This window comes from Pseudomonas sp. JZ134 (assembly GCF_051027695.1).
GTDB lineage: Bacteria > Pseudomonadota > Gammaproteobacteria > Pseudomonadales > Pseudomonadaceae > Chryseomonas > Chryseomonas luteola.
Genome location: NZ_CP069250.1, coordinates 57672 through 980417 on the forward strand (window position 1 = coordinate 57672; position 922746 = coordinate 980417).

Consider the following 922746-nt stretch of genomic DNA (forward strand, 5'->3'; position numbering starts at 1 on the left):
GATAACGATCTGGCCGAAGCCTCATATGCCATCGACGCTACTAAAGTCCGTAAAGTAGAAGAAGCTGATCTGTAATCAGTGCAAGCGATAAAGCTATAAAAAAGCCCGACGTGATCGGGCTTTTTTATTTAGCGGCTCGCGGGCGCGAAACGTTTGTTCAGATACGCAATGATATCGTTGGACTCATACATCCAGGCGGTACGGCCTTCTTCCTCGATCCGGAGGCAAGGCACCTTGATACGTCCGCCACCTGCCAGCAAGGCCTCACGGTGTTCCGGATCTTTCTTGACGTCACGTAAAGCAATGGGCAGGTTCAGCCTGTGCATAGCTCGGCGCGTCTTTACGCAGAATGGACATGCCTGAAACTGATACAGCGCAAGTCCGGCTGTTTGCTCTTCTACCTGCTTCTGCGCTTCGGCGCTTCGCTTGAGCTTACGCGGGCGTGTCAGCAGATCCAGCCCAACAATGGTTTGGCCCAGGCCAATTCGCAGCGCCTTGATCAACATGTATGGCTATCCCTATAGATGTGAGGCGGGGGAGTTTACCCCATTGCATCAAAACAGGACGGCACTTGGTCGGCATGGAGCCGCTATTGGTGTGATTGAGAAAATAGCTATGAGGGCGCGCAGCCTTGGAAGGCATGAATTCTTTCTCTTGCTAATCGGTCTCATAAACAAGAAGCCGATTACGAAGGATGTCCCATGCCCCTCGACCCGAAAATGCAGCAAGCCTTTCGTGAGATCGCTAGCACCATTGAAAGCATCGATACAGAGGTCTATGAGAAGTACCAAAAGGATCCGCTAGAACCCATTATTGGCTTGGGGCGTAAGGATGCACCTGTTGGTTTCTTTGGCCGAGACCCGGGGCGGGACGAAGTTAAATACGGTGAACCCTTTATCGGCGCAGGCGGGCAGATCGCTCGCAAGGTTATTTATGAGCATTTGCATGGCAAGCCCATGCCCGACTTCGACGCAAGTCGCTCTTTAAGCCAGAAATTTTTCTGGGCCAACACCGTGCCGTATAAGCCCATCGGCAATAAAGCCTGGTCCGAAAAGATCAAGAAACACTTTCACCCGCTCATGCGACAGTTATTAATCGAGCAGTGGCATGGCCGCACCATCATCACTTTCGGCCGCGAGGCCTTTCTCTGGTTTGCCATCGACCAGCCCAAAGAAGAGAAACAACGCCTAGAAGCCTTCTGGAAAAGCGAGGATCGCTTTACAAGCCATACCGAGGTCACGCTAATAGCGGAGGAGGGGAAAGGGCACGTGTTTACGCTATACCCACTCCCACATCCTTCGCCTTTGAATCAGGCATGGTTTGATAAGTTTCCGGGGCTTTTAAAAAAGCGATTGGAGTTGATGGAGGTTTAATTGATATTTGTAATTCTGTCTAGGACTCTTGATGGTATTTTGTTTTCTTTTCCTTCCTTTTTCATTAGCGAAGAATATTTTTGGTAGCTTGATATGGCACTATCTTTATTTTTCAATAACCAGTCGCAGTCAGCTAAGTTCAAATAGGCAACAGTTCTATTAGGGTGTTCATCTACTATTTTTTCTAAAAGTATTTTTGCTTCTTTTAGATAGCCTGCTTCCTCTAGTAAAAAACCTATATCATTGGATAATTGAACTCTTTCAGGAAAGTATAATTTTTCCAAAATATAACTTTCCGGATTGCAATTGGTTTCATCTTCATTGTAGTCTAGCAGTAGGGATATGCGTTCTTTAAAAATATCTTCTTTGCTTAGTTTATAGGCGGAGAGCGCAGCTTTGAAATAATGCAATACATCTTCGTTAATGAGTTTTTTTGAGTTAGAGCTGTTTGTGCTTATAATGTAATTTTTCTTTAATTCATGAAAAGCATCCATTCCGTTAAATTTATTTAATTCTTGCCCTATTATGCTTTTATTGTACAGGTCGTAAGTGCTTATTAAGGATCTATCGCATGAGCTGTTGTTTATGTTTAAAAGCAATCTGGTGGCTAATATTTTGTTTTCGGATTTATTGTAAGAGAAGTATATGTTAAAATTATAATTGGCATTATCTTCTTCTCGTGTTATTAGAGTGAGGTAAGATGTTGGTTGTTCGCCTTTCAAAATCAATCGATGAGATTCTTTTTGAGAGTCTATATTTTTTATTATATCCTTTTCAGTTGTGATTTTATCAAAAATAAATCCATCATAACTGTTTGGTGAGTAATTGTTTTTTATGTTGGGAAAGGCTTTTTCTGCATAGCTAATAATTTTTCCATCTTCCGATATGATTAATTTATAAGGGAACTCTTTGTTTCTGGTGAGCTCTAATTCTACGCTTTCGTTCTTTCCGTTTCCGTCGATATCGATAATAATGCTTTCCGCTGCATGTTTATTTTCTGCTGCAGAGTAAGAGGATAAGAAAGCAATAAGAACTAAGTGTTTTTTATTAATCATTATTTAAGTATCTCATATATTGATTCAAAATTTTCTCTTCGCTCTTTATAGCTTTTTGTGTTTAGGTTGACCACTTTTGTTATTTCATTAGTGCTCTCTATATTTGCTGCTACTTTTTCATTTAATTTATTAACCTCCCAAAAACCCATTGCTGACAAAATTCCCATTTTCGTTTCTAACACTTGATCAGGATTCTGCACTATATCAAAAGTTTCTTCTGGAACTTTTTGTTTGAGGATGTCATTAACTTTTCTATAGTTAATTTTCCAAGTTAATTGTATAAAGCCTTTTCCTTTATATTTTAAGCCATCATCGCATCCGCCGGGATGAAGAGCAAAATCTCCTACAGAGTTATTGCAACAGTATACCCTTTTCGCTATTTCGTCTGGTTTTGGTAGTTGAGAATAAGCATATTGTTTTCGGACAGTGTAGCGTGCGCGTTCAGATGCAGGTAACTTATTAAAATCTCGAATTTCAATTCTTTTATAACCTAAGCTTTCAGCTTCCTCTGGATATGTATTAAAGTATCTTTTGTATGTATCTTTAAGGCTCTCAACTGAAAACCAAAGACTTTCCTCTTTTCCTTTTAGTTCAGAACCAACTTCAGTTTTAACTTGAGCAAAAAACTGTGAAATTCGCTCTCGATTGTTTATTTCAAAACGCCGCGCATAGAAATTAAAAAGCTTTCTTACTTCTTCTCTGGTCGCTTCGTTAGACTGTGGGAAAATCTTTAACATTTGTTCAAAGGTTATTAAATCCTTATTAGGAGTATAGTGTTGTTCTATCAGTGCAGTTGCATTTATATGCCATACCTTTTTTTGCTCTGTACCATCTTCAGTAGAAATAATATTTTTCCACCAGCTTAAGACCTTGATTCTATCTTTTTCTGTTTCCCAGTTTTGTTTGGCTTCTTCAGAGAAACTCATTAAAGTATCTAAATCATTCCATTTAACGCTGTTCCAAAACCACTCGCTTTCATAGCAAGCTATTATTTTATAGATTGACTGAGCACTCCAAGGGAGAGCTAAAGCAGCCTTGATCTCTTCAGGAGAGAGTTTTTTGTCATTGTTAGTGTCTATAATATCGTATAGGCGCTTTTTGATTGGGCCATTATCCGAAAGATCGACACGTGCTGCGTAGTCTGCCCGCTCGCTTTCATCTAGCTGGCCCGAGCTGTCAAAGTGGCAGGCTAGATGATCCAGGTTGCACGGCGTCTCGCTAATGAAATCAAATCCTTCCCATTCCCAAGGACTATGACGCGTAGTAAATTCGGACTGTTCTGTAAGCCATCCACTAATTTTGTTTCCCTGCTGGTCCGCTAAGATATTATCTAGACGCCACCAAGTTCTAGTTTTATTACCCTGCGATGTTTCGGTTACTGTGATCTTTCGATCTTGAGGATAGTTATTGAGTACCTCAAGATTAAAGATCATGTCTACTCCAATCACGGTCCCTGCATCCGAAAGCTTGGGGGGATTAGAGGCGCTAATATCAGAGCGATGACTTATTAATTTACTAGCCCTATTATGGATCTTAAGTAAATTCTTTTTTTCATCAGGAAGGCTCGCTGCTGCAGCTTTGGTTTTTTCTATGAACGCAGGGACGTCTTCGCAGCTAAACACTTCCAAATGGAGCATGGGTTCAGCGGCAATATCGTCGTGGTTTTGATAGATACCTAGGTGCCCTATGATTTCTCCGGCCCTTATAGGGTAGGGCGAATCCAGAACATGAATATCGTTTAGCGTAGGTGGGGTTCTACTGGCCTGTAGACATTCTTTATATACATAGCCGCTAATATTTTTTATGCAATCTTCTTTAAGGGGGAGGATGTTTTGACCAGAAATAAATTCTTTGATCTTGCAATAACGGCCAGTGTCTGTTTCTAAAGTAAAGGTTACATCTACAGGTATTAGTCCTGTAAGCAAGTTTTTATCTGAACCTGTGGCGGCCTTGCGTATGTTTAGTCCTTTCTGCGGTGCCAGTGTCGGTTCAGTGTCATTAGCCTTGACGCCAACCAAGCGCTCATCTGAAGTATCGGTATTGTCAAGCTGGCCCTCAAATACCCAGCATTCCTCGTCCAGATTGATGGCGGGTAACGCTTGCCCTTCCAGGATACTAATCAAGCGGTACCATTTATTATTGGTCGCGCTTTGCTCACCTAGCTTGACTCTAGTGCCTTTGGGCAAGACAGCCTTAACCTGGCCGCTTCTGGGCGCTGTGCGTACTCGTAGGCCCTTAACCACGTCAGTCGCTTTATCCGCCTTTACGGTATATACGGCTTTGTTAAGAAAGTTAGGCGGTGTAGGTGCGTTTTCTTTTGTATAACCTGCCCAATCCAATAGATGCATATACAGGCTGTAAAAGATTAAAGAGGGCTGTTCTGCAGGAATGTTGGTAGCGTTTGCTTGTTCATCTAATTTAGGCAGCTCCAATTTATGTCTGACCAGAACGAATCCGGTAGAAAATAATTTTTCACCACTGCTGAAATTTGACTTTTTGTAGGTGTCGTCGATTCGATAAGCAACTACTTCACCATCTGCAATGCAGCGGATGGCTGATTGATCTAGAGAGGCGGCAGTACCACTATCGAAATGGACACCACCATGCCACAAACCATTTTTACCAATGGGATAATAGCCACCCTTAGCTTTCGCCAGAGCATCAAAGTATTGTAGTGGGTCAGTTACGGGCTTGCTGGATTGGCCTTCTTCTCCCTTTAAGTTAAAGGGATAGCTCCACTGTTGAACGCTACTTAATTCCGTCACTTGTATTACCTACAATCCATGTACTGCCTGATAGGTTTGCTTGTTTCTATCAGCTAGAGAAATTCAACATTCGTTTGGGCTTGCGTTTAATCTTTTCGGATTCGTTTACTAAGGCTTGAGTGAGTAATACCCCAGCCTTATCCACATCCGCCTCGCCCGGTAAGCGGGGAAGCTCAATCGCAATACCCGAGCCGCTGCTGGCTGAGCCACCTGCGTTGATTTTGGCCATGGGACCAATGATCGTGACGCCGCTGGGGTCTAGCTTGATGAAGCTACCGCCTGCCTTTAGGGTAAGTTCGATCCCTGCTTCGATGACCATTTTTTGACCGGCTTTCAGGTGGATTTCCCGGCCAGCTTGGGTGAGTTGGGCTGTTCCCAGTTGGATATGCTGGTTCTGCCCTACGGTGAGGTGGTCGTTAGTCTTGATCTCAACCTTGCGGTCTGCATCCGTGGTGCGGTGTTCCTCCGCCTTGTATTCCGTGTAGCTGTTGGCCTCGACAATGTCGTGTCGCTCATGCCCTACGCGGATCTTCTGGTCGTGCTCGATGTTCTCGTCCCAATCCCGCTGGGCATGAATGTAGATCTGCTCCTGGCCTTTCTTATCCTCGATGCGCAGCTCGTTATACCCACCACCGCCGGGTGTGCTCAGGGTCTTGAAAACACTGCGGGTCTTGTTGGCCGGCAGGTCATAGGGCACCTGATGTTCCATGTGGAACAGGCAGCCCGTGACCAGGGGCTGGTCCGGGTCGCCTTCCAGGAACGTGACCAGTACCTCCATGCCGATGCGGGGAATGGCGATACCGCCGTAGCGATCACCCGCCCAGCTGGACGAGACGCGTAACCAGCAGCTGGTCTGCTCGTTGGCCTGACCTTCGCGGTCCCAGTGAAACTGCACCTTGACCCGACCGTATTCATCACAATGGATCTCTTCGCCCTTGGGTCCAGTGACCACCGCGGTCTGGCTGCCCAGGATCTTGGGCTTGGGATGCTCAAGCGCAGGACGGAAGGGCACGTCCCAGGGCGTAGCGGTGAAGCGGTTGCGGTAGCCCTGGGTAAAGCCGTCGTGCTTGTCCACATCGCTGGTAACCGACTCTTCCAGCACCTGGGGCTGCTTGCCTTCATGCCAGAGGCCGGTCAGTAGCCACAGCTGGTTCCAATCATGGCGGGGATGCTCGGACAGTTCCAGAAAGTGGCCGGTCACCAGCTGGGGTTGATCGCTTTCACCTTCGGCCAGCTGATAGTCGCTGCGGTGACGCTCAAGGGCGCGCTGGGCGAGGTGCTTGCCGCGGGTGCGATCGGTGAAGCGGCCCGGGTAGTCGTAGTCTTCCAGATCAGGCTTGGCCTCGCTCTTGTAGGCGGTCTCCATGCGCAGTCGTGGCTGCTCGAAGTCATAGTCGCGGCGCGAGACACGGGCGGTACGGGTTTCCAGGCGTACGCCAAAGCGTTTGACCACCGGCTCGTCTGCCACCAGACCGGAGCCCTGCACATAGGCAGTCGGTGGGGTCAGCCTGGGAAAGCCGGTCTGGTCATCACCAAACACCAGGACGTGGTTATCCTGGGTATGCTCGAAGTGGTAGTGCAGGCCTTCCTCTTCGCAGAGCCGCTGAATGAAGTGCAGGTCGGTCTCATCATATTGGACGCAATACTCGCGAGGCGGATAGACCGTTGGCCCCAGCTGGAAACGGTAGGCGTCCGCCAGGATGCCGTGGTCTTCGAGCACCTGGGCGATGATCTGCGGGACGGTGAGCTTCTGAAAGATGCGCTGGTTGGTACGGTGCGCAAGGTAAGTCAGACGCGGCACCAGCACGACGTGATAGCGGGTGAGGCGCTTGCCGGCATCGCCCTGGCCGATCTGGTAGAGCTGACCATGCACGCCGCTACCGTTGGGCGAGAAGGCCAGAAAGGCGCGCTGATGCAGCAGGGCTTCAAGGTCGAGGTCGGGCCGTTCGCTGACCAGCTCGAGGTCAAAGCGAAAGGGCTGGCTGATCGACTCCTGTCCCGTAAAACTCAGGACTTGGAAGTCGGTATCAACGCCATCCAGAACCAAAGAAAAATGCGTTTCGTTGGCTGCGAAAAACACAGGCGCCTCCTTGCGTCTGATAGGGAGCGAATCATGTGATCTAGTCGGCTTTTACTCAAGCCCGCCGCTCAACGAAACAGTGATTGCTTCACGTTTCTTGAGCAGCAGCCGACATAAGTCAGCGTTGTGGCTACGAACGGTCTAGGCGGATTGGCGAAGACCCAGCCAGCGACCCAAGGTAGAGGCCTGTTTAACATGGCGAAAACCCTCCAGCAGACCATTAGCATCGACCTGACGATCGGGTTCTGCGAACTGCAGCCCCGTTCGCAACGCTTGCCAGCACGGCTTTGGTAGTTGGGCTGGAGGTGTGAGTTCTATTTGCATGGCACGTGCCTGTTTCGCACTGAGGCGCCGATAGGGATGCTGACCAGTGGCCAATTCATACAGGACACAGGAAACGGCATATACGTCAGCCGAGGGCGTCAACGGTGCTCCATCCAACAGTTCAAGGGAGGCATAACGTGGTGTCCAGGCGGTAAAGCGGCTTCGCGAGAGGCGGGGCAGGCCGGGCAGCACGCCTTCTACCGGCTGACCAAGACCGAAGTCGAATAGGCGAAGGCCGTCTTCGGCCAGGATGACATTGCTTGGCTTGATATCACCATGCAGAACTCCCTGACTATGGGCAAAGGCCAATGCCTCCAATAGCGGAATGGCAATGTCTCGCAGCGCCTCCCAGCCCAGGCCTTGTGGGTGATCACACAGCAACTTGTCCAAGGTCAGACCCCGGAGCATTTCCAGCGTTATGTAGGCACGCTCGCTTTCCCGATCGATATCAAAGCCATGCAGGCGAACAATATGGGGATGACGGAGGCGGGTTGTCAGGGCGAACTCACTGTAGAGCAATGCACTGGCATCGGGATATTCCGCAAAGTCCTCGCTCAACGTTTTGATGGCTACAAAGGGTTCGGGGTCGCCGTACTGTTCGCGCATCAGGTCGCGTGCGCGGTAAACCGCGCCCATACCGCCTACACCTAATAGGCGCTCCAGTTTGTAGCGTCCGCTGAGCACGTCGGGTAACGGCTTTACGCCGTGAGCCCTGGGCAGGGTCTCCGATGCGGAAGGGGTTTTGTTGGCGAAGGCGAAATAGGTCAGCTCGTCTTCGGCAGCTGCCGCGTTGAGTTCGTCCATGAGGTACATCCTTACTCCTGTCGACGGATGACGATGGCGGTCAGGTTGTCACGTGCGGGGCCTAGCAAGGCGGTATCGAAAAGCCGCTCTAGGGCAACCTGGGCAGACGGCAGGGACAGCGCCGCACCGATCGCGTTCTGACTGATTCCTTTGTACAGGCCATCACTGCAGAGAAGCATACTGTCGCCCGGCATCAAGCTGAATTCAAGAATGTCGAGCGCCAGCGTTTCATTGGCGCCTATCGCCTGGGTAAGGGCGTGGGCTGCAGGATGGCGAGCAGCCTGTTCTGGCGTCAGTCTTTCTTCATCGATCATCCGCTGTCGTACCGAATGATCCTTGGTAAGTTGATAGAGCCTACCGCTACGCCAGAGATAACACCGGCTATCACCCGCCCAGACGCAGGCCGCACGCTCTTCGTCGCACAGCAAGACGACTACCGTACTTCCAATAATGGTGTCCGTCTGGTCGGCCATGACCGTGAGCTCCTGGTTCAGTCGCCGGTTGAGCCAATGAAGGCACTGGCGGATCTGTTGCAGGCGTTCATCGAAGCCTGCGCCTACGGGGAGCTCTGCCAGGCTTTCGATAATGAGGCGGCTGGCCAGATCACCTTGACTATGACCGCCCATGCCATCTGCAACAGCCCAGAGACCTTGCTCAGGGCTGTCCAGAAAGGCATCTTCGTTACGCGCTCGTACCTTGCCGGCATCGGTACGGGCTGCGCTGCGCCAACGCGTGGCAACGTCACTCATTTAGAGTGACGCCGGCAGTTTGAAGCCGCGCAGGTTGCCTACGTCGAACGGATTCGGCGAGCGCTGGCTGAGCAGCAGATAGCTGGCATGCAGACCTTCCAGATCTGCCTTGACCATGAGGGCGTCCCGGCTGCCGTTCTGCTCAATCTTCATGGCATCCAGCATACGGAACAGGGACCAGGGACCGCTGTTCTGCTCGACACCCACACGGCGACCATTGAGCTCCTCCAGCACGAGGCTGACGCGGCTCTCATCATTCTCGGCGGGCCAACGGAACGCTGTCTGCACGATCGGGCCATGACGGTATTCCATCTGGTTGTTACCGATGCGCAGGTTGGCACGGGTCAGACTGGAATCCAGTGAGTAGGGCTCAAGCTTGAACATGACCTGCGGCTCCGCCGGATTCTCGGCAAAGAAACTGCGGCGAATCGTCTGGGCCCGACCCATCTGAACGAGGAACTCGCGGGACAGCGGCAGGCTGTGCCCGTCGATGCTACGCAGACGGTAGTTGCCGGAATCACCACTGACGAAAGGCTTCAGGTAGCTGTCAAAGAATTTGTCCGCAACGCCCTGCATCTTGAAGAACTCACGGAAGTCCGCAATGGCGACATCGCTCTCGCTGTCAGCTTTAAAGGGATACCGCTTGTTCAAGGCGTTGTTATAGAACGAATACATCTCGCTCTGGTAGCGCTGGTTCAGGTAGTCATAGGCATCATTGAGCACCATCATCCAACTGTCGTCTGCCAGCAGGCTCAGCCAGTTGTTTACCGGCTGCGGCAAGCGATTGGCCGCGTTGCGCAGGCTGTTGATGGCATCACGTTGACCAGCCATGCGATCACGCGCCATTTCAAAGGCGGCCTGCTCGGGGGCACTGGCATGGGCAAGCCCTGCCATTTGCAGCTGAAGGTCGTTCAGTGCAGCCATGACCGGAACCATATCAGCCGCTGGGCCGCCGTTATCGTCCAGCAGGCGATGCAGTGGCTCGAAGCGTTTTTGCAGCGCTTTCTTGGCCGTATCCGGCAGGTTCTTGGCTAGCGCGTCGCCCGCCTTATCGGCAGCCGCGCTGGCCAGTGCAGCGGCTTTGGCCAGCTTCGCATTACCTTTTGGTGCAGCCTCCGCAAGGGCAGCCGCTGCATCGTTGCCGCCAGACTGGAAGCGGGTGTTGTCGCGAATCTCATTGAGTACTTGCAACAGCGGTGAGTTGGAGGCTGTCAGCGCCGAGAGCTGCATGGCACCCTGATTCGCATCGCCAATCGGAGCCAGTACCAGCTGAGTGACTGCTTCGCTCCAATAGTTGGCGTAGTCGTTGAAGTACAGCTGTTCCAGCTCAACCATCAGGCGCTTAAGGTCCATACCGGAGAGACCGTCGCTTTCGCCCAGTACCCAGTTGTCTTCAATGATATTGCGGACCAGGTTGATGCCTTGGGTCGTAAATGTCTGCTCGTAACCTTTCTGCGTGTAGAAGCCGGGAATAGCATAGTCTGCACCGCCGTACACGGCACCCTGCGGACCCAGGTGTTGGCTGAAGCGGTATGCCGGCAGGCTGCTCGCCTGATCACGCAACATGCGGTACACCACGTTGGCCAGTGACTCGCTACGCAGGATCTGACGGGCCTGGGCAACGAGTGCATCGTTTAGCGGATAGCGGGTAAAGGATTGCTCCAGGAGGCGGGCAAAGTGGGAGTTGAGCCCATTCTGGACCACGGTGTCGCCGCTGTAGCGGGTCGACCAGTCAGCTGCTACCCAATCCTTCAGGAATCCATTGTCGCGCCGTTCTTCCAGGTTCAGCATCAGGTAGGCGCGCAGACTGCCTAGCAGGCGTTCGCGGTCGTTGAGGTTGGCATGGATCTGCTCTTCCAGCTGGCGCGCCACACGGGGCAGCAACTGATCTACCAGTTCCTGATGATAGGCCTGTTGCAGGGTTGGACGAGCCTTATTGCCCTGATACAGACCGCTGCGTTCATGCAGTGCTACATCGCTGGCAGCTGGAAAGACATTGGCTGCGGCATAGGCGCTATCCAGGGATTTCAGCGCTGCCATGGCATCATCGGAGGGTGCCAGCGTCTTGTGCTGATCAGTCAGCTGCTGACCCAGGGTACGCAACTGTTCGAGACGGTCATGGTTTGCACTGAATCCTGTGGCCCACAGTACACCGAACAGACCCAGGCAGGCGGCAGCGCCTGCATAGAGGCCGCGCTGGCCCCAACTGATACGCGACGTTTCACGCTGATCCAGACCTGCCAGGTCGGCCTCAGGAAAGATGACGCGACTGAGCAGCTGGTGGATAAAGCGAGAGTGGCCGGTGCGATAGGTCGGCAGGGCATTGCTGGGCAGACCCAAGTTACGGCCAATGCTCATTGTGCTGGGGTCGAGGCTGTTGACCAGCTGTGGAGCGCTGGTGAGGTAGAAGCCACGTAGCTGGCTGGCACGCTGATAACGGTTTCCAGAAAACGCCAATTCGACGAACAGGCACAGACGCTCACCGATCAGTGCCAATTGGTGAGGAAAGTCGAGGATACGACCACGGCGCAGGGTATCGCGCTCCTGGTGGATACGCTGAATGACCTGCGTATTCAGACGGCGCAGCAGTTCTTCGAACTCCTGGCGAACCACAGCCGCGTCTGTAGCATTTTGTTCCTTGCGGAAGCTGGTACCAAAGACCTGCTCGCTTTCCTCGCGGGACAGCTGGTCGAAAAACTCTTCAAAGCCCAGCACCTGGTCTGCTTTGCTCAGGACAAGGTATACCGGAACGTCGACCTTCAGCTGCTGATGGATGTCGTGCAGGCGAGCACGAATCTGGCGAGCCAGGGTTTCCAGTTCGATTTCGGTGCCATTGAGCAACTGATCGACCGGTACGGTAACCAGTACGCCATTGAGCGGGCGTGCGCGACGGCGGCGACGCAAAAGCGTCAGCAGCATTTGCCAGGTGCTGGCATCTACAGCGGCATCCGGCTGGCTGAGGTAGCGGCCTGCGGTATCGACCAGGACACCGTGATCGGCAAAGTACCAGTCGCAGTGGCGGGTGCCGCCGACATCCTTGGTCAGGCGGTTGGCGTCACGGTTAAGCGGAAACTCAAGACCAGAGAAATCCAGAAGGGAGGTCTTGCCACTGCCTTGAGGGCCGATCACCAGATACCACGGCAACTCCTGTTTCCAGCGTTCGCTGCGGGCGCGGTACAGGCTGGAGCTTTTCAGCGTTTGCAATGCATCCTTGAAACGACTGCGCAGCTCCTGTTGCTCTTCAGTGATCTGCTCGTGGCGACGCAGGCGCTCCTGGCCGTCTTCGGTCTCGAGGGCGCGCTTTTTACGCACGCCACTACGCCAGCTGACGAATACAATGAAGAGGCCCCAGCAGAGGAACAAGGCGCTGAGTGTGACAAGCCGCGTGGTAGCCGGTGCCCAGAATTTATGATCGGCAACGGCCAGCAATGGCCCGACAAACCAGACCAATAGAGCCAGAACCAAAACCAGGGTCAGACTCCAGACCCAGGTCTTACGGAAAATAACCGCCAGATTGCGGAAGAACTGTTTCATTGCGCAAACATCCCTGTCGTCACGTATTTGGCTCGGCCATCTTGGCCGTAGTCAGCTGCTCGTATGGCTGCAGCACGCTTTCGCGTTGTTCGCCTAATACCCAGGCGAAACCACCATATAGCACACCTAGGCAAATCAGGGTAAACAGAGCGACCAACCACCATGGAACAATGCGCACAAGGCTGCGGCGACCGTCTTGCAGGCCCTGCCAATGGGGAGACAACTCTCGCGGAATATCACCACGTAGCTGACGAATCTGGCGATAGACGCTGTCTCGGATGGCTTCAAGCTCCAGCATGCCACGAGGCAGGACCCGGTACTTGCCCTCAAAACCTAACGCAAGGCACAAGTACATGAGTTCGAGCATCTGTAGATGCTTGACCGGGTTGCGTGTCAGGCGCTCCAGTAACTGGAAGAATTTTTCGCCGCCAAACGTCTCGTTATGAAAGTTGCTCAGAAGGCTCATTTGAGACCATTCGCTTTCATTGCCCCATGGCGTCGTGACTACGGCTTCGTCTATCACCGTGCACAGTACATAGCGCGCTGCCATGACTTGACCGCTTTCAGCCCCTTCGCCAAAGGCGCGGTGTTCGAACAGCTTGATGGCTGTCGTAAGGCGCTCTTTTAGGGCATATAGGTCTTCGGCGTGGTAGCTGTGTTTGAGTTGAACCACTTCGGACAACAGGCCAGAGGCCGCCGCGATCAGTGGGTTGACGCTTAAGTTGAAGCTTTCCGCCGGACGCAGGCGGGCGGCATAGATCATCCGCTCTTCCAACTGCTCGACCCGGGGTGAGTCGGCGAAGTCGGTCAACGGGTTATGTGACGAGCTCGCCGTACCCTGGCGGCTCAGCACAACGGTTTTATCATCCTGGCCGTAATCGTGATCCTTGATCATCGTCAGCTCCTGACTGCCCAGAATTTGAGTTCGAGCCCGGGGAAATCACCGGACACGTGAATGGCGAAGCCGCCCGACTGCTCCAGTTGCGCCTGTTCGTCGGCGCTGAGTTCGAGGGCGAAGTAGGTTTTGCCGGAATGGAACGGAATCTGCCGCGGCGCAACGGGCATGGGCTTGATCCGGATGCCGGGCAGGTGCAGGTTGACCAGCTGGCGGATACGCTCGACCGGGCCGATCTTCAGATGAGCCGGCAGGCGCTGGCGTAGCTCTTCCGAGTCGCACTGCGCACTGGCCGCCAGCACGAAGGAGGCGGAGGTGATGAGACTGTGGTCGTGCAGTGGCGATACCTGAATGCCGTACTGACGTTGTTGCAGGATCAGTTCGACCGCATGCTGCTCCAGCACCATCGACAGGACATGGCGCAGCGAATCCATCAGCTTGCGAAAGCTCTGGGCCTGATCGCTGTGCTGATAGCGGTTATCCAGACGCGGGCGCTTGGTTTCGCTGGAAAAGGTGGCCAGTTCGCCTAGAAGACCGAGCAGTTCGCGGAAGATCAGTTCGGGATGCAGCTGCTCAAGCGTGAGGTAGTGGCGCAGTGTCGGCTCGTAGCGGTTGATCAGCTGGAGCATCATGAAGTCGCCTACTTCCGCGGTGCCTACCTTGCCGGTGGCGCGGATACGCTCGGCCAGGATATCGCCCCGGTGGGCCAGCATGCTGATGACTTCCTTCAGGCAGGACAACAGGTAGTCCGAAGCATGAACATGAAGATAGGTGGGGGTGAAGTCGCCATCCAGGCTGATGACGCCATCCGGCGTTGTGTCCAGCACTTCGCAGACCTTGAGCTTGACGAAGGCTTCGTCATTGGATCGCTCGCCGAGCAGTAGCTTGAAATCCGGGCGGCCGCAGCTGACCTGACTGATAATGCTCTCGCCAGCGTTCGAGTCAGCCACTTCCGCCTCATAGGCGCGGTAGCGAGCCAACACATCCTTCTGCTCGGGACGGCGTGTCTCGACATGGTTGCCCGTGACCAGCGGCAGGGCCAGATACACAGAGGTGCTGCTGGTATTGGCGGGAATGTCCAGTGCCAGGGGCTCACCCTCGCTGGTCAGCTCAAACAGCGTGCCATCCGGCAGAACGCCGGAGGCCTGGCTGATCACGAGTTTGCCCATGCTCAGAAACTGGCGATCAATGACCAGATTGAAGAAACCCCAGGCATAGCTGCCCAGTTGGCGTGTACGTGCCTTCAATTGATCATCGTGATACCGATCGCTTTGCTGGAAGTGCTGTGGGCGCAGCAGCATACCTTCCTGCCAGATCACTTTATGTGCAGTCATGGGATCAGTCCTTGGCCTTTTTTTCAGGCGCGGCGGAGTGAATGCCTTCGGCATCCAGGGACAGATCCGCACGGGTGATCTGCTTGGCCGGAACTTCAATCACGTAGCGCCATTGGGTTTCCGGTAGATCACGGTACGCCGCCAGCACACCGACATAGCGGCTGCCGTCCTGGACGGACAGCTTCAGGTCACGTTTCTCGCCCGGGCGCAGCTCGATCTCTTCGGAGGCGACCAGATCCGGCGACAGCGCTTCGCGCGGGCGCTCGTATAGCGAGAAGAAATCCGCGTTCTGGAAGGCAACCGGATGCTTGAGTTCGATCAGGCGGATCACGATGGGCGAGGGACGACCATTGAGGTCCGGGTTCAGGGTATCGCTACCCGACAGGCTCAGGTCGAGCTTGGACATGTCGGAGCTCAGGGACGAGCAGCCTGTCAGGGTCATGGTGGCCAGCAGGGCCAGGGGAGCGAAGCGGATCATGGGTTTCATCCTTGAAAATCGGTGTTGAGCGTTGCGATCAGACGGACCTGCTCTTCATAGGCAGTAGCGAAATCGCGGGCGAACAGACGCTCGCTCCAGTCTCCATCCTGACGCAGGCTGTAGTGATGACGACGGTACGCACGCCAACGGCTGCCGGCGGTAGCGAATAAAGGTTTGCGGCCCTCGCGCTCGAACCGCAGGGTCAGCTGCTCAGGGTCCAGTTGATCCAGCGTCGCCTTGACTACCGCGCGACTGGCAGCAAGCAGGGCAACCTGATGAGCCTGAAGATCCCGGTAGGCACGGGTGATGGCCTGATCTGCCGGTAGCTGGCCGGGCTTGTCGCCCTTGAGCATATGTCCCAGCGTTTCGGTGCTGTCAGCGCCGTGCTTGAGCGGGTTATTCCCGGCACTCTGAACGGTCGTGAGGGACAGGCGCAGCTCGTTCTTCACCTCGCTACGGGTGCGCAGGGTTTGTTGCAGCCCATTCATGCTCTGACGCAGCAGCCGCGCCGCATTGAGGGCCAAGGCTTCGCGTGCTTCGTCGTCCAGGCTGGACAGGTCCAGGCCAAGCGCCTGACCGTAGCGGTCCCAGAACTCCTGTGATTGCCGCTTGGGTGGCGCCGCCCGTACCGGTTCCGGCTGTGGTACTACTTCCGGCTCAGGTATGGGAATCAGCTTGGGTACGGTCAGGCTTTCCATATCGACACGGGCATAGTCGGCACGGGATTCATCGACATGCGGACTTACCAGGCTGGATAGCTCGTCGGGCTCCGTATAGCCCTGATCCTGACGGTCGAGGGCCGTAAGCGGGTCCAGTTCGAGAAAGGCATCATCCGGGATCAGACCATTGGCGCTGTTTGCCGGCATGGGGCGGCCCAGGTCCAGATCGAAGCGCGAAGGGTCTTGCAGGAGGCGGGCACGGATTTCGAAATCGCCCAGGCAGAACGTGTTGCCGTGTTCGATACGATGGGGCTGGCCTTTGACCAGGCGGGCGCCGTTATCCTTGAGCGTGATGCCGTTGCTGCTGGTATCCGTGAGATAGAACGCGTCGTCACGGTAGCTGACCAGTGCATGGTGGCCGGACAGGACGCGATTACGATCCGGGATCACCCAGTCGCTGTCCTCGGCGCGACCAATGATGCCGCCGACCTGTTTGAAGGTTCGCGTCGACAACATGCCGGGTACGAATTGCTGGGCGCTGACCAGATCAAAAACCAGTTCCATGGTGATGTACTCCTTGGGTCAATTGCCGCGGTTGAGTGCTTTCGGGTCGCCAAGCGGGCGATAGTCCTTATCGGTGCTCTTGGGGTTGCTGGAGCAGCCAGCCACGCCCAGCGTCAGGGTCAGTAGAGCGGCGATCCAGAGTCGTGTGGGCATGTTGGCTACCTCAAGTGATGCGTTGTAGGGGTGTGAAATGGGCAAAACGGGCATGGACCGGCTCATAGGTCAGTCGGGCTGATATTCAGCCGCTCCATGCGGTACAGCAGCGTGCGGCGTGGCAGGCCGAGCTCACGGGCGGCGTGGGTCTGGTTGCCATTGTTCTTGCGCAGGCAGTCAATGACGAGTCCGCGCTCCAACTGGTCCATCCGCTCGCGCAGGGTCAGGCCGACTTCCGGGGTCGTCTCCTGGCGCAGCGGAAAATGTTCGGGTCGTAATTCATTGCCATCGCACAGCAGAACCGCGCGTTCAACGAGGCCTTTGAGTTCCCGGACATTGCCTGGAAAGGCATAGCCCGCCAGACGATCCAGGGCGGCCTCTGTCCAGCGGCAGGGCTCGCGCTGCAAAAAGGAGCAGGCGTTCTCGGCAAAATGGCGGGCCAGCCGGGGAATATCATCGCCACGCTCACGCAGTGCTGGTAGCTCGATGGGGAAGTGCGTGAGGCGATAATACAGATCCTCACGGAAATTGCCCTGTAGCACCTGGTTGTAGAGATCGCGATGGGTCGCGGCAATGATGCGAACATCGACCTTGTGCGTCTCGGTAGAGCCGAGCGGACGTACTTCGCCTTCCTGCAGTACGCGCAGAAGCTTGGCCTGGAGCGTCAACGGCATATCGCCGATCTCGTCCAGGAACAGGGTGCCGCCATTGGCAGCGTCAAACAGGCCCTGGCGATCCCGGTCGGCACCGGTAAAGGCTCCTTTGCGATAGCCGAACAGCTCGCTTTCGAGCAGGTTTTCCGGCAATGCCGCGCAGTTCTGAACCACGAACGCTTGTGTACGGCGGGCGCCACAATCATGAATGGCTCGGGCGACCAGCTCTTTGCCGGTACCCGTTTCGCCGGTCAGCAATACCGTGACCGGGTTGTGCAAAACCTTACCGATTAATTGGTACACGCCTCGCATCGCGTTGCTGTTACCGATCATGCCGTACCCGCTGGCGCACGGTTTGACCGGCTCGGTTACCGGAGCTGTTTCCGGCTCGGATGTTTGTAAACGCTGAAGCAGGTTCAATTGCGCGATGGCAAAAGTCCCCAATGGCGAGAGCAGACCACTGAGGGCTTCAAGGTCACGGGTGCGGTGTGTAGCGCATACCATGACGCCTTGTACACTGCCCTGTGCATCGGCCAGTGGCAAGCACAGCAGGCTTTTCCAGGTGTAACCCGCCGGTAAAAAGTCGACGGTATGCAGGCTTGGATGGAGTTCGGTCAAGGCCAATGGACGATTCTGGAACAAGCAGTACTGCAACAGTTGTCCGTCGTAATCGGCGGGCAAGCTATTGTCGTGACAGGCTTGGCGCTGTTCGTTGATCCAGGCCGCCGACAGGGTTAGCGCGGTATGCGTAGCGTCCAAAAGGTAGAGTTGACAGAGGTCGGCCTGGGAAAGGTGGGCGGCCGCCTCAATCAGTTCACCCAACAAACTCTCACGACTGGCCTCCTGCGCCAGACGTGCGAAGCGTTGAAGTAGCACTTCGGTTGGGCGCAGGGGCTGAATGGCTTCGGGAAGCATTGCGACCACCTCAGGCAAACTCACACAGAACCGCGCCATCACCATCCAGTGTGGCATGGACATGGGTCAGGGTTTCGCCCGCTGCCATTGCCTCCAGCAAGCGGTCAGCGATGCGTGGTAGCAGGTATTGGTCAAGCAGGTGGTCAATCAGGCGGGCACCGCTATCGCTTTGAGTGCAACGCTCGGTCAGGTGGTCAATCAATGCTTCGCTATGGCTCAGCGTCAGCTGACGGCGGGCCAGACGCAGGCCGAGGCGCTCCAGCTTCACGCCTACCAGCTCACGCAGCACGTCGCCACCTACGGGGTAGTAGGGGACAACGCGCATACGGGCCAGCAAGGCCGGCTTGAAATGGCGGGTCAGTGCAGGGCGAATGGCCTGTTCCAGTTCATCGACGGGTGGACGCTGGCCCTCTTCGCACAGGCTGGCGATACGGTCGCTGGCCAGGTTGGAGGTCAGCAGGAAGAGAACATTGCGGAAATCGATCTCGCGGCCTTCGCCGTCATTAGCAACGCCTTTGTCGAAGATCTGATAGAACAGATTCAGGACATCCGGATCGGCTTTCTCGACTTCATCCAGCAAGACGACAGAATAAGGCTTCTGACGTACAGCCTCGGTCAGCATGCCGCCTTCGCCATAGCCTACATAGCCGGGCGGTGCGCCGATCAGACGAGAAACCGTATGCTTTTCCTGAAATTCGGACATGTTGATCACAGTCAGGAAGCGCTCGCCACCATACAGCAGGTCCGCGAGACCCAATGCCGTTTCGGTCTTGCCTACGCCGCTGGGTCCTACCAGCAGAAATACGCCGACAGGTGCATCGGGGTTATTCAAACCCGCGGCGGCTGCGCGCATGGCCCGATTGAGCACCTCAATGGCCTGACTCTGGCCACGAACGCGTGCGCCCAGATCATCGGCGAAGCGGGCAACCTTGGTATTGTGCTCGCGGGCCAGCTGGGACAGGGGTACGCCTGTCCAATGGCTGATTACTTCGGCTACCAGGCGCGGGCAGACCTCAAAGCTGACCAGGCGCTCTTCCGCCTGGGCGGTTGAAAGCTCAGCCTGAACGGCTGCCAGCGCCTGCTCCAGCGCGGGCAGGTCAACTTCTTCGGCTGTATCGCTTTCGGCAGCTATGCTGCCTTGCTTCATGCGTGCTTCAGCGCATTGCTGGCGAAGCGTCAAAAGGCGAGTGGCCAGATCACGCTGGGTGCTCCAGCGCGTCTCCAGTTGCGCCAATTCGTCCTGGGCTTCCGCCAGACGGTCTTGCAGACGGTTCAACGCTTCTCCGTCAATGGCAAGGCCGGACTCCTGATCACGGCTCAGCGCAGCAAACTGGCGCTCGCCCTGGGCGATTTCGCTGCGTAGGCACTCGACGGCTTCTGGCGCAGCGGCCAAGCTGATACGCACACGGGCGCAGGCAGTGTCGAGCACATCGACCGCTTTGTCGGGTAGCTGACGTCCGGCCAGATAGCGTGCGGACAGCTCCGCAGCAGCCACGACGGCATCGTCACGCAGGTAGATGCCATGACTTTTCTCATAAACGGAAGCCAGGCCGCGCAGGATGGTAACGGCTTCTGTAACAGTCGGCTCCAGCAGCTTGACCGGCTGGAAACGGCGCGCCAGGGCCGGGTCCTTTTCGAAATACTTCTTGTACTCGCTCCAGGTCGTGGCGGCCACGGTGCGCAGTTCGCCACGCGCCAGCGCAGGCTTCAACAAGTTAGCCGCATCAGAGCCGCCTGCCTGGCCACCGGCACCAATCAGTGTGTGGGCTTCGTCAATGAACAGAATGATCGGTTTGGGCGAGGCCTTGACCTCATCAATCACACCTTGCAGACGACGCTCGAATTCACCTTTGACGCTGGCGCCAGCCTGTAGCAGGCCCAGATCCAAGGACAGCAGCTCGACGCCTTTGAGGGCTTCCGGCACTTCACTGGCGGCGATACGCAGCGCCAAACCTTCGACGATAGCAGTCTTGCCCACGCCCGCTTCGCCCACCACGATGGGGTTGTTCTTGCGGCGACGGGCCAGGATATCGATCATCTGGCGAATGGATTCATCGCGGCACAGGACTGGATCGAGCTTCCCATCACGGGCCTGCTGCGTGAAGTTATGGGTAAAGCGTGCCAGGAAGGACTCACCGGAAGCCGCCTGTGCCGAGGCAGCCTGCGGCTTCTGGGACTGGGCATAGTCGCGTAGACGCTCGGCATCAAGCTTGGCGATTAAGGGCTGGTACTGCGTACCCGCATAGCGCATCGGATTGCGCAGCAGAGCCAGGATAAGCGCGGCGGGGTCGATGTGGCTCTGACCCAGCTCCAGGCTGGCCACCAGCAGGGCATCCTGAAGCCACTGCACCAGCTCCGCTGAAAAGACCGGATTACGGGACTCGCTGGCTTCTCCGCGAGGTTGCAGAGTGCGCGCCAGCTCACCCGATTCGACGCCTGCATCCTGCAGGGCGCGAGCCAGCAAGCTGTCGGTACGCTCCAACAGATTTAGCATCAGGTCTTCGACCAGGATCTTGCTGCCCCCACGGGTCAGGCAGCGTTGGGCGGCCTGTTCCAGGTCGCGGCGGGTGTCGGCATCCAGTGCCTGTACCAACTGTTGCAGGTCAACGTTGATCATGTCATCAGTCCTTAATGAGTCTTGCCGGCCAGCGTTACGACGCCGTCCGCATGTTCATGGCCAAGCCAGCTGGTCCAACCCAGGCGGCACGGGTTCTCGGCGCCAAGCCGCAGCTCGCGGATGGCATCGGTGCGCAATTCCAGACGCAGGTCGTAGTCCAGCGGATCGCGCAACGTGAAGCGCACCAGGGCGCATAGCGGCGCATAACCTGCGCCAATGGGAAGAAATTCGTGGAAGCGGTTCCAGTCCAGCTCGCGAATATGAATACGAAACTTTCCGCTGCGATCACGCACCTGCTGCCCCAGCACCAGGTTCTCACCCAGGGTGCTGTTGCCCAGGCCCAGGCGGTTCTGTTGATCGGTAGAGATCTGCACCTGACGCTCGATGCACTGCTCGATATGCATGGCGGCATGCTTGAAGTAGTAGCGCAGCACTGCTTCGATCAAGGCCGCCGAGTGAGCGCGCAGGCTCAGCAGGCCCAGATAGGGCAGCAGGCGTTTCCAGTTGAGTTCCTGCGACTGGCGAATCGTCTCTCCACGCAGGCCGATCAGGGCGAACAGCTGTGCGGAAAAGTTATCCACAGCGCCACGTTGAAAGCTGGCGTTGTATCGATATTTACGCCAGATCGGCAGCAACAGGCGCTGGAAGCGATGATTGAAAAGATCCAGAAACTCGCGGGTCGGATTACCGGAGGGGCCATCCCCCAATGCCTGCTCGCTATAAAACGCAGGCAAGGGCGAGCCGGCACCCGCCAGGCTGACCAGGTTCAGGCGCATCCGCGCGCGCATCTCACCGTCTTCTTCGAAGAACTCGATACGATCGATGTCGCTACCCGGAAAACCCAGGCTCGGGTTGGCCTGAAATTCGAGGCGGTCATAGAGCGCTTCGTCATCCAGGTCGGGATTGTTCTGTCTAAGCTTTTCCAGTACCCGCTGTATGCCCTGAAAGAGGGTGTACTCACGGATACCGCAGCTCAGCGAGCTCAAAGCAAGGGCTGTTGCCCCATGCGCGGCGTCCATTGGTACACCTCTCCTTGTGTGCTTTTCACGCGCAGCTCATGGTAGGAATTGAGGCTGGCGTACAACGCGAAAAATTCATTGAGGACCGAGGCGAAGACAAACAGATCGCCTTCGCCCAGAAAGCCTTCCGGGTCCATGGTCAGCTCGGTGCTGATACCGCGAACGGGTAGTCCACGGTGGAGTCGGTCAACCGGCTTGTGGCTGATGCTTTTCAGGGCACCTAACTGGCGACGGCTGATCTTTTCCGCATGCTGGTCGTAGTAGCGCGGCAGGTCGTAAGTTTCGAGAATCACCTTGAGCGCCTCTACATCGGAGAGCGACAGGTAATTCAGCGACATATTGGAAATGAGCTTCCACAGGAAGTCGCGCGACAGTGGCGGCGCATAGCACGGTGTCGCGGTAGTGATATTGCGAAAGCTCAAGAACTCCGGTGTGTCTTCGCTAGGCAGGCAGATATCGCCCAGCTTGAGTTGCAACGGCAAGTTCTGGTTGGTGCAGACAAGCTCGATAGACAGCGTTTCGTGGCGCTCCTGGGCTACGGCATCACCGAAGCGGCTGCCTGACTCCTGAATGCCGAACGATAGATACGTGTCGACACCGTCATGCAGGATCGAGGTGCGCTGGCGCACGCTGTAATGCGGGCGCGCCTTGGGCACATCGAAGCTTGCATCGTGCTCGAAAGATTCGAACGGCACATAGTCTTCATAGCCCATGCCGCCGGGTCGCCAGCCGGTCACGCGCTCAACGGAATAGACGCCGCAGTGCTCGGTATCGTATTCGGCCGGCAGCAACAGGTACTCGTCCTGCTTGCCATCCAGGCGGATGGGGAGGGCGTCATGGTTGAACAGGTTTACGATCGGCGTGCAATAGAGGCGTACGTTGTCACGGGTGGGGCGAAGACGCTGGCTGCCCACCTTGCGCAGATCGAAGCGTAGCTCCAGGCCGCGTGTCTTCTTGATGATCTCTTGAGGCAGCGCATTGACGATGCTCAGCCCATCAAGCTCGACGAACAGGAACTTGTCCTGGAAGGCAAAGTACTCCTGCAGGAAGCGGTAACCCCGAAAGGTATTGTGCGGGTAAGGGATCAGCGCTTCTTCCTCGTCGACACCTACCGCACGCAGTCGGTCAGCACCCAGCTTGAACTGAATCGGCGTATCGTCGGGAGACTTGACCGGCTTGTTGTCGGCATCCAGCGGTATCAGCTGGACACCTTCCAGATGACGCAGCAGTGCCAGGTACAAGGTCTGGCTGATGTAACGCTCACCGGCCAGATGCAGGCGTAGGCGCTTGAGGCCGATATCGCCCAGGTGGCCTTCGGCGCTCAGGGTCAGGCGCAGGTTGAGCAGGGCACCTTCGCCTTTAGCGGAATACTCCAGTGCGGACAGGTCCAGCGGCAGCACGTCCGTAGCAAAGCATGTCCGGAAGCGGCAGCTTACGTCCTGTACCGGACGCGCTTCCACCGGCGTGTTGCGTGCAACGGTAATGGCGCCACCGGGACGCTTGAGCGGGTCGAACTGAAGCATGCTGAACGCCGGTAGCGGACGCATGTAGTTTGGCCACAGCAGATGCATCAGGGAGTGGGTCAGCTCTGGCAGCTCGTCGTCGAGCTTCTGGCGCAGGCGTCCGGTCAAAAAGGCAAAGCCTTCCATCAGGCGCTCGACATCCGGATCCCGGCCGCTCTGACCCAGGAACGGTGCCAGGGCCGGGCTGCGCTCGGAGAAGCGCTTGCCCAGCTGCCGTAGCGCGGACAGCTCGCTCTGGTAATAGTGGTTGAACGACATGTGCTTTCCTTAGCTGACCTTCACTTGTCCGCTGCCATCCAGGCGTGCGGTAAAACTGACCTGCTTCTTGATCCCGTCCACGTCCAGCCAGCCTTCGAGAATAAAGCTCAGGGTCAGCGGATCATGACTGCGGGGCAGGGATAACACTCGAACGCTGGATAAACGGGGCTCGTAGGCGTCGATAAAACGTTCGATAGCGACACGCGCCTGATTCAGCGAATCATGCAGGGACAGGCGCATGTCGTTCAGATCGGGCAACCCGTAGTCGGGCTGCGTTTGCACGCTGCCCGCACGGGTGCTGAGCATTTTGGCCAGATGAGAGGCGACCGAGGCCGTAACGGCTTGCTCCCGAGTCAGGCGGGCACGTTGATCCGCTTCCCCGGAAAGACGCTCGAACAGACTGCCGTAGCTCATCACCTGGCTCCTGCTCACTCTTTGTCCAGCTTGCCAACCAGGGACAGCGTGAAATCCGCGCCCATGTACTTGAAGTGCGGACGCACGCTCAGGCCGACACGGTACCAGCCCGGCTCGCCATCCACCTCGGTGACCTTGATGCTGGCAGCGCGCAGAGGACGGCGACCGCGAACTTCAGCACTGGGGTTTTCCTGGTCGGCCACGTACTGACGGATCCACTTGTTCAGCTCAAGCTCAAGGTCGGTACGTTCCTTGGTGCTGCCCAGCTGCTCGCGCTGCAGGACTTTCAGGTAGTGCGCCAGACGGCTGACGATGAACAGGTAGGGCAGTTGGGTGCCCAGCTTGTAGTTCATCTCGGCGTTCTTGCCTTCTTCGCTGTTACCAAAGAACTTCGGCTTCTGTACGGAGTTGGCAGAGAAGAATGCCGCGTTATCGCTACCCTTGCGCATGGTCAGCGCGATGAAGCCTTCCTCGGCCAGCTCGTACTCGCGGCGATCGGAAACCAGCACTTCGGTCGGAATCTTGGTCTCGATTTCACCCATGCTTTCGAAATGGTGCAGGGGCAGGTCTTCTACCGCGCCACCGCTCTGGGGGCCAATGATGTTCGGACACCAGCGGAATTTGGCGAAGCTGCTGGTCAGGCGAGTCGCGAAGGCATACGCGGTGTTGCCCCACAGGTAATGCTCGTGGCTGCTGGAGACGTTTTCCTTGTAGACAAAGCTCTTGACCGGGTTTTCTTCCGGGTCATAGGGCGTACGCAGCAGGAAGCGGGGCAGGGTCAGGCCTACATAACGAGAGTCTTCCTGCTCGCGGAAGCTCTGCCACTTGGTGAATTGCGGGCCCTCGAAGTGATCTTTCATGTCTTTCAGGTCGGGCAGACCTGTAAACGCCTCTAGACCAAAGAACTTCGGACCGGCTGCCGCAACGAAGGGCGCATGCGCCATGGCCGCAACGCTGGCCACATGCTGCATGGTCTTCACGTCCGGAGAGCTCGGGTCGAAGAAGTAGTTGGCAATGATAGCGCCAACCGGCTCGCCACCGAACTGGCCGTATTCGGCTGTATAGATGTGCTTGTACAGGCCGGATTGAACGATTTCCGGCGAGTCCTCGAAGTCTTCCAGCAGGTCCTGCTTGGATACGTTCAGGATCTCGACCTTGTTGTTCTCACGGAAATCGGTGCGGTCGACCAGCATCTGCAGACCACGCCAGGAGGACTCCAGCGATTGGAACTCGGCGTGGTGAAGGATTTCGTCCATCTGGCGGCTGAGCTTGGCATCGATCTCGGCGATCATGCGGTCGACCAAGGCCTTCTTGACCGGCTCTTTTTCGTTCTGCGGCTTGAGCAGCTCTTCGATGAAGGCAGATACGCCACGCTTGGCGATGCCATAGGCTTCGTCATCTGGCGTGAGCTTGGTCTCGGCGATGATGCGGTCAAGAATGCCGGCTTCGCCTGTTACTTGAATCGCTTCGAGAGCGGTATTGGTACTCATCTGAACTCTTCCTTGTCCTTGGTTCAAGCGTCCTGGTCGGCTTTGGCGGCCAAACCGAGTTCGCCCAGTACGCGTTCGCGGGAGTCATCGTCCGCCAGTACGCTTTCGATGGCCTTGCGGAAAGCAGGGGCGTTACCCAGCGGGCCTTTCAGCGCGACGAGGGCATCACGCAGTTCCATCAGTTTCTTCAGCTCCGGCACCTGATCCACGATGTTGGCAGGGTTGAAGTCCTTCATCGTATTGATGTTCAGGCTGACGCCCAGTTCTTCACCTTGCGCATCATCCTGCAGGCGGTTCGGTACGCTCAGGTTCAGCGTCAGTTCCTGTTTGCCCAGGACTTCATCGAAGTTGTTCTTGTCGATGCTGATCGGCTTGCGATCCTCGACCTTGCGATCGTCTGCGCGCTGGGTAAAGTCGCCCAGAACCATTAGCTTCAGAGGCAGTTCCTGTTCTTCCTGAACATTGCCAGTGGCGGGTTTGAAGGTGACGTTGATGCGTTCCTTAGGGGCTACCGAGCCTTCTTTGGCCATGGCATTTCTCCTTTCTGTGTGAAGGCCGTGCGGCCTCAATCAAGTACCACTTCGAGATCGATGTGGCACAACCTGCGGTAAAGCTCGTCCTTGTAGTCTCGTACTCCAGGGTTCTGAGGCAGCAGTTCGCAGCACTGATAGAGCAGCTGCAAAACCTCCAGGGCGAGTTCGGGTTCCCAGTCGGCCAGACCGCTGCGTTGCAGGGTCTCGTCGAGTGTTTGCAATTGGGTCTTGGCCAGGTCGTATTTCTTGGCCTGGAAGCAGAGGCGGGCGAGGGTGAGTTGCCAGAAAAATCGCTCACGGCCGCCTTGTGCGGTGGTCATGCCCTGCTTGAGTGTCTGAACCGCCTGCTTGAGGCCATCCTTTCGCAGGGTAGGCAGCAGGGCAGCCAGTGCTTCGTCCCAGGCGGGACGATTGTTGCCGCTATTCGAAGCCGTCTCGCGTGGCGCGCTGGGAGCCTGGGTATGTGGGATGACATGGGCGCTGATCCAGGCGCGTGTTTCGGCATCGGCAAAGGGTTGGCCGTCATGGAAGCGCAGCTCCACGATGCCAGGTACGCGGGCCAGGAAGAGGGCGAAGGGCATTTCGACTTCCTTCAGGGAGGCTTCAGCGCCTAATGCCTGTAGGCATTCCCAGGCCAGGCGTTGCCCATCGAACCAGAAGGGGGCACGTGCCAGGCTGGCCTCCAGTTCCACCAGCAATTCAGCATGCTGACCTTGCTCGAAGCGCTCCTTATAGGAGGCGATCTTGTCGGTGGGAAGTCCACGAAGCGCCGTGATCTGTTCGGCGTTGTGCTCGGGTACGCTGTCGATGCCTAGCCACAGCAGGGCACGATTCAGACGTAGCGGACGAATGTCCGTCGCCTTTTGCCGGGTCCACCAGGTGCACAGGAGACGAGCGCTGTCCTGCTGGGCGCGAAGGGCCTTATGGGCATCCCTGTCGTTTTCGATCGGCCCGGTTGGCACGTTGGATGAAGACGAAGCCAGCGTGGGTGCAACCGAAGGGGCGTTGGATGCTGTCGTTGGGGTCGCCGTCTGACCGGCACGCTTTACCTGATCGTCTACCCGCCGGCACAGCGGCAGTAACAAGGGCGCCTCTTCGCCCAGATACGTGGACAGGCAGGCATCCAGTGCCTTCAGGTGCTCTATCAGTTGCTGGAACAGCGGGAGCTGTTCGGAGGTTGGCGCGCAGTCCGACAGTACAGGTTCCAGACGCGTCAGCAGCCAGCCCAGGGCAGCACCGCGCGTACGTACCTTGCGTGGATGTAGCGCATCCCAATGCTGGGTGCACAGGGCATGAAGCAAGGCGATACCTGCCTGCAAGCCAGTGAAGCGCTCGCGCTGATACAAGGCCCAGACCAGCCAGGCGGCTACACGCAGGTCTTTGGATTGGGTACGCAGCAGTGCTTCGCTGCCGTCACAAATCATCTGCCAGTCGATCTGGCCGCTCTGATGAAGGGAGGAGGCTTTGGCTAGCTCGGCTTCGAGCTGTTCATACTCGCTAGAATATCGCGCGTCCTCGCCGCCGAAGTTGCCCGCTTCGATGGGCTGTTCGGCCAGGGCCAGATAATGCGTAGCGAGTGAACTGGAGGACGTCATTCCGTGACCTTGCTGAAGCATCCATTGCTTTAGGGGGAGCGATAGTGAACGGCCATCCAGGCCAATCGTCCCCGCGAAATTCTGTGCAATTCATTGCACAGCTTGATGTGCAGCAAATTGCGCACATGAGTAATGGTGCGCATCCTAAAGAGCGAAGCCCTCTAGAACAAGGCGGCAAATGTGACCGTTTGAACATTTAGAAGAATTGATGACCCAGCGGTATTTGTTACCGAGACGAACGGTTACCTGTAGCAACCGTTGCGTCTAGAGTGGGCAATTTGCTACCAAGCGTGACGTGCTTTGCTAGGGCGCTTAACAATAAGCACCCTTGGCTGCCCGCTTTTTTTCGCAGAATCTAGCGGCGAGGAACGGAGCGGGTACGGCCGCTGCCGTCGATGGCGACAAAAACGAAGGCGGCTTCGGTCACCTTGCTCCATTCGTTGGAGAGAGGATCATCGCTCCAAACTTCAACCATCATGCGAATCGAACTACGACCGACTTCCAGCGCCTGGGTATAGAAAGAAAGCTGCGCACCCACCGGAACCGGGACGAGAAATGCCATGCGGTCGATGGCAACCGTGGCGACGCGACCCTGAGCGATTCGACTGGCCATGGACGTGCCGGCCAGGTCCATCTGGGCGACGAGCCAGCCGCCGTAGATATCGCCAAACCCGTTCGTTTCGCGTGGGAGTGCGGTGATCTGCATGGCCAGATCGCCTTGAGGTATTGGATCTTCTTGTTCGAGTTCTTCAATCATGCGCGGGGCGCCCCTGGAGCCCTTTTCAATTTTGATGGCTGGGAGACCTTTTAAAGCAAGAATATGGCCAACCTGACCGGGCGTGTCGAATGTCGTCTGATCCTGGGCAGTATATAGACTGTGCCAGTCAGGTACGACAGGGTGTTGACAGTTTAAATAAATTCGCCGAACGGCTTGGGCGTCGGTATTTGAATTTGATATCGTGCAGGTTTGCACATGACAGACCCGACCGGGCCGTGTCATGGCTACACAGGTGATGGTTTGCGTTCAACCGGTTCGGGCCAGGTTCGCAATGTTGTCCACAAGATGACGGAGCGAACGTATCATGGCCCAGTGCTCACACGGCTTTTCATTTCCCTGGTTCTCGCTCTTGTATTAATGTCTCGTCTCCGCCCCGTGCGGATTTACGGCCTCCCTGCTTAACTAGGGGAGACGTTCACCGGTGTAGCTCGAACCTGTGTGCGGGAAAACCCTGCTTGTCCAGGTTCCACGGTCTAGCGCGAACGTGTGCATATAATTCTAACGAGACTTGAGCCATGAGACCGCAATCCCATTCCGCCTTGCCCGAATCACGCCCGTTAGGGCGCAGTGACTATAAGACCCTTTCCCTGTCCGCCTTGGGTGGCGCGCTCGAATTTTACGACTTCGTGATCTTCGTGTTTTTTGCCGCCGTAGTAAGCAAGTTGTTCTTTCCTGCCGAGATGCCCGAGTGGCTGCGCCAGATCCAAACCTTCGGCATCTTTGCCGCGGGCTATCTGGCACGTCCGCTGGGGGGCGTGATCATGGCCCACTTTGGCGATCTCTTAGGACGCAAGAAGATGTTTACGCTCAGCATCTTCATGATGGCACTGCCCACGCTGGGTATGGGCCTGATGCCAACATACGCCCAGATCGGCATTGCTGCACCGCTGCTACTATTGCTGTTGCGCATCATCCAGGGGGCTGCCATTGGCGGTGAGGTGCCGGGTGCGTGGGTATTCGTGGCCGAGCATGTCCCGAATCGTCATGTGGGCTATGCCTGCGGTACGCTGACGGCCGGGTTGACCTTTGGCATCCTGCTCGGCTCGCTGATGGCGACGCTGATCAATACCGTATTTACGCCCGTTGAAGTGCACGATTATGCGTGGCGTTTTCCTTTCTTGATCGGTGGCGTATTCGGATTATTCTCGGTGTATTTACGCCGTTGGCTGCATGAGACCCCGGTCTTCGCTGAGCTTCAGCTACGCAAGTCGCTGGCCAGTGAAGTGCCGCTCAAGGCGGTCCTGCGTGATCACCGGGGAGCCGTTGTCGTATCCATGCTGCTGACCTGGATGCTGACCGCCGGTATCGTGGTCGTTATTCTCATGACGCCCACGCTGTTGCAGACTCAATATGGCTTCTCTGCCGCGGTAGCGCTCAGAGCCAATAGCCTGGCAATCGTGTTCCTGACCGTGGGTTGCATCATATCGGGCTCGCTGTCCGACCGCTTTGGCAGCGGACGGATCTTTTTGATCGGCGGTGCGCTCCTGGGAATCATATCCTGGACGATGTACGCCAGCCTCAAGACGCATCCGGAATGGCTGTTCCCGCTGTATGCGCTGGCAGGCTTGTCAGTTGGGGTGATCGGGAGCGTGCCGCGTGTCATGGTACTGGCGTTCCCGGCCGAGGTACGTTTCTCGGGCCTGTCGTTCTCCTATAACCTAGCCTATGCCATCTTTGGCGGCCTGACGCCGATGATCGTGACGCTGATGCTCAAGCAGCATCCGTTGGGGCCGGCCTATTACGTGGTCGGCCTAGCCATTCTGGGCATGCTGGTGGGCGCCTGGCTGCTTAGCCAGGAGCGCCGTGTCGTACCGGTTGCGGCCTGATCCTTCGCGTACTCGAACGCTGCCTCAGACGAGGTAGCGTTCGGCAAGCTTGGCCCAGTAGCGTGCCCCAATGGGCAGCAGGGCGTCATTGAAGTCGTAGGCGGGGTTGTGCAGGCTGGCGCTGTTGCCATTGCCAATGAACAGATAACACCCCGGACACCGCTCAAGCATATAGGCGAAATCCTCGCTGGCGCTGATAGGCGCAAAATTCGGCACAATAGACTGGCTGCCAAAACACTCTTCTGCCACTGACCGTGCAAACGCAGTTTCCTGGGTATGGTTGACCAGTACCGGATAGCCGCGACGGTAATCCAGCTGGGCAGTCGCGCCAAAGCTTTCCGCCTGGGCTTGGGTAACCGCGCGAATACGCTGCTCCAGCTGATCACGCACGCTGTTGCTGAAGGCGCGAATCGTCAGCTTCATGTCTACCGCATCGGGAATGACGTTATTGGCATGGCCGCCATGAATACTTCCTATGCTGATGACCGCTGTTTCCAGCGGATCGATATTGCGCGACACGATGCTTTGCAACGCCATGATTGTCGACGCACTGGCGACCACAGGGTCGGTGGCCTTGTGCGGTACGGCGCCATGACCACCTTGGCCGACAATACGCAGGTCGGCAGTATCGGCGGAGGCCATGGCCGGTCCTTCTACAAAGCAGAAGTGGCCGGCCGGTACACCCGGCATGTTATGGAAGCCAAACACGGCATCGCAGGGAAAGAGATTGAACAAGCCGTCTTCGATCATGCGCAATGCGCCACCAAGTCCTTCCTCGGCCGGTTGAAAGATCAGATGAAGGGTGCCGTCAAAGGCGCGTGTCTCAGCCAGATAGCGGGCCGCTGTCAGCAGGGTTGTGGTGTGACCGTCATGCCCGCAGGCGTGCATCCGGCCGGCATTGGCACTGGCATAGGGCAGACCGGTGGCTTCTACAATGGGCAGGGCGTCCATGTCTGCGCGGATGCCAAGTCGCTTGCTACCCGAGCCGACCCTGAGCGTGCCAACCACGCCGGTGCCGCCCAGACCTCGATGGACTTCATACCCCCAGGTGCTGAGCGAGGCGGCTACCAGGTCGCTGGTGCGACGCTCCTCATAGCCCAGCTCAGGATGCTGGTGAATATCCCGCCGGAGGTTGACCATGTCGGGTAGAAAGTCTTCGATTCTCAAGGCAGCGTCGTCACGAAGAAGTGTATCGATAGGCATTTGGATTCCTCTTGTTTGCGCGTGGCGAGATCAGTCGAGGTGGCGCTCCTGGAAGGCCAGTAGGCCGGCCAGACCGATGCACAGCATGACGATCAGGTACCAAGCAGGTGCCAGTGGAGCTTGTGTGACTTGCAGCAGCCAAGTCACGATGAACTGTGCCGTGCCACCGAACAGGGTGACGCCGATGGCATAGGTCATGGCAAGACCGGTCGCCCGGACCGAGCGGGGCAGGGACTCGCTGATAAGCAGTAGACCGGCCGTCATGTTCATGCCAAGAGCGGCAACGACGGTCAGGCGGCACAGCAGAGCCAGCCCCTGTGTATCGGGTGAGTCCAACCAGGCAAAGGCAGGGTAGATAGCCAGAATGGCAACCACCAGGGCGACAGCGGCCAGACGCTTGTGGTGGCCGAAGCGGTCGGCCGCCAGCCCTGCGAACAGGGCGGATATCATCAGGACAGCACTGCTGGCGGTACCCATCCAGTAGGCCGTTGTGGCTGAAAGGTGCGAGACCCGGGTGGTGTACGTCGGCATGTAGAACAGGATGATGTAGGTCATCAGCGTGGCCGACATGATGATCAAAAGACCCAGCAGGAACCCTCGGGTATGGCTACGCAGAAAAGCCATGACCGGGGCGGCTTCTGGCTTGTCAGCGCTTTGTGGCTGGTAGGTTTCATCAACGTGGGCTCGGATGTAGAGGCCAACCGGAATAATCAGTAGACCGATCAGAAAGGGTACGCGCCAACCCCAGCTATGCAGTGCCTCTTCGCTGAGCGAGCCGTGCAGGATCGCAGCCAGCATGGCGCCCAATAGGGAGCTGCCGCCCTGGCTGATGACCTGCCAACTGACATAAAAGCCGCGCCGACCCCGGCTGGCTGATTCCAATAGTAACGCAGTGGCTGCCCCAATCTCGCCACCGGCTGAGAAGCCTTGTAACAGACGCCCCACCACTAGAAGCAGGGGTGCGAAAATCCCGATCTGGGCATGGGTAGGCGTCAAGGCGATAAACAGGCTGCCCAATCCCATGAGCAGAATGGTCAGCAGCATGGCCGCCTTGCGTCCGGCACGGTCGGCATAGGCACCCAGGACCATGCTGCCCAGGGGGCGCATCACAAAGCCAACGCCAAAGACAGCAACGGCCATGAGCAGCGAGCCGTAGGGTGTATCCGAGGGAAAGTACAACTGGCCGATGAGACTGGCGAAAAAACTGAAGACGGTAAAATCGAACATCTCCAGCCCGTTACCCAGGCTGGCAGCGGCGATCAGTTTGGCGCGGGGGAGTGGGGCGGCGACTGCCGATGGCGTAACGGAGGCGGCGTGCGAAGGAAGCGCATGAGCCATGGGGTATCTCCTTGGACGGCCAGAGGTCGATAGCTAGGCAAGCAAGGTTCGCGCCGGAGGGTGTCAACACGCTGAAAGTGGCCTGATCGGCTAGAAACTGAGGGAAGAATCTGTGCTGTACAGGCGCCTGAGCACAGCAGGCAGGCGCTACGATGGTGCACTGTGCACCTAATAGGATGGGCGCGGCGGCCTATGGGCTTGGGTGCGTCACAATATGTTCATATTTTGGTCATATAGTGGCTCAATGCCCACTTATCGCTAATGGGCGCCACCCAATCATTCTTGCAAGGAATGTGGTATGAGATTCAAAAGGCTGATGGCCGCCATGACGTTTGCCGCTGTGGGACTCAGCGCAACGACTGCTGTAGCGGCCATCGACCCGGCGCTTCCAGATTACCAGAAGGCCAGCGGGGTATCGGGTAACCTGTCCAGTATCGGTTCGGATACTCTCGCGAACCTCATGACTCTGTGGGCCGAGACCTACAAGCGCAATTATCCCAGTGTAAACATTCAAGTGCAGGCGGCCGGTTCTTCGACGGCCCCCCCAGCCCTGACCGAGGGTACTTCCAACCTGGGACCTATGAGTCGCAGGATGAAGGATTCTGAGGTTCAGGCGTTCGAGCAGAAATATGGCTACCGACCGACTGCGGTCCCGGTGGCAGTGGATGCGCTGGCGCTGTTTGTCCACAAAGACAACCCCATCAAGGGGCTGACTATCGAACAGGTGGATGCCATCTTTTCATCCACACTGCTCTGCGGTGGCAAACAGGACATCAGAACCTGGGGTGACCTGGGCATGACGGGCGAGTGGGCCAATCGGCCTATTCAGTTGTTTGGCCGAAACTCGGTATCCGGCACGTACGGATATTTCAAGGAAGAAGCGCTGTGCAAGGGTGACTTCAAGCCAAACGTGAATGAGCAGCCGGGCTCCGCTTCGGTCGTGCAATCCATTAGCCAGTCGCTCAACGGCGTCGGTTATTCCGGTATCGGGTACAAGACATCCAGCGTGCGAACCGTACCGTTGGCTAAAAGAGGATCGGATAAGTATGTGGAAGACACTGAGCAGAATGCCTTGAACGGTAGTTATCCACTGTCCCGCTTCCTTTATATCTATGTGAACAAGTCACCCAACAAACCCCTAAGTCCAATGGAGAGCGAGTTCCTGAAGATGGTGCTGTCCAAGACAGGGCAAGAGGCAGTCGTGAAGGACGGTTATATTCCGATTCCGGCCAAGGTTGCCGAAAAAGCCAGGAAAGATCTGGGCTTCTGAGCCCGGCTTCTTTTACAGTTGCCCGCCCGTGTTCTGCACGGGTGGGCATTGGCATGTCTTATTACTGTCATCTGATTGTCATATCTCGTCTTTAGGCTCTGCGCGACGAAGGACCAGGCTTCCTATTCATGAACCAAACCCGATCCCCTGCACGCATCGATTTCGATACGCCTGCGATGCGTCGCAAGCGCCGCTGGCGAGCCAGCATGGATCGTTTCACGCGGTGGTACGTGCTGGTCGGTGGGTTGGCCGTGCTGGCGGCGATCACTCTGATCTTCTTCTACCTGGCCTATGTGGTCCTGCCGCTCTTCAAAGGGGCTACGCTGACAGCCGAGGCCGTACAGACACCTGCCTGGCTACAACAGGCCGGAGCGCCACTTGTACTTAGCGTGGAGGAACAGAACGAAGTCGGCATGCAGGTCACCCCGGCGGGCGATCTGGTCTTTTTCAGGGTCAAGGATGGTACGGAGCTGAGTCGGCAGGCTTTGCCAATTCCCTCGGGTACCCAGGTGGTTTCGGTTGCCCAGGACTTGGTTAAGCCGGTGCTGGCACTAGGGCTCTCCAATGGGCGGGCACTGCTGGTCCGACACATCTATAAGTCGACTTATCCTGAAAACAAGCGGGTCATCGTGCCTCAGGTCGATTATCCCTACGGGCCGGCACCGGTCGTGGTCGATCCTGAGGGGCGCGCCCTGGAGCATCTGAGCCTGACGGCAGGCGAAGGCGAGTTGACCCTGGCCGCGTCCAATGCATCCGAACTATTGGTGTTCAAGCTGACCCGTACGGAAGACATGCTGACGGGCGAAACCACCCTTGAGCAGCAGCGAATCGACTTGCCTCGCCTCTCACAAACGGTGCAGGCGTTGCATCTGGACCCTCGGGGTCAATGGCTGTATGTGATTAATGGGCGCTCGGCAGCAGATGTTTTTGATCTGCGCGACCGCACCCTTAATGGTCATTACAGACTGATCGATGATGCGCATAACCAGGTTACCGTGACGGCGCAGTTGCTTGGCGGGATTTCGCTGCTCGTAGGCGATGCCAAGGGAGGTATCAGCCAATGGTTCATGGCACGTGGCAAGGACGGCGAACCCCAGCTTCAGCACATTCGCACTTTCCATCTCAAGGACGCGCCGATCACGCAGATCGTGGCCGAGCAGCGGCGCAAGGGATTCATCGCACTGGATGAAAAGGGCAACCTGGGCGTTTTCCACAGCACCGCCGGGCGTACGGTGCTGGCCGAGAAGATCGCTGACGGCAACGGCCGGCTGGCGCTCTCGCCGCGGGCCAACCATGTCCTGCTTGAGCGTGACAGCCAGCTCATGAATTTCGCGCTGGACAATCCACACCCGGAGGTCTCCTGGTCAGCCCTGTGGGGCAAGGTCTGGTACGAAAACTACGAAAAGCCGTCCTATGTCTGGCAATCCACCTCGGCAAGCAATGACTTCGAGCCCAAGCTGAGCTTGGCACCACTGACCTTTGGTACGCTCAAGGCCGCGTTCTACGCCATGCTGCTGGCGGCCCCGCTGGCTATTGCTGCCGCGGTCTACACCGCGTATTTCATGGCGCCGCGCATGCGCCGCAAGGTCAAGCCGGTCATTGAACTGATGGAAGCGCTGCCTACCGTAATTCTGGGCTTTTTCGCCGGTCTGTTCCTGGCTCCTTATGTAGAGGGCCATCTGCCGGGAATTTTCAGCCTGATCCTGCTGGTACCGATCGGTATTGTCCTGGCAGGGCTTGTGTGGTCGCGGCTGCCTGAATCCATTCGCTTCCGCCTGCCCGACGGCTGGGAAAGCCTGCTGCTTATTCCTGTGGTGCTGCTTACAGGCTGGTTTGCGCTGAGCATGAGCCCTCATCTGGAAACCTGGTGGTTCAATGGTGATATGCGTTTGTGGCTGCATGAGCACCACATTACCTATGACCAGCGCAACGCCTTGATCGTAGGCCTGGCGATGGGGTTTGCCATCATCCCGAATATCTTTTCCATTGCCGAAGACGCCATTTTCAGCGTGCCGCGCAGCTTGACTTACGGTTCGCTGGCGCTGGGCGCAACGCCGTGGCAGACCCTGACCCGGGTCGTGATCCTGACGGCCAGCCCAGGCATTTTCTCAGCCTTGATGATCGGTCTGGGGCGTGCCGTAGGCGAGACCATGATCGTACTGATGGCTACCGGTAACACCCCCATCATGGATGCCAATATCTTCGAAGGTATGCGGACCCTGGCGGCCAACGTGGCGGTGGAAATGCCGGAGTCGGAAGTTGGCGGCACGCATTACCGCGTACTGTTCCTGGCGGCACTGGTGCTGCTTTCCTTTACCTTCGTGATGAACACGCTGGCGGAAATGATCCGTCATCGACTGCGTAAGAAATATGCCTCGTTGTAAGCGCTGCCCTGGCGGCTGTAGCACCCTGGAAGGGGCTGGAACTGATAAGTGAAGAACTCCGTGAAGCAGGACTCCCTGAAGCAGTGGTTCAAAAGCGGTGCGCCGGGCATCTGGTTGAGCGGGGGCGCCGTGGCCATTTCTGTGATCATGACCATTGGCTTGATCGCCATCATTGCCGTGCGCGGTCTGGCCCATTTCTGGCCGTCTGATGTGATCGAGGCGCGTTATGCCGTACCCGGCGAGACGCCCCGTATGATCATGGGCGAGGTTGTCCAGACCGAAGAGGTACCTCGGGAGCGGCTCAAGAGCGCCGGACTGCCTGTCGAGGCGGAAGGATCAACCCTCATGACTCGACAACTCGTCAAACTGGGCAATCGGGAGCTGTACGGCAGTGATTTCGTCTGGGTCGTAGGTGATTGGCTTCAGGAGCAGAAATCTCCCAAGGATGCTATTGCGCTGGAGCGCCGCGAATGGGGCAACTTCTACGGTTATCTGGTCAACGTCAAGGAGGCGGGCAGGGTCGTTGCGGAAGGGGATGCGGCTCTGCCGGCGATGCGTGAACGTCTCAAGCGCATCGATTCGCTGGCCAGCCGGATCAGCCGTATCGAGAAGGTCGAGATTGGTGGTGTAAACCACGATATCGAGCGTCTCCGGCTACAGATGCGTAGCCTTGAGCTGGACGACCGGCTTGACGCGGCTGCCCAGGCGGATCTGGCTGCCGAGCGCAGCGAGCTGGATGCCCGCTACCATGACCTCGAGACACAGCTGAACGCATTGCGCCAGGAGTTCGAACGCGACAGCCTCACGGTGCGGGATGCCTCCGGGCAGGAAACCGAGATTCGCCTGGGTAACGTCGTCCACGCCTACCAGCCCAACGCCATGAGCAGCTTTCAGAAGCTGGGCTTCTATTTCGCCAAATTATGGGAGTTTCTATCTTCCGATCCGCGTGAGGCCAATACCGAAGGCGGTGTGTTCCCGGCTATTTTCGGAACGGTGATGATGACCCTGATCATGGCTGTGATCGTGACGCCCTTTGGTGTGATTGCCGCTGTGTATCTACGCGAATACGCCAAGCAGGGGCTGATGACGCGCCTGATCCGTATCGCTGTCAACAACCTCGCCGGTGTTCCGGCCATCGTCTATGGCGTATTTGGGTTGGGTTTTTTCGTCTACGTGCTGGGCGGTTCGATTGATCAACTGTTCTTTCGCGCGTCGCTGCCGGCTCCGACCTTTGGGACACCCGGCCTGCTGTGGGCCTCCCTGACCCTGGCTATTCTGGCTGTACCGGTGGTGATCGTAGCGACCGAAGAAGGACTGGCCCGAATTCCAAGAAGCGTACGCGAGGGGTCGTTGGCGCTGGGAGCGACTCAGGCTGAAACCCTGTGGCGCGTCGTGCTGCCGATGGCCAGCCCGGCCATGATGACAGGGCTGATCCTGGCGATTGCGCGCGCAGCGGGCGAAGTGGCGCCGCTGATGCTGGTGGGCGTGGTAAAGCTTGCGCCGACACTGCCCGTGAATCTGAATTACCCCTATCTGCACCTGGATCAAAAGATCATGCACCTGGGCTTTCATATCTTCGATGTCGGCTTTCAGAGCCCGAACGTCGAAGCGGCCCGGCCGCTGGTTTATGCCACGGCGTTGCTGTTGGTCCTGGTGATTGCTGCGCTCAATCTCTCGGCGGTGGCGATCCGTAATCGCCTGCGGGAGAAGTATCGGGCGATGGACAACTAAACGAATCCGGGCGCTCGGCATACCGTGGCGCCCCAACGCGGCCGAGAGGCCCAATGGAGTCATCCATGCGTGAAATGCAACGGCCGAGGTTCGGGCTCAATGTTGGCAGGCGTGAGCGGCAAGGGCTTGACCCGGCGGCTGAGCCCGTGGCCCTGGAAGTACCCGGCTTGAACCTGTTCTATGGACAGAAGCAGGCGCTGTTCGACATCAACCTGAACATTCCCAAACAACGTGTCACATCTTTTATCGGGCCTTCGGGCTGCGGCAAATCCACGCTGCTGCGTTGCTTCAACCGGATGAACGATCTGGTCGATGGCTGCCGGATCAATGGCGAGATTCGCCTGGATGGACAGAATATCTTTGCCAAGGGGACCGACGTGGCCGAACTGCGGCGCCGGGTCGGCATGGTATTCCAGAAGCCCAACCCGTTTCCCAAAAGCATCTATGAAAATGTGGTTTATGGCCTGCGCATTCAGGGCATCAAGAAAAAGCGCATGCTTGACGAGGCCGTTGAGTGGGCGCTCAAGGGGGCTGCACTCTGGGAGGAGGTCAAGGATCGCCTGCATGAGTCGGCACTGGGCCTCTCCGGCGGGCAGCAGCAGCGTCTGGTGATTGCCCGAACCATCGCTGTGCAGCCGGAAGTGCTGCTACTCGACGAACCCAGCTCCGCCCTGGATCCGATCTCTTCGCTCAAGATCGAGGAGCTGATCTATGAGCTGAAGACGCGATACACCATTGTCATCGTGACGCACAACATGCAGCAGGCCGCTCGTGTATCCGATTACACGGCTTTCATGTATATGGGCAAGCTAATCGAGTATGGCGATACCGACACCGTGTTCACCAACCCGACCAAGAAACAGACCGAAGATTACATTACAGGGCGTTACGGGTAATGAAACCGTCACACTCTATAGCCTACCTTATGTCTATTTAACTATCGGGTTTCCCACTGAAAGGTGTTGCTGACCAGGAAGTCAATCACTACCCCTATACTCAAGCGCGTTTTTGCCGATAACCCAATCGGGCGCTGCGCATGGCTTCAGGTGGTGTTACCGCTCAGCATCTTTTCAGAAAGGAATCTAAATAAACCGGGCAGTCTGACGATACAGTGGCAATCACAGCTTTATAGGTAAGCAGTGCCACGTAGTTGATGCGGTCTGTTCCAGGGAGCGCCGCCCGAGGGGGTTGGCTCCATTCTTTACAGGACGACAACGCCATGATCAGCAAAGAAAGCCTCAACCACCACATATCGCAGCAGTTCAACACCGAACTCGAAGAAGTCCGTAGCCATCTGCTGGCGATGGGTGGGTTGGTCGAGAAGCAGGTCAGTGATGCCGTAAGTGCCCTGATTAACGCCGACTCTGGTCTGGCGCAGCAGGTGCGGGAAATCGATGATCAGATCGACATGATGGAGCGCAACATCGACGAAGAATGCCTACGCATCCTGGCGCGTCGGCAGCCGGCAGCGTCGGACCTGCGCCTGATCATCAGCATTTCCAAGTCGGTGATCGACCTTGAGCGGATCGGCGATGAGTCCTCGAAAATTGCACGTCGTGCCATCGAGCTCTGTGAAGACGGTGAAGCCCCGCGTGGCTATGTGGAAGTGCGCCATATTGGCGAACAGGTACGCAAGATGGTTCAGGAGGCACTGGATGCGTTCGCGCGCTTCGATGCTGAGCTGGCCCTCTCCGTCGCCCAGCACGACAAGATCGTCGACCGTGAATACAAGACGGCGATCCGTGAGCTGGCGACCTACATGATGGAAGACCCGCGGGCAATTTCCCGCGTACTCAGCGTCATTTGGGCGCTGCGTTCGCTGGAGCGCATTGGCGATCACGCCCGCAACATTGCGGAGCTGGTGATCTACCTGGTCCGTGGAACGGATGTACGCCACCTGGGGCTGACCCGGATGGCAGAAGAAGTCAACAAACCGCGTGACTGATGCCATGGCCCCCGACAGGAAGGCGGCCATGTTCTCAGCTACGCTTTTGGGCTGCGAGTAAGCTTGCTTTCCCGACGTGGCGTTCAGCGATCCATGAAGCTGCGCTCGGGGCTTCATGGAGTAATCGATGGGTAAGGTATCTGTACTGATCGTGGATGACGCACCATTTATCCGCGACTTGATCAAAAAAGGGCTACGTAGCCAACTTCCGGGTATCGAAATGGAGGATGCAGCGGACGGACGCAAGGCTCAGGCAATGTTGAGCAAGCAGTCTTTCGATCTGATCCTGTGCGATTGGGAGATGCCGGAGATGTCCGGTCTTGAGCTGCTGACGTGGTGCAGAAGCGAACCGGCTCATCAGAAAACACCTTTCATCATGGTGACCAGCCGTGGCGACAAGGACAACGTCATGCAGGCCATTCAGGCGGGCGTTTCCGACTTTGTTGGCAAGCCGTTCACCAACGAACAACTGATCACCAAGGTCAAGAAGGCCCTGAGCCGTGTCGGCAAGCTGGAAGCACTCGTGGCTCGTGGTCCTCAGCGTGCAGCCTCGGCTTTTGCCAACGACTCGCTGAGCGCATTAACCGGTAGCCAGCCGGGCCAAGCCGCGGCGCGTTCTTCTGGCGGCGGAAAAGTCAATTTTGGTCAAGGGCAACTGCGCTTGGCTAATGCTGGCATGGCTTGTGTAATCAAGGCCCTGAGCCTCAAGGAAGCCGTTCTGATCGTTAAGCGGGGCGATATCCTGCCTCAGGTGCTGGATAACGCTGTACTGGATCTGGAGCAGGGTGAGGAGGTGCAGGAGATTGCCCGCCTCAACGGCTATCTGCACTCCGTTGCAGCCCTGGAGCCCAAACCTTCCAGCGAATGGCTGCAGCTGTTCTTCCGCTTTGTGGATAAGGACCCGGCTAAGCTGGAATACCTGTCCCGCCTGATCGCCCGCGGTACGGCGCAAAAGCACTACGTTCCCGGCGCGTAAGCTTCCATCATGCCGATGCCGATCATCACATCCCGACGAGTGAAGCCTCGTCGGGAGCGTGTTCCACTGATAGGCTTGCGCCCCCTGAAAAGCGCCTGGTTCTGCACCTGCATGTTGAAACGTCTCTTTTTGCTATGTGGCTTGTTCACGCTGGCGGCAGCGACGTGGGCTTCGCCCATCTACAAATACACAGATGCCAACGGTGTGGTGACCTATACGGACAAGGTTACCAAGGGCGCCAAGGTACTTGTCTTCGAGGACGATACCAACGAGCGTATCGAGCGTCAGGTTCGACTGAATACAAAAAAATTGGGCAACGAGACTGTTTTCGAGGCCCGTAACGACCTGCTGGTGCCGGTTCAGGTCGAGCTTCGTCTGGATCAGCTCAAGAACGTGGCTGGTATCAACGAGTCGGCTTCGGTCCGCCGCGTTCTACCACCCAACAGCACCACCACCCTGATGCGCTTGAAAAAAGAGGTGCAGGGTGTGGCGATTCATTACAAGCCGACCTTCAACTATGCGATGGGCGACCCAGGGCAGGGCGCGCGGGATTATGCCTATCCGCTGCCATGGGTGGGCGGGCCGTTCCGGATCAGTCAGGGGGCAAACGGTGCATTTAGCCACAACACGCCCAGAGGACGTTACGCCATCGATATTGCGATGCCAGAGGGCACGCCCATCATTGCGTCGCGTCCAGGTACTGTGGTCAAGGTTGAAAACGATCAGCAACAGGGCCGTAGCGCCAACCCTTCGGGCAATTTCGTGCGTGTCCTGCACGATGACGGCACCATGAGTGTGTACCTGCACCTGATGCAGGGCTCGGTCAAGGTGCGGGAGGGACAGCGTGTGATGACCGGTACGCCGCTGGCGCTGTCCGGCAACACGGGTCACAGCACCGGTCCGCACCTGCATTTTGTGGTACAGCGCAACACAGGACTGGCGTTGGAGTCGATTCCATTCCGGTTTGCCCAGCCGGTCGACAGCCTGCCTAATTTTGCTGTGGGTGGGCCGTAACGCTTGATTGTTTTGCGGTTTACCTCTCAAATTTCTTTCTAGCGTCGTTCTGACTCGCCATACTTGTCTCATTAGAGAGCGGCGGGTTGTTGGGAACGCCCAGTAATTGCAAGCTTTCGGTTGTTTGCAGTGATGGAATGCTGCATAGAAAGCCTTGCTTTCTTAACGTATGAACCGAGCATTCTCAGGTCTGGTCGAGGAATGACTGATGCGTCTGTATGGGGTAATGCTGTTCTGGATCGTGTTCTTCAGCGCGTCGCTGCAGGCTGAGACCTTGTTCGATCCATTGCCCCGGGCGGTGATCCTGAACGACGCGCAGGAGAAGGTCTCGTTACACTCGGTGAGCTACCTGCAGGCTTCCGCTACCCTGACCTTCGAGCAGGCAGCGGCGGCAGGGCTTGAGGATCGCTGGCAGTCACTGGGGGATGAGACGGTCAATCTGGGTCGGCAACAGATCGGTGCCTGGCTACGCTTCGAAGTGCACAACCCCACCGATCGCGCTCAGCAGCGCTACCTGGTGATTCAGCCACCCATTCTCAATCAGGTCGATGTGCGGGTTCGCTCCCAGTCCAGCGAGTCATGGGGGCCGGTCGAAACCGCTGGGGATAGCTTGCCCATGAGCATACGTTCCCTCAAGGAGCGGGCGTTTGTCTTTCCTCTAACCCTTTCGGCAGGTGACAAGGCGTTCGTCTACCTGCGCCTGCGCTCCTATGAGCCGATGCTGGTTCCGATGTGGCTGATGACACCGGAGCATTACCAGGCGCAGGAGAAGACTTCGCTCGCCCTGCTGACGCTCTTCTTTGGCTTCATGCTGGCCCTGCTGGTTTATAACGGCAGCCGGTACTGGCGGCAGCGCGACCCCAATCATTTATGGTATTGCCTCTACCTGGTCAGCATCCTGGGCTATGAACTCAGCCTGACCGGCATCGGCCAGCGCTATCTGTGGCCGGAGTGGCCTGCGTTTTCCATCCGAACTTATGTAGGCTTTGGCTGCTTGAGCTTTCTTACGGCCATCGTGTTTGCCCGGCGCTTCCTCAATGTGGATCGCTACCGGGGATGGCGGCTGGTCGTCCTGGGGTTGATCGGTTATTGGGCCTTGGCAGCAGCATTGATTGCTATCGAGCCGATGCTGGTCCGCTTCCTGATGATCGAGCCGGCAGGTCTTGTGAGTTGCCTGCTGGGGATTGCCATGACCCTGTCGTTGTGGCGAAAGGGCAATCCGTCGGCCAAGTACCTGGCCATTGCCTGGTCCGTACTGGCGGTGAGCACGATACTGATGCTCATGGCCATCCTGGACTGGATCACGCTGTCACCGTTTATCCTGGATGTGCAAATCATCGGCTTTGCCTTCGAGTTCATGCTGCTGTCCGTTGCGCTGGATATCCGCCATGACCATGAGGGCGCCGAGCGTTTGAACATACAGAAGGAAGCCCTTTTGGCCAGCAATCAGCAGGTGCAGCGGCATAAGCAGGCTTTGCAGGCTCAGCAGCAGACACTGGAGCGGCAGCACAAGCGTAATGAGGAGCTGCAACAGCATATCGAGGCGCAGGTGGATGTGCTCGAGCGGGCCAATGAGGCATTACGAGCAGCCAATGACGAGGTCATTCGTCTGAGTACGATCGATACCCTGACCGGAGCCTTGAGCCGTCCATGCTTCGATCGCCACTTCACCGAAGAGGTCAACCGCGCCAAGCGCAATCAGGTGGTTGTGTCGCTGGTCGTGATCGACATTGACCATTTCAAGGAAATCAACGATGCCTTTGGCAGCCCGCTCGGCGATGAATGCCTGCGGGCGCTGGCCGGTCTGCTGAAGAACTACACTAAGCGCGCAGGCGACATGGCCGCCCGCTTCCGGGATGACACGTTCGTGCTTGTCCTGCCGGCCACTGGCGAGGCTGATGCAGTGGCGCTGGCCAATCGGATCTGCGCCGAAACAAGTATGCTGCGCCTGGAGTACGGCAGTGCAACCGTCAGCTTCAGCGTTAGCGCCGGCATCGCCAGTATCGTGCCGACCCTGGACGACAGTGACAAGAGTCTGATCAACACGGCGCTCAAGGCGTTGAGCCATGCTAAACAGGAAGGCCGCAACCGCGCCTACTTTGGCGAAGTCTAAGCGTGCATGAAAAGAAAAAGGCCGGCATCAATGCCGGCCTTTTTTATAGGCATCGATCAATGATGCCGTAGGGCATCTTCTTCGCCGCCCAGCTTGATGACTTTGGCCAGAATGATCTTCGGACCTTTCATCTTCTTGATGATGATGCGCAGGCCTTCGGCTTCCAGAACCTCGTCCTCTTCAGGTACGCGCTTCAAGCTGTCATAGACGAGGCCGGCCATGGTGTCCGCTTCGACATGATCCAGGTCGATGTGCAACAGGCGCTCGATCTTGAACAGCGGGGTATCGCCACGTACGAGCAGCTTGCCGGGCTGATAGGCCAACACGCCACGCTCGGCCTTGCGGTGCTCGTCCTGAATATCGCCGACCAGCACTTCCAGGACGTCTTCCATAGTGAGGAAGCCTACGACCTTGTGGTCAGCCTCTTCGACCAGCACGAAATGCGCGCCGCCCTGGCGGAATTGCTCGAGCAGGCGGCTGAGCGGCATGTGCTTGGAGACACGCTCAAGCGGGTGGATCAACTCGTCCAACTCGAACGACTCGGCCTGGGAATCCAGTCCGGCGATTGCCAGCAACAGGTCCTTGATATGCAAGACACCGATGAATACGTTCTCTTCCTCGTTGTAAACCGGGTAGCGGCTGTACTTGTGACGACGGATGATGGTCAGGATCTCTTCCAGCGAGGCCGTGTGGTCCAGGTAGATGAGGTCCTCACGTGAGTTCGCCCAGTCCACCACTTCCAGCTCTTCCAGCTCGACCGCCGACGCCAGCACACGCATGCCTTGGTCAGTAGGATCCAGCGCGCGGCTGGAGTGCAGAATCAGCTTGAGCTCATCACGGCTGTAATGGTGCTCGTGATCGCCATTGGACGAGCCCTGGCCGGCGATACGCAGAATGGCGTTTGCGCTGGCATTGAGCAGCCAGATGGCGGGATACATCAGCCAGTAGAACAGGTATAGCGGGACGGCTGTCCATAGCGATAGCAGATCCGGCTTGCGGATAGCCCAGGACTTGGGCGCCAGCTCGCCGACCACGATGTGTAGATAGGAGATGATAAAGAAGGCTGTAAAGAACGCGATGCCATGTACAAGCTCAGGCGTATCTACTCCAGCCATGCGGAGCAGAGGCTCCAGCAGCTCGGCAAAGGCAGGCTCGCCCACCCAGCCCAGACCCAGGGAGGCCAGGGTAATACCCAACTGGCAGGCGGACAGATAGGCATCGAGCTGGTTATGCACGGTACGCAGGATACGGCCGCGCCAGCCATGGCTTTCAGCCAGACCTTCTACACGTGTGGCGCGCAGCTTGACCATGGCGAACTCGGCGGCTACGAAAAAGCCGTTGAGCAGCACCAGCAGCAGCGCAAAAAGAACAAGACCGAAGTCAGCGAAAAGTACTGAGGTATCGAAACTAGGGGAAGGGTCCATTAGGGGTTCAAAGTGATAAAAGTTGGCCCTAGCATGGGGGTCTGACGAGCGACTTTCAAGTCTCGCTCATCAGTGTTGGTGTACGGCTATTGCAGAGGCCGTCATGGAGGCCGTCTGGGAGGGTTCGAAAACGCAAGTGAAAACGCTGCCCTTGCCGGGAGTGCTCTCGATTTCAAGGTGTCCATGATGGCGGATCAGGACATGTTTCACGATGGCCAGCCCCAGGCCCGTACCGCCGGTGCTGGAGGCTCTGCTGGCATCCACCCGATAAAAGCGCTCTGTCAGGCGGGGTAGGTGACGCGCTTCGATGCCCGGCCCGCTATCGGAAACCGACATCTGGGCACCATGGGCGTCCTGCCACCAGCGAATCCTGATCTGACCACCGTCCGGCGTGTACTTCACAGCGTTGAAAACGAGATTCGAAAAGGCACTGCGCAGCTCGGCTTCGCTGCCTTTCAGGGCCAGACTCGCGTCGGCATCCAGGGTGATCTTGTGGCCGCGCTGGCCTGAGAGCGCACGTGCATCCTGCTGGATGATTTGCAGAAGTGGTGCCACGGCGACGGGTTTGTTTTCGGCAGGGTAGTCGGTCGCTTCCAGTTTGGCCAATAGCAGCAGGTCATCGATCAGGTGCTGCATGCGGCTGGCCTGTTGCTGCATCTGGCCAAGGGCCCGCAGCCAGCGCGGATTGGTATCTTCGGCGGCGTTATCGACCAAGGTCTCCAGATAGCCAGCGATCACGGTCAAAGGCGTACGCAGCTCGTGGGAGACGTTCGCAACGAAATCCTTACGCATCTGTTCCAGTTGATGAAGGCGGCTCACGTCCCGGACGAGCAGGAGACGATCACCTTCACCGAAGCGCGTAATCAGAATGTGAAGGTGCTGATTGGCATTCACGGGCGAGGCCAGTTCCAGCGGCTCTTGATAGTCACCCTTGTTGAAGTATTCATAAAATTTGGGATGGCGGACCAGGTTGGCGATGGGCTGACCATAATCCTGCGGCTGACGCAGCCCCAGGAGCTGTTCGGCGGCACGGTTCCACCATTCCAGGTTGCCGTTGCGGTCGATGAGGATAATGGCATCCCGCAGCGCCGCAGTAGAGGCCTGGGCACGTTCGATCACAGCTTCCAGGGCGTGGCGCTTTTCACGTTCGCGGCGCTGGGCATAATAGAGACTGTCAAAGATCTCGCCCCAGAAGCCATTGGCCTCCGGGGGTTCCACCCCTTCTTCGGCCGTGGCCAGCCACTTCTGAAGACGGACGATGTGGTAGGACATCCATATCAGATAGATGAACAGGCCGGCAGCCAGCATGGCGCCATAAGCGTCTGTCAGCCAGCCCAGGGGAAGGCAAATAGCCAGGAGCAGACAGATATGGCGGGCCAGCAGTGAACGCCAATCCATGTTCAAGGCAGCACATCCCGTTTTTAAAGTTTGGTCGAGAAACGATAGCCCGTTCCGCGTACGGTCTGCACAAGATTTTCGTAGGTTTCACCCAAGGCCTTACGCAGACGGCGAATGTGCACGTCTACCGTACGCTCCTCGACATAGACGTTGCCGCCCCATACTTGATCCAGCAGCTGACCGCGGGTGTAGGCACGTTCCTGGTGCGTCATGAAGAACTGCAGCAGACGGTATTCGGTCGGTCCCATTTCAGCCGGTGAGCCATCAATGGTCACGCGGTGGCTGATGGGATCGAGAATCAGGCCATTCACTTCAATCGGCGTTTCGCTGTCGTATGTGCCTGTACGGCGCAGTACCGCTTTCAACCGGGCGACCAGCTCGCGAGGCGAGAAGGGCTTGGTGATGTAGTCATCGGCTCCTACTTCCAGACCCTGCACCTTGTTGTCCTCGTCGTCCTTGGCGGTGAGCATGATGATCGGGATCGCATCCGTCAGCTCGTCACGCTTCAGGCGGCGCGCCAGCTCAAGGCCGGACGTACCCGGCAGCATCCAGTCGAGCAGGACCAGATCGGGCTTGCGGTCGACGATTAGGGCATGAGCCTGCTGCGCATTATCTGCTTCCAGGCATTCATAACCCGCCATTTCGAGCGCAACCGCGATCATCTCGCGAATGGGCGCCTCGTCATCGACGATAAGAATCGACTTGCCCGCCATGGTTCTCCTCACTGTTCTGCACGATGCTCGCGCATTAGATAACCAAATTGTTGCAGTCATGTGACAAGTCGTCGAACACTTCTTTATCCCATAATATGGGATTAGTATTCACATATTGAGATTGCAGTTTTAAAGGAATAGAGTGAGCGCCATGTCTGATCAAAACAACAACGCGCCTGCTGGCGCTCAGGCACTGTTTCGAGGCCTGGCCGTTATCGATGCCATCGCTCAAGGCGCCCGTACGCTGGCTGCCATCGGCGAGGTGATCGGCTGTACGCGCAGCACCACCCATCGGTTGGTCAATGCACTGGTACAGGCTGGCTATCTGCGTAGCGTTGCCGGTCAGTATCAATTGGGAGCCAAGCTTATCGAACTGGGCTTCAAGGCCCGTGACCAGCTGCCGCTGACCAACCTGGCGCGGCCCCACCTGCAGCGGCTCGCGGCGTTGACCCAGGACACCGTTCATCTGGGCGTGCGGGAGGGCGGCGACGTGCTCTACCTGGACAAGCTTCCCGGAGCTCGCGGCCTTGAAATGCGCTCGCGCGTCGGGCTGCGCATGCCGTTGGCCCTGACCGGGGTAGGCAAGGCCCTCATGCTTGATCTGCCCGAATCCGAATGGCACCTGCTCTACGAGGAAGGCCTCAGGCGGCGCGCCGGGCAACCGGGCCTGCGCGAGGACTTTACGCCCTGGCCGGACTATCTGGCCCAGCAGCAGGCCTATGCCGCAGGTGGCTACACTTTTGATCTGGAAGAAAACGAGTTGGGTATTCGCTGCGTGGCCGCGCCTATCCGCGATGCCAGCGGCGCCATCGTGGCGGCCTTGAGTGTCGCCAGCGCGATTCCCTATATGCCTGAAGCACGCCTGCGGGATCTTTGCCCGGATGTCATCGCTTGCGCACGGGCCATTTCCTTTGACCTTGGATGGACAACCTCGGGTGGAGTCAGTCATGAATGAAACGGCAACGCCACGTCTGATCGGCCTCGATTGGGGCACCTCATCACTACGCGCGTATCTGCTGGGAGATAACGGCCAGATAGTGGATACCCGCTCGCAGCCCTGGGGCATTCTGCATACGCCTGAAGGTGATTTCGCCAAGGCCTTTCGTGAGCTGGTCGGCGATTGGCGCGCACAATGGCCATCCGTACCCGCCATTGCCGCCGGCATGATCGGCAGCCGGCAGGGCTGGCGTGAGGTTCCTTATGTGGACTGCCCGGCCGATGTGGATAGCTTGGCAAAAGGCCTGCTGACGTTCGACAGCGGTTGCGGTGAGCTGAGCCTGATCCCTGGCGTGATGCAGCGCGGCGCATTGCCAAACGTATTGAGAGGCGAGGAGACCCAGATCTTTGGCGCGCTCGAACTGGAGCCCGCCCTGGCAGATCATGCCTTGCTGGTGCTGCCCGGCACGCACAGCAAGTGGGCAACGATCCGCGGTAGCCGGCTCGATCACTTTTCCACCTATATGACCGGCGAGCTGTTTGCCGTCCTGCGTGAGCATTCGATTCTGGGTCGTCCTGCGCGGGAAGAGGGCAGCGAGCCGTCCAACGACGCCTTTATGCGTGGCCTCACCAATGCTCGTGAGAGCGGGGCGGAAGGCGTTATTGGCCGTCTGTTCACCACTCGCAGCCTATTCCTGGCCGGTGATCTGCCCGCGCGCCACAGCCTGGACTACCTCTCGGGCCTGCTGATCGGTGAAGAGCTGCGCAGTGTTGTGGCCAGCCTGAAGGGCGCCGTCTGCCCACCGCTGGTATTGATTGGCGATCCGGCGCTGTGTCGCCGTTATCAGGACGCCCTGGCCTTTTTCGAAATTACCGATGTACGTCTGCTTGAGCAGGCAACCCGTACCGGCTTGTGGCGCATCGCCTGTGCAGCCGGTCTGGTAACTGCCGCCACCCCTTCTCAGGAGGATACCCGCCATGTTTGACGCCTGCATGAAACAACTGCCCCTGATTGCCATCCTGCGCGGCATTACGCCTGCGGAGATCGTGCCGGTCGGCAAGGCCCTGTACGAGGCCGGTTTTCGTCTGATCGAGATTCCATTGAACTCGCCTGAGCCTCTGGAAAGCATCCGACTGCTGTCTACCGAGTTGGGCAACGACTGCTTGATCGGCGCCGGAACCGTACTGACCGAGCGCCAGGTGGCGGACGTAGCCTTTGCCGGTGGCAAACTGATTGTGTCGCCCAATGCCAACCTGGCGGTGATCCGCGCGACCAAGGCGGCCGGGCTGATCAGTGCACCGGGCGTGGCAACGCCATCCGAAGGCTTTGCTGCGCTGGAGGCGGGAGCCGACTCGCTCAAGCTGTTCCCGGCTGAGCAGCTGGGTCCGGCAGTGGTCAAGGCATGGCGTGCGGTTTTCCCGAAGGAAACGGCCCTGCTGCCGGTCGGTGGGATCACGCCCGACAACATGGACGTATACGTCAAGGCGGGCGCCAATGGCTTTGGCCTGGGGTCGGCCATTTACAAGCCGGGCATGACTCCAGACGACGTCAGCCGCAGCGCGCACGCGTTTGCCAATGGCTGGAAAGCGCTGACTGGCCAGTAACCATCGGATTTGACCTGGGTCGGTCCGCCGGTCCTGAACGCATCGAGGCATAACAATGAAAATCACCAAACTGACTACCTATATCGTTCCTCCGCGCTGGTGCTTTCTGAAGATTGAAACCGATGAAGGCATCACCGGCTGGGGCGAGCCAGTCCTTGAAGGCCGCGCCCATAGTGTGGCGGCGGCTGTGGAAGAGCTGGCCGACTACCTGATCGGCAAGGACCCGCGCAATATCGAGGATCACTGGACCGTACTCTATCGCGGTGGTTTCTACCGGGGCGGCGGTATCCATATGAGCGCCCTGGCGGGCATCGATCAGGCCCTCTGGGACATCAAAGGCAAGGCCTTGGGTGTACCAGTGCATGATCTGCTGGGCGGCCAGGTGCGTGAGAGCATCCGCGTCTACTCCTGGATCGGCGGCGACCGTCCAGCCGAGACAGCGGCCCATGCCCTGGAGCGCAAGGAAAAGGGCTTTACCGCTATCAAGATGAATGCCTCGGAAGAGATGCAGTTCGTCGATACCTTCGACAAGGTTGATCAGGTCATTGCCAACGTGGCGGCCATCCGTGACGCCTGCGGTCCGCATTTTGGCATCGGTGTAGACTTCCACGGTCGTGTTCACAAGCCGATGGCCAAGGTCCTCATCAAGGAGCTTGAGCCCTACCGTCTGATGTTTATCGAGGAGCCGGTGCTCAGCGAGAACTATGAGGCGCTCAAGGAAATCGCTCTGATGAGCAATACGCCGATTGCACTGGGTGAGCGGTTGTATTCCCGTTGGGACTTCAAACGCATCCTGCAGGACGGCTATGTGGATATCCTTCAGCCTGACCCGTCCCATGCCGGTGGCATCACCGAAACACGCAAGATAGCCAATATGGCCGAGGCCTACGATGTGGCGATTGCGCTGCATTGTCCGCTTGGCCCGATCGCGTTGGCGGTCAACCTGCAACTGGACGCCAACTGCTACAACGCGTTCATCCAGGAGCAGAGCCTGGGCATTCACTATAACCAGGGCAATGACCTGCTCGACTACATCAAGAACCCGGAAGTCTTCGACTATGGCGATGGCCACGTGAAGATCCCGCAAGGCCCGGGGCTGGGTATCGAAGTCAATGAAGAGTACGTGATCGAGCGTGCCGCCATTGGCCACCGCTGGCGTAATCCGATCTGGCGCCACAAGGACGGCAGCTTCGCCGAGTGGTAAGCCCTGGCCTTCAGGTCGTGAAGACGAGCCGGACGCAAGAAATGCGTCTGGCTCGGCATTTTTCACATCTTGTAACGAACCTGAGTAGAGCCTGACGAGTCACTGGAAAGCCAGGTTGATAGCAAATTCACATGCCTGCATTTGCTGAGGGACCGGCATTACAAAAACAACGCCCAAAAGGCAGGAGTCCAGTTTATGACGAGTAGTACTCATACCGCCGAGAAGACCAAGGGAACCGCGGTGTTCACCTGTATTCTGGCGGCTTTGGCCGGGCTGATGTTTGGCCTGGACATCGGCGTGATTTCCGGCGCCACGCAATTCATTCAGCAAGAATTTCAAGTTTCCGACCGCGTGATCGAGTGGATCGTCAGCAGCATGATGCTTGGCGCTGCCCTGGGTGCACTCGGTGCCGGCTGGATGTCCGCTGCCCTGGGTCGCAAGCGTTCGCTGATCCTGGGTGCCATTCTGTTCGTGTTGGGATCGGTACTGTGCGGTTTCGCCTGGTCGCCGAACTCACTGATCGCCGGCCGCTTCATTCTGGGCCTGGCTATCGGCATCGCCTCCTTTACTGCTCCGCTGTACCTGGCGGAAGTGGCGCCTGAGCAGATCCGCGGCTCAATGATCTCGTTGTATCAGCTGATGATCACGGTCGGTATCCTGGCTGCGTTCCTGTCGGATACTGCCTTCAGCTACAGCGGTGCCTGGCGCTGGATGCTGGGTATCATTGCTATCCCCGGTGTGCTGTTCCTGCTGGGCGTTCTGGCACTGCCCGATAGCCCGCGCTGGCTGATCATGAAGGGCCGCAAGAAAGAGGCACTGGACGTCCTGCACAAGCTGCGCGGCAATGAAGAGGTGATCCAGCAGGAAGTGCGTGATATCGAAGAGCAGCTGCGCATCCCGCAGCGTGGCTGGCAGCTGTTCAAGGAAAACGCCAACTTCCGCCGCTCCGTTGGTTTGGGCGTACTCCTGCAGATCGTCCAGCAGTTCACCGGCATGAACGTAGTGATGTACTACGCACCGCGTATTTTCGAAGGCATGGGTTACGACACGCATGCGCAGATGTGGTTTACCGCTGCGGTGGGCCTAACCAACGTACTGGCAACTTTCATTGCTATCTTCCTGGTGGACCGTTGGGGCCGCAAGCCGATTCTCTATACCGGTTTCATCGTCATGGCGGTCGGTATGGGCATCGTGGGCACCATGATGAACATGGGTACGCTGAGTCACAGCCAGCAGATCTTCACCGTTGCCATGCTACTGATCTTTATCGTGGGTTTTGCCATGTCGGCCGGTCCGCTGATCTGGACACTGTGCTCCGAAGTGCAGCCACTCAAAGGCCGCGATTTCGGTATCGGCTGCTCCACCTTCACCAACTGGATCGCCAACATGATCGTCGGCGCTACCTTCCTGACACTGCTTAACGTCATCGGCAACGCCGCAACTTTCTGGCTGTATGGCGCACTGAATGCCTTCTTCATCCTGTTGGTGTTCTGGCTGGTTCCGGAAACCAAGGGTGCAACGCTTGAGCAGATCGAACGTAACCTCATGAGCGGCAAACCACTGCGCGATATCGGGCAGTAACGTTTGCAGGAGACCACCGGCGGCTGTCGCCGGTGAGTCATCCCCGTTGTGTATAACAAGTCCAAGACAGGTGTAACGGTGATGCAACATTCTTCAACCCGCACGGCGTACAGCCAGACCCAGGCCCAGGTGCAAGCCCAGCCTGCGTCACGCTCGCGCTACTTCATCATGGTCTTGCTGTTCGTTACGGTAGTGATCAACTACCTGGACCGCAGCAACCTTTCCATCGCCGCGCCCCACCTGGCTCAGGACTTGAACATCGATCCCGTGCACATGGGGCTGATCCTGTCGGCGTTCGGCTGGACCTATGCCGCCATGCAGATCCCGGGCGGCTGGCTGGTGGACAAGGTGTCCCCTCGCGTGCTTTATCCGATTGCCATTGCCCTGTGGTCCCTGGCCACTATCGGGCTGGGCTTTGTAGGCAGCTTTGTGGGCTTGGTTATTCTGCGTCTTGCAGTTGGCGCACTGGAAGCTCCGGCTTATCCTATCAACAACCGTGTGGTCACTACGTGGTTTCCTGAAGGAGAGAGGGCCACCGCGATTGGCTTTTACACCTCTGGGCAGTTCGTAGGGCTGGCTTTCCTGACACCGGTACTGATCTATCTGCAACAGACATTCGGCTGGCACATGGTGTTTGTGGTAACAGGCGGGGTCGGCATTGTCTGGGCCGTGATCTGGTACCTGATCTACCGTGAGCCCAGGGACTTCAAAGGTGCTAACGCGGCTGAGGTCGCCTTGATCGAGCAGGGCGGCGGCCTTGTGGATCTGGAGAAAAAGAACCAATCCCGTGCGGCGTTTCGCTGGGCGGACCTATGGGCTGTTCTCAACAAGCGCAAGCTGTGGGGCATCTACATTGGTCAGTTCTGCCTGAACTCCACACTATGGTTCTTCCTGACCTGGTTCCCGACCTACCTCGTCAAATACCGCGGCATGGATTTCATCAAGGCGGGCTTTCTGGCTTCGGTGCCTTTTCTGGCAGCGTTTCTAGGCGTTATCTGCTCGGGTCTGCTATCCGACTGGCTGGTGCGCCGTGGCGTTTCGCTGGGCATGGCACGCAAGCTGCCCATCATCAGCGGCCTCTTGATTTCCACCTGCATCATTGGCGCGAACTTTGTTGACACGCCAGCGCTGATCATTGCCTGTATGGCGATCGCCTTCTTTGGTAACGGTCTGGCGTCGATCACCTGGTCAATGGTGTCGGCCCTGGCACCTGCACGCCTGCTGGGATTGACGGGAGGCATGTTCAACTTCATCGGCAACCTGGCATCCATCAGTGTGCCGATCGTGGTTGGCCTACTGGTGGATGGCAACAACTTTGCCCCGGCTATCACCTATATCGGCATCACGGCATTGGTCGGCGCGCTGAGTTACGGGCTCGTCGTCGGCAAGGTCGAGCGCCTCGAAGAGTAATAACCCTCAAGTCAGGGTATCGGGCAGGCACCTTGACCTACCTCTCGTTTCCTGTCTCCAACCTTGTAAATCCGAAATCCGACACATGCAAACGTGCAAGGTTGTTCTACACTTTTCTCACGCTGCTAAATCGTTTCAGCCAAAGGGCAGCGAGGTATAACAACAAACAAAAAGGAAATCGGACATGAACGCATCTGCTCTGCTTGCCAGCTTCGGATTGCTGGCAGCTGCCTCTCCAGCGTTTGCCTGGGATTACACGCTGATCGACTCGAACAAGCCTGCTGAAAACTGGAGCATCACCAGCGAGCAGCTTGGCGTCAAAACGGACAAGCCTTTTTCAGTCACTCTCAAGACGTTGCATGGCGGTCGTCAGGAAGGGGTAAGCCTGATTGAAATCGATACCGGCGCAATGAAAATGACCGTTGTGCCAAACCGCGGCATGAACGTGCTTTACGCCACCGCCGGTACTGTACGACTGGGGTGGGACTCGCCTGTGCATGAGGTTGTTAATCCGGCCTTCATCGAACTCAACGGCCGGGGCGGGCTGGGCTGGTTGGAAGGTTTCAACGAGATGGTAACCCGTTGTGGCTACGAGTGGGTTGGCCATCCGGGCATGGATAATGGAGAGCTGCTAACCCTGCATGGTCGTGCGGCCAATATTCCAGCGTCCAAGGTCGTGCTGACCATCGATGAAAAGCCGCCGTATGCCATTCACCTGAAAGGCGAGCTGCGCGAGCAGGCATTCAAGAAGGTGGATTTTCTGGTCGATACTCAGCTGACCACGCAACCGGGTGCCGCTCAATTTACCCTTCATGATCGTCTGACCAACCAGGGCGACTACGAGAAGGAATACCAAGCCCTCTACCATAGCAATTTCGGTACGCCACTGCTGGAGAAGGGTGCCAAGTTCGCCGCGCCAGTGCGTGAGGTCTCGCCATTCAACGAGTACGCCAAGCGTGACCTGAAAGATTGGCAAACCTACCGGGGCCCTACCAAAGGCTTCGACGAGATGGTGTACAACCTGTTTCCTTATGGAGATGCCCAGGGCAACAGCTTGGCGGTATTACATGATAAAGCCGGCAAGCAGGGCGTCAGCCTCGCCTTCAACGTTAACCAGTTACCTGCCTTTTCCCTGTGGAAAAACACGGACACCCAGGGGCAGGGTTATGTGACCGGTCTGGAGCCAGGCACCAGTTTTTCCTATAACCGACGCTTCCAGCGTGACTTGAAGCTAGTACCCAGGATCGGGCCAAAAGAGACTCGTGACTTTGAGATTACCTACAGCCTGCTCAGTGATGCGGGTGCGGTAAACGAGGCACTCAAGCGTGTCGATACGATCCAGCAAGGCCGCCAGACCGATGTACGTGAAACACCGCTGGTGGACCTGAGCAAAGAGAAATAGTGGCGGCAAATGAAAAAGGGCCACAGACGTGGCCCTTTCTTTTAGCGCTAGGGTAGGGATCAATCGTCCCAACGACCGTGGCGCTTCCAGTGTTTCTTGTGGTGACCACGGTGCCAGCCGTTGTCATGGGCATAACGGCGGTCATCGTAGCGACGGCCACTGTGGTGACGGTCGCCCGAATCGCCCATGCTGCTGCCGAGGGCTGCACCGCCGCCGCCGCCCAGGGCGGCACCTACCATAGCGCCTGTGCTGCCGCCTACGGCCTTGCCCAATACGTTGCCACCCGCGGCGCCAAGACCGCCGCCAATGGCTGCTTCTGTTTTATCGCCACGCTTGGCGCCTACCGCACCGCCCGCAGCACCACCCAGACCTGCACCGATCGTGGAGCCTGTGCTTCCGCCTACGGCATTTCCTACAACCGAGCCTAACACCCCGCCTAGCGCACCACCGATACCGGCCTGCATATCGTCGCCCGCCATCGCGCTAGTACCTACCAGGCTCAGGGACAACAGAAGGATCGAGGAGTACTTCATAATCAAAACTCACTGTGAGGATGATGGCGCCGATCCTCGTGATTACCGCTTCGCTTGGCAAGTGGAATCTGCTTAAGGGTGCGATAACTTCCACAAAAGGCAAATGTATGAATTTATTACAGAAACTTTATTGCAGAACGGTAGTCTGCACCTTTTTATCTTGATCGAAATGTAGCGGAAAAGGGGGGGTTACGCTCTAAAATGCCCCATTCCAGTCAGCCAGTCATGCACTGATCAGGCCTCTCCCCAGACCTCACGGGCTACGTCTACTACGCGTTGCAGCTTGGCCCACTGTTCCTCTTCCGAGAGCAGGTTGCCTTCCTCTGTCGAGGCAAATCCGCACTGCGGACTCAGGCAGAGCTGGTCCAGGTTGGCATACCGCGAGGCTTCCTCGATACGGCGCTTGAGAGCATCCGGACTTTCCAGTTCGCCGCTTTTTGTCGTGACCAGTCCCAATACAGCCTGACGCTTGCCCTTGGGCAGGTAGCGCAGGGGTTCGAAACCACCGGCACGCTCGGTATCGTATTCCAGGAAGAAAGCATCGATATCCGTGTTGCCAAACAGCACTTCCGCCACCGGCTCGTAGCCACCTTCGCTGATCCAGGTCGAGCGGAAGTTGCCCCGGCAGACATGCAGGCCGATGCGCAAGTCATCCGGGCGACCAGCCAGCGCCTGATTGAGCACGCTTGAATAGATCTCGGCCAGACGTTCCGGATCATCACCGCGTTCGCGGGCGGCGGCCTTTTCTTTTTCTGAGCAGAGGTAAGCCCAGACGGTGTCATCGAGTTGGAGATAACGGCATCCCGCCTCGTAAAAAGCATTCACGGCTTTCTTGTAGGTGCTGGCAAGGTCAGCAAAAAACTCTTCCATATCCGGATAGACGCTTTCACTGATGTTCTTCCGTCCGCCTCGGAAGTGCAGCACGCTAGGGCTTGGAATAGTCATCTTGGCCACACTGCGAGTGGTAGCGCTGGCCAGGAACTTGAAGTCCTCCAGCATCGGATGCTGGGTAAAGTCTAATTTACCCGTGACCTTGATTCCTCGGGATTTGGTCTGTTGACCGTGGAACTGAATACCCTGGTCTGCCTCGTAGCCTTCTACGCCGCCAAGTTGCTCAAGAAAGTCGAAATGCCACCAGGCGCGGCGGAATTCTCCGTCCGTTACGGCGGGAAGGCCAATTGCTTCCTGTTTGGCGACAATCTTGCGGATCTCATCATTCTCAACCGCACGCAGTACGTCTCGCTCCATTTCTCCGGTCTGATAGCGGCGACGGGCCTCCTTCAGAATCGGGCTGCGTAACAGGCTGCCTACAGAGTCGGCACGAAAACGAGGGAAGTGGCTGGACATAGACTTACCTTGCGACTAGCTAAATGAATATGTCTCATGATCATTCAGTAGACTAAACATTTCTAGCGTCTATGCTTCATGGTCACTATCAAGATCATTCATGAAGGTACTGTTTCAGCCTGGCTGAAGGTAGGGATACACATGCTTCGAAAAGCAAAAGATGATGAATATGAGCACATGGTTTCGATCTGGCTGGCCGCCTCCATCCTGGCCCATGATGGTGTCGCGCCCGACTTCTGGCGCAGCCAGCGGCAGGATATGAAGGAAAAGTACCTGCCCAGCGCCGAAAACTGGGTATATGTACAGGACGATACGGTTCTCGGGTTCTTCTCGCTGCAGCAGAATGTGCTGGCAGCCTTATTTGTCGACCCGGACCACCAGGGCGAAGGCATTGGCAGCGCGCTGCTGGAGCACGCCAAGTCCCTTGAGGCGCGCCTCGAACTGTCTGTCTATAGCATGAACAGCCGTGCGGTAGCCTTTTACGAGCGGCATGGTTTCATAACTATGGACGAGCGCTTCGATGACATGACGGGCCAGTGGGAAAAGGTCATGCACCTGACCGCGGAGATGGAAAGCCGTCCCGGCGCTGGAGATCGGGACGGCTCGTCGCTGGGTTAAACCGTTACGACGATCTTGCCAATCTGCTGATTGGACTCCATGTACCGATGCGCCTCAACGATCTGGTCCAGCGGGAATGTCTTAGCAATCTGTGGCTTCAGCTTGCCCTGGGTCAGGCCGTCCAGAATGAAGTGTTTGGCCTTGGCCAATCGATCAGCGTCCTGAGTGATTTCGAACAGCTGATAGCCGCGAATGGTCAGGTCCTTGCCCAGCACATCCATCACTGGCAATAACAGGTTTTCAGTGCTCAAGGCGCCATACTGGAAGAAAATGCCCAGGAACGAGAGCGCTTTCAGAATCTTGGGCACGTCCGGCCCACCCACTGGATCAAAGGCGATGCGCGCGCCCTTGCCATCGGTGAGCTTTAGCACTTCATCCGTCAGATCCTGTTCTTCCGTTGCGATGACATGTTTCGCGCCTGCCTCAAGCAAGGCCTGTCGCTTGTTACTCGTCCGGGTGAGGGCAATCGGTGTTGCACCGACAAAATTGGCAATCTGGATCGCAGCGAGGCCAACACTGCTGGAGGCCGCACGAACCAGAACGGTATCGCCCGCCTTCAGTCCGGCAATATCGACCAGCGCGCCATAGGCCGTGGTAAACATCATCCAGGTAGCGGCAGCCTCTTCGAATGAAAGCGTGTCGGGGTGCTTGACGACGGCATGGGCAGGCGCATTTACCAACTCTCCGTACAAGCCATACTGTTCGAACGAGAATGCCGGTATAACGCTTACGGTGTCGCCTACGGCAAACACAGTAACACCCTCGCCAACCGCCTCGATAACACCTGCCGCCTCGTACCCAAGGATGGCCGGAAACACGGGCTGATGCGTGTATTGGCCAGCGCGATACATAGCTTCAGCACGGTTCAGGCCCAGCGCCTTGGTGCGAATCTGTACTTCACCTGGCTGAGGTGGGCGGACGTCTACGTCTTCAATCTTGAGTACATCTGGGCCACCGGTTTCATGAAAGCGTACGGTACGGGGCATGGAGCACTCTCCCTTGTTAAGTCTGAGTTCTCTTGAGTCCTCACGGCTCAAGAGGTTCATGGGAAGGGAAGTGCGGCAAGACATATTCAGCCAGTTCCTGAACCACTTCCTTGGCCGGGCGGCGGGACGACTTCAGATTCAACGCGGCGTGGTTCACCCCTCGGCGTTGCATATGCTCAAGATAATCCACCAGGTAGCGACGACCAATCCTGAGTCCGGCATGAATAGGCATGGGGGCCTGGTCCGGATCTTCAGCCAGATCGAAGAACATGCCCTGGGCAAAAGGCTTGAACGTCTCTTCGCCCGTGACGCGCTTGATGGTTTCGCGCCACAACGTGGTAATGGCCGAGACATGCTCGACGCCAATGAAATAGTAGAACCAGCCGTCGGCATTGGCGGCAATCCAGTCCATTGCCTGACGGCTACGACCTGTAACGAAGGCAGGGATGCGGCCGCTGAATGGTTTGGGGACCAGATCGGCCAGCCCCTGCAGATCGCCAAAGCGGTCGAAATCGCCGTTGGGGAAAGGCGTTTCGCTGGCCAGGCGGAACATCTCGAACGCTTCGCGGAAGCGGTCGCCGCGCTGCTCGTACTCATCTTCCAGGCCAAAGGCGGGATACTCGACAGGTCGATCTCCAGAGGCGATACCCAGCACGAGCCGCCCGCTGGAGAGCTGGTCAACCGAGGCGGCCATTTTGGCCAGGTGCAGCGGGTGGCGCAGGGTGATCACGGCACTGCCGGTCGCCAGCGTAATACGTTTGGTGGTGCCAGCCAGAAAGCCCAGGTAGGTAAACGCCTCGAAGACCTGTCCCATGTCGCCAAAGCCTGGATCGTAAAACGGTACGTCCCTGGCCCAGAGCGCAGCGAAGCCTAACTGATCGGCCAGCTGCGTCAGCTCGGCGTGGTGCTCAAGCGAAGGTCCCGGCTCGTTCGGGTAGCTTGCCACCGGCAGAATAAAGCCCAGGGTAAGCCTGTCCGGCGCAAAGACCCGGTTAAACCCATTGTGGTGAGCGAAGGGATGATCGAGGGGGAGCGATGCAGCGTTCATAAGGTTCCTGGGTCCCTGAGCCTGATATCCATGATGACCGGTCTTCCATGAGTGTAATCGGTAGGCAATGGAGTCTCATGGGTTGTTCGAGTTCGAAAAACAATTTTTCCTGTACGGCAATCAGTCTGGCAGGTGGGGCGGTATATGTACTGCAGGTGGAAACCGAAGTTTCGACCACCGGCGCGCCCAGCCTTTCTCGTGCTGTCGTTGCCTGAAAGCTTCCGGTTTGTAACGTTTGGGGTTCGGTGTTACGTGCAGCTTGAAGAGACCATGCTGAACAAACGGGCTGGCGATTTTGATCTGCCCACCGGGCAGGAGGCGGGCCGCTAAGGCCGTTTCCATCTCCACCCAATAGCTCATGGCATCCAGGCTGCTGTGATAGGGCGCATCCCCGTTGCGCTTATGCATGCGGGCCTGATTCTTGACGGACCAGGGCAGGGCCGCACAGGCCCTGAGCCGATTCTCAAGCTCAGTATCTCTCTCAGGGTCACGGCAGACAGGGTCAAAATAGATGACGTCGATGTCCGTCAGCGGGGGTAGGAACCGTGTAACCGTGCAGGTGATCCCAGACCAGATTGCGCACGAATCCGGCGGCTACCCAGGCATCCGGCAAGTGCAACTGGGCAACACAGGTCAGCACTTGGCAGCGCAGCGGGTCTTCAGCTATCCAGTCAGGGAGGCGATGCATGGGAAAGAGAGGGGTGACCTTGGCCCCTTCAGTATAGAGCCCGGCCATAAAAAGCAGCCTGCCGCCTGTATAGACGGCAGGCTGTTCGCTCGGTATCAGGCGACCGAAGCGATCGTGTTGCTGTGCGCGGGCTCCACGCGAATGGCTACGAATTTGGAGGTAGGCGTAAAGCTGTCCTTACCGTAGCTTTCCAACGGCACCAGCGGATTGGTCTCAGGATAGTAGGCCGCCGCCTGACCCTCAGGAATATCGAACGGAAGCAGCGTAAAGCCACTGACACGACGCTCGATCCCATCGTCCCACAGCGAGACCATGTCCACCTTCTGACCTGGCTCATAACCCAGACGGCGGATGTCCGCTTCGTTGACAAAGACCACGTCACGCTGACCTTTTACACCCCGGTAACGGTCATCCAGGCTGTACACCGTTGTGTTGTATTGATCGTGCGAACGCATGGTCTGCAGGATCAGGTCAGGCTTCTGGCCATTCCGGCGAGCCGCTTCCGGGATCAGATTCTCTGGCAACTGGCTGGGCGCAAAGTTGGCCTTGCCAGTCATCGTGTTCCAGACGCGATCACGTGCCTTGTTGCCCAGGTAGAAGCCGCCAGGATTGTCCAGGCGCACGTTGAAGTTCTTGAAGCCCGGGATCACATCAGCGATCAGATCGCGGATGCGGTCGTAGTCTTCAATCAACCACTCCCAATCCACGGGGTGGTTGCCCAGTGTTGCCTTGGCAATCCCTGCAACAATGGCCGGCTCGGAGCGCATCTGGCGAGACAGTGGCTTGAGCACGCCTGCCGAGGCATGGACCATGCTGAAGCTGTCTTCTACCGTAATGGCCTGCTTACCGCTGGCTTGCAGATCCAGCTCGGTACGGCCAAGGCATGGCAGGATCAGCGCTTGCTTGCCTGTCACCAGATGGCTACGGTTGAGCTTGGTCGCGATGTGTACAGTCAGGTCGCAATTGCGCAGTGCCTGATGAGTCCGCGGTGTATCCGGTGTCGCCTGGGCAAAGTTGCCGCCCAGTCCGATAAAGACCTTGGCATCGCCCGCCAACATGGCAGCGATGGCCTCCACCGTGTTATGGCCGCGCTCACGGGGTGCCTTGAAGTCGAAGCGCTTTTCCAGGGCATCGCTAAGCCAGGCCGGAGCCTTCTCATCGATCCCCATGGTACGGTCGCCCTGCACATTGCTATGACCGCGGACCGGGCACAGGCCAGCGCCCGGCTTGCCCACATTGCCGCGCAGCAGTTGCAGGTTGGCGATTTCCTGAACGGTGGGCACGGAGTGGCGATGCTGGGTCACACCCATGGCCCAGCAGATGATCACTCGCTCAGCCCTGGCATACATACGTGCGGCCTGCTCGATCTCCGCCAGGGTCAGGCCTGACTGCTCCACAATCTGTTCCCAAGACGTAGCATCCAGCACGGCCAGATAACTATCGACACCCAGGGTGTGCTTCTGGATGAAGTCATGGTCGAACACCGGTGACGTGCCGTTCAGCTGCGCCTCACGCTCCCATTGCAGCAGGAATTTGGCTATCCCACGCATGGCCGCCATGTCGCCACCCAGGGCTGGGCGGAAATAGGCCGTATTGGTCGGGCGCGAGTTGTTGGTCAGCATCTCGACCGGGCTCTGGGGATGCTGGAAGCGCTCCAGACCACGCTCCTTGAGCGGATTGAAACTGACTACCTGAGCACCGCGCTTCACAGCGTTGCGCAACACCTCAATCATCCGTGGATGGTTAGTACCAGGGTTCTGGCCCACCACGAAGATCGCATCGGCGTGCTCCATGTCCTCATAGGTCACTGTACCCTTGCCAACGCCTATGCTGCGGCCCAGGCCTACACCACTGGCCTCGTGGCACATGTTGGAGCAGTCCGGGAAATTGTTGGTGCCATAGGCCCGCACGAATAGTTGATACAGGAAGGCAGCCTCATTGCTGGCGCGACCGGAAGTGTAAAACTCGGCCTGGTTAGGGTTTTCCAGCGCCTTCAGGTGTTTGGCGATGGTCTGGAAGGCATCATCCCAGCTGATCGGCACATAGTGATCAGTCGCCGGGTTGTAGCGCATTGGCTCGGTCAAGCGGCCCTGGTATTCGAGCCAGTAATCGCTTTGCGTGCTCAGGCTGCTGACGCTGTGCTTGGCAAAGAACGCAGCATCTACACGGCGGCTGGTCGCTTCCCAGTTCACCGCCTTGGCGCCGTTCTCGCAGAATTTCACCAGGCCGTTTTCCGGTGCTTCACCCCAGGCGCAGCCAGGGCAGTCGAAGCCGTGGTCCTGATTAGTCTTGAGCAGGGTCCGGATATTCTTGACGGCCTTGCCGCTGTCGAGCCAGAAGTGCACGACACTTTTCAGCGCACCCCAGCCCGCGGCAGGGCCTTGATAGGGTTTGTAAGAAGATTTTTGCTTGCTCATGACTACTCCCGATGTTCTGGAATGAGCGGCGCCGGGCTGTACACGCGAGGCGGAGACTGATGAGGTAAATGAATAAGGTTGAGACGATGCCGACGGGCCCATTCCACGGCGAGGCCAGTGGGCGCGGACAGAGTGACAAGCGTTGCCAGGTTTGCGCGAACCGCTTTGTGGATCAGCTCCAGGCTGCAGCGGCTGGTCACCACGACAAAGCCGGCACGGGTATTGATCTTCTGGCGCATCAAGGCGCCGATCAGCTTGTCCAACGCGTTATGGCGGCCGATATCTTCACGGCAAAGGCCTAGCTCACCTTCGGCATTGGCAAACAGTGCCGCATGGACGGCGCCACTACGCTGACCCAACTGCTGAGCCTCGTTGATACGCTGGCGCAGATTGGCCAGATGCTCGGCAGGTGGCAGCTGCACCTTACGCAGCCGATCCAGTTGCGGCAGTGCCTGCTCAAGCGCCTCGACGCCACACAGGCCGCATCCGCTGGTTCCGGCCATCTGGCGACGCTGGCTTTTCAAGGCCCAGAACGTCCGGCTGGAAATTTCGACCTCAACATTCAGGGCTTCACCGACGCGGCGTACCTGCATGCCATAGATGTCGTCGATGGAATGAATGATTCCAGCGCTTAAACTCAGGCCCGCAACGAAATCCTCAATGTCGGCAGGTGTAGCCATCATGACGGTGTGGCTGATGCCATTATAGGAAATGGCAACAGCACACTCTTCAGCCAATGGCGTCTGGCCAGTGACTTCCGGGTTCTTCAGCTCGGCATAGGTATACCCGTGCAGCGCTTGGCTGGCGGGCTGTTCCGAGGGTGTATCAGCATGCGGATTCGAGCGGGACATAGCAGCAATTGGCCTGCGGCTGTTTGACACAGATCAAAGCCTAAGCCTATTAAGGTGCGACGTCTAATCGCTGGTACCGATATGGCGATAGATGGGGCTTATCAAGCGACCGTTTTCATTTGCCTGAGTACAGCAGGCGCGCTTCAGCAAAACAGGCTTCGGCCACTGGCAGGCGCGGCGCGGTACGTCGGATGATCAGCCCAAGCGGTGCCAGGGCTCGCCCACCCTGAATCGGAAGCAGGCAGGAGTGCTCGGTCAGCGCGTCGAACCCACCCTTGAGTGGCATCACGGCGCAACATAGTCCCGCATTGACTGCTTGCAAGAGCAGATGCACGGCATCGCTTTCCAGTACAGGCCGGGGTGTGAGGCCACGACTGCGAAAACCGTGATCGACCGATTGGCGAAAGTGCATTCCTCCCGTGAGCAGACCCAGGGGCAAATCGGCTACCCGTTCCCAGCTCAGCTCCTGCTCGTCGAACTGAAAATGACGCTGGTCGAACAACAAGCCCATTCGGGTTTCGGTCAGTGACTGGCTTTCAAACATCTGATCGTTGAGATGGCTGAGATAGGAGATTCCCAGGTCGAGCTGGTTGCTCGCCAGCTGTTCGAGAATATGCTCGGTACTCAACACTGATAACTGAAAGCGCAGATTGCTGTGCAACTGGCGCAGGTGATGCAGCAGAGGCATAGGGTCATAGCTGGCCAGGGGGACGATCCCCAGGCGCAGGGTGCCAACCAGCTGCCCTTTATAGGCGGCGGCTTCCGCATAGAGCCCCTCATGTGCCGCCATAAGGGTCCGGGCCCAGGCCAGAATACGCTGGCCCGCCTCGGTAAAGCCTTCGAAGCGCTGACCCCGACGTACCAGCTCAAGTCCCAGCTCTTCTTCAAGGCTGCGCAGGCGCATAGAAAGGGTTGGCTGAGTGACGTAGCACCGTTCGGCCGCTTGGCCGAAGTGGCGCGTTTCATCCAGGGCAATCAGGAATTTGAGCTGTTTGATGTCCATGATCAGGCGGACAGGCTTCCGGCAGCATGAAGGCAGAATCTATCAGCATAGCGCCGTAGATAGAGTAAGGAACAGAATTGAATGACGAAGGGTGCCTGCCGGGTTCCCCATGGCAGGCACGTCAGGCCGTACGTTAATCGGTGGCAGCCACCTGCTGCTGCGACCCCTGGCAGACATTGGCCATACCGCGGACCAACGCCAGCCGATGCAGAGAATCAAGTGCATGTGCCGTGGCATAGGTGCTCACCGCACGGGCTGCGACATGTGGGCAGTCCGGCGCCTTGCGTAGCGGCTCGGCAGCCTGGAGTGCATCGAGCAGCTCGTTCTGCAGCTGATCGAGCTGCTTACGAACCACGGCAAGGTCCGGGCGCGTCTTGTTGGGTGCCTTATCGATGGCATGCCAGCGATCCAGCAGCCCATACTGGACCCACTTGTTAGCCTCGATCTGATCGGAAAAGAAGCGCTGCGCATCATCGGGCTGCAAACCGTGAGCGGCGGCTTCATTACGAACCCGGGCCAGGACATCCGCCTCTCGTTGGGTGTCGAGGACCGGCTTGCCGCTGTCCCATTTGCTCAGCGCAACCTGATCGGCCGTTGAGGTGCGAGCGTTGATCTTATCAAGCAAAGGCGTAAAGCCACTTGTGCTCTGGACAGCATTGGCCGAAGCACAGAACACAAGGGTAATGGCAGACAACCAAACAGCGCCGCGAAGCGGCAGGGTGCGTCGAAAAGCGTTCATAGAGGCAGTCCTGAAAAGGTTAACCAGGGGACTAAACGCCGGCCCAGTGCATCATCACTCCACACTGGGTCGCGCTGAAACGTTGCGCCGCTTCGCCGGCAGGGTCAACCCAGGCATGAGGCGTCTGTGCGTGGGTCACGCTCAGGAGTGTGACGTAGCCACCGTCTCCTGGGATGGTAGCAGCTCTCGATAATCGTCTACCGCCTCGAATTCAGCGGTGTCCCGCGGGCCCTGGCGACTATCGGGATTGCGTACCGCCAGAAGATGAGCGATGCCATACCGCTGGGCGCTGCGCAGAACGGATAGGCTGTCGTCGATGAACAGTGTACGGGCCGGATCAAAGCCGAAGTCCTGCTGCAGTGCAAACCAGAACTGCTGGTCTTCCTTGGGGAAACCATAGTCATGGGAACTGATCATCCGGTCGAAATAAGGCGCAAGCTCGATACGTTCAAGCTTTAGGGAGAGCGAGTCCCGATGGGCATTGGTGATCAGGGCGACCCGCTTGCCTGCTGCCTGAATGGCAGACAGAAACGTGTCGGCATCGGGACGTAAGGCAATAAGATGGGCAATATCCCGCTTTAGTGCGGCGATCGAAAGCCCCAGTTGAGCGCTCCAGTAGTCCAGGCAATACCAGGTCAGTTTGCCGGCATTCTCCTTGAACAGTGGCTCCAGTTCGGCCATGGCCCACTCAAAGGACTGGCTATGATGCTTGGCGTAGCACTGCGGGAGATATTCCAGCCAGAAATGATTGTCGAAGTGTAAATCGAGCAGCGTGCCGTCCATATCCAGCAAGACGGTGTCGATCTGATTCCAGGCAAGGGTAGGCATGGCTTCCTCTTTTGGACTCCACCGTAACCGCGGTGAGCCATCTCTTCATGATTACGCCAAGACAGATCGTCCCGGCCACGGATTATTAAACAAGGCGCGTTATGATAGCCGACCCGATTCGCTCAGGAGCCGTTTATGCGCCAGAAACCCGCTGTGCTTGCCCGGCAGATCGTTGCCAAGAGTCGTCTTTTCACGGTTGAAGAAGTCGAGCTGCGCTTTTCCAATGGTGAAGAGCGCACCTATGAACGACTGGCCAACAAGGGGACCGGCCCGGGCGCGGTCATGGTCGTGGCCATGCTGGACAACGAGCATGCCCTGTTGATTGAAGAATACTGCGGCGGCACCGAAGACTATCAGTTGTCCCTGCCCAAGGGGCTTGTCGAGATGGACGAGACCGTACTGGAGGGCGCTAACCGTGAGCTCAAGGAGGAAGCCGGTTACGGTGCCCGCCAGCTCGAATATCTGACGCAGCTCTCTCTGTCGCCCGGCTACATGAATCAGAAAATTCATGTCGTGTTGGCGCGCGATCTTTATCCCGAGCGTTTGCAGGGCGATGAGCCCGAACCGATCGAGGTAGACAAGATCAGCCTACGCGAGCTATTCAGTCTGATGGATAATCCCCGGTTTACCGAAGGACGCGCATTGGCTGCGCTCTATTTAGTGCGGGATCTGTTGATCCAGCGTGGCGAGTTCGTCGCCTGACATTTACCGTGCGGTCGTTATTGAGGCGGCCTCATCTGCCTGTGGAGGTTTTTATGATGGTACCCGTCTCCATTACCGCACCGCTGGTGCTCAACGTTGTCGACCTGGTCCGCCAGGCCGGTGCCGCAATCCTTCCTTTCTGGCGCAATGACGTGGCCGTGACGGAAAAGGCCGACGCCTCGCCGGTTACCGCCGCTGATCTAGCTGCCCACCGCATCATCAGCGAAGGCTTGGCCGCGCTGACCCCGGACATTCCGGTACTCTCGGAAGAAGCGTGTGATATTTCGCTGGAGGAGCGTGCCCGCTGGCGCTGCTGGTGGGTCGTCGATCCGCTGGATGGCACTAAGGAGTTCATCTCCGGCAGTGAGGAGTTCACCGTCAACATCGCCTTGGTGGAAGAGGGGCGCGTTGTGTTTGGTGTGGTCGGTGTGCCCACCCGTGACCTGTATTACTGTGGCGGAACAGAAATGGGCGCCTGGCGTATACGGGGAGAGGACGGCGAAGAGATCAATGTCCGGCCTACACCTGTACAAGGCTTTACCGTCGTTGCCAGCCGCCGACACAGTAGTCCTGCTCAGGAACAGCTCCTGGCTGGGCTGGGTGAGCATATGGGCGAGATCAAGCTGGCCAATGTCGGCAGCTCGCTGAAGTTCTGTCTGCTGGCTGAAGGTGCGGCGGACTGCTATCCCCGACTAGCGCCAACTTCTCAATGGGACACGGCAGCGGCTCAGGGCGTCCTGGAAGGGGCGGGTGGCGTCGTACTCAACCTGAACGGTGAGCCACTGACATACGAGGCGAGGGAGGATTTTCTCAATCCCTACTTCCTGGCCTTGCCGGCCGAGGCACATTGGCGGGACACGCTCGTTGAGCTGGCATCCCGCCAGGCCTGATATTACTTGTGCAGCACGTACTGCCCGGTGAAGCGCACGCCGTCTTCACCGTTGGCGGCCAGAATACGTGAGTGCAACGTCAAGCGGCCACGACCGCGACGGCGGAACATGGTCTCGAAACGCTGCCAGTCACGCTCGTCCGGCGCATCGCACAGCGCAATAGCGTCTGTGGTCACAGGCAGCGGATAGGCAATCTGACCTTCCTGAATCACGATATGGCCTTCCTCTTCCAGGCCTGCTTCGCGCAGGCGCAGGTAGAGCCAGCCCCAGCCCGCCAGTACGGCGATGCAATAGAGGCTTCCACCAAACATCGTGTGGGCATGATTGACGTTAGCATCGAGCGGCGCATGCAGACGCAGGGAATGCGCTTCCCAACTCTTCACCTGTAGGCCAAGGGCCTGAGTGATCGGGATATCGCGGTACAGCAGTGATTCCAGGTGGCGGCAATCGCGTTCCATGCCGGGGTCCTATAGAGCAAATGGCGGGGGTAACAGGGCAGACGCAAACATTGACTTGCAAGTCACGTCCGGACTTCATTGTGCCCTAATCGAGGACGTTCAGGGGAGACACTCGGCAGACGGAAGCGAAAACGAGCACCACCTAACGAAGAATCATCAATCGTCAGGGCGCTGCGGTAGCCTTCAAGGATATCCTGCACGACGGCCAGCCCGATGCCTTGACCAGGGTGGCGGCTGTCGATGCGTACGCCTCGCCGCAGGACGGTCTCGCGTCGCTCGGCTGGAATACCGGGGCCATCATCCTCGATATCGATGATCCAGCTGTCGTCGATGAACTCAGCGCTGACCTGTACTTGAGTCAGGCACAGGCGATAACCGTTCTCCAGCAGGTTGCCAAAGACTTCCAGCATGGCGGCTTCCTCCGCCTGAACTTTCATACCCGGCGGGAAATGCAGTGACGCCTGGACTTTCTTCTCGGCGTACACCTTGTCCAACGTACTGAACAAGGACTCCACGAGCGGCTGCAGTTCCAGTGGCCGGCTCAATACCGCACCGCGCCGTGTGGCACGTTGCAGCTGGAAAACAACCTGTTGATTCATGCGCTCAATCTGAACCTGAAGCGCAGACACCTCATGCTCCAGGCTGGGTTTTCGGCGCAGGTCTTCTGTCACGCCCTGCAGAACGGCCAGCGGGGTCTTCAGGCTATGGGCCAGATCACCCAGCGTGTCGCGATAGCGCTCCCGTTGCAGTCGCTCGAAATCGAGAAGGCGATTGAGGGAGCGGATCAGGCGGCTAATCTCGCTAGGTACATTCTTCTCGTCGAGCAGATCACGCTGGTCAGTCTCGATGGCATCCAGCTGGCGGCTCAAGCGATGCAGCGGACGCAGGCTCCAGTGCAGTCCTACCGCCAGAAGAATCAGCAGGGCAAACAAGACGCCGCTTAACCAGAGCGTAACCTGATGCATAAAGCCGCTGCGCAGGCGATCGTATTCCTCGGCCGGCTGCATGGTGACGATACTGAAGCCTGCTACGGGCGGGTTGCCCAGCAAGACCTCTCGGTCAAAGACGAAAAAGCCGCGGCCCTCATCATCTGTGGTTTTGACCAGCTTGACGCCAGTTCCATCAAATGTTGGTCGGTAATTGGGTCGTTCACGTACCGCAGAGCGGGAGCGCCAGAGTAAGCGACCATTCTGATCGTATACATACCCCAGAATGGGTGACTGCGGACGGTCAAAGACCTCCTCTGCAATCATCTCCGGCATCGCCAGACGCCCATCGATAGCCCGGGCCGCACCAATCAACGTGTTGGCGTTAGCCTCAAGGCGCGCCGCCACAAAGTTTTCTACCGTCCCGTCAAACGCCTTGCCAATGGCTGGGATCATCAAGCCCAGGCAAATGATGACCAGAAGCGCCGCACTCAATAGTAGGCGCAGGCGGAACGATCGAATCATTGGCAGCGCTCGGTAAACAGATATCCACGTCCGCGGACGGTCTCGATGGGCTGCATACCGCATGACGCTTCCAGCTTGCGTCGCAGACGGCCAACCAGTACCTCGATGACATTGCTGTCATGCTCGCCGTCATCGTCGTAGAGCTGCTCCATGAGGCGCTCTTTCGTGATGACCTGCTGATGGTTGCGCATGAGGTATTCAAGCAGGCGATATTCATAAGCCGTCAGCTGCAAAGGCTGCTCTTCATTGAAGGCCTGCTGGCGACCAAGGTCCAGGCGCAGATTACCGGCCTTGATGCTGGGTTGGATGAAGCCGGCCGAGCGGCGCAGCAATACATTCAGGCGCGCTTCCAGCTCTTCGAACTGAAACGGCTTGACGACATAGTCGTCGGCACCAGCGCCCAAGCCTTCCACCTTGTCCTGCCAGCTACCGCGAGCAGTAAGGATCAGAATCGGCAGGGCCATGCCCTGAGTGCGAAGCTGACGGATCAGATCAAGACCGCTCATGCCGGGCAGACCCAGGTCCACAATCGCCAGGTCATGGTGGAATTCGCGTGCGTTATAAAGGGCTTCCTCGGCATTGCCTACGGCATTGACCACATGCCCAGCTTCGCTAAGGCGCACCTTGAGGTGGTGACGGAGCAGGTTTTCGTCTTCGACGACGAGAATTTTCATGGGTGTTCCTGAATGTTCGGCAAACAAAGGTCAACTCGAATCGATAGGGCATTATCCTCGACTTCTGACCAATACGGTGAGTGATGTGCCCCTCTATCAGGGCAAGTACTCGATAAAGGAGGATAAAGGAAAGGTTTCTGGATATGCGTCATTTGTATCAGACAAAAAAAACCTCTCCGATGGGGAGAGGTCAGGAGCACTTCATGGGGATCGAGAAACTGCCACTGGGGAAAGTGGCTATGCACCACCAGGGATGAACTGGCCTGTGCACAATGGAGCTGCAAGGAACATCGCCGAAGAACATGAGGAGGTTACCGATGCATGTGAACTGGCTGCGTCGATCGGAGCGGGGAACGCAACAGCCAGCTGGGGATACATCATGATCGGGCCTCCTCACTGGAGCATCTTCTGACAGTTTCAGACTACGCCAGGGTGGCTGAATACTTTCTGAATCCGTGCTGAACAAGAGCTGAACGATACGAGATCGACGTTTTTTGAACCAAAGGGCGACCAATGGTCATCTTTTACAGCGAGACAACGGCATTCTTGTTAAAGGCGCACTGAAGCTGGCCGGCTCCTGTCTATCAAGGCTGGCGTTCAGAGTTATCGCCTAAGCTAATCCACTACTAGACGATATAGATGCCGTCATGCCTGATTTTGAAACCGAGCTGTCTGATCTGAAAGCGCTTATCTACCGCTATCAACCGCTGATATTGACAGGCGCGGGTATCAGCACCGCATCGGGTATCCCAGATTACCGCGACGTCAATGGCGTGCGCCGGGGCAGGGCACCCATGATGTTTCAGGAGTTCATGAACTCCCCTGAGGCTCGAAAACGATATTGGGCCCGTAGCATGGTAGGTTGGCCCGCCGTGCGTGATGCCATGCCCAATGCCACGCACAAGGCACTGGCTGAATTGGAGGCGGGGCGGCGAATTTCGGGCATCGTTACGCAGAATGTAGATGCGCTGCACGGGAAGGCCGGCAGTCACCATGTTACGGAGCTGCATGGCAACCTGCACCGAGTCGTGTGCATGGATTGCGGCAACCGCATGTGGCGCGAGGACGTCCAGAACGAGCTGAGGGCGCTTAATCCGAATGTACAGGGTATCGATGCTGTCCTGGCACCTGATGGCGATGCCCATCTCGCAGCGTCCTATCTTGAAGGCTTTCGCCTGGCGGGTTGCCCCTGTTGCGGCAGTGAATGGCTCAAGCCGGATGTCGTATTCTTTGGTGAAGGCGTGCCTGCACATGAGGCGGAGGCAGCATGGGAGGTTGTTCGGCATGCCGATGCGCTGGTTGCAATAGGTACGTCCCTGATGGCCTATTCGAGCTTTCGGCTATGCAAGTTGATCGTAGAGCTTGGCAGGCCTCTTATTCTGATCAATATCGGCAAGACGCGCGCCGATACGATATGCACATTGAAGGTTGAGCAACCCTGTCAGGAGGTGCTGCCCTGGCTGATGGCGCAACCTTAATGGTCAGGCAAGAGAAAGGCGCCAGAGGCGCCTTTCAATAAAGCAGATTGACCGCAACTCTTTAATGCCGAATGGCGAAGCGTTCAGGCGTTTGCAGACTGATCACCGAGCTGAATGCATCGCGCAGTGGCTTGAGTTCTTCAGGGCTTTTTTCGCCACGATGAACTTGAGCAATCATGGCGAGTGCGTGCTCGATCAAATCATTGGCGGCCTGTAAATGATCCAGCAGAGAGTCAATTTCTTGCTGTGCGGATAAGCAGGAATTTGATTGAGCCATAGCGGCAAGCTTTCCATAAATGAGCAAAGTATGTTGGCTTGGTGTCGAGCAGGGTTACAGCGCACCATTAACCAAGAGGCGCACAGCCTACATTAATCAAACTATAAAATCTGATGCGGCGAGCATATAGACTGACTCTTGGTGTGCCTCGGCGACCAATGGCATTTAAAGGCCTCTTTTGCGCAGCGTTTCGCCTCACATTTATGTCGCGGAACCTTGGCTACAGTGATCCGGTTAAAGGATGCTGGGCCTTCATAAGTGAGTCGGTCGCTTGCCGTTCTGATTCAGAGAGATGGTCTCGCTTAAGGCCCTGTAAAGGGTATGCACTGGCTGCAATACACGACCACCTGCCCGTATGAGAATCCAGAGCTCACTTTCGCAATGGATCAAGGGAGCGCTTAACGGGCAGAGTTCGGGAGCTGTTTGCAATACAAAGCAGGGCAAGATGGCAACGCCTAATCCTGAGCGCACCAGCTGCGTAACGGCATGTATGCTCTGGCAGCGATACCTTGGGATGAGGGTTGGATAGTTAAGCGTGCGCCACGTGACGGTGGGGTGATCGCTGAAAGAGTCATCGAGTGATATCCAGGTCAGCGCATCCCACGGCTTATCCTGAATCTGACTTAGATAAGACGTATGTCCATACAAGGCATACGGCACTTTTCCCAGGCAGCGACCTACCAGGTGTTCCGGCGGTGTTTTCGTCAGCCGTATAGCGATGTCGGCATCCCGCCGGCTCAAGTCAGCGAAACCGTCGGATGTCGATATTTCCAGCATCAGCTGCGGATAGTCTGGTAAGACATCTCCAAGCGCCGGGGCCACAAGATTTGCCAGTACGGATTCGGTACAGGTCAGTTGCACAGTGCCCGCAATGGAGTCGGCTTCCAAAAGACTGGCCCGCGCATTGTCCAGGGCATGCTCAGCCCGTTCGGCTTGATCCGCCAACAGCAAGGCGGTGGGCGTAGGTAAGTAGCCGGTTCGTTTCTTCTCAAATAACTCAAGCCCTAATGACGCCTCAAGACGTCTAATAGAGCGAAATACGGTAGACACGTCTACGCGAAGCCGCTCGGCAGCACGTGAAAGCGAGCCCCCCCTTACCAAGGCAAGAATCAGCGTAAGATCAGAATAGTCGAGTCGATTGTGCATATGTGCAAGGACAGTCTGCCGAGGCGCCAATAGTGGTCAACAGGGTCTCTTTTTATAGTGCCTGCCTAAGAAGTAAAACTATAGAGGAGAAGTCCATGAGCGCACCGGTGAAAAACCTTATACCAGGTAGGCAAAGCGTTCGGGTTGCGCTGGTAGGTGACTACAACCCTGAGATCAAGGCGCACCAAGCCATCATTCAGGCGTTGCACTTGGCTCAAGCCGCTCTGAATATTCCCTTGGTATTCGAGTGGATCGCTACAGCTAATATAGAAGAAACGACTTTCGAAGAAGCTAATGGCGTTTGGTGCACCCCTGGAAGCCCGTATGACAATGAGGAAGGTGCGCTATCTGCTATTCGATACGCCAGAAATCACGCCCTCCCGTTTTTAGGCAGCTGCGCAGGATTTCAGTATGCATTGATCGAATATGCACGCAATGAGCTGAACCGGGCCAACGCAGCGCATGCTGAAACAGCACCGGAACGCGATAACCCGATAGTCTCTCCGCTAGCCTGTGCGCTAATAGAAAGAGGCGAACAGGTAGGATTCACTTCCAGCTCACGTATAGCCGAAGCGTATGGTGCTATAGAAAGCTACGAGGAATACCGCTGTGCATATGGTCTTAATACAGCGGTCGGGCTAGAGATCTTGTCCGGCAAGCTTAAAGCTGTCGGACACAATGCTGCTGGAGAGGTGAGGGCGGTCGAACTGCATGATCATCCCTTCTTTATTGCAACACTCTTTCAATCCGAGCGTCAGGCCTTGAAGGGACGTCTGCCTCCCCTTGTTAAAGCCTTTATAAAAGCCTCTGCCACTCATGCCGTTTCGTCAGGGAGGAACAAATAGTGAGCCTTCCCTCTCCGCCATGCTACGCAGTCATTTTTGTTTCCAAGCAAAGTGCTCAAAAAGATGGCTATGAGGAAACAGCCGAGCACATGCTCGAATTGGCCAAAAGGCAGCCAGGGTTTCTAGGCGTCGTTTCCGTAAGAGGCGAGAACGGTACTGGAATCACCATTTCTTATTGGACCGATGAAAAGGCCATAAAGGCATGGAAAGATCAGCCTGAGCACCAGCAGGCGCGCTGGCAGGGACGCACCAAGTGGTACGAAGGGTACAGTGTGCAGATCGTAAAAGTGGAACGTGCTTACTCTTTATAAGAGCAAACACAAGAGACCACGTGCGGCCAACTTAAAGAGAGGGGTCCTGCTCTGTAAAACGGCTCAGCTCATCAGCACGAGCTTTGGTCATATCCAATAGGCAGGATGCCGTATTCAGCGCATCAATCGTACCGCCTGTTGCATTGGTATAAAGGCTACAGTTGGCGTCTCGATATTTGATCCACAACCGTTGAGTCTCTTTGAGCTTGGCTTTCTGTGGATCGCTAAAGGTAGCCATCGTGTTCTGATAGGCTTCATTCAGCCGAGTATCCTGAAGCTTTGTTTCGGCAGATATACAGCTCAGCATGTCTCTAGTGGTGCCTCTGGACTCATCAAGGCACGTATTAAAGGTAGCCGAGTAATCCTCTTCATCCATTGCAAATGCCGGTTGAAAGGCAACAAGAGCGGTAAGTCCAAAAGCAAATAGGTAAAACCTCATGTATTCCTCGCTTGTTGGCGTGCTGCTTTTCCAAAGGATCAGGTGATAGACAATAGGGCTACTATTAAAGTGGTATGAATCAGACGTCCTGAAAGAGAGGCTCGGTACATCCATAAGAGCCGCGTGTAGTAACACCTTAAGGCAGTCTGGAAGCTATATATAGGATTTTATCGAAGCCTATTCAAATAAAGCTTGACCTGTGAGCGGAGGGGCCTATAATGCGCCCCACTTCCGCTGCAACGGAACGGCAAAAAGCCTTGTAGATCAATGGCTTAGCTGTTTGGTCAGGGTCAGGCCTCCGGTCTGGCAGAAGCGGGAAGAGGGAAGCGGTAGTTGACAAGCCCCTGGGTTTGTGTAGAATACGCCTCCCGCTGCCAGAACAGGTTTCCTGATCCGGCAGGTCCGGCAAGCAGTTCAGCAGGTTAGACCGGTTGAACAAAAAGCTTGACAGGACAAGAGGTTAGCGTAGAATGCGCGCCTCGGTTGAGACAAGGTCTTAACCAACCGCTCTTTAACAAGTTGAATCAAGCAATTCGTGTGGGTGCTTGTGCTGTAAGACTGATGGATCGACAAGATTATCAGCAAGACAAGTAACACTCGTGAATTCGAGAGTTTATTTGCGATTGCTGAGCCAAGTTTAGGGTTTTCTCAAAACCCAAATATGTTTGAACTGAAGAGTTTGATCATGGCTCAGATTGAACGCTGGCGGCAGGCCTAACACATGCAAGTCGAGCGGATGAGGAGAGCTTGCTCTCTGATTCAGCGGCGGACGGGTGAGTAATGCCTAGGAATCTGCCTGGTAGTGGGGGACAACGTTTCGAAAGGAACGCTAATACCGCATACGTCCTACGGGAGAAAGTGGGGGATCTTCGGACCTCACGCTATCAGATGAGCCTAGGTCGGATTAGCTAGTTGGTGGGGTAACGGCTCACCAAGGCGACGATCCGTAACTGGTCTGAGAGGATGATCAGTCACACTGGAACTGAGACACGGTCCAGACTCCTACGGGAGGCAGCAGTGGGGAATATTGGACAATGGGCGAAAGCCTGATCCAGCCATGCCGCGTGTGTGAAGAAGGCCCTCGGGTCGTAAAGCACTTTAAGCTGGGAGGAAGGGTTGTAACCTAATACGTTGCAATTTTGACGTTACCAGCAGAATAAGCACCGGCTAACTCTGTGCCAGCAGCCGCGGTAATACAGAGGGTGCAAGCGTTAATCGGAATTACTGGGCGTAAAGCGCGCGTAGGTGGCTTGGTAAGTTGAATGTGAAATCCCCGGGCTCAACCTGGGAACTGCATCCAAAACTGCCTGGCTAGAGTACGGTAGAGGGTGGTGGAATTTCCTGTGTAGCGGTGAAATGCGTAGATATAGGAAGGAACACCAGTGGCGAAGGCGACCACCTGGACTGATACTGACACTGAGGTGCGAAAGCGTGGGGAGCAAACAGGATTAGATACCCTGGTAGTCCACGCCGTAAACGATGTCAACTAGCCGTTGGGGTCCTTGAGACTTTAGTGGCGCAGCTAACGCAATAAGTTGACCGCCTGGGGAGTACGGCCGCAAGGTTAAAACTCAAATGAATTGACGGGGGCCCGCACAAGCGGTGGAGCATGTGGTTTAATTCGAAGCAACGCGAAGAACCTTACCAGGCCTTGACATGCAGAGAACTTTCCAGAGATGGATTGGTGCCTTCGGGAACTCTGACACAGGTGCTGCATGGCTGTCGTCAGCTCGTGTCGTGAGATGTTGGGTTAAGTCCCGTAACGAGCGCAACCCTTGTCCTTAGTTACCAGCACATTATGGTGGGCACTCTAAGGAGACTGCCGGTGACAAACCGGAGGAAGGTGGGGATGACGTCAAGTCATCATGGCCCTTACGGCCTGGGCTACACACGTGCTACAATGGTCGGTACAAAGGGTTGCCAAACCGCGAGGTGGAGCTAATCCCATAAAACCGATCGTAGTCCGGATCGCAGTCTGCAACTCGACTGCGTGAAGTCGGAATCGCTAGTAATCGTGAATCAGAACGTCACGGTGAATACGTTCCCGGGCCTTGTACACACCGCCCGTCACACCATGGGAGTGGGTTGCACCAGAAGTAGCTAGTCTAACCTTCGGGAGGACGGTTACCACGGTGTGATTCATGACTGGGGTGAAGTCGTAACAAGGTAGCCGTAGGGGAACCTGCGGCTGGATCACCTCCTTAATCGATAGATCCCAGCTTTGGCATAAGCTCCCACACGAATTGCTTGATTCACTGAAATAAAGACGCGAGATGAGTCAAGACTCAAGCGTTAGACGATTGGGTCTGTAGCTCAGTTGGTTAGAGCGCACCCCTGATAAGGGTGAGGTCGGCAGTTCGAATCTGCCCAGACCCACCAATCGATGGGGCCATAGCTCAGCTGGGAGAGCGCCTGCTTTGCACGCAGGAGGTCAGGAGTTCGATCCTCCTTGGCTCCACCATCTAACACCGCGTTAAAGCTCAGAACTGAGTGCTTACCCCCCCCTAAGGGTTGGGTCGGAGCATTGACTTCTGAACTTTGTTTTCAGACTGTTCTTTAAAAATTTGGGTATGTGATAGAAGTACGAACACATAGGCTGTTTCACTGCAGACTATGTGGTCAAGGTAAATTTGCGAGTTCAAGCGCAAGTTTTCGGCGAATGTCGTGTTCCAAACCAAACATAACTTCAGATTCTTTGGGGTTATATGGTCAAGTGAATAAGCGCATACGGTGGATGCCTTGGCAGTCAGAGGCGATGAAAGACGTGATAGCCTGCGATAAGCTTCGGGGAGTCGGCAAATAGACTGTGATCCGGAGATCTCTGAATGGGGGAACCCACCTGACATAAGTCAGGTATCTCACACTGAATCCATAGGTGTGAGAGGCGAACCAGGGGAACTGAAACATCTAAGTACCCTGAGGAAAAGAAATCAACCGAGATTCCCTAAGTAGTGGCGAGCGAACGGGGACTAGCCCTTAAGCTCAATTGATTTTAACCGAACGCTCTGGAAAGTGCGGCCATAGTGGGTGATAGCCCCGTAGGTGAAAGGATCTTTTGAGTGAAATCGAGTAGGACGGCGCACGTGAAACGTTGTCTGAATATGGGGGGACCATCCTCCAAGGCTAAATACTACTGACTGACCGATAGTGAACCAGTACCGTGAGGGAAAGGCGAAAAGAACCCCGGAGAGGGGAGTGAAATAGAACCTGAAACCGTATGCGTACAAGCAGTGGGAGCCCACTTTGTTGGGTGACTGCGTACCTTTTGTATAATGGGTCAGCGACTTATATTCAGTGGCAAGCTTAACCGTATAGGGAAGGCGTAGCGAAAGCGAGTCTTAATAGGGCGTTTTAGTCGCTGGGTATAGACCCGAAACCGGGCGATCTATCCATGAGCAGGTTGAAGGTTAGGTAACACTGACTGGAGGACCGAACCCACTTCCGTTGAAAAGGCAGGGGATGACTTGTGGATCGGAGTGAAAGGCTAATCAAGCTCGGAGATAGCTGGTTCTCCTCGAAAGCTATTTAGGTAGCGCCTCATGTATCACTCTGGGGGGTAGAGCACTGTTTCGGCTAGGGGGTCATCCCGACTTACCAAACCGATGCAAACTCCGAATACCCAGAAGTGCAAGCATGGGAGACACACGGCGGGTGCTAACGTCCGTCGTGAAAAGGGAAACAACCCAGACCGTCAGCTAAGGTCCCAAAGTTGTAGTTAAGTGGTAAACGATGTGGGAAGGCTTAGACAGCTAGGAGGTTGGCTTAGAAGCAGCCACCCTTTAAAGAAAGCGTAATAGCTCACTAGTCGAGTCGGCCTGCGCGGAAGATGTAACGGGGCTCAAACTACACACCGAAGCTACGGGTTCATCGCAAGATGAGCGGTAGAGGAGCGTTCTGTAAGCCTGTGAAGGTGAGTTGAGAAGCTTGCTGGAGGTATCAGAAGTGCGAATGCTGACATGAGTAACGACAATGCGAGTGAAAAACTCGCACGCCGAAAGACCAAGGGTTCCTGCGCAACGTTAATCGACGCAGGGTGAGTCGACCCCTAAGGCGAGGCTGAAAGGCGTAGTCGATGGGAAACAGGTTAATATTCCTGTACTTCTAATTACTGCGATGGGGGGACGGAGAAGGCTAGGCCAGCTTGGCGTTGGTTGTCCAAGTTTAAGGCGGTAGGCTGACTGTTTAGGTAAATCCGGACAGTTAAGGCCGAGAGCTGATGACGACTCTTCTTATGAAGAGGAAGTGGTTGATGCCATGCTTCCAGGAAAAGCCTCTAAGCTTCAGGTAATTAGAAATCGTACCCCAAACCGACACAGGTGGTCGGGTAGAGAATACCAAGGCGCTTGAGAGAACTCGGGTGAAGGAACTAGGCAAAATGGCACCGTAACTTCGGGAGAAGGTGCGCCGGTGAGGGTGAAGGACTTGCTCCGTAAGCTCATGCCGGTCGAAGATACCAGGCCGCTGCGACTGTTTATTAAAAACACAGCACTCTGCAAACACGAAAGTGGACGTATAGGGTGTGACGCCTGCCCGGTGCCGGAAGGTTAATTGATGGGGTTAGCGCAAGCGAAGCTCTTGATCGAAGCCCCGGTAAACGGCGGCCGTAACTATAACGGTCCTAAGGTAGCGAAATTCCTTGTCGGGTAAGTTCCGACCTGCACGAATGGCGTAACGATGGCGGCGCTGTCTCCACCCGAGACTCAGTGAAATTGAAATCGCTGTGAAGATGCAGTGTATCCGCGGCTAGACGGAAAGACCCCGTGAACCTTTACTGTAGCTTTGCACTGGACTTTGAGCCTGCTTGTGTAGGATAGGTGGGAGGCTTTGAAGCGAGGACGCCAGTTCTCGTGGAGCCATCCTTGAAATACCACCCTGGCATGCTTGAGGTTCTAACTCTGGTCCGTTATCCGGATCGAGGACAGTGTATGGTGGGCAGTTTGACTGGGGCGGTCTCCTCCTAAAGAGTAACGGAGGAGTACGAAGGTGCGCTCAGACCGGTCGGAAATCGGTCGCAGAGTATAAAGGCAAAAGCGCGCTTGACTGCGAGACAGACACGTCGAGCAGGTACGAAAGTAGGTCTTAGTGATCCGGTGGTTCTGTATGGAAGGGCCATCGCTCAACGGATAAAAGGTACTCCGGGGATAACAGGCTGATACCGCCCAAGAGTTCATATCGACGGCGGTGTTTGGCACCTCGATGTCGGCTCATCACATCCTGGGGCTGAAGCCGGTCCCAAGGGTATGGCTGTTCGCCATTTAAAGTGGTACGCGAGCTGGGTTTAGAACGTCGTGAGACAGTTCGGTCCCTATCTGCCGTGGACGTTTGAGATTTGAGAGGGGCTGCTCCTAGTACGAGAGGACCGGAGTGGACGAACCTCTGGTGTTCCGGTTGTCACGCCAGTGGCATTGCCGGGTAGCTATGTTCGGAAAAGATAACCGCTGAAAGCATCTAAGCGGGAAACTTGCCTCAAGATGAGATCTCACTGGAGCCTTGAGCTTCCTGAAGGGCCGTTGAAGACTACAACGTTGATAGGTCGGGTGTGTAAGCGCTGTGAGGCGTTGAGCTAACCGATACTAATTGCCCGTGAGGCTTGACCATATAACACCCAAACAATCTGTTGTTTGGTAAAGACCAGCCGAAAGCTTGGTTGAACCGCAAAACACCGATCACATACCCATTCGGGGAAACGACTAGACACCGGTTCCCCACCCGAATTGCTTGACGACCATAGAGCGTTGGAACCACCTGATCCCTTTCCGAACTCAGAAGTGAAACGATGCATCGCCGATGGTAGTGTGGGGTTTCCCCATGTGAGAGTAGGTCATCGTCAAGCACCTATACCCAGAACCCCCAGGCCTAACCGCCCGGGGGTTTTGCTTTTGCGGCAGAAATAAAGGCGATGGGCTATTTCCGACCTTAAAAGAGGCAGGTTGTACCAACGCCTGCCCTTATATAATTTAAAGATGTGTGTCCTGTAATCTGCCTATACGCTAAGAGCCCTGCTCGATATCTTCGCTTGCTCCGCCATTGAAATGTAGGCCATGCTTTTTTAACTTGTCTGAAAGCGTTTTGCGTGGCAGCCCCAGCGCTTCCGCCATGCTGCGCAATGAGCCATGTGATTGGTTTAGCTCCTGCACAAGTAGCGCCCGCTCGAATGACTCCACCTGCTCGCTTAGGTTACCGGTCAAGCCTGGCATTTCCATAACATGAGCGGACGGAGCTGCAGAGCCATGAGCATCATGGTTGTCCAAAGCGAGCTCTAGCCCCAATGCAAACCGTTCTGCTGCATTTTGTAGTTCCCGGACGTTTCCAGGCCAGCGGTGCCCCATGAGAGCAGCACGCTGTGAGCCATCCAGCTCCCGTAAGGGTAAATGATGCCGCGCTGCGGCTGCTTCGGTGAAGTGACGGAAGAGTGTCAGGATATCTTCGCTTCGCTCACGAAGGGGCGGGATCTTCAGACTGGCAACGTTTAAGCGGTAATAAAGGTCGGCTCGAAAGCGGCCTTGGTCTGCCGCTTGTCTCAGGTCTTCTTTGGTTGCAGCTATTACTCGAATATCTAATGGTATCTGCTGGTTGGAACCAACTCTTTCTACGACGCGCTCTTGAAGCAGCCGCAATAGCTTGACCTGAACATCCAGACTCATGCTTTCAATTTCATCCAGAAAGACAGTTCCGCCGTTAGCGTACTCGAACTTCCCGATGCGTCGTTTTTGGGCACCTGTGAATGCGCCTTGCTCATGGCCGAAAAGCTCACTCTCGACCACCGACTCGGCCAGTGCGCCAGCATTAATAGCGACAAAGGGCCCGCCTTTTCGTGTAGAAAGATCATGCAGTGCCCGGGCAACAACCTCTTTGCCTGCTCCTGTCTCTCCTAGAATGAGTACATCAGCATGAGTAGATGCCAGCGCGCCGATTTGGTCACGTAAGCGGCTCATGCTAGGTGCTTGGCCAATCAGCCGGGTCTGCAATTCCTTGCGTTCAGCCAGTGCCAGCCTAAGGCTGCGGTTCTCAAGGACAAGGCGACGAACTTCCAGTGCACGACGCACGCTATCAAGCAGAGCATCGTTCGCAAAAGGCTTCTCTAGAAAATCATAGGCGCCTGCTCGCATGGCCTGAACAGCCAATGGAACATCGCCGTGCCCTGTAATCAATACGACAGGCAGATCAGCGTCCTGGTTATGCAATTGCCCTAGGAGCTCAATACCGTCGATACCAGGCATGCGGATATCGCTGACTACAACGCCTGGCCATTCACGTACAAGTTGCATGTCCAGCGTACGCGCATCTGCAAGCGCTACAACGTTAAGCCCTGCCAGGTCTAGTGTCTGACTTAAAGCCTGACGAAGGTGAGGGTCGTCGTCGATCAAAAGCACTTGGCTGTTGGTATCGAAAGGCAGAGGAGACGTCATGAGTAATTTAAAACCTGATCATCATTAAGCACGAATGAAATATTGTTGCCGTCATAAGTTTTGCATAAGCCGAGCGATCCGAGCGATCAGCCACGCATTTCCTCTTGCGGTACTGATGCTACGCCAGGCTTGCCGTTTAATAAGAACAGGCGAACCTCGGCACCGCCTTCCATATGATTGGATAGGTGCAGATGTCCACCTAATGCACGGAGCAATGTATCGCAGATCGCAAGACCCAGCCCAAGCCCCTGGGTAGTTGCCTTTGTTGTAAAAAAGGGCTCATGCGCTCTGGCCAGTGCTTCAGCAGAAAAGCCTGGGCCATTGTCACGAATAACCAGTGTCACGCCTTTTTCATCCTGATTGGCAATCAGCCAAAGTCGGCGAGGTGGCCCTTTTTCTATCAATGCATCCAGAGCATTAGTGAGCAGGTTATTGATGATCTGGCGCAGCCGTGTTTCACCTGCTTGCACCCATAATGGAGCGTCAGGCAGATCCCGAATCAGCTCGACATTCATGGCCCGCCGACGGGCTGCCAGTAATGCTAACGAGTCTTCCAGCGCTGCTTGTAGCGCAACGCTTTCTGGTGCTCTTCGTGCACCACGAGCATACGCCTTGAGGTGAGAGATGATATTGGCCATGCGCGTCGTCAATTCACCAATCAGCTTCAGATTGCCACGGGCGTCATCCACTCGACTATGATCCAACAAGACCGCTGCGTTTTCGGCATAGCTGCGAATGGCCGCCAGCGGCTGGTTCAGCTCATGGCTGATGCTGGCTGACATGGTGCCCAGAGCAGACAGCTTTCCCGCTTGGACAACTTCATCTTGTGCTCGCATAAGTTCGCGTTGAGCCTGCTCGCGATCGTGCACCTCCTGTTGCAGACGTTGGTTTAGCGTCTGCAAGTCCTGAGTACGCTCCTGTACGCTCAATTCCAGATCACGCTTAGCCCGAGCATCCAATGCGATTCGCTCAAGATAATGTCGACGCCTTAAGGTCATGACGGCCAATAGGAGAAGCAGGGCCAGTAATGTCGCCCCTCCTATGTATAGAACGCTACGTACCTGGCGTTCAAGCAAATCACGAGGAGCCAGGATTCGTGCTGTCCAGCCAATTTCATCTAGAAAGCGCTGTTGGATTAGCCACTGGTTATCACTAATTTCCAAGGGTTCGAGTGAGCCCCTGGGGTAAGGCAGATTGCGTGCGATAACGTCACGTTGTTCATCATTCAACGGGCGGCTGGCTCGAAAGCGCCACTCATTGCGGGAGGTCAGGATCACTACACCAAAGCTGTCGGTGACCAGGAGTTGTTCAGGCGTTCGTCCCCAGAGCTTTTCAGGGCCATCCAGGTCTACTTTGACGACCACGACTCCGATGACGTTTCCACCATCATGTACGGGCGCTGCGAAATAGTAGCCTCGTTTACCGGATGTGGTTCCAAGTCCAAAGAAACGACCGGATTTGTTCTGCATTGCTTCCTGATAATACGGACGGAAAGAAAAATCACGCCCAACAAAGCTGTCCGGCTCATTCCAGTTCGATGTGGCTTGGCAGTATCCGTCGGCTCGCATCAGGTAAATCACGTCTGCCCCGGTACGCTGCCGAATCCGCTCCAGTAACTGATTAGCTGATCTTTGCGTATCTGCATCGACCGGATCATGCAGCGAGGCGCGAAGCGCGGGCATATCGCCCAGCAGATCCGGTAAGACTTCATAGCGCCGAAGCGTACCCAATAGGTTCGCTACGTAGAGATCCAGCGTTTGTCGGTTCTGCTCAGCCAATTGCTGGCTGTAGTATCTGTGAGCCGCGTAATGCAAGGGCCAAAGCAAGGGCGCAAGAAGAAGGGCCAATACAGCCAGGGTACGCCAACGAGGGCGGTTGGGAAGCATAAATATTGCTCACACTCACGGTGTAATAATGGCTCCTATTATGCGCTGGCCCATGGTGTCGATACAGGACTTCGCTGCCAGCCGAACGATCAGCAAATATAGAAGATAGGGAGAATGATTGATTATGACTTCAGTTATATCGTACGGCGCGCCCGCCGCGGAATAGCCGCGCCGCTCATGGATAATTCAGGTTAAGAACTGCCTGGCTTTATCCTTTCTGTCGCTGTAACCGTTCCAATCGCCGCCATTGTCCCTGATCCTTCACAAAAGTCACAACGCGATTATCCTTCTCGGTAATGGTTGCCTTGGTGTACTCAGGCAAGTCGACCTGAAAATCTCTGCCTTCCAGATAAACCCCACCACAATTGCTCGGGTCATTGCGAAAGTCTGCTGGCTGCGGTCGCAACTCATAAATACCCCGATGAAAGAGCAGGTTTGCATAGCCGCGAACGCTCATGTCAGTAGATAGCACTGCACATTTAACATTCAGCTCCTGCTCGACCAGCGATGCCAGCTGCTTGTTTTGCTCATCAATCTGGGGCCAGGTCGCGTAAGTGGTAATGTCCTTCTTATACGTCATGCAGCCTTGTATTGCTGCCAGGGTGATCAGACCTGCCAATACGGTTCTGCCTTTGGTCCTGAAGTAAAGCAAGGACAACCCAATCAGCAGTGCTGCCGGGAAGATGAACTTCAAACGGTCAAATGAAAACTGCGTGGCATGCTGAAGCATGATCAGGTTTTCCAGTAGCGGTACGCTGGCCGCGATGAGAACCACCAGCGTAATCGATAATGCTCTGTTTGACGTACTCTGGCTTTTCTTCAGCCAGATGAGTCCCGCCGCTGTTATCAGCATGGCTGCGATGAAATAGCCATAGGAGAGCACATAGGCATGCAGCAGATCGGACAAACTGCCGGCACCCGCGCTACGGGCCAGGAAGCGTCTGGCGAAGGCTTTGAGTGTGGGCAGCAAACCGGCAGCAAGACTGTAATGCAGGATAGTGATAACGCCTGCCAGGATAGTGGCTATACAGATTTTCTTGGATAGCCACCGTGAGCCCTCGATTCTCAGGGTGTTTACCCAAAGAATGCAGAACAGCCCGAAATTGAAGAAGTATCCTGTCCATTCGGTTAATGCGCCGAAGAAGGCCAGCGCACAAAGCGCCCAGGCGTAGCGCTGACGGCTCTGTATGTCGATCACTGAACAGTATTTGAACAAGACAAACAGCGAAGACAGCAGGATCAGCTGATAGAAGCTTTGTACCCAGTAAATAACGCCATGGGAAAGCAAAGCCTCACGGCTGAAAATACCAATCGCGCAACCCATGAGTGCGCCGGAGACTGCTGACCACGCGTTCAGACCATTAAAGCGAAGAACCTTGAACAAGAAGGTAAACAGCAGCAGTGTGATGACCGAGCCTAGGACAAAATTGAAAAAGGCCAAGCTTTCCAAAGATATATTCTGGCCCGATACCTTCAGTGCAAAGTAGGGTGCTAGAAAGCCATAGGGCGTAAAACTGGTATAGACGTAATCACCTGTTCGTGTAGGAATGGTCGCGCCCCAAGCGATGTGCTTGTCCTTTTCTTCGCCTAGCGAAATGGTGGGTAGATACCAATGGTGCGTGACATCGGACTCGTTTAACGCATTCAGAGTAATCAGGACGTGGTAACTCGCTTCCAGGTTCTGGGAGCCTGTTACCTTCTCAAAATCATGTAGCCTGAAAAAAAGAGAGATAGCCAATAAGATACAAACGGCCACTATTCCTAAATAGAAAGGTTTTTGCTCCGAATACGTGGCCGTTTCCAACGAATAACCCAAACTCTTCATCTTTACCCCCTTTGGCATAGCTGAAAGGTCTTCAAAAGCCGGGCGCAGATGAACAAGCGGAGATAGCCCGGCAGGTGGCAGGCATTCCATGCGTATGTCAGGACGGCAATATCAGCAGGCCATGAACGTCAGGCGGAAGACGCGTCTGGAGCGGGCGCTCCGATGGCTACGCACACTGCTGTAAATCAGAATTTCTCTGACGAAGTGGCGGGTCGATCCTAGAAACAGTGACCCTGGTACAGATGGCACTAAACAATACAGACGATTTCAGAGCGCCATCCCGAAGTCTAGAAAGTAGAGGAGGGGCGTCAAGTTATAGCTGAGGTTGGGTATCTCTATGTTTTGGATATTTGAACTTGCCCATAAAATAGTCGAACTTTTGTATCAAGCTTGGGAAATAGAGTAGAAACTACCAGGGCCTTTCATTGTGCAGGCTTCTTTTCTTCGGCTGAGCGCTTGCTGTAGCGTTCGAATAGCCCGTAGCGCCATTGCCGCACTGCCAGAACGGTTGTGGTGCCAAAGCGTTGCGTTATGGGCAGTCCTGCCTCTTCCTCGCACAGGTTGTTAAATTCTCGCCCCAAGCGCTGAAGCTTTTGTTGCCACTGTGCATTTCCTGTTCGTGATAACAGGCCGTTGAAGACCAGAAGTTGCTCCGACTCCCCTTCGAAGCGCGAATGAAAGAAGTCCTTGGCGACTTGCTCCTGAAAAAGTTGCTGGATCGGACCACCTGGACGCCAGCGGAAATTTCGGCTGATCAACAACTTGATGCGATTGTTGGGTAGCAATTCGATAAGCTTCAAACGATCCAGCCGTACCAGTAATCGGGTGCATTCAGCGGCTGTCAGCTGATATTGCTCAGTAATGTTGGTAAAGCTGTAGCCGTTGATCACGCATACGGCTACAAGCAGAAGTAAGCCGTCGCTGGCAATCTCCTGTTCCTGAGCCTCGCTCAGTTCATCGGTTTGTCGCTGCTGCACGGACATGGCTTGCACGAGTTCGGTAATGTCCATGTCGATCACATTGCATACGAGTGACAAGCGCTGCAGGGTAAAGCTCTCCTCCGCAAACAGACGCTTGACCGAGGCTTCGCTCAGGTCAAGTGCCGCTGCCACATCGGCATACGTCTTACCGTGTGCCTTGAGCTGTTTTTTCAGGGTTTCGATCAGGGAAGAAACTTGGGCCATCTCGGCATCTCGAAAGGAAAAGGTAATGGCGGCCAAAAGTATCGAAAACTAATACCTAAGACATCTCTTAACGCTACGTTTTGTATTTTAGTTGTGGATTTTGAAGGGCCCCGGCAGTCTGCCTGCACTTCCATCCCGCTCCAGAGGCTTGTTATGGACAAACTGCACCGACTATCGGGCGCCTGGCCTTATCTGATCGCGATCTTTCTGAACGCATTCGTCGATCTGGGCCATAAGATCATCATTCAGAATACCGTCTTCAAAATCTATGACGGCTCTACTCAGATTGTGCTGACGGCCTTGGTCAATGGGCTGATGCTTCTGCCTTTCATTCTCTTATTCAGCCCTTCCGGTTATGTGGCGGATACCTTTCGCAAGCTATCCGTCATGCGGCTATCAGCCTGGGCGGCTGTCGGGATTACCGGACTGATTACCTGGTCGTACTATGCCGGCTGGTTCTGGCTGGCGTTTGCCATGACGCTGCTGCTTGCCGTACAGGCTACGTTTTACTCACCAGCCAAGTACGGCTATATCAAGACCTTGTTTGGAAAGGCGCGGCTCGCTGAGGCCAATGGCCTGGTTCAGGCTGTTTCGATCGTAGCGATATTGGCTGGTACGTTTGTCTTTACCGCGCTTTTTGAAGGCAGCCTTTCTGCTGAGTCGAAAACCGCTGACGAGATGCTGCGCGATATCGCCCCACTCGGATGGCTTCTAGTAATCAATAGCGTAATTGAGCTGGCGCTGTTGTACTGCTTGCCTACCAAGGAAGTACCCGCCTCCAGCCGACCCTTTAACTGGCAGGATTACATCCATGGTCGTGCGGCTGTAGCAAACCTGCAAACGGTCAAGGCGCAATCGGTTATTCGCCTAGCCATTATTGGGCTGGCAACATTCTGGTCGGTTGGGCAGGTCATGCTGGCAGCCTTTCCGTCCTACGCCAAGGACAGTCTGGGCGTCAGTAATACTCTGGTCGTCCAGGGCATCCTGGCCTGCAGCGGTATCGGCATTGCGCTGGGTTCGGCGTTGGCAAGCAGCCTGTCGCGCAATCGCATCGAGACTGGCCTTGTTCCGCTGGGGGCATTGGGTATCGCCGTGGGGCTGGGCGGTTTGCTGCTGCTGGATTCACCGCTCTCTCATGCGCTCAACTTTGTTTTCATCGGTGTGATGGGCGGACTGTTCATCGTACCGCTCAACGCGCTGATTCAATTCCACGCACCTGAAAAGGAATTGGGAACAGTACTTGCCGCCAGTAACTGGATACAGAATCTATCCATGCTGGGCTTTCTGATCCTGACGGCAGTTTTTGCACTGCTAGGCGTCGATAGTCGCTATCTGCTGGGCCTGATTGCTCTGGTTGCGTTGATAGGTGGCGCTTACACCGTAGGCAAGCTGCCGCAGAGTCTGGTCCGCTTTCTGCTCAGCTTTTTCATGACCCGTCATTACAAGGTGGAAGTGCATGGCCTGCAAAATCTGCCCGCACAGGGCGGCGTCTTGTTGCTGGGTAACCACATCAGTTGGGTCGATTGGGCGATTGTGCAGATTGCCTGCCCGCGGCCTGTTCGTTTCGTGATGCTCAAGGACATCTACAACCTGTGGTTCATGCGGTGGTTCTTCAAGTCTTTAGGCTGTATTCCGATTCAGCCGGGTGCCGGTGCTGCCCAGGCGCTGGATCAGGTAGCAGAATTGCTCAATGCCGGCGAGGTGGTCTGCCTGTTCCCCGAGGGAGCCATCAGCCGCAACGGTCAGCTGGGTGAGTTTCGGAAGGGCTATGAGCGCGCATGTGAAAAGGCCAATGCAGATGTACTGATCGTACCGTTCTATTTGCGTGGGTTGTGGGGTAGTCAGTTCTCGCGCTCATCCAGCAAGCTGAAGGAACTGCGCGACTCACCTTTGCACCGTTCTGTAGTCGTCGCCTTTGGCAAGACCTTGCCCAAAGACACGCCTGCCGATGTTCTCAAGCGCCGGATATTCGACCAGACCATTCGCTCCTGGCAGATCTATATGGAAGACCTGCCAACCCTGGCCGATGCCTGGATCGAAACCGTCAAGCGTCGCAGCGGGCAGTTGGCGATTGCCGACAGCCTCGGCAAGCCAATGAAGGCGGCTCAGGCGCTTGCCGCCAGCAGTGCTATGGCGCGTCGTATCACCAAGCTCAGCCCAGAGCAGAACGTAGGGCTGTTGCTACCGACCAGTGCCGGTGGTGTGCTGGCTAATATGGCAACCCTGCTGGCCGGCAAGACGCTGGTCAATCTCAACTATACGGCAAGTCAGGAGGCCCTCCGCTCAGCACTGGAGCAGGCCGGCATACAAACGGTCTATAGCTCCAAACGTTTCGTCGAAAAGCTCGAGCAGCGAGGGCTGCCGGTCAAGGCTGTACTAGAAGGGCGCCGTGTTGTCTATCTGGAAGATATGCGACAGGAGTTCAGCAAGACCGAGCTTGCGGCAACCTGGCTGGCGATCCGCCTGTTGCCTGCCTGGATGCTGCGGCCGCTATTCAGTCGAGCGCACAATCCTGAGGCAACCGCGGCCATTCTGTTCTCCAGTGGCAGTGAGGGTGCGCCTAAGGGTGTCATGCTCAGTCATCGCAATATCATGGCGAACCTGAAGCAGACATCCGATGTGCTCAACACGGAAAATGACGATGTTGTCATGGCCTCGCTGCCGTTGTTCCATGCCTTTGGTTTGACGGTTACACAGTTCCTGCCATTGATCGAAGGGCTGCCAATGGTCTGCCATGCAGATCCGACCGATGTCATGGGCATTGCCAAGGCTGTCACAACGTACCGTGCAACCATCATGTGTGGCACATCCACCTTCCTGCGGCTCTTTACCCGTAACCGCAAGGTGCACCCGCTTATGCTGGACAGCTTGCGCATCATCGTCGCGGGGGCCGAAAAGCTCAGTGATGATGTTCGAGAGTCCTTCAAACTCAAGTTCAACAAGGAGATTTATGAGGGCTACGGTGCGACTGAAACGGCGCCTGTCGCCTCGGTCAACCTGCCGGACGCCATTGATGTAGCCTATATGCAGGTACAGTGCGGCGGTAAACAGGGCACAGTAGGGATGCCGTTACCTGGTACCAGTCTCAAGATCGTTGATCCAGAAAGCTTTGAAGAGTTACCTACAGGCCAAGAAGGCATGATTCTTATCGGCGGCCCTCAGGTCATGCAGGGCTACCTGAACAATCCTGCCAAAACAGCCAGCGCCATTCATGAACTTGACGGCGTACGTTGGTACGTGACGGGCGATAAAGGACGACTGGACGAGGATGGTTTCCTGACCATCGTGGACCGGTATTCACGGTTTGCGAAAATCGGGGGCGAGATGGTTAGCCTGGGCTCTGTTGAACAGGCTCTCATCAAGCTGATCGACAACTCCGAAATCGAAGTCATGGCTGTCAATGTGCCGGATGCCAAGAAAGGTGAACGTATTGTGATTCTTCACGAGCAGCCTCTGGACACTGGTGCGCTGGAAAAGCGCATGCTTGAAGCAGGTTATAACCCGCTCATGGTGCCTTCTACCTGGATTCACGTGGATGCGCTGCCTAAGCTAGGCTCCGGCAAGGCAGATATTGCCTCGGCCAAAAAGCTTGCGGTGACTTCCGCCGTGGAGACCAGTGCTTCTGAGTAAGCTCAGCGTTAACGCTAAGGCCTGCTTATGCAGGCCTTTTGTATTTTAGAGCCTAGATAGCTATCTATTAAGCTCTAACGTATTCGCCCAACATCATGAGAGCTGTTGATGAACGAAAAAGAGCTGATCGCTATTGTTACCCGTGCCATTGATTCAGGTGACCTACCTGATTTCAGCCCCTCGATGACAGGCGCCTTGCTTTTCGAGACTCTGGTTGAGGAGTGGGACGCATTGAGCGAGGAAGGTCGAGGCAATTTGATGCTGGTATTGAGCATACTGGCCAAAGAGCTTTCGAGCGAAGCCAAGGCAGAGCGGGAGACGCAGAAGATTCTGGATAGGCTGCGCAAGGGTTGAGTATAAGCTCTAGTAGCCTCTTGAGATGGGGACAGTAACGTTGTGCAAGCGACATAAATAAGGTATGGATAGGATTGAAAATTACTTCAGCTGTCCCCTTCCAGCCGTCTTTTCAATTCCTGCCAAGGCCTCCTCTCCGTATCTCTTGTCAGCTCCTGACACCACGCCTGTGTGGCGCCTAGTCATGACTATGGCTGGTCTTAATGCGTTGTGGGCGCGAGTGATGATGGAGGTGGCGTACGCTTCGAGTGTTGTTTATATATCGTTGTGCTGTGGCAGTAGCTGAGTCTGGATCCAGGCATTTTTCATGGCTTTGCAGCCGCCGTAGTCGAGATCAAGAGGAATGGCGTGGGCTGAGTCTTTCAATAAAGCTAGGCGGCCATCGACAAATGAACGCAGCCTTTGCGGTTCATGGCGAAGGCTAACGGTAGGCTCAAGTGGCTATGTCACCTGAGCTTACCGTTGTCCTGCCTTTTAATAGGACTGAGCTTAATGGCTGGTGGAAGGTTTGCGACGAAACAGCTTGCTGGCGATGCCGACTACTATCATGACCACTGCGCCGGCCAGGATGCCGAATACAATATTGAACAGCGTAGGCGTCAGTACGCCTAGAACAGGGCCTATTGCCGGTACGCCTGCAGCCACGTGTTCCAGGGTTTCAATCAGATGATGAAGAGCCGGGATGCCATGGGTCAGAATGCCACCGCCTACCATGAACATGGCAATCGTTCCGACAACGGATAGCCCCTTCATTAGCATCGGAGCCGCATTCACAAGGCCTCGCCCGATTGCCTGTACAGCCGAGCCGCCGCGCTTGGATAGATAAAGCCCAAGATCATCCAGCTTTACGATACCGGCGACCAATCCATAGACGCCAACAGTCATGGCTATGGCAATCAGTGACATGACCACGACTTGTTGCATGAGTGACGCTTCAGCCACAATACCCAGGGTGATGGCAATGATTTCCGCGCTCAGAATGAAGTCTGTTCGAACCGCTCCGCGGATCTTTTCCTTTTCATAGGCCACAAGGTCAATGTTTGGATCAGCGACAGCTTTTACGTGCTCTGAAGAATCGTGACCATGAGAGGGTAAAAACTTATGCGCAAGCTTTTCTGTGCCCTCGAAGCAGAGGTACGCACCGCCTAGCATCAGGAGAGGTGTTACCAGCCATGGTGCAAAGGCGCTGATGAGCAGCGCGGCGGGAACCAGAATGGCCTTATTGATCAGTGAGCCTTTTCCTACGGCCCAAACCACAGGCAGCTCTCGCTCTGCCTTGATTCCAGTTACTTGTTGCGCATTGAGTGCAAGGTCATCACCCAATACGCCGGCTGTCTTTTTTGCAGCCACCTTGGACATGACGGAGACATCGTCCAGTACCGTGGCGATGTCATCGAAAAGTGCAAAAAAACTACCTGCTGCCACAATGGTTTCCTTTCAAGTTAGATGTCCTTCCAGCGCGCGACCGGGCGAGGTTCGGCTCTGGAGCCTGCTTGATAGCGAAGCGGCGCCAGTATAAGCGAGCCGGGCGGTGAAGCTGATCAAGAAACTGAAGTAGGAGAGGCGAGGCTGATTGGGAGAGGTGCGGCCATTCCTGCGTGCGACCTGCTCCCAGCGGGCTGAATAACATCTCGCTGATCAGGAGCTGTTATTCGGGGCGTCCTTCCATATCACCTAGCCAGTCGAATACGCCTCGGTCGGTAGGTGTTTTCAGGAGCTTCATCAATGCCTTAGCCATTGTTTACCTCTCTTCTTCTCTTGTCTCAATAGACCTGAGTCCCGGAGTGAGTCGAGGTTTCAACAGATGGATGTATAGCATTGTTAAGATGCAACAGAATGTTTCGCCTCTGTTTGCAAAGAGGTAAACCAAGCGTTCTGACGTAAGAATTTTTTGAGCGCAAAAGAAAAAGGCCCGCATTTCTGCGAGCCTTTGAATTTGATGGTGCCGGCACCAAGAATCGAACTCGGGACCTACTGATTACAAGTCAGTTGCTCTACCAGCTGAGCTATACCGGCATCAATGGGCGCATTATAACGATTCTAAATCAGTTGTAAACCGGTGAATTTGCTCTATTTTCTTTTTTTTCACTTCGAGCCGGTGTTTGGCGTACCGGAGCGCCGTTTGCCATGTAATAGGAGGCGGTGCTACGGGCCAGGGGCTGACGGCCGCGGATGTGGTCGGCAATCTTTTCGCCAATCATGATGGTGGTGGCGTTGAGGTTGCCAGTAATGATCAGCGGCATGATCGATGCGTCCACCACACGCAGGCCTTCAAGGCCATGGACGCGGCCTTGCCCGTCGACGACAGCCATGTCGTCGGTACCCATCTTGTTGGTACAGGAGGGGTGGTAGGCCGTTTCGGCATGCTGGCGCACGAACTCATCCAGCTGGGCATCCGTTACGCAATCCGCGCCTGGATTCAGCTCGCGACCGCGATAGGGATCGAGCGCTGGCTGGTGCATGATCTCGCGGGTGAGACGAATGCTGTCACGAAATTCCTGCCAGTCCTGCTCGGTGCTCATGTAGTTGAAAAGGATGCTGGGATGCTGGCGCGGATCGCGTGATTTCAAGTGAACGCGACCACGGCTCGGCGAGCGCATAGAGCCCACATGAGCCTGGAAGCCGTGGGCTTCGATGGCATTGCTGCCGTTGTAATTGATAGCGATCGGCAGGAAGTGGTACTGGATGTTCGGCCACTCGAATTCATCGCTGGAGCGAATAAAGCCACCTGCCTCGAAGTGATTGCTGGCGCCGATGCCGGTACCCTTGAGCATCCACTCCAGACCGATCTGCGGCTGGTTGTACCATTTCAGCGCCGGATATAGGGAAACTGGCTGCTTGCACTCGTACTGCAGGTACATCTCCAAGTGGTCCTGCAGGTTTTGGCCAACCCCGGGCAGATCGTGCACGACGGGAATATCGAACTGGCGTAGCAGGTCACTTGCACCTACGCCGGAGCGCTGGAGAATTTGTGGCGAAGCGATAGCGCCTGCACACAGAAGCACTTCACGGGTGGCATGAGCGGTAGTGATATCGCTGCTGTTGCCTTCCAGGAAAGCGACACCGATGGCGCGCTTGCCACTGAACAGGATGCGGTCCGTGGTGGCATGGGTGATGATGGTCAGGTTGGGGCGGCCCTTTGCCTGATCCAGATAGCCACGGGCGGTGCTGGCACGTCGCCCATTGGGCGTTACGGTACGGTCCATCGGACCGAAGCCTTCCTGCTGATAACCATTGAGGTCTTCCGTACGAGGGTAACCCGCCTGTACGCCTGCCTCGATCATGGCTTCGAATAGAGGATTCACGCCGGGCTTGGAGGTGGTCACGGATACCGGACCGCCACCGCCGTGATAATCGTTCGGGCCGACGTCACGTGTCTCGGCTTTGCGGAAGTAGGGCAGGCAGTCGAGGTATGTCCAGTCCTCCAGACCATCAAGCTTGGCCCAGCCATCGAAGTCCATAGCGTTACCGCGGATGTAGCACATGCCGTTGATTAGCGAAGAGCCACCCAGGCCCTTGCCGCGGCCGCATTCCATCCGGCGGTTGTTCATGTGTGGTTCGGGGTCAGTCTGGTAAGCCCAGTTGTACTGGGTGCCCTGAAGCGGGTAGGCCAGGGCGGCAGGCATTTGGGTGCGAAAATCGAGGCGATAGTCGGGGCCACCGGCTTCCAGCAGCAGGACGGTGACGTCTTTGTCTTCAGTGAGACGGGTCGCCAGAACGTTACCGGCAGAACCGGCACCGATGATGATGTAATCGAATTCTTTAGCCATGGTGGCACTCCTCCGTAAAGGGCGTCGAGATTGGCTGCGTGACGCAGCGGCTCGCGCGAAAACGGTGGGTCATGCGCGTCGGCTGACCCACCCTACGGGTAACGGTGATGCGGTTCAGAAGATCGAGGCGTAGTCGCCCAGCTCAACTTGTACGGACTTGATGCGGGTGTAGTTACCGAGGGTGACCAAGCCATTCTCGCGGCCTACGCCGGAGTGCTTGTAACCGCCGACAGGCATCTCGGCCGGAGATTCGCCCCAAGTATTGATCCAGCAGATACCGGCTTCCAGACGATGGATCACACGGTGAGCACGGGCGAGATCCTTGGTCACAAGACCGGCCGCCAGACCGTATTCGGTGTCGTTGGCGCGGCGGATCACCTCTTCCTCGGTGTCGTACGCCAGGATGCTCATGACGGGACCAAAGATTTCTTCACGAGCAATGGTCATGTCATCACGGCAGTCTGTGAAGACAGTTGGCGCGACGTAACAGCCGTTGGCGAACTCGCCGGTGGTAACACGCTCACCACCACACAGCAAACGCGCACCTTCGCTGCGGCCATGCTCGATATAACGCAGAACGTTTTCCATATGTGCCGTGCTGACCAGAGGACCAAAATTGGTGTTCGGGTCCTGCGGGTCGCCCAGGCGGACGCGCTGTACGCGCTCTAGGATCTTGGCTTCGAAACGCTCCTTGAGGGCGCTCGGCACGAAGACGCGGGTGCCGTTGGTGCATACCTGACCGGTGCTGAAAAAGTTGGCCATCATGGCAATATCGGCCGCACGGTCGAGGTCGGCGTCATCGAAAATGATCAGTGGCGACTTGCCGCCTAGCTCCATGGTGACTTCCTTGAGCGTCGAGCCGGCAGCGCTGGCCATGACCTTCTTGCCGGTGGGCACGCCGCCGGTAAAGGAAATCTTCTCGATGCCCGGGTGCTCGGTCAGGGCTACGCCTACTTCGGCGCCAGCACCGTTGAGCACATTGAACACGCCATCGGGCACACCTGCCTCGGTATAGATCTCGGCCAGCTTGAGCGCCGTCAGGGGAGTGACTTCGCTGGGCTTGAAAATCATGGCATTACCGGCGGCCAGGGCTGGGGCGGATTTCCACAGGGCAATCTGGATTGGATAGTTCCAGGCGCCAATGCCTGCGACCACGCCCAGCGGCTCGCGGCGGGTATAGACAAACGAGGTATCGCGCAGCGGGATCTGTTCGCCTTCCAGTGCAGGGATCAGGCCAGCGTAGTACTCAAGCACGTCGGCACCGGTCACGATGTCCACGGCCTGGGTTTCGGTCAGCGGCTTGCCGGTATCCATGGTCTCCAAAGCGGCGAGCTCATCGTTACGCTCACGGAGGATATCCACGGCCTTGCGCAGGATGCGGGAACGTTGCATGGCCGTCATGGCGGCCCAGACCTTTTGGCCCTCAGCAGCACTGGCCACGGCCCGATCAACGTCCTCCCGGCTGGCCTGCTGCACGTTGGCGATGACCTCGCCATTGGCCGGATTGATTGCCTGGAAGTTTTTGCCGCTGGTGGCATCGACGTAACCGCCGCCGATGTAGAGCTTTTGAGTGTCGAACTGGGTCATGATGATTCTCTCCCTTTTCAGTTAGCCGCTCGGGCCAGCTGCTGGTCTAGATAATCGAAGGCAATGCGCAGCGCTTCGTCGATGTCGAATTCACCGCCTGCTAGGGCACCGCGCAGCCACAGGCCGTCGATGATTGCGGCCAGGCCGCGTGCGGCACGGCGGGCCTCCTGTGCAGGCAGCGCCTTGTGGAATTCACAGCACAGGTTCGAATACAACCGTGCATCATTGATGCGTTGCAGGCGGTGCAGGGCCGGCTGATGCATGCTGCTGGCCCAGAAGGCCAGCCAGGTCTTCATGGCCGGACCGTTAACCTGACTGTCGTCGAAGTTGCCTTCGATAATGGCGCGCAGGTGGGCGCGCGGGCTGTTATCAGTCAGCGTGGCGCGACGCTCGCGAACCGCAGTGCGCAACGCCGACATCAGGTGGCGCATGGTCGCTTCGAGCAGGCCATTTTTGTCCTGGAAGTAGTGACTGATGATCCCGTTGGATACACCGGCCTTCTTGGCAATGAGGGCGATGCTCGCCTCGCTCATCCCGACTTCGTCAACCGCTTCCAACGTGGCAGCAATCAGCTGGGAACGACGGATAGGTTGCATGCCGACTTTTGGCATTGCGGTTATCTCCTCGCATTCACGCATCACCTGAGTTGCCTTCAGTCTACTGTTTTTTAATTGAACGATCAATCAATAAAAAGTTCGGGACGTGCGAGTACTAGCCTTGAGCCCTGTATTTACTAGGCTCGGGACGGCTAAACCAATCTATGTCAGAGGCATTAAGGCCGCCCGGGTGGGCGGCCTGTCATGGGTCAGCCGGCCTGGGAAAAGGCGGTCCGGAGAGGAGTCACCTCGGACTCCTCATGGCTTTTCTCCAGGTTTTTACCCAACAGCGCATGATAGAGCTCGGTGTCTCCCAGAATGCCTACCACGCAGCCGTTTTGCTGAAGGATAAGCTTGTTGCCGGTGTGATAGCGGATCTCGAGTGCATCGCGCATCCGAATGCTGGCGTCGACCAGGGTAGGCTGACGCTTGAGCGCTTCGACCGGCTCGCCAGGCGCCCAGTGTTGTACGCTGACACTGTCGCCGCTGCGCCGCAGTGATTTGACGTTGCGTGCGTCGCTCAGGCTGGCCCAGTAGTCACGGGTGCTGTCCAGGCAGAGTTCATTGCCTTCGCGGCGGCACTGTTCGATCGGCTTCATGAGGCTATAACCGCATAGCACGTTGAGCGGGTTGGTATGGGCTACGAAGGTTCGTACGTAGTCGTCTGCCGGATTGAGCACGATATCTTCGGGCTTGCCATGCTGGATGATGCGTCCGTCTTTCATGATCGCGATATTGGTGCCGAGCTTGAGCGCTTCATCCAGGTCGTGGCTGACGAATACGATGGTCTTGTTGACCTTGCTCTGCAGGGCGAGCAGCTCGTCCTGCAGTTGTTGGCGGATCAGCGGATCGAGCGCGGAGAAAGGTTCGTCCATCAAGAGAATGTCGGCGTCCATGGCGAGGGCACGGGCCAAACCGACGCGCTGCTGCATACCGCCTGAAAGTGCGGAGGGCTTGCTGTTGCGCCACTGGGTAAGACCTACCAGCTCCAGCTTTTCATCGATGATTTTCTTGCGCTCGGCCGTGGAGCGGCCCTGCATTTCCAGGCCGAACCCAACATTCTCCGCAACAGTCAGCCAGGGCATAAGGGCAAATTTCTGGAACACCATGGCGATGCGGGAGGTGCGCATTTCCTTCAGGGTCGAGGGCGAGCAATTGGCGATGTCCACTTCGCTGCCATTGTGCTCGATGAGCAGGCGACCGCGGCTAACTGTGTTAAGGCCGTTGATGCAGCGCAGCAGGCTGGACTTGCCTGAGCCGGACAGCCCCATGAGGACACAGATTTCACCTTTCTGGATTTCCAGGCAGGCATTTTCCACGCCCAGTACCTGGCCGGTCTGCTCGAAGATTTCGGATCGGCCAAGGCCTTTATCCAGCAGGTCGACGGCCTGTTTGGTCTGTTTGCCGAAGATGACGTCGACATTCTCGAAACGGATTGCGCTCATCAGTGTTCTCCTCTGGCATTGGGCTGCTTGCAGACACGGTCGAGCAGAATGGCCAGCAGTACGATGGCCAGGCCCGCTTCGAAGCCTAGGGCGATATCCGCCGTATTCAGAGCGTTCACCACAGGCTTGCCGAGGCCGTCGGCACCTACGAGTGCGGCAATTACTACCATCGAGAGCGACAGCATGATGCATTGCGTGATACCCGCGGCAATGCTGGGCATGGCATGGGGAAGCTCAATCCGTGTCAGGAGCTGCCAGCGGGAGCAGCCAAAGGCTTTACCGGCATCCATGAGTTCTTCCGGAACGTCCTGAATGCCCAGGCACGTCAGGCGGATCGGGGCGGCGATCGCAAAGATTACGGTAGAGATCAGGCCGGGTACGACGCCCAAGCCGAACAGGGTCAGCGTGGGGATCAGGTACACGAACGTCGGCACGGTCTGCATCAGGTCCAGCAACGGACGCAATGTGGCGAAGAACCAGGGTTTATGGGCCGCTACGATACCCAGCGGCACGCCAATGGCGATACAGACAAGGGTGGCGAAGATGACTTGAGACAGGGTTTCAATGGTCTCCTGCCAGTATCCCAGGTTAATGATCAGAAGTAGCGAGGCGGCGGCAAACAGCGTGAGGGCAAGGCTGCGTTGAATGAGGTAGACTAACACCACAAGGATCGCGGTCAGGGCCAGGGGGTTGAACCAGAGCAGGGCTCCCGTGGTGCTTGAGATGACGGTAGAAAGGGCATCGGAAATCAGGTCAAAGAATCCCGAGAAGTTCATGATCAGCCAGTCGACAAAATCGGAAATGGCTTGCCCCAGCGGGAGCTTATGGTCGGTAAGGAACATAGATAAAATCCCTGGAGTTGAGTATCAACAATCCAGCGACCTGGATAGCCCGCCTTTAGCGGCCGGGCTGTCCAGGTCGTTGGGGTGGTTACTGCGTGAGCTTGGCCATGACTTCGGAGGCGGGCTTGCCGTCTCGAGTCGTCACCCCGGCCAGCCAGGTGTCCACTACCTGGGCATTTGCCTTCAGCCACGCTTTTGCGGCGGCCTCCGGCGTCTTACCTCCATTGAGTACGTCGTCCATGAGCTGGTTCTCCATGCCTAGCGAGAAGTTCAGGTTGGTCAGCAGCTTGCCGACATTCGGGCATTCCTGGACGTAGCCTTTGCGCACATTGGTGTAAATCGTGGCGCCGCCCAGGTTGGGGCCGAAGTAGTCGTCACCGCCTTCCAGATACTTCATCTTGAATCGGGTATTCATGGGGTGCGGTTCCCAGCCTAGGAAGACGACCCACTGCTTACGACGCTCGGCGCGCTGAACCTGGGAGAGCATGCCCGCTTCGCTGGACTCGACCATCTTGAACTTGCCCAGGTCGAACGCATTTTTGTCGATCATGCTCTGAATCAGGCGATTGCCGTCATTACCCGGCTCGATGCCATAGATCTTGCCGCCGAATTTGTCGGCATTCTTGACGATATCGGCAAAGGTCTTCACGCCGGCGTCGTACACGTATTCCGGGACTGCCAGGGTGTATTTGGCCCCTTCGAGGTTGGCGCGCAGGGTTTCGACACTGCCGTTGTCGCTGTAGGGCTTGATATCGGCCGCCATGCTCGGCATCCAGTTACCCAGAAAGACATCGATATCCTTGTTTTGCATCGACTTGTAAGTGACAGGAACGGAGATCATGTTGGTCTTGGTCTTGTAGCCCAGCGACTGCAGGATTTCGGACGTTACGGCGGTAGTGACGGTAATGTCGGTCCAGCCGACATCGGCAAAGCGAACGGTGGCGCAGGACTCGGGCTCGGCCGCCTGGGCCAGAAGCGGGGCGCCTAAGCTCAGGGCCAGTAGTAACGCATTGCAACCTTTCATGGTGAATGTCTCCTTCCTGATGCTGCCGCGCATGCACAAGGCATAGGGCAGCAAATCGTGGCAGACGGGTGTGGTTCGGCAAGGGTCAGGCCGATGTACTCCGCTGCGTGATAGGTTATCTGTAACCGATCGTTCATCAACCGCCTACCAGTCACGTCGCATCCAGTGCAGGCGGCGTCGTAACCAGAGGTCGAGGCGTCGTAGCCAGCACAGTTGTGCCGTATGGCAGGCCCTGACCGCGGCAATTTCATGATCGGAGTGTTCGTTAAAACAACGGGTGAAACAGGGCGGCCGGAAAGAGCCGTGCCTGAGGCGGCGGAAAGCGGTCCAGAGGTAATGACTTTCGCCTTCTGGGTGACCTCACGAATGAGAGAGAATCCATTCATTGAGGGAGAGGATCTACCGGTAAGAGGCAGGGCACCTGAGCGGCCTGCCTGATAAACCCAGGTTTCACGCATCAAAGCGCGAGCGCTTCCCTGTGACCAAGGGAGCATGCCTGGACATTTCCGGTTTCTAACGGGAAAGCGACGGCGACCTCTGCCCTGGAATTGGCGCAAAGGTAAAGCGAGAAGGTGCCCGGTTCGGTGCCGAGTAGTTTTATCGTTTTAATAGCCATGGCAGCCAAGCTGTCTGGTTCATCCAGTTTCATCGAGCCGGCAAGCCGTGCTCGAAATAGAGATAGCGTCTTGCGAGATGGCCGGTCGCCATGCTCAGTCATTCAGGTTACCCAACATCCAGGCAGCCGACAATGTTGCAACCTGTGGCTGCGCCTGTTATGTCCCAAACGCTGTTTTTTGCCTCTACGTGTACAGGCTAAAGACATGCAGACCATGGCCTATAGGGGCTGTAGGCGATAGGACAGTTAATAGTCCTTTTTATTGATTACCGGGGCGGCCTAAAAGGAATAGATATGCTTTTTGAGGGGGATTTCACGTTAAGTAATGAGCGTCACCGCAATGCGATCCGTGGGTAATTAGTGAGCCTGAACTGAATTTGCACACGCCGGGAAAGCTTTGCCACCTTTTGGCGCATCTTTGTGCAGGGAATGCTTGGCAGAAAGCGAAAATTCGATCCGCCCTTTGTTACTGTAGAAATCTTTTTCCACACAAGCCAACTCTGCGAGTTGCTACGGATTTGCACACGGACACAGCCTGCCATGACCCATCGGTCACTGATGGCCTTTGGCACTACCAGCCTCGGAACCGCTTTGCCAAGCATCTTCTTTCTTTTTAATTGAATGGCTGTTCAAGGTAGGCATGACATTTGCGAAGCCTCTATCCAAGGTCATACGGCCTGGCGGTGTTACATCCCGTGACAACGGGTGATTCCGTCAGCAGCTGGACACGACTCACGACGATAAAAAGAGCCTCAATGAGGCCATACCGGGCTTAGCGTGAAGAGGGCGTTCCAATGTCATTGAATCAAAGTCAGCCACCATACCGTGTTCCGCAATCCATCGGGTTCCTGCTGCTGGACAACTTCACTCTGATCTCACTGGCGTCGGCGATAGAGCCACTGCGGATGGCCAATCAGCTGTCGGGTCGTGAGCTGTTCCGCTGGTCTACGCTCAGCCTGGATGGCCGTCCGGTCCAGGCCAGTGACGGCCTGCAAATTACTCCGGACAGTGCTGTCGCGGCTGCACCGGCCATGGACATGGTCATCGTGTGTGGCGGTGTGGGCATTCAGCGAAGCGTCATGCGGGAACATGTGAGCTGGCTGCAGGCGCAGGCACGGCAGGGCCGCAAGCTGGGCGCTGTCTGCACGGGCAGTTGGGCGCTGGCCAAGGCCGGGCTGCTCGATGGTTACGAGTGCAGCGTGCATTGGGAGATGCTGGCCTCCATGCAGGAAGCCTTCCCGCGTGTATCACTGACGACGCGGCTATTTTCCATTGACCGTAACCGCTTCACCTCCTCGGGAGGTACTGCTCCCATGGACATGATGCTGCACCTGATCGGCCGTGAACACGGTCGCGAGTTGTGCGCTGCGATTTCTGAAATGTTCATTTATGAACGTATCCGCAACGAGCAGGATCATCAGCGTGTGCCGCTCAAACATATGCTGGGCACCAATCAACCCAAGCTGCAGGAAATCGTCGCGCTGATGGAGGCCAACCTGGAGGAGCCCATTGACCTCGACGAGCTGGCCGTCTACGTGAATGTGTCGCGTCGCCAGCTGGAGCGCTTATTCCAGAAATACCTGCACTGTTCGCCGTCGCGCTATTACCTGAAACTGCGCCTGATTCGAGCCAGACAACTGCTCAAACAGACCACCATGTCCATCATCGAAGTGGCATCGGTATGCGGATTCGTTTCCACGCCGCACTTCTCGAAGTGTTACCGGGAGTATTTTGGGATTCCCCCGCGTGATGAGCGGCAGGGCGTATCGATGGGGCAGCCTGTGATGCTGGTGCCGGTTCCGCAGGAGTTGGCCTTACTCCCGACATCCTCGGCCCTGGCCGCGCTCAGTCAGGCGCAAGGAGAATCGACGTTTGCCAGCGTAAGGCTTGGCTGATAGACGTGCTGCCCTGGCCTAGCGATGCTGGGCCAGGGCAGGTAGCAGCTGACGAGCAATAGCTTCGCGAACGGACGGTAATAGTGTCGCATGACCTGACAGGAGTTCTTCGACCAGACGCCGCAGGGCTGTGACCCGTTCCGGGTTCAGCCCGCATAGCGCCTGCTGGCAGGCTTGCTCGGGCGTAGTACCCGACGGTACGGCGATACCCAGTGCAATCAGGCGGTCCCTGAAGTCGTCCTGGTCGATTAGGTCTGCATGCATCATGACGAATCCTCCGTTAAGTCCCGTACCGATTCTTGGCAGCGGTCAATGGCAAGGCAAGTGCACAAGACGGTACTGGATACGCGCAGGTCGCTTTCCGGCAAGCAGAGCGCCTGATGGTTATTTGTCTGTAATAAAACGAAAGTCTAATGGCGTCAGGGAGGGGCAATATGTCACAGGGTAGTTTTGGGAAGGTGCTGCTAAAGTAGCGCTTCTTGTCGGGTTGAGCGGCTTAGCTCCTCGAATTTCCGGGAAAAGCGCCCTTACGCTTGGTCTGGACGAAACACACTGAGGCCCAACAGGGCATTTTAACCCCGCGTGCTTGCTAAGGCACTGCGGGGTTTTTTTTCGACATTTTTTCGCTTTTCCGTCTTTCGTCTGCAACTGGAGCGTTCTGCTCCAGGCGTCTGCCCGGCTTTTGGCTGGCGCTAGAGGCATGGGGTGGCCAGCCGTTACTGCCTGTTGAACGCGCATTGACGCTTCTGGTAATCCCCCTGTCGTTTTTACGCGATAGCGCAGAAAACCTGAGGGATATGCTCCTTTCAAAGCGTCGGCACATGATCCGGCGTCGCGAAACCTGGGAGCTGCCCTGATGAATGCCACTGAACTGCACGCCGACAGCATCGTTATCGACGGGCTGATCATCGCCAAATGGAACCGTGAGCTCTTTGAGGACATGCGCAAGGGAGGGCTGACGGCAGCCAACTGCACCGTGTCGGTCTGGGAAGGCTTCAAGGCGACCGTGGACAACATCGCGGCGCAAAAGAAGCTGATGCGCGAAAACAGTGACCTGGTCATGCCGGTCTACACCACCGCTGACATCCGTAAGGCCAAGTCTCAAGGCAAGACCGGCATCATCTTCGGCTTTCAGAATGCCCATGCCTTTGAGGATCAGCTCGGCTACGTAGAGATCTTCAAGCAGCTGGGCGTAGGCATCGTGCAGATGTGCTACAACACCCAGAACTTGGTAGGCACAGGTTGCTATGAGCGCGACGGCGGTCTGTCCGGTTTTGGCCGCGAGGTCGTTGCCGAAATGAACCGCGTCGGCATCATGTGCGACCTGTCCCATGTCGGCAGCAAGACCTCTGAAGAAGTCATTCTCGAATCCCAAAAGCCGGTCTGTTATTCCCACTGCCTACCGTCCGGCCTGAAGGAGCATCCACGCAACAAGTCCGACGAAGAGCTTAAGTTCATCGCCGATCATGGTGGTTTCGTGGGCGTTACGATGTTTGCGCCGTTCCTGGCCAAGGGCATCGAATCCACTATCGATGATTATGCCGAAGCCATTGAGTACGTGATGAATATCGTTGGCGAAGACGCCATCGGCATTGGTACCGACTTTACCCAAGGCCACGGCCAGGACTTCTTCGAATACCTCACCCATGACAAGGGTTACGCCCGTCGATTAACCAACTTCGGCAAGATCGTAAATCCCCTGGGCATCCGCACCGTAGGCGAATTTCCCAACCTGACCGAGACGCTGCTCAAGCGAGGCATGTCCGAGCGCACTGTGCGCAAGGTCATGGGCGAGAACTGGGTAAGGGTACTCAGCGAGGTGTGGGGCGAGTAAGTCATTTCATTTCTTGAAGATCCGCGGCTGGATCCTGCCATGACCTGATTCAGCCTGCACTGATCTTCGACGATCACCGGTAGGGTGGATCAACCGTACCGCGGCGTAGCCCACCCTACACAAGCACATTCGTTTGGAGTTTCACCATGGCCACACATGCTCCCGAAATGCCAATCCAGGTCGACGACGAAACCGGCGTCTGGACCACCGATGCACTGCCCATGCTGTATGTACCGCGTCACTTCTTCGTCAATAACCACATGGGGATCGAAGAGGTGCTCGGTGCAGAGAAGTATGCCGAGATTCTTTACAAGGCTGGCTACAAGTCCGCCTGGCACTGGTGCGAGAAAGAGGCCGAGTGCCATGGACTGGTTGGCGTCGAGGTGTATGAGCACTACATGAAGCGCCTCTCCCAGCGCGGCTGGGGACTCTTCGATATCGAGCAGATCGACGTGGATGCCGGTACGGCCCAGGTTCGGCTGCGGCACTCCGCCTTCGTTTACGTGTACGGCAAGGTTAATCGCAAGGTGGATTACATGTTTACCGGCTGGTTTGCCGGGGCCATGGACCAGATCCTTGCCGCCAGAGGCAGCGCGGTCCGTACCGTGGCCGAGCAGGTGTACAGCGGGGCGGAAGAGGGCCATGACGACGGCCTTTTCGTGGTGAAGCCGCTGTAACGGCGCAATGAACGATAACAAGACCGACCGTGCGTAATTCGCTGAGATGAGGTGCCGTGATGGCCTTTGAAGCAATGTTCCAACCAATCCAGATCGGCAAGCTGACGATTCGCAACCGCGTACTCAGCACGGCGCACGCCGAGGTGTATGCCACTGATGGCGGCATGACGACCGAACGGTACGTCAAATATTACGAAGAAAAAGCCAAGGGCGGCATTGGCCTTGCCATTTGCGGCGGTTCCTCAGTCGTGGCGATCGATAGTCCACAGCACTGGTGGAGTTCGGTAAACCTTGCTACCGACCGCATCATTCCGCATTTTCAGAACCTGGCGGATGCCATGCACAAGCACGGCGCCAAGATCATGATCCAGATTACCCACATGGGTCGCCGTTCCCGTTGGGACGGTGGTCACTGGCCAACCCTGATGTCGCCGTCCGGTATCCGCGAGCCTGTGCATCGCGCTACCTGTAAGACCATCGAGCCGGAGGAAATCTGGCGGATAATTGGTAATTTTGCCCAGGCCGCGCGCCGGGCGAAGGCGGGTGGCTTGGATGGTGTAGAGCTGTCTGCTGTGCACCAGCACATGATCGATCAGTTCTGGTCGCCCCGTGTGAACAAGCGTACCGATGAATGGGGCGGCAGCTTCGAGAACCGTATGCGCTTTGGCCTGGAAGTGCTCAAGGCTGTACGGGCCGAGGTCGGCGATGATTTCTGTGTCGGCATGCGGATCTGTGGTGATGAATTCCACCCGGACGGCCTGACCCATGACGATATGAAACAGATCGCCAAGTATTACAACGACACCGGCATGGTGGATTTCTTTGGCGTGATCGGCTCTGGCTGCGACACCCACAATACCTTGGCCAACGTGATTCCCAACATGACCTACCCGCCGGAGCCGTTCCTGCATCTGGCGGCCGGTATCAAGGATGTGGTCAGCGTGCCCGTACTGCATGCGCAGAACATCAAGGATCCGAACCAGGCGACACGCATCCTTGAGGGCGGTTACGTGGACATGGTCGGTATGACCCGTGCCCACATCGCCGATCCGCATCTGATCGCCAAGATCAAGATGGGACAGGTGGACCAGATTCGCCAGTGTGTTGGCGCCAACTACTGCATCGACCGTCAATACCAGGGGTTGGACGTGCTGTGCATTCAGAACGCCGCAACCAGTCGTGAATATATGGGGGTTCCGCACATCATCGAGAAATCCACCGGGCCCAAGCGCAAGGTAGTCGTTGTCGGCGGCGGCCCGGCGGGAATGGAAGCGGCCCGCGTCTCGGCTGAGCGGGGGCATGACGTGACCCTGTTCGAAAAGCAGGAGCAGCTGGGTGGGCAGATTACTCTCGCGGCTCGTGCACCTCAGCGCGACCAGATCGCGGGTATCACGCGGTGGTATCAACTGGAGCTGGCTCGCCTGAATATTGACCTGCGGCTGGGGACGGCGGCTGATCCTGACACGATCATGGATCTACGTCCGGACATCGTTGTGCTGGCCAATGGCGGTCATCCATTCATGGAACAGAACGAGCATTGGGGCGCGGCCGAAGGCCTGGTCGTCAGCAGCTGGGACATTCTTTCCGGCAAGGTCGAGCCAGGTAAGAACGTGTTGGTCTACGACACCATTTGCGAATTTTCCGGGATGTCGGCGGCTGATTATCTGGCCGATAAAGGCGCACAGGTGGAAATCGTCACCGATGACATCAAACCGGGCGTAGCCATTGGCGGGACCACGTTCCCGACCTACTACCGCAGCCTCTACCCGAAGGAGGTGATCATGACCGGCGATCTCATGCTGGAAAAGGTATATCCCGAGGGCGACAAGAAGATTGCCGTACTGGAAAACGAATACACCGGCGCTAAGGAGGAGCGGGTGGTCGATCAGATCGTCATCGAGAACGGCGTGCGACCGGACGAGACCTTGTACTACGCGCTGAAGGACGGTTCGCGTAACAAGGGCCAGATCGATATCGAGGCCTTGTTCGCTATCGAGCCACAACCCGCCTTGAATGAGCAGGGTAGCGGTTATCTCCTGTATCGCATCGGGGACTGCGTGGCGCAGCGCAACACCCACGCCGCAATCTACGACGCATTGCGGCTGTGCAAGGACTTTTAAGTACGCGCCTTTGCGAACCGCAGGGTGGGTTAGCTGCAGAGCAGTCTGACCCACCACGAGGGCTACCCGCGGTTTAGGTACCGCCTGACATGTTGAGGATGGGTAATGCCTCTGGCTCACCTATCCTACGAGGCTCCGGTATGTTAGATATCCTTATTCCCGTTCTGCTCTTTACGGCCCTGGCACTGGCTGCGATCGGTGCTTTTCGACGCGTCCGGCTCTGGCGGCAGGGCCGGCCCGCCCATGTCGACCTGATTCGGGGTCTGCTGGCTATGCCGCGGCGCTATCTTGTGGACTTGCACCATGTGGTCGAGCGGGATCGCTATATGTCGCGAACCCATGTGGCCACCGCAGGCGGCTTCGTTCTGGCCGCCGTGCTGGCTGTACTGGTTCATGGATTTGGCCTGCATAACCGTGTTCTGGGTTGGGCGCTATTGGCGGCCACCGCTTGCATGTTCACGGGGGCCTTGTTCGTGGCCAAGCGTCGCCGCAACCCACCGGCACGCCTGTCCAAAGGGCCATGGATGCGCTTGCCCAAAAGCCTACTGATGTTTTCCGCGAGCTTTTTCATTGCTACGCTGCCCGTAGCGGGCGTACTCCCGGAAAATTTTGGCGGCTGGATACTGGCGGCCGTGCTGGCCGTAGGCGTGGCTTGGGGCGTGTCGGAACTATTCTTCGGCATGACCTGGGGCGGCCCAATGAAGCACGCCTTTGCCGGTGCCTTGCATCTGGCTTTTCACCGCCGTCCCGAGCGCTTTCGTACGCCGTTCAATGCCAGCGCGGCGCGATCCAGTGGCTTGAAGGCCCTGGACCTGAATGACCCTGCTGCACCGCTGGGTGTGGAGAAACCCAAGGACTTTACGTGGAATCAGCTGCTGGGCTTTGACGCCTGTGTGCAGTGCGGGCGCTGCGAGGCCATGTGCCCCGCCTATGCGGCCGGCCAGCCGCTCAACCCGAAAAAGCTGATCCAGGACATGGTTATCGGCATGGCGGGTGGCACCGACGCGCGTTATTTCGGCTCGCCTTATCCCGGGAAGCCAATTGGTGAGCATGGTGGCAATGCCCATTCGCCCATTGTTTCATTTGAAGGCAAGGCGCTGGTAGATGCCGAGACGCTATGGTCCTGCACCACCTGTCGGGCCTGTGTGGAAGAGTGCCCGATGATGATCGAGCACGTCGATGCCATCGTTGATATGCGTCGCCATCTGACCCTGGAGAAAGGGGCAACCCCCAACAAGGGCGCTGAGGTGCTCGATAATCTGATTGCCACGGATAACCCCAACGGCTTCAACCCGGTCAACCGGATGAACTGGGCTGCGGACCTTGATTTGCCGTTGATCGCCAACCAACAGCGCGTCGATGTGTTGTTCTGGGTGGGTGATGGTGCGTTCGACATGCGCAACCAGCGGACTCTCAGAGCTTTCGTCAAGATTCTCAAGGCTGCCAAGGTTGATTTCGCCGTGCTGGGGCTGGAGGAGCGCGACAGCGGTGACGTGGCGCGACGCCTGGGGGACGAGGCGACCTTTCAGCAATTGGCCAGGCGCAATATCGCCACGCTGTCGCGGTACCGCTTCAACCGGATCGTGACATGCGACCCGCATAGCTTTCACGTGCTGAGAAACGAATACGGCGCGCTGGGCGGGGCTTATACGGTGCTGCATCACAGCACCTTTCTGGCAGAGCTGCTGGACGCTCAGGCGCTTCATCTCGGGCAGCACAAGGGGGGCAGCGTGACCTACCACGACCCCTGCTATCTGGGTCGATACAACGGTGAGTACGAGGCGCCTCGCAAGGTACTCAAGGCCATCGGGATTGAGGTCAAGGAAATGGAGCGCTCCGGCTTCCGGGCTCGCTGCTGTGGCGGTGGAGGAGGCGCGCCGATTACCGATATTCCCGGCACGCAGCGGATTCCCGACATGCGCATGGCCGATATCAAGACGACTGGAGCAGAGGTTGTCGCTGTGGGATGCCCTCAATGTACCGCCATGCTGGAGGGGGTAGTCGCGCCCCGTCCAGAGGTAAAGGACATTGCCGAGCTGGTCGCCGAAGTTGTAATCGAGGCACCCGCCGTGCCGGTAAAGCAACCAATCACGCCCCGGCGTGAAGCGGTGGAGATCTCCTGATGAACGCATCCTGTATTACCCGATTGGCCATGAGCGCCGCGATATCCACTCAGGCACGGACGTTTTTCAAAGGAGCAGGGCATGACTGACATCCTCCGCCGTGATCCGCATGCCGAATGGATCGCCCGTAACCGGCTTCATCCCCTGCACACCTTGATGCAGGCGAGTACGTGTGATGAGCAGCCTCGCTGGATGGGCCCTAACGGCATCATTCGTAAGAATCCCCACGCAGCTCTGGGCTTCAAGGGGCCTAGCGGCTTGCGCCGTATCGATCGCAGTGGCGCTCAGCAGGGCAACGGGGTTCGTCGGTTGGGTGAGGCCCAGGAGGTGCTACTGCCGTTGCATCGGGTCGAAGAGCCCGCCTTCATTATTGCCGTAGTGCCCGATCTGGTAGGGGGACGGCTTTCCAGCCACGACCGCGATCTGCTCGGCCTGGCGCGACAGCTGGCAGGCTCAACAGGGGCAGTGTTGGCCATTGCCTTTGGCGAGCACAAGGAGTCTGGCTTCGATAAGGCAGGTGTTGACCGGCTATTGCAATTGAGCGGTCATGAATACACGGGATACTCGCCTGAACAGCGCGTGCTGGCGCTGCGTGCAGTAGAGAGCCAGTTCTTGCCACGTCACTGGTTGTTGCCGGACAGCCGTACCGGTGGTGGCGAGTTGGGTCGTCGTTTCGCTGCTACGCTACATGAGCGGCCTGCCACACGCGTCTGGCAGATAAAGGATGGCCTATGTACCGGCCGTGCCGGCGCAGGCAGCGAAGATCTGACGCGTCCTGTCCCCAGGGTAGTGTTGGCCTGCGCCGAGTGTGCGGAGCCGGTCAGTGAAACACGATATGAGGCACGTACGGTCACGCTGGCTGACGGCAATCAGTTGCGAGCGCTTGTGCGTATCGAGGACATGGGGGCCGTGGCCGTCGATCCAGCGCTTGTTCCCATGGCCGAAGCGGAATTCATCTTGTCCGGTGGCAATGGCGTTCAGGACTGGGATCTCTTTCATCGGGCAGCCCGGGCGCTTGGGGCAACAGAAGGGGCTTCGCGGGTGGCGGTAGACGACGGGCATATGCCACGTCACCGGCAGGTAGGCGCTACGGGGACCTGGGTAACGGCACGGGTCTACCTGGCCGTCGGGATTTCCGGCGCGGTACAGCACTTACAGGGCATAGGTGCCTGCGACAAGGTCATCGCCATCAACCTCAATCCGGGGTGCGACATGATCAAGCGGGCAGACCTGTCGGTCATTGCAGATTCGAACGCCGTGCTGGAAGCCTTGATCGATCTGGTCGAGGCCTACCGCCGCGGTGAGCAGAGGGAAGCGGCCTGAAGCGGTCGTCCGCAGGACTACCGCTTCAGCAACGCAACGTGAGTCTTGAAGGAGGTAAACGGTATGTCCGACGGCCAATTGAACGTGATTACGCTGGTATCGGTGGGGTCGCATCCCATGTCGGCCCGTGCCCGCCGCGCAGAGCAGGATGCCCGAGCGGTCGAACTGGGGCTGCATCTGGCCGGTGATCGACTCACGGTACTGCATGCCGGTAATCCCTACGAGGAGTCGCTGCGCGCCTACCTGGGTATGGGATTGCCTGCCCTGCATGTCCTAGAGCAGCCCAAGGGCGCCGATGCTCTACCGGTGCTGGTGGAATACCTTCGGGAGGCTCAGGTCCAGGTTGTATTGACCGGCACTCAAGCCGAGACCGGGGAAGGGTCGGGCATGCTGCCCTATCTTCTGGCCGAATCGCTGGGTTGGCCTCTAGTAGTTGGGCTGGCAGACGTTGAATCGGTAGACGCCGGACATGCCCAGGTACTGCAAGCTCTGCCGCGCGGACAAAGGCGACGGCTAAAGGTACGCCTGCCTTTTGTCGCCAGTGTGGACAACGCAGCGCCAGCCGCCCGTCAAAGCGCCTTTGGGCCCGCAAGACGTGGAGAGATCAAGGTTGAAGACGTGGATATCGTCGATGACCTCCTGTGGCAAGAGGCCGTCTTGCAGCCGGCTCGTCCACGGCCGAAGCGGCTGAAAGTCATCAAGGCCAAGACGGCTGCCGATCGTTTTCGCGCCGCCACGGCCAAGGCAACAGGAGATGGCGGTCAGATCCTGAGAGATGTCACCCCACAGGCGGGCGCAGAAGCCATTTTCAAGGTCTTGCGTGAGGAAGGCGTCGTTCGGTAGGACGACTTTCATATGTCATGTCGGCTTCCGGCTTGCTGGAGGCTTTTGAGTGCCTGTCTTTTTATCCCTTCAAGCCCACAAAATGTGTGCACGAGCCTGTGGATAATCTGTTGGATAATTATTCGACCCTAGTAACCATGCGGCTTTAGCTGAGGTGGTCACTTTTTGATCAAAATGGCAGGGGCGGCTTTTCCTGTAATCACAACAACTTGTGGATAAGTTTGTGAGTAATATGTTTGGAAGACGCTGTAAGCCTTGATTTTAAAGGGATAGAGGCAACCACTGTATTGTTGATCAGTGTTGACAAAGCTAATGGGGTCTCTATTTCAGCCTCGTGTGAGGAGCGTGCACTTCACTGAGTTATCCACCCGATATAAAGCTAAAAATGTCCTGAAAAGGTGAATGAACCATGGGAAGAGCTGTGGATAAGCTGTTGCTGAGGGTTGGTTAACTCATCTGTCAATGACTTGGATGACAAAACTCTGTCATCCACAAAGGCCATTATTAAGCTATTACAGGCCAATTATGAGATGGTTTAGCCTTTTATTCAGGCAGAGCCATCCAAAGGACTTGCTCGTTCAAGCCATGTCAGCCGCTTTCCCACAATTACTGTGCGTCTGGCTGTGGACAGCATGTTCGTTAATGCTGCCAAGCCTTATGCCATGCGGCGTCCAGACAGTTGCTCATTTATTGATCAATCAACTCAAGATCGATTTTTCTACTCACTATTACTGTGGTTTCGCTTGTGGATACAGTGTTCATGATTGCCTGGAGGTCACGACATACAAGGCCTTCAGAGGATTGATCGTTTTTTGAGCAGTTTTGTTGGTCAGCGAAGCTTGATGGTAATAGCCTCAATAGAGTCGTTGAGCTCGAAGCGTGTTTCCTCAAACGTGGCCTTACGCATCTTCAGTGGAGGGTTCTGGCTGTAGCCATACTGCTCAGTTGGCATCCCGATAAAGTTCGTATCGAGCTTCTGATTGCCGTTGGCATCTCGAATGACCGATACCGCATAAGTGCCGGGCTTCAGGTTCTTGAAGGTATGCTGCACCGTGGTCCCTGTAACTGGGATATGGGCGGATGCCTCCAACGGTTTGTCGTTATCCCACGCGTCGGCCGAAGCGAATACGGCTACCAGCAATTCACCTTTGGCCTCCTCGATATCGGTAAAGGTCACGTTGAGATCAGCAGCATGGGCATGGCCCAGTGTCCAGATAAGGCCGAAAACGCAGAGGGGCAAGCGCTTCATGCAAGCTCCGTTGTAGGGTGAGAAACAAGGGTGTAAGTGATAGCGTCGAGGCGTTCGAAAAGATAGTCGGGCCCGGCTCTGCGTAACGCCTCTGGGCTGGCATACCCCCAGCTGACCGCACCGCAGGCAATACCTGCCTTGCGTGCCGCCTGAATATCCCGCAATTCATCGCCAATGCAGATTGTGGCATCGGGCGAGACATTACAACGGGCGACTACCTGTTTAAGGCGTGAGCTTTTACCGAGCAGGGGCGCGTTACACTCGACACGGTCCAGATAGCGAGCCGACGGACCAAGAATGCACTCGACATTTTCAAGTGAATTGGACGTGACCAGCGCCAACTGTATTCCGGCCTGATGCAGGGTCTCCAGCATGGCGGGTACGCCCTCGAAAGGCCGCACGGTATGGCCGCCGTGCGCCATCAGGCGTTGAAAGTGGTGCGCGACACGTGGGATTTTCCACAGTGGAATATCAAAGTAACGCAGCAGCTGGCGGGTATCGTAGCTGCGGATGCGATCAAAGTCGGCTGGGTCGTACCGGTTGAAGCGATGTGCCTGAGCCAGTGTGTCGAGCGACTCGAGAAAGAATGGAAAGCTGTCGGCCAGGGTGCCATCAAAGTCGAAAATGACGAGTTGGTAGCGCATGGGCAGGGCGGCTGGCCGTGATAGGAAGAGAAGAGAGAGTAGCCGGGGCGGACGCCTGCGACAAATACAACCGGTGCCAAGTGTGATGGCACCGGTTGTATCAGGGTTACAGCGAGAAGCGACGCACCAGACCGTTGAGGTCTACCGCCAGGCGAGAAAGCTCCTGGGTGGCAACGCTGGTCTGCTGTGCACCGGCTGCCGTTTGTACCGACAAGTCACGGATGCTGACCAGGCTGCGGTCCACTTCACGGGCGACCTGAGCCTGCTGCTCGGAGGCGCTGGCAATCAGCAGGTTACGGTCGTTGATGTCGGCCACATTCGACGTGATGGTCGACAGGGCTTCGCCGGCCGCGTTGGCTTTTTCCAGCGTGCTACGTGCACGCTCGGCGCTGCTCTGAAGCGCTTGTACGGTATGGCCGGTCCCCTGTTGGATGCTACCGATCATGGATTCGATTTCACGGGTCGATTCCCCGGTACGGTGTGCCAAGGCTCGGACTTCATCGGCCACGACGGCAAAGCCACGGCCGGCATCACCTGCACGGGCGGCTTCAATAGCGGCGTTGAGCGCCAGCAGGTTGGTCTGCTCAGCCACGGCGCGGATCACATCCAGGACCTTGCTGATATTAAGGGCCTGCTCGGCAAGTTCCTCGGCACTTTGAGAAGCTCCCAGGACATCGGTGGTCAGGGCCTGGATAGAATTGATAGCCTCGGTCAGTTGAGTACGGCCTTGTGCAGCAGACTGGCTGGCAGCTCGGGAGGCTTCTGACGTCGAAACGGCATTGCCAGCAACATCTTCTACCGCAGCGGTCATCTCGTTCACAGCGGTAGCCGCCTGCTCGATCTCATCGTTCTGGCGCTGCAAGCCGCGAGTGCTTTCGCTCATGACCGCATTCATTTCTTCCGAGGCACTGGAAAGCTGATGGGCAGAATCATTGATTTGACCAATCGTGGAGCGCAAATTGCCCTGCATGGTAGAAAGGGCGCCAAGCAGTTCAGCCGCTTCATCCTGACCTCTTACCGTAATGGCTTGGCTCAAGTCGCCCCCAGCGATGTGCTTGGCAACCTGGACGGCCTGGCGAATAGGCGCAACGATGCTGCTAATCATGATCCAGGCCAACACACCTGTAATGACAAGCGCTGACAGAATCACGAGAGCTGATACCCACTGTACATGCCCATACAGAGTGCTAGCCACAGTGCCGGATTTATCTGCTTCGTCGAGATTATATTGCTGCGCTTTTAATAGGCTTCCGGCGAGGTTACGACCCGTCGTTATCATGTTATCCGCCACAAATTGACGCGCCTGCTCAATTTGCTGTTGTGCAACCAGCCTTTGAATAGTGGCAACACCCGTCATGTAGTCCCTGTAGTGAACCTGGACCTCATTGAACAACTGCCGGTCTTCTTCAAGGAAAATGGTTTTTTCATAGGCGGCTAACTGAGCTTGCACATCGGTAGCCAGTTTTTCGATCAGAACGTTTGATGTTTTTAAGATTGCCGGATCGTCATCGGTAACGAGCCGCAGGGCTTCAAGGCGAATGGTGCCGATATTGATGGCTATCTTATCGACACTCGCCAAGCCGGGTAGCCAACTCTGCTCGATTTCGCTCCCCGCTTCGCGAATCTTGGATAGCTGGGTCAAATTGAACGTACCCAATGCCAGCAGGAGCGCAGCGATGACACCAAAGCAGAGCAACGTCCGATGGGCGATTTTTAGATTTCTCATAACAAGCTCTCCTGACAGGCACAAACTAGCTATGCACCCAGGCAGTGGGATAAAGGGTTATGACGAAATATCGGAGCGTTCTGTTATTTCTGGAGGTTTAGATGATCGATGGTCGACATTAAGTTGCAACAAAAGATGAATCGGTTCACCTGCTCTTGGCCGAGCCTTCAAAACCGATAAGACGTGAACGACTGAGGCCCATAATTTTCCTGACAGCAACTTTCATATAACGATATGGGCGTTTTACAGATGACTTCAGAATATTTAGTCAGACAGTCAAACTGTCTATTGCGTTGCGAGTTCCGGCGGCGGCGTTCTATGGTCGTGCAGAGCCCCCTATCAGGCACAGTGGTTGCGTACACAAAAAGCTATTAACGCAGCAGTTATCAAACATAGCGTCTTTCCCAGCCCAATTTCGAACGCAGTGCTTTGGCCATTTACAACAAGCCAGACGGGCAAGAGCACTATCTCGCTTTGCTGAATATGTTTGAAGAAGGTGCCGGAGGTACCCGGCACCTTGTAGGGTTACAGCGAGAAGCGACGCACCAGACCGTTGAGGTCTACCGCCAGGCGAGAAAGCTCCTGGGTGGCGACGCTGGTCTGCTGTGCCCCGGCTGCCGTTTGTACCGACAAGTCACGGATGCTGACCAGGCTGCGATCCACTTCACGGGCGACCTGAGCCTGCTGCTCGGAGGCGCTGGCAATCAGCAGGTTACGGTCGTTGATGTCGGCCACATTCGACGTGATGGTCGCCAATGCTTCGCCAGCCGCGTTGGCTTTTTCTAACGTGCTACGGGCACGCTCGGCACTGCTCTGAAGCGCTTGCACCGTGTGGCCGGTCCCCTGCTGGATGCTACCGATCATGGATTCGATTTCACGGGTCGATTCTCCGGTACGGTGTGCTAGGGCGCGAACCTCATCGGCCACGACGGCAAAGCCACGGCCAGCATCACCTGCACGGGCGGCTTCAATAGCGGCGTTGAGCGCCAGCAGGTTGGTTTGTTCAGCCACGGCGCGGATCACATCCAGAACCTTGCTGATATTAAGGGCCTGCTCGGCAAGCTCCTCGGCACTCTGGGAGGCACCCAGGACATCGTTGGTCAGGGCCTCAATGGAGGCAATGGCATCGCTTAGTTGTGCACGGCCCTGTTGAGCCGAATGACTGGACGCCTGTGATGCTTCAGAGGTGCTGACCGCGTTGCTGGCAACGCCTTCTACGGCAGACGTCATTTCGTTCACAGCGGTAGCCGCCTGCTCGATCTCATCATTCTGGCGTTGCAGACCACGCGTGGATTCCTCCATGACTGCACTCATCTCATCGGCAGAGGACGATAGCTGAGTAGCCGAGTCGCTGATCTGGCCGATGGTCTGGCGAAGACTGACTTGCATGCTCCCCAGTGCTTGCAATAATTCGGCAGCTTCGTCCTTGCCTTCGGCTTTTACATCCTGACTAAGATCGCCACCCGCGATCTGCTTGGCAACAGTAACTGCCTGACCAATCGGCTTGACGATACTGGCAGTTAGCAACAGTGCCAGAACAATCGTGACGATTACTCCCAGTACGATAATAACAACAACGATCATTTGGGCCTGCTGATAGCTTTCAGCTGCAGCCTGACCGGCTATGGTAGCCGATTCTTGATTGATCTTTTGCAGCAGTAAATTCTGGTCGTTAACGATGATGCCACGGGGTGCCAGTTCAGTATTGATCAACTTGTTGGCTGAGGGTACGTCTTCCTTGGCTACGAACATCTGAACAGTTGCCAGGATATTCATGTACTCCTGAAACGTCGTTTTAAGCGTATTGACTGCCTTGCGCTCCTGGTCACTGGACAGGAGGGTTTCGTACTTCTGGAATGAATCCTTGATCTTCTCGCTCAGCGTGGCGATGGTCTGGTTACTCTTGGCTTGAACGGCTTTATCCGGGTTCGCTACCAGACGCAATACTTCGACCCGAAGGCGAGTGATGTTCAACGCAATCTCATCAGCCGTTGCAAGGCTCGGCATGGAATTGTTTTCGATGACTTGTCCCGCGTGGCGGATCTCAGCCATTTGTATCAGGTTGGAAATGCCAAGGATGATCAGTAGCACGGCTACTGCTCCAAAGCTCAAGAGGGTCCGGTAAGAGATCTTCAAATGTCTGAACATGATCGGTCCTGTTAGAAAAATAAGGGCAGGCGATCCTTCGCTCTGTAAGGGATGCCTGCATATCGGACGCGATCGGGAATGCTTAAGGGTAGCCATCAGCAAAAGGCTAAACGCTTGCAGCCTGACAGGAAAAGACCAGGGCCGCCGAAGATAGCTGAGACAGAATCAGTGCTCGCCCAGGACGTGTTGTACCAGGGCCTTGTGAGCGGCTTCGTCCTTTCGGTCGGACAGCAGCTGTACAACCGCAACCCGCGCATCTGCCTCGGCAATAAAGGCGGTGCTGCGCATGGGCGTGCCGTTCATGACTGACGTGGTTTCCAGTTGCTGAAGGGTCAGGCCGTCGCGCTTTAGGGTCTTTTCCTTGAGCACTTTGAATTTGCTGCCGCTCAGTTTCTGCCGTGCATAGAATGCGGCTTTGGCCTTGGCAAGCACGACTCGGTTGCTGGCGGTTTTATCTTCTGGTACCGGCATTTCAGAGGTAACGATCAACTGTTGGCTGGCCCTGTTGATATACAGTTTGCCGCGTGCTGACGGATCTTCGGCAGTTGTGCCGGGCGGCAGGGGACTGACATCGAACCCCTCGGGTAATGCCAGCACTAGCTGATGGTTCAGCAGGGAGATGGAGCGGCTATTGGCTGTCTGGGTGGTTTCGGCCTTGCTGGCAGCCTGGACCGGTAGAGTGACAAGGCCGAATACAAGGGCAGCCGAAGCCAGGGCCATTTTCAGGCTGTTGTTGTTCATGTCAGATCCTTGAATGGATTGCGTTGAGTCCTTTGGGTGCCGAAAGGCTTGGCAGCCAGGGCCCAACGACTGGCCGGATTATTTCATAGCGACAAGTCTGCATTGCGCTGCGCTTTCCTGAAGCGTGCAGTGCTTGGCAGTTGAAAATGCAACGGTTTTTGACTGAACAAAAGAAACCCCGCCGAAGCGGGGTTCTTAAAACAAAGTAGTCAATCAGCCATCGGCACCCACTTGACGCAGATGGGGTACAGGCTGTTCCTCGCCCAGGTTGGCCAGTAGGCGTTCGCTGTACCAGTCAATGAAATTAATGACGCCAAATTCATAGGTCTGTGAATACGGGCCGGGCTGGTAGGCCTTGGAGTTGATGCCGCGCTGATTTTCCTCGGCAAGCATTCGGTCCTGCTGGTTAGTGGCATCCCAAACCTTGCGCAGATTTTCTACCTCATAATCGACGCCCTCTACTGCATCCTTGTGCACCAGCCACTTGGTGGTAACCACGGTCTGTTGGGCGCTGATTGGCCAGACAGTGAACACAATCAGGTGATCCCCCATGGCGTGGTTCCAGGAGTGTGGTAGATGCAGGATGCGCATGGAGCCCAACTCCGGGTTCTTGATACGTCCCATCAGCTTCTTGCAGCCGGGCTTGCCATCCAGCGTCATGGAAGCCGTGCCCTTGAGTAGCGGCATGCGCACAATGCGGTTACGCAGGCCAAAGCTGGCGTGGGCATACGGGATCTGCTCGGCCTCCCAGGCGGCGGCGCTTTCGGCAACGTGATCCTTGAAGGCCTGGTTGGCGCGTGGATCGGTTACATCGTCCCATTCCAGGAGTGTCTTGAGCAGCTCTGGGTGCGAGCCGTTGCAGTGGTAGCACTCGCGGTTGTTTTCAAGCACCAGCTTCCAGTTGGCGGCTTCCATCAGGTCCGTACGGGCTACGACCTTGGTGTTTTCCATGTCGTACGGCTCCATGTAATGGTCGAGCGTACGCAGGAAGTCATCGATAGCGGGAGGCTCTTCGGCCAGGCAGATAAAGATGTATCCGCCCGCCGTTTTCACATGCACCGGCTTCAGGTTGAAGTCCGCCATGTTGAAGTCAGCGCCCATTTCGGTACCGGCAAACAGCAGGCGGCCGTCCAGCTCGTAGGTCCATTGATGATAGGGGCAGACCAGTTTGGCCACCTTGCCTTTCTCGCTGACGCACAGGCGAGAACCGCGGTGCCGACACACGTTATGAAAAGCGTGTACCTTGCCTTCAGCACCACGCACCACCATGACGGGGTTATCGCCAATCTGCAGCGTGAGAAAATTGCCTTTGGCAGGGATTTCACTCGTCATTCCGGCAATCAGCCACTCCTTGCCAAAGATCTCCTGCATGTCGATCTGGAACAGACGCTCATCGTTATAGAACGGCTGTGGCATCGAGTAAGTTCGCTCACGGGTACGCAGCATCTCTGCGGTGGCCTTGCGGGCCGATTCCAGCGGATCGCCCAGACTCAAAGGGTAGGTGACGTCCATCGGTATCCTCATGCGGCGGCACACAGGTGCGCCGGTGAAAAAGTGGCTGATAGGGTTGTGATGCAAGGCGTTTGGACAGCTTGTTCAAGACTGCCCGTGTGGTTGGTGAAATCAGTGTGGGGCTGCGTCTGGATGGGGCCTTATCCACGCGCGACATGGTCGAATCATTTCCCGACGCGGCAAGTCCCGTGGACGCTGGGCTGGTCGCTCTAAGCATGCCGATGTCGTTGGCAGGTAAATGCCGACGAAAGGGCCTCTCCACAATCGCCCCATCACCGCCTGAAGATGCGGCGGGTCTCAACGCGTGAGGGCACGTGCATGAACAGCTTTCTGAATCCGGTTACTACGCAGACCTGGGTCAATGGTCGCCATGCGGTACGTTGCGTCAAGGCGATTCAGGAAACCTGGGATGTACGAACCTTCTGCTTCATGGCGGACGTACCCCTGATGTACTTTTTCAAACCCGGTCAGTTCGTGACGCTGGAGCTTGAGATCGAGGGGCAGCAGGTGATGCGTTCATACACAATCTCCAGCTCGCCCTCCGTGCCCTACAGCTTCTCGATCACGGTCAAGCGTGTCCCGGGTGGCAAGGTATCGAACTGGCTGCATGACAACCTGCGTGAAGGGCAGGAGCTTGCGGTGCATGGGCCGGTGGGGCTGTTCAACGCCATTGACTACCCGTCCGACAAGGTCCTGCTGCTCTCCGGTGGCGTAGGTATCACACCGGTGATGTCCATGGCCCGCTGGTTTTTCGACACGAACGCTAACGTGGACATGGTGTTTGTACACAGTGCCCGCACGCCAAAGGACATCATCTATCACCGCGAGCTGGAGCACATGGCCTCGCGGGTCTCTAATTTCTCGCTGCATCTTGTGTGCGAGCGGAGTGATCTTGGTGAGGCCTGGGCGGGATATCGCGGTTTCTTTGATCGGCGCATGCTGGAATTGATGGCGCCGGATTTTCGTGATCGCGAGGTGTTCTGCTGTGGCCCGACACCTTATATGAATGCTGTGAAGACCATGCTGCGCGAGCTGGGCTACGACATGGCCCGTTATCACGAGGAGTCCTTTGGCGCGACGCCTGCGGATATCAAGGAAGATGTTCTCGAACAGGCCGGTCTTGCGGCCGACACACCGCCGGTTCCGCTGGCGGATCAGTGCGAGGTGTTATTTGCGGGCAGCGGCATGAGTGTACGTGTTGGACCAGGTGAGACTGTGCACGGAGCGGCTGCCAAGCTGGGCCTGCATATTCCAAAGGCATGTGGCATGGGCATCTGCGGCACCTGCAAGGTGCTCAAGACCCGTGGTTCGGTTGTCATGGAGCACAACGGCGGCATTACCGAAGAGGACGAGGCCGAAGGTTACATCCTGTCCTGCTGCAGCGTTCCGCAAGGGGACGTTGAAATCGATTTCTAAATACTTTACAGCGGACATGCCTGTTTGGGCGTGTCCGTCACCGTTTCCTTTTCCCGTCTGATATTACCGCAGCGGCACAATGCCCCTATTTTTCATAGGGGTTATTCCTGCTCTAATACCGCCAGGCACTGAGACAGCTGCTAAGGTAAGGTAGAAGATCGCAGCATTGTGTGATCAGATCGCTACAGCATCGCTCCTTTCTGATCGAGGGCGTCAAAATGGATGTCAGAACGCTGCGCAACCTGACGCGGGTGGCGCGTACAGGCTCTCTGTCTGCCGCGTCAGATGAGGCCTGCCTGACCGTGCAGGCCTTGGCGGCGCAATTGAACAAGGCGGAAGACCAGTTCGGGTTCAGGATTTTCAAGCGATCCAACAAGGGATTGCACCTGACCGAGCGTGGTCACGCGCTCATGCCTTATATCGAGAAGGTGGTGGAGTCCGCCCGGCAACTGGACAGCAAAGCTGCCGAGTTGAGCCAAGCCACGCCACGGCTGCTGCGGGCCGCACTGAACAGCACGCTACCGGCCGATATCAACCAGTGCATCGTCAAGCGGATGATGCAGGTCTTCAGCGATTATCACCTGGAGTTCAGCTTTGCCGAGTCCATCGAGAACCTCAGCAAGCTGCGTAACGACAATATCGACCTTGCGGTACTGATCGGACCACCGCAAGCCGATCTGGCCAGCCTTGAGCTGGCTGATATTCATATTGATGTCGTAGGTGCTTACCACGGTGCCGATGCAGATGCGTACAGCGACCTGAGTGACAAGCTGCTTGTTAGGCCGACCAGCGACTGCCCTTATTCCACCAGTTTCGAGCGGTTTCTAGACAGTGGTCAGACGGTGAGCCAATGGGGGCATCGCATGATCTATTCGGGTAGCGAAACCCTAACCGTCTCGCTGATTAAACAACTCGATGGCTTGGGCGTCGTTTCACGGGCGGCGGCTTGCAAGCATGGATTGTCCATCGTACCGGGGTTTGAGGATTCGCTGCCGGTACGCCTGGTCGTCAACAATGTCGACTTGCCTATTCGTGCCCTGGAGCAGCTGACCCGTCCCTTACAGCACTCGCCCCAGCGCAATATACGACAACAGGCCTACCGCCACACTGAGGAGCAGGTTCTTACTGAAATAAGCGCATAACAGCGTCGGTATGGCGGCAACGAATTCGGGCCGCATGAGGCTCACATGCTTTTCCGTCACCACCAGTGGTGTGAGGGTAATGGCCGCAACGATGCAGACGGGCAGAAACTCCAGCGTTCGCGTGAGGAATCCTGGCCAGCGCTCGGTACTGAGCTGCATCGGTAGCACCCGTGGTAGCAGTGTCACCGCGGTCATCAGGACGATTATCAGGATCAGGAACGTTTCTTGAGACATACGCCTATCCAGCAGCCAAAGAACGTGGCGATAAAGACATTCAGGGCGGACTCGAACAGCAGGTTCAGCACACCCATGCAGGCCACCGCCGCCAGAGCAGCCACCAGCTTGCCCTTGGAATCACAAAGCGAGACCAGCACGTACAGCATCATAGCGGTCAAGGCATAGTCGAGCTTGTACTGGATCAGGTGGGCAGTGTAGGTCGAGCTGAGAGCACCCAGCAGCGCGCCCAGCACCCAGGCACTGTGACAGAAGAGGTTGAACGAGATCAGGTAACGGGCATTGACCGCAACGCCTTTCTGCAACTTGCTGCTGTGAAAGGCAAAGGACTCGTCCGTCAGCTCCGCCGCATACACCCACCGTTCCAGACGGCTCAGGCCTATCGTGCGCAGGGCTCTGGACATGTACATCGACATCAGCATGTGACGGGCGTTGATCAGAAAGGTGGTCATCACAATAGTGATGATCGAGGCGTTCGCCGTCATCAGTGCCAGAGCGGCGAACTGCGAGGCGCCGGCATAGACGAACAAGCACATGGCGACCGGTAACCAGAGCGGATAGCCTGCATTCACGGCCATCAGGCCGAAAACGAACGAGACCGTAAAATAGCCAGCGACGACCGGACTGGCCTCGCTGAAGGTGCGTAGCTCAGGAGCTTTCCAGGTTAAAACACGTGTATTCACGCCATCCTCTCATTGCCGGGCTGAAATCGGACCGTTCATAGGTTTACCGCACAATGTCATGGGCCGTCCCGGGTTTGGAGAAAGAGATGGCGATGATCTGACGGAATGCCGGGCGCTTTGGGTCCTTCGTGGACGCAGGCGTCACGTAATGACGCATCTCCCGGTCCAGGAAAAACGTCGTGTCCAGGATGTGCTCGTAAGTCAGCGCGGCGAGCAGCTCCTCTTGTACGTTATATAACCGACTTTCGGCGCCTGCGATGTTATGCCGACCCCAGAAATGCATTGCGCTGAAGGGGTAGCCGTCGCAGTGAATTCCCTCAGGCGTGATTTCGACCTGCTGGCCGGGGTTGATCTCGATCCGAATTTGGTGAATCTGGCACTGCCACATGTCGTTATGCAGGTGCGCTGGCAATACGCTTTTGTACACCTCGAAATCCAGGGCGATCAGGCTGCGAAGAACAGGGGAGGCGATCACTTCATCGGAGAAGTCCTGAAAATGCCGCTCCATGCCGCCTACATAGCGATTGTTAGCCAAGGATTGTACATAGGGGCGATGTTCGAGCTGGCGCAGCTCCTGATTGACGGGGTGGTACTCGAAATCGCTGTAGCGTCTGAACCGTGCGCCCGACTCGGCCTGGCCATAATAACTGTCGCGCTCCATAGCTTCCCAGCTATGGGTCAGCCGGACGAATTCGTCAAAGTTGCCCGTCAGGCTGAAGTCTGCGCCTTTCACATTGGCAAACTTGTTTTGACGCAGGGCGTCACCAACCGCCTTGTTGAGAACAATCATGATCGTCTCCGCTCCATTGAACGATCCACTCTAAGCGCTGGGCAGATTTGCTCTATGAGAAATAATTTAAGGCATCTCAACGAAAAGTTGAGATTGGCTGAGCGCCTGCTGCCTGCATGAGGTGCCCACGGTCCGATGGTCATTCATCGGGCGATCGGATGGTCATGTCAATTTGCTGCGGGTCTCGCCGATAAAGGTGTACAAGATGTGTCCTACTTGGGGCACGCCAGTTGCCAGATACCTGCCATGACCCTTTCTGCTCTCACATTTGATAGCGAGTTTCAGCTCCGTGGCCTCATCGATGCCATACAGGAATTCATTGTGCTCAAGGATGGGCAGGGACGATGGCTGATCACGAACAGGATCGTGATCGACACCTATCGCCTGCAAGGCGTTGACTATGTGGGCAAGACCGACATGGAGCTGGCGCTGATTCGACCGGAGTTCCATGAGGCTTTTGTCTACAACGTGCAGACCGACGAGCAGGCCTGGCAAAAAGGCTCGGCGCTGCGTATCCAGAAATCTTTCATGGGGCTGGATGGCCGTCTCAACACGTGGGAAGTGATCAAGACACCCAGTTTCGATGAAGCGGGTAATCGCCACCAGCTTGTAATCGTCAGCCGCAATATTACCGAGCGTCGTGTGGCTGAGCAGGCACTGGAAGCCAGTGAACAGCGTTATCGGCTGATTGCTGACAACATGCTCGACATCATTGGTGTGTTCAAGCCGGAAGTAGGCATCGAATATGTTTCGCCTTCCTTTGAGCATGTCCTGGGGCATCGGGCGGCTATCTATCTGGGGCGTGACATGTTCGAACTGATCCACCCGGACGATATTGATCCCTTGCGCAGTGCGTTTCGAATGCTATTGGAGGGTAGCGTCTCGCATACGACGGTCGAATGCCGCTGTTACCATGCCCAAGGGCACTGCATATGGTTCGAAACGCATCTCTCCAGTACCTATACGAATGAGGGCGTTCTGGACAATGTCGTTTTTGCCTGCCGTGATATCTCAGCACGTAAAACCTACGATCAGCATCTTCAAACGCTGGCCTACCACGACCCTCTGACGGGCGCGCCCAACAGACGCTTCCTCATGGACCAGATCCAGCTCATGATCGATCAGGCGTCGACCGATTCAAACTTTGCCGTTCTGTATCTGGATCTTGATCGATTCAAGCCCATCAATGACGAGAGGGGGCACGATGTGGGGGACGAGCTGCTGATTGAATTTGCCAGCAGACTCAGGCAGAACCTGCGTGCCAACGACCTGTATGCCCGTATTGGCGGTGACGAGTTCGTGATCGTACTGGCTCAGGTGAACGAGGCCCAGGCGGTCACCATTGCCGAGCGGTTGTGTCTGGCCTTGCAAGCGCCATGGACGCTGCCGTGTGGGGAACTCAAGACCACTTCGTCCATTGGTGTGGCGCTTTACCCTGATGCCGGTCTGTCTGTGCACACCCTGCTGCGTCATGCTGACGAAGCCCTGTATGAGGCCAAGCGGGCAGGGCGAGCCTGTGTCATGGTCTACGGATAAAAGCAAAGCAAATAGACAGGCGCCAGGTTTGGCAGGCGGGGCGGGGTATCAAGAAGAGGAGATAATGCAGGGGGGCAGGCATTGTCTGGCAAGGCCTGCCCCTGAACAGTCACGCGTCGCAGAGGGCGCGCATGCCGTTGACAGTCATCTCAAGGTGCTGCTCCAGACGCTCCAACTCAGCCTGCAGCGGCTCGGGGAACGGATGGCAGTCCAGTGCCTGGGTTACCAGGGTGCTTATCAGGACGAAGAAGGCGAGTACTTCTTCCGGATCGGAGCTGGCATTCAGGCGCGAATAGCGGGCCTGCTCCGAAGCATAATTGGTTTCAGCGACATCAAACTTGCGCAGTACAGCGCCCAGCCACTGGGTCGAATGCACACAAAACGGCGTGCCCCGATAGGCTTGCGGCTGGCGTTGTTCGTAATGCTTTTGAGTGTTGTGTGTATTCATGATCTGTATTTGCTTCTAAGGGCTAACAAGGCTCAGCAAACTGGATGACGCAAACTAACTGGACGGTATTTACGGTCCGTCGAATTTCCTGCCACCTAAGGCTCATGCCTGAGCGTTTTCAGTTGGCTTCATCAGCTCAATCAGCTTGATCGTTGTATCGGCGCCCCTCACAAAAACATGAGTACGAAGGTGCAACGGGCAGACGGACGATCATCTGCTGCTAGCCTTGCCGATTGATGGCTATTTGCCAACAAGAAGCGGCGTAGGGTAGTGAAACGGTTGGCATCCTGCTACTGATTTCTGATCACGTTATGTGACCGCGGCAAGAAAAACAGGCTAAACGACTTGCATGGGTACGCGGGGATGGTAAGGCGAGGAAAAAGACTTTCTGGCGGGCAATAAAAAACCCGCCGAAGCGGGTTTTCTGGTTGACCTTACTCAACGTCCTGTCGAGCTGCCATCCTGGCCTGGTCATTCATCCTTGATCTACCTGAGCGCTTCCTGCGCTGCAGTCCGATAGGTGTAGATTACGCACCTTATGCATTCATACCTAGAGCCAATGACGCCTTATGCGTGTAAGCCTTTGGCTATACCTGTCCTGCGCTCACCTGCATCCGCGTGCGTAAGCCTCACGCCGGTCGGCATTCGCTGCAGGTCAGACCTTAAACTCCATTGCTTTCTGCCGATATGAAGACTGGGTTACCGCCTATCCATCTGACTGTCTCGTTGAATGATCATGTTTCGATCCTCGTTTTCCCTGTGGCTAACCCAGCGCTCCCTCGTACTGGTCTCCAGTGTGGCAGCCCTTGGGCTTACCGTGACGCTGTTTGCCTGGCACATCCTGCAAGGTTCTGAGCAGGAGGCCGCCCGTGAGCGCTTTTCCCGTGGCGCATCGGAAATTACCCGGGAGCTGGATGGCGCAATGGCACGCTATGAACGCCTGTTGCGGGCGGGGAGCAGCCTGTTCAATGCCGGCGATGAAATTTCCCGACTGGAATGGCGCCAGTTTGCCGAAAACATGCGACTCGAAGAGGATTACCCGGGGATGCAGGGTTTTGGTTTCGCCCCGTTGATTGCCGCTCACGATAAGAGCAGTTTTGAGGAGCGTGTCCAGAAAGAGGGCTTTCCAGGTTACGAGATCAGAACCGGCAGCGGACGCGATACGTTCATTCCTGTTCTCTATATCGAGCCCTTTATGGGACGCAACCTGAGGGCATTCGGGTTCGATATGTTTTCCGAGGCGAACCGGCGAGCGGCGGCCGAACAGGCCCGTGACTCAGGCCAGGTAAGCCTGAGCGGGAAGATCACGCTTGTGCAGGAGACCGAAAACCCTCAGGCCGGTACCCTGATGTTCGTACCGTCCTATTTCAGCGACATGCCGACCCAGACGGTCGAGCAGCGACGCAAGGCCTTGCGAGGGTTTGTTTTCGCCCCTTTCAGGATGGGCGATCTGATGTCGGCCGCCCTGAAAGACCGTGCCGATGATCTGGCACTTGAAATCTACGATGGTGAGCAACCTGCAGCGGCAAACCGCCTGTATTCAAGGCGTATGGATCTGGTAAGTACCCTGCCAGGTTACATACCCCGATTCGACAGCCTCCAACATATTGACGTAGCCGGACGGCAGTGGACATTGCGTTTCGTTACCTTGCCTGCCTTCGAGACAGCAGCCCCTGCCAGCCGTGCACAGGTCGTATTGTTCAGTGGTCTGGGACTTACCTTGCTGCTCTGTGTGCTGGTGGCGTCATTGGCCACCATGCGTGCCCGCGCCGAGCAACTGGCAGATCGTATGAGTCGCGCCTACCGGGAAAGCGAAGCGCGGATACGCTCCATTATCGACGGGGCGGCGGAAGGCATCGTGATCACGGAAAGCGACCCGGCCATGACTGTCTTGAAAATCAATCCAGCAGGTGAGCAGATGTTGGGTTTGCCAGCTGCTGAGGCCCAGGGGCGCTCGCTGGCGCATCTGCTGACTGTGAAGGGTGATCGCATTTTGGATGATCTGCGTCAGGGTACGGCCAGCAGTGTCTGGCTCGACACGCAATACGCGTCGGCAAAAGGTCAGTGCCGCAGCCTGAACATGGCCATTACGGTCGCCGAGCAGGATGGAGTCCAGCGTTTGATCGTACTGATCAGTGACCAGACTGACCTGCATCAGGCACGGCAGCAGGCTCTGATGGCAGGTGCCCTGAACGAGGCGATCCTGCTGCATTCGCCGTTCTGCATCTTCTCGACCGATCCTGAGGGCCGCCTGCGTACAGTTAATCCGGCCGGTGAGCGGCTGCTGGGCTACTCCCGGGCAGAGCTGGTCGAGACGCAGTACATCAGCGACCTGCTGGATGCCAATGAGCAATCGGTCAAGGCCGAGCAGCTGAGCCAGGCGCTGGGCCGTACGGTGACGGAGTGGGAGAGCTTTGTCAGGCTGGCGCAGGAAAAGCCCGAGGAGGAACACGAATGCGGTTTTGTCTGCCGTGGCGGGATACGGTTACCCGTCAACCTGGCCGTGACGGCGTTGCGTGGCCAGGCGGGCCAGATCACGGGGTATCTGGGTATTGCCTACGACATTACCGAGCGCAAGCGGGCCGAGGAGCTGATGCGCTACCAGGCTCTGCATGACGGTTTGACCGGCTTGCCCAATCGCACGCTGATGGCCGACCGGATGAGCATGGCCATCGAGCGGGCCAAGCGAAACCAGGAGGTCTTGGGGGTCATGCTGATGGACCTCGATCACTTCAAGGAGATCAACGACACCCTGGGGCATGACGTGGGCGATGAAGTCCTCAGGCAAGTAGCGCATCGCCTGAAGAGTGCTGTACGTCAGAGTGATACGGTGGTCCGCCTGGGGGGCGATGAGTTTGTTGTGCTGTTGGGTGATCTGAAGCGGATCGAGGATGCCAGCAATGTCGCCACGAAGATCCTGAAGACCATTGAGGCTGACCTGATCATCGGGCCGCACCGCCTTTACCTCTCTACCAGCATCGGCATTGCCTTGTATCCGGAGCAGGGTGTGGATCTGGACGAGCTGCTCAAGAATGCCGATCGGGCCATGTATGAGGTCAAGCGGCGCGGCAAGAAGGGGTTCGCGCTGTCCCAGACCTCATTGACACCAGAAGATCAAATAAAACAGCGGCTTGTCTGATGACCTTTGGCTATGATTGAAACACTGCGGTGATGGGTTCGCCGTCGTAAGAAGATTATAAGGATAGCGAAGCATGCCAGACCCCCACGAGATCTCGAAGAGGGCCAGCCGATGGCCGTCACAGCGTCTCGCGCTCGGCTTCGTGATCCTGGTCTGCCTGTCCCTTTTCAGTCTGGATATCTGGCAGGCCTTACGGGGGCGGGGCGAGCGGCTTCAGGAGGCCGAGGTCGCCACTTCCAACCTGGCACGCTCACTGGCGCAACATGCCGACGATACGGTCGAGGAGGTCGATATTGTTCTGGCCGGCATCGCCGAGCGACTGGCCTGGGATGGAATCGAAGAGACCAACCGGGTCCGCATGAAGGCCTGGCTGCAGGATCGGATAAATGCACTGCCCCAGCTGCATGGGTTGTTCATCTACGACCAGGACGGGCGCTGGATCGTCACCTCGAACAGTCAGGATCCGGTAAACATAAACAACGGGGATCGGGAATATTTTGCCTATCACCGTACCCATAAGGACCTGGGACCGCATATCGGGCCGGTCATCCGTAGCCGCACGACAAACGAGCTGGTGATTCCGGTGTCTCGGCGGATTAATCATCCCGACGGGCGCTTCGCCGGCGTCGCGCTGGCAACATTGAGAGTCGAGTATTTCAATCGTTTCTACGCAGACTTCGATATCGACCAGCAGGGCGCGATCTTTCTTGCTCTCCATGACGGAACCATACTGGTGCGACGCCCGTTTGACGAAGCCCTGATCGGCCAGAGTCTGGCCAAGGGGCGTATCTTCAGCGAGCTGCTACCGGCCTCAGCAACCGGGACGGGCATGGTGAAATCCATCGTGGATGGGGTCGAGCGTATGTCGGCCTACCGCAAGATGGACAAGTATCCGTTGGTGGTCATGGCGGCTGTTTCCAAGGAAGCGGCCCTGGCGTCCTGGTACAAGGATATGAGCCGGTCGTTTATTACCGGGATTCTGCTGATTGCCGTAGCCGGGTTCGGATTGGCCCTGATTCGGCAGATCCGTATCGACCTGGAGACGGAGCGGGCGCTACGTGAGTCGCACCATGCGCTGGAGAAAATGGCCATGGAAGACAGCCTGACCGGGCTTGCGAACCGGCGGCAGTTCGACATGGCCCTCAAGGCCGAGATCAGCCGGGCCCGGCGGGCGCAGACGTCGCTGGGCATCATCATGATCGATATCGATCATTTCAAGCGCTACAACGACCTCTATGGTCATCCAGCCGGCGACGAGTGCATCAAGGCTGTAGCGGAAGCCGTGCTGTCCTGTACCCGTCGCGCTGTCGATCTGGCAGTCCGCTATGGGGGCGAAGAGATTACAGTGCTGCTCCCGGATACGGACGATGCCGGTACCCATCAGGTGGCCGAAAACATGCTCAACGCGGTTCGCAAATTGGCAATCCTGCATGAGGGTAATGAAAACGGCCGTATCGTCACGATCAGTGCCGGTGTCTTCAGTTGTGTTCCCAAGGGCAGGGGCGCGACCAGCCAGTACCTGATCAAGTCAGCCGATGAGGCGCTCTATGCCGCCAAGGCGGCCGGGCGCGACCGGGTTTATCCTCCGCTAAGCAAGATGTGAGGCGCTGAGCCAGTATTAAAATGGAATTGAAACGCCATCCCTGTTGTCGCAGTAGCGAGGTTTGAAGCCGAGCGGCCAAAGCCTCTCATCGCTTCGCAACGCTTGCCCTTCAGGTTTTTATGGACGTCACTGACCCCGCCCTGCAAATCGCCCGAGCCCAGTTTGGCATCACTATCGGCTTTCATATCGTGCTGGCTGCGTTCAGCATCGGACTCGCCAATTTTCTCATGGCCCTGGAAGGGCTCTGGCTGTGGAAAAGACAGCAGGCCTATCTTGATCTCTATAAGTTCTGGCTAAAGATCTTTGCGCTGAACGTGGCGGTCGGAACTGTATCGGGTGTGGTCATGGAGTTCGAGTTCGGCACCAACTGGGGACGCCTCTCGACCCAGGCGGGTTCGATCATCGGCCCGTTGATGTTCTATGAAGTTATGGTGGCGTTTTTTCTGGAGGCCGGTTTCCTTGGCGTCATGCTATTTGGCATGAAGAAGGTAGGCCCCAAGCTCCACTTCTTCACAACCTGTGCGGTAGCGGTGGGTTCGCTGTTCAGCGCTTTCTGGATTCTGGCCGCCAACTCCTGGATGCACACGCCTGCCGGTTACTCCATCGGGCCGGATGGCCGTTTCGTGCCGGAAGAGTGGCTCGCCATTATTTTCAATCCCTCCTTTCCTTACCGCTTCGTTCACATGACCTTTGCCGCCTTTCTAGGCACCGCTTTCATGGTGGGGGCTGTGGGCGCCTGGCATCTGCTGCGCGATGCGTCGAATCCGCGGGCGCGGATCATGTTTTCCATGGCCATGTGGGTGGTAGCCATCGTTGGGCCGCTGCAGATCATTGCCGGGGATCTGCATGGGGAAAATACCCTGGAGCATCAGCCGCAGAAGGTTGCAGCCATGGAAGGGTCGTGGAACCGACCGGCACCGGGGGAGGGCGAGCCGCTACGGCTGTTTGCCGTACCGGATATGGAGCAGCAGCGTAATCATTTGGAGCTGGCGATCCCGCACATTGGCTCCTTGTACCTGCGCCACAACTGGACCGGCACCATCCAAAGCCTGAGCGAGTTTCCGGCCAGCGATCTCCCGCCGGTCCCTATCGTATTCTTTGCCTTTCGGATCATGGTGGGGCTGGGCCTGCTGATGGCGACCGTCGGCATTGCCAGCCTGATCATGCGTACGCGTGGGCGCCTATACACCGCCCGCTGGCTGCACTGGATCGTGCTCCCGATGGGACCGGCCGGCTTTATCGCCATGCTGGCCGGATGGGTCGTGACCGAGACTGGGCGACAGCCATTCACGGTCTATGGATTGTTGCGCACGGCTGACAGCAGTTCGGCACAGTCCTTTTCTTTCGTCATGACCTCAACCCTAAGCATTCTGGCTGCCTATGTGATCGTCTTCGGGATTGGGCTTCTTTACATGCTTCGGGCCATGGCCAGGGCACCCAGGGCTGATGAAAAGGGCCCCGAACCCTCCCTTGCCAACGAGACCGGTGAGTAATTCCATGTCCGCCGATTTGATCCATCAACTTTCTGCCGCGGCGCTGGCATTCGCCATCATCACTTATGTGGTGCTGGATGGGACGGATCTGGGTGTCGGTATTTTGTTTCCGTTCCACAAAGAGACGCAGAGCCGCCATGTCATGGCGTTTTCCATTCTTCCTATCTGGGATGGCAACGAGACGTGGCTGGTGCTGGGTGGCGGCGGGTTGCTGGCCCTGTTTCCTGCGGCATACAGCATCTTTTTTACCGCCATGTATGTACCCATCATTGCCATGTTGCTGGCTCTGGTGTTTCGGGGTGTATCGTTAGAGTTTCGTGACCGCGCAACTCCGGCACATCGGCGCTGGCATGATGTGGCATTCGCAGGGGCGTCTACGCTGGCCGGCCTTTGCCAGGGCATTGTCCTGGGTGGGTTGATTCAGGGGATTCCAAACGATGGTAGCCGGTACACGGGTAATGGCTGGGACTGGCTAAGTGGTTTTACGCTGACCTGTGGGATCGGTCTGGTGGTGGGATACGCGCTACTGGGAGCCTGCTGGCTGGTCTGGCGCACGGAGGGTGACTTGCAGGCTCGGGCCCGAAAACAGGCATCGCTGTTGGGTGGGTTCACCTTGCTGCTCATGGGGCTGGTCATCGTGTGGACCGCAGGACTTCACCCCCTGTATCGGGAGCGCTGGGCCCAGGGCGAGTGGGTGATCCCCCTTCTAGGACTGATGGCGCTTCTGGCGCTGGCCTTCTGGAAGGCATTGCCGTGCCGCATCCATTACCTGCCCCTGTTTGCCGTATTGGGCTGGTTTATGGTGGCGTATGCCGCCTTGATCCTGGCCTTGTATCCCTTGGTCATCCCGCCTGCGCTGACCATTTTTCAGGCATCGTCACCGACCGCGAGCCAAGCGTTCATGCTGACTGGGTTTGCCGTACTGATTCCGTTCACCCTAGCGTACAGCACGTACGGCTTCTGGGTGTTCCGCGGCAAGATCCGTCCACGAGAAGAGGCTGATGGAGAATAGGTTTCAGCCCTGCAAGAGACCAAGTTCTACGCAGGGCTGGTGAACAGCGGATCAATCGATCGTCTTACGACCTACTTCTTCACGATCGATTTCTTCCTGGATGATATTGCCGGTACGGGGATCGGCCCGGAAACGATACTTCTCCGAGTTGAGCTTGAGGCCTTTGCCAACCCATTCGCCATTTTCGGCATCCAGGCGGCTCACGGAGGTATAACCGCTTTCAATGATCTTGGCTTCGACTTCTTTCTTGGGCATCCAGTCCGCACCAGGCTGATCGGCCCAGGCGAAGCCAGTGCCAGCAACCGACAGCAACAGACCTGCAATCACGTGTTTCGTCTTCATGGCACACACCTCAAGGAAATAGGGGATGGCCGCCGCACGGGCTGGCACGTCTCGTCCAGCATGCGTCATGCACAAGGTGTTGATTTGTGACGGTCGGCTTGATCTGGCCATATCTGAAAGAGTGCAGGCGCTGTTGCCGCTCCCTTTGATGTTTTGCCTGACTTGACCGACCATCTCGCATCGAACACTAGCTTCGAAGCGCACCGAGGAAGACAAGTTCCAAGGCTAATTGAAGGAAATGTGCCCGTTAATGTTGCGAAATTTGCAGAAAAAGGCAGGAACATGTCTAGCTCGGGCCAGAGCGGCGATTAGCTGCCCTGACCCGCATGAGGCGAGTCGATCCGCTTATGCGGTTACCGGCTCGACCAGATAGGGCAACAGGCCGGCTGGCTCGTGTTTCTTGGCTTTTTTAGCCTTGCTCGGCATGGCTGTGATGTTCCACAGCTTTTCCCAATGCTCCAGGAGCGCGTCCGGCTTATCTACGTAAATACGCTGCCCCAGCTCCATGGCCTTGGCCTGTAATTGCGCGCGGTGGACAAGAATGCTTTCGTTGATGGCCTGACGTGTGCTGACGGCACCAAACAGATCAGACTCCTGCTCGAGCAAAAGCTGCATCACCGCCAGGTCGTGGTCATCACCCAGATAGGCAGACAGCTTTTCCAGGCACTTCTGGCGTGATTTGAAGTGCTCTGGCCAGGCGTCCATCAGCAGCTGTGTGTGATACCAGTGATCCTTCACACGCTTGCGCCATTCGTGCAGGGTTTCGTCAGTGGCATTACTGCGAGCGACCTTAAGTGCCAGACGGCCGTCTTTGTAGGTTTTGAGAATGCCGCTTTCCAAAAGGCCAAAGTCTTTGCCTTTGAACTTCCAGGTAGACACCTTGTACTTGGCGTCTTCCAGTTCTTCCACCAGATCGGCATGGGAACTGGCTGCCTCGCCTTGGGACGCCTTTTCAGCCCGCTCGACGAGTCGGCCCCTGACACGCTTCATGGCCGGTGAATTGAAGCGCTTGCGGTTGGTTTCGGTCAGGGCATCCCAGCTTTCGATGACGGCTGCGGCATCACGCAGGCTGGACAAGCCCTGACCGAGATCGCGAAAGCGAATGTTTTGAGCCGTGAAGACTTTTTTGCCTAAGGGTTCGCGCACCAGTCTCAGCACGGCGCGGATTTCTTTCAGCCGCTTGCGGGCGTTGTGCACGCCTTTGGCCGAGCCTGCGCTCAAGGATTCCTGGGCTTTTTCTATCCGTTCAACCACTACACGGCGGATCTCATCGTCAACCCGCTTACGCGCTTGAATACGAAACGACATTTCCCTCTCCTGTAAGGACTTGGTGCTCAGCTGAGCATATCGCCTCCGAGAGTATCGGGGGCATTGCTGGCGAACCAGTGGCGTCGATCAATCTTCATCAAACTGTCATATAAGCCTGACAATAGTTAAAGATTTGCCTGTGCGTTTCGCTGTCAGCCAAGCGGTGGGTTCAGTAAAGATGAGTGAAAAAGCAGGGGGTTAGTTCGGCCCTAGAGCGTGTGGCCGGTCACGCCGGGGAGTTTTACCGCTAGAGATCTAGCGTGCTGAGAAAGACGCCAGTCCAACCGACGCCCATCGACGTTTTCTTTTAATCCCGGTCCATTCAGCAGGGCGCAGCCTTAGCTATCCTTGGTCGGATGCGGTATTTCCGCCGCGCGGGTGGCATGCAGCTCCTGGCGCAGCGTTCGGACTTCCTCGTGCAGTTCATCCACCTTGGCCATCAAGGCACGCATCATCTCGCGGTCAGTGTTCTGCTCGTGGGCGTCCTGCTCATCCTTGTCCGTCAGAACCAGCGAGCCGATGTACGCGGCAAAGCTGCCGAATAACCCCACGCCGCCAATCATCAGCATGACAGCCACGATGCGGCCTAGTGTGGTGACTGGATAAAAGTCGCCATAGCCTACGGTGGTCACAGTCACAAAGGCCCACCAGAGCGCTTCTTCGGCCGTATTGATGGAGCTTTCAGGGTTGGGCGCTTCGACCATCAGCATGGTGATGGCGCCAAAGGCCACCAGAAGCAGGGTCGCCGTGGCGGCCGACGCGACAATGCCTTCGGCGCGATTGCGAAACAGGAGTCGCCAGATCATCGCAAGCGACTTGATCGCACGCAGGATGCGCAAGATCTGCACCACGCGGACCAGCTTGGCCCCCTGAAAACCGGCTGCAGGAATACAGGCCAGCAGATCAAGCCAGCCCCAGCGCATGAAGTGCCATTTGTTGGGCGCTGCGCGAAAGCGCAAACAGAAGTCGATGAAGAAAAAGACACACACCCCATTATCCAGATAACCGAGCAACTGCGAGACTTCCGGCGGCAGGGCAAAAAACAGATCGGCTACCAGTGAGCCCAATACATAAAACGACAAGACCAGGATCAGCAGTTGAAAAGGCGTAATGTGTTCTTTCATGAAGCGTCCGGTAATTACGGTATCTTGAATGTAGGGGTCGTTAGACCCGGTAAAGTCACGTTCACTGGGACGAACGACCCGCATCGCTTGGGTTCCAATACAAGACGATTACTGTGCCATACGCGCTTGAAAGGCTGGGCTGACAGGGGAGAGCCGCATGTTTGAATCCGCCGAAACCGATCACGTCATCGACAGGGAAACCTACGAGGCGGCTGTACCAAAGCTGCGTCAGGCGCTGCTGGATGCGCAGTATAAACTCAAGGAGCAGGGACGGTTTCCGGTCATTCTGCTGATCAACGGCGTAGAAGGTGCCGGCAAGGGCGAAACAGTCAAGTTGTTGAGCGAATGGATGGACCCGCGCCTGATCCAGGTCGAATCCTTTCTGGAGCGAACCGAGGAAGAGCGGCTGCGCCCACCGGCCTGGCGCTACTGGCAGCGCCTGCCGCCCAAGGGGCGGATCGGCATCTTCTTTGGTAACTGGTACAGCCAGCTCCTGCATGCCCGCGTGGAAAAACGTATCAAATCGGCTGAGCTGGAAGAGGGCATCGGCGACGCCGAGCGTCTGGAGCGCATGCTCAGTGACGAGGGTGCATTGATCCTCAAATTCTGGTTTCACCTGTCCAAGAAACAGCTCAAGCACCGGCTCAAGGTCCTCAAGGACGACCCATTGCATAGCTGGCGCATCAGCCCGCTGGACTGGCAACAGTCCCGGACCTACGACAAGTTTGTCGAGCACGGCGAGCACGTTCTGCGGCGAACCAGCCGCGACTATGCGCCCTGGTATGTAGTAGCCGGTTACGACGAAAATTACCGCAGCCTGATGGTAGGCAACATCCTGCTCGAAGCCTTGAACGGCGCGCTTGAGCGAGACGCACAGCCGCCCCGCAGCCCGCACACCGCACCGCTGCCGCCTAACCTCGACGGGCGCGGGGTGTTGAGCAGCCTGGATATGTCCCAGGCCCTTAGCAAGGACGAATACAAGGAGCAGCTTATCGCCGAGCAGGCACGGCTGGCCGGACTCGTGCGGGACAAGCGCTTCAAGCGTCATGCGCTGGTCGCCGTGTTCGAGGGAAACGATGCCGCTGGCAAGGGCAGCACGATCCGCCGGGTAACCGGGGCGCTCGATCCTCGGCAATACCGCATCATTCCCATTGCCGTACCGTCTGAAGAGGAGCGTGCGCAACCCTATCTGTGGCGCTTCTGGCGGCATATCCCCCGATTAGGCGGTTTTACCGTCTTTGACCGTTCCTGGTACGGCCGTGTGCTGGTAGAGCGGGTAGAAGGCTTTGCCAACGAGGCGGACTGGCTCAGGGCTTACAGCGAAATCAACGATTTCGAGGAGCAGCTGACAGATGCCGGTATCGTACTGGTCAAATTCTGGCTGGCCATCGATTCGGATACGCAGCTCAAGCGCTTCAAGGAACGTGAAGAGACCCCGTTCAAGCGGTTCAAGATCACTGAGGAAGACTGGCGCAACCGTGACAAGTGGGATGTGTACAGCGCCGCAGTCGAAGACATGGTCGCGCGCAACAGCACCGAAATTGCCCCTTGGACACTGGTCGAAGCCAACGATAAACGCTTCGCCCGGGTCAAGGTATTGCGTACCATCAACGATGCCCTGGAAGCGGCATTTGAACGAAACCGTTGATTGACCTGGACGACGCCATGACCTTGCCTGATGAGCTCGAACGAATCACTGCCCTGACGCTGGCGGACTACGACCAGACGGCCGAGCGTTTTCGCGAGGGCACGCGAGATCATGATGTCAGCCAGAACATCGAGGCGCTGCTCAGGCATTTGGAAGGTCATGCCCCGCAGCGCATTCTCGACTTTGGCTGCGGGCCGGGTCGGGACCTGAAAACGTTCACGCGTCTGGGGCACTCTCCCGTGGGCATCGACGGGTCTGCCGAATTCGTAGCCATGGCTCGCGCCGATTCGGGGTGCGAGGTCTGGCATCAAAACTTTCTTGCCCTGGATCTTCCGCCAGCGCATTTCGATGGGATATTTGCCAACGCCACGCTGTTTCATGTCCCGCTCAGCGAGTTACCACGCGTACTCAAGGCGTTGCATGCCACGCTCAAGCCGCGCGGCGTGCTGTTCAGCTCCAATCCGCGAGGTGACAACCGCGAAGGCTGGAATGGTCGGCGCTATGGTGCCTACCACGACTTCGGCAGCTGGAAGCGTTATCTGACCGACACGGGGTTCGTCGAACTGGAACACTATTACCGGCCCGCCGGTTTGCCTCGGGAGCAGCAGCCCTGGCTGGCGTCGGTCTGGCGCAAGGTATAAACGTAACGTAACGAATTGAGTCTGCCACCGACCCAACGCTGGCTTCCTGCGGTCTACCGTTCTGTAATGCGGTCTGCTCCTCGCAGGCTGGCCTGACTGCGGAACGACGTAAGGCGGATGGAATGACTCAACACAAATGGCTGCTTCGATCACTCGTCCTCATCGTATGTGCGGCATTGGTCGCCTCCAGCATCGCACCCTATGACCGCACGACATGGCTGATGGAAATCTTTCCGGTGCTGATTGTGCTGCCGCTGCTGATCACCACGCATGAGCGCTTCAGCCTCACACCGCTGCTGTACATCCTGATTACGATTCACGCCTTGGGGCTGATTGCAGGAGGCGCCTACAGTTACGCCCGCGTGCCCTTGGGTAGCTGGATTCAGGAGTGGCTGGATATGGACCGTAATCCCTATGACAAGCTGGGGCACTTCATGCAAGGATTCGTACCGTGTCTGCTGGCTCGTGAGATCCTGATCCGTGAGCGGCAGGTGTCCGGTTACAAGATGCTCGCGTTTCTCTCCGGGTGCGTGGCGGTGGCGGTCAGCGCCGTCTACGAGATGATCGAGTGGTGGGCTGCATTGGCGCTGGGGCAGGGCGCAGAGGAGTTTCTAGGTACGCAGGGGTATGAGTGGGATACCCAGTCCGACATGTTCTATGCCCTGATCGGTGCAACAGTAGCGCTCGTGACCTGCTCGCGGTTGCAGGATCGCCAGATTCGCCAGCTGGAAGCCCACCGGCCGACACCCTCAGCCGCTCGACCGCCTTTGGATCGGCCGGCGCCCCGACACGAGCAGGCCCCCTGAGGGTTTCTAGATGCCCAGATTAGCCAACGCATCTCCTGTGGCCCAGGCTTCTTCGAAGCGGGCCTTGCTGCGAAGAATGGCCTGCTCAAGCGCGTCATCATCTTCCCAGAGCGCGCCTGGTACATCAGACGAGAAAATTTCCAGAACGTAGGGTCCGGCGTAGCCGGTTTCATTCACGGCAGCGAGCAGGCGATTGACCGGAATGATGCCATCGCCCAGGGTACGACGATCAAAATAGGACCGCGGGCGCTGCCAGTCGGAAAGCTGGGTCAGAAAAATTCGGTCACCCGCCAGTCGAATGGCGTCGGTGAGGTCTGCATCCTGCCAGCTGTTATACAGGTCCAGGCACAGCCCTACATTCTCTCGTGCCACCGCCTGCACCAGCTCATACCCCTGCATGAAGGTATAGAGAATGCTGTCGCGGCTCATCATGGGCGGGCTAAGCGGCTCGATGGCAATGCTCAACCCTTTGTCCGCGGCGTGATCGGCCAGTTCGCGGTAGTGCTTTATGCAGCCCTCCCAGACTTCCGCCTCGTTGCCGCTCTGGCCGAGCGCGCCGGTATTGGTAATGACCGGAATGCCTGTGCAGAAGGGGGCGAAGCGATCAATCGTAGCCTTGATCAGGGCCGTACGTTCAGCAGGGTCAGCCGGTTCGAGTGCACTGGTCGCCGGATAAATCGTACGGACTTCAGGCTGCAGCGAGACGGGCCTTAACCCATGCGCATTCAACTGAGCGAATTGTTCGGCGAGCTTGCCGGCGTCCTTGTCGAACTTCATTTCCGCCAGCTCAATGTCAACGTTGAGACGGGCGAACAGCTCCAGGTCACGTGTGAGTGGCCAGGGTGTGGTGGTGAGTTGACTGATGGCGAAGCGGGGTGTGGTCATAAGGCCTCACACGATCACAGGATAAATGCATCCGCTCTGGCATAAGGGTTTTAGCCAGATCGGCACCGTTCTGGTGTGAGCCGTAAGGGCATGCCGGGGTTCCTGACTCACAGGCGACAAGAGACCAATGGCGCCATTCTTATGTATGCCTACCTGTGCACCTATGATCGACGGCCTGTTCGATGCAGCCGACTCGTCTGGCGCATGGATGCGAGGGCGATGTCGCAAACGCACCGCCTTGTGGCGTGAACAGGCATTCTGATGCGCAGCCTCGGTCCTACCATCGCTCTCAAGGATCAGCCCATTGACGGCCATGCCGGCCTTCCGCTGCGCTGCAGGAGAGACGCGATGTTTACCAAGCAAGACCGCATCCAGGGTTACGACGACGCCTTGTTCGCTGCGATGAGCGAAGAGGAGCGTCGCCAGGAAGCTCACCTCGAATTGATCGCCTCGGAGAACTACACCAGCCAGCGGGTAATGGAGGCACAAGGCAGCGGGCTGACCAACAAATATGCCGAGGGCTATCCGGGCAAGCGTTACTACGGCGGTTGCGAGTTCGTCGATAAGGTCGAGCAGTTGGCCATCGAGCGGGCCAAGCAACTCTTTGGCGCTGACTACGCCAACGTCCAGCCGCACTCTGGCTCCCAGGCCAACGCGGCGGTCTTCCTGGCTTTGCTGCAAGCAGGTGACACAGTGCTGGGCATGAGTCTGGCTCATGGGGGACATCTGACTCATGGTGCCAAGGTCAGCTTTTCCGGCAAGCTCTACAACGCGGTGCAATACGGACTGAATCCCGCAACGGGCCTGATCGACTATGACGAGGTCGAGCGGTTGGCCGTAGAACATCAGCCGAAAATGATCATTGCCGGTTTTTCGGCCTATTCGAAAACGCTCGACTTCCCGCGCTTCCGTGAGATTGCCGACAAGGTCGGTGCCTATCTGTTCGTCGACATGGCTCACGTGGCGGGGCTGGTTGCGGCAGGCCTGTATCCCAATCCCCTTCCGTTTGCCGATGTGGTCACCACCACCACCCACAAGACCCTGCGTGGCCCCCGCGGTGGGCTGATCCTGGCGAAGGCCAACGAGGAGTTGGAGAAAAAGCTCAATTCCGCCGTCTTCCCGGGGGGCCAGGGCGGGCCCCTGATGCACGTGATTGCAGCCAAGGCGGTGTGCTTCAAGGAAGCCCTGGAACCCGGCTTCAAGTCTTATCAGCAGCAGGTCATCCACAACGCCCAAGCCATGGCTGCGGTGTTCATCAAGCGCGGCTACGACGTGGTCTCCGGTGGGACAGACAACCATCTGTTCCTGGTCAGCCTGATCAAACAGGGCATTACTGGCAAGGATGCCGACGCCGCCCTGGGGCGCGCCGGTATCACGGTCAACAAGAACGCTGTGCCCAATGATCCTCAGTCGCCCTTCGTGACCTCCGGCCTGCGAATCGGCACCCCGGCTGTGACCACGCGTGGCCTGGGTGTGGCCCAGTGCCAGGAGCTGGCCGGGTGGATCTGCGACATCCTTGATCATCTGGGCGATGCCGATATGGAGGCGCATGTGGCCGAACGTGTGGCCGGGCTCTGCGCAGATTATCCCGTCTACCGCTAATTAGCCCTTCATAAGGTGGGTTGGCAGGAGCGTAACCCACCCCTGTTCGATTGAGTCAGCTAGTCATAGGCCACCCTACGAAAATCCTCATTCATGCGTGGGGACAGGTTCAGGAGTCAAACAGATGCAGCGCTATTCCGGTTTCGGCCTTTTCAAGCATTCCCTAAGCCATCATGAAAACTGGCAGCGCATGTGGCGCACGCCAACCCCCAAGCCGGTGTATGACGTAATTGTCGTGGGCGGCGGTGGTCATGGTCTGGCAACGGCCTATTATCTGGCCAAGGAGCATGGCGTCAAAAACGTCGCGGTCATCGAAAAAGGCTGGCTGGGCGGTGGCAATACGGCGCGCAACACCACCATCGTACGGTCCAACTACCTGTGGGATGAATCGGCTCACTTGTATGAGCATGCGATGAAGCTATGGGAAGGGCTCTCGCAGGACCTGAACTATAACGTCATGTTTTCGCAGCGCGGCGTCTACAACCTGTGCCATACATTGCAGGACATGCGCGAAGCCGAGCGCCGCGTCAGTGCCAACCGCCTGAATGGCGTAGACGGCGAACTGCTCGACGCCAGGCAGGTGGCCGAAGAGGTGCCTTACCTCGACTGTAGCAAGAGCACCCGTTATCCGGTCATGGGCGCGACGGTACAACGCCGGGGCGGGGTAGCCCGCCACGATGCGGTAGCCTGGGGTTTCGCCCGTGCAGCCGATGCGCTGGGCGTGGACCTGATTCAAAACACTGAGGTCGTTGGCTTCCGTAAGGAAAATGGCGCAGTCGTTGGCGTCGAGACCAATAAGGGCTTCATTGGCGCCCGGCGCGTCGGTGTCGTGACGGCCGGTAATTCGGGTCATATGGCCAAGCTGGCCGGTTTTCGCTTGCCGGTGGAATCCCATCCCTTGCAGGCGCTGGTGTCCGAGCCGCTCAAGCCGGTGATCGACAGCGTGATCATGTCCAATGCAGTGCATGGCTATATCAGCCAGTCGGATAAAGGCGATCTGGTGATCGGTGCCGGTATCGACAGCTATGTCGGCTATGGTCAACGCGGCTCGTACCCGGTCATCGAGCACACTCTGCAAGCCATCGTCGAGATGTTCCCGATTCTCTCTCGCGTACGGATGAATCGCCAGTGGGGCGGCATCGTCGATACCACGCCCGACGCCTGTCCAATCATTTCCAAGACACCGGTAGAAAACCTGTTTTTCAATTGCGGCTGGGGCACTGGTGGGTTCAAAGCCACTCCCGGTTCCGGCAACGTCTTCGCTGCTTCGCTCGCCAAAGGGGAAATGCACCCATTGGCGGTTCCGTTCTCCATCGACCGTTTCCATACCGGCGCGCTCATCGACGAGCATGGCGCGGCGGCTGTCGCGCACTAAGGAGCCCTGATCATGTTGCACATCCATTGCCCTCATTGTGGGGAACTGCGCTCCGAAGAGGAATTTCATGCGGCAGGCCAGGCGCATATCCCGCGCCCGCTGGACCCAGACAACTGCACCGATGCGGAGTGGGGCGACTACATGTTCTTTCGCGATAACCCGCGGGGCATCCACCATGAACTATGGGTCCATGCCACCGGGTGCCGTCACTATTTCAACGTGACCCGCAATACGGAAACCTACGAAATTCTCGAAACGTACAAGATTGGCGAGCAACCGCAGGTAAACGGCAAGCCGGTCGTAGTGGCCAAGGCTATCGAAGGAGAAACCGTATGAGTCAGGTCAATCGCCTTACCCACGGTGGTCGGATCGATCGCCGTCAGCCGTTGACCTTTACCTTCAATGGTCAGCGCTACCAGGGCTTTGTCGGCGATACGCTGGCGTCGGCACTGCTGGCCAATGGTGTCGATGTCATCGGGCGCAGCTTCAAATATTCCCGCCCGCGCGGCATCGTGGCCGCTGGGGCTGAAGAGCCCAATGCCATCATGCAGATCGGCTCCACCGAGGCCACGCAGATTCCCAACGTGCGTGCTACCCAACAGCCCCTCTACGCAGAGCTTGTGGCCGCCAGCACCAACGGTTGGCCGAGCGTGAACAATGACCTGATGGGCATTCTTGGCAAGGTCGGCGGCAAGATGATGCCGCCCGGCTTCTACTACAAAACGTTCATGTACCCGCAAAACCTATGGCTGACGTATGAGAAGTACATCCGCAAGGCGGCGGGGCTGGGTCGTGTGCCGACCGAAGTCGACCCGGACAGCTACGACCATATGAACCAGCACTGCGATGTGCTGGTGGTAGGTGCCGGACCGGCTGGTCTGGCTGCCGCCCTGGCGGCTGCCCGCAGTGGGGCGCGTGTCATCCTGGCTGACGAGCAGGAAGAGTTTGGCGGCAGCCTGCTCGACACACGTGAGCTATTGGATGGCCAGCCCGCCGCCGAATGGGTTGCCAAGGCCATCGCGGAGCTGGAAGCCACTCCCGACGTGACCCTGCTGTCTCGGGCGACCGTCAACGGCTATCACGACCACAACTTTCTGACCATCCACCAGCGTCTCACCGATCATCTGGGCGAAAAGGCCCCAATGGGACAGGTGCGCCACCGAGTGCACCGTGTCCGCGCCAAGCGTGTCGTTCTAGCCAGTGGTGCCCATGAGCGCCCATTGGTATACGCCAATAACGACCTGCCCGGAAACCTGGTGGCGGGTGCCGTCTCCACATATGTGCGTCGCTATGGGGTGGCACCGGGACAAAAGCTGGTGCTGTCCACCAACAATGATTATGCCTACCGTGTCGCGCTGGACTGGCTGGAAGCAGGGCGTGAAGTCGTTGCCATCGCCGACGCACGCCAGAATCCGCGTGGGGCCTGGGTTGAAGAGGCGAGGGCGAAGGGGATTCGCGTCTTGACCGGCGCCGCGGTTACCGAAGCCCGTGGCTCAACGCGGGTGACCGGCGCGCGTGTCGTCGCCATCGACATCAAGGGGTTCCGTACTACCAGTCCCGGCGAGTGGCTGAGCTGCGACCTGATCGCCACGTCCGGTGGTTACAGCCCTGTGGTACACCTGGCGTCTCACCTGGGCGGGCGTCCCTTGTGGCGCGAGGATATCCAGGCGTTTGTACCGGGCCCGGCTCCGCAAAAGCGCGTCTGTGCTGGCGCTGTGAACGGCGTGTTCGCCCTGGGCGATGTGCTGGCCGATGGCTTTGAAGCGGGCGCCACGGCTGCCGGCGAGGCGGGTTTGAAGCCGGTAGCCGGCGAAGTGCCCCGGGCGGAGCACCGCTTCGAAGAACCATCGTTGGCGCTTTTCCAAGTGCCTCACGAAAAATCCACGGCCCGCGCACCCAAGCAGTTCGTCGATCTGCAAAACGATGTGACGGCAGCGGGTATCGAGCTGGCGTGCCGTGAGGGTTTCGAGTCCATCGAGCATGTCAAGCGCTACACCGCCCTGGGCTTTGGCACCGACCAGGGCAAGCTGGGCAATATCAACGGCCTTGCCATCGCCGCGCGTGTGCAAAACAAGGCGATTCCCGAAGTCGGCACCACCATGTTTCGCCCTAACTACACACCGGTCACGTTCGGTGCCGTTGCCGGTCGCCACTGCGGCCATCTCATGGAGCCGGTACGTTTCACTGCGCTTCATGGCTGGCACGTCAAGCAGGGTGCCTTGTTTGAAGATGTCGGTCAGTGGAAGCGCCCCTGGTACTTCCCCAAGGCCGGAGAGGATCTGCATGCCGCCGTGGCCCGTGAGTGCAAGGCCGTGCGCGAGAAAGTCGGCATCCTTGATGCCTCGACCCTCGGCAAGATCGATATTCAGGGCCCGGACGCCCGTGAGTTTCTCAATCGCGTCTATACCAATGCCTGGACCAAGCTGGAGGTCGGTAAGGCCCGTTACGGCCTGATGTGCAAGGAAGACGGCATGGTCATGGACGATGGCGTCACGGCCTGCCTGGCCGACAATCATTTCCTGATGACCACCACGACCGGTGGCGCCGCGCGTATCCTTGAGTGGCTGGAACTCTACCATCAGACCGAATGGCCGGACCTCAAGGTGTATTTCACCTCGGTGACCGACCACTGGGCGACCATGACCCTGTCTGGCCCGGAAAGCCGTAACCTGCTCGCCGAGCTGACCGACATCGATCTGGACAAGGATGCGTTCCCCTTCATGAGCTGGAAGGAAGGCACCGTGGGCGGCGTACCGGCTCGGGTGTTCCGCATCTCCTTTACCGGCGAGCTGTCTTACGAGATTAACGTCCAGGCCGATTATGCGATGGGCGTATGGGAGCAGCTGATAGAGGCTGGCAACAAGTACGGCCTAACGCCCTACGGTACCGAAACCATGCACGTGCTGCGGGCCGAGAAGGGATTCATTATCGTGGGTCAGGATACCGATGGCTCCGTCACCCCACAGGACTTGGGCATGGGCTGGGCCGTCAGCATGAACAAACCGTTCTCCTTTATCGGCAAACGCGGCATGAACCGGCAGGATTGCCTTAAAGCAGACCGCAAGCAGCTGGTGGGCCTCAAGCCAGTCAATCCCAAGGCGGTTCTACCGGAAGGTGCACAGCTGGTGTTCAACACTCAGCAGCCGATTCCAATGACCATGGTGGGGCACGTCACATCCAGTTATTACAGCGCCTCGATGGGCTTTGGCTTCGCCTTGGCCGTTGTAAGGGGTGGCTTGGGCAAGATGGGACAAAAGGTTTATGCCGCGCTCAGGGATGGCACCTTCGTCGAAGCCGAAATCGTTTCTTCCGTTTTCTACGATCCGAAAGGGGAGCGTCAGCATGTCTAACGTGAACGTTTATCAGCAGCGTCCCGCCGGACCTGCACGCGCCGAATCCCCCTTGTTTCATGCTGAGCTCGACAAGCTGGCGGGCCGGAGCGTTGGCAGCGCAGGCGTGACCTTGCGCGAGAAAAAGCTGCGGGGCCATTTGGTCCTGCGGGGAGAGGCCAGCGATACCGGCTTTACCGGTGCGGTCGAATCCGTACTGGGTTTGGAGTTGCCCGCCGCCCTGGGCTTGACTGTGAAAGGTGAAACCTCCCTGCAATGGCTGGGGCCGGATGAGTGGCTCCTGATCGTTCCGCTGGGCGAGGAGTACTCCACCGAACTGAGCCTGCGTGAGGCGATCGGCGATCGGCATATTTCCATCGTCAATGTCAGCGGCGGCCAGACCCTGTATGAGCTGACAGGACCAAATGTACGCAACGTTCTGATGAAGTCCACATCCTACGATGTCCACCCTAGTCAATTTCCGGTAGGCAAGGCGGTCGGGACGGTATTTGCCAAATCCCAGCTGGTTATCCGTCACACCGGTGAGGAGACGTGGGAGCTGGTGGTTCGCCGCAGTTTTGCCGACTACATCTGGCTCTGGTTACAGGACGCCAGCGCCGAATACGGATTGGCCATCGCCAACTGACCGCGTACGGACAGGATGGGTTGTGCGTATCGATCCCATCCTTCCGCGAACTAACCATTTGGCTGGATACCACAGGTTAAACGTATACATTTGATCAGTAAGGTGCGTGGGGCGCAGCGATACCTGTGTCCCTAGCCCCAGGTTATTCAACCCACAACATCCAACCTATTCGGTAGCTATCCATGAGCCGCACCCCTGATACCTGGATTCTCACTGCCCAGAGCCCAAGCCGACTGGGGACCGTGGACGTCGTGACCCGCTTTTTGTTCGAGCAGCAGTGCTACGTCACCGAGCATCACTCCTTTGATGACCGCTTGGCGGCGCGCTTTTTTATCCGCGTGGAGTTCAAGGCGCCGACTGCCTTCGACGAGACTGCTTTTCGTGCCGGTCTTGCCGATGCCTTGGGACCGTTCGACATGCAAATGGAGCTGACCGCGCCAGGCTACCGCCCAAAGGTGGTGATCATGGTCTCTAAAGCCGATCATTGCCTGAACGACTTACTCTATCGCCAGCGCATCGGCCAATTGCCGATGGATGTAGTCGCGGTGATTTCCAACCACCCGGACCTTGAGCCCCTGGCCCGCTGGCATGGCATTCCCTATCACCACTTTCCGCTGGACCCCCACGACAAACCTGCCCAGGAAGCCCGCGTCTGGCAGGTGCTGCAGGATACCCAGGCGGAATTGGTCGTGCTTGCACGCTACATGCAGGTGCTTTCGCCCGAGTTGTGCCGTCGTCTCGATGGCTGGGCAATTAACATCCATCACTCCCTATTGCCAGGCTTCAAGGGCGCCAAGCCTTACCATCAGGCCTATCAGAAGGGGGTAAAGCTGGTCGGTGCCACCGCCCATTACGTCAATAATGACCTCGACGAAGGGCCAATCATCGCGCAGGGCGTAGAGAGTGTGGATCATGCGTATTACCCAGAAGACCTTGTAGCCAAAGGCCGAGACATCGAATGCCTGACCCTGGCTCGAGCTGTGGGGTATCACCTGGAGCGCCGTGTTTTCCTGAATGCCAACCGGACGGTGGTGCTATAGCCGCGCCTCATGTCACTCATAAATTTTTCGGGAGGTTTAGGAAAGCTCTGGTCGCGCGATGAATTGAGGCGTACGGGATGGGTTGAGCAAGGCGATATCCATCAAGGATAGTCCAATTATAAAAGCAGAACCTGCCGCTTTCCGTGCGCTCACCGCACGCTTTCATTGACGTTCGGTTCACGTTTTCTACGCTCAGAATGCCCGTCGCAGAAGGGCTTAAGCGTAGCGCTACCCATAGTATTCATTGTTGTATCGCTTTTCATGAACCACCGCCCACTCATGGGCTTACTAAAACAACAAGAGGAAACGCGTATGTCAGGCAATCGAGGCGTCGTCTACCTGGGCGCTGGAAAAGTCGAAGTACAGAACATTCCCTTCCCCAAAATGGAAACGCCCCAGGGACGTCAAATCGACCACGGTGTGATCCTGCGAGTCGTCTCCACCAACATCTGTGGCTCCGACCAGCACATGGTGCGTGGCCGTACTACAGCCCCCGAGGGTCTCGTACTGGGCCATGAAATCACTGGAGAAGTCATCGAGGCGGGCAAGGGGGTGGAAAACCTCAAGGTAGGGGATCTGGTCTCCGTCCCCTTCAACGTAGCCTGTGGCCGCTGCCGTACCTGCAAAGAGCAACACACCGGCGTCTGCCTGTCGGTAAATCCCTCCCGCGCTGGCGGCGCCTATGGCTATGTTGACATGGGTGGTTGGGTCGGTGGCCAGGCGGAATATGTCATGGTGCCCTATGCCGATTTCAACCTGCTCAAGCTGCCTGACCGGGATCGGGCCATGGAAAAGATCCGCGATCTGACCTGCCTTTCGGACATTCTGCCCACCGGCTACCACGGAGCCGTCACGGCGGGCGTCGGACCGGGTAGTACCGTTTATATCGCCGGCGCAGGTCCTGTCGGCCTAGCCGCCGCTGCTTCAGCGCGCCTGTTGGGCGCTGCGGTCGTCATCGTGGGTGACGTCAATCCGGTACGTCTGGCTCATGCCAAAGCACAAGGGTTTGAAATTGCTGACTTGTCCCAAGACACGCCCCTACATGAACAAATTGCGGCACTTCTAGGCGAGCCGGAGGTGGATTGCGCCGTGGATGCGGTCGGTTTCGAAGCCCGCGGCCATGGTCACTCCGGATCACAGCACGAAGCACCTGCCACAGTCCTTAACTCACTGATGGGTGTTACACGTGTCGCCGGCAAGATCGGGATTCCAGGCCTCTACGTGACGGAAGATCCCGGCGCAGCTGACCAGGCGGCCAAACAGGGTAGCCTAAGCATTCGCTTCGGCCTCGGCTGGGCTAAATCTCACAGCTTCCATACCGGGCAAACGCCTGTCATGAAGTACAACCGACAGCTGATGCAAGCCATCATGTGGGATCGTATCAAGATTGCTGACATTGTAGGTGTCGACGTTATCACCCTGGATGATGCACCCAAGGGCTATAGCGAATTTGATGCGGGCGTACCCAAGAAGTTTGTGATTGATCCGCACGCTTTGTTCCGCGCGGCATAACGCGGTTGGCGAGGCATAAGGACATGCCTCCTTGATCGATACGCTTTACCCAGGGCCTGGTCATACAGGTATGCTAGGGAGACGCTATCAACCAAGGAAAACGCCATGCCTTTTTTGATCGAAACCTGGGACAAGCCCAACACTACCCAGCTGCGCCAGGACAACCGTCCTGCCCATCTGGATTTCCTCCGTGAAAATGCCAGCAAGCTGCTCGCCTGTGGAGCCAAGCTTGACGACGAAGGGGCAAACGCCAGCGGAAGTGTCTACATCGTGGATGTCGAAACCCGCGAAGAAGCCGAGGCCTTTTTGGCACAGGATCCCTTCAGCCAGGTTGGCCTGCCAGAAAAGGTCAATATCGTACGGTGGCGTAAAGCAGTCCTGGACGGTAAAGCATTCGTCTAACGCATAATGCTCATAGCGTATCTGTCACGGCATGCGGCTAAAATGCGGACCGTTGCAGATACGCCCGCCATCAAAACAGTCCCGTTTATCTATTTGTAATGAGTTTCACTCAAAAAAAATATATAAACCCGAACAATAAGGGTATTGATCTGTCCTTATCCTGCTTGAGTTCGCCGAAGTCTGATATCAATACGATATCGATATGTCGCTTAGTTTGACACTGGCAGATACAAAAGATAATTGAGCGACCTGGCGAGCTCTATTTCACAGGTTTTCAATGAAGAGACGCAATATTAATTGAAAACTACTGCATCCTTCTGAGCTTAAAAGCTGCACATTAGTCAGCATATGGCAGTTAGAAAGTGATTCAGTTCAAATACAAGCCAAGTATTGAGTGAATATAAAAATGGAGGGCTTTCTGTGGCCTATCCTCTCAGGTCAGTAGATTAATAGTGGTCGATATCCGAGCGATATCGTATGTATTGATTTAAGGAAGGGCGCCTAATGAGCACTACCAAACCCGAAAAAGATTTAAGGATCGAAACGATCAGGGGGTTGGCGCTATTTTTAATGGTAGCCGGTCACGTTATTGGCAGTTCGGGTGATCAGGGAATGAAAGTCGCAGATGACTCATTCCTCCGTTATCTCTACGACTCGCTTGTTTACATTCGCATGCCGCTCTTCACGGCCATCTCCGGGTATGTATATGCCCTGAGACCCGTTACTTCCGCAAGCTCCCTGCCGCGTTTCTACCAGGGCAAGTTTCGCCGGATTCTGATCCCGATGATCGTTGTCTCAACGCTCTTCTTCATCTCGCAAGCGTTGGTGCCCAACACCAATACGAAGCCGGAATGGAGCGATGTATTCGGTATCTATTTCTTCAGTTATGCCCATTTCTGGTTCCTGCAGTCCATCTTCTGCATCTTTGTCATGATTGCCTTGATAGAGAAGTTCAGCCTGCTGTCCTCTCTCAGGAATTACTTGATCATCATGTGTATCGCCCTGGTGGGCTCCTTGCACTACGAAGTATTCCCGGACTTCTTCTGCCTGTACAAGGCCATCCAATTGCTGCCCTTCTTCCTGTTGGGGCTGGGGCTTTATCGCTTCTCCGACCAGTTGAATACCGCTTCAAAACAGCTAGTGATTGGCGTCGTGCTGGCGGCATTGGTTGTCATTGATCAGGCCTATCTGTGGAATCAACTCTCCATCAGTGATCGTGGAATGGATTACATAGGGACGGCTCTAGGGATTACGGCCATTTACATGATCATTACCCGCCGGGTCTATTTCAAACCGTTGGCGTGGCTGGGGTATTTCTCTTTTGAAATCTACCTATTCCATGTATTTGGAACGGCGGGCAGCCGTATCGTACTGAACAAACTGGCAATCCATGATGTATGGATTACCTTTACCGTTAGTATGATTCTGGGGCTTATCCTGCCAGTAGCCCTTAAGAAGGCAGTCGGTCGCTTTAGTCTGCTTAATCTAGCGTTCTTTGGTATACAGTCAAAGAAGAAGCCTGCAATGAAGTTGCAGGAAAAAGTCTCGCTTAGTTAAGGCATGTAATAGCAAAAAGCCCAACACTAACGTTGGGCTTTTTTATGCCTGCCAAATAACTTCGTTATAAAGATCCCTTCGCAGAGTGCCGCGTCTTGACTTGACCCGGTATCGGCTGAGTGCTGCAGGTAGTTATTGTAAGTACATATGTAGCAGCTATGGCTAAAGGTTCAGCCAAGCCTGTCTTGAGCATTAATACCTGTAAGGGAGCCTCCAGTAGCAGTAAGGCGGTTCCGAGGAATTTATTAAGGCATAAAAAAGCCCTTCAAACGAAGGGCTTTTTGATCGTCCAGAAGGCTTCTTAGTTGAAGTTCTGTTTGGCGTTTGCGGTGGAGCTAAGCACGTTTGAAGAGCCCAGCAGCTGGCTGACGAAGCGGTTCCAGCGGGTGATTCCGGCAGGACCTACGAATACAACGTCTTGCGGCTGTAGTGCAAAGTGCTGTGCCAGAACAAAAGCGGTCGGCGAGGAAGCACTCAGGTGGAACACTTGAGCCTTCGCAGTTGGGGAAGAATTAAAATTCTCCGGACCACGGATTACATACACTTCATCCGCATCGGCAGTTTCCTGGTTCAGGCCGCCTGCCTGGCCGAGTGCGTCCATTAGCGTCAGGCTAGTGGTCTTGAAGTTGGCTGCCAGCGGGCTTACCACTTCACCCATCACGTAAACCTTGCGGTTATCGTTGTAGGGTAGGTGGATGCTATCGCCATCCTTGAGGTATACGCCGTACAGCTTGGAGTCCTTACGGTTCAGGGTGTCGGCATCCAGGCGGTACTCCTTGCCGTCACGTACCAGGGTCAGGCCGCTCAGGTCAGCTGTCTGGGTGTCAACGCCTGCCTGGCCCAGTGCTTCAACCAAGGTCATCGGCACAGTTGTCAGCGGAATGGAGTCGCCCTTGGTAAAGGCACCTGACAAGGTGACTTTCTGACTGCCAAAGCGCAGGACGCTCACGTCGACCTGAGGATTGTCGATAAAGGCCGCCAGACGAGTCGAGATGACCTTACGGATCTCCTCAAGCGTCTTGCCTTCTGCTGTCAGGGTACCAACGTACGGATAGAAAATAGTACCGTCAGGACGTACCAGTCGACCGTTCGCCTCGATCTGCTGTTGGGCACCAGAAGGAGCGGTTAGCTCGGGGTGATCCCATACAGTGATATACAGCAGGTCCGCCTTGCCTACACGATAAGCCGCTGGATGATACTTGAGCAGTTCCTGCCAGTTCCCAGTATCTGCAGTCGGGTTAACAGAGTCATGACTTTTCAAATAAGCCGATGTGATAGGAATCAGCTCAACCTTTGTCCCCTCAATGGAGCCGTTGGTCTTCAAATCGTCCCGGTGCAGGTATTGGCCTGGAGACCATACGCAGCCCTGCAGAAGCAGGGTAGAAAGTAGTGCAAGGGTAAAGGTACGTTTCATCTATTTTCTTCCTTGATCGCTGTAAAAAAGTTTTTAAAAACTTCGTATCGATCGATTTATAAGCGTCAGAACGTGTTTGGGCATAAGAAACTTTATGAATCATGTAGGCCTGTGGCGCGCCTGGCGCTGGATAATTCGTAACAGCTCCGTATCCAACCAAACCATACATATCAGCGCAGGCTGTGACAGAAGCTTAAAAAATTAGTTCACTTTTGCGGAAACACTCTTTTTAAAAGTAAATCGATCCAATTTTTGGATTTATCCTGACGTTATATGTCAATAAGCCACTAGCTGATTTTTCGTGACATAACTTCCAGAGCAATGAAGTCAACAGCCACTCTGATCGACCAGGCAATGGCAGCTCCCTGGAGAGAAAACAGGTGTATGCACACGACCAGCAAGCCTATATAAGGCAAAAGCTCAGCCAGGTGGATAAAAGCGGTGATCTTCGAATGGCCCTTCGCCTGGATTTTCGCAAAGGGAATCTGTGCCAGCGCGTTAAAGATGAAGCCAATCAGGAGAATACGCAGCACCTGTGCGCCTTCCTGACCATATTCCGGTCCCATCCATAAAGTCATGACCATGGGGGCGAGTATGAATAGAGGTAGCACCATGACTACACAGGCGGCGAGCAGGGCCCAGAACGCTCGATTGGCCTGAGCAGTCGCATCCGCCGAACGCTTGCTCAGAAGCGGGAAGATAACCCGAGCGACAGCATTGGGAATGATCAGCATGCGTGAGATGGCTTCAGAGGGGGCGGTGTAAAAGGAAACGCGCTGGGCTCCGACCATGTTGGACAGGATAAAACGATCAAAATACACCATGACAGGGCTGATGATATTGCTCACAGTCATCCAGCTGCCAAACGCGAAGAGTTCCTTGAAAACGCTCTTTTCAAATCGGTAAAAGCCCGGCGGGAATTCTCGCCAACATGGAATGAACGCCACGGCCATCGAAATAAGGCGGGCGATGACAAGCCCTATTGCCGTCGCGGTAAAAGACTCATCGACCAGCACGGCTACCAGGGGGCAAACAGCCAGAATGGAGTTGGTGACGGTGCGTAACAGGTTGAATTCTGCAAACCGTTCGTTTCCTTCCAGATAGGAAAACCAGATCATGGTGAGTAGAAAAGGCGGTATCGAAAGGCTTAGCCACTTGAAGCCAGCCACCGCAACGTCAACGTTTTCTGCCGAAACGTGTAGCAGGGAAACGAGTTCTCCTGCGCCCAGCCATAACAAGAGCACCGCGAGTGCGCTCAGACCGACCACCGCATAAGTAGCGGTCGCGATAACGGATTTATTCTTTTCGACATTGCCATGGTGCATGGCCACGGCTCGTATGACGGCGCGTGTCAGTCCCGCGTCAAAAATGGTGGCATAACCGACAATGGCAAACGCCAGTGTAAACAGGCCGAATTGCTCGATACCTAACTTTCGAGAAAGAACACCCATGGTAGGGAGTGCGATAAGGCTTGGAATGACTACACCCAGAATATTCCAGGTGCTGTTTTTCAGCATTGTCATGGAGGGCTCTTTTTGCAGAAGGCATGTCTGCCCTGGCCGGGCAGACATGCAGGGGAGGGGGCTATCTAAAGCTGGGTTGCATCAGTGGATGTTCTTCAACATACGAATCCAGCGCTGGGCTTTCCACGTTTCGGTGGTAGGCCTTGAGTGCCTGAATCACAAGCAGGAACGCAATCGTTGCCTGCATATATTCGAAGATACCCTGAAGCGGCCAGATCACCATATACGCCAGCAGGGCGGTAACGGTGAAGCTGGTATCCTTGTGTAAGCGCTTGGCGAAGTAGTAATAGCAGAACAGGGTCAGTGGGACGATCAGGAAGGCCAGGAAGCCGAATCTGAACAGCGTACCGAATATCCCAACGTCGGAAAGGAAGAAGTACTCGCCAAAGTGGGGGATAAAGCCATTGTTCCACATTAGGGACAAGGAGCCACTGGGTAACCAGTTATTCGCATGCAAATGGCCGAAGATATAACCGATGGTTTGTTCACGGACATTATCGGTTGGACCGTTTTCCAGCGATTCGGCATAGAAGTCAAGATTGAGTCCCAGCTCTTTCAGCAGATCCGGGAACAGGTAGAGAGGAGAAACCAAAATACCCGATACCACGATCCAAATAACCGACTTGCTCTTCAGGCAAAGCAGCGTGAAGCAAAGGGACAGGAAGATCAGCTGGCGCGTTTGTGTTGCAAAGACCAGAGTCAGCAAAATGAAACAGGCGAACACAATATAAGGCGTCTTGGACCTGGGCGAGCCATCAATGGGCGATATCCCTTTATTCCATACCTGAATGCAATAGAAATAAGCCAGGCACTGCGCCAGTGCACCGATTGAGGAGCGGTCTGGCCGGTCGAAGGACGCCACCTTGTCCCGCAGGTCCGGCAATACGGAGAACTTGAACATCCAGGCCAGAATGCACGCCATGAAACCTACAAACAGGAATGCCTTTTCAAACTGGGCAGCACTCATGTTCCGGGCGAGATAAAGCATGACGGAAAAAGTGAAGCAATACAGTATGCGACGCTCTTCGATAATCCCGTATATCAATGGTTGCCCATAGTAGAGATTCGAGAAAATCGCTGGCAGCAGAATGAAGATAACCGACGAGTAGGCGCAATAAGTTAAAAGGATTTTCAAATCCTTTTGCTCTTTTCCCACGGACGCCAGTACATAGAAGGCTGTAAACGCCAGACAAATAACCAGATACAACTCGCTGACATACAAGATGCCAATCGGGTTATGGGGGGTTTCTTCGAAAATACCAAAATGTAATACGAAGACGAAAATTAATAATATGAAGTAGGCACCGCTTTTGCTTACTGCTCTCATATCGCTTCCCATCCAGCGTAACGTTGCATTCCATCCAGCATGGCTGTCTTCCCTGTCCTCAGACTGGCCAAAAAATGCAGTCGCAATCGATTAATTTACTTCTTCACTGCTTCGTCTTCCTGATCTTTCTTTGAGATAGATAGGAAGAATATGGGTGGCGTCATGAACATAGCGACGCACCAGACGCTGGGGCTCCGATAGCATTCTATGCAGCCACTCGATACGGGCTTTCTGCATCCAGACCGGCGCTCGCTTCAGGCTGCCGGTAGCAAACAGAATCGAGGCCCCGATGCAAAGGCCAACGCCTGTACGCTTGGTAGCATCGACCATGCTGGCCAACATTTCCTGCCGTGGCGCACCAACCGCGTAGAAAATGAGGTCCGAAGGGTTGGCATAGATGAAGTCGAGGCACTTCTGCACTTCGTCAGGCTTGTTGATAAAGCCCATCGGAGGGTTGTAATGATTCAACCGGATACGTGGATACAAAGCCTTGAGCTTTACCACGTCCTTTTCTTCGGAGCCAATCAGCGTAATGGACAAGTCTTCCTGGTCGGCTTTCTTCAGAAGCGAGACCGTAAGGTCGCTGCCCGTGATTACTTCCTTGACCTCAACGCCCAGGGATTTGAGCAAGGGCGACAGGATACGGCTATCGCAGACACGCTTGTCAGCGGTGCGATACGCCTTTTGCAGATTCTCGTTTTCCTGGAACTGGACAACGTGATCAATGTTTGGCGTAACGATATAGGTGTAAGGTTTTTTCAGGCTGGCTGAAATATGCTTCAGTAGCTCATCCTTGGTGCCCAGGAAAAAGTCGATACCGAATGCCTGGCTTACTACTCCATTAGACATGCATTGTTGCCCCTTTGAACGCGCCCTTGATACCAGACCAGGCCAGCTTTGGACTTTTGTATTCCTTCAATACGGTTATGCCGGACAGGAAAACCGCAGACATGAGTGCATACGGTGAGCCATAGAACTTCTTATTGAAGCGAGTGGCTGCACGGTTACGGAAGTAGTAGTAAAACTCGGACTTTCCGCCTGAGCTCATTGAGCCATAGTGATAGAGCTGGCTATCCGGTGCGACATACAGTGCAATACCGTGCTTTTTCGCCTGGTGCTGCCAATCCACTTCTTCGGAGTACATGAAGTAGGATTCGTCCATGTAGCCAACCTTATCCAGTATCTCGGCGTTGAAGGCCAGGCTGCAGCCCATGATGTAGTCCGGCTCACGGTTGAGCTGGCCGATCTCATCAATGGAAAGCCCTTTGCCGAGAAGCTTGGACTTGCCTAGCAGAGGGTACATAATCCCGCCGCCATAACATTCGATTTTTCCTGTCTGAGAGCTCAGGATGACCGAACCGGCAATGGTGTTCTTGTCAGCCGTGATCTTATCCAGTAACGGCTTGAAGGCATCGTCTTTAACATAGGCGTCGTTGTTGAGAATCCAGAAGTTCTCAACCTTGAACTGTTCGCGTGCCCATTTCATTCCAAAGTTGTTACCACCGGCATAGCCGCTGTTAACAGGGCTGGCGATAACGGAAACCCGGTCTACGTTATGGGTTTCTTTCCATTGTTTCATCGTTTCGTAAGAGCCGTCCTTGGAGTCGTTATCTATAAGGACGACGTGGTCGATTGTCTTACAAAAGCCAAGAATGCTTTCAGCGCAGGAAATGCTTTCTTGCGGAGCCTTGTAGTTCAGCACCATTGCAACGTTCATTTCGATATCCCTTTAGCCTAGAAAATCAATTTACTGATCTGAAACGGTCAAAAGCCTTGAAATAAGGTAGGAGCTCAAAAGAGCTCCTACCTGTGGACTTTTATGCTTCATCGTTCAATTGAAGCTTTCTCATGCTATGCATGGTGCTTTTTAGTCCCATTCCATGTTTGCAAGCGCTGCTGCCTATAACAGGCTTCAGCTCTTGCTTGGTCTCTCATAGGCGTACTGATAGTTACCGTAAGAGGAATAGTTGGAAGCCTTGCGCTCTACAGCGTTCAGGATCACACCCTTGAGCGGTACACCATTGAGATCAAAGCGACGCTTGGTAGCCTCCAGCTCCTTGGCACTGTTCATGCCGAAGCGGGCGACGATCAGGCTGGTACCTACATGGGCGCCAATGATGGCGGCTTCGGTTACGGCCAGGATCGGCGGAGTATCGATGATCACGATGTCATACAGGTCGCCGAGCTGCTTCAGAACAGTGGTAAAGCGGTGGCTCATCAGCAGTTCGGAAGGGTTCGGCGGGAACTGGCCACAAGACATGAAATCAAGCATGTCGACTTCGGTCTTCTTGATGGCATCGTTGATTGCAATGCGATTGCTCAACAGGTCGGATAGACCGTCTTTCTGCTTCACATTGAAGATCTTGTGCATGTAGCCCTTGCGCATGTCCCCGTCGATCAGCAGAACGCGCTGACCCGACTCGGCAATAACGGCTGCCAGGTTGGATGAAACGAAGGACTTACCGACATCCGGGCTTGGGCCGGAGATCATCAGAATGTTGTTCTTAGCCTCGATCATCGCAAAGTGCAGGCTGGTCCGCAGGCTACGCAGCGCCTCGGTACTCAGGTCCGTAGGATGAGCGATGGACAGCAGCGCCGATTCGCCAATCTTGCGGGAGCCGCGGCCAAAGAGCTTTTCGGATTCGGACTGGTTGCGGCTGTACGGAATCGAAGCATAAACCGGCAGACCCAACTGCTCGATGGCTTCAGGTGTTTCAATACCGCGCTTGAGGGTATGGCGGGTATAGATAACGGCCAGGCCCAGCAGGCAGCCCAGAACCAGTGCAGCAACTACGATCAGCGGCTTGTTGGGGCTTGCAGGATCATCAATGTTCGCGTTTGCATTATCGATGATACGCACGCTGCCGACAGTACCAGCACGGATAACATCAAGCTCCTGCACCTTGTTCATCATCAGGGTGTAGGTCTGGCTGGTCACGTCAACGTCACGCTTGAGACGGAGCAGCTCTTGCTGAGTAGAAGGTAGATTGCCTACGCGCTTCTCAAGCTTGTCCTTTTCAACTTCAAGCTGGCGCAGCTGGCCGAGTACGGCCTGGAATGCCGGGTGCTGAGTGGTGAACTTGCGGCTCATCTCAACACGCTTAAGGTTCAGCTCGGAAATCTGGCCATCCAGCGAAACGATCTGATCCAGAACACCCTTGGTCTCGCTGTCGATATCAACAGAGCGGCGGTTGGTCTGATATTCGTTCAGCGCACGCTGCGCGTCTTCCAGTTCTTTCTTGACAGAAGGAATCTGGCTACGCAGGAACTCAAGGCTCTGAGTCGATTCTGCTGCGTTGCGGTCAATGTTCTGAGCAACGTACAGATCGATCACTTCTTGAACAATGCGCTGAGCACGCAGAGGATCGGAGTCCTGCAGGGCAACGGACAGAATGCCTGACTGCTTGCCACGCTCGCCTGCGCTGATGCGGCCCTGGTATTCCTGAATTGTTCTGGACAGTCGCTTCTTCATGACTGTGAATTCAGTACCGGGACGTGCTTGCAGCTTGCTGACCTGGATGAAATAGCCATCCTGCTCGACAGGCTGGTTGACAGTGCCGTGCAGCAGAATCTGATTGTCGGCATCGAAAACCGTGAAGCTCTGGTTTTCTTCGACTTTCAGTGTCATAGGCTTGTCCTGGGCGCTGTCGGGGACGCGCAGCTCAGCGACTTCTACATCCTCACCGCCCCAGGCAAAGCTGTTCAGGCCCAGAACAGGGGAGGCAACTTCGTCTTCGCTTTCAGCTTTGAAATGACGAGCGACATAGCCACCAAAAATAGGGAAGTACTTGGGCGTTACGACAACATCCAGGTGCAGATTCTTGACCGCGTTGCCAATCACCAGACGGGATTTGAGCAACTCGATCTCAGTCACTGCCTCCGGAAGTGGCGGTGGCATGCCGGATGTTTGATCAGTCAGGCGTGTTACACCTTTCTTTTCTTCGATCTGCAGCATTGCATTGGATGCATACATGGGCGTAGCCAGCATGGCATAAGCAATACCGAGGAAAGTGAAGATACCGATAATAGAAAGAAGCTGCCATTTGTAATCAACGAGGATTCCAAACAGTGCTGAGAAATTAATATCGGTATCGTTCTTAACTTCAGTGGCCGTAAAACGAGGCATCGTGGTCATGAAATTCCTTCTTCCCCTTATCTAATGTATGGAAGCCAGCTATCTACGCATTTTGCTAAAAGTATATGTACTTCTTTGAACATTTCTTTTGAGAGGCGGTATGGATCGGGTACCTCACGGTTATTTACCCATTTACCAATCAGAAAAACTCTCCCTTTGATTTCTGGCGCCATACTTTCAACAGAACGAGAATGAAATTCTTCCATCGTCAAAATAAGGTCTGCCTTCCGAAGCATTTCTGCATCAACCTGGCGAGCTTTATGTGTCGATAGCTCAAGTCCGTTTTCTCTTAGTACTTCTTGAGCCGTACTATCCATAGGGCGGCCTACTAATGCACCAATACCCGCTGAACTGACTTCTATATTCCGCCCTTTCAGGCCTTCCCTTAGAAGCGTTTCGGCCATTGGACTTCTGCAAATATTTCCAACGCAAACCACTAAAACTGACTTAATCATGAAAACTCTTCCAGACGGGAAATCAGATGCTCTTGATGGCATTTACCAATCGTATCTGGAGCTCACCCTGACATGTCTTCCGCATCTGAACTCCTACTGGGATTCGATCAGGCAAGCTCTGACATCTCTACCTTAGAAAGTTCAGCTGTTGCCGGCCTGAATCACCTTTCGGTCGTCAGGTCCGGCAGCAGTTCTCAGTAAGCGTTCTTGTTGATGAAACCCTTGAAGAGGGTCAGGAAGATGATCTTGACGTCCCACCAGAAGGACCAGTGGTGGATGTAGTCCAGGTCGAACTCGATGCGCTTCTGCATCTTGTCCAGGGTATCCGTCTCACCACGCCAGCCGTTGACCTGGGCCCACCCTGTAATACCGGGCTTGACCTTGTGGCGCAGCATGTAGCCTTGAACCAGCTTGCGGTACTGTTCGTTGTGAGCAACCGCATGGGGTCGTGGGCCTACGATCGACATCTCACCACGCAGTACGTTAATGAACTGGGGAAGCTCATCGAGTGACGTGCGTCGTAGGAACGAGCCAAAGGGTGTGATGCGGCTATCGTTCTTGGTCGCCTGCGTCACCTTCTCGCCATTCTCCATGACCTTCATGCTACGGAATTTCCAGACTTCGATCGGCTTACCGTCCATGCCATAACGCTTCTGGCGGAAAAATACCGGGCCAGGAGAGGACAGCTTGATACCAATGGCGATAACCAGCATGGGAATGGAAATGATCGACAGAATGATCAGGGACAGAACGATGTCCTCGATGCGCTTGACGATCAGGCTAGCACCATCCATTGGCGTATCGAAGATACTGATGCTGGGCAAACCATCAATGCTTTCGCTACGGGCATGGAGCAGGTGGAACATGAAGACGTCAGGAATGATGTAGACCGAAGCGGTCGTATCGCTGAGTTCTTGCACCAGCCAGTTGATGTGCTCCTGGTGCGCCATGCTCAAGGTGATATAGACCTTGTCGATATAACCGGCGCGCGCATCCTCTACCAGCTGTTCCAGGTTGCCGCGAATCGAAAAGCCGGGCTCGCTACGGTTGAGCTCGGGATGGTCTAGCGGATTCTCGACATAGAAACCGAGCAGTTGCAGGCCCATCCATGGCGCTCTGTCGATTGTATGGGCAAGACGCTGACCGATCTTGTCGGCACCTACGATGGCTACTCGGCGCGTATTGAAACCGGCTTTTCGCAGCGAGTGCATAACAGAGCGCAGCAGCACCCGATATCCGCACAGGCCAATCAATGAAAGAGCCAGCCATGCCTTCATGGTACTGCTGATTAAAAAGGATTCATTAAAGAAGAAATAATCAACCATGAAAACAGTTGAGAATGTTAATACCCAATAAGTTGATATTTTTATTAGTTCATTGGATATTCTTTCGCCGCGCCATGAAAGATACATTTGATTCATTTCTGTCAGGAAATGAAATATCAGAAGAGCAAGGAATACTATTACCCAGTGCTCAGGTTTCATGGGGACGCCAGGAATCACGGAGCCAGCCAGATAAGCTGTTCCTGAAATTACCATTAAATCTAACAAGCGATGTGATAGTGAGATCGCTGATGAATTCGAATGTAAAATACCACGTTCTTTAAAATTCATAGTTCCATCCTTGTGCATAAACGTATGCACGAACTTCAACAGGACCGAATAGTCATGGACAACGATCGATGAACATTCGTAGTCGATAACAACCGAACGTGTTTAGGATTCCATCGCGCTGACTCAGGGAATGCTTCAACGGTGACTATAGCCGTCGGTAGGACCGCCCGAAGATTCAAAGGTTCCTTGACTTTGAAGCCCTCGATAAGTGGTTACCGACTCATTCAAGGAGCAAAAGATGAAGGCGTGGTTATAGTCGTTTTAAAAGGTGAATTGGATCACCTTTTAATGGTTAAAAGTGGGCGGATGTTCAAGTTTTATAGGTATTCCAATACCGATAAGCGGTGCTCATAGGGATAAAAGGTCGCTGTGAATCTGTTACAAATTCTAGAAAATTCTTTTTGAAACCTGTTCGTTAGACCTTGAGTGACAATTGTTGTCTTTGCGGCTTGAAAGATCATTGGATTCCTTCACGTGCTTCAGATGGAGCGTGCTCGATATACCGCTCCGCGTATCGCTTGGATCATCGATCTGCCTTGTCGGTCCGGCCGCGCAAGGGACGCTCGGGTACAGACAAGGCGCAGGCAAGTGCGAGCAGGGAAAGCCCAGCCGATACCAGAAACAGTTTATGAAAGGTTGCAAGAAGCGTTTGGCGTAATGGATCGATCGTACCGGCTGACTCAACCAGGTATGTCTGCAGCACGTTTTCAACGGAGCCCTCATGACCCTGCATAGGAGGTAGCCATAGCAGGAGTAGTGCGGACAAGCCAGCGGCGCCTACCGCGCCCCCCAATGAACGGAACAGCGAAATCGTACTGGACATAACCCCGATATCAGCCTGTGGAACAGCATTCTGGGCGGCAACCAGTGCAGTGGGAAACTGCATGCCCGTTGCAAGTCCTGCCAGAAACAGACTGCCGCCGGCCAGTAACCCGCTGCGCGGATCAATAAAGGCAAGTATTACTAGTGCGCATGGCATGATTAGCGTACCCACCAGGATCTGAGGTTTATAACGTCCCAGCACGGCGGTCAGTCGCCCACAGGTAAAGGCACCCAAGGGAATGCCCGCTGCAAACGGAATCAGATGCAGTGCCGCTTTGCTCATGTCATGGCCGGCGCCAGCTTGAAACCATAAGGGGATCAGCAGCGTTAGCCCTATGGCCTGGAAGTTGGTAAGGAAGTTGAGCATACAGCAGAGCCCGGCCGTTCTGTTCCGGAGTAGGCGTAAGGGCAGAAGTGGTTCTCTGGCGCGCTGCTCATGGTATGCGAATAATGTCAAAGCTGTTATTGCCGCAGCGGCAAGCCAGAGAAGATAGCCGCTGCTTAAGGGCGCTCCTTTGCCGATCAATGTTGTAGCCATTAAAAGCGCAGTAAGGCCGGTAGCCAGTAGCAGAATGCCCGGGTAGTCAATGATGGCCTTGCGGCCGGGCACGGGAAGGCTGGCTAGAACGCGGTAACAAATGAAGAGCCCGGCAATGCCAACGGGCAAATTGATCCAGAAAACCCAGCGCCAGGATAAATACTCGGTCATCAAGCCGCCCAATACGGGGCCTGCAATACTGGCCAGCGCATACATGCTGCTGATATAGCCTTGATAACGGCCTCGCTCGCGTGGCGGTACGACGTCGCCAATGACCGCTTGGCTTACGGCAATCAGTCCTCCTGCACCCAAGCCCTGTAAGATTCTGGCCAGGATCAGTTGGGGCATGTCTTGGGCGAGCGCACAAGCGAGTGACGCTACCGTAAAGAGGCTGAAAGCTGCCGACATCATCTTTTGTCGGCCATAGAGGTCGCCAAACTTTCCGTAGAGCGGCATCGAGACGGTCATGGCAACCATGTAGCCCGATATTACCCAGGCCAGAAGTCCGGTGTCATTGAGCTGTGCAGAGATGGCCGGCAGCGAAACCGCCACGATCGTTTGATCCAGAGCGGCCAGCAAAATAGCCAGCATGGGTGCCGGCATAATGGCCTTTATGCGATCTGAACGTGCCGCGTCGGAGTTCAACTGCATTCTCGATAAGATAGGAACGATACAGGTCTGTTTCCCTGATCGCTTTGTAGTATCAGTAGCAATGTATGGATAAGGCCTAATAAGGACAGGTCTGCCTCCTTTTTATAGTGCTTTTTTCTAAGGCTGAAATTTTCTTATTCACCTATTGAAAATTACCAAGAGCCTTGGTATCAGGGCTTTTCCTACAGGCTATACAGAAACTGCGCACAGAGTTATCCACAGGTTTTAGTGGTCATGCTCATGGGTATGAGTGGCATGAGGCATCGGTACGATGAACGCTCTGCCATGGCGTACCCCACGCTCTGCAGTGACATGCTGGGCCAGCTCTCGGACCTCCGCGGTAGTTCCCTTCAACACTGAGACCTCCATGCAGCTTCCATGATCCAGATGGACATGCAAAGTAGCCAGCGTAAGGTCGTGGTGGGCATGAAACGTACGGGTCAGCCGCTTCGAGAGTTCACGAGCATTATGGTCATAGACATAACTCAAGGTGGCGATACAGGTGGAGTCGGCTGGCAGATCTTGCGCGACGGGCTCGCGCATGCCTTCTCTCAGCAGGTCCCGGATGGCCTCGGAGCGTCCTTGATAACCGTGGCTCGCCACACGATCGTCAACAGCGGCCAACAGGTCGTCATCCAGTGTAATCGTTACTCGTTGCATAAAAACCAATCACCTTCAGTATGAAGTTTTCTCGTAGACATCATACTCTTCCCTGACTATTCTCCCGCGCTTGTCTACGCATAACGGGAGTGGGAGTGTGAATCAGCTTGGCTTCAAGAGAAAGCTCGGGGTGCTTCTATTGGCAGCGGGATTGGTTCTGCCTGTTATGGCGCAAGCTGAGGTGCTTACCTACTCCTGGCCGACGAATGCCGGGCCGCTTGATCCTCGCGGTTATTCGCCGAATCAGATGTATGCCCAGACGATGGTCTATGAGCCACTGGTACGCTATAGGGCCGATGGCAGTGTCGAGCCCTGGCTGGCGACCCGGTGGGATATATCCCCGGATGGACGGACCTATACGTTTATCCTGCGCGATGGCGTGCGCTTCAGTGATGGCAGCGTGTTTGATGCGGCAGCGGCAAAAGCCAATATCGAAGCCGTTCTGGCAAATCGCAAACGGCATGCCTGGATGGAGCTGGTTGAAACCATCGATCATGCCGAAGCGCCAGATGCCCATACGCTGCGTCTGGTTTTAAAGCATCCTTATTATCCTACCCTGCTTGAGTTGGCACAGGTGCGCCCCCTGCGGTTTGCAGCGCCCAATGCTCAACCTGGACAGCCGATAGGAACAGGCCCCTGGCAACTGGTTGAAAGTCGTCGAGGCGAGTTTGATCGCTTTGCCCGCAACCCTTATTACTGGGGCCCAAAGCCTGCCTATGACGAGGTGCTGGTTAAGGTCATTCCTGACCCGAGTGGGCGGGCGATTGCGCTCGAGACGGGGCAGCTTGACCTGATCCAGGGTTCCGAGGGTGAGGTTTCCGCCGACACTTTCGTTCGCTTGAAACAGGCGGGCTACCATACGGCTATCTCAGCGCCTCTGGCGACCCGGGTCATTGCACTCAATACCAACCTTGCGCCTACCAATGAGCTGGCGGTGCGACAGGCCATCAATTGGGCCGTCGACAAGGATGCGATCGCCAAGCACGTCCTGTATGGCCTGGAACCACGGGCCGATACGCTTTTCTCAACCAACCTGCCGTATACCGATGTTGGCCTGAAGCCGTATGGCTATTCTCCTGAGAAGGCTAGCGAGGCGCTGGAACAGGCTGGCTGGATACTGAATCCAGGCGAGAAGATTCGCTACAAGAATGCGCAGCCGTTACGCCTGGAGCTGTGCTTCTATGGGGCAAATGCACTACAGAAGAGTGTGGCTGAGGTTGTTCAGGCCAACCTGGGTAGTCTGGGTTTCGATGTGGTTCTCAAGGGAGAGGACGAGGGGGCTTTGGTAGAGCGCCAACGTGATGGTCGCTTTGGAATGATCTTCGCAGAGACATGGGGCGCACCCTACGATCCGCACTCTTTCGTCAGCTCCATGCGTTATGCCGGGCATGCGGATTATCAGGCACAGCAAGGCCTGCCAATGAAGGCCGCCATTGACCAGGAGATCGGTGAAATATTGGCGTCGGTAGAGGAGAGCAAACGGCAGGCGCTCTACAAGGACGTGTTGACTACTTTGCATGAGCAAGCGGTTTACGTGCCTATTTCATACCTGACCGCTACCAGCGTAAGCCGCGATTCAGTCGAAAACGTGCAGTTCGGCGCGACTCTTTTCGACGTGCCTTTCGAGGTCATGAAGCCGGGCGGAGAGTAACTTATGCTGCGTTATATCGCCTATCGGCTGGCCCTGCTGATACCCATCCTGCTTGCTGTTTCGCTACTGGTATTCGTGCTGCTGCATATGGGGCGGGGTGATCCTGCTCTGGATTACCTGCGTCTCTCCCAGATTCCGCCCACGGACGCGGCCCTGGCGGAGGCGCGGCATACGCTCGGGCTCGATCTTCCCTTGGTTGAGCAGTACTTGATGTGGCTCTGGCGCGCGCTGCATCTGGATTTCGGAACATCATTCGTGACGGGACGGCCCGTCCTGGATGATCTTCTCTATTACCTGCCCGCCACCCTTCAGCTAGGAGGCACTGCGCTGGCGGTCACTTTGCTGGTCAGCCTGCCGCTAGGCATCTGGGCGGCCCGCAGACCGGGTGGCTGGCCGGATCAGCTTGTACGGTTTATCGCCTTTTTTGGCGTCTCGATGCCCAATTTCTGGTTAGCATTCCTGATGGTCGCCCTGTTTTCCGTGACCCTGGGATGGCTGCCTCCCATGGGGCGGGGAGGAATAGCGCATCTGGTCATGCCGGTACTGGCAGTGGCGCTGATGTCGTTATCGATCAACGCGCGGCTTCTTCGTGCCAGCCTATTGGAAGCCAGCGGGCAGCGACACGTGTTGTGCGCGCGCCTGCGTGGGCTGCCGGAAGGGCAGGTATGGCGCAGACATATCCTGCGCAACGCCTGGCTACCCGTCGTGACAGCCATCGGGATGCATGTCGGTGAATTGATTGGCGGCACGCTGGTCATCGAAACGATTTTCGCCTGGCCCGGGCTGGGCCGTTTTGCAGTCAGTGCCGTTTACAACCGGGACTTTCCCGTATTGCAGTGCTTTACGCTGCTGATGACCGGGCTGTTTGTCCTCTGCAATCTGGTTGTGGATGTACTGTACGCCTGGCTCGACCCTCGCACGCGATTGGAAGGAGCACAGGCATGCTAGTACAGACGATGAACGCGCCCCGGACGCGCTCATGGGGGGCTTGGCTGGGTGGTGTACTGGTCATCCTTCTGCTCGCCTTGACGCTGCTGGGGCCCTGGTTGGCTCCCTACGATCCGACTGCCGTCGATGTGAGCCAGCGGTTACAGGGGATGAGCGAAGCGCATTGGCTGGGAACCGACCATCTGGGGCGTGACGTCCTGTCGCGCCTCATTACTGGGGCACGTTTGTCCCTGGGTACGGTTGTGCTGACGCTATGCCTGATCCTCACGCTTGGCATTGTCGTAGGCGGTGTGGCCGGGTTTATCGGTGGTCGACTGGACACGGTGCTGATGCGAGTCGGCGAATTGTTCATGACCGTACCCACCTTTGTTCTGGCGCTCTTCTTTATTGGTGTGCTGGGAACAGGGCTTTCGAATGTCATCCTGGCCATCGCTCTTTCGCATTGGGCCTGGTATGCCCGGATGGTTCGCAGCCTCGTGATCTCGCTGCGTGGGCGAGACTATCTGCTGGCATCCCGTCTGGCGGGTGCGTCACGTCTGCAGAGCTTTGTCAGCCACATCCTGCCGAGCGTGCTGGGTCAACTGATGGTCCTGGCCTCGCTAGATATCGGCCACATGATGCTGCACGTATCAGGTTTATCCTTTCTCGGTCTGGGCGTCAGCCCACCTACGCCGGAGTGGGGTGTGATGATCAACGACGCCAAAGAGTTTCTCTGGACGCATCCTCAACTCTTACTCTGGCCGGGCCTTATGATTTTCCTGACCGTAATGGCTTTCAACCTGCTTGGGGATGCGTTGCGGGATCGCCTGGATCCTTCGCTGCGCACAGGAGGGCATTGATGAGTCGTGTATTGGAAGTCCAGGGCCTGACCCTGGCTGTTAATGATCACGTCTTGGTCAAGGATCTGAGCCTGACGGTCAGGACCGGGCGTATTACCGCTTTGGTGGGTTCCAGTGGCTCTGGCAAATCCATGACCTGTCTGGGCATGCTCGATCAACTTCCCGCAGGCGTGACAAGGGTGTCAGGACACGTGCTGTGCGACGGACAAAGGACGAGCGGCGAGCATCTGCGGGGGCGTCAGGTTTCCATGATCATGCAGAATCCCCGTTCTGCCTTTAATCCTGTACTGACGATGCGGGCGCATGCCTACGAGGTGCTGGCGCTGCGTAACATCCGTGGTGCAGATGCCCAGGCGCGTCTGGACGCCTGCCTGGTGGATGTTGGCCTGAATACTTCCTCTCACGTGCTTGACCTTTATTCCTTTCAAATGAGTGGCGGCATGTTACAGCGCATGATGATTGCGTTGGCACTGCTGGCTGAAACCCCTTTTCTATTGGCCGATGAACCAACAACGGATCTTGATCTGCTCATGCAGGCACGTGTGCTGGATGTACTTGATCGACTGGTTGAAGAGAAAGGTCTGGGAATTCTGCTGGTAACGCATGACATGGGAGTTGTTGCCCGTTGCGCCCACGATGTGTTGGTGATGGATGAAGGGAGCCTTGTGGAGGCTACGTCTGTCGAGCAATTGTTTGAAGCACCATGTAGCCCTGCCGCGCGTGATCTGCTGGCTGCGCATCAGGCGCTCACCTTGGCGGAGGATTATGAATGAGACTGCTCAGCGCTGAGGGTATCGGGCACGGCTATCGCTCGGGAGGTTTCTGGTCAAGGCGGCCCTTGCAGACCGTATTGCAGGGTGTGGATTTTCACATTGACGAAGGGGAAAGCGTTGGTCTTCTGGGAAACAGCGGCAGTGGTAAAAGTACATTGGCGCGTCTGTTGCTGGGACTTGAAAGACCGATAACCGGGCGCGTCAGCTTTCGGAATGAGGTGCTATCCGAGCTAAGGGGTGAAGCGCTTCGTACGTTTCAGCGCCGTGTCCAGTTGATCTTCCAGGATGCACCAAGCGCATTCAACCCTCGCCACTCGATTGGCTGGAGTCTGTCTGAACCGCTTCGACACTTGATGGGTCTTTCCAGGCCGGACTGTTTGCGGCGAGTTGCTCAGCTGTTGGAGCAGGTTGGATTGGCGGCTTCCATGGCTGACAGGCTCCCCGGCCAGCTCAGTGGCGGACAGCTCCAGCGGGTCGGCATTGCGCGGGCGCTGGCATCAAACCCCTCGCTTATTGTACTGGATGAGGCGCTGTCCAATCTGGATCGAGTCCTTCAGGTGCAGATACTGGATATGCTCAGCGAAATACGTGAAACGCAAGGAACAGCCTTTCTGTTGATTACCCACGATCTAAGCCTAGTACAGCGGCTGTGCCATCGGGTGGCTGTGCTGGATCAGGGGCGGCTGGCCGAAGAGTGTAAGGTAACCACGGGGCTGCGTTTTGAGCATCCGGCTGGAGTGGCGTTACAGAAAGCCATTCTGCCGGCTCGACCTGTAAGGCGCGCGCCGGCCGTTCTCTAAGGTTTCTCAGCCAGCAGCATCAGATTGCGGGGTGTCAGGCTAGGGTCGCAAAAGCTGCCTAGTCTGACCCCGTAGCCCTGTTCCTCCAGAAAGAGCGCCCGATCAAGGAGCAGCCAGAGCTCGAGCGGTCGCCGGAAAAGCCCGCGGACCAGTTCAAGATTGCGAACAGCGGCGAGACGCTTCCAGCCGGCGGCCTCAAGTGCCTCCCAGTTGCGCTCAGGGATGGGCGGCAAGCCTTTGAGCGTGGCAAGCTCCAGGCAGTAGTCGCGAAAGGTGCACTGCAACCAATGGGTTGCTAGTGGAGGAGTAGGAAGGTATTCATCGGCTCCGCGGATCTCTCGCTGAAGCAGGTCGAATCCCAGCCTTCTGGCCATGGAAAGGTCACGCTGGCGGCGAACCCGGGCACCGGCGGTCACGGTTTCACACAGGGGCAGCCCAAGGTCCTCCTTGCTCAGGAGAAGCGCTGACTGCCTGGCGTTCGCGGAAAGCGGACGGTACTCATCGGCGCTGATACGGTTATAGCAACAGGGCGCTAACGCCAAGGCAGGGCAGCCTGTCTGGCTGGCTACTTGCATCAACCGCACATGGAGATCACCGCACGCATGCAGCGCTACAGGCGTGTGAAAGGCCTTAAGCCTTTCCGTAACAGAATCAGCCATTACATCCTGTTCATAATGATGGGCTGAAAGCCCCAGGCGCTTGCTGATACGTTGCCCTGTCTCTACCAGTGAGGGATCGTATTCCAGACAGTCGAACGCAGCGCCATGGACGCCCAGGCGTCGTCCTAGATGGCCTTTGCCTGAGCACCAGTCCAGCCAATGCGAGGGAGGGCTGTTGAATAAGGCGTGGTGAGCGAAAGCCTCCACCTGCTGCCATTTGCGTCCCGGCACGTCCACGCTCAGCCTGTTAGGCGCTTCGCTGTACTGCCTGGGCAACTCGCCGATCATGCACAGCTGACGTGCCTCTTCGGCCCAGGCTGGAAAAGGCGAGGGGGCCTTAAGTGCATGGGGATGTGTATGCGTAGCCTCCGCCTCTTCAAGTGAGCGGGAGCGAAGCCACGAGGATAGCTCCGGGTTGGCCTTCTCCCAGGGCAGTGTTGGCTGGGTGAACGGCTTGGGTCGCCAGAGCGCCTGGTGCTGTATCAGGAAGCTGTCCAAGGCATTGAAGCGTGCTTCTAACGCACTGCCCTGGAGGAAGGAAGCAGGATAGGTCTCACTCATGCCGATCACGGAGGCTAACGGGGCGGCGAAGCATAACGCACCGCCCTGTCGCTGTGATCAGTAGAGGCTGAACGGAAAGTATCGGGCGTTGATCTGCTGGTATGTCCCGTTGGCGAGAATACCTTTGAGAGCTTCATCCAGGCGGGCTTTCAGCGGATCGTTCTTGCGTACCGCTATCGCAATGCGGTCCTTTTGCAGGACGGGTTCGCCTTTAAGCTCGAAGCGTTGCCCCTCTGGGGTCTGCAGCCAGGCGTAATGCGCAAAGCGGTCTCCCAGTACGGCATCCACACGCCCATCTGCAAGGGCCTGGTTGGCTTCCTCCTGGGAGTCGTAGAAGCGCATGTTGACCTGACCGCCCAGATGGTTGGAGAGCCAATCTGCCGAAAGCGTCGCGCGGCCGGCACCGATAACCTTGCCTTTGAGTCCGCGGGGGTCTGTGCTGAACGGTTTATCCCTGGGGGCAATGAACTGAATGCTGTTCATGTAGTAGGGGATAGTGAAGGAGACGAGCTGCTCACGCTCCGGTGTGATCGACATCGAGGAAATGATGGCGTCGAACTTGCGTGCGTTCAGTGAAGGCAGCATGCGATCCCAGCTGGTGATCACGAACTGGCATTGCACCTTGAGTTCTGCACACAGTGCCTGGGCAATATCCACATCGAAGCCGGTCAGCTTGCCGTTACCACTAACGCTACTGAACGGGGGGAGCGAGCCTTGAACGCCCACTTTGAGAACGTCGGCCGCCAGAGCTGTGCCGCACAGGCTTAAACCCGTCATCAAAGAAATAACCCATCGCTTGAGCCGCTTCATTCATTCCTCCATCTACAGGTCTGTATAAGCTTTACAGCTGTTTAACCGCAGGTTGTCAAATAAAAGACCCAAGACGAGCAATTGAGCGAGCAGGAGAGAATCGTGCTGAAGCCTTTCAGGGCAGTGATACGAGGCGGGACAAACATGCAGGCAAAAAAAAGCCCGATCAGTGATCGGGCTTTTAGAATCATGGTGCCCAGGGACGGAATCGAACCGCCGACACGGGGATTTTCAATCCCCTGCTCTACCAACTGAGCTACCTGGGCAACGGGGCGCATTAAACCGTTATAAACGATTTGTGTCAAGCGCGAGTTGAAAAAAATTCAATTTTTACCGTGACTTAAGTGTTTGCCCCAAAATCAGAAGGGCTAACACCCTAATCATTCACTGGGCGGTACGTATCCTTCGGCTTGCGCGTACTCTTCGCCAGAAAGGAATTTATCCATTTCCTGCTGAAGGAATTTACGGTCGTCGGCATTCATCATGTTCAGACGGCGCTCGTTGATCAGCATGGTCTGATGTTTCTGCCAGTCATCCCAGGCCTGTTTGGATACATTCAGGTAAATGTCCTCGCCCTTGGCGCCCGGATAAGGCGGGCGATCCAGGCCAGGCAGTTCTTGCTTGAGCTTACGGCACATGACAGTGCGGGTCATACGGTTTCTCCTTTCAACGCCTCTTCGGCGCGCTTGAGCAATTTCTTGACCGGGGCTGCCAGCCCCAGGCGTGGCGGATTGGCGAGGTTATACCAAAGCCAGTCCGGTTCGGTCATGGATTGATTGCGGCTGTCCACATGAATCAGCCAGGGCTCGATGTTGAGCTGGAAATGGCTGAAGGTATGTGTAAGGCCTGGCAAGGCCTGACGCTGCTCCATGATCAGGCTGTGGCGCTCAGTCAGGGCCCCCAGCTGATCGACCGTATCGAGCTCAGGTGGACTCCAGAGACCACCCCAGAGCCCGGAAGAAGGGCGCCGGTGGAGCAGGATGGCATTGTCATCATTGATGATCAGTGGCATCAGGGTCCGCTTTTGCGGCAAGGTCTTCCGTGGCTTGGGTTCGGGAAAATCGGTTTCACGTCCCAGCCGATGGGCCTGGCAGCCTTCTTTCAATGGACAGAGCAGGCAGGTGGGCTTGCTGCGTGTGCACAGTGTAGCGCCCAGGTCCATCATGGCCTGAGTGTAGTTGCCCACACGAATATGAGGTGTATAGCGCTCCGCCACGTCCCATAGCGCTCGGGCGACGGCGGGCTCGCCGGGATAGCCGGACTGTGCCGAATAGCGCGCCAGAACCCGCTTGACGTTGCCGTCCAGAATCGGCGCGCGAATGTTCATGGACAAGCTGGCAATGGCACCTGCCGTCGAGCGGCCTATGCCTGGCAGGTCCACGAGGGCTTCGACACTGCGTGGAAACTCACCGTTGTGCTCGGTGACGACAATCTTTGCCGTCTTGTGCAGATTTCGGGCGCGACTGTAATACCCCAGTCCCGTCCAGAGGTGCAGTACTTCGTCTTCAGAGGCAGCGGCAAGCGCCTGGACATCGGGTAACGCCTGCATGAAACGGTCAAAATAGCCCAGCACTGTACTGACCTGGGTCTGCTGGAGCATGATCTCCGAGACCCAGACCCGATAAGGGGTGATGTTCTGCTGCCAGGGCAGGTCCTTGCGGCCATGAATGTCGTACCAGTTCAGGACTGCGCTGGAAAAGCGTTCCGGATTCATCGTTTGTGGAATAACCCCTTGATGGCATCTTTGAGTTCGGGACTGACCTTGTCTCCGAGCTTTTCATCCAGTTTCTCATTAAGTCGATCACCCGCCAGTCGGGCGACGATCTTGCTCATGCCGTCGCGATCCAGGCGGCAGGCCTTGGCGCCCAGCTCCAGCGGACCCCGGCAATGCAACGGCCACTCGATGCCGGTATAGCGCTCATTGACCTGACAGGCCGGGTCGGGCATGTCGCTCTTGTCGCCTTCGACGGTTACGCCAATGCGGTAGTCCAAGCCCAGCACGCGTAAGTCGATATCACCGTTGCCCTTGGCCGTCAGGCCGGGAATGCGGGCAATCAGGTCCTGGTTGCTGGCGACTCCATTATTGATGGTCAGACTACCGCTCAGCTCGCGGAACGGAGTGTCCTGGCCATCATGCGCACTGGCAAGTGTCTTTTTGTTGAGCAGCGCGATGCCCTGGCAGAGCTGGCCCTCTAGGTTGGCATTGGCCAGTACACCATTGCTCAGACGAAAGCGCGCCGTTCCATCCAGGCTATCCATCCATGCCTTCTGGCTATTGCCTTGCGCGGTCAGGTTGGCATCCAGATCCAGCGCCCCCCGTACGGGTGGCTTTTGACCCTGGGCCTGGAGAATTTTTTCAACCGGTACCTGAGCAATACGTTCGGTCACACTGAGTTTGGGTGTGATTCCTCGAACATCAAGGGCACCATTGGCCTGAAAGCGACCGCTGAACAAGTCGCCACGCAATTCGCTCAGTGTGACGAGGCCGTCTTTACCGTTGAGCTTGAGGCTGGCGTTATCAATAGGCAGCTTGGTGACCACGAAGTGATCCAGGTTGAGCGAAGCGTTCAGATCCAGTGCTTTGAGCCGCTCTACAGGAAGAATGTCCTCACTGCTCCAGGCATGCTGAGTGGGGGAGGAGGGAAGCGGTGAATTGCCCTGGCTGGCAACCGCATCGGCTGTAGTCACTTCGTTCTGGCGAGCCGTATTGCTCTCGTGCTGAGCGGCAGCCGTCTTGGCGGGCAGGTAGCGATCCAGGTCGAGGCGATCACCCTTGAGGTCAATACTCAAGGCTTTGCGGGCGAAGTCTTCTACGGCAATACGACCCGAGAAGGTGCTGCCATCCAGTACAAGGTTCAGGTCTTCCAGCGCCAGGCTGTTCTGGCTGCCGGACAGGCGTGTATTGAACTCAACCTGCTTGAGCGTGTTGGCGTCAGCCATTTCCGGCAGGGCGACACCAATGCTAGTCAGAAAGGCGCGCAGATCGGTCTGTGCAATGGACAGGCCGCCTTCAAGCTTGGGTGCCTTTTCAAGGTCATGCACTTTGAGTTCACCCAGCGCCTTGAGCTGGTTGAAAGTCAGCTTGAGGCCGTTCCACTCAGCAACCTGAGCGGCCCGGTCCAGAAGAAGTTGACCTTCCGCTGAATATTTCAGCAGCTGTCCGCCGAAGGGCTCGCCTGTGGCATCGCCGGACAGGTTGGCATTGTCCAGCTGGTAACGCTGTAAGGCATTGTCAAAGCGCAGCTCGCCAGTCAAGACCACCGAGGCATTGACGGGCGGTTGATTGGTCGTGAGGGTGCCCAGCAATTTCAGCGGAATATTAGTGCCTTCGCGGATGCTGCCAGTGCTCAGGTCGAGGCCTTCGAAAGCATAATGCGCGCCGCTGCGGGCATCGCTGTAATCGAGGCGTGAGTCCTTGACTGTCAGGCTATCGATATCCAGCTTGAGTGGGCGGCGTGGCGTGTCATCCTGGCCGGCTGGCTGCTCCGCCGGTTGGTCGTTTGGCGTACCGGGGGTTTTATCGGGTGCAGGGCGGCCAATGTTTTCCCAGTTGGCCTGGCCTTGTTCGTCGCGTGCCAGCGTCAGGTTGAGGCCGTCCACGCGAATATCACTCATCTCGACATCATGGCGAAGCAGCGGCAATACGCGTACCGAGAAGCCCAACCGCTGTACGTTGGCAAGCGGCTTTTGTGGTGTGGTGGCACTGGCGATGGTCGCATCATGAAGTTGCAGGCCAAGCCATGGAAAGAGGCTCCAGCCTATATCGCCGTTAAGGGTCAGCTCGATGTTGGCCTTGTCCCGAGCAAGTTGGCGGATTTCGTCTTTGTAATCGTTGGGGTCGAACAAGTGGGTCAAGGCAAAGCCCAGCGCCACGATGATCAGCAGCAGCCCAAGAAAGACAAGGCCGAGCACTTTTCCGAACGCTTTCATTGACGGGTCCTTATCTAAAACTTAAGTAATGGCCGAGTATAACGCTGCCAAGTGGTCGTTTTGGCTGGATGAACGTCAGAAGCGCGATATCGGCCTCAGACTCTCTGTCGCGCTGTAAATGCCGTTTGGCGTGTAGGCACGAAAAATTGAGTGCTGTGCTCTGGTATTTACACGCCATGCGCTCTATTGTCGCGCCCCGACTAAAGGAGAATTCGTTCGCGTTTTTGAAAAAAACGGTGCGTTGGGGAATGCCCGGTCTTTTCTGCGAACACTTCAGCGAGTCGTCAACACTTCATATAGGGGATTTCTCATGAGCATTACGCTCACACAGAGCGGCACTTCCGCTCGTCCCGCTTTCCTATCCAAGGAACGGATCGTTGCCACCCATGGCTTCAACCGCTGGCTGGTACCGCCAGCAGCACTGGCCATTCATATGTGTATCGGCATGGCCTACGGTTTCTCCGTATTCTGGTTGCCGCTGTCTCGTGCCGTTGGCATTGATGCACCCATTGCCTGCGCGCCCACCATGGGCTTTTTCGATCAGCTTTTCGCCACGGGCTGCGACTGGAAAATCTCCCAGTTAGGCTGGATGTATACCCTGTTCTTCCTGTTCCTGGGCTGCTCGGCTGCCTTTTTCGGTAGCTGGCTGGAGCACGCCGGTCCTCGCAAGGCAGGCGTCGTGTCGGCATTCCTGTGGTGCGGCGGTCTGGTGATCTCGGCCATGGGCGTGTATACCCACCACATCTGGCTGCTCTGGCTGGGGGCTGGTGTGATCGGGGGGATCGGGCTGGGGCTTGGCTATATTTCGCCAGTTTCGACACTCATGAAGTGGTTCCCTGACAAGCGGGGCATGGCGGCCGGCATGGCGATCATGGGCTTCGGCGGCGGTGCGATGGTCGGTGCGCCCCTGGCCGACATGCTGATGCGCCATTTCGCAACGGCTGAAGATGTTGGTGTCTGGCAGTGCTTCCTGGTCCTGGCCGGCGTCTATTTTGTCTTCATGATAGGTGGCGCGCTTGCGTACCGCGTACCGCCGCCTGGCTGGCGTCCGGAAGGATGGTCGCCTTCGCTGAAAAAGACCGGCAATGACATGATCACCAGCCGTCACGTGCATGTCAGCAAGGCCTGGCGCACGCCCCAGTTCTGGCTGGTGTGGGCGGTACTCTGTCTGAACGTTTCCGCTGGTATCGGTATCCTGGGTATGGCATCGCCCATGCTGCAGGAAGTATTCGGTGGTCGCCTGATCAACGTCGGTATTCGCTTCAATGACCTGAACAAGGATCAGCTGGCGCAGATCGCCACGATCGCTGCCGGCTTTACTGGCCTGCTCAGTCTGTTCAACATCGGCGGTCGTTTCTTCTGGGCATCGTTCTCGGACTTTATCGGTCGCAAGATCACGTTTTTCGTGTTCTTTGCGCTGGGCTTTGCCTTGTACGCGATCATTCCGTGGACCAGCCACATGGGCAGCGTAGCGCTGTTCGTGTTCACGTTCTGCCTGATTCTGTCCATGTACGGCGGCTGCTTCGCTACCGTGCCGGCTTATCTGGCGGATCTCTTCGGTACGCAGATGGTGGGGGCGATCCATGGTCGTCTGCTAACGGCCTGGGCCGCTGCCGGTATCTTCGGTCCGGTGCTGGTGAACTACCTGCGTGAGTACCAGCTGGGCCTGGGGGTTCCGCGTGCAGCTGTCTATGACACTACGCTGTATATCCTGTCGGGCCTGCTGATCCTCGGCTTTATCTGTAACCTGCTGGTACGCCCGGTGGCAGACAAGCACTTTATGACCGAGGCCGAGCTGGCTGTTGAGCGTTCCAAGAGCAACGACAACAACTTCGACAATCTAGTGATCGAATGGTCGGCTGACCCGTCCAGCAAGACTTGGGTCATTCTGGCCTGGGCTGTGGTCGTCATTCCGTTGGCATGGGGTGTTCTCATTACCCTGGGCAAAACGGCTGTGCTGTTCGGCTAAGCGATACCGCTCGCGGCAGGTGCAATGCCTGCCGCGTTTCCCGCCACTCGTCCCATCCTTCCTCTCGTTTGCGTTTAGGTGCCTTTCACGGCTTCTGCTTCCTGGCTATGGCTTCTATACTGTTTACCCTTTTTTGCCCTCTCATTTCGCGGAGCAGGTAATGGCCGAACGCAAGGCAGCCGTCGAGCGCAATACCCTGGAAACCCAGGTCAAGGTATCCATCAATCTGGATGGCACCGGGCAAGCCCGATTCGACATCGGGGTTCCCTTTCTTGAGCATATGCTGGATCAAATCGCCCGCCACGGGTTGATCGACCTGGACATCCATTGCAAGGGCGACCTGCATATCGACGATCACCATACCGTTGAGGACGTGGGCATCACGCTGGGCCAGGCCTTTGCCCAGGCCATTGGTGACAAGAAAGGCATCTACCGTTACGGACATGCCTATGTGCCACTGGACGAAGCCCTGTCCCGGGTCGTCATCGATTTTTCCGGGCGTCCCGGTCTGCACTGGCATGTACCGTTTACCCGGGCTACGGTCGGAGGCTTCGACGTCGATTTGTTCATCGAGTTTTTCCAGGGCTTCGTCAACCATGCGCAGGTAACGCTGCATGTGGATAACCTGCGTGGCATCAACACTCACCACCAGATCGAGACAGTCTTCAAGGCGTTTGGACGCGCGCTGCGCATGGCAGTCAGCCAGGACGAGCGCATGGCAGGACAGATGCCATCTACCAAGGGGTGTCTCTGATGCAGATGGTAGCAGTCATCGACTATGGCATGGGCAACCTGCACTCGGTTGCCAAGGCGCTTGAGTATTCAGGCGGCGCACGCGTGCTGGTCACGGGCGATCCGCAGATCATTCGGGAGGCAGACCGCATCGTCCTGCCCGGCGTAGGCGCTATCCGCGATTGTATGGCTGAGATCCGCCGCCTGGGCATTGATGTGCTGGTTCGCGAAGTCAGCCAGGATCGTCCCTTCCTGGGCGTCTGTGTGGGCATGCAGGCCTTGATGGAAACCAGCGAGGAAAACAACGGTGTTGACTGTATCGGCCTGTTTCCCGGTCGGGTGCGCCGCTTCCCTGCCGATATGGTGGAGAATGGTGAAAAGCTTAAAGTCCCGCACATGGGATGGAACGAGGTGGCGCATACCCTCGATCATCCGCTTTGGCATGGTATTCCAGACCAGAGCCGCTTCTACTTTGTGCACAGCTACTACATCGAGGCCGCCAACGCTCGCCAGGTAGCCGGCCGAGGCCATTATGGCGTGGACTTTACCGCCGCCTTGGCTGACGGTCCGCGCTTTGCCACGCAGTTCCATCCCGAAAAGAGCGCAACCTGCGGTTTGCAGCTCTACCAGAACTTTGTTGCCTGGGACGGCCGCTGGTAAGCCTGGCTGACTGTACTAGCCGCCATGGCAAGGCTTGAGCGCAAGCACAAAGCCAGCCCGTGGCGTTTTATCACTATTAGCGAACGCATTCCTGGCGCTGAACCTGTGCCATGCAGGCCGCCCCGAATGCCTTGGGTAGAGATCTATGCTGATTATTCCTGCAATTGATTTGAAAGATGGCGCCTGCGTGCGTCTGCGCCAGGGCCGTATGGAAGATTCCACGGTTTTCTCCGACGATCCTGTAAGCATGGCGGCCAAGTGGGTCGAAGGCGGCTGCCGTCGTTTACACCTGGTTGATCTTAATGGAGCGTTCGAAGGCCAGCCGGTCAATGGCGAAGTGGTTACCGCGATCGCCAAGCGCTATCCCTCCCTGCCTATCCAGATCGGTGGCGGTATCCGCTCATTGGAAACCATCGAGCACTATGTAAAGGCTGGCGTGAGCTACGTGATCATCGGCACCAAAGCCGTAAAGGAGCCAGCATTCGTGGCTGAAGCCTGCCGAGCCTTTCCAGGCAAGGTCATCGTTGGGCTGGATGCCAAAGACGGCTTCGTGGCGACTGATGGCTGGGCGGAAGTCAGTCAGGTGCAGGTAATCGATCTGGCCAAGCGCTTCGAGGCAGACGGCGTTTCGGCGATTGTTTACACCGATATTGCCCGTGACGGCATGATGCAGGGATGCAACGTACCGTTTACTGCCGCGCTGGCAAACGCTACCCGAATTCCTGTCATCGCATCGGGCGGTATCCATAACCTGGGCGATATTCAGAATCTGCTGGATGCCAAGGCACCCGGCATCATCGGTGCCATTACCGGTCGCGCGATCTACGAAGGCACGTTGGACGTCGCAGAGGCTCAGGCCCTGTGCGATCGTTATCAGGCATAAGACAGGCCGACAGACGAGGGATACCGTATGGCACTTGCCAAGAGAATCATTCCCTGCCTCGACGTGGACAATGGCCGCGTGGTGAAGGGCGTCAAATTCGAAAATATCCGTGACGCCGGAGATCCGGTAGAGATTGCCCGTCGTTACAACGAGCAGGGCGCAGATGAAATCACCTTTCTGGATATCACCGCCAGCCACCAGGGCCGCGATACCACCCTGCATACGGTCGAACGTATGGCGAGTCAGGTGTTCATTCCGCTGACCGTGGGCGGTGGCGTCCGTACCGTGCAGGATATTCGTAACCTGCTCAACGCGGGTGCAGACAAGGTCTCGATCAATACTGCAGCAGTCTTTACGCCCGAGTTCGTCGGAGAAGCCGCAGACCGTTTTGGCTCGCAATGCATCGTTGTCGCCATCGATGCCAAGAAGGTCTCGGCACCGGGCGAAACGCCGCGCTGGGAGATCTTTACCCACGGTGGCCGTAAGTCGACCGGGCTGGACGCCGTTGCCTGGGCACGCAAGATGGAGGACTTGGGAGCGGGTGAAATCCTGCTGACCAGCATGGATCAGGACGGCACCAAGAGCGGGTTCGACCTCGGAGTGACACGTGCCATCAGTGAGGCCATCAATATTCCTGTTATCGCATCAGGTGGTGTCGGTAATCTTGAGCACCTGGCTGCCGGTATTCTGGAAGGCAAGGCCTCGGCGGTATTGGCTGCCAGCATTTTCCATTTTGGAGAATACAGCGTGCCTCAAGCCAAGGCCTATATGGCTGAACGGGGTATTGTGGTCCGATAAATAGAGATTTGCGTCACACTTGGCACGCTTCCTGTTAAAGAAATTGCCCAAAACAAAGCAGGAGGCGTGTCCATGTTCAACGTTGTCATGGCGTTTTGGGTCAGTGTGTTGATGGTGAGTGCTGGGGCCGCCCAGGCAGCCAGTGCCAACAATCGTATTGATCTGCTGACAGAAAATTTTCCCCCTTACAACATGTCGGTCGATGGCAAGAACTTCGCACAGGAGGAAAGCCTGAGCGGAATAGCCGTGGATATCGTCCGGGAGGCCTGTAAGCGGGCCGGGGTTGCTTACTCGATGACGCTCCGCTTTCCCTGGGAGCGTATCTACAAGACCGCACTGGAGCAGCCTGGCTACGGCGTTTTCGTGACGGCTCGTCTCCCCGAGCGGGAAGATTCTTTCAAGTGGGTGGGGCCGATAGGACCTGATGACTGGATTCTGCTTGCCCGTGCGGACTCATCGCTAAAAATTGGCAGCCTGGATGACGTAAAGCGTCAGGGTTTGCGCATTGGCGCCTATAAAGGTGACGCGATCGCCGAAAGTTTAGTGAAGCAAGGCATAAACCCAGACCTCTCACTGCGGGATCAGGAAAACGTTCAAAAACTTCAGGCAGGGCAGATTGACGTCTGGGCCACCGGCGATCCGGCGGGCCGTTATCTGGCGCGTCAACAAGGGGTTACTGACTTCAAGACCGTTCTGCGGTTTAACGAAAGCCAGCTCTTTTTAGCCTTGAACAAGCAGACACCTGACAATGTGGTGCAAAAACTGCAAAACGCACTGGAGCAGATGCGCAAGGATGGTGAAGTCCAGCGCATCCTGGAGCATTACCTTTAAATAAGCATTCGATTGTGCCTTTGCCGGTGGCACAGCAGTTATAAGAAACAAGGAGCTGAAGTGATGTCCAAGTCGATATTGCGTGTGGTGATGTTGGGGTTGTTATTGGAAGCAGGCGCAGCAAAGGCTGCGGTCTCCGACAATTACTCGATGGTCCTGCTGACTGAGAATTTCCCGCCATTCAATATGGCTGTCGACGAAAAGAATTTCGCCAAGGATGACGGGATTGACGGTATCAGCACGGATATTGTCCGTGAAATGTTCAAGCGTGCCGGAGTCAACTATTCCCTTTCTCTGCGTTTCCCCTGGGACAGGCTTTATAACCTGGCGCTGGAAAACCCTAATTACGCGCTGTTCTCCACGTCCCGCACACCTGCTCGCGAGTCGCAGTTCAAATGGGTAGGGCCCCTGGGCAAGACGCGTAAGGTGTTAATGTCGACTAACGCCAGCAATATCAAGTTGACCAACCTGGAAGGCGCGAACAAGTACAAGATCGGTACTTACAAAAGCTCGGCGGTCAGCCAGATCCTGGCTGACAAGAAGATTCCGTTTACCGAGTCCCTTCGCGACCAGGAAAACGTCGGCAAGCTGGAGAGGGGCGAAATCGACTTCTGGGCAACGACCGATGTTGTGGCTCGGTATCTGGCCAAACAGGAAGGGGTGTCCAATCTGCAAACCGCGTTGGTCATCGATGAGGCAGACCTATACCTGGCGGTCAACAAGGATACGCCGGATGATGTAGTTGCCAAGCTGCAGAAGACGCTGGATGAGATGCGCAAGGAAGGCGTAGTCGATCAGATTACCAATAACTACCTGTGACCCTTCAGGGGCCCTGTAGTAAAACCGGAGCCTGGGCTCCGGTTTTTTGTTTCAGCGGTACACACCATTCTTGCCATGACCGGCCATGGCTTTATTGCTGCGTAGAGCAATCATCTGCTCGACATCGATAATCTCGATGCCATTAGCGATCAAAGTGGGCAGCTCGCGCTCCAGAACGCTTAGCGTGGCTGGACGAGGATGACCAATCAGAACGGCCGTGCCTTGCTTGCGTGCCAGCCTGACGCCTTCCTGCAATTGCGCTGCGATTGCATCAGCTTGGTTTACATTGTCCAGGAACACATCGCGAGAAAGGCTCGCCAGCCCAATCTTTTGAGCTTCGGCGGCTGCAACCGTGGCTGCACTGGTACGGCTATCGAGGAAAAATAGCGATTTGGCCTGCAGGGTTTGCATGAGCTGACTCATGGCCGGGCGATCAGCCGTCATCCGACTACCTTCATGGTTGTTGACCCCGCTGACATAGGGGACAGTCGCCAGGGCGTTTTCGAGGCGCTTAAGGCGCTCCTCACCGGAAAGCTCGGGATGCCAGGCGAAGGGGCCGCCCGCAGGGTCCATAGGCAGATGCAGAATGACCGTACGGCCTGCCTTGTGGGCTTCGCGAGCCAATGTCGCGCCGAAGGATGTGCCCGGCATGATGGCCAGGGTCACCGGCCCGGGCAGACCAAGAACGCGACGATCCTGGGAGAGGTTCTGTCCCAGGTCATCGATTACGATGCTCAGGCGTGGTGGCTCAGCCGCAGCGGCTCCAGCTGCCAGAGCGAGCAGTAGGAGCGAGCCAATCCAACGCCTGATCACTGATTGCGTGTGATGCTCAGCCCTTTCAGGAGGCTGAGGGCTTGGGACAGCTGGAAGTCATCATCTTGCGGGCGGGGCGTCTGGTTAGGCGCCTTGCTTCCGGTAGGACGATCCGGGCCGCCGTTGGCATTACCCAGGTGACCGGCCAGATCAGCTTCTTTGAAGAACTCAGGATTGTCTTCTGGGGTGACTTTGGCGGGTGCGACCGCCACATCAGGGGTGATGCCCTGCGCTTGAATGGATCGACCCTTGGGTGTGAAGTACAGCGCTGTGGTCAATTTGAGTGCGCGGTCGTTGTTAAGCGGCAGAACTGTTTGCACCGAGCCTTTACCGAACGTATCCGTACCCATCAGGATTCCGCGCTTGGAATCCTGCAGAGCGCCCGCCACGATTTCCGCCGCCGACGCGCTGCCACCATTGATGAGGACGACCAGCGGAACACCTTCGCTGGGGTCAGCCGCGTCGGCCGAGAAGCTCAGCTCGGAGTTCTGGATGCGACCCTTTGTATAGACGATCAGCCCCTTGGTCATAAAGGCATCTGCAACCTCGACAGCGGCCTGCAAAACGCCGCCGGGGTTGTTTCGCAGGTCGAGCACCAAGCCGTTGAGCTTATTGCCCTTGTTCTCTTTGCGAAGCTGCTGGAAGGCCTTTGTTACTTCATCGCCCGTGTTTACCTGGAACTGCGAAATGCGCAGCAGGCCGTAGTTAGGCTCCAGCAGTTGCGCCTTGACGCTCTTGACCTTGATGACGGCCCGGTTGAGTTTGACATCGAAGGGGCGGCCACCGCCGCGTACGATAGTCAGGGTAATCGGACTGCCGATCTTGCCGCGCATCTTGTCTACGGACTGGCTGATGGACTGACCCTTGGTGGGCTGGCCATCGATCTTGACGATCAGGTCTCCCGGCTGGATACCGGCCTTGGCAGCCGGCGTGTCATCAATAGGGGAGACCACTTTTACGAAACCGTCCTCCTGACCCACTTCGATCCCCAGACCACCAAATTCGCCGCTGGTGGTTTCCTGAAGCTCAGCAAAATCCTTGGGTTCAAGGTATGCCGAATGCGGGTCCAGGTTGCTCAGCATGCCCTTGATGGCGTTTTCGAGCAGAGTCTTGTCGTCCACCGGCTCAACATAGGCTGCCTTGATGCGGTCCATCACCTCAGCGAACGTACGCAGCTCTTCGAGTGGAAGCGGCGCGTTGTTGATGGGCGCTGCTGCCCCTTCGACCGGGGTCACCGCGGCGGGCACTTCTCCTGGCGTCTGTTGCTGGGCCCAGGCGGTTGAAACGCCACTCAGCCCTATCAGCGAGAAAGCCAAGGCGGTGAGACGAAAGCAATGCGGCATGCGTAGCTCCTAATGTGTCCGGCACTAACCCTGGGCACGGCACCAGGTAAGCGGATCCGACGGACGACCCTTCTGACGTATGGCGAAATAGAGGGCAGGGGTGTCCTGACCTCCGCTGGTCCCGACGGTTGCAATCGCATCGCCCGCCTTGACCTGATCACCTGCACTCTTTAACAAGCTTTGATTATGCCCGTATAAACTGAGATAACCGTTGCCGTGATCAATGATCACCAGCTGTCCGGCTCCTCGTAACCAGTCGGCAAACACTACCCGGCCCGCATGAATAGCGTGCACCTGGGTGCCTGCGCTGGCTGAAATCAGTACACCATCCCATTTGGCGCGCGGGTCATCGCCACGCGGACTGCCAAAGCGTGCCAGCAGGCGACCGTTCACAGGCCAAGGCAGCTTGCCTTGTGCGCTGGCAAACGGACCGCCAAAGCCTGGTGCAGAACTAGACACCGCAAGGCCCGGTGTGTTCGTTGGCCGTGTCGTTTTGCTGCTTGCGCGACTACGCTCTTCCGCTTCCCGCGCCTGTGCCAGCGCACGCTGGCGAGCCTGCTCAGCCTCACGAGCCTGGCGGGCCAGTGTCTCTTCAATGGTTTTCAGGACCTTGCCGAGTTCTGCCTGATCCTGCTCGCGCGATTGCAGCGCACGGTTGCGGTCGGAGTAGTCGCTGTTCAGCTTGGCCAGGGTCTCCTGGCGTGCCTTGCGGACTTCGGCCAGCTTGTCCTGCCGCTCCTGCAAAGCGGCTTGCTGAGCGGTCAGCTGCGATTGCTCGTTACGAATGTCACTCTCTACCCCGGCTAGCTGTTTCAGGGTGTCGTTGAATGTCGCGAGTTGGTCGAGGCGGGCCTGATTGACATAGTTATAGTAGGTCAGGGTGCGACTGACCTTTTCCGGTTGTTCCTGATTAAGGAGCAACTTCAGGTATTCCTGACGGCCGCTTTGATAAGCGGCACGAATCTGAATAGCGATCAGTTTTTGTTGCTCAAGGCGTGACTGATCGAGTTTTTTTTTCTGGTCATCCAGCTTCTTCAGCTTTTCCTGACCTTGATCCAACTGATCCTGGAGATCCTTGACCTGCTTTTCCAGGTCGCCCATCTCCGTTTCGGTCGATTTGAGCTGCTTTTGCACGCCGGACTTTTCGGTCTGGATGCCTTGCAAGAGCTTCTGCAGTTCGGCGATGTCACGCTTGGTGGCTTCCAGCTGGCGCTGGGTATCCTCGCGCTGATCGGCCACGGCCGGAGTAAGCAGACATGCAAGAAGAACGAGGGTAAGGGCGCGAAGCATCGAGTAACAAATATCCCATGAGGAAGCGCCCTAGTATGCACGGGGCGGCTAGCAAAAAAAACGGCGAGACGAGCCGTAGATGACTAGGTGCTCTTTTATTGGTTGATGATCAGAAGTACCGCTGAGTCCTCAGAGACGCAACGATACTCCCAATCGGGTAAATGAGCAGGCCGTGATATTTAATTCACGGTAATGATCGTACGACCGGTCATCTCCTTGGGTTGCTCCATACCCATAAGCGTCAGCAAGGTGGGCGCTACATCGGCCAGTACACCGCCTTCACGAATGTGAACGGAGCGCTTGCCTACATAAACGAACGGAACCGGCTCGGTGGTATGCGCAGTATGCGCCTGACCCGTGGATTCATCTTCCATCTGCTCGACATTGCCGTGGTCTGCCGTAATGATGGCCTCGCCGCCGACCTTGTCCAGCGCTTCCACAATGCGTCCCATGCAGGCGTCCAGGCATTCCACTGCTTTGACTGCCGCCTCGAATACACCGGTATGGCCCACCATGTCGCCATTGGCATAGTTGGCGATGATGACATCGTAGCGCTGGTTTTCAATCGCATCGACAATCTTGTCGGTAACTTCCGGGGCGCTCATTTCAGGCTGCATGTCATAGGTGGCAACCTTGGGGGAGGGGATCAGGATACGTTCCTCGCCCTCGAAGGGTTCTTCCCGACCGCCCGAGAAAAAGAACGTGACGTGCGCATATTTCTCGGTTTCGGCAATCCGCAGCTGAGTCTTGCCGTTCTTGGCCAGGTATTCACCCAGGACATTGTTCAAGCTTTCCGGGGTAAAGGCACTGGGTGCAGGAATGCTGGCAGCATATTGGGTCAGCATGACATAGCCTGCCAGGTTTAGCGTCCGGGTACGGGGGAATTCCTTGAAGTCCGGCTCGACAAACGCACGGGACAGTTCACGGGCGCGGTCAGCGCGGAAGTTCATGAATACCACGGCGTCACCGTCTTCCACTTTGACGGGAGTCCCGACGGTTGTTGCCTTGACGAATTCATCGCTCTCGCCGCGCTCGTACGCTGCGTTGAGGCCTTCGGTGGCCGTTGCCGCATGGTATTCCGCGGTGCCGTCCGTAATGAGGTTGTACGCAGCGGATACGCGGTCCCAGCGATTGTCGCGGTCCATGGAGAAATAGCGGCCAATCAGCGACACGATACGACCTTTGCCCAGGCGGGCAAAGGTGGCGTCAAGCAGGTCGATCGAGCTCTGGGCGCTCCTGGGCGGTGTATCGCGACCGTCGAGGAAAGCGTGCAGATAGATCTTCTCGGCGCCACGCTTGGCCGCCAGCTCTGCCATGGCAACCAGATGGTCCTGGTGGCTATGGACGCCACCATCGGACATCAGGCCAAGGATATGGACGGCCTTGCCTGCGCCGACTGCCTTGTCGACGGCTTCGCCAATGACCGGATTCTCGAAGAACTCGCCATCGCGGATGGCCTTGGTGATACGGGTGAAATCCTGGTACACCACACGGCCGGCTCCCAGGTTCATGTGACCTACCTCGGAGTTGCCCATCTGGCCGTCAGGCAGGCCCACATCCATGCCGGAGCCGGAGATCAGACCATGGGGCTGTGTCGCCAGCAGGCGATCCCAGACCGGCTTTTTTGCCGCGTAAATGGCATTGTGCTTGGTTTCCTCGCTGTGGCCAAAGCCGTCGAGGATGATCAGGACCAGAGGTTTGGGTGTGAATGCCATGATTTCGGACTCTTGTTAGCGCTGTTTCGAAAGGCAACGGTTATCTGAAGTGTAACTGCCAAACGCCTAGCGACGCCACGCATGCAGGGTATGGTGCATGAGGTCGCGTGTGTATACTGGCCAGCATTTTTTGACTCCGGATACTTCGTGCCATGCAATTCGTTTCCCGGCTGATCGAGTTCGCCACTCACCATTACTTGCTTGTTGGCGCCTTGTTGGTGCTCTTGATCCTTCTGCTGATACACGAGACACGTCGTAGCGGGCGCAGCCTGTCAACGGCGGAGCTGACCAAGCTTCTCAATACAGAGCAGGGCATTGTGCTGGACATTCGTCCGAAGAAGGAGTTCGCTACCGGTCATATCGTCGGGGCAGTGAACATTCCTCAGGACAAACTGGCCAGCAGCCTGTCCCAACTGGAGAAGCACAAGGATAAGACCCTTATCGTTGTCGACAGCAATGGTCAGCAGGCCGGCGCTGCCTGTACGCCGCTACAACAGGCCGGATTCACTACGGCCCGGCTGACGGGAGGTCTCTCTACCTGGCGTGGGGAAAACCTGCCGCTCGTGAAAAACTAATTGTCGGACAGGAGGTACTCTCATGCCTGAAGTCATCATCTACACCAGTGCCTGGTGTCCTTACTGCCATCGAGCCAAGCACCTGCTCGACAGTAAAGGTGTGAAGTACCAAGAAATTGCCGTCGATGGCCAGCCTGCAGTGCGCAGTGAAATGACACGCAAGGCCGGCCGGACCAGTGTTCCGCAGATCTGGATTGGCGAAACCCATGTGGGTGGCTGCGACGATCTGTATGCGCTCGAGCGCTCAGGCCGTCTCGACCCGCTCCTCTCTGCCTGAATTAACCGATAAACAATAAGGTTCTGTCATGACTGATAACCTAAACGGAGCGCAGCAGACTGAAGAAGGCGCTCAGTTCTCCCTGCAACGTATCTATATTCGCGACCTGTCTTTCGAGGCGCCCAAGAGCCCGGACATCTTCCGTCAGGACTGGCAGCCAAACGTTAACTTGGATCTATCCACCCGCCAGAAGGCGCTGAACGAAGATTTCTACGAAGTCGTCCTCACGCTGACCGTAACGGTGAAGAACGGTGAAGACACCGCTTTTGTTGCTGAAGTACAACAGGCTGGTATCTTCCTGATCAAGGGTCTGGATGCCTCTTCCATGAGTCATGCGCTGGGCGCCTTCTGCCCGAACATCCTGTTCCCTTATGCACGTGAAACACTGGACAGCATGGTCGTGCGTGGTTCCTTCCCGGCGCTGATGCTGTCGCCGGTGAACTTCGATGCGCTGTACGCTCAAGAGCTGTCGCGCATGCAGACTGCAGGTCAGGCCTGATCTACGCTGTAGAAAAAACGCCCTTCGGGGCGTTTTTTTATGCCGCAGTGATTTATTCCGGCATGAAAAAGCCCAGCTGGCGCCAGCCCTCGTAAACGGTAATGGCTACCGCGTTGGAAAGATTGAGGCTGCGACGATCCGGCAGCATGGGCAGGCGTAGCAGGTGCTCGTGGGGAAGGGCATCACGCACCTCGGCTGGCAGCCCGCGGCTCTCGGGACCAAACAGCAGGGCATCGCCTACTTCATAGCGGACATCGGCATAGGACTGTGTAGCCTTGGTAGAAAAGGCCATCAGCCGACGGGGTTGTAAATCTGCTATACAAGCTGACAGCGATGCGTGACACCGCACGGTCGACCACTCATGGTAGTCCAACCCGGCGCGACGCAGCTTTTTGTCGTCAAGCGCAAAGCCAAGTGGCTCGATCAGATGCAGACGGCAGCCGGTAACGGCACACAAGCGAATGATATTGCCCGTATTGGGCGGAATTTCCGGCTCGAACAGAATGACGTCAAACATGGTAGCTAACACAGGAATAAAGAGCAGTATGGTAACGCCACCCGGCGACAATGGCTGCTGCTTCGTACGGTGGATATGGGCTGGTTGCGGAACGGTGGCATGTTGAGACGTCTGTTTCATGCCGTACGCCGTCTGTTTCTCGAGGTACGCGAAGCCAAGGCTGCTCGTGAAAGAGAACTCCAACGGGTGGATGATCCTGAAGAGCTACGCCGTGAGCTACAGACTCGCAATCGCCGCCTCCTGGTGTGGTTGGGCGCCATGTCACTGGGCGGGCTGCTGTTCGGGCTGATGGTCGGCCGGATCTATCATGGCGATGTAGGGCCTCGGCAGCCGATCGTTCCTCAGGTACGCGTGGCCCAGGCTGCAGAATACGTTGACGAAGGCTCTGGGAAGCCTATGTATCGTCTGGTGCTGTCCCTGAACAAGGCCCTTCAGTATGAGCGCTATCGCCCAGACGGTGCGTTGAATCTGCGTTTGCCCAACATAAGTTTGGTAGGCGGCAATCAAAGTGCTCAGGTAAAGACAAAAGAGTCACGCAGCTTTTCCTGGTCAGTCACTCAGCAGGGCAAGGACGTCAACGTGCTTGTAGTTGGACTAGGAGGAGCCCTGGCTACTCAGGACCACTTGGACAAAAAGGAAGGCGACCACTGGGAATTGGTCATTGAGGTTCCACTGATCTCAGCTGGCCAGTAAACGTGCGCACAATTAAGGCAAATTTCAATTGCTGCACATTTTTGGTGCAAGCCATGAATGCTAAACATTATTCTTCTTTTATGGTGCTTTATTTCTTGTAAAGCCAGTGCAATTGAAGGGTTTCAGCTTTGTATCTGTAACTTATTGATTTTAAAGGCCTGAGAAGTAGCCTTTTATCTCAGAACAAAAAAAGACCACCCGAAGGTGGTCTTGAAATAAAAAGGGGATTCCCCAGCCTGCCTGTACCGAGGTCCCCAAAAAGGTTGGTTACCAAGTACATAGCAGGCGGCGTGCCAACTTTCATAATTTTCTGAACGAAAAGTTCAGGCATAAAAATGCGCCGTTTAAGGCGTCTTTTAGCCTATAGGGCTTAGTCTTCACCCTCTTCATCGGGGCCATCGACTTTCATGCCCAGCTCTTTGATCTTCCGGGTCAGCGTGTTGCGTCCCCAGCCCAGGAGAACCGCGGCATCACGACGGCGGCCGGCGGTATGCTTGAGCGCGGTCTCGATCATGATTCGCTCAAAAGCAGGCACGGCGCTGTCCAGAAGGCTTGACTGTCCACGAGTCAATGCCTGATCCGCCCAGTGACGCAAGGCTTGTTCCCAGTTGGCGGCGGGTTGTGCATCCTGCGGCTGGCTAAGGAGTTCCGGCGGCAGGTCATCGATCAGTACCTCCCGGCTGGACGCCATCACCGTGATCCAGCGACAGGTATTTTCCAGTTGCCGGACGTTACCTTGCCAGGACAGGCCCTTCATGTACTCCTCGGTTTCCGGTCTTAGCGTCTTGGGTTCTACCGCCAGCTCTTGCGCCGCTCGTGCCAGGAAATGCCGGGCCAGTGCTGGAATATCTTCCCGGCGATCAGCCAGACGAGGAATGTGGATACGAATCACGTTGAGGCGATGAAACAGGTCCTCGCGAAACTTGCCATCCCGGACCAGACCCTCCAGGTTCTGGTGGGTTGCGGCAATGATGCGGACATCCACCTTGACTGGAGTATGGCCCCCTACGCGATAGAACTCACCATCAGCCAAGACCCGCAGCAGGCGCGTCTGGGTATCGGCTGGCATGTCTCCGATCTCATCAAGAAACAAGGTTCCACCATCGGCCTGCTCGAAACGGCCTCGACGCTGGTTGGCCGCGCCTGTGAAGGCCCCTTTTTCGTGGCCGAACAGCTCGGACTCCATCAAGTCCTTGGGAATGGCGGCCATGTTCAGCGCGATGAAAGGCGCTGCCGCGCGCGGGCTGTGGCGGTGCAGGGCATGGGCAACCAGCTCTTTGCCTGTGCCCGACTCGCCATTGATCAGAACCGTAATGTTGGAATGGGAGAGCCGGCCGATGGCGCGAAACACCTCCTGCATTGCCGGCGCTTCACCAATGATTTCCGGCGTTCGCGTCAGGTGAGCGGGCTCCTCAAATCCCTGCTGTTCCTGGGCATGCTGGCCGGCGCGCTTGACCAACGCGACGGCCTCGTCGACGTCGAACGGCTTGGGCAGGTATTCAAACGCGCCCCCTTGATAGGAGGCGACAGCGCTGTCGAGATCCGAATGTGCCGTCATGATGATCACAGGCAGACGAGGGTGAACCTCCCGAATGCGTGACAACAAGTCCAGGCCACTGGCGCCAGGCATGCGAATATCGGAAATGATGACATCCGGCTGCTGGCGGCCGAGCCGGTTCATGACGCTGTCCGCGTTTTCAAAGGCAACGGTCGTCATGCCTTCCTGCTGAAGGGCCTTTTCTAGTACCCAGCGAATGGAACGGTCGTCGTCGACGATCCAGACGGTCTCCGAACGGCTCATAAAGGCTCCTTATCCAACGGCAGGAAAATACTGAAGGCAGTGTGTCCAGGTTGACTCAGGCACTCGATAAGGCCTTGGTGCTGAGAAATGATGTTTTGCGTGATGGCCAGGCCCAGGCCGGTCCCGTCTGGGCGACCGCTGACCATCGGATAGAAAATGGTTTCCTGCATGTCGGCAGGAATACCTGGGCCGTTATCGATGATTTCGACCTTGCACACCAACCGATGGCGAACATGGGCAATAGTGAACTGGCGGAGCGCACGCGTCCGCAGCGTGATACGTCCCAGGCGCAGCTCATTGTGTTCGGAAATGGCCTGCATGGCGTTTCGCACAATATTGAGGACTGCCTGGATCAACTGCTCCTTGTCGATAAGGAGGTCCGGGATGCTCGGGTCGTAATCGCGTACCAGAGAGATACCACCCTGGCTTTCAGCATCCACCAGACTGCAAACACGCTCCAGCACCTCATGAATATTGGTACGTGCCAGTTTGGGCAGCTTGTTGGAGCCGAGCATGCGATCCACTAGGTTGCGCAGGCGGTCAGACTCCTCAATGATGACGTTCGTGTAATCCTTCAAGGACTCGTCCGGTAACTCCCGAGAGAGGAGTTGCGCAGCGCCACGGATACCTCCAAGGGGATTCTTGATCTCATGGGCAAGCCCGCGAACCAGCAGTTTGGTCGTTTCCTGTTTGGAAAGCTGGGCTTCCTCTTTGGTAATTCGCAGGAGACGATCCCTGGGATGCACCTCCAGCAACAGGTAGGTCGTAGAAGGGCTGAGCACAGGCGTAACAGCATAATCCACCGTCAGGTTGTTGCCTGTAGTGGACACCAGCAGTGCTTCACGCTTGGTAAACGGGTGCGAGTGCTCCACTGCCTGACGAAGGGCTTGGAGCGCTTCCGGCGACTCGGTGAACAATTCACTGATGAATTGACCGTGGCTACGCTGACCGCTGACGGCCAACAGCATTTCAGCTGCCGGATTCATGTACTCAAGGCGCAGCTCGGCGTTGAGCAGAATGACTGCCGTCGTAAGGTTATCCAGCAGCAGACGATGCATCATTTCCGTAGGCATGGCGAATCAGCTTTGATGTGACGACCCATGAAAATGCAAGAAACAAACCAAGCTACGTAAATAGGCTGCCCTGTGTTAGGGCAAGCCCATAACCTGTGCACTGCACGTAGCCTTAAGCTGTTTTCTAGCTAATCAGGATGTCTCGTTTTGGTGCGACCTACAGTATTGCACTGATATGGTGCATAAGGGGCTGGCGCTTTATTCTTCTTCGGGTTTTTCAGAAAGCGGACATTCGGGACGAATACCCCACTCACCGTCCTTGCAGGGGTTGGCCAGACGCCGCTGAGACAGCGACATGCGCTTCATATGGAAAGGTTGGCTAGGCGTACGCTCGACCACGACGCCGCCTTCCGTAACGATCTCCACCGCGATCTGATGCGTGCCCCGATCCAGGTTTTCAAGTGGAAATACCGGACTGCGCCCAGGGGCTCCTGCGGGTTGGCCATCCAGAATCAGCCGGTAGAAATGAGTAGGCATCAGTTCTGGATCGCTGGTGGCTGTTACGATCAGCTCACCGGCATTGCTCCGAATCGTAGCGTCCGGCTCCGGTACAAGAATGCGCAGCATCTGGTAGGACGCGATCTGAGCAGGTGGCGGTGGGGCGGATGGCTGCACCGGTTTACGAATATCCGGATTAGAGGGTGACAGCTTGATCGTACGTGGTGCAGCAGGCGACGGCATGCTGTTGGAAGGCTGAATCGTAACAGGGTTGGCCTTGATGCCCTTTGGAGGGCTATCTGTGAAGATGCGGTTACCTTCGGCATCGGTGTAGGTGTACACGGCTGCAAAGGTCGGCTGCGTCAGGAAGAGTAGTACAAGCAGATAAATGAAGCGCATCGGTAAGGATCAACGACTCGGACTGTTGAGGCTGATGCGTTGCACCGTGATCTCAACGGGCTCGCTCTGTTGTACGACACGTGTACTTTCGACCACCTCTATGGCCAGGCTGTGTGTGCCACGGTCTATGTTAGTCAGATGAAAAAAAGGTGCTCGGGTCGGCTCACCATAAGGTTGCCCATCCACCAGCAGGCGAAGTTCATGGCCGGGCGATAGGGCAGGCGTTATGGTCGCGCTGATAGAAAAAGTGCCATTGTTCGCTCGTAGCGCTTCATCGTCAGGCGCATCCAGGCGCAGGGTTTGATAGGGCTGACTCGTGGCTGCGCCCGTGTCGGGCGGGGACGGAGAGGGCGCGGTCGACGCCGGCGTCTCGGCTTTCACGGTGTTGGGGCGCTGCAGTTCGACCCGTTCGGCAGGCGCGTTCGCTGGCGGCTGGTCGCTGAAGACTGTTTGGCCGTTCGGGCCTACCGAGCGATAGATTTCGGCGTGAACAGGCAAGGTCATGGCAAACACTAGGCTGGCGAACAGCAGGCGCATATCTGTTCCTAGGGTGACACTGGCGTCACATAGAGAAAGAAGTAAGTCATAAGCGTTGCACTGACAGGCCCTTATGACAAGCGCCCATAAGCAAAAGGCCTCCCGAAGGAGGCCTCTGCTGTACAACCGGTGGCTTAGACGCTGTAGTACAGGTCGTATTCCAGCGGGTGAACGAAGGTGCGAACCTTGATCTCTTCTTCGCTCTTGAGCTCGATATAGGTATCGATGAACTCATCAGTGAAGACGCCACCCTTGGTCAGGAACGCGCGGTCAGCGTCCAGGGACTCCAGTGCTTCCTTCAGGCTGCCACATACCTGCGGGATCTGCTTGGCCTCTTCTGGCGGCAGGTCGTACAGGTTCTTGTCGGCAGCATCGCCAGGGTGAATCTTGTTCTGGATACCATCCAGGCCCGCCATCAGCAGTGCAGCGAAGCACAGGTAAGGGTTGGCCGCCGGGTCCGGGAAGCGCGCTTCGATACGGCGGGCTTTCGGGCTGGAAACGTAGGGGATACGGATCGAGGCGGAACGGTTGCGAGCCGAGTAGGCCAACATGACCGGTGCTTCAAAGCCGGGAACCAGACGCTTATAGGAGTTGGTGGACGGGTTGGTAAAGCCATTCAGAGCCTTGCCATGCTTGATGATGCCGCCGATGAAGTACAGGGCAGTATCGGACAGGCCGGCATAGCCTTCGCCTGCGAACGTGTTCTTGCCTTCCTTGGAGATAGACATGTGAACGTGCATGCCCGAGCCGTTATCGCCATACAGCGGCTTCGGCATGAAGGTTACGGTCTTGCCGTAGGCATCAGCGACGTTGTGTACGCAGTACTTCAGCGTCTGGACTTCGTCCGCCTTGGCTACCAGCGTGTTGAACTTCACGCCGATCTCGTTCTGGCCGGCAGTCGCCACTTCATGGTGGTGAACTTCAACAACCAGACCCATTTCTTCCAGCGCATTACACATGGCCGTACGGATTTCGTGGTCGTGGTCAACCGGCGGAACCGGGAAGTAACCGCCCTTGACGCCCGGACGGTGACCCTTGTTGCCGCTTTCGAAATCAGCGTCAGTGTTCCAGGACGCCTGTTCGGAGAAGATCTTGAACATGGAGCCGGAGATGTCAGACTTGAACTTCACTTCGTCGAAGATGAAGAACTCGGGCTCTGGACCCACGAATACAGTGTCACCGATACCGGTGGACTTCAGATACTCTTCAGCGGCCTTGGCAATAGCCCGGGGATCGCGCTCATAAGGCTGCATGGTGGACGGTTCGATGATGTCGCAGACCAGGATGACGGTCGGCTCTTCAGTGAACGGATCCAGCACGGCGGTGCTGTCGTCCGGCATCAGGATCATGTCGGAAGCTTCGATACCTTTCCAGCCAGCAATGGAGGAGCCATCGAACATTTTTCCGTGTTCGAAGAAGTCTTCATCGAGGGCGTCGCGAGCGGGCATAGTAACGTGCTGCTGCTTTCCCTTGGTGTCCGTGAAGCGCAGGTCTATCCACTTCACGTCGTTTTCTTTGATCAGTTGAACCGCCTTCGACATGTTTTCCTCCAGAGGGATTGAGGCTGGGAGCGGTTGGCGTAACTCCCAGGATCAGGTGTACCCGTAGCAAGGGCACTTCTGAAAACGGTTGCGCTTTCAGAAGAGCCCTATCCTCGCCTAAGGGCTACTGCCTCACAAGGGAGCAAGTAGCGTGCCAGTGCCCTGTAATGGGCAGGGCCGCACTAACACTAGGCCTTGGCCGTTAATGGTGCCTCTGGAATAGACCACCGAGCACCAAAAGCGTGCTTTATATTTTTTATAGCACCAAATTGGTGCTTTTATGGATTTAGACCAATGGAAGTCAGAACTTTCAGTTTGAGCTATACTTGTCGACCTTTTCTCGTCGTTTCCGCTCTTCTTTAAAATTTCATGAAGCTCATCGTCAAAGTCTTTCCGGAAATCACTATCAAAAGTCGTCCGGTGCGCAAGCGTTTCATTCGCCAGCTGGCGAAGAATATCCGGGTGGTCTTGAGGGATCTGGACCCGAACCTGACGGTGGAGGGTGAGTGGGATAACCTGGAAGTCGAAACACAGCAAACCGAGCCGAAGGTTCTGCGCGAGATGATCGAGCGCCTGACCTGCACGCCAGGGATCGGTCATTTCCTGGAGGTCCATGAATACCCGCTGGGCGACTTCGAAGATATTCTCGACAAATGCATCCAGCATTTCGGTGAGCGCATTCGCGGCAAGGTATTCTCCTTGCGCTGCAAGCGGGCCGGCAAACATGATTTCAGCTCCATGGACGTAGAGCGCTACGTCGGGGGCGGACTGCGCCAGCGCTGTGGCGGTGCGGGGATTTCCCTCAAGGATCCCGAGGTGCTTGCACGCATTGAGATCCGCCATGACCGCCTGTTCGTGATTGATCGGCAGCACGACGGTCTGGGAGGGTATCCACTGGGTGCTCTCGAACAGGTGCTGGTCCTCATGTCCGGTGGTTACGACTCAACCGTTGCTGCCTACCAGATGATGCGTCGCGGCTTGGTCAGTCATTTCTGCTTCTTCAACCTGGGTGGGCGTGCCCATGAATTGGGCGTTATGGAAGTTGCCCATTATCTGTGGGAGAAATTCGGCCGCTCCCAGCGCGTGCTGTTTATCAGCGTGCCGTTTGAAGAGGTTGTCGGCGAGATCCTGACCAAGGTAGATGACAGCCAGATGGGCGTCATCCTCAAGCGCATGATGCTGCGCGCAGCCAGCCGCATGGCCGAGCGCCTGGACATCGATGCGTTGGTCACGGGCGAGGCGATCTCGCAGGTTTCCAGCCAGACCCTGCCCAACCTGGCCGTAATCGACCGTGTCACCGATACGCTGGTGCTGCGTCCACTGCTGGCCAGTCACAAGCAGGACATCATCGACACGGCCGAACAGATCGGCACGGCGGCATTTGCCAAGCACATGCCGGAGTACTGCGGCGTGATTTCGGTGAACCCGACGACCAAGGCCAAGGGCTACCGTGTGGAGCACGAAGAAACCAAATTCGACATGGCCATCCTGGACGCAGCCCTTGAGCGCGCTACGATGATGACAGTCGACAAGGTGATCGACGAGCTTGGCAAGGACCTGAAGGTTGAGGAAGTCAGCCAGGCGCTGCCTGGTCAGATCGTGCTCGACATTCGTCACCCAGATAGTCAGGAGGATGATCCTCTGGCCGTGGACGGTGTCGAAGTGCAGGCTATGCCATTCTTTGCACTGAACAATCGATTCAAGGAACTGGACGAGAATCGCCAGTACCTTCTCTACTGTGGCAAAGGTGTCATGAGTCGCCTGCATGCTCATCATTTGCTCAATGAGGGGCATGCGAATGTACGTGTTTATCGCCCGGACTAAACAGCCCGGGCTGTTTGGCGGCAGCATTCGCCATCGCCCTCCCGACCGGGATTGAGGGCAGGCCTGTCGGGCTGCTCGTAGGCGCAGATCTCATTGGCGCCTTTGTTTCTCTGAATTAAATGCCCTTTGGGCTTGAATGAATTTTGCTGAATGTCGTGTCGGGCTTGCTGTGATCAGCCGCTGCGGCCCGGCTCAACTTGATAACGAGACTGAAAAAGTGATCGAGAATCTTCGTAATATCGCCATCATCGCCCACGTTGACCATGGCAAGACCACGCTGGTAGACAAGCTGCTGAAGCTGTCCGGTACGCTGGACCGCAAGGAAGCCGAAGGCGAGCGCGTCATGGACTCCAACGACCAGGAAAGAGAGCGTGGTATTACCATCCTGGCCAAGAACACGGCGATCAAGTGGAACGGCTATAACATCAACATCGTGGATACACCCGGTCACGCTGACTTCGGCGGTGAAGTAGAGCGTGTAATGTCGATGGTTGACTCCGTACTGCTGGTTGTGGACGCGCAAGACGGCCCCATGCCTCAGACCCGTTTCGTGACCCAGAAGGCGTTCAAGGCGGGCCTGCGTCCGATCGTGATCGTGAACAAGATCGACCGTCCGGGCGCGCGTCCTGATTGGGTTATCGACCAGATCTTCGACCTGTTCGACAACCTGGGCGCCACCGATGAGCAGCTGGATTTCCCGATCGTCTACGCCAGTGCCCTGAACGGCATTGCCGGCATGGACTACGAGAAGATGGACGACAACATGGATGCTGTGTTCCAGGCCATCATTGACCACGTACCGGCCCCCCAGGTCGACGTGAACGGCCCGTTCCAGATGCAGATCTCCCAGCTGGACTACAGCAGCTTCCTTGGCGTGATCGGCATTGGCCGTATCGCACGCGGTACCATCAAGGCCAACACTCCGGTAACCGCTATCGGTGCCGATGGCAAGAAGCGTAACGGCCGCATCCTGAAGATCATGGGTCACCACGGTCTGCAGCGTGTCGAGGTTCCTGAGGCGCAGGCCGGTGACATCGTTTGCGTCAGCGGCATGGACGAGCTGTTCATTTCCGATACCCTGTGCGACCAGCAGACCGTCGAGGCGCTGCCTCCGCTGACCGTTGACCAGCCGACCGTTTCGATGACCTTCCAGGTCAATGACTCGCCGTTCGCTGGGAAGGAAGGCAAGTTCGTGACCAGCCGTAACATCAAGGACCGTCTGGACAAGGAGCTGCTGCACAACGTGGCACTGCGTGTTGAGCAGGGCGAATCTCCCGAGAAGTTCAAGGTCTCTGGCCGTGGTGAGCTGCACCTGTCCGTATTGATCGAGAACATGCGTCGTGAAGGCTTTGAACTGGCGGTAGGCCGTCCAGAGGTGGTGATCATCGAGAACGAAAACGGCGAGAAGCAGGAGCCGTACGAGAACGTCACCATCGACATCGAAGAGCAGCACCAGGGTCCCGTGATGGAGCAAATGGGTCTGCGTAAGGGCGATCTGAGCAACATGATCCCTGACGGAAAAGGCCGTGTTCGTCTGGAGTACACCATTCCGGCACGTGGTCTGATCGGCTTCCGTAACAACTTCCTGACTCTGACCTCGGGTACTGGCATCCTGACCTCGACCTTCAGCCACTATGGTCCGATCAAGGCAGGGGAAGTCACCAACCGTCAGAACGGCGTACTGGTGTCCATGGCTACCGGTACTGCACTGACGTATTCGCTGGAAACTCTGCAAAGCCGCGGCAAGCTGTTCCTCGCGCCTGGCGATGAAATCTATGAAGGTCAGCTATGCGGTATCAACAGCCGTGACAACGACCTCGTGCTCAACCCCACCAAGGGCAAGAAGCTCGACAACATGCGTGCTTCCGGCAAGGACGAGGTTATCGCCCTGGTTCCACCAATCAAGTTCACCCTTGAACAGGCCCTGGAATTCATCGCTGAAGATGAGTTGGTTGAAGTAACCCCGAAGTCGATTCGTCTGCGCAAGAAGCTGCTCAACGAAAACGATCGTAAGCGTTACGAGCGCAGCAAGGTGTAATAACCCGACCGCGCGACTGAAAAGCCCACTCGCTGAAAGGCGGGTGGGCTTTTTTATGCCTGGTGAAAGGAAGCCATAAAAAAAGCCCCGGTAAACCAGGGCTTTCACTGCCGTAGGGCTTACGGCGTATTCTTACGCAGTTTCACAGGATGCCCTTGCTGGGCCTTCTTGCGGGCGGCTGCGGTACGCATGCGGATATTGATGGCTTCCACTGCCAGCGAGAACGCCATGGCGAAGTAGACATATCCCTTGGGTACGTGAATCTCAAAACTCTCGGCGATCAGCACAGTACCTACTACGATCAGGAAGGACAGTGCGAGCATCTTCAGGCTAGGGTGCTTGTCGATGAAGCTGCTGATACCACCCGCTGCCAGCATCATCACTAGTACTGCAACAATGATCGCCGCAACCATCACCGGTACATGTTGCACCATACCCACTGCCGTAATGACCGAGTCCAGCGAGAACACGATATCGATGATCGCGATCTGGACGATGGTAGCGATAAAGCTGCCGCCCTTGCCCTTGGGCTCGTCGCTTTCTTCCTCTTCACCTTCCAGGCCGTGATAGATCTCGGTACTGCTCTTGTACAGGAGGAACAGGCCACCAAAGAACAGAATGAGGTCGCGCCCGGAGATGCCTTGGCCAAACACATGGAACAGATCGGCCGTCAGGCGCATCACCCAAGTGATCGAGAGCAACAGCAGGATCCGTGTCACCATGGCCAGTGCCAGGCCGAAGAAACGTGTGCGTGGTTGCATCGCCTTGGGCATACGGCTCACCAGGATCGAGATCATGATGATGTTGTCGATACCCAATACGATTTCCAGGGCCGTCAGGGTAAAGAAAGCCACCCAGATTTCCGGGCTTGTCAGCCACTCCATTCCAATTCCTCTTCATTAACGTCGGTACGACGAGTACCGAAAACAAACCGACAAAGCTAATCAGGTAAATGTGAAAATTTCGTTAGTTCAGGCACCACTGAACAGCGGAAACACACCTAGTAACAAAGCTGTTACCAGCATAGCCAGACATGTCACGACTGCCCACTTCAAAGTAAAGCGTTGATGATCGCCAAACTCTACTTTAGCCAAACCCACCAGCAGGTAGGTCGAAGGTACCAATGGGCTCAGGAGATGCACCGGTTGGCCTACGATGGACGCACGAGCAATTTCCACTGGAGCGATACCGTAGTGACCAGCTGCTTCGGCCAATACGGGCAGTACGCCAAAGTAGAACGCATCGTTGGAGATGAAAAAGGTAAACGGCATGCTTACCAGCGCAGTGATGACAGCCATATACGGGCCAAGCGCTTCCGGAATAACGGCCAAAAGGCTTTTGGACATAGCGTCCACCATGCCGGTGCCTGACAGGATGCCTGTGAAGATCCCGGCGGCGAAAATCAGTGAAACTACCGCAAGAACATTTTCCGCATGAGCGGCAACACGCTGCTTTTGCAGATCGATATTGCGGTAGTTGATAGTCATGGCGATGCCGAAGGCAATCATGAATAGCACTGGCATGGGTAGAATGCCTTTGACCAGCGCTGCCATTAGGGCCAGGGTCAAAAGACCGTTGAACCAGCGCAGATGAGGACGGCGGGCTTCTTCGCACTGAGAAACGGTAACCTTGGCACCTTCGCTTTCATGGATTTCCAGAATGCCCAGGCGCGCCCGTTCACGGCGTCCATAGAGATAGGCCAGGACAAACAGCCAGACAATACTAGCCAGCATGGCAGGGATCATCGGGACAAAAACATCCGCCGGGTCTACGTGCAGCGCACTGGCTGCGCGTGCCGTCGGGCCACCCCAAGGCGTAAGGTTCATGACGCCACTGGACAGCAGCATCAGGCACGTCATGATCAGCGGATTCATTCCCAGACGCTTGTACAGCGGGAACATGGCTGCCACGCAGATCATGTAAGTCGTCGAACCGTCACCGTCGAGCGATACCACCAGGGTCAGGAAGACCGTACCGATGGCAACCTTGAGCGGGTCGCCCTTCACCAGCTTCAGAATCCAGCGAACTGCCGGATCGAACAGGCCGGTATCGATCATGATGGCGAAGTAGAGGATGGCGAACAGCAGCATCACGCCAGTAGGCGCCAGTGTGCGCAATCCATCCAGCATCATGGGGCCGAGCGAATTGAGCTGGATATGCCCAAGGCTGGCAAAGTGATTACCCAACGCCCATGCCAGTACGGCAAAGAGAATCGGGACCATAGTGAGCGCAATGAGAGGGGTGAGCCGCTTGGTCATGATCAGGAACATGAAGGTTACGACCATGGCGAAGCCAAGGAATGTCAGCATGGAAAACTCCAATGGTTACGCGTGAAAGGTAAAGAAACGACCGAAGCGCGATTCAGGGCTCACGAGTAGCGTATGGAGAGGCACGGAGCGGCGGGGGCCGCTGCTGGGGACAAGCGAATCATGGAGTTAATCCTTTGTTTTTGTTAGTACCGCAGGTGCACGTCATGGCATTGCCATAAGTGGGCCATTAACCCTTTGGATAATTGATCCTAACCGGGCAAGCTTTCATGAACCTTGCGGGAGGCTGCCCCCCAGCAGCGAAATCACCAGTGGTAATGTGAACGCAGCCACAAGTGTCTGCAATGTGATGACACCTGCCATGAGTGCACTGTCCCCGCCTAGCTGGCGGGTCAGTGCATAAGCGGTCGGTGCGGTAGGCAGCGAGAAAAACAGAACGAGCAGAAGCCTCTCATGAGGTGGCAGGCCTAGAAGGTAAGCGATCAACCCTGCCAGGAGAGGGCATGCCAGCAGGCGGAACAGTGTCATGGTGCCAATGGCTCGCCATTCGCCGGCGATCTGTTGAAGTTTCAGGGCGGCGCCTACGCAGAAAAGCCCTAGAGGCAGGCTGGTTGCTGCCAGAAGCCCCAGTAGCCGATCCGTGCCAAAGGGCAGCCCCCATCCCAGCAGATTGACCAACGCGCCTGCTGCGCAGGCCAGGATAAGGGGATTGCGCAGGACGGGTAATAACAACTCACCCAAGCGAGCGCCGCGCTCGGCTTTCAGTGCCCAAACCGACATGACATTTACGGTGGGCACCATCAGGGCCAGAAGTAACGCAGCCTGCCCCAGGCCTGATTTGCCCAGTAGACTGCCTACGGTTGCTAGCCCCAGGTAGGTATTGAAGCGCAGGGTGCCCTGGGCAATGACGCCGAACCGCTCGGCGGGCCAGTGGTAAAAACGTCTAGCAAGCAACAGGGCAATCCATAAAGCACCCAGCCCCGTCAGGGCCGCCAGCGCCAGATGCGCCAGAGCGGGGTCATCAAGTGGTGCTGTAGCGAGATTGTTGAACAGAAGCGATGGAAAAAGAATGAAGTAATTGAGTCGGTCCGCTGCGGGCCAGAACGCGTCGCCAGGAAAGCCTTTTTGGCGCATCCAATATCCCGCCACGATGAGGGCGAACAGCGGCCAGAGAGCAAGAAGGATGGTAGTCACAAAGGGCGCAGCCAGTTGGTTTCTTATCGTTATAGATCAAGGCACGGACAATATTAGCAGTTCCCAGTGCCTGTGAATGACGCGAAAAATAGGGAGCTGCCTCATGGCAGCTCCAGTCCTCCCGAAGCCTTGTGCAGGGTTCTTAAGTGATCACCCAGCTGTTTGAGGTTGGCTTCGGTGTCGTCAAGACCTCGCTGTATCTGGCTATCCAATAGCGTGCGGACTTCCGTGTTGAGGGTTTCGCGTAAGCTGAGCAGGTGGGTTTGGCGTCGTTGACTTTCAGCCGTCAATTTATCCCATTCGCCTGGCTGTGGAAGCCCATAGCCACCGGCTCCCAAAAGCTCCGAAGGTCGGCTGAGATAACCGCTATCGGCTAGCAGTTGTTGTAATGCCTCGCCCGCCTTGCTGAAGCGAGCCTTCTCCTGAGCGCCATTCTGGCCCAGGTAGCGATCCTTGAGCTCATTCTGGGCGCGGAGCAGCTCGCGTCTGAGCGCCGCCTGTTCCAATAACAGCAACGCGGCACTGGCACGCAGGTCGGCTCGGTCGAACCATTCGCGGCGCTGCCGTGGCTCCAGCTCAAGCCAGTCTTCGACTTTCTGCTGAGGTAGGTTAAGCCGATCACGAGCAACCTTGAACATGGATTGGAAGCGGTCCCGGAAGGAGTCGAATCGATAACCCAGGCGCAAGGCTTCACGTTGATCGTTTAATACGGAGGTATCGGCGACACCCTCTATCCGCAGGGCGTCCAGCAAGCCGATTGGCGTAATGCTGTCGAGCGGAGTCTGTTGCAGACGCGGCACGCTGTCATGCAGGAGCTTGAAGGTCTCGACGGCACAGTTATTAGAGACAAAGTAATAATGCCCGTCATAACCCCAGTGGGTTTGAGCGGTCCGCTCCAGGAGATCGGCGATTTCCTGACGGCTGAGTTTGAGCGGAACGGATTGCAAGCCGCGCAGCTCGATCTTGGTGTATTCCTCGACTACCTGAGCCAGCGGAAGCACGAACAACCGGGAAGGATAGGAACCGGTCAAGCCATCCCAATTGGAGATCTGTACATCGTTGACGAAGGCCCGGAACGACAGCACAAGATGCTCCTGCAAGTCCAGGCGACAGTCGGGGCCACGCGGACGTCCGGGGGCGCACACGACGAGACGCAGCATGCTGTGTCCCCAGCGGCTCATGACATGCTCGTTACCCTCGGCGAACAGATAGTCCACCTCGTAGACGCGCTCAGGATCAAGCCAGCCTAGCGGGGTCTTGCCAAAGTCACTGCCCGCGTTCAGATAGGGTAGTTTGCTGGAGCAGGTATCATGAGGGGGAGACCAACCAAAGTGCTCGGTGAAATAGCGCGCCAGGGCCGGGCGACGGCAAGCGTAGCTGGGATCCAGCAGGAAGTACTCCATGTTCACTGCTACGAACTCACGAGGGTTGGTTACCTCGTAGATATCGGGGCTGCGTGCAATGAAGTTGTTGCGACTCTCGCGAGCGCCATGCTTTTTGACCTTGACCTGCCAGCCAGCCAGATCCAGCAGGCGGGGATCATCGGACAAGGTGTAGCGGCGACCGGCCTGACCCTGGCAATGGATAGGCAGGTCAGCGGACTTGGTTGAGGAGGCCAAGGTACTACAGGCGATTATTTCCTTGCGCTCAGCTGGAGTCCAGGCCCGCTCCCGGTCATAAAAATGAGTAAGCTCATGCAGAACAGTCGCCAGCATTTCTTCTCGCTGGGTGCCATGGGGGCGACCGGTTTGAATATGAGCATCGCTGCCGTCAGTCAATGCCGGTAGCAGACGCTCATTGAGCAGCAGGGTACGACGGTCTGCGCGACCGTATGCCTGCGGCTCAAGATCCTGGCTCCAACGGACGGAGATATCCTCATCCAATGCTTGCTTGAAGCGGGGAGGTAGCTTGCCTAGTGCCTCGTTGAGTAACTGCTGGGTGGCCTGGGCCTGCTCTGGCGACAATGAGTGGTCGTCCAGATGCAGGTTCAGCGCCGCGTGAGCGTTACCGGCCCCTAGCCAGGCGATAAACGCGGTGCAGAGAAGGCTTGGTCTGGCGAGGCGGCCGAGCTTTCCCAGGAGCGCTCGGCGAAGGGCAGGTTTCACAGTGCAAGGATCGCCTGGGCAAGTTCGGTATCACTGGCCTGGCGTGCTTCCGGCAGACGCTCACGCAGGGTCATGAAGGCCGCTTCCAATTGAGCGCCTCGGATGTCTCCATCGGATGCAACGAAGCTGGCCGCATCGCCACGGGCTTCCTGCACCACTTTCATGTCACGGATGGAGGTCGTGGTATCGGAAGTGAAATCGATACTGCGATCCAGCGCACGCACGATGATGTTGCTGGTCGCCACAACGGTATGAGCGTGCGCGGCGCTGGACGTACCCAGAACTAGCGCGGCTGCAAGAAATAAGGAACGACGCATGGAAAATCTCCTGAACGGAACGGTAAAGCAGCTTATTGAGCGAGGATGGCCTCAGCCAGTTCCTCATCGCTGGCGGTCAGCGTTGGATTATGTGAACGCAGCCAACGTAAGGCGGATTCAAGCTCAACGCTACGCTGAGCCCCGCCGCTGGCAACAAATAATGCCGCATCGTCACGTGCATCACGTACTACTTTGTTATCGAACGGAGCGGACGTCACCTTGCTGGTGACATAGAGGCTGCGAACAATAAATCCTGTAGTGGGATCGAACGCGAAGGCGGGCGTGGTCGTAACGGCAATGCCTAGAATGAATAGATAACGCAGGCGCATAGGCAGGTAGGGTAACTCTTTCAAGAAAAACTACAGGCCAAGGCTAACGGAACGGCACCGCTGATACCAGCGGTGCCGTTCCGATGGACTTACAACGTGAGAATGGCCTGGGCCAGCTGAGCGTCGCTTGCCTCGAGCTGCGGTTGCAGGGCACGGATACGATCCAGGGCCGCTTCTAGGCGTACGCCGCGAATGCCGCCTTCGGTAGCCACAAAACTGGCGGCATCGTCACGTGCAGCCAGGACGATCTTGTCGTCACGAATGGAATGGGTGATACCGGATGTGGCGTCGGACGTCGCATCAATGGCGTCGACGATCATGTCGGTGGTCACAAAGAAACTGGATGCTGACGCAGCAGTAGACAGGCTGAGCAGGGCAGCAGCGCCCAGCAGGTGCAAACGGGTCATGAATCTCTCCTGAACAATAAGGCGCGGTATGTACCGTACTTACAAGACTAGCGCCAGAACGGCTTGTTCAGCTCGCATTGTTGCTCAGTTTTGGTCAGACCGATGTCCGCTAGTTCACGGTCGTTCAAAAAAGCCAGCTGTCTTCGCGTTTTGGCGTTCTGCTGCCATTTCTGCAGCATACAGTAGACGGCGCGTAATACACCCAGGGCACAGCGTGCCAGCCAATGACAACCATGAACAGACAAATGGATTGATCTGAGAGAAGGCAGCGCAGATAGATCTCGCATGGCAATATCCAGGTTCAGGACGGCATTTTACTGTGGCTTCAACCACCAGTGTTCTCCAGACACAACATGTTGAAATGAAGGAGGTACAGCCTCGTGACGCAGCCTGCTGTACCGGTAAAAAGCGCACCCGGCAGGGCAATGAAGCGTGCTGATCCGATCATCAGGCCGATAACTGTTTGGCAATAGGGCTGCGTCAAACAGTAGGGTCTGGCTACAATGCATGTTCCATTGCGGCTGTTAGGTCCGTTTCATACAACGCCTGGCCGGCGCGTTTTGCATGAGGGCAAGTCATGACGTTCAAAGTATTCGTTGACGGGCAGGAAGGCACCACAGGGTTGCGTCTGCTCGATTATCTGTCCGGCCGCGATGACATCGAGCTGCTACGTATCGCCGATGACAAGCGTAAGGATCCAGCCGAGCGTGCTCGTTTCCTCAACGCAGCGGATGTAGCCTTTCTGTGTCTGCCCGATGCTGCGTCTCGCGAAGCCGTGGCGCTGGTAGATAACCCCAACACCTGCATCATCGATGCAAGCACGGCGTTTCGTACCGATAGCAGCTGGACCTATGGCCTGCCTGAGCTGGCCGCTGGACAGCGTGAAAAAATCCGTACCAGCAAGCGCATTGCCAATCCCGGCTGCCACGCCACGGCATTTATCCTGCTGGTTCGCCCTCTGGTGGAGGCTGGTCTTCTACCGCCTGATTATCCACTGTCGGCTTTTTCCCTCACGGGGTACAGCGGTGGTGGCAAGAAGATGATTGCCGATTACGAGGCTGGGAATGAGCCCAAGCTGGCCAGTCCACGGCCATACGGCATGACCCAGGGGCATAAGCACCTCCCTGAGATGCAGGTGCAGAGTCGTATTGATGAGGCGCCCGTATTCAGTCCAATTGTGGGCAGTTTCCTGAAGGGGCTTGCCGTGACGATTCCTCTGCATGTCAAGCACCTGGCCCAAGGCGCCAATGCCGAGGCGATCCAGGCGGCATACGCCAGGCATTACGCGGGCGAGCAGTTCATTCGCGTCATGCCGGTTGAGGATGCCGGCAATCTTGACGAGGGATTCTTCGATGTACAGGGCTGCAACGATACCAACCGCGCCGACCTGTTCGTGTTCGGAAATGAGGAGCGTCTGACCCTGGTGGCTCGTCTGGATAATCTAGGCAAAGGGGCTGCAGGCGCAGCGGTTCAATGCATGAACATCCACATTGGCGCAGACGAAGCAACCAGCCTGAACACTGGTCTGTAAACGCTTTGTGTTCAAAAAGCCGCGCCGGGTAACTGCCGCGGCTTTTTAGTGGAAGGCATCTTTCAGGCGATACCAGAGCATACCCAAGGCAAGCAGAGGAGAGCGGAAGCGTTGCCCTCCTGGAAGCGTGGCGTGAGGAACGCTGTTGAACAGGTCGAACCCTTTCGACTGGGCAGCAATGGCTTCCGCGAGCAAATGGCCTGCCAGGTGCGTGGCGTTCAGCCCATGGCCGGCATAAGCTTGGGCATAAAAAACGTTGGGATGATCCTTGAGACGGCCGATTTGTGGAAGCCGGTTGGCCCCGATTCCAATCATGCCGCCCCACTGAAAATCGATGGTGACCCGATCGAGTTGAGGAAACACCTTCAGCATTTTGGGGCGCATGTAGCCTGCTATGTCCTTCGGGTCACGGCCTGAATAGTGGCAGGCGCCTCCGAACAACAATCGGCGATCACGTGAGAGTCGAAAATAATCGACAGTAATCTGCTGATCGCACGCGGCTCGATTATGGGGCAGGATTTCCTCGGCCAACGCTTCGGGAAGTGGCTCAGTTGCAATGATGTAGCTGCCTGCCGGAAGCACCTTCCCGGAGAGGGCCGGTTCCAGATCCTTGAGATAGGCGTTGCAACAGAGGACCAGCGTTTCGGCTCGCACCTGACCTCGCGCAGTGTGAACGCATACTTCCGACCCATACTCGATGTGAGTGACCGCAGATTGCTCATACAGACGCACCCCCAGTGACTGGGCGGCGGCGGCCTCGCCCAAGGCAAGGTTCAACGGGTGCAGGTGACCGGAGCCGGAGTCTATGAGCGCACCCAGGTACCGCTCCGAACCCACTACGGAGCGGATTCTGTCGCGTGCAACGAGCTGAACCGCATGGGGATAGCCTAGTTGATGCAACTCCTCCAGTTCGGCCTGGAAATCTTCCAGGTGACGCGGTTTCAGGGCCAGGTCGCAGTAACCCCAGGTAAGGTCGCATTCGATGCCGTAGCGCTCGATACGTTGGCGTACCAGGTTTACCGCTTCAAACCCCATCTGCTTGAATGCCTGTACGCCCTCATCCCCAACGACTGGGCGAAACTGCTCGACATCATGGCCAACGCCTCGGATCAGCTGTCCGCCGTTACGCCCGCTAGCACCCCAGCCGATCCGGTGGGCCTCTAGCAGTACAACCGAGTACCCACGTTCTGCTAGCTCAATAGCCGTATTGAGCCCGGAGAGCCCGCCACCTACTACGCAGACATCTGCCCGAATCTCACCCTTGAGCGGGGCGAACTGCAGCGCTCGGTTAACCGTTGCCGCGTAGTAAGACGAAGCATGTGCGTGTGGGTCAGTGGATGAATGGGTCGTTGCATCCATGAAAGACAATCCTGGCGAAGCGTTGAGGTCGGACAATAAACGTTTGTAGGCGCCTGCGCCAAGCCAGGGAAGTGCAGACCTGGCTCAGTCCGGTACGGGAAGCGTCAGGGACTCCTTGACCTCTTCCATCACGATATAGCTCTTCGACTCCCGCACATGGGGCAGTTTGAGCAGGATGTCGCCCAAAAGCTTACGATAGGAGGCCATCTCTGAAATGCGCGCCTTGACCAGATAGTCGAATGCGCCGGAAACCAGATGACACTCTAGAACGTGAGGCAGCTTCAGGACGGAGCGGCGGAACTCCTCAAAGATATCACCCGATTTATAATCTAGACTGATCTCGACGAAGACCAGCAGGCTGGCCTTGAGATGCTGCGGATTCAGGCGCGCCGAGTAGCCCAGTATCACGCCTTCCCGCTCCAGCCGGCGTACCCGCTCCGTGCAGGGTGTCGTGGACAGGCCGACTCGCTCGCCCAGCTCGGTGAACGAGATGCGGCCGTCCTCCTGCAGGATACGCAGGATGTTACGATCGATCTTGTCGAGCTCGCGTCTCGCTTGGTGCTGGGTTCGCATACCTGGGCGTCTCCAAAAATAGTGTCTTAACCGAAGAATTACACCAAATATAGCCTTTCATTTAGTGAATACCACTGCTTAAGGCTTTTTATACTTTTCATATCTGCCTCAGATTTTATGAAACGTAGGCGATTCTTCGCGGCGAGGAGACACAGTTATGCGAGTACTGGTGCTTGGCAGTGGTGTAATCGGTACCGTCAGTGCCTATTACCTGGCGCGGGCCGGTTTTGAAGTGGTGGTGGTGGACCGCCAGGAAGGCCCTGCGCTGGAAACCAGCTTTGCCAACGCAGGTCAGGTATCTCCTGGCTATGCCTCGCCGTGGGCGGCTCCTGGCGTGCCCCTCAAGGCCATCAAATGGCTGGTGACTCAGCATGCGCCTCTGGCGATCAGGCCGACCGGCGATATTCATCAGTACCTCTGGATGGCTCAGATGCTGCGCAACTGCACGGCCGAGCGCTATGCGATCAACAAGGAACGCATGGTGCGGTTGTCCGAGTACAGTCGCGACTGTCTGGATGAGCTGCGTGCCGAAACGGGTATTGCCTACGAAGGACGCCAGTTAGGGACGACTCAGGTATTCCGAACGCAGCAGCAGGTCGATGCCGCTGCCAAGGATATCGCTGTGCTGGAACGTTCCGGCGTACCCTATGAGCTGCTGGATCGCGACGGTATCGCCCGCGCCGAGCCTGCGCTCGCCCATGTCAAGGACAAGCTGGCTGGTGCGCTGCGGTTGCCGAATGACCAGACAGGTGACTGCTTCCTCTTTACCAATCGCCTCGCCGAGCTGGCGCGTCAGTTGGGTGTGGAATTCCGCTTTGGTCAGAAGATCGAACGGCTCGAAGCGGTAGGAGATCGTCTCAATGGCGTCTGGATTGACGGTCAGCTGGTAACAGCCGATCACTATGTCCTGGCATTGGGTAGCTACTCACCTCAGCTGTTGGCACCCATTGGCATCAAGGCACCGGTATACCCGCTCAAGGGGTATTCGCTTACCGTGCCGATCACCAATGGCGATATGGCCCCTACGTCCACGATTCTTGATGAAACCTACAAAGTGGCGCTGACGCGTTTCGATAACCGTATCCGTGTAGGTGGCATGGCGGAAATATCGGGTTATGACCTTTCGCTTAACCCCCGCCGCCGCGAGACCCTGGAGATGATCGTAAACGACCTGTACCCGCAGGGAGGGGATCTGCAGGCGGCAACTTTCTGGACTGGACTACGGCCCACCACACCGGATGGTACTCCGATCGTAGGCGCTACCCGTTATCGCAACCTGTTTCTGAACACCGGTCACGGTACACTGGGCTGGACCATGGCCTGCGGCTCCGGACGTTTCCTGGCGGATGTCATCGGTAGGAAACGTCCACAGATCAGCGCCGAAGGCCTTGATATTTCTCGCTACAGCGACTCCAAGGAGACCCGTAAGAATGGCCATCCAGCGCCTGCACACTAATCGCCGCATGAGTGAAATCGTTGTTCACAACGGTACTGTTTATCTGGCCGGTCAGGTCGGTGAAGACCTGAACTCCGGTGTGGAACAACAGACTCGTGAGACCCTGGCCAACATCGAGCGTCTACTCAAGGAAGCCGGTACGGACACTCACCATATTCTGTCCGTTACGGTTTATCTGAAAGATATCGACGCCCACTTTGCCGGCATGAACAGTGTCTGGGACGAATGGCTGCCTGAAGGTGTAGCGCCTGCCCGGGCAACTGTGGAAGCCAAACTCTGTGAACCGGAAATTCTGGTCGAAATGAGTGTGGTGGCTGCGCTACCGTAAATAAAGAACCAAAGAGCCCGGCGCCTGCCGGGTTTTTTATACGTCCTGTCTTTTCATTACCCGCCTGTTTTCTGAGAGATAACCATGCGCCCCGCCCGTGCCTTGATCGACCTTAACGCCTTACGCCAGAACTATCGGCTTGCTCGTGAACTCAGTAACGGGGCAAGGGCGCTGGCTGTTGTCAAGGCGGATGCCTACGGACATGGTGCTGTTCGATGTGCGCAGGCACTGATGAATGAGGCGGATGGTTTCGCGGTTGCCTGTATCGAAGAAGCGCTGGAGCTGCGCGAAGCCGGTATCAAGGCACCGATACTTCTGCTGGAAGGATTTTTCGAAGCCAGCGAGCTGGAATTGATCGCTCGCCACAATCTGTGGTGCGTCATCCATTCGCCCTGGCAAATCGAGGCGCTTGAACGTACTGCTCTATCAGGGCTTATCCGTGTCTGGCTGAAGCTGGACTCCGGCATGCACCGGGTAGGGTTCTTTCCTGAGGATTACGCAGCAGCCTATAAGCGGATCAAGGCGACAGGCAAGGTTGACGAAGTTGTGAAAATGACGCATTTCGCCCGTGCCGATGAGCTGGATTGCTCAGCCACCATCGGTCAGCTCAAGACCTTTCAGCGGGCTACGGCCGGCCTAGAAGGCGCAACCAGTCTACGGAACTCGCCTGCTGTGCTCGGCTGGCCGGAAGTGCCCAGTGATTGGGTTCGCCCTGGCATCATGCTGTACGGCGCTACGCCGTTCGAAACCGAACAGCCTGTGGCCGACCAGCTACAGCCGGTCATGACGCTGGAGTCACGTATCATCAGTGTGCGTGAGCTATCGCCTGGCGAGCCGGTTGGGTATGGCGCACGCTTTGTTACCCGCCAGCCCTCCCGTATTGGTGTAGTCGCCATGGGCTACGCGGATGGTTATCCACGGCACGCGCCTGATGGCGCTCCTGTCATGATTGATGGCCATGCCTCTCGTCTTGTCGGTCGCGTATCGATGGACATGCTGACGGTTGATCTCACGGACCTGCCGCAAGCGGGGGTGGGAAGTCAGGTAGAGCTTTGGGGTAGGCAAGTATCCGCCAGTCAGCTGGCCGGTCTCTGTGGCTCGATCCCTTATCAGCTGTTTTGCAACCTGAAACGGGTTCCACGCCAATACATGGGTGAATAACCGTTAAACCACCGCGCTCGTCGGGTTGCGCAGGATTTTCCATCGTTCTGTTGTAAATACTGAACGCTGTTGCCATGATACGGCGCGCCCGGCGCTCTGCGGCGCCTGCCGTTCACCTCTGCCTGTCTGTCATGAGAAGGAGGATACCCCCCTTGGACGTCGGTGCTCGTCTACAAACCATTCGCAAACTCAAAGGTCTCTCACAACGTGAACTCGCCAAGCGGGCCGGTGTGACGAACAGCACCATCTCGATGATCGAGAAGAACAGTGTCAGTCCTTCCATCAGCTCGTTGAAAAAAGTCCTGAGCGGCATTCCCATGTCCCTGGTGGAATTCTTTTCCCTGGACTTGGCGGACGAGTCCGCTACTCAAGTGGTATACAAGGCCAGCGAGCTGATCGACATTTCCAGTGGCGCCAATACCGTCAGTATGCGGTTGATCGGTAAGGCACATCCCAGCCGCGCCATTGCCTTTCTCGACGAGACCTACCCGCCAGGCTCCGACACTGGCATGGATATGCTGGCTCATGAGGGAGAGGAAGCAGGACTGCTGATCGAAGGCCGTCTGGAGCTTACGGTTGGTGGAGAAACCTACCTGCTTGAATCAGGCGATAGTTATTATTTTGAAAGCAGCCGCCCGCATCGCTTCCGTAATCCATTTGATGAGCCGGCGCGTTTGATCAGCGCCACGACTCCGGCCAACTTCTAGCAGTGCTCAAAAAACCTGGTATGAACGCCCGAGGCATCCTGGTATATGCCTTTATGCTGTTGATCTGGACCTTCTCTGCACAGGCCGAACAGGTAGACAGAGACGCCCTGGAGAAGCGGCTGGCGCCGGTGGGCAAGGTTTGTATTCAAGGGCAGGACTGCCTTGCAGAGTCCCGTAAGGTAAGCTGTGAGCAAAAGCCTGCCGGGAAAGATCCCGCTCAGGTCATCGACCGCAGTTGCAGGCGTTGCCACGCCAGTGGGCTCCTGGGAGCCCCAAAAATAGGTGACAAAGCCAGCTGGGAGGTTCTGGCGAGCCAGAAAGGGGGAATGGATGGCCTGCTGCGCAACGCCATCAAAGGTGTAAACGCCATGCCGCCCAAAGGTGCCTGTTCTGACTGTACGAACGATGATCTACGCCGTGCAATCCAGATGATGTCCGGCCTCGAATAGGCACAAGAGAAACCCCACACCAGGCGGGGTTTCTCTTGTCGGTTGTAGCCTTACAGGCCAGCCGCCGCGCGCAGCGCTTCAGCCTTGTCTGTCTTCTCCCAGGTGAATGCAGTGAACGTATCTTCACCCACAGTCATCTCATAGGGAGTACGGCCGAAGTGGCCGTAAGCCGCTGTAGCACGATACATCGGGTGCAGCAGATCAAGCATTTTGGTGATTGCGTAGGGACGCAGGTCGAAATGCTCGCGAACCAGCTGAATGATCTTCTCGTCGCTCACCTTGCCAGTGCCAAAGGTGTTGATCGAGATGGACGTCGGTTGAGCCACGCCAATGGCGTAGGACACCTGAATCTCGCAGCGGTCAGCCAGGCCGGCGGCCACGATGTTCTTGGCAACATAACGACCCGCGTATGCTGCGGAACGGTCAACCTTGGACGGGTCCTTGCCGGAGAACGCGCCGCCGCCATGACGGGCCATGCCGCCGTAGGTGTCCACGATGATCTTGCGGCCGGTCAGGCCACAGTCACCCACTGGGCCGCCAATGATGAACTGGCCAGTCGGGTTGATGTGGAACTTGGTGTCCTTGTGCAGCAGTTCAGCCGGTATGACGTGCTTGATGATCAGCTCCATCACAGCTTCCTGCAGGTCTGTGTGCTTGACCTCGGGGTTGTGCTGGGTAGACAGGACGATTGCGTCGATACCTACAACCTTGTTGCCATCGTAACGGCAGGTCACCTGGGATTTGGCATCCGGACGCAGCCAAGGTAGCAGGCCTGACTTGCGAGCTTCGGCCTGGCGCTCGACCAGTGCGTGGGAGAAGCGGATCGGAGCAGGCATCAGCACGTCAGTTTCGTTACAGGCATAACCGAACATCAGGCCCTGATCACCTGCACCCTGGTCTTCCGGCTTGCTGCGGTCAACGCCTTGGGCGATGTCCACGGACTGCTTGCCGATAATGTTGACGATACCGCAGGTAGCGCCATCAAAACCGACATCGGAGCTGTTGTAACCGATATCGACGATGACATCGCGAACCAGCTGCTCAAGGTCTACCCAGGCGGATGTGGTCACTTCACCGGCAACAATGGCTACGCCGGTCTTGACCAGCGTTTCACAGGCTACACGGGCGTGTTTGTCTTCTGCGATGATGGCGTCGAGCACCGCATCGGAGATCTGGTCGGCGATTTTATCCGGATGTCCTTCAGACACGGACTCGGAGGTAAACAGGGAGTATTCGCTCATCTAACGGTTCCTATATACCGGTGGGTGAGGCGGCCCGAAGGCCATGTCTAAAACAGTCACTCTTGCGGATTGGACAGACAAGCTGCCCACCCTATGCATCGTCTACGAACCAGGACGGGCGAAATGCCTGATCTGGATCTGGAAGCCATTACGTAAACCTATATAGAGGCTTTCGCCTGGCACAAGTCCTGCGGCAACGGCCCAACGGGCCAATTCCTCCTGATCGAACCCGAGCCAGAGATCGCCGCAGGCCGTCCGGGCCCAACTCTGGTCGTGGCTGCACAACTCTGTAATCAATAAACTGCCACCGGGACGGACCCAGTCCGCCAGATATTTTATGGCTTCAGCGGGTGCCGCAAAATGATGCAGCACCATGTTCAAGACCACGCAATCGGCGCTCAGTAAGGCATTGTCCAAGGCATCGGCCAATACCAGCGATACATTGTTCAATTGCTCGCGCTCACATCGCTGACATGCCAGCTCCAGCATGGCTGGGCTGTTATCAATCGCCGTGACCGACGTGAAGCGTCTTGCCAGTTCGGGCAGAAACCCTCCATCTCCAGGCCCGATCTCGATCGCTGTTGCCACTGGCGAAAACGCCATCGTGTCCAGCAGGGCCAGAAGGCTCTCCTGATACTGAGGCAATCCGGCAATCAAATCCTGCTGCGCCTGAAACTTGTCCGCCATCCTGGCGAAAAAATCCCGGCTGGCCTCGGCCCGCTGAGCATGTACAGCCTCAATACGTGCCTGCGCTTCAGCTGGCAACTGCAACCCGTCCACCTCCGTCAGCAGCGCTGCGTGCAGCGCACCACCCAGGGTGTCCAGCCGGGGCAGGGCGCGACGGTAAAAGATCGCGTTGCCTTCCCGGCGTGTCGCCACCAGTCGCGCCTGTGACAGTACCTTCAGGTGATGGCTCATCCCGGATTGCCCAGTATCGAAGATATGAGCCAGCTCCAGTACACCAAACGAATCGTTTGCCAAGGCACGTAACACATTCAGGCGCAGCGGATCACCGCCCGCCTTGCACAGCGCGGCCAGCTCGTCGCAGTCATCATGGCGAAATGTAGGCACGCGCAAATGGTTCATGGGTGCGCAGTCTAGTGGTCGCCGAGACCAGCTGCAAGAGAAGCATCAAAAAGTTTTGATATTGAAAGAGGCCGGTCATGGTGAGGTGCTTAGCAATGCATTGCGCGTATGTAACCTGCCCTTCGACGCGCCGGGCTTTAAAGTCATGCTGCACTGGCATGAGCGCAGTGACACCTCTGTTGCATTGCGCTGGTTTCTGGAGCTGGTGGCGGAGGCCATCACGCAATCGAGGCCATGACGAACCATTAACGTGGCTGAAGCCAAGCTGGATATGACCGTTCGGATTGCTCCTGCGTGCCCGGCTAGGCACAATAAAACTTCCTTTAAACGTTTGACCCCCTTTCAGGAGATCAGCGATGCCCAGTCGTCGTGACCGTGCCAACGCCATCCGCGCGCTCAGCATGGATGCCGTACAAAAAGCCAACAGCGGCCACCCCGGCGCCCCTATGGGGATGGCCGATATTGCCGAAGTGCTCTGGCGCGATTACCTCAAGCACAACCCGGTGAACCCAAAGTGGGCCGACCGCGACCGCTTCGTGCTGTCCAATGGTCACGGCTCCATGCTGATCTATTCCCTGCTGCACCTGACCGGTTACGACCTCTCCATCGACGATCTGAAAAATTTCCGTCAGCTTCACAGCCGCACGCCAGGCCATCCCGAGTATGGCTATACCGCCGGTGTCGAGACCACGACCGGCCCGCTGGGGCAGGGCATCGCCAACGCTGTGGGTTTCGCCTTGGCTGAAAAGGTTATGGCGGCGCAGTTCAACCGCGAAGGCCATAACATCGTTGATCATTACACCTATGTTTTCATGGGTGATGGCTGCATGATGGAAGGCATTTCTCACGAAGTCTGTTCACTGGCTGGCACGCTGCGCCTGTCCAAGCTGATCGCCTTCTATGATGACAACGGCATATCCATTGATGGCGAAGTCCACGGCTGGTTTACCGACGATACGCCCAAGCGCTTCGAAGCCTATGGCTGGCAAGTGATCCGTAACGTCGACGGTCACGACCCGGAAGAAATCAAGACGGCACTGGAGACGGCTCGCAAAAGCGACCAGCCGACCCTGATCTGCTGCAAGACCATCATTGGTTTTGGTTCGCCCAACAAGCAGGGCAAGGAAGAATCCCATGGCGCAGCCTTGGGTGACGCCGAAGTAGCGGCCACCCGTGAAGCGCTGGGCTGGAAACACGCTGCCTTCGAAATCCCGCAGGATATCTACGCCGAATGGGACGCCAAGGACGCAGGCTCTAAAGCGGAAAGCGAGTGGAACAAACGATTCAACGCTTACGCTGAGGCTTATCCTGAACTGGCCGCCGAGTTTACCCGCCGTATGGCCGGTGAGCTGCCAGCTGACTTTGATGAAAAGGCGTCGGCGTTCATCCGTGAGGTGGCTGCCAAGGGCGAAACCATCGCCAGCCGCAAAGCCAGCCAGAACTGCCTGCACTTCTTTGGCCCGCTACTGCCTGAATTGTTGGGCGGCTCGGCCGACCTGGCCGGCTCCAACCTGACGATGTGGAAGGGCTGCAAGCCGGTTGTCGAGGAAGACGCCTCCGGCAACTACATGTATTACGGCGTACGCGAGTTCGGCATGAGCGCCATCATGAACGGCGTGGCCTTGCATGGTGGCCTGATTCCTTACGGCGGCACCTTCCTGATGTTCATGGAATACGCCCGTAATGCCGTGCGTATGTCGGCACTGATGAAGCAGCGCATCATCTATGTCTTCACCCATGACTCCATCGGTCTGGGCGAGGATGGCCCGACGCACCAGCCGGTCGAGCAGGTTGCATCTCTGCGTTATACGCCCAACCTGGACACCTGGCGCCCTGCCGATGCGGTCGAGGCTGCGGTATCCTGGAAGACGGCCCTGGAGCGTAAGGATGGCCCGTCAGCGCTGATCTTCTCTCGACAGAATCTGCCTCATCACCTGCGTGACAACGAAACCGAAGCGGCCATTGCCCACGGTGGCTACGTGCTGAAGAGCTGTGAAGGTGAGCCAGAGCTGATCTTTATCGCTACCGGCTCGGAAGTGTCGCTGGCTGTTCAAGCGTACGACAAGCTCACCGCGGAAGGGCGCAAGGTCCGCGTGGTATCCATGCCTTGCACCAGCGCATTCGAGCGTCAGAGCGCCGAGTATCGTCAATCGGTATTGCCGGTTGAGGTCGGTGCCCGTATTGCCATTGAAGCGGGTATTGCGGACTACTGGTACAAGTACGTTGGCCTGGATGGTCGTGTGATCGGCATGACAACGTATGGTGAGTCGGCTCCGGCGCCGGCACTGATGGAGCACTTCGGCTTCACGCTGGATAACGTGCTGGCAGTTGCAAACGAGCTGCTTGAGGACTGATCCTCCAGTGAGGTAATGAAAACGCCACGGTGAGAACCGTGGCGTTTTTTATTATTTGGTGTTTACCAGATAAACGCTGTTATATGTGTAATACCAGCCCAATCATCCATTAAGAGCGTTGAGGAAGATTCTTTTGCCATACTCATGATCTCAGAGTGTGTTTTAGAATCAACGACACCGTGGTGTTCCAGTATTTTGTAGCCAATCCGTCTATCGACTACGAAAAAGCGTGTTTTATTTTGCAAATGAAGCGGCATCTTCAGCAAACTCGCTTCGGGCTACGCTAATCTTTTCTGGATTCGCTCGCCTAGATTGTCTGAAAGCCTACACTTAGGGCTTGTGTAGTGTGTCATTGCTCAGGCTACACTTGTAACATCACTAGCCATTGCTTATTCAATTCCGGACACCGAAACCCACTTTCATGGCTGATTCTCTTTATCGTGTTGCGCTCAATGGCTACGGCCGTGTCGGTCGGTGCCTGGTCCGTGCGCTACATGAGCGCAGCGCCTCGGTTGATTTCGAACTCGTGGCGTTGAATGACTTGGCTGACCTGCCAAGTCTGGAGTACCTGACACGCTTCGACTCGACTCACGGACGCTTCCCCGGCGAAGTTGCCATAGAAGGGGATCGCTTGCGCATCAATGGCTGCAGCATGCATGTGCAGCGCTGCGCCAATCCTGACGACATTGACTGGAGGCGTCTGGGCGTCGATCTGGTTCTCGAATGTTCTGGCGCCTTCAGCACCCGTGCGGACGGTGAGCGTTTTCTTGCAGCCGGTGCGCCCCGCGTCTTGTTTTCCCAGCCGATGGCCAGCGAAAGCGACGTAGACGCCACCATTGTGTATGGCGTCAATCAGGGCAGCTTGCGCGGTACTGAGAGGCTTGTCTCGAATGCCTCCTGTACCACCAATTGCAGCGTGCCGCTGTTGAAACTTTTGAACGAAGTCGTGGGTCTTGAATACGTCTCGATAACCACGATTCATTCAGCCATGAATGACCAACCCGTGATCGACGCCTATCACGCCGATGATCTGCGCCGTACCCGCTCGGCCTTTCAATCGATCATTCCGGTCTCTACAGGGCTGGATCGTGGAATCGAGCGCCTGTTGCCGGAGCTGGCGGGGCGCGTTCAGGCCAAGGCCATTCGTGTACCGACCGTAAATGTGTCGGCGCTGGATATCACTTGTCATGTTTCGCGTGATACCACTGTCTCGGAAGTTAATGGTCTGCTCCGCGAGGCTGCGATGGGTGGCCCTTTGCAGCATCTGGTGAACTACACCGAGTTGCCGCACGCGTCCTGCGACTTCAATCATGATCCCCATTCCGCCATCGTTGATGGCAGTCAAACCCGTGTATCGGGGCCAAGGCTCGTCAATCTGCTGGCCTGGTTCGACAATGAATGGGGCTTTGCCAACCGCATGATCGACGTGGCAAGTCATTTCTTGCGCGTCGCCAAGCCGATCTGAACAAGCACAACGAAGGGATTGCATACATGTCCGTGTTGAAAATGAGCGACCTCGATCTGAACGGTAAACGTGTCCTGATTCGCGAGGACCTGAACGTTCCGGTAAAGGATGGACAGATCAAGAGCGATGCTCGTCTGGTCGCCGCGCTTCCGACGCTGAAGCTGGCATTGGAGAAGGGCGCTGCTGTTATTGTCTGCTCGCACCTGGGGCGACCGACCGAAGGTGAGGCGAGCGCCGAGAACAGCCTGAAGCCTGTGGCGGAGTACCTGTCCAAGGCTTTGAATCGTGAGGTTCCGCTGGTGACGGATTACCTGGGCGGTGTTGATGTACAGCCGGGTAATATCGTTCTGCTGGAAAATGTGCGCTTCAACAAGGGCGAGAAAAAGAACGCTGATGAGCTGGCTCAGCAGTATGCCGCGCTATGCGATGTGTTCGTCATGGATGCCTTTGGTACCGCTCACCGTGCTGAGGGCTCTACCCACGGTGTTGCCAAGTTTGCGAAAGTGGCCGCAGCCGGTCCGCTGCTGGCCGCCGAACTGGATGCGCTGGGCAAAGCCCTCAAGGCGCCCGCGCGTCCAATGGCTGCCATCGTGGCGGGCTCTAAAGTCTCTACCAAGCTGGACGTTTTGAATTCCTTGTCCAGTGTTTGCGATCAGTTGATTGTAGGCGGCGGTATTGCCAATACCTTCCTGGCTGCTGCTGGTCACAAGGTAGGCAAATCTCTGTACGAAGCCGAGCTGGTCGATACGGCCAAGGCCATTGCTGCCAAGGTCAGCGTGCCTCTGCCGGTCGACGTGGTTGTCGCCAAGGAATTTGCCGAGTCTGCCGAAGCAACGGTTAAATCCATCAGCGATGTTGCGGATGACGACATGATTCTGGACATCGGCCCAGAAACGGCCAAGCAATTTGCCCAGCTGCTCACATCGGCCAAGACTATTCTGTGGAATGGCCCGGTCGGCGTTTTTGAGTTCGATCAGTTCGGTAATGGCACCAAAGTACTGGCTCAAGCCATTGCTGACAGCGAGGCATTTTCGATTGCTGGCGGTGGCGATACCCTGGCGGCTATCGACAAGTACGGTATAGTCGAAAAGATCTCCTATATCTCCACTGGCGGTGGTGCATTCCTTGAGTTCGTGGAAGGAAAGGTTCTTCCGGCGGTCGAAGTCCTGGAACAACGCGCTAAAGGATAACCGCCATGATACGTCTCGCTGCTTTTTCTGTACTTAGTTGCCTCATGCTGGCTGGCTGTGCCGGCGCAACATCCGACAAGGCCTGTCGTGCTTTCTCGCCGCCACCGGTCTCCGTTGCAACACCCACCGGCCAGAACGATGAGCGGGTAGCCACGACAACCGGTGCATCCGATCAGACAACAAGTGCGGATGGTTGCCGTTAAGCGGGACGTAGTCTGCGGACCGAGTGATCACTCGAAATTGACGAGTTAAACGATACAGCAAGAGCAGTGCGCTGCTCTTGCTTGAAAAACAGTCTGCCAGTGGTGCAGGCTGAAAACATAATAGGTCCATACCGGGAGATAGGATCACCATGGCACTCATCAGCATGCGTCAGCTGCTGGACCACGCAGCCGAGTTTGGCTACGGCGTACCAGCTTTCAACGTTAACAACCTCGAGCAGATGCGGGCCATCATGGAAGCAGCCGACAAGACCGATTCTCCGGTCATTGTGCAGGCTTCTGCAGGTGCTCGTAAGTACGCAGGTGCGCCATTTCTGCGTCACCTGATTCTGGCTGCCGTTGAAGAGTTTCCACACATTCCCGTGGTCATGCACCAGGACCACGGCACCAGCCCGGACGTTTGCCAGCGCTCCATTCAGCTGGGTTTCAGCTCGGTCATGATGGACGGCTCTCTAAGAGAAGACGGCAAGACACCTTCTGACTACGAATACAACGTGCGCGTTACTCAGCAGACCGTTGCCTTTGCCCACGCCTGTGGTGTTTCGGTAGAAGGTGAGCTGGGCTGCCTGGGCTCCCTGGAAACCGGCATGGCAGGTGAGGAAGACGGTGTAGGCGCTGAAGGTACACTGGACCACAGCCAGCTTCTGACTGATCCGGAAGAGGCTGCCCAGTTCGTGCAGGCTACCAAGGTTGATGCCCTGGCAATTGCCATCGGAACCAGCCACGGTGCGTACAAGTTCACCAAGCCGCCAACTGGGGATACGCTCTCCATCCAGCGTATCAAGGAGATCCATGCACGCATTCCAGATACTCATCTGGTCATGCACGGCTCCAGCTCCGTCCCTCAGGAGTGGCTGGCCATCATCAACGAGTATGGCGGTGACATCAAGGAAACCTATGGTGTACCGGTCGAAGAGATCGTTGAGGGCATTAAGTACGGTGTTCGTAAGGTGAATATCGATACCGACCTGCGTCTGGCCTCTACCGGTGCGATTCGCGAATTCATGGCGAAGAATCGCAGCGAGTTCGATCCGCGTAAATATCTGGCCAAGACGGTATCGGCTATGCGTGATGTTTGTATCGCTCGCTACGAAGCGTTCGGTACTGCAGGCCAAGCCTCCAAGATCAAGCCGATCTCGCTGGACAGAATGTTCGAGCGTTATGCAAAGGGTGAGTTGGACCCCAAGGTCAACTGATCACACTTTAATAAAAAGCCCGCCTCGATGCGGGCTTTTTATTGGATGCAATTTAGAGTCCCTTGGCGGCCTCAGCCTCAAGACACCACTTGGCAAGCAGGTTGAAGGTGTATCGATAGCAATAGGTAAACGCTTCAAGCAAGGCATCACTTTTCTGGTAGAAATCGAGGAGGGGACCTGCTTCGGCTTCAAGGTAGGGATGTTGCTGCTTGAGGTAACCGCCAATACTCCCGCCGGGCAAGATACATTGCTTGATGGCTTCGGCTTGTTTTACCAGGCGTTGTGTCCGGGTCCGGAAGTCCAGAAGCGCATAGTGGCTAAGCTGGTGGGTCTGCATGCTGCCTTGTAGACGATGAAGACTGTTGTATTCCTTGACCAATAACTGCGACTCGCGCAGTCGCTCATAATCGGGATAGAGCTCGGTGAGGGAAAACAGCAACTGGGCCAGGTCGCGGGCTTGTGCATGCCCCGGATGATGGCTTTTGAGCGACAGGTCGATACGCTGGCGGAGCAGCGCTGCCACGTCACTCATGACGGTACGAGCCGGGCTTTGCCAGGTATCGATATTCCTGTACTCGTTCAGATAGCGCTCTGGATCAAACGTGTTTACGCCATGGATATGGTTTGTGATCTGATGAGCGTTCAGCTCATCACAATAAGCCAACGTAAAGCGCCGCTGCACTTCTTTCTGTGCATGCTGCCAGTTGAGGCCTGTTTCCTCTGTGCGGTTTTTCAAGACCGAGATGACGGCTGCCCAGTCCATGGTGGCCTTTTCTTTACCAGCAGGCGCATGCAGAGGAAGCCAGGGCAGGTCAGCCCATTGACCCAGTGTCCACCTGTTTAGAAAGGCAGTTTCGTTGTTCTGGTCCATATCGAAGGTAGCCGCGTTGGCTTCACGAAACTGAGTCAGGCTCACATCGAGTCCAAGTTTTTGATAGTACGCAGTCGTGACTTGTCGGCAGTACTGAGAGAAGTATTCGAATAGCCCGGTAGCAGGAGACGCATCTGTTATCAGCGCTGTGCTACCCAAGGCTTCTGCTGTCTCGATACGTTCGACATCGGCAGGATGAACACGCCAATAGCGTTGCCTGTCGCGCAGCTTGGCCTCCAGGCGGCGTTGCGTCTCGATATCGAGTCGGGTGGCGCCCAGGGCAGCAGCCTGTGGCATGTCTGCCAGCAGCGCGCCTTCGCTCCAGGTACTCACGTTCTGGCGATCTGCCTGCCTGAATGCCCAGCGCAACGCATGATGATGCAGGGTGGCGGCGCGAAACGTATCGCTGCCTGCAATCTGTGCCGCATAACGGTCTGCCTCTAACTCCAGCCGTTTACAGGCAGGCTTGGAGAGGCGGTAACTAAGCAAAAAGCAATAGTGCAGAAGCTGGCGTGGCAGACGCATGCCGATGCGAGCGACCAGAACACCCAGGTCGGTCACTCGCGAGGTCTCAGCTTCGCTAAGGTGCTTGAGGCGCTCACCCAGTGCGTCCTTGAAGTGGGCCCGCTGGTCCAGCCAGGCATTGCAGAAATTGATAAAGTAGTAGCACCGCATATTGAAGCGCCGGGCGCAGTGGCCAAACTCATGCGCCAGGACGCCAGCAAGCTGTTGCCTGGAAAAGCCTGCCGCTAACGGTAGCCCCAGCGTCAAGGTGACATCGCCTTTAATCAGACCTTTCCAGCCGGAAGCCAGGTGGACCTTGGCATCTACTTCATTGCTCAGGTGAATTTCTATAGGGGTACGCACTTGCATGGCTGTGCACAAAGGAACCACGAATTCCCAGAGTGCTGGCTCCTGCCCTGGTGCGAGAATGACGGCTGGCTTCTCGCGACGACGAGCCGTGAATACAGGCTTTGCGGTAAAGAACAGGATGAATCCGCCCAGGCAGGCCAGGAAAGACTTTACTGCGAGAGGCCCCCATTCAGGTAATTCAACTGAGGTCAGGCTTTGTACATCGAGTGCGGGCAGTGCTATGAACAAGAGGGCGGCAATAACGGTGACCACCGCCACGTAGAAGAGCACGATCGCTGCACACCCAGTCACAACCAGTACGAGGTGAAGCATGTGCAAAAGGCTGAAGGGTGAGCGCGGTAGCACCTCGGATAATGCAGGCGAGGCAGAACTCGATGCGTGTGTTGCTTCCGCAGGGGAAGAAGAGGCGGATTCAGCGGGTTGAACGTCCAGGCCGATCTGCTGCAGGAGATCAGCAGCCAAATCCTTTGGAGCACGCGGGGTCAGCTCTTCTCCGCTTATAGCCAAGTCGGTATGAGACATATGCATTCCATTGCAACGCTGAGGGTATGGTCGATGCTGATCGCTGAATGAAAGAGACAACAAGCGTCACGGCATTTGCAGCGAAACAGCCAGATATAAACCACAGGATTGCCCACGCTTTTACACGGTTTCGATGGCACTTTGCTGTGCCTGACTCGCATTTTTAGGAGCGGAGGTCGACTGTGTTTTACAATAGTGGGCTGGTTCACTGTTCAGGCGTCAGTGGCCCCACCACGATAGCGAGTGACACGACCAATCATGGCTTCTCTTAAATACCTGCAAGGCTACCCGGCTTCACTGCAGGAGCAGGTTCGTCTGCTCTATGAACAAGGCCGCCTACAGGCATACCTGTCCAATCGCTATCCTGGGTCTCACTCCATACAAAGCGACAAGGCACTTTATACCTACGCCCTGGAGATCAAGCAGACGCACCTCAAGAATGCGCCTGGTATAGACAAGGTGCTTTATGATGCAAAGCTTGATGTGATGCAGAAAGCGCTAGGGTTGCATACGGCCATTTCACGCGTACATGGCGGCAAGCTCAAAGCGAAAAAGGAAATAAGGATTGCCTCTTTGTTCAAAGAGGCAGCGCCCGAGTTTCTGAAAATGATTGTGGTCCATGAGCTTGCGCATCTGAAAGAGCACGAGCACAACAGGGCCTTTTATCAGCTATGCGAGCATATGTTGCCGGGTTATCACCAGATCGAGTTTGATCTACGTGTTTTCCTGCTCTGGCGAGACCAGGAAAAGGCTGCCTCGGCAACATTGTAATCAGGCAGATTCTTTTCCGTTCAGCTCGGCTAGCACATCGGGCTGACTCTTGAACGCCTTGGCGAATAGATCGCGATGACGAGCCATGTAGATACCGACATCTTCTGCCTGTTTGTCAGTCAAATCGGGTACGGCTTTCTGTAATACTTCTGCCAGAGACTCAGCAAGCTCCAGCATTTTGTCATAGCGATCAGCTTCAGCTTTATCCATGAATAAGCGCTCCGGATCTCGGCTGCTGCGGTACAAGACTTCGACGGCCATTCATCACCTCATCGCCTTCGTCATTACTGTTTATATATACAGTATACCTTTCCAGACTGGCTTTGACCAGCACCTGAGCAAAGAAAAACCCGGAAAGGCCTGTTTATTCGACCGATACAACTTCAAATATTTGCTTTGTGCTGCCGATTGAAAGACTGATCTCTTCCCCTTCGGTTTTTCCCAGTAGCGCCTGCCCGAGCGGTGCATTGGGTGTGATCACCATGATGTCTCCGGTATCTGTCCTGATTTTAAGACCCGCTCCTGCCGGGCCTAGGAAAAAGGTTTGTTGCTTGCCTACGGTATCGCAGACAACGACCAGGGAAGACAGCTGAACACCATGTTCCGCCTCGTGGGTACGTATGACGAGATTACGGTAAGCCTGCAAGGACTGCTGAATCTCTTGTATGCGCTTTGAATAGCCAGCCGCTAGATATGCCGCTTCGAGTCCGCGAGTGTCGTATTTGTTTTCCGCTACGTTCTCTTCATGTGTCGCCGTTTCATGTGCAGCTTGCGCGGCGGCTATGGCGGCCTGAAGGTCACTTTGCAATGTACTCACAATGTGCTGGTAGAGCTGCTGTTTCGTCATAAAGGTGCCGGTACGTGACAGAAACCAGAGTGTGAGACGTTGATAATCGCCTTTTAAATCTCTGGATGACTTACTGAGTTTTATTTATGACCGGTGAGTCATTTTTCAGTTTTGGGTCTATAAATAGGTAGGTAGAGATCCGTAAATAACCAGTCGGTGGCTGACCGAACGGCATAGGGCAGGCAATGAAACCAGCATGGAGCCCGGCAGTACTTTACAAGAATCGCAGCCAGGCAGGGCAGGTGCTGGCTGCGCGGCTGCGTCCGTATATCCACCATAACCCCATCATACTGGCAGTACCTCGCGGAGGTGTCCCGGTGGGGTATCAGGTCGCCAGAGAATTGGAGGCGCCTCTGGATGTGCTGATGGTGAGCAAGATCGGCGCGCCAGGTAACAAGGATATGGCGTTGGGGGCTGTTACTGATGGGGCTGCAAGGCGGTGGGTAGCAAACCAGGCAATGTTGGAGTATCTCAACCCGCCAGCCGGATGGTTCGAGGCGGAGCGGGACCGACAAATAGACAGTATCGAGCGGCGCAGGCGGCTGTACCGCGGCCATACCGATCCAATTGTGATTACCGGTCGTACAGTCATTGTGGTGGATGACGGCGTGGCAACGGGTAGCACTGCCAGGGTTGCGCTGTTCGCATTGGCCGAGGCTGCGCCTGCACGTCTGGTGTGGGCGGCCCCCGTTGGGCCTGCAGGCGTCGCCGAGGGGCTGAGAACACTGGCCGATGACGTGGTCTGCTTGGTGACGCCCGATGTCGTCAAGCACATCGAGACCTACTATCAGGATTTTTGTCCGGTTTCTGACCAGGACGTCCTATCCCTGCTGGCAAGGTGTCGTTCAGATAGCCGCGTCTGATCATCCATATATCCGGTTGAAGGAATCCTGAAGGGCTTGAAAGGCTCCGATAGGAATAGATGACTATTGGAGCCTTTGATGAAGCCTGTACCCAAGCCGTTACATCAGCAAACGATCGTTATTACCGGCGCCACTAGCGGTATTGGTCTGGCAACTGCCCGAATGGCTGCTCAAAAGGGCGCGAAGCTGGTACTGGTGTCACGTGATGAAGCTGCTCTGCAGTCCCTTCAGCATGAGCTTAGTCAGCAGTGGGGCGCACAGGCTATTCATGTTGCAGCCGATGTAGGCAATCGAGCGGATCTGGAGCAAGTGGCAAAAAGAGCAGTCGAGCGGTTTGATGGGTTTGATACCTGGGTCAACAATGCAGGCACGCTGGTATGGGGACAGCTGTGGGAGGTAAGTGAGGCCGACCTCAAAAAAGTGTTTGAAACGAACTTCTGGGGCGTGGTCAATGGATCACTAGTGGCTGTCGAGCACTTTAGGCAGCGGGAAGGTGGAACCCTGATCAATCTGGGGAGTGCCTTATCGGAAGCCGTTGCTCCCCTGCAAGGTATCTACACCGCCAGCAAACATGCCGTCAAAGCCTTCACGGATGCTTTGCGCATAGAACTTCGCCACGACAATGTGCCTGTAGCCGTAACCTTGATCAGGCCCTCCTCAACAAACACGCCCATTAACGACAGGGCCAAGAATTACCTGGCCCATACGCCTCACTTGCCAGCCCCGACCTATGTCCCGGAAACCGTCGCCCGGGCAATCCTGCGCGCCGCTGAACGGCCCAAGCGGGATGTGTACATCGGGAACAGCAAGCTCATAACTCGGGCGGCTCAACTGACGCCACGGTTATTTGACTGGATAGCTATAAAGACGCTGTTCGCAGCTCAGCAGAGTAAAACAGCCGATGCTTTCCCGTCAGATGCGTTGTACGAACCTGTCACTAGTGGCTCTACAAGGGGACGTAATCCCGGTCCCATGTTTCGCCACAGTCTGTATGCCCAGGCCAGCCAGCAGCCTGCCAAGACAGCGGCTTTGGCTGGCGCGGTGGGATTGGCTCTTTATAGTGGTTGGCGGCTTATCAGGGCCTGCAAGGCTGAGTGATCGCCAACGACTGCTCGTTAATTGGAGACTGGCGCACAGATTTTGTGTGCGCCAGCTAGGTATGAGCAGGAAAAGCCTAAATTTTAGGAATGTTACGAAATATTTTTAGGATTACGTTGTCAGTGCAGCAGCAAAATCCCGGACGTGTGATATCTGCTCCGGGAGACTTATACGGGAGCCGGTAAGCCCGTGCTGTGGTATCGAGTCCGAAGCCTACTGTGTCTTGACTAAATGCCTTGTGTTTCTTGCAAGCGATCGGGCTTGGTATGGATGTAATTTTTCTAGGAAAGAAACATGAAGAAGACCGTAATTATCCTTCTCATCACCGTTGCGAGTTTTCTTCTCGGCTTTCTGCGTGATCTGTTGATCGCCAAGGAGTTCGGGCTTAGCTGGGAAACGGATCTCATCTTCGTTGCGATGATCCTGCCGCTGTTCTTCGAGAATTTTTTCGGCCTCGCGTTACGCGATGCCATGATTCCCTACCTGCAACGCATACGATCAGAAAGTGAGGATCAGTTCATCCTGTCCAGTCGGTGGCTCTACTGGCGAGTCATGCTGTTTGGTCTTCTGGTTTCATTGTGTGCAGCCCTGGGCAGCCCTTGGGTACTTAAGGCACTGGCGCCTGGCTGGACGGCTGATCAGGTCAATGCGGGACTGCTGGTATTTTCCGTAGGCGCCTTCCTGATTTTCGTACAGGCCATCCTGTATTGTCAGGGAGCACTGCTGAGTCTTGACCGGATCTTCATCCTGCCGATGGCGCGTACGGTATCGATGAACCTAGGTGCCATCATTGGCATTTATGCGTTCTATCCCAGCGGAATCTACCTGTTTGCAGGCATGCTGATTCCGCAGGTGATACTGATTTTTATCCAGCATCAGCGGATTGGTTATCTGACTGGCCGAGCAGTAAAAGGAAAGCTGGAAAGTCGAGGCTTCGAATTTGTGCTGACGTTTGCGCCCGTGCTGGTGGCCGCAGGTGCACAGCAAGGATGCATGCTAGCTGAGCGCTTCTTCGCTTCCTTCCTGGCTGAAGGGACGATCAGTATGCTGTCGTTCTCTTATCGCATCGTTACCATCCCGCTTACACTTTATGCGCTGTCGGTTTTGGCTGTTATGTTTCCAGACATGGCGAAAAGCTGGGCAGATTCCGAGCACGATCGTTTCAATGCTGTATCCCGCAAGGCTTCACTGGCAACGTTGCTGTTCCTGGTGCCTGCCTCGGTGGTACTGATCGCTTTCCCTGAGCCTGTAGTCAAGGTCTTGCTTGAGCGCGGTGCATTTGGCGCGGCCCAGACACAGGCTACGGCTTCCCTGGTGGTGGCTTACGCTATTGGCCTGCCTTGGATGGGACTCGCTCTGATCTGGGGACGTGCCTTGCTGGCTCAGCAAAGGGGGCGTGCATTCCTCATCATAACCTTGGTCAGTTCCGCTCTGACGGTGCTGCTGGATGCTGTGTTGTACAAGATCTACGGTGCCAATGGCCTTGCGTATTCACTGTCGATTGGCTTTTTCGTGCAAGCACTATGCATGGCCTATTTCCTTTATCAAGCATCACCCAAGGGATTAAGCGTTGCAGTGCTTGCCCGCTGGACGGCTGCTGCCCTGGCCGTTACGTTTGCCACGCTGTATGTAAGCCCTCAGCCTGACGGGTTTGTAGAGTTGGTGGCCTACATAGTGGCCTTGCTGCTGTGCCTGCTGGTCTGTCTGGTCGTTCTGGGTGAGCGTGACCTATTCAAGCGCTCGTACTGGACCGCTGTAAAAACAGCTTAAATCTGACAGGTTAGCTGAGGGACCAGCTAACCTGCGAATTCCTTATCGGTCACTGTCTTGCAATCGTCACAATTTTAAATTTATTTGCTATTTAAATTAAGAATTTGATTTAGGCTGGTTATAGCGCTTTAGACTTAATTTAAAGTGCTTTGCGAGCTTGTGCGGGCAGTAGTTTGATCTAGAGCATTAATTAATCCATTGGAATTATAAGGATTAATTCCATTAGATAAATTGGCGCTTTCTTTTTGACAGTAATATTTTGAAATAAAACAAGTAACTAGGAACTTTTTAAACTAGCTTTGTGTCCTATAGCACGATTGTGAACGCGTTATGTCTGTAGGCAATCGCCAAGGCCTTGCTGCCAACTAATTCAAACTCCTAGTTACGACATATGCAGCGCTTTCTCTTCTGTTCGCTGCATACCTACCACTTCTGAAAGGATTCGTTCGTATGTCCAACCTCCAAGTAAAACGTGTCGGCGTTGTCGGAACAGGCATGATTTCCCGCTGCTTTGTAAGGTTGATTGCAAAGCATTATAAAGACCTGGTTATTTCCAAGGTCTTTACTCGCCGTAGCCTGAACACCATTTCGGATTTTCCACTTCCTGAGTGCCTGACCAATTCGCTGGATGAGGTGTTGGACAATTCCGACCTTATCGTTGAATGCAGTGGTGATGTCTACCACGGTACAGAGGTCATCGAGCGCGCCTTTCAGGCAGGTTTGCAGGTGGTGACCATCAATGCTGAACTGCAGGTCACCACAGGCTCCTATCTGGCCGGAAAAGGCTTCCTGACAGAGGCTGAAGGAGATCAGCCGGGTTCGTTGGCTGCCTTGCATGAAGATGCCATACAGATGGGCTTCAAACCCCTCGTATACGGCAACATGAAGGGCTATCTGAACCTGGACCCTAAGCCGGAAGACATGGCGTACTGGGCCAAGCGGCAGGGTATCAGTATCGATCAGACAACCTCGTTTACCGATGGCACCAAGGTGCAGATTGAACAGGTAGTCGTAGGCAACGGCTTTGGCGCTACTATTACGCGTCAGGGTCTGGAAGGCCTCAAGTCCACCAACCTGAACGAGACGGCCAACGTGCTGGCTCAGATGGCTGAGCAGCTAGGTCAGCCTATCGTCGACTATGTCGTACCGAGCGGTTATCCGGCTGGCGGCGTGTTTGTGGTGTGCCGCCATGATGAAGATCAGGCACCTGCGATCGAATACTTCAAGTTGGGCGCTGGTCCTTACTATGTGCTCGTTCGTCCTTACCATCTCTGCTCGTTGGAGGTCGGCAAGACGATTCGTCGTGTGGTCGCGGGTGGTGGCGTTTTGCTGAACAACTCGACGACTCCCACATTGAGTGTCGCTGCTGTCGTTAAGAACCCGATGAAGGCAGGTGACATCATCGAACGTGGTATTGGTGGCTTCCAGGTGCGCGGTGAGGCCGTCAAGATTGCGGAAAACCCTGATCATCTACCGATCGGCTTGCTGAAGCATTCCGTCCTCAAACGTGCTGTTGCGCCGGGCCAGGTGATTACGTTTGATGACATCGAACTTGTGCCTAGCCGTGCATTGGACATTGTTATTGAACAACATCGAGCCGTTATTCAGGCACAAATGCCGGGCCTGTTGAATACCAACGAACCTCGTAAAGCATTTCCTTTCGGCAAGGGGCTTGATGAAGGTTTTGGAACTATCCCAGTCGTTTAATTAAGCGCTGAGGAAACCCTGTAATGCGGCAAGCATTACAGGGTTTTTTATTGTCTGCGCTTTTACAGTAGTTAGAGGCGGACACATGTCTGCTTAATAAATTACTACTGGTTTTGGTTTGTTAAAGCCCGAAGCAGCGGCTTGGTAAATTATAAGATGCTCTCAAATTCTGTTTATCGGGTTAAAGATATATGCTGGCTTAAAGGCAATAAAAAACCGGCTGTAATAGAGCCGGTTTTTATAAGGATGGAAAGAGATCAGATTGAGCCGTTAGGCAGAGCTTCCGCGGTAGCTTCTTTCTTGCGGGTCAAGCGTTTGCCTATCGCTACGCCTTTGAGTTCTATGTACTGGTAGGTATACCGGGAAACCAGTACTACGGTAATAAGCTGTGCCAAGACAACCAGATCATCCGTTACAGCGCCACCAGTCGTGATGTACTTGATCAGATCTGCCGGAGTGTCATGCGACGGCAGCATCGTTGTAAGTTCTTTGCCTGTTACTTTGGACAATACGATAGCAGCACTTTTGAATATATAAAGAATGGCTGCGTGAGTCATGTAGATTGAAAAAGACAGGTTACCCAACTTTACAAAGTATTCACCTTGCAGAATGCGTGAGACAGAACCTTTTTCGAACGAGAAGACCAGAATCAGGCCGCAGAACAATACGCTTGCAATAATACCCTTGTACTCAAGGTGAGAGATGATAACAGCATAGGTAATGCCAACGCTGAGTACTTCAAGCACCGTAAAGCTTAATGCGCTGAGTTGAAAATCCTTGATCTTGGTAAAGATGACATACGTGCAGGCGCCGGCAAAAAAGCAGGAGCAGCCTCTGAAGATGCCCGTTTTAAGAGGCGACTCCGGCAGGCACAGGACAACGAACGAGAGCAGGGAAATTAGCGCAAAGATCTTGAGATGGCCTCTGCGAGCCAGAATCAGAATAGCCCCAAAGAGGAGGTACATGTAGTACTCAATACTAATGCTCCAGGAGGGGTAATTGAATGAGCCTGTAATGGTGTTATTGAGCCAGGCCTGAACCAGCAGGAGATTAGGGATAAACTCGTGAGGCGCCGTTGCGCCGGAAAAGGCACCGTCATTGAAGTGCAGGCCTTTACGCTCAGCCAGGTACTTTCCGCATTCCAGCGCTACATAGACGCCAAGCATGGTGAGATGCAGGGGATAGAGGCGCAGGGTTCTATTGATGAAAAAGTTCTTGTAGTCGGTGAGACTGGAAAGTCTATGACCATAGGTGTGATAGAGGACAAAGCCGCTAAGCACAAAAAAGAATTCGACAAAAAGGTAAGCGTTGGTAAACAAGCTCATTTCCGCAAAGCTGTTTACAACGTACGTATGAAAAAGAACAACAGCCAAAGCACAAAGGCCACGAAAGCTATCGAGTACGGTAAATCTTCTCATCAGACTGTCTCGTCCTTACCAGTCATAGTCGATATTCATACTTCGGTAAAAGCCGGATGGCCTTTACTTTCCTTGAAGTAAGCTGCGGCCTAGAGCGAAGTGGCGACCCCGCAGGCGTACCGGAAAGCAGCCTGTTTGACGGCGTGGTCACAGCTATCTAGAAGAAGTTATTTCAAGGTAACAAAAACGAACGTTACGAAGTGATGAATAGAACTCATTGCTTGCGTTTCACGAGGCGGTACAACGTCAATCAATCAGATATGCGACACCGCTAGAATTATTAGGTTAGTCACCTAAGCGTTAGCCTGACTCTTTGATCACTTTGGCCTAGCAAGTTCAGCCGGAAGGGTAAAAAGGCGAAATATTTTTTCGCAATTGAAAGGTTGTTTTTTATGAGTTTTTCGATTTGCCTGGAAATGATGCTTTCCGTTGAGTAAGGCAGCCGACAGTGACCCGCCGGCTGCTGTTGAGTTACAGCATGCGCACTTTGAAAGAGCGTCCCTTTATTTTGCCCTCGCTTAACCGCTTCAGGGCCTGACATGCTGTGTCACGCTCGATGGCAACATAGGCCTGATAGTCATGAACGGTGATCTTTCCGACCTTGTCTCCGGGAATACCTGCTTCACCTGTCAAAGCGCCCAGGACGTCGCCAGGTCTGACTTTTTCCTTACGGCCGCCAGCAATGCAGAGCGTGACCGTGGGAGGTACCAAAGGAGCAGGGTTCTCCAGCGTCAGCGTATCGATGGACTGCCAATTCAGCGGGGCCTTTTGTTTGTCCTCAATGGCTTGCGCGCGACCGGCCTCTGCAGGTGCTACCAGGGAGAAGGCCATGCCGGTTTCGCCAGCCCGGCCGCTTCGGCCGATTCGATGAATGTGGATATCGGCATCACGGGACAGCTCCACATTGATGACAGCTTCAAGGCCAGCGATATCGATTCCACGGGCAGCCACGTCAGTTGCTACCAGAACCGTGCAACTGCGATTGGCAAACTGTACAAGAACCTGATCGCGGTCGCGCTGCTCCATATCCCCGTGCAAGGCCAGCGCGGAAATCTTGTTCGCCTTCAGGTAGTCGACAACCTCCTGGCATTGCTGGCGCGTATGACAGAACGCAACGCAAGACTGAGGCCGAAAATGCTGAAGCAGTTGAAGAACCGCCTGAAGTCGCTGGCGCGGGTCTATTTCATAGAAACGTTGCTCGATACGGGTATCGTCATGTAACGCTTCGACCTTGATGGTCTTGGGGTTGCGTAGAAAGTTACTCGCTAGCTGTTCGATGCCTGAGGGGTAGGTCGCAGAAAACAGCAGGGTTTGGCGTCGTGTCGGGGTCTGGCCAAGGATGTCGGCGATAGCATCATGAAAGCCCATATCTAGCATCCGGTCCGCTTCATCGAGTACAGCGACATTCAGCCCTTCAAGAGAAAGCGTCCCTTTGCGCAGATGTTCTTGAATACGGCCCGGTGTTCCAACGATCACATGAGCGCCGTGTTCGAGCGAAGCGATTTGTGGTCCGAAAGGGACCCCGCCACATAATGTCAGCACCTTGATGTTGTCGGCTGATCGCGCCAGCCTGCGTATTTCCTGAGCGACCTGATCTGCCAGCTCACGTGTAGGGCAGAGTACCAGTGCCTGACAGCCGAAATATCGGGTATTAAGGCCATTCAGCAGACCCAGACCAAAGGCGGCCGTTTTACCCGAGCCGGTCTTGGCCTGGGCGATAAGGTCTTCCCCTTTCAGGATAACCGGCAAGCTCAGGGCCTGGATGGGGGTCATCTGCTGATAACCCAGCGACTCCAGGTTGCCGAGCAGTGCATCGGAAAGTGAAAGGGTGGTAAAGGAGGTAGCGGTCACGGAGGGCCTGCAGCATGCAAAATAAAACGTGCAGTGTAACAGGCCGCTCAATGGGGGCTAACGCGGTTGGTCGCAAGAGATAGCCGTCAGGCGTGTCCGCTGGTGGCCGTTTCCCGCAGGGCGGCAACCTGCTGCGGCAGTTGATCCATATGGCTGATCAGCGCTGTCACGCCCAGGCGTCTAAGTGTTTCACCGTGCTCGGGAGGAATGTGGCTTGCACCTGTAAAACCGATCACGCGCATGCCGGCAGCCAGCGCTGCGCGAACGCCCGTGGCGCTGTCCTCGATCACCAGGCAGTTTTCCGGTGATACGCCCATGGTACGGGCGGCCAGCAGATAGACATCGGGTGCCGGCTTGGGATGCTCTACCATATCCGCGCTGAAGATATGACCGGCAACGCGCTCGGTCAGCCCTGCACGCGCCACGGAGGATACTACGCTGTGGCGTTGGCTGTTTGAGGCAACGGCCAGTGGCAGGTCAATGCGCTCGAGAGCCTCTTTGACACCGGGTATGGGCTCGACTTGCGTTGCAATCAGCTGCTCGGCGCGAGTGCGAATATCCTTGTGAATGCCTTCAGGGAGGGTAATGCCAAAGCGCTCTTCAACCCGCTGGATAATATCGCGCGTTGTCAGTCCGAACGTACCCTCAAGCAGTTTTTCGAGCTCCGTCCTGGGGGCATGACGGCTCAACTCGTCCATGACTATGCGCTCCGACAGGATTTCGCTGTCGACAAGTACGCCATCACAGTCGCTGATGAGTAGTTCGATCACGTGTGGTTTCATCAAAGACGTCCTTAGTGCGGCTGACCAGTATGGCCGCAGACAAGAGGAGGGGACACTGAGCCTGTCTGGATGACAGGTCGTTTGCAAACAGCGCTCCGCTGAGCATTGGCTTGCACTGCTGGGTTGCCTGCTACGTTGTACATGAGACAGGAGACAAATTATTTAAAGTGAGGCTAGGGTATGGGCAAAAGGCACTGCCTCGACGTAGTGTAATCGCTTCTGCCTTGTTCATGGATTGTGTCTCCACGCGGAGACAGGACTCTCGGCTGTGAAAAACAGGCCTTAATGGCTCTGGAACCGCCTCATTAGAAGGGCTTGCACAGAAAAAGTTTTGCAGCCGCGAGCGTTAGGGCCTTTTGGTGTGGAGCCTTGGGATGAGCCATGATGCGCCGTGCGTATCGGCTTGCAAGCCGGCAGAATTGATTGGAGATGCAACACGGTTGGCGGCGCTGCACAGGACGCAGCTTTTGGATACGCCACCGGAAGAGGGATTTGACCGGCTGGCCGCCATGGCGGCTCGCCTGCTGGGCGTGCCCATCGCGTTTATATCACTGGTGGATGACCGACGTGCCTTTTTAAAAAGTCAGTATGGCCTGCCGGATTTTCTGGCCAGTCACTGGGAACGATCGGCCTATGCGCTGGGTGAATGTATCCTGGCTGAAAGGGTGCCGCTGATTATCGATGCTGCTGCACAGCATCCTGTGGCTGCATCTTTGACGATGCTTCCCACTGGAACAGGTGCCTTTTTAGCCGTGCCGCTCAAGGACAGTGATGGAGAGCTGCTTGGCTATTTTGCTGTTGCCGATCAGTGTTCCCGACTCTGGTGTCCCCGCGATTTGGAGCTTTTGAGCGAGCTGGCCTACTCAGCGACACGTGAAATCAAACTGCGTCTGGCGGTTCAGGAGGTGCGTCAGCATGCCCGGTGCGCCCGTATTGCCGTTCGGGCGCGTGAAGAGCTGCTGGCGGTCGTGGCGCACGATCTGCGAACGCCTTTATCGGTGTTGACCATGGCGTTCAGCCTGTTCGACGGGATCACCTTGAATGAGCGGCAGCGCGAAGTGGTCAGCCATGCACAAAAAGCCAGTGGTCATATGGGCAAGCTGATCGATGAGCTGCTTGAAATCTCTCAGATGGAGCAAAGCCATCTGGAGCTTCGGCTCGCCTTGCTCGATCCGCTCAAGCTCCTGGAAGACGCCGTTGCGATGCTGCAGCCGTTGGCCGAGCGGAGCGGCATACGCTTGCTGACGTCCTGTGAGCAGGAGCTGCCAGTCATCAAGGGGGATTACGAACGCCTGCTGCGCGTCTTTTCCAATCTGGTGAGCAATTCCGTGAAGTTCAGTCAGCCCGGCTCGACGGTCTGGGTATCGGTCGTTCGTGAGGCGCAGGGGGTGCGCTTTACGGTCAGTGACAACGGGCCCGGTATTGCTGAAAGCGATCTGCCATTTATTTTTGATCGCTACTGGCAGGTTAAAAAGCGTGAACACCAGGGGGTTGGCCTGGGGCTGGCAATCGTGAAAACCATTGTCGAGGCGCATGGCGGTACGATCCAGGCCAGCAGTACTTTGGGTGAAGGCAGCGATTTCTGTTTTCATCTACCGCTGGCGTAAAGCCGTCTTAGGAACTACATACTTAAGAAGATCCTGTTCATTGCATTGTCATGCCGGTAGGGAGGCTCTATGCGTGTCCTCACCTTTTGTTGCCTGGCTTTGACCTGGTCGTGCTCGCTCCTGGCCTGGGCCAGCCCTCCACTTCGACTGGTTGGAAACCACTGGGAGCCGTATGTCATGACTTCGCCGGTCGGCCAGGGCCTGGCCGTAGATATCGTCAGGACGGCCCTTGGCCGCTCCGGATACGAGACAACGTTTCGTGAGGAGCCCTGGGAGCGGGTGCTGTATGGCATACAAAATGGCTCCCATGATGTAATTGTCGACATCTGGTACGCGCCCGAGCGAGAGCGCCTGGGGCAGTTTTCCAAACCCTTCCTGGCAAACTGCCTACGCTTTATCGCATTGAAAACGCGCGCGATTACCTTTTCCACGCTGGAGGATTTAAGGCCGTACCGGTTGGCCGTCGTACGGGGATATGCCTATTCGAAAGAGTTCGATCAGGATCGAACCCTGGACAAGATCGCGGTTGCCGATTTCGAGCAGGCTTTAAGAATGCTGTTGGCGGGACGTGTCGATCTGGCAATCGAAGAGGAGCATGTGGCCAGGCGTGTGATTGAGCGCGTGGCCAGTGCTCAATCGTCCCGGCTTCAGTTTCTGGACAAGCCGCTGGCGGAAAAAGGCCTGCATATGTTGGTATCGGAAGATCATCCTGAGCAGGAAAAAATCATTGCTCAGTTTGACGATACGATCGAGCGGATGAAGGCAGATGGTACCTATGCCGACATTTTTGCCCGCTACGACCTGGCGTGGCCGCCAACTCAGCAGGTCAGTGACATAGCGTCATGCCACGCCCGCTGCGCTTTGCCTGATAAAGACGCTGGTCGGCCACGTGAAGTGCCGGCTCCAGCGCCTGGGTCTGCAGGTTGGCAACCCCGGCACTAAAGGACAGCAGGGGGGCGTTAGGCAGGTAATTGAGCCGGGTGCAGAGTTTGCGGAAGATATCCAGGCGTCTGGCCAGCTCCTGTTCGCTTGACTGGCTCACCAGTGCGAATTCCTCTCCGCCCAGGCGGCCAATGATGTCTTGCGGAAAATGTGTTCGCAGGGCATGGGCAAACGCTATCAAGGCGGTGTCGCCACCGGCATGTCCCATCTGATCGTTGATGTTCTTGAAAAAATCAATATCCAGCAGGGCAATACTAATGGGTTGCGACTGGGCTTGCGCCAGGCTGATGTGCAGCTCGGCTTTTTCCTGAAAGGCTCGCCGGTTCAGGAGGTTGGTTAGTGAGTCATAGCGGGCTGCCTGTTGTAACGCCCTTAGCAAGTCGCGTCGCTCGAGCATGGCCATGACACGGCAGTTGAGTTCTTCCGGGCAGAAGGGTTTGCGTAGGAAGTCGTCAGCGCCGTGCTTGATGAAGCGTGCGCTAAGGATGCCCTGTGGATCAGCCGAAACCCCCAGGATCAGCAGGTCGTGCCGTTTGAGCTGCTGACGCAGGCGCTTGACTAGCTCGAAGCCCAACAGGCCGGGCATGTCATGGTCCAGGATCAGCAGGTCGATATCGTTTTGCGCCTGAAGCACCCTGAGCGTCTCGTTCCCATCCGTACTCTGCAGCGGCTGAAACAGCTGTGATGAGAGCACCCGACACATGTAGTGCCGCGAGACGGAGGAGTCCTCTGCAACCAGTATCTTGACGTTCTGATTCTGGACCAGCCGATGCAGGAGTCGCAGCACATAGTCATAGGAGTACTGGCTCTCCTTGATGATGTAGTCGACGACACCCTTGTTGATGAGCTCATCGCGATGACGCTCATCGTAGCGACCGGTCAGGACAATGCAGGGCACCTTGTGGGCAAGGATGACATCCACGACCTCGCCGTTGGGCGAGTCGGGCAGGTTCAGGTCGGCTATGGCAGCAAAGAACTGACCGGGGCTGGTCTCCAGAAGAAGTTCAGCCTCGGCCAGCGATGCGCAGAATACCGGTTCGAACAAGGGCTCCTGTCGAAAGAGGTGCGACAAAAGCTTGAGGACCAGTTGGCTATCTTCTACGACCAGAATATTACGCACGAAATGGATTCCCGAAGTGGTGCTCATCAAGCATGGCATATGTCCAAAAACACGCTTATTTAGTGTTTCTATAGACATGTCATGCTAGGAGAAGTAAACCTAATGACGGCATTGATTATGCCGTTGATCGCATCTGAAGTACCGGTTATCCCGTTTGCGACAGGCGGCTTTCGTGTAATCGCTTTCGTAATAAATTTATCGTAGAGTTCAAACCACTGTGTTTGCTTGGGTCGCTGTTGATCGTGACCTGAGGCGGTAGGTTTCCACGTGGCCCCGTCCTGCTCGATTGGTGTTTCTCCTTGCAACGCAGTCCCTGGCGAATGGTCTGATGGCGCATCGTTCAGGGCAATAAAAGCTTTAATAACAAAACCCGATTTACCAAGGAGCAACATCTTCATGTCGAATCGTCAGAACGGCACCGTCAAGTGGTTCAACGAAACCAAAGGCTATGGCTTCATTACTCCTGAAAGCGGTCCCGACGTTTTCGTTCACTTCCGTGCCATCGAAGGCAATGGTTTTAAGACCCTGGCAGAAGGCCAGCGCGTCAGCTTCGAAGTTGTGCAGGGCCAGAAAGGCATGCAGGCTGAGCACGTTCAGGTGGTCTGACCGCTGAGCGCCGAAGCAAAAAACCCGAGAATGCTCTCGGGTTTTTTATGCCTGCTGAATCATCAGGCCTCTGCGCTCTGCGGGCTCTTTTCCGGCTCCTCGACGCGATGCGAAGGCGCCTTGCGGTCAGGATTGCCCGGAAGCTGCCCGAAAATTGCGGCAGCCAGAATAGAGAGCAGCCCAACGCTGAGGTAGGTGGCATGGAAGGCGGACAGCACATCGGTATCGGCGTAATCATCCTTGAACCCACCCAGCAAGGCAGCGGCGCAGGCGACGCCAAAACTCATCGACAGCTGCATGACCACGGACAGAAGACTGTTGCCGCTACTGGCCTGCTCATCGCGTAGATCGATCAGCGTCACGGTGTTCATGGCGGTGAACTGCATCGAATTGACGGCGCCCAGAAGACCCAGGTGAATCAGCAACAGTGGATAAGGCGTCTCCGTGGTGATCAGGCTCAGGCTGGCGATCATGCAGCCTAGTAAAATGGTGTTTCCGATCAGTAATCGGCGATAGCCCAGGCGGTCGATGATCGGCTTGGCGATGGGCTTGACCAGCATTGCCGACAGCGCAAGCGGAATCATGGTCATACCTGCCTTGGCCGGTGGAAAATTCATGCCCACTTGAAGCAGCAGAGGCGTCAGAAAGGGCAGCGCGCCACTGCCCAGGCGGGCAAACAGATTACCGAATATGCCAACGGCAAAACTGCGGGTGCGGAACAGTTGCGGCGAGAAGAGCGGACGCTCGATACGTAAGGCTCGCAGCCAGTAGGCGATCATGCAGGCGAGGCCGCCCACTAGCAGCAGAACCACCCGGGCATGGGGCATATGAAGCTCGCCCAAACCCTCCAGGGCAACCGATATCAGGATCATTGCCGCGCCAAACAGCAGGAATCCAAACCCGTCGAAGCGCATGGGAATGGGGCTGCGCAGGTCAGGCATCAGTTTTGAGGTGACATAACAGCCCAACAAGCCTACCGGCAGGTTGATCAGAAAGATCCAGTGCCAGGAGGTTGCTTCCACTAGCCAGCCGCCTAGGGTAGGGCCGGTCAGCGGGCCGATCAGACCCGGCACGGTGACGAAGCTGAGTATTCGCACCAGTTCGGTACGAGGATAAGCCCGCAGGATGACGAGCCGCCCGACTGGCAGCATCAGCGAACCACCCAGACCTTGAATGACGCGGGCGGCGATCAACAAGGGGAGCGAGGGAGACAGCGCACATAACAGTGAGCCAAAAGTGAACAAGGCGATGGCGCTGAAAAAGACCCGCCGTGTTCCGAAGCGATCGGCGATCCAGCCTGAGGCCGGAATCAGCAGCGCGACCGTCAGCATGTAGGCGATCACGACGCCCTGCATGCGCAACGGATCTTCATTGAGATCATGTGCCATGCTGGGAAGTGCAGTATTGAGGATCGTGGCGTCGAGCGATTGCATGAAGAATGCAATGGCAACCAGCCAGGGCAAATAGCGAGCGGTACGGGCATCGAGTAGCGAAGCGGACATGAGTGATCGTACTTCCTTTGTGGCCAAAGGGTTGGAACGCAGGACGCCTCAAGCGTTCTGTTCATGTCGCGAAGGGAAATGCCTGAACACCTGGTGGGCCGCCTGACGATGCAGGCGACCCACCAGGGTTGTCAACGGGAGGTGTCGATCTGGCTTACAGGCTTGATGGGACTGATCAACTGCAGTTGCTGACGGTACTCATCCGTGATCTGGCTCGCCTGACTGTTGCTGGTGATCACACGTGGCGTGATCAGAACGATCAGCTCCGTACGGTTCTTGCTGCGCGTGGTGTTGCCAAAGAGCCAATGCAGGCCTGGAATACGCCCCAGGTATGGCACGCTGTTGTCGCTTTCCGCGTCGTTCTGCTGGATCAGGCCGCCTAGCAGGACGGTCTGGCCACTTTGTACAGCGACCTGGGTCGTGACGGCGCGTGTCGAAATCGACGGGTTGCCGTTGCTGTCCGTACGGGTTCCGGTATCACTGCTGACCTGCTGCTGGATATCCATATAGACAAGGCCGCCCGGATTGATACGGGGCACAACATCAAGAATGACACCCGTCTGGATGTACTGAACGCTGTTGAAGGTCAGATCGCTCGTTGTGTTGACCGAGGTCTGGCTGATCGGGATGTTGTCACCCACCTGGATCTGGGCTTCCTGGTTGTTCATGACCACCAGCGAGGGTGCAGAAAGCACACGCGTATTGCCGTTGGTCTCGAGCGCATGCAGTGCAACCTGCAGGTTGTTGCTGACAAACGAGTAGAAGAGGGCATCGGTACTGCCGAGTCCTGCGCCGCCTCGTCCCAGCGCTCCTTGGCTACCGGATGCGTTCACTACACTGTTGGTCACGTTGCCGTTCGAGTCGGTGACAGGTGAATTACCGGCCAGCCGCCCCAGGTACCATTGCACACCCAGGCTCAGGCTGCCGGTCAGGCTGACCTCAAGGATGCGAGTTTCAATCTGGACCTGCATCGGAGGATTGTCCAGGCGGCGAATGGCTGATTGGATCTCGTTCCATTGCGAGGGCCGTGCACGAATCAGGAGCTGGTTGCTGCTCTTCTGCGCAGTGATCCGGACGCCTGTATCGTTATTGCCGTTCTGATTGTTGGTACTGCTTGAGCTGCTGTCTTCACTGTCGTTGTCCGAGCCAGTACCCGTGCCGCTTCCACGAGTGCTACCCAAACCGCCGCCCGTGCCGTTGTTGCCTCCGATACCGCTGTTGCTGTTCAGACCGCCACCAATGCCGTTGCTCAGGCCCTGGCTGCTACCAATGGTGTTGCCGCCCGTACTATTGCCGCCGATACCGTTGCCAAAGCCATTGCTGGTCGACAGGGTGGTGGTACGCAAACCCGGCGCGACCTTGGCTTCCGGCTCTTCATTAACGGCCTCGTTGCTATAGATCTGACGCAGATACCGCGAGAGGTCAGTCGCTTTCATGTTGCGTACGTCGTACACATACATCTGCGGCTCGTTGCCGCCGCCCTTATCAATGGTCTCGATCCACTGACGAACTTCGTTCAGATATTCAGGCTGTGAAGAAATGGCCACCACCGCATTGGTGCGTTCGATCGGTAGGAAGCGGAGCATACCGGCCAGCGGAGTGCCGCTCTGCGGGCCGAACAGGCGATCCAGCTCCGGCATCAGCTCTGCCACACTGGCGCGCTGCAGGCCGAAGACGCCGATAGACATGCCCTTCAACCAGTTCACATCAAAGGTACTGATGGTTCGCTGGTAATTGGCAAGCTCGTCGGGCGTACCAGCCAGCGCGATGACATTGCGCGAGGGGTCCACCAGCAGGAAAGCATTTTCACGGGCAAAGGGCTTGAGCAGCTTCTGCATTTCCGTGGCGGAGATGTAGTCCAGCTGGAACAGGCGGGCAGACAGGCCACTGCCTGGCTCCGGCATCTGTAGCGCCGGCACCATGCGGCCTGCTACGGCTTGGTTGGCTGGTACAACCATGTAGCGATCGCCTTCACGCACCAGGGCGTTATTGGTCCAGGATAGCAACGTCTCCAGGATCGACAGGGCTTCGGTTTTTGCAACAGGCTTGGACGTGGAGAATGTGACCTCGCCCTTTACGTCCTGCGCGATGGTGTAGTTCACCTGAAGCAGATCGCCCAGGATACTGTTGATCACTGCTCTAATCGGCTGGTTGTTGAAGTTGAATACCACACCGCCGTCCGGCGCCGCTGACGGCTTGGCGGCAGGTGTCACTCGACTGTTGATGAAGCGGTTATCACCACGAATGATCTGACTGCGGGCCGGTGTACGGGGGGTATCGCCCGTTTCGGCCGAGCTGGGAACATTGGGCGAGGGCTCTCTTACCAAGGGGCGTTGGCTGCCTGTTCCAGCCAGACCTTCACGCAGCAGGGCATCGTCCTGCTGCGTATCGGTGGCCGGTGAGATACAACCTGCCAGCAAGGTGGCGGTGGCCATGCAGGCCAGGGGGTAACGCAAGGTCACGATTGTAGTGCTCCATAATAGGGGGCGGCCGCGTCGGCCACTGAATCCGGGTTCCGTATCAATCTTCGCTATCGGAGTCGTCATCCTCTTCCGGGGACGTTTCCGTGGTAGAGCTGGGCGCATCGGCGGCTGGGGCCGACACACCGTCAAGAGGTGCCTTTTCGATCACGAGCGGCAAGCTTTGCTGACGGTTACCGGAGACAAATACCGCCTTGTTGGCAGCCACGGACTCCAGCTTCCAGCCGTTGGGCAGTGCCTTGCCCCGGGTAACGCTGAGCGCCTTGCCTGAGTTGTCCTTGAGCAGGGCCAGCTGCAGCGAGTCGGTCAGGATAATGCCGGTCAGCACATAGCCAGTAAGGTAAGTCGGTTGACCCGGCGCGGCCATTTTCTGATCAGACTGGCGGTCCGGACTGAACAAGGGCTGCTGCCAGGTGTTGGCATAGGCATCCAGGGGCGGTGCGTTCGGCAGCTCCGGCGACCTGACGGTTGCAGGCGAGTGCTGTGCTTCAAGGGGAGGCAGCCATTGTACGTTACGGCCAATGCCCAGCGCGAACAGGACCAGAAGCGCGGCCGATAGTCCCGTAATCAGGACGAGCCAGGGAGTGAGGCGACGCTGATCAGCGGCGTTCATGTCGGGTCATCCGAATCCGTGTTTTCGTTATCGTCCATACCGGCTTTACGCTGCATGTAGCCAGTGACAAGCATCTGGACTTCAAGCCTGCCGGCACCACCCTTGGGCGGAGCATCCTCATGACGCTCGACGCGAAGCTCCTCTACGAAAAGGAAAGGGCGCTCGTTTTCAATGTCGTACAGGATGGCTTCCAGCGGCTCGATGGCGCAGCTGAGGTTGAAGCTGACCTTGACCTGGGCATAGGGCTCATCGCCAGGGTTGCCGGCGATGGGCGTGCGGTTGAGCAATTCACAGCCGGCGCCGTCCAGCTTGTGCGACTCGATCAGTTCAGCCGTATGTTGCATCAGGTTGGCTGCTACGGCACTGGGGTCGTCACCGGGCAGCAGGCTGTCACTCCCAGCGTTTCGCTCCTGTGCGGTTTCGAGCTGGCGCTGCAAGGGTTCACGCTGGGCCTGCAGCGCGGCATACCGGCGCTGGGTCTGGCGGAGCTGCTCCATTTCGTCGTTCATGGCCTGCTGGGGCGCGACGAACCACCATTCCAGACAAATCCAGTACAGCACATACAACGCGAACGCCAGAACGGCCAGCGCGGCGATGCGACTTTCACGGGGTGTCAGTGACCGGCGCATTGCTGGCTTCCTCCCGACGCAGGTGGGCGAGCAGGTAGAAGCGCTCTTTCTTGGTGTTTTCGTCTGGCTGGATGACGCCTTGGAACTGCGCACCGGTAAGCGAGTGACAATTCTTCATCTCGCCAATCAAGGCGCCAGCCTTCTGGCTCTGGCCGGCCAGATTGACCTGTCCGTCTCCTTCAACGGACAGCTCCGTCAGCCAGGTGTCTTTGGGCAGGCACTGAGTCAGCTCGCTAAGCATCACGCTCAGCGGTGGAGTACCCGCCTTACGCTCCGTCAGGTAGCGAGTGGCGCCCAGGCCATTCTGTATCTGCTGGCGCAGGCTTTCGATCTCCTGGGCGCCGGCACGAAGCTGGCTGACCTCATGACGCATGGCTTCGAGCGCAACGGCGCGGTTATACAACCAGACCTGCATGGCTGCGAATGTCAAAGCGATAGCCAGGACTGCAAGACCAATGTTCAGCTGACGCCTCGGATTCTTGCGAAGCTGACGGCGTTCGGATGGCAACAGGTTAATACCCAGGCGCCCCCCTTCAGGCTGTTGCACATCGATCTCGTCGGGACGAATGCCCTGCGCCTGCAGGCGCTCCAGTAATGGATCGAGGCGATCCTTCAGTACGGTGGCAACCGTCACACGGAGCGGCTGCTTGGGCTGGCTTGGCCAGCGGCGGACCGCATAATAGACCTGACTGGCCTTAAAAGGGGTATGGCGATCCATCTCGAAGGCGACAGCCGCCATGACGTCCTGGGCTGCGCCAGCAGGTAGATTGATAGTTCTGACCAGCGCCTGCCGAGGCGATAACAGCAGAACGCAGCGTTCTGTACCCAGCGAATCGGCGCTGGTTAATGGATGCTCGCCCTCCGCCGAGTGAAGCCAGGCTTCTTCATTGTCCCAGCGGATGATCTGTTCATGTTCGCTTCGCTCGAACAGGCTGCGTAGGCGAGAGGGCAGGCAGGCCCGAAGTTCGGTAAACCACCAGTTGAAGAAGCGGGGGAATACGGAGGCGTGCCATTGCGCCTGAAAGGCATTCACGGCAGGGCGCAGGCTATTGGGCCATTCCAGTCGAATTGTTTTCATTCTTGCCAGCGCAGCACGCGGTAAGGTTGCATGTTGCTATCCGTTGGGTTGAGTAAAAGGGTCACGTTCAAGGCAGAGCGGAAACCATTGTCCAGTTCAGCCTGGCTATACACACTCAATACCTGCCCTGGATCTTCTCCCTCCAGGGAAATGATGTTCTTCTGGCCCATGGCTTGGCGTATGGGTGGCGCTGCAAAGCTCACAACCGGCTGATCGTACCCGCTCCAGACGGTGATGTAGGGCTCCAGGCGAGTAAACATCGCATTGTCCATGCCGGGGAGTTGAATCAATTCCTCCAAGGTTCGCATGGGCGTCGGATCCGTCCCGTTCTGACGGGCTTGCAAGGCTGCCGCGACTTGCTTCGCTTGTCCAGCCGGAACGCCCAACGCAGTCGCCACTTTGATGAACAAGGCGGATGAGGTGCTGTTAAGATCCAGCTTTCCCAGCTCGCTGCGCACTTGAATGGTCAGGCGCATGCGGTCGAATTCGAGTTGATAGGGGCGGCCATCCGCAACCCAGCGCTGCTCTCGTTGAAGGCCTGTCAGATGCTGGACAGCCAAGGCCAGACCTGCTTCCGCCGCAAGATGCGCCCTGGCATCCTGAAGCTGATGGACGCTCTGTTTGTTTTCCAGGCGTACTGCGGTTACGACGCCGGCCATGACCAGACTGAGCAGTGCCAGTGCCCATAGCGTAATGAGCAGCGCTACCCCGTGCTGCCGCTTCACTGCAGAGATCCCATGCTGTTTGAGTTGCCCAGGTCGAGGCGTACGGCGACCTGTAGAGGTGGCCAGGCAATGGGGCCATCGGCCGTCAGGTCAACCCTGACCCGCTGGGGCAGGTGCTGCGGCCAGGGCCATCGCGGCAGCCAGTCCGTAGGTCGTCCGTTCTGGTCAAGGCCGCTATAGGAAAAGCGCAGGTTTCTGACCTGCCGCAACAAACGCTGGGGATCTCCCCAGGATTCGGTGCGGTTGTTTCCAACAATCTTGGCGAAGTCGACCTGTAGCCATTGGTCTCGGCTGTCACCGGCCAGGCGGAGCGTCTGGATATGAATGCCGCCGCCGAGATGCGAAGGCAACGTTGCGATAAAGCGCATCTCCTGTGGCTCGCCGATAAACACCATTCCCTGCCCGGTGGGGGTGCGCTGGATCGACAGCGGAAGGGCTTGCTGCAGTTCGCGACGTAAAAAATTCTGTGTAGAGCGCAGCTCATCCAGTCGGGCGCTGTACTGCTCGCTGCGAGCCAATGTCCGATTGGCGCTGATGAGGGCAGAGCCGATCAGGGCCAGCAGGATACCCAGCAGGCTGATAGCCAGTAGGACTTCCAGCAAGGTGAAGCCGCGCATTGAGACCTTCATTGCGGGACCTCGGATATACCCTGCAGCCTTAATGTGCTGAAGCGCTCCTGATGCCGGCCCGCCGTCAATGACAAGTCCAGGCGATACAGCTGACTGGTCGTCGCTGTGCCCGCTTTGCTGATATCCAGCTTCCAACGTGTACCGTCAGGCAATGAACCCTGGCTGGAGCCTGGTTTCAGAGGACGATGGACCGTGTCGTCCAGTAGCGAGCGGGCCGTCAAGGCCATCTGGGTCGCTCGGCTGTCCTTCAGCAAGGCATGGGTGGCTTGGCCAATGCCTCCCATCAATACGAAAAAGGTGACGGCGAGCAATGCCACGGCTGCCAGCAATTCCAGCAAGGTAAAGCCACCCTCTGAACGGGGCCTGCGCTGTCCCGTCACGGGTTTACCTCTTGCCATTTGACGGTGCCGGTCAGCCAGGCGATATCGACGCGCCAGGCGCGTCCATCCTTTTCCAGCCTGACATTTCCACCGGTTGAGCTGCCATCTGGAAAGAAGGCGATGGCGGTCCTGCGACCTGTACTCAGGTCAGCCGCTGTGGTTACCCGCATGCGCATGCCCTTGGGCAGCGACTGAGGACGCCGGCCGGGTTGTTGGTATCGCTGGTTGGCAAGATCGAAATTCAGTGTGGTGGTCTGGCCGGTTGTGATGGCCTGGGTGCGTACGGCACGCAGTGCCAGGGTCAGGTCACGACCGGCCTCGCGGGATCGAACACTGTCGAGTCCGCGGGTAACACCAAAGGAGACCAGGGTCAGACCAATGGCGACCAGGATGATGACAACGATCAGCTCAAGAAGTGTAAAGCCGCGCTGCGATGTCCGGCCCTGTAAGCGCATACCGTTCGAGACGGTGCGTAGGGCACGGGTACAGGAGGGCTGGCGCGGCATGACACCCTTTATTCCCAGTTGCCAACGTCGGCGTTGTAGCCTTCGCCGCCTGGCTGTCCGTCCTGACCATAAAAGATCAGGTCAAACGAACCGTGCTGACCGGGCGAGCGATAGCCGAATTCATGGCCGAACGGGTCCTGCAGGTCCGAGGGCTTGGCATAAGGGCCATTCCAGTTACGAGCGTTGGCTGGCTTGGTAGTGAGTTGTTGCAGATTCTTGGGCGGTGCGCCGACATCCAGGGCATAGTTTTCGATCTTCATGCTCAGGCTGGCCAGCTGAGCCTTGCCAGCGCCGTACTTGCCTTTATCGACGTTACCACCGACCTGGCGGACCACAATGGTAGCCACGATACCAAGCAGTACGATAACAGCCAGCATTTCAAGCAGGGTAAAACCGCCGCTGCGGTGGGGGAGGGAGCGCATTTTTCTAGTCATAAACAAGGCTCGTTACGGTTAGATGTTACTGGTGAGGCTCATCAGCGGGAGCATGATGGCCAACATGATGAAGGCCACAAGTACGGCCATGACGATGGTCAGGCTGGGTACCAATGCCGCAAGAAGTCGATCGATACCACGTTTGGCTTCGGCATCAAAGACGTCGGCGACTTTGATCAGCATGGTATCGAGCTGGCCGGATTCTTCGCCGACCTGAATCATTTGCAGTGATAGCTGTGGCAGCAGCTTGCTGGTGCTGAGCGCAGCGGCTAGTGAGCCGCCGTCCTTAACCTGGTCGGCTGCCTGCGAAACGGCGCCCTGCAAGGCATGGTTTGAGCAGACCTGGCGGCCAATCGACAGCGCGGTCAGCAGTGGAACGCCATTAGTCAGCAGGGTGCCGAGTGTTCTGGCCAGCCGCGCGGTCTCCAGCCGCTGTACAAGGGGTCCCATCATCCGAATGCTCAGCATCCGGCGATCCCAGCGGATACGGCGTTCCGGATCACGAAGGCGGGCGCCGGTGAACCAGATGAGCGCAACCAGAACCGCCAGCAGTAATAGGCCATATTGCGAAAGAAACTGGCCCATCCAGAGTACGGACTGTGTCATGAACGGTACAGGAACGCCTAAATCAGCGAAGATCGGCACAAATTGTGGTACGACATACGCCATCAGCAAGGCCAGTGAGCCGAGCACACCAACGACCAGGAAGGCGGGGTAGATCAGGGCGTTGATCACTTCGCCACGCAAGGCCTGCGAGCGCTCGAGGTACTGAGCGAGCTGCGCCAGAGTTTCCTCCAGTGAGCCGCCGGCTTCGCCTGCACGGACCATGCTGATGTAGAGCTGCGAAAATTGTCCGCCTTCTTCGGAGAGCGCGGCGGAAAGCGGCTTGCCGCCCTTGACGCGCTCACGGATACGCTCGATCAGTCGGCGGGATTTATCTTCCGTTGGCTGGCTGAGCAAAATATTCAAGGCGCGATCGAGCGGCTGCCCTGCACCCAAGAGCGTGGCCAGCTGCTGGGTAAACTGGGCAAGCCCGGCCCCGCTTAACGGGTCTCGATTGAACCAGACACGCCAACCCTGCGAGGCATTGCCTTGCGCGGGCGTGACCTGCAGGACCAGAAGTCCACGATCCTGCAACTGGCTGACAGCTTCATCCTGGCCGGCGGCTTCCAGATGGCCGGTAACGGACTCACCGGCCGCATCCAGTGCGCGATAGCGAAACTGGGCCATGCTCAGTCTCCGCTCGTCACACGCAGGACCTCTTCCAAGGTAGTCGTACCTGCCAGCGCCTGGCGCAGCCCGTCTTCGTACAGGGTATACATGCCTTCTGCGCGAGCGGCCTGCTCCAGTGTCGCGGCATCGGCGCGCTGCATGAGCAGGCTGCGGAGCGTATCGCTCATGACCAGCAGTTCGCTGATGGCACTACGACCACGGTAGCCCTCATTGGGCGGCAAGTCGCGACGTGGCCTGTACAGGCGGATCGGGCGTTCATCCGTGTATTTTTCGAGTTCATATTCCCTGATAACTTCCGGAAGCGGCTCATAGGCTTCTGACAACGCTGGATCCAGGCGGCGCACCAGGCGCTGGGCCAGAATGCCATTGATTGTAGAAGCTAGCAGATAGTCTTCCACCCCCATGTCCAAAAGACGCGTGATGCTGCCCGCCGCACTGTTGGTATGCAGTGTCGAAAGCACCAGGTGACCGGTCAGGGAAGACTGAATGGCGATACGGCAGGTTTCCAGGTCGCGCATTTCACCGATCATGATGACATCCGGGTCCTGGCGCACGATGGAGCGCAGGGCGCCGGCGAAATCCAGGCCAATGGACGGCTTTACCTGGATCTGATTGATGCCCTCGATCTGGTATTCGACCGGGTCTTCTACAGTAATGATCTTGCGCTCGGCGGTGTTCAGGCGCGACAGCGCGGTATACAGCGTGGTGGTCTTACCCGAACCAGTAGGGCCGGTAACCAGCAGAATACCGTGGGGTCGCTCCAGCACGCTCAGGAAGTTGTCCAGTGACTTGCCGGCAAAGCCCAGGGTATCAAAATCGAAACTCACCGATTCGCGATCGAGCAGACGCATTACCACCGACTCGCCAAAACTGGTCGGAACAGTGGATACCCGCAGGTCCAGCTCCTTGCCCTGGATACGCAACATGATGCGGCCATCCTGGGGGAGACGGCGCTCGGCAATGTCGAGCTTGGCCATGATCTTGACGCGTGAGATCACCGCTGCCGTTGAGCTGGAAGGCGGCGCTTCGGACTCATGCAGTACGCCATCGATGCGATAACGTACCTTGAGCCGATTTTCAAAAGGCTCAATGTGGATATCCGAGGCGCGGTTTTCTACAGCGCGCTGGATAATCAGATTCACCAGGCGAATCACGGGTGCCTCTGAGGCCAGGTCCTTCAAGTGCTCGATGTCGTCTTCCGAATTGGCCTGGGCGTCGAGGTTTTCCACGATGGTACCCATGGCCGAGCGGCCTTGACCGTAATAACGCTCGATCAGGTTTTCGATGTCGCTGCGAAGTCCTATGGACAGCCGAGCCGCGCGGCCACAGGCGTACTCAAGCGCCTCGATGGCATAACGCTCGGCGGGATTGGCCACCAATAGGTGAATCTGGCCTGTGCTGTCCTGCCCCAACGGCACAATCTGATGCTGCTTTAGAAAGCGTGTGGAAACGTCAAGTGGGTCTTCCAGGATTTCTGGCGCATCGCTTTCCAGAACCAGCGGAACGTCCAGTAGTGAGGCCCACGCATGCGCCATGTCTCGCTCGGATACCATGCCCAGGCGCAACAGCAGATGGCTGAAGCTTTCTCCAGAGGAGGTTTCGTGAAGACGGCGGGCCCGCTCCAGATCGCCAGGCTTGAGCTTTCCCTGGCTGACTAGCCATTCGCATACATCATCGTCACCCGGCTTGTGGGAATCCACAGACGTGAGCGGTGGCTCGCTCATAGGCACCGAGGGCAGCGAAGCGCTCTGGGAAGGGCTGCGTTCAGCCGTGGTCGACGAGGCGGGTTGGAGTAGGTTCATGGTTATAGGCGGTAGCGTAGAAAGCAGTGGGCGTTGGCTAAACGAGAAAACAAAGCCTAACGGATGATAATCGCACCGTTAAATGAACACTTAGTGTACAGATGGACGCTTAATAATACGTGTTTGCTGCTGTAACCTACCGAAATTGGCTGTGAGTCAAATCGCTTTTTAGCTGCAAAGTTACTTCTATTACCTGTTTTTAGCTGAACAAAAGCTGACAAAAGGGCAAGAGGCGCTTCGTCGGTTTTGTCTCAGAAGGGCATGTCAACGGAAGGGGATATTAGCGAGCATCCAAGCCGCTCTGAATAGAACCTGAGCGCTTAGTCAGCCAATGTCGTTGTATTCGCAAGTCTCGAAGCTGGAGCTGCCTGAAAGCGCCTGCCTCATTTAACGGCAGGCGCTTGAGCGCTGAGCAGTGCTTATTTGGTGCTCAGGGCATTCGGGTTGGACACGCCGTCAGGACGACCACCTTTAGTGTCCTGCTCCTGTTTGGCTTTCTGGGCGGCCTTGCTGTTGTGCTCCTGTTGCATCAGGCCATTGGACGTGCCGGATGCTTGAGTGGCAGTGGCTGAGTCTTCAGCCGCCAGGGCGCATCCTGTTACGGCAAAACCTGCTACCAGGCATAGGCTGGAAATAAACTTTTTCATTACGCTCTCACTCTTCGGATAAATATCTGCCTGAGTTAGGTAGATATATTTAGCTAATTTCTTCTGAAAGAAAAAATCAACTCTAAATTTTCGATTCTTGACTAAGTTCTAATCGATAGATTAAAGCCGAGAGTTTGGCCAGACATCGTTTAACGGTAAAAGTTCAAGTTAAATTAGAGAAATGGTTTGCTACTTGCTAAACCGTTTCATTTGACAATTTTTCGTCTTTTTTGCCTTAATCTTTTCGGGTTTTTCGCGCGTTTACGCGATTTTCTGTTGCCATCATTTTGCTACCTTTTGTTCTCGTTTGCTCCCATAACAAAAAAATCTCAACTTGTACAAATAACTTTAATTGATTGTATTGAGGTTATTTGTCGCAGGACGCGGGACGCTGTTAAGTCAGTAAAACTTGATATTCGGCAATATCGAAGTGACTCGTTTTTATTAACTTAAAAGCAGGACTTAATTAATAATGGGAAATATAAAGCTACAGGGAGCTGTGCTTACGGCTTTGGCTCTGGCAGTTGGTCAAGCATATGCGGTAACCCAGGCAAACCCTGCCCAGGTTGAAAAGAAGGTCGAGAACACGCTGGGACAGATGTCCCTTTCCGAGAAGCTTTCACTGATTGGCGGAACGGGCCCCTGGGATGTCAAGGGGCTGGATAAATTTGGTCTGCCCCAGATTCATGGTGCGGATGGCGGTGTGGGTATCCGCTACACCAGTCAGGACAACAACCAGGGTATCGTTTACCCGGCGGGTCCCAACCTTGCTGCTACCTGGAACGTCGAACGCGCCAAGTCCTTCGGTGAAGCACTGGGTTACGATACGCGTGCCGGTGGCTACCAGTTCGTAACGGGTCCGGGTGCCAACCTGTACCGCTCGCCCTATAGCGGCCGTGCATTCGAATACCTTTCCGGCGAAGATCCCTATTTGGGCGCGGTGATGGCGCCTGCGGTCATCAACGGTATTCAATCCCAGGGCGTCTGGGCCAACGCCAAGCATTTTGTCGCGAACGATCAGGAAACCAACCGCTTTACACTGGACGAGCGGATCGGCGAGCGTACCTTGCGCGAAATGTACCTGCCCGCCTTCGAGTCGGCTGCCAAGAACGGCAACGTTGCGATGATGATGTGCGCGTTCCAGTTGATCAATGGCGTTTACAGCTGTGAGCACCAGCATCTGATCACCGGCGTGCTCAAGAAGGAATGGGGCTGGAAAGGTCTCATGCAGAGCGACTACAACGCCGTCGTTCATGGCTATCTGGCGGCTGATGCCGGTACCGATCTGGACATGATGGGCTATCAGATGAATAGCACCATCCTGACGCCCTATATCCAGGCAGGAAAGCTCTCGACCGAGACCATCAATGACAAGGTTCGCCGTATCCTGCGTCAGATTTATGCGTACCGCTTCGACCAGGCCATTCCTGCCGCGTCCAAGGACATGGACAGTGCCAGCAGCCAGCAGGCAGCCCTGGAAGGTGCTCGTGAAGGTATCGTTCTGCTGAAGAACAAGGATCACTTGTTGCCGCTGTCCAGCGACAAGGTCAAGTCCATTGCGGTCATTGGCAACTTGGCCAAGTACGCGCCGCCTACCGGTTTCGGTAGTGCCAATGTCGATGCACGCAATTTCGTCAGTGAGTTGAGTGGCCTGAAGCAAGTGGCTGGTAACGCCAAGGTCGACTTCATCGACTCGCTGTCCCTGGACCCAAATGCGGCCGAATGGACGACCACCGATGCCTCCGGCAATACCGAAAAAGGTTTGAAGGCTGAGTTCTTCAATAATGCCAACTGGTCCGGTACTCCTTCTGACACCCGTATCGATCAGCATGTGAACCTGGACTGGGCCAATGGCAACAAGACCACAACAGTGGACTATGTTTCCAATACCACCAACGGCGCGAACTATCCCGTTACCGGCGACGATCAGAATACGTCCGTTCGCTGGAGCGGATCGGTAACGCCGACCATCTCCGGCGAGCAGATCTTCAAGGTTCGTGCGGATGGCGCTGTGCGTCTGTATGTGAATGGTCAAAAGATCATCGACAATGGCGATGGCAACCCACTGCCCAACAACAGCATTCCGCCGACCATTCCGGTATACGGCAAGGTCAATCTGGAAGCGGGCAAGTCCTACGACATCAAGCTCGAGTACTCCCGCCGCAAGGGTTATATCTCAACCATGGGTGGCATGGTGGGCGTGCAGATGAGCTGGGCCTCGCTGGCCGCTCCGCAGGACCTCTCCAAGTACGATGCGGTTGTCATGGCTGTGGGTAACAGCAATGAGTATGAAGGCGAAGGTTTCGACCACGGCTTTGATCTGCCTGAGTACCAGAGCCAGTTGATCCAGAACGTTGCCAAGGTCAACCCGAAAACTGTGGTTGTTATGCATGGCGGCACCGGTCTGAACATGACCGACTGGATAGACCAGGTCGATGGCGCATTGCATGCCTTCTATCCAGGTCAATACGGTGGCCAGGCACTGGCGGAGATCCTGTACGGAGTAGTCAACCCGTCTGCGAAAATGCCGTTCAGCATTGAGAAGAAACTGCAGGATAACCCCGTCTATGCCGGTTTCCCCGAGTTCGACAACACCGGCAAGATTACCCGTATGGCCTACAGCGAAGGTCTGTACGTAGGCTACCGTGGCTACGAGATGAGCGGTATCAAGCCGCTGTATCCGTTTGGTTATGGCCTGTCCTACACCAGCTTCAAGTATTCCAACATCAAGGTAACGCCCAAGGTGGTAGTGGGTAACGCGCCTATCAAGGTGTCCTTCGATGTGACCAACACGGGGCAGCGCGCGGGTGCTGAAGTCGCTCAGCTCTATATTGGTCAGAACAAGCCGCAGGTGGCGCGTCCGGTCAAGGAGCTCAAGGGTTTTGGCAAGGTGTTCCTGAATCCGGGTGAGACCAAGCGTGTCACGTTGCAGCTCAACGACCGTTCGTTGGCCTACTTCAATGAAGCCACCAACAACTGGGTTGTGGATGCTGATACGTTCAAGATCTCGGTGGGTGCGGCATCCAACGATATCCGCCTGACGTCCAGCCTGACCAACCCGTATCGCCAGGAATTGTCCAATTCGACCAGCAACCCGCTGTCGAAGGCCGACATCAAGGCGGTAACGGTCAAGGCCGCCAAGCAGTAAACCTGCCCGGGCGCGGATTTCGATCCGTGCCTGTGTACGGTTTCTCCCGATGCGCCAGGATTATTCCTGGCGCATTTCTTTTTGCAGCGCTTCGATCCGCCGATCTTTCTCGGCCCATAATGCGCCGACCCATTGCTGGACCTGCTCACGAAAAACGGGATCATTCTGGTAGTCCCCCTCACACAGTGAAGGCTCCAGAGGAAGAGTGCGGATATCTACAATGACGCGCTTGACTTGGCCACTGAGCAAAGCCCAGAAGCCGGGCGGTTTTCCTTCGGGATAGAGAATCGTGACATCCAGAATGGCATCGAGCTGCTTACCCAGTGAAGCTAGTACAAAGGCAATTCCACCTGCCTTGGGTTTGAGTAGATGATGGTAGGGTGATTGCTGCTGGGCATGTTTGGCTGGCGTGAACCGCGTGCCCTCCAGGTAATTCACGACCGTAACGGGCTGATCGCGAAATTTCTCGCAGGCCCTACGCGTGATTTCCAGGTCGATCCCTTTGAGTTCCGGGCGCTTTTCCAGCGTGGCCTTCGAATAGCGCTTCATGAACGGGTAGTCGAGTGCCCAGAATGCCAGTCCAAGGAAGGGGACCCAGATCAGCTCCTTCTTCAGGAAGAATTTGAAGTAGGGCGACCGACGATTGAAGGTTTGCACGAGAGCTGGAATATCGACCCAGGATTGGTGGTTGGAGATGATCAGGTAAGAGCGGTCCTTACGCAGGTTCTCGGCACCGCGTATGTCCCAGACTGTAGGGGTGCAGAGCGCGAAGATGACCTTGTCGATTTCTGCCCAGGTCTCGGCGATGGTCATGACCCCGCGCGAGCAGGCGTCGCGCCACGGCTTGTAAGTGCAGAGCAGCTTGAGCAGCGCAACCAGCATCAAGGGGCCAATCAAAATGAGGGTATTGATCAAGAGCAAAATGCCGCTAGTCAGTCCGACGATCAGATGACGCATGAAGTCTCCCTGAGTACTATTCTTTTCGTTAGCGCCATAAACATTCTGAGCCTCTACCGGGCCGCTTAGGCAGCAATGGCGTCTATGGATTATCTAGGACACTGATAACGGCTGTAATTGTTCATTATGCTTAAGCGTATTCCCGTTTCGCAGGCCCGTCTGGGCATGTATGTGAGCGAATTTTGCGCACCATGGGTGGATCATCCCTTCTGGAAGGGGCACTTCGTCATTCGCTCGCCGAATGAGTTGCAGCGTATTCTGGACAGCGACATCGACGGGTTGTGGATCGATGTTAGCAAAGGGGCTGATGTAGATCCGGCTCATGTTGGGTGCTCCCTGGAGGCGCATGGGGCCGGGGTTGCCGTTCAGGTCGAGATGGCTGAAGAAATAAAGCGGGCCAAGGTGCTCTGCGATAGCGCCAAGACAGCCGTCAAAGGCATGTTGGAAGATGCACGCATGGGGCAGGTCGTCGAGATGGGCGATGCTGCCAGTCTGGTCGAGGAAATCTCCAATTCGGTGCTGCGCCATCCCAATGCTTTGATCAGCCTGGCGCGACTCAAGACCTCGGATGAATATACCTATCTGCATTCGGTGGCCGTGTCGGCGCTGATGATTGCCGTTACTCGAACGCTTGGCCTGGGTGAGACGGCCGCACGGCAGGCGGGTCTGGCCGGTTTGCTCCATGATGTCGGCAAGATGACGATGCCGCTGGAGGTGCTCAACAAGCCGGGCAAGCTGACGGATGAAGAGTTCATCATCATGCAGGGTCATCCGAAGGCCGGGGAGCGCATTCTCACAGCGTGGCAAGCTGATGAGACAGCCATCGATGTCTGCCTGCATCATCATGAGAAATACGATGGCAGTGGTTATCCGGATAAGCTGTCTGGTGAGCAGATCAGCCTGATGTCCCGCATCGCCACGGTATGTGATGTGTATGACGCGGTAACGTCGGATCGCCCTTACAAAAGAGGCTGGGACCCGGCCGAGTCCGTCAAACGGATGGCTGAATGGAAAGGGCACTTCGATCCGCATGTCTTTCAGGCATTTGTCAAAGCGGTCGGCATTTACCCGGTCGGCTCGCTGGTAAAGCTGGAAAGCGAGCGCCTTGCGGTGGTGGTGGAGCAGAACCCCAAGTCACTGCTGACACCGACCGTAAAGGTCTTTTATGACGCAAGGCACAAGAAGCCGATCGGGCATGAAGTGATCGATTTGCCACGCCTGAAAGGCTACGACCGCATCATTGGACGTGAGTCGCCCGAGGCTTGGGGATTCGATAATCTCAGTACGTTGTGGACATAGCGGCCCTGGCGCGGGAGACTTCTGTCCGTGATCCTGCCGGAGTGATTGAGTGAAACGTTTTTTATCCCTGCTGGGCCTTTTGAGCCTGCCTGTGCTAGCGACGGCCGAGCCGACGCTCTACGGCCGCTACGAGACATTCCGTCTACCTGAGCTGGGTGTATCCTTGCCGGCCAAGATGGATACCGGGGCCTGGACCGCCTCGCTGTCGGCCAAGGACATCAAGACGTTCGAGCGTGACGGAGACCAGTGGGTCAGCTTCCGTCTGGCGACGGAGAAGGCGGATGACACGGTATTCGAGCACCGTCTGGCGCGAATCAGCAAGATCAAAAGCCGCTCGGATGAGGGCGATGAAGACGGTGAGGATGATACGCCGTCCAGTGCACAACGCCCGGTCATCGAGATGGAAGTCTGTGTAGGCGATGTGTCCCGTACCATCGAGGTCAATCTGACGGACCGCAGTCACTTTCGCTATCCGCTGCTGATTGGAGCCAAGGCCTTGCGCAAGCTGGATGCCGCGGTTGATCCCAGGGAAAAATACGTGTCCGGATCGCCTCGCTGCTAAGGCTAGGAGGCGCCAGCCAAGACTGGCGCCTGGAAACGATTAGCGTGCCTCGGGGCGGGTTGCCTGCATCGAGGGACGCTGATCCGCCTCGGTGTACCAGGCCGCCAGCTTGGGATACTCACCGCGCCAGTGCCAGTTGGATACACGCAGGTCCAGATAGCCCAGCAGGCAGGCCAGTCCAATGCAGGCCATATCGAAGTGGCCTTCAAGCTCGGGCAATGCTGTCTGTTCAAAGTAATCCAGCGAACGGGCAATCTTCTCATGCTGGTTATCCAGCCATAGCTTCCACTGCATGCCCGGTGGCCGCATGAACGTCTCGTAGCGGATCTGTACGGCCGATTCGGTCATGGCATCGGCCAGGGAGGCCAGTGTCATTCGCCGCCAGCGCTCGGGACCCTGCCGAGGAATCATGGGGGTGTGCTGATGCAGCGTATCCAGGTAATCCAGAATGACGCGGCTGTCATGCAGGGTAGTGCCATCTTCCAGGCGCAGCGCCGGAATCTTGCCTGACGGGTTGGCATCGATGACATCACGATTGGGATTGAGGGGCGTCTGCTGGACGATCTCCAGCTCAACCTGCTCGATCAGGTCGGTCTCGTGCAGCATCACGACGACCTTGCGGCCGAACGGGGATGCGGGGGTGTGATAGAGGATCATCGACATCACGCACTCTCTTCATCAAAGCTTAACAAAAGCTGAACTGTGATCGTCCGCGATGCATGGGTTGTTATGCAAGCCTTATGCATGCTCAATGCTACTAGTGTCGAATCATCAGGTCCCTTTCTGATGGACAAAAGCCGGCCTGGCACCGGCTTTGTCACAACATTATGCGATTACCACTTGTAGGTAACGTTGGCGATCACGCTACGCTGGTCACCGTAGTAGCAGTAATAACCATCACAGGTAGAAATATAGTCCTTATTGAACAGGTTGGTGGCATTCACGCCTACGGAAGCGCCCTTAAGACGATTGTCGAGGCGGCCTAGATCGTAATGTGCGGCAGCGTCATACAGGGTGTAGGAGCCGGCATGGCCCAGCCAGGTATTGGCTTGGTCGCCATAGGTATCACCTACGTAGCGGACACCTGCACCAATACCGAAGCCGTCTAGTACGCCTGTATGCCATGTGTAGTCGGCCCAGAGCGAGGCTTGGTGTTTAGGGATGAGCTGCAGGCGGTTGCCTTTGTACTGTCCATCCTGAACCTCCGTATCAGTGTAGGAATAAGAGGCGATCATCTTGATGTTTTGGGTAAGGTCTGAGGTTGCCTCAAGCTCTACGCCTCGGACTTTGACTTCGCCTGTCTGACTTGTAATGGGATTACCGTCTTCGTTGTAGTTAGTAACCTGAACGTTCTTTTGCGTAAGGTCATATACCGCAGCAGTTAGCAGTGTGTTGGTACCTGCTGGTTGGTATTTCACACCAACTTCATATTGTTTGCCCTCGGTAGGCTTGAATGATTGCGTAGCACTGACGTCGGCACCGCTGCTTGGTTGGAAGGACTCTGAGTAAGAGATGTAAGGAGCCAAGCCAGAGTCGAAGACATAACTGAGGGATACGTTCCCAGTAAAAGCTGAATCACGATCTTTAGGGTGGGCACCGTTTGCTAAGGCATTGTAAAACTCGGTGTCAGTAGTAACCCAGTCTTTACGTCCGCCCAAGGTGAGGCGCCAGCGATCAAGAGCAATCTGATCCTGAGCATAAAGGCCTGTCTGGTGGATTTTCTGGTTGTAGTCATACCAGGCGTTTGACCGCGCGGGGCGCTCTATAGGTAAGCCATAAATTGGGTTATGGATGTTGCTCGCAGGCGCTGAGCCAAAAATCGACGTGTAGTTTGTATTCGAACGCTGATAATCCAGACCTAGCAATAAGGTATGCTGCAAGTCGCCAGTATTGAAGTCTGCCTGGAAATTATTGTCGATAGCGAATTGGCTGATGTCTTCATCAGTTGAGGTTGTGCTGCGTTGTACGGTGCCGTCAGGGCTGACTGCAGTAGCGGAGCCGCCAGCTGTAATTGTCTGAAACTCTAAGTCGCTCTTGGTATACCGTGCGTTTTGACGGAACTGCCACACATCGTTGATACGATGATCGAACGCGTAGCCTAGCGAGTAATAGGTGCGGTCATAGTATTCCCAATCCGGATCGCCCAGATTCTTATGATGAGAAACCTTGCCCCACGGGCCATCAATCTTGGTGCCTTGGAGGGGGAGGAACTGGCTAGTCGCGCCTGTATCGTCGCGCGTGTACTGCGACAGGAGCGTCAGGTGCGTGTCGTCATCGATATTCCAGGTCAGGCTGGGGGCGATGTTGTAGCGCTTGTTTTCGATATGATCGATCTGCGTATCGCTGTCGCGGACTACACCGCTCACGCGGTAGAGCACGTTGGCGTTTTCATCCAGAGCGCCTGTGGTATCAAAGTTGATCTGTCGATGGTTGTCACTGCCAACTTCGGCACGCACCTCATGACTGGTTTCAGCCTGGGGACGCAAACTGACCATGTCTATCAGGCCACCGGGCGGCGTCTGCCCATAGATGGAGGACGCGGGGCCGCGCAGGAGGGTCAGGCGTTCAAGGTTCCAGGTTTCAGGCTTGGGGTCGACATAGACGCCGTCCGGCAGGCGCAGCCCGTCCAGGAATCGGGTCGGCTCAAAGCCCCGTACCCTCAGCCAGTCGGCCCGGGTATCACTGCCGTAGCTGCTGGCTACGATGCCAGGCATATAACGTACGGCATCATCAATGTTATGCACGGCGCGGTCGCGCATCTGCTCGCGGGTGGCAACCGACATGGAGCGAGCCGTTTCCAGGATTGGCGTATCGGTCTTGGTGCCGGAAGCAGAGCGGGTTGCCACATAACCCTCTGCGGGGCCCCAGGCATTTTCCAGCTCACCGGCGGTAATGGTGGTTGATGCCATGCTCAAGGTGTCGCCCGTTGCTGGCAATACGCGTACGGTGTAGACGCCGGGTTCGCGTTCGGTCAGCTCAAGCCCGGTTCCCTGCAGGGCCTCGCGCAGGGCCTCGGTCGCTGCGTAGCGGCCATTGACCGGATTCGACGTACGCCCGGAGGCCACCGAAGGGTCAAGGCTCAGGGTCAGACCCGCTTCGCTGGCGATACGGTTCAGCGTGCTGGCCAGAGGCGCAGCGGGGAGTTGGTAGGTGCGCTCAGCGGTGGTCGTCTGGGCGTGGACTAACGTGACATGGCCTAAAACAAGTGCAGCGGCAAGCAAGGAAGGACGGAACAGCGACGACATGGCTCTCTCCAAGAGGCGAATGCGAATTCGTTTCATTGCCGAATGAGAATGGCAAAGTGATAGAGCCGTCTTGGAATATTTTTGAATAACGAAGATAGAAAAACGCAGAAAACAAGCGTGTCGTGCTGAAACCCCGTTGGTTAACGGGGTTTAACGGCCAACCACCAGCGCGTGTGTTGCTCGATTCGTATCGGTGTATTGAGGGCGAGGGCACGCAGAGCTTGGTCAGCATCGTGCAGAGGGAAGGTGCCCGTTACCCGTAACGTGGCAATGGCCGGATCAAGGGTGATGAGTCCGGTGCGCTCGTGACTCAATGCCGACACGACATCGCTCAGGGGTTGGTTATCGACCACCAGCATGCCGTGAGTCCAGGCATCGGCATTGGCTGGTGCATCTTTGAGCTCATCCAGCCGGTCCGCCATCATGAGGACCTGCTCGCCTTGAGGAATGACCGCCTCGCCAAGGCCAAAGCGCGGCTGTGCCGCCACAGCCGATTGCAGGACCGTCAAACGCGAGCCGCGTGATTCCTCTTCCACGAGAAAACGCGTACCCAGCGCCCGCATTCGTCCGGCCTGGGTTTCTATGATGAACGGACGACTGGCGGTGTCGTGCCCGGTTTCGATAAAGGCTTCTCCCGCCAGAAGAATTACCCGGCGCTCCTGCTCATCGAAGCGAACATTCAAGGCACTACGACCCGCCAGCACGATGCGGGTGTGATCAGGCAGCATCAGTGTGCGCTGTTCCCCCGTGGCGGTTACGTTATCAGCCAGGGCGTAACGCACCGGTACATAACGGTTTACCGCAATAAGGCTCAGAAGGCCCGCAAGGGCAATGACTAACGTGCTGCGACCCAGGCGCCGACGCCCGTTGGCAGAGGGCTGCAACAGAGCATTTCGCGCAGCGGGTTGTTCTGCAATGCGCAGGCGTTGGTTGATGCCATTCAGCTGCTCCCAGGCACGGCGGTGTTCAGCATGCTCGGCAAGCCAGGTCTGCAGGGCGTTTAGCTGCTCCTGGCTGGTTTCTCCCATTTCCAGGCGTACTTGCCAGTCTATCGCCTGATCCAGAACCTGACGGCTCACAGGTCTTACATTCACACAGGTTCCCCGTAGAGGGCCACATAGCATTGCCGTAGCCCTTGAGCAATATATTGGCGAACCCGTGGAACCGATACGCCCAGGCGCTCGGCAATTTCAGAGTGGGTCAAGCCGTCGAGGCGATTATATAGAAAGGCCGCTCGAGCCTTGCTGGAAAGTTTGCCGAGCAGGCGATCAAGCTCCGCCAAGGCCTCGATAATCGAAGCCAGGGCTTCAGCGGAGGGGTAATGCTCGTCTGCCAGTGTGGATAGAGCCTCAAGATAGCTGCGCTCAAGGCTGGCGCGGCGGTAATGATCAATCAGGAGGCCTTTGGCAATCTGAGTCAGAAAAGCCCGCGGCTCACGCATGGCAGGCAGTTCAGGCTTGGTCAGCAGCCGTACGAAGGTGTCCTGCCGCAGGTCTTCAGCCCGCTGGCTACACCCTGTCTGCCTGCGCAGCCAGCCTGTCAGCCAGTCGCTGTGGTCACGGTACAGCACGTTCAACCCAGGAGCTGCCTTTATTTCGCCCGTCGTCATGAACATTTCCGCAAATGGAAAAATGAGAACCGTTCTCACGTATTCTAAAGATCAGGCGAGCCGCGGTAAAGACCAGCGAAAAGCACGGATCTTGCCTTGAACAGGACAATTTAAGTGAGCAATTCATATACAAGGCGCTCATGACGGCCAATTTGGGAGCGGGTAGGGACCTTGACCGGTTTTTAATGGTCGTTGTTTTGAGCGCTTTGGCGATTCCGAGGGACAAAGTGCTGCACACCCCACCCAATACAATAAGGATCTGGTGTGATTGCTTTGAATTTTCCTCCTGTTGATAGCTCCTTTTTATGCATCGATCAGCGAGCAGCGCCTGCCGGGGAGGGCCCATGAAGGTAGAGCGCGAGCTGAGCCTGCGCGCTGTCTTGACCGGCCTGGTGTTAGGCATCGTGCTAACTCCCTCCAATGTCTATGCCGGGCTCAAGATCGGCTGGTCATTCAACATGTCGATCATCGCGCTGCTGGTGGGCTTTGGCTTCTGGCAGGGGCTGCTGGTCCGTAACCGGCACTGGCCTGCCTGGACATTGCATGAGAGCAATATCAACCAGACCGTCGCCTCGGCGGCGGCGTCCATTATTTCAGGTGGACTGGTAGCGCCGATTCCAGCCTACACACTGCTGACCGGTGAGCAGCTGGATGCCGTTCCGATGATGGCCTGGGTCTTTTCGGTCAGCTTTCTGGGCATATGGATCGCCTGGTATTTAAGGCCATCACTGATTACCGATGGCAATCTCAAGTTTCCTGAAGGCATGGCCACGCTGGAAACCATGACCCATATCTATACCCACGGACAGGAAGCCATGCGGCGCCTGTGGGTGCTGTTTGGAACGGCCGTGTTCTCCGGACTGGTCAAAGCTGTCGATACGTTTTACTGGACCTTTCCTCGCTGGTCGCCCACGGCGCATCTGGAGCGACTGACCTTTACCTTCGATCCGTCGCTGCTACTGGTCGGGTTTGGCGGCATCATCGGGCTGCGCGTCGGGTTGACGCTCCTTCTGGGCGCGGCCTTGGCCTGGGGTGGCATAGCGCCGTGGCTGCTGGCGCACGGGTTGGTAGAGCTTGCGCCTGGCAGCGAGGGGCCGCAGTTCGCAACGCTGGTGGAATGGCTGGTGTGGCCTGGGGTGACGATCATGGTGACTTCGACCTTGTCGTCTCTGGCCTTGCGTGTACTGCAGGTAAGAACGTTGGGGAAATCCCGCTCGGCAGAGACCTCCACTGTCTGGCAGCGGCCAAAACCCGGCCCGCTGGCAGGTCTGGCGTCAGCCATCGGATTGATCATCGTGCTACAGGCGGCCCTGTTTGGCATTGATTGGTTCATGGCCTTGCTGACCATTCCGCTGGCGCTGTGCCTGGCAGCTGTGGCGGCACGTGTCGTGGGAGCAACCGGTATTCCTCCAATCGGTGCCATCGGGCAGCTGTCGCAGCTGAGCTTTGGCATCGTGGCGCCGGGGCAGGTGCCCATCAACCTGATGAGTGCCAACACGGCCGGTGGCGCAGCCGGACAATGCACGGACCTGATGAATGACTTCAAGGTAGGCCATGCCATCGGGGCGACTCCCACCAAGCAGGTGATCGCTCAATGCCTGGGGATTGCAATAGGCAGTGTGGTCGGGGTGCTGGTCTACCAGACGCTTATTCCAGATCCGCAAACCATGTTGCTTACGCAGGAGTGGCCTGCTCCGGCCGTGGCGACCTGGAAAGCCGTGGCGCAGACGCTGACCTCGGGCCTGGACTCACTTTCTGCCAGCATTCAGTGGGCCATGCTGATAGCTGCCGTTGCAGGCGTGGCCCTGGGCGTATTGGATGCCTGCGCAAAGGATCGGCTGGCGCGTTACCTGCCCAGTGCCGCGGCGTTGGGGTTGGCGTTTATTCTGCCGGCTTCGATTTCCTTGATGATGGCCTTGGGCGCAATCCTGACCTGGGCTGCCGGACTGCGCTGGCGCGGGCTAACCGAGCGGTTTGCCATTGCAGCGGCAGCAGGCCTGATTGCAGGGGAAAGCATTACGGGCATTGGCGCCTCGCTCTGGCAGCTGCTGCACAACCTGTAATACCTGTCGGGCACTGGAGGAGAGTCAGTATCTGGCAGTTTGGACTGCATCGCATTTTTAGTCCGATGGCCCGCACGTTTTGAACTAACGTAACGGTTATCGGTATGTATACAGCGATTGCACGGAACGCTCAGGGAAACGGAGCAGAGAAAGGACGCCAGGGCCAGGCGTGGTGCGATACGGACTTCAAGGTCAACGCTCATGAACAAGAATGCGTGGCTCGTTCTCTGCCTTTCGGGCCTTTTGGCGGCATGGCCTGCCCACGGCGCGCCCAGGCCGGTAGGTTATGTCATGACCGTACAGGGCAGCGTGACCACCACACTCAAGGGAAAACCTGTCGCGATCAAGGTGGGCACGCCGGTGAATGTCGGTAGTACCTTCGAGGCCGGAGACGATGGCTCCTTCGGGATTACGCTCGAGGATGGGTCTGTTATGTCGTTCGGGCCGCAATCGACATTCACGCTTGAGGCTTTTGCGTTTGCTCCAGCCAAGGGGGCCTTGAAGCTGGCTGCAAGACTCAAGCAAGGCACATTGAATTACGTGGCGGGGAGCATTGCCAGGCTCAAGCCCGAGGCAGTCGAGATTCTCACGCCTCACGGAACCATTGCCTCACGCAGCGCCCAGTTCATGGCCAAGGTCGACCATGAGTAAAGCGTTTCGCCAAACTGTGTGGTTGTTGTTGGCCGTGTGGCTGGCGGGGTGTAGTTCCAAGTCCTATGTGGTGCTGGTGGATAGCCCTTATGGCCAGACGCGAGATGTCACGGTCACGACGCCCACAGGCACGACCCAGATCGACAGAACCCAGCAGGCTGTCAGCCTCGACAAGGAGGCGCCGGGGCGGACCTTTACCCTGCCGCCCAAGCAGATTCTGATGGACTTTACCCCCGCGCTGGCAGCCCAGCCGACGCTTCCGGTGTATTACACGCTGTATTTTGAGGGTGCCAGCAACCGGCTCACTGATGAGTCACAGGACACGCTGCAGCGCATTGTCGATACGCTGCGTAAACGCACGCCTGCGGCCGTCTCCATTATCGGGCATACCGATACCCTGGGCAGTGCCTCGATCAATGAAAAGGTGGGTTTGCAGCGTGCCCAGCTGATTGCCCGCCAGTTGCAGGCCCGGCATCTCGACTTGCTGGACCTGACAGTCGCCTCCCATGGCGAGGAGAACCTGCTGATCCAAACGCCGCCTAATACAGCAGAGCTGCGCAATCGCCGGGTAGAAGTCATCATCCGATGACCGTCTTCCCGTCCTGAACCGCTTGAGGGTTCGTCAGTCTTAGCTATACGAGTACGGCCGGCCTGACGGGTAATGCTTCCCGGTAGACTATCCTGCCTCCACCCTTGACTTATCAGACCGCACGCCACGCCACCGAAAAGGAGCCGCAGTGAGCATTTACGGCGAGTATAAGATCGACTGCCATACCCACCTGCTAGAACCCGCCCGTTTTCCCATTGCCGATAATGCTGTGTATACCCCCGTCGCTCAGGAGGTAGGGACCTCGACGCAGCTCCAGCATGTCTTCAATGCCTATGGCGTACGTCACGCCGTTGTAGTCACGCCACCGGCCATTTATGGCGAGAACAACCGCTGCCTGCTCGATGGGCTTGCCCTGGGATTTGGTCGCTGGAAGGGCATTGCCGTAGTCGGGCCTCGCACGAGTACCCGTGAGCTCAAGCGGCTCAAGGAGGCCGGTGTAGCAGGCGTCCTGCTCGATGTGGTCACGAATGGTGTGTCGGCCTGCCTGAAAGCGGAAGAGCTATTCAATCAGTTGGCTGAGCTGGAGATGCTGGCCCAGCTGCACGTCGAAAAGGCGCAGCTAAGCGAACTGATGCCATTGATCGAGCGCACCCGCACCCGGCTCATCATTGATCATTGTGGCAGACCTGATGTGACGGCAGGCATCGCGCAACCCGGATTCCAGAGCCTGCTGTCGCTGGCAGGAACTGGACGTGTGTACGTCAAGCTATCAGGGCTTTCGCAGTTTTCCGCCGAGGCCTATCCCTACGTTGATACCCATTCCTACGTCCAGGCGCTCCTTGAAACCTTCGGCCCCGAGGCCTGCCTGTGGGGATCGGACTGGCCTTTTCTGAATTCACCGGAGCGAATCGACTACGGACTGCTCCTCAAGCTGATCGAGAATCTGATCCCAAGTCCGGGTGCAAGGCGGCAAGTGCTCTGGGACACACCTCGCAGATTGTTTGGTTTCAAGTGGTAGTTGATTGTCCGACTAATGGCTAGCCGGGTAATTAAAGTTGCCCGTCAATGCAGCGATAAGCCCAATAGTAACAATCTATTTCAGGTGCTTTATGGGCTTTCGTTCATTGAATATCGCGCCGCGCTCCGCGATCTGTTTTGCGCTCTTTGCCTTGCTTATCCTCTTTCAAGGCGTCTATTCACTCAAACAATCCGCTTCGATGAATGAAGCGGAAAAAATGGTCGAACTCAATGTCCTGCCAACGCTCAAGGTGCTCGGCCAGATCGATACGACCCTGATGCGCATTCGTCTGGATAACTCCCGGCTGCGTGTGGAAAGCGATCCTGCATCCAAGAAGGCTGATGCCCTGAAGGATATCCAGATCGCCCGTACGGAGCTGCTGGGTTACGTCGATCAACTCGGCAAGGTGATCGTGACCAAGGCAGGCCATGACACGTTCAATGCGCTCTCCAAAGGCCTGAGCGATTACCTCAGTATCCATCAGCGCTATCTGGATCTGTTGACCAACGGCAAGCTGACGGAGGCCGTGGCGCTTTCCAGCGGTGAGATGTTTGCCGCCGCTGAGGCGGTCAAGAACGCTATCACCACGCTCAAACAGGAAGCTGATGTAAAGGCCAGCAATGCAGGGCTGCATGCCGATGACGTGTACAGCAGCACCCGGATGATGACAGCTATCATCGTAGTGGCCGCATTGCTGGCTACCGTACTGCTCGCCTGGCGACTCACGCACAGCCTGGTCGCACCGATTCATCAGTCCCTGCAGGTTGCCCAGCGCATTGCCAACCGGGATTTCAGTGTTGCGATTGAGAGCCATGGTAACGATGAACCGGCCCGCCTGCTCAAGGCATTGGCCGTGATGCAGTCGAACCTGCGTGAAACACTGGGTCATATCAGTGATTCGTCGGCTCAGCTGGCGTCGACTTCCGAGGAGATGTCCGCGGTCACTGAGGAAACGACCCGTGGCGTGATGCGCCAGAATGATGAAATCGAACAGGCGGCTACGGCGGTCAATCAGATGAGCGCCGCGGTAGATGAGGTCGCTCGCAACGCGGCGTCAGCGTCCGAGGCGGCGTTGAGTTCCAGCCAGGCGGCCACGACCGGGCAACTGAAGGTGTCCCAAACGCTCGAGGCCATCAACGAGCTGTACGACAGCGTGGAAGCGACGGCTGGAGAGGTTCAGGGTCTGGCCGTCATGACACAGGATATCAGCAAGGTGCTGGACGTGATCCGTGGAGTAGCAGAGCAGACCAACCTGCTGGCACTCAATGCTGCCATCGAGGCGGCGCGTGCGGGGGATGCCGGGCGTGGGTTTGCGGTGGTGGCCGATGAGGTGCGTGGTTTGGCCCATCGGACGCAGGAGTCTACCCGTGAAATCGAGAGCATGATCGGCTCGATTCAGGCGGGTACGGACAAAGCCGTGCAGTCCATGGCCCAGAGCAGCAGCCGCGCTCACGGAACCCTGGACATTGCCCGCGCGGCAGGCGAGGCGCTGACCACGATCAACAGCTCCATTGCCGAGATCAACGAGCGCAACCTCCTGATCGCCACGGCTTCTGAAGAGCAGGCACAGGTGGCGCGGGAAGTGGACCGCAGCCTGGTCAGCATTCGCGATCTGTCCATGCAGACAGGCTCTGGCGCCCATCAAACGGCAGCTGCTTCGAATGACTTGTCGCAACTGGCGGTATCGCTTAATGGATTGGCGCAGCAGTTCCGGCTGTAAAGGCCAACCGGTGTACAAAGCCCTTCCTGCCTAACCGGCGAAGGGCTTTTCTCTGCTTAATTCAGGTGCTGTTGGGGTGCTGCCAGCTGCGCGTGAACCTCGCTCAGGCTTGGACGGGACATTACTTCTGTGCTCAGGCAACTCGCGAGCAGGTCTGACAGCGCCGCATGGGTCGCTTCTTCGCCCGCGGCAGGCTCACAGCGCTCCAGCAGCTCTTCCAACAGGCAGCCAAACGCCCGGGTTTCAAGGCGCTCCAAAGCCTTCTGTTGCGTCGGGTTATCGGTGGGCAGGAAGGACGCGCCGCCAAAGTCACCCAGCAGCACATCGCCCTGTTCAGTCCAGAGAATATTGTGGGCGTACAGGTCGCCATGCACGATACCGTGCTCATGCAGGTGCTCGGTGGCCGAGGCAATGCCTTGGGCCATACGCAGTGCTACCCGCAGTGAGAAGCGTGTCTCGGCAGGGTAAACGTCACGGGTGCAGGTAGCAAAGCTGGGCGGGCCGGCCAGGTTCTGGAAGTGTGGATCAATCAATTGCATAACGAGGCCATCCGTACCATCAGGATGGTTGACTAGCTTGCCCTCTACGTCGATCACGTTCGGGTGAGCGCCTACAGCAATCGAGGCAGCCATTTCGCTTTGCGGTGTACCGTCGCTGGTCATGCTGCCCTTGAACAGCTTGACCGCCACGGTCTTTGAGGGGCCGGAAGGCTGTTTCCAATCCGCCTGGTAGATGAGGCCCGAGGCGCCTTCGCCCAGCTTGTGCTGGAGTGCAAGGTCCTTCCAGTCGATCCGGTTGATGGGTGCGCTGGGAGAAACGTTGGCCGCTTCGCGTGCCTCGCTCAGAGGATTGTCGGCGTAGGCAAGCCAGGTCAGCCGCGGCAGCGACAACAGCCAGTCCGGCAGGGCGGCAAAGCGGTTGGAGGAAATACGGAGCAGTTCCAGCTTATGACAGTCGGTCATGGTTTCTGGAAGCGCCTGCAGGCGATTGCCTGCCAGCATAAGCTTTTGCATGCCGCTGCACTGACCCAATGAGTCGGGCAGGGTTTCGATCTGGTTATTCGTCAGAATCAGCCAGCGTAGCGAAGGTGACAGCGCTGCTGCCGGCACATGGCGGATCTGATTGGCCTTGAAGCCCACCATGCTCAGCTGAGGGCATTCACTCAGCACTTCGGGCAGATGCGTGAACGGGTTGTCGGAGCAGAACAGGATACGCAGTTTCTTGAACCGTCCCAGATCATTCGGCAAGTGGCTGAGCTGGTTGCCGGAGAGGTTGAGAATCTCCAGGGAGTCGGCCAGTTCGAAGATCTCGCGGGGAAATTCCGTGAGTCCGCACGACAGGTCCAGTCGTGTCGCGCCGGCCAGCTTGCCAGCTCGCAAATCCGAAAGTGTATCCATGACGGTCTTCCAATCCTGAGGTATGAGCTATTTTGGCACAGTGCACGGAGCGTCACTGTGCATCCCAGCGCCTTTGGGCTGGGCCGGTTAAGTAAGTGGCTCAAACAGAGGCGCCAAATGTCATTTGGTTCAGGGTGAGCCGCGAAAATGTGATGGTGATTCGCTGCGCGGTTGTATCGAGCGCCTACAGACACTTGAGCATGCCTGTAGGGCAGTTCAGGCGTCTGCATTAAACCGAAGCAGGCCCTGGCGCTTGAGTTTCTGGGCAATCTTGATAAAGGCCTGAGTGGCGGGCGACGCCTGGCGCTCATCGAGCAGGGCCAATCCGACACTGCGCTTGACCCGTGGTCGCAGGGGCTTTTTCACGTAGCCCTCGTGGCCGCGTTCCGCCGGTAGCGCCAGTTCCGCCAGGATGGTCACGCCATCGCCCCGTTCGACCATGGACAAGGTGCTGAGCAGCTGGGTGCTGTGGTAGCGCGTATTGGGGACCAGCTTGGCGGCATTGAACATGTGCGCTACCAGGTGTGCCGACCCGGCCTCGGTCATGATGAACGGATCGGGACAAAGCTCCTTGAGCGTGACGTCAGCTTTGCTGGCCAGTGCGTGGTGAATGGGCACCAGGGCGACCATCTGATCTTCGGCAATGGGGAAGGTGTCGAAGCGCTCATCGGGCAGGACGACAAAGCCGATGTCGATACGACGATCCTGCAGCCACTGGACCACCTCCCGGTCCCGACCTTCGTCGATATGCACCTCGATGCCCGGATAGGCCTGGCGATAGGCATCCAGAATGACAGGCAGCAGTTTGACCGAAGAGGTCGGGCCGAAGGAGCCGATGCGCAGCGTGCCTCGCTTCATGCCGCGCGCATCGCCAGCCTCCTGCCGCATCGTTTCGGCCAGCCCGAGAATGCCACGGGCACGTAGTACGAGGCGCTCACCTACTGCAGTAAGCTCCAGGGCCGACTGGTGCCGGTTGATCAGCTCGACACCCAGCTCGGCCTCCAGCGCCTTGATCGCATGGGACACCGCCGACTGAGTGATGGACAGCCGCGAAGCTGCCGACGTGAAGCCTTTCAGCTCTGCCACAAGCACAAAGATTTCAAGCTGGGTAAAGGTCATGGCGCCTCGCTGGCCTCATGAGTAAATACTCATTTTTCTATGAGTAAGGATTAGTGGAATTATACGCATCGTTCAGGACCTACCCACAACGACAACATGTCCTGCGCACTGCCTGATGGGGTTATAGGCGCTTTGGATAGAACGACGGCTTGCCCTGTAACGCACCGGCAGCCGACACCACGCACGATAAGAGCGACAACAGCAGGTGCTATCCGGTTAACGCTATCCAGAGCTTTTTCTTACTCGGCATAGGGATATAGAGGGGCGGGTATGAGTGCTAATGTCAGGTGTTTCAATGGCTGTCTGCTAACCGACGGCTGTTCGTCCATATGGCCCGAAATCAACGTGCCGTTCCTGTCGCTCAAAGGCGTGCCCGAGGCGGTCATTGCCCAAGAGCCTACCCAGGCCATCTTTCGTTCGCTGCTCAAAGGCTTTGATGCCATTACCGGCTGCGAACTCAAGGACATCTACAAGTTTGCCCGTTACCTCAATGCGATCTCGGAGGATATGCCTGCCGAGCTGGTCAATGTGGTGCGCGCCTTCCGCAAATGGGTCGAATTCGACTACGTTGGGGCACGCTCGCTCTTTCAGGCGCACCTTCACGCGTATCCCACGGATGTGCAGGCGCTCTTCTTTATTCACATGCTGGACTTCTGCACCGGCCGAACCGCCGAGTTGAAGCCGCTGTTTGCCTTGTGTGATGAGTACATGGAGGAATCGCATCCGCTGTACTCGTTCTACCTGTCGATCAAGTCATTCGTGCTGTGCGAATGCGGGCTATTCGATGAGTCGCTGGCGACGGGGTTGGAGTCCGTGCGGTACTGCTCCGCGAATATTTACGGCATCCACGCCGTTGCTCATGCCTTGCACGAAAAGGGTATGTGGGTAGAGCTGCGTGACTTCCTGGAAGACTCCAAGGAAGAGTGGATTCGCAACCCGGGCATGCGTATGCACGTGTACTGGCATCTTGCGATTACCTACAAGCAGCTGGGCAATCACGCGGCGGCAAAGATGGCGTTTCTGGAGTTCTATGCGCTCAAGAACGACCGCTTTTCCAAGCAGGATCTGGATGCGGTGGGCTTTCTCTGGCGCTTCAAGCTTGAGGATGTCAACAGCCATGAGTTCGATGAGGTCTGGAAGGAGCTGGCCATTCTCTGGTCTGGCAGCATCGCCACCTCGACCTCTCATTTTCACAATATGCACGCAGCCTTTGCCTTTGCCGGCGCCAACCAGCCTCTGCTTATCGAGAAAATGATGGCCGAGAGTGACGGCTTTGGTATCGAGCCTGATGCGCATCTCGCCGGGCTGGACATCATTCGGGCCATTGCCCTGTTTGCCCGAGGCCACTACGAAGAGTGTTACTACCTTCTTGCCGCCAGTCGGCATCAATGGACGAGCCTGGGCGGCAGTCGTGCGCAACGGGAGCTGCTCGACCTGACCCTGAACTTCTGCAAGGCCCACGTACAGTCTCAAGCCGAGCTTGAGCGACTGATGTTGATGTAGGCAAAGGTGATTTGAATGTCGGACGCAACAGCCCTGGCGCAGCCAGATGACAAGCTCCTGGTGTACATGAAACTGACGGCGGTCTCGGTGATCTGGGGTGGAACCTTCGTGGCTGGGCGTTACCTGTCGGCTGGGGTGCCGCCGCTGGCATCTGCCGGCCTGCGCTTTCTGCTGGCCAGCCTCACCCTGGTGCTTGTGCTGGCAGTCACCCGACGCCTGTTTGTCAGGCTCAGCGTGAAACAGGTGATTCATCTTTTCTGGCTCGGGTTCTTTGGCATCTTCACGTACAACCTGTGCTTTTTTTACGGGTTGCACCTGATCAGCGCCTCACAGGCCTCACTGATTGTGGCACTGAATCCAGCCATGATTGCGTTGACGACCTTCTTTGTTGATCGCGAGCGGCTGGGGCTGGTCAAGACCGGTGGCATTGCGGCCTGCATCCTGGGCGCCGCAACGGTCATCGTCAGCAAAGACGCCTCGGTGCTTGAAGCCGCAGGCGGTAGCTGGTTGGGTAATCTTGTGATCTTTGGCTGTGTGGTCAGCTGGGTGATCTACAGCGTGTTTTCGCGGCCTCTGGTTCGCGAGATCGGCCCGCTGCATACCGTGACCTTCTCGGTATTGTGCGGGACGGTACTGCTGCTATGTGTGTCGATCGGCACGGGTGATCTGAACTGGGGCGTTGTTGCCAGCCTGACCAAGGCTCAGTGCTTCAGCTTGGCTTATCTGGGCGTGATTGGCTCGGCATTGGCGTATATCTGGTACTACGACGGCATCAAGCGGATCGGGGCTACCCAGTCGGGTGTCTTCATCGCCCTGAATCCGGTGTCCGCTGTCCTGATGGGCGTGGTGATTCTGGGCGAGCAGCTCACACCGTTGATGATTGTGGGCGGGGGTCTGGTTCTGCTGGGTATCTACTACTGCAACAAACCTCCCAAGACGATTTCTCTCGGCGTAAGCCGTACCGCGTGATCCGGCGCGCTTAACGAGCGCAGGTAGAGAGCTCCACCTCTTACCTGCGCTCAGTCCGGACGTTGGGTAGCCAAGGAAGGCTGCCATTTTTTAAATGCATAGCTGCATGTATCTGGTGCGGTGTTGCCTACCCCTGGCGCATGTCTGCATCCCTCCTTTACGGTATTTTTCACCTTTCTGGCACCAGCCTTGCTCGTGCCCCTGCGTGGTAAGTCGACTAGGACGTGCCTGAGGTCATGGGCATCCCGGTCATTGTCGCCAAGAGCTAAGAGGATGACTAAGCCGTTTGCACCCGAAGCCGTTTTAATCATTGGCGGTCCCTGTGGGGACTGAGCTGGTTGTCTTGCTGGTGCTCTGGCGGCAGCGCGGCGCTGGTAGCGGCGGCTCGCGTAATGATGTGGTTTACCTGGCACCGGCCTGGGCATCTGGGTGATCGTCTATTGCTGGGCGAGCCGCTGACAACCATTCGGTGGCCGGGTCGCGAAGAGGCGCAGAGTATAAGACCCGGGTTAAGCGGAGCCGGGCATTGACGCTGGCTGCAGAGCCTCCTAGGCTCCGCTTTTCCGAACCCTGGCGCGTGTTCTTCATGTATCCGAAAGTCGATGCTACCGATTGGCAACTGATCCGTCTGCTTCAGGCCAACGCCCGCGAATCTACGGCCACGCTGGCCCGCAAGCTCAATCTGGCGAGGACAACGGTTGTCTCACGGCTCGCCCGGCTTGAGCGCGAAGGTGTGATTACAGGGTATGGCGTACGTCTGGGTGCTTCGGTGGAGGCGGGCGCAGTCAGGGCTTATTGCAGCATTAGCGTATTGCCCCGGAGCGCGGCGCAGGTGATCAAGGCACTGGCGTCGATGCCGGAAGTAGAGGAGGTGTCGGCCGTGAGCGGCGCGTTCGATTACCTGGCCTTTATCTGCTGTGAACGGCATGAGCAGCTCGATGAGCTGCTCGATCGGATCGGCGCCATTGATGGAGTCAAGCAGACTCAGACCTCCATCATTCTGACCCGCAAGATCGACCGCCGCAGTGAGCCGTCCCGGTAGCCGACGGCCCATGGCGGCAGAGGCTTAGGCCGGTTCGCCGTAAACGCGGCCGAAGCGGTTGCTTAAAAAGACGTTCAGGTCGATTTCTTCCTGGCGGATAAAGCCTGACTGCGGCAGTTTCTTCTCGCGGAACAGATCCAGTGCGGTACAGATACCGGCCGCTGTGGTGATCTGAATGGCACTGGTCAGCTTGCCGCGTTGCTCGGCAGCGAAAATCTTGCGGCTGAATACCTCCTGCACCAGTTTGCCGTCGCGCATGCCATTTACCGTTACGAACACCAGCACCACGTCTTGCATGGTAGTGGGCACTGAGTCGCGCATGATGCGCTTGAGCGTTTCCTGATCACCGGCCAGGCGCAGCTCTTCAAGCAGGAACTTCATCAGGTCCCGATGCCCTGGATAGCGAACAGTCTTGTAATCCAGGGTTTCAACGCGGCCGCTCCAGGTTTCACAAAGCGTGCCCAGGCCACCCGAGGTGTTGAAGGCCTCGTATTCCACGCCGTCCAGCGAGAAATGCTCCAAGCCTTCCAGTGGCTGCACAAGGTTCAGCGTACCGTGACGAACCGCCTCACAGGGGTGGCAGTATTCGTTGATCAGCCCGTCCACGCTCCAGGTCAGGTTGTACTTGAGTGAGTTGGTGGGAAACTCGGGCAATGCACCTACGCGCATCTTCACCTCGCGCACGCTGTCGAAGCGCGATGCCAGGGTATGCGCTGCAATGCCGATAAAGCCAGGAGCCAGGCCACACTGCGGCATGAAGGCTGTGGATGAGTCCTCTGCCAGATCACGGATCGTCTTGGTAGCATGGACGTCTTCGGTCAGGTCAAAATAATGGGTGCCTGTGGCCTTGGCGGCACGGGCTACCGGAATGGCCATGTGGTAGGGCAGGGCGTTGAGTACTGCGTCGCTGCCTTCAAGTACCTGCTCCAGGTCATTGCCGTCCGGGCTCACTTCCCGTGTTTCGATGCCCAGCGCGGCCAGCCGCGCCAGGGCGTTAGGATCACGGTCAGCCACGATCACCCGGTAATCCCCGGAGTCCTGCAGCAGTTGACTGATGGTGTAGCCAATATGGCCAGCCCCGAGAAGCGTGATGTTCATGACCATTCCTTGTTGTTGTGTGGAGATGGCATCAGCTTAGGGAGGCGTGCTGTTGGCCATAAGGCGCAAAGCGTCTTTTATGAAGGGGCTTTTTCGTCGTTTCGACGAAATGGATAACGAAGCGTCTGTTTTCAAGCATAAGAGGGGGCAGGGTGGCCACTAGGGCACTATCTCATCACTTATTACTCAGTATGAAGTAGTGATCGCTGAGGCTTGAATTCAGGCATGATGGCTACTTGTCTCTTTTGAAGGTGATACAAGCGATGGATTATCATTTGTCGTCTAAGCTCACCGCACTGAAATCAACCGTTGAAGAGGTTGTTGATCAGGCTATTGCTCCGCTTGCGAGTCAGGTGGACCAGAATTGCTTGTGGCCTGCTCATTCGATAGACGCCTTGTCCGAAGCTGGCCTCATGGGCCTCCAGGTTCCTGTGGCCCAGGGTGGCCACGGTCAGGGACTACTGGCCTTAAGCGTGATTACTGAAACCATTGGTAAAGCGTGTCCTTCTTCTGCGCTTTGTTTTGGTATGCACTGTGTCGGGACCGCTGTCATTGCGGCCAAAGCCACTCCATATCAGAAAGAGCATTATCTGGAGGCGATTGCTGCCGGTCGTCACCTCACAACCTTAGCGCTGTCTGAAAGTGGCTCAGGCGCTCATTTTTATCTGCCTGCAACTCAGATCGCCACGGTTGGCGATGAGTTTGTTGTGAATGGCATTAAGCAGTTTGTCACCAATGGTGGTCATGCCGATTCGTACGTAGTTTCTACAGTGACAAGCGAGGAAGATAACGAGGAAGGCGATTTCAGCTGTTTGATTGTGGACAGCACTGCGCAAGGCCTGGAGTGGCAGGAGCCCTGGAACGGTTTTGGAATGCGTGGCAATTCTTCTCGAGCGTTAGGGTTGAACAACGTGCGTGTGCCTGCCAGAAATCTTCTGGGTGAGCCAGGTGATCAGGTGTGGTACGTCTTTGAAGTGGTTGCCCCGTTTTTTCTGATGGCCATGGCGGGTACCTATCTGGGTATCGCTCAATCCGCGTTGGATGCGGCCGGTGAGCACTTGCGTACGCGCAGTTATGCGCATTCGGGTGAAACGCTGCGTGATATCGAAACCTTGCAGAGTCGCTATGGCAGCATGTGGATTGCTTTGGAAAAGACTCGATCACTGGTTCGCGAGGCGGCCCGATTAGGCGATCTGGGAGACCCGAATGCCCTGCCTTTCATCCTGGCCTGCAAGGCGGATGCAGGTGATACCGCTGTTATGCTGGCTAACGAAGCGATGACCATCTGCGGCGGCGCGGCTTATCGGGAGAACAGCCGAGTGTCTCAGATGCTCCGTGACGCCCGCGCCAGCCATGTCATGTCACCCACGACGGATCTTTTGAAATTATGGACGGGCAGAAGTCTGCTCGGTCTTCCCTTGCTTTGAGTACCTGTTGTGATATTTCAGACCGCTGTCATCATTGCGCCAGACGAACCCCGTGCTGGTAATGAGTTGTCCATGCTTGGCGCGGCGCTCCAATCGCAGGCATTAGACGTTCGTTACTGCCTGGATACAGACGTTTCAAACGGGCTTATCGCAAGCGATGAGCCCGCTGTTGTCATTCTCATGCCGTCGCTCGTTAAACCGGCTGCAGTGGCCAAGGCAGTGAGAGCTGTCTGGTCTCAGTGCGAGCTGATTTTTGTTCGTGCACCTGAACAAGGTGATGCGTTTAGGAAAAACCTGGGGCTGGCACCCATGCTGGGATCACACTGGTCCATTGCCGAGCTGGTTCCAGGGACGCTTGCCCTTCAGGCCGCCCAGGCCGCTAGTCGAGCGCGGCGTCGAATCAAGCTGCGTACTACTCTGGATCAGGCCAATGTCAGCTTAAGTGCTACGCGATCCGTAGACGATCATGAGTATCGTCGCCTGCGAGCTGCTGATTATTACCTGGCTAATTTCATCAATGCGGCGCAGGAAGCCATCATCGGTGTCGATGTGCGGCTGGATGTACTGTATTGGAGCGCAGGTGCTGAAGAGCTGTTTGGTCTGAGTGCCGACGAGACGGTAGGCCGTAATATCCGAGCTCTGCCATTTTGGGCACCCGTATTGGACGAGTCAGTTGAGCAGGTGATGGCGGGCAAAAAGATGCATGTGATCGAGTATCACTGCATGGTATGTGATGCCGAAGCCGTTCTTGAGGTGATGCTTTCAGGTGTTCGTGATGAATCAGGTACGCTGATTGGCGTATCAGTAACCATTCGCGATGTTTCGGCACTGGTCGCTGAGCGACTGGCCCATGAGGAATTTGGACGCGTCATCCGGCAGGAACGGCAGCATTTACAACAGCTGTTCGAACAGGCGCCGGGGTTTGTAATAGTCACCCAAGGCCCGCAGCATCTGGTTGAACTGGCTAACCGGGCTTTTTATCAACTGGTTGGTCATCGCGATATCATCGGCAAACCCGCTTCGGAGGCATTTCCTCGACTCAAGGATCAAGCCCTCTTGGAGTGGCTGGATCGGGTGTATTCCACCAAGCGGCCCCACACGGGGCGTAGCATGGCAGTCTATGTGCAACGTGTGCCGGATGCACCGGCAGAAACACGTTATATCGATTTTGTTTTCCAGCCGGTCATTGCTGAGAACGGGCTGGTAAGCGGCATCTTCTTCCAAGGACATGACGTTACGGCTCAAAAGCTCGCCCAGGAGGAATTGCAACGTTCCCGGGAAAACCTGCAGATGCTGGTAGAGGAGCGTACCCGGGAACTGGAGCGGAGCCAGCTGGCGCTGCATCAATCCCAGAAGCTTGAGGCGATCGGCAAGCTGACCGGCGGCGTTGCCCATGACTTCAATAACGTCCTTCAGATTATCGAAGGCAATCTTGAGCTATTAAGACCCGCATTAGGAAACAGTAGCAGCGGCATGGCCAAGCTGGATGCAGCCGTAGCGGCCGTTAGTCGTGGCGCAAAACTATCCTCGCAGCTATTGGCCTTCGCACGTCGACAGCCACTAAAGCCTGTTCCGACCAATCTGAGCCGCTTGCTGCGCAGCATGGACGACCTGCTTCGCCGCGCCCTGGGAGAGAGCGTTCAGATTGAGACAATCATTGCGGGCGGTTTGTGGACGACCATGGTCGACCCTAATCAGCTGGAAAATGTCATTCTCAATCTAGCCATTAATGCCCGTGACGCCATGCAAGGCGATGGCAGGCTTACTCTCGAACTTAGTAATGCCATGCTGGATGACCATTACGCCCAGTCACAGGCTGACGTTGCGCCAGGGCAGTACGTCATGCTGGCGGTATCCGATACGGGATCAGGCATGTCGCCTGATGTGATGGAGCATGCCTTCGAGCCTTTCTTCACGACCAAACCTGAGGGCCAGGGAACCGGACTGGGCTTGAGTATGGCGTATGGCTTTGCCAAGCAGAGTGGTGGTCATATCCGCATTTACAGCGAGCTGGGCAGTGGCACGACAATCAAGCTATACCTGCCCCGGACTCATGAGATCGAGATTGCTTCGCCTGCAGCGGTTGGCGGCACGGTTATCGGCGGCGATGAAACGATTCTGGTGGTTGAGGACGATCTGGCTGTTCAAGCCACGGTCATCGACCTGCTAAGCGGGCTTGGCTACAAGGTACTACGCGCCAATGATGCACAAAGTGCGCTCAGCATCTTGCAGAGCGGGCTGCATATCGATCTGCTGTTTACCGATGTTGTAATGCCAGGTCCTCTGCGCAGCCCTGAGCTTGCACGTCAGGCCAAGCAGTTGTTGCCTGACATTGCCGTGCTGTTTACGTCAGGCTACACCCAGAACGCCATCGTTCACGGAGGGCGGCTTGATCCCGGTGTCGAGCTGTTGAGCAAACCCTATCGGCTGCATGATCTGGCACGCAAGATTAGACAGCTACTGGCCAGCCATAAGCCGGTACGGATAGATGATAACGTTCTGGTGCCTGCGCCTATCGAAAAAGCTGTCGGTACACAGCAGGTTTTGATACTGGACGACCAGACCGACCTGCTTTCCATGACCTGTGAGATGGTCGAAATGCTGGGATACACCGCCAAAGGTTGTGAAACTGCTGAAAAAGCACTTGAGGTCTTGGGACGATTGAGGTTTGACATCCTGCTGGCAGACGTCAACTTGCCGGGTATGTCTGGAATCGATCTTGCGTATGAAGCTGTACGCCAGCAACCTGGGCTGCGAGTCATTTTCATGTCAGGGGAAGGGACTGTATCCGCAAACATACAATCAATGTCATTGCCTAAACCCTTCAACCTGCAGCAATTAGAGGAGGCATTAGGGGCTTCCTGATAAGTACAAGCCGCTCTTGGGGTTCATGCAAGGCTGCTTTCGCCTGTAGCGCTTTATGCAAAAGGGCAGCAGTGAACACTAATCCTGTGAGGCCCTGGCAGGCAGCATATAGGACGAGGCGCTCCAATATTTATTCCCATGGCGCGTCTCGCTCTTCCAGCCGTGAGCGAGTAATTGCCTGGCAGTAAGGCGGTTCATGATGCCATGACCCAGCAACAGTACCATCCCTTCTTCAGCCAGCGAGATGAGTCGCTGAGCAGCTCGCTGGGCCCGCTCGCGTGCTTTTGAAAACGACTCGACGCCACGTGAATAACCGCAGAGCCAAAGCATTCGAAAAACAAACGCTCACGTAAGCGGAGAAAGCCTGGGGCCAGGCCAGTGCAGGAAAGGAAGCTCCGCTTCGCTAAATAGCGTATCGGTTTGAAAGGGTTTCAGCCCTAGCCTGTCGAGTGAAGTCAGTGCCCTGGGCATTGTGCTGCTGATGATATATTTCGCCTGAGCTGTCAGCTCACGCGTTGTTGGCGGAGCAGGATCATCCATGACCTCGGACAGGTTGTAATCACTGATCCAACGGTGCATATCAGAGGGCGAGACTTTGCCTGGACCTGGTTTTAATGTTGGCTATCCATGTCGCATAAGTATGATCTTCATCCCTGTCTTCCTGAAGCCCTAGCCCGACTCTATTGATGAACAAGCGATTAGCGCTTGAGTGACAACGCAGAGAATAGTGGGCGCCTTTGGAGTACGCTCCGTTTCATGTTTCAGCTATGTGACGGTAAAGCCTGTTCAGACGTGCCGACCATAGCACAAGGGACCGGTTTGAAAGACGTTATGCTGGCCCGTGAAATCGACGCCTAGCATAAGGAATTGCCCATGAAATGCCCGCATTGCTCCGCCTCTATCAGTTTCTTCTCACCTGCAATCCGGGGGCCTGCCATGCCCGGCGGTGCTCGGTATTGCAAGGCATGCCGTAACGCCTTCAAGATCACCAAAGGTTTCGGCCCGGGGCTTCTGATTGCCCTGGCGGTTGCTGTAGCAGGTTTCTTCCTGTTGCGTCCTGTTCCAACCATAGGACCTGCCCTATGGGGTGTGGTGACAACCGCTGCGGTTTTTATAGCCATTGCCCGTTTAGAAAAGCATTAAGGCAAGTGCCTGGGCTGCTTAGAGCAGCCCAGGCACGGTGGCCTACTTACTTGGCCGCGGTTACTCGCCAGATAACGTTACCCACATCATCCGCGACGAGCAGATCGCCCTGCTTGTCATTGATGACCCCAACCGGGCGGCCCTGAGCTTCTTCCTTCTGGTTCAGGAAGCCGGTCAGTACATCCTGGGGTGCGCCGTTGGGCTTACCGTCCTGGAAGGGGATGAAGACCACCTTGTAGCCGCTCTTGGGTTTGCGGTTCCAGGAGCCGTGCTGGCCGATGAACATCCCATAACGGTACTGCTCCGGCAAGGCATCGCCCTTGGAGAAGGTTAGGCCCAGTGAGGCGGTGTGGGTGCCAAGGGCATAGTCAGGCACTATGGCTTTGGCGACCAGGTCCGGGCGCTGCGGTTTGACGCGCTCGTCTACATGCTGGCCGTAATAGCTGTAGGGCCAGCCATAGAAACCGCCGTCCTGAACCGAGGTGGCATAGTCAGGTACGAGATCACTGCCAATCTCGTCACGCTCGTTTACTGTTGTCCAGAGCTTGCCGGTTTGCGGCTCCCAATCCATGCCATTGGGATTACGCAGACCTGTGCCGTACAGCCGCATTTTGCTGGTGGCGCGGTCCAGCTCCCAGATGGCCGCACGGCCTTCCTCGATGTCCATACCGTTCTCACCGACGTTGCTGTTGGAGCCAACCGTGATGTACAGCTTGCTACCATCCTGGCTTGCAATCACGTTCTTGGTCCAGTGGTGGTTGATGCCGGCAGGCAGGTCGACCACCTTGGTGCCCTTGTCCTGGATAGTCGTATCGCCTTCCTTGTAAGGGAAGCGCACCAGCGCATCGGCATTGGCCACGTAGAAGTCATTGCCGACCAGGGTCATGCCAAAGGGCGAGTGCAGGCCCTCCAGAAAGGTCGTTCGGGTTTCGGCCACGCCATCGTGGTCAGCATCGCGCAGCAGGGTGATGCGGTTAGCGCTGGGCACACCGGCTCCGGCCTTGCTCATCATCATGCCCTGGACCTGCTTGCGGATATTGAAGCCCGCCGGCTCTTGTGTGGGCTTGTTCGATTCGGCGACCAGAACGTCACCGTTGGGCAATACATAGATCCAGCGGGGATGATCAAGGCCGGTGGCAAAGGCGTTGACTTGAAGACCCTGGGCAGCAGTGGGTTTACCGCCTTCCGGCCAGCCGGTGGCGGGCGCTACGTTGACCAGAGGGATAAGGCTGGTCTTGGGCTCGGGAAGTTGCGGCTTGGGGCCATAGGCGGCATCTGGGCCAAGCTTGGACGGCTCGCCACATCCGGCCAGGGCAATAGCAAGCGCTGAAGCGTACAGGGGACGAAGATTGGTCATGGGTAACGCCTTTTATATAGTTGGTGATGCGTTCCATAGGTCCCGTCAGCCGCTACTGCAAAGGCGTATCAGCGAGACCTGTTCATTGCCTCCGCGCCTTGGCCTCACGACGTCTACGATGGAGGATCGGCTCGGTATAGCCGCTGGGCTGCTTCGCTCCCTCCAGAACGAGGTCCAGGGCAGCCCGAAAAGCGATATTGCTATCGAAATCAGGCTCCATGGCGCGGTAATGGGGATCGCCTGCATTTTGCTGATCCACCACTAGAGCCATGCGACGGAAAGCTTCGATCGTTTGTTCCCTATTAATCACACCATGATGTAACCAATTCGCAAGCAATTGGCTCGAAATACGCAGTGTGGCACGGTCTTCCATGAGTCCCACATCATCGAGGTCCGGCACCTTGGAGCAGCCGATCCCCTGATCAATCCACCGCACCACATAGCTCAGGATGCTCTGGACATTACTGTCCAGCTCTTCCTGGATCTCTTCAGCGTTGAGTTCGGTGACATCAACCAGCGGAATGCTCAATAGATCCTCTCGTGCGGCCGGCGCACGCTTGGCCAACTCGACCTGCCGTGCCGCCACATCGACCTGATGGTAGTGGATGGCGTGAAGCGTAGCGGCCGTAGGCGAGGGTACCCAAGCCGTACTGGCCCCGCTCTGGGGGTGGGCGATTTTTTGTTCGAGCATGGCGGCCATCATGTCCGGCATGGCCCACATGCCCTTGCCAATCTGCGCACGGCCACGCAGACCGCAGGCCAGCCCGACGTCCACATTGTTGTCCTCGTAAGCTCTGAACCAGGTGGCACGCTTCATGAGAGCCTTGCGGATAAGAGGGCCGGCCTCCATCGAGGTATGGATCTCATCGCCGGTGCGATCAAGAAAGCCGGTGTTGATAAACACGATCCGTTCCTTCACCGCAGCAATACAGGCCTTGAGGTTGACGCTGGTCCGCCGCTCCTCGTCCATGATACCGATCTTGAGCGTATGGCGCGGTAGGCCAAGGAGATCCTCGACCTGCCCGAACAGCGCGCCGGTAAAGGCTACCTCTTCCGGGCCGTGCAGCTTGGGCTTGACGATATACACCGAGCCCGTGCGCGAGTTGGGGCGCGACGTGTTGCCGTTCAGGTTGTGCAGGGCGCACAGGCTGGTAAAGACGGCGTCCAGTATGCCTTCGGGAACCTCGTTGCCGTCGCGGTCCAGGATGGCGTCTGTCGTCATCAAAAGGCCGACATTGCGGACAAACAGCAGTGAACGGCCCGGCAGGACTAACTCGCTGCCGTCAGCAGCGATGTAGGGCCGATCCGGGTTCATGATCCGGGTAAAAGCCTTGTCGTTCTTGGTGATGTCTTCGGAGAGGTCACCTTTCATCAAGCCCAGCCAGTTGCGGTAGACCTGTACCTTGTCTTCGGCGTCTACCGCTGCGACAGAGTCTTCGCAGTCCATGATGGTCGTCAGAGCCGATTCGAGCAGAATATCGCTCACGCCTGCCGCATCGGCTTGGCCGATCGGGTTGTTGCGGTCAATCTGGATTTCGATATGCAGACCGTGGTGCCTGAGCAGGATCGCCTCCGGCTGCGAAGCCTGTCCGCGATAGCCGACAAAGGCGTCCGGCTCGGCCAGGCAAACGTAGCGACTGTCGCCAATCTCGGCCATGAGTTCGCCACGCTGAACACTGTAGCCTCTGACATTGCCATGGGAGTATTCAGCAAGCGGCACGGCTTCGTCGAGGAATCCCCGGGCATAGGCCACAACCTTTTCGCCTCGGAGCGGGTTATAGCTATCGCAGATTTCAACCGTGCTGTCTTCAGGGATCGCGTCACTGCCATAGAGCGCATCGTATAGCGAACCCCAGCGTGCGTTAGCGGCATTGAGCGCAAAGCGGGCATTCGTGACCGGCACGACCAATTGCGGCCCGGCGAGCTGGGCAATTTCCGGGTCGACATTAGCTGTCGTGACGCTGACCTCGTCCGGCTCGGGGAGCAGGTAGCCGATTTCCTCAAGAAAGGTGCGGTAGGGGTGTGCATCGTGTGGCTGTCCGGCACGCGCCAGATGCCATTGATCGATACGGACTTGGAGCTGGTTACGGGTCTCCAGAAGGGCCTTGTTCCGAGGTGCAAACTCATCCAGCAGCCCTTCAAGTCCACGCCAGAAATGGTCGATATCAATGCCTGTGCCTGGAATCGCCTGAGTCTTTACGAACTCGTGAAGGGCGGTGGCTATCTGCAGGCCGCCGATGGTTTTTCTTCTACTCATTGTTCGCCTCGCTTGGCTGCACGACGCGCCGACATTCGGTGGCTATCTGGCCATGTGACTAGGCCTCGCTGGAAAAGTGTCTGCCACAGGCAAAACGATGGCAGGTCCGTTCATGAAAAGTGGGTCGGCAAGGTTGGCTGGCTGTTCTACGCTGGAAAGATGATCAACCAAAAGGAGCGCTATCGTGGATGTTCTGGTCCTTACCATCATTGCCCCGGATCAGCCGGGTCTGGTCGAGCAGCTGGCCGACTGTGTTGCCGAGCGGGGCGGCAACTGGCTGGAAAGCCGCATGTCACGTATGGCAGGTCAGTTCGCCGGAATCCTGAGCGTCAATGTCGCGCCGGAACAACGCGAAGCCCTGGTTGCCCAGCTGAAAGGGCTGGATGTGAGGGGCATGCGTGTGCTGGTAGCGGAAAGCCAGATAGAGCAGGCACCCAAGCCTCAGCTCATCCAGCTGGATCTGCTGGGCAATGACCGTCCCGGGATCGTTCGGGACATTACCCGTCAGCTCACCCGGCTAGGCGTTAATGTCGAGCGGCTCAGTACCGATGTGCGGGCGGCGCCGATGAGCAGCGAACAGTTGTTCCACACCACGGCGCTGCTGGCCCTGCCGCCCGCCCTTGAGCTGGATACGCTCCGCCAGAGTCTGGAGACCCTGGCGGACGATTTGATGGTCGAGCTGGCAGTCTACCGTGACAACCACGACGGTCAGGTGCGGGCAGCGGGGGCTGCGTAACGACGCAGGGAGCGCCAGGCGTCAAAGCTGAACACGGCAAGGCCTGCCCAGATACACAGGAAGGCGGCCATCCGCTCCATGGGGAAGGGCTCGTGGAACAGGAAGACTGCCTGTATCAGCACCAGCGTAGGGGCCAGGTATTGCAGGAAGCCCAATGTCGAATAGGGCAATTTGCGCGCCGCTGCGTTGAAGCAGAGCAGGGGAACCAGCGTAACGGGACCGGACAGGATCAGTACGATGGCCATCGGCGACTGCCAGAGTGCCGGCTCCAGGCTGACCTGCTGGGTCAGCAGGGGTAGTGCAATTGCAGCCAGCGGGACCAGTAGCCAGGTTTCGACCACCATGCCTGGTAGGGCAGCCACCTGGGTGCCCTTGCGCACCAGTCCGTAGAAAGCAAAGCTGAAGGCCAGCACCAGGGATACCCAGGGCAGCTGGCCAAGCGTCCAGATCTGCTGGGCAACGCCTAGGGCAGCCATTCCCACGGCCAGCCACTGCAGGGGCCTTAAACGCTCGCCCAGCACCACCATGCCCAACAGCACATTGATGAGCGGGTTGATGTAATACCCAAGGCTGGCTTCGATTACATGGTTACTGTTGACCGCCCAGATGTAGGTCAGCCAGTTGCCGCCCACCAGCAGGCCACTCAGCCATAACCGGGCAATCCGGGAGGGATTGGCACGCAAATCGCGCCACCAGCCCTGATGTTTCCAGATCAGAAGCAGCAAGACCCCGATCAGGGCTGACCAGAAGATACGCTGGATCAGGATTTCGACGGGAGGAATGCTGGCAAGCAGTTTGAAGTACAGCGGGAATAGTCCCCAGAGCGCATAGGCGGTAAGGCCTAGTACGTAACCCTGGCGCGGGGATGTGGACATGATGTGTCTCTAGTATTCGTAAGGCCCCTAATCATAGCTCGCAAGCAAAGAAAAGGCCGCTTTTCCCATGGGCTCGATCGATTTGTCCAATGACAAAGGGGCTTCAGTTCTTCTGCGGCGGGTCGACATCCTGATACACCACATATTCGTGCTGCTGAGGACGGCGGCCCATCATCCTGGGTAGTGCTGTTCTTCAACGCTGCGGGTGGGCGTACGTCTGGCATTCTTTTTTATCAGGTAAATTTCATGATGAACTTGTTTTCCCGGCTCAAGCCCGCCAGTGCCCAGTCCGGCGGCGTAATGAGCGTACTGAGCTCTTCCGGGCAGTTGCAGAGCCACCTGAAAACCCTGCGGTTCGAACCGACCTATATCGCCGGTTTCGTTTCGCCCCATGTTGATCTGGACAAGGTGGCTCGCCAGGTAGCCGAACGTTTCCCTGGCGCCGCCCTTACCCTGTGCACGACCTCCGGTGAGCTGTGCAGCCAGAACGATCAGCTCTACTGCGCCACAGGTAACCAGTGGGATCGGGTTGTGCTGCAGCTGTTTGATGCCAGCATCATCGCCTCGGCCGAAACTGTTTATGTGCCGTTGGAAAGCCAGGACATCCGCGCCCGAGGGCCACGTATGTCCATGCAGCAGCGAATCGCCAAGCTGATCGAGTCGATTAAGCGGCTGCGTGTCAACACGACTATCGACCATCGCGATACCTTGGCCTACGTCACGTTTGACGGCCTGTCGGCATCCGAATCGTTCTTCATGGAAGCTCTTTACGAGTCGGGCCGTTTTCCCTGCCTATTCGTGGGCGGCTCTGCTGGTGGCAAGACCGACTTTGTGAAGACTTTGATCCATGACGGCAAGCGCAGCTACGAAAACCACGTACAGATCGTATTTCTGAAATGCGCCCGTAATGCCCGCTTCGGTGTGTTCAAAAGCCAGAACTTCGAGCCGACATCAGTTAGCCTGAGCGTGCTCACCGCGTCGCTGGAAGAGCGCTACATCAGTCAGGTGATCGACTCCAAAGGCAATATCCGCTCGATGGTGGCCGCCCTGTGCGAATCGCTGAACTGCGAGCCCAAGGACCTGGAAAAGCGTCTGGCCAATTACTCGTTTGCTATTCGTGTGGGTGAGGAGCTGTTTGTTCGCTCCATTGCCCAGATCGATTATGACAAGGAGCGTATCCACCTTTTCTGTGACGTGGCGCCGGGCGAAGAACTGGTGATGGTCAAGCGTACGCCTATTCTTGAGGCCACCCGTAAAGACCTTCAACGTTTCCTGCAAGGCAAGTCCGGCAAGCCGGTAGGCGGGCTGCTCAACGACTGCATTCTGCGTCGCCTGAACAATGGCAACGACCTGAGCCGCATGAACGAAGCATTTGATGATATTCCTGTGGTGGGCTTTTCTACCTTTGGCGAGATCCTGGGCCTCAACCTGAACCAGACGCTGACGGCAGTATTTTTCTTCCGTACGCCGGAAGGGGTGCCGTTCCGCGATGAGTACATCGATAACTTCACCGCGCATTACGGCGAATTCAAGGCGTTCTTCCTGCGTCGGCAGATCAAGAAGTTGGCGGGCTTGAGCCAGGTTGTGGTCAAGCAGATCGATGAATTCAAGCGCAAGAACTTTGCCAGCTACATCGACAGCAATGGCCTGGATGATCACATCAAACCGGTTTTCCGTGGTCTTGAAGACTTGGGTGCAGTGCTGCATCAGGCGGATCAAAGCCAGGAGCAGATTGCTCAGCAGTTAAATCACTATGCCGGTGAATTGCACGTATCGATGGATGATCTTAGCTCAACCATCAATCAGCAGGGCAGCGTGATCGATCAGGCGGGTGGCACCGTCAAGAGTCTGTCCAATCAGGCTGAAAATGTAGTACGCAGTGCTAATGACTTGGCGCAATCGAGCCTGAAGATCCAGTCCATCGTGCAGATGATTCAGCAGATAGCCGGGCAGACCAACCTGCTGGCGCTCAATGCTGCCATCGAAGCTGCTCGTGCGGGTGAGCAAGGGCGTGGGTTTGCTGTAGTAGCAGACGAGGTACGCAAGCTGGCGGAAAAGACCCAGCAGAACGCTGGCGAAATCGGCACGGATATCGACAAGCTGGCTGAGGAAATCCGACAGGTTGCACAGCAGATCGAAGTACAGTCTCAGGATGTAAATGCCCTGACTGAACTGTTGGGTGCGCTGGAAGGCTCCAGCAGCGCAACAGCAAGCACTTCACGGCGGACCAAGGACGTCGCCGATACGCTGATAGGCTTGACCCGTAACGGTCATTAAGGCTGAACACCAGGGCCGCCCGGTTTGTGGCGGCCCTGGTGTCTTTAGGGATCAAAACAGCCGCAGCGGTTCTTCATCAAGCGCTGACAGTTGCTCGCGCAACATCAGAACCTGGTCGCCCCAATAGCGCTCGGTCCCGAAAAAGGAAAAGCTCTTCGGGAAGGCCGGATCATCCCAGCGGCGGGCCAGCCAGGCGCTGTATTGCAACAGACGCAGGGAGCGCAGCCCCTCGATCAACGCCAGTTCACGGGGTGCAAAGTCATGGAACTCCTGATACCCGTCCATCAACTCGGAAAGCTGCGACAGGCGTTCTTGCCGATCACCGGCCAGCATCATCCACAGGTCCTGTACCGCCGGTGCCATGCGGCAGTCGTCGAGATCCACCATGTGGAAGGTCTCGTCACGGTAGAGCAGATTGCCCGGATGGCAGTCTCCATGGACGCGGATGGTGGTGTAGTTGACCGAGTTGAAGAGCGCATCTAGTTTCTTGATCAGGTCACGTGCCACGGATTCATACGCAGGCAGCAAACTCTTGGGAATGAAACCGCCGCTCAGCAGCGTATCCAGCGAGGCATGGCCAAAGCTCTGTACATCAAGCGTCTCGCGGTGCTCGAACGGGCGGCTGGCGCCAATGGCATGCAGGCGACCCAGGAGCTGACCCAGGCGGTACAGCTGCTCAAGGTTACCAGGCTCAGGCGCCCGGCCGCCGCGGCGGGGGAACAGGGCAAAGCGAAAGCCGGCATGCTCGAACAGGGTTTCACCGTCACGCGACAGGGGCGCCACGACAGGTACTTCATGCTCCACCAGCTCAAAAGAGAAGGTGTGCTCCTCGCGAATCGCGGCATCCGTCCAACGCTGTGGGCGGTAGAACTTGGCAATCAGGGGCTGTTCGTCTTCGATGCCCACCTGATAAACCCGGTTTTCATAACTGTTAAGCGCCAAGATACGCGCATCGCTGAGATAGCCGAGGCTTTCCACGGCGTCGATCACCACGTCAGGGCTGAGTGTATCGAACGGGTGTGACATGGATATCCTCCTACAACGCATCTGGAAGCGGCCATATGCCGGTTCTGAATCGGAATGCTAGCAGGTTGGATGCCTGGGCGTGACGAAGGTGCAATGCCGTACGTACTGGAACGCCTGACGGTGCAGAGAAAAAAGACCCTGGTACAGCGAGCGTCGTGCTACGCGGATACTGCCTCAAAGGCCGTACCCGCGTATTAGAGCCTTGTCATCAGGCGCCGATCACGCCACCGTCATCGCGAGTGATGACCATGACGGAAGAACGTGGCCGACCATCGGGCAGGTGTTCCGGAAAGGTCGAGCCGCCTTCTTCGCCAGGGTGCTGAATATTGACGAACAGGCTGCGCTGATCCGGTGAGAAGGTAATGCCGGTAACCTCGCAACCGATCGGTCCCACCATGAAACGGCGGATTTCGCCGGTATTCGGGTCGGCGCACAGCATCTGGTTGTTACCCATGCCAGCGAAATCACCCTTGTTGCTGTAATCCCCGTCGGTCAGGATCCACAGGCGACCGGCATCATCAAACCCGAGGCCGTCGGGACTGTTGAACATGTTGTGGGCGTTGATGTTGTGCGAGCCGCCGTTGGCAGTCTCCTTGTGCACCTCAGGATTGCCGGCAATGACAAACAGGTCCCACTCAAAGGCCATGGCAGCGGCATCATTGCCGTGCTCGCTCCAGCGCAGGATCTGACCATAGATGTTGTTGGCGCGAGGGTTTGGCCCGCCTACGGGCTGGCCTTCGCTGCCGCGCTTGCTGTTGTTGGTCAACGTGCAATACACCTGACCATCCTTGGGACTGACGGCAATCCACTCGGGGCGGTCCATGCGCGTCGCACCTACCTGGGTTCCGGCCAGGCGGGCATGGATGAGCACTTCGGCCTGATTGTTGAAGCCGTTCTCGGTGGTCAGGCCGTTCTTGCCATGGGTCAGCTCGATCCACTGGCCACGTCCCTTGGGATGATCGGGATTGCCGTCACCGTCATCAAATTTCGCCACGTACAGCGTGCCGTGGTCCAACAGCTCGCGGTTGGCCTTGGGATTGGCGGCATCATAGCGATTGCGGCTGATGAACTTGTAGATGAATTCACCACGTTCGTCGTCGCCCATGTACACCACGACATGATTGTCCGCAGTGAGGGCCAGCGCAGCGTTCTCATGTTTGAAACGACCTAGCGCGGTGCGCTTGACGGGTTCTGACTTGGGATCGAACGGATCGATCTCGACTACCCAGCCGTGCCGGTTCAGCTCGTTGGGGTTCTTGGCCATGTCAAAGCGCGGATTGTATTTGTGCCAATCGTTGCCCTTGCTTTCGACGGTCACGCCATAACGTTTCTGGGCAGCGTCGAATTTGATTGTTGCATCAGTACTGCCAAAGCAATCCGTAAAATTCTCTTCGCAGGTCAGGTAAGTGCCCCAGGGCGTCTTGCCGTTCGCACAGTTTTGGAAGGTGCCCAGTACATGCGTGCCGCTTGAATCGGCTTCGGTCTTGAGCAGGTCATGTCCAGCCGCCGGGCCGCTGAATCGAATCGGCGCGTTGCCGTGAATACGACGGTTGAACTCGGAATCACGTGCAAAATGCCATTGTCCGTCAACACGGCGCACCTCGATAACCGAGACCCCCTCAGCGGCCAGGGCCTTGTGCACGTCCTCGGTCGATTGAGGCACCTTGCCCTGGGCCAGCAGGTAGCGATAGTTGGTGTATTCATTATTGATGGCCATGAGCGCCCGGTCGGGGTCGTTCGGGAACGGGAAAAAGCTCATGCCGTCGTTGTTGTCGCCAAACTGGCGCTCCTGGGCTTCTGCTGTGCCGGTGCCGTCATGCTTGAAAGCCGGTACATCTGAAAACAGTGGTTCACCCCAGCTGATAAGTACCGACGCCCTATAACCCGGCGGGACGATCACGGTATCGGCTGTGGAAATCGGAATGCTCTCAAAGCCCAGCAGAGCACTGCCGGTGGCTTGCGACACGCTTTGTGCCAGTACGCTCCGCGGAATGAGCTGGCCGCCAAGAAAGAGGGCAGCACCGCACAGCGCACCAGCCCCAATGAAGCGGCGACGGGTCAGGCCGGCCAGACGTTCCAGATCGGTAGGGGTATCAGGATGCATAACAGACTCCTTGTATGCGATGGCGCGACGCTAGCGCGCTTGTATGACGAAATCATGTCAATGCATGTGCCAATGATCATCAATCAACGGGCATAAAAAAACCGGCAGGGTTAGCTGCCGGTTTTATGCAGGGAGATGTTATTCCCCAATGATCCCGCCGTCCTTGCGGGTAATGGCAATGACGGTGGAACGAGGACGCCCGTTAGGCAGATAATCCGGGAAGCCGCCGGTGGGATGCTGGAAGCCGACGAACATCGTCCGATAGTCCGGCGCAAAGGACAGGCCTGTGACCTCACACCCAGTCGGCCCTACCAAGAAACGGCGGATCTCACCGGTGTTCGGGTCGGCGCACAGCATCTGGTTGTTACCCATGCCGGCATAATCACCTTCGTTGCTATCTTCACCATCGGTCTGAATCCACAAACGACCGGCTTCGTCAAAGCCTAGACCATCGGGGCTGTTGAACATGTTGTCGGCGTTGATGTTTTCCGAGCCATCGTATGGATCTTCCGGATGCACAACCGGGTTGCCCGCCACGATGAACAGGTCCCAGTCAAAGGTCAGTGCGGCCGGGTTTGGCTCTTCCCAACGCAGGATCTGGCCGTAGATGTTATTGGCGCGCGGGTTCGGCCCATTGACCGGCATGTCGGCGCTGCCACGCTTGCTGTTGTTGGTCAGGGTGCAGAAGACCTGTCCGTTGATGGGGCTCACCGCGATCCATTCCGGGCGGTCCATACGGGTAGCGCCAACTTGCGAGCCTGCCAGACGAGCATGGATCAGGATTTCGGCCTGGCTGTTGAAGCCGTTGGCCTTGGTCAACCCGTTCTTGCCATAGGTCAGCTCGATCCACTGGCCGCGGCCTTTGGGATGATTCACATCACCGTCGCCATCGTCGAACTTAGCTACGTACAGCGTACCGTGGTCGAGGATGTCACGGTTCGCCAGGGGCGTGTTCGGGTTGTAACGACGGTCGCTGACAAACTTGTAGATGAACTCGCCACGCTCGTCATCGCCCATGTACACCACGACACGGCCATCCTGGGTCGTGGTTACGGCAGCGTTTTCATGCTTGAAGCGGCCCAGCGCGGTGCGCTTGACCGGTGTGGAGTCCGGGTTGAACGGGTCGATCTCCACGATCCAGCCAAAGTGGTTGGCTTCATTCGGATGCTTGGCGAGATCGAAGCGCTCGTTATAGGGGTACCAGTTGTTATCACTATTGGCCGACAAGCCGTAACGCTTCTGCGCGGCGTTGAGCTTGATGTTCTTGTCGGTGCTGCCAAAGCAGCCATTGAAGTTTTCTTCACACGTCAGGTAAGTGCCCCATGGCGTCTGCCCGCTGGAGCAGTTCTGGAAGGTGCCACGGGCACGTTTGCCGCTCAGCTCGATGGAGGTGCGCAGCAGGTCATGGCCGGCAGCCGGACCCTTGATGTCCATCATCACGTTGCCATGCACGCGACGGTTGTAACGGGAGTCGCGCTTGAAGACCCAACGGCCCGCGCGACGGCGAACTTCGATCACCGAGACGCCTTCTGCAGCCAGCGCCTTGCGTACATCGTCCGGGGAGGACGGTTGACGGCCATCGGAGAACAGATACTCGTAGTTGGTGTATTCGTTGTTAATGGCGATCAGGGCGCGATCAGGGTCAATCCGGCCGAACTTGTTGTAGAACGGGAAGAAGCACATGCCATCGTTGTTATCCCCGAACTGCAGCTCCTGGTCTTCGGAGGTGTTCGTACCGTCATGCTTGAAGTCCGGTACGTTGGAAAACAGCGGCTCGCCCCAGCTGATCAGCGTACGGAACTCATAGCCGGGCGGCAGAATGACCTGGTCAGCCGTTGAAGCTGGCACGTTCTTGAAGCCCAACAGCGGACGTGAAGGACGTCCAGCGCTGCCCCAGCGAGCCGCTTCGGATACCGGACCCGCCAGTGCGTTGTTAGACAGCAGGTTGCCGCCCAGGAAGAAGGCCGCGCCACATAGCGCACCGGCACCAATAAAGCTGCGGCGCTTCAGATTGACGATGCGTTCCAAGTCAGTAGGGGTATCGTCATCAAGCAGATCACTATTCAGGTGTTGTTCGTTTTGCAGGCTCATCAAGGCGCTCCTCACAGGATGTGGCAGGCGCAAAACCCCAGGCGAGAGCGAGTACAACGAACCCCGCAGACCTTGTTTTGAAATAATCAGGCTGCCGGCTCACGTCGCGTCGTCGAAACAGGTTTCGTGGCTGGTTTGGACGGTCGTGGCGAAGGTAGTGAGGCATTGTGACGGCGGTGTTGCAGGTTACATTTGGTAACAAATGCTGCTCTGTCGGTTCGGGAACGTTTCGTGTCAGAAGCGATTCGGCCGCCAGCCGCGATTAGCGGCGGCTGGTGACGCGCAGGGCCGAATAAGACCGTGTATCGCCATTGCCGTAGACGAACAGCAGGATCAGGAACGACAGCACCAGAAGAAAGCCGGCCAGCCGGTGGGCCTCGGCATAGTGAAGGGCTTCCACGTGCTGGAAGATGGCAATGGAAACCACTTGGGTCTGCCCCGGAATACTACCGCCCAGCATGAGCACCACGCCAAACTCGCCCAGGGTATGGGCGAATGCAAGGCTTGCAGCCACCAGCAGGCCGCGCTTGAGCAAGGGCAGGGTAACGCGAAAAAAGCGCTCGATACGGCCGCATCCCAACGTTGCTGCGGCCTCGAACAGGCGTGGATTCAGCTCGCGGAAGGCAACCGTAAGAGGCTGCACCACGAAGGGGATCGAGTAGATCATGGACCCCATGACCAGGCCCGCAAAGCTGAAGGGCAGCGGGTGACCGAACACTGTTTCCCAGGCGCTGCCCAGCATCGAGTCTGGCGCAAACACCACCAGCAGGTAAAAGCCCAGCACGGTGGGTGGGAGCACCAGGGGGAGTGCGATCACGGCATCCAGGATCTGGCGCAGGCGGGTCTGCTTACGCACTCGCCAGGCTGCCAGCGGCAGACCGATCAGCAGAAGCAGGGCCGTGGATAGCACGGCCAGCTTGAGCGTCAGCGCCAGGGCCTGCCAGTCTCCTTCACTGAGCAGCACAGCCCGTCTCGCCTGGAAGAGAATAACCTGCCTGGTGCAACGTCTCTTTCTGGTTATCGAAGAACGCCACGAAGCGCTTGGCGGTGTCGAGTTGCTCGCCTTCCGCCAGGATAACGCGCTTTTGCGTCAGAGGATCGTACAGCGTGGCATCGACAATCGTGTATTGCGCGGGCGGCACATTCCCCGCTTTGACCTGACTGAGAGCTACAAAGCCAGCGGGTGAATTGCCGGTTTTGACGAAGTTGTAGGTTTGTCCAATGTCCTGTCCATACGCCAGGCGCGGCTTGACGGTTTCCAATACACCGCTGCGGTCCAGCGCCTGCAGGGCTGCGGCGCCATAAGGTGCCGTATCGGGATTCGCCAGCACTACACGCTTGAACGGCAGATTGTGAATATCGGGCTTGCCGCTGGTTTGCCAGAGCGCCAGCTGGCCGCACGCATAAGTCCGGCTTTCGGTGCCCTTACCGGCAGCTGCCAGTTTGTCCGGGCGGATCGCGTCTGCCGAGTAGAACAGATCGAACGGTGCGCCACGTTGAATCTGCTCGAAAAATGCACCACTGGAGCCGCCAGCCAGTTCCACCTTGGCGCCGGTCTGCTTTTCGTAATCGTTGGCGATGGTCTGCATAACAGGCAGCAGATTGGCCGCCACAGCGATGCGCAGGTGGTCAGCTGCTTGGACGGTGGCGCTGGTAAAGAGCGTGGCAAGCGCCGCAGCAGTCAAAAGCCGTTTGTTCATCAAGGATTCCTTCTTCACAGGGGCGCCCCCAGCAAGACCTGGTCGGGTTCAAAGCAGGCGAATACGGTCTGACCGGGAGCAGGAGACAGCTCGGCTTCTGCTGGCAGCAGCACGCAGAGCGTTTGCCCATTGGGCAGGCTCAGGCGAATGTCGGCAGGTCCGGAGGGGGCGGGGGTAACGGTGTCGACTCGGCCTTCAAGTGCATTGGCCGCATCCACAGGAGCGTGTTCATGGAGGCTTAGCCACGATGCTTTGATCAGCACGATAACGCTGCGACCCGGTGCAAGGCCCAATCGCTCGGTGCTTTCACGGGTGATTTGTGCCAGCACCTGAAGGCCACCGGGCAGCCGGATCGTGATCAGATCGCTATGCCCTTTGGGTTCTACAGCAACAACCTCCCCATGCAGCTGATTCCGCGCGCTGGTTTGCAGCATCAACCGCTCCAGTCGCTCCAGGTCCTCGACGTGTTCAGCGCTTTCGATCACCTTTTCGCGAAGCGCTTCAAGGCGGTGATACAAGGCCAGCAACCGTGCGCCTTCCTGGGTCAGGCGTGCGCCGCCTCCGCCTTTGCCACCGACACTACGCTCGACGAGGGGTTGGCCGGCAAGGTTGTTGAGTTCATCGATGGCATCCCAGGCGGCCTTGTAGCTCAGCCCTGCAGCCTTGGCAGCCTTTGTAATGGAGCCCTGGGCGGCGACCTGCTCCAGCAGCGCAAACCGCTGGGGACGGCGGGTCATGTGATGAGTCAGGTGACTGAGCATAGGTCGGAGTATAAAAAAGTATATAACGATAGATCAGTGTACGAGCCGGCCCGTTCCCATGGCAAGGTGAAAAGAGCGTTTAGTCGCCAGGCCTAGGCGTGCGAGCCAAGCAGTACACATCGACACGCAGGGCGCCTGCACGCTTGAGCAGGCTGGCAAGGGCCTCGGCAGTTGCACCGGTGGTCAGGACGTCATCGATGAGCGCTATCGAGCGACCGCGTACGACCTTGGCAGTGGTGAGGGCAAAGGCGTTGCGCAGGTTCTTGTGACGCTGGGCGGCATCCAGGCCTTGTTGCGCCGGGGTTTCCAGCACTCGTTGAATGACATCGTCTGCTACAGTCAGCGTGAGCGACTTTCCTAGCCAGCGCGCCAGCATGGCAGCCTGATTGTAGCCACGCTCGCGTTGGCGCTTCTGCGCCATCGGGACAGGAAGCAGAAGGTCAGGCCGAGGCAATCCCTCGTCAAAGGCATGCATCAAATGGCGAGCCTGCAGATCCGCCATCAGTCGCCCCAGCGGCCACTGCTTTTGATGCTTGAATCGATTGATGGCGCTACCAATGGGGAATCCGTAACGCCAGAGCGCTACGACATGATCAAAAGACGGAGGCCTTTTCAGGCACGCCCCGCAGATTAGCCCCTCGTCAGGCAGCGGAATCGCACAATGAAGGCAATGCCCCATGAGCCAGGGCAGGTCAGTCTCGCAGCCAAGGCATAGCGGCAGGCTGGACTCTACACCTGCTCCGCAGAACCCGCAGCTCGTGTGAGGTTTGAGCCAGACAGGACGGTAAGCAAGCAGGGTATTCAAGCGAATCATAGGCATCCTTGCCAGTGTCGATCAATCGGGATCAGGCACGCCGCTCCCTGGCGTGCAAGAGGCTCAGCGAATCAGCCAGCTCATAACCATCAGGCCCAATACCAGCCAGATGATGCCGCCAATGATGGAGCGGCGCATAAAAGCACGAACCGCGGCATAGAGCAGAATCAGTCCGACGATCAGTACCACGAAGCTGATGTAGGAGTCATCCATGCCGATGGCGCGAGCCATGCCTTGCAGGAAGTCATGGACGGCATCGCCAATGCCATTGAGTACGGTGCTGAACAGATCGATGATGAAACGGATGACCTGACCAAGGGCTTGGCCAAGCCAGTCGAAGAACCCTTCTGTACGCATGTTTCTTTCCTTGTCCTCATGTTGTCGCTTGGAACCTGTAAATGCCGTTGGGTTCGTTACCAGCGATGGGTTCAATCAAGCGAGCGATCCTGCTCACAGTTTCATACTCTGCCGTAGTCTCTCTCTTATTGAAGGAGTCAGTCATCAAAAAACCTTAAATAAATAGGGCTATTGATTATTTTTTGATCAGATGTAAACCTTCGTATCGAATAAAGTTGACGGCAATTATTCGTGTGCTGCCTGAGCAGCCGTCTCTTTATACCGAAGGATTGAGCCATGAGCGCTACCGCTACGCGTCACGACTGGACCCTTGCCGATGTCCGCGCCCTGTTTGAACTGCCGTTCAATGACCTGCTGTTCCAGGCACAGACGGTTCACCGTCAGCATTTCGACCCCAACCGCGTTCAGGTCTCGACGCTGCTTTCCATCAAGACCGGTGCCTGCCCTGAGGACTGTAAATATTGCCCGCAGTCCGGCCACTACAACACGGGTCTTGAAAAAGAAAAGCTGATGGAAGTGGAGAAGGTGCTCAAGGCGGCTGCCGAGGCCAAAGCCATCGGGTCGACCCGCTTCTGCATGGGCGCGGCGTGGAAGCATCCGTCCGCCAAGGACATGCCCTACGTACTGCAGATGGTCAAAGGCGTAAAGGCCCTGGGCCTGGAAACCTGCATGACATTGGGCAAGCTCGACCGCGAGCAGACACAGGCGTTGGCCGAAGCCGGTCTGGACTACTACAACCACAACTTGGACACCTCGCCGGAGTACTACGGCAACATCATCACGACGCGTACCTATGCAGACCGTCTGGAGACGTTGTCCTACGTGCGTGACGCGGGCATGAAGATCTGCTCTGGCGGTATCCTGGGCATGGGTGAGTCCGTGGATGATCGTGCCGGTCTGTTGATTCAACTGGCCAACCTGCCGGAGCATCCGGAGTCCGTCCCGATCAATATGCTGGTCAAGGTGAAGGGCACGCCGCTGGAGCAGGAGAAGGACGTCGATCCGTTCGACTTCATCCGTACCCTTGCTGTTGCCCGGATCATGATGCCCAAGTCCCATGTGCGCCTGTCTGCTGGTCGTGAGCAGATGAACGAGCAGATGCAATCCCTGGCCTTCTTTGCCGGTGCGAACTCCATCTTCTACGGCGAGAAGCTGCTGACGACCACTAACCCCCAGGCCGAGAAGGATATGCTTCTGTTCAAGCGTCTGGGCATCAAGCCGGAAGAGCGCGAAGAGCACGATGATGAAGTGCATCAGGCCGCGATTGAGCAGGCTTTGATTGAGCAGAAGAACTCTGCACTGTTCTACGACGCTGCTTCTGCCTGATCATGCCGTTCGACCTGGCCAGACGCCTCGCCGAGCGCCGCGAGCAAGCCCTGTACCGTCAGCGACCATTGCTGGAAGGCCCGCAAGGACCTGAAGTAGTGGTCGACGGCCAGCCGCTCCTGGCGTTCTGCAACAACGACTACCTTGGCCTCGCCAATCATCCGGACGTCATCGCGGCACTGCAAGAGGGTGCCGAGCGTTGGGGCGTAGGCGGGGGCGCTTCGCATCTGGTGATCGGCCATAGCGGTCCCCATCATGCCTTGGAAGAGGCGCTGGCTGAGTTTACCGGGCGCCCTCGGGCACTGCTGTTCTCCACGGGCTACATGGCCAACCTTGCGGCCGTGACAGCCCTGGTTGGCCGAGGCGATACGGTCCTTGAGGACCGGCTCAACCATGCCTCTCTGCTGGATGCAGGACTGCTGTCCGGCGCGCGCTTCTCCCGCTATCTGCATAACGATGCGGCAAGCTTGGCCAGCCGGCTCGACAAGGCTGAAGGTAATACGCTGGTCGTAACGGACGGTGTATTCAGCATGGACGGTAATGTGGCCGACCTGCCGGCCCTGGTTGAAGTGACACGTAACCGGGGCGCCTGGCTGATGGTCGATGACGCCCACGGCTTTGGCCCGTTGGGCAGGCAGGGAGGCGGCGTAGCTGAGTATTTCGGACTGGGCATGGATGAGGTTCCGGTACTGGTCGGTACGCTGGGCAAGGCTTTTGGTACTGCAGGCGCCTTTGTAGCAGGCAGCGATGAGCTGATCGAAACCTTGATCCAGTTCGCACGTCCTTACATTTATACCACCAGCCAGCCGCCAGCAGTGGCCTGCGCCACCTTGAAGGCACTAGAGCTGCTCCAGGCAGAGTCCTGGCGGCGCGAGCATTTGAATGCACTGATCCAGCGATTCCGCTCTGGTGCGCAGGTTATCGGCCTTTCGCTGATGGACAGCTTTACCCCGATCCAACCGATCCTGGTCGGCAGTAGCGAGCAGGCATTGGCTTTTTCGGCTGCCCTGAAACGCCATGGAATTCTCGTCACGGCGATCCGTCCCCCTACGGTTCCGAACAATAGTGCCCGGTTGCGGGTTACTCTGTCGGCCGCACACAGCGAGCAGCACGTCGATCGTCTGCTCGCCGCACTTGCCGAAGCTTGGTCGGAATTGAAAGGAACGGAACATGCGTGACACTTTAGTGCTGCTGCCCGGGTGGGGTCTGGGCACGGCCCCCTTGGAGCCGCTGCGTGATGAGCTCCTCGAAATAGCACCATATCTGGATGTACTGATCGAACCCTTGCCGGACATCGCCGATGCCAGTGGCTGGTTCGATGATATTGACGCCCGGCTGCCGGATAACGTCTGGCTGGGTGGCTGGTCATTGGGTGGCATGATCGCCAGTGAGCTTACCCGGCGGCGGGGCGACCGTACCCTGGGGTTGATCACTATGGCCAGCAATCCCTGCTTTGTTGCCCGTCATGGTTGGCAAAGCGCAATGTCACGCAGTGTCTTCACCGATTTTTACGAGGCCTGCACGCTCGATGCGGAGCTGACGCTCAAACGCTTTACCCATCTGGTCAGCCAGGGGGCTCGGGACCGCAAGACGCTTGCACGCCTGCTGCAGGTGGCCTTGCCGGAGACGTCCGGTGAAGTCGCAGTGGCCGGGCTTGAGCTGCTGGCGCAACTGGACACACGCGAGGCGCTTCAGGCGTATAGCGGTCCGCAACTTCACCTGTTTGCCTCAAACGATGCACTGGTACCGGTATCGGCTGCGCAAGCCTTGACGGATGAGATACCCGACATCGAAGTTCATGTCTTCGAGCCGGCCAGCCATGGCCTGCCGCTGGAGCGTCCGGACGAGATTGCCGCAGCGATTGAACGTTTCATTTATGAGGGCCGTGATGGCTGATGCTTTACCTGTAACCACGCAGGAGGGCGCCTCCTTGCCGGATAAAAGGCAAGTGGCGGCTTCGTTCTCCCGGGCGGCGGCCAGCTATGACGGCGTTGCCAACCTGCAACGTGATGTAGGCGAAGCGCTTTTGGCGCGTATGCCCGAGCAGGCTGTAGAGCGCTGGGTCGACCTGGGCTGCGGTACAGGCTACTTCACCCGGGCGCTAGCGGCCCGTTATCCCGACGCGCAAAGTATCGCCGTTGACCTGGCGGAAGGCATGCTGCGCCATGCACGTCCACTCGGCGGGGCCGAGCACTTTGTGGCGGGTGATGCCGAACGGCTGCCGCTCAAGGACCAGGCGTGCGATCTGCTGTTTACCAGCCTTGCCATTCAATGGTGTGGCGACCTTTCGGCGGTATTATCCGAGGCCCAGCGTATCCTGCGGCCCGGTGGGCTGTTTGCATTCACCAGCCTGTGTACCGGTACACTGCAGGAGTTGCGGGACAGCTGGCAGGCAGTGGATGGTTTCGTTCACGTTAACCGTTTCCGCCAGTTTGAAGACTATCAGCGGGTCTGTGCGGCCAGTGGACTCAAGCAGAAGGTGCTGGACGTCGAAACACGCGTTCTGCATTTTCCGGATGTCCGCAGCCTGACCCATGAACTCAAGGCGCTCGGCGCCCATAACGTGAACCCTGGCCGCGCTACTGGCTTGACCGGACGCGCCCGCCTGAATGCCCTGGCGCAAGCGTATGAGCGCTTCCGCCAGCCCCAAGGTCTCCCGGCCTGCTATCGCGTGGTTTACGGCATTTTCCAGAAAGAATCCTGATCTTATGTCTGCTTACTTCATTACCGGCACCGATACCGAAATCGGCAAGACCACCATTGCTTCCGGTCTGCTGCATGCAGCCCGCCTTGCGGGGCTTTCCACGGCAGCGGTCAAACCTGTGGCTTCTGGTTGCGAGATGACGCCCGAGGGGCTGCGTAACAGCGACGCGTTGTCGCTCTGGGGCGAGTGTTCGTTGCCGTTGAGTTACGCCGAGGTCAATCCGCTGGCCTTTGCGCCTGCTATTGCTCCACATCTGGCGGCCCGTGAGGTAGGAACATCCTTGACAGTCGATGCCCTGGTCGCGCCCATTCAGGCCATGCGGGCCAAACAGGCCGACTTCATGCTGGTCGAAGGTGCAGGTGGCTGGCGCGTGCCGCTGGAAGGGCAGGCGAACCTGTCAGATGTAGCCAGGGCCGTTGGTTTTCCCGTCATCCTAGTAGTGGGCGTACGGTTGGGTTGTATCAACCATGCGGTGCTGACTGCTGAAGCCATTGCGCAGGATGGGCTCAACCTGGCCGGCTGGGTTGCCAATATTGTCGATCCGCAGACATCACGCCTGGAGGATAACCTCGCCACGCTTCATGAGCGCCTGCCTGCACCTTGCCTGGGCACTGTTCCTTATCTGGCTGAAGCCACGCCGGCGGCCGTTGCGGATTATCTGGATTTAAGCCAATTGGCGCGTTAATGCGCCTTTGGTATCTGACTGCTCGTGATAAGGCACTTTAATATCAGAATAGACGTTATTTATTACAAAGTTTTTCAGCGATTACTTTAATTTTGCGCAGCTTTTTCCGGCTTCGCATATAGTCCATTTGCCTCGATTGATCTCTTTCCCGCCTCACTAAAAGAGATGTTCTCGTCGCGGTTATGAGTGCTTTCTGTTTGTTCGCTATGCCTGTCAATCACTTCTTAATGATTGATTGCGGCATGGCGCGTGACTGTATGCCTTTAATATTTATTGCTATACGACTTACCGATAGTTGCTCATGGTGTTCAGACGTTGGTGGTAGTTCCAGTTTTATAACAATATCAAGAATGGAAAAAGGATTTTGTATGCCTGTCTTCAAGCGTATTGATGCTCAAGACGTTTCTCGGCTGGCGCTCGACATCGAGAGGCAAGGCTATGCCGTTATTGAACACTTTCTTTCAACGGAACAACTTGAAAGTGCACGTGACTATGTTCTGCGGGAAACTCACAAACATAACTCCGAATATTTTGCGCTACATGGCATAAAGTCTGTAACCGGCAGTCTTTTCGAGGCGCTGAGCACCTCGGTGAGGTTCAGGAAAATGCTGGCGGATGTTCAGGAAGCCGGTCTGGGCAGGCGGGTACCGGAAGAGGAAGAGATCTTTCCGGCCGTGCGTTGCCTGCAAGGTAAAACCGGTCTTAAAGAGTCCAACTATTTTCATTATGACGCCACGGCATTAACGGCACTCGTGCCTGTTTTCATCCCAAATGATACTGACCAGTGTGGCGATTTTATTATGTTTCCCAATACCCGCCGTATCAGGAGCAGTGTGGCCATCAATATTATCGAGAAAGCACTTATTCAAAATCCATTAAGTCAGAAGTTCATAGCGTTATTGATCAAGTACAACCTGCTCAAGCCCATCAAAATAAAACTTGTTCCTGGCAATCTTTATATCTTCTGGGGATATAGAAGCATACATGCCAATGAGCCTTGTGATCCTAATACACTACGCGCAACGGTCTTGCTGCATTATGGGGACCCACACAGTCACCAGTGGATGTCCAGGCTTTTCCTCGGCGCCAACCAGAGGCGGGCGCGCAAGATTAACAAGAAGGCATTGCCTGGCTGATACCGTTCCCTGGTTATTCGAACTGACGCTAAGCGAAGCGGCAAGCATGACGTTTTAATCATAGGGTTCGATGCCGGAATCTGCTTCAATGGCCAAACGCCTCAAGCAGTTAAAGGGAGCGGCTTATGAATATTTCCGGAAACAGTTTCACTTACGGGGTGGCGGCCTATCAGGCTGGCCAGTTCCGTGTCGATCAGGCCGGTGCAGCCATTGCGGCCAGCAGCCTGCCGAATGATGCGCAGACACGTGTCGATCAGGTTCGCAGCGTCGATGGAGCTTCTCAGAATCAGGCAGATAAGGCCGCACAGCTGGTCGAGTTGCAAGCGGGTAAGCGCGAGGCCCTGGCGGGCTCTCGAGTTATCCAGGCAGCCAGTGCAACATTGGGAAGCCTTATCGATACCTACGCCTGACCTCTGTTCCCTCCAGGGGGAGAAGGTGTAATACAAGCGCCGCGGGTGGATAACCACTCGCGGCGTTTTTGCATCCAGGTGTCGCCTGTGGTCAGACACGCTTGACAGGCTCTAGAGGAAAACATAAGTTTCAAACAACTGTTTAACGCCGGTCAGGAGATCCCTGCGGCGCCTTCCCATAAAAATGCATTCCAGAGGTAACAGTCATGCCTGACTACAAGGCTCCCTTGCGTGATATCCGCTTTGTCCGTGACGAACTGCTGGGTTATGACGCGCATTACCAGAGCTTGCCCGGCTGCCAGGATGCTACCCCGGATATGGTTGCCGCCATTCTTGAGGAAGGCGCCAAGTTCTGCGAGCAGGTCCTGTCGCCGCTGAACCGTGTCGGTGACAAGGAAGGCTGCGTATGGAGCGAGTCGGGCGTGAAGACGCCGACAGGCTTCAAGCAGGCTTATCAGCAATTCGTAGAAGGTGGCTGGCCAAGTCTGCCGCATGATCCTGCTCATGGCGGCCAGGGTCTGCCTGAGTCGCTGGGTATTGCCTTGTCGGAAATGATCGGCCAGGCCAACTGGTCCTGGGGCATGTATCCAGGCCTTTCCCATGGCGCGATGAACACTATTGAAAGTCATGGTACCGACGAGCAGAAGCACACCTACCTGACTAAACTGGTTTCCGGCGAATGGACAGGCACCATGTGCCTGACCGAGCCCCATTGCGGCTCCGATCTGGGCATGCTGCGTACCCGTGCCGAGCCGCAGGCTGACGGTAGCTACGCGATTAGCGGAACCAAGATCTTTATTTCGGCCGGTGAACATGACCTGACTGACAACATCGTGCATATCGTGTTGGCCCGCCTACCTGACGCACCGGCGGGTACCAAGGGTATCTCACTGTTCATCGTACCCAAGTTCCTGCCCAATGCCGAAGGGGGCATAGGCGAGCGCAACGGTGTGACCTGCGGCTCCATCGAGCACAAGATGGGCATCCATGGTAATGCCACTTGCGTGATGAACTTCGATAGCGCCAAAGGCTTTCTGATCGGCCCGCCCAACAAGGGCCTGAACTGCATGTTCACCTTCATGAACACGGCGCGCGTAGGGACGGCTCTGCAAGGTCTGGCCCATGCGGAGATCGCATTCCAGGGTGGTATCCGTTATGCCCGTGAACGCTTGCAAATGCGTTCCCTGACCGGGCCAAAGGCGCCTGAAAAGGCCGCTGATCCGATCATTGTTCACCCAGACGTCCGCCGCATGCTGCTGACGATGAAGGCCTTCGCTGAAGGCAACCGTGCCATGATCTACTTTGCTGCCAAGCTGGTAGATGTGACCCGTTACAGCCAGGATGAGGAAGAGCGAAAGAAAGCCGATGCGCTGTTGGCCTTCATCACGCCGATTGCCAAGGCCTTCATGACTGAGGTGGGCTTCGAAGCCGCTAGTCATGGTATGCAGATCTATGGCGGTCACGGCTACATTTCCGAATGGGGCATGGAGCAGAACCTGCGTGATAGCCGTATTGCCATGATGTACGAAGGTACTACCGGTATTCAGGCCATTGACCTGTTAGGCCGTAAGGTACTGATGACTCAGGGTGAGTCGCTCAAGGGCTTTACCAAGATCGTTCACAAGTTCTGCCAGGCGCAGGAAGGCAATGCTGAACTCAAGGAGTTCATCGAGCCACTGGCCAAGCTGAACAAGGAATGGGGCGAAATCACACTGAAGGTCGGCATGGCTGCCATGAAGGACCGTGAGGAAGTAGGCGCTGCCGCAGTGGATTACCTTATGTACTCCGGCTATATCTGCCTGGCGTACTTCTGGGCCGATATGGCGCGTGTAGCCAGCGAGAAGCTTGCTGCCGGAACCGATGAGGCTGCGTTCTACAAGGCCAAACTGCAGACCGCGCGTTTCTATTATCAGCGTCTGCTGCCACGTACCCGCATGCATGCCGAAGCGATGCTGGCAGGGGCTGGCAGCCTGATGGATGTGGCGGAAGAGGACTTCGCTCTGGGCTATTGATTCGCCAGGGCTGAAAACCAAAAGGGCTGCACCTCTCGGTGCAGCCCTTTTTTATTGGTCGATTGTTAAGGCAGGCCGGTATCAGTCAGCAAAGCCCAGCCAATTATGGTGGTCATGACCTGTACCGTCGTCGAGCACGACCGTACAGGTGGTACCGGCAGACAGCTCCATGCCTTCCGGCACTTCATCGATGGCAATGCGCACCGGAATTCGTTGCGCCAGGCGGACCCAGTTGAATACCGGGTTCACATCGGCGATCAGCTCGCGGCTCTGCGGGTTGTCCCGATCGTAGATACCCCGGGCAATGCTCTCCACATGGCCCTTAAGCACCATGCCGCTCATCATTCGCATTTCGGCGGGTGCGCCGATCTTCACGTGGGGCAGTTTGGTTTCTTCAAAGTAGCCATAAACCCAGTAGGAGTTCTTGTCGATGATCGCAAGCTTGGGTGCACCGGCCGAAGCATAATCGCCACGGTAGACCAGGAGGTTGGTGACATAACCATCCACCGGCGCCACCACGCGGGTGCGGGACAGGTTCAGGCGGGCCGCTTCAAGCTGAGCCTGGGCCTGCTTGTAGTCTGCCTCAGCTGAGGAAGCGATGCTGCTGGCGTCTTCACGGCTCTCCTTGGAAACGACCAAGCTGTCGATATCGGCACGGCGCTTGGCGTTTTGCAGGCGCATGTCCAGCGTTGCCTTGCGCGAAGCGACCAGGGCTTCGGCCTGATGCACGGCAATCTCGTAATGCGACGGATCGATCTGCAGAAGCAGGTCGCCTTTTTTGACCAGCTGGTTGTCATGCACCGGCACGTTGACCACAAGGCCCGACACATCCGGTGCGATGTTGATGACATCGGCGCGCACGCGTCCGTCCCGCGTCCACGGATCGTTCATGTAATGCACCCAGAGCAGCCGGCCTATCACCAGTGCGGCTACCACGACGATCAGGGTCGCCAATACGCTAAAAAGGTTCTTCAAGGTCATGGAACAAGGCTCTCAACGATAGACGGTCAGCGCCATGACGCCATAGATGCAGGCGAACAGGCTCAGGCGGAACAGGGAGGGGTGCCAGGTAAAGCGATACAGCCCAATGCTGGCGAACAGGCGATCAACGACCCACATCACCAGCAGGCCAACAATGAACAGCACGGTAACGGTGGGCAGGTACACACCGTGGAAAGCAATCTCACGAGGCATGGGCGATTCCTGTGACGGGCTCGCTCGGCGCAGCGTATTGCGCCAGGGGCGCGTGCGGGTCGAGCAGGGAGGTTCGAATGAAATGCAGGAAGCTCTGGATGCGACGCAGCGGCGACTCATCGAAATGCTGGCTATCGGGCTCACGCTGCGCTTCAACGCAGGCAATGGCTTGGTCCACCGCGGTGAGCGCACGTTGCAGATTGGTCTGGCTTGGCTTCAGGAACAGGCGGGCCAGGGCACGTCCCATGGCGCGGATCGACTGACGCCAAGGGGACGCTTCGGCAAATCGAGGCTCGGCCGGTAGGCGCTCCTGCTCCTGACGCAGCTCAATGATGGCCTGACCGACTTCCTGGACCGTAAAGGTCCAGCCCAACAGCGCCTTCTGCACCTGCGGACGGCCATTGGCCAAACCGTAGGCCTGATTGAGCAGGTCGCGCGTGGCGCTTTCGAACCGGCTCGAAAGCCCTGGCAGCGGGTCACTCGTTACACGAACGACCTGACGGCGCAGGTCACGCTCCAGGCGTCGCCAGAGCCAAGCGCTGTTGGGTGGGAGCAGGATCGAGGAAATCGCGGCTGTGGTCGCCATGGACAGCAGTACGGCGATACCGTTGTTGATGAAGTTTGACGGGTCATACACCGGTGGGTTGTCGGGAATCGAGGTAAAGCAGAAAAACACCATGCTACCCAGCCCGTAACCCATGTAACCCGGACGCAGGGCCACAAAGCTGCCCAGCATGAAGACGGGTGCCAGGGCGAACATGAGCATCCAGTATCCATCCAGTTGGGTGAAGACGAAGAAGTTCATGAAAAAGCCCACGGTAACGCCGAAAAATGCACCGATGGCCATCTGTTGGGCGGTCTTGTGGGGCATCGGACTGGACGAGGCGAGGGCGGCCACGGCAGCCGCGTTGGAGGCGAACATGCCGCCATAGGGCCAGGCTGTCATGATCCAGAACAGGCTGAGCAGCAGCACCATGAGGGCAGTTCGTACGCCTGCCACGGTTGATGCCATGGCATTGGCCTTGGCCACGAAGCGTGCCTTCCATTGCTCGCGTACATGGTGCGGAGCGGCCAGGGACGCGTGGGTCTGGACGTAATTGTGCAGATCGTCCACCAAACGGAAGAGCAGCTCGGCAGCCGTCTCGAAGTCCAGCCGATCTTCTTCGGAGGGCGCGTTGGCAAGTAGCGAAGCACGGGCTTCCCGAATGCGTACGCGGGTATGGTCGCTCAAGGCCGAGAGACGTTCAGCGACTGCTGCCGCGTCCGGTGGTGTCAGCGGCTGACCACGCACGCTGTCCAGGAGCTCCAGAAATGCAGCCTGCGCCATGTCGAATGCCGACAGTACAACGTCAGCCTGACGCTGGCGCAACCGTAGAAGCAGTCGACTCAAGGCATGCAGACGGGTCGTCATGGTCATGAACTCACTGTTCAGCCGCGAGAGACGACCGCTGCGCATGCGCATGTGCGGATCTTCAAAGGCTGTGGCGCTGCGCATGTTTTCAAGCCCGACGGCCTCGGCGGCATAGCGCACTCCACCGCTTTCCACGACATGCCGCTCCAGCTTGCCACGCAGCACATCGGCTACGTAGCCTGCAAAGGTGCCAAAGCGGTTGTACAAGGCGTTGCGCATGGCTGCGCCTGTGGTCTGCGGAAAAAGGGCTGCCGAGACGATACCGCTGCAGATAATGGCCAACGAAATCGCCAGCACCCGCATAACCGCTGACATAAAAGCACCTTCAGGGCTCATGACCGCAGGAATGCCGATCAGCGCTGCGGTATAGCCTGCCAGCACACAGCCGTAGCTGCGCATATCGCGATAGCGCATGGCGCCGGCCGTGCACAGGCCAATCCAGACTGACATGCAGATCAGGAAGGGCACCCGCTCCTGGGCAAACAGGGCAACCAGCGCCAGCATGGCGATCAGGCCTGCTACCGTACCCAGCAACCGATAGACGCTTTTGGCAAACACCTGGCCGCTCTGCGGCTGCATTACGATGAAGACGGTGATGACCGCTGAAGATGGGTGCGGCAACTGGAGGCGCATGGCAAGCCAGAGGGTCAGGCCGGCTGCGATCAGTACCTTGAACAGGTAGATCCACATGACACCGTCGCTTCTCGCCCAGGCGTTAAGCGCCTGGCGAAACGCGCTGGTGGTGGGGGTGGAAGTCGTTTCTGCTTTCATGAGGGCCTTAGGGCTTTTTGGCAATATCGACACGTGCCGGTTTCAGGTCCTTTTCGTCCGGGCCGTCTTCAGGCGCGATGGCACCGCCACCCAGAGCGGTAATCAAGCCGGCCTGGGCGCTCAGACGCATGGCCTGGACCTGTTGCTCCACCCGCTGCTGGGCAAACAGACGGGTCTGGGCGTCCAGTACATGCAGGTAATCGGTCAGGCCGCGCTCGAAGGCCTTGCGGGCAATGTCGTAGGTGCGCTGTGCCGCTTCCACGGACTCACGGGCCATGTCGGCCTGCTTGTTGGCCGAGTCGAGACGAATCAGGTTATCGGAGATGTCCTTCAGCGCTTCGATAATGGTCTGGTTGTAATGTGCAACCGCAGCGTCGTAGCCTGCCGATGCGATACCAAGCTGCGAGCGGCGCTCACCGCCATCGAAGATGGGCAGCGAGATAGCCGGTCCAAAGGAGTAACCCGTCTTTTTGGCCGTGAACAATTCCTTGAAGGTGCCCATGGTCATCGACTGACCAATGCTCGCCATCAGATCAATGTTGGGGTAGAAGTCGGCGCGGGCTACATCGACACCCTTGGCGTTCATGGCAACCTGCCAACGGCTGGCAACCACGTCGGGACGATGACCCACCAGCTCCAGTGGCAAGCGGGAGGGCAGGGTTGGCATGGCGCCCAGTTGCAGCTGCGGACGTGTCAGCGAGGCGGCGTCGCCAGGGCCTTTGCCGGCCAATGCGGCCAACTGATTACGCGAAAGGGCAATAGCCTCGTCCAGAGCTTCGATCTGTCGATGCGTTTCCGGCAACAATGCTTCGGCCTGGCTGACCTCGAACTGGGTGCCGATGCCGCCTTCCAGCTGACGGTTCGCCAGTTTGGCGATCTGCTCCTGCTGATCCAGGGTCGCTTGGGCTACATCACGTTGCGCATATTGCAATGATAACTGGATGTAGGCTCGCACGATGTTGGTCGTCAGCTCGAGCACCGCAACACGTTCTTCGGCAGCTGCCTGATGGGCACGATCCAGAGCACGCTCGCTGTCATCATGCTCGCGTCCCCAGAAGTCGAGCTTATAGCTGAGCCCCAGGGAGGCGGTGTTGTTCCAGGTGGTACGGTCGGCCAACTCGCCCGGGCCATAGAAGTTATCCGTAGGCCAGGTGTAACGGCGCAGGTCAACGCTGCCGTTTACGTGGGGCGCCTCGGCGGATTCCACCAGTCCGGCCATTGCCTTGGCCGAGCGTACCCGTGCCGCTGCGGCTGCCAGTGACGGATTGCTGGTCAGGGCTTCAGCGATCCACCGGTCCAGCTGGGGGTCACGGTAGGCGCGCCACCACTGGCTGGCCGGCCATTGGGCGTCCAGCTTGGCCGCACGGATGGCATCGTCCGTAGCCAGGGTGTCGGCATTGACACGTTGAGCCTCCGGCGCGATACCGTGGGTGCTGATACAGCCGGAGATTGTTGAAGTCAGAACAAAAAAGCTTATGCCAAGCAGCGAATTCTTACAGGGGAATGACACAGAAGGCGTCCAGATATTCGAGGGGAGAGTCGCTCAAACCTACGTGAATTCTAGGAAACCCCTTGTCTTGAGATAAGCCGGCTGGTTTGTGAATGTTTATCTCACATTTTGTAATAATGGCCCTCTTGGGTTCATGGCAAAATTTATTTGCTAACTAATGAGGGGCATCATGGACACATTGCACAATATGCGCGTTTTCGCCTGTGTTGCCGAAAGCGGCAGCTTTACCAGCGCGGCGCAAGTGCTGAGCACCACCACCGCGCATGTTTCCCGGGCCGTGGCGAGCCTGGAAGCGCATCTGCGTACCCGCCTGCTCCATCGAACCACCCGCCGGATCGCCCTGACCGAGGCGGGGCAGCGCTACCTGCTGCGTTGCGAGCAGATCCTGGCCTATGTTGAAGAGGCCGAAGCCGAAGCCAGCGATGCTCATGCGCGGCCGGCCGGCAAGCTGCGTATCCATTCCATGACCGGAATCGGTCAGCATTACATGATCAAGGCGATTGCGGGCTATCGTCAGCAGTTTCCCGAGGTCAACTTTGACCTCACCATGGCTAACCGGATGCCGGACCTGCTCGATGAAGGCTACGATGTGGCGATTGTGGTCGCGACGGAGCTGCCGGATTCCGGCTTTGTTTCCCAGAATATCGGCCATACCTACAGCATCCTGTGTGCGTCGCCTGCCTATGTCGAAGCGCGTGGCCTGCCTCGCAGCCCATCGGATCTGCCAAGTCATGACTGTATGAGACTGGTGAGTCCGGTCGTGCCGCTGGAAAAGTGGGTTTTCGACGGACCCAACGGGCAGGAAATGGTCACCATCGGCACAACCTCGTTCCAGGTCAACGTGGGCGATGCCATGACTGAAGCGATCCAGGCGGGCCTGGGCATTGGAATCCTGCCGATTTACTCCGCCATCGAAGGGTTGCGTGACGGTTCGCTGGTTCGCGTCCTGCCGCAGTATCAACTGCAACAATTGAACGTGTACGCCTTGTATCCGTCCCGTCAGTACCTGGATGCCAAGATCAAGACGTTCGTGGCGTTCTTGCGTGAGCGACTGCCCGGCGTTCTGGAAGCTGAAGAGCACGAGCTGCGTGAGTTCAGCCTGCGCAATGCCTGTGGTGGCGCCCGTCAGGTGCAGCTGGCCTGATTCCCTTAGGCCCTGGTTATGCTTGCCCAGGGCTGTTTCTGCTTTTCTTTCCCGGCTCATCTGTTCAATACTGGGCTTACCCATGCGGGCCAGGCCTTTATGCGATCAAGTGCTTAGCCTGCTAATCAGTAGTGCTCGATCAGGACAATAAATGAGCCCTCAGTCGTCTTCCGGCCTTGCCGAGCAACCGCTCAAGGGCATCGGGCTGATTTGTCTCGCGATACTCTTGTTTGCCAGCCATGACACGATGTCCAAATATCTGTCGGGTTTCTACCCGATCGTGATGGTTGTCTGGGCCCGTTACGTTTCCCATACGGTGTTGATGCTGGGCGTCTTCGGGCCTCGCATGGGGATGGGAGTGATCCGCACACGGCGGCCCGGACTGCAGATCGCCAGGGCGTTGTGCCTGATCGGGACCAGCCTGTTCTTTACGGCCGGGCTGCGTTATCTACCACTGGCAGAAGCCACGGCGGTCAACTTCCTCGCTCCGCTGATCGTAACGGCTCTGTCGGTGCCCCTGCTGAAAGAGCGGGTGACCCGGCCGCAGTGGATCGCTGTGGTGACCGGCTTTGTTGGTGTTCTGATCATCATTCGCCCCGGTAGCTCGCTGTTTACGCCAGCTGTTCTGCTACCGCTGGGGTCCGCAGTGATGTTTGGTATCTACCAGATCCTGACCCGCATTCTTTCCTCGACTGACAGCCCCACCACCAGCAATTTCATCGCCGGACTGGTGAACAGCTTGATCATGACATCACTGTTGCCCTTCTTCTGGGAGCCGCCGAGCTGGACGCATGCCATTTTGATGATAGGGTTAGGCGCATGTGGAATGGGCGGACACTTGTTGCTGACCCAGGCATTCCGCTATGCGCCGCCCGCGTTGCTCGCACCCTTCAGCTACGGGCAGATTATCTGTGCAGGGTTGATGGGATTCATTTTCTTCGGTCATGTACCTGACGAGGGCGCCCTGGTCGGTATGACAATCATCAGCCTCAGCGGGCTGGCTGTCGCCTGGCAACAGCGGCGTGCACGCAAACCCACCACCGTATCAAGGAGACCGACTATGGCATCGTCTGAGTCCCGTATCGCCACGGCCAATCCAGGCCGCTACATCACACGGTTATGCAAGCACTGGGGGCATAAATTCCAGGTGGAATTCGATGACGGAAAGGGCTTCATTCAGTTTCCGGCGGGAACCTGCCACTTGGAAGCGCAAGGCGATGTGCTGCTGGCAAAGATCGAGTTTCCTGTTGAAGAGCTGGAGCGGATGGAAGGGGTGGTCGCTGATCATTTGCAGCGGATGGGTAGCGGTGAAACACTGCAGATTGATTGGATCAGGATCTAATCAAGCCCGACTGAGTGATTGCCTGTGCCAGGGAGGCGGTAAGCGAGTCATTCGTGAAAGCCGCCGTAAAGTCACCAGAACCGCTTGTTCCGGTATCCAATAGGCGCTGCGCCCTGGCTTCACGTTCTCTGTAAGTGTACAGAGAACGTGAAGCGCCGAAGGCATGGGAAAAAGCTGAAGCCGCCTGATCAGCGCACCAAATAATCCACCACAATCCCTATCCAGATTGCCAGGCCTGCCCAGTGATTATGCAAAAAAGCCTTGAAGCATTTCATGGGGTCCCGGTCCCGTGTACTCAGGAATTCCCAGACAAAACACCCTAGCGCCACCACAAGGCCCAGATAGAACCACGCGCCCATGTGAAAGCGCGCACCGGCAAGGAGCAGGCAGAGCAGGGTAAGGCCCTGCAGCGTCGCGATGATGATGCGGTCTGCGTCGCCAAACAGGATGGCAGTGGATTTCACGCCGATCTTCAGATCGTCTTCCCGGTCCGCCATGGCGTAATAGGTGTCGTATCCCACCGTCCAGATCACGTTGGCGATGAATAATAGCCAGGCCTCAGGCGGAAGCGAGCCGGTTTCGGCGGTAAAGGCCATCGGCATTCCCCAGGAGAAGGCTGCGCCCAGCACCACCTGTGGGTAATAGGTGTAGCGCTTCATGAAGGGATACAGCGCAGCGATACCCAGGGCGCCAAAGGACATCCAGATGGTGATGGCGTTGGTAAACAGCACCAGCACGAAGCTGAGCCCAACCAGCACGGCAAAGGCAATCAGAGCTTCCTTGGTTGTTATCCTGCCGGTCGCCAGCGGGCGCGCCTTGGTACGACTGACGTGACCGTCGAAGTTTCGATCGGCAAAGTCGTTGATTACACACCCCGCCGAGCGCATCAGGGTGACACCCAGCACGAAAATGATGACGTTCTTCACGCTCGGGCGGCCTTCGCCCGCAATCCACAAGGCCCAGAGTGTTGGCCAGAGCAAAAGGTAGATGCCGATAGGCTTGTCCAGTCGCGTCAGTTGGACGAAGTCTTTGATGCGGCTGCTAGGCCGGGTGGTCCCGATGATTTTCTGCGGGGCGGCGGTAGCGAGCGAGGCAGCTGGCTGTGGCTTTTTACGGGAGCGGTTCTTTTTCATTGCGGCGCCGTATCGGAATGAACGAAAGCCCTAGCCGTTTTACGGCGGGCTGGCCGATTATAGCCTCTGATCTTTCAGGAACTGCCAGAACGCCGGCAGAAACACCTCGGCAACCAATACGCCAAGGCCGTCCCGGCGAAAGACCGAACGCCGAGCCCAGAGCGGCTCCTGATCCTGCACTTCTTCCTGTGGAAGCCAGCCAGCAGGGTAACGCGTGGCCTCCAGCGGGCCGCGGTTAAACGCGTTATCGCTGAACAGCAGGGCGCCCAAGGGGCGTTGACCCAATTGAGCAAGCTCAAACCCTGAGGCCTCGAGCGCCTCGCGCGTTGCCACACTGCGAGCAAACACCCAGCGGGTCTGCGTACCTAACAGGAAAACCTCGCGTACCCAGCCGAGCGTCTCCGACGGCGCGTCCAGGGCCTTGCATTCATCTGCCCTTAGCGGCTGCCATCCTTCAGTAATGACGTCCACCCCAAAGCGGTTACCGCTGAGTTGCGTCAGGCGCTGGGTCAAGGAGCCCTCATCTTCAAACAGCCACTTGCGGGGAACGTCGCCGTCGAGCTGCGCAGCGTTTTGCCAGAAGGGTATGCGTGGGGTCATGTCAGGTGATCTATCCGTTAGAGGCCCATAGCTTAACAGTCAGGCTTATGGCCTGAGTCCGAGATCATTGGCGCGTCGGCGCAAGAGTTGCAGAAAGGTTTCCAGCTCTTGGCTCAGGGGCTCGTTCTTGCGCAGCAGCACGCCATAGGGCGCCATCTCTTCCTCGATTTCGAGTGGAAGCGGCACGACGAGCCCGGTCCGCAGATAGTCGGAGACCACCGTTTCGGACAGCACCAGAATCGCCTCGGTCATCTGCACCAGCTGCAGCATGGCAAAGACCGAACTGCATTCGATCACGTCTCGCGGTGAGGGCAGTGAAAGCCGCTCGAAGGCGCGCTCCAGTGCCATGCGGGCCGGACTGGAGGACGGCTGTAAGATCCAGGGCCATTGGCTGACCAGCTCGCTCAGGTCGATTTGGTCGCGTCCCGCCAGAGGATGATTGGCCCGTACGGCTACGACCAGATGTTCGTTGCCCAGCGGCTCGAACTGGTAACGGCTCCGATCGCTTTCGGCGCTTTGCCGGGCGACCGCCAGGTCGATGCTGCCTTGGTCCAGTAATTCAATGAGCTGATCGCTGGTGTCGCCCATGATGCGTAACTTGAGCCGGGGATGCTGACGCTTCATGTCGGCGATGGACTGAACGACCAGATCGGGCGCTGCGCCCATGATGGTGCCGATGGAGAGATACCCATAGCCGCCTTGCTGGCGATCGGTGATGTCTTCGGCGCAGCGGTCGAGCTGCGTTAGGGCGGTGCGGGCAAAGCGCAGGACTTCTTCGCCCAGCGCATTAGGCTTCATGCCCCGCGTCTGGCGCTCAAACAGCTCGCAGCCAAAGGCATCTTCGATTTCCTGCAGCATGCGAGTGGTCGCCGGTTGCGACATGTTCAGGGCCTGCGCGGCGCGATGCAGGTTCTGGCTATTGCCCAATGTCACCAGCATGAGCAGGTGCTTGTAACGCAGCCGATTGAACAGGGCGCGCGCGGATGCGGATACGTTCATTGTTGTTCTTCCTTAGCGAACGATGCCGCCTGGGTATCGGTGTTGACCTAATTATTATTGGTAATCACGCGCCATCACAGCTAAAGAGTGGACTCCAACAATAAAAAAGGAATTCACCATGCACACCTCCTTTCTCTCGCCTGCCGGCTACGTCATCTGTCCGTTGTAGCTACGACGCACACTAACGCTTCGTTATGCGAAGACGATCCTTTCTGATTGGAGACTTGGCAGCCATGGCGGCACCTGCTCTACAGGCATTCGCACAGGCCCGCGAAACCCTTGCGGTTTACCAGGGACCACGACTTGATGCCCACATTCATCTGTTCGATCCGCACCGCCCGGAGGGCATTCCGTGGCCTGAACCAGGCGATACTATCTATCGCCGCACATTGCCGGACGAATATTTCGCCCAGGCAGCGCCCTTGGGCGTCGTGGGTGCGATTGCCGTAGAGGCCAGCCCCTGGCGAAAGGATAACGACTGGCTGCTTGAGGCCGTACGGCACCATACTGGCATGGTGGGCTTCGTTGGCAATCTGGTGCCAAACGATCAACGCTTTGCGGCTGACCTCGACCGGCTGGCAGCCGAGCCCCTATTTCTGGGGATGCGCTACGGCAACCTATGGGATCGTGATCTAACAGAAGACCTTCGAAAGCCTGGCTTTATCGAGGGGTTGCGCCTTCTGGCTCAGAGCGGCAGAGCACTGGACAGTGCCAACCCGACGCCATCCCTGATCGCTGCGCTGCTCAAGGTAAGTGATGCTGTCCCAGATCTTCATATCGTGGCGGATCACTTGCCTAATGCACAGGTCCCTCCTGCTGAAGAGCGCGCGTACTGGCGAGACCTGGAGATGTTCGCTGCCCGGCCAACGGCCTTCATGAAACTCTCCGAGGTGCCGCAGCGCACACAGGGAACAGTGGGGCTGGACGTTGCGTATTACCAGGAGCACCTGGACCGATTATGGTCGCTATTCGGCGAAGATCGCATCCTGTTTGGCAGTGACTGGCCCAACAGCGATCACCTCGTCTCGCTGGATAAAACCATTGGCCTGACGCAGGCCTACCTGGCTACAAAAACATCGGTAGCTCAAGAGAAAGTGTTTTATCTCAACTCCAGGCAGGCCTATCGCTGGAAGTCACGACAGGCACAGCAATCATGACCGATGCATAAAGGGTATCGGATGTAAGTTTATTTCGATTAGTCAGGCATCGCTTCTGCGCTTAGATTCAAGGCGCCTACAACAAAAACAAGGTGACTGTCATGCTCCGCTTGCCTCATGCCGCCCCTACATTCAGATGCCCTCACGCCTGTTTCGACCTTTCTTCCTCTGGCGCTAAACGTCATCGAGAGAGACTGCCCACATGCTAGTGCTTGCCGTTTCGTACGTTGCTCCACGCCCCATAACAATTCCAAGAGGAAACTGGCGTGAACACATTGTCTCCGCACATCGTCAAGAAGGTCTCCTGGCGGCTTTTGCCGTTTCTCCTGCTCATGTATGTCCTGGCGTTTCTGGACCGCGCCAACGTAGGGTTCGCCAAGGCTGCCTTTCAGGCAGACACTGGCCTTTCGGATGCGGCATTTGCCTTTGGCGCCGGGATCTTCTTTCTCGGTTATGCCTTTCTGGAGGTGCCCAGTAACTTGATCATGCACAAGGTCGGTGCCCGGCTTTGGATGTGCCGAATCATGGTGACATGGGGCCTAATCTCCGCCGCTATGATGTTCGCTCACAACGAGACGACCTTTTACGTGCTGCGGTTCCTGTTGGGCGTGGCCGAGGCCGGATTCTTTCCGGGCGTCATTCTTTACCTCACATACTGGTTTCCCCAAGGTGCCCGCGCCAGGGCCATGGGGTTCTTTTATTTCGGCGCACCGCTGGCATTTATCTTCGGAAGCCCACTCTCCGGTCTCTTGCTTGAGTTCGACGGGCTGGGCGGGTTGCATGGTTGGCAATGGCTGTTCATGGTGGAAGGACTCCTGGCAACCGTTGTAGGCGTCTGGGCCTACTGGTACCTGGATAATCGTCCGGGTGATGCCAAATGGCTAACCGTCGAGGAGCGCCGGGCGCTGCAAGAGACGCTTGACCGGGAGGACCGCGAAAAGCTCGCCCACGGCAAGAGCCTGCTCAAAGTGCTGACACATCCCGGCGTTCTCTATCTGTGCTTGATCTATTTCCTGATCCAGACCAGCGTCTATGGTGTGGTGTTTTACCTGCCCACGCAGGTGGCGGGGCTACTGGGGCAGAAGGTCGGCTTTATGGTTGGACTGGTGACCTCCGTTCCCTGGGTGTGCGCTCTTGCAGCTGCCTACCTGATTCCGGCCTATTCAGATCGCACCGGCAATCGCCGTGCAACCGCGGCGCTTACCGTCGCCATGGGCGGATTGGGTATTGCTGCCTCGGTAGCGTTCGGCTCGCCGCTGCTGGCGCTGGTCGCTCTGTGTTTTGCCGCCTCGGGCTTCATCGCTGTCCAGCCGATCTTCTGGACATTTCCCTCAGCTTACCTTGCCGGTAGCGCGGCGGCAGGCAGCATTGCCCTGATCAATTCTATCGGCGCGTTGGGCGGATTCATGGCACCCAACCTCAAGCGCTGGGCCGAGACGGCCTTTGACTCCACTGCTGCCGGCCTCTACTTCCTTGCCGGCGCCAGCCTTCTAGCCGGTTTGCTGATTATTGCTGTTCACCGCTTCAGTCCTTCGACGCCCATCAAGCGCGCCGCTACGCCTCTTAATACGCTGCCAGGAGACGCCCATGAGCATGCCCACCATTAAACACGTCCGTGCCTTCACTCTACGGGGCGGCGGTGCGGATTATCACGACCAAGGCGATGGTCATTGGATCGACGATCATATCTCTACGCCCATGGCAAAGTATCCCGAGTACCGGCAGAGCCGCCGCAGCTTTGGTATCAACGTATTGGGGACGCTGGTGGTGGAAGTGGAGGCCAGCGACGGGACGGTAGGCTTTGCTGTTACCACGGGTGGTGAGTTGGGCGCCTTTATCGTCGAAAAGCACTTGGCGCGTTTTATTGAAGGCGCCAAGGTAACGGACATCGAAAAGATCTGGGACCAGATGTTCAACGCGACCCTCTACTACGGGCGCAAGGGCATTGTCCTCAATACCATTTCGGGCGTGGACTTGGCCTTGTGGGACCTGCTCGGCAAGATTCGCCAGGAGCCTGTTCACCAGCTCTTGGGCGGTCCCGTACGGGACGAGCTTCAGTTTTATGCCACTGGCGCACGGCCCGATCTGGCCAAGGAAATGGGCTTTATCGGCGGCAAGCTGGCGCTTCAGCACGGCCCCGCTGAAGGTGAAGAAGGGCTACGCAAGAATATCGAAACGCTAGCTACCATGCGTGAGCGGGTGGGAGACGACTTCTGGCTGATGTTCGACTGCTGGATGAGCCTTGACCTCAACTACGCTACCCGCCTGGCCAATGCGGCAAGCGAGTTTGGCCTCAAGTGGATAGAAGAGGCGCTGCCACCGGATGACTACTGGGGCTACGCCGCCCTCCGTCAACAAGTGCCGAGCGGGATGCTGGTCACTACGGGTGAACACGAGGCGACCCGTTGGGGCTTCCGTATGCTCCTGGAGATGGGCTGCTGCGACATTATCCAGCCGGACGTGGGCTGGTGTGGGGGGATTACTGAGCTGATCAAGATATCGGCGCTGGCTGATGCACATAACGCGCTGGTCGTGCCCCATGGCTCCTCCGTCTACAGCTACCACTTCGTCATCACCCGGACCAACAGCCCATTCTCGGAATTCCTGATGATGGCGCCCAAGGCGGACAAGGTGGTGCCGATGTTCAACCCGCAGCTCCTGGACGAGCCGATTCCGGTCAATGGCCGCATGAAAGCCTCCGTGTTGGACAAGCCCGGCTTTGGGGTACGGCTAAACCCCGAGTGCCAGCTACATCGACCCTACGATCACTGATAAAGGAGCGCGGCGCGGAGGAACCGCGCCGCCAGACAAGGAACCGCCATAATGCCAACAAAAGCGTTCCGTATGACTTTGCATCCCGGGCAGGCTGAGGAGTACCAGCGCCGGCACGATGAGATATGGCCTGAGCTGGTCGACGCGCTGCTAGCCGCCGGTGTCGAGGATTACCGAATCTTTCTGGACCCTGAGACGCATGCACTCTACGCCGTACTGACGCACCGCAGTGAGCACGCCCTGGATGAGTTGCCCCGCTTGCCGGTGATGAAGCGCTGGTGGCATCACATGGCTGAGATCATGGCGACCAATCCGGACGAGTCGCCGGTGAGCGTACCGCTCTTGCCTGTCTTTGTGCTGACGGCAGGAGACGCGTGATGGAGGTCATCCTGCTGGGTGTCATCCTGCATTTTATCGGCGGCTTTGCTTCCGGCAGCTTTTACATCCCTTACAAGAAAGTGCAGGGCTGGGCCTGGGAGAGCTACTGGATCATTGGCGGCCTGTTCTCCTGGCTGTTCGTACCATTAGTGGCGGCCGTGCTGACTGTTCCCAACTTCACGCACATCATCGCCGAGGCCGATACGTCTACGTTGCTCTGGACCTATACCTTCGGTGTGCTGTGGGGGATTGGTGGTCTGACGTTTGGCTTGACCATGCGTTACCTGGGGCTTTCGCTGGGCATGTCCATCATCATGGGCCTGACCTCCGCGCTGGGCGCCCTGATGCCTGCGATCTATAAGGACCTGTTTACCGACGAAACCCGAGGCTCCTTTACTGAGCTGGTCGCCAGTGCAGGCGGGCATTGGGTGCTGGCGGGCGTTGCCATTTCGCTTGTGGGCATTGCCATCTGCGGGCGGGCGGGTGTCATCAAGGAGCGGGAAGTCTCCGAGGCGACCAAGCAGGCCAGTGTGGCAGAGTTTTCCCTGGCCAAGGGGTGGACGGTCGCCATCATTTCCGGCGTGCTCAGCGCCTGCTTCAGTTATGGCATTTCGGCCGGGCGGCCTCTCGCCGAGGCGGCCGTGACGCAGGGCACCAATAGCCTGTTCCAGAACAACGTCACCTTCATGCTGATCATGTGGGGCGGGCTGACCACCAATGCCATCTGGTGCTTGCTGCTCAATCGGCGTAACCGCTCGTTCCACAACTACACCGACTCGCGTACGCCGCTGCTGCGTAATTACCTCTTGGCTGCCAGCGCTGGCACGATCTGGTTTCTACAGTTTTTCTTCTATGGCATGGGCGAGAGCCGGCTCAACAACGACGCCAGCTCATGGGTGCTGCATATGTCCTTCATTATCGTTGTGTCGAACCTGTGGGGGCTGTATTTCCGTGAATGGCACGGTACCTCAGCACGTAACAAACGCATCCTGCTGACAGGCATCGTGGTCATCCTGGCTTCGATTGCTATGGTGGGGTATGGCAACTATTTGAAGTAGAGACGACTCGGCCCTGACTTTATCGAACCCAAGGAGACCACCATGCTGCTCGCAGACAAGACCGTCATCATCACCGGCGCCTCCCGTGGCATAGGCCGGGCTATTGCCCTGGAGTGCGCCCGACAGGGCGGCAAGGTCGTCATCGGGCACAGCGGTAGCGATTCCAGCAAACCGCAGGTGGCCTCGTTGATTCAGGAAATCGAGCAGGCCGGTAGCCGTGCGGTCGACGTAGGGGCTGATGCTGCCGATCCGGACACCGGCAGCACGCTCGTCAAGGCGGCAGTGGAGGCGTTTGGCAGTGTGGATGTATTCGTCAACAACGCGGGCGTCTGTCCCTTTCACGCTTTTCTCGATATGCCACGCGAGGTCTATTACAAGACCGTAGACACCAATCTTAATGGTGCCTATTTCGCCGTACAGGCAGCGGCCAATCAAATGAAGGAGCAAGGAAGGGGAGGCTCGATCATTGCCGTCAGCTCGATCAGCGCATTGGTGGGCGGCGCGATGCAAACGCATTACACACCCACCAAGGCCGGGCTGCTGTCACTCATGCAGTCCTGTGCCATTGCCCTTGGCCCGTACGGCATACGCTGCAATGCCGTACTGCCGGGCACTATCGAGACCGATATCAACAAGGACGACCTGGCCGATCAGGAAAAACGCGACTACATGATTAAACGGACACCCCTGGGACGCCTGGGAGAGCCGGATGACCTGGCCGGCCCGGTCGTATTCCTCGCATCGGACATGGCCCGGTACGTCACTGGTGCATCCCTACTGGTAGACGGGGGAATGTTCGTGAACTTGCAATAGCGTTTCCGGTTCCGGGTTTATTCGGAACACCGCTCCATTTCGATTCCTGGAGAGCCTTGATGAATAACAACAATATGCAGGCAACAACGGGTGTAACAGCGAGTGCAACAACGGGGACTGCGTCTACCTCGCGGGAAACCGTGATCCCGGTCAAGAGTGCCCGGCTCAAGCGTATTCAATGGGTAGCGCTGACACTGCTGGTGCTGGCGGGGTTCGTCAATTACCTGGACCGCAGCACCCTGGCCATCGCTAACCAGACCATCAGCCAGGAGCTGTCTTTCACGCCGACCGAAATGGGGCTTTTGCTCTCCGTCTTTTCCTGGGCGTATGCCGTGGCGCAGCTGCCGATCGGCGGCATTCTCGACCGTTTTGGTGCCCGTCTGACCCTGGGCCTGGGGATCTGCCTCTGGTCGATTGCCCAAGGCATGCTGGGATTACTCAGTAGCCTGAACCACATGATCCTGGCGCGTATCGGTCTGGGCATCGGCGAGGCCCCTCAATTTCCGGCCGGCGCCAAGGTTGTCAGCGAGTGGTTCAACATTAAGGAGCGAGGGCTGCCGTCTGGCATCTTCAACATGGCGTCCTCCCTCGGGCCGGCAATTGCCCAGCCGATTCTCGCCACGCTGCTTCTGGGCCTGGGCTGGCGGGCAATGTTCATAGCCATGGGCGTCATGGGCGTGGGCGTGGCGATTGTCTGGTACGCCGTCTACCGCAACCGTGATGAGGTCAGCCTTACCGCGCAGGAACAACACTATCTCGACGAAGGCATGGCCAAGGGTGACAGCACGGGCCGTATGACCTTTGCCGAATGGCGTGGACTCTTCAAGCTGCGTGTGACCTGGGGCATCGTCTTTGGCTACGTCGGCATCATCTACATGTTGTCCTTATACCTGACATGGCTGCCTGCGTATCTGGAGCGAACCCATCATCTGTCCCTTGCCAGCGCGGGCTGGGTCGCCAGTATTCCGTTCCTGGCCGGAGCGGCGGGCGTGATCAGTGGCGGCCTCCTGGTAGACCGAGTGATCCGTGGCGGCGCCAGCGTCAGCCGCAGCCGTAAATGGCCGATCTGCGGCGGCCTGATCGGCGCAGGCTTCTTCACGGTCCTTGGCGCCTATGCCCAGGGCGTCGTCCCGGTCATGGCGTTATTCAGTGCGGCACTGTTCTGCCTGAATGTAGCAGTAGCCGGCACATGGTCCCTCGTCAGCGTGGCTGTACCGTCACGCATGGTGGCCTCCCTCGCCAGCATCCAGAACTTTGGCGGCTATTTCGGCGGTGCCTTTGCTCCAGTCGTGACCGGTATGGTCGTACAGCAGACCGGCTCGTTCACACTCGCCCTGGTCATCGCAGCCCTGATCGCACTACTCGGCGCTGCGAGCTACTTCTTCGTCGTCAAGCTTCCTGAAAAAGGAGGCCATCTGGCTTCTCACTGATCCCTTAACGTTCAACACAACAGGACTTCTTATGCAGATGCCACACAACGCCTTCAAGGCAGCGCTCAAGCAGGACCAGACCACCTACGGCATCTGGGCCGGCTTTGCTACAGGCTACGCGGCGGAAATCATTGCCAGCCTTGGCTACGACTGGATGCTCATTGACGGTGAGCACGCACCTAATACCGTGCCCACGATTCTGGCGCAGCTCCAGGCCGTCGCACCCTATGCCACTCAGCCCGTGGTACGGGCCGTAACCGGTGACAGCGTGCTGATCAAGCAGCTACTCGATATCGGCGTCCAGACCCTGATGGTGCCTATGGTGGAAACAGCCGAGCAGGCGCGTGAGCTGGTCCGGGCCATGCGCTATCCACCCCATGGTATTCGCGGGGTTGGCGGTGGGTTGGCCCGTGCAACCCGTTGGGATGGTGTGCCGGATTACCTGGCTACTGCCCATGAGGAGCTCTGCCTGATCGTACAGGTTGAGTCGGCCAAAGGGGTCGAGAACGTCGAAGCGATTGCTGCGGTAGAGGGCGTCGACGCGGTCTTCGTCGGTCCAGCGGACCTGTCCTCTGGGTTGGGCTATCCCGGCAATCCAGGTCATCCCGACGTACAAGCCAAGATCCGGCACGCCATCGATGCCACCCGCGCCGCGGGCAAAGTCAGCGGTATTCTTGCCCCTCAAGAGGATGACGCTCGCCGCTACCAGAGCTGGGGCTGCCAGTTCATTGCCGTGGGCATTGATATCAGCCTGATGCGTCAGGCAGCCCTGGATAATCTGCGTCGCTATAAGGAAGGCCCGGCCGTTAGCGCGCCTTCGCGAACCTACTAAAACAAGAGGAATCGGCCATGACCCAACCGTATCAGAACTTCATCAATGGCGCATTTCAGCCCAGCAGCGAGCACCTTGATGTTTTCAACCCGGCCACTGGTGCGCGATTGACCGACGTGCCTGCTTCCAATGGCGATGATGTAAACCGCGCCATTGAGGCCGCACGTGCAGCCCAGAAAGCCTGGGCAAAAAAGCCCGCTATAGAGCGCGCTGGGTACTTGCGCAAAATCTCCGCCAAGATCCGCGAGCATGCGCCTCGGCTGGCGCGCATCATCACTGAGGAGCAGGGCAAGGTCAGCGGCTTGGCTGAAGTCGAAGTCAACTTCACGGCTGATTACATTGATTACATGGCCGAGTGGGCACGCCGCATTGAAGGTGAAATCATCACCAGCGACCGGCCCAACGAAAACATCTTTCTATTCCGTAAGCCCTTGGGTGTGGTCGCCGGCATCCTGCCCTGGAATTTCCCGTTCTTCCTCATTGCCCGCAAGATGGCTCCAGCTTTAGTAACGGGCAATACCATTGTCATCAAACCCAGCGAAGAGACGCCGATCAATTGCTTCGAATTTGCCAAACTGGTCGCCGAAACGGACTTGCCTCCTGGCGTGTTCAATGTCGTCAGTGGGGCAGGGGAGGTCGGGGGAACGCTCAGCGCCCATGCCGGAATCGACATGATCAGCTTTACCGGCAGTGTGGCTACGGGTTCCCGCATCATGGCGTCGGCTGCACCCAACCTCACCAAGCTCAACCTTGAACTCGGCGGCAAGGCACCGGCTATCGTGCTGGCCGACGCTGATTTAGATCTCGCCGTCCGCGCCATCCGCGGCTCGCGTATCATCAATACCGGACAGGTCTGTAACTGTGCCGAGCGCGTATACGTCGAGCGTAGCGTAGCCGAGGAATTCATCTCACGTGTCAGTGCCGCCATGAGTGAAACGCGCTACGGAGATCCGCTTGCCGACCCCTCGGTAGAAATGGGCCCGCTAATCAACCAGGCCGGGCTCGATAAGGTTGCCGAACGCGTGCGTACGGCAGTCAACCAGGGCGCTACAGTCATCTCTGGTGGCAAGGTCGCAGACCTCCCCCAAGGGTTTCATTACGAACCCACCGTGCTGGCTGGCTGCCGCGAAGACATGACCATCATGCGTGAGGAGATCTTTGGTCCCGTCCTACCAATCCAGATCGTCGACAGCCTGGACGAAGCCATTGCCCTGGCAAACAACTCCGAATACGGCCTGACCTCATCCGTCTATACCCGCAGCCTGAGCAAAGCCATGCAAGCCTGCCGCGAAATTGATTTTGGCGAAACCTACATCAACCGCGAAAACTTCGAAGCCATGCAAGGCTTCCATGCAGGCGTACGCAAGTCAGGGGTTGGAGGGGCGGATGGAAAGCATGGGTTGTATGAATATACCCATACGCAGGTGGTATATATGGAGTGCTAATAAGATCGCCCACCTAAATGGGTGGGCATCTTTAATTTGAAGAACTTAATTTCATTTGTGTGTTAAAAAATTTTATTTATCAAGAGTTATAAGGTATACCGTGTGTGTCTACATACTTCTTGGATATCTCGGATAGGGGTCTGTATTTACCGCCAGATGTGCCTTCATACGGTCCTGCTTTAGCTGCAGCGCTTTTTCTTCGAGTAATTTACAGGTCGTTGCCTCTGTTTGATCCTTTAATAATTAGGCAGAAACCTTGTAATGAGTTTGCCTATTATTAAAGATCAAGAGTCTGGTCAGAAGAAGGTTTCTCCTGCATAAGCCTTGAATTATGGTTCATTGAGCTAATTTTTGGTTGCGAGCATAAGCGACCAAATCTTTGGGATACACCATGTGACTGATTTGGCTGTCATCTATGTCATAAAGATAGGCCACGGCACCGGCTTCGAAAGCCCAGTAACCGAAGTAAGCACCTTCGGTTGAGGTCATACTAAGATGGCTGTTATGCCAAGGGCAGCTTTTGAAGGCGGGGTACCAAATTTTACAGTACTGACTGAGCAGATTTGCTGCTGACTGTTTATCTTCAGCATCAATAGCATCAAGTAAGGTTCGATAGGGCTGATCATGATACCATTCTTCCAAATTAGCTCGGCCAGGCTGGATCTTTCCAACTATCTCTTCATATAGAGCATCTTCTGATCTATAACTAGGATCTATAATATTGACAAGCCTTTCAAAGAAATCTAATCGACCTATCAATATTGCGATGCTTATAAGCTGGAGGCTGCGCTCATAATCTTCTAAATTTTCCAAGCCTAGTGGAGATATTAAGGAGTCTCTCTGAAATAACCCCTGTGCTTTTTGGTAGCGTTCGTAGGCAAGAACTACTGATTCAAACTGACTTGAAAGATCCGACATTCTTTTGCCAGCCGTATAGCTTAACACCCATGAAAAAAATTCATTGTCAGCCATAAGCATGGCCCTGAGTGAGTCGGCCTGCTCAATTGAGTCAGCAGTAAACTCAGATTTTTCAAGCTTAATAATGTCCGCCGTTAAGAGCTCATGCATATGGCTATAATAGGTTTCAGTTAAAAAGCTTTGTCTGATCATCACTTTTAGGCCTCAAGACTAAAACTGTTGTTATTTTCATTCTTTTGAGATGGCTTACATTTGCTTTTGTTAACGGCTATCTTTATTTCGTCTTTTTTGAAATGAAAAGCCTTATGCAATCGGTGCTTAGAGTCATAACTATCTTGAGGACCGCTTCCGCATGCTCCATGGCTGACCCGCTTGGATGATAAAGCGGACTGAAGACATGACTCATTTGCAAAAGTATTTCTACTTTTTTAGCTGTAGGCGATTTAGCCTCTTGTGAGGTTAAAGAGTTTTGCGGACGACTTTTTTACGCCTGATAGCTTTGGCGTTACGTTGGTTTTTTGATATGTCGATGTTTCCAATATGCTTGTTAAGCAATTGGCAGCTAACCGCACTTATGAAGAGGTTAGCTTAAGCCTTTTATAGGTCAACTAGACGTAACTGGGTTTATATGGTCCAGGTATAGAGGCTAGTTGAGGTGTTTTGGACGGTAGGTTTTCATCATGTTGTTGCCACCGGCTTATTAGACTAGAAAGTATAGGGTTATTTATTTGAGATCCGTATACATTTTCAAGCGAAATAGGCTTTTGGGCTAGCTCCCTGATACGGCCTAAAGTACGGGGTAAGCGCCTCCTTTCGGCAGCGGCGAAGCTAATAGCTTGTTCGAATTGCTGCCTGCGCAGACTTAAGGAAACTTCTTGGTGTCGGTGTAGGGCGTCATATTTTTGCCAGGCTTGCTTTTCCCATAACTCTAAGTTTTTTTGATAACTATAGATTTCCTTTTCTAACCATTCTTGCTCGCGTTTGGTCAAGCTTTGTCCTCCCTGCGCAGCGCTAGCTTTCCAGCGTAACAGCGTTGCATGACAAGCCGGAACATATCCAGCCACTGTAAAGTGTTGCGACATGGAGGCTAGCTGTGCAACGAATAGCGCTCTGTCAGGCATGTCATTTTTAATGTTGGCTGCATAATAAGTACACCCGGCTTCTTCAATTCCTGAACATTCCGGTTGCCAAAGCACTGAGGTAGTTTCCCCTTTGCCAATAGGGAGCGGTAGAAAGTGATGGAGTGTCCCGTGGTGCTGATAGCTGTCACCTTTTAGATTGACAACACCCGCCAAAAATGCCGCGCCGCCTATCCCTGTCGCCCCTGTAATAAGTGCCGCTATTCCAGGGATAAATATTCGCTGGTCTGTGTCCATCCATGTTGCAGGGAGACTTGGAATAGGGTCGTTATGGTTAACAAGCCGATGATGGATTAGTTCGGATGCTCCTTCGACGAACTTTTTATCGCCAGCGCGAGGTGCGCCGTAGGTGTACAATAATACATCATAATTACGTTCCTCTCGACGTAGCCATTCAGCTAATAAAAGTGCAATGGCCCCCCCTAAACTATGGCCGTTTACGACAATCTTTTGACCAGAGTAAAAGTTGAATAGGTAAGGCTTTACAAATTCTTTAACCGCAAGGAAGGCCTTATAAAATCCGCGGTGCGCCTGCCCTATGCCTTCTTCATAAGGGACTTGTTTAGCATCTATATCGCGCGCGAAGTCTGGCCACTCTTGCGTACCCCTGATACCAATTAAAATCATTCGATCATCATGGCTAATATATGCTTGGGTATTAGTGTTTGTGTCGTTTAGACTGTGCAACTGCCAAGGTTTTTTTTGTTCATTTTCTTTTGTGTAATAGAGTGGGTCGAAGGGAATGATTTCTAACCTTTTGGAGTAAGGAACTTCCTCTAAAATAAGATGGTAAGGGGTAACGTCTTTAAAGCGCGCAGGCTCTTCATTTAATGCGCCAGTTTCAATGTGTGCCAGTCTGCTGTTTAAGATATAGCCAATGCTGCCAGGGAAAGGATAAATTGGAGGTGTATTTTGGCCTTCAGCATATTTCTCTCCAAAATCTGAGTAAGCTAGAGTAGTAAGCAATGAGAGTTGATAGGCATCAAGCGCTGAAAATTCTGATGTTAGAGAGAGTAATGGTCGCCAAGCTGTTAAGGCTTTGATTTCTAATAAATGATGTTTATTGGGTGCAAGGCCAATGCCAAAAGATTTACCATCATGCTGATTTGAATTGGATGCAAGTCTGATTGAAGGACGTGGTGCTAATATCTTCGATGCAGGGGGGAGATGACTAGTAAACTCCACTAGATCACGTACCTCTACTCGATAAAATTCAGCATTCTCCTTGGCTGCTAGTTTCGGGTTTGAGCTTAATTGGTTACTGTTTCGTCTTTGGGTTTGCTCAGCTACAGCTTGTAGTTGTGTGATAGGAAGGGCAAAGCCTTGGCGGTGGGTTAAATCATCGTACCAAACATCTATATTTCCTTTATATTTTTCATGGAATCTAAGGATGGATGGACCGCAATAAATAGGTTCGACTTTGGCATATCCTCTCTCGTCAAGAGTTCCTGTATGTTCGCTGCCTTGGCTATCTATTAAGGAGTAAGATAAGTTTGCATAAGGCTCGCCTTGGCCAAACTCATCAACTAATCTGAAACTAACCCAAGCCTTTTTTAACGGACAATTTTGGTCCGGGCTGGAAATTAATTTTGCAAATGATTCATCCATGTTTTTATTCCGTGCAGTTTGGGTAGACCGTGCACTCCCGGCCATCCATGCGAAACTTTCTAAATGTAGGCGGAGTTTGGCATTGAGCGTATTTTGATGTTCTAATGCAAGGCTTCCAACCAGACTCTGTACTTAACCAAGTACCCCGGAAGTAAGGGCGTTCTTCTTTAGAGTTTTGGATTTCAACATTAATGGTTTTTCCGTCAAGCTCATCGCGTCTTACCGAAGTGCCTACGCCGTCACGTTTGTCATAGTCGTCAGGTACTTGCCAGTTTTCGTCAGCGCCATGACATACAAGGCCTTTAGTGAATACGTCGTTTTTACCCATTAGCCGAAATAGCCACATGCACTTTCCCTTTAAACTCAGCCTTCCGCTGGCAGGAAAATGCTTAGCTGTTTCCGGCAAATTTGTATAAACACCTATTCGTCCACCATCGCGACCAAAATCCCCATCTTTGGGACTGTATTTAGCGAACACGGTTAGATCTACATTCACCAACTTCATTTCGCATCCGGCCTCGTGATACGACAGTGGTATCCGATAGCTAAAGTCCTGTGGCTTGTCTTTGTATTCTGCTCGATGTTGCTCAATGTGAGTGCGAGGAACATAGCCACCCATTCCCACACTATAAAAAGTGCAGGTGGCTGGTTCGCTCTGTTGGTAGTAGGCAGTAGTTTGAAAAGAGTAGTTTTCAGGGATTTTGCCTGTTAGATCAAAGTGCTTGCTACTAGAATAACTGACACTACTAATAGCGCCTTCCTTTATGAAAGTGCCAACCCAAGAACAAGATGTAAGGGCTGATAGAATTAAAAGTAGAATAAAATTTTTCATTTTTCCTAAGGCCTGAAGAAACTCTGGCAGCGATTAAAGTGTGCTAAGGGAAGCTCGTCTGGTAGGGGCTCCCATGCTGGGTGATTGAGTTGGTTTAATCTGTTGTGCATAAGCAGGAAAAATAGCTGATATGCATCTTTCCATTGGTAAATTTCAGCTTTAGCTAAACAGTCTTTCAGCCATGTTCGTATATGTAATTGCTTGGCCAACTCAGTTGTTTCGGCTGGTTGGTTTTCCCATAGCCACTGTTCCAAGTTTAGGATTTTAATTTCTTGCTTTGTCTCGTCTGGTTCTGAGTAGAGCCAAGGGAAAGGCGGTTCTGGTAACTGAGAGAAGCTAGGGTTTGGATTGTTATATTCTTTCCATTTTTCCGAGTGCCAATATAAAACACTTTCAAAGGGTCCTAGAAGATAAGGAGCTTGTTCACGTTTCAAATAGGCGAGGCTTCTAGCTATTACGCGGGGGTCTTGAAAACGGTAAAGGGATATTTGCTCATCTTCATGTATTTCTATTCTGTCCTGTAAGTGTTTTTTTATAGCAGAAAATTCATGAAATTCTGCACAGGCTAACCAACCCCAGTCCCTTTCTGGATGTTGAATTAGACGTTGAATAGCTACGTTGCTCATGTCTTCAATTCTGATTAGCCAAGGCGCGATGGCAGAAAGCTCTTCATAAGACGTACCCTGGTAAAGATTGGCGTATTCCTTGATGCCCCCTGAGCCGAATAGCTCCGGTATAGGGTTAGGTTCGGCTAATGAGTCAATAATTAAATAAAGCGATCGCTGCTTATTTGTTTGGGTTTGGATCCACGAATAGACGGGGCTCATCTTGCTGAATGTCCTATTTCACACACACCTTCACGACACGCCTCGCATATTGGGCAACGGCTTGCACCTAACTGCCGAGCCCTTATAGCCATTTGCAGTTGTACATTGGCTAGTGCTAGCTTGGGTGGTTTCCCCGCCTTATCACTATCCGCTGCCCATGGAACAAGGGGCCTCAGGATCTGAATGCCGGAGCCGACACCAGGGCTTCCGCCTGAGTTGATGTTTACCGCTGCCCCCATCAACGTAACGCCGCTGGGGTCGAGCTTGATGAAGGCGCCGCCTGCCTTGGCGGTCAGTTCAAGCCCGGCTTCGATAACGACCTTGCTTCCGGCATACAAGTAGATCTCATTACCGGTCTCGATGTACTGCCCATTACCCAGCTTGATGTGCTGATTCTGGCCCACCGTGAGGTGGTCATTGGCCTTGATCTCGGTTTTACGGTCCAAGTCTGTGGTGTGGTGCTCTTCGGCCTTGAATTCCGTATAGCTATTCGCCTCGATACGGTCGTGGCGCTCATGACCGACGCGGATTTTCTGGTCGTTCTCTATATTCTCGTCCCAGTCCCGCTGGGCGTGGATATAGATCTGTTCCTGACCTTTCTTGTCTTCGATGCGAAGTTCGTTATACCCACCACCGCCCGGTGTGCTGAGTGTTTTGAAGACGGTGCGCGTCTTGTTGGCGGGCAGGTCGTACGGGACGACGTTCTCCTTGTGATAAAGGCAGCCGGTGATCAGGGGCTGGTCAGGGTCAGCCTCGAGAAACGTCACCAGCACTTCCATCCCGATACGGGGAATGGCGATGCCGCCGTAGCGGTCACCCGCCCAATTACTGGCGACACGGAGCCAGCAACTGGTCTGCTCGTTGGCTTGGCCTTCGCGATCCCAGTGAAACTGGACCTTTACGCGACCGTATTCATCGCAATGGATTTCTTCGCCTTGGGGACCTGTCACGACGGCCGTCTGACTTCCCAAAACAGCGGGCTTGGGATGCTCAAAAGCCGGGCGGTAGGGGATATCCCATGGGGTAGCGGTAAAGCGGTTGCGGTAGCCCTGAGTGAAACCATCCTCTTTGGAGACGTCACTGGTGACAGACTCTTCTAATACCTGAGGCTGACGACCCTCATGAAAGACTTCCCGGATGAGCCAGAGGGCATTCCAAGATGTACGTGGATGGTTGGCTAAGGGGAGAAAATGCCCGCTGACCAAGCCTGCGTCGCTTTGCCCCTCTGCCAGCTGCGAGTCGGACTGATGGCGCTCCAGTGCACGCTGGGAAAGATGTTTGCCCCGGGTACGGTCAGTAAAGTGGCCCGGATAGTCATAATCTTCCAGATCTGGAGAAGAAGATGAACCCTTGTAAGCCGCTTCCATCAAGAGGCGTGGCTTTTCAAAATCGTAATCACGGCGTGTAACACGGCTGGTTCGCGTCGCCAACCGTACACCGAAGCGGCGAACGACTTCATGCTGAGCCGCTAAGCCAGAGTCTTGCTGATAAGGCACAGATGAGAGTTTGGGGAAAACCGTCTGATCATCCCCAAAGATGAGCACATGCCCACTGCCGCTGTGTTGAAAGTGGTAGCTCAGGCCTTCTTCTTCGCAGAGACGCTGGATGAAATGCAGATCGCTCTCATCGTATTGAACACAGTAGTCCCTCGGTGGATAGACCGTCTTGCCGAGCTGGAAGCGGTAGGCTCCTTCAAACAAGCCGTGTTCCTTGAGGATCGCTTCGATGATCTTGGGGACGGTAAGCTGCTGAAAGATACGCTGATTGACGCGGTGCGCCAGGTAGGCCAGTTGAGGCACAAGGCTGACACGGTAGCGCGTCAGGCGCTTGCCCGAGTCGCCTTGAGCGGCACGGTAAATAAGTCCGTGAACACCGCAGCCGCTAGGGCCAAAAGCAAGGTAGGCCGGCTTGTGCAGCAGGCTTTCCAGATCGAGATCAGGCTGTTCGCTGACAAGCTCGATATCGAAACGATACGTCTGATTGAGGGCTTCGTGGCCTTCAAAGCTCAGGACCTGCAGGTCTGTTGACAGGCCTTCGAGCGAAAGGGTGATATGGCTTTCATTTGCGTCCAGCATCCTGCTGAGCCTTCTTTCCTTGAAGAACAGGGCGCGGAGAGTGCCGAACTAGACCGCACATTACCGTGAACTGTGTCGCAATAATGGCTATAGGGCAATAAACCTGCCCGAATGGTTAGACCCATCCCTCCAGCCGCATTGTTGCGCGAACCAGACGTTGCTCTTCCTGTTCGATCTCCCGCAGATTGTCACGAATGCTGTGGATATGGTCGAGCGCCGCGCGGCGGGCCTGATCGGGCAAACGCTGGGTAACAGTCTGATAGAGGCGGGTGTGCTGGCGGTCGATCTGCCTGCGTTGCGGCGGGCGGTGATAGAGGTTGGCTATACAGGCAAACACCGATCCGAGCAGCAGATCATTCAACGACTGGAGGGTATGCACCAGGACGGGATTGTGTGACGCCTCGCTGATGGCGAGATGAAACGCATGGTCCAATCGGGCATGGGTATCTGCGTCCAACGCTTCCGGGTTTTCACAAGCCTCGCACAGCGCCTGATAACGCCGGCCAATCAACACAAAGTCCGCCTCTGTACCGCGCAAGGCTGCCAACCGGGCGGCTTCTCCTTCGAGCAGGGCGCGCACTTCGAGCAGGTCGAAGAGCGTACGGGGTTGACTGCCAAACAGGTGCAGCAGTGGGCTGGTGTCATTCGAGGCGCTGAGGCGAGCTACAAAGGAGCCGCGGCCCTGGCTGGTTTCAATGATGCCCCTTGCTCTCAGCACACCGAGTCCTTCACGCAGGGCCGCCCGCGAAACCCCCAGCTTGTCGCACAGGCGACGCTCGGAGGGCAGGGCTTGCCCGACCTTTAATACGCCATCAACGATCAGCCGTTCGATCTGCTCGCTTACAGCATCGGCAACCTGTCTTCGCTTGGTGACTTCAAGAGTGCTCATGGCTCTGGTCTGACCAGTTGGTAAAGACTTAGTGGGCATGAGTGCCTGGTCTTTCGTCAAGGTGCATGGCGCCTGTGGGGCTAAGACTTTCGGCTAAGACTGAGTATTGAAAAACTGGTCTGACCAGCTTTTAGTGGCATAGACGTCTTGGCAAACGGGGAGTAAAAGAAAAGCACGTAGCCTTGAAAGGCCCATGCCCTCCGGCACAAAAACAACAAGATCGGTACTCTGGCAATGAATATCCTGTATGACGAACGCGTCGATGGCGTACTGCCCAAGGTCGACAAGGCCAGTCTGATTAAGGCACTGGAGGCAGCGCTGCCCGGCGTTCAGATCCTCCACGCACGCGAAGACCTGAAACCCTACGAGTGCGACGGCTTGTCGGCATACCGCACGACGCCTATGGCCGTCGTACTCCCAAGCACTATTGAGCAAGTGCAGACCCTAATGCGGCTTTGTTATGAGCGTAACGTCCCGGTCGTCGCCCGAGGGGCAGGAACGGGGCTTTCCGGTGGCGCTCTGCCGCTGGAGCAGGGCGTGCTACTGGTCATGGCGAAATTCAATCGGATCCTTGAGGTTGACCCGGATGCGCGCCGTGCACGGGTTCAGCCCGGCGTGCGCAACCTGGCGATTTCCCAGGCAGCCAATCCTTACGGGCTGTATTACGCCCCGGACCCGTCCTCCCAGATCGCCTGTTCCATTGGCGGCAATGTGGCTGAGAACGCAGGGGGCGTGCACTGCCTGAAGTATGGTCTTACGGTTCACAACATCCTGAAGGTCGACATTGTGACCATTGAGGGAGAGCGTCTGACCCTGGGTAGTGAGGCGCTCGACACGCCCGGATTTGATCTGCTGGCCTTGTTCACAGGTTCGGAAGGGCTTCTAGGCGTGGTGGTGGAGGTGACCGTCAAGCTTCTGCCCAAGCCACAAACGGCCAAGGTGTTGATGGCCAGCTTCGACAATATTGAAAAAGCCGGTCGAGCAGTCGGCGATATTATCGCTGCAGGCATCATTCCTGGCGGTCTGGAAATGATGGATAACCTCTCCATTCGAGCGGCGGAAGATTTCATCCATGCAGGCTATCCGGTGGACGCTGAGGCTATCCTCCTGTGTGAGCTGGATGGGGTGGAGTCTGACGTTCATGCTGACTGCGATTGCGTTCGTGATGTCCTGGCTCGGGCCGGAGCTGCCGAGATTCGGCTAGCCCGGGACGAGGCCGAGCGGCAGAAATTCTGGGCAGGCCGCAAAAACGCATTCCCGGCAGTAGGCCGGATTTCTCCCGATTACTACTGCATGGACGGCACCATTCCCCGCCGTGCATTGCCGGGCGTTCTCAAGGGAATTGCGGATCTGTCCGAGCACTACGGACTGCGGGTTGCCAATGTCTTCCATGCCGGGGACGGCAACATGCATCCGCTGATCCTGTTTGATGCCAATCAGCCGGGCGAACTTGAGCGCGCAGAAGAGCTGGGCGGCAAGATCCTCGATCTGTGTGTGGAGGTAGGTGGCAGCATCACCGGTGAGCACGGCGTAGGGCGAGAAAAGATCAACTCCATGTGTACGCAGTTCAAGCCTGATGAATTGATGTTATTTCACGCCGTCAAGAAAGCCTTTGATGAGAAGGGATTGCTCAACCCGGGCAAGAACGTGCCGACACTGCACCGCTGCGCTGAGTTTGGCGGCATGCATGTACATCACGGCAAGCTGCCTTTTCCTGAACTGGAGCGCTTCTGATGGACGCCATGACTGCTTCCCATGATGCTTCTCAGGCGCTTCAGGACGAAGTGCTCCAGGCTATTGAGCAACGTCAGCCGCTACGCATCCGGGGCGGCGACAGCAAGCGTCACCTGGGCCGACCGGTAGACGGTATGGAAATCGATGTGCGCGCCCACCGAGGCATCGTCACCTATGATCCCACTGAGCTTGTAGTGACGGTACGGACAGGCACTCCACTGGCTGAGTTGGAGGCTGCGCTGGAAGCCAACGGCCAGATGCTGCCCTGCGAGCCGCCGCATTTCGGCCCGGGCGCGACGGTAGGCGGCATGATTGCGACGGGCTTTTCCGGCCCGCGTCGGCCCTGGGTAGGCTCGGTGCGGGATTTCGTCCTGGGGACCCGGGTCATCACAGGCGAGGGCAAGCACCTGCGCTTTGGCGGTGAGGTCATGAAGAACGTGGCGGGCTATGACCTGTCTCGTCTGCTGGCTGGGAGCTTTGGTTGTCTGGGGTTGATCACCGAGGTGTCTCTCAAGGTTCTGCCCAAGCCGCGGACGTGTACCCGTCTAAGGTTGGAGCTGGATGCCCCGCGCGCGCTAAGCAAGCTGGCCGAGTGGGAGCGCCAGAACATTCCGCTGGCAGGGGCCTGCCATGATGGCCGCGCATTACATATTCGTCTGGAGGGCGGTGAGGGTTCTGTCGCTGCCGCTCGGGATCGCATTGGAGGTGAAGACCTGTCCGTTGCGTACTGGACGAATCTGCGCGAGCACCGACTGGAATTTTTCGCTGATCCACGTCCACTGTGGCGCCTGTCGCTACCCAATCACATCCCTGTATTGGAGCTGCCGGGCTCGGTCCTGATGGATTGGGGCGGTGCCCAGCGGTGGCTGAAAAGCGATATGGATGCCGCCACGCTCAGGCCTCTTGTCGAGCAGGTCGGGGGGCATGCCACCTGTTTCACGCCTGATATCACGCGCGAGCCATTCCACCCACTGGCACCTGCGCTTCTCAAATATCAGCGTCAGCTCAAGCAGCAAATGGACCCGCATGGGCTGTTCAATCCTGGTCGACTGTATGCGGAGCTGTAATGCAAACAATACTAAGTGAAGAAGCACGTCGCCTACCGCAGGCAGCGGAGGCCGAACGCGTACTGCGTAGCTGCGTACACTGCGGCTTCTGCAACGCGACCTGCCCGACCTATCAGCTGTTGGGCGATGAGCTGGATGGGCCCCGCGGGCGTATCTACCTGATCAAGCAGATGCTGGAAGGCGGACCCGTAACAACGAAAACACAGCTGCACCTGGACCGCTGTCTGACCTGCCGCAACTGTGAGACGACCTGTCCGTCCGGCGTGACTTATCACAATCTGCTGGATATCGGTCGTGCCGAGCTGGAGCGCCGCGTGCCTCGCCCCATGAGTGAGCGCCTCCTGCGGGCCGGCTTGCGCGCCGTGCTACCGCGTCCTGCGTTATTCAAGGCGCTGGCGGGTGCAGGGCAAACACTGCGCCCACTCTTACCGGATGCGCTAAAGAGCAAGCTTCCTGCCGATCCGCTCCCCGCGGGAGAGCGACCGGCGGTACGTCATGAGCGACACGTGTTGATGCTGGAGGGCTGTGTTCAACCAGGACTATCGCCCAACATCAACGCTGCAACGGCGCGGGTGCTGGATCGCTTGGGGATTAGCGTGGTCGATGCGCCGCGAGCAGGATGCTGCGGCGCCGTTGAGTTTCACCTTAATGCCCAGCATGACGGACTTGACCGTGCCCGCCGCAATATCGATGCCTGGTGGCCTGCCGTGGAAGCAGGCGCGGAGGCAATTGTGCAGACGGCCAGCGGTTGCGGCGCATTCGTCAAGGATTACGGTCATCTGCTGAAGGATGATTCCGCCTATGCCGCCAAGGCCCGCCGGGTATCCGAACTGGCAAAGGATATCGTCGAGGTGGTTCGTGCCGAGCCGTTGGAGCGGCTGGTGGTGAGTGCGGATCACCGGTTGGCCTTTCATTGCCCCTGTACCCTACAACATGCCCAGAAGCTGGGCGGCGCTGTAGAGGAGGTCTTGCAGCGTCTAGGCTATACGCTGGCGCCAGTGCCGGACGCACATCTGTGCTGCGGCTCTGCCGGCACCTATTCGCTCACCCAGCCGGAGCTGTCTCGTCAGCTGCGAGACAACAAGCTCGCCGCGCTCGAGAGCGGGCAGCCCGATCTGATCGTTACCGCCAATATTGGTTGCCAGACCCATCTGGGCGGTGTTAGTCGTACACCGGTCCGACATTGGATCGAGATTGTCGATGCCGCTCTGAACTCCGAACCCTACCATCCTCACGTGGAGAATCTGCATGCAAAGCAAAGCCGTCCTGACCGTCACTGAAGTGAATCGCATCCTGGAGGCCGCACGCGCCGAGGCCGAGCGCAACCAGTGGGCCGTCTCCATTGCGGTAGTGGACGATGGCGGACATCCGCTGGCGCTGCTCAGGCTCGACAATGCCGCGCCAACCAGCGGCTACATCTCTACGGAAAAAGCCCGGACCGCAGCCCTGGGGCGCCGTGAGTCCAAAGGGTTTGAAGACATGATCAACGGCGGACGCACTGCCTTTCTATCCGCGCCGGTGTTGGCTGGCATGCTGGAGGGTGGTGTACCGGTCATGGTCGAGGGACAGGTTGTCGGCGCGGTAGGCGTTTCAGGCGTCAAGGCCGATCAGGATGCACAGGTGGCCAAAGCGGGTGCTGCGGCTGTTTTGGGTTGAACCGATAAGAAGAACACAGGGATTACGACATGACTCAACGCACTTCTTGCCATCGCTTACAGGTAGCCACCTCCTTGCATCGCTTTGTCGAGGAGCAAGTGTTGCCCGGTACGGGAATCGATAGCGCTGCTTTCTGGCAGGGCTTCGATGCTCTGGTGCATGACCTGGCACCGCGTAACCAGGCACTGCTGGCCGAGCGTGATCAGATCCAGGCAAAGCTGGATGACTGGCATCTTACCAATCCCGGCCCGATCAAGGACATGGCGACCTACCGCCGCTTTTTGGAGTCGATTGGCTACCTGCTGCCGCAGCCGGAGAAGGTCCAGGCGACCACAGCCAATGTCGATACTGAAATCGCGCAGCAGGCTGGTCCGCAGCTGGTTGTACCGGTGCTCAATGCGCGTTATGCCCTGAACGCTGCGAATGCGCGCTGGGGCTCGCTTTACGATGCACTCTACGGCACCGATGCCATTCCAGAGGACGACGGCGCCGAGAAGGCCAAGGGCTACAACCCCGCTCGCGGAGCCAAGGTTATCGCGTACGCCCGCGACTTCCTGGACCGAACCGTTCCGTTGGCCAAAGGCTCCCATAAAGAGGCAACGCGCTACCGGGTCGACGGCGGCCGTCTCGTGGTAGACATGAAGAATGGGGCCTGCGAGTTGGCCGATCCGTCAGCCTTTATCGGCTATCAGGGCGATGCATCCGAACCATCGGCCATTTTGCTCAAGCACAACGGTCTGCATTTTGAAATTCAGATCGATCGTCACTCCCAGATCGGCCAGACCGACTGTGCTGGTGTGAAGGACATCCTGATGGAGTCGGCCGTCAGCACCATCATGGATCTGGAGGACTCGATTACTGCTGTGGATGCACAGGACAAGGTCCTGGCTTACCGTAACTGGCTGGGCCTGATGAAGGGTGATCTGGCCGAAGAGGTGACCAAGGGTGACAAGCGTTTCACGCGTACGCTCAACCCGGACCGTGAGTATACGGCGGCCAACGGTGAGAGCCTGTCGCTGCACGGCCGCTCGCTTCTGTTCGTACGTAATGTCGGTCACCTGATGACCAACCCGGCCATTCTGTATGCCGATGGTCAGGAGATTCCTGAAGGCATCATGGATGCGGTGATGACCGTGACCATCGCCCTGCATGATCTGGCGCGCCGTGGCAACTCCCGTACCGGCTCCATTTATATCGTGAAGCCAAAGATGCACGGACCGAAGGAAGTGGCTTTTGCGGCTGAATTGTTTGGACGGGTCGAGTCCATGCTGGGACTGCCTGCCGACACGATCAAGATGGGTATCATGGATGAGGAGCGCCGTACCAGCGTCAACCTCAAGGCCTGTATTGCCGAGGCGGCTTCCCGCGTGGCCTTTATCAATACCGGTTTCCTGGATCGCACCGGTGACGAGATGCACACCAGCATGGAAGCGGGCGCGATGTTGCGCAAGGGCGACATGAAAGGAAGCAAGTGGATCGCCGCCTACGAGCGCAACAACGTCCTGGTTGGTTTGTCCTGCGGGCTGCGTGGCCGCGCCCAAATCGGTAAGGGCATGTGGGCCATGCCTGACCTCATGGCCGCCATGCTGGAGCAAAAGATTGGTCATCCTAAAGCTGGCGCCAATACCGCCTGGGTGCCATCGCCTACGGCTGCGACCCTGCATGCGCTGCACTACCATCAGGTCGATGTGCAGGCGATCCAGCAAGAACTGGAGCAGGTCGATGTCAACGCCGCCCGTGACAGCATTCTGAACGATTTGCTGACCATTCCAGTTGTCGAGTCTGCCAACTGGTCTGCCGAAGAGATTCAGCAGGAGCTGGACAACAACGCCCAGGGCATTCTGGGTTATGTCGTGCGCTGGGTAGACCAGGGCGTCGGCTGTTCCAAGGTGCCGGATATCCATAACGTCGGCCTGATGGAAGACCGCGCCACACTGCGTATCTCCAGTCAGCATATTGCCAATTGGTTGCGCCACGGCGTAACCAATCAGGCACAGGTGATCGAAACGTTGCAGCGGATGGCCCGTATCGTGGATGAGCAAAACGCAGGTGACTCCCTGTATCGTCCCATGGCGCCCAACTTCGAAACGTCCTATGCCTTCCGGGCCGCCCGGGACCTGGTTCTAAAGGGACGCGAACAGCCCAACGGTTATACCGAACCGCTGCTTCACGAGTGGCGATTGAAAGCCAAGGCAGGCTTGTAAGAACCTTGAAAAGGGACGCTAACAGCGTCCCTTTTTTGTTGGCTCAAACAAGGATCGGGTGGGTGACCGAAGCTGACTATCTGGTCGCATCATGAACCTATGGCCCTTTTGGCGTGTTCGCTACACTCAGGGAATACTCATAAAAAAGCGCCGGATACCCTGCGCCTCTGCTGGAGGATTGCCCCATGGCTGACTACCAAGCTCCCCTACGTGATATCCGTTTCCTGCTCAACGATGTGTTCAAGGTGCAGGAGGCGTGGCAGCAGTTACCTGAGCTGGCGGAGCGGGTCGATACCGAGACGGCCGACGCTATTCTGGAAGAGGCGGCCAAGGTGGCTGCCCGCACTCTGTCTCCACTCAACCGCAATGGGGATGAAGAGGGCTGCCGTTGGGATGGGGGCAAGGTGATTACGCCAAAAGGCTTCCGGGAGGCGTATACCGTCTATGCCGAAGGCGGTTGGGTAGGCGTAGGCGGTGATCCTGAGTACGGCGGTATGGGTATGCCCAAGGTGATTTCTGCTCAGGTCGAGGAAATGGTCCATGCGGCCAATCTATCCTTTGGCCTGTACCCCATGCTCACAGCGGGCGGTTGCCTGGCCATCCATGCCCATGCCAGCGAAGAGCTGAAAACGAGGTACCTGCCCAACCTCTATTCCGGTGTATGGGCAGGCTCCATGTGCCTGACCGAGCCCCATGCCGGCACAGACCTGGGCATCATCCGCACCCGTGCCGAACCGCAGGCGGATGGCAGTTATGCCATTACCGGTACGAAGATCTTTATTACAGCCGGTGAGCATGACCTGACGGAAAACATCATCCACCTGGTGCTCGCGAAGCTTCCGGACGCACCTGCCGGCTCCAGAGGCATTTCACTTTTCCTCGTTCCAAAGGTCTTGGTCAATGAGGACGGCAGCCTTGGCGAGCGCAATACCCTGGCGTGCGGCTCCATCGAGCACAAGATGGGTATTCACGGCTCCAGTACCTGCGTGATGAACTTTGATGGCGCCAAGGGTTATCTGGTCGGTGAGCTCAATAAAGGGCTTGCTGCCATGTTCACCATGATGAATTACGAACGCTTGGGTGTAGGTATTCAAGGACTGGGAGCAGGGGAGCGTTCCTATCAGAGTGCCGTTGAGTACGCCCGTGAGCGCCTGCAAAGCCGCGCGGCAACCGGCCCTTCTGCGCCCGACAAGGCGGCTGACCCTATCATCGTTCATCCTGACGTACGTCGCATGCTGTTGACCATGAAGGCCTTGAACGAGGGCGGTCGTGCATTTTCCACCTATGTTGCGATGCAGCTCGATATCGCCAAGTTCAGCAACGATGCTCAGGCGCGCTCACGTGCCGAAGGCATGGTGGCGCTATTGACTCCTGTAGCCAAGGCTTTCCTGACAGATCTGGGACTCGAGATTTGCGTGCATGGCCAGCAGATCTTTGGTGGACATGGGTACATTCGTGAATGGGGGCAGGAGCAGCTGGTACGAGACGTTCGTATTACCCAGATCTACGAAGGCACCAACGGTATCCAGGCGCTGGATCTGATGGGGCGCAAGGTCGTAGGGTCGGCGGGAAGCCTGTATCGGCCTTTCTCGGAAGAGATCAGAGCCTATATCGAAACACTGAATGGCACGTCGTCCGAGTTTGCCGAACCGCTGCGAACAGCGCTGGATAACCTGGACGCCCTGACCGAGTGGGTCATGAACGAGGCCAAAACCAATCCGAACGAGATTGGTGCAGCGTCGGTGGAGTACCTGCATGTGTTGGGTTTTACCGCCTATGCCTACCTGTGGGCACGCATGGCTGAAGCCGCATTGCAAAGCGATCATGCCGAGCTGCGCAGTAGCAAGGTCGCAACGGCGCGGTTCTACTTTGCCCGACTGCTGCCTCGCATTCATTCGTTGACGGCTTCGGTAAGGGCAGGCAGCGGCGTACTGTATGAGCTGGAGGCTGCGCAGTTCTGATGTAAGCAAATACTTACAGGATGTTGCATGACTTGGCTCTATTAACCCTACATTTATAGGGAATATCATTCAGCTATCGAGTTCAGCGCAGGAAGCGCCCCAGTTAAAACAGGGAGTTAGAGGACTGCACCAGGACGGTGCCCGATACGGAAATCCTCCATAGTCTGCAAAGCCCCGCTACGGCGGGGTTTTTTTCTGCCTGGCATTCGAGGAACCGACTCCCGTGCAATAGGTCCTATAGCTGTTTCGACGGCCTGTTACGAGGAGCTTGCAAATGGACCTGATCAGAATTATCTGCGCCATCATCCTTCCGCCCCTAGGCGTTTTCCTGCAGGTTGGTCTCGGAGGCGCTTTCTGGTTGAACATCCTGCTGACCCTTTTGGGCTATATTCCAGGCATTATTCATGCTGTCTGGATCATCGCTCGACGTTAGTCCAGCCAATGGATAATCCGGCTCGCGATTGAATTAATTGAACGCGGGCCGCTTCGCTTTCCGTTTTTTCGTGCATGCTTGCCGTACTGCGGCTGCCTTGCAGCAGGTGGCCGCTTTTTCATTCATGACTGATATTGAGTAACGCATGAATCGTGAGTCGCCTGTCGATCAGCAAAGCTTTCGTCGAATCCTGAGCCGTAACCTGACTCTGCCATTAGGGATCGGTTTTCTTACTTCGGCGTTCTTTGTTGCTGTCGTTTATTACCTTCTTTCCGTAAACCAGTGGATCGAGCATACCGATCGGGTTATCAGTAGCAGTAACAATGTATTCAGGCTCGCGGTAGATCTGGAAACAGGTATGCGGGGTTATCTGCTAAGTGATGATCAATCCTTTCTTGAGCCCTACCAGCGTGCACAGGCTACGTTTCAGCCTCAGTTGGATGAGCTGAAAAGTCTGGTTTCAGATAACGAGGTCCAGCTACGTCGGCTTGAGCGCATTGAAAGCTTGCATCGTTCCTGGCGTGAATATGCGTCTCGAATGATCGCGTTGAATCAGCAGAACGGCGACTTCATGAAGCACGTACGCGACGGCGAAGGCAAAGACTTGATTGATGCTATCCGTCGCGACTTCAATGATTTCATTGCATTGGAGCAGCAGCAACGAGCCGAGCGTAGTTCAACGGCCAGTCAGGCCACCATCATCATTGTTGCGTCATTTCTGTGTGTCAGCCTCTTGCTGAGCGGCCTGCTGGCCTTCCTGGGGCGCCGTGAACTGACGCGCTTGTCTAATACCTACACCACCGCGCTGGATCAGCAGCTCGATCATGCCGAGCAAATGCAACGGCAAGCTTGGTACCGTGCCGGACAGATGCAGCTCTCCGAACAGGTGATTGGCCAGCAGACGTTGCCACTGCTGGGGCAAAGTATCCTGCAGTTCCTGGCCCGCTACCTGGGTGCTTCTGCAGGGGCGATCTATATCGTCCAGGACGATAACCGTAAGCTGGAGCGCGTAGCCGAATATGCGTTGAGCGAAGAGAACCTTTCCACGAGACGCACGCTGGCCTTGGGTGAAAGCCTGGTGGGACAGGCGGCTCTGGAGTCGCGCATCATTGAGCTAAAGGATCTGCCGCGTGATTATCTGAAGGTCAGCTCGGCCGTCGGCGAGACCACTGCCGCAGCGGCCCTGATCGTACCGATTGAAAGCGATGGCATGGTCAATGGCGTGGTGGAGCTCGGCTTTACCCGCAGTCTGGAAGCGCGGGATACCGAGTTGCTCAAGCTTGTCTCCTCAGCGATTGGTTCTTCCATCGAGGCCGGCAAGTATCGCCAGCGTCTGCAAAAGCTGTTGGCCGAGACCCAGCAGCTCAACGAAGAACTGCAGGTACAGCAGGAAGAACTCCGCACCGCCAACGAAGAACTCGAAGAGCAGTCCCGTGCGCTCAAGGAGTCTCAGGCGCACCTCGAGCAGCAGCAGGCCGAGCTTGAGCAGACCAACGAGCAGCTCTCCGAGCAGACCCATGAGCTGCAACAGCAGCGCGACATGCTCGACGAGCGCAACAACCTGCTCAACGCAGCGCAGACTGAACTGGAAGATCGGGCTCGCGAGCTTGAGCGGGCTAGCCAGTACAAGTCCGAATTCCTGGCCAACATGTCCCATGAACTACGGACACCGCTCAACAGCTCGCTTATCCTGGCCAAGCTGCTGGCCGATAACACGGATGCGAACCTTACTGCCGAGCAGGTCCGTTTTGCAGAGTCCATCTATTCTGCTGGCAATGACCTGCTCAACCTGATCAACGATATCCTCGACATTTCCAAGGTCGAGGCAGGCATGCTGGAAATCAGGCCTGAGCAGGTGTCCGTCAAGCGTGTTGTCGACACCCTGAAAAACGCGTTCAATCCCGTGGCCGATAGCCGTGAGCTGTCTTTCACGGTGGATCTTGCCGACGATCTGCCTGGCTTTGTGTACTCGGACCGGCAGCGTATCGAACAGATTCTCAAGAACCTGCTTTCCAATGCATTCAAGTTTACCGAGCGAGGCGGCGTCACGCTCAAGGTGACACTCGACCGGAACCAGGTCGCGTTTGCGGTCACCGACTCGGGTATTGGGATTGCGCCAGATCAGCAGGAAGTCATCTTTGAAGCCTTCCGTCAGGCCGATGGCGCAACGACCCGTCGTTACGGCGGTACCGGTCTAGGGCTTTCCATTTCCCGCGATCTGGCCAAGCTGCTGGGGGGCTCCATTGAAGTGCAGAGCGTTCCGCAGCAAGGCAGTACCTTCACCTTGCGCCTACCCCTGCAGTATGAGCAGCCACTCATTGCCGACGCACCTGCTCCCCGTGTTCAGGCCGCTCCTGCGCCACGTCCTGCCAGCGAGGCGCCAGCTCCAGTCGCGGTTGCTGCACCGGCCGCTGCCGCGCCGTCATCGGCGCAAGTACCGAAGGCCGATGAAATAAACCCGGCTCGCCCGAGACCATTCCCGGACGACCGTGAAAAATTCCCCTTCCCGGATCGCAAGGTGCTGGTGATTGAGGACGAGCCACAATTTGCACGCATCCTTTACGATCTGGCCCATGAGCTGAAATACAGCTGCCTGGTTGCACACGGGGCCGATGAAGGTTTTGATGTCGCAACCGAGTTCACGCCGGATGCCATCCTGCTGGACATGCGCCTGCCTGACCATTCAGGCCTTACCGTACTTGAGCGGCTCAAGGAAAATCCCCATACACGGCATATTCCGGTGCATGTGGTGTCGGTCGAGGATCGGGTCGAGGCAGCCATGCATATGGGGGCCGTTGGCTATGCCATGAAGCCCACCACCCGTGATGAGCTCAAGACCGTCTTCAGTCGACTCGAAGCCAAGTTTTCGCAGAAGATGAAGCGCATTCTGCTGGTCGAAGACGATGCGCTGCAGCGCGACAGCATCACCAAGCTCATCGGTGATTCGGATGTGGAAATTACCGCGGTAGAGCTTGGCCAAGAAGCGCTTGAGCTGCTGCGCAACAATATCTATGACTGCATGGTAATCGACCTCAAACTGCCCGATATGGAAGGCAACGAGCTGCTTGAGCGCATGGCCAATGAGGAAATCTGCTCCTTCCCGCCGGTCATTGTCTATACCGGGCGCAGTCTGACCCGTGACGAAGAAGCGAACCTGATGAAGTACTCGCGTTCGATCATCATCAAGGGAGCCCGTTCGCCCGAGCGTCTGCTGGATGAGGTCACACTCTTCCTGCACAAGATCGAAGCCGACATGCCGCCTGAGCGCCAGAAAATGCTCAAGACTGCCCGCAGCCGCGACAAGGCATTCGAAGGTCGTAAGCTCCTGTTGGTAGATGACGACGTACGCAATATCTTCGCCCTGACCAGTGCGCTCGAGCAGAAGGGAGCAATCGTCGAAATCGCCCGCAACGGTCTTGAAGCGGTGGAAAAGGTACAAACGATCGAAGGTATCGACCTTGTACTCATGGATATCATGATGCCAATGATGGACGGCTATCAGGCCATGCAGGAAATTCGCAAGATTCCTTACCTGCAAAAACTGCCCATTATTGCCATTACTGCCAAGGCCATGAAGGACGACCAGGAGCGTTGTCTGCGTGCCGGGGCCAATGACTATCTGGCCAAGCCTGTCGATCTGAACCGGCTGTTCTCATTAATCAGGGTATGGATGCCGTCACTGGAGAAGCTGTAACCATGTGTCCCGACCGTACCCTGGATATTGAGCTGCGCTTGCTCATCGAGGGTATCTATCTCAAATACAGCTACGACTTTCGGGATTATTCCGGCGCTTCGCTCAAGCGCCGGGTGCTCCATGCGCTGTCGAAGTTTGAATGCGAAACCATTTCAGAGCTGCAGGCTCGCGTGCTGCATGATCCGCAGCTGTTCAGCGAGCTGCTCCAGTTCCTGACGATTCCGGTCAGCGAGATGTTTCGTGACCCCACCTATTACCTGGCCATTCGAGAGCACGTAGTCCCTGTGCTCAAGACCTATCCATCGCTCAAGATCTGGATTGCCGGGTGCAGTACGGGGGAGGAAGTCTATTCCATGGCCATCCTCTTCAAGGAAGAGGGGCTGCTGGACCGTACGTTGATTTACGCCACCGATATCAATCCACAATCGCTGGATCGTGCCCGGCAGGGCGTCTTTCCGCTGGAGCGGGTGCGTAAATACACACAAAGCTATCAGCTGGCCGGCGGCAAGAATTCCTTTTCCGACTATTACACAGCCGCCTACGATGGGGCGCTGTTTGATAAGTCACTGATGGCCAATGTCACCTTTGCCGACCATAGCCTGGCTACGGACATGGTGTTTTCTGAGACGCACTTCATCTCCTGCCGAAATGTTCTGATCTATTTCAACAAAGGCTTACAGAATCGCGCGTTCGGTTTGTTTCATGAGTCGCTGTGCCACCGGGGCTTTCTCGGACTCGGCAGCAAGGAGTCGCTCGATTTCTCTGCCTATGCGGGTCATTTCGAACCGGTCGTCAAAAAAGAACGACTTTTCAGGCGGTTATAATCGTCATGAAACAAGGGCCGGATACCCTCTTTTCGCTGCCGCAGCGGCAAATTGAAGCAATTGTTGTAGGCGCTTCCGCGGGTGGGCTACAAGCACTTAGTGTACTATTGGTCGGCTTGGTCGAAACTTTTCGCCTGCCTATCGTCGTGGTAGTACACATGCCCGAGGACAAGGACAGTAAACTAGCGGAAATTTTCCGGCTGCGTCTGGAGATAGACGTTAAGGAAGCAGATGAAAAGGAACCGCTGCACCCTGGCACGCTGTACTTTGCGCCGCCTGGGTACCATCTGCTGATCGAACAGGACAAAACGCTCTCCCTGAGCCGGGAAGAGCGTGTGCACTTTTCGCGGCCTTCAATCGACGTATTGTTCGAAAGTGCTGCAGACGTATTTGGCGAGCACCTTTGTGGTGTTCTACTGACCGGAGCCAATGAGGACGGCGCGGCAGGCTTGAGAGCGATCCACCGTGCCGGTGGGTTGACCGTGGTTCAGGATCCGGCTGAAGCCTTCGTGCCTACGATGCCGGAAGCGGCTCTCAAGTTGTTTACTCCTGATTTCATTTTGCCTGTCAGAGACATTAATACATTGCTCGTCGAGCTGGAACAGAACAATGCTTAAAGAAGTGAATACAGCAAAGATTCTCATCGTTGACGATCTTCCAGAGAATCTTTTGGCACTTGAGGCGTTGTTGAAACACGAGGACCTCTCTGTATTCAAGGCAGGTTCTGCCGAGGCTGCGCTTGAGCTATTGCTCGTGCACGAATTTGCGCTTGCCATTCTGGACGTGCAGATGCCGGTCATGAACGGCTTCGAGCTTGCCGAAATGATGCGAAGTACCGAGAAGACCAAACATATTCCAATTGTCTTTGTCAGTGCTGCCGGTCATGACCGCAACTATGCCTTCAAAGGCTATGAGAGCGGAGCTGTAGACTTTCTTTACAAGCCGCTCGACATCCATGCGGTCAAGAGTAAGGTCAGCGTATTCGTGGACCTGTACCGGCACCGCAAGGGCATGCGGCGTCAGCTTGAGGCGCTTGAGCGTAGCCGTCAGGAGCAGGAGGTGCTGCTGGCCGAGCTGCGCCAGACGCAAGTTGAGTTGCAGCATGCGGTGCGGATGCGCGACGACTTCATGTCTATCGTTTCCCATGAGCTGAAGACCCCGCTCAATACCCTGATTCTTGAGGCCCAGCTGCGCAAGATCTACCTGGGCAAGAATAATATGGCAGCTTTTACGCCTGAAAAGCTGATGGAGATGGTCGAGCGGGACGAGCGTCAGGTACAGAAGTTGGTACGTCTGATTGATGACATGCTCGACGTATCCCGTATCCGGACGGGCAAGTTGTCTATCCGACCTTCCCGTTTCGATCTGGTGAAACTGGTTTCCAGTATCGTCGAAAATTTCATGCCGCAACTCAACGCGACTGGCTGTGACGTCACGGTAGAGCTTCCCGAATACATCGAAGGGGAGTGGGACGAATTCCGAATCGAGCAGGTTGTTGCCAATCTGCTTACCAATGCCATGCGCTACGGTGCAGGCAAGCCCGTTCATGTGAAACTGGATGTCAAGGACGGCTGTGCTGTACTTAGCGTACGGGACTTTGGTATCGGTATCTCGCCTGAGAGTCAGGAGCGTATTTTCCGCCAGTTTGAGCGCGCTAGTGGAAGCGAAGGCGTTGCAGGGCTGGGCTTGGGGCTTTATATCGCCGATCAGATCGTCAAGGCGCACCGTGGCACGATAGGTGTCAGCAGCATCGAAGGACAGGGGGCTACGTTCAGCGTGACGCTTCCTCTCGGCGAGTCGACGGCGACTGAATCGGCTAAGCCGAGGTTGACCCTGGTAGAGACAGGTATGCATTCCGCGCAGGGCTCGGCCTCCGGATCGTCAGGTCTGAAGGCGTAAGGAGAGCAGAAATAAAAAAGGCTTACCGAGGTAAGCCTTTTTTATTGCGCGCTTGGCGCTGAGATATGGCAGGGGCGGCTGGATTCGAACCAACGCATGGCAGGATCAAAACCTGCTGCCTTACCGCTTGGCGACGCCCCTGTAATACTTTCGAATTTCTGGTGGGCCCGGAGAGACTCGAACTCTCGACCAAAGGATTATGAGTCCTCTGCTCTAACCGACTGAGCTACAGGCCCTACGAGAGGGGCGCATTATACCCATATAGAAGCAAATGGCAAAATAAAGCGCATAAAAAAACCGGAGCGTTTGCTCCGGTTTTTCATTTACTCGTCGAGGAACGAGCGAAGATGCTCGCTACGAGACGGATGACGCAGCTTACGCAAGGCCTTGGCTTCGATCTGACGAATACGCTCGCGTGTCACATCGAACTGCTTACCGACCTCTTCAAGTGTATGGTCAGTATTCATATCGATGCCGAAACGCATGCGCAGTACCTTGGCTTCACGAGCCGTCAGTCCTGCCAGTACATCGCGAGTCGCTTCCTTCAGGCTTTCGCTGGTCGCTACCTCGATCGGAGACTGCATGGTGGAGTCTTCAATGAAATCACCCAGGTGCGAATCTTCATCATCACCAATCGGTGTTTCCATGGAGATTGGCTCTTTAGCGATCTTCAATACCTTGCGGATCTTGTCCTCAGGCATATCCATACGCTCACCCAGCTCTTCCGGCGTCGGCTCGCGACCCATTTCCTGCAACATCTGGCGGGAAATACGATTGAGCTTGTTGATCGTCTCGATCATGTGAACCGGAATACGGATGGTCCGTGCCTGGTCCGCAATGGAACGGGTAATCGCCTGACGAATCCACCAGGTCGCATAGGTGGAGAACTTGTAGCCGCGGCGGTATTCGAACTTGTCTACCGCCTTCATCAGACCGATGTTGCCTTCCTGGATCAGATCAAGGAACTGCAAGCCACGGTTTGTGTACTTCTTGGCGATCGAGATCACGAGACGCAGGTTGGCCTCAACCATCTCTTTTTTCGCCCGACGAGCCTTGGCTTCGCCGATGGACATGTTGCGGTTGATTTCCTTGATCTCGGCAACTGTCAGATCAAGCTCCTTTTGCAGGGCAATCAGCTTTTCCTGGTTGCGCTGGATATCAGGACGCAGGCGCTCAATCGCCTCGGCATACTTGGGCTTGTTCTTGAGAACCTTGTCTACCCACTCAAGGTTGGTTTCGTTGCTCGGGAACGAACGCAGGAAATCAGCGCGGGGCATACGTGCGTCACGTACGCACAGCTGCATGATGGCGCGTTCCTGGGCACGAACACGATCCAGCGACTCGCGAACGCGGCCTACCAGTATCTCGTACTGCTTGGGTACCAGCTTGATCGGCATGAACAGCGTGGCCAGGGCCACCAGCTCTTCAATAGCCTGATCGCTGCTACGGCCATGCTTCTGGAGCGCCTTTTGGGTTTTCTCCAGTTGTTCGGCTACGGCTGCGAAGCGCTGACGAGCTTCTTCCGGGTCCGGACCGCTTTCGGTCTCTTCCTCGGAATCATCGCTCTCGCTTTCTTCTTCGTCGTCGCTCTGGGCTGCAGCGGCATCCTTGGCCTTGGGCACAGGAATGTCATCGCTTTCGCTCTCAGGCAGCGTGCCGTCATCGGGATCGATGTAGCCGCTGAGAACGTCAGACAGGCGACCGCCTTCGGACGTAACCCGATCATATTCGCTGAGAATGTATTCAACCGAGCCCGGGAAGTGAGCGATAGCGCTCATGACTTCACGGATACCTTCCTCGATACGCTTGGCGATTTCGATTTCGCCTTCACGGGTCAAGAGTTCAACGGTACCCATCTCACGCATGTACATGCGCACGGGGTCGGTGGTACGACCAACATCGCTTTCAACTGCTGCCAGTGCGGCGGCGGCTTCTTCAGCGGCGGCTTCATCGGTATCCGCTTCTGCGAGCAGTAGGGTATCCGCATCCGGAGCTGTTTCGAATACGTTGATCCCCATGTCGTTGATCATGCGGATGATGTCTTCCACCTGTTCTGGATCGGAGATATCCTCCGGCAGGTGATCGTTGACTTCCGAGTACGTCAGGTAACCCTGCTCGCGACCGCGGGCGATCAACTCTTTAAGACGAGATTGCTGTTGCGCTTTTCCGGACATAAACACCCTTCCACGAAGGCATAGGCGGGCAAAAATAAGCTGAGTATTATAGCCGATCAGGCGGCTTTCTTGCCAGAATCAGGTTGATGGCACAGCTGGGCGGCTAAGAAGCTCGCGCAGACGGTCCTTCTCTTCAATGCTGAGTTCGCTTTGGCGCGCCTTGCGGAGCAGCTGTTCAAGGCTGCGTTCACGCTGGCTTGCTGCAAGCCTAGTAATGGTGTCGAAAAACTGTTGTTCAAGGTTATCACCTGAAATCAACCACTCTTTTTCGGCTAAAACACGTAATAGTTTGCCTTGTTCAGTGCCGTGCCAGCGTGCCAACAGCTGCAACGTGCTCTGTTCGGGCTTCTTCTGCAAGGCATCAACCAGGGCAACAAGAAGCTGTGCGTACTGGTCATTTTCTTCGGCAAGGTTCTTTGCATCCTGAACCTGTAAGGCCAGCGAAGGGCGGTGTACCAGGCTGCGTAATGCGGCAAGCGTAGGCGGTTCAACCTTTACCGGCTCGCGTGGGGCACGCATGGCAGGGTCACCTTTGAAGCCGAACGACTTCTTGCCGCGGAACCCATTTTTCCCGCCATACGAGGGCTTGCCTGTGCGAGTGCTCGGGTAGGGCGCAGCAGGCGCAGGTGAGTCATAGCCGCTGTCGTAGTAGGCATCCTGCTCGTAGTAAGGCTCGTCCGTAGGCCGTGGTGTCGCGGCTGGTGCGCTGGCAAACTGATTGAGCGACTCGTTGTTGAGCCCGGTCAGCTCGATCAGGCGCAGGCGCATGAGCGCTTTCAGGTTATTTCCCGGGACCTTTTCAATCAGCGGTATGGCCAGTGTCGCCAGGTGCGCCTTTCCCTCCAGAGTAGACGGGTCAGCCTCGGCTGCCAGTTGCTGGAAGAAATACTCGGCCAGTGGCAGCGCCTGCTGGACGAAACGTGCCTGAAACGCGTCCGGGCCCTCTGATCTGACGAGAGAATCTGGATCTTCGCCTTCGGGAAGAAAGAGAAAGCGGATCTTGCGACCGTCCTGTAGGGTGGGGAGCGCTGATTCCAGCGCGCGCCATGCTGCGCTACGACCGGCCTTGTCGCCATCAAAGCAGAACAGAATTTGAGGCACCAGACGAAACAAGCGCTTGATGTGCTCCTCGCTGGTAGACGTACCCAGGGTGGCAACAGCATTTCGTATGCCTTGCTGCGCCAGGGCAATCACGTCCATATAGCCTTCCACGACAATGATCTCGTCAAGATCGCGGTTGGCTCGGCGAGCCTCGAACAGCCCGTACAGCTCTTGACCCTTATGGAAAACAGGCGTTTCCGGAGAGTTCAGGTACTTGGGTTTCTCATCGCCCAGTACCCGACCGCCAAACGCGATAACGCGTCCACGGCTGTCCTTGATCGGAAAAATAACCCGATCACGGAAGCGATCGTAGCGTTTGCCGTTTTCAGTATTTTCGATCAGCAGGCCGGCCTCGATCATGGCTTTTTGCTGAAGCTCGTCACCTGCCAGATGCTTGAGCAGATTGTCCCAGCCAGGCGGTGCGAATCCCAGGCCATAATCACGCGCGATCTCGCCGGTCAGGCCGCGTTTCTTCAGGTAATCCACCGCGGCTTTACGCTGGGGGTGACTCTTGAGCGACTGACGATAGAACGTGGCTGCGTCGGCCAGCAGCGCATACAGCGGAGAGTCCACCATCTGCCGCGGCTTGCGTGGGCCGCCACTGGTGCTTTCTTCCCGGGGAACGTCAAGACCGGCTTTTCTGGCCAGCTCTTCAACAGCTTCGGGAAACTCCAGATTGTCATGGTCCATGACAAAGCCGAGGGCATTTCCGCCTGCGCCGCAGCCGAAGCAGTAATAGAACTGCTTGTCTGGACTTACGCTGAACGAAGGGCTCTTTTCGTTATGAAAAGGACAGAGCGCACTAAAATTCTTGCCGGTTTTTTTTAGCTTGATGCGTGACCCTACCACTTCGACAATGTCGGTGCGGTTGAGCAGGTCGTCGATAAAGCTCTGGGGGATCAATCCGGCCATGGTGCATTCGGCTCAGGGAGGGCCATTAGCATACGCGATGAAAAACGGTTGCTTCCATGCGCAGGTCGCTTGGTTGAATTATAAATTCGACTATCGAAACTTGAGCATACTAACGCACGTTGCGAAAGGATGTTCAATAGGAAGTGCCAGGCATGGGACATGCTTGACAGGTGGTGCGGATTAGCAGATCACATACGTTCAGCCCGACCAGTGGTCGGGCGGAGCCGTTAGCCTTGCAGGCGTCTGATCAGTACAGACGCTCGCGGCGGCGCTGTTCGCGCTGCACTTTCTTGGCATGACGCTTAACAGCAGCAGCTGCCTTGCGCTTACGCTCGGAAGTAGGCTTCTCGTAGAACTCGCGGCTGCGAACTTCAGCCAGAACACCGGCTTTTTCGCAAGAGCGCTTGAAACGACGCAGGGCTACGTCGAAGGGTTCGTTTTCTTTGACTTTGACGGCGGGCATCCAGGTCGTACCTTCAATGTTTTACCGGGGGTTGATTCAACGCTTGAGGCCTTAGCCATATAAAGCGTCGGTTTTTAAGGGTTGCGGATAGTAACGCTTCGCCGGGGTAAATGCAAAGCTTCCGGACGAAAGCACTGGTCTGAGCAAATGGGTGGGATTATCATGCCTTCCTTCATTCATCGTCAGGCCGAAGGCCATCTGCCCATGCGTGTTCTGGGACTCGAAACGTCCTGCGACGAAACAGGTGTCGCACTCTTTGACAGCGAACGTGGACTTTTGTCCGATGCGCTATTCAGTCAAATCGATTTGCATCGTGTTTATGGTGGGGTAGTGCCTGAATTGGCCTCCCGTGACCATGTAAAACGAATGCTTCCTCTTATTAATCAGGTATTGGCTGAGGCAGGCAGCAAGCCGGCCGATGTCGATGCCATTGCCTATACGGCCGGTCCGGGCCTGGTCGGTGCGCTGCTGGTAGGCGCCTCCTTTGCCCAGGCGCTGAGTCTGGCATGGGGTGTTCCGGCGTTGGGGGTTCATCACATGGAAGGCCATTTGTTGGCGCCCATGCTGGAGGAGCAGCCGCCGGAATTTCCGTTCGTCGCCTTGTTGGTGTCTGGTGGCCATACGCAGCTTGTACGGGTGGACGGTATCGGCCGTTATCAGCTTCTGGGCGAGTCGGTAGACGATGCTGCGGGGGAAGCCTTTGACAAGACTGCCAAGCTCCTGGGGCTCGGTTATCCAGGCGGGCCGGAGATTGCTCGACTTGCGCTCAATGGCAATCCTGATCGCTTTGTCTTTCCGCGTCCGATGACAGACCGGCCTGGTCTGGATTTCAGCTTCAGCGGTTTAAAGACTTTTGCTCTCAACACTTGGCAGCAATGCGAGGCGGCAGGGGATAACAGTGAGCAGACGCGTTGCGATATCGCCTTGGCCTTTCAGCGTGCGGTCGTCGAGACGCTGACGATCAAGTGCAAGCGTGCCCTTAAGCAAACAGGCCTCAAGTCTCTGGTAATTGCTGGCGGTGTCAGCGCCAATACTGCGCTGAGAACTTCGTTGGAGACCATGCTCAAGGAGCTACGTGGGCATGTCTTTTACGCCCGCCCACGTTTCTGTACGGACAACGGCGCCATGATTGCGTATGCCGGTTGCCAGCGTCTGCTGGCCGGTCAGCAGGATGGTCCCGCCATTCAGGTGCAGGCGCGTTGGCCAATGGAGCAGTTGCCGGCGGTCTGAGTAACGTCAAGGGCGTGGTCTGGCAAATCTTTTGGGACAAAAGCTGTCACGCTCTCTAGAAGTGACGTTCTCGTCCTGCCAGCAAGGCTTTGAGATTGGCACGGTGGCGAAGCACGATAAGGATGGTCAGCGCGAGCAGAGGCAATAACGCGGCATGTTGTTGCCAGGCAATAAGCGGCAGGCACAGCAACGTGGCGGCCAGTGCAGCCAGGGAGCTGATACGGGTCATTGCGAAGACGATTCCCCAGATGCCAGCCGCCAGCAATGCAGCCCAGGGATACAGGCCTAGCAACATACCGGCCGCTGTGGCGACGCCTTTGCCGCCGCGAAACTGAAAGTAGAGCGGATAGACATGGCCCAGTACTGCTGCCAGACCGATCCAGGCCTGCTCGACCTCTGACAGGCCCAGGGTACGTGCCAGGAGAATAGGGACGAGGCTTTTGCTCAGGTCGCCTAGTAATGTCAGGATGGCAAGGCGCTTGCCACCAAGACGAAACATGTTGGTTGCACCGGGATTGCCTGATCCACTGGTTCTGGGATCGTTAAGACCAAAGGCGCGGCTGAGCAGGACGGCAAACGATACGGAGCCGAGCAGGTAGGCAAAAGTGGCCAGCAACCAAACCATAATGATGTTCCCGGAGGGGCAGTCCCTTCAGATTCTAATGGGAATCTTCGTCTGACCGCGATACGGTGGCTGGGCTTTTCAAATAATGCGCATATGGGCGCTGGAGAGGGTCGTGGACAAGGTATTCATCGAGGGACTGGAAGTTGACACCGTTATTGGTGTGTATGACTGGGAGCGCGAAATTCGTCAATGCTTGCGTCTGGATGTCACCATGGCTTGGGACATTCGTCCTTCCGCCGAGAGCGATGAACTGGACAAGACGTTGAATTACGCCGCGGTGGCAGAACGTATTACAGCGTTCGCCCAGCAGTCGAGCTTCCAGTTGGTCGAGACGTTTGCCGAGCGCCTGGCCAGTCTCTTGATGCAGGAGTTTCAATTGCCCGGGTTGCGGCTGAAGATTACCAAGCCGGGTGCCGTACCGACGGCGGCAGGGGTTGGTGTGGAGATCGAGCGCGGATGTCTCTGACCACGGTATACCTGGGCCTTGGCAGCAATACCGCGCGTGAGCAGCATCTGACGGCGGCACTGGAGGCCTTGTCCGCCTTATGCGGAGAGCTGGCATGCTCTCCCGTTTTTGAAAGCGAGGCCGTGGGTATCAAGAGCGAGCCGTTCTTCAACCTGGTCGTCAAGGCCCAGACAGAATTGTCCCTGGCTGACTTGATTGTTCGCTTAAAGCACATCGAGGCTGATAATGGCCGATACGCGGCAGATCGTACCGGTTTGCCGCTTGATATCGACATTCTGACCTATGGCGATCTCGTAGGAAACCTGGATGGGCTGATTCTGCCGCGGGCAGAAATTCTCAAGAATGCCTTTGTGCTTTGGCCGCTCTCGTTATTGGCCGCCACAGTTAGGCATCCTGTCGATGGCCGTGATTACGCTTCTCTTTGGGCTGCGATGCCCAAGGTCCAGCGTTTATGGCCGGTACCGTTTACATGGCGTGGACAGGCATTGACGCCAGCCACGCTGTGTCAGGCCTTTCCAGCAGAATAGTCACGGCAATACGCCTCGATGGCCTCGAGGCGCGACTGCTTCAAAGCCTCCCCAAGTTCGGCGCCTTTAAGTCCTTTCTCCAATAAAGGTTGTACTGTTACTGCGCGTGCAGCCTGCGCAACCGAGCGCATGTAATTTGCCTGCGCATAGGGGAGTGCTGCGTCATAGTGGTCCATTTCACAGGCTTGAAGGAACTCCTCGAAGCGAGCCGGCCGACGGAACAGGTCGAAGCACTGGAATAGCGCCAGAAGCGCTGTTGAACTCAGCTCGGCTGCACGCTGGACGTGCGGGTGATACTGGCTGACCAATAACGCCAGCTCACTGCAGTCACGCGGCAACTTGAAGCGGTTATTGATGGCTTCGATCGTGTCGGTAACTTGGTTTGACTCGTGTTGATCGCCCTTCACCTGCATGAGTAGACATGACCAGCGTATGGGAAGGGGTTGCTTATGACTGGCGCATTGGCGCAGTACCCGCAAGGTATGGCTGGTAGACGGATCGGCATCGGCTTTGAGCAGGGAGTCGATCTCGGGTATCAGTACAGCCAGCGCACCACAGACATGCAGGGTCTGAATGAAAACATCCGGCCTTGACTCCATCAGCGCCCGGGAGATTTCTTTCCACATGCGCTCGGGTGTCAGGGCGTCCAGTTCACCGCTGGTCGCCATGCGCTGCATCAGCTCAAGGGTCTCCGGAGCGACATTGAACCCAAGCGGAGCATAGCGGGCCGCAAAACGAGCTACGCGCAGCACCCGCAATGGGTCCTCCATGAACGCTGGGGACACATGGCGCAGCAGACGTGCATGTAGATCCTTCAGGCCACCATAGGGATCAATCACGTGGCCCGCTTCGTCTTCTGCCATTGCGTTGATGGTCAGATCGCGGCGGATGAGATCGTCTTCCAGGGTGACGTCCGGGTCTGCAAAAAAGGTGAAGCCGCCATAGCCACGACCGCTTTTACGTTCAGTACGCGCCAGGGCGTATTCCTCGCCGGTCTTGGGATGAAGGAAGACGGGAAAGTCCGCACCGACGGGGCGAAAACCCTGAGCGGTAAGCTCTTCAGCGGTACCTCCGACAACAACCCAATCGACTTCCGTAACGGGCTGCCCTAGCAATCGATCCCGGACCGCGCCACCCACCTTGTATATCTGCATGCTTCACCTCCTGAAGGCAGCAGGATAACGATGAAGTAGGTAAACGCCAAAAAGGATATAAAGAAACAAGGCCTCACAGGAGGCCTTGGATTTAGATGGGCGAGATAGCGATGTCGGTACGCCGAGGGTTAAGGTCCCGGTGGCCGTCCCGGGGAGGAACGTGCTGGGTGCTGACGATCTGATCGCCCTGAGCGGTTTCAAGGTGAATGTCAAAGCCCCATAAGCGATGCAAGTGCTTGAGTACCTCCTCGGTAGAATCGCCCAGGGGTTTGCGATCATGCTGGGTATGCCGCAACGTGAGCGAGCGATCACCGCGACGGTTAATATTCCAGATCTGGATATTAGGCTCACGATTGCCCAGATTGTACTGGGCTGCCAGCTGCTCACGAATCAGGCGATAACCCCGATCATCATGAATTGCCGCGACTTCCAGCTCATCACGGTGATCATCGTCCAGAATGCTGAACAGCTTGAGATCCCGGATAACCTTGGGCGACAGAAACTGAAGGATAAAGCTTTCGTCCTTGAAGCTCTTCATCGCGAACGTAACGGTAGAGAGCCAGTCGCTGCCTGCGATATCCGGGAACCAGCGCTTGTCTTCTTCGGTAGGATTCTCACAGATCCGGCGAATATCGCGGAACATGGAAAAGCCCAAGGTGTAAGGGTTGATGCCGCTGTAATAAGGGCTGTCGAAGCTTGGCTGGTAGATCACGCCTGAGTGGGACTGCAGGAACTCGAACATGAAGCCATCGGTTACGAGGCCTTCATCGTAGAGATCGTTGAGCAAGGTGTAATGCCAGAAGGTTGCCCAGCCTTCATTCATTACCTGCGTTTGCCGCTGCGGATAGAAGTACTGAGCGATCTTGCGCACGATCCGGATAACTTCACGCTGCCAAGGCTCCAGTAACGGAGCATGTTTCTCGAGAAAATAAAGAATATTTTCCTGAGGCTCAGAGGGGAAGCGCGCATCCTCTTCGTGTTTATCCTTGTCGCCCATCTTAGGGATGGTACGCCAGAGATCATTTACCTGGCGCTGCAGGAGTTCCTCACGCTCCTTTTGCCGACGGCGCTCCTCTTCAGCGGAAATGGGATAGGGCCGCTTGTAGCGATCCACACCATAATTCATGAGCGCATGGCATGAATCGAGGAGGTCCTCTACCGCATCGATGCCATGGCGTTCTTCGCATTGCGTGATGTACTGCTTGGCGAACACCAAATAATCGATGATGGAACTGGCGTCTGTCCAGGTCCGGAACAAGTAGTTGCCCTTGAAGAAGCTGTTATGCCCATAACAGGCGTGGGCAATTACGAGGGCCTGCATCGTGATGGTGTTTTCCTCCATCAGATAGGCGATGCAAGGATCCGAATTGATCACGATTTCATAGGCCAGGCCCATCTGCCCGCGCTTATAATGCTTTTCGGTATGCAGGAAGTGCTTACCATAAGACCAGTGGTTATAGCCGATAGGCATGCCAACAGATGCGTAAGCGTCCATCATCTGCTCGGCTGTGATAATTTCAATTTGGTTGGGATAGGTATCCAGGGCATAGCGCTTAGCGATACGACCGATTTCCCGGTCATACGTCTGTACAAGCTCAAATGTCCATTCCGAGCCGGTGGAAATAGGCTGACGCTTCATGACACAAGCCTCCGCTGGAACAGTTCACGAAACACCGGGTAAATATCGGCAGCCGATACGATCTGCTGTTGCGAAAAGGACTCGGGAAACGCCCCGCGCACCTGTTCGTATTCGTACCACAAGGCCTGATGTTCCCGTGGCGTGATCTCTACATAAGTGTAGTACTGCATGAACGGCAGTATCTGGCGGACTAGGATATCCCTGCAGATAGGCGAGTCGTCATTCCAGTTGTCACCGTCCGAGGCCTGCGCGGCATACAGGTTCCACTCGTTGATGGGATACCGCTCCGCCATGATTTCCTGCATGAGCTTCAATGCACTGGACACAATCGTGCCGCCCGTTTCACGGGAATAGAAAAACTCCTCTTCATCCACTTCACGTGCGCTGGTGTGGTGACGAATAAACACCACATCGATTCGCTCGTAATTACGCTTGAGAAACAGATAGAGCAGGATGAAAAAGCGCTTGGCGATGTCCTTGGTCGCCTGAGTCATCGAACCGGAAACGTCCATCAGACAGAACATCACTGCCTTTGAGCTTGGCGTAGGCTGTTTGCTCAACAGGTTGTACTTGAGGTCAAAGGTATCCAGGAACGGGACCTTATCGATCCGGGCGCGCAGACGCACAATCTCGGCTTCGAGCGCCTGGATATCAGTGATGTTGTCCGGCTCCTCGACACGCAGGCGTGCAAGCTCTGCCTTGACTTCGCGCAGCTTGTTGCGGCTCCCGCCCGACAGAGCAATTCGCCGGGCATGAGCGGAGCGTAAAGTCCGGATGATATTGATGCGCGACGGATTCCCTTCGCTGCTGATACCAGCACGTACCGTCTTGAACGTGTCGCTGCCGGTCAGCTGTTTTTTCACCAGATTCGGCAGTTCAAGATCCTCGAACATGAAGTCGAGAAATTCGTCCTGGGTAATCTGGAACACGAAGTCATCCATGCCTTCGCCGCTGTTGCTGGCCTTGCCTTGGCCTGCGCCGCCACCACCGCCTCCTTGGGGGCGCGGAATGCGGTCTCCTGAAGAAAATTCCTTGTTACCGGGATGAACGGTCGTTTGCTTGCCGCCACGACCGTGATGCAGCACGGGCTCATCAATGTCGCGGCCAGGAATACTGATTTGCTCGCCATGCTCCATATCGGTAATGGAACGGCGGCTCACGGCCTCTTCGACCGCCTTCTTGATGTGCTCGCGGTAACGCCGCAGAAAACGTGTACGGTTTACCGTGCTCTTATTCTTGCCATTCAAACGCCGGTCGATGACATAACTCATAGACGCCCTCCGGGCTCGGAAATGGAGCAGTCCGCGGTCCTACGATAGGCTTGGCATATTGCGATTTGCCTACCGCCGGACAGGTCACGGCAGAGCACGGTCACGCCGTCTCTGCCTGTGACGATACGACTGCGTTCTTTACTGCGATTTCCGTACCCGCAGATACCACTCGGACAGCAACCGCACTTGCTTCTCGGTATAGCCACGCTCGACCATGCGAGTCACAAAGTCGTTGTGTTTTTGTTGGTCCTCCTTGCTTGCCTTGGCGTTGAAGCTGATAACCGGCAGGAGATCCTCGGTGTTCGAGAACATCTTCTTCTCGATGACCGTGCGCAGCTTCTCGTAAGAGAGCCAGCTGGGATTCTTGCCATTGTTATTGGCACGCGCGCGCAGCACAAAGTTGACGATCTCGTTGCGGAAGTCTTTTGGATTGCTGATGCCTGCCGGCTTCTCGATCTTCTCCAGCTCCTCGTTTAGCGCCGCGCGATTGAGAATTTCACCTGTTTCCGGGTCACGGTATTCCTGATCCTGAATCCAGAAATCGGCGTACAACACGTAGCGGTCAAAAATGTTCTGTCCGTATTCGCTGTACGATTCAAGGTAGGCGGTTTGAATCTCCTTGCCGATGAACTCGACATAACGAGGTGCCAGGTATTCCTTGATAAAGCGCATGTAGCGCTCGCGGACTTCTGCCGGAAACTGCTCCTGCTCGATCTGCTGCTCAAGCACATACAGTAAATGAACAGGGTTGGCTGCAATCTCATTGGCATCAAAGTTGAAGACACGGGAAAGAATCTTGAAGGCAAAACGGGTCGACAAACCGTTCATGCCTTCATCGACACCTGCTGTATCGCGATACTCCTGAATCGACTTGGCCTTGGGATCAGTGTCCTTCAGGTTTTCACCGTCGTATACCCGCATCTTGGAGTAGATATTCGAGTTCTCAGGCTCTTTCAGGCGTGAAAGTACAGAGAACTGCGCCAGCATTTTGAGCGTATCGGGCGCGCAATGAGCTTTGGATAGAGAGCTGTTGATGAGGAGCTTGTCGTAGATCTTCATCTCATCCGAAACACGCAGGCAATACGGGACCTTAACGATGTAGATACGGTCGATGAAGGCCTCGTTATTCTTGTTGTTACGGAAGGTATGCCATTCTGATTCGTTGGAGTGCGCCAGGATGATCCCACTGTAGGGCAAGGCACCCAGACCTTCGGTACTGTTGTAGTTGCCTTCCTGAGTTGCGGTCAGGAGTGGGTGCAGCACCTTGATAGGTGCCTTGAACATTTCTACAAATTCCATCAAGCCTTGGTTGGCTCGGCATAAAGCGCCTGAGTAGCTATAGGCGTCTGCATCGTTTTGCGGATATTCCTCGAGCTTGCGAATGTCGACCTTGCCGACAAGCGCGGAAATGTCCTGGTTGTTCTCATCGCCTGGCTCGGTCTTGGCGATAGCGATCTGGTTGAGGATGGAGGGGTGTAGCTTTACAACACGGAACTTGCTGATATCTCCGCCGAACTCCTGCAATCGCTTGGCTGCCCAAGGCGACATGATGCTGCGCAGATAGTGGCGAGGAATGCCATAGTCCTCTTCAAGAATCTGGCCATCTTCATCAGGATTGAATAGGCCCAGCGGAGATTCAAAGACCGGAGAGTCCTTGATGGCATAAAACGGAACACGCTCGATCAGCTGCTTGAGCTTTTCCGCCAATGATGATTTACCACCCCCTACAGGACCCAGGAGATAAAGGATTTGCTTTTTCTCTTCGAGGCCTTGGGCAGCATGCCGAAAATACGAAACGATCTGCTCGATGCAATCTTCCATCCCGTGGAAGTCTGCAAAAGCAGGGTAACGACGGATCACCTTGTTGGAAAAGATGCGCGAAAGGCGCGGATCGCTGGCGGTATCTACCAGCTCCGGTTCACCAATGGCCATGAGCATGCGCTCAGCGGCACTGGCATAGGCAGTACGGTCCTTCTTGCAGATCTCAAGATATTCCTGAAGGGAATATTCTTCCTGACGAGTCGCTTCGAAACGCCCCTGGAAGTGACTGAAAATGCTCATGACGTCTCCTCGCTGGATACCCTCGAGCCGGCTGGGATCGGTCGTACGCGTGCACGGAAAACAGCAACAGTCGACGGAGCAACCGTTTGGAATTCCCCCGAACACCTAATGGTCGTACCGATGGCCCGCCGGAAATCCGGCTCCCTGAATGGGAAGGCCTAATCCAAGAATAGTCCGATTATGGAGATGTGGAAGCCCCTCTTTAGACTTATGTGTAACGGGATCGTCAAAAGCGTGTGCTAAGCACTTGAAGGATCAATCAAAACGAGCCGCTTTCCGTCTCGTCGGGATATACGCTTCGCCAGACTTCGAAGCCGCCATCGAGGCTGTAGACTTCGCTGAAACCCTGCTGGGAAAAAAAAGCGGCAGCGCTCTGGCTTGAATGACCGTGATAGCACACGACAACCAGCGGCTGATCCATATCGGCCTGGGCCATGAAGTCGGGCAGGGTCTGGTTATCGATCCGCTGAGAGCCCGCAATATGCAGGGTGGCGTAGCTATGAGGGTCGCGGATATCCACAACTGTTGCGCCACGCTGGCGCAGCTCCAGCGCCTGTTCAGGATCAATGCAGTGAAACTCGCTCATCTTTAGTCTCCTTCCTGGCAGGCGCAACTGTGGCGCTCGCCGGTATCGACATTTAGTAAGGTCATTTTGTTGCCCCAGACACAGCCGGTATCCAGCGCAAACACGCCCGGCTCATCGCAGCGGCCTTCAAGTGCCGCCCAATGGCCAAAGATCAGCCGATGCTGACGCGTTAGACGACCAGGATGGCTGAACCAGGGGGCATAGCCGTCAGGCGCACTGCCGGAGGCTTCCTTGGTTTTCAACTCCAGCGTGCCGTCCGGTGCGCAGAAACGCATGCGCGTCAGGTAGTTGGTAATAACGCGCCAGCGAGTAGCACCCTCCAGGCTCTCCTCCCAGAGTGCCGGCTCATTGCCGTACATACCGTCTATGAACTGTGGAAAGTGCTCATCATCCCGCAGAACAGTTTCTACTTCCTTGGCCAGGGAGAGTGCCTTCTCCAGCGTCCACTGCGGCGGCAGACCAGCATGAACCAGAATCGTATCGCGCGGCTCATCGTAATGAAGAAGCGGCTGCTGGCGAAGCCAGGAGAGCAGCTCGTCGCAGTCTGACGCCTTGAGGATCTTGCGCAGCGTATCGCTTTTCTTCATGCGTTCGGGATGGAGCGAAACCGCCAGAAGATGAAGGTCATGGTTGCCCAGTACGGTGACGATGGATTCCCGCATGTCATACAGGAAACGCAGCGTTTCCAGTGATTGCGGGCCACGGTTGACCAGGTCACCAACCAGCCAGAGACGGTCCTGCGCAGGATCGAAGTCTACTTCTTCGAGCAGGCACTTGAGCGGGTCAAGGCAACCTTGCAAGTCGCCAACGGCATAAAGCGTCATCAGTGTAAGGAACCTGGAACAGCGAGGCGGAAGGGCGCAATAACGGCATCGAAGGTATGGCCGTCACTGGCCTCCATCTGATAACTGCCACGCATACTGCCTACGCGGGTTTCGAGCACCGTACCGCTGCTGTATTGGTGCGTTGCTCCTGGTGCGAGTACAGGCTGTTCGCCTACCACGCCAGCACCGCGCACCTCCTGGGTCCGACCATTGCCATCGGTAATGATCCAGTGGCGTGCATGCAGCTGTGCCGGCAGGCTGCCCTCATTGGTAATGGTGACGTCATAGGCGAAGGCGAAGCGATTCTGCGCCTCCTGAGACTGCTCCGGCAGGTAGCGTGTGGAAACAGCCACTTTAATGGAATAGCGTGGGTCGGACACTGAGGCTGACCTCTTAAATATTCAGGTTATTCAGATGACCTTAGTTGCTCTGTGGCTGATCTGCCAAGGCATTGGCCAAGCGGACAAAGGCTGCGATATCGAGTTGCTCGGGGCGTAGACCCGGCTCAACGCCGGCAGCCTCGATGGCATCACTGTTCATGAGACTCTTGAGTGTATTGCGCAGAGTCTTGCGGCGCTGATTGAACGCTTCACGTACGACTCGCTCAAGCATCTTTGGATTTTTAGCGGTATACGGACGTTCGGTATGTGGAGCAAGGCGCACAATGGCCGAATCCACCTTGGGTGGAGGATTGAATGCACCAGGGCCTACATTGAACAGGTGCTCAACGCGGCAATGGTATTGAACCATGATTGACAGACGTCCCCAATCGCCGCCGCCTGGCTCTGCTGCCAGCCGCTCGACGACTTCCTTCTGCAGCATGAAGTGCATGTCGGAGATAACGTCTGCATGGTCCAAAAGATGGAAGATCAATGGAGTGGAAATGTTGTAGGGCAGGTTGCCCACGACACGCAGCTTCTCGCCACTAACCAGTTCGGCAAAATTGAACTTGAGGGCATCACCCTGATGGAGGGTGAACTGGGGGTTCAGGCCAAACTTTAGCTTGAGCAGGGGGATAAGATCCTGGTCAAGCTCTATGACATCCAGCGTTGCGCCACTGGACAGTAGTCCTTCCGTGAGCGCCCCTTGGCCAGGGCCGATTTCCAGCAGATGTTCACCTGCCTTTCCATTGATGGCGCGCAGGATGCGGTGGATGACGCCGGCATCATGAAGAAAATTCTGTCCAAAACGCTTGCGCGCCTTGTGTTGATAAAGCTCAGTCATTGATATGTGTTTCGGCCATTTGATAGGCCGTCTCCAGGGCAACGCTCAGGCTGCCGGTATCGACTTGGCCCGTTCCGGCCAGATCTAGGGCGGTACCATGGTCGACCGATGTACGAATGATCGGTAGGCCTAAGGTAATATTGACCGCGGCACCAAAGCCTTTGTGCTTGAGCACAGGCAGGCCCTGGTCGTGATACATGGCGAGCACGGCGTCGCAGTGATCAAGGTATTTGGGTGTGAATAGTGTATCAGCTGGCAAAGGGCCTATCAGTTCAAGGCCTTCTTCACGCAACTGCTCAAGTGCAGGCTCGATGATCTCGATCTCTTCCCGGCCCAGGTGTCCGCCTTCGCCGGCGTGGGGATTGAGGCCACAGACCAGAATTCGCGGCTTCGGAATACCGAATTTCTCTTGCAGGTCAGCCTGAAGTATCCGCGCTACACGCTGGACACGCTCGCCAGTGATGGCGTCCGCCACTTCACGTAAGGGCAAGTGCGTAGTGACAAGAGCCACGCGCAGGCCCCTTGTTGCCAACATCATGACAACCTGCGGAGTATGGGTCAGGTCGGCAAGAAATTCGGTATGTCCGGAGAACGCAACGCCTGCTTCATTGATCACGCCCTTGTGAACCGGTGCGGTAATCATGCCGGCAAAGTGGCCATTGAGGCAGCCCTGCGCGGCCCGAGTCAGGGTTTCCAGAACATAGTGACCATTGGCAGGACTCAATTGGCCAGCCACCACGGGTGCGCCTAGTGGTGTGTCCCATACATAAAGCGCCCCGGCGTTAGTGGGCTCTACAGGCCAGTCAGATGGCGTAACGCTGATAAGGGAAATTGAGAGGCCGAGCTGCTGGGCTCGCTCGGCAAGTAGAGACTGGCTGGCAATAGCAATAAGAGGGTAGGGCTGAGGATGCTGAGCAAGCAGCAGGCAAAGGTCCGGACCGATGCCTGCTGGCTCCCCGGGCGTCAAAGCAAAGCGCTTTGGCCCTATCACTTTTTGATTTCCACGTAAGCCTCGTCGCGGATCTGACGCAGCCACAGCTGCAGCTCCTGATCGTACTTGCGGTTACGCAGAAGGTTGAGGGCTTGCTGTTGACGAACCTGCTCGCTGTTGTCCGTAGCGCGACGACCCAGGACTTCCAGAATGTGCCAGCCATATTGCGTACGGAAAGGCTGAGACAGCTGGCCTGCAGAGGTGCTGTTCATGACCTCGCGGAACTCAGGTACCAGAGACTCCGGGTTGATCCAGTTCAGGTCGCCACCGTTAAGTGCCGAACCGGGATCTTCCGAAAAGCTCTTGGCCAGTTCGGCAAAGTCTTCACCACCCTCGATGCGCTCACGCAGACGTTCCGCTAGACGACGTGTCTCCTCGTCGCTGCGAATTTCGTTTGGCTTTAGCAGAATATGGCGGACATGAACTTCGTCAACCACCGAGCTTTCGCCGCCACGCTTCTCCTCAACCTTGAGGATGATAATACCGCCCGGTACACGAGCAGGCTCAGTGACGTCACCTGGCTTCATCGAGCTGATCATCTGATCGAAGGGAGGTGGAAGCTGGGCGGCTTTCCGCCAGCCTATCTCACCGCCATCCAAGGCGTTATCGCCAGCCGAGTTGGCAATGGCAAGTTCGCCAAAGTCAGCACCCTGACGAGCCTTGTTATAGATCTGCATGGCCTTTTGGCCAGCAGCCTGGATTTCACTGGAAGAAGCGCTATCCGCCACAGGAATCAGAATATTGGCCAGGCGGTATTCTTCTGATAGCTGAATGCGGCCCAAATCGGAGTTCAGGAAATTCTGCACTTCCTGCTGACTGATTTGAATGCGCTGGGCTACCTGACGCTGCCGTACGCGACTGATAGTCAACTCACGACGTACCTGGTCGCGAACATCGTCATAGGTCAGGCCATCCTGAGCCAGCGCCTGACGAAACTGAGCCACGCTCAGTCCGTTGCGCTGAGCGATTGTGGCAACCGCTTGGTTGAGCTCGTCTTCCGAGATACGAATGCCGCTACGCTCAGCGATCTGCAGCTGTATGTCTTCCAAAATCAGCCGTTCCAGTACCTGATTTTCTACAGCGCTGTCGGGCGGTACTTCGCCGCCCCGCTTGGCAATGTTCTGCTTCACCTCGGTCAGGCGCTGCCTGAGCTGACTCTCCATCACCACATCGTTGTCTACAATGGCAACCACTCGGTCCAGCGGTACCACGGCAGCATGGGCCATTGAGCTGATAGTCAGCGCTACACCTAGAGCAAGTGGGCGCATGGCGTTACATAGCTTGGTCTTCACGTTCACGATAGCCTTGAATGCCTTTATCCAGGAAGCCTTCGGTCTTACCACCAAAGACGTTGCCGAGCCCTTTCAGGACGATCTGCAGGAAGACGCCGCGGTCAGACTTGGATGTTTGTGAGCTATAGAAAGCATCATCATCCGTATCGACCCAGTAGCGGTTGATCAGACGCAGCTTCCAGCAGCAGCTGTCATATTCGAAGCCGCCAAAGGCCTCGAGTGTACGGCTCTTGTTGTAGTCGAATTGCCAGCGGGCAATGGCGGACCACTGCGGAACGATCGGCCAGATCACTGAGAAATCATGCTGATTGACTTTGTACTCATCGCTACTGTAAGCAAAACGGCCTAATCTAGGATTATAAACACGGGTGTTATTACGGTAGCGATAGCCTGCGTTGACAATCTTCCGCGGATCGCTTTCCGGCTGGTAATGGAACATTACGCTGCCAGAGTCCGTGTGGTTGATGGTCGGATCCCAATTGAACTCACCATTGACACGCCAGTCGCGATTAAAGCGGTATATACCGGCTAACGCATAAGGCGAGCGCCAGGAGTCAGCCTGAGGGTTATCGACGTCCTGGCCAACGCTGCGGGCGTAGGCAATATCATCTTCCGTCAAACCTGGCAGCTGTACGCGGCGATCGCGGAAATAGAACAGCTGGCCAAAGCTGACATTGGCTCGCTCGAATCCATTTGGCTCGATGAGTCGAGAGGTTGTGCCCAAAGCCAACTGATTGGCATCGCCAATCCGGTCTCTGCCTGTGAAGCGATTATCGCGCCACAGGGAGTCATAGCTGAAGGTATATTCACTGGTATCGAATACCGGGATGTCATCCTGATCCTTGTATGGGACATACAAGTACTTGGCACGAGGCTCCAGAGTCTGCTTGCCACCCTCACCGAACAGATTGGACTCACGATCAAAATAAAGACCGCTATCGATGCTGATGATCGGGACGGAGCGGCTTGGGCTGCCATTAAAGCTTTGCAAGGTGGAGCCAGAGAACCGTCGGCGACTAGCTGATAACGGAGAGTTCAGATCGTTTTTGCCTTGGGCGTCAAGGTCCAAGTCGTACCGGGTGTAGGCGTACCGAGCAGACGGCGTCAGATAGCCCCAGCTGGCATTCATTGGCAGAGAAATACTAGGCTCAGCATGGATACGATCGCCTTCAGCCCGCGTCAAGCCAAACAGTCTCACATCAGGGCGAGAGCGACGATTGATTTCGTTACCGTTTTCGTCTAGGTCAAAGTAAGTTTTGTCATCCAGGCTGCGTTCAAATCGAACAAACTCAGTACCATAGGTAAACTGCAGACCGCCTGGGTTGTAAGGCAGGCGCCCATCCAATGTGAGTTGTGGCAGGCGGTTATACGGTGTCACGTCGGATACCGTAGCGAGCTGGTAAGCCTGTGCGTTCAAGCGCGCCGTATAGGTATCACCACGGTACGTCAGTTGGCCCTGCTGGTTGACGTAGGTGGGTTTGCTGATGCCTAGATCGGTATCCAGATCCTGGAAGTAATACGGATCGCTGATCTTGGTGTAGTCGACTTCTGCCAGCCAGCGGGAGTCCAGGCCTGTGCGGTTTTTCCAACCGTACAGCCAGCGCCTGTCCGTTGCTTCCGGCATGCCTTCATGATCATTTTCCTGATCGTTCAGGTACGCCGCGCTGATCTGACCTTCGCTGCTGCGTGTCAGATAACGGAACTCACCTTCCATCATCAGGCCGCGCTTGGTCATGTAGCGTGGGTACAGAGTCGCGTCGTAATTGGGCGCCAGGTTGAAGTAGTAGGGCGTTACGACGGTTAGACCGTTATCGCTCGACGAGGCAATGGTCGGCGGCAGGAAGCCTGACTGACGACGATTATCGATCGGGAAATAAATGAACGGTGTATAGAGGACCGGGAAGTCCTTGACGCGCAAGGTCGCGTTGGTGGCATAGCCCAGGCCGGTCGCGGGGTTCAACGTAACGTTATTGCCCTTGACGGTCCATGAGTTGCTGCCCGGCTCGCATGTCGTATAGGTACCGTCTTTTAGACGGATAATGGCGTCTTCGCCGCGCTTGACATACAGCGCGCTGCCCCGAATGCGGCTCTGGTGCACAACGTATTCGGCGTTATCCACCTGAACGGCGCCGTTGTCGAGTTGCACTTGAGCATTGTCGCCCACCACGAGCATGCCATTGTCACGGAACTTGACGTTACCGTTCAGCTCGCCCCGGTTGTCAGTCCGATGCAGGTTGGCCTCATTCGCCTCGACCTGCATGTGACCTTGCCGCAGGATTACATCACCTGCGAGGGTGGCGGTTTGAGTCTCTTCCTGATAGCGAGACACCTTGGCGGTGACGTACGTCGGCGATTCGCTCATCGGCGTTTTGTCATTCATGCCGGGGCGCTGTGGCTCGACATAGGCGCCCGAGCAGTAGGGGCCTGTTTCCGCCAGCTGCGCAGGGGTCAGCTTTTCACGCGGCACCCAATCCAGATGGCTATAGTCCGCGCTTCGGGAAGCAAGGCCTCGGCCTTCGCTCTCGGTGACCAGCGTCTTCTCCGGCTCTCGGGCGGCTGCGGTCTGCGGGCCATCGCCTGCACTGACAGCCGACTCCGTATGAGCTGGGCGGGGAGGCACATTACTCGTGGCCTCGGTAGTATTACACGCCCAGCCGCCTGTGGCGGAAGGAGCGCAGTTGAACTGCTGGGCTGCCGGAGCAGCAAGAACGGAGGTCAGCGGCTGAAAAGCCAGCAGACTGCCAGTAACCAGCAAGGGAAACTTTCTGCGAAACGCGGGGGATTTCACGGCCATCCTTAAAGTTATCCTGCGCGCCATCGGCCCGGAAACGGACCGCAGGCCTCTCGATGGGCTCAAAAAGATATCGGATAATAAAGCATGACCTGCGCAACGGCTAGGGCCGAGGGAAACCGTTATAAATGTCTGAAGATGTTCGCTTTACCCAACTCTGTCAGTGGCTGGACGCGTGTCTGCCTGAATTGTTCAATAAAAAAGGCTGGGGAGCGCCTGGAGAAGGCGAGCTGACCCCCGCCAGTAGCGATGCAAGTTTTCGTCGTTATTTTCGCTGGGAATGTGACGGCCGTACCCTGATCGTTATGGATGCACCACCTCCACAGGAAGACTGCCGGCCGTTTGTGCATGTGGCCGCGCTACTGGCCGAGGCCGGTGTGCATGTGCCGGAAATCCTGGCTCAGGATATAGAACAGGGCTTTTTACTGCTGGATGATCTAGGGCGGCAAACATACCTTGACGTACTGACATCCGATAATGCCGACGCGCTTTTTAATGACGCTTTGAATGCGTTATTGACCTATCAGGTTCTTCCGACGGAAGGTCATCTGCCAGAGTACAACCGCGCCCTGTTAGCACGTGAGCTACAGCTATTTCCTGACTGGTATGTCCGCTACGTTCTTGATCATCGCCTCGATGCGGCGCAACAGGACGCGTGGGAGTCGGTCTGTGAGCTGCTGATTGACAGCGCACTGGCGCAGCCGCGCGTCTTGGTGCATCGCGATTACATGCCGCGCAACTTGATGGTCAGTATGCCAAATCCGGGTGTCCTGGATTTTCAGGATGCGGTATACGGCCCCATTACCTATGACGTGACCTGCCTTTTCAAGGATGCCTTCCTGAGTTGGCCGGAGGAGCGTGTCAGAGGGTGGATCGAAACTTACTGGACCCGTGCCCGGCAGCAAGGCTTGCCGGTTGGCGAGGATTTTGAAGATTTTTACCGAGCCAGCGACCTGATGGGCGTACAACGACACCTCAAGGTCATCGGGATCTTTGCGCGCATTTGCCATCGAGACGGCAAGCCCAAGTATCTGGCTGACGTGCCGCGTTTCTTCGCCTATATCGAGGCGGTTATCGCGCGGCGCCCTGAACTCGCGCCTTTGAAGGCCTTGCTCGCCGAGCTTCGGGAGGCCTCTACCGTATGAAAGCCATGATTCTTGCGGCAGGGCGTGGAGAGCGGCTTCGCCCGCTTACCTTGCATACTCCAAAGCCTTTGGTTAAAGCATGCGGTGTACCGTTGGTCGAATACCAGATTCGGGCTTTGAAGGCGGCTGGTTTCAACGATTTTGTTATCAATCATGCGTGGCTGGGGCGGCAGATAGAAGACTACCTGCAAGATGGCTCGCGGTTAGGCGTCAGTATCGTGTACTCGCCTGAAGGTGAGCCGCTGGAAACCGGCGGCGGCATCTTCAAGGCGCTTCCGCTGTTAGGTAAAGAGCCTTTCCTGGTGGCTAATGGCGATATCTGGACGGATTACGACTATCGGCCGTTACAGCTGACCGCCGGTGATTTAGCGCATCTGATTTTGGTCGATAACCCTCTTCACCACCCTGAAGGGGATTTCTTTTTGAGTAATGGACGCGTGGTTGAAGCTGGCGAGGCTTGCGACAGGTTTACCTACAGCGGTATTGCAATACTGCATCCCGATCTATTTCGCACCTGCGAGGCAGGCGCCTTCAAGTTGGCGCCTGTACTGCGCGCAGCCATTGCAGAAGGGCGTGTCAGCGGGACGCTGCATACCGGTCGTTGGGTCGATGTAGGAACCCATGAGCGGCTGGCAGAAGTCGAGCAACTGATCGAGGCGAGCGCCTAGTGTTCTGGCCATGGCCTTTAACGCTGTCCGGGGCGCTTACCGGCTGGGCAGCAGCTGATCTTTCTGGAGCATTGCTGGGTGCAATGTTAGGGCATGCGGCCGAGCGTAAGCTGGGACTCACCTCCTGGTCTGCGCTGCGCCTGCGGCTGGGGCAGGTTGGTTTTGAGCATCAGCTCTTGTTTGAACTGCTCGGCCATCTGGCCAAGGCAGGGGGGCAAGTGTCGACGGCACATATTCGCCAGGCTGAAGGTGAAATTAAGCGATTGGGTTTGGACGTTGAGGGCCGCCGCCGTGCAATCGCTGCGTTCAATCAGGGTAAAACGGCAGTTCGCTCGGCTCGTACCCGGCTGGCTGCAGCGGAAAGTCAGGCTGAAATTATCATTCGTGCCTGTTGGCGAATGGTATGGGTGAACGGCAGCGTCCGGCCTGGTGAGCGGGACCTGATCCGGCAATGGGGATTGTGGGCCGGGCTCTCACAAACGCGAGTAGATGAACTGCAGCCCATGCGGTCAGCGAAGAAGCCGCGGGCAAACAATGGCTATAAAGAGGCTTTGGCGCTGCTAGGGGTAAGCGAGAGCAGCGATAGCAAAAGTATCAAGCAAGCCTATCGGCGATTGCTCAGCAGGCATCATCCCGACAAGGTTCAAGGTGCCGGCGCCAATAAATATGTGGTTCAGGAGGCAGCGGAAAAAACCGCTGCCTTGCACGCAGCCTATCGGCTTATCAAAGAACGGCATGGCTTTCGTTAGTGCGCAGGCTGCTCTCCACCGCCTGCCGCTATGTGTGTGCTAAGCCAGCCTCGCACACGACGATACAACTGTTCCTGCTCATTGGAGGGGTCGCCGGGAATCGTCTTTAGGGCAACCTGGGTGTAATCGCTGGCCTGTTCCCGCTTGGCAGCCTGGCGGCGCTGCTGGGCCGAGGCTTGAGCGATCGAAGACTGGTTATGATAGAAGTCGCCTGTTGCTACCTTGAGCTTGGGCACGATCGCATCCAGATTTGAGCCCGAATTAATCGGTGCCTTGCCATCAATGATAATCAAGTGATGAAGCTCGCTGGGCTCTCGTTCAGCGAGGTAGCGAGCTGCCCAATAGGCTCCGGTACCGTGACCGAGCAGAATCACCTGCTTGGAGCCTCGCTGTAGCGCAAAGTCGATTCCGGCCGCCAGTCTAGCCATGACGCCCTCCGCATAGGCATCCTGCAATGCTTTGGCATCCGAGGGTGCCTTGCCTGCCTGTGCGGGTTCGCCACTACCTATTTCAGCCTGGGTTTCAGGTGTTGGTGCGGTGCCGGTCACACCTTCTACGGGTGTGGGGGACGCACCCTCTGCAGTGGATGCATCGGCATCGGCAGGAGCAGAAGTCGCCCCATTGGCGTTACGCGGCAGTGGAGCCTGGTTTTGCGGGTCGGGCAGGGTCAGACTAAGTGTCTGCCAACCTTCGTCGGGCAATTTTTGCCTGAGTGGGCTGATGGTGTTGGGCCAGTCAGCGGACTCGCCATCGCCCGGTATCAGGACGATCGTTCCCTGAGGCTGGGCAGTATTGGCAGGTTTCCATAACGCCAGGAATTGCTCGTTGCCCGCCGTCAGGGTCTGCTGCTCGCTTTTGGGGAGCGTGCGCTCTAGCGCCTGCGCAGTATCCTGACTGCGTCCAATCGGAGCTGCTCGTTCGGCAGCAGGGGCTGGCGGGGTAGTAGCTTCTTCGGCAGAGGCATTGTTGGCCATGCCAAGAGCAATCAGCAGCAGGGTCTTGTTGAACACACCGGGTCGGCTAAACATGAAGTGCACTTCGTCCTGTCCAGAATGGGCGGAAGACTAATCACCTTTGGTCATGCTGTCATGGGCGATGTCTACCGCGGCACGCAAATAAGAGGCATCTACTTGCACTGACCGCCACAAGCGGCAAGTGTGCCCTGCAAGATGTGCTGTGCAAGACAGCAGCGGGGAGAAATGCCGGTTGTCAGCTCTCTAATGCATGAATGCCCAGCCGCTGCATTGGGTACAATGCCGCTTTCCGCTGACTTGCCTTGAGGCTTTTCCATGCAACCTTATGCTATCGCTCCGTCGATCCTCTCCGCTGACTTTGCCCGTCTGGGTGAAGATGTAGACAAGGTGCTCGCAGCGGGCGCCGATATCGTCCATTTCGATGTTATGGACAACCACTATGTGCCCAATCTCACGATTGGCCCCATGGTCTGTTCGGCGCTACGCAAGTATGGCGTGACGGCGCCTATCGATGTGCATCTGATGGTCAAGCCAGTGGATCGTATTATCGGTGATTTCATCGAGGCGGGCGCCTCGTTCATCACCTTTCACCCCGAGGCTTCAGAGCATATCGACCGCTCACTGCAGCTCATTAAGGCAGGTGGTTGTAAAGCAGGGCTGGTCTTTAACCCGGCGACGTCCCTGGACTGCCTGAAATATGTCATGGACAAGATCGACATGGTGTTGCTGATGAGTGTGAATCCGGGCTTTGGTGGCCAGAAGTTCATTCCGAAAACACTCGACAAGCTGCGCGAGGCACGTGAGCTGATCGATGCCTCCGGCCTGCCGATTCGTCTGGAAATTGATGGCGGCGTCAACGTTTCCAACATCGGTGAAATCGCACGTGCCGGTGCCGATACGTTTGTTGCGGGCTCCGCCATCTTTAATGCGCCGGATTATGCAGAGGTCATCAAGACCATGCGTAATGAGCTGGCCAAGGCACGTGCGGTATGAGTCAAGGCGTGCTGGAAACCTTGTTTGATGGAGAGCAGCCACGGCTGATCATGTTTGATCTGGACGGCACGCTTCTCGATTCAGCCCCAGATCTGGCCGCAGCGGTTGATGCCATGCTTGAAACGCTAGGTCGACCCCCTGCAGGGCTGGATAAGGTCAGGCTGTGGATTGGCAATGGAGCCCGTGTGCTGGTTCGTCGTGCCTTGGCGGATCAGATGGAGCACAGCCACATCACGGAGGCTGAGGCAGATGAGGCACTGAGCCTTTTCATGTCTCTTTATGGGGGCAGCCACGAGCTCACGGTCGTGTACCCCGGCGTTCAGGAAGCGCTGGCGACGCTCAAGGCCAAAGGGATTGCGATGGCCGTCATTACCAACAAGCCGGAGCGCTTTGTTGGCCCACTTCTGGATGACATGCAGTTGGGCGATTTTTTCTCATGGATCGTAGGAGGGGATACGTTACCTCAACAAAAGCCTGATCCTGCCGGGCTCCTCTATGTCATGGGCAAGGCGGGTGCCAAGCCTGACGACGCCTTGTTCATTGGCGATTCACGTAACGATATCCGTGCTGCACGGGCCGCCGGAGTGCGCTGCGTCGCGATGACCTATGGCTACAATCATGGTCAGCCCATAGCTGATGAGTCACCTGACTGGCTACTGGACGACCTTAGGCAGTTACTGGCTTAGCGATAAAATGCCACACTCGCTATGGCAAAGAGGTTGATTCAGCGAGTTGCCTGAGCTAGTGTGGCCGTATTCCTATCTACCCGGCGAAGAGATCGAATCGTGGTGGTCACCTGCAAACTGTGGATGAAGGTCATCAAGGCCCTGGCGCGTTGGCGCTGGCGCGCCTGACTCATTCCTGGCCGGCATGCCCGGCGCGTTTTGCACCTGACCTTTACCCTCCACGAGGCTGATCATGACCCGCGAAGAATTCCTGCGTTTGGCCGCTGCCGGCTATAACCGTATTCCCCTGACATTCGAAACCCTGGCTGATTTCGACACGCCGCTGTCGCTTTATCTCAAGTTGGCCGATACCACCAATACGTACCTGCTTGAGTCTGTCCAAGGTGGTGAAAAATGGGGTCGCTACTCCATTATCGGGCTGCCCAGTCGCACCGTACTGCGAGTCTATGGTCACCAGGCCACGATTCATGAGGGCGATGAGGTCGTCGAAACCGTTGAGGTCGAGGACCCGCTAGCGTTTGTCGAAGCATTCCAGCAGCGCTATCGCGTGCCCACACTGCCTAACCTTCCGCGCTTCAATGGGGGCCTGGTCGGCTATTTCGGTTATGACTGTGTCCGCTATGTCGAAAAGCGCCTGGGTGCCTGCCCCAATCCTGACCCGCTGGGCAATCCCGATATCCTGCTGATGGTATCTGATGCTGTCGTGGTGTTCGATAATCTATCTACCAAGATGCATGCCATCGTGCTGGTCGACCCGGCCGATGAAAATGCCTACGACCAAGGCAAGGCGCGCCTGGATGAATTACTGGAGCGCCTGCGTCAGCCTATTATGCCGCGCCGTGGACTCGACTTTAGTGCGCCTCAGGCGCAGGAACCCAAGTTTCGAGCCAGCTTTACTCAAGCGGATTACGAACAGGCGGTTGTCAAGATCAAGGACTATATCCTGGCCGGGGACTGCATGCAGGTCGTGCCTTCCCAGCGGATGTCCATCGATTTCAAGGCCGCCCCCATCGATCTCTATCGCGCGCTACGCTGCTTCAACCCAACCCCCTACATGTACTTCTTTAACTTTGGTGATTTCCATGTTGTGGGCAGTTCACCGGAAGTCCTTGTTCGAGTAGAGGAAGGGCTGGTAACGGTTAGACCTATCGCCGGAACGCGTCCACGAGGAGCGTCTGAGGAGCAGGATCTTGAGCTCGAAAAAGATCTGCTCAGTGATGAAAAGGAAATTGCCGAGCATCTGATGCTGATCGATCTGGGTCGTAATGATGTTGGCCGCGTATCGTCGACCGGCTCGGTCAAGCTGACCGAAAAAATGGTGATCGAGCGTTATTCCAATGTCATGCACATCGTGTCCAACGTGACCGGCCAGCTCAAGGACGGTCTCAATGCCATGGATGCCCTGCGTGCCATCCTGCCGGCAGGTACGCTGTCCGGCGCGCCGAAGATCCGCGCCATGGAAATCATCGATGAGCTGGAGCCTGTCAAGCGAGGTGTCTACGGCGGTGCCGTAGGATATCTGGCCTGGAATGGCAATATGGATACTGCCATCGCGATTCGCACTGCCGTCATCAAAAACGGTGAGCTTCATGTTCAGGCCGGTGGGGGCATCGTTGCAGACTCTCAACCTGCTGCGGAATGGGAAGAAACGATCAATAAACGTCGTGCGATGTTCCGCGCGGTTGCACTGGCTGAACAAACTTCTACGACTTCGCGTACCTGAAGGAGCGCTACCATGTTACTGATGCTGGATAACTACGATTCCTTCACCTATAACCTCGTGCAATACCTGGGCGAGTTAGGGGCAGACGTAAAAGTCGTACGCAACGATGAAACGACCGTAAACGAAATCGATGCGCTGGCGCCGGAGCGCATTGTCGTTTCCCCAGGCCCCTGCACACCGAATGAGGCAGGCGTCTCGCTCGAACTGCTGAAACATTTCGCAGGCAAAGTGCCTACTTTGGGTGTGTGCCTTGGTCATCAGAGCCTGGGGCAGGCATTTGGAGGTGAGGTGGTCAGAGCGCGTGAGCCGATGCATGGCAAAACGAGCCTGGTTTATCACAAGGGTGAGGGTGTATTTGCCGGATTGCCCAACCCCTTTACGGTCACGCGCTACCATTCGCTTGTGGTGAAACGAGAAACGCTGCCGGACTGTCTGGAAATTACTGCCTGGACTCAACACGAAGATGGAACCATGGATGAAATCATGGGGCTCCGTCACCGCGAGTACATGCTGGAAGGTGTCCAGTTTCACCCCGAGTCGATTCTTACCGAATACGGTCATGACCTGCTGGCCAATTTCCTCAAGCAGACCGGAGGCGCACGCTAGTCATGGATATCAAGGAAGCGCTCGGCAAAATCGTCAGTCAACTCGACCTGACCACAAGCGAAATGCAGGACGTCATGCGCCAGATCATGACCGGGCAATGTGATGATGCCCAGATCGGCGCTTTTCTCATGGGCATGCGTATCAAGAGCGAAACCATCGATGAAATCTGTGGTGCCGTAAGCGTGATGCGCGAGCTGGCTACCAAGGTTGAATTGCCCAGCCTTGAGCACGTTGTGGACATTGTGGGAACAGGAGGGGATGGGGCCAATATCTTCAACGTATCATCGGCTTCTGTCTTTGTTGTCGCGGCTGCTGGGGGAAAAGTAGCCAAGCACGGCAACCGTGCTGTTTCAGGTAAAAGCGGCAGTGCCGACCTGCTTGAAGCGGCGGGGATTTATCTCAACCTGACGCCCGAACAAATAGCCCGTTGCGTTAACGAGATAGGGGTAGGCTTTATGTTTGCCCAATCGCACCACAGTGCGATGCGCCATGCTGCAGGCCCTCGAAAGTCTCTGGGGCTGCGTACGTTATTCAACATGCTAGGTCCGTTGACCAGTCCAGCCGGTGTCTTGCATCAAGTAGTAGGGGTATTCACGCCTGCACTGTGCCGTCCCCTTGCCGAAGTGCTGCAGCGGCTAGGCAGCAAGCATGTGCTGGTTGTTCACTCCAGGGATGGGCTTGACGAGTTCAGCCTGGCGGCGCCTACACGTGTTGCTGAACTCAAGGATGGACAAATTCAAGAGTATGAAGTCCTTCCGGAGGATGTTGGTATCAAGAGTCAGAGCTTGATCGGGCTTACAGTCGACAGCCCGGAGGCTTCATTAAGTCTGATCCGGGATGCCCTGGGGCGTCGGAAAACCGAGGCTGGGCAAAAGGCCGCTGACATGATTGTGCTTAATGCGGGAGCCGCATTGTATGCAGCTGATCTAGCTTCAAGTTTGCAAGAAGGTGTCAATCTGGCGCATGACGCGTTGTACAGCGGCCTTGCCCGGGAAAAAATGGATGAGTTGGCCAGCTTTACAGCGGTATACAAAGTGGAGAATCAAGCGTGAGCGTACCTACCGTTCTGCAAAAAATCCTGGCCCGCAAAGCTGAAGAAGTAGCACAGCGTAAGTCAGCGCTTCCACTGGCCGATCTGGAGGCCTTGGCGCAGGCCTCTGAATCACCAAGGGGATTTGCCCAGGCCCTGATGGATCGCGTGGCACGCAGAGAACCAGCGGTCATTGCTGAGGTCAAGAAGGCCTCGCCCAGTAAGGGTGTCCTACGTGAGGAGTTCGTACCGGCAGATATTGCACGAAGCTATGAAGCAGGCGGCGCGACCTGTCTTTCGGTCCTGACGGATATCGATTTCTTTCAGGGCAGCGATGCCTATTTGAAGGAAGCCCGGGCAGCCTGCTCGTTACCTATCATTCGTAAAGACTTCATGATCGATCCATATCAGGTCGTTGAAGCCCGTGTGATTGGTGCTGATTGCATTCTTCTCATCGTGTCCGCCCTGGACGATACCTTGATGGCAGAGCTAGCCGCTACGGCAAAGTCGGTTGGCCTCGATGTGCTTGTTGAAGTTCACGATGCAAATGAGTTGGAGCGAGCGCTGAAAACGCTCGATACGCCGCTGATCGGTATCAATAACCGTAACCTGCATACATTTGAAGTGAGCTTGGAAACAACACTGGACCTTTTGCCGTCTATTCCACGAGAACGTCTGGTGGTAACCGAGAGTGGCATTCTGAACAGGGCTGACGTTGAGCTGATGCAAGTCAGCGATGTGCATGCCTTTTTAGTAGGTGAAGCATTCATGCGTGCAGAGGATCCCGGACACGAGCTGCACCGGCTGTTCTTTCCTGAAAGACGCGCGGGGATCTCCTCCCTCGACGTAGAGTGATTAATAAAAAAGCCGGCGCGAGCCGGCTTTTTTGTCAGAGCATGGTGTGTTTAGCGAGTACCAAACACAACCATCGTCTTGCCTTTCACATGGACAAGGCCCTGTTCTTCCAGAGACTTGAGTACGCGACCGACCATTTCACGTGAGCATCCAACGATGCGGCCAATTTCTTGGCGCGTGATTTTGATCTGCATACCGTCCGGATGCGTCATGGCGTCGGGCTGTTTGCACAAGTCAAGCAGCGTACGAGCGACACGACCAGTCACGTCCAGGAAGGCAAGATCACCTACCTTACGCGTAGTCTGGCGCAGACGCTCGGCCATCTGGCGGCCCAGCGAGAAGAGCATGTCGGGATCTTGCTGGCTCAGTTCTCTGAACTGGCTGTAGCTGATCTCGGCAACCTCGCACTCCGTGCGTGCACGAACCCAGGCGCTGCGTTCGGGTTCGCTTCCTTCCTTGGCAAATAGCCCCATCTCGCCGAAAAAGTCGCCCGCATTCAAATAGGCGATGATCATTTCGCGACCTTCGTCGTCCTCAATCAGAATCGTTACCGACCCTTTGAGGATGAAGAACAGGCTTTCACTGTTATCACCCGCATAAATGATCGTCGTCTTGGCGGTATAGCGGCGACGCGAGCAATGCGCGAGCAGTTTATCGAGATGTTGAAGTTTTGCAGGAGGAATAATAGCGGCCATGCTGGTTCCTGAAGTTGAGACAAGCCTTGTCTACAGGGATTTGAACATATCGGCAAGTTTGCCACTAAATTAAAGTGAATTTTTACTCTGCAGATCACGACTTGTGAAGTGTGCGACGTGACTAACAGTTTAATGGCAGTTTGATAGCATTCCATCACATTTATGGGGCTGTGGTACTCTATTTTTTTACTTGCTGTGGAGTCTCATGGTGAAAGCACGAATTCAATGGGCCGGTGAGGCCATGTTTCTGGGCGAGTCGGGCAGTGGCCATGTGGTTGTCATGGACGGCTCTCCTGATCATGGCGGTCGTAACCTGGGCGTCCGCCCAATGGAGGCTCTGCTAATCGGCTTGGGTGGCTGCACCAGCTTTGATGTGATGAGTATCTTAAAGAAATCTCGCCAGGCTGTAGAGAGCTGTGAGGCCTTTCTTGAGGCTGAGCGGGCTGAATCCGAACCCAAGGTATTTACCAAGATACACATCCGCTTTGTGGTCAAGGGCCGTGACTTGAAGGAAGCGCAGGTCAAGCGCGCCATTGAGCTGTCTGCAGAAAAGTATTGTTCAGCTTCCATCATGCTGGAGCGTGCGGGCGTCGAGATTTCGCACGGATACGAGATCATAGAGCTTAATTAAGCCCTGACTGTCATCAATTCATCGTCTTTCGGGCGCAACCTCTGGCGGATAGCCCTCAGGCTCTGCATAATGCGCCCCTTTTCAGGGCAAGGCCCGACAAGCACAGCCACAATCGCCAATGCGAAGAGGTATGAAACGGCCCTACGCACCTGCGCCTTATGCAGATGACGGGCATTCACGACCACGGTCAGAGACCGTACCTATGGGAGTTCCCTACGGTGAAAAGTAAACTCAGGCTCCATGGTTTCAACAACCTGACGAAGACCTTGAGCTTCAATATCTATGACATCTGCTATGCAGAGACGTCAGAAGATCAGCAAGCCTATGTACAGTACATTGATGAAGAGTATGACGCCGAGCGTCTGACTCAGATCCTGACAGACGTCGTGGATATCATCGGTGCCAATATTCTGAATATCGCTCGCCAGGATTACGACCCTCAGGGCGCCAGCGTGACCATTCTCATTTCGGAGCAGCCTGTTGAGCCTACCGAAAGCCAGATCGAGGAATCACCCGGTCCGCTACGCGAAACAATTTTAGGGCATCTGGATAAAAGCCATATTACGGTTCATACCTATCCGGAAATTCATCCCGTTGACGGCATCGCCACATTCCGTGTCGATATCGATGTGTCTACCTGTGGCGTCATCTCACCGCTAAAGGCATTGAATTATCTGATTCATCAGTTTGATTCGGATATTGTGACTGTCGACTATCGCGTTCGTGGTTTTACCCGCGATGTGGAAGGACGCAAGCACTTTATCGATCATGAGATCAATTCCATCCAGAACTACCTGTCTGAAGACACGCGTTCGGCCTATCAGATGACGGATGTAAACGTCTATCAGGACAATCTGTTCCACACCAAGATGCTATTGAAAGAGTTCGAGCTAGAAAATTACCTGTTTGGTGATGCTACTCAGAATCTTTCGCGTGAGCAGCGTGAGCAGGTAACGCAACGCCTCAAGCATGAGATGCGTGAGATATTTTCTGGTCGTAACCTGCCTCGTTAAGCAGCAGGTGAAATTAAAAGGGCGCTTTGAGCGCCCTTTTTGTTGTCTTAAATGCGGTATGTGCTTTTGGTCATTACCTTTGAAAGAAGCGTCATGCCAAGTTTGATAGGCGTAGCGAAGCGTAGCCCGCCTGCATCCAGGGCATGATCCGCATGTTGCTCCTCGTCAATGCGCATCTGCTCAAGAATCGCTCGGGAGCGCTTGTCTTCCGAAGGAAGCTGCATCAGGTGCTCATCAAGATGCTTACAGACTTGCTCTTCTGTCGCGGCGACAAAGCCAAGGCTGAGGCGATCGCTGATCAGGCCAGCAGTCGCGCCGATGCTAAATGATAGGCCATAGAACAATGGATTAAGTACGCTGGTATGGCTTCCCAACTCCTTAATTCGCTGTTCGCACCAGGCGAGGTGATCAATCTCCTCGTCAGCGGCTTCTTCCATGGCGCTTCGAATTTCAGGCAGCTTGGCCGTCAAGGCCTGTCCCTGATAGAGCGCTTGTGCGCACACTTCTCCGGTGTGGTTGATGCGCATCAGTCCAGCCACGTGCCGGGTGCTGGACTCATCCAGCTCGGCTTCCGAATGACTCAGCGCAGGGGAGGCCCTATTAGGGTGTCCATTGAAAGGCAGTAGTGTTTTTAATGCGGCATCAACCTGCATGAACAGGTGATCTGCAGGGGAATAGTGACGATCGTTAGCCATTCCAGTCTCCAGGTTCAAATCAGGGGAGGGTAAAGGAACGCTTAACCCGGCGGCCATGTCATTTGCCGTTGGCCAAGTACATGCATATGGATGTGGTAAACCGTTTGTCCACCCATTGGATTACAGTTCATGACCACCCGGAAGCCTTCATCGCAACCTTGTTCCTGGGCCAGGCGTTGTGCCGTAAACAGGATATGACCTGCTAGCGTCTTGTCATCGGTTTCGCTCAGGTCATGAAGCGTGGCGATATGCTTCTTGGGAATGACAAGAAAATGAACGGGCGCCTGGGGCGATATGTCATGGAAGGCAATGACATGATCGTCCTCATAAAGCTTGCGGGCTGGAATCTCTCCCGCCACGATTTTACAGAACAGGCAGTCCATGGATGTCTCCTGTGTATTTGAAGATCAAAGTGTAGCGAGGGTTATCTTTTGCGCACAGACGCAAGTCAAGGTGATGTCAGCATGCGGCCTATTCTGTCGGTAACTTTTCTTACAAGTGAGCGTGGCAAAAAACGAGGTACCATTGCCGTCAGGCGGTTTCGCCATCCGCAATGAATGATGGCCTTGCGCTTGGCGAGGCCATGCATGGCGATCAATGCAACCTCCTCGGCGCCCATCATGGTTTTGCCTTTCTCCATTGAGGCAGTCTGCATGCCGGCTTTGCGGAAAAAGCTTGTACGCGTTGGGCCAGGGCATAACACCGAGACGGAAATGCCTCGGCTTTTTAGTTCTTCACGCAGCCCTTCGGAAAAATGCAGGACATACGCCTTGCTGGCGGCATAGCTGCTCATAAGCGGAATGGGCTGGAAGGCGGCCGTCGAAGCCACGTTGAGAATCTGTCCGCCGCCCTGTTGAGCCATGTGCGCACCTAGGGCATGGCAGAGGCGAGTCAGGGCCAGCACATTCAACTCAATAAGGTGCTGCTCGCGTGACCAGTCGGAGGAAAGAAAGGGGCCGCCAGTCCCCATGCCTGCACAGTTCACAAGCAGGTCGATAACCTTCTCGCTCTGCTCAAGCTCGTGCAGAAGCCCTGTCACATGCAGCGGCTCCGACAGATCGCAAACACGATAAAGTACTTCCACGCCAAATCGCTGGGCCAGCTCACTGGCAATGCTTTCAAGTGCCTCCCGCTTTCGGGCAAGTAAGATCAAGGGATGACCGCGGCGCGCCAGTGCTTCAGCAAGCGCAAGGCCTATTCCACTAGAGGCGCCAGTAATTAATGCATAGCGAGGCATGATGCTCCCTCAGAAGTACGGCATGGAGTTGGACCGCTCCGGCGTGGCAGGGTGCCCTTAGCTAGGGCGCACAAGGGAGGCCAGAATCACAGCGATCACAATAAATAGCCAGACACCCGCTAAAAGCTTGACCGCTATGCTGTTAGGTGGAGGCGGTGCACCATAGCGATTGGCTGTACGTGATCCTGGTAAGACCATCAGCACGAAAGTAAACAGGCCTCCTATGAGCGGAACGATGCTCAAAAGCCAGAGCCAGCCTGACCAGCCTAAATCATGCAAGCGTTGAACACCTATGCTCAGGTTAATAAATAGCATTGCAAGACCAAGCAGCGCACTAAGCCCAAGCCCTGTAAGGATTGAGGGATGCGACGTCATGAGACTTGCGATCCCTACCGTTGTCAGTAGTGCAAAAAAGGCGGCAAAAAAAGCGGCAGATGCTACAAGCGACCAAGCTAAAAAGCGCAGGCGTCCTATTCGACCTTTGAGGCTGAAGACCTTCAAGGTACCGTATTCATGTTCGCCATGGGTATAAAGGTCTGCTTGAGGCGGAGCATAAGGAGACGCGGCCATGACTGGCGCAGTTGACGGTGCGGGCGGCTCTGACGCTAGCTCAGCCTGACGTGCCAGGTACTTTTCAACAATAATGCCGCACTGCTCGCATTCGTCGCGCTTGGTCTGTTCATGTCCACATTTTGGACAAGTCATTAACCGTGTGCTTTCTTTTGCTGGTGTTTCTTTGTCCTCAACCAACGTAAGCATGGAGGCCAAGTCCTGTTCTTTCCTGGCTTGAGCGCCAGCTTGTCTCAAAGCTGCTAGGTAACGATCAGCCTCAGGTTCCGAAAGGTCCCTTTTTAATGTAACCGGACCGCGAAACAGCTGGGCTATTTTCTGCGTATCACTTTTGAAAAGTTTCGCAAGATTCTCCAGTACATCATCTCGACAGGCGCCGGGGAGCAATTGCCCATCAAAGGTAATCTTGTAACGCGTATCAGACATGGCGAGCTTCCTTGTCGCACAATAGAAGAGGCACGCAGCATATTGTCAGGATATGCTGCGTCTGGAAATTTAGTAGGGTTTGATGACAACCAGGATCACGATCGCAATCAGGATCAGGACAGGAGCTTCATTAAACCAGCGGTAGAATACATGACTGTGTTTGTTTTCACCTCGCGCAAAGCGTTTCAGCATGGCACCGCACATGTGGTGATAGCCGACCAGCAAAAAGACAAGTGCAAGCTTGGTATGCATCCAGCCCTGACTCAGCCAGCCTGGATTCAGGACCAGTAATACAATGCCGAAAACAAGCGTAGCCAGCATTGAAGGCAGCATGATTCCTCGATACAGCTTTCGCTCCATCAGAATGAAGCGCTCACGGCTAACGGTGTCTTCACTTTGCGCGTGGTAGACAAAAAGTCGGGGCAAATAGAACAGACCGGCAAACCAGCAGACTAAAGCTATGATGTGTAACGCTTTGATCCATAGATAGAGCATCAGGTATCTCCGGCAATATAAAACCAGAGATAGTAGATGCCCGTATTGCAGGCGTCACCTTATAAGCGATTTAAGTTTTAATTATCGGTCGGTCGCAGAATAGTTGACCATTTTTCTGGGTTAAGCGGATAATGTTGCATATTGCAGTTGGTATCGGCGAAAGCCGGGAGATTCAAGCATGACCATCGAAACCTTCATTCCGACTCCCTTATTGTTCTCCCCCGGTGCAGCCAATAAGGTAAAGAACTTAATCGATGAGGAGGGCAACCCTCGTCTTAAGCTGCGCGTGTTTGTGACGGGGGGAGGGTGTTCTGGCTTCCAGTACGGCTTTACATTTGATGAAGATACGGCTGAAGACGACACCATTGTAGAGCGTGACGGCGTAAGTCTGGTTGTCGATCCTATGAGCTTCCAGTATCTGGCTGGCGCTGAAGTCGATTATCAGGAGGGGCTGGAGGGTTCGCGTTTCGTCATTAAGAACCCTAATGCGGCAACTACATGTGGCTGCGGTCAGTCTTTCTCAATCTAAGAAGGCTTTACTGAGGCGCCGCGTTTAAACGCGGCGCTTTCGCTTAGGCAGGATACAGCGCGCCTAAGATTCTAGGCCCCTTAGCCGCTGTTACGTCCGGGCAGTTACCCGGTATGCGCTCAACAAAACAATGTGCCAGCCAGGCAAATGCCATTGCTTCTACCCAGTCTGGCGAAACGCCAAGTGCGTCTGTGGTTGTAACGAGCGTTTCTGGTAAATGAGCAGAGAGTCGCTTAAGCAGAAACTCATTGTGAGCACCGCCGCCACAGATAAATAGCTCGGCACATGTGGGTTGAGCCAGTCGCAGCGAATCACAGACAGAAATGGCGGTAAGCTCGGCCAGGGTTGCTTGAACATCGGCTACCGGTATCGCAGGAAGCACTGAGAGCTTTTGTTTTAACCAGCTTAAATTGAATAGCTCGCGCCCAGTACTTTTAGGCCCCTGTTTGGCAAAAAAAGAATCAGACAAAAAGGCATTAAGAAGCATGGATGAAATGGAGCCACTGGCAGCCCAGGCACCAAACTGGTCATAAGGCTCGCCTTTGTGCTCATTTATCCATGCATCCATCAATACATTACCTGGGCCGCAGTCGAAGCCCTCTATAGGGTGGCTAGGTGATAGCAATGTAATATTGGTAAAACCACCGATGTTAAGAATGGCTCGCTCTTTCGCCGGATCTCCAAAGATGGCCGCGTGAAAAGCGGGGACGAGGGGAGCACCTTGTCCACCAGCAGCCACATCCCGTCGACGAAAATCTGCAACAACATCAATCCCTGTCAGCTCTGCAAGAAGTGCCGGGTTGCCGATCTGAATCGTGTAGCCATCAGATGGACTATGCCTGACTGTCTGCCCGTGACTACCAATCGCTCTGATATGCGAGGTCGATAGCTGCGCTTCGCTGAGGAGTTGCTCAATACCTTGAGCAGCCAAATGGACCCAATCCTGCTCAGCCAGTGCGGCACGTTCCAGTTCGTTGTCGCCAGCACTGCACAGTTCAAGAAGCTTATGTTTGAGGCTCGATGGCATCGGCACATAATGAGAGCCGATAAGCGTGCATCTAGTAGCCGTTTGATCAATAAGGGCAATGTCCAGTCCGTCCAAGCTGGTACCAGACATTAGCCCTATATAAAGCGTCATACCTGTCAACGCTTGTTCATGGCAAGAAGGGTGGACTTTTCCTGGTCCATGCGGGCCATTAAAGGCTGGCTTTGGCTCAAGAAACGTTTCACCTCATTTTTTGCGATAGGATCAGCCATAGGTAGCTTTACGCCGAGCGGATCGACATGCGTACCATTGATGCGGAATTCATAGTGCAAATGAGGTCCCGTTGCGAGTCCTGTCATGCCTACATATCCAATAACCTGTCCTTGCTTAACCTGTACGCCTGGTCGAATGCCTTGACCGAATTTGCTCATATGTCCATAAACAGTGCTGTAGCGCTGTCCGTGCTGGATTACTACAGCGTTTCCGTAACCACCCTTGCGCCCAGCTTCTACCACTTTGCCATCCCCTGTCGCATGGATAGGCGTACCGGTTGGTGCTGCGTAGTCCACACCCTTATGCGCACGAATCTTGCTCAGGACAGGATGGTAACGACCCAGGGAAAAACGAGAGCTGATACGGGTAAACTCTACTGGAGTACGAATAAATGCCCTACGCATGCTGCTACCGTCAGCCGTGTAGTAATTCGTAGTGCCTTGCTTGCTGGTATAGCGGACTGCGGTAAAGGTTTTACCGCGGTTGGTGAAGCGCGCCGCTAAAATGTTGCCGTTGCCGACACGCTTTCCATCGACCACCTTCTTTTCGTAGATGACCTCGAATTCGTCGCCTTCTCGTATATCCAGTGCGAAGTCAATATCATAGGCGAATACGTTGGCCAGTGACATGATCATGTCGTGGGACAGGCCGGCGCGTCGGCCAGCTGTAAATAGAGAGCTATCAATAACGCCGCGTGCATAAGCCTTTTCAACATCAGGCTGTGCTATTTCACGCTTAAAGTCATAACCACTTTCAGCTTTGGAGATCGTGATGGTTTCCAAGGCGTTTGGCTTGCTTCGGAAGCCGAGCAGGTCACCGGTCTGAGATACCTTGAATTCGAGCTTTTGGCCTATGTGAATTCGGCTAAGGGCTTTGGCTTCTTTGTCGCTATTTAAAACGTCTTGCAGCACGTTTGCTGACAAACCGGCTGCCGAGAATAATGTGGAAAGCGTGTCGCCATTTTTAACAGTTTCGACTTTCCACTGAGGGTCAACTGAGGCAAGGCTTTCGGTAGAAGAGGGTTCAGCTGAGTTGGGTTCTTGAGCCGTTTCGGTTGACTCAGGAATACTGGCGAACGGACTTTCAGTTGTGGACGCTTCAGGCTCTGAGAGAGTGCTTAGCTGTCGAAGGTCATCCTTTTCTTGAATAATGCGCTCAGCACTATTCTGAATATCCATATTAACGAGCGTTTTCTTTGCCTCGACATCGCGAGAAGGAAACACCAGCAGAGCCAAACTCAGAAGCGCAGCGACCCCACTAGCAGCCAGGATATGGCTTTTAGGATACAACGGGCTTTTTGGAGTTGGTTGTGTCATGACGTAGCGGTGCTTTTGAGCATGAATAACTGCCTAAAATATAATCAAATAAAGTTCCGAACAACCCTTAATAATTTTCAATATGTGCCTGATAGGTAGAGGTTTCTGGAAATCTTGTTTTTATCAGGTGATCTTGTATGGTTGCGCCATTAATTTAAGCGGGATTGGCTAATGAAATCGGTAGAAGAACAGTTAGCGCTGATCAAGCGTGGAGCTGACGAGCTTTTGGTTGAATCTGAGCTCATTACAAAGCTTGAGAAAGGGACTCCGTTGCGTATCAAAGCAGGCTTTGATCCTACAGCTCCAGACCTTCATCTAGGCCATACCGTTCTGATCAATAAGCTACGTCAATTCCAGGAGCTGGGTCATCAGGTCATTTTCCTGATTGGTGACTTCACAGGCATGATTGGCGATCCCAGTGGTAAAAGCACGACTCGTCCGCCGTTGACGCGTGACCAGGTTCTTGAAAACGCCGAAACCTATAAAGCTCAGGTATTCAAGATATTGGATCCGGCGAAGACTGAAGTGGCGTTTAATTCTGCTTGGATGGACAAGCTTACACCGGCTGACTTTATCCGCCTGGCGTCTCAGTACACGGTCGCACGTATGCTTGAACGTGACGATTTCAGTAAGCGGTACGCGACTAATCAACCCATTGCTATTCATGAGTTCTTGTACCCCCTGGTTCAGGGGTATGACTCGGTTGCATTGAAAGCAGATGTCGAGCTTGGTGGAACTGATCAGAAATTCAATTTGTTAATGGGCCGCGAGTTGCAGCGTGCCTATGGCCAAGAGGCGCAGTCCATTCTCACCATGCCTTTGCTTGAGGGGCTGGATGGCGTCAAGAAGATGTCCAAGTCGCTTGGCAACTATATAGGCATCCAGGAAGCGCCTGGCGTTATGTACAATAAGATCGTTTCAATGCCTGACTCGCTGATGTGGCGATATTTTGAGCTTTTAAGCTTTAGGGCGATGAGTGAGATTGAAGCGTTTCGCCATGATGTAGAGGCGGGTGCCAATCCGCGCGATATCAAGATCAAGTTGGCCGAGGAGATCGTTGCCCGGTTCCATGGTGAGGAGGCAGCTGCTACCGCTCACCGTTCTGCTGGCAATCGCATGAAGGACGGCGAGCTACCAGAGGAAATTCCAGAGGTAACGTTAACGACTGCGGAGGATATGCCCGTAGCCGCAGTGCTCAATCGCGCAGGTCTGGTAAAGAACTCAGCTGCTGCACGTGATTTGCTGAACGCAGGTAGCGTAAAGGTTGATGGTGAAGTAGTAGATCGAAGCTTTGTCTTCAAGTTGGGTACTACTCATGTTTGTCAGGCAGGCAAGAAGGCATTTGCCCGCATTGTTATTAAAGCTGAGTAGTTCAAAATAAAGCTTGACCTGTGAGCGGAGGGGCCTATAATGCGCCCACTTCCGCTGCAACGGAACGGCAAAAAGCCTTGTAGATCAATGGCTTAGCTGTTTAGTTAAGGTCAGGCCTCCGGTCTGGCAGAAGTGGAAAGAGGGAAGCGGTAGTTGACAAGCCTCTGGGCTTGTGTAGAATACGCCTCCCGCTGCCAGAACAGGTTTCCTGATCCGGCAGGTCCGGCAAGCAGTTCAGCGGGTTAGACCGGTTGAACAAAATGCTTGACAGGACAAGAGGTTAGCGTAGAATGCGCGCCTCGGTTGAGACAAGGTCTTAACCAACCGCTCTTTAACAAGTTGAATCAAGCAATTCGTGTGGGTGCTTGTGCTGTAAGACTGATGGATCGACAAGATTATCAGCAAGACAAGTAACACTCGTGAATTCGAGAGTTTATTTGCGATTGCTGAGCCAAGTTTAGGGTTTTCTCAAAACCCAAATATGTTTGAACTGAAGAGTTTGATCATGGCTCAGATTGAACGCTGGCGGCAGGCCTAACACATGCAAGTCGAGCGGATGAGGAGAGCTTGCTCTCTGATTCAGCGGCGGACGGGTGAGTAATGCCTAGGAATCTGCCTGGTAGTGGGGGACAACGTTTCGAAAGGAACGCTAATACCGCATACGTCCTACGGGAGAAAGTGGGGGATCTTCGGACCTCACGCTATCAGATGAGCCTAGGTCGGATTAGCTAGTTGGTGGGGTAACGGCTCACCAAGGCGACGATCCGTAACTGGTCTGAGAGGATGATCAGTCACACTGGAACTGAGACACGGTCCAGACTCCTACGGGAGGCAGCAGTGGGGAATATTGGACAATGGGCGAAAGCCTGATCCAGCCATGCCGCGTGTGTGAAGAAGGCCCTCGGGTCGTAAAGCACTTTAAGCTGGGAGGAAGGGTTGTAACCTAATACGTTGCAGCTTTGACGTTACCAGCAGAATAAGCACCGGCTAACTCTGTGCCAGCAGCCGCGGTAATACAGAGGGTGCAAGCGTTAATCGGAATTACTGGGCGTAAAGCGCGCGTAGGTGGCTTGGTAAGTTGAATGTGAAATCCCCGGGCTCAACCTGGGAACTGCATCCAAAACTGCCTGGCTAGAGTACGGTAGAGGGTGGTGGAATTTCCTGTGTAGCGGTGAAATGCGTAGATATAGGAAGGAACACCAGTGGCGAAGGCGACCACCTGGACTGATACTGACACTGAGGTGCGAAAGCGTGGGGAGCAAACAGGATTAGATACCCTGGTAGTCCACGCCGTAAACGATGTCAACTAGCCGTTGGGGTCCTTGAGACTTTAGTGGCGCAGCTAACGCAATAAGTTGACCGCCTGGGGAGTACGGCCGCAAGGTTAAAACTCAAATGAATTGACGGGGGCCCGCACAAGCGGTGGAGCATGTGGTTTAATTCGAAGCAACGCGAAGAACCTTACCAGGCCTTGACATGCAGAGAACTTTCCAGAGATGGATTGGTGCCTTCGGGAACTCTGACACAGGTGCTGCATGGCTGTCGTCAGCTCGTGTCGTGAGATGTTGGGTTAAGTCCCGTAACGAGCGCAACCCTTGTCCTTAGTTACCAGCACATTATGGTGGGCACTCTAAGGAGACTGCCGGTGACAAACCGGAGGAAGGTGGGGATGACGTCAAGTCATCATGGCCCTTACGGCCTGGGCTACACACGTGCTACAATGGTCGGTACAAAGGGTTGCCAAACCGCGAGGTGGAGCTAATCCCATAAAACCGATCGTAGTCCGGATCGCAGTCTGCAACTCGACTGCGTGAAGTCGGAATCGCTAGTAATCGTGAATCAGAACGTCACGGTGAATACGTTCCCGGGCCTTGTACACACCGCCCGTCACACCATGGGAGTGGGTTGCACCAGAAGTAGCTAGTCTAACCTTCGGGAGGACGGTTACCACGGTGTGATTCATGACTGGGGTGAAGTCGTAACAAGGTAGCCGTAGGGGAACCTGCGGCTGGATCACCTCCTTAATCGATAGATCCCAGCTTTGGCATAAGCTCCCACACGAATTGCTTGATTCACTGAAATAAAGACGCGAGATGAGTCAAGACTCAAGCGTTAGACGATTGGGTCTGTAGCTCAGTTGGTTAGAGCGCACCCCTGATAAGGGTGAGGTCGGCAGTTCGAATCTGCCCAGACCCACCAATCGATGGGGCCATAGCTCAGCTGGGAGAGCGCCTGCTTTGCACGCAGGAGGTCAGGAGTTCGATCCTCCTTGGCTCCACCATCTAACACCGCGTTAAAGCTCAGAACTGAGTGCTTACCCCCCCCTTAAGGGTTGGGTCGGAGCATTGACTTCTGAACTTTGTTTTCAGACTGTTCTTTAAAAATTTGGGTATGTGATAGAAGTACGAACACATAGGCTGTTTCACTGCAGACTATGTGGTCAAGGTAAATTTGCGAGTTCAAGCGCAAGTTTTCGGCGAATGTCGTGTTCCAAACCAAACATAACTTCAGATTCTTTGGGGTTATATGGTCAAGTGAATAAGCGCATACGGTGGATGCCTTGGCAGTCAGAGGCGATGAAAGACGTGATAGCCTGCGATAAGCTTCGGGGAGTCGGCAAATAGACTGTGATCCGGAGATCTCTGAATGGGGGAACCCACCTGACATAAGTCAGGTATCTCACACTGAATCCATAGGTGTGAGAGGCGAACCAGGGGAACTGAAACATCTAAGTACCCTGAGGAAAAGAAATCAACCGAGATTCCCTAAGTAGTGGCGAGCGAACGGGGACTAGCCCTTAAGCTCAATTGATTTTAACCGAACGCTCTGGAAAGTGCGGCCATAGTGGGTGATAGCCCCGTAGGTGAAAGGATCTTTTGAGTGAAATCGAGTAGGACGGCGCACGTGAAACGTTGTCTGAATATGGGGGGACCATCCTCCAAGGCTAAATACTACTGACTGACCGATAGTGAACCAGTACCGTGAGGGAAAGGCGAAAAGAACCCCGGAGAGGGGAGTGAAATAGAACCTGAAACCGTATGCGTACAAGCAGTGGGAGCCCACTTTGTTGGGTGACTGCGTACCTTTTGTATAATGGGTCAGCGACTTATATTCAGTGGCAAGCTTAACCGTATAGGGAAGGCGTAGCGAAAGCGAGTCTTAATAGGGCGTTTTAGTCGCTGGGTATAGACCCGAAACCGGGCGATCTATCCATGAGCAGGTTGAAGGTTAGGTAACACTGACTGGAGGACCGAACCCACTTCCGTTGAAAAGGCAGGGGATGACTTGTGGATCGGAGTGAAAGGCTAATCAAGCTCGGAGATAGCTGGTTCTCCTCGAAAGCTATTTAGGTAGCGCCTCATGTATCACTCTGGGGGGTAGAGCACTGTTTCGGCTAGGGGGTCATCCCGACTTACCAAACCGATGCAAACTCCGAATACCCAGAAGTGCAAGCATGGGAGACACACGGCGGGTGCTAACGTCCGTCGTGAAAAGGGAAACAACCCAGACCGTCAGCTAAGGTCCCAAAGTTGTAGTTAAGTGGTAAACGATGTGGGAAGGCTTAGACAGCTAGGAGGTTGGCTTAGAAGCAGCCACCCTTTAAAGAAAGCGTAATAGCTCACTAGTCGAGTCGGCCTGCGCGGAAGATGTAACGGGGCTCAAACTACACACCGAAGCTACGGGTTCATCGCAAGATGAGCGGTAGAGGAGCGTTCTGTAAGCCTGTGAAGGTGAGTTGAGAAGCTTGCTGGAGGTATCAGAAGTGCGAATGCTGACATGAGTAACGACAATGCGAGTGAAAAACTCGCACGCCGAAAGACCAAGGGTTCCTGCGCAACGTTAATCGACGCAGGGTGAGTCGACCCCTAAGGCGAGGCTGAAAGGCGTAGTCGATGGGAAACAGGTTAATATTCCTGTACTTCTAATTACTGCGATGGGGGGACGGAGAAGGCTAGGCCAGCTTGGCGTTGGTTGTCCAAGTTTAAGGCGGTAGGCTGACTGTTTAGGTAAATCCGGACAGTTAAGGCCGAGAGCTGATGACGACTCTTCTTATGAAGAGGAAGTGGTTGATGCCATGCTTCCAGGAAAAGCCTCTAAGCTTCAGGTAATTAGAAATCGTACCCCAAACCGACACAGGTGGTCGGGTAGAGAATACCAAGGCGCTTGAGAGAACTCGGGTGAAGGAACTAGGCAAAATGGCACCGTAACTTCGGGAGAAGGTGCGCCGGTGAGGGTGAAGGACTTGCTCCGTAAGCTCATGCCGGTCGAAGATACCAGGCCGCTGCGACTGTTTATTAAAAACACAGCACTCTGCAAACACGAAAGTGGACGTATAGGGTGTGACGCCTGCCCGGTGCCGGAAGGTTAATTGATGGGGTTAGCGCAAGCGAAGCTCTTGATCGAAGCCCCGGTAAACGGCGGCCGTAACTATAACGGTCCTAAGGTAGCGAAATTCCTTGTCGGGTAAGTTCCGACCTGCACGAATGGCGTAACGATGGCGGCGCTGTCTCCACCCGAGACTCAGTGAAATTGAAATCGCTGTGAAGATGCAGTGTATCCGCGGCTAGACGGAAAGACCCCGTGAACCTTTACTGTAGCTTTGCACTGGACTTTGAGCCTGCTTGTGTAGGATAGGTGGGAGGCTTTGAAGTGGGGACGCCAGTTCCCATGGAGCCATCCTTGAAATACCACCCTGGCATGCTTGAGGTTCTAACTCTGGTCCGTTATCCGGATCGAGGACAGTGTATGGTGGGCAGTTTGACTGGGGCGGTCTCCTCCTAAAGAGTAACGGAGGAGTACGAAGGTGCGCTCAGACCGGTCGGAAATCGGTCGCAGAGTATAAAGGCAAAAGCGCGCTTGACTGCGAGACAGACACGTCGAGCAGGTACGAAAGTAGGTCTTAGTGATCCGGTGGTTCTGTATGGAAGGGCCATCGCTCAACGGATAAAAGGTACTCCGGGGATAACAGGCTGATACCGCCCAAGAGTTCATATCGACGGCGGTGTTTGGCACCTCGATGTCGGCTCATCACATCCTGGGGCTGAAGCCGGTCCCAAGGGTATGGCTGTTCGCCATTTAAAGTGGTACGCGAGCTGGGTTTAGAACGTCGTGAGACAGTTCGGTCCCTATCTGCCGTGGACGTTTGAGATTTGAGAGGGGCTGCTCCTAGTACGAGAGGACCGGAGTGGACGAACCTCTGGTGTTCCGGTTGTCACGCCAGTGGCATTGCCGGGTAGCTATGTTCGGAAAAGATAACCGCTGAAAGCATCTAAGCGGGAAACTTGCCTCAAGATGAGATCTCACTGGAGCCTTGAGCTTCCTGAAGGGCCGTTGAAGACTACAACGTTGATAGGTCGGGTGTGTAAGCGCTGTGAGGCGTTGAGCTAACCGATACTAATTGCCCGTGAGGCTTGACCATATAACACCCAAACAATCTGTTGTTTGGTAAAGACCGGCCGAAAGCTTGGTTGAACCGCAAAACACCGATCACATACCCATTCGGGGAAACGACTAGACACCGGTTCCCCACCCGAATTGCTTGACGACCATAGAGCGTTGGAACCACCTGATCCCTTTCCGAACTCAGAAGTGAAACGATGCATCGCCGATGGTAGTGTGGGGTTTCCCCATGTGAGAGTAGGTCATCGTCAAGCACCTATACCCAGAACCCCCAGGCCTAACCGCCCGGGGGTTTTGCTTTTGCGGCAGGAAAACTTCCAATATGCTGCTTATCACTGCCAGAATGATCGGCTGATGAATATATTTATCAGGTAATCTAGGCCGATGTCAGATCTTCTTAATCCACATCCATCACATGATTCTGATACGTTGATCGCTTGTCCTGAGTGTGATCTTTTAATGCAAAAGGTCACACTAGCAGTAGAAACTGAGCACAAGATATTATGCTCAAGATGCGGCTATGAGCTTTATCACTTTAAAAGGCGAGTGGTTGATAAGGGGCTCGCTTTGGTCGTGACTGCTTTGCTTCTTTTTATACCTGCTAATTTCCTGCCCATCATGAAGCTTAAAATGTTCGGGCAACAGACATATGACACTGTCTGGAGTGCAGTCATAGCGCTCTATAAAGCAGACATGACGATCATTGCTTCACTTGTGCTCTCGTGTAGCCTATTTATTCCTCTCATTAAACTGATTTGTCAGTTGCTGGTCCTTATCAGCCTTAAGCGACCTTCAATCAGATCAACAGGTATCTTATTGCTAAGGTGCTATCAGCATCTTCGTGAGTGGGGAATGTGGGAGATCTACTTGTTAGGCATCTTGGTTGCGATGGTCAAAGTTGGCGATGTAGCCGAATTAAGTCTGGGTGTGGGTTTGTTTTGCTTTACGGCTCTACTGCTTATCCAGGTCTGGCTGGACTCGCTTATGTCACCCCAGCAGTTATGGCAGGAAATAGAGGTGGAGTCTGGTCATGCGGGCCGTTGATCAAGGCCTATGGGTATGCCGTGAATGTCATAAGTTAAACAAGCCTGCCAACTCTTGCAGTCGTTGCGGAGCGGCTCTTTATCCCCGTGTTCCCAAGAGCATATCGAGGAGTTGGGCGCTACTGGTTGCCGCCGCTATTTGTTATGTTCCGGCAAATCTTTTGCCCATCATGACGGTGAGCTATTTTGGCAAGGGCGAACCGTCAACCATCATCTCTGGCATCATTGACTTGATTAACAACGGAATGATTCCTATTGCTGTAGTCGTCTTTGTCGCCAGCATTATTGTTCCTACATTCAAACTTATTGGACTGGCCTGGCTGTTGATTTCCGTCCAGCGAAAAAGAGCAATGCGCGCTCGGCAACGCATGTTTCTGTTCCGTTTTATCGAGTGGATTGGACGCTGGTCCATGCTTGATATCTTCGTAATCGCAATTTTGGTAACCCTGGTCAATTTCGGTAATTTTGCCAACGTGGATGCCAATCCCGGCGCGATCGCTTTCGCAGCTGTAGTAATTTTGACCATGCTTGCTGCAAAGACTTTTGATCCTCGATTGATCTGGGATCACACCTGCTCAGAGGATAACGATGAGTGATTTGCCCCAGCCTGTAATACGTCCTGCCTCACGTTGGTCTGCCCTTTGGGTGTTACCACTGATTGCCTTGGCCATTGCTGCCTGGTTGGGGTGGAAGGCTTATAACGAGTCTGGAGCGCAAGCCACGATCCGCTTTGATGATGGGGAAGGTATTAGTGTTGATCGAACAGAGGTGCTTTATAAAGGTATCTCTCTGGGTAAGGTAAGTCACATCAAGGTCGCAGAGGATAGCCGGGGAGTTATCGCTACGATCAATATCAACAAGGATGCCGAGAAATACCTGCGTTCTGAAACACGTTTCTGGCTGGTGAAACCCCGCGTGTCGTTAGCAGGTGTAACCGGCTTGGAAACCCTTGTCTCTGGGCAGTACATTGCAATTCAGCCTGGCGGCGGAGAGGCTGCACGGGATTTTGTGGCATTGCGCGATCCTCCACCATTAACCAGTAATTTGCCCGGCCTGCACCTTACGCTCAAAGCCGAACGATTAGGTTCTCTTATACAGGGTAGCCCTGTGTATTACAGGCAGCTGGAAGTTGGGCAGGTAGAAGGGTATCAGCTAGGCAGCGATCCTCGAGTTGTCGAGGTCAAGATTCATGTCCGTGAAGAATATGCGCACCTTGTCCGCAAACATACTCGCTTTTATAACGCCAGCGGTATCAGTGTTTCCGGTGGGCTTGACGGCTTCAAGGTGCATACTGAGTCGATCATAAGTCTTGCGGCGGGCGGGATTGCCTTCTTCACGCCAGGAAACCATGAAGACAGTCCACCTACCAATAGCTCTCCTTTCAAGCTGTATAGCGATTATGAGGCTGCCGAGGCGGGTTACAAGGTGGTTCTGCATGTGCGCGACGTTGCAGGGCTGAATCCGGGACGCACGCCTGTCATGTTCAATGGTGTGCAAGTAGGTACCATGAAAGCCTTAAGCATGAATGAGGACTATACCGGTGCTACCGCCGAGTTGATGATGGATCCTCGCACCGAATCGCTCATGAATGCGGGCAGTGAGTTTTGGACGGTCAAGCCTTCGATTTCACTGGCAGGCGTAACGGGAATCGAGGCACTGGTAAAGGGAAATTACCTTGCCGTGCGGTTTGCCAAGCACGGGCGTCCCGCCCGCGAGTTCACGATTCGCTCCAAAGCGCCTCCATTGAACACAGATGCACCTGGTCTGCACTTGGTTCTGTTCAGTGATCGTTTGAATTCAATTGATATTGGAAGCCCGATTCTCTATCGGCAAATGCAAGTGGGAAGCGTGCAAAGCTATCAGCTGTCTCGCGATCAACAGAGGGTTGTTATCGGTATACATATCGAGCCTGAATACGCGTCTCTTATCAACTCTTCGACTCGCTTTTGGAATGCCAGCGGCGTGACGCTTACCGGTAATCTGAATGGTGTTCAGGTCAAAAGCGAGTCGCTGCAAACATTGATTGCTGGCGGGATTGCATTTTCTACGCCGGATCTAAAAGCCAAACGTGTAGGTGATGCACATCGTTTTCCGCTGTTCAAGGATCAGGATGAGGCGATACGTAAAGGCACACTGATTGAGCTGCGTATGGATAACGGTGAAGGCATGAAGCCTGGAACTCCGCTTAATTTTCGTAGTTTGAAGGTGGGGCAGGTAGAAGATGTCGAGCTGGCAGATGACTTGACCAGTGTAAGGGTCAAGGTTCGCGTGACCGAGGCGGAAGACCGTATCGCCAGCTTGGGTGCTCAATTCTGGGTGGTAAAGCCCGAACTGGGGCTCTTGAGAACGGAGAATCTTGGTACGCTGGTAACCGGACGCTATATCGAAGTCTCACCAGCTGCTCATGCAGGTGTCGCCAAGACCCGTTTTGACGTTTTACCCGAGCCACCTAACACGTTGGACAAAGAGCCGGGGCTGCATCTGGTCCTCAGCGCTTCTCGACGTGGTTCGCTTAAGCCAGGCGTTGAGGTGAGCTATAAGGAAATACCGGTAGGCAAGGTTACGCGCCTGGAGTTGAGTAGCGAGGCCAACCGCGTGCTGGTACATATTCTGATCGAGCCACGTTATGCCCCATTAATACATGCCGGAACGCGGTTCTGGAATGCGAGTGGTGTTGCGGTGGATGCCAGCCTGTTCAGGGGCGTCAAGCTACGCAGCAACTCGTTTGAGGCTCTTCTGGAAGGTGGAATCGCCTTTGCCACGCCTGAACAGGATATGGGCAAACAGGCCCTGCCAGGCCAGACATTCGTTCTGTTTGATGAAGTAGAGTCTGAGTGGCAGGACTGGTCGCCGAAGATCAAATTGGGTAACGCAAATTAAGAGGAACAGGCCTAAGCCTGTTCCTCTTCAAGCGTCTCCGTTATTGCAGGCGCGACCGATTCTTCCTTGCGATGAATGTATTTCCAGTCATCCTCATCGATATAAATACCATTCGGACTGTTGCCGCCCTCAAGGTCTATCGCCACGTGGGCGGCTACCTGAGGCTTTACGCTGGCCAGGATAGGTACGAAGCCTAGCTGGCGGCTCGTCTCGATCAGGGCCATCTGATTACGTTCGTCAATGTCCGCGGCTTCGTCGAGATAGTAGGGCAGACGTATGCGGCTGGCTTGTTCACGATCCATCAAGTGCAGGAGCAGGTACATGTTGGTCAGTGCCTTGATGGTCATGGTCGTGCCGTTTGAGGCTGCACCGTCAATATCGGTATGAATGATCGGTTGGCCACCGACCTTGGTAATTTCAAAGGCCAGTTCGAACAGATCTTTCAGGCCCAGCTGGTTATGGTTGGCTGCAACCAGGCGAGCAAGATATTCCTTGGCCTCTTCGTTCTTGGCGTCCTGCTCGGCGCTTTGGGTAAGATCGAAAACAGAAAGCGTTTCGCCCTCTTCATATTGGCCTGCGCTGTGAATGATCTGATCGATGTGCTTGAGCGCGTCCTTGTTTGGCGCGAGAACAATGCGAAAGCTTTCCAGGTTCGAAACCTGACGGCGGTTGATTTCTCGGTTGAAGAGTCCTAGCTGGTGCTCCAGGTTGTCGTAGTCGTTACGGATGTTGCGCAGCGTACGGGCAATATCGGTCACAGCGGCGCGACGAGCTTTGGCCAGCGTCAGTGCTTCGTCCTGGCGATGGGCGTAGGCATTGACGAGTAGGGTCAGTCGGCGCTCCGGGTCGTCTTCGTTGTCAAACTTGGCGACTCCTTTGAGGCGAACCTGGGCATAGAGGGCGTCGATTTGTGTATCGATACGCTGCAAGGCTTGCCAGGTGTCTTGATAGTCGTTAAGCAGGGGCAGCAGGTTATCCAGCGAGTCATCTACTGATTCCATGAAGGGAATTCCCTGGGGAAGATCGCTAGGAAGAAGCTGCCGGCGACGCAGAGAGTCGTCCAGGGTACGTTGCTTGGCTTCCAGATCGGCCAGTTGGCGTGCGATCAGCTGAAGCTTTACGGAAACCTGCTGAACACGTTCAGTAAATGCATCGCTTGAACGCTTGAGCTCGTCCTGGGAGGCTTCGAGTTGAGCCAGCTGCTCGAGTTTTTCAGCCTCCTGGGCAGCCAGCGTCTGATAGCGACGGAAGTCTTCCAAAGCTTTTTGAGCATCCAGTACTTCCTGATAGAGCTTATCGGACTGCGCCTTGCTCAAGACGCGATCAGCGGCAACGGCTTGCTGGGTCTTGAGCTGCTTGAGTTCGCGTTCCAGACGATCACGCTGGTCGCGTAGTGCAGCGCGGTCAGCTAGCGCCTGTAAGGTTGGAGGCTCAATGGAGGAAAGGTCTATCGAGAGGCCTGGAGCCTCGAAGCGATCCCCGTTGAAGCCATCCAGTACAGTAGTAAGTGTCTTCATCCACTGGGTATCATCCAGACGGACGCCCTGTTCACCCAAAGGCAGGCTGAACAATGCGCCATTAAACAGGCGCATCAGCCGATCAACATCCTGCTGCGAAAACTCCTCACGTAGACGCGCATAGCTGTTGTTATCCGCGTGATCTAATTGCTGAGCGATCGATTTAAGACGCTTTTCAAGGTCACGGACACGCTCGTCAAGATCGCCACTGCTGAACTGTCTTGACTGGGACAGGGCGCCAGCCAGCTCATCATGCGCGTCTTTGGCAGCCATGAGGTTCTGCTCGAGCTGAGCGGCAGATTCAACCAGGGCAAAGCGGTTCTTCAGGGCGGCCATCTCTCCCAGCCAACGCTGGATCTCGCTGAGCTGGCGTTCCAGACGCATCATTTCCTGGGTGCTGTTACGCTGAGTGTTCTGCAGGCGATCCTGTTCGCTGCGCAAGTGTTCGGCCTGGCTGACCAGCTCATCGCGGCGATCTTCCGAATAGGTTTGCCACGCACCGAGAAGTGCATCCAGCAGCGGCGAAAGGCGGTGCAGTTTACCGCGCAGCCGTTCGCGTTGCTGGACACCGTTGGCCAGCGCCTCTACCAGCGGGCCGGCTGCGACCAGAGCCTGATAGTCCTGTTCCATACGACGTACATCACGGAAGGCTTCTTCAGTGGCGGCGATGTAGTCGACGCTGCCGGAGCGCAGGCTGTGCTCGAAGGCATCGAGGAATAACTGCTTGAGCTTGGCCGCCGTGATTTCACGCATGTGGAGCAGGTTGATAAACAAGGCTCGGAAGGTCTTGAGGCTTTGTTCACTGGTGGAGCGCAGAGGGATCAGCGTCAGGTCCAGAGGAATGGAGGTATGGCCGCCAACCAGAAGACGCCTTAGCTCCTCAGGTTTGACCTCGTAAGCCTTGATGCCTTCTCGCTCCAAATTCTTGAACAGCTCGCGTTGCCTTAGGCAGGTGCCGTTTTTCTGGTAGTGAGCCAGATCCAGCTCGCCGGCGTAAGCAAAGAACTGGTGGCCAAAACCGCCTCCCGGCCCGCGGCCTACTACACCAATCACATGGGGGCCGTGGGGCAGAGAAAGCTCTACCAGGATATAACTGGTGTCGGTAGCGAAGTAAAACTTGCGTGATTGCTCGAGGTTGTACTTGCCAAAGCTCATGTCAGACATGCGCGCCAGGATAGGAAACTGAAGCGCATTAATTGAGGCGCTCTTGCCCAGGTTGTTGGCGCCGTAGACTGACAACGGATGTTCAAGCGGAAAAAGCCCCAGGCTGTAACCCGCTGTATTGAGCAGGGCAAAGCGGCGGATGCCGTAACGGGTCAGGCTCATGCGTCGGTCTCCTGGTAAGCGCGTTCTTCTGCGACGGCTCGGGCCAGCTCGTCCTCCTCATCAAGTGTCGTCAAGGCGTCGATATCGTCATCAAGCAATTCGGGGGCGGGCAAGGGCAGATCACTGTGGAGCGTGGCGGCCAGATCCCGGTCCTGCTGAACTGCCAGGCAGACGTCCAAAAAGCGGTGCATGGGCGGCAGGAAGCGATAGATACCGTTGTCTTCCGAGGCAAAGCCAAGCTGGGTCAGGCGTCGCAGGATTTTTTCCTCCAGCTCATCTTGCGTTTGTACTTCAGCCTGCAGGAACAGGTCTCGGTACTTTTCCAGCAGGGCCGGCAGTTCGTCACGACCTAAGCTGCCGCCATCCAGAACACTGAGCGGATCACGACCCTGATCCGCCAGATGCTCGACCATGATGAACGTGAACAGCGCCAAGCGCTGGGCCGTCTTGTTTACCTGGGCGCCCATTTGTTCAGGCACGAAGTAATAAAAACCACGTGTATCGCAAACAAGCTCGAAGCCCAGCGCCTTGAAGAGGGTTCGATAGGCATCCTGAAGGTTGGACAGTTGTGCGTATAGCTCGGGCTCGCGGCGGCTGATATGAAAGCCCTTGAGCAGCTCGCGGAAAATCGGCGCAAGCAAGGAGAGTTCAGTTAAATCAATGTGCATGGGTGGTGCTCGCAGTATCTCGGGCGGAGAGGGCGAAAGAGCACAGGCTGACCCGGTGCTCGGCAGTATCGTAATCACGGCGCGGCAGACGCTCGCGCTGGAAGCGGCTGTCGCGGGAGAGACGAGAGAACCAGTACAGGAGCTCGTCGGTGGCGCCTTCAGGCTCCTGTTCGAGTAGCCAGATCATGAGGTCCGGCATAGGCAGGGCATTTTCGCAGCGATCCAGCATTTCACGGGCGGTACGAGGTGCCTTGGGCTTCGTGGTTTCCTTGCGTGACTCGCTTGCCTTGGGAAATTGCGCTGGCTTGGGCTCGAAGCGTGCCAGGGCGTATACATAGCTTTCCACCTGAGAGGCTGTACCCAGGAAGACGCTCTGGGGGCGACTGAAGAGGGGAATAGCTGTCTGCGGAACGGCATCCAGACCTTTACGGCGTATAGCGGCCAACGCCAGGGCCGCGCCACGAGTAATGGCATTGTGGCGGCGGGCTTCTTCACGTAGCGGCAGTAGCAGCTCACGTGCACGGCGCAGCGAGAGTTGGGCCGTCGTCTGCATTTCAAGGATTCGGGCATGGGTGCGCAGCAGCAGATCATCATCGACCAGCTTTCCCAGGCGATGTTGCTCACCCATCAGGCGTAACAGGACGTGCTCGACCCGATTGACGCCTTTCTCGAAGATGCCATCGGCCGAGACGAGCTGAATCATGGGTTCGACATATTCGTCCCAGGTAGCCAGGACTTCGGCGTAACGCTGGCGCAACGGGATCTGACGATCACTGGTCTTGGCCCGCTCGGCGACCCCTACAAGGGCGTGCTCGTCGTTACTCAGCTTTTTCAGGACGTCCCGTACACGCATATCCAAAAGGCGCAGCTGTCGGGCCAGTTCATTGCTGTCCCGTGCTTCGAAAGCATCTTGGATATGAGCGGCAAGCCGTTCCAGGTGGCGCAGGTAGGCTTCTATTTCAAGGCATAGACCCAGGCGGTGTTCGCGGCGCAGGTAGGCCAGGAAATCATGAATCTGTGCGTTAAGCTCGAAACGGTTAGGGCTCTTGGCAACCGGGACCAGAATATCCAGGCGGATCCACGCATCGAGTAGTGCCGTGATATCGGCTGGCGTGCTGTCAGGTAGCTGGGCTCCAAGCCGGGTGCGGAGTTCTACAAGGCTCAGCGTGCCGCTGTCGAAGTGCTCGCACAGTGGGTCCAGCTGCGCCCAGTGTTCGGCAAGTGCGCGGAGAACGCGCTTGGGATCGATCATGACGGGGCCGTTTGCACAAAAGAGTCAATTGTACTGTATGGCCCTGGGCTAAAGGATCAGCTTTGACATGTGGTCGGCCAGTTTGCGTAATGAGTACGCTTTGGCCTTTCCGTCAGGTAGCAAGGCGCGCGATAATTGGTCTTTTTACAGCGTCCGCTGCGGCGCTGATCTATGATGAGCCGTATGACTTTTTTGTTGCTGACGGAATGCTGCCAATGATGGCCGAAGATCGGCGCCGCGCGTATCTGCGCGCCATGCAGATAGACGTCTGGCTGCCACGAACGACGCTGCCTTTTGCTGCACCTTCCCGTCCGGAATTGCTGGCATATGTCGATCCAACTGCCTTGCCCGAGGAGCCAGCACCGGCTGTCGCTCGGCCAGCCCCCAAGGTGGAGGCGCCGGCTGCAAAGCTGGTTCGACCGGAGCGTCCTGCTGTTTCTTCGGCCAAGGTCTCCACGCCGCCTGAGTCTGAATCTCGTCCTGAGCCGGTCAAGCGAGAAGCGCCGCCTCGCTTTTCCCTGCAATTACTGCGAGCCGGATCTTGCCTTCTGCTGGTCGATCTACCGGCAGGCGCTTCTCTGGCAGGACGCGATCCTGCCTATGTACTCCTCAGAAACATGCTGCATGCGGCTGGTCTGCCTGACAGGCCCCAGTCATTGGGTGAGCCTATTCGCTGGCCGTTACTGGCCAATGCAGCGCTTGATCAGGGGCCTGCCGAAGCGCGAACCTTTGTGCAGAGTGTTGTGGCCTCTCAACTGGAAACCGAAACCTGCGATTGCCTCTGGTTGGTAGGTAGCGCCGCCGCTCGCTTTGTTTCAAGCGATGATGTGAAAATCGAATGCCAGGAAATCCGACTGGATAGTCTCGGTTCTGCCTGGGTCATTCCGGGGCTTGAAGCCCTCATGGAGCAACCCCGCCTAAAAGCTGATGTATGGCGTGCCATGCAGCGTATCCGCCCCCGTTGGACAGATGTTAGATGAGCGATTCCATTCATTTTCGGCCGATGACCGAAGCCGATCTCAATGCTGTTCTCAAGATTGAATATGCTGCCTTTAGTCACCCATGGACACGCGGTATTTTTCTGGACGGCCTTAAGTCCTACAACTGCTGGGTAATGTTTGAAGGTGAGCAGCAAGTGGGACACGGTGTGATTAATGTCATTCTGGATGAGGCCCATCTGTTGAACATCACCGTGAAGCCGGAAAGCCAGGGTAAAGGCCTGGGTTACCAGCTCCTGGATCACCTTATGAAGCAGGCTCGCCTGGCAGATGCCAGAGAGTGCTTTCTTGAAGTTCGCGAAAGTAACCAAGCGGCCTATCGACTCTATGAACGCTATGGTTTCAATGAAATAGGCCGTCGTCGGGATTACTATCCTGCCGCCGGCGGGCGAGAAGACGCCCTGGTCATGGCGTGCACGCTGCTGGACTAAGCCAGGACTTAATGTCCTGGCTTCTTCTCGTTCAGATCAAAATCATCAGCAGGCTGCTCAATATCAAGGTCGGTTGCATCCAGGTCGGCTGAGTTCTCGGCACGGCGCTGGTCGGCCTCGTTCACTTCGTCCGGGTTGCCATCCCATTTTTCACCATCCAGCGGCAGGACGCGGCCCATTTCGGCTTCGTCCATGCCAACGCCACCACCGATGTCCCTGTCACTGACTACGGTCAGTTCCTTGTCGACAGGCCATGCATCACCGTATTCATTCGGATTACGTGCGCCTGAGTCGTCCAACAAGGTTTCAGGCGTCATGTCATCCAGGGTAACGTGGTGATCGGCTGTTTCGCCTTCCGTCATGCCCGCTTCACTGACGCGCTCCGGAGGGAACTGGCCTTCGTAGTCTTCTTCGGTCTGCTGGCCTCGGTCCTTGCCATGGAATAGCTCATCGTTGAAGTTCAATTCCTGCATGCCGCCCATGCGGTCTTCGTTATCGTCGATGGGCAGAGGGTCTCGGTTCATATCAGACTTTTTCATAAGCGTCTCCTCAAGAGATTCGGCTATCCCATACAGTCGAGTCATGTTGGTGTGACCCCATTTAGGCGACGGGATTCCTTTTGTTCGCCTATGCTCGATCTGCCAAGGAGTTGTCGAAAACCCTTCGAACGATGATGAAAATTCACAGTCAGAGCGTACATGATGAATTCAGAGATCGAATTACCCGTACCTCTTCAGCGCTGCGCTTTTTTTCTCGACTTGGACGGAACGCTTGCTGCCCTACAGCCCCGCCCGGAGCAGGTTTTTATTCCTGAAAAAACGCTTTCTTCAATTCATACGCTTACCCAGGCAGGCATACCTGTCGCGGTAGTGTCTGGACGCCGAATCGATGATATCGATCATCTGGTCAAGCCGTTGCAATTGCCAGCTGGAGGCATTCATGGTGCCGAGCGCCGCGATTATTCAGGCCGGATGCATCGTCTGGCGCTCGACGCTGATCTGCTGGCGTGCGTAGGCGCAGAGCTTGGCGCTGCCATTGAATCGCATCCTACGCTCTATCTGGAAAGCAAAGGCATGGCGTTTGCGCTGCATTATCGTCAGGCGCCTGAGCTGGAAGATGAAGCGCGGCGGATTGCCGAAACCCTGGTTGAGCGTTATCCGCAGCAGCTGACGTTGCAGCCCGGCAAAAGCGTGTTTGAACTTAAGCCTAAAGGCGCGAGTAAGGGCGCGGTGATACGTACCTTCATGCGTGAGGCACCCTTCGATGGACGAGTCCCTGTCTTTCTCGGTGACGACCTGACCGACGAGGCTGGCTTTGAAGTCATCAATGAAATGGGAGGCCTTTCCATCAAAATCGGAGAAGGCTCGACTGTGGCGCAGCAACGACTGGAGTCGGTCGAAGCTGTGGCCGATTGGCTGTGCGGCCTGGCAGAACAAGCCGGTAACGCACGCGTAGAACAAGAGGATTGAAGATGAGCCGTTTGGTGGTAGTTTCTAACCGTGTAGCACCCATTGAACCGGGAAAGGCTCCGTCGGGAGGATTGGCAGTAGGCGTGCTCGACGCATTGCGGCAGTCAGGCGGTATCTGGCTGGGCTGGAATGGCGATGTTTCCAATGAGGAAGTGCCGCCCGGCAAGAACGAGACACACGATAACATCACCTATCATACCTTCGCGCTCAACAAGCGTGACTATGATCAGTATTACCGCGGCTTTGCCAATGCAACGCTGTGGCCGGTTTTTCACTATCGTGTCGATCTCTCGCGCTACAGCCGGGAAGAGTACGATGGTTACCGTCGCGTCAACGCAGCTATGGCAGAGCGTCTCAAGCCTCTGTTAAAGCCTGACGATATCATTTGGGTGCATGATTACCACCTGATTCCCTTTGCGGAAGCCTGTCAGATGATCGGTATCCGCAACCGTATCGGGTTCTTCCTGCACACACCGTTCCCGGCGCCTGAAATCCTGACAGCCATTCCGCCACACAATGAGCTGCTCAAGACGTTGTGCTTCTATGATGTGGTGGGCTTTCAGACGGAAACGGACAAGCTGGCATTCCAGGATTACATTACACGCGAAGTTCGTGGCGTGCTGGAGAGCGATGGCAGCCTTACGGCGTATGGCCATAACTTCCGTGCCGAGGTCTATCCGATCGGTACTGTACCGGACGATATTATCAAGCAGGCCGAATCCTACCGCGCACGCCGTAACTTCATCTCGCGCAGTATCGAAGGTGTGCCTTATAAGACGATTGTCAGCGTGGACCGTCTTGATTACTCAAAAGGGCTGGTGGAACGCTTTTGCGCTTATGAAAAGCTGCTAGAGCGATTTCCTGAGCACCGCAAGCGGGTGCAGTTTGTTCAGATCGCACCGACTTCTCGCTCCGATGTGAAAACCTATCAGCATATTCGTCAACAGCTTGAGTCCCAGGCGGGTCATATCAATGGTCGCTTCTCCGAGCTGGATTGGACACCGATTCGTTATCTGAACAAGAGCTATGACCGCCGTACCGTCATGGGGCTGTTCCGCTCTGCAGATATTGGTCTGGTAACGCCGCTGCGAGATGGTATGAATCTGGTAGCCAAAGAATATGTGGCTGCGCAGGATCCAGAAGATCCTGGCGTATTGGTACTCTCGCGTTTTGCAGGGGCAGCCCGTGAGCTCAACTCGGCGCTTATTGTGAACCCTTACGATGTGGTGGGCATGGCCGAAGCCCTTGATCGCGCCATTAGTATGCCGCTACAGGAGCGTAAGGATCGCTATGAGGACATGATGCGGATTATCCGCAAGAATGATCTGGCCTCCTGGCGTGACAAGTTCCTCAAGGATTTGCGGGCGGTAAAGGCCAGGCCTGTAGCTAACCTGCGTGCAGTAGGAGCTACAGGCGCTTAAGTGGCAAAGGCTTAAAAAGGCCCGCAATGTAGCGGGCTTTTTTATGGAAATTTTTCGCAGGCAATAAAAAAGGGTCTAGCCGAAGCTAGACCCTAGAAATAGGTGGTGGCTACGCAGGGACTTGAACCCCGGACCCCAGCATTATGAATGCTATGCTCTAACCAGCTGAGCTACGTAGCCATCCGAGGCGCGCATTATTCTTTCTCCAAAGCCCTGTGTCAACCCCTCTTTTTCATTTAATTGCTTAAAAACTAACGTTTTTTTATGAATGAGCGACTGCATTGGTAAAAGCGCCTGGAAAGGCGCTTTCGTTTAGGTCCGATAATGGCAGTGTGTTAAGCAAACTTTGTTCAGGCCGTAGCAGTCCTTAACAGGAGCGTCTTCTAAAGGCGTATTTCTAGACCAGGAGAAAGCAATGGATAACTATCACGTCACTAAAGGCGACAAGGGCTGGGAGCTGAAAAAGGAAGGCGCAGCCCGTGCCTCCAAAAGCGCTGAGACTAAGGCGCAGCTCGTAGAGCAGATGCATGAGTTTTTTGAGGGAAAGACGGCGTCAGTCAAAATTCACAAGGTGGATGGCACCCTTGAGGAGGAGCGTACCTATCCTCGTAGCGCCGATCCACGCAAGTCAAAAGGTTAGAGCAAGGGTGCCGTTGCGGCTATCAGTCAGCAGAGAGGCAACGGCGACTCCCGTGTATGTCCGGTCAAGGACGACTAGGGCTTCATGAGCTTGCCCCAAATTGCCCTTTAGCACCTTTAAAGAATGAACTGTTTCTCAATTTGAAAGGGTGTTTAAACGGTATTGGCACTTAAAGACGATTCGTTACTTATTAGGCAATATTCATTTGTCCACTGAGCATTATATCTACAATGACTTTTCTGTAATCATTACGTCATCTCCCTGTGCTGCCCCGTTCCGATAATTAAAGAACAAACTCCGGACCTGTTTATAAGTAGGTATTCGCCTGCTTGTTTATCAGGGAGAAGGTAACTTTATAGTTGGAAGCGAGATGAAAATGAAAGGTTTGATTGTAGCTGCCCTTGTCCTTGCCAGCAGTTCCGTATTAGCTGACCAAATCCCCTCCGATGCCGCCAGCACGCCTGTTGTCGAGCATTACACGTATTCAGACCACCTGGATATCAAACGTGTCATCGACAGTCCCGACATCACCAGTTTCTGTGGTGTCCGTCCTGTACGCATGACATATGAAGACCATAATGACAAAGTTCATGTAATGGAGTATCAGGTTTCGGGCTCTGGTTGTAATGATAACTAATAGGGTTATTTAATCTATTTGATGGTCAGATGTAATTGTTGATTTAATTTTATTTGATATTTTCTGATGAAAAGAGGTGCCTTGCATACTTGTTCAAGGCACCTCTTTTTGTTTTTGAATTAAAAATAGTTTATTTAAACGGCACGCTTGACGAGCGCTTTTACTTACCTGCTGAGGGACTTAAAAATACGCCCCTGCTTTCATAAACGTTTGTGTTGTGCGAGGTAACGCACGGTTACAGGCTAACAAAAGCAGGGTAATGCCTGTCAGAGTGAAGGCCTCGGTGGCATCGGTTGCCTCGAGGCGTTTCATTTTTAATGCGCAGAGAGGACACGCATGCGAATCAGCATTCGACAGATCACGATGCTCTTCCTTATGTTTCTGGCAGGTGCGGCATATGCTCAGGCTCAGCAGAGCCAGTCGGATCCAATCAGAATTCTGTTTGTAGGTAACAGCTATACCTATGTCAATGACTTGCCAGCCGTACTGAGTGAGATGTCCAGGCAAGGCAAGCAGGCCCGTCCGATCGAGACCAAGACGCTGGCTTTCTCGGGCGCATCGCTTGAGCAGCATTGGACGAAAAAGGACGTTCAGCAGGCGTTGCAGGAGCAGAAGTGGGACTACGTCGTCTTGCAGGAGCACAGCATGTTGCCGGTCAAGAATCCAGACTTCATGTACAAGTATGCCCGGCTGATCGATGCTGAGGTCAAAAAGAACGGTGCCAAGACAATCCTGTACCTGACGTGGGCTCGCCAGAACGACCCGGCGATGCAGGCCAAGCTGGATAAGGCGTACACGACACTGGCCAATGAGCTGGGTGCGCTGTTGGCGCCAGTGGGGCAGGCCTGGCAGACTGCTTTGGCGGAAAAGCCTCAACCGTCGCTGTTCCTGCCTGACGGTAGCCATCCTTCCTTCACCGGCTCGTACATAGGCGCTTCGGTGTTTTATTCGCTGATCTACGGTCAGATGCCGCCCCAGCCTAGTGCAGCAGAGTCCAAGCGGCTGGAAAAGGCGAACGCAGGAGAGTTGCAGCAGGCTGCCTGGAAAGCAGTTCAGTCTTTGTCACCAGCATTGCGGACTTCACCGGACAAGGCAATGCACGCCTCGGCTCAGTAGCAAGGGAGGCTCGCCCAAGGAGAGCCCTGGGCGAGACCTATGACTCAAGGTATATATTTCTTTTCCTGTAGGCGCTTGATTGCGCCTATCAGGCAGTCTTCGGTGCTGACCGCTTCTGTAAAGCCTGCACGACGAATCTTGCCCATATCCGAGATCATGTCGAACTCGGTGTTGAAGACAAAATCGCCAAACTTCCAGCCTACAAGCTTCTCATACGGTACGGATTCCAGCTGGTGCTGCTCAGCCAGTTTTTGCCAGTCGTCAGCCTTGCTCGGCATCTGTGTTGCCAGTGAGAAAGGCTGCGGATCGGCGACGTCCATATCCAGGGCTTCACCAATCTTGTGCCAGAGCCGCTCCCAGCGGAACGGCTCGCCGACCAGGTTGAACGCTTCGTTGCGAGCGGCCGGGTCCAGCGCCGCCCATACACTGGCTCGTGCCAGCCAGTGTGCATCGGTCAGCTGAGCCAAGACCCCACGGTAGGCTTTCATCGAGCCCGGGAAGCGCAAGGGCACACCGGCTTGTTTACTCAGGGCTGCAAAGGCCCCGATGACCAGCGCGATGTTCATGGGATTGCCTGCAATATCACCCACCACCACATCAGGACGCAGAATAGACCACTCGAATTCTCCCTGGGCGGCGCGCTCGCGTAGCAGGTCTTCCTGGGTGTAATAAAAATTAGGCGAGAGGTGGCGCGGGTCATCCTCATAAAAAGGCGCCGCTGTTGGACCCAGGTGCACGCCGTAAACCTTGGCCCCCTGGTAGTGAACGACACGTTGGAGCTTAGCGCCGGCAGACTTCAGGCCGTCCAGTACATTGCGCAGCATGGCGCCATTAATGTCGGCTTCCTTGGCCAGGCTGCTATCAGGGCGTAACGCTGCATAAAAGACATGAGTTGTATCCCCCGCCTGGCTCAGCGCCTGGGCCGTAGCGTTGGCGTCAGTCAGATCAAGATCAATGGTTTCAACGTTCGGTACGAAGGTACGACGGACGGCGCGGACCCGCCATTCAGGATTTTCGGCCAGAGTTTCAACAACGGCATTACCGATGATGCCGCTTGCCCCAACGACCAGGGCAACCTTGGAAGCTGACATGTGCGTTCTCCACTAAATAGATAACAAGTTGGATGAGGTCTGTTTGACGTTACTAAGCTGATAACGCTCATCCCTACTTGGTTCCGAAAACCAATAGCGTCCTAATGGATATATCGACAGGATATCGAACCGACAGCAACGTCATGCGGTCGATGAATGAAGCTTCAACACGTATTGCCAGTAGAGGCTTGGTTAGACGGAAGGGCTACAGCGGCGTGCAGTGAATGTCCTGTTCTGACCCGGACTTGCCAATTCACCTGTCAGAGCCTGACATTCATAGGAAGATTACATATGTCGACGTCTTCACCCGAGCCCGATACAAAACTGCGCCGCGCGATTACAGGTCCTTTGCTGCTGTTATTCATCCTCGGGGATGTGCTTGGGGCCGGGGTGTATGCACTGGCGGGGAAGATTGCAGGTGAGGTAGGCGGAGCCATCTGGGTGCCTCTGGTAGTGGCAATGGGATTTGCCATGTTGACGGCGGCCTCGTATGCAGAGCTCGTCACCAAATATCCAAAAGCTGGAGGCGCTGCGGTGTTTGCCGCACGGGCCTTCAAGCATCCCCTTGTGTCCTTTCTAGTGGGTTTTTCGATGTTGGCCGCCGGTGTCACGAGTGCTGCCGGCCTTTCCCTGGCCTTTGCGGGTGATTATCTCGGGGCGTTTATTCACGTTTCGCCTACGATGACAGCGCTGGTCTTTCTAACGCTGGTGGCTCTGCTTAATGCACGCGGGATCAAGGAGTCGCTTAATGCCAATCTGGTCATGACGCTGATTGAGCTGTCGGGGCTTTTATTGGTCGTTATTCTGGCCGTGTTGTATGTAAGTCATGGGCAGGGTGAGCCGGCGCGGGTTCTTCAATTTGCCGAGGGGACTTCTCCACCGCTAGCAGTATTGGGCGCTGCGCTGCTCGCCTTCTATTCGTTTGTAGGGTTTGAAGTGTCGGCCAACATTGCCGAAGAAGTGAAAGATGTAAGACGTATTTACCCAAGGACCTTGTTCGGTGCACTGCTGATCGCGGGCGTAATATATGTTCTGGTGGGGCTGGCGGCTTCCATCGTTTTGTCACCTGCACAACTGGTGGAATCTTCTGCGCCGTTGCTGGACGTGGTTCGGGCAACCGGCTACGGCATACCCCCGCAGCTGTTTGCCGTGGCGGCCTTGCTGGCGGTTTCCAATGGCGCATTGCTGACCATGATCATGGCAAGCCGTCTAGCTTATGGCATGGCCGAGGAGGGTCTGCTGCCCCCAGTGCTGGGGCGTGTACTGCCGCGTCGGCGTACGCCCTGGGTGGCGATTATTGCCACAACGCTTGTAGCCATGGCGTTGACTGTTACAGGGACGTTGTCGGCTCTGGCCGAGACGGTTGTGCTCCTACTGCTTTTTGTATTCATGAGTACGAACGTGGCCGTTTTGGTGCTGCGCCGCGACAAGGTCGATCAGCCGCATTTCCGGACCCCTACGCTGGTGCCGTTGCTGGCGATCGTGTCGTGTCTGGTGCTTTTGAGTCAGCAGAGCGCGGAGACCTGGCTGCGTGCCGGCATTCTGCTTGGAGTCGGCGTGGTGCTGTATTTCGTAACGCGTGCTCATTCGACACGTGAAGCGGCGGATGTTGTGTAAGACAAGGTCTTTGCAGGCCGGGCACGACCTGCAGGAACGTGTGATATGCGTTAAAAAATCCAGCGTTGTGGGCGCTGATGCATGTTGGCGCTGGCAGGTCTCCAGGGGCGAACGGAAAGTTCGGCCTGTGTGGCGGAGCTGGGCAGTGCAGCAGGTGCGTTGGGGTAGGCAGACAGGTTAGTGGTAAGCGTGGGTGAAGGTTGCGCCTGGGTTTCGTGTCCTAGAAACCAGGCGGCAACCACCAGCAGGGAAACAGCAAGACAAGATGCGGTACGGCTATGCAGGGAGTCCATTCCTTGGCTCTCACAGAGGATAATCAACCGCCTAAATCATATCGGGTAAGTTCATCTGTGAAGCCCTGGATGCCAACTTTATTGCAAAACCGGGCGAACTCTCACATCGGTATGTTGCATGGTTGGCACATGGGAGGCGTACCTCTTCAACTCGGGCGCAAGGTGCCTCGAAGGTGCTGACAGAATTCAATGACCTCATGAGCTCGCATGTGGTTGGATGAGTCTTCCGTCTGCCGCACGGCGGCCGTAATCATCGATTCGATGTTCTGGATATGAATCAGCTTGAGGTCGCTGCTCATATTGCCCAGTTCGATCAACTCCGCAATTCGGTTCTCAGAGCGGGTCAACAAGCGTTCGACAACATCAAGGCTCTCATCAAGCTCGTTTTTGACAGGGGAGGCGTAGAGGTAATCGGTGAGGGTGGGAGCAGGGCGGACTTGCGGTTCCATCGCGGGGTTCCTCATGTGACCTGTGCAGGAATATGGCACGCTCGAGGCAAGATGTATCGCTACTGGCACTTAGGCGCAAGAGCCTGACCTCGTCCAAGAGACGAGTGGTTTATACCGTCGTCGGTTGGTGTGCTGCAAGCGTCAAGGAGGCGGCTTCCGGCAGCGAAGCGCCGAAAGCCGCCTGTATCAGGCGTTCTGATCAATCACACTGCGGTAGAACAGCCATTCATGTTCAAGGGCATGGGCCTGGTTCTTGGCCTGCCTGAAACCATGGCGTTCGCTGGGGTAGAAATAGCCTTCGGCACGAATGCCGCGATCTTTGAGTGCATGAAGCATGGCCCGTGTCTGCTCCGGGACAACGACGGCGTCCAGCTCACCCTGGAAGAAGATGACCGGGACATCGATCGTGTCGGCATGCAGGAGAGGCGTCCGCGCCCGGTAACGCTCCGAATCCTTCTTAGGGTCGCCAATGAGCCAGTCCAGATAGTCGGCTTCGAATTTGTGGGTCACGCGAGCCAGAGCGGCCGGATCCGTTACGCCGTACAGGCTGGCGCCGCCGCAAAACACAGTATGGAACGCCAGCGCGCATAAAGCCGTATAGCCACCGGCGCTGCCGCCTCGGATAAAGGCGTGGGCCGGTTCGATCAATTCTTGCTCGGCCAGATAATCCACTACAGCGCAGGCATCTTCGACATCGGCCTCACCCCAGCGCAGGTGAAGCGCGTTGCGGTACTCCCGTCCGTAGCCGGTGCTGCCTCTGTAATTGAGATCGGCAACGGCAAAGCCGCGTTGTGTCCAGTACTGGATACGGGGATCGAAGACGGGGTAGCAGGCAGAAGTAGGGCCGCCATGAATGAATACTACCAGGGGGGGCTTGGCCTCTCCTGTCATGGCCGGGTAGAAAAAGCCGTGCGCTTCGCCATCGCCGCTGGGGTAACGTAGGGCCTTGGGTTGGCTGATGCGCTCGTTAGGCAATGGCGCAATACCGCCCGCCAGAATCTCGATGTTGCCATTCTGCCCGTTGATCTCAAGGATGCACGAGGGACGATTGGGCGCTGCGGCAATGCAATAGATGTATCCATCATGCAGGGCCAGGCTGCGAAAGCGGGTGAAGTCTTCCGCGAAGCGCAGCACTCGACCATCGGCCTCGCGTCTGCCCAGGTGGCCGAAGCCTTCTTCGAACCAAGTGGCGATGTAACGCTCGCCGCCCAGGCTGTACCAGCTTCTGCCGCCCAGCTGGAAGGGGGCGGCCGCATGATCGGCCTTGATGGCAGTCAGTCTGCTGACACCTGATGTGCACTCTCCCCACGGTTGCCACCAGCCGTCACGGTCGGACAGGCAGTAGAGCTGGTCCTGTTCATCAAAACGGGGCTGTTGAATCGACTCCGGATCGCTGCCTGCAATGCAGACCGGCGCCTCCCATTGCCCATTGTCCAGGCGTTCGGCGCACATGAGGCGGGTGGAGGTCCATGGTTGGTGTGGGCGACTCCACTCGATCCAGGCCAGGCGCTTGCCGCTGGGGCTCAACGTAGGCGAGGCGTAGAAGTCAGCACCCTCGGCCAAGACCTGACGGTGGCTGTCTGCGAGGGAAATAGCGACAAGCCGGTGAATGACGGCCTCGTCCTCATGGGCTTCTTCCACCGCCATGATGAGGTTGGCTGCATAGTGCAAATCACCATAGCGGCGTTTACCCTGGGTCAATGCCACAGGTTGGCTGCCATCGAGTGGTTGACGGTAAAGCTGTTGATCCGAGTCGTTGACGAAGACGGCCTCTGACTCGGTCAGGCAGAACGCGCCGCCTCCGTACTCATAAACGCGGCTGCGTGCACTGTAGCCATCCGGCGTCAGGCAGTGCGGTTTGCCATCATGCCAGCGCCATAGACGGCAGGCGCCGTCAGCAGGATCATACTGATTCCAGAAAAGCCCCAGTGCCGATGCCTGTAGCTCGGCAAAATCGATGCCTGCCGCGACGGCCTGTTGAGCGGTAAAGGTGCCGTCTGTGTCTGTAGAAGCAGGGTGCTGGTAAGCCATGGTGCTTCTCCGTTGCTATGTAAGACTCAGGCTTTGGCGATAAGCCTGGAGTTCCGCTCGTTACGAAAGCTCAGCTGCTCGATGGTCTGAGTGGCCTGTTCGGCCTCGGTACGGGCGTTGAGGATCACGTCGTGATGTGGGGACTTGCTGCAGACCGGATCGGCGTTGGCCGCATCGCCGGTCAGCATGAAGGCTTGGCAGCGGCAGCCACCAAAATCCTTTTCCTTTTCATCGCAGCTGCGGCAGGGTTCTGGCATCCAGTCATAACCGCGGAAATGATTGAAGCCAAAGGAGTCATACCAGATGTGCTGAAGGCTATGATCCTTCACATTCGGAAACTGGATCGGCAGCTGGCGAGCGCCGTGGCAGGGCAATGCGGTGCCATCCGGCGTGACGGTAAGGAAGATACTGCCCCAACCGTTCATGCAGGCCTTGGGACGTTCTTCATAATAGTCCGGCGTCACGAAGATCAGCTTGCAGGGATGGCCTTCGGCTTCGAGCTTGGCGCGGTATTCGTTGGTGATGCGTTCGGCGCGTACCAGTTGCTCTTTAGTGGGTAACAGGCCGACCCGATTGAGCTGCGCCCAACCATAGAACTGGCACGTCGCAAGCTCGACGAAATCCGCTTCCAGGGCGATACACAGCTCGATAATACGGTCGATCTTATCGATATTGTGCCGATGCGTGACAAAGTTGAGCACCATGGGGTAGCCATGGGCTTTTACCGCGCGGGCCATCTCCAGCTTCTGGGCAAAGGCTTTTTTGGAGCCGGCGAGCAGGTTGTTTACCTCTTCGTCGCTGGCCTGAAAGCTGATCTGGATATGATCAAGCCCGGCGTCGCGAAAGGTAGCGATCTTCTGCTCGGTAAGGCCGATGCCGGAGGTGATCAGGTTGGTGTAGTACCCCAGCCTACGAGCCTCGCCGATCAGTTCGGCCAGATCCTGGCGTACCAGAGGCTCGCCGCCAGAAAAGCCCAGCTGTGCTGCGCCCATCTGCCGGGCCTGCTGCATGACGGTGAACCACTGTTCGGTGGTCAGCTCCTTGCCTTGAGCCGCAAAGTCCAGGGGATTGGAGCAGTAGGGGCACTGCAGGGGACAGCGGTAGGTCAGTTCTGCAAGGAGCCACAAGGGCAGTCCTACCGCAGGCTGCTCAGGCAGGTTAGCCGAGTTGGATCCAGTGCTCTGCACGAGCAACCTCCATGAACTGCTCCACATCGTCACTGAGTTCCGGGACGCCTGGGAAGCGTTCGTTCAACGCATCAATGATGGCGGCCACGTCACGCTGGCCGTCGATGAGTTCGCCAATGGCACCAGCACTTTCGTTCAGCTTGATCATGCCTTCCGGGTAGAGCAGTACGAAGCCGTTCTGTGCGGGCTCGAACTGGAAGCGATAGCCAGGGCGCCAGCGCGGCACTTGGGTACGATCAAAGCTCATAGTTGAATTCCTTTATGCCAGACGCGCTGGTCGGTTACGGTATGGTAGGGCGGCCGTTTCAGCTCGTAGGCCATGCTCATGGCATCCAGCATGCTCCAGAGGATATCGAGCTTGAATTGCAGGATTTCAAGCATGCGCTGCTGGGCATCATAAGTGGTGTAGTGCTGGAGGGTGATGTGCAGGCCATGCTCCACATCGCGGCGTGCCTGACCAAGGCGTGTGCGAAAGTATTCATAGCCGGCTGGGTCGATCCAAGGGTAATGCTGGGGCCAGCTATCCAGACGCGATTGGTGAATCTGCGGAGCAAAAAGTTCGGTCAACGAGCTGCTGGCTGCTTCCTGCCAGGAGGCGCGGCGCGCAAAGTTGACGTAGGCGTCTACCGCGAAGCGTACGCCAGGGAGCACTAGTTCTTGCGAGAGAACCTGCTCACGGTGGAGTCCTGTTGCTTCAGCCAGGCGTAGCCAAGCCTCGATTCCACCTTCCGTTCCAGGAGCACCGTCATGGTCAAGAATACGCTGAACCCACTCGCGGCGAATCTCGCGGTCCGGACAGTTCGCCATGATGGCGGCGTCTTTTAGAGGAATGTTTACCTGATAGTAGAAGCGGTTGGCCACCCAGCCCTGGATCTGCTCGCGTGTCGCACGGCCTTCATACATGGCGACGTGATAGGGATGATAGATGTGGTAATACGCGCCCTTGGCGCGCAGGGCCTGTTCGAACTCTTCAGGGGTGAGGGCGTGTGGCATGTCTGGCCTCCTCGGTAGATAAAATGACCGGATGCACGCGGATCACAGCTCGATGCTCATGCCATCCCAGGCGACTTCGACGCCGCGTCGCTCGACTTCTGCTCGTTCGGGCGAGTCCTCATCCAGAATCGGATTGGTGTTGTTGATGTGGATAAGCACCTTGCGTGGCGAGGTCAGCTGGTCGAGGACCTCAAGCATGCCGCCAGGGCCGTTCTGAGCCAGATGGCCCATCTCGCGGCCGGTGCGCGTGCCAACGCCACGGCGCTGCATTTCATCGTCTTCCCACAGGGTTCCATCAACCAGCAGACAGTCGGCCTCGGCCATTTTGGCCAGCAGGGCGTTATCCACCTGACCCAGGCCTGGCGCATAGAACAGCTTGCCGCCCGTAAGCAGGTCTTCAACGATCAGCCCGATGTTGTCACCGGGATGCGGATCGAAGCGGTGCGGCGAATAGGGCGGTGCAGCGCTACGCAGCGGTAGAGGCGTGAAGCGCAGGTTCGGGCATGCCGGAATAACGAAGCTGTCTTCCAGCTCGATACGGTTCCAGCGCAGGCCGCCGTTCCAGTGTTCCAGCATGTTGAACAACGGGAAGCCAGTCGTGAGATCCTGATGAACCATATCGGTACACCAGACCTCATGGGGGCAGCCCTCACGCAGGCTGAGCAGACCTGTCGTGTGGTCGATCTGGCTATCGAGTAGAATGATCGCGCCGATACCGGTGTCGCGCAGCGCACGGCCCGGCTGCATTGGCGCAAAGCTCTGCAGCTGAGCGCGGATATCAGGTGAAGCATTACACAGGATCCAATTCACACCATCGTCAGAAAGGGCAATGGATGACTGGGTACGAGGTTGCGCGCGAAGGCTGCCATCACGAACGCCACGGCAGTTGGGACAATTGCAGTTCCACTGAGGAAAGCCGCCGCCTGCAGCGGAGCCAAGAATCTGGATATACATGATTTATCTATGAAATGCGGCCAACTTAGAACTTGTCACGAGCGGCGAGGGACATTCAGGAGAAGCACCTGTTGGCGGTCCGGCTGCGCCGAACAGGCCTCGCGGTAGGCATGACCCACTTCTAAGGTGGCTAGAAAAGGAACGCCCCGGATAACCGGGGCGCTGGATCACGCAATCAACGGTTAGCGAAGTACATGGTGACTTCGAAGCCAATGCGCAGATCGGTATAAGCAGGTTTAGTCCACATAATGAATACCCCTCAAAGTGATATCGGAAAGGTCCGATTTACTTAGTACAAAATACCTTGCATACGTTCAGGATAAACACATCCTGAAACGCACTTAAGCTAGTTTACCCTGATATGGTGCGACGTATAGTTACAGGGTTCGCCAATGTGTTTCTGTCGAGACATGGTTGGCTAAACAGGTCCAGCCGTGGTAAGCGCTGTGTAAGGCATGTAAGGCGTACTGAAGGTCGTCAGGGTGTAGAGCCAGGATCGCTTTGCGAAGATCATCGAGATAAGTCAGCGGATAACCTCCCTGATGGGCGCTCCATAGCTCTTCACCCAGCTGGCGGGTGTCGAGTGCACTAGGTAGGAACTGATCGGCAAGGACCTTTTTCTGCTGCCCGAATGGCTCATGGGTCAGTGCGGCGATTTCGGTCGGCAACCGGGCAAGAAACGCCTCGATATGATTAAGGATGTCTGCGGTCGTCACCGTTGGAGACTGGATGCCAAACACGAGCGTTGACCGTCCCGCGATCTGACGGACACTGGAAAATACCGCATACCCCAGCTGCAGCTCCACACGCATGCGCTGGTAAAAGCGCGGTTGCACGAGATGGCCAAGGAACCGCCAGGCGGCCTCCTGCCGGATGTCATGGGGCGGTGCCGGACAGGCCAGCAGAACGGCATGTTCAGACGAGTGCCCGGGAACGGTGTGCCACCATCGACCACTACGGCTCGGCGGGATTGGGGGGCGCTGTGCAGGTGCTCCGGGCAAGTCCAGCAAGCAATGGCGAAGCGAGTTCAGCTCCATCTCCGAAAAGCCGATAGACAAGCCATCCCACTGTGCAACAGACCATTGTCCAGCAAGCTGGGCGGGGCCTTCCCTTTCCTGACCTGCCTGATCCGACTGGGTCTGAGGAGGCTCCGCCATCAGATTGGTGAGCCGGCTTATGAGCTGCCTGATAGGCATGCTGTTCGGCTCAGCGGGCGGCTGGCTGAAGGCTTGCCAAGCTTCGTGGCTGGGCCTATGGAGCATAGGGATGAGCGCATGGAGTACAGCCGGAATCGCCTCACTCAAGCCGGTCAGCCTAAGCTGCCATTGCTGGCCAAGTGTGCTGAGTGAAACCTCAACACCTGCCTGGCGTGCCTGATGGATGATAGCTTGCAGTGCGTGGTTGAGTGTGCGGACGAGAGCCGGTTGATTCGCGGCCGGCTCCAGAAAGTGCCAGCGGATATACAGTGCACCTTCACCCAGGCTGGCAGCCGCTTCCTGGATATTCTGAAGAGCGGGTAGCGAAACGGAATCTGCTCCCGTCTCAATTTGCGCAGGCACGAGGAATGGGTTGAGCGGTGGAAGCGTCCAGTTCAGGGCTGGCGCTTGTTGACGCTCGCATGCGCCTGGAGCAGGAAGCAAATTGTGTTCAGGCTTCAAGTGCCCGAGCAGGTGTCGCAAAGCGGTTACGCCAGCGCTTGATAGGCCCGGTGTATTCAACCCGTCGTCGAGAAGTGACCGGGCCAGTGGCAATGCGGCGCTGGTTGCACGTGTTCGCTGCGCGAGGCGCGTGTATTCCGCCTGTAGCTCAGTCAGATCAGGCTGGCGTTCCAGGAACGTCAGCCAGTCGAAAAAGGCATGAGCTATCTGTGATGACGCTTTAATGCCTGCCTCGGTCAAAGCTATTTCAACAGAGAGTACCGCCTGCTGCCTGAAGTGATAGAGCGGCTCCAGCGTCAGCGTCTTGATCCATCCTTTCTTTCGCAAGGTGCTTATCAGGCCGCCGGTATGTTCGGCGTGCATCCAGAGAGCCAGGCAATCAATGGCCTCACGACTATCAGCGGGCAGGTCTTCCAAGGCGAACAGCAAACTGAGCGTCTCTGTATCCGGAGGCTCTACCGGTGCGATGTGTTCTGGAGGAAGAAGCGCAGGGGGCGATAATGGCTCGATACGCTCCCCCGCCTTGAAACTAGCGCCGTAACGGTCTGCCAGCTGGCGTAGTTCATCCAGGGGCTGTGGTCCTACCAAGACCAGCGTCATCTGTCCGGCTTGATAGAAGCGCTCGTGGAAGCCTTTCAGTGCTGCTTGAAAACGCAGGTTGGGCACGAGCAGGCTGTAGCGGTTGCCCGCATGGAATGCTGTGACAGGATGGCGGCGCGACAATGGGTGCATCTGCCACGTCAGGCGGTGCGTGCGGGTATCCCTTGACCAGGCAATAAACTCGGCATGGATAACCTCGCGCTCGCGGCGTTGATCTTCGTAGGCAAGACGCGGGTGGACGAGCATGTCACACAGACGGGCAACTCCGCCTTCCAGCGCGGCAGGTGGCACCTCGAAAAAAAAGTCCGTGGTGCGATCCCGTGTACTGGCATTGACCTGCCCGGCATGGCGTTGCACGTAAGCCATCAGGCCTTCATCAGCGGGATAGACCTGCGTGCCCAGGAAAAGAAGGTGCTCAAGGAAATGTGCAAGCCCGGGCCATGCGCTATCCACATCATGACTTCCTACGGCGACCCGAATGGCGGCCGAGGCCCGTTTGAGTCGAGGCACCTGTCCCAGAATAACGGTCAGGCCGTTGGCAAGGCGAAGGGATTCGAATCGGGTGGCAGACAAGTTATTCATGGCAGTCGTTATGCACCGGTGATATGCACAGGGCTTGTTGGAGCCGCTCTACGGCTTTGTTGCAGGCAGAAATGCATCGTTAGGCTACACGGATAAGGCCATGTCCGGCCATGTCCCAAGAAATTGCCATGCTTTAAGCAGAACTTTTCCGGATATCGCGTGCTTTTCAGGTGTATTTATGTACAGTATCTGATGTGTATCGATACATTGCGGATCAAGGCGTTTTAAAGCGCACAATGTATGGCGCTCGCCATTACGGTCAGTGTTTTCTGTTCTTCATCTTTTCACCGACAGACTGACTTATCTATTGATGACCGTTGATTTGAATATCGACAGCCTGGCTGTCGGTCTGCTGTTTTGAGGACGTTGTTCGTGGACGACACTACAGGCTCATCCGTCAGCCATCTCTCCAATCTCGAGCGGCTGCGAAGCCGTCTGCTCGATCTCAGCGCCCGTAACCGGCTGCTCAATTTTTCCCATGCGCGGAGCAAGCGTTTCGTTCGCGTGATCGACGAGCTTCCGGACCAGTTGTTCGAGATGCTGCTTTCCGAGCGCTCGATGCGCTTTGCGGCCGTGCCTGAGCCTACGCAAGCGTTGCTGCTCCAGCATGGCTTTCTGGAAAAAGACCCCTGTACGGGGCAAATGCGCGAAGTCAAAAAACTACCTGCCGCAGAAGAGTGGGCTGCTGTATTGGGCATGGCTTCCAGCTATGAACTTCCCATGCCGATACTGGCCGAGGCGCCTGTCGTGGATGACAGCCTTCTGCGGCTTGAAAACGAAGGGGGCCTGATCGAAGAGCCTCCCGTGCTGGGGGAGATCCGGGAGCGCAAGCACTCGGATGAGTCCATTCAGAGCCTTTATTTTCCGCCCGAACTCGAGGCGCGCCTGCAGATTCTGCATGCCCAGTCACGGGTCGCGCTGGAAGAAAGCGGTGCGAATATCCTGTATCTGGCCATTGGCTTTCTGGAATGGGACGAATCTGTAGCCGGTAGCAACAGTACGCGTCTGGCGCCGCTCATGCTTGTGCCCGTGCAGCTGGAAAAAGGCAGGCTCAACGCAGAAACCGCGACCTTCGAATACCGTATCCAGTACACCGGCGAAGATATCCTGACCAACCTGTCGCTCAGGGAAAAGCTGCAACTGGACTTTGGAATTGCGTTGCCCTCCATCACCGAAGAGCTGACGCCCGAGGCCTATTTCCGTCTGGTACAGGATACGATCCTCAGGGCCAAGCCTACCTGGCAGGTGCGCCGGTTTGCCTCGCTCGGCCTGTTCGAATTCGGCAAGCTGATGATGTATCTGGATCTTGATTCGGAGCGCTGGAGCGACGGGCAGCTGGGCGCGCATCCGCTGGTACAGCGCCTGACAGGCGCCTCGGTGGATGAAAAGGAGCCTCTGGCCGAGGCTGGATTCAGTGCTGAATACGCAATTGATGAACTGCCCGAGGTGCACGAGCATTATCCGCTGATCGACGATGCGGACAGCTCCCAGCATAGTGCGCTGGTGGATGTCATCCGGGGTGAAAACCTGGTCATCGAAGGGCCCCCTGGTACCGGCAAGTCCCAGACCATTACCAATATGATCGCGGCGGCCATGGCTCAGGGTAAGAAGGTGCTGTTTGTGGCAGAAAAGCGCGCAGCGCTGGAGGTGGTCAAGAATCGTCTGGAGCGGGCAGGGCTGGGTGATTTCTGCCTGGAGCTGCACAGCCATAAAAGCCAGAAGCAGGCGGTGATCTCCAGTATCCGCCAGCGAATCCAGAAACGGGGTACCTTTCGTTCGCCCAAGGAGCGACAGGCTCAGATCGAGCACTATGAACGTCTGAAGCGACAGCTCAACCGCTATGTCGAGCAATTGCACGCTCCCTACGAGCAGGTTGGCATGACGGCGCATCAGATTCTCATGCAGGCGACCCGTTTGCGTGAGAGCCTGCCTGTGGCGCCTTCCGAACTGCATCCTGTGTATGACTTGCCTGTTTCGCGTGTACAGCTGGAAGAGCAAGCCAACTTTTACGCCATCTACTACCGCAAGACTGCGCAGGAAGCTGGCGAGCCGGGACGGCTGGAAACCCACCCCTGGTTTGGCTGCCGCCTCATCCGTTTGACCGGCACCGAGCGGGAAGGCCTTATGTCGTCGCTTGAGCATGCCCGGCAAGCGCTGACCCGCTTTGCTGCGCTCAGGGCTCCACTGGCCGAACGGATGGGGGCACCGGCGCTCGCGCAGTTCACGCCCCAGGCACTGGCTGATCTGGCGGAGCGCCTTCCCGCGTTGATCCTCCCGCAAGGCGACGAGGATTGGACATTGCTGCCCTTGCTGGATGAATCATCCTGTACAGCATTGGGTGACTGGCTGGAGCGGTTCGATGCCTTGCTCAAGGGGCAGGAAGCCCTAGCGCGCCGTTTCAAGCCTGACGCCATTCGTTCCGCCGATATCTGCCAGCTGCTTAACCGGGCTTGCGCTGCGCTACGGTTGCATGTGGAAGGAGAGCTGGACCTGTCACAGGCGCTGGACCTCATGAAGCGAACCCGCGACCTGATGCAGGCAGCTGCTCAGGTCAATACGGCCGTGCAACACTTGCAAGAGCAGGGCGCGGCAGGCGAGTGGATAAGCGACCGGGAGGGACTGGAGCAGCTGGGTACGTTGCTTCTCCTGGCGCAGGCACTGCCGGCCGAGTTGGTCGAGGCGCGTCAGCGAAGCTATGAAGACGAGGCGCTCGATATCCTACTCTCCAAGCTCGCGGATCAGCTGCCCGAACTGCGCCGTCAGCGTGAGCATCTGTCCAAGGTGTTTTCGTTCAGCCGCCTGCCCGATAGCCAGCGTCTGGAGGATCTGCATCGCGTGCTGTCCGATGCGTCTCTGCTGCGCTGGTTCAAGGGCGAGTGGCGAGCGGCCAAGGCAGAACTGCTGACGCTGATACGGCCCGGTGTGAAGCTGGGCGAAGGCATCGACGCGCTGGTGGAGGCCGTCGCGTTTCAGCGTGAAAGCACGGCGCTGGCGCAGAATACCGGCTATGCCCAAAAGCTGGGGCCACTGTTCAAAGGGCTAGAAACAGAAGTTGATGATCTCTTACGTCTGCGCGCTTGGTATCGTCAGGTCCGTGAAACCTGCGGGCGCGGCTTTGGTGTCAAGGTATGGATTGCGGATTACCTGACCAAGGCAGACGCTGCGGACATCGCCGCGTTACAGGGTGAGGCCGATACACTGCTGGCCTATCTGGGAGAAGTAGAGGATTTAAGGCAGGACCTCGAAACCCTGTTTACCTTTGATGCTCATGATCTGCGCACACAGCCGCTGCTAGCCGCTGACGGTGTGCTGGTCCGCCTGCTCAAGAGCGTGGGTGGGGCGCTCAAGGCGATGCTGCCCTATGTTCGGGAGCAGAATCCAACGCTCAATGGGTTGCAGGCACAGATCAAAACCCTGGAGGCATGGCAGCAAAGCGCTGCCCAGCTGCGTCAGGACCAGCAGCTTGCGGCTGTGCTGGAAGGCCGCGAGCTACCGACCCTGGAGCAAGCCTCAAGCGCCCGCGCCACCCTCAACACCTGGCGTCATACCGTCGAGCTTGCCCGGCCATTGCTGGCGTTGTCTGTTGGGCGTGATCTGATGGCACGTCTGGCCGAAGAGGACGCGGACGGCGCCGAACGCCTGATCCAGGAGTGGCAAGAGCAGGCTGCGGTCATTCAGCAGGCCATGGCAGCCTGGGAGGACCGTCTGGACGCTTTCCTGGTACGAGGAGAAATCGAGCCTGACGAATGGTGGCAAGTCGTTACGGAGCCGACATTCGAGGCGCTGGAAGCACGTTTGCGCCGGGCGTCCGAACGTGAAGACCTGCTCGACCACTGGTTCGAATACCGTCGACTACGTAGCCGGCTGGCTGATCTTGGTTTCGAGTCTACCGTTGTGGCCATCGAACGGCAGCGTCTGACGGCAGATCAATGCGCTGACGGCTGCCTGCTGGGCCTGCTGGACCGCTGGGCCTGCCAGATCCTAGAGGATAACCCAGCGCTGGGGCAGTTTTCCGGTAAGGAACAGGAGGCTATTCGAGCGCGCTTTGCCGAAATCGACCAGGCGCTCAAACAGATTCAGCGCGAGGAGGTGGCGTACGACATCGATCAGGTAGAAGTGCCTGCCGGCAACAACTCCGGCAAGGTGAAGGAGCGCACCGAGCTGGCCCTGCTGGAGCACGAAGCCAGCAAACAGCGCAGCCATCAGCCGATTCGCAGTCTCATGCAGCGTGCCGTCAAAGCACTGCAGGCACTCAAGCCCTGCTTCATGATGAGTCCGATGGCGGTAGCGCAATACCTGCCCGCGGGCGAAGTGGAGTTTGATCTGGTGGTAATGGACGAAGCCTCGCAGATGCGTCCCGAAGAGTCCTTGGGCAGCATTGCCCGCGGTCGTCAGCTCGTGGTCGTCGGTGATCCGAAACAGCTGCCGCCCACCAACTTCTTTGCACGCCAGGGAACGGGAGACGACGCAGAAGATGAAGACCTGTCCCTCGCTCAGGATTCCGAAAGTATCCTGGATGCGGCCATGCCCTTGTTCCGGCTGCGCCGCCTGCGCTGGCACTACCGCTCGCGGCATGAAAGCCTGATTGCGTTTTCCAACGCGGCCTTCTATGACGGTAACCTGGTGGTCTATCCCTCACCGCATCGCGAGTCGGCTGAGTTTGGCGTCAAGTTTGAGCGTATCGGCAACGGCCGTTTCGTCGAGCAGCGCAACGTAGAGGAAGCCGAGGCAGTTGTGGCAGCGATTGAGCATCACCTGCTCAATCGCCCCCAGGAGTCCCTGGGCGTGGTTGCGATGAACGTCAAGCAGTCTGACCAAATCGAGCGCCTACTGGAGCTGCGCGCCAAGCAGAACCCGGAGCTTCAGCTTGCCTGGGAGCGTAATGCGGGACTGGCCGAGCCGCTGTTCATCAAGAACCTGGAAAACGTGCAGGGGGATGAGCGAGACGTCATTTTCATCTCGTTCACCTACGGCCCCATGGAGGCAGGTGGCAAGGTGCCCCAGCGCTTTGGCCCGATCAACAGCGACTCGGGTTGGCGACGGCTGAACGTCTTGTTCACTCGCTCCAAGAAGCGTATGCACATTTTCACGTCGTTCACGGCATCGGATGTACTCGTTACCGGTACGTCGAGTCGTGGCGTACACGCGCTGCGTAACTTCTTGCACTATGCCGAGACGGGGTATCTGCCGCGCGTGGAAGAAACCGCACGCGCCCCGGACAGCGACTTCGAGATTGCCGTCATGGACGCCTTGTCTCGCTACGGTTACACCTGTGAGCCGCAGGTTGGTGTGGCAGGCTTTTTCATCGATCTGGCCGTGCGTGATCCTGAACAGCCAGGGCGTTACCTGATGGGGATCGAATGTGATGGGGCTGCTTACCACTCAGCCAAGTCCGCGCGGGACCGGGACCGGTTGCGTCAAAGCGTCCTGGAGCAATTGGGCTGGCGGATCCGCCGAATCTGGTCAGTGGACTGGTTCCGTAACCCTCGTACACAGCTCGATCCCATTATTCATGAGCTTGATCAGCTACGAAGGGAAAGTCCTGTCTCTGCCAAGCAGTTGAGCGAAGAGGAAAGGACCATGGAGCATGAGGTTTTAGATGCAAGCGTAGGGACCCACCTGCTGGCTGAGCCTCCTGTTACAGAGGGAGCAAATCACGGCCCGGACGATATGAACCCGCACGTCCACTAAAATAAAGGCCCGCCAAGAGCGGGTCTTTTGCTGGAGCCTGCCTGTTAGCAGGCTTCGCCGTACAGCGTTTTCTCACGGTTGATCATGATATCTGCCAGGAACCAATAGGCTTCGCCCCAGGCACTCAGGATCTCGTCAGTGGCCGCATCACCCAATACATCCTTGATGGCTGGGAGCAGGGCATTGGCAACTGCAGGGTAGTGTTCGGCCTTGACGTGTGTGGCTACGTGTCGTGCGCAGATCTTGTCCACTGCACCCTGAATCGCTTCCAGATGGTCCACGTTCTTGGCAAAGGCCAGGATGGCGGCAGCCAGGCGTCTGGGTTGTTCGCCCGACTTGTGGGCGGCTTCGTCGAACAGTGCCTTTATCTCTGGATCGACAAACAGACGCTCGTACATGCGGGTCGTAATGGCAACGCCATGCTCCTGAATGACAGGCGCCGTTGATTTGATAATGGCAATGGTGTCAGGTGATAAAGGCTGGCTCATAAGGCTTCCTACCGTATTATCAGGCCGCTGCAAAAGGCGGCCCTGTTGTCATCAGGCTAGTGTTATCGATAGCAGCGCCCCTCGGCGGAGGGCTTGCTAGCAGCATAGACTACCGCGCTGATATCGCCGCAAAGGCACGAATCGATGGCTGTAGCCTAATAAGGTTGCGAGGCGGAGGTATTGATATATGTCATGGTGCCTGCAATAGGCCAGACACCATGACGAGCGGTCAGGCTCAACGGGCGTCAGGAAACCTTGAAGCCCGGCTTGATATGCGCCACCAGATCAAGGAAAAGCGTCCATGTACGCTCGGTAGACGAAATGCTCAAGCATTCATCGGGCGAGTGTGCGTTACGGATGTCCGGGCCGAAGGAGATCATATCAACATCCTGCAGCTTGGCGCTGAACACACCGCACTCCAGTCCCGCATGGATTCCTGCCACTTCAGGAGCACGGCCATATTGAGCGGTGAAACGTTCAACAAACAGGTCGCGTAACGGGGATTCCGGCCGGAAGGGCCAGGCAGGATAACCATCATGCAGTTCGAAGCGTGCACCGATCACACGTGCCAGGGCTTCGAGCTTGGCAACGGTCGCCTCCATTTGCGAAGGCTGCGAACTGCGGCTGGCGCTGCCAAAGCTGATCTCGTCGCCTACGATATCCAGCGTACCCAGGTTGGTAGAGGTTTCTACAAGGCCGGCTATATCCGGGCTCATACGTTGAACACCCTGGGGCATCAGGATCAGGGCTTCACTAAGGGCCTTGGTTGTCGCTTGGGCAAAGCAGCGCTCCGGCATGGATGCTGCCTCCAATACCAGCTCAAGGCCGGGATCGGCCGTTACGTATTCCTGTGAAAGCCGCTCGTACCATGTCTTCAAGGTGGCGTCGAAAGCGTCGATGTTGTCTGGAGAGATAAGCAGCGTGACTTCAGCGCGGCGGGGTATCGCATTGCTCTTGCCTGAGCCTCCTTGTACATGCGCAACGTGAACATCATGCTTGGCCAGTAGATCACTCAAGATACGGCCCAGCAGCAAGATTGCATTGCCACGTGGCGTATGAATATCCAGGCCTGAATGTCCCCCTTTAAGGCCGCGTACGTGCAGCTTCATGGCTCTTGAGCCGGCAGGAACGTCGCTCCACTGGATCGGAAGACGCATATCACTGCGATTGCCACCCGAGCAGCTGGTAAACAGCAGGCCCTCTTCTTCGCTATCGATATTGAGAAACAAGCGACCCTTCAGGCCGGATGTATCAAGTTTCGAGGCCCCTCTGAGACCTACCTCTTCCTGGGACGTGAAAATAGCCTCCAGTGGAGGGTGCGGAATGTCGCGGCTTTCCAGCAATGCCAGCATGAACGCCACGGCAATGCCGTTATCGGCGCCCAGGGTAGTGCCATCAGCCTTGAGCAGGTCGCCTTCAATACGCAGCGAGATGGGGTCGCGATTGAAGTCGATGGGGTTGCCTTCGTTCTTCTCGCACACCATATCGGTATGCCCCTGCAGGATGGTTACAGGCGCATCTTCATAACCAGCGCTACCTGGCTTGCGGATAATGACATTATCTAAGGCATCACGTTCGGCCTGCAGGCCATGGCGATCGGCAAATGCCATCAGGTGATCGGCAACAGCCTGCTCGTGGAAAGAGGGGCGGGGAATAGCGGAAAGTGCTGCGAAATGACGAAAAACTGCAGCCGGGGCAAGATGCTCAACAGAGGCCGACATGATGGCTCCAGAAAAAGGAAAACGTTGAGCGTCGGCTGATGCTGCTGGCGAGTCAAGCAGTTTTACCCATGAAGCACCCGCCAGAGCGCCTCATGAGAAGGGCGGCTTACTGGTTCATGCGCTGGCGATAATCCACCAGCTCCTTGCCCAGCGCCTCGGTGGCATCCTGAAGCGTATCGATCGGACGCTTGCGGCAATAGTCACTGATCCACTGCATGCGCAGGCTGTCATCCATTCCTTCTGAAATATTCTTGATTCCACTGCGGGTGGACTCATTGAAGAAGGTGAAATAACCCGACACCCACTCACTGGCATACGGCTTCTCAGCGCTCCAGGTACTGAGCAGGTCACGGCAGGTCTTGGATCCAATACCCAACGCCTTGATGGGCTCATCCCCGTCGGCGGCAAACGCCCCTTGCGCCAGACCGCTCACCAGTGCCAGCGTCATGGCTATCCCTGTCATTCGTTTCATGGTCGTCCTCATGGGTTGGAAGCGTAACGTACCTTTATAAGGCGAGACCTGTAGAGGATCAACACTATGCTTGGTTTTTGCCATAGCAGTCATGGCTTTATTGGGATGACAGCTGTTTTTCGAATAAAACGGTTTGTATAAGTTTCGCTATTCGCCAAGTTTAGGTAAGTAATTGTAAATGGGTACTTTAAATAAAAATTGGAAGCCAGGATTCGGTAGTATTGTGACATGGTTCGCCGCCGATAAAAATGGCTATATTTCAGTTATGGTAAATAACTGTTGGGGTGATATTCCTCGGCTTCTTCTTGATTTAGAAAGCGTAGAAGAAAAGCTTGATGAATTCAGCGAGTTTATGTGGGAAGAATCCACTGCTTACAGTGAGTTTCAATATGATATTGAGGGGAAAACAATTCTAGATTGTTATTCTGCAGGCACTTATCGAAGCTGCTCAAATAAAAGAGAAATACAAAGCCTTATAAATGAAAAGCCCGACCCTCAGTTCCCAGTTATTAGAGAATATGACGTTCCATCTAAAAAAGGCTTTTATATTTATCATGCGGTTGAAGGGGATAGTCCTGGCGAAGACTATCCTGTTGGTTACAATGGTTCAACTGAAATGGGAGACTATTTCAGGTATTTGATTCCTACAAGAATGGCATATATTTCAAATATCCCTGCTTCCTTGAGAGGTATAGTTGTTGTGTCTAATGCACTGGACTTTTCTAAAGATCAGTTGATACCTAATAAAGATATAAATAAAGTATTTGCCAACTTATATGGTAAGTCTTAAGTCACTAGCTCAGCGGGATCCGCTCAACCTCATCTAGGCTGATGTCGTCCCGGCGACGGTCATAGGGCTATATCGCTCGGGTCAAAGAAAGGATTAATTTATGAGTTTTACTTGGCTAAAAAAGCTTGAGTCGGAGCTGAATTGTTGTGGCGTATCTTATGGAGATTTTTTTCACCTGCTTTCGTCAGCTATCGTTGAAAGAAAAATAAATTTTATTGGCTTTTTAAGCGATGCGTCGAGGGGTTAGGTTTTAATGTTAGAGAAGGCCTTTTTTATCTACTTGATCAGGATTTGGATGAGCCGTCAGAGTTTAATAAAGTTTCCTTCTTTATAGGTTATGTGGAAAGCTCTTCAATTCCTGTTCCTGAGTTTGTAAGAGCTATGGAAGTGGCTGTATTAACATATGTAAAAGAATTTAATGATGAAAAAGATACGGTTTTAGATGGTTTGTCGAAGCTAGAGCTTAGATATTCAGATTTTTTAAATTGAGAAGGTGGTTTATGTAAAATCTGATTTTGTAATATCTTTAATTCTCTCTAAGTTTGGCATTTCCTCAATAGGTGGAGCTTAAATTTATTCCAAAGGATTTGCATGCATATAATAGATGTAAAGTCTATAATTTAAAAGATTCCCTTTTAAAACATGAAAGTAGCTATATGGATAACCTTGTGTCTGCATACGCCGTTATCCACGCCAAAACGGCCTGATATCACGGATATCAAATACACCTTATGTTCCAGGGGCATGGCTACCTATCGAGCCACTACCGGTTTATCAGAAGCAGTACAGCTTTCTATAGCGATATAGTGAGGTACGACTGTATAAGCCCGCTTAGCACAAGCGCCTATAGTCGGATTCGCTCGACCTCATCAAGGCTAGATATCACCTAGGCGTCAGTCATAATGCTGCGTGTTCCGGGTCGAGGAGTGGTTGTCCATAGCTGCCGCGTTCTCCAGCGTGCTGGCATTTTTCAGGTACACGGTAATCCCCGTGGCTCGGAAGGTGTGTTGCCAATCGGCGTCTCGATCTCTGTCGCTAACGTACGTTTCTTATTATGGTATGGGCGATAGTCTGGGGCTGCGGTCCTTTGAGAGCCAGCTTAATGCGGTGCTGATCGCGGTGAGCATGACATGCTGTTGCCCTGTCTATAAATGCCAGCAAAGCTGTTCCGCTCCATGAATAGAACCGCTTGTCCAAGTCAGGTAAGTCTGCCTCAAGTTTCTGCATAAAATGCCGAGATGTATCTGAATAGATACAAAGCGCCGGAAAATTTCACGGATGAAAATAGCTTTAAAGCGTTTGTACGCCATGGATGAGGAATCAAGAGTATGAGTGCAGTCAAAATACCCAGCCTCATGCCTCCCGCCGGTTATAGCCTGTCTAGTTTTGCCGGAAGCCCTTCGTACCCTTATGCAAGTGCCTTTGTAACGCCTGCTCTTCAGTTCCGCCTCTGGTTTACCCCATTTTTTATTTTCCTCCCGCTTGTATAGCTGCATTGACCTGTGGCTGAGCTTTTTTAATACCTAATCATTTCATCAGGATGTAGTTATGAACAGGACTTTATTTCGTCGCAGCTTACTGGCAACAATCATTTCCGCTATGGCTGTTCAAGCACATGCGCTCGAATATGATTTAGGTAATGGGTATCGTTTGTGGAACAGCGAAACCGTTACAGAATCGCTTAATTTAACGGGGCAGCGTAATCAGCAGAGTAGCGCCGACAAAATGGGCGTTGAGTTCACGGGTGCAAATATCCAAGGCTCTTTAATTTCTCAGGGAAACTATTTTTTCTCAGGCCTTACCAGAAGCAGTGGAATCACAATGGATCCTTTCGATCCTTCCGTTGCAAACTCAGTTATTGCGGGAGATTTGATTAATAAAGGCAACATTACGTTAAGCAATGTTGAGTATGCTGAAGGCATCGAAATCGGTAAAGCCATGGTTTCCGGCTCGATCATCAATGCGGGTAACATACTTATCACTGCAGCTTCTGATAACAGCGAGGCCGAAGGTGTTTATCTACACGGCACTACTATCGGAAAAGACTTCGTTAATAGCGGAACAATTGATGTTCGAACACCTTATGCAACAGGGCTTATTCTTGATCGCGAGAGCGATACGCCTGTAAGCATTGGCGGCAAGCTCATCAATACAGGCCTCATTCGTGCCCAAGGTTATTCCGCTAATGCCTTTGATATTGAAGCTCCCACCTCACCGCTGCGCATAGAAAACCAAGGCACTATGGAAGCCATTGGCGATCAATCCTTTGCGGTTGTTCTGTACGACGGGCAGATCGAGTCCTTTTCCAACAGTGGAACTATCCGAGCGGCAGGAGAAAACTCGAAAGGTATTGTGTTCAAAGGAGCTACCTTTGCAAACAATGCTCCGCCTGAACAAGGCATTATTAATACCGGTCTTATTGAGGCCGACGGTACTGCTATTGAAGTAACAGGTGAGCAGCTTTCTCCTTTTGCCATCAACCAGCGCGCCGGCCTGATCAAGGGCGGTCAGACGGCGATTGATGGCGGTAACCTTGCAACCCTTAACTGGACCGGTGGGCGTATCGACGGCGATGTGCTGGATATGGCTGCTGTTAATGTTTTAGGCAGCGCTCAGTACAGTGGCGGGACTATCGCCGCGCCACGTGTCGATATTGCGTCGGGTGGCTCGTTGAATCTTGAGCAGGCAGGCTCGTCGATCAACGGCGATTTGCAGGTTGCCTCAGGTGGCACTATCGATATGCGTCTTTCCAATGCGGTTGATCCCAGCGCGGCGTACCTGACCGTTAACGGTAAGGCGGCGTTTGCATCGGGTTCCAGCATTACCTTAAGTGCAAAGCCGCAGGACTTTACGCCAAGTGCTTCGGGTACGCAGTACACGTTGGTCAAGGCCGCGCAGGTGCAGGATAACGGGCTACGTGTTGCCAGCGCGTCCTCCTTATTGAAGGTGGACAGTTACGCGACGGACGCCCGGACCGTTAACGCAGTGGTCAGCCTGAAGGAAGATAAGCAGGTCGACGCTGATCTGGCCAATGTGGGCGCATCGCAAAACGCGCGTGACGCGGTCAATAACTTCAAGAACAGCACTATCGGCGGGTTGACGGCAAGCGATCCGGTGTTCAAGGCGTTTGCCAATGCAGGGTCCGAGGAGGCGCTAGCACGTCTGGCTGAGCGGTTGAGTCCTGAGGTCAACCGGGGCTCTGTCCAGGCGGCGGTTGCAGGCCAGAACCTCGTTAACAGCGCTATTGGCAGCCGAGTCCGAGGCATGCGTTCGGGGCTTTCGTCTGGTGATGTGCTGACCGAGACAGGCGTTTGGGTTCAAGGCTTGAGCAATACATCCGATCAGGATCAGCGTGATGGCGTTGCGGGTTACTCGGCTAACAGTTCCGGCATTGCTGTTGGGGCTGACGGTAAGCTCAATGAGCGTACAACGGTAGGTGTTGCCTATAGCTACCTCAACTCTAACGTAACGTCCGATACGGGTAATAAAACGGATGTGAAGGGTAATGCCTTTACGTTGTATGGCAGCTATGACTGGCAGAACTGGTTCGTTGACGGCAGTTTGACCTATGGCCGTAACGATAACGATGGCAAGCGCTATATCGCCGATACGGTTGCCAAGGGCAGCTACGACAGTGAGCTGTTCGGACTGAATGCGCTTGCAGGTTATTCCTACACGTTTGCCGAGCAGTGGTTGCTCGAACCGCGCGTGGCTGCGCGCTATAGCAACGTTAAAATTGATGGCTATAGTGAAAAGGGCTCTTCCGCAGCGCTGCGTAATAACGCACAGCGTTATGAAGTAGGTGAGCTAGGTGCAGGTCTGCGTGTAGCGGCTGATTTCCCGCTGGCGCAAGGTAACCTTCAACCTGAAGCCACACTGATGGCCTACCACGATTTCATTGGTGATCGTGTCAGTGGTACTTCATCGTTCCTGCTCGGTGGTACGCCTTTCGTTACGACGGGAGCTTCTCCTGTTCGTGATACCTATGAGGCTGGTGTAGGGGTTAATTATCAGCTGGGAGCCGTCAGTGTGGGTGCGAATTACAACTACACGGCAAAGACAGGCTACCAGTCTGATACCTTCCTCTTGAAGGCGCGCTACGCATTCTAATGAGTACAGGCGGCCTGCTGATCCAGCGGGCCGCCTGATAGGTAGTTTCATGTTGGCGTCTTTTTACCGCACTTTAGGCGTATTGCTTGTTATGGCTCTGCTGGGCGGCTGCACAAGTCCACGAGAGCAGCTTGGCGGCCTAGCTGAACAAGCAGGCTATCGACTTGAGACACTCTCCGGTCAGCCATTCTCTGTGCAAGCAGTCTTGCCTGCACATTTCAATCCCAGATCCGTTTTGCGTGTTTACCTTGAGGGAGACGGGCATGCCTGGGCTACCGCCTCTCAACCTAGTCTTGACCCCACCCCCCATGGGTTGTTGATGGCGCGCTTGGCGATGTCAGATCCCGGTGGCGCAGTTTATTTGGCGCGGCCGTGTCAGTTCATAATGTCTAATGGCTGCTCTACTGCAGTCTGGACGAACCAGCGGTTCAGCCAGGCGGTTATCAGTAGCATGAGCGTGGCGCTGGATGCGTTGAAGGTGCGTACGCAAGCAACGAAGGTAGAGTTGGTAGGGTATTCAGGCGGCGCTGCTATTGCATTGTTACTGGCTGGGCAGCGTAACGATGTTGTAAGTGTTCAGACATTGGCGGGCAATCTGGACCCTGTCGCCTGGACTGAGTGGCACCAATTAAGCCCTATGTCCGGCTCACTTGATCCATTGAGTTATAAAGCGCGATTACGCAGCATTCCGCAGCGGCATTTGGTAGGTAGTCGCGATACTGTTGTGCCCTGGCAGTTGTCGAAAGCGTTTGCTGGCAAGTTTGGAGATCAAGCGTGTATCTCCATTATTACCGTTGCGGCTAATCATAATGAGGGCTGGGAAGCGGCCTGGCGAGCCTGGGAAGGAAAGCCGCTTCCTTGTCATAGGACTTCTGAATGACTTGGTTGTATACCTACCGATCAGGACCGACTCCTGTCGGTAAGCATGGCGTCAACGCTAGGCGTCCATGTGCTTAAAATAAGGTAGAGCGGTAGGGGAGATCGAGCGTATCTGGCATCTTGAATGAAGCGGCCAATGGGCCGCCTGCATGGGTGGTTCAAGAGCTGCGCCACCAGGTGTTATGCATGGTGCCTCACGACCTCCCGGAGGTAGTCATCCAGCAGGCGACTATCTTCTGCGGTTCGCTCCAGGACGGGCACAGGACGTTCCAGTTGCTCTTCGATGAAAGCATGCAGAGCGGGGCGGCGAGGGCCGTAAGTAGCCTCGTCGGCGTTTCGCTTCAGTGCAAGCAGCTCATCTATTTCAGCAAGCAGGGCACGGTCATCCACCGTACATAACAGCTCATGAAACGTCATAGGCGGTCGTCCGAGACCCCGATCGATCCAGCGTACGGCCAGTAGAGGACGCAGTACATAGAAGTATTTTTTGAAGCGAACCGTTTCATCTTGCAGATAGCCTCGAAAGTTTTTCTTGGCCATTGAAAGGTAATGGTTACGAGCTGCCGGTGGGCTGTAGAACGCTTCGGCTAAGGCAGTGAGCCGCGCTGTTTCCGCTGGCTCGCTGCGATATACCAGTGGTGAGTCGAGCCATTCAAGCAGGGTTGGATTGGATTTGCGCAGAAGACCGAGTGCTTTGCGCAGCTCCCAGCCACTGATATCCAACTCATCGCTCAAGGGACGTTCAATAACGTCCCGCGGGGTGTCGACCTGTATGAACCAGTCGGGTTTTTCCACGTAGATAAAGCGTACATCGTAGTCGCTATCGCGCGAGGCAAAGCCCCAGGCCCGGCTGCCTGATTCACAGGCATACAAAACGGTAACGTTGCGTTCTTGTTCCAGCCGATCAAGCTCTTGTAGAACGCGAGTACGCATTTCAGGGGATAATGGATGACGTTCAGTGCTTTCCATGGCATGAGTCCTTCAGATGGGAGCTTTATGCTCGAGTGAATGCTCCATCAAATCCAACGGAAATAAAAATGTAAAGACCGAACGGAGCGTGTGTATGAGCAAGGCTGACCAAAGGCCATTACCTATACGTTAGGAAGGTAAAGGGTGTTATTGAAAAAACATTAAGAAACTTACCTGACTGAAAAGCTAAAGGCATGGACTTCTGGCTTAACACTGAATGAATAATGGTCTTGAGTTAGCCAGTATAGGAATCATTTGACAAGCAATTGTGGCCTCGGTAAGCCAGCACGCTGTTTATAAAGGTTGGCCAATCGATATCAATTAGATCGGCGTTTATCAGTGATGTAAAGGTTGTATAATGTTGTTTGTAAAATGGTGATTCAATTAATTGTTGATTGAAGCCTTCCAGCAGAATAAGCGATATCTCATTAAGAACGAAACCCGAGTTTCCTCGGGTTTCGTCGAATACGATAGGCGTATAGCCAAACGTTAGAAGGCCAGTGCTACTTTTGCACCGTATTCATTGGCCTTGAGTTTGACATCGTCGGCGACGTCGAGGTTGTTCTTGAGTTTGTACTCGTTATGAACATAGTAAACGCCGACCATGACAGGCATGGAGTTGGCACCTTGGTTGAACAGTACACTCATCTCGGCGTACGGATTGGTACGGTCGCGAAGATCAACGCGGTCGCTGCCTACATCTTCGACCTTGAGGCGAGCCCGGGCGTTGAGTGTGCGGCGTGCACCGGCTTCCAGGCGGAAGGTTGTCGCCTCATCAAACTGATGGTTATAGCCCAGTGCAGCCTTGGCAAATGCACCTTTGGTGGTCAGCTTGACATCTTCGCCACTGGTATCAGGCTCATAGCGTGTCCAGCCATAGCCGCCACCTACAAGAGCATCAAGGTAGTTGGTGTTGTCGATAGCCATGCGCCAGCCAAGATCGACATCGCCTTGAGCTTCCTTGAGTTTATTGCTGTGTCTTTCACCAAACTTGACCTTGGCTTCGCCTTGATAAATGAAGCCTTCCTCGCCGGTCATCTTGTTGCCAAAGTTATAGAAGACGCCCCCTTTGCCCATATGGGTTTTGTCGGAGCCTACGTCAGACTCAAGTTTATATTTGCTGTAGCTACCTAATACACCCAAATTGGAAATAGGGCCGGTATCAGCGGCCATTGCATAGGATGAAGCAATGGTAAGGGCAGCTACGGCAGAAGTCTGAACCCAGCGGGCTCCGAAGAAAGGAAACATGATCGACTCTCCTAGGCAAAGCAGTAAATCGCAAAAGGCGCGTGTTACGAATAGCGGTGTTTCTATAAGTTCAAAAAACTAGACGATATGCGCTAATAATCAAGGTAATATAGTTAATATTTAACTTGTGGTATGGTTAAATAGGTTTCTGCTATTTATTTTGATGTCAAAATGATTTGCTCTGTACAGTTACATGCATGGCTGCATACACATTAAAATCAAGTAGAGTGCCGCTTATAAGCGGCTTATAAAAAGCAACATAATTAATGAATATTAGCCATGAACCGGACAGTTCATTTAAGTGCAAACACAAGCGGCAAAACGTTAACTAAAGGTACTCGCGCGACGAATGGCGCGAGAGGCTAACGGAGAGAAGCGGAATACCGGGGGTGAAGAAAGCTGAGGTTGAACAGAAAGAGTACGTGGTTGATCGGTATCGTTTCCTTTTGGATGCCACCGCTATGGTCAGCATCCAGAAGAGGACTGAAGCGTTAGAACGCTACGCCGACTTTTGCACCGTATTCGTCATGCTTGAGCTTGACGTTATCGGCCAAGGCCAGGCGATCCTTCAACTTGTCCTTGTGGTGCTCGTAGTACAGACCTGCTGTAATCGGCAGACCTTTGCCATTCTGGTTGAACAGCATATCCATCTCCGCATAAGGGTTGGTGCGGTCATGGATATCTACACTTTCGCTGCCTTCATGCTGGACATGCAAACGGGCGCGCTCATTCAGCTGACGACGCACACCGCCTTCCAGACGCACGGTGGTGTTGTCGAAGGCATGGTTATAACCCAGGGCTGCCTTGGCGAAAGGCCCTTTTGCACTCAGGCGTAGATCATTGCCGCTGGTATCAGGCTCATAGCGAGACCAGTCGTAACCTGCACCGACAAGCGCATCGACATAATTCTGGTTATCGATTGCCATTCTCCAGCCTAGATCAGCCTGGCCACGACCTTCCTTGAGGCGATTGCTGTGCTTCTCGCCAAACTTGGCTTCAACGCCTGCCTGATAGATAAGGCCTTCGCCGCCGGTCATCTTGTTGCCGTAGTTATAGAACACGCCAGCTTTAGGCAAATGTCCATTTTGCGAGCCCAGGTTGGACTTCAGCTTGTACTGATCATAGCTGCCAGTGATACCGGCTGTAGAAATAGGGCCGCTGGTGTCTGCCATAGCGTGAAAAGAAAAGGCAGCCAATACAGAAAAAATAGAAGAATGAATCCAGCGATTGCGTGCTTTGATAGTCATAAAGATACTCCTAAACATAACGATATAACGTTACATAGCGGGCTCACTTTAATTCAGGCTGAAGTTAATGACAATAATAGTTAGCTATCTAACTGATAGGTGGTTATCGATTGGTTGGGTGAGTATTGGTGCTTCTATACCGCTAGCGCCGGGGCGATAGCGCCTTGACGCAAGTGATACAAGAGTGGCATTCGGCAGGAAGCATTCCAGGTTTCTCTGCATCCCAGCAGTAAGAGAGCCAGAAGGTTATGATTCCGTTCTACGCACAAACGACGGGTGCCTGACAGGCTTGGGAGCGGTTCTGCTAAGCCCGGCCGCTGGATCCATTGAGACGCCAGGGCCGGAACCTGTTTAGTATTGGTCACTTCGCTTAATAAATGAGATAGGGATGTCAGGCAAAAGAACAGTTGCCATTGGTTTTATCGGCTCGACGCTAGATCGGGTAGGCCAGGGCGCCAATCGCTGGAGTAAATGGCGTCCAACGGTTGGGCTATGCCAGCAGCAGGATCTGCTTGTCCACAGGCTTGAGCTGATTCATGGCACTGATGCGCGAGATGTGAACCTTGCCGAGCGGCTGAGAGAAGATATCCATCAGGTATCGCCGGAAACCGAGGTGCACCTGCATGCCTTGTCGCTACGTAATCCCTGGGATTTCGAAGAGGTGTATGGCGCACTGCATGACTTTGCGGTGGGCTATGCCTTTGATACCGAGCATGAGGACTATCTCGTGCATATCACGACGGGCACACATGTCGCGCAGATCTGCTGGTTTCTGTTGACCGAGGCCCGCTACTTGCCTGCAAGACTCATTCAAACGTCACCCGCCAGGCGTCGTGATGAAAGCAATGAGGTATCAGGAACCCATGCGCTGATCGACCTTGACCTGTCTCGCTATGACCGTATCGCTACCCGGTTTCAGCATGAGCGCCTGGAGGGTCTGGCCTTTCTCAAGTCAGGCATTGCAACACGGAATATGGCCTTTAACCGGACCATCGAGCAGATCGAGCGCGTCGCCTTACGTTCCAAGGCACCTCTGTTGCTAATAGGGCCTACAGGGGCTGGCAAATCTTTTCTGGCGCGCCGCATTTATGAGCTCAAGCGCAGCCGACATCAGGTGGATGGACGCTTTGTCGAGGTCAACTGTGCCACGCTCAGGGGCGACGGTGCGATGTCTACCCTGTTTGGTCATGCAAGGGGGGCCTTTACTGGCGCACAGAGCGCGCGCGAGGGGCTGCTTCGTGCGGCTGACGGCGGTGTATTGTTTCTGGATGAAATTGGTGAGCTGGGCCTCGATGAACAGGCCATGTTGCTCAAGGCGGTCGAGGAAAAGCGCTTCTTTCCGCTGGGCTCGGATAGAGAAGTGACCAGTGATTTTCTACTGATGGCGGGCACGCATCGGGACTTGCGCAGCCGCGTAGCGGAAGGGCTGTTCCGTGAAGATCTGTTTGCCCGCATCAATCTCTGGACGTTCGACTTACCCGGGTTGGCGGGGCGGCGAGAGGACATTGAGCCCAACATTGACTTTGAGCTGGAGCGTCACGCTCGGGAGCAAGGACGCCTGGTGCGCTTCAATCTGGAAGCGCGGCGTCGTTACCTGAATTTTGCCATTTCCAGCGAGGCTGCATGGAGCGGCAACTTCCGCGAGCTATCCGCCTCCATTACACGCATGGCGACTCTGGCGGACAGCGGACGAATCGATGAGGCAAACGTGCAGGAGGAGATCGACCGGCTGCGCCGTGCCTGGGGGCTTCAGTCATCAAGCGATGGGCTGGATCTGCTTCTGGGCGAGCGGGCCGAGGAAATGGACCTCTTTGATCGTCTGCAGCTCGCGTCTGTCATCCGCATCTGCCAGCAGGCGGATAGCCTGTCTGACGCGGGGCGTCGACTGTTCGGCGTCTCACGACAGGCCAAGGCCCAGCCGAACGATGCCGATCGGTTACGCAAATATCTGGCGAAGTTCGGCTTGGAGTGGGGGCAAGTAAAAAAGGGGACGTGAAGCGGACATGTATTTCCCAAAATGAGCCGTGAGACATGCTGTCAGCCAGCTGTGCTCATGGCTCTGAAATAAAATCAGCAGGCACATGCTCTACCAGCCAGACGCCATTGTCAGCCTGAAAGAATCGATGGCCCTGTTGATTCATATCCAGGGCTCTGATAACCAGCACTACCGGCTGGCCATAACGTTTGCCGACATTGATGGCAGTATCGGTATTATCAGAAAGATGAACGTGGTGGCGTGAGCCTGGAATCAAACCTTTCTTTCGTATCGATTCCAGAAAACGGACAGCTGTACCATGGTACAAGCGTTCGGGCGGTACTTTTTGGATGTGCTGAAGAGTGACCTGTGAGGTGGAGTGACCTTGAGCCGCCCGTATACGCGTTCCGTCGGGCGATAAGCTGAAGCGCTTTTTATCGTTGTCAACCACAACTTCTCGTATCAGGTGCTCGTTGAGTTCTCGGCCATGTCTGGCCGCGCCTGCGATCAACGTGGTGATCTCAACCCAACCTTCGCTATCGAGCGCTATGCCGATTGCCTGAGGCTCATGCCTGAGGACGTAACTCAGAAATTTGCTCGTTTCGATAAGCCTCTGATTGCTCATCGAGTCCTCCATTTAGCTGCGTGTATTTCAGCGTAGGCGGGGTAATACAGGCATTGGGCGGTATTGCCTGGCAATCCGCCCAATAAGAGGCTCTGACTAGCGTCCTGCAATGGGCTCATGGCCGTAGCTGGGCGAGTGCGGACCTACCAGGATGCCGTTGGGACGGCCAGCTGACAGCAAACGAAGGCTAGTGATTCCGGCAATTTCATGGCCTTTATCGCTGATCGAGTTCGCAATCTGGTTTATAGCGGCTGTGATCAGTAAGCCAATCAGACCGCCACCGCTATTTTGCTGCTGCTCAGCTGTACTTGCGCTTGCCGCACCTTGCCAAAGCAATTTGCCGCTGCGCAAATCGACGAGTTTGGCGGAAGCCGTTACAACCGTCTCACTGCTGATGATGGCATATGTACTGCCATAGCGGCTGACCTCCACATACATGGCAGCATCTGCGCCAAAGATTTCGCGAAGCTTGGCAGGCGGCGCCGCCTGCATTTCATCAGGGGTTAGCAGGCCGTTTTCCTTGAAGGTTTCATCCACGAGGGCGACAGGTAAAACGTAATAACCGGCTTCGGCCAGAGGGTAGGTCAGCTGTGAGAGTACACTGTATGTCGCCTTCACATCGGGCGACTTGTTGACTGGCGGCAGAATGACAATGGAAGCCGGTTTGCTTTCCTTAAAGGCCGTGTAGTCATAAGGCTGCTGCTGGTTAGCGCAACCTGCCAGCAAGCCGAAAGCAGACAGGATAAACAACGCTTTGAGATAAAAACTGCGCATGGGATAGCTCCTACTTCTTGAAGTTGCGCATCAGGAAGTCCATGTACGCAGTGGACTCTGGAAACAAGGTCTTTTCAGTTTCAAATTGCTGGCGGACCTGATCCATTTTGCCTACTTCGGCGTAGAGCATGCCTAGCTGTGCGTGATAACCAGGCGCAGGCGTTAGGCCTTTGGAGCGGGCTTGTTGCAAACCTGCCTCCATCGCGATGATTTGCTGTTCAGGGCCGGTTTCTTTGGTGAAGTGCTGATATACCTGATCCTGATAGCCAGGCCAGTAATAAAGCGATTTGGGCTGTTCAGCGCAGCCGCTCAACAGCGCGATCAAGGTAAGCGACAACAATGCAGCGCAGGGCTGTAAAACGCTTTTCATATCCATTCCTTAGAACGTAAAGCTTATTGCACGGGCTTCCAGGCACCGCTATCAATCCCTTCAACCAGACGGTTGACTGCTTCGCGAATGGCCAGGTCCAGTACCTTGCCGTTCAGCGTCGAGTCGTAACTGGCTGTCCCGCCAAAGCCAACCACTTCCCGGTTGGACAGGCTGTACTCACCGGCACCCTGGGTTGAGTAAACCACTTCGGACGTACGAACATTGACGATATTGAGATTGACCTTGGCATAGGCAATTTGTGATTTGGCGCGACCAAGAATGCCAAAGAGCTGTTGGTCGCCTACTTCCTTGCGGCCAAATTCTGTTACGTCGCCGGTAACTACATAATCAGCACCACGCAGCTGCTGGCCCTTTTTCGAGAGGGCACTTTCCTGCGCTATTTCACTCATGTTGTCACGGTCCAGTACATTGAACCGGTTGGACTGCTGAAGGTGGGTCACCAGAATGGTTTTAGCTTGACCGCCGAGACGATCGACACCATCTGAAAACAAGCCCCGCATATAGCTTGAGCGGTTGTCGAATTTACCTACGGAAACAGGCTGGCGTATGCCTTGGTAGACACTTTGAGCGGAGGTCACCTTGGCAACTTCCAGGGTTCGGGATTCTTCGGTTGCGCAGCCAGACATTAGAGCCGACAAGCTAATGGCGCTTGCAATCAAAACCTTCTTTTTCATGTACTTCTCTTTACTGAAGTTGAGGCTATTACCGTCACTCCGTCTGTGCATAGTAATAACCGTAGGCGAGCAGATCACACTGCTCTAGCGTTTGCCTTATGCAACGAAGAAAGAGAGGTAGGGATGTATTCGCTGGAATTGCCCAGGGATAAGCGGCAATCGAGAATCAAAAAACCTGACCAATCCTTGGCTGATTAGCATCCTGCTAGAGAAGGGAATTTGTGAAGTCTATCAACCTTCTTAAATCATATTAGGTTGTGCTTCGACGAATGGAGCAGATGACGTCATAGACGGAGCAGCAATAGGAGAAGCCGTGAAAGATTTGTCTCAATCAGTGACTGATAGGTCTGTTTTCGAACGAGTAAGTCACGAGGCAGGAAAAGATTTTCAGCCGACCAGCGGCAGAGAGAGTTAAAGGATGAAAAGCGCCATTTAAAGCCTGCTTGTAACGACATGGAAACGCCTTGCAGGCTTCGAAAACACTGACCTAAAGCCGCTTCGCTGCGTTTACTCAATAAGACTTTCTAATTAGCTTGATAGATAAAAGCATTCAAGCTAATGGTCGCCTGCTCTGAACTATCTGGAGCCAAACTGCCTCCACTTCTACAGAGCCTGTACATGACGTCGTTAAGCAGGCTCCTACACCATTGGTGTCATCAAAACCAAAAGGGAAGTAGTGGGATAAGGACAGCGTGATTAAATCTGGATAGGAGAGCTGTATGTTCGTTCATAACAAACGACTTCAGTATACCGTTCGTGTAGCTGGTCCCAACCCGGGCCTGGCCAATCTAATGCTTGAGCAGTTTGGCGGTCCTCAAGGCGAACTCGCGGCTGCGATGCGCTATTTCACTCAGGGTCTGGCCGAAGACGATGCAGGTCGTAAAGATATGCTGATGGATATCGCGACCGAAGAGCTTAGCCACCTGGAAATCATTGGCTCCATCGTCGGTATGTTGAACAAGGGCAACAAAGGCCAACTGGCCGAAGGCATCGAAGAAGAAGCTGAGTTGTACCGTAGCATCACCGGAGCGGGTAACGATTCTCACATTACATCGGTTCTGTACGGTGGTGGCGCACCGCTCACCAACTCTGCAGGTGTACCGTGGACAGCAGCTTATATCGATACCATCACTGAGCCGACTGCTGACCTGCGTTCCAACATCGCCGCCGAAGCGCGTGCGAAGATTGTGTATGAGCGCCTGATCAACCTCACTGACGACGTAGGCGTGAAAGATGCCTTACAGTTCCTGATGACGCGCGAAATCGCTCACCAGAAGTCCTTCGAGAAAGCTCTGCACTCCATGCAGCCCAACTTCCCTCAGGGCAAGCTGCCAGGCAAGCCGGAATTCGCCAACGTGTACTTCAGTATGTCCCAGGGCGAAGGCGATATGCGTGGTCCTTGGAACCAGGGTGGCGAGTGGGAATACGTAGAAAGCCCGCAACCTGCTGTTGATGGCGGTGATGGCTTGGCTACTGTCAATCTGCCTGCCAAAGACATGAAAGTGGTCGAGCAGATGGTCAAGCGCACAGCGTCCGATCCGGCCAGCAACCCTCTGACGGGGGCTGATCTGGGCTCTGGCATGGCTACGCAAAAGAAAGAAGTCTGACGCTTTTCTGCTAGATGATTACCCGTGCATGGCTTGGCTGTGGTCTGACACCACACCCTGCCATGCAGGGTTCTTATGTAAAACCTTGCGTGAGCCGATAGATACGTTCTTCACCCCGGCACTCATCAGGACGAATTAAAATGGCGGAACGCAGTCGCAATAAACGGCACTGTTATTACCGCATATCAAGGAAGCGAGATGACTGAAGAAAACCGCGACGCACAACTTTCCGAAGACCAGGCGATTGAGTTCGCCCATCAAGTACTCGATTTGGCGCGCAGTGGCGATGCAGTCACATTGGGCAAGCTGCTGGATAAGGGGCTGCCCCCCAACTTACGCACCAGCAAAGGTGACACACTGCTAATGCTGGCCAGCTACCATGGACAGCTTGATGCGGTACGTACATTGCTCGATCATGGCGCTGACCCGAATATCTGCAACGATAACGGCCAGAGTCCTATTGCGGGTGCAGCCTTCAAGGGCAATCTGCCAATGGTAAAGCTGTTGGTTGAGCAGGGTGCCGATGTGGAAGGCGTATCCCCGGATGGCAAGACCGCACTGATGATGGCTGCGATGTTCAATCGGGCCGAAATCGCCGAATACCTGATCGAAAAAGGCGCCAATATTAACGCCCAGGATGCTAACGGTGTAACGCCTCTTGCAGCTGCACAACGTATGGGCGCGCCTGAAACGGTTGCGTTGCTGGAACGAATTCAAGAGCTGCAAAAGTAGGCAGCCTGTTTATGAAAAAGGCGCCTGTCAGGCGCCTTTTTTGGTTTCGGGCCTATGATTCTAACCGTACCTCATAGCAGTCACCGCTCAATGGCTCGATCACGATGCGGACCGGGCAGAACCGCTGGATGACTTCGGCGTTGCTAAGCAAATGCTCAGACGCATGCAGGCAGGTAAAGCGGCCGCTGCCCGCCAACACTAGAGGGAGCAAGAGCTGGTCTGCGAGATGTTCGCCTACGGCAGCACCGCTTTGCTCAAAGGCGAGCAGTTCATCAATGGCGTGATTGGCGACTTGTTCTGCCCTGACGCGGCTTTGCCCGAACGCAGCGAACACCTCGGTAACCGCCTCGTACTGTTGCTCGATTAGCACTACATTTCCAGGCCCCTGCGCCTTCTGTAGCTGAACGGTATGCAGGTTGTCCTGAGACCAGCCCAAACGTTGTGTTACTTGGTTCAGCTCGCGCGTGCCTATCGACTCGGGCAGGCCTGCCAGAAGCGCTTGCGCCTGCTGGCTGACCAATTGACCACGGTCCTCCAATATCAGCGGACTCAACCTGCTGGGTTGGATCACTACCGTCATCTCACCTCCACCCGCAGGAGCAAAGCCATGACGGATGAGGTCCAGCTCTATATGGGCGCCCATCCGTTTCAGTAACGGTAGCCATGCTTTTTGCAGGAAGTCGACTGGTGGTGCAGCAGGATTGTGCGTTCCGCCTTTCAGTCTCAGGCGACTGGGAGCAGGTGCCTTGAGCAGGGCGGGCAACACGGTCTGTAGGACAAGTACACAGCTGCCTGCCGTGCTGATGGCAAATTCATAATTACCACCCTTGATTGCGCCAGGCTGAAAACGCAGGCTCAGCGAGCCCAGCTCCGCACCCTCAAGCGTTGCATCGCATATCGCGGCGGCCGCTTGCACGGCCGTCAGGTGCTGGCGAAGCAGGCCAGGACGGCTCCGCTTCGCACGAATATTGGTGATACTGAACGGCTGTCCAGTGATCATGGACAGGCTCAAGGCGCTACGCAGGATCTGACCACCGCCGATCGACCCGTCCAATTGTAGTTCTTCCATGGTTAAAACCTTTTTTGTCGTGCAGTTCAATCTGCTTTCATTCGTCCAGTGAAGCTGATCAGCCTTTGACGCATACCACCTGACGCAGGGTGTGCACCACTTCCACCAGGCTGCGCTGGGCTTCCATTACACGGTCGATGTCTTTATAGGCCATCGGGATTTCATCGATGACGTTGGCATCCTTTCGGCATTCCACATGTGCGGTAGCGCGTACCTGGTCCTCGACCGTAAACAGGTTCTTGGCCTTGGTCCGGCTCATGGTTCGTCCGGCGCCATGGCTGCAGGAACAGAATGACTCCTCATTGCCCAGGCCGCGAACGATAAAGCTCTTGGCACCCATGGAGCCGGGAATGATGCCCAATTCGCCCTTCTTGGCTGATACCGCCCCTTTGCGGGTAATCAGTACCTCCTGACCGAAATGCTGTTCTTTCTGCACGTAGTTATGGTGGCAGTTGACCGCTTCCAGGTTTGCCTCAAACGGCTTGGTGATGACCTTTCGGGCCGCATCGATCACTGCGTGCATCATCAGGGCTCGGTTCTGTTTGGCAAAATCCTGCGCCCAGGCGACAGCCTCGACATAATCGTTGTAGTGCTTGCTGCCCTCCTCGAAGTACGCCAAGTCTTTATCGGGAAGATTGGCAATGTGCTGTTGCATGTCTTTTTTTGCCAGCTCAATGAACAGATTCCCGATGGCATTACCTACCCCACGCGAGCCGCTGTGCAGCATGAACCAGACCCGCTGGGCTTCGTCCAGACAGACCTCGATAAAATGGTTCCCGGTACCCAAAGTACCCAGGTGGTTGCGGTTGTTGGTCTTTTCCAGTTTCGGGTATTTATCGGTAATGGCCTTGAAACGCTTGGCCAGGCTGGACCAGGCATGATCGGCCATATCAGGTACGTTCTGCCAGGCACCCTGGTCGCGGCGGCCAAAGGTCTTGCCATGGGGGACGGCCTTTTCGATGGCGCTGCGTAGCGGTTGCAGGTTGTCGGGCAGGTCTGAAGCCATCAGGGACGTGCGCGCCGCAATCATGCCGCAGCCGATGTCGACGCCCACCGCCGCAGGGATGATGGCGCCCACAGTTGGGATAACGCTACCGATAGTGGAGCCTTTACCCAAGTGGACATCCGGCATTACTGCCAGATGTTTGAAGATAAACGGCATCTTGGCTGTATTCATCAGTTGCTGTTTGGCATCGCCTTCGACCGGGACGCCTTCGGTCCACATCTTGATAGGCTTGCCGTTGGCTACTTCAAGAAGCTGATAGTTCTGCTTGTCCATTTCTACGCTACTCCATGGGTTGTCTGTGAGATGCAGGCAAACACGCTGCAACCTTCATATCCCTGGATATAGCAGAGGGCGTGCCATTGTTTTAAAAGCGCTTGTCTTTAAACTTAACTTATTGAAATTTAGGGATTTTATTGAAATTTTTTTGAGAGAGGGCTGCTTGGTCTCTTCTGATTTACGATATTTTTATCTATCACCTTATAAATTTATATAGCCATGGCTTCCCTCTACCTTGCGTCTCATGATTTAGTCATCCGGCACCCTAAGATGACGCCTCTGTTCGTTCATCAGCCGACCAGCTGTCGATAAAACTTATCTCGGGCAGTTGCTTTACAAGAAATTAAGATGGACTATTGTGGTATGACGACATACAGCATATAGCTATCGTCTAGAGTCACATTTAAGGTTTTATTGCGTAGTTTTGTTGTAAGCGGCAATTCCATACTAATAAAAACAGGAAGCTGGTATGACAACTAAGTCTATTCTGCAGGCTAGATCTACATGGGTGACAGGCGCGTTGTTGCTGGCAGTCAGCACGAGCAGTCTGGCAGCCCATATGCGCGAAGTGGCGACGTCCGGCTGGGCAACCCAGAACGGTGGTACACGTGGAGGCTCTGCCGCCATGGGAACCGATATCTATACTGTACGTTCTGCCACCGAGCTCAAACAGGCGCTAAGTGCAAACGCTGCAAGCAGTGGGCGCATCATCAAGATTGTCGGAACGATCGATATCAGTGACGGAAAACCCTTTACCAGTACGAGCGACATGGCCGAACGCGGCCTGCTGAATGTTCCGGGTAATACGACCATTATTGGTTTGGGCAAACAGGCCGGTATTGTGGATGGGTTCTTCATGATCAAGCAGAACAACGTGATCATGCGTAATCTCACGATCGAAAATGCCTGGGACCCTTCGCCTACCTGGGATCCGGATGACGGTGATCTGGGTAACTGGAACTCGGAATTCGATGGCGTCACGATCAGCGGTGCCAGTAACGTCTGGCTCGATCATCTGACCTTTACGGATGGCGGGCGCCTGGACGATCCGAATGAAATCGGTAATGGTGTTCATATCCAGCATCATGACGGTGCGCTGGACGTAGTTCGGGGTGCCAACTATGTCACTGTGTCTAACACCGTTTTCAAATTGCATGACAAGAACATCCTGATCGGTAACAGCGATAGCCGCGCGGATACAGATAGCGGCAAGCTAAAGGTCACGATCCACAATTCGGTTTTTCAGGATGTAGGCCAGCGCGCACCACGGGTACGGTTCGGGCAGGTGCATCTGTACAACAACCTTCATCTTGGTAGCACCAAGGACGCTGTTTATCCCTTTGTTTACGCCCACGGAGTAGGTAAGTCCTCCGCCATTCTCTCGGAAGCTAATGTCTTCGCGATTTCCGGTATCAGCGGGTGTGAACAGGTAACGGCCAATTGGGGTGGCACGGTTTACAAGGATGTCGGTTCGCTCATCAATGGTCGGAAAATGACCTGCTCGTGGGATCCGAATATCGGTTGGGCTCCGCCGTATCGATACATCAAATTACCAGCTTCACTCGTACCGCTTGCCGTGCCTGTAAGAGCCGGTGCAGGCAGGATCAACTTCTAGCGAGCCAGCGTTCGTCTCGATTGGCTTTAAACATCCTTTTGAACATTAAATGCCTGAGCGTTATGGCTCAGGTGTTTCTCCAAGATGTCTTTGTTCAGCCTAATAGCAATATGCCGGTATTTAGATTGTTAGATTTATAAATGAGCGGCAGTAAACCCAACGTAGGAAAAACAAGATGAAGATGAAGTGTGGGCAACTCAAGGTATTAACGTTGAGCGCGGGTCTGTTGATGTCTGTCATGGCCTCGAGCAGCTTTGCCGCCGACGTACTGGAAGCCGCCAGTACCGGCTGGGCTACGCAGAATGGCGGTACGAAAGGCGGCGCGGCGGCGGCGTCGGTCAATGTCTACACCGTACGCAATGCAACAGAACTCAAGAATGCGCTGAAAGCCTCCGCCAGCAGCCGTATCATCAAGGTCTCCGGCAAGATTGATATCAGTGACGGCAAGGCCTACACCACGACCAGCGACATGAAAAGCCGCGCACAACTGAACGTACCGGCTAACACGACCATTGTGGGCCTGGGCTCTACTGCGCAGATCGTTAACGGGTTTTTCATGATCAAGGAAAATAACGTGATCATGCGCAACCTGACTATCGAGAACCCATGGGACCCAGTGCCGGTCTGGGATCCGGATGATGGTAGTCTGGGTAACTGGAACTCGGAGTTCGATGGCGTCACCATTGAAGGGGCCAATAATGTCTGGATTGATCATCTGACCTTTACCGATGGCAGCCGTCCGGATGATCCAAACGAGATCAAGAACGGGCGGCATGTGCAGCATCACGACGGCGCGCTGGACGTGAAGAAGGGCGCGAACTACGTGACCATCTCCCATACCATCTTCAAGCTGCACGACAAGAACATCCTGATTGGCTCCAGTGACAGCGCCAGCTCGACGGACAGCGGCAAGCTCAAAGTCACCATTCATAACTCGATCTTCGAAAACGTTTCTCAGCGTGCCCCACGTGTGCGTTTCGGGCAGGTACATCTGTACAACAACCTGCATGCCGGCAATACGAAGGATCCCGTCTACCCGTTCTACTCGGCCCATGGTGTCGGCAAGTCTTCAGCGATTCTGTCCGAGGCCAATGCCTTTAACATCAGTGGTATCAGCAGCTGCGACAAGGTCACTGCGCAGAACGGCGGCTCTGTCTACAAGGACGTTGGTTCATTGATCAACGGCGCCACGATGAGCTGTTCCTGGGACGCCAATATTGGTTGGACGCCCCCTTATAAGTACACCAAGATGGCCGCTTCGCTGGTAGCTTCCAGCGTTCAGTCTTCTGCTGGCGCAGGCAGAATCAGTTTCTGATTGACTGCTGACGATTCTGGCCCCTCTGGTGCTTTTGCTAGAGGGGTTTCTTGTCTACCACACAGGCCGTTGTGCGTCGTTTATCGGCCTGCATGTTATGGAACCTCGACGCGTCGACAGACGAAAGCAGAGACGCTACTCATTTTGGTTGAGAGCTATCTTTAGAAATCTAAAAATTCCAATATGACATTATTGCAGTGAAACTCATTTGCGTTGAGCCTGCGTGCGCGTTACAGACACTAAACAGTAAGGACGTGTACATGACCATGAAATCAGGCTCGCTCAAGAAGCCGGCTTTACTGGGCGCAGGCGTGGTGCTGTTGACCGCTGCCGCCAGCACCTTTGCAGCGGATATGCGTGAGGCGGCCAGTACAGGCTGGGCTACGCAAAACGGGGGAACCAAGGGCGGCGCAGCTGCAGCCTCCGCCAATATCTATACCGTACGCACCGCCAATGACTTGAAGAACGCGTTGAAGGCCTCGGCCAGCAGCCGCATTATCAAGGTCTCTGGCAAGATCGATATCAGTGAAGGCAAGGCCTATACCAGTACCAGCGAGATGAAAAAGCGCGCTGAGCTGGTTGTGCCTGGTAACACCACGATTGTGGGCCTGGGCTCTACTGCGCAGATCGTCAACGGGTTTTTCATGATCAAGGAGAACAACGTGATCATGCGCAACCTGACCATCGAAAATCCATGGGACCCCACACCGGTTTTCGATCCGGATGATGGCGATGCCGGTAACTGGAACTCCGAGTACGACGGCGTCACGGTGCAGGGCGCGAGTAACGTCTGGATCGACCATATGACGTTTACCGACGGTAGCCGCCCTGATGATCCGAGCGAGATCAAGAAGGGTCGCCATGTGCAGCATCATGACGGGGCGCTGGACGTGAAGAAGGGCGCCAACTACGTCACCATCTCCAACACCGTGTTCAAGCTGCACGACAAGAACATTCTGATCGGCTCCAGCGACAGTGCCAGCTCGACCGACAAGGGCAAGTTGAAGGTCACTATCCATAACTCGGTTTTCGATAACGTTACGCAGCGTGCGCCGCGTGTACGGTTTGGTCAGGTACACCTGTACAACAACCTGCACACAGGTAACACAAAGGACGCGGTCTATCCGTTCTACTCCGCCCATGGAGTAGGCAAGTCATCGGCTATCCTGTCTGAGGCCAATGCCTTCAACATCAGCGGCATTAGCAGTTGTGACAAGATCACCGCCAAGAATGGCGGCTCTGTCTACAAGGACGCCGGCTCGCTGATCAATGGCGTTTCCATGAAATGCTCATGGAATTCCAATATCGGTTGGACGCCCCCTTACAAGTACACCAAGATGGCCGCTTCCCTCGTGGCCTCCAAGGTGCCTTCCGAGGCGGGCGCAGGCAAGATCAGTTTCTGACCCGCCTGACCGCCATCTGCCTTTAATGGGTGGCGGTTTTCTGCCTATCTTCTCGCCTTTTCTATCCCTTCCTGTCTGGCATGCTGCTTTGCGCGCGATACATCCATTTGCATGCTTAGCCATCTAAATAGTTAATAATTATAACGTTCGATAATCGATCGTTAAGACCGTTAATGTCTTGACGGTAGGCAGGCTGACGTCAAGTATCCAGAAGGCAAGCACATAGAGATGAAGACAACGGCATTCATCCAAAAGTTAATAATAAAAACAATATGGGGCTAGTCTATGTTCATTCGTAACGATTCACCCGCTTACCCTGCGTTATTCACCTTCCGTATTCATACCGTTTTTCGGCTACCTCGGCACGTTAACGACGTGTCGCTGCTCTCCGGCTGACCAAGACCTTTCGTTTTCCAGCACTGATCCACAACAACAATAAACAGGTATCGGTCATGTCCTTATCGCTTTCCTGGCGTGCCGGCGCGCTGGCGCCCTCATGCCTTGCTGTTGCGTTATCCGGAGTTTCCCTGGCGGCTCAGGCTGCCCCTTCAGTGGTATTGGAGCAGTCGCGTCCTGCGCCGCTCGATAATGCTCTGGAAAAAGCACGTCCTCTACCACCCGGGCCGCCTCGCTGGGCGGAGGACTATCGGTTTCTGGACGATGCTTCCAAGCGGAGCGACTTTTTTGATCCGCTCCGTTATCAGCGGCTGTCCGATTCAGCCTGGGTCCAGTTTGGTGCGGAAGCGCGCTACCGTGCGGATACCATCAATAACCCAGTCTTTGGGCTGCGTGGTGTGAACAAGGATTCCTACATTCAGCAACGGCTTCAGGTCCATGGTGATCTGCATCTCTTGGATGACCAAGTCCGTGCGTTCGTCCAGCTGGAAAACACCCGGGCCTGGAACAAGGCGCTTTACGGGCCGTATGACCAGAGCAGGACGGAGCTGCATCAGGCCTTTATCGACATCAATACCAATACCCTGGGCGGGCGGCTGATGACGCGGGTAGGGCGTCAAGAGCTGGGTTACGGTAACCAGGCGTTTGTTACCTACCGTGATGCACGCAATATCCGGCTCAATTTCGATGGGGTACGCCTGAGCTATTCCCGTCCCGGCGGCTACAAGCTCGATGCCTTTGGCTTGCGTCCCGTCGAGACAGGCGAAGACAGCTTTGATGATGGCTCCAACAATAACGTCAAGTTTTATGGGTTGTACGGCACGCTACCGCTGACAGCCATCCTGAAAATGGATGTATACGGATTTGGCCTGGAAACCAACGAGCGCACCCTGGATGGGCTGACTGGAAGCGAAAAGCGCTACACCGGAGGCGTGCGGCTGTTTGGCAAGCAGGCCGGTTGGGACTGGTCGTGGGATCTGGCCTACCAGGGTGGTCATCTGGAAGGGGCGCGTATTCGTGCCTGGGGTATCAGCAGCGAGACGGGATATACCTTCAGGCAGCCCTGGAAGCCACGATTGGCGGTGCGTTTCGATGCAGCCAGCGGTGATGACCGCTTTGGTGATGACAAGATTGGCACATTCGACCCATTGTTTCCCAAGAATGGTTTCTATGGAGATTCGGGGCTGACCACGCTTTCGAACATGTATCTGATCGGCCCGCTGCTGACATTCGCCCCACGCGAGTACCTGCAGTTGGAAGCCGGTGCCTTTGCCGTCTGGCGTGAAAGCACCCGCGATGGCGTTTATCTGCCGGGCATGTCCTATGTGCCGGGAACCCCCAACAGCTCATCGCCCAAGACAGGCAACCTGTTTCGCAACAATCTGCGCTGGCTACCAACCGCCAACCTGACCGTGGACCTGGAATACAGCTATTTCCAGGCGGGTAAGGCCGTGCGGCAGGCCGATGGCTCGGATACACACTTCGGCATGGTTTCAACAACGTTCCGTTTCTGATGCGCCTGACCCATGAGGAGGTTTCGCTATGACTACGCTCGGGATGGCTGATGCCCGTACACGCCTGACCATAGGGTTGTGCTTTGTGGTGGCTCTGCTGGAGGGAATGGATCTGCAGGCCATGGGCATCGCAGCGCCCAGTATGGCTGCCGCGTTTGGCTTCAAGCCGGCGCAGATGGGGTTGGTCTTTAGTGCCAGCATTCTGGGCTTGCTACCGGGGGCCTTTTTAGGAGGTTGGTGCGCCGATCGGATCGGGCGCAAAAAGGTGCTGATTGCCTCGGTTGTGCTGTTTGGTCTCTTTTCGCTGGCCAGCGCTCATGTCTGGGATATGCAGAGCCTGTTGATCGCACGCTTCATGACCGGCATCGGGCTGGGTGGGGCGTTACCCAACCTGATTGCCCTATCCTCCGAGTCGGCCGGCGAGCGTGCCCGCAATACAGCGGTAAGCCTGATGTATTGCGGTGTACCACTGGGTGGTGCGCTGGCGGCCATTGTTGGTCTGCTGGAGACCGGGCTGGGCTGGCGGACGGTATTTTATGTAGGAGGCTTTGCGCCGCTTCTGGTGGCGCCCCTGCTGGGCGTGTATCTGATGGAGTCATCGGCGTTCGTCAAAAGCCGGCAGGCGGCCCGGGCAACCGAGCAGTCCATTCGCACCTGGGATGGCCTCTTTCATCAGGTAAGGGCATCCACCACGCTGATGCTGTGGGTCAGCTACTTTTTTACCCTGACGGTGATGTACATGCTGCTCAACTGGCTGCCATCGCTGCTGGTTGGGCAGGGGTTCACCCGCAGCCAAGCCGTGACGGTTCAGATCCTGTTCAATATCGGTGGCGGTATCGGCTCGGTCCTGTTCGGTCTGCTGATGGACCGCTGGAAACCCCGAATCGTCGTGGTCGCCATCTACGCCGGTATCTTGGCCGGACTGGCGGGGCTTGGGCTTTCGAGCAGCTTTGCCGGGGTCATCATGGCGGGATTCCTGGCGGGCCTCTTTGTAGTAGGCGGCCAGTTGGTGCTGTATGCGCTGGCGCCTCTGGTGTATCCGGCGGCCGTACGAGCGACCGGGGTGGGCTCAGCCGTGGCGATCGGACGATTAGGCGCCATGGCCGGTCCGCTCCTGGCCGGTCAGGTACTGGCCATGGGCGGCGCGGCATCGACCCTGGTCATCGCAACAGCCCCCGGCGTGCTGATCGCTGCGGCGTCTGTGCTCTGCCTGCTCAACCGACAGGCCGCCAAGCCGGTCAGCACAGGTGTGCTGGCAGGTGAACCGGCTCATTAAGGAGAAACCATGTTCAGATCTCTATGGGTAGCCGCCTTGTTGACGGCTAGCACGTTACTGTCAGGCGTCTCGCTGGCAGAGGAAGCACGGGAAAAGCCTGCCTTTGATCCGCCGCCGCTTGGGTTGGAAAGATTGGCCCGGTTTGAGGTCGATCTGACGGCGCCTGTCTGGGAGCTTGGCAAGACGAGCGAGCTGGGCAAGCGCCGAATCATCCCGATTACCGGTGGCCGCTTCGAGGGGCCATCGTTTAAGGGGGAAATTCTTAACAACGGAGCGGATTGGCAGGTTGTGACCGACGATGGGCTGGCCGTCATCGATACACGCTACCTGCTCAAGACCGATGACGGCGCGCTTGTTTACCTGCAAACCAAGGGGTACCGCTACGGTCCGCCAGAGGTGATGAAGGATGTGGCCGCCGGTAAGCCTGTCGATCCGAGCAAATACTTTTTCAAGGTCACGATGATATTTGAAACCAGCGCCGAGAAGTATGACTGGCTCAATCGGGCCATCGGCGTTGGCAGTGCCATGCGCCTGGGCAAGGCTGTGGTGTATGACGCCTATCTGCTTAAATGATTGATTGGACTAACTATTTGGGTGACGCCTCGAAACATGTCAAAAGGAGGCCGGCTCTTGGCGGTATAGGAGGGACATAAATAATTGTAAAAAGCTAAAAATAGTTAATTGACATAACTATTTTTCTGCCTTAGCTTGGACTCACAAGAAGCACAACAACAAGGGTTCCGCCATGAGCAATTACGAAGGTCGCTGGAAAACAGTAGAGGTGAAGGTCGAAGAGGGCATTGCCTGGGTGACCCTTAATCGTCCCGAAAAGCGCAACGCCATGAGCCCGACGCTGAACCGGGAAATGCGCGAGATTCTGGAAACGCTGGAACAGGATGCCGATGCCGGGGTAGTGGTACTGACCGGGGCCGGCGATGCCTGGACGGCAGGCATGGACCTCAAGGAATATTTCCGCGAGGTGGATGCAGGCCCTGAGATTCTTCAGGAAAAAATCCGCCGTGAGGCCTCCGAATGGCAGTGGAAGCTGCTGCGAATGTACAGCAAGCCGACCATTGCCATGGTCAACGGCTGGTGTTTTGGCGGTGGCTTCAGCCCGCTGGTGGCTTGTGATCTGGCCATTGCCGCCGATGAGGCCACGTTTGGTCTCTCCGAAGTCAACTGGGGTATTCCGCCTGGCAATCTGGTGAGCAAGGCGATGGCGGATACAGTCGGCCATCGTGAGTCGCTCTATTACATCATGACAGGGCGTACCTTCGATGGGGTCAAGGCTGCCCAGATGGGGCTGGTCAACAAGAGTGTCCCGCTGGCGCAGTTGCGCGAGGAAACCGTCACCCTGGCGCGTGAGCTGCTTGAAAAGAATCCGGTGGTGCTGCGGGCGGCCAAGATTGGCTTCAAGCGCTGCCGTGAACTCAACTGGGAGCAGAACGAAGACTACCTGTACGCCAAGCTTGACCAGGCTCGCCTGCGCGATCCCGAGCATGGACGTGAAGAAGGCATGAAGCAGTTCCTCGATGAGAAAAGCATCAAGCCGGGTCTGCAAACCTACCGTCGTTAAAACGCCGGATACCCTTGCGCCTGTGTAGCCACTGAGCTGCCCAGGCGGGCGTTCGGACGTATGCTGTATGTGCAGTTCCTGACAATTACAAAAACGAGGATCGCATCATGTACGAGGTTTCCCTGCTGATTGGTGGCCGTCATGTGCAGGCTTCCAATGGGCGTCAGTTCGAGCGTCGCAATCCGCTGACCGAGCAAGCCGTCACTCGCGCAGCCGCAGCTAGCCTTGAAGACGCTGATGCTGCTGTCGCGGCGGCGCAAGCAGCGTTCCCGGCCTGGGCGGCGCTGGGCCCTAATGAGCGCCGGACACGCTTGCTCAAGGCTGCTGAACTCATGGCCAGTCGTGCGGATCAGTTCGTGGCGGCTGGACAAGGCGAGACGGGCGCCATGCCCAACTGGTACGGTTTCAATGTGCATCTGGCCGCCGGCATCCTGCGTGAGGCGGCCTGCATGACAACCCAGATCACCGGACAGATCATCCCTTCCGATCTGCCGGGCTCGATGGCCATGGCAGTGCGCCAGCCCTGTGGCGTGGTCGTCGGCATCGCACCGTGGAATGCGCCGGTCATCCTGGCGACCCGTGCGATTGCCATGCCGCTGGCCTGCGGCAATACCGTAGTGCTAAAAGCCTCCGAACTGTGCCCGGCCGTGCATGCCCTGATCGGTGATGTGCTTCATGAAGCCGGGCTGGGTGACGGAGTGATTAACGTTATCCACAACGCACCAGAGGATGCGCCGGCTATCGTCGAGCGGCTGATTGCAAACCCGGCGGTACGCCGCGTCAATTTCACGGGCTCCACAAGAGTAGGCAAGATCATCGGGGAGCTGGCAGCGCGCCATCTTACCCCGGCGGTGCTGGAGCTGGGCGGTAAGGCGCCGCTTCTGGTGCTGGACGATGCGGACCTGGATGCTGCGGTAGAGGCTGCTGCCTTTGGTGCTTTCTTCAACCAGGGTCAAATCTGTATGTCGACCGAGCGGCTAATCGTGCACGAGTCCATTGCCGATACGTTCGTGAGCAAGCTGGCCGACAAGGCCAGAACGCTGCTTGCAGGCGACCCGCAGGCCAGCACCTCGGTCCTGGGGGCATTGATCGACCGGGCCCCGGCCGAGCGCCTGCAAAACCTGATGGATGACGCCCTGACCAAGGGCGCGCGTCTGGCGGCAGGCGGAGAGATCAATGGCTGCCTGATGCAGGCCACTGTGATCGATGGCGTAACGCCCGACATGAAGCTCTACCGCGAAGAGTCCTTTGGCCCGATGGTGTCAGTCATTCGGGTAAAGGACGACGAAGAAGCGCTGCACGTGGCCAACGACTCCGAGTATGGCCTGTCTGCCGCCGTGTTCAGCCGCGACGTGAACCGCGCTCTGGGGCTGGCTCAGCGGATCGAGTCCGGCATCTGCCACATCAATGGGCCGACAGTGCATGACGAAGCCCAGATGCCGTTCGGCGGCGTGAAAGGCAGCGGCTATGGCAGTTTTGGCTCGGCGGCTTCGGTCGAGCATTTTACCCAGCTGCGCTGGATTACGCTCCAGACAACGCCCCGACATTACCCCATCTGAACCCACGCTATTCCTGGCAACAACAATGACAACACCGGCCTGAAACAGGCTGGCCATGCATGGGGCCTGATGCGCGAATTCAGTCGTGCTCGGCCCCCTGCGTGCCAACAGGAGGTATGCGACGTGAACTGCGAGTCCGAGCTGTGCATTGAAAAGGTCGGTGCGGCCAAGCCCCGATACCGTTCGGTGTCGATCGGCCATCCGGCTGTAGACATCCGCCATGAGCAGAATGGCACTATCCGCATGCAGGCTCTGGAACCCTTGGCGCCGTTACCGCAGCGCTTGCTTGATCGCCTGGTCCATTGGGCCAAGGTACGGCCCGATCAAACCTTTGTAGCGGCACGTGAACAGGGCGGGGAGTGGCGGCGCATCACCTACGCCGACATGCTCCAGCGCGCACGTGCCATCGCACAGACCCTGCTGGGGTTTGGGCTTTCTGCCGAGCGCCCGTTGGTCATCCTGTCCGGGAACGATCTTGAACATTTTCAGCTGTGCATGGGCGCGCTCTATGCAGGTATTCCCTATTGCCCGGTCTCACCAGGGTATTCGCTGCTTTCCCAGGATCTGGGCAAACTCAAGCATGTAATCGATCTGCTTGATCCTGGCATGGTGTTCGCCTGTGACGGTGAGCTGTACCGCCGCGCCATCGAGGCGCGTGTGCCTGCGGAGGTGCCCGTAATCCTGACGCGGGGCGATCTTGACGGGCGGCTCTGTATTGCGTTCGAGGAGTTGCTCGCCCAGCCCGGCGGCGCCGAGGCGGATGCGGCTTTTGAGGCCACAGGGCCGGACAGCATTGCCAAGTTTCTCTTCACCTCTGGCTCTACCAAGCTGCCAAAGGCGGTAGTCACTACTCAGCAAATGCTCTGCGCCAATCAGCAGATGCTGCTGCAAACCTTTCCCACCTTTGGCGAGGAGCCGCCTGTGCTGGTGGACTGGCTCCCGTGGAATCATACCTTTGGCGGCAGCCACAACATTGGCATCGTGCTGTACAACGGCGGCAGCTTCTATTTGGATGAGGGCAAGCCTACGCCGCAGGGCATGGCTGAAACCTTGCGCAATCTGCGGGAGATTTCACCTACCGCGTATCTGACCGTACCCAAGGGCTGGGAGGAGTTGGTTACTGCGCTGGAAAATGATCCTGAGTTGCGTGAGCGATTTTTCGCCAAGATAAAGTTGTTCTTCTTTGCCGCCGCAGGGCTTTCTCAAAGTGTCTGGGACCGTCTGGATCGTGTAGCGGAGCGGCATTGCGGCGAGCGTATCCGCATGATGGCCGGGCTTGGCATGACTGAAACGGCGCCGTCCTGCACCTTTACTACCGGGCCACTGTCCATGGCGGGCTATGTCGGGCTACCGGCGCCGGGCTGTGAGGTCAAGCTGGTGCCGGTGGACGGCAAGCTCGAGGCACGCTTTCGCGGACCGCACGTGATGCCGGGCTATTGGCGCTCACCAGAGCACAACGCCCAGGCCTTTGACGAAGAAGGCTTCTACTGTACCGGCGATGCGCTCAAGTTCGCGGACCCGCAGCAGCCGCACCTGGGGCTGATGTTCGATGGGCGGATCGCCGAAGACTTCAAGCTATCGTCCGGTGTGTTCGTCAGTGTGGGGCCGTTACGCACACGCGTGGTGCTGGAAGGCGCGCCCTATGTCCAGGATGCGGTCATTGTCGGCCCGGACCACGACTGCCTTGGCCTGCTGATCTTTCCCCGTCTGCCTGAGTGCCGAGCCTTGTCCGGCCTGGGTGATGATGCCTCGTCCGCCGATGTGCTGGCCTCACCTTCAGTACGCGCCTGGCTTGCCGGGCTGCTCAGGCGGCTCAATCGGGAGGCAACCGGCAGTGCCAGCCGGGTGGAGTGGGCCTGCCTGCTCGATGAGCCGCCCTCTATCGATCGAGGTGAAATCACGGACAAGGGTTCGATCAACCAGCGCGCCGTGTTGCAGTGGCGAGCGGATCGGATCAAGACAATCTGCCAGGGCAATGACGCCTCGGTTGTTCGTTTCGAGGCGATGGAGGCAGCGCGATGAACAATTCTGTGGGGATCAAAGCGCGTACTGTGATGGGACTCGTCACCGGATGGATGCTTTTATCGATGATGACCACTGCCCAAGCGGCCACCGGTGTGGCTCCCCAGACGGAGCTGGTTTACGAGGCGACCGTGGAGATTGCCGATACCGTGTCCCTGGGTAAAGGCCCCCTGGGGGAGCGTCGTATCGTACCGATTACCGGCGGGCGTTTCGTCGGTCCCAGGCTGCGTGGCAAGGTCTTGCCGGGCGGGGCGGATCGGCAGCTGGTCCGTGCCGATGGCGTCCAGCAGCTCGATGCCTTGTATGAGATGCGTACCCATGATGGCGCGATCCTGACGATCCACAATCAGGCCCTGATCCACGAGCTGGATACCAAGCCCTATGCCTTCTCGACGCTGACCATTACCGCTCCGGACGGCCCTTACGGCTGGTTGAATCGCTACGTTTATGCCGGAACCGTCGAAAGGGCACCCTTGCAGCGCAACGCCGTACTGATTCGCGTGTACCGCCTCAAATAGGAAACTGCCATGGCGCGACAACAGGGCTTGTATTCTGCATTCGACGACGTGGTGCTGCTTGGGGGTGTCCGTACACCCTGGGTAGATTACTGCGGCGCGCTGGGGCAGGCTTCACCGATTGACCTGGGCATCAAGGTCGCGCGCGAGGTACTGGCGCGCAGTGGCGTGGCGCCGGATCAGGTTGATAGCGTTCTGGCAGGGTCTGTCGCTCAGGCCAGTTTCGATGCTTACCTTTTACCCCGACACATCGGCCTTTATGCAGGCGTTCCCTTAGAGGTGCCGGCCCTGCAGGTCCAGCGTATCTGTGGCACCGGTTTCGAGTTGCTGCGTCAGGCAGGTGAACAGATTGGCTTGGGTCAGGCCGAGATCGCCTTGTGCGTCGCCAGCGAGTCCATGTCTCGCAATCCCATTGCGGCCTATACGCACCGGAGCGGTTTTCGCCTGGGAGCCTCGGTGGAGTTCAAGGACTTTCTCTGGGAGGCCCTGATGGACCCGGCACCGGGTATCGACATGATTGGTACCGCTGAAAATCTGGCCCGTCGCTACAGCCTTACGCGTGCCGAGGTTGATACCTATGCATTGGCAAGCTTCAACCGGGCGCTGGCAGCACAGGAGGCGAGATGGTTTGCGGATGAAATTGTCCCTGTGCAAACCGAAGAATTTCGGCTGGAAGGGTATCGCACGCGGGGTATTCAATTGCCACGTCATGTCGCTTCTGTCGCTATCGACAGTCATCCGCGGCCCACGTCACTTGACGCACTGGCCCGGCTCGCCGCGATCCACGAGGGCGGTGTGCAGACGGCAGGCAACAGCTGTGCAGTGGTTGACGGTGCTGCGGCGATGGTCGTGGCCAGAAAATCAAACCGGACAGACAAGCCACCGCTAGCCAACCTGTTGGCCGCTACCGCGGTCGGGGTTGCTCCAGAGGTAATGGGCATCGGCCCGGCGCCGGCCATCCGCCTGCTGCTCGAGCGCAGTGGGCTGACGCTGGCGGAGATCGCTCGCTTCGAGATCAACGAGGCGCAGGGCGCTCAGGTGTTGGCTGTCCAACGTGAACTGGATATCGATCCGGAAAGGCTGAATACCTGTGGCGGTGCGATTGCGCTGGGACATCCCCTGGCCGCAACCGGCCTGCGCCTGACGCTTACCCTGGCGCGACAGCTACAGGCCAACCACGAACGCTATGGCATTGCCGCCGCGTGTGTGGGCGGCGGGCAAGGCATGGCGGTGCTGATTGAAAACCCGAACTATCGTTAAGAGAATGCCATGACCTATCACCCTCCGCTGCGCGATATGCGGTTCGTTATTAATGAATGGCTCGATGCTCCTTCGACTTGGTCTGTAATACCAGCCTTTAGCGAAGTGGACGCTGATCTATCCATGCAAATCCTGGAGGAAGCGGGGCGTTTTAGTGCCGACAGGTTGGCGCCGCTTAACGCCTCGGGCGATCGTCAGGGCTGCCAGCTGCAGGATGGACAGGTGACGACGCCGTCCGGGTTTGCCGAGGCCTATCAGGCCTATGTCGAGGGTGGCTGGCCCGCCTTGGCTTGTGACCCGGCCTGGGGAGGGCAGGGCCTGCCACAGTTACTGGACGCGGCGCTTCAGGAAATGCTGGTTTCCGCCAACCATGCCTGGGCCATGTATCCCGGTATTGCCCATGGTGCATACGAATGCCTGCGCGCCCATGCCTCAGAAGCGCTCAAGGAGACTTACCTTAATAAAGTTGTGAGTGGCGAGTGGCTTGCCACCATGTGCATCACCGAGCCCCAAGCCGGCAGTGACGTTGGCCTGATTCGCACCCGGGCAGAGCCGATAGAGGAGGGACGCTATCTGCTCGACGGCAGCAAGCTGTTCATCTCGGGTGGCGAACATGATCTGACATCCAACATCGTGCATCTCGTACTGGCTCGCCTTCCTGATGCGCCTGTCGGTAGCCGCGGGTTGTCCCTGTTCCTGGTGCCCAAGGTGCTTGAGGGCACGGCTAATGGCGTGTACTGCGAGAGCCTGGAGCACAAGATGGGTATCAAGGGCAGTGCAACCTGTGCCTTGCGTTTCGAGGGGGCCTGCGGCTGGTTGATTGGCGAGCCCCATCGGGGATTGGCGGCAATGTTTGTCATGATGAATTCGGCACGCCTGCATGTAGGGTTGCAAGGGTTGGGACATGTCGAGTCGGCCTATCAGCAGGCACTTGTCTATGCCTGGGAAAGAAGGCAAATGCGCGCGCCGAAGCGCTCTGAAGAGACGGCTGAAGCAGCCGATCTGCTTGTCCATCATCCGGCCATGCGACGCGTTTTGCTGGAACTACGGGCTTGTAGTGAAGGAATGCGGGCGCTGGGGTACTGGGGAGCGCATCTGCTGGATCTGGCCGAGCATGCGACAGAGGCCGATGAGCGCGCCCGCGCCCATCAACTGGCATCGCTGCTGACACCGGTCATCAAGGCATTCTTTACCGAACAGGGGTTTCAGCAGGCCAGTGCGGCGCTGCAGGTGCTGGGTGGTTATGGCTACGTGACAGACTTTGGCATTGAGCAGACCCTGCGCGACAGCCGGATCGCCATGATCTATGAGGGCTCCAACGAAATTCAGGCCAATGACCTGCTCGTGCGCAAGGTCATCGGCGACAGGGGAGCAGCACTGGGCAGGCTTCTGGAGCACTATCAGGCAGAAGCCGAGCGGTGTTTGGCAACGCCTTCGTGCAGGTCTTATGGTGCGGCGTTAAGACAGGCCTGCCACCAGACTTGGCAGGTGACAGCGGACTTGATGAGTTCTAGCGATTCGGAATGGCCCTACCGCGCTGCGTTGGATTATCTGCGCTTGCAGGGCTGGTTAGGATTGGCATTTGTCTGGGCACGTACGGCTCGGCTGGCCGAGTCCCGTCAGGAAGATGCATTTTATAGAACCAAAAGCGAAACGGCCCGCTTCGCGTTTGACTATCTGCTGCTCAATGTTGCGCAGACCGCGGACGCTATCAATGTGAGCCGGGCACCTTTACCTGCTTTATAGGAGATAGTGGCGAAACGGTCGGGATCTGGCAGTAATTGGTGTGAAAACGGCAGGCATAATGGGGTGATGGCAGGCATTTCGTCAGCTTTTTTTGTAGAGGTTGTTTATCGTTTTATGGCCCTTGAGCGCTGAAAGCGCCATGTCTGAGCGGTTGTAAGACCTTGATCGAGTCAAGGCTGACCGCAAGCGTCATGCGGCAGGCGGAACCACACGGGTAACGGCTCTCTCCATACCTTCATATCCCTCCCATATGACAGGTAACTTCATGGCAGACGCTGTTAGCTCCGCAACCGAGAGCCATATCAAGCCCAAGGCCTATATGGCAATGGTGGCTACCGTTGCAGCCATCGCCGGAGGGTTGTACGGCTATGATACGGGCATCATCTCCGGTGCCCTTCCACAAATTGCCCAGGACTTCGAGCTTAATCACCGCGCCCAGGAGCTTGTCACGGCCGCCATCTTGCTGGGTGCGGTAATCGGTGCCCTGAGTTCGACACGTATGTCGGCAAGGCTTGGGCGTCGGCTGACCATCGTGATCGTGGCGGGTATCTATTGTGTGGGGGTGGTTGCTGCTGCTATCTCTCCCAATGTCTGGTGCCTAGGGCTGTCTCGCCTGGTGCTGGGCTTTGCAGTCGGCGGCTCGACGCAAATTGTCCCCACCTACATCGCTGAGCTGGCACCTCCCGAAAAGCGGGGTCGCCTGGTGACCTATTTCAACGTTTCCATTGGTGTAGGGATTCTCCTGGCTGCGATTGTGGGGGTGGCTGGCCAGAACCTCTTTACCTGGCGCTGGATGATTGGGGTTGCGCTTGTACCTTCGCTGGTGCTGTTGTTTGGCATGACCCGAATGCCGAGAAGTCCGCGGTGGCTGGTCGAGCAGGACCGCCCGAAAGAGGCCAGGCATGAGCTGTCCAAGGTGCGGGATACCGCGGGGGAGGTGCGCGAAGAGATTGCGGATATCCAGGAAGTTGTGGACAAGAAGGAGGAGCATTCGGTAACAGGCTGGCGGGCCATGCGCCAACCGTGGTTGCGACCGGCGCTTGTGGCCGGCCTGGGCGTAGCGGCGTTTACCCAGCTCAGCGGTATCGAGATGATGATCTATTACACGCCGACGTTTCTGAAGGATGCTGGCTTTGGCGCGTCCGCTGCGCTGTGGTCAGCCCTTGGCGTGGCAATTACTTATCTGGTCATGACGGTAATCGGTAAGCTGATTGTCGATAAGGTCGGACGGCGAACGCTGAGCCTGGCGATGATTCCGGGGGCAGTTGTGGCGCTTCTGGTATTGGGCGCCGTGCTGCACTTCAATTTGGCGGGCGATTCGCAGGGCTGGTGGGTAGTGGGGTGCCTGATCGTCTTCATGATCTTCAATGCAGGCGGCATCCAGGTGGTAGGCTGGCTGACCGGATCGGAAATCTATCCGCTGGCTATTCGGGATCAGGCGACCGGTGCTCATGCCGCCATGCTCTGGGGGTCCAATCTATTGCTGACCGGGACTGCCTTGAGCATGACGCAATGGCTGGGTGTAGGCGGTGCGATGTGGGTTTACGCCGGACTCAATGTCCTGGGCTGGGTCTTCATCTTCTTCCTGGTCCCGGAAACGGGTGGACGAAGCCTGGAAGACATCGAGCGGTCACTGAAGGCCGGTTCCTTCCTGCCCCATCGCACCCACAAGCAGCCCGCGTAAATGTAATGCGCCGGGCTACCGGTAGACCTTGTGCAACAAGTGCAGCAGTTGCTGCCGCTCCTCGGTACTCAGGGCGGCGGTGGCCTCGTTATCACTGCGGATAGCCACTTCCTTGAGCTGCTTGAGCAGGGTCTCGCCGGTTTTGCTCAGAAAGATGCCATAGGAGCGCTTGTCGGCCTTGCAGCGTATACGTAGCGCAAGGCCCAGCGCTTCCAGCTTGTTCAGCATGATAACCATCTGCGGTGGCTCGATGGCCAATGCACGCGCCAGCTCGGCCTGCATGAGGCCCGGGTTCTGCTCGATCAGCGTAAGGGCGGTGAACTGGGCGGGGCGAAGATCATAGGCTTCCAGCTCATTGATCAGATGCTGGAAGACTTTCAGCTGAGCCCGACGCAGGGCATAGCCGATCACCTCGTCCAGAAATGGCGAGTTGATTTCGCTGCTTTCTTCCATATCGGTCGTATCGACTGCAACCTGCTGTTTTTTATTCATTGAATGAGAAACGGTTTCGTCATGATCATCGAATAATGCGGGCAGACAATATACAAGTCACGTATTTTCTTATACATCGTAGGGGTATTGTCGCTACCACCAGTGCTTTCCAGAATGTCAAAGCAGGCTTAGGTGCAACCCGGCCTTTGCGGCTCGTCTGGCTCAGCATAAAAGCGGCAAATCAACATAACGCAAGAGTGAGCAAGCTATTTTGTACTGGCAGGCTTGAAGCCTTGATGTAGACAGGTTCTAACGAGATGAGGCGGCGTCTTCCGGCGGTCAAGAGACAGACGGTTGCGCCTTTGTCGGTTTCCTAGGTTGCACCTGGTTGCACCATGCAGAGCTAGCCTCTATGCTTGCCGCCACCGTGTAGCACTTCCAATTAAAAAAGGCTGTTCAATGGCAACTACTACTACGCTAGGCGTGAAACTCGACGAAGCCACCCGTGAACGTTTGAAAGAGGCCGCTCGCCTTATCGACCGTACACCCCATTGGTTGATCAAACAGGCAATCTACACGTACCTGGAAACATTGGAAAAAGGTGTAAGTGTCGACGAGTTGCAGAATATTGCGGCACGACTGGGCGAAGGTGACAACGAAGTAGTAGAAGCCCTGGCTGATCCGGTCTATCAGCCATTCCTTGAATTTGCCGAAAGCATTCTGCCGCAGTCTGCACTGCGCTCTGCCGTGACGGCCGCCTATCGCCGTCCGGAAGAAGAGATGGTGCCCATGCTGCTTGAGCAGGCGCGTCTCCCCGCAACTACTGCCGATGCCGCGTACAAGCTGGCCTACAGCATCGCTGAAAAGCTACGTAACCAGAAGGGCGCTGGTGGCCGCTCCGGCATGGTCCAGAGCCTGCTGCGCGAATTCTCTCTGTCTTCCCAGGAAGGCGTGGCGCTGATGTGTCTGGCCGAAGCGCTGCTGCGTATCCCGGACAAGGGCACCCGTGATGCCCTGATCCGCGACAAGATCAGCAAGGGCAACTGGCAGCCACACCTGGGCAACAGCCCGTCACTATTCGTCAACGCAGCGACCTGGGGTCTGCTGCTGACGGGCAAGCTGGTCTCCACCCACAACGAGGCGGGTCTTTCCAGCTCGCTCAATCGCCTCATCGGCAAGAGCGGCGAGCCGGTCATCCGCAAGGGTGTGGACATGGCGATGCGCCTGATGGGCGAGCAGTTCGTCACCGGCGAAACCATTGCCGAAGCCCTGGCCAATGCCAGCGCGCTTGAAGCCAAGGGCTTCCGCTACTCCTACGACATGCTGGGTGAAGCGGCCCTGACCGAGGAGGATGCCCAGCGTTATCTGGCGTCCTACGAGCAGGCCATTCACTCCATCGGCAAAGCCTCCCATGGCCGTGGCATCTATGAGGGCCCGGGCATCTCCATCAAGCTGTCCGCCCTGCATCCGCGCTACAGCCGTGCGCAGTACGAGCGCGTCATGGACGAGCTGTACCCGCGCCTGCTGAATCTGACCCTGCTGGCTAAGCAGTACGACATCGGTATCAACATCGATGCCGAAGAAGCCGATCGCCTGGAAATTTCCCTCGATCTGCTGGAGCGCCTGTGTTTCGAGTCCAGCCTGGCTGGCTGGAACGGGATTGGTTTTGTCATCCAGGCCTACCAGAAGCGTTGTCCGTTCGTGATCGATTATGTGATCGATCTGGCGCGCCGCAGCCGTCACCGTCTGATGATCCGTCTGGTGAAGGGCGCGTACTGGGACAGCGAGATCAAGCGTGCCCAGGTTGAAGGTCTGGAAGGTTATCCGGTTTACACCCGCAAGGTGTATACCGATGTGTCCTACATGGCGTGTGCGCGTAAGCTGCTGGCCGTGCCGGAAGCGATCTACCCGCAGTTTGCTACCCACAATGCCCACACCCTGGCGGCGATCTACCAGATAGCAGGTCAGAACTACTATCCTGGTCAGTACGAGTTCCAGTGCCTGCACGGCATGGGCGAGCCGCTATACGAACAGGTCGTCGGCAAGGTGGCCGATGGCAAGCTGAACCGCCCGTGCCGTATCTATGCACCGGTGGGAACGCATGAAACCCTGCTGGCGTACCTCGTGCGTCGCCTGCTGGAAAACGGCGCGAACACCTCGTTCGTCAACCGTATTGCCGACCACTCCATCTCCCTGAAAGAGCTGGTGGCCGATCCGGTCGTGACGATCGAGCAGATCGCAGCACAAGAGGGCAAATTAGGCCTGCCACATCCACGCATTCCGCTGCCCAGCCAGCTGTATGGCGAAGGCCGCTTGAATTCCAGCGGTATTGACTTGGCCAATGAGCATCGACTGGGCTCGTTGTCAGGTGCGTTGTTACATAGTAACAACACCGAATGGCGTGCAGCGCCCATGCTGGGCTGCCCGGCTGAAGTAGGCATTCCCCAGGCCATCCAGAATCCGGCCGATCACCGTGATGTGGTGGGTTATGTGCAGAACGCCAGCGTCCAGGACGTGGACAATGCGCTGAACAGTGCATTGACCGCTGCACCGATCTGGCAGTCCACGCCGCCGGACCAGCGTGCCGCCGTGCTTGAAACCGCGGCCAACCTGATGGAAGCGCAAATTCAGCCACTCATGGGCCTGCTGGTTCGTGAAGCCGGCAAGACCTTTGCCAACGCCATTGCCGAAGTGCGTGAGGCGGTTGACTTCCTGCGGTATTACGCCGCCCAGGTGCGTCGTGATTTCGCCAATGACACTCACCGTCCGCTGGGTCCGGTGGTCTGCATCAGCCCGTGGAACTTCCCGCTGGCGATCTTTACCGGTCAGGTCGCGGCTGCGCTGGCGGCGGGTAATACCGTTCTGGCCAAGCCTGCCGAGCAGACGCCACTGATCGCGGCTCAGGCCGTTCGCCTGCTGCTGGAAGCCGGTGTGCCGGAAGGCGTGGTGCAATTGCTGCCAGGCCAGGGCCATACCGTAGGTTCGGCACTGGTCAGCGATGAGCGTGTGAAAGGCGTGATGTTCACCGGTTCGACCGAAGTCGCCAACATTATTTCCCGTAACATTGCCGGTCGCCTGGATGCCCATGGCCGTCCGATTCCGCTGATCGCCGAAACCGGTGGCCAGAACGCAATGATCGTGGATTCCTCGGCACTGGCCGAGCAGGTGGTAACCGACGTCGTGGCATCAGCGTTCGACAGCGCCGGTCAGCGCTGCTCCGCCTTGCGCGTCCTGTGTGTGCAGGAAGACGTGGCGGATCGCATTCTTGAAATGCTCAAGGGCGCGATGGCTGAATGCCGCATCGGCAATCCGGATAACCTGCCGGTAGACATCGGCCCGGTGATCGATGCCGAAGCCAAGGCCAACATCGACAAGCACATCCAGGGCATGCGCGCCAAAGGCCGTACGGTTTATCAGATTGCACGCAACAACGATGGCGCGACCCATCGCGGCACCTTTGTAATGCCAACGCTGATCGAGCTGGAAAGCTTGGACGAGCTGGAGCGTGAAATCTTCGGTCCGGTGCTGCACGTGGTGCGTTATGCCCGTCAGGACCTGAACCGCCTGATGGATCAGATCAACGCTACGGGTTATGGTCTGACGCTGGGTGTGCATACCCGCATCGACGAAACCATTGCCCAGGTTGTGGAAAAGGCCCAGGCGGGCAACCTCTACGTCAACCGCAACATGGTAGGCGCAGTGGTCGGCGTGCAGCCTTTCGGTGGCGAAGGCTTGTCCGGTACAGGTCCGAAGGCCGGTGGTCCGGTGTACCTGTACCGCCTCCTGTCTACCCGTCCGGTAGACGGAGTGGCCCAGGCATTTGCCCGTGACGATCAGGAAAGTCCATCTGACCTGACCCTGCGTACCCAAATGGAACAGCGTCAGGGCAAGCCGCTCGAAGCATTGCAGAAGTGGGCAAGCGAGCAGAACAACACCGATTTGGCCGAGCTGTGCCAGGCATTCGCCAGGCAGACCGTCAGCGGTGTGACTCGCCTGCTGGCCGGTCCGACGGGTGAGCGCAACACCTACAGCCTGCTGCCACGTGAGCGGGTGCTCTGTCTGGCGGATGACGAGACGGATCTGATGGCCCAGCTGGCAGCGGTACTGGCAGTCGGCAGCACCGCGCTGTGGGTGCAGAACGATCTGTCCCATGCGTTGCGTGGTCGTTTGCCCAAGGCTGTTCAGGCTCGTATCCAGACGACATCCGACTGGACCAAGGACGAGGAACACTTCGATGCCATCCTGCATCACGGTGACTCCGATCAGCTGCGTCAGGTCTGCCAGCAGGCAGCCCAGCGTAGCGGTCCGATCGTGGGCGTTCAGGGATTGTCCCAGGGCGAAACCGCGATTCCGCTGGAGCGTCTGCTTATCGAACGCGCGGTAAGCGTCAACACCGCAGCAGCCGGCGGTAACGCCAGCCTGATGACCATCAGCTGAGTGCTCCGCTCATGAAAAGGCCCGGTTGATCCGGGCCTTTTCGTTTCTGCAGGGTTTATCGATACAGGATGCCCTCCGCCTCCATTGTGACCCGTGTTCCGGCGCGACCCTGTGTGATGGCTTCGATATCCGACAGCGAGCCGATGACAGCCGTCTTTCCGGTCTTACGGGCAAACTCGCAGGCCGCCTGGACCTTGGGTCCCATGGAGCCTGCCGCAAACCCGAGCGCTTCCAAGGCCTCGGGGTGGGCTTGGGCAATCGCTTTCTGGTCGGGCTTGCCCCATTCGATATAGGCTGCGTCCACGTCAGTGGCAATCACTAGCAGGTCCGCGTCCAGCTCCTGCGCCAGCAGGGATGAGCAGAGATCCTTGTCGATGACCGCCTCGATACCTTTCAGGCGTCCGTGGTGGTCATAGCAGGTGGGAATCCCGCCGCCGCCTGCGCAGATGACAATGGTGCCTTTTTCCAGGAGCCACTTAATCGGGCGAATCTCGAAAATGCGTTTGGGTTGGGGGCTGGCTACCACGCGGCGGAATTTGTCGCCATCTGCGGCAATGGCCCAACCCTTTTCCGCCTTGAGCTGTTCGGCCTGCTCCCGACTATAGACCGGGCCGATAGGTTTGGTGGGGTGCTGAAACGCCGGATCGGCAGCATCTACCTCCACCTGGGTCAACAGCGTGGCGAACGGCACCTCATACGGAAGCAGGTTGCCCAGCTCCTGCTCGATCATGTAGCCAATGGAGCCTTCGGTCTGGGCGCCCAGCACATCCAAGGGGTAGGGGCTTACATCCGTATAGGCTGCACCCTGCAGGGCCAACAGCCCGACCTGGGGGCCATTGCCATGAGCAATGACCAGCTCGTTGCCGTCCACGATCTTAGCCAGTTGCCCGGTGGCGATCCTGACGTTCTCCCGCTGGTTCTCAGCGGTAAGGGGGTCGCCTCGACGAAGCAGGGCATTACCCCCCAGAGCGACGACGATACGCATGGTACGACTCCTTACAGGTCAGCGAGAGTAGCGACCAGAACGGCCTTGATGGTATGCATCCGGTTTTCCGCCTGTTCGAACACAATGGAGGCGGGTGACTCGAATACGTCATCGGTCACTTCGATACCATTGGCAAGGTGCGGGTATTTTTCGGCAATCTGCTTGCCAACCTTGGTTTCAGCATTATGGAACGCAGGCAGGCAATGCATGAACTTGGTCCGTGGACTGCCGGTCGCCTTCATCAGCTCGCTGTTGACCTGGTAAGGCAGGAGCAGCTGAATGCGCTCACCCCAGGCTTCCACGGGTTCGCCCATGGACACCCAGACATCGGTATGCACAAAGTCGACGCCCTGAACCGCTTCCCTGGGGTCTTCAGTTAATGTAACGCGTGCGCCAGTCTCCTCGGCGATGGCCTTGCACTCCTTGATCCAGTCTTCGTGTGGCCACAACGCCTTTGGCGCGCCGATGCGTACGTCCATGCCCAGCTTGCAGCCAATCAGTAGCAGTGAGTTGCCCATGTTGTTGCGTGCATCGCCCAGGTAGGCGTAGCTGATGTCATGCAGCGGTTTGTCGCTGTTTTCCTGCATGGTCAGCACGTCGGCCAGCATCTGGGTGGGGTGGTACTCATCGGTCAGGCCGTTGTACACCGGCACGCCTGCGTATTTGGCCAGCTCTTCCACCGTCTCCTGGCTGAAGCCGCGGTACTCAATGGCGTCATACATGCGGCCAAGCACTCGGGCGGTGTCCTTCATGGTCTCCTTGTGGCCGATCTGGGAGGAGGTCGGGTCGATGTAGGTGACGTGCGCGCCCTGGTCATGGGCGGCTACTTCGAAGGCGCAGCGGGTGCGGGTCGAGGTCTTTTCGAAGATAAGGGCAATGTTGTTGCCCTTGAGGTGCTGCTGCTCGTTGCCGGTGTACTTGGCGCGCTTGAGGTCGCGGGCGAGGTCCAGCAGGTAGCGGATCTCCCGCGGAGTATGGTGGGCCAGGCTGAGCAGGTTGCGGTTGCGAATGTTGAAAGCCATGTGAGTTCTCCTGAGGTTCCGGTAGGGGCGGGTAGGACTAGTAATCGACAGGGTCACGTACGATCGGACAGGTCATGCAGTGGCCACCGCCCCGGCCCCGGCCAAGCTCACTGGCGCTGATAGTGATGACTTCAACCCCCGCCTTGCGTAGCTGGGTATTGGTGTAAGTATTGCGGTCATAGCCGACCACAACGCCGGGTTCCAGGGTGACCACGTTGTTGCCGTCATCCCATTGCTCGCGTTCAGCTTCGTAGCTGTCACCACCGGTCAGCACGACGCGCAACGCCTTGAGGCCCAGCGCTTCAGCCACGGTGTCGAGGAAGGGTTTGGGTTCGCGGCGGATGTCGATACCGCCCGGCTTGCTTTCATCCGGCCTCAGGCTGAACGGCACGATGGCATTAGCGACTTCCGGGTAGACAGTGACCAGATCGCGGTCGCAAAAGCTGAACACGGTATCCAGGTGCATGGCCGCACGGGATTTGGGTAGGCCGGCCACGATGATCCGCTCCACTGCGCCCGCCTTGAACAGGTTTTGCGCCAGTTGGCCAATGGCTTGCCGTGAGGTGCGCTCGCCCATGCCGATCAGCAATATGCCTTTGCCAATAGGCATGACGTCGCCGCCTTCCAGGGTGGCAAGGCCGTGGTCCACATCCGGGTCTCCATACCAGATGTCGAAGTGCTGATCGGCGAATTCCGGGGCGAACTTGTAGATGGCCGCTGTCAGCAGTGTTTCCTGGCGACGGGCTGGCCAGAACATCGGATTCAGCGTGACGCCGCCGTAGATCCAGCAGGTGGTATCACGGGTGAACTGGGTGTTGGGCAGGGGTGGTAATACAAAACTGGAGTGGCCCAGGTAATCCCGGAACATCTTGACCATCTCACTGCCGCTGGTGTCGGGAAGGTCCGAGCCGGACACGCCACCAATCAGGAACTCAGCCAAATGGCGGGGCTCTTGGCTTTCGAGCCAGGCGCGGGTTTCGTTGACCAAGCCTATGCCGACCTGATTGGGTACGATCTTGCGGTCCAGAATCCATTTCAGCGCTTCGGGATTCTTCACGGTCTCGGTGAGCAGGTTGTGCATCTCCAGCACTTCCACCCCGCGCTCACGCATCTTGGTGACAAAGTCGAAGTGATCGCGCTTGGCCTGATTTACCCAGATCACATCGTCGAACAGCAGGTCGTCACAATTGCTGGGGGTCAGGCGCTGATGGGCCAGTCCGGGCGAGCAGACCAGTACTTTGCGCAGTTTGCCGACTTCCGAATGCACGCCGAGCGGGGTCGAGTTAACGGTCATGTCTGTTCTCCTTGTCACAGGGTCAGGAAGCCGGCGTACAGACCGTAGGCTGCTATGGCAGCGCCCAGCACGACGGCGGCGAAGATCAGTTTTTCAACAGCGGTGAAAACGGGCTGGCCCAGCTCGTGTTTGGCTTTGGCGAACAGGATTGCGCCAGGGGCATAGAGCAGGGCGGAAAGCAGCAGGTATTTCATGCCGCCGGCATAGAGCAGCCAGGCGCTGTAGAGGGTGGCAATGACGGCAATGATCAGATCCTTGCTGCGTTCACGGGAGGCAGCCTCGTAGGACTCGCCTCGTACGCCGATCAGCAGGGCATAGGCCGCCGACCAGAAGTACGGCACCAGAATCATGGAAGTGGCCAAGTACAGCAGGCTGGTGTAAGTGCTGGCGGCAAACAGGGTGATCACCAGGAACAGCTGAATCAGCCCATTGGACAGCCACAGTGCATTGCTGGGCGCATGGTTGGCGTTCTCCTTGCGCAGGAAACGCGGCATGGTGTTGTCGCGGGCGGCGGCATAGAGAATCTCGGCGCAGAGCAATGTCCAGGAGAGCAAGGCCCCGGCCAACGAGATCACCAGCCCTACGCTGATCAATACCGCACCCCAATGACCGACGATATGCTCCAGTACGCCTGCCATGGAGGGGTTCTTGAGTCCGGCCAGTTCCGGTTGGTTCATGACGCCCAGCGACAGGACGTTGACCAGCACGAGCAGCAGCAGCGTGCCAAGAAAGCCGATCACGGTCGCCTTGCCCACATCACGGCGTTTCTCGGCACGTGCGGAATACACGCTGGCGCCTTCGATCCCGATGAAGACCCACACAGTCACCAGCATCATGTTGCGCACCTGGTTCATGACGCTGCCTGAATCCGGTGTGCCCCAGAAATCAGCCGTGAAGATATCCAGGCGGAACGCTACGCCCGCAAGCACGATGAACATTACCAGCGGAACGATCTTGGCGATCGTGGTAACGAGGTTGATGAAGGCGGCTTCATGTACGCCGCGCAGGACCAGGAAATGTACACCCCACAGGACGGCCGAGGCACACAGGATGGCCAGCGGCGTGTTGCCCTCGCCAAACGCCGGAACGAAAAGGCCCAGCGTACTGAACAGGAGCACGAAGTAACTGACATTGCCGAGCCAGGCGCTAATCCAGTAACCCCAGGCGGAGGAGAAGCCCATGTAGTCACCGAACCCTGCCTTGGCGTAGGCGTAGACACCGGCATCCAGTTCGGGCTTGCGGTTGGCGAGGGTCTGGAAAACGAAGGCCAGGGTCAGCATGCCGACAGCGGTAATGGCCCAGCCGATCAGTACGGCGCCCGCGCCGGCACTTTGGGCCATGTTTTGCGGCAGTGAAAAAATGCCGCCCCCGATCATCGATCCCACGACGAGGGCAGTCAGCGCGCCCAGCCTTAACTTTTGTGTTTGTGCTGTGGTCATGACGGCATTTCCTTACGGGTTTGAGCCTATTAGGAACCTGCAGGAAAAATGGCTAATGACCTGGATCAAGGAGACGAACGATTGTTTGAACACGCGCTATTGGAGATCAATGCCTCAATAGATCGTTGTGGATTGACCTGAAGCAATGAAGTGCTCTGCGGCGCATATTTTGGCCGTGCAGATCCATTACGCTAGCCAGAAGACCGCCAAACGGTCTGATGTGAACGCAATCTGCCAAGCGGCGGGAGGAGTGAAAATCATGTACGAGCCGGGTCGTCTTGACGTGCAGCGGCTGGGTAACCCGCAACAGCCAGCCTTTCGCCTGAGCCTGACCTATGAGGTGACGCCTCCGTCGCGCGAACAGGTCGTAAGGTTCGACCTCAACGGTACAGTAGGTGAGCAGACCGTCCGCGAAACGTTCGAGTTGCGCCGCGATGTGGCCTGCAATTTTCTGTCAGTGATCAGCCGCCGCCTGCGGGGCTATGGACTGGCGCCGCGTACGGCCTGCGTCTTTTCCTGGCATCACGACTACGATCCGTTGTTCGACGATCTGCGTCAGCGCCTGCAGCTCAAGCCGGGCGACCCGGTGGACCTGGAGTGGTTTTTGAGCCGGGGATGATGGGTGGCGCTATCATTCATACGATAGGCGTATCGATCCGCTCGCGTATCCAGGCGACGAACTTTCGGATCTTGGGGACTTCCGCTGCATGCTCGGGATAGCCGAGATAATACGTATGTGGGCTGGTCATGCTGTGCGGCCAGGCAATGACCAGCTTACCCTCGGCCAGCTCCTCGTCGATCAGAAAGCGTGGCACCAGGGCGACACCGCAGCCTACCTGCGCCGCGCGGATGCACATGGTAAAGGTGTCGAAGCGCGGCCCGTGGTAGCTGTGTTCAGTGTGAAGGCCCTGGCTCTGGAACCATTCGTGCCACGCCTCGGGGCGAGCTGCATTCTGGAGCAAAATGTAATCGGCCAGCTGCGTCGGATCGCTCAGGTGCCCTTCGGGCCAGAGACCAGGTGCGCAGACCGGCACCATGTCCTCAGTCATCAACGGAATACATTCAGCACCGGGCCAGCGTCCCTGGCCGGCGAACAGTGCCACGTCACAGGCCGGCTCGTTGACATCCATATTCTTGACTTCATGACGCACGTCCAGGTGGATCATCGGATGCTGTAGCCGCCAGCCCTTGAGGCGTGGGATTAGCCAGCGCTCGCCAAAGGTCGGAGGCGTTGCTACACGCAGCACCTCGGTTTCACCTCCATAGGAGCGCATGTAATGGGTCGACATCTCGATCTGCGTGAGAATCTTGCTGACTTCAGACAGGTACAGCGAGCCGGCTGGAGTCATCTGCAACCGCTGGCGTACGCGTCGAAAAAGCGGATGGCCCAGCTGTTCTTCGAGCTGAGCCACCTGCTTGCTCACCGCGCTCTGGGTCAGGCTTAGCTCCTCGGCGGCACGGGTAAAGCTCAGGTGCCGTGCCACGGCCTCGAAACATTGCATGGCGGTGATCGAGGGTATGTGGCGACGGGACATGACAGCTCCAACCTGAGTCGGCGCGCAGGTTTAAGGCTGCGTGCAGAACGTTCATGAAAAAAAGGAATGATAAACCGAGCAAAGGTCGTTTGTTGAGCAGCCGCTTCCCGGCTAATACTGAACCCATAATGACTTAAGGAGCCAGCCATGATTGATGCATTGCTCAGCCGTCTCGGCGTTGACCCAAGCCTTTACCAGAACGGCAACCATGCCGTGTTCACACCTATCGACGGCAGCCAGCTTGGCGCTGTCACGCTGGAAAGCGCCGCCGAGGTGGAGCAAAAGATCACCCGGGCCGACAAGGCTTTCCAGGCCTGGCGCGCCGTACCGGCGCCACGTCGTGGTGAGCTGGTCCGCCTGCTGGGCGAAGAGCTGCGCAAGCACAAGGCCGACCTGGGCGAGCTGGTGTCCTGGGAAGCGGGCAAGATCACTCAGGAGGGGCTGGGTGAAGTACAGGAAATGATCGATATCTGCGACTTCGCCGTCGGCCTGTCCCGCCAGCTGTATGGTCTGACGATCGCCTCTGAGCGTCCCGGTCACCACATGCGTGAAACTTGGCACCCGCTGGGCGTCGTGGGCGTGATCAGTGCGTTCAATTTTCCGGTGGCGGTCTGGTCATGGAACACCGCCCTGGCCATCGTCTGCGGTAACTCCGTGGTATGGAAGCCTTCGGAAAAAACGCCGCTGACGGCATTGGCCTGTCAGGCGCTGTTTGAACGCGCCGTCAAAGCCTTTGGCGATGCACCGGACTACCTGAGCCAGGTCATCGTAGGGGACCGAGCCAGCGGTGAAGCGCTGGTGGATGATCCACGCGTGGCCTTGGTCAGCGCCACCGGCAGCACCCGTATGGGCCGTGAAGTGGGGCCGCGTGTAGCGGCTCGCTTTGGCCGTTCGCTGCTGGAGCTGGGCGGCAACAATGCCATGATCGTTGGGCCCAGTGCCGATCTGGACATGGCAGTTCGCGCCATCCTGTTCAGCGCTGTGGGTACGGCCGGTCAACGGTGCACCACACTGCGCCGCCTGATTGCCCATGAGTCGATCAAAAATGAGCTGGTGACTCGCTTGAAATCTGCTTATGCCAAGGTACGCATTGGCCATCCGCTAGAGGGTAACTTGGTCGGCCCGCTGATCGATGCACAGAGCTTTCAGGCCATGCAGGGCATCCTGGAGCAGGCCAAGGGTGAGGGCGGTGTGGTCTTTGGTGGCGAGCGTCAGTTGGCGGATCAGTACCCGAACGGTTATTACGTCTCTCCGGCTATCGTCGAGATGCCCGAGCAGAGTGAGTCGGTTCAGACTGAAACCTTTGCACCGATCCTGTACGTGATGACTTACCGTGAATTCAACGAGGCCATCGCCATGAATAATGCGGTGCCACAAGGCTTGTCGTCCTGCATCTTCACGACGGACATTCGCGAGGCCGAGTCTTTCCTGTCTGCGGTGGGCAGTGATTGCGGCATCGCCAACGTGAATATCGGCCCGAGCGGCGCCGAGATTGGAGGGGCCTTTGGCGGAGAGAAGGAAACCGGCGGCGGCCGCGAGTCCGGCTCCGATGCCTGGAAGAGCTACATGCGTCGCCAGACCAACACGGTGAACTACTCCCGCGAGCTGCCATTGGCGCAAGGGATCGTGTTTGATTGAGGTGGGATTTAAGTGATGGGTATCGCTGCGCTCAATCTACCCTACCGGGTAGTTTTGTAGGGTGTTGATGCGGGACTGCCGGTACGGTCTCGTAGGATGGGTTGGGCCCTGACGATATCTATCGAAACCCTCACCCTCAAGGTTAACGGTTCATATCGTCATTGTGTGAAGGAATACCTATGCCGCTCCGCCAGCAATGTCTGTGGGAAACCCTGTCACCTAATACCCTCAATGCACCACCCTTGAAAGGCGAATCCAGGGCTGATGTCTGCATCATCGGTGCAGGCATTACGGGGCTTTCGGCGGCCCTGCATCTGGCGGAGCAGGGCAGGCGTGTGGTGGTGGTGGAAGCCTATGAAGTGGGGCATGGCGGTTCCGGCCGTAACGTCGGGCTGGTCAATGCCGGTATGTGGATTCCGCCGGACGAGGCGGTCGCTACGCTTGGGCCCGCGGTAGGGGAAAAGCTGCTCAAGGTCATGGGGAACGCACCCTATGAGGTCTTCTCCCTGATCGAGCGCCACGGCATCGATTGCCAGGCGCAGCACCGGGGCACACTGCACATGGCGCATAACGGCAAGGGCCTTGCTGACCTGCAACGCCGCGCCGAGCAGTGGCAACGGCGAGGCGCACCGGTTGAATTGCTGACCGGTACTGCCTGCATCGAGGCCTGTGGCACCGCCCATGTCTCCGGCGCGCTGCTGGATCGCCGTGCCGGCACGATCAACCCGATGGGCTACAGCCTTGGGCTGGCCCGCGCGGCATTAGCGCAGGGCGTTCAGCTCCATCAGCAGTCACCGGTTACTCGCCTTGAGCGTCAGGGCTCACAGTGGTGCGTCGTGACGAGGCAGGGGGCCGTGCTGGCCGAGCAGGTGCTTATCGCTTCCAACGCCTATACCGAAGGCGAGTGGACTACCCTGCGCAATCAATTCTTTCCGGGGTATTACTATCAGGTCGCCTCCAGGCCGCTGGGGCCTGAAGCCGATTTTATCCTGCCCGGCGCGCAGGGCTCCTGGGATACCCGCACGGTGCTCAGCAGTATCCGGCGCGATGCAGCGGGACGCTTGCTGCTAGGCAGCCTGGGCAATATGGCGAGCCGTCCGGGCTGGTTCATCGAGGCCTGGGCTGATCGCATTCAGCAGCATTATTTCCCTGCGCTTGGAAAGGTCGAGTGGGAATGCACCTGGACAGGATGCATCGCGTTTACGCCTGATCATCTGATGCGCCTGTTCGAACCGGCACCCGGTTTGCTCGCCATGACCGGTTATAACGGGCGCGGTGTAACGACCGGTACCGTTGTAGGCAAGGCCTTTGCCCATTACTTGTGCAGCGGTGACAGCGAAGTGCTACCGATGCCCTTTGTCCCCTGGGATCACAACCCGGTAGGGCAATGGCGAAGCCCGCTCTACGAAGCAGGTTTTAGTCTTTACCACGCGGGGCAGTGTTTGCGAATTGTGGTGTAACTCGTAGTGTTACTTATTGGTGCAAGAGGTGAGGATGACAAGATCAGGACAGTGCATCTAGGCCGTTTCGCTGTCCTGAACGATGTTTCGTGAGTGACCTTACACATAGGCAAGCGCTGCTTTAGTCGCAGGCTGGCGGAGCATTTCGCCGATTTCTTGCAAAATCCTCTGATTTTTCACAAAAATCTATGATTTTGAAGATTTTTAACGATATCAGAGCGCTGGCATGTGGATTGCTGTCTGGAGAGGGCCAACATAACCCTCTGGAGCAAACCTCCCATGTCGACGATTTACAGAAAAGGCATTCTGGCTCTCGCAATTGGCTCAGCTCTTTCGTTTTCCGCTTTGGCTCAGGCCGATATCATCATCGGTGTTGCAGGTCCCTTTACTGGCGCTAACGCCGCTTACGGAGAGCAGTTCTGGAAAGGTGCAACACTGGCGGCTGAGGACATTAACGCCACGGGTGGTATCAATGGTGAAAAGATCAAACTGGTACAGGGCGACGATGCCTGTGAGCCCAAACAAGCGGTAGCGGTGGCTAACCGTTTGGTCGATTCCGAGGGAGTCAAGGCGGTGATCGGCCACTTCTGCTCCTCCAATACGTTGCCAGCGTCAGAGATTTACGATGAGGCAGGAATAATCTCCATCACGCCTGGATCAACCAATCCACAGATCACCGAGCGCGGTCTGGCAGGCGTATTCCGTATGTGTGGCCGTGATGACCAGCAGGGAGTCGTGGCAGCCAACTACATTGTGGATACGCTAAAGGCAAAAAAAGTGGCCGTTATCCATGACAAGGATGCTTATGGCCAGGGCCTGGCAGATGCCATGAAAGCTCAGCTGGCCAAGCGCGGCGTGAAGGAAGTGCTTTATGAAGGCCTGACGCGCGGTGAGAAGGACTTCAACTCCCTGGTAACCAAGATTCGCTCCTCTGGGGCCGAGGTCGTCTACTTTGGCGGTCTGCACCCCGAAGCCGGCCCGCTGGTCCGCCAGATGCGAGAGCAGGGCGTAAACGCCAAATTTGTTTCAGGTGATGGCATCGTCTCGGCTGACATGGTAACGACCGCCGGTGGTCCGCAATATACCAAGGGGGTGTTGATGACCTTTGGTGCCGATCCGCTGAAAAGCCCGGCCGGTAAAAGCGTAGTCGATAAGCTGCGCGCCTCGGGTTATGAGCCGGAAGGCTACACGCTGTATTCCTATGCCTCTTTGCAAGCCGTGGCGGCTGCCTTCAAGGGCGCCGGCAGCACGGATGGCGAAGCCGCCTCCGAATGGCTCAAGAGCCATACCGTTCCTACCGTTCTGGGTGAAAAGTCCTGGGATGGCAAGGGCGACCTCAAAGTCTCCGACTACGTAATGTACGAGTGGGACGATAAAGGCAAATACAACCAGTTGCCCTGATTCCCTTTCTGCGTTCATGCGTCTTTCACCTCCGGCTGACCAAGCCGGAGGTGATGTCCTGGCGCGTCTTTACTCAACCGCTTGCGCGAGAATGACATCGTGGACGGTATCTTCCTGCAACAACTCATCAACGGCCTGACCCTGGGCTCGGTATACGGGCTGATCGCCATCGGTTACACGATGGTGTACGGCATCATTGGCATGATCAACTTCGCTCACGGCGATGTGTACATGGTGTCTGCCTATCTGGCAGCCATCGGTATTGCCCTGTTGAGCTTTTTCGGCCTGCATTCCTTTCCTGTGCTGATCCTGGGCACGCTTATCTTCTGTGTAGTGGTGACCAGCCTTTATGGTTGGGCAATCGAACGAATCGCCTACAAACCGCTGCGTAACTCCACCCGCCTTGCGCCGCTGATCTCGGCCATCGGCATGTCGCTGATCTTGCAAAACTATGTGCAGCTGGCCCAAGGGGCTCGCCAACAAGGGGTACCAACGCTGCTCGATGGGGCGCTGCGCCTGCATATTGGTGAAGGCTTCGTCATCATCACTTACACCAAGATCTTCATCATCGTCGCGTCCATTGTGGGCATGGGCCTTTTGACCTATGTGATCCAGAAGACCACATTGGGCCGCATGTGTCGCGCGACCCAGCAGGATCGCAAGATGGCGCAGATTCTGGGCATCAACACCGACCGGGTGATCTCGTACGTGTTCATCATCGGTGCTGCGATGGCGGCGTTGGCCGGTGTACTGATTACCATGAACTACGGCACGTTCGACTTCTATGCCGGCTTCATTATTGGTATCAAGGCGTTTACTGCGGCAGTGTTAGGCGGCATCGGCTCGTTGCCGGGCGCCATGCTGGGCGGCATCATTCTGGGCGTGTCGGAGGCGCAATTCGCGGGTCTTGTGAACAGCGACTACAAGGATGTCTTCAGCTTCTCACTGCTGGTGCTGATTCTGATCTTCCGGCCCCAGGGGCTGCTTGGAAAGCCGCACGTGGTAAAGGTGTGATGTTATGACCCAGACTTCTTCCTTCGATTTCAAGGTCATCCTGCGTGATACCTTCATGGTCGGGCTGGTCTCGCTCATCCTGTTCGGGCCCATCGTAGGTATTGTGCTCGACGGTTATGGATTCAATCTGGAGCCTCAGCGCGTCGGCATCATGGTGGCGGTGGTGATGGCGGGGCGTTTTCTGCTCAGCCTGTTCGGCCAGACGTCCAGGGGACGTACCTGGATCGAGTCGTTCAAGCGCAACGACGGAGGCGTGCATGTGCTGCCGCCCGGACACAAGTCGAATCTGCGGTACATCCTGCCTATCGTGATTCTGGTCGCGCTGATCTTTCCCTTCCTGGCCACCAAGTACTGGCTGACCGTGGTCATCCTATGCATGATCTACGTGCTGCTTGGCCTGGGGCTGAACATCGTGGTCGGGCTCGCCGGTCTTCTGGACCTGGGCTATGTCGGTTTTTATGCCATCGGTGCCTATGGGCTGGCGCTGGGTTACCAATACCTGGGGTTGGGCTTCTGGACGATGATTCCCCTTGCTGCAGTCATGGCTGCGGTGGCCGGGGCAATTCTTGGCTTTCCGGTGCTCAGGATGCACGGCGACTACCTCGCCATCGTGACCCTGGGCTTTGGTGAAATCATCCGTCTGGTGCTCAACAACTGGCTGGAGTTCACCAACGGCCCTAATGGAATTTCGGCACCGTCGCCGACATTCTTTGGTATTGAGTTCGGTCGGCGGGCCAAGGAAGGTGGCGTGCCTCTCCATGAGCTGCTGGGCATCTCCTACAACCCCAACGCCACGATGATTTTCATCTACAGCGTGCTGTTTCTCATCGTGCTACTGGTGCTTTACATCAAGCATCGTCTTACCCGCATGCCCATTGGCCGCGCCTGGGAAGCGCTGCGCGAGGACGAAATCGCCTGCCGCGCCATGGGCCTTAACCATGTTCTGGTCAAGCTTTCCGCCTTCATGATCGGTGCGTCCACGGCCGGGATTGCTGGGGTGTTTTTCGCTACCTACCAAGGGTTTATCAATCCGGCGTCATTCAACTTTTTCGAGTCCGTTCTGGTGCTGGCCATTGTGGTGCTCGGCGGGCTTGGCTCGACCGTCGGGGTGGTCATTTCGGCCTTTGTCATGACGCTGCTGTTCGAGGTGCTGCGTGAGTTCGGCGACATCCGCATGCTCGTGTTTGGTGTGTTGATGGTCGTGATGATGATGTGGCGCCCACGCGGGTTGATCCGCATCAGCCGCAGTGGATTCGCGATTCGCAAGGGAGTAGCGCCATGAGCGACAACATTCTTACCGTTGACGGATTGGGCATGCGTTTCGGCGGGATCAAGGCGCTTTCCGATGTGGCCTTCAGCATTCGCCGCCATTCCATTACTGCCCTAATCGGTCCCAACGGGGCGGGCAAAACTACAGTCTTCAACTGCCTGACCGGATTCTACAAGGCCACCGATGGCCGTATCGTGTTAAGCAACGCTGACGGGCGCGAAACGGACGTGGGCAGAATCATGGGGGAGCCGTTTCAGCCCACCGATTTCGTCAACCCTGCCCAGTTCGGCAGTCGCCTCTGGTACAAGATGTTTGGCGGGACGCACCTGGTGAACCGTGCCGGCCTTGCACGGACGTTCCAGAATATTCGCCTGTTCAAGGAAATGTCCGTGGTCGAGAATCTGCTGGTAGCCCAGCACATGTGGATCAACCGCAACCTGCTGGCGGGCGTCTTCAATACGCCGGGTTTTCGTCGGGCAGAGGAAAAGGCACTCGATGTAGCCTTTTACTGGCTGGAGGTGGTGGGGCTGACCGAGTGCGCCAACCGCCTTGCTGGGGAAATGTCCTACGGTCAGCAGCGCCGTCTGGAGATCGCCCGCGCTATGTGCACCCGGCCGGAGCTGATCTGCCTGGACGAGCCCGCTGCCGGCCTCAACCCCGCAGAAACCGAGTCACTGTCAGCCATCATCAGGCACCTGCGTGACGAGCACAGGATCACTGTGCTCTTGATCGAGCACGACATGGGCATGGTCATGAGCATCTCCGACCATATCGTCGTGCTCGATCACGGTAACGTGATCGCCCAGGGTCTGCCGGACGAGATCAAGAACAATCCGAAGGTCATTGCCGCCTACCTGGGCGCGGATGAGGAGGAGGTGGCATGACTACACCCTTGCTGGAATTCAAAAACGTCGACGTATTTTATGGGCCGATCCAGGCGCTCAAGGGCGTCTCCCTGCACATCAATGAGGGCGAGACGGTCAGCCTGATCGGTGCCAACGGGGCGGGCAAATCCACCTTGCTCATGTCCATCTTTGGACAGCCGCGGGCGCGTAACGGACAGATCATCTACCGAGGCGAGGAAATTACCCAGAAAAGCGCCCATTTCGTTGCTTCCAACGGTATCGCGCAATCACCGGAAGGGCGACATGTCTTTCCTGACATGAGTGTGGAAGAGAACCTGCTGATGGGCACCATCCCCATCGGTACCAAGCATGTGGACGAGGACATGCAGCGTATGTTCGAGCTGTTTCCGCGCCTCAAGGAGCGGCGTAACCAGCGGGCCATGACCATGTCTGGGGGCGAGCAGCAGATGCTGGCCATCGCCCGGGCCCTCATGAGCCGACCCAAGCTCCTGCTGCTTGATGAACCAAGCCTGGGACTTGCGCCTATCGTGGTGAAGCAGATCTTCCAGATCCTGCGTGAGCTTGCGCAGTCCGGCATGACGATCTTTCTGGTCGAGCAGAATGCCAACCATGCGCTCCGGTTATCGAACCGGGCTTATGTCATGGTGACGGGAGAGATCCGCATGACGGGCAGCGGCCAGGAACTGCTGGCTGATCCTCAGGTGCGCGAAGCCTACCTGGGCGGCCATTAAGCCGCCGTTCAGCCTGCGTCAGGCTCCATGGTACTGACGCAGGCCGTTGCCGCGTGCCGTCGAGTATGTGTTTCCAACAGGGGAGTTCCCATGTCATCCATCCGCTTTTTCACCAATGCTGAGGTGGCCGCTGTTCTGGATTATGCCGGGCTGATCGATGCGCTTCGCAGTGGCTTGGCCCACCCTGGCACTGCACCCAACCGGCAGGCTTACGCGCTACCCGAGGGACAGGCATCGCTGTTGAACATGCCGGTCTGGCAGAAAGGGCAGGGCATTGGCGTCAAGCTGGTGACTGTGTTTCCGGAAAATAGCCAACGCGATCTGCCTTCGGTTGCGGCAGTGTTTGCCTTGTTTGATGATGTGACAGGCCAGCCCCTTGCCTTGATGGAAGCCTCGGAACTGACAGCTCGGCGTACCGCCTGCACGTCAGCGTTGGCGGCTGACTATCTGGCCCGGCGGGATGCGTTGAGCCTGACCATCGTAGGTACGGGAACGCTAGCTGCCCACATGGTGCGTGCCCATACGGCTGTGCGTGATTACAGCCGGATCGAAATCTGGGGGCGTGATTACAGCAAGGCCAAAGCCCTTGCTGAGCGCCTGCAGGGGGAGGGCTATCCGGTTTCAGCAAGCGATAACCTGGCGCAGAGCGTAGGGCATGCCGATGTGGTTACGTGTGTTACCACCTCTCGAGAGCCGCTGGTGTTGGGCGAGTGGCTCACCCCCGGTTGCCACCTGGACCTGGTCGGTGCCTTTCTTCCCTCTATGCGTGAGACCGATTCAGCAGCCGTTGCGCGGGCACGCATCGTAGTGGATACCCGCGAGGGTGCTTTGGAGGAGGCAGGCGATTTACTGTTCGCGCTTGGTGATGGCGTGATCCAGGAAAGCGATCTCAACACAGAATTGAGGCACGTTCTGCAGGGGGATGGCGTACGCAGCGATGACCAGGAAATTACCTTGTTCAAATCCGTAGGCTATGCGGTAGAAGATCTGCTAGCTGCGCAGTACCTACTGCATAACATGTGACCTGTGAACAACACCCTTTAGCGCCATGTTTTAGCAGTTAAAGTCTGCTCTATTGGGCCAAGGTCCTGACTTACCCACGTTACACGTGGAGCACCTTGTGGATAACCCTAGGATACCTGTCTGCTGCCCTTAAAATATAAGGCTTACAGATAGATGGTTACTTTTTGATCAATCGTACAGAGGGTAGTAGTAACCAACCTCAGATAGTTATCAACATACCCACTAATAATATGAGCAAGCCTGTTGATAACACTTGGAAGACTCCACGCAAGCCGCATGTGGCAAGGCCTAGCGAGAATTGGTTAAAAAATGAGCGGTTATTTTCAAATGCAGGATGCTGGTTTTATACACGTTTTCGGCGAGCAAGGTTGTGTATAACCTTGGGGTACATGGCCAGACGCCATGTACCACCGTCTCTCTAGAGGCATGCTCAAAAAATGATCAACGCTGGAGTACGTCCGTTTATCCACGCTCCTAGGGTCGCTACGCCAGGTTTTTCATGCAGAAATCGCTGGGTTCAACGTTATGCACGGTTAACGCGAGTAAGCCTGTGAATAACATCTGAATGGTTGTACACAGCCCTTATACTGTCTGGCTCTTGAGAGGTCGATCAAAAAACAACCAGGATGCCAATAGCTGATTTTAGAGCTGTTTCGCTATAACTGTACCGCCTCAAGCGACAAAGAGTGCGTTACTCTCCGGGTATTTCCTTTCGACCTCAAGGAGCTGCATCGATGACTTCGACTTTGTTCATTACCGGCGCAACATCCGGCTTTGGCGCGGCTACTGCGCGCCGCTTTGCCAAGGATGGGTGGTCCCTGATCATTACTGGCCGTCGCGAGGATCGCCTGAGCGCGTTAGCAGAAGAGCTTTCTGCGCACACCAAGGTGCATCCGATTGTGCTGGACGTTCGGGATCGTGCAGCTGTCGAGGCGGCAGTCAACGGGTTGCCTGAAGAGTTTTCGACCCTGCGTGGTCTGGTCAACAATGCGGGGCTGGCCTTAGGTACTACACCTGCTCAGCAGTGCGATCTGGATGATTGGGACACCATGGTCGATACCAATATCAAGGGTGTCCTGTATTGCACGCGCTTGTTATTACCCAGACTGATTGCTTACGGTGCGGGCGCTGGCATCGTCAATCTGGGCTCGGTTGCCGGTAACTGGCCGTACCCGGGTAGCCATGTCTATGGCGCTACCAAGGCGTTCGTCAAACAGTTTACCTTGAACCTGCGCTGCGATCTGCAGGGCACAGGCGTCCGTGTGACCAACATCGAGCCGGGGCTTTCCGAGACTGAGTTCTCCGTGGTGCGCTTTGGTGGCGACAAGAGCAAGGCCGACGCCGTATATGCCGGAACTGACCCGCTGACACCGGATGATATCGCCGAGTCGATCCATTGGGCTTTGAACCAGCCCAAGCATGTCAATATCAATCGGATCGAGCTTATGGCGACCTGCCAAGCCTGGAACGGGTTCAATATTCATCGAAGCGAGTGACAGCATAATGACGGCAGAGTATGTCTCTGCCGTCTACGGTAGCTGTCGATACAGCTGAAACGATATAGCGCCGCTTATTGGCGTGTCCCATGCTTGAGAGCTTATACGCTCAAGGTCTTCTTGGAAGAGCTTTTCGTCTCATGCTGGCAAGGAGTCAGCATTCTGACACATAGGAGCAGAATGCCAGAATGATGACGCAGTAATGGCGTCAGGAATAACCATAATGCCATCATGGGTTGCGGCTCAATGGCCTTAGTAACCGGTTATCTTCTTTTCTCCCATCTCCTCGCTAAACCCCTTCCTTGAGGCGCTCAATTAAACGGGCGACGAACGGTCATCGCTTTGGCTGGCCTGTTTCTTGGTAATTGGCACGCCCCTTGAATAAGTACTGACGTGACGCCGCGTTAGGGTCACCGGGAACATTCAACTTTTGAAGTCTTATTAAGTTTAAGAGTTATTAGTAAGGCACAGTTAATTAGCTTAAAGAAGAATGTTTTCATCGCCATTCCTGGTATTGGCATTTCATTGCCGACTGAACTTTTTGCATCTTGTAGAAAGTTCATAAGAGTGCAATGCCCGACAATAACGGTTAATACGCTGTTTATTGTTGCTGCTGGTTTTGACCGGCAAATACTTTCCATAGCTCAGGGTTGAGTGCAGGGAAGTTCATTCGTAAGGATGAAGTTAATCCCGTGCCACTTATTGGCTCGGCCTAGATACAACTCAACGTGAAACGCGACTGTTGCGCCAGCCCTTCAATAATGGGCTATGGAACGCTCGTGCTAAAAAACACTAGCAGTTTGGTGAATAGATGAAAACTTCTGCTTCTTTTGTTTTAAATAAAATCAGTTCCACCCGTTTTTTTAAGAAAGTTCTTCCGTTGGCTGCTGCCGTAGCCTTGACCAGCCCTGCTGTACATGCAGAACAGGTTGATCTGGTAGGTTTAAACCTGTCAGGTGCAGGTTTTGCTGCCCAGGTATTGCCAGGTATCGACGGTACCAACTACATTTTCCCGGTTGAATCCTATTTCCAGCAGTGGAACGCCAAGGGTATCAAGCTGATCCGCTTTCCCATCATCTGGGAGCGCCTGCAGCCGACCCTGGGTGGCGCACTGGACCATACCTATACCGCGCTGATCGACCGTACGTTCGGCTATGCCAACAAATACGGTATGAAGATCATCCTGGACCTGCATAACTACACCATGTATCGCGGCACCATCATTGGTACGGGTAACGTGAGCTACAACCACTACCAGCAGATCATGACCCTGATCGCCCAGCGCTGGAGCGGCCAGCCGTCCCTGTATGCCTATGACATCATGAACGAGCCGCATGATTCGATGACCCAGTGGCCCATCATGGCTCAGTACGGCATCAATGGCGTTCGTTCGGTGGACAAGGTCAAGCCGATCATGATCGAAGGTAACGGCTGGTCCGAAGCGACCCGTTGGCCATGGTGGAACGATTCCCTGCTGAACCTGAAGGATCCGTCCAACAACCTGATCTTCCAGGCGCATTCGTATTTTGACGAGGATGCCGGTGGTAACTACACCGCCATCGACGTGAACAAGCTGGACGCCAACTACGGCGTCGAGCGTGTGAAGCCGTTCGTGGAGTGGCTGAAGAAAAATGGCAAGAGGGGCATGATCGGCGAATTCGGTGTACCGGATAACAATCCGCGCTGGAATCTGCTCATGGACAACATGCTGGCCTACCTGAAGCAGAACTGTATTCCTGCTACGTACTGGGCTGCAGGTCCAGGCTGGGGCAGCTACTTCCTGTCGGTCGAGCCGATCAACGGGCAGGATCGTCCTCAGTGGCCGACCCTGAAGAAGTACATCGATAACACTACCTGTACAGCGATTGGCCCGTTCACGGCACCGGTTGCGACGACGCCTACTCCGGCTCCGACACCCACCGTGCCTTCAACCAGTACAGGCTATTCGAGCGCTATCAACAACTTCACCAATGCAGACTGGCTCAACGGTGTATACAGAAAGGCAGCAGGCTTCTCCGTAGCGGCGACATCAGGCAACACGGCAGCATTCAAGGTAGGTACTTCGGTACGTCTGGCGAATGGCCTCGTAACCAAAATCTCGTCCGTTCAGGTAGTGGGTAGCAACATGAGCGTCTGGGTAAACAGCTCGGCACTGGATGGCGCCGTTGTGGGTTATCCGAACAAGCTGACCGTGGCGGACGCGGCAGGTACGGGGGCGACTACCCCTGCGCCGACGCCAGCCCCGACTGCACCCGCACCGACGCCTGCGCCAACCGCTCCGGCCGTTGTTGCGACCAGTACGATGAACAATTTCACCAATACTGATTGGCTGAACGGTGTCATGCGCAAGGCGGCTGCGATTTCGCTTCCGGCAACGACAGCCAACACGTCAGCCTTCAAGACCGGTGCTTCGGTACGGTTGGCCAATGGGCAGGTCTACAAGATCAAGTCAGTTCAGATGGTGGGTAGCAACATGAGTGTTTTCCTGGACACCCCGACGCTTCTCAACGGTTCCGCCGTTGGTTATCCAAACGCGCTGACGGTAGTTAGCCAGTAACCGATCCGGAAACACAGAACGGGGATGTTTAAGTCCCCGTTTTTATTAAGTCCGACTCTTCATCCCAGGCGTTTTCCTTACGTTGGTAAGGCGATGCCTTAGGGCAAATTGTTCTTGGATAACATGCTGGCCTATTTGAAGCAGAATTGCGTTCCAGCCACTTATTGGGCAGCCAGCCCGGGTTGGGGACGCTGAAAAGTACACTAACACCGCTAGCTGTACATCGTACGGTCCGTTTTAACAGTCGATACGGTTACAAGTGCATAAGCCCGGCCTACTGGTCCGGGCTTTTTGCTGTCGGGCCCTTTTGGGTTCAGATCTAAATCCTTGATCCAGTAGATAAATTTCCCTTCTCTCGACGAGCGGTCGCCCTGATCACAGCGCAAACGCTTATGGTTGCGTCCCCCCGGTTAACACGACCCGGATGATGGCTAAAGGCCGCATGCTGGCTGGGTTTTCCCAGGACCGGTCCCTGTATCGATATTGGCCTGCGCAAGGTATTTATCGGGTCAGCCAACGTGCTGTAAAAGGCTTGGCAGGCACTGAATGTCCTGCGTTTTCGATGCCATGCGATACCTCTCGGCGGGCGTTTTCATACCCCCGTTCATTATTCGCCATTCCTGGTATTGGCAAATAGTTGCGTTTCGACTGTGCGGGCAATGCCTGTTCACCGATACGCATGCCCTCAATGGCGGCTTTTTAGGCCGTTCATTGTTGTCGCTAGCTCGATGATTAGCTGGCAAATACTTCCATCACTCAGGGTTGAGGTCGGGAAGTTCATCGTAAGGATGAAATAACCGTCGGCTAAAATAATATAGCCGGTCAATTGGGACTTTTTTATATGGCTCTTTTGAGTCAGGGCATTGTTCGCGCGTAAAAAAGTTACTGGCAATTTGGTGAATATGAGTTTTTTATCTGTAACCCAACATTTTGGTATAACGCGAGGCGTATCTAAGGCACTTTCAATATGTGCGTTACTGGCTCTGGGAAGTACAACAGTACAGGCCGAGCAGGTTAATCTCGTTGGACTTAATATGGCAGGTGCCGAGTTTGCAGGTACGGTGTTGCCGGGTATTAACGAGAAGAACTATATCTTTGCCAAGGAAGAGACCTTCAAGAACTGGAGTGCAAGAGGAATCAGGCTGGTCCGCTTTCCCGTTCTGTGGGAGCGGCTTCAGCCGGGGCTGGGATATTCCCTCGATCAGACCTACGCATCACTGATTTCCCGTTCACTGGACTATGCCCACAAATACAACATCCGGGTCATTCTGGATCTGCATAATTATGCGCGCTATCGCGGCCATATCATCGGTACGAGCAGCGTACCGTATTATCGCTTCGAGAATGTCTGGAACCGGATCGCTCAGAAGTGGGGTAGCCACCCGGCCATTTATGGCTACGACATCATGAATGAGCCCAATGGCGCCGTGGCGTACTGGCCTACAGCGGCGCAGTACGCCATCAACGGGATCCGGCAGGCTGACAAGGCTCACCTGATCTTTGTGGAAGGCAATGCCTGGGCCAGCGCCGAACGGTGGCCGGTGTGGAGCGACTCTCTCAAGGACTTGAAGGATCCTGTCAACAAGCTGATCTATGAGGCGCACGTCTATTTCGACGCCGATGGCGGTGGTTCCTACACCCAGCTGAGCGCTGACAGTTTGTCTGCCCAGGCTGGCGTCAATCGGGTGAAGCCCTTTGTGGAGTGGCTCAAGCAGAACAACAAGAAGGGCTTTATTGGAGAGTTTGGCGTACCGGATAACGATTCCCGCTGGAATGTGGTCATGGACAACATGCTGACCTACCTCAAGCAGCATTGCGTACCGGCTACCTACTGGGCCGCCGGTCCGGGTTGGGGTAATTACAGTTTGTCCGTCGAGCCTATCAACGGACAAAGCCGCCCGCAGTGGCCCACGTTGAGAAAGCATCTGAACGACACCAGCTGTACCGCAATCGGTCCGGGCCGGTAAAACTGTTTCAACGAGACTATACAGCCGGGCGTTGGGAGGGCCCGGCTGTTGATAACGTCAAGGCTCCACCTGCTGCTTCAGCCAGCCGGGATAATGGTTGCGTGTAGCCTCAGGCCATCTCGGTGGGCAGCGAGTACCCAGGTAGGCTGCCACCGCGTTCAAATGTGCTGCTAGAACGTGCCGATCACCAAAGGCCTCAAGCCCCAGCGTCCAGCCGGCCGCATGGCCATCAACCCAGAGTTGAGTCAGTTCTACGGTACAGCCTGCGGACGGCATGGCTTCGTAAGGGGATTCGTTTTCATCCAATGCGATTTCACGCAGAGCGGCCTGCTCGACCGTAAACAGGCGAAGCCAGCGCTGCTTATGAATGGCAACCGTAGGATGCGGTGTCAGCGTCAATGCCTCGGAATGCCATTTATGCCATAACTCGACAGGCCCCTTGAACGGCGAGACGTCCAGAGTATGCCAGTCAGGTATGACCAGCCCCTTTACCTCAACGGTTGAGTCTCCACGGGTTTTGATACCGAGGTCGGATTGACTGGCGTCCCTGAGGTAGTGGTGCATCTTGCGTATTCCACCTCCCGGTGGCTGATCCCACAGATCGGACCGGTGAAACCAGTCGATCAGATCAGTACCCGGCAGTGCGGGCCAAAACCAGCGGACTTCAGCGGAAAGCGGCATGGCGTGCTCCTGGTATGAAGAGAGGGCGGCGGACGTGCTAATTTCCGACCCGTTCCGAAAGACACGTGCTAGCATCCGTCCACGCTCCGGATGACGTTTAACCCATTGATCCGGGGTGCCGCATTATTACTAGCCTCATTGAGCACCGCACAGACGTTTCTTCCCGCTGAGTTGTACTCGGCTTTCCTGGCGTGGTTTCCAGCGCGCGCGACGCTCATTGGCTAGACCTCATGGCTCAGCGCCCGTTTCCTGGCGTTGAATGAATGTAAGGAGTTCTACGTGCAATTTCTCCATACCCTGGTCAACGACCTCAATGGCCTTGTCTGGGGCGTGCCGATGCTGGTACTGATCCTGTGCACGGGTCTTTATCTGATGCTACGCCTCAAACTGATGCCGATCGTAAGACTGGGCACCGGCTTTCGCCTGTTGTGGCAGGGCCGGACCAAGGATGACGACGAAAGCGGTGAGATCAGCCCTTTCCAGGCCTTGATGACCTGCCTGGCTGCCACCGTGGGAACCGGCAACATCGCGGGTGTTGCTACCGCGATCTTCCTGGGTGGCCCCGGCGCGCTGTTCTGGATGTGGTGTACCGCACTGGTTGGCATGGCTACCAAATATGCCGAAGTGGTATTGGCTGTGCATTTTCGTGAAAAGGACGAGCGTGGCGAGCATGTCGGCGGCCCGATGTATGCCATCCGCAACGGCCTGGGCAAGCGCTGGGCCTGGCTAGGCGGCGCCTTTGCCCTGTTCGGTGGGTTGGCCGGGTTCGGTATCGGCAACATGGTGCAGGTCAACAGTATGGCGCAGGCCCTGGAGACAACCTTTTCCGTGCCACTGTGGCTGACCGGTGTCGCGACCATGGTGGTTGTGGGGCTCGTGATCCTGGGCGGTATTAAGCGGATCGGGGCGGTCGCCTCGTCCCTAGTCCCTGCCATGTGCATAGGCTATATCATTGCGGCCATTGCCGTGCTGGTGACCCATGCGTCCGAAATTCCTCATGCGCTCAGCCTGGTCTTCACCCATGCCTTCACTCCGGCGGCGGCGACGGGCGGCTTCGCAGGGGCGGCGGTCATGGCTGCCATTCGCTTCGGGGTGGCGCGTGGCGTCTTCTCCAACGAAGCCGGGTTGGGTACCGCCGGTATCGCCCAGGCAGCCGGTACGACCAACAGCGCCGTACGCTCGGGCATGATCGGTATGCTCGGAACGTTTATCGATACTCTGATCATATGCACCATGACGGGTCTTACCATTATCTGCTCCGGCGTCTGGACGAGCGGGCAGAGTGGGGCGGCCTTGTCAGCGGCGGCCTTCGAGACGGCGCTGCCCGGTTTTGGCGGCATCATCCTGACCATCGCCCTGGTGGTATTCGCCTTTACCACCATCCTGGGGTGGAGCTATTACTGCGAGCGCTGCTGGGAGTTTCTTGCGGGTACCAAGACCATTCTGCCGTTCCGGATCATCTTCGTGCTGGCAGTTCCCTTTGGGGCAATTGCACAGTTGGACTTCGCCTGGCTGCTGGCCGATACGCTCAATGGTCTGATGGCCATTCCTAACCTGATCTCGCTGCTGTTGCTCAGTCCGGTGGTGCTCCGGCTGACGCGAGAATACTTCGCCAGCAAATAAACGAAGGCTCGCTGCGGCGAGCCTTTTTCATTGAGGCTCGCGAGGCCCGGACCTGGAAAATGGGTGAAAATCGCTATGCTGTGGTCCAAACGCTAACGCTGTTTTCCTGGCCTTTCTGGATAGAGCATTCCGATGTCCCGATCTTCGCTTGAGCATTCCTGTTCTCACCCGCACGTCTTCAACGAGGGAAACCCGCTGGCGGAAAAGAATACCCGCCGCGCCGTGATTTTCACCGCCATCATGATGGTGATCGAGATTGCGGGCGGCTGGGCCTTCAACTCCATGGCACTGCTGGCGGATGGCTGGCACATGAGTTCCCACGTGCTGGCGCTGGGGCTTTCGCTGTTCGCCTATGCGGCGGCCAGACGGTATGCGACCGACGCACGCTTTGCCTTTGGAACATGGAAAATGGAGGTGCTGGCTGGCTATACCAGTGCGCTGGCGCTGATTGGCATCGCTCTGTTGATGCTGTATGAATCCGTGATCAGGCTCGTGACACCTGCTCCGATTCACTATACGCAGGCCATCGCCATCGCCATTCTGGGATTGCTGGTCAATCTGGTGTGTGCGTGGCTGCTCAAGGATTCTCACGGGCATGATCATGATCATGGTCACGATCATCATCATGTCCACGGTGAGCATCAGGACCTGAATCTGCGTTCGGCCTACATCCATGTCATTACTGATGCGGCAACCTCCGTCCTGGCTATCGTCGCGCTGATTGGCGGCATGCTCTGGGGGGCCAGCTGGCTCGACCCGGTCATGGGAATCGTAGGCGGCATACTGGTCGCCATCTGGGCCGTTGGGCTCATCAAGCAAACCGGGCGTGTGCTGCTGGATGCGCAGATGGACGATCCGGTGGTACAGGAGGTCAGGGATGTGATCGCAGAGAGCCCTATCGAGGCCAAGATCTGTGATCTGCATGTCTGGAAGGTAGGTAAGGGCAAGTACGCCTGCATCGTCAGCATCGCCACGACCAGTGATGCCTCGCCTGAAGACTTCAAACAGCAGCTTTCCGTCCATGAAGAGCTTGTCCACATCACGGTTGAGATCAACAGAGACGGGATCTGTCCGGTACGCTGAGGAGGTAGGCGACAGCGGCAAGTGATATAACCGGGTCTTGGTCAACGACAGGATTCAACATGCCTTCTTCCGAGCCTCGCTTGTCGCTTCCTGCCCCGGTAGGCCTGTTTCAGGCGTTTCTATTCTGGCTCAAGCTGGGCTTTATCAGCTTTGGCGGACCGGCTGGGCAGATCGCAATCATGCATCAGGAGTTGGTGGAGCGCCGACGCTGGATTTCCGAGCGGCGCTTTCTCCATGCGCTCAACTACTGCATGGTACTGCCCGGACCTGAAGCCCAACAATTGGCGACCTATATCGGCTGGTTGATGCACCGGACCTGGGGTGGGGTGATCGCCGGAGCGCTCTTTATATTGCCTTCGCTGCTTATCCTGATCACCCTGTCATGGATCTATCTGGCCTGGGGCAACGCTCCGGTTGTGGCAGGTATCTTCTACGGCATCAAGCCAGCGGTGACCGCCATTGTTGTGCAGGCGGCCCATCGCATCGGAACACGTACCTTGAAAAACCATTGGCTCTGGCCCATTGCGGCGGCTTCGTTCATCGCCTTGTTTGCCTTCAACGTGCCGTTTCCCCTGATCGTACTATCTGCGGCGGTTATTGGCTTTCTTGGAGGCAGGTACGCTCCGGAGCGGTTCAGGGTAGGGGGAGAGCATGCCAATCAGGCGGCTTCGTTCGGACCCGCGCTGATCGATGATGACACGCCACCGCCAGCGCATGCCCGTTTTCGCTGGTCGCGGCTGGCGCAACTGTTAATCATGGGTATATTTCTCTGGATCGTGCCGATGCTGACCTTGGTCTATCTGTTTGGCTGGACTCATACCTTCACCCAGATGGGCTGGTTTTTTACCAAGGCTGCACTGCTGACCTTTGGCGGTGCCTATGCGGTATTGCCCTATGTATATCAGGGTGCCGTCACACACTACGGCTGGCTGAGCCCAAGCCAGATGATCGATGGTCTTGCCCTGGGTGAAACCACACCCGGACCATTGATCATGGTGGTGGCGTTTGTCGCGTTTTTAGGCGGATATGGGCAGGTGGCATTAGGGGACGAGCACATGTTTGCCGCCGGGGCATTGGCTGCCGTGCTGGTGACCTGGTTTACCTTTCTGCCTTCGTTTCTTTTCATTCTGGCCGGCGGGCCTCTGGTGGAGTCCACCCATAATGTGGTGGGCTTCACAGCTCCGCTCACCGCCATTACCGCGGCGGTCGTCGGCGTAATCCTGAATCTGGCCTTGTTCTTCGGCTACCACGTATTCTGGCCGCAGGGCTTGAGCGGATCGTTCGACCTACTCTCCGCTCTAATCACACTGCTGGCAGCGATAGCGCTCTTCCGGTTCAAGCGCACAGTTATGGAAGTGCTGCTAGCCTGTGCAACAGTAGGGTTGTTAATGCACGCCGTATTCATGTGACAAGGAGCAGCTTGGCTGCAGAAGAGAGGATGCACTATGGCTAACCATTCAGACGATTTTCTCAAACTTGCAGCCGACGCCAAGTCTCGTATTCGGCAGGTTTCGCCCGTTGAAGCCGAGCAACTGGTCGATCAGGGCGCGCTGCTTCTGGACGTTCGGGAGCGGGACGAGTTCGAACGGGGGCACCTGGACGGCGCGACCCACATGAGCCGGGGGATTCTTGAGATGCACATCGGCGAACTGGCAGCCAACAAGGCCACATCGATCGTCTGCTATTGCGGTGGCGGTAACCGGGGAGCGTTGGCCGCCGAAAGCCTGCAGCGCATGGGATACACCCAAGTCGTCTCCATCGAGGGAGGCCTTGCGGCCTGCAATACCCAGAAAGACTGATCAACGAGCAATAAAAAACGCAGGGCATCTTAGATACCCTGCGTTTTGAGAAGGCTGTGTACCGGCAGAGCGGTACACAGTCAAACTTACACCTGGCGGATCAGATAATCGAATGCAGCTAGGGAAGCCTTCGCACCTTCGCCGACCGCGATCACGATCTGCTTGTACGGTACGGTTGTTACGTCGCCGGCCGCAAAGATACCCGGCAGCGAGGTTTCGCCACGGCTATCTACAACGATCTCGCCACGGGGCGACAGCTCGACGGTGCCCTTGAGCCATTCGGTGTTGGGGACCAGACCGATCTGGACGAAGATACCTTCCAGGTCGATGGACTTGAACTCACTGGAGTTGCGGTCCTTGTAGGTCAGGCCAACCACTTTCTGGCCATCGCCTTTCACTTCGCTGGTCAGGGCACTGGTGATCACGGTCACGTTCGGCAGGCTGTGCAGCTTGCGCTGTAGTACCGCATCCGCACGCAGCTGGCTGTCAAACTCGATCAGGGTCACGTGTGCCACGATACCGGCCAGGTCGATTGCCGCTTCCACACCGGAGTTGCCGCCACCGATAACTGCAACGCGCTTGCCCTTGAACAGCGGGCCGTCGCAATGCGGGCAGTAGGCTACACCACGGTTACGGTATTCCTTCTCACCCGGGACATTCATTTCACGCCAACGAGCGCCGGTGGAAATGATCAGCGTCTTGGACTTGAGCGAAGCACCATTGGCAAACTTGACTTCGTGCAGCTGGCCCGCCTCGGTGGCAGGGATCAGTTGCTCGGCACGCTGCAGGTTCATGATGTCGACGTCGTACTGCTTCACGTGCTCTTCAAGGGCTACGGCCAGTTTCGGGCCTTCGGTTTCCTTGATGGAAATGAAGTTTTCAATCGCCAGAGTATCGAGTACCTGACCGCCAAAACGCTCGGCTGCAACACCGGTACGAATGCCTTTACGGGCAGCATACACAGCAGCGGAAGCACCGGCAGGACCACCACCGATAACCAGTACGTCAAAGGCATCCTTGGCGCTGAGCTTTTCAGCGTCACGGGCACTGGCGCCGGTATCGAGCTTGGCCAGAATTTCTTCCAGACCCATGCGGCCCTGACCGAACGGCTCGCCGTTCAGGTAGATGCTGGGCACGGCCATGATCTGGCGCTCGGTAACTTCGTCCTGGAACAGCGCACCGTCGACCGCAACGTGGCGGATGTTCGGGTTCAGTACGGCCATCAGGTTCAGCGCCTGAACAACGTCCGGGCAGTTCTGGCAGGACAGCGAGAAGTAGGTTTCGAAATTGAATTCGCCCTTGAGCGAGCGGATCGCTTCCAGAGTATCTGCACTGGCCTTGGACGGGTGACCGCCCACTTGCAGCAGCGCCAGAACCAGCGAGGTGAACTCGTGACCCATGGGCAGACCGGCAAAGCGCAGGCTGATGTTCTCACCCGGACGGTTCAGGGCAAACGAAGGTGTGCGAGCATCATTGCCATCGGTGCGCAGGGTGATCTTGTCAGTCAGGCTGACGATGTCCTGGAGCAGACCCAACATTTCTTGAGATTTAGCGCCGTCATCAAGGGACGCGACGATCTCGAAGGGTTTGGTAACCTTTTCCAGATAGGCTTTAAGCTGAGTTTTAAGACTGGCGTCCAACATGAGGCATTACCTCTCGACAAATTTCGGGAATAAAAACGCCCGGACGTATTCCGCCCGGGCGTTCGGGCACTAGAGGGAGCCGGAAGCCGGCTCCTAAGCGCAGATAACCGTGTGTTGGCGTTTAGATCTTGCCAACCAGGTCCAGAGACGGGCTCAGAGTAGCTTCGCCTTCTTTCCACTTGGCAGGGCAAACTTCGCCCGGGTGGGAGGCAACGTACTGAGCAGCCTTGACCTTACGCAGCATTTCGGACGCGTCGCGGCCGATGCCGTTGTCGTGTACTTCACACAGCTTGATCTGGCCTTCCGGGTTGATCAGGAAAGAACCACGCAGTGCCATGCCTTCTTCTTCGATCAGAACATCGAAGTTGCGAGCCAGGGTAGCTGTTGGGTCGCCAACCAGGGCGTACTGAACTTTCTTGATAGCGTCGGAAGTGTCGTGCCACGCTTTGTGAGCGAAGTGGGTATCGCACGATACGCCGTAGATCTCTACGCCCAGCTTTTGGAATTCAGGGTACAGGTCAGCCAGGTCTTCCAGCTCAGTCGGGCAAACGAAGGTGAAGTCAGCTGGGTAGAAAACAACCAGGGACCACTTGCCTTTGAAGTCAGCTTCAGTCAGATCGATGAACTTGCCATCCTTGTACGCTGTAGCTTTAAACGGTTTGATCTCGGAATTGATCAAAGACATCACTGAATCTCCATCAGGGGTTAAGAATTGGCGAGGGATAAGATACTCGCTTATGCACATTAGACTTAATTGAATGTGGGCATCAATCTCATAAGTTTGACCTATCCACGCATTCAAGATCATTAAGTCTTTCTTTCAGGCAGAGTACTTGGAGGTATCTGAGGTCAACAAACACTGCCGCAAGCGCTAGTGGTATGGCTGAATTATCAGAATTCAAGCGCCTAGACGCACTAGCTCGGACATTTTGTGAAAAACAGCTGTTGAGCATTGGGCTGAAAAATATGGTTTCCTTGCCGATCGTGTTCGTTAAACAGGATGACGAAGGAGAAACATGTCAGGAGCCGCATTCGTCCAGTTGTTTCCTGAGGGCTTCGACTTCCCAAGCAGATTCACTTCACTGTTGATCGCTGTCTTTTCAGGTTGCCGACCTGAACCTGCCCAGCGTGGAGGGCATTAGTCATGGCGATCAGGCGCGTCATTACCCAGTGGTTTGCCCGCTATTTCTCCCAAGATGAAGCGGTGGTTCTCAGCGTCTTGCTCATCTTGGGCTTTGCTCTGGTCATGTTGTTGGGCAAGCCCCTGGCGCCGTTCCTGACGGCGCTGGTCGTCGCCTTTCTCCTACAGGGTGGCGTCAGCCGTCTGGAGCACTGGAGAGTACCCCGGATTTGGGCAATATCGCTCATGTTCCTGTCTTTTTTAGGCATATTCCTGGGCCTCTTGTTGTTTGTGCTCCCGCTGGTATGGGATCAGCTGGTGACGCTGTTGCAAGAGTCGCCCCGGATGTTTGCTCAGGCTCAGGTCCTCTTGGATGAGCTTCAGCAGCGCTATCCCAGTGTCGTTACTCATGAGCAGATTCAGGGCTGGATCGGGACGGCAGGCAGTGAGCTGACTGCCCTTGCGCAACGAGCGGTCCGGCTGTCGTTGACCTCGCTGGGCAATATCATCGCCTTTGGTACGTTTCTGGTACTGGTGCCGATCCTGGTGTTTTTCATGCTCAAGGACAAGGACCTGCTGGTGGGCTTCTTCCTGTCCGTACTTCCCCGTAAGCGGACCCTGATGACCCGAGTATGGAAGGAGGTCGACGAGCAGATCGCCAACTATGTGCGCGGCAAGGTCATCGAGATTGTGATCGTGGCGGCGGTTAGCTACGCCACGTTTTATATCCTGGGGTTGCCCTATGCCATGTTGCTCGGGCTGGTGGTCGGTCTGTCCGTGCTGATTCCCTTCATTGGTGCTGCCGTCGCGACCTTGCCCGTTGCGGCTGTGGCAGGCTTTAGCTTTGGTCTGGGCGATCAGTTCCTGTATGCGATTCTGGCTTACACCATCATTCAGATACTGGATGGAAATGTATTGTCACCGCTGCTGTTTTCAGGTGCCGTCAATCTGCATCCGGTAGCCATTATCCTGGCCATTCTCTTTTTTGGCGGCACGCTGGGCTTTTGGGGAATCTTCTTTGCGATCCCGCTGGCGACCCTGTTCAAGGCGCTTTGGAGCGCCTGGCCGCGGGATGCCGTGGTCGTATCCAATAACAACACATCAGAGAAAAGCCCTTAAGGCTTCGATTACATTTTCAGGAGTGAGGTTGAAAAGATGCAAGACAACAAGATCCGGGGCTCGAATGGCCTCCAGGCCTTTTACAGGGCCTTTCTGACGAGCGAGGCCTCAGGCGGATTGCTTCTGATGGCCGTGGCAGCCATTGCTTTGATTGTGGCGAATTCGCCGCTGGCCAGTGTGTACTTCAGCACCCTGGAGCGCTACGTGCTGGGCATGAGTGTCCTGCACTGGATCAACGATGCGCTCATGGCCGTCTTCTTCCTGCTGGTCGGGCTCGAAATCAAACGTGAAATGCTGGTCGGGCAGTTGTCCACTTGGGGACGGCGTGCACTGCCAGGGCTGGCGGCATTAGGCGGGGCGGTCGTGCCAGCGGTGATTTATGCGGCACTCAACCATGACGATGCGCATTTGCTTCAAGGCTGGGCGATCCCCACGGCAACCGATATCGCCTTTGCACTCGGGGTACTCTCCCTGCTGGGCTCGCGTATTCCGGTATCGCTCAAGATCTTCCTGACCGCGCTTGCGATTCTCGACGACCTGTTCGCCGTGTGCATCATTGCGGTGTTCTACACGGCAGATCTGTCCCTGCCGATGTTGGGACTGGCGGGTCTCACCCTGCTGGTGCTGATTGCCATGAACAAGCTGGGCGTAACGCGAATCCTGCCATATCTGCTGGTCGGTATCGTGTTGTGGTTCTTCGTGTTCAAATCGGGCGTACACGCGACACTGGCCGGGGTAGCGCTGGCCCTGACCATCCCGCTGCGTACCGGCTCGAAGCATCCGCCGCTGGAGCGTCTTGAGCATACATTGCACCCTTATACCGCGTTTCTGGTCATTCCGATCTTTGGATTCGCCAACGCCGGTGTCTCGTTCAATGGCGTGAGCCTTGCCTCCGTGATGGGCTCGGTTCCGCTGGGGATCGCGCTGGGCCTCTTGGTTGGCAAGCAGGTGGGCGTATTCTCGTTTGCCTGGTTGAGTATTCGCCTGGGACTGGCCGAACTGCCGGAACATGCCACCTGGAAGCAGCTGTACGGGATCGGCCTGCTGTGTGGAATCGGCTTCACGATGAGCCTCTTCATCGGCCTGCTGGCATTCCCCAATTCGCCAGAACTGGTGGATGCGGTCAAGATCGGTGTACTGCTGGGGTCGATTACGTCCGGCTGTCTGGGTGCGCTTATGCTGATTGCGGTCGGCAAAAAGAAAAACGCCTAAGAGCAAAGGGCACCGGAAGGTGCCCTTTTTGCATCATGTGGTGATGTTAACGAGCTTGATTTCTCGTACATCTATCTCATTCCAGACGCGACCCGTGACATAGGGGTCGCTCTTCAACCAGAGGTCCAATGCCTCGCGACTCTCGAATTCGACATGTACGGTCGAGCCTACCATTCGACCTTCATCGTTCAGAATGGCCCCGCCGCTGATAAATGTTCCTTCCTTGGCCATGGCTCGAATTCCTTCCAGATGAGCCTGGCGATTTTCCAGTCGACGATTAAAGGCCTCTGGATCGGTATGGTCGTAGGCGGTTACTACAAATTGCATGGTGGCTCCTGTTTTTAATTGTGTTGGTGGAGATCAGTCCAGGCGATTCGAGTGCCTGACAGTTCTGTCTTATAAACCAGCGCAAGTGTCTAGGATGAATACCATTCATCGTATTACACCGTTCGATGGATATTCGTAAAGACGGATTTGCACGAATCTTCGCCTCCGTATCTCCAGGCTGGAGATCAGGTTGTTACCGTGGGGCACTGCCATACGTGTTCGCGCGGGTGAGTAGGATGATCCGTTGCCGGGATGCTGGACATCGAACCTGCCGATCAACTGTTACAGGAGTCACTGGGCACGCCTTCACGTGTGCCTTCATGAGTAGTTAATGGTTTTACAGCTTTGCCTTTTGCTCAGCTTATCGGCCTTACGACTAATCAAGGAAAGTACTCATGTCTACGCTCAAGCCTTTGGCATTAATTCTTCTCGTCTCCCTTGGTACTACCGCCTTTGCTGCCAGCCATAGTGCCACCCAGGCGCAGGATGGCGATAACAACGAAGTTATCCTTGAACAGAGCGGGCAGGGCAATACTGCGACGCAGACCCAGGCTGGCTCAGCGCATCGCTCCGCCATTACCCAGAATGGGTCCATTAATTCGGCTGAAACGACGCAGCTAGGACTTGAAAATGCGGTCGCTCTCTACCAGACGGGTGATAGCAACATAGCTCAGGTCTACCAGGAGAGCTTTATCTATGGGCATAGCGCTACCGTTACCCAGTTGGGCGATACGAACCACGTGACGCTGTACCAGCAGAACGGTAATGGCTCCGTGGCGACTCTGTACCAAGAGGGCAACAACAATATCCATGACGTTGAACAGAACGGTGAAGGTTTCAAGGAGCTGGTAGCGCGTATGGTAGGTACCGGCAATAGGCTTGATGCTATTCAACGCAATGAGGGTGTATTTGCACAGACTATCCAGACCGGAGACAACAACCTCATCAGTCTGGATCAGACTGGCAGTATGGGCGGAAGCTGGACCACGATTACCCAAGACGGCAACAGCAACCTGGCGTCGGTAACGCAGACCTCGGGCCGCTACCCTGCTGGGCGAGTGACGCTGACGCAGGACGGCGATGCCAATACGTCGACCATCAGTCAGCGTGGCGGCTTTGACGTCGTTGAGTTTACCCAGGAGGGTAGCAACAACGAGTTGAATGTCGATCAGTTCAGCACTAACGGAGCCATTTCCGGGCGTTCAGTCGGTGACAACAACGTTGCCAGCATCATGCAAGGTGACTACTACACGAAGGTAGATCTGGTGCAGGAGGGTGATGCCAACCTGGCCACGATCAACCAGGGCGGCAGTGGAAGTATCGCAACCGTCAATCAAATGGGCTCTGCCAATCAGGTTGCGCTGACGCAAACCGGTATAGCTGGTGTATTCGGTGAAGGGAGCGCAGCGACCGTCATGCAGAGCGGTACCGGCAACGTGGCCAGGATTACCCAGCAGTAGCAGTCAGTAGAGTATTTGGGGCTGTTACTGCCTGCCCAAGCGTAGCGGTCCCATTTACCTAGAGGGCGTAGGGGCCATTCCCTGCGCTCGGTACGGGCCTTAGTGGTTAACTTATTCGTCTAGAGGGATCTCTCATGTTCAAACTCAAACCCCTAGTTGTAGCATTGCTGATGCTCTCCGGCAGCTATGCCCTGGCTGCAAACAACACCGCTACCCAAACGCAGGACGGTAATTACAACGAAACGACACTGGAGCAGACGGGCGAAGGCAATACCGCTACCCAAACTCAAGAGGGCAACGGACATCGCTCGGCTATTACTCAGAATGGGGCCACCAATGCGGCTGAAACAACGCAGCTGGGGCTTGGGAATACGGTTGATCTTTATCAGACAGGAAATAGCAACGTAGCCCAGGTCTACCAGCAGAGCTTCGATCTAGAGCATAGCGCCACTGTTACCCAGTTGGGCGATACAAACACCGTAGCGTTGTATCAGCAAGGCGGTAATGGCGCTGTCGCTACGCTGTATCAGGAAGGCAGCAACAATACGCACAATGTTGAGCAGAACGGCTATGGCGGCAACGAGCTGACAGCACGTACGGTGGGTAATGGCAACGCTCTGAATGCTATACAACGGCACGGAATGCAGGCAGAGGCGATACAGACAGGCGATAACAATGTTATCAACCTGGATCAAACCGGCGGCTCCTCAGGTGGTACAGCCACAATCCAGCAGAACGGCAATGAAAACCTGGCTTCCGTTACCCAAAGCTCAGGTCGCTATCCTGCGACCAGTGTGGCATTAGCGCAGGAAGGTGATACCAATACCGCCACGATCAATCAAAACGGCGGATTTAGTACGGTTGATTTTGCCCAGCAGGGCAATAATAACGACCTGACAATTGATCAGTTTAGTATCAGCGGCACCATTACAGGACGCTCTACGGGCAATGACAACGTGGCTGCTATTACCCAGGACCTGTATTTCGCTCGTGTAGATCTCGTACAGGAGGGTGACGGTAACCTCGCCACAATCGACCAGTCTGGCAACAACAGCCTGGCTGTGGTCAGCCAGATAGGCTTCTCCAATCAGGTTGCCATTACTCAGGCCACGCCAGTAGATATAAACGGCAACTCAGCTACCGTCCTGCAGAACGGTACAGGAAACATTGCCAGGATTACCCAGCAGTGATGTAAGCAGCTGGCGCTGACATGGTTAGCGCCAGCCCTGAGTACTGGGCTGGTAAGGCCAGAGTTCGCCCGTTCGTGTGACCTCATAGAGGTACTTCTACATGTTTACGCTCAAGCCCTTGGTTATGGCACTGCTGATACTCTCAGGCAGTTATGCCCTTGCCGCAAATAACACTGCTATCCAAACACAAGACGGTAACTACAACGATACTCTTCTGAAGCAGGCCGGTGAGGGTAATAACGCTGCCCAGATTCAAAGGGGTGACTTCAGTCGCTCGGAAGTTGTGCAGACCGGTAACGGTAATTCAGCTCAAATCGAGCAGGTATCCCAGGCTTCTACCCCTGAAAACAGTCTGCGGCTTGAACAGATTGGCAATCAGAACACCGCGCTGCTCAATCAACAGAACCTGGGATACGGACATCAGGCTACTGTTTTGCAGCGAGGAGATGGCAATGACATAACGCTTTACCAACAGGACGGCAATGGCTCGGTTGCCAGCTTGTATCAGGAGGGGAATGGGAACATCCATAACATCCAGCAGCTGCGCTACGGCAATGAATTAAGCGTAACGAGTGTGGGTAATGGAAATAGCGCAACCACTACGCAGTATGGAGGCGGACCTGCGCATGCTGAGCAGCGAGGCGAGGGTAATTCGGTTGAGCTGACCCAAAGTGTAGGCTACGCCGGGGGCAATATCGAGGTCTACCAAAAGGGTACAAACCAGGCGGCGACGCTTTATCAAACCTCGTCGCGGTATGGGCAAATCGACTTGATCCTGAATCAGGTAGGTGATGGCAATACAGCCAACTTGGCTCAACGTTCCGATATGGCAACGCTTGAGTTCGTTCAGGATGGCACTGGCAATGATCTGGTTGCAGACCAAGGCATCTGGCGAGGCTCTTTGGGCGGCGCCATGGTTGGAAATGGCAACGTCATAGAAGCCAGTCAAGTGGGGACATACTTGAATGCATGGCTGGAGCAGAACGGTGATAACAACCGTATAGCTGTCTCTCAAAGAGGGCTTGGTCATACCGCGTCTGTTCGTCAGACCGGAACAGGAAACGAGACTGCCATTACGCAAGATGATTACGTTAGTGATTACGAGCCTAACAGCAGTGCCTATGTCCTTCAGGAAGGAGAGGCAAACAGCGCTGTGTTGAACCAAAGCTTTGGGCCTTTGGCGAGAGGTTTTATCGAGCAAGCCGGAGCAGCCAACCAGGCGACTATAGATCACAGCAATATTGAGGGTTGGACAACAGCCGGCATTCAGCAGACTGGGGATAACCATAAGGCCTCGATTACTCAACATGACACGGTAGGGTTCGACGAGGCCACAATTACCCAGCAGGTGGCAGGTAATGTAGCGAGTATCACTCAAGGCGGCCTGCTCAATGGCGAAGTAGTGGTCGGTGAGCGTGTAGCCACTATCTCTCAAACCGGTATGAACAATGTGGCTTCGGTTATTCAGCAATAACCGACGGTGCAGGTGTTGTCCTGAATGAGGCAGCACCTGTTGTTCTAGCGTCTGGGCCTGAAAATTACTGCCGTAGTCCAGGCGTGCGTTACCGCCTGTCCGATCCTGTGAGATACAGGCCCGGACAACAACAATAACGCTATTGAGGGACGTGCATATGTTCAGGTTAAAACCCTTGGCTGTTGCCTTGATGTTGGTTATTGGCAGCCATGCCTATGCTGAAAGCAATACCGCTACCCAGAGTCAGGCAGGAGACAACAACGAGGCTACGCTAGAGCAGCAGGGCGCAAGAAATCAGGCGACGCAAACACAGACGGGAAGTTTCGGCCGATCTGCCATTGTCCAAAACGGCGATGACAACGTCGCGGAGACTGTTCAGGACACTGCGTTTTCTTCCAACACTATCGATCTGGGCCAGACCGGTAACCGGAACACGGCCTATCTTTATCAGGACAGCGGCTCACAATCGGCTACTGTAACCCAGGCAGGCGATGACAACAGCGTGTCGCTGTATCAGCAGGATGGGCAGGGTTCCGAGGCCACGGTCTATCAGGAAGGCAACAACAATACACATACCATCCAGCAACAGTGGTACGCCAATACCGTTAATACTTCCAGCGTGGGTAACGGCAACGCCACTCAGGTGACTCAGACCGGCTATGGTGTTGGACAGACTACCCAATTAGGCGATAACAATACGATTATCCTGGAGCAGGGCAGTAGCGATTCGGGAGCTGTTGCTACGGTTACCCAAAACGGTAACGAAAATCTGGCGTCTGTCACTCAGAGTACCTCACGTTATCTTTCCGAGATGACATTGGACCAAGTGGGTAACGGCAACTCCGCGACGGTTGATCAAGGCTCGAATGCGTCGTTCATTTTCCGCCAGGAAGGTAACGCCAACCAGCTGACCAGCGCGCAGAGTGGGCTCGGCGCCACGGTGCGTGGCAGTTCCATTGGTGATGAGAATACCGTTTCGATTAATCAGGATGGGATTACCAACACCATTAATCTCGATCAACTAGGTTCTACCAATAGCGCAACACTAAGCCAACAGGCAGACCGTAGCGTGATCGATGTCAGTCAAACCGGTAATGCCAACCAGGCCGCGGCCGCCCAAGGTGGTGGTGGGCCTATGGTGTATGACAGTGTGGCGCGGATTGCCCAGGAGGGTGATCGCAACACTGCTTCGATTGACCAGTTCTGGGGCAGCCGGCAGGCCGAGATTACCCAGACTGGCAATGACAATGAGGCCGACATCACCCAGGCCAACCCCACTGGGACGGCCATGGCTGAAATCACCCAAAGCGGTGACCTTAATAGCGCCAGCCTGACGCAAAGCTGGAGCAATGGCGGTAACGAGGCCAGTATCAGTCAGAGCCTGAGCGGCAACGTGGCAACGGTGGTGCAGGGCGGTTTGGTCAATGGTGACTTCAACAGCGGAAATGACTCGGCGACCATCGTTCAGAATGGCTTGAACAACGTGGCTTCTGTGCTTCAGCAATGAGGGAGCAGACGCTGCCGTGCGTTACGGCAGCGTCTCGTTACCTAGAGCAAAATCCATTGCGGCTTCGGCGTGAATTTCGGTCGTATCGAAGACAGGAAGGGCGAGATCCTTCTGGCTGAGCAGTAATCCGATTTCCGTACAGCCCAGGATCACGCTGTCGGCACCCTGGTCGGCCAGCTTGTCGATTTCTGCCACATAGGTCTGTCTGGATTCGTCCCGAACCACGCCCTGGCACAACTCTTCATAAATGATCTGGTGAACCTGCTCGCGACCTGGGGCGTCCGGGATACGAGGGTCTAGGCCGTGGGCGCGCAAGTGGCCGACATAGAAATCCTGCTCCATGGTAAAGCGTGTGGCGAGTAGGGCGGGGCGCTGCATACCGGCTTTCGTTAACGCTTTTGCGGTCGCGTCAGCGATGTGAATCAATGGGATATCAATTGCCGCCTGGATAGGTTCGGCCAGCTTGTGCATGGTGTTGGTGCAGATGAGCAGACCTTCGGCGCCTGCCGTTTCCAGGCGGCGTGCTGCATCTACCAGCAGTCTGGCGCAACCGTCCCAATCGCCGTGGTGTTGCAGCTCGGCAACCTTTGCAAAATCGACCGACCACATAAGCAGCGGTGCCGAGTGCAGACCACCAAGGCGCTGTCGGGCGATTTGATTGAGAAGGCGATAGTACGCGACCGAGCTTTCCCAGCTCATGCCGGCAAGAAGTCCTAGCGTTCGCATGATTCTGCTCCTTGAAGAGAGAGTGGAACCGTCTCACAGGCCAGTCCAGTGCAGCAAGGCAAGAGGCCACTGTACTGATCCGATAGTTAACAGCTGTATCGATTGTTCAGTAAAAAGCCCGATCTAGAGCTTTAAATGGTCAAGAATACTTAACCCCGCTGTCATTTTCGGTTGTTAGCGTGCCCCCATCATTTTGGAGGGCAGTCATCATGAGAACCTGGGAAGAACCCAAGAAGCGCAAGGCTCATATCGAGCTTATCCCGATGATCGACGTGATGATGTTCCTGTTGGTCTTCTTTGTACTGGTCAGTCTGAACGTGATCCCGGCATTGGGAATGAAAACCCAGCTCCCTAGCGCCAGCAGCGCGCAACAGCTCAAACCGCAGAACAAGGCCATCCTGACGCTGGGCGCTAACGGTGAGCTGCAACTGGATGGTCAGGACATTCAGGTCGATGCCCTGGTCGTGGCGCTCAAGGCGCAGGAGAAACCAGACAGCAAGACCACAATCATCGTCAACAGCGACAAAGGCGTGGAAGTGGCCCGGTTGGTCGAGGTGATGGACACCCTTCGTTTAGGCGGTTTTACCTCCGTCTCCATCGCCACGCGCAAGTCCTGATCCATGTATACGTTCTATCGCTCCCGCCATGTGTTGGGCTGGCTACCTGCGCTTGCTGCGCTGGTACTGATTGCCCTGTATGCCCAGCGTACGCCGCTGAAAGTTCAGCCGGTATACGACGAATCAGCCGTTGAGTTGGCTCTGGTCGAACCCGATCCGGTCCAGGCACCCGAGCCGGTTGCCACGCCGCCTGAGCCGGTGGCAGTGCCCGTTACTACACCACCACCGGAGCCTGTCGTGGAGGAAGAGGAGGCTGCCTTGCCACCACCTCCCAAGCCGCAACCCAAACCTGAGCCCAAGCCAGTGCCGAAGCCGCAACCCAAGCCTCAGCCGAAACCACAGCCAAAGCCAGTGGCCAAGCCTGCCGTGGCCAAGGTCGAGCAACCGGTAGCCAAGCCGACGCCTGCTTCGGCACCTGCGCCGGTCGCGGCCAAACCCTCCCCGGTTGCGCCAGCCACAACCCCCAAACCGACCGTCAATGCCCAGGCACTGGAAGGCGGCTACGTACAGGGGTTGCGCGCCGAGCTGGATCGTTACAAGCAGTACCCCACCGGACGCCAGGCATCGCTTGAGCGGCCACACGGTGATGTCGTGATCTGGCTGCTGGTCGACCGCGCCGGGCGCGTACTGGACTCCGGCATACAGGACAAGGCTGGCAGCATGCTGCTCAATCGTGCGGCCGCCAACAGCCTGAACCGTATCAAGAGCGTCAAGCCGTTCCCGTCCGAGGCCTTTGCCGGCAAGGACCAGCTCCGCTTTACCGCCACCTTCAGTTACAGCATGCAGTGATTATCCGATTCGAGGAATTCCAATGAAGTACACAAGGATCTACCTGGCGCTGGTTGCCTCTGGTCTTTGCCATGGTGTGGCCATGGCGCAGGAAACCGGTGAGCGTGATGTCGGCACCATCGGCGTCGAAGGAAAGACCACGCTGGGCAGCGGGTACATGACCCCTGAAGATAGTCCCAAGTCGCGCTCCACCCTTACTCGCGAGGCCATGAACAAGCAGACGGCAACCGCCAATGCCGTCGATCGTCTCAAGTACACACCGGGACTGAACATCTCCAGCGAAGACGCCACGGGCCTGTCGGGCTTTCGCTTCACCCTGCGGGGGCTTAACTCCGATCAGGTCGGCATGTCTGTTGACGGGATGCCTATCAATGACTCGGGCAACTATGCGCTGTATTCCAACCTGCTGGGCGATCCGGAAAACATCGACCAGATCTCCGTAGTACAGGGCGCCTCGGATGCCGACGGTCCGCACATCGGCTCCAGTGGCGGCAACATTACCCTGACAACTATTCGGCCAACCAAAGAGACCGGCGCATTTGTTAAACAGACTGCAGGCAGCAACGGTACTTACAAGACCTTTGCCCGTCTGAACACAGGCGAGTGGAATGGCCTGTCCAACTGGCTGTCTGCCTCGCATACCGAAGGTCAGATGTGGCGCGGTCACGGTGCCGTTCGGGCCGACAAGGTGGAATGGAACAGCTTTTTCGACGCCGGGGATGGCAATACGGCCAACCTGATCCTCAAGTACCATGAGCAGGACAACAACAGCTATAGCCAGCTCACCAAGAGTGAATTCACCCAGTACGGGCGCAAATACGATCCTAACCCCAATCCGCCTGCGCTGGGCTCCAACGGCAAGATTTCCAAGTACTACGAGCTGGCACAGAATCCCTTCAAGACTTTTACCGGCGTGCTCAACACCCAATTCCGCCTGCGCGATGACATGTCTCTGTCGGTCATCCCCTATTACTACTGGGGGGACGGCAGCGGCGTAGGCAGTACCGCGTATTCGCTCAACCGCGGAACCAGCAGCAATGGTGTCTACGACCTGGGCAATCTGCCTACGGCCAGCAGCTACGCCAATGATGGGCTCTCCTATACCGGCGTTTATTATCGGCCGTCTCGTACCCAGACCTGGCGCCCCGGCATCACGACCAAGCTGAATTGGGACCTGGGCGATCACAGCCTGCAATTCGGTTATTGGTATGAACGCGCCCGTCAGCGGCAGACCCAGCCGTTCATTGCACTCAAGTCCAGTGGCAAGCCTGAAAGCGTCTGGTCGGACTCGGACGAGACCCGCGACGCTAACGGCAACATCATCCAGGGACGCGACCGTTACACCGTTACGCCAGCCCATAAGGTCTGGGTACAGGATACCTGGTACATGAACCCGGACTGGACGCTCAATGCCGGCGTGGCCTACATGGATGTCGATCGCAAGGGGACCAACCATGGCAGCCTGACCGAGCTGCCGGAGAAGCGTCACCAGAACTACAGCAAGGTGCTGCCGACCTTTGGTATCGGCTACCGCTTCGACGAGCAAAATCAGTTCTTCTATAACCTGACCCGTAACATGCGCATACCGTACAACTACGTGCTGTACGATCAGGGTGAAGGTTCGATCAATCTCAATCCCGAGACCAGCTGGAGCAACGAGCTGGGTTGGCGCTACACCCAGGAAGACATGGCCCTGTCGGCCACCCTGTTCTACCTGAAGTTCAAGGATCGCCAGGTTTCCTCGCGTGACGAGAACGGTGACTACGCCGATATCAACGCGGGTGACGTAGACAACATGGGGCTTGAGCTGGAGTGGAGCGGCCTGCTGCCGCACAACTTCAATTACTACACCTCCTACACGTACACCCGTGCCAAGCAGAAGGACGACGTCACTGCCTACAACAATGGCGTTGCGGTGGAATTGCCTACCAGCGGCAAGCAGTTTGCCAACGTGCCCAAGAACATGCTGGCAGCCAATATCGGTTATGACGACGGCCGTTATTACGGCACTTTCGGCGCCAAGTACACCAGCAAGCTCTACGGTGACCTGACCAATGACGAGAGCATTCCGGGCCGGACGATCTTCAACCTTGGGGCTGGCATATACCTGCCGGTAGACAAGCACATCGTCAAGGACGCCACCCTGCGTCTGAACGTCGACAACCTGTTCGACAAGAAGTATCTGGACGGTGTGTACACCTACAAGACCAACGCAGCGAGCTACAGCGGCTACCGCGACGGCGACCCGGCTTACATCGTCGGCGTCGAGCGGACCGTAACGGTGTCCCTGGAAGCCAGCTTCTGACCTTCGAACCTTCTTTAACGAGGTGTGCTGAATATGAATACCGACCTGCTCCATGACATCACGTTTTATGTCATGTATGGCGCTATTGCCATTGCCCTGTTCGTCATCATCGAGCGGAGCCTGTACTTTGCCTATACCCGCAGGCAGGCGCGTCAACTGGAGTCATTACTGACGGCTAAGGTGCGTAGCGACCGTGATCTGCCGGAGTCCTTTACCCGCCGCGAAAGCTTGCCGCTTACCATGGTGCGGCCGGTACTGGCGCAAAAGGCGCAGCGCGGCACTCGCAAGGAACTGGACGAGACGATCGAGGCGCAGTACCTCGCAACCCGCGCACCGCTGGCCCGTAGTCTATGGATCATCGAAACCATTACGACCGCGGCGCCGCTGCTGGGTCTGTTGGGTACCATTCTGGGCATTATTGATACCTTCAAGGCACTGGCCTCAGCAGGTGTCTCTGATCCAGGCCAAATTTCGGCAGGCATCGGAACGGCGCTGTTTGCGACCGGTTTGGGTATTGCCATCGCGCTGGGCTGCGTGGTCTTTCATAACTTCTTCCAGGATCGCCTGGAGCGCATCAACGATCAGCTCAAGATCCTGCTGATTCGCGCCAGCATGGGTGCTCAGCCTGTGGATGAAGCCCACGTTCAATCTGTAGAGCCAATGGCGCAGTACCGTACCGCCTGATCGGTTGCGGCGAGGGCCAGTCGGTCCTCGCCCAGTCTTTTCCTTCTTGTTTGAGACCTCCATGCCTGTATTGTCCCGTTTGCCGATCCGTGGCGCTCGACGCCTGTGTTTTGGGTTTTTCTTACTCAGCGCCAGTACGCTCAGTTGGGCCGATTTCAAGATTCCAGGGTTCGAGCTGGTGCATACCGTGCCGGTGGCGACCGATCTGGCAACGCCTGACCTGCGTAACCCGGTCGAGGTCTGGAGCGGGATGTTCGACCGGGCGCAGCACCGTATCGACATTGGCCAATTCTATGCGTCCGGTCAGCCGGGTTCGCAATTGGATACTGTGATCGAGCATTTGCAGGCGGCCGGGCAGCGCGGCGTGACGATTCGCTTCCTGCTGGAAGAGAAGGGGCTGCGGATGTCGGACCCTGCCACGCTGGACCGCTTACGCAGCATTCCTAATCTGACCTTGCATGTATTGCCGTATGGCCAGCTGACCGGGGGGATCATTCACGCCAAATATCTGGTCGTAGATGGCCGCGAGGCATTTGTGGGTAGCCAGAACTTTGATTGGCGTTCCCTTACGCATATCCATGAAACAGGTGTGCGGATCAGCGACCGCACGGTAGCGGGTCAAATACAGGCTATTTTCAACCAGGATTGGCAGGTACAGCAGGCTTTGGCGGAGGGCAAACCGACTCCGCAGCCGCGACAGGACTCCAGCAGGGAGCCAGCGCCCACCGGCAATTACTTGGTCGCCAGCCCTGCGCGCTACAACCCGCCCGGCGTGCGTGACTCCCAGATAGAGTTGCCGCGTTTGCTTGCTCAGGCCCGGCATGAGGTGCGTGTGCAGTTGCTTGACTATGCGCCGTTATCCTACGGACCGGACAAGAGCCGCCCGTATTACCCGGTGATCGACAATGCCTTGCGCGCGGCGGCCGCCCGAGGGGTATCCATCAAGCTGATGGTGTCCCACTGGAACACGGGCGCACCGGAGATCGACTACCTGAAAAGCCTGGCCGTGCTGCCGAATGTACAGGTCAAGATCGTCACGCTGCCGGCCGATCCGGGCGGTTTCATTCCCTTTGCACGGGTGATTCACAGCAAGACGATGGAAATCGATGGGCGCCTCGCCTGGGTAGGCACCAGCAACTGGCTCGGCGGCTATCTGGATAACTCCCGCAACCTGGAGGTGGTGATGCAGGATCACGCCATGGCCGAGCGCATTCGTCAGCTCCATGAGCAGTTGTGGAACAGCTCCTATGCCGACATGATCAGCGTGATGCGTACTTACCCGGAGCCGCATCCCGGTACGCCGTGATTGCTAACGGGACGGGTATCGGGCTGAATGCCGCTCACCCTGGAAAGGAGTCTGTACCGTGACACGTAAACCGCTGCTGATCGCTTGGGCAGGTGGCCTTGTGCTGATCCTGCTGGGATATGGCGTGATCGACCAGCCCATTGCCTATTGGGCCCATGCAGGCGACCTGCGCCGTCTGGCGTGGCCCAACCTGATGACCCATGTGGCGGACTGGCTGACGGTGCTGGCGGTACTGCTGGTTATTGTGCTGGGCATCGGTCAGCGGCTGCTGCCTTTACATCGTCATCGCTGTTTTGTATTTGCCTTCAGCGTGCTGGTCGCCAAAGGCGTTAAGGATTCGCTCAAGCCTGTCTTCGGTCGTTATTGGCCGGAGACCTGGACCCACGGCAATCCCTCACTGATCCATAACCAGGCTTATGGCTTCAACTGGTTTCACGGCGGAGACTGGTACGCGTCCTTTCCTTCTGGACATACCACAGTTGCCTACGCTGCCGCCGTGGCGATTGCCCTGTGCTGGCCCCGCCTGAGGAGACTTGCGGTAGTAATAGCCGCGGTGGTACCGGTAGGGCTTTTGCTGTGTAACTACCACTTCTTTTCCGATGTGGTCGCCGGTGGCTTGCTTGGCGCCAGCGTAGCGGTACTCGTCACCAAGGTTATGGGTGTGGCGTCGAAAGGGCGATAAGGTCTTCTGTATCCACTTCGCGTCCGAGCATAGCTTTGTAGGCGGCCAGCTCATCACGGTCCATTACCTGAAGGGCTACGCCCAGCAGCGTGGAGGGGTGGGCTTTGGCCAGGTTTGCCTCAAGGTCTCTCCAGGTTGAGTGGCCCTTATCGAAAATCCGGGCACCGGGCGTGCCGCCTATCTCGATCTTCACGCCTTCAACTTTGAACTGCACGTATTCCACATCCCAGCCTTCCTCGCAGCGGCGTTCGAGGGGCTTGGTCGTGACAGCAGCGCCGGCAGCGGCTATTTCTTGCAAGCGGTCTGCTGGAATCAGAAGGTCAATATCGTTCAGTGGGCGTCTGGCGCCATAAACATGGGCCGCCAGACCACCGCATAAAAGAAAAGGGATGCGTCGCTGGTTCAGCTGATCGACGATCCAGTGCAAGGCAGCAGCGTGACTCATGGGAACCCCTTTTGGCTCTACTGCGTATCTGCCTTGCAGTATAGAGGCGCTACGCAGCCGTCAGCATGCCCTGCTTTTCGATAAAGGCGATGATGTCCTCCAGGCCCTGGCCCACTTTCTGGTTGCTGAACACGAACGGCTTCTCGCCCCGCATCTTGCGGGCGTCACGGTCCATCACCTCAAGTGAGGCACCGACCATTGGGGCAAGATCCACCTTGTTGATAACCAGCAGGTCAGACTTGCAGATGCCCGGGCCGCCCTTGCGGGGGAGCTTGTCGCCCGCAGACACGTCGATCACGTAGATAGTCAAATCTGACAGCTCCGGGCTGAACGTGGCGGAAAGGTTATCGCCGCCGGATTCGACCAGGATCAGATCAAGACCAGGAAAGCGGCGGTTGAGCTGGTCTACCGCTTCCAGGTTGATGGAAGCATCCTCACGGATGGCCGTGTGCGGGCAGCCACCGGTTTCCACGCCGATGATGCGCTCAGGGGCCAACGCCTCGTTGCGCACGAGAAAATCGGCATCTTCACGGGTATAGATATCGTTGGTGACAACCGCCAGGTTGTAACGATCACGCAGGGCACGGCAGAGGGCGAGGGTGAGGGCCGTCTTGCCGGAACCGACCGGGCCGCCAATACCGATGCGCAGGGGTTGAGTGTTCATCGCGCTTGTTCTCCTAGGATCTGAAAAGACGGCTGTATTGTTGTTCGTGGGCCATGCTGGCGAGCGCCAGGCCAAACGGTGCGCTGCCCCAGAGGGTTTCCGGCAACGCGCGGGCAGTTGCGAGGGCTGCGTCCAGGGCTGGCAGGAGTTCAGAGGTCAGTCGCTGTGCTGCCTGCTGGCCGAGGGGCAGGGTTTTCATCAGAACGGCCAGCTGATTTTCCAGCCACCCCCAGAGCCAGGCTGAGACGGCCTCTGCCGGGGCAATGGCCCAGGCACGCGCGGCAACCGCCCAGCCCAGGGCAAACGTTGGCTCGCTGGCCAGGAGGTGCTCGCGTGCCTCGGGGTCCAGTTCGGGCAAGTCCTTGAGCAGTTGCGTCAGGGAAAAACCGGTCTGGCGGCTCTCCAGGCGCAGCTCTCGGGTTTCTCGGCTGGCTGAGTGGCGGCCTGCTAATTCAGCCAGCCGCAGCCAGTCACCGGAGGCTGCGGCTTGACAGTGAGCCAGCAGCAAGGGCGCTTCGAAACGGGCAAGGTTAAGCTCCAGCTGATCTTCGAGCCAGACGCGAGCCGAGCTTGAGTCGGTTACGAGGCCGGTCTCGATGGCTGCCTCTAACCCTTGGGAGTAGCTATAACCGCCGATGGGTAATTGCGGGCTGGCCAGACGCATCAATGCCCAGGCCGGGCTCATATCCGCACCCCGAAATGGTGCAGCCGAGGGCCGTAATTGAAATCAGCCTCACCGTGGTGCGAGTGGTGATGCCCACCACCATAAGCGCCATGCTCAGGTTGGAAAGGCGCCTGGATCGATTCACACGTAACGCCCAGTTGATCCAGCATGGCCTTGAGTACATGATCATCCAGAATGCGTAGCCAGCCATCGCCTACTTGCAGCGCCACATGACGGTTGCCCAGGTGGTAGGCAGCGCGGGTCAGCTCATGGGCATTGGCGCAGGTGATGTGCAAAAGAGCCTCGGGGCGGGCGCAGACGCGTACGATACGGCCGTCCTGGGCACGCAGCCCTTCACCGTCAAACAGGGGCGGCTGGCCGCGTTCGAGAAACAGCCCGACATCTTCGCCACTGACCGTCACGGTTCGCAGCCGGCTCTTGCTGCGCGCCTCGAAGCCAAGGTGAATTTCTTCGTGCCAGGTATCGGGGGAGGGCAGACGGGTGTGAATGACCAACATAAGGCAGTATCCGCTGTGCTTTATGAAGACTACAGCAAGCGGCCTGCCAGAACGCAACGGCTCGTTTCACCGGCGTTGCACAGGGGATCGTGCGCTCAGTTTGCCTGATTTCGGTGCAGCAGCGGGTCGGAGGGCAGGGGTTCGCCCTGATTTGGTGCGAACAGCATGTTAAGGCCGCGCCAGTGCTTAGCACCGATCATGATGAAGCGTAGCTGATGAATGATCTTGGCCTGGGGCGTCTTGTGCGGCTCCAGTCCCTCATCAGGCACATCAATCAGCTCGGGCAGAGTGGCGAATACGGTCTTGACCACCAGATCCGCCAGAACATCGATGTCCTGACACGTAAGGTGGGGCAGCCGGTTGAGTTGGGACAGGTCTAATGCAAGGTCATCAGTGATGTGCTGGCGCAGTTCACTGATGGCCTGACGAATCGACAGCGAACCGCCGTACTGCTCCCGGGCAAGAAAGATGAATTGGCTACGGTGTTCGGCGACGGCTTCGATAAAGATGCCGACCGAGGCATCAATCACACCACGCAGCTCGATTTCGTTATGACGTACCCGGCGCAGGGTTTCGCGAAAGGTCTCGCCCACTTCGGCAACCAGCGCAAGTCCAAAGGCATCCATATCGGGAAAGTGCCGGTAGAACCCCGCCGGAACGATACCGGCGCTGCGGGTCACTTCCCTGAGACTCAAACTGCCGAAGCCGCGGCCACTGCTCATGAGCATACGTGCAGCATCCAGCAGGGCATGGCGGGTTTGCAGTTTTTGCTCGGCACGGGAGGACATGGCGGTTTTCCAATCAGGCAAGGGGGTACTCTATCAAATACCCGCACGTCCGGTTGAAACACTTGTCGTGTGACAAAATCCGGGCGCCGGTAGTCTGTCTGCATATGGCGCATTATCCAGGTGATAATCGATGCGCTTAAAGATGAAGCACCCACGGCCGATAGCCGTGCCTTCGATCGCTCTCTTCCCGCCAGGATTGGCTCAGCTCAAATCAGACGACTCATGTTCAGCCCGCTTGTCACATTTCCCGCGCTCTATATTGCTACGCTCCTGATGCTGGCCGGTTCCGGCCTCTTCACCACTTACATCGGCCTTCGCCTGACGGAACAGGGGGCGGGCGATCTGTGGGTCGGCTGCCTGATGGCGGCGTATTATTTCGGGCTGGTCTGCGGTGGCAAACTCGGCCACCGGCTGATCGCCAACGTAGGGCATATCCGCTCATACGTCGCCTGCGCCGGCGGCGCGACGGTGACGGTACTCATTCACGCCCTGACCGATCATCTGGGCGTCTGGCTGGTGCTGCGCTTCATCATGGGTGTTCTGATGATGAACCAGTACATGGTGATTGAAAGCTGGCTCAACGAGCAGGCCGAAAACCACCAGCGGGGCAAGGTGTTTGCTGGCTACATGGTGGCGGTGGATCTGGGACTGGTGGTCGGGCAGGCCTTGCTGGCCGTACACCCGGCACTGGATTACAAGCCGCTGCTGCTGGTGGCAATCTGCTTTGCGTCCTGCCTGATTCCCATCGCCATGACGCGTCGCGTACACCCGGCCAAGCTGGTCGCCGCGCCCCTTGAAATCAAGTTCTTCTGGCAGCGCGTACCGCAGTCACTGGTCACGATCTTTGCCGCTGGCCTGATGGTCGGTGCCTTCTATGGTCTGGCGCCGGTATATGCCAACCGCAATGGGCTCGATACGGCGCAGTCGAGTATGTTTGTGGGTATATGCATCGTGGCAGGTTTTTGTGCACAGTGGCCGCTAGGCTGGTTGTCCGATCGGGTCGACCGCTGCAAGTTGATCCGCGCCAACGCCGTGCTGCTCTGCCTGGCGGCAATTCCGATGTGGGGATACATCACCTTGCCCTATGCCGGACTGCTCGGCACCGGCTTTTTGACCGGCATGCTGCTGTTCACGTTGTATCCGTTGTCAGTGGCCTATGCCAATGACCATGTGGAGCCCTCGCGCCGCGTGGAGCTCTCTGCCATGCTGCTGACCACCTATGGTGTAGGCGCTTGTATCGGACCGCTATTGGCCGGTGCGCTGATGAATCAGTTTGGTCCCGGCATGTTCTACATTCTGGTGTCGATCTATGCCGTCATTTTGATCATCTGGGTTCAGCCTCGCTTCGTAACAAATGAGCATCTCGTGGATGAAGCACCACTGCATCACGTGGCGATGCCGGATACAGTTAGCCCGATGGCCGCAACGCTCGACCCCCGCGTGGAGGAAGTGCCCGAGGAGCTGATGGTGGATACGCCGCCTAACATAGGCCGCTCCGATGGCCTCCCGGATGAAAAACCGGTCGCATGAAATAGTCGCGTGAAGCAGTTGCTATAAAAAAAAGCCCGATCAACTGGTCGGGCTTTTTTATGGGGCCAGCATCAGACAATCCGGTGCATGCGGTGATGCGAACGGTCGATGGTCTGCTGTGAATCATCAGCAGCCAGCTGCGGCTGAATGTGCTCCTGTTGACGCTGAATCATCCGGTCAATGGTCTGCTCGGTACCGTCTTCGGCTACCTGAAGCTGGTGCTGCTGGCGATGGATCATCTTATCGATGGTCTGCTCGGTACCATCTTCGGCTAACTGGATCTGATGTTGCTGACGATGAATCATCTTGTCGATGGTCTGCTCAGTACCGTCTTCGGCCAGTTGGGCAGGAGTATTCAGGCGGTTTTGCTGGCGCTCGATCAGGCGGCCCAAGGTCTGGTCGGAGCCGTTCTCGGTCAGCAGACGTTCTTCAATGCTCTTGGTTTGACGGTTGATCATCTTGTCCACGGTGTACTGGCTGCCATCTTCTGCGTACAGCTGAGCGGCTTGGGGCAGGGATTGAGCAGCAACCAGAGTGTTGAATGCCAGGGCGGTGAGGCCGATACCGAATGCGATAGTGCGTTTCATGATCTGTTTCCTCGATGGGATCGTTTCGACAGATTCAGTATCGGTTCGAGTTGATCGATTAAAAAATGGATCGTAGGCATACCAAACATCACCGGAAATGATGCCCAATCGAGGTGGCATATGTTCTCGTTGATAGTGCAGGGCGCGCTGATCTCTAGTACGCGCCTTTCAGTCCAAAGAGATCCCGTACTGCCCGGGCATATTCCTGGCTTCCGATGGACATGCTGTTGGTGTGGTTGCCTCCCTCAATGAGCAATAACCGCTTCGGATCCTGAGCTTTCCTGAATAACTCCTCGCTGAAGCGGGAGGGTACGTACTGGTCACCTGTTCCATGGACGATCAGTACCGGCATATCAACCTGGTCGATCTTGTCGATGGAATTGAATTTCTCCGACATGATCCAGCGGATCGGCAACGAGGTGTCGACCACGGCAGCCGCCGCATCCGCCAGGCTGGTAAAGGTCGACTCGATGATCAGGCCAGCTGCGGCGGCGGGATCGCCATCCGGGTCTTTCTGCTTTGAAATCTGCTGAGCCAGGTTGACGGCTATTGCACCGCCCAGCGAGTGTCCGTAGATGTAGCGTTTTTTAGGGTCGGGCTGCAGCTCAACGAGGCGCTTCCAGGCCACCCGGGCATCCTCATACACCGTGCTTTCCGAGGGCAGATCGCCAGGGCTTTCACCAAAGCCCCGGTAGTCGATGGCCAGGACGGAATAGCCCAGGCTGCGCAGGGCAGTGATGCGACGCACCTGGGCGGTCAGGTTCCAACGCGTCCCATGCAGGTACAGGGCAGCAGGGGCATCTTTCTTTGCAGCAGGCCACCACCAGGCATGGACATATTGCGTCGTGCTGAGCCCAGCCGTGACCGGGATGTTGAACTGCTGGACACCGGTGGGCACGCCCGAGAACCAACTGGCAGTGCCGGGTTCGATGTTGAACACCAACTCACGCTCTTTGTGGGCGAGTTCAGAACAGCCAAACGGCAAACCCACACCCAGCAACAAGGCAAGAAAGGCCAAGGGGCGCCAGCGGCGGCGAATCAATATGGTAGACATGAACAGGGCTCTTGCGAAATGCGGATGGACCGTTGGAGGCGCGTTACCTAAGAGAGACTGGGGAACCTGCCTGGCCGTTCGGCAGAAGCCTTTAATGAATATTTCAGCGAACGTCTGCGAACAACTGGCGTCTTAATAAGTGAACGCACTTAATCAAGGAGCATGAGTATGTTGAAGTTTATTGGGGGCACCGCCGGCGTTATTTTCATTATCGGCCTGATCGTGGTTATCGGCATCATCAAGTTGATCTTCTGATGCGAGGCTCATGAAAAGCCCACCTGAGCATGCGGTGGGCTTTTTTATGGGCGCATGCGTTACTCTTCTTCGTCCTCAGGCATTTCTTCAAAGTCATCCGGGGACAGTTCCGCTTCCTGGCGCTCTGGTGCTACTGGCGATTTATCGGCCATGCTAGATCTCCTCTGAGTGGGTGTACCTGTTGTGAGGAGCCGAAATAGCCGAAGTTCTGTACAGCCGACTTACGGTGTATCGCTGCTGCCTTTACCCAGGTTTTTCTGCATCATCACCACATCATGCCACTGGCCGAACTTGAGGCCGACCTTTTCCAGAATACCTACCTGACGAAAGCCCAGGCTGCGATGGAGCCCGATGGAGCCTGCGTTGCTGCTGTCGCCGATAAGCGCCACCATCTGCCGCCAACCTCCCGCTTCGCAGCGCTCAAGCAGAGCACTCAACAGGGCTTTACCCAGGCCGCGGCCACGCCAGCCTTCCTCCAGATAAACCGTGTCTTCCAGGGTGTAACGATAGGCCGATCGCGTGTGATAGAAGTTGGCATAGCAGTAGCCTCGTACCATGCCATCCAGCTCGGCGACCAGAAACGGCAAGGAGGCTTCCTGAAGGGTCCGCAGGCGTCGTTTCATGCCGGCTTCATCGGGTGGAATTTCTTCGAAGGTGGCCGTTCCATGCAGAACATGATGGGCATAAATGGCCTGGATAGCAGGAATATCCGACTCGGTGGCATCACGGATTTGAAGCGAGGGTAGCGGCATGACCATGTCCTTCTTGAAGCGTCCTTCTTGATACACCCCGTCGCCTGGCTAGAACAAGCGTCTCGATAGGTGGTCCCCATTTCCGAGGGGTCCGAAACTCTACTGAGGAGAAAGACAGATGTCTGCTACCGCCAGGAAGACCGATCCGGAATTGTGGAACAGTGTTAAAGAGGATGTGACGCGTGGCTCGAAGGGTGGTCGTGCCGGCCAGTGGTCGGCGCGAAAAGCGCAATTGGCGAGCCAGGAATACCAGAAGCGGGGTGGGGGTTATGAGGGCGGTAAGGGCCCCGACAACCATCTCCAGCAATGGACCGAGCAGGATTGGGGGGCAAAGTCCGGCGAGAAGTCCACCGAGACGGGTGAGCGCTATTTGCCCAAAAAGGCACGGGAACAGATCAGCGACAGCGAATATGCCCGCAGCACTGCCAACAAGCGGCGCGACACCCGTCGGGGCAAGCAGCACTCCAAACAGCCGGAGGATGTTGCCCGCAAGACGGCGTCTGCCCGTAAGACCGCTCTATCCGATATGACCAAGACCGAGCTGATGGCGCGTGCAGCACACCATCAGGTCCGTGGGCGCTCGCGGATGAAAAAGGACGAGCTGATTCATGCACTTAAGCAGGCAGGTGAACAATGACGGCCAAAGCCCTTACCGAAGCGGACAAGAAAGAACTGCGCAGTGAATTCAAACAGGTGGTCAACATGCCGCCTGCCCGGCTGCGCAAGTGGTTGCAGGGCGAGGAGAGCCAGTCTGTCGGCATGACGGCCAAAGGCCAAAAGGTCAAGGCAAAGGCTGACGGCGAGGCGGTTGGCCATGAGATGGGCGAGCGTATCCTCGAGATTAAACGCAAGCGGCAGGCTGAGCTGAGCGAAGATGACTACCTGGCCATGCGTAAGGTCATCGGCTATGTACATCGGCACATCAAGCAGCGCCCGGATGGTGAGGTAGGTGATACGCGCTGGCGCAAGTCCCTGATGAACTGGGGGCATGATCCCATGAAGCAAAAGGCCGGCTGATGACATCCCCAACCGCTCCGCCCCTTGGTCCGGTACTGGAAACCGGTCTTTATGTGGCTGACCTAGAAAAGGCTCGCCGTTTCTATGAGGAACTGCTAGGCCTGAGCGTCATGTTTCATGATGAGCGTGTCGCGGCCTATGACGCCGCACCGGGTAGTGTTTTACTGCTTTTCCAGCAGGGCACGACCGATACGCCTGCTCAGCTTCCCGGCGGCACCATTCCACCCCATGACGGTTCAGGCAGACTTCATTACGCCTTTTCCATTGCTCCTGAATATCTACAGCCGTGGCGTGATCATCTGGCGACTCACGGGATTGTGATCGAAGGTGAAGTGCGATGGCCGAAGGGCGGAGTGAGTCTGTACTTTCGTGATCCTGACGGTCATTTGGTTGAGCTGGCAACGCCGGGGCTGTGGGAAAACTACTGATCTGCCCGCTGCTCTAGTGCAGGGTATACCGCCCGGTTCATGAAATATCTTGTTACGTCTATACGGGGCGCGTTCGACTGGTGGCCTTTCAGTCTCATTGCTCAATCGTGATGTTAGCGCTAACATCACGCAAAAATAAGAATGAGCGCATCGAGAAGCGCTCTGGAGAGCGCCATGACTTCACCCGTCAGTACCTCCGCCACACCCGCTCAGGCCCTTGTCATCATGGGCGTTAGCGGTTCAGGGAAGACCGAGACGAGCCTGGGCGTTGCCCGCTGTCTTGGTTTTCGTCATATCGAAGCCGACCATTTCCATTCCGCTGAAAACGTGGCCCGCATGCAGGCCGGTACGCCATTGACCGATGCCGACCGTATCGAGTGGCTCGATCGCCTGCGGCTTGAGATGCAAAAGGCCGTTCAGGATGGCACGGGATTCGTCCTGTCCTGCTCGGCACTGCGTCGCAGCTACCGGGACCGTCTGCGTGATGCCGTACCCGGCCTGCGTTTCGCGTATCTGTCGGTCGATTACGAAACGGCGCTCCAGCGCGTCGGAGAGCGTTCTGGCCATTACATGCCTATGTCACTCGTCAAGAGCCAATTCGACACCCTCGAATCTCCCAGAGGAGAGCCAGGGGTGCTGTATGTCGATGCCTCCAGGGCCAGCGATGCGGTTGTTCAGGAGGTAAGCGCCTGGATGCATGCGCCAATTCCAAGTAGCGAAATGGCTGCCTTGATCAGCCTGGCCTCAAAGATGCCCGATGCACCTTCTCCGCGGAACGAGCCGCCCCTGACCAGCGAGCCGATCTATAACAACCGCACGGCCCAGCGCTTCGATAAGCTCACCGACAGCTTGATGGCCATTCTGATGGCCTTCATGGTGGGTGCTGTCTTTGTCAATGTGGTGCTGCGTTATGCGTTCGGCTCCGGATGGGCCGGGGCCGAGGAGCTGTCCCGGCTGGCCTTCGTCTGGCTGATCTTTGTTGGCGTTGCGTCCAGCATGCGTCGCGGCGAGCTGATGAGTTTTACCCTGATCCGTGACAAGTTTCCGCGCATTGCCCGGCGGCTTGTCGATTCGGTCAGCGCCTTGCTGATTGCCACAGGCAGCGGCCTGTCTGCCTGGGGCGCGTGGTATCAGATGCAGTTTGGCTGGCAGAACGCGAGCCCCGTGGTGGGCTACCCGTTGGCTATCGCCATGCTGCCGGTACTGGTCAGCATGATCGCGCTCGCGGTGCTGGCACTGGTGCAACTGCTCAATGCCTGGCGTACCGAGCGGGAGGTACCGCCGGCCCTGGCAAATGTCACGGCAGACTGAGCCCGGTGTAATCAGTCGATTCCAATAACAAGACTACGAGGCACTGCCTCCCTTAAGGGCTGATCATGACCGTTGCTGTCTTTCTTTCCTCCCTGTTGGGCTTCATGGCGTTCGGGATGCCGATTGCGTTTGCGCTTCTGCTGACCGGCGCGGTGCTGATGTGGTACCTGGACTTCTGGGATGTGCAACTGCTGGCCCAGAACCTACAGGCTGGTGCCGACAGCTTTCCGCTCCTGGCTGTGCCATTCTTTATTCTGGCTGGCGAGCTGATGAACGCAGGCGGCATTTCCCGACGCATCATTACCATGGCCCAAGCCTTTGTCGGCCACAAGAAGGGCGGGTTGGGTTACGTTGCCATTGCCGCCTCGGTGTTGCTAGCCAGCATGTCGGGTTCAGCCCTGGCCGATACCGCGGCGTTGGCGACCCTGTTACTGCCCATGATGCGTCAGCGCGGCTATCCGCTCAGCTCTTCCTGCGGACTGGTGTCGGCGGGCGGCATTATTGCACCGATCATTCCGCCGTCGATGCCCTTTGTGATTTACGGCGTTGTAACCAATACCTCGATCAGCCAGTTATTCCTGGCGGGTCTGGTTCCTGGGCTTATCATGGGGGCCGGGCTGATCATCGCCTGGACATTGATCGCCCGAAGCATTCACGAGCCGCCGCAGCCCAAGGCTTCCTGGGCGGAACGCCGTCATGCCATCGTGGACGGCATTGCCGCCCTGATGCTGCCGGTGATTATTGTAGGTGGCCTGCGGGGCGGTATCTTTACACCCACCGAGGCAGCCGTGGTCGCGGCGGTGTATGCGCTACTGGTGTCCACGCTGCTGTACCGGGAACTGAGCTGGAACGCGCTGGTTGAAGTGCTGACCCGGGCCAGCCGCACCACGGCCTCGGTGATGTTCCTGTGTGCGGCCGCGACCGTTTCGGCCTACATGGTCACACTGGCCCAGCTCCCCGATGAAATCGCTGCCATGCTGGGTCCGATTGCCGATAATCCCAAGCTGCTGGTAGCCGCCATCATGCTCTTGATGGTGGCCATCGGCATGGTGCTGGACCTTACGCCCACCATCCTGATCCTGGGACCTGTCCTGGCACCCATTGCAGCCAAGGCGGGCGTCAACCCGGTTTATTTTGGCGTGATGTTTGTGCTGATCGGCTCGATCGGCCTGATTACGCCGCCGGTGGGCACCGTATTGAACGTGGTCGGAGGGATCGGGCGTATCCGCATGGAGAAGCTGGTGCAAGGGGTTTTGCCCTTCTTCTTTACCTATATCGCCATTGTTGTCCTGCTGGTGATCTTTCCCGAGATCATTACCGTACCGCTGAAATGGTTGCATTGAACGGCCTGGGCCCTTGTAGCGCCCAGGCATCAGGCTTTATCAACAACAATAAAAGGAATGCCCATGAAACGCTTTCTCTTCGCAACTCTGGCCGCGGCTGTGCTCTGCGGCCCGCTAGCCACCCTCACAACCCAGGCCGCCGATGACATTCGCCCCCGCATGATCCGCTTCGGTTATGGCCTAAACGAAGACAGCAACCAGGGACGCGGCGCCAAGGTATTTGCAGAGGAGGTGGCCAAGGCGTCAGGCGGCAAACTCAAGGTGCGCACCTTTGGCGCCGGTAGCCTGGGCCCGGATGCCCAGATGCAGAATGCGTTGATTGGCGGCGCGCAGGAAATGATGGTGGGCTCTACCGCGACCCTGGTCGGCATCACCAAGGAAATGGCGATCTGGGATACGCCCTTTTTGTTTTCCAATGCAAAGCAGGCGGATTATGTGCTCGACGGGCCGGTTGGCCAGCAGATTATGGACAAGCTCCAGGATAAGGGCCTCGTCGGCCTCGTCTACTGGGAAAACGGCTTTCGCAACATGACCAACAACGTTCGCCCGATCAACAAGCTGGAAGACTTCTCTGGCATCAAGGTGCGGGTGATGCAGAGCCCGGTCTTCATGGATACCTTCAAGCAACTGGGTGCCAATGCCGTGCCGCTGCCGTTCTCCGAACTCTTTACCGGTCTGGAGACCAAGGCCGTGGATGGGCAGGAAAACCCGTTCAACACGATTCTGTCGTCCAAGTTTTATGAGGTGCAGAAGTACCTGACCGTGACCAACCACGTCTATAGCCCCTGGATCATGATGGCCTCCAAGCGCTGGTGGGATGGTCTGTCTAAGACCGAGCAGGACATCCTGATGGCGGCAGCCAGGAAGGCACGTGATGCCGAGCGGCTGGACACACGCGCCGAAGGCGAAAAAGCCCTGGAAGAGCTGAAGGCCCACGGAATGCAGATCAACCAGGTAAGCGCAGAAGAAACCCAGCGCATGCGTGAAAAGGCGCAGCCGGCCATCCAGTCGGTTATCGATACCGTGGGCAAACCGCTGTTCGATCAGGTTCAGGCTGAAATCCAGAAAGCGCCGCAGTAAGGGCGCTTCGCCCTGTAAATCGAGGGTGCAGTACCGATCTTCCGCACTCTGCTTGCAAGCCTTGCGACACCAGAAAACCCCAGCCTGCGCGCTGGGGTTTTTCATTTATACAAAAAAGTTATAAGCAAATGAGTAAAAATGATTTTTAGGTATAAGCTAAGGCTTGCTATGGTTCGCTACATACCTGAAGGGCATACCGACCCTGACAGGACAGTTGAAGGGGAACGGCATGCTAGTGGTTTCGCTGGCGGGCAGCCCGGGGGCCAGATCCCGATCGAGCGTACTGCTCGGCGAGGCCCGGCAATGGCTGAACGCACATGGGGTCGAGGTAGCCTCCTGGCGCATCCAGGATTTCCCGGCCGAAGATTTGATCCAGGCGCGGTTCGAGAGCCCTCAGGTCAAGGCCTTTGTCGAGCACGTGCACAATGCGGACGGCCTTGTGGTGTCCACACCGATCTACAAGGCCTCGTTTTCCGGGGTGCTCAAGACGGTACTTGATCTGCTGCCGGAGCGGGCGCTCAGCCACAAGGTGGTGCTGCCGTTGGCAACCGGCGGCTCCATTGCACATATGTTGGCGGTGGACTACGCACTCAAGCCAGTGCTGGCTGCGCTCAAGGCGCAGGAGATCCTGCCCGGCGTGTTCGCGGATGACAGCCAGGTCAGCTATGAAAGCGAAACACCGCTCTCATCTGCACTGGCGGAGCGTTTGGACGAGTCACTGGAGCTTTTTCTGGCCGCACTGGCCCGCCGACCGAAGCCGGTCGAGCCACATGTTTTGACAGCGCAGCTGACACAGGCACGCTGGAGCATCTGATGTAACCATTCCCACACGGGAGAACAGATTACCCACCTTACTGACCCGACAACGGGGCAGCAGGCAGGACACCACTCGAAGCCAAGGAGCACGCGATGCGCGTCAAACCCTTGCATCGGAGATGGGTTGCCGCGCTGCTGCTGGCCCTGTCGCTCGATGCCACCGTTCAAGCCGCCGAAACCTTACGGGTCGGCTATCAGAAATACGGCACGCTGGTGCTGCTCAAGGCCCGTGGCACGCTGGAAAAGCGCCTGGCCGAGCAGGGCGTTACCGTGCAATGGACTGAATTTCCCGGCGGCCCCCAATTACTGGAAGGGCTGAATGTTGGCAGCATCGACTTTGGTGTTACTGGTGAAACCCCGCCCGTTTTCGCTCAGGCAGCAGGTGCTGACCTCGTATATGTCGCCCATGAGCCGCCCGCGCCGACCAGCGAAGCGATCCTGGTGCCCAAGGATTCTCCCATCCAGACGCTGGCCGATCTCAAGGGCAAGAAGATCGTCCTGAACAAGGGCTCCAACGTTCATTACCTGCTGGTTCGCGCGCTGGAAAAGGCAGGCCTGAAATACAGCGACATCCAACCAATCTACCTGCCTCCGGCTGATGCCCGTGCCGCTTTTGAGCGCGGCAGTGCCGATGCCTGGGTTATTTGGGACCCGTATCAGGCGGCTGCGGAAAAACAGCTTCAGGCGCGCACGCTTACCGACGGTACCGGGCTGGTCGACAACCACCAGTTCTATCTCTCGACCCGCCCTTACGCCCAACAGCACCCGCAAGTCATTGCCACGCTGGTCGACGAGGTTCGCTCGGTAGGGGAGTGGGCAAAGGCCAATCCTGACGAGGTCGCCAAGCAGGTCGCGCCGCTGCTCGGCTTGCCGGAAGACATTGCCCGTACGGTCGTGGCGCGGCAGGGCTATGGGGCCCAGTTCATTACGCCCGAGGTGGTAACCGCGCAGCAGAAGATTGCCGATGCCTTTACGCAGATTCGTCTGATTCCCAAAACGCTGGCGGTTCGTGACGTGATCTGGACACCGCCTGCCAACCTTGCCCAGCGCGCGGAGGTAAAACCATGAAGCCTGCTTTTCTGACCCGCAGCCTGATTTTGCTCGGCACGCTGGCAGCATTCGTGTTCCAGACCGCCTCGGCCGATCCCGCCGAGTTGCGCATCGGTTATCAGAAGAGTGCCGTGAATCTGGTGGTGGCGCGGGAGAAGCGCTTCCTGGAGACGCGCTTCCCGAACACGCAGGTTCGTTATGTGGAGTTTCCGGCTGGGCCGCAACTGCTCGAAGCCCTGAACGCAGGCAGCATCGACCTGGGTGCGACAGGTGATATCCCACCGATTTTCGCCCAGGCCGCCGGAGCCGATCTGCTTTATGTTGGAACCGAGCCCGCCAAGCCGTTGGCCGAGGTCATTCTGGTGAGCAAGGACAGCCCGATCCACACCCTGGCGGATCTCAAGGGGAAAAAGGTAGCCTTCCAGAAAGGCTCCAGCTCCCATGCGCTGCTGCTTCGAGCGCTTAATCAGGCAGGCCTCAACTACACCGATATCCAGCCGGTCTACCTGCCGCCTGCCGATGCTCGCGCAGCCTTCGATCAGGGCAACGTGGACGCCTGGGCCATCTGGGATCCCTTCTATTCGGCGGCGCTGTTAACCGGTCAGGTGCGTGTGCTGACCGATGGCCGTAACGGGCTTTCCAACTCGGGCTCTTTCTATCTGGCAGCCCATCCGTTTGCCGAGCGCAATCCAGGCCTTATCCCGCAGATTTTCAATGCGCTGAACCAGGCCGAGGCGCTCACGCGGGCTAATCCCGAAGGCAGTATCGAAATCATGACGCGCCAGCTGGGACTGCCGCAGGACGTGGTGGCCTCCTATTTCAGCCACCGTCCGGATTCGCCCATCAGCTCGATTACCGCCAGGGACATCGAAAACCAGCAGCAAACCGCTGACCTGTTCTACCAGAACCGCCTGATTCCCAAGCCGATACGCGTGGCCGACGTTGCGACGCCTGCCGTACCGGTTACTGCGCAACGCCAAACCAACACCGAGGTGACGCCATGAGTACCAAGCCCCTGCCTACGATCGCCAGCCGTCTGGTCGAGCGCTACCTGAATGGGATGGATCAGGCGATGGCGCGCGTCATGGTGTGCCTTTGTCGACGCCCATGTGCAGCCCTTACCCCTGGAGCCCACGGCTGATGTCGCTGAAAGCACCTTGAAGCCCACATTCGAATTGACCCAGATTTCCATCTGACGGAGCCCTGTTCATGAGCAATCTCAACGTTTTCTGGTTTCTACCAACCCACGGCGACGGCCATTACCTTGGCACCGCAGAGGGCGCCCGCGCCGTTGACCACGGCTACCTGCAACAGATCGCCCAGGCCGCGGACCGCCTCGGGTTTGGCGGCGTACTGATTCCTACCGGCCGCAGCTGCGAGGACTCTTGGCTGGTGGCGGCCTCGCTGATCCCAGTGACCCAGCGACTCAAGTTTCTGGTAGCGCTGCGCCCCGGCATCATTTCACCCACCGTTGCTGCTCGTCAGGCCGCTACGCTCGATCGCCTGTCCGGCGGGCGGGCGCTGTTCAACCTCGTGACCGGCGGCGACCCGGAAGAACTGGCCGGGGACGGGTTGTTCCTGAGCCATAAGGAGCGTTACGAGGCCTCGGAAGAGTTCACCCATATCTGGCGCCGTGTGCTGGAAGGCGAGACGGTCGACTTTGATGGCAAGCACATCAAGGTCAAGGGCGCCAAGCTGCTTTATCCGCCGCTGCAACAGCCGCGTCCGCCACTGTACTTTGGAGGCTCCTCCGAGCCTGCCCAGGAGCTGGCTGCCGAGCAGGTCGAGCTGTACCTGACCTGGGGTGAACCGCTTGAGGCGGTGCGCGAAAAGATCGAAGCCGTCCGTGAAAAAGCGGCGCGCCATGGCCGTACTGTTCGCTTTGGTATCCGTCTGCATGTGATTGTGCGTGAAACGAATGAAGAGGCCTGGAAGGCAGCCGACCGGCTCATCGCCAATCTGGATGATGCCACCATCGCCAAGGCCCAGGCTTCGTTTGCGCGGTTCGATTCGGTTGGTCAGCAGCGCATGGCTGCGCTGCACGGCGGACGGCGTGACAAGCTGGAAATCGCGCCTAACCTCTGGGCCGGTGTAGGGCTTGTGCGCGGCGGGGCGGGGACTGCCCTGGTCGGTGACGGCCCTACGGTGGCCCAGCGGATGAAGGAGTATGCCGAATTGGGCATCGATACCTTCATCCTGTCCGGCTATCCGCACCTGGAAGAGTCCTATCGCGTGGCCGAACTCCTGTTTCCGCACCTGCCGCTCAGCCGACCCGAGCAGCCGGCGGGTGCCAATAACATCAGCCCCTTCGGCGAGATCGTGGCCAACGACATCGTGCCATCCTCAACCACGAAGTATGCCGCGCAGAGCTGAGGAGGCGGTATGAATCATACGATCAACACCTCCCTGCAACGCGTAGCGCCCTGGGTGCTCCCCGTGCTGCTCCTGACCGGGTGGCAGGTGGCCGTGGAAACCGGCCTCTTGTCCAGCCGTATCCTGCCGGCGCCCAGTGCTGTGCTGGAAGCAGGCTGGAGCCTGGTGCGCAGTGGCGAGCTCTGGCAACACCTCGCCATCAGCAGTTGGCGCGCCAGTATCGGCTTTGCTATCGGAGGTGGTATCGGCCTGCTCCTGGGCTTTATCACAGGGCTTTCGACCTGGGGCGAGCGCCTGCTCGACAGCTCCGTGCAGATGGTCCGCAACGTACCGCACCTGGCGCTGATCCCGCTGGTCATCCTGTGGTTCGGGATCGACGAGTCGGCCAAGATCTTCCTGGTCGCCCTGGGTACGTTTTTCCCGATCTACCTTAATACCTATCATGGCATTCGCAACGTTGATCCGGCCCTGGTGGAAATGGCGCGCAGTTACGGGCTCTCTGGCTATCGATTGTTCACGCAGGTCGTGTTGCCCGGGGCGCTGCCGTCGATCCTGGTGGGCGTGCGCTTCGCCCTGGGCCTAATGTGGCTAACCCTGATTGTGGCGGAGACCATCTCGGCCAGTTCCGGCATCGGTTACCTCGCCATGAACGCCCGTGAGTTCCTGCAAACCGACATCGTGGTTCTGGCGATCGTGCTGTATGCCGTCCTCGGCAAGCTGGCGGATCTTGCGGCCCGCGGCCTTGAGCGTGCATGGCTGCGCTGGCATCCGGCCTATCAGAAAACAGGAGGTGCAGCATGACGGCCTTGCACAGTCTCCCTTACAAGCGGGGAACAGCCCTGACCCTGGAAGGGGTCGGCAAGCGGTTCGGTGAGCGCGACGTCCTTCAGGGAATCGACCTGACGATTCCCTCCGGTCAGTTTGTGGCCGTGGTGGGGCGCAGCGGTTGCGGCAAGAGCACCTTGCTGCGGCTGGTGGCCGGGCTGGATAAGCCGACTGGCGGGCAGCTGCTGACGGGAAAGGAGCCGCTTGCCCGGCATCAGGACGCGACCCGTCTTATGTTTCAGGATGCCCGTCTGCTGCCCTGGAAACGCATCATCGATAACGTCGGCCTGGGCCTCAAAGGCAATTGGCGGCAAAAGGCGCTAGAGGCGCTGGACGCCGTGGGGCTGGTTGAGCGCGCCCATGAGTGGCCGGCTGCGCTGTCGGGTGGACAGAAGCAGCGTGTGGCCCTGGCGCGGGCTCTGATTCATGAGCCGCGCCTGTTGCTGCTGGATGAGCCCTTGGGTGCGCTGGACGCCCTGACCCGCATCGAGATGCAGCAGTTGATCGAACGTCTCTGGCAGCAGCATGGATTCACCGTTCTGCTGGTCACGCACGACGTGGGTGAAGCCGTAGCCATGGCGGATCGCGTCCTGCTGATCGAGGAGGGCCGGGTCGGCCTGGACCTCAACATCAATCTGCCGCGTCCGCGCAACCGCGGCTCGGCCGGGCTTGCCGCTCTGGAGGCCGAAGTGCTGGCCCGCGTACTGGCCCAACCTTCACTGCCCGACCATCACGACACCGACTACCAACCCACGCAACTGCGCTGGGCACTTTGATCACTTGAGGAGCACAACCATGACCATCAAAGCCATCAACGTTCGTAACCAGTTCAAAGGCACCATCAAGGAAATCATCGAAGGGTCGGTACTTTCCGAAATCGACGTACAAACCGCTGCCGGTATCGTTACCTCCGTTATCACCACGCGCTCGGTCAAGGAGCTGGAACTGGTGGTCGGCAGCGAGGTGATTGCCTTTGTGAAGTCCACGGAGGTCTCGATCGCCAAACTCTGATTGCCACGCGGTCACCCACGTCACGCTGCCTGTAGTTATTCCCCTATAAGGCACCTTTAGCCCGCCGCGAGGCGGGCTCTTTTTAAGACCGACGCCGATTGACCGTTTCAAGCGTGTGCTGGATAAGCGTATCGAACTGGATGGGCGAGCGTCGAAGCCCGCCTGCATGGCCTTGTCGACGTCCGTCTTGCTGCCATAACCCGTCAAGGCAATCGCTGGCGTCTGCTGGTTGAGACTGTCCTGACGCAACGCGATCATCAGCTCGTGTCCATCCATGCCCGGCATGCCAATATCGGACAGGATCAGATCGAACACATGGTCTTTGCCAAGTGCCAGTCCCTGCTCACCGCTGCAGGCCGGTGTAACCTCGGCCCCTTCGCTTTCCAGCAGCATCTGCATGGTTTCGACAATATCTTCGGAATCATCCACCAGCAGCAGCTTGAGCCCCTGCAGTTGTCCCGCCTCCGCGCAGGTGTCGATACACTCGCCAGTTGCCTCGTTGTGGCTGCATTTCGGTATCCAGACCGTAAAACGTGAGCCTTGGCCCAAGCCGGCCGATTCGGCTTCTATCCGGCCGTTATGGGCCTCGACCAACTGCTTTACCAAGGCCAAGCCAATGCCCAGGCCATGCCGGGCGCGCGCCGTATTGTGCATTTCGGCCTGGCCGAACATATCGAATATTCTGGGTAGAAACTCAGGCGCAATGCCTTGCCCGGTATCGATGACATCCAGCCGGATACTACCGTCTTCTTCGCTCAGTCGAAGCGTAACGGTGCCGCCAGCAGGCGTGAACTTCACCGCATTGTTAAGCAGATTCCATACGATCTGTTCCATCCGGGTGCGGTCCGCCTCGATCAGCAAGGGCTGCTCGGACACATTGGGACCCTCCAGGCGGATAGATTCGGCAACTGCCGTAGGCCGCAGGACATTGGCAATTTCCTGCAGCAGGCTGACAACATCCACTATTGTGCGATCGAGCTTGAGCTTACCGGTTCGCACACGCGAGAAATCGAGCAGATCATCGATGATCTGGGCCTGACTGCGTACCGAGCGCTGGATCGTTTCGGCGGCGCGCAGCGTGGCGGCAGAAGCACGAACCGAAGGCGCACGGGCGATCAATTCAACGTTCAGCTGGATGAGGTTCAGCGGATGCTTCAGCTCATGGGACATGACGGCAAAAAATTCGTCCTTGAGCTGGCTGCTGGTTTCCGAGCGGACCAGTTGATCATCCTTCTCGCAGGCACGCTGATACTCTTCTGTGGTGTCCTGGGCAATTTTGGCATAGCCGCGTAGCTCGGTATCCCGCATAGGGTAGGTGACACCACTGCAATACAAGCGGCTGCCATCCTTGCGCTGATGCCAGCGTTTATCAACGGAGCGCCCTTTCTCCCGGGCAATTCTAAGCTCCTCAAGGTGTATGCCCTTGGCCTGTTCTTCAGGCGTGAAGATGGTCTCGATGCAGTGCCCGGCCACCTCCGCCTCGGAATACCCGAACATGATTTCGGCGCCATGGTTCCAGGTGGTGATGAGTCCGTTCTGATCCATGGTGATAATGGCGTAATCGCTAACGCTTTGTGCCACCAGCTTCATGTGGGTTTCGCGGGCGTGTACCTGTTCTTCGGCTTCGCGTCGCCCGGTTACATCGATAAAGGTAAGAACTGCGCCTTCTATTCGATCATCCGCCGTGCGGTAGGGTAGCATCCTGGCCAGATACCAGTGGCCATTAGAGGCGCGAATTTCTCGCTCGATCAAATGCAGGGATTCGAAGACCCGGGTCGCGTCCTCAGCCAGCTCGTCATAGTCCAGTCGATGCGTGATATCGAGCAATGAACGCCCGGCATCATTGGCAATGATGTTGAACAACTCGGTTGCTCGGGGCGTGAACCTTTTGATGCGCATGCGACGGTCCACGAATACTGTGGCGATATCCGTCGAGGTGATCAGGTTCTGGAGATCGTCATTGATCTTGCCGGTTTCCTCAATCTTGCTCTTGAGCTCAGCGTTGACGGTAATCAACTCTTCGTTGATTGACTGCAACTCCTCCTTGCTGGTCTCCAGCTCCTCGGTGGCTGACCGCAACTCTTCGTTGATGGCCTGAAGTTCCTCGTTGGATGCCTTGAGTTCTTCAGTAGAAGTTTCGGAGTGTTCAATGGTGAGCTGTAGCTGTTCCTTGGTGCGGTGCAGCTCCGCTTCGAGCTGAGTGAGTACGCTGTCCTTGGCTTCGGTATGCGGTGTGCTGGACTCCATGCTCATCACATCCTCGACTTCATCGAAGATCACCAGCATGAAATCGCTGTTGGCCTCATCGTCGCGGAAGGGGCGTACGACCATATTGATGTAATACGTCCGATCGTCACGGGTGATTCGTACCCGCCGTGCCTCGACGCTCTTATTGGACTGTATCGCCTGGAAGAGCGCAGTCCGCAATTCAACGCGCAGTTCGGGGAGCACCAGGGTTGGCAGGTTGTGAGACGGCTCGCCGCCTACATAGCGCAGGAACCGCCCGGCACGGTCCGACATGTGCACAATGTTCGATTCATGATCGACGATTACGCTGGGTGGCGCATACTGCTCCAGTACCCGACGATGCACTTTGGCAAAAGAAACCTTCTTGCTGCGGCTCCCCGGATGTTGGGGCAATTGTACCGTTGGATAGCCTGTGCTGAGTTGCAGTACCGGACGGGACCGAAGGATCCCGGTTGTGTTCTTGGCCTGATAGATACGGTTCTTCTTGTCGACCGGCACAAATAGACTGCTGCACATGTCAGCTGATTCGGAGCTGCCTAAAAAGAGGTAGCCACCCGGCTTCAACGCAAAGTGAAACGTTTGCAGGATTTCACTCTGCACTTCACGGTCCAGATAAATCAGCAGGTTGCGGCAGCAGATCAGATCCAGTCGGGAAAAGGGAGGATCGCTTAGCAGGTTATGCGCCGCAAACAAAACCCGCTCGCGAAGCTCCTTCTTGATCCGGTAATGTATCTGCTCTTTCGTAAAGTGCTGGCGTAGACGGGACGGAGGAACGTCCGTGACAATGGCTTGTGGGTATAGGCCTGCACGCCCTGTGGCCAGTGCCTGGTTGTCGATATCGCTTGCAAACACCTGGACTTTGGCAGGCGAGCCTCTTAGCTCAGCCTGTTCGGTGAACAGCATGGCCAGGGAATAGGCTTCTTCACCTGTCGAACAGGCAGCAGACCATATCCGCATTTCACCGTCTTCGCTCTCTGCCGCAGCGAACTGTTCGAACAGGTCGGGAATGATATCTCGTTCAAGCGCCTCGAAGGCTTCACGATCCCGAAAGAAATTGGTCACGCCTATCAGCATGTCTTTAAGCAGCGCCGGCGTTTCCTCGACATGGTCATGCAGAAATGTTGCATAACTGCTCATGTCCGGGATGGAGTTGACCTGCATGCGCCGTTCGATACGGCGTAATATGGTAGCGGTCTTGTATTGCTTGAAGTTATGGCCGGTGCGCGTCAGCAGCAGCGTAAGAATATCCCGAAGGGCTAGTTGATTCGTTCGATTACTGATCTGAGGACCGATCTGCGGCTCATTCTCTTCACGGGGATCGTTGATCGGTATCTGGATATTTACCAGATTGGCAACGACTTCCAACAGCTTTTGCGGCATTTCAACCACAGGCAGGACGATGTCCACCGCACCGGTAGAAATGGCGCTGTTGGGCATCGAGTCATACTCGGCATCCTGCGGCGACTGGGCAAGGGTAATACCGCCTTGCTCCTTTACCCGGGCAAGCCCCACCGAACCATCTGCTCCAGCACCCGATAGCACGATACCAATGGCCTTGCTCCGATGAACATCGGCCAGTGTCCGAAAGAACAAATCGATTGCTACCTGATCCCCGCGGGTACGCTGCGGCTCTCCCAGACGCAGGTAGCTGTCGTTCATGCTGAGGTCTTTGCCTGGCGGTATCACATAAACGTGATTCTTTTCGACAGGGACAGGGCTTGTGACCTGAATGACCGGCATCTTGGTTACGTTCTGCAGGATGCGGTCAGCCGCGCTCGTGTGCTTGGGCGACAGGTGCATAATGACCACAAACGCCATATTGCTATCGCTGCGCATGTGTTCAAAGAACTTCAGAAGGGCTTGCAGACCGCCTGCTGAGGCGCCAATACCTACCACCGGAAAATCAATATCGCTGCGAGTCAGGTTCTTCTGATTGTCAGGAACCGATGGTTGGGTAGTGGTGTTCATATAACCCCGTACGATCCAGCGGGTCGCCTATGGGTGAGGCGAAATGTAAGTAACAAGCCTTGCGCAGGAGCGCTGTCAGGCAAACCTGTTAAAGCTTTTATAGTGTCCAAGACAGCGCTCAAAATTAGAAACAGTGCTATGAGCAAAGACCTTCAAGCATAGTGTCTGATTCAGGTCTTTTTCAGTAGCAGATGAGTGGCTTGCTCCGGCCTGATACCTATGTTCGCTGAATACTACTGAATTGAAGGTATCACACCACATACAGGGCGATGGTAATAAAGTGCAGCAGGCTGCCCCCCATAACGAATAAGTGCCAGATGCCATGCCAGTGGCGAAAACGGTGATCGAACGCGAAGAAAACGATCCCCAACGTATAAAGGCAACCCCCTGTAACCAGCCAGGTAAAGCCTGCCGCGCCCAGCGACGCCAGCAATGGATTGACCGCGACCAGAACGATCCAGCCCATCACGGCATAAATCACGACAGACAGAACGCGGGCCTCGGAACGGGGTTTGATCTCCTGCAGCATACCGATGACCGCCAGCCCCCAGACGATGGCGAACAGCGTCCAGCCCCAGGGGCCTTTCAGTGTCACCAGGCAGAACGGCGTGTAGCTGCCAGCAATCAACAGGTAGATGGAGAGGTGATCCACCTTGCGCATGACCGTTTTCGCACGGCCTTGCACACTGTGGTAAATCGTCGAGGCGCTATAGAGCAGCACCAGCGTGACGCCATAAATAATGATGCTGATGACCTTGGCTGGTGAGCCGTCCAGGGTGGCCCGTACCAGTAGCCACACCGCACCCATGAATGCCAGGGCTGCGCCGATCAGGTGCGTCCAGGCGTTGAATCGCTCTCCGTAGTACATAGTTCTCCCAAGCTGAATGCCTTCGGTTCATGTCAGTACCGCGCCTGCGCCTGTATCAGCGATAAGAACCCGTCTGGCATGGGCTTTCTATACGTGCTCAATCAGGCCTGCCGCTGTGCTGAACAGTTTGTCGCTTTGATCGCATGGCAGAGCAAGGATTCCCACCCGTCGCCGCACACCTAAATAGCCGCACACCCCAGGCCGAATGCGCCTATGGTGAAGTAACTACGTTGCTATCATGCTGCCATGACCCCTTGAGGGTGTTTTATCTACACCCCAGCCTCTCTTTGGATCACTGCCGCCTCGGCTCGTACGGGATGTTTCCCTGCGGCCTACCTTATCCAGGAGCCTTTCATGTCTGATCGTCAAACCGGTGCCGTCAAATGGTTCGACCGTGTCAAAGGGTATGGCTTCATTGTTCAGGCCCAGGGGCCTGAATTGTTTGTGCACCACAAGTCGGTCAACGGTGGTCATGCGGTCAAGCAGCTGATCGCGGGCCAGCCGGTTTCCTACATTGCCGCTCAAGGCAAATTAGGGAAGGGCATGCAGGCTGAACATGTCGAGGCACTCTAGGTGCCTCGCACTAGCTTCTGGAGCCATAAACGCAGCGCTGGCTGCCTATATCTACCATTCTGCTCGGCGAGGTGTTTCACATGAAGGCGTATCTCAAGACCCTGTCATCCTCCTTTGAGGTTAACCGGCCCGTCATTTCAGCCGTTCGACCTGACGGCAGTCTGACGCTAACGTTTTCAACGCAAAACAAGGATGTGGTGGCCATACGTGTGATTTCCGCAGCCGATCTGGATGATCAGGAGCGGTTACATACGGTTATTGATGGTATCAAGACGCAGCTCGCGGTTATGGCTGGGAAAATGAACCGAAAAGCCGCCACCCGCAGCAACATGGTGTACCTCAGCCGATTCCGCAGTGAGTGGGCATTGGCACCCTTGGCACCGGGTTTTACAAAGCCGTTTATATCACCGGATGGGCCTGTGCCTACCTGATCATTGTCCAGGTGCAGGCATGCTCACGGGGTATGCCTTGGGCGAATCGGTTGGCAGGCTATTTTCCAAGGCAATAAAAAAGCCCCGCAGTGCGGGGCTTTTTTGGATCAGGTGTCTTAAGCGACTTGAACCTGATCAGCTTGCATGCCTTTCTGACCTTTGACGGCCACGAAGGACACTGCTTGACCTTCGCTCAGGCTCTTGAAGCCTGAACTTTCGATCGAGCGATAATGGACGAACAGGTCCGGACCACTCTCAGGAGTGATAAAACCAAAACCTTTTTCATCGTTAAACCATTTGACGGTGCCATTTTGACGACCAGACATGATGTATCTCCAGGGTAAAGTAAGGCTGCGGCGCTGAAACATTCAGGCCGAGACTGAGGTGCGAAAGTAAAACGAGCCGAGGAGATGAAACGAAAAACAGAACATCAAGCCAGGTATCGAAGTAGCAGTTGCAAAGCAGTGAGATCACAATACGCTTTTTTCAGCTCTTGTATACCTTTATTTTTATTTTCTCGATTATTTTTCTCTGCTAAAAACGATTTAAATAACACTTGCTTAATAAAATCAGGGTGTTAGACCAAATAAATGGCTGTCCTATAATATTTGGGAAGCATAAATAATGGAGTAGTAATAGTCATATCTGTTTTTATTTATTCCGTCCGTCTAGGTTCAGTATAAAAGCAACACATGGACGTGAAAGAGAGTACAGTGGTCTTACTGTATAGCTAATTGTCACCGCGATGCTGACTTGATGGCCTGTCTGAAATCATCTCCTCGGTTCCTCTGCCCGTTAGGTGCAGTCTCGGCGCATTTCAAAGGCTGCCGTGATTCATATACCCAGGAGAAAAATCATGTCCATCAGACATCAAGGCACTATCAAGTGGTTTAGTGAAGATAAAGGGTTTGGCTTTATTATTCCGCAAGAAGGACCAGACCTTTTCATTCATACGAAATCTTTTGAAAGCCGAAGCTTCAGAGGTCCGAATGAAGGCCAGCTTGTGAGTTATCAGTTGATCGTAGGGCCTAAGGGCTTCGAAGCGGGACAGATCAGAGAGCGTTGACATAAAGCCCCGCCAAGCCGGGGTTTTTCACGTTTATTAGCGTAAGGAAAATTCATGTCGACTGACGTATCAGCCCCTGTTCTCACCTATATGAAGTCGCAGTTTCTGCCCTTGGGTTTCCAAGTGCTGGAAGAGAGCGAAGAAGGCTTCGCCGTGCGCATCTTCAATCAGCAAAGCGGTATTACCATTCTAGAAGCCAGACGAAATAGTTCACCTTATCAAATGAGCCAGGCTGAGGCGCAAGTGTGGGTGACGGGCATCAAGCGTGAAATAGATAATCAGTTTGATATTCGAAGAAAGAATAGTCTGGCCAAAGTTTAACGAGGCGCAACGGTTATTCATTAACTATACAGGTACTTCATGACTGCCTGGACAATCAAGACCAGTGACGGAAGAACGCTACATAGCTGTTCATTACGAGGAAAGTTGGTCACGGTGGTATGGCAGGAAAGAAACATACCGGCTATGTGTACTGAATCCCAGCGGCCATCTATTGAATTTCGCCATGAACATCAGGCTCATGCGTTTCTCGCTTCGCTGAAATTGTTGCGGATGGAAGAGTTCAGCGATGCCGCTATTGTGCAAACCATAGGAAGATGAAATCGGCTTTTTACCGGTATTGTTTTTTAAGCTCTTGGTTATCGGTGTGTTTGTTCTGCTCAATTTAATTCATAAGCCCTCCGGCAATTCCCAATTGCCCTCATCAGGTTATTACCTTTACACGCTTAAGGCAGATGTCTCTGTGTAGCTCTATTTTAGAGAGGCTATACCAGACCCTCATGCGCTTGAGCACTTCTCTGGAGGCCGAAATACTCCAAAGAGCAGGCTCCTTCTATCGCTCAGGCAGATCCGTCTGAAGCGAGCGATCAGGTCATGTCAGGGAGGGTGACGATCAAAGAGGGGTATTAGAGGTTGGTAAAAGCGTGGATTTACTCAAACGGTAGGAAGTGTCTTCAGCAGCGCCTGAAAACAGAGCTTGAGCGGAAGCTGGGCCTCCGCTCAACCAGTCAGCTGCTAGCTGCGGCCGCCGCCATGGCTGTTCTGGCCACCTTTCTTGCCTGCTTCAGAGGCTTTCTCACGATCATTGGCAAAGTTACCGCCGCTGTTCTGACCCCCTTTCTTGCCTGCTTCGGAGGCTTTTTCGCGGTCGTTGGCAAAATTTCCTGGGTTGTCGTTTTTAGCAGTCATTTGAATTCTCCAGGGGAACCCCTGATTCGGCTATTGATGATCAACAGCCTTCCTAGGTAAGGAGAGGGATATCCGCCGGGAGTTCAGATATTACGGGCTGATGGTAAGAAAGAAGACCAATGGCATAGGGGGCGTAATCATCCAGGCCAAAGCGCGGCAGCTTGTCGAGGAACAAGACTTATTCCATTAAAGAATAAATAAATTATTACTTATTCCTTGTGCGTATTTTAGGCGTGCGTACACTGCTGGCATGACTCCTGTAGAGGCATCGCCATGGGCACCACTCCGATACAGTACCTGATTGTTCCCGGTTGGCAGGGCTCGCCTGACAACCATTGGCAAAGCCACTGGCAGCGTGTTCTGCCTGATTGCTCTCGGGTAGAGCAAAAGGATTGGTTCACGCCGCAACGTCAGGAATGGGTGGATGAGCTGGAGCGCAGCCTGAAGGCCTGCCACGCTCCGGTTATCCTTATCGCTCACAGCCTGGGCTGTGCAACCGTGGCCCATTGGGCCGAACAGGCCGACCCTGAAACAAGACAGCGTGTAGTCGGTGCGTTGCTGGTTGCACCCGCAGACGTAGAGCGGCCGGCCTGTCCCGCGCCGCTAAAGAATTTTGCGCCATTGCCTCGGCAGGCTCTGCCGTTTCCGGCGCTGCTTGTCGGCTCCGGTAACGACCCGGCTGCCACACCGGAGCGCGCGCGTTATCTGGCGAATACCTGGGGCGCCGCCTCAACGATCCTGGCCGATGTCGGTCACATCAATGTGAAGTCCGGTCATGAACGCTGGGAGGACGGTTTCACATTCCTGTACCAGCTGCAGCATCAAATCGAGCGAACGTCACGATACCGGGCTTAACTTATCCGGACCATCTGCCCAGGCAGGTGGCCCCTTGAACCGATACAGGAGGATCACCATGAGCCTTAGATTGGGCGATATAGCACCCGATTTCGAACAGGATTCCAGCGAAGGCCGTATTCGTTTTCACGAGTGGCTGGGCGATAGCTGGGGCGTGCTGTTCTCGCACCCGGCCGATTTCACGCCCGTCTGTACGACAGAGCTTGGGTTCACGGCCAAGCTAAAGGACGAATTCGCAGCCCGAAACGTCAAGGTCATTGCCCTGTCGGTCGATCCGGCCGATTCTCACCGCCGCTGGATCGATGACATCAACGACACTCAGAAGACCACCGTCAACTTTCCCATCATTGCCGATGAAGATCGGAAAGTGTCGGGCCTGTACGACATGATCCATCCGAACGCGAACGACTCGCTGACGGTTCGCTCGTTGTTTGTCATCGACCCGAACAAAAAGGTCCGGCTGATCATCACGTACCCGGCCAGCACGGGACGTAACTTCAATGAGATCCTGCGGGTGATCGATTCGCTGCAGCTGACCGATAACCATAAGGTGGCTACGCCAGCCAACTGGGAGCAGGGTGGCGATGTGGTGATCGTGCCTTCGCTCAAGGATGAAGACGAGATCAAGCAGCGCTTCCCGAAAGGCTATCAGGCGCTGCGTCCCTACCTGCGCATGACGCCCCAGCCAGACAAGTAACATTCTCCTCAGGGAGCGGCAGCTGCCGCTCCCGTCTCTACAGGCGTGATGCTCCAGGCGTTGCCGTCTGAGAACTCCTGCTCATTTGTCATCTCTGATAAGTACCCTGGGCCTCTCTCCGAAGCATTCGTCTGGATATTTGAGGCGCCGAGTCATAGTCTTGTCGACCTGTTCAGACCGCTCCGGTGTGGTCGATCAATGACTTTTACTCTTTGGCAGGGCCAATCGAATTGAAGCAACTAACGCGCCTGGAAAGTGGAATCGAGGGGCTGGATACCTTATTGCGGGGCGGCTTTGTGGCCGGCGCGTCATATATCATTCAGGGCCGTCCGGGTTCCGGCAAGACAATTCTGGCCAATCAGATTGCCTTCAACCATGTGCGCAAGGGTGAGCGTGTCCTGTTCGCCACGTTGTTGTCCGAATCCCATGAGCGGATGTTCCAGTTTCTTTCCACGCTCAGCTTTTTCGATCACAGCCAGATCGGCGGTGATATCCAATACCTTAGTGCGTTCGACACCATGGAGCAGGAAGGGCTGGAGCCGGTCGTCAAGCTGCTGCGCCGGGAAATCTCCCGGCAAAAGGCGACGCTGCTGGTGGTCGATGGACTGCTCAATGCCCGCTCCAGAGCCGAAACGCCTTTGGACACGAAGCGATTCATCGCCGAATTGCAGGCCCATGCCGCCTTTGCCAATTGTACGGTTCTGTTCTTGACCAGCTCGCGCCTGGATGACGGCAGCCCGGAGCTGACCATGGTCGACGGGGTGCTGGACGTGGGTGAAGAGCTTCGTGGCGTGCGCTCCATTCGTCGCATGAGCCTGCGCAAGACGCGTGGTAGCCCTGCAATTGCCGGGCTGCATGAGTATCAGATCACTGAAGATGGGTTTGTGGTCTATCCAAGACTCGAGGCTGTCTACAACACGCCTTATCGTCCGGAGCAGATTGATGAGCGCCGAGTCGGCACAGGGCTGACCAGTTTTGACCAGATGCTTGCAGGAGGCCTTAGCCGATCCTCCATCTCCTTGCTGATGGGGCCGTCAGGAAGCGGCAAAACCTCCATGGGCCTGAGCTTTATTGCCCAGTCCTCTCTGGAAGAACCCGGCGTGATCTTCGGGTTTTACGAGACGCCAGACAGGCTCCGGATCAAGGCACACAGCATGGGGCTGGATCTGGGCGGCCTGATCGATAGCGGCGCTGTACATATTCATTGGCAGCCAACGATTGAGTTGCAGCTGGACCAGGTAGGCCATCAGATTATTGATGAGGTCCGCCGGTTGAAGGCCAGGCGGTTATTGATTGACAGCCTCGGCGCCATTGCTCGCATGGCCAGCAAGGAGGATCGACTCATGGAATTCTTTACCGCGCTCACCAACCAGCTCAGGTCTATGGGTGTCACAGTGTATGGCACGTGGGAGATGAAAGACCTCTTCGGGTCGGATATTCATGCGCCTGCGCCTGAACTGTCAGGCATTACAGACAATCTGTTCATGATGCGCTTTGCGGAAATGAATGCCGAACTCAAGCGGGTTATTTCCATATTGAAGGTGCGGGACAGCCACTTCGACCCGTCACTTCGTGAAATTGTTATCAGTGACAGTGGTATTGATTTAGCTAAGGCTTTCAGAAATGCGGAGATGGTTCTTTCAGGCTCAGCAACGTCGAACAGTCAGGGCTGATGTCGTCATTACAGGGAAGGTAAATACATGACGACGATTCTGGTGGTCGATGACGAGTTTTTAATCGCTGAAATTCTCTCGTTCGCGCTTGAGGATGCGGGGTTCCAGGTCAAAACGGCCAGCAATGGCCAAAAGGCGCTGGATGCCTTGCTGCGCGAGCAGCCTGCGCTGGTCATTACGGATTTCATGATGCCCTTGATGAATGGCATGGAGTTGGCCCAGGCCATTCATGACCATCCCGATCTCAAGGCGATACCCATCATCCTGACCACCGGTGCGCAGGCGCATATCGCTCAGCAGAACCAGCATCTGTTCAATGCCATCTTCGAAAAGCCTTTCGACGTCTTCAAAGTCATCGACACGGTCAAAGCACTTACCGACACGGTATAAGCCCGCGCGCTAGCTCATGCCTGTTCTTTCGCATGTTTACGCTCATAGCGATCCAGCAAGGGCTGGGTAGTGACTCCGTGCAGCAGGATGCTGATAGTCACGACGGTTAAAGTGATGTCGATACTATCCTTGAGTGAGCCTTCCGTAAGGCCGTGGTTCAGGGCATAACTCAGGTAGTACAGGCTGCCGATCCCTCGTATGCCGAACCAGCCGATCAGTGTGCGCTGGGCAGGGGTCGCCCAACGTCGACCCATCAGCAAGTACACGCTTAAAGGACGGATCACGCAGAACAATATCAGCGCCAGCCCTGCTGCGCGCCAGTCCCAGTGGGGGTAGAGCAATACGCCCAGCAGCGTGACCAGCAACACTTCCAGGGAGCGTTCCAGCAGGTTGCCAAAGGCCAGCATGTCACCCATCAGTACGCCGGCTGCCACGGTGGGGCTGCTCAGTTTGTCCTGGTCGAGCCGGTCGGCCTGTACGACCGATCCGGTCATGTGACCCAGTACCGGCTGGGTCTGCTCCTCGGCTGGAATCTTGGCGTGGCCGGAGGATGAGACCTCCACTCGACGCAACCCCACGCCCGCTGCAAACACCGCAAGAAAGCCCCAGGCGCCGACCAGATCGGCCAGTACATAGGCCAGACCTATCAGGGCCAGTGCAAGAAAGTCATTGGGAGAGATGACGCTGTCGCGGTGCTTGATCCGCAGGTAGATGGAAAATCGCCCCATCAACCGCCCCAGGGTGTAGCCGATCAGAAGGCCTGCAGGCACGGCCCAGAGCAGGCGATGCAGAACCCATTCACCCAGCCAGTCAGCCTGTACGCTATCGTGGTGCATGACCAGCAAGGCCAGGGCAACAAACGGAAAGGCCGTGCCGTCATTGAGGCCAGCCTCACCGGACAGCGAGTAGCGCACCCGGTCGAAGTCCCGGGCATGAACGACCTGGACGAGCCCGGCCAAAACAGGGTCGGTAGGGGCCAGGGCTGCGCCGATGAGAAGGGAGGTGCCCCAGTTGAGACCAAACAGGTAGTGGCAGACCAGGGTACTGCCGGTAATACAGCACAGCATGATCGGTCCGGCCAGCATGTAGGCACCGCGCCAGGCCGGGTCTGTCAGGGGTAATCGCAGTTTGAGTCCGGTCACGAACAGGGAGATCAGAACGGCAACTTCCGTCAGATGCTCCATCCAGGGGGCCACGTCCTGAAAGCTTTCCTGCCAGAGGCCCAGCCCCAGCGGGCCAATAGCAATGCCAAATGCCAGGCAAACGACGGATGTAGTGACAGGAAGCCAGCGAAGGTAGGCCGATGCCAGGGCCAGAACCAGCAGTAACGTACTGAGTACGCCTGCCCATTGAATGAAAGTCATGCGCTCATGAATACCTGATACTGAAACGTTATGGTTCGAGACATGACAGGGCGTACTGGTTCAGGTTATCGGATCAAAACGCTATCAATGACATACTGTGGCCTGACGAAACCATGAGCAGAAACGGCTGCTTATCTGTCAGACTGTGAAATAGTCCCGCTTTAGCCTGACCATTGCCATGTTGCCAGCAGCCGATCCTTCCTACGAAACCGAACGCTTGCGCGTCCTGAATGCGCTTGAGCTGATGGATTCGCCTGCCGAGCCTTTTTTCGAACGGATTACCCGGCTGGCGGTACGTACACTGGGTATGCCCATCGCCTATATCTCGCTGGTGGATGACAAGCGGCAATGGTTCAAGTCCCAGATTGGCCTGGATCTCGTGGAAACCAGTCGGGAGTCCTCTTTCTGCGCTCATACGGTATTGGCGCAGCAGGCTATCTTTATCGAAGACACAACGCAGGATGAGCGGTTTAAAAACCATCATCTCGTCAAGGGTAGCAAGCATATTCGCTTTTATGCCGGGATCCCCATCACGAGTATCGAAGGACTGGCGCTCGGTGCACTGTGTGTCATGGACACAACACCACGCAGGCTGGAGGCAGAAGAGCTTGAGGTGCTCAACGACCTGGCCGCCCTGGTCTGTCATGAGGTTCAGCTGCGCGAAACAACCCTGCTGGCCCGCCGTCACGTCAAACGGTCGAAAGCGGTGTTCGAGACACGTGAGGCGCGGTTTCGCGCCATTTTCGAACGGGCTGCGGTAGGCATCTCTCTGGTAGGCAGGAATGATCAGTGGATCGATATCAACGATGCGCTCTGCCGCATCCTTGGTTACAGCCGCGAGGAGCTGCAAACGCTGACGTTCTGGGAGCTTATTCATCCGGACGACCTGGAGGAGTTCAGGCAGTTGGCCGAGTGGCTCAGTACCGGCAGGATCGATGCCATCGACCTTGAACGGCGGGCGCTCAATAAGCAGGGCGAGCCGGTATGGGTCCGGCTGAGTGTAAGCCGTCTGGAGGATCACGACGGCAATGCCAGCAGCATCGTTGCGATCATTATCGATGTTCATGCGCGCAAGGAAGCCGAAGAGGCCCTGGCGGCTCTGAAGGAGGATCTGGAGCAGCGTGTAGTGCTTCGAACCCATGAGCTTCAACGTGCCAATGAGCAGCTATCCCAGGCAATGGCGCACCAGCTACAGTCTGAGCAGGCGCTTCGTCGGCGTGAGGCAGAACTCAGCAGCGTGATCGAGCATGCCAATGATGCCTATGTCCGTATTGACGAGGCGGGGATTGTCACAGCCTGGAATCGTCAGGCAGTCGAAACCTTTGGCTGGACGGTGGAAGAAGCCCTGGGCCAGCCGTTGAGTGACATGATTATTCCGCCTGCCCTGCGCGAAGCGCATCGGGTGGGAATGGCCCGTTATTTGTCGACCGGTGAGGCCAAGGTGCTCAACCAGCGCCTGGAACTGCCTGCCATACGGCGTGATGGGTCTGATATTCCGGTCGAGGTGCGTATCCGGGCTCTGAATGTAGAGGGGCAGTCCTTTTTCAGCGCTTTCCTGCACGATATTTCCGAGCGCAAGGCGGCTGAAGCAAGACGTGAATACGAAGCGCGCCATGATGCACTGACGGGACTATTGAATCGTCGTGCCCTGATGGACGTCTTGCCCAAGGCCATTACGCGAGCTGAGCGGAATAAGGTGGATCTGGCGCTACTCTTTCTCGATCTGGATGGTTTCAAGGCCGTCAACGATGCCCGGGGACATGATGCCGGCGATGCGCTGCTGCGTGAAATCGCAAAGCGCTTGCAAGAGGGCGTCCGCAAGTCCGATGAAGTCATCCGCTTGGGCGGCGATGAGTTCACGGTCATGCTAGAAGGGCTTGTGGACGGCGCAAGTGATGCGTGTCGTCTGGCCAGCCTTCTGCTTGAAAAGATTCAGGCGCCGATCTGGCTGGGTGACTACGAGGCCAGAGTAAGTGCCAGTATTGGCATCACGCTCTACACGCCGGGCTCCGCCCTCTCGGCGGACGACCTTATCAAGACTGCCGACACGGCCATGTATGAGGCAAAACGGGCCGGCAAGGCCCGGTTTCACTTGATGTAAGCCTAGTGAGCGACTGTTCTGCGCTCGGTTTCTTCATCCAGTTGTTCACGGATGGCAGCCAGCAACGGGTGTGCGGAGGTATATTGGCGGCCGTAGTTCAGGTTGAAGCCATAGTCGAAGTCTGGCGGATTCAAGCCTTGGTTGTGCTGGAGAATAGTCTCGAGCTTATCCAGGCCCTTGGCAAGCTTGGCCTCTGGAGAGGAGCCGTTCTCGTACTCATCCCACAACGCCAGAAAACGTTCCTGACGCTCCGCGGGGAGCGAGGCCAGCAGGGTTTGCAGGTCCTGGCGTTCCTGCCCGGACTTGCTCAGGCCCGGTCGCTGTAGCACGGCCGGAATATCACCGCTGATGGCTTCGCCCAGGTCATGGATAAGGCAGATTTTCAGCAGCTTGGCAAAGTCGATGCCTTGGAGTTCGTCTTCGTACACCATGGCCATGAGGCATAGCCGCCAGGTGTGTTCCGCGGTGCTCTCCTGCTTTCCCGAGCGGGTATAGGCGGTGCGAAGGGTATCCTTCAGCATCTCGGCATCCTTGAGAAAGCGGAGTGTTCCCATTAATTCGCTTAGTGTCATGCAGGCCACTCCTGTCAGGGTGAATCAATACAACGAATCGAGTGCGCAGGGCCTGAATGTGCAGGCGCGGCGCGGGACGCTCGACAGATGATGGCTTGGACAGCACAAAGGCGAAAAGGTGAGAGAAGATTGGGTCTTCCTGTATTGAAGCCTCACGCAAGAGACAGCAGGGCATTGCCAACGGTGACAATGCCCTGCAAGACCCGCCTTATAAATACAGCTTCAGGTGCGCCAGGACCTGACTTTTCGATATATAGCCCAAAAGCCTGGGGCAGGACTGGCTTTCCACCACCGGCAGGCGTTCGCCGGGATGGTTCAGGAAGGCTTCCAGGGCAACCGTGAGGTTATCGTAAGGGTGCAGCAGAGGAAGCGTATGACCCGGCAGGTCCCTGGCGAGCAGGTTGGCATCCAGTGTTCCAGCCGCCTGGGCTCTGTTGAGGTCTCGCAGCGCGACGATCTTGACCAGCAGGCCATTTTCGTCGATTACGTACACAAACTTGACGATCTGCTCGCGGAACGTTTGCAGCACTTCTTCCAGCGTGGCTGATGCTGGTACGGTTTGCGCGCCCTCGTTAAGAATGGCTTTAACCTTGAGGTTGCGCGTCTGGTTACGGGCTTTCCAGAGTTCGTTGTTTTTGGCGGTCACGGCGTACATGGAGCGGGGCGAGAATGCGCCACTGATGTAGTAGCCAGCCACCACGCACAGCAGCAACGGCAGCACGATGTCATAGCTCAACGTCATCTCGAACACCATGAGGATTGCCATGAGCGGCGCCCGGCTGGTGGCAGCGAGAAACGCGCCCATGCCGACCACTACATAGGTAAAGGTTGGCGCATGCAGGGTAGGGGCGAGATGCTCGACCAGGCTGGCAAACAGCACACCGATGGCGGCGCCGACAAACAGGGTCGGCGTGAAGATGCCGCCTACCGTTCCCGTACCGGCTGAGGCGGTTGTCGCCAGGACCTTGAAGACCAGCAGAGCCGCCACGGCTGTCCAGGGCCATGGGTGGTTGATGAAGTCATTGATGACGCTATAGCCGTTACCCCAGGTCTGTGGATAGAAGACTGAAATCAGGCCGACCACGAGGCCGCCGCACCCCAGCTTGACGGGCAGCGGCAGGTGAATCTGGTCGATTCGCTTGCGCGAGTGTTCCAGCAGCCAGAGAAAGAGCGGGGCCAGCGCGCCGAGCAGAATACCCAGCAGGATGAACATCAGGTCTTGCGACAGGCTCAGGGGTTCGAACAGCGGTACGCTGTAGATTGAATGATACCCCGGCAGCGAGCGCATGGTGAGGTTGGCTACTACGGACGCCATGATCAGCGGAGGCATGCGCTCCGCCACGATGGAGCCCAATACGATCTCTGCCACAAAGAAGGCGCCGGCAATCGGGGCGTTGTATACAGAGGTGATCCCGGCTGCGGCCCCGCAGGCCACTAGGGTCCGCATCTGCTCCGGTGAGATCGTGCGAAAGCGACCCACCAAAGAAGCACAGAGGGCGGCTAGCTGCACCATGGGGCCTTCTTGTCCGATAGAGGAGCCGGTGGCAATCGAGCACAGTGAAGATGAACTGCGTGCCAGCGTCTGCCGAACCGGGATACGGCCATCGCCCAAGGTGATGGCTTCCATGTAGTCCGAATGCGCCGTGGCCTTGGTATAGCGTCGACTGAGCAGGAGCAGGAAGCCCGCCACGATCCCGCCCAGAGTAGGCACGATCAGGCGCATGTACCATTCGCTGGACTGCGCCAGCTCGACCACGTCGGCCGTTTTGCCGAAGGCCGCGAGATGGATGAGGTCAATCGCATGGCGAAAGCCCAGCGTGACCAGCGCCCCGACGATCCCGATTGGGATGGCCCAGAGCAGGGTACTCAGGTTTTCAGCATCGCCGAGTCGTTCGCTCAGGTGCTGCCAGGTTTGACGAAAGGACGATACCAGCCGGGTGATGACCCTCATAAACAATCCGAAGCCACAAGAAATGCTGTTCGGATCATGGACCATGCCTCGCTCAAGGGCTATCCCCCTGTGATGGCAAAAGCGTCCTGATTGATGCTGGCTGCGACAAAAAAGGCCCCTTGCGGGGCCTTTGGAGGAAGGATTATTCGTGGGTAATGCGGGAGTGGTCTCGTGTGTCTTTCATGAACAGGTAGACCAGAAGTGAGCAGGCGATACAGCCGGTAACGTACCAGTAATAGCCGGTCTCCATGCCGATGCTCTTGAACCACAGGGCTACGTACTCCGCGGTGCCGCCAAAGATCGAAACGGTCAGTGCATAGGGCAGACCCACACCCAGGGCACGGATTTCAGTGGGGAACAGCTCGGCTTTCACCACCGCATTGATTGAGGTGTAGCCGCTGACGATGACCAGTGCCGCCATGATCAGGAAGAACGCGCCCCACATGGACTGAATCGTGTGCAGCGCAGACAGGATCGGAACGGTGAATATCGTGCCCAGTACCCCGAAGGCGATCAGGATGGGGCGACGGCCGATCTTATCGGACAGCGCGCCTACTACGGGTTGCAGCAGCATGAAGAGAAACAGCGTGGCCGCCGAAATCATGGTCGAGTCGGACTTGCTCATGCCTACGGTGTTTACCAGATACTTCTGCATGTAGGTGGTGTAGGTGTAGAACGCCAGGGTGCCGCCCATGGTCAGGCCTACCACGGTCAGCAGCTCCTTGGGGTGGCGCATCAGCGTACGCATCAGGCTTTCCTGGACGACGCTTTCATCCTTTTTCTTGAAGGAGGCGGTTTCTTCCATCCCACGGCGCAGGTATAGCGCGGTGACAGCGCAGGCTGCACCGATCAGGAACGGAATGCGCCAGCCCCAGCTTTCCAGCTGCTCGTTGGTCAACGTCAGCTGCAGGATGATCAATACTGCTAGGGCGATGAGCTGGCCGGAGATCAGCGTGACGTACTGGAAGCTGGAGAAAAAGCCACGGCGTTCCTTGGTCGCCATCTCACTGAGGTACGTGGCGGAGGTGCCGTATTCGCCCCCCACGGAAAGCCCCTGTAAGAGGCGGGCCAGCACCAGCAGGACGGGAGCGGCTACCCCGATGGTGGCATAGCTGGGCGTGAGTGCGATGATCAGCGAGCCGCCGCACATCATGACGACCGACAGCATCAACGCAGCTTTACGCCCTTTTTTATCGGCATAAACGCCCATCAGCCAGCCGCCGATGGGACGCATCAGAAAACCTACGGCAAAGATGGCGGCCGTATTCAGCAGCTGAGCGGTGAGGTCGCCTTGCGGAAAGAAGGCCTTGGCGAAATAAAGCGAGAAGGCGGCATAGACGTACCAGTCGTACCATTCGACCAGGTTGCCGACGGAGCCACTAAAGATGGATTTGATGCGCTGTGACGTGGTCTTGGGCGTTACGCCCGCGGCCAGGGTGGCGGTGCTTTCCATTCGGAATCCTCTCTTATCATTGTTGTATGCCGCTGCGTGAACGCACGGCTTGTCATCCTGACTGCACGAGGCGTGCCATCAGGGTGCTGGCCGTATCCAGCGGGTTGTAGAGGAGGATGTAAGCGGAATCTTGCCGAAGGCCCTTAAACCATAAGCGGATTTCCGCCTATGGTCGCCGCTGGTTGCGTCTGGGTCAGCCGTCGGCTTCCAGAAAGACTTCCCGCATCAGCCCATGGCGCTGCATTTTTTCATTGAGGGTACGACGTGGAAGCTTGAGCTCTTCCAGTACCGCCTTTATATCGCCTTTATGCCGGGCCAGCGCATTACGCAGGCATTGCGCCTCGAAGGCTTCCATTTGCTCATAGAGGGAAAGGTCCGCCGTTGATTGCGGAGCGCCACTATCCAGGCCCAGCACATGCCGCTCGGCCGCGTTGGCCAGCTCCCGGACATTGCCCGGCCAGTCATGGGCCAGAAGGCGCGCCAATTGGTTACCACTGGGCGTGCCGGGTTCGCGGCCCAGGCGTTTGGCAGCCTGCTGGAGAAAATGCTCGAACAGAAGGGGGATGTCCTCACGGCGCTCGCGCAGCGGTGGCAGGTAAAGCTCCGCTACGTTGAGACGATAGGCAAGGTCCTCTCTGAACCGGCCGGCACGGGCCTCTTCCAGCAGATCAGGCTTGGTGGCGGCAATGATGCGCAGGTCCACAGGAATGCTCTGATTGGAGCCGAGCCGCTCCAGCTGCTGCTCCTGCAAGACCCGCAGCAGCTTGGCCTGCTGGGCAAGAGGCATACTTTCGATCTCGTCGAGAAACAGGCTGCCGCCGTTAGCATGTTCCAGTTTGCCGATCCGCTTGCCGGTTGCCCCGGTAAAGGCGCCACTCTCATGCCCGAACAGCTCCGCCTCGAACAGCGTATCGGGGATGGCGGCACAGTTGAGCGCCACAAAGGGCTTGGCGCTACGGGTGCTGAAGTCATGCAGGCAACGGGCGACCAGCTCCTTGCCGCTACCCGTTTCACCTCGCAGAAGGATATTGACGGGCGTATTGGCCAGTTCAAGCACCTGTCTGCGCAGCGTTTCCATGGGGCGTGAATAGCCAATCAGACGTGCAGCCAGCTGGGCTTTCTGGTCCGAGTGATCGTGCAGACGCCGGTTCTCCAGCACTAGACGGCGTTTTTCCTGGGCGCGCTTGAGGCTGCCGAGCAGGGCCTCGGGGCTGAAAGGCTTTTCCAGGAAATCATAGGCACCCTGGCGCATCGCTTCGACGGCCATGGTCACATCGCCGTGGCCGGTCAGCAGGATGACCGGCAGGTCCTTGTCCAGGGTCTGAAGCTGCTCGAGCAGGGAGAGCCCGTCCAGGCCGGGCATGCGGACATCGCTGATGATCACACCGGCGAAGTCGGGCGTCAGCTGCGCCAGGCAGGCCTCGGCGCTGGCATACAACGCGACCTCGAACCCCGAGAGTTGCAGCCATTGCTGGATGGCTTCCCGGATAGTGGATTCATCATCGATGACGATTACGCGGTCCGTCATGTCGGGTCCTCTTCGATCACCATGGGCAGGGTCAACATAAAACGCGCGCCCTGGGCCGTATTGTCAACCGTCAGCTCGCCGCCCAGTTCGTGGACGATAGCGTACGACACGGCCAGGCCAAGGCCCAATCCTTCACCGACCGGCTTGGTGGTGAAGAACGGATCGAAAACCTGGCTCAGATGTTCTTCCGCGATCCCGCCGCCGGAATCCGTGACGGACAGCAGCCAACGGCCTCGCTCGGGTGTCAGAGCAATATCCAGCTGGCGAATCGATTTATCCGCCATGGCATCCAGTGCATTGCGCAGAAGGTTGACGAGCACCTGCTCAAGACGGATGGCATCACCACGCACCTTGGCGGGTCGGCTCATGCGCAGGCTGACGTCGACCCGCTCGTTCTGGACCCGTGGTGCCAGCAGCTCGAAGGACTTGTCTACTACGCAGGCCAGATCCAGCGGTTCGCGAAGACCGGCAGGCGTCTTGCGGGCATAGGTTTTCAGATGACCGGTCAACGCAGCCATGCGGCCCAGGAGTTCATCGATACGGATAAGGCTCTGGCGGGCCTCATCGTGACGCTGCTGGTCGAGCAGGAGGCGAACGCTGGCCAGCTGCATGCGCTGGGCTGTGAGCGGCTGGTTCAGCTCATGGGCGAGGGCGGCGGACATCTGCCCGAGCGCGGCCAGTTTGGCGGCCTGGATCAAACCGTCCTGGGCGGTTCGCAGGTCGGCGGTACGGGCTTCGACCAGACGCTCCAGCTCATCACGGCTGCGCTGGCGCTCACGGGCCAGACGCCGTCGCTGCTGAAGAAAGAGCAGGGCGAAGACCAGGGCAAACCATGCACCGGCGGCCGCAAGGCCCGTGGTTTGGGCCGTGGCAGGAAGACGAGAGCGATCACGCAGCAGGTGCAGCGTCCAGCCTTCTTCGGTGAGGGGCAGTGAAGTCCAGAGAAAATCCTGCACGCCCAGGGGGCCGTGGACCCGGGTAAGGCGCTGATTCTGTGCCAGGGTGTTCATGGGCTGATAAGTGAGCGGCAACAAGGGCTGACGGTTGTACTGCCGGGTCTCCTCAAGTTCGGCATGGTCATCGGGCCTTAGCGACTCAAGGATGCGGTAGCGCCACCCCGGCTGGTTGGCGATAAACACGATTCCACGCGCATCGCTTACCAGGATGATATCCGGCTGCTGGCTCCAGGAGTGTTCAAGCTCTGGAAACTCCAGCTTGACCACAATGGCCCCAAGAAAGGTGCCGTCATCGGCCGTCACCGCCTGGGAGAGAAAGTAGCCGGGTATGCCTGTGGTGACGCCTACTGCATAGAAACGACCCGCTCCCCGGGTGCGCGTCTGTAGAAAATAGGGACGAAACCCGTAGTTATGCCCTACATAACTGGTGGGCAGGCGCCAGTTGCTGGCAGCCACGGCAAGGCCCGTGCGGTCGAGCAGTTCTAACGTGGATGAGCCAGCGGCCCGGTTGAGCTGTTCGAGCTTAAGGTTGAGCCGATGCTGGGCTTCGGTACTCAGGAGCCCGGCCAGACTCTGGCTCATCTCGGGATCAAGTGCCAGAACGGCGGGTAAGGAGCGGTAGCGGTCGATCAGGGTTTGCAGGTTGCGGGCATAAAGGTGCAGCTGCTCTTCGCTCAGGGCACCGGCTTCGCGCAGGGCATAGCGCTCAGCCTGACGTGTGGCGGCATAGGCCACCAGCACGGCACCGGCCACGATGACGAGCGAGGCAACGAACAGACGCGAGGAACGGGACAGGCGCATGGCAGACTTCGCGATCAGCGGAGCACGGATCATACTGCGTTCGGCCGGTACTGACAGCCCAGTCACCGAAATGCACTTGAACGGCTTTTCGGTGACTGGGCTGTTTCAGAAGTCTACGTCGGCATCAATGGTGGTGGTCGCTCGGGCTGACAAAGACCAGGGTGGAAAACATCCCGCGCACGCGGCCGTTGGGGTCGTCCTGCTTGACCTCCGTGTTGGCGCCGATCACGTTACGACCATGATGGCGCACCGTAATCTGTGCCCGACCCTGGGCATCGGTCGTGACGCTGACGTGATCAGGGTCGTTGATCACATCGTCGTACAGCTTGATACCGGAGGCGGGCTTGCCGTCGAGCAGGACTTGCACCTCCAGCGTCTCACCGGGCTCTACGGCCAATGGATCGCGCTGAGGAATAATGGCGAATTTAAGTGCGTCCAGAGAGGGCAGCTTGGCGCCTTTTTCCATAACCGCGAGACTGTACTTGTAATAGCGTCCTGAGGCAAGGGCGCCCGATACCTCAGTTGCTCCCTTGTTCACCCACTTCTTGTCCTGGCCTTGTGCCCAATAGCCATTGTCCAGAGCAACCGCCAGCACCGCTGGTATAGCGGCCGGTTTCAGACGCGCATGATCGCTCTGCTTTTCAACCGTGATCGGTACGGGCTTGCCGGAGGTGTCGTACGCCCAGGCACCGGAAATCCGGGCCGGGTCATAGGCGTCCTCTTCGGCGCCTTCGCCAAAGACCACTTCGATCTGGCCGCGGCGCTCTTCCGGCCAGAGCGCATGGGCAAACAGCGAGCCGCTGAAAACGGACAGCGCAAGGGTGGCGGCCACCAGGGTGTGCTTGGTATTCATGTCGAGGTTCCTGTAGCGAGCGTGACGGGATACAGCGTTTCGATAAAAGCGAAGCGTGTGCAGGCGATGAATCCGACACACGCCGCGTTTGGCTTACAAGGTGATGGAAACTCCGGCCTGCAGGGTGCGTGGCGCACCGGGGTAGGCCCAGATCGAACCCCAGGCACGCTCGTCGTATTCCTCGTTAAAGACGTTGTCGAGGTTGAGGTTCAGGCGAATACGGTCGGTCAGCGGGTAATAGGCCAGCAGGTCGACAACGGTATAGGACGACATGTCGAACGCCGTAGACGAGGTGCTGCCCTTGCGGTCGCCTACGTATTTAAGGCCAACGCCCACGCCCAGCCCGCTCAACAGACCCGAATCGAATTCATAGGTATTGAGCAGATTCACGCTGTGCTTGGGAACGTTTGCCAGACGGCTGCCGGTGGGCATGGTGGACGTCGTGCTCTTGGTCACTTCGGCATCGACATAGGCATAACCGCCAATAACGCGCCATTGCGGCGTGATATTGCCAGCCAGGCTGAGATCGAAGCCACGGCTGCGCACTTCGCCTGCCGCAATCTGGTAATTGCTGTCGAGCGGGTCCGATGTGAGGACGTTTTCCTTGGTGATATGGAACAGGGCTGCCGTAATACTCAGGTCATGCTCCGGCACGTCGTACTTGATGCCGGTCTCGTAGGCGATGCCTTTTTCCGGGTCGAAGGCCTGGCTGCTGCGATCGGCGCCCCGGTTGGGCTTGAACGAGCGAGCCGTGTTGGCATACACGGCCAGCGAGTCGGTCAGGTCATACACCAGGCCGAAGCGAGGCGAGACGGCGTTATGTGCTTGCTCCCAGCTGCCTGATGCGGACAGGTAGTTCGTGTACTGCTGCTCGAAGCGCTCCAGCCGCGCACCAACCTGGGCCTTGAGCCGGTCGGTAAGTTCGACCTGATCCTGCAGGTACAGCGCGTAAGACTTCAGGTTCTCGTCATCATGGGTGGTCGTACGGGTCAGGGCAGGCAGCGGCTGGCCATACACCGGCGCATAGAGGTCGAGCGGGAAGGCACTGACGCTGCCGCTGGAGCGGCGGATAAAGGATGTGTAATTGAAATCGTCGTACTCGACACCAGCCAGCAGGGTGTGAGCAAAACCCGCCGTCTTGAAGTGGCCTTCAATGTTGGTCTGGAAGGCTATATCGTCCCATTCCAGGGTGCGCTCGCTATAGTTCCGGCCAATGGTGCGGCCATCGGCTGCCAGTCCATTGTTCTCTACGGCGCCGCCGTCCAGGCTACCGTCGAGATACTGCACGCCGCCACGAATGGCCCAGTCGTCATTGAGCTGGTGTTCCAGACGCAGCTGGGTGGTGGCGTTTTCATTACGAAGTTTGCCAGCGTCCTCCTCGCCCAGGAAACGATCGCGTGGAAGCTGACCGGCCTGGGTGGCATAACGGGTAACGCCCCGATCCATAGGGTTGCGGTTGTGCAGGTAGTCGCCCTCAAGAATCACGGCGGTACGGTCGCTCAGCTGCCAGCGCAGTACGGGTGCTACGTTGTACCGTTCGCTTTCCACATGGTCACGAAAGCTGTCGCTGCCTTCAGCCACCAGGTTCAGGCGATAGGTAAATTCGGCGTTTTCATCCAGTGCGCCGGTGGTGTCCAGCGTACCGCGGCGCAGCCCCTGGGTGTTGAACTGGCTGCCCAGAACGGTTTTCCGATCGGCCTGGGGCTGCTTGCTGACAATATTGAACGTGCCGCCCGGGTCGCCTCGGCCATAGAGCATGGATGCAGGGCCACGAAGTACCTCCAGGCGCTCAATCGTGCTGGCATCCGGCATATTGGGATAGCCACGGTTGACGGCAAAGCCGTTGCGGTAGAACTCCTGGGTACTAAAGCCCCGCACCAGGAACTCAGTCAGACCCTGTCCGCCAAAGTTGTTGCCTCGTTCTACGCCTCCCGCGTAGTCCAGGGCATCTTCAAGCCGGGTAGCACCGATATCTTCTACGACCTGACGCGGCACTACGCTAATGGACTGCGGCGTCTCGTGGATGGCCGTATCGGTACGGGTGGCACTGGCCGAACGGGTTGCCCGATAACCCTCAACGGGGCCTTGAGCGCTTTCGGTCACGTTGGCTGTGATTTCCATCTGCGATAACGAGGCTGGCTCGGAGTCGGATGGGGTTTCCTGGGCATAGCAGGTGAAGGCGTGCAGAGAGAGCACGGGGACGATAAGACGCCGCATTTCTTCTTCTTTTCCTTGGTAAGAACCGCCAGACGCGGAGATAGGATGCGGATGCTATATATTATGATAATCGTTATCAATAACGAGTTGATAGCAACTTGATTGCGTCGTCTGGAATGCAACGAGCACGGAACGCGCTGTCCTAACGCCTCAGGTGTTTAGGCAGAAGAAAGGCTGCTAGTCGAAGGAGAACCGCTTGGGCCTTACAGGTTTGTCTGGAAAGCGGGTTCCAGACTTGGGCGGGTGCGCTTTGCGCAGCGGTTCGAGCAGCGGTGACAGACCGTTGTGGTCGATCTCCTGCATCAGCTGGATCAGGCGGCCGATTTCGCCCTTGGGAAATCCTTCGCGGGCGAACCAGTTGAGGTAATGGCCGGGTAGATCGGCAATGACGCGACCCTTGTATTTGCCATAGGGCATTTCACGGGTCACCAGCAGTTGCAGATCCTTCGGGTCCATAAAGCCTCACAGGGTAACGGTTGGAATGCCCGGATCTTCACCGGACCCGGACATTCTACCGTATCGAGGCTGACAGGTGAGGTCAGCGCCCTTGAACGGCATGGGCCGCTCGAATCACGCAGCGGGTCAGCTCCGGTGGAGAGAACTTGGTGAGTACGTCGTTGGCACCTGCCTTCTTGGCCCTGTCGCTGTTCATGGAGCTGTCCAGCGACGTATGCAGCAGTACGTAGAGACTGCTGAAGTCCGGACTCTCACGCAGGCTCTGGGTAAAGGCGTAGCCATCCATTTCCGGCATTTCAATGTCGGAGACAACCACATTGATCTCATCATCTGTGCCTTGTAGCTCTAGAAGCTTTTCAATGGCTTCCTTGCCGCTGCGGGCAACATGGCAGCGGATATTCAATGTCTGCAAGGCATGAAGCGACAGGTTGCGCGCGACTTGGCTGTCATCCACGATCAAGATACGCGTTGCCTCCAGGGCTTCGATGTCTTCTTCGTTCAGGGCCGAAGGCGTCTGCGGTATGGCAGGCGGTGCAATACCGTGGATAACCTTTTCGATATCCAACACCTGAACCAGCGTGCCTTCCACTTGGGTCACGCCGGTGACAAACGCGCGACTACCCGAGCCGAAGGGGGGCGGGATGATGTCGCTCGACCGGCAGTGAATGATCTTGGCAACGTTCTGGACGTGTAGCGCCTGCTTGGTACGGCTGATCTCGGTCACGATCAGGCAGCCACCAGAAGGGTCGGCCAGGGGCTGTTCGCCAATGGCACGGCTCAGGTCAATCACCGATAGCGAGGCGCCTCGCAGGGTCGTGACGCCTTTAACGTGCGGATGCGACTCAGGCATGCGCGTCAGGGGCGGGCACGGAATGATTTCGCTGACCTTGAGCAGGTTGATGGCCATGAGCTTTCCGCTGCGCAATGAGAACAGCAGCAGCGAGAGGGAGTCATCGGACGGATTGTGCTTGGGCATGTGCGACCTGTTCAGGAATTCAACTTGGCTGCCAGAACTATCGGCCAATAGACGCGAAGGTTTAGGCGAAAGTTTGCTTCATTCTGTCGCATCCGCCCGAAGAGCCACTGGCCGGGCGAGCGTAGCCAGTCATCGGGTCGGGCTTCAGATCCCCAAAAGGGAGTCGATGAATCTAAAGACAGCCCGAAAAGAGTCCGGGCACCGTCATGTCATGTGAGCTTCAACAAGAATAAACAGGAGCCTGTTGCATGGATGTCTTACGCAAATACCCCGTTCGCGCGCGTCTGTGGTTGATCCTGACCGTCGCGGCCCTGATGCTGCTGGCCTTCGGCGCGCTGACGCTCAGGGCCTCCTATGAGCACCTCTATCAGGGCAAGGCCGAAAAGACGCAGCATGTGGTCGAGACCGCCCTGGGTGTGTTCACACATTTTCAGGCGTTGGAAGCGGGCGGCACGCTCAGCCGTGAGGCGGCGCAGCAAGGTGCCTTGGCCGTGCTCAAAGCGCTTCGCTACGGTCGCAACGACTACTTGTGGGTCAACGATCTGCAACCGCGCATGGTCATGCATCCGATGAATCCCAAGCTCGACGGGCAGGACCTTTCTACCTATAAAGATCCTGACGGCAAAGCGCTGTTCAATGAGATGGTAGTCGTGGCAAAAAACGGCGGTGGGGTTGTGGCCTACCGTTGGCCCAAGCCCGGTGCCAGTGAGCCGGTGCCCAAGGTTTCCTACGTCAAGCAGTTCGAGCCCTGGGGCTGGGTGCTGGGGACAGGCGTCTACCTGGATGATCTGCAGGCCGAGTTTCGCGCACAGGTCTGGCAGACGGCAGGCGTCGGGGCCGTCATCGTAGTGCTCATGGGCGTCTTGATCTTTCTCATTCAGCGCAGCATCACCCGACCGCTGACGTCGACCGTCAAGGCGATGGCCAGTATCGCCAGTGGCGAGGCCGACCTGACCCACAGGCTCGACACGTCGGGCCGTGACGAGTTGTCTGAGCTGGGCCGTCATTTCAACCGGTTTTCGGAGCATTTGGGTGAACTCATTCGTCAGCTACTGACGGCCGCTCATTCGCTGGATCGTCATTCGGGCGAGCTGGGTGCCATTGCGGCCCAAAGTCAGCGGCACAGCGACACCCAGACCCAGCAGATGGATATGCTCGCCACGGCTATCAATGAAGTGACGCATGCCATCCAGGATGTGGCCCGCCACGCCGAACAGGCCTCGGGCGAGGTGCAGAGTGCTGAACGTCGGGCCGATCAGGGGCTGGTCAGTATCCAGACCAGCCTCCACCAGACCGAAGGGTTGTCAGACACTATTCTTCAGGCCGCCGAGGTCATCGAATCACTGGCGCAGGAGAGTACCCAGATCGGCACCGTACTCGACGTGATCCGCTCCATTGCCGACCAGACCAACCTCCTGGCTCTTAACGCTGCTATCGAGGCAGCACGTGCCGGTGAGCAGGGGCGCGGGTTTGCGGTAGTAGCCGATGAGGTCAGGCTTCTGGCGCAGCGCACGCAGAAGTCCACCCAGGAGATTCATGCCATGATCGAGCGGCTGCAGGCCAATTCGGGCGCGGCGGTTCGGGTCATTCAGGAGAGCCGGCAGGCTTCGCAGCACACCATCGAGCAGGCCGGTCAGGCCAGCGACAGCCTTGAGCAGATCAACCAGACCCTGCGTAACCTTGCAGCGGTAAACGCCTCGATTGCGAGCGCTACCCTGCAGCAGTCCCATGTGGTGGAGGAGATCAATCAGAGCGTCGTGCAGGTGGCCGGCCTTGCCCAGACCAACGCCACGGCGAGCGTGCAGACGAGTCAGGCCAGTCAGCAGCTGCGTGGCATTGCCGATCAGTTGGGTCATCTGCTCGGCCAGTTCAAGGTGTAATGCTTCCCTTGCAGGGCCGGTCCTGACGGGTCGCCCTGCATTTCTTAACGCTTTCTTTACGCCTCCCTGGGGGCTTACGTCTCGATCCTTTACAGGACTCCTCCCGACAATGCTCTCCATCAGCGGTCGTGCCGCGTAAAGGAGAGAATCATGAGCGTTCTGGATAGCCTGTGCCTGCTATTGGCCGTGGGCCTGTTCGTGTACCTGCTGGTGGCGCTAATGCGCGCCGACCGTTCGTGAGGCCGCGACCATGAGCACTGCCGATGGCCTGTTGATTGTGCTGTTTTTGGCGTTGTTCCTAGCGCCAGCGCCTCTTCTGGGGCGTTTTTTCTACCGTGCCCTCGAAGGCGAGCGCACTTGGCTTACCCCGGTCCTGGCGCCGCTGGAGCGGGTAGGCTATCGCCTTGGCGGTATTGACGCCCGGCAGGAGCAGAGCTGGCAGCAATACGCCCTGGCACTGCTCATGTTCAATCTGGTCGGCCTGCTGGCCTTGTTCCTGATGCTTCTACTGCAAGCGTATCTGCCGCTCAATCCGCAGCATCTGCCGGGGCTTGAATGGACCCTGGCACTGAACACGGCGATCAGCTTTGTCACCAACACTAACTGGCAGGCCTACAGCGGTGAGGCGTCGCTGTCGTATTTCAGTCAGATGGTAGGGTTGGGCGTACAAAACTTCGTGAGTGCTGCGACCGGGATTGCCGTGCTGGTAGCCTTGAGCCGCGGCATTACCCGCCGCAGCGCGCTGGCGCTGGGCAATTTCTGGGTCGATCTGACCCGCGCGACGCTCTATATTCTGCTACCGCTTAGCCTGGTGCTGGCCGTGCTGCTGATCTGGCAGGGCGTGCCGCAAACCTTCTCGGCCTATATCGACGCCCAGACGGTCCAGGGCGGTACGCAGGCCTTGCCGCTGGGGCCAGCCGCCAGTCAGATCGCCATCAAGCAGTTGGGCACTAATGGCGGTGGCTTTTTCGGCGTGAACTCCGCGCACCCTTTCGAAAACCCGACGGCGCTGAGCAATCTCCTGGAAATGGTCTCGCTGCTGCTGATCCCGGCCGCACTGGTGTTTACCTTTGGCCATTATGTGAAGGATCTGCGGCAGAGCCGGGCGATTCTGGCCTGCATGCTGGGCCTTTTGCTGATCGGCATAGGCGTATCGCTGTGGTCTGAATGGCAGAGCAATCCGGCCCTGGCCTCGCTGGCTGTTGAGCAGAACGCCTCGCTGGAAGGCAAGGAAAGCCGCTTCGGCATCACGGCCTCGGTGCTCTGGTCGGTTGCCACCACGGCGGCCTCCAACGGGTCGGTCAATGCAATGCATGACAGCCTTTCGCCGCTGTCCGGGCTGGTGGCGTTGTTCAACATGATGCTGGGCGAGGTTATCTTTGGCGGGGTAGGCGCCGGGCTCTACGGCATGTTGCTCAACGTGCTGATCGCGGTGTTCCTGGCCGGGCTTATGGTGGGGCGCACCCCGGAATACCTAGGCAAGAAGCTTGAAGCACGGGAAGTTCGCCTGCTGGTGGCAACACTTCTGGTCATGCCGCTGGGCGTGCTGGTGCTGGGGGCTCTGGCCATCAGCCTGCCGGGACCGGTATCGGCCATCAGCAACCCCGGCCCCCACGGCTTCAGCCAATTGCTTTATGCCTATACCTCCGCCACCGCCAATAACGGCTCGGCCTTTGGCGGGTTCGGTGCCAACACGCCCTTTCACAATCTGATGCAGGGGCTGGCCATGCTGCTTGGCCGTTATGGCTACATCCTGCCGGTACTGGCCATTGCCGGGAGCCTCGCCGCCAAGCGTACCGTACCGCAGGGGCCAAACAGCTTTCCTACTCACGGCCCGCTGTTCGTCACGCTGCTAACCCTGACCATCCTCTTGGTAGGTGGCCTGACCTTCCTGCCGACCCTGGCCCTTGGGCCGATTGCCGATCAACTGATGCTTTTCGGTGGACATTGATATGAACATGCATACCCAACCGACCACTGCTGCCGCTGCGCCTGTGCCCGGCAAACCGCTCTGGCAGGCCGCGCTGGTCCAGGCCTTCGTGAAGCTGGACCCACGGCAGCTGGTGCGCTCGCCGATCATGTTCGTCGTGGAGCTGACTGCTGTCTTCACTACTGTGCTGTGCTTTTTGCCGCAAGCCGGAGTGAGTACCGCCGTGGCCGTACAAATCACTTTGTGGCTGTGGTTCACGGTGCTCTTTGCCAACTTTGCCGAAGCCCTGGCCGAAGGACGCGGCAAGGCGCGTGCCGATAGCCTGAAAGGCGTAGGGCAGGACCTCATGGCCCGTCGCCAGACCGCGGACGGTCTGTTTGAGATGGTGCCGGCCGTGGGGTTGCGCAAAGGAGATGTGGTCCGCGTCGAGGCAGGTGAGCTGATTCCGGGAGATGGTGAGGTCGTCCAGGGGATCGCTGCTGTCAACGAGGCGGCCATTACAGGCGAATCCGCCCCGGTCATCCGTGAGTCCGGCGGGGATCGCTCGGCCGTAACCGGCAATACGCAGATCGTCTCGGACTGGCTGTTGGTGCGCATCACGACCAATCCGGGCGAATCTACGCTGGATCGCATGATCGCCCTGGTGGAAGGGGCCAAGCGGCAGAAGACGCCTAACGAGGTCGCGCTGGATATCCTGCTGATCGGCCTGACGCTCATCTTTCTCTTGGTGGTCGCTACGCTTCAGCCCTTTGCTCGCTATGCCGGTGGCGACCTGCCCATGCTGTACTTGGCGGCGCTGCTGGTGACGTTGATTCCGACCACTATTGGCGGCCTGCTTTCGGCCATTGGCATTGCCGGGATGGATCGTCTGGTGCGACTGAACGTGATTGCCAAATCCGGCCGTGCTGTGGAGGCTGCCGGGGACGTGCATACGCTGCTGCTGGACAAGACCGGCACCATCACCTTTGGCAACCGCCGGTGCAGCGCCATGTATGCGGCAAGCCGCGTTACGGCCAAACAGCTGGCTGAAGGCGCCCTGCTGGCGTCACTGGTGGACGATACCCCTGAGGGCAAATCCATCGTCGAATACCTGCGCGCCCTACATCCCATGAACGAGCCTGCCCGTGATGCGGTCACGCCGATCACTTTTAGCGCCGAGACACGCCTGTCCGGTATTGATTGGGACGGCCACGTCTACCGCAAGGGGGCAGTGGACGCCGTGCTGCGTTTTCTGGGCATGACACGCGGCCACCTGCCCGATGTGCTGGCTCGCGAGATCGACCGCATTGCCAAGGATGGAGGAACACCGCTGCTGGTCTGCGCCGATGGGCAGCTGCTCGGAGCCATTCACCTGAAGGATGTGGTCAAGCCCGGTATCCGAGAGCGTTTCGCCGAGCTGCGCAAGCTGGGTATCCGCACCGTGATGGTAACCGGTGACAACCCGCTGACCGCCGCGGCGATTGCGGCCGAGGCGGGTGTTGATGATGTGATCGCCGAAGCCACGCCTGAGAAAAAGCTGGCCCGCATCCGTGAGGAACAGGCGGACGGCAAGCTGGTTGCCATGTGCGGTGATGGAGCCAACGATGCTCCGGCGCTGGCCCAGGCTGATGTAGGCATGGCCATGAACGACGGCACCCAGGCGGCTCGCGAAGCGGCCAACCTGGTGGATCTGGACTCCGACCCTACCAAGCTTTTGGACGTCGTGCAGGTGGGCAAGGAGTTATTGGTTACACGTGGTGCGCTAACCACCTTTTCCATCGCCAATGACGTGGCCAAATACTTCGCCATCTTGCCGGCATTGTTCGCCAGTATTTATCCGCAGTTGGGTGCACTTAACGTGATGGGCCTGCACAGTCCGCAAAGCGCGATCCTGTCCGCCATTGTGTTCAATGCCCTGATCATCGTGGTGCTGATACCCCTGGCACTACGCGGCGTGCGTATTCAGGCCGCCAATGCCAGCCAGTTGCTGCGCCGTAACCTGCTGATTTATGGCCTCGGCGGGCTGCTGGTGCCGTTCGTGGGAATCAAGCTGATCGATATGGTGTTGACTGCCGTAGGGCTGGCCTGAGCGGCCAGTCTTCCTTAGGAGAATCGTTATGTTTGCGCACGTTCGTCCCGCCCTGTCCATGATGCTGGTCCTGAGTCTGATCACTGGCGTGGCCTACCCTCTGGTGGTCGCTGGTGTCGGACAGGCCGCCTTTGCCAGCCAGGCCAATGGAAGTCTGATTCGCAACTCGGCGGGTCAGGTCATCGGCTCGGCATTGATCGCTCAGCCCTTTACCGGAAACCAATGGTTCCACCCGCGTCCCTCGGCGGGTGATTTTGCCACGGTGTCCAGCAGTGCGAGCAATCTCGCGGCATCCAACCCGGCACTGGTACAGCGAATCGCCGAGTCGCTGGGGAATGAGCAGGGCAGTGGACCGGCGCCGCTGGCGTTGGTCATGACGTCGGGCAGCGGGCTTGACCCGGATTTGCCACCGGCTGCCGCCCGTTATCAGATCGCCCGGATAGCCCAGGCGCGTGGCATACCGGCCGATGAGCTGGAAAAACTGGTCGTCGAGCATACGGAACGCTCGCTGATCGGGCCGCCAGTGGTTAATGTGCTGCAACTTAATCTGGCCCTAGATGAGCGTACGCGATGACCGATGCCGCCGAGCGCGCCGATGCACTGCTTGCCGACCACGCCGAAGGACGTGGCCGACTAAAGGTATTCCTGGGCGCGGCGCCCGGTGTCGGCAAGACCTACGCCATGCTCCAGGCCGCCCAGGCTTTGCAGCGACAGGGCGTGGACGTGCGGATCGGCGTTGTGGAAACCCACCGACGCGCCGAGACCGAAGCTCTGGTCGCTGGTCTTACGCAACAACCGCTACGGCGATACGACTACCGGGGCATGCATCTGGCGGAGCTGGATCTGGACGGTGTACTCGCCAATCCACCCCGGCTCGTGCTGGTTGATGAGCTGGCACATACCAATGCGCCGGGGAGCCGCCACGCCAAGCGCTGGCAAGACATCGAAGAACTCCTGGCCGCCGGGATCGATGTCTACACCACCGTCAACGTCCAGCATTTGGAAAGCCTGAACGATCAGGTTCGTGATGTGACCGGCGTACAGGTGCGCGAGACCGTGCCGGACCGGCTGTTGCAGGATGCCTATGAGATCGTTCTGATCGACCTGCCGCCGCGCGAGCTATTGGAGCGGCTGCGCGAAGGCAAGGTCTACGTACCCGAACAGGCGCGGGCGGCCATCGATGCCTTTTTCAGCCAGACCAACCTTACTGCCCTGCGCGAGATGGCCATGCAGACGGCAGCGGCGCGGGTCGACTCGGATCTGGCCCGGCGTTATCGCGCCCTGGGGGAGGATGCTCCGGCGCTTCTGGGGCGTCTGCTGGTAGCGGTCAACGGTGACGGTCAGGCGGAGCGGCTGGTGCGCCATGCGAGTCGAGTGGCGGAGCGCCGGCACCTGCCGTGGAGCCTGGTACATGTCGAGACCGGGCGGACACAGGACGAGGCCGAGCGCGCCCGCCTGCAAGCCGCCCAGCGTCTGGCCGAGCGGCTCGGGGGTGAAGTGGTCATTCTGCGGGCCGGGGAGGTGGCGAAATCCCTGGTGAATTACGCCGTGGAGACACGGGCCAGCCTGTTGCTGGTCGGGCGCAGCCGGCCCACCTGGGTTCGCCGTCTGTTTGGTACGGGGCTGGCCTCGCGCTTGCTACAGTTCGAGGCGGGGCTTGAGATCAGTGTGCTGGACGCCCGCGAGGAAGTAGGCACCTCCCTGCCAAAGGTGTCCCAACGCAATGGCCGGGATTACCTGCTGGCGATCGGCGCTACCGTGGGCGCTGCCCTTCTGGCCAAGGCCGCCTCCAGCCTGCTGGAGCTTCCCAATATTTCGCTGGTGTTCCTGACCGCCGTTTTGCTGGTCGCCATTCGTAGTAGCCGTGGTCCGGCCATCCTGTGCGCGGTCCTGAGTTTTCTGACCTATAACTTTCTGTTCATCCCGCCGTTGTTCTCGTTCACCATTCAACGTGAACAGGATGTGCTGACACTCATGTTCTTTCTGTTCATGGCAACGCTCACCGGCAATCTGGCGGCCCGCCAGCGAGGGCAGCTGAACAGCCTCAGACAGGCCCAGACCGAAACCGGCGCCCTGCTGGAGCTCTCCCGCAAGCTGACGGCCGCCACTGACCGGCAGGCGGTACTGAAGGCTGCGGCGCAGCAGCTGAGTTCCACCGACATCGAGGTCTGTCTGATGAGCCGGGATAGCCATGAGCAGTGGCATGTCGAGGCTGGGACCGCCAGCGTCCTGAATGAAAGTGAACGTGCCGCGGCTGACTGGGCGTGGAAGCACGAGCAGCCAGCGGGTCATGGAACGGATACCTTGCCCCATGGGCGCTGGTGGTGGTGGCCCTTGGCATCCGAAGAGGGCCCCCTGGCGCTGCTGGGGATTGCCTTGAAAGACGGCAAGAGCCTGAGCGCCGAGCAGCGTCGGCTGTTTGCTGCGCTGGGTCAGCCGCTGGCCCAGGCGCTGGCGCGGGCGCGTCTGGCCGAGGACCTGGAGGCTGCACGCCTGCATGGGGAAACCGAGCAGCTACGCAGCGCCTTGCTGGCCTCCGTATCGCATGACTTGCGCACCCCGCTTACTGCCATGCGCGGCTCTATCGACACATTGGCCACGCTGGGCGACAGCATCAGCGCCGAGGATCGCCAATCGCTTCTGGACACGACACGTCTCGAAGCCGAACGTCTGGATCGGTATATCCAGAACCTGCTCGACATGACCCGGTTGGGTCATGGCGGGCTGCAGCTGGCCCGCGACTGGGTCTCCCCAGGCGACGTCGTGGCCAGCGCCCTGAGCCGACTGAAGCCTGTACTGGCACCGCTGCATGTCGAAACGTCAGTTCCCCCCGATATGCCGCTGCTCTATGTGCATCCTGCCCTGATCGAACAGGCCCTGATCAACGTATTGGAAAACGCGGCGCGGTTTTCCCCGGAGCACGGGCGCCTGCGCGTTGCGGTCGAGCATGACGATAAAGAGATCCGTCTGGCTGTGAGCGACCAGGGCCCCGGTATTCCAGAGGCGGAACGTGCCCGGATTTTCGATATGTTCTACACCGCCGCACGGGGTGATAGAGGCGGACAGGGTACAGGGCTGGGATTGGCAATCTGCCAAGGCATGGTGGGCGCGCACGGCGGTCGCGTGACTGTTGATACCGGCCTGGACGGAAGGGGGGCGACCTTGACCCTGCATCTGCCGCTGCATCCACAACCGCTCGGTGACAACGAGGGCTGAGGCGTTTCGCCTTTCAATAACGTAGCATGCGGCAAGTGTTCGCTTTTTCTGAAGGCTTCCATGACCACAAATGCACCCTTGATCCTGATCGTCGATGACGAGCCGCAGATTCGCAAATTCCTGCGCATCAGCCTGACGGCCCAAACCTATCGGGTCATCGAGGCTGCCACCGGTGCAGAAGGATTGGCCAAGACGGCACTGGAGCGGCCTGATCTGGTCGTGCTGGATCTGGGTCTGCCGGATGAAGATGGGCAGACCATCCTCAGGGAAATTCGTGAATGGTCGTCCGTACCGGTACTTATTCTGTCGGTCCGGGCGGATGAGCAGGAAAAGGTCCGTGCACTGGATGCAGGGGCGAATGACTACGTCACCAAGCCCTTCGGCATTCAGGAGTTTCTGGCCCGGGTACGGGTATTGTTAAGGCAGGGTGTGGCCCAGCCGCAGACAGAGTCAGCCCTGAGCCTGGGAGCGCTCAAGGTAGATTTTGCCTTTCGCCGCGTCACGGTGCAGGACAGTGACATCGCCCTGACGCGCAAGGAATATGCAGTGCTTGAACACCTTGCTCGTCATCTGGGGCGCGTGGTGACCCAGCAACATCTGCTCAGGGAAATCTGGGGCCCGTCCCATGTCGAGGACACCCACTATCTGCGTGTCGTGGTAGGGCACTTGCGGCAGAAACTGGGCGACGACCCTGCTGCTCCGCAGTACATCATCACCGAGCCTGGGGTGGGTTACCGGCTACGTGACAGGCACGATGCCTGAGCCCATCCCTGGGCGCTGGCGGATCACGCTTCGAGCATCTGCTCGCGACTGTACTGAAGTGCAGCCTGAGCGCGCTTGATCAGGTCCTCTTCTTCAGTCTGGGCCAAGACGGTATTGGCCAACAGTTCGATGTTCTGCAGATGAGTCATCTTTTCATCCCGACTTATATTGTCGAGCATGCCAAGTTCTTCGATCCGGTCTTCACACCGGGTGAGCAAGCGATTGTGAAAGTCGTACTGGGATTCGTAGTGCTTGGTACGACGGGCACGGCGAGGGGTACTGATTACCTGATCGGTACTGGGTGCTAGAGACATGATGTACTTCTCAATCATCAAATAAATCGTGGTATGGCAATATGCCATTTCCCGATCTGGTCGACCATACCCCGTACCGGTAATGGTTCATTTTGGAGATGAGCGGATACGTCTTGGGCACGTAAAGGCTCCCTTTCAATGAATGAAACGGCAGGGTAGCGATTTGAAATCATTCAATTGTCAAAAAAGCGTGAAAGACTGACCGGTGGAGTTGACCTGTGTCACGAAAGAGGCACTGCCTGTATCCGGTTTCCCTCACCTTAATTCGAACCATCCAGAACGATCGACGGTCGACTTTCTTGTACGGACCCTGGTATTGACGGGTCCGGAAATCGACGTGGAGGTAGAAAGATGGTTTCCAGAATAGGCATGGTCGGACTCACCCTATGTGCCGTGCTGCTCAGTGGCTGCTTTGGCAGCTCCGATGATAAATCCAGCGAATCCAGCTCCGAGAAGGCATCCATCCAGATGCACTCGCCCCAGGACGACGCCACTAGCCAGGACAACCAGGACGCCAACAGCGGCAAGTAAGGCAATAGGGCGCGATTGAAGGTTGGTGGCCTGCCCGGCAGGTCGCCCGGAGCAGGAAGGTAAGGCATGGCGAACACCGAGGATCTGAAACTGCTGGAAGAGCTCCTTCTGGCCCGAGGCCCGGGCGGGCAGGAGGATGAAGTCAGGCGCATCTGCCTGCGTGAGCTCAAGCGCAGCTGTGATGAGGTATGGGTCGACGCGGCCGATAACGTAATCGGGGTCGTGCGGGCCACCGAGGAGATTTCCCGGGAAGAGGCTGCACAGCGCAGCGTCGTGATCATGGCGCACCAGGATGAAATCGCCATGGTCGTCAAACGCGTCAACCCTGACGGTACGTTGAGCGTCGTCGCACTGGGCGGGGCCTTTCCGGTGAACTTTGGCATGTGCCCGGTCGATATCATGGGTGAGCATGCCCTGCTGCCAGGTGTACTGTCATTCGGAACCATGCACGCCACGCCCGAATCGCCTCAAGGAGCCGATGTGCTCAGCGGCAATGTGCAGTGGAAGGATGTGCATGTGCTTACCCGGCGCTCGAAGGATGAGCTGGGCGAAGCAGGCATACGGGCTGGTACACGAGTTGTACTGAGTCAACATTGGCGCCAGCCCTTTAATGTTAATGACGCTATCGCAGCCCATTTTCTGGATGACCGTGCGCCTATCGTGGCGACGCTCAAGGCTGCTGCGTTGACGGCTGCGCGCCGTTCCCTCCTCAAGCGCGATGCCGTGTTTGTCTTTACGACCAAGGAGGAGGAAACCAATGGCGGTGCTCAATATGCAGCCCGAACGCTACCCGGTGAAATTGTCATTGCCGTCGAGGTGGGGCCTATCGCCGAGGAATACGATACGCAGCTTAGCGCCGACCCGATTGTGCTGACCGGTGATGAAAAAGGGTTTTACTCGAAATCCGTAACGGACGATCTGTTGCAGGCTGCCGAGCGTTGCGGACTCAATCCGCAACCGGCGCTCATGCCGGATTTTGCTTCCGATGCCAGTGCCATACTCAGTTCCGGCTCGAAAGGTAAGGCAGGGTGTATCGCCATCCCAACTGAAAATACCCATGGCTATGAGGTGGTCCTGCATGATGGTATGGATGCCTGCGCCCGAACGCTGACGGAATACCTGATCGGCAAGCCTGTGAACGGATAGTGATCCCGTAGAGAAAGGCCATTCGGAGAATGGCCTCGTGTCCACTCAGACCGATACGCTGATCCGGGACGCCTTGGACGCATCCAATGAATAGTTGCTAACGCTCTGGTACTTGCGGATCACCGTTTGTGCCAGCAGGTTAACGGCATCATTGGCGGCTGTTGATGAGGTGCTGGCTGCACTGACCGTACCAGACGTGCTGCTGTCGTCATTGTCCGTGTGCGCCATCATCGAGGCCTGCAATGCACGGCTCAATTCATCCTGACTGACTTCCCCGTTCTCGTCTTCGTCCAGTGCGGACATCAGCGACGTACTGTTAGTGTCGTCCAGAGCGGCCAGTTCGAGGGTACTGAGTGTACCGCTGGCATCAGCATCCAGGCTGACGATCAGCTCGTCGGTCAGGTCGTCGCTGTCTGCATCAGCTACCGGCAGGGGAAGCAATGGTGGTGCGAATACACTGGTAAATTCACGTTGGCTGATGCTATCGCTGCTGTCCTGATCCATCAGGCTGAGCAGCTGGTCGACATCAATTGCCGTGCTGTCGTCACTCTCTCCGCTGCTGGAGGCGGCTGCGGTCAGCTCGCTCTGGCTGATCGAACCATCACCGTCGGCATCCAGGGCCTTGAACAGATTCTTGAGTGGGTTTTCATCATCGCTCGTGGTGCTGGCGGGTACGGTGGTGCTGTTCTTGTTAGCAGTGTAACTGCTGAAATAGCTGGAATGACTGCTACCTATTCCACTGATCATGACGGGCTACCTGGCTGAGAAAGGGCTAAGGGAAGTTCTCAGGTTCAAGCTTCGCGCATGAGTATGTCGTGGGTATCGTGACTGTGTATCTGGCGAGATACACAGCGGTTAAAGGCATCATGCCGAGCGTATCGGCAGCATGATAAGGGCGGTCAGACCGCCGCCTGGGGTTTCTTCCAGGCACAACGTGCCGCCTTGGTTTTGAATGGACTCCCGCGCAATGGCAAGGCCCAGCCCCACGCCGCCGGAGTTGCGGTTACGAGAGCCTTCCAGGCGGAAAAACGGCTCGAATACTGCCTCGCGGTATTGGGCAGAAATTCCGGGACCGTGATCGCGCACCTGTATTTCTATGGAGTCAGGATGTTCCTTCAATACGATTTCGGCGCTACCCCCGTAGCGCAGTGCATTATCGAGCAGGTTGGTCAGGCATGAGCGCAGGGCCATGGCCTGGGCCCGGACAGGCTTGCACTGGCCACTCAGCGATACAGCGGCTCCGTCATCCAGAGCGTTTTCCGTCAGTGATTCAGCCAACGCCTGAATATCGAACAGCACCCAGGGCTCTTCACTGCGTTGCTCGCGCAGGTACTCCAGTGTTGCGTTGAGCAGGTTAATCATGTCGTCCACATCCTGCGTTACACGGCTGCGCAGTTGAGGATCGTCGATGTCTTCCAGCCTGAGCTTTACGCGGGCCAGTGGTGTACGCAGATCATGGGAAACCGCCGCCAGCATCCGTCCGCGTTGCTGGATCTGCGCTACGATGCGTTCGCGCATCTGGTTCATCACCCGTGCCGCTTCACGGGTTTCGTGAGGGCCCGTTTCTGGTATGGGAGGGCTGTCCAGGTTATCGCTCAGGTCCTGCGCTGCCGCGGTGAGACGGCTGATAGGGCGGGTCAGCAGACGGGCGCTGATCCAGGCAGCAACCAGCAGAGTGCCTAACTGGAAGGGGAACGGTCCGCCCAACATCCAGCCAAGCTGACCTAATGCCGAAACCGGCGGTCCGGCAGGAGGCGGGAGCGATGGATTGGTAAAAGGCGGCGGAGGGTGAGGACCACTGAATGCTGTGATCGCGGATGGTGGTAGACGAGACTCAGCGCCTGGCGGCAGCAGGGGTGGGTCGGGCTGCCTTCCCATATAATGGAACCAGGCGAAGGCCAGCAGGTGGCCCAGTACGATGGCAATGACCAGTACGCCGAACAGACGCGCAAATAGGGTGTCCAGACGGCGCACGGGTCAGTTTCCGATTTTCTGGGCGTCGAACAGGTAGCCTTCGCCGCGCACCGTCTTGATAAGCGTTGGTGAGCGGGGGTCGTCTCCCAGCTTTTGCCTTAACCGTGAGACTTGCAGGTCGATACTCCGGTCGAACGCCTCGATGGCGCGTCCACGGGTGGCATCCAGTAGCTTGTCGCGGCTGAGTACCTGACGCGGGTGATCGATAAATACCCAGAGCATTCGCACCTCGGCGTTGGATAACGGAACGACCATGCCGTCCGGTGAGTGCAGCTGGTGCCGCACTCCATCGAGCTTCCAACCATCGAAGCGGATATGCGTGCGTGCAACATTCCGGCGTACGCCTCGCGTATCCTGAGTTCTACGCAGTACGGATTGAAGACGGGCGACCAGCTCTCGTGGTTCGAAGGGTTTGGCCATGTAGTCATCGGCACCCAGCTCAAGGCCGATGATCCGGTCCATGGGTTCCGATTGGGCCGTCAGCATCAGGATGGGAATACTGCTGTCCTGACGCAGCCACCGGCACAAAGACAATCCATCTTCACCAGGCAACATCAGATCCAAAATGATGATGTCGTAGCTGTTACCGCCCAGTTTCTGCCGCATCTCGGCGCCACTGGCCACGCCGTCGACATACAGATTGAAGCGCGCCAGATAATCACCGATCAGCTCGCGCATGGGGGCGTCGTCATCGATCAGTAAGACCCTGGCCGTCCAGCGGCTGGGCTCATCGGCAACGGGCGATGCAGGAAAAGGCTGGCGGTCCATAGATACCTGGCGAAAACAAAAAGGCAGGGCCGGAATGCTAGCGAGTCGCCCTACCGGCATCTATAGGTAGCGGCTGACCTTACCTCTTCTTTACAAACCGATACATTTGACCGATAAGAAGAACTAATGGATGGGTTTAACGTTATCAATGAGGTCGCTTGAATAAAGGCGAAAGCCAACTTCGAATAACCCCTGTTTCCAAGTACTCAAACCATGCCCGAAGGCAGGCTGGGCAAGGGCTCCAGCTTTTTGGCGGGGCGGTTTGCCAGACCGTTCTCAGCGGCACTTTGCCATGCTGCCTGACACTTGATTGTCATGCTATGTCCGCCTAATGGCGCTTCGCTTGGCCGAACTCCCCGTAGCTTTCCAGACCTAAATAACTCCAACAACCGTGAATTTAGGCTTGGAAATCGCTATGGCTGACGAACAGAAAACACTCACAACCCGTCAGGGGCACCCTGTCAGTAACAACCAGAGCCTGCGCAGCGTAGGCGAGCGCGGCCCGGCTACGCTGGAAAACTATCAGTTCATCGAAAAGATTACCCATTTCGACCGCGAGCGCATCCCGGAGCGCGTCGTGCATGCCCGTGGTACGGCGGCGCATGGTTATTTCGAACCCTATGGCAAGATCGGCGACGAGCCTGCCAGCAAATACACCCGAGCCAAGGTGCTCACCAAGACCGGTGTTCAGACGCCTATCTTCCTGCGCTTCTCCACCGTGATCGGTGGCAAGGAATCGCCCGAGACAGCTCAGGACCCCCGTGGCTTCGCCATCAAGTTCTACACTGAAGACGGTAACTGGGATCTGGTCGGTAACAACCTCAAGGTCTTCTTTATCCGTGATGCGATCAAGTTTCCGGACATGATCCACGCGTTCAAGCCGGACCCTGTCAGCAACCGTCAGGAGCCCTGGCGCTTCTATGACTTTGTGCAGCATCATCCTGAAGCGCTGCACATGGTGACTTGGGTCAAGAGCCCCTGGGGTCGCCCGGCTACCTACCGCAACATGCAGGGCTCCAGCGTAAACACCTACAAACTGGTGAATGACAAGGGTGAAGCGGTACTGTGCAAGTTCTCCTTCGAACCCAAGCAGGGTGTGAAGAACCTGACCAGCGAGCAGGCTGCTGAAATCCAGAAAAATGACGTGGGGCATGCCACCCGCGACCTGTACGACGCCATTGAGCGCGGTGAATTTCCCGAGTGGGAAATGTGCGTTCAGGTCATGTCCGAGGATGAGCACCTGAACCTGGACTTTGACCCACTGGATGACACCAAGCGCTGGCCGGAAGACAAGTTTCCGCTGCTGCCGGTAGGCCGAATCGTCCTGAATCGCAATCCGTCCAATGTCTTTGCCGAGACCGAGCAGTCTGCCTTTGGTACTGGCGTGCTGGTAGACGGTATCGACTTCTCCGACGACAAGATGCTGCAGGGCCGGACGCTGTCGTATTCAGATACCCAACGTTATCGCGTAGGCGCCAACTACCTGCAACTCCCGATCAATGCGGCGAAAACCACGGTAGCCACCAACCAACGCGACGGCTTCATGGCCTACAACGTGGATAATGGTGGAGAAAACCCTCATGTGAACTACGAGCCCAGCACCCAGGGCGGTCTGCGTGAAGCACCCAAGCCCAAGAAGGACTACCACCAGTGGGTCGAAGGGCATCTGGGACGTTATCAGACCACCAAGACCGCGGCGGATTACAAGCAGGCCGGGGACCGCTATCGCACCTTCGAGGACTGGGAGCGTGAGGACCTGATCAACAACATCACAGGCGATCTGAAGCAGTGCCCGGAAAACATCCAGCTGCGGATGATCTGGCATTTCTGGCATTGCGATCCGGATTACGGTCAGCGTCTGGCCGACGGTGTGGGTGTTGATATCGAAAAGGCCAAGGCACTGCCTCCGTTGGAAGGCCGTCCGGCACCGGGCCAGGATCTGGACGTGACCCTCTATGACACCGGCGAGCCGGAAGGGGATAGCAAAAGCAATCCCACGCAGGCCAGCGTCATGACTGACAGCGTCAAGTAATTTCCCCAAAGCCCGTTGAGGCCTGGTTTGGCGGCTACGTCGACTCATGAGCGACGTAGCCGCTTTTTTATTCAAGCGGCAGTCCCAGCTCCTTTTCGATTTCCACCTTTGAGATGCCAAAGTGGGTCATCAGAAAAATGATCTGGCTTTCCAGCCCATGTGGCGCATCTTCGGCTTCTAATGTATCCAGTGATTCCATCTCGCCTTCTTCATCCTCCGGCGCCTCGTCCGTACGAATGCTGATGACATCGGGCTGGTTGGCCCCTGACGCATCGCGAACCAGTTCATCCAGAGCCGATTCCCGGATACCGGCCTGACGGGCACGCTCCGCCAGCTCAGCCGCAACGTGCTCGATATGGGTACGTTCCGACAGCCATTGCCGAAAGCTGACGCAGGCCAGCATGGCCTCGGTGCGTTCATCGCAATAGGCCACATAGGCTTCGAAAAGCGGATGTTCGCGGTCACCGTCCAGAACGGCTCCCAGGACATGCTCTTCACTGTTCAATGACTCGATGCTCATGCAGACCTCATCTTCGATTTGAATATGTACCTGTAAACAAGGAGGCTTGAAACAACGCGCAAGTTCAAAGCCTGGATGCAAAGTGCGCAGCATAAGACGGACAGGGTTTCATTCGTCACCGCAAGGTCGGAAAATGGTAATGACTCTTACTTGCTACGGTGAAGAGTTTTGATCCCGCGGAGCCAATGTGGAATAGTGCCCGCTTTTTTCGCCTTACCGTTAATGGCCCTGTGGGCTATCAGGTCACTCATGTTCAAGCGCTCATTTCTGTCTCTCTGTCTGTTTTCCCTGGCGGTTGTTTTCGCCCAGGCGGCTCAAGCCAATCCGATCACGCTCAATGATGGCGAGCACACCCTTACCTTGCCAGAAGCACCCAAGCGTGTCGTAGCGCTGGAGTTTTCCTTTGTCGATGCGCTGGCTTCGATTCATGTCTCGCCGGTGGGTGTTGCCGATGACGGCGATGCCAGCCGCGTCCTGCCTCGCGCTCGGGAAGCCATTGGTGAGTGGACGTCTGTCGGTTTGCGCTCGCAACCCAATATCGAGGTCATTGCCCGGCTGAAGCCGGACCTCATCATTGCGGACGAGAGCCGTCATGCCGGTCTCTATGACGAACTCTCCAGCATTGCTCCTACGCTGCTGCTGCCGTCTCGCGGAGAGAATTACGAAAGCAGTCTTACCTCAGCCGAATTGATCGGCAAGGCGTTGGACCGTTCCGTGGACATGCAGGATCGTATCTCGGCCAATCGCCAGCACCTCAAGGACATTGCGGCGAATATTCCTGCCAACACCCAGGTTCTGTTTGGTGTGGCCCGGGAAGACAGCTTTTCCGTACACGGTCCTGACTCATATGCTGGCAGCGTGCTTAAGACCATTGGCCTGACGGTACCAAGCGTGCGTGCTGGCGCAGCACCGACCGAGTTCGTGAGCCTCGAACAACTCCTGGCGCTAAACCCCGGCTGGCTGCTGGTCGGGCATTATCGCCACCCGAGTCTGGTGGATGCCTGGAGCAAACAGCCGCTGTGGCAGGCCCTGGGTGCGGTACAGGCCGGGCATGTGGCCGATGTGGACGGTAACGTCTGGGCACGCAACCGCGGCATCATGGCGTCCGAGCAGATTGCCGAGGATGCGCTGAAGATCCTGACCGGCAAGGACCAGGAGTGAGCCGTACCCTGGCGCTGTGCTTTGCTTTCGGGGCGATGAGTGCGGTAGGCCTTGGGCTGTTCTGGTTGTCGTTATCGGTCTACTCGCCCTTTGTCATTACCCGGCAGGATGCCTTCCACGGGCTGTTTTCCGGCGGCCAGGGCGGTACGCAGATTGCCTTTGTTGTCGCGCAGCTGCGTGTGCCCCGAGCAATGGCGGCCGCCCTGGTAGGGGCTGCATTGGCCATGGCGGGCGCACTCATGCAGGGTATTACCCGCAATGAGCTGGCATCGCCTTCTCTGTTTGGTGTCACGGCGGGTGCGGCGCTGGGGCTGGCGCTCTTTTCAACCGGATTGGTGGCGCTGCCATTGCCGGGCGGCGCCATGATCATGACCCTGCTGGGCGGTGCGTTTGCCTGGGGGATCGTGTTCAGCCTGGGCAAGGCGTGGTCGGTGGGGGATACCCAGGGCCGTCTGGTACTGGCCGGTGTGATTGTCGCGGCGCTGTGTGCGGCATTGACACGGCTGACCATCATTCTGGTCGAAGATCAGGCGCAGAATGTCCTGAACTGGCTGGCAGGCTCCTTTGCCAACGTTACTTACAGCCAGGTTGGACTGCTGTGGCCTGCCGTGCTGATCGGCAGCGTCCTGGCGCTGGCCTGCGCGCCCCGGCTCAATCTCATCAACCTGGGCGATGACGCGGCCCGCTCGCTGGGTGTTCGGCTTGCCGGGCTGCGGCTGCTGGTCTTTGCGGTCAGCCTGTTGCTGGTAGGCGCGAGCGTCTGTGCTATCGGGCCGATCGGCTTTGTCGGTCTGGTCGCGCCCAACATGGCCCGCTACTGGCTGGGGCACGATTACCGTGTGCTGGTGCCCGCCAGTGCCGCTCTTGGCGCGGTCATCGTTCTGGCCTCCGATATCCTGGCTCGCGCAGTGGCGTTTCCGGCTGAGACGCCGGCTGGTGTAGTGACGGCTCTGGTGGGGGCGCCGTTTTTCCTATGGCTGGCGAGGCGCTCCCGATGAGCCGTCCTGCCGCTAGCCTGATCGCGCTTATTGCCGTATTGCTCGTCGTCTGCCTGGCGAGTCTATGCATCGGCACGCAATGGTTGAGCCCTGTCGAGGCGATCCAGCACGTTATCGCGCATGACGCGCAGGACTTTCTTGTCTGGCGGCATCGTCTGCCGCGAACATTGATCGCTGTGCTGGCCGGAGGAAGCTTTGCCCTGGCAGGCGCGTTGGTGCAGGGCGTGATTCGCAACCCGCTCGCTTCACCCGAGATTCTGGGGGTAACCCAGGGTGCAGGGCTAGCGTTGACCATTGCGCTGATCTATTTTCCTGCGCTTTCGCTTGTCTGGCTACCCGGGGTAGCCTGCCTGGGGGGTGCGCTTGGCGCAGGTGCTCTGGCACTCTACAGTGCCGGGCGATCCTTTTCCGGGGTGCGTTTTGCGTTATCGGGTGTGGCGATTTCACTCACCCTTGGCAGCGTAATCGAGTTTCTGATCCTGTCTCACCCTCTTAACATCAATACCGCCCTGCTGGCCCTGACCGGTAGCCTGTGGAGCCGCACCTGGCACCATGTTGGACTGGCCGTACCGCTGCTGGCAGGGCTGCCCTTGGCGCTTATGCTGGCTAAGCCTCTCAATCTGATTGGGTTGGGCGATGAAGCCGCTTCGGGGCTGGGGGTTCGCCTGGGCCTAGCACGACTCGCCGTGCTGGTACTGGCCGTGATCCTGACGAGTCTGGGCGTGGCGATCATCGGGCCGGTCAGCTTTATCGGTCTGGTCGCACCGCATCTTGCGCGCCGCCTGATCGGTGGCCGTCATCAGTGGCTACTGCCAGCAAGCGCCATTGTAGGCGCCATTCTGCTGGTACTGGCCGATACCTTGGGGCGAGGGCTGATCCCACCGGTTGAGATTCCAGCCGGTATTCTCACGGCCATCATTGGCGCGCCGTATTTTCTATGGCTGCTCACGCGGCTCAAGGGGTGACTCCATGCTCGAAGCAGTCGCATTGACACTGGGATATGGCAGCAAGGCCATTGTCGACATGCTTCACTTCAAGGCACCTGCCGGCCAGGTAACAGCCTTGATCGGCCCCAACGGCTGCGGCAAGTCGACCTTGCTCAAGGCCTTTGCCCGAGTGCTGGCACCCACGCAGGGCGAAATAAGGCTGGGCGGTAGGGCGTATGCCTCTCTGTCTGCGAAGGAGATCGCTCAGCAGGTTGCCTTTCTGCCGCAAGTGTTGCCTGTGCCGGAAGGGGTGACAGTCGAACAGCTGGTGGGCTACGGCCGTAGCCCGCATAACGGCCTTTGGGGGCGTCTGCGCCAGATGGACAAACCCCATGTGGAAGCAGCGCTTGAACGCATGGGGCTTGGCGAGCTGCGTGGTCGGCCGCTGGCGGACCTTTCCGGTGGCCAACGTCAGCGCGCCTGGCTGGCCATGGTACTGGCGCAGGATGCATCCGTGGTTCTGCTGGACGAACCCACAACCTATCTGGATATCTGCCATCAGGTCGAGCTGCTCGAACTGATGCAGTCGCTTGCAGAAGAGGGCAAGACCGTAATTACCGTACTGCACGACCTGAATCAGGCCTGTCGCTATGCTGATCACTTGGCTGTGATGAAACAGGGTGCCCTGCAAGCGCTCGGCTCACCTCACGAGGTTATCAACCCTGCTTTGGTGAAAGAGGTGTTTGGCGTCCGGGTACAGGTCATGAAAGAGCCCTGCGCCGGCACCCCGATGTGCATCATCGAAGGTGTAGCCTAAACAAGGTATCGGCAGATGGGGTCGCCTAGACGGGGTCGTCTGGACAGCGCCCATCAGGTGTGTGATTCCGGTCTGTACTCTAAGCGGTCAGGTTATGAGCCGTCTGCGCATCGGCCAGGATATCCCTGAGCCGTTCGGCAAGCTGCATCAGCCTGACCGGCTTCATAAGTACTACGATCCGGTTGGCCTTATCCAGATCATTGTTGCAGGGATAGCCTGACACGATCATGGCGGGCAGGTGTGGCCGCCGCGCCCGCAACTGATCGATCAGCTCCCGACCATTCATGCCGGGCATGGACAGGTCTGTGACCACCGCATCAGCGGCGTCTCGGGCATCGGCTTCAAGCGCTGCCAGGGCATTGTTCGCGACGGTTACGCGATAACCGCTGGCCTCCAGAAAACCTTCAAACAACATGGCGATTTGCGTGTCGTCATCTACTACCAGAATGTGTTGCATGTATTCCTCAGACTGAACACAAGGCATCAAGGCGTGGAAGAAGGCTTGTCACGCTTGAACACCGCATGGATATGGTCCACCAGCTCGTTACGGCGATAGGGTTTACTCAGAACGTTCATCGAAGCGTCTCTAACGTTCTGGTTGGCCAGCTCATCCATGTATCCCGTGGCAAGCAGGACAGGGAGGTTAGGCAGCCGCTGCCTGACACGTTCTACAAGTACCAGGCCATTCATGCCTCCCGGCATGATCACATCCGTAAATAATAGATCGACCTTTCCATGGCGGTCGAGCAGCTGAAGTGCTTCCTCGCCGCTCTGGGCCGAGAGCACCGTATAACCCAGCGAACTCAAGTAATCCTCAGTTACCCGACGTACATCTTCACTGTCCTCTACAAGCAGAATGGTGCCCGACTCTGAAGGCTGTGTTGAGGCGCGAAACGGCTGCTGGTGGGAAGAAAAAGCCTGCTCCTGCGTAATCGGGAAAATCATGCGTACGGCCGTCCCCTTGCCCTGTTCGCTTTCGATTTCCAGGCGTCCATTGGATTGCTGAACGAAACCGTGAACCATGGCCAGCCCCAATCCGGTGCCTGGCGCCTTGGTCGTGAAGAAAGGCTCTGTTGCACGGCGAATCACTTCGGGGGACATGCCTTCGCCTTCATCGATGACACAAATCACCACATACCCACCCGGAGGCAGGTGGTGCACATCAATGCGCTCACGGTTGGTTATCGTGGCTGTTCCAATCGTCACCTTGCCGCCCTTGGGCATGGCATCGCGTGCGTTGATGAGCACATTGAGCAGGGCCATCTCCATATGCGTTGGGTCGATCGTGCAATAAGGCAGGCCTGGTTTGAAGTCCAGGCGCAGATCGATTCGCTCGCCCAACGCCCGCACCAGCATTTCGCTGAAATCGACGATCAGGGCGTTCAGGTTAAGGCGTTTGGGTTCGAGCCGTTGTTTGCGAGCAAAGGCCAGCAGCTGTTGCGTCAGCTTGCCGCCCCGTTCGGCCGCTTGTTGTGCGTTCTCAATGGCCTGAGAGAGGATCGGATGGGTATGTGCGTACTGACCCGCCAGTTCGAGGTTGCCCGTAATGACTTGTAGAAGATTATTGAAGTCATGGGCCAGCCCCGCGGTGAGTTGCCCGATAGCCTCCATCTTCTGTGCCTGCCGAAACGAGTTTTCGGTGAGCCGGCGCTGGGTAATATCCATCTGCGAGGCAAACCAGTAGAGCAGCTTGCCGTTCTGATCCGACACCGGTCCCATGAACAGCGCATTCCAGAAAGGCGTTCCGTCAGCTTTGTAGTTGAGAATGTCTACAGCCACTGCGCGATGTTCACTCAAGGCAGTGCGGATTTCGGCAACCGTAGTCTGGTCGGTCTGCTCGCCTTGAAGGAGGCGACAATTGCGACCCAGGATGTCTTTTTCAGTATATTGCGTCAGGTCCATAAACGCCTTGTTGGCGAATACGATGGGCGTATCAGGCTGATTGGGATCGCAGACGACCATCGGCATGCGGGTCATCTGCACCGCGGCAAAAAAGATATTGTTACGTTCATCAAGGCCTGTGTGGGTAACGTAACCTGCCTGCCAATGGTTTTCGCCGGGATTGCCCAAGGGGTTATAGGCATTGCCTTCCAGTTCGCCGGACGCCGGTACGCCTGCGCTTTGGCCGTCGCCTTCAACCTTAATCGCCTGTTCACGTTCGAAATCGCTTTTGCCCAGGACCATGCTCGCTTCCCATATGAAATACAAACCCGTCGGAGAAAGGCAGAACGGCATTCCTGGCTATTGTCATGATAGGGTCTGTCGCTGTCCTGACGTCGATGCCTTAGCTACTCTTAAATGGACTTTAAGCGGCTCGATTGGGTTTCATGCCTTACCCTTCCGTTGATCACATTAGGGCTTCTGGAATCATGCCGTATTTATCGCTGTGCTTTTGGGCGAGCCGGGCTTCAGCGCTGCGGCGGCGAGACCTGTCGGTTATTCTGGGAGTCCTCATCGCCTCGGTTGAATATGCTCAGGCATTCGAGCGTAAACCGATGCAGGTGGGCATTCATACGGTCACGGTCGAGGTTGCCGATACCGCTAGTAAGCGTGAGCAGGGGCTCATGCACCGGCATCAGTTGCCAGAAATGCATGGCATGCTGTTTGTGTTCGATGAACCCAAGAAAGTGTGCTTCTGGATGCACGATACGATACTGCCGCTCTCGATTGCCTTTCTCGATGCGCGAGGCCGTATCGTCGATATTCAGGATATGGAGCCGTTAAGCGAGGACTTGCACTGTGCGCCGTCCGAGGTCACGCATGCGCTGGAAATGAACAAGGGATGGTTCAGGCGGCAGGGCGTCAAGACAGGCGATCAGGTACAGGGTTTATAGCGTCTGGCTAGCGTCAGACGCCTAAAGGTTCCTGCAACGCGTTGGCGGTCCCTCATGCTGGGCGTGGAGCACGCCGCTCCGACCGCAGGAGCGGCGTCACTGTATCAGCCGAACTGTAGGCCGTAACCCCAAAGCAATACGGTCATCGCCATCAGCAGTTCAAGCACGAGCACGCCAATGGCCAGTGTCGAGCCTGACATGATGAAGCCTTCACGGCGATCGATATTCAGAAAGTTCGGGATACCTACATAGAGCAGGTAGGCGGTGTAGCAGAGCCCGGCAATCCCGGCCAACGCACACAGCCAGACCAGCGGGTAAAGCGCAACAAGGCCGCTTAAAAACATAGGTGTGGCGATGTAACCTGCAAAGACTACGCAGCGTTCCTTACTGGGCCGGTCAGGATAGCGCCGTGCCAGCCAGTGAATCACACTGCCCATCACGTAAACGGCACCCAGCATCAAGGCATAGGACATTACCCCTATCGTGAAGGCTGTCCAGGGTGACAGGCGAAGAAGATGATTACCGCCAAAGCTCCAACCCAGTTGGGTCGTGCCAATAAAGGCGCAGACTGCTGGAATCGCAGCCAACCAGAGGATGTGATGCGCATACGCATGGGAAACCGACTCCCTCTCGTTATCGATCTGCTTCCATTCACGATCGGGATGGGCCAGAAGGCCCCAAACGTGATTGATCATGACACACCTCACTTTCGCCGAAGGACGCAATCGGCGAAACGTTGTAGGTCCTCCGCAGCAGGCCGCTGCAAGAGGTGCGGCCTGTTTTCAGTATAGAAAGTCAAAATGCTTGGTCAGGTCATTGCTATGAGCATTTGGTCATAAGTAACAAACCTTAAAGATCAATCCGAAATGAAGAGATCGGCTACCTGCTTACTGACCGATGAATGGTCTACCTGAGCTGGGCTGGGCACCATAGAGCCGATAGATGGTAAGGCCTGATGTCAGGTCGCTATCAGGAAGTTTGATTTGCCTCTCACTTTGAAAGTGTGCGCTGGAACTCAACCTCCTCGCTCTGGATCATAGGCCGATCCCGCCATGCAATCGGCGACCCTTCGCCCGCCCAATCAAGCGTGGGCACAGACCTTACCGAGTGACGGATCACAGCATGCGCTATTTGTGTTCAGCTTTATTGACTTCATGGCTGCTGGCCTCGCCCACGTGGGCCATGGCAGAGCAAAGCAAGGAAACCTCCCTGATCAGCAAGGCTGATCAAACGAGCCTCACGGAAAAGCCACGTGCCAAGCGTAAGGGCGGTGTTCGTCTCCTGACATTGAAAACCAAAGCAGGCAAAGCGCTGGAAGTCCGCAATGATATGGACGTACCCGTAACGGTGACGGTGCGCTTGAGCCGTACTGTCAATGTAGGCGGGGTTGGTAATGGCGTGATTCGCCAGACGGTCCCAGCCAATAGTCAGCTTCGTGTGGCCACGCTACAGAAACGTCAGCAGGGCTTCCCGATGCACTATGACCAGGCGTTCAGCTTTTCTCCTCATTTCGCACCAGGCAGTGGCGGCGGGCTGGGCAACCCTAACAGTTTGGCCAGTATTACGGCTGGCTACGCCTATTCCTTGCCCTGGCAGGGCGGTCCGTTCTTCATCAGCCAGGGCGCGAACGGTGACTTCAGCCACCATACGCCCAAAGGCCGTTATGCCGTGGATGTCGCCATGCCTGAAGGCACGCCCGTCGTAGCGGCGCGTAGCGGTACTGTCATCGAGATCCAGAATCGCCAGTTCGGGCATGGACCGAGTCCGTCAGGCAACTTTGTTCGTATCCAGCATGATGATGGTACGCAGAGTGCCTATCTGCATCTCAAGCGTGGCTCGGTTGTCGTAAGGGAAGGACAGAAGGTTACGACAGGCACACCCCTGGCGCAGTCGGGCAATACCGGACGCAGTACCGGGCCGCACCTGCATTTCGTGGTTCAGCAGGGCGAGGGGGATGCGCTGGTGTCCATTCCTTTCCGCTTCGCCAGACCTGTAGGCGAGTTGCCCAACTTCGCGCTGGGCGGGCAGTAAACATCGCATGGCGGGGCCCGCTTGCCCCGCCTGCCTATCAGCGTGAAACGATCAGACGCACGCCCAGCGCGACGAAAATGCCGCCTGCGACTCGATCGAGCCATAGCCCAATACGGGGCTTTCGCTGCAGCCATTGCCCGGCTGCGCCCGAGAAGTACCCCAACAGACCAAACAGCACCGCCGCCTGAAGTGTGAACAGTACGCCCAACTGCAGGATTTGCAGACTGGCATGACCCTGTTCGGCAATCACGAACTGCGGCAAAAAGGACAGGAAGAACAGCACGACTTTTGGATTGATCGCATTGGCGAACAGACCTTTGAAGAACAGCTTGCTCAGCGACTCATCAATCTGAACATCATTATTGATACGCGTCTGCCCGGTACTACGCAGCGCCTGGATACCAAGCCATATCAGGTAGAGCCCGCCGGCAATCTTGAGGGCAGTGAAGGCCGTGGCCGAGGCGGCAATCAGTGCACTGACGCCTAGAGCGGCCAAGGCGGTGTGCGCCAGACAGCCGAGTGCGCAGCCAAAGCCAAATACCATGCCGCGCAGGCGCCCTTTGGAGACGCCAATACCTAGAACCATCAAATTGTCTGGACCGGGCGAGGCGGTGATCAAAAGGGCTAAGGCCAGAAAGCTTAAGAATTGCTCAGGTGAGAGCATGTGAACCATCCCTTCTCGTAATGGGGAGCAAGAGATAGTGCAGGGAGGGCGGTACAACGTAAAGGGGGTAGAAGTACCACGCCTCGCTCAAGGTCCTTGAGAGACACCCATAAGCGAGGCGTGGCGTGCTGTTGCGCTACATCAACCGAACCGTCCGGTGATGTAGTCTTCGGTCTGCTTTTGCTTAGGCTTGGTAAAGATCAGGTCTGTCGACCCCACTTCGATCAATTCACCCAGGTACATGAACGCAGTGATATCCGAGCAGCGGGCGGCCTGTTGCATGTTGTGGGTCACGATCACAACAGTGAATTGCTCTTTCAGGTCCGTGATCAGCTGTTCAATCTTCATGGTGGAGATCGGGTCGAGCGCTGACGTGGGTTCGTCCAGTAGCAGTACGCGGGGACGCAGGGCAATGGTCCGGGCGATACACAGGCGCTGCTGCTGACCACCGGAAAGACCCAAGGCGCTCTGCTGGAGCTTGTCCTTCACCTCATCCCACAATGCCGCGCCGCGAAGGGCCTGTTCCACGCGATCGTTCATTTCAACGCGGGACAGTTTCTCGTGATGACGAATGCCATAGGCCACGTTGTCGAAGATCGACATCGGGAAGGGCACCGGCTTTTGGAATACCATGCCCACGGTGCTGCGCAGGCGGCTCAGCGAATACTTGGGATCGAGGATGTTTTCCCCATCGAGCAGAATCTCGCCGGTAGCCTTCTGATTGGGATATTCGGCGTAGATGCGGTTGAAGATACGCAGAAGCGTGGACTTGCCGCAGCCGGATGGGCCAATGATCGCGGTGATCTTGTTGGCCGGGATATCCAGATTGATAGATTTCAGCGCGATATGGTTCTTGTACTGGAACCCAACGTTGCGCGCGCAGATTTCTGGCATATGCGTCTGAAGATTGCTCATTGGGCACCTTTATTACGGGAGAAAACGAAACGGGATAGAAGGCTCAGGACCAGGACAAAGATAGTCAGCAACAGCGCACCTGCCCATGCCAGGGCCTGCCAGCTTTCGAACGGGCTCATGGCGAACTGGAAGATGGTGACCGGCACACTGGCCATCGGCTTGAGCAGGTCGGAGTTCCAGAACTGGTTGCCAAAGGCGGTAAACAACAGCGGCGCTGTTTCACCGGTGATACGCGCCATGGACAGTAGAACGCCTGTTACTACGCCAGCCTTGGCTGCGCGTAGCAGGATCTCAATCGTGACTTTCCACTGCGGGATACCCAACGCCAGGGCCGCCTCACGGAGAGAGGCAGGCTGCAGCTGAAGCATTTCGTCCGTGGTCCGGGTCACCACTGGAATCACCAGCATGGCCAGCGCAAGTCCACCGGCAAAGCCCGAAAAGCTGATCGAGCCGTTGGTGAACTGGTTCATCGGGATCACGACGGCGGTGTAGACGAACAGACCAATCACGATGGACGGGGCAGACAACAGGATATCGTTCACGAAACGAATCACCGTGCCCAGCCTGGAGCTGCGGGCGAACTCGGCCAGCCATAGTCCGGCCAGAATGCCGATGGGCGCACCGATTGCCAAGGCAAGCAGGCTGATCAGCACGCTGCCATACAAGGCATTGGCCAAGCCCCCTTCGGCGCCGGGCGGTGGCGTCATCTCGGTAAAGAGCGTCAGGCTCAGCGCACTACCACCCTTGATCAGGGTAGTGGCCAGAATCCAGACCAGCCAGCCAAGGCCGATGATCGCCGCCGCGCTGCTGAGCGTCATGGCGATGGCGTTCTTGATCTTGCGGGCGCGATAGAGGTTTTCGTTGACAGCCATCAATTACCTGCCCGACGCGACATACGCGCCAACATGAGACGGGCCAGCATCAGCACGATGAACGTGACGACGAACAGCAAAAAGCCCAAAGCGATTAGCGAGGAGCGGTGCAGATCCGTGTAGGCCTCGTTGAACTCGTTAGCGATGACCGAAGCAATGGAGCTGCTGGGCATCATCAGCGACAGGGAAAGCTGGTGGGCGTTACCCAATACAAAGGTCACGGCCATGGTTTCTCCAAGCGCCCGTCCCAGGCCCAGGAAGATACCGCCGACGACTGCTGAGCGAGTGTAGGGAAGAACGATATCCCAGCAGACTTCCCATGTCGTCGAGCCCAATGCATAGGCCGATTCTTTCAGCTGTTGTGGAACGGTACGGAAGACTTCGTACATCACCGAGGTGATGAAGGGTAGAATCATGATCGCCAGAATAATGCCGGCGCTCAGCATACCGATACCCAGCGCCGGACCCTGGAACAGGCCGCCGATAACCGGGATAGCGCCTAGATAGTCATTGATCCAGGGCGCCAGATACTCAGCCATGAACGGGCCGAATACGAACAGGCCCCACATGCCGTAGATGATCGAGGGAATACCCGCAAGCAGTTCAACCGCGGACGCAACCGGCGTACGCAGCCATGGTGGTGCGATCTCGCTCAGAAACAGCGCGATACCAAAACTGACCGGTACGGCCAGAATCAGCGCAATCAGAGAGGTAACCAGTGTGCCGTAGATAGGCACCAGGGCGCCGAAGCGTCCGTTGACCACGTCCCACTCGCTGCTGGTCAAGAAGGACCAGCCAAAGGTGGTAAAGGCCAGGCGACCACCCCAGAGTGTGGATACCGCTGCGCCAAGCATGACGAACAGGACAAGCAGTGCAGCGGTCAGCAGGGTAATACGGAACCAGCGGTCATGGCGCGTATCGCGTCTGGCACGCTGCTCTCGTTGTTCCCGGGTGGCGGTCGTATAGGGTATAGCGGGCATTTTTCAGGATCCTTCAGCAGTGCACCCCGCCTCGACGATCGAGGCAGGGTGCACGGGGAGGGGCAGTGGGGAATCAGCTCTTGAAGTCAGATGCCCAATACGCCTCGATCTTCTTGACCAGGGAGTCCGGCAGCGGAACGTAGTCCAGTGCAGCGGCATCCTTCTGGCCGTTTTCCAGGGACCACTTGAAGAAATCGAAGGCGACCTTGCTACGCTCGGCGTTCTTCGGTTCCTTGTACATGATCACCCACGTCGTGGCAGTGATTGGCCACGCGTCAGCACCTGGCGCGTTGGTCATCAGCAGGTTGAAGTCCTTGGAGGCGCCCCAGTCTGCAGTATCAGCAGCGGCCTGGAAGCTCTTCGCGTTCGGCTCAACAAAGGTGCCTGCCGCGTTTTTCAGCTGAGCATGGGACATCTTGTTTTGCAGGGCATAGGCGTATTCCACGTAACCAATGGAGTTCTTGATCTGCTTGATGTAGGCAGAAACCCCTTCGTTACCCTTGCCACCTACACCGGTCGGCCAGTTGATGGTGGTGCCGAAATTGACCTTTTCCTTCCACTCAGGGCTAACCTTAGCCAGGTAGTTGGTAAAGTTGTAGGAGGTGCCCGAGCCGTCGGAGCGGTGTACAACGGTAATGTTGGCCGAAGGCAGCTTCAGGCCCGGGTTCAGCGCGGCGATGGCCGGGTCGTTCCAGGTCTTGATGGTACCCATGAAAATCTTGGCCAGGGTTTCGCCGTCCAGCTTCAGCTGACCGGGTGCAATGCCTTCCACGTTGACGACCGGTACGATACCGCCGATCACGCTGGGGAACTGACCCAGACCTGACTTTTGCAGATCGTCGGTGCTCAGCGGGGCATCGGAGGCACCGAAATCAACCGTGCCCGCCTTGATCTGGGCAATACCGCCGCCCGAACCAATGGACTGGTAGTTGATACGGTTTTGGGTTTTCTGGCTGTAAGCCTGAGACCACTTCGACAGTACCGGATAGACGAAGCTGGAACCGGCGCCTGTAACGTCTGTTGCATGAGCGACCGTGCTCAGGCAGAGAGCAGACAGAAGAGCGGCAAGACGGAAAGTGCGAGTGGCGTACACGATGCCTCCTAGGCATGTCTGGCTGTTAAGTGAGGCAGAAGCTAGTTTGTGTACGTGAAATTAAAGCGACAAATATGTTACAGAATTATGAACAAGCGGCACTGAGCCATCAGGAGATTGTATCCAGGCGTGTTTTTTAGCTTTTAAATTGTCTTGATCCCCCTGAAAACAAAGGGTTCCGGAGGATATGGAAGGTTTATCCGAAATTTTTTGTCTATTTGTGCAAACCGACCGTGTAGGTGCTGTCACGGTCGGTTTTAAGACAGGTTATTACGTGAGTCAGCCTGGAAGGCTTAACGCGGTGATTCGGCATTACCTTCTTTCTGAGGGTCTTTTTCAGCTTCCTCAAGGCGCGCGGCATGATCGGCTTCTGCCGCGGCGGCACGCTCGGCATCGGCTGCCTGCTGATTACCGGCGGCTTCATGCTCCTTGGCCTTTTGCGCGTGTTCAGCAGCCTCCTTGCGGTGGTCCTCAGGCTGGTCATCACACCCGCCGAGTCCTGTCAGGGCCAAGGCTGTAAACAGGATGGCTAACCATTGGCGCATGGTGTACTCCCCCTTCTCATAATGATGTGGCTTGGAAGACAGCCGCTTTACGTTAGTTCCAGCGAGGGCCACGCAAGCGGCTGTCTGCGGTGGTTGAGCCTGAAAACTGAGAACTACGGCAATGCTTGAGCAGAAAAAGCTGTGGCGGTAGAGGCGATGGGTATCGCTGTGCGCCACCCATCATGCGGGCGCTACGAAATGAGCCGTAGCGCCATGACCGGGCTTAGGTGTTGGCTGTCAGGACCTCTTCCATCCAGTGCACGACTGCTTCGCCATCGATGCCCATGCACACGTCGACGAGAGGTGACTGGCTCCACCGGTCTCCTACGAACTGGCGGCCTTCGGGTGCAAAGACGGTCTGGCCTTCGGCAAGCCCCTCGGTTATCACGTTCAGGTGGCCGCGTACGGTCTGGAACCACTCCGGATGACGCAGGAATGCCACGGCGCAGCTGTCATGGGGTGTACAGCCGTCTATGTCCAGGACCGATTTGTAGAACTTGGCGTAAAAGGCGTAACTATGGGCCAAGAGTGGACCCAGGGTGCGGTGCGCTTCGGTAATGCGCTGCATGCGCACCGGATCAAGGCAGGTGCGGTGGGTAACGTCCAGACCTACCAGCGTGAGCGGCCAGCCAGCCGTCATGACGCGGGCGGCTGCATGCGGGTCGGAAAACATGTTGGCTTCCGCCAGTGGCGTGACGTTGCCGCCCTCACGGATCGAGCCGCCCATGACGATCACCTGCTTTACGCGGTGGATAATCTCTGGATCAAGCTCCAGGGCCTTAGCCAGATTACCCAGCGGGCCGACAGCCACCAGGGTGATCTCGCCGGGACGCTTGCGAGTTTCCTCGACAATGAACTCGGCCGCACTCTGGGGCACCGCCTGACGCGTCGGGGCGGGCAGGTTCAGATTGCCCAGGCCGTCATCGCCATGCACATGGGCGGGAACAGGGTGAGGCGTTTTTTCCAGCGGAGTACCCATGCCCTGGGCCACGGGAATGTCCTGGCCCGCCAGCTCGACAAGCGATAATGCATTACGCGTAGCCGTCTCGATCGAGACATTGCCGAAGGTGGTGGTCAGGCCAACCACTTCGATGCCTGGATCAGCCATGATGATGGCAATGGCCTGGGCGTCATCAATGCCCGGATCGGTGTCGAAAATGATAGGGGTTGTCATGCGGTCATGTCCTTCTTGCTAAAGAGGGTGGTGGCGTTTGCATCAAGGCGCGCCAGGACCCGATAGGGGCACGGTAACTTTGCCGGTGGAAACGAGTCCACTGTTTCCTGCCTTTTTCTGGCCGTTACGGCCTTCTGCAAGAGGACGATAAGCATGATCAAGTCTCAGGGCTATGCCGCTCATTCCCCTCAGGATCCACTGGTACCGTACAACTTCGACCGGCGTGATGTAGGCCCACACGATGTACAGATCGATATTTTGTACTGCGGCGTCTGCCATTCGGACCTGCACACCGCGCGCAATGAATGGAAGAACACGCTATACCCGTCAGTACCGGGACATGAAATCGTTGGTCGTATCGTAGCGGTTGGTGATCATGTGACCCGTTTCAAGGTAGGCGATCTGGCTGGCGTAGGGTGCATGGTCGACAGCTGCCAGCAATGCTCTTCCTGCAATGAAGGGCTGGAGCAGTATTGCGAGAACGGTTTCGTCGGTACCTATAACGGGCCGGTCTTTGGCGGCGAGAATACCTATGGCGGTTATTCCGACAATATCGTCGTCAGCGAAAAGTTTGTTCTGAAGATCACCCATACCGAAAATCTGGCTGCCGTTGCGCCACTCCTGTGCGCCGGTATTACCACTTACTCGCCTCTCAGTCACTGGAAGGTCGGTCCGGGCAAAAAGGTCGGTGTCGTTGGTCTGGGCGGCCTGGGTCACATGGCGGTCAAGATTGCCCATGCAATGGGGGCCCATGTCGTACTGTTCACAACCTCGCCCGACAAGAAAGACGACGCGTTGAGACTCGGTGCTGACGAAGTGGTAGTGTCGAAAAACCAGGACGAGATGAATGCACACCTGAACAGCTTTGATTTCATCCTCAACTGCGTGGCCGCCTCGCACAACCTGGATGCGTTCATTTCCTTGCTCAAGCGTGACGGCACCATGACGCTGGTGGGCGCGCCTGGTGAGCCGCATCCGTCTCCCGAGGTATTCAACCTGATCTTCAAGCGTCGCCAGATTGCCGGATCGCTGATTGGCGGAATTGCCGAGACCCAGGAAATGCTGGATTTCTGTGCCAAGCACAACATCGTCTCCGACATCGAAATGATCAAGATGCAGGACATCAACGAAGCCTATGAGCGCATGCTCAAGGGGGACGTGAAGTACCGTTTCGTGATCGATATGGCCTCGCTGGAAGAGGCCGCTTCTGTCGCCGCCTGATCACCAACAGACAAAAGCCCGCCTTGTGCGGGCTTTTTTATGGGTGGGGTAGAAGGGCCAGTCGCTTGAGTTCAGCCACAACACGCCTTACGCGTGCCTCCACGGTCATATCGCCTTCCAGCCTAAGCACCGGGCAGGTACGCTGGCACAGCCAGGCGGTATGGTTAGCAAGGCTCCTGCTCCCAACCGCGGGACCACTATCGTATTGAGCAGCCCAGTCCAGAAACTCGGGGCTGGCTGAGCCGAAACGGGCTTCCTCCCGTGCCTTGAGGCGGGGTATGCGGATTTCAGCGGGCAGGTAAAGAAACACAATCAGGTCGAACAGGTTTTCGAGGTAGTCCCCATAGTTCATGATCGAGCCGGAAATAATCACCGTCTCACTGACCTGCATGTCTTTAATCAACAGCGCATTACGCTCGAACTTGTCGCGTCGCTGGGTATAGGGTGTTTCAGTGGGTAACCAGTAATAGCCATCTGCATCCAGGGCCACGCCATGCAGACGGTTGGCCAATGCGACACCCAACGTTGTTGTACCAGACCCTGATGCGCCCGTAATCAGTATGTTCACAAAGCAGGCTCCACCTTGGAGATGAGGGCATGGCAGAAAAGCGCTACACGGTACAGAGCGGTTATTTAGAGCTGCTAACAAAACCTCATAAATGAGCGTAGGCGGCAGGGCAAGGGTAAGAGATTTCAGTGAGTATCACGCTTGTGCTTGCCTATATCAGCCAACTAGAAATGGGTTTTGTTAGCGGCTCTTAATAGTTATCCCTGAATATCTAATCAAATTATTATTTCGATTTTATAAATTGATATATTGGATTGATTTTAGTAGAGGCTTCGGTTGTTACCTAAAGCTTAATACAGCTGGTATCTCAAAGAGAAAGTGCAGGCAGGTAACATGCTAGGGGGCGCAAACGGGACAGTTGCATTACGCTTGAGACATGACTGATCGGTATTTAGCAAGCAATTATAGACGCAGGGGCGTTTCTAATTTGATAGCCCCGAAAAGTGTAGTCGTTAGGTGTAGCGAATAGGCGGTGTAGTCGTTTAAGTCCTCTTGCTAATTAATCGCTACACCAAGGGCATACGCTTTTGATGTAGCTGCTGGGGTACACCCTAATGACTACACGAAACGGGCACTACTTTACTAGGTGAAAGCCGTAGATGAAAACCCTAGAGCTATTCACGGCCAGGGGTGCAGCTAGGTATTGAAAGGATGATCAACTCAATACCTTGGCCGCTTGTCTTAAGCTGAAAATGTAAGGAGTTTTTAAATTATATAGTGTTGCTATTGCCTAGCGATTTAAGTCTGCGACACTCCAAGTAGAGAGGTGAGTTGGTCGAAAGTAAGAGCACCTACTCTAGCTATTCATATTGTCTGGTTTAGAGTAATCATACTTAATGCTGAATGTTCCATCTGGATAAAGCGTGAACTCAAGCCCCCAAATACGAGTTTTCTCCTTTTGGAGAAGATCGTCACGGATGAAAATTGCCGCATCAAGCCCTTCCCATACAGCGGTGTCATTAGTGAATCGGCCAGTTTTTTGCACTGACCCTTTATGTATAAGCCATTGCGAGCCTGACGCCATTTTGTCGTATATAGACATCTTGCAGCTAGCGGAGTCCCAGCAGCGAGTACCTATGAAAGCAATAATGTATTGGCTTAAGGCTTCATACGCCTCCTCAACTGACTCCATAAGTATCCTTCGATGATTATTTAGTAGCTGGGGTATACCCAAGAGATAGATATATGCAATTAGACCTTACAGGTACGGTCGAGTATGGCTACCAGAATCTCCACCAAGGTTTAGGCTTTTTATGAAGAATTTCAGAGTCTTCTTGGCAGTGATCATGCAACCTAAATAACCACATTTTGGGTTTGGCATCATTGTCCCAAGGGCAGAGTTTGAAATTTTCTTCCAATGCTTCTCTTGCTAGATGGATAGTAAGCCCATGGTCCGCAACCTCAACCTCTCGGTTGCCTAGATAATAAATCTTCAAGGTCTCATCTTCTGGGCAGCTATCGTCTTCTAGATAGTAATTCGCTGTAAACCATTGATCTTCAAATGGCTTGGGTATGCCATATTCCAACAGTGAATCGTCGCTATTTTGAAGTCTAGAGCGTGTTAGCGTCCCATTTTCAATAAAGGCATAACCGTAAGTGTCGCCCGAGTCGAATTTGCAAAATCCTATTGCAAGTGCGGGCTTACCAATAGCGCAATAAAGCCTCTGAAGATCGTGCTTTGGGTCCCCAAGAATGGGCCATAATAGATCTGTATTGTAGATAACCCAGACATCATCATATTGCTCAACACAAACGCAATCTGGATTTCGAGTATCAAAAGGAATATTGAATGAGTACTCTACTTTTTCAATACTTTTATTGAAGAGATTGGTAACAACCTGCTCTGGTGTAAATTTTTTCAACGTCTGCACGAAAAACAATACCGCCTTGAGATACGCCCATTCTGAGTCCTTTATTCTCTTACGAGTTAAATAAAATGCAAGCATCTACAAAGTATCGGCATTTCTATAATAAGCTTGATAGAGATATCTCTAAGGTCGCCTAAGACCATGCTAAAATCAATTTAAAGGCTGGTCTGACCATTATGAAACTGTAGTCGCTAGGGTATACGCTAATAACTACTCAGAGACTTGCGCTCAAGGTAGAGCGGACCTTAACTCTAATACCATTGGCTGACTCATGAGAACAGAATCTTTGCGCAGAGGCTCTAGATCTCCATCCGACAGGAAGCCAAACGCCTTATATAAATGCATTGCTGGTGTATCGGCTGCCGTAACACCTAAGCGGACACGGAGCGCTCTACATCTCTTTGCCCAGGCTAGGAGTTCATCGAGCAGAGCGCGGCCTGCACCTAGCCCTCGTGATTTAGGATTTACCCACATTTGAAAGATGTCAGCGGTATTCGCTGATAGCTTTCCCCAAGCCAGACCGCAAACCTCATTTCCATCCAGCGCAAACAAAGCATGGTCATTGTTGGAGGAAAGAGCCGCAATGATTCGGGCTTTCCAACTCTCATCTGCTCTTAGAGCTTCTTCTTCATAGGTGCTTGCGAAAGCATCGGGAGAGTCGCGAAGTGCATATAGTCGCGTATCCCGATAAAGCTGCCACTCGCTAGGTTTTATTGGCCGTACAGATATCACATTATGTGCCATTTTGATTAACACCATTAAATAGCTGCTTACGACCCAACGTGACTAGAAGGCTACCGTTACATTAACTAACCAGAACAGCTTATAGAACAAGGTGTGGTCGTTGGGGTATATCCCATCGACTACACGAATGCAGCTACCATTAACGTGCTCCGTTATAGCTCTAAGGCTAAATGGTGACTTGATAAGTCAGCCCGAGCTCATCGCCAGGCTTGCCTCTTATCCCCCAGTTATGCCTTGGGGTTTCAAACAAGGTAATTTCGATATCCTGAGAAGTGATGCCTGTTGCTGACATAACTTTTTTATACAAGAGATGGATTAGCTGCTTTTTTGCATTCACCGAGCGCCCTTCAAACATGCTTATTTCGAGAATGATGTAGCGCTCCGACCGATCGGCAGGGTAAAGAAAATCCAGCTCATCCAGCAAGATATAACGATGAAAGCGCTTCTTTAGAGGGTACTGTAAAGCCTCGACTATAGAAGCGTGGATGGCCTCTGATAATTCAGACCTGATAGCTTCAAGGTTACGTCTCAATCCGTAGATCTTTACTTGTGCCATGGGCGTGCTCTTCTTGTTGGAGCGCCGCCATGTCGGAAGTAGATTACAGCACAGCACCAGCCAGAACATGGCGGCACTGTCGGTTAAGAAAATACGTGACGGGCCGCTCTTAGATAGAGCGGCGCCAATGCATGCTGCTTGAAAACAAAGTATTAATCATGAGGGCATAGTTACAGCTTGGAGGACCGTATTCAACCCTCTCGTAACTGATCACACTGGAGCTTCACCTATTAGCTGATAGGTAGTCCTGTAGTCGCAGGGGCATGCCCTAATGACTACAAAGAAGTAGCCCTCACTAGAGAGGTAAAAGGCCTAACCTGAAACAAGGCTCTTAACCTTTCCTTAAGCTGGGCCAAGCCTTCAACATTTTCCTGGTAAGGCAGGTAAAGTGTCACGATGGTGATGCGGTAACATCTGTGATCCTATGGAGAGCTCCATGACGCTGCATGTCTGGTTTGTCTTTTGTGTTGCTTACCTGATAACAACGCTTTCTCCCGGGCCCAACGTCCTTTTGGTCATTCGCAATACCTTGCGCTACGGCGCACGGGGAATGCTGGCGACCCTGGCAGGTAACCTGACGGCGCAGCTATTCGTGATCATTCTTGTGGCGCTTGGCATCGGCGCTCTGGTGGCAGCCATGCCGATGGCGTTTCTAGCGATGAAGCTGATCGGAGCGGCTTATCTGATTTATCTTGGTTTTGTGCAGTTGCTCAAACGTCAGCCCGGACTGTCTACGATCACACCAGCCAGTGCGCCGCGTGTCTCGTCGCCCAAGGTTTTTGGTGAAGCGCTGCTGGTATCAATCAGCAATCCGAAAACGCTTATCTTCTTTTCCGCTTTCTTGCCGCAGTTCATCGAGCCGGGACGGTCATTGGTTGTACAGTTCACCACGATGTACCTGACCATCGCCTTGATTGTTGTAACGGTACACTGTGTGTATTGCTTCAGTGTGTCCAGGCTCAGCAGACGGCTTTCCGCGAGCCGTTGGGTCACGGCGATCAAGCGGGCCAGCGGCGCGTTATTCGTAGGGCTGGGCATAAAGCTGTTGATGGCCCGGCAGGCCTAAGAGGAGGTTTGCACCATGACTGCCATACTAAGCGCACCGATTCCCAGTGATTACGAGGCACTGGTTGCCTGGGTGCCTACGGCTGACGCCTGCGCGCGCTGGGCAGGGCCCCAGCTCAGGTATCCGTTTACTGCCGTTGAGTTGCCGGAACTGCTGGAGGTGCCCGGCAAGAGCTTTTCATTGGTAGAGGGCGTCAACCGGCCGCTTGCCTTTGGGCAATACCGAACCGTCTCGCCCGATACTGTCCACTTGTGCCGCATCATCGTCTCGCCTGACTGGCGGGGCCACGGCTATGGCAAGCAGTTGTGCGAGCAACTGATTCGGCAGGCTTTGGCGGACACAGGTGCTTCCATGGTTACGCTGCGCGTCTACCGGGACAATGCCGTGGCACAGTCTCTGTACCACAAGCTCGGCTTCAAGCCAGTGGAGCTGCGCTCGGATGTGGATGTCATCGGCATGCGATTGATCCTGGCCGAGCAAACCGGTTAGCAGCCGAGCGGCTCATTCTTTAAAAGCCAGATCAACCGGTCTACCGCCCACTGGAAATCCAAGTGTTTGGCAGGGCCTGAAGTGTGCGAAAGCAGCGCATCAGGGCGTAAGCTCATGGGCCGTCCTGTCCGTAGGGGTGGAAGACGCAGCAGAGGTCGTGCGCCGTTTGAAGCGCATGACCAGTGCATACAGGAGCGGGACGAAAAACAGGGTCAGCAGCGTGGCCGAGAGCATGCCGCCGAAAACGCTGGTGCCAATGGCGTGCTGGCTGGCCGATCCCGGGCCCTGGGAAAACATGAGGGGCAGCACGCCGAACATGAAGGCTAGGGACGTCATGACGATAGGGCGCAGGCGCATCCGGGCGGCGTCCAGAATGGCCTGACGCAAGGGAGTGCCCTCATGCTGGAGTTCGCGGGCCACCTCGATGATGAGGATGGCGTTCTTGGCAGTGAGGCCCATGATGGTGATGAGGCCGACCTTGAAGTACAGGTCGTCTGGCAGTCCGCGCAGCGTAGTGGCCATGACCGCACCAATGATGCCCAGCGGAATCGCCAGGATGACCGCAAAAGGTACCGACCAGCTCTCGTAGAGTGCCGCCAGGCACAGGAAGATTACCAGAATGGACAGACCGAACAGCAGAGGTGTCTGATCCCCGGACAGCCGCTCCTGATAGGACTGGCCTGCCCATTCGTAGCCGACGCCGGTGGGTAGCTCGCCTACCAGGCGTGCCATGGTGTTCATCGCCTGGGTGGTGCTGTAGCCCGCCGCCGGTGTGGCGTTGATGGACAGCGAGGGGAAGCCGTTGAAGTGCTCGATAGCCATCGTGCCTACCGTCCATCTAAGCGTCACGAAGGTGCTTAGCGGCACCATCTCGCCGTCAGCATTGCGAACCCGGGCCTGGAGTAGGCTGTCAGGCTGTTGCCGGTCCTTGCCCTCCGCCTGGATGACGATTCGGCGGACTTGATTATCATGGATGAAATCTCCCACATAGAGCGAGCCGTAGAGGGTAGCCATGGTCGAATTGATCTCATCCACCGAGACGCCCATGCTCTGGGCTTTCAAACGATCAATGGAAACCTTGAGCTGCGGCGTGTCGTCCTGCCCCGAGTAGGTGGCGGTAGCGAATACAGGATTCTGCCGTGCCAGTGTCAGGAGCTTGTCCTTGGCGGCCAGCAAGGCTTCGTGCCCAAGCCCTGCGCGATCCTGAAGACGCATGTCGATACCGGCGGTGCGTCCCATGGAGGGCAGCGGCGGGGTATTCAAGGCCTGGATAGTGACGTTGGGGATCGACGCGACGCCATTGGCAAAGTGCTTGTTTAGCCGTGCGATGATGGCATCGACGTGCTGATCGGGCGCCTTGCGTTCGAACCAGTCCTTGAGCGTGGGCCAGATCATGGCAGCGTTCTCGCCGCCGCCGAAATAACTGAAGCCCTGCAGGGTGAAGAGCTGGCCGACCGAAGGATCGCTGTGCAGATAGGCCTGCACTTCCTCTACCACCTGATGCGTCATTTCCTGCGTCGAGCCGGTGGGAAGCAGCACGACGGTGGCAAAACTGCCCTTGTCTTCGTTCGGCACAAAGGAGCCGGGCAGGCGGCTGAACAGAAGCGCCAGCACAGCCAGCAGGACGAGGTACAGAAGCACGAAGCGCACCGGTCGATTCAGGACACCGCCCAGACTGCGTTGATAGCCTGCCGATAGGGAAGCCGCCCAGTGTCCTACCTTGCCCAGGCGGACAGCGTGTGGTGTTGCCGGCTTGAGCAGCGTGGCGCACAGAGCAGGCGTCAGCGTGAGCGCCAGGAATGCCGAAAACGCCATCGGCACGGCCAGCGCCACGGAGAACTGCCGGTAGATCGAGCCAGTAGCGCCCTCGAAAAACGCCATCGGGATGAACACGGCAGTCAGTACCAGCGTAATTGCCACAATGGCGCCGCTGATCTGCTGCATGGCCTTGAGCGTTGCCTCGCGGGGCGCAAGCCCTTCCTCGCGCATGATGCGTTCGACGTTTTCCACCACCACAATGGCGTCATCCACCAGAATCCCGATAGCCAGGACCATGCCGAACAGGGTCAGCACGTTGATGGAAAAACCCAGTGCTAACATGGCGCCACAGGTACCGGCCAGTGCAATCGGCACTACGATAGAGGGGATCAAAGTAGCACGCAGGTTTTGCAGGAACACCAGCATGACCAGAAAGACCAGTACCATCGCCTCAATCAGCGTATAGGCCACCTTCACGATGGACATGTGCACGTAGGTCGTCGTATCGAATGCCGTCTGGTAGTGCATGCCCGGTGGGAACTGCTGGGACAGTTCTGCCAGTGTGGCCTTAATCGCCTGCGCCGTACTGAGGGCGTTGGCGCCGGGAGCAAGCTTGATGGAAATAGCGCCGCAAGGCCTGCCGTTCACGTAGGACGGGTAGGTGTAGTAGTTGCCGCCCAGCTCGACACGGGCCACATCCTGAATGCGCAGGGCCGACCCGTCCGGGTTGACCCGCAGCGGAACCGCGCCAAAGGACTGCGGCGTATCGAGGGTTTCCTCAACCGTCAGCGGGGCCGTCAGTGTGGTATTGGCGGGCACCGGAGGCGTGCCAATGGAGCCAAGGGTAATGCGCTCGTTATAGCGGTTAATAGCGCTGACCATATCTGAAGTGGTCACGCCCATGGCGGTGAGCTTGTGAACGTCCGGCCAGATCCGCATGGCGTATTCGGGGCTGTAGACCTCCACCTTACCCACGCCGGGCACGCGCAGCAGGGCAGGGCGCACCACGGTAGTGGCGTAGTCGCCCATCTGGATATGCGTGATGTTCGGGTTGTCTGCCAGAAGCGTGACGAACAGTAGGTCGTTGTCACCACTCTTATCGACCTCGATGCCCTGGCGCCGCACGCTTTCCGGCAGACGCTCCTCGACGCGCTTGATGCGGTTCTGCACTTCAATGGAGGCGATCTGCGGATTGGTGCCCGGCTCGAAGGACAGGCCGATCTCCACCTCGCCCGTAGCGGTACTGTCGGAGGCAAAGTACAACAGCCCCTCGATACCGCTCAGCTCGCGTTCGATAACGGAGGTAACGGTACGTTCGATAACTTCGGCTGAAGCTCCCGGGTAATAGGCCTGTATGCCTACCCGCGGAGGCGAGACGTTGGGGTATTGCTCCACCGCCAGACGCAGCGCCGTCAGGCCGCCGCCCAGAAAGATCATGATGGCGACGACCCATGCGAACACCGGACGCGCAATGAAAAACGAGGACATGGTCTGCGCTTACTCTTTTGAGGCGACCGGCTGGGTCGTCAGGTTGGCTTGCTTAGGCTCTACGGCCTGACCGTCCTTCAGGGCGCTGCCACTGAGGATGACCCGCTCGCCAGCTTTCAAACCGTCAGTGACGCGCCACTGGTTGCCTTCGAGCGTATCGGCGGAAATCGGGCGGCTGTGGGCGTGGTTGGTCTCATCGACAACCATGGTATAGGCGCCTTCACGGGTGCGCGTCAGGGCCTGCTGGGGAATGAGAACAGCCTGCTTCTCGCTGGGTTGCTGCAATTCAACCTGTACATACATGCCTGGTAGCAACAGGTGGTCCGGGTTGTCGAAGATGGCGCGCATGGCCACCGTATCGGTCTTCTCATCCACGGCCCAATCGGAGAAGAGCAGGGTGCCATTCAAGGGGTAGGTCGAACCATTGCTCAGCCGCAGGATGGGCTTCTCGCGCTTGTCGGTCTGCTGAAGGCTCTGCCTGAGCCCCAGGGAGTCGGCCATGGGCTGGGCAAAATTCACATAGATCGGGTCAATCTGCTCGACCGTGGTCAGTTTGGTGCCTTCATCCTGACCGACCAGTGCACCCTCCGTGACCTCGGCCCGGCGTGCGCGGCCGGCAATCGGCGAGGTCACGTTGGCATAGGCGAGCTTCAGGCGGGCGCTTTGTACCTTGGCTTCGGCTGCCTTCTCGGTAGCCCGTGCCTGCTTCTCGGTAAAGAAATCCTTGCGGTACTGCTGGGCGCTGATGGACTCATCGGCCATCAGCTGCCTGGAGCGTTTGGCAATGTCTTCAGCGGCATCGGCAGCCGCCCGTGCCTGGGCCAGCTCGGCTTCTGCCGCAGCCAACTCGGCCTTGAGCGGAGCCGGGTCGATACGAAACAGCAACGTACCGGCTTTGACCTCCTGGCCCTCCTGGTAGGTGCGAGCCTCCACGATACCTTCCACCCGGGCACGGACTTCCGCCGTACGATAGGCCTCCATCCGGCCGGTGAGACGCGTGGTCAGCGGCTCCGTCGAGGGCGTAACCGTTGCGATGTCCACTTTCGGGACGGCTGGCGTTTGCGTTTCGGCCGCCTTTTCGGTGGGTTCACAACCTTGGAGCAACACGGCCAGTGCCAGCAGCGCGCCCTTTACCACATCCTTCATGCTCTCACCCGGGCCATGCAATAGACATCCACGTAGGCACCGTCACGATAGGCATAGGCGATCTGAGTGCCCTCGTGAACAAAGCCGAATTTTTCATACAGGGCGATAGCCGGCGCGTTATCCGTGTATACCGTCAGCTCAACACGCTTGAGGTTCATCCAGTTGTCGGCGGCATCGATCAGCGCCGCCATCAGCTGGGTTCCTACGCTTTTACCAGTGTGGTCATCCCCAACCGCAATGACCAGCTCCGCCACATGAATCCGCCGGCCTTTCATACGGTTGAGCGTTGCAAAGCCCAACACGTTGCCTTGCTGTTCGGCCAGTACCCGAACGTCTTCAGCGGGGTATTGCTTGATCCAGTCGCTCATGCTCTGAGTGGGTCGGTAGGGTAGGCGCAGCGTACCCCGGCGCGTGCCCGGCTGGTTCAGAATCGATGCCAAAGCCTCGGCATCGCTCTCGCGGATAGCGCGTAGGGTAATGGTCATGAGTCCTCCTTGATTCAGGCCCGTTGTCGGTCAACGATCTCGCCTGAGCGTTCCAATGGTGCGACCGACGCCGCCAGTAATTCCTGAGTATACGGGTGTTGTGGCGCCTGAAAGATCCGGCAGGCCTCGCCGTGTTCCACGACCTTGCCATCCTTGATGACAATCAGATCATGGGCCAATGCCCGAACCACGGCCAGATCATGGCTGATGAACAGATACGTTAGCCCATGAATCGCTTGCAGGTTACGCAACAGGTCGACAACCTGCTTTTGAACGGTACGATCCAGAGCCGACGTGGGCTCGTCGAGCAATATCAGCTCGGGTTGCAGCACAAGCGCCCTCGCGATGGCGATACGCTGGCGTTGGCCGCCCGAAAACTCATGAGGATAGCGGTGCCGTGTTTCAGGATCGAGACCTACTTCCTGTAAGACCCGAATGATCGCCGATTCCCGCTCTTTGGATGTGCCGATCTCGTGGATATCCAAACCCTCACGGATGATCTGCTCGACGGACATCCGTGGGCTCAGGCTGCCGAACGGGTCCTGAAACACAACCTGCATGTGGCGACGAAGCGGACGCATCTGCCTGGCGTTAAAGGTTTCGATCGCCTGCCCCTGAAAGCGGATGGCGCCCTGGGCCTGCACCAGTCGCAGGATCGCCTGGCCCAAGGTGGACTTGCCTGAGCCGGACTCGCCCACGATGCCCAGGGTGCGGCCTTTCTTTAGCTCGAAGCTCACACCGTCCACCGCCTTGACATAGTGGCGCTGGCGGCTGAACAACGGTTTGGGCAGCGGAAACCAGACGCGTACATCCTGCGCCTGTATCAGCGAGGCATCGCTGGTTGTTGCTACCGGCCCGCCGTCGGGTTCGGCTTCGATCAGCATGCGGGTATAGGTATGCTGAGGCGCGGAAAAAAGGGCCTGACAGCTGTTCTGCTCAACTACCACGCCGTTACGCATCACACAGACACGCTGGGCAATGCGCCGGACCAAATTCAGGTCATGGCTGATAAGCAGCAACGACATGCCAAGGCGCGCCTGGAGGTCTTTGAGAAGCTCCAGAATTTTCTGCTGTACGGTCACGTCCAGGGCCGTGGTGGGTTCATCGGCAATCAGCAGTTCCGGCTCGTTGGCCAGCGCCATGGCGATCATCACCCGTTGGCGCTGGCCGCCCGAGAGCTGATGCGGGTAGGCCTTGAGGCGCTTGAGTGGCTCGCGTATGCCGACCAGCTCCAATAATTCGATCACCCGTGCACGTGCCTGCTTGCCGCCCAAGCCCTTGTGCAGCGCCAGCACTTCGCTGATCTGCCGCTCCACGGTATGTAGCGGGTTGAGGGACGTCATGGGCTCCTGAAAGATCATGGCGATACGGTTGCCGCGCAGGGTGCGCAGACGCTTTTCGTCTGCGGTCACGAGATTTTCGCCGTTGTAGCAGATGCCGCCGGAGGTTGTGGTAATAGACGCAGGTAGCAGGCGCAGGATCGAGTGAGCCGTGACGGATTTGCCCGAGCCGGATTCGCCCACCAGCGCCAGACATTCGCCACGGCGAATATCCAGGTCGATACCGTGTACGACTTCCTGGCCGGAAAAAGCCACTCTCAGATCGCGGATTTCTATCAGACTCTCGGTCATCACACGGCCCTCGGGTCGAATGCATCACGGAAGGCTTCGCCAATAAAAACCAGCAGGCTCAAGATCAAGGCGAGGGCGAAAAAAGCGGTCATCGCCAGCCAGGGTGCTTGCAGGTTCTGCTTGCCTTCGTTGGCCAGCTCCCCTAGCGACGCGGTGCCGATCGGCAGGCCAAAGCCCAGGAAGTCCAGGGCGGTCAGCGTTGTAATGGCTCCGGTAATGATGAAGGGAACATAGGTAAGCGTGGAGGTCATCGCGTTGGGCAGGATATGCCGCCACATGACCTTGCGATCAGACAGCCCCAGCGCCCGTGCCGCTTTGACATACTCCAGACTGCGCCCGCGCAGGAACTCGGCCCGAACCACGTCTACCAGAGCCAGCCAGGAAAAGAGCGCCATGATGCCCAACAACCACCAGAAGTTAGGCTCCACAAAGCCGGACAGGATGATCAGCAGATACAGAACCGGCAGGCCTGACCAAATTTCGATAAAGCGCTGCCCCAGCAGGTCTACCCAGCCCCCGTGATAACCCTGCAAGGCGCCTGCGGTGATCCCGATCACAGCGCTGACAGCCGTTAGTGCCAAGGCAAACAGGATGGAGATGCGTGCGCCGAAAATTACTCGTGCCAGCACATCACGGGCTTGACTGTCGGTGCCCAGCCAGTTCGTGTCCGACGGCGCACTGGGTGCCGGGACGGAGAGGTCATAGTTCACCGTATCGTCACTGAACGGAATGGGAGGAAAGAGCATCCAGCCGCCCTGGTCCTCTATCAGTTTCTGTACGTATTCGCTGCGGTAGTCCGGTTGGAAGGGCAGCTGACCGCCAAATTCGGTTTCGGTATAGCGCTTGAATATCGGGAAATATAGCGAGCCGTGGTAGCCCACCACCAAGGGTTTGTCGTTGGCAATGAGTTCGCCACATAGGCAAGTCACCAGCAATGCGCAGAATATCCAGAGCGACCACCAGCCGCGACGGTTGGCCCTGAAGCGGGCAAAGCGGCGTTGGCTCAAGGGTGACAGTGTCAGCATCAGGCGTTCCTCGCCGAAAAGTCGATGCGTGGATCGACCAGAGTGTAGGAGATGTCCCCGGCCAGTTTGATCAGCAGGCCAAACAGCGTGAAGATGAACAGCGAGCCGAATACCAGCGGATAGTCGCGGTAGAGCGCCGCCTCGTAGCTCATGCGACCCAGTCCGTCGAGCGAAAAGATCACCTCGATCAGCAGGGAGCCGGCAAAGAACACCTCGATCAGTGCCTGGGGAATACCGGCAATGACCAGCAGCATGGCATTGCGAAATACATGCTTGTACAGCACGCCGCGCTCAGTAAGCCCTTTAGCCCGCGCCGTGACCACATACTGGCGGCTGATTTCGTTCAGAAAGCTGTTCTTGGTCAAAATGGTCAGGGTAGCGAACCCGCCAATGACCAAGGCCGAAACAGGCAGTACCAGATGCCAGAAATAGTCCACTACCTTGCCCGCGAGGCTGAGCTGGTCAAAGTTCTCCGAGGTAAGCCCTACGGCGGGAAACAGACTGAAATAACTCCCACCGGCAAACACCACGATCAGGAACATGGCGAACAGAAAGGCCGGCAAGGCATAACCCACGATGATGGCAGTGCTGGTCCAGACATCGAATGCGCTGCCGTGGCGGGTCGCCTTGCGTATCCCGAGAGGAATCGAGATCAGATAAGTGATCAGTGTGGCCCAGAAGCCAAGTGAAAGGGATACTGGCAGCTTTTCCAGAATCAGGTCCGTTACCTTGGCACCACGGAAAAAGCTGTTACCAAAATCCAGGTGCGCGTAGTTCTTGAGCATCAGCCAAAGGCGCTCAAGCGGTGGCTTGTCGAAGCCGTACTGCCGCTCGATTTCCTTGATCAGCTCGGGGTCCAGGCCTCTGCTACCTCGCGAGCCGGACGAGGCTCCGGCCGCCCCGTCATGACTGCCTCCTGCGATACCGCCCTGGTTGCCCATGCCTTGCAGGCGAGCAATGGCCTGATCCACCGGGCCGCCAGGGGCCGCCTGGATAATGACAAAGTTGACAATCAGAATGACCAGAAGCGTAGGCACAATGAACAGCAGGCGTCTAAGGATATAGGCTGCCATCAGGGTTTCTCCCGTAGCCGTGCGGCCATCTGCTCGTGGGTGAGCGGGGTTGGGCTGACTTCCCACCAGGTATCGAGCCCCTCTTCATAGGCGGGCGCGATACGAGGCCGGCCGAAACGGTTGCGGAATACGCTGGGCTCGCCGTCCGAGTAATAATGCGGAATCATGTAATAACCCCATTGCAGAACCCGATCGAGCGCGCGGGCGTAATGCACCATCTCATCCCGGCTTCTGGCATTGGCCACGCCTTCGATAAGCCGATCGACTACTGGATTCTTCAGGTTCATGGCGTTGGAGCTACCAACCCGGTTGGCACTGTCGGAGCCGTAATAATCAAAGAGTTCTCGCCCTGGCGATGCGCTGGGATCGCCACCCCGGGGAAAGCCGGTCACGATCATGTCGTAGTCGCGGCTGTTGGTGCGGTTGATGTACTGCGCTGTGTCCACGTTGCGAATATTCAGCCCAATGCCTATTTGGGCCAGCGTCCGCTTGAAGGGCAGCACCATCCGTTCAAAACCGGATTGCCCGTTGAGAAAGGTAAAGATCAGGGGATCGCCGTTGGCGTTGACGAGCTGGTCGCCCTTGGGATGCCAGCCGGCGGACTCAAGCAAGTGCAGGGCTTCGAGCTGCTTGTCCCTGATAAAGCCCGTGCCATCAGTTTTGGGTGCCTGGAATACCTGGGTGAATACCTCATCCGGGATCTGGCCCCGGAAAGGTTCAAGAATGCTCAGCTCCTGTGCGTCCGGCAGCTCTGTGGCGGCGATTTCGGTCTTGGGAAAGTAGCTCTGTTGGCGTTTATAGAAGCTGCGCATGAGCTGCTTGTTGGTCCACTCAAAATCCCAGAGCATGGCAATGGCCTGGCGGACGCGGCGATCCTGAAAGAAGGGATTGTCCAGGTTGAAGACAAAGCCTTGAGCACGGACGGGCTTTCCTGTCGCCAGGATGTCTCGCTGCAAGCGCCCATCGCGCAGGGCAGGGCTGTCGTAGCGGATGGTATAGCCTGTGGCGGAGTACTCGCGGTTATAGTCGTACGCGCCGGCCAGCAGGAGCTCGCGGGCGACATCGGTGTCGGCAAAGAAGTCGACGGTGAGCGTGTCGAAATTGTACAGCCCTCGCGTCACCGGCAGATCCTTTGCCCACCAGTCCTTGACGCGCTCGAATGCGACGGTACGGCCCGGATCGACGTGCGAGACCTTGTAAGGTCCGCTCCCCAGCGGCGGCTCAAAGCCGTTACCGTTGGCAAAGTCCCGGTCTTTCCACCAATGTGCAGGCAGGATGTGCATGGACGCCAGATCCAGCGCCAGACTGCGGTTTTCGTTCGTCTTGAAGATAAACAGGATCTGCCGGTCACTTTCAATGGTGACGTCTTTTACGTCACCGTACAGCTGCCGAAAGCTCAGGCTCGCCTTGGTCACCAAGGTCTCGAAAGTGAAGCGAACATCCTCAGCCAGAACGGGCATACCGTCATGAAAGCGTGCCTTGGGGTTGAGGAAGAAGCGTACCCAACGGTTCTCCGGGTCGCGCTCCATCTTTTCGGCAATCAGACCGTACACCGTATAGGGCTCGTCCAGCGAGCGATAAGCCAGCGGCTCGTAGACCCAGGCATTGATCTGGTCGACGCCAGTGCCCTTGTCTAGATAGGGCAGCAGGAAGTTGAAACGGTCGATCGATTTGGCTGAGCGTCTGAGCGAGCCTCCTTTGGGCGCGTCGGGATTCACATAGTCGAAATGCTCAAAGCCCTCAGGGTACTTGGGCGGGTCGCCATAGACCGTCATGTAACTGTGGGGCGTAGCCAATAACGCCGATGAAACGAGGCAGGAAACAAGCAGTACCATCAAGCGGCTATACGTGTGGATCGACCCTGTTGAAAACACCGCTTCACTCCTTATGAACGATACGCGTTGACGCTTGGTTCAGGCAATCAACCTTGATTGATAGGGGATACTGGCAAGGGCCTGCACGAAGTGGTTATACCGTCCTGTCCTGAGGCATACCTGTCTCCAGCCAAGGCGGCTGGAGACAGGCAAAAGGGTTAGAAGTGATAGGTCGCCCGGGTAAACAGCGTGCGGCCAAGCGGGTCGGTGTAGCGGGGGTCATAGCCGCTCTGGAAGGTGTATGCCTGGTTCGAGAAGGGCGGGTCGCGATCGAACAGATTCTTCACGCCTACGTCGATGTCCAGAGATTTGCTCCAGGTGTAACCGGCTGAGAGATCCCATACAGAGTAGGACGACACTCGGTTATGGGTTTCCGGATCGTAATCGCGGTAGCCCGTCTGGAAGCGGTTGGTTAAAGAGGCACGGTACGGACCCTTGCTCCAACTGCCGGTCAGAGAGTGTTTCCAGCGAGAAATAACACCGATACCCTGGAAGTCACCTACGTTGTCAAAGTAAGCACCGTTGATGGTTTCCTGATAGTCATATCGATCAACGTAAGTACCCTGCATGGATAAGCCAAAGTTGCCGTAGGCGGTTGCAGGGAATCGGTAATCCAGTGTTACGTCTATGCCGCTAGTCTTGACCTTACCCAAGTTAGCCAAACCAGTTTGGATATACTGAAGCGAGCCATCCGGATTGCGAATGTAGCGATCAGCATAGCTATCTGGGTTGTCAAATACAGAGGACTCTGGAAATTCGGCGATCTGATCGGAAATCTTGATCCAATAAAAGTCCAAGCCTACTGATAAATTACGGACTGGCTGGTAAACAAAGCCCAACGTCACGTTACGCGCTTTCTCTGGCGAGAGATCTTCGTTGCCGCCAGTACGGTTGCGGAACTGCTGGCTACAATCGCGACCAGGGTTGGCACCGGCAATAGGCGTACCACCCGGACAGAGGCGTGGATCATCATAAAAGCCAGATGTGAAGGTCGTGTAGTTAGGGTTATACAGCTCGTATAGTGAAGGTGCACGGAAGCCTTCGCTATAGGCACCACGAACAACCAGTTCACGAATCGGTTGGAAGCGGAAGCTGTATTTCGGATTGGTTGTGCTACCTACATCGCTGTATTTATCGTGACGAATAGCTGCGCCTAGTTCTAGTGATTCCAGAACGGGAACGTTAATCTCGGCATACTGAGCCTTGACGTTACGATCACCTGAAACGCTGGAATCAGGGTCAACCCCCAGGCTGTCAACCAAACCTGCAAATGGCTCGACGTCGCTATGGAACTCCTCCTTACGGAATTCACCTCCGAGTGCTAGACCTACAGGGCCTGCTCCGAACCAATCACCGATTTCACGACTGATGCGTCCATCAATCGCTTTTACGCGACCTACGGCCGTCTGGTAGTCGCCATGTACGCCAGCGTTATTAATGAAGTTAATCCCCTCCTGAGTTTGCTCTCCAAAAGGGTTAAGGATGCCATTAGCTATGCCTTCGGTAACCAAATCATCATTTAGATAGCCGCCACGTAGGCTGCTGATAACCTTATTTTCATTGTAGGAGGTACCAATGTTGTAATCCCAGCCTCCGACGTTACCGTCAAATGTCAGCTGCAGACGTTGGCTGGTGTTCTGATCCTTTTGGATACGCGCACCGGCTGCCGACTCTCGCCAGTTCACATCAACAGGCTGAGTCGGGTCGAGAGCAAAGCCAGGAGTCAGCGGCGTGATGCCATTGCCAGGATAGAAGGCTGTACCCGGATTCACTGAGATATCAGTGAGCGGTGCAGGCGCAATAGTGGTGGTATTGTCATTGCGAGCCCAGAAGTAATCCACGCTGGCAGTTTGATCTTCCGCCCACTTAGTAGAAGCCTTACCGAAGAAAGATGTTTTTTCAGTCTCTGGAACGGCATCGATGTAGTTTCGTGTGCTGAATCGGCAAGTTCCAGTACCAGGGTTGATCTGGTTTGGCCCATTGCAACCGGCAGTAGCCAAGGGGTTAGTGTAGTTGCCGTTCTGACCATAGTTAGCCGGATAGGTCGTACCAGAGGTACTATTCAATCCACGTCCAGGCTCGTAATCCTTGGTAAAGGAGCGATCCGCCGCTGAAAGATTATTCTGCTTGTCGTAGTTGAAAACACCAAAGACATTAAAATTATCATTGTCCAGGTCACCAAAACCCCAACTACCGTCAAAGGACCGGCTTTCACCTCCGCCAGAGTGAGTAGGGCTATCAAAGCTGGCGCTAACCTGTCCTTCGGTAATACTTTTTTTGGTAATAAAGTTGATTACGCCACCGATGGCATCGGTACCGTACAATGCAGAGGCGCCGTCACGCAGAATTTCCACGCGGTCAATAGCAGCAAAGGGAATAGTATTCAGGTCAACGGCTGATGCATCGATGGCGTTGTTGGCCAGACGTCGTCCGTTAAGCAGAATCAGCGTCTTATTGGAGCCAATGCCACGCAAGTCGGCAAATGAGGCTCCCCCTGTGCTAGAGCCTACTGATTGGCTAGAGCTCTGGGTAGACTGACTGGCAACGATGCGTGTTAGCAGCTCTTCAGTCGTGTTAACGCCTTCTTTCCTCAATTGCTCCGAGCGTAGGATTGTCACAGGGACAGCGGTTTCTGCATCTACGCGACGTACCGCTGTACCGGTGACTTCCACTCTTTCGAGTTGCGTTGTTCCCGCCGCAGCGGTAGGTGTTACGGCTGGAGCAGCAACAGCAGCTGCAGTCGAATCAGGCGCTTCCTCCTCCGTCGCCTGCTGCGCATGGACCAAAGGTGCTACGCCAAGGGCCAGGCACAACGGTATGAATCGATACCGATGCACGGCCGCGGCGAGCGGAGTGGGAGCAAACGGTTTGGCTATATCTCTCATCATCACTCTTTCATCCCCAAAGGTGAGGCGTTGTTTGTGTGGCTTTATGGGCCGCCTGCGCGCCGGTGGGTTGTGCCTTCCCGGGCGATTTCTCTTTTTTGAAGCAGCCGTTCCCCAACCCGCTTACGCAAGCGCAAGCGGGACGGCTGTACAGCGGGGGATCTAGCGGGAGGTCATGACCGCGATGCGGGTGATTCCCGAACGTTCAATGGACGCCATGGCCTTGGCGACCTGTCCATAATTCACGCCTTCATCGGCTTGCAGCCGGACGCGCACTTCCGGGTCCTTGGCTTTCACATCCTTGAGGCTGGTCTCCAGGAGTTCGGGTTGCAGCTCGGACTTGTCCAGATAGAACTTGCCGTCCTTGTCTACACTGACGATCACCGGGTCCTTCTGCTCGGCCGGAGCGACGGCGTCGGTCTTGGGCAGGTTGACCTTGATGGCATTGGTCATCAGCGGCGCCGTCACGATGAACACCACGAGCAGTACCAGCATCACATCCACCAGGGGCGTGACGTTCATCTCGCTCAGTACTTCATCGCTGTCTTGGGTTGAAAAGGACATTAGCTAGCCTCCCTCATGTCAGCGGCGGTGTGGGATATCGGCTGGCGGGTCACCACAAAGGCGCTGCGCTGGGCCAGGCTGTCAAAGTCGTGGGCGAAGTCTTCCATCAGGGCGGCGGCCAGCTTCAGGCGGCGCAGGAAGAAGTTGTAGACCAGTACCGCAGGAACCGCGACGGCAATCCCTACACCGGTCGCGATCAGGGCATGACCGATAGGGCCTGCCACGGTTTCAAGGCTGGCGGAGCCGGAGGCACCGATGCTCTGCAGGGCTTCCATGATGCCCCATACGGTACCGAACAGGCCGATGAAAGGCGAGGTACTGCCGATACTGGCGAGAACGGCCAGACCGCTTTCCAGCGCACGCCGCTCCTTCTGGATCTGCTGGCGCAGGTTGCGTTCAAGGCGGTCCGAGCGGTTGATGGTCTGGGCCAGCTGCTGGGTATTCTTGGGGGACTCGGTGGTGACCAGTGCGGCAAAGCCGCTGTTGGCGATACGGGCTAGAGCGCCTGGGTATTGCGCAGAATGCTCGGCGGCAGTGAGCAGATCCGGCGCCGCCCAAAAGGCTTTCTGAAAGCGCTTGTTCTCGCCTTTCTGCTTGGTGAACTGGATACCCTTGATGAGCAGGATCGCCCAGGTCACTACGGAAAACAGAATCAGCGCCCAAAGTACGCCGGGAACAATCAAGGAAGTCAGTGAGCTGTTCATATCGTTACCCTCGTAAATCGTCTTGTCGGTACAAGCGGCCGCTGGTTATTGAGGCAGCTTGAAATCAATGGTCTGTGTGGCGAAGCCTTCGATAGGCGTGTCGCCGCGCTTGGCCGGTATGAATTTCCAGCCGCGTACCGCTTCTACCGCTGCATCATCCAGCTGCTTCTTGCCGCTAGACCTGGTCACGTCCACGCTACCAGCACGCCCATTGGGCAGGACGCGGATGCGCAGGGTGACGCTGCCTTCCCAGCCCCGGCGCAATGCCAGCGAGGGGTATTCAGGCGGCGGATTACCCAGACTGGCGAGGCCTGAAACCGCAGCGGTTTCCTTGACCGGCGCCGGTGGGGCGGGCGGTGCAGGCGGCGCTTTGGGAGCCGGTGGCGCAGGGGTTGGCTGCGGCGGCGCGGGTGGCGCAGGCGGTGTAGGCTTTTGCACGGGCTTAGGCTTGGGCTTGGGTTTTTCAACCGGCTTGGGCTTTGGCTTCTCGGGCTTGGGCGGTGGCTTGACGGCATTCTCGTCCACCGGTGGCGGCGCAGGCTCCTCGACCTTGGGCGGCTCGGGTTCCGGCGGCGGTGGAGGTGGTGGCGGAGGAGGGGGCGGGGGCGGCTCCGGCGCAGGCGGCGTAGGGCTAGAAAATTCCACGACCATTTCGGGGATCTTGGGTGGTGTTTCCAGTTGTTCAGCCGGCGCATTATTGATATACCACCAGATACCGCCATGGAGCAGAAGAGATAAACCTGCCAATAGCGATAAGTCTCGACGCGATACACTACGTAACGAAGAACGGTTCGGTTTGAACGGTATATCTAATACCTGAGTTTGGCTCGCCTTATTGGTATGAAGCCCTCCGGCTTCAACTTTAGTAACAGCATTACCCATCAAACGTCCTCTGCATTAAATCGACAACACGAAGCCATCGAGCCAATAAAGGCCCGCTCCAAGTAACAGCGCGTCGTAATTAGTTAGGACGTTGCTTACGTTGTAGTATTGGCTGCATCAGTCGAACAGGGCTTTTGGCCCTTAGTTACCAAAAGTGCGTTCAGCACATTGAGGCAATCCGATAAGTACGGCGTTGTTGTTTTCATCTTAATTCCCAGCGGGTTGGTGAGAATCATCAACGTCTTTTACTGAGCAATGCATGTGCCAATGTAACGAGAATGTATCAAATTTCTGAATGGCTGCTGAATGGTCGCAAAATTGGAGCATTTATACGGTCAAGCGACTTTTTGGTGTCAGCTCAGATACATTTTTTGTTGTGTGACTGCACTGTTTGTGTGCGGTCATCTCTTTTTTAGAGCAGGCAGGGTGAGAATAAACTGAAGTCATTTAATAACGCATGAAATATTTTATAAATTGATGATAAGTGCCCTTAATGTGACTAGTTGGTCATTAAGTTTTGTTCATCAAGTTGCGAGTATGCCGCATCGTTTGATAACTAATTAAAATAAATAGTGATGAGGTTATAAACGAACCGCGCCTTAGCTAAGGCACGGTTAAGCGGAAGGAAAGCTTGCAGGACGTGTTACTTTACCGAGGCGACTTCATCCTCGGTCGCTGTGATTTCCACACCAAAACTGCCATCCGCCTGATGAGCCCAAAGCCTGGCGTAGGCACCTTTTCTGGCCAGGAGTTCCTGGTGGCTGCCGTCTTCGATAACTCGCCCCTTATCCATCACCAGGATTCGATCCAAGTGGGCAATGGTGGATAGACGATGTGCAACGACCAGAACGGTCTTATTGCCCATGATTTCATCAAGGCTGTTTTGAATAAGGCGCTCCGTCTCCGAATCAAGACTGGATGTTGCTTCATCCATAATGAGAATCGGAGCGTTTTTTATCAGTACCCGGGCAATGGCGATACGTTGCCGTTGGCCGCCGGAGAGTTTAACGCCGCGCTCACCTACCAATGCTTCATAACCCTGCTCCATGTGTTTAATGAAATCATGGGCATGTGCACGGCGTGCTGCTATTTCAATATCATCCTGTTTGGCTTTTTCTTTTCCATATCCGATGTTTTCACTCAACGTGCGATGAAATAAACCAGGCTCCTGGGGAATGAGACCTACTTGTCGGTAAAGCGACTCATATGTCATGTCGCGTATTTCATTGCCGCCAATTCGGATGTTGCCCTCTTGCGGTTCATATAGGCGAAGTAACAAGTTTAATAATGTGGACTTTCCTGAGCCGGAATACCCCACTATCCCCACGCGTTGTCCGGCCGGTATTTTGAGTGAGAAGTTTTGGAGTATAGGGCGGGTGGCCGAATATCCAAACGTCACATTTTCAAGCTCAATATCGCCGCGCTCGATTTTTATGTCCTGTGCCGTTTCTCGGTCCGGGTATTCATGGGGTTTTATTAAGGTATCGACACTGTTCTGAATATTGCCGCTCGACTCAAAAAAGTGCAGGAACTGATAACTTAGGTATTTGGCGTTGGCCACGATCAATAAGCCAAGGCTGGCGACCATGACGAACTGAGCGACATCGATTCGCTTTATGTGCCAAAGATACAAGGCCAGAATGATCAGACCCAGCCGCAGAACTAAAGCCATGGCATCCTGAAACCAGCGTACCCGTTCCATGAAGAAGAACGAGCGACGGGCCGCCTGCTTTTCCCGGGACAGATAACGGTCCAGGTACTGCCGCTCATACTGGTTTCTGGCAAAAAGCCGAACGCTGCTCAGGTTGGTGACAGCATCGACTACTTTGCCGGAGGTGGTGCTGCGTGCTTCCGCATGGGCATGGGCAAACACTTGGGCACGTCTGGCCATCTGGTAAGAGGCCGTGACATAGATGAGCATCCAGGCCAAAAGGCTCAGGCTCAACCAGACGGACGCCGTAGCCAGCAACAACAGCGAGCCGATAAGTGTCACCGCAATCGGCATAAGCTCCACCACGGCCATATAGTTGATTTCGAGCAGTCCCACGCTGGCTTCACTGATGCGCTGGGACAGACTGCCAGCAAACCGTTCGCTGAAATAGCGGTGGGAGTGCTGTTGCAGATAGGCGAAAAGATCGCCGGTGACCCGGCGTTTCTGCATCGGCCGCACAATGATCATGCAGATACTCATGGTGCGTGAGAACAGCATTTCACCTAATGCCAATCCGGCCAGCAGCAGAAGGTAGGGCAGGCAGGCCTCCAGTACATCGGTGCTGCTCCAAAGTCCCTGGCTGACAGCGCCGGTGATTTCACCGATGGCATAGGGAATCAGTGTGGTACAGGCCGCTGCACAGAGTTGCAGCAGAACGATGGCTATATTCCAGCCAGGATACAGCCGGTTGTAATGCCAGATAAACGCCCGCGGCGTGCCGGGTGGAATCGTCAGGGGTTCAGCGGGATCGTCAGACATCGGATAGTCCTGGCTACGTCGAAAGATCAGCAACAATCACAGCGAAAACGGCCCGGTTACCTGCTATGAGAGGAGGCGACCGGGCAAGGCGGGGATAAGCTAGAGCGTGAGCGTGAATCGGCTGGTCAAAACGCCGGGCAACAGGGTTGAGTCGGTATGTCGCTGACCGTAGGTGCTGTCGCTGACGCACAGGTCGCGCCGTTGGGTCACGGCTTCCAGGCTGGAGCCCAGGAAATTGAAGACGCTGTCATCAAAGCGCATCGTACTGACTGGCGCGACGATCTCTCCATTTTCTACCCAGAAACAGGCAAAGCGCGTCATGCCGGTCAGACGAGCCACGGTGATATCCGAATAATTCAGGTACCAGAGATTGCCGATATACAGCCCGGTATCCAGGGTTTTCAGAATGGCGTCATCAGCCAAATCCCCAGCTTTCATCACCAGCGATTGTGAGCTTTCGCCATTGCCGGCGCCGTTCTGCGTCAGACCGTACTCACGTGCACTGCGCGGGCTGACGAGCTGGCCAACCATCCTGCCAGCCTCGACGAGCGGCTGGTCCTGCCGTTGGAACCCGGCCGGGGTGAACGCAGGAGCCAGTGAGCCAGATGCCTGCTCCGTCCAGCTTACCAATGGGCTGAGCAGCATGTGTTCACTGTGCAGTTTTTGCAGTGCACTCCGCTTGGTTGCCAGTTGCCGAGCAGAAAAACTGCCCCAATTCAGCAGGCCTACCACCTCGTTCAAGGCCGCTGGAGCAAGGTATGCACGGTACTCACCGGGCGAAAGCTGCCGGATTGGCTTGTTGAAGTGCGCAAGCTGACGCTGGGCGCTGTCCATCTGTGCGGCTACCTGTTCGCGATCCCAGGAAGTGCCGGCATACATGGATTTGACGGCATTGCCCTTCGGCTCGAAAAGGCTCCAGTCAAAGGTGCAGCTGCTGGCTTCGTGCCAACCCAGGCTACCCCATGAGCTGGCAAAGCCGCGATAGACAGGGCCGCCGGCATAGAAGCCTACAAGGTCCTGAGCACCCGCCAGTGTGCTGACCTGCTCGGCGATTCCCCCTGCTGAGGCAAGATTACCCGACTGAATGTTTTCACTGCGCCAGGGGCTGGTATCCATCAGCAGGTAGGGATCTGCCGGCAGGGCCGCCACGAGTTTGCGCAATGAAGCCAATGCATCCTGCAGGGCGCTGCGGTCGGCCGCGGGGTTACCTGATAGCGTCACTTTGAAGCTGGCATGGCGCTCACCCTGGATCAGCTTGAGCGTTGCCTCCGCCTGTTGAACATGGCCGGCCTGTCGGACCTTGGCATGATTGAAGCGGACAAAATCGGATGCTTCAGCGCTGTACCAGAGCGTGAAGTGTTCTTCAGCTGATACGGCGGTACGCAACCAGTCCACTAGGGCTGCGAAGACATCGGCCGGTTTTTCGGTGGAGGCGAGTGGGGTTATAGTCATCAGGCTTCTCCTCCGAATACATCGACGTGGCTGAACACACAGGCGGGACTCGCATGGCCGACCCGAATAGCCTGGTTGGGCTCACCCTTGCCGCAATGAGCGGTACCCATGACTTCGCGCGTCGAGGCATCGCCCACTGCCGACAGGCTACGCCAGAACTGAGCGGAAACGCCGCGGTAGTTGGGATTCTTCACAACATGGGTAAGCTGCCCATTCTCGATCATCTGCCCCCATTCGCAGCCAAACTGGAATTTGTTACGTGCGTCGTCGATGGACCAGGAGCGGTTGCTGGCCATGAGCACGCCCCGCTCGATCCTGGCGATCAGCTGCGCAAGGGACTGGTCGCCATTTTCAACGTTCAGGTTGGCCATCCGGTCGATGGGAGGGCGGTTCCAGCTGCAGGCCCGGCTGTTTGCGACGCCTGCCATGCCACTGCGTCGTTGTGAAAGTGCACCCCCCAAGGGTCGCTTGAGAATACCGCCTTCAATCAACAACTCCTTACGCGCCGGGCTGCCGTCATCGTCATGGCTGTAGCTGGCAATCTCTTCGGGAATGTCGGGATCGAAGCTTACGTTGAGCAGCTCGGAGCCGTACCGGTAATTTCCGAACATGTCGGGTGTGACAAAGCTCGTTCCCGCATAGTTACGCTCGTCGCCCAGGATGCGATCCAGCTCTAGCGGATGACCGATGGACTCATGAATCTGGAGGATCATCTGATCGGGCATCAGCAGCAGATCAAGCGTCTCATTGGGTGTGTTCGGCGCGAGCAGCAATTGCAGCGCCTCATCGGCCAGGCGCGGTGCGCAGCCGATCAACCCGATGCGCTCCACCGCTTCCCGACCGCCTTGCTGACCCAAGCGGCCAAAGCCGAGGGTACGGGTCTGTGTATCGGTGCCGTCATAGGCGGTGACGTGCATGTCGGGGAAGAGAAACCGCTGGGCCTGCCGTACGCAGGCGCCGTGGTTGTTCAGGTAGATTTGCTCGGTCTCGACAATGTTGAGCTGGGCGGACCAATCCACGAAGCGCTCGTTGCCCGGAACGGAAGCAGATTCCGCCGCCAGGATGTCGAGCCATTCGCGGGTATCGGGAAAGGCCTTGTCCAGGTTGGGCGAAAGGTAATCCGCCTTGGCCGTGGCCACCGGCATGTCGGTAAAGTCGATCAGGCTATGCCGGGCCAGTGCCTGGGCATACTGCTCGGCCTGCTCGAGGGCTTTCTGAAGGCCGGCTACGGTGAGGTCCGAGGTTGCTACATAGGTCTCGATCCCATCCAGGCGAACATAGACCATTGCGCCTTCGTCCTTCTGGAAGAAGGGCGGATCGATGACATTTCGGGTGACGCTCAAGGCATGGGTGGTTTCGCTGACATAACGCAGGGACCAGGTGTCAGCGCGACTGTGAAGTAAGGCGAAGCGTTGTTGCAAAGACGCAGTCACATCGAACATAGCGAGGGTATTCCTCATATCCGAAGCGCCCGGGTACAGACCTTTTGAGTCTCTACCGTGCACTTATCTGGACTCATTCAAGTCCGCCAAAACAGAAAAGGAACCGTGTTGGTGCCTGATCCGCTCCTTTTGTTGTTCTCATCCAAGAGAGCTGGGGTCTATGAAAAAGTTGTGCCAGGTTTAATCAAGGCAAAATGCCTGTATGCCTTGGTTTAGACCGGCTCGAGCTGTTTCAGCAATGCTGAGGGGAAAGAATAGACGGGTCGGGGAGGGAACGGTATGAAACTACCATGAAAGGACTGGACGCAGCGTGGACTGCGTCCAGCAGTTGGATCAGGGCTGTCCGACGTGGATGACGATCTTGCCTACTGTACGGCCGGACTCGCTTGCCTCATGGGCCTTGGCAATGTCTTTCAGCGCGAACTCGGCCGACACGACCGGACGCAGATGACCGCTGTCTGCCAGACGTGCCAGCTCCTGCAGGATCTCGGCATTGGGCTCGATGAAGATAAATGCACTGCGGACATTGTGGGCCGTGGCCTTTTCTTCCGACGGCGGTGCAACGATGGAGACCAGAATACCCCCAGGCTTGAGTACGCTGAAGGACGCTTCCTGCACCTCGCCGCCTAGAGTATCGAAGACCAGATCGGCGTCTTTTACGATTTCCTGGAAATTCTGGCTCTTGTAGTCGATGACCTGATCAGCACCCAGGGATTCGACAAGCTTGCGGTTCTTTTCGGAGCAGGTGGCAATCACCTGAGCGCCGCGCCATTTAGCCAGCTGTACAGCCAGTGTGCCGACGCCGCCTGAGGCCGCATGAATCAGCACCTTCTGACCCGGCTGGGTCTGGCCCACATGCACGATAGCTTCCCAGGCCGTGATACCGGCCAGGGGCAGGGAGGCGGAATCGGCATGGGACAGCGTCTTGGGTTTGCAGGCCACTTCGCTTTCGCGCACCGCAATGTATTCGGCGTAGGTGCCATTGCGCTTGATGTCCGGGCGGGAATAGACCGCATCGCCTTTCTTGAAGCGAGTAACGCTCGCACCGACTTCTTCAACGATGCCGGAAACGTCCCAGCCCAGGGTCACAGGCAGGTCGTAGGGCAGCATGTCCTTCAGATAACCCTGGCGGATTTTCCAGTCGACGGGGTTGACCGAGGAAGCCACCACACGAATCAATACATCGTCGGGGTTCAGGGTCGGCTTTTCCACGTCGGTATAGGTAAGGACACTGGCATCGCCATAGGAGTGAATCTGAACAGCTTTCATCGAATTCTCCATGAAGTAGGGAGAGCGGCCGCCGTGGCCGTCTGTATAGGTGATGTTGTTAGGTTCTTTTCAATGCAAGAGTTGCATTGACCTGCTTCAGGTGCGAAGTAGTTAGCGTCTCGCTTGTCATAAAACACGTTGAATCAAGGCGTTTTCCCGTTTTCAAGCCATGCCGGTCGTCTGGCCAGACAAATTTCAGGCGACTCCTGCGGGTCTAGTGCTTACCGCATGATGACTGTCTGCTAGAGGTTTCATGAAACGTACGTCTGATAAAACGCTTCCTGTGCTGCTTATTGTAGTCGCCGTGCTTGTCCTGGCGCGACTGGCAGCACCTTATGGTATCCACCGCTACGTAGAGCAGACGCTCAACGAAATACCGGGGTATCGAGCCACCATCGAAGACGTGGACGTCAGCCTGTTGAAAGGGGGCTACACGCTCAAGAACGTTCGGATCGAAAAGGCCAACGGTGCAGTGCCGGAGCCGTTCTTCGAGGCTGAGCGCATCGATAACTGGACCCAATGGGGAAAGTTTGTCGATGCAAAACCTGTGGGACTGATGCACATGTATCGCCCGGTGCTGACCTTTGTACTGGCAGACAGCGAAAGTCATAGTCAGACTGGAATCGATTCGAGCTGGTTGCAACAGGTCGATGCCTTATCGCCGCTACCGCCTAACCAGTCGGAAATCCATGATGGAATAATTCAATTGATCGACAAGCGTCCAGAACGCCCCGTGACGCTTTACATCAGTAACATAGAGTCGGTTACTCGTAATCTAGCCAATGCAGACAATGTCGATGATCCGCTCTGGGCAGAATCAGAAATGACGGGTAATCCCATGGGGGCCGGCAGCATGACGACCCGCCTGCGTCTGGATGGTCTGTCGCCCAACCCGACGTTTGAGATGGATAGTGCAATCGATGATTTGCCGCTCAGCCGGCTGAATGATTTTTTCCGGGCTTATGCCAATATCGATGTCGAGCAGGGCACGCTGTCTTCACGAACACACGTCTCGGCGCAACAGGGTAACTTCACGGCCTATACGAAGCCCCGGTACGAAAACCTCAAAATGGTTTCGCTGGAAAAGGACGTAAAGGAAAAGGGCGTATTGGGCACTCTAAAGGAAGGCATCGCCAGTGTGGCGGCCAAACTGACTGATCAGGATGACCCACAGGATCTGGACGACGGCGTTACGCTGCGGCTGGCAGGCGTCATCAATGCGAATGAGCTTCGGCTCGATCCCAAGGCATCCTTCCGGCAGCAGTTTATCGACTCGGTGGTGCCAGGGGCTCATTAGCCGGGCGGCAAGGCGAAGGGTGCTTTCGCCTTGCTTGCCAGTCACTGATTAATGCCCGCCAGGCCCTGCCGGATATCGTCGGTATTGGCAGGACGCACCAGACGAGAGACTTCCTGGCCGTTTCGAAAGAAGATCAGCGTAGGCCAGAGCTTGACCTTGAAGGAGCGGCCTAGTCGCCGGCCGCTGCCATCCTCGATCTTGAGATGACGAATAGCTGGGTGATCCTGGAAGGCTTGCTCAATCAAAGGTTGTGCGGCCCGACAGAAGCCGCACCAGGGCGCGCCGAACTCGATGAGTGTGGCACCTTCGAGCGCATCGACCTCATTGCGGCTGGGCTCCTGCGCAGCATAGGTGGTGTTCATAGCCATAAAGGGACTCCTGAAATGTCAAGGGATACCTTACAGCAGACCACCGATCGCCAGGGAATATCTCGAAAGCCGTTGCCATGTCCTACAGCGATATAGCAAAAGGCTTACACGGCATTACCACGGTTGGCGCTATGACGCTGCCGGGCTTGTGCGTAATCTACACACATCGGACAGCAGCGCAGGACGCGCTCATACGAAGGTCAAGGATGATGACCGAGCCAGGATGGCAAACTCGATAAGGACATTGAGTCCGGTCAGAAAACCCCGCTTAGGCGGGGTTTTTGTTTGCCTGCTAAAAAGTGCCGCGCATGAAAAAGCCCGCCGGAGCGGGCTTTCCAGTATTACCGCGTTACAGCTTGAAGCGTGCCACCATGGTGTTGAATGAGGTCGCCAAGCGGGACAGTTCCTGGCTTGAGGCGCTGGTCTGGTTAGCCCCTGCGGCAGTCTGGGCCGACAGGTCCTGGATGTTGACCAGATTACGGTCGACCTCCCGGGCGACCTGGGCCTGCTCTTCGGACGCACTGGCAATTACCAGGTTGCGCTCGTTGATCTGCGATACACCTTCGGTGATCCGGGTCAGCGCATCGCCGGCAGCAATCGCCAGGCTTTGGGTGTTAGTGGCCAGCGACTGGCTCTTCACCATGGCTTCTACTGCCTGATCTGCCCCGGCGCGTACCGTACTGATCATGCTTTCAATCTCTCCGGTGGAGGCCTGTGTGCGATGGGCCAGCGCACGCACTTCATCGGCTACCACGGCGAAACCACGACCCTGCTCACCGGCACGGGCCGCCTCGATCGCGGCGTTCAGCGCCAATAGGTTGGTCTGCTCGGCGATGGCGCGGATTACGTCCAGCACCTTGGCGATATCGCGCACCTGACCAGCCAATGTGCCAACCTTGTCAGTGGAGGCGGTGATTTCCGATGTCATGACATTGATGGCCGTTACGGCTTCCTGCACCTGATGGCGGCCGGTCATGGCGTCCTGGCTGGTCGCCTGGGAAACTTCGGACGTCGAAACAGCGTTACGTGCCACTTCTTCCACCGCAGCGGTCATCTCATTGACTGCCGTGGCGGCCTGCTGGATCTCGTCATTCTGGCGAGTCAGTCCCTGGGTACTTTCCTCGGTTACCGCACTGAGCTCTTCGGCTGCCGATGCCAGCTGATGGGAGGCATGGGCAATTTCCTGCAGGGTGTCCTTGAGGCTGCCCTGCATATTGGACAGTGCCACCAGTAGCTGGCCGGTCTCATCCTGGGTATGAGCCTGAATATGCTGGGTCAGATCTCCTTGGGCAATGCGCTTGGCGCTATCCACCGCCGAGTGCAGCGGACGAGTAATCATGCGAGTGATCAGAAGACCCAGACCAATGGCCAGGAAGAAGGCGATGATAATGCCCGTGAGCAGCGTCAGGTTGGCGCTTTTCTGCGTATGCATCGCATCGGCGGCACTTTCTTCGCTCTGCTTGATGTTGATGGCCAGAATGTTCTTCAGCTCGCCAACAGCCTTGCGATAAGCCGGATAGGTCTCGCTGTTGGTTATCTTCACAGCGGTCTCAAGCTCCCCCCGACTCAGTGCCGAGATGACTTTGTCCACGCTGGCAGTATAGGCGGGCCAATCGTTGGCAAATTTGTCGCCTTCGGCCTTTTCCTCGCCATCCAGAGGGGTCGCTCGATAATCCACGAATGCTTTATCAACCGTCCCGCCGTTCTCTTTCAGCGAGTCCAGGGCTATTTGAACTTCGGCGGGCTCCGCATTCGTGGCCTTGAGTGCCAGCACTTTGTAGAGATCGCGGTTATGGGCAATGACGTTTCGGAAGAGCGTATTGACCGCCAGTACCGAGGCCAGATCGTTGTGGATCGCGTTGTCCAGATCATCGGAGAGCGAGTCGATGCTCTGTTTGCCCAACAGGCCGACCGCCAAGGTGATCAGTGCGCATAAAAGAAAGGCAATTAGCAACTTTGTTGCAAGTCTTGCATTGGCAAACCAGGCCATGGTGTGTCCCTGAAATAAAGGTGAGCGAGGTCTGAACACCATCGCTCTAGCATGAGTAATCAAACGTATTTAGTGGGCGTAGGGCATCGTTTAGCTGAGTTACGCCCATTACTCACCCTTCGTCATACATCGACTGGAAGGCGGGAAACTTGAGTTGTAATGAGGGATGGTTGGCGAAATGCTGTTGAAAGGATGGCATTTATATCGCTCTGTTCTACAGTTCTTTAGTCAGACTATTTGCTTCGTCCTCTCTAGGGTGGGCGTTTGACGACTTCCTCTAACAATCACAATAAGGAATGCAGAATGGCTTTCGCGCGTCGCGAATTTCTTACTGTTTCACTCACCTCGGCCGCAGCGCTGGCGGCTGGCAGTGCGCTGGCAGCTACCAATACCCCCTCCGGCGATCCGTTTGGCCTCACCCGTGACTGGAACGGGACACCGGCTACCGTCATGCCTGATCCTGCCTGGGAGATTCATGACAAGGCATTTACCGGGCGGCTGGGCAATGCGATGGTAGAACGCCTCTGGAGTGGCGGTCGCTGGACGGAAGGCCCCGTATGGATGGCGGATTGGCGCTGTCTTCTCTTCAGTGACATTCCTACCGGGCGAATCCTGCGCTGGAATGAGGATGACGGTCGCGTCACGGTGTATAGCGCCCAGTCCAATAATGCCAATGGCCATACGCGTGACCGAGAAGGACGGCTGATCAGCTGTGAGCACGACAGTCGTCGGGTAACTCGCTTGGAGCATGACGGCACAATCACGGTGCTGCTGGACACGTTCCAGGGTAAAAAGCTCAACGCGCCGAACGATGTGGTCGTTGCGGCTGATGGCGCCGTCTGGTTTACCGATCCGGGCTATGGAATCCTGGGGGCATACGAAGGCCATAAGGCAGACTTTGAGCTGCCGACCAATGTCTATCGCATCGATCCACAAAGTGGCGAGGCCCAGGTGGCCGTGGGAGATTTCCAGCGTCCTAACGGTATCGCGTTCTCGCCCGATGGCAAGCAGTTGTATGTCAGCGATACGGCTGGCGGCGGTGATCCGGGCAAGCCCTGCCACCTGCGGGCGTTTAACGTGGGCGAGGGCGGCAAGCTTGATGGGGGGCGTGTCCTGATCGATGCAAAGAACGGTGTAATCGATGGATTCCGCTGCGATAGCGATGGCAATCTCTGGTGCAGCTGGGCTGGAGATACGGCTAACAACAGTGTTCGCGTCTTTTCGCCTGAAGGTCAGCCACTGGCTACCCTACATCTGCCGGAAACAGTGTCCAATGTGGAATTTGGTGGGCCTAAGGGCAACCGCCTGTTCATTACGGGTGGGCAGTCACTCTATGCTACCTATGTGAATGCAACAGCTGCCCGTCGCAGTTGAGCGGCATGAGGTTGGCCAAGCGCAGAATGCCGTCGCGCCTGGCCAGAAAACGTTACAGGCCGAACGGGTAGGTCTCGTCTGCCGAGCCTGCCGCTTCCGAGTCGCCCAACGGCGTAACGGCCTGGGTTTCCTCAATCCAGACGAAGGCATCGAACTGATCGGCCAGTACCGTTTCGAAGTAGTGGCTCATGCGCTCGGTTTCAGGCCGGTAGATGACGCCGATGGCGCGGTTGAGATTTAGCTCACCCAAGGCCTCACGCAGATCCTCTCGCCGGAAGTCCCGCCAATCAGTAAGAGACACCGGTACACCCGCCTTCAGGAAGCGATGTTCCCAGCTGTCGTGACGGGAAGGACGAACCTGCTTGATATACATCTCGCCATCCCAGTCGTCTGCTGCCGCGACGGTTCCCCGGTCAGTGCCCATACCAATCAGGACGGCCTCCCGCTCGTAGGCGCTGCGGCACAGCTGACCAATATTGAATTCACCGCGCCAGCCCATGGCAGTCGCATCGGCATTGCCCACATGGGAGTTGTGTGCCCAGACAATGGCCTTTGCCTCCGGGCCACGGTGCTCCAGAAGGGTTTGCAGGGTATCGAACATATGTCGATCACGTAGGTTCCAGGAGGCGACCGAACCGCGGTACATCGCCCGATAGTATTGCTCAGCCACCCGGACCACTCGAGCGTTCTGCTTGGCGTTGAACAAGTCTTCTTCATCCTGCGCAAGCTCTTCAAGCCGGGTGGAGAGCAGGCTGTGCAGCTGGTTGACGACTGCGTCTTCGCAGGAGTCCTTTCCGGCGCGCTCTACCAGATGACCATAGATAGCCGGCTCGTCCTGCCAACGGGAAAGACAGCTATAGCGCTCCCGCGCCTGCTTCGCTAGTTCCGGGTCGGTCTTGCCCAGGTAATCCAGCACCTCGGCGATGGAGTTGCGCAGGCTGTAGACATCCAGACCCCGAAACTCTACCCGGTCCTCAGGGGCTCGTTGCTCGTTATAGCCGCGTAGCCATTGTGTAAAGGCTTCTACGTCCGTATTACGCCACATCCAGGTGGGGAAGCGCTTGAAGCCCGTTGCCTTCCAGTCATCGTCTGTTCGCCCGCGCACGTAGCGATCTATGTAGCCGGCGTCCGGCCAGTCCGCCTCGACGGCCACGATCGAAAACCCATGGTGCTCGATCAGGTGGCGGGTGATGGCGGCGCGGGTCTGATAGAAATCAGATGTGCCGTGACTGGCTTCGCCGATCAACACTACCCGTGCATCGGCGTAGCGATCGAAGAGAGGGCCAAAATCAGGGCTTTCCAGGTCCGGAAGCGGTTCTGCATAGCGCCTGAGCATGTCGATCGTGTGTTGATCCGAGGTGGATGATCGACGCAGGAAGCGTTGCAGTCGTTCTCTGGCCGGTGCGCTCATGGTTGTTACCTCGCGAATGCAGTGAGGCCCTTTATCCATGGGCGGTAGGGTGCGGTCATGCCTATATCAGAGACAGGGCTCGGCAGGGGGATGTTCCAGCCATGCGACCAACGCACTGGTGTCCAAACCAGTCATCGGCAGGGGCTCCGCTTCGTTGCGACATTGTTACAGACGCACGGTCAACCGAATTCATCCTGCAATCACGAGGAGGACCTCTATGTCATCCAATGTCGAGGTGTTGGACCGAACCATTCAGCAAACGAACCTGTGGCTTGACGATATTGCCACGCATCTGGGCGCTCCTGATCGACAGACGGCTTATCATGCCTTGCGCGCCGTACTGCTTTCGGTACGAGACCGTATCGGAATCGATAACGCGGCTCACCTGGCTGCCCAGTTGCCCCTCATGATTCGCGGCATTTTTTATGAGAACTTCCATCCGGCGGGCACACCTACCCAGGAAGAAACCCAGGACGCCTTCCTGAAAAAGATCAGCAGCCTTGTATCGCCCTCAATCGATCTGGATCCGCACAGGGCGGCCAAGTCGGTGCTACGTGTCCTGTATGAGCGTATAGACCCCAACGAAGTCGCCAAGGTCGCCAGCCTGTTCCCCATGCCGCTGCGTAGCCTTTGGCCGGAAGACACCGGTGTGCCCGGCACTCGGGAAGGGGAAGCGTAAGATGCACATCAATGTTGAAGAGCTGGACCAGTCCGTAAAGCAGGCCTTGCAGTGGATCGCGGACGTCGATGAGCGCATGGGAACTCGAAACCGGCGTCTTGCCATGACCTCTTTGCAATGCACGCTGCAAGCGGTCCGTCGGCAGCTCGATCCTGATCAGGTCGCGCGTCTGGCCAAGTGTCTACCCATTCCATTGAAGGGGGCTATGTTCGAGAACTGGCGCCCGGCAGCACCTAGTCCGGCTACAAGCCGTAGCGAGTTTTTGGGCCGCATTGAGGAAACCGTTTTTCGCAACCTCGACATTTCGGTCGAGCGCGGCGTCAAGGCGTCCCTTGAAGTGATGTGCAAGAGGATACCGGCTGAAGTCGTGGCCGAGTTTGCCGGACGCCTGCCATTCGACCTGCGCAGTTTATGGAGCAACGAGCCCTTGCCCTATCCAGGACACGGAGCGGTTTGAGTTTTTTCAGGTAATTGACCCAATGCGGCTCAAGTTCTGGAAAACCGCGTCGATACAGTGATCAGGCAGGCAGCTTTCCACCCTCCTTCGCTGCCTGACTTCTTTTTCTGCCCCACCTGTTGGGGCTTTTTTTTGCCCGTTAAAAGGCGCGGACCATTGCGCTCAGGACAACAGGCAGAACGCTGTACTAGTGGCTCGCGGCTCCTCTGCGGCCCGCCCACATCACGCACCACAGTGGGAGGGGAAGGGTAGTGATCAGCAGAACCCACAGCAGGGTGTAAACCGAGTCGACGCCTTCGTTTTGCAGGTTGATGAACAGCTTGACTGGAATCCCCTGCGGGAAATAGCTAAATACCAGCACGATACCAAACTCGCCTATCACCCTTACCCAAGTAATGGCCAGTGCAGCGGCCAGTCCGCGGGCTGCCTGGGGTAGGGTGAGCCGCAGAAAGATCTGCCAGGTACAGGCCCCCAGCGTTCTACCGGCTTCTTCGGTCTCGACCGGCACCTGCTCAAATGCCGAGCGAGCCGACAGTACAAAGTAGGGGAGTCCGCCGTAAATTTGTGCCAGGACAAAGGCGGCTGCGTTGTTATTGAGTTCAAGGCCAATGGCAGAGAGCACTTCCCCCAGCGAACCATAGGCTCCGTAGGCAGATACCAACAGGATACCCAGCGCCAGGGGCGGCGCCAGCAGCGGCACGAGAACAGCCACTTCCACTGCGCCTCGCCACACGGATCGAGTCCTGGCCAGCCATACGGCCAGAGGCAGGCCAAGCAGAATGATTACCGGCAATGAGATAGCGCTCATACCCAGTGACACGGCCACTGCCTGGCCATCGCCATAGGCAAGGTGAAAGCCTGACCAGGGGGTGACCAGTACCAGTGTCATGAAAGGGATGATCAACAGAAGGACCGCCGGTATCCCCAACCAGAGCGCGTTCAACTCAGATCGACCCACCTTTCGGGCGGTCATAACCGTTTTTCTCGAACAGCGCCTGGCCTTCCGGACTCTTCATGAACGCAATGAATTGTTGAGCCTGTTCAGGATGAGGTGCGTTTTTTAACACGGCGGCATAGAACACCAGCGGCTGGGTATGGAGTGTCTTGCGCTTGCCTTGCGGGTCGGTAATCTCGAAGCTGGCTTGGTTGTACCAGTCTGCCTCCATGGCCGGATTGCTCAGATTGATCTCGTCCGGCAACTTGATATAGGGCAAACCGGCTGAGCGCGTAGCACTTTCATAGCCGGAGGCTGCGTCGACCTGACCGGCTTCCAGCCGCGTCAGCAGCCCACCTTCGGCAAATACCTGCTGCGGATTTCGCGTGTCGCCCAGTACCTTTTCAGCCAGATCAGGCTGATGGTAATACCGGCTGGCCAGCATCAGTGTGAAGATAATGTTTTGTCCCTGTGGGTCGGTTACCGGATCAGTGCGGCCAAAGCGCAGTGATGGTGTCTGCAGGACTTTCCACCAAGGAGTCGCCTGCGTCGGATTTTCACTGGCGGCGCGAAATGCCTCGGCATATTTTCCCTTCGGGTTGTAGGCGATCACCATGCTGGTACTGGCGACCGGTTCGGCGGTATCGACCAGCCCAGCCTTTTGCAGAACGGCAATCGGCCCAGGCGTGATGGATACAAAAACGTCCGCTACCACTTTCCTGGACGCCAACAAGTTGGCCATGCCATAGGCGCCCTGGCCTTGTCCCTGGTAATTGACCTGTTCACGTTGCGCGAAAGCCGGGCCAAGCGACTTGTCCATCACCACGCCCATCGACCCTGCATAGGTCACACGAAAATCATCAGCCGCATGGGCGGGGGAGGTCGAGAAGAGGAGCGACACAAGTGTAACGCCCAGCAGGCGTGAAGGAATAAGAGCTTTCAGAGTGAGGTTCATCATGCATAATCGCTATATAGTTAGCTATATAACGATATGGATTTTCAACGCGCTGTCAATGAACGTGACGGCGCTAGCGCTGAACGTGCTTGAGACCACCTGTTCGAAAGCGGTTGGAAGAGCACCTTTTTGCAGGCAATAAAAAAACCCGCCGAAGCGGGTTTTGCTGACCATACTCGACATCCCTGGCAAGCTGCCATCCTGGCGTGGTCATTCGTCCTTGATCTCCCTGAGCGCTTCCTGCGCTGCAGTCCGATGTGTGTAGATTACGCAGGATAAGGCGCGGGCAATAGCGCTGACTACAGGCATGCGATGTAAGCCTTTTGCTATTGCGTGAGTAAGACGCCTGTAAGTCGACCGTTAGGGCTTCTTCTCGTCAGAGGCTCTGGCAGCGGGTGCCAGTTCCTGCTTGACGCCCTGCTCGCTGGCAGGGCTGGACACGGCGCCTTGCGCCTGCTCGTTGGTAGGCTGACTGCCAGTCTTGTTGTCTTCGGAAGTCTTTTCACAGGCGGCCAAGCCAAGTGCACTGGCCAGCAAGACGGCAGAGGCAAGAGTCTTGTGCATGATGTTGTCCTCGGATGGGTGCGTTATTTCGAGCCTGCACCCGAAGGCGAGTTCCTGAGCGATCCTCCGGCACTTTCGTCCATCTGCTTTAATGACGTAACGACGAATAGAGGGAATGCTGCATGAGAATCGCATGGATACTACTGTTGGTGACAGTGGCAGGATGCTCGAAAGTGTCTACCCCAACGGAGTCCGCAGATACCCCGGACTGGTTAAAGGCCAGGATCAAATCGCTACAGGCGCTGCCTGAGGCCAATCCGCCCAGACGTATTTTCAGGACGACGTTTGAGGGAGAGACCGCTTATTACGTTTCTCCAGCCTGCTGTGACATACCCAGTGAACTCTACCGGGCTGACGGTACGTTATGGTGTTATCCCAGCGGTGGCATCGCCGGTGGTGATAGGCGCTGCCCTGCGTTCAGTCTGGATCGCCAGCGCATGGAGCCTATCTGGCAGGACGAACGTTCCTCCAAGGCCAGCCGTACGCCTGCCAAGAACTAGGGTGCTGTTTTACTCTTGAGCCTGAGCATCGGCAAAAGTGATTGCCCGCGTACGGATCCTGGCGGCTACGGCCTTGAAATACCGTTTAGCTGATCTATTCCTCAGAAATATTCTAGACGGCTGTGTTTGTTTTGGCCTGTGGTAGACTAGCCAACTCTTTGTTTTTAAAGGAAATCAAGAGGCACGCCCATGCCGAATCGGTATAGGGCAGATAGGAGCGGCATTAGACGGTAGTGTCTCGTCAGCCAATGATGGCCGCCTTTTTGCGCCAATTCTCTTTTTCTGGCGCCTTCCATTACAACGCCAAAACTAGAACAACGGGGATATACATTCATGTCCAAGCCCAAGCTTAGTCTTGCCTGGCAGATTCTCATCGGTCTTGCCCTGGGAATTGCAGTCGGAGCGCTTCTCAACCACTTCAGCGGCGAAAAAGCCTGGTGGATCGACAATGTTCTCAAGCCAGGCGGCGATATCTTCATTCGCCTGATCAAGATGATTGTCATACCCATCGTGATCTCCACCCTCATCGTAGGCATCGCCGGGGTAGGGGACTCGAAAAAGCTGGGGCGCATCGGCCTCAAGACCATCGTGTATTTTGAGATTGTCACCACGATTGCCATTGTGGTGGGACTGATGCTGGCCAACTTCTTCCAGCCTGGCTCAGGGATCGACATGTCTACCCTGGGTACGGTGGATATCTCCCAGTACCAGAAGACCACGCAGGAGGTTCAGCACGACCATGCGCTCGTGGCGACCATCCTCAACCTGATCCCTTCCAATATCTTTGCTGCGGTGGCCCGTGGCGAGATGCTGCCCATCATCTTTTTCTCGGTGATGTTCGGACTGGGCCTGGGCGCGCTGCCTGACAGTACGCGTGAACCCGTGGTTCGTGTGTTCCAGGGCATTTCCGAAGCCATGTTCAAGGTTACCCACATGATCATGCGCTACGCGCCCATCGGTGTGTTCGCGCTGATTTCGGTAACCGTGGCCAACTTTGGTTTCTCCTCGCTGCTGCCGCTGGCCAAGCTGGTGATCCTGGTTTATGTCGCCATCCTGTTCTTTGCTCTGGTGGTGCTAGGACTGGTGGCCAGGCTGTTCGGCTTCTCGGTGATGAAGCTGATCCGCATCTTCAAGGACGAGCTGATCCTGGCGTATTCCACGGCCAGTTCCGAAACCGTACTGCCGCGTATCATCGAAAAAATGGAAGCCTATGGTGCGCCCAAGTCGATCAGCAGCTTTGTGGTTCCGACAGGGTATTCCTTCAATCTGGACGGCTCGACGCTGTATCAGAGCATTGCCGCCATTTTCATCGCCCAGCTTTATGGCATCGATTTGAGTCTTGGTCAGCAGCTTCTGCTGGTCCTGACCCTGATGGTGACCTCCAAGGGCATCGCCGGTGTACCGGGTGTGTCCTTCGTGGTGCTGCTGGCTACCCTGGGCAGCGTGGGTATTCCATTGGAAGGTCTGGCATTCATTGCCGGTGTGGACCGCATCATGGACATGGCGCGTACGGCCCTGAACGTAATCGGTAATGCCCTGGCGGTTCTGGTTATTGCCCGTTGGGAAGGTTTGTACGACGCTGAAAAAGGCGAGCGTTACTGGAACTCCCTGCCGCATTGGCGTCATGATAAGACGCAGGCATACGGCAACATGACCAAGTCGGATATTGCACAATCCTGATCGAAGAGAAGCCGCTGAAAAGCGGCTTCTTTTTTGGGTGCAGATTGGTGATCGGCCCGTTTTTCGTCTGTCAGGATACCTTGCTGAGCGAGATGAATCCGATGTTTTCCAGGGCCGAAGCGATCATGGCACCGGTTTCTTCGAGCTGGCTGGCAAGGTCATCGCTCGAAACCCGCATTGACCACTCTTCCTCTTCAAGCGGCGGCCAGGGTTGTTCAGGGCTGGCCTCTACCTGATCCACTGCATTCAGGAAGGCACCCAGGTCTGGCAGGAAGACGGTATAGCCATCCCCCTTGAGCGCCATGGTACGAATGCCCAGCAAACGGCAGATTTCCGCCTTTGCGCCTACTTCTTCGCGGTCCGCCTGCCGGGAGCGCTCGATCAGAGCTGCCAGCTCTGTATCCATGAGGCGCCCCCCATGAATCAGCTCAGGGCCGGACTGCCAGGTTTCAGGCGCGCAGTCCTTCAAATCCGGGCGCAGCGGAATATGCGGATTGATTTCCATTGGGTAGATCCGGCAGACCAGGGGGCGACGCTCATAGATCGAACAGCGATTACTGTCGTCCAGGTTGCGGCACGGGCCAACGTTATACGCGGCGAAGGTGATAGAGACGTAGGCCTGTGTATTGCCGCAACGAACCGGTAGCGAACGGCGCTGTACATGCTCACGCTGGTTGACGGGCACTCCGTAGCCATTGTCCAGAAAGCCTTCGACCAGAATGATCAATTGGCCGCCATCGGTTGCCCAGGCCTTGGCTTCCTGAAGCGTCAAAGGGACGTGATGATCGTTGCAGCACTTGCCGCAGCCGTTACAGGCGAATCGAGTATTCATGTCGGACCCAGAACTGGTTGAACGAGCGGCGGAAAACAGGCACCGCCGCCAGGAAAACCTCTTCCGAGCAATTAGCGCGCCAGCCTTGCAAGGGCTGGCGAACCTGTTAGTGCTCGATCATCTCGCGGATACGGATGGCCAGCTTTTCCACAGCAAAGGGTTTGGTGACCATTTCCATACCGGGCTCCAGAAAGCCGCTCGCCAGCGTCGCGTTTTCAGCATAGCCGGTAATGAACAGAACCTTCAGGTCGCTGCGTAGCTCGCGGGCGGCATCAGCCAGCTGGCGACCGTTGAGGCCGGGCAAGCCAATGTCGGTGATGAGCAGATCGATAGGCTGGGATGACTGAATGATCTTGAGCCCGGACGGTCCGTCATGGGCTTGCAAGGCCTTATAACCCAAGTCCTTGAGGACCTCGACGATCAGCTCGCGAACAATGGGCTCGTCCTCGACAATCAGCACCGTCTCACCGTGCTCGGTGCGGTAGGCATCGGTCAGGCCTGTTTCTTCGCGATCCTCTTCGTGCGAGCCCTGAAAGCGCGGTAGATACAGTTTTACCGTTGTACCAATGCCTACTTCAGAATAGATAGTGGCATGGCCCTCGGACTGGCGAATAAAGCCATAGATCATCGACAGGCCAAGCCCTGTACCTTGTCCGATGGGCTTGGTCGTGAAGAAGGGATCAAATGCCCGCTCGATGACTTCCCTGGGCATGCCGACGCCGGTATCGGTTACGGAGATGCACACATACTGTCCAGGCTTTATATTGCGTTGCCGTGACGTATAGGCCTGATCCAGATGGGCATTGCAGGTTTCGATCACGAGACGGCCGCCGTTGGGCATGGCATCGCGCGCATTGATCGCCAGATTGAGGATGGCGCTTTCCAGCTGGTTGGCATCGCATAGGGTGATCCACAACCCGCCCGCAGTGACCATCTCCATCTGAATGCTCTCGCCCAGGGTGCGATGCAGGAGGTCTTCCATCGAGACGACCAGCTTGTTCACATTGACCGGCTTGGGGTCCAGCGGCTGTCGGCGGGCAAAGGCCAGCAGGCGATGAGTCAGCGCGGCTGCCCGGTTGGCAGAGGTCATCGCGGCCTTGGCGTAACGCTCGATGGCCTCGACACGGCCTTGGGCCAGGCGGGTCTGCATGATATCGAGCGAGCCGATGATGCCGGTCAGCAGGTTGTTGAAATCATGGGCGATGCCACCCGTCAGTTGTCCCAGCGCTTCCATCTTCTGCGACTGACGCAAGGCTTCTTCGGCCATTCGCAGCGCTTCGGCCTGCTCCTTTTCCGCGGTGATTTCTCGGCCTACGGCATGGATGAGCGTGCCATCCGGAACGGCAATCCAAGACAGCCAGCCGTAGCTGCCATCCTTGCGCAGATATTGGTTTTCGAAGCGCATGGTGGTGATTCCCTTGGCGAGACTTTCTGTCTCGGCCAGGGTGCGCTGCCTGTCATCAGGATGGGTAAAGTCGAAGTAGGAGCGGCCAATCAGCTCCTTTTCGTTCCAGCCAAACAGTGTTTTCCAGGCCGGGTTGGCCGCCGTAATGGTGCCATCGAAGCGGGCCACCAGCATGACGTCTGTTGACAGTCGCCACATCCGGTCCCGGTCGGCGGTGCGTTCGGCTACCTGCGCTTCCAGCGTCTCGTTCAGCTTGCGCAGTGCCTGCTCCGCCTCCAGGCGCTTGAGTACGGCCCCGGCCGCGCGCGCCAGCGCTTCAAGCGTAGCAATCTCGGCCGGTTCAGGCGTATGGAGTCTGGCCCAGTACGCGCCGATGGCAGCGGTAGCGCGTCCATCGCTGACCAGGGGCACCATCACGAGGCTCTTGATGAAGGTAGGCGTGTAAAAGCGTTTGATCAGCCTCGGATCATCCTGCACATCGGGAATCACTGCTGTTTCCAGGTGAGTCATGGCCCAGCCGGAGATGCAGTCGGTAATGGCGAACCGTTGACCCTTCCACAGCGGTTCAGGCGTGATCTCGGCAGCGTAGAAACACTGATCGCCTTCGCGCAGCACAATCGCGACCCCATCGGCATTGGAAAGCCGACGTGCTGCATGACTCACGATCTCGATCAGCTCCTCCAGCGTGTGGGCGGAAGGTGCTTTCTCGATGGCCTCGGACAGCAGCTCTAGGCGATTGCTGCGCTCATGTGCCAATTGCTCGGCCCGCTTGCGTTCGGCCAACTCGTTCTGGGCCTTGCGGAAGAGACGGGCATTGTCGATGGCAATGGCCGCCTGACCGGCAATGCCATCCAGCAGGTATTCGTGCTCTTCGGTAAACATGCCGGGCTCGGCGTGGCCAAACAGCATGCCGCCCAGTACCTCGCCGGAGCGTGAAACCACCGGGACGGCCAGATAGCTGCGCACTGGCAAATGCCCTTCAGGCATTCCAGCATGGGGGGCGCTTTTTCCGTAACGGGAGTCCTGGGTGATGTCATCAGAGCGTACGATGCCCTCGCCCTTGAAGGTTGGCGCAAAGACGGCGGTGTTACGCGGCATGGGAAAATCAGCAAACGCTTCGCGCGGTACACCCGATAGCGCATACAGCATGTAACTTTCACCCTGCTCGTTCAGCACGTTGTAGAAGAACGCGCCGAACTGCGCATGAATCAACGCAACGGCTGCATCGGTCGCTTCCTGCACCAGCTTGTCCAGGTCCAGTTCGGCAGCCAGGCGGGCACCAATCCGGTTGAGAATTTCAAAGCGATCCACGTCTGGAGTGAGCGCATCCTGCGGCATGATTGAATTGAGTTCGACATCCAACATGTAAACGGCTCTACAACGGGGCAGGCAGAAACAAAGCCGCCGGCTAGCGGGACCTTGGGTATATGAGGAGGATGTTGGGCTGCTTGACGTGGCTTCGCTCTGTTAAAAACAGGCCGCAGGGCGCGCGTGGGCGATCAAGGCGCGCAGCTACTCATCAGGCTTACCAACAACTTCATCTACAGCCGATGGGCATTGGGCGCGGAATCTACTGGCAGGAGGGGAGGCTGGCAATACAGATCTGACGATCGTCACAGTTTTATGGTCTCAAACCATTTCGTTGTCAGGTGGGGGATGGCCTCCAAAGAGGCCATCCAGATGCTTAGAAGCGCAAGCTCAGGTTGGCTTTGACATTCTGATCAGTGGTATCGCTGCTGAGTTGGCCGCCGTAGCTGATCCCTACGCTGACCGTTTCGTTCAGGGCCATATCCACTGCGCCTTCGATAACGGCTGCGTTGCGAGCAATCGGTGCGCCTTCCAGGGTGAATGTATTGCCACCCTCGAACGCTGCCTTGTGCTCAGGCGTTACGTCGCCAAAGGCATGCCGCCACCCGAGAGTTGCGCTGGGCTTGAGTTGTACGCTGCCAACCGAGGCCGTAGTCGACGCACGCAAGCCCAGAGCGCTGAAGGTCACGTCTGTATCCTGGGATTTGTTATCCAGCGCCAGGGCACCGCTGCGCTCATGGAAGCTGTCGGTATGCACACGGACATGGGCAAGGCCCGCGAAGGGCTCCAGCGTCACCTGATCCTGCCTGATCAGATAACCCAGTTCGCCAAACACCTGCGTGGTGCCTGCATCATAATTAGGCGACAGCCGATCGGCACTGCCCAGAACGGACAGGGTGCGCTTGGCATCAATGTCATGCCAGGTGTGCGCCGCGCCCAGCTTCAGGCTCAGGGCATCCCATTGGGCGCCGGCGTACAGACCCAGATGATAGTTGTCGCTCTTGGACGAGCCCGAGGTGTGGCGCAGGTCGAAGTCACTGTGGCTATAACCTGCCAGCGCGCCCAGGCGCCAGGTATCGTTAAGCGGTGCATCAGCGCCGAACAGGATGCCGGTGGTGTGCGTATCCAGACCTGAGACGTTATGTGTGCTATCGGTCTTGCCCCAGGCGCCAAGGGCTTGCGTCCAGACCACACCCCTAGCGTTATCGCCCATCAGGTTCTGCATGCCCGGCGCGGTATCAGCTGCCGAGACCTGGGCATTATGCAGGCGATCCGTCATGGCGTTACGGACCAGACGGCTGTCCTCGACCAATGCTGTCTGGGTAGAGGCGTGCAGTTCATTCGACAGCGCACGGAAGGTCTGCTGCGCCGTCGCCGTGTCCAACTGTGCCACCTGATCCCACAACGCACTGCCAGCTACGATGCTATCCAGCCCAGCCGCAACGGCACGCTCGTTACGGGTCGTGCCCAGGGAGGCAAAGGCAGTGCTGTTGCGCTCCAGCGCCAACTCAACACCATTGGCAGAGTAGCTGAGCGTGGGCGTCAGGAAGGCATAGTTGGAGGTGACGTTGGCAAAGGTGCCGGTAACCCCGCCATTGGCTGTCAGGATGGAATAACGCGTCAAGGGTTGCCAGTTGCCGCTCTGGACCAGCGACAGCGTGCTGTTATCGATCGTGGCGCTACCGGTCGCGACGATGCGATCCGTCTGGCCGGCCTCGTTGGTTTCAACCTGATAGACCGCTCCATTGGCGAGCGTGACATTACCGTTCACGTTCAACTGTCCGACGGAGTTTCCGGGCGCGACGATGCCGCCCTGGGCCACGACGAGGGTGCCGACCGTACCGTTGCCACCCAGGGTCGCGCCCTGGTTGACGGTAACGGCAGAGTTGGCGAGGCTGCCGTTCACGGCCAGGCGGCCTTCGTTGACTGCTGTGGTACCCGAAAAGCTGCTATTGCCGGTCAGGTCCAGCGAGCCGGCTCCGGACTTGATCAGCGAGCCGTTACCGGCAAGGGTGTTGCCCATCGTATCGTCGACGGACTGGTCCAGCACAAGGGTGGCGTTGTTGGTGATGGCACCGCTGCCAAACGCGCGGGCATAGCCCCTGAGCGTACCGCCATTGATCGTCGTGCCGCCGGTATAGGTATTTTCGCCACTTAGCGTCAGCTCGCCGGTGCCATTCTTGATCAGCCCACCGCTACCGCTTATGTTATTTCGCCAGGCATCCTTGGCGTTGAAGCCGCCGAGGCTGGCATCCATGTTGACCGTTACGTCGGAGGTGAAGGCCCCGTAGCCATCACCAGCCGCCAACAGGTTCAAGCGGCCATAGCCGTTGGACTCATCGATGACCACATAGCCGGACGAGATTTCGGTACTGGCCAGCACATCACGACGCTGGCTGGCGTCCAGATAGGGGAAGCGGGTTTCCAGCAGCACTTCGGCATTGACCGGCACCACGGGCGCAAGGTCTGTCGGGCCTACCGGCGCAAAGCCATAGGTCATGCGTGAGGTATACAGCGCCTTGTCCTGCGCATGTTGCGAGAAGCGGTCCGTTGCCGGGTCGATTGGATCCATGCAGTTGTTGATATCGCCACCGCACTGCTCGGTGAAGTATGCCTGCGCCTGCTGAAAAGCCTCATTGCGAAGTTGGGCGTTATTGGTGAGGTTGTCGATAGCAAAGTAGGTCGCGGTGATACGGCCGCCTATTACATCGAACGGCGAATGCATACCTGCGACGATCCGGTTGTTACCTACCTCCGAGGCGCGCAGCATCAGTTCTTCGAAGCGCTGCGGGATGGCATAGCTCAGGGCAATCGAGGAAAGATAAGCCGCGTTGGTATGTCCACTGGGAAAGCCGCCGTCCGTTTCTGGAGTGCTGCTGCGAGCCGGCCGCAGGGAGGGCTGAATAATCTCTTCCTGGGTCTGGCGCCAGGGGCGAGGGTACTGATAGGCATTCTTGGCGGGTGTAGTGGATGCATCGTTGCGCACCGCACCGACCAGCTGGACAACCTTGCCCAGGGCGGATGAGGTCTCGCCTGCACCGTTGCCCTTGTCGTCGTATTTGACGGTCTGGTTGGAGTCGTCGAACGTGGTGATGGTGGTAAAGGCACCGGAACCTGCGCGGTATCCGTCCGCCAGTGAGCCCAGCCCATCGATGGCGCTATAGCTCTGGTTGCGACGGTCATCGTAATAGGCTGCGATTTCCTGCTCACGTGTCCGAGTATGGGAAAGGTCCACAACATACTGAACGTTACGCTGAAGAATCGGTGCCCCCAGCGCGGTCGGCGTACCGGTATTCCACGTGGCGCCGGGTGTCCAGAGCGTGTTGAAGCCAGACAGCAGGTCTACACCGTTAATGGCGTTGTTATCGGCACGACCGGCCGCTTGTACTGATGCAGCCAACAGGGACAGAACGAACGATGAAGCGACCACACACGAACTGACGTTTGACGGTCTCACTAACGACTCCTTTCATGTATCCGAAGCTTTACGAAAAGGTACAAAGCGGTACAAAGGTCGAGGAGCGTACGTAGCCAGCTTTTCAGTTCTGTGGCGGGAACATGACAATTGAGTTGTGCGATGATTTTTAGGCGGCCATGAAAAAGCCCGGTCTAGACCGGGCTTCATGCTGACGCAGACTGATTACTGCTGACCGAATACGCGCGTCAGGTGCGCTTTGTATTCGGCCTGATGGCGCTCGATGTCGGGCGCCTTGATGACATCATTCGCCAGATAGGTCGGCAGGGCCTCAAGACCCACAAACTGCTGTGACTTGTGGAAGGGGAAGTACACACCGTCCACACCTTTGCCTTCAAAGAAGTTACCCGGCTCGTCGAACGCTTCACGCGGTGCGTTCCAGGTCAGGGACAACATGTAGCGACGGCCCTGCAGCAGGCCACCGGTGCCGTACTGCTTGGTGGGATCGCTACGGGTACGACCGTCGTTGGCATATAGAGAGCCGTGGCCGGCGGTCAGGACCTCGTCCAGATACTTCTTGACGGTCCAGGGGGCGCCCATCCACCACCCCGGCATCTGATAAATGATGGCATCAGCCCACAGGTATTTCTGGACTTCAGCCTCAACATCGTAACCCGACTCGATCACGGTTTCCTTGACGGTATGACCCAGCTCGCTCAGATGGCCCACAGCCAGAGTGTGCAGGGTTTCGTTATAACGCCCTGCGGAATGGGCGAACGATTTGCCGCCATTGATCAACAAGATATTCATGAAAGCTCCCACTTAAACGGGTAGGGCGCAAAAGGGGTGCGCCAGAAAGCGGTACAGTGTCCTCCGCACATGCTTGTCGTTAAAGTAGATAAACTGGAAAAGATAATTGATTTGAAATCAAGAATGACGGGCGAAGGCAGGCATGAAAACCACGCTGGAAGAACATCTGGTATTCAAGACCGTTGTCGAAACGGGTTCTATAACCGCAGCGGCCGACCAGTTGGGACAAACCGTTTCGGGCGTGAGTCGCGCTCTTAGCCGCCTCGAGCAAAAGCTTGACACCACACTGTTACGTCGCACGACCCGGCGTCTGGAGCTTACCGATGAGGGACGGCATTTCCTGACCCAGGTCCGTGCCATCCTGGCCTCGGTCGATGAGGCCGAGGAGCAACTGGCGATCCGGCGGCAACGGCCGGCAGGCCGTTTGCGGGTAAATGCGGCACCGTCCTTCATGTATCACGTTGTCGTCCCGTTGGTGGGCCTGTTCCGTGAACAATATCCCGGCATTACGTTGGAGCTGGACACGAATGACCGCTTCATCGACCTGCTGGAGCAGCGCACGGATGTTGCTATCCGGATCGGCGAATTGCGTGACTCTACTCTGCACGCGCGACCGTTGGGGCAGAGCAGGCTCAGCCTGCTGGCCAGCCCGGACTACCTGAATAGGCATGGGACACCGCTTGCTGTCGCTGACCTGCATAAACATACCTTGATCGGTTTCAGCCAGCTTGATCACCTCAATCAGTGGCCGCTACCAAACGAGCGAGGCGCTACGCTGGCGGTTTCGCCCGATATATCCGCCTCAAGCGGGATGACGATTCAGGCATTGGCACTGGCCGGACAAGGAATTGTGTGCCTGGCGGACTATATGACACGGTCGGCTCGCGAGCAGGGTCTGCTTGTTCCGATCATGAGGGATCAAGTGCAGGACTCCTTTCAGATCATCAATGCGGTCTACTACCGCAATACCCAACTCTCACTGCGGATCACGCTGTTTCTGGACTTTATTGCAGAGCATTTGCGCGAGCGCTTGTAGTGTCTGTCGACCGGTAGCGATCGCTGTTCAGGCACTTCGGCCCGAATACAGCCTCCTAATAAAATGTTATCCAGAACAGGTGATGCCTATGAGCAACGCCTGTCCGTGCCTCGAAGGAGTTTGCCATGTACCGGATCGGCTTTGCCTGCAATTACCGCCATCCCGACAGAAGCCTGCCTGCAAAAGAGATCGAAGCCATCGAGCGGCTCTACAATGGCAAGACCACCACGCTACGTTGGCTGTCCAGCCAGACAACCGAGGCGGCCGAAGAGAAGCTGCTCTATGTGATCGAGCACAATCTTCAGGCCCAGATGCGTCTGTTGCAGTATGTCAATTCCTTGCCGGCTCACCTGCACATGATGCGCATGAGCAGCGATATCCTGCCGTTCTACAGCCATCCCAGTTATGCCTATTTCTACGACTCCACGGCTATCCGGGATTTCATCTCCGAACAGTTCCAAGGTATCGGTGACTATGCGCGTACCCATGACATTCGCCTCTCCATGCACCCGGGGCAGTATTGCGTGCTGGCCTCGGATAACCCGGATACGGTGGAAAACAGCATCCGCGAATTTGAATACCACGCCGATATGATCCGCATGATGGGCTATGGACGGCAGTTTCAGGATTTCAAATGCAATATCCACATTGCGGGCAAGCTGGGCGTCGAAGGCATCCTGCATATCTGGCCGCGCCTGTCAGACGTGGCCCGCAACTGCATAACCTTTGAGAACGAGGAAAAGAAATACGGTGTTGACGCCTGCCTTGAACTAGCCGACCACGCTCCGGTCGTTCTGGATATCCACCACTGCTGGATTCACGAAGGTCGCTACATCGACCGTCATGACCCACGGGTAAAGCGCATCGTCGAAAGCTGGCGGGGCGTACGTCCGGCCATGCACTACTCACAGTCCCAGGAGATGTTGATGGAGCTGGGTATCTCGGCTGACGAGAAGATTGAAATGGAACAGCTGCTGACTAAGGTCAACAAGCGTGACCTGTATGGTCACAGTGACCGGATGTGGAACCGCTGGTGTAACGAATACGCCAAGTCATTTCTAGACGAGTTCGACATCATGTTCGAAGCCAAGCACAAAAACCTCGCCGTGATCGATTTCTACGAACAGTACATGGTCCAAAAAGCTGCCTAGGTCTCAAACCTGGGCATTCTCCGGTTTCTGGCCTGCAAAGCCCCGTAAGCTGGCTATAGTCACTAGAACAATAATAAGAGGAGCACTGCCATGCCTGAACTCGCCCGTCGTGAATTCTGGAAAGAACTCCAGCCGATTCCCAACAGCTTGAAGCCTGATGCCAGGCCTGAGGTCTACATTGAGGACGCACCGACAGAAGACGAGCGCTATTACGTGCCGTTTACCGATACCGTCTCGAGTCGCCCGTTATGGATCTCGCCCTCCGAGAACAAGTGGTGCGATGTTCTCATGGCCAAACAGGCGGGCCTGGTGAACCGTCATTACCATCCCCATGAGGTTTTTGCCTATACCATCTCTGGAAAGTGGGGCTACCTGGAGCATGGCTGGACGGCCAGAGCCGGCGACTTCGTTTACGAAACGCCTGGCGAGGGGCATACGCTGGTGGCTTATGATTATGATGAGCCGATGCGGGTCTTCTTTATCGTCAAGGGCCCTCTGATCTGGCTGGATCAGGACGGCAACGCCGCGGGCTATTTCGATGTACACGACTATATCAAGCTATGCCGGGAGCATTTCGAGCGCGTCGGTATCGGCGCAGATTACGTCGATACCTTGTTCCGCTAGGTAAAAGCGCCCTGCGATCCTGCCTTGTAGGGCGCTACGTCATACCGGGACGTTCATATTGATACGACGCCATACCGCTTCGGCAAAGCTGTAGACCGCAAAGGCGATCAAACCCAGCGCAACCACCAGCAGAATGATATGGCCGAAAGGCAAGTTCTGAAGCCCGTTGAGAGCCTCCTTGATTCCCGGTGGGTGCATTGCATCGTAGCGTGAGCCACTGACAGCCAGCAGTACGGCAATCTCGATAAAGGCCACCCCCCGTGCAATCAGTCCGAATCGGGAGACGGGGCGTACCATGCGCATGACACCTTCATCCGCCTCGAAATACCGTTCGAAGGAGGCCTTCCACCCCTTGATGATATGGGCAATGCCTACACCCAGCGGAATCAGGGCTATCAGCCGTATCACTATATTGGAGTGGTCCCAGCTGAGCAGGTGTGAAAGAAAGTCCTGTGCCTGACCACCACCTCCAGAGCCTCCGCCCTCACCAGGAGTTTTGAAACCGCTGATCAGAAGGCCTAGGGCGAAGAGCGCCAGGAGGACATATGTCACGCCACTGGCGAGGAGCCCTGTACGGATCGTTAATCCTTTGAGATCCGTGCCGTGATGATCCGAATCTTGTAGAGCCTGTACGGTACGCCAGGCTGCAAAGGCTGCAAGCCCGATCACCACAATCCAGAGCAGGGTACTGCCGGACGGTTGCGCCAATACGGTTTGCAGGCTCTGATGACTGTCGACGGGCTGTCCTGAGCCTATGGCTGCCAGTAACGCGAAGCCACCGATAATGAGGTACACCACGCCTCGGGCAGCGTAGCCACCACGGGCCAGCCAGGTAAGGCCTCGGTTGGGAGTCATGCTGATTAGGTTTCCTGTAGTTATGAGGGATACAGGAAAAGACCCGGCGACTGAGGCGGCGGTTCGTATTCACGGCTGGGGTAGCAAGCCAAACGGACGAAAGGCGATTGGCCAGTATTTGTAGGAAAAAGCTTACAAGGACTCTCAGCGGTTGGCTCTAGGGGAAACGAAGGGAGAGGCGTAATCTATTTACATCGGAGCAGCGCACGGAAGCGCTCATGGTAGATCAAGGATCCGATATGACCGCCAGGATGGCAGCTTGACAGGATGTCGAGCATGGTCAACGAAACCCCGCTACGGCGGGGTTTTTCCGTTTCACCGCTGTTTAGCAGTCTATTCTCCGGGTCAGTCGACGTTCCAGACCGACGCGTCCTTTATACGTCCTGCCCTCATCGATCCATCCCTCTTTTAAATAGAGCCCCAGCGCTGATTCATTGTGGGCGTCTACTGCCAGTTGAATATGCCGGATATCGGGCCACTGCCTGCAGACCAGCTCGGGAAGCGCCCGCAGGCAGGCTTTGCCCAGCCCTCGGCCCTGTGCGCGAGCCGCGATTTGCAAGGCATGGAGCGAGCAGGCATCGGCGCTGACCCACTGGGGAGACAGGGGGGGCCGCTTGAGTAGAAACAGACCTGCCGGCAGGCCTGCTTCCAATAAGGCGAACCCTTGTACATGCCGAGGTGACTGCTCCTCAAGACTCACCAGTGCAGCCTCAGGCGTGCCTGAAAAGGCTATCTGTCCAGGGTGTAATTCAAGGCTGAGCAGCGCCTGGCGCTGGGCATCGTCAAGGGCGGTAATGGCTTCAATCAAAAGAGGGCCATCATTTCGTCGGACCTTTGAACCGTTAATGACCACTATCAATCCTGTCGATTTCTCAAGGTATCAATCACAGCGTACTGTGAAGTCTGGCTTAAGAGTAGATAGAGGTCCTTATGCCCATTGTTCAAATCATGTCAGTAGTAGGCAGTGCCGTACCTGCTGCGCTTCGGGAGGCCGGTTTTATGGTCTGCTGGTATCTGGTACGCAATGGCGAGCGCATCAGTGGTCCGTTCACGACGCGTCAGGAGGCACAAGTGCAAATGAGCACCTTGGCCGAGTTGCATACCGTCGCCTGATCAGGCGGTTCGTTTCAGCATTTCCCAGAGCCTGGGGTCGTTGAAGTCTGCTATTGCCAGATCAGCGCCGGCTGCCAGCAGTTCATCGGCTGTCAGTGTTGAGGTAATACCGACCGTAACGATTCCTGCTGCCTTGGCTGCCGTCAGGCCGGGAATAGAGTCCTCGAAAACCAGCGCCTGCCGGGGCTGGATCTCCAGCGTATTCAACGCAGTGGTATAGGGAAGGGGATCCGGCTTCGAACGTTCCAGCTCTTCACCCAGCACGACCAGGGGAAAGCGGTTTTCCAGTCCAAGCGCCTTGAGCATGTGGTGGACATTGGCACGCGGGGCATTGGTCACGATCGCGCGTTTCCATCCCTGTTGGTCCGCGTAGCTCAACAACGTTTCAAGGCCAGCGGTGGGCTCGAGTGTGTTGGCTAACTCACGCAGCAAGGCTTCCTTTTCGTTTGCAATCACTGTGTGCTCATCGGGCGTCTTGTCTGGATAGAGGTCTTTACAAACTGCGTCGTTGGCGCGACCCGAAATGTGACGCCTGAAGTCCTCTTCACTCAAGTTGCGTCCCTCGCGGGCCAGAAGTTGCTTCCAGGCCTGGTAATGAACCGGATCGGTATCAGTCAGGGTTCCGTCGAGATCGAATATCAGTGTATTGAGCATCAGCATGTCCTGAATGGCTCCAAGGGTGAGCCTGAAAGGATTCAGGCTCACCGGGAGGGGAGGGGCTTACCAGATCTTGATGCGCTTGTCCGGGGGCAGGTACATCTGGTCGTCTGGCTTGACGTCATAGGCCTCGTAGAAACCAGGCACGTTACTCAGCACCCCATTGGTGCGGTATTGCGCCGGTGAGTGCGGGTCGGTTTTCAGACGATTGAGCAGGTTCTGTTGTGTGTACTTGGTGCACCAGACCTGCGCCCATCCGGTAAAGAAGCGTTGTTCGGCCGTCATGCCGTCAATGACAGGGGTAGGTTTGCCGTTCAATGACAGGTGATACGCCGAGTAGGAGATCGTTACGCCACCCAGGTCGGCAATATTTTCACCCAGGGTAAAGCGGCCATTGATGTGATAGCCCGGTACCGGCTCATAGGCCGAGTACTGTTCAGCCAGCGCTGTCGCACGCTTTGCGAAGCGCTCGCGGTCTGTCTTGGTCCACCATTCTCGCAGATTGCCGTCGCCATCGAATTGCGAGCCCTGATCATCGAAACCATGACTGATTTCGTGACCGATGACTGCACCGATACCACCGTAATTGACAGCATCTTCTGCCTGCATGTTGAAGAAGGGCGGTTGCAGGATGGCGGCCGGGAAGACGATCTCGTTACGCAGCGGGTTGTAGTAGGCGTTGACTGTTTGTGGCGTCATGGCCCACTCATCTGGATCGACCGGCTTGCCGAGTTTGGCAAGGTTGCGCTGATACTCGAATGTCTGGGCCCGCTGCAGGTTGCCGATCAGGTCATCCGGGGCAATGTGCAAAGATGAGTAGTCACGCCACTGGTTGGGGTACCCGATCTTATAGGTGAACTTCGCCAGCTTGGCCTTGGCTGCCTGGCGGGTGTCTTCGCTCATCCAGTCCAGCTTATCCATAGCCTGCCCATAGGCGGTGATGAGGTTGCGAACCAGCGCCTCCATGCGGGCCTTGTTTTCCGGCGGAAAATGACGCGCGACATATTCCTTGCCTAGGGCTTCACCCAGGCTGCCTTCAACCGCACTTACGCCACGCTTCCACCGTGGACGCTGCTCCTTGGCGCCGTTCAGGGTCTGTTGGAAGAATGCGAAATCCTCCTGGGCATAGGCGTGCGGTAGTGCCTGAGCATAGGCATGCAGCACGTGCCACTTGAGGTAGGTTTTCCAGGTGGAGAGCGGTGTGGATGTCAAGAGCTTGCCAAGCCCCGTGATGTAGCTGGGCTGCTCGACAATGATCGGATGCTGACCGACAAAGCCGGTCTCCTTCAGGTACGACGGCCAGTCGATGGCACGGGTCAGCGTACGCAGTTGGGTGGGCTCATAGGCATTGTAGGTCTTGATGGGGTCGCGGTTGTCGACTTTGTCCCACTGGGCCAGGGCGATCTGCTTTTCCAGTGCAGCCACTTTGCGGGCACTACCGGCAGGGTCCGGGAGGTTGGCTAGGCTTAGCATACGCTGCATGTGCCCGACGAAGCCGGAGCGGATCTCGGCGAATGACGTGTCATCGATCAGGTAGTAATCCCGATCGGGCAGGCTGAGACCGGACTGGGCAATCTCGGCTACGTATCGCTTGGAGTCCTTAGCATCCTGGGTGACATAGGGTTCGAGCGGAACATCGATACCCAGCCGCTGGAAGCGGGCCATTGTGATGAGCAGCGAGCGACGGTCATGAATGGAGTCGATAGCATCGAACGCACCCTGCAAGGGTTTGAGCCCCTGCGCCTCGATGGCGGCTTCATTCATGAAGGAGGCATACAGGTCGCCGATTTTCTGCTCGTCGCTGCCAGTAGCCTTGCCGGGCTTGGCGGCCAGCGCCTCGATGATGGCGTGCAGCTGTTTCTCGGTGGTATCGGCAATGGCATGGAAAGCGCCGTAGCTGGTCTTGTCGGCCGGGATAGGTGTGTTTTTCAACCATTGACCGTTAATGGCGTTGAAAAAATCATCCTGAGGCCGGACGCCGGGATCGAAGTTCTCCTTCTTGATGCCGGACTGCAGCGTGTTGGCAGGGGTTTGGGGCTGGACAAATTCCGATTTACCGCAGGCGCTCAACGCCAGTACACAAACGGCGCCGGCAAAGATATGTCTCATGGGATCTCCATTGGGATTAGCGGTCACGCACGTGACTATAACGGGCTCGCTTATGGCGAGGCCAACGGCTTTGCAAGGGCAGGGCCAGGCACTGCCGAGGGCGTATCACACCCGTTATGTCTGTGGTGAACGTACCAGAGGCACGCGACTCTGGCACTGTTTTGGGCTATGGAACATCCCTTGTAGAGCGCCTGGCTGCAAAATGGTGCCCGCTATCGGCACGGTAAGGCGTCACTCCGGGCAGCTGGCCGCCAGAGTAGGTTGCTGCGCTACCTGAAGTTTTCGCAGGAGATCCCGCTTCTTGGAGTGATGCGCCTGCATGCGTGCCAGCAGATCGTGCAGAGTATGGACGGCCTTCAGAATGTGCGGACCCTTGTTCAGCATCACGCATTCGGCCCGTACGCCCATGGCGGCATCCGTAATCTCGGCCCGCGACGGCGCGCCTTTCTTGGCCAGGGTTTCCAGTACCTGGGTCGCCCAGATCACCGGCACATGGGCCGCTTCGCACAGGCAAAGTATTTCTTCCTGAAGCTCAGCCAGTCGTTCGAAGCCGCTTTCTACCGCCAGATCGCCCCGCGCGATCATGACGCCGAAACGCGGAAGATTCATGCCTGCAAAGAGCAGCGCCGGCAGGTTCTCGAAGCCTCGACGTGTCTCGATCTTGAGCACGACGCCCAGCTCATGGGCGTTCAGTCGATCAATGTGATGGAGCAGGGTCCTAACGTCATCTGCCGTGTTAACGAAAGAGAATTCGACCACGTCGGCATGCTCGGCTGCGAACGACAGGGCTTCGATGTCATGGGGCGTGAGCGCATCGAGACGCAGATGGCTGTCCGGAAAGTTGATGCCTTTGTCGCTCTTGAGCTTGGCACCCCCAGGCGCGTGGGTGATACGGATACGCAGCGTCTCGCTCTGCACCGAATCAATAATTCCACCAATCTTGCCATCGTCGAACCAGACTGGCTCGCCAGCCCGTACATCCTCGAAGATTTCCGGCAGCGTGCAGCCGATGGACGCTGGGGTCAGGACTTCTCCGAAACTGTCGTAGGTTGCCGGATGCCCGGTATGTTGATCCTTGGTCAGAATCAGCACATCGCCCTCCACCAGCTTGATGGCCTGCTCTTGAGCCGGGAAGGGCGCAATGCGTGTCTCGCGTTTCCGGCCTTTCCTGTCCTTGATCGAGAGGGCTGTGTTCGGCGTCAGGTAGGCGGTCTTGTAGAGTTCGCCCCAGCACCCTTCGCGGGAGATATCAACGATCTCGATCTGCCGCTTCGAGCCGCGGGCATCGTGAAGGATTATCTGTGTATGTGGCTGGAGATTCGATAACCAGTCCGCTGCCACCGGCAGGCTGGCATCTGCCTGGGTCGGTGGAGCTTGAGGGTTTTCTCTGGCGGTCAGCCAGAGGCGGGCTGGCTTGACTGCTCGACCGAAATCATCGCGGGTCGGCTTGACGCGTATCACGGCCGGGCCTGCGTTGACTTGCCCGGTGCGCAGCTTGGGACCCGCAAGGTCCATCATGACGCGGCAAGGCTTGCCAAGGGCCTTTTCCGCTCGGCGTGCATGTTCAATCATCTGTTGCCAGGTCTTGGCGTCGTCATGAGCACAGTTGATGCGCATGCTGTCCATGCCGGCTGCCAGCAGATCATGCACAAGCGAGTAGTCCTGTGCGGCCTCGCTGGGCATGGTCACCATGATTCGGACTCCACGCCCGACAGGCGTTGCGCCAAACAGAGCCTCGGTGTGCTCATGCAGCAGCTGCTCGCCCCGGTCCATGCCCAGCGGCTCATAGGGAGGAGGCGCGCTCTTGCTGCCAGAGAGCGTTTGCAGGATTTCGATAAGGGTGGTGATTGCAGCCAGGATGTAAGCTTCCGAGCGCCCCAGCGACGACAGTCCCAGCCGTGCCAGGCGTGCCTGTAGCGGCCGGATGTCATGGCGGCGTAGCGCCAGATAGTTAAGCAGGTTATGTGCGCTCTCGGTATAGCTCTGGTGTACATGCTCCGCCAGGATGGGTGCATCACAGGCCGCCGTGATCATCTCCTCACGCAGCGCGATCAGTTCGGACAGGGCCGCTTCGATATCGGCCGGGATCAGTACGCCTGGGGGAAGTGTCCTGGTGTTCAAGTGATAACCTCAACAGTCAAAGTCCGGATGACAACAGGCGTCATTACGTCGCGTCGGCCGAGCTAAGCACAGGTATGTGACGTTGGTATGTAGGGGTGCCCTTATGGCGACAGGCGAAGGTTTAGAAAGAACCAGACTGTGGGTGTTCTGCAGGATAGCGGACGCTTTGTTTCATGAGATTACGGTAATGGCATATCTGCTCAGAAAGCTATCTATGTAGGCAAAGGCTTACAAGAAGTGACTGTGATTGACGCTAGGGAAGAAGGCGGCGGTGGCGTAATCTTCTTACCCAAGGAATGCAGCGCAGGACGCGCTCATGAGCCTCAAGGATGAAAGACCCGCCAGGATGGCACTCGATAAGGATATCGAGCGGTCAGCAAAAACCCCGCCTAGGCGGGGTTTTTTCGTTGGGCCGGAAAAAGGATCTCCTCGAAATCCTCTCCGGCAAGCCCTCACTCACGTATGGGAGTGAGGGGCTGGTGTTTCGCTCTGGGCGGTATTGGTAGGCGGCAGGTTGTCGGGCGGAATGGCCAGCGCGCGCAGCGCACCTGACATGATTTGGCTGAACACCGGTGCCGAAACCAGACCGCCGTAGTAGCCGATCTTGGTTGGGGAGTCCATCATTACGGCCAGTACCAGCTTGGGATCGCTGGCGGGCGCCATGCCTACGAACATCGAACGATAGGCATGCTCCTTGTAGCCGCCGCCCCCGGAGCGACGGGCAGTACCACTTTTCCCTGCCACCTGATAGCCCGGCACCCGGGCGCGCACGACGCCGCTGGGATCTTCCACTACCTCCTTGAGCATCATGCGAATCCGATGCGCCACCTGTGGGTCCATCGCAGGCACCAGTTGTTGTGGGTTATCGCGCAGCAGCGAGAGTGGGGCAAGCTTTCCGTCATTGGCAAAGACCGTATAGGCCTGGGCCAGCTCGGCGGTATTGACGGCCAGACTATAGCCATAGGACATGCTGGCTGTGGCGATTCTGGACCATTTCACATGGTTGGGCAGATAACCTGCGTTTTCACCCGGGAAACCCAGAGACAGGGGCGAGCCAAAGCCGACCCGGGCCAGCTGTTCAAGGATAGGTTTGGGACCGACTTCCAAGGCAACCTTGCTCATGCCGATGTTCGACGAGTTGATCAGCACGCCGGTCATGGTCAGGATGTCCCGACGTGCTACGTCGCGAATCGTGTGGCCGTCGATGACAAACCAGCCCGGCGCCACACTCACTTGGGTATTTTCGTTGAATTTTCCCGTGGCCAGCGCTGCTGACATGCTGAACGGCTTGATAACCGAGCCGGGTTCGAACACATCGGTTAACGCGCGGTTACGCATGAAAGTCGGGTTGATGGATGCACGGTTGTTCGGGTTATAAGACGGAAAGTTCGCCATGGCCAGGATCTGACCATTCTTGGGGTTGACCAGTACGGCCGAGCCGGACAGGGCACCAAACTTGGTTACTGCCTCCTGCAGGGCGCGATAGGCCTCGAACTGCAGACGCAAGTCGATGGACAGGGCAATGTCCTGGCTGGGCTTGGGCTGTTTGTCGACCTTGATGTTCTTGACGATGGAGCCGCGCGGGTTGATCAGCACCTCGCGAACGCCTGCTTTCCCGCTGAGCCACTCGTTGTAGCCCAGCTCCACGCCCTCCTGGCCTTCACCATCCAGGTTCACCAGACCAATCAATTGGGCTGTCAGGTCGGAGGTGGGGTAATAGCGCTTGTACTCCTTGAGCTGGTGCACGCCCTTGATATCGAGCGCCATGATGTCCTCGCCCTCAATGGGCGACAGGCCACGGGCCAGGTAAAGGAAATGCTTTTCCGAGCGGGCCTTGATATAGGATATGAGCTCGTCTGCGGGACGATGCAGTGCCGCTGCCAGCGCAGGCACCCGGTCCATGCTCTCCTTCATTTCCGAAGGGTTGCACCAGATCGTCGACACTTCGGTTGAGACGGCCAGGGGGGAGCCATTGCGGTCGGTAATCAGGCCGCGGGTAACGGGGATGGGGATATGACGAACGCTGCGTCGTTCGCCCTGATCGATCAGGAACTCACTGTCATGAACTCGGAGATAGACCAGCCTGGACGCGACGGCCAGAGTGAGCAGGAACAAAAAAAATAACACCGCATGAAAACGGTAGCGGTTTGAAAATCCATTCATGATCTTGGCAACTTGACGTGTTCAATGCCTGGGCAGGCCATCGTCAGGCCTGCTGGCCCGATGAGGCGAGAAAGCGCGGATAGTACCGTAAAGGTGCCAGTAGTTGGCGATGGGTTTCGCATCAGCGTAGGCATCTTTCGATCTCGAAGGCGCGACACGACCAATGGTCATTCCGCCAAACCACCGGTCTTGAGCGGCTCTCACAGGCGGGATCGCTAGCGTCTGGGTGTAATGCCGTGCTTGTGCAGCTTCCGGTAAAGCGTGTTTCGGCTTATGCCAAGGCGTTCGGCCGTGCGTGTCATCTGCCAATGTTCCTGCTCCAGTATCTGGAGCAGGGCGGTCTTTTCGGCATCTTCCAGAGGCGCATCCAGCGTCAGGGCGGACAGGCTCGTCGGGCTGGAAATCTCCTGCGGCAGATCACCCCTGCGAATCACCCCGTCCTCGCACAAGGCCACCAGGGTTCGCAGGACATTGCGCAACTGACGAACATTGCCTGGCCATTGGTACCCAAGCAGGGCCTGGCGAGCCTCGGCGTCCAGGTGCAGGCTCTGGCCCTGCGCCTCTTCAAGCAGCAAGTGATTGAGCAGCGCGGCCTTGTCGAGCCGCTCACGTACCGGCGGCAGGCTCACCACCAGACCGTTGAGCCGGTAGTACAAATCCTCCCGAAAGCTGCCGTCGCCTACCCGTATCCTGAGATCGCGGTGGGTGGCGCTAATGATGCGGATGTCAATCGTCTGCGGTTGTCCGCCCAGCGGAACGACCTGCCGTTCCTCCAGTACGCGCAGCAGGCGGGTCTGCAACATCAGGGGCATATCGCCGATTTCATCGAGAAACAGGGTGCCGCCGTGGGCTTCGAGTAGCTTGCCACGCATGCCTTCCTTGCGCGCACCGGTAAACGTGCCACCGGCATAGCCGAACAGCTCGCTTTCGATAAGTGGTTCCGGGATCGCCGCGCAGTTAAGAGCAATAAAAGGCTTGCTAGCGCGCGAACCGGCCAGATGCAGGGCCTTGGCGAAGGCTTCCTTGCCAGTTCCTGTCTCACCGGTAAGCAGCACCGGAACATCGCGCTCCATGACCTTGCGGGCGCGCTCGAACTCCCGCGCAAGGGCAGGATCTTCGAGGCACAGCGCTGGACGCGGCGGGGTACGGACAGGCACGGAATGAACAAGCTTGAGCGGCGCTCGCAGCTGTCCATAGAAGCGTGTTCCCTCAGTGCTGTACAGCGGCCAGCAATGTGTAGGATGCGGTTGTGCACGATCAAGTAACGAGGCAAGGGGAAGCTCGACGAGCGCCTCCACGGGTTGCCCCAGAAGGACCGGTCGCGTCGTGCTCAGGAGGTTCAGCGCGCTTTCGTTGATGGCGCTGATTCGGCCAGACTCATCAAACGCCAGCAAACCTTCACTCAACAGCCCGACGTAATCCGGCTGGGTATGGAAGCGCAGCAGATAGCTGTCCTCGCATTGACGCAGGAAATAGCAGCTTTCGATGAGCTTGGCCGACAGGTTGACCAGCGCCATGGTGTGAAACTGGCTCTGCCGGGAAACGGTGCGCCGCGCCGAGGACACATCCAGTACGGCCAAAAGGTCTCCGGCAGGGTCGAATACCGGGCTGGCGGAGCATGTCAGGATGGTGTGGCGATTGCGGAAGTGCTCATCCTGATGAATCGTCAGTGCATGCCGTTCGACCGCGCAGGTGCCGATGCCATTGGTGCCCTCGCAGGATTCGCTCCAGTCTGCTCCCAACCACAGGCCTGCCCGCTGAAAGGTGTCTCGTTCGGCCTCGTGGGTGATGCAATCGAGAATAAGGCCGCTGGCATCGGTAAGCAGGACGGCATGACCGGCACCCGCGAGCTGCTGATGCAGGCGATTCATCTCGCCATGGGCGATTTCCAGCACCCGTTGCGAGCGCTCGCGCTGTTCAAGGATACGAGGGTGTTCGAGTACGCTGGGCGAGGTGGCAGTGGACGGATCCAGGCGGTGCTGTTCAAGACAGCGACGCCACGAACGGGCAATGGCAGGATCGGTGTCGGCCTGGCCCAGACCATGACCAACGGCAAGCACCTGACGCGTGTGACGACTCATGGGTGTGGCAGTCATTCTTATTGTGCTCCGCAAGGTGAATTCCGGGTCCTTGATTCACAGGAACCCTCCGATTCAGCGAAGTGCGTAATAGCGCCTATGCTTGATCAGGCGCAGGTTAAATGCAATGCAGATCATGGACTGTGTCAGAAGTGGTACAGCCTGTCACGCCTGCTGTCCTGGCGCTGACACACGATGTGACACCTGCCGGTTCGTGCCGGACAGCCGAAGCCGCCTGCGGCGCACATTTGCCACAGTTGGCCCAGGCCTTGCTATTTCTCAGGTATTACCGGTCCTCATAACAAACACAACATCGGGAGAACCACCATGCGTTACGCAGCCCCTGGCAGCCAAGGTGCTCTGATCACCCTGCAATCCCGTTACGGCAATTACATCGGCGGCGAATTCGTACCGCCGGTCAAGGGCCAATATTTCACCAATACCTCGCCGGTCAATGGCTCTGTCATTGGCGAGTTTCCCCGTTCCTCTGCTGAAGATATCGAAAAAGCGTTGGATGCTGCCCATGCGGCGGCAGATGCCTGGGGCAAGACGTCAGTACAGGCGCGCTCGTTGACCCTGCTCAAGATTGCCGACCGCATCGAGCAGAATCTGGAAAAACTAGCCATTGCCGAAACCTGGGACAACGGCAAGGCCGTGCGTGAAACTCTTAATGCCGACGTGCCGCTGGCTGCCGATCATTTCCGCTACTTTGCAGGTTGTATCCGTGCTCAGGAGGGGACGGCAGCCGAAATCGACCAGCATACGGCGGCGTATCACTTCCATGAGCCGCTCGGCGTGGTCGGGCAGATCATTCCCTGGAACTTCCCGCTTCTGATGGCTGCCTGGAAGCTGGCGCCCGCGCTGGCTGCAGGTAACTGTGTGGTGCTCAAACCGGCCGAGCAGACGCCGCTCTCCATTACGCTCTTCGTTGAGATGATTGGCGACCTGCTGCCACCCGGTGTGATCAATATCGTGCAGGGCTACGGCAAGGAGGCGGGGGAAGCCCTGGCAACTAGCACACGCATCGCCAAGATTGCCTTTACCGGCTCGACGCCGGTGGGCTCGCACATCCTCAAGTGCGCCGCGGCCAATATCATTCCAAGTACGGTCGAGTTGGGGGGCAAGTCACCCAACATCTATTTCGACGACATCATGGGCGCGGAGCAAAGCTTTATTGAAAAGGCGGCCGAAGGGCTGGTGCTTGGCTTCTTCAACCAGGGAGAGGTGTGTACCTGTCCATCCCGCGCCCTGGTGCAGGAATCTATCTATGAGCCGTTCATGGCGGAAGTCATGAAAAAGGTTGCGCAGATCAAGCGCGGTGATCCGTTGGACACCGACACCATGGTCGGCGCCCAGGCCTCTCAGCAGCAGTTCGAAAAGATAGTCTCGTACCTGGAAATCGCGCGTGGCGAAGGGGCCGAATTTTTGACTGGCGGCGCGGTGGAAACCCTGCAGGGCGACCTGGCCAATGGGTATTACATCCAGCCGACCCTGCTCAAGGGCCACAACAAGATGCGGGTATTCCAGGAAGAGATCTTCGGGCCGGTCATCGGCGTGACCACGTTCAAGGACGAGGCCGAAGCGCTTGCCATTGCTAACGATACCGAGTTTGGCCTGGGCGCGGGGGTCTGGACGCGGGATATCAATCGCGCGTATCGCATGGGTCGCGGCATCAAGGCCGGGCGTGTGTGGACCAACTGCTATCACCTCTATCCTGCCCATGCGGCATTCGGTGGCTACAAGAAGTCCGGCATCGGTCGCGAGACCCACAAGATGATGCTGGATCATTATCAGCAGACCAAGAACCTGCTGATCAGCTACGACACGAATCCGCTGGGCTTCTTCTAGGCCCGTCATGGGGGCCGGTGAATCCTCATCGGCCCCTGGGACTGCGGCGTATCTACTCCTGTGAAGGCTCAACCTGAGCCTTCCTTGAGCCAGGTCATCATTTCTGTGCCTTGTTTGCTCCAGGCTTGCAGTATGGAGCGCCGGAACGATTGATCTGTATTTGCCAGCACTACTCCATACGTCATGTATCCATGAGGGATCACGTCATGCCTAAAACAATGAAAGCTGCCGTCGTTCGTGAGTTTGGTAAACCGCTGGAAATCGAGGAGGTGGATGTCCCTACCCCAGGCGCAGGACAGGTCCTGGTGAAGATCGAAGCCTCCGGGGTGTGCCATACCGACCTGCATGCCGCCGAAGGCGATTGGCCGGTCAAACCCAATCCGCCCTTCATCCCGGGGCATGAAGGGGTTGGGTATGTGGTCGGGGTGGGCGCTGGCGTCACCCATGTGAAGGAGGGGGATCGGGTCGGTATCCCATGGTTGTACTCCGCCTGTGGTCATTGCGAACACTGCCTCGGGGGTTGGGAAACACTGTGCGAGGATCAGAAGAACACGGGCTACTCGGTCAATGGCGGCTTTGCCGAATATGCCCTGGCTGATGCCGGCTACGTGGGGCGGCTGCCGGATAATGTGGGCTTTGTGGAGATTGCGCCGGTGTTGTGTGCCGGGGTGACCGTTTACAAGGGACTCAAGATGACCGAAACCAAGCCCGGGCAGTGGGTAGTGATCTCCGGAATTGGTGGCCTTGGACACATGGCCGTGCAGTATGCCAAGGCCATGGGCATGAACGTGGCCGCAGTCGATGTGGACGATAAGAAGCTGGAACTGGCGCGCCGGCTGGGGGCTGAGGTTACGGTCAACTGCCGTGAGCTGGACCCGGCGGGCTATCTGAAAAAGGAGATCGGCGGCGCCCACGGTGCCCTGGTCACGGCTGTCTCGCCCAAGGCGTTCGAGCAGGCTATCGGCATGACCCGTCGTGGTGGCACCATTGCCCTGAACGGGCTTCCGCCGGGAGAATTCCCATTATCGATCTTCGACATGGTCCTCAACGGCACAACCGTTCGCGGCTCCATCGTCGGGACGCGGCTGGATTTGCAGGAAGCCCTGGAGTTTGCCGGTGAGGGCAAGGTCAAGGCGACGGTTGCAGCCGAACCCCTCGAAAACATTAACGACATCTTTTCCCGGATGCACGAAGGCAAGATCGAAGGACGTATCGTGATCGATATGAGCCTTTCATGATCGGGCCGGTTATCCGCCCGCCGTGTGCAGTCGGGCGGATAACGGCTTAACGTTCCGCTGCCATCTTGACGGCCAGCCCCGCCAACACCGTACCCATCAGCCACCGCTGAACAGTCAGCCATAACGGGCGGCCTGCCAGAAACGCTGCAATAGAGCCTGCCGTAAAGGCGATCAATCCGTTCACGGTTACGCTGATCAGAATCTGCGTCGCGCCCAGGAGCAGGGACTGGGTCAACACGCTGCCCTGTGCAGGGGAAATGAACTGAGGCAGCAACGACAGGTAGATCACGGCAATCTTGGGATTGAGCAGGTTGGTCACAAAGCCCATGGCGAAGAGTTTGCGTGGACTGTCCTTGGGTAGGTCCCTGACCTGAAACGGAGACCGTCCGCCGGGTTTCACGGCCTGCCAGGCCAGATACAGCAGATACAGCGCACCGCCTATCCGCAGCGCATCGTAGGCGAAGGGCACCGCCATCAGCAGAGCAGTGATTCCAAGGGCTGCACAGACCATGTAGAACGCAAAGCCCAGGGCCACGCCGCCAAGAGAAATCATGCCAGTCGTTCGGCCCTGGCAGATGGAGCGGGAAATCAGATAGACCATGTTTGGTCCGGGTGTCAGCGCCATGCCCAGGGTGATGGCCGCAAAGGCGAGCAGGTGTGAAAGTTCAGGCATGACGGCTCCGTTCAAGACATTGTTTCTAGGCTATCTATATATCATCGGAAAACGTTCAATGGATTGAATAATAAGCCAGCAGGAAAGGGCTAAGCTTAGAGCACTCGCTATATACAACAAGAACAAGGTGAAAGGCCCATGAATGCGCAACAACCCTTTCTCTCTCCATTATCTGCTGTCATCGAGGAGATTCAGGCGTTTCTCGGTGAGCGGATCGTAACCAGTCTCGCGGAGCGTGAACAGCATGGTCATGGCGAGTCCTACCATGCGACCCGGATGCCTGATGCCGTCTGCTATGCACATAGCACCGAAGAAGTCTCCCGCATCGTCAAGGTCTGCGCCCACTACGGCGTTCCCATCGTTCCCTTTGGGGGCGGCACCTCGCTGGAAGGGCATGTCTGTGCGCTCAAGGGTGGTATCTGTATAGACCTTAGTCGCATGCAGCGCATCCTGGCGGTCCGCCCGGGCGATCTGGATGCCACGGTTGAAGCCGGAGTGACGCGCCAGCAGCTCAATACCGAACTGCGGGCCACGGGACTGTTCTTCCCTATCGATCCGGGCGGAGAAAGCACCCTGGGCGGCATGGCGGCAACACGTGCCTCCGGGACCAATGCCGTACGCTACGGGACCATGCGGGAGAATGTCCTGTCGCTGACCGTGGTGTTGGCCGATGGCCAAATCATCAAGACGGCCAACCGTGCCCGCAAGTCCTCGGCGGGTTATGACCTGACGCGGCTGTTTGTGGGCTCGGAAGGTACGCTGGGGATCATCACCGAAGTGACCTTGAGGCTCTATGGCATTCCGGAAATCACGTCCGCTGCGGTATGTACCTTTCCCGATGTAGAGAGCGCTGTGACCTCGGTGGTAACGATCATCCAATACGGTATTCCTGTCGCCCGGGTCGAGCTGCTGGATGCGCGGACTATCATGGCTGTGAACCGCTATTCAAAGATGACGCTGGATGAGCGGCCCACCTTGTTCTTCGAATTTCACGGCTCACCGGCAGGCGTTGCCGAACAGGTAGAGCTGACCCAATCAATCACCGAGGGCAACGGGGCGCTGAGCTTTGTCGCTGCGGCCGATGCCGACTCGCGTAACGCGCTCTGGAAGGCCCGCCACAATGTACACTACGCCATGCAGGCCATGCGGCCGAATGGACGGGTATGGAGTACCGACGTGTGCGTGCCTATCTCGCAGCTGACGCCCTGTATTACGGAAACTGAAAAAGACGTGCTGGCCGCCTCGTTCTTTATCGCGATGGTTGGACATGTGGGGGATGGTAATTTTCACCTAGGGCTGGTGGTCGATCCGTCCAGTGAAGCCGAACTGGCGGAGGCCGAAGCGCTCAATGAGCGGCTGGTGCGCCGCGCCATCGCCCTGGACGGGACCGCCACGGGCGAGCATGGCGTAGGGTCGGGCAAGATCAAGTTCATGACGCTTGAGCATGGCGCCGCAGTGAACACCATGCGCACCCTCAAAATGGCGCTGGACCCCCAGGGAATTCTCAACCCAGGGAAGGTGCTCCCGGACGCCGATGTCTGACGCCTCGGCAAGCAGGCCCGCCTGGAAATAACAGCGGGCCAGCTTTACATACCTTTTTATAGATCGGATCTTTGTATACCCCAGGAAAGACGCATGGTGTACTTTCTGGGACAGAGCAGGGGCGGACGATAGGATCAGGCGAACCCGCCATTGGCGCGGATGACTTGCGCGTTGATCCAGCTGCCTGCAGGGCTTGCCAGAAACGCCACCACCTCGGCGATGTCCTCAGACGTTCCGAGGCGCTCAAGCGGTGTAGCCTGTTCGATCTGCCGGATCTGCTCCTCACTTTTGTCATTGAGAAAGAGCTCGGTTGCCACCGGGCCGGGCGCAATGGCATTGACGGTGATGTCCTGACCGCGCAATTCATTAGCCAATACTCTGACCAAACCTTCAACGCCAGCCTTTGTGGCGATATAGGGGCCGTACGTGGGCAGCGATTTGGCGATCACGCTGCTGGATAGCGCAATGATCCGGCCGCCACGCTCCACCTGCTGCGCCGCCTGGCTCAACACCAGAAACGTGCCGCGCAGGTTGACGGCCATCATTCGGTCAAACGCCTCCAGGTCACCTGCCGAAACAGGAGTATTGGTCATGATACCGGCGCTGTTCACGACTATATCGATCCGTCCGTAGGCTTCCTTGGCCGCCTTGAACAGGGTCTGCACATCTTCCAGAGTGGCAACGTCGCCTCTGACCGCGAGGGCATTACCTTCCAGTGACTCTATTTCAGCCACCAAAGCCTCCGCAGGGCCTCGGCTGTGGGCGTACTGAATGGCAACGGAAAAGCCTGCCTGGGCGAGACGTTTGGCAATGGCGTGTCCGATACCACGGGAAGCGCCGGTAACAATGGCTGTACGGGATGAATGCGGCATGTCCGACTCCTAAAGGCAGGGCCGGAACGTCCAGCCCTTTCATGGCTGTCATTTTTTGCAATTCATTGGCATTGGATAAATGCACAGAACTTGGTAAGACCGTTCAACAGGCACCAACAATGGGCTGAAGTCATGGATAGATTCGAGTCGCTGCGGCTGTTTACCCGTATCGTCGAGCTGGGCAGCTTCACGCAGGCAGCCAATGCCCTAGGTATCCCTCGGGCTACGGCAACCCACGCGGTTAAGGAGCTGGAGAAGCGGTTGGGAACGCGCCTGCTGGAACGTACCACCCGGCAGGTCCGCACAACGCTCGATGGTCAGGCCTATTACGAGCGATGCTCTCGTATTCTGGCAGATCTCGAAGAGGCTGAGTCTTCCCTGAGCGCCATTGCGGCCAATCCGCGCGGCATGCTTCGCGTCGATCTGCACGGCAGTCATGCCACACGAATCATCCTTCCTCGAATCGCCGAATTCCGGCAGCGTTATCCAGACATTGAGTTGTCCATCAGCAGCGGTGATCGGTTGGTGGATCTGGTGCGTGAAGGAATCGATTGTGTGGTGCGGGCAGGGCACCCTAGGGACTCAACGCTGATCGTAAAAAGGCTGGCGCTCATGCCCGAGGTGGTCTGTGCAAGCCCTGGCTACTTTGCCCGCTATGGTGTGCCAAAGCATCCAGATGAGTTGACCCACCATCAGGCCGTTGGCTTCTTTGCCAGCAGCCACGACATTCGTTACCCCTTCACCTTTCAGGTTGAGGGGCAGGTTATCGAGTGCGATCTTGGCGGTTGGATCTCGGTCAACGATGCCGAATGCTATACCCGCGCAGCCCTGAGCGGTTGCGGTTTGATTCAGGTGCCTCGCTTTCGGGTGGAAAAATACCTGAAAGCGGGGCGGCTGAAGGCGGTTCTACAAGAGTTTGCTACGCCGGGCCTGCCGGTTTCATTGCTCTATCCCCAACACAGGCAGATATCGCCTCGAGTGAGAGTTTTTGTGGAGTGGCTGACTGACCTGTACCGCGACCGTTTTGACCCGATAACCTGAGCTGGCAGTTGGTTTTATTTGGCTGGATGGATTTCTTGCCAGAGGTGGACCTTGTTGACGAAGGCTTTGCCAATGGAGACCGCCATCGGCTCTACCCCGAACACCTCAAAACCGCAACGTTCATACAGGCGCAGTGCGGTGTGGTTGCCTTCCGTGACGGTAAGCTGTACCAGCCTGATGTCTTCGCGATGTCGGGCATGCTCCAGTACAGCTTGGATCAGATGAAAGCCGATGCCTTGACGGCCAAACCGCTGTGGAACGTACATGCCAAACAGAGTGGCCTTGTGCCTGATCTTTTCTCGAGTTTCGAAGGAAAGTCCTGCTACACCCAGCAGCTGATCCTTATCGAATGCGCCAAATACCGCATCGCTTTCCAGCCGGGATCGCCACCAGTCCAACGGTAGCACCGCGCGCTCCGCCTCGCTGGAGGTAAAAGCTTCCGGATGCAAGGCATAAGCCTCAAGCATCAGGGTGCGGTAACTGATTGCATGATCTGGACAAAGACGGTGGATAACCATGATGAACGGTAATAAAAAGTAGTTTATTTAATTATAACCAGCTGCTTTTTTAAAGATCTTAACAAGGTTTTCACATAGTGCTTGGTAATAAGTATTTTATTGACCCTTCATATTGAAAATTTATTCATGGTCCCTGATTTTTAGCCGATAAGTTTGTTTGCCAGAATTCTTTTTGCAGATTAAACATCTGCATCTTTATAGCCCTGCAGTTTGCCTTTTCAGGCAAAGGATGTGTGTATGCTAAGACGCATGAGAATCGCACAACGGACCGTATTATGTTTTGGTCTCATTATTATCCTGCTGTTTGGGCTTGGTGTCTTTTGCCTGCTCCAGATGGCGGAGATCAGAAAGTCCGGCGAGGTCATTCAGAACGAATCGTTACCCAGTCTGGCTTTAGGCGATGAGCTTGGCATTGCACTTGCCCGTTTGCGTACCACAGCATTGCAACTCTATGTATACGACCTGCCGGAAGAGCAAACCAAATATAAGGAGCGATTTTCCAAAATAACGGCTCAGGTCGAGCGCGTCATGGCAGACTACAACAAGGATGCCGATGCGCCGGAAGAAGTTAATGCCATGAAGACGCTGGGCGATTCTTATCAGGTTTATAAAGAAGCCATATATAAGGTTATCTCCCTGATGGACGCTCAAAAGCCAGAAGAGGCGTTGAAAGTTCTTCGCAGTGTTGCCTCTTACTCAGACATTATCAATGCGCAGATTGAAGTTCTGGCAAACCATAACCAGAAAGAAGCGCAGGGTGCAGGTAACAATGCCAACAATGCCTACACTCAGGCACGCACCATTGCCATTACAGCCATTACTTTGGCTGTCTTGTTTGGTGCACTGCTTGCCTGGTTTTTTAGCCGTAGCATCATTTTACCAATTCGTTCGGCGGTCAGCGTGGCCCAACAGATTGCGCAAAACGATCTTACGGGGCGTATCGATACCCAAGGTGTAGATGAAGCAGCTCAACTGCTTCAGTCCTTGAACCTCATGCAGGAAAACCTGCGTACAACATTGGGCGAAATCGAGGGTTCTGCCAACCAGCTTGCAGCTGCTGCGGAGGAAATGAGCAACATTACCCAGGAAAGCAAGCGGGATATTCAACAGCAAAACAGTGAACTGGATCTTGCAGCGACGGCCGTAACCGAGATGAGTGCTGCGGTGGATGAAGTGGCCTCCAATGCAGTGGCTACTTCGGAGGAATCCAAAGCGTCCACCCGTACCGCCGAGCAGGGCCAGGCTCAACTCAGCGAAACCATTGAGTCGATCCAGTCCATGGTGAGCAACGTGCTGGGAGCTTCTCAGCGAGCGGAAGCGTTGGCTGCGCAAACGCAAAACATCAGCAAGGTTCTCGATGTTATTCGTGCTGTGGCTGAGCAGACCAACCTGCTGGCGCTTAACGCAGCGATCGAAGCTGCACGAGCTGGAGATGCCGGACGGGGCTTTGCAGTGGTTGCCGATGAAGTTCGCGCCCTGGCCCACCGGACCGGCGAGTCGACTCGCGAAATCGAGAGCATGATCGGCCAGATTCAGGTCGGTACGCGCGAAACCGTAAGTGCATTGCAAAGCAGTGCCGAGCAGGCAGGGGAGACTATGGATAAGGCGAGCGCTGCTGAACAAGCTCTGCACAGCATTACCTGTGCGGTCATGGGTATTAACGAGCGTAACCTGGTTATCGCAACTGCCGCTGAAGAACAGGCGCAGGTTGCTCGCGAGGTGGATCGCAATCTGGTGCGCATCCGCGACCTGTCCCAGCAGACAGCCTCTGGCGCAGAACAGACAGGCGTGGCCAGCCATGAATTGTCGCGTCTGGCAACGGACCTCAACGGCATGATCCGGCGGTTCGCTCTGTAACTCAGTCGCCTATCGGCTGTAACTTCTTTTCGCGCAATAAAAAGCGGCTCACAAGAGCCGCTTTTTTCATGCACTATTTCTACAGATCAAGGGTAGCGACGGCGCTCAGGCGCTGGCGGGAAGTATTGATACAGCCATGTTTCGCTGAGCGTTCGGTCGTTGGTGCGGATGAACAGGCGCATGTCTACCGGGTCCACGCTATCGCTGGTCGGATACCAGTCGAAGATCACACGATACCCTTTGATGTCCGGTATCCAGAGGACGTGGAAGTCTTTCAGCTCACCGCTCGAGACCTTGACGACGGGCTCGATTCCGGTGCCTTGAGGGAGGGTATCCAGGCCACCGCCCACGAAGTCCACCGCAAAGCGGCGGGCCCAGACGTCTGGATAGTGCTCACCCGGCGCCCACCCCTCTACGAAGCCGCCCATGCCGGAGCGCGTCGCATGGACCTGTGCCAGCGGTGTTCTAACCGGCGGCAGCGCGCTCCAGTAGAGCTTGTAGCCGTAGCGCAGCTCTTTGCCCGCCGTGATAGGCACCTTGGGATTCCAGCAGGCCACGATGTTATCGAGCGTCTCGCCGGTTGTCGGGATTTCCAGTAGATCAATGCTGCCTTCACCCCATTCCGTAGTGGGCTCGACCCACAGGCTTGGGCGGCGGCTGTACCAGTCCACCGTATCTTGATAGCTGGAAAACTCATGGTCGCTCTGCACGAGACCAAAGCCCTTGGGGTTTTTGTCTTCGAATGCATTGAACTGAAGCTTGGCAGGGTTATTCAGCGGACGGCACACCCACTCGCCATTACCGCGCCACATATAGAGGCGGTCGGAGTCATGGATCTGCGGGTGGATGGTGTCGCACATGCGGCGCTCATGGGTGCCGCAACTGAACATGCTCGTCATCGGCGCAATACCCAGCTGCTTGATTTCCTTGCGCGCATAGATATTAGCGTCGATTGCCATTACCACCTGCGTGGCGCGGCAGTCGATGTCGAAGCGATATGCACCGGTCGCGCTGGGCGAGTCGAGCAGAGCATAGACTACAAATCGCGTGCTGTGCGGCTCGGGCGTCTCGAACCAGAACTTGGTGAAGTTCGGGAATTCCTCCACCGTATCCGAGAAGTTATTAATGGCAAGGCCACGGGCAGACAAGCCGTACTGCTTGGTATCGTCCACTGCACGGAAGTAGCTTGCCCCCAGGAACGAGACGATATCGTGCTGCGTCAGCTCGGGTGACTTGAACACCTTGAAGCCGGCGAAGCCCAGGTCACCCTTGAGTTGTGACTTATCGACGCCGCTGTTCTCGTACTTGAACATCTGAGGCCGGAAATGGATTTCCGTGGCCTGCTTTTTCTTTGGATCAACGCTGTACATGCGGACCGGCTGTTTGAAGCCCATGCCAACATGGAAGAACTGAACATCGAGCTGGCCTTTCAGGTCATGCCATAGCGACTCGTTGGCATCGTACTGAATGGCGTTGAACTGCTGTGGCGTCATTTTTGCCAGCGTGGGCGGCAACTGCTGAGACGTATCCACATAGGCACTGGCTGCCATCTGCTTGGCCTGATTTTTCAGCAAATCGAATTCGAACGGTTCTACATCCTGGCTGGAGGCGCCAGACAGGGATTGAGCGGCGAATACGGTCGTCGAAGGAAGACCGGTATACGCGGCAAAGGCCAGTGAAGCTTTCAGAAGATCTCTGCGGTGCATACATGAACCTATGTGACTAAGATGTCGTCAAGCGCTGTGGCAACGGGTCCGGCTCTGTCCGATAACAAAGACCTGTCTCGAATAATCCTCAACGCAGCGGCTGAGGGTAAGAGATGTTTGCGAACGAGAACAGTTCGATTCTGTTTCGGAAACTGTAAAACACTGCACAAAGCTGTCGATTTGGGTCTGGAATGCCTTTTCAGGGTGTTTCCAGGGGTTGTCTCATCTGTCCCGCTGGGGCAGACGAGACATAGTCCGACACGAATCCTGTCAGGCGCGGCGCAGCAGCATGCGCTCGATGGCGCTCAGCAGCACCCCGTAGAGCGGCAGGAACAAGAGCAGGCTGACGCTGAGCTTGACGGTATAGTCGACCCAGGCAATCTCCACCCAATGCTCGGCCATGAAAGGGTTGTCGCTGTGCCAGAAGGCAATGGAGAAAAAGGCGAAGGTATCAAGCAGGTTGCCCAGTATCGTCGAGGCAGTAGGTGCTATCCACCATTGCTGCAGCTGACGCAGACGATCAAAGACATGGATATCTACCAGCTGGCCCAGCACATAGGCAAAAAAGCTCGCCAATGAGATACGCAGTACAAAGGTATTGAATTGCGCCAAGGCTTCCAGGCCGCGGAATGCGCCTTCCTGGAACAGCACAGAAAGGATGTACGAGACGACCAGCGCCGGCACCATGACTCGGGCGATGACCTGGCGCGCCGGGCCTTTACCGAGAATCCGCACCGTCAAATCAGTGGCTAAGAAGATGAACGGAAAGCTGAATGCGCCCCAGGTTGTATGCCAGCCAAACAGGTTGAGCGGCAGCTGGACGAGGTAGTTACTTGCGATGATGATCAGGATATGAAAGCCAATCAGGCCGGCCAATGCCGAGCGCCTGACGGAAGAGGTCAGTTGCATGATGCATCCTTTTTAGTGGAATGGGGTGAGGGAACCCATGACGTTGATCTGCTCTTGGGAGCAGGGCGCGCATTCTAAGCGCAGTGCCGACTAAAACGTAGCGAAATTCGCCGGGCGTTATTGACGCACCCAGGAAAAAGCCCACCAGGCGGTGGGCTTTTCAATACACAGCGCTTACAGGCGGAACTGCGCGACCTGCTTGTCCAATGACTGGGCCAGATGCTGAATGCTCGATGCATTGCGCGAGGCGCTTTCAATGGAATGGCTGTTGGTCTCTGCCATCTGCGCGATGCGCTCCACGCTGCGGGCTACATCCTGGCTGGCAGCAGATTGTTCACGCAGTGCCATGGAGATCTGGTCAACCACGGAGATGATGCGATCCGAGCCACTGCGAATCTCGTCGATGGCCTGGCTGGCCGAGTGAGCCAGTTCCACACCCTGGTTCACCTGAGTCACGCCCACGTTCATGCTGCTGACTGCGTCCTGGGTGCTCGCCTGGATCTTCTTGATCATGTCGGCGATTTCCTGGGTTGACTTGCCGGTGCGCTGCGCCAGCAGGCGAACTTCATCGGCGACCACCGCAAAGCCGCGGCCCTGGTCACCTGCACGGGCGGCCTCGATGGCTGCGTTCAGGGCCAACAGGTTAGTCTGCTCGGCAATCTCGCTGATCACGTTCACGATGGAGGTGATCTGATCGGCGTGGCGGTCCAGCTCGGAAATCTGTTCAGCCGAGCTCTGCACCGTACCGGCGATCTGCGTCATGCTGTCCAGGGTTTGCTTGATGACATTGCCACCCTGGATGGAGCGCTTGCCGGAGTCAGTAGAGATGCCGTGGGCCTCGTTCGCGCTGGTCGAGACATGGCTGATGCTGACGGTGAGTTCTTCCACGGTAGCGGCCATGGAGGATGCCGAGCTTGACTGGTCCCGTGCGGCGACAGCCAGTTGCTCCGAGGTGTTGGAGATATCGCGAGCGGCCGTCAGAAGCTGCTCGGCACCACCCTTGATCTCGGAAATCATTTCCCGCAGGCGCTGCTGCATGGCGTTGAAGGCCTTAAGCAAGCTGCCAATTTCATCTTCGCCGGTGCTGCGGATCTGAGTATCCAGACGGCCAGCGGCAATGGCCTGAGCAACCTGAATGGCATCATTTAGACGGCGCTTGATGGATACGGATAGGCTGAAGGCAATGACTATGGCCGCTAGGGCAGCCAGGATTCCACCCCCGATAAGCGTCCAGATAGCAACCTGTTCGGCAGACTGCATGGCTTCATTACGCACGCCCAGCAGCTTGGACTCATCGTTGCTGAAGTCAGCGATGATCTTGCGCATCTTGTCCATCTTGGCCTTGTCCTGACGGTCGATGATGCGTTGCACCATGTCGTCCATGGAGGAGGCACCTTGTACGACTGCGCGGCGTAGCTGGATGGAACGCTCGATGTCTTCGCTCAGCCACTTCATTTGCGTGGCCTTGAGTTCATCCAGACGGGTTTGCTGGGTCGGGTTATCCGACGTCAGGTTTTTAAGCTTCGTCCAGGTTTGCTCAAACGCTGTTTTCCCTGCGTTGTAAGGTTCCAGAAAGTCGTCCTGACCGCTGAGGGCAAATCCACGCATACCCGTTTCGATGTTGGTCAGGCTAATCAACAGGTTGTTAGCCCCATCAATGGTCTGATAAGTATGAATGTTCCACTTGACCGAATTATCGACCTCGGTAAAGCCGTGGCGGGCTACATACACCAGGATGCAGATGATCGCGATGATAAGCCCAAAGCCTGCACCAAGCTTTTTGGCAATACTTAAATTGGACAACATGGGACGCGCTCCGATAGGAGAAGGCAGTAAAGGTTTCACCTGCTCTGTATCGGTAAAAAAATGAAATATCTTTAGGCTGGACGCACCCTGCAGATGGCGATTATTCGGCAGCCGCTCTAGCGCGGCTATCTAAAGCGCTCCGTTGGTAAGAGGAGCGCTTTGAGCCTTGCGGCCTTATGAAAGGGATATTCCCAGCTGCTCTTCACAGCGCTTGAGCGAGCGCGCCTGGGTCTCGGCGTACAGGGCCAGCTCATCCAGTACCGACGCGCCCAGTGCCTGCTCGAAGCGGTCCTTACTGGACGCCTCGGCATACTGCGTCTGAGCCTGATCGCCCAGGTTAGACTGGAAAATACCGGCCGCGCTGACCGGCAGAAAGTCCTCATATACCAGTGGTTCATAGTGGATATAATCTGACTGGATCAAGGCATCCAGATCTCTTGGCCCATCCTGGGTAACCGCATCGTCCTTGTCGGTGACGAAGTAACGAAAATAGGCCAGCCCCTGCTTTCTCAAGGATTCATAGCTGTCCGGCAGCTCTGCGAATATGTCGGTCAGTGCCTGCATGTATGCCTGGGCGTTGCTCTCGCTGGGAGCCTGGGTGCGGGCAATGTTCAGGAGCTTGTCGTAGAGCGCACGTCCCTTGGGCGTCAATGCAACACCACGCTGCTCGATCTCGCCAAAGCGGGCCGTGTGGCTGCCAGCAACGGCATTGCCCTGTTCATCGATGAAGGTCACCTTTTCCTGCAACGCCTTAAAGCTTGTCTGGCGAAGCAGAACAGGGCAGCGGCGGGGTGGTGGGCCTTCGATAACTGCCTTGGGCGTAATCCCCCGTGACGGCATGCCTTGCTGGATGGCATCGATATCCAGGGTCCGGGGCGTCAGGTGATTGATGTGCGGCCCCTTGAACGCCACGATATCGGCAATCAGGCGATGCTGGTCGTGCAGCTGCTGATACACCTCGACGCTGACTGTGGCCTCGCCGTGCCAACGGAAGGTTTCCAAGGCTTCACGCACGAAGGCATCGGCGTCGCTTGCGCTCAGGCCGCCTTTTGTTTCGCAACGGGCGATCAGCTCCAGCGCACGTGATGTAAAGATAATGCGCTGAGCCAGAATCGCCGCTGCTTTCTGTCTGAGTGCTTCGTCCTCGATCAGCTCCAGACGGAGCAGGGAGGTAAAGACACGAAAGGGACTTTTTTGCAGCGAAGCCTCGTGGACGGCCCGAAACGCGGTGGAGTGCACCGGCACGCCTGCTTCGGAAAGATCGTAATAACCCACCGGATACATGCCCATGACTGCGAACAGGCGCCGCAGCGTAGCCAGCTCCTGCGCCGTACCTACGCGGATAGCCCCATGGCGCTCCTGGTCCAGCCGCTCGATTTCACCCGTCTGGCGCAGCTGCTCTGCCAAGGTCGGATTGTTTGCCAGCGTACGCTGATTGATATCGCTCACCAGCTCCAGCAATGTCCCATACAAGGGCACTTCGGCCTTGTACATGTCGGACATGGCGCGGGAGAACCGGGCGCGAATCTCATCGGGATCGACAAAAGCCTGCGTCGTCATGGCATACCGCTCCTTAGATGGGCCGGACTATAGAGGTATCAGTCCATTCTGCTGGCCGCTTTCCTGCCTTACAAATGACAAAAATTCACCCATTCATTCATAAAGGGAATCAGACAAGCCGCTCAGTCGTGCCGCTTCTCACTGTCCATGTGAGCCAATTGAGCGGCGGGATAGCGTTCTCCTGCCGCGGCGTTGGCGGGAATGGCCTGCTCGATTCTGGCCAGCTCCTCGGCGGTTAGCATGATATCCAGTGCACCCAGCGACTCATGCAAACGTTCACGGGTACGTGCGCCTACCAGCGGGACAATATCTTCACCGCGCGCCAGCACCCAGGCGATTGCCATCTGTGCCGCGGTAACCCCTTTCTCTTGAGCAATGACTTTGAGCGTGTCGGCCAGCTTGAGGTTGGCGTCCAGATTGCTGCCCTGAAAACGCGGGCTGATGGCGCGAAAGTCCTGCTCACCTGCGCGGTCTTTTGACCAATGACCGCTGATAAGGCCACGTGAGAGCACGCCATAGGCCGTGATTCCGATGCCAAGTTCACGGCAGGTAGGCAGGATGTCCGCTTCGATTCCGCGTGAAATCAGTGAATATTCGATTTGCAGATCAGCGATAGGGGTAACGGCCGCGGCCCGGCGGATCGTATCGGCCCCGACTTCGGAGAGGCCGACATGGCGCACATAGCCTGCCTTGACCATTTCGGCGATGGCGCCCACGGTATCTTCGATAGGAACGTCTGGATCGAGGCGGGCAATACGGTAGATATCCACATGATCCGTATTCAGGCGTTTGAGCGTGTACGCCAGGAAATTCCGGATAGCCTTGGGGCGGCCGTCGTAACCCATCCAGGCCCCGTCTGGTCCTCGCAGGGCACCGAACTTTACGCTGATCGTTACTGCCTCCCGGCGATCCCTGAGCGCTTCGGCAATCAACAGCTCGTTATGGCCCATCCCGTAGAAATCACCGGTGTCGAGCAGGTTGACGCCCGCTTCCAGCGCCGCGTGGATCGTGGCAATGCTTTCGGTACGGTCCGCCGGACCGTACAGGTCCGACATGCCCATGCATCCTAGTCCGAGCGCTGATACCTGGAGGCCGGTCTTGCCGAGCGTGCGTGTAAGCATGGCGAAAGCTCCTAAAAGAAGACGTTCACCATAGACCGGTCCCTGGCCGCATCTACGCCCTGGGAGCGCAGCATTAACTTGGCTAATCGCTCACTCAGTGATGAGCGGCTTCTTCCTCGACTCGTGCCGCACGCTCTGAAGAACGTACGGCCGGTGTGGCGGCCAGCTTGTCATCCAGCTCTTCCAGCTTGAACTCGACGTCTCTGAGTTGCGTGTTGATGGCGACCAATTGGTCTTCCAGCAGGCGAGCACGCGCCAGTGTTTCCCTGATGATTTTAAATGACGGGATTCCTACGACGACGATAAGAATCAAGGCAATGATCGAGGCGATGCTCATGGGTGGGGTCCTTTTATCGGCAGTCATCAAACTGCGGCATTCCATTACCAGGGGCTTTCCCGCATGAGTCTCGGAAAGTATGGCGAGTCGATACCGCGTCTGGTCTCGGCTACGCTTTTAAAGGCGCGCCGATCTGTGGTTAAGGGCGAGATGATGCTCTATTGCCATCAACTCCCGCTGTGACAGTGCAAACGATGTTTTGATCCTCAATGCAACCGCGTTCGCAGACCAAAGGTCGCCGTCGCGGTATGGATTCGTGTGGAAAAACAGGTTCGGGCTGCGTACCAGACACGCTGGCGCAAGGTCTGGTGGTGGAACCACGACAGCGGCCTGCAAGTCACACCCGCAGGAGCCCCAGATGCTCTGCAGGCGGCTGGCGCCGTTGATCTGCCAAAAGGAAAAACAATGACTCCATCCCTAAAGAAACTGATAACCCTGGGGCTGCTCATGGCGCCTCTGGGTGCCTTCGCTCAACCCGGCGCGTTGACTGAGGTAGGCATCGACAGTGGCCGCGTGAAAGGCAGCCAGTCGGGCGATGTCATCTCCTTCAAAGGCATTCCCTTTGCGGCCCCGCCGGTGGGTGAAAACCGGTGGCGTGCGCCTCAGCGCGTGAAACCCTGGCGCGGAGTGCGTGAGGCGACTGCCTATGGCGCAGACTGCATGCAAAAGCCGATGGCCAGCGATGCAGCTCCCTTGGGCGTAGAGCCCTCCGAGGACTGCCTGTACCTCAACGTCTGGCGTCCGGCGCAGGAGACGGCAAACCGCAAGGCCACACTGCCGGTTGTCATCTGGATCTATGGCGGTGGCTACGTCAATGGCGGTGCTTCGCCGTCGGTCTATGACGGTAGCGCCTTTGCCCGCGATGGCGTGGTCTTTGTCAGTTTCAACTACCGGCTTGGCCGCTTCGGCTTTTTTGCACATCCCGCGCTGACGGCTGCAAAAGAAGGTCCGCTGGGCAACTATGGCTACATGGATCAGATCGCTGCGCTGCAATGGGTGAAGCGCAACATCCGTCAGTTCGGCGGTGACCCAAACAACGTTACCGTCATGGGTGAGTCTGCTGGCGGCGGCTCGGTGCTCAATATCACCACCACGCCACTGACGCGGGGGCTGTTTGACCGTGCCATCGTCATGTCTGGCGGTGGACGTTCCTTGATGGGTGAGCTGCATGAGATCAGCCGTGACTTGCCCGGGAATCCCTCCGCCGAGACCATCGGCAAGAATTTTGCCCGCAGTGTCGGTGTAGAGGGTGCTGGCCCCGAGGCGCTGAAGGCGCTTCGCGACTTGCCGGCCAGCCGTGTGCTGGGCGACCTGAACATGATGAGCATGGGCAGCAATGCCTCTACCTACGTGGGTGGGCCAGTACTCGACGGTCGGATCGTGGTGGGTACACCAGAGCAGGTCTACAGCGCCGGTCAGGAAAACAAGGTGCCTATGCTGATCGGTTCGACCAGCGCCGATCTTGGCTTTAATACGGCCAAGACAATGGATGAGCTGTTCGCACCGTTTGGGCGTGAGGCAGAGCGGGCCCGTCAGCTATACGACCCGGAAAATACAGGTGATGTGCAGGCGGTAGGGGCTGCGGTTGCCATGGACCGGATGATGACCGAGCCGGCTCGCTTCGTGGCCGACAAGATCTCCCAGCATGATCGACAGGCATTTCTCTATCGCTTCTCCTACGTCGCCGACTCACTGCGCAGCGAGACCAACGGGGCGCAGCATGCCAGCGAAATTCCCTATTTCTTCAGGATGCTGGAAGCGCGATATGGCGGCAAGGTAACGGACAAGGATCAGGACATGGCCAGCGATGCTCACGCCATCTTTGTTAATTTCATCAAGACGGGTAATCCCAACGGTACAAATGTGGCGCGCTGGCTACCGTTCAACCGTGAGGGCAATCTGGTTATGGATTTCACGGCCGATAAAGGTCTGGTTCTTAAAGAGGACCCCTGGAAAGAGCGCCTCGACCTGATCGAGAAAACTCAGCACGCCAAACCGTAAGCTATTCGTCGAGCCGGTCCTTGCCGGCTCGACATGCCTGTTTTCCCTGTTTTTCTCTCTCTGGCAACCCGTCCGCCATCACACTTCGCAGATTGACAATCCTGCCAATTCTTCTCATAGTTTTGCCACGCAAACGTTTGCGCCATAACAAAGACAACAATGGAGTGCACCATGAACGCATCCCGCCCTATGCGGCTTCTCGCTGCTGCTGTTCTGTTTTCCACCACTTCCGCTTTTCTGCCCTTGTCCGCGGCTTATGCTCAGGATGCGGATAAACCCAAGGTCGCGCTGGTGATGAAGTCTCTCGCCAACGAGTTCTTCCGCACCATGGAAGACGGTGCCAAGGGGTATCAGAAAGAGCATTCTGACCAGTTCGATCTGATCTCCAACGGCATCAAGGACGAAACCGATACGTCCAGTCAGATTCGTATTGTTGAGCAGATGATCGTGTCCCAGGTCGATGCCATCGTCATCGCACCGGCAGATTCCAAGGCGTTGGTGCCCGTCATCAAGAAAGCCATGGATGCAGGCATCAAGGTCGTAAACATCGACAACCGTCTGGATCAGGACGTACTCAAGAGCAAGCAGCTTGATGTGCCCTTCGTAGGCCCGGATAACCGCAAGGGTGCCCGTCTGGTAGGTGAGTACCTGGCCAAGCAGCTCAAGGCCGGTGACGAAGTTGGTATCATCGAGGGCGTTTCCACTACCTTCAATGCCCAGCAGCGCACCGCTGGCTTCAAGGACGCTATGGAAGCGGCCAACATGAAGATTGTAGGTGTCCAGTCCGGCTCCTGGGAGATCGACAAGGGCAACGCCGTGGCCTCTGCCATGATGAACGAACATCCCAATCTGAAGGCGCTGCTGGCTGGTAATGACAGCATGGCCCTGGGCGCTGTTTCTGCCGTTCGTGCTGCGGGCAAAAAGGGCGAAGTATTGGTAGTGGGTTACGACAACATCAATGCCATCAAGCCCATGCTCAAGGACGGCCGCGTTCTGGCTACGGCTGACCAGTACGCCAGCAAGCAGGCGGTCTTTGGTATCGACGCTGCGCTCAAGCTGGTCAAGGGTGAGTCCACCGGCGCTGTCGATGGCGTGATCGAAACGCCTGTCGAGCTGGTAACCAAGCCGTAATCCATCTTTACCCGCCGGGCTTTGGCGCGGAGTCGATCGTATTCGCCTCTGCACCGGAGTCTTGCGGGGCACCTGAGTTTTAAAGGAGACCGTCATGTCGGGCAGGCCAGTCCTTTCCATTACCGGCATCGGCAAGACCTATGCGCAACCCGTTCTGGGAGAAGTCAGCCTTGAGCTGTATCCCGGCGAGGTGTTGGCGCTGACAGGTGAGAACGGCGCCGGCAAGAGCACGTTGTCCAAGATCATCGCGGGGCTGACTCCGCCTACGACCGGGCAGATGACCTTTCTTGATCAGCCCTATACACCCAGTAGCCGTACCGAGGCCGAGCGCCTGGGCGTGCGCATGGTCATGCAGGAGCTCAACCTGCTGCCGACCCTGACCGTTGCCGAAAACCTGTTTCTCGATAACCTGCCCAGCCGGGGCGGATGGATTTCCCGCGGGAGGCTGCGTGAGCAGGCACGGCTGGCCATGGCGCAGGTCGGGCTGGATGCCATCGATCCGGATACCCTGGTCTCTGACCTGGGGGTCGGCCACCAGCAGATGGTCGAGATCGCCCGTAATCTGATCGGTGATTGCCGCATCCTGATTCTCGACGAGCCTACCGCCATGCTGACGGCGCGCGAGGTCGACCTGTTGTTCGAGCAGATCGAGCGCCTGCAGGCCCGTGGTGTCGCCATCGTCTACATCTCCCACCGCCTGGAAGAACTCAAGCGCATCTCCCAGCGGATCGCGGTTCTACGCGATGGCCGGTTGGTTGCCGCCGAGTCCATTAGCCGTTACAACACCGATCAGCTGGTAGCGTTGATGGTGGGACGTGAGCTGGGTGAGCATATTGACCTGGGCGAGCGCCACATTGGCGCGCCGATACTGAAAGTGGACAAGCTGAGCCGTGCCGGCAAGGTCTGCGATGTCTCATTCGAGGTTCGCGCTGGAGAGATTCTCGGTATTTCAGGCTTGATCGGCGCGGGGCGTACCGAATTGCTGCGGCTCATCTACGGCGCCGACCGCGCCGACAGCGGGCGTGTTTTTGTGGGTAATCCGCTGCGTGAAGTCAACGTCAGCTCGCCAGCCGAGGCGGTACGCAATGGCATCGCCCTGATCACCGAAGATCGCAAGGGGGAGGGGTTGTTACTCACCCAGTCCATCTGCGCGAATCTGGCATTGGGCAATATGCCCGCCGTTGCCAAGCGCGGCGTGGTTCAGTCTGCGTCCGAACTTGCGTTAGCTGAGCGGCAGATCAAGGCCATGCGCATTCGCAGCTCCAGCCCCCATCAGCCGGTGGGCGAGCTTTCCGGCGGTAATCAGCAGAAGGTCGTGATCGGCCGCTGGCTGGAGCGTGATTGCCAGGTGCTGCTCTTCGACGAGCCTACCCGGGGCATCGACATCGGTGCCAAGTTCGATATCTACGGCTTACTGGGCGAACTGACCCGGCAGGGCAAGGGGCTCGTTGTCGTGTCCAGTGACCTGCGTGAATTGATGTTGATCTGCGACCGGATCGCCGTGTTGTCTGCCGGCCGTCTCATGGAAACCTTTGACCGTAACGATTGGAGCCAGGATCGCCTCCTGGCCGCCGCCTTTGCCGGATACAGCAGCCGTGAAGCGATGCTGGGCGAAGCGGTTTCTCCCATACAGGAACTCTCCGTATGAACACTACCGTAACTCCGGCCGCGCCCAAGCGCAGCAGCAGTGTGTCCGGCCTGGGCACCTACCTGGGACTGGCCGGTGCCTTGCTGGCCATGATCGTGCTGTTCTCCGCCATGAGCAGCCATTTCCTGTCCTATAACACCTTCACCACCCTGGCCAACCAGATTCCGGACCTAATGGTGCTGTCGGTGGGCATGACGCTGATCCTCATCATCGGTGGGATCGACTTGTCCGTAGGCTCGGTGCTGGCACTGGCGGCATCGGTTGTCAGTGTGGCTACGCTCAACTGGGGCTGGGGTATCTTCCCGGCAGCGGCCCTGGGTATGGTTTGTGCAGCCTTGGCAGGCACCGTGACGGGCAGCGTAACCGTGGCGTGGCGAATTCCTTCATTTATCGTCTCCCTGGGTGTGCTGGAAATGGCGCGGGGACTGGCCTACCAATTAACGGATTCGCGCACGGCCTACATCGGTGACGCCTATGGTTGGCTGTCCACGCCGTTCGCCTTTGGGATTTCGCCTTCCTTTATCATTGCGCTGCTGGTGATTGCCGTTGCCCATGCCTTGCTGACGCGCAGCGTGTTTGGCCGCTATCTCGTCGCTATCGGCACCAACGAAGAAGCAGTGCGCCTGGCGGGTATCAACCCCAAGCCCTATAAAATCCTGGTTTTTGCCCTGATGGGCCTGCTGGCAGGGTTGGCCGCGTTGTTTCAGGTGTCCCGTTTGGAAGCGGCTGACCCCAACGCCGGCGCCGGGCTTGAATTGCAGGTCATCGCGGCGGTGGTGATCGGCGGAACGAGCCTCATGGGCGGACGCGGTTCGGTCATCAGCACGTTCTTTGGCGTGCTGATCATTTCCGTGCTGGCCGCCGGGCTTGCACAGATTGGCGCCAGCGAGCCGACCAAACGCATCATTACCGGTGCGGTGATCGTGGTGGCCGTGGTGCTGGACACCTACCGCAGCCATCGCGCCAAGCGCCGAGGCTAACCATGGCGACCATCAAGGACGTCGCGGCACTGGCCGGTATCTCCTATACCACCGTATCGCACGTGCTCAATGGTACTCGCCCGGTCAGCGCGGAAGTACGCACCAAGGTCGAGGCGGCCATCGACCAGCTGGGTTACGTTCCCAGCGGCGTGGCCCGCTCGCTCAAGGCCAAGGCCACCAGCACCATCGGGCTGCTCGTGCCCAATGGCAGCAACCCGTACTTCGCGGAGCTGGCGCGGGGTATCGAGGATCACTGCGAGCGTAACGGCTACAGCGTCATCCTCTGCAACTCCGATGACAATAACGACAAGCAGCGCCGTTACTTGCGTGTGCTGCTGGAGCGTCGTATTGACGGCTTGATCGTGGCCACCGTGGGCGGCGACGGTGAGTTCGCCCAGGCCCTGGCTGCAGTCAAGGTGCCGATGGTGCTGGTCGACCGCCCGCTGGAAGGTGTGGAAGCCGATCTGGTGCAGATCGACCATGAAGAGGGCGGCTATCTGGCAACGAGGCACTTGTTGGCGTTGGGTCATCGGCGTATCGCCTGCCTGGGTGGGCCTGCCGAAACGCTGGTCGCTCAGGAACGCCTGGCTGGTTATTGCCGTGCGATGAAGGAAGCTGGGCAGACGATACAGCCTGCGTGGCTGCTCAATACCGAGTTTACTAGCGCCGCCGGTTATACCGCTGCCGCACACTTGTTGGAAAAGAGTGCACCCACGGCCATTTTTGCCGGGAACGATATGATCGGAATCGGTATCCTGCGTGCCGCCGCCGAGCGCGGCCTGCGCGTTCCGCAGGATCTGTCCATCGTGGGTTTCGACGATATTGCCGTGAGCCGCTACCTTTATCCGGCATTGACCACGGTGGGGCAGTCCATCCTGCAGTTAGGCGAGCGCGCCGCCGGACAGCTGCTGGCCCGGCTCGCGCAGCGGCACCGGCCCACACCTGAACATACCGTGGTGGCGCCTACCCTGGTGGTACGCGAGTCCACCACGTCTATCGAATTGAACGAGAGTCCATAAGATGCAAGCAAAAATAGTGATCGTGGGGAGTCTGAATATGGACTTGGTCGTACGGACCCCACGCGTGCCGGTAGGCGGTGAGACCCTGGCAGGCCGCAGTTTCGTGACGGCGCCTGGCGGCAAGGGTGCCAATCAGGCAGTGGCGTGTGCCCGTTTGGGCGCCCAGGTCACCATGATCGGCTGCGTAGGCCGTGACGCCTACGGCGAGCAGCTGCGCAGTGGATTGGAAGCCGAAGGCATCGAGTGCTCCACGGTCGAATCCGTAGAGGGTGTACCGACCGGTATCGCCTCCATTCTGGTTGATGACAATGGGCAGAACTGCATCGTGATCGTGGCAGGGAGCAATGGCGAGCTGTCGCCCGAGCACCTGACCCGCCACGACGCCGCATTGCAGGCTGCCGATGTGGTCATCGCCCAGCTGGAAGTGTCGGTCGCTACGGTCGAAAAGACATTGACCCGCGCTCGCGAACTGGGAAAGACGGTCATTCTCAATCCAGCACCAGCCGTAGGCCCGCTGCCTGCTCATTGGTATGGTCATGTGGATTACCTGGTTCCAAACGAGAGCGAGGCCGGCCTTCTGACCGGTATTGAGGTCAACTCGCTGGAAACAGCCGCCCAGGCTGCCCAACAACTGCTCGACGCAGGCGCCAAGCGTATCCTGCTGACGATGGGCTCACAGGGCGTGCTGTATAAGGATACCGAACGGCAGCAGCACTTCCCGGCGCAGGTTGTCCAGGCGGTGGATACCACGGCGGCCGGAGACACCTTTGTCGGCGGATTTGCCGCTGCCCTGGGTGAAGGTCTTCCGCTGGAAGAGGCCGTTCGTTTGGGCCAGCAGGCGGCTGCGCTGTCCGTCACCCGTGCCGGAGCGCAACCCTCCATTCCCTATCGCCGCGAATTGAACATCTGAGAGCGCCCATGAAAAAGACTCCTTTGCTTAACAGTGCGCTATCCCGCGTGATTGCCAGCCTTGGTCATGGTGATGTGATCGTGATCGGCGACGCTGGCATGCCCGTACCGCCCGGCGTGGAATGTATCGATCTGGCCGTGACTCATGGCGTGCCCGACTTCGCCACTACGCTACGCGTCATCGTGAGTGAAATGCAGGTCGAGGCCCATGTCCTCGCCGAGGAGACCGTTGTCCAGCATCCGCCTGCCTTGGTTGAAATCCAGCGGTTAAGCGCCGCGGGCGAATTGGGCAAGCGCCAGCTGGTAAGCCATGAGGACCTCAAGGCGCTATGCAAAAAGGCGCGGGTGCAGGTCCGCACTGGCGAATGCCAGCCCTATACCAATATTGCATTGATTGCTGGCGTCACTTTCTGATGACACCGGCAGGGCACGCTCACTGAGGCAGTCTATTCAGTGAGCGTGGCTCATGAATGGGGCAACCGTTGAACTGCCCCCTGAACCCGGATGACATCTCGTAGGCCGGCTTGCGAGAACGCATCACACCCCCAATGGGACGATGCGCTGCCAGGCCATGCCAGGGTGAGAACGCCATGCTGTCGTCTACTTCCCTGGCGCGGGCCTCCGTCCAGGTGGGCTGAGGATCGACTTTGATCCGGGCTACGGTGATATAAGGGCTTTCTTCCTCCGGCCACTGTGCTGAAGCATCCTCGACGGGCATCTTCTCCGAATCGGTAGCCAGCTGAACCCGCATCTCCCATACGCCACCCTGCCTGGCAAAGAATTCGCTTACCGCCTCGCGTAGCCCATTGGGTTTGCCGTTTACATTCAGCGGTGCGTCGGTCAGGGCCGTCAGCTCGGGAGAAGCAGGCGCCACGCTGAGTTTGGCGTAATAAGGGCCATACAGCAGGGGCACGCTGGTGTAGAAGGTTTCGCCCAGGATATGGGTTTCCGGATGGCCACCCAAGGATTTGAGCGTTGCACTTTCACCGCCAACGGCTTCGATTACCTTTTCAGTACCGCGCAGAACAGCCGACAGCGCTTTCTTGAGGCCCGGTGCCTTGTCGGTGGTTGCGGCCAGAAGCTTCAGGCTTTTCAGAAAGGCCTTTGGTGTTGCTGCCGAAAAAGCCGGTGCATTCACCATTACGAAATCCTGAGTCAGCTGGCCTTCACTACCCGGCAGACGATCTCCCTCCACACCAATGACCTTGAGCGCCAACCCCCGCGGCGAGGAGACGCTATCGTCCAGCAGATCTCCGGGGTTGGTTGAAAAGCGCAGCACGACAGGGTAGTCACCCGCTTTGGCAAATACACCCTGAGCAAGCTCCGGTGGCAGACCTTCCAGTACCTTCAGACGTCCCTGCAACAAGCCATGACTCTTGGCGTGAACACTGCGTACGGCGTGCCCATAATCCTCGGAGGTCGTCTCGATGATCTTGCGCATCGTTTCGACCAGCTCGCGAGTGGTCTCGGCCTCGTCCTCCGGAATCTGTTCAAACGCTGGATCAAACAGCAGTGGGCGAATGGGAAGGGTGGTCGACATGGTAAGTCCTCAGCTCATCAGGGTGCGTTATGTGGCATCGTTGTTATGGCGCGTGTACTGGTCACAAGCCTTACTGACTCTGGACAAGCCCTGCTATCGACTGTTCATGAATGGCGTTGATGAATGACAAATAGATAGCATTTTGTATACAAAACCCTGGCCTTACCGTCTCGTTTGGAGCGAATCGAATCTTTTTCGCTGCACATTCCGCTTAAACGCAACAAAACGCTACGAAATAAAACCCTTCCTACTGGCCGCAGTCCGTTAAAGAACGGTCTACCAGAGGAGAACGTCATGTCTGCCCCAGCACTTCCCATGATGCCGCCGGCTCGTATAGCCCAGGTCAACGGTATCCAGATGGCCTATTACGAGGCCGGCCCTCGAATGACCGGCTCCAAACCAGCCATTCCCATTGTGCTCTGCCACGGTTTTCCCGAGCTGGCCTTTTCCTGGCGTCATCAGATCAAGGCGCTGAGTGAAGCGGGGTATTGGGTCATCGCGCCCGATCAGCGCGGCTATGGTTTGACCGAGCGGCCTCAGGCTGTTGAGGCCTACGATATGGAGCACCTCACCGGTGATCTGGTCGGTCTGCTGGACCATCTGGGGGTAGAAAAAGCCATTTTTTGTGGTCATGACTGGGGCGGTCTGCTGGTCTGGCAGATGCCGCTTTTGCATCCTGACCGTACCGCCGGTGTGATCGGCCTTAACACGCCGTATTTGCCACGTCCGCCCGTCGAACCGATCGAGGCGATGCGCCAGCGCATGGGAGACGAGATGTATCAGGTGCACTTCCAGAAGCCCGGCGAGGCAGACAGCGTTTTCAACCGAGATGCCCGTAAAGTGTTCAGTTTCCTGATGAAAAAGCCTGGAGGAGACGAGGTCGACGGGGCGGGTATCGCAAAGGCCAAGGCATCCGAGCAGGGCTCAGCCTTTGCACTGGTGCGCTGGCTGGAGGCCTATCAGCCCGAACAGGATACTCGGGAAACCTTTCTGACCGAGGAGGAGTTCAACGTCTTTGTTGAAACCTTCAGCCGGACCGGCTTTACCGGTGGCATTAATTGGTATCGCAACATCACACGTAACTGGGAGCGTTCGGCCAATCTGCCGACGGAGATAAACGTGCCTTCGCTCATGGTCACGGCAGATCAGGATGCCTTCCTGCCGCCTTCCATGTCGGAAGGCATGGAAACGTACGTGCATGACCTTCAGCGAGGCGCCATCCAGTCCTCCGGTCACTGGACCCAGCAGGAGCGGCCCGATGAGGTCAACCGCGTCTTCCTGCACTGGTTGCTACTGCGGTTTCCGCTAGAGGTCCGTTGACGGGGTAGGACACGCGTTGATGCCGCTCAGGCTGCGACAGCTTGAGCGGCTCGCATGATTCGGTTGCGGCCTTGCTGTTTACCCTGGTAAAGCGCCTTGTCGGTGCGCTTGATGGCATCCTTCAGACACTCGCACTCGCCAATCACGCAGGTCGCCAGCGTGGCCGTCACCATAATGGTGGCACCCTCTACCTCTAAACGTATTGCGCGAATTTCATTCAAGATCCGCTCGGCAATCTTGTCGGCATTTTTCAGATCGGTATTACGCATCAGGATCAAAAATTCCTCACCACCCCAGCGTGAGGCCACGTCCGTGCCTCTCACCGACGCGGCAATGACCGATGACACCTGCTGCAGGACCGTGTCGCCCACGTCGTGGCCAAAGGTATCGTTGATGTTCTTGAAGTGATCCACATCCAGCATGATCAGTGAGATCGGCTTGAACGTTTGAGGGCTGCGGTACAGCCGCTGCGCCTCGCTGTGCAGGCGTCCGCGGGTATATAGATTGGTCAGGCTGTCCTTGTTGGCCAGGGTAAACAGGTCTGCCTGCATGGCAATCGAGCTGGAAGCCGTCAGGGCCGAAATATAGACCAGCATCACGATGGCCGAGCTCAGATTGAACAGGCTGAACAGCTCTGTAACCCTGGGGCTCAACATGAGCAGGGGTTCAACGGCGAAAAACAGATCCGTAACCTTGCCTATCAGTAGGCAAGTACAAATCAGTATGCAGGTTACCCAGCGCCAGAAGGGGGCAACGGTGTAATTGAACAAGGCAATCGGAACGATGCAGAGCAGGTAGTAGTAAAACCCGGTATGCCATCCTATGACCACGGTTGCGACCACGGCATGCACGACGATTTCTGATATGAGCAGCGTGCTTGTCAGCCGATAGCGCTTGGCCTTGAGTAATTGAAGGCAATAGAAATGAATGGCCACGCTGCCAATGTTGGTCAGCCAGAGGGCTTTTACATCCAGTGCAATGAACGTCACCAGAAAAATAATGTGAATACCCAGCACTGCCTTGATGCCAAGTACACCCCTGCTCCAGAAACGATCCGTTGCTGTTTCCAAAATCTGGGCGCGATCAGACGCCGAAAGATCATTACTCATTAAGTCCGACCCGACTTATACATGCATGGCGCTGCACGTTTCAGCCCGTGAAAGTTGTTACAGAACATCGGCTGGACCTGGTAAGTCTTGAGTGAGAACAGCTTGAAAATAAGCCGCTTGATCAGCGGCACGGCAATCGTGAGGAGGTACAGGAACCGCCGATTAGTAAGGGTATGTTGCTTACAGTAAGCTAGCTAATAAGACACGCTTATCCCTGAATATGAATAAGCCTATTGAACCGGCACCCCATAACGCCGGACACCCATTACCTGATGAGTATCGAGACGCAACCCGAATGGCTTGCGTGGAGTTGATGTGTGCTGCCCAACAAACTGATTCTTGCCGTGCTGATTGTCGGTATTTCTGTCGTCGGCCTCAGTATTGGCGCCACCATTCCCGTTGTGGCGCTACGCCTGCACGAAGCGGATATCCCCAACCTGACCATTGGCATCCTTTCGGCCTTGCCGGCCGCCGGTATGCTCGTGACGGCCTTTATCGTCGAATGGCTCACCGCACGGCTTGGCCGCAAGCACATCTACCTGCTGTGCTTTTTCCTCTCCATGGTCAGTATCGCCATGCTGGAAGTCTTCAGAACCGAACTCATCCCGCTAGGGTTGTTCCGCTTTCTGATGGGAGTAGGGGCAGGGCTGATCGTCATGCTGGGGGAGGCCTGGGTCAACGAGATTGCCGATGAATCCAACCGTGGTCGTGTTGTCTCCCTGTACGCCACATTCTTCACCGGTTTTCAGCTGCTTGGGCCTGCCATGGTTTCCGCCTTGGGCCCGAGCAGTGCCTGGGTGACAGGCATCGTTTTGGCGATCTTTGCTGTGTGTTTGCTGGCTACTGCGCGATTTCTGCCCAACCCCATCGCCGGTAAGGCTACCGTTGAGCAAAAGACCTTTACCGTGTTGGGCTTTCTGAAGGTCGCCCCTGCGATCTGCGCAGGCGTCGTGTTCTTCTCTTTTTTTGATAGCGTCGTGCTGTCCATGTTTCCTGTGTTTGCCTTGAGCCACGGTTACGAGGTTGCACTGGCCGCACTGATGGCGACCGTCATTCTGCTAGGTGACACCTGCCTGCAATACCCGCTGGGTTGTCTGTCCGATCGCTTCAACCGCAACCACCTTTACCTCGGCTGCGGCCTGATAGCCTTGCTGATTGGCCTCGCGCTGCCCTGGTTGATCCAGATGCAAGCGTTGCTTTGGCCAGTGCTGGTCATACTGGGTGCGGTAGCCGGTGGCGTCTATACCTTGGCCATCACCCTTATCGGGCAGCATTTTCAAGGGCAGGATCTGATTACCGCCAATGCCAGTGCAGGGTTTCTGTGGGGCGTGGGAAGTCTTGCTGGTCCCATCCTGAGTGGCGCAGCCATGTCCGCAGGGCCAAATGGCCTGCCATTGGTATTGGCCGCAGCGGCTGGCTTATTCGTACTGTGTGCCCTGAAGGCAAGGGGTGAAGGTGCCGTCAGACTGGAGCAACATGGTTAGAGACTCGATAGACGAGAGCCATGCGTTCTCGCAGAGTGGCTGATGAGCTTTGTTCCCCGGCAGACAGGGGCGCGGCTGCAACCATAAAAGCTCTTGCCAGCCTTGGCCGTGCGCAGGCTCATGGGCGCCGAGCAGAACGGGCAATTCTCCGCATTGGCCTGCCAGGGTGTAACCAAAGGTGCGTTGGCAGCAGTGATCGAATGATGCGGCGCAGGTTTTTGAGTTACTCGACTGCTGCGCAACCCTTCATAGACGCTCCAGGCTACCAGTACGCCAACAATACCCAGCATGATCGCGGCATCGCTGACGGAAAGTGCCCCGGCAGCCGCATCCCCAGCCCATGTCAGGTAGGGTAGAAGAAAAAGCACTGATCCAGTGAATGCCTTTTGCGTAAGCGGCATGCGTCCCATGACTTTATCCATTTGGCTGATGCGCGGCGCACAGTGCGCCTGATATGCGAGGGCTATCGGCAAAGGACATTCAAGCTTAAGCCGGAGGCAATAAGCCCCGACCAGTGGCGTGTCGGGGCTTTGTTTTGTCACCGATGAATGGGAAAGGTGGCATTCATGGCGAGAGCATGCAGGCGCTCATCAATGCGTCTCTGTCACCTTTTTCAGGTAACGCGGCTGATCAGGATTGCAGCCGCGCGCCTTGGCCAGTGCCTCGGCAAGAACATAAAAGCTCTGGATCAGAGTTAAAGGCTCCAGCAGGGCATGGTCGGTCCGGGCGCTGGGTAAATCGACGCCGTCATTATCCTCGGTTGCAGCCACCAATACCTGGGCCCCACGCGCACGCATCTCTTGGGCGAACGCTAGCGTGCCGGCCTGCTCGGAACCTGCAGGCGCAAAAACCAGAACCGGATACCCTTCGGTAATGATCTCCATCGGGCCGTGCTTAACCTCTGCACTGGAAAAGGCTTCGGCCTGTATGCCGCAGGTTTCCTTCAGCTTCAGGGCTGCTTCCATGGCGATTGGTAGGGCTGGGCCTCTGCCGATGACCAGCATCTTGTCGACCGGTGTCAGCACCTCGATGGCCCTGGACCAGTCCGCTTCCACGGCACGTTCCATCTGCCGAGGCAATGTCTGGAGCGCTTGTAGCAGGTCCGACTTTATACCCAGGTTGCGCTCCAGATAACCTACCGTCTGGGCGGCTGCCATAAGCATGGCAACATAGCTCTTGGTGGCAGCCACACTTTGCTCAAGTCCGGCAGGCAGCAGGACCTCACCATCAGCAATTGCCGCCAGAGGCGAATCGGGGGTGTTCACCAGGGCAGTGGCCCTAGCGCCGCGGGATTTCAAATAACGAACGCTGGCAATCAGGTCCGGACTCTTGCCAGATTGGGAAAGCGCCGCCACCCAGGCATTGTTGAAGCGCAGGGGCGGCTGATTGAGGCTGACCAGCGAAAGTGGCATGGAAAGGCTGGGAATGCCGATCCGGCACATCATCAGGTGAGCGAAATAGGCAGCCGCGTGATCCGAACTGCCCCGCGCCACGGTCATCATGAGGTCAGGCAGATTACGCGCCAGACGGTCTGCCAGTGCCATAACAGCACTGTCGTCGTCCAGCATGCGTTGCAGGACGGCAGGAATGGACTGGGTTTCATTCAACATCAGGGACATTGCAGTTACCTTCGGGACGTCAACCTTCGGACGCTGTAGCGTCCGGTGTGGAAAGAAGCTCGGTTTGGCTCAGAATCTGCTCGGGGATAAAAGCAAGCCCGGCGGCATCCATGGCCATACTCAGCGCGCCCCATAGAGGCGCGTCGTGCGTGAAATGCGCCGTGACGATCTCAGGCGCAAAGGGAACAGTACGGTTAATCATGTGCTTGATGAGCGGGGCCAGCGTTGCCGCTTGCCGATAAAGCCCTCCACCAATGGCAATGCGGCCAACATCCAGGGCGATCGCCAGATTGGCCACCTGAGCGGTGCAGGCAGCAATCCGCACATGCAGCGCCTGCTGAGCGCGAGGCTCCTGGCTGGTGAACAGGTCGAGCGCCTGGTGGCCCGGCCCGAGCAGCTCAACGGCCAGCTGATTCAGGGCCGTTCCGGAAAACAGCTCCTCCAGCGGGGCACCGCCTTGCTCGTGGCTGTACCAGTCCGACACGCGCTCAGGGTCCAGAAAAGGTGACAACATATAGCCAATTTCCATGGCGGCGCCGTTATGCCCACGGATCAGCTGCCCATTGGCAATGGCTGCGGCAGAGAGCCCCGTGCCCAGATTCAGGTAGAGCGCATGATCGATACCTTGCAGGCTGCCCCAGCGTGCCTCGGCCAGTGCACCGGCCTTGACGTCGTTGTCCAGCATGACCCCAGGCGTACCCAACCCTTGAGCAATCAAGCCATGCAGGTCGAGCCCTTCAAAGCCGGGTGTATTGGGCGCCATCAGTAAGGTATGGCCACGTACAACGCCCGGGAACACGCCTGCCACGCTGCGAATGGTCGTTGCGCCGAGTTGCTGTGCACATTCCCGTGCGGCCTCAAGCAGGCGCATCAGGGCCGGCCCGCCAAGCAGGCCCTCGGCATGGGTCGCCAGGACCCGAGTCGCCAGCTGTTCGCTGGCGGGGTCATAGCAGGCAATGTGGGTTTTGGTACCGCCAACATCGATGGCCAGCAGTACGCCCTGATCAGGCATGGTAAGACTCTCTCTTTCAAGTGCTTGTGTTATGGCGCTACAGTCAGGAGAGCCGGTGTGTACGCGCCCACAGGAGATAGGCGCCGCCACCCACCAGCAGCCAGACCAATGACCACTGGATCGGGTAGGCACCGGGTGCGTTATGGTTGGAGGCCATGTAGATATAGACCCAGCCCACCAGCGCAATAACGGCCGGCACCGGGTAAAGCCACATCGCATAAGGTCGTTTCAGGTGCGGTTGGTTCTTGCGCAGCACGAAAAGTGCAATGATCTGGGCAACAGACTGCACCAGAATCATGACGGTTGTCAGAAGCTGGATCAGCGTGGTCAGGTCGCTCAACCGGCCGATCATGAAGCCGATCGACGTCAGCACACCCATGCTCAGCAGCCCATACGTCGGGAACTCATGGCGGGCATGCACCTTGGCAAACGCCTGGAAGAACACCTTGTCCCTCGCAGCTTCATACGGCACCCGCGAGCCTCCCAGAAGCCCTGCGAACACCGAAGCCAACGCAGTGATCAGAATCAGAACCGTCACGACATTGGCCGCTGTAGCGCCCCATGTTTCGCTCAGTACCACCGAGGCCACGGATTTATAAGCTGCCGAATTGGGATCAAGCATGCGATGCCAATCCACGACGCCCAGCACGCCTACCTGCATCAACAGGTAAATGGCGAGAATGCCGAGAATCGAAAAGATGATGGACCTGGGAATCACGCGGCCCGGCTGGTCAACCTCACCAGCAAGGTAGGCCGAGGTGTTGTAGCCCAGGTAGTCATAAATGCCGATTGTTAGCCCTCCAGCCATGCCAAGCCAGAAGCCACTGTCGGAAAGATCAAACGCTCCCTCGGGAAAGCTGAAGGCCAGCTCAGGGTGAAAGTGGGAGAGGGCTGCAGTAATGAGACTGCCAATGCTGATCAGCATGATTACCCACAGCACGATGCCCAGCTTGGCGACCGACTCGATTTTGCGCCACAACAGCCCGATGATCAGCCAGATAAGGCCCAGGCCAATCACATTGCCTGCCGTCTGGCTCATGTCCGGCCAGAACCAGGTGAGGTACTGAACGAACCCGATGATTCCCGTGGACATGATCAGCGGAATGAACAGCATCGCCGTCCAGATAAACAGAAAGGGCATCAGCTTTCCCGTGCGTTTGCCAAAGGCCTCGCGCAGGTACACATAGGTGCCTCCCGCACCTGGCAATGCCGCACCCAGCTCCGCCCATACCAGACCATCACACAGGGCCAGCAGGGCGCCCAGTATCCAGCCGAGATAAGCTTGCGGGCCGCCCATGATGACAATCATGGTTGGAATGGTAATGAAAGGCCCTACACCACACATCTGGCTCATGTTGAGCGTAGTGGCGGGAAACAGACCAAGTTTTTTCTTGAGGCCGGAGGAAGGCTGGCCGGTTACGGGTGATGACGGCATAGGACGATCTCTTCGCTCGAAAGGTAAAGGATGGGCAGATGAAAGATTCTTCGTGCCATCGATCGGCTCTACCGATTCGGCATTGTTGTTGTAGTGAAGGGATCGCTTTGGTCAGGTGAGTACATGCCAAACAGCGAACCACCCTTAGAAGACCATAGGCTTTATATTAATTCAACTTGATTTAATTAATGCGCGCTCCTGATGATGTAAACATGAGAAAGGCATCTACCAAACGCATCGTGACTACCGGCACCAATGCCGAACACGCCCGCCTGCATAATCGCCGGGTCATTCTGGAAGCCATCCGCCTGGGTGGACGGCTGACTCGTGCCGACCTGACAAGGCTGACCTCCCTTACCGCTCAAACCGTCTCGAACATCGTGACGGAGCTGCAGGAGGAGGGCGTGCTGCTCGCCCATGCGCCGGAAAAGGTTGGCCGGGGCCAGCCCCCGGTTCCCCTGTCGATCAACCCTCAAGGCGGCTATGCCATCGGCTTTCATGTCGAGCAGCATCGCATCATTGCCGTGCTGCTTGATCTACTCGGAGAGTGTCAGGCGCAGGCCAGCCTGCCGGTCGATTACCCCGCCTTTGACGAAGCGCTGCCCCTGCTCACTGAAACTGTTGGCCGCTTCCGGGCACAGTTTCCCTCGCATCGCTTCATCGGCGTCGGTATTGCCTTACCCGGGCCGTTCGACGTGGAAGGCATCACTGCCGTTGGCCCAACGGCCCTATCCGGCTGGGATGACCCTGCCATTCCTTCACGCCTCGAAGAAGCCTTGGAACTGCCTGTGCTTATCGAGAACGATGCCACTGCCGCCACCATGGGCGAGCGACTACATGGCGTTGCCAGCGATCTGCAAAACTTTGTGCATCTCTTCATTGGCAGCGGCCTGGGAGCAGGGCTGTATCTGGAAAATCGCCTGTATCCCGGGCACTGGCATAACGCCGGGGAGATTGGCCACATGTCCGTCATTCCTGACGGCAAGGTCTGCTACTGCGGAAACACGGGTTGTCTGGAACGGTATGTGTCCATCGCCTCGCTGCTTGAACACCTGGGACAAACCGCTGATCAGGATATTGCCACCTGGAACTGTAACACCGCCGCCTTCAGGCAAGGCGTCGATGCCTGGCTGAATGAGGCCGTACCCGCCCTGCGACATGCCATCAACATCCTCGAATCCCTCCTGGACCCGCAAACCATCCTCATCAGCGGTTTTCTGCCTGAGCCAATTCTCAAGCAACTGGTAAACCGGCTAGCGCCGCTACCCGTCTCGGTCAGCCGCCGGCCGGACCGTGAATACCCCCGCATCCAACTCGGCGCTGCGGGCCCGGACACCGTTGCCCTCGGTGCTGCCGCCCTGGTCATCCTGACCGAAATCAGCCCGCATTACGAAACGTTGCTCAAAGCCGAAAGGGGATAAGAAACAAAAAAGCCCGCACAAGGCGGGCTTTTGGTGTTTCGCTACATGCAGCGCATGTGGAAACGATATCTGGCGCATCCGGCGGGATTCGAACCCACGACCCCTGCCTTCGGAGGGCAGTACTCTATCCAGCTGAGCTACGGATGCGTTACGAGGGCGACATGATACTCATGTCAGGGCGGAACGTCCATGCCCTGTTGCGCGTTCGTGTTTCCAAGCAAAATCAGCGGGTTGGCTTCGTAGCTTCTCTGACGGTTTATTTCTTCTATAAAGCAGCGTGCGTTGTTTTTATCGAACACATATTGCGCTTATGTTAGCGGAAGCCTAGCATGCGTTTGAGATTTTGAACGCTTGCCGCTTCGCTTTGGCAGACGTTCGCTGTGTCATCCATCGGCCCGTCCGGCGATGGGCCGTGTTCCGCTGTATACCGCCAATCATTGCCTCTTCGTAACCCTTTGAATTCAGGGTGAGGGATGGTTATCGATTCGCGATAAAAGAGTTGAACGGAAAGCGCTGTTGCCTTTCCCATTCAGAATATTGTCAGCGGGGCTTAATAAAGTGGCCCCGTCGACCTGAAATCTCTTCGAGGAGACCTTCATGCAATTGAAAGATGCTTCACTGTTCCGACAGCAGGCTTACATTGATGGAGCCTGGATGGATGCCGACGGCGGCCAGACGATCAACGTGGGTAACCCGGCCACGGGCGAAACCCTGGGAACAGTACCGAAGATGGGCCGCGCGGAAACCAAGCGCGCCGTCGAGGCAGCTGAGCGTGCTCTGCCGGCCTGGCGTAATCTGACCGCCAAGGAGCGTTCGCAGAAGCTGCGCCGTTGGTTTGAGCTGATGATCGAGAACCAGGACGACCTGGGTCGCCTGATGACACTGGAGCAGGGCAAGCCGTTGGCCGAAGCCAAGGGCGAGATCACTTATGCCGCATCCTTTATTGAGTGGTTCGCTGAAGAAGCCAAGCGTGTTTATGGCGATACCATCCCCGGCCATCAGGCGGACAAGCGCATTATCGTTATCAAGCAGCCGATTGGTGTAACAGCAGCGATCACGCCCTGGAACTTCCCGGCCGCCATGATTACCCGTAAGGCCGGTCCTGCCCTGGCAGCCGGTTGCACCATGGTCATCAAACCTGCCAGCCAGACGCCATTCACCGCACTGGCCATGGCCGAGCTGGCCGAGCGTGCCGGTATTCCGAAAGGGGTACTGAGCGTGGTTACAGGCAGCGCGTCCGAAATCGGCGCCGAGCTGACCAGCAACCCAACTGTTCGCAAGCTGTCCTTCACTGGCTCTACCGAGATTGGAGCCAAGCTGATGGAGCAATGCTCCCCAGGCATTAAGAAGGTGTCTCTGGAGCTGGGTGGCAACGCACCGTTCATTGTATTTGACGATGCCGATTTGGATGCCGCCGTTCAGGGCGCGCTCATCTCCAAGTACCGCAACGCCGGCCAGACGTGTGTCTGCGTCAACCGTATTTATGTACAGGATGGCGTGTACGACGCGTTTGCCGAGAAATTCAAGGCAGCGGTCGAGAAGCTCAAAGTGGGCAATGGTTTGGAAGAGGGCGTAGCCATTGGCCCGCTCATCGACGACAAGGCGGCTGCCAAGGTCAAGGAGCACATCGAGGACGCCGTGTCCCACGGTGCCCAGGTGATCACAGGCGGCAAGGCTCACCAGCTGGGCGGCAGCTACTTTGAGCCGACCATCATGATTAACGTACCGGCAGACGCCAAGGTCTCCAAGGAAGAAACCTTCGGCCCGCTGGCTCCGCTGTTCCGCTTCAAGACGGAAGAAGAAGCCATCGCCCGTGCGAACGATACCGAGTTCGGTCTAGCCGCGTACTTCTATGCCCGCGACCTGTCCCGCGTCTTCCGTGTGGCTGAGGCGCTGGAGTCCGGGATGGTGGGTATCAACACTGGCCTGATCTCTACCGAAGTGGCACCGTTCGGTGGCGTGAAATCGTCCGGCCTGGGTCGTGAAGGCTCCAAGTACGGTATGGAAGACTATCTGGAAATCAAATACCTCTGCCTGGGTGTTTGACCGCTACAGCGTCTGGCTAACAGGCGTGTATGGCTACCAGACGTAAATTGGTCCAAGGCCAGACCCGTTTTCCGGTAGCCGTCTTGTGGTTCCCTCGCTCAGGGTGTCATCGCCTTGAGCGAGCCGTTGGTAACGCACTACCTCCGGCGAGTGGCTGGCGTTGTTGGCAGTCGATCATCGTATGCTGCCCTGCGACCGGTGCTCGCTTTTACTCCCTATCTGGCTGACGATGAGCAGCTCAAGAGGACACCATGACTGATACAAACGCTTCCCTGATGCATCGCCGTAACGCCGCTGTACCCCGTGGCGTTGGGCAGACTCACCCGATCTTTGTCGACCGCGCCGAGAATGCCAAGGTGTGGGACGTCGAAGGTAACGAATACCTGGATTTTGCTGGCGGTATCGCTGTGCTGAACACCGGCCACCTGCATCCTAAGGTTGTAGCGGCCGTACAGGAGCAGCTGAAGAAGGTGTCCCATACCTGCTTCCAGGTACTGGCGTACGAGCCCTATGTCGCCCTTTGCGAAAAGCTCAACCAGCTGGTGCCGGGCAACTTCCCTAAAAAGACCGCACTGTTCAACTCAGGCTCTGAAGCCGTTGAAAATGCGGTGAAGATTGCCCGTGCAGCCACTCAGCGCGCCGGTGTCATCGCGTTTACCAGCGCCTACCACGGCCGTACCATGATGACTCTTTCGCTTACCGGCAAGGTCGCTCCGTACTCGGCTGGCATGGGTCTCATGCCGGGTGGTGTGTTCCGCGCTCTGTACCCCTGCGAGCTGCATGGCATCACCGTGGACGACGCTATTGCAAGCGTGGAGCGTGTGTTCAAGAACGACGCACAGCCGGGTGATATCGCAGCGATCATTCTTGAGCCGGTACAGGGCGAAGGCGGTTTCTATGCGGCGCCGAAAGAATTCATGGTTCGCCTGCGCAAGCTGTGCGACGACCATGGCATCCTGCTGATTGCCGATGAGGTTCAATCGGGTGCGGGCCGTACCGGTACTTTCTTCGCGATGGAGCAGATGGGCGTTGATGCTGATCTGGTCACCTTTGCCAAGTCTATCGCGGGTGGCTTCCCGCTATCGGGGGTTACGGGCCGTGCAACCGTAATGGACTCTGTTGGCGCTGGCGGCCTGGGCGGTACTTATGCCGGTAACCCGCTGGCGTGTGCGGCGGCACTGGCTGTCATCGATGCGTTTGAGGAAGAAAAACTGCTGGACCGTTCCAAGGCTGTGGGCGAGCAGCTGACGGCAGGCCTCAAGGCCATTGCTGCCAAGCACAAGGCAATTGTCGATGTGCGTGGCCTGGGTGCCATGATTGCGGTCGAGCTGGGTGAGGACGGTGACGTCCACAAGCCCAACGGTGCACTGGCCAGCCAGATAGTGGTTCGTGCCCGTGAAAAGAACCTGATCATGCTCAGCTGCGGCACCTACGGGAACGTACTGCGCATCCTGGTTCCGCTGACTGTCAGCGATGAAGACCTGCAGCGTGGTATCAGCATTATCGGCGAGTGCTTCGACGAACTGGCCTGATCTGCAGCATGACAAGAACCGCCGCTTTCGCGGCGGTTTTTATTGTCTGGAAAAAAAGTTGTCTGATGATTTAAGGCGCTGATTTAGAGCCTTTAGGCCGCTTTGTGAGGCGTTCTGCAGCCTTTTCCTTGCAAGTCATACGATGACCTGTCTAGAGTCTGTCTTTCCTCTTTGAATGCTCCTGTGCTGTATGCAGCACGAGCGGCCAGTGTGTGCGTTGCTGTCGGGAGGATGACAGGCCCGTCGCCACGTTTCGGCAGGCTATCCATAATAAGAACAAGGAGTTATGCCCCCATGGCTGATCAACAGCAGCATGGCGCTACGGCTGACGATACCCGTAGGCGCTTTCTCAAAACATCGCTCGTCCTTTCGGCTGCATCTGTAACCCTGGGCCGCTTCGGTCTTGCAGAAGCCGCAAGCCCCGAACCGCTCAGTGAGCGTTACCCGGATCCGCTAGTCCAGGTATTGGATGAGAGCTTTCTTAAATACCGTATTTTCAACGCGAGCATTGAAAAGCTCGGCACCGGCATGCGCTGGCTCGAAGGGCCGGTCTGGTTTGGGGATGGCCGGTATCTGCTGGTTAGTGATATTCCCAATAACCGCATCATGCGGTGGGACGAGGTTACCGGTAGCCTGAGCGTTTTCCGTGATTCTTCCAATTACTCCAATGGCTTGTGCCGGGATCGTCAGGGGCGCCTGTTGATCTGCGAAGGGTCAACCACTACCCACGAAGGCCGCCGCATCACGCGGATGGAATACGACGGTCGCATCACTGTTCTGGCGGATCAGTTCGAAGGCAAGCGCTTCAACTCGCCGAACGACATTGCCGTGAAGCGTGACGACTCCATCTGGTTTACCGATCCACCGTTCCAGGCCGACAGTAACTATGAAGGGCATAAGGTCCAGACCGAGCTGCCTCATGGGGTTTACCGCATCGATGGCAAGACGGGAGCGGTCACGCGGGTGATCGATAATCTGGCAGGGCCCAATGGTTTGTGCTTCTCGCCAGATGAAAAGACCCTGTATGTGGTCGAGGGGCGTGCCAAGCCGAACCGTCTGGTCTGGGCCTATGGGGTCAACGATGACGGTACGTTAGGTGAGCGGCGCAAGCATATCGAAGGTGTAAATTACGGGGCACTGGACGGTATCAAGTGCGACGAAGACGGCAATCTCTGGTGTGGCTGGGGAAGCCCAGGTGTCCCGGAGGCCAAGCCGGAAGAGCTGGACGGCGTGATGGTTTTCAATCCGGCCGGCAAGGCGATCGGTCATATCCGTTTGCCGGAGCGCTGCCCGAATCTATGCTTCGGTGGCTTGAACGGTAACCGCCTCTTCATGGCGAGCAGCCACTCGCTTTATTCACTGTATGTGAATACGCGTGGTGCGATCTATTTATAGCAGGCGATAAAAAAGCAGCCAGCCGGGCAACGGCTGACTGCTTTCATAGTAAGGATCAGCTGACGGTGGGGCGGAAATACAAGGCATCCCCTTTGTGCAAGCCAATGAGGCTGTCGTGATCCTTGATGACCTCTGCCTCAATCAGCTCATCCTGACCATTCACGCGTAGCGTCACCCGTGTGGTCGCACCCAGCGGGCGAACATCACGTACCTCGGCAGGCTGATGCCCTGTAAGTGCCTCCCGGCTGATGGAGACTTCGTGGGGGCGGAACATGATCTCCGAGCCATTGACCTGCAGGCGGTTCGAGTCGCCCAGGAAGTGATAGACGAAATCGCTGGCAGGTTGCTCATACACCTCGCCCGGCGAGCCGATCTGCTGAATCACGCCCTTGTTCATGACCACGATACGATCCGCCACTTCCATGGCTTCTTCCTGGTCGTGGGTAACGAAGACGGATGTCAGGTTGATTTCTTCATGCAGACGGGCCAGCCAGCGGCGCAGCTCCTTCCGAACCTTGGCGTCCAGCGCGCCGAAGGGCTCGTCGAGCAGCAGAATCTTCGGCTCTACCGCCAGCGCACGCGCCAGGGCGATCCGCTGACGTTGGCCGCCGGACAGCTGCTCAGGGTAGCGGTCGGCCAGCCAGTCCAGCTGAACCATGTTTAGAAGTTCATGGACCTTTTCGGCGATCACTTTCTCGCTGGGCCGTTCGCGCTTGGGCTTCATGCGCAGGCCAAACGCCACGTTGTCGAACACGGTCATGTGGCGGAACAGGGCGTAATGCTGGAACACGAAGCCTACGTTTCGATCCCGCACGTCACGGTCGGAGACGTCTTCACCATGAAAGACAATGTTGCCGTTGTCCGGTGTTTCCAGGCCGGCAATAATCCGCAGCAGGGTGGTCTTGCCGCAGCCGGAAGGGCCGAGCAGGGCGACCAGCTCACCGCTCTGGATATCAAGGTTGATGTCATTCAAGGCCTGGAAAGCACCGAAGCGCTTGCTGACGTTACGGATTTCGATGCTCATCAATGCGTCTCCTGGGTGCTGTTCTGGTTGGCGAGGCGGCTTTCGCTCCACTGCTTGAGCAGCAGGGTCAGCAAGGCCAGGGCCAGCAGCAGCGAGGCCACGCTGAACGCGGCCACATGGTTATATTCGTTATAAAGGATCTCGACATGCAACGGCAGGGTGTTGGTTACGCCACGGATATGGCCGGATACGACCGATACCGCACCAAACTCACCCATGGCACGTGCGTTACACAGCACCACGCCATAGATCAGGCCCCATTTGATGTTGGGCAGGGTGACATGCCAGAACATCTGCCAGCCGTTGGCGCCCAGCAGCCGCGCGGCTTCCTCTTCCTGCGTGCCTTGCTCCTGCATCAACGGAATCAGTTCGCGGGCAACGAAAGGAAAGGTCACGAACAGGGTCGCCAGCACGATTCCGGGTACGGCAAAGATAATCTGAATATCGTGATCCTGCAGCCACGGACCCAGTAGTCCTTGCGCGCCGAAGAGCAGCACATACACCAGACCGGCAATGACCGGCGAAACGGAGAAGGGCAGGTCGATCAACGTGACCAGGATGCTCTTGCCACGAAACTCGTACTTGCTCACGCACCAGGCCGCCGCCACGCCAAACACCACGTTCAGTGGTAGCGATATACCGGTCGCAATGAGCGTCAGTTTCAGAGCTGACAAGGCATCCGATTCGATAATGGCGCTAAAGAACGTGCCAAACCCCTCTTTCAGGGCTTCCGACAGGACGATATACAAGGGCAGCAGCAGGAACAGTGTAAATACGACCCAGGTAGCTGTGATCAGGATACGACGCCCCCAGGGGCTACCACGCCGAGCGGCACTGAGGGAGGATGGATTCGATGTGTTCATGGTGTTCCCTCAAGGATGCTCGATGCGGCGCTGCAGCAGGTTGATGCCCAGCAGCAAGATGAACGACACCACCAGCATCATCACGCCAATGGCCGTGGCGCCGGTATAGTCGTATTGATCGAGCTTGACCATGATCAGCAGGGGCAGGATTTCAGTCTTCATCGGCATATTGCCGGCAATGAAGATAACCGAGCCGTACTCACCCACCCCGCGGGCGAAGGCCAAGGCGAAGCCGGTCAGCCACGCTGGAAGAATCGCCGGTAACAGAACATGAAGAAACACCTGCAACGGCTTGGCGCCGAGGCAGGCTGCCGCTTCTTCAATTTCCTTGGGAATGTCCGCCAACACAGGCTGCACGGTACGGACTACGAACGGCAGCGTGACGAACACCAGCGCCAGGGTGATACCCAGCGGGGTGAACGCAATCTTGATGCCCAGCGGTTGGAGCAGGCTGCCAATAAGCCCGGCCGGAGCATACAGCGCCGTTAAGGCAATGCCGGCAACGGCCGTTGGCAACGCAAAGGGCAGATCGATCATGGCATCGATGATCTTGCGTCCGGAGAAGGTGTAGCGGACCAGTACCCACGCCAGCAGTACCCCGATAACACTGTTGATAACAGCGGACGCAAACGCGGTGCCAAAGCTCAGGCGCAAAGCCGCCAATACACGCGGTGCGGTAATAATGGCCCAGAACTGGTCCCAGGTAAGCTGGGCGGCATGGACAAACATGGCCCCCAACGGAATCAGCACAAGAAGGCTGAGGTAGACAATGGTGTAGCCCAGGGTCAATCCGAAGCCGGGTATGACCGGGGAAGTACGACGCGACATAGTGTGTCCTTAGTCAGGCCCGCAGACCTGGCAAAAGGCCCCGGTTAGCCGGGACCATTCTGTGGAGCTCATCCGGGCATCAGTGGCCCTGGTAGATTTGGTCGAAAACCCCGCCATCATTGAAGAATTTGGGCTGCGCCGATTTCCAGCCGCCAAAGGCGTCATCGATGGTTACCAGTTCAAGCTTCGGAAACTGCTGGGCAAACTCGGCAGCCACCTTCTCGTTACGCGGACGGTAAAAGTTCTTCGCGGCAATACGCTGGCCCTCTTCACTGTACAAGTACTGCAGGTAGGCCTCGGCAATCTTGCGTGTCCCCTTGCGATCGACCACCTTGTCCACCACCGCTACCGGCGGCTCAGCCAGAATGGACAGTGACGGCACGATGATCTCGAGCTGATCGCCGCCTTGTTCCTTCTTGGCCAGAAAGGCCTCGTTCTCCCAGGCAATGAGCACGTCGCCCAACTGGTTGTTCACGAACGTGATGGTCGAACCGCGCGCCCCGGTATCCAGTACAGGGACATGCTTATAGAGGTCTTGCACATAAGCCTGTGCCTTCTCGTCAGTGCCGTACTGTTTCTTGGCCCAGGCCCAGGCTGCCAAAAAATTCCACCGAGCCCCGCCAGACGTTTTCGGATTGGGTGTAATGACTTCTACACCTTCTTTGGTCAGGTCGGCCCAGTCATGAATACCTTTCGGGTTACCCTTGCGTACCAGAAATACAATGGTCGAAGTATAGGGCGTGCTGTTATCGGGAAGACGAGTCTGCCAATTATCTGGCAGCAGCTTGCCGATGCTGCTGATCTGGTCAATATCGCCTGCAAGGGCCAGCGTGACTACATCCGCCCGTAGCCCATCGATCACCGAGCGCCCCTGTTTGCCTGAACCACCATGCGAATTTTTGACGGTAACGCCTTCACCCGTTTCGCTTTTCCAGTGCTTGGCGAACGCCGCGTTGTACTCCTGGTACAGCTCACGTGTCGGGTCGTAAGACACATTCAACAGTTCCGTTGCGGCTGCGGCCGGCCCTGCAATCAATACGCTGGCCAGCGCGGCCAAAGCGAAACGGCGGATGAACATGAAACGGCTCCTTGTGACTTTTTATTTAGAGTTGGCTACTAGGATAGACGGTGGCATGGCACGAACGTCGCATAGACGTTCAAGCCTTATTATTGGAAGGTAGCTGCGGGCGAAACTTTTCCTTGCGTTCAATCTGCACAACCTGCCCGTTATGCACGGTGATCTCGACCGAGCCGAAGCGCAGGCCCTGCAGAGCGTTTTGAATATCGTGAAGAATGGTGTCGTTGTGGTTATCCAGACTACGAAAGGGCGTTGCGCTCATGGAGTCTTCCTGATCGTCATGTCGTGTTAACGGCGTGAGCGCATAGTGATGGAAACGGCTTATTTCTTAAAATACTATTTAGTGATTTTATTATGCTTTAAGGTTTTAAGAAGCCGAGCGGTGACATTATTCGTAGCAAAAGCATGAGTAGACATCTGTAAATACTCAGTAATAATGGGCGAACGCCTGTTCACTGAGCGTATTCATTCTTACCCCCTCTGAGGTAATGCCAGCACTATGTGGTACAACGGCTTGCTCGATCTTTCAGTGTGGCAACTGATTGCGGTTACGCTGGTGCTCACGCACATCACCATCGTAAGCGTCACGGTGTACCTGCACCGTTATTCCGCTCACCGCTCGCTGGATCTCCATCCCGCGCTCAAGCATTTTTTCCGTTTCTGGTTGTGGTTGACCACGGCCATGAACACCCGTGAATGGACTGCCATTCATCGTAAGCACCACGCCAAATGCGAAACCGAAGACGATCCTCACAGCCCGGTTTTCAAGGGACTCAGTACAGTCGTTCGTAAAGGCGCCGAACTCTATAAAGAGGAAGCCAAGAACGAAGAAACCCTGCGCATCTACGGCAAGAACTGCCCGGACGACTGGCTCGAGCGTAACGTATACAGCCGGTATCCCAACGGCGGCATCCTGCTCATGTTCCTTATCGACATCGCCCTGTTTGGTACGCTCGGACTAAGCGTCTGGGCTATCCAGATGGCCTGGATTCCATTCTGGGCAGCCGGTGTGGTCAATGGCCTGGGTCATGCGGTGGGCTATCGCAATTTCGAGTGCCGCGACGCGGCTACCAACCTGATCCCGTGGGGCATCATCATTGGTGGCGAAGAGCTGCACAACAACCACCATACCTATCCGAACTCGGCCAAGCTGTCGGTCAAGAAGTGGGAATTCGACATGGGCTGGGCCTGGATCAAGCTCTTTTCCTGGCTCAAGCTGGCAAAGGTCAATCGCGTGGCACCCATCGCGCATCGCGTGGAGGGGAAAGGGCTGCTCGATATGGATACGGCCATGGCGATTCTCAACAATCGCTTCCAGATCATGGCGCAATATCGAAAGCAGGTCATCGCTCCCCTGGTCAAGCAGGAGTGGCGCACGGCCGATCCAGCCAAGCGGCCGTTGATCCGCAGCGCAAAGCGGTTGCTGTCCCGTGAAACCAGTCTGCTCAAAGAGCGCCAACACGCTACAATTCAATCACTGCTCGAGCAAAGTCAGTCGCTCAAACTGATCTATGAGAAACGTTTGGCATTACAGCATATCTGGGTCAAGACCAGTGCCAACGGACATGACATGCTAGCGGCCATGAAGGAGTGGATTGTCGAGGCGGAGACAAGTGGCATCCAATCCTTGAAGGAATTTGCAGAGCATTTGAAGACGTACTCACTGCGACCAGCAACGGCTTCAGCGCTTTCTTAAATAAACTTGAACAAAAGCCCGCCAAATGGCGGGCTTTTGTCTTTTCGGCAGCGGAACTGGAAACCCGAATGATGTTCTTATGCTGCTGGATTGATATAACGGCGACATTATGGACGAACAGCTGCTAGGTCCGCTTTCTGCGGATGAAACAATGCTCGCGTTACTGCATTCGCGTGCTGAGGCTGAGCGTCTGCGGGAGCGTGAAAGACTCTTTAGCGCTCTGCTGGAAAGCGTTAATTCGGTTCTGTGGGCACTCAACTGGCAGACTGGTGAAATCATCTACGTAAGTCCTGCCTATGAGCAGGTATTTGGTCGGCCGATCGCCCTGGCCATGACCAGCTACGACGTCTGGATAAATAACGTCTACCCCGATGACGTCGAATATGTTCAGGAAACGCTTAACCAGGTGCTTCAGCAGGGCGCCATGGAATCCCGTGAATACCGCATCATTCGAGGGGATGGAGAAATTCGCTGGCTAAGCGACAAGTGCTTTGTCAGCCAGCGCAGCGAAGCCGGTATGCCGCTGCTGGTCGTCGGTATCGCCGAGGACATCACCGAGAAAAAGCGCATGGAGGAAGAACTCCAGCGCCTGGCGACAACTGATGTGCTTACGCGCAGCAGTAACCGACGTCACTTTTTCGAGAGCGCACAGCGTGCCTTTGAGTTGGCTAAAACGACCACTGAGCCGCTGGCTTTTCTGCTTTTCGATATCGACGACTTCAAGAAAATCAACGACCGTTTCGGTCACCAGATGGGCGATCTGGTGCTTCAGCGTGTGGCTGAATGTGGAGCCCAAATGATCCGCCGGGGCGACCTGTTTGGCCGCATCGGTGGAGAAGAGTTTGCGCTGCTGCTACCGGGCTGTGATCGAGAGCTGGCGGAGCAAATCGGTGTACGCTTGCAACGAGCGGTACGCCAATTGATGGTGCCTACTCCCCAGGGCCCCTTGCGGGTCACGATCAGTCAGGGATTGGCCGTTCTCAAGGAAGACGACAAAGGGCTCGATGCCCTCTACGCTCGTGCTGACGAGGCCATGTACAAGGCCAAGCGGCAGGGTAAAGATCAAATCGTCCAGGGCTAGACGAAAACACTTTTTACATTTAGTTTGCTCCCCTGCAAGGGAACCGGTCACTAATGACGGTTTTAATAGCTACATGAAATAAGACGGGGAAACCTTATTTCAAATAGCGTTAAAACGGTGTTGCTAGTGGTCTACGCTTAAGTTCTGTTCTTATCGACCGATAAGTTCAGTAGCAACACAAAAATAGTTTGGAGCATCTATTTTCATGGGTAAGAAGCCTTTGGCTCTGGCTGTCGCCAGCGCTTGCTTGTCTCTGTACGCCTTTTCCTCCGCTCAAGCTGCTGGGTTCGTAGAAGACAGCAAAGCAACGCTTTCGATGCGGAACTTCTACATCAACACCGATAACCGCAACCAGATCAACCCAACTCGTAAACCTTCAAAAGTTGAAGAGTGGGGTCAGGGTTTCATGCTTAACTACCAATCTGGCTTTACTCAAGGTACAGTTGGTTTTGGTGTTGACGCTGTTGGTATGTTGGGCTTGCGTCTGGATGGTGGCGGCCGTACTGATAAAGGTGACCGTCGCCCTAGTACTAGCGGTAGCTTTCCGCTTGAAAGCGATGGCAGCTATGTAGATGAGTTCAGTAGCTTGGGCCTGACTGCTAAAGCTAAGTTTTCCAAGACTGAGCTGCGTTACGGCACGCTTTCTCCAAAGCTTCCGGTTGTAACCATCAACGATGGTCGCTTGCTGCCGCAAACTTTCCAGGGTGGACAAATTACGTCCAAGGAAATTGATGGCGTAACGTTCATTGCTGGTCAGCTTGAGCATACCAAGACTCGTGGCTCCAGTAGCAATGAAGAGTTTTCGATTGCTGGTTCCAACACTGGCGGTACAGCGCGTGATTCTAATCAGTTCCGTTTCGCAGGTGCTGATTACGCTGTTACCAAAGACCTGACGCTGCAGTACTACTTTGGCCAGTTGGAAGATTTCTACAACCAGCATTTCCTAGGGCTGGGCCACAGTGTCAAGCTGGGCGACGGCACGTTCAAAACCGACCTGCGCTATTTCAACAGCAAAGGTAACGGCAACAATAAAGACTCTGACACTACTGGTCTTTATGGCTCTACTGGCTACTACGGCAGCGGCCGTACCCGCGGTAAAGTAGACAACCAACTCTATAGCGCACTGTTTGCATACACCATTTCCGGTCACACAGTAGCTGCTGGCTACCAGATCACCAATGGTGACAGCGACTTTCCCTTCATCAATACGGGTGAGGGCGCTTCTGCATATATCAACACGGACTCCCAGATTGCTAAATTTAACCGGGCTGGCGAAGACACTTGGCAGGTTCGCTACGCCTATGACTTCGCAACTGTTGGTGTACCAGGCCTGACGGCAGGTGTTACCTACCTGAACGCTGACAATGCCAGACACTCTACGGGTGACAAGAGCGAGTGGGAGCGTGATATCTCCGTTGCTTATGTTATTCCTGAAGGCACGTTCAAGGGGCTGGGCCTTACATGGAAAAACGCCGTGTATCGTTCTGAGTTCCCTACCCAGCGCGACCAAGACGAAAACCGTCTGATCGTCAGCTACTCGTTGCCGCTGCTCTAATAGAGCGGTTCGGAAAAAAGCCCGCCTTTATCGCGGGCTTTTTTGTGCGTGCTCACGGCGGATACTGTATCGACAGGTGAGCGGCCTAAAAAGCGCTACTTGGCTAAAAGTGTTTTGCCCCAAAAGAGTGCATTGAAAGGTAGACGCTCCAGACGTTTGACTTTAGTTTTGCCGCCTCCGGCAGGAGGTAAGGCAGCCCATCCAATACCAACCTCTTGCTCTAAGCGTTGTAGCGCTCCGGTGCTGCAAGAAGTTGTTATTGCGTTGGAGCACTCCTTGAATACCTCTCCCTTTGTCCTGGCGACTGCCATCGGGCTGCTTTCCTTGCATACGGCCGCACAAGCAGGCGGTTTTATCGAAGACAGCAAGGCTACGCTGTCCATGCGTAACTTCTACATCAACTCCGACTACCGAAGCGGCGGCGGCAAGGCAACGGACCCTTCCAAGGTCGAGGAGTGGGGACAGGCGTTCATACTCAACTATCAGTCCGGGTTCACACAGGGGCCGGTAGGTTTTGGAGTAGACGCGATAGGTATGTTGGGTCTGAAACTGGACTCTGGCAGTCATATCGGCAAAGGCAGTCGCCAGCCAGGAACCATGTTTCCCCGCGAAAGCGATGGCGCTTCCACGGATGATTTCAGTAGCCTGGGATTGACCGCCAAGGTTCGTGTTTCCAAGACTGAGCTGCGCTATGGCACGCTGATGCCCAAGCTCCCTGTGGTCAACTACAACGATGGGCGCCTGTTGCCACAAACCTACGAGGGTGGACAGATCACTTCGAAAGAGTTTGATAACCTCACGCTGATTGCAGGCCAAATCGAACAGGTCAAGGACCGCAACTCCAGCAATTATGAATCGATTTCCATTGCCGGATCCAAAGCGGACAGCAACCAGTTTCGCTATGCAGGGGCTGATTACCAGCTCACCAGAAACCTGACACTTCGGTATTACTATGGCAGCCTGGATGACTTCTACAAACAGCACTTCCTGGGCGCGCTACATAGCCAGCCGCTAGGCTCTGGTGTGCTCAAAACGGATCTACGGTATTTCGACAGCCGTAGCGACGGCGCCAATGGGCATGAGCCTGCGTACTATGCCAACGGGTATTACGATGGCGGAAGTGCTGTAAAGGGTAAAATCGACAACCGCCTGTACAGTGCCATGTTCAGCTATAGCGTAGCGGGGCATACGCTGGGTGCGGGGTATCAGGGCTCGGAAGGTAACAGTGACTTCCCCTACCTTGAGCAAGGTAATGGCAAAACCCTGTACACCATCACCAATGCCCAGATTGGCAAGTTTATCCATGCGGGTGAGGATACCTGGCATGTCCGTTACGCGTACGACTTTGGAAGCGTAGGTGTACAGGGGCTCAATGCCGGTGTTGCCTACTGGCATGGTGATAATGCTCGTTATCAAACCGGTGACAGAAGCGAATGGGAGCGTGATCTTACCGTGTCGTATACGGTGCCCAGAGGAGTCTTGAAGGGTGTGGGTTTTACGGTGAGAAATGCCATGTACCGGCCGGGCTTTCCCGGGCAGCGTGATCAGGATGAAACGCGCGTTATTATCAACTACTCCATTCCACTGCTCTGATGAGGTTGGAGGGGCTTGTCGCTACACGGCAAGCCATATCAAGCCTGGACTTGGCAGAAAAGAATTTCTCTGAATATTCAAGCCTAACGGTGAAAAAGTGTTTTGCCTGAAATGATGGCACTTTGTTATGGACGAAACACTTTTTTACATTTAGTTTTGCGCCGCCGACAAGGGACGCGTCAGTGAACGGCCTTATCTTCCAGGGAGTGGAAACACAAGGCGTTATAAAGCCAACCTCGATCTACCCGCTCTCTTGCCGGCCTAGCCGTGCGGCCGTACGTGTGCCTTAACAGCCGCTCTTGTTGTTGTTAGTTGTGGAGCATCTTTTGAACGTAAAACCTCTCGCCGCAGCCATTGCTGCCGGCTGCCTTGGCCTGACCCTGAACAGCGCTGCCCATGCCGCGGGCTTCCTGGAGGACAGCAAGGCTACCCTTACGTTACGTAACTTCTATTTCAATCAGGATAACCGTGACTCGGCTGCGCCCAAGTCTGCCTCCAAGGCAGAGGAGTGGGGGCAGGCGTTCATGCTCAACTATCAATCCGGTTTCACCGAGGGTACGGTCGGCTTTGGCGTTGATGCCCTGGGGATGCTCGGTCTCAAGCTTGACTCAGGCAAGGGGACGCACGGGACTGATGCCAACAGTGTGTTCCCGGATAACGGGCACGGCACTGGCGTTGATAACTTTTCAACGCTGGGCCTGACCGCCAAGGTTCGTATCTCCAAGACCGAGCTGCGTTACGGCACACTTATGCCAACGCTGCCGGTGGTGACCTACAATGACAGCCGCATGCTGCCACAGACCTTTGAAGGCGGCATGATCACCTCCAGGGAAATCGAAGGCCTGACCTTGAATGCCGGTCGCCTGGAACATTCCAAGGCGCGTAACTCTTCAAACATGGACAGCCTGCGCATTCTCGGCGGCACCGAGCGCAGCAACGCGTTCTACTTTGCGGGGGGTGACTACAAGCTGACCAAGGACCTGACGGTCAGCTACTACTACGCAAACCTTGAAGATTACTACAAGCAGCATTTCCTGGGTCTGGTGCATGACTGGCAGATCGGTCCGGGTGTGCTTAAGAGTGACCTGCGTTATTTCCACAGTACCGACGATGGTGCCAATGGACATAATCCGGACTACTACTCCAATGGCTACTACGGCAGCGGCGTAACCAAGGGCAAGGTCGATAACGATTTGTACAGCGGTCAGTTCCTGTACAGCGTGGCCGGCCATACCTTTGGCGGTGGCTATCAGGTCATCAACGGGGACAGTAACTTTCCCTTCCTGAACCAGGGAGATGGTGCTACGCCATACCTGATCACCTTCTCGCAGAATCAGAACTTTACGCGTGCCGGTGAGCGGACCTGGCTGGTGCGCTACGCGTATGACTTTTCCCAAGTGGGCGTGCCGGGGTTGACGGCAGGTGTGGTCTATCTGAAGGGAGACCATATCGAGGCGGCTGGCAGCAATCCGAGCGAGTGGGAGCGGGACTTTACCCTGGGCTATACCGTGCCTACCGGAACCTTGAAAGGGCTGGGCATTCAGTGGCGTAACGCGGTATGGCGTAACGATGTCGCCAACACCCGCGATCAGGATGAAAACCGTCTGATACTGAGTTATTCGATTCCGCTGCTCTAAGACGTGAGTAAGACCATCCTTTACGATGGTACGTAGACTGGAAATGCCGCCTCCCTTTCGGGAAGGCGGCATTTTCTTTTTGCAGAAGGCTCTATGGGTTTAGCGAGAGAGCTGTTCCAGCACGGCCTTGGCCGCAGGCTCTGAAGAGGCGGGGTTTTGGCCTGTTATCAGATTACCTTCAGTCAGTACGTAAGGCGCCCAGTCAGCCCCTTTGCTGTACAGGCCGCCGTTGGCCTTGAGCATGTCTTCCACGAGGAAGGGTACGACGTCGGTGAGTTGAACCGCTTCCTCTTCGGTATTGGTGAAACCGGTTACCTGCTTGCCCTTGACCAGAGGCTCACCGTCAGCAGTCTTGACCTTGGCCAGCACGCCGGGTGCATGGCAAACCAGGGCGGTAGGTTTGCCCATCGCATAAAAGGCTTCCAGCAGCGCAATGGAATCCTGATCTTCAGCCAGATCCCAGAGCGGCCCATGGCCTCCGGGATAGAAAACAGCGTCGTAATCATCCGCCTTGACGCTGGCGAGCGGCACGGTATTGGCGAGAGCCGCCTGTGCGTCGGGATCATTACGGAAGCGTTCTGTCGCCTCGGTGCGCGCTTCCGGCTCATCACTCTTGGGGTCCAGAGGCGGCTGGCCCCCTTTGGGTGACGCCAGGGTCAGCGTAGCGCCTGAGTCCTTGAAGACATAATAAGGTGCCGCAAACTCTTCCAGCCAAAAGCCGGTCTTTTTACCGGTATTGCCTAGTTGGTCATGGGACGTCAGTACGAGAAGGATATTCATATGATGGGTCCACCGATCCAGTTGCCGATAAGCTCCTTATGGAGCGCGGTAGGGGTATGGACAGCACATCCGAGAGGACAATTCAGCGTTATCACATGCGTGATGGCAGTTGTACATGAAGCGCCTGACATGTTCACAAAAAACCGAAGCCTGGCGGGAGGCTCCGGTTTTATTCCTCAGTACGCGTGGTGCTTAGTTTCGCGTTCTGGGGGCAGGCTGCTGCTGGGTAATGCAGTGGATATTGCCACCCCCCAGCAAGATCTCGCGGCCTGGGACCTGTACGATCTCGCGCTCGGGGAAGCAGCGCTGAAGAACGTCCAGCGCTTCGGCATCCTCCGGGACATCGAACGTTGGTGCGATGATGGCGCCGTTGACGATCAGGAAGTTGACGTACGACGCCGCCAGACGCTCGCCTGACTTACGCGGCTGACTGCCCACCGAGGCATCTACGGTTTCGTATTCTTCATCCGACGCGTACAGCGGGCCGGGCGTTGGAATCTTGTGGACGGTGAACTTGCGGCCTTTGGCATCCGTGTTGGTTTCCAGTACCTCAAGCGCCGCGCGACACCGTGCATAGTTCGGGTCGTTTTCGTCGTCGCACCAGCTTAACAGCACTTCGGCAGGACGCACGTAGCAGCAGAAGTTATCCACATGACCGTCGGTTTCGTCGTTATACAAACCGTCCGGCAGCCAGATAACCTTATCCACAGCCAGATAATCACTCAGGATCGCCTCGATCTCACGCTGGGACAGATGCGGATTGCGGTTGCGGTTGAGCAGGCACTCGCCGGTGGTGATGAGCGTGCCTTCGCCATCGACGTGGATAGAGCCGCCTTCCAGTACGAAATCCTCAGTGCGGTAGCGGGGGCAGCTTTCCATCATCAGGATTTTACTGGCGACCTGATCGTCCCGCTTCCAGGGAAAATACAGCCCGCCAACCAGCCCGCCCCAGGCGTTGAAGGTCCAGTCCACACCGCGCACTTCGCCCTGATCGTTGATGACGAAAGTCGGCCCGGTATCACGCGCCCAGGCATCATCGTTGCTGATCTCGACGACACGAATGGCCGGGTGGTTGAGTCGTGCACAGGCATTGTCGAACTGAGCAGCAGAAACACCAACGGTGACCGGCTCGAAGCGTGCAATGGCTCGTGCGACTTCGGTAAAGGCCAGTTGGGCTGGCTTGGCACCCAGGCGCCAGTTATCGGTACGCTCGGGCCAGATCATCCAGACCTGCTTTTGGGGCTCCCACTCCGCGGGCATACGGAAGCCTTCAGCACGGGGTGTCGAGGCGAGCAGACTCATGATTACAATTCTCCATCGAAGGGGTAGGTCGTACAGGTTCAGGCAACGGTCGCGAATGAGCAGGACATCCCGTTAACGGTAGCAGATTCGAGCGCCATTACTGGCTGGCCGTTATGCCGACAGGCAAAGGCGTGCTTTATAACGGATAAATATCCGACTTAAAACTGAATTTAAGCAATACCATTACAGCATGCGATAACTGGACGGATAACTATCGGTTTATTGGGCGGCAACTCAATCGTTTGGCAGGGGTTTGTTTCGCTTGGGCAGATAAGGAGGAAGGTAAAGGCTGAGGTAGGCATCGAAAACCCGGTGGCCTTCAGTGGCCCAGCGAGGCGTAATAACGCCGTGCTGTTGTACGGATCTTGCGTAGATGCGATCACCCAGCTCCATGGCAAGAGTAAAGACGTCGATATCGTCTGGCAGAGGTGGCAGATGAAAATGGGCTGCGAACAGGGCCTGAAGCTGCTCGCCTAGTCGGGTGTCATGCTGTCGGTCGGCCTGGACTACTTCGGTCAGGCCGTGATTGGCCAGGATCAATTGCCTGGCCGCGGCATCCTGTTCATATACTTCCAGCATGCGTGCTTCGACGATCCGTGACAGGTCACGCCAGTCGTTAAGGCTGTCATGATCGACGGAAGCCTGAAGACAGGCGCGAAACGCTGCATGAGCCTCTTGGGTAAGGGCCTCAAGCAGTGCGGTAACGCTGGGAAAGAAGTGATAGACCGAGGAAGGCGGAAGGTCTGCCCTTTCGGCGATGCCATAGATACTCAGGCGTGCAGGCCCTTGATCTATCAGCATGTGCCGAGCCGCTGTCAGAATCTGCTCGATGCGCTGGCGGCTGCTGCTGCGCGCCTTGCGTGGGCTGAGGGTTCGGGCCATTACTGTACCGGTGTCCTGGTCGTAAAGGTGATGAGGTTCTGACGATGCCTGTACGGACACGCCGCGTTATCGCGCCTCGCCAGAACCTGATACGGCCCATTCAGGGGGAGCCTGCCCGTTCAGTACTACGATCTGATCTTGAAGATCAACGGGCTTGCTTGAATGTCTGCCAGAGACCTTCGAATGTCTGACGAGTCTCGGCAGGTGGCGGAACCAGAGCGAACAGACGGCGGCGCAACGCCCCGTTGGGGTAAAGTGCATTTTCCTTCTGAAGTTCAGGCGAAAGCAACTTCATCGAGTCAGGGTTGGCATTTGGATAAGACGTCTCTTCGGTAATGCGGGCCAGGGAACGAGCACTCATCACATAGTTGATGAAGCGATGCGCCAGTTCCGCATTGCGCGACTTGCTGGGGATAACCAGAGTGTCCACAAAGACATATGTGCCTTCCTGCGGTACAACATAGCTGATCGGCTGGCCTGTCTTACGCGTATTGATTACATCGCCTACGCTGTACACCATTGCTACGCATAGTTGGCCATTCTTGAATGCATCAACCGTGGCGTCGTTATCGATGGAGCGAACATAGGGGCGAATGCTCATCAGGTCCTTGGCAATTTTCTCCATCTGCGCGGGAGAGCTGCGCTCGGGAATGTTGCCCTGATAGTTCATCATGATTGATGAGACATAGATGGGATCGTCGAGCAGATTGACGCCGCATTTGGAAAGGCGCTTGATCTGCTCGGGATCGAACAGCACGCTCCAGCTCTCCGGCAGCGGACCGCCAAAGGCTTCCTGCGCCTTGGGAACGTTGATTGCTAGACCTACTGCGCCCCATAGATAGGGGACGGCATAATGGTTGCCCGGATCCACGGAGTTCAGAATGCCCGAAATATAGGGATCGAGCTTGCTGGTATTGGGCAGCTGTTGGGTGTTGAGTTTTTGCAGCTTGTTTTCCCGGATGAGTCGTTTGAGCTCGTCATGGGAAGGCGCATACACATCGATCGGCGTGTCGCCATTCAAGAGGGCATTTGCCTCCTCAGAAGTGCTGAAGGTGTGGTAGTCGACACGGATGCCGGTGTCCTTCTGGAAATCACTGATGACCTGAGGGTCAATGTAATCCTCCCAGTTATAGACGTGCACAACCTCTTCGGCCTGGGCGAGCAGGGGCAGAATGGCCAGCGCCATGAGCAGCTTTCGCATGGAAACTCCTTGTGTTCCATCATGGGACCTTCCGTGGAACTAAGGCCAGGACGGTACGAAAAGCTGCAAAGTGTGACGGCGTTCTCGTAAACAGACAACGGCCGCCCGGCGAGGACGAACGGACGTTGTCTACAACCGACGTGCTAGACGGTGTGCAGGTACCAGTTGTATTCGAGATCCGAGATGGAGTGCTCGAATTCTTCCAGTTCATGCTCCTTACAAGCCACGAAGATATCGATGTACTTCGACTCGATGTATCGCGCCATGATTTCGCTGTCGTCCAGTTGCCGCAAGGCATCACGCAGGTTGTTCGGCAGACTTTGCTCGTGCTGCTCGTAGGAGTTGCCTTCGGTCACCGGCGGCGGCTCGACGTGATTGGTCAGACCATGATGAATTCCGGCCAGTACGCCTGCCAGCAGCAGGTAGGGGTTGGCATCAGCGCCCGCCACACGGTGCTCGATCCGCACGGCATCGGGCGTGCCGGTCGGAATGCGCAGCGCCGTGGTGCGGTTATCCAGCCCCCAACTTGGTGCATTAGGTACGTAGAACTGCGAGCCGAAGCGGCGATAGGAATTCACGTTGGGGCATAGAAAGGCCATCGAGGCGGGCAGGGTCTCGAGCACACCGCCGACGGCGTGACGTAACGCGGCGTTCTGCTCGGGATCCTCGCTCGTAAAAATATTGTTGCCATTCTTGTCCAGCAGCGAAATGTGCACATGCAGACCGTTACCTGCCTGCCCCGGATAGGGCTTGGCCATGAAGGTAGTGTCCATTTCATGGTCGTAGGCGATGTTCTTGATCAGCCGCTTGAGCAGCACTGCGTAATCACATGCCTTGATCGGGTCGGCCACGTGATTGAGGTTGACCTCGAACTGCGCGGGAGCCGACTCGGCCACGACGGCATCGGCAGGGATATTCTGCGCACGGGCACCATCGATGATGTCCTGCAGGCAATCGGCGTACTCGTCGAGATCATCGATGGAGTAAACCTGAACGGACTGCGGGCGCTTGCCGGAAATAGGCGAACGGGGCGGCTGGGGCCGGCCGTTGATGTTTTCCTGATCGATCAGATAGAACTCAAGCTCGAAGGCCGCGACGACCGTCAGCTCCATCTCGGTAAAGCGTTCAACGACCTGACGCAGCACTTCGCGAGGATCGGCGAAGAATGGCGCGCCTTCCATTTCGTGCATGGTCATCAGGAGTTGTGCGGTAGGGCGTTTCTGCCAGGGCTCCATGGAGAGCGTGCCGGCGATGGGGTAGCAGACGCGGTCGGCGTCACCGATATCAAGGCCGAGGCCTGTACTTTCTACGGTGGAGCCGGTGATATCGAGAGCGAAGAGTGAGGCGGGTAGATTGATTCCTCTTTCGAAGACTTTGGGCAGACTGTTTCGGTCGATGCGTTTACCACGCACCACGCCGTTCATGTCCGAGATCAGAAGGTCGACGAACTGCACTTCAGGATGTGCCTGGAGGAAGTCGGTCGCTTCATTCAAGTGAACGGCACGCGGGGGTACCGACATGATGCAACACCTATAGTTGTTAAAAATATCAATCAGCGGGGACTTCACCTAGGAGTCAATCCGAAAGGGGACCTAAAGTCAACTTTGCTCGTTATTGGTGCTCGAAGGCCTCATCAAGGCCTTTCATTGGGGCACAGGGCTTCGCTTGAGACCCCGTAACACGCCGGCTGAAAGAGAATGTGCGAACCGCATGAGCGGTCTTGAAAGAACGGTTGTGGAAAAAAATGAACAAGACTACTCTCCAATTCATCCAACCATGGCAAACGTAACGGGTGTCCCATGTCGTGCCTGCCGTTGATCGGCGTGACCGCCTGCACCAAGCAGATCGGTTTGCATACCTTCCACATCGCCGGCGACAAGTATCTGCGTGCCGTCGTGACCGGAGCGGGTGGTCTGCCACTTGTTATTCCCGCGCTGGCTGACCTGCTTGACCAGCCCACCTTGCTTGCACGTCTCGATGGATTGATGTTTACCGGCTCGCCTTCCAACGTGGAGCCGCATTACTACCAAGGGCCTCCCAGTGCGCCGGGCACCGCCCATGATCCTGATCGCGACCGTACTACTCTGCCGCTGATTCGGGCGGCCGTGGATGCAGGTGTTCCTGTGCTCGGTATCTGCCGCGGATTTCAGGAGATGAACGTGGCAATGGGCGGCAGCCTGTATCAGAAGGTGCACGAGGTCGGCCCGTTTGCCGACCACCGCGAGCGACCGGATGATCCGCTTGACGTGCAGTACGCGCCCAGTCATGCCGTTCATGTTCAGCCGGGCGGTGTATTCGAGCGCTTGGGGTTGCCCGAGCAGTTCCAGGTCAATTCTCTGCATGGGCAGGGCGTCGAGCGTCTCGCGCCTGGTCTTCGGGCCGAGGCTCTGGCGCCGGATGGCCTGGTGGAAGCGTTTTCTGTAGAGGGCGCCTCTGTCTTTGCCGTTGGGGTGCAGTGGCACCCTGAATGGCAGGTACGCTCCAATTCGAATTATCTGGCGATTTTCAACGCCTTTGGCGATGCCTGCCGACAGCGGGCCGGGCAGCGCTGACGGCGGTCCTTGACCGCCGTATCATCCTGCCTGGACGGTAAGTCCATATGCCTTCCGGGCAGGTTTTTCAAAACCTTGAGGTCTTTATGGCTAACCAGCTTGACCAGCTCACCCAGTGGTTGAAAGAACACAAGATCACCGAAGTCGAATGCCTGATTTCCGATTTGACCGGCATCGCCCGCGGCAAGATCTCGCCCACCTCGAAATTCATCAATGAAAAAGGCATGCGCCTGCCGGAGAGTGTTCTGTTGCAGAGCGTGACGGGAGACTATGTCGAGGATGACATCTATTACGAGCTTCTCGATCCGGCCGATATTGACATGCTTTGCCGGCCTGACGAGAACGCTGTCTTCCTCGTGCCCTGGGCCATCGAGCCCACGGCGCAAGTCATCCACGACACCTACGATAAGCAGGGTCGCCCGATCGAACTGTCTCCGCGCAATATCCTGAAGAAAGTGCTCAAGCTGTATGCCGACAAAGGCTGGAAGCCGATCGTTGCGCCCGAGATGGAGTTCTATCTTACCAAGCGTAGCGATGACCCGGATTATCCCCTGCAGCCCCCGGTAGGCCGTTCCGGTCGCCAGGAGACGGGCCGCCAGTCGTTCTCGATCGATGCCGCCAACGAGTTCGATCCGCTCTTTGAAGACATGTACGACTGGTGCGAGCTTCAGAAGCTGGATCTGGATACGCTGATTCATGAGGAAGGCACGGCCCAGATGGAAATCAATTTCCGTCATGGCGATGCCCTGCATCTGGCGGACCAGATCATTGTATTCAAGCGAACCATGCGCGAGGCCGCTCTGAAGCACAACGTCACGGCTACCTTCATGGCCAAGCCCATGACCGGTGAGCCCGGCAGCGCGATGCACCTGCACCAGAGCGTCGTGGACCTGAAGACAGGCAAGACGGTGTTTTCGGAAGACGACGGCACGATGAGCGAGCTGTTCCGTCATCACATTGGTGGGTTGCAGAAATACATCCCCGAAGCCTTGCCCCTGTTTGCGCCCAATGTGAACTCGTTTCGTCGTTTCCTACCGGACACCTCTGCTCCGGTAAACGTGGAGTGGGGCGAAGAGAACCGCACTGTAGGCCTTCGGGTGCCGGATTCCGACCCGCAGAATCGCCGCGTGGAAAACCGTTTGGCCGGGGCGGACGCCAATCCCTATCTGGCGCTGGCTGCCAGTCTTCTGTGTGGGTATCTGGGCATGATCGAAGGCATCGAACCTAGCGCCCCCGTCAAGGGGCGTGGCTACGAGCGTCGTAACCTACGCCTGCCGCTGACGCTGGAAGCAGCCCTGGAGCGCATGGAGCAGTCCGTGACCATTGAGCAATACCTGGGCACACGCTTCACGCGGGGCTATGTGGCCGTCAAGCGCGCCGAGCATGAAAACTTCAAACGGGTCATTAGTTCCTGGGAGCGCGAGTTCCTGTTGATGAGCGTATGACCTGATCGCGCCAGCACAGCTGGCGCATTCCAACCCAGGAGGTGTTATGAACGACAGGACCGTCAGCGAGCGTACCGCGCACTGGCAGGCACTCAGCCGGAACCATCACCTGCCGCCCTTTACGGATTACAAGCAGCTCAATGCAAAGGGCTCGCGCATTATCACGCGTGCCGAAGGCATCTATCTGTGGGACAGCGATGACAATCGCATCCTCGATGGGATGGCCGGGCTGTGGTGTGTGAATGTCGGCTATGGCCGTGAAGAGCTGGTTCAGGCTGCCACCCGGCAGATGCGCGAACTGCCTTACTACAATCTGTTCTTCCAGACTGCGCACCCGCCAGCCATCGAGTTGGCCAAGGCGATTGCAGATATCGCACCCGACGGCATGAACCACGTGTTCTTTACCGGTTCGGGCTCGGAGTCCAATGACACTGTCCTGCGCATGGTTCGTCATTATTGGGCGACCAAGGGGCAGCCACAGAAGAAAATTATCATCGGCCGCTGGAATGGTTATCACGGATCAACCGTAGCCGGTGTGAGCCTGGGCGGCATGAAGGCCTTGCACGAGCAGGGCGATCTGCCCATTCCGGGAATCGAGCACATCGATCAGCCCTATTGGTATGGCGAGGGCGGCGATATGAGTCCGGATGAGTTCGGGATTCAAGTGGCCGATCAGCTGGAGCAAAAGATTCTGGAGCTCGGCGAGGATAAGGTGGCCGCCTTTATTGCCGAGCCGATCCAGGGAGCCGGTGGCGTGATTGTGCCGCCCGAGACCTACTGGCCGCGGATTCGCGAAATACTGGCGAAATACGACATTCTGTTCATCTCCGATGAAGTTATCTGTGGGTTCGGGCGTACCGGAGAATGGTTCGGCAGTCAGCACTACGGCATGACGCCAGACCTCATGCCCATCGCCAAGGGGCTGACCTCCGGTTATATCCCCATGGGAGGTGTGATCGTGCGGGACGAGATCGTCGAGGTGCTCAACCAGGGCGGCGAGTTCTACCACGGTTTCACCTACTCGGGGCATCCGGTTGCGGCCGCTGTGGCGTTGGAGAATATCCGTATCCTGCGCGACGAGGGCATTATCGAGCGAGTCAAAAGCGAAACGGCACCTTACTTGCAGAAGTGCTGGCAGACGCTGGCCGATCATCTACTGGTAGGCGAGGCGAGAGGTGTGGGCCTGGTGGCCGCGCTGGAGCTGGTACAGGACAAGCGGACAAGGGCGCGCTTCACTGGACGTGAGGCAGGCATGATCTGTCGGGAACATTGCTTCCGCAATGGCCTGATTATGCGGGCCGTGGGCGATACCATGATCATTTCGCCACCGCTGGTCATCACGCCCGCGCAGATCGATGAGCTGATGGTGCTGGTGCGCAAGTGCCTGGACCTGACGGCTGCCGACCTGCATCGGTAGTGAAGACGAGTCGCGAGCAGAACGAGCGTCCAGGGGTGTTTGTCTGACATAACAGCACCTTTGGATGATGGCAAAAATCAAAAGGAATGGTGGCGCACTCTTGAGCCGCGCGCCGGACCTTGCCAGACTGCGCCGGTGCGTTGGCCAGACGCACCAGGGGAGGATCGAAAAGCCTCCTCCGGAATACTTATACGACCCTGTTTAGGAGCATTTCCGCATGAAAGCTTTTGGCAAGACACTGCTCGCACTCAGTCTGGCTGGCGCCTTCGCCGGTCACGCGATGGCAGACGACAAGGTTCTGCACGTTTACAACTGGAATGACTACATCGCTGAAGACACCATTGCCAAGTTTGAAAAGGAAACGGGCATCAAGGTGGTCTATGACGTGTATGACAGCAACGAGGTACTCGAAGCCAAGTTGCTGGCGGGCAAGTCGGGCTATGATGTGGTTGTCCCCTCCAACTCTTTCCTGGCCAAGCAGATCAAGGCCGGTGTCTACCAGACGCTGGACAGGAACAAGCTGCCCAACTGGAAAAACCTGGATCCCCAGCTGATGAAGACCCTGGAGGTCAGCGATCCGGGTAACCTGTACGCCATTCCTTACCTGTGGGGTACCATCGGTATTGGTTATAACCCTGACAAGGTAAAGGCTGCACTGGGCGACAATGCCCCGGTGGACTCTTGGGATCTGATCTTCAAGCCGGAAAATATTTCCAAGCTCAAGAGCTGTGGTGTCGCGCTGCTGGACTCGCCAACCGAGATCATTCCTGCCGGTCTGCATTACCTGGGCTACAAGCCTGACAGCCAGGACACCCAGGAACTGAAGGCGGCGCAGGACCTGTTCATGCAGATTCGTCCGTCGATCACCTACTTCCACTCATCCAAGTACATCTCTGATTTGGCCAACGGCAACGTCTGCGTGGCGGTCGGCTATTCCGGCGACATTGCCCAGGCCAAGGCCCGTGCCGCTGATGCCAAGAATGGCGTGACGGTGAAGTACAACATTCCCAAGGAAGGTGCCGGTACGTTCTTCGATACCATGGCCATTCCAAAGGACGCTACCAATACCGAGGGCGCCTACAAGTTCATCGACTTCATCATGAAGCCGGAGATCATTGCCGAGATCAGCGACTACGTGCAGTACCCGAACGGCAACAAGGAAGCGACACCGCTGGTCAGCGACGAGATTCGCAACGACCCGGGCATCTACCCGACTCAGGAGACGATGGGCAAGCTGTACGCCTTCCCGGACCTGCCGGCCAAGGTGCAGCGTGCGATGACCCGTGCCTGGACAACGATCAAGTCCGGCAAATAAGTGATGCAGGCCCCTCCGGCAGCTGTTGGAGGGGCTTTCTGGAAGGATAGGGCATGTATACAACGCAGCGATTATCCGACCCACGCTCGAATCTGATTGCAGCTTCGGTGAGCTGTACCGATACGAAAAATCAGTTTATCCGTGACATTTCCGCGCTCATCCTGTATCAACGCGGCCCGTTATCAGGCAGGCCGTACGGTAAGCAGGTGAAGGCACTATTGCCACTGGCGGTAGCCGCCGGGAATTTGCATGTCTGCAGCCATGCATGTGCGGGTGATACCAGCCTTTGTCGGATGCGTTCCAGGGTTAGGTAAGAGCCCTATGGTAGGGCCGTCGCGTTAAACCTGTATTCATTCATAGATTCTTCACAAGGAAATCGGCCGCACAGTCAGGTATGGACTGGCCACTAACCAAGAGGACGACCGAGTGTTTCTTTCCCTTCGTAAGACGCTGCTTGCCACTGCCGCTGCGCTGGCCTTTACACCACTGGCCCATGCCGAGAAAGTCGTGCACATCTATAACTGGAGCGATTACATCGGTGAGACCACGCTGGAAGATTTCCAGAAGGAAACCGGAATCAAGCCGGTCTATGACGTGTTCGACTCCAATGAAACCCTCGAGGGCAAGCTTCTGGCCGGGCGGACCGGCTATGACGTGGTAGTGCCGTCCAACCATTTCTTGGGCAAGCAGATCAAGGCCGGCGCGTTCATGAAGCTGGACCGCAGCCAGCTGCCCAACTGGCAGAACCTGGACCCTGCTTTGCTCAAGCAGCTTCAGACCAACGATCCGGGTAACGAGCACAGCGTGCCTTACCTATGGGGAACCAACGGTATCGGTTACAATGTCGACAAGGTCAAGGAGGTGCTTGGCACCGACAAGATCGACTCCTGGGCAGTGCTGTTCGAGCCGGAAAACATCAAGAAGCTGACCAAGTGCGGTGTTTCTTTCATGGACTCGCCAGATGAAGTCATTCCGGCCATGCTGAACTACCTGGGGCTCAACCCCAACAGCACAAATCCTGACGATTACAAGAAAGCCGAGGCGAAGCTCCTGCAGGTTCGCCCGTACGTGACTTATTTCCACTCCTCGAAATACATCTCCGATTTGGCCAACGGCAATATCTGTGTGGCCTTTGGCTATTCGGGTGATGTTTTCCAGGCAGCGTCACGTGCCGAGGAAGCGGGAAAGGGCGTCAAGATCGCTTATGCCATTCCCAAGGAGGGAGCGAACCTGTGGTTTGATCTATTGGCCATCCCCAAGGATGCGTCCAATGCGAAAGAGGCACATGCGTTCATCAACTACCTGTTGCGGCCTGAGGTGATTGCCAAGGTAAGCGACTCCGTTGGTTACGCTAACCCCAACCCCAAGTCAGGCGAGCTGATGGACCAGAAGGTACGCCAGGATGAAACGGTCTATCCACCCCAAGAGGTGATGGACAAGCTGTATGTAATGGCGGAATTGCCTCCGCAGATATTGCGGATCAGTACACGCAGTTGGACCCGGATCAAATCCGGTAAATAGCGTTCCATATTCGATAGCCTGACCGTTGAATCAGGCTGAATGCCTGGCTGACAGCAAGGCGAAAAGAGGCACGGTCGGCGCTAGGGCAAGAAGGGCGGAGGGGTTTTCCGCACCGACTCTAGAACCTCATGCCATAGCTGTCAGGCAGGATTTCAAGACCCCTGGGGAGTAAATAATGGCGATAGCCTCCGGTGCCTTTAAAAAAGCCGTGACCGGTGTTCAGCAGACCAAAGAAGTGCTGGTGAAGATCGATCGGGTAACCAAGAAATTCGATGAAACGGTGGCAGTTGATGATGTTTCACTGACCATCAACAAAGGCGAGATCTTTGCGCTGCTTGGTGGCTCCGGTTCTGGTAAATCCACGCTGCTGCGCATGCTGGCGGGGTTTGAGCAACCCACCGAGGGAAGGATCTTCCTGGACGGGCAGGACATCACCAATATGCCGCCGTATGACCGGCCGATCAACATGATGTTCCAGTCCTATGCCTTGTTCCCGCACATGACGGTCGAGCAGAACATTGCGTTCGGCTTGAAGCAGGACAGGCTGCCCAGGGAAGAGATCAACCAGCGCGTGGCCGAAATGCTCAAGCTGGTGCACATGACACAGTATGCCAAGCGTAAACCGCATCAGCTCTCTGGTGGGCAGCGTCAGCGGGTGGCCCTGGCGCGCTCACTGGCCAAGCGGCCCAAGCTTCTGTTGCTCGACGAGCCGATGGGGGCGCTCGACAAGAAACTGCGTTCGCAGATGCAGCTGGAGCTGGTGGAGATCATCGAGCGCGTGGGCGTGACCTGTGTAATGGTGACGCACGACCAGGAAGAAGCCATGACCATGGCTCAGCGCATCGCAATCATGCACCTGGGCTGGATCGCTCAGGTGGGCAGCCCGATGGACATCTATGAAACGCCGGCCAGCCGCCTGGTCTGTGAGTTCATCGGCAACGTGAACCTGTTCGACGGTGAACTGATCGAGGACGATGCGGATCACGCCATCATTGCCTCGCCGCAGCTCGAGCGGCATATCTACGTGGGCCACGGGATTAGCACCCGCGCTGAAGACAAGCGCGTGACCTATGCGATTCGCCCGGAAAAGCTCCTGATGGCCAGCCGCCTGCCGGAAGACCATGAACACCCCAATTACAACTGGCTACGCGGGACCGTGCATGACATCGCCTATCTGGGCGGGCATTCGGTGTATTACATCAAGCTGGAGTCCGGGCAACTGGTCCAGTGCTTCATCGCCAACGCCGTGCGCCTGGGCAAACGCCCGACGTGGGACGATCCGGTAGTGGTGTACTGGGAAGATGACAGCGGCGTGGTACTGCAATCATGAGTCTGAAGAAACTGTTCGACGGCCGCCGCCTGGTTATTGGCGTCCCGTTCGTGTGGCTGTTCCTGTTCTTCCTGCTGCCGTTCGCCATTGTGCTGAAGATCAGTTTCGCCATTGCGGACGTCGCGATTCCACCCTATACCGAACTGCTGACCTATGCCGACCAGCAGCTGGATATTGCCCTGAATTTCGGGAATTACCTGATGTTCACGGACGATCCGCTATACCTGGACGCGTACCTTGGTTCGCTCAAGATCGCTGGCATCAGTACGCTGATCTGTCTTCTGATCGGATATCCGATGGCTTATGCCATCGCTCGGGCGCGCAAGGATGTGCAGACGGTATTGCTTCTCCTGATCATGATGCCGACCTGGACGGCCATTCTGATCCGGGTCTATGCCTGGATGGGGCTTCTGTCCACCAACGGCCTGATCAACGAATTCCTGATGTTTATTGGTGTGATTCACGAGCCGCTGCGCCTGCTCAATACCAATTTCGCGGTGTATCTGGGGATTGTGTACTCCTATCTGCCGTTCATGATCCTGCCGTTGTTCGCCAATCTGGTGAAGCATGATCTGACACTGCTGGAGGCGGCATCCGACCTGGGAGCGAGTCGCTTTACCAGCTTCTGGCGTATCACGGTGCCGTTGTCCAAGAACGGCATTATCGCGGGCTGCATGCTGGTCTTCATTCCCGCAGTGGGCGAGTTCGTGATTCCGGAACTGCTGGGCGGGCCGGAAACGCTCATGATTGGCCGTGTGTTGTGGCAGGAATTCTTCAATAACCGCGACTGGCCGGTGGCTTCGGCTTTGGCGGTGGTCATGCTGATCATCCTCATCGTGCCTATTGTCCTGTTCAACAGGAATCAGGCGAAGGAACTGGAGGGCAAGCTATGAGAAGCCTGAAGTTCACAAACCTGATGTTGGTGTTGGGCCTGTTGTTCATCTACCTGCCGATGGTCATCCTGGTGATCTATTCGTTCAACGCCTCGCGTCTGGTGACTGTCTGGGGCGGCTGGTCGGTGCACTGGTATGCAGGGCTTCTGGACAATAACCAGCTGATGGGCGCCGTAGGGCGCTCCCTGGAAATCGCGTTCTACACGGCGATTTCCTCGGTTATCCTGGGAACGCTGGCGGCGTTCGTGCTGACGCGTATTCCTCGCTTTCGCGGGCGTACGGTGTTTGGCGGTCTGGTCACTGCACCGCTGGTCATGCCTGAGGTGATTACCGGTCTGTCGCTGCTGCTCCTGTTCGTTTCCATGGCAAAGTTCATCGGCTGGCCGCAGGATCGGGGTGTCGTCACGATCTGGATCGCCCATACCAGCTTTTGCGCGTCTTACGTAGCGGTAGTAGTGTCGGCGCGTCTGCGCGAGTTGGACCTGTCTATCGAGGAAGCTGCCATGGACCTGGGCGCGCGTCCCTGGAAGGTGTTCATGCTGATCACCATCCCGATGATTGCGCCTTCTCTGGCAGCGGGTGGAATGATGTCCTTTGCGCTATCGCTGGATGATCTGGTGCTTGCAAGCTTCGTGTCCGGCCCTGGCTCAACCACCTTGCCAATGGAGGTGTTCTCCGCTGTGCGCCTGGGTGTGAAGCCGGAGATCAATGCCATTGCCAGCCTGATTCTGCTGGCGGTCTCGCTGTTTACCTTCCTCGCGTGGTATTTCACGCGTCGGGCTGAGAAGAAGCGGCTGCAGGGGTTGAAGGAGGCCATGGAGTCGACGGTGACGGAAACTGCCAATGAGCGGGACGTTGAGCGTTTCACCGCGCCGCCTACCAATAGCTGATACAAGAAAGCCACCGAAAGGTGGCTTTTTTTATGCCTGGGGTGGATCAGCCTGTTGCCAGAATGAATCGGTGTATGGCCTCGGCCAGACCGTTCCTGTCGGTTTCGGCGGTGATCTGCATGGCATGAGCCTTGACGTCTTCCTCGGCTTGTCCCATGGCAATGGAGAGCCCGGCTTTCTTGAACATTGAAATATCGTTTTCACCGTCTCCAATGGCGACGGTACGCGTGAGCGGAATGCTCAGATGCTCCGCCAGTGCCACTAGCGCATGGCCTTTGCTGGCCTGGGCAGCTGTAATATCCAGATAGTAGGGTTGGGAGCGTACGGTGTGGGCGTATTGCCCCAGCTTCTGATCCAGCTCGGGTTGCAGGCTGGCGAGGCGATCATGGTTCTTACTGACAGCTACCAGCTTGTCGACCCGGTCAAGGTAGTCGTCAAAGCGGTCGACGATCAGCGGATCATAGCCCAGGGCTCTTTTCTCATGGCCGATGTAGTGGTTGTCTGGATTGGCAATGATCCATTCATTATCGGCGAAGAGCCAGATATCGAGGTCTTCGTCCTCAAGCTGCTCAAACACGCTGTCCACGGCATTCCGGGGTATACGGTGTGCCTGCAAGAGCGTGCCATCCGGCTTGAGCAGGGTGCCGCCGTTGAAGGCGCCGACGGGGAGGGTAAGACCAAGCGCTTCGATCAGCCAATGCATGGCCCGTGGCGGGCGACTGCTGACCAGCGTAAAGTCGATTCCAGCCTCACGCAGGCGCTGTACGGCCTCGATCGTGGCTTGGTTTAATTGCTTGTCGGTACGCAAAAGGGTGCCATCGACATCCGACAGCATGAGTTGGTACGGGTGGTTCGTCATTATCGTTCCTGTCGAGCCATAGTAGAAAAGAGCGACAGGCTGCCTGGAGGTGCGCCTCGATGCGCTACCTCCAAGCCTGCTCGGAAAGCGTTACTGCGGAATTTCTACGTGCCCACCAAAGCCGAAGCGCATGGCCGACAGGAGCTTGTCGCCATAGGTCGCCTTCTGGCGTGAGCGGAAACGGGCATACAGTGCGGACGTCAGTACCGGGGCAGGTACGGCTTCCTCGATAGCGGCCTCGATGGTCCAGCGACCTTCACCACTGTCGGACACGAATCCGCTGAATTTCTCCAGCTCCACGTCCTGAGCCAATGCCTGAGCGGTCAGGTCCAGAAGCCAGGAGGAAACGACACTGCCACGGCGCCATACTTCGGCGATGTCTGCCAAATCCAATTGCAGGCGTTCTTCTTCCGGTACATTTTCGGAGCCGCGCATCTTGAGAATGTCAAAGCCTTCGGCGTACGCCTGCATCATGCCGTATTCGATACCGTTGTGAATCATCTTCACAAAGTGACCGGAACCAGCCGGGCCTGCATGGATATAGCCGCGCTCGGCACGCTCGTCCGGGGCGTTGCGTCCACGGGTGCGCTCGATGTCTCCATAGCCAGGGGCCAGGGTGTCGAAGATGGGATCCAGGCGGTCCACGGTTTCCTTGTCGCCGCCAATCATCATGCAGTAGCCGCGCTCAAGGCCCCAAACGCCTCCAGAGGTGCCTACGTCGAGGTAGTGGATACCTTTCTCGGCCAGCGCCTTGGCGCGGCGCAGGTCGTCCTTGTAGTAAGTATTGCCACCATCAATGATGGTGTCGCCCGGCTCCAGCATCTGGCCCAGGGTGTTGATGGTCTGTTCGGTCGGGTCACCCGCCGGAAGCATGACCCATAGCGCGCGTGGCTTAGCCATCTGCTGGATCATGTCCTCAAGACCGGTTGTTGCTTTGGCGCCTTCTTTGGCCAGCGTCTCGATGGAGTCGGCGCTGCGGTCGTATGCGAAGACCTCGTGCCCGTTTTTCATCAGCCTGCGGGCAATGTTTCCGCCCATCCGGCCCAGTCCGATAATGCCAAGTTGCATGTTGTTGCCTCCACGAGCTTTTACGTCAGGCGATAGCCGCCTCGACTAATTGTACGATACGTTGCAGCCCTGCTTCGCTATTGCCGTGCTGAATGTGAATACGTAAATGTCGACGACCTCGCTCGGCGAGCACGGAAAGGTCCCCTTGTGCCTGAGCGGCTTCGACGATGCCGAAGCTTACCTTGCGTCCGGGAATGGCCAGATCCTGCTGGGGTTCGGCGGTAATCTGCAGGAAAACCCCGCTATTTGGCCCCCCTTTGTAGGCTTGGCCTGTGGAGTGTAGAAAACGGGGGCCGAAGCCGCCAACGGTGGCGACACGGTAACGATCCCGTAACAGGGTCCGCAGCCGCGTCATCAGGGTTTCGTGGGCGCCGTTACGCTCGATATAGGCAAGCACGGCAGCGTAATCGCCCGGATTGAGGCGAGCAAAATGCTCCCGAAGAACCTGCTCGGCCGAGTCGCCGCTCAGGGGGGAATCGCTGTAGAACGCCAGCTCGCCATCGGTGAAGAAGGGATTTCCGCTGGAAAGCTGTCCGGTTTTTTCATACTCATCGGTTAGCGCGCGCGTTTTGACCTTGCTGGCTTCGACGTCAGGCTGATCGAAAGGATTGATGCCTATCACGGCACCTGCAATGGCGGTAGCCACTTCCCAGCGGAAAAATTCCTGACCGATAAGATCAGGCCGCATCAGGCTTATGCGGATTACAGGCTGGCCGGCCTTTTCCAATGCCTCGACCTGAGCATCCAGTTCGCTGCCGTCATTATCTGTACGCAGATAGACGAATAAACGATCATTGCTGTAATGGGAGGGGTCAGCCGGGGGCTCCAGGTCGACCGGAATGATGCCTTTGCCTTGTTTGCCTGTGGACTCCGCCAGCAGTTGTTCAAGCCAGGCACCGATACTGGCGATCTGGGGCGAGGCGAACAGGGTCAGCTTGTCCCGCCCGGCCTTGACGGCTTCACCCATGACCACACCCAGATAAACGCCCGGATTGATTGCAGGCGGTGCACTGGGATCGCATGCCAGCACCATGGGGCGCGTAATCTCGAACAGGCTGTCTACATCGTGTCCAAGCAGGCTCAGCGGTACGAGCCCAAAGGCCGAGAGCACCGAGTAACGCCCGCCGATGGTCGGGTCTCCATAGAAGAGGGTGCGATAGCCCTGCGCCTTGGCGCTGACCTCGAGCTTGGAGCCGGGATCGGTAATGGCGATGAAATGATGGCTGGCCTGATCCTCTCCGAGCGCTTTGCAGGCAGCGTCGAAAAAGTAAGCGTTGAGAATTTCAGGTTCCAGGGTCGAGCCGGACTTGCTCGATACCAGAAAGACCGTGCAGGCATAATCAATGGACTGCTCCGTGGCGGCAATTTGAGCCGGATCGGTAGAGTCCAACACCAGCAGGCGCAGGCCTTCAGGTGTGTTGCCCAAGGTTTTCGCCAGCACTTCCGGCCCAAGGCTGGAGCCACCCATGCCCAGTAGAACGGCGGTGGTATAGCCTTCGGCTTTGAGCGATTGTTCCAGTATGACCAGAGCGGAGGTGTTGATATGCGGCTCAGTAGCAGCTTTCAACCAGCCGCCCCATTTCGCTTCGTCCTGACCGGTCCAGAGGGAAGCATCCATGTGCCATAGCCGACGTGACCAGCCTTCGCGGCGGGCCTGCTCAAGCTGCTGCTCGACGGCTTGGGACAGGTCTTCTGGCAGGCTGAACTTAGCCTGGTTGAGTTTACCGGCCAGCAGTTTGACGCGCTTGGCACCCACAGCACCGAGCAGATCGTCAGCTGCATCGGAGAAAAGTTTGGCGCCTGCCTTTACCAAGTCTGTCGTTATGCCCGGCAGATCCAGCCCGAACCGCTCGGTTGCTTCGAGTGTGGCGCGGGCTTCATCCAACCCTGTAGTGAGGGTTTCCTTCACCGTGCCATGATCACGAAAGGCATCCATGGTCTTGGGCGGCATGGTATTAACGGTGTCCGGTCCGATCAGCTCATCGACGTACAGTGTATCGGGATGGTCGGGATTCTTGGTGCCGGTAGAGGCCCATAGCAGTCGCTGAGGTTGAGCGCCCTTGGCGGCCAGGGCTTGCCAACGTTCGCTGGCTATCATGGCCTGATAATCAGCATAGGCCAGTTTGGCGTTGGCAATGGCAACCCGACCCTTGAGGGACTTGAGCGTTGCGTCGTCATTCCCGGCTTTCAGCTGTTCATCGATCTTTTTCTCGATTTCCGAATCGATCCGGCTGATGAAAAAGCTGGCAACACTGGCTATGCGGCTGATGTCTTCTCCAGCCTGAATACGCGTCTCCAGCCCAGCCATGTAGGCCTCGGCAACAGCGCGATAGGATTCCCGGGAAAACAGCAGTGTCACGTTGACGCTGATCCCTTCGGCAATCAGTTGCTGGATGGCTGCTGCGCCCGCTTCGGTACCAGGCACCTTGACCATCAGGTTCGGTCGATCGACAGCTTTCCAGAGTCGACGTGCCTCTATCAGGGTGGGCTCGGTATCCATGGCCAGATAAGGCGATACCTCCAGGCTGACGTAGCCGTCCTTGCCGTTTAAACGGTCATAGACAGGCCGCAGGATGTCGGCGGCCTGTTGAATGTCTTCGACCGCCAGATATTCATATACATCGACCGGTGAGGCATCGGCACGGTTGAGGAAGCGCTCTAGCGATTCATCGTAATCCGTACCGTGTCCCATGGCCTTTTCGAAGATGGATGGGTTGGAGGTAACGCCGGTCAGGCCATCCCGCTCAATGAGCGTCTGCAGCTCACCCTTGCGCAAAAATTCCCGACTGACGAAATCCAGCCAGACGGCCTGACCGGCCATACCCAACTCTCGCAAGAGGCTGCTCATCATGACCTCCCGGCGTTCGCCTGTTCAGTGGCCAGTTTGACAACGTTTTCAACCGTAAAGCCGTATTTCGCCTGCAGCTTGCCGATTGGTGCGGAGGCACCAAAGCTGTTCATGACGACCATGGCGCCCTTGCGGCCTACGTAACGCTCCCACCCCATCGGGCCAGCCTGCTCGACGGCAACCCGACCGGTTACGTCATCAGGCAGCACGCTTTCTTTGTAGGCTTCGTCCTGCTGCTCGAACAGTTCCCAACACGGCATGGAGACGACACGCGCCGCTATACCGTTTGCTTTGAGCTGCTCATAAGCCTCGACACACAGGCCGACCTCACTGCCGGTACCCATGATAATGACATCCGGCTTGCCGTTTTCGGCATCCGCCACGACATACGCACCACGCGCCGTACCTTCCGCCGAGGCGTAGCGGGTGCGGTCAAGCGTCGGCATGGGCTGGCGGGAGAGGACGATGCAGGAGGGGCGGTTGGTCTGCTCGAGCGCAACCTTCCAAGCCTGGACGGCTTCGTTGGCATCACCGGGACGCAGGGTCAGAAGACCAGGAGTTGCCCGGAGCTGAGCCAGCTGCTCGATGGGCTGGTGCGTAGGCCCATCTTCGCCAACACCAATGGAGTCGTGGGTAAAGACGAACACCACAGGCAGCTCCATGATCGAGGCCAGGCGAATCGGCGGCTTCATGTAGTCGCTGAACACCAGGAACGTTGCCGTAAAGGAGCGCAGGTAGCAGAGGGCAAGGCCGTTGGCGATAGCGCCCATCGCGTGTTCACGTACGCCATAGTGGAGGTTGCGACCGGCGGGTGTCTGCGCTGAGAAGCTTCCAGCGCCGTCAAAGGTCAGCTTGGTCTTGGTAGAGGGCGCCAGGTCCGCCGAACCGCCGATCAGCCACGGGATCTTGCTAGCGAAGGCGTTGAGTGCCTTGCCACCGGATTCACGGGTTGCCACGCCCTTGGCGTTGGCTTCGAACTCTGGAAGTGCATCCATCCAGCCTTCAGGCATCTGACCGGCGCGCATGCGGTTGAGCTCGTCTACAAGGGTAGGCTCCTGCTGCTCAAGCGTTTTCAGCGCTGCCTGCCATTGCTCGTATTGGCTTTGCCCGCGCTCAACCATCTGGTCGCGCAGCCAGGTTCGTGCATCGTCCGGCACCAGGAAGTCAGCGTCTTCAGGCCAGTCATAGGATTTCTTGGCGAGGCGGATTTCATCAGCGCCCAGTGGTTCGCCATGGGCGGCGGCGGTGTTGTGCTTGTTGGGTGCACCATAACCAATGATGCTGTCGACGATGATCAGGGTTGGTGCATCGTCATGGGCCTGGAAAAACTCGATGGCCTGGCCAAAGGTCAGGGCGTCGTTGGCGTCCTTGACATGGACCACGTTCCAACCATAACCCTTGAAACGTGCGCCAACGTCTTCGCTGAATGTCAGGTCCGTGTGGCCCTCGATGCTGATGGTATTGTTGTCGTAGATCCAGCACAGGTTGGACAGCTTCAGGTGCCCGGCTACCGAAGCCGCTTCACCGCTGACGCCTTCCATCATGTCGCCATCGCCACATAGCACGTAGACGTTGTAATCGAAGAGGGTAGCGCCGTCACGGTTGAAGCGCTGTCCGAGCCAGCGTTGGGCCATCGCCATGCCAACGCTGTTAGCACACCCCTGGCCCAGCGGGCCGGTAGTGGTTTCTACGCCGGTAGTCATGCGGTATTCAGGGTGGCCGGGCGTCTTCGAATCCATCTGACGGAACTGCTTGATGTCATCCAGGCTGACGGCCGGGTTGCCGGAGGGCTGGCCATGCTCGTCGATCTCGGTCACACCGGCCAGATGCAGCAGCGAATACAACAGCATTGACGCATGACCTACAGACAGCACAAAGCGGTCGCGGTTGGGCCAGTCCGGATGCTCAGGGTGGTAGCGCAGGTACTTACTCCACAACGTATACGCCACGGGCGCCAGGGCCATGGGCGTGCCAGGGTGGCCTGAGTTGGCCTTCTGCACGGCGTCCATGGAAAGGGTGCGTATGGTATTCACGCACAGCTGATCACGCTCGATGTTGGGGTCGTTGGAAAAAGTGGTGTTGGCAGAGCACATTGCGGATTCCTCGATTGGAGCGTGGAAGCGAATGGCCGGGATGCCGTCTCGCGGCTCGTCATGATGCAGGCGATAGGCAAGGACAGCAGCTCGGCTGACCGTGCATGCGGGTTATCCAGGCGCAGGGCCTGGGCTGGCGATCCGGCCGATAGGCTGGCGTTAAGCTACTTCTCGACAGCTGATTCGCATGCGACGGAACAGTACTAGGAGGTGTGAGCTTTCAGGCGGGCGTTTGTTCCTCTCATTTTGCGAGAGAATGCGTTGAAGGTCTTTAAAGGTATCAGGCCGACACGCGACGACCGGGCACGTGATCCAAACAGCCAGCTTCGTTATCATAGGCACTGACTTTTCTCCCGCGCCCTCCGAGGCGCCGCACCGAGCCCAGCATGAAACAGTACCTAGACCTGATGCGACACGTGCGTGAGCACGGCACCTTCAAAAGCGACCGCACCGGCACCGGCACCTACAGCGTGTTCGGCTATCAGATGCGCTTCAACCTGGCCGATGGTTTTCCCATGGTCACCACCAAGAAGCTGCACCTGCGTTCCATCATTCATGAGCTGCTGTGGTTTCTCAAAGGCTCGACCAATATCGCCTACCTCAAGGAAAACGGCGTTTCCATCTGGGATGAGTGGGCCGATGAGAACGGTGACCTTGGCCCGGTCTACGGTTATCAATGGCGGAGCTGGCCCGCGCCGGATGGCCGTCATATCGACCAGATCGCCAACGTTATCGAGATGATCAAGAAGAATCCCGACTCGCGCCGGTTGATCGTCTCCGCCTGGAACCCTGCCCTGGTGGATGAGATGGCCCTGCCGCCGTGCCATGCGCTGTTCCAGTTCTATGTGGCAGATGGCAAGCTCTCCTGCCAGCTCTACCAGCGCTCGGCGGACATTTTCCTGGGTGTGCCTTTCAATATTGCCAGCTACGCGCTGCTGACCATGATGGTGGCACAGGTCACGGGTTACGAGCCGGGCGAGTTTATCTGGACGGGCGGTGACAGCCACCTGTACGCTAACCATCTGGAGCAGACGGACCTGCAACTGACCCGCGAGCCGCTGCCCCTGCCTACCATGAAGCTCAACCCAGCGGTCAAAGATCTGTTCGAGTTCACGTTCGATGACTTCGAGCTGGTCGGCTACGAATCCCATCCTCACATCAAGGCGCCCGTCGCCGTTTGATGTATCACTGGAGCGCCCTGCCTGCGTAGGGCGCTCCGGGTCTGAAGCTGTTCATCTGCTCGACTTACAGCTCATCCAGCCGCGTGGCACGTGTCTGCGTGAAGCCTCGGTTATGCTTGCTCAATGGCGAGTTAGGGTCCAGCAGCGAGGTTCGGATGAAGTGCAGGTAGCTGCACACGCGGCGTAGCGGCGAACGTTCGAACTGTCCCGAGTTGGGCTCCTGATGAATCTGGGCGGCCTGAGCCGTCTCGATGGCATGGTCTACTGCCGACAAGGCCCGCTCCATATACTTGGGGCTGGGTTGCACGAACAGGCGGATCAGGGCGCGTCCCATGATGCGAATAGCCTGTCGCCAGGGTCTCGATTCCTGATAGCAGGGGTGCAGGGGCAGGTTTTCCTGTTCGTAGCGCAACTCGATGATGGCATGACCAATTTCCAATGACAGGAACATCCAGCGCAGAAGCTGGCGCTGCACGGCGGTATGACCGGTGGAAAGTACATAGGCCTGGTTGAGCAGGTCGCGGGTACTGCTATCGAAGCCTGATGCCAACCCCTTGAGCTTGCCGCTGATGGCATAGACGACCCGCATGCGTAAATCCTGCTCGAGACGTCCCCATAGCCATGGGCGATTGGGCGGCATGAGCACCGCAGCGGCGACCGCGGCAATAAAGGCGGCGAGCAGATAGGACAGGTACTGGTTGAAGAAGATATTGGCGTCATACAACGTGACGTTGGCCGGCAAGGCCGCCGAGCAGAACCACACCATCAGCCCTGTGCCGTAACCCGCCCACTGGGGACGGGTGATGAAAAACGCGCCAATGGCAAACACCGGCGACAGCGCGTAGAACAACAGGGGAAAGCCATCCAGTTGGGGCAGCACCCAGAACACCAGAAAAAAGCCGGCCAACGAGCCGGCCAATGTCCCGACGGCTAATTGCAGGCAGTAACGGCGTGGGTTGGGCGAAGTAGATGAAAGCGCCGAGATCAGGACGGCTGCCAGCGCACAGGTATCACCGCTGGGCCAGGACGTTTCGATCCAGAACAGCCCCAGCACGAGAACCACGAGGGCGCTGCGTATACCGGAAATGGCCGCTGCCATGGGGTTGGCCACGGGGGTGAAGCTTTCCGGAGGCGGCGTCTTGGGTGGCTTGGGACCGTTCAGAGTGGCATAGGCCAGGCAGTAGCTGTAGAGGTCTTCGGCAAAACGGTAGAGCAGTTCGGCGGCCGTGTTGAAGTCCAGCAGGTCGCCGTCTCCAACTTGTTGATCCTGAAGCTGCGTTCGGCCCTCGCGAATAGACTGCATCAGTGGCTCACGGTGCAGCGCGAGCTTTTCTGCCAGACGGGCCGCGTCAGTCTCGGTGGTCAGCCGCTCCCCGAACGGTGCAAGCAATGTGGTGATCTCCGAAAGGCAAGGCGAGAAGGCGTCCAGCAGGAGCGGGCGCTGGCGGATCCGGGTCAGCAGTTGGTTCAAGGCATGGAAGCGGGTGTTGAGCTGCATGAACTGGCTGCCCAGGTTGGCCAGCCGACCGCTGCGCTGACGCAGGTGTGGGTCTTCGAACGCACTGGCGCTGCGCAGGCTTTCAAAGCCTACGGACTCGGCCGCAAAGCGTGCCGCCAGGGTTTCGAACTGTTCGCGGGTCAACGTGCCGCTCAGACCCTCATGGGCCATGCGGGCGAAGTCACGAAAGCGCAGGGAAAGCGTATTGCGCAGCACGGTGCGGGTCGTCTGCGGCAGGACGATAGCGCTGACTGCACCGGTGCAGCAGATGCCCAGGCCAATCTCCAGTACACGCCACAGGGCCTGCATAAAGGCATTTTCCGGATGGCTCGTGGCTGGCAAGCCGATCAGGCTGGCGGTGTACCCGGCCAGTAGAAAGGCATAACCGCGAAAGTCGCGATAACGTGCAGCGCCCGCCGTACATAGGCCTACCCACATGGCCAGCGAGCCGAGCAGCAGGATCCGTTCCTGGGCGAAGAGGGCAATGAACAGCACCATTACGCTCAGGCCGACCAGCGTTCCGATGATGCGATAGAAACTCTTGGCCAGCACCTGTCCGCTTTGGGGCTGCATGACGATAAAGACGGTGACCAGTACCGTACTGGGTTGGGGCAGCTGCAACCGGTAGGCCAGCCAGAGTGCAATCAGTGCTGTCAGCAGCGCCTTGAAAATGAAGGCCCAGGTAATGCCATCGGTACGGGCCCATTCCAGCAGGGCACGGTGCCAGGCCGAGCGGCTCGGTAATCGACTGGCAAGAGAAATAGCGCGCAACGGTAACCTCGACGCTCAAAGGGCGCACGGAGTGAATCGGTCAGGGTGAAAAACAGCGTTGCAGTCAGCGCAGGGCGATAGCGCACTGACCGTGAAGCGGCGGCAAGATCTTCTTGAACAGACGAGACAGCGGCCTGAACAGACTGGCTGACAGGGGCGTTACGATCAGATAAGGCGGAGCGGGAAGCGGAAGCGTTTTCCGAAACAGTTGCAGCACGGTGGCCTACTCAAACAGTCACTAGCTCAGACGAGCGCTATCCATTCTATGTAGAGCAGGGTGGCGGGAATAAGCAGGAAAATCGTGAAGGATTATTAACTGTAAAGCGAGTAATCAAAGGGTAGGGAGTTGTGCCAGAATTTGCCGCTCTGAGAGGAGTACGATGGACAATCTCTTTAACATGCGTGCTTTCATGTGTGTTGTGGAAGCCGGCAGCTTTACTGCGGCGGCCCAACGCCTTGAGCTTACCACCGCCTACGTTTCCAAGGCGGTCACCAATCTGGAAACACACCTTCAAACCCGTTTACTTCACCGCACTACCCGTCGGATCGCGCTGACCGAGGCGGGGGAACGTTACCTACAGCGTTGCCAACAGATCTTCGCCTACATTCAAGAGGCGGAGGCCGAAGCCAGCCATGCCCATGCGCATCCGGTGGGCAAACTCAAGGTTCATACCATGACCGGCTTGGGTCAGCATTACCTGATCAAGACGATTGCCCGTTACTGCGAGCAATACCCTGAGGTGAACTTCGACCTGCGGCTGACCAACACGTTTACCGATATCCTGGAGGACGGCTACGACGTCTCCGTGATCCTGGCCTCCCAGCTTAAGGATTCAGGCTACTTTTCCAAGCGACTGGGCAGTACTCATAGCATTCTGTGCGCATCGCCGGCTTATCTGGAAAAATACGGCACCCCCCAGACGACGGCTGCCTTGCGTCAACATCGTTGCCTGCGTTTGGTGAACAAGGCTATGTCACTGGATAAATGGTTGTTTCAAGGCCCAAAAGGCGAGGAGCTGGTAACAATTGACCAGACCCTGTTTCAGGTCAACACGGCGGATGCCTTGATGGAGGCCATTGCTTCTGGCATGGGCATCGGGGCGCTGCCGATCTATGCCGCCGTCAAGGGGCTCAAGGACGGGACGCTGCAGCAGGTCCTGCCAAACCACAGCCTGTATCCACTTAATGTCTATGCGTTGTATCCCTCTCGCCAGTACCTGGATGCAAAGATCCGGACGCTGGTGGACTTCCTGCGCGATACCTTGCCGGGGCTTCTAAAGGCCGACGAGCAGGCTGTGAAGCGGCTGTATGAAGAAGGCCCGGTCAGCGCCTGATGATTAGTCAGGCTGCTGCGCCAATTGCTCGGCCAGGTCTTCGATCTGCTCGCGGCGGTTGGCGTCTCGTAACTTGTGGGAAGCGTTGAGCGAAGACCACTCCGGATGGGCACGGGCGTGATTCAGGGCGGCAGGAAGCTTGCCCTCACGCCAGCGCTGATCCTCAGGTGTTTCCACTTCGATAGCCTTCATGGCTGCGTGACCGCGGGCATCGAGTGCCTTGACCAGTTGACGCTGGCGCAGGGCGAGCAGGCGTAGCACGGCATCATCCACGGTCAGCTCCCGCTGGCCGCGTAGCTTGCCGAGCAGGCGCTGACCATAATGACCACCGGTTTGCAGCAGCCCGCCTGCCAGGGCGCCCAACGCTGTTGCAGCACCCAGCATCAAGCCACCCGCCAATAGGTCGATACCGGCACCTGCCGCAGCACCGGCAGCAACACCCCCGGTCAGACGGATACCCAGAATGCGCAGGGTTTCGGGATTGAATAAATCATCGCCCCAGCGGCCATCCAGTAATGGAAGGTCAGCGGCGCGTGCATCGCCCGAGCGAAAGCCGTACAGCTTGAGTAAGTCCTCCACGCAGCGCTGCTCACGCTTACGCAGATCGTCCCGCAGGCGTTGAGTCGCGGCCTTTACCGCGTCGTCCTCTGGCGGCACTACATAACGACAGGCAGCAGCATCGATCAGTAATTCGGCAATAAGCTGTCCAGCACCGTGCTGGCGTGCCACTGCCTGAGCCTCGTGATCGGCAATCAGCCGCTCCAGTTGAGGGCGCGCCGGCTCGATGAGTAAGGCCAGGCTTTCATACAGACGGCGCTCGCCATCTTCAGGCGGAGCAACACTGTCGAAGCGCACCAGGGCATGCAGCCCGAGGCGTGCCAGTGCGGTGCGCCATTCTTCCTCGCGATGCTGCTCGGCTGCCACAAAGTTCAAGACGGGCAGCAGCGGCTTGCCGCACCCGGCCAACACGGCCAGTTCATCCTTGTATTTGGCGAGTACCGGCTCGCGGGCATCGACGACATAGAGCCCGGCATCCGAGCTGCGCAGCTGGCGCAGTACCTTGGCCTCCTGCTCGAAGCGGTTGCGGGCCTCGGCGGTATCGAGGAAACGCTCCACGCGAGCGGGGCCATCCAAGCGCTCGCCGGGGCGTTCGAGCTGATCAAGGTAATCCCGCAGAGCGATGGCATCTTCCAGACCCGGCGTATCGTAGAGTTCGATCAGGGCTTCGCCGTCCACGGAAAGCCGGACACCCTCTACATGACGCGTGGTACTGGCGCGATGGGAAACCTCGCCAAATCCGATGTCGCGTGTCAGTGTTCGCAGCAGGGACGTCTTGCCAACATTGGTATGGCCCACAACAGCCAATACGAGCGGTTGGGTCATGGGCGTTCTCCTGAGGCGCAGCAGGCGTTGTTGGGCATCGCCTTGCTTACTCCAACCGCGTTCAAACGCCACTTATTCATGTCCAGTCTCCAACCATTCCAGCGGAGACCGTTCTCCATGGGGAAGTGCCATTCGATCCAGCCCCTGGCGCCAATCATCGAGGCGGTCGGCATCCAGTTGGGTGTCTGCAGGCGCAGGTAGCAGCCAGACGCGGGTAGTACCTGCGCAGCGGGCTAGTTCGCCGATCAAGGACAGGGTGCCCCGGTCCGGTGAACGACGGGGATCGCAGGCAATCACCAGGCGTACGGGCGGATAACGGGTGAGTTGCTCCAGCAAGCGGCGGCGCTGCTGTCCGTCGTCCAGTACACCGGCGTTGCGCACGGTGTCCGGCAGCGCGGGTGGCCAGGCCTGTGTGTCGTCCAGCTCAATCGCGACCAGCACAGCACTTTCACCGGCAATTTCGAGGTTACCGGCAGACGGCTCCGGCAGCTGCTCAGGCGCAGCGTCGTTGACGCCCAGACGCTCGGTGGTGGGCATCAGCTTTTCACGCAGCAGTACATAGCCGGGCTGCTCGATATCCAGCGTCAGTTGCTGGCGGCGGCGTTGCCATTGCCAGAGGCAGAGGGCAAAGAGAAGCGCGCGGGGAATGAGGCCATAGACAATCAGCACGCCTACCAGCCAACCGGCCCAGGCATGACGTGCCGCCTCAAGCCCCTGTGCCGCGTTGCCACTGGCACGAATGGTCTCGATATCCGGCATGGGGAAACCCAGCAATGCAGGCAGCGCACCCAGCGCGTGAGTCATGGTGACAAAGGTATCGCTGCTTAGAATGGTGGTTTCCCAGATAAAGCTGTAGCTGCGGGTCGCCAGCAGGGCAAGCAGGATGCCCAGCGCTGCACTCAAGGCCAGCAGCCAGAGCCCATGCACCAGTGTGCCCAGCCCCCAGCGCACCAGCCGTTGACGACCGAGGAGAATAAGCAGTGCTGGGCCGAGCTGGGCTGCGCGAGCATCCCGGGCCAGCTTGCCGGCCAGCCACAGCCAGAGGCGGCCCAACACACTGGCGCTGCGTCCACCGCCGAAAAAGCCGATCAGCCATAACAGCAGGGTCAACAGGTGCAGGCCCAACAGACTGCCCAGGGCCCAGAAGACATTGACCGGGCGCATGCCATCGCCCAGAGCGCCAAAGCCGAGGCCGGCACCGGACAATACAGCCAGAAAGGCGAGCAGCCAGAAGGCGAGGGTGGCACCCTGACGCCAGTGGCGACGGGCTTCGATCAGGCCGTCACGCTGGCCTAACAGATGGGCGCGCAGGTTCAGGCGCTGCATGAAGCTGCCGCCGGCGGCGCGCGCGCGGCGGTTGGCCTCGCTGTCTTCCAGCGGACCGGCTTCTTCCTCGGTCAGGCGGACGGCTTCGGTCAGCCAGAGTGCATCAAGGGTGGAATCGGAAGGGGCAGTAGTGGGTTCGGTCACTCGTCAAACTCGTCCTGGGGATGCGCGGAGAATAACGGGTCGGCATCCGGCGTGTTAACTGGCAAGCCACTGGCAAGGCGGTTGTGCTCTGCTATGCTGCGCGGCTATGAACAAGACACTTCCTCTCAGCTTGATCGTGGCGGTCGCCGACAATGGCGTGATCGGCCACGAAAATCGTCTGCCCTGGCACTTGCCGGCAGAACTCAAATACTTCAAGGCCGTGACCTTGGGCAAGCCGGTGATCATGGGTCGAAAGACCTGGGATTCGCTGGGTCGTCCATTGCCAGGGCGTTTGAATCTGGTCGTCAGCCGTCAGACCGATCTGACGCTCGAAGGTGCCGAAACCTTTACATCGCTGGATGATGCGGTGACGCGAGCCGAGTCCTGGGCCAGGGAGCAGGGTGCCAGTGAGGTTATGCTGATCGGCGGGGCGCAGCTCTTCATCGAGGCGCTGCCTGATGCGGATCGCTTCTACCTCACCCGTGTAGCACTGGAGCCGGAAGGGGATGTGTATTTCCCCGAATGGGATGAGCAGCAGTGGCAGCGGGTATCGCGTGACGAGCACCCGTCCGAGGATGGCCGTCCGGCATATGCGCTGGAAGTGTGGGAACGTAAGCGCTAAGCGCTGCTCATGTTGATTACCTGTTAAACGGGGCGCCTATCAGGCGCCCCGTTTCGTTCTAGAAATACTTCAACCAGGTGATATCGCGGCGGCGCGCCTTGAGGTGGGCAAACCAGCGAACCGGCCAGTAGAGCGCAAAGGCCAGCACGATGGCGCTGATCCACAAGGCCCAGACATGATCAAAGCCGAAGTACGTTCCCTGATTGAGGCCGAACAAGGCAACGGCAATCCGGTACAGCACGCCCAACACGTACAGATGCAGGATGTAGAAGAACATCGGTGCCGCGCCAAACACGGTAAACCAGTGCAGCAGACGGCTTTCCGGCTTGCGCTCGAACAGCACGAGTAATAACAGGCCCAGGCCCAGTATGAGCGAGAGGAATAGCAGGGAGGGGGGGTACTTGGTGATGTTCAGAAAGCTCATCACCGTCAGCAGGGGTGTTTCTCCGGTGACCCACTGCTGCGCCTGACCATAGCCATTGATCATCCGCAATACCAGGAAGAGCAACAGGGCGCCAATCCCCCAGCCTAACAGACGCTTCTGGCGCTCGGACGGGTTCAGCTGGGTAAACCACGGACCCACGGCATAGCCCAGCGCAATCACGCCAATCCAGGGCAGAAGCGGATAGGACGTCCGCAGCCGCAGGCTTTCGCCCAATTCGATCCAGCCGCGGTCATGCAATATCGCCCATGGGACATGGAAGGGCGAGCCTGCCGGAAAATGCACCCCGTCCAACAGATTGTGCCCGGCTACCAGCACGAGGCCGATGGCGATCAGCGCTGCGCGGGGCAACCAGACCAGTGCCGACAGCATGATCATGCTCAGGCCAATGGCCCAGATTACTTGCAGATAGATCACCTTGGGTGGGAACTGGAACGACCAGGCCAGGCTGACCAGCGTAAATTCCAGAATGACCAGAAATAGCCCGCGCTTGAACAGGAAGCTGGAAACCGCAGCCCGATCATTGTGCTTTGCGCCATAAAGAAAGGCACCCAGGCCTGTCAGGAAGACGAAGACCGGTGCGCATAGGTGACTGGCAATCCGGCTGAAGAACAGGTCAGGTGAGGTCGAGGCGACATCCATGGGGTCGATGACCTGCCGATGCAGGAAGAACGTTTCGCGAACATGATCGAGCAGCATGAATACAATCACGAGCCCGCGCAGGGCATCGATGCTTTTGAGGCGGTGGGACGTTGAGGTCATTTAAGGTCGTTCCATGAGACACATCAGCAGATAGTGCAATCTGTAATGTTATCTTATTTCAATGGTATATCCCTGGTTCTGCCACATTTGGTTACGGTTTGGCTGACCCCTGTGATTATCTGAATAACGCTCAGGATCCTGATTTTTCTACCTTCAAGCCAAAAGGACTTTTTCGCTTCGCTTGTGGAAATAAAATTCCAAAATAGAAAACATGGAAAAAATGTTTGATTAATGCGTGAAGACGTTTTAGGCTGACTTCAACTCGTTCAGCACCCCCGGTGCGAAAGACCGCAGGCCGATAAAAATAAATAGGAGCCACCATGGGCGACACAACCTTTGCCAATGGACGTCAGCTGGATGTCATCTGTCTTGGGCGCCTTGGCGTCGATCTGTATGCACAGCAGATCGGGGCACGGCTCGAAGATGTGAGCAGTTTTGCCAAGTACCTGGGCGGCTCATCCGCCAACATCGCCTTTGGCACCGCCCGGTTGGGGTTGAAGTCCGCCATGCTGACCCGCGTCGGCGATGACCATATGGGCCGCTTCCTGGTGGAATCTCTGAACAAGGAAGGCTGTGATACCCGGGCCATCAAGGTCGACCCCGAGCGGCTGACCGCCATGGTCCTGCTGGGAATCAAGGACCGTGAAACCTTTCCTCTGGTGTTCTATCGCGAAAACTGCGCCGACATGGCGCTGCGCGAGGAAGACATCGACGAATCCTTCATCGCTTCAAGCAAGGCCTTGCTCATCACCGGTACGCACTTCTCCACCGAGGGCGTCTACAAGGCGAGCAGCCGTGCGCTGGACTATGCCGAGAAGCACAACGTCAAGCGTGTACTGGACATTGACTATCGTCCGGTACTTTGGGGTCTCACCGGTAAGGCGGATGGTGAGACCCGTTTTATTGCCAATGCACAGGTAAGCGCCCACGTTCAGCGTATCCTGCCGCGTTTCGATCTGGTCGTCGGAACTGAAGAAGAGTTCATGATTGCCGGCGGCTCGGATGATCTGCTGACTGCCCTTCGCAAGGTGCGTGAAGTCAGCGAGGCGACACTGGTGGTCAAGCTGGGCGCGCTGGGCTGCACCGTGATTCATGGCGAGATTCCCGAGCGCCTGGAAGACGGCAGCATTTACCAGGGCATCCGTGTGGAAGTGCTCAATGTGCTGGGCGCAGGTGACGCGTTCATGTCCGGCTTCCTGCGCGGGTGGCTTACCGGCGGTGACGATGAGCGTTGCTGTCAGCTGGCCAATGCCTGTGGCGGTCTGGTCGTCTCCCGTCATGCCTGTGCACCGGCCATGCCTACCCTGGCGGAGCTCGATTATTTCTTCAACAGCCCGATACCGATTACCCGACCGGATCTGGACCCTGCGCTCAATCGCTTGCATCAGGTAAGCGTGCCGCGCAAGACCTGGCAACCGCTGTACATCTTTGCCTTCGATCACCGCGGTCAGCTGGTGGAGCTGGCGCAGCAGGCCGGGCGCGACCTCAAGGCCATTCCCGAGCTGAAGCAGCTGTTCATCCGTGCCATCGAGCGGGTGGAAGCGGATCTGAGGGAGAAAGGCGTGCAGGGCGATGTTGGTTTGCTGGCCGATGAGCGTTTCGGCCAGGATGCCCTCAATACGGCAACGGGGCGTGGCTGGTGGATTGCCCGTCCGGTGGAATTGCAGGGCTCGCGTCCCCTGGCGTTCGAGCATGGCCGTTCCATTGGCAGCAATCTCATCAAGTGGCCTCAGGAGCAGATCATCAAGTGTCTGGTGCAGTTTCACCCGGACGATGAGCCTGAGCTTCGCCTTGAGCAGGAAGCTCAGCTCAAGGGGTTATACGAAGCGGCTCAGGTCAGCGGGCATGAGCTGCTGCTGGAGGTGATTCCGCCGAAGAACCACACCTCCGATCAGCCGGATGTGCTCTACCGCGCCATCAAGCGGCTCTACAACATCGGAATCTACCCCAACTGGTGGAAGATCGAGTCCCAGCCTGAGGCGGTGTGGGAAAAGTTGGATGAACTTATCACCGAGCGCGATCCGTATTGCCATGGGGTTGTGCTGCTGGGACTCAATGCACCGGCCGAAGAGCTGGCTGAAGGGTTCCGTCATGCCAGTGCCAGCAAGACCTGTCGCGGGTTTGCCGTTGGCCGGACGATCTTTCAGGAGCCGAGCCGCGCCTGGCTTGCCGGTGAGATCGATGACGAAGCGTTGATCAGCCGGGTGCAGTCGACCTTCGAGTTCCTGATCAAATCCTGGCGTGAGGCTCGCCGCCTGGGCTGATACGTCTCGACTTTTCGCACTACCAGACAACAACAAGATTAGGTGTGGCAACCATGACGAATTCACCGGTCAAGATCGGGATCAATCCGATCTCCTGGAGCAATGACGACCTCCCTTCGCTGGGCGGCGAAACCCCGCTGAGCACAGCACTGCGTGAGGGTAAGGAGATCGGTTACCAGGGGTTTGAGCTCAACGGCAAGTTTCCCAAGACGCCGGAAGGTGTGCGTGACGTGCTGGGCGAGTACGGGCTGGAGCTGGTGTCCGGCTGGTACTCAAGCCTCATGGCGCATCGCAGCGCAGAAGATGAAATCAAGGACATTGCCGAGCATTGCCGCCTGTTAGCCGAAAATAACGCTAAGGTCCTGGTATATGGCGAAGTGGCCGGTTCCATTCAGAGCAAGCGGGTCCCTCTGGTTGAACGTCCACGCTTTTATACAGACGAGCAGTGGAAGGTTTACGGCGACAAGCTGACGGCTCTGGCACGCTTCACCCAGTCCCAGGGGGTGCGTCTGGCCTACCACCACCATATGGGGGCCTATGTGGAGTCCCCCGAGGACATTGATCGGCTGATGGAGGTGACTGGCGAGGAGGTCGGCCTCCTGTTCGACGCAGGCCACTGCTACATGGGCGGTGGCGATCCGCTGGCCGTATTAAAGAAACATATCGACCGCGTTTGCCATGTGCACTTCAAGGACGTTCGCAAGAATGTTGTGCAGCTGGCCCGTAACAACCAATGGAGTTTCCCGGATTGTATCGTCAACGGCACCTTTACGGTGCCCGGCGATGGCGACATCGAATTTGGGCCACTGCTCGACACCTTGTATGCCGCCAACTACCGCGGCTGGCTGGTAGTGGAGGCCGAACAGGATCCGGCCGTAGCGCCCAGTTATCTCTACGCCCAGAAAGGGTATGAAACGCTGCGTGCACTGGTATCCCGCGCCAACGCTCGACTCACCCTTTATTAAGAGGAGGTTGTATGGATTTGCTTGTCAAAGGCTCCGCTGAACGCCGCACGCTGGTCCAGGTACCCGACAATGCACTCGAATACGTGGGCTTTTCGGCCCATAAGCTCAAGGATGGCGATGAGCTGCCTGTGAACGGACAGGACAGAGAAGTGTGCATCGTACTGCTGACCGGCAAGGCGACCATCAAGGCGAATCACCCGCAGAAGGGTGCGTTTGCCTGGGAACACATTGGCGATCGCCAAAGCGTGTTCGAGGACAAGTCACCCTATGCAGCTTACCTGCCGCCCGCTACTGAAGCCCTGGTGATAGCCCACGGTGATGCGGAAATTGCTGTATGTCTGGCGCCGGGCAATCCAGAAGAAACGTTGCCGCCCCGGCTGATCGAGCCAGCAACCATGAAGCGTTCAACCCGAGGCAAGGACGCCAACACCCGTTACGTCTGCGACATCCTGCCGGACACGGCCGAGGCGCATTCGCTGCTGGTCGTAGAGGTGATCACGCCGTCTGGTCATTCCTCCAGCTATCCGCCCCACAAGCACGACACGGATGACCTGCCGGCACAGAGCTTTCTGGAGGAGTCCTATTACCACCGTCTGAATCCGCCCCAGGGCTTTGCCTTCCAGCGTGTCTATACCGACGACCGCAGCATCGATCAGGCCATGACCGTGGAAAACAACGATGTGGTACTCGTTCCCAAGGGCTACCACCCGGTTGCCGTACCCTGGGGATACACCTCCTATTACCTCAACGTGATGGCCGGGCCTAAGCGTGTCTGGAAATTTCATAACGACCCGGCCCATGAGTGGCTGCTTCAGGGCTGATCCGCTTCAACACCGAACTCCCGCCATGGTTGGCGGGAGCCACGACAACGCGCTTCAAGGAGTGCACGAGCCGAATACACGATCAGAAGCAACTTCGTAGTAGCTGACTTCTGGAAACCCAATAACAAGAACCAGAGCGAGCGATATGACGATCCCTACTTCCACCCATGCACATCGCCATGACATCGGTTATGTGCTGAGAATCTGCGCCGTGGCGGCGTTAGGCGGCATTCTGTTCGGGTATGACACTGCTGTCATTTCCGGCGCTGTGGACTCGCTGCGTGCGTATTTTTCCCTGTCTGCGGCCGAGACCGGCTGGGCGGTTTCCAATGTGGTCATCGGCTGCGTCGTCGGTGCCTTGAGCGCAGGCTGGGTAGCCGGCTGTCTGGGTCGTAAGAAGGCGCTCGTTCTGGCCGCTGTGCTGTTTACCGTTTCAGCAGTAGGGGCGGCGGTGGTCGACAGCTTCGTCTGGTTTGTCATCTACCGCATGATTGGCGGGTTGGCCGTGGGTCTGGCGGCTACGGTCTCGCCCATGTATATGTCCGAGGTCTCGCCCAAAGGCATGCGGGGGCGCGCCCTGGGCATGCAGTCGATTGCCATCGTCGCCGGCCAGGTGATCGTCTTTACCGTGAATTACCTGATTGCCCGTGATGTAGCAGCGGAGTGGCTGGTCTATTACGGCTGGCGCTGGATGATCGGCTCCGAAGTCGTGCCCTGCATTTTCTTCTGCATCATGGTATTCACCATTCCGGAGTCGCCCCGCTGGCAGGTGATGGTCGGTCAGGACGATAAGGCCCTGAAGACGCTGACACGTATTTCCAACGCCGAGCATGCCGGGCATCTCCTGGCAGAGATCAAGGACTCATTGAAGCAGGACCGCCAGGGCTGCCCGCAAAAAGTGGAGCTGCGCAGGTCCGGCTTGGGGATGATCCTGTTTGTCGGGTGCATGCTGGCCATGCTTCAGCAGGTCAGCGGCGTGAACGTGATGATGTATTACGCGCCGATGGTACTCAAAGGCGTCACCGCCAGTACCGAGTCCGCGTTGTTCCAGACCATCTGGATTGGCGTGATGCAGCTGGTGGGCACGCTGATCGGCGCCTGGCTGATCGACCGCGTCGGCCGGATTCCGCTGATGAAGTACGGCACCATCGGCTCGGTCAGCGGACTCCTGATCACTTCTTACGCCATGTACACCCATCAGGACGGCTACCTGACGCTGTTCGGGATGCTGCTGTTCATGCTGCTGTATGCGTTGTCCTGGGGAATCGGCACCTGGGTTCTGATCTCTGAGATTTTTCCGAATCGTCTGCGCTCGCTGGGCATGAGTGTGGCCGTGTGCAGCATGTGGATTGCCAACTTCCTGGTGACCCAGACATTCCCGATGATCAATGACCATCCCTACCTGATGAGCACATTCAATGGTGCCTTCCCGATGTGGCTGTTCGCAGGCTTTGGCGTGTTCAGCTACTGGTTCGTCATCCGTTTCGTCCCTGAAACCCGTGGTGTATCGCTGGAAAAAATGGAAGGCGTGATGCTGGCCAAGATTCGTCGCCAGCCCATGCCGGCCAGTACTCGGAAAACCGGTCGGGCCTTGTCATCCAAGCCCATTTGATAAGAGCGGATCGCGGTAAGGATCCATTGGTTTTGTTAGCTACGCCGTGCTTCGAGCGGCCCCTAAGGAGTTCGACATGAGTCAAGAAACAGTCATCGGCCATTACATTAATGGTCAGGTCCAGGAAGCGGGCACCGAGCGTTACAGCGATGTGTTCAATCCGGCGTTGGGGCAAGTGAAGGCCCGTGTGGCGCTGGCAACCACCCAAACGGTGGATGAAGCTGTCGCAGCCGCCAAGGCCGCGTTTCCGGCCTGGTCCGAACAATCGGCTCTGCGCCGTTCGCGCATCCTGTTCAAGTTCAAGGAGCTGTTGGACAAGCACCACAAGGAGCTGGCGCAGCTCATCACGTCCGAACATGGCAAGGTCCTGTCCGATGCCATGGGGGAAGTTACCCGCGGTATCGAAGTTGTCGAGTTTGCCTGCGGTGCGCCCCATTTGATGAAAACAGCGTTCACCGACAACATCGGTGGTGGCATCGACAACTACAACATGCGTCAGGCGCTAGGCGTTTGTGCCGGGATCACGCCGTTCAACTTCCCGGTCATGGTGCCGCTGTGGATGATCCCGATGGCACTGGCCACCGGCAATACCTTTATTCTCAAGCCTTCCGAGCGCGATCCTTCCGCCAGCCTGCTCATGGCGGATCTGCTCAAGCAGGCCGGTTTGCCCGATGGTGTGTTCAATGTGGTACAGGGTGACAAGGAAGCCGTAGACGCCTTGCTGCAACACCCGGATGTCGAAGCCATCTCCTTCGTGGGTTCTACACCCATCGCCGAATACATCTACCAGGAAGGGACCCGCCGCGGTAAGCGCGTTCAGGCCCTGGGTGGCGCGAAGAATCACATGATCGTCATGCCGGATGCTGATCTGGATCAGGCGGCCGATGCCTTGATCGGTGCCGGTTATGGCTCCGCCGGTGAGCGCTGCATGGCGATTTCCATCGCCGTGGCCGTAGGCGATGTGGGCGACAAGCTGATCGAAAAGCTTTTGCCCCGCATCGACAACCTACGTGTCCGCAACGGCATGGAAGGCGACGCCGACATGGGCCCGCTGGTGACCGCTCAGCACAAGGCCAAGGTCGAGGGCTACATCACCAAAGGTGTTGAGGAAGGTGCGCAACTGATCGTTGACGGTCGCAACTTCAAGGTGCCGGGTGCCGAGAATGGCTTCTTCGTTGGTGCAACGCTGTTCGATCAGGTCAAGCCCGAGATGACCATCTACAAGGACGAAATCTTCGGCCCGGTGTTGGGCATCGTGCGCGTGCCGGACTTTGCCTCGGCCGTGGAGTTGATCAACGCCCATGAGTTTGGCAATGGCGTGTCCTGCTTTACCACCGACGGTGGCGTGGCCCGCGCGTTTGCCCGCTCCATCCAGGTGGGCATGGTCGGTATCAACGTACCGATTCCTGTTCCCATGGCCTGGCATTCCTTTGGTGGCTGGAAGCGCTCTCTGTTTGGCGACCACCACGCCTATGGCGAGGAAGGTATCCGCTTCTATACCCGTTACAAGAGCGTCATGCAGCGCTGGCCCGACAGCATCGCCAAGGGTGCCGAGTTCAGCATGCCGACCGCTAAATAACCCATACCCTAAACCAGCACTGCGTTTATCGAATCCTGGAGAACAACAAGATGAGCCAGCCCTTACGTTTTGCCCTTAACCGCATGGTTGCCCCACGCCTGCCGCTGGAAGAGTTCATCTCGCTTGCTATCACGCTTAACGCGGATGCCATTGAGATCCGCAACGACCTCAAAGGCATCGAAATAGAGGATGGCACTCCCGCTTCACGCGTACGTCAGCTGTGCCAGGAGAAGGGCATCCGTGTGCTGTCGATCAATGCGCTGTATCCCTTCGATGTGTGGAATGACGAGCGTCGTGCCCAGACGTTAAAGCTGGCAGCCTACGCCCGCGACTGTGGTGCCGAGGGTCTGGTCATGTGCCCGCTCAACGATCCCAAAGACCCGCGCAGCGAGGCCGAACGCGCTCGTGACCTGCATACCTCGCTGACCGAGCTGGCGCCAATCCTGCGTGAGCACGGCATCCTGGGCTTTGTCGAGCCGCTGGGCTTTGAGGAATGCTCGCTGCGCCGCAAGCGCGATGCCGTAGACGCTATCAATGCCGTAGGCGGGCGCGATGTGTTCCGTGTCGTGCATGACACCTTCCACCATCATTTGGCAGGTGAGCAAGAGTTCTTCCCGGAGATGACCGGTCTGGTGCACATCTCGGGTGTGGAGGACGGTGCGCTGCCGTTGAACACCATCCGTGATGGCCACCGCGTGCTGGTGGGCGAGGCCGACATCCTAGGCAATGCCGCACAGGTTCGTGAGCTGCTCAAGCTGGGCTATAACGGCCACCTGTCGTTCGAGCCGTTCGCCGAAAGCGTCCATGCGCTGACGGATATTCAGCCGTCATTGCTAGCCAGCATGCAGCATCTGAAAGCACGTGTAGACGCTGCCGAAGGGCAGGTGGCCTAAGCAGAGACAGTACCTATAACAAAGGGCAAGGCAGGGCGGTACATGTCGCCCTGTACTCGACCCCAGGCGTGGAATTGAAAGGGTGACAACATGAGTACAACACGACTGACCATGGCCCAGGCGCTGGTGAAGTTTCTCGATAACCAGTACGTGAGCGTCGATGGGGTTGAAACCAAGTTCGTCAAAGGCATCTTTACCATCTTTGGGCACGGCAACGTGCTGGGGCTTGGGCAGGCGCTGGAGCAGGACGCTGGGGATCTAATCATCCATCAGGGCCGTAACGAGCAGGGCATGGTCCATGCCGCCGTAGGCTTTGCCAAGCAGAAGCTGCGTCGCCAGATTTATGCCTGCACCTCATCGGTCGGCCCAGGGGCGGCCAACATGATCACCGCGGCAGCCACTGCAACAGCCAACCGGATTCCAGTACTGCTCCTGCCGGGGGACGTCTATGCCAGTCGCCAACCCGATCCGGTGTTGCAGCAGATCGAACAGTCCCACGATCTCTCCATCAGCACCAACGATGCGTTCCGGGCCGTCAGTAAGTACTGGGATCGCATCACCCGTCCCGAGCAATTGATGACCGCTGCCATCAATGCCATGCGCGTGCTGACCGACCCGGCCGAAACCGGTGCCGTAACCCTGGCCCTGCCGCAGGACGTGCAAGGCGAAGCCTACGATTACCCGAATTACTTTTTCCAGAAGCGCGTGCACCGCATCGACCGCCGCCCAGCCACTGAGGCCATGCTGGACGATGCCGTGGCGCTGCTCCAGGGCAAGCGCAAGCCGCTGCTGATTTGTGGCGGTGGCGTAAAGTATTCCGGCGCAGCCGAAGCCCTACAGCGCTTTGCCGAGCGCTTCGAAATCCCGTTCGCCGAGACCCAGGCGGGCAAGAGCGCCATCGTCTCGGCCCATGAATTGAACGTGGGGGGAATCGGCGAGACGGGTTGCCTGGCAGCGAATATGCTGGCCAAGGAAGCCGACCTGGTCATTGGCGTCGGCACGCGTTACACCGATTTCACCACCTCGTCCAAGTGGATTTTCCAGAACCCGGACGTCCAATTTATCAATCTCAACGCCAGTGCCTTCGATGCCTACAAACTCGACGCCGTGCAGGTCGTAGCGGATGCGAAAGTGGGGCTGGATGCACTAGGCGAAGCCTTGGGTCGTACTGGCTACAAGGCGCAATGGGGCGATGCCCCCCAGCAGGCCCGCGCCAGGCTCAAGGAGGAAATCGATCGCGTCTACAGCGTCGAGTACGGTACCGAAAACTTTGTACCCGAGATCGACGATCACCTGCCACGTGCCGTGCTCGAAGAGTTTGTCGAGCTGACCGGCTCCAGCCTGACCCAAAGCCGCGTGCTGGGCGCGCTGAATGAAACCCTGGCCAACGAAGACATCATCGTTGCGGCTGCCGGCAGCCTGCCGGGCGATCTACAGCGGGCCTGGCGCAGCAAAGGCACTAACACCTATCACCTGGAGTATGGCTACTCCTGCATGGGCTATGAAATCAATGCGGCTCTGGGTGTGAAGATGGCCGAGCCCGAACGCGAAGTCTATGCCCTGGTCGGCGATGGCTCCTACATGATGCTGCACTCCGAACTGGCAACGTCCATTCAGGAACGCCAGAAGATCAACGTGATCCTGTTGGACAACATGACGTTCGGCTGCATCAACAACCTGCAGATGGAGCACGGCATGGACAGCTTTGGTACCGAGTTCCGCTATCGCAACCCAGAAACCGGCAAGCTCGATGGCGGCTTTGTCCCGGTGGATTTCGCCATGAGCGCCGCCGCCTATGGCTGCAAAACCTACCGTGTGAAGACGCTGGACGAACTTCATACCGCGCTGGAAGACGCGCGTCGGCAGACGGTCTCCACGCTGATCGACATCAAGGTCCTGCCCAAGACCATGATTCACAAATACCTCTCCTGGTGGCGCGTCGGTGGTGCCGAAGTCTCCACGAGCGAGAAGGTCCAGGCAGTGTCACGCATGCTCAAGGAGAACACTGCCAAAGCGCGACAGTACTGATTTGCAGGGCGCCGATGGGTTGAGTGCAGCGATGCCTATCACGCCCGGTATTACCCCAACGTTTTTCGAACAAGAATTCCAAACGGAGAATGACCATGACACTGCGTATCGGCGTAATCGGAACAGGGGCTATCGGACAGGATCACATTCGTCGGTGCAGTCATGCACTGGTGGGCAGTACAGTCGTGGCAGTCAACGACATCAATCAGGAGCAGGCCGCCAAGGTCGTCCAGCAGCAGGGCATTGAAGCCGAGGTTTATGCCAGCGGCCACGACCTGATCAATGCACCGGAAGTGGACGCGATTCTGGTTACCTCCTGGGGACCAAGCCATGAAGAGTTCGTGCTGTCGGCTATCGCGGCCGGCAAGCCGGTCTTCTGCGAAAAACCGCTGGCCGTCACGGCAGAGGGCTGTAAGAAAATCGTCGAGGCTGAGATGGAGCATGGCAAGCGGCTGGTGCAGGTCGGTTTCATGCGTCCTTACGATCAAGGCTATCGCGCGCTCAAGGCCGTGATCGACAGCGACAAGATCGGTGAGCCGCTGATGATTCACGCGGCGCACCGCAACCCGACGGTAGGCGAGTCCTATACCACCGAGATGGCCATCGTCGACACGCTGATCCATGAGATTAATGTCTTGAGCTGGTTGCTGGATGACCAGTATGTGTCAGCCCAGGTCATTTATCCCCGCAAGACCTCCCAGGCCTTTGCTCACCTGAAAGACCCGCAGATCGTGCTGCTGGAAACTGCCAAGGGCACCCGCATCGACGTCGAAGTCTTTGTTAACTGCCAGTACGGCTACGACATTCAGTGCGAAGTTGTTGGCGAGCGTGGCATTGCCAAGCTGCCGGAACCTGCCTCCGTTCAGTTGCGCAGCGGTGCCAAGTTGTCCACTGAAATCCTCATGGACTGGAAGCAGCGTTTCATCGACGCCTACGACGTGGAGCTGCAGGCATTCATTGACGGCATCAAGGCGGGCAGGATCACCGGTCCATCCTCATGGGATGGTTACACCGCCGCCGTGACCGCCGATGCCTGTGTCGCTGCCCAGCGTAGCGGCGCCATCGAGCCGATCCGCCTGCCGCAGCGTCCTGCGTTCTACGAATAAGCCGTCACTATAACCAATAAACAGGCCTCTTCCTGAGGGGAGAGGCCGCCAGAGGAGCACAGATCATGCGTATTTGTCTGGACCCGAACATGTACCGTTTCCTGCCCATTCCCAAGATGGTGGATAAGGTGGCGGAGCTGGGTTACGAATACATCGAACTGTCCCCGCGGGACGATTTCCTGCCGTTCTACAAGTACCCACGCGTCGACAAGGCTCGGATCCGTGAATTCAGAAAGGCACTGAGCGATACCGGTGTAAAGCTGTCCTCGCTGCTACCGGTCTATCATTGGGCTGCACCGGATGAGGAGCTGCGCAAGGCAGCGGTTCGTAACTGGAAGCGCGCTATCGAGATCTCCGTGGAAATGGACTGCGATCTCATGAACACCGAATTCAGTGGTCAGTCGGACCAGCCGCTGGTGTGCGAAAACCAGTTCATGAAGTCCATGGAAGAACTCCTGCCAATCTTCGAACGCGAAGGCATCAAGCTCGACATCCAGGCGCATCCCTATGACTTCAGCGAGCGCAACAACGAGTCGGTCGACCTGATCCGTGGCCTCGACAAAGACTTCGTGAACTACCTGTACGCTGCGCCACACACTTTTTTCTACGATGACGGCAAGGGCGATATTGCCTCGATGCTGCACTACGCGGGCGATAAGCTGACCCATGTGATCATTGCCGACACCTGGAACCATCGGGCTTCGTCGGGCCTTCGTTATATCGTCAATCCGCCGGGCGTAAACGCTACGGTTCACCAGCATCTGGATATCGGTCAGGGCGAGGTGGACTGGGAGGCATTCTTCTCCACGCTGCGAGAGATGAAGTTCGACGGTATCGCCACCGTGGCGGTGTTTGGCTTCGAAGATCGAGCTGATGAATCGAGCCGCTTCATGCTGGAGCGGGTCAAGCGGGAGCTTGGCTAATCCATCTCTTTCGACCGGGAGCTGTTTACGGGCTCCCGGCTTGCGCAGCCGTCATGCAAGACGGCTATTTCCCCTACTAAAAAAGGACCCTGACGCGCTTCGTTGTCGGACACAGGGTAGGCCTGTTATTGCTTGGAGGTTTTATGCGTGTTGGTTTGGTGGGTTATGGTAAGGGCGGACGGTTTTTCCATGCGCCCCTGATCACGTCAGTGTCACCTATCGCCCTGGTGGGTGTCGTAATACGTTCATCTGAGCGCCGCGCCGAATTGCAACAGGATTATCCCGGCGTACCCGCCTACGACACGCTAGCCGAGCTGATCGATGCCGGTGTTGATGCTGTGGTAATTTCCACGCCGCCCGAAATCCGGGAAGGCATGATTCTGGAGGCTGTCTCCAGAGGCGTTCCCGTCGTCAGCGACAAGCCGTTTGCCTTGGACGAATCGCGTGCTCAACTACTGATCTCAGCCGCGCGCGAAGCTGGCGTACCACTCACGGTTTACATGAACCGCCGTTGGGACTCGGACATCCGTACCGCTCGCCGGATGATTACGTCAGGCAAGTTGGGCGAAGTCCTTACATTCGAATCGCGTGTGGAAACCTTTGTATCCGGCACTCGGGGTAACGCCAGTGGTGGAGGTTTATTGCGGGATCTGGGCAGTCATCTGGTCGATCAAGCGCTCTGGCTGTTCGGATCGGTACGCTCGGTCTATGCCGAGGTCCGTTTCATGGATGAGCAGCAGCAACTCGATGAGGACTTCTTCCTGTCGCTTACCCATCAAAACGGTGTCATCTCACGTCTCTGGGGCAGTACGATTCAGCACAATCCAGGGCCTCGGCTCAAGGTTAACGGCACCGAAGGCTGCTATCGGATCGAGTGCCTGGATGGGCAGGATCAGGCACTCCTGGCGGGACGTTCACCCAAGACCGAGCGGGACCGCTGGGGCGTTGAGGACCACCTGCGCTGGGGCTGGATGCAGCATGGCGAAGAGCGTGAGCTGGTGCCCTCCGAGCGGGGCCGCTGGGACCTCTTCTATGAGCACCTGGCAGCTGCCCTGAGCGGAAAAGGCGAACTGCCTGTTTCGTTGGAAGACGCCCTGGAAACCACACGCATCCTTGATGCCGCCCGCCGCAGTGCTCAGCAGGGTCAGGTTATTACGCTGGGCTGATCATCTCGTTCTCATCCTTATAGAAGCCTGGAGCCGAGAATTGCTTCCCGGCTTTACAACGCCCTGCAAACTGCCATTTTCTACCACTGTTGCGATAAAAAAAGATAATTCTATATGCTGTTGCTTTGGAAATTAAATTCCAATACAGTCTGAATCAGATTGACGATTTCACGACCCGTACAGGGCTTGTACGGGCAGGCCGATAAAAACAAAAAGGTGCCGTCGATGAACGATAATCCTCTCTGCGCTCAAGCGGCCTTTCTGGCCGCGCCGCCTCGCTTTTCCTACCCGGTCTTTTGCCTGACTGGTTCCCGCTGCCTTCTGGCTTGCCTGGGTAATCGCCAAGAATGACGCGTTCCTGTTCGTAAGAAAGGGGAGTCCCGCCCTGGGGCTCTGCTTGATCGTGATGCACTTCCACCCATAACACTCACAATATCTGGAGTCATTCATCATGCAGATGAGCAAACGAATCGCCGCCGCAGCCCTGTCGCTGTTCATGGCTACAACCACTATGGCAGCCGATATCAAGGTCGGGGTCAGCATGGCGCAGTTTGACGACAACTGGCTGACGTACCTGCGCGAGTCGATGGCCAGGAAAGCCAAGGATGAAGGCGTTCAGTTACAGTTCGAGGATGCTCGCAGCGATGTGGTCAAGCAGCTCAACCAAGTACAAAGCTTTGTAAGCCAGAAGGTCGACGCCATTATCGTCAACCCGGTCGATACTGCAGCTACCCGCAATATCACCGAGGCGGCGACGAAAGCCGGGATTCCGCTGGTGTATGTCAATCGCCGCCCGGATGAGGAAAACCTGCCAAAAGGCGTGGTTACAGTGACATCCAACGACCTGGAAGCCGGACGCCTGCAGATGCAGTACCTGGCCGATAAAATGGGCGGTAAGGGGAATCTGGTCATCATGCTGGGCGATCTGGCCAACAACTCCACGCATAACCGCACCAAGGGGGTAAAGGAGGTTCTGGCCAAGTATCCCGAGATCAAAGTAGTAGAAGAGCAGACGGCCAATTACATGCGTGACAAGGGCATGGACCTGATGAGCAACTGGCTCCTGTCAGGTAAGGAGTTCGATGCGGTTTCGTCCAACAACGATGAAATGGCAATTGGCGCGGCCATGGCGCTACAGCAGGCCGGCAAGGCAAAGGGCTCGGTATTGATCGGAGGCGTTGACGGCACGCCGGATGGTCTGGCTGCGGTCAAGCGCGGCATGCTGGCAGCCTCTGTCTTCCAGGATGCCAAAGGGCAGGCTGATGGCGCTGTGGAAGCAGCCGTAAAGCTGGCAAAAAAGGAGCCGGTTGAGCAAAACGTCTGGATTCCTTATGAGCTGATCACGCCCGAGAATGTGGATTCGTTCCAGAGCCGCATCAAGCACTAACGCAACACCGTCTTTTGCGCCGCGTTCTGCGGCGCTACTTTCTCACTGATTCCAGTACGCACCATGGACTCGCTTTTGCTGCTTTGCATAGGGTGGGGCAGCGGTAACACCTTGGCAGTCCAGTACGGAGCCGGGTGTGGCGCTAGGGCCTATAGGACCGACGGTTTATAACAAGGGCAGCGCCAGTTTCCGGGTGGTTGAGTTTTTCGACTGGCAGGCAACCCGGCGCTTTGGCAGCCAGTTTCAGATGATATATCCGCGTGATAAACGCTGTCTCGATGGCACGTAGCAGTGGTATTCCATTGGCAGGCGCACCATGTATGGACTGACCATTGCGCCTATCTGGTCGCCTAATGGCCCCACCTTTCGTAAGGCCCGTCCTGAGGTGCATTTCTACGTGACCTATGCCGTCTGGAGCCCTGGTGCGCAACGGGCTGCTGATCCTCTGGCACCCGGCTCGGCATTATCGAGCACAGGTGTCTTTAGCACTGACCGGCACAGCGCTCATATAGGTGTTCAGCTGGAACGCTTATGGTAGAGCGGGTTATTCATATAATGAAAAATAAATTCGGAAATTGCGTTGTAATGGAAAATTTATTCTAGTAGATTCTGATCCAAGGTTGACGACTGTAACGCACCTCCTTCACAGGAGGCGTACACACCAACAAGAACAAACAGGTACTGTCGATGAAACCCTCTCTTCCTTACAGGACGACTCCGAGCGGTCTACCAGCCGTAGACCGTCGCGTACTCGCTTCGAGCCTCAGCTTGCTCAGCGCGCATGTCCTATCGTGCAACCAGCATGGCCCTTCGTCCTGCTCACGTCGCACTCCGAACAGAACCGTTCCGGCTCAGTGCTCTGCCGCGACGGGGTTTGCCTTTTTCGATGCCAGCATGATGCTGGTGCATAAGGCTTAAGGAGCCACCATGAAGCGCTGTCTGGGTTTGCTGTTCTGCCTGCTTATCTCTCCGCTGGCTTGGTCCGATATGAAAATCGGTGTGGCGGTCGCACAGTACGATAACTACATCGCCTACCTTGTTCAGGCCATGCAGGCGCGTGCCAAAGAGATACCTGGTGGCGCCTCCCTGCAACTTGAGGATGCGGGTGGTGATGTAGTGCGTCAGCTAGGGCAGGTTGAAAACTTCATCAGTCAGAAAGTTGATGCCATCATCGTCAACCCAGCTGATACGGCCGCGACCCGCAAGATCACTGAGCGCGTTACCCAGGCGGGTATCCCGCTGGTTTATCTCAACAGCCGCCCTGAAGTAGACAGTTTCCCGGCAGGTGTCGTGTTTGTAGGCACGGATGAGCGTCGCATTGGCCAGATGCAAATGGAGTATCTTGCCGAAAAGATGGGCGGCAAGGGAAACCTCGCTATCATCCTTGGCCGACTGGCCCATGACGATACGCGCAAGCGCACGACTGGGGTGAAGGATGTTCTGGCTAAATACCCCGATATCAAGGTGGTAGAAGAGCAATCCGCCAACTGGGAACGTGACAAAGGCATGGATCTGATGAGCAATTGGCTCCTGTCCGGCAAGGCGATCGATGCTGTTGCGGCCAATAACGATGAGATGGGTATCGGTGCAGCCATGGCACTGCGTCAGGCCGGTCGCAAGGACGTCATGGCAGGCGGTGTCGACGGCACGGCCGACGGCCTGGCTGCCATCAAGCGCGGACTGCTAAGTGTAACGGTGTACCGCGATACCGTCGGTATCGGGGCCGGCTCGGTAGATGCCGCCGTCCGCCTCGTCAACAAGGAAAACCTGCAAGGCGACATCTGGGTTCCGGTGCAGCTGGTTACCCCCGAGAACTATCAGCAATTCCAGAGTAAATAACGATCAGACGCCAGCGCCCTGCTTCAGCTGGCGCTCACGAACGTTCCGAGGAGAAGAATAAGATGCTCGGCTCAACTACTGCTGTAACGCCCTCAACCTACAAACAGATCAATTACGAAGCCGACCCCATGGGTACGGAGTACCTGCTGGAAATCCTGAACGTCAGCAAAGGCTTTCCAGGCGTTGTGGCTCTATCCGATGTGCAGCTCCGTGTTCGTCCAGGCACTGTGTTGGCGCTGATGGGAGAAAACGGGGCGGGTAAATCCACCCTCATGAAGATCATTGCAGGAATTCATCAGCCCGACAGTGGTGAGATTCGTCTGCGCGGCAAGCCCGTGACGTTCGAAACGCCGCTGGCTGCCTTGCAGTCAGGCATCGCCATGATCCATCAGGAACTCAACCTGATGCCTTTCATGACTATTGCCGAGAACATCTGGTTGGGCCGTGAACCGCTCAACGCCCTGCACATGGTCGATCATGGTGCCATGCACCGTAATACCGAAGCGCTGCTGGCGCGCCTGCGGATTGATCTCGATCCTGAAGAGCCGGTCGGCAACCTCAGCATTGCTGGCCGGCAAATGGTCGAGATTGCCAAGGCGGTTTCCTATGACTCCGATATTCTCATCATGGACGAGCCCACCTCAGCTATCACCGAAAAAGAAGTGGCTCACCTGTTCTCGATCATTGCTGACCTTAAGGCGCAGGGAAAGGGCATCATCTATATCACGCACAAGATGGATGAAGTTTTCCAGATTGCCGATGAGGTCGCGGTCTTCCGGGATGGTTCCTACATCGGCCTGCAGCGTGCGGAAAGCATGGATGGCGACAGCCTGATCTCCATGATGGTAGGCCGTGAGCTGACTCAGCTGTTTCCCGAACGTACCGCTCCGACCGACAAGGTCATGCTCTCGGTACGCAACCTGTCCCTGGACGGCATCTTCAAAGACGTATCGTTCGACCTGCGTGCGGGTGAAATCCTTGGCATCGCCGGCCTTATGGGGTCGGGGCGCACCAACGTAGCCGAAACCCTGTTTGGTGTCACGCCAGCCACCAGCGGGGAAATCTACCTGGACGGTGAAAAAATCACCATGAGCGACCCCTGTCTGGCCATTCAGAAAGGACTGGCGCTCCTGACCGAGGACCGGAAGGACACCGGCATTTTTCCATGCCTGTCGGTTCTGGAGAATATGGAGGTCGCGGTCCTGCCCAATTACAGCGGTAGCGGTTTCGTCCAGCAAAAACCACTGCGCGACCTCTGCGAAGATATGTGCAGGAAGCTGCGCGTCAAGACGCCTTCGCTGGAGCAGTGCATTGCCAACCTGTCCGGCGGTAATCAGCAAAAGGCGTTGCTGGCACGGTGGCTGATGACCAACCCGCGTGTCCTCATTCTGGATGAGCCGACGCGAGGGATCGACGTGGGTGCCAAGGCTGAGATCTATCGGCTGATCTCTCTGCTGGCCAGTGAAGGCATGGCTGTCATCATGATCTCGTCCGAACTGCCTGAAGTGCTCGGCATGAGCGATCGCATCCTGGTCATGCATGAAGGGGAAGTGACTGGCGTGCTCGACCGCGACGAGGCCACGCAAGAACGGATCATGCATCACGCATCCGGAATCAGAGCGATTCACTGAGTAGGGGCGGAGGTTTTCTTCGCATATCGATACGCATAGCGGCCTGGCAGTAGTCAGCGGGCACGTTCGCCTGGGCGAAAGCAGGAGAAGAGGAAATCACTATGAATGCTATCACTGAAAACAAAACAGCTGAGGTACCCAGGAAGACCAAGCGGCGTATTCCTACTGAAGTGGGTATTCTGCTCGTACTATTGGGTATTGGCCTGGTGTTCGAGCTGTTCGGCTGGGTCATGCGTGATCAGAGTTTTCTCATGAACTCCCAGCGCCTGGTGTTGATGATTCTCCAGGTTTCCATCATTGGTCTTCTGGCCATTGGCGTTACCCAGGTCATTATCACGACAGGAATCGATCTGTCTTCAGGCTCCGTGCTTGCGCTTTCCGCAATGGTTGCGGCCAGTCTGGCGCAAACGTCTGATTTTGGCCGCGCGGTCTTCCCTTCATTGACCGACATGCCGGTGTGGGTGCCGATCATGGCCGGATTAGGCGTGGGACTGCTGGCCGGCGTCATTAACGGAAGTATTATTGCCGCTACCGGCATTCCTCCTTTCATCGCCACGCTGGGCATGATGGTGTCGGCCCGCGGTCTGGCGCGTTATTACACCGAAGGTCAGCCCATCAGCATGCTGTCCGACTCGTACACCGCCATTGGCAGCGGTGCCATGCCGGTCATCATCTTTCTGGTCGTGGCTGTCATCTTTCATATCGCCCTGCGGTATACCAAATACGGTAAGTACACCTATGCCATTGGCGGCAACATGCAGGCGGCTCGCATCTCGGGCATCAACGTCAAGCGCCATTTGATCATCGTCTATAGCATCGCTGGCCTTCTAGCAGGCCTCGCTGGTGTCGTTGCCTCGGCCCGAGCCGCTACAGGTCAGGCGGGGATGGGTATGTCCTACGAGTTGGATGCGATTGCCGCCGCCGTGATTGGCGGTACCAGCCTGGCGGGCGGCGTAGGGCGTATTACCGGAACGGTCATCGGCGCCCTGATTCTGGGCGTCATGGCCAGCGGCTTTACCTTCCTCGGGGTCGACGCTTACATCCAGGACATCATCAAGGGCATCATCATTGTGGTGGCCGTTGTCATCGACCAGTACCGAAATAAGCGCAAGGCCAAGCGCTAAACGGTTTTCCACGTCTTGGCTCGTCGTTTCCAGGCGAGCCTTTTTTATTCTGCAATGTGTGCTCTGCAAGTCAGTTCCGGTCGCTGTTCGGAACCTTGATCGACCGGAAACTCTCCATTCATAAGAGACCTCAACGGTTATAAGGAGACTGCTTGATGAGTACCGCCGCCACGATCACTTTCGCACAGCTTTGCCCAGGAGACCGCTTCACCTTGCAGGATGATGATCGCCTGTTTACCAAACTGAGCAATACGAGTGCCCGAGAACACAGCACGCATTCCATCAACCTGAAGGAGGAAGGGTTCGGCTATCAGGACGACCCTGTCCAAGACCTCCCAGGTGAGACACCTGTTGAGTACGTTCCGGTTGGCGGTCCTTTGCGGGTTAGCGGTTGATCATGTAAGCGGCCTGCTTCCAATGTGCCCTTGTTCCAGCGGAGGTGCTGTCGCTGTCACGCTTCTGGGCAGGGGCGACATTATGTCCTAGTAAAAACGTCCTATTGACTTTTCAAGACGCTACAATAGCGGCCTTATGATTCGATGGCGTTATGACATCAGCTGTCATGACGATTCGCCTTCATACCACATCCCGCACTAATTAAATCGATAACCGCGGAGCTTAACTATTCGCGGCGCCTTGCTGTTTCTAAAAAAGGCCCCGCTTTGCCTGGCCAGCGAATGGCCCTTTTGGAGAAGTAAATGCTAAAGGATTTTTTGCGTGTAGCCGTTTTGGGCGTCAGTCTTGTTAGTGCCTCTTGCTGGGCGGCCATTACCCCTGAAGAAGCGATGAACATGGCTGGCCTTCAGCGCACGCTGGGCCAACGCATGGCCAAAGATTACCTGATGATGGGGTCCGGTGTTCGCGTAGACGTTGCAGCCAAGCAGCTCAAGGACACCGTTACACTGTTCGACAACCATCACAAATTACTTGTCGAGTTCGCACCGAATACTGAAATTCGCAGCAAACTCAGCGAGATAGAGAAGACTTGGCAGGAATACAAGCAGCTGGTTCAGGCTAATCCTGACAAGGATCAGGCCGTCGCCATGCTGGGCGTCAGTGATCAGCTCTTGGATCAGTGCCAAAAGCTGACGGATCTCGTCGCAAAGAACAACGGTGGTGAGTCTTCCCGTCTGGTGAACCGTAGTGGCTGGAACCGAGTGCTAAGCCAGCGGATCGCCATGCTGTACATGGCCAAGAACTGGGGTGTGCAGGCGCCCGGGCTGGAAGAGGCGTTTGACAAGTCCGTCGGTGAGTTCGATACCGTCATGACAGAACTCAATACCGCGGGCACGCCCAACCCTGAAATTGCCACTTCGCTGCGTAAAGCCGAAGCTCAGTGGAAATTCACCCGTACGGCGGTAGATCTAACCACTCCCGACAACTATGTCCCCACAGCAATGGCCTCCAGTGCCGATACGCTGTTCAAGCAGATGAACGAGCTGACACGGCTGTACGCAGGGCTATCTGCCGGCAACTGACCGATACCTATGCTGAGGGCCATTCTGTCGTATCGGCAAAATGGTCCTTATTGCTTCGTCCTCCATTTTGCTCACGCTACCTTTATTTCTTCCTGAAAGATTAACGCAGCACTTCTGTAAAAGAGCTGAAGTGAGCTTGTCGTGATGGAGTCGTTATGAGCAACTGTGCCTGATCTGGAAAGAGCATTCGAGGCATTGGTAAGAGACTTTGAAGCACTATTTGGCAAGCAGGAACGTCAAATCAAGTGACTGCTGTTGCCTTATGCAAGGTTGAGGCGCAGTGGAAATTTACTATCATGGCCGCTGGTTTTTCCTAGCCTAACCAGTTCGTGCCTACCGCCATGGCTACCAGTACCGACAAGCTATACGACAAGGTCAACGACCTGACTCAGCTGCATGCGGCTTTGCCAGTCAACCAGTAGGCGTAAGTTGCTGCTGTCTTGAGCATGTGCAGGTAGAAGGGAAGGGGAGCGGACCTGCATCGCAGGTCCGCTGAGCAGATCAGACGTTGAAGCGGAAGTGCATAACGTCGCCATCCTTGACGATATAATCCTTACCTTCCAGGCGCCATTTGCCTGCTTCCTTCGCGCCATTTTCACCCTTGTACTGAATAAAGTCGTCATAGGCGACCACTTCGGCGCGGATGAAGCCTTTCTCAAAGTCAGTGTGAATCACGGCAGCTGCCTGTGGCGCGGTAGCGCCCACCTTGACGGTCCAGGCACGAACCTCCTTCACTCCGGCAGTGAAATAGGTCTGTAGATTCAGCAGTTCATAGCCAGCGCGGATTACGCGGTTCAGGCCGGGTTCTTCCAAGCCTAGCGACTCAAGGAACATATCCTTTTCTTCACCATCATCCAGCTCGGCAATTTCAGCTTCGATTTTGTTGCATACCGGAACGACAATTGCGCCTTCTTCGGCAGCAATGCCTTTGACGATATCCAGATGCGGATTATTTTCGAATCCGTCTTCAGCCACGTTGGCGATATACATGACTGGCTTGCTGGTCAACAGATGAAAGCCGCGTACCATGCGCTTCTGCTCGTCATCCATGTCCTTCAACAGGCTGCGCGCAGGCTTTCCTGCTTCGAAATGAGGAATCAGCTTTTCAAGAAGTGCTTTTTGAGCTACTGCCTCCTTGTCGCCGCCCTTGGCGTTGCGAACCACTCGCTGCAATTGCTTCTCACAGCTTTCCAGGTCCGCAAAAATCAGCTCAAGGTCAATGACCTCAATGTCTCGCTTGGGGTCAACGGAGTTGGCTACGTGAATAACGTTTTCGTCTTCAAAGCAGCGAACCACATGAGCAATGGCATCGGTTTCGCGGATGTTGGCCAGAAACTTGTTTCCAAGGCCTTCGCCTTTGGATGCGCCTTCTACCAGGCCGGCGATATCCACGAACTCCATGGTTGTAGGGATTACGCGCTCGGGCTTGACGATCTCGGCCAGTGCATTGAGTCGAGCATCAGGCATTGGCACTATGCCGCTGTTCGGCTCGATGGTGCAGAACGGAAAGTTTTCTGCAGCAATGCCGGACTTGGTGAGGGCGTTGAATAGAGTGGACTTGCCAACGTTGGGCAAGCCGACGATGCCACAGTTAAATCCCATGAAATTGTCCCTCGCGGAGTAGGTTAGGCCTTCTGGCTATGCAAGCGCTGCATGGCACGGGTCCAATCCCCGGCCAGAATGTCCGGCAGCACGCCGAGGGCAAAATCGATACTGGTATCCAGCAGTTCCTGTTCGGCACGTGGCGCGCGGCCCAATACGTAGCCGGAGACTAGACTGCTATGCCCCGGATGGCCAATGCCAAGCCGTAGGCGATGAAAACCGTTTTGGTTGCCCAATTGGGCAATGATATCGCGCAAGCCGTTATGACCACCGTGCCCGCCACCTTTTTTCAACTTGGCAACACCCGGCGGCATATCCAACTCATCGTGGGCGACCAGAATGGATTCCACAGGAATACGGTAAAAACCTGCAAGCGCCGCAACCGCTTGGCCGCTACGGTTCATGTAGGTCGTAGGAATCAAGAGGCGAACATCATGGCCGTCATGTGTAAATCGGCCCGTCAGGCCATGATACTTGCGATCAGCGACTAGATTGACATGATGTTGAGCAGCAAGACGTTCAACAAAAAGGGCCCCCGCATTATGCCGCGTCTGTTCGTATTCAGCGCCTGGATTACCCAAGCCAACGATCAGTTGTACGGCAGTCATAACGGGAGCCCTTCTTCCTAAGTTTGTCTATGAGGTTAAGGCAGCGACTATACAGACAGAGTAACCCTATCGAGAAGCGCATCAGGGCGATGCGCTCATAATAGTCTGCTGTAGAGGCGTTACCTTCTCCTCAACAAGCCTTAGGCAATGCCTTACTCAGCAGAACCTTCGCCTTCGCCCTCAGCCGGAGCCTGGACGCGGGACAGGTGGATGCTTGCTACTGGCAGGTCGCTGCCATGAGCCAGGGATACCAGCTCAACGCCAGCCGGCAGCTTCAGGTCGCTCATGTGAACAATCTGGTTCAGCTCGACCTTGGACATGTCGACTTCGATGAACTCAGGCAGGTCTTTTGGCAGGCAAGAGACTTCTACTTCGTTCACGTTGTGCGAAACTTCACCGCCGCCTTGCTTAACGCCAATGGCAGCTTCCTGATTGATGAAGTGCAGCGGAACGGTTGCGGTCAGCTTTTGGCCAGCCACTACACGCAGGAAGTCAGCATGCATAACGTAGCCCTTGGCAGGGTGACGCTGCAGTGCCTTGATCAGAACGCTTTCGTTCTGGCCGTCAACGTTCAGGTTGATTACGTGGCTGAAAGCAGCCTCGTTGTTCAACAGCTTGGCCAGATCCTTGCCTTCCAGCGTAACGGATACAGGCGCTTTTTCACCGCCGTAAATTACGGCAGGAACTTGTTCGGCATTACGACGCAGGCGGCGGCTCGCACCTTTCCCCAGGTCGGAACGCGCTTGGGCATTCAGAGTAAAGTCGACCATTTGTAGTCTCCTAAAAAAGACAATTGCCTGAGTCACTTGCGACCAGCGATCAGACCATTGACTAAAAAGCCCCGCATGATGCGGGGCCGTTATACCAACACCAGTTCTTAACGGAACATGGCGCTGATGGATTCCTCATTGCTGATACGACGCACAGCTTCGGCTACCACTGGAGCAATGTCCAACTGGCGGATACGAGTGCAGGCTTGCGCAGCAGCAGAAAGCGGAATGGTGTTGGTAACGACAAGCTCATCAAGAACGGAAGTGTTGATGTTCTCGATTGCGCGTCCGGAAAGCACGGGGTGCGTGCAATACGCCAATACCTTGGATGCACCATGCTCTTTCAGAGCCTTGGCGGCATGGCAAAGTGTACCGGCTGTATCAACCATGTCGTCGACTAGCACGCAGGTGCGGCCTTCGATGTCGCCAATGATATGCATCACTTCGGACTGGTTGGCTTTCGGACGGCGTTTGTCGATGATCGCAAGATCTACGCCCAGGCTTTTAGCCACGGCGCGTGCGCGAACAACACCACCAATGTCGGGAGAAACAATCATCAGGTTCTCGAAACGCTGGTCTTCGATATCGTCGACCAGAGCGGGGGAGCCATAGATGTTATCAACGGGAATGTCAAAGAAACCCTGAATCTGGTCGGCATGAAGATCGACAGTCAGAACTCGGTTGACACCGACAACGGTAAGCATGTCGGCCACTACTTTAGCGCTAATAGCAACGCGTGCGGAGCGCGGGCGGCGATCCTGACGTGCATAGCCGAAGTAGGGGATAACAGCGGTGATTCGGGTAGCTGAGGAGCGGCGGAAGGCATCAGCCATCACGACCAGTTCCATCAGATTATCGTTCGTAGGTGCACAGGTCGGCTGAATCAGGAAGACGTCCTTACCACGAACGTTTTCGTTGATCTCGACGCTGATTTCGCCATCGGAGAATTTACCGACGGAAACATCACCTAGAGGAATGTGCAGCTGACGCACAATGCGCCGTGCCAGATCGGGGTTAGCGTTCCCCGTAAAGACCATCATCTTGGACACGCTGCAGTACCTGCCGGCTGAGGGTGGACCTGATGAAAAGGAAATGGCAGGGGCGGCTGGATTCGAACCAACGCATGGCAGGATCAAAACCTGCTGCCTTACCGCTTGGCGACGCCCCTGTGACGTTTCAGATACAGTTGTACCTGTTTCTCAGAACAAACTTCCCAGTTTACGGTGCAACATTGAAGTGTTGCTTCCTTTAGCTACGAAGCTTGGCAGGGTAGCTGGAAGTTGGTCCGCAACTTTAACAGCTTCGGTCTGATTTGGGAACCCCCCAAATATGCAACTACCAGTGCCGGTTAATCTAGCTGAAACAAATTTGTTTAGCAAGATCAAAGCGTTACGTATTTCTGGATAACGCTTTTCTACCACGCTCTGGCAATCGTTTCGACCGCCCCACTCGAGAACGGGGCGAACTTTACTGGGAGGCGTGTCACGTGTCAACAGGGGATCGTTAAAAATTTCTGCTGTACTTACAGACACTTGCGGAACAGCCACCAGATACCAGGGCTCTTCTATCTCTACCGGCGTCAGTCGCTCACCAATCCCTTCCGCCCAGGCTGCCTTGCCTCGCACGAATACCGGAACGTCCGCGCCAAGGGTAAGGCCAAGCTCTGCCAGTGCCTCTTCGCTGACGTTGAGCTTCCAGAGGTAATTCAGCCCGAGCAGGGTAGTCGCTGCATTCGAGCTGCCGCCTCCGATACCACCGCCCATGGGCAGCCGCTTATCCAGCCAGATATCCGCTCCAAGAGAGCAATGAGTTGTCTGTTGGAGAAGCCGAGCGGCACGAACGATCAGGTTGGAATCATGTTCAACACCGGGAAGGACGGTATGCAACCGGATCTGACCGTCATCACGCAGCGCAAACTTGAGCTCATCGGCATAGTCCACGAACTGAAACAGTGTCTGCAACTCGTGGTAGCCGTCGTCGCGCCGACCCAGGATATGAAGGAAAAGGTTCAGCTTGGCTGGGGCCGGTAAGGTCAACACGTCTTTCATTGGCCTAGCTGGCGTGGCTGCCAGTCCTTGATAACCAGTGTCACATCGAGGTCCTGACCTTTGATCTTCAAGCGCTCGGGCAGGCTGTAGCCATTCTGTTCGGTGTAGCGGGTGTACTCTACGGTCCAGCCGTCCTGGACGAGGCGGGACAGGTGACTGTCGCCGTCCAGTGTAAGTTGGCTGCGGCTGTCTGGAGCTGGAAGTCCACGCACCCACCAGAGCAGATGGGAAACGGGTAAGCGCCAGCCGAGCTGCTGCTCAAGAAGCGCCTCGGGGGAGTCTGCGTGGTAACGCCCCTGATTAGCTACCTCCAGCGTGACGTCGTCTGGGCGTCCCGTCAGACGGGCTGCGCCACGGCCTAGAGGTCCTGACAGGCGTATATCGAAATACCCTTGCCGTTGAAGCCAGAATAGGGTGCCACTGCCGGAATCATTGGGAGCACGGATACCTACCTTGCCGTTGATTTGCCAACCGTCCAGCGTCGTAATGCGTGCCTTGTGAGCCTTCCAGGCCGCGCTGTTGCCATGCCCTTCGACCGTTTCATGGGGCACTTGACCCGCGCACCCGGCCAGGAATGCCAGAAATGCCGTTATGAGGATAAAGCGGATATTGAATTTCACAGTGTTTCTGAGCCTGTCAATCGTTTGAGCGTGCTACGTAGCACGGCGTTATCAGGGGACTGTTCAGCAGCCGCCGCCCATACCTTGCGTGCTTCCTGCTTCTTGCCTCGCGCCCAGAGAACTTCGCCCAGATGTGCGCCGATCTCGGTATCGGGGAAGCGCTGAAGGGCTTGGCGTAGATACTGCTCTGCAAGATCAAGCTTGCCCTGGCGGTAATTGATCCATCCCATGCTATCGAGGATAGCGGGATCATCAGGATTGATCTGATGAGCTTTCTCGATCAGCGTGCGTGCTTCGGCGTAGCGGGTCGTACGGTCGGCCAGGGTGTAGCCGAGTGCATTGAGCGCCATGGCATTGTCGGGATCCTGCTTGAGAATAAGGCGTAGATCCCTTTCCAATTGACTAAGGTCTCCGCGCTTCTCCGATACCATGGCACGGGTATAGAGTAAATTGAGGTCGTTTGGATACTGCTTGAGGCCCTGCTGGATGGTATTCCAGGCCGCCTCCGACTGATTGTTGTTGGTCAGGCTTTCGGCCTCGAGCAGGTAGAGCTGGACCGCATAGTCAGGCTGGCGTTGGCGAGAGGCTGCAAGAAGCGATTTGGCTTCTTCGAATCGCCCCTGACCCATCAGGATTTCAGCCTGACGCTGCTGGGCGGGTAGGTAGTCGCTACCCGGGCCGACCAATGCGTATTGGGTCAGCGCCTGTTCGGGATCATTCAATTCCTCGGCGACACGCCCCAGGTTGAAGTGGGCCGCGTCCACGTGGCTGCCACGCTGAACCAGTTCTTCCAGATAGGTGCGTGCGTCAGTCCAGGCCTCGGCTTCCAGGCATACCAATGCCAGGGAAAAGCGAAGGTCGTCATCGTCGGGAAACTGTGCGACCAGGTCCGCAAACTCCTGCTTGGCCTGATCAAGCTTGTTTAGCTCAACCAGCAGGCGGGCATGAGCGAGGCGCAGACGTTTATCGTCCGGATGCTCCTTGATTCCATTTTCCAGCAGCGGAAGGGCTTCCTTGCTACGACCAAGACTCTGAAGCATGCGGGCTCTGAGCAGCAGCGGTGCCACTTCATGTCTGGCGGCAGGGTGATCTTCCAGTAACGTCAGCGCCTCGTCGACTCGTCCGTCCTGCTGAAGCAGCAGGGCCTTGCCGAACAGCAGTTGGCCGTTCTCGGGGTACTTGGCCTGAAGGCGATCAAAGCTTTTGAGCAGGCCCGCGCGGGTGTCTGCGTCCGTCTCGGCTGCCGACAGGGCAAGAAAATCGAAATGGGTGTCGCCCTGGCCCTGCAGAACTTTCTCCATGTAGGTCATGGATTCGTCGTACTGGCCGGCACGTGCCAACATGATGGCAGCAGCGCGTTGGGCATCAAGGTTGTCTGGCGCGTTCTTCGCCCATATAACAGAGGTATCCAAGGCGGAACTGTCTGCACCCAGGTATTCTGCGATGCGAAACGCGCGTTCGGCTACGCCGGGATCCTGAGTGCTCTGGGCCTGTTCGACGTAATTGGCCAATGCAATATCGAATCGATTGCGTTGCCCGGCCAGTTCTGCAACCAGCAGGTCATATAAGGTGTCTTCCCTGAAGGAGCCGTACTTTTCCGGCTGGGCTGGCGCAGCAGCAGGTGTAGCCTGTTCAGGTTTGGTTTGTTCGGAATTCGTGTGGCTGGCCAGGTTTTGGCAGCCACCCAATAGCAGCGCAGTGGTCAGCAGCGCGAGATATTTAGTCATGAGATCGAAACGGCCTCTCTGCATTCAGCCCATCATGCCACAAGGTATTAGGCAAGCACATGGGCCTGATAGTTGTCGTTCAATCGACGACGTAGGACAATTACCGGCTTTCCAAAAAACTTAGCGATTCTGCATGGCTTTCCTCGCGCTTGGCATCAATCACAAGACCGCCTCAGTGGATGTACGCGAACGTGTAGCGTTCACCCCTGAGCAAATGGTAGAGGCATTACGGCAACTGTGCCGGGAGACCTTGAGTCGCGAGGCGGCCATTCTGTCGACCTGTAACCGTAGTGAGCTCTATCTGGAAATGGAGCAGCCCCTTCCGGACAACGTTCTGGCATGGCTCGCCCACTATCATCATCTCTCGCTGGATGAGTTGCGTGCCTGCGCGTACATTCATGAGGATGACGAGGCGGTCCAGCACATGATGCGTGTAGCGTCCGGTCTGGACTCCATGATCCTGGGCGAACCGCAGATTCTGGGCCAGATGAAATCAGCCTACGCGGTAGCACGCGAAGCGGGCACCGTAGGCCCCTTGTTAGGGCGTCTTTTTCAGGCAACGTTCAACACGGCGAAAAGTGTCCGTACCGATACCGCCATTGGCGAAAACCCGGTTTCGGTTGCCTTTGCTGCGGTAAGCCTGGCCAGGCAGATCTTCAGTGATCTCAATCGCAGCCAGGCGCTTTTGATTGGCGCAGGAGAAACCATTACGCTGGTGGCAAGGCACCTCTACGAGCAGGGCGTCAAGCGGATTGTGGTCGCCAACCGGACACTCGAGCGCGCCAGTCACCTGGCAGAGCAGTTCGGGGCGCATACGATTCTGCTTGCCGATATTCCGGAAGAGCTGCCCAATAGCGACATCGTGATCAGCTCGACGGCAAGCCAGTTGCCCATCCTGGGTAAAGGGGCCGTTGAGCGTGCGCTCAAGCAGCGCAAGCACAAGCCGATGTTCATGGTGGATATTGCAGTGCCGCGCGATATCGAGCCGGAGGTTAGCGAGCTGGACGATGTGTACCTGTACACCGTCGACGATCTGCATGAGGTCATCACCGAGAACCTTAAGAGCCGGCAGGGCGCTGCCCAGGCGGCCGAAAAACTGGTGCTGGCTGGGGTCGATGAGTTCATGCATCGTCTGCGTGAGCTGGCAGCGGTGGATGTATTGCGAGCCTACCGGCAACAGGCCGAGCAGATGCGTGATGACGAACTGGCTCGTGCTCAGCGGCAGCTCGCCAATGGTGTTGCGCCTGATCAGGTGCTGGCCGCGCTGGCACGTAGCCTGACCAACAAGTTGTTGCACGCGCCTAGTGTGCAACTCAAGAAATTGTCTGCTGAAGGGCGCATCGATGCGCTGGCTTTGGCTCAGGAACTGTTCGCTCTCGACGAGGGCGTGGATAAAAAATGAAAGCCTCTCTGCTGCAAAAGCTCGATGGATTAAATGATCGTTTCGAGGAGCTGACAGCGCTGCTCGGTGATGCCGACGTAATCAGTGACCAGACCCAGTTTCGTGCTTATTCGAAGGAATATGCAGAAATCGAGCCGGTCATCATGGCGCTTCGGGAATTTCGCAAGGTGCAGGCCGATCTGGAAGGCGCTCGTGCCCTGCTAAAGGACAACGACCCGGAAATGCGGGCTATGGCCGAAGAAGAGGCCGAGCAGGCAGAAGCCGCACTGATCGACCTGGAAAATCAGCTACAGCGAATGCTGCTGCCTCGTGATCCTAATGACAGTCGCAACGTTTTCCTTGAGATTCGTGCCGGAACCGGTGGAGATGAGGCCGCCATTTTTGCCGGGGATCTGTTCCGCATGTATTCGCGCTATGCCGAGCGTCAAGGCTGGCGCATAGAGGTCATGTCCGAGAACCTGGGCGAGCATGGTGGCTACAAGGAAGTGATTGCCCGTGTAGAGGGCGACAACGTCTACGCCAAGCTCAAATTCGAGTCTGGCGCCCATCGTGTTCAACGGGTTCCCGAGACCGAGTCTCAAGGGCGAATTCATACATCGGCCTGTACGGTGGCTGTGCTGCCGGAACCTGATGAGCAGGCAGCTGTGGAGATCAACCCGGCGGATTTGCGTATTGATACCTATCGCTCCTCCGGCGCCGGTGGTCAGCACGTCAACAAAACCGAGTCGGCCATTCGTATCACGCACCTTCCCAGCGGTATTGTCGTTGAGTGCCAGGAAGAGCGTTCACAGCACAAGAACCGCGCCAAGGCCATGGCGTGGTTGGCGGCCAAGCTCAATGACCAGCAACAGGCGGCACATCAGCAGGCTATCGCCAGCACCCGTAAATTGCTGGTAGGCTCAGGGGATCGTTCCGAGCGTATCCGGACCTATAATTTTCCACAGGGCCGTGTGACTGATCACCGTATCAACCTGACCTTGTACTCTCTGGGTGAAGTCATGGAGGGCGCGGTGCAACAGGTCATCGAGCCTCTCCTGCAGGAATATCAGGCCGACCAACTGGCGGCCTTGGGGGACTGATATGGCCACTATCGGGGCATTGCTCAAGGAAGCGCGCCTGCCGGATTCACCCAGCGAGCGTCTGGATGCCGAATTGCTGTTGGCGGCTGCGCTGGGAAAGCCGCGTAGCTTCCTGCGTACCTGGCCTGAACGTATTGTGACGCGTGAAGCCAAGGATCTTTACAGCACCTTTATCGAGCGTCGTCGAGACGGGGAACCGATAGCTTATATCCTGGGCCATCAAGGATTCTGGTCGCTCGATCTCGAGGTCTCGCCTGATACCCTGATACCGCGCCCTGACACGGAGCTTCTGGTTGAAACTGCGCTGGCTCTGACAGATGCCGAACGCAGACGCGTGCTTGACCTGGGAACAGGTACTGGTGCCATCGCCCTGGCGCTGGCCCATGAGCGTGCGCAGTGGCAGGTAATGGGGGTGGATCGTGTAGACGGCGCGGTAGTGCTCGCTGAGCGAAATCGGGCACGACTGGGCATTTCGAATGCCTCTTTTCAGCAAAGTCATTGGTTCGCTGCGCTTTCCGCAGAGCGGTTTGACGTCATTGTCAGCAATCCTCCCTATATTCCACACAATGATCCGCACCTTGATGAAGGGGATGTTCGCTACGAGCCTGCCTCTGCATTGGTTGCGGGTGACGATGGTCTGGATGATATTCGCCTTATCGTTCAGCAGGCCCCGGAACATTTGTTACCCAGTGGATGGCTGCTTCTGGAACATGGGTTCGATCAGGCTCCAGCGGTCAGGTCGCTACTGACTGAGCAGGGCTTCATATCGGTTGAAAGCCGTCGCGATCTGGGTGGGCATGAGCGCGTGACACTGGGGCAGCGGCCGTGCTGAGCGATGCGGAGCTGTTGCGCTACAGCCGGCAGATTTTATTGCCTCAGATCGATATAGAAGGGCAGCTGCGTCTCAAGCAGGGCAGGGCGCTGATCATAGGCCTGGGTGGCCTGGGCTCCCCGGTTGCGCTGTATCTGGCCGCCGCTGGTGTGGGGGAGTTGCATCTTGCCGATTTCGACACGGTCGACATGACCAATCTGCAGCGGCAGGTCATCCATGACACGGCCCAGGTAGGGCGTAGCAAAGTGGATTCGGCGCTGGATCGGCTGCAGGCGATCAATCCTAAAATCACCTATAACGCTTACCGAACTGCCTTAGATGCCGACTCTCTGGCTGCAGCGGTCGAACGCGTAGACGTCGTGCTGGACTGCTCCGATAATTTTTCCACTCGAGAGGCTGTAAATGCCGCGTGTGTATCCGCGGCTCGGCCTTTGGTAAGTGGTGCTGCCATTCGACTTGAAGGGCAGCTCAGCGTATTTGACCCAAGACGTGAAGACAGTCCGTGTTATCACTGCCTCTACGGTCATGGCAGCGAGACGGAGCTAACCTGCAGTGAAGCTGGGGTCGTAGGGCCTTTGGTAGGACTGGTAGGAAGCCTTCAGGCGTTGGAAGCTTTGAAACTGCTTGCAGCGTTCGGCTCTCCTCTGGTGGGGCGCCTGCTGTTGATTGATGCGCTCACGTCACGCTTCAGAGAGCTGAAAGTGCGCCGTGATCCTGCTTGTGAGGTATGTGGGAAACGCCATGCCGAGTAATGCACCTATTGGTGTCTTTGATTCTGGCGTAGGCGGATTGTCCGTCCTGCGTGAAATTCATGGGCTTCTACCGGGTGAGTCGCTGTTATATGCAGCGGATTGTGCTCATATTCCTTACGGGGAAAAAGATCCGGCTTTCATTCGTGAGCGTTGCCAGCAGGTAGCTGAGTTCTTTCTCGAGAAAGGCGCCAAGGCGATGGTGCTCGCGTGTAATACAGCTACCGTAGCGGCTGTAAACGACCTGCGGGAATGTCATGCACAGTGGCCTATCGTGGGTATGGAGCCTGCGGTGAAGCCGGCGGCTGCAGCGACAAAGTCGGGTGTGGTGGGGGTTCTGGCAACCACTGGAACGCTTCAAAGCGCACGATTTGCCGCCTTGCTGGATCGCTTCGCCAGTACGGTCAGGGTCGTCACTCAACCTTGTCCGGGGCTAGTGGAGCGGGTAGAGATCGGGGACCTGACTGGTCCTTTGACCCGGGCGCTGCTGAAAGGCTATGTAGCTCCATTGCTGGCGGCTGGTTGTGACACGATCATTCTGGGATGTACGCATTATCCCTTCCTGAAGCCTTTGCTGAGGGAACTGCTGCCTGCTGAAGTTACTCTCATCGACACCGGCTCGGCGGTCGCACGTCGACTGAGTTCGTTGATCTACGAGAAAGACCAGATGGCAACGGACACTCCTTTGGAATGCCGTTTCTGGACAAGTGGGGATGTCGAGCAGTTTTCGACGGTGTTGCCTATCCTATGGGGCAAAGTTGCGTCAGTGGAAACGCTGCCTTTCTGAAATCAGTTAGTTTGCTACCTTTTCAGGATGAGAAGTGTCTCCCATAATGTAACGTTGTACGTGTTACAAAATAATACAAGGACTTTCAGATGAAAAAATTGCTTCCATTGGCCATTGTGGCCGCGCTTTCTGCCGGATCCATTCTTTCCGCTCAGGCGGCTGAGGTGTCCGGCGCAGTAGGTGTAACGGGCCAAGGCGATATGACGTATCGTCTGGGAATGGGCTTCGACTGGAACAAGAGCTGGTGGGAGACATCCACGGGACGCCTGACAGGTTACTGGGATGCTGGCTATACCTACTGGGAAGGCGCTGACCATTACTCTTCCGCCAAGCATTCCCTGTCCTTTGCTCCGGTATTTGTATACGAGTTCGGTAACGGTTCTGTTAAACCCTTTATCGAAGCCGGTATCGGTGTGTCTGTCTTTTCAAGCACTCGTGTCGGTGAAAAGGATTTGGGCTCAGCCTTCAACTTTGAAGACCGCATTGGCGCAGGCGTAAAGATCGGCGAAACCCAGCGAGTAGGCATTCGCGCGACGCATTACTCCAACGCAGGTATCAAGGATCCTAACGACGGTATCGAATCGTACGCGCTGTTCTACAGCCACACGATCTGATTCATAGTCGTTTCGCCAGAGCCGGACCTTGAAGTCCGGCTTTTTCATGCCTGGCGTTTGGCAGGCTTGGGCAGGTTTCTGAACGCCATCAAGGCGCGTTCACGGCTTTCCTTGACTTCGACGATAGGCGCTGGGTAGTCCTTGATGGCACGCTGCCACCGCTTGAGCGGGTTATGAATAGCCTTGTTATCGAGCGAGGCCAGCTCTGGAACCCAGGTACGAATGAAGCGTCCCTTGGGATCAAACCGCTCCGATTGCGAATAGGTATTGAATATTCGGAAATAGGGCACGGAGTCAGTGCCAGTCGAGGCGCTCCACTGCCATCCACCATTATTGGCAGCCAGATCGCCATCGATCAGGTTTTGCATGAACCAGCGTTCACCTTCGCGCCAGTCAATTAACAGATTCTTGCTCAGAAACATGGCAGTGATCATGCGCAGCCGGTTGTGCATCCAGCCTGTTTCACGCATCTGACGCATGGCTGCATCAATGATCGGAATACCGGTTTTGCCGTATTTCCATGCGTCAAGGTCGTCTGTATCCCGCCGCCAGGGTAGCGCTTCGGTATGCGGGTGAAACGCTCTGCTCATCGAAACATGGGGATAACCTACCAGAATATGCTTGTAGAACTCTCGCCATAGTAACTCGTCGATCCAGGTCGATGCGCCTAGCGCTCCGGTCGTCAGCTCGCCCCGGTTGGCGCTCAACACCGCGTGCAGACATTGGCGAGGGGAGAGCACGCCTGCTGCAAGATAAGCGGATAACTCACTGGTACCAGGGCGAGAAGGAAAGTCCCGGTCGTGGTGATATACCTCCATGCGCTCATCGACAAAGCGACGCAGTCTGGCATGCGCTTCATTTTCGCCTGCAGGCCATTGCTGCTGTATCACGCTCGAGACTGCCGCATAGGAGGGGATCTGGTTAGATACGGGATCCGATTCGATGGAGCGCACGGCCTGGACATGGGGCGGCGGGCTAAGCGGTGGAAGGCTATGCTGTAGGAGATTGATGCAGGTTTTACGAAACTGGCCGAAGACCTTGAAGTAACCCCCACTCTTCGTAAGCACTGAGCCAGGCTCGAAAAACAGCTGATCCAGATGACGCTGAAAGCCTATTCGATTGCAGTCCAACGCTGCCTTTACTGCATCATCACGACGTTGTTCGTTGACACCATATTCAGCATTGACATGAACGGTCTGAATACCATGTTGTTGGCTTAGCTTGGCGACAATAGCGGCCGCATCAGCCCAGCGAGCCACTTGACGAATCAACAGGGGAATATTGAGCGTATGCAGCGTCTCGGCCAAGACTTTCAGGTTCCGGCGCCAGAAGTCGACCTTGGCAGGAGAGTCGTCGTGTTCCTGCCATTGTTCGGGTGTAATCAGATAAAGGGCCAGCACTGGTCCTGCTGCGCAAGCGGCAGCCAATGCCGTATTGTCCCGTACACGAAGATCGGTACGGAACCAGACGAGTTGGGTCATACGTGTTCTGCCATCAACCCCAATGCCTGAAGACGGCTAAAGACATCCAGAGGGTCATAGGCCACATTCAATGCGGTTTTGCTGACGTCATCCAGTAATTTGGCGGCCGGACCGGCAATGATGACGGGGGCAGGGCATGTCTCAGCCAACCTGCGCAGCTGTTGTATCTGCTGTGATTCCAGCGGAGCATTTAAATACAGTACAAGGCAGCGCGGCGACATGCGTTCGGCGGCCAGTGCGTAGGCATCCAGCGCAAGCGGCCATTCCAATGTTTCAATTGGACAGTCGGCGTTGCTCAATAGCCAGGCGCTGAGCCAGAGTCCGGCATTCATTGGCGTTTCAGCCAGACTGACCAGCAGAACGGACTGCCCTTTGAGTTGATAATTATTGTGGTAAATCCGTGCCCCAAGCTTGCTACGCAGCCAGGACAGAAAAAAGGATTGCTCCAGGGAGCCGATCAGAGGCGCTTTGCGGTGCTGTTCAAGATGCTCGACCAGCGGCATCAGCAATTGTTCGCACAGCACCCGGGGCGGGTAAAGGGCTGCCGTTCGGTTATAAGCTTCATCCAGACGGCGTCCATTCAGCTCACGCACAGCGTCCAGCATTTCCTGGCGCAGCGCGACCCAGGGGGTGTCATTGGGCGATGAAAGCGGGCGCTGACTGTCCAGCAGTGCCTTGACCTGGCCGACAGCAACGCCACGGTTGATCCAGGCCAGAATGTTTTTAATGCGCTCGATATGGCTTTCACCATAAAGGCGGTGCCCTTTAGGTGTTCGCTTGGGAATGATCAGCCCGTAGCGTCGCTCCCAGGCTCGAAGTGTGACGGCATTGACCCCCGTGCGTCGCGCAACTTCACGTATGGGAAGCCAGCCTTCATTCAAGGCGGCCTGATAGTCACCGTCCCCTTCGATTTCTGTTGGGGACTTGCTGGGTATGGACTGCATGTCAGATGGCATTTCTCAAGCTCAAATCTTCCGGGTGCGGTTGCAGGTAGGATTGCTCGATTACGTAGTCATGGGGATGGCGGCGGAAGTGATGCTTGAGCAGTGTCAGGGGCACCACCAGTGGAACAATACCGCTGTGATACTGCTCGATCAGGCGCTGCATTTCTTCTTTATCCGCCGGGCTCAGCGCATTCTTCAAATAACCAAACAGGTGATACAGGACGTTGCAGTGGGTTCCCCGGGTAGCGCAACGCTTGAGTGCGCTCATCACACCCTTGAAGTAGTGAGGGCCCAGCTCCTGTGGATCGTGCAGCCCGATTTCACCCAGCATGCGTCCCAGTGTTCTGAACTGCTCGGGGGCATTGGCCATCAGCTGGTACTTATAGCGGGAATGAAAGCCCAGGATCGCTTTGCGTGTCAGGCCTTCGCGCAACAGCTGTTGCCACTGTGCATAGGCAAACACACGTGTCACGAAGTTTTCCCGGAGCACAGGGTCATTCAGCCGACCTGCTTCCTCAACCGGTAACTCTGGGCGAAGCTCACAGAAGACACGAGCAAATACACCCTGGCCTTCAGGCTGACTGGGCATGCCGTGTTCTGAATAGATCTTTACGCGCTCCATTCCGCAGGAAGGCGATTTTTGCATGAAGATGAATCCAGATAGATCATCCAGCTCGGCCGCCATTTTCTTGCCATAGTTGGCCAGCGCATCCGTTACGTCGAGTTCCCGGTTGACTGTACCTACGGCCCGCGTTTGTTCAGGTGTGCCTACCAGACGGATCGGTTCACGGGGCGTACCCAGGCCAATCGCCATTTCCGGACACACCTGTACAAAATCGAAATGTTCGGCAAACGTGTGGCTGCATAAGCGGGATTCCTTGTGTCCGCCATTGTAGCGGACCGGCTCGCCCAGCAGGCAAGCGCTGATTCCTAGCTTGGGACGAGGTAATGACGTCGATTGGCGAAAAGGCATGCGCCACCTCCAAAATTGAACGTACAAAACTTATACAAACTATTATTCTTGTACAAGTTCAATATCGTTATTGACCAGAGGTGGCGGTGATAATTCGACAAATCAGACGCAAGGTAGGTGTGCTGCGGAGCGCCGCGAGCCTTGCGCGGCGCTGGATGAGGTCATTCCAGATGATCAAGCAAACGGCTGGCGGCATCAAAACCGCTCAGCCAGGCACCTTCTACACGGCCTGTACCACACCAGTCTCCACACGCATAAATACCCAGGTCCGCGTCAGCCAGCGCGCCCCATTGATGGCCTTGCGCCGGACGTGCATAAAGCCAGCGATGAGCCAGCGTGAAGGCCGGTTCGGGTACTGCGCAACCGATGAGTTCGGCAAAGGCACCATGAAGCTGTTCGATAACCTGTTCCTTGGGTGCATCCAAGTGTTCTCGACTCCAGGCGCTGGTTCCATGGAGAACCCAGGTGTCGTAATCGGTTTCCCGGCCTGGCTTGCAGCGGTTGCGAGCAAACCAGTCCAGCTCACCTTCCTGAACGAAGCAGGCTTCAACAGGCGTATCAAGCGGCGTCTTGAAGGCCAGTGCAACCGACCAGGTCGGATCCATCACCACACCGGCCGCCACTGCGGCAAGCTTTGGCGCAGTGGCCAAGAGCGGCGTCGCCTGGGGTGCAGGTGTTGCGATGATAACGTGGCTGAACGGGCCGTGGTTGTGACCGTCGGCGTCCTGCAGGGACCAATGTTGGGGGCCACGGAATGCTTCGGTAATCCGGCAGCCAAAGGACACCGGCAGATCCCCGACCATGACTCGGGTAATAGCACTCATACGGGGTATACCAACCCAGCGCGGCTGCTCATCCTGAGAGGGTGCGAGCGCGCCCGCCCGGTACTGGTACAGGGCTGGGTCCCACTCCGCTACGCAGCCTTGGATGCGCCATTGGCTGACCGCATCGATGAAACGGCGGTCACGGGCAGTGAAGTATTGGGCTCCCAGGTCAAGCGAGCCGAAATCGCTCCGCTTGCTGGCCATACGGCCTCCACTTCCACGGCTTTTTTCGAACAGATGAACCTCATGTCCTGCCGCGTTGAGGACATGGGCGGCGGAAAGCCCGGCAATGCCGGCGCCGATGATGGCGATGGGTGCTGTCATGAAAGGCCTCGCTTGTCTTGGCAGAACCTGTCGACGAACGTTTTGCAATTAAGCAGGCTCTACGAGTACGACTGTGACAAAGCTGATCCAGTTGCACTATGACCTTAACAAACAAACCTGAAGAGGTCTTCAGCGCGACGCGTTAATTTGGCCCCAAATGATGAAGGAACGACGACATGCATATAGTGCTGACCGGCGGTACAGGCTTGATCGGCCGGGCGTTGTGTCATGACTGGCTGACGAAAGGGCATAGCCTGACCGTGTTGAGCCGTTCGCCCGACAAAGTGGCCCGTGAGTGCGGCGCCTCGGTGCGTGCCATTGCCCGTCTGGACGAAATAAACGGCGAGCCGGTCGATGCGGTTATCAACCTGGCCGGCGCGCCTATAGCGGATAAGCCTTGGACGTCATCGCGCAAGGCTGAACTCTGGCGAAGCCGGATTGCGCTGACCGAATCCCTGGCGGACTGGATGAGGGCGCAGCCAAAGCCGCCCAGGGTGCTGCTTTCCGGATCTGCTGTCGGCTATTACGGCGATGGGGGAGAGAAGCCGCTCAAGGAGGATAATGCGGTCCCTGGTCATGACTTTGCCAGCGAGCTATGTGTAGCCTGGGAGCAGGTCGCTAATGAGGCAGAGGCTCTGGGGGTTCGTGTCGTCACCCTTCGGACAGGGTTGGTGCTGGCCGCGGATGATGGCTTTATGCAGCGTCTTTTGCCTATGTTTCGCCTGGGCCTGGGCGGGCGCCTGGGCAGCGGACGTCAATGGATGCCCTGGATTCATTTGAAAGATCAAATCGGGGCCATCGATTTTCTTCTGAACCAGGAGTCGGCCAGTGGCCCTTATAATCTGTGTTCACCACAACCGGTACGTAATGCCGATTTTGCACAGGCTCTAGGACGTGCACTGCATCGTCCCGCACGAATACCTGTTCCCGCCTTTGCCTTGCGCCTGATGGGAGAGATGTCGAGTCTGCTGCTGGGTGGGCAGAGAGCCTTGCCTCAGCGATTGCTGGATGCAGGTTATACCTTTCGCTTTACCGATTTGGACGCGGCACTGAATGACCTGCTGCGCGCTAAGGACTATTCATGACTGATCACGCATTATTGCTCGTCAACCTGGGCTCCCCGGCGTCGACGTCGGTACCTGATGTACGGCGCTATCTCAACCAGTTCCTGATGGACCCCTACGTAGTAGATCTGCCATGGCCCGCGCGTCGCCTGTTGGTCTCCCTGATCCTGGCCAAGCGGCCGGCGGCCTCGGCCCATGCTTATTCGTCCATCTGGTGGGAAGAGGGTTCTCCGCTGGTTGTGCTCAGCCGTCGCCTGCAGGATGCCATGCGCGCCAAATGGACCCATGGCCCGGTGGAGTTGGCGATGCGGTACGGCGAACCCTCCATTGAGTCGGTATTGACCCGGTTGGCGAAGCAGGGCGTTTCCGAAGTTACTTTTGCGCCGCTTTATCCTCAATTTGCCGACAGCACGGTCACTACCGCTGTGGAGCTGGCTCGCAAGGTCATTCTGGAGCAGCGGCTGAAATTGAAGATGCATGTGCTTCCGCCGTTTTATGACCAGCCTGAGTACCTGGAGGCGCTGGTTAAGAGCACCGAATCCTATCTCCAGCAGCCGTTCGATCATGTATTGATGAGTTTTCATGGTCTGCCTGAGCGGCATCTGCACAAGTCCGACCCAAGCGGTACACATTGCCTGAAGGGCACTGACTGCTGCCAGAACGCCAAGGGTACGGTGTTGGAAAGTTGCTACCGTGCGCAATGTATCCGCACAGCGGAAGGGTTTGCCCGCGAGGCAGGCCTGAGGCCGGATCAGTGGTCCTTCTCGTTCCAGTCGCGCCTTGGCCGCGCCAAGTGGATCGAGCCTTACACCGAGGCACGCCTCGATGAGCTGGCTGCTCAGGGAGTGAAGCGTCTTCTGGTAATGTGTCCTGCGTTTGTCGCGGACTGTATCGAGACGCTGGAAGAAATCGGCATGCGCGGCAAGGAGCAGTTTGAAGAAGCCGGTGGTCAGGAGCTGGTACTGGTGCCGTGTCTAAATGATCATCCCGCGTGGGTTGATGCGCTCACCACCCTGTGTGAGCGGGTGCCCCGTGCGGTGTGAGTCTAGAATCTGAATATAAAAAGCCCCGCTCTAGCGGGGCTTTTTTTTACAGAAGACTATCCGGCGGCGGTGCGTCCTTACGCCAGTGATTGTGTCCCGGTAGTAGCAGGTTGAGCCCAATGGCTACAATGCCGCAAAGCGAAATGCCCTTCAGACCAACCTCGCCATTACCGATCACGATGCCGCCGATCCCAAAGACCAGGGTCACCGATACGATTACAAGGTTGCGTGCCTCGGACAGATCGACCTGATGACGAATCAGGGTATTGAGGCCGACCACGGCAATCGAACCGAACAGCAGGCAGAGGATGCCGCCCATGACCGGCACTGGAATGCTCTGCAAGGCGGCACCGAATTTACCGACGAAGGCGAGGGCAATGGCAAAGCCGGCCGCCCACAGCATGATCTTGGGGTTGTAATTCTTGGTCAGCATGACCGCGCCGGTTACTTCGGCGTAGGTCGTATTGGGCGGTCCGCCAAACAGGCCGGCCGATGAAGTGGCGATACCATCACCCAGCAAGGTACGGTGCAGGCCAGGTTTTTTCAGGTAGTTGTTGCCAGTGACGCCACCCACGGCAATAACGCCGCCCACATGTTCGATGGCTGGCGCCAAGGCGACCGGCACCATGAACAGGATCGCTCCCCAGTGGAATTCGGGGGCGACAAAATGGGGAACGGCCAGCCAGGGGGCTGCAGCAATCGCATCGGTATGCACCAGGCCAAACAGGAACGCAAGGGTGTAACCCACGATGATGCCGGCCAGGATCGGTACCAGCTTGAAAATGCCACGGCCGTAGATAGCCACAATCAGCGTGGTTATCAGCGCAGGCATGGAGACCAGCATGGCGGTGGCATAGGGGACCAGCTGCGCACTGCCATCGCCAGCCTTGCCCATGGCCATATTAGCTGCCACCGGGGACATGCCAAGACCAATGGAAATGATGACTGGTGCAATCACGACCGGGGGCAGGAGCCGGTCGATGAAGCCAATCCCCTTGAGCTTAACGGCTAGGCCCAGGAAGGTATACACGAAACCGGCCGCGACCACGCCACCCAGCACGGAAGGCAGACCGAACTCGGCCTTGGCCGCAATGATCGGAGCGATGAACGCAAAGCTTGACGCCAGGAAGACCGGCACTTGACGGCCTGTCACGAGGTGGAACAAGAGCGTGCCCAATCCGGCAGTAAAGAGCGCAACGTTTGGATCCATACCGGTAATGAGCGGCATCAGGACCAATGCGCCAAAGGCGACAAACAGCATTTGTGCGCCAGACAAAATCTGTCGCCATAGCGGATCGTTATGAGACTGCACTATCAGGTGTCCTTTTGCTTGGTGCCGAAGATCTTGTCACCGGCATCACCAAGTCCAGGGAGGATGTAGCCATGCTCATCCAGACGCTGATCTACGGAGGCGGTATAGATGCTGACATCGGGGTGAGCCTTTTCGACCGCAGCAATGCCTTCCGGCGCAGCTACAAGGACCAATGCACGAATTTCTTTGGCGCCTGCTTTCTTGAGCATATCGATGGTGGCAATCATGGAGCCGCCCGTCGCCAGCATCGGGTCGATGATCATGGCCAGACGGCGATCGAGCTCGCCGACGAGCTTTTCCAGATAGGTATGGGCTTCAAGCGTTTCCTCGTTGCGCGCCAAGCCGATCACGCTCACCTTGGCGCTGGGAATGAGGCTGAGGACGCCGTCAAGCATGCCGATGCCGGCGCGCAGGATCGGTACGACTGTTACCTTCTTGCCAGAAATCTTCTCAACCGCTACGGTGCCACACCAGCCTTCGATGTCGACATTTTCGACAGGAAGATCCTTTGTAGCTTCATAGGTGAGCAGGGCGCTGACTTCTTGTGCCAATTCCCGAAAATTTTTGGTGCTAATATCGGCCCGCCGCATCAATCCAAGCTTGTGGCGGATCAGCGGATGTCGAATTTCATGGATGGGCATGGGAATGGTCTCCGGCGTACTGGCAAAATTACGCTAGATTAAATCATTAGGGTCCCTTTCGGGCAGATGTTTTGTCGCGATTGGCTTGCTCGCCGACGGTTAGCCCGGTAACTTTGCCGCCTTTTACCCAAGCCTGCCCCGCAGGCAGGTGTGTACCATGTCTGGAGAGTCCCCTATGTCCGCCGATCTCGATCATATCCGTAATGTCATGGCGGAGGCCGACTGCCTGTTCGACGAAAGCCAGGTAGAGGCAGCCATTGGCAAGGTGGCCGAGGCAATTACGGCTGATCTGGCTGACCGTAATCCTGTCATGTTCTGCGTGATGAATGGCGGTTTGATCTTTGCCGGCAAGCTGGCAACCAAGCTCAATTTTCCGCTGGAGATGTCCTATCTGCATGCGACCCGCTATCGCAATCAGACAACTGGCGGTGAATTGTTCTGGAAGGCCAAGCCGGAAATTTCCTTTATTGACCGTGATGTACTGATCGTCGACGACATTCTCGACGAAGGGCATACGCTCAATGCCATCATCGAATTCTGCAAGCATGCCGGTGCCAAGGCGGTGCATACGGCCGTACTGATCGATAAGGATCATGATCGCAAGGCCGTTCCTGGCCTGAAAGCTACTTATTCCGGGCTGTCCTGTATCGATCGTTACATTTTTGGCTACGGTATGGACTACAAGGGCTATTGGCGCAACGCACCCGGTATCTACGCGGTAAAAGGTCTCTGATATGCGGGGTCCGGCGTTCATCGATCAGGTACTGTTCGCCGGGCTTACCCAACAGGCGGCAGACAGTCCTCGCCTGCGCTACCACCATGGTTTTCATACCATGGATGAGCCCTGTCATCGCCTGTCAATCGGCATGCAGCCAGACACCTACATTGCGCCTCACCGGCATCTGGACCTGACCAAGGCCGAAACGCTGCTGGTGCTCAAGGGACGTATTGGTGTCCTGTTCTTTGATGAAGAGGGAGCACTGACCGGACAGCGTCTGCTTGAAGCGGGTGGTGATTGTGTGGGGTCGATTTTCCTCCAGGCCTCTATCATTCGCTGGTAGTGCTTGAGACTGATACTGTTATCTTCGAATGCAAGGCAGGCCCTTTCCGCGCCTTGCAGGATAACGAGTATGGTCCCTGGGCGCCGCGTGAGGGCGAGCCGGGAACCCAGGCCTATCGAGACTGGATGGCGGCCCGCTTCGAGTCCTGACCGCTCGGCTGAGCATGATTTTGGGCGTTGAGTGACGGGGTGGGGCGGAGTAATATGCGGCCCTCTCGTTTTCCGCACAGGTACTTTGCGATGCGTAAGGACAAAAAGCAGGTAATCGGCGAGGAAATCAGCGACGATAAGATCAAGCTGTTTCTCGCAGTCGAACCGGCCGATGATACGCCGCCTTCCCTGCATAAACTGGTAAAGGCATACCGTGGATTGAGAGCTGACGACTTTGAACGTTTCGTTGGTTTCTTCGTTGAAGCAGGTTATGACCTGGACGCTCGTGATGCAGAGGGTCAGGACTTCATCGATCTGATCCGTGCCCATCGCAAGGCTGAGCCGTACGTGGATGCGGTGCGTGGCGCTCACGCCTGATCACCTGTTCTGAAAAGCCCGCCTCCTTGATAAGGGCGCGGGCTTTTTCATGCCTTTTGCTTGAGATGCAGAATAGGGTAAGGCTTGCCGAGGCTATCTACGGCAGAGCGGCCTGTCACGGTGAACCCTTGTGCCAGGTAAAAGCCTTTGGCCCCATCGTTCTGCTCGTTGACGTCTACCGTTAGTCGGCCGTGCAGCCCGGCCGCATGGCGCAAGAGTCGCCTCCCATGTCCTTGACCATGCCGGGCTGGATCAACAAAAAGCATGTCTACGCTGGCCTGGGTAAGACCGATGAATCCTGCAGGTTGATCGTCATCGGACAAGCTGACCCACGTTTCCAGGCTGGGCAGGTAGCTGTCACGCACCAGCGGGCGGAAAAAGTCGATGTCGTCCTCAGGTAGAAAGTGATGGGTTGCCCTGACGGCCTGTTCCCAAATCTCGACCAGCAAGGGAATGTCTGTAGGCGTTGCGCGTCTTATGGACATGGTATGCCTCGTGTGTACGTGATGCATTTATTTGAGCACGTCGCCCTGCTGTTTGCAGCGTTTCGCTTGCGGCGGCTCATACAGTGCTGTCAGGCATTCACGGGCTGGGTATACTGCCTGCCATCAACGACCCACATGAAGATGGAGTAGAGCATGCGCAATCGCTTGTTGCTTGGTCTGATCGCTGTTGCCGGACTGGCTATTGCCGGCTGTGCCAGCAGTCCACAGCAATTGAGTCCGCAACCCAAACTGACAGCCCCAATCGCTGCGGTCGGGCACGGGCAGCCTGTTTCGGTACGTGTCGTGGACGGTCGCTCGTCATTCTCGCTGGGAACTCGGGGCGGTTTGTATCCTGAAACCAGTACCGTGTCGGTCCAGAGCAACGATGTCATTCCAAAACTTCAGGCTGAAGCGGAATCAGCGGTGCGTCTGCTGGGCTTCACGCCAACGGCCAATGCCTACAATGCTCCCCAGCTGACGCTGACCCTGGCGGAACTGAAGTATCAGTCGCCCAAGGAGCTATACGTCACCTCGGCCAATATTGGCGCAACCTTCAAGGTAGATGTACGTAACAGCATGCGTGGCTACAGCGGTCGCTATGGCGCCTCGCTGGAGCAGCGTTTCGGTATGGCACCCAATACGGCAACCAATACCAAGCTGGTAAGCGATGTGCTGAGCGATGCGTTGACCCGCGTCTTCAAGGACCAGACTATCGCCCAGGTTCTTAACGGGCAGTAAGTCTGTTATCTGAAAAAGCCCCGGCAACGGGGCTTTTTTGATTCAACCAACTTAATCCAGTGGTCGCCCTGCCAGGAGCCGATACTTGTTCAGTACAGGCTGGGCATATTGGCGGATCATCTGCAGACGGTATTCGGCAGGGCAGTTATTGAGGCGCTCCTGCCACTTCTGCCGAGCTTCAGCCAGCTCGTCTGCTGGGAACAGGCTTTCTGCCGAGGGTACGGTCAGTGACTCGTCACGGCCGTCCCAGCGCTCATAGGCCAGGTGGTTGGCAGGGAAAAGTCGATAGTTGGTCAGGATGCGGCGGTCCATTTCGGTTGCCAGCTGCTTGGCATCGCTGAATTCGCCGGTCAGCATCTCGCCAAACTCCACATGCACGCGTCCCTTGTAGCCCGTGATGCCCAAGGCAATGCTGACGTCATCCTCGCCAGGCGCCTTGGCATAGGTGCCGGTGGTTTCACGAATATAGAGTTCACGGGCCTTGGCCAGATCGCAGGGATCATACTCATAGCTGATCGACACAGGCACGATGTGCAACGCCTTTACCATATTGGCAAAGGAGTCGTCCTTGCAGCCCATGTGAAACATCTTGAGGATGGCTGAATCGGTGCGGTCGTCTCCATCCTTGGCCCGGCCTTCGGCCTGGGCGATCCAGACGGACTGGCCATCCTGGCGAATGGAGTAATTGATATAAGCCGAAAGCGTCTGATACGCCGCAAGCTTTTCACGCCGTCCGGTGATGGAGCGGTGGACGATAAAGCTCTTGTTCAAGCGCATGAGGTCGCTGACGAAGGGCTTCTGCAAGAGGTTATCGCCAATGGCGATGCGCGGGGTTGGCAGCCCGGCATGATACACGGCGTAATTTACAAAAGCCGGGTCCATGACGATGTCACGGTGGTTAGCCATGAACAAGTAGGCACAGCCGCTACGTAGATTATCCAGGCCCGAATAAGTCACACCATCGGTGGCTTTCTCGATCGTACGATCGACATAAGGCTCCAGTTTGTCCTGAAGCATGCTGACGCTGGTGATACCGGACACTTCCTGACGCAGCCGATGGCGCAGCATAGGCTTTAACAGCCATCCAAACGGGCTGGACAGTTTGGGGAAGCGGTAGCGGGTCAGGATGTCGATAAACTGCTCATCATTGATGAGTCGGGCCAAGACGGCAGGGACTTCTGTATCGTTGAAGGGTCGAATGGCTTCGAACTCGCCCATATCGTTCTCTTTTTAATAACAAGTGGCGACACGTGTCGCAAAGTGGCGGCCATAGTAGAGCGCGCAGCGAGAGATGCAAGCCGAATACGGCGTTAATGTCGCCCCTGGCGATTCCAATCATCGCAAAAACACGGTGCCGGAGCCTATTAGGAGCCCATTATGCTGGAAAGCCAACCGTATGAGTGTCCTTACTGCGGAGAACCTGCCGAGGCGGTGGTAGACCTGTCGGGTGGCGATCAGTCGTACTATGAGGATTGCCCCGTCTGTTGCAGACCTATCTTTTTTATCTTACACACAGAGGGTATGACATGGTCTCTCGAAAGTCGGCGAGAGGATGAATGATGCTCCGGATCTATGAGCCGCGAGATCTCCTGGAGGCAGAAATGCTGCTGGCCATGCTGGACAGTGAGGGTATTGACGCGCATTTGGCAGGGCGCCATTTGATAGGCGCCATTGGCGAGTTGCCTGCTATTGGGCTTCTGGGAATTGCCGTGCATGACGCAGATGCTCCGCGCGCCCGCGAGCTGATTGCCGATTACAACGCTGCTCAGCCATTGCCTTATGAGGACCCGGACAGCGGGCCGGCCGTGTTATTGTGCTGAAGCGGTAGTCGGCTTTGCCTGAAAAGGCGAACCGAATCGCTCTGTTTGTTTTCTTGCCTGGTTGTGTATGTCTGGACGCTACGCCTTGTTTCGCTGGCCTCCCGAGGTAACTCGGATGACCGGTTTTCCAGCGGACTATCAGCCGCGCTGGAACATCTCTCCCCATGCCCAGGTGCTATTCATGCGGCACCATGAGGGCGAGTGTCGCGTCGACAGTGGCCGTTGGGGCCTGACGCCCGCCTGGCTCACGGATCTCTCGCGCACGCCCACCCATGCCCGGGCGGAAACGGTAGCGGATCAGCCTATGTTTCGCGAAGCATTTGCCCAGCGCCGCTGCCTGTTACTGGCCAATGGGTTTTATGAATGGCGAGGGACTTCGCGCAAGCGGGCCTTCTGGATGATCAATGGCGAGCCGTTGGCTTTCTTTGCAGGCATCTGGGAGGCCTATCCGGTCATGGGGCAGGTCTATTTGAGTGTGGCCATGCTGACTCAGCCCGCCGGAGGACTCCGTCGCCCGCTGGTGCTGGCCGAGGCCGAACGGGACGCCTGGCTGTCGCCCACAACAGAGCCGCGTGTCCTGAATGAGATCCTGCTGAAGCCCTCAATGCCGCTGCGTGAGAGAGTGCTTGCCGGTATTGTGAATGATCCCTCGGTAGACGGGCCGGAATGCCTGACGCCGCTTTAGGCGTTGGGCTGGCAATGCCGAACTGCTAGCCGTGTCACTCGTCGCTTGGTCGGTAGGAGTTGTCGAGACTGGCGGCGCGACCTACCATCTGCGCAGTCGCGCAATCAGGAGAGTGTCATGCGTCGTGTTTTACCCATCGTCGGTCTTTCGCTTTCAGTACTGCTCAGCGCATGTCAGGCGGTGAATACCACTAGCGGAAATGCTGTTGGGGTTGAGCGTAAGCAGTATATGTTCAGCATGTTGTCGGCTGATCAGGTCAACCAGATGTACTCGCAGTCGTACCAGAAGACGGTTACCGAGGCGAAAAACGCCGGCAAGCTGGCCAACGATACGGCTCAGGGCAAGCGAGTACAAGCAATAGCCAAGCAGTTGATTGCTCATACGTCTGCGCTGCGGGCGGATGCGGCCAACTGGGATTGGCAGGTCAACGTGCTCCAGAATGATGAAGTGAATGCCAACTGTGGCCCGGGTGGAAAGATCTTTGTCTACACCGGCCTGCTTGATCAGCTAAAGCCTACGGACGACGAACTGGCAGCCGTGATCGGGCATGAGATTGCCCATGCACTGCGTGAACACAGCCGCGAGCAGATGTCCCGTGCCTATGCCATCGAGATGGGTCAGAATATCGGCGGGGCGCTGCTGGGTATTGGCCAGGGTGGTATGCAGGTGGCGGATCAGGTTACCCAGGTTAGTCTGACTTTGCCGTTCAGCCGTTCCAACGAGAACGAGGCAGATCTCATCGGGCTCGAACTGGCCGCGCGCTCGGGCTATAACCCCAATGCCGCCGTGACGCTCTGGCAGAAGATGGCCAAGCTGAGTAATGGTAACCAGTCACCAGAGATACTCAGCACCCACCCGTCCGATGACAAGCGGATGAGCAATCTGGAGGCTGCCATTCCCAAGGTCATGCCGTTCTATGAGGCCAGCCGTAAGTCGTGACAGGTCGGCTATCGAGAACCAGAAGCCCCGGCTGCTGATAGCCGGGGCTTTTTTATGCTCAGAAAGGAATAATTAGAACGCACCGCTTAGCTCAAGCGCGTGATAAGCCGCCGCGAGAGCCAGGATGCCGAATGCCGTAGAGGCGAGTCGGCGGATCAACACCAATGGCAGTCGGTCAGCGGCAAAGTTGCCTGCGAGTACAACGGGTACGTTGGCCACAAGCATGCCCAGTGTCGTGCCCATGACGACCAGAATGAAATGAGGGTATTGGGCCGCCAGCATCACCGTGGCGACTTGTGTCTTGTCTCCCATTTCCGCCAGGAAGAACGCCACCAGCGTTGTCAGGAAAGGTCCAGAGCTCTTTTTAAGGCCCGATGCCTCATCTTCGTCCAGCTTGTCCGGGATCAGCGTCCAGAGGGCGACGGCTACAAATGAAATCGCCAGAATCCAACTCAGGGCCGTCTCGCTGAAGAAGCGGCTGACCCAGCTGCCAACGGCGCCGGCAACAAAGTGGTTGGCCAGCGTCGAAGCCACCATTCCCATAATGATAGGCCAGGGCTTACGAAATCGGGCAGCCAGCAGCAGAGCAAGCAGCTGAGTCTTGTCACCTATTTCTGCAAGGGCGACGACCAGCGTAGGGACTAACAGGGATTCCATCAGGTTTCCAAAAGGGGCGGGCATTAATTAGACAAATGACATGCATGCCTTCCCACCCCGGGTAAAGGCTGCATGTCATAGGTCTTGTCAAACCCGCAGGTCGCGAACGCCATGGTCGAGGACCAAGTATGTTGACGGACGCCTGGCGCTGATGGCCAGAGACTACTCCCCTAGGACGGCGCGCATTCTGCCCAAACATCCAGGCAGGTGCAATTCAAAAGAGCGATACGCTGTCTCTATCAGCAGCGGAAGGCCTGGTAGATACGAAAGCCGTCACGCTCTGCCAACACCTTGCAGGGCCCCAGATGTTGCTCGATCAGTGGGGGATACCTGAGAAAGCTGTTGGCCACAATACGCAGCTCGCCGCCTGGGCGCAGGTGATGGACGGCTTCGCGTAGCAGGGTCTCGCTGGCTTGATAATGAGTGTGTACGCCCTGGTGAAACGGCGGGTTGCTGATAATGGCGGCCAGCCCAATGGGCGCCGCAGCGATACCGTCGCCAGCCAATACGGTGCCGTTCAGCCTGTTGGCAGCCAAGGTCAGGCGGCTACTCTCTACCGCAAACGCATCCACGTCGAGCATATGAAGGTCATTGTGGGGATAGCGCTGTTTGAGCGATGCACCTACTACACCTGCGCCGCATCCGAAATCCAGCAGCGCACCAGCAGGTAGATTATCGAGGTGTTCGAGCAGAAGGGCGCTCCCCTTGTCGAGCCGCCCGTGGCTGAACACACCTGGCAGGCTGACTACATGAAGCATTGAACCGGCAACATCCAGCTCGAAGCGCTCGGCCCGCTCATGCAGCATGACGGGGGCTGCCTCGGGATGTGAGACCTTCCACAACTGACAGTGCCGAGCATTGTCCAGCTTGCTGGCGGCGCCCAGCAGAGCCAGCTGTTTGGCAGCCCGCTCGATTCCACCCCGCTTTTCGCCTACCACATACACTGCCCCTTGAGGGACCATGGCCGCCAAGACGCTGAGCAGGTAATCCGTCAGCTCTCTGGACTTGGGCAGGAACAGTACGGCGGTATCGTATGGCTGAGCAGGTGTAGAGGTTCCGAAGTCGACTCTCCCGGGAAAGCGAGCCTGGAAATAGGCCTCATCGCCTGCATGCCAGGTCCAGCCATGTGCCTCCGGGAGGTGGCTCAATAGATCATCTGCAGGTAATCCTGCCAGCAAGGTTCGGCCTTGAAAATGCTCGGGCTGACGGAGCAGGACTTCGCTGCGTGGATCCATGGGCGTCCTCGGTAAAAAAGCGCGAAGCTTAGCAGACCGTGCGAGTCGGCGCGCCCGCAAAAAAGGCGGTTGCGTTATCGGTCAGCTGACCGATGATCCGCTGGCGAGCCTCCCGGCTTCCCCATGCATTATGAGGCGTCACGATAAGCCTGGGAATGTCGTGGGCGAGGAGGGGATTTCCGTCTTTTGGCGGCTCCTGGGTGAGGACGTCCGTGGCAGCGCCTCCCAGATGACCGCTCCGCAGGCAGTCGGCCAATGCCTGTTCGTTCACGATACCGCCTCGAGCCGTATTGATCAGAAAAGCGGTGGACTTCATGGCAGCCAGTTGCGGAGCATCGATCAGGTTGCGCGTGGCGTCGGTAAGGGGGCAATGCAGGCTCAACGCGTCTACCTGGGGCAGTAGCGCTTCCAGCGGTATATAGCCTTCGCGCACTGGCCGTCCAGGCAACTGACCCAGCAGGATACGCATGCCAAATGCTTCCGCCAGGCGAGCAACTGCACCGCCAAGCTCACCGTGACCCAGGATGCCAAGCGTCTTGCCTTCCAACTCCATGATGGGATAGTCGAGCAGGCAGAACTGCTTGGCTTCCTGCCAACGTCCAGCCTGAACATCGCGCTGATAATCCGACAGTCGCGTGGCCAGGGCCAGCAGGAGCGCGAGTGTGTGTTGTGCAACGGAAGGCGTGCCGTACCCCTGACAATTGCAGACGGTTATCCCATATTGGCGTGCTGCGTCCAGATCCACATTATTGGTGCCGGTGGCGCTGACCAGTACCAGCTTGAGCGATGGGCATGCAGAAAGGCAGTCAGCGGTCAGGCTGACCTTGTTCACGATAGCCACCTCCACCGTCTGCAGGCGCTCGATAATCTCGTCAGGCGCGGTGGCCGGATAGACGTGGAATTCGCTGAAGACTGCCTTCAACGGAGCTGGATCCAGATCTCCCAGGTCCAATGAGGCATAATCCAGAAAGGCGGCACGACGGGCTAGGCTCATGGGGTGTCCTTATGATTATTGGCCGGAACTGCCAGCCTAGCAGAAGCCCCTGGCGCAGGGGCAAGGTAGTAAGCTGACAGGTATGAATTATCTCGCTCATCTTCATCTTGGCGGTTCAGATCGTGAACAGCTGCTGGGAAGTCTTTACGGTGACTTCGTCAAAGGTCCTCTCGATAATCGCTGGCCCTTGGCTATCGAACAGGCTATCCGCCTGCATCGCCGTATTGATGCCTTTACCGACAGCCATCCCTTGATCGATCGTGCCCGTGCACGCTTTCCCGAGGCGCGCCGGCGCGTCAGCGGTATCCTGGTCGATGTCTTTTTCGATCACTGCCTCAGCCGGCATTGGACTGCTTACGCCGACCAGCCATTAGAGGCTTTTATTGCGCGGTTCTATCGTATTCTGCTGTCGGAGCCTGATTTGCCGCCAAGGCTGGCGAGGATCGCGCCGCGTATGGCAGCTCAGGACTGGCTAGGCAGTTATCAGGAGTTCGGGATCATCGAACAGGTCATCAATGGTATGGCGAGTCGACTGTCCCGGCCTGTACTCTTTGAGGGCGCCTTTGCGGAAGTAGAAGCGCGTTATGCGTTGCTTGAGCAGGACTTCTTTGACTTTTATCCCGAACTGCTGGCGTTCGTTCGTCAGGCGCAGCGGGATCGCTATTGATTCAGGTCAACATGCGCAACGGCTTGTGCGCATAGAGTCACCGCGCTATTACGCGAGGTCCCTATGCGCCGCGATCCCATTGTGCTGTTTGATAACGGCTCCCATAAATGTTTGTGCTTCGATAGCCTGGTTACAGGAGACGGAGTGCAATCCAACCAGTTTCTCATCATCGATCATGATGAATACCTGCTGTTCGATCCCGGCGGTGATCTGACCTATACGCCGCTGTCGCTGGAGCTGTCCAGGCATATTCCGCTGCAGGATCTGACCTATATCTTTGCATCGCACCAGGATCCCGACATTATCGCGGCGCTGGACAAATGGCTGCTGCATACGCGGGCTCAGGTCATCTGCTCGAAGCTGTGGGCACGCTTTCTGCCTCATTTGACGGCTGGCTATCTGTCCATTAGTCACAACCTGTCGGTCTTTGAGCGAATCATACCCTTGCCTGATCGGGGCCAATCTTTCCGGCTGGGCCGATGCACCCTCATGGCTGTTCCCGCCCACTTTCTACATTCAGTCGGTAATTTCCAGCTATACGATCCTGTCAGTCGAATTCTCTTTTCGGGCGATATGGGCGCCTCACTCGTGGATGACGCGGCACCGGTCGAGAACTTCGAGGCTCACATGCCCAGCATGGAGTGCTTTCATCGACGCTACATGGCCTGCAACAAAGCCTGCCGGCTATGGGCAGGCATGGTCAGGGAAATGAATGTTGCCATGATTGTGCCTCAGCACGGGCGGCCCTTTGCGTCGCCGCCCGTGATCAAGGCGTTTCTGGACTGGATCGAAACCCTGGAGTGCGGGATCGACCTAATGACGCAGGAAGACTATCGCTTGCCTGCATGAAGGTAATGCTTGGGCGGATACTCCTGATGTAGCCGCTCCAGCAGTTCATCCTTGGCTGTCCAAAGCTGGTTAACCCAGGCCTGGAAGGCTGCGCGGTATTCGCTGTCCAGGTCGTAGCTCTTGCCCAGAAAGGCTGCGGGGATGGCAATCTCTTCGACACGCACGACAATGGCTGCAATCCGGCCGGAGAGCAGATCCCAAAGGCTCGGCGTTCCGTTGGGATAGTGGATGGTAACGTTGACCAGCGAATGCAGCTGCTCTCCCATCGCATCCAGCACAAAGGCGATACCGCCCGCACGCGGGCTCAACAAGTGACGATACGGCGCGCGCTGGGCGTCATGTTTGGCCTGGGTGAAACGGGTTCCTTCCAGAAAATTGAAGATTCCCACCGCCGTATCGCGAAAGCGCGCGCAGGCCCGACGCGTAGTCTCAAGGTCCTTGCCACGCTTTTCGGGATGGCGGGCCAGATACGCTTTCGAATAGCGCTTCATGAAGGGAAAGTCGAGTGCCCACCAGCACAATCCAATGACAGGCACCCAGATAAGCTCTTGTTTGAGGAAGAACTTGAGCGGACGGATATGGCGATTCATCAGGTACTGGAGCGCAAAGATATCAACCCAACTCTGATGGTTACTGGTCACCAGATAGGAGTGTTTGTAATCGAGGCTGGCGAGCCCGCGGACATCCCAGTGGATGCGACCCGTCAGGCGAATCCAGAGATGATTGCCACTGATCCAGGCCTCGTGGATGGCATTCATGAGGCGTCTGGACAGCCGTTGTGCAGTCGGGAAGGGCAGGCACAGCTTGAGTAGCGTTACGGCAAACAGCGGCCAGCACCAGAACAGGGTGTTGGCCGCCAGGAGCAGACCGCCCACAAGACCACGGACCAAGCTAGGTAGATAATGAAGCATCAAGCGTTCCCAACAGCAAAAAGGCGGCAAATCATAAAACAAGCCAGCGTCGGGAGACATGCTTCATAAGCGCTCACGGCAGGATTAAACCGGATTGGCCTCATGCTACTCAGCTTTTGGCGCACCAGCCGCATGGAAATGATTGTCCGATATGCTTCAAGCGCTGCGCCTCGTCGGTTACCCAGGTACGGGTTTGCCAGGGCGGGTCGTGGCGGAGGTGCTGGCTGTGTCCACAACTCAATAAAACTACCCAATGACCCTCTTCATCCTGATAAAAATCCAGAATGACACTCGTCTGCTTTGATGGCGGTGGGTCGCAATCGGGGCGATTGCCGCGTACACTTGACCTTTCATTCATCTTATTCAAAGGTTTTTACCATGCAGATTGCGGCCAACAAAGCGGTCTCCATCGACTATACCCTGACCAACGACGCCGGTGAGGTTATCGACAGTTCCGCTGGCGGCGCCCCGCTGGTATACCTGCACGGTGCAGGCAACATCATTCCGGGCCTTGAGCGTTCGCTCGAAGGCAAGCAGGCTGGCGATGAACTCAACGTTGCCGTCGAGCCTGAAGATGCGTATGGCGAGTACAGCCCTGAGCTGGTCGCTACCCTGAACCGCAGCATGTTCGAAGGTGTGGACGAGCTGGAAGTGGGCATGCAGTTCCACGCTTCCGGTCCAGACGGCGGCATGCAGATCGTTACCGTGCGCGACATCGATGGCGATGACGTGACCGTTGACGGCAACCACCCGCTGGCTGGCCAGCGCCTGAACTTCAAGGTCAAGGTTGTGAACGTGCGTGATGCCTCTTCTGAAGAAGTCGCTCACGGTCACGTACACGGTGAAGGTGGTCATCAGCACTAAAACGCGACGGAAATCCTGGTGTGGCGGGAACGAACCCACACTAGAATGTCCAAGCGAGAGCGTCCGAAAGGGAACAGCCCGGTCGGACGCTTTTTTTACGCCTACTGTATTCACAAGGAGCACATCATGAGTGCGTTCCACGATCTCACCTTGCAAGGGCTGGATGGGAAGGATCTCCCTCTGGCACCTTACAAAGGCAAGGTGGTGTTGGTGGTTAATGTGGCATCCAAATGCGGATTGACCCCGCAATATGCGGGCCTGGAATCGCTGTATCAGACCTACCGCGACCGCGGGTTGGTCATCCTGGGCATTCCATGCAATCAATTCGCAGGCCAGGAGCCTGGAAGCGATGCGGATATTCAACAATTCTGTAGCACGAACTATGGCGTGTCGTTTCCCCTGTCGAGCAAGATCGAGGTAAACGGCCCGACACGTCATACCCTGTACCGGCAGTTGGCTGGTGAAGGTGCGGAGTTTCCCGGAGAGATCACCTGGAATTTCGAGAAATTCCTGGTAGGTCCCGATGGCCGGGTTCTGGCTCGTTTCAGCCCACGAACTGCGCCGGATGATCCCAATCTGGTTCAGGCCATCGAGAAAGCGCTTCCCTAGCGCAAAGGCGGCGGGGCGAGCCGCACAGTTACCGAGGCTCCCCCGCTGCAGGCAATGCCTTTGCGCCACCCTCTCTGACCCAGAACAGCGTCGCGCCGGCCACTGCTGCAGGCATGAACAGCACGTTCACGACCGGGACCAAAAGGGCCAGGTACGTAATTCCGCCAAATCCCAGGCAGCGTGTCCGCTTGCTACGTAACCAGGCCAGCAATTCGGTAAAGCCCAGCTTATGGTTGTCCGCTGGATAGTCGATGTACTGCACCGCCATCATCCAGACGCCAAACAGCAGCCAAAGCGGTGGAGCAATCAGATTAAGTCCTGGAATGAACGAGAGCACCAATAACCCCAGTGCGCGGGGCAGGTAGTACCGCAGTTTTTTGAATTCCCGCACCATGGTTCGGGGAATCATGGCAACTAACTCTCCCGTGCTGAACGGCGGGAAGTCGTCCTGGCCACGTACCACGACCTCAACCTTCTCAGAGAGAAAGCCATTGAAAGGCGCTGCAATGATGTTAGCCACCATGGTGAACGTGAAATAGATTATGAACAGGACGAGTACGAAGAAAAAAACGTACAGCAACGGTACCAGTACATAATCCAGAAAGCTTAAGTATGAAGGAATGGAGGGCATCAGATGATGCACCCAGCCATTGAACTTGCTTAGCGCAAAGCTGATCGTTGCGATGAACAGGATGAGATTGATCGACAGGGGCAGCACGACAAAGCGACGCAGGCCAGGCCGCAGGATCAGTTTCAGGCCTTCACTGAAATACAAAAGGCCGGATAAAGGCTTGCTCATTCAAAACTCCGGTAGCGAGTAAGAGCGCAATAATGAAGCCTTATTACGGTCGAATGCCAATAGTGACCTGTAAACAGCCGTGACGTGATTCTAGGGTTGTGCGTTGTGGCGTACCATAGTGTCCGACATCAGGCGGGTCCGCATAGGTTATGCCTATGATTTGGATTGAAACTCGCCATTTTATCCAAAGCGGCAAGCCGCGTAGGCTGCTGCCTTATCGCGTTAAGGAGAGGCTAATGAGCGTTCTGGTAAACAAGCAGGCCCCGGATTTTACAGCTCCAGCTGTTCTAGCTAACGGTACTATCGTCGAGAACTTCCAGCTGTCCACTTTGCGTGGCAAATACGTTGTGCTGTTCTTCTGGCCGCTGGATTTCACCTTTGTTTGCCCGTCGGAAATCATTGCCCACAATAACCGCATCGCTAAATTCCGTGAGCTGGGCGTAGAGGTCGTTGGTGTGTCCATTGACTCTACCTACACGCACTACGCCTGGCGTAATACGCCAGTAGAGAAGGGCGGCATTGGCCCGGTCGAGTTCACCATGGTGGCTGACGTCAAGCACGAAGTAGTTCGCGCCTATGGCATCGAGCATTCGGATGGCGTGGCGTTGCGAGCGTCTTTCCTGATCGACAAGGAAGGCGTCGTGCAGCATCAAGTGGTCAACAACCTGCCGCTGGGCCGGGAAGTGGATGAGATGGTGCGTCTGGTTGAGGCACTGCAGTTCACTGAAGAGCATGGCGAAGTCTGCCCGGCTGGCTGGCGCAAGGGGCAGAAAGGTATGAAGGCCGACGCAGAGGGCGTTGCTAACTACCTGGCTGAAAACGCTCATAATCTGTAACTATTGGGCAGGCAGGTCCTACACGGGCCTGCCATCCAGACAAGGTTCTGGACAATAAGCGGGAAATCCCGCACGGTTCGCGGGCTGTCGACTTTGTAAGCCTTCCCCTGGTGCTTCGACAGCCCTTTTTATTATTAGCACGTGTGCCGACGCCCTATGCGCGGCATGGAGACAAACATGTCTGAAGTTCGTCATGCTCGAGTCATCATTCTCGGTTCCGGCCCTGCCGGTTACACCGCGGCAGTCTATGCTGCACGCGCCAACCTCAAGCCGTTACTGATTACTGGCATGCAGATGGGCGGACAGCTGACTACCACGACCGAGGTAGACAACTGGCCGGGCGACCCCCACGATCTGACAGGGCCTGCGCTGATGGAGCGGATGCGTGAGCATGCCCAGCGCTTTGAAACCGAGATCGTGTTCGACCATATCAACGGTGTGGATTTGGCCAACAAACCTTTCACCCTCACGGGTGACAGCGGCACCTATACCTGTGATGCACTGATCATCGCAACCGGCGCCAGTGCCCGTTACCTGGGCCTGACCAGCGAAGAGAGCTTCATGGGCAAGGGCGTATCGGCCTGCGCTACCTGTGACGGTTTCTTCTACCGTAATCGTGAAGTGGCTGTAGTGGGCGGTGGTAACACTGCTGTGGAAGAAGCGCTTTACCTGGCCAACATTGCCAGCAAAGTTACGCTGATCCACCGCCGCGATACGTTCCGCGCTGAAAAGATTCTGCAGGACAAGCTGAAGTCCCGTGTGGCCGAAGGCAAGATCGAGCTGAAGCTCAACGCAGCTGTAGACGAAGTGCTGGGCGACAATATGGGCGTTACTGGTGTTCGCCTGAAGAACAACGATGGCAGCATGGATGAAATCCAGGTTGCCGGCCTGTTCGTTGCGATTGGCCACACGCCAAACTCCTCGCTGTTCGAAGGTCAGCTTGAGCTGAAGGATGGCTATGTAGTGGTCAAGGGCGGCCGTGAGTCCAATGCTACGGCAACCAGCATCGAGGGTGTGTTTGCTGCTGGTGATATCGCCGACCACACCTACCGCCAAGCGATTACCTCGGCGGGCGCTGGCTGCATGGCTGCGCTGGATGTCGAGCGCTACCTGGATGGCTTGGGCGATAACCTCTGGTAAGCCAGTCTCTGGTAAACCCTGTGGTTTCATGAAAAAGCCCCGCTTGTGCGGGGCTTTTTTGTTTGGCTGAATCAACCCGGGTCGCGATGATTCGGATGAAAGCCGCTCACTGGAGCCTGTACGGTTTCACGGGTGGCTATGTCGATTCCTTCACTGGCGACCTCGGCCAGGAAATCAATCTCTTCTGGCGTGATGATGTAGGGCGGCAAGAAGTAGACCACGTTACCCAGCGGACGAAGCAGGGCGCCTCGGGTAAGTCCATGCTGGAATACCTTGAGGCCACGTCGTTCCTGCCAGGGGAATGGCGTCTTGGTGGCTTTGTCCTGAACCATCTCGATGGCGAGCGCCATTCCGGTCTGGCGCACTTCGGCGACATTGGGATGATCCACCAGATGCCGGGTGGCCTGTTGCATGCGCGCAGCCAGCGTTTGGTTGGCGTCTATTACCTTGTCTTCTGCAAAGATATCCAGCGTTGCCAGGGCTGCGGCGCAGGCCAGCGGGTTGCCTGTGTAGCTGTGGGAATGCAGGAACGCACGCAGGGTATCGTATTCATCATAGAACGCCTGGTAGATGTCATCTGTAGTGAGGCAGGCTGCAAGAGGCAGATAGCCGCCTGTAAGAGCCTTGGACAGGCACAGAAAATCCGGGCGGATACCGGCCTGCTCGCACGCAAACATCGTTCCGGTACGGCCAAAGCCGACGGCGATCTCGTCGTGGATAAGGTGCACGCCATAGCGGTCACAGGCCTCACGCAGTAGCTTCAGGTAAACCGGATGGTACATGCGCATGCCGCCGGCACCCTGAATCAGCGGTTCGATGATGACAGCGGCTACTTCCTGATGATGCTCCGCCAGGGTCTGCTCCATATGGGCAAACATGGCGCGGGAATGCGTTTCCCAATCCATGCCTTCCGGGCGCAGGTAACAGTCGGGGCTGGGAACCTTGAAGGTATTCAGCAAGAGCGATTTATAGGTTTCGGTGAAAAGCGCAACATCGCCTACCGACATGGCCGCTACCGTTTCGCCATGGTAGCTGTTGGTCAAGGTGACAAACTTGTTCTTTTCTGGCTTTCCACTGTTGAGCCAGTAGTGATAGCTCATTTTCAACGCAACTTCGATGCAGGACGATCCGTTATCGGCATAGAAGACGCGATCAAGGCCCGCCGGGGTCAGCTGTACCAGTCGTTCGGACAACTCGATCACTGGCTGGTGGCTGAAGCCGGCCAGAATCACATGCTCCAGTTGGTCAACCTGATCCTTGATCCGCTGGTTGATACGTGGGTTGGCATGACCAAATACATTGACCCACCACGAGCTGACCGCATCAAGATAGCGGTTGCCCTCAAAGTCTTCCAGCCATACACCACGACCAGATTTGATCGGGATGACTGGCAAGCGCTCATGGTCTTTCATCTGGGTGCAGGGATGCCACAACACATCCAGGTCACGCTGCATCCACTCGGCATTCAGGCCCATAAAGGTCATCCTCCAAACACATTTGGCTGGCAAGCCTATGCAATGCTCCGAACGGTAGCAAGGCGCGTCTAGTGGATGCCGCTTCGCTGGCGTATGCTGCGCACCGCCGTTGGGGCTGAGGAGTCTGAAAGATGTCGGTACGTGTAGCACGTCTCGGAGCGCTTGCTGTTTATGGGTTGTTCAGCGTATCTGCGCTGGCTGCAGGCAAGGTGGAAAAGCATGTTGAAAAGCATGCGGAAAAACCGACCGCAAAGGAAGCGGAGCAGCCTGTTGCCAAAGGTAATGGCCGGTCGGCCATCGTAATCGGCGCCGGCATGGCCGGTCTGGCCTCGGCCTATGAGCTGCAAAAAGCCGGTTGGCAGGTGACGCTACTTGAAGCCAAGCCCAGTGTTGGCGGACGCTCGGCGCTGGCGACCAGTGAGTGGATCGGTAATGCCAAGGCTCAGCCGGCCCTCAATAGCTATCTGGATACCTTCAAGATCAAGACGGTCGATGCACCTAGCTATGTGCGCACACCGGGTTATCTAATCGACGGGCAGTATTATTCGCCAGAAGATCTTGCCCAAAAAATGCCGGACGTGAGCGCTGCACTCAAGCGCGTCGACAAGGCGCTGGATGAGCTTGCGGCATCAATCAGCGATCCGCTCAAGCCGACCGCTGGAAAAGGCCTGTTCGCACTGGATCAGACGAACGTGGCCAGCTGGCTGGATAAGCAGAACCTACCGCCATTGGCGCGCAAACTGATCAATCAGCGTATCCGTAGCCGCTATGATGAGCCATCGCGCCTGTCGCTGTTGTATCTGGCTCAGCAGACCCGCGCCTACCGGGATATCAGTGACGCCGATCTGCGTGCGGCCCGTCTGCCGGGTGGTAGTACCGTGCTGGCCCAGGCATTTGTCAAGCAGATCAAGACGCTCAAGCCCAACTCCAAGGTGTCGGCTATCTCGCAGGACAAGGATGGCGTGACCGTCAAGGTAGGGCCTACGGGGTACCATGCCGATTATGTGGTCATGGCAGTGCCCCTGCGTGCCTTAAGCTCGATCCAAATGACGCCGGAACTGGCCGAGGCACAGCGGGCTGCGCTCAAAGGCACGAACTATGGATGGAGAGACCAGATTCTTCTGAAGTTCAAGACGCCGGTCTGGGACAGCAAATCTCGTCTGTCTGGCGAAATCTATAGTGATCAGGGGCTGGGCATGCTGTGGATCGAGCCGGCCGTGAAAGGTGGCGCCAACGTGCTGATCAATCTGTCCGGTGATAATGCCCGCGTGATGCAGGCGTTCGGAGATCGCCAGTTGGCAGATCAAGTCCTGATCCGTCTGAACGCTTTTTATCCCAAGGCTCGCGGTGCATTTTCCGGCTACGAAGTGCGTCGCTACAGCACCGACCCAGGTGTAGGTGGTTCCTATCTGGCCTATGGCCCGGGGCAGGTCAGCCGTTACTGGCGTGTATGGGAGCAGCCTCAGGGGCGCGTCGTCTTTGCTGGCGAGCATACCGATGCGCTGCATCCGGGGACATTGGAAGGCGCCCTGGCCAGCGGTCAGCGGGCCGCTCGACAGGTCGAAGATCTCGCAGCAGGCAAATCCGCTGCGCCTGAGACCAAGCCTACCGATGCCAAGCCTGCCAGCCTTGCGCCTGACGCAGCACCTAAAGCTACTGACGAGAAAAAGGGCTTCTTTTCTCGCATGTTCTCCTGGATGCATTGATTTACGACATGTTTCACCGCCTGGCGTCCTGCCGGGCGGTCTTCTAGCCTTACCCCTCTAGCACCTACGTTTTCCGTTCAGCCAGAGTTATCATCTTGTTCTATCTAATAAAACGATCGATTAAAGCAACTTTTTCCGCTTCATTTCGATACGTTTATCGCTAGGCTTGCTAGCAGCATGAACAAGGAGATTCATGATGAATTGGCGTAACGATCCGCATCGCTATGGGCTTGTCAGCGTAACCCTGCATTGGGTGATGGCGATCGCCATCGTTGCCCTCTTTTGGCTTGGACTGTGGATGCGGGGGCTTGATTACTACAGTCCCTGGTATCACCGAGCACCCGAGATTCACAAGGGCATCGGCATCATTCTGCTGATTGCTCTGCTCATGCGTATCGTCTGGCGTTTCGTCAGCCGGCCGCCTGCCATCGAAGGAAGCCGAACGACTCAATTGGCTGCCACGTTTGGCCATCTGGCGCTGTATGCACTCATGCTGGGCGTTATGGTCGCCGGTTATTTCATCTCGACGGCTGAAGGCCAACCGATCAACGTATTTGGCTGGTTCAATGTGCCGGCTACCGTCAGTGGGTTGCGTGATCAGGCTGATTGGGCTGGGGCGATTCATCTCTGGTTGGCCTGGACGTTGATCATTCTGAGCGGGCTGCATGTACTTGCCGCGCTCAAGCACCACTTTATCGACCGCGATGCCACATTGTTACGCATGTTCGGCCGACGCCGGGCATGACGTGACCTATTTCAGAAGGGAGACATCATGATGTTGAAGAAAAGCTTCGCTGCTCTGGCATTGGGAACTGCACTGTTGACCGCCGGCCACGCCATGGCCGCCGATTACAAGATCGACAAGGAAGGGCAGCATGCCTTTATCCAGTTCCGTATTCAGCACCTGGGCTACAGCTGGCTCTATGGGACATTCAAGGATTTTGATGGCAATTTCACCTATGACGAAAAAAATCCGTCTGCAGACAAGGTGAAGGTTACGATCAAAACCGATAGCGTCGACACCAACCATGCCGAACGTGACAAGCATTTACGCAGCGCCGACTTCCTGAACGTATCAGCGCATCCGACGGCAACCTTCGAGTCCACCAAGGTGACGCCGACAGGTGATAATGCAGCTGACATCGAAGGCAATCTGACGCTCAACGGCGTGACCAAGCCTGTCGTGATCAAGGCCAAGCTGATGGGGCAGGGCAATGACCCGTGGGGTGGCTACCGCGCCGGATTTGAAGGCTCGACCAAGCTCAAGCTCAAGGATTTCAACATCCAACGTGACCTGGGTCCGGCTTCGCAAGAGGTTGAGTTGACCCTGTCACTGGAAGGTGTACGCCAGTAACTAAATATTTCGATACACAAAGCGCAGTTCCGCAAGGGCTGCGCTTTTTTTATGGGCCTAGTCTGACAAACGTGATAATAGCCTTTAAATCTTCATAACTTCTGCACACTGTCTAGGCTAAATAACCAAGTTCAGCAGTGCTCTAGCCTGTTAACCATGAAACGCATCACATCGAATGCGGGTCTGTTGAAAGCTCAGGAGCAAGATGCCAAATGGTTTTTTCAATCGCTTGGATAAGTCCCCGCAGGCGACTTGTTCCTGTTTACAAACAACCATGTACGTAAGTATATTGGGCGATCACAAGAATCTGCCAAGAATGATGCGGCCGCATAGCGTCGCGTTGCCTAGCACCCTATTCAAAGGTTTTGTTCAAGGACTCCGATATGCACATCAAGTCGGCGCATGCTTATTTTGTCCCGGTTTTATTACTGGCGACGCTGACGCTCAATGGATGCGGTAAGCAGGATCAGGATCAGCAGGCTCAGCAACAGCAGCCACAAGCGGTTGAAGTGGGTGTGGTTACGCTCAAGGAACAGCCGGTTACCCTGACGACTGAATTACCTGGCCGGACCTCGGCATTCCGTGTAGCGGAAGTCAGACCTCAGGTCGGTGGTATTCTCCAGAAGCGTTACTTCAAGGAAGGTTCTGAGGTCAAGGCCGGCCAGCAGCTCTATCAGATCGATCCTCGCACCTATCAGGCCAACCTGAATGCAGCCAAGGCCACTTTGGCACAGGCGCAGGCGACCATGGCGTCCAACCGGCTCAAGGCCCAGCGCTATGCTGCCTTGGTAAAGGACGAAGCGATCAGCCGCCAGGAAGCGGATGACGCCCAGGCGACTCTCAAGCAGAACGAAGCCCAGGTAGAGACTGCCAAGGCTGATCTGCGTACTGCAGAGATTAATTTAGCCTATACCAAGGTGACGGCGCCGATTTCGGGACAGATCAGTCGTTCACTGGTGACAGAAGGTGCTCTGGTTACTGCTGATCAGGCGACTGCCTTGGCCATCATCAACCAGCTTGATCCCATTTATGTGGACGTGACGCAGTCCAGTACCGAGATGCTGCGTCTGCGACGTGAGCTGGACAGCGGTCTGATCAAGCGGGCGGGTGAGGATGCCGCCCAGGTGAAGCTGATGCTGGAAGACGGTTCCGAATACAAGCATCTGGGCAAGCTGCAGTTCTCTGAGGTGTCAGTGGATCAGGGAACCGGCTCGGTTACCATTCGTGCAGAGTTTCCCAACCCTGACCGTTTGTTGCTGCCAGGCATGTTTGTGCGTGCGCAACTGCAGGAAGGAGTCCGTCAGACGGCTATCCTGGCGCCACAGCAGGGCATCTCGCGCGACCTGAGAGGTAACGCCGTAGCGATGGTTGTTACGCCGGACAACAAGGTTGAGCAGCGTACCGTGAAGACCGAGCGTACGATCGGCACCAACTGGCTGATCTCCGATGGCCTGAAGGCGGGCGACCAATTGATTACGGAAAACCTGCAGCGTATTCGCCCGGGTGCTTCGGTTACGACCAAGCCGGCCACCAATGTGGCTGGGCCTGGCGATTCGGCACAACCTGCTCAGCAGGGTAGTGCCGACAAGCAGCAATAAGGGAGCCGCTGTCGATGTCAAGATTCTTTATTGACCGCCCCATTTTCGCCTGGGTACTTGCCCTGGTGATCATGCTGGCGGGCGGTCTCGCCATTCTTAACCTACCGATCAACCAGTACCCAAACATCGCGGCACCGGCTGTTTCGATCCAGGTGAGCTATCCCGGCGCGTCGGCACAGACCGTTCAGGATACAGTCGTCCAGGTCATCGAGCAGCAGATGAACGGGATCGACAACCTGCGTTATCTCTCCTCGGAGTCCAACTCCGATGGCAGCATGACCATTATCGTGACCTTTAACCAAGGCACGGACCCGGACATTGCGCAGGTTCAGGTACAGAACAAGCTGCAGCTGGCGACACCGCTTCTGCCTCAGGAGGTGCAGCAGCAGGGCCTTCGGGTGGCCAAGTATCAGCGTAACTTCATGCTGGTGGTGGGTCTGGTGTCAAACAACGACTCCCTGACTCGTGAGGATCTGTCCAACTACATCGTATCCAACATGCGTGACCCCATCGCGCGGACCCCGGGTGTAGGTGATTTCCAGGTCTTCGGCTCGCAGTACGCCATGCGTATTTGGCTGGATCCGGCCAAACTGAATAAATATCAGTTAATTCCCGGAGATGTTTCCAATGCCATTCAGAGCCAGAACGTCCAGTTGGCTTCGGGCTCGCTGGGCGGTTTGCCTGCCGTTGAAAACCAGCAGCTCACCGCTACGATCATTGGCCGTACCCGTCTGGAAACCCCAGAGCAGTTCGGTAACATTTTCCTGAAGGTCAATCCCGATGGTTCCCAAGTGCGGCTGCGTGACGTCGCACGTATCGAGCTGGGCGGTGAAAATTATTCGATCGACGCTCAGTTCAACGGCAAGCCTGCGTCGGGTATGGCGCTGCGTCTGGCAACTGGGGCTAACCTTTTGGATACGTCCAAGGCCGTTCGTGCGACCATTGAACGACTCAAGCCGTTCATGCCTGAAGGCATGGAAGTGGTGTACCCGTACGACACTACACCTGTAGTAACTGCCTCCATTCATGAGGTGGTCAAGACACTGGGCGAGGCGATTCTGCTGGTATTCCTCGTGATGTATCTGTTCCTGCAGAACTTCCGAGCCACTTTGATCCCGACTATTGCAGTTCCGGTCGTCTTGCTGGGTACGTTCGGTATCCTGTTCGCGTCAGGCTTTACCATCAATATCCTGACCATGTTCGGGATGGTGCTGGCGATTGGTCTGCTCGTGGACGATGCCATCGTTGTGGTGGAAAACGTCGAACGGGTCATGGCGGAAGAGGGGCTGAGTCCCAAGGAAGCGACCCGTAAGTCCATGGATCAGATCCAGGGCGCGCTGGTGGGTATCGCTCTGGTGCTGTCAGCGGTATTCGTGCCGATGGCCTTCTTTGGCGGCTCGACCGGGGTGATCTACCGGCAGTTCTCAATTACCATCGTTTCAGCCATGGCGCTGTCGGTACTGGTCGCCCTGATTCTGACGCCAGCGCTGTGTGCCACGATCCTCAAGCCGGTCGACAAGAACCATCACGAGAAGCGCGGCTTCTTTGGCTGGTTCAACCGCAAGTTCGACAGTGGCGTCAACCGTTATGAGCGCAGCGTCGCTACTGTTATCCGTCACAAGGTACCGTTCCTGCTGGTATATGTCGTCATTCTGGCTGGCATGGCGTTCATGTTTACCCGCATTGCATCATCCTTCCTGCCTGAGGAAGACCAGGGCGTAATTTTCGTGCAGGTAACCACACCAACTGGATCGTCTGCGGCACGCACTCAGGTTGCGCTGGATCAGATGCGCGAAATGATGATGAAGAACGAGCCGTCGGCAGTCAGCTCCATGTTTACGGTCAACGGCTTCAGCTTTGCCGGTCGTGGTCAGAGCTCCGGCCTTGCATTCGTTCAGCTCAAGCCTTGGGAAGATCGTCCGGATGCCAAGGACCGCGCCAGTGCTGTAGCCGGACGCGCCATGGGTTATCTGTCGCAGATCAAGGATGCCATGATCTTTGCCATCGTTCCGCCAGCGGTACTTGAGCTGGGTAACGCTACCGGTTTCGACTTCTATCTTCAGGACAACTCCGGCCTTGGCCATGAGAAGTTGATGGAGGCGCGTAATCAATTGCTGGGCATGGCGGCACAGAATCCGAAGCTGACTCAGACTCGCCCCAATGGTTTGAATGACGAAGCGCAGTACAAGCTGATCATCGACGATGAAAAGGCCCGTGCGCTAGGTCTGTCCCAGACCGATATCAACCAGACCTTGTCAATTGCCTGGGCCTCCAGTTACGTCAATGACTTCATTGACAGAGGCCGCGTAAAGCGTGTGTATATACAGGGCGAAGCCGATTCACGGATGAACCCGGAAGATCTGAGCAAGTGGTACGTACGTAACAGCAATGGCGAGATGGTGCCGGTATCGGCCTTTGCCCATGGCGAGTGGGTCTACGGTTCACCCAAGCTTGAGCGTTATAACGGTATCTCGTCTGTCGAGATCCAGGGCTCTCCTGCGCCTGGTTACAGTACGGGCGATGCCATGACCGAAATCGAGAATATGGCCAAGGAGCTACCGCAGGGCGTTGGTATTGCCTGGACCGGCATGTCGTATGAAGAACGACTTTCAGGTTCGCAGGCACCTGCCTTGTATGCCTTGTCCCTGGTAGTGGTCTTCCTCTGCCTGGCAGCACTGTATGAGAGCTGGTCGATCCCGATTGCGGTCATTCTGGTAGTGCCGCTGGGCGTGATCGGTGCGCTCCTGGCTACCTACTTCCGAGGTTTGGCAAACGACGTGTTCTTCCAGGTGGGCCTGCTAACTACCATTGGTTTGTCAGCCAAGAACGCGATTCTGATCGTGGAGTTTGCCAAGGAGTTGCACGAGGGCGGCAAGAACATCGTCGATGCCGCCGTAGAAGCCGCACGGATGCGTCTACGCCCGATTATCATGACGTCCATGGCCTTTATCTTGGGCGTGGTTCCGCTGGCCATCTCCAATGGTGCCAGCTCCGGTAGTCAGCATGCGGTTGGTACGGGCGTGATTGGCGGGATGGTAACCGCAACCGTTTTGGCGATCTTCTGGATTCCCATGTTCTACGTCGTGGTCAGCAGTCTGTTCAAGGACAAGGCTTCACGTGATCAGGAATCAGGCGCCGAGGGAAGACATTGAGTATGAAGAAGTCTCTTTTATCCATCGCAATAGGTGCAGTGCTGCTTTCGGGCTGCACCCTGATTCCCGACTACGAGCGGCCTGCATCGCCTGTGGAAAACGCTTGGCCGCAAGGCGAGGCGTACAAAGGCAATCCAACCAGCAGTGGTTCGGAATACACGGCCGATATTGGCTGGCGTGAGTTCTATAGCGATCCGCAATTGCAGCGTCTGATTCAAGTCGCTCTGGATAACAACCGTGATCTGCGGCAGGCGGCTCTGAATGTTCGCCTGTATCAGGCGCAGTATCGTATCCAACGTGCAGAGCTGTTCCCGACCATTGGCGTCAATGCCAATGGTTCGCGGACGCGTACGCCAGCAGACATGAGCTCGGCAGCGGCGATCCAGGAGTTGCTGCAAAGCACTGGTCAGGCTGGCGCGGGAAGCTCTCGTAGCGGCTCGATCAACAGCCAATACACGGTAACGCTTGGCATGTCGGCCTATGAGCTGGATCTGTTCGGTCGGTTGCGTAGTTTGAACGAGCAGGCCTTGCAAAGTTATTTTGCAACCGTTGAGGCGCGTCGCAGTACGCAGATCAGCCTGATTTCCGAAGTGGCTAACGCCTACTTCACCTGGAAAACCGATCAGAAATTGCTCCAGCTTACCCGCGATACACTGGACGCTTATCAGCGCTCATTCGATCTGACCAAGCGTCTGCTGGATAATGGGGTGGGTAGCGGTCTGGATCTACGTCAGTCCCGTACGGCGCTGGAGGGCGCTCGGGCGAGTCTTGCGCAGTACACTCGTCAGGAGGCGCAGGATCGCAATGCGCTGGGGTTGCTGTTGGGCGCGCCCTTGCCGACCGATCTACCGGCCGGCAAGAGCCTGGATGACAATGACCTGCTGGCCAAGCTGCCAGCTGGCTTGCCGTCGCAGCTGTTGCAGCGCCGTCCGGATGTTTTGCAGGCCGAGCTTAACCTCAAGGCCGCCAATGCCAATATTGGAGCCGCCAGGGCAGCGTTCTTCCCAAGCATCAGTCTGACCGCCCAGGGTGGAACGGGTAGCCGGGAGCTTTCTGGCTTGTTTGATGCCCATTCGGGATACTGGACATTCGCACCCAGCATCAATATCCCGATCTTTACCGCCGGTAGTCTGAAGGCAAGCCTTGATGCGGCCAAGATCCAGAAGGACATCAATATCGCTGCGTATGAGAAAGCCATCCAGACAGCCTTCCGGGAAGTGTCTGATTCTCTAGCCGCACAGGGAACCTATGATGACCAGCTTCAGGCCCAGCGTGATCTGGTGACGGCAAGTCAGGAGTATTACGATCTGGCTGAGAAGCGTTACCGTCAGGGCATCGATAACTACCTGACTGTGCTTGATGCGCAGCGATCCTTATATTCGGCTCAGGAGCAGCTGCTCGCAGACCGCCTTAATCAGCTCAGCAGCAGTGTGACGCTGTACAAGGCGTTAGGCGGTGGCTGGTTGGAGCGTACGACGGATAACAACGTCAGTGCGACGCCCGCAATCACATCAAAGCGCTAGTAAGGCAGACATGAAAAAGCCGACTCGATTGAGTCGGCTTTTTTTATGCCTATTTTTCCCTCCAGCCTGCGCTGGAGGGAAAACGCATCAAGCGTCAGCGTCAGCCGAGCGATTACGTGTCAGCAAGGCAGGCTTTTCAGCCTTTGGACGAACCTGGAGCGAATCCAGCTGCTCAGGCGTCAGCATGCGGTCTGCACGAGAAGGTTTGTGCAGAATGCGAGGTTGCGGCTTGCTGGGTGCACGCTCCTCTGTCATAGCGGGACGCGGCTCACGGGGTTCGCGTGGCTGGTAAGGACGATTCTCCTGACGGGGACGTTGTCCGGCCGGCTTGTTGCGACGCTTGTTCTGAGCTGGGCCACGACTATCGGTTGCAGGCGCGTTGCTGGCATTGGCCGCACCTTGTCTAGGACGGGGCGGGCGTGCTTGAGCCGTAGCGCCTGAAGTCGCTGCGCCTTGGCTATGGGTACGCGGCGGTTGCCCTTGACCTGGACGACGCGGACCACCATTACGGCGATTCTTGCCTTGATAAGGGCTGACATAATCGACCCGGTTACCAAAGTTATCGAAATCGTCATCCAGAAATTCTTCCGGATCGCGGTTCTGGGGGCTCTGAGTTGTCTGCTGTGGCTGGCGCTCGCCGCTGCGCTCCTGGCGTGGCTTGTTTCTACCGGCGCGTGCCTGGTCCTGACCCTGGTTCTGCTGGCGGCCACGACGTGGCTGGCGTGCCTGCCGCTCCTCGTGCTGTGGTGCTGCGTGTTCAGCAGAAACTTCACCTTCCGCTGCTCTTGCAGGCTGCTCTTTGCGGGGTGCACGTGGCTGTCGTGCCTGGCGACGGGGCTCGCGTGGCTCACGCGCTTCCACTTTCTCAACCGGTGCGCTGGCAGGGTCAAAGCCCTGCATGTCACCGTCAGGGATGTTCTGCTTGGTCAGGCGCTCGATGGCGCGCAGCAGTTTCTCCTCGTCGGGAGACACAAGGGATATGGCTTCGCCGCTACGACCGGCACGACCTGTACGGCCGATGCGGTGTACGTAATCTTCCTCCACGTTCGGCAACTCGAAGTTGACGACATGGGGAAGCTGGTCGATGTCCAGACCGCGAGCGGCAATATCGGTTGCTACGAGCACGCGAATGGAATTGTCCTTGAAATCGGCCAGCGCTTTGGTACGTGCGTTTTGGCTCTTGTTTCCATGGATAGGCGCAGCCGGAAGGCCGTTCTTGTTCAGGTATTCGGCCAGGCGGTTGGCACCGTGCTTGGTCCGTGTGAAGACCAACACTTGTTCCCAGGCGCCAAGAGTAATCAGATGAGCCAGCAAGGCGCGTTTCTGGGCAGCGGCAATACGGAAGACACGCTGCTCGATACGTTCGACCGTGGTGTTTGGCGGCGTGACCTGGATGCGCTCGGGATTACGCAGGAGCTTGTCGGCCAAATCGGTAATGTCTTTGGAGAACGTTGCCGAAAACAGCAGGTTCTGCCGTTCTTTGGGAAGCAGGGCGAGAACCTTCTTCACGTCGTGAATGAAGCCCATGTCGAGCATGCGGTCAGCTTCGTCCAGCACGAGAATCTCGATGGCTGACAGATCGACGTTATTCTGACCGGCAAGGTCCAGAAGACGACCAGGGCACGCTACCAGGACGTCAAGGCCCTTGGAGAGCGCAGTGACCTGGGGCTTCATGCCAACACCACCAAAGATGCAGGTGCTACGCATGGGAAGGTCGCGTGCATAGATCTTGAAACTATCATGCACTTGGGCGGCCAGCTCCCGGGTAGGCGTCAATACCAACACACGGGCTTGGCGCGGACCGGCTTTTTTGCCGTCAGGTTGTCCGTTCGGAAAGAGCCGCTCGAGAACGGGGAGGGCGAATCCACCCGTCTTGCCAGTACCGGTCTGGGCGGCAACCATCAGGTCACGGCCTTGCAGTACAGCGGGAATGGCCCGTTGTTGAACGGGAGTCGGGTTGACATAACCCGCGTCGTTTACTGCGCGGGATAGGGCCTCGGAGAGACCGAGGGAAGTGAAGGACATGCGGGGTTCCTGTCTACTAAGTCGGCGTCCCGCCGACGTTGGGGCGCGGTTTCGCCTGAAACTGACGACAATAATGTGTTCGTCTTCTCCACACGCTACCGCCCTGCGCTGGGTGGAAGGCTGGAAAATGGCTCCAGGCGATGATGTTCAGCTTTTAAAGCCAAGGTTATTCCAAATGGCCAGGCTGGGTTCAGCCTGATTCAATGTGTAGAAGTGCAGGGCAGGCGCTCCGCCGGCCAGCAAGCGTTCACACATGTCTGTCACGATTTCCTGGCCAAACGCCTGAATGCTTTTGACATCGTCAGCATACGCTTCCAACTGCTTGCGAATCCAGCGTGGGATTTCGGCGCCACAGGCTTCGGAAAAGCGAGCCAGGCTGCTGTAGTTGGTAATCGGCATGATGCCAGGAATGATGGGTACGTCTGCGCCTAGCTTGCACGCTCTGTCGACAAAATGAAAGTAGCTGTCGGCATTAAAAAAGTATTGTGTGATCGCGCCGTTGGCTCCAGCCTTGATTTTGCGAACAAAATTGGCGAGATCGGCTTCGAAGTTGCGTGCCTGGGGATGAACTTCCGGATAAGCGGCAACTTCAATGTGAAAATGATCACCGGTTTCTTCGCGGATAAAGCTGACCAACTCGTTGGCGTAACGCAGTTCGCCGCCGGAAATTCCCATGCCGGAAGGAAGATCACCGCGCAGTGCCACAATACGCGTGATGCCCGCTTCACGGTAGCGAATCAGCAGGTCCCGTAATTCGGCCTTGGAGTCGCCTACGCAGGAGAGATGGGGCGCTGTAGGAATCCGAATCTCGCTGTCGAGCTGAAGAACGGTATTGAGGGTACGGTCCCGGGTCGAGCCGCCAGCACCATAAGTGCAGGAGAAAAATTCTGGGGAGTAGCCGGCCAGCTGGCGAGCGGTATTGAGCAATTTTTCGTGGCCGGCTTCGGTCTTCGTCGGGAAGAACTCGAAACTGACGTTGGGTGTGGTACGAGTCATGGGTAATCCCTGGAGCGCATTGGCGCTTCCTCAAGAAACACCGCCGCTTGGGCGGTGTTGTCCTGAACTGCCGAGGAGAAGGGGAAGACCTTCTCCGTGTCGATTGATGCCTACCGCTTAGTAGCGATAGGTTTCCGGCTTGAACGGGCCGTCCTGCTCAACGCCAATGTAGTCCGCCTGTTCTTTGGTCAGACGTGTCACGACACCGCCGAAGCCCTTGACCATTTCCAGCGCCACTTCTTCGTCCAGCTTCTTGGGCAGAACCATAACCGTGACGTTCTTGGTCTTTTCGACTACAGGAAGGTCGGCAAACTTCTCGTTGAACAAGTGCATTTGCGCCAGAACCTGGTTGGCAAAGGAGCCGTCCATGATGCGGCTTGGGTGGCCGGTTGCGTTGCCCAGGTTGACCAGGCGACCTTCGGCCAGCAGGATCAGATAATCATCGTTGGCTGGATCGATGTCCTTGCCGGTGCGGTGAATCTTGTGAACCTGCGGCTTCACTTCTTCCCAGCCCCAGTTCTTGCGCATGAAGGCTGTATCGATTTCATTGTCGAAATGGCCGATGTTGCACACCACGGCGCGCTTCTTCAGCCTTTTCAGCATGTTGGCGTCGCAGACGTTGGCGTTGCCGGTTGTGGTGACGATCAGGTCGATCTTGCCCAGCAGGTCGGCATCAACGCAGGCTTCGGTGCCATCGTTCTGACCATTCTTGTAGGGCGAAACGACTTCATAGCCGTCCATGCAGGCCTGCATGGCACAGATCGGGTCGACCTCGGACACCTTCACGATCATGCCTTCCTGGCGTAGGGAGGCAGCAGAACCCTTGCCTACGTCGCCATAGCCGACAACCAGCGCCTGCTTGCCAGAGAGCAGGTGGTCGGTGGCGCGCTTGATGGCGTCGTTCAGGCTGTGACGGCAGCCGTACTTGTTGTCGTTCTTGCTCTTGGTAACGGAGTCATTGACGTTGATCGCCGGGATTTTCAGGGTGCCTTTCTTCAGCATGTCCTGCAGGCGATGTACACCAGTGGTGGTTTCTTCAGTAACGCCGTGAATTTTTTCCAGGGCCTGCGGATACTTGTCATGCAGGATCTGGGTCAGGTCGCCACCATCGTCCAGGACCATGTTGGCATCCCAGGGCTGGCCATCTTTCAGGATGGTCTGCTCGATGCACCACTCGTATTCTTCTTCGGTTTCACCTTTCCAGGCAAAGACCGGAATACCGGCAGCGGCAATGGCGGCAGCGGCCTGATCCTGAGTGGAGAAGATGTTGCAGGAGGACCAGCGCACTTCAGCGCCCAGCGCGACCAGTGTTTCGATCAGCACGGCAGTCTGGATGGTCATGTGGATGCAGCCCAGGATCTTGGCACCCTTGAGCGGTTGCTCGCCGGCGTACTTGCGACGCAGGGCCATCAGGGCAGGCATTTCGGACTCGGCGATGATGATTTCGCGGCGGCCCCAGTCAGCCAGGGAAATGTCGGCAACCTTGTAGTCGTTGAAACCGGCAGGCGTGATAACAGCGCTCATTAAGCTCTCCATTCGTTCGAAGTTGTTGGCTGCCCCGGCGATAACGTGCCGCTGCAGGACAGCTGTAAATGCGAATGGGCGCCGTTGATGCGTGTGCAGGCCAGGCCTGCGGCTACGCTCCCCCGAGCCTGACAGGGAAACCCTGCTGCAGCGCCCCTCGGTAGGATGGCGGGTGGCGATTTGAAAATCGCCATGGGCTCGAAGTATAGCGGGCAATCCCCAGGCTTTGTAGGTGTACCGGCTTCATGATGATCAGTAATTGACTGCATAGAGAGGAACGACCGCTTCGATGGCTTCTCTAACCGGCGGAAGGGGTTAAGCTTGTGGACCGCTATTACTCAAGGAGACGACATGAATTTCCATACACGCAAGTGGGTAAAGCCCGAGGATCTGAACGCCAACAACACTCTGTTTGGCGGCAGCCTGCTGAAGTGGATAGACGAAGAGGCTGCGATTTATGCCATCGTTCAGTTGGGCAACCAGCGGGTCGTCACCAAATATATTTCCGAGATCAATTTTGTCAGCGCATCGCGTATCGGTGACATCATCGAGCTAGGGATCACGGCTACTGAATTTGGCCGCAGCTCCATTACCCTGCGCTGTGAAGTCCGCAACAAGATTACCCGCAAGAGCATTCTGACCATCGACAAGATCGTCTTCGTCAACCTGGACGAGGAGGGTAATCCGACTCCCCATGGCAAGACGAAGATCACGTACATCGAAGATCAGTTCAAGGATGAAGAAAAGGGCGCCTGAGTCGCTCTAGGTTCGCGACAGACCTTGGGGTAGCCTTGGCGTTTACTGCTCGTATCGGAAATGCCATGGCTAATCACAAGATCGAGATCCGCCGCAGGAATACGCAGAAGATATTGCTGGCTGCCGAAAAGGTGTTTGCCGAGAAAGGGTTTGGTGCTGCTTCCATGGGCGATATTGCCCAGGAAGCAGAGCTGCCGCGGTCGAACCTGCATTATTACTTCTCGACCAAGGATGACCTGTACCGTGAGGTGGTGCTCGGATTACTGGAACTCTGGAAACAGGATGCCATCTGTTTCGAGCAGTTCGATGATCCCCGGGTAGTGCTGACGAGCTATATCCGCGCCAAGATGAACCACTCCCGTACTCGCCCTTATGGCTCAAAGATCTGGGCCAACGAAATCATGCATGGTGCACCGCTGCTGGGGGCCGCTCTGGATGAACACCTGATGGAGTGGGCCAGACTCAAGCAGGCCAAGATCAAGCAGTGGGTGGATGACAAACGTATCCTGCCGGTAGAGCCGGCTTATCTGCTCTACATGATCTGGGCCTCGACCCAGCACTATGCAGATTTCAATTATCAGATCGACTTAATCAACGGCCATATGCCCTTGAGCGATCGGCAATTCGAGCAGGCTGTACAGACGGTGACGGCGGTTATCCTGCGAGGAATTGGTCTGGAGCCTTGAGCATTCCTAACGTAGCTGTCAGGAATAAAGGGTATCCGGCGCTGCCTTGGTGATCGTCGCTCACCAAATTGTTGCACAGGCTATGGCTTGGCTTTTCTAAACTTAATCAATGAGTTGGTTGCTTTTGCAACGCTTGCAAGCGATCACACTGCCTTTTTTCTGCACCAGTTTGATTCCTGACAACGCTGTTAGGACGCTTCGCTTCGGTGATCAGCTGCCATTGCCTTGCTAGGCAAACCAATATTCCAGGTGTGATATCAAGGACTTAGCGCAAGGCCCGCTCCCCTGACTGTTTTCGATCACGGTTCCGGCACGCTTATTGAGAGAAAGGGCGATCAGCCTGCTAGCAGGACCACTCACCCCTATGAGAGAAAACAGGGAGAGCATGCCATGCCATACAACAGATCCGAAGTGATTGTGCGCGATGGTCTTCATGAGCTTCATGCCGGCCCGGATGTTCTGGACAGCCCACGTTATAACCACGACATGGCGCCTACTCAGGTAGCGGAGCGTTCCTGGAATAAGTGGCATATCGCAGCGCTGTGGGTGGGCATGGCCATCTGCGTACCCACGTACACCCTGGGTGGCGTACTGACGGCTTACTTTGGATTATCAGTGGGCGAGGCGCTGGCTACCATTCTGCTGGCCAACCTGATCGTGCTGATTCCCCTGACATTAAATGCATTTCCAGGCACCAAGTACGGGATTCCTTTTCCGGTCCTCCTGCGCAGCTCCTTTGGTATTCTGGGCTCGAACGTGCCCTGCCTGATTCGAGCAGTCGTGGCCTGCGGCTGGTTTGGCATCCAGACGATGTTTGGCGGTTTGGCGATTCACCTGTTTCTCGGGTCACTTTTCGAGGGCTGGAAGGCCTTGGGCAGTACGGGTGAGGTCATTGGCTTCATGGTGTTCTGGACGGCTAATCTATGGGTGGTCATTCGAGGCGCCGAGTCGATCAAGTGGCTGGAGACCTTGTCTGCGCCGCTCCTGTTACTTGTCGGGGTCGGTCTTCTGATATGGGCGATGCCCCATGTGTCGATGACGGAGCTCCTGTCCCAGCCAGCCAAACGACCGGAAGGCGAGGGGGTGACCAAATATTTTCTGGCAGGCCTGACTGCCATGGTGGGTTTCTGGGCGACTCTCTCACTGAACATTCCAGACTTCAGTCGCTATGCCAGAAGCCAGAAGGATCAGATCATAGGGCAAGTGATTGGCCTGCCGGTCACCATGTTCCTGTTTGCCTCCCTGGGCGTAGTAATGACGGCCGCTTCGGCGGCCCTGGTGGGCGAGACGGTGTCTGATCCGGTTTCGCTTATCGGTCATATCCAGAGCCCTGTTTGGGTTGCCCTGGCCATGGCCTTGATCGTAGTTGCGACGCTGTCGACCAATACAGCTGCCAATATCGTTTCGCCCACGAATGATTTCCAGAATCTTGCGCCCCGGCTCATCAATCGGACCCGAGCCGTATTGATAACCGGGTTGGTGGGCCTGGCGCTGATGGCCCATGAACTGCTCAAGAAACTAGGCTGGATCGTCTCGGATGTCAGCCTGGAGAGCGTGTACTCGAACTGGCTGCTGGGGTACTCCAGTCTTCTGGGACCCATCGCCGGCATCATGGTGGTGGACTACTTCATCGTGAAAAAGCAGCAGCTTGATCTGGCCGGGTTATACCGTGACGACTATTACCCAGCCTACAACGTGGTGGGTTTCGTTGCGTTCGGTATTCCTGTCGTGCTGACGCTCATGGCGTTGACAACGGGCGTCATGACCTGGTTTTACGATTACGGCTGGTTTACCGGTTCGGCACTTGGTGGGGTGATCTACTTTGCCTGTGCCGGGCAGCGTCATCGCAGCCCGGCGCCGCTGGCCAGACCTTCGCTGTGAAGGCCCTGACTAGACTTCCAGGGTAATGAGTTCGGCGTTGACCTCGGTACCCTGTATGCTCAGGCGTCCCAGAGAGACAGGCAGCTTGAAGCGGCGAGGGCCTGGGCTGCCTGGGTTGAAGTAGAGTACGCCCTCGCGCTCCTCCCGTTTTGGCTTATGTGAATGCCCGCAGATTACGACGCGAATACCTTCGGCCGCCGGATCAATCACCAGATCCTGGAGAATGTGGATCACGTAGAGGTCGACCTCGCCAAAACGAAGCGTAGCTGTTTCAGGTAGGGTCTGGGCCCAGTCGTCCGTGTCGTTATTGCCGCGGACGACAGTAAGGAAAGCTATTTCCCGAAGTCGCTCAAGGATTTCGGGCTTGCCGACATCACCGGCATGGATGATATGGTCGCTCCCTTCAAGTGCACTCAATGCGCCGGGACGCAGGAGGTTGTGCGTATCGGCGATAACGCCAATGCGAAAAATCGGATGGTTGGAGGCAGGCATGGTTCTCCCGTACACAGGCTGGGTCTGTATAACCTTTGACCGATAAAGTGTGTAAGGGTTGAATGAGTGTGATCGACGCCCAGTGCAGGCGTCGATCACAAGCGCCCTTTATTTCTGCGCTATGTCTTTGGTGCTGTCTGGCAGGAACCAGTTCATGATCAGAGCGCAAAGCCCTCCTGTGGCCACACCTGAATTCAGTACATCACGTAGCGCTGCCGGCATGTGGGCGAGAAACTCAGGGACCTGGGACACACCCAGACCCAGTGCCAGGGAAACGGCAATAATCAACAGGGCACGGCGGTCCAACTGAATGCCGGCCAGAATGTTGATCCCCGAAGCTGCAACGGCGCCAAACATCACCAGTGCGGCGCCACCCAATACTGGCTCTGGTACGGCCTGAATAATGCCGGCAACGGCTGGAAACAGGCCGAGCAGAACGAGAAAGACGGCAATCCACAGCCCGACGTGGCGGCTGGCGATACCCGTCAGTTGGATCACGCCGTTGTTTTGCGCAAAGATTGAGCTGGGAAAGCTGTTGAACAGTCCGGCCAACAAGGAATTGGCTCCATTGACCAGTACACCGCCCTTGATCCGAGCCATCCAGACCGGACCCTCTACCGGCTGGCGGGACACTTTACTGGTTGCGGTCACGTCACCGATGGCTTCCAGGGAGGTGACGAGATAGATCACCAGCATGGGAACGAACAGTGCCCAGGAAAAACCCAGCCCAAAATGCAGGGGAGCCGGCACCTGGAACAGAGGAGCTTCATGCATGCCGGTAAAGTCCAGACGTCCCAGATAAGCCGCCAGGCCGTAGCCGACCAGGAGCGCAATGACGATGGCCGCGCTACGCACCCATACCACGCGAACGCGGTTGAGCACGACGATGATTGCCAGCACCACGCCGGACAGCAGCAGATTCTCGCCGTTGGCAAAGGTGCCCTGGCTCATGGCTGAGAAGCCGCCGCCCATACTGATGAGTCCGACCTTGATCAAGGTAAGACCGATCATCAGCACCACGATGCCGGTTACCAGCGGAGTAATCAGGCGCTTAACGAAAGGCAGTATTCGGGAAATACCCATTTCGACGAAAGAGCCCGCCATGACCACGCCAAAAATGGCAGCCATTACGGCCTCAACCGGCGTGCCCTGCTTGACCATCAGCGCGCCGCCAGCGATCAAGGGGCCGACAAAGTTGAAGCTGGTACCCTGAACGATTAGTAGCCCTGCCCCGAACGGGCCGAAGCGGCGACACTGGATGAACGTGGCAATGCCTGAAATCACCAGAGACATGGACACGATCAGGTTGGTATCCCGTGGTGAGACACCCAGTGCCTGGCAGATTAGAAGGCCTGGAGTGACGATAGGCACGATGATCGCCAGCAGATGCTGCAACGCAGCGAGCAGGGCGATAGGCAGGCGAGGCCGATCGTCGAGACCGTAAACCAGTTCATGGCGGGAGGGAGAGGCGTCCGGCTGGCTCATGTAGCGGTTCCGCAAAAGGCGGCAAGTGTACTGTTCCGGTGCTGCGCCGCACAGTCTTCATCCCATAAAAGAGACGGGCGATAGGACAGGCTGCTGCCATGCGCCTTGGGCATGGCGTTAACGTTCAGTAATAAAGACGAAAGTCTCACGGCCTAACTTTACCAGTATCCAGGGTCTTAGGCCTTGTTCTGATGGCAGGCGCTTGGCATTCACTACTCCAATCCCGCCGGGCTTCATGGCAAGCACTTCAGCAGTCATGCCATGCAGATCCAGCAGCCAGGTTGCCCATACCTTCTTCTTTTACCGAGGGCTTTTGCGTGTTTGACGCGATTACAGGGTTGATTCAACAGGGGGGTTACCTGGGCATTCTTTTGCTCATGTTTCTGGAAAACGTGTTTCCGCCTATTCCATCGGAGGTCATTATGCCGCTGGCAGGGTTTCTAGCGGCGAGAGGGGAGCTGAATTTCATCGGCGTGGTGCTGGCGGGAACGCTGGGGTCCTTTCTGGGCGCGCTACCGTGGTATTACGCTGGTGCGGTATGGGGAGAGGCGCGCATGCGCAAGCTGGCGCAGCGTTACGGGCGCTGGCTGACTCTTTCGGCCAAGGACGTCAGTGAGGCCTCTCTCTGGTTCAGGTCGCATGGCAGTAAGGCTGTCTTCTTTGGCCGCCTGGTACCGGCAATCCGTACCCTGATTTCTGTACCGGCCGGTATTGCCCATATGCCGTTTCGTCGCTTCGCCGGGTATACCCTGGCGGGTTCTCTGATCTGGACAACGGTGCTGACACTGGCGGGTTACCTGCTGAATGCCGAATACGAGCGTGTCGCGACGCTTTTGGATCCGGCCTCCAAAATAGTTCTGGCAGTGATTGTGCTCGTTTACCTGTATCGCCTGTTTAAAACCAACAGTCGGGAAGACTGCCGGGAAGGCTAGACGGGTTGGAATAGCGCCAGGGATGAGTCCTAGCGCTGATCCAGCAGACGCCTGCGCTCGGCTTTCTGTGCTTCTACCTGCGCCTTTTTCTGCTCGATCGCGGCGCGTCCACGCTCTGTTACGCTGGGGCGCGGTGCGGGCTCGGGGGCTGGCTGGGGCGTTGGTGGGGTTGGCCTGGGATAATGATGCCAGGGCGGACGGTGTCCACCATAATCGTAATAGGGCTCTGGATAGGGATAGTAGCGGTCCTGCCGGATCGGTGGCGGGACATCATAGTCATCATCGTCGAGATCGTAATAACGATCAGCGTCTGACGGTGTGCGAGTGCTTGGCCGAGACGTCTCGTCTCGAGGCTTAGTGTTGGGCTTTTCTACTACCGGTGGTGGCGTCGGGTCGGCCATACGGGTGACCGGGCCACTGCCTCTTGGTGGAGGGTTATCAACTTCGATACGGTCGGCCAGGGATTGATCAGATGGGCAATGGCCTTGTGTAAACGTGATCTGGCCTGCCTTGTCGACGCATTTGAGTATGGTGTCTGCCTGGGCATGGGTGACGCCGCCCAAGCTTGAGACCGCAACCGCCAGAATTGCCCACTTCATAGCAATCCCCTCTAACGTACCTGCATGCCACTCTAGCACCTTGCCGGTCAGGTCATCTAAACGGTTACTGAAGAAAACCGTGAAGGTCAGGCTAGGGAGTGCCGCGCTGCTGACAGAAAATCGAACAAGCCTTCCAGAGGCAGTGGCTCGGCCAGAAAATAGCCCTGCGCCTCGTCGCAACGCGCCCGCTTGAGCAGTTCGAGCGTCTCTTCGTCTTCCACACCTTCCGCCACGACAACAAGGTTCAAGGCATGGGCCATGTCGGTAATGGCCTTGATGAACACGTAGCGGTCCAACCCTTCGGCGGGATGGGTAATAAGCGTGCGGTCGAGTTTGACGGTATCAATAGGAAAACGCCTAAGATAGGACAGGCCGGAGTAGCGAGTTCCCAGGTCGTCTACTGCCAGTTTGACACCCAAAGTTTTCAGCGCTCCGAGCGCCTGATTGGAGGCGTCCATGTCTTCAATGAAAGCCCCCTCGGTCAACTCGAGCTCCAGGTGACAGGGTCTCAGTTTGGTTGTGTGCAGAATCGCTTCTATCCTGTCCTTCAAATGTGGTGACTTGAGCTGGTGGGGTGACAGGTTCACGGACAGTTCCAGCGACTGCCCAAGTCGACTGGACAGGTCGTGAATGTCCTGACAGGCCTTTTGCAGAACCCACAGTCCCAGCTCGTCTATCATCCCAATCTCTTCGGCAATCGGAATGAAATCCACAGGAGAAATCCATCCCCGCTCCGGGTGATGCCAGCGGATCAAGACCTCAACGCCCTGGGGAGTGCCCTCAGGCAGCCGAATACGCGGCTGGTAGTAAAGCGAAAACTGATTCTGCTCCAAGGCGTGGTACAACGCCGTTTCCAGCACCATGCGGTTTTTGGCTTCGACACTCATTTCTTCTGAGAAGATGCGGCAACAATGGCCGCCTGCCGCCTTGGCACGATACATCGCAATATCTGCATGCTGGACCAGTTGTTCCTTGGTATGGCCGTGCTCAGGGTAGAGTCCTATCCCTACCGACGCACCGGAAAAAACACGGCTGCCATTGATTTCGATCGGAGCCGCAACCGCTCGGATGATGGCGTCAGCCACCGCTTGAACGGAGATTTCACCTTCCGGGGCGTGGGCGACCACGACAAACTCATCGCCACCCAGGCGCGCCACCAGATCACCCTGAGGTACCGCTGCCCTCAATCGCTGCGCCACTTCGCGCAGCATTGTGTCGCCTGCATCATGTCCCATCGAGTCGTTGACCTGCTTGAAGCGGTCCAGGTCGATCAGCATGATGGCAAGGCAGCTGTTAAGCGGCGTGAAATTGATCAGAGCCTGCAAATGCTCGTTCAGGTACGCCCGATTGGGCAGCCCTGTCAGCATGTCATGGTTGGCCAGCTGGTGCAGGCGGCTTTCGGCCAGCTTCTGCTCGGTGACATCCGTATAGCTGCCTGCCCATTCGATAAGCTGACCTTCCGTATCAAGAATGGGAACGGCATAACCACTGACATGGCGATATTGACCATCGGCCCGGCGCAGCCGGTACTGGGCATATACCGGCTGGCGGTCCTGCAGCATTTTGGCTCCCAGCGCAGCGGTGGGCTCCTGATCGTCCGGGTGAACCACGTTCATCCAGCCAAACCCCTGCATTTCCTCCTGAGTCTGGCCGGTAAAGGCACACCAGTCCGGCTGAGGAGAAACAATCTCCAAGGTAGGCGAAGCCGTCCACACGATGGCTCCTGTAGCATTTACCAGTGAGCGAAAGCGTTGTTCGCTGGCTTGAAGCGCCAACTCTGCCGCTTTGCGCTCCGAGGTTTCCCGGTCGCGCTCGATAACCAGCGCCGCAGTATTGACCAGCAGGCGCATGGACTCCTGCTCCGAATCGCTCGGCTCGCGCGCCTCCCTGCAATAATAGGCCAGGGTGCCCAATACTCTTCCAGAGGATGACAGGATCGGGTGAGACCAGCAGGCGTGGAAACCATAACCAAGCACCACAGACTTGGCTTCAACCCAGCGCGGATCGTTCTCAATATCGCTGACGATAGTCGAGGTGCCGGTATACGCGGCCGCTCCACAGGAGCCGGCGAGGGGGCCAATCGGTATGCGTTCTACGGCCTGATTGAACGATTGGGGGAGCGAGGGGGCCGAGCCAAAGCGCAGGTGCAGGCCATCGGTGTCCATGAGCATGACCGATGCCCAGATGTTGCCACCTGCCTGCTCTTCCGCAGAGCGGGTCAGGGTATCGAGAATCTGCTTGAGCGGGGCTCCCGCGACGGCCTGTGCCAGTGCCTGCTGCTGACCGTTGGCCAGGGCCTCGGTGCGTTTCAGATCACTGATATCTGACGCAATGCCCCGTAGCCGGAGGCTGTCAGCGTCGCTTAGCACCTTGCCTTTGACGCTGATCCAGCGAGTGCGGCCGTCTGACAGCAGCAACCTGCAGTCGAAATGCCAATGCTCGGCACGTTTCGCTGCCGTTTCGATGACGCGGCGTACACGCCTTTGGTCATCCGTGTGGATACGCTCGAAAAACTCCTCGAGCGCCCATGTGTCCGGCTGTATGGACGTACCGAAATCCGGCCCGTTTCTCAGCAGACAGGTCAGCGTTCCGCTAGCGACGTCCAGTTCCCATTCACCCAGATCCGCTACATCGAGCGCGAACTGCAGGCGTGCCTCAAGTTCAGCAGCGGAGGAGGAAGGCGAGGGGGCGGTGTTGACATCCTTTTTTACCCTGGGCTCGGCATTGGTGTCCGGCATATCGTTCACTCGAAGTTTCCAACTATCGATTGATCTGCCACGTCTTGCGGGCGCGGCACAGCAGCGGTGCGTCTAGAACAGGACTCTATAGAAAGCGTAGTCGCTCTGGGCAATGGCTCAATTCATAATCATCCATGAAATACGAGGGTAACGATTTACCATGCTGTCGGAGGGCTATCATCGAGCAGAAAGGGAGACGTTCTACAGGCGACGCCATCTTGCCTGAAACAGGCTTTTTGCCAAGAGTAAGAGAGTCCCAACCAGACCAGTGGAGAGGCTGCGCTTTTTGCGGAACAGACACAAAAACGCCGCCCGAAGGCGGCGTGCTCAACACGATCCCAGATCAGTCTTCCAGCATCGCCTTGTTACGGACGGCACCCTTGTCGGCACTGGTGGCCAAGAGGGCATACGCCTTGAGCGCTGTGCTCACGCGGCGCGCACGTGGCGTGGCAGGCTTCCAACCCTTTTTGTCCTGTTCGATGCGGCGGTGAGACAACTCCTCATCGCTAACCAGTAGGTTGATGCTGCGATTGGGGATATCGATCAGAACCTTGTCGCCGTCTTTCACCAAGCCGATCGCACCACCAGCCGCCGCTTCTGGCGAAGCATGGCCGATGGAAAGTCCTGACGTGCCGCCCGAGAAACGGCCGTCGGTGAGCAGGGCGCACTGCTTGCCCAGTCCCTTGGACTTCAGGTAGCTGGTGGGGTAGAGCATTTCCTGCATGCCCGGGCCGCCCTTGGGACCTTCGTAGCGGATGATAACGATATCGCCAGCTTTCACTTCGTCGTTCAGGATGCCCTTCACCGCGGCATCCTGACTTTCGAAAATCTTTGCCGAGCCTTCGAAAACATGGATGGATTCATCCACACCCGCCGTTTTCACCACGCAACCGTCCAGCGCGATATTGCCATACAGCACGGCAAGACCGCCTTCCTGAGAGTAGGCATGCTCGACGCTACGGATGCAGCCTTCGGCGCGGTCGTCATCCAGGGTGTCCCAGCGAGTCGCCTGACTGAAGGCTTCCTGCGTGGGGATACCGGCCGGACCTGCGCGGAAAAAGGTCTTGACCGCTTCGTCCTGAGTAAGCGTGATGTCCCACTTCTCGATGGCATCGCCCAGGGTTCTGCTGTGCACGGTTGGCAGATCCGTATTGAGCAAACCGCCGCGAGCCAGTGCACCCAAAATGCTCATGATCCCGCCTGCACGGTGAACATCTTCCATATGGTATTTCTGGATGTTCGGCGCCACCTTGCACAGCTGGGGTACTTTACGGGACAGGGCGTCAATGGCGCGCAGATCAAAGTCGACCTCGGCTTCCTGAGCCGCTGCCAGAAGGTGCAGGATGGTATTGGTGGAGCCACCCATCGCGATATCCAGCGTCATTGCGTTTTCAAAGGCCTTGTAAGACGCAATGTTACGTGGCAGTACAGAGGCATCGTTCTCCTGATAGTAGCGCTTGCACAGCTCGACCGCCGTACGGCCGGCTTGCAGGAATAGCTCCTTGCGGTCGGCATGGGTTGCCAGCAGCGAGCCATTACCCGGCAGTGCCAGGCCCAGGGCCTCGGTCAGACAGTTCATGGAGTTGGCCGTAAACATGCCGGAGCAAGAGCCGCAGGTTGGGCAAGCGCTGCGCTCATACTCGGCTACTTTTTCATCAGAGGCGGTGCTATCCGCGGCGATGACCATAGCGTCGACCAAATCCAGGCCGTGGCTGGCCAGCTTGGTCTTGCCGGCTTCCATGGGGCCGCCGGAGACGAATACGACCGGAATGTTCAGGCGCAGGGCCGCCATCAGCATGCCGGGGGTGATCTTGTCGCAGTTGGAAATGCATACCAGCGCGTCGGCGCAGTGAGCATTGACCATGTACTCCACGGCATCAGCGATGATCTCGCGGGACGGCAGGGAATAGAGCATGCCATCGTGACCCATGGCGATGCCGTCATCCACAGCGATAGTGTTGAATTCCTTTGCAACGCCACCGGCTTTTTCTATCTCGCGGGCGACCAGCTGGCCCAGGTCCTTTAGGTGAACATGACCTGGCACGAACTGGGTAAAGGAGTTGGCTATCGCAATGATCGGCTTCTTGAAGTCTTCGTCCTTCATGCCGGTGGCACGCCAAAGTGCGCGGGCACCAGCCATATTGCGGCCGTGGGTGGAGGTTTTCGAGCGGTAATCAGGCATGGAGGCTGCTCTCCGGGGCGGCTTTGCTTATCACGGTAATCTGTTCAAACACTGCGGCGTATCCACCGTATAACTGTAAAGGTAGCAGTGGAGGCTTAGGGCACGCGAGCATTGAATAGGCTCAGGGCTATCGTGAGCGCGGACGGAGCGCAAAGCAAACGGAAGTGGACCGAGTGCCGTGCTCTGGGCCGGTCGGATAGCGCGGGATCTCCGCGTGACTGGCTTGGGCTCACAGACCCGCCGGGGATAATGGCGAGGGAATCTCCCGATTCTACTCCGCATTTGTTCAAAGAGGAAAGCGCACGACAAAGGGTATGTCTTGGCTTGCGCTTTCACGGTTCAAGAAGGCGTCATTTGTTTGCGTGCAGCCCAAAGATCTTTGGATCAATAGCATTTGCCATCGCCACATAACCTGCCCGGTTTGGATGCAGTCCATCGCCAGGGCCGCCTGCGCTGCTGGGAATGAACTCTGCACGCAGGCCGCCCGTAGTGGGATCGAGCGTGGCCGCATCAAAGTCAATGATCGACTCAAACAGACCGCTTTCCTTTATGAAGCGATTAAGTGCCATACGTTTCTGATCCTGCTCCTGAAAGGCCGGGTCTGCAGGATTGGCCGCCAGGCTGCTGGTCAGGGTCGCGCCGTGAAGGCGTACACCGGGCAACGCTTTGCGCATACGTTCAATCGCATTGCGCATGGCTGTCTCGACGACCTCGACGGACGCACCAGTACCCGGTGAAAAATCATTGATACCTTCCATCCAGATAACGTCTGTTACACCAGAAAGGCTTAATACATCCCGTTCCAGACGATCCATGATAGATGGACCGCCACCGTAGCCTTGCCGGGTGCTTTCATTCAGAGGGCCTGCGACCTCGTTGCCAGAAATGCCGGCATTCACTACCGAGTACTGTCCTGGTGCCAACTGGGCGAGGCGACGATTCAGGATGTCTGGCCAGCTGTCATATCCATTGGGTGTTGAGCCGGTACCGTCGGTAATGGAATCGCCCAAGGCTACGATGACTCGCGCAACGTCTGGTGCCTGGATATCAACCGCGTCGAGCAGGAACGTCGAGGTCGTAGTAAGGGGCCAGGCGCTTTCCTGCTCCTCGGCGGCGTGGTCGGTGCCGCGAACACTGAAATAGGAGGTTGCGAGCGCTGCAGCATGCCAGCTCAGCGGGCCGCTGTTCCCAGCGAGATGAAAGCTTACCGCCAGGGTGTGGGAAGGTGCTTTGGGTAGCGGGACCGGATCCGTCCAGCGAGTCTCACCAGGTTGAAGCTGAATTTCGCTCTGGCCGTCAAAGCTGACCGGGCGATTACTGCCCGGTACCAGAGCTGCGCCCCCTAAAGGTTGCCCGATATAGACACTGCGCAAGGTAATGGGCCTGTTGCCAAAGGTATTCGAGAATCGCAGGCGTGCCTGGCCTCCCCATACACTAGGTCGAATGATCTGCCGGATACTTTGATCTTGAGCCCCACTAGCCGAAATAATACCTTCCAGCTTTGGCTGGGCGATGGGCGAACCGTTGGGGTAGGCTGCCTGCACGGGGGCTGTCCAGGCTGTTTTCCAATCATCGGCATGTCCGGGCTTGGACGCGAGTGCAAACAGGCCGGCAGCCAGAAGGGTTAACAGGCGCATGAGAATTCCTTGATCAGGTATCGGACGTTGGATTAAGCAGGCTTTTCAGCTGGGCTTGCAGGTTCTCCCAGTGGGTGCCTTCCCAATAGACACGATCACAGCCCGAGCATTTCAAAAAATAATCATGACGCTCCCGCACGAGTGGCGGCAGGCTATCGAGGACGACACTCTTATCGACGGAATGAAGGGTATCGTTACAGACTAGGCACCGGCTGAAGGGCGCAGCATGGTCAGCCAAGTTGTAGCGCTCGAATACTTCGCGCAGCTGTGCCTCAGGCTTGTTTGAGCGGACGTAGCAGCCGTAGACAATCTGGCTTCGCTTGAGCAGTTCGCGGTCCCGGGTCAGGACAATATAAGGTTCTCGCGCACAGTAATTGGCAATTTCATTGTCATGAATGGCCGGATAATACAGCGTATCGAATCCAGCCAGTCGTAACAGCCGCGCTAGCGCGCCCATATGGGCATCGGCAATGAAGCGAAACGCCGTTAGCCGATCGCGCAAGGGGACAGCATCTTCTACTTCCAGCCGATAAAAGGGCGGGTAGACTGCTATCCGATCATCCTGTTGTATCAGATAGTCAAACCCTACGGATTTACCATTCACCAGAATGAATTCGACTTCTGGATGCGGAACGCCCAGAGCCTCGATCATGTGCTTGACGGTGGAATTCGGGTTGCAGCTGAGCGTAAAGCTGCGCTGGCGGCGAGCCGGAGGTAAAAAGTTATTGAGGCGTGCGTAGAAACGAAATGTCGCGTTGTTCATACGCGCCATCCGGTCGTATCAGACATGACACGACCGGAAGCGGTCGTTACCGAAAGCGTAGAGCGGCTAATCAGTAATGATCGGCCGATTCGCATGTTTCGAAACCTTTGCTATCGACGCGACCCGCGCTGTCAAAGCCTACCGAAAACACCTGCTCCTTGCCGTCTCTGTTGAGTACGTAGTTATTGCAGGAGCCTGGTTTGACCTTGCGTGTGTATTGGGTGGATGGGGTACCACCAATCTGCAGCACCTGCTCTTTGGTCATGCCTGTCTTCACGTCGCGAACCAGTGGTTGTTCACGGTATTCAATACGATCCTTGGCCGTATCGACGTTTTCCTTGACGGAGCTACAACCAGCGGCCACGGCAGCGAGAGCAACAACGGCGAGTGTCTTCTTGTACATATGATTCTCCTATAAGGTCGTTGATGACCGGTCACTTCTTTGAGCGTGCCGTTGCCCAGAAATTCACTGAATTCGTGATGTTCAACGAAACGGTCTCAAATAAAGAGGCGTACCCTAGGAAGAAACAACCGTGATGATTGAGATCCAACGGTTGACTGGTCAGAGGGTAATTCTGGGAGTGGCATGAGCGAGCATCAAAACCTGACCCGCTATCCGCTAGTGTTGGTCCATGGTCTGCTGGGGTTTGTGGAAATTGCAGGCTATCCATACTGGTATGGCATCGTTTCGGCGTTGGAGTCCATGGGGGTCAAGGTCTATCCGGTACGGCTTTCCGGTGCTCATAGCAACGAAGTGCGGGGGGAACAGCTGCTTGCGCTTATCGAGGATATCGTGCGCGACAGCAAGGCCGAGCGGGTCAATCTGATCGGTCACAGTCAAGGAGCCCTGACCGCGCGCTACGCAGCCGCCATTCGTCCTGAGCGGGTTGCGTCAGTCACCTCTGTAGCAGGTCCCAATCATGGGTCGGAGCTGGCCGATATGCTCCAGCTCTCCATGCGTACCAGTAGTCTGAAGGCGCATCTGGCCGCTGAGTATGTTCAATGCATGGCCAAGTTCATGGCCTTTCTGGATCGCAGTAATGGTTATCCCCAGAGCGCGATTGCCAGTCATGAGTCACTTACCACCGAAGGCGTGGCAGCGTTCAACGATAAATACCCGCAAGGACTTCCCGCTACCTGGGGCGGTGAAGGTGCTCCTGTCGTCAATGACGTCCGTTATTACTCCTGGTCCGGTATTTTGGTGCCGGAGCTGACGGACCGAGGTGCCAATCGGCTCGACCCTACCCATAGCATGTGTGTGCGCCTGTCTCGCTGCTTCGAGCTGGAAGCAAATCAAAACGATGGATTCGTTGGGCGATTCAGTTCACATTTGGGGAAAGTCATCCGCTCCGATTATCCGCTTGATCACCTCGATATCATCAATCAACTGGCCGGTGCGATAGGGCATGGCGTCAATCCGGTAGCGCTCTACACCGACCATGCGCTTCGCCTGAAAGCCGACGGACTTTGACAGCGCACGGCCAAATGTCGTGCAGACTCAACAGCTTGCCGATCTGAGCTCGTTATTCAAGCTGGCACTCGAAATGCCGGTTGGTCAGCAGACTGATTCCTCCTCCTGCTCTAGAAGAGTCCTGTCTGCCGTTTACGCGCTGAAATGACCCCTTGTCGGCTTGTCGGTCTATCTATAGATGACATTAAAAAAAGTGCCTATCCTTCCGATTTAAAAGGAAGAAATACTGATTTGGACGTCGTGCGCGCTATCTAAACATGCGCCGCATTGGTATCGTTATAATATTTCAAAATATTACTTGCTATGTCAGAGGGTCGCATGAATCGCCGCCGCTTGCTCAACCTGCTCCTGGCCAGCCTGACACTACCCGCTGCTTTTCCAGTGCTGGCGCTTCCTCAGCGTCTGACCAGCGCACGCGCCTGGTTGGATTCGGATAAATTTCGCCTGGTTTTCGATCTGAGCGGGCCTGTCCGATTCAAGACGTTCAGACTTAGTGCGCCTGACCGGATCATCCTGGATCTAGCCAATACGCAACAGGTAGCCGCACTCAACAATGTGCCGCTCAAGAATACCCCGGTGCGCTCCATTCGAAGTGCCCCGTTCGGCTCATCCGATACCCGTGTCGTCCTCGAACTTTCCCAGCCGGTTACCCTGGATAGCTTCCTGCTCGGGCCTGCCGAGAATGCAGGGCATCGTTTGGTGCTGGATCTCAAGCCTGCCCAGGTACCGAGCATCCCTGTACCGGAGCCTGAGGCAATGCTCGCATCCGCCCCCGTCGTGACAAGGGCTGGCAAAGGCCGCGACATTATTGTGGTCGTCGATGCCGGTCACGGTGGCAAGGACCCAGGCGCGCTGAGCCAACGCGGGGACCGCGAGAAGGATGTCGCCTTGATCATTGCGCAAAATCTTGCGCGCATGATCAATCAGCAGAAGGGCTACAAGGCCAAGCTGGTACGTAACGATGATTTCTTCGTTCCGCTGCGCAAGCGTGTGGATGTTGCGCGCAAGTACAACGCAGACATGTTCATCTCCGTGCATGCCGATGCTGCGCCGCGCCGCACGGCTTCAGGAGCTTCGGTATATGCCCTGTCCGAACATGGGGCGACCTCGACAACGGCACGCTGGCTGGCCAACAAGGAAAACGATGTCGACCTGATTGGTGCCAATGAGATCCTGAAAAACAAGGACCCGGTCCTGGCGGGCGTACTGCTGGATATGTCCATGAATGCCACGATCTCGTCGAGTCTCGATCTGGGAGACCGTGTCCTGAACAGCCTATCCAATGTCACAGGTCTGCATCTGAAACGCGTCGAGCAAGCCGGTTTTGCCGTGCTCAAGTCGCCGGATATTCCGTCGATTCTGGTGGAAACTGGCTTCATGTCGAATGATCGAGACAGCCAGAAGCTTCTGAATCCACGTCATCAGAAGGCGTTAGCCCAATCCATTTTTGGCGGTATCCATCATTATTTCAGTGAGCGTCCGCCGACAGGAACCTACCTGTCCAGTATCAAGGAACAGGCCACCGGCTAAGAAAAAGACGCTTGGGTTTCTGTGCACGGGCACGGTATTTTTTCTTGATCCGCGGTAAAGTGTGCGCTTTCATGTCCACAAGGAAAGCGCACATGGCCAACCCCGCTGCTCGTCTCTCCGACGTCAACGCCTGCCCCATGACGGGCCACGGCCCCAACCCGACCGTGACTGGCTCCCCCGACGTTCTGATCAACTCCCTACCTGCCTTGCGTGTCGGTGACTCCAGCGCTTGCGGTGATACCGTGGCGGTAGGAAGTGCTACCGTATTCGTCAATGGCCAGCCGCTGGCTTACCTGGGCAGCGCAACCGCCCATGGTGGCGTGATCATCACAGGCTCCGGTGATGTCTTGACAGGCTGATCGGAAGGCCTAGTAGATCGGGATGTACAGGTTCACTTCAGAGGCTGGGTTATCCGGCCCCTTGAAGTGCTCGTCGTACCGCTCGAAGCTGACGGCTTTCTTGGGTTCCAGACCACGCTCAGGCAGGACGCGGGCATACAGATACTCGTAGGTATCTGGGAGCGTGTCTGTCGTTCCGATGTGGGTGAACTGCAGATATTTCTGCGCAGGCACCGTGTAACGGAGCATGCCTTCCGGTACGGGTGTGTTCTCGTCGACCTTTATACCGGCCAGATAGCGCAGCACACCCGGGGGCGGACTGAGTGTCAGACCGAACCACTGTTGCGGGGCGCTAGGCAGTTGCAGCTCGGCTAGCCGATGCGTAATGTCATGCCAGAGCTGTGCAATGCTGCCGCCCTGGCCTTCGCCCGTGTACTCCAGGCCCATGACGGTAAACGCTGGAAGCTCGGTGATACTGAGCGGCATGGTGGTCTCCTTGTAGATAGAGGTGTCTCGCCCGGACAGGCCCATGAGGAATATCTCCAGTTGAGCCTGTTTCGATTGGTCGAGTTCAACTGCCTTAATAGGTCAGGTTGCTGTATGGCCTAGCCGTAGCGCTTGAAGGCCTCGATGGCAAGACCGCTACCAATGCTGCCGAACTGATCGCCTTCTGCCTTGCGCGCCTGGGGCAGCAATTGGTCAATGCTATGGCGCAGCGCCGGAATACCACTCGAGCCGCCGGTATAAAAGACCGTATTGATCTGCTCATGGGAAACGCCTGCCGAGGCCAGTAGTTGGTTGACGCTTGACTGAATGCGCGCCAGTAGCTGAGCGATTGACTCCTCGAACAATGGGCGGGTCAATTCAGCAGACAGGTCCTTCTCGATATGCGACAGGTCCAGACTCAACCGATCGGCATGGGTCAGTTCTATCTTGCTGTTTTCCACCTGAATCGCGAGCCAATGCCCGGCGCGCTGCTCGATCAGCTTGAACAGGCGATCCATCCCGGCCGTGTCCTGAGCGTCGTAGCGCATGTCCTTAAGGGCAAGCTGTGCCTTCTGACTGTATACGGTATTGATGGTGTGCCAGGTCGCCAGGTTGATGAAGTGGCTGGTAGGCATCAGTGCCTGGCTTTTCATCAGGCTGCCATAGCCGAAAAGCGGCATGACGCCCTGCAGGCTAAGCTGCTTGTCAAAGTCGGTACCACCGATGTGTACCCCGCCGGTGGCGAGAATATCCGATTGTCGATCCGCCAGCTGCCGGCGCTCGGGTGACAGACGTACCAGGGAAAAGTCGGACGTACCGCCGCCAATGTCGACGATCAGCACCAGCTCTTCCTGATTCAGTGTTCGCTCGTAGTCGAATGCTGCCGCGATAGGCTCGAATTGAAAGGAAATGTCCTTGAAGCCTAGCTTTTGCGCTACGGCAACCAATGTGTCCTGGGCTTCGCGGTCAGCGGTTTCATCATCATCCACAAAGTAGACAGGTCGGCCCAACACGACACTGTCGAACTCACGTCCGGCCGTGGCTTCGGCGCGGCTTTTCAGCGTACCGAGAAACAGGCCAAGCAGGTCCTTGAAGGGCAGGGCACTGCCTAGAATGCTGGTTTCGCTCTTGAGCAGTTTGGAGCCGAGCAGGCTCTTGAGCGAGCGCATGAGGCGTCCTTCATAGCCTTCCAGGTATTCATGAAGCGCCAGACGGCCGTAGACGGGACGGCGCTCTTCCACATTGAAGAAAATGACCGAGGGAAGCGTCACCTTGCCGTCTTCTAAAGGTATGAGGATATCCGAGTCGGGCCGCAGCCAGCCGACGGTGGAGTTCGACGTGCCAAAGTCGATACCACAGGCACGTGCGGGTAAAGCGATAGTCATGGTGCTGGTCCATCCAGAAGCAGCCGCACAGTTTATCGCGACTTGCCGAACCTGTCCGCTCGGTCAGGCAAAAGGCTCGGTTAGCATGCTGCACGATGTTACGTTGTCATCTTCTGTTTGGGAGTAGCCATGCCGTTTCATCTACAAGTGTTGCTTCCCGGACTTTTGCTGGCGCTGGGCTATGGGCTGGGCGATATTGACGAAGCGGGGTTGTTGACCGGAGCACTTTATGTCGGCTGGGTGCTGAGCGAGGGGCGGTTGCCGTCCTGGCTATGGTGGTTTGGGGCATTGGCATCCAGTGTTGCGCTCGCCATTCATGTCGCGCCGGGATTCTCTCCTCATGTGCTCGGCGGGCCGCTGCAATACAGCCCGGACGCCGGGCCAGTGTGGCTAAGGTTAAGCTGGGATAAGGCACTGGTGGGAGTGACGCTACTGGCCTGGTGGCTTGGCAAGGCGGTTCCGTACGATACGCGGCGTATGCTGCAGGTCAGGCCATGCGTGCTGATTGCTGTCGGTACTCTTGCCGTAGTGCCTGCCCTAGCGTTAGGAATGGGATTAGTGGCCTTCCAGCCCAAATGGCCAGCACTGTTCTGGACCTGGTTTTCTCTTAATCTGGGCGTTGCGGTACTGGCGGAGGAGCTGCTGTTTCGAGCCCTGCTGCAGCGCGGGTTGATTGATCGGTTTGGGTTCTGGGCAGGTCTGTTGGTAACGGCAGTCTTGTTTGGCATGGCGCACTGGCCATTCAGTGCCGGTTTTGCCTTGGTTGCTGCCGTGGCGGCTCTGGGGTACGGCGCGATATTCGAGCGGAGTGGACGGCGACTGAGTATGGCCGTGGCCTTGCATTTGGCTGTCAATGTGCTGCATGTTCTGCTGCTCAGCTATCCGCTGCGATTGTCCTAGCTTGCATCGGTAGGCATGTTCATGGCGTCTGAATCCTCAGTCCGGCGTCCCGATGGTTAAGGCAAGGAGTAGACGTACATGGTGGTTGTCCTCGCAATCATGCCCGTATTCGGACTGATTGTGCTGGGTTATGTATTAGGGTGGCGGCAGTGGTTGACGCCAGAGTCTATAGGTGGGCTGACCCAACTGGCGTTCAAGGTGTTCATGCCGGCTGTGCTGCTCACGGGAATTGCCAAAGCAGACTTGCGCCATGGTTTGTCACCTTTACTGCTGCTCGGATATTTCGGCCCGGTCCTGCTGGTGTTTCTACTGGTCAATCTGTTTGTGCATTGGCGTCGGCGTGAGCCTACGGCGTTCGGATTGACGGCCAGTTATTCGAACAATGTCCTGATCGGTATTCCTCTGGTCGTCAATTTGATGGGGGAGGAAAATCTCGTCTATGTGTTCGCTATTCTGGCGCTGCATAGCCTGACGTTGTTTGCCATGCAGAGCTTTTATACGGCCTTTGGCGGCACGGAAAAGGTTAGCATCCCAGAGCTGCTGATGAGTCTGGCAAACCCGTTGATCGTCGGACTTTTGCTGGGGGCTGCCGTGAATGTATCGGGGCTAACTTTGCCGGGCCCGATATGGCAAATCGCGACCTGGCTGGCACAAGCCGGTCTGCCTTGCGCCTTGATTGTGCTAGGCGTGAACCTTTCACGCTACCGGCTAAGGCCGAGCCTTTCCGTTGTCGGGTTGACGGCAATAAAGCTGCTGGTCTTTCCCTTCGTAGTCTGGACGGTATGCCTGTGGCTGCCGGGCTTGAGCGGTGCAGCACGGAGTGTGCTGATGCTGATGGCCGCCTGCCCGAGCGGGGTAAACGTGTTGGCATTTGCCCGGACGCCTGAGGAAAACCGTGTCGTCAGCTCAACGGTGTTTCTTTCAACCGTTCTGGCTGTCGTAACCGTGCCGTTGTGGATGGCACTGGTCGGACTGAATCGGTGACTGGCCGTCCGGTAAGGATCGGACGGCCAGAGCGTGGGATCAGCTGGGCAGGATACGGCAGGTCAGACTCTTGATGTAGCGGGTCTCGGGGATGGCAAGGTGGACCGGATGATCAGGGCCCTGGGCACCACGCTCGATCAGCTGGATATGACGATCCAGGTGACGTGCACTGCTGAGCAGGATTTCCTGCAGGTTTTCTTCAACAAGATGCATCGAGCAGGAGGCGCTGACCAGAATGCCGTCCTTGTTCAAGAGGCGCATGGCCTGCTCGTTGAGACGACGATAGGCGGCCTCGCCGTTTTTCACGTCCTTCTTGCGCTTGATGAAGGCGGGCGGGTCGGCCACGATCACGTCGAAGCGCTCGTCAGCAGCCTTCAGCTCCTTCAGGGCCTCGAACACGTCGCCTTCTACACAGGCCATCTTTTCGGCAACGCCGTTCAAGGCCGCATTGCGCTCTACACCATCCAGGGCAAAGCCGGAGGCATCCACGCACATCACTTCGCTGGCACCGAATACAGCGGCCTGCACGCCCCAGCCACCAATGTAGCTGAACAGGTCCAGAACGCGCTTGCCTTGTACATAAGGTGCCAGGCGGGCACGGTTCATGCGATGGTCATAGAACCAGCCGGTCTTCTGGCCCTCAACGATAGGCGCTTCGAATTTCACGCCGTTTTCTTCCAGGGCAGCCCATTCCGGTACGTCACCGTAGGCGGACTCGACATAGCGGGGCAGGCCCTCGGCTTCTCGAGCACTAGAGTCATTTTTCCACAATACGGCCGCTGGCTTGAGCACCTGAAGCAGTGCAGCCAGCACATCATCCTTGTGACGCTCCATGGTGGCCGATGCCAGCTGAGCCACGATGACATCGCCAAAGCGATCCACCACCAGGCCAGGCAGCAGGTCCGAGTCGCCGTAGACGAGGCGATAGAACGGTTTATCGAACAGGCGCTCACGCAGGCTCAGGGCGACTTTCAGGCGATGGACAAGCAGGGACTTGTCCAGTACATGCTTGGTATCGCGGGAGATCAGACGCGCGCAGATCAGGTTGTGTGGGGACAGGGCAACGATACCGATCGGCTTGCCGCCAGCAGCTTCGAGAACGGCTTGTTCGCCGGCCTGGAAAGCGGTCAGCGGAGTGGCTGCCACGTCAATTTCGTTACTGTAGACCCAAAGGTGCCCGGCGCGCAGACGGCGCTCGGCATTGGCTTTCAGTCGCAGGCTGGGCAAGGACATTTGAGGGACTCCAAGAAAAAGGGGCGAAGTATACCTGCCCGGGCGGCACGGCGCCTTCGCGCTTGAAGATCAGTCTCAAAGATAGAGAGAAACACGACGTACGGATGAAAAATGGCCCGGCTGATACAGCGCGGGCCATGGATCAGGCAGGTTGGAGATCAGGCAGCGATCATGTTGATCAGCTCGCGATTGAACGCGGGAATGTCATCAGGCTTGCGGCTGCTGACCAGTTTTCCGTCCACGACGACTTCCTTATCCACCCACTGGGCACCGGCATTTTTTAGGTCATCGGTCAGCGAAGGCCAGCTAGTCATGGTCTTGCCATCCACCAGACCGGCGGAAATCAGCAGCCAGGCACCATGGCAGATCACGGCGATCGGCTTGCCGCTGCTGCTGGCCTCTTTGACCAAAGTCTGCGCACGCTCATCGGTGCGAATGGTGTCTGAGTTGACGACGCCGCCTGGTAAAACCACCGCGTCATAGTCGCCGATGTTGGCAGCATCGAACGTCAGGTCGACATTGAATGTGTCCGCCGGGTCGGTGTGGTTCCAACCCTGGACGGTGCCAGACTTGGCAGAAATGATATGAGTCTTGGCGCCTACCTTCTCGAGGGCCTCCTTGGGACCGGTCAGCTCGGCCTGCTCGAAACCGTCAGTTACCAGGATTGCTACTTTTTTGCCTTCTAACGATGCCATCATGGAACCTCCGTAAGCTATGTGATCTAGGATTAAGTGGAGATGCGTTTCCACGGCTTCTGTATGAGTCGAACCCGGGAAAGCAGGCAAGTTCCTCCAGTGATCAGTGGTTGCTGAGCGTAGGGTGGGCTAAAATGTGAGGTCATTCACAGGTATCTGATCCATGTCGCTAGAGCTTCAACCCGAGCAGATTCGCCAGGCGCTTCAGGGAATCACCATCCCGCCTCAACCGCAGGTCATGGTTGATCTACAACTTGAGCAGCTTGCCCCGGATCCCAGTCTCAAGGTGATTGCGCAGCTGATCAGCCAGGACCCCGGCTTGGCAGGCGCGCTGCTCAAGCTCGTCAATGCACCCTGTTTCGGGCTGGCCAACCGGATTACGTCTATCCAGCGGGCCGTCAACCTGCTGGGGATCAATTCCGTCGTCAATCTCATCAACGCGCAGTCCATCAAGAGCGAGATGAGTGATGAGACGATCGTGACGCTAAACCGCTTCTGGGACACCGCCCAGGATGTGGCGGAAACCTGCCTGACACTGGCCAAGCGGACAGGCTATCAGGCTCCGGATGAGGCATACGCTCTTGGGCTCTTTCATAACTGCGGCATACCGCTGATGCTAGGGCGCTTTCCTCATTATATGGAAGTGCTGGAGGAGGCTTATGGACGGGTTGGGCCTGAAAGGCGTGTCGTGGATACGGAAAACCATTACTTCAACACCAACCATGCGGTCGTCGGTTATTACACGGCCCGCTCATGGCGTTTGCCAGCCCATGTCGCCGAGGCCATTTCCAATCATCACAATGCCCACCGGATTTTTGTCGACGGTGACGCCAGCAGTGTGCCGATGAAAAATCTATTGGCCATTCTGAAAATGGCCGAGCATATCTGTGGCTGTTATCGCGTGCTGGGCAATCAGGCTCAGGACGCCGAGTGGAATCTGGTCAGTAATCAGGTTTTGGATTACATCGGTCTGTCCGAGTATGACTTCGATATGCTCAAGAACAACATCCTTGAAATGGGGCTTGGGCACATCCATTTTTAAGAGCATATTGTTTTCTCTGTCGAGGGCTGAATGCCTGAATTACCTGAAGTCGAAACGACCCGGCGTGGAATAGCGCCGCACCTGGTAGGGCAGCGTGTGTCCCGCGTCATCATTCGTGATGCCCGGCTGCGCTGGCCCATTCCGGAAGACCTGGATGTTCGCCTGTCCGGCCAGAGGATCGAGGCGGTCGAGCGGCGCGCCAAGTACCTGTTGATTCGTGCCGAGGCAGGTACGCTGATTGCTCATTTGGGCATGTCCGGCAGCCTGCGAATGGTGCCGGTCGGGACGCCGCCGGTTAAGCACGAGCATGTGGATATCGAACTCGAGTCAGGATTGTCGCTGCGCTATACCGACCCTCGCCGCTTTGGCGCCATGCTGTGGTCCCATGAGCCTCTGGAGCATGTGCTGCTCAAGTCGCTGGGGCCGGAGCCTCTGACCGAGGCGTTTGACGGGCGGCGTCTCTACGAAATGTCGCGTGGTCGCTCCATGGCGGTAAAACCCTTCATCATGGATAACGCCGTTGTGGTGGGCGTTGGCAATATTTACGCGACGGAGGCCCTGTTTGCGGCCGGTATCGATCCGCGTCGGGCGGCGGGCAGCATTTCCCGAGCGCGCTACGACCGGTTAGCCCAGGAGATCAAGCGCATTCTGGCACTGGCTATCGAGTCCGGGGGCACGACCCTTCGGGATTTTGTGGGTGGCGACGGCAAGCCGGGCTATTTCAAGCAGGAGCTGTTTGTCTATGGCCGGGCAGGTGAGTTCTGCAAGAACTGCGGCTCAGGGCTACGTGAGATACGGCTGGGGCAACGCGCCAGTGTCTATTGCGGCAAATGCCAGCGATAAGTGAGCGTGCGTGAGCTATTTCTCTTTTTGTAAGTCAGCCGGTTAACGTACGAGCTGCACAGGGCGGAATCCTGGTCTAGGCTGTGGTCGCTTGCCAAACAGCAGAACTGACCCACAAGATCAAGGATAAGCCATGTCAGTCCGTCGTCTCGCTCTTGCCTCCCTGTGTGCTGCGATTTCCTTCGCCAGCGCCGCCCACGCCGCTCCCAACCCTTACAGTCATCTGGTCGTCTTTGGCGATAGCCTGAGCGACTCGGGACAATTTCCCGACCTGAATGGCCCATTAGGCTCCTCGCTGCGCTTTACCAATCGGGTAGGGCCCACGTACCAACCGGGGAGTGGTGAGCCGGTCGGGCCTACCAGCGTCATGCTACTGGGCGGCCGGCTAGGCTTTTCCAGCCAGGAGCTTGGGCCTTCCACATCGCTCATCAATTCCGTGTTGGGACTTCCCGACGGCAACAACTGGGCGGTAGGCGGTTATCGAACCGACCAGATCCTTGCGTCGATTACCGAGGAGAATGGCTCTGTTGTGGCCACCAATGGTCTGACGCTTCGCCGCCGGGATGGCTATCTGGTCGATCTGGCGGATCAGGGCCAACGCCTTGATTCCAACGCATTGTATTACCTGACGGGAGGGGGAAATGACTTCCTGCAGGGTGTGGTCACATCGCCTGCAACCGCCCAGACAGCGGCCAATCAACTGGCTGCCAGTGCCAGCGCATTGCAGCAGGCCGGTGCCCGCTACATCATGGTCTGGCTGCTGCCTGATATCGGCCTTACGCCTGCCTTGAGCGGAACCCCGCAGCAAGCGGCTGCGTCCCAGCTCAGTGCTGTGTTCAACAACCAGCTGGTATCACAGCTTTCCACCATTGATGCGCAAATCATTCCATTGAATGTGCCACGACTTTTGAGTGAAGTGTTGGCCGATCCTGCCCGTTACGGCCTGGCGGGCGACCAGAACCTGACGGCTACCTGTTTCGATGACTGCACGCAGCAGAACGCTGTTTACGGCCTCGACAGCGCCAACCCTGATCCGACCCGGTTGCTCTACAACGACCGTGTGCATCCTACGATTACTGGTCAGCGCCTGATCGCCGACTATGCCTATTCAATTCTGGCGGCCCCCTGGGAGCTGACCTTGCTGCCGGAAATGGCCTACGGTTCGCTGACTGCCCATCAGGGACAGCTGTATTCGCAATGGCTGAGTGACCGCAATCACTGGCAGCCAGTAGGCACATGGAATTCCTTCGTATCGCCGGGCGGGTTGCGTCAGAACTTTGATGGACAGTCCAGCAGCGTGAGCGGTGATGGCGACGGCTACAGCCTGGACTTGGGAGGCAGTTTCCGCCTGAATGACTATTGGCGTGTGGGCGTGGCCGCCGGGTTTTACAAGCAGGATCTGAACGTGGGTGCTGCTGATTCTCGCTATGACCTGCGCAGTTATTTCGCTACCGCCTTCGCGCAATATCAGCAGAATCACTGGTGGGCCGACCTGGCCTTGACCGGGGGACACCTGGATTACCACGATCTCAAGCGTACCTTCGCCCTGGGGCCGACTGAGCGTAGCGAAAAAGGCGATACCAACGGTCATCTGTGGGCGGCAAGTGGGCGGCTGGGCTTTGATCTGGCCCAGCCACAAAGCGCCTGGCACCTGTCGCCGTTCATCAGTGCCGACTACGCGCGAATTACCGTGGACAGTTATTCGGAAAACAGTGATCGAGCAACGGCGCTGAACATCGACGAGCAAAAGCGCCGCTCGCGGCGCCTGGGCGCTGGTCTGCAGGGGCAGTTCGAGCTGACCACCAGAACGCAGGTTTTCGCAGAAGTAGCTCGGGAAAAGGAATTCGAGGACAGTACGCAGGACCTTACGATGTCTCAGGTTGACCTGCCAGGACTCAGCTATACGTTGCAGGGCTATACGCCATCGGATCGGTTGGACCGTGCTTCGCTAGGGGTTAGCCAGCAGCTGACCGACGATGTGGCAGTGCGTGCGAGCTATTCCTATCGCAAGAGCCGGGAAGACGATGCCCAGCAGTCTGTAGGCCTCAGCGTGTCGTGGCAGTGGTAATAAAGAGGTCTGAAATGGGAGTCGGCGCATAAAAAAGTCGTCGATTCCTTGGACCTATTTGCCGTTTCGACCTACAAAGATAGGTATGCACCCTTAATCATGGGCCGGTCGATGTGTGTCGCCAATGCCTTTCAGACACGCCTGCCGGTCAGCCTATCAGTGTTCGTTATGCCGAGGTTGTTACTAGATGACGAGAGCCCGTTTTATCTCGCCCAACGAAGTTGCTGCTCTGCGTTCCAACATTCTTTCCAAGCTGACCTATGACGTAGGCAAGGACCCCGAGCACGCCCTGGATCATGACTGGTTCATGGCGACTGCCCTGGCGACGCGTGACTATATCGTTGATCGCTGGATGAGTCGGACGCGTGAGGCTTACCGGGCCAACCAGAAGCGCGTCTATTACCTGTCCCTGGAGTTTCTTATCGGCCGCCTGCTGATCGACAGCCTGTCCAATCTGGGCATACTGGAGGAAACCCGTCGCGCACTGGCAGATCTGGGTGTCGACCTTGAGCGTATCCGCGGACTGGAGCCGGACGCTGCCTTGGGTAATGGTGGTCTGGGCCGTCTGGCAGCATGCTTCATGGAAAGCATGGCGACGCTGGGTATTCCTTCTCATGGGTATGGTATTCGCTACGAGCACGGCCTGTTCCGTCAGGTCATCGCTGATGGCTTCCAGCACGAGCAGCCGGAGAACTGGCTTGATTTCGGTAATCCGTGGGAATTCGAGCGTGCCGAGGTCGTGTACGAGATCGGGTTCGGCGGTCATGTCACGCCCTATGAAGGCAACTCCTTGCGCCAGGTCTGGACGCCGGGTGAGAAAGTTCGTGCGGTTGCCTATGACACGCCCATCATGGGGTGGGGTGGGGAAGGGGCCAATACGCTGCGCCTGTGGCGCTCCCGCCCGCTGGAAAACATCAAGCTGGACACTTTCAACGCAGGTGACCACGTCGGGGCCGTAGCCGATCAGGCCCGGGCTGAAAGCATCTCTCGGGTGCTGTATCCGGCCGACAGCACTGAGGCGGGACAGGAGCTGCGCCTGCGCCAGGAGTATTTCTTCGTGGCCGCCTCGCTGGCGGATCTTACCCGGCGCCATATCAAGCAGCACGGCGACATCATGAGCCTGCCCGAATACGCGGCCATCCAGCTCAATGATACTCACCCGGCCATTGCCGTAGCCGAGTTGATGCGCTTGCTGGTGGATGTGTACGGTCTGCCATGGGACGCTGCCTGGAGCACCACCGTCAATACGCTGTCCTATACCAACCACACCCTTCTGCCAGAAGCATTGGAAACCTGGTCGGTCTATCTGATGGAGCGCCTCCTGCCGCGCCACATGCAGATCATCTACATGATCAATGCCCAGTTCCTCGACTCGCTCCGTGCACGGGGCGAGACAGATGGCTCCATGCTGTCTTACGTGTCCCTGATCGATGAAAGCCACGGCCGTCGGGTACGTATGGGCAACCTGGCCTTTATCGGTTCGCACAAGGTCAACGGCGTGTCCGGATTGCATACCGAGCTGATGCGCAAGACCGTCTTCCGCTCCATGCACCGGCTCTTCCCGGATCGAATCAACAACAAGACCAACGGCATTACCTTCCGCCGCTGGCTCTATCAGGCCAACCCTGCGTTGACCGATCTTCTGGTGGATGTATTGGGCGAGGATGTCCAGCACGATCCTGAAAAAGCGCTCCCCCGGCTTAAGCCCTATGCCAACGATGCCAATTTCCGAGAGCGTTTTGCCTACCAGCGGTTGCATAACAAGAACAGTTTTGCCGAACTGGTGAAAAAGACGCTGGACGTCTCCCTCAGTACCGACGCCATCTTCGATGTGCAGATCAAGCGCATCCATGAATACAAGCGACAGCTGATGAACCTGCTGCAGACCATTGCGCTGTATCAGGCCATCAAGGACAACCCCAACGGGCAATGGACGCCTCGTGTAAAGATTTTCGCGGGCAAGGCAGCTGCCAGCTATCACCAGGCCAAGCTCATTATCAAGCTGGCCAACGACGTGGCCAAGGTGGTTAATAATGACCCGTCCATTCGTGACCTGCTCAAGGTCGTGTTCCTGCCTAACTACAATGTGAGCCTGGCTGAAGTCATTATCCCGGCGGCCGACCTTTCCGAGCAGATTTCCACAGCGGGTCTCGAGGCGTCAGGCACCAGCAATATGAAATTTGGCCTGAACGGTGCACTTACCATTGGCACGCTCGATGGCGCCAACGTTGAAATGAGCGAGTTTGTCGGTCAGGAACATATGTTCATCTTTGGCCTAAAGGCGGCCGAGGTTGAAGAGCGCCAGCGCATGGGGGGCAACTCTTCGGACATCATCAACAGCTCGCCACGGCTGTCGGCCGTGCTTTCGGCCATTCGCAGCGGGCAGTTCTCACCGGATGATCCCTCTCGCTATAACGGGCTGCTGGACGTGCTGACCTGGCACGACCGCTTCCTGGTCTGTGCTGATTTTGATGCCTACTGGAATGCTCAGGTGGCCGTCGAGGAGCGTTGGAATCAGCCGGACGAGTGGTGGCGCTCAGCGGTACTCAACACGGCCAGCATGGGTTGGTTCTCCTCCGATCGAACCATTCGTGAATACGCCACGGATATCTGGCAAGTCTTGTAAGTCTCAATAGCCGGCACCTTTCGCGTGCCGGCTTTTTTCTGCTTTACGGAGATTTTCTGTGCCCCGCCACGTGACTCATCTCGAAACCGGAAACCCTGCTGAACTGGGCGCGACACTGGTCGGCGATGGCATCAACTTTGCCGTGTGGGCGCCAGAGGCCGAGCGGGTAGAGCTCTGCCTGTACGATGCCAAGGGCGAGCATGAAACCCATCGACTCGTCTTCCACGAAAAGACAGGCAGTGTCTGGCACGGGCATTTTCCGGGAGGTAAGGCGGGGCAGCGTTATGGGCTGCGGGCTTACGGTGCCTATCAGCCTTCTCAAGGACTTTACTTCAACCCTCATAAGCTACTGGTCGATCCTTACGCCAAAGCAGTGGACCGCCCGTTCGTGCTGCATCCCAGTGTCTATGGCTTCGATCCAGACCACCATGATCGCCCGGACCATCGCGACAGCGCGGCTCATGTTCCCAAGGCCATTGTTCAGGCACCGCTAACACCGCTTGAGCTGGAAGGCCCGCGTTACAAGGGTAGCCAAAGCCTCATCTATGAGCTGCATGTGCGTGGCATGACCATGCAGCATCCCAAAGTTCCTAAAACCATGCGTGGCAAACTGGCCGGGCTTCGGCAGCCTGCTGTGATCGAGTATCTGCAAAAGCTTGGCGTGACTACGCTGGAGCTGCTCCCTATTGCGGCCTGGGCGGATGATCGTCATCTGCCCAAGCTTGGGCTTGGCAATTACTGGGGCTATAACCCCGTCACCATGATGGCTGTCGACCCCCGTCTGGCAGGACGTGACGCCATTATTGAGTTACGTGAAACCGTGGCAGCGCTGCATGCGGCAGGGTTCGAAGTCATCCTTGATGTGGTGTTCAACCACACCGGTGAAGGTGACGAGCTGGGTCCGACCTTTTGTATGCGAGGACTGGATAACCGAGGCTATTACCGGCTGCATCCGGATGATCCTTCGGTTTACATCAATGATGCAGGTTGCGGTAATTGCCTGGCGCTGCAACGCGAGCCAGGGCTGAGGCTGACAATGGACTCGCTGCGCTACTGGGTGCAGGCGGCAGGTGTAGACGGTTTCCGTTTCGATCTGGCGCCCGCACTTGGACGGCTTGAGACCGGCTTTAGCGTCGACGCGCCACTCATGTTGGCCATTGCCCAAGATCCGATCCTAAAACAGGTCAAGCTGATCGCCGAGCCTTGGGATATTGGCCCGGGCGGCTATCAGGTCGGGCAGTTCCGCAGCCCTTGGGCTGAATGGAATGATGATTTTCGCGACGATGTTCGCAAGTTCTGGCGGGGCGACGACGGCATGCGCGGCGCACTGGCGACCCGATTGTCAGGAAGCGCCGATCTGTATGACCGGCACGGCCGGAACATCGACGCCAGCATCAACTTTGTGACGGCTCATGATGGGTTCACGCTGGCAGACCTTGTGACTTATGCACATAAGCATAATGAAGCCAATGGCGAAGAAAATCGCGACGGGACTCAGGACAATCACAGTTGGAACAACGGTGCCGAGGGCCCGACCGACGATCCCCACATCAATGAGCAGCGTGCAGCTGATCAGCGTGCCCTGCTGGCAACGCTGCTGCTGGCAGGTGGCACGCCGATGTTGACGGCTGGCGACGAATTCGGTCGCACTCAGCATGGCAACAACAATGCCTATGTTCAGGATAATCCGCTGTCATGGTTGGACTGGGCACTTGCCAGCAGCCCAACCGGCAAACGCCAGATCAATTTTGTCGCCCGGCTGGCTGCGCTGCGTCGTCAATACAAGGCGTTGCAAGCCGAGCACTTCATCGGGCGCCCCGCTCACGGTGACTGGGTTAGTGTGCAATGGCTCGATGCAGAGGGTGAACCCCTGGACGAGGCGGGTTGGAATAGGCCTGAATCTGCGCCATTGGCACTGGTGCTCTCGCCCATGAACGGTGCCGGGCACCTCAGGGCAGAGCGGTTATGGCTCTGTTTCCAGCCGCTTAACCATCCTCAGACGTGTCGGTTAGCGCTATCTCGTGACGGCCATCACTGGTCGCTCATTCTAGATAGCGCACGACCTGAACTGGAAGCCGGTCATGCAGTCTACTCCAGCGCCGAAAGCCTAGCGCTCGGCCGCGGTGTTAGCATAGCCGTGGAGTTGCTGCGTCCCTAGCGGCGTGCAGACCTTGTCTCTCGAACAATCAGAACGTTGGGTGGGGCTTGTAGGCCGCTTCGCTTGAGACGGAGCTTGAGCATCCGCGCTACACTGCGCGAACCTTTTCTACCGGAGCCTCACATGTCCCGTATTACGCTGAGCCGCTATCTGATCGAACAGACCCGTAGTCATAAAACCCCAGCCGATCTGCGTTTTCTGATCGAAGTCGTAGGCCGTGCCTGCAAGCGAATCAGCTATGAGGTATCCAAGGGTGCGCTAGGTGGCGTACTGGGCAGCATGGGCACTGAAAACGTTCAGGGCGAAGTTCAGAAGAAGCTGGACGTCCTGTCCAACGAAATCCTGCTTGAAGCCAACGAGTGGGGCGGCACCCTGGCTGGCATGGCGTCCGAAGAGATGGACCAGGTTCACCAGATCCCCGGTGAGTACCCCAAGGGTGCTTATCTGCTGATGTTCGATCCCCTAGACGGCTCCTCCAACATTGACGTTAACGTGTCGGTTGGCACTATTTTCTCCGTTCTGCGTAAGGATCATGGGGGTGCCACCTACGGTGATACCACTGAAGAAGCCTTCATGCAAAAGGGCACTGAGCAGGTCGCTGCAGGCTATGCCATCTATGGCCCCCAGACCATGTTCATTCTGACCCTGGGTGATGGCGTCAAAGGCTTTACCCTGGACCGTGAGCTGGGTAGCTTCGTATTGACACACGAAAACATCTCCATTCCGGAGACAACTGCCGAGTTCGCTATCAACATGTCCAACCAGCGTCACTGGGAGCCGCCGGTACAGCGTTACGTAAGCGAGCTGCTGGCTGGCAAGGAAGGTCCACTGGAGAAGAACTACAACATGCGCTGGATCGCCTCCATGGTGGCCGATGTGCATCGTATTCTTACCCGTGGCGGTATCTTCATGTACCCACGTGATGCTCGTGAACCGGAAAAGCCCGGCAAGCTGCGTCTGATGTACGAAGCCAACCCGATGGCCATGCTGGTCGAGCAGGCAGGCGGTGCGGCCACCAATGGTTACCAGCGTATTCTGGAAGTGCAACCGGAAGGCCTGCATCAGCGTGTAGCCGTCTTCCTCGGCTCCAAAGAAGAAGTCGAGCGCGTTACCCGTTACCATCAGGACGCCTGATGACCGACTGGCCAATGGTCATTTACCGTTGGCCAGTTCTCTTCTCCCGCTAATGCAGGCTTCGTTCAGCCTGTATTAAGCCGCGATTCAGACGCTGTTAAGAGCTCTTTTTCTACTCTGACTCTGCTTGCTCATTCATGGCCAGCGAGGACAATATTATGAATCTCTTTCAGAAAATGGCAGCGTTTGCAGTAATCAATACCGTAAGCTACACCGCCCTGGCAGCAGATCGCGATGCTTCTGTTGAAACCCCGGTCGGCTCTACGGGTGGTGATGTGATAGATACCCGTGACTTACTGCAGACAGCCAAAGAATCCGATACTGGCGATGGGGTTTCCCAGGGTCAGTCATGGAGTCAGCGTCTTGGGCGCTCCGGTCAGCGCTATACAATCGCAACCCAACGCTTCAACGGTGAGACTATTGAGCCGCATAACCTCTCCGGGCATTACTCCGGTGTCTCGGCCACAAACCCGCCGGGTACTGTAACTTTCGAGGTTCTGTCCCTTGAGCAAAGCACATCGGCTCACCAGTCGACACCGTACTCATCTGGCAAAGGGACAATCTGACGGCGTAAACCTCTGCACGGGAGCGTAGTGCTCCCGGCAGGGCAGGTTCAAGGCCGACGGGTTGCCAGAAACTCACCTTTGCCTACCGGCACAAGGCAAGTCGAAAAGTCCGGATCGCTCTCAACCAGAGCCTTGAAGGCCGCCATTTCATCGGCATGGGACAAGGCATTGTCCACGATCAGAAGGCCGCCCGGGCGCAGGACTCTTCTGAGGTCAGGCCACCAGCCACAATATTGGCAGCGCTCGGAATCAAGAAACACAAGGTCCAGTGAGTACTTGTCCTGTGCAGCCAGGATGGCACCGCCGTCACTGTGAAGCTGTGTTATCAGCGCCTCGAGCCCGGAGCGCTTGAAGTTCTGCCGTGCCAGCTCGATTTTGGCTTCGGAAAGCTCCACGGTGCGAATGGTTCCGCCCACTGTATGAGCTGCTTTTGCCAGCCACAAAGTGGAGTAGCCATTGGAGGTCCCGATTTCCAAGACACGCTTGGCATTGGTAGCCTGAACCATGACATAAAGAAACTCACCCGTATCACGTGTGATGTTCAGCATGCGACTTGGCCGCTCATGGGTACGGCTATCGTTAATTTCCCCAAAGGTTTCCAGTTCTTTTAATAAAGTATCCAGGTCGGAAGGCATTAATTATCCACTCACTGTTTTTGTTTTAGGGAATTAATACTGCTGGATAATAGTAAGTGTTTGAATAATAAAAAAGCCCCGCCAATATAGTTGGCGGGGCTTTTAGTTAACGCTTTAAGAAGCAACCGGGGGTGTATCGTTACTCGGCTGCTTTGGGTGCTTTTTTAGGAAGCTTAACTTTGGTGCCTGGAACATATAGTCCATGTGCAGTTTCAGCATGATTTTGGCAGCAATAATCGGTACGACAATGCCAACAAGGCATGCTGCAAAAATATGCAGGTAGACGTTATCGACATGCAGGAACTTGCTCAGGATAACGCGTACGCCGCTCCCGGCCAGGATGTGCATGAGATAGATCGGCATGGACAGCGTGCCGATGGTAATGAACCACTGAACAGGTTTGCGGGCCAGCAGCATGGACAGGCTCGTAACCAGCAGAATGGCCGATAGCGCCACCATCAGCGACATCCATCCGCGGTCGGTATAAGTGTGATGCGAGATGATATGGAACTGATACTCCAGTCCCGCTGTAACCAGAAGCGTAAAGGCTGCTATGCGACCTGGCTGCGCTTCGATGGCAGCAGCAATATTGGTAAACCAGACGCCAAAGGCGAAAAACACGAAGTTCTGGATCAGAAAGTCGACCAGCATCTGGCGCGGCGCGTATTGCTGGAGCCCGTAGGCCACGGCGGACAGCAGGAAAATGGGTAGGAAAACCTTCTTCGATTTGCTGCCGTACAGCACGATGGACAAAACAAATACAAAGAACAGCGCATACAGGAACCAGAACTGAGCTCTGGGCCGCCACAATAGGGAGAACACCTCACCCAGCGTTACATCGCCATTGGTATAGCGAGAGAGGAAGGCTTCAATTACGCCCTGCAGGATTGACCAGACAAGGAAAGGGTAGACAACCGTGTCCAGCTTGTTGACGAACACGCCCTTACCGCCGCGACTCGTTAGCGATTTGAAGAAAAACAGGCCAGACAGGAAGAAGAACAACGGCATGTGAAAGCTGTAGATGATGCTGTCCACAAGCATGTGCGTCTCGACATCGGTCTTGATGATGCCGGCATTTAAAAGCCCGCGGAGCACATGGCCATAGACAACCAGGATTATACCAATGGCCTTGGCATAATCGACCCACACATTTCGGTTATTCATTGAACTATCCTTGATTCAAAGGTTGAAACTAAGACGATTTTTTAGAGGTAGTAAGTTGGGATCCAACTGCTCATCCCTGTGCCTGAGGAGTTCCGCTTCCTTGGTCAGGCTTGGCCGCTTTAATAACAACGCGAGATCGTAAAGCCATCATAAATTAGAATGTGAAACGTATAGTGAAAAGTCTAAAAAAATAATTCCGACAATCGGGATTTGCTTTAAAGTCTGGCCAGACCTGCACACGCTTATTGTTATTGGAAAAATTAAATACGCCAATAAAACCCTGAATAAAGAACGGGTTTTATAACAAGATAAAAACGTGTTTATGAAGCAATCACAACTCCAGCGACGAGGTCTGACAATGGCGATATGCTATTGTTCCGTGGCGCTTTGAAAAGATTTCGCTGTTCTGTCTGGCAGATCGCCAAATCAGCATTTGAGGCTGGACATCTGCACGCTGGAGTGCTCACTGGCAGTCTAGAGGTCTGGATTGATGCCCTTGAGCTGCTGTTTGACGAGGATTTTCTCGTAATCGGGTGAGGTGTAGATCAGAAGTGCCTGCCGCTTCATGTCTGCGTTGCTGGAAAACCTATAGAACACCGTATTGTTATCGAACGCCATGAACGCATGACTGTTGGGCTGGCTTTCCAGTTTGATGAAGTGATCGGACGGCGATTGCGAGGAGGGTGGCCCGTATTTCTCGGTTAGGCCTTGAGCAATGAGAAAGCTCTTTTCAACCGGCGTGACAATCGAAAGGCGCAAGAAGCGGTTGTCGATAAAGAACAGCCCAGCCTCAAGGCTATCCTTGCCCAGCTTAAGATCGGGGCAGCTGTAATACTCCAGCCCCTCGATAGGTGCAGTACGCGGTGTCAGGGTGCAGATCTTGCTTTCCAGTACCGTTTGCTTGCTATCACCAAAGTGCAAATCCTTATAGCCGTCTACGGCTTGGGAAAGGCCTGCATGCAGCGAAGCGATAACGCCTAGCAGATACCCTGACTTGCGCATTACATGACATTCCGACGTAAGGGTGAATGATGATGACGCGCATCATACCTCATGTCAGCGATGTTGAAAGAAGTGGTGCAGTCGCCGGGTAAGCCGGGAGGGGACCCAGGCTTACCCGTTCAGAGGTGAATTACCAGACGCCAGGAGGAATGATGTCGTCAGAGTCATATTTGATCTTGTCGATGTTCTCTTTCTTGCTGTGCTCCGGCGTCGTGTCATCCAGGGTTTCAGGCTGGGTATCGTCCTTGGGATAGTCATCAGCTTCAGGCATACAGGCGTCCTCCAGTGGATACGGGGTCTATTGTTTGGGCCGATAAATGCCCATCAGGTTCCTTGGGAACCTGATTCAGACGCCATCACGACTCGATTACGGCCCTCGTGCTTGGCCCGATAAAGAGCTGCATCAGCGCGTTTCAACAGTGACTCGGCAGGCTCATCCGCATCCCCATTTGCACCGCCAATACTGGTGGTAACCGCAACAGGGCCGTTGACGGTCAAAAAGGGAGTATCGGCAATGGCAAGGCGTATGCGTTCCGCGATGCCATCCAGCTGCTCCGCCTTGTCGATGCGGGTAATCACGGCAAACTCTTCACCTCCCAGTCTGAGTAACAGGTCATGGGGGCGAAGCGTGGTGGCGATCCGGTGGGCGGTTTCGACAAGCACCTGATCACCTGCGGCATGGCCATGCTGATCGTTGACTGCCTTGAAGTGATCCAGGTCGATGAACAATGCGCCGATTCGCTCGTTGTTGCGCCGTGCGGCAGCTTGCTCGACCGGATAGAAGTGCTCCAGCGCCGCACGATTCCATAATTGTGTCAGCGGATCGAGCATCGCTCTGCGGCGCTCGCGTGAGATAACGGTGCGCAGGTAGCGGGTCTGCTCTGAAAGGCTGCGTAGTTTCAAGTAGCCGTCAGCCATTTGGGCAAGGTCTCTCAGGCGGTCACGCTCCCGAGCCGTCAGCTGCCTGGGCTCGGAATGCATCAGGCACAAGGTGCCAATGGGCAGACCTGATGGCGCCACGAGGGGATGCCCTGCATAAAACCGTATGTACGGGGGCTCGATCACCAGTGGGTTGGATGCAAAACGTTCATCGCTCAAGGCGTCCGGTACGATCAGCGGGCGATGGGTATCGAGCAGGGCATGGGCACAAAAGGCAACATTGCGTGCTGTAGCGCTGAAGGGTGATCCACTGTGGGCCTTGATGCACTGTTGTTCACGGTCGATCAAGCTGATCAGCACTCGGTCGACCTTGAACAGGTCCCGCGCAATCCGCACCAGGGCATTCATATAGGCATCCGCCGGGGTATCCAGTATTTCAAGCGACTCCAGCGCTTTTTGGCGCTCGGCTTCACGAGGGTGTGCAGGCGCAGCGTGCATGGTGAATCCTGTGGCAGGTAGGTGCGATAACCTTGTTCCAGAAGGCGTTCCGCTTGATATGACCCTTGGAAACGCGCGGTGTTGCCAAGGAAAATAGGCGGCGTGTAGGAGGTGAGGGGCGAAGCCCGGCTGTCATCTCTCCGCCGGGCTAGCTGTGCCAACTTTGCTAGGCATCAAGAAGGGTCTTGATGGTGCTGATCAGGTATCCAGGCGTTGCGTCTGGTCATCTGCCAGGCCTGAAAGCTCTGGACGATACCTCTCAAGGCCATGAAGCCCAGAAACGACAACCACAGCCCATGGTTGCCCAGGTCTTTGAGCGCAATGCCTAGCGGAAGGGCGAGCAGGACGGCAATGACCATCGCATTGCGCATTTCCCGGGCTCGGGTTGCTCCGATGAACAGCCCATCCAGCAGGTAACTGCTCATGGCAATGACTGGCAGTGCGGCCAGATACGGAAGGTATGTATAAGCCGCTTCACGTACCGCGGGAAGATCGCTTTGCAAGTCGATGAAGCGTGCACCGAACAAGGCAAATCCCAGGGCAAATAAGAGACTGGCCAGCAGCGACCAGCCGGCGGCAATGACCAGGGTTTGCCGGAGGGCCTTGCGATCACGAGCCCCAATGGCGTGCCCTGCCAACGCTTCCACCGCATGGGCAAGTCCATCCAGGGCGAATGCGGTCACCATCAGGCCATTGAGGAGAAGGGCGTTAGCGGCCACCGTGGCATTACCTAAACGTGCGCCCTGAAATGTGATCAGAAAGAAGACGCCTTGCAAGGCCAGCGAGCGGATAAAGATATCGCGGTTAACCGCCAGCAGGGGGCGCCAGGTGGACCAGCGCTTGAGTCGCTTGATGCGAACCGCGCCTGCCATGTGATGCAGTGTCTGGCGCGCCAGCCATAGGCCGAGCCCCACGCCGAACCACTCGGCCAGGGCGGTTGCTGCTGCAATACCGCGAATGCCCCAGCCAAAGCCGAACACGAACAACACGTCGAGCAGCAGATTGACGATGTTGGTGGTCAGCAGCATCGCCAGCGGCGCACGCGCATTCTGGGTGCCCAGCAGCCAGCCGATCAGGGCATAGCTCGACAGGGCGGCAGGCAGACCCAACAGGCGAATCTGGAAAAAGCGCTCGGTGGCTTCGCTCAACGCTGCCGAGGAGGTCATGCTGTTCAGCAGCAGAGGAAGGCCTAGCAGTGAAAGGCCGATCAACCCCAGCGCCAGCACACAGGCCAGCAACAGACCTTGCAACAGAATTTGCCGAAGCGCACTGCCATCCTTACGGCCGCTGGCTTGCGCAGCGAAGCCGGTCGTTCCCATGCGTAGGAAGCCCAGCACCGCGACCATTGTAGTGTAGAGGCTTCCCCCCACCGCCACGGCGCCCAGATCATGTACATCCGGCAGATGACCGGCGATGGCGCTATCTAGCAGGGTCACGAGGGGTACGGTCAGGTTGGACAGAATCATCGGGCCGGCTAGCAACCAGACACGACGATGCATTGGACGGTAGCGCCAATCGGCAAGCAGGGTGGACATAAGGGCTCCAGTCAGCAGAACCCCTAGTGTAAAGGCTTACCGATCATCATGTTTCATGGCTGAGAAAACAGTACTGGCCGGGCAGGGGCGGTAGGGCTAGTGTTGAGGGTGCGCCATCGGCATGGCATTACCTGTGTAGTGATTTTTCTTTGGGAAAGGAGCTGACATGTACAAGCATTACCCTGCTGCCTATCAAGCAAGTCATGGTTCGGCCCTGTCGGTGGATACGGCCTTCTATGACCGTATTCGGGAGGGCAAGGACAAGCGGACGCTTATTGAGTCCTTTGACGTTCCGATCCGTACCGGTCGTGCGTGGCGGGTGCCGGCCGGGCATGTCTTTCGAGTGACGACGCCTGTAGGGCCGCAAGTGGGCGACTTCAATATCTGGAATGCCCATGATCCACGGGAGCGGCTATGGGCAGCCCGTACCCGTCAGCTACAGGGCGCTCATGTGTCTATCTATGATCGACTGTGGTCGAACCTGCCCTTTCTGCGGCCAATGGTCACCATCACGGACGACACCCTGGCTAGTTATGGCATCGACGAACATGGCGGACGCATTCATGACCTGCTGGGTACCCGCTGCGATCCTTACGTCAACAAGCTCCTGACCGGAGAAGATTTCCATCATCACTGCCATTCGAACCTGACCCGCGCGGTATTGCCCTACGGGCTGACCGAGTTCGATGTACATGATGTGCTGAACATTTTTCAGGTGACCGGGCTTAACGATGAGGATATGTACTTCATGAAGGCCTGCCCGGCGAAGCAAGGAGACTACCTGGAGTTTTTCACGGAGATTGACGTGCTGTGCGCTCTGTCGACCTGCCCGGGTGGTGACCTGTCCGTTGCGCTGTGGGGGCCGGATGCGCAAGACCCGCTGTCCGTCTGCCGCCCTCTGGGCGTTGAGGTTTATTCGCTGGATGACACCCTACTGGCAGGCTGGTCATCCCCGGAGCGGGCGGGTTACAAGGGGAACCACGGCCTGGAGCTGGTGAGGCCTGCGTGGGATCGGTGAAGGGCTGTCCTTTTGAGCCTTGCACTGTACAGCCGTGTTCCGTGTGACGGTAAAAGCTAGTTCAGTTGTCCACCGGTTTCCTTGAGATCGGTGGGCGTCATCATGGCCGCTTTCACGGCAATTCCAAGACCCGCTACCAGGGTCTCGAGTGCCATGGAGGGCTGGCCTGGATGCCGGGCCGCTTGTTCGGGCAGATAAGGGATATGAATGAAGCCGCCGCGCACATTCGTGCCGGCGAGCCGGTGCATCAGTCCATAGAACACATGGTTGCAGACAAATGTGCCAGCCGTCTGCGATACCGAGGCAGGAATACCGGCATCCCTGAGTGCCCGTACAATGGCTTTAATAGGTAGCGTCGAGAAATAGGCCGCCGGACCGCCTGGCACTACAGGTGTATCGATGGGTTGTTGACCATTATTGTCGGGAATACGGGCATCGTTCACGTTGATGGCTATGCGCTCGAGGGTCAGATCTGTACGCCCCCCGGCCTGGCCTACACCGATCACCAGGGCGGGCCGATGAGCTGCCAGCATGTGATCCAGCGAGACCAGGGCAGCACCAAAGATGCACGGCAGCTGGCGCGTGATGATGTAGGCATCGCCCAGATTCAGACCATCCAGTTGGCGCACGGCCTCCCAGGAAGGATTCACGGGCTCGTTCTCGAACGGTTCGAATCCGGTCAACAGGATGGTAGTCATGGTGGTCCTCACATCAGGATGTATAGCAGCATGATATTAACTGCCAATAGACTCAAGGCGGTGGGGATTTGTGCCTTGATGACACTATTCTTGTCCGGCAGATTCAGCAGGGCGGCTGGCACGATGTTGTAGTTGGCTGCCATGGGTGTCATCAGCGTGCCGCAGTAGCCTGAAAACATGCCTATGGCCGCCATCACTGCGGGGTTGGCATCGTACTGCCCGATCAGAATTGGAACGCCTACACCGCCTGTCATCACCGGGAAGGCCGCAAAGCCGTTACCCATAATGATGGTAAACAGCGCCATCCCCACGACATACACGGCCACCGCCACGAAGCGGAAATCCATATTGATATAGGAGGTAGTGAGGTGTGCGACGGCCTTGCCAACGCCCGCATCGTTGAACAGGAGCCCCAGCATGGCGAGCATCTGCGGCAGTACCAGGGCCCAGCCCAAGGCCTCGGTCAGGCGGCGTGATTCGCGCATGGATTGCACAGGCGTATCGCGCGTCAGCCAGCAGGCGAGGGCCAGAGAAACCAGACAGCCGACACCCAGGGAGACAAAGGTCGTATTTTTAGGATCCAGCAGTGGAAGACCACCGACCTGCACGTCCTTGACCACTACCGAGCCGATAACGGTGACCAGCGGAATGGCCAGGGCGGGAATGAACAATTTGTTCTTGAGGCGCAGCGCACTGGCTTGGCGCTTTTCAGCAGGCAATTCCCCATGCTTGCCCAGTCCGACGCCACCTGTACCTGCAATGACGGCCATGACCAGCACGCCTACGCCTACCCAGGCGGGCGGTAATAGGTCGCCTACCAAAAAAACAAGGCTGAACAGCGCCCAGAAAAAACCTGTCGTCCAGCGCTTGGGATGAGCGCGATCGGCAAAGGTCATGATTGCCGTGATTGCCAGAATGATGCCGGCCAGCCAGTAAAGGTATTGAATCGAGAGGATCATGGCATCACTCCTGACGGCCGATAGGCGTATGGTCGGCGTCCGGACGTTTTCCGCCCAGCTCGCGCTCCAGTTGGCTATTGAAGCGCTTGAGGCGAATGGCATGGATGATGAACGCACAAATGGCGGTAGGAATGCCCCAGACCGCAATGTGCAGCGGCTCGACATCGATATTGGAACCGAGCAGGAAGGTATGCATCAGGGCGATGGCGCCAAAGGCGACAAAGATGTCCTCGCCAAAAAACAGGCCGACATTATCGGTAGCAGCGCACAAGGCGAGCAGTTTGTAGCGAATTTTCTCCGGCAGCTTGCCGTAGCGGTTTTCTGCAGCACCTTCCGCCATGGGCGCGAGCAAAGGGCGCACCATCTGCGGATGCCCTCCAAGGCTGGTCAGACCCAGCGCAGCCGTCAGCTCCCGTACAAACAGGTAAAAGATCAGGAGCCGGCCCACCGTGGCGGTGCGGATCTTGGCAATCCAGTTCTGGGCATGTTCACGCAGGCCATGCCGTTCGAGAAGACCGATTACGGCAAGCGGCAGGAGGATGATGAGGGGCAGGGCACGTGTCTTGACGAACCCGGCGCCGATAGTGGCAAGAATGGTCTCGAACGGCATGGATGCCGCAAAACCGGTCGCCAAGGCTGCCAGGGCCACGACCAGCATGGGATTGAAGCGCAGCACAAAGCCGATGACGATGACCAGCACACCGATCAGTGGCCACAGGTTGACTGTGGTTTGCATAGGGAGTCTCCCTCGCCGGTTATGCCCAGGCAGGTGGGTTTGACGGCTGTGTGGAGGCGATCGGGAGCGCCTCCTTTGATATTTACGCCGCCCGAGCCGGCGTCAGTTCTTGTTATGACTGCAACGGGCACGATCGCACCAAAGGTATCAATCTGCGATACCAGAAACCTGCAGTGGCTCGCTCAAGGCGAAGCGTCCCCATTTTTTGTATGGATAGTGAAGAACGTCCAACAAATAAAAGTGTTCACCGCTGATTGATAAAAAGCGTGGCCTTTCAGGGGCGAGGCGACTGACGGCCAGTGGTGAGAGGTCGTTCAAAGGGGGTAGAGTGAAATGCTCTACGGGGATGGTAAGCCAGCATGAACCTTCGCTTTCTCGAAACATTTGTCTGGGTGGCGCGTCTGGGCAGCTTTCGGCTGACAGCTGAAAAACTGTCCAGCACCCAGGCGGCAATTTCCAGCCGTATCGCCGTGCTTGAAGGCGAGCTGGGTGTCCAGCTGTTCCTGCGCGATCCACGAGGCGTCACGCTGACAGCCGATGGCCAGAAGGTCTTGGGTTACGCCGAGCAGATGATCGATACCTGGCACGACCTGCGCAAAGTGCTTGGGCAGGAAACCCGGCTGAGCGGACGGATACGCATCGGCGCCATGGACACGGTCATCCACAGCTGGCTGAGCGCCTTGTTCACCTGTGTAACCGACGCCCATCCAAACGTGGAAATCGAGCTGCTGGCCGATACAGCGCTCAACTTGAGCGACCAGCTGCTCAAGGGACAGCTTGATCTGGTATTCCAGACCGATCTCTTGCGCGCCGAAAGCGTGCGTAACCTGAAGTTGGCCAGTTATCCCATCCGCTGGGTGGTTGCAACCGACTCACCGCTCAACCGTGCGTACACGAGTCTGGATGAGCTGGCCCGCGAGCGGTTGATTACCTTCTCGCGTAATTCGCGTCCCCATCAGGACCTGCTTAACTTTCTGCATCAGCACGGGATTTCGACGCCCCGGGTCTCTTGCGTCAACTCGGCGGCGGCCATCATCCAGTTGATCAGGGACGGATTTGGCATTGGTGCGTTGCCCCCGGCCCTCGTTAGCGAGGCGCTGAAGCACGGGGCCCTAGCGCTTCTGCCTTTCGAGGCACCGCCGCCGTTTGCCGTGTATGCCAGTTGGCATACGGGCGTGGGGCTGACGTTGAACGAGGCCATTGTGGCGCTCAGCCAGCAGGTAGTCGGCGGCTTCTGTGCGCAGGTGGGGCCTGAGCAGGCATTACCGGCCTGAAGCAACAAAGCCTTATCGCCGGAGGCCGGAAAGTTTTGTTGGACAGCCGGCATGATTTCCTCAAAGACTGGTTTTTCCGCATCAAGGGAATCCTGATATGAGCACGCGTATCCTTCTGAATTGCGATATGGGCGAAAGCTTCGGGGCTTGGACGATGGGCGACGATGCTCATGCCATGCCACTGGTGGACCAAGCCAATCTCGCGTGTGGCTTCCATGCTTCGGACCCGCTGACGATGCAGAAAACCGTGGCCCTGGCCGTAAGACATGGTGTTCGAATCGGTGCTCATCCGGCCTATCCGGATCTGGTCGGCTTTGGCCGCCGGCATATGGTGTGCTCGCCGGAGGAGGTGAAGGCGCTGGTGCTCTATCAGATCGGTGCACTGGATGCCTTCTGCCGCGCAGCAGGAACGACCGTGCAATATGTGAAGCCTCACGGTGCCCTGTATAACGATCTGGTGCGTGACGATACCTTGCTCAATGCCGTGCTTGAGGCCTGTTTGCAGTTTCGTGAGGGGTTACCGCTTATGGTGCTCGCCAAGACGGACAACACCCGTGAGCAGCAGCTGGCGGAGAAGGTCGGCGTACCCTTGCTGCGTGAAGCCTTCGCCGACCGCGCCTACATGCCCGACGGGCAACTGGCGCCTCGCCGGGAAGCGGGCGCGGTCCATCATGATCCCGAACGTATTCTGTCCCAGGCGATCGCCATTTCCCGCGGGGATGCCTTTCCCGGTTTCGATGGCCAACCCATGTGCCTGACGGCAGACAGCCTGTGTGTCCATGGAGACAACGCCGAGTCACTCGCTGTGTTACGTCGCCTGCGGGCGGCTCTGGATGCGGCATGATCCGGATTGAGCCCTACGGCGCCGAGGCGCTGATGTTGACCCTGGCGGATACACCCACGCCCGATCTCCCCGGACGTATTGCCCGTCTGGCCGCTCTGATTGAACACACACTGGGCGACGGTGTGATCGATCTGGTGCCGGGCTGGAACACGTTGCTCATTCACTATGACTTGCTGCGCTACGACCTGACGGACATTCAGGCTCGCGTCACAACGATCGTCGAGCGGTGGCGCAAGGAGCCGGAAACTGTGAAGAGTTCTTCACGCCGGCATGAAGTGCCCGTCTGGTACTGCGGGCCGGACCTGGAGCCGGTGGCCAAGGCCTGCTCGCTGACGGTCGCGGAATTGATTGCTTTGCATAGCGGACGCGATTATCTGGTCGGTGCCATCGGCTTTGCGCCCGGTTTTGCCTATATGGGCGAGCTGGATGAGCGAATCGTCCTGCCTCGGCTGGCCTCACCGCGGCCTCGGGTGGAGGCTGGCAGTGTGGCGATTGCCGAACGCATGACCGCCATCTATCCCCAGGCGTCACCCGCGGGCTGGCATATCCTTGGACTAAGTGCCTGGCCGCTCTTTGACGCACAGGCCGAGCCGCCATGTCCGCTTGCTGTGGGCGATCGGGTTCGGTTCGTTGCGGTTGACGAGGCCGCCTATCGCGCCGCGGGAGGTCAGGTATGAAAGGGTTGAAAGTCATAAAACCGGGGCCGCTGAGCCTGCTGCAGGACGTCGGTCGTTATGGATGGCGTCATCTGGGCGTATCCACATCAGGTCCGATGGACCGTCAGGCGGCGGCCTGGGCCAATCATCTGCTCGAGAATTCCTATGGCAGTCCGGTCCTGGAAATTGCCCTGGGTGGCGTAGAGCTGGAAGCCCAGGTCGATACCTGGCTGGCACTGACCGGGGCACCGCTGGGCGCGACGGTAGATGGACAGACGGTTCCTGCCTGGTCGCGCTTCTGCATGAAGGCTGGGCAGCGGCTGCAATTGGGATTTGCCCAAGCCGGGCAACGCGCTTACCTGGGCGTAGTGGGTGGCTTCAGGGGTAAGACCGTGCTGGGTAGCGTGGCCACACATCGTCGCGAAGGTCTGGGCGGCCTGAATGGCGATGGTCAAGCGTTGCAGGCCGATGACATTCTGGTTTGCAGCCCTGGGCTTGAGGATTTCGACAAGGCACTGGGTGCGGCGAGCCGCTTCATTCCCGACTACCGCGAGTCTCCGGTGTTGCGTCTGGTCGTCGGGGGCGATGGAGAAGCCTTTGCGGTCGAGCAGCGGGATCGGTTCTTTGGTTCATCCTGGCGAATCAGTCCTCAGGCCGATCGCATGGGGATTCGTCTACAGGGCGATGCACCGCTTGCAGCGCCAGTCCGTCAGTGGTCTCTGGGGGTTCTGGCCGGAGCGGTGCAGGTTCCGCCGGAAGGCCAGCCCATTGTGCTCATGGCAGACTGTCAGACCATGGGGGGATATCCGGTCCTCGGCTTTGTGCATCCGCTGGATCTCTGCCGGCTGGCGCAATGCCCCGCCCACCATGAAGTGCGCTTCAGGCCGATCGAGCTAGAGGAGGCCCAGGGTGATCTCAAGCGGTTCTATCGGTTTTTCAAGCACCATGAAATGAACTTATGTGCGGACTAGAGGGTGCCGTTTGTGCGAGTGATTTTTGCTGAGCCGTGCGTCATGACGTATAACGTTATGTAGGTATGGCCAGAAGTGATCAACGTACAAACAGATGAAAACACCCAAGCGCATGGAATCTCTGGTCGAGGACGGCCTGATTGATGAGGTGCTGCGCCCGCTGATGAGCGGCAAGGAGGCCTCCGTATATGTAGTTCGGTGCGGCGACGAGATCCGTTGCGCCAAGGTCTACAAGGAAGCAAACAAGCGCAGCTTTCGTCAGGCGTCCGAGTATCAGGAGGGTCGCAAGGTGCGTAATAGCCGTCAGGCACGCGCCATGGCCAAGAGCACTAAATACGGCAGAAAGGAACGGGAGGAAGCCTGGCAGAATGCCGAGGTTGCCGCCCTGTACCGGCTGGCTGGCGCCGGCGTTCGTGTACCGAAACCGCATGATTTCCTGGATGGCGTCCTGCTGATGGATCTGGTGACGGACGAGCGGGGGGATGCCGCTCCGCGTTTGAATGACGTGACCCTGACGCCCGACGAGGCCCGTGAATATCATGAGCTGATGATCCGGCAAGTGGTGCTTATGCTGTGTGCCGGACTGGTACACGGCGACTTGTCCGAGTTCAACGTGTTATTGGCGACCGACGGGCCGATGATCATTGACCTCCCTCAGGCAATCGATGCGGCGGGCAACAACCATGCCTTCCGTATGCTCGCCCGTGATGTGGAAAACATGGCCCAGTATTTTGGGCGTTTTGCGCCTGAGCTGAAGCAGACCCGGTATGCACCGGAAATGTGGGCGCTTTATCAGAAGGGCGAGCTATACCCGCACACCCCGCTTACGGGCATCTATGCTGAACCCGAGGGGCAGACCGATGTTTCATCCGTCATGCGCGAAATAGAAGATGCCCGGCGCGAAGAGGCACGTCGCCAAGCGGCTCGTAAAGAGGCCGAGGCACCGTCGTCCAGCGATGAGCCTCCACCCCCACCATGGCTGAGCTGAGCCTGATGCTCGGTCCGGTGCGATCATTTTATTAGGTAGTAACCATGAAAGGTCATACGCAAGTCATTGATTATCTAAAGGACCTGCTCCGTGGTGAGCTGGCCGCACGCGATCAGTACTTCATCCATTCCCGTATGTATGAAGACTGGGGATATCTGCGCCTTTACGAGCGCATCAACCATGAAATGGAAGAGGAAACCCAACATGCAGATGCCCTGCTGCGTCGTATCCTCTTTTTGGAAGGGCAGCCGGACATGCGTCCCAAGGATATCAATGTAGGCCATACGGTACCGGACATGCTGCGCAGTGATCTGGCGCTGGAATACGAAGTGCGTGAGGCACTGGCCCAAGGCGTTGCGCTGTGTAACAGCGTGGGTGATTTCGTCAGTCGTGAAATCCTGGTGGCACAGCTTGAAGACACCGAGGAAGACCACGCCTATTGGCTGGAACAACAGTTGCGGCTGATTGACAAGCTGGGACTAGAAAATTATCTGCAATCCCAAATGAAGGCCGGCGAGCCTTCCGAGGCGGTATAGCGCGCCTGGTTATGAGGCGCAATACAGCGCCTCAGGCCACTTCCTGAATACAGACATCACTTAGCCCAACCTCAACGGCACGTCGCTCGATGCTGGGCTGAGCATGCAGCTCCCAAGGTGCATCCACCACACCGGTGGGCTCGGGGACATGCTTGATCAGTAGCTGCATGATGGCCTGCTCCTGAGTGATGGGTTCAAAACTCTCCATCTGTTCTTCGAGCGGCTCGCCATTAAAGCGGTAGTGAATGGCGTAACGGTGCAGGTTATGCATAACGATCTCCTTGAAGGACCTGTACCTAGATGGACCGCGGCGGCGCCTTACTCGTTTCAATCATTTCGGCTTCGCGCTTGAGTAGCGTCTCCTTGCGCGCAACGCCCCAGCGATAACCGGTTAACGCTCCGCTGGCGCCGATGACGCGATGACAAGGCACCAGCAGGCCCAGGGTGTTACTGGCACAGGCGCGGGCAATGGCGCGTGGATGACTGTCCAGTTCTACAGCAAGCTCTCCGTAGCGCCGGGTCTCGCCGGGCGGGATCTGCATGAGGGCCTGCCAGACCCGTTGCTGAAAGGCACTACCCTGCATATCCAGCGGCAGGGCATGCACCTGGGTCGGCTTATCGAGCTGAGCATGGACATGGGCAAGCTCATCGGCCAGGGCGGCGTCGTCATGCTCGCAATGGGCGGCGGCAAAGCGCTCGGCCAATTCCCGTTCAAGCGTTGATGCCTCGTCCCCAAACAATACGGCGCAGAGGCCACGGGAGGTCTTGGCGACTAATACCAGCCCAAGTGAACAGACAGCAATGCCATAACGGATGTGTTCTCCTGCACCCTTGCGCCGACGTTGCGCCAGCGCCAGGGCGTTGGGCTGTTCATAGACAGCGCGGCTGCTCCCATACCCACTGGCAAGGGCCGCTTCCAGAACTGTATCTGCCCGAGGCAGGTTGGCCTGCAGGCGTTGCTGGCGACGGGCTTCAGCCCAGGCGCGGGGTGTAAGTCCGGTACGCTGTTTGAACAACCGGGCCAGATGCGAGGGTGAAAGCCCAATGCGCGAGGCCAGTTGATCCAGGGAGAGCGGCTGCTCGGCCTGGTCGAGCAGGGCACATGCGGCCTGAATCAAGGCGTCCTGCTGCTTAACGGGGCTTTCCCGGTCCGGCTGACAGCGTTTACAGGCGCGATACCCGGCTGCTTCTGCCTCGCGTGGCGTTGTGTAGAACGTCACACGCTCCTGACGAGGGCGACGGGCAGGGCAGGAGGGGCGGCAATAGATGCCAGTGGTCTGGACCGCAAACACGAATCGGCCGTCATGGGCCGTATCGCGGGTACAGACGGCATTCCAGCAGAGGTCGATGTCGAGCATGGCGGGGATCTCATCTCGTCAGGGTTTGGATGATTGTCGGCTTCCAGGCCGCGGTGGGCAATCCGATTCACGCTTTCAAATCCGTACAGGCACGCTCCGTCCGAGACGAATAAAGATTTGTATCACTCGAGCGATACCCTCTCACAGTTAACACGAAACTAGCCTCTGGGCTTCTGGGACCAGGCAATGAGCCAGATCAAGACCGCACTGTTTTTTCTGACGCTTCTCATGGGCGGTCTGCAACCTGTTCAGGCCCACGAGGTAGCGCTGCGTGTCGTGACGGAAGAGCTGCCGCCTTACAACATGACCATTTCCGGCAAGTTGACCGGCTTTAGTACAGAAGTTGTAGAAGCTGTATTGGCCCAGGCCGGACTCAAGGGCACGTTCCAGTCAATGCCTTGGGCTCGTGCCTACGACACGGCGCTGCATGATGAAAATGTGCTGATCTATTCCATTGCGCGTATCCCCCAGCGAGACCTGCTGTTCAAATGGGTTGGCGTCATTGCGCCGGCAGAGTGGGGGCTCTTCAGTACCCGCGCTCGGGATATCCCGCTTCATACGCTCGAAGAGGCCAGACCCTATCAGATCGCGACCGTTCATGGCGATGTAGGGGAGCAATACCTGCAGTCCAGGGGTTTCTCTATCGGTCTGAATCTTCAATCCAACAATACCTATGAGCAAAACTATCAGAAGCTCAAGCGGGGGCGAGTGGATCTCTGGATGGCCAATGCCGTCATGGCTAAACATCTGGCCCGCCAGGCTGGGGAAAACTGGAGTGATGTTATGACTCTGGCCTATCCGCTTACCGATTTCGGGCGTAACGAAGGACTACACATGGCCTTCAGTAACCAGACATCCGACGAAATCGTGACTCGTGCTCGCGAGGGACTGGAGCAGATCAAGCGTAACGGAATCTACGAGGCATTGAAGAAAAAATGGCTGTAGATGTGCATAACGCTCGTATAGACCTGCCGGAGCAGTGGCAACAGGGTCGGGGTTCGCTAGGTTGGCGTCTGGTAATCGTCACGCTCGGATTCTGCTTCTTTTTCACATTGATTAGCGTTGGCGTCAGGACCTGGGCGGTGTGGCATCAGAACGTCCAGCAAATGGACATTGAGTTGGGACTGATCGAGCAGGTCTACCAGCGCACCTTGACCAAGGCCATCTGGGACATGGATCAGGAGTCGGTCGAGGCGCATCTGGACAGTGCCGTTCATATCGCGTCGGTGGCGCGCGTGCAGCTGACCGTGTTTTCCGCTCAGCAAACGCCGATCGTTCAGGTGCGCTCCCGTACCGGATGGATCGAGTCAAACCTGGCTCCGATGCGCCAGGTTCCTCTGGTCTTTTCACCGTACGCCGGGAGCAGGGAGACTGTTGGGGAGCTGAGACTCTATGGCAATGAAGACCTGCTCTGGTCTGAACTGAAATCGGTCGTGGTGTCAATCGTCGGGTTCCAGCTCCTGCAATCCATGCTGCTGGCCGGCCTGATCATTCTTATGTTCAGCCGTCTGGTCACGGTACATATCCGGCGTATTGCGCTTCACTTGGCTGAGTTGAGCCCCGAGCGGCTTCACCTTCCCTTACGGCTTTTTCGTTCTGCCAGGCGCGAGGACGAATTGACCCTGTTGGTACAGGGGATCAATCAGCTACAGAACAACCTGTCCGGGTATCTGGGGCGGCAACATGTGTACGAAAAGGAGCTGGCCGCGCACCGGGATCAGTTGGCCGAGCGCGTACAGGCCCGTACGGCGGAGTTGCAACGCCTGACCGAGGCGCAGCACATGGTGCTGTTGTTGTCTAATCGGCTTATCCGTGCGCCGTATGAGCGGCTGGAGCTTTATCAGCAGTCCTGCCTGAGCGAAGTGGCCCAGCGCCTGGGGGCCTGTTATGCCCTTTGGTATATCCGTGAGGAGTCGGGCATTTATTTTCGTCTGGCCATGCATTGGTGCTGTGAAACCCACGCCGTCCCGGAAAACCAGATCACCGCAGCGCAGCTGGCGCATCTGGAGGTACTTCTTGATCAGGGCGAGCCGGTTACGTTCACTTCCGGCAAGGCGCTTACCGATGTGCTGTCAGCGTATGGTGCTGCCGCCTTCCAATTATTGAATGCCGAAGCCACTGCATTTGTCCCGGTAGGAGCTGGCGATGAGCAGCTGGGTTTTTTGGTGTTCATTCGCAAGCAGGTTACCGACGTCTGGCAACCCGATGAGCACGCTTTGTTGGCCATGACGGCGCAAATGCTGTTGCACAGCACCCGGCATCGCGTGCAGCTGGGCGACATCATGCAAACCCAGGAGGCGTTGCGGGAAGCCAATGCTCAGTTGAAAGCACTTTCGCGGAGCGATCCGTTGACGGGGTTGCCCAACCGGCGGCATTTCGATGAGGTCAAGGACGTTGAGTTCAGCCGTGCTCAGCGTTCGGGCCAACCCCTGTCCGTGCTGATGTGCGATATCGACTACTTCAAGCGCTACAACGACACCTATGGCCATGCCCAGGGGGATGAGTGTCTGCGCCTGGTGGCGGCGGCCATGAAGGCCAGCATTGCGCGGGCAGGTGATCTGGTCGCGCGCCTGGGTGGGGAAGAGTTCGCTGTTCTGCTGCCGGCTACAGACAAGGCTGCGGCGTACCTCTTGGCAGAGCGATTGCGTCAGGCTGTCTGTGACTTGGCTATTCCCCATGACGAATCGTCTGTCGCACCCATCGTCACCCTGAGCATCGGACTGGCCACGTTCGAAGCAGGCATTTCCAGCACCTTTCATGAGCTGCTCGAACTGGCTGATCGATCCTTGTACCAGGCGAAAGGGGATGGTCGTAATCGGGTGGTGAGCGCCACATTCAGGGAGACGTTATGAAAATCGGAAAATGGATGGCACTGCTGGCGGGGATGGTTGTTAATCATGTCATGGCCGAGCCGATTCAGGTGGTTACCGAAGAAAGCCAGTTCATTACAGTCAAAAATGGGCGTATTGGAGGGGCGGCAACAGAGGTCGTTGAGCTCACGCTGAGTCGGGCCGGACAGACGGATTACAGGATTGGTCTTTACCCTTGGGCAAGGGCCTATGATATCGCGACCAACCAGCCAAGCGTTCTTATCTATCTGGTTGCCCGGACACCGCAGCGTGAACCCTTATTCAAATGGGTAGGGCATGTAACGAGCATGCAATATTACTTTTACAAGCTGAAGTCCCGTACGGATATTGATCCGCAGAGCCTGGAGGATGCGCGGCAATACAGCGTAGGCGTGATGCGTGATGATTTCCGGCATCAGTATCTACTGCACCATGGGTTTTCCCGGTTGGTGATATCGGCTGGGGTTGAAGAGAACTTTCAAAAGCTTATCAATGGACAGGTGCAGCTGGCACCGCTGACGGAAAGCAGCGCCGCCCACGAGTGCGCCCGAAAGCATTTTGACTGTACTGAACTGGAACAGGTTGCAGCGCTAGGTACCATTGAGGCGGAACTGTACATGGCTTATAGCGTGGCAACGGATGATGCTGTCGTGGAAAGCACCCGCACCGCCTTCGGACAGCTCCAGCAGGAAGGTGTTGTCGACAAGATCATTGGTACGCTCACGAACAACCATTGAGAAACCTGCTCGCTGCATTACGAATTGATGCAGGTCTCGTCTTTACCGTAACGCATTGCCGGTTATTTGCAGGATTACACACCTTGGCAATCCGGTGATCACTTGCGCCGACATGCCGTTATCCTAGGGTGTCTGAGGATTGTTTTTGTAATTAAGGGATTGAGCGATGCAGGCTTTGACAACCATTACCAATTTTGGTGATTCCTCGGTCATGTTGCCGTGCGCATTGATTATTGCTCTATGGCTGTGGCTGGGCGCTTCACGCCGTACGGTACTGCTCTGGCTGTCGTTGTTTGGTGGGGCATGCCTGCTGGTAGCAATTTCCAAGATGGCTTTCTTTGGCTGGGGTATTGGCATCCGCGCCTACGACTTCACCGGCTTTAGTGGACACTCCATGCTGGCCTGCAGTGTCATACCGGTTCTGTTCTGGCTGTTGGCAGCCAAGGCCCGGTCTGTCGTGCGCTGGGTCTGTGCCGGAGCCGGGGCGCTCTTCGCCCTCGCGATTGCGGTCACCCGAATCAAGTTGGGGTTTCACTCGGTTTCCGAAGTGGTTACCGGGGTGCCGATCGGCTTTGCAGCCAGTGGTGTCTTTCTCTGGCTCATGCGTGATCGAGCGGTCGTGGTGAAATCAAACTTGGCTGTCATTGCCAGCCTGCTGGCCCCCTTGCTGGTGCTCTATGGACTCAATGCACCGACCCAGCATTTCATGGAAGATGTCGCAACCAAGCTGGCCAACGGTGCGAACCCCTATACGCGTGCTCATCAGCGTGCAGGTGTTAAGCCGATAGGCGATTAGACCTTAGTAGGGTGTATGATGGTGCATCCCGAGGAGTGACAGCTGCCATGGAGCAATCTTCTCCCGTACAGCTGTCATAGAAGCATAGATGGTGCGCTCGTGTGTCATCGGCTTCGAATCCATCAGCCCTGTCCAATGGAGGTCTTATGGCCACACCTTCGCAGCATGAGTTGCGAAAGCAGTTTCGTGCATTGCTTGAATCCAATAAGTGCTATGACGTTGGTTCGGTATTCGATCCGATGTCTGCCCGCATCGCGGCCGATCTAGGCTTCGAAATGGGTATCCTAGGTGGATCTGTCGCATCGCTCCAGGTTCTGGCTGCACCTGACTTTTCCCTCATTACCTTAAGCGAATTCGTTGAGCAGGCGACCCGTATCGGTCGTGTTGCGACACTGCCCATCATTGCCGACGCCGATCATGGCTACGGTAATGCCCTGAACGTCATGCGTACCATCGTCGAGCTTGAGCGCGCCGGTGTGGCAGCCTTGACCATCGAAGACACCCTGCTGCCTGCCCAGTATGGTCGCAAGTCCACCGACCTGATTCCACTGGATGAAGCTGTTGGCAAGATCCAGGCCGCTCTGGCAGCCCGTATCGATCCGGCACTAAGCGTGTTTGCCCGGACCAATGCCGGTGTCTTGAGCGTTGAGAAAACCATCGAGCGCGCCCGCGCCTATCAGGATGCAGGCGCCGATGGTATCTGCATGGTGGGTATCAAGGACTTCGATCATCTGGAGCAGATTTCGCAGCACCTGAGCGTGCCGCTGATGCTGGTTGCCTATGGCAATCCTGAGCTGCGTGATTTCGAGCGTCTGGCCAGCCTGGGCGTGCGTATCGTTCTAAATGGCCATGCGGCCTATTTCGCCGCTATCAAGGCCACCTACGACTGCCTGCGTGAACAGCGCGGCATCCATGCTTCCGACCTGAGTGCTTCCGAACTCTCGACGAAGTATTCCACGCTTGATGAGTACCGTGTCTGGGCACGTGACTACATGAACGTGAAAGAGTAAGGCGCTTCTTCGCGTCCCGACTCCAGTGAGCCCGACTGCCTGCTGAACGGAGAACTTCCACTCAGCAGGCGGGCCGCTTAAACCATCGTATACGCCTTGGGCGATGCCGCATCCTCCTGACTCACCCCCGTACACTGCTCCCGCTGCGCCTTGTGCGCTTCCTCCATGCGGGCCACATCTGCAGCCTTGATGTAATAGCCGTGATCGTCCTTGAAGCTATGCAAGATGGCAGTGGCAATCATGCCGATAAATCCCAGAATGGCCATCCACCAGATGTACCAGATCAGACCAAAGCCCAGCACAAAGCTGAATCCGGCGATGATCAGCCCGGCGCCGGTGTTGCTTGGCATGTGGATATCCTTGTAATCCGCCTGGTGCTTTTCCCTGACGCCATGCTCTTTCATGTCCAGATAGGCATCGATGCCATGGACTTCCGGCAGCTCGGCAAAGTTATACGGAGCTGGAGGCGAGGCTGTGGACCATTCGAGCGTACGGGCATCCCACGGATCGCCGGTCAGGTCCTTATTGTGGGCGCGCTGGTGAATGCTGACGAGCAGCTGGGCTATCTGGCAGATGATGCCGCACAGGATAGTCAGGGCACCGACAGCTGCCACGATCAGCCAGGGATGCCAGTCTGGATTGGCATAATGGTTGAGGCGGCGCGTCATGCCCATGAAGCCCAGCACATAAAGCGGCATGAAGGCCAGGTAGAAGCCGACCACCCAGAAAAACAAGGCATAGCGGCCAAGCCTTTCGTTCAGGGTGAAGCCAAACATTTTGGGAAACCAGTAGGTGATGCCGGCAAAGTAGCCAAACAAGGCACCGCCAATGATTACGTTGTGGAAGTGGGCCACCAGGAACAGGCTGTTGTGCAGGACGAAATCAGCCCCCGGGACGGCCAGCAGCACGCCGGTCATGCCACCGATGGTAAAGGTTACGATGAAGGCAACGGTCCACAGCATCGGGGTAGTGAACTGAATCCGCCCCTTGTACATGGTGAAGAGCCAGGTAAAGATCTTTACGCCGGTTGGAATTGCAATGATGCTGGTGGCAATGCCAAAGAATGCGTTGACGTTAGCTCCTGAGCCCATCGTGAAGAAGTGGTGCAGCCACACGAGGAACGAGAGCACTGTGATGGCCACCGTAGCCCAGATCATCATGTTGTAGCTGAACAGGCGCTTGCGGGTAAACGTCGCGGTCACTTCGGAGAACACGCCAAAGGCTGGCAGAATCAGGATGTACACCTCGGGATGGCCCCAGGCCCAGATGAGGTTCACGTACATCATGGCGTTGCCGCCCAGCTCATTGGTGAAAAAGTGCATTCCCAGGTAGCGGTCCAGACTCAGGAGCCCTAGGGTTACGGTCAGGATCGGGAAGGCTGCCAGAATCAGCACGCTGGTACAAAAGGCCGTCCAGGTAAAGATCGGCATTTTCATCAACGTCATGCCGGTGGTACGCATCTTCAGGATCGTAACGAAGAAATTGAGGCCGGTCAGGAGCGTGCCGAGGCCTGAGATCTGTAAGCTCCAGATGTAGTAGTCCACGCCAACGCCAGGGCTGTACTTGATCCCTGAGAGCGGCGGATAGGCGACCCAGCCCGTCTTGGCGAACTCGCCCAGGCCGAGCGATAGGTTGACCAGTACTGCTCCGACAACGAACAGCCAGAAACTGAGCGAGTTGAGGAACGGGAAGGCTACGTCACGTGCACCAATCTGCAGCGGTACCACCACGTTCATCAGGCCGACCACCAACGGCATGGCTACGAAAAAGATCATGATCACGCCATGGGCGGTAAAAATCTGGTCATAGTGATGCGGAGGCAGGTAGCCCTCTGCGCCGCCCGCCGCAATGGCCTGCTGGGCACGCATCATGATTGCATCCGAGAAACCACGAAGCAGCATTACCATGGCGACGATGATATACATCACGCCGATTCGCTTGTGATCGACCGAGGTCAGCCACTCCGACCACAGCCAGCGCCACTTGCGAAAATAGGTGAGTGCACCCACAGAGGAGAGGGCCACCAGAATAATGAAGCCGATGGCGCCCATGATAATAGGTTCATGAATCGGAATGTCCGATACACTGAATCTTCCGTACATTCGCGTTGCTCCTCCAATGTAACTAGGCGTAATGACCTGAACGCTGGAGATTTCGTTAGTTCCACTCAATACCCTATCGAGCCCGCCTCAGGTCTTTTTGTAGGTCTGTGTCTAGGGTGAGGCTCAACGAACATTGGCGGCACGAAGCGAAAAGAGCGCCATGCCTTCAGTGCTGGTCCCGGTACCGCTCAAGAACTGCAATGTCGACAGGACGCTTTGCCCAGCGAGTCCAGAATGGCGCATTCAGGATGTTCGTTGCCCGGGCACTGATCCACCAGCTGTTGTAGAGTGTCACGCAGGCTCGCCAGTTCAGCGATCTTGCGGTTCAGTTCATCCACATGGGCGCTGGCCAGGGCCTTGACCTCGGCGCTGGAGCGGTGTCGATCACGCCAGAGCCCTAGGAGCCTGCCGACTTCCTCAAGCGAAAATCCCAGGTCTCGTGAGCGCTTGATAAAGGCCAGCGTCTCCAGATCACTGGTGCGGTACTGTCGATAACCACTGGCGCTGCGCCCGGCTGGGTCCAGCAACCCGATGTTTTCGTAGTACCGGAGCATCTTGGGGGTAAGCCCGCTTGCACGGGCGGCTTGGCTGATGTTCATGACTGACTCATCTTCTCTGGTTGCCAACGTTTGAGCAGTAAAGCGTTACTGACAACGCTCACGCTGGAAAAGGCCATAGCAGCCCCGGCTAAGACCGGGTCAAGCAGGCCAAGCGCCGCCAGCGGAATACCAATGACGTTGTAAATAAAGGCCCAGAACAGATTCTGGCGAATCTTGCGATACGTACGACGGCAGATATCCAGCGCCCCTGGCACCAATGCCGGGTCGCCACGCAACAGGGTAATCCCGGCGGCATGCATGGCCACATCCGTCCCGCTGCCCATGGCGATACCCACATCGGCGGCCGCCAGGGCGGGTGCGTCGTTTATCCCGTCACCCACCATCGCCACACAGCGACCTTGCGACCTGAGCTGTTGTACGACTGCGGCCTTATCGGCTGGCAGCACTTGGGCATGAACGTCTCGAATACCGGTCTGCCGTGCAACAACCCTTGCGCTGCCTTCGGTATCACCTGTGATCAGATGGCTGCTGATATGGTGTTTTTCAAGCGTGGCAATCGCATGACTCGCTCCCGGCTTGAGCTCATCGCCAAAGGCCAGAAGGGCCAGTACCCTTGGCTCGGGCTGCTGCTCAATCAGCCAGGAAAGCGTGCGACCTTCTTCTTCCCAGACGTTGGCCTGAGCGATAAGCGGACCTTTATCAAGCCCCAGCTCATGGAGCAATCGCCCGTTAGCCAACGCCAACTGCCGGTGGTCGATCTGGCCCTGAATACCGCGCCCCGGCAGGGCGCGGATATTCTGCGCAGCAGGTGCGTCCAGCAGGTTCTGCTCGCAGGCAGTGAGAACGGCCTGAGCCAAAGGATGTTCGCTACCGCGTTGCAGGCGGGCCGACAGGGCAAGTGCCTCTTTCTCACTTACGGTATCTGTCGCCAGATGAATCAGGCGAGGCTGCCCTGAGGTCAGTGTACCGGTCTTGTCAAAGGCAGCGGTATCCACGGCATGGGCTATTTCCAGCGTCTGCGCATCCTTGATCAAAATGCCGTAGCGTGCCGCGACGCCTGTTCCGGCCATAATGGCCGTAGGCGTGGCCAACCCCAGGGCGCAGGGGCAGGCAATCACCAGAACGGCGACGGCATTGATGAGCGATGTTTCCCAGCCTGCACCTGCCATCAGCCAGCCAATCAGCGTCAACAGCGCGATACCCAGCACGACGGGGACAAACACCTCGCTGACGCGATCGACCAGGCGTTGAATGGGTGCCTTGGCCGCCTGAGCGTCTTCTACCAGACGAATGATACGCGACAGAACGCTTTCACTGCCTAATGCGGTTATGCGAACCGTCAGCATACCCTCGCCATTGATGGAGCCTCCCGTGACACGATCACCCGGTCCTTTGCCCACTGGACGGCTTTCTCCACTGATCAAGGCTTCATCGGCGTAGCTGTCTCCAGACTCCACGAGACCATCGACGGGTATCCGTTCACCGGGGCGGATACGTACCCGATCGTCTATCTTGAGCTCCGCCAGACTGACCTCCTGCTCCAGTCCGTCGTTGGATAACCTAAAAGCCCGCTCCGGTCGCAAGGCTTGCAGGGCCCGGATGGCATCACCGGTCTGCTGCTTGGCGCGGCTTTCCAGGTATTTGCCCAGGCGGACCAGGGCGATAACTACGGCAGCCGCCTCGAAATACAGGTGCGGCATGCTGTTGGACGGGGCGCTCCACCACTGGTATAGGCTAAGGCCGTAGGCTGCGCTGGTGCCAAGGGCAACCAACAAATCCATATTGCCGGAGCGGGCCCGCACAGCCTTCCATGCAGCCACATAAAAGCGAGCACCCAGCAGGAACTGAACGGGTGTTGCCAGTGCAAACTGCACCCAAGGTGGCAGCATGGCGTGGATACCCAGTGGTTGCAGCAGCATCGGCACAATGAGGGGAAGGGCGAATAACAAAGCGAGTATCAGGGCACCTCGTTCCCGGGCCAAACGCTGCCCAGCCGTTTTGTCATCATGGGTGGTAGCAAGTCGGGCCTCATACCCCGCCTTGCCGATGGCGACCAGGAGCAGGCTCGAATCTGTTCCCGGTATCAGCTCGACATGGGCCTGTTCGGAGGCCAGGTTCACGCTTACGGTATTGACGCCCGGAACCTTGCGCAGCGCGCGCTCGACCCGGTTGACGCAACTGGCGCAGGTCATGCCGGTGATATCAAGTTCGAGCGACTCGGTAGGAACGCTATATCCTGCGCGCGTAATGGCTTGCTGCAAGATAGGAAGCGATCCCTCTGGTGCGTGGACCCGGACACGCTCATTGGCCAGATTGACGCTGGCGCTTTCCACACCTTCAACTTTTCTGAGCGCACGCTCCACCCGGCCGGCGCAGGCCGCGCATGTCATGCCGTGTACGGGTAGATCGAATTCGGTCATGGCTAATCTCCTCATCATAGGATAGAGGATCAACCTTGACCTCGTGTTAAGGTCAAGCCCTGCCGATCAATCCTTGATCAGGGGCAACATGCCGGGCAATACCCGGTCCCGACGCGCCACGTAGTGCCAGATCGCCATGCTGGCATGTCCTAGGATCAACAGGATAAACGCATACTGCACGGTGACATGAACCTGCTTGGCTGCACTGCGAAGCGCTTCAGGCAAGGGCAGGGGGCCAAAGCTGAACAACCAGAAGTAGTTGACAGGGCGAACGCTGAAGATAAGCCCTGTGATGGGCATGAGAAAAAGCAGCGCATACAGCACCGCATGCCCCAGCTTGGCCAGTTTCTGCTGAAGCACGGCATTCGGCGGCAACAGGGCTGGTGAGCCATGTTTGAAGCGAATCATCAGACGAATCACGGTCAGAGCCAGAACGGTAATGCCCAGCGATTTATGCAGGGTGAAGACATCGGCTCCGCTGCCCAGTAGCCCACTGAAAAAATCTTCGAAGTAAGGAAGGGAAATGATGAGGATGACCAGAGGGGCCGTTAGCCAATGCAAAAGAATCTGTGCATTCGAATAACGCGGCAGTGTAGCCATGAGCGAGTCCCTATCCGCACGGTGTAGTGGTGATAGGCCGTTCTTCCGAAAGGGCAAGGCGACCTTCCGCAATAATAGGTGACTTACCGTGCTAACAGAAGCTGTCGGACTTGACCTTGACCTCGTGGGAAGGTTGAGAATGAAATTTTCCCGTCAGGAGATACCCCATGCATACCTTTAATGTACAAGGCATGAGCTGTGGCCACTGCGTCAAGGCGGTTACCCAGGCGATCACCGCATTGGACGCATCGGCCAGGGTCGACGTGGATCTGCCAACCGGCAAAGTCACGGTAGACAGTCGCGAAGCTCCCGAGCCGCTGCTGGAGGCGATTCGCGAAGAAGGTTATTCCGCTGAAATCGCCTGATCCCAGTCCCGCACCAGGCCCCGGAAGAGGATATCGAACATTGCGGTCGAATCCTTGACCGGGTCAAACAGGCCGGGGTCGCGCAGCCAGTCGCTGATCAGGCCAATGAACATCGAATGCACGGCAAAGGCAGCCATGCGAGGCGTGACGCCCGGTTGCAGCCGCTTTTCCTGATGCTTCCATAGCTGCTCGCACAAACCTATGAACTGTGAAATAAAGGCGTTATTGCGCTCCTCGGCCTCCCGCAACTCGTCGGTAAATTCACAGCGATGCAGCAGAATGGTCATGACCCGGCGACTGCGCTCATCCTGAGTCAGCCGGTGCATGCCGTTCACACAGACATCTTTCAAGGAAATAATCGGATCTCGTCCCTGACAACCGCAGAGTTGCTGATTAAGCACTTCCATGGGGGTACGAACCTCGTTGAGCATCTCATGGAACAGATGTGCCTTGTTCTGAAAGTGCCAATACACAGCGCCACGTGTGACTCCGCATTCACGAGCTATCATCTCAAGGCTAGTATGCGCCACGCCATTGGCGAGAAAGAGCTGTTCAGCGGCCTCAATAATGTCGCGTCGGGTCTGCTCGGCTTCTTCTTTGGTTCTGCGCATAAGGTTCGTATGAAAATCAAGGATTAAAACGATAGTTTAACGGTTGGCCGTGTATTTACAAACATTGTTGTATGTAACAGCATGGCAGTTCATCGCTTTTGGGCCGCTGGCCCTCTCCGGATTTCCTCAATGACATTTCGCATTTTGTTAATGCTGGGTGCGCTCAGCGCGTTTGCGCCGTTTGCCATCGATATGTACCTGCCGTCTTTCCCGTCACTGGCAAAAGCCTTTTCAACGGATGTGGAACACGTCCAGTTGAGCCTTTCGGCGTATTTCGCAGGCTTGTCCATTGGACAACTGTTCTACGGACCGCTGGCAGACCGGTTCGGCCGGCGTATACCGCTACTCACGGGTATCGTTCTGTTCACCCTTGCCTCATTGGCTTGTGCCATGGCGCCTACGCTGGAATGGCTGATTGCAGCGCGTTTCGTTCAGGCATTAGGCGGTTGCGCAGGCATGGTGATTTCGCGTGCCGTAGTGCGTGACTTGTGCGATCCGATTCATGCTGCCAAGGCGTTTTCCCAGATCGTTCTGGTGACCGGGGTTGCGCCGATCCTCGCGCCGATTGGCGGAGGCTTCCTCCTCAATCATGTTGGATGGCAAGCCATTTTTATCAGTTTGGTGGTCTTTGCCCTTCTATGTGGCAGCGCGGTTGCGCGCTGGCTACCAGAAACCCTGCCGCCCGAGGCACCGCGTCCATTGTTGCGCAACGCGCTGCGGCAATACTGGCAAATGTTGAGTGACAGGAACTTCATGGGGTTTGCGCTTATCGGCGGCATCTCCATGGCAGGTATGTTTGCGTATATCGCAGGCTCTCCGTTTGTGTTCATCAACCTGTACGGTGTACCGGCAGAGCATTTCGGCTGGGTGTTTGGTAGCAATGCGGCAGGATTCATCTTATTTAGTCAGATTAATGCGCGCCTTTTGAGCCGGCACGGCCCATCCTGGCTGCTGACAAGAGTCACGCGGTTTTACGGTGCGGCAAGCCTTGTGCTGCTCGCCATCGCGGCCTTTCAGCCCGCCATGTTGTGGTGGATCTGTGTGCCGCTGTTCTGCTGCATCGCCTCGTTAGGCGGCATCATTCCCAACGCTTCGGCATGCGCAATGGCTGGTCAGGGGAGCAACGCAGGCAGTGCGTCTGCACTGTTGGGATGCCTGCAGTTTTCCATCGCGGCCTTATCGTCCGCGGCGGTAGGAATGCTGCATGACGGTACGGCACGGCCAATGGCGGCAATCATTGCAATCTGTGGCGTGGCAGCAGCAGTGCTGGCCTGGCTGACAACACGTACAAGGCCAGCACCCCACTGATCCGATCAGGCCGGAAGGCTTTCCGGCAGCTTATGAGGGGCTTTCAATCGAGCATTGAGCTTGTCGACGTATGTACGCGCTTCGTCCTCGGTTCTAAAGGTGATGGCTTGATCATCCAGACGAACTTGCCAACTACTTTGAGGCGAGCGCGTCAACGGGCGGACTTCAATTTTCATTGCGTATTCCCCCTTCCCTCGGTTGTCGGTGGGCGCTTAGTGTAGACATTACTTAGGTTACAGAAGCGTGACGTGGGTCAAGTTAGTGACCGGTGGTAATCGTAATACCATTTCTCGAACGCTTCCGGTGGAAGCGGAGGGCTGAACAGATACCCCTGGCATTGCTGACAGCCGAGTTTACGGATCACTTCAAGCTGTTCGTCGGTTTCAACACCTTCTGCCAGAACGTCCAGGTGCAGGCTGTGCCCCAAGGCAATAATGGCGGACGCAATGGCCTGATTGCCATGTTCGCCATTATCGGTACGGATATCGCGCATGAAGCTCTGGTCGATCTTGAGTTTATCCAGTGGGAAACGGCGCAGGTAGGCAAGCGACGAGTAGCCAGTGCCAAAGTCATCGACTGCAATGCGCACCCCAAGCGCTTTTAGAGCCGCAAGGCTGGTCAATGCCATCTCGACATTTTCCATCAGCGTTCCCTCTGTGATTTCCAGCTCCAGCTTATTGGCAGGCAGATGTTGTCTATTCAGGGCTCTGGTAATGCGCTCAGCCAGATCGGCTTGGGCAAACTGCCTTGGAGACAAATTGACCGCGATGATGTCGAGTTCAATACCCTTGTCGAGCCACTCTCGAATTTGGTGGCAGGCTTGCTCTAGAATCCAGAAGCCCAGAGGGACGATCAGCCCGGTTTCCTCGGCCAGAGGAATAAAATCGGCTGGGGAGATCATTCCAAATTCCGGGTCACGCCAGCGCACCAACGCCTCTGCGCCAATGGGTTGGCCCGTTGCGACATCAATCAGGGGTTGGTAATACAAGACAAAATCGCAGCGTTGCAACGCTACGCGCAGGCGCGATTCCAAGCTTAACCGCCGACGAGCCTGCTCTGTCAACGCCTGTGTATAGAAGCGATAGGTGTCGCGGCCCTGGTTCTTAGCCAAGTGCATGGCCGCGTCTGCATTGCGAATCAGCTCGTCGGCAGTGCTACCATCGCTGGGGTAGATACTGATACCCAGGCTCAAGCTAAGAAAGACCTCCTCGCCATCTTCCAGACGTAGCGGGGCTTCTAACAGCTGGCGCAGCGTTTGCGCCAGCGTCGCCACTTCATCGAGCCGTTCGAATTGCTCAAGGATGACCAGAAACTCATCTCCTCCAATGCGGGCCAGCGTATCCTCGGGTCTCAGGCCGGATCTGAGGGTATTGGCTACTGCGTTGATCAAATCATCCCCTGCGGGATGGCCATAACTTTCGTTAACAGTACGAAAATGGTCGAGATCAAGCAGCAGCACGGCCAGTTGACCCTCTCCCTGCAGCCGTTTCAAGGCATGATCCAGTCGGGTCCGGGCGAGCAGGCGGTTGGGCAGATCAGTTAGTGGATCGAAATGGGCCAAATGGGCCAGCCGTGCTTCGCTTTCCTTAAGTTGGCTGGTATCGCTCAGCACCATGACGAACTGACGCTGGTCCCGCTGGCTAATTTGGCTGATGTTGAGCCAGCCGGGGAAGTTCATGCCGTTGGGGCGGCGCCATAAGACCTCGCCTTCCCAGTGGCCTTCCTTCAGTAACGTGCGCCATAGGGTGCGATAGAAGTGATGATCCTGGCGGCCACTGAGCGGCAGCGGCAGTTTCTGACCCTGCAACTCCATGATGGAGCGAGCGCACAAGGCTTGAAAGGTTGGGTTAGCCATGAGGATACGGCGTCGCTGATCAAGCACCACAATACTGTCACGGCTGTTTTCGAAAAGAGCCGCCGCCTGACGCAGCGACTCCTCCTGAATCTTGCGCAGCGTTATATCCTCGATGACCGCAATGAAGTAGTGAGGCTCGCCCTGCGTGCCTCGAATCAGGGTAACGTTCAGATCGACCCAGATGACTTGGCCATCCCGACGCACATAGCGTTTTTCAAGCTCATAGCTATCCATTGTTCCGGCGAGCAGTTCGCGAATCCGCTCGGTACCGGAAGGCAAATCCTCGGAATAGGTAACATCATGAACCGTCAGGTTCCTTAATTCATCGTGCGAATATCCCACCATCTGGCACAGGTATCGATTGGCACGCATCCACTTGTAATCAAGCCCTACCAGAGCGATTCCGATGGCCGCATGTTCGAACGTGGCGCGGAAGCGGTGTTCAATCTCGTCCCGCTCTTGAGTATGACGCTGTTGCCGGATGGCCAGTGCGGCCAGGCGGGTAAATTCGTTGACCAGCGCAATGGTGGCCTGCTCGGGTGACGTGAGCGTGTGGTAATAGATGCCAAATACCCCAACAGCACTTTCGGTCTCATCACGAATCGGCAAGGACCAGCCGGAGCGGATATCGGCCTGTCGGGCAGCCTCGCGCAAACTTTCCCAGTTCGGATCGTGCTCGATGTCCTGGCTGATGACCAGTCCGTTACGATAGACCGCTGCGCCACAAGTGCCTGAGTCTGGAGCAATAGGCGAGTCTTCCATTGCATTGATATACGCATCCGGCAGGCTTGGTGCTGCGCTGACGCGGAGTTTGTTTTGAGAATAATCCGCTAGCTGAATGATAACGCGCATTTCAGGGAATATATCCTCCAGACGCTTAGCAATACCCGTGAGGATGCTGCGTTTGGAATGCGCCAGCAGGAGCTCGTCGAGCACGGCATTGCGGGCGCGCTGTAAGGCGTCGGCCTGGAACTGATGATGGATATCAGTGAGAGTTCCCTGAAGACCATTATCGATGACCTTATGAATCCTGAACGAGACCCAGCGATGCGAGCCATCTGCCTGACACAGGCGCAGCGTGGCAGAGCAGTCTTGTCGCGTACCGTCACGAAACTCGTTGAGCATCTGGCGGATGGGCTGGCTTTCCTGGCTATGGAAACACTGGAAAACCGAAACGCCTATCGTCTGAGCGATGGGTTTGTTGGTCATCCGCTCCCAGGCAGAGCTGAGAAAGCGCCAATATCCGTCTATATCGACCAGAAAGGCCACAATCGGGAGATGATCGATTATGTCCTGATAATGATGTGTTTCAGCGTGCGTCTGAGCAACAGGCTGGGGCGGGGAGGGATCATCGGCAGCCTGAGCAGTGGTATTTAATGTTTGTTGCAGTTGCTCTACGTGCCGCTGTAACTCATCAATCAGCTGTTGGCGCGCGTGGTGTTCTCGACGAACATAGAAGTAGAGCAGGACGGCAATGCCACAGACAAACAGAATGCCTTTGGTCGTTTGCAGGGCGCTAAGCGTACTGGCGTTGAATGACGCATGATCCAGAAGGTAGTCAGTGATCCCTACCCACGCAATCCCGATCAGGGCATACAGACCAGCCAAGCGAAATGGATGAAATGTCCGCATCCGTGTCCCCATCGTTCGCACGAAGCGAAAGCTGATATCCACAGTGGACAGGGTAGCGTGTGACGAGGTTCACTGCCATGCCATTGGCCTGACGCTTGATAGCTCTCTGAAAGCAGCCCGGCAGCTTTTCACTACCGAGCTGCTGGCGATCAGAAGCCTTCCAATACGATCTTGCCCTTGGCCTTGCCGCTTTCCAGCAGAGCATGGGCGCGACGCAGGTTCTCGGCGTTGATCTTTCCGTAATGCTCACCGAACGTAGTGCGCAGTACACCGCTATCGATCAGCTGAGCCACCTCGTTGAGCAGGTTATGCTGCTCCTGCATGTCCGACGTCTCGTACAGCGAGCGGGTATACATCAGTTCCCAGTGCAGCGACAGGCTCTTGCGCTTGAGCGGTACGGCGTCCAGCGACTCGGGATCATCGATCAGGCCAAGTTTGCCCTGAGGCATCAGAGACTCGATGATCTGCTCATAATGACGATCGGTCTGGGTCAGGCTCGCGACATAGGTAACCTGCGGAATGCCGATGCGTTTGAGCTCTTCGCTGAGCGGTTTGCTGTGATCGATCACATGATGCGCGCCGAGTTCGGTTACCCAGGCCTGCGTTTCAGGACGAGAAGCCGTACCGATGACCGTTAGCCCGGTCAACTGGCGAGCCAGTTGCGTCATGATCGAGCCCACGCCGCCTGCAGCGCCTACGATCAGCAGGGTTTCGCCACGATCGGCCTTGTCACGTGTGACACCCAGGCGGTCAAACAGCAGTTCCCATGCGGTAATGGATGTCAACGGCAATGCAGCCGCCTGAGCAAACGCCAGCGATTCAGGCATGCGGCCTACGATGCGCTCGTCAACCAGCTGAAACTCGCTATTGCTGCCCGGACGTACCAGTGATCCGGCATACCAAACCTTATCGCCCGGCTTGAACAGGGTAACATCGCGGCCTACCGATTTGACGATGCCAGTCGCGTCCCAGCCCAGAATACGCGGTTGCGATTCATCGGCATGGGGTACGTAACCCTGGCGAACCTTGGTGTCTACCGGGTTCACCGAGACAGCTTTGACTTCAACCAGCAGATCACGCGGGCCTGGGGTTGGCTCGGGAAGTTCGATGTCCTGCAGACTATCCGGGTTGTCGACAGGCAGGCACTTGTAATGTGCAACGACTTTCATGCTGTTTTCCTCAGGAAATACGGTACATCTTGGTCACACTGAATTTCTCAGCGGTACGCTCGATAACCGGTAATGCGGCCTGGAAGTGTGGTGTTGCCTCGTGCTGGGCCAGGGACGCTTCGTCACGCCATTGTTCGATCATGTGAAACGTGCGTGGCTGCTCGGCATCACGATGGAAGTCATATTGGATGCAGGCATCTTCTGCGCGGCTCTGCGGCTGCAGGCCACGTAGGGCTTGTTCCAGTTCAGCTTCGGAACCCTCTTTGGCAACCAGGGTAGCAACCAGTGTCAGGGGAGTAGTCATCGTATTTCTCCTGTGAAATGCAGTAATGGTGTTCTCTTTCGTTGGATGATAAAAGCCGTTATAAAGCAAGGCTCTTTCAATAAAATCTTGAAAATGATCCGTCTGGCTGACTTGCAACTGTTTGTTAGGACTGTGGAATGCGCCAGTCTTTCCGCCGCTGCGCGAGAATTAGGTCTATCGGCAGCGGTAGCGAGCGCGGCGCTGAAGCGTCTAGAGGATGCGCTTGATACCAGGCTTCTGGCGCGCTCGACCCGAAGCCTTCGGCTAACCTCTGAAGGGCAGATGTATCTGGAGCACGCCCGACAAGCCTTACAGAGCCTTGAAGAAGGGCAGCGCCTGCTGGAAAGCGGCAAGGCTGGGATCAGGGGTGTGCTGCATCTGTCGGCACCTTCGGATCTGGGTCGCAATCATCTACTAGAATGGCTGGACGAATTTCAGGCGCTGCATCCTGAGGTAAGCTTTCGACTGCTCCTGTCCGATCACCTGAACGATCTGTTTCGTGAGTCTGTGGACATTGCCATCCGGTATGGTGCACCTGAAGATTCTTCCCTGGTGGCCTTGCCCCTCGCTCCGCTCAATCGACGTGTATTGTGTGCGTCGCCTGCATACTTTCAACGACGAGGCCATCCTCAGCAGCCGGATGAACTGCGTCAGCATAATTGCCTCTGCTATATGCGTGGCTCCAGGGCTCATGATCGATGGGTATTCGATGATGGCAAGCGACAGGTAACGATTACCGTTCAGGGAGACCGCATAAGTGATGATGCCGATGTCATTCGACGCTGGGCCGTGGCCGGACAGGGACTGGTCTATAAGTCGTGGCTGGATGTCGCGAGTGATATCGAAGCGGGGCTACTGGAACTAGCGTTACCGGAGTGGCATGGCGAAGTAACGCCGCTTAACCTGCTCTGTCCACACCGTGCCCAATTATCGAGCGCCGTGACGCAATTGAGGGATCTGATCCGGCTGCATTGCCAGAAGCTTCTGGAAAAAGCGCCCTGGCAAGGCCGATAGATAGAAATTAGGCGTAGGGAGCAAGCTGCTGAATGAGTTCGGCATGCAGCGTCTTGTCACCACAGGCGATGATTGCACCGCCATTCTGCGCGTCGCCACCGTTCCAGCTGGTCATCATACCGCCAGCGCCTTCGATGATCGGAATCAGCGCCTGGACATCATAGGGTTGCAGGCTCGCCTCGATAATGACATCCACAAAGCCCGACGCCAGCATGCAATAGGCGTAACAGTCACCACCGAAGCGGACCAGCTGAGCCTGTTCGGCAATGCGTTCAAAGGCTGCCAGACGCTCTGGTGTATCAAGGATCTGCGGGCTTGTACACATCACGCGGGCTTTGGAGAGGCTGGCGCAAGCGCGGGTCTTTAGCGGGGCACCATTGAGCCAGGCGCCTTCTGGTGTTCCGACAAAGCGCTCCCCTGTGAACGGCTGATTCATTACGCCGATGACGGGGCGAGAGCCATCGTTCAAGGCGATCAAGGTACCCCAGAGCGGTAGCCCGGTAATGAAGGCGCGCGTGCCATCGATAGGGTCCAGCACCCAGGTCAGCGAACTGCTTCCGGCAACAGCATCTTCTTCTTCACCCAGAATGCCGTGTTCCGGAAATTCGCTCAGGATCAACTCACGCATGACGCGCTCGGCGGCCTTGTCGGCCAGCGTGACGGGGTCGAATAGGCGACCGCCTTTGTCATCCACCTGAAGCTGCGAGCGGAAATACGGCTTGATAGCCACGGCGGCGGCATCGGCCAGGCGCTCGGCGAACTGTTGATACTGGGTCGTTTCAGCGGCATTCAAAGGCATTGAAGTTCTCGATAGCGATTACGGAAAGCACAATGAAAACCGGCCGCACGAGAGCGACCGGTAGTACCTGTCAGACCAGTCGGGCGTCCAGGCTGTTCTGGGCCAGGCGCTTGGCCTGATCCTGAGTCATGCCCAAGCTTTCGTACAGTGCCATGAAGTTTTCGGTCACGTAGCCGCCAAAATAGGCTGGATCGTCAGAGTTCACGGTTACTTTCAGGCCACGCTCAAGCAGCTTGAGAATGTTGTGCTGGCTCATGTCATCAAACACGCACAGCTTGGTGTTGGACAGCGGGCAGACCGTCAGCGGAATCTGCTGGTCGATCAGGCGGTGCAGCAGGCGCTCATCTTCGGCTGCACGAACGCCATGGTCGATACGGACCACATTCAGCAGATCCAGAGCTTCCCAGATGTACTCGGGCGGGCCTTCCTCACCAGCATGTGCCACAGCAACAAAGCCTTCGCTGCGCGCTCGGTCGAAAACACGTTTGAACTTGCTTGGCGGATGACCCATCTCGGAGCTGTCCAGGCCAACCGCAATAAAGGCGTCACGGAAGGGAAGCGCCTGATCCAATGTCTTCTGGGCTTCGTCTTCAGACAGGTGACGTAGGAAGCTCAGGATCAAGCCGCTGGTTACACCCAGCTTCTGCTCGCCATCCTTGAGCGCCTGCTGGATACCGCGCAGGACTACTTCGAACGGAATACCACGGTCTGTATGCGTTTGCGGGTCGAAGAACGGCTCGGTATGAATGACGTTTTGTTCCTTGCACTTGAGCAGATAGGCCCACGTCAGGTCGTAAAAGTCTTCTTCAGTGCGCAGAACATTCGCGCCCTGGTAATACAGATCCAGAAATTCCTGAAGGTTGTTGAAGGAGTAGGCTTTGCGCAGCGCCTCGACATTCTCGAAAGGCAGCTGGATGCCATGGCGCTCAGCCAGCTTGAACATGAGCTCGGGCTCGAGCGTGCCCTCCAGATGAAGATGAAGTTCGGCTTTGGGGAGGGCATTGAGCCAGTCGTACATGGTGGGATTACTCATTAACAGCGATTTGCCCGAAATTATGTCATGCCCACCGGCGCTGTGCAGGTCTTTACTGCCTGAGCGGGGCATTGAAGCAGGCAAAGCGCTATTAATGCCCGTGCAGAGTGTCAGGCCAACGCCTTGCAGTCTGGCAGCCTCCCGGCCTACCTCTGTGTTGTTTATTGTGGAAAGAGGCGAGCAGGAAAAGCGTTCAGATAGAAATCCTCAACTAGCAGCTCGATCTCGCCTACAGGTTGCCAGTCGATTTCTGAAAGAGTCCCTATGGCACGAGGGCATTTTAGCGGAGGGCAATGATTTTTTGCGGACCGATGGCGAAATCACGCGCTGAAACATGTCGTAACCCTATGCCGTCAATTGGCTGGCCTTTCGCCGCATGAGGCGAGTCTTTCAAAGGATACGACTTACATGGTTTCAACATTGAAGGGCGAAGCATTCCTGCTGATCGCCATTGCGGCCGGCGTGCTGGCCTATGTCTTCGAGCATCAATTGGTAGGAAGCGGACAGACGATTGCCTTGGTCGGGGCGGTGGCTCTGATCGCAGCCATCATCTGCGCTGCCATGCGTGTTGCTCACCATGCAGAGGTGCTTGCTGAAAAAGTGGGTGATCCCTACGGTACGATGATCCTGACGCTTTCGGCGGTGCTGGTAGAAGTGATCATCCTAGCCATTATGATGGGGCACGATCACTCGCCGACCCTGGCGCGAGACACGATCTACGCAGCTGTTATTCTCGATATCAATGGACTGATCGGCTTGGCCGCTCTTCTTGGAGGGCTCAAGCATGGCGAGCAGCGCTACAATGATGATTCCAGCCGTAGTTATGGGGTAATGATCCTGACCGCAGTGAGTATCTCCATGCTGGTGCCGGAATTTATTCCGGTTGAGCGCTGGCATGTCTACTCCGGCTTTACCATTATCGTAATGGTCTTGATGTATGCCCTGTTTCTGCGGATGCAGACTGGTCCCCATAGTTATTTCTTCAGCTACAACTATCCAGAAAAGAAGAAAAAGAAGCCTGCTGGTGACTCAACTGTCGTGGAGCACGAAACGCCAGCGAATACAGGGTTATCGGTTGGTCTGCTGATTGTAGGCGTGGTAGTGACAGGCGCATTGGCCGAAGTCATGTCAAAATCACTAGACGCTGGTCTTGAAGGGCTGCCGGTTCCGCCTATGGTGTCTGCCTTGGTGGTTGCTGTTATCTCAGCCAGTCCAGAGATTCTTACTGCTTTGCGTGCAGCTATGGCCAACCGCATGCAGTCTGTTATCAACATCGCGTTGGGAGCATCGCTTTCCACCGTTATTCTAACGGTGCCGGTTGTTGAGGCCATTGCACTTTATACCGGGCAGCCTATGCAAATGGCTATGACCCCAGTGCAGACGGTCATGATGGGTGTCACCCTCATCATTGCTGCCATCAATCTCAATGACGGTGAGACCAATGCAATTGAAGGCATGACTCACTTTGTACTGTTCCTGACCTTTATTATGCTGACAATCATAGGTCTTTGATCCTGAGGGCGGGCTTGGTAATGCTTGCCCGCTCCATGCATCGTTCAGAAAGTGGCAACTTGAAAATTCAGTGCACCTTATTTTCGACCTTCCATATTCTTAGTAACAATTGGGATTACTAGACTCCTAATAAACGGCTAGGCAAGGGAAGGCCTGTAGGCCATTAGCACTAGGGTAGGGCTGAAAATCTATAGGGGAGCAAGATAAAAGAGCAATCCGTCATGAAGTGATCAAAAAGTGATCAATTTTCTCTGGGCCGCGCAACATATGCGTTTGGCACATGTATCCTTGGCTTATCCACAGCCCCATCCACGTTAAGTGTGAGCAAGTCGAGCCTCTCAACGCGCCTGCTAATCCTATACACGCTTTGAAATCAAGCACTTATTCTGGATTGGTAGCAGAAATCCTGTGGATGGATAAGTCCGCTCCGTAATACTCCTCCTCTTGCGTCAGACGCAGACCAAGCACTTTCTTGATGACGCCATAAACGATTAGTCCGCCTGCCAGTGCAATCGCTACGCCCATACATGTGCCAATCAGCTGGCTGACAAGGCTTACGCCTCCACGACCTTCCAGCATGGGTTGCCCGAAGATGCCACATGCGATACCACCCCAGACGCCGCATAAGCCGTGCAAAGGCCAGACACCCAGAACGTCATCGATTTTCCATTTCACTTGGGTGGCAGTGAATGCCCATACGAAGAGCCCCCCAGCAACCAGGCCTGTTGCCAATGCACCAATAGGATGCATTAAATCCGAACCGGCACAAACCGCGACCAGTCCAGCCAGTGGGCCGTTATGTAGAAAGCCCGGATCGTTTCGGCCAAAAATAAGCGACGCCACGACACCGCCTACCATGGCCATCAACGAATTTACGGCAACCAGACCGCTCACGCCGTCCAGTGTCTGAGCGCTCATGACATTAAAGCCAAACCAGCCAATAATCAGAATCCATGAGCCAAGTGCGAGGAAAGGAATATTGGAGGGAGGGAACGCCACCAGCCGCCCATCGCGATAACGACCGTTACGGCGGCCGAGTAACAGGACGGCTCCCAATGCAAGCCAACCCCCAACGGCGTGCACCACAACCGATCCGGCAAAGTCATGAAACTTCGCGCCAAAAGAGGCTTCAAGCCACGCTTGTACGCCGTGGTTGTTATTCCAGACGATTCCCTCAAAAAACGGATAGATAAAAGCCACGATTAGAGCCGTTGCGCAGAGCTGTGGTGCAAACCGTGCCCGCTCAGCAATACCGCCAGAAATAATCGCCGGAATAGCGGCTGCAAATGTCAGCAGAAAGAAAAACTTCACCAAGGCGTAGCCGTTATCGGCCATTAGCGCTTCAGCCGGGCCAAAGAAGTTGACGCCATAGGCAATCCAATACCCGATAAAAAAATAAGCTAGGGTAGAAATGGCGAAGTCAGCCAGTATTTTTGATAGCGCATTTACCTGGTTTTTCTGGCGAACCGTGCCTACTTCCAAAAAGGCAAAACCAGCATGCATGGCCAGAACCATGACAGCGCCTACCAGAATGAATAATGTGTTGGATCCGTGGATTAGTATGCTTACGGCGCTTTGCAGTTCGTTCATGATTGGCAGTTACACAAGAATGAATAACGGCACCAAAAGCAGTCAGTATTCAAGGTCGGCGCACTGAAATGGCGCATTTTGCCTGACGTGGTTTACATGCTTTGATGTTAGGTGCAGATGTTAAATGGCAGAGAAGACGAGCCCGCAAGCCTCAATTGCACACTTGCAGAGCAGGGTCTCTCTCCTACGCACCATAAGGCAGCAATTCTTGTGCCGTTCGAAGCGGTGAAGAGCGAAGCTATACGCTTCGCTTGGGTAGTCTTATTCCTGGATGCGGTGCAACGCTATGCGGCCCCGGCTAACATCTGCCAGAAAGCGCTCTAGAGGAGAAAGACGCTCTTCCGGCAAAGCCAGGCGAATATCGACACCCGAGGCACCGAATGCTTTGTCGTCTAGAAGAGCATCAAACTCATGTAGTCTGGATTCGAGCAGGGGAAGCTCAGAATAAGTGCAGTGGCAGACCACCAGAACTCGAGATACCAACTCCACACGCTCAGCTTGTTGAAGGCATTTGGCAGCACAGCCTCCATATGCACGCACCAATCCACCTGTTCCCAGCTTTATGCCACCGAACCAGCGTGTTACTACTACAACCACACGGTCACAGTTCTGCCCTTCGATGGCCGTTAGGATGGGGCGGCCGGCAGTCCCGCCAGGCTCGCCGTCGTCGTTGAAGCGATATTGTTGGCCAAGCTTCCAGGCCCAACAATTGTGAGTAGCGCCAGGGTCGCTGACCCGGTCAATAAAAGTCTGCGCATCGGCAGCACTTGAAATAGGCGCAGCAAAAGCCTGAAAGCGACTCTTGCGGATCTCTTCCTGAAAGACCGCTTCAACTAATAGTGTTTCGCTCATATGCGAGCCGGCAGCTGAAGGCTACAGCCCTTGAATATGATATGAGTCAACGTATGGGGCGCTGCCTCGAAATCCTGGTCAGTCAATTGGTTGCGTCCTGTCACATGGCAGAGTCGGCTGGAAAAGTCAGCATAGTGCTAAGTGCTGCCCCGTAACACGAAAATAAGATGTACAGGGTCAACGGGATCCATTTTGCCGTGTTTGATCCATGCTTCAAAGACAGCTGCCCGCTGCCTAAACCAGTACCGGTAGTCCTGATCGAAATATTCATACAGGCAAGTACCGTCACCAACAATTTCCACGGCAAAAATACACGAGGCTAAAAGATACCGCCGAGAAAGCGTCGTTTTGGCTTGAATGTAGCGAGCCAATGCTTCGGCAGGATGCTCTTCAAACGCAAGCGTGTTAAATGTACTGCCAGAGCTCAAGGATATTGGCCGGCAGAGCCATATGAAGCCTAACGTGTTATTGAAACAGTAATGTACGTTTGCCTTGGGCAAGCCGACCCGCTGGGCAATGGTATTCATGAAGCCAGTTAGGGCCTCAGGAGTGCCGCGTTTTGAGAACGGCGCTTGATAAAATGAGTAGCATAAGCAGGCGCAGCGCATCAAATAGGCGCTGCGCCTAAGCTCTTAGAAATGATATTTGGCTATTACGCTAAAAGTATTCTGGTCCGTGCGAAAAGCTTGGCTGTCTTTGATGCCGTATTTGTCAGACCAGTAATCGTACTCCACCCCTACATACATATGCTTGGCTTCGTAGCCCATCGCCTTGCCAAGGTCATATTTGATCTGTGGGTTGAAATGGAAATTGGCGTGATAGCTGCGACTAGGAGTTTTGTTATCGTTTCTATTATTAACGACCCAGTCGATGTAGCCGTCAAACAGGATATCTGAAGTCCCCGCCGGCAAAGTAATGGACCATGCGGGCGTAACCTGCCAGGCGCCTGAGCGAACCCGGCTACCTTCAGGCTTGCGATAGTAGAAGTTCAGAGTAAAGAAATTGAAGCCGGGCACCTTCAGATCGAAACCAGGGCCGATCAGGTAGCTATCGACATCACCTTCACCAAACTCATAGGTAGTGGCCAGCAGCACATCAGTGATCGGGCCAAGCTCTAATTTGGTACCCGTCAGCTTACCCAGCGAGAAGCGAGGGCTGAATTCGCCATAGTAACTGTGATGGCCATTGGCGTTGGAGCGCCCGACACCGTTGTACCAGCTGTTATCAACAAAAAACCAGATATCGCCCCATGACCAGTCACTGGCATGTTCAAAGGTGATTGTTTGCTGGGTATCAGGATCAACCTTGTAATTTTGCCCGTATAGGTAGGTAAGGCTATTGTCCTGCCAATGTAACATGCCATCAGCCATAGCATTTCCTGTTAACAACAGGCCGCTGGCTAATACAACGGAAGAAAGGGCGCGGCTCATTGTCTGCTCCTAGAGAAAAGTCGTTTTTAGTAATAAACGCTCCAAACCTGTCCGCTCGGTCAGGCTTTTCCCCGTTTAGCAAGAACAGAGCCAAGGTTTGGGCGGCGGCATTCTACAGAGGTCTAAGCCAAGCGAAAGGGCTTTTTGAATCAATCAGGTAAGCGGTAGGTAAGGCCGACAGGTAGGCTTTTCGTCGTGCAAAAAAATGAGCACTGTGTAATAAGAATTCGGGCGCTCTGTCGATATAAAGGAAAGGCTCTGTTCCACGCTTGAGCAGAGCAGAAAATCATCACCATAGGTGAGCAGGAGAAACCAACATGCGGCATCCCCTAAAGCTGTTAGCAGGCATTCTGGCGTTTCACGCTAGCTTTATCTGTGCCCAGACCATTACTAGCCCGGGCGCTGCAGGCGGCTCTCCTTCAGTCTTGATGATTACGCGAGGGGATACAGCCACTACATCTGCCTGTGATGTTGGCATTTACCTTAAGAACGAACTGGCCGCCCGCTTGATGGCTGGCGAAAGCGTTTCCTTTAACCTGCCGCCAGGCGAAACCACTGTTACGCTGCGTTCGCTGGGTACTGGCTATTGCTCTACTCCAATGGCTTCTATAAAGAGTCAGTCATTGTTGCTTGCACCCGGAGAGATAAAGCAATACCGCGTCGTTCAAAGTGAGCAGGGCTACTTTCTGGCACCTGTCGATCTCTATCAAGATCGATAAAGGTTGATTACAGATATATTTCAAATAAAGCTTGACCTGTGAGCGGAGGGGCCTATAATGCGCCCATTTCCGCTGCAACGGAACGGCAAAAAGCCTTGTAGATCAATGGCTTAGCTGTTTAGTTAAGGTCAGGCCTCCGGTCTGGCAGAAGTGGAAAGAGGGAAGCGGTAGTTGACAAGCCTCTGGGCTTGTGTAGAATACGCCTCCCGCTGCCAGAACAGGTTTCCTGATCCGGCAGGTCCGGCAAGCAGTTCAGCGGGTTAGACCGGTTGAACAAAATGCTTGACAGGACAAGAGGTTAGCGTAGAATGCGCGCCTCGGTTGAGACAAGGTCTTAACCAACCGCTCTTTAACAAGTTGAATCAAGCAATTCGTGTGGGTGCTTGTGCTGTAAGACTGATGGATCGACAAGATTATCAGCAAGACAAGTAACACTCGTGAATTCGAGAGTTTATTTGCGATTGCTGAGCCAAGTTTAGGGTTTTCTCAAAACCCAAATATGTTTGAACTGAAGAGTTTGATCATGGCTCAGATTGAACGCTGGCGGCAGGCCTAACACATGCAAGTCGAGCGGATGAGGAGAGCTTGCTCTCTGATTCAGCGGCGGACGGGTGAGTAATGCCTAGGAATCTGCCTGGTAGTGGGGGACAACGTTTCGAAAGGAACGCTAATACCGCATACGTCCTACGGGAGAAAGTGGGGGATCTTCGGACCTCACGCTATCAGATGAGCCTAGGTCGGATTAGCTAGTTGGTGGGGTAACGGCTCACCAAGGCGACGATCCGTAACTGGTCTGAGAGGATGATCAGTCACACTGGAACTGAGACACGGTCCAGACTCCTACGGGAGGCAGCAGTGGGGAATATTGGACAATGGGCGAAAGCCTGATCCAGCCATGCCGCGTGTGTGAAGAAGGCCCTCGGGTCGTAAAGCACTTTAAGCTGGGAGGAAGGGTTGTAACCTAATACGTTGCAGCTTTGACGTTACCAGCAGAATAAGCACCGGCTAACTCTGTGCCAGCAGCCGCGGTAATACAGAGGGTGCAAGCGTTAATCGGAATTACTGGGCGTAAAGCGCGCGTAGGTGGCTTGGTAAGTTGAATGTGAAATCCCCGGGCTCAACCTGGGAACTGCATCCAAAACTGCCTGGCTAGAGTACGGTAGAGGGTGGTGGAATTTCCTGTGTAGCGGTGAAATGCGTAGATATAGGAAGGAACACCAGTGGCGAAGGCGACCACCTGGACTGATACTGACACTGAGGTGCGAAAGCGTGGGGAGCAAACAGGATTAGATACCCTGGTAGTCCACGCCGTAAACGATGTCAACTAGCCGTTGGGGTCCTTGAGACTTTAGTGGCGCAGCTAACGCAATAAGTTGACCGCCTGGGGAGTACGGCCGCAAGGTTAAAACTCAAATGAATTGACGGGGGCCCGCACAAGCGGTGGAGCATGTGGTTTAATTCGAAGCAACGCGAAGAACCTTACCAGGCCTTGACATGCAGAGAACTTTCCAGAGATGGATTGGTGCCTTCGGGAACTCTGACACAGGTGCTGCATGGCTGTCGTCAGCTCGTGTCGTGAGATGTTGGGTTAAGTCCCGTAACGAGCGCAACCCTTGTCCTTAGTTACCAGCACATTATGGTGGGCACTCTAAGGAGACTGCCGGTGACAAACCGGAGGAAGGTGGGGATGACGTCAAGTCATCATGGCCCTTACGGCCTGGGCTACACACGTGCTACAATGGTCGGTACAAAGGGTTGCCAAACCGCGAGGTGGAGCTAATCCCATAAAACCGATCGTAGTCCGGATCGCAGTCTGCAACTCGACTGCGTGAAGTCGGAATCGCTAGTAATCGTGAATCAGAACGTCACGGTGAATACGTTCCCGGGCCTTGTACACACCGCCCGTCACACCATGGGAGTGGGTTGCACCAGAAGTAGCTAGTCTAACCTTCGGGAGGACGGTTACCACGGTGTGATTCATGACTGGGGTGAAGTCGTAACAAGGTAGCCGTAGGGGAACCTGCGGCTGGATCACCTCCTTAATCGATAGATCCCAGCTTTGGCATAAGCTCCCACACGAATTGCTTGATTCACTGAAATAAAGACGCGAGATGAGTCAAGACTCAAGCGTTAGACGATTGGGTCTGTAGCTCAGTTGGTTAGAGCGCACCCCTGATAAGGGTGAGGTCGGCAGTTCGAATCTGCCCAGACCCACCAATCGATGGGGCCATAGCTCAGCTGGGAGAGCGCCTGCTTTGCACGCAGGAGGTCAGGAGTTCGATCCTCCTTGGCTCCACCATCTAACACCGCGTTAAAGCTCAGAACTGAGTGCTTACCCCCCCCTTAAGGGTTGGGTCGGAGCATTGACTTCTGAACTTTGTTTTCAGACTGTTCTTTAAAAATTTGGGTATGTGATAGAAGTACGAACACATAGGCTGTTTCACTGCAGACTATGTGGTCAAGGTAAATTTGCGAGTTCAAGCGCAAGTTTTCGGCGAATGTCGTGTTCCAAACCAAACATAACTTCAGATTCTTTGGGGTTATATGGTCAAGTGAATAAGCGCATACGGTGGATGCCTTGGCAGTCAGAGGCGATGAAAGACGTGATAGCCTGCGATAAGCTTCGGGGAGTCGGCAAATAGACTGTGATCCGGAGATCTCTGAATGGGGGAACCCACCTGACATAAGTCAGGTATCTCACACTGAATCCATAGGTGTGAGAGGCGAACCAGGGGAACTGAAACATCTAAGTACCCTGAGGAAAAGAAATCAACCGAGATTCCCTAAGTAGTGGCGAGCGAACGGGGACTAGCCCTTAAGCTCAATTGATTTTAACCGAACGCTCTGGAAAGTGCGGCCATAGTGGGTGATAGCCCCGTAGGTGAAAGGATCTTTTGAGTGAAATCGAGTAGGACGGCGCACGTGAAACGTTGTCTGAATATGGGGGGACCATCCTCCAAGGCTAAATACTACTGACTGACCGATAGTGAACCAGTACCGTGAGGGAAAGGCGAAAAGAACCCCGGAGAGGGGAGTGAAATAGAACCTGAAACCGTATGCGTACAAGCAGTGGGAGCCCACTTTGTTGGGTGACTGCGTACCTTTTGTATAATGGGTCAGCGACTTATATTCAGTGGCAAGCTTAACCGTATAGGGAAGGCGTAGCGAAAGCGAGTCTTAATAGGGCGTTTTAGTCGCTGGGTATAGACCCGAAACCGGGCGATCTATCCATGAGCAGGTTGAAGGTTAGGTAACACTGACTGGAGGACCGAACCCACTTCCGTTGAAAAGGCAGGGGATGACTTGTGGATCGGAGTGAAAGGCTAATCAAGCTCGGAGATAGCTGGTTCTCCTCGAAAGCTATTTAGGTAGCGCCTCATGTATCACTCTGGGGGGTAGAGCACTGTTTCGGCTAGGGGGTCATCCCGACTTACCAAACCGATGCAAACTCCGAATACCCAGAAGTGCAAGCATGGGAGACACACGGCGGGTGCTAACGTCCGTCGTGAAAAGGGAAACAACCCAGACCGTCAGCTAAGGTCCCAAAGTTGTAGTTAAGTGGTAAACGATGTGGGAAGGCTTAGACAGCTAGGAGGTTGGCTTAGAAGCAGCCACCCTTTAAAGAAAGCGTAATAGCTCACTAGTCGAGTCGGCCTGCGCGGAAGATGTAACGGGGCTCAAACTACACACCGAAGCTACGGGTTCATCGCAAGATGAGCGGTAGAGGAGCGTTCTGTAAGCCTGTGAAGGTGAGTTGAGAAGCTTGCTGGAGGTATCAGAAGTGCGAATGCTGACATGAGTAACGACAATGCGAGTGAAAAACTCGCACGCCGAAAGACCAAGGGTTCCTGCGCAACGTTAATCGACGCAGGGTGAGTCGACCCCTAAGGCGAGGCTGAAAGGCGTAGTCGATGGGAAACAGGTTAATATTCCTGTACTTCTAATTACTGCGATGGGGGGACGGAGAAGGCTAGGCCAGCTTGGCGTTGGTTGTCCAAGTTTAAGGCGGTAGGCTGACTGTTTAGGTAAATCCGGACAGTTAAGGCCGAGAGCTGATGACGACTCTTCTTATGAAGAGGAAGTGGTTGATGCCATGCTTCCAGGAAAAGCCTCTAAGCTTCAGGTAATTAGAAATCGTACCCCAAACCGACACAGGTGGTCGGGTAGAGAATACCAAGGCGCTTGAGAGAACTCGGGTGAAGGAACTAGGCAAAATGGCACCGTAACTTCGGGAGAAGGTGCGCCGGTGAGGGTGAAGGACTTGCTCCGTAAGCTCATGCCGGTCGAAGATACCAGGCCGCTGCGACTGTTTATTAAAAACACAGCACTCTGCAAACACGAAAGTGGACGTATAGGGTGTGACGCCTGCCCGGTGCCGGAAGGTTAATTGATGGGGTTAGCGCAAGCGAAGCTCTTGATCGAAGCCCCGGTAAACGGCGGCCGTAACTATAACGGTCCTAAGGTAGCGAAATTCCTTGTCGGGTAAGTTCCGACCTGCACGAATGGCGTAACGATGGCGGCGCTGTCTCCACCCGAGACTCAGTGAAATTGAAATCGCTGTGAAGATGCAGTGTATCCGCGGCTAGACGGAAAGACCCCGTGAACCTTTACTGTAGCTTTGCACTGGACTTTGAGCCTGCTTGTGTAGGATAGGTGGGAGGCTTTGAAGTGGGGACGCCAGTTCCCATGGAGCCATCCTTGAAATACCACCCTGGCATGCTTGAGGTTCTAACTCTGGTCCGTTATCCGGATCGAGGACAGTGTATGGTGGGCAGTTTGACTGGGGCGGTCTCCTCCTAAAGAGTAACGGAGGAGTACGAAGGTGCGCTCAGACCGGTCGGAAATCGGTCGCAGAGTATAAAGGCAAAAGCGCGCTTGACTGCGAGACAGACACGTCGAGCAGGTACGAAAGTAGGTCTTAGTGATCCGGTGGTTCTGTATGGAAGGGCCATCGCTCAACGGATAAAAGGTACTCCGGGGATAACAGGCTGATACCGCCCAAGAGTTCATATCGACGGCGGTGTTTGGCACCTCGATGTCGGCTCATCACATCCTGGGGCTGAAGCCGGTCCCAAGGGTATGGCTGTTCGCCATTTAAAGTGGTACGCGAGCTGGGTTTAGAACGTCGTGAGACAGTTCGGTCCCTATCTGCCGTGGACGTTTGAGATTTGAGAGGGGCTGCTCCTAGTACGAGAGGACCGGAGTGGACGAACCTCTGGTGTTCCGGTTGTCACGCCAGTGGCATTGCCGGGTAGCTATGTTCGGAAAAGATAACCGCTGAAAGCATCTAAGCGGGAAACTTGCCTCAAGATGAGATCTCACTGGAGCCTTGAGCTTCCTGAAGGGCCGTTGAAGACTACAACGTTGATAGGTCGGGTGTGTAAGCGCTGTGAGGCGTTGAGCTAACCGATACTAATTGCCCGTGAGGCTTGACCATATAACACCCAAACAATCTGTTGTTTGGTAAAGACCGGCCGAAAGCTTGGTTGAACCGCAAAATACCGATCACATACCCATTCGGGGAAACGACTAGACACCGGTTCCCCACCCGAATTGCTTGACGACCATAGAGCGTTGGAACCACCTGATCCCTTTCCGAACTCAGAAGTGAAACGATGCATCGCCGATGGTAGTGTGGGGTTTCCCCATGTGAGAGTAGGTCATCGTCAAGCACCTATACCCAAAACCCCCAGGCCTAACCGCCCGGGGGTTTTGCTTTGTGCGGATAAAAAATATGGCTGTTTCCCTACTACTTGAATGCCTTGCTGATGGTCAGTTTCATTCCGGAGAAGAGTTGGGGGCGCTTCTAGGTGTTAGCCGTAGTGCCGTCTGGAAGCAGCTGCAAGGAATAGAACAACGTACAGGTTTATCTTTTTTTAAAGTACCTGGAAAAGGGTACCGTCTCGCTGAACCTCTCAATCTGCTGGCAAATAGCCGGATAGACTTTGATGAGTGGCCAATAGAAATCCTGGATACGATTGACTCTACGAATGCTGAGGCGCTGCGGCGTGTCATGGGGCAGCGTGGCCACGCGCCTTTCGTGCTGTTGGCTGAGCACCAGACCTCTGGCAGAGGGCGTCGGGGAAGGGCATGGGTTAGTCCATATGCAAAAAATCTCTACCTGACAGCAGCTGTTACCATTCATGGTGGTATCAAGCAACTTGAAGGGTTGAGTCTGGTAGTGGGGCTTGCGGTTGTTTCAGCACTAAAAAAGCTCAGCTTAGTTGATGCTGGTTTAAAGTGGCCTAACGACATTCTCCTGTTTGGGCGCAAGCTATCTGGCATTCTTATCGAGTTGTCAGGTGATCCTGCTGATAGCTGTACGGCAATTATCGGCATTGGCTTGAATGTGAATATGAGAAATGCAGACAATATCGATCAACCATGGATTTCCTTATACGAGACGCTCGGTAGGCCCGTTGATAGAAACCAGTTGGCTTCTAATGTGTTGCATGAGTTAAGTGATTGTTTGAAACTGCATCAGTCACATGGCTTTGCTGCATTGAGGGATTCATGGGAAGCCAATCATTTGTGGCAGGGACGAGAGGTGATTCTTTCTGCCGGTGCCAATCAAATCGAAGGTAAGGTGCTGGGTGTTGGATTGGACGGATCACTTAGATTAAATGTTGATGGCTACGAAAAGTCTTTTAATGGCGGTGAGCTCAGTTTGAGATTGCGTAATGATTCTTGAGCTTGACTGCGGCAACAGCCTGATCAAATGGCGCGTTCTATCTAAAATTGATGGCGTTGTTGCCAGCGGTATCGCTCATTCTGATGATGAGCTGCTCGTAGCGCTTGAATCTTATGAGAGCCTCTCCCTCAGCCATGGTCGGCTTGTCAGCGTTCGTAGCGATCTGGAAACTACAGGCTTAATTGAACGGCTAGACAGTACGTTTGGTCTTTCATGTCAGCAGGCAAAACCCGTAGCATCGTTTCTTGGTGTAAAGAACGGATATTCAGACTATGAACGCCTGGGGATGGATCGTTGGCTTGCCCTTTTAGGCGGCTTTAAGCTGGCAGGTAACAAAGCATGTGTCGTGATTGATCTGGGAACCGCAGTTACTTCAGACTTTGTTGATCAGGCTGGACAGCATGCGGGTGGCTTCATCTGTCCGGGGATTCCGCTCATGCGTCGAGAATTGCAGACGCATACTCGTCGAATTCGCTATAACCCAGAACTTGAGGCCACCAACGGGCATCCTCTGCCTGGAAGAAATACGATGCATGCTGTTGAGGGCGGATGCGTGTATATGCTTCGTGGATTTGTGAGGACGCAATATGATTTAGCCCTTGAGCTGCTAGGGGCTGATTTTGCTGTCTTTCTTACAGGGGGAGACGCTGAGCTGGTAAAAGACGTCATTCCCACTTCTCGTGTTGTGCCTGATCTGGTCTTTGACGGTTTGGCCTTGGCTTGCCCTGTGGACTCATAAATATGCGATGGCTTTTCGTTTTCCTGTTGGCATTGAATGTGTTCTATTACGTGTGGAACCAACAGCAGGCGCCTTTGCGCGCAAAGGAAATTACTCCGCTAAGCTTGTACAAGAGTGAGCGTGACAATATACGTTTGCTACATGAGCCTGAGGCACCCTCGATGGGCGTTGGGGCTAAGCAATAAACTAGCAGGGGCTGAATGGCTTTCTTGGTATTGAAGCGCTTGGGACGGCTTGGTTTAGGTGATTATTCATGCTGACCTTAGGTAACATTTTTGGATTTCTTCTGGTGGCCTCAGCCTGCGCCTGGCTATGGCATTCCCATGGTTTGCGTGAGCGTGCGCTCGCTTTGGCTAAAGAGCATTGTCGCAAGCGTGATGTAGAACTGTTGGATGAGAATGTAGCGTTCCGCCGGTTTTCTTTTATGCGGGATGCGAAAGGCTTCAAGCGGTTTGCTCGCGTTTATGATTTTGAATTCACCGCTACTGGGGAGCAGCGTCTGGCAGGTAAGGTAGTGCTATTTGGTTACCGCTTAGGGCTTATTGAATTTGCCCCTTATGCGGTACCTGAAGCGCCAATGCTCAATGACCCGCGTGTGGTTGATATGGCCTCATGGCGACGTGCCCGTGAAGAAAAAGAGGATCGCCGCCGAGCCGACTGATCCATTGTAATTGCATCATGTTACTAATGATCCTTCTCCTACCGTAATAGCCACTGTTGAGCCTCTTGGGTCGCTTAGGCCTTGTAGCCAACGTAACATCGCCAGGCTGGAAACGGTTCTGCAATTAGCACTTCAGCAAACGCTTCATCATTCTTTATCGGCTTCTTTTAGCATCATTGCTGTAGAAACCTTTAGTACCTCTAATCTGCTAGCCAGTGTATAAACTGGTAAGACTCATGTCATGAGCTAGCAGTGTGGTGACATCCATCCGAAGTGTTTGAATCTGTTTTTTGTCTTATGCGACCATTTATAGCTGCCGAACATCAGGACAGTTTTATCCTGCGTTCAATTGGGCTGGACGATTCGGCTTTATGCTGGAGCAAACAACCACATCTGTTTCTGACTTGGAGATCGCACCGTTGAGCAGCAATGTCGTCTCGATCAAATCTGACAGCCTAGAAGATCAAGAGCAGCTAGAGGCCCAGCTGAGTTTCTTGCAAAAGGCCTCTTTGAGATTGATGCATCGCAACGGTACAAAGGCGACCCTATTGGTTCTAGAGCGCTGGAAGACCAGCGACAATGAGATTCAGATCGTGTTTACTCCCGGTGTCGTTGAAGCCTTAGGATCGTTGGATGGTCGTGAGTTACTCAAAGCAGCCATGAACGCTGCAACAGCCTGAGCGGCGCTAGGGACCTTTGCGCTGGATTTTTCGTCAGACTCGAATAATGGACTAGCCATTGTGCTCATTGGCTCTTTTAACGTGTCTGGAGATTTTTCATGCAGATTGATCTTTCTGGAAAAACGGCAATCGTAACCGGCTCTACTCGTGGTATTGGTTTCGCTATTGCGAAAGGATTGGCTCAGGCAGGAGCGACTGTAGTTATAAACGGTCGATCGGCTTCATCAGTAGACAAGGCGGTTAGTCTCCTGCAGCAGTACGTACCGGATGCGACGTTACGTGGAGTGGTTGCGGATGTCGGGAGCGTTGACGGATGTGCTGTATTGAAAGCTGCTGAGCCTGAGGTTGATATTCTAGTCAACAACACGGGTATATACGGGCCTCGAGACTTTTTTGAAACGGGCGATGATATTTGGACGGAGTTTTTCGAGGTGAACGTGATGTCTGGCGTTCGGCTCTCTCGGGAATATTTGCCTGGCATGGTCTCGAGGCAATGGGGGCGCGTAATCTTTATTTCTTCTGAATCAGCGCTCAATATTCCGGCCGACATGATTCATTACGGCTTTACCAAAACAGCCAACCTGTCCGTGGCGCGTGGATTGGCCAAACGGATGGCTGGTACAGGCGTGACAGTTAATTCCATTCTGCCAGGTCCAACGCTTTCTGAAGGCGTAGCGGAGATGCTCAAGGAGGCGAGCGAGCGTACTGGTCAGACTCTAGAGGAGGTGGCCGCTGATTTTGTAAAGGAAAACCGGCCTAGCTCCATTCTCCAGCGTGCAGCAACTACAGAGGAAGTCGCTAATCTGGTTGTCTACACAGCTTCTCCTCTGGCTTCAGCGACAACGGGTGCCGCGTTGCGTGTTGATGGTGGTGTTGTCGACACTATCGCCTGATATGTCATTGTTAAACTGGCTAGGGGTGTGGCTTCTTGGCAGTATTGTCTTAGCGACGGTCAGTGAGGCTGCGCCTTTGTCTCTTGGATTGGACAAGGCGCAGCTCGAACGGAGAATTCCTGCCTATTTAGCGGTGCTGCCTAGCTGCAAAGCCCTGATGCTGGGAGCGCCACACTCAATGAAGGATGAGGCAGGGTGGGTATATTCCGCTCGGGGCGCGTCCAGCTTTGACATGTCAGTAGAGACTACAGGCGAGCAGCTTACGCGTATCACTGTAAAAGCAGCAGCGCCTGTTTCTGATGCAGTGCTGCGCGATATGCGGTGCATAACTTATGCGCTGATGCGTGCGGTGGAACCTAAGTATTCAGTTTCGCATTTGGCTTTATCGACTTCAAAACAGCTTTGGAGACTTGCGCAAAGCGAGCCTTATTGTCAGCTGTATTTTTTTACAGCATTTGAAGTACGGCTGGCCCCTGTTCAGCTGGTTGTACAGCGATAATCTAGTCCAGAATAAGTCAATAAATTATTTTTCTAAAAAATTATGTTTAGAAAAATAATCTTGTGTTCTAAGCTGATATTCCGCCATATGACAACGAAGCGAGCCGCCTTTAAATTCCTTTCTTTTGCAGATATTCCTGAAGAATGAAAGCATTTTCGATTACGTTGGCGTCTGGTTTCGTTGAGTGCTTGCTGTAACGATTCATCTAAAGGATACGAAATGCTTAATACTGATTCTTCAAGCTCTTCCCTTGTAGCGCCTGCTAGTGTGGAAACTCTGCAGCAGATGATTACGGCAGAGTACGAGTCTCTGCCTCGTCAGCTCAAGCGTGTAGCGGCCTACATGAGCCAGCAAAGTGATCGTGTCATGGTTGATCGTATTAGCGATATTGCCCGCCAATGCGAAGTACACCCTTCGGCAATCGTACGGTTCTCTCAGCGTTTCGGCTTCAAAGGCTTCAGTGAAATGCAATCCCTGTTTCGTGAGGCTTATACGCATAAGGCAACACCTGTCCAGAACTATCAGCAGCGTATCCGGCGAATGATTGCCAACAAGTCTCAACCGGCTGCCGGAAGCGATTTGGCACGTGAATGCATAAGTGCCACACGTTCAGGACTGGATAGATTGGGAGAAGAGCTGGACGATCAGGCGTTCGAGAAAGCGGTCGACCTGCTGGTCAATGCGGAGAACATTTATGTAGTGGGGGTTCGTCGTTCATTTGCGGTAGCGCACTACCTTGTTTATAACCTGCAACACACCAACAAGCGTATTCATCTTGTGTCTGGCCTTGGCGGTAGCTATCGAGAACAGATGCGTAGCGTACGAGCCAACGACCTTATCGTAGCCATTAGCTTTACGCCTTATGGCAAGGAAAGCCAGCAGTGCGTACGTATCGCTCAGCATAATCAAGCTAAGACGCTCATTATTACAGACAGCCAGTTGTCACCCCTGGCCAAGCGAGCCAGCGCATTGTTGCTGGTCAACGAGGGTAGTGCATTCGCTTTTCGTTCCCTGAGCGCAACGCTATGCCTTTGCCAGGCACTGTTCATTGCTCTGGCCTACCGCCTGGAAATGAAAGTAGATGAAATGCATGAGCAGGTGGGTTTCGATGACTGAATTTGCTCTTCAACTGTTGGGCACTACTGGCTAGGGATATTGCCTAAGCAATAAGTATTGAATCAATGAGGTGCATCATGGCCGACGAACATGCGAAGCGCAGCACGGCGGAAACGCCCGAGGAAGCCAGCAAGGTAGGTGAGGTGAACAAGTCCCAGAATGAGAAGGGAGGAGAGCAGCGCCGTACCAAATTCAACGAGCCAGAGGATCCACAGTCGCAGCGCTCACGGTAATCCACATGTCAGATCGTCATGATTTGCAACGCTTCGTGAGCGCTCAAGAGACTGTTTGGCAACAAGTGATTGCAGAACTCCGCTCAGGTCATAAACGTACCCACTGGATGTGGTTCGTATTTCCGCAGTTGCAAGGACTTGGGCATAGCGCCATGGCGAGGCGGTATGCCATATCCGGGCTGGATGAAGCTACTGCCTACCTTGAGCATGAGCTTCTAGGGAGTCGGCTGAAAACGTGTTGTGAGATTGTGAATAGCCTGGAAGGGGCGTCGGTAGCGCAGATTTTTGGTCATCCTGACGATTTGAAATTTCATTCATCAATGACGTTATTCGCACACGTTACAGGGGAGCAGAGCCCTTATCAGGCGGCGTTGATCAAGTATTTCAATGGCCAGGAGGACGCTCAAACGTTGCGGTTGCTGAAGCAATAATACTCGCTGCGTGTCTAGGCGCGGGTGTCTTTGTTTTCTTCCAGAGAGTCGCCTAGTTGCTTATGGACTTCAGGTTGCTCAACTCCATCGACCCACCATTTCAAATGAGCAATGACCATTGTCTGAGGGGCGAAGCCCAGTTTGTTACGTACAGGGCAGGCTCCATCTTCGCTTGCCTTGACCTCACCAGCTTGGCGGGATCGGTTATTGCCGGCTTTGCCACTGGCCTGAACAATCATCTCAAACCGTACGGCTTGCCCGCTGCCTTTGAAACAGAGCTCTATGAAGGCTTGCTGTGGTGAAATTGCACTCAGGTTCAGATTGGCCTCTACAGGTGAAGTCGAGGCGGCAAGTAACATGGCAGTCATAGGCAGGGCGAAGAGTCCAGGCATGTCAGTTTACGTTACGATCATATGAACAGGCTGGAGATCAGAGTAGCGCATCTTTGACCTCCTTGTGCAGACGCCCTCTAAATGAGGGCGTCCAGGATACTGCTCAGATGCAAGCGCTTACTGCTGGGTAATGACAGCGCTGTTGCCAGTCCCCGTCTGCGAGATGGTTGCAGAGTTGCCAATGGCAAACTCACCACGCTGCGTAATAGCGGCCTGGTTAGCTACACCGGACTGATAGACCACTGCATTGGCGGCCAGCTGCGATTCCAGCTGTTGAACGGTAGCGATGTTGTCGCTGCCATCCTGAGTAACGCTGGTGTAGTTGCTATCACCTTTCTGGCTCACATCAGCCGAGTTGTTGGTGCCTGAGGTGGCGCCAGTCAGGTTGTTGCCACGACCAATCTGGGACACGTTCAGCGTGTTGGCTGTGCCGTTCTGATCAAAATACAACTCGTTGAACTTGCCATCCTGGAAGCTGGTAATGGCGTTGTTATCGCCGCGCTGGGAGATGGTGGCGAAGTCTGGGCCACTGTACCCATCCTGGACCATGGCCACGGTATTGGCAGTGCCGTCCTGAGTGACGGTAGCTGTTTGGCCGTCGCCCGTCTGGGTCAGGGTAATGGCGTTGTTATCGCCTGTCTGGGCCAGTGTTGCAGAAGCGTTCATACCGCTTTGCGTCACTTCAACCTGGTTGCCATTGCCGGTCGCGGTAGCGCTCAGCTGATGGGCATAGCCATCCTGGTTTACGATGTGGGAGTTGTCGTTGCCATTCTGGTTGATGGTAGCCACGCTGCTGCTGGACATGCCATAAGCAGCGCCGCCACCCTGGGTGACTTCAGCTACGTTGTTGTTACCCAGCTGGATAACCTGAGCCTGGTTGTCGTTGCCGGTCAACTGATAAACCGTAGACGAGTTGGTGTCGCCAGTTTGTGTTACGGCTACCTGGCTGCTCTCCTGAGCCTCCTGATAGATGCTCGAGTAATTGTCGCTGCCTTCCTGCGCAGTGTTGGCAACGTTATTTGATCCGTCCTGGTACTGATAGGAAGTGCTATTCAGGGCAGCGCTCTGGGTCAGGGTTGCAGCATTACCATTACCGATCTGCTCCTGAATGCTCTTGCTGTTTTGAGTGCCGTTGATTTGTTCGGTCGTAATGGAGTTGTTGTCTCCATCCTGAGTAGTTTCAGCGGAGTTCATCTCAGCAAAGGCGTGTGAGCTGAGAGCGATCAGGATGGCGGCAGCAAGAGGCTTGAAGCTGTGCATGATTATTCCCTTCGTAGTAATCACAATAACGAGAAATGAAAATGTCGACGTTCTAATGCGTGATGTTTAAACATCCGTTGTTATCAGTACTGACGTACCACTGCGGTTTGGTTATTACCGTATTGCGTAATACTGGCCTGTTGACCGGTACCGTTCTGCTCAATGGAAGCGCTGTTGTAAGCGCCGTACTGGTTGATCAGCGCGACGTTTGCCGAGCCGATCTGGGTAATGGAAGCCGTGTTGCCATAACCAGCCTGGGTAATAACTGCGGAGAGGTCAGCCCCTTGCTGAAGGATAAAGGCCTGCTGATCGTTACCAAGTTGTGAGATGAGCGCCTGTGAGTTAAGGCCTTGTTGGCTTAAGGTGGCCTGGTTGTTGTTACCGTTCTGCTGGATTTGAGCAACCAATCCGCCAGCCGATGCTGTAGCTGCCAGTGCGCGCGGGTCAGGCGTGCCGGCAAGGTCTGAAGTCGTCGTGGCGATATCGAAATTATCAAGCAGATCAGCCGCCTGGAGCGGCGGTACAACAAGGCTCATGCCAGAAAAGGCGAGCGCAAGTCCTGAGCACAATCTTTGCAGCGAATTCATGGCTAATCCCTGTATAGCGCTGTGCGGATTGTTGGCCGTACAGGCGAAACTGGGTATCAACCAAAAGATTGAAAAGATGGGGCATTTAAGCCATAGAGGGATTAATCCATGGCTGCCGGAGGAGGCGGATCTAGAGCTGGCTAGGCCCGATGAACGGTATACCTAGGCAACCTCTACCATCAAGAGGCGTTAACTGATCTGGCTTTTGCTACGCATTGATGGCTCCTTGGGCTCAGTATTGGCGAATGACAGCATTCTGATTGTTTCCGTATTGGATAATGCTGGCTTGCTGACCAGTACCATTCTGTTCGATGGCAGCATTGTTACCGTTGCCGTACTGACTGATAACAGCAGCATTTGCTGACCCGGTCTGGGAGATCAGTGCGCTATTGGCTTCTCCTACCTGCTTGATGACGGCAGCCAGGTCTGAGCCTTGCTGCAGAATATAAGCCTGCTGGTCATTACCCTGTTGAGTAATGGTTGCCAGGGAGTTAAGCCCTTGCTGACTCAAGGTGGCCTGGTTGCTGTTGCCATTCTGCTGGACCTGAGCGACGAGACCATTGACCGAGGCGGCAGCCAATGCACGTACCTCGGGTGTGCCAGCCAAATCTGTCGATGAGGAGGCAATATCGAAGTTATCGAGCAGGTCAGCAGCCTGTAAAGACAGTGGCGCTGCAAGGCAGCTTACTACCAGGGCCGTTTGAGAAAGCAGTCGTTGCAACATGGTCATGGCTAACTCCTGTTTAGCACTTACAAGTTTTGCTGACGGGTTCCCGCTTCGCTATCAATCTAAAGATTGAAACTTTAATCAAAGCGAAATAAAAAAGACTTAATTCTCTGGTATGGCCAACAGCAGGCGCTGCTTTACAGAGCGGCGCAACTCCTGTCCATTCATGGTGATTGCTGGCTGGTGCCATTGCCTTCCTGACGATAGTCCAACTCGTTAAAATTGCCACTCTGAGTCAGCATGGCCTGATTGTTTATTCTCTGCTCCTCTACCGTGGCAGTGTTGATCGACACAGCACGATTGGCTGCTCCAGGGAAAGCGTGTTGCCATTGCCCGTAGTCGATGCGGTTACGATAGGGCTTTCCCATTCTCGGGGAGGGAAGCGTTGTTGCCTGCCTGGTTGAGGCTTGCATTATTAATGACGGCTAGGCAGGCAGGCCAAGCCTGGACAAAGCAGCCGCAACGCTAGGTTTCATCATAAACATGACGTGCTCCTTGTAGTTATCGGGAGGGTAAAAGCCATACAGCTCTAATAGGCAGATAGCCGAACGCTACAGAGCATTGCCTGTAAGCGAGCTGTAGAAGTGAGCTAGGGCGGGATGCGGTTTTTTCCAACCTTTGTCAAACAAGTCTCTGCCGGCTGGGAATCGGGAGAGAGCACAGGAATAGATTGGACCTTGCACATGACATCTTCCTTTGACTTCATGAACAAGCGGCATTGAGCCGCTAGCGCTGTTGAACAGTGATGCTCTGGTTGTTTCCGAATTGGGTAATACTGCCCTGTAAACCGGTGCCGTTCTGGTCGATCAGCGCTTCGTTATAGGCGCCATACTGATGGATAGCGGCTTGATTGGCTGAGCCTCGCTGAATGATAGAAGCGTTATGGCCCTGGCCGCTTTGCAGAATGACAGCGGTCAGCTCCGTACCATTTTGCAGCATGGCTGCCTGATGATTTCCACCGAGTTGTTGGATAAGTGCCTGACTGCCTAATCCGGTTTGGGTGAGAAAGGCCTGGCTGTCGCTGCCCTGCTGGATAACGGTGGCCGCTATGCGGTCGGCAGTCGATTGACCAAGGGAACCCTGGGCCTGCCGGGCGGCTACATCCGAGACCGTAGAAAGATCGAAGTTATTGAGCAGGTCCGCCGCGTTGGGCGTCTCGATGGAAAAGCCGAGACATGAAACCAGCAACGCAAACCTCAAACTGATCCGCTGCAGTACGTTCATGGCTATTTCCTCAATAGCGCTTCGTACTACGTTATCGCGCAGGGCGGGCCACTTGGGTATCGCTCTAAAGGGTGAAATTGCTCGCCTTTTAAATAGGAGATGAACTAGGCTGATCTCATATTAGTGGCAGCGGTTCGAGTGTTTATCCTGGGTTTTGCAATGACAGGGAGGAACAGGGTCGATACCGCCCGGATGAAACGGGTGGCAGCGCAACAAACGGCGAATGGTCAGCCAGCTGCCACGCAAGGCACCGTGGGTCTGTAGGGCCTCAATGGCGTAATGCGAGCAGGAGGGATAGAAACGGCAGCGTGGGCCAATAATGGGGCTGATGAAGAGCTGGTAACCTCGTAGCAGAACGATCAACACTTTCTTCATGAGCTGAGGGGCTTATCTGGCAGCAGGGCGTGGGACGGTCATTTTACCGGGTATGGCAGTGGGGTCGAGTGACTTGCCGACGGGTTGAGGTTAACAATGGCAGTCTGCTCCTGACGCTGGCGCGATATGAACATCGATACCCGTATCAAATTTCGACATCTTCTGTGCTTTATTGAACTGGCTCAGCACCGCAGTTTCGCCAAGGCGGCCCATGCCGTGTCGGTTTCTCAGCCTGCCATTTCCAAGACCCTTAAGGAGCTTGAGGGCATTCTTGAGGCGCGCCTGTTCGAGCGGGACAAGAATGGCGTAGTGCTGACGCAAGCCGGTCAGGCCTTCATGCGTTATGCAGGCCCCTGCGTTCAGGCATTGCGAGACGGGGTCAATACGGTACGCAGCGGCGGGATGCAGGGTGGCCAAGTACGGGTTGGGGTACTTTCGACAGTGGAGAGTCTGGTTATACCGGAGGTCATCAGGCGACTCCACGAACGCTACAGCGGGCTCACCATCAGTGTTACGACAGGCATGAGTACCTATCTACTCAATAAACTGAGAGTAGGTGAACTGGATATTGTGGTGGGGCGCATGACGGACAACCCTGAAATCCGCGGCCTGAACTTCGAGCACCTGTATAGCGAGTCGATGACGTTGGTGGTTCGAAACGGTCATCCGTTGCAAACAGCGACTGGAATTGACCGGCAACGACTGGCGGACTACCCCTGGGTTCTTCCGTTGACGGGCACCACAATTCGTCAGTACGCCGAAAGCTTTCTGGTGCAGTGTGGGATCAGCCTGATGTCGCAGCGGTTGGAGACGCTTTCGCCAGCGCTGAGCCGGCGCTATGTACTGTTAAGTGATGCCGTCTGGATTGCGCCTCTGGATGCCGTGGAGACCGACATCAAGGCTGGTGTGCTGGCTGAGCTGTCTCTAGGCGTTCAGGAGCCGGGTGGCTCGATTGGCTTGTGCCGCAATAATACGGCAACGCTTCCGCTGGCGGCACAATGGTTCTGTGAGGTTCTACGGGAAGTCGCCAGCGAGCTGGTTGCCGAGCGATCAGCTTCATAACCATTTGGTTATGAATGATTGCCGTCATTTCAATTGGCTGGCCTGCGGCATTGCGCCACACTTCGGGCAACCCCTTTGATGGGTAAGGCTCTTTGTGGAGTAAAGCCATGAATAATAATTCCAATGACACTCGCTTTGTCGCCCGTGACCGTAACTGGCATCCCCATGCCTATACGCCTGGTTATAAGTCGTCTGTACCCCGTTCACCCCGACAGGCCTTGGTTAGCATTCAGCAAACGGTTTCTGAACGTACCGGCCCGGATTTTTCTCATCTTCAGTTGGGCAAGCACGATAACGATCTGCTGCTGAACTTCAATAATGGGGGCTTGCCACAGGGCGAGCGAATTATCCTGTTTGGACGAGTAGTCGATCAGTTTGGTAAGCCCGTACCGAAGACGTATGTAGAGATCTGGCAGGCTAACGCTGGTGGACGGTATCGCCACAAGAATGACATCTACCTAGCGCCGCTCGATCCCAACTTTGGCGGTGTAGGACGTACCCTGACCGACAATGATGGCAACTATGTATTCCGTACCATCAAGCCGGGGCCTTATCCGTGGCGTAATGGGGTGAATGATTGGCGGCCCGCCCATATCCATGTTTCGGTCATGGGACCTTCGATTTCCACTCGATTGATTACGCAGCTGTATTTCGAAGGTGATCCGCTGATACCGATCTGCCCGATCGTGAAGTCGATTGCAAACCCGGAGGCCGTGCAGACACTTATTGCACGCCTGGACATGACCATGGCCAACCCGATGGACTGCCTGGCTTACCGTTTTGACATCGTGACGCGTGGCGCACGTCAAACCCATTTCGAGAACCTGTGAGGAGGCGATCATGACGACGACATTTCTGCCCGAGACGCCTTCACAAACCGCAGGCCCTTACGTTCACATCGGTCTTGCGCTGGCCGCAGCTGGTAATCCGACGCGTGACATGGAAATCTGGAATGATCTTGCCAAGCCGGATGCGCCAGGCCAGCACATCGTGCTGACGGGGCAAGTGTTTGACGGCAACGGCAATCTGGTGCGCGACTCCTTTCTAGAGGTCTGGCAAGCCAATCACGACGGTGTCTACGATCCGGTTTATCATCCGGAAAAGGCATTCAACAGCTTTGGCCGTACGGCTACTACCTTTGATGCCGGTGAGTGGTCGGTGCAAACGATAAAGCCGGGTAAGGTGATGGACAGCCAGGGCAGGCCCATGGCGCCGCATATCAATCTGGCGCTGTTTGCCCGTGGCATCAATATCCATCTGCAGACCCGTATCTACTTTGAGGACGAAGCGGAAGCCAATGCGATTTGTCCAGTGCTCAACCTTGTCGAGCCACCTCGCAGGCCGACTCTGATCGCCAAGCGCTTTGAAGAAAACGGCAAAGTGATTTACCGTTTCGACATGCATCTGCAAGGTCCACAGGAAACTGTCTTTTTCGATTTCTGATGGCTACATCTGAACCGCTCAACGCGGGCGAGTTAATTCGGCAACATTTCGCTGCCGAACTGGCCGCCCGTCACTATCAGGCCGATGCCGCCCAAGAGGCGGCATTGGTGCATCTGGCTGACTGGCTTGATCGCTTTCTGGCCGATCGTAAATCCTGGTTTAAAAAGCCGTCTGCGGGCGTCTATATCTCGGGCGACGTAGGGCGAGGCAAGAGCTTTGTCATGGACGCCTTCTATACGGCCGTCCCCATTACGGAAAAGCGTCGCGTGCATTTTCATTCCTTTCTGCAGGAGTTGCAGCGGCGGATGCGTGACTATGCCGGCCAAGCCGATCCTCTGGCACAGGTAGCCCGGGAAATCGCTCGGGAAGTACGTCTGCTGTGCTTTGATGAATTTCATGTGCATGACATTGGCGATGCCATGCTGTTGGGTCGTATGCTCAAGGTGCTGGTAGATGAGGGTGTCGGGCTGGTGATGACATCCAATTATAAGCCGGAGGGCCTGTGTCCAAACCCGTTGTATCGAGAGCGCTTCAAGCCGATCATTGCATTGATCGAAAAGCGCTTCGATGTGCTTGCCATCAACGGTAAGGTCGATTATCGGCAGCGCAGCGACGAGCAGACCCTATGGGGATATTACCTCTGGCCAGAGTCAGCGGGCGGTGTGAAGCGTTTGCAAACACTGCTGGACCTGTCTGCTGCCGCTACGACGGACGCTACCCTAGACGTCAATCATCATCCCCTTTCGGTGCGCGCGTATGAGGGGAAGCGGATCTGGTTGGACTTTGCCGACCTCTGTGAGCAGCCTCATTCGACCTTAGATTACCTCTGGATTGTCGAGCACTTTTCGCACGTTGGCATCAGCGGGCTTGATTGCCTGGCGCGCCAGTCTGATGCCGTTCGACAGCGTTTTTTAAACCTGGTGGATATCGCTTACGACCGGGGCGTGACTCTGATCCTATCCAGCGAAGTGCCTATGGATGAGCTGGCCGGGGATGCCACTGTGGATTTTGCCCGGACGCTGAGCCGGTTGAGGCAGCTGGGAGTAGAGCGGCTGCAATAAATTTTAGCTGACTGCTCGAGTAATACATTTCTACCGTAAGTGTTACCAAGGCAATTGTGCTGATTTCGTCCTCCCGCCGAGCGAAAAACACCAAGCCGATTTTGCGTTGACACGCCACGCTGTAAGCCTCTTTTGCGGAGGTGGCGCCATGAGACGTATCCAGGTTATCGACTCCCATACGGGCGGTGAGCCGACTCGCTTGGTCATCGAGGGATTTCCCGATATGGGAAAAGGCTCCATGGCGGAGCGGTTGAAAATGTTGCGGCATGAATACGATGACTGGCGGGCTACTTGCGTGCTTGAACCCCGTGGGAGCGATGTGTTGGTGGGTGCGCTTCTGTGCGAGCCGGTCGACCCCGAGGCCTGCGCCGGTATTATTTTTTTCAACAACTCCGGCTATCTGGGAATGTGTGGGCACGGCACGATTGGGCTGGTGCGATCGCTTTATCATCTCGGTCGGATCGACATAGGGCGGCACCGGATCGAGACCCCTGTAGGGACAGTAGAGGCAACGCTGCATGAGGACCTTTCCGTCAGCGTGCGGAATGTACCTGCGTACCGCTATTGCAAGGATGTTCCGTTGGAGGTGCCCGGCCTGGGCATGGTGAGGGGTGACATTGCCTGGGGTGGCAATTGGTTTTATCTGATTGCCGATCATGGCCTGCAGGTGAACAGCGACAATCTCGACGCGCTGACCGAGTACAGCTGGGCAGTACGGCAGGCGCTTGAGGCGCAAGGCGTACGCGGCGAAAACGACGGTGTGATCGATCACATCGAGCTGTTTGGAGGCGATGAATGCGCGGATAGCCGCAATTTTGTGCTCTGCCCAGGCAAAGCCTATGACCGCTCGCCCTGCGGGACAGGAACCAGTGCCAAGCTTGCCTGCCTTGCTGCGGATGGGCATCTGCAGCCGGGTGAGCTCTGGCGGCAGGCCAGCGTGATCGGCAGCCTTTTCGAAGCCAGTTATGCGTGGGAAGGGGAGCGGATCATTCCCACTATTCGAGGCACTGCCCATATCAGCGCCGAGGCCACGTTATTGATTGATGAGGCTGATCCCTTCGCCTGGGGAATTCGGCTGTGAGCCTTCTGGCACGCACCGCTGCAGCAGATATCGTTATCGTGGGAGCCGGTATCGTAGGGGCTATGTGCGCCTATGAATTGGCTGCCCGAGGCTTGTGCGTTCGGGTCATCGACAATCGAAGCGGTGGTGCTACCGGCGCGGGGATGGGCCACTTGGTTGCCATGGATGACAATCCTGCCGAGCTTGCGCTCAGTCATTATTCCATCGGGCTCTGGAATGCGTTGCGTGAGCGCTTGCCTGAAGCATGCGCCTATCGTAACTGCGGGACACTGTGGCTGGCGGCGAACGATGATGAGTGCGCGTTAGCAGAGGCAAAGCAAGCCAGGCTGGCTGAGCATGGCGTTCAGTCGGGTTGGGTCACTGCCTCTTCGCTACGGCAATTAGAGCCGATGCTGCGCTCTGATCTGGCAGGTGCGCTGAAGGTAATTGACGATGGGATCCTCTACGCTCCGGCAACCGCACGCTGGCTGCTCGGCCAGCACGGCAATCGAATCACCGTTCAGGAGGAGGAGGTCATCCGGGTCGAGGGTAATCGGTTATGTCTGAGCGATGGTCTCTGGATGACGGCACCCGCTATTCTGCTTGCCAATGGCCTGGGTGCTTGCCGGTTACTCCCGGAGGTGCCGTTAAGGCCGAAGAAAGGCCATTTACTGATTACAGACCGATACCCCGCCTGTGTCACCCATCAGCTGGTGGAGCTTGGGTATGCTGCCAGCGCTCACGCCAGTGATGGAACCTCCGTCGCGTTCAATGTGCAGCCAAGGCCTACAGGACAGTTGCTGATCGGCTCATCCCGACAATTCGATACCCTGGATAAGCGCGTCGAGTTCGATGTGCTAGGTCGTATGCTCACGCGTGCACAGCATTACTTACCCGGCTTGGGCGAGTTGAATGCCATTCGCAGCTGGACAGGTTTTCGTGTTGCAACACCGGATGGTTTGCCTTTGCTCGGACAGTATCCTGGTCAACCGGGCCTATGGCTGGCGCTGGGCCATGAAGGGCTGGGCGTTACCACCGCACCGGCCAGTGCACGGATGATCGCTGCTCAGTTACTGGGTGAAGCGCTTCCTCTCGATTCCACTCCGTTCCGGCCTGAGCGCTTTGTAAATGCGGCTTCCACCACCCAGGAGGCAACGGCATGATTACGGTGTATCTCGACCGGCAACCTATAGTCGTTACGGGCGGACTGACAGTTGCCGCCTTGCTGGCATTGAGCGAATCACCGGTGGCACGGCTGTCCTGCACAGGTCAGCCACGTGCATCGTTTTGTGGAATGGGTATTTGCCAGGAATGTCGGGTAATGATTAACGGTCGCCGGCAGCTGGCCTGCCAGACGCTGTGCCGTGAGGGCATGCAGGTAGAGCGTACGGTATGACGGGGCTGAGCAGGCTGTCTTGCGATATCGCTATCGTAGGCGCTGGGCCGGCAGGTCTGGCAGCGGCCAGGGCTGCATCCACCAGCCAGCGCTCCATTGTGGTCATCGATGATAACCCCCGGCTAGGCGGGCAGATATGGCGCGACGGGCCAGGGGCGGTACTACCTGTATCGGCGCAGAGTTATCGAAAGGGTTTATCTCAGCCTAATGTCCGGTACTTGGCCGGGACGCGCATCGTGGCTGCGTTGGCTCCGGGGGCCTTGTTATTAGAGGATGCACAGTCAGGGTGCCGGTTGGACTATGGGCAATTGATCCTGTGCTGTGGCGCACGGGAATTGCTGCTACCGTTTCCGGGCTGGACATTACCCGGCGTGACGGGCGCCGGAGCGTTGCAGGCCTTGATCAAAGGGGGCGCGCCTGTGGCAGGTGAGCGGCTGGTGGTAGCGGGAAGCGGTCCGTTATTGCTGGCTTCTGCCGGGACGGCCATAGCAGCCGGCGCTGTGCTTACAGGCGTCTATGAACAGGCGGCCCGTCAGCAAGTTATATCGTTCGGTACCGGGTTGCTGCGCTGGCCTGACAAGCTCACCCAGGCATTCAGGTTGCTCTCGACTCACTACCGCTGGGCGAGTTATGTCGTTGAGGCCTTGGGGGATAATCGTCTGGAGGCTGTGCGTATTCGCCAGAGTGGCCGTGATAAGGTCGTACCTTGTACGCGTCTGGCCTGTGGGTTTGGTCTGGTGCCCAATACTGGACTGGCGAGTCATCTGGGGTGTCAGCTTGAGGGTGATGCTGTAGCGGTCGATCGCTATCAGCAGACGAGTCAGACAGGTCTCTATGCGGCCGGTGAATGTACAGGCGTTGGTGGTAGTGAGTTGGCGTTGATCGAGGGCGAAATCGCCGGATTGGCTGCTATTGACAAGGTTGAACAGGCAGAGACTCTGTTTACACGTCGCGAGCGTTGGCAGCGGTTTGCCCGACATGTGCAAGCGCATTTCAGATTGCGACCTGAGGTCAGGCAACTGGCCCGTGCGGATACGCTGATTTGCCGCTGCGAGGATGTCGCCCTGTCTGCTCTGGTGGGAGAGCAAGGATGGGATGCGGCAAAGCTTCAGAGCCGGTGCGGTATGGGAGCCTGCCAGGGACGTGTCTGTGGCACGGCGGCTCGCGAATTGTTTGGCTGGGCCTTGCCGGAGCCCCGTATTCCGTTGGTCCCTGCACGGGTCGAGACGCTTATGGCATGCTCAGAGACGGACATATCCTGAGCGCATTCGCGCCATCACTCATAAGAGGTACTCATGCTTCAGATGATGTCTCCTATAGCCGAACGCGACAGGCAGGCTCCAGGTTTTGCCCCTGAGCAGATGACAGCCTGGTGTGAGGGGCTTGCCGCAGAGCGCCCTGAAGACTTAGAAACCTTGCTTAACAGCGTTGCGCTGATTGCTCCGCTTCTCAATGCGATTCCCAATGTGGTCTTCTTTATTAAGGATCTAGACGCACGTTACCTCTTGGCCAACCTGACGTTGGCGAGACGGTGTGGGTTCAAGACGGTTGCGCCTCTCTTGGGCAAGACGTCCGCTGAGGTCTTTCCGGCGAATCTAGGACCGCTCTATACCGAGCAGGACCACGAGGTGCTTCGCGGAGCGATCATCGAGGACAAGCTTGAGCTGCATTTTTACAACGGTCGTGAGCCAGGGTGGTGTCTGACCTACAAGCTGCCCTTGAAAGGGCATTCAGGGCAGGTGTTGGGCATGGCTGGCATTTCCTATGACTTGCAAGCCGCGCAGGATAACCACCCGGCGTATCAACGGCTTGCAGCGGTCGATAAACACATTCGTGCCCATTACACCCGTCCGATCGCACTGGCAGAGCTGACCGCCATCGCAGAGCTTTCCGTGGCTCAGTTGGAGCGCTATTGCAAGCGGATCTTTCATCTCACGCCCCGCCAGATGATCCATAAGGTGCGTCTGGAAAAAGCCTCTCAATTGCTGGGGACGACGATGCCGATCACCGATATTGCCTTGCAGTGCGGCTACACCGATCACAGCGCCTTTAGCCGCCAGTTCAAGGCACTGACAGGACTCACGCCCCGGCAGTTTCGGCAGGCTGCCAGCGACGCAGCTTAAAGCCCGACGTCAGGCAGCGCAGGACGTTGGGTCAGCGCGTTGTCCACAATCGCTTTCACTTCATCACGGGCAGCCTCTTCAAGGCTCAGGCGAGGAGGACGGGTGACGGCTGAACCACGGCCTAGTATCTCTTCGCAGAGCTTGATGCACTGGACCAGGTCAGGGCGGGCGTCCAGATGTAGCAGGGGCATGAACCATTGATAGAGCGACAGGGCTTCGTCGAAACGCTTTTGCATGGCGAGGCGGAACAGGGTTTCGCCTTCCCTGGGAAACGCATTGGACATGCCGGATACCCAACCGACGGCCCCTACAGCAATGCTTTCGAGCACTACATCATCCAGGCCGGCAAAGAGTACGAAGCGATCACCCACAGCGTTGCGCAGGTCAATAAAGCGGCGAGTATCACCTGAGGAATCTTTGAAGCAGACGATATTCTCGCAGTCCTTGAGCGAGGCCAGGATGTCCGGCGTAACGTCGTTCTTGTACACCGGCGGATTGTTGTAGACCATGACCGGAAGATCGGTCGAAGTCGCAACGCTGCGAAAGTGCATGGCGGTTTCGTGGGGCTTGGCAGAGTAGACCAGCGCGGGCATAACCATCACACCGTCCACGCCAGCAAAGCGCGCCTCGTTAACCATCTTCTGTGCGAAGGCGGTAGTAAACTCGGCTACGCCGGCAATCACGGGTACGCGTCCGGCCGCCGCCGCTTTGGCGGTCTCGATGACCGATACCTTTTCCGTCGTGGTAAGCGAAGTGTTTTCTCCAACGGTGCCGCACACTACAAGCCCGGACACACCATCCGCCACGAGATTGCTGACCACGCGGTGAGTGGCGTCCAGGTCCAGAGAAAAGTCAGGCTTGAACTGAGTGCTGACAGCCGGAAAGACGCCGCGCCAGTTGATCGCTTGATGTCCCATGGTCGTTATCCCTTTAGCGATAGACAGATGCCTACAGGGTGAACCGCCACCGCTCTTATGGCTTGAGATTTTTCCCCAGGTGCGAGGACGAAATCGGCACAGTGACGATCTGTAAGTGGCCTATAAACGAACAAGACTGCGTTTGTCGTATTGCGATTATCGATCAGATGCTTCGATAATCGGCCAAATCAGACAGCGGCCGGGCAGAGATCATGGATAACTCGAATTCGCGTGACCCTCACAGCTTTGGCGCACCGCCTATCATTGCATCGCCGGCCAAGCGGATCGAGGCCTTCACGGGCGATCCAAACTTCATGACGTCCCTTGCGCGTGGCTTGGCTGTGATCCATGCCTTTCAGGAGCGCAAGCGGCATCTGACCATCGCGCAGATCAGCCACCGAACCGAGATCCCCCGCGCGGCGGTTCGGCGTTGCCTGCATACGTTGATGAAGCTGGGCTACGTGACCACCGATGGACGGACCTATTCACTATTACCCAAGGTGCTGACGTTGGGCCATGCCTATCTGTCATCCACGCCCATGGCGCTCACCGCCCAACCCATTCTGGATCGCCTGAGCGAGCAGCTGCATGAGGCCTGCTCCGTCGCCACGCTTGAGGGCGATGAGGTGTTGTACATCGCCCGGTCCGCCACACCGCTGCGGCTGATTTCGGTCGATCTGAGCGTTGGCAGCCGGCTTCCGGCCTACTGCACCTCCATGGGCCGTATTCTGCTGGCGGCTCTGGATGATGCTGCCCTTCAGGATTACTTCGAGCGTGCTGACCTGCAGATCAAGACCAGTCGCACACTGCATACGCCAGAAAAGCTGTTGCCCTGTCTCGAGCAGATCCGGCAGCAGGGCTGGTGCGTCGTTGACCAGGAACTGGAGGTCGGGCTTCGTTCATTGGCCGTACCGGTACTGGATGCCTCAGGTCAGGTCATGGCTGCCATGAACGTGGGCACCCATGCCAGCCGCATCACCCGGCAGGAGCTGGAGCGCCGCTTCCTGCCTCTTTTACTCAAGGCCAGCCAGGAACTCAGCTCCAAGCTCTTTCACTGAAACTGTTCGCTAATCGAACCTTTAGCCGTTAATCGAATTGTGCAGTGCGTGCCTGCTCCGTAGGGTAGAGGCACGTTGCCAGCCGGCACGCCTGATAAAAACAACAGAGTCCGCCTATGTTCTGCATGAGTTCTCCCGTGAACGGGATGGTGCATGCGCATCGCTCCGATGCGCTTTCTTTCTATTCGTGGATGATGGAGGCCTTGTCATGACGGGGGCCTCGACGAACACGACACTTGATGTTCAGACATTTATCAATGCCCAGCCGCTGAGCCGCTATCAGTGGCGAATCGTGGTGTTGTGCTTTTTGATCGTTTTCCTGGATGGCCTGGACACTGCTGCCATGGGGTTTATCGCACCGGCGTTGACCCAGGACTGGGGTATCGATCGAGCAAGCCTTGGACCGGTCATGAGCGCTGCCCTGGTTGGGATGGTGTTTGGTGCGTTGGGCTCGGGACCGTTGGCGGACCGGTTCGGCCGTAAGGTCGTGCTGGTTGCCGCCGTTTCCATCTTTGGACTTTTCAGCGTGATCTCGGCCTACAGCGGTACGGTGGATCAACTGGTCATTCTGCGATTTCTGACCGGCCTTGGCCTAGGCGCCGCCATGCCGAACGCCACGACACTGCTGTCCGAATACACCCCGGAGCGGCTCAAGTCGTTACTGGTAACCAGCATGTTCTGTGGTTTCAATTTGGGCATGGCGTGTGGCGGGTTCATCTCTGCCAAGCTGATTCCGGCGTTCGGTTGGCATAGCCTGCTGTTGCTCGGGGGCTTGCTACCGATGGCTCTGGCAGTGGTGCTGCTGCTGTGGTTGCCGGAATCGGCCCGTTATCTGGTGGTGCATAACCGGGGCGTGGCACGGATTCGCAAGGCCTTGCTGCCCATCGGCCCAAGTATCGTGCAGCAGGCCAGGGAGTTCAGCGTACCAGAGCAGCGCACAGTCAAGGCGCGCAATGTCTTTGCCGTTATTTTCTCCAAGGCGTGTGGGCTGGGCACAGTACTGCTCTGGCTGACCTACTTCATGGGACTTGTCATCGTATACCTGCTGACAAGCTGGTTGCCTACCCTGATGCGCGACAGCGGGGCAAGTATGGAGCAGGCTGCATTCATTGGAGCCCTGTTCCAGTTTGGTGGCGTGCTTAGCGCGGTAGCCGTGGGCTGGGCGATGGACCGGATCAATCCACACTGGGTCATTGGCACGTTTTACCTGTTGGCTGGTGTCTTTGCGTATTGTGTCGGGCAGAGCCTGGGCCACGTGACGCTGCTGGCTACGCTGGTACTGGTTGCGGGGATGTGCATCAACGGTGCGCAGTCCGCCATGCCTTCACTGGCGGCACGCTTCTACCCGACCCAGGGTCGTGCCACAGGGGTGTCCTGGATGCTGGGTATCGGACGCTTCGGTGCCATTCTGGGGGCCTGGATGGGGGCCACTCTACTGGGGCTGGGATGGAATTTCGAGCAGGTGCTGACTGCGCTGGTGGTGCCTGCTGCGCTGGCTACGGCGGCTGTAGTGATCAAGGGTATCGTCAGTCATTCTGATGCGTCATAAGGCCTTTTCGAATCACGCAACCGCATACGGGAACAGATAAACATGTTCGATAATCGACCGTAGATTCGATTATCGGATTGTCTGCTTGCAGCCTTGCGGCTTACTGTTCCGTTCAACATCACTCGCCTGGTCTTCCGTCCGGGCGAGTACGACCCAGGTAGCTGGCACCCTCGATTTCAGGTGCTGCCATGACCGTCACACCGCCTCCTTACCCATGGGCCATCGGCCCGCCCAGGAGCGGTATCAGGAGACTCATGATGCGTGATGTATTCATCTGCGATGCCGTTCGTACACCTATTGGACGCTTTGGCGGTGCGCTGTCCAGCGTCCGTGCCGATGATCTGGCGGCTATTCCGCTCAAGGCGCTGATGGAGCGCAACCCTGGAGTGCAGTGGGCGGAAGTCGATGAGGTATTCATGGGCTGCGCCAACCAGGCGGGCGAGGATAACCGTAACGTGGCGCGTATGGCGCTTCTATTAGCAGGCCTTCCGGAAACCGTACCGGGCGTTACCTTGAATCGCCTTTGCGCGTCGGGAATGGACGCCGTTGGGACAGCCTACCGCGCCATTGCCACAGGCGAGATGGAACTGGCTATTGCCGGCGGTGTGGAATCGATGTCCCGCGCTCCGTTCGTGATGGGCAAGGCGGACACTGCGTTTTCCCGCGGACAGAAGATCGAAGACACCACCATCGGCTGGCGCTTCGTGAACCCATTGATGAAACAGAAGTACGGTACCGATTCCATGCCGGAAACGGCAGACAATGTCGCGCAGGATCACAATGTTTCCCGGGCCGATCAGGATGCCTTTGCGTTGCGCAGCCAACAGCGCA

The 922746-nt window shown here is 56.7% G+C and carries 795 protein-coding genes, 13 tRNA genes, 9 rRNA genes, 14 pseudogenes and 2 riboswitches (2 of these 833 running past the window's edge); of the genes and pseudogenes, 420 read left to right on the forward strand and 411 right to left on the reverse strand.

Features of this window, described 5'->3' with window-relative positions; all coding sequences use genetic code 11:
- Nucleotides 1-75, forward strand: the end of a protein-coding gene (locus tag JQR86_RS00260) for a DUF3299 domain-containing protein (protein WP_407362573.1). The gene continues 477 nt to the left of window position 1, outside the view; only the last 75 of its 552 coding nucleotides appear in the window; the start codon falls outside the window, past its left edge; it ends in the stop codon at nucleotides 73-75.
- A gap of 53 nt (nucleotides 76-128) precedes the next feature.
- Here the strand turns inward: JQR86_RS00260 and JQR86_RS00265 are convergent, their stop codons facing one another.
- On the reverse strand, nucleotides 129-506 hold the full coding sequence (locus JQR86_RS00265; RefSeq protein WP_407362572.1) for a glutaredoxin family protein: 378 nt from the start codon (nucleotides 504-506) through the stop codon (nucleotides 129-131).
- 195 nt (nucleotides 507-701) lie between these two features.
- Between JQR86_RS00265 and JQR86_RS00270 the strand changes: the two genes are divergently transcribed.
- A complete protein-coding gene (locus JQR86_RS00270) occupies nucleotides 702-1373 on the forward strand; it encodes a uracil-DNA glycosylase family protein (protein ID WP_407362571.1) in 672 nt (223 codons plus the stop codon).
- On the opposite strand, the gene JQR86_RS00275 is transcribed toward JQR86_RS00270, so the two are convergent.
- The 20 genes from JQR86_RS00275 to JQR86_RS00370 all read right to left on the reverse strand — a co-directional run bounded on the left by JQR86_RS00275 (nucleotide 1370) and on the right by JQR86_RS00370 (nucleotide 28538).
- Nucleotides 1370-2428: a tetratricopeptide repeat protein gene (locus tag JQR86_RS00275; protein ID WP_197872488.1), complete on the reverse strand. Its 1059-nt coding sequence runs from the start codon at nucleotides 2426-2428 to the stop codon at nucleotides 1370-1372. The two genes, JQR86_RS00270 and JQR86_RS00275, sit on opposite strands and share 4 nt — an antisense overlap.
- Nucleotides 2428-5193 carry a hypothetical protein gene (locus tag JQR86_RS00280; protein WP_407362570.1) on the reverse strand — a complete coding sequence of 922 codons (2766 nt, stop codon included), beginning with the start codon at nucleotides 5191-5193 and terminating at the stop codon, nucleotides 2428-2430. Before JQR86_RS00280 ends, JQR86_RS00275 begins: the two co-directional genes overlap by 1 nt.
- A gap of 49 nt (nucleotides 5194-5242) precedes the next feature.
- Entirely contained in the window at nucleotides 5243-7273 is a 2031-nt protein-coding gene (locus JQR86_RS00285) for a type VI secretion system tip protein VgrG (protein ID WP_407362569.1), read from the reverse strand.
- A 141-nt stretch (nucleotides 7274-7414) separates the two neighbouring features.
- On the reverse strand, nucleotides 7415-8401 hold the full coding sequence (locus JQR86_RS00290) for a serine/threonine-protein kinase (RefSeq protein WP_289925680.1): 987 nt from the start codon (nucleotides 8399-8401) through the stop codon (nucleotides 7415-7417).
- Between the two features lie 11 nt (nucleotides 8402-8412).
- Nucleotides 8413-9150, reverse strand: coding sequence for a PP2C family protein-serine/threonine phosphatase (locus JQR86_RS00295; RefSeq protein ID WP_150348406.1), 738 nt, complete (start codon nucleotides 9148-9150; stop codon nucleotides 8413-8415).
- Nucleotides 9151-12684 (reverse strand): type VI secretion system membrane subunit TssM, encoded by a 3534-nt coding sequence (tssM, locus tag JQR86_RS00300; RefSeq protein ID WP_434154122.1) that lies wholly within the window; start codon nucleotides 12682-12684, stop codon nucleotides 9151-9153.
- Between the two features lie 19 nt (nucleotides 12685-12703).
- On the reverse strand, nucleotides 12704-13579 hold the full coding sequence (gene icmH / locus JQR86_RS00305; protein ID WP_188866280.1) for a type IVB secretion system protein IcmH/DotU: 876 nt from the start codon (nucleotides 13577-13579) through the stop codon (nucleotides 12704-12706).
- Between the two features lie 2 nt (nucleotides 13580-13581).
- Nucleotides 13582-14913, reverse strand: a complete 1332-nt coding sequence (tssK, locus tag JQR86_RS00310) for a type VI secretion system baseplate subunit TssK (protein ID WP_434135223.1) — start codon at nucleotides 14911-14913, stop codon at nucleotides 13582-13584.
- Nucleotides 14914-14917: 4 nt separating this feature from the next.
- Nucleotides 14918-15391 (reverse strand): type VI secretion system lipoprotein TssJ, encoded by a 474-nt coding sequence (gene tssJ, locus JQR86_RS00315; RefSeq protein ID WP_150348409.1) that lies wholly within the window; start codon nucleotides 15389-15391, stop codon nucleotides 14918-14920.
- 5 nt (nucleotides 15392-15396) lie between these two features.
- Nucleotides 15397-16614: a type VI secretion system-associated FHA domain protein TagH gene (gene tagH, locus JQR86_RS00320; protein WP_434154123.1), complete on the reverse strand. Its 1218-nt coding sequence runs from the start codon at nucleotides 16612-16614 to the stop codon at nucleotides 15397-15399.
- Between the two features lie 18 nt (nucleotides 16615-16632).
- Complete coding sequence (locus JQR86_RS00325; RefSeq protein ID WP_376739009.1) at nucleotides 16633-16821, reverse strand: type VI secretion protein; 189 nt, start codon at nucleotides 16819-16821, stop codon at nucleotides 16633-16635.
- Nucleotides 16822-16829: 8 nt separating this feature from the next.
- Complete coding sequence (locus JQR86_RS00330) at nucleotides 16830-18335, reverse strand: sigma 54-interacting transcriptional regulator (RefSeq protein ID WP_434154124.1); 1506 nt, start codon at nucleotides 18333-18335, stop codon at nucleotides 16830-16832.
- Nucleotides 18336-18345: 10 nt separating this feature from the next.
- Nucleotides 18346-20952, reverse strand: coding sequence for a type VI secretion system ATPase TssH (gene tssH / locus JQR86_RS00335; RefSeq protein ID WP_434154125.1), 2607 nt, complete (start codon nucleotides 20950-20952; stop codon nucleotides 18346-18348).
- 11 nt (nucleotides 20953-20963) lie between these two features.
- The gene (gene tssG / locus JQR86_RS00340; protein ID WP_434154126.1) at nucleotides 20964-21971 is read right to left on the reverse strand and encodes a type VI secretion system baseplate subunit TssG; all 1008 of its coding nucleotides are present in this window, start codon (nucleotides 21969-21971) and stop codon (nucleotides 20964-20966) included.
- On the reverse strand, nucleotides 21935-23752 hold the full coding sequence (gene tssF / locus JQR86_RS00345) for a type VI secretion system baseplate subunit TssF (RefSeq protein ID WP_312271729.1): 1818 nt from the start codon (nucleotides 23750-23752) through the stop codon (nucleotides 21935-21937). Before tssF ends, tssG begins: the two co-directional genes overlap by 37 nt.
- 9 nt (nucleotides 23753-23761) lie before the next feature.
- Complete coding sequence (gene tssE / locus JQR86_RS00350; RefSeq protein WP_122041261.1) at nucleotides 23762-24169, reverse strand: type VI secretion system baseplate subunit TssE; 408 nt, start codon at nucleotides 24167-24169, stop codon at nucleotides 23762-23764.
- 11 nt (nucleotides 24170-24180) lie between these two features.
- A complete protein-coding gene (gene tssC, locus JQR86_RS00355) occupies nucleotides 24181-25656 on the reverse strand; it encodes a type VI secretion system contractile sheath large subunit (protein ID WP_434154127.1) in 1476 nt (491 codons plus the stop codon).
- 23 nt (nucleotides 25657-25679) lie between these two features.
- Nucleotides 25680-26186, reverse strand: a complete 507-nt coding sequence (gene tssB / locus JQR86_RS00360) for a type VI secretion system contractile sheath small subunit (protein WP_122041262.1) — start codon at nucleotides 26184-26186, stop codon at nucleotides 25680-25682.
- A gap of 35 nt (nucleotides 26187-26221) precedes the next feature.
- Entirely contained in the window at nucleotides 26222-27784 is a 1563-nt protein-coding gene (tssA, locus tag JQR86_RS00365) for a type VI secretion system protein TssA (protein ID WP_434154128.1), read from the reverse strand.
- A 355-nt stretch (nucleotides 27785-28139) separates the two neighbouring features.
- Nucleotides 28140-28538, reverse strand: coding sequence for an acyl-CoA thioesterase (locus JQR86_RS00370; RefSeq protein WP_037030601.1), 399 nt, complete (start codon nucleotides 28536-28538; stop codon nucleotides 28140-28142).
- A gap of 539 nt (nucleotides 28539-29077) precedes the next feature.
- On the opposite strand from JQR86_RS00370, the gene JQR86_RS00375 reads away from it, so the two are divergent.
- The gene (locus JQR86_RS00375) at nucleotides 29078-30388 is read left to right on the forward strand and encodes an MFS transporter (protein WP_010796267.1); all 1311 of its coding nucleotides are present in this window, start codon (nucleotides 29078-29080) and stop codon (nucleotides 30386-30388) included.
- A 24-nt stretch (nucleotides 30389-30412) separates the two neighbouring features.
- On the opposite strand, the gene JQR86_RS00380 is transcribed toward JQR86_RS00375, so the two are convergent.
- A complete protein-coding gene (locus JQR86_RS00380) occupies nucleotides 30413-31591 on the reverse strand; it encodes a M20 aminoacylase family protein (RefSeq protein ID WP_434154129.1) in 1179 nt (392 codons plus the stop codon).
- 30 nt (nucleotides 31592-31621) lie between these two features.
- Nucleotides 31622-32929, reverse strand: coding sequence for an MFS transporter (locus JQR86_RS00385; protein ID WP_074820845.1), 1308 nt, complete (start codon nucleotides 32927-32929; stop codon nucleotides 31622-31624).
- A 298-nt stretch (nucleotides 32930-33227) separates the two neighbouring features.
- Here JQR86_RS00385 and JQR86_RS00390 point away from each other — a divergent pair, with 298 nt between their 5' ends.
- The 8 genes from JQR86_RS00390 to JQR86_RS00425 all read left to right on the forward strand — a co-directional run bounded on the left by JQR86_RS00390 (nucleotide 33228) and on the right by JQR86_RS00425 (nucleotide 44362).
- A complete protein-coding gene (locus tag JQR86_RS00390; RefSeq protein WP_407362561.1) occupies nucleotides 33228-34199 on the forward strand; it encodes a phosphate ABC transporter substrate-binding protein PstS in 972 nt (323 codons plus the stop codon).
- A 128-nt stretch (nucleotides 34200-34327) separates the two neighbouring features.
- On the forward strand, nucleotides 34328-36583 hold the full coding sequence (locus JQR86_RS00395; RefSeq protein WP_407362560.1) for an ABC transporter permease subunit: 2256 nt from the start codon (nucleotides 34328-34330) through the stop codon (nucleotides 36581-36583).
- 60 nt (nucleotides 36584-36643) lie between these two features.
- Nucleotides 36644-38314, forward strand: coding sequence for a phosphate ABC transporter permease PstA (gene pstA, locus JQR86_RS00400; protein WP_407363419.1), 1671 nt, complete (start codon nucleotides 36644-36646; stop codon nucleotides 38312-38314).
- A 74-nt stretch (nucleotides 38315-38388) separates the two neighbouring features.
- A complete protein-coding gene (pstB, locus tag JQR86_RS00405; protein WP_037030598.1) occupies nucleotides 38389-39210 on the forward strand; it encodes a phosphate ABC transporter ATP-binding protein PstB in 822 nt (273 codons plus the stop codon).
- 323 nt (nucleotides 39211-39533) lie between these two features.
- Complete coding sequence (phoU, locus tag JQR86_RS00410) at nucleotides 39534-40259, forward strand: phosphate signaling complex protein PhoU (RefSeq protein WP_010796260.1); 726 nt, start codon at nucleotides 39534-39536, stop codon at nucleotides 40257-40259.
- Nucleotides 40260-40386: 127 nt separating this feature from the next.
- On the forward strand, nucleotides 40387-41235 hold the full coding sequence (locus JQR86_RS00415) for a response regulator (protein WP_434154130.1): 849 nt from the start codon (nucleotides 40387-40389) through the stop codon (nucleotides 41233-41235).
- A 111-nt stretch (nucleotides 41236-41346) separates the two neighbouring features.
- Entirely contained in the window at nucleotides 41347-42249 is a 903-nt protein-coding gene (locus JQR86_RS00420) for a peptidoglycan DD-metalloendopeptidase family protein (protein WP_404628689.1), read from the forward strand.
- 208 nt (nucleotides 42250-42457) lie between these two features.
- On the forward strand, nucleotides 42458-44362 hold the full coding sequence (locus JQR86_RS00425; protein ID WP_286789137.1) for a sensor domain-containing diguanylate cyclase: 1905 nt from the start codon (nucleotides 42458-42460) through the stop codon (nucleotides 44360-44362).
- A 56-nt stretch (nucleotides 44363-44418) separates the two neighbouring features.
- On the opposite strand, the gene JQR86_RS00430 is transcribed toward JQR86_RS00425, so the two are convergent.
- The 3 genes from JQR86_RS00430 to phoB all read right to left on the reverse strand — a co-directional run bounded on the left by JQR86_RS00430 (nucleotide 44419) and on the right by phoB (nucleotide 47897).
- Nucleotides 44419-45786, reverse strand: a complete 1368-nt coding sequence (locus tag JQR86_RS00430; protein WP_434154131.1) for a hemolysin family protein — start codon at nucleotides 45784-45786, stop codon at nucleotides 44419-44421.
- A gap of 69 nt (nucleotides 45787-45855) precedes the next feature.
- Nucleotides 45856-47190, reverse strand: a complete 1335-nt coding sequence (gene phoR / locus JQR86_RS00435) for a phosphate regulon sensor histidine kinase PhoR (RefSeq protein ID WP_197873404.1) — start codon at nucleotides 47188-47190, stop codon at nucleotides 45856-45858.
- Between the two features lie 17 nt (nucleotides 47191-47207).
- Entirely contained in the window at nucleotides 47208-47897 is a 690-nt protein-coding gene (gene phoB / locus JQR86_RS00440; RefSeq protein WP_010796254.1) for a phosphate regulon transcriptional regulator PhoB, read from the reverse strand.
- 151 nt (nucleotides 47898-48048) lie between these two features.
- Between phoB and JQR86_RS00445 the strand changes: the two genes are divergently transcribed.
- From JQR86_RS00445 to JQR86_RS00475, 7 genes are all read left to right on the forward strand, one after another.
- Nucleotides 48049-48852, forward strand: a complete 804-nt coding sequence (locus tag JQR86_RS00445) for an IclR family transcriptional regulator (protein WP_010796253.1) — start codon at nucleotides 48049-48051, stop codon at nucleotides 48850-48852.
- Nucleotides 48845-49819: a 2-dehydro-3-deoxygalactonokinase gene (locus tag JQR86_RS00450; protein ID WP_434154132.1), complete on the forward strand. Its 975-nt coding sequence runs from the start codon at nucleotides 48845-48847 to the stop codon at nucleotides 49817-49819. Before JQR86_RS00445 ends, JQR86_RS00450 begins: the two co-directional genes overlap by 8 nt.
- Complete coding sequence (locus JQR86_RS00455; RefSeq protein WP_434154133.1) at nucleotides 49812-50438, forward strand: 2-dehydro-3-deoxy-6-phosphogalactonate aldolase; 627 nt, start codon at nucleotides 49812-49814, stop codon at nucleotides 50436-50438. Before JQR86_RS00450 ends, JQR86_RS00455 begins: the two co-directional genes overlap by 8 nt.
- 55 nt (nucleotides 50439-50493) lie before the next feature.
- Nucleotides 50494-51642 (forward strand): galactonate dehydratase, encoded by a 1149-nt coding sequence (dgoD, locus tag JQR86_RS00460; protein WP_010796250.1) that lies wholly within the window; start codon nucleotides 50494-50496, stop codon nucleotides 51640-51642.
- A gap of 195 nt (nucleotides 51643-51837) precedes the next feature.
- Entirely contained in the window at nucleotides 51838-53223 is a 1386-nt protein-coding gene (locus tag JQR86_RS00465; RefSeq protein WP_197873407.1) for a sugar porter family MFS transporter, read from the forward strand.
- A gap of 81 nt (nucleotides 53224-53304) precedes the next feature.
- A complete protein-coding gene (locus tag JQR86_RS00470) occupies nucleotides 53305-54633 on the forward strand; it encodes an MFS transporter (RefSeq protein ID WP_150348423.1) in 1329 nt (442 codons plus the stop codon).
- 184 nt (nucleotides 54634-54817) lie between these two features.
- Nucleotides 54818-56035 carry an aldose 1-epimerase family protein gene (locus JQR86_RS00475; protein WP_434154134.1) on the forward strand — a complete coding sequence of 406 codons (1218 nt, stop codon included), beginning with the start codon at nucleotides 54818-54820 and terminating at the stop codon, nucleotides 56033-56035.
- 59 nt (nucleotides 56036-56094) lie between these two features.
- Here JQR86_RS00475 and JQR86_RS00480 read toward each other — a convergent pair whose 3' ends face one another.
- Together JQR86_RS00480 and JQR86_RS00485 are read right to left on the reverse strand one after the other, a co-directional pair.
- On the reverse strand, nucleotides 56095-56568 hold the full coding sequence (locus tag JQR86_RS00480) for a glycine zipper domain-containing protein (RefSeq protein WP_010796246.1): 474 nt from the start codon (nucleotides 56566-56568) through the stop codon (nucleotides 56095-56097).
- 234 nt (nucleotides 56569-56802) lie between these two features.
- Nucleotides 56803-57915, reverse strand: a complete 1113-nt coding sequence (locus tag JQR86_RS00485) for a cobalamin-independent methionine synthase II family protein (RefSeq protein ID WP_289925745.1) — start codon at nucleotides 57913-57915, stop codon at nucleotides 56803-56805.
- A gap of 141 nt (nucleotides 57916-58056) precedes the next feature.
- On the opposite strand from JQR86_RS00485, the gene JQR86_RS00490 reads away from it, so the two are divergent.
- Nucleotides 58057-58533, forward strand: coding sequence for a GNAT family N-acetyltransferase (locus JQR86_RS00490; protein WP_434154135.1), 477 nt, complete (start codon nucleotides 58057-58059; stop codon nucleotides 58531-58533).
- Here JQR86_RS00490 and JQR86_RS00495 read toward each other — a convergent pair.
- The 9 genes from JQR86_RS00495 to yrfG form a co-directional block, all read right to left on the reverse strand.
- Nucleotides 58530-59519 (reverse strand): zinc-dependent alcohol dehydrogenase family protein, encoded by a 990-nt coding sequence (locus JQR86_RS00495; protein ID WP_434154136.1) that lies wholly within the window; start codon nucleotides 59517-59519, stop codon nucleotides 58530-58532. The two genes, JQR86_RS00490 and JQR86_RS00495, sit on opposite strands and share 4 nt — an antisense overlap.
- A 40-nt stretch (nucleotides 59520-59559) precedes the next feature.
- Nucleotides 59560-60567 carry an LLM class oxidoreductase gene (locus JQR86_RS00500; protein WP_434154137.1) on the reverse strand — a complete coding sequence of 336 codons (1008 nt, stop codon included), beginning with the start codon at nucleotides 60565-60567 and terminating at the stop codon, nucleotides 59560-59562.
- A 120-nt stretch (nucleotides 60568-60687) separates the two neighbouring features.
- Nucleotides 60688-61143, reverse strand: a complete 456-nt coding sequence (locus JQR86_RS00505; protein ID WP_434154967.1) for a nucleotidyltransferase family protein — start codon at nucleotides 61141-61143, stop codon at nucleotides 60688-60690.
- Nucleotides 61070-61303 (reverse strand): nucleotidyltransferase family protein, encoded by a 234-nt coding sequence (locus JQR86_RS00510; RefSeq protein WP_434154138.1) that lies wholly within the window; start codon nucleotides 61301-61303, stop codon nucleotides 61070-61072. The genes JQR86_RS00505 and JQR86_RS00510 overlap by 74 nt, the downstream gene beginning before the upstream one ends.
- 47 nt (nucleotides 61304-61350) lie before the next feature.
- Entirely contained in the window at nucleotides 61351-63672 is a 2322-nt protein-coding gene (locus JQR86_RS00515; protein ID WP_434154139.1) for an FdhF/YdeP family oxidoreductase, read from the reverse strand.
- Nucleotides 63673-63674: 2 nt separating this feature from the next.
- The gene (gene fdhD, locus JQR86_RS00520; protein ID WP_122041285.1) at nucleotides 63675-64523 is read right to left on the reverse strand and encodes a formate dehydrogenase accessory sulfurtransferase FdhD; all 849 of its coding nucleotides are present in this window, start codon (nucleotides 64521-64523) and stop codon (nucleotides 63675-63677) included.
- A gap of 115 nt (nucleotides 64524-64638) precedes the next feature.
- Nucleotides 64639-65526 (reverse strand): LysR family transcriptional regulator, encoded by an 888-nt coding sequence (locus JQR86_RS00525; RefSeq protein WP_074820796.1) that lies wholly within the window; start codon nucleotides 65524-65526, stop codon nucleotides 64639-64641.
- 133 nt (nucleotides 65527-65659) lie between these two features.
- Nucleotides 65660-66265 carry a chorismate mutase gene (locus JQR86_RS00530; RefSeq protein ID WP_407362549.1) on the reverse strand — a complete coding sequence of 202 codons (606 nt, stop codon included), beginning with the start codon at nucleotides 66263-66265 and terminating at the stop codon, nucleotides 65660-65662.
- A gap of 141 nt (nucleotides 66266-66406) precedes the next feature.
- Nucleotides 66407-67093: a GMP/IMP nucleotidase gene (gene yrfG, locus JQR86_RS00535; RefSeq protein WP_434154140.1), complete on the reverse strand. Its 687-nt coding sequence runs from the start codon at nucleotides 67091-67093 to the stop codon at nucleotides 66407-66409.
- Nucleotides 67094-67228: 135 nt separating this feature from the next.
- Between yrfG and nudE the strand changes: the two genes are divergently transcribed.
- Together nudE and cysQ are read left to right on the forward strand one after the other, a co-directional pair.
- On the forward strand, nucleotides 67229-67795 hold the full coding sequence (gene nudE, locus JQR86_RS00540; RefSeq protein WP_010796235.1) for an ADP compounds hydrolase NudE: 567 nt from the start codon (nucleotides 67229-67231) through the stop codon (nucleotides 67793-67795).
- A gap of 53 nt (nucleotides 67796-67848) precedes the next feature.
- Nucleotides 67849-68685 carry a 3'(2'),5'-bisphosphate nucleotidase CysQ gene (gene cysQ / locus JQR86_RS00545; RefSeq protein ID WP_434154141.1) on the forward strand — a complete coding sequence of 279 codons (837 nt, stop codon included), beginning with the start codon at nucleotides 67849-67851 and terminating at the stop codon, nucleotides 68683-68685.
- Between the two features lie 2 nt (nucleotides 68686-68687).
- On the opposite strand, the gene JQR86_RS00550 is transcribed toward cysQ, so the two are convergent.
- The 3 genes from JQR86_RS00550 to JQR86_RS00560 all read right to left on the reverse strand — a co-directional run bounded on the left by JQR86_RS00550 (nucleotide 68688) and on the right by JQR86_RS00560 (nucleotide 71268).
- The gene (locus JQR86_RS00550) at nucleotides 68688-69143 is read right to left on the reverse strand and encodes a YiiD C-terminal domain-containing protein (protein WP_010796233.1); all 456 of its coding nucleotides are present in this window, start codon (nucleotides 69141-69143) and stop codon (nucleotides 68688-68690) included.
- Nucleotides 69144-69205: 62 nt separating this feature from the next.
- Nucleotides 69206-70594: an ATP-binding protein gene (locus tag JQR86_RS00555; protein WP_219651232.1), complete on the reverse strand. Its 1389-nt coding sequence runs from the start codon at nucleotides 70592-70594 to the stop codon at nucleotides 69206-69208.
- Nucleotides 70591-71268 carry a response regulator transcription factor gene (locus JQR86_RS00560; protein WP_010796231.1) on the reverse strand — a complete coding sequence of 226 codons (678 nt, stop codon included), beginning with the start codon at nucleotides 71266-71268 and terminating at the stop codon, nucleotides 70591-70593. The genes JQR86_RS00555 and JQR86_RS00560 overlap by 4 nt, the downstream gene beginning before the upstream one ends.
- On the opposite strand from JQR86_RS00560, the gene JQR86_RS00565 reads away from it, so the two are divergent.
- Nucleotides 71267-71680: a hypothetical protein gene (locus JQR86_RS00565; RefSeq protein WP_037029850.1), complete on the forward strand. Its 414-nt coding sequence runs from the start codon at nucleotides 71267-71269 to the stop codon at nucleotides 71678-71680. The genes JQR86_RS00560 and JQR86_RS00565 overlap by 2 nt on opposite strands.
- Before the next feature lie 235 nt (nucleotides 71681-71915).
- Nucleotides 71916-72746 carry an NAD-dependent protein deacetylase gene (locus JQR86_RS00570; protein WP_434154142.1) on the forward strand — a complete coding sequence of 277 codons (831 nt, stop codon included), beginning with the start codon at nucleotides 71916-71918 and terminating at the stop codon, nucleotides 72744-72746.
- Between the two features lie 61 nt (nucleotides 72747-72807).
- Here JQR86_RS00570 and JQR86_RS00575 read toward each other — a convergent pair whose 3' ends face one another.
- Together JQR86_RS00575 and JQR86_RS00580 are read right to left on the reverse strand one after the other, a co-directional pair.
- Nucleotides 72808-73023, reverse strand: coding sequence for a hypothetical protein (locus JQR86_RS00575; protein ID WP_010796229.1), 216 nt, complete (start codon nucleotides 73021-73023; stop codon nucleotides 72808-72810).
- 252 nt (nucleotides 73024-73275) lie between these two features.
- The gene (locus JQR86_RS00580; protein WP_407362545.1) at nucleotides 73276-74169 is read right to left on the reverse strand and encodes a LysR family transcriptional regulator; all 894 of its coding nucleotides are present in this window, start codon (nucleotides 74167-74169) and stop codon (nucleotides 73276-73278) included.
- Nucleotides 74170-74264: 95 nt separating this feature from the next.
- Here JQR86_RS00580 and JQR86_RS00585 point away from each other — a divergent pair, with 95 nt between their 5' ends.
- Nucleotides 74265-75014, forward strand: a complete 750-nt coding sequence (locus tag JQR86_RS00585; protein ID WP_407362544.1) for a CTP synthase C-terminal region-related (seleno)protein — start codon at nucleotides 74265-74267, stop codon at nucleotides 75012-75014.
- The gene (locus JQR86_RS00590) at nucleotides 75014-75325 is read left to right on the forward strand and encodes an antibiotic biosynthesis monooxygenase family protein (RefSeq protein WP_074820770.1); all 312 of its coding nucleotides are present in this window, start codon (nucleotides 75014-75016) and stop codon (nucleotides 75323-75325) included. The genes JQR86_RS00585 and JQR86_RS00590 overlap by 1 nt, the downstream gene beginning before the upstream one ends.
- Nucleotides 75326-75356: 31 nt before the next feature.
- Here JQR86_RS00590 and JQR86_RS00595 read toward each other — a convergent pair whose 3' ends face one another.
- A complete protein-coding gene (locus JQR86_RS00595; RefSeq protein WP_434154144.1) occupies nucleotides 75357-75878 on the reverse strand; it encodes a lysozyme inhibitor LprI family protein in 522 nt (173 codons plus the stop codon).
- A 553-nt stretch (nucleotides 75879-76431) separates the two neighbouring features.
- Here JQR86_RS00595 and JQR86_RS00600 point away from each other — a divergent pair.
- From JQR86_RS00600 to rrf (JQR86_RS00620), 5 genes are all read left to right on the forward strand, one after another.
- A 16S ribosomal RNA gene (locus tag JQR86_RS00600) occupies nucleotides 76432-77968 on the forward strand.
- Nucleotides 77969-78066: 98 nt separating this feature from the next.
- Nucleotides 78067-78143: transfer RNA gene (locus JQR86_RS00605), tRNA-Ile, on the forward strand.
- A 6-nt stretch (nucleotides 78144-78149) separates the two neighbouring features.
- Nucleotides 78150-78225: transfer RNA gene (locus JQR86_RS00610), tRNA-Ala, on the forward strand.
- 246 nt (nucleotides 78226-78471) lie between these two features.
- Nucleotides 78472-81362, forward strand: a 23S ribosomal RNA gene (locus tag JQR86_RS00615).
- A 119-nt stretch (nucleotides 81363-81481) separates the two neighbouring features.
- A 5S ribosomal RNA gene (rrf, locus tag JQR86_RS00620) occupies nucleotides 81482-81597 on the forward strand.
- Together the 16S, 23S and 5S rRNA genes with 2 tRNA genes alongside form the textbook arrangement of a ribosomal RNA operon.
- A 157-nt stretch (nucleotides 81598-81754) precedes the next feature.
- On the opposite strand, the gene JQR86_RS00625 is transcribed toward rrf (JQR86_RS00620), so the two are convergent.
- From JQR86_RS00625 to JQR86_RS00640, 4 genes are all read right to left on the reverse strand, one after another.
- A complete protein-coding gene (locus JQR86_RS00625) occupies nucleotides 81755-83173 on the reverse strand; it encodes a sigma-54-dependent transcriptional regulator (protein ID WP_407362542.1) in 1419 nt (472 codons plus the stop codon).
- 86 nt (nucleotides 83174-83259) lie between these two features.
- Entirely contained in the window at nucleotides 83260-85059 is a 1800-nt protein-coding gene (locus tag JQR86_RS00630; RefSeq protein WP_407362541.1) for a sensor histidine kinase, read from the reverse strand.
- A gap of 208 nt (nucleotides 85060-85267) precedes the next feature.
- Nucleotides 85268-86884: a hypothetical protein gene (locus tag JQR86_RS00635; RefSeq protein ID WP_407362540.1), complete on the reverse strand. Its 1617-nt coding sequence runs from the start codon at nucleotides 86882-86884 to the stop codon at nucleotides 85268-85270.
- Nucleotides 86885-87306: 422 nt separating this feature from the next.
- Nucleotides 87307-88068 carry a helix-turn-helix domain-containing protein gene (locus tag JQR86_RS00640; protein ID WP_407362539.1) on the reverse strand — a complete coding sequence of 254 codons (762 nt, stop codon included), beginning with the start codon at nucleotides 88066-88068 and terminating at the stop codon, nucleotides 87307-87309.
- 153 nt (nucleotides 88069-88221) lie between these two features.
- Here JQR86_RS00640 and JQR86_RS00645 point away from each other — a divergent pair, with 153 nt between their 5' ends.
- Together JQR86_RS00645 and JQR86_RS00650 are read left to right on the forward strand one after the other, a co-directional pair.
- A complete protein-coding gene (locus JQR86_RS00645; RefSeq protein WP_407362538.1) occupies nucleotides 88222-91698 on the forward strand; it encodes an acyl-[ACP]--phospholipid O-acyltransferase in 3477 nt (1158 codons plus the stop codon).
- Nucleotides 91699-91806: 108 nt separating this feature from the next.
- On the forward strand, nucleotides 91807-92052 hold the full coding sequence (locus JQR86_RS00650) for a hypothetical protein (RefSeq protein WP_019366858.1): 246 nt from the start codon (nucleotides 91807-91809) through the stop codon (nucleotides 92050-92052).
- Between the two features lie 489 nt (nucleotides 92053-92541).
- Here the strand turns inward: JQR86_RS00650 and JQR86_RS00655 are convergent, their stop codons facing one another.
- The 3 genes from JQR86_RS00655 to betA all read right to left on the reverse strand — a co-directional run bounded on the left by JQR86_RS00655 (nucleotide 92542) and on the right by betA (nucleotide 95822).
- Entirely contained in the window at nucleotides 92542-93477 is a 936-nt protein-coding gene (locus tag JQR86_RS00655) for a DUF808 domain-containing protein (RefSeq protein ID WP_074827232.1), read from the reverse strand.
- A gap of 515 nt (nucleotides 93478-93992) precedes the next feature.
- Nucleotides 93993-94068: transfer RNA gene (locus tag JQR86_RS00660), tRNA-Thr, on the reverse strand.
- A 29-nt stretch (nucleotides 94069-94097) separates the two neighbouring features.
- A complete protein-coding gene (gene betA / locus JQR86_RS00665) occupies nucleotides 94098-95822 on the reverse strand; it encodes a choline dehydrogenase (RefSeq protein ID WP_407362536.1) in 1725 nt (574 codons plus the stop codon).
- Here betA and JQR86_RS00670 point away from each other — a divergent pair.
- A complete protein-coding gene (locus JQR86_RS00670) occupies nucleotides 95821-95955 on the forward strand; it encodes a hypothetical protein (protein ID WP_260466445.1) in 135 nt (44 codons plus the stop codon). The genes betA and JQR86_RS00670 overlap by 2 nt on opposite strands.
- On the opposite strand, the gene betB is transcribed toward JQR86_RS00670, so the two are convergent.
- The 6 genes from betB to JQR86_RS00700 all read right to left on the reverse strand — a co-directional run bounded on the left by betB (nucleotide 95937) and on the right by JQR86_RS00700 (nucleotide 102034).
- The gene (gene betB / locus JQR86_RS00675) at nucleotides 95937-97409 is read right to left on the reverse strand and encodes a betaine-aldehyde dehydrogenase (RefSeq protein WP_434154147.1); all 1473 of its coding nucleotides are present in this window, start codon (nucleotides 97407-97409) and stop codon (nucleotides 95937-95939) included. The two genes, JQR86_RS00670 and betB, sit on opposite strands and share 19 nt — an antisense overlap.
- A 17-nt stretch (nucleotides 97410-97426) precedes the next feature.
- Nucleotides 97427-98020, reverse strand: coding sequence for a transcriptional regulator BetI (gene betI / locus JQR86_RS00680; RefSeq protein WP_197871202.1), 594 nt, complete (start codon nucleotides 98018-98020; stop codon nucleotides 97427-97429).
- Between the two features lie 194 nt (nucleotides 98021-98214).
- A complete protein-coding gene (gene choV / locus JQR86_RS00685; protein ID WP_407362534.1) occupies nucleotides 98215-99450 on the reverse strand; it encodes a choline ABC transporter ATP-binding protein in 1236 nt (411 codons plus the stop codon).
- Nucleotides 99450-100292, reverse strand: a complete 843-nt coding sequence (gene choW / locus JQR86_RS00690) for a choline ABC transporter permease subunit (RefSeq protein ID WP_010796212.1) — start codon at nucleotides 100290-100292, stop codon at nucleotides 99450-99452. The genes choV and choW overlap by 1 nt, the downstream gene beginning before the upstream one ends.
- 88 nt (nucleotides 100293-100380) lie before the next feature.
- Nucleotides 100381-101316 (reverse strand): choline ABC transporter substrate-binding protein, encoded by a 936-nt coding sequence (locus JQR86_RS00695; protein ID WP_122041320.1) that lies wholly within the window; start codon nucleotides 101314-101316, stop codon nucleotides 100381-100383.
- A 457-nt stretch (nucleotides 101317-101773) separates the two neighbouring features.
- A complete protein-coding gene (locus JQR86_RS00700) occupies nucleotides 101774-102034 on the reverse strand; it encodes a hypothetical protein (protein ID WP_074827218.1) in 261 nt (86 codons plus the stop codon).
- Nucleotides 102035-102726: 692 nt separating this feature from the next.
- Here JQR86_RS00700 and JQR86_RS00705 point away from each other — a divergent pair.
- Nucleotides 102727-103827 (forward strand): GlxA family transcriptional regulator, encoded by a 1101-nt coding sequence (locus JQR86_RS00705; protein ID WP_407362533.1) that lies wholly within the window; start codon nucleotides 102727-102729, stop codon nucleotides 103825-103827.
- 18 nt (nucleotides 103828-103845) lie between these two features.
- Here JQR86_RS00705 and JQR86_RS00710 read toward each other — a convergent pair whose 3' ends face one another.
- Nucleotides 103846-104094 (reverse strand): hypothetical protein, encoded by a 249-nt coding sequence (locus JQR86_RS00710; protein ID WP_010796209.1) that lies wholly within the window; start codon nucleotides 104092-104094, stop codon nucleotides 103846-103848.
- A gap of 589 nt (nucleotides 104095-104683) precedes the next feature.
- On the opposite strand from JQR86_RS00710, the gene JQR86_RS00715 reads away from it, so the two are divergent.
- From JQR86_RS00715 to JQR86_RS00740, 6 genes are all read left to right on the forward strand, one after another.
- The gene (locus tag JQR86_RS00715; RefSeq protein ID WP_010796208.1) at nucleotides 104684-105661 is read left to right on the forward strand and encodes a dipeptidase; all 978 of its coding nucleotides are present in this window, start codon (nucleotides 104684-104686) and stop codon (nucleotides 105659-105661) included.
- A gap of 146 nt (nucleotides 105662-105807) precedes the next feature.
- The gene (locus tag JQR86_RS00720; protein ID WP_074827213.1) at nucleotides 105808-106338 is read left to right on the forward strand and encodes a DUF5943 domain-containing protein; all 531 of its coding nucleotides are present in this window, start codon (nucleotides 105808-105810) and stop codon (nucleotides 106336-106338) included.
- A gap of 59 nt (nucleotides 106339-106397) precedes the next feature.
- The gene (gene dgcA, locus JQR86_RS00725) at nucleotides 106398-108458 is read left to right on the forward strand and encodes a dimethylglycine demethylation protein DgcA (protein ID WP_407362532.1); all 2061 of its coding nucleotides are present in this window, start codon (nucleotides 106398-106400) and stop codon (nucleotides 108456-108458) included.
- Nucleotides 108459-108598: 140 nt separating this feature from the next.
- Nucleotides 108599-110581, forward strand: coding sequence for a dimethylglycine demethylation protein DgcB (gene dgcB / locus JQR86_RS00730; RefSeq protein ID WP_286788595.1), 1983 nt, complete (start codon nucleotides 108599-108601; stop codon nucleotides 110579-110581).
- An 81-nt stretch (nucleotides 110582-110662) separates the two neighbouring features.
- A complete protein-coding gene (locus JQR86_RS00735; protein ID WP_434154148.1) occupies nucleotides 110663-111904 on the forward strand; it encodes an electron transfer flavoprotein subunit alpha/FixB family protein in 1242 nt (413 codons plus the stop codon).
- A 63-nt stretch (nucleotides 111905-111967) separates the two neighbouring features.
- The gene (locus tag JQR86_RS00740; protein ID WP_416613596.1) at nucleotides 111968-112747 is read left to right on the forward strand and encodes an electron transfer flavoprotein subunit beta; all 780 of its coding nucleotides are present in this window, start codon (nucleotides 111968-111970) and stop codon (nucleotides 112745-112747) included.
- A gap of 829 nt (nucleotides 112748-113576) precedes the next feature.
- Here JQR86_RS00740 and JQR86_RS00745 read toward each other — a convergent pair.
- The 8 genes and pseudogenes from JQR86_RS00745 to gbcA all read right to left on the reverse strand — a co-directional run bounded on the left by JQR86_RS00745 (nucleotide 113577) and on the right by gbcA (nucleotide 120767).
- The gene (locus JQR86_RS00745; RefSeq protein WP_312601621.1) at nucleotides 113577-113996 is read right to left on the reverse strand and encodes a DUF2141 domain-containing protein; all 420 of its coding nucleotides are present in this window, start codon (nucleotides 113994-113996) and stop codon (nucleotides 113577-113579) included.
- The gene (locus tag JQR86_RS00750; RefSeq protein ID WP_434154149.1) at nucleotides 113993-114640 is read right to left on the reverse strand and encodes an HAD hydrolase-like protein; all 648 of its coding nucleotides are present in this window, start codon (nucleotides 114638-114640) and stop codon (nucleotides 113993-113995) included. Before JQR86_RS00750 ends, JQR86_RS00745 begins: the two co-directional genes overlap by 4 nt.
- A gap of 106 nt (nucleotides 114641-114746) precedes the next feature.
- Nucleotides 114747-115610, reverse strand: a complete 864-nt coding sequence (locus JQR86_RS00755; RefSeq protein WP_434154812.1) for a methyl-accepting chemotaxis protein — start codon at nucleotides 115608-115610, stop codon at nucleotides 114747-114749.
- Nucleotides 115611-115652: 42 nt separating this feature from the next.
- Nucleotides 115653-116366: pseudogene (locus JQR86_RS00760) on the reverse strand (MCP four helix bundle domain-containing protein); the annotation flags it as partial.
- Nucleotides 116367-116891: 525 nt separating this feature from the next.
- Complete coding sequence (locus tag JQR86_RS00765; protein WP_434154814.1) at nucleotides 116892-117755, reverse strand: methyl-accepting chemotaxis protein; 864 nt, start codon at nucleotides 117753-117755, stop codon at nucleotides 116892-116894.
- Nucleotides 117756-117794: 39 nt separating this feature from the next.
- Nucleotides 117795-118610, reverse strand: a pseudogene (locus JQR86_RS00770) (MCP four helix bundle domain-containing protein); the annotation flags it as partial.
- Between the two features lie 69 nt (nucleotides 118611-118679).
- Nucleotides 118680-119255, reverse strand: coding sequence for a hypothetical protein (locus JQR86_RS00775; RefSeq protein WP_434154150.1), 576 nt, complete (start codon nucleotides 119253-119255; stop codon nucleotides 118680-118682).
- A 213-nt stretch (nucleotides 119256-119468) separates the two neighbouring features.
- Nucleotides 119469-120767 (reverse strand): glycine-betaine demethylase subunit GbcA, encoded by a 1299-nt coding sequence (gene gbcA / locus JQR86_RS00780; RefSeq protein ID WP_197871226.1) that lies wholly within the window; start codon nucleotides 120765-120767, stop codon nucleotides 119469-119471.
- Between the two features lie 318 nt (nucleotides 120768-121085).
- On the opposite strand from gbcA, the gene JQR86_RS00785 reads away from it, so the two are divergent.
- Nucleotides 121086-122183: an FAD-binding oxidoreductase gene (locus tag JQR86_RS00785; RefSeq protein ID WP_407362528.1), complete on the forward strand. Its 1098-nt coding sequence runs from the start codon at nucleotides 121086-121088 to the stop codon at nucleotides 122181-122183.
- A 218-nt stretch (nucleotides 122184-122401) separates the two neighbouring features.
- Nucleotides 122402-123325, forward strand: a complete 924-nt coding sequence (locus JQR86_RS00790) for a LysR family transcriptional regulator (protein ID WP_434154816.1) — start codon at nucleotides 122402-122404, stop codon at nucleotides 123323-123325.
- Here JQR86_RS00790 and JQR86_RS00795 read toward each other — a convergent pair.
- From JQR86_RS00795 to JQR86_RS00805, 3 genes are read right to left on the reverse strand one after another with little or no spacing between them, the layout of a single operon-like run.
- Nucleotides 123242-123559: an AzlD domain-containing protein gene (locus tag JQR86_RS00795; protein ID WP_219651768.1), complete on the reverse strand. Its 318-nt coding sequence runs from the start codon at nucleotides 123557-123559 to the stop codon at nucleotides 123242-123244. The two genes, JQR86_RS00790 and JQR86_RS00795, sit on opposite strands and share 84 nt — an antisense overlap.
- A complete protein-coding gene (locus JQR86_RS00800; protein ID WP_434154151.1) occupies nucleotides 123538-124242 on the reverse strand; it encodes an AzlC family ABC transporter permease in 705 nt (234 codons plus the stop codon). The genes JQR86_RS00795 and JQR86_RS00800 overlap by 22 nt, the downstream gene beginning before the upstream one ends.
- A gap of 43 nt (nucleotides 124243-124285) precedes the next feature.
- Entirely contained in the window at nucleotides 124286-125032 is a 747-nt protein-coding gene (locus JQR86_RS00805) for a 2OG-Fe dioxygenase family protein (RefSeq protein ID WP_010796192.1), read from the reverse strand.
- A gap of 246 nt (nucleotides 125033-125278) precedes the next feature.
- Here JQR86_RS00805 and JQR86_RS00810 point away from each other — a divergent pair, with 246 nt between their 5' ends.
- Entirely contained in the window at nucleotides 125279-126568 is a 1290-nt protein-coding gene (locus JQR86_RS00810; RefSeq protein WP_434154152.1) for a diguanylate cyclase domain-containing protein, read from the forward strand.
- Nucleotides 126569-126677: 109 nt separating this feature from the next.
- Here the strand turns inward: JQR86_RS00810 and JQR86_RS00815 are convergent, their stop codons facing one another.
- A complete protein-coding gene (locus JQR86_RS00815) occupies nucleotides 126678-127016 on the reverse strand; it encodes a hypothetical protein (protein WP_010796190.1) in 339 nt (112 codons plus the stop codon).
- Nucleotides 127017-127752: 736 nt separating this feature from the next.
- Here JQR86_RS00815 and JQR86_RS00820 point away from each other — a divergent pair.
- The 4 genes from JQR86_RS00820 (at nucleotide 127753) to cydB (ending at nucleotide 134263) form a co-directional block, all read left to right on the forward strand.
- Nucleotides 127753-130155 carry a sensor domain-containing diguanylate cyclase gene (locus tag JQR86_RS00820; protein WP_407362525.1) on the forward strand — a complete coding sequence of 801 codons (2403 nt, stop codon included), beginning with the start codon at nucleotides 127753-127755 and terminating at the stop codon, nucleotides 130153-130155.
- Between the two features lie 73 nt (nucleotides 130156-130228).
- Nucleotides 130229-131758: a sensor domain-containing diguanylate cyclase gene (locus JQR86_RS00825; protein WP_434154154.1), complete on the forward strand. Its 1530-nt coding sequence runs from the start codon at nucleotides 130229-130231 to the stop codon at nucleotides 131756-131758.
- Between the two features lie 119 nt (nucleotides 131759-131877).
- Entirely contained in the window at nucleotides 131878-133251 is a 1374-nt protein-coding gene (locus JQR86_RS00830; protein WP_239383444.1) for a cytochrome ubiquinol oxidase subunit I, read from the forward strand.
- Nucleotides 133252-133255: 4 nt separating this feature from the next.
- On the forward strand, nucleotides 133256-134263 hold the full coding sequence (gene cydB / locus JQR86_RS00835; protein WP_150348459.1) for a cytochrome d ubiquinol oxidase subunit II: 1008 nt from the start codon (nucleotides 133256-133258) through the stop codon (nucleotides 134261-134263).
- A 51-nt stretch (nucleotides 134264-134314) separates the two neighbouring features.
- On the opposite strand, the gene JQR86_RS00840 is transcribed toward cydB, so the two are convergent.
- The 3 genes from JQR86_RS00840 to JQR86_RS00850 form a co-directional block, all read right to left on the reverse strand.
- Complete coding sequence (locus JQR86_RS00840) at nucleotides 134315-134605, reverse strand: PepSY domain-containing protein (protein ID WP_010796185.1); 291 nt, start codon at nucleotides 134603-134605, stop codon at nucleotides 134315-134317.
- Between the two features lie 345 nt (nucleotides 134606-134950).
- Complete coding sequence (locus tag JQR86_RS00845) at nucleotides 134951-135913, reverse strand: CHAD domain-containing protein (RefSeq protein WP_219651760.1); 963 nt, start codon at nucleotides 135911-135913, stop codon at nucleotides 134951-134953.
- 338 nt (nucleotides 135914-136251) lie between these two features.
- The gene (locus JQR86_RS00850) at nucleotides 136252-137037 is read right to left on the reverse strand and encodes an ion transporter (RefSeq protein WP_037030590.1); all 786 of its coding nucleotides are present in this window, start codon (nucleotides 137035-137037) and stop codon (nucleotides 136252-136254) included.
- Between the two features lie 157 nt (nucleotides 137038-137194).
- On the opposite strand from JQR86_RS00850, the gene pap reads away from it, so the two are divergent.
- The 3 genes from pap to JQR86_RS00865 all read left to right on the forward strand — a co-directional run bounded on the left by pap (nucleotide 137195) and on the right by JQR86_RS00865 (nucleotide 140132).
- Nucleotides 137195-138685: a polyphosphate:AMP phosphotransferase gene (gene pap / locus JQR86_RS00855; RefSeq protein WP_404627814.1), complete on the forward strand. Its 1491-nt coding sequence runs from the start codon at nucleotides 137195-137197 to the stop codon at nucleotides 138683-138685.
- Nucleotides 138686-138702: 17 nt separating this feature from the next.
- Entirely contained in the window at nucleotides 138703-139326 is a 624-nt protein-coding gene (locus JQR86_RS00860; RefSeq protein WP_404627815.1) for a class I SAM-dependent methyltransferase, read from the forward strand.
- 122 nt (nucleotides 139327-139448) lie between these two features.
- The gene (locus tag JQR86_RS00865; RefSeq protein ID WP_125889548.1) at nucleotides 139449-140132 is read left to right on the forward strand and encodes a DUF2238 domain-containing protein; all 684 of its coding nucleotides are present in this window, start codon (nucleotides 139449-139451) and stop codon (nucleotides 140130-140132) included.
- Between the two features lie 6 nt (nucleotides 140133-140138).
- Here the strand turns inward: JQR86_RS00865 and JQR86_RS00870 are convergent, their stop codons facing one another.
- Nucleotides 140139-141017, reverse strand: coding sequence for a sugar phosphate isomerase/epimerase family protein (locus JQR86_RS00870; protein WP_434154156.1), 879 nt, complete (start codon nucleotides 141015-141017; stop codon nucleotides 140139-140141).
- A gap of 348 nt (nucleotides 141018-141365) precedes the next feature.
- On the opposite strand from JQR86_RS00870, the gene glyA reads away from it, so the two are divergent.
- The 9 genes from glyA (at nucleotide 141366) to JQR86_RS00915 (ending at nucleotide 152480) form a co-directional block, all read left to right on the forward strand.
- Entirely contained in the window at nucleotides 141366-142619 is a 1254-nt protein-coding gene (gene glyA, locus JQR86_RS00875) for a serine hydroxymethyltransferase (protein WP_434154157.1), read from the forward strand.
- A 124-nt stretch (nucleotides 142620-142743) separates the two neighbouring features.
- A complete protein-coding gene (locus JQR86_RS00880; RefSeq protein ID WP_404627818.1) occupies nucleotides 142744-143994 on the forward strand; it encodes a sarcosine oxidase subunit beta family protein in 1251 nt (416 codons plus the stop codon).
- Nucleotides 143995-144006: 12 nt separating this feature from the next.
- On the forward strand, nucleotides 144007-144330 hold the full coding sequence (locus JQR86_RS00885; RefSeq protein ID WP_010796175.1) for a sarcosine oxidase subunit delta: 324 nt from the start codon (nucleotides 144007-144009) through the stop codon (nucleotides 144328-144330).
- Nucleotides 144327-147344, forward strand: a complete 3018-nt coding sequence (locus JQR86_RS00890) for a sarcosine oxidase subunit alpha (protein WP_434154158.1) — start codon at nucleotides 144327-144329, stop codon at nucleotides 147342-147344. Before JQR86_RS00885 ends, JQR86_RS00890 begins: the two co-directional genes overlap by 4 nt.
- Nucleotides 147337-147969: a sarcosine oxidase subunit gamma gene (locus JQR86_RS00895; RefSeq protein WP_434154159.1), complete on the forward strand. Its 633-nt coding sequence runs from the start codon at nucleotides 147337-147339 to the stop codon at nucleotides 147967-147969. Before JQR86_RS00890 ends, JQR86_RS00895 begins: the two co-directional genes overlap by 8 nt.
- 182 nt (nucleotides 147970-148151) lie before the next feature.
- Entirely contained in the window at nucleotides 148152-149009 is an 858-nt protein-coding gene (gene purU, locus JQR86_RS00900; RefSeq protein ID WP_010796172.1) for a formyltetrahydrofolate deformylase, read from the forward strand.
- Between the two features lie 312 nt (nucleotides 149010-149321).
- Nucleotides 149322-150521, forward strand: coding sequence for a formaldehyde dehydrogenase, glutathione-independent (fdhA, locus tag JQR86_RS00905; RefSeq protein WP_010796171.1), 1200 nt, complete (start codon nucleotides 149322-149324; stop codon nucleotides 150519-150521).
- Nucleotides 150522-150626: 105 nt separating this feature from the next.
- Entirely contained in the window at nucleotides 150627-150923 is a 297-nt protein-coding gene (locus tag JQR86_RS00910) for a YciI family protein (protein ID WP_019367267.1), read from the forward strand.
- A gap of 504 nt (nucleotides 150924-151427) precedes the next feature.
- Nucleotides 151428-152480 carry an acyltransferase family protein gene (locus tag JQR86_RS00915; protein WP_434154160.1) on the forward strand — a complete coding sequence of 351 codons (1053 nt, stop codon included), beginning with the start codon at nucleotides 151428-151430 and terminating at the stop codon, nucleotides 152478-152480.
- A gap of 301 nt (nucleotides 152481-152781) precedes the next feature.
- Here JQR86_RS00915 and JQR86_RS00920 read toward each other — a convergent pair whose 3' ends face one another.
- The 10 genes from JQR86_RS00920 to nikR all read right to left on the reverse strand — a co-directional run bounded on the left by JQR86_RS00920 (nucleotide 152782) and on the right by nikR (nucleotide 165618).
- Nucleotides 152782-153894: a polysaccharide biosynthesis/export family protein gene (locus JQR86_RS00920; protein WP_286789024.1), complete on the reverse strand. Its 1113-nt coding sequence runs from the start codon at nucleotides 153892-153894 to the stop codon at nucleotides 152782-152784.
- A gap of 287 nt (nucleotides 153895-154181) precedes the next feature.
- Nucleotides 154182-155417 carry a flippase gene (locus JQR86_RS00925; protein WP_125889544.1) on the reverse strand — a complete coding sequence of 412 codons (1236 nt, stop codon included), beginning with the start codon at nucleotides 155415-155417 and terminating at the stop codon, nucleotides 154182-154184.
- A 61-nt stretch (nucleotides 155418-155478) separates the two neighbouring features.
- On the reverse strand, nucleotides 155479-156744 hold the full coding sequence (locus tag JQR86_RS00930) for a hypothetical protein (protein ID WP_434154161.1): 1266 nt from the start codon (nucleotides 156742-156744) through the stop codon (nucleotides 155479-155481).
- Between the two features lie 90 nt (nucleotides 156745-156834).
- A complete protein-coding gene (locus JQR86_RS00935) occupies nucleotides 156835-157593 on the reverse strand; it encodes a WecB/TagA/CpsF family glycosyltransferase (protein WP_019367272.1) in 759 nt (252 codons plus the stop codon).
- Nucleotides 157586-158461, reverse strand: coding sequence for a glycosyltransferase family 2 protein (locus JQR86_RS00940; protein WP_289928332.1), 876 nt, complete (start codon nucleotides 158459-158461; stop codon nucleotides 157586-157588). Before JQR86_RS00940 ends, JQR86_RS00935 begins: the two co-directional genes overlap by 8 nt.
- A 195-nt stretch (nucleotides 158462-158656) precedes the next feature.
- Complete coding sequence (locus JQR86_RS00945; RefSeq protein WP_010796163.1) at nucleotides 158657-160879, reverse strand: polysaccharide biosynthesis tyrosine autokinase; 2223 nt, start codon at nucleotides 160877-160879, stop codon at nucleotides 158657-158659.
- A 17-nt stretch (nucleotides 160880-160896) separates the two neighbouring features.
- Entirely contained in the window at nucleotides 160897-161334 is a 438-nt protein-coding gene (locus JQR86_RS00950) for a low molecular weight protein-tyrosine-phosphatase (RefSeq protein ID WP_019367274.1), read from the reverse strand.
- Between the two features lie 194 nt (nucleotides 161335-161528).
- Complete coding sequence (locus JQR86_RS00955) at nucleotides 161529-162947, reverse strand: undecaprenyl-phosphate glucose phosphotransferase (protein ID WP_434154162.1); 1419 nt, start codon at nucleotides 162945-162947, stop codon at nucleotides 161529-161531.
- A 523-nt stretch (nucleotides 162948-163470) separates the two neighbouring features.
- The gene (locus tag JQR86_RS00960; RefSeq protein WP_434154163.1) at nucleotides 163471-164958 is read right to left on the reverse strand and encodes an MDR family MFS transporter; all 1488 of its coding nucleotides are present in this window, start codon (nucleotides 164956-164958) and stop codon (nucleotides 163471-163473) included.
- Nucleotides 164959-165183: 225 nt separating this feature from the next.
- Nucleotides 165184-165618, reverse strand: a complete 435-nt coding sequence (gene nikR, locus JQR86_RS00965) for a nickel-responsive transcriptional regulator NikR (protein WP_019367277.1) — start codon at nucleotides 165616-165618, stop codon at nucleotides 165184-165186.
- 97 nt (nucleotides 165619-165715) lie between these two features.
- Here nikR and nikA point away from each other — a divergent pair, with 97 nt between their 5' ends.
- The 5 genes from nikA to nikE are packed head-to-tail and all read left to right on the forward strand — an operon-like array spanning nucleotide 165716 to nucleotide 170629.
- Nucleotides 165716-167269: a nickel ABC transporter substrate-binding protein gene (gene nikA / locus JQR86_RS00970; protein ID WP_407362519.1), complete on the forward strand. Its 1554-nt coding sequence runs from the start codon at nucleotides 165716-165718 to the stop codon at nucleotides 167267-167269.
- 3 nt (nucleotides 167270-167272) lie between these two features.
- Nucleotides 167273-168217 carry a nickel ABC transporter permease subunit NikB gene (gene nikB, locus JQR86_RS00975; protein WP_407362518.1) on the forward strand — a complete coding sequence of 315 codons (945 nt, stop codon included), beginning with the start codon at nucleotides 167273-167275 and terminating at the stop codon, nucleotides 168215-168217.
- Nucleotides 168211-169056 (forward strand): nickel ABC transporter permease subunit NikC, encoded by an 846-nt coding sequence (gene nikC / locus JQR86_RS00980; protein ID WP_010796156.1) that lies wholly within the window; start codon nucleotides 168211-168213, stop codon nucleotides 169054-169056. Before nikB ends, nikC begins: the two co-directional genes overlap by 7 nt.
- Nucleotides 169056-169829, forward strand: a complete 774-nt coding sequence (locus JQR86_RS00985) for an ATP-binding cassette domain-containing protein (RefSeq protein WP_407362517.1) — start codon at nucleotides 169056-169058, stop codon at nucleotides 169827-169829. Before nikC ends, JQR86_RS00985 begins: the two co-directional genes overlap by 1 nt.
- On the forward strand, nucleotides 169826-170629 hold the full coding sequence (nikE, locus tag JQR86_RS00990; protein ID WP_434154165.1) for a nickel import ATP-binding protein NikE: 804 nt from the start codon (nucleotides 169826-169828) through the stop codon (nucleotides 170627-170629). The genes JQR86_RS00985 and nikE overlap by 4 nt, the downstream gene beginning before the upstream one ends.
- Here nikE and JQR86_RS00995 read toward each other — a convergent pair.
- The 6 genes from JQR86_RS00995 to JQR86_RS01020 all read right to left on the reverse strand — a co-directional run bounded on the left by JQR86_RS00995 (nucleotide 170626) and on the right by JQR86_RS01020 (nucleotide 176589).
- Entirely contained in the window at nucleotides 170626-171849 is a 1224-nt protein-coding gene (locus JQR86_RS00995) for a methyltransferase (protein ID WP_434154167.1), read from the reverse strand. The genes nikE and JQR86_RS00995 overlap by 4 nt on opposite strands.
- Before the next feature lie 57 nt (nucleotides 171850-171906).
- A complete protein-coding gene (locus tag JQR86_RS01000; RefSeq protein ID WP_010796152.1) occupies nucleotides 171907-172659 on the reverse strand; it encodes a transporter substrate-binding domain-containing protein in 753 nt (250 codons plus the stop codon).
- 190 nt (nucleotides 172660-172849) lie between these two features.
- Nucleotides 172850-172925: transfer RNA gene (locus JQR86_RS01005), tRNA-Phe, on the reverse strand.
- 114 nt (nucleotides 172926-173039) lie between these two features.
- Nucleotides 173040-173312, reverse strand: coding sequence for an oxidative damage protection protein (locus JQR86_RS01010; protein WP_010796151.1), 273 nt, complete (start codon nucleotides 173310-173312; stop codon nucleotides 173040-173042).
- Nucleotides 173309-174373 (reverse strand): A/G-specific adenine glycosylase, encoded by a 1065-nt coding sequence (mutY, locus tag JQR86_RS01015; RefSeq protein WP_434154168.1) that lies wholly within the window; start codon nucleotides 174371-174373, stop codon nucleotides 173309-173311. The genes JQR86_RS01010 and mutY overlap by 4 nt, the downstream gene beginning before the upstream one ends.
- Nucleotides 174370-176589 carry an AsmA family protein gene (locus JQR86_RS01020; RefSeq protein WP_434154169.1) on the reverse strand — a complete coding sequence of 740 codons (2220 nt, stop codon included), beginning with the start codon at nucleotides 176587-176589 and terminating at the stop codon, nucleotides 174370-174372. The genes mutY and JQR86_RS01020 overlap by 4 nt, the downstream gene beginning before the upstream one ends.
- A gap of 310 nt (nucleotides 176590-176899) precedes the next feature.
- Between JQR86_RS01020 and JQR86_RS01025 the strand changes: the two genes are divergently transcribed.
- The 7 genes from JQR86_RS01025 to JQR86_RS01055 all read left to right on the forward strand — a co-directional run bounded on the left by JQR86_RS01025 (nucleotide 176900) and on the right by JQR86_RS01055 (nucleotide 183281).
- Nucleotides 176900-178558, forward strand: a complete 1659-nt coding sequence (locus tag JQR86_RS01025) for an OFA family MFS transporter (RefSeq protein WP_122041369.1) — start codon at nucleotides 176900-176902, stop codon at nucleotides 178556-178558.
- 160 nt (nucleotides 178559-178718) lie between these two features.
- Nucleotides 178719-179312, forward strand: a complete 594-nt coding sequence (gene hisB / locus JQR86_RS01030; RefSeq protein ID WP_010796147.1) for an imidazoleglycerol-phosphate dehydratase HisB — start codon at nucleotides 178719-178721, stop codon at nucleotides 179310-179312.
- Nucleotides 179312-179950, forward strand: a complete 639-nt coding sequence (gene hisH / locus JQR86_RS01035) for an imidazole glycerol phosphate synthase subunit HisH (protein WP_286789013.1) — start codon at nucleotides 179312-179314, stop codon at nucleotides 179948-179950. The genes hisB and hisH overlap by 1 nt, the downstream gene beginning before the upstream one ends.
- Nucleotides 179951-180095: 145 nt before the next feature.
- The gene (hisA, locus tag JQR86_RS01040) at nucleotides 180096-180833 is read left to right on the forward strand and encodes a 1-(5-phosphoribosyl)-5-[(5-phosphoribosylamino)methylideneamino]imidazole-4-carboxamide isomerase (RefSeq protein WP_122041371.1); all 738 of its coding nucleotides are present in this window, start codon (nucleotides 180096-180098) and stop codon (nucleotides 180831-180833) included.
- Between the two features lie 27 nt (nucleotides 180834-180860).
- Nucleotides 180861-181631 (forward strand): imidazole glycerol phosphate synthase subunit HisF, encoded by a 771-nt coding sequence (gene hisF, locus JQR86_RS01045; protein WP_312271193.1) that lies wholly within the window; start codon nucleotides 180861-180863, stop codon nucleotides 181629-181631.
- A 111-nt stretch (nucleotides 181632-181742) separates the two neighbouring features.
- Nucleotides 181743-182462 carry a substrate-binding periplasmic protein gene (locus tag JQR86_RS01050; RefSeq protein ID WP_239383492.1) on the forward strand — a complete coding sequence of 240 codons (720 nt, stop codon included), beginning with the start codon at nucleotides 181743-181745 and terminating at the stop codon, nucleotides 182460-182462.
- A 63-nt stretch (nucleotides 182463-182525) separates the two neighbouring features.
- Nucleotides 182526-183281 (forward strand): substrate-binding periplasmic protein, encoded by a 756-nt coding sequence (locus JQR86_RS01055; RefSeq protein WP_434154170.1) that lies wholly within the window; start codon nucleotides 182526-182528, stop codon nucleotides 183279-183281.
- Nucleotides 183282-183332: 51 nt separating this feature from the next.
- Here JQR86_RS01055 and JQR86_RS01060 read toward each other — a convergent pair whose 3' ends face one another.
- The 4 genes from JQR86_RS01060 to gpmI all read right to left on the reverse strand — a co-directional run bounded on the left by JQR86_RS01060 (nucleotide 183333) and on the right by gpmI (nucleotide 188442).
- A complete protein-coding gene (locus JQR86_RS01060) occupies nucleotides 183333-184094 on the reverse strand; it encodes a divergent polysaccharide deacetylase family protein (protein WP_219651731.1) in 762 nt (253 codons plus the stop codon).
- Nucleotides 184091-185437 carry a S41 family peptidase gene (locus tag JQR86_RS01065; protein WP_010796140.1) on the reverse strand — a complete coding sequence of 449 codons (1347 nt, stop codon included), beginning with the start codon at nucleotides 185435-185437 and terminating at the stop codon, nucleotides 184091-184093. Before JQR86_RS01065 ends, JQR86_RS01060 begins: the two co-directional genes overlap by 4 nt.
- A 24-nt stretch (nucleotides 185438-185461) precedes the next feature.
- Complete coding sequence (locus tag JQR86_RS01070; protein ID WP_074827134.1) at nucleotides 185462-186727, reverse strand: murein hydrolase activator EnvC family protein; 1266 nt, start codon at nucleotides 186725-186727, stop codon at nucleotides 185462-185464.
- 179 nt (nucleotides 186728-186906) lie between these two features.
- Entirely contained in the window at nucleotides 186907-188442 is a 1536-nt protein-coding gene (gene gpmI, locus JQR86_RS01075) for a 2,3-bisphosphoglycerate-independent phosphoglycerate mutase (RefSeq protein ID WP_074827132.1), read from the reverse strand.
- A gap of 152 nt (nucleotides 188443-188594) precedes the next feature.
- On the opposite strand from gpmI, the gene JQR86_RS01080 reads away from it, so the two are divergent.
- Genes JQR86_RS01080 through secB form a run of 3 tightly spaced genes read left to right on the forward strand, consistent with a single transcriptional unit; the run spans nucleotide 188595 to nucleotide 189793 of the window.
- Nucleotides 188595-189017 (forward strand): rhodanese-like domain-containing protein, encoded by a 423-nt coding sequence (locus JQR86_RS01080; protein ID WP_010796137.1) that lies wholly within the window; start codon nucleotides 188595-188597, stop codon nucleotides 189015-189017.
- 22 nt (nucleotides 189018-189039) lie between these two features.
- Entirely contained in the window at nucleotides 189040-189294 is a 255-nt protein-coding gene (grxC, locus tag JQR86_RS01085) for a glutaredoxin 3 (protein WP_010796136.1), read from the forward strand.
- 28 nt (nucleotides 189295-189322) lie between these two features.
- The gene (secB, locus tag JQR86_RS01090) at nucleotides 189323-189793 is read left to right on the forward strand and encodes a protein-export chaperone SecB (RefSeq protein ID WP_010796135.1); all 471 of its coding nucleotides are present in this window, start codon (nucleotides 189323-189325) and stop codon (nucleotides 189791-189793) included.
- Between the two features lie 52 nt (nucleotides 189794-189845).
- On the opposite strand, the gene JQR86_RS01095 is transcribed toward secB, so the two are convergent.
- Entirely contained in the window at nucleotides 189846-190310 is a 465-nt protein-coding gene (locus JQR86_RS01095) for a tRNA (cytidine(34)-2'-O)-methyltransferase (RefSeq protein ID WP_010796134.1), read from the reverse strand.
- A gap of 99 nt (nucleotides 190311-190409) precedes the next feature.
- Between JQR86_RS01095 and JQR86_RS01100 the strand changes: the two genes are divergently transcribed.
- Nucleotides 190410-191003, forward strand: a complete 594-nt coding sequence (locus JQR86_RS01100; protein ID WP_434135157.1) for a hypothetical protein — start codon at nucleotides 190410-190412, stop codon at nucleotides 191001-191003.
- A 370-nt stretch (nucleotides 191004-191373) separates the two neighbouring features.
- Here JQR86_RS01100 and ntrC read toward each other — a convergent pair whose 3' ends face one another.
- The 5 genes from ntrC to glnA all read right to left on the reverse strand — a co-directional run bounded on the left by ntrC (nucleotide 191374) and on the right by glnA (nucleotide 196792).
- The gene (gene ntrC / locus JQR86_RS01105; RefSeq protein WP_019367298.1) at nucleotides 191374-192804 is read right to left on the reverse strand and encodes a nitrogen regulation protein NR(I); all 1431 of its coding nucleotides are present in this window, start codon (nucleotides 192802-192804) and stop codon (nucleotides 191374-191376) included.
- A complete protein-coding gene (gene glnL / locus JQR86_RS01110; protein ID WP_010796131.1) occupies nucleotides 192801-193877 on the reverse strand; it encodes a nitrogen regulation protein NR(II) in 1077 nt (358 codons plus the stop codon). The genes ntrC and glnL overlap by 4 nt, the downstream gene beginning before the upstream one ends.
- Nucleotides 193878-194075: 198 nt before the next feature.
- The gene (locus JQR86_RS01115) at nucleotides 194076-194714 is read right to left on the reverse strand and encodes a DUF4124 domain-containing protein (protein ID WP_010796130.1); all 639 of its coding nucleotides are present in this window, start codon (nucleotides 194712-194714) and stop codon (nucleotides 194076-194078) included.
- A 9-nt stretch (nucleotides 194715-194723) separates the two neighbouring features.
- Nucleotides 194724-195251 carry a DUF4124 domain-containing protein gene (locus JQR86_RS01120; protein WP_407362508.1) on the reverse strand — a complete coding sequence of 176 codons (528 nt, stop codon included), beginning with the start codon at nucleotides 195249-195251 and terminating at the stop codon, nucleotides 194724-194726.
- A 134-nt stretch (nucleotides 195252-195385) separates the two neighbouring features.
- Nucleotides 195386-196792, reverse strand: a complete 1407-nt coding sequence (gene glnA, locus JQR86_RS01125) for a glutamate--ammonia ligase (protein WP_010796128.1) — start codon at nucleotides 196790-196792, stop codon at nucleotides 195386-195388.
- Nucleotides 196793-197161: 369 nt separating this feature from the next.
- Here glnA and thiI point away from each other — a divergent pair, with 369 nt between their 5' ends.
- Together thiI and typA are read left to right on the forward strand one after the other, a co-directional pair.
- Entirely contained in the window at nucleotides 197162-198616 is a 1455-nt protein-coding gene (gene thiI / locus JQR86_RS01130) for a tRNA uracil 4-sulfurtransferase ThiI (protein ID WP_434154171.1), read from the forward strand.
- A 217-nt stretch (nucleotides 198617-198833) separates the two neighbouring features.
- Nucleotides 198834-200654 carry a translational GTPase TypA gene (gene typA, locus JQR86_RS01135; protein WP_026004159.1) on the forward strand — a complete coding sequence of 607 codons (1821 nt, stop codon included), beginning with the start codon at nucleotides 198834-198836 and terminating at the stop codon, nucleotides 200652-200654.
- A 119-nt stretch (nucleotides 200655-200773) separates the two neighbouring features.
- Here typA and JQR86_RS01140 read toward each other — a convergent pair whose 3' ends face one another.
- From JQR86_RS01140 to JQR86_RS01175, 8 genes are all read right to left on the reverse strand, one after another.
- Nucleotides 200774-201538 carry a TerC family protein gene (locus JQR86_RS01140; protein WP_019367302.1) on the reverse strand — a complete coding sequence of 255 codons (765 nt, stop codon included), beginning with the start codon at nucleotides 201536-201538 and terminating at the stop codon, nucleotides 200774-200776.
- Nucleotides 201539-201625: 87 nt separating this feature from the next.
- On the reverse strand, nucleotides 201626-202963 hold the full coding sequence (locus tag JQR86_RS01145) for a CitMHS family transporter (protein WP_019367303.1): 1338 nt from the start codon (nucleotides 202961-202963) through the stop codon (nucleotides 201626-201628).
- A 225-nt stretch (nucleotides 202964-203188) separates the two neighbouring features.
- Complete coding sequence (locus JQR86_RS01150) at nucleotides 203189-204115, reverse strand: AEC family transporter (protein WP_019367304.1); 927 nt, start codon at nucleotides 204113-204115, stop codon at nucleotides 203189-203191.
- 101 nt (nucleotides 204116-204216) lie between these two features.
- Complete coding sequence (locus JQR86_RS01155) at nucleotides 204217-206193, reverse strand: DUF4105 domain-containing protein (RefSeq protein ID WP_167670395.1); 1977 nt, start codon at nucleotides 206191-206193, stop codon at nucleotides 204217-204219.
- A gap of 23 nt (nucleotides 206194-206216) precedes the next feature.
- Entirely contained in the window at nucleotides 206217-206537 is a 321-nt protein-coding gene (locus JQR86_RS01160) for a DUF2388 domain-containing protein (protein WP_010796121.1), read from the reverse strand.
- A 32-nt stretch (nucleotides 206538-206569) separates the two neighbouring features.
- Nucleotides 206570-206860, reverse strand: coding sequence for a DUF2388 domain-containing protein (locus JQR86_RS01165; protein ID WP_372238900.1), 291 nt, complete (start codon nucleotides 206858-206860; stop codon nucleotides 206570-206572).
- 95 nt (nucleotides 206861-206955) lie between these two features.
- Nucleotides 206956-207273, reverse strand: a complete 318-nt coding sequence (locus JQR86_RS01170) for a DUF2388 domain-containing protein (RefSeq protein WP_010796119.1) — start codon at nucleotides 207271-207273, stop codon at nucleotides 206956-206958.
- Between the two features lie 47 nt (nucleotides 207274-207320).
- Nucleotides 207321-207560, reverse strand: a complete 240-nt coding sequence (locus JQR86_RS01175) for a DUF1127 domain-containing protein (RefSeq protein ID WP_010796118.1) — start codon at nucleotides 207558-207560, stop codon at nucleotides 207321-207323.
- A gap of 290 nt (nucleotides 207561-207850) precedes the next feature.
- On the opposite strand from JQR86_RS01175, the gene argC reads away from it, so the two are divergent.
- Nucleotides 207851-208804: an N-acetyl-gamma-glutamyl-phosphate reductase gene (gene argC, locus JQR86_RS01180; protein ID WP_074827114.1), complete on the forward strand. Its 954-nt coding sequence runs from the start codon at nucleotides 207851-207853 to the stop codon at nucleotides 208802-208804.
- A 45-nt stretch (nucleotides 208805-208849) separates the two neighbouring features.
- Here the strand turns inward: argC and JQR86_RS01185 are convergent, their stop codons facing one another.
- Nucleotides 208850-210163, reverse strand: coding sequence for an NAD(P)/FAD-dependent oxidoreductase (locus JQR86_RS01185; RefSeq protein WP_407362507.1), 1314 nt, complete (start codon nucleotides 210161-210163; stop codon nucleotides 208850-208852).
- Between the two features lie 84 nt (nucleotides 210164-210247).
- Nucleotides 210248-210736 (reverse strand): AsnC family transcriptional regulator, encoded by a 489-nt coding sequence (locus JQR86_RS01190; protein WP_010796115.1) that lies wholly within the window; start codon nucleotides 210734-210736, stop codon nucleotides 210248-210250.
- A gap of 157 nt (nucleotides 210737-210893) precedes the next feature.
- Here JQR86_RS01190 and dadA point away from each other — a divergent pair, with 157 nt between their 5' ends.
- From dadA to JQR86_RS01215, 5 genes are all read left to right on the forward strand, one after another.
- Nucleotides 210894-212192 carry a D-amino acid dehydrogenase gene (gene dadA / locus JQR86_RS01195; RefSeq protein WP_239383419.1) on the forward strand — a complete coding sequence of 433 codons (1299 nt, stop codon included), beginning with the start codon at nucleotides 210894-210896 and terminating at the stop codon, nucleotides 212190-212192.
- Nucleotides 212167-212520: a RidA family protein gene (locus tag JQR86_RS01200; protein WP_010796113.1), complete on the forward strand. Its 354-nt coding sequence runs from the start codon at nucleotides 212167-212169 to the stop codon at nucleotides 212518-212520. Before dadA ends, JQR86_RS01200 begins: the two co-directional genes overlap by 26 nt.
- An 84-nt stretch (nucleotides 212521-212604) precedes the next feature.
- Entirely contained in the window at nucleotides 212605-213681 is a 1077-nt protein-coding gene (gene alr, locus JQR86_RS01205) for an alanine racemase (protein WP_434154172.1), read from the forward strand.
- A gap of 152 nt (nucleotides 213682-213833) precedes the next feature.
- Nucleotides 213834-214388, forward strand: a complete 555-nt coding sequence (locus JQR86_RS01210) for a cupin domain-containing protein (RefSeq protein ID WP_019367313.1) — start codon at nucleotides 213834-213836, stop codon at nucleotides 214386-214388.
- A 20-nt stretch (nucleotides 214389-214408) separates the two neighbouring features.
- Entirely contained in the window at nucleotides 214409-214837 is a 429-nt protein-coding gene (locus JQR86_RS01215) for a c-type cytochrome (RefSeq protein ID WP_434154173.1), read from the forward strand.
- Nucleotides 214838-214887: 50 nt separating this feature from the next.
- Here JQR86_RS01215 and metK read toward each other — a convergent pair whose 3' ends face one another.
- Together metK and JQR86_RS01225 are read right to left on the reverse strand one after the other, a co-directional pair.
- The gene (metK, locus tag JQR86_RS01220) at nucleotides 214888-216078 is read right to left on the reverse strand and encodes a methionine adenosyltransferase (protein WP_010796109.1); all 1191 of its coding nucleotides are present in this window, start codon (nucleotides 216076-216078) and stop codon (nucleotides 214888-214890) included.
- A 102-nt stretch (nucleotides 216079-216180) separates the two neighbouring features.
- Nucleotides 216181-217164: an ArsR/SmtB family transcription factor gene (locus tag JQR86_RS01225; RefSeq protein ID WP_434154174.1), complete on the reverse strand. Its 984-nt coding sequence runs from the start codon at nucleotides 217162-217164 to the stop codon at nucleotides 216181-216183.
- On the opposite strand from JQR86_RS01225, the gene JQR86_RS01230 reads away from it, so the two are divergent.
- The 6 genes from JQR86_RS01230 (at nucleotide 217163) to fba (ending at nucleotide 223590) form a co-directional block, all read left to right on the forward strand.
- Nucleotides 217163-217402, forward strand: a complete 240-nt coding sequence (locus tag JQR86_RS01230; protein WP_407362503.1) for a hypothetical protein — start codon at nucleotides 217163-217165, stop codon at nucleotides 217400-217402. The genes JQR86_RS01225 and JQR86_RS01230 overlap by 2 nt on opposite strands.
- A 118-nt stretch (nucleotides 217403-217520) precedes the next feature.
- Nucleotides 217521-219518, forward strand: a complete 1998-nt coding sequence (gene tkt, locus JQR86_RS01235; RefSeq protein WP_434154175.1) for a transketolase — start codon at nucleotides 217521-217523, stop codon at nucleotides 219516-219518.
- A gap of 421 nt (nucleotides 219519-219939) precedes the next feature.
- A complete protein-coding gene (epd, locus tag JQR86_RS01240; RefSeq protein WP_122041391.1) occupies nucleotides 219940-220983 on the forward strand; it encodes an erythrose-4-phosphate dehydrogenase in 1044 nt (347 codons plus the stop codon).
- Between the two features lie 26 nt (nucleotides 220984-221009).
- Nucleotides 221010-222173, forward strand: coding sequence for a phosphoglycerate kinase (locus JQR86_RS01245; protein WP_434154176.1), 1164 nt, complete (start codon nucleotides 221010-221012; stop codon nucleotides 222171-222173).
- A gap of 5 nt (nucleotides 222174-222178) precedes the next feature.
- Nucleotides 222179-222376, forward strand: a complete 198-nt coding sequence (locus tag JQR86_RS01250) for a hypothetical protein (RefSeq protein WP_010796100.1) — start codon at nucleotides 222179-222181, stop codon at nucleotides 222374-222376.
- Nucleotides 222377-222525: 149 nt separating this feature from the next.
- Nucleotides 222526-223590, forward strand: a complete 1065-nt coding sequence (gene fba, locus JQR86_RS01255) for a class II fructose-bisphosphate aldolase (protein WP_010796099.1) — start codon at nucleotides 222526-222528, stop codon at nucleotides 223588-223590.
- Nucleotides 223591-223642: 52 nt separating this feature from the next.
- Here the strand turns inward: fba and JQR86_RS01260 are convergent, their stop codons facing one another.
- On the reverse strand, nucleotides 223643-225856 hold the full coding sequence (locus tag JQR86_RS01260; RefSeq protein WP_407362502.1) for a M48 family metallopeptidase: 2214 nt from the start codon (nucleotides 225854-225856) through the stop codon (nucleotides 223643-223645).
- Nucleotides 225857-226114: 258 nt separating this feature from the next.
- On the opposite strand from JQR86_RS01260, the gene JQR86_RS01265 reads away from it, so the two are divergent.
- Nucleotides 226115-226627, forward strand: a complete 513-nt coding sequence (locus JQR86_RS01265) for a M48 metallopeptidase family protein (protein ID WP_150348507.1) — start codon at nucleotides 226115-226117, stop codon at nucleotides 226625-226627.
- On the opposite strand, the gene JQR86_RS01270 is transcribed toward JQR86_RS01265, so the two are convergent.
- Together JQR86_RS01270 and JQR86_RS01275 are read right to left on the reverse strand one after the other, a co-directional pair.
- Nucleotides 226628-226888, reverse strand: a complete 261-nt coding sequence (locus JQR86_RS01270) for a YebG family protein (RefSeq protein ID WP_010796096.1) — start codon at nucleotides 226886-226888, stop codon at nucleotides 226628-226630.
- A 103-nt stretch (nucleotides 226889-226991) separates the two neighbouring features.
- Complete coding sequence (locus tag JQR86_RS01275; protein WP_150348508.1) at nucleotides 226992-227474, reverse strand: GreA/GreB family elongation factor; 483 nt, start codon at nucleotides 227472-227474, stop codon at nucleotides 226992-226994.
- A gap of 185 nt (nucleotides 227475-227659) precedes the next feature.
- Between JQR86_RS01275 and JQR86_RS01280 the strand changes: the two genes are divergently transcribed.
- From JQR86_RS01280 to JQR86_RS01295, 4 genes are all read left to right on the forward strand, one after another.
- Nucleotides 227660-228337: a phosphoribosyltransferase gene (locus JQR86_RS01280; protein WP_434154177.1), complete on the forward strand. Its 678-nt coding sequence runs from the start codon at nucleotides 227660-227662 to the stop codon at nucleotides 228335-228337.
- A 78-nt stretch (nucleotides 228338-228415) separates the two neighbouring features.
- The gene (locus JQR86_RS01285; RefSeq protein ID WP_407362500.1) at nucleotides 228416-229435 is read left to right on the forward strand and encodes an SDR family oxidoreductase; all 1020 of its coding nucleotides are present in this window, start codon (nucleotides 228416-228418) and stop codon (nucleotides 229433-229435) included.
- Nucleotides 229436-229729: 294 nt separating this feature from the next.
- Nucleotides 229730-231205: a lipid II flippase MurJ gene (locus JQR86_RS01290; RefSeq protein WP_019367325.1), complete on the forward strand. Its 1476-nt coding sequence runs from the start codon at nucleotides 229730-229732 to the stop codon at nucleotides 231203-231205.
- Between the two features lie 495 nt (nucleotides 231206-231700).
- On the forward strand, nucleotides 231701-232912 hold the full coding sequence (locus JQR86_RS01295) for an NAD(P)-dependent oxidoreductase (RefSeq protein ID WP_230382176.1): 1212 nt from the start codon (nucleotides 231701-231703) through the stop codon (nucleotides 232910-232912).
- A 257-nt stretch (nucleotides 232913-233169) separates the two neighbouring features.
- Here the strand turns inward: JQR86_RS01295 and JQR86_RS01300 are convergent, their stop codons facing one another.
- From JQR86_RS01300 to JQR86_RS01310, 3 genes are all read right to left on the reverse strand, one after another.
- Entirely contained in the window at nucleotides 233170-234330 is a 1161-nt protein-coding gene (locus tag JQR86_RS01300; protein WP_407362499.1) for an acyltransferase family protein, read from the reverse strand.
- Between the two features lie 471 nt (nucleotides 234331-234801).
- Nucleotides 234802-236181 carry an ATP-dependent RNA helicase DbpA gene (gene dbpA, locus JQR86_RS01305; protein WP_434154178.1) on the reverse strand — a complete coding sequence of 460 codons (1380 nt, stop codon included), beginning with the start codon at nucleotides 236179-236181 and terminating at the stop codon, nucleotides 234802-234804.
- A gap of 86 nt (nucleotides 236182-236267) precedes the next feature.
- Nucleotides 236268-236963 (reverse strand): HAD family hydrolase, encoded by a 696-nt coding sequence (locus JQR86_RS01310; protein WP_010796088.1) that lies wholly within the window; start codon nucleotides 236961-236963, stop codon nucleotides 236268-236270.
- A gap of 374 nt (nucleotides 236964-237337) precedes the next feature.
- On the opposite strand from JQR86_RS01310, the gene JQR86_RS01315 reads away from it, so the two are divergent.
- Complete coding sequence (locus tag JQR86_RS01315; protein WP_434154179.1) at nucleotides 237338-238570, forward strand: sensor histidine kinase; 1233 nt, start codon at nucleotides 237338-237340, stop codon at nucleotides 238568-238570.
- A 69-nt stretch (nucleotides 238571-238639) separates the two neighbouring features.
- Nucleotides 238640-239512 (forward strand): substrate-binding periplasmic protein, encoded by an 873-nt coding sequence (locus tag JQR86_RS01320; protein ID WP_407362495.1) that lies wholly within the window; start codon nucleotides 238640-238642, stop codon nucleotides 239510-239512.
- On the opposite strand, the gene JQR86_RS01325 is transcribed toward JQR86_RS01320, so the two are convergent.
- Together JQR86_RS01325 and JQR86_RS01330 are read right to left on the reverse strand one after the other, a co-directional pair.
- Nucleotides 239397-240632 carry a diguanylate cyclase domain-containing protein gene (locus tag JQR86_RS01325; RefSeq protein WP_312271220.1) on the reverse strand — a complete coding sequence of 412 codons (1236 nt, stop codon included), beginning with the start codon at nucleotides 240630-240632 and terminating at the stop codon, nucleotides 239397-239399. The genes JQR86_RS01320 and JQR86_RS01325 overlap by 116 nt on opposite strands.
- A 68-nt stretch (nucleotides 240633-240700) precedes the next feature.
- Nucleotides 240701-241030 carry a hypothetical protein gene (locus JQR86_RS01330; RefSeq protein ID WP_150348516.1) on the reverse strand — a complete coding sequence of 110 codons (330 nt, stop codon included), beginning with the start codon at nucleotides 241028-241030 and terminating at the stop codon, nucleotides 240701-240703.
- On the opposite strand from JQR86_RS01330, the gene JQR86_RS01335 reads away from it, so the two are divergent.
- Entirely contained in the window at nucleotides 241029-241238 is a 210-nt protein-coding gene (locus JQR86_RS01335) for a cold-shock protein (protein ID WP_010796083.1), read from the forward strand. The genes JQR86_RS01330 and JQR86_RS01335 overlap by 2 nt on opposite strands.
- Nucleotides 241239-241300: 62 nt before the next feature.
- Here the strand turns inward: JQR86_RS01335 and mdtD are convergent, their stop codons facing one another.
- The 13 genes from mdtD to JQR86_RS01400 all read right to left on the reverse strand — a co-directional run bounded on the left by mdtD (nucleotide 241301) and on the right by JQR86_RS01400 (nucleotide 253896).
- Nucleotides 241301-242740: a multidrug transporter subunit MdtD gene (gene mdtD, locus JQR86_RS01340; protein ID WP_074827043.1), complete on the reverse strand. Its 1440-nt coding sequence runs from the start codon at nucleotides 242738-242740 to the stop codon at nucleotides 241301-241303.
- Between the two features lie 131 nt (nucleotides 242741-242871).
- Nucleotides 242872-245175, reverse strand: a complete 2304-nt coding sequence (gene gspD / locus JQR86_RS01345) for a type II secretion system secretin GspD (RefSeq protein WP_407363417.1) — start codon at nucleotides 245173-245175, stop codon at nucleotides 242872-242874.
- Nucleotides 245176-245260: 85 nt separating this feature from the next.
- Nucleotides 245261-245833 carry a hypothetical protein gene (locus JQR86_RS01350; RefSeq protein WP_434154180.1) on the reverse strand — a complete coding sequence of 191 codons (573 nt, stop codon included), beginning with the start codon at nucleotides 245831-245833 and terminating at the stop codon, nucleotides 245261-245263.
- The gene (gspM, locus tag JQR86_RS01355) at nucleotides 245830-246462 is read right to left on the reverse strand and encodes a type II secretion system protein GspM (protein ID WP_150348519.1); all 633 of its coding nucleotides are present in this window, start codon (nucleotides 246460-246462) and stop codon (nucleotides 245830-245832) included. The genes JQR86_RS01350 and gspM overlap by 4 nt, the downstream gene beginning before the upstream one ends.
- Entirely contained in the window at nucleotides 246437-247540 is a 1104-nt protein-coding gene (locus tag JQR86_RS01360; protein ID WP_084339928.1) for a PilN domain-containing protein, read from the reverse strand. The genes gspM and JQR86_RS01360 overlap by 26 nt, the downstream gene beginning before the upstream one ends.
- Nucleotides 247537-248265: a type II secretion system protein GspK gene (locus JQR86_RS01365; protein ID WP_010796077.1), complete on the reverse strand. Its 729-nt coding sequence runs from the start codon at nucleotides 248263-248265 to the stop codon at nucleotides 247537-247539. Before JQR86_RS01365 ends, JQR86_RS01360 begins: the two co-directional genes overlap by 4 nt.
- Nucleotides 248262-248882: a prepilin-type N-terminal cleavage/methylation domain-containing protein gene (locus JQR86_RS01370; protein WP_407362492.1), complete on the reverse strand. Its 621-nt coding sequence runs from the start codon at nucleotides 248880-248882 to the stop codon at nucleotides 248262-248264. Before JQR86_RS01370 ends, JQR86_RS01365 begins: the two co-directional genes overlap by 4 nt.
- Before the next feature lie 8 nt (nucleotides 248883-248890).
- Nucleotides 248891-249274 (reverse strand): prepilin-type N-terminal cleavage/methylation domain-containing protein, encoded by a 384-nt coding sequence (locus tag JQR86_RS01375; RefSeq protein WP_019367340.1) that lies wholly within the window; start codon nucleotides 249272-249274, stop codon nucleotides 248891-248893.
- A complete protein-coding gene (locus JQR86_RS01380; protein WP_010796074.1) occupies nucleotides 249271-249780 on the reverse strand; it encodes a GspH/FimT family pseudopilin in 510 nt (169 codons plus the stop codon). The genes JQR86_RS01375 and JQR86_RS01380 overlap by 4 nt, the downstream gene beginning before the upstream one ends.
- A gap of 8 nt (nucleotides 249781-249788) precedes the next feature.
- Nucleotides 249789-250214 carry a type II secretion system major pseudopilin GspG gene (gene gspG / locus JQR86_RS01385; RefSeq protein ID WP_010796073.1) on the reverse strand — a complete coding sequence of 142 codons (426 nt, stop codon included), beginning with the start codon at nucleotides 250212-250214 and terminating at the stop codon, nucleotides 249789-249791.
- 18 nt (nucleotides 250215-250232) lie between these two features.
- Nucleotides 250233-251444, reverse strand: a complete 1212-nt coding sequence (gene gspF, locus JQR86_RS01390) for a type II secretion system inner membrane protein GspF (protein WP_286788987.1) — start codon at nucleotides 251442-251444, stop codon at nucleotides 250233-250235.
- A gap of 2 nt (nucleotides 251445-251446) precedes the next feature.
- Nucleotides 251447-253171 carry a type II secretion system ATPase GspE gene (gene gspE, locus JQR86_RS01395; RefSeq protein ID WP_404627869.1) on the reverse strand — a complete coding sequence of 575 codons (1725 nt, stop codon included), beginning with the start codon at nucleotides 253169-253171 and terminating at the stop codon, nucleotides 251447-251449.
- A gap of 497 nt (nucleotides 253172-253668) precedes the next feature.
- Nucleotides 253669-253896 (reverse strand): hypothetical protein, encoded by a 228-nt coding sequence (locus tag JQR86_RS01400; RefSeq protein ID WP_019367344.1) that lies wholly within the window; start codon nucleotides 253894-253896, stop codon nucleotides 253669-253671.
- Between the two features lie 472 nt (nucleotides 253897-254368).
- On the opposite strand from JQR86_RS01400, the gene JQR86_RS01405 reads away from it, so the two are divergent.
- Nucleotides 254369-257044: a beta-glucosidase gene (locus JQR86_RS01405; protein ID WP_407362491.1), complete on the forward strand. Its 2676-nt coding sequence runs from the start codon at nucleotides 254369-254371 to the stop codon at nucleotides 257042-257044.
- Nucleotides 257045-257104: 60 nt separating this feature from the next.
- Here the strand turns inward: JQR86_RS01405 and JQR86_RS01410 are convergent, their stop codons facing one another.
- On the reverse strand, nucleotides 257105-258001 hold the full coding sequence (locus tag JQR86_RS01410) for an acyltransferase (protein WP_434154181.1): 897 nt from the start codon (nucleotides 257999-258001) through the stop codon (nucleotides 257105-257107).
- A 126-nt stretch (nucleotides 258002-258127) separates the two neighbouring features.
- Between JQR86_RS01410 and JQR86_RS01415 the strand changes: the two genes are divergently transcribed.
- Together JQR86_RS01415 and JQR86_RS01420 are read left to right on the forward strand one after the other, a co-directional pair.
- Nucleotides 258128-259300, forward strand: a complete 1173-nt coding sequence (locus JQR86_RS01415) for an HD-GYP domain-containing protein (protein WP_434154182.1) — start codon at nucleotides 258128-258130, stop codon at nucleotides 259298-259300.
- A gap of 49 nt (nucleotides 259301-259349) precedes the next feature.
- Nucleotides 259350-259862, forward strand: a complete 513-nt coding sequence (locus JQR86_RS01420) for an ATP-dependent zinc protease family protein (RefSeq protein ID WP_010796066.1) — start codon at nucleotides 259350-259352, stop codon at nucleotides 259860-259862.
- Between the two features lie 39 nt (nucleotides 259863-259901).
- Here the strand turns inward: JQR86_RS01420 and JQR86_RS01425 are convergent, their stop codons facing one another.
- The 4 genes from JQR86_RS01425 to JQR86_RS01440 form a co-directional block, all read right to left on the reverse strand.
- On the reverse strand, nucleotides 259902-260525 hold the full coding sequence (locus JQR86_RS01425) for a glutathione S-transferase (protein WP_019365482.1): 624 nt from the start codon (nucleotides 260523-260525) through the stop codon (nucleotides 259902-259904).
- Between the two features lie 170 nt (nucleotides 260526-260695).
- On the reverse strand, nucleotides 260696-263107 hold the full coding sequence (locus tag JQR86_RS01430; RefSeq protein ID WP_434154183.1) for a TonB-dependent siderophore receptor: 2412 nt from the start codon (nucleotides 263105-263107) through the stop codon (nucleotides 260696-260698).
- A 140-nt stretch (nucleotides 263108-263247) separates the two neighbouring features.
- Nucleotides 263248-264201 (reverse strand): FecR domain-containing protein, encoded by a 954-nt coding sequence (locus tag JQR86_RS01435; protein ID WP_434154184.1) that lies wholly within the window; start codon nucleotides 264199-264201, stop codon nucleotides 263248-263250.
- The gene (locus JQR86_RS01440; RefSeq protein WP_286789249.1) at nucleotides 264198-264716 is read right to left on the reverse strand and encodes a sigma-70 family RNA polymerase sigma factor; all 519 of its coding nucleotides are present in this window, start codon (nucleotides 264714-264716) and stop codon (nucleotides 264198-264200) included. The genes JQR86_RS01435 and JQR86_RS01440 overlap by 4 nt, the downstream gene beginning before the upstream one ends.
- Before the next feature lie 344 nt (nucleotides 264717-265060).
- Between JQR86_RS01440 and JQR86_RS01445 the strand changes: the two genes are divergently transcribed.
- From JQR86_RS01445 to JQR86_RS01465, 5 genes are all read left to right on the forward strand, one after another.
- A complete protein-coding gene (locus JQR86_RS01445; RefSeq protein ID WP_312271959.1) occupies nucleotides 265061-266779 on the forward strand; it encodes an OPT family oligopeptide transporter in 1719 nt (572 codons plus the stop codon).
- A gap of 201 nt (nucleotides 266780-266980) precedes the next feature.
- Nucleotides 266981-267430 carry a FecR family protein gene (locus JQR86_RS01450; protein ID WP_010796060.1) on the forward strand — a complete coding sequence of 150 codons (450 nt, stop codon included), beginning with the start codon at nucleotides 266981-266983 and terminating at the stop codon, nucleotides 267428-267430.
- Nucleotides 267423-268019, forward strand: a complete 597-nt coding sequence (locus JQR86_RS01455) for an OmpA family protein (protein ID WP_434154185.1) — start codon at nucleotides 267423-267425, stop codon at nucleotides 268017-268019. Before JQR86_RS01450 ends, JQR86_RS01455 begins: the two co-directional genes overlap by 8 nt.
- Before the next feature lie 148 nt (nucleotides 268020-268167).
- Nucleotides 268168-268998, forward strand: a complete 831-nt coding sequence (locus JQR86_RS01460; RefSeq protein ID WP_434154187.1) for an amidohydrolase family protein — start codon at nucleotides 268168-268170, stop codon at nucleotides 268996-268998.
- Between the two features lie 91 nt (nucleotides 268999-269089).
- Nucleotides 269090-270718, forward strand: a complete 1629-nt coding sequence (locus tag JQR86_RS01465; protein WP_434154188.1) for a methyl-accepting chemotaxis protein — start codon at nucleotides 269090-269092, stop codon at nucleotides 270716-270718.
- A 56-nt stretch (nucleotides 270719-270774) separates the two neighbouring features.
- Here the strand turns inward: JQR86_RS01465 and JQR86_RS01470 are convergent, their stop codons facing one another.
- Both JQR86_RS01470 and JQR86_RS01475 read right to left on the reverse strand, forming a co-directional pair.
- The gene (locus JQR86_RS01470) at nucleotides 270775-272115 is read right to left on the reverse strand and encodes a leucine-rich repeat-containing protein kinase family protein (RefSeq protein ID WP_434154189.1); all 1341 of its coding nucleotides are present in this window, start codon (nucleotides 272113-272115) and stop codon (nucleotides 270775-270777) included.
- A gap of 216 nt (nucleotides 272116-272331) precedes the next feature.
- Nucleotides 272332-273234, reverse strand: a complete 903-nt coding sequence (locus JQR86_RS01475) for a LysR family transcriptional regulator (RefSeq protein ID WP_010796055.1) — start codon at nucleotides 273232-273234, stop codon at nucleotides 272332-272334.
- A 270-nt stretch (nucleotides 273235-273504) separates the two neighbouring features.
- Between JQR86_RS01475 and JQR86_RS01480 the strand changes: the two genes are divergently transcribed.
- The 3 genes from JQR86_RS01480 to JQR86_RS01490 all read left to right on the forward strand — a co-directional run bounded on the left by JQR86_RS01480 (nucleotide 273505) and on the right by JQR86_RS01490 (nucleotide 276748).
- Nucleotides 273505-274737 carry a tetratricopeptide repeat protein gene (locus tag JQR86_RS01480; RefSeq protein WP_150348534.1) on the forward strand — a complete coding sequence of 411 codons (1233 nt, stop codon included), beginning with the start codon at nucleotides 273505-273507 and terminating at the stop codon, nucleotides 274735-274737.
- A 15-nt stretch (nucleotides 274738-274752) separates the two neighbouring features.
- The gene (locus JQR86_RS01485; protein WP_150348535.1) at nucleotides 274753-275706 is read left to right on the forward strand and encodes a DMT family transporter; all 954 of its coding nucleotides are present in this window, start codon (nucleotides 274753-274755) and stop codon (nucleotides 275704-275706) included.
- A gap of 586 nt (nucleotides 275707-276292) precedes the next feature.
- The gene (locus JQR86_RS01490) at nucleotides 276293-276748 is read left to right on the forward strand and encodes an Lrp/AsnC family transcriptional regulator (RefSeq protein ID WP_150348536.1); all 456 of its coding nucleotides are present in this window, start codon (nucleotides 276293-276295) and stop codon (nucleotides 276746-276748) included.
- 24 nt (nucleotides 276749-276772) lie between these two features.
- Here the strand turns inward: JQR86_RS01490 and JQR86_RS01495 are convergent, their stop codons facing one another.
- On the reverse strand, nucleotides 276773-277846 hold the full coding sequence (locus JQR86_RS01495; protein WP_150348537.1) for a saccharopine dehydrogenase family protein: 1074 nt from the start codon (nucleotides 277844-277846) through the stop codon (nucleotides 276773-276775).
- Nucleotides 277847-278109: 263 nt separating this feature from the next.
- Here JQR86_RS01495 and JQR86_RS01500 point away from each other — a divergent pair, with 263 nt between their 5' ends.
- Nucleotides 278110-279273, forward strand: a complete 1164-nt coding sequence (locus tag JQR86_RS01500) for an acyl-CoA dehydrogenase family protein (protein WP_434154190.1) — start codon at nucleotides 278110-278112, stop codon at nucleotides 279271-279273.
- A gap of 9 nt (nucleotides 279274-279282) precedes the next feature.
- A complete protein-coding gene (locus tag JQR86_RS01505) occupies nucleotides 279283-282138 on the forward strand; it encodes a response regulator (protein ID WP_150348539.1) in 2856 nt (951 codons plus the stop codon).
- A 78-nt stretch (nucleotides 282139-282216) separates the two neighbouring features.
- Here the strand turns inward: JQR86_RS01505 and JQR86_RS01510 are convergent.
- Nucleotides 282217-282717: pseudogene (locus tag JQR86_RS01510) on the reverse strand (histidine phosphatase family protein).
- Nucleotides 282718-283011: 294 nt separating this feature from the next.
- On the opposite strand from JQR86_RS01510, the gene JQR86_RS01515 reads away from it, so the two are divergent.
- A complete protein-coding gene (locus JQR86_RS01515) occupies nucleotides 283012-283281 on the forward strand; it encodes a hypothetical protein (RefSeq protein ID WP_434154191.1) in 270 nt (89 codons plus the stop codon).
- Between the two features lie 46 nt (nucleotides 283282-283327).
- Here JQR86_RS01515 and JQR86_RS01520 read toward each other — a convergent pair whose 3' ends face one another.
- Nucleotides 283328-284638 carry a PQQ-dependent sugar dehydrogenase gene (locus tag JQR86_RS01520; RefSeq protein ID WP_010796045.1) on the reverse strand — a complete coding sequence of 437 codons (1311 nt, stop codon included), beginning with the start codon at nucleotides 284636-284638 and terminating at the stop codon, nucleotides 283328-283330.
- Nucleotides 284639-284720: 82 nt separating this feature from the next.
- The gene (locus JQR86_RS01525; protein ID WP_434154192.1) at nucleotides 284721-286895 is read right to left on the reverse strand and encodes a malate synthase G; all 2175 of its coding nucleotides are present in this window, start codon (nucleotides 286893-286895) and stop codon (nucleotides 284721-284723) included.
- A 184-nt stretch (nucleotides 286896-287079) separates the two neighbouring features.
- Between JQR86_RS01525 and JQR86_RS01530 the strand changes: the two genes are divergently transcribed.
- Entirely contained in the window at nucleotides 287080-287631 is a 552-nt protein-coding gene (locus tag JQR86_RS01530) for a glycine cleavage system protein R (protein ID WP_434140193.1), read from the forward strand.
- Here JQR86_RS01530 and rarD read toward each other — a convergent pair.
- Nucleotides 287604-288506, reverse strand: a complete 903-nt coding sequence (rarD, locus tag JQR86_RS01535; protein WP_125888540.1) for an EamA family transporter RarD — start codon at nucleotides 288504-288506, stop codon at nucleotides 287604-287606. The genes JQR86_RS01530 and rarD overlap by 28 nt on opposite strands.
- A gap of 249 nt (nucleotides 288507-288755) precedes the next feature.
- Between rarD and JQR86_RS01540 the strand changes: the two genes are divergently transcribed.
- Nucleotides 288756-290783 (forward strand): methyl-accepting chemotaxis protein, encoded by a 2028-nt coding sequence (locus JQR86_RS01540; protein WP_434154817.1) that lies wholly within the window; start codon nucleotides 288756-288758, stop codon nucleotides 290781-290783.
- 51 nt (nucleotides 290784-290834) lie between these two features.
- Here JQR86_RS01540 and JQR86_RS01545 read toward each other — a convergent pair whose 3' ends face one another.
- From JQR86_RS01545 to JQR86_RS01580, 8 genes are all read right to left on the reverse strand, one after another.
- Nucleotides 290835-291809, reverse strand: coding sequence for a serine/threonine protein kinase (locus JQR86_RS01545; RefSeq protein WP_074826968.1), 975 nt, complete (start codon nucleotides 291807-291809; stop codon nucleotides 290835-290837).
- A gap of 208 nt (nucleotides 291810-292017) precedes the next feature.
- A complete protein-coding gene (locus JQR86_RS01550) occupies nucleotides 292018-293913 on the reverse strand; it encodes a PhoX family protein (RefSeq protein WP_434154194.1) in 1896 nt (631 codons plus the stop codon).
- Nucleotides 293914-294051: 138 nt separating this feature from the next.
- Nucleotides 294052-296004: a PhoX family protein gene (locus JQR86_RS01555; protein ID WP_407362471.1), complete on the reverse strand. Its 1953-nt coding sequence runs from the start codon at nucleotides 296002-296004 to the stop codon at nucleotides 294052-294054.
- A 262-nt stretch (nucleotides 296005-296266) separates the two neighbouring features.
- A complete protein-coding gene (gene modB, locus JQR86_RS01560; protein WP_122041440.1) occupies nucleotides 296267-296968 on the reverse strand; it encodes a molybdate ABC transporter permease subunit in 702 nt (233 codons plus the stop codon).
- Nucleotides 296955-297704, reverse strand: coding sequence for a molybdate ABC transporter substrate-binding protein (modA, locus tag JQR86_RS01565; protein ID WP_434154195.1), 750 nt, complete (start codon nucleotides 297702-297704; stop codon nucleotides 296955-296957). The genes modB and modA overlap by 14 nt, the downstream gene beginning before the upstream one ends.
- Before the next feature lie 14 nt (nucleotides 297705-297718).
- Nucleotides 297719-298441, reverse strand: a complete 723-nt coding sequence (locus JQR86_RS01570) for a TOBE domain-containing protein (protein WP_083397930.1) — start codon at nucleotides 298439-298441, stop codon at nucleotides 297719-297721.
- Between the two features lie 103 nt (nucleotides 298442-298544).
- Nucleotides 298545-299279: a ComF family protein gene (locus tag JQR86_RS01575; protein WP_434154197.1), complete on the reverse strand. Its 735-nt coding sequence runs from the start codon at nucleotides 299277-299279 to the stop codon at nucleotides 298545-298547.
- Nucleotides 299280-299342: 63 nt separating this feature from the next.
- Nucleotides 299343-299636: a hypothetical protein gene (locus JQR86_RS01580; protein ID WP_010796033.1), complete on the reverse strand. Its 294-nt coding sequence runs from the start codon at nucleotides 299634-299636 to the stop codon at nucleotides 299343-299345.
- 276 nt (nucleotides 299637-299912) lie between these two features.
- Between JQR86_RS01580 and bioB the strand changes: the two genes are divergently transcribed.
- The 8 genes from bioB to JQR86_RS01620 all read left to right on the forward strand — a co-directional run bounded on the left by bioB (nucleotide 299913) and on the right by JQR86_RS01620 (nucleotide 307909).
- Entirely contained in the window at nucleotides 299913-300962 is a 1050-nt protein-coding gene (gene bioB / locus JQR86_RS01585) for a biotin synthase BioB (RefSeq protein ID WP_010796032.1), read from the forward strand.
- A gap of 2 nt (nucleotides 300963-300964) precedes the next feature.
- On the forward strand, nucleotides 300965-302140 hold the full coding sequence (gene bioF, locus JQR86_RS01590; RefSeq protein WP_434154200.1) for an 8-amino-7-oxononanoate synthase: 1176 nt from the start codon (nucleotides 300965-300967) through the stop codon (nucleotides 302138-302140).
- A complete protein-coding gene (locus JQR86_RS01595; protein ID WP_434154201.1) occupies nucleotides 302133-302858 on the forward strand; it encodes an alpha/beta fold hydrolase in 726 nt (241 codons plus the stop codon). Before bioF ends, JQR86_RS01595 begins: the two co-directional genes overlap by 8 nt.
- A complete protein-coding gene (gene bioC / locus JQR86_RS01600) occupies nucleotides 302851-303666 on the forward strand; it encodes a malonyl-ACP O-methyltransferase BioC (RefSeq protein ID WP_434154202.1) in 816 nt (271 codons plus the stop codon). The genes JQR86_RS01595 and bioC overlap by 8 nt, the downstream gene beginning before the upstream one ends.
- A 4-nt stretch (nucleotides 303667-303670) precedes the next feature.
- On the forward strand, nucleotides 303671-304351 hold the full coding sequence (gene bioD / locus JQR86_RS01605) for a dethiobiotin synthase (protein WP_122041447.1): 681 nt from the start codon (nucleotides 303671-303673) through the stop codon (nucleotides 304349-304351).
- Nucleotides 304352-304719: 368 nt separating this feature from the next.
- Nucleotides 304720-305487, forward strand: a complete 768-nt coding sequence (locus tag JQR86_RS01610) for a hypothetical protein (protein ID WP_010796027.1) — start codon at nucleotides 304720-304722, stop codon at nucleotides 305485-305487.
- Between the two features lie 125 nt (nucleotides 305488-305612).
- Nucleotides 305613-305897: a hypothetical protein gene (locus JQR86_RS01615; protein ID WP_074826941.1), complete on the forward strand. Its 285-nt coding sequence runs from the start codon at nucleotides 305613-305615 to the stop codon at nucleotides 305895-305897.
- 206 nt (nucleotides 305898-306103) lie between these two features.
- Nucleotides 306104-307909, forward strand: a complete 1806-nt coding sequence (locus JQR86_RS01620) for a phenylacyl-CoA dehydrogenase (protein WP_125888551.1) — start codon at nucleotides 306104-306106, stop codon at nucleotides 307907-307909.
- 81 nt (nucleotides 307910-307990) lie between these two features.
- On the opposite strand, the gene JQR86_RS01625 is transcribed toward JQR86_RS01620, so the two are convergent.
- Genes JQR86_RS01625 through JQR86_RS01640 form a run of 4 tightly spaced genes read right to left on the reverse strand, consistent with a single transcriptional unit; the run spans nucleotide 307991 to nucleotide 312795 of the window.
- Nucleotides 307991-308890, reverse strand: coding sequence for an efflux RND transporter periplasmic adaptor subunit (locus JQR86_RS01625; RefSeq protein WP_010796024.1), 900 nt, complete (start codon nucleotides 308888-308890; stop codon nucleotides 307991-307993).
- A 12-nt stretch (nucleotides 308891-308902) separates the two neighbouring features.
- Nucleotides 308903-309103: a DUF1656 domain-containing protein gene (locus JQR86_RS01630; RefSeq protein WP_010796023.1), complete on the reverse strand. Its 201-nt coding sequence runs from the start codon at nucleotides 309101-309103 to the stop codon at nucleotides 308903-308905.
- Entirely contained in the window at nucleotides 309093-311285 is a 2193-nt protein-coding gene (locus JQR86_RS01635; protein ID WP_167517270.1) for an FUSC family protein, read from the reverse strand. Before JQR86_RS01635 ends, JQR86_RS01630 begins: the two co-directional genes overlap by 11 nt.
- 7 nt (nucleotides 311286-311292) lie before the next feature.
- Entirely contained in the window at nucleotides 311293-312795 is a 1503-nt protein-coding gene (locus JQR86_RS01640) for an efflux transporter outer membrane subunit (RefSeq protein ID WP_434154203.1), read from the reverse strand.
- 169 nt (nucleotides 312796-312964) lie between these two features.
- Here JQR86_RS01640 and JQR86_RS01645 point away from each other — a divergent pair, with 169 nt between their 5' ends.
- From JQR86_RS01645 to JQR86_RS01655, 3 genes and pseudogenes are all read left to right on the forward strand, one after another.
- The gene (locus tag JQR86_RS01645) at nucleotides 312965-313939 is read left to right on the forward strand and encodes a LysR family transcriptional regulator (RefSeq protein ID WP_019366670.1); all 975 of its coding nucleotides are present in this window, start codon (nucleotides 312965-312967) and stop codon (nucleotides 313937-313939) included.
- 151 nt (nucleotides 313940-314090) lie between these two features.
- A pseudogene (locus JQR86_RS01650) lies at nucleotides 314091-314963 on the forward strand (DMT family transporter); the annotation flags it as partial.
- A 36-nt stretch (nucleotides 314964-314999) separates the two neighbouring features.
- On the forward strand, nucleotides 315000-315281 hold the full coding sequence (locus JQR86_RS01655) for a DUF2218 domain-containing protein (RefSeq protein ID WP_434154819.1): 282 nt from the start codon (nucleotides 315000-315002) through the stop codon (nucleotides 315279-315281).
- Between the two features lie 188 nt (nucleotides 315282-315469).
- Here the strand turns inward: JQR86_RS01655 and ubiA are convergent, their stop codons facing one another.
- Genes ubiA through JQR86_RS01670 form a run of 3 tightly spaced genes read right to left on the reverse strand, consistent with a single transcriptional unit; the run spans nucleotide 315470 to nucleotide 318013 of the window.
- Nucleotides 315470-316414: a 4-hydroxybenzoate octaprenyltransferase gene (ubiA, locus tag JQR86_RS01660; protein WP_312509336.1), complete on the reverse strand. Its 945-nt coding sequence runs from the start codon at nucleotides 316412-316414 to the stop codon at nucleotides 315470-315472.
- A 57-nt stretch (nucleotides 316415-316471) separates the two neighbouring features.
- The gene (locus tag JQR86_RS01665; protein WP_434154204.1) at nucleotides 316472-317014 is read right to left on the reverse strand and encodes a chorismate--pyruvate lyase family protein; all 543 of its coding nucleotides are present in this window, start codon (nucleotides 317012-317014) and stop codon (nucleotides 316472-316474) included.
- Nucleotides 317015-317059: 45 nt separating this feature from the next.
- The gene (locus JQR86_RS01670) at nucleotides 317060-318013 is read right to left on the reverse strand and encodes a LysR family transcriptional regulator (protein WP_434154205.1); all 954 of its coding nucleotides are present in this window, start codon (nucleotides 318011-318013) and stop codon (nucleotides 317060-317062) included.
- A 194-nt stretch (nucleotides 318014-318207) separates the two neighbouring features.
- On the opposite strand from JQR86_RS01670, the gene JQR86_RS01675 reads away from it, so the two are divergent.
- From JQR86_RS01675 to aldA, 9 genes are all read left to right on the forward strand, one after another.
- Nucleotides 318208-319170, forward strand: coding sequence for an amidohydrolase family protein (locus JQR86_RS01675; protein WP_434154206.1), 963 nt, complete (start codon nucleotides 318208-318210; stop codon nucleotides 319168-319170).
- Between the two features lie 266 nt (nucleotides 319171-319436).
- Nucleotides 319437-320777: an MFS transporter gene (locus JQR86_RS01680; RefSeq protein ID WP_434154207.1), complete on the forward strand. Its 1341-nt coding sequence runs from the start codon at nucleotides 319437-319439 to the stop codon at nucleotides 320775-320777.
- Nucleotides 320758-321942: an L-rhamnonate dehydratase gene (rhmD, locus tag JQR86_RS01685; RefSeq protein ID WP_122041457.1), complete on the forward strand. Its 1185-nt coding sequence runs from the start codon at nucleotides 320758-320760 to the stop codon at nucleotides 321940-321942. The genes JQR86_RS01680 and rhmD overlap by 20 nt, the downstream gene beginning before the upstream one ends.
- Nucleotides 321943-322014: 72 nt before the next feature.
- On the forward strand, nucleotides 322015-322320 hold the full coding sequence (rhaM, locus tag JQR86_RS01690) for an L-rhamnose mutarotase (RefSeq protein ID WP_239383535.1): 306 nt from the start codon (nucleotides 322015-322017) through the stop codon (nucleotides 322318-322320).
- On the forward strand, nucleotides 322320-323378 hold the full coding sequence (gene rhaT, locus JQR86_RS01695) for an L-rhamnose/proton symporter RhaT (protein WP_434154208.1): 1059 nt from the start codon (nucleotides 322320-322322) through the stop codon (nucleotides 323376-323378). Before rhaM ends, rhaT begins: the two co-directional genes overlap by 1 nt.
- Before the next feature lie 42 nt (nucleotides 323379-323420).
- On the forward strand, nucleotides 323421-324191 hold the full coding sequence (locus tag JQR86_RS01700) for an SDR family NAD(P)-dependent oxidoreductase (protein ID WP_434154209.1): 771 nt from the start codon (nucleotides 323421-323423) through the stop codon (nucleotides 324189-324191).
- Nucleotides 324192-324250: 59 nt separating this feature from the next.
- Nucleotides 324251-325621: an MFS transporter gene (locus JQR86_RS01705; protein WP_434154210.1), complete on the forward strand. Its 1371-nt coding sequence runs from the start codon at nucleotides 324251-324253 to the stop codon at nucleotides 325619-325621.
- Between the two features lie 31 nt (nucleotides 325622-325652).
- Nucleotides 325653-326453, forward strand: coding sequence for an HpcH/HpaI aldolase family protein (locus JQR86_RS01710; protein WP_074826895.1), 801 nt, complete (start codon nucleotides 325653-325655; stop codon nucleotides 326451-326453).
- A gap of 17 nt (nucleotides 326454-326470) precedes the next feature.
- The gene (gene aldA, locus JQR86_RS01715) at nucleotides 326471-327898 is read left to right on the forward strand and encodes an aldehyde dehydrogenase (RefSeq protein WP_434154211.1); all 1428 of its coding nucleotides are present in this window, start codon (nucleotides 326471-326473) and stop codon (nucleotides 327896-327898) included.
- A 336-nt stretch (nucleotides 327899-328234) separates the two neighbouring features.
- Here aldA and JQR86_RS01720 read toward each other — a convergent pair whose 3' ends face one another.
- The 6 genes from JQR86_RS01720 to glcC all read right to left on the reverse strand — a co-directional run bounded on the left by JQR86_RS01720 (nucleotide 328235) and on the right by glcC (nucleotide 336186).
- Entirely contained in the window at nucleotides 328235-329008 is a 774-nt protein-coding gene (locus JQR86_RS01720; RefSeq protein ID WP_434154212.1) for a PoNe immunity protein domain-containing protein, read from the reverse strand.
- Between the two features lie 416 nt (nucleotides 329009-329424).
- Entirely contained in the window at nucleotides 329425-331563 is a 2139-nt protein-coding gene (locus JQR86_RS01725) for a lipase family protein (RefSeq protein ID WP_434154213.1), read from the reverse strand.
- Between the two features lie 4 nt (nucleotides 331564-331567).
- Nucleotides 331568-332395: a hypothetical protein gene (locus JQR86_RS01730; RefSeq protein ID WP_434154214.1), complete on the reverse strand. Its 828-nt coding sequence runs from the start codon at nucleotides 332393-332395 to the stop codon at nucleotides 331568-331570.
- A 5-nt stretch (nucleotides 332396-332400) separates the two neighbouring features.
- Nucleotides 332401-333222 carry a DUF4123 domain-containing protein gene (locus tag JQR86_RS01735; RefSeq protein WP_434154215.1) on the reverse strand — a complete coding sequence of 274 codons (822 nt, stop codon included), beginning with the start codon at nucleotides 333220-333222 and terminating at the stop codon, nucleotides 332401-332403.
- Nucleotides 333219-335297 (reverse strand): type VI secretion system tip protein VgrG, encoded by a 2079-nt coding sequence (locus JQR86_RS01740; protein WP_434154216.1) that lies wholly within the window; start codon nucleotides 335295-335297, stop codon nucleotides 333219-333221. The genes JQR86_RS01735 and JQR86_RS01740 overlap by 4 nt, the downstream gene beginning before the upstream one ends.
- Before the next feature lie 115 nt (nucleotides 335298-335412).
- Complete coding sequence (glcC, locus tag JQR86_RS01745) at nucleotides 335413-336186, reverse strand: transcriptional regulator GlcC (protein ID WP_010796003.1); 774 nt, start codon at nucleotides 336184-336186, stop codon at nucleotides 335413-335415.
- Nucleotides 336187-336420: 234 nt separating this feature from the next.
- On the opposite strand from glcC, the gene glcD reads away from it, so the two are divergent.
- The 11 genes from glcD to JQR86_RS01800 all read left to right on the forward strand — a co-directional run bounded on the left by glcD (nucleotide 336421) and on the right by JQR86_RS01800 (nucleotide 351658).
- Nucleotides 336421-337920, forward strand: a complete 1500-nt coding sequence (gene glcD / locus JQR86_RS01750) for a glycolate oxidase subunit GlcD (RefSeq protein WP_434154217.1) — start codon at nucleotides 336421-336423, stop codon at nucleotides 337918-337920.
- A gap of 8 nt (nucleotides 337921-337928) precedes the next feature.
- Nucleotides 337929-338987 carry a glycolate oxidase subunit GlcE gene (gene glcE / locus JQR86_RS01755; protein WP_312509383.1) on the forward strand — a complete coding sequence of 353 codons (1059 nt, stop codon included), beginning with the start codon at nucleotides 337929-337931 and terminating at the stop codon, nucleotides 338985-338987.
- Entirely contained in the window at nucleotides 338987-340267 is a 1281-nt protein-coding gene (glcF, locus tag JQR86_RS01760) for a glycolate oxidase subunit GlcF (RefSeq protein ID WP_434154218.1), read from the forward strand. The genes glcE and glcF overlap by 1 nt, the downstream gene beginning before the upstream one ends.
- Nucleotides 340236-340643, forward strand: coding sequence for a heme-binding protein (locus JQR86_RS01765; protein ID WP_010795999.1), 408 nt, complete (start codon nucleotides 340236-340238; stop codon nucleotides 340641-340643). The genes glcF and JQR86_RS01765 overlap by 32 nt, the downstream gene beginning before the upstream one ends.
- 29 nt (nucleotides 340644-340672) lie before the next feature.
- Nucleotides 340673-342847: a malate synthase G gene (locus tag JQR86_RS01770; RefSeq protein WP_150348564.1), complete on the forward strand. Its 2175-nt coding sequence runs from the start codon at nucleotides 340673-340675 to the stop codon at nucleotides 342845-342847.
- 185 nt (nucleotides 342848-343032) lie between these two features.
- Entirely contained in the window at nucleotides 343033-344808 is a 1776-nt protein-coding gene (locus JQR86_RS01775; RefSeq protein WP_434154220.1) for an acyl-CoA dehydrogenase C-terminal domain-containing protein, read from the forward strand.
- 274 nt (nucleotides 344809-345082) lie between these two features.
- Complete coding sequence (locus JQR86_RS01780) at nucleotides 345083-345241, forward strand: YqaE/Pmp3 family membrane protein (protein ID WP_010795996.1); 159 nt, start codon at nucleotides 345083-345085, stop codon at nucleotides 345239-345241.
- Nucleotides 345242-345386: 145 nt separating this feature from the next.
- Nucleotides 345387-348935, forward strand: a complete 3549-nt coding sequence (locus JQR86_RS01785) for a response regulator (protein ID WP_434154222.1) — start codon at nucleotides 345387-345389, stop codon at nucleotides 348933-348935.
- A gap of 2 nt (nucleotides 348936-348937) precedes the next feature.
- A complete protein-coding gene (locus JQR86_RS01790; protein ID WP_010795994.1) occupies nucleotides 348938-349759 on the forward strand; it encodes a CheR family methyltransferase in 822 nt (273 codons plus the stop codon).
- Nucleotides 349760-349764: 5 nt separating this feature from the next.
- Complete coding sequence (locus JQR86_RS01795) at nucleotides 349765-350376, forward strand: chemotaxis protein CheB (RefSeq protein ID WP_010795993.1); 612 nt, start codon at nucleotides 349765-349767, stop codon at nucleotides 350374-350376.
- Entirely contained in the window at nucleotides 350369-351658 is a 1290-nt protein-coding gene (locus JQR86_RS01800; protein ID WP_434154224.1) for a hybrid sensor histidine kinase/response regulator, read from the forward strand. Before JQR86_RS01795 ends, JQR86_RS01800 begins: the two co-directional genes overlap by 8 nt.
- Nucleotides 351659-351724: 66 nt before the next feature.
- Here JQR86_RS01800 and JQR86_RS01805 read toward each other — a convergent pair.
- The 5 genes from JQR86_RS01805 to rpsU form a co-directional block, all read right to left on the reverse strand.
- Nucleotides 351725-351799 (reverse strand) — tRNA-Gln (locus JQR86_RS01805).
- Nucleotides 351800-351817: 18 nt separating this feature from the next.
- A tRNA-Ile gene (locus JQR86_RS01810) sits at nucleotides 351818-351894 on the reverse strand.
- 87 nt (nucleotides 351895-351981) lie between these two features.
- On the reverse strand, nucleotides 351982-353832 hold the full coding sequence (rpoD, locus tag JQR86_RS01815; protein ID WP_010795991.1) for an RNA polymerase sigma factor RpoD: 1851 nt from the start codon (nucleotides 353830-353832) through the stop codon (nucleotides 351982-351984).
- A 78-nt stretch (nucleotides 353833-353910) separates the two neighbouring features.
- Entirely contained in the window at nucleotides 353911-355845 is a 1935-nt protein-coding gene (gene dnaG / locus JQR86_RS01820) for a DNA primase (RefSeq protein ID WP_434154225.1), read from the reverse strand.
- Nucleotides 355846-356092: 247 nt separating this feature from the next.
- Nucleotides 356093-356308 carry a 30S ribosomal protein S21 gene (gene rpsU / locus JQR86_RS01825; RefSeq protein ID WP_010795989.1) on the reverse strand — a complete coding sequence of 72 codons (216 nt, stop codon included), beginning with the start codon at nucleotides 356306-356308 and terminating at the stop codon, nucleotides 356093-356095.
- Nucleotides 356309-356512: 204 nt separating this feature from the next.
- On the opposite strand from rpsU, the gene tsaD reads away from it, so the two are divergent.
- On the forward strand, nucleotides 356513-357538 hold the full coding sequence (gene tsaD / locus JQR86_RS01830; RefSeq protein WP_026004189.1) for a tRNA (adenosine(37)-N6)-threonylcarbamoyltransferase complex transferase subunit TsaD: 1026 nt from the start codon (nucleotides 356513-356515) through the stop codon (nucleotides 357536-357538).
- Nucleotides 357539-357593: 55 nt separating this feature from the next.
- On the opposite strand, the gene plsY is transcribed toward tsaD, so the two are convergent.
- The gene (gene plsY, locus JQR86_RS01835) at nucleotides 357594-358163 is read right to left on the reverse strand and encodes a glycerol-3-phosphate 1-O-acyltransferase PlsY (protein WP_010795987.1); all 570 of its coding nucleotides are present in this window, start codon (nucleotides 358161-358163) and stop codon (nucleotides 357594-357596) included.
- Between the two features lie 112 nt (nucleotides 358164-358275).
- On the opposite strand from plsY, the gene folB reads away from it, so the two are divergent.
- Nucleotides 358276-358629, forward strand: a complete 354-nt coding sequence (gene folB, locus JQR86_RS01840; protein ID WP_010795986.1) for a dihydroneopterin aldolase — start codon at nucleotides 358276-358278, stop codon at nucleotides 358627-358629.
- A complete protein-coding gene (gene folK, locus JQR86_RS01845) occupies nucleotides 358620-359156 on the forward strand; it encodes a 2-amino-4-hydroxy-6-hydroxymethyldihydropteridine diphosphokinase (RefSeq protein WP_010795985.1) in 537 nt (178 codons plus the stop codon). Before folB ends, folK begins: the two co-directional genes overlap by 10 nt.
- On the opposite strand, the gene JQR86_RS01850 is transcribed toward folK, so the two are convergent.
- The 11 genes from JQR86_RS01850 to JQR86_RS01900 all read right to left on the reverse strand — a co-directional run bounded on the left by JQR86_RS01850 (nucleotide 359135) and on the right by JQR86_RS01900 (nucleotide 372992).
- Nucleotides 359135-360310 (reverse strand): multifunctional CCA addition/repair protein, encoded by a 1176-nt coding sequence (locus JQR86_RS01850; RefSeq protein ID WP_407362429.1) that lies wholly within the window; start codon nucleotides 360308-360310, stop codon nucleotides 359135-359137. The genes folK and JQR86_RS01850 overlap by 22 nt on opposite strands.
- A gap of 91 nt (nucleotides 360311-360401) precedes the next feature.
- The gene (locus JQR86_RS01855; protein ID WP_286788973.1) at nucleotides 360402-361949 is read right to left on the reverse strand and encodes a SpoVR family protein; all 1548 of its coding nucleotides are present in this window, start codon (nucleotides 361947-361949) and stop codon (nucleotides 360402-360404) included.
- Nucleotides 361946-363220: a YeaH/YhbH family protein gene (locus JQR86_RS01860; protein ID WP_010795982.1), complete on the reverse strand. Its 1275-nt coding sequence runs from the start codon at nucleotides 363218-363220 to the stop codon at nucleotides 361946-361948. Before JQR86_RS01860 ends, JQR86_RS01855 begins: the two co-directional genes overlap by 4 nt.
- Nucleotides 363221-363358: 138 nt before the next feature.
- On the reverse strand, nucleotides 363359-365281 hold the full coding sequence (locus JQR86_RS01865) for a PrkA family serine protein kinase (RefSeq protein WP_010795981.1): 1923 nt from the start codon (nucleotides 365279-365281) through the stop codon (nucleotides 363359-363361).
- Nucleotides 365282-365540: 259 nt separating this feature from the next.
- The gene (gene glpE, locus JQR86_RS01870; protein ID WP_010795980.1) at nucleotides 365541-365867 is read right to left on the reverse strand and encodes a thiosulfate sulfurtransferase GlpE; all 327 of its coding nucleotides are present in this window, start codon (nucleotides 365865-365867) and stop codon (nucleotides 365541-365543) included.
- A 2-nt stretch (nucleotides 365868-365869) separates the two neighbouring features.
- Nucleotides 365870-366691 (reverse strand): symmetrical bis(5'-nucleosyl)-tetraphosphatase, encoded by an 822-nt coding sequence (locus tag JQR86_RS01875; RefSeq protein ID WP_150346480.1) that lies wholly within the window; start codon nucleotides 366689-366691, stop codon nucleotides 365870-365872.
- Nucleotides 366691-367071: a Co2+/Mg2+ efflux protein ApaG gene (apaG, locus tag JQR86_RS01880; protein ID WP_010795978.1), complete on the reverse strand. Its 381-nt coding sequence runs from the start codon at nucleotides 367069-367071 to the stop codon at nucleotides 366691-366693. The genes JQR86_RS01875 and apaG overlap by 1 nt, the downstream gene beginning before the upstream one ends.
- 40 nt (nucleotides 367072-367111) lie before the next feature.
- The gene (gene rsmA / locus JQR86_RS01885; RefSeq protein ID WP_407362427.1) at nucleotides 367112-367915 is read right to left on the reverse strand and encodes a 16S rRNA (adenine(1518)-N(6)/adenine(1519)-N(6))-dimethyltransferase RsmA; all 804 of its coding nucleotides are present in this window, start codon (nucleotides 367913-367915) and stop codon (nucleotides 367112-367114) included.
- Nucleotides 367908-368903, reverse strand: a complete 996-nt coding sequence (gene pdxA / locus JQR86_RS01890; RefSeq protein ID WP_122044713.1) for a 4-hydroxythreonine-4-phosphate dehydrogenase PdxA — start codon at nucleotides 368901-368903, stop codon at nucleotides 367908-367910. Before pdxA ends, rsmA begins: the two co-directional genes overlap by 8 nt.
- Nucleotides 368903-370198 carry a peptidylprolyl isomerase gene (locus JQR86_RS01895; RefSeq protein WP_026004190.1) on the reverse strand — a complete coding sequence of 432 codons (1296 nt, stop codon included), beginning with the start codon at nucleotides 370196-370198 and terminating at the stop codon, nucleotides 368903-368905. Before JQR86_RS01895 ends, pdxA begins: the two co-directional genes overlap by 1 nt.
- Nucleotides 370179-372992 carry an LPS-assembly protein LptD gene (locus tag JQR86_RS01900; protein ID WP_407362426.1) on the reverse strand — a complete coding sequence of 938 codons (2814 nt, stop codon included), beginning with the start codon at nucleotides 372990-372992 and terminating at the stop codon, nucleotides 370179-370181. The genes JQR86_RS01895 and JQR86_RS01900 overlap by 20 nt, the downstream gene beginning before the upstream one ends.
- 125 nt (nucleotides 372993-373117) lie before the next feature.
- On the opposite strand from JQR86_RS01900, the gene JQR86_RS01905 reads away from it, so the two are divergent.
- Genes JQR86_RS01905 through JQR86_RS01915 form a run of 3 tightly spaced genes read left to right on the forward strand, consistent with a single transcriptional unit; the run spans nucleotide 373118 to nucleotide 375551 of the window.
- Entirely contained in the window at nucleotides 373118-374134 is a 1017-nt protein-coding gene (locus JQR86_RS01905) for an aminoglycoside phosphotransferase family protein (RefSeq protein WP_286788975.1), read from the forward strand.
- The gene (murU, locus tag JQR86_RS01910; RefSeq protein WP_286788976.1) at nucleotides 374131-374802 is read left to right on the forward strand and encodes an N-acetylmuramate alpha-1-phosphate uridylyltransferase MurU; all 672 of its coding nucleotides are present in this window, start codon (nucleotides 374131-374133) and stop codon (nucleotides 374800-374802) included. Before JQR86_RS01905 ends, murU begins: the two co-directional genes overlap by 4 nt.
- The gene (locus tag JQR86_RS01915; protein ID WP_074826831.1) at nucleotides 374802-375551 is read left to right on the forward strand and encodes a DnaJ domain-containing protein; all 750 of its coding nucleotides are present in this window, start codon (nucleotides 374802-374804) and stop codon (nucleotides 375549-375551) included. Before murU ends, JQR86_RS01915 begins: the two co-directional genes overlap by 1 nt.
- Here the strand turns inward: JQR86_RS01915 and JQR86_RS01920 are convergent.
- A complete protein-coding gene (locus tag JQR86_RS01920) occupies nucleotides 375548-376579 on the reverse strand; it encodes an alpha/beta hydrolase family protein (RefSeq protein WP_286788978.1) in 1032 nt (343 codons plus the stop codon). The two genes, JQR86_RS01915 and JQR86_RS01920, sit on opposite strands and share 4 nt — an antisense overlap.
- A 261-nt stretch (nucleotides 376580-376840) precedes the next feature.
- On the opposite strand from JQR86_RS01920, the gene rpe reads away from it, so the two are divergent.
- From rpe to trpC, 6 genes and pseudogenes are all read left to right on the forward strand, one after another.
- Entirely contained in the window at nucleotides 376841-377518 is a 678-nt protein-coding gene (rpe, locus tag JQR86_RS01925; protein ID WP_122041487.1) for a ribulose-phosphate 3-epimerase, read from the forward strand.
- Nucleotides 377515-378372 (forward strand): annotated as a pseudogene (locus JQR86_RS01930) (phosphoglycolate phosphatase). The gene rpe and the pseudogene JQR86_RS01930 overlap by 4 nt, the downstream one beginning before the upstream one ends.
- Before the next feature lie 64 nt (nucleotides 378373-378436).
- Entirely contained in the window at nucleotides 378437-379927 is a 1491-nt protein-coding gene (gene trpE / locus JQR86_RS01935) for an anthranilate synthase component I (protein WP_434154226.1), read from the forward strand.
- Between the two features lie 12 nt (nucleotides 379928-379939).
- Nucleotides 379940-380533 (forward strand): anthranilate synthase component II, encoded by a 594-nt coding sequence (locus JQR86_RS01940; protein ID WP_010795966.1) that lies wholly within the window; start codon nucleotides 379940-379942, stop codon nucleotides 380531-380533.
- Nucleotides 380534-380535: 2 nt separating this feature from the next.
- Nucleotides 380536-381585 carry an anthranilate phosphoribosyltransferase gene (trpD, locus tag JQR86_RS01945; protein ID WP_286788980.1) on the forward strand — a complete coding sequence of 350 codons (1050 nt, stop codon included), beginning with the start codon at nucleotides 380536-380538 and terminating at the stop codon, nucleotides 381583-381585.
- A complete protein-coding gene (gene trpC / locus JQR86_RS01950; protein ID WP_150346489.1) occupies nucleotides 381582-382418 on the forward strand; it encodes an indole-3-glycerol phosphate synthase TrpC in 837 nt (278 codons plus the stop codon). The genes trpD and trpC overlap by 4 nt, the downstream gene beginning before the upstream one ends.
- Before the next feature lie 50 nt (nucleotides 382419-382468).
- Here the strand turns inward: trpC and crp are convergent, their stop codons facing one another.
- Nucleotides 382469-383113, reverse strand: coding sequence for a cAMP-activated global transcriptional regulator CRP (gene crp / locus JQR86_RS01955; protein WP_010795963.1), 645 nt, complete (start codon nucleotides 383111-383113; stop codon nucleotides 382469-382471).
- A 208-nt stretch (nucleotides 383114-383321) separates the two neighbouring features.
- Between crp and JQR86_RS01960 the strand changes: the two genes are divergently transcribed.
- Both JQR86_RS01960 and speD read left to right on the forward strand, forming a co-directional pair.
- On the forward strand, nucleotides 383322-383744 hold the full coding sequence (locus JQR86_RS01960; RefSeq protein ID WP_150346490.1) for an OsmC family protein: 423 nt from the start codon (nucleotides 383322-383324) through the stop codon (nucleotides 383742-383744).
- A 218-nt stretch (nucleotides 383745-383962) separates the two neighbouring features.
- Nucleotides 383963-384757: an adenosylmethionine decarboxylase gene (gene speD, locus JQR86_RS01965; RefSeq protein WP_010795961.1), complete on the forward strand. Its 795-nt coding sequence runs from the start codon at nucleotides 383963-383965 to the stop codon at nucleotides 384755-384757.
- A 47-nt stretch (nucleotides 384758-384804) separates the two neighbouring features.
- On the opposite strand, the gene coq7 is transcribed toward speD, so the two are convergent.
- The 5 genes from coq7 to hemJ all read right to left on the reverse strand — a co-directional run bounded on the left by coq7 (nucleotide 384805) and on the right by hemJ (nucleotide 388180).
- Nucleotides 384805-385452, reverse strand: a complete 648-nt coding sequence (gene coq7 / locus JQR86_RS01970) for a 2-polyprenyl-3-methyl-6-methoxy-1,4-benzoquinone monooxygenase (protein WP_010795960.1) — start codon at nucleotides 385450-385452, stop codon at nucleotides 384805-384807.
- A 41-nt stretch (nucleotides 385453-385493) separates the two neighbouring features.
- Entirely contained in the window at nucleotides 385494-385835 is a 342-nt protein-coding gene (locus JQR86_RS01975) for a histidine triad nucleotide-binding protein (RefSeq protein WP_010795959.1), read from the reverse strand.
- 65 nt (nucleotides 385836-385900) lie between these two features.
- The gene (locus JQR86_RS01980) at nucleotides 385901-386689 is read right to left on the reverse strand and encodes an SDR family NAD(P)-dependent oxidoreductase (RefSeq protein WP_010795958.1); all 789 of its coding nucleotides are present in this window, start codon (nucleotides 386687-386689) and stop codon (nucleotides 385901-385903) included.
- 57 nt (nucleotides 386690-386746) lie between these two features.
- Nucleotides 386747-387685, reverse strand: coding sequence for a DUF805 domain-containing protein (locus tag JQR86_RS01985; protein WP_404628179.1), 939 nt, complete (start codon nucleotides 387683-387685; stop codon nucleotides 386747-386749).
- Between the two features lie 69 nt (nucleotides 387686-387754).
- Nucleotides 387755-388180, reverse strand: coding sequence for a protoporphyrinogen oxidase HemJ (gene hemJ / locus JQR86_RS01990; protein ID WP_010795956.1), 426 nt, complete (start codon nucleotides 388178-388180; stop codon nucleotides 387755-387757).
- Nucleotides 388181-388358: 178 nt separating this feature from the next.
- On the opposite strand from hemJ, the gene erpA reads away from it, so the two are divergent.
- A complete protein-coding gene (erpA, locus tag JQR86_RS01995) occupies nucleotides 388359-388709 on the forward strand; it encodes an iron-sulfur cluster insertion protein ErpA (RefSeq protein WP_019367557.1) in 351 nt (116 codons plus the stop codon).
- A 43-nt stretch (nucleotides 388710-388752) separates the two neighbouring features.
- Here the strand turns inward: erpA and JQR86_RS02000 are convergent, their stop codons facing one another.
- Both JQR86_RS02000 and JQR86_RS02005 read right to left on the reverse strand, forming a co-directional pair.
- Nucleotides 388753-389847 (reverse strand): anhydro-N-acetylmuramic acid kinase, encoded by a 1095-nt coding sequence (locus tag JQR86_RS02000; protein ID WP_312272058.1) that lies wholly within the window; start codon nucleotides 389845-389847, stop codon nucleotides 388753-388755.
- A gap of 5 nt (nucleotides 389848-389852) precedes the next feature.
- Nucleotides 389853-391283: a peptidoglycan DD-metalloendopeptidase family protein gene (locus tag JQR86_RS02005; RefSeq protein ID WP_312272059.1), complete on the reverse strand. Its 1431-nt coding sequence runs from the start codon at nucleotides 391281-391283 to the stop codon at nucleotides 389853-389855.
- A 171-nt stretch (nucleotides 391284-391454) separates the two neighbouring features.
- Between JQR86_RS02005 and tyrS the strand changes: the two genes are divergently transcribed.
- The 9 genes from tyrS to JQR86_RS02050 all read left to right on the forward strand — a co-directional run bounded on the left by tyrS (nucleotide 391455) and on the right by JQR86_RS02050 (nucleotide 401977).
- Nucleotides 391455-392654 carry a tyrosine--tRNA ligase gene (tyrS, locus tag JQR86_RS02010; RefSeq protein ID WP_074826802.1) on the forward strand — a complete coding sequence of 400 codons (1200 nt, stop codon included), beginning with the start codon at nucleotides 391455-391457 and terminating at the stop codon, nucleotides 392652-392654.
- 487 nt (nucleotides 392655-393141) lie between these two features.
- Nucleotides 393142-394678, forward strand: a 16S ribosomal RNA gene (locus JQR86_RS02015).
- A 98-nt stretch (nucleotides 394679-394776) separates the two neighbouring features.
- Nucleotides 394777-394853, forward strand: a tRNA-Ile gene (locus tag JQR86_RS02020).
- Nucleotides 394854-394859: 6 nt separating this feature from the next.
- Nucleotides 394860-394935, forward strand: a tRNA-Ala gene (locus JQR86_RS02025).
- A gap of 247 nt (nucleotides 394936-395182) precedes the next feature.
- A 23S ribosomal RNA gene (locus JQR86_RS02030) occupies nucleotides 395183-398073 on the forward strand.
- 119 nt (nucleotides 398074-398192) lie between these two features.
- A 5S ribosomal RNA gene (gene rrf, locus JQR86_RS02035) occupies nucleotides 398193-398308 on the forward strand.
- A gap of 130 nt (nucleotides 398309-398438) precedes the next feature.
- Nucleotides 398439-399098, forward strand: a complete 660-nt coding sequence (locus JQR86_RS02040; protein ID WP_286788102.1) for a paraquat-inducible protein A — start codon at nucleotides 398439-398441, stop codon at nucleotides 399096-399098.
- On the forward strand, nucleotides 399085-399693 hold the full coding sequence (locus tag JQR86_RS02045) for a paraquat-inducible protein A (protein WP_407362418.1): 609 nt from the start codon (nucleotides 399085-399087) through the stop codon (nucleotides 399691-399693). The genes JQR86_RS02040 and JQR86_RS02045 overlap by 14 nt, the downstream gene beginning before the upstream one ends.
- A complete protein-coding gene (locus JQR86_RS02050) occupies nucleotides 399686-401977 on the forward strand; it encodes an MlaD family protein (protein WP_434154227.1) in 2292 nt (763 codons plus the stop codon). The genes JQR86_RS02045 and JQR86_RS02050 overlap by 8 nt, the downstream gene beginning before the upstream one ends.
- Before the next feature lie 11 nt (nucleotides 401978-401988).
- On the opposite strand, the gene mksF is transcribed toward JQR86_RS02050, so the two are convergent.
- The 3 genes from mksF to mksB are packed head-to-tail and all read right to left on the reverse strand — an operon-like array spanning nucleotide 401989 to nucleotide 406740.
- Nucleotides 401989-404820 carry an Mks condensin complex protein MksF gene (mksF, locus tag JQR86_RS02055; RefSeq protein ID WP_407362416.1) on the reverse strand — a complete coding sequence of 944 codons (2832 nt, stop codon included), beginning with the start codon at nucleotides 404818-404820 and terminating at the stop codon, nucleotides 401989-401991.
- Nucleotides 404817-405488, reverse strand: a complete 672-nt coding sequence (gene mksE / locus JQR86_RS02060) for an Mks condensin complex protein MksE (protein ID WP_010795947.1) — start codon at nucleotides 405486-405488, stop codon at nucleotides 404817-404819. The genes mksF and mksE overlap by 4 nt, the downstream gene beginning before the upstream one ends.
- Nucleotides 405478-406740 (reverse strand): Mks condensin complex protein MksB, encoded by a 1263-nt coding sequence (mksB, locus tag JQR86_RS02065; RefSeq protein WP_289927203.1) that lies wholly within the window; start codon nucleotides 406738-406740, stop codon nucleotides 405478-405480. Before mksB ends, mksE begins: the two co-directional genes overlap by 11 nt.
- A 215-nt stretch (nucleotides 406741-406955) precedes the next feature.
- Between mksB and JQR86_RS02070 the strand changes: the two genes are divergently transcribed.
- Nucleotides 406956-407720 carry an energy transducer TonB gene (locus JQR86_RS02070; protein WP_434154821.1) on the forward strand — a complete coding sequence of 255 codons (765 nt, stop codon included), beginning with the start codon at nucleotides 406956-406958 and terminating at the stop codon, nucleotides 407718-407720.
- Nucleotides 407717-408169: a ribosomal protein S18-alanine N-acetyltransferase gene (rimI, locus tag JQR86_RS02075; RefSeq protein WP_010795944.1), complete on the forward strand. Its 453-nt coding sequence runs from the start codon at nucleotides 407717-407719 to the stop codon at nucleotides 408167-408169. Before JQR86_RS02070 ends, rimI begins: the two co-directional genes overlap by 4 nt.
- A gap of 8 nt (nucleotides 408170-408177) precedes the next feature.
- Here rimI and JQR86_RS02080 read toward each other — a convergent pair whose 3' ends face one another.
- Nucleotides 408178-408708, reverse strand: coding sequence for a hypothetical protein (locus JQR86_RS02080; protein WP_407362414.1), 531 nt, complete (start codon nucleotides 408706-408708; stop codon nucleotides 408178-408180).
- A 162-nt stretch (nucleotides 408709-408870) separates the two neighbouring features.
- Between JQR86_RS02080 and otsB the strand changes: the two genes are divergently transcribed.
- Both otsB and otsA read left to right on the forward strand, forming a co-directional pair.
- Nucleotides 408871-409638 carry a trehalose-phosphatase gene (gene otsB / locus JQR86_RS02085; protein ID WP_407363411.1) on the forward strand — a complete coding sequence of 256 codons (768 nt, stop codon included), beginning with the start codon at nucleotides 408871-408873 and terminating at the stop codon, nucleotides 409636-409638.
- 2 nt (nucleotides 409639-409640) lie between these two features.
- Entirely contained in the window at nucleotides 409641-411059 is a 1419-nt protein-coding gene (gene otsA / locus JQR86_RS02090) for an alpha,alpha-trehalose-phosphate synthase (UDP-forming) (protein ID WP_010795941.1), read from the forward strand.
- Nucleotides 411060-411162: 103 nt separating this feature from the next.
- Here the strand turns inward: otsA and JQR86_RS02095 are convergent.
- A tRNA-Met gene (locus JQR86_RS02095) sits at nucleotides 411163-411239 on the reverse strand.
- 235 nt (nucleotides 411240-411474) lie between these two features.
- Here JQR86_RS02095 and JQR86_RS02100 point away from each other — a divergent pair.
- From JQR86_RS02100 to JQR86_RS02110, 3 genes are all read left to right on the forward strand, one after another.
- On the forward strand, nucleotides 411475-411699 hold the full coding sequence (locus JQR86_RS02100; RefSeq protein WP_074821781.1) for a DUF2188 domain-containing protein: 225 nt from the start codon (nucleotides 411475-411477) through the stop codon (nucleotides 411697-411699).
- Between the two features lie 370 nt (nucleotides 411700-412069).
- The gene (locus tag JQR86_RS02105; protein WP_083397816.1) at nucleotides 412070-412336 is read left to right on the forward strand and encodes a DUF2790 domain-containing protein; all 267 of its coding nucleotides are present in this window, start codon (nucleotides 412070-412072) and stop codon (nucleotides 412334-412336) included.
- A 336-nt stretch (nucleotides 412337-412672) separates the two neighbouring features.
- Nucleotides 412673-413452, forward strand: a complete 780-nt coding sequence (locus tag JQR86_RS02110) for a DUF4886 domain-containing protein (RefSeq protein ID WP_010795938.1) — start codon at nucleotides 412673-412675, stop codon at nucleotides 413450-413452.
- A gap of 44 nt (nucleotides 413453-413496) precedes the next feature.
- Here the strand turns inward: JQR86_RS02110 and JQR86_RS02115 are convergent, their stop codons facing one another.
- Nucleotides 413497-414543 carry an SDR family oxidoreductase gene (locus JQR86_RS02115; protein ID WP_019366416.1) on the reverse strand — a complete coding sequence of 349 codons (1047 nt, stop codon included), beginning with the start codon at nucleotides 414541-414543 and terminating at the stop codon, nucleotides 413497-413499.
- Between the two features lie 291 nt (nucleotides 414544-414834).
- Here JQR86_RS02115 and JQR86_RS02120 point away from each other — a divergent pair, with 291 nt between their 5' ends.
- On the forward strand, nucleotides 414835-416160 hold the full coding sequence (locus tag JQR86_RS02120) for an APC family permease (RefSeq protein ID WP_019366415.1): 1326 nt from the start codon (nucleotides 414835-414837) through the stop codon (nucleotides 416158-416160).
- A gap of 50 nt (nucleotides 416161-416210) precedes the next feature.
- On the opposite strand, the gene JQR86_RS02125 is transcribed toward JQR86_RS02120, so the two are convergent.
- From JQR86_RS02125 to pqqF, 9 genes are all read right to left on the reverse strand, one after another.
- On the reverse strand, nucleotides 416211-416453 hold the full coding sequence (locus JQR86_RS02125; protein WP_010795935.1) for a hypothetical protein: 243 nt from the start codon (nucleotides 416451-416453) through the stop codon (nucleotides 416211-416213).
- A 146-nt stretch (nucleotides 416454-416599) separates the two neighbouring features.
- On the reverse strand, nucleotides 416600-416902 hold the full coding sequence (locus tag JQR86_RS02130; protein ID WP_010795934.1) for a hypothetical protein: 303 nt from the start codon (nucleotides 416900-416902) through the stop codon (nucleotides 416600-416602).
- A gap of 186 nt (nucleotides 416903-417088) precedes the next feature.
- Nucleotides 417089-418933 (reverse strand): S9 family peptidase, encoded by a 1845-nt coding sequence (locus JQR86_RS02135; protein WP_407362413.1) that lies wholly within the window; start codon nucleotides 418931-418933, stop codon nucleotides 417089-417091.
- Nucleotides 418934-418959: 26 nt separating this feature from the next.
- Nucleotides 418960-420120 carry a pyrroloquinoline quinone biosynthesis protein PqqE gene (gene pqqE / locus JQR86_RS02140; RefSeq protein ID WP_219650967.1) on the reverse strand — a complete coding sequence of 387 codons (1161 nt, stop codon included), beginning with the start codon at nucleotides 420118-420120 and terminating at the stop codon, nucleotides 418960-418962.
- On the reverse strand, nucleotides 420092-420367 hold the full coding sequence (gene pqqD, locus JQR86_RS02145) for a pyrroloquinoline quinone biosynthesis peptide chaperone PqqD (RefSeq protein WP_312272412.1): 276 nt from the start codon (nucleotides 420365-420367) through the stop codon (nucleotides 420092-420094). Before pqqD ends, pqqE begins: the two co-directional genes overlap by 29 nt.
- Nucleotides 420364-421113: a pyrroloquinoline-quinone synthase PqqC gene (gene pqqC, locus JQR86_RS02150; RefSeq protein ID WP_407362412.1), complete on the reverse strand. Its 750-nt coding sequence runs from the start codon at nucleotides 421111-421113 to the stop codon at nucleotides 420364-420366. Before pqqC ends, pqqD begins: the two co-directional genes overlap by 4 nt.
- 42 nt (nucleotides 421114-421155) lie before the next feature.
- Nucleotides 421156-422067 (reverse strand): pyrroloquinoline quinone biosynthesis protein PqqB, encoded by a 912-nt coding sequence (gene pqqB / locus JQR86_RS02155; RefSeq protein ID WP_312272410.1) that lies wholly within the window; start codon nucleotides 422065-422067, stop codon nucleotides 421156-421158.
- Nucleotides 422068-422242: 175 nt separating this feature from the next.
- Nucleotides 422243-422314: a pyrroloquinoline quinone precursor peptide PqqA gene (pqqA, locus tag JQR86_RS02160; RefSeq protein ID WP_003243383.1), complete on the reverse strand. Its 72-nt coding sequence runs from the start codon at nucleotides 422312-422314 to the stop codon at nucleotides 422243-422245.
- Nucleotides 422315-422444: 130 nt separating this feature from the next.
- On the reverse strand, nucleotides 422445-424907 hold the full coding sequence (gene pqqF / locus JQR86_RS02165; protein WP_407362411.1) for a pyrroloquinoline quinone biosynthesis protein PqqF: 2463 nt from the start codon (nucleotides 424905-424907) through the stop codon (nucleotides 422445-422447).
- Nucleotides 424908-425279: 372 nt separating this feature from the next.
- Here pqqF and hhe point away from each other — a divergent pair, with 372 nt between their 5' ends.
- Entirely contained in the window at nucleotides 425280-430598 is a 5319-nt protein-coding gene (gene hhe, locus JQR86_RS02170; protein WP_434154228.1) for a DUF4011 domain-containing anti-phage protein Hhe, read from the forward strand.
- Nucleotides 430599-430642: 44 nt separating this feature from the next.
- On the opposite strand, the gene JQR86_RS02175 is transcribed toward hhe, so the two are convergent.
- The 3 genes from JQR86_RS02175 to JQR86_RS02185 form a co-directional block, all read right to left on the reverse strand.
- Entirely contained in the window at nucleotides 430643-431086 is a 444-nt protein-coding gene (locus JQR86_RS02175; protein ID WP_125889439.1) for a globin domain-containing protein, read from the reverse strand.
- 245 nt (nucleotides 431087-431331) lie between these two features.
- Nucleotides 431332-432807: an aminoacyl-histidine dipeptidase gene (locus tag JQR86_RS02180; protein WP_434154230.1), complete on the reverse strand. Its 1476-nt coding sequence runs from the start codon at nucleotides 432805-432807 to the stop codon at nucleotides 431332-431334.
- Between the two features lie 106 nt (nucleotides 432808-432913).
- Nucleotides 432914-433279, reverse strand: a complete 366-nt coding sequence (locus tag JQR86_RS02185) for a hypothetical protein (RefSeq protein WP_312272406.1) — start codon at nucleotides 433277-433279, stop codon at nucleotides 432914-432916.
- 178 nt (nucleotides 433280-433457) lie between these two features.
- Between JQR86_RS02185 and JQR86_RS02190 the strand changes: the two genes are divergently transcribed.
- From JQR86_RS02190 to JQR86_RS02205, 4 genes are all read left to right on the forward strand, one after another.
- Nucleotides 433458-434069 (forward strand): hypothetical protein, encoded by a 612-nt coding sequence (locus JQR86_RS02190; protein ID WP_434154231.1) that lies wholly within the window; start codon nucleotides 433458-433460, stop codon nucleotides 434067-434069.
- A gap of 291 nt (nucleotides 434070-434360) precedes the next feature.
- Nucleotides 434361-434558 (forward strand): hypothetical protein, encoded by a 198-nt coding sequence (locus JQR86_RS02195; protein ID WP_434154232.1) that lies wholly within the window; start codon nucleotides 434361-434363, stop codon nucleotides 434556-434558.
- A 1332-nt stretch (nucleotides 434559-435890) separates the two neighbouring features.
- A complete protein-coding gene (locus JQR86_RS02200; protein ID WP_434154233.1) occupies nucleotides 435891-438179 on the forward strand; it encodes an autotransporter outer membrane beta-barrel domain-containing protein in 2289 nt (762 codons plus the stop codon).
- Nucleotides 438180-438228: 49 nt separating this feature from the next.
- Nucleotides 438229-439059 (forward strand): alpha/beta fold hydrolase, encoded by an 831-nt coding sequence (locus tag JQR86_RS02205; RefSeq protein ID WP_434154234.1) that lies wholly within the window; start codon nucleotides 438229-438231, stop codon nucleotides 439057-439059.
- Nucleotides 439060-439238: 179 nt separating this feature from the next.
- On the opposite strand, the gene JQR86_RS02210 is transcribed toward JQR86_RS02205, so the two are convergent.
- The 3 genes from JQR86_RS02210 to JQR86_RS02220 all read right to left on the reverse strand — a co-directional run bounded on the left by JQR86_RS02210 (nucleotide 439239) and on the right by JQR86_RS02220 (nucleotide 442522).
- On the reverse strand, nucleotides 439239-440027 hold the full coding sequence (locus JQR86_RS02210; RefSeq protein WP_434154235.1) for a nucleotidyltransferase domain-containing protein: 789 nt from the start codon (nucleotides 440025-440027) through the stop codon (nucleotides 439239-439241).
- Between the two features lie 489 nt (nucleotides 440028-440516).
- Nucleotides 440517-441275, reverse strand: coding sequence for an outer membrane beta-barrel protein (locus JQR86_RS02215; RefSeq protein ID WP_286790644.1), 759 nt, complete (start codon nucleotides 441273-441275; stop codon nucleotides 440517-440519).
- A gap of 491 nt (nucleotides 441276-441766) precedes the next feature.
- Nucleotides 441767-442522, reverse strand: a complete 756-nt coding sequence (locus JQR86_RS02220; protein WP_434154236.1) for an outer membrane beta-barrel protein — start codon at nucleotides 442520-442522, stop codon at nucleotides 441767-441769.
- 388 nt (nucleotides 442523-442910) lie between these two features.
- Between JQR86_RS02220 and rtcR the strand changes: the two genes are divergently transcribed.
- Nucleotides 442911-444518, forward strand: coding sequence for an RNA repair transcriptional activator RtcR (rtcR, locus tag JQR86_RS02225; protein WP_434154237.1), 1608 nt, complete (start codon nucleotides 442911-442913; stop codon nucleotides 444516-444518).
- Nucleotides 444519-444573: 55 nt separating this feature from the next.
- On the opposite strand, the gene JQR86_RS02230 is transcribed toward rtcR, so the two are convergent.
- The 4 genes from JQR86_RS02230 to JQR86_RS02245 form a co-directional block, all read right to left on the reverse strand.
- Nucleotides 444574-445122 carry an RNA 2'-phosphotransferase gene (locus JQR86_RS02230; protein WP_434154238.1) on the reverse strand — a complete coding sequence of 183 codons (549 nt, stop codon included), beginning with the start codon at nucleotides 445120-445122 and terminating at the stop codon, nucleotides 444574-444576.
- A 96-nt stretch (nucleotides 445123-445218) separates the two neighbouring features.
- Nucleotides 445219-445896, reverse strand: a complete 678-nt coding sequence (locus JQR86_RS02235) for a DUF799 domain-containing protein (protein ID WP_286790641.1) — start codon at nucleotides 445894-445896, stop codon at nucleotides 445219-445221.
- A 10-nt stretch (nucleotides 445897-445906) separates the two neighbouring features.
- On the reverse strand, nucleotides 445907-446266 hold the full coding sequence (locus JQR86_RS02240; protein WP_074821817.1) for a DUF4810 domain-containing protein: 360 nt from the start codon (nucleotides 446264-446266) through the stop codon (nucleotides 445907-445909).
- A 23-nt stretch (nucleotides 446267-446289) separates the two neighbouring features.
- Nucleotides 446290-446961, reverse strand: a complete 672-nt coding sequence (locus tag JQR86_RS02245; protein ID WP_219650977.1) for a CsgG/HfaB family protein — start codon at nucleotides 446959-446961, stop codon at nucleotides 446290-446292.
- A gap of 719 nt (nucleotides 446962-447680) precedes the next feature.
- Here JQR86_RS02245 and JQR86_RS02250 point away from each other — a divergent pair.
- On the forward strand, nucleotides 447681-448568 hold the full coding sequence (locus JQR86_RS02250) for a manganese catalase family protein (protein WP_010795923.1): 888 nt from the start codon (nucleotides 447681-447683) through the stop codon (nucleotides 448566-448568).
- A 198-nt stretch (nucleotides 448569-448766) separates the two neighbouring features.
- Nucleotides 448767-449300: an ankyrin repeat domain-containing protein gene (locus JQR86_RS02255; RefSeq protein WP_010795922.1), complete on the forward strand. Its 534-nt coding sequence runs from the start codon at nucleotides 448767-448769 to the stop codon at nucleotides 449298-449300.
- Between the two features lie 52 nt (nucleotides 449301-449352).
- On the opposite strand, the gene rtcA is transcribed toward JQR86_RS02255, so the two are convergent.
- Together rtcA and JQR86_RS02265 are read right to left on the reverse strand one after the other, a co-directional pair.
- Nucleotides 449353-450369, reverse strand: coding sequence for an RNA 3'-terminal phosphate cyclase (gene rtcA, locus JQR86_RS02260; RefSeq protein ID WP_434154239.1), 1017 nt, complete (start codon nucleotides 450367-450369; stop codon nucleotides 449353-449355).
- Nucleotides 450370-450427: 58 nt separating this feature from the next.
- On the reverse strand, nucleotides 450428-451648 hold the full coding sequence (locus tag JQR86_RS02265; RefSeq protein WP_074821825.1) for an RtcB family protein: 1221 nt from the start codon (nucleotides 451646-451648) through the stop codon (nucleotides 450428-450430).
- 472 nt (nucleotides 451649-452120) lie between these two features.
- Here JQR86_RS02265 and JQR86_RS02270 point away from each other — a divergent pair, with 472 nt between their 5' ends.
- The 13 genes from JQR86_RS02270 to JQR86_RS02330 all read left to right on the forward strand — a co-directional run bounded on the left by JQR86_RS02270 (nucleotide 452121) and on the right by JQR86_RS02330 (nucleotide 469532).
- On the forward strand, nucleotides 452121-453266 hold the full coding sequence (locus JQR86_RS02270; protein WP_407362399.1) for a pectate lyase family protein: 1146 nt from the start codon (nucleotides 452121-452123) through the stop codon (nucleotides 453264-453266).
- Between the two features lie 175 nt (nucleotides 453267-453441).
- On the forward strand, nucleotides 453442-454581 hold the full coding sequence (locus JQR86_RS02275; RefSeq protein ID WP_407362398.1) for a pectate lyase family protein: 1140 nt from the start codon (nucleotides 453442-453444) through the stop codon (nucleotides 454579-454581).
- 260 nt (nucleotides 454582-454841) lie between these two features.
- The gene (locus JQR86_RS02280) at nucleotides 454842-455984 is read left to right on the forward strand and encodes a pectate lyase family protein (protein ID WP_407362397.1); all 1143 of its coding nucleotides are present in this window, start codon (nucleotides 454842-454844) and stop codon (nucleotides 455982-455984) included.
- A gap of 452 nt (nucleotides 455985-456436) precedes the next feature.
- Nucleotides 456437-457894, forward strand: coding sequence for an alginate export family protein (locus JQR86_RS02285; RefSeq protein ID WP_407362396.1), 1458 nt, complete (start codon nucleotides 456437-456439; stop codon nucleotides 457892-457894).
- A 28-nt stretch (nucleotides 457895-457922) separates the two neighbouring features.
- Nucleotides 457923-459170: a 3-(3-hydroxy-phenyl)propionate transporter MhpT gene (mhpT, locus tag JQR86_RS02290; protein ID WP_010795915.1), complete on the forward strand. Its 1248-nt coding sequence runs from the start codon at nucleotides 457923-457925 to the stop codon at nucleotides 459168-459170.
- Nucleotides 459171-459179: 9 nt separating this feature from the next.
- Nucleotides 459180-459743 (forward strand): DUF3237 domain-containing protein, encoded by a 564-nt coding sequence (locus JQR86_RS02295; RefSeq protein WP_434154240.1) that lies wholly within the window; start codon nucleotides 459180-459182, stop codon nucleotides 459741-459743.
- A gap of 172 nt (nucleotides 459744-459915) precedes the next feature.
- Entirely contained in the window at nucleotides 459916-460746 is an 831-nt protein-coding gene (locus JQR86_RS02300) for a p-hydroxycinnamoyl CoA hydratase/lyase (RefSeq protein WP_010795913.1), read from the forward strand.
- Between the two features lie 107 nt (nucleotides 460747-460853).
- Nucleotides 460854-462305 carry an aldehyde dehydrogenase gene (locus JQR86_RS02305; RefSeq protein ID WP_434154241.1) on the forward strand — a complete coding sequence of 484 codons (1452 nt, stop codon included), beginning with the start codon at nucleotides 460854-460856 and terminating at the stop codon, nucleotides 462303-462305.
- Between the two features lie 123 nt (nucleotides 462306-462428).
- Nucleotides 462429-464327 (forward strand): feruloyl-CoA synthase, encoded by a 1899-nt coding sequence (locus JQR86_RS02310; RefSeq protein WP_434154242.1) that lies wholly within the window; start codon nucleotides 462429-462431, stop codon nucleotides 464325-464327.
- Nucleotides 464324-464845, forward strand: a complete 522-nt coding sequence (locus JQR86_RS02315) for a DUF3237 domain-containing protein (RefSeq protein ID WP_122041533.1) — start codon at nucleotides 464324-464326, stop codon at nucleotides 464843-464845. The genes JQR86_RS02310 and JQR86_RS02315 overlap by 4 nt, the downstream gene beginning before the upstream one ends.
- 9 nt (nucleotides 464846-464854) lie before the next feature.
- The gene (locus JQR86_RS02320; RefSeq protein WP_407362393.1) at nucleotides 464855-466102 is read left to right on the forward strand and encodes a thiolase family protein; all 1248 of its coding nucleotides are present in this window, start codon (nucleotides 464855-464857) and stop codon (nucleotides 466100-466102) included.
- Between the two features lie 9 nt (nucleotides 466103-466111).
- Nucleotides 466112-467848, forward strand: coding sequence for an acyl-CoA dehydrogenase family protein (locus tag JQR86_RS02325; RefSeq protein WP_434154243.1), 1737 nt, complete (start codon nucleotides 466112-466114; stop codon nucleotides 467846-467848).
- Between the two features lie 265 nt (nucleotides 467849-468113).
- Nucleotides 468114-469532: a sugar porter family MFS transporter gene (locus JQR86_RS02330; protein WP_407362391.1), complete on the forward strand. Its 1419-nt coding sequence runs from the start codon at nucleotides 468114-468116 to the stop codon at nucleotides 469530-469532.
- A 15-nt stretch (nucleotides 469533-469547) separates the two neighbouring features.
- Here JQR86_RS02330 and JQR86_RS02335 read toward each other — a convergent pair whose 3' ends face one another.
- Nucleotides 469548-469985 (reverse strand): MarR family winged helix-turn-helix transcriptional regulator, encoded by a 438-nt coding sequence (locus JQR86_RS02335; RefSeq protein WP_230382266.1) that lies wholly within the window; start codon nucleotides 469983-469985, stop codon nucleotides 469548-469550.
- Between the two features lie 438 nt (nucleotides 469986-470423).
- On the opposite strand from JQR86_RS02335, the gene putA reads away from it, so the two are divergent.
- On the forward strand, nucleotides 470424-474401 hold the full coding sequence (putA, locus tag JQR86_RS02340) for a trifunctional transcriptional regulator/proline dehydrogenase/L-glutamate gamma-semialdehyde dehydrogenase (protein WP_404628242.1): 3978 nt from the start codon (nucleotides 470424-470426) through the stop codon (nucleotides 474399-474401).
- A gap of 55 nt (nucleotides 474402-474456) precedes the next feature.
- Here the strand turns inward: putA and arcC are convergent, their stop codons facing one another.
- From arcC to arcD, 4 genes are read right to left on the reverse strand one after another with little or no spacing between them, the layout of a single operon-like run.
- A complete protein-coding gene (gene arcC, locus JQR86_RS02345; RefSeq protein ID WP_434154244.1) occupies nucleotides 474457-475386 on the reverse strand; it encodes a carbamate kinase in 930 nt (309 codons plus the stop codon).
- Nucleotides 475387-475397: 11 nt separating this feature from the next.
- Nucleotides 475398-476408 (reverse strand): ornithine carbamoyltransferase, encoded by a 1011-nt coding sequence (locus JQR86_RS02350; protein WP_010795902.1) that lies wholly within the window; start codon nucleotides 476406-476408, stop codon nucleotides 475398-475400.
- A gap of 37 nt (nucleotides 476409-476445) precedes the next feature.
- Nucleotides 476446-477702: an arginine deiminase gene (arcA, locus tag JQR86_RS02355; protein ID WP_434154246.1), complete on the reverse strand. Its 1257-nt coding sequence runs from the start codon at nucleotides 477700-477702 to the stop codon at nucleotides 476446-476448.
- 14 nt (nucleotides 477703-477716) lie between these two features.
- Nucleotides 477717-479141, reverse strand: coding sequence for an arginine-ornithine antiporter (gene arcD, locus JQR86_RS02360; RefSeq protein ID WP_434154248.1), 1425 nt, complete (start codon nucleotides 479139-479141; stop codon nucleotides 477717-477719).
- Between the two features lie 259 nt (nucleotides 479142-479400).
- On the opposite strand from arcD, the gene JQR86_RS02365 reads away from it, so the two are divergent.
- Nucleotides 479401-479760 (forward strand): DUF5064 family protein, encoded by a 360-nt coding sequence (locus JQR86_RS02365; protein WP_289927115.1) that lies wholly within the window; start codon nucleotides 479401-479403, stop codon nucleotides 479758-479760.
- A gap of 16 nt (nucleotides 479761-479776) precedes the next feature.
- Here the strand turns inward: JQR86_RS02365 and JQR86_RS02370 are convergent, their stop codons facing one another.
- On the reverse strand, nucleotides 479777-480676 hold the full coding sequence (locus JQR86_RS02370) for a LysR substrate-binding domain-containing protein (protein WP_286787742.1): 900 nt from the start codon (nucleotides 480674-480676) through the stop codon (nucleotides 479777-479779).
- Between the two features lie 147 nt (nucleotides 480677-480823).
- Here JQR86_RS02370 and amaB point away from each other — a divergent pair, with 147 nt between their 5' ends.
- The 11 genes from amaB (at nucleotide 480824) to JQR86_RS02425 (ending at nucleotide 496099) form a co-directional block, all read left to right on the forward strand.
- The gene (amaB, locus tag JQR86_RS02375) at nucleotides 480824-482314 is read left to right on the forward strand and encodes an L-piperidine-6-carboxylate dehydrogenase (RefSeq protein WP_434154249.1); all 1491 of its coding nucleotides are present in this window, start codon (nucleotides 480824-480826) and stop codon (nucleotides 482312-482314) included.
- Between the two features lie 179 nt (nucleotides 482315-482493).
- Entirely contained in the window at nucleotides 482494-483774 is a 1281-nt protein-coding gene (amaA, locus tag JQR86_RS02380) for an L-pipecolate oxidase (protein ID WP_434154250.1), read from the forward strand.
- A 279-nt stretch (nucleotides 483775-484053) separates the two neighbouring features.
- The gene (locus JQR86_RS02385; protein WP_010795895.1) at nucleotides 484054-485175 is read left to right on the forward strand and encodes a branched-chain amino acid ABC transporter substrate-binding protein; all 1122 of its coding nucleotides are present in this window, start codon (nucleotides 484054-484056) and stop codon (nucleotides 485173-485175) included.
- A gap of 99 nt (nucleotides 485176-485274) precedes the next feature.
- Nucleotides 485275-486189, forward strand: coding sequence for an ABC transporter permease subunit (locus JQR86_RS02390; RefSeq protein ID WP_434154251.1), 915 nt, complete (start codon nucleotides 485275-485277; stop codon nucleotides 486187-486189).
- 4 nt (nucleotides 486190-486193) lie between these two features.
- Nucleotides 486194-487471: a high-affinity branched-chain amino acid ABC transporter permease LivM gene (livM, locus tag JQR86_RS02395; RefSeq protein ID WP_010795893.1), complete on the forward strand. Its 1278-nt coding sequence runs from the start codon at nucleotides 486194-486196 to the stop codon at nucleotides 487469-487471.
- Nucleotides 487468-488343, forward strand: coding sequence for an ATP-binding cassette domain-containing protein (locus JQR86_RS02400; RefSeq protein WP_434154252.1), 876 nt, complete (start codon nucleotides 487468-487470; stop codon nucleotides 488341-488343). The genes livM and JQR86_RS02400 overlap by 4 nt, the downstream gene beginning before the upstream one ends.
- Nucleotides 488340-489056, forward strand: coding sequence for an ABC transporter ATP-binding protein (locus JQR86_RS02405; protein ID WP_074821881.1), 717 nt, complete (start codon nucleotides 488340-488342; stop codon nucleotides 489054-489056). Before JQR86_RS02400 ends, JQR86_RS02405 begins: the two co-directional genes overlap by 4 nt.
- A gap of 90 nt (nucleotides 489057-489146) precedes the next feature.
- Entirely contained in the window at nucleotides 489147-490079 is a 933-nt protein-coding gene (locus tag JQR86_RS02410) for an ornithine cyclodeaminase family protein (RefSeq protein WP_181123619.1), read from the forward strand.
- Between the two features lie 734 nt (nucleotides 490080-490813).
- A complete protein-coding gene (locus JQR86_RS02415; RefSeq protein ID WP_122041551.1) occupies nucleotides 490814-491575 on the forward strand; it encodes an SDR family oxidoreductase in 762 nt (253 codons plus the stop codon).
- A gap of 811 nt (nucleotides 491576-492386) precedes the next feature.
- A complete protein-coding gene (locus tag JQR86_RS02420) occupies nucleotides 492387-494132 on the forward strand; it encodes a glycoside hydrolase family 5 protein (protein WP_434154253.1) in 1746 nt (581 codons plus the stop codon).
- Nucleotides 494133-495166: 1034 nt separating this feature from the next.
- Nucleotides 495167-496099, forward strand: a complete 933-nt coding sequence (locus JQR86_RS02425) for a glycoside hydrolase family 5 protein (RefSeq protein WP_312271777.1) — start codon at nucleotides 495167-495169, stop codon at nucleotides 496097-496099.
- A gap of 57 nt (nucleotides 496100-496156) precedes the next feature.
- On the opposite strand, the gene JQR86_RS02430 is transcribed toward JQR86_RS02425, so the two are convergent.
- Nucleotides 496157-496780 carry a hypothetical protein gene (locus JQR86_RS02430; protein WP_434154254.1) on the reverse strand — a complete coding sequence of 208 codons (624 nt, stop codon included), beginning with the start codon at nucleotides 496778-496780 and terminating at the stop codon, nucleotides 496157-496159.
- Nucleotides 496781-497116: 336 nt separating this feature from the next.
- Here JQR86_RS02430 and JQR86_RS02435 point away from each other — a divergent pair, with 336 nt between their 5' ends.
- From JQR86_RS02435 to JQR86_RS02450, 4 genes are all read left to right on the forward strand, one after another.
- Entirely contained in the window at nucleotides 497117-498403 is a 1287-nt protein-coding gene (locus JQR86_RS02435; protein WP_404627274.1) for an alanine/glycine:cation symporter family protein, read from the forward strand.
- Between the two features lie 132 nt (nucleotides 498404-498535).
- On the forward strand, nucleotides 498536-499486 hold the full coding sequence (dmeF, locus tag JQR86_RS02440; protein WP_434154255.1) for a CDF family Co(II)/Ni(II) efflux transporter DmeF: 951 nt from the start codon (nucleotides 498536-498538) through the stop codon (nucleotides 499484-499486).
- Nucleotides 499487-499545: 59 nt separating this feature from the next.
- Complete coding sequence (gene chrA, locus JQR86_RS02445) at nucleotides 499546-500895, forward strand: chromate efflux transporter (RefSeq protein WP_434154256.1); 1350 nt, start codon at nucleotides 499546-499548, stop codon at nucleotides 500893-500895.
- Nucleotides 500896-500931: 36 nt separating this feature from the next.
- Complete coding sequence (locus tag JQR86_RS02450) at nucleotides 500932-501285, forward strand: rhodanese-like domain-containing protein (protein ID WP_434154257.1); 354 nt, start codon at nucleotides 500932-500934, stop codon at nucleotides 501283-501285.
- A gap of 86 nt (nucleotides 501286-501371) precedes the next feature.
- On the opposite strand, the gene ahpF is transcribed toward JQR86_RS02450, so the two are convergent.
- Together ahpF and ahpC are read right to left on the reverse strand one after the other, a co-directional pair.
- Nucleotides 501372-502928 (reverse strand): alkyl hydroperoxide reductase subunit F, encoded by a 1557-nt coding sequence (gene ahpF / locus JQR86_RS02455; protein ID WP_010795880.1) that lies wholly within the window; start codon nucleotides 502926-502928, stop codon nucleotides 501372-501374.
- A 121-nt stretch (nucleotides 502929-503049) separates the two neighbouring features.
- Nucleotides 503050-503613 carry an alkyl hydroperoxide reductase subunit C gene (gene ahpC, locus JQR86_RS02460; protein ID WP_010795879.1) on the reverse strand — a complete coding sequence of 188 codons (564 nt, stop codon included), beginning with the start codon at nucleotides 503611-503613 and terminating at the stop codon, nucleotides 503050-503052.
- 465 nt (nucleotides 503614-504078) lie between these two features.
- On the opposite strand from ahpC, the gene JQR86_RS02465 reads away from it, so the two are divergent.
- Together JQR86_RS02465 and nhaA are read left to right on the forward strand one after the other, a co-directional pair.
- Nucleotides 504079-505167: an AI-2E family transporter gene (locus tag JQR86_RS02465; RefSeq protein WP_434154823.1), complete on the forward strand. Its 1089-nt coding sequence runs from the start codon at nucleotides 504079-504081 to the stop codon at nucleotides 505165-505167.
- A 36-nt stretch (nucleotides 505168-505203) separates the two neighbouring features.
- A complete protein-coding gene (gene nhaA / locus JQR86_RS02470) occupies nucleotides 505204-506379 on the forward strand; it encodes a Na+/H+ antiporter NhaA (protein WP_010795877.1) in 1176 nt (391 codons plus the stop codon).
- Nucleotides 506380-506412: 33 nt separating this feature from the next.
- Here nhaA and JQR86_RS02475 read toward each other — a convergent pair whose 3' ends face one another.
- On the reverse strand, nucleotides 506413-506706 hold the full coding sequence (locus tag JQR86_RS02475) for a YciI family protein (protein WP_434154258.1): 294 nt from the start codon (nucleotides 506704-506706) through the stop codon (nucleotides 506413-506415).
- Nucleotides 506707-507101: 395 nt separating this feature from the next.
- On the opposite strand from JQR86_RS02475, the gene JQR86_RS02480 reads away from it, so the two are divergent.
- The 4 genes from JQR86_RS02480 to JQR86_RS02495 all read left to right on the forward strand — a co-directional run bounded on the left by JQR86_RS02480 (nucleotide 507102) and on the right by JQR86_RS02495 (nucleotide 512337).
- A complete protein-coding gene (locus JQR86_RS02480) occupies nucleotides 507102-508166 on the forward strand; it encodes a hypothetical protein (protein WP_434154259.1) in 1065 nt (354 codons plus the stop codon).
- 134 nt (nucleotides 508167-508300) lie between these two features.
- Nucleotides 508301-509356 (forward strand): hypothetical protein, encoded by a 1056-nt coding sequence (locus tag JQR86_RS02485; protein WP_286787753.1) that lies wholly within the window; start codon nucleotides 508301-508303, stop codon nucleotides 509354-509356.
- Nucleotides 509357-509456: 100 nt separating this feature from the next.
- Nucleotides 509457-510830, forward strand: coding sequence for a hypothetical protein (locus JQR86_RS02490; RefSeq protein WP_434154260.1), 1374 nt, complete (start codon nucleotides 509457-509459; stop codon nucleotides 510828-510830).
- 157 nt (nucleotides 510831-510987) lie between these two features.
- Nucleotides 510988-512337, forward strand: a complete 1350-nt coding sequence (locus JQR86_RS02495) for a hypothetical protein (RefSeq protein ID WP_434154261.1) — start codon at nucleotides 510988-510990, stop codon at nucleotides 512335-512337.
- A gap of 21 nt (nucleotides 512338-512358) precedes the next feature.
- On the opposite strand, the gene JQR86_RS02500 is transcribed toward JQR86_RS02495, so the two are convergent.
- Nucleotides 512359-513063 carry an aspartate/glutamate racemase family protein gene (locus tag JQR86_RS02500; RefSeq protein ID WP_434154262.1) on the reverse strand — a complete coding sequence of 235 codons (705 nt, stop codon included), beginning with the start codon at nucleotides 513061-513063 and terminating at the stop codon, nucleotides 512359-512361.
- A 209-nt stretch (nucleotides 513064-513272) separates the two neighbouring features.
- On the opposite strand from JQR86_RS02500, the gene JQR86_RS02505 reads away from it, so the two are divergent.
- From JQR86_RS02505 to JQR86_RS02530, 6 genes are all read left to right on the forward strand, one after another.
- The gene (locus JQR86_RS02505) at nucleotides 513273-513680 is read left to right on the forward strand and encodes an ExbD/TolR family protein (RefSeq protein WP_010795870.1); all 408 of its coding nucleotides are present in this window, start codon (nucleotides 513273-513275) and stop codon (nucleotides 513678-513680) included.
- A gap of 3 nt (nucleotides 513681-513683) precedes the next feature.
- Nucleotides 513684-514469: an energy transducer TonB family protein gene (locus JQR86_RS02510; protein WP_434154263.1), complete on the forward strand. Its 786-nt coding sequence runs from the start codon at nucleotides 513684-513686 to the stop codon at nucleotides 514467-514469.
- 22 nt (nucleotides 514470-514491) lie between these two features.
- Complete coding sequence (locus JQR86_RS02515; protein WP_434154264.1) at nucleotides 514492-516774, forward strand: TonB-dependent receptor; 2283 nt, start codon at nucleotides 514492-514494, stop codon at nucleotides 516772-516774.
- Between the two features lie 33 nt (nucleotides 516775-516807).
- Entirely contained in the window at nucleotides 516808-517458 is a 651-nt protein-coding gene (locus JQR86_RS02520; RefSeq protein ID WP_010795867.1) for a MotA/TolQ/ExbB proton channel family protein, read from the forward strand.
- A 61-nt stretch (nucleotides 517459-517519) separates the two neighbouring features.
- On the forward strand, nucleotides 517520-518764 hold the full coding sequence (locus JQR86_RS02525) for a phospholipase D-like domain-containing protein (RefSeq protein WP_434154265.1): 1245 nt from the start codon (nucleotides 517520-517522) through the stop codon (nucleotides 518762-518764).
- 58 nt (nucleotides 518765-518822) lie between these two features.
- On the forward strand, nucleotides 518823-519446 hold the full coding sequence (locus JQR86_RS02530; protein WP_434154266.1) for a phosphatase PAP2 family protein: 624 nt from the start codon (nucleotides 518823-518825) through the stop codon (nucleotides 519444-519446).
- On the opposite strand, the gene JQR86_RS02535 is transcribed toward JQR86_RS02530, so the two are convergent.
- The 5 genes from JQR86_RS02535 to JQR86_RS02555 all read right to left on the reverse strand — a co-directional run bounded on the left by JQR86_RS02535 (nucleotide 519418) and on the right by JQR86_RS02555 (nucleotide 522525).
- Nucleotides 519418-519891: a hypothetical protein gene (locus JQR86_RS02535; RefSeq protein ID WP_312510049.1), complete on the reverse strand. Its 474-nt coding sequence runs from the start codon at nucleotides 519889-519891 to the stop codon at nucleotides 519418-519420. The genes JQR86_RS02530 and JQR86_RS02535 overlap by 29 nt on opposite strands.
- Before the next feature lie 49 nt (nucleotides 519892-519940).
- Nucleotides 519941-520555: an urease accessory protein UreG gene (gene ureG / locus JQR86_RS02540; RefSeq protein ID WP_404626985.1), complete on the reverse strand. Its 615-nt coding sequence runs from the start codon at nucleotides 520553-520555 to the stop codon at nucleotides 519941-519943.
- A 13-nt stretch (nucleotides 520556-520568) separates the two neighbouring features.
- Entirely contained in the window at nucleotides 520569-521240 is a 672-nt protein-coding gene (locus JQR86_RS02545) for an urease accessory protein UreF (RefSeq protein ID WP_312271788.1), read from the reverse strand.
- Nucleotides 521237-521737, reverse strand: a complete 501-nt coding sequence (ureE, locus tag JQR86_RS02550; protein WP_312271789.1) for an urease accessory protein UreE — start codon at nucleotides 521735-521737, stop codon at nucleotides 521237-521239. The genes JQR86_RS02545 and ureE overlap by 4 nt, the downstream gene beginning before the upstream one ends.
- A gap of 95 nt (nucleotides 521738-521832) precedes the next feature.
- Nucleotides 521833-522525 (reverse strand): TetR family transcriptional regulator, encoded by a 693-nt coding sequence (locus JQR86_RS02555; protein ID WP_074821955.1) that lies wholly within the window; start codon nucleotides 522523-522525, stop codon nucleotides 521833-521835.
- Nucleotides 522526-522747: 222 nt separating this feature from the next.
- Here JQR86_RS02555 and JQR86_RS02560 point away from each other — a divergent pair, with 222 nt between their 5' ends.
- Complete coding sequence (locus tag JQR86_RS02560) at nucleotides 522748-524055, forward strand: MFS transporter (protein WP_010795859.1); 1308 nt, start codon at nucleotides 522748-522750, stop codon at nucleotides 524053-524055.
- 71 nt (nucleotides 524056-524126) lie between these two features.
- On the opposite strand, the gene JQR86_RS02565 is transcribed toward JQR86_RS02560, so the two are convergent.
- The 3 genes from JQR86_RS02565 to JQR86_RS02575 form a co-directional block, all read right to left on the reverse strand.
- Nucleotides 524127-524642: a hypothetical protein gene (locus JQR86_RS02565; protein ID WP_010795858.1), complete on the reverse strand. Its 516-nt coding sequence runs from the start codon at nucleotides 524640-524642 to the stop codon at nucleotides 524127-524129.
- A gap of 154 nt (nucleotides 524643-524796) precedes the next feature.
- Nucleotides 524797-525696: an alpha/beta hydrolase gene (locus JQR86_RS02570; protein WP_434154267.1), complete on the reverse strand. Its 900-nt coding sequence runs from the start codon at nucleotides 525694-525696 to the stop codon at nucleotides 524797-524799.
- A gap of 476 nt (nucleotides 525697-526172) precedes the next feature.
- Complete coding sequence (locus tag JQR86_RS02575) at nucleotides 526173-526703, reverse strand: GNAT family N-acetyltransferase (protein ID WP_434154826.1); 531 nt, start codon at nucleotides 526701-526703, stop codon at nucleotides 526173-526175.
- Between the two features lie 118 nt (nucleotides 526704-526821).
- Here JQR86_RS02575 and JQR86_RS02580 point away from each other — a divergent pair, with 118 nt between their 5' ends.
- The 14 genes from JQR86_RS02580 to JQR86_RS02645 all read left to right on the forward strand — a co-directional run bounded on the left by JQR86_RS02580 (nucleotide 526822) and on the right by JQR86_RS02645 (nucleotide 537957).
- Nucleotides 526822-527340: a Rho termination factor N-terminal domain-containing protein gene (locus JQR86_RS02580; protein ID WP_434154268.1), complete on the forward strand. Its 519-nt coding sequence runs from the start codon at nucleotides 526822-526824 to the stop codon at nucleotides 527338-527340.
- Nucleotides 527337-527720 (forward strand): DUF3140 domain-containing protein, encoded by a 384-nt coding sequence (locus JQR86_RS02585; protein ID WP_289927042.1) that lies wholly within the window; start codon nucleotides 527337-527339, stop codon nucleotides 527718-527720. The genes JQR86_RS02580 and JQR86_RS02585 overlap by 4 nt, the downstream gene beginning before the upstream one ends.
- The gene (locus JQR86_RS02590; RefSeq protein WP_019367358.1) at nucleotides 527720-528148 is read left to right on the forward strand and encodes a VOC family protein; all 429 of its coding nucleotides are present in this window, start codon (nucleotides 527720-527722) and stop codon (nucleotides 528146-528148) included. Before JQR86_RS02585 ends, JQR86_RS02590 begins: the two co-directional genes overlap by 1 nt.
- 174 nt (nucleotides 528149-528322) lie before the next feature.
- Complete coding sequence (locus JQR86_RS02595; protein ID WP_434154270.1) at nucleotides 528323-529459, forward strand: gluconokinase, GntK/IdnK-type; 1137 nt, start codon at nucleotides 528323-528325, stop codon at nucleotides 529457-529459.
- A 65-nt stretch (nucleotides 529460-529524) separates the two neighbouring features.
- Nucleotides 529525-530802: a TRAP transporter large permease gene (locus tag JQR86_RS02600; RefSeq protein WP_074821974.1), complete on the forward strand. Its 1278-nt coding sequence runs from the start codon at nucleotides 529525-529527 to the stop codon at nucleotides 530800-530802.
- Between the two features lie 63 nt (nucleotides 530803-530865).
- Nucleotides 530866-531882, forward strand: a complete 1017-nt coding sequence (locus JQR86_RS02605; protein ID WP_434154271.1) for a TRAP transporter substrate-binding protein — start codon at nucleotides 530866-530868, stop codon at nucleotides 531880-531882.
- A gap of 229 nt (nucleotides 531883-532111) precedes the next feature.
- Nucleotides 532112-532696: an NADPH-dependent FMN reductase gene (ssuE, locus tag JQR86_RS02610; protein ID WP_434154272.1), complete on the forward strand. Its 585-nt coding sequence runs from the start codon at nucleotides 532112-532114 to the stop codon at nucleotides 532694-532696.
- A 95-nt stretch (nucleotides 532697-532791) separates the two neighbouring features.
- Nucleotides 532792-533766 (forward strand): sulfonate ABC transporter substrate-binding protein, encoded by a 975-nt coding sequence (locus JQR86_RS02615; protein WP_434154273.1) that lies wholly within the window; start codon nucleotides 532792-532794, stop codon nucleotides 533764-533766.
- Nucleotides 533763-534752, forward strand: a complete 990-nt coding sequence (locus JQR86_RS02620) for an aliphatic sulfonate ABC transporter substrate-binding protein (protein ID WP_434154274.1) — start codon at nucleotides 533763-533765, stop codon at nucleotides 534750-534752. The genes JQR86_RS02615 and JQR86_RS02620 overlap by 4 nt, the downstream gene beginning before the upstream one ends.
- Nucleotides 534749-534889 carry a hypothetical protein gene (locus JQR86_RS02625; RefSeq protein ID WP_434154275.1) on the forward strand — a complete coding sequence of 47 codons (141 nt, stop codon included), beginning with the start codon at nucleotides 534749-534751 and terminating at the stop codon, nucleotides 534887-534889. Before JQR86_RS02620 ends, JQR86_RS02625 begins: the two co-directional genes overlap by 4 nt.
- A gap of 68 nt (nucleotides 534890-534957) precedes the next feature.
- Nucleotides 534958-536121 (forward strand): FMNH2-dependent alkanesulfonate monooxygenase, encoded by a 1164-nt coding sequence (gene ssuD / locus JQR86_RS02630; RefSeq protein WP_434154276.1) that lies wholly within the window; start codon nucleotides 534958-534960, stop codon nucleotides 536119-536121.
- A gap of 9 nt (nucleotides 536122-536130) precedes the next feature.
- Nucleotides 536131-536922 carry an aliphatic sulfonate ABC transporter permease SsuC gene (ssuC, locus tag JQR86_RS02635; RefSeq protein WP_010795841.1) on the forward strand — a complete coding sequence of 264 codons (792 nt, stop codon included), beginning with the start codon at nucleotides 536131-536133 and terminating at the stop codon, nucleotides 536920-536922.
- The gene (gene ssuB, locus JQR86_RS02640; RefSeq protein WP_434154277.1) at nucleotides 536919-537722 is read left to right on the forward strand and encodes an aliphatic sulfonates ABC transporter ATP-binding protein; all 804 of its coding nucleotides are present in this window, start codon (nucleotides 536919-536921) and stop codon (nucleotides 537720-537722) included. The genes ssuC and ssuB overlap by 4 nt, the downstream gene beginning before the upstream one ends.
- A 19-nt stretch (nucleotides 537723-537741) precedes the next feature.
- Nucleotides 537742-537957 (forward strand): TOBE domain-containing protein, encoded by a 216-nt coding sequence (locus tag JQR86_RS02645; RefSeq protein WP_010795839.1) that lies wholly within the window; start codon nucleotides 537742-537744, stop codon nucleotides 537955-537957.
- A gap of 153 nt (nucleotides 537958-538110) precedes the next feature.
- On the opposite strand, the pseudogene JQR86_RS02650 reads toward JQR86_RS02645, so the two are convergent.
- Both JQR86_RS02650 and trhA read right to left on the reverse strand, forming a co-directional pair.
- Nucleotides 538111-542172: pseudogene (locus JQR86_RS02650) on the reverse strand (CheR family methyltransferase); the annotation flags it as partial.
- A 250-nt stretch (nucleotides 542173-542422) separates the two neighbouring features.
- Nucleotides 542423-543040: a PAQR family membrane homeostasis protein TrhA gene (gene trhA, locus JQR86_RS02655; protein WP_312270485.1), complete on the reverse strand. Its 618-nt coding sequence runs from the start codon at nucleotides 543038-543040 to the stop codon at nucleotides 542423-542425.
- A 354-nt stretch (nucleotides 543041-543394) separates the two neighbouring features.
- Here trhA and JQR86_RS02660 point away from each other — a divergent pair, with 354 nt between their 5' ends.
- Both JQR86_RS02660 and JQR86_RS02665 read left to right on the forward strand, forming a co-directional pair.
- On the forward strand, nucleotides 543395-543613 hold the full coding sequence (locus JQR86_RS02660; protein WP_434154278.1) for a cold-shock protein: 219 nt from the start codon (nucleotides 543395-543397) through the stop codon (nucleotides 543611-543613).
- An 80-nt stretch (nucleotides 543614-543693) separates the two neighbouring features.
- Nucleotides 543694-544044: a DUF3509 domain-containing protein gene (locus JQR86_RS02665; protein ID WP_010795835.1), complete on the forward strand. Its 351-nt coding sequence runs from the start codon at nucleotides 543694-543696 to the stop codon at nucleotides 544042-544044.
- Nucleotides 544045-544160: 116 nt separating this feature from the next.
- Here JQR86_RS02665 and JQR86_RS02670 read toward each other — a convergent pair whose 3' ends face one another.
- Nucleotides 544161-544370 (reverse strand): cold-shock protein, encoded by a 210-nt coding sequence (locus tag JQR86_RS02670; protein WP_010795833.1) that lies wholly within the window; start codon nucleotides 544368-544370, stop codon nucleotides 544161-544163.
- 530 nt (nucleotides 544371-544900) lie between these two features.
- Between JQR86_RS02670 and JQR86_RS02675 the strand changes: the two genes are divergently transcribed.
- Nucleotides 544901-545110 carry a cold-shock protein gene (locus JQR86_RS02675; RefSeq protein WP_434154279.1) on the forward strand — a complete coding sequence of 70 codons (210 nt, stop codon included), beginning with the start codon at nucleotides 544901-544903 and terminating at the stop codon, nucleotides 545108-545110.
- A 54-nt stretch (nucleotides 545111-545164) separates the two neighbouring features.
- Nucleotides 545165-545431, forward strand: coding sequence for a hypothetical protein (locus JQR86_RS02680; protein WP_434154280.1), 267 nt, complete (start codon nucleotides 545165-545167; stop codon nucleotides 545429-545431).
- A gap of 693 nt (nucleotides 545432-546124) precedes the next feature.
- On the opposite strand, the gene JQR86_RS02685 is transcribed toward JQR86_RS02680, so the two are convergent.
- Nucleotides 546125-546298, reverse strand: coding sequence for a general stress protein (locus tag JQR86_RS02685; RefSeq protein ID WP_010795829.1), 174 nt, complete (start codon nucleotides 546296-546298; stop codon nucleotides 546125-546127).
- Between the two features lie 273 nt (nucleotides 546299-546571).
- Here JQR86_RS02685 and JQR86_RS02690 point away from each other — a divergent pair, with 273 nt between their 5' ends.
- From JQR86_RS02690 to JQR86_RS02705, 4 genes are all read left to right on the forward strand, one after another.
- Nucleotides 546572-547153, forward strand: coding sequence for an alpha/beta hydrolase (locus tag JQR86_RS02690; RefSeq protein WP_289927004.1), 582 nt, complete (start codon nucleotides 546572-546574; stop codon nucleotides 547151-547153).
- A 58-nt stretch (nucleotides 547154-547211) separates the two neighbouring features.
- On the forward strand, nucleotides 547212-547850 hold the full coding sequence (locus tag JQR86_RS02695) for a peroxiredoxin (RefSeq protein WP_010795827.1): 639 nt from the start codon (nucleotides 547212-547214) through the stop codon (nucleotides 547848-547850).
- Between the two features lie 230 nt (nucleotides 547851-548080).
- Nucleotides 548081-549523, forward strand: a complete 1443-nt coding sequence (locus JQR86_RS02700; RefSeq protein WP_434154281.1) for an RAD55 family ATPase — start codon at nucleotides 548081-548083, stop codon at nucleotides 549521-549523.
- Between the two features lie 27 nt (nucleotides 549524-549550).
- Nucleotides 549551-549913 (forward strand): response regulator, encoded by a 363-nt coding sequence (locus JQR86_RS02705; protein ID WP_074822007.1) that lies wholly within the window; start codon nucleotides 549551-549553, stop codon nucleotides 549911-549913.
- A 14-nt stretch (nucleotides 549914-549927) separates the two neighbouring features.
- On the opposite strand, the gene JQR86_RS02710 is transcribed toward JQR86_RS02705, so the two are convergent.
- Nucleotides 549928-551277: a cation:proton antiporter gene (locus tag JQR86_RS02710; protein WP_219651032.1), complete on the reverse strand. Its 1350-nt coding sequence runs from the start codon at nucleotides 551275-551277 to the stop codon at nucleotides 549928-549930.
- 178 nt (nucleotides 551278-551455) lie between these two features.
- Here JQR86_RS02710 and JQR86_RS02715 point away from each other — a divergent pair, with 178 nt between their 5' ends.
- Nucleotides 551456-553378, forward strand: coding sequence for a PAS domain S-box protein (locus JQR86_RS02715; protein ID WP_434154282.1), 1923 nt, complete (start codon nucleotides 551456-551458; stop codon nucleotides 553376-553378).
- Nucleotides 553379-553380: 2 nt separating this feature from the next.
- On the opposite strand, the gene JQR86_RS02720 is transcribed toward JQR86_RS02715, so the two are convergent.
- The 9 genes from JQR86_RS02720 to JQR86_RS02760 all read right to left on the reverse strand — a co-directional run bounded on the left by JQR86_RS02720 (nucleotide 553381) and on the right by JQR86_RS02760 (nucleotide 565141).
- Complete coding sequence (locus JQR86_RS02720) at nucleotides 553381-553950, reverse strand: HD domain-containing protein (RefSeq protein ID WP_010795822.1); 570 nt, start codon at nucleotides 553948-553950, stop codon at nucleotides 553381-553383.
- Between the two features lie 208 nt (nucleotides 553951-554158).
- Complete coding sequence (locus tag JQR86_RS02725) at nucleotides 554159-555901, reverse strand: ClcB-like voltage-gated chloride channel protein (protein ID WP_312270481.1); 1743 nt, start codon at nucleotides 555899-555901, stop codon at nucleotides 554159-554161.
- 142 nt (nucleotides 555902-556043) lie between these two features.
- Nucleotides 556044-557354, reverse strand: coding sequence for an MFS transporter (locus JQR86_RS02730; protein ID WP_010795820.1), 1311 nt, complete (start codon nucleotides 557352-557354; stop codon nucleotides 556044-556046).
- A 193-nt stretch (nucleotides 557355-557547) separates the two neighbouring features.
- The gene (locus JQR86_RS02735) at nucleotides 557548-558882 is read right to left on the reverse strand and encodes a sigma-54-dependent transcriptional regulator (protein WP_312270480.1); all 1335 of its coding nucleotides are present in this window, start codon (nucleotides 558880-558882) and stop codon (nucleotides 557548-557550) included.
- Entirely contained in the window at nucleotides 558879-560639 is a 1761-nt protein-coding gene (locus JQR86_RS02740) for a sensor histidine kinase (protein ID WP_404627278.1), read from the reverse strand. The genes JQR86_RS02735 and JQR86_RS02740 overlap by 4 nt, the downstream gene beginning before the upstream one ends.
- A gap of 124 nt (nucleotides 560640-560763) precedes the next feature.
- Nucleotides 560764-561492: a DUF4198 domain-containing protein gene (locus JQR86_RS02745; RefSeq protein ID WP_434154284.1), complete on the reverse strand. Its 729-nt coding sequence runs from the start codon at nucleotides 561490-561492 to the stop codon at nucleotides 560764-560766.
- Nucleotides 561493-561585: 93 nt separating this feature from the next.
- Nucleotides 561586-563709: a TonB-dependent siderophore receptor gene (locus JQR86_RS02750; RefSeq protein ID WP_434154285.1), complete on the reverse strand. Its 2124-nt coding sequence runs from the start codon at nucleotides 563707-563709 to the stop codon at nucleotides 561586-561588.
- A 177-nt stretch (nucleotides 563710-563886) separates the two neighbouring features.
- Complete coding sequence (locus JQR86_RS02755; RefSeq protein WP_010795815.1) at nucleotides 563887-564165, reverse strand: DUF3820 family protein; 279 nt, start codon at nucleotides 564163-564165, stop codon at nucleotides 563887-563889.
- A gap of 82 nt (nucleotides 564166-564247) precedes the next feature.
- On the reverse strand, nucleotides 564248-565141 hold the full coding sequence (locus JQR86_RS02760; protein ID WP_010795814.1) for a chemotaxis protein: 894 nt from the start codon (nucleotides 565139-565141) through the stop codon (nucleotides 564248-564250).
- Between the two features lie 314 nt (nucleotides 565142-565455).
- Between JQR86_RS02760 and JQR86_RS02765 the strand changes: the two are divergent.
- The 8 genes and pseudogenes from JQR86_RS02765 to JQR86_RS02800 form a co-directional block, all read left to right on the forward strand.
- Nucleotides 565456-566112 (forward strand): annotated as a pseudogene (locus tag JQR86_RS02765) (cache domain-containing protein); the annotation flags it as partial.
- Between the two features lie 369 nt (nucleotides 566113-566481).
- Nucleotides 566482-567021: pseudogene (locus tag JQR86_RS02770) on the forward strand (methyl-accepting chemotaxis protein); the annotation flags it as partial.
- Nucleotides 567022-567171: 150 nt separating this feature from the next.
- Nucleotides 567172-567261 (forward strand): K(+)-transporting ATPase subunit F, encoded by a 90-nt coding sequence (gene kdpF, locus JQR86_RS02775; RefSeq protein ID WP_010795812.1) that lies wholly within the window; start codon nucleotides 567172-567174, stop codon nucleotides 567259-567261.
- Nucleotides 567262-567271: 10 nt separating this feature from the next.
- Complete coding sequence (kdpA, locus tag JQR86_RS02780) at nucleotides 567272-568972, forward strand: potassium-transporting ATPase subunit KdpA (RefSeq protein ID WP_434154287.1); 1701 nt, start codon at nucleotides 567272-567274, stop codon at nucleotides 568970-568972.
- Nucleotide 568973: 1 nt separating this feature from the next.
- A complete protein-coding gene (gene kdpB / locus JQR86_RS02785) occupies nucleotides 568974-571019 on the forward strand; it encodes a potassium-transporting ATPase subunit KdpB (RefSeq protein WP_434154288.1) in 2046 nt (681 codons plus the stop codon).
- A 28-nt stretch (nucleotides 571020-571047) separates the two neighbouring features.
- On the forward strand, nucleotides 571048-571593 hold the full coding sequence (gene kdpC / locus JQR86_RS02790) for a potassium-transporting ATPase subunit KdpC (RefSeq protein ID WP_404627025.1): 546 nt from the start codon (nucleotides 571048-571050) through the stop codon (nucleotides 571591-571593).
- Nucleotides 571590-574235: an ATP-binding protein gene (locus JQR86_RS02795; protein WP_434154289.1), complete on the forward strand. Its 2646-nt coding sequence runs from the start codon at nucleotides 571590-571592 to the stop codon at nucleotides 574233-574235. Before kdpC ends, JQR86_RS02795 begins: the two co-directional genes overlap by 4 nt.
- A gap of 60 nt (nucleotides 574236-574295) precedes the next feature.
- On the forward strand, nucleotides 574296-574997 hold the full coding sequence (locus JQR86_RS02800; RefSeq protein WP_010795807.1) for a response regulator: 702 nt from the start codon (nucleotides 574296-574298) through the stop codon (nucleotides 574995-574997).
- A gap of 23 nt (nucleotides 574998-575020) precedes the next feature.
- On the opposite strand, the gene JQR86_RS02805 is transcribed toward JQR86_RS02800, so the two are convergent.
- Entirely contained in the window at nucleotides 575021-575311 is a 291-nt protein-coding gene (locus JQR86_RS02805; protein WP_010795806.1) for a hypothetical protein, read from the reverse strand.
- A 351-nt stretch (nucleotides 575312-575662) separates the two neighbouring features.
- Here JQR86_RS02805 and JQR86_RS02810 point away from each other — a divergent pair, with 351 nt between their 5' ends.
- Both JQR86_RS02810 and JQR86_RS02815 read left to right on the forward strand, forming a co-directional pair.
- On the forward strand, nucleotides 575663-575842 hold the full coding sequence (locus tag JQR86_RS02810) for a hypothetical protein (RefSeq protein WP_010795805.1): 180 nt from the start codon (nucleotides 575663-575665) through the stop codon (nucleotides 575840-575842).
- A gap of 66 nt (nucleotides 575843-575908) precedes the next feature.
- On the forward strand, nucleotides 575909-576988 hold the full coding sequence (locus JQR86_RS02815) for a M42 family peptidase (protein ID WP_407362348.1): 1080 nt from the start codon (nucleotides 575909-575911) through the stop codon (nucleotides 576986-576988).
- Between the two features lie 45 nt (nucleotides 576989-577033).
- Here the strand turns inward: JQR86_RS02815 and xopAW are convergent, their stop codons facing one another.
- The 3 genes from xopAW to JQR86_RS02830 all read right to left on the reverse strand — a co-directional run bounded on the left by xopAW (nucleotide 577034) and on the right by JQR86_RS02830 (nucleotide 579730).
- Nucleotides 577034-577735 (reverse strand): XopAW family type III secretion system calcium-binding effector, encoded by a 702-nt coding sequence (gene xopAW / locus JQR86_RS02820; protein ID WP_434154290.1) that lies wholly within the window; start codon nucleotides 577733-577735, stop codon nucleotides 577034-577036.
- 117 nt (nucleotides 577736-577852) lie between these two features.
- Nucleotides 577853-578962, reverse strand: coding sequence for a sensor histidine kinase (locus JQR86_RS02825; RefSeq protein WP_434154291.1), 1110 nt, complete (start codon nucleotides 578960-578962; stop codon nucleotides 577853-577855).
- Nucleotides 578963-578965: 3 nt separating this feature from the next.
- Nucleotides 578966-579730, reverse strand: coding sequence for a response regulator (locus tag JQR86_RS02830; protein WP_150346597.1), 765 nt, complete (start codon nucleotides 579728-579730; stop codon nucleotides 578966-578968).
- 415 nt (nucleotides 579731-580145) lie between these two features.
- Here JQR86_RS02830 and JQR86_RS02835 point away from each other — a divergent pair, with 415 nt between their 5' ends.
- On the forward strand, nucleotides 580146-581762 hold the full coding sequence (locus JQR86_RS02835) for a catalase (RefSeq protein WP_404627036.1): 1617 nt from the start codon (nucleotides 580146-580148) through the stop codon (nucleotides 581760-581762).
- Nucleotides 581763-581829: 67 nt separating this feature from the next.
- On the opposite strand, the gene JQR86_RS02840 is transcribed toward JQR86_RS02835, so the two are convergent.
- The gene (locus JQR86_RS02840) at nucleotides 581830-582282 is read right to left on the reverse strand and encodes a hypothetical protein (RefSeq protein WP_010795799.1); all 453 of its coding nucleotides are present in this window, start codon (nucleotides 582280-582282) and stop codon (nucleotides 581830-581832) included.
- 249 nt (nucleotides 582283-582531) lie between these two features.
- On the opposite strand from JQR86_RS02840, the gene JQR86_RS02845 reads away from it, so the two are divergent.
- Genes JQR86_RS02845 through fecE form a run of 4 tightly spaced genes read left to right on the forward strand, consistent with a single transcriptional unit; the run spans nucleotide 582532 to nucleotide 586184 of the window.
- The gene (locus JQR86_RS02845) at nucleotides 582532-583443 is read left to right on the forward strand and encodes a Fe(3+) dicitrate ABC transporter substrate-binding protein (protein WP_150346599.1); all 912 of its coding nucleotides are present in this window, start codon (nucleotides 582532-582534) and stop codon (nucleotides 583441-583443) included.
- A 35-nt stretch (nucleotides 583444-583478) separates the two neighbouring features.
- Nucleotides 583479-584441, forward strand: a complete 963-nt coding sequence (gene fecC, locus JQR86_RS02850; protein WP_150348571.1) for an iron-dicitrate ABC transporter permease FecC — start codon at nucleotides 583479-583481, stop codon at nucleotides 584439-584441.
- Nucleotides 584438-585406, forward strand: a complete 969-nt coding sequence (locus JQR86_RS02855) for an iron chelate uptake ABC transporter family permease subunit (RefSeq protein WP_434154292.1) — start codon at nucleotides 584438-584440, stop codon at nucleotides 585404-585406. Before fecC ends, JQR86_RS02855 begins: the two co-directional genes overlap by 4 nt.
- 4 nt (nucleotides 585407-585410) lie before the next feature.
- Complete coding sequence (gene fecE, locus JQR86_RS02860; RefSeq protein ID WP_434154293.1) at nucleotides 585411-586184, forward strand: Fe(3+) dicitrate ABC transporter ATP-binding protein FecE; 774 nt, start codon at nucleotides 585411-585413, stop codon at nucleotides 586182-586184.
- A gap of 79 nt (nucleotides 586185-586263) precedes the next feature.
- Here the strand turns inward: fecE and JQR86_RS02865 are convergent, their stop codons facing one another.
- Nucleotides 586264-586641, reverse strand: coding sequence for a response regulator (locus JQR86_RS02865; RefSeq protein WP_219651050.1), 378 nt, complete (start codon nucleotides 586639-586641; stop codon nucleotides 586264-586266).
- 26 nt (nucleotides 586642-586667) lie between these two features.
- Nucleotides 586668-588368 carry a histidine kinase famiy protein gene (locus JQR86_RS02870; protein ID WP_434154294.1) on the reverse strand — a complete coding sequence of 567 codons (1701 nt, stop codon included), beginning with the start codon at nucleotides 588366-588368 and terminating at the stop codon, nucleotides 586668-586670.
- A gap of 185 nt (nucleotides 588369-588553) precedes the next feature.
- Here JQR86_RS02870 and JQR86_RS02875 point away from each other — a divergent pair, with 185 nt between their 5' ends.
- Nucleotides 588554-589018 (forward strand): DUF192 domain-containing protein, encoded by a 465-nt coding sequence (locus JQR86_RS02875; protein WP_434154295.1) that lies wholly within the window; start codon nucleotides 588554-588556, stop codon nucleotides 589016-589018.
- Between the two features lie 104 nt (nucleotides 589019-589122).
- Here JQR86_RS02875 and JQR86_RS02880 read toward each other — a convergent pair whose 3' ends face one another.
- Nucleotides 589123-589713 (reverse strand): Yip1 family protein, encoded by a 591-nt coding sequence (locus tag JQR86_RS02880; protein WP_010795791.1) that lies wholly within the window; start codon nucleotides 589711-589713, stop codon nucleotides 589123-589125.
- Between the two features lie 427 nt (nucleotides 589714-590140).
- Between JQR86_RS02880 and JQR86_RS02885 the strand changes: the two genes are divergently transcribed.
- Nucleotides 590141-591049, forward strand: a complete 909-nt coding sequence (locus JQR86_RS02885; protein ID WP_434154296.1) for a M23 family metallopeptidase — start codon at nucleotides 590141-590143, stop codon at nucleotides 591047-591049.
- A gap of 37 nt (nucleotides 591050-591086) precedes the next feature.
- Here the strand turns inward: JQR86_RS02885 and JQR86_RS02890 are convergent, their stop codons facing one another.
- From JQR86_RS02890 to JQR86_RS02920, 7 genes are all read right to left on the reverse strand, one after another.
- Nucleotides 591087-591713, reverse strand: a complete 627-nt coding sequence (locus JQR86_RS02890) for a LysE family translocator (RefSeq protein ID WP_037030507.1) — start codon at nucleotides 591711-591713, stop codon at nucleotides 591087-591089.
- A gap of 141 nt (nucleotides 591714-591854) precedes the next feature.
- On the reverse strand, nucleotides 591855-592607 hold the full coding sequence (gene pstB / locus JQR86_RS02895; RefSeq protein WP_230382260.1) for a phosphate ABC transporter ATP-binding protein PstB: 753 nt from the start codon (nucleotides 592605-592607) through the stop codon (nucleotides 591855-591857).
- Between the two features lie 17 nt (nucleotides 592608-592624).
- Entirely contained in the window at nucleotides 592625-593500 is an 876-nt protein-coding gene (pstA, locus tag JQR86_RS02900) for a phosphate ABC transporter permease PstA (protein WP_434134963.1), read from the reverse strand.
- Entirely contained in the window at nucleotides 593500-594480 is a 981-nt protein-coding gene (gene pstC, locus JQR86_RS02905) for a phosphate ABC transporter permease subunit PstC (RefSeq protein WP_074822064.1), read from the reverse strand. The genes pstA (JQR86_RS02900) and pstC overlap by 1 nt, the downstream gene beginning before the upstream one ends.
- A 73-nt stretch (nucleotides 594481-594553) precedes the next feature.
- Complete coding sequence (gene pstS / locus JQR86_RS02910; RefSeq protein WP_288658348.1) at nucleotides 594554-595573, reverse strand: phosphate ABC transporter substrate-binding protein PstS; 1020 nt, start codon at nucleotides 595571-595573, stop codon at nucleotides 594554-594556.
- A 293-nt stretch (nucleotides 595574-595866) separates the two neighbouring features.
- Nucleotides 595867-596118: a hypothetical protein gene (locus JQR86_RS02915; RefSeq protein ID WP_010795784.1), complete on the reverse strand. Its 252-nt coding sequence runs from the start codon at nucleotides 596116-596118 to the stop codon at nucleotides 595867-595869.
- Nucleotides 596119-596341: 223 nt separating this feature from the next.
- A complete protein-coding gene (locus JQR86_RS02920) occupies nucleotides 596342-597292 on the reverse strand; it encodes a nucleoside hydrolase (protein WP_407362340.1) in 951 nt (316 codons plus the stop codon).
- A gap of 153 nt (nucleotides 597293-597445) precedes the next feature.
- Between JQR86_RS02920 and JQR86_RS02925 the strand changes: the two genes are divergently transcribed.
- On the forward strand, nucleotides 597446-598513 hold the full coding sequence (locus JQR86_RS02925; protein ID WP_312509400.1) for an NAD(P)-dependent alcohol dehydrogenase: 1068 nt from the start codon (nucleotides 597446-597448) through the stop codon (nucleotides 598511-598513).
- Nucleotides 598514-598550: 37 nt separating this feature from the next.
- On the opposite strand, the gene JQR86_RS02930 is transcribed toward JQR86_RS02925, so the two are convergent.
- From JQR86_RS02930 to JQR86_RS02950, 5 genes are all read right to left on the reverse strand, one after another.
- On the reverse strand, nucleotides 598551-599081 hold the full coding sequence (locus tag JQR86_RS02930) for an AAA family ATPase (protein ID WP_407362339.1): 531 nt from the start codon (nucleotides 599079-599081) through the stop codon (nucleotides 598551-598553).
- Between the two features lie 796 nt (nucleotides 599082-599877).
- Nucleotides 599878-600213: a hypothetical protein gene (locus JQR86_RS02935; protein WP_407362338.1), complete on the reverse strand. Its 336-nt coding sequence runs from the start codon at nucleotides 600211-600213 to the stop codon at nucleotides 599878-599880.
- A gap of 88 nt (nucleotides 600214-600301) precedes the next feature.
- Nucleotides 600302-601027 carry a hypothetical protein gene (locus JQR86_RS02940; protein WP_434154298.1) on the reverse strand — a complete coding sequence of 242 codons (726 nt, stop codon included), beginning with the start codon at nucleotides 601025-601027 and terminating at the stop codon, nucleotides 600302-600304.
- Between the two features lie 150 nt (nucleotides 601028-601177).
- On the reverse strand, nucleotides 601178-601708 hold the full coding sequence (locus JQR86_RS02945) for a GNAT family N-acetyltransferase (protein WP_434154299.1): 531 nt from the start codon (nucleotides 601706-601708) through the stop codon (nucleotides 601178-601180).
- Between the two features lie 151 nt (nucleotides 601709-601859).
- Nucleotides 601860-602249, reverse strand: a complete 390-nt coding sequence (locus JQR86_RS02950; protein WP_407362336.1) for a tautomerase family protein — start codon at nucleotides 602247-602249, stop codon at nucleotides 601860-601862.
- A 436-nt stretch (nucleotides 602250-602685) separates the two neighbouring features.
- Here JQR86_RS02950 and JQR86_RS02955 point away from each other — a divergent pair, with 436 nt between their 5' ends.
- Nucleotides 602686-603315, forward strand: a complete 630-nt coding sequence (locus JQR86_RS02955; protein ID WP_407362335.1) for a LysE family translocator — start codon at nucleotides 602686-602688, stop codon at nucleotides 603313-603315.
- A gap of 15 nt (nucleotides 603316-603330) precedes the next feature.
- Nucleotides 603331-603804, forward strand: a complete 474-nt coding sequence (locus tag JQR86_RS02960) for a GNAT family N-acetyltransferase (protein ID WP_434154301.1) — start codon at nucleotides 603331-603333, stop codon at nucleotides 603802-603804.
- A gap of 99 nt (nucleotides 603805-603903) precedes the next feature.
- On the opposite strand, the gene JQR86_RS02965 is transcribed toward JQR86_RS02960, so the two are convergent.
- The 15 genes from JQR86_RS02965 to JQR86_RS03035 all read right to left on the reverse strand — a co-directional run bounded on the left by JQR86_RS02965 (nucleotide 603904) and on the right by JQR86_RS03035 (nucleotide 625952).
- A complete protein-coding gene (locus JQR86_RS02965) occupies nucleotides 603904-607050 on the reverse strand; it encodes a multidrug efflux RND transporter permease subunit (RefSeq protein WP_434154302.1) in 3147 nt (1048 codons plus the stop codon).
- 9 nt (nucleotides 607051-607059) lie between these two features.
- A complete protein-coding gene (locus tag JQR86_RS02970; protein WP_434154303.1) occupies nucleotides 607060-608196 on the reverse strand; it encodes an efflux RND transporter periplasmic adaptor subunit in 1137 nt (378 codons plus the stop codon).
- A complete protein-coding gene (locus tag JQR86_RS02975) occupies nucleotides 608193-608681 on the reverse strand; it encodes a GNAT family N-acetyltransferase (protein ID WP_434154305.1) in 489 nt (162 codons plus the stop codon). Before JQR86_RS02975 ends, JQR86_RS02970 begins: the two co-directional genes overlap by 4 nt.
- A 14-nt stretch (nucleotides 608682-608695) precedes the next feature.
- A complete protein-coding gene (locus JQR86_RS02980; RefSeq protein WP_312270459.1) occupies nucleotides 608696-610312 on the reverse strand; it encodes an ABC transporter ATP-binding protein in 1617 nt (538 codons plus the stop codon).
- A complete protein-coding gene (locus JQR86_RS02985) occupies nucleotides 610312-611337 on the reverse strand; it encodes an ABC transporter permease (protein WP_434154306.1) in 1026 nt (341 codons plus the stop codon). The genes JQR86_RS02980 and JQR86_RS02985 overlap by 1 nt, the downstream gene beginning before the upstream one ends.
- Nucleotides 611337-612410, reverse strand: a complete 1074-nt coding sequence (locus tag JQR86_RS02990) for a microcin C ABC transporter permease YejB (protein ID WP_434154307.1) — start codon at nucleotides 612408-612410, stop codon at nucleotides 611337-611339. The genes JQR86_RS02985 and JQR86_RS02990 overlap by 1 nt, the downstream gene beginning before the upstream one ends.
- Entirely contained in the window at nucleotides 612410-614245 is a 1836-nt protein-coding gene (locus tag JQR86_RS02995; protein ID WP_434154829.1) for an extracellular solute-binding protein, read from the reverse strand. Before JQR86_RS02995 ends, JQR86_RS02990 begins: the two co-directional genes overlap by 1 nt.
- A 197-nt stretch (nucleotides 614246-614442) precedes the next feature.
- Nucleotides 614443-617172 (reverse strand): TonB-dependent receptor, encoded by a 2730-nt coding sequence (locus JQR86_RS03000; protein ID WP_434154308.1) that lies wholly within the window; start codon nucleotides 617170-617172, stop codon nucleotides 614443-614445.
- A gap of 159 nt (nucleotides 617173-617331) precedes the next feature.
- Nucleotides 617332-617733: an ExbD/TolR family protein gene (locus JQR86_RS03005; protein WP_010795766.1), complete on the reverse strand. Its 402-nt coding sequence runs from the start codon at nucleotides 617731-617733 to the stop codon at nucleotides 617332-617334.
- Nucleotides 617733-618437: a MotA/TolQ/ExbB proton channel family protein gene (locus JQR86_RS03010; protein WP_219651062.1), complete on the reverse strand. Its 705-nt coding sequence runs from the start codon at nucleotides 618435-618437 to the stop codon at nucleotides 617733-617735. The genes JQR86_RS03005 and JQR86_RS03010 overlap by 1 nt, the downstream gene beginning before the upstream one ends.
- Nucleotides 618438-618482: 45 nt before the next feature.
- The gene (locus JQR86_RS03015) at nucleotides 618483-619319 is read right to left on the reverse strand and encodes an energy transducer TonB (RefSeq protein ID WP_434154309.1); all 837 of its coding nucleotides are present in this window, start codon (nucleotides 619317-619319) and stop codon (nucleotides 618483-618485) included.
- A 643-nt stretch (nucleotides 619320-619962) separates the two neighbouring features.
- Nucleotides 619963-621789, reverse strand: coding sequence for an ABC transporter ATP-binding protein (locus JQR86_RS03020; RefSeq protein ID WP_434154310.1), 1827 nt, complete (start codon nucleotides 621787-621789; stop codon nucleotides 619963-619965).
- A gap of 99 nt (nucleotides 621790-621888) precedes the next feature.
- Entirely contained in the window at nucleotides 621889-623241 is a 1353-nt protein-coding gene (locus JQR86_RS03025; RefSeq protein WP_312270454.1) for a TldD/PmbA family protein, read from the reverse strand.
- The gene (locus JQR86_RS03030) at nucleotides 623241-624683 is read right to left on the reverse strand and encodes a TldD/PmbA family protein (protein ID WP_434154831.1); all 1443 of its coding nucleotides are present in this window, start codon (nucleotides 624681-624683) and stop codon (nucleotides 623241-623243) included. The genes JQR86_RS03025 and JQR86_RS03030 overlap by 1 nt, the downstream gene beginning before the upstream one ends.
- Before the next feature lie 333 nt (nucleotides 624684-625016).
- A complete protein-coding gene (locus JQR86_RS03035) occupies nucleotides 625017-625952 on the reverse strand; it encodes an NADP-dependent oxidoreductase (protein ID WP_434154311.1) in 936 nt (311 codons plus the stop codon).
- Nucleotides 625953-626205: 253 nt separating this feature from the next.
- Between JQR86_RS03035 and JQR86_RS03040 the strand changes: the two genes are divergently transcribed.
- On the forward strand, nucleotides 626206-627249 hold the full coding sequence (locus tag JQR86_RS03040) for a DUF748 domain-containing protein (RefSeq protein ID WP_434154312.1): 1044 nt from the start codon (nucleotides 626206-626208) through the stop codon (nucleotides 627247-627249).
- A gap of 41 nt (nucleotides 627250-627290) precedes the next feature.
- Here the strand turns inward: JQR86_RS03040 and JQR86_RS03045 are convergent, their stop codons facing one another.
- The 3 genes and pseudogenes from JQR86_RS03045 to JQR86_RS03055 all read right to left on the reverse strand — a co-directional run.
- Complete coding sequence (locus JQR86_RS03045; RefSeq protein WP_434154313.1) at nucleotides 627291-627617, reverse strand: thioredoxin family protein; 327 nt, start codon at nucleotides 627615-627617, stop codon at nucleotides 627291-627293.
- Nucleotides 627618-627966: 349 nt separating this feature from the next.
- The gene (locus JQR86_RS03050) at nucleotides 627967-628830 is read right to left on the reverse strand and encodes a methyl-accepting chemotaxis protein (protein ID WP_409438677.1); all 864 of its coding nucleotides are present in this window, start codon (nucleotides 628828-628830) and stop codon (nucleotides 627967-627969) included.
- Nucleotides 628831-628872: 42 nt separating this feature from the next.
- Nucleotides 628873-629649 (reverse strand): annotated as a pseudogene (locus JQR86_RS03055) (MCP four helix bundle domain-containing protein); the annotation flags it as partial.
- Between the two features lie 261 nt (nucleotides 629650-629910).
- Here JQR86_RS03055 and JQR86_RS03060 point away from each other — a divergent pair.
- A complete protein-coding gene (locus JQR86_RS03060; RefSeq protein ID WP_434154314.1) occupies nucleotides 629911-630981 on the forward strand; it encodes an SMP-30/gluconolactonase/LRE family protein in 1071 nt (356 codons plus the stop codon).
- A gap of 52 nt (nucleotides 630982-631033) precedes the next feature.
- Here the strand turns inward: JQR86_RS03060 and JQR86_RS03065 are convergent, their stop codons facing one another.
- Entirely contained in the window at nucleotides 631034-632392 is a 1359-nt protein-coding gene (locus JQR86_RS03065; RefSeq protein WP_434154315.1) for an erythromycin esterase family protein, read from the reverse strand.
- A gap of 217 nt (nucleotides 632393-632609) precedes the next feature.
- On the opposite strand from JQR86_RS03065, the gene JQR86_RS03070 reads away from it, so the two are divergent.
- Nucleotides 632610-633071, forward strand: coding sequence for a DUF2267 domain-containing protein (locus JQR86_RS03070; protein ID WP_074822112.1), 462 nt, complete (start codon nucleotides 632610-632612; stop codon nucleotides 633069-633071).
- 1 nt (nucleotide 633072) lies between these two features.
- On the forward strand, nucleotides 633073-633528 hold the full coding sequence (locus tag JQR86_RS03075) for a DUF2267 domain-containing protein (RefSeq protein ID WP_010795753.1): 456 nt from the start codon (nucleotides 633073-633075) through the stop codon (nucleotides 633526-633528).
- Between the two features lie 187 nt (nucleotides 633529-633715).
- Here JQR86_RS03075 and JQR86_RS03080 read toward each other — a convergent pair whose 3' ends face one another.
- The 3 genes from JQR86_RS03080 to JQR86_RS03090 all read right to left on the reverse strand — a co-directional run bounded on the left by JQR86_RS03080 (nucleotide 633716) and on the right by JQR86_RS03090 (nucleotide 635981).
- Nucleotides 633716-634501: a molybdate ABC transporter permease subunit gene (locus JQR86_RS03080; RefSeq protein ID WP_407362320.1), complete on the reverse strand. Its 786-nt coding sequence runs from the start codon at nucleotides 634499-634501 to the stop codon at nucleotides 633716-633718.
- Nucleotides 634473-635420 carry an extracellular solute-binding protein gene (locus JQR86_RS03085; protein ID WP_434154316.1) on the reverse strand — a complete coding sequence of 316 codons (948 nt, stop codon included), beginning with the start codon at nucleotides 635418-635420 and terminating at the stop codon, nucleotides 634473-634475. Before JQR86_RS03085 ends, JQR86_RS03080 begins: the two co-directional genes overlap by 29 nt.
- A 357-nt stretch (nucleotides 635421-635777) precedes the next feature.
- Entirely contained in the window at nucleotides 635778-635981 is a 204-nt protein-coding gene (locus tag JQR86_RS03090; RefSeq protein ID WP_010795748.1) for a hypothetical protein, read from the reverse strand.
- A 122-nt stretch (nucleotides 635982-636103) separates the two neighbouring features.
- Between JQR86_RS03090 and JQR86_RS03095 the strand changes: the two genes are divergently transcribed.
- Nucleotides 636104-636481, forward strand: coding sequence for a DUF6970 domain-containing protein (locus JQR86_RS03095; RefSeq protein WP_407362318.1), 378 nt, complete (start codon nucleotides 636104-636106; stop codon nucleotides 636479-636481).
- A 333-nt stretch (nucleotides 636482-636814) separates the two neighbouring features.
- A complete protein-coding gene (gene gltP / locus JQR86_RS03100) occupies nucleotides 636815-638161 on the forward strand; it encodes a glutamate/aspartate:proton symporter GltP (protein ID WP_074822120.1) in 1347 nt (448 codons plus the stop codon).
- Between the two features lie 70 nt (nucleotides 638162-638231).
- On the opposite strand, the gene JQR86_RS03105 is transcribed toward gltP, so the two are convergent.
- The 4 genes from JQR86_RS03105 to JQR86_RS03120 form a co-directional block, all read right to left on the reverse strand.
- Nucleotides 638232-638993, reverse strand: coding sequence for a YkgJ family cysteine cluster protein (locus JQR86_RS03105; protein WP_010795745.1), 762 nt, complete (start codon nucleotides 638991-638993; stop codon nucleotides 638232-638234).
- 106 nt (nucleotides 638994-639099) lie between these two features.
- The gene (locus tag JQR86_RS03110) at nucleotides 639100-641763 is read right to left on the reverse strand and encodes a GAF domain-containing protein (RefSeq protein WP_407362317.1); all 2664 of its coding nucleotides are present in this window, start codon (nucleotides 641761-641763) and stop codon (nucleotides 639100-639102) included.
- A gap of 319 nt (nucleotides 641764-642082) precedes the next feature.
- Nucleotides 642083-645163, reverse strand: a complete 3081-nt coding sequence (locus tag JQR86_RS03115) for an autotransporter domain-containing protein (protein WP_434154317.1) — start codon at nucleotides 645161-645163, stop codon at nucleotides 642083-642085.
- Between the two features lie 183 nt (nucleotides 645164-645346).
- Nucleotides 645347-645931: an NAD(P)H-dependent oxidoreductase gene (locus JQR86_RS03120; protein ID WP_010795742.1), complete on the reverse strand. Its 585-nt coding sequence runs from the start codon at nucleotides 645929-645931 to the stop codon at nucleotides 645347-645349.
- A gap of 142 nt (nucleotides 645932-646073) precedes the next feature.
- Between JQR86_RS03120 and JQR86_RS03125 the strand changes: the two genes are divergently transcribed.
- From JQR86_RS03125 to JQR86_RS03135, 3 genes are all read left to right on the forward strand, one after another.
- A complete protein-coding gene (locus tag JQR86_RS03125) occupies nucleotides 646074-646967 on the forward strand; it encodes a LysR substrate-binding domain-containing protein (protein WP_150346631.1) in 894 nt (297 codons plus the stop codon).
- Between the two features lie 125 nt (nucleotides 646968-647092).
- Nucleotides 647093-648118, forward strand: coding sequence for a UV DNA damage repair endonuclease UvsE (gene uvsE / locus JQR86_RS03130; RefSeq protein WP_219651076.1), 1026 nt, complete (start codon nucleotides 647093-647095; stop codon nucleotides 648116-648118).
- Nucleotides 648119-648208: 90 nt separating this feature from the next.
- Nucleotides 648209-648742, forward strand: coding sequence for a 2,4'-dihydroxyacetophenone dioxygenase family protein (locus JQR86_RS03135; protein ID WP_010795739.1), 534 nt, complete (start codon nucleotides 648209-648211; stop codon nucleotides 648740-648742).
- Nucleotides 648743-648781: 39 nt separating this feature from the next.
- Here the strand turns inward: JQR86_RS03135 and JQR86_RS03140 are convergent, their stop codons facing one another.
- Together JQR86_RS03140 and JQR86_RS03145 are read right to left on the reverse strand one after the other, a co-directional pair.
- The gene (locus JQR86_RS03140) at nucleotides 648782-649597 is read right to left on the reverse strand and encodes a DUF1206 domain-containing protein (RefSeq protein WP_434154318.1); all 816 of its coding nucleotides are present in this window, start codon (nucleotides 649595-649597) and stop codon (nucleotides 648782-648784) included.
- A gap of 325 nt (nucleotides 649598-649922) precedes the next feature.
- Entirely contained in the window at nucleotides 649923-650405 is a 483-nt protein-coding gene (locus tag JQR86_RS03145) for a GNAT family N-acetyltransferase (protein WP_434154320.1), read from the reverse strand.
- 122 nt (nucleotides 650406-650527) lie between these two features.
- On the opposite strand from JQR86_RS03145, the gene JQR86_RS03150 reads away from it, so the two are divergent.
- Nucleotides 650528-650710 (forward strand): hypothetical protein, encoded by a 183-nt coding sequence (locus tag JQR86_RS03150; RefSeq protein WP_010795736.1) that lies wholly within the window; start codon nucleotides 650528-650530, stop codon nucleotides 650708-650710.
- Here the strand turns inward: JQR86_RS03150 and JQR86_RS03155 are convergent, their stop codons facing one another.
- The 5 genes from JQR86_RS03155 to JQR86_RS03175 form a co-directional block, all read right to left on the reverse strand.
- Nucleotides 650711-651364: an HAD family hydrolase gene (locus tag JQR86_RS03155; protein WP_312270443.1), complete on the reverse strand. Its 654-nt coding sequence runs from the start codon at nucleotides 651362-651364 to the stop codon at nucleotides 650711-650713.
- 66 nt (nucleotides 651365-651430) lie between these two features.
- On the reverse strand, nucleotides 651431-653476 hold the full coding sequence (locus JQR86_RS03160; RefSeq protein WP_434154322.1) for a M13 family metallopeptidase: 2046 nt from the start codon (nucleotides 653474-653476) through the stop codon (nucleotides 651431-651433).
- A 231-nt stretch (nucleotides 653477-653707) separates the two neighbouring features.
- Entirely contained in the window at nucleotides 653708-655597 is a 1890-nt protein-coding gene (locus JQR86_RS03165; protein WP_434154323.1) for a pyruvate kinase, read from the reverse strand.
- Nucleotides 655598-656053: 456 nt separating this feature from the next.
- On the reverse strand, nucleotides 656054-657760 hold the full coding sequence (locus tag JQR86_RS03170) for a peptidoglycan D,D-transpeptidase FtsI family protein (RefSeq protein ID WP_407362311.1): 1707 nt from the start codon (nucleotides 657758-657760) through the stop codon (nucleotides 656054-656056).
- A 215-nt stretch (nucleotides 657761-657975) separates the two neighbouring features.
- A complete protein-coding gene (locus JQR86_RS03175; protein ID WP_407362310.1) occupies nucleotides 657976-659856 on the reverse strand; it encodes a sigma-54-dependent Fis family transcriptional regulator in 1881 nt (626 codons plus the stop codon).
- A 309-nt stretch (nucleotides 659857-660165) separates the two neighbouring features.
- On the opposite strand from JQR86_RS03175, the gene exaC reads away from it, so the two are divergent.
- On the forward strand, nucleotides 660166-661686 hold the full coding sequence (gene exaC / locus JQR86_RS03180; RefSeq protein WP_019366011.1) for an acetaldehyde dehydrogenase ExaC: 1521 nt from the start codon (nucleotides 660166-660168) through the stop codon (nucleotides 661684-661686).
- 206 nt (nucleotides 661687-661892) lie between these two features.
- The gene (gene adhP, locus JQR86_RS03185; RefSeq protein WP_010795729.1) at nucleotides 661893-662924 is read left to right on the forward strand and encodes an alcohol dehydrogenase AdhP; all 1032 of its coding nucleotides are present in this window, start codon (nucleotides 661893-661895) and stop codon (nucleotides 662922-662924) included.
- A gap of 46 nt (nucleotides 662925-662970) precedes the next feature.
- On the opposite strand, the gene JQR86_RS03190 is transcribed toward adhP, so the two are convergent.
- Nucleotides 662971-663597, reverse strand: a complete 627-nt coding sequence (locus tag JQR86_RS03190; RefSeq protein WP_407362309.1) for a LysE family translocator — start codon at nucleotides 663595-663597, stop codon at nucleotides 662971-662973.
- 138 nt (nucleotides 663598-663735) lie between these two features.
- Here JQR86_RS03190 and JQR86_RS03195 point away from each other — a divergent pair, with 138 nt between their 5' ends.
- The gene (locus JQR86_RS03195; RefSeq protein WP_407362308.1) at nucleotides 663736-665139 is read left to right on the forward strand and encodes an FAD-binding oxidoreductase; all 1404 of its coding nucleotides are present in this window, start codon (nucleotides 663736-663738) and stop codon (nucleotides 665137-665139) included.
- Nucleotides 665140-665273: 134 nt separating this feature from the next.
- Here the strand turns inward: JQR86_RS03195 and JQR86_RS03200 are convergent, their stop codons facing one another.
- Nucleotides 665274-666011, reverse strand: a complete 738-nt coding sequence (locus tag JQR86_RS03200) for an SDR family oxidoreductase (RefSeq protein ID WP_407362307.1) — start codon at nucleotides 666009-666011, stop codon at nucleotides 665274-665276.
- 132 nt (nucleotides 666012-666143) lie between these two features.
- Between JQR86_RS03200 and JQR86_RS03205 the strand changes: the two genes are divergently transcribed.
- On the forward strand, nucleotides 666144-667052 hold the full coding sequence (locus JQR86_RS03205) for a LysR family transcriptional regulator (protein ID WP_150346642.1): 909 nt from the start codon (nucleotides 666144-666146) through the stop codon (nucleotides 667050-667052).
- Nucleotides 667053-667066: 14 nt separating this feature from the next.
- On the opposite strand, the gene JQR86_RS03210 is transcribed toward JQR86_RS03205, so the two are convergent.
- Nucleotides 667067-667570: a GNAT family N-acetyltransferase gene (locus tag JQR86_RS03210; RefSeq protein WP_407362306.1), complete on the reverse strand. Its 504-nt coding sequence runs from the start codon at nucleotides 667568-667570 to the stop codon at nucleotides 667067-667069.
- Nucleotides 667571-667819: 249 nt separating this feature from the next.
- Between JQR86_RS03210 and JQR86_RS03215 the strand changes: the two are divergent.
- Both JQR86_RS03215 and JQR86_RS03220 read left to right on the forward strand, forming a co-directional pair.
- Nucleotides 667820-668524 (forward strand): annotated as a pseudogene (locus JQR86_RS03215) (MCP four helix bundle domain-containing protein); the annotation flags it as partial.
- A gap of 306 nt (nucleotides 668525-668830) precedes the next feature.
- Nucleotides 668831-669427 (forward strand): annotated as a pseudogene (locus tag JQR86_RS03220) (methyl-accepting chemotaxis protein); the annotation flags it as partial.
- 86 nt (nucleotides 669428-669513) lie between these two features.
- On the opposite strand, the gene JQR86_RS03225 reads toward JQR86_RS03220, so the two are convergent.
- The 6 genes from JQR86_RS03225 to JQR86_RS03250 form a co-directional block, all read right to left on the reverse strand.
- On the reverse strand, nucleotides 669514-671133 hold the full coding sequence (locus tag JQR86_RS03225) for a glucan biosynthesis protein D (RefSeq protein WP_010795723.1): 1620 nt from the start codon (nucleotides 671131-671133) through the stop codon (nucleotides 669514-669516).
- Between the two features lie 270 nt (nucleotides 671134-671403).
- Entirely contained in the window at nucleotides 671404-672042 is a 639-nt protein-coding gene (locus tag JQR86_RS03230; RefSeq protein ID WP_074822161.1) for a 7-cyano-7-deazaguanine/7-aminomethyl-7-deazaguanine transporter, read from the reverse strand.
- Nucleotides 672043-672216: 174 nt separating this feature from the next.
- A complete protein-coding gene (locus JQR86_RS03235; RefSeq protein ID WP_150346643.1) occupies nucleotides 672217-673848 on the reverse strand; it encodes a methyl-accepting chemotaxis protein in 1632 nt (543 codons plus the stop codon).
- A gap of 174 nt (nucleotides 673849-674022) precedes the next feature.
- Entirely contained in the window at nucleotides 674023-675408 is a 1386-nt protein-coding gene (hglS, locus tag JQR86_RS03240; RefSeq protein WP_434154324.1) for a 2-oxoadipate dioxygenase/decarboxylase HglS, read from the reverse strand.
- A 122-nt stretch (nucleotides 675409-675530) separates the two neighbouring features.
- On the reverse strand, nucleotides 675531-676529 hold the full coding sequence (locus tag JQR86_RS03245; protein WP_434154325.1) for an aldo/keto reductase: 999 nt from the start codon (nucleotides 676527-676529) through the stop codon (nucleotides 675531-675533).
- 94 nt (nucleotides 676530-676623) lie between these two features.
- On the reverse strand, nucleotides 676624-676866 hold the full coding sequence (locus JQR86_RS03250; RefSeq protein WP_181123610.1) for a hypothetical protein: 243 nt from the start codon (nucleotides 676864-676866) through the stop codon (nucleotides 676624-676626).
- 405 nt (nucleotides 676867-677271) lie between these two features.
- Here JQR86_RS03250 and JQR86_RS03255 point away from each other — a divergent pair, with 405 nt between their 5' ends.
- The 7 genes from JQR86_RS03255 to rbsD all read left to right on the forward strand — a co-directional run bounded on the left by JQR86_RS03255 (nucleotide 677272) and on the right by rbsD (nucleotide 684968).
- Nucleotides 677272-678867 carry a carboxylesterase/lipase family protein gene (locus JQR86_RS03255; RefSeq protein ID WP_434154326.1) on the forward strand — a complete coding sequence of 532 codons (1596 nt, stop codon included), beginning with the start codon at nucleotides 677272-677274 and terminating at the stop codon, nucleotides 678865-678867.
- A 171-nt stretch (nucleotides 678868-679038) separates the two neighbouring features.
- On the forward strand, nucleotides 679039-679998 hold the full coding sequence (locus JQR86_RS03260) for a sugar ABC transporter substrate-binding protein (RefSeq protein ID WP_019365991.1): 960 nt from the start codon (nucleotides 679039-679041) through the stop codon (nucleotides 679996-679998).
- Between the two features lie 94 nt (nucleotides 679999-680092).
- On the forward strand, nucleotides 680093-681646 hold the full coding sequence (locus JQR86_RS03265; RefSeq protein WP_181123608.1) for a sugar ABC transporter ATP-binding protein: 1554 nt from the start codon (nucleotides 680093-680095) through the stop codon (nucleotides 681644-681646).
- Entirely contained in the window at nucleotides 681643-682626 is a 984-nt protein-coding gene (locus JQR86_RS03270; RefSeq protein WP_019365989.1) for an ABC transporter permease, read from the forward strand. Before JQR86_RS03265 ends, JQR86_RS03270 begins: the two co-directional genes overlap by 4 nt.
- Nucleotides 682627-682628: 2 nt before the next feature.
- Nucleotides 682629-683645: a LacI family DNA-binding transcriptional regulator gene (locus JQR86_RS03275; protein WP_434154328.1), complete on the forward strand. Its 1017-nt coding sequence runs from the start codon at nucleotides 682629-682631 to the stop codon at nucleotides 683643-683645.
- A 1-nt stretch (nucleotide 683646) separates the two neighbouring features.
- The gene (gene rbsK, locus JQR86_RS03280) at nucleotides 683647-684555 is read left to right on the forward strand and encodes a ribokinase (protein ID WP_026003976.1); all 909 of its coding nucleotides are present in this window, start codon (nucleotides 683647-683649) and stop codon (nucleotides 684553-684555) included.
- Nucleotides 684556-684563: 8 nt separating this feature from the next.
- The gene (gene rbsD / locus JQR86_RS03285; RefSeq protein ID WP_434154329.1) at nucleotides 684564-684968 is read left to right on the forward strand and encodes a D-ribose pyranase; all 405 of its coding nucleotides are present in this window, start codon (nucleotides 684564-684566) and stop codon (nucleotides 684966-684968) included.
- A 19-nt stretch (nucleotides 684969-684987) separates the two neighbouring features.
- Here rbsD and JQR86_RS03290 read toward each other — a convergent pair whose 3' ends face one another.
- Nucleotides 684988-686094 (reverse strand): catalase family protein, encoded by a 1107-nt coding sequence (locus JQR86_RS03290; RefSeq protein WP_434154330.1) that lies wholly within the window; start codon nucleotides 686092-686094, stop codon nucleotides 684988-684990.
- Nucleotides 686095-686388: 294 nt separating this feature from the next.
- Here JQR86_RS03290 and JQR86_RS03295 point away from each other — a divergent pair, with 294 nt between their 5' ends.
- Complete coding sequence (locus tag JQR86_RS03295; protein ID WP_407362297.1) at nucleotides 686389-687414, forward strand: alpha/beta fold hydrolase; 1026 nt, start codon at nucleotides 686389-686391, stop codon at nucleotides 687412-687414.
- A gap of 26 nt (nucleotides 687415-687440) precedes the next feature.
- Here JQR86_RS03295 and JQR86_RS03300 read toward each other — a convergent pair whose 3' ends face one another.
- Nucleotides 687441-688523 carry a GGDEF domain-containing protein gene (locus JQR86_RS03300; protein ID WP_407362296.1) on the reverse strand — a complete coding sequence of 361 codons (1083 nt, stop codon included), beginning with the start codon at nucleotides 688521-688523 and terminating at the stop codon, nucleotides 687441-687443.
- Between the two features lie 317 nt (nucleotides 688524-688840).
- Here JQR86_RS03300 and JQR86_RS03305 point away from each other — a divergent pair, with 317 nt between their 5' ends.
- On the forward strand, nucleotides 688841-690007 hold the full coding sequence (locus JQR86_RS03305) for an MFS transporter (protein WP_407362295.1): 1167 nt from the start codon (nucleotides 688841-688843) through the stop codon (nucleotides 690005-690007).
- Here the strand turns inward: JQR86_RS03305 and JQR86_RS03310 are convergent.
- The 4 genes from JQR86_RS03310 to JQR86_RS03325 all read right to left on the reverse strand — a co-directional run bounded on the left by JQR86_RS03310 (nucleotide 690004) and on the right by JQR86_RS03325 (nucleotide 694073).
- Nucleotides 690004-690417 carry a topoisomerase DNA-binding C4 zinc finger domain-containing protein gene (locus tag JQR86_RS03310; protein WP_407362294.1) on the reverse strand — a complete coding sequence of 138 codons (414 nt, stop codon included), beginning with the start codon at nucleotides 690415-690417 and terminating at the stop codon, nucleotides 690004-690006. The two genes, JQR86_RS03305 and JQR86_RS03310, sit on opposite strands and share 4 nt — an antisense overlap.
- A gap of 180 nt (nucleotides 690418-690597) precedes the next feature.
- Complete coding sequence (locus JQR86_RS03315) at nucleotides 690598-691626, reverse strand: SIS domain-containing protein (protein ID WP_407362293.1); 1029 nt, start codon at nucleotides 691624-691626, stop codon at nucleotides 690598-690600.
- Between the two features lie 19 nt (nucleotides 691627-691645).
- Nucleotides 691646-692638, reverse strand: coding sequence for an ROK family protein (locus tag JQR86_RS03320; protein WP_010795704.1), 993 nt, complete (start codon nucleotides 692636-692638; stop codon nucleotides 691646-691648).
- Between the two features lie 43 nt (nucleotides 692639-692681).
- Complete coding sequence (locus JQR86_RS03325) at nucleotides 692682-694073, reverse strand: APC family permease (protein ID WP_125887499.1); 1392 nt, start codon at nucleotides 694071-694073, stop codon at nucleotides 692682-692684.
- A gap of 212 nt (nucleotides 694074-694285) precedes the next feature.
- Between JQR86_RS03325 and JQR86_RS03330 the strand changes: the two genes are divergently transcribed.
- On the forward strand, nucleotides 694286-695494 hold the full coding sequence (locus JQR86_RS03330; protein WP_407362292.1) for an ROK family transcriptional regulator: 1209 nt from the start codon (nucleotides 694286-694288) through the stop codon (nucleotides 695492-695494).
- Nucleotides 695495-695564: 70 nt separating this feature from the next.
- Here JQR86_RS03330 and JQR86_RS03335 read toward each other — a convergent pair.
- Nucleotides 695565-695641, reverse strand: a tRNA-Arg gene (locus JQR86_RS03335).
- A gap of 450 nt (nucleotides 695642-696091) precedes the next feature.
- Here JQR86_RS03335 and gabD point away from each other — a divergent pair.
- The 3 genes from gabD to JQR86_RS03350 all read left to right on the forward strand — a co-directional run bounded on the left by gabD (nucleotide 696092) and on the right by JQR86_RS03350 (nucleotide 700467).
- Entirely contained in the window at nucleotides 696092-697540 is a 1449-nt protein-coding gene (gabD, locus tag JQR86_RS03340) for an NADP-dependent succinate-semialdehyde dehydrogenase (RefSeq protein ID WP_150346661.1), read from the forward strand.
- Between the two features lie 251 nt (nucleotides 697541-697791).
- On the forward strand, nucleotides 697792-699072 hold the full coding sequence (gabT, locus tag JQR86_RS03345) for a 4-aminobutyrate--2-oxoglutarate transaminase (protein ID WP_074822208.1): 1281 nt from the start codon (nucleotides 697792-697794) through the stop codon (nucleotides 699070-699072).
- 294 nt (nucleotides 699073-699366) lie between these two features.
- Nucleotides 699367-700467: an SMP-30/gluconolactonase/LRE family protein gene (locus tag JQR86_RS03350; RefSeq protein WP_434154331.1), complete on the forward strand. Its 1101-nt coding sequence runs from the start codon at nucleotides 699367-699369 to the stop codon at nucleotides 700465-700467.
- A gap of 55 nt (nucleotides 700468-700522) precedes the next feature.
- Here JQR86_RS03350 and JQR86_RS03355 read toward each other — a convergent pair whose 3' ends face one another.
- From JQR86_RS03355 to oscA, 5 genes are all read right to left on the reverse strand, one after another.
- A complete protein-coding gene (locus JQR86_RS03355; protein WP_010795680.1) occupies nucleotides 700523-701491 on the reverse strand; it encodes a sulfate/molybdate ABC transporter ATP-binding protein in 969 nt (322 codons plus the stop codon).
- Complete coding sequence (gene cysW, locus JQR86_RS03360; protein WP_407362290.1) at nucleotides 701491-702354, reverse strand: sulfate ABC transporter permease subunit CysW; 864 nt, start codon at nucleotides 702352-702354, stop codon at nucleotides 701491-701493. Before cysW ends, JQR86_RS03355 begins: the two co-directional genes overlap by 1 nt.
- Nucleotides 702355-702363: 9 nt before the next feature.
- The gene (gene cysT / locus JQR86_RS03365) at nucleotides 702364-703182 is read right to left on the reverse strand and encodes a sulfate ABC transporter permease subunit CysT (RefSeq protein WP_434154332.1); all 819 of its coding nucleotides are present in this window, start codon (nucleotides 703180-703182) and stop codon (nucleotides 702364-702366) included.
- A gap of 79 nt (nucleotides 703183-703261) precedes the next feature.
- Nucleotides 703262-704260, reverse strand: coding sequence for a sulfate ABC transporter substrate-binding protein (locus tag JQR86_RS03370; protein ID WP_286787855.1), 999 nt, complete (start codon nucleotides 704258-704260; stop codon nucleotides 703262-703264).
- A 79-nt stretch (nucleotides 704261-704339) separates the two neighbouring features.
- Complete coding sequence (oscA, locus tag JQR86_RS03375; protein ID WP_010795676.1) at nucleotides 704340-704522, reverse strand: sulfur starvation response protein OscA; 183 nt, start codon at nucleotides 704520-704522, stop codon at nucleotides 704340-704342.
- A 237-nt stretch (nucleotides 704523-704759) separates the two neighbouring features.
- On the opposite strand from oscA, the gene desA reads away from it, so the two are divergent.
- From desA to JQR86_RS03400, 5 genes are all read left to right on the forward strand, one after another.
- The gene (gene desA / locus JQR86_RS03380; RefSeq protein ID WP_074822220.1) at nucleotides 704760-705956 is read left to right on the forward strand and encodes a delta-9 fatty acid desaturase DesA; all 1197 of its coding nucleotides are present in this window, start codon (nucleotides 704760-704762) and stop codon (nucleotides 705954-705956) included.
- A 109-nt stretch (nucleotides 705957-706065) separates the two neighbouring features.
- Entirely contained in the window at nucleotides 706066-707037 is a 972-nt protein-coding gene (locus JQR86_RS03385) for a sensor domain-containing diguanylate cyclase (protein ID WP_407362287.1), read from the forward strand.
- A 205-nt stretch (nucleotides 707038-707242) separates the two neighbouring features.
- Entirely contained in the window at nucleotides 707243-708592 is a 1350-nt protein-coding gene (locus tag JQR86_RS03390; protein WP_407362286.1) for an OprD family porin, read from the forward strand.
- Nucleotides 708593-708868: 276 nt separating this feature from the next.
- Entirely contained in the window at nucleotides 708869-710185 is a 1317-nt protein-coding gene (locus tag JQR86_RS03395) for an OprD family porin (RefSeq protein ID WP_407362285.1), read from the forward strand.
- Nucleotides 710186-710511: 326 nt separating this feature from the next.
- Nucleotides 710512-711822, forward strand: coding sequence for an OprD family porin (locus JQR86_RS03400; protein ID WP_434154333.1), 1311 nt, complete (start codon nucleotides 710512-710514; stop codon nucleotides 711820-711822).
- Between the two features lie 99 nt (nucleotides 711823-711921).
- On the opposite strand, the gene JQR86_RS03405 is transcribed toward JQR86_RS03400, so the two are convergent.
- From JQR86_RS03405 to JQR86_RS03425, 5 genes are all read right to left on the reverse strand, one after another.
- Entirely contained in the window at nucleotides 711922-712602 is a 681-nt protein-coding gene (locus tag JQR86_RS03405; RefSeq protein ID WP_197872826.1) for a type 1 glutamine amidotransferase domain-containing protein, read from the reverse strand.
- A gap of 192 nt (nucleotides 712603-712794) precedes the next feature.
- A complete protein-coding gene (gene aguA, locus JQR86_RS03410) occupies nucleotides 712795-713904 on the reverse strand; it encodes an agmatine deiminase (RefSeq protein WP_434154334.1) in 1110 nt (369 codons plus the stop codon).
- Nucleotides 713905-714138: 234 nt separating this feature from the next.
- Nucleotides 714139-714786 (reverse strand): TetR/AcrR family transcriptional regulator, encoded by a 648-nt coding sequence (locus tag JQR86_RS03415; RefSeq protein ID WP_150346668.1) that lies wholly within the window; start codon nucleotides 714784-714786, stop codon nucleotides 714139-714141.
- Nucleotides 714787-714931: 145 nt separating this feature from the next.
- Nucleotides 714932-715987, reverse strand: a complete 1056-nt coding sequence (locus JQR86_RS03420; RefSeq protein ID WP_150346669.1) for an extracellular solute-binding protein — start codon at nucleotides 715985-715987, stop codon at nucleotides 714932-714934.
- 143 nt (nucleotides 715988-716130) lie between these two features.
- On the reverse strand, nucleotides 716131-717507 hold the full coding sequence (locus JQR86_RS03425) for a glutamine synthetase family protein (RefSeq protein ID WP_434154335.1): 1377 nt from the start codon (nucleotides 717505-717507) through the stop codon (nucleotides 716131-716133).
- Nucleotides 717508-717786: 279 nt separating this feature from the next.
- Between JQR86_RS03425 and JQR86_RS03430 the strand changes: the two genes are divergently transcribed.
- The 8 genes from JQR86_RS03430 (at nucleotide 717787) to JQR86_RS03465 (ending at nucleotide 727350) form a co-directional block, all read left to right on the forward strand.
- Nucleotides 717787-718539 (forward strand): gamma-glutamyl-gamma-aminobutyrate hydrolase family protein, encoded by a 753-nt coding sequence (locus tag JQR86_RS03430; protein ID WP_286787862.1) that lies wholly within the window; start codon nucleotides 717787-717789, stop codon nucleotides 718537-718539.
- 86 nt (nucleotides 718540-718625) lie between these two features.
- On the forward strand, nucleotides 718626-719984 hold the full coding sequence (locus JQR86_RS03435; protein ID WP_010795663.1) for a glutamine synthetase family protein: 1359 nt from the start codon (nucleotides 718626-718628) through the stop codon (nucleotides 719982-719984).
- Nucleotides 719985-720030: 46 nt separating this feature from the next.
- Nucleotides 720031-721401 carry an aspartate aminotransferase family protein gene (locus JQR86_RS03440; protein WP_434154336.1) on the forward strand — a complete coding sequence of 457 codons (1371 nt, stop codon included), beginning with the start codon at nucleotides 720031-720033 and terminating at the stop codon, nucleotides 721399-721401.
- A gap of 217 nt (nucleotides 721402-721618) precedes the next feature.
- On the forward strand, nucleotides 721619-722716 hold the full coding sequence (locus JQR86_RS03445; protein WP_074822255.1) for a polyamine ABC transporter substrate-binding protein: 1098 nt from the start codon (nucleotides 721619-721621) through the stop codon (nucleotides 722714-722716).
- Between the two features lie 450 nt (nucleotides 722717-723166).
- The gene (locus tag JQR86_RS03450; protein ID WP_051370210.1) at nucleotides 723167-724237 is read left to right on the forward strand and encodes a polyamine ABC transporter substrate-binding protein; all 1071 of its coding nucleotides are present in this window, start codon (nucleotides 723167-723169) and stop codon (nucleotides 724235-724237) included.
- A gap of 175 nt (nucleotides 724238-724412) precedes the next feature.
- Nucleotides 724413-725567: a polyamine ABC transporter ATP-binding protein gene (gene potA, locus JQR86_RS03455; protein WP_122041718.1), complete on the forward strand. Its 1155-nt coding sequence runs from the start codon at nucleotides 724413-724415 to the stop codon at nucleotides 725565-725567.
- Nucleotides 725564-726460, forward strand: a complete 897-nt coding sequence (locus JQR86_RS03460) for an ABC transporter permease subunit (protein WP_010795657.1) — start codon at nucleotides 725564-725566, stop codon at nucleotides 726458-726460. The genes potA and JQR86_RS03460 overlap by 4 nt, the downstream gene beginning before the upstream one ends.
- Nucleotides 726457-727350 carry an ABC transporter permease subunit gene (locus JQR86_RS03465; protein WP_434154337.1) on the forward strand — a complete coding sequence of 298 codons (894 nt, stop codon included), beginning with the start codon at nucleotides 726457-726459 and terminating at the stop codon, nucleotides 727348-727350. Before JQR86_RS03460 ends, JQR86_RS03465 begins: the two co-directional genes overlap by 4 nt.
- A gap of 46 nt (nucleotides 727351-727396) precedes the next feature.
- Here the strand turns inward: JQR86_RS03465 and JQR86_RS03470 are convergent, their stop codons facing one another.
- The 4 genes from JQR86_RS03470 to tkt (JQR86_RS03485) all read right to left on the reverse strand — a co-directional run bounded on the left by JQR86_RS03470 (nucleotide 727397) and on the right by tkt (JQR86_RS03485) (nucleotide 734218).
- Nucleotides 727397-728209, reverse strand: coding sequence for an HAD family hydrolase (locus JQR86_RS03470; protein ID WP_434154338.1), 813 nt, complete (start codon nucleotides 728207-728209; stop codon nucleotides 727397-727399).
- A gap of 90 nt (nucleotides 728210-728299) precedes the next feature.
- Complete coding sequence (gene gnd / locus JQR86_RS03475) at nucleotides 728300-729277, reverse strand: phosphogluconate dehydrogenase (NAD(+)-dependent, decarboxylating) (protein ID WP_010795654.1); 978 nt, start codon at nucleotides 729275-729277, stop codon at nucleotides 728300-728302.
- A 25-nt stretch (nucleotides 729278-729302) separates the two neighbouring features.
- Nucleotides 729303-732125 carry a bifunctional transaldolase/phosoglucose isomerase gene (locus JQR86_RS03480; RefSeq protein WP_434154339.1) on the reverse strand — a complete coding sequence of 941 codons (2823 nt, stop codon included), beginning with the start codon at nucleotides 732123-732125 and terminating at the stop codon, nucleotides 729303-729305.
- Nucleotides 732125-734218: a transketolase gene (gene tkt, locus JQR86_RS03485; RefSeq protein ID WP_010795652.1), complete on the reverse strand. Its 2094-nt coding sequence runs from the start codon at nucleotides 734216-734218 to the stop codon at nucleotides 732125-732127. The genes JQR86_RS03480 and tkt (JQR86_RS03485) overlap by 1 nt, the downstream gene beginning before the upstream one ends.
- Nucleotides 734219-734604: 386 nt before the next feature.
- Here tkt (JQR86_RS03485) and JQR86_RS03490 point away from each other — a divergent pair, with 386 nt between their 5' ends.
- The gene (locus tag JQR86_RS03490) at nucleotides 734605-735399 is read left to right on the forward strand and encodes a thymidylate synthase (protein WP_010795651.1); all 795 of its coding nucleotides are present in this window, start codon (nucleotides 734605-734607) and stop codon (nucleotides 735397-735399) included.
- Between the two features lie 64 nt (nucleotides 735400-735463).
- On the opposite strand, the gene JQR86_RS03495 is transcribed toward JQR86_RS03490, so the two are convergent.
- Nucleotides 735464-737668, reverse strand: a complete 2205-nt coding sequence (locus tag JQR86_RS03495; protein WP_434154340.1) for an FUSC family protein — start codon at nucleotides 737666-737668, stop codon at nucleotides 735464-735466.
- A gap of 64 nt (nucleotides 737669-737732) precedes the next feature.
- Entirely contained in the window at nucleotides 737733-737885 is a 153-nt protein-coding gene (locus JQR86_RS03500; protein ID WP_156913089.1) for a hypothetical protein, read from the reverse strand.
- Nucleotides 737886-738048: 163 nt separating this feature from the next.
- Between JQR86_RS03500 and JQR86_RS03505 the strand changes: the two genes are divergently transcribed.
- Nucleotides 738049-739002: a LysR family transcriptional regulator gene (locus tag JQR86_RS03505; RefSeq protein ID WP_074822273.1), complete on the forward strand. Its 954-nt coding sequence runs from the start codon at nucleotides 738049-738051 to the stop codon at nucleotides 739000-739002.
- 3 nt (nucleotides 739003-739005) lie between these two features.
- Here JQR86_RS03505 and JQR86_RS03510 read toward each other — a convergent pair whose 3' ends face one another.
- On the reverse strand, nucleotides 739006-740385 hold the full coding sequence (locus JQR86_RS03510) for a DUF3482 domain-containing protein (RefSeq protein WP_150346677.1): 1380 nt from the start codon (nucleotides 740383-740385) through the stop codon (nucleotides 739006-739008).
- 72 nt (nucleotides 740386-740457) lie between these two features.
- Nucleotides 740458-741855 (reverse strand): DUF2868 domain-containing protein, encoded by a 1398-nt coding sequence (locus JQR86_RS03515; protein WP_434154342.1) that lies wholly within the window; start codon nucleotides 741853-741855, stop codon nucleotides 740458-740460.
- Between the two features lie 106 nt (nucleotides 741856-741961).
- Between JQR86_RS03515 and JQR86_RS03520 the strand changes: the two genes are divergently transcribed.
- Nucleotides 741962-742477, forward strand: coding sequence for a dihydrofolate reductase (locus tag JQR86_RS03520; RefSeq protein ID WP_010795645.1), 516 nt, complete (start codon nucleotides 741962-741964; stop codon nucleotides 742475-742477).
- Nucleotides 742478-742535: 58 nt separating this feature from the next.
- Here the strand turns inward: JQR86_RS03520 and JQR86_RS03525 are convergent, their stop codons facing one another.
- Entirely contained in the window at nucleotides 742536-743681 is a 1146-nt protein-coding gene (locus JQR86_RS03525; protein ID WP_434154343.1) for a DUF1624 domain-containing protein, read from the reverse strand.
- Between the two features lie 320 nt (nucleotides 743682-744001).
- Between JQR86_RS03525 and JQR86_RS03530 the strand changes: the two genes are divergently transcribed.
- The 18 genes from JQR86_RS03530 to JQR86_RS03615 all read left to right on the forward strand — a co-directional run bounded on the left by JQR86_RS03530 (nucleotide 744002) and on the right by JQR86_RS03615 (nucleotide 764497).
- Nucleotides 744002-745945: a bifunctional 5-dehydro-2-deoxygluconokinase/5-dehydro-2-deoxyphosphogluconate aldolase gene (locus JQR86_RS03530; protein ID WP_122041726.1), complete on the forward strand. Its 1944-nt coding sequence runs from the start codon at nucleotides 744002-744004 to the stop codon at nucleotides 745943-745945.
- Between the two features lie 53 nt (nucleotides 745946-745998).
- On the forward strand, nucleotides 745999-746910 hold the full coding sequence (gene iolE / locus JQR86_RS03535; protein ID WP_434154345.1) for a myo-inosose-2 dehydratase: 912 nt from the start codon (nucleotides 745999-746001) through the stop codon (nucleotides 746908-746910).
- A gap of 11 nt (nucleotides 746911-746921) precedes the next feature.
- Complete coding sequence (gene iolB, locus JQR86_RS03540) at nucleotides 746922-747731, forward strand: 5-deoxy-glucuronate isomerase (RefSeq protein WP_434154346.1); 810 nt, start codon at nucleotides 746922-746924, stop codon at nucleotides 747729-747731.
- Between the two features lie 145 nt (nucleotides 747732-747876).
- Nucleotides 747877-749343 carry a sugar porter family MFS transporter gene (locus JQR86_RS03545; protein WP_434154347.1) on the forward strand — a complete coding sequence of 489 codons (1467 nt, stop codon included), beginning with the start codon at nucleotides 747877-747879 and terminating at the stop codon, nucleotides 749341-749343.
- A gap of 76 nt (nucleotides 749344-749419) precedes the next feature.
- Nucleotides 749420-750922 (forward strand): CoA-acylating methylmalonate-semialdehyde dehydrogenase, encoded by a 1503-nt coding sequence (locus tag JQR86_RS03550; RefSeq protein ID WP_434154348.1) that lies wholly within the window; start codon nucleotides 749420-749422, stop codon nucleotides 750920-750922.
- Nucleotides 750923-750972: 50 nt separating this feature from the next.
- A complete protein-coding gene (locus JQR86_RS03555; RefSeq protein WP_434154349.1) occupies nucleotides 750973-751815 on the forward strand; it encodes a TIM barrel protein in 843 nt (280 codons plus the stop codon).
- 90 nt (nucleotides 751816-751905) lie between these two features.
- The gene (gene iolD, locus JQR86_RS03560; protein WP_434154350.1) at nucleotides 751906-753843 is read left to right on the forward strand and encodes a 3D-(3,5/4)-trihydroxycyclohexane-1,2-dione acylhydrolase (decyclizing); all 1938 of its coding nucleotides are present in this window, start codon (nucleotides 751906-751908) and stop codon (nucleotides 753841-753843) included.
- A 95-nt stretch (nucleotides 753844-753938) separates the two neighbouring features.
- Complete coding sequence (locus JQR86_RS03565) at nucleotides 753939-754949, forward strand: Gfo/Idh/MocA family protein (RefSeq protein ID WP_434154351.1); 1011 nt, start codon at nucleotides 753939-753941, stop codon at nucleotides 754947-754949.
- A gap of 65 nt (nucleotides 754950-755014) precedes the next feature.
- Nucleotides 755015-755872 carry a sugar phosphate isomerase/epimerase family protein gene (locus tag JQR86_RS03570; RefSeq protein ID WP_010795635.1) on the forward strand — a complete coding sequence of 286 codons (858 nt, stop codon included), beginning with the start codon at nucleotides 755015-755017 and terminating at the stop codon, nucleotides 755870-755872.
- Between the two features lie 143 nt (nucleotides 755873-756015).
- Entirely contained in the window at nucleotides 756016-757038 is a 1023-nt protein-coding gene (locus tag JQR86_RS03575) for a Gfo/Idh/MocA family protein (protein WP_434154352.1), read from the forward strand.
- 225 nt (nucleotides 757039-757263) lie between these two features.
- Entirely contained in the window at nucleotides 757264-757389 is a 126-nt protein-coding gene (locus JQR86_RS03580) for a hypothetical protein (protein ID WP_258019713.1), read from the forward strand.
- A 100-nt stretch (nucleotides 757390-757489) separates the two neighbouring features.
- A complete protein-coding gene (locus tag JQR86_RS03585) occupies nucleotides 757490-758425 on the forward strand; it encodes a sugar ABC transporter substrate-binding protein (protein WP_074822314.1) in 936 nt (311 codons plus the stop codon).
- Nucleotides 758426-758741: 316 nt separating this feature from the next.
- On the forward strand, nucleotides 758742-758963 hold the full coding sequence (locus tag JQR86_RS03590) for a carbohydrate porin (RefSeq protein WP_434154353.1): 222 nt from the start codon (nucleotides 758742-758744) through the stop codon (nucleotides 758961-758963).
- A gap of 389 nt (nucleotides 758964-759352) precedes the next feature.
- On the forward strand, nucleotides 759353-760264 hold the full coding sequence (locus JQR86_RS03595; RefSeq protein WP_434154354.1) for a sugar ABC transporter substrate-binding protein: 912 nt from the start codon (nucleotides 759353-759355) through the stop codon (nucleotides 760262-760264).
- 62 nt (nucleotides 760265-760326) lie between these two features.
- Nucleotides 760327-761895 (forward strand): sugar ABC transporter ATP-binding protein, encoded by a 1569-nt coding sequence (locus JQR86_RS03600; protein WP_434154355.1) that lies wholly within the window; start codon nucleotides 760327-760329, stop codon nucleotides 761893-761895.
- A gap of 101 nt (nucleotides 761896-761996) precedes the next feature.
- The gene (locus JQR86_RS03605; protein ID WP_019364849.1) at nucleotides 761997-763019 is read left to right on the forward strand and encodes an ABC transporter permease; all 1023 of its coding nucleotides are present in this window, start codon (nucleotides 761997-761999) and stop codon (nucleotides 763017-763019) included.
- Nucleotides 763020-763174: 155 nt separating this feature from the next.
- Nucleotides 763175-763414 carry a hypothetical protein gene (locus JQR86_RS03610; RefSeq protein ID WP_019364850.1) on the forward strand — a complete coding sequence of 80 codons (240 nt, stop codon included), beginning with the start codon at nucleotides 763175-763177 and terminating at the stop codon, nucleotides 763412-763414.
- A 303-nt stretch (nucleotides 763415-763717) separates the two neighbouring features.
- The gene (locus JQR86_RS03615; RefSeq protein ID WP_434154356.1) at nucleotides 763718-764497 is read left to right on the forward strand and encodes a type IV pili methyl-accepting chemotaxis transducer N-terminal domain-containing protein; all 780 of its coding nucleotides are present in this window, start codon (nucleotides 763718-763720) and stop codon (nucleotides 764495-764497) included.
- Nucleotides 764498-764998: 501 nt separating this feature from the next.
- Here JQR86_RS03615 and ychF read toward each other — a convergent pair.
- The 8 genes from ychF to JQR86_RS03655 form a co-directional block, all read right to left on the reverse strand.
- Complete coding sequence (gene ychF / locus JQR86_RS03620) at nucleotides 764999-766099, reverse strand: redox-regulated ATPase YchF (RefSeq protein ID WP_010795625.1); 1101 nt, start codon at nucleotides 766097-766099, stop codon at nucleotides 764999-765001.
- Nucleotides 766100-766122: 23 nt separating this feature from the next.
- Nucleotides 766123-766707, reverse strand: coding sequence for an aminoacyl-tRNA hydrolase (pth, locus tag JQR86_RS03625; RefSeq protein ID WP_010795624.1), 585 nt, complete (start codon nucleotides 766705-766707; stop codon nucleotides 766123-766125).
- A gap of 152 nt (nucleotides 766708-766859) precedes the next feature.
- Complete coding sequence (locus JQR86_RS03630) at nucleotides 766860-767477, reverse strand: 50S ribosomal protein L25/general stress protein Ctc (protein ID WP_010795623.1); 618 nt, start codon at nucleotides 767475-767477, stop codon at nucleotides 766860-766862.
- A gap of 107 nt (nucleotides 767478-767584) precedes the next feature.
- Nucleotides 767585-768526 carry a ribose-phosphate pyrophosphokinase gene (locus JQR86_RS03635; RefSeq protein WP_019364854.1) on the reverse strand — a complete coding sequence of 314 codons (942 nt, stop codon included), beginning with the start codon at nucleotides 768524-768526 and terminating at the stop codon, nucleotides 767585-767587.
- A 44-nt stretch (nucleotides 768527-768570) separates the two neighbouring features.
- A tRNA-Gln gene (locus tag JQR86_RS03640) sits at nucleotides 768571-768645 on the reverse strand.
- A gap of 31 nt (nucleotides 768646-768676) precedes the next feature.
- Complete coding sequence (ispE, locus tag JQR86_RS03645) at nucleotides 768677-769525, reverse strand: 4-(cytidine 5'-diphospho)-2-C-methyl-D-erythritol kinase (protein ID WP_019364855.1); 849 nt, start codon at nucleotides 769523-769525, stop codon at nucleotides 768677-768679.
- A complete protein-coding gene (gene lolB, locus JQR86_RS03650; protein ID WP_026003815.1) occupies nucleotides 769522-770133 on the reverse strand; it encodes a lipoprotein insertase outer membrane protein LolB in 612 nt (203 codons plus the stop codon). Before lolB ends, ispE begins: the two co-directional genes overlap by 4 nt.
- A gap of 8 nt (nucleotides 770134-770141) precedes the next feature.
- Entirely contained in the window at nucleotides 770142-771872 is a 1731-nt protein-coding gene (locus JQR86_RS03655; protein ID WP_407362261.1) for a tetratricopeptide repeat protein, read from the reverse strand.
- A gap of 133 nt (nucleotides 771873-772005) precedes the next feature.
- Here JQR86_RS03655 and hemA point away from each other — a divergent pair, with 133 nt between their 5' ends.
- The 6 genes from hemA (at nucleotide 772006) to JQR86_RS03685 (ending at nucleotide 777335) form a co-directional block, all read left to right on the forward strand.
- On the forward strand, nucleotides 772006-773274 hold the full coding sequence (gene hemA / locus JQR86_RS03660) for a glutamyl-tRNA reductase (protein WP_150346695.1): 1269 nt from the start codon (nucleotides 772006-772008) through the stop codon (nucleotides 773272-773274).
- Nucleotides 773271-774353: a peptide chain release factor 1 gene (gene prfA, locus JQR86_RS03665; RefSeq protein WP_125887448.1), complete on the forward strand. Its 1083-nt coding sequence runs from the start codon at nucleotides 773271-773273 to the stop codon at nucleotides 774351-774353. The genes hemA and prfA overlap by 4 nt, the downstream gene beginning before the upstream one ends.
- A gap of 1 nt (nucleotide 774354) precedes the next feature.
- Entirely contained in the window at nucleotides 774355-775185 is an 831-nt protein-coding gene (gene prmC, locus JQR86_RS03670) for a peptide chain release factor N(5)-glutamine methyltransferase (RefSeq protein WP_312270383.1), read from the forward strand.
- Entirely contained in the window at nucleotides 775179-775937 is a 759-nt protein-coding gene (locus JQR86_RS03675; RefSeq protein WP_407362260.1) for a molybdopterin-synthase adenylyltransferase MoeB, read from the forward strand. The genes prmC and JQR86_RS03675 overlap by 7 nt, the downstream gene beginning before the upstream one ends.
- Nucleotides 775927-776721 (forward strand): glutamate racemase, encoded by a 795-nt coding sequence (murI, locus tag JQR86_RS03680; protein WP_407362259.1) that lies wholly within the window; start codon nucleotides 775927-775929, stop codon nucleotides 776719-776721. Before JQR86_RS03675 ends, murI begins: the two co-directional genes overlap by 11 nt.
- Before the next feature lie 89 nt (nucleotides 776722-776810).
- The gene (locus tag JQR86_RS03685) at nucleotides 776811-777335 is read left to right on the forward strand and encodes an acyloxyacyl hydrolase (RefSeq protein ID WP_074822353.1); all 525 of its coding nucleotides are present in this window, start codon (nucleotides 776811-776813) and stop codon (nucleotides 777333-777335) included.
- Between the two features lie 44 nt (nucleotides 777336-777379).
- On the opposite strand, the gene phrB is transcribed toward JQR86_RS03685, so the two are convergent.
- From phrB to JQR86_RS03705, 4 genes are all read right to left on the reverse strand, one after another.
- Nucleotides 777380-778816: a deoxyribodipyrimidine photo-lyase gene (phrB, locus tag JQR86_RS03690; RefSeq protein WP_407362258.1), complete on the reverse strand. Its 1437-nt coding sequence runs from the start codon at nucleotides 778814-778816 to the stop codon at nucleotides 777380-777382.
- Nucleotides 778813-779760, reverse strand: a complete 948-nt coding sequence (locus tag JQR86_RS03695) for a MerR family transcriptional regulator (protein ID WP_434154358.1) — start codon at nucleotides 779758-779760, stop codon at nucleotides 778813-778815. Before JQR86_RS03695 ends, phrB begins: the two co-directional genes overlap by 4 nt.
- A 1-nt stretch (nucleotide 779761) precedes the next feature.
- Complete coding sequence (locus JQR86_RS03700; RefSeq protein WP_122041749.1) at nucleotides 779762-780733, reverse strand: YbgA family protein; 972 nt, start codon at nucleotides 780731-780733, stop codon at nucleotides 779762-779764.
- 161 nt (nucleotides 780734-780894) lie between these two features.
- Nucleotides 780895-781881: an NAD(P)/FAD-dependent oxidoreductase gene (locus tag JQR86_RS03705; RefSeq protein ID WP_434154359.1), complete on the reverse strand. Its 987-nt coding sequence runs from the start codon at nucleotides 781879-781881 to the stop codon at nucleotides 780895-780897.
- A gap of 176 nt (nucleotides 781882-782057) precedes the next feature.
- Between JQR86_RS03705 and JQR86_RS03710 the strand changes: the two genes are divergently transcribed.
- Together JQR86_RS03710 and hemH are read left to right on the forward strand one after the other, a co-directional pair.
- The gene (locus tag JQR86_RS03710; RefSeq protein ID WP_010795608.1) at nucleotides 782058-782966 is read left to right on the forward strand and encodes a TIGR01777 family oxidoreductase; all 909 of its coding nucleotides are present in this window, start codon (nucleotides 782058-782060) and stop codon (nucleotides 782964-782966) included.
- Nucleotides 782963-783988, forward strand: coding sequence for a ferrochelatase (gene hemH / locus JQR86_RS03715; protein ID WP_434154360.1), 1026 nt, complete (start codon nucleotides 782963-782965; stop codon nucleotides 783986-783988). The genes JQR86_RS03710 and hemH overlap by 4 nt, the downstream gene beginning before the upstream one ends.
- Before the next feature lie 46 nt (nucleotides 783989-784034).
- Here the strand turns inward: hemH and JQR86_RS03720 are convergent, their stop codons facing one another.
- The gene (locus tag JQR86_RS03720; RefSeq protein WP_019364865.1) at nucleotides 784035-785249 is read right to left on the reverse strand and encodes a uracil-xanthine permease family protein; all 1215 of its coding nucleotides are present in this window, start codon (nucleotides 785247-785249) and stop codon (nucleotides 784035-784037) included.
- Between the two features lie 53 nt (nucleotides 785250-785302).
- A complete protein-coding gene (upp, locus tag JQR86_RS03725; RefSeq protein ID WP_010795605.1) occupies nucleotides 785303-785941 on the reverse strand; it encodes a uracil phosphoribosyltransferase in 639 nt (212 codons plus the stop codon).
- A gap of 175 nt (nucleotides 785942-786116) precedes the next feature.
- Here upp and JQR86_RS03730 point away from each other — a divergent pair, with 175 nt between their 5' ends.
- The 3 genes and pseudogenes from JQR86_RS03730 to JQR86_RS03740 all read left to right on the forward strand — a co-directional run bounded on the left by JQR86_RS03730 (nucleotide 786117) and on the right by JQR86_RS03740 (nucleotide 787529).
- A complete protein-coding gene (locus JQR86_RS03730; protein ID WP_010795604.1) occupies nucleotides 786117-786674 on the forward strand; it encodes a hypoxanthine-guanine phosphoribosyltransferase in 558 nt (185 codons plus the stop codon).
- A gap of 1 nt (nucleotide 786675) precedes the next feature.
- Nucleotides 786676-787151 (forward strand): annotated as a pseudogene (locus JQR86_RS03735) (WbuC family cupin fold metalloprotein).
- A gap of 90 nt (nucleotides 787152-787241) precedes the next feature.
- Complete coding sequence (locus tag JQR86_RS03740; protein ID WP_010795602.1) at nucleotides 787242-787529, forward strand: PA4642 family protein; 288 nt, start codon at nucleotides 787242-787244, stop codon at nucleotides 787527-787529.
- A gap of 47 nt (nucleotides 787530-787576) precedes the next feature.
- Here JQR86_RS03740 and JQR86_RS03745 read toward each other — a convergent pair whose 3' ends face one another.
- Complete coding sequence (locus tag JQR86_RS03745) at nucleotides 787577-788014, reverse strand: acetyltransferase (protein ID WP_286787891.1); 438 nt, start codon at nucleotides 788012-788014, stop codon at nucleotides 787577-787579.
- Between the two features lie 153 nt (nucleotides 788015-788167).
- Here JQR86_RS03745 and JQR86_RS03750 point away from each other — a divergent pair, with 153 nt between their 5' ends.
- A complete protein-coding gene (locus JQR86_RS03750) occupies nucleotides 788168-788752 on the forward strand; it encodes a YajG family lipoprotein (RefSeq protein WP_074822384.1) in 585 nt (194 codons plus the stop codon).
- 51 nt (nucleotides 788753-788803) lie between these two features.
- Here the strand turns inward: JQR86_RS03750 and JQR86_RS03755 are convergent, their stop codons facing one another.
- Entirely contained in the window at nucleotides 788804-789970 is a 1167-nt protein-coding gene (locus JQR86_RS03755; protein WP_434154362.1) for a 1-acyl-sn-glycerol-3-phosphate acyltransferase, read from the reverse strand.
- A 159-nt stretch (nucleotides 789971-790129) separates the two neighbouring features.
- Between JQR86_RS03755 and JQR86_RS03760 the strand changes: the two genes are divergently transcribed.
- The 4 genes from JQR86_RS03760 (at nucleotide 790130) to JQR86_RS03775 (ending at nucleotide 792196) form a co-directional block, all read left to right on the forward strand.
- The gene (locus JQR86_RS03760) at nucleotides 790130-790312 is read left to right on the forward strand and encodes a CPXCG motif-containing cysteine-rich protein (RefSeq protein ID WP_010795598.1); all 183 of its coding nucleotides are present in this window, start codon (nucleotides 790130-790132) and stop codon (nucleotides 790310-790312) included.
- Nucleotides 790312-790572: a DUF2007 domain-containing protein gene (locus JQR86_RS03765; protein ID WP_010795597.1), complete on the forward strand. Its 261-nt coding sequence runs from the start codon at nucleotides 790312-790314 to the stop codon at nucleotides 790570-790572. The genes JQR86_RS03760 and JQR86_RS03765 overlap by 1 nt, the downstream gene beginning before the upstream one ends.
- Nucleotides 790573-790639: 67 nt before the next feature.
- Nucleotides 790640-791257, forward strand: a complete 618-nt coding sequence (locus JQR86_RS03770) for an SOS response-associated peptidase (protein ID WP_074822390.1) — start codon at nucleotides 790640-790642, stop codon at nucleotides 791255-791257.
- A gap of 117 nt (nucleotides 791258-791374) precedes the next feature.
- A complete protein-coding gene (locus JQR86_RS03775; protein ID WP_010795595.1) occupies nucleotides 791375-792196 on the forward strand; it encodes a M48 family metallopeptidase in 822 nt (273 codons plus the stop codon).
- A gap of 72 nt (nucleotides 792197-792268) precedes the next feature.
- Here JQR86_RS03775 and JQR86_RS03780 read toward each other — a convergent pair whose 3' ends face one another.
- The 3 genes from JQR86_RS03780 to JQR86_RS03790 form a co-directional block, all read right to left on the reverse strand.
- Entirely contained in the window at nucleotides 792269-792853 is a 585-nt protein-coding gene (locus JQR86_RS03780; protein WP_239382603.1) for a TMEM165/GDT1 family protein, read from the reverse strand.
- Nucleotides 792854-792869: 16 nt separating this feature from the next.
- A riboswitch (yybP-ykoY riboswitch) is annotated at nucleotides 792870-793036 on the reverse strand.
- A 56-nt stretch (nucleotides 793037-793092) separates the two neighbouring features.
- Nucleotides 793093-794088 carry a methyltransferase gene (locus JQR86_RS03785; RefSeq protein ID WP_434154364.1) on the reverse strand — a complete coding sequence of 332 codons (996 nt, stop codon included), beginning with the start codon at nucleotides 794086-794088 and terminating at the stop codon, nucleotides 793093-793095.
- A 28-nt stretch (nucleotides 794089-794116) separates the two neighbouring features.
- Nucleotides 794117-795082 (reverse strand): 2-hydroxyacid dehydrogenase, encoded by a 966-nt coding sequence (locus JQR86_RS03790; RefSeq protein ID WP_010795592.1) that lies wholly within the window; start codon nucleotides 795080-795082, stop codon nucleotides 794117-794119.
- Between the two features lie 82 nt (nucleotides 795083-795164).
- Here JQR86_RS03790 and JQR86_RS03795 point away from each other — a divergent pair, with 82 nt between their 5' ends.
- Together JQR86_RS03795 and JQR86_RS03800 are read left to right on the forward strand one after the other, a co-directional pair.
- Nucleotides 795165-795749: an ACP phosphodiesterase gene (locus JQR86_RS03795; RefSeq protein WP_404627211.1), complete on the forward strand. Its 585-nt coding sequence runs from the start codon at nucleotides 795165-795167 to the stop codon at nucleotides 795747-795749.
- A gap of 63 nt (nucleotides 795750-795812) precedes the next feature.
- A complete protein-coding gene (locus JQR86_RS03800) occupies nucleotides 795813-796598 on the forward strand; it encodes an MBL fold metallo-hydrolase (protein ID WP_312509512.1) in 786 nt (261 codons plus the stop codon).
- On the opposite strand, the gene JQR86_RS03805 is transcribed toward JQR86_RS03800, so the two are convergent.
- Together JQR86_RS03805 and JQR86_RS03810 are read right to left on the reverse strand one after the other, a co-directional pair.
- Complete coding sequence (locus tag JQR86_RS03805; protein ID WP_010795589.1) at nucleotides 796580-797509, reverse strand: acyltransferase; 930 nt, start codon at nucleotides 797507-797509, stop codon at nucleotides 796580-796582. The two genes, JQR86_RS03800 and JQR86_RS03805, sit on opposite strands and share 19 nt — an antisense overlap.
- Nucleotides 797510-797618: 109 nt before the next feature.
- Nucleotides 797619-797919 (reverse strand): annotated as a pseudogene (locus tag JQR86_RS03810) (DUF3565 domain-containing protein).
- Between JQR86_RS03810 and JQR86_RS03815 the strand changes: the two are divergent.
- Both JQR86_RS03815 and JQR86_RS03820 read left to right on the forward strand, forming a co-directional pair.
- Nucleotides 797888-798373, forward strand: coding sequence for an FKBP-type peptidyl-prolyl cis-trans isomerase (locus JQR86_RS03815; RefSeq protein WP_010795588.1), 486 nt, complete (start codon nucleotides 797888-797890; stop codon nucleotides 798371-798373). The pseudogene JQR86_RS03810 and the gene JQR86_RS03815 overlap by 32 nt on opposite strands.
- 126 nt (nucleotides 798374-798499) lie before the next feature.
- Nucleotides 798500-798982, forward strand: coding sequence for a glutathione peroxidase (locus JQR86_RS03820; protein WP_010795587.1), 483 nt, complete (start codon nucleotides 798500-798502; stop codon nucleotides 798980-798982).
- Nucleotides 798983-799010: 28 nt separating this feature from the next.
- On the opposite strand, the gene cysZ is transcribed toward JQR86_RS03820, so the two are convergent.
- Nucleotides 799011-799781 (reverse strand): sulfate transporter CysZ, encoded by a 771-nt coding sequence (gene cysZ / locus JQR86_RS03825; protein WP_434154366.1) that lies wholly within the window; start codon nucleotides 799779-799781, stop codon nucleotides 799011-799013.
- A gap of 236 nt (nucleotides 799782-800017) precedes the next feature.
- Between cysZ and JQR86_RS03830 the strand changes: the two genes are divergently transcribed.
- Complete coding sequence (locus JQR86_RS03830; RefSeq protein ID WP_010795585.1) at nucleotides 800018-800617, forward strand: peroxiredoxin; 600 nt, start codon at nucleotides 800018-800020, stop codon at nucleotides 800615-800617.
- A 177-nt stretch (nucleotides 800618-800794) separates the two neighbouring features.
- The gene (trxB, locus tag JQR86_RS03835; RefSeq protein WP_010795584.1) at nucleotides 800795-801757 is read left to right on the forward strand and encodes a thioredoxin-disulfide reductase; all 963 of its coding nucleotides are present in this window, start codon (nucleotides 800795-800797) and stop codon (nucleotides 801755-801757) included.
- A gap of 71 nt (nucleotides 801758-801828) precedes the next feature.
- Here the strand turns inward: trxB and JQR86_RS03840 are convergent, their stop codons facing one another.
- On the reverse strand, nucleotides 801829-803232 hold the full coding sequence (locus tag JQR86_RS03840) for an adenosylmethionine--8-amino-7-oxononanoate transaminase (protein ID WP_407362248.1): 1404 nt from the start codon (nucleotides 803230-803232) through the stop codon (nucleotides 801829-801831).
- Between the two features lie 131 nt (nucleotides 803233-803363).
- Here JQR86_RS03840 and JQR86_RS03845 point away from each other — a divergent pair, with 131 nt between their 5' ends.
- From JQR86_RS03845 to adeC, 6 genes are all read left to right on the forward strand, one after another.
- Nucleotides 803364-804938 carry a flavin monoamine oxidase family protein gene (locus tag JQR86_RS03845; RefSeq protein ID WP_434154367.1) on the forward strand — a complete coding sequence of 525 codons (1575 nt, stop codon included), beginning with the start codon at nucleotides 803364-803366 and terminating at the stop codon, nucleotides 804936-804938.
- A gap of 196 nt (nucleotides 804939-805134) precedes the next feature.
- Entirely contained in the window at nucleotides 805135-805683 is a 549-nt protein-coding gene (locus JQR86_RS03850) for a cytochrome b (RefSeq protein ID WP_010795581.1), read from the forward strand.
- A 30-nt stretch (nucleotides 805684-805713) separates the two neighbouring features.
- Nucleotides 805714-806292, forward strand: coding sequence for a YceI family protein (locus JQR86_RS03855; RefSeq protein WP_026003820.1), 579 nt, complete (start codon nucleotides 805714-805716; stop codon nucleotides 806290-806292).
- A 383-nt stretch (nucleotides 806293-806675) separates the two neighbouring features.
- The gene (locus tag JQR86_RS03860; protein ID WP_010795579.1) at nucleotides 806676-807890 is read left to right on the forward strand and encodes an efflux RND transporter periplasmic adaptor subunit; all 1215 of its coding nucleotides are present in this window, start codon (nucleotides 806676-806678) and stop codon (nucleotides 807888-807890) included.
- Nucleotides 807891-807904: 14 nt separating this feature from the next.
- The gene (locus JQR86_RS03865; protein ID WP_150346718.1) at nucleotides 807905-811042 is read left to right on the forward strand and encodes an efflux RND transporter permease subunit; all 3138 of its coding nucleotides are present in this window, start codon (nucleotides 807905-807907) and stop codon (nucleotides 811040-811042) included.
- Nucleotides 811043-811044: 2 nt separating this feature from the next.
- Entirely contained in the window at nucleotides 811045-812565 is a 1521-nt protein-coding gene (adeC, locus tag JQR86_RS03870) for an AdeC/AdeK/OprM family multidrug efflux complex outer membrane factor (protein ID WP_074822423.1), read from the forward strand.
- An 87-nt stretch (nucleotides 812566-812652) separates the two neighbouring features.
- On the opposite strand, the gene JQR86_RS03875 is transcribed toward adeC, so the two are convergent.
- The 3 genes from JQR86_RS03875 to ahcY all read right to left on the reverse strand — a co-directional run bounded on the left by JQR86_RS03875 (nucleotide 812653) and on the right by ahcY (nucleotide 817110).
- On the reverse strand, nucleotides 812653-814590 hold the full coding sequence (locus JQR86_RS03875) for a DEAD/DEAH box helicase (protein WP_074822426.1): 1938 nt from the start codon (nucleotides 814588-814590) through the stop codon (nucleotides 812653-812655).
- Nucleotides 814591-814737: 147 nt separating this feature from the next.
- Nucleotides 814738-815586, reverse strand: coding sequence for a methylenetetrahydrofolate reductase [NAD(P)H] (metF, locus tag JQR86_RS03880; protein WP_010795575.1), 849 nt, complete (start codon nucleotides 815584-815586; stop codon nucleotides 814738-814740).
- A gap of 117 nt (nucleotides 815587-815703) precedes the next feature.
- A complete protein-coding gene (ahcY, locus tag JQR86_RS03885; RefSeq protein ID WP_434154368.1) occupies nucleotides 815704-817110 on the reverse strand; it encodes an adenosylhomocysteinase in 1407 nt (468 codons plus the stop codon).
- 69 nt (nucleotides 817111-817179) lie between these two features.
- Nucleotides 817180-817275: riboswitch (S-adenosyl-L-homocysteine riboswitch) on the reverse strand.
- Between the two features lie 186 nt (nucleotides 817276-817461).
- On the opposite strand from ahcY, the gene JQR86_RS03890 reads away from it, so the two are divergent.
- The 3 genes from JQR86_RS03890 to JQR86_RS03900 all read left to right on the forward strand — a co-directional run bounded on the left by JQR86_RS03890 (nucleotide 817462) and on the right by JQR86_RS03900 (nucleotide 820433).
- Nucleotides 817462-817866: an acyl-CoA thioesterase gene (locus JQR86_RS03890; RefSeq protein WP_010795573.1), complete on the forward strand. Its 405-nt coding sequence runs from the start codon at nucleotides 817462-817464 to the stop codon at nucleotides 817864-817866.
- 65 nt (nucleotides 817867-817931) lie between these two features.
- Nucleotides 817932-818552 (forward strand): TetR/AcrR family transcriptional regulator, encoded by a 621-nt coding sequence (locus JQR86_RS03895; protein WP_150348581.1) that lies wholly within the window; start codon nucleotides 817932-817934, stop codon nucleotides 818550-818552.
- A 390-nt stretch (nucleotides 818553-818942) separates the two neighbouring features.
- Complete coding sequence (locus tag JQR86_RS03900; protein ID WP_407362245.1) at nucleotides 818943-820433, forward strand: NCS1 family nucleobase:cation symporter-1; 1491 nt, start codon at nucleotides 818943-818945, stop codon at nucleotides 820431-820433.
- Nucleotides 820434-820442: 9 nt separating this feature from the next.
- On the opposite strand, the gene JQR86_RS03905 is transcribed toward JQR86_RS03900, so the two are convergent.
- Together JQR86_RS03905 and JQR86_RS03910 are read right to left on the reverse strand one after the other, a co-directional pair.
- Nucleotides 820443-820925 carry a metallophosphoesterase family protein gene (locus tag JQR86_RS03905; protein WP_407362244.1) on the reverse strand — a complete coding sequence of 161 codons (483 nt, stop codon included), beginning with the start codon at nucleotides 820923-820925 and terminating at the stop codon, nucleotides 820443-820445.
- 108 nt (nucleotides 820926-821033) lie between these two features.
- The gene (locus tag JQR86_RS03910) at nucleotides 821034-822410 is read right to left on the reverse strand and encodes a nucleobase:cation symporter-2 family protein (protein ID WP_407362243.1); all 1377 of its coding nucleotides are present in this window, start codon (nucleotides 822408-822410) and stop codon (nucleotides 821034-821036) included.
- Between the two features lie 317 nt (nucleotides 822411-822727).
- On the opposite strand from JQR86_RS03910, the gene JQR86_RS03915 reads away from it, so the two are divergent.
- Nucleotides 822728-823342, forward strand: coding sequence for a DedA family protein (locus tag JQR86_RS03915; RefSeq protein WP_150346722.1), 615 nt, complete (start codon nucleotides 822728-822730; stop codon nucleotides 823340-823342).
- Nucleotides 823343-823371: 29 nt separating this feature from the next.
- Here JQR86_RS03915 and JQR86_RS03920 read toward each other — a convergent pair whose 3' ends face one another.
- The 6 genes from JQR86_RS03920 to osmE all read right to left on the reverse strand — a co-directional run bounded on the left by JQR86_RS03920 (nucleotide 823372) and on the right by osmE (nucleotide 831664).
- Nucleotides 823372-823941 carry a hypothetical protein gene (locus JQR86_RS03920; RefSeq protein WP_286787903.1) on the reverse strand — a complete coding sequence of 190 codons (570 nt, stop codon included), beginning with the start codon at nucleotides 823939-823941 and terminating at the stop codon, nucleotides 823372-823374.
- A gap of 86 nt (nucleotides 823942-824027) precedes the next feature.
- The gene (locus JQR86_RS03925; RefSeq protein ID WP_404627288.1) at nucleotides 824028-826679 is read right to left on the reverse strand and encodes a bifunctional diguanylate cyclase/phosphodiesterase; all 2652 of its coding nucleotides are present in this window, start codon (nucleotides 826677-826679) and stop codon (nucleotides 824028-824030) included.
- 343 nt (nucleotides 826680-827022) lie between these two features.
- The gene (gene ilvD, locus JQR86_RS03930; protein ID WP_404627224.1) at nucleotides 827023-828861 is read right to left on the reverse strand and encodes a dihydroxy-acid dehydratase; all 1839 of its coding nucleotides are present in this window, start codon (nucleotides 828859-828861) and stop codon (nucleotides 827023-827025) included.
- A 350-nt stretch (nucleotides 828862-829211) separates the two neighbouring features.
- Nucleotides 829212-830498, reverse strand: coding sequence for a GDSL-type esterase/lipase family protein (locus JQR86_RS03935; RefSeq protein WP_404627225.1), 1287 nt, complete (start codon nucleotides 830496-830498; stop codon nucleotides 829212-829214).
- Nucleotides 830499-830511: 13 nt separating this feature from the next.
- Nucleotides 830512-831261: a Mut7-C RNAse domain-containing protein gene (locus JQR86_RS03940; RefSeq protein ID WP_312270358.1), complete on the reverse strand. Its 750-nt coding sequence runs from the start codon at nucleotides 831259-831261 to the stop codon at nucleotides 830512-830514.
- 70 nt (nucleotides 831262-831331) lie between these two features.
- Nucleotides 831332-831664: an osmotically-inducible lipoprotein OsmE gene (osmE, locus tag JQR86_RS03945; protein WP_010795560.1), complete on the reverse strand. Its 333-nt coding sequence runs from the start codon at nucleotides 831662-831664 to the stop codon at nucleotides 831332-831334.
- Between the two features lie 183 nt (nucleotides 831665-831847).
- Here osmE and JQR86_RS03950 point away from each other — a divergent pair, with 183 nt between their 5' ends.
- The 3 genes from JQR86_RS03950 (at nucleotide 831848) to JQR86_RS03960 (ending at nucleotide 834621) form a co-directional block, all read left to right on the forward strand.
- A complete protein-coding gene (locus JQR86_RS03950) occupies nucleotides 831848-832732 on the forward strand; it encodes a lipase family alpha/beta hydrolase (RefSeq protein WP_404627227.1) in 885 nt (294 codons plus the stop codon).
- Between the two features lie 318 nt (nucleotides 832733-833050).
- The gene (locus JQR86_RS03955) at nucleotides 833051-834262 is read left to right on the forward strand and encodes an N-acetylmuramoyl-L-alanine amidase (protein ID WP_010795557.1); all 1212 of its coding nucleotides are present in this window, start codon (nucleotides 833051-833053) and stop codon (nucleotides 834260-834262) included.
- Between the two features lie 92 nt (nucleotides 834263-834354).
- Nucleotides 834355-834621: a PAAR domain-containing protein gene (locus JQR86_RS03960; RefSeq protein ID WP_010795556.1), complete on the forward strand. Its 267-nt coding sequence runs from the start codon at nucleotides 834355-834357 to the stop codon at nucleotides 834619-834621.
- Nucleotides 834622-834630: 9 nt separating this feature from the next.
- Here the strand turns inward: JQR86_RS03960 and JQR86_RS03965 are convergent, their stop codons facing one another.
- Nucleotides 834631-835086, reverse strand: coding sequence for a GyrI-like domain-containing protein (locus tag JQR86_RS03965; protein ID WP_239382640.1), 456 nt, complete (start codon nucleotides 835084-835086; stop codon nucleotides 834631-834633).
- 119 nt (nucleotides 835087-835205) lie between these two features.
- Nucleotides 835206-836471, reverse strand: a complete 1266-nt coding sequence (locus tag JQR86_RS03970) for an Hsp70 family protein (RefSeq protein WP_239382642.1) — start codon at nucleotides 836469-836471, stop codon at nucleotides 835206-835208.
- A 129-nt stretch (nucleotides 836472-836600) separates the two neighbouring features.
- On the opposite strand from JQR86_RS03970, the gene JQR86_RS03975 reads away from it, so the two are divergent.
- Together JQR86_RS03975 and JQR86_RS03980 are read left to right on the forward strand one after the other, a co-directional pair.
- Complete coding sequence (locus JQR86_RS03975) at nucleotides 836601-837371, forward strand: CPBP family intramembrane glutamic endopeptidase (protein WP_150346731.1); 771 nt, start codon at nucleotides 836601-836603, stop codon at nucleotides 837369-837371.
- 78 nt (nucleotides 837372-837449) lie between these two features.
- Nucleotides 837450-838355, forward strand: coding sequence for an AEC family transporter (locus JQR86_RS03980; RefSeq protein ID WP_434154370.1), 906 nt, complete (start codon nucleotides 837450-837452; stop codon nucleotides 838353-838355).
- Nucleotides 838356-838394: 39 nt separating this feature from the next.
- Here the strand turns inward: JQR86_RS03980 and JQR86_RS03985 are convergent, their stop codons facing one another.
- Together JQR86_RS03985 and JQR86_RS03990 are read right to left on the reverse strand one after the other, a co-directional pair.
- Nucleotides 838395-839588, reverse strand: coding sequence for a class I SAM-dependent rRNA methyltransferase (locus JQR86_RS03985; protein ID WP_010795550.1), 1194 nt, complete (start codon nucleotides 839586-839588; stop codon nucleotides 838395-838397).
- Nucleotides 839589-839746: 158 nt separating this feature from the next.
- On the reverse strand, nucleotides 839747-840286 hold the full coding sequence (locus tag JQR86_RS03990) for a type 1 glutamine amidotransferase domain-containing protein (protein ID WP_010795549.1): 540 nt from the start codon (nucleotides 840284-840286) through the stop codon (nucleotides 839747-839749).
- 214 nt (nucleotides 840287-840500) lie between these two features.
- Between JQR86_RS03990 and JQR86_RS03995 the strand changes: the two genes are divergently transcribed.
- The 7 genes from JQR86_RS03995 to JQR86_RS04025 all read left to right on the forward strand — a co-directional run bounded on the left by JQR86_RS03995 (nucleotide 840501) and on the right by JQR86_RS04025 (nucleotide 850720).
- Complete coding sequence (locus JQR86_RS03995) at nucleotides 840501-841325, forward strand: HDOD domain-containing protein (protein WP_371106371.1); 825 nt, start codon at nucleotides 840501-840503, stop codon at nucleotides 841323-841325.
- A gap of 30 nt (nucleotides 841326-841355) precedes the next feature.
- Entirely contained in the window at nucleotides 841356-842168 is an 813-nt protein-coding gene (gene mutM / locus JQR86_RS04000) for a bifunctional DNA-formamidopyrimidine glycosylase/DNA-(apurinic or apyrimidinic site) lyase (protein ID WP_010795547.1), read from the forward strand.
- Between the two features lie 133 nt (nucleotides 842169-842301).
- A complete protein-coding gene (estP, locus tag JQR86_RS04005; RefSeq protein ID WP_434154371.1) occupies nucleotides 842302-844236 on the forward strand; it encodes an esterase EstP in 1935 nt (644 codons plus the stop codon).
- Nucleotides 844237-844423: 187 nt separating this feature from the next.
- The gene (locus JQR86_RS04010; protein ID WP_434154372.1) at nucleotides 844424-846862 is read left to right on the forward strand and encodes a glycogen/starch/alpha-glucan phosphorylase; all 2439 of its coding nucleotides are present in this window, start codon (nucleotides 844424-844426) and stop codon (nucleotides 846860-846862) included.
- Nucleotides 846863-846920: 58 nt separating this feature from the next.
- Entirely contained in the window at nucleotides 846921-849020 is a 2100-nt protein-coding gene (gene glgX, locus JQR86_RS04015) for a glycogen debranching protein GlgX (RefSeq protein WP_434154373.1), read from the forward strand.
- A 123-nt stretch (nucleotides 849021-849143) separates the two neighbouring features.
- On the forward strand, nucleotides 849144-850154 hold the full coding sequence (locus JQR86_RS04020) for a class 1 fructose-bisphosphatase (RefSeq protein WP_010795543.1): 1011 nt from the start codon (nucleotides 849144-849146) through the stop codon (nucleotides 850152-850154).
- 158 nt (nucleotides 850155-850312) lie between these two features.
- Nucleotides 850313-850720, forward strand: a complete 408-nt coding sequence (locus JQR86_RS04025) for a hypothetical protein (RefSeq protein WP_434154374.1) — start codon at nucleotides 850313-850315, stop codon at nucleotides 850718-850720.
- A gap of 47 nt (nucleotides 850721-850767) precedes the next feature.
- Here the strand turns inward: JQR86_RS04025 and JQR86_RS04030 are convergent, their stop codons facing one another.
- The 6 genes from JQR86_RS04030 to JQR86_RS04055 all read right to left on the reverse strand — a co-directional run bounded on the left by JQR86_RS04030 (nucleotide 850768) and on the right by JQR86_RS04055 (nucleotide 856433).
- The gene (locus tag JQR86_RS04030; protein WP_010795541.1) at nucleotides 850768-851355 is read right to left on the reverse strand and encodes an O-methyltransferase; all 588 of its coding nucleotides are present in this window, start codon (nucleotides 851353-851355) and stop codon (nucleotides 850768-850770) included.
- 114 nt (nucleotides 851356-851469) lie between these two features.
- On the reverse strand, nucleotides 851470-852519 hold the full coding sequence (locus JQR86_RS04035) for an acyltransferase family protein (RefSeq protein WP_434154375.1): 1050 nt from the start codon (nucleotides 852517-852519) through the stop codon (nucleotides 851470-851472).
- A gap of 474 nt (nucleotides 852520-852993) precedes the next feature.
- Entirely contained in the window at nucleotides 852994-853521 is a 528-nt protein-coding gene (locus JQR86_RS04040; RefSeq protein ID WP_312509530.1) for a hypothetical protein, read from the reverse strand.
- 130 nt (nucleotides 853522-853651) lie between these two features.
- On the reverse strand, nucleotides 853652-853792 hold the full coding sequence (locus tag JQR86_RS04045; RefSeq protein WP_162997549.1) for a hypothetical protein: 141 nt from the start codon (nucleotides 853790-853792) through the stop codon (nucleotides 853652-853654).
- 53 nt (nucleotides 853793-853845) lie between these two features.
- A complete protein-coding gene (locus JQR86_RS04050; protein WP_434154377.1) occupies nucleotides 853846-854898 on the reverse strand; it encodes a GGDEF domain-containing protein in 1053 nt (350 codons plus the stop codon).
- Between the two features lie 173 nt (nucleotides 854899-855071).
- Nucleotides 855072-856433: an MATE family efflux transporter gene (locus JQR86_RS04055; RefSeq protein ID WP_434154379.1), complete on the reverse strand. Its 1362-nt coding sequence runs from the start codon at nucleotides 856431-856433 to the stop codon at nucleotides 855072-855074.
- A gap of 166 nt (nucleotides 856434-856599) precedes the next feature.
- Between JQR86_RS04055 and JQR86_RS04060 the strand changes: the two genes are divergently transcribed.
- Nucleotides 856600-857451, forward strand: a complete 852-nt coding sequence (locus tag JQR86_RS04060) for an urea carboxylase-associated family protein (RefSeq protein ID WP_010795535.1) — start codon at nucleotides 856600-856602, stop codon at nucleotides 857449-857451.
- Between the two features lie 56 nt (nucleotides 857452-857507).
- On the opposite strand, the gene pcp is transcribed toward JQR86_RS04060, so the two are convergent.
- Genes pcp through JQR86_RS04075 form a run of 3 tightly spaced genes read right to left on the reverse strand, consistent with a single transcriptional unit; the run spans nucleotide 857508 to nucleotide 859844 of the window.
- Nucleotides 857508-858149 carry a pyroglutamyl-peptidase I gene (pcp, locus tag JQR86_RS04065; RefSeq protein WP_434154380.1) on the reverse strand — a complete coding sequence of 214 codons (642 nt, stop codon included), beginning with the start codon at nucleotides 858147-858149 and terminating at the stop codon, nucleotides 857508-857510.
- An 8-nt stretch (nucleotides 858150-858157) separates the two neighbouring features.
- On the reverse strand, nucleotides 858158-859108 hold the full coding sequence (locus JQR86_RS04070; protein ID WP_434154381.1) for a DUF979 domain-containing protein: 951 nt from the start codon (nucleotides 859106-859108) through the stop codon (nucleotides 858158-858160).
- A gap of 4 nt (nucleotides 859109-859112) precedes the next feature.
- Nucleotides 859113-859844 (reverse strand): DUF969 domain-containing protein, encoded by a 732-nt coding sequence (locus JQR86_RS04075; protein ID WP_010795532.1) that lies wholly within the window; start codon nucleotides 859842-859844, stop codon nucleotides 859113-859115.
- A 359-nt stretch (nucleotides 859845-860203) separates the two neighbouring features.
- Here JQR86_RS04075 and JQR86_RS04080 point away from each other — a divergent pair, with 359 nt between their 5' ends.
- The 6 genes from JQR86_RS04080 (at nucleotide 860204) to bfr (ending at nucleotide 865113) form a co-directional block, all read left to right on the forward strand.
- Nucleotides 860204-861118 carry a LysR family transcriptional regulator gene (locus JQR86_RS04080; RefSeq protein WP_019364920.1) on the forward strand — a complete coding sequence of 305 codons (915 nt, stop codon included), beginning with the start codon at nucleotides 860204-860206 and terminating at the stop codon, nucleotides 861116-861118.
- Between the two features lie 97 nt (nucleotides 861119-861215).
- Nucleotides 861216-861962 carry a 5-oxoprolinase subunit PxpA gene (locus tag JQR86_RS04085; RefSeq protein WP_197872761.1) on the forward strand — a complete coding sequence of 249 codons (747 nt, stop codon included), beginning with the start codon at nucleotides 861216-861218 and terminating at the stop codon, nucleotides 861960-861962.
- A complete protein-coding gene (locus JQR86_RS04090; protein ID WP_434154382.1) occupies nucleotides 861959-862639 on the forward strand; it encodes a 5-oxoprolinase subunit B family protein in 681 nt (226 codons plus the stop codon). The genes JQR86_RS04085 and JQR86_RS04090 overlap by 4 nt, the downstream gene beginning before the upstream one ends.
- Nucleotides 862636-863589, forward strand: coding sequence for a biotin-dependent carboxyltransferase family protein (locus tag JQR86_RS04095; protein WP_434154383.1), 954 nt, complete (start codon nucleotides 862636-862638; stop codon nucleotides 863587-863589). The genes JQR86_RS04090 and JQR86_RS04095 overlap by 4 nt, the downstream gene beginning before the upstream one ends.
- A gap of 94 nt (nucleotides 863590-863683) precedes the next feature.
- A complete protein-coding gene (locus tag JQR86_RS04100) occupies nucleotides 863684-864577 on the forward strand; it encodes a PA4780 family RIO1-like protein kinase (RefSeq protein ID WP_010795527.1) in 894 nt (297 codons plus the stop codon).
- 44 nt (nucleotides 864578-864621) lie between these two features.
- On the forward strand, nucleotides 864622-865113 hold the full coding sequence (gene bfr, locus JQR86_RS04105) for a bacterioferritin (RefSeq protein ID WP_010795526.1): 492 nt from the start codon (nucleotides 864622-864624) through the stop codon (nucleotides 865111-865113).
- Nucleotides 865114-865144: 31 nt separating this feature from the next.
- Here bfr and JQR86_RS04110 read toward each other — a convergent pair whose 3' ends face one another.
- Nucleotides 865145-865384: a hypothetical protein gene (locus JQR86_RS04110; protein ID WP_010795525.1), complete on the reverse strand. Its 240-nt coding sequence runs from the start codon at nucleotides 865382-865384 to the stop codon at nucleotides 865145-865147.
- A gap of 25 nt (nucleotides 865385-865409) precedes the next feature.
- The gene (gene ada, locus JQR86_RS04115) at nucleotides 865410-866471 is read right to left on the reverse strand and encodes a bifunctional DNA-binding transcriptional regulator/O6-methylguanine-DNA methyltransferase Ada (RefSeq protein ID WP_434154384.1); all 1062 of its coding nucleotides are present in this window, start codon (nucleotides 866469-866471) and stop codon (nucleotides 865410-865412) included.
- Nucleotides 866472-866657: 186 nt separating this feature from the next.
- Here ada and JQR86_RS04120 point away from each other — a divergent pair, with 186 nt between their 5' ends.
- The 5 genes from JQR86_RS04120 to JQR86_RS04140 all read left to right on the forward strand — a co-directional run bounded on the left by JQR86_RS04120 (nucleotide 866658) and on the right by JQR86_RS04140 (nucleotide 871863).
- Nucleotides 866658-867416, forward strand: coding sequence for a substrate-binding periplasmic protein (locus JQR86_RS04120; protein WP_150346750.1), 759 nt, complete (start codon nucleotides 866658-866660; stop codon nucleotides 867414-867416).
- On the forward strand, nucleotides 867407-869323 hold the full coding sequence (locus JQR86_RS04125) for a diguanylate cyclase domain-containing protein (RefSeq protein WP_434154385.1): 1917 nt from the start codon (nucleotides 867407-867409) through the stop codon (nucleotides 869321-869323). The genes JQR86_RS04120 and JQR86_RS04125 overlap by 10 nt, the downstream gene beginning before the upstream one ends.
- Nucleotides 869320-870057: a substrate-binding periplasmic protein gene (locus tag JQR86_RS04130; RefSeq protein WP_434154386.1), complete on the forward strand. Its 738-nt coding sequence runs from the start codon at nucleotides 869320-869322 to the stop codon at nucleotides 870055-870057. Before JQR86_RS04125 ends, JQR86_RS04130 begins: the two co-directional genes overlap by 4 nt.
- A 166-nt stretch (nucleotides 870058-870223) precedes the next feature.
- Nucleotides 870224-870853 (forward strand): phosphatase PAP2 family protein, encoded by a 630-nt coding sequence (locus JQR86_RS04135; protein ID WP_074822536.1) that lies wholly within the window; start codon nucleotides 870224-870226, stop codon nucleotides 870851-870853.
- A gap of 146 nt (nucleotides 870854-870999) precedes the next feature.
- On the forward strand, nucleotides 871000-871863 hold the full coding sequence (locus JQR86_RS04140) for an isocitrate lyase/PEP mutase family protein (RefSeq protein WP_019364929.1): 864 nt from the start codon (nucleotides 871000-871002) through the stop codon (nucleotides 871861-871863).
- A 77-nt stretch (nucleotides 871864-871940) separates the two neighbouring features.
- On the opposite strand, the gene cyoB is transcribed toward JQR86_RS04140, so the two are convergent.
- The 4 genes from cyoB to JQR86_RS04160 form a co-directional block, all read right to left on the reverse strand.
- Nucleotides 871941-873965 carry a cytochrome o ubiquinol oxidase subunit I gene (cyoB, locus tag JQR86_RS04145; protein ID WP_074822539.1) on the reverse strand — a complete coding sequence of 675 codons (2025 nt, stop codon included), beginning with the start codon at nucleotides 873963-873965 and terminating at the stop codon, nucleotides 871941-871943.
- Between the two features lie 188 nt (nucleotides 873966-874153).
- Complete coding sequence (gene cueR, locus JQR86_RS04150; protein ID WP_074822542.1) at nucleotides 874154-874564, reverse strand: Cu(I)-responsive transcriptional regulator; 411 nt, start codon at nucleotides 874562-874564, stop codon at nucleotides 874154-874156.
- On the reverse strand, nucleotides 874561-876960 hold the full coding sequence (locus JQR86_RS04155; protein ID WP_434154834.1) for a heavy metal translocating P-type ATPase: 2400 nt from the start codon (nucleotides 876958-876960) through the stop codon (nucleotides 874561-874563). Before JQR86_RS04155 ends, cueR begins: the two co-directional genes overlap by 4 nt.
- Before the next feature lie 51 nt (nucleotides 876961-877011).
- The gene (locus JQR86_RS04160; protein ID WP_150346755.1) at nucleotides 877012-877545 is read right to left on the reverse strand and encodes a cytochrome b; all 534 of its coding nucleotides are present in this window, start codon (nucleotides 877543-877545) and stop codon (nucleotides 877012-877014) included.
- 167 nt (nucleotides 877546-877712) lie between these two features.
- On the opposite strand from JQR86_RS04160, the gene JQR86_RS04165 reads away from it, so the two are divergent.
- Nucleotides 877713-877910, forward strand: coding sequence for a heavy-metal-associated domain-containing protein (locus tag JQR86_RS04165; RefSeq protein ID WP_010795514.1), 198 nt, complete (start codon nucleotides 877713-877715; stop codon nucleotides 877908-877910).
- On the opposite strand, the gene JQR86_RS04170 is transcribed toward JQR86_RS04165, so the two are convergent.
- Nucleotides 877889-878521: a TetR family transcriptional regulator gene (locus JQR86_RS04170; protein ID WP_010795513.1), complete on the reverse strand. Its 633-nt coding sequence runs from the start codon at nucleotides 878519-878521 to the stop codon at nucleotides 877889-877891. The two genes, JQR86_RS04165 and JQR86_RS04170, sit on opposite strands and share 22 nt — an antisense overlap.
- A 129-nt stretch (nucleotides 878522-878650) precedes the next feature.
- Here JQR86_RS04170 and JQR86_RS04175 point away from each other — a divergent pair, with 129 nt between their 5' ends.
- Complete coding sequence (locus JQR86_RS04175) at nucleotides 878651-879829, forward strand: Bcr/CflA family multidrug efflux MFS transporter (protein ID WP_010795512.1); 1179 nt, start codon at nucleotides 878651-878653, stop codon at nucleotides 879827-879829.
- Between the two features lie 5 nt (nucleotides 879830-879834).
- On the opposite strand, the gene JQR86_RS04180 is transcribed toward JQR86_RS04175, so the two are convergent.
- The 4 genes from JQR86_RS04180 to JQR86_RS04195 form a co-directional block, all read right to left on the reverse strand.
- Nucleotides 879835-880005 (reverse strand): hypothetical protein, encoded by a 171-nt coding sequence (locus tag JQR86_RS04180; protein WP_010795511.1) that lies wholly within the window; start codon nucleotides 880003-880005, stop codon nucleotides 879835-879837.
- A 77-nt stretch (nucleotides 880006-880082) separates the two neighbouring features.
- Nucleotides 880083-883316 carry an EAL domain-containing protein gene (locus JQR86_RS04185; protein ID WP_434154388.1) on the reverse strand — a complete coding sequence of 1078 codons (3234 nt, stop codon included), beginning with the start codon at nucleotides 883314-883316 and terminating at the stop codon, nucleotides 880083-880085.
- A 149-nt stretch (nucleotides 883317-883465) separates the two neighbouring features.
- Nucleotides 883466-884485 carry a zinc-binding alcohol dehydrogenase family protein gene (locus JQR86_RS04190; RefSeq protein ID WP_197872748.1) on the reverse strand — a complete coding sequence of 340 codons (1020 nt, stop codon included), beginning with the start codon at nucleotides 884483-884485 and terminating at the stop codon, nucleotides 883466-883468.
- A 10-nt stretch (nucleotides 884486-884495) separates the two neighbouring features.
- Nucleotides 884496-884789 carry a putative quinol monooxygenase gene (locus tag JQR86_RS04195; protein WP_010795508.1) on the reverse strand — a complete coding sequence of 98 codons (294 nt, stop codon included), beginning with the start codon at nucleotides 884787-884789 and terminating at the stop codon, nucleotides 884496-884498.
- A gap of 93 nt (nucleotides 884790-884882) precedes the next feature.
- Between JQR86_RS04195 and JQR86_RS04200 the strand changes: the two genes are divergently transcribed.
- Nucleotides 884883-885803, forward strand: coding sequence for a LysR family transcriptional regulator (locus JQR86_RS04200; RefSeq protein WP_312270487.1), 921 nt, complete (start codon nucleotides 884883-884885; stop codon nucleotides 885801-885803).
- A 7-nt stretch (nucleotides 885804-885810) separates the two neighbouring features.
- Here JQR86_RS04200 and hisN read toward each other — a convergent pair whose 3' ends face one another.
- Together hisN and JQR86_RS04210 are read right to left on the reverse strand one after the other, a co-directional pair.
- Nucleotides 885811-886602, reverse strand: coding sequence for a histidinol-phosphatase (gene hisN, locus JQR86_RS04205; RefSeq protein ID WP_434154389.1), 792 nt, complete (start codon nucleotides 886600-886602; stop codon nucleotides 885811-885813).
- 70 nt (nucleotides 886603-886672) lie between these two features.
- Complete coding sequence (locus JQR86_RS04210) at nucleotides 886673-887620, reverse strand: adenosine deaminase (protein ID WP_074822673.1); 948 nt, start codon at nucleotides 887618-887620, stop codon at nucleotides 886673-886675.
- Between the two features lie 423 nt (nucleotides 887621-888043).
- On the opposite strand from JQR86_RS04210, the gene JQR86_RS04215 reads away from it, so the two are divergent.
- Nucleotides 888044-889147 (forward strand): calcium:proton antiporter, encoded by a 1104-nt coding sequence (locus tag JQR86_RS04215; protein WP_407362221.1) that lies wholly within the window; start codon nucleotides 888044-888046, stop codon nucleotides 889145-889147.
- 381 nt (nucleotides 889148-889528) lie between these two features.
- Here JQR86_RS04215 and JQR86_RS04220 read toward each other — a convergent pair whose 3' ends face one another.
- From JQR86_RS04220 to JQR86_RS04235, 4 genes and pseudogenes are all read right to left on the reverse strand, one after another.
- Complete coding sequence (locus tag JQR86_RS04220) at nucleotides 889529-890737, reverse strand: ammonium transporter (protein ID WP_010795503.1); 1209 nt, start codon at nucleotides 890735-890737, stop codon at nucleotides 889529-889531.
- Nucleotides 890738-890998: 261 nt separating this feature from the next.
- Nucleotides 890999-891589, reverse strand: a complete 591-nt coding sequence (locus JQR86_RS04225; protein WP_407362220.1) for an IMPACT family protein — start codon at nucleotides 891587-891589, stop codon at nucleotides 890999-891001.
- Nucleotides 891586-892116 (reverse strand): annotated as a pseudogene (locus JQR86_RS04230) (TetR family transcriptional regulator C-terminal domain-containing protein); the annotation flags it as partial. The gene JQR86_RS04225 and the pseudogene JQR86_RS04230, both read right to left, overlap by 4 nt.
- Nucleotides 892117-892221: 105 nt before the next feature.
- Nucleotides 892222-893019: an outer membrane protein OmpK gene (locus tag JQR86_RS04235; protein WP_122041821.1), complete on the reverse strand. Its 798-nt coding sequence runs from the start codon at nucleotides 893017-893019 to the stop codon at nucleotides 892222-892224.
- 317 nt (nucleotides 893020-893336) lie between these two features.
- Here JQR86_RS04235 and JQR86_RS04240 point away from each other — a divergent pair, with 317 nt between their 5' ends.
- The 15 genes from JQR86_RS04240 to JQR86_RS04310 all read left to right on the forward strand — a co-directional run bounded on the left by JQR86_RS04240 (nucleotide 893337) and on the right by JQR86_RS04310 (nucleotide 905681).
- Nucleotides 893337-893738 carry a hypothetical protein gene (locus tag JQR86_RS04240; RefSeq protein WP_434154390.1) on the forward strand — a complete coding sequence of 134 codons (402 nt, stop codon included), beginning with the start codon at nucleotides 893337-893339 and terminating at the stop codon, nucleotides 893736-893738.
- A 505-nt stretch (nucleotides 893739-894243) separates the two neighbouring features.
- Nucleotides 894244-895780, forward strand: a 16S ribosomal RNA gene (locus JQR86_RS04245).
- Between the two features lie 98 nt (nucleotides 895781-895878).
- Nucleotides 895879-895955: transfer RNA gene (locus JQR86_RS04250), tRNA-Ile, on the forward strand.
- A 6-nt stretch (nucleotides 895956-895961) separates the two neighbouring features.
- Nucleotides 895962-896037 (forward strand) — tRNA-Ala (locus JQR86_RS04255).
- 247 nt (nucleotides 896038-896284) lie between these two features.
- Nucleotides 896285-899175: ribosomal RNA gene (locus JQR86_RS04260) — 23S ribosomal RNA — on the forward strand.
- Between the two features lie 119 nt (nucleotides 899176-899294).
- Nucleotides 899295-899410 (forward strand): 5S ribosomal RNA (gene rrf / locus JQR86_RS04265).
- Between the two features lie 62 nt (nucleotides 899411-899472).
- Nucleotides 899473-900429: a bifunctional biotin--[acetyl-CoA-carboxylase] ligase/biotin operon repressor BirA gene (gene birA / locus JQR86_RS04270; RefSeq protein WP_407362219.1), complete on the forward strand. Its 957-nt coding sequence runs from the start codon at nucleotides 899473-899475 to the stop codon at nucleotides 900427-900429.
- Nucleotides 900419-901168 (forward strand): type III pantothenate kinase, encoded by a 750-nt coding sequence (locus JQR86_RS04275; protein ID WP_407362218.1) that lies wholly within the window; start codon nucleotides 900419-900421, stop codon nucleotides 901166-901168. The genes birA and JQR86_RS04275 overlap by 11 nt, the downstream gene beginning before the upstream one ends.
- Before the next feature lie 253 nt (nucleotides 901169-901421).
- Nucleotides 901422-901829, forward strand: a complete 408-nt coding sequence (locus JQR86_RS04280) for a DUF3301 domain-containing protein (protein ID WP_010795495.1) — start codon at nucleotides 901422-901424, stop codon at nucleotides 901827-901829.
- A gap of 371 nt (nucleotides 901830-902200) precedes the next feature.
- On the forward strand, nucleotides 902201-902509 hold the full coding sequence (locus JQR86_RS04285; RefSeq protein WP_404625175.1) for a hypothetical protein: 309 nt from the start codon (nucleotides 902201-902203) through the stop codon (nucleotides 902507-902509).
- A 98-nt stretch (nucleotides 902510-902607) separates the two neighbouring features.
- A complete protein-coding gene (locus tag JQR86_RS04290) occupies nucleotides 902608-903402 on the forward strand; it encodes an SDR family NAD(P)-dependent oxidoreductase (protein WP_434154391.1) in 795 nt (264 codons plus the stop codon).
- Nucleotides 903368-903901: a hypothetical protein gene (locus JQR86_RS04295; protein ID WP_404625172.1), complete on the forward strand. Its 534-nt coding sequence runs from the start codon at nucleotides 903368-903370 to the stop codon at nucleotides 903899-903901. The genes JQR86_RS04290 and JQR86_RS04295 overlap by 35 nt, the downstream gene beginning before the upstream one ends.
- Before the next feature lie 219 nt (nucleotides 903902-904120).
- The gene (locus JQR86_RS04300; RefSeq protein WP_010795491.1) at nucleotides 904121-905017 is read left to right on the forward strand and encodes a MurR/RpiR family transcriptional regulator; all 897 of its coding nucleotides are present in this window, start codon (nucleotides 904121-904123) and stop codon (nucleotides 905015-905017) included.
- A gap of 77 nt (nucleotides 905018-905094) precedes the next feature.
- Nucleotides 905095-905250, forward strand: a complete 156-nt coding sequence (locus JQR86_RS04305) for a hypothetical protein (RefSeq protein WP_019364271.1) — start codon at nucleotides 905095-905097, stop codon at nucleotides 905248-905250.
- Nucleotides 905251-905255: 5 nt separating this feature from the next.
- On the forward strand, nucleotides 905256-905681 hold the full coding sequence (locus tag JQR86_RS04310; protein WP_407362217.1) for a DUF1810 domain-containing protein: 426 nt from the start codon (nucleotides 905256-905258) through the stop codon (nucleotides 905679-905681).
- 14 nt (nucleotides 905682-905695) lie between these two features.
- Here the strand turns inward: JQR86_RS04310 and JQR86_RS04315 are convergent, their stop codons facing one another.
- From JQR86_RS04315 to yidD, 7 genes are all read right to left on the reverse strand, one after another.
- The gene (locus JQR86_RS04315; protein WP_407362216.1) at nucleotides 905696-906049 is read right to left on the reverse strand and encodes a hypothetical protein; all 354 of its coding nucleotides are present in this window, start codon (nucleotides 906047-906049) and stop codon (nucleotides 905696-905698) included.
- 141 nt (nucleotides 906050-906190) lie between these two features.
- Nucleotides 906191-907333, reverse strand: coding sequence for a hypothetical protein (locus JQR86_RS04320; RefSeq protein WP_434154393.1), 1143 nt, complete (start codon nucleotides 907331-907333; stop codon nucleotides 906191-906193).
- Nucleotides 907334-907416: 83 nt separating this feature from the next.
- Complete coding sequence (locus tag JQR86_RS04325; RefSeq protein ID WP_026003746.1) at nucleotides 907417-907920, reverse strand: hypothetical protein; 504 nt, start codon at nucleotides 907918-907920, stop codon at nucleotides 907417-907419.
- Nucleotides 907921-908152: 232 nt separating this feature from the next.
- Nucleotides 908153-908650 carry a hypothetical protein gene (locus JQR86_RS04330; RefSeq protein WP_019364277.1) on the reverse strand — a complete coding sequence of 166 codons (498 nt, stop codon included), beginning with the start codon at nucleotides 908648-908650 and terminating at the stop codon, nucleotides 908153-908155.
- A gap of 161 nt (nucleotides 908651-908811) precedes the next feature.
- Entirely contained in the window at nucleotides 908812-908940 is a 129-nt protein-coding gene (locus tag JQR86_RS04335) for a hypothetical protein (RefSeq protein WP_434154394.1), read from the reverse strand.
- Between the two features lie 433 nt (nucleotides 908941-909373).
- Nucleotides 909374-909871: a hypothetical protein gene (locus JQR86_RS04340; RefSeq protein ID WP_150346769.1), complete on the reverse strand. Its 498-nt coding sequence runs from the start codon at nucleotides 909869-909871 to the stop codon at nucleotides 909374-909376.
- 120 nt (nucleotides 909872-909991) lie between these two features.
- Nucleotides 909992-910246: a membrane protein insertion efficiency factor YidD gene (yidD, locus tag JQR86_RS04345; RefSeq protein ID WP_434154395.1), complete on the reverse strand. Its 255-nt coding sequence runs from the start codon at nucleotides 910244-910246 to the stop codon at nucleotides 909992-909994.
- A 126-nt stretch (nucleotides 910247-910372) separates the two neighbouring features.
- On the opposite strand from yidD, the gene pcaQ reads away from it, so the two are divergent.
- From pcaQ to JQR86_RS04390, 9 genes are all read left to right on the forward strand, one after another.
- Entirely contained in the window at nucleotides 910373-911308 is a 936-nt protein-coding gene (gene pcaQ, locus JQR86_RS04350) for a pca operon transcription factor PcaQ (protein WP_434154396.1), read from the forward strand.
- A gap of 107 nt (nucleotides 911309-911415) precedes the next feature.
- Entirely contained in the window at nucleotides 911416-912138 is a 723-nt protein-coding gene (pcaH, locus tag JQR86_RS04355) for a protocatechuate 3,4-dioxygenase subunit beta (protein ID WP_434134747.1), read from the forward strand.
- A gap of 10 nt (nucleotides 912139-912148) precedes the next feature.
- Nucleotides 912149-912751 (forward strand): protocatechuate 3,4-dioxygenase subunit alpha, encoded by a 603-nt coding sequence (gene pcaG, locus JQR86_RS04360; protein WP_122041837.1) that lies wholly within the window; start codon nucleotides 912149-912151, stop codon nucleotides 912749-912751.
- Nucleotides 912751-913812, forward strand: coding sequence for a cell division protein ZapE (zapE, locus tag JQR86_RS04365; RefSeq protein WP_434154397.1), 1062 nt, complete (start codon nucleotides 912751-912753; stop codon nucleotides 913810-913812). The genes pcaG and zapE overlap by 1 nt, the downstream gene beginning before the upstream one ends.
- 148 nt (nucleotides 913813-913960) lie before the next feature.
- On the forward strand, nucleotides 913961-914893 hold the full coding sequence (locus tag JQR86_RS04370) for a 4-hydroxyproline epimerase (RefSeq protein ID WP_434154398.1): 933 nt from the start codon (nucleotides 913961-913963) through the stop codon (nucleotides 914891-914893).
- Nucleotides 914894-914898: 5 nt separating this feature from the next.
- Nucleotides 914899-916035 (forward strand): NAD(P)/FAD-dependent oxidoreductase, encoded by a 1137-nt coding sequence (locus tag JQR86_RS04375; protein ID WP_434154836.1) that lies wholly within the window; start codon nucleotides 914899-914901, stop codon nucleotides 916033-916035.
- Nucleotides 916032-916268: a 2Fe-2S iron-sulfur cluster-binding protein gene (locus tag JQR86_RS04380; RefSeq protein ID WP_286787389.1), complete on the forward strand. Its 237-nt coding sequence runs from the start codon at nucleotides 916032-916034 to the stop codon at nucleotides 916266-916268. The genes JQR86_RS04375 and JQR86_RS04380 overlap by 4 nt, the downstream gene beginning before the upstream one ends.
- Nucleotides 916265-917530, forward strand: coding sequence for an FAD-dependent oxidoreductase (locus JQR86_RS04385; RefSeq protein WP_434154399.1), 1266 nt, complete (start codon nucleotides 916265-916267; stop codon nucleotides 917528-917530). The genes JQR86_RS04380 and JQR86_RS04385 overlap by 4 nt, the downstream gene beginning before the upstream one ends.
- A gap of 99 nt (nucleotides 917531-917629) precedes the next feature.
- Nucleotides 917630-918391: an AraC family transcriptional regulator gene (locus tag JQR86_RS04390; protein WP_208825622.1), complete on the forward strand. Its 762-nt coding sequence runs from the start codon at nucleotides 917630-917632 to the stop codon at nucleotides 918389-918391.
- Here the strand turns inward: JQR86_RS04390 and JQR86_RS04395 are convergent.
- Nucleotides 918388-919308 (reverse strand): dihydrodipicolinate synthase family protein, encoded by a 921-nt coding sequence (locus tag JQR86_RS04395; RefSeq protein ID WP_434154400.1) that lies wholly within the window; start codon nucleotides 919306-919308, stop codon nucleotides 918388-918390. The genes JQR86_RS04390 and JQR86_RS04395 overlap by 4 nt on opposite strands.
- A gap of 212 nt (nucleotides 919309-919520) precedes the next feature.
- Here JQR86_RS04395 and JQR86_RS04400 point away from each other — a divergent pair, with 212 nt between their 5' ends.
- From JQR86_RS04400 to pcaF, 3 genes are all read left to right on the forward strand, one after another.
- Entirely contained in the window at nucleotides 919521-920366 is an 846-nt protein-coding gene (locus JQR86_RS04400) for an IclR family transcriptional regulator (RefSeq protein ID WP_010795470.1), read from the forward strand.
- A gap of 208 nt (nucleotides 920367-920574) precedes the next feature.
- Nucleotides 920575-921915, forward strand: a complete 1341-nt coding sequence (locus JQR86_RS04405; RefSeq protein ID WP_010795469.1) for an MFS transporter — start codon at nucleotides 920575-920577, stop codon at nucleotides 921913-921915.
- Between the two features lie 254 nt (nucleotides 921916-922169).
- A protein-coding gene (gene pcaF / locus JQR86_RS04410; protein WP_312271425.1) for a 3-oxoadipyl-CoA thiolase crosses the window boundary here: on the forward strand, nucleotides 922170-922746 show its beginning. Its footprint extends 629 nt past the window's final position; the window shows 577 of its 1206 coding nt (coding positions 1-577); it begins with the start codon at nucleotides 922170-922172; its stop codon lies off the right edge, out of view.

Bases quoted from the DNA above. Each gene is read 5' to 3' on its own strand.
- JQR86_RS00265 (WP_407362572.1), bottom strand. From the start codon at position 506: ATGTTGATCAAGGCGCTGCGAATTGGCCTGGGCCAAACCATTGTTGGG.
- JQR86_RS00270 (WP_407362571.1), top strand. From the start codon at position 702: ATGCCCCTCGACCCGAAAATGCAGCAAGCCTTTCGTGAGATCGCTAGC.
- JQR86_RS00275 (WP_197872488.1), bottom strand. From the start codon at position 2,428: ATGATTAATAAAAAACACTTAGTTCTTATTGCTTTCTTATCCTCTTAC.
- JQR86_RS00290 (WP_289925680.1), bottom strand. From the start codon at position 8,401: ATGGACGAACTCAACGCGGCAGCTGCCGAAGACGAGCTGACCTATTTC.
- JQR86_RS00295 (WP_150348406.1), bottom strand. From the start codon at position 9,150: ATGAGTGACGTTGCCACGCGTTGGCGCAGCGCAGCCCGTACCGATGCC.
- tssM (WP_434154122.1), bottom strand. From the start codon at position 12,684: ATGAAACAGTTCTTCCGCAATCTGGCGGTTATTTTCCGTAAGACCTGG.
- icmH (WP_188866280.1), bottom strand. From the start codon at position 13,579: ATGATCAAGGATCACGATTACGGCCAGGATGATAAAACCGTTGTGCTG.
- tssK (WP_434135223.1), bottom strand. From the start codon at position 14,913: ATGACTGCACATAAAGTGATCTGGCAGGAAGGTATGCTGCTGCGCCCA.
- tssJ (WP_150348409.1), bottom strand. From the start codon at position 15,391: ATGATCCGCTTCGCTCCCCTGGCCCTGCTGGCCACCATGACCCTGACA.
- tagH (WP_434154123.1), bottom strand. From the start codon at position 16,614: ATGGAACTGGTTTTTGATCTGGTCAGCGCCCAGCAATTCGTACCCGGC.
- JQR86_RS00325 (WP_376739009.1), bottom strand. From the start codon at position 16,821: ATGCCCGTTTTGCCCATTTCACACCCCTACAACGCATCACTTGAGGTA.
- JQR86_RS00330 (WP_434154124.1), bottom strand. From the start codon at position 18,335: ATGCTTCCCGAAGCCATTCAGCCCCTGCGCCCAACCGAAGTGCTACTT.
- tssH (WP_434154125.1), bottom strand. From the start codon at position 20,952: ATGATCAACGTTGACCTGCAACAGTTGGTACAGGCACTGGATGCCGAC.
- tssG (WP_434154126.1), bottom strand. From the start codon at position 21,971: ATGGACGCCGCGCATGGGGCAACAGCCCTTGCTTTGAGCTCGCTGAGC.
- tssF (WP_312271729.1), bottom strand. From the start codon at position 23,752: ATGTCGTTCAACCACTATTACCAGAGCGAGCTGTCCGCGCTACGGCAG.
- tssC (WP_434154127.1), bottom strand. From the start codon at position 25,656: ATGAGTACCAATACCGCTCTCGAAGCGATTCAAGTAACAGGCGAAGCC.
- tssB (WP_122041262.1), bottom strand. From the start codon at position 26,186: ATGGCCAAAGAAGGCTCGGTAGCCCCTAAGGAACGCATCAACGTCACC.
- tssA (WP_434154128.1), bottom strand. From the start codon at position 27,784: ATGACGTCCTCCAGTTCACTCGCTACGCATTATCTGGCCCTGGCCGAA.
- JQR86_RS00375 (WP_010796267.1), top strand. From the start codon at position 29,078: ATGAGACCGCAATCCCATTCCGCCTTGCCCGAATCACGCCCGTTAGGG.
- JQR86_RS00380 (WP_434154129.1), bottom strand. From the start codon at position 31,591: ATGCCTATCGATACACTTCTTCGTGACGACGCTGCCTTGAGAATCGAA.
- JQR86_RS00385 (WP_074820845.1), bottom strand. From the start codon at position 32,929: ATGGCTCATGCGCTTCCTTCGCACGCCGCCTCCGTTACGCCATCGGCA.
- JQR86_RS00390 (WP_407362561.1), top strand. From the start codon at position 33,228: ATGAGATTCAAAAGGCTGATGGCCGCCATGACGTTTGCCGCTGTGGGA.
- JQR86_RS00395 (WP_407362560.1), top strand. From the start codon at position 34,328: ATGAACCAAACCCGATCCCCTGCACGCATCGATTTCGATACGCCTGCG.
- pstB (WP_037030598.1), top strand. From the start codon at position 38,389: ATGCAACGGCCGAGGTTCGGGCTCAATGTTGGCAGGCGTGAGCGGCAA.
- phoU (WP_010796260.1), top strand. From the start codon at position 39,534: ATGATCAGCAAAGAAAGCCTCAACCACCACATATCGCAGCAGTTCAAC.
- JQR86_RS00415 (WP_434154130.1), top strand. From the start codon at position 40,387: ATGGGTAAGGTATCTGTACTGATCGTGGATGACGCACCATTTATCCGC.
- JQR86_RS00420 (WP_404628689.1), top strand. From the start codon at position 41,347: ATGTTGAAACGTCTCTTTTTGCTATGTGGCTTGTTCACGCTGGCGGCA.
- JQR86_RS00425 (WP_286789137.1), top strand. From the start codon at position 42,458: ATGCGTCTGTATGGGGTAATGCTGTTCTGGATCGTGTTCTTCAGCGCG.
- JQR86_RS00430 (WP_434154131.1), bottom strand. From the start codon at position 45,786: ATGGACCCTTCCCCTAGTTTCGATACCTCAGTACTTTTCGCTGACTTC.
- phoB (WP_010796254.1), bottom strand. From the start codon at position 47,897: ATGGCGGGCAAGTCGATTCTTATCGTCGATGACGAGGCGCCCATTCGC.
- JQR86_RS00445 (WP_010796253.1), top strand. From the start codon at position 48,049: ATGTCTGATCAAAACAACAACGCGCCTGCTGGCGCTCAGGCACTGTTT.
- JQR86_RS00450 (WP_434154132.1), top strand. From the start codon at position 48,845: ATGAATGAAACGGCAACGCCACGTCTGATCGGCCTCGATTGGGGCACC.
- JQR86_RS00455 (WP_434154133.1), top strand. From the start codon at position 49,812: ATGTTTGACGCCTGCATGAAACAACTGCCCCTGATTGCCATCCTGCGC.
- dgoD (WP_010796250.1), top strand. From the start codon at position 50,494: ATGAAAATCACCAAACTGACTACCTATATCGTTCCTCCGCGCTGGTGC.
- JQR86_RS00465 (WP_197873407.1), top strand. From the start codon at position 51,838: ATGACGAGTAGTACTCATACCGCCGAGAAGACCAAGGGAACCGCGGTG.
- JQR86_RS00470 (WP_150348423.1), top strand. From the start codon at position 53,305: ATGCAACATTCTTCAACCCGCACGGCGTACAGCCAGACCCAGGCCCAG.
- JQR86_RS00475 (WP_434154134.1), top strand. From the start codon at position 54,818: ATGAACGCATCTGCTCTGCTTGCCAGCTTCGGATTGCTGGCAGCTGCC.
- JQR86_RS00480 (WP_010796246.1), bottom strand. From the start codon at position 56,568: ATGAAGTACTCCTCGATCCTTCTGTTGTCCCTGAGCCTGGTAGGTACT.
- JQR86_RS00485 (WP_289925745.1), bottom strand. From the start codon at position 57,915: ATGTCCAGCCACTTCCCTCGTTTTCGTGCCGACTCTGTAGGCAGCCTG.
- JQR86_RS00490 (WP_434154135.1), top strand. From the start codon at position 58,057: ATGCTTCGAAAAGCAAAAGATGATGAATATGAGCACATGGTTTCGATC.
- JQR86_RS00495 (WP_434154136.1), bottom strand. From the start codon at position 59,519: ATGCCCCGTACCGTACGCTTTCATGAAACCGGTGGCCCAGATGTACTC.
- JQR86_RS00500 (WP_434154137.1), bottom strand. From the start codon at position 60,567: ATGAACGCTGCATCGCTCCCCCTCGATCATCCCTTCGCTCACCACAAT.
- JQR86_RS00510 (WP_434154138.1), bottom strand. From the start codon at position 61,303: ATGGCCGGGCTCTATACTGAAGGGGCCAAGGTCACCCCTCTCTTTCCC.
- JQR86_RS00515 (WP_434154139.1), bottom strand. From the start codon at position 63,672: ATGAGCAAGCAAAAATCTTCTTACAAACCCTATCAAGGCCCTGCCGCG.
- fdhD (WP_122041285.1), bottom strand. From the start codon at position 64,523: ATGTCCCGCTCGAATCCGCATGCTGATACACCCTCGGAACAGCCCGCC.
- JQR86_RS00525 (WP_074820796.1), bottom strand. From the start codon at position 65,526: ATGGACATCAAACAGCTCAAATTCCTGATTGCCCTGGATGAAACGCGC.
- JQR86_RS00530 (WP_407362549.1), bottom strand. From the start codon at position 66,265: ATGAACGCTTTTCGACGCACCCTGCCGCTTCGCGGCGCTGTTTGGTTG.
- yrfG (WP_434154140.1), bottom strand. From the start codon at position 67,093: ATGCCTACCCTTGCCTGGAATCAGATCGACACCGTCTTGCTGGATATG.
- nudE (WP_010796235.1), top strand. From the start codon at position 67,229: ATGCGCCAGAAACCCGCTGTGCTTGCCCGGCAGATCGTTGCCAAGAGT.
- cysQ (WP_434154141.1), top strand. From the start codon at position 67,849: ATGATGGTACCCGTCTCCATTACCGCACCGCTGGTGCTCAACGTTGTC.
- JQR86_RS00550 (WP_010796233.1), bottom strand. From the start codon at position 69,143: ATGGAACGCGATTGCCGCCACCTGGAATCACTGCTGTACCGCGATATC.
- JQR86_RS00555 (WP_219651232.1), bottom strand. From the start codon at position 70,594: ATGATTCGATCGTTCCGCCTGCGCCTACTATTGAGTGCGGCGCTTCTG.
- JQR86_RS00565 (WP_037029850.1), top strand. From the start codon at position 71,267: ATGGGTGTTCCTGAATGTTCGGCAAACAAAGGTCAACTCGAATCGATA.
- JQR86_RS00560 (WP_010796231.1), bottom strand. From the start codon at position 71,268: ATGAAAATTCTCGTCGTCGAAGACGAAAACCTGCTCCGTCACCACCTC.
- JQR86_RS00570 (WP_434154142.1), top strand. From the start codon at position 71,916: ATGCCTGATTTTGAAACCGAGCTGTCTGATCTGAAAGCGCTTATCTAC.
- JQR86_RS00575 (WP_010796229.1), bottom strand. From the start codon at position 73,023: ATGGCTCAATCAAATTCCTGCTTATCCGCACAGCAAGAAATTGACTCT.
- JQR86_RS00580 (WP_407362545.1), bottom strand. From the start codon at position 74,169: ATGCACAATCGACTCGACTATTCTGATCTTACGCTGATTCTTGCCTTG.
- JQR86_RS00585 (WP_407362544.1), top strand. From the start codon at position 74,265: ATGAGCGCACCGGTGAAAAACCTTATACCAGGTAGGCAAAGCGTTCGG.
- JQR86_RS00595 (WP_434154144.1), bottom strand. From the start codon at position 75,878: ATGGATGTACCGAGCCTCTCTTTCAGGACGTCTGATTCATACCACTTT.
- JQR86_RS00625 (WP_407362542.1), bottom strand. From the start codon at position 83,173: ATGACGTCTCCTCTGCCTTTCGATACCAACAGCCAAGTGCTTTTGATC.
- JQR86_RS00630 (WP_407362541.1), bottom strand. From the start codon at position 85,059: ATGCTTCCCAACCGCCCTCGTTGGCGTACCCTGGCTGTATTGGCCCTT.
- JQR86_RS00635 (WP_407362540.1), bottom strand. From the start codon at position 86,884: ATGAAGAGTTTGGGTTATTCGTTGGAAACGGCCACGTATTCGGAGCAA.
- JQR86_RS00640 (WP_407362539.1), bottom strand. From the start codon at position 88,068: ATGGCCCAAGTTTCTTCCCTGATCGAAACCCTGAAAAAACAGCTCAAG.
- JQR86_RS00645 (WP_407362538.1), top strand. From the start codon at position 88,222: ATGGACAAACTGCACCGACTATCGGGCGCCTGGCCTTATCTGATCGCG.
- JQR86_RS00650 (WP_019366858.1), top strand. From the start codon at position 91,807: ATGAACGAAAAAGAGCTGATCGCTATTGTTACCCGTGCCATTGATTCA.
- JQR86_RS00670 (WP_260466445.1), top strand. From the start codon at position 95,821: ATGGTGGCACTCCTCCGTAAAGGGCGTCGAGATTGGCTGCGTGACGCA.
- betA (WP_407362536.1), bottom strand. From the start codon at position 95,822: ATGGCTAAAGAATTCGATTACATCATCATCGGTGCCGGTTCTGCCGGT.
- betB (WP_434154147.1), bottom strand. From the start codon at position 97,409: ATGACCCAGTTCGACACTCAAAAGCTCTACATCGGCGGCGGTTACGTC.
- betI (WP_197871202.1), bottom strand. From the start codon at position 98,020: ATGCCAAAAGTCGGCATGCAACCTATCCGTCGTTCCCAGCTGATTGCT.
- choV (WP_407362534.1), bottom strand. From the start codon at position 99,450: ATGAGCGCAATCCGTTTCGAGAATGTCGACGTCATCTTCGGCAAACAG.
- choW (WP_010796212.1), bottom strand. From the start codon at position 100,292: ATGTTCCTTACCGACCATAAGCTCCCGCTGGGGCAAGCCATTTCCGAT.
- JQR86_RS00695 (WP_122041320.1), bottom strand. From the start codon at position 101,316: ATGAAAGGTTGCAATGCGTTACTACTGGCCCTGAGCTTAGGCGCCCCG.
- JQR86_RS00700 (WP_074827218.1), bottom strand. From the start codon at position 102,034: ATGACTGAGCATGGCGACCGGCCATCTCGCAAGACGCTATCTCTATTT.
- JQR86_RS00705 (WP_407362533.1), top strand. From the start codon at position 102,727: ATGTCATTGAATCAAAGTCAGCCACCATACCGTGTTCCGCAATCCATC.
- JQR86_RS00710 (WP_010796209.1), bottom strand. From the start codon at position 104,094: ATGATGCATGCAGACCTAATCGACCAGGACGACTTCAGGGACCGCCTG.
- JQR86_RS00715 (WP_010796208.1), top strand. From the start codon at position 104,684: ATGAATGCCACTGAACTGCACGCCGACAGCATCGTTATCGACGGGCTG.
- JQR86_RS00720 (WP_074827213.1), top strand. From the start codon at position 105,808: ATGGCCACACATGCTCCCGAAATGCCAATCCAGGTCGACGACGAAACC.
- dgcA (WP_407362532.1), top strand. From the start codon at position 106,398: ATGGCCTTTGAAGCAATGTTCCAACCAATCCAGATCGGCAAGCTGACG.
- dgcB (WP_286788595.1), top strand. From the start codon at position 108,599: ATGTTAGATATCCTTATTCCCGTTCTGCTCTTTACGGCCCTGGCACTG.
- JQR86_RS00735 (WP_434154148.1), top strand. From the start codon at position 110,663: ATGACTGACATCCTCCGCCGTGATCCGCATGCCGAATGGATCGCCCGT.
- JQR86_RS00740 (WP_416613596.1), top strand. From the start codon at position 111,968: ATGTCCGACGGCCAATTGAACGTGATTACGCTGGTATCGGTGGGGTCG.
- JQR86_RS00745 (WP_312601621.1), bottom strand. From the start codon at position 113,996: ATGAAGCGCTTGCCCCTCTGCGTTTTCGGCCTTATCTGGACACTGGGC.
- JQR86_RS00750 (WP_434154149.1), bottom strand. From the start codon at position 114,640: ATGCGCTACCAACTCGTCATTTTCGACTTTGATGGCACCCTGGCCGAC.
- JQR86_RS00755 (WP_434154812.1), bottom strand. From the start codon at position 115,610: ATGCAGGGCAATTTGCGCTCCACGATTGGTCAAATCAATGATTCTGCC.
- JQR86_RS00765 (WP_434154814.1), bottom strand. From the start codon at position 117,755: ATGCAAGTCAGTCTTCGCCAGACCATCGGCCAGATCAGCGACTCGGCT.
- JQR86_RS00775 (WP_434154150.1), bottom strand. From the start codon at position 119,255: ATGAACAACAACAGCCTGAAAATGGCCCTGGCTTCGGCTGCCCTTGTA.
- gbcA (WP_197871226.1), bottom strand. From the start codon at position 120,767: ATGGACGTCACCTACCCTTTGAGTCTGGGCGATCCGCTGGAATCGGCC.
- JQR86_RS00785 (WP_407362528.1), top strand. From the start codon at position 121,086: ATGAACAGCTTTCTGAATCCGGTTACTACGCAGACCTGGGTCAATGGT.
- JQR86_RS00790 (WP_434154816.1), top strand. From the start codon at position 122,402: ATGGATGTCAGAACGCTGCGCAACCTGACGCGGGTGGCGCGTACAGGC.
- JQR86_RS00795 (WP_219651768.1), bottom strand. From the start codon at position 123,559: ATGTCTCAAGAAACGTTCCTGATCCTGATAATCGTCCTGATGACCGCG.
- JQR86_RS00805 (WP_010796192.1), bottom strand. From the start codon at position 125,032: ATGATTGTTCTCAACAAGGCGGTTGGTGACGCCCTGCGTCAAAACAAG.
- JQR86_RS00810 (WP_434154152.1), top strand. From the start codon at position 125,279: ATGACCCTTTCTGCTCTCACATTTGATAGCGAGTTTCAGCTCCGTGGC.
- JQR86_RS00815 (WP_010796190.1), bottom strand. From the start codon at position 127,016: ATGAATACACACAACACTCAAAAGCATTACGAACAACGCCAGCCGCAA.
- JQR86_RS00820 (WP_407362525.1), top strand. From the start codon at position 127,753: ATGTTTCGATCCTCGTTTTCCCTGTGGCTAACCCAGCGCTCCCTCGTA.
- JQR86_RS00825 (WP_434154154.1), top strand. From the start codon at position 130,229: ATGCCAGACCCCCACGAGATCTCGAAGAGGGCCAGCCGATGGCCGTCA.
- JQR86_RS00830 (WP_239383444.1), top strand. From the start codon at position 131,878: ATGGACGTCACTGACCCCGCCCTGCAAATCGCCCGAGCCCAGTTTGGC.
- cydB (WP_150348459.1), top strand. From the start codon at position 133,256: ATGTCCGCCGATTTGATCCATCAACTTTCTGCCGCGGCGCTGGCATTC.
- JQR86_RS00840 (WP_010796185.1), bottom strand. From the start codon at position 134,605: ATGAAGACGAAACACGTGATTGCAGGTCTGTTGCTGTCGGTTGCTGGC.
- JQR86_RS00845 (WP_219651760.1), bottom strand. From the start codon at position 135,913: ATGTCGTTTCGTATTCAAGCGCGTAAGCGGGTTGACGATGAGATCCGC.
- JQR86_RS00850 (WP_037030590.1), bottom strand. From the start codon at position 137,037: ATGAAAGAACACATTACGCCTTTTCAACTGCTGATCCTGGTCTTGTCG.
- pap (WP_404627814.1), top strand. From the start codon at position 137,195: ATGTTTGAATCCGCCGAAACCGATCACGTCATCGACAGGGAAACCTAC.
- JQR86_RS00860 (WP_404627815.1), top strand. From the start codon at position 138,703: ATGACCTTGCCTGATGAGCTCGAACGAATCACTGCCCTGACGCTGGCG.
- JQR86_RS00865 (WP_125889548.1), top strand. From the start codon at position 139,449: ATGACTCAACACAAATGGCTGCTTCGATCACTCGTCCTCATCGTATGT.
- JQR86_RS00870 (WP_434154156.1), bottom strand. From the start codon at position 141,017: ATGACCACACCCCGCTTCGCCATCAGTCAACTCACCACCACACCCTGG.
- glyA (WP_434154157.1), top strand. From the start codon at position 141,366: ATGTTTACCAAGCAAGACCGCATCCAGGGTTACGACGACGCCTTGTTC.
- JQR86_RS00880 (WP_404627818.1), top strand. From the start codon at position 142,744: ATGCAGCGCTATTCCGGTTTCGGCCTTTTCAAGCATTCCCTAAGCCAT.
- JQR86_RS00885 (WP_010796175.1), top strand. From the start codon at position 144,007: ATGTTGCACATCCATTGCCCTCATTGTGGGGAACTGCGCTCCGAAGAG.
- JQR86_RS00890 (WP_434154158.1), top strand. From the start codon at position 144,327: ATGAGTCAGGTCAATCGCCTTACCCACGGTGGTCGGATCGATCGCCGT.
- JQR86_RS00895 (WP_434154159.1), top strand. From the start codon at position 147,337: ATGTCTAACGTGAACGTTTATCAGCAGCGTCCCGCCGGACCTGCACGC.
- purU (WP_010796172.1), top strand. From the start codon at position 148,152: ATGAGCCGCACCCCTGATACCTGGATTCTCACTGCCCAGAGCCCAAGC.
- fdhA (WP_010796171.1), top strand. From the start codon at position 149,322: ATGTCAGGCAATCGAGGCGTCGTCTACCTGGGCGCTGGAAAAGTCGAA.
- JQR86_RS00910 (WP_019367267.1), top strand. From the start codon at position 150,627: ATGCCTTTTTTGATCGAAACCTGGGACAAGCCCAACACTACCCAGCTG.
- JQR86_RS00915 (WP_434154160.1), top strand. From the start codon at position 151,428: ATGAGCACTACCAAACCCGAAAAAGATTTAAGGATCGAAACGATCAGG.
- JQR86_RS00920 (WP_286789024.1), bottom strand. From the start codon at position 153,894: ATGAAACGTACCTTTACCCTTGCACTACTTTCTACCCTGCTTCTGCAG.
- JQR86_RS00925 (WP_125889544.1), bottom strand. From the start codon at position 155,417: ATGACAATGCTGAAAAACAGCACCTGGAATATTCTGGGTGTAGTCATT.
- JQR86_RS00930 (WP_434154161.1), bottom strand. From the start codon at position 156,744: ATGAGAGCAGTAAGCAAAAGCGGTGCCTACTTCATATTATTAATTTTC.
- JQR86_RS00935 (WP_019367272.1), bottom strand. From the start codon at position 157,593: ATGTCTAATGGAGTAGTAAGCCAGGCATTCGGTATCGACTTTTTCCTG.
- JQR86_RS00940 (WP_289928332.1), bottom strand. From the start codon at position 158,461: ATGAACGTTGCAATGGTGCTGAACTACAAGGCTCCGCAAGAAAGCATT.
- JQR86_RS00945 (WP_010796163.1), bottom strand. From the start codon at position 160,879: ATGACCACGATGCCTCGTTTTACGGCCACTGAAGTTAAGAACGATACC.
- JQR86_RS00950 (WP_019367274.1), bottom strand. From the start codon at position 161,334: ATGATTAAGTCAGTTTTAGTGGTTTGCGTTGGAAATATTTGCAGAAGT.
- JQR86_RS00955 (WP_434154162.1), bottom strand. From the start codon at position 162,947: ATGAATTTTAAAGAACGTGGTATTTTACATTCGAATTCATCAGCGATC.
- JQR86_RS00960 (WP_434154163.1), bottom strand. From the start codon at position 164,958: ATGCAGTTGAACTCCGACGCGGCACGTTCAGATCGCATAAAGGCCATT.
- nikR (WP_019367277.1), bottom strand. From the start codon at position 165,618: ATGCAACGAGTAACGATTACACTGGATGACGACCTGTTGGCCGCTGTT.
- nikB (WP_407362518.1), top strand. From the start codon at position 167,273: ATGCTGCGTTATATCGCCTATCGGCTGGCCCTGCTGATACCCATCCTG.
- nikC (WP_010796156.1), top strand. From the start codon at position 168,211: ATGCTAGTACAGACGATGAACGCGCCCCGGACGCGCTCATGGGGGGCT.
- JQR86_RS00985 (WP_407362517.1), top strand. From the start codon at position 169,056: ATGAGTCGTGTATTGGAAGTCCAGGGCCTGACCCTGGCTGTTAATGAT.
- nikE (WP_434154165.1), top strand. From the start codon at position 169,826: ATGAGACTGCTCAGCGCTGAGGGTATCGGGCACGGCTATCGCTCGGGA.
- JQR86_RS00995 (WP_434154167.1), bottom strand. From the start codon at position 171,849: ATGAGTGAGACCTATCCTGCTTCCTTCCTCCAGGGCAGTGCGTTAGAA.
- JQR86_RS01000 (WP_010796152.1), bottom strand. From the start codon at position 172,659: ATGAAGCGGCTCAAGCGATGGGTTATTTCTTTGATGACGGGTTTAAGC.
- JQR86_RS01010 (WP_010796151.1), bottom strand. From the start codon at position 173,312: ATGACCCGCACTGTCATGTGCCGTAAGCTCAAGCAAGAACTGCCTGGC.
- mutY (WP_434154168.1), bottom strand. From the start codon at position 174,373: ATGAATCCGGAACGCTTTTCCAGCGCAGTCCTGAACTGGTACGACATT.
- JQR86_RS01020 (WP_434154169.1), bottom strand. From the start codon at position 176,589: ATGAAAGCGTTCGGAAAAGTGCTCGGCCTTGTCTTTCTTGGGCTGCTG.
- JQR86_RS01025 (WP_122041369.1), top strand. From the start codon at position 176,900: ATGAGCATTACGCTCACACAGAGCGGCACTTCCGCTCGTCCCGCTTTC.
- hisB (WP_010796147.1), top strand. From the start codon at position 178,719: ATGGCCGAACGCAAGGCAGCCGTCGAGCGCAATACCCTGGAAACCCAG.
- hisH (WP_286789013.1), top strand. From the start codon at position 179,312: ATGCAGATGGTAGCAGTCATCGACTATGGCATGGGCAACCTGCACTCG.
- hisA (WP_122041371.1), top strand. From the start codon at position 180,096: ATGCTGATTATTCCTGCAATTGATTTGAAAGATGGCGCCTGCGTGCGT.
- hisF (WP_312271193.1), top strand. From the start codon at position 180,861: ATGGCACTTGCCAAGAGAATCATTCCCTGCCTCGACGTGGACAATGGC.
- JQR86_RS01050 (WP_239383492.1), top strand. From the start codon at position 181,743: ATGGTGAGTGCTGGGGCCGCCCAGGCAGCCAGTGCCAACAATCGTATT.
- JQR86_RS01055 (WP_434154170.1), top strand. From the start codon at position 182,526: ATGTCCAAGTCGATATTGCGTGTGGTGATGTTGGGGTTGTTATTGGAA.
- JQR86_RS01065 (WP_010796140.1), bottom strand. From the start codon at position 185,437: ATGCCGCATTGCTTTCGTCTCACCGCCTTGGCTTTCTCGCTGATAGGG.
- JQR86_RS01070 (WP_074827134.1), bottom strand. From the start codon at position 186,727: ATGCTTCGCGCCCTTACCCTCGTTCTTCTTGCATGTCTGCTTACTCCG.
- gpmI (WP_074827132.1), bottom strand. From the start codon at position 188,442: ATGGCATTCACACCCAAACCTCTGGTCCTGATCATCCTCGACGGCTTT.
- JQR86_RS01080 (WP_010796137.1), top strand. From the start codon at position 188,595: ATGCAATTCGTTTCCCGGCTGATCGAGTTCGCCACTCACCATTACTTG.
- grxC (WP_010796136.1), top strand. From the start codon at position 189,040: ATGCCTGAAGTCATCATCTACACCAGTGCCTGGTGTCCTTACTGCCAT.
- secB (WP_010796135.1), top strand. From the start codon at position 189,323: ATGACTGATAACCTAAACGGAGCGCAGCAGACTGAAGAAGGCGCTCAG.
- JQR86_RS01095 (WP_010796134.1), bottom strand. From the start codon at position 190,310: ATGTTTGACGTCATTCTGTTCGAGCCGGAAATTCCGCCCAATACGGGC.
- JQR86_RS01100 (WP_434135157.1), top strand. From the start codon at position 190,410: ATGTTGAGACGTCTGTTTCATGCCGTACGCCGTCTGTTTCTCGAGGTA.
- ntrC (WP_019367298.1), bottom strand. From the start codon at position 192,804: ATGAGCCGTTCGGAGACCGTCTGGATCGTCGACGACGACCGTTCCATT.
- glnL (WP_010796131.1), bottom strand. From the start codon at position 193,877: ATGCCTACGGAAATGATGCATCGTCTGCTGCTGGATAACCTTACGACG.
- JQR86_RS01115 (WP_010796130.1), bottom strand. From the start codon at position 194,714: ATGCGCTTCATTTATCTGCTTGTACTACTCTTCCTGACGCAGCCGACC.
- JQR86_RS01120 (WP_407362508.1), bottom strand. From the start codon at position 195,251: ATGCGCCTGCTGTTCGCCAGCCTAGTGTTTGCCATGACCTTGCCTGTT.
- glnA (WP_010796128.1), bottom strand. From the start codon at position 196,792: ATGTCGAAGGCGGTTCAACTGATCAAAGAAAACGACGTGAAGTGGATA.
- thiI (WP_434154171.1), top strand. From the start codon at position 197,162: ATGAAGCTCATCGTCAAAGTCTTTCCGGAAATCACTATCAAAAGTCGT.
- JQR86_RS01140 (WP_019367302.1), bottom strand. From the start codon at position 201,538: ATGGAGTGGCTGACAAGCCCGGAAATCTGGGTGGCTTTCTTTACCCTG.
- JQR86_RS01145 (WP_019367303.1), bottom strand. From the start codon at position 202,963: ATGCTGACATTCCTTGGCTTCGCCATGGTCGTAACCTTCATGTTCCTG.
- JQR86_RS01160 (WP_010796121.1), bottom strand. From the start codon at position 206,537: ATGCGTCGTTCCTTATTTCTTGCAGCCGCGCTAGTTCTGGGTACGTCC.
- JQR86_RS01170 (WP_010796119.1), bottom strand. From the start codon at position 207,273: ATGACCCGTTTGCACCTGCTGGGCGCTGCTGCCCTGCTCAGCCTGTCT.
- JQR86_RS01175 (WP_010796118.1), bottom strand. From the start codon at position 207,560: ATGCGAGATCTATCTGCGCTGCCTTCTCTCAGATCAATCCATTTGTCT.
- argC (WP_074827114.1), top strand. From the start codon at position 207,851: ATGACGTTCAAAGTATTCGTTGACGGGCAGGAAGGCACCACAGGGTTG.
- JQR86_RS01185 (WP_407362507.1), bottom strand. From the start codon at position 210,163: ATGGATGCAACGACCCATTCATCCACTGACCCACACGCACATGCTTCG.
- JQR86_RS01190 (WP_010796115.1), bottom strand. From the start codon at position 210,736: ATGCGAACCCAGCACCAAGCGAGACGCGAGCTCGACAAGATCGATCGT.
- dadA (WP_239383419.1), top strand. From the start codon at position 210,894: ATGCGAGTACTGGTGCTTGGCAGTGGTGTAATCGGTACCGTCAGTGCC.
- JQR86_RS01200 (WP_010796113.1), top strand. From the start codon at position 212,167: ATGGCCATCCAGCGCCTGCACACTAATCGCCGCATGAGTGAAATCGTT.
- alr (WP_434154172.1), top strand. From the start codon at position 212,605: ATGCGCCCCGCCCGTGCCTTGATCGACCTTAACGCCTTACGCCAGAAC.
- JQR86_RS01215 (WP_434154173.1), top strand. From the start codon at position 214,409: ATGAACGCCCGAGGCATCCTGGTATATGCCTTTATGCTGTTGATCTGG.
- metK (WP_010796109.1), bottom strand. From the start codon at position 216,078: ATGAGCGAATACTCCCTGTTTACCTCCGAGTCCGTGTCTGAAGGACAT.
- JQR86_RS01230 (WP_407362503.1), top strand. From the start codon at position 217,163: ATGGGTGCGCAGTCTAGTGGTCGCCGAGACCAGCTGCAAGAGAAGCAT.
- JQR86_RS01225 (WP_434154174.1), bottom strand. From the start codon at position 217,164: ATGAACCATTTGCGCGTGCCTACATTTCGCCATGATGACTGCGACGAG.
- tkt (WP_434154175.1), top strand. From the start codon at position 217,521: ATGCCCAGTCGTCGTGACCGTGCCAACGCCATCCGCGCGCTCAGCATG.
- epd (WP_122041391.1), top strand. From the start codon at position 219,940: ATGGCTGATTCTCTTTATCGTGTTGCGCTCAATGGCTACGGCCGTGTC.
- JQR86_RS01245 (WP_434154176.1), top strand. From the start codon at position 221,010: ATGTCCGTGTTGAAAATGAGCGACCTCGATCTGAACGGTAAACGTGTC.
- JQR86_RS01250 (WP_010796100.1), top strand. From the start codon at position 222,179: ATGATACGTCTCGCTGCTTTTTCTGTACTTAGTTGCCTCATGCTGGCT.
- fba (WP_010796099.1), top strand. From the start codon at position 222,526: ATGGCACTCATCAGCATGCGTCAGCTGCTGGACCACGCAGCCGAGTTT.
- JQR86_RS01260 (WP_407362502.1), bottom strand. From the start codon at position 225,856: ATGTCTCATACCGACTTGGCTATAAGCGGAGAAGAGCTGACCCCGCGT.
- JQR86_RS01265 (WP_150348507.1), top strand. From the start codon at position 226,115: ATGGCTTCTCTTAAATACCTGCAAGGCTACCCGGCTTCACTGCAGGAG.
- JQR86_RS01270 (WP_010796096.1), bottom strand. From the start codon at position 226,888: ATGGCCGTCGAAGTCTTGTACCGCAGCAGCCGAGATCCGGAGCGCTTA.
- JQR86_RS01275 (WP_150348508.1), bottom strand. From the start codon at position 227,474: ATGACGAAACAGCAGCTCTACCAGCACATTGTGAGTACATTGCAAAGT.
- JQR86_RS01280 (WP_434154177.1), top strand. From the start codon at position 227,660: ATGAAACCAGCATGGAGCCCGGCAGTACTTTACAAGAATCGCAGCCAG.
- JQR86_RS01285 (WP_407362500.1), top strand. From the start codon at position 228,416: ATGAAGCCTGTACCCAAGCCGTTACATCAGCAAACGATCGTTATTACC.
- JQR86_RS01290 (WP_019367325.1), top strand. From the start codon at position 229,730: ATGAAGAAGACCGTAATTATCCTTCTCATCACCGTTGCGAGTTTTCTT.
- JQR86_RS01295 (WP_230382176.1), top strand. From the start codon at position 231,701: ATGATTTCCCGCTGCTTTGTAAGGTTGATTGCAAAGCATTATAAAGAC.
- JQR86_RS01300 (WP_407362499.1), bottom strand. From the start codon at position 234,330: ATGAGAAGATTTACCGTACTCGATAGCTTTCGTGGCCTTTGTGCTTTG.
- JQR86_RS01310 (WP_010796088.1), bottom strand. From the start codon at position 236,963: ATGAAACCACACGTGATCGAACTACTCATCAGCGACTGTGATGGCGTA.
- JQR86_RS01315 (WP_434154179.1), top strand. From the start codon at position 237,338: ATGAGCCATGATGCGCCGTGCGTATCGGCTTGCAAGCCGGCAGAATTG.
- JQR86_RS01320 (WP_407362495.1), top strand. From the start codon at position 238,640: ATGCGTGTCCTCACCTTTTGTTGCCTGGCTTTGACCTGGTCGTGCTCG.
- JQR86_RS01335 (WP_010796083.1), top strand. From the start codon at position 241,029: ATGTCGAATCGTCAGAACGGCACCGTCAAGTGGTTCAACGAAACCAAA.
- JQR86_RS01330 (WP_150348516.1), bottom strand. From the start codon at position 241,030: ATGAAGATGTTGCTCCTTGGTAAATCGGGTTTTGTTATTAAAGCTTTT.
- mdtD (WP_074827043.1), bottom strand. From the start codon at position 242,740: ATGTCCGCTTCGCTACTCGATGCCCGTACCGCTCGCTATTTGCCCTGG.
- gspD (WP_407363417.1), bottom strand. From the start codon at position 245,175: ATGGCCACCGCCACCTTGCTGGCAGGTTGTATCTCACCGGCCACCGAT.
- JQR86_RS01350 (WP_434154180.1), bottom strand. From the start codon at position 245,833: ATGAACGCCGCTGATCAGCGTCGCCTCACTCCCTGGCTCGTCCTGATT.
- gspM (WP_150348519.1), bottom strand. From the start codon at position 246,462: ATGCGCCGGTCACTGACACCCCGTGAAAGTCGCATCGCCGCGCTGGCC.
- JQR86_RS01360 (WP_084339928.1), bottom strand. From the start codon at position 247,540: ATGAAAACAATTCGACTGGAATGGCCCAATAGCCTGCGCCCTGCCGTG.
- JQR86_RS01370 (WP_407362492.1), bottom strand. From the start codon at position 248,882: ATGCGCGGCTTCACCTTGCTGGAAGTCCTACTGGCTATCAGCCTGCTG.
- JQR86_RS01380 (WP_010796074.1), bottom strand. From the start codon at position 249,780: ATGCCGCGCCAGCCCTCCTGTACCCGTGCCCTACGCACCGTCTCGAAC.
- gspG (WP_010796073.1), bottom strand. From the start codon at position 250,214: ATGACTAGAAAAATGCGCTCCCTCCCCCACCGCAGCGGCGGTTTTACC.
- gspF (WP_286788987.1), bottom strand. From the start codon at position 251,444: ATGGCCCAGTTTCGCTATCGCGCACTGGATGCGGCCGGTGAGTCCGTT.
- gspE (WP_404627869.1), bottom strand. From the start codon at position 253,171: ATGAGCGAGCCACCGCTCACGTCTGTGGATTCCCACAAGCCGGGTGAC.
- JQR86_RS01400 (WP_019367344.1), bottom strand. From the start codon at position 253,896: ATGAAAAAGTTTATTTCCAGCCTATGCCTGGTAGCAGGTTTTGCCGTA.
- JQR86_RS01405 (WP_407362491.1), top strand. From the start codon at position 254,369: ATGGGAAATATAAAGCTACAGGGAGCTGTGCTTACGGCTTTGGCTCTG.
- JQR86_RS01410 (WP_434154181.1), bottom strand. From the start codon at position 258,001: ATGCGTCATCTGATCGTCGGACTGACTAGCGGCATTTTGCTCTTGATC.
- JQR86_RS01415 (WP_434154182.1), top strand. From the start codon at position 258,128: ATGCTTAAGCGTATTCCCGTTTCGCAGGCCCGTCTGGGCATGTATGTG.
- JQR86_RS01425 (WP_019365482.1), bottom strand. From the start codon at position 260,525: ATGTCGATGATCCTCTATCACACCCCCGCATCCCCGTTCGGCCGCAAG.
- JQR86_RS01430 (WP_434154183.1), bottom strand. From the start codon at position 263,107: ATGTCGTCGCTGTTCCGTCCTTCCTTGCTTGCCGCTGCACTTGTTTTA.
- JQR86_RS01440 (WP_286789249.1), bottom strand. From the start codon at position 264,716: ATGACGACGGGCGAAATAAAGGCAGCTCCTGGGTTGAACGTGCTGTAC.
- JQR86_RS01445 (WP_312271959.1), top strand. From the start codon at position 265,061: ATGAAGGTAGAGCGCGAGCTGAGCCTGCGCGCTGTCTTGACCGGCCTG.
- JQR86_RS01450 (WP_010796060.1), top strand. From the start codon at position 266,981: ATGAACAAGAATGCGTGGCTCGTTCTCTGCCTTTCGGGCCTTTTGGCG.
- JQR86_RS01455 (WP_434154185.1), top strand. From the start codon at position 267,423: ATGAGTAAAGCGTTTCGCCAAACTGTGTGGTTGTTGTTGGCCGTGTGG.
- JQR86_RS01465 (WP_434154188.1), top strand. From the start codon at position 269,090: ATGGGCTTTCGTTCATTGAATATCGCGCCGCGCTCCGCGATCTGTTTT.
- JQR86_RS01470 (WP_434154189.1), bottom strand. From the start codon at position 272,115: ATGGATACACTTTCGGATTTGCGAGCTGGCAAGCTGGCCGGCGCGACA.
- JQR86_RS01475 (WP_010796055.1), bottom strand. From the start codon at position 273,234: ATGACCTTTACCCAGCTTGAAATCTTTGTGCTTGTGGCAGAGCTGAAA.
- JQR86_RS01480 (WP_150348534.1), top strand. From the start codon at position 273,505: ATGAGTGCTAATGTCAGGTGTTTCAATGGCTGTCTGCTAACCGACGGC.
- JQR86_RS01485 (WP_150348535.1), top strand. From the start codon at position 274,753: ATGTCGGACGCAACAGCCCTGGCGCAGCCAGATGACAAGCTCCTGGTG.
- JQR86_RS01490 (WP_150348536.1), top strand. From the start codon at position 276,293: ATGTATCCGAAAGTCGATGCTACCGATTGGCAACTGATCCGTCTGCTT.
- JQR86_RS01495 (WP_150348537.1), bottom strand. From the start codon at position 277,846: ATGAACATCACGCTTCTCGGGGCTGGCCATATTGGCTACACCATCAGT.
- JQR86_RS01500 (WP_434154190.1), top strand. From the start codon at position 278,110: ATGGATTATCATTTGTCGTCTAAGCTCACCGCACTGAAATCAACCGTT.
- JQR86_RS01515 (WP_434154191.1), top strand. From the start codon at position 283,012: ATGAAATGCCCGCATTGCTCCGCCTCTATCAGTTTCTTCTCACCTGCA.
- JQR86_RS01520 (WP_010796045.1), bottom strand. From the start codon at position 284,638: ATGACCAATCTTCGTCCCCTGTACGCTTCAGCGCTTGCTATTGCCCTG.
- JQR86_RS01525 (WP_434154192.1), bottom strand. From the start codon at position 286,895: ATGAGTAGAAGAAAAACCATCGGCGGCCTGCAGATAGCCACCGCCCTT.
- rarD (WP_125888540.1), bottom strand. From the start codon at position 288,506: ATGTCCACATCCCCGCGCCAGGGTTACGTACTAGGCCTTACCGCCTAT.
- JQR86_RS01540 (WP_434154817.1), top strand. From the start codon at position 288,756: ATGAACTTGTTTTCCCGGCTCAAGCCCGCCAGTGCCCAGTCCGGCGGC.
- JQR86_RS01545 (WP_074826968.1), bottom strand. From the start codon at position 291,809: ATGTCACACCCGTTCGATACACTCAGCCCTGACGTGGTGATCGACGCC.
- JQR86_RS01550 (WP_434154194.1), bottom strand. From the start codon at position 293,913: ATGCATCCTGATACCCCTACCGATCTGGAACGTCTGGCCGGCCTGACC.
- JQR86_RS01555 (WP_407362471.1), bottom strand. From the start codon at position 296,004: ATGAGCCTGCAAAACGAACAACACCTGAATAGTGATCTGCTTGATGAC.
- modA (WP_434154195.1), bottom strand. From the start codon at position 297,704: ATGAACAAACGGCTTTTGACTGCTGCGGCGCTTGCCACGCTCTTTACC.
- JQR86_RS01570 (WP_083397930.1), bottom strand. From the start codon at position 298,441: ATGACCCGCCGTCCCCAGCGGTTTGCGCTGCTGGAGCAGGTCGCCGCC.
- JQR86_RS01575 (WP_434154197.1), bottom strand. From the start codon at position 299,279: ATGATTCGCTTGAATACCCTGCTTGCTTACCGTCCTGTCTGGCTCAAA.
- JQR86_RS01580 (WP_010796033.1), bottom strand. From the start codon at position 299,636: ATGCGTACAGAAGGGTTCTTCGACTGGCTTGGCCAAGCCCTTGGTCAG.
- bioB (WP_010796032.1), top strand. From the start codon at position 299,913: ATGAGCGCTACCGCTACGCGTCACGACTGGACCCTTGCCGATGTCCGC.
- bioF (WP_434154200.1), top strand. From the start codon at position 300,965: ATGCCGTTCGACCTGGCCAGACGCCTCGCCGAGCGCCGCGAGCAAGCC.
- JQR86_RS01595 (WP_434154201.1), top strand. From the start codon at position 302,133: ATGCGTGACACTTTAGTGCTGCTGCCCGGGTGGGGTCTGGGCACGGCC.
- bioC (WP_434154202.1), top strand. From the start codon at position 302,851: ATGGCTGATGCTTTACCTGTAACCACGCAGGAGGGCGCCTCCTTGCCG.
- bioD (WP_122041447.1), top strand. From the start codon at position 303,671: ATGTCTGCTTACTTCATTACCGGCACCGATACCGAAATCGGCAAGACC.
- JQR86_RS01610 (WP_010796027.1), top strand. From the start codon at position 304,720: ATGCCTGTCTTCAAGCGTATTGATGCTCAAGACGTTTCTCGGCTGGCG.
- JQR86_RS01615 (WP_074826941.1), top strand. From the start codon at position 305,613: ATGAATATTTCCGGAAACAGTTTCACTTACGGGGTGGCGGCCTATCAG.
- JQR86_RS01620 (WP_125888551.1), top strand. From the start codon at position 306,104: ATGCCTGACTACAAGGCTCCCTTGCGTGATATCCGCTTTGTCCGTGAC.
- JQR86_RS01625 (WP_010796024.1), bottom strand. From the start codon at position 308,890: ATGACCTTGAAGAACCTTTTTAGCGTATTGGCGACCCTGATCGTCGTG.
- JQR86_RS01630 (WP_010796023.1), bottom strand. From the start codon at position 309,103: ATGCCTCGTGAGATTGCTTTCCACGGTGTGTACCTGCCCACCGTTACC.
- JQR86_RS01635 (WP_167517270.1), bottom strand. From the start codon at position 311,285: ATGAAAGCAGAAACGACTTCCACCCCCACCACCAGCGCGTTTCGCCAG.
- JQR86_RS01645 (WP_019366670.1), top strand. From the start codon at position 312,965: ATGGACACATTGCACAATATGCGCGTTTTCGCCTGTGTTGCCGAAAGC.
- JQR86_RS01655 (WP_434154819.1), top strand. From the start codon at position 315,000: ATGGCATCGTCTGAGTCCCGTATCGCCACGGCCAATCCAGGCCGCTAC.
- ubiA (WP_312509336.1), bottom strand. From the start codon at position 316,414: ATGAAAAAGAACCGCTCCCGTAAAAAGCCACAGCCAGCTGCCTCGCTC.
- JQR86_RS01665 (WP_434154204.1), bottom strand. From the start codon at position 317,014: ATGACCCCACGCATACCCTTCTGGCAAAACGCTGCGCAGCTCGACGGC.
- JQR86_RS01670 (WP_434154205.1), bottom strand. From the start codon at position 318,013: ATGAACGTATCCGCATCCGCGCGCGCCCTGTTCAATCGGCTGCGTTAC.
- JQR86_RS01675 (WP_434154206.1), top strand. From the start codon at position 318,208: ATGCGAAGACGATCCTTTCTGATTGGAGACTTGGCAGCCATGGCGGCA.
- rhmD (WP_122041457.1), top strand. From the start codon at position 320,758: ATGAGCATGCCCACCATTAAACACGTCCGTGCCTTCACTCTACGGGGC.
- rhaM (WP_239383535.1), top strand. From the start codon at position 322,015: ATGACTTTGCATCCCGGGCAGGCTGAGGAGTACCAGCGCCGGCACGAT.
- rhaT (WP_434154208.1), top strand. From the start codon at position 322,320: ATGGAGGTCATCCTGCTGGGTGTCATCCTGCATTTTATCGGCGGCTTT.
- JQR86_RS01700 (WP_434154209.1), top strand. From the start codon at position 323,421: ATGCTGCTCGCAGACAAGACCGTCATCATCACCGGCGCCTCCCGTGGC.
- JQR86_RS01705 (WP_434154210.1), top strand. From the start codon at position 324,251: ATGAATAACAACAATATGCAGGCAACAACGGGTGTAACAGCGAGTGCA.
- JQR86_RS01710 (WP_074826895.1), top strand. From the start codon at position 325,653: ATGCAGATGCCACACAACGCCTTCAAGGCAGCGCTCAAGCAGGACCAG.
- aldA (WP_434154211.1), top strand. From the start codon at position 326,471: ATGACCCAACCGTATCAGAACTTCATCAATGGCGCATTTCAGCCCAGC.
- JQR86_RS01720 (WP_434154212.1), bottom strand. From the start codon at position 329,008: ATGATCAGACAAAGCTTTTTAACTGAAACCTATTATAGCCATATGCAT.
- JQR86_RS01725 (WP_434154213.1), bottom strand. From the start codon at position 331,563: ATGGATGAATCATTTGCAAAATTAATTTCCAGCCCGGACCAAAATTGT.
- JQR86_RS01730 (WP_434154214.1), bottom strand. From the start codon at position 332,395: ATGAAAAATTTTATTCTACTTTTAATTCTATCAGCCCTTACATCTTGT.
- JQR86_RS01735 (WP_434154215.1), bottom strand. From the start codon at position 333,222: ATGAGCCCCGTCTATTCGTGGATCCAAACCCAAACAAATAAGCAGCGA.
- JQR86_RS01740 (WP_434154216.1), bottom strand. From the start codon at position 335,297: ATGCTGGACGCAAATGAAAGCCATATCACCCTTTCGCTCGAAGGCCTG.
- glcC (WP_010796003.1), bottom strand. From the start codon at position 336,186: ATGAGCACTCTTGAAGTCACCAAGCGAAGACAGGTTGCCGATGCTGTA.
- glcD (WP_434154217.1), top strand. From the start codon at position 336,421: ATGAATATCCTGTATGACGAACGCGTCGATGGCGTACTGCCCAAGGTC.
- glcE (WP_312509383.1), top strand. From the start codon at position 337,929: ATGACTGCTTCCCATGATGCTTCTCAGGCGCTTCAGGACGAAGTGCTC.
- glcF (WP_434154218.1), top strand. From the start codon at position 338,987: ATGCAAACAATACTAAGTGAAGAAGCACGTCGCCTACCGCAGGCAGCG.
- JQR86_RS01765 (WP_010795999.1), top strand. From the start codon at position 340,236: ATGCAAAGCAAAGCCGTCCTGACCGTCACTGAAGTGAATCGCATCCTG.
- JQR86_RS01770 (WP_150348564.1), top strand. From the start codon at position 340,673: ATGACTCAACGCACTTCTTGCCATCGCTTACAGGTAGCCACCTCCTTG.
- JQR86_RS01775 (WP_434154220.1), top strand. From the start codon at position 343,033: ATGGCTGACTACCAAGCTCCCCTACGTGATATCCGTTTCCTGCTCAAC.
- JQR86_RS01780 (WP_010795996.1), top strand. From the start codon at position 345,083: ATGGACCTGATCAGAATTATCTGCGCCATCATCCTTCCGCCCCTAGGC.
- JQR86_RS01785 (WP_434154222.1), top strand. From the start codon at position 345,387: ATGAATCGTGAGTCGCCTGTCGATCAGCAAAGCTTTCGTCGAATCCTG.
- JQR86_RS01790 (WP_010795994.1), top strand. From the start codon at position 348,938: ATGTGTCCCGACCGTACCCTGGATATTGAGCTGCGCTTGCTCATCGAG.
- JQR86_RS01795 (WP_010795993.1), top strand. From the start codon at position 349,765: ATGAAACAAGGGCCGGATACCCTCTTTTCGCTGCCGCAGCGGCAAATT.
- JQR86_RS01800 (WP_434154224.1), top strand. From the start codon at position 350,369: ATGCTTAAAGAAGTGAATACAGCAAAGATTCTCATCGTTGACGATCTT.
- rpoD (WP_010795991.1), bottom strand. From the start codon at position 353,832: ATGTCCGGAAAAGCGCAACAGCAATCTCGTCTTAAAGAGTTGATCGCC.
- dnaG (WP_434154225.1), bottom strand. From the start codon at position 355,845: ATGGCCGGATTGATCCCCCAGAGCTTTATCGACGACCTGCTCAACCGC.
- rpsU (WP_010795989.1), bottom strand. From the start codon at position 356,308: ATGCCCGCCGTCAAAGTCAAAGAAAACGAACCCTTCGACGTAGCCCTG.
- tsaD (WP_026004189.1), top strand. From the start codon at position 356,513: ATGCGTGTTCTGGGACTCGAAACGTCCTGCGACGAAACAGGTGTCGCA.
- plsY (WP_010795987.1), bottom strand. From the start codon at position 358,163: ATGGTTTGGTTGCTGGCCACTTTTGCCTACCTGCTCGGCTCCGTATCG.
- folK (WP_010795985.1), top strand. From the start codon at position 358,620: ATGTCTCTGACCACGGTATACCTGGGCCTTGGCAGCAATACCGCGCGT.
- JQR86_RS01850 (WP_407362429.1), bottom strand. From the start codon at position 360,310: ATGCAGATATACAAGGTGGGTGGCGCGGTCCGGGATCGATTGCTAGGG.
- JQR86_RS01855 (WP_286788973.1), bottom strand. From the start codon at position 361,949: ATGAAGCGTCAGCCTATTTCCACCGGCTCGGAATGGACATTTGAGCTT.
- JQR86_RS01860 (WP_010795982.1), bottom strand. From the start codon at position 363,220: ATGAGTTATGTCATCGACCGGCGTTTGAATGGCAAGAATAAGAGCACG.
- JQR86_RS01865 (WP_010795981.1), bottom strand. From the start codon at position 365,281: ATGAGCATTTTCAGTCACTTCCAGGGGCGTTTCGAAGCGACTCGTCAG.
- glpE (WP_010795980.1), bottom strand. From the start codon at position 365,867: ATGAGCGAGTTTCACTGCATTGATCCTGAACAGGCGCTGGAGCTGCGC.
- JQR86_RS01875 (WP_150346480.1), bottom strand. From the start codon at position 366,691: ATGACGCTTTATGCCGTTGGCGACTTGCAAGGTTGCCTTGACCCGCTC.
- rsmA (WP_407362427.1), bottom strand. From the start codon at position 367,915: ATGACTGAGCTTTATCAACACAAGGCGCGCAAGCGTTTTGGACAGAAT.
- JQR86_RS01900 (WP_407362426.1), bottom strand. From the start codon at position 372,992: ATGGCCGTGAAATCCCCCGCGTTTCGCAGAAAGTTTCCCTTGCTGGTT.
- JQR86_RS01905 (WP_286788975.1), top strand. From the start codon at position 373,118: ATGTCTGAAGATGTTCGCTTTACCCAACTCTGTCAGTGGCTGGACGCG.
- murU (WP_286788976.1), top strand. From the start codon at position 374,131: ATGAAAGCCATGATTCTTGCGGCAGGGCGTGGAGAGCGGCTTCGCCCG.
- JQR86_RS01920 (WP_286788978.1), bottom strand. From the start codon at position 376,579: ATGTTTAGCCGACCCGGTGTGTTCAACAAGACCCTGCTGCTGATTGCT.
- rpe (WP_122041487.1), top strand. From the start codon at position 376,841: ATGCAACCTTATGCTATCGCTCCGTCGATCCTCTCCGCTGACTTTGCC.
- trpE (WP_434154226.1), top strand. From the start codon at position 378,437: ATGACCCGCGAAGAATTCCTGCGTTTGGCCGCTGCCGGCTATAACCGT.
- JQR86_RS01940 (WP_010795966.1), top strand. From the start codon at position 379,940: ATGTTACTGATGCTGGATAACTACGATTCCTTCACCTATAACCTCGTG.
- trpD (WP_286788980.1), top strand. From the start codon at position 380,536: ATGGATATCAAGGAAGCGCTCGGCAAAATCGTCAGTCAACTCGACCTG.
- crp (WP_010795963.1), bottom strand. From the start codon at position 383,113: ATGGCCGCTATTATTCCTCCTGCAAAACTTCAACATCTCGATAAACTG.
- coq7 (WP_010795960.1), bottom strand. From the start codon at position 385,452: ATGGCTAACGATCGTCACTATTCCCCTGCAGATCACCTGTTCATGCAG.
- JQR86_RS01975 (WP_010795959.1), bottom strand. From the start codon at position 385,835: ATGGACTGCCTGTTCTGTAAAATCGTGGCGGGAGAGATTCCAGCCCGC.
- JQR86_RS01980 (WP_010795958.1), bottom strand. From the start codon at position 386,689: ATGCCTCGCTATGCATTAATTACTGGCGCCTCTAGTGGAATAGGCCTT.
- JQR86_RS01985 (WP_404628179.1), bottom strand. From the start codon at position 387,685: ATGTCTGATACGCGTTACAAGATTACCTTTGATGGGCAATTGCTCCCC.
- hemJ (WP_010795956.1), bottom strand. From the start codon at position 388,180: ATGCTCTATCTATGGATCAAAGCGTTACACATCATAGCTTTAGTCTGC.
- erpA (WP_019367557.1), top strand. From the start codon at position 388,359: ATGACCATCGAAACCTTCATTCCGACTCCCTTATTGTTCTCCCCCGGT.
- JQR86_RS02000 (WP_312272058.1), bottom strand. From the start codon at position 389,847: ATGACGCTTTATATAGGGCTAATGTCTGGTACCAGCTTGGACGGACTG.
- JQR86_RS02005 (WP_312272059.1), bottom strand. From the start codon at position 391,283: ATGACACAACCAACTCCAAAAAGCCCGTTGTATCCTAAAAGCCATATC.
- tyrS (WP_074826802.1), top strand. From the start codon at position 391,455: ATGAAATCGGTAGAAGAACAGTTAGCGCTGATCAAGCGTGGAGCTGAC.
- JQR86_RS02040 (WP_286788102.1), top strand. From the start codon at position 398,439: ATGTCAGATCTTCTTAATCCACATCCATCACATGATTCTGATACGTTG.
- JQR86_RS02045 (WP_407362418.1), top strand. From the start codon at position 399,085: ATGCGGGCCGTTGATCAAGGCCTATGGGTATGCCGTGAATGTCATAAG.
- JQR86_RS02050 (WP_434154227.1), top strand. From the start codon at position 399,686: ATGAGTGATTTGCCCCAGCCTGTAATACGTCCTGCCTCACGTTGGTCT.
- mksF (WP_407362416.1), bottom strand. From the start codon at position 404,820: ATGAGCCTGACCCGTTACGGCATCCGCCGCTTTGCCCTGCTCAATACA.
- mksE (WP_010795947.1), bottom strand. From the start codon at position 405,488: ATGCACATTGATTTAACTGAACTCTCCTTGCTTGCGCCGATTTTCCGC.
- mksB (WP_289927203.1), bottom strand. From the start codon at position 406,740: ATGATCGATCCCAAGCGCGTTCTCCGCGCACTTGCCGAACACTGGGCG.
- JQR86_RS02070 (WP_434154821.1), top strand. From the start codon at position 406,956: ATGATGGCCGAAGATCGGCGCCGCGCGTATCTGCGCGCCATGCAGATA.
- rimI (WP_010795944.1), top strand. From the start codon at position 407,717: ATGAGCGATTCCATTCATTTTCGGCCGATGACCGAAGCCGATCTCAAT.
- JQR86_RS02080 (WP_407362414.1), bottom strand. From the start codon at position 408,708: ATGAAAAAGTCTGATATGAACCGAGACCCTCTGCCCATCGACGATAAC.
- otsB (WP_407363411.1), top strand. From the start codon at position 408,871: ATGAATTCAGAGATCGAATTACCCGTACCTCTTCAGCGCTGCGCTTTT.
- otsA (WP_010795941.1), top strand. From the start codon at position 409,641: ATGAGCCGTTTGGTGGTAGTTTCTAACCGTGTAGCACCCATTGAACCG.
- JQR86_RS02100 (WP_074821781.1), top strand. From the start codon at position 411,475: ATGGATAACTATCACGTCACTAAAGGCGACAAGGGCTGGGAGCTGAAA.
- JQR86_RS02105 (WP_083397816.1), top strand. From the start codon at position 412,070: ATGAAAATGAAAGGTTTGATTGTAGCTGCCCTTGTCCTTGCCAGCAGT.
- JQR86_RS02110 (WP_010795938.1), top strand. From the start codon at position 412,673: ATGCGAATCAGCATTCGACAGATCACGATGCTCTTCCTTATGTTTCTG.
- JQR86_RS02115 (WP_019366416.1), bottom strand. From the start codon at position 414,543: ATGTCAGCTTCCAAGGTTGCCCTGGTCGTTGGGGCAAGCGGCATCATC.
- JQR86_RS02120 (WP_019366415.1), top strand. From the start codon at position 414,835: ATGTCGACGTCTTCACCCGAGCCCGATACAAAACTGCGCCGCGCGATT.
- JQR86_RS02125 (WP_010795935.1), bottom strand. From the start codon at position 416,453: ATGGACTCCCTGCATAGCCGTACCGCATCTTGTCTTGCTGTTTCCCTG.
- JQR86_RS02130 (WP_010795934.1), bottom strand. From the start codon at position 416,902: ATGGAACCGCAAGTCCGCCCTGCTCCCACCCTCACCGATTACCTCTAC.
- JQR86_RS02135 (WP_407362413.1), bottom strand. From the start codon at position 418,933: ATGGCTTACCAGCACCCTGCTTCTACAGACACAGACGGCACCTTTACC.
- pqqD (WP_312272412.1), bottom strand. From the start codon at position 420,367: ATGAGCTTTGATCGTACCCAAGTGCCGCGCTGGCGCCCTGGCTATCGC.
- pqqC (WP_407362412.1), bottom strand. From the start codon at position 421,113: ATGCCACACGCCCTCACCCCTGAAGAGTTCGAACAGGCCCTGCGCGCC.
- pqqB (WP_312272410.1), bottom strand. From the start codon at position 422,067: ATGTATATCCAGATTCTTGGCTCCGCTGCAGGCGGCGGCTTTCCTCAG.
- pqqF (WP_407362411.1), bottom strand. From the start codon at position 424,907: ATGAATAACTTGTCTGCCACCCGATTCGAATCCCTTCGCCTTGCCAAC.
- JQR86_RS02175 (WP_125889439.1), bottom strand. From the start codon at position 431,086: ATGAGCCAGCCTTTATCACCTGACACCATTGCCATTATCAAATCAACG.
- JQR86_RS02180 (WP_434154230.1), bottom strand. From the start codon at position 432,807: ATGTCGGCCTCTGTTGAGCATCTTGCCCCGGCTGCAGTTTTTCGTCAT.
- JQR86_RS02185 (WP_312272406.1), bottom strand. From the start codon at position 433,279: ATGAAACGAATGACAGGGATAGCCATGACGCTGGCACTGGTGAGCGGT.
- JQR86_RS02190 (WP_434154231.1), top strand. From the start codon at position 433,458: ATGGGTACTTTAAATAAAAATTGGAAGCCAGGATTCGGTAGTATTGTG.
- JQR86_RS02200 (WP_434154233.1), top strand. From the start codon at position 435,891: ATGGATCCTTTCGATCCTTCCGTTGCAAACTCAGTTATTGCGGGAGAT.
- JQR86_RS02205 (WP_434154234.1), top strand. From the start codon at position 438,229: ATGTTGGCGTCTTTTTACCGCACTTTAGGCGTATTGCTTGTTATGGCT.
- JQR86_RS02210 (WP_434154235.1), bottom strand. From the start codon at position 440,027: ATGGAAAGCACTGAACGTCATCCATTATCCCCTGAAATGCGTACTCGC.
- JQR86_RS02215 (WP_286790644.1), bottom strand. From the start codon at position 441,275: ATGTTTCCTTTCTTCGGAGCCCGCTGGGTTCAGACTTCTGCCGTAGCT.
- JQR86_RS02220 (WP_434154236.1), bottom strand. From the start codon at position 442,522: ATGACTATCAAAGCACGCAATCGCTGGATTCATTCTTCTATTTTTTCT.
- rtcR (WP_434154237.1), top strand. From the start codon at position 442,911: ATGTCAGGCAAAAGAACAGTTGCCATTGGTTTTATCGGCTCGACGCTA.
- JQR86_RS02230 (WP_434154238.1), bottom strand. From the start codon at position 445,122: ATGAGCAATCAGAGGCTTATCGAAACGAGCAAATTTCTGAGTTACGTC.
- JQR86_RS02235 (WP_286790641.1), bottom strand. From the start codon at position 445,896: ATGCGCAGTTTTTATCTCAAAGCGTTGTTTATCCTGTCTGCTTTCGGC.
- JQR86_RS02240 (WP_074821817.1), bottom strand. From the start codon at position 446,266: ATGAAAAGCGTTTTACAGCCCTGCGCTGCATTGTTGTCGCTTACCTTG.
- JQR86_RS02245 (WP_219650977.1), bottom strand. From the start codon at position 446,961: ATGAAAAAGAAGGTTTTGATTGCAAGCGCCATTAGCTTGTCGGCTCTA.
- JQR86_RS02250 (WP_010795923.1), top strand. From the start codon at position 447,681: ATGTTCGTTCATAACAAACGACTTCAGTATACCGTTCGTGTAGCTGGT.
- JQR86_RS02255 (WP_010795922.1), top strand. From the start codon at position 448,767: ATGACTGAAGAAAACCGCGACGCACAACTTTCCGAAGACCAGGCGATT.
- rtcA (WP_434154239.1), bottom strand. From the start codon at position 450,369: ATGGAAGAACTACAATTGGACGGGTCGATCGGCGGTGGTCAGATCCTG.
- JQR86_RS02265 (WP_074821825.1), bottom strand. From the start codon at position 451,648: ATGGACAAGCAGAACTATCAGCTTCTTGAAGTAGCCAACGGCAAGCCT.
- JQR86_RS02270 (WP_407362399.1), top strand. From the start codon at position 452,121: ATGACAACTAAGTCTATTCTGCAGGCTAGATCTACATGGGTGACAGGC.
- JQR86_RS02275 (WP_407362398.1), top strand. From the start codon at position 453,442: ATGAAGATGAAGTGTGGGCAACTCAAGGTATTAACGTTGAGCGCGGGT.
- JQR86_RS02280 (WP_407362397.1), top strand. From the start codon at position 454,842: ATGACCATGAAATCAGGCTCGCTCAAGAAGCCGGCTTTACTGGGCGCA.
- JQR86_RS02285 (WP_407362396.1), top strand. From the start codon at position 456,437: ATGTCCTTATCGCTTTCCTGGCGTGCCGGCGCGCTGGCGCCCTCATGC.
- mhpT (WP_010795915.1), top strand. From the start codon at position 457,923: ATGACTACGCTCGGGATGGCTGATGCCCGTACACGCCTGACCATAGGG.
- JQR86_RS02295 (WP_434154240.1), top strand. From the start codon at position 459,180: ATGTTCAGATCTCTATGGGTAGCCGCCTTGTTGACGGCTAGCACGTTA.
- JQR86_RS02300 (WP_010795913.1), top strand. From the start codon at position 459,916: ATGAGCAATTACGAAGGTCGCTGGAAAACAGTAGAGGTGAAGGTCGAA.
- JQR86_RS02305 (WP_434154241.1), top strand. From the start codon at position 460,854: ATGTACGAGGTTTCCCTGCTGATTGGTGGCCGTCATGTGCAGGCTTCC.
- JQR86_RS02315 (WP_122041533.1), top strand. From the start codon at position 464,324: ATGAACAATTCTGTGGGGATCAAAGCGCGTACTGTGATGGGACTCGTC.
- JQR86_RS02320 (WP_407362393.1), top strand. From the start codon at position 464,855: ATGGCGCGACAACAGGGCTTGTATTCTGCATTCGACGACGTGGTGCTG.
- JQR86_RS02325 (WP_434154243.1), top strand. From the start codon at position 466,112: ATGACCTATCACCCTCCGCTGCGCGATATGCGGTTCGTTATTAATGAA.
- JQR86_RS02330 (WP_407362391.1), top strand. From the start codon at position 468,114: ATGGCAGACGCTGTTAGCTCCGCAACCGAGAGCCATATCAAGCCCAAG.
- JQR86_RS02335 (WP_230382266.1), bottom strand. From the start codon at position 469,985: ATGGAAGAAAGCAGCGAAATCAACTCGCCATTTCTGGACGAGGTGATC.
- putA (WP_404628242.1), top strand. From the start codon at position 470,424: ATGGCAACTACTACTACGCTAGGCGTGAAACTCGACGAAGCCACCCGT.
- arcC (WP_434154244.1), bottom strand. From the start codon at position 475,386: ATGCGTATCGTCGTCGCTCTGGGGGGTAATGCCCTGCTTCGTCGAGGC.
- JQR86_RS02350 (WP_010795902.1), bottom strand. From the start codon at position 476,408: ATGGCTTTCAACATTCGCAACCGCAACCTGCTCAGCCTGGCCCACCAT.
- arcA (WP_434154246.1), bottom strand. From the start codon at position 477,702: ATGACCGTTAACTCGACCCCGCTCGGCGTGCATTCGGAAGTCGGCAAA.
- arcD (WP_434154248.1), bottom strand. From the start codon at position 479,141: ATGACCACAGCACAAACACAAAAGTTAAGGCTGGGCGCGCTGACTGCC.
- JQR86_RS02365 (WP_289927115.1), top strand. From the start codon at position 479,401: ATGTACGAGCCGGGTCGTCTTGACGTGCAGCGGCTGGGTAACCCGCAA.
- JQR86_RS02370 (WP_286787742.1), bottom strand. From the start codon at position 480,676: ATGTCCCGTCGCCACATACCCTCGATCACCGCCATGCAATGTTTCGAG.
- amaB (WP_434154249.1), top strand. From the start codon at position 480,824: ATGATTGATGCATTGCTCAGCCGTCTCGGCGTTGACCCAAGCCTTTAC.
- amaA (WP_434154250.1), top strand. From the start codon at position 482,494: ATGCCGCTCCGCCAGCAATGTCTGTGGGAAACCCTGTCACCTAATACC.
- JQR86_RS02385 (WP_010795895.1), top strand. From the start codon at position 484,054: ATGTCGACGATTTACAGAAAAGGCATTCTGGCTCTCGCAATTGGCTCA.
- livM (WP_010795893.1), top strand. From the start codon at position 486,194: ATGACCCAGACTTCTTCCTTCGATTTCAAGGTCATCCTGCGTGATACC.
- JQR86_RS02400 (WP_434154252.1), top strand. From the start codon at position 487,468: ATGAGCGACAACATTCTTACCGTTGACGGATTGGGCATGCGTTTCGGC.
- JQR86_RS02405 (WP_074821881.1), top strand. From the start codon at position 488,340: ATGACTACACCCTTGCTGGAATTCAAAAACGTCGACGTATTTTATGGG.
- JQR86_RS02410 (WP_181123619.1), top strand. From the start codon at position 489,147: ATGTCATCCATCCGCTTTTTCACCAATGCTGAGGTGGCCGCTGTTCTG.
- JQR86_RS02415 (WP_122041551.1), top strand. From the start codon at position 490,814: ATGACTTCGACTTTGTTCATTACCGGCGCAACATCCGGCTTTGGCGCG.
- JQR86_RS02420 (WP_434154253.1), top strand. From the start codon at position 492,387: ATGAAAACTTCTGCTTCTTTTGTTTTAAATAAAATCAGTTCCACCCGT.
- JQR86_RS02425 (WP_312271777.1), top strand. From the start codon at position 495,167: ATGGCAGGTGCCGAGTTTGCAGGTACGGTGTTGCCGGGTATTAACGAG.
- JQR86_RS02430 (WP_434154254.1), bottom strand. From the start codon at position 496,780: ATGCCGCTTTCCGCTGAAGTCCGCTGGTTTTGGCCCGCACTGCCGGGT.
- JQR86_RS02435 (WP_404627274.1), top strand. From the start codon at position 497,117: ATGCTGGTACTGATCCTGTGCACGGGTCTTTATCTGATGCTACGCCTC.
- dmeF (WP_434154255.1), top strand. From the start codon at position 498,536: ATGTCCCGATCTTCGCTTGAGCATTCCTGTTCTCACCCGCACGTCTTC.
- chrA (WP_434154256.1), top strand. From the start codon at position 499,546: ATGCCTTCTTCCGAGCCTCGCTTGTCGCTTCCTGCCCCGGTAGGCCTG.
- JQR86_RS02450 (WP_434154257.1), top strand. From the start codon at position 500,932: ATGGCTAACCATTCAGACGATTTTCTCAAACTTGCAGCCGACGCCAAG.
- ahpF (WP_010795880.1), bottom strand. From the start codon at position 502,928: ATGTTGGACGCCAGTCTTAAAACTCAGCTTAAAGCCTATCTGGAAAAG.
- ahpC (WP_010795879.1), bottom strand. From the start codon at position 503,613: ATGTCTTTGATCAATTCCGAGATCAAACCGTTTAAAGCTACAGCGTAC.
- nhaA (WP_010795877.1), top strand. From the start codon at position 505,204: ATGCAAGACAACAAGATCCGGGGCTCGAATGGCCTCCAGGCCTTTTAC.
- JQR86_RS02475 (WP_434154258.1), bottom strand. From the start codon at position 506,706: ATGCAATTTGTAGTAACCGCCTACGACCATACCGATCCAGAGGCCTTT.
- JQR86_RS02480 (WP_434154259.1), top strand. From the start codon at position 507,102: ATGTCTACGCTCAAGCCTTTGGCATTAATTCTTCTCGTCTCCCTTGGT.
- JQR86_RS02485 (WP_286787753.1), top strand. From the start codon at position 508,301: ATGTTCAAACTCAAACCCCTAGTTGTAGCATTGCTGATGCTCTCCGGC.
- JQR86_RS02490 (WP_434154260.1), top strand. From the start codon at position 509,457: ATGTTTACGCTCAAGCCCTTGGTTATGGCACTGCTGATACTCTCAGGC.
- JQR86_RS02495 (WP_434154261.1), top strand. From the start codon at position 510,988: ATGTTCAGGTTAAAACCCTTGGCTGTTGCCTTGATGTTGGTTATTGGC.
- JQR86_RS02500 (WP_434154262.1), bottom strand. From the start codon at position 513,063: ATGCGAACGCTAGGACTTCTTGCCGGCATGAGCTGGGAAAGCTCGGTC.
- JQR86_RS02505 (WP_010795870.1), top strand. From the start codon at position 513,273: ATGAGAACCTGGGAAGAACCCAAGAAGCGCAAGGCTCATATCGAGCTT.
- JQR86_RS02510 (WP_434154263.1), top strand. From the start codon at position 513,684: ATGTATACGTTCTATCGCTCCCGCCATGTGTTGGGCTGGCTACCTGCG.
- JQR86_RS02515 (WP_434154264.1), top strand. From the start codon at position 514,492: ATGAAGTACACAAGGATCTACCTGGCGCTGGTTGCCTCTGGTCTTTGC.
- JQR86_RS02520 (WP_010795867.1), top strand. From the start codon at position 516,808: ATGAATACCGACCTGCTCCATGACATCACGTTTTATGTCATGTATGGC.
- JQR86_RS02525 (WP_434154265.1), top strand. From the start codon at position 517,520: ATGCCTGTATTGTCCCGTTTGCCGATCCGTGGCGCTCGACGCCTGTGT.
- JQR86_RS02535 (WP_312510049.1), bottom strand. From the start codon at position 519,891: ATGAGTCACGCTGCTGCCTTGCACTGGATCGTCGATCAGCTGAACCAG.
- ureG (WP_404626985.1), bottom strand. From the start codon at position 520,555: ATGAACACTCAACCCCTGCGCATCGGTATTGGCGGCCCGGTCGGTTCC.
- JQR86_RS02545 (WP_312271788.1), bottom strand. From the start codon at position 521,240: ATGAGCCCGGCCTGGGCATTGATGCGTCTGGCCAGCCCGCAATTACCC.
- ureE (WP_312271789.1), bottom strand. From the start codon at position 521,737: ATGTTGGTCATTCACACCCGTCTGCCCTCCCCCGATACCTGGCACGAA.
- JQR86_RS02555 (WP_074821955.1), bottom strand. From the start codon at position 522,525: ATGTCCTCCCGTGCCGAGCAAAAACTGCAAACCCGCCATGCCCTGCTG.
- JQR86_RS02560 (WP_010795859.1), top strand. From the start codon at position 522,748: ATGTTCAGCCCGCTTGTCACATTTCCCGCGCTCTATATTGCTACGCTC.
- JQR86_RS02565 (WP_010795858.1), bottom strand. From the start codon at position 524,642: ATGAAACGCACTATCGCATTCGGTATCGGCCTCACCGCCCTGGCATTC.
- JQR86_RS02570 (WP_434154267.1), bottom strand. From the start codon at position 525,696: ATGTCTACCATATTGATTCGCCGCCGCTGGCGCCCCTTGGCCTTTCTT.
- JQR86_RS02575 (WP_434154826.1), bottom strand. From the start codon at position 526,703: ATGCCGCTACCCTCGCTTCAAATCCGTGATGCCACCGAGTCGGATATT.
- JQR86_RS02580 (WP_434154268.1), top strand. From the start codon at position 526,822: ATGTCTGCTACCGCCAGGAAGACCGATCCGGAATTGTGGAACAGTGTT.
- JQR86_RS02585 (WP_289927042.1), top strand. From the start codon at position 527,337: ATGACGGCCAAAGCCCTTACCGAAGCGGACAAGAAAGAACTGCGCAGT.
- JQR86_RS02590 (WP_019367358.1), top strand. From the start codon at position 527,720: ATGACATCCCCAACCGCTCCGCCCCTTGGTCCGGTACTGGAAACCGGT.
- JQR86_RS02595 (WP_434154270.1), top strand. From the start codon at position 528,323: ATGACTTCACCCGTCAGTACCTCCGCCACACCCGCTCAGGCCCTTGTC.
- JQR86_RS02600 (WP_074821974.1), top strand. From the start codon at position 529,525: ATGACCGTTGCTGTCTTTCTTTCCTCCCTGTTGGGCTTCATGGCGTTC.
- JQR86_RS02605 (WP_434154271.1), top strand. From the start codon at position 530,866: ATGAAACGCTTTCTCTTCGCAACTCTGGCCGCGGCTGTGCTCTGCGGC.
- ssuE (WP_434154272.1), top strand. From the start codon at position 532,112: ATGCTAGTGGTTTCGCTGGCGGGCAGCCCGGGGGCCAGATCCCGATCG.
- JQR86_RS02615 (WP_434154273.1), top strand. From the start codon at position 532,792: ATGCGCGTCAAACCCTTGCATCGGAGATGGGTTGCCGCGCTGCTGCTG.
- JQR86_RS02620 (WP_434154274.1), top strand. From the start codon at position 533,763: ATGAAGCCTGCTTTTCTGACCCGCAGCCTGATTTTGCTCGGCACGCTG.
- JQR86_RS02625 (WP_434154275.1), top strand. From the start codon at position 534,749: ATGAGTACCAAGCCCCTGCCTACGATCGCCAGCCGTCTGGTCGAGCGC.
- ssuD (WP_434154276.1), top strand. From the start codon at position 534,958: ATGAGCAATCTCAACGTTTTCTGGTTTCTACCAACCCACGGCGACGGC.
- ssuC (WP_010795841.1), top strand. From the start codon at position 536,131: ATGAATCATACGATCAACACCTCCCTGCAACGCGTAGCGCCCTGGGTG.
- ssuB (WP_434154277.1), top strand. From the start codon at position 536,919: ATGACGGCCTTGCACAGTCTCCCTTACAAGCGGGGAACAGCCCTGACC.
- JQR86_RS02645 (WP_010795839.1), top strand. From the start codon at position 537,742: ATGACCATCAAAGCCATCAACGTTCGTAACCAGTTCAAAGGCACCATC.
- trhA (WP_312270485.1), bottom strand. From the start codon at position 543,040: ATGTACTACGGAGAGCGATTCAACGCCTGGACGCACCTGATCGGCGCA.
- JQR86_RS02660 (WP_434154278.1), top strand. From the start codon at position 543,395: ATGTCTGATCGTCAAACCGGTGCCGTCAAATGGTTCGACCGTGTCAAA.
- JQR86_RS02665 (WP_010795835.1), top strand. From the start codon at position 543,694: ATGAAGGCGTATCTCAAGACCCTGTCATCCTCCTTTGAGGTTAACCGG.
- JQR86_RS02670 (WP_010795833.1), bottom strand. From the start codon at position 544,370: ATGTCTGGTCGTCAAAATGGCACCGTCAAATGGTTTAACGATGAAAAA.
- JQR86_RS02675 (WP_434154279.1), top strand. From the start codon at position 544,901: ATGTCCATCAGACATCAAGGCACTATCAAGTGGTTTAGTGAAGATAAA.
- JQR86_RS02680 (WP_434154280.1), top strand. From the start codon at position 545,165: ATGTCGACTGACGTATCAGCCCCTGTTCTCACCTATATGAAGTCGCAG.
- JQR86_RS02685 (WP_010795829.1), bottom strand. From the start codon at position 546,298: ATGACTGCTAAAAACGACAACCCAGGAAATTTTGCCAACGACCGCGAA.
- JQR86_RS02690 (WP_289927004.1), top strand. From the start codon at position 546,572: ATGGGCACCACTCCGATACAGTACCTGATTGTTCCCGGTTGGCAGGGC.
- JQR86_RS02695 (WP_010795827.1), top strand. From the start codon at position 547,212: ATGAGCCTTAGATTGGGCGATATAGCACCCGATTTCGAACAGGATTCC.
- JQR86_RS02705 (WP_074822007.1), top strand. From the start codon at position 549,551: ATGACGACGATTCTGGTGGTCGATGACGAGTTTTTAATCGCTGAAATT.
- JQR86_RS02710 (WP_219651032.1), bottom strand. From the start codon at position 551,277: ATGACTTTCATTCAATGGGCAGGCGTACTCAGTACGTTACTGCTGGTT.
- JQR86_RS02715 (WP_434154282.1), top strand. From the start codon at position 551,456: ATGTTGCCAGCAGCCGATCCTTCCTACGAAACCGAACGCTTGCGCGTC.
- JQR86_RS02720 (WP_010795822.1), bottom strand. From the start codon at position 553,950: ATGACACTAAGCGAATTAATGGGAACACTCCGCTTTCTCAAGGATGCC.
- JQR86_RS02725 (WP_312270481.1), bottom strand. From the start codon at position 555,901: ATGAGGGTCATCACCCGGCTGGTATCGTCCTTTCGTCAAACCTGGCAG.
- JQR86_RS02730 (WP_010795820.1), bottom strand. From the start codon at position 557,354: ATGGAAAGCACCGCCACCCTGGCCGCGGGCGTAACGCCCAAGACCACG.
- JQR86_RS02735 (WP_312270480.1), bottom strand. From the start codon at position 558,882: ATGACGGACCGCGTAATCGTCATCGATGATGAATCCACTATCCGGGAA.
- JQR86_RS02740 (WP_404627278.1), bottom strand. From the start codon at position 560,639: ATGCGCCTGTCCCGTTCCTCGCGTCTGTTCGTTGCCTCGCTCGTCATC.
- JQR86_RS02745 (WP_434154284.1), bottom strand. From the start codon at position 561,492: ATGAATACCAAGCACACCCTGGTGGCCGCCACCCTTGCGCTGTCCGTT.
- JQR86_RS02750 (WP_434154285.1), bottom strand. From the start codon at position 563,709: ATGCGGCGTCTTATCGTCCCCGTGCTCTCTCTGCACGCCTTCACCTGC.
- JQR86_RS02755 (WP_010795815.1), bottom strand. From the start codon at position 564,165: ATGGACCCGAAGGATCTGCAACTGCTGGTGACCCGTGAAATGCCCTAT.
- JQR86_RS02760 (WP_010795814.1), bottom strand. From the start codon at position 565,141: ATGCCCAAGCACAATCCGTCCGATGACTCCCTCTCGCTGCTGCTGTTC.
- kdpF (WP_010795812.1), top strand. From the start codon at position 567,172: ATGAGCGTTCTGGATAGCCTGTGCCTGCTATTGGCCGTGGGCCTGTTC.
- kdpA (WP_434154287.1), top strand. From the start codon at position 567,272: ATGAGCACTGCCGATGGCCTGTTGATTGTGCTGTTTTTGGCGTTGTTC.
- kdpB (WP_434154288.1), top strand. From the start codon at position 568,974: ATGAACATGCATACCCAACCGACCACTGCTGCCGCTGCGCCTGTGCCC.
- kdpC (WP_404627025.1), top strand. From the start codon at position 571,048: ATGTTTGCGCACGTTCGTCCCGCCCTGTCCATGATGCTGGTCCTGAGT.
- JQR86_RS02795 (WP_434154289.1), top strand. From the start codon at position 571,590: ATGACCGATGCCGCCGAGCGCGCCGATGCACTGCTTGCCGACCACGCC.
- JQR86_RS02800 (WP_010795807.1), top strand. From the start codon at position 574,296: ATGACCACAAATGCACCCTTGATCCTGATCGTCGATGACGAGCCGCAG.
- JQR86_RS02805 (WP_010795806.1), bottom strand. From the start codon at position 575,311: ATGTCTCTAGCACCCAGTACCGATCAGGTAATCAGTACCCCTCGCCGT.
- JQR86_RS02810 (WP_010795805.1), top strand. From the start codon at position 575,663: ATGGTTTCCAGAATAGGCATGGTCGGACTCACCCTATGTGCCGTGCTG.
- JQR86_RS02815 (WP_407362348.1), top strand. From the start codon at position 575,909: ATGGCGAACACCGAGGATCTGAAACTGCTGGAAGAGCTCCTTCTGGCC.
- xopAW (WP_434154290.1), bottom strand. From the start codon at position 577,735: ATGATCAGTGGAATAGGTAGCAGTCATTCCAGCTATTTCAGCAGTTAC.
- JQR86_RS02830 (WP_150346597.1), bottom strand. From the start codon at position 579,730: ATGGACCGCCAGCCTTTTCCTGCATCGCCCGTTGCCGATGAGCCCAGC.
- JQR86_RS02835 (WP_404627036.1), top strand. From the start codon at position 580,146: ATGGCTGACGAACAGAAAACACTCACAACCCGTCAGGGGCACCCTGTC.
- JQR86_RS02840 (WP_010795799.1), bottom strand. From the start codon at position 582,282: ATGAGCATCGAGTCATTGAACAGTGAAGAGCATGTCCTGGGAGCCGTT.
- JQR86_RS02845 (WP_150346599.1), top strand. From the start codon at position 582,532: ATGTTCAAGCGCTCATTTCTGTCTCTCTGTCTGTTTTCCCTGGCGGTT.
- fecC (WP_150348571.1), top strand. From the start codon at position 583,479: ATGAGTGCGGTAGGCCTTGGGCTGTTCTGGTTGTCGTTATCGGTCTAC.
- JQR86_RS02855 (WP_434154292.1), top strand. From the start codon at position 584,438: ATGAGCCGTCCTGCCGCTAGCCTGATCGCGCTTATTGCCGTATTGCTC.
- fecE (WP_434154293.1), top strand. From the start codon at position 585,411: ATGCTCGAAGCAGTCGCATTGACACTGGGATATGGCAGCAAGGCCATT.
- JQR86_RS02865 (WP_219651050.1), bottom strand. From the start codon at position 586,641: ATGCAACACATTCTGGTAGTAGATGACGACACGCAAATCGCCATGTTG.
- JQR86_RS02870 (WP_434154294.1), bottom strand. From the start codon at position 588,368: ATGGTCCTGGGCAAAAGCGATTTCGAACGTGAACAGGCGATTAAGGTT.
- JQR86_RS02875 (WP_434154295.1), top strand. From the start codon at position 588,554: ATGCCGTATTTATCGCTGTGCTTTTGGGCGAGCCGGGCTTCAGCGCTG.
- JQR86_RS02880 (WP_010795791.1), bottom strand. From the start codon at position 589,713: ATGATCAATCACGTTTGGGGCCTTCTGGCCCATCCCGATCGTGAATGG.
- JQR86_RS02885 (WP_434154296.1), top strand. From the start codon at position 590,141: ATGCGCTATTTGTGTTCAGCTTTATTGACTTCATGGCTGCTGGCCTCG.
- JQR86_RS02890 (WP_037030507.1), bottom strand. From the start codon at position 591,713: ATGCTCTCACCTGAGCAATTCTTAAGCTTTCTGGCCTTAGCCCTTTTG.
- pstB (WP_230382260.1), bottom strand. From the start codon at position 592,607: ATGCCAGAAATCTGCGCGCGCAACGTTGGGTTCCAGTACAAGAACCAT.
- pstA (WP_434134963.1), bottom strand. From the start codon at position 593,500: ATGGCTGTCAACGAAAACCTCTATCGCGCCCGCAAGATCAAGAACGCC.
- pstC (WP_074822064.1), bottom strand. From the start codon at position 594,480: ATGCCCGCTATACCCTATACGACCGCCACCCGGGAACAACGAGAGCAG.
- JQR86_RS02915 (WP_010795784.1), bottom strand. From the start codon at position 596,118: ATGCGCCAATGGTTAGCCATCCTGTTTACAGCCTTGGCCCTGACAGGA.
- JQR86_RS02920 (WP_407362340.1), bottom strand. From the start codon at position 597,292: ATGACAACCCCTATCATTTTCGACACCGATCCGGGCATTGATGACGCC.
- JQR86_RS02925 (WP_312509400.1), top strand. From the start codon at position 597,446: ATGATCAAGTCTCAGGGCTATGCCGCTCATTCCCCTCAGGATCCACTG.
- JQR86_RS02935 (WP_407362338.1), bottom strand. From the start codon at position 600,213: ATGGAGTCAGTTGAGGAGGCGTATGAAGCCTTAAGCCAATACATTATT.
- JQR86_RS02940 (WP_434154298.1), bottom strand. From the start codon at position 601,027: ATGCTTGCATTTTATTTAACTCGTAAGAGAATAAAGGACTCAGAATGG.
- JQR86_RS02945 (WP_434154299.1), bottom strand. From the start codon at position 601,708: ATGGTGTTAATCAAAATGGCACATAATGTGATATCTGTACGGCCAATA.
- JQR86_RS02950 (WP_407362336.1), bottom strand. From the start codon at position 602,249: ATGGCACAAGTAAAGATCTACGGATTGAGACGTAACCTTGAAGCTATC.
- JQR86_RS02955 (WP_407362335.1), top strand. From the start codon at position 602,686: ATGACGCTGCATGTCTGGTTTGTCTTTTGTGTTGCTTACCTGATAACA.
- JQR86_RS02960 (WP_434154301.1), top strand. From the start codon at position 603,331: ATGACTGCCATACTAAGCGCACCGATTCCCAGTGATTACGAGGCACTG.
- JQR86_RS02965 (WP_434154302.1), bottom strand. From the start codon at position 607,050: ATGTCCTCGTTTTTCATTGCGCGTCCGGTGTTCGCATGGGTCGTCGCC.
- JQR86_RS02970 (WP_434154303.1), bottom strand. From the start codon at position 608,196: ATGAAGGATGTGGTAAAGGGCGCGCTGCTGGCACTGGCCGTGTTGCTC.
- JQR86_RS02975 (WP_434154305.1), bottom strand. From the start codon at position 608,681: ATGACCATTACCCTACGCGCTATCCGCGAGAGCGATGCCGAGGCTTTG.
- JQR86_RS02980 (WP_312270459.1), bottom strand. From the start codon at position 610,312: ATGACCGAGAGTCTGATAGAAATCCGCGATCTGAGAGTGGCTTTTTCC.
- JQR86_RS02985 (WP_434154306.1), bottom strand. From the start codon at position 611,337: ATGCTGACACTGTCACCCTTGAGCCAACGCCGCTTTGCCCGCTTCAGG.
- JQR86_RS02990 (WP_434154307.1), bottom strand. From the start codon at position 612,410: ATGGCAGCCTATATCCTTAGACGCCTGCTGTTCATTGTGCCTACGCTT.
- JQR86_RS02995 (WP_434154829.1), bottom strand. From the start codon at position 614,245: ATGGTACTGCTTGTTTCCTGCCTCGTTTCATCGGCGTTATTGGCTACG.
- JQR86_RS03000 (WP_434154308.1), bottom strand. From the start codon at position 617,172: ATGATGAGAGATATAGCCAAACCGTTTGCTCCCACTCCGCTCGCCGCG.
- JQR86_RS03005 (WP_010795766.1), bottom strand. From the start codon at position 617,733: ATGTCCTTTTCAACCCAAGACAGCGATGAAGTACTGAGCGAGATGAAC.
- JQR86_RS03010 (WP_219651062.1), bottom strand. From the start codon at position 618,437: ATGAACAGCTCACTGACTTCCTTGATTGTTCCCGGCGTACTTTGGGCG.
- JQR86_RS03015 (WP_434154309.1), bottom strand. From the start codon at position 619,319: ATGGGTAATGCTGTTACTAAAGTTGAAGCCGGAGGGCTTCATACCAAT.
- JQR86_RS03020 (WP_434154310.1), bottom strand. From the start codon at position 621,789: ATGTCTGACGATCCCGCTGAACCCCTGACGATTCCACCCGGCACGCCG.
- JQR86_RS03025 (WP_312270454.1), bottom strand. From the start codon at position 623,241: ATGACTATAACCCCACTCGCCTCCACCGAAAAACCGGCCGATGTCTTC.
- JQR86_RS03030 (WP_434154831.1), bottom strand. From the start codon at position 624,683: ATGTTCGATGTGACTGCGTCTTTGCAACAACGCTTCGCCTTACTTCAC.
- JQR86_RS03035 (WP_434154311.1), bottom strand. From the start codon at position 625,952: ATGAAAGCTGTTCAGATTCACTCCTATGGCGATGCCAGTGTCCTTACC.
- JQR86_RS03040 (WP_434154312.1), top strand. From the start codon at position 626,206: ATGAAACGTACGTCTGATAAAACGCTTCCTGTGCTGCTTATTGTAGTC.
- JQR86_RS03045 (WP_434154313.1), bottom strand. From the start codon at position 627,617: ATGGCTATGAACACCACCTATGCTGCGCAGGAGCCCAGCCGCAATGAG.
- JQR86_RS03050 (WP_409438677.1), bottom strand. From the start codon at position 628,830: ATGCAGGGCAGCCTCAAGGACACCCTGCAGGAAATTGCCCATGCCTCC.
- JQR86_RS03060 (WP_434154314.1), top strand. From the start codon at position 629,911: ATGGCTTTCGCGCGTCGCGAATTTCTTACTGTTTCACTCACCTCGGCC.
- JQR86_RS03065 (WP_434154315.1), bottom strand. From the start codon at position 632,392: ATGAGCGCACCGGCCAGAGAACGACTGCAACGCTTCCTGCGTCGATCA.
- JQR86_RS03070 (WP_074822112.1), top strand. From the start codon at position 632,610: ATGTCATCCAATGTCGAGGTGTTGGACCGAACCATTCAGCAAACGAAC.
- JQR86_RS03075 (WP_010795753.1), top strand. From the start codon at position 633,073: ATGCACATCAATGTTGAAGAGCTGGACCAGTCCGTAAAGCAGGCCTTG.
- JQR86_RS03080 (WP_407362320.1), bottom strand. From the start codon at position 634,501: ATGACCGCCCGAAAGGTGGGTCGATCTGAGTTGAACGCGCTCTGGTTG.
- JQR86_RS03085 (WP_434154316.1), bottom strand. From the start codon at position 635,420: ATGATGAACCTCACTCTGAAAGCTCTTATTCCTTCACGCCTGCTGGGC.
- JQR86_RS03090 (WP_010795748.1), bottom strand. From the start codon at position 635,981: ATGCACAAGACTCTTGCCTCTGCCGTCTTGCTGGCCAGTGCACTTGGC.
- JQR86_RS03095 (WP_407362318.1), top strand. From the start codon at position 636,104: ATGAGAATCGCATGGATACTACTGTTGGTGACAGTGGCAGGATGCTCG.
- gltP (WP_074822120.1), top strand. From the start codon at position 636,815: ATGTCCAAGCCCAAGCTTAGTCTTGCCTGGCAGATTCTCATCGGTCTT.
- JQR86_RS03105 (WP_010795745.1), bottom strand. From the start codon at position 638,993: ATGAATACTCGATTCGCCTGTAACGGCTGCGGCAAGTGCTGCAACGAT.
- JQR86_RS03110 (WP_407362317.1), bottom strand. From the start codon at position 641,763: ATGTTGGATGTCGAACTCAATTCAATCATGCCGCAGGATGCGCTCACT.
- JQR86_RS03120 (WP_010795742.1), bottom strand. From the start codon at position 645,931: ATGAATATCTTGTTGATCAATGGCGGCAAATCGTTCGCCCATTCCGCA.
- JQR86_RS03125 (WP_150346631.1), top strand. From the start codon at position 646,074: ATGAAAACCACGCTGGAAGAACATCTGGTATTCAAGACCGTTGTCGAA.
- uvsE (WP_219651076.1), top strand. From the start codon at position 647,093: ATGTACCGGATCGGCTTTGCCTGCAATTACCGCCATCCCGACAGAAGC.
- JQR86_RS03135 (WP_010795739.1), top strand. From the start codon at position 648,209: ATGCCTGAACTCGCCCGTCGTGAATTCTGGAAAGAACTCCAGCCGATT.
- JQR86_RS03140 (WP_434154318.1), bottom strand. From the start codon at position 649,597: ATGACTCCCAACCGAGGCCTTACCTGGCTGGCCCGTGGTGGCTACGCT.
- JQR86_RS03150 (WP_010795736.1), top strand. From the start codon at position 650,528: ATGCCCATTGTTCAAATCATGTCAGTAGTAGGCAGTGCCGTACCTGCT.
- JQR86_RS03155 (WP_312270443.1), bottom strand. From the start codon at position 651,364: ATGCTCAATACACTGATATTCGATCTCGACGGAACCCTGACTGATACC.
- JQR86_RS03160 (WP_434154322.1), bottom strand. From the start codon at position 653,476: ATGAGACATATCTTTGCCGGCGCCGTTTGTGTACTGGCGTTGAGCGCC.
- JQR86_RS03170 (WP_407362311.1), bottom strand. From the start codon at position 657,760: ATGAATGGATTTTCAAACCGCTACCGTTTTCATGCGGTGTTATTTTTT.
- JQR86_RS03175 (WP_407362310.1), bottom strand. From the start codon at position 659,856: ATGACTGCCACACCCATGAGTCGTCACACGCGTCAGGTGCTTGCCGTT.
- exaC (WP_019366011.1), top strand. From the start codon at position 660,166: ATGCGTTACGCAGCCCCTGGCAGCCAAGGTGCTCTGATCACCCTGCAA.
- adhP (WP_010795729.1), top strand. From the start codon at position 661,893: ATGCCTAAAACAATGAAAGCTGCCGTCGTTCGTGAGTTTGGTAAACCG.
- JQR86_RS03190 (WP_407362309.1), bottom strand. From the start codon at position 663,597: ATGCCTGAACTTTCACACCTGCTCGCCTTTGCGGCCATCACCCTGGGC.
- JQR86_RS03195 (WP_407362308.1), top strand. From the start codon at position 663,736: ATGAATGCGCAACAACCCTTTCTCTCTCCATTATCTGCTGTCATCGAG.
- JQR86_RS03200 (WP_407362307.1), bottom strand. From the start codon at position 666,011: ATGCCGCATTCATCCCGTACAGCCATTGTTACCGGCGCTTCCCGTGGT.
- JQR86_RS03205 (WP_150346642.1), top strand. From the start codon at position 666,144: ATGGATAGATTCGAGTCGCTGCGGCTGTTTACCCGTATCGTCGAGCTG.
- JQR86_RS03210 (WP_407362306.1), bottom strand. From the start codon at position 667,570: ATGGTTATCCACCGTCTTTGTCCAGATCATGCAATCAGTTACCGCACC.
- JQR86_RS03225 (WP_010795723.1), bottom strand. From the start codon at position 671,133: ATGCACCGCAGAGATCTTCTGAAAGCTTCACTGGCCTTTGCCGCGTAT.
- JQR86_RS03230 (WP_074822161.1), bottom strand. From the start codon at position 672,042: ATGCAACTGACCTCTTCCGTCAGGCGCTCGGCATTGGCCGGCCTGATT.
- JQR86_RS03235 (WP_150346643.1), bottom strand. From the start codon at position 673,848: ATGTTGTCCAATTTAAGTATTGCCAAAAAGCTTGGTGCAGGCTTTGGG.
- hglS (WP_434154324.1), bottom strand. From the start codon at position 675,408: ATGACGACGCAGGCTTTTGTCGATCCCGATGAGATTCGCGCCCGGTTC.
- JQR86_RS03245 (WP_434154325.1), bottom strand. From the start codon at position 676,529: ATGCTTACACGCACGCTCGGCAAGACCGGCCTCCAGGTATCAGCGCTC.
- JQR86_RS03250 (WP_181123610.1), bottom strand. From the start codon at position 676,866: ATGAGCATCGCCTCGATCATTGCCTTGATTCTTATCGTCGTCGTAGGA.
- JQR86_RS03255 (WP_434154326.1), top strand. From the start codon at position 677,272: ATGACTCCATCCCTAAAGAAACTGATAACCCTGGGGCTGCTCATGGCG.
- JQR86_RS03260 (WP_019365991.1), top strand. From the start codon at position 679,039: ATGAACGCATCCCGCCCTATGCGGCTTCTCGCTGCTGCTGTTCTGTTT.
- JQR86_RS03265 (WP_181123608.1), top strand. From the start codon at position 680,093: ATGTCGGGCAGGCCAGTCCTTTCCATTACCGGCATCGGCAAGACCTAT.
- JQR86_RS03270 (WP_019365989.1), top strand. From the start codon at position 681,643: ATGAACACTACCGTAACTCCGGCCGCGCCCAAGCGCAGCAGCAGTGTG.
- JQR86_RS03275 (WP_434154328.1), top strand. From the start codon at position 682,629: ATGGCGACCATCAAGGACGTCGCGGCACTGGCCGGTATCTCCTATACC.
- rbsK (WP_026003976.1), top strand. From the start codon at position 683,647: ATGCAAGCAAAAATAGTGATCGTGGGGAGTCTGAATATGGACTTGGTC.
- rbsD (WP_434154329.1), top strand. From the start codon at position 684,564: ATGAAAAAGACTCCTTTGCTTAACAGTGCGCTATCCCGCGTGATTGCC.
- JQR86_RS03290 (WP_434154330.1), bottom strand. From the start codon at position 686,094: ATGTCGACCACCCTTCCCATTCGCCCACTGCTGTTTGATCCAGCGTTT.
- JQR86_RS03295 (WP_407362297.1), top strand. From the start codon at position 686,389: ATGTCTGCCCCAGCACTTCCCATGATGCCGCCGGCTCGTATAGCCCAG.
- JQR86_RS03300 (WP_407362296.1), bottom strand. From the start codon at position 688,523: ATGAGTAATGATCTTTCGGCGTCTGATCGCGCCCAGATTTTGGAAACA.
- JQR86_RS03310 (WP_407362294.1), bottom strand. From the start codon at position 690,417: ATGGGACGCATGCCGCTTACGCAAAAGGCATTCACTGGATCAGTGCTT.
- JQR86_RS03315 (WP_407362293.1), bottom strand. From the start codon at position 691,626: ATGTCCCTGATGTTGAATGAAACCCAGTCCATTCCTGCCGTCCTGCAA.
- JQR86_RS03320 (WP_010795704.1), bottom strand. From the start codon at position 692,638: ATGCCTGATCAGGGCGTACTGCTGGCCATCGATGTTGGCGGTACCAAA.
- JQR86_RS03325 (WP_125887499.1), bottom strand. From the start codon at position 694,073: ATGCCGTCATCACCCGTAACCGGCCAGCCTTCCTCCGGCCTCAAGAAA.
- JQR86_RS03330 (WP_407362292.1), top strand. From the start codon at position 694,286: ATGAGAAAGGCATCTACCAAACGCATCGTGACTACCGGCACCAATGCC.
- gabD (WP_150346661.1), top strand. From the start codon at position 696,092: ATGCAATTGAAAGATGCTTCACTGTTCCGACAGCAGGCTTACATTGAT.
- gabT (WP_074822208.1), top strand. From the start codon at position 697,792: ATGACTGATACAAACGCTTCCCTGATGCATCGCCGTAACGCCGCTGTA.
- JQR86_RS03350 (WP_434154331.1), top strand. From the start codon at position 699,367: ATGGCTGATCAACAGCAGCATGGCGCTACGGCTGACGATACCCGTAGG.
- JQR86_RS03355 (WP_010795680.1), bottom strand. From the start codon at position 701,491: ATGAGCATCGAAATCCGTAACGTCAGCAAGCGCTTCGGTGCTTTCCAG.
- cysW (WP_407362290.1), bottom strand. From the start codon at position 702,354: ATGAACACATCGAATCCATCCTCCCTCAGTGCCGCTCGGCGTGGTAGC.
- cysT (WP_434154332.1), bottom strand. From the start codon at position 703,182: ATGTCGCGTCGTACTTCCCCGGTCATACCCGGCTTCGGATTGACCCTG.
- JQR86_RS03370 (WP_286787855.1), bottom strand. From the start codon at position 704,260: ATGTTCATCCGCCGTTTCGCTTTGGCCGCGCTGGCCAGCGTATTGATT.
- oscA (WP_010795676.1), bottom strand. From the start codon at position 704,522: ATGAGCGCAACGCCCTTTCGTAGTCTGGATAACCACAACGACACCATT.
- desA (WP_074822220.1), top strand. From the start codon at position 704,760: ATGTGGTACAACGGCTTGCTCGATCTTTCAGTGTGGCAACTGATTGCG.
- JQR86_RS03385 (WP_407362287.1), top strand. From the start codon at position 706,066: ATGGACGAACAGCTGCTAGGTCCGCTTTCTGCGGATGAAACAATGCTC.
- JQR86_RS03390 (WP_407362286.1), top strand. From the start codon at position 707,243: ATGGGTAAGAAGCCTTTGGCTCTGGCTGTCGCCAGCGCTTGCTTGTCT.
- JQR86_RS03405 (WP_197872826.1), bottom strand. From the start codon at position 712,602: ATGAATATCCTTCTCGTACTGACGTCCCATGACCAACTAGGCAATACC.
- aguA (WP_434154334.1), bottom strand. From the start codon at position 713,904: ATGAGTCTGCTCGCCTCGACACCCCGTGCTGAAGGCTTCCGTATGCCC.
- JQR86_RS03415 (WP_150346668.1), bottom strand. From the start codon at position 714,786: ATGGCCCGAACCCTCAGCCCACGCAAGGCGCGCAGCAGCAGCCGCCAG.
- JQR86_RS03420 (WP_150346669.1), bottom strand. From the start codon at position 715,987: ATGCGAAAGCTGCTCATGGCGCTGGCCATTCTGCCCCTGCTCGCCCAG.
- JQR86_RS03425 (WP_434154335.1), bottom strand. From the start codon at position 717,507: ATGTCGGTACCCCCGCGTGCCGTTCACTTGAATGAAGCGACCGACTTC.
- JQR86_RS03430 (WP_286787862.1), top strand. From the start codon at position 717,787: ATGTCGTGCCTGCCGTTGATCGGCGTGACCGCCTGCACCAAGCAGATC.
- JQR86_RS03435 (WP_010795663.1), top strand. From the start codon at position 718,626: ATGGCTAACCAGCTTGACCAGCTCACCCAGTGGTTGAAAGAACACAAG.
- JQR86_RS03440 (WP_434154336.1), top strand. From the start codon at position 720,031: ATGAACGACAGGACCGTCAGCGAGCGTACCGCGCACTGGCAGGCACTC.
- JQR86_RS03445 (WP_074822255.1), top strand. From the start codon at position 721,619: ATGAAAGCTTTTGGCAAGACACTGCTCGCACTCAGTCTGGCTGGCGCC.
- potA (WP_122041718.1), top strand. From the start codon at position 724,413: ATGGCGATAGCCTCCGGTGCCTTTAAAAAAGCCGTGACCGGTGTTCAG.
- JQR86_RS03460 (WP_010795657.1), top strand. From the start codon at position 725,564: ATGAGTCTGAAGAAACTGTTCGACGGCCGCCGCCTGGTTATTGGCGTC.
- JQR86_RS03465 (WP_434154337.1), top strand. From the start codon at position 726,457: ATGAGAAGCCTGAAGTTCACAAACCTGATGTTGGTGTTGGGCCTGTTG.
- JQR86_RS03470 (WP_434154338.1), bottom strand. From the start codon at position 728,209: ATGACGAACCACCCGTACCAACTCATGCTGTCGGATGTCGATGGCACC.
- gnd (WP_010795654.1), bottom strand. From the start codon at position 729,277: ATGCAACTTGGCATTATCGGACTGGGCCGGATGGGCGGAAACATTGCC.
- JQR86_RS03480 (WP_434154339.1), bottom strand. From the start codon at position 732,125: ATGAGCAGCCTCTTGCGAGAGTTGGGTATGGCCGGTCAGGCCGTCTGG.
- tkt (WP_010795652.1), bottom strand. From the start codon at position 734,218: ATGTGCTCTGCCAACACCACTTTTTCCAACGACCCCAACATCGAGCGT.
- JQR86_RS03490 (WP_010795651.1), top strand. From the start codon at position 734,605: ATGAAACAGTACCTAGACCTGATGCGACACGTGCGTGAGCACGGCACC.
- JQR86_RS03505 (WP_074822273.1), top strand. From the start codon at position 738,049: ATGGACAATCTCTTTAACATGCGTGCTTTCATGTGTGTTGTGGAAGCC.
- JQR86_RS03510 (WP_150346677.1), bottom strand. From the start codon at position 740,385: ATGACCCAACCGCTCGTATTGGCTGTTGTGGGCCATACCAATGTTGGC.
- JQR86_RS03520 (WP_010795645.1), top strand. From the start codon at position 741,962: ATGAACAAGACACTTCCTCTCAGCTTGATCGTGGCGGTCGCCGACAAT.
- JQR86_RS03525 (WP_434154343.1), bottom strand. From the start codon at position 743,681: ATGACCTCAACGTCCCACCGCCTCAAAAGCATCGATGCCCTGCGCGGG.
- JQR86_RS03530 (WP_122041726.1), top strand. From the start codon at position 744,002: ATGGGCGACACAACCTTTGCCAATGGACGTCAGCTGGATGTCATCTGT.
- iolE (WP_434154345.1), top strand. From the start codon at position 745,999: ATGACGAATTCACCGGTCAAGATCGGGATCAATCCGATCTCCTGGAGC.
- iolB (WP_434154346.1), top strand. From the start codon at position 746,922: ATGGATTTGCTTGTCAAAGGCTCCGCTGAACGCCGCACGCTGGTCCAG.
- JQR86_RS03545 (WP_434154347.1), top strand. From the start codon at position 747,877: ATGACGATCCCTACTTCCACCCATGCACATCGCCATGACATCGGTTAT.
- JQR86_RS03550 (WP_434154348.1), top strand. From the start codon at position 749,420: ATGAGTCAAGAAACAGTCATCGGCCATTACATTAATGGTCAGGTCCAG.
- JQR86_RS03555 (WP_434154349.1), top strand. From the start codon at position 750,973: ATGAGCCAGCCCTTACGTTTTGCCCTTAACCGCATGGTTGCCCCACGC.
- iolD (WP_434154350.1), top strand. From the start codon at position 751,906: ATGAGTACAACACGACTGACCATGGCCCAGGCGCTGGTGAAGTTTCTC.
- JQR86_RS03565 (WP_434154351.1), top strand. From the start codon at position 753,939: ATGACACTGCGTATCGGCGTAATCGGAACAGGGGCTATCGGACAGGAT.
- JQR86_RS03570 (WP_010795635.1), top strand. From the start codon at position 755,015: ATGCGTATTTGTCTGGACCCGAACATGTACCGTTTCCTGCCCATTCCC.
- JQR86_RS03575 (WP_434154352.1), top strand. From the start codon at position 756,016: ATGCGTGTTGGTTTGGTGGGTTATGGTAAGGGCGGACGGTTTTTCCAT.
- JQR86_RS03580 (WP_258019713.1), top strand. From the start codon at position 757,264: ATGAACGATAATCCTCTCTGCGCTCAAGCGGCCTTTCTGGCCGCGCCG.
- JQR86_RS03585 (WP_074822314.1), top strand. From the start codon at position 757,490: ATGCAGATGAGCAAACGAATCGCCGCCGCAGCCCTGTCGCTGTTCATG.
- JQR86_RS03590 (WP_434154353.1), top strand. From the start codon at position 758,742: ATGTATGGACTGACCATTGCGCCTATCTGGTCGCCTAATGGCCCCACC.
- JQR86_RS03595 (WP_434154354.1), top strand. From the start codon at position 759,353: ATGAAGCGCTGTCTGGGTTTGCTGTTCTGCCTGCTTATCTCTCCGCTG.
- JQR86_RS03600 (WP_434154355.1), top strand. From the start codon at position 760,327: ATGCTCGGCTCAACTACTGCTGTAACGCCCTCAACCTACAAACAGATC.
- JQR86_RS03605 (WP_019364849.1), top strand. From the start codon at position 761,997: ATGAATGCTATCACTGAAAACAAAACAGCTGAGGTACCCAGGAAGACC.
- JQR86_RS03610 (WP_019364850.1), top strand. From the start codon at position 763,175: ATGAGTACCGCCGCCACGATCACTTTCGCACAGCTTTGCCCAGGAGAC.
- JQR86_RS03615 (WP_434154356.1), top strand. From the start codon at position 763,718: ATGCTAAAGGATTTTTTGCGTGTAGCCGTTTTGGGCGTCAGTCTTGTT.
- ychF (WP_010795625.1), bottom strand. From the start codon at position 766,099: ATGGGATTTAACTGTGGCATCGTCGGCTTGCCCAACGTTGGCAAGTCC.
- pth (WP_010795624.1), bottom strand. From the start codon at position 766,707: ATGACTGCCGTACAACTGATCGTTGGCTTGGGTAATCCAGGCGCTGAA.
- JQR86_RS03630 (WP_010795623.1), bottom strand. From the start codon at position 767,477: ATGGTCGACTTTACTCTGAATGCCCAAGCGCGTTCCGACCTGGGGAAA.
- ispE (WP_019364855.1), bottom strand. From the start codon at position 769,525: ATGAAAGACGTGTTGACCTTACCGGCCCCAGCCAAGCTGAACCTTTTC.
- JQR86_RS03655 (WP_407362261.1), bottom strand. From the start codon at position 771,872: ATGACTAAATATCTCGCGCTGCTGACCACTGCGCTGCTATTGGGTGGC.
- hemA (WP_150346695.1), top strand. From the start codon at position 772,006: ATGGCTTTCCTCGCGCTTGGCATCAATCACAAGACCGCCTCAGTGGAT.
- prfA (WP_125887448.1), top strand. From the start codon at position 773,271: ATGAAAGCCTCTCTGCTGCAAAAGCTCGATGGATTAAATGATCGTTTC.
- prmC (WP_312270383.1), top strand. From the start codon at position 774,355: ATGGCCACTATCGGGGCATTGCTCAAGGAAGCGCGCCTGCCGGATTCA.
- murI (WP_407362259.1), top strand. From the start codon at position 775,927: ATGCCGAGTAATGCACCTATTGGTGTCTTTGATTCTGGCGTAGGCGGA.
- JQR86_RS03685 (WP_074822353.1), top strand. From the start codon at position 776,811: ATGAAAAAATTGCTTCCATTGGCCATTGTGGCCGCGCTTTCTGCCGGA.
- phrB (WP_407362258.1), bottom strand. From the start codon at position 778,816: ATGACCCAACTCGTCTGGTTCCGTACCGATCTTCGTGTACGGGACAAT.
- JQR86_RS03695 (WP_434154358.1), bottom strand. From the start codon at position 779,760: ATGCAGTCCATACCCAGCAAGTCCCCAACAGAAATCGAAGGGGACGGT.
- JQR86_RS03700 (WP_122041749.1), bottom strand. From the start codon at position 780,733: ATGCCTTTTCGCCAATCGACGTCATTACCTCGTCCCAAGCTAGGAATC.
- JQR86_RS03705 (WP_434154359.1), bottom strand. From the start codon at position 781,881: ATGACAGCACCCATCGCCATCATCGGCGCCGGCATTGCCGGGCTTTCC.
- JQR86_RS03710 (WP_010795608.1), top strand. From the start codon at position 782,058: ATGCATATAGTGCTGACCGGCGGTACAGGCTTGATCGGCCGGGCGTTG.
- hemH (WP_434154360.1), top strand. From the start codon at position 782,963: ATGACTGATCACGCATTATTGCTCGTCAACCTGGGCTCCCCGGCGTCG.
- JQR86_RS03720 (WP_019364865.1), bottom strand. From the start codon at position 785,249: ATGCTGTTTGTCGCCTTTGGCGCATTGGTCCTGATGCCGCTCATTACC.
- upp (WP_010795605.1), bottom strand. From the start codon at position 785,941: ATGCCCATCCATGAAATTCGACATCCGCTGATCCGCCACAAGCTTGGA.
- JQR86_RS03730 (WP_010795604.1), top strand. From the start codon at position 786,117: ATGTCCGCCGATCTCGATCATATCCGTAATGTCATGGCGGAGGCCGAC.
- JQR86_RS03740 (WP_010795602.1), top strand. From the start codon at position 787,242: ATGCGTAAGGACAAAAAGCAGGTAATCGGCGAGGAAATCAGCGACGAT.
- JQR86_RS03745 (WP_286787891.1), bottom strand. From the start codon at position 788,014: ATGTCCATAAGACGCGCAACGCCTACAGACATTCCCTTGCTGGTCGAG.
- JQR86_RS03750 (WP_074822384.1), top strand. From the start codon at position 788,168: ATGCGCAATCGCTTGTTGCTTGGTCTGATCGCTGTTGCCGGACTGGCT.
- JQR86_RS03755 (WP_434154362.1), bottom strand. From the start codon at position 789,970: ATGGGCGAGTTCGAAGCCATTCGACCCTTCAACGATACAGAAGTCCCT.
- JQR86_RS03760 (WP_010795598.1), top strand. From the start codon at position 790,130: ATGCTGGAAAGCCAACCGTATGAGTGTCCTTACTGCGGAGAACCTGCC.
- JQR86_RS03765 (WP_010795597.1), top strand. From the start codon at position 790,312: ATGCTCCGGATCTATGAGCCGCGAGATCTCCTGGAGGCAGAAATGCTG.
- JQR86_RS03770 (WP_074822390.1), top strand. From the start codon at position 790,640: ATGTCTGGACGCTACGCCTTGTTTCGCTGGCCTCCCGAGGTAACTCGG.
- JQR86_RS03775 (WP_010795595.1), top strand. From the start codon at position 791,375: ATGCGTCGTGTTTTACCCATCGTCGGTCTTTCGCTTTCAGTACTGCTC.
- JQR86_RS03780 (WP_239382603.1), bottom strand. From the start codon at position 792,853: ATGGAATCCCTGTTAGTCCCTACGCTGGTCGTCGCCCTTGCAGAAATA.
- JQR86_RS03785 (WP_434154364.1), bottom strand. From the start codon at position 794,088: ATGGATCCACGCAGCGAAGTCCTGCTCCGTCAGCCCGAGCATTTTCAA.
- JQR86_RS03790 (WP_010795592.1), bottom strand. From the start codon at position 795,082: ATGAGCCTAGCCCGTCGTGCCGCCTTTCTGGATTATGCCTCATTGGAC.
- JQR86_RS03795 (WP_404627211.1), top strand. From the start codon at position 795,165: ATGAATTATCTCGCTCATCTTCATCTTGGCGGTTCAGATCGTGAACAG.
- JQR86_RS03800 (WP_312509512.1), top strand. From the start codon at position 795,813: ATGCGCCGCGATCCCATTGTGCTGTTTGATAACGGCTCCCATAAATGT.
- JQR86_RS03805 (WP_010795589.1), bottom strand. From the start codon at position 797,509: ATGCTTCATTATCTACCTAGCTTGGTCCGTGGTCTTGTGGGCGGTCTG.
- JQR86_RS03815 (WP_010795588.1), top strand. From the start codon at position 797,888: ATGCAGATTGCGGCCAACAAAGCGGTCTCCATCGACTATACCCTGACC.
- JQR86_RS03820 (WP_010795587.1), top strand. From the start codon at position 798,500: ATGAGTGCGTTCCACGATCTCACCTTGCAAGGGCTGGATGGGAAGGAT.
- cysZ (WP_434154366.1), bottom strand. From the start codon at position 799,781: ATGAGCAAGCCTTTATCCGGCCTTTTGTATTTCAGTGAAGGCCTGAAA.
- JQR86_RS03830 (WP_010795585.1), top strand. From the start codon at position 800,018: ATGAGCGTTCTGGTAAACAAGCAGGCCCCGGATTTTACAGCTCCAGCT.
- trxB (WP_010795584.1), top strand. From the start codon at position 800,795: ATGTCTGAAGTTCGTCATGCTCGAGTCATCATTCTCGGTTCCGGCCCT.
- JQR86_RS03840 (WP_407362248.1), bottom strand. From the start codon at position 803,232: ATGGGCCTGAATGCCGAGTGGATGCAGCGTGACCTGGATGTGTTGTGG.
- JQR86_RS03845 (WP_434154367.1), top strand. From the start codon at position 803,364: ATGTCGGTACGTGTAGCACGTCTCGGAGCGCTTGCTGTTTATGGGTTG.
- JQR86_RS03850 (WP_010795581.1), top strand. From the start codon at position 805,135: ATGAATTGGCGTAACGATCCGCATCGCTATGGGCTTGTCAGCGTAACC.
- JQR86_RS03855 (WP_026003820.1), top strand. From the start codon at position 805,714: ATGTTGAAGAAAAGCTTCGCTGCTCTGGCATTGGGAACTGCACTGTTG.
- JQR86_RS03860 (WP_010795579.1), top strand. From the start codon at position 806,676: ATGCACATCAAGTCGGCGCATGCTTATTTTGTCCCGGTTTTATTACTG.
- JQR86_RS03865 (WP_150346718.1), top strand. From the start codon at position 807,905: ATGTCAAGATTCTTTATTGACCGCCCCATTTTCGCCTGGGTACTTGCC.
- adeC (WP_074822423.1), top strand. From the start codon at position 811,045: ATGAAGAAGTCTCTTTTATCCATCGCAATAGGTGCAGTGCTGCTTTCG.
- JQR86_RS03875 (WP_074822426.1), bottom strand. From the start codon at position 814,590: ATGTCCTTCACTTCCCTCGGTCTCTCCGAGGCCCTATCCCGCGCAGTA.
- metF (WP_010795575.1), bottom strand. From the start codon at position 815,586: ATGACTCGTACCACACCCAACGTCAGTTTCGAGTTCTTCCCGACGAAG.
- ahcY (WP_434154368.1), bottom strand. From the start codon at position 817,110: ATGAGCGCTGTTATCACGCCTGCCGGTTTCAACGACTACAAGGTTGCC.
- JQR86_RS03890 (WP_010795573.1), top strand. From the start codon at position 817,462: ATGAATTTCCATACACGCAAGTGGGTAAAGCCCGAGGATCTGAACGCC.
- JQR86_RS03895 (WP_150348581.1), top strand. From the start codon at position 817,932: ATGGCTAATCACAAGATCGAGATCCGCCGCAGGAATACGCAGAAGATA.
- JQR86_RS03900 (WP_407362245.1), top strand. From the start codon at position 818,943: ATGCCATACAACAGATCCGAAGTGATTGTGCGCGATGGTCTTCATGAG.
- JQR86_RS03905 (WP_407362244.1), bottom strand. From the start codon at position 820,925: ATGCCTGCCTCCAACCATCCGATTTTTCGCATTGGCGTTATCGCCGAT.
- JQR86_RS03910 (WP_407362243.1), bottom strand. From the start codon at position 822,410: ATGAGCCAGCCGGACGCCTCTCCCTCCCGCCATGAACTGGTTTACGGT.
- JQR86_RS03920 (WP_286787903.1), bottom strand. From the start codon at position 823,941: ATGAAGTGGGCAATTCTGGCGGTTGCGGTCTCAAGCTTGGGCGGCGTC.
- JQR86_RS03925 (WP_404627288.1), bottom strand. From the start codon at position 826,679: ATGCCGGACACCAATGCCGAGCCCAGGGTAAAAAAGGATGTCAACACC.
- ilvD (WP_404627224.1), bottom strand. From the start codon at position 828,861: ATGCCTGATTACCGCTCGAAAACCTCCACCCACGGCCGCAATATGGCT.
- JQR86_RS03935 (WP_404627225.1), bottom strand. From the start codon at position 830,498: ATGCGCCTGTTAACCCTTCTGGCTGCCGGCCTGTTTGCACTCGCGTCC.
- JQR86_RS03940 (WP_312270358.1), bottom strand. From the start codon at position 831,261: ATGAACAACGCGACATTTCGTTTCTACGCACGCCTCAATAACTTTTTA.
- osmE (WP_010795560.1), bottom strand. From the start codon at position 831,664: ATGTACAAGAAGACACTCGCCGTTGTTGCTCTCGCTGCCGTGGCCGCT.
- JQR86_RS03950 (WP_404627227.1), top strand. From the start codon at position 831,848: ATGAGCGAGCATCAAAACCTGACCCGCTATCCGCTAGTGTTGGTCCAT.
- JQR86_RS03955 (WP_010795557.1), top strand. From the start codon at position 833,051: ATGAATCGCCGCCGCTTGCTCAACCTGCTCCTGGCCAGCCTGACACTA.
- JQR86_RS03960 (WP_010795556.1), top strand. From the start codon at position 834,355: ATGGCCAACCCCGCTGCTCGTCTCTCCGACGTCAACGCCTGCCCCATG.
- JQR86_RS03965 (WP_239382640.1), bottom strand. From the start codon at position 835,086: ATGCCGCTCAGTATCACCGAGCTTCCAGCGTTTACCGTCATGGGCCTG.
- JQR86_RS03970 (WP_239382642.1), bottom strand. From the start codon at position 836,471: ATGACTATCGCTTTACCCGCACGTGCCTGTGGTATCGACTTTGGCACG.
- JQR86_RS03975 (WP_150346731.1), top strand. From the start codon at position 836,601: ATGCCGTTTCATCTACAAGTGTTGCTTCCCGGACTTTTGCTGGCGCTG.
- JQR86_RS03980 (WP_434154370.1), top strand. From the start codon at position 837,450: ATGGTGGTTGTCCTCGCAATCATGCCCGTATTCGGACTGATTGTGCTG.
- JQR86_RS03985 (WP_010795550.1), bottom strand. From the start codon at position 839,588: ATGTCCTTGCCCAGCCTGCGACTGAAAGCCAATGCCGAGCGCCGTCTG.
- JQR86_RS03990 (WP_010795549.1), bottom strand. From the start codon at position 840,286: ATGATGGCATCGTTAGAAGGCAAAAAAGTAGCAATCCTGGTAACTGAC.
- mutM (WP_010795547.1), top strand. From the start codon at position 841,356: ATGCCTGAATTACCTGAAGTCGAAACGACCCGGCGTGGAATAGCGCCG.
- estP (WP_434154371.1), top strand. From the start codon at position 842,302: ATGTCAGTCCGTCGTCTCGCTCTTGCCTCCCTGTGTGCTGCGATTTCC.
- JQR86_RS04010 (WP_434154372.1), top strand. From the start codon at position 844,424: ATGACGAGAGCCCGTTTTATCTCGCCCAACGAAGTTGCTGCTCTGCGT.
- JQR86_RS04020 (WP_010795543.1), top strand. From the start codon at position 849,144: ATGTCCCGTATTACGCTGAGCCGCTATCTGATCGAACAGACCCGTAGT.
- JQR86_RS04025 (WP_434154374.1), top strand. From the start codon at position 850,313: ATGAATCTCTTTCAGAAAATGGCAGCGTTTGCAGTAATCAATACCGTA.
- JQR86_RS04030 (WP_010795541.1), bottom strand. From the start codon at position 851,355: ATGCCTTCCGACCTGGATACTTTATTAAAAGAACTGGAAACCTTTGGG.
- JQR86_RS04035 (WP_434154375.1), bottom strand. From the start codon at position 852,519: ATGAATAACCGAAATGTGTGGGTCGATTATGCCAAGGCCATTGGTATA.
- JQR86_RS04040 (WP_312509530.1), bottom strand. From the start codon at position 853,521: ATGCGCAAGTCAGGGTATCTGCTAGGCGTTATCGCTTCGCTGCATGCA.
- JQR86_RS04045 (WP_162997549.1), bottom strand. From the start codon at position 853,792: ATGCCTGAAGCTGATGACTATCCCAAGGACGATACCCAGCCTGAAACC.
- JQR86_RS04050 (WP_434154377.1), bottom strand. From the start codon at position 854,898: ATGCACGCTGCGCCTGCACACCCTCGTGAAGCCGAGCGCCAAAAAGCG.
- JQR86_RS04055 (WP_434154379.1), bottom strand. From the start codon at position 856,433: ATGTCCACCCTGCTTGCCGATTGGCGCTACCGTCCAATGCATCGTCGT.
- JQR86_RS04060 (WP_010795535.1), top strand. From the start codon at position 856,600: ATGTACAAGCATTACCCTGCTGCCTATCAAGCAAGTCATGGTTCGGCC.
- pcp (WP_434154380.1), bottom strand. From the start codon at position 858,149: ATGACTACCATCCTGTTGACCGGATTCGAACCGTTCGAGAACGAGCCC.
- JQR86_RS04070 (WP_434154381.1), bottom strand. From the start codon at position 859,108: ATGATCCTCTCGATTCAATACCTTTACTGGCTGGCCGGCATCATTCTG.
- JQR86_RS04075 (WP_010795532.1), bottom strand. From the start codon at position 859,844: ATGCAAACCACAGTCAACCTGTGGCCACTGATCGGTGTGCTGGTCATC.
- JQR86_RS04080 (WP_019364920.1), top strand. From the start codon at position 860,204: ATGAACCTTCGCTTTCTCGAAACATTTGTCTGGGTGGCGCGTCTGGGC.
- JQR86_RS04085 (WP_197872761.1), top strand. From the start codon at position 861,216: ATGAGCACGCGTATCCTTCTGAATTGCGATATGGGCGAAAGCTTCGGG.
- JQR86_RS04090 (WP_434154382.1), top strand. From the start codon at position 861,959: ATGATCCGGATTGAGCCCTACGGCGCCGAGGCGCTGATGTTGACCCTG.
- JQR86_RS04095 (WP_434154383.1), top strand. From the start codon at position 862,636: ATGAAAGGGTTGAAAGTCATAAAACCGGGGCCGCTGAGCCTGCTGCAG.
- JQR86_RS04100 (WP_010795527.1), top strand. From the start codon at position 863,684: ATGAAAACACCCAAGCGCATGGAATCTCTGGTCGAGGACGGCCTGATT.
- bfr (WP_010795526.1), top strand. From the start codon at position 864,622: ATGAAAGGTCATACGCAAGTCATTGATTATCTAAAGGACCTGCTCCGT.
- JQR86_RS04110 (WP_010795525.1), bottom strand. From the start codon at position 865,384: ATGCATAACCTGCACCGTTACGCCATTCACTACCGCTTTAATGGCGAG.
- ada (WP_434154384.1), bottom strand. From the start codon at position 866,471: ATGCTCGACATCGACCTCTGCTGGAATGCCGTCTGTACCCGCGATACG.
- JQR86_RS04120 (WP_150346750.1), top strand. From the start codon at position 866,658: ATGAGCCAGATCAAGACCGCACTGTTTTTTCTGACGCTTCTCATGGGC.
- JQR86_RS04125 (WP_434154385.1), top strand. From the start codon at position 867,407: ATGGCTGTAGATGTGCATAACGCTCGTATAGACCTGCCGGAGCAGTGG.
- JQR86_RS04130 (WP_434154386.1), top strand. From the start codon at position 869,320: ATGAAAATCGGAAAATGGATGGCACTGCTGGCGGGGATGGTTGTTAAT.
- JQR86_RS04135 (WP_074822536.1), top strand. From the start codon at position 870,224: ATGCAGGCTTTGACAACCATTACCAATTTTGGTGATTCCTCGGTCATG.
- JQR86_RS04140 (WP_019364929.1), top strand. From the start codon at position 871,000: ATGGCCACACCTTCGCAGCATGAGTTGCGAAAGCAGTTTCGTGCATTG.
- cyoB (WP_074822539.1), bottom strand. From the start codon at position 873,965: ATGTACGGAAGATTCAGTGTATCGGACATTCCGATTCATGAACCTATT.
- cueR (WP_074822542.1), bottom strand. From the start codon at position 874,564: ATGAACATCAGCCAAGCCGCCCGTGCAAGCGGGCTTACCCCCAAGATG.
- JQR86_RS04155 (WP_434154834.1), bottom strand. From the start codon at position 876,960: ATGAGGAGATTAGCCATGACCGAATTCGATCTACCCGTACACGGCATG.
- JQR86_RS04160 (WP_150346755.1), bottom strand. From the start codon at position 877,545: ATGGCTACACTGCCGCGTTATTCGAATGCACAGATTCTTTTGCATTGG.
- JQR86_RS04165 (WP_010795514.1), top strand. From the start codon at position 877,713: ATGCATACCTTTAATGTACAAGGCATGAGCTGTGGCCACTGCGTCAAG.
- JQR86_RS04170 (WP_010795513.1), bottom strand. From the start codon at position 878,521: ATGCGCAGAACCAAAGAAGAAGCCGAGCAGACCCGACGCGACATTATT.
- JQR86_RS04175 (WP_010795512.1), top strand. From the start codon at position 878,651: ATGACATTTCGCATTTTGTTAATGCTGGGTGCGCTCAGCGCGTTTGCG.
- JQR86_RS04180 (WP_010795511.1), bottom strand. From the start codon at position 880,005: ATGAAAATTGAAGTCCGCCCGTTGACGCGCTCGCCTCAAAGTAGTTGG.
- JQR86_RS04185 (WP_434154388.1), bottom strand. From the start codon at position 883,316: ATGCGGACATTTCATCCATTTCGCTTGGCTGGTCTGTATGCCCTGATC.
- JQR86_RS04190 (WP_197872748.1), bottom strand. From the start codon at position 884,485: ATGAAAGTCGTTGCACATTACAAGTGCCTGCCTGTCGACAACCCGGAT.
- JQR86_RS04195 (WP_010795508.1), bottom strand. From the start codon at position 884,789: ATGACTACTCCCCTGACACTGGTTGCTACCCTGGTTGCCAAAGAGGGT.
- JQR86_RS04200 (WP_312270487.1), top strand. From the start codon at position 884,883: ATGATCCGTCTGGCTGACTTGCAACTGTTTGTTAGGACTGTGGAATGC.
- hisN (WP_434154389.1), bottom strand. From the start codon at position 886,602: ATGCCTTTGAATGCCGCTGAAACGACCCAGTATCAACAGTTCGCCGAG.
- JQR86_RS04210 (WP_074822673.1), bottom strand. From the start codon at position 887,620: ATGTACGACTGGCTCAATGCCCTCCCCAAAGCCGAACTTCATCTTCAT.
- JQR86_RS04215 (WP_407362221.1), top strand. From the start codon at position 888,044: ATGGTTTCAACATTGAAGGGCGAAGCATTCCTGCTGATCGCCATTGCG.
- JQR86_RS04220 (WP_010795503.1), bottom strand. From the start codon at position 890,737: ATGAACGAACTGCAAAGCGCCGTAAGCATACTAATCCACGGATCCAAC.
- JQR86_RS04225 (WP_407362220.1), bottom strand. From the start codon at position 891,589: ATGAGCGAAACACTATTAGTTGAAGCGGTCTTTCAGGAAGAGATCCGC.
- JQR86_RS04235 (WP_122041821.1), bottom strand. From the start codon at position 893,019: ATGAGCCGCGCCCTTTCTTCCGTTGTATTAGCCAGCGGCCTGTTGTTA.
- JQR86_RS04240 (WP_434154390.1), top strand. From the start codon at position 893,337: ATGCGGCATCCCCTAAAGCTGTTAGCAGGCATTCTGGCGTTTCACGCT.
- birA (WP_407362219.1), top strand. From the start codon at position 899,473: ATGGCTGTTTCCCTACTACTTGAATGCCTTGCTGATGGTCAGTTTCAT.
- JQR86_RS04275 (WP_407362218.1), top strand. From the start codon at position 900,419: ATGATTCTTGAGCTTGACTGCGGCAACAGCCTGATCAAATGGCGCGTT.
- JQR86_RS04280 (WP_010795495.1), top strand. From the start codon at position 901,422: ATGCTGACCTTAGGTAACATTTTTGGATTTCTTCTGGTGGCCTCAGCC.
- JQR86_RS04285 (WP_404625175.1), top strand. From the start codon at position 902,201: ATGCTGGAGCAAACAACCACATCTGTTTCTGACTTGGAGATCGCACCG.
- JQR86_RS04290 (WP_434154391.1), top strand. From the start codon at position 902,608: ATGCAGATTGATCTTTCTGGAAAAACGGCAATCGTAACCGGCTCTACT.
- JQR86_RS04300 (WP_010795491.1), top strand. From the start codon at position 904,121: ATGCTTAATACTGATTCTTCAAGCTCTTCCCTTGTAGCGCCTGCTAGT.
- JQR86_RS04305 (WP_019364271.1), top strand. From the start codon at position 905,095: ATGGCCGACGAACATGCGAAGCGCAGCACGGCGGAAACGCCCGAGGAA.
- JQR86_RS04310 (WP_407362217.1), top strand. From the start codon at position 905,256: ATGTCAGATCGTCATGATTTGCAACGCTTCGTGAGCGCTCAAGAGACT.
- JQR86_RS04315 (WP_407362216.1), bottom strand. From the start codon at position 906,049: ATGACTGCCATGTTACTTGCCGCCTCGACTTCACCTGTAGAGGCCAAT.
- JQR86_RS04320 (WP_434154393.1), bottom strand. From the start codon at position 907,333: ATGCACAGCTTCAAGCCTCTTGCTGCCGCCATCCTGATCGCTCTCAGC.
- JQR86_RS04325 (WP_026003746.1), bottom strand. From the start codon at position 907,920: ATGAATTCGCTGCAAAGATTGTGCTCAGGACTTGCGCTCGCCTTTTCT.
- JQR86_RS04330 (WP_019364277.1), bottom strand. From the start codon at position 908,650: ATGACCATGTTGCAACGACTGCTTTCTCAAACGGCCCTGGTAGTAAGC.
- JQR86_RS04340 (WP_150346769.1), bottom strand. From the start codon at position 909,871: ATGAACGTACTGCAGCGGATCAGTTTGAGGTTTGCGTTGCTGGTTTCA.
- yidD (WP_434154395.1), bottom strand. From the start codon at position 910,246: ATGAAGAAAGTGTTGATCGTTCTGCTACGAGGTTACCAGCTCTTCATC.
- pcaQ (WP_434154396.1), top strand. From the start codon at position 910,373: ATGAACATCGATACCCGTATCAAATTTCGACATCTTCTGTGCTTTATT.
- pcaH (WP_434134747.1), top strand. From the start codon at position 911,416: ATGAATAATAATTCCAATGACACTCGCTTTGTCGCCCGTGACCGTAAC.
- pcaG (WP_122041837.1), top strand. From the start codon at position 912,149: ATGACGACGACATTTCTGCCCGAGACGCCTTCACAAACCGCAGGCCCT.
- zapE (WP_434154397.1), top strand. From the start codon at position 912,751: ATGGCTACATCTGAACCGCTCAACGCGGGCGAGTTAATTCGGCAACAT.
- JQR86_RS04370 (WP_434154398.1), top strand. From the start codon at position 913,961: ATGAGACGTATCCAGGTTATCGACTCCCATACGGGCGGTGAGCCGACT.
- JQR86_RS04380 (WP_286787389.1), top strand. From the start codon at position 916,032: ATGATTACGGTGTATCTCGACCGGCAACCTATAGTCGTTACGGGCGGA.
- JQR86_RS04385 (WP_434154399.1), top strand. From the start codon at position 916,265: ATGACGGGGCTGAGCAGGCTGTCTTGCGATATCGCTATCGTAGGCGCT.
- JQR86_RS04390 (WP_208825622.1), top strand. From the start codon at position 917,630: ATGACAGCCTGGTGTGAGGGGCTTGCCGCAGAGCGCCCTGAAGACTTA.
- JQR86_RS04395 (WP_434154400.1), bottom strand. From the start codon at position 919,308: ATGGGACATCAAGCGATCAACTGGCGCGGCGTCTTTCCGGCTGTCAGC.
- JQR86_RS04400 (WP_010795470.1), top strand. From the start codon at position 919,521: ATGGATAACTCGAATTCGCGTGACCCTCACAGCTTTGGCGCACCGCCT.
- JQR86_RS04405 (WP_010795469.1), top strand. From the start codon at position 920,575: ATGACGGGGGCCTCGACGAACACGACACTTGATGTTCAGACATTTATC.